This window comes from Bacillus sp. EU63 (assembly GCF_038592915.1).
GTDB classification, from domain to species: domain Bacteria; phylum Bacillota; class Bacilli; order Bacillales; family Bacillaceae; genus Bacillus; species Bacillus velezensis.
The window spans coordinates 2,808,545-3,731,290 of the sequence record NZ_CP151944.1; the positions used below are offsets into that span (position 1 = coordinate 2,808,545).

The window sequence follows — 922,746 nt, forward strand, 5'->3', positions numbered from 1 at the left end:
AAGCCGCCTTCACCGGGCTTTTCCCTCATCAAAACCGCATGCAGGCAGCCGTGAATCTTCTCGGAATATACCAAAGATCGGGACTGCAGACAGCCGTCAGAAAAACCGGTATGCTGCGCGTTTTGCCTGAACATCTGCGCACAATGGAACAAGTGCTCCCGCCCGCCCCGAAACGGAAAGACATGAAGGAAAGGCCGCGTTTTCTTCCTGCCGCGGGTCCCGTCCAAAAACGGGCCGCTTTTTTCTCGGGCTGCTTAATGGATACGATGTTTTTAGCAACAAATCATGCGACAACGGCGCTTTTACAGGCGGCCGGGTGTGAAATCGCGGTTCCGGACGGCCAGGCGTGCTGCGGCGCGCTTCACGGGCACAGCGGAGAAAAAGAGATGGGAAAAGAACTGGCCAAGCGGAATATCGCCGCTTTTGAGGCGCTTGACGCTGATTATATCATTACAAACGCCGGCGGATGCGGCGCCTTTCTTCAGGAATATCCTCATTTACTGAAAGATGAACCTGGATGGGCGGAACGTGCCGAACAATTTGTCCGGAAGCTCAAAGATTTTTCATCCGTACTGGTTGATCTGAAGTTCCATCAAAAAAACCTGCGGGCGCAGTCTCCTCATATCGTCACATATCAGGACTCCTGCCATCTCCGCAATGTGATGCATACGTCAGAGGAACCGCGAACGCTTTTGAAAAGCATTAAAGGGGCTGAGTACAGAGAAATGGAAAAGGCCGACAGCTGCTGCGGGTCGGCAGGAATTTATAATATAACAGAGTCAGAGATGTCTATGAAAATATTAGACAGCAAGATGAAAGCCGCCGGAAAAACGGAGGCGGCCGTCATCGTGACAGCCAATCCCGGATGCCTTCTGCAAATGCAGCTCGGCATTTTACGCGAAGGATTAACAGGCCGTGTCCGCGCGGTTCATTTGGCGGATTACCTTTTGGAAGCGGCGGATTTGTCATAAGATGAAAGCAGAGAGACCGATCGGCTCTCTGCTTTTTTTATGATGCTGCAATGTTCGGATCGGCCGCGGATTTATCCGGGTATTGAAGCTTCCAGTCTGGCACTCGGATCACGCCATACATTTGCCCATTTTTTCACAGCCGCAATGATAATCACAAGCCCGAGAATGAGCATGATAATGGATAAAACGCCATTCAGCACGTTGTATCCCGCCGCTTCGGGGTTCAAATACACATACCGCACCATCCAATAACCCGCATAGTTGACGGTCACGTACAAATAAGCGAGAGGAATCAGGCATGTCAGCATATAGCGCCGCTTATCCGCTATTTTTAATACGACGGTCGCACCGATAATTAAGCCGACAGACGCCATAAGCTGATTGGATACGCCGAACAGCGCCCAAATGGAGCTGATGTCGCCCGAATACAGAAGATAGCCCCACAGCAGGCAGGCGAGCGCGCTTGAGAAAATCGAGCCCGGCAGCCAGTCTGTTTTTTTCAGCGGCTTATAGACCTCCCCGAAAAACTCTTGAATCAAGTACCGGGCAACACGGGTTCCCGCATCAATCGCCGTTAAAATAAAAACCGCTTCAAACATAATGACGAATTGAAAAAAGTATGAAGCCAAATGACTGAAAAACGGAATCTCCGTAAAGATATACGTCATTCCGACGGCAAGCGTAACGGCTCCGCCCGTTCTTCCTTCCAGACTGAGCCCGATTTCTTTGCTCAATTCAGGCAGATGGACGACATTCATCCCGAGGGTGCGGAATATTTCAGGCGTGCTGTTAATGGCAAAATAGTCGGCGGGCTCAAGAGCGGCAGCTGCAATGAGCGCCATAATTCCGACGAGACATTCCACAAGCATCGCTCCGAAAGCAACCGGCTTTATATCACTCCATTTATCCAGCATTTTCGGCGTTGTGCCGGAACCGACAAATGCATGAAAGCCTGAAATGGCGCCGCAGGCAATCGTTATTGAAATAAACGGCCAGACAGGACCCGCGATCACCGGCCCTCCGCCGTGAATAAACTCCGTTACGGCCGGGAATTTAATGGCGGGATTGACGAAAAAGACGCCCGCGATCAAAGCGGCAAAAACCCCGATTTTCATAAAACTGCTTAAATAGTCACGCGGAGCCAGCAAAAGCCAAACCGGAAGCGCCGCGGCGAAAAACGCATAAACAGGAAGCGCCACTGCAAGCGTTTTCGCATCCAGTGTCAGCATGTCCCCGAGAGCCGTTGTCTGCAGCCGCGGCCCGATGACAACACCGGCCATTAACAATAGAAACCCGACAGTTGATGCGAGTTTGAGATTGCCCGTTTTTTTATAGTAGAGGCCGACCCCCATCGCGATCGGAATCGTAATCCCCACCGCAAACGTTCCCCACGGGTTTTTCTCAAGCGCGTGCAGCACAACCATGGACAGTCCCGCCATCGTGATCGTAATGATAAACAGCATCGAGAGACCCGTGCAAAAACCCGCCACCGGGCCGAGCTCTTCTTTGGCGACTTCAGAAAGCGTTTTCCCGTTTTTCCGCATTGATGCAAACAATACGACAATATCGTGCACGGCTCCTCCGATCACCGCCCCGATTAACAGCCATAAAAGCCCGGGCAGATAGCCGAACTGAGCTGCCAGAATCGGTCCGACAAGCGGGCCGGCAGCGGCGATTGCCGCGAAGTGGTGGCCGAATGACACCCACTTATTCGTCGGCACATAATCTTTCCCATCCTCAAGCACATGGGCCGGAGTCGGTGTCTGATCATTGATTTTTAATACTTTGACCATCATAAAGGTACCGTAAAGCCGATAGGCGATCGCCAAAATACATATAGACGCTATGACGATTGTAATCGCATTCATTTAATCCCAGCCCCTTTTCTCTTTTTCTAAATATTATCACAGTTATCAGATAACAGGAGATGATTTTTGCGTGAAAAAAAAGCCGGCAGCGCAGCCCGGCTTTTCGGAACATTATTTTCCTGATAAACGGATGACATTCCAGGACAGCGGAGTAAAATGAGCCGTTATCCCTTCAGCATTTGCCGAAGACGTTCCGTTGGAGTGCGGAATGACTTCTTTTCTGTTTTTTTGATTGGTCGCTTTCATATCCTGATGCTCCAGCACGATATGCTCAATGATGCGGTAATCTTCAAACCCCCTCAGCCTTATCTCCGTTTCCATCAGTTCCTTGCTTTTGTTGACGGCAAAAATGGTCAGTGCTTCATCCTCTTCATGGTAAACGGCCGCGGCATCAACATACGGCACATCCGTAAAATCCGCTGAGTCGTATTTCGGGGAGGTGATCAGCAGCTTCATTGAAGTCCCTCTCCCGTAGACAGAGGCGTGCATGTAAGGATAAAAGATCGGCTGTCTCCATGCTTCTCCGCCCTTTTCAGTCATGATAGGCGCAATTACGTTGACAAGCTGGGCGAGACAGGCGATCTTCAGTCTGTCCGCATGCTGCAGCATCGTAATCAGCAGTGAACCGATCAACAGCGCATCTTCAAAATTGTAGATGTCTTCGAGGATCGGCCGGGCCGTAATCCATGGCTCCACTTTTTTATCCGCTTCATTTGAGTGATACCACACATTCCATTCATCTAAAGAAAGGTGAATCGTTTTTTTGCTGCGTTTTTTCGCTTTCATATAATCACATACGGCTGTGACGGATTTAATAAAATGGTCTAAATCCATCGACTTCGCCAAATAGTTCTCAAGATCATTTTCATGGTTGCCGTAATACGTATGCAGTGAGATGTAATCCACATGCTCGTACGTATGCTCAAGCACCTCGGCCTCCCACTCGATGAAGGACGGCATGCCGCTGTTTGAGCTTCCGCAAGCCACCAATTCGATCGTCGGGTCCGTCCATTTCATCACCTTTGCCGTTTCAGCAGCGAGCCGTCCGTATTCATGCGCCGTTTTATGACCGATCTGCCAAGGGCCGTCCATCTCATTTCCTAAGCACCATGTTTTGATGCCGTAAGGTTTTTCATATCCGTGCGATTTTCGTAAGTCGCTCCAGTATGACCCTTCAGGATGGTTGCAGTATTCGACGAGGTTCCGGGCGGCATCGATCCCTCTCGTCCCGAGATTGACCGCCATATTCACTTCGGCGTTCACTTTTTTCGCCCACGTTAAAAATTCATTCGTCCCCACTTCGTTCGTTTCTGTCGTCTGCCATGCCAAATCAAGCCTCCGCGGGCGGTCCTTCACCGGTCCGACGCCGTCTTCCCAATTGTAGCCTGAGAGAAAATTCCCTCCCGGATAGCGGATGAACGGCACTTGCAATTCCTTGATTAACTCCTGCACGTCTGTTCTGAACCCGTCCTTGTCGGCTTTCGGGTGTCCGGGCTCATAAATGCCTTCATACACCGCCCGGCCCATATGTTCTATAAATGATCCGTACATCCGTTTGTCCACTTCACCGATGATATATTCTTTATCTGCTGTAATCCCCGCTTTTTTCATTATATTTCCTCCCTCTCTCTATCCCTTCACTCCGCCTACTGTGAGGCCGGAAATGAAGTATTTTTGGAAAAACAAGAATATGATGATCACCGGCAGTATCGCAAAAACGGACCCGGAAATCAGCATGTCATAGTTGTTGCCGTACGGACTCAGCAGCCCTGAAAGTCCGATTGGAAGCGTAAACATTTCTTTCGACCGAAGCACGATCAGCGGCCATAAAAAGTTATTCCAACTGTTTAAAGATTGAAGAATGATCATTGCCCCGAATGCCGGTTTCATGAGCGGCGCCATAATTCTGAAAAAAATGCCGAATTCGGTGCAGCCGTCCATTCTCGCTGAATCAAGCAGATCCTTCGGAAGTCCGAGCGCATATTGCCGGAAAAAGAACACGGCGACAGGCGACACAATAAACGGCAGAATCACCCCCGTATAAGAATCGATCAAATGAAGACCCACCGTCAATTTGAACAACGGAAGCATCATCACTTCAAGAGGCACCATCATAATGATCAGCACAAGAACGAAAATAATATTTCTGCCTTTAAATTCGTAGACACCGAGTCCGTAGCCGATCAAAGAGGAAAAAAACAGCGTGAGAACCGTGGTGAGAACGCCGAGCAGCAGGCTGTTAAAAAACCATTTGAAATAAATGCTCCCCCCGTTGAACAAATAGGTGTAGTTATCAAGGCTCATCACATCCGGATCAAGACGCAGATTCAGCCCGATGCGCATCAGCTCAGATGACGGCTTTAAAGAACCGAGCAATAGGCAGATCATCGGAAAGATATACAATAGGCTCAGCATGATAAAAAACAAGGTAAACGCGACTCTGTACACAGAAAACATGTAATTGTTACGCAACGCTTATCCCTCCCCTTTAAACGAACCGGACAGTTTCAGTGAAACAAGGCTGACTAGTAAGATGACAAGCAAAAGGACAATTCCGATTGCGGCCCCGTACCCCATTTCGTTGTATGCAAGCCCCTGCTGATATAAATAACCGACAAGTGTGAGGCCGATATTGCCCGGGGAATTATTCTGCCAAAGCACATAGCTTTCCTCAAACATTCTGAAACCGCCGATAATACTGATCGTTAACACATAAACGGACACCGGCTTTAAAAATGGAAGGGTAATATGCCGGAACTTTTTCCACGTACTCGCCCCGTCAATTTCAGCCGCTTCATACAATTCTTTCGGCACGTTTTGCAATCCGGCCAGAAAGTAAAGAATGTTAATGCCCATCCACCTCCATGACGCAAGCAGCACCATTAAAAACATGCCGGTACCTTTGTTGTTGAGCCAGTTTTGGGGTGATGCGCCAAGCTTCATCATCAGCTCGTTTGCAAGCGACGTATTCATTTCTCCGAACATCAGACGGAAAATAATCCCCGCTACGATCGTCGATGTTAGAGCCGGTACAAACAGAGCCGATTTAAATACATTTCTGAACCTGACGAGCTTCGAATTCAGAATCACCGCCAAAAGAAGCGGCACCGGAATCAGCACGATCAGCGTCCAGAAGGTATATTCCAATGTGTTAAACAGTGCGGTGTAAAAGGTTGGATTAAGAAGAGCGGTATAATTGGAAAACCCGACAAATGTAATTTCTCCCGGCAGTATCCGCTGAAAGCTCATGATAAACACGCTGATGATCGGATACAAAAAGAAAACGAGAAACGAAATGATAAATGGCGCCGTAAAAAGATAAGGCGCCGCTTTTTTTGAATACAGCACATTGCGCCGGCGCGGCTTCTTCCGGACTGCAGAAACGGTTTGCGCTGTCTCTGTCTTTACAGGTCTCATAAAAGCTCCCCCGCTTTCACTGTTAAATAGGACGGCTTCTCCTATTTCTCTAATTGCTCTGCCGCCTCGTCCAAGGCTTCCTTAGGTGTTTTTTCCTGCGTCTTCAGCGCATCGAACAGCACTTGTCTGACAACGAGATCAGCCGCTTTAGAGAAGTCTTCATGCAGATAAATCGGATTGATCTCATCTTTTATTTCAAGGAGCGAGGAAAAAATTGACGTACCGTTCCGGAAGAAATCCGTGTACTTGTTTTTCTCCTTCAATTCTTTTGAATCCCACACGTCCCAGCGGAGCGGGTCAAAGCCGAGCACCGTCCAAAGCTTTATATTCCCTTCCTTCGAACCTTTCGCAAAACCGAGAAATTCTTTCGCGAGCTTCAGATGTTCAGCCTGCTTCGGCACGACGGTGGCTGTTCCGCCTAAACCCGCTGATCTGTCACCGCCTTCTTTCCAGGCCGGCATAGGGTAAATCGCCATTTTTCCTTTTAAATCAGGCATATAATCGATAAACCGTCCCATGTACCAAATGGGCATCAGCACTGAGGCTGCCCCGCCCTGATTCATAAAACCGTAGTATTCTTCGCTGTGATGGCCGCCGCCGGGAGCCGGCAGAAGGGTTTTATCATTTACCATGTCCTTTACGTAATTCAGTGTGTCTGTATTCGTCTTGCTGTTCAGAATCAATTTTCCGTTTTTGCTGTAGTAGCCTGACCCTTGCTGCGAAATCATGGATAGGAATGTGGCGGAGTCGTTTGTTTCAACCGTTCCCATCGGTTTCCCAGATGCTTCACGCACTTTTTTCCCTGCCCGCCGATAATCTTCCCATGTCTTAATGGAGGCGGGATCAACGCCCGCTTTTTGCATAATATCCATGTTGTAAAACATGACGGTCGTCCCCACATGTGTATCAAGGCCGTACAATTTTCCGTTTTTGCTGTACAAGGCCAGACGCGCTTCCACAAACTTATCGCGGTCTTTTTCAATCAGCGGCGTCAGATCGGCAAGCGGGATATCCTTCCCCTTCAGAAAGTTCGAGAACCGGCTTAATTCCACGTCGGCTATATCGGGAAGCCCCTCACCCGCGATCAGCGAAACCGATAAATTATCATGCATTTGTCCATAAGGATAAACAACGGTATTCAGCTTGATTTTGCGTTCCGGAAATTTCTGATTCCATTCTTTGACCATTTCCTGATAAAACTGTTCGTGCAGACCGTTAAACGTCCAAAACGTCAGCTCCGTTTCTCCCGGCCGGCCGGCAGTCCGTTCTTGTGAACAGCCGGCGGTAAACAAGAAGAGCATCATCAGCACCAAACATACAGCGGTCGTTTTTTTCATGTCATTACCCCTTCCACTTTAGGCCGTGCGGCTATTGATGCAAATGAGCAAAGAGCGCTGCATTTTCATTTATGATGGTTAAACCGGTATAACGGTCTCTCAGTGTGTGCGCATGCTTAAGCGCATCGCTGACAAGGTCCTGTTTTACACCGATCTCATCGAAACAAGCGGGACCCCCCGCAGATGCGAGCCATCCGGCAATTGTTTTGCCGTCGGGAAGCCCTTCATATGCAGATTGAATCGCCTCGCGAAAGTGCGGCGGCAGTTCCGCAAGCTTTTCGTGACAAGCCAGTTCTTTGTAAATATCACTCAGCACCGCGCACGCACAGCCGACCTTCGCACCGTGGAGAATCGCAGGCTGTTTTGCCTTCAGCATTTCCATCTCAATCCAATGCGAGATGTGATGTTCTCCTCCTGAGGCGGGGCGGGAGTGGTCAAGCGCAAGCATGACAAGACCCGAAACGATCAGCGCTTCCATCAGTATCTGAATGCCGGCCTCCGTTCCCATGGCAATGTCAGCGCGGTGATCAATGCACTGCCAAAGCGCGTCTTTCACAAGCTTCGCCCCGGCTTCTGAGTACGGCTCACCCGCTAGCCTGCGGGAAATCTCCCAATCTGCCAGCGATGTTATTTTTCCGAGCATGTCTCCGAAGCCCGCGGCTGTCATTGAACGGGGCGCTTCTTTTAATACATTCGTATCCGCAAATAAGGCGATCGGCGCTTTCGTTTGAATCGTCGTTTTGATTCCGTTTAATATGAGCGGCGCTCCCGCCGATGTAAAACCGTCGACTGACGGAGCGGTGGGGAATGAGATAAACGGCAATCCGCGCTGGCAGGCGGCAAACCGTGTAATGTCGTGAATCGTTCCTGAACCGGCCGCAATGATGACATCCGTCTCTTCCGCGAGATTGATCAGCGTATAGACCAATGTCCTCTCATCAGCCGCGGCGGTCCCGGCTTCATGCTCCGGAATGATGACTTTTGACGCTTTGATCCCGCCTGCCCTCAATTCGTCCGCAAGCAGACGTCCCGCCGCCTCGTACGTGTTCCGGTCACAGACGATGACCGGATGATTCCAGCATTTTTTTTGCAGAAATGTGAGAAGCTCTTCTTTTGCATTCGACCCGATCACGATATCTTCTATTTGAATCGGTGAGCGGCTGGCCCCTTCCTTGTCAAACTCGGATTGAATGTCCTCAGGAGAACGTTTCATAAAAGGATTCCCTCCTTCGCTAATTCTGTCAGGTCTTTAATAGAATCAAGGACGATGTCAGGTTCATATAGACGGGGCTCCCCAAGTTTGGCCGCCCCCGTCAGAACCAATACGCTTTTCATTCCGTACAGCCTGCCCATTGCGATATCAGATTCGAGGCTGTCTCCGATAATGGCGCATTCCTCAGGGGGAAGTCCGAGCGCTTCACATGCCGCCTCAGCCATCAGCCAAGACGGTTTGCCGATGACAAGCTCCGTTTTTGCTCCGGCGGATGCTTCAATGGCCCCGATCATTCCCGCGACGTCCATGGCATGGCCGCCTTCATTCGGAAAGGAGCGGTCCCGGTTCGTGGCGATGATACGCGCGCCGGAGGAAGCCGCCTTAAAAGCGAGATTCAGATCCTCATAGGTGACGGTTTCATGCAGGGAGATGACAAGCCAGTCTGCCGCCTGCGGGTTTTGCGCCAAGGCGACACCCGCTAAAGCGAGTTCATCAGTCAGCCCTTTCTCTCCTAACACCCACACCTTTGACAAAGGATAATGCTTCTTTAAAAATGATGCCGTCACACTGGAGGACAGCACGATGCTCCGTTCATCCGTGCGGATACCGGCACCCAGCAGTTTCTTTCGGCACATTGCTCTTGATAGATTGCCGCGGTTGCTTAAAAAGACAACGGCTTTGCCCAGTGACTGAAGGGTATGAACGGCTTCTTTTGCGCCGTCAATCAGCTCCCGCCCCCTGAATACGGTTCCGTCTAAATCAATCAGAAACCCGGCTGCGTCAAGTTTGGCCATAATAAGCATTCGCCCCGTGTTTTCTGTAAAAATGCTTATCATGCAGCACTCTGTCGATCGGACTGAGCTGTTTGTTCAGCATAAGCGAATGGTAGGCCATTTCCGCTACCGTTTCGAGCACAACGGCGTTATGCAGGGCATTCAGCGCGTCCGTTCCCCAGCAGAACGGGCCGTGGCTGTGGACGAGGACACCCGGATTTTGTTCATACGGTTCGTTTTGAAAGGTTTCGGCTATGACTTTGCCTGTATGATATTCATAATCTTTCACAATTTCTTCTTCATACATTTCCCTCGTACAGGGTATAGCGCTTTCAAAGTAATCCGCGTGAGTCGTTCCGAGAGCGGGTATGTCTCTTCCGGACTGTGCCCAGCTCGTCGCCCAGCGGGAATGAGTATGAACGATTCCGCCGATAGCCGGAAACGCTTTATACAGATAAAGATGGGTCGGCGTGTCAGAAGACGGTTTCAGCGAGCCTTCGAGAATGTCTCCGTCCTCATTCAGGACGACCAGTTTGTCAGCGGTCAGCTCACTGTAATCGACACCGCTCGGTTTAATGACGATTCTCCCGCTCTCTCTGTCAATGCCGCTGACATTCCCCCATGTAAACGTGACAAGGTTATGTTCCTCAAGCTTCAGATTGGCGGCGAGCACTTCTTCTTTTAACGCTTCAAGCATGGCGGCTCCCTCCTTTTGCAAAATCACGGTTTTTAATGGCTTTCAGGCGTTTCATGACATTGTTTTCTTTGCCGAAGTAGTGTACGAGCTCTTTATATTCCGCATATAAATTGTCATAAATCTCAGCTCTTTCCGGGTTCGGGGCATAAAAGCCGTCTTTTAATTTCCCCATATGCGCGCATGCTTCAGCAATATTGGAGAATCCCCCGTTTTCCCGTCCCGCGGCGAGCGCTCCGAAAATCGCGGAGCCCAGTGCAGGCGCCTGCGGAGACCCGGATAATTTAATATCCATATTTGTGACGTCTGCATAAATCTGCATGACAAACGGATTTTTTTCGGCGATTCCTCCGGCTGCGTAAAGCTCTTCGACCGGAACGCCGTTTTCCCGGAACGTTTCGATAATCATCCTCGTTCCGAACGCCGTCGCTTCAATCAATGCCCTGTAGATTTCTTCCGGCTTCGTGTGCAGCGTCATACCGAGCATCATGCCCGTCAAATCGGCGTCCACCAAGGTTGACCGGTTTCCGTTCCACCAGTCAAGCGCGAGAAGGCCGCTTTCCCCTGGAACAAGTTCAGCTGCTTTTTTGCTGAGCAGCTCGTGAATGTCTATGTGTTTATCCTCAGCTTCCTTCTCATAGTCTCTCGGAACACACGTTTTGACGAACCATTCAAAGTGGTCGCCGACACAGGACTGCCCCGCTTCATATCCCGCATATCCGGGCAAGATGCCGTTATTGACGACCCCGCACATACCGGGGACGATATGTTCTTCCTCGCCGAGCAGCACATGGCAGGTAGACGTTCCCATGATCATCAGCATTTTCCCCGGCTCTGTAATACCGACCGCGGGCACTGACACGTGAGCGTCGACATTGGCGACGGCAACGGCCGTCCCCGGCAGAAGCCCGGTCAGCTCCGCCATTTTTTCGGTCAAACCTCCTGCTTTTTCCCCGACTGAATAAATGGTGCCGCCTAATTTATCCTTTGTAATCGTTTTCATTAACGGGTTGAGCTTTTCGAAAAAATGATCCGGCGGATACCCCGTCTCCTCATTCCAGATTGCTTTGTAGCCGGCCGTGCAGTTGCTTCGCTTCAATGAACCGCACAATTGATAGACGATCCAGTCTGCCGCTTCCACAATCCGATCTGCCGCCTCGTATATATGCGGCGCTTCTTCCGCGATTTGCATGATTTTCGGGATCATCCATTCAGAAGAAATTTTACCGCCGTATCTTTTAAGGAATGTTTCTTTTGTGTCTTCGGCAATCGTGTTCAAACGGTCTGCATGTTTTTGAGCCGCATGATGCTTCCACAGCTTCACATAACTGTGGGGCTCCCGTTCAAATTCCGGCAGCATACAAAGCGGCTGCCCCGCGCCGTCTATCGGCAAAATCGTGCAGGCGGTAAAATCAATTCCTATGCCGATCACGTCTTTTGGATCAGCGCCCGCCTGCTCAAGCAGGTTCGGAATCGCCGTTTCCAGAACTTCGATATAATCGGCAGGATGCTGAAGCGCCCAGTCCCGAGGGAGTTTTTCACCCGTCTTCGGCAGCGTGCGGTCGATGACGGCATGAGTGTATTCTTTTACCGCAGACGCGATTTCTTCGCCCGTGCGGACATTGACAAGCACCGCCCGGCCGGACAATGTGCCGAAATCAACACCAATCGTATACGCCATATCAATTCCCTCCCAGCCGGTATAATACGTCATTCCATTTCAGCTCTTTTTTCAGCTCATGTATTTCGGTATTGCGGGAAATAAAGATGCTTTCAATGCCTGCCATCTCAGCCCAGTCAAGCATCTGTTCAGCCGTAAGCCGGAAGGACATACAGGTATGGTGGGCGCCTCCCGCCAAAATCCATGCTTCCGCAGCTGTTTTCAGCGATGGCTCCGGCTTCCACAGCACCCGCGCCACAGGGAGATTCGGCATATCATGATCAATTTCCCTGCCTTCCGCTTCATTCAGAATGAGACGGAATCGCCCGCCGATATCAATGATGCTGGCGATGATGGCTGAACCGCCGATTCCGTTAAAGACCAACCGGGCCGGATCTTCCTTCCCTCCGATTGAGAGAGGATGGACTTCGATTTTCGGCTGATCAAGGGCGATCGTCGGACATACTTCAAGCATATGTGATCCGAGAATCATCGCACGCCCCGGTTCAAAATGGTACGTATAATCTTCCATGAAGGAGGTTTGTTCTCCGTCCGCCATTATTTTCATCATTCGCACAAGGGCAGCCGTTTTCCAATCGCCTTCGCCGGCAAATCCGTACCCTTTTTCCATGAGACGCTGAACGGCAAGACCCGGAAGCTGCTTCATTCCGTGCAAAACTTCAAAGGAGGTCGAAAACGCTGTATATCCGCCCCGTTCGAGAAAGGCCGTTAATCCGAGTTCAATTTTCGCCTGTTCTTTAATGGAAGAAACTTTTGCTTCATCCCGTTTTGTTTCGTCGCTGATGACATACAATTTGTCGTATTCCTCATAAAGCGCCTCAATTTCTGAGTCGGTGACGTTGTTCATCACCTCAGTAAGATCGCCGATTCCGTACCCGTCAACCTGCCAGCCGAATTGGATGTGGGCGCCGACTTTGTCTCCGTCAGTAACCGCCACATTCCGCATATTGTCGCCGAACCGGGCTACTTTAATATTCCTGCTTTCATTCCAAGCGGCAGCAGTGTTCATCCATTGCGAAATGTCATGTTTGACTTCCTCATCATTCCAATAGCCTGCGATGACTTTTCTCGTCTGCCCCATTCTTGACTGGATATATCCGTATTCCCGGTCTCCGTGAGCGGATTGGTTGCTGTTCATAAAGTCCATATCAATCGTTTCCCACGGGATGTCCCGATGATACTGGGTATGCAGATGAAGCATCGGCTTTTGAAAAGCGGAAAGACCTTCAATCCACATTTTCGCAGGGGAAAATGTATGCATCCACGTCACGACCCCGGCACAGTTTTCTTGATACTGCGCTTCCCGCAAAACCTCTCTGATCGTTTCAGATGACGTGACAACCGGTTTATGCCTGATCTTGTATCTTGATGACACCCCGCTGAGACCGTCACATATCCCCTTTGCGTGTTTATCGACAAGCTGCAGCGTTTCCTCTCCGTATAAGTGCTGGCTTCCCGTTACAAACCAAAATTCATATTCTTTGTTCTGAAGCACATTCATTTCCCCTTTCCATTAAAATAAAGCGCTTGCATTTTTAGAAATATACGTATGAATATAAACTATAAAACTTTTATCCTTCTATTTGTACGAACAATTTTATTATAGTTAAGGAGGAATCAAACTGTCAATCTTTTATTGCAAGTAAAAAAGCCGGACACACATGCCCGGCTGATCAATTAATAGGAAGGCCAGCCTGAACTCCAATCGATATCATTGATGAGCATCTTCGGAATTCCGCTGTTTTCGGCATCATACGCATGACGCACTAAAATATTTCCGTTCACAATGTCTTGACCGCCCGGACCTTTCCAGCGGTCATTGCCGGAGTCAAGAATCGTCCCTCCGCCTTCTGACATGCTTTTCCCGCTTTTATCGAGATATGGGCCGGTGATGCTTTTGGATCTTCCATAAGCAATTTTGTACGTACTATTCACGCCTGAACAGCATTTATCAAACGACACCATTAAGTAATAGTAGCCGTTCTGGTAGGTGATGGCCGGCGCTTCCAAAGCTCCGCCGTTATTCGGTCTGGCAGCGATGGAATAAAGTGATCCCGTCGGTTTCATTGTATTTTTATCAAGCTTTGTCAGCTTAATGCCGCTCCAAAAAGAACCGAAGGCAAGCCAAGGGTTTCCGTCTTTATCAATTGTCAGCTCCGGATCAATTGCATTGTAGTTATCGGCGCTTGTTGAACGGATGACGAGCCCTTCGTCCTTCCAGTTTCCCGAACTGAGGCTTGTAGATGATGCAAGACCGATCGCGGAGGTATTTTTGCCGAATGAAGAAACGGCATAATACAGCCAATACTTTCCGTTAAAATATTGAACATCGGGGGCCCATTGATTCAGCCCGTAATTCGGCACATAATTGCCCCACCATGACAGCGGGGAAGTAAAGATTGATTTCTGAACGGTCCATACGCCGCCGCTGCCCGCCTTTAAGACGCGAAGCCCCCTCTCCCCTTCCAAACCGGTTCCGAAAGCGTACCACGTGTTTCCTTCCTTCGCCATTGTCGGATCGTGAAGCAATTCATTTGATGCCCCCCAAAACGCGGCAGATGCCGGAGATGAAGACATCAGCAGCAGCCCGGCTGTAACGGCTGCGCACGAAAAGCGGATCATGCGTCTGAATCTGTTTTTCATTTGTAAACCCTCCCCTTTTTTAAAGCGCTTTCAAAAACATGTTGTCAGATTTTTCTATGTCTTCTCTTATTGTAGACGCAGGGCTCATATTTGTACAGACAAAAAAAAGAATCTGCTTAAAAAAGCAGATTCTTCCGTATCTTTATTGGTAAGTAATACGGTCAACTGTTTCCCGGTCTAATTTTTTAATCACTTCTGTGATCAATTTTACCGTATTCTCATAATCATCCCGATGCAAAATAGCGGCATGAGTGTGAATGTAGCGCGTCGCGATCGTAATGGACAGCGCCGGCACTCCGTTTGCGGTTAAATGAATGGAACCTGAATCCGTGCCCCCTCCGGCAATAGAATCGAATTGATACGGAATTCCCGCTTCTTCCGCCGTGTTCACGACAAGGTCGCGCAGCCCTTTGTGAGATACCATTGACGCGTCATACAGAATAATTTGCGGCCCTTCGCCGATTTTGCTTTGCGCCTCTTTTTCAGAAATTCCCGGTGTATCTCCGGCAATTCCGACATCCACACCGAACGCGATATCAGGCTGGATCGTATGTGCCGCTGTTTTCGCCCCGCGCAGCCCGACTTCTTCTTGAACCGTTCCGACCCCGTATACTTCATTGGGGTGATCACTGTTTTTCAGATTTTTTAATACATCGATGGCAATCGCACAGCCGATACGGTTGTCCCATGCTTTCGCCAATAAATGCTTTTCATTGTTCATCACTGTAAATTCAAAATACGGCACAATCTGGTCACCCGGAAGAACGCCCCATTCCATTGCTTCTTCACGGCTGGACGCCCCGATATCGATGAACATCTCTTTAATATCGGCGGCTTTTTTTCTGGCGTCAGGAGGCAGAATGTGAGGCGGTTTCGAACCGATGATCCCCGTGATGTCCCCTTTTTTTGTCACGACGGTGACGCGCTGGGCCAGCATGACCTGAGACCACCAGCCGCCGACGGTTTGAAAGCGGAGAAAGCCTTTATCAGTGATTTGCGTCACCATAAAACCGACTTCGTCTAAATGCCCTGAGATCATGATTTTCGGACCGTTTTCTTTGCCGGTTTTTTTGGCGATTAAGCTTCCCAGCCGGTCTGTTGTGACGTCATCGGCAAATAGTTCTATGTATGATTTCATCACTTGTCTTACTTCTCTCTCATTTCCCGGTATCCCTTTTGCATCCGTTAACGCTTTCAGCATGGTGAGCGTTTCATCTAATTTTGTCATCAATAAACCTCCTTTTTTTCACTACCCTTCTTATTATACAAAACCAATGCTGAAGCATACGATTAATTCGCCTGAAAAACGGGTAAATGTTTTTATCTATTTCTTTTAAAAAAATGAAACCTTTTGTTTTGTTTTTCGTATTACATCAGATCATGACAAAGGTGAGGAGGTGCCTTCACACATATGGCCATTACAGTATTGAGGATTGTCTTGCTTGCACTTCTTATTTATTTTATTTACATGTGCGTCAAATTTTACGCAAACCCGAAAAGAAGGCTCAGACTGGCACAATCAAAAGAGAATTTTTATTTTATTGACGAACAGAAAAACACGCGAAAAAATCTCCAGCTTACTTATAAAGGAGTGCTCTTTGAAGGAGAAAAGCATATCCCTTCCAAAGATCATCCGCTGTTTATTCATACGATATTTGTATGGACCGAAAATCCGGAAAAGCTTAACCGCTTTTCTGCAGGTGATTTTGAAGAAGTCGAAAAAAAGGTATTGGAGCGGTACCCGAATTGTAAGATTGATTGGGACCAGCCCATCAAAAAAGCGAAAAAAGCAGGCGAGCGATAAGCTCTCCTGCTTTTTATGTTTTATACATCAAATACATCAGCACAAGGGCGGCTTCAGTGAGAAAAAGCAGCGGCACCCCGTATAAAAAGGATTTGTGTTTCGTCTTATGCCTGAAGGTGCGCATGCCGATCCATACGCCGAGTGAGCCGAACATGGCGGCTGTGAGCCATATTCGTTTCTCTGATATTCTCCACCGGTGTGCCTTTGCTCTTCTTTTATCAGCGCCCATGATCCAAAAGCCGTATCCGTTTATCAATACGGCGTAAATGAAGAGAGCCATTGATTGTCACCCTTTACGTAAAAAAACCGCTCCCGGAAAGAGAGCGGCTTTTTCAACTTACTTGTCTAACTGAGCTTTAGCAGCATCAGCAAGCTGATTGAAAGCAGTAAGATCGTTTACAGCAAGATCAGCAAGCATTTTGCGGTTTACTTCGATGCCTGAAAGCTTAAGACCGTGCATTAAACGGCTGTAAGAAAGACCGTTCATACGTGCAGCAGCGTTGATACGAGTGATCCAGAGCTTACGGAAATCACGTTTTTTCTGACGGCGGTCACGGAATGCATAGTTTCCTGATTTCATGACCTGCTGGTTTGCTACTTTGTATAATCTATGTTTTGAACCGAAATAACCTTTTGCTAATTTAAGAACCTTTTTACGACGCTGACGCGACACAGTTCCGCCTTTTACTCTTGGCATTATATTTCCCTCCTAATTGTTCCTTGTCCGATTACTTGATGTTAGCAAGCTGTTGTTTGATGCGTTTGAAGTCTCCTGCGCTTACAATAGCACCCTTGCGAAGCTTACGCTTTTGCTTTTGGGATTTGTTGGCGAATAAGTGACTTGTATATGCATGAGAACGTTTTAACTTCCCAGAACCTGTCTTTTTAAAACGTTTAGCAGATCCGCGGTGAGTTTTCATTTTTGGCATGGGATTTCCTCCTTATTGCTTTTCGTTTTTCGGCGCGAGCATTAAGAACATGCTGCGGCCGTCCATTTTTGGTTTTGTTTCGACTGTCGCAACTTCCGCACATGCTTCAGAGAAACGGTCCAATACGCGCTGGCCGATTTCTTTATGAGTGATTGCGCGCCCTTTAAAGCGGATAGAAGCTTTCACTTTATCGCCTTTTTCAAGGAATTTAATCGCATTGCGCAATTTCGTGTTAAAGTCATGCTCATCGATCGTCGGACTTAATCTAACTTCTTTTAAGTTAATGATTTTTTGATTTTTGCGTGCTTCTTTGTCCTTTTTCTGCTGCTCGAATCTGAACTTACCGTAGTCCATGATGCGGCAGACAGGCGGTTTTGCATTTGCTGCAACTAACACAAGGTCAAGATTTGCGCGGCCGGCGATTTCAAGTGCTTCCTGACGGGACTTGATGCCGAGCTGATCGCCATTTTGTCCGATCAGACGAACTTCACGTGCACGGATACCCTCATTAACCAATTGATCTTTGCTAATAATGAGCCACCTCCATAGTTTCTTCGAATTGATTCACAACGCTTTTTGACTGCATTCTGCAGGCAAACAAAAAGTGCGGGCATGACAACACACCCACACTACGAACATCTGCATAAATAAAAATGTACGGTCAACCTGCCAACTACATGAATGTGTCAATCAGGTGAGAAGCGGGTGCCTCTGCTTGTGATTTATATTCAATTCAATAACTATTCTACACAATACCGGATCATTAGTCAAGAATGACTTCTCCGGATCAACTTTTTCATTTTAACACGATGCCGGGGCGAGCGCAAGGAAAAATGTGAAATTTCGTTCTTTGCCGCACGCGGATGCTGCCGGACAATAAAAAACCCGGGTCTATGACCCGGGTTTATCCTCCGATGAGCTGAACGAATACCGGAATGACCAGCACCGTCACCACTCCCACGACGACAACCGCGATACTTGCCATTGCCGCTTCTACTTCCCCCATCTCAATACCGACCGCAACACCGAGTGCGTGTCCTGATGTGCCGAGAGCCAGTCCTTTAGAGATTGGGTGCTTTACTTTAAACAGTTTTAAGAATAGAGCGCCCAGAGCATAGACGATAACGGCGTTGAAAATGACGGCGAAAGCGGTGATATCGGTGATGCCGCCGATTCCTTTTGACAGCGGAAGGGCAATTGCCGTTGTCGCCGCCTGCGGAAGCATGCTTTTCATAACGGCCGCGTCAAGATGAATGCCTTTTGCGATCAAATAGACAATCGTCACTGAGCAGATAGAGCCGACAATGATAGAAGACATGATCTGCCACCAGTATTTTTTCAGTTTGTCACGCTGTTTGTATAAAGGGATGGCAAAAGCGATCGTTGCGGGCTCCAGGAAGAATTTAATAATGTCTCCCCCGCTTTTATAATCTTCATATGAAAAACCGCCGAGCTTCAGAAAAAGGATTCCAAGCACCATTGCGACAAACAGCGGGGTGAAGAGGAAAAAGCCTCTCGTTTTTTTAAATAAATACGTGCCGATGCCAAAGGCCGCAAGTGAAACGACAATACCGAAATATGGACTCATCCGATTTCCCTCCTAATGCTGCACAAGTTCTTTTTCCTGATTGGAACGGCGCACCGTTTGTTTTTCAGGAGCAGTCTTCTGACGTTTTTGGCTGGCAGACAAGATCAGCTGAGAAAAAAGGCCCGTGGCCCCTAACAGAATGATGGTGGCGAGTAAGATGACGAGTGCGATCTGCACGCCGTACTGCTGCATGACGCCAAGTGAATTCATCACGGAGATGCCCGACGGGACAAATAAAAATCCGATCAGTGACGTTAATGATGTTCCCAGCGTTTCTACTTGTTCAAGCTTAATCACTTTCAGACATAAGAGGACAAATAATAACACCAAACCTACTACGGAAGCGGGTATAGGAATGGGGACAATCGCTGCAATCCCATTAGATATGAGCATAATTACGGCAAAAATAAATGCTTGTGTCAGAAATCCGTACACTTTTTTCGCACTCATTTTCTTCACCTCTTTCTCTTTGTTAGGTCCATTATAAAAGAGAAATCGCCTTTTAAAGCGCTTTCATAACAAACGGCTGAATATTCATTCTGAAATGCAAAAAACGGCTGCTGAAATGCAAAAGCCGCCTCATATAATATGAAGCAGCTTTTTTAAGTCCTTGGCGTATGTACGGCTGACGGGAATTTTAGAGCCGTCTTTTAAGATAAGATTGTACGTCGAATTAAACCACGGATGAATTTCAGTAATATGCTCCGTATTCACGATGAACGCGCGGTGCACTCTCAAGAAACCCGTATCAGGCAGTTTTTTCTCAATGACCGCCAAAGTTTCATGAACGGAATAAGAAGCGGCAAACGTTTTGACAGAAACGTGTCCGTCCTCCATGCCGGCGAAAATAATGTCCTTCGTATCTAAAATGACAATAGATTCACCGGCTGATACAGCCAGTTTATGCGCTCCGGCTGCGGACGGCTGCTCTGAGACGGCTCCTGCCCTGTCCTGCTTCACTCTTTTAAACTTTCTGATCGTCTGGCGCACTCTTTCTTCATCAAAAGGCTTCGTTAAATAATCGAGCGCGTCGACTTCAAAGGCTTTTAAAGCAAATTGGTCATACGCCGTTGCAAAAACGACGGCCGGCGGATTTTTCATGTTTTTCAGCCGTTTGGCAATGTCAAATCCGTTTTCTCCTGACAAATCAACGTCCAAAAACAGCAGATCCGGTTTTTGATCCATCATACTGTCAAAAGCGGATTCAATATTTTCTGCTTCGTTTATGTCACTTACTTCATTCGTCCGTTTCAGCAAATAAGCTAATTCATCTCTTGCCAGCATTTCATCATCAACGATTAACACCTTCAGCATGTTCTTCTCCTTTAGTCATCAGTTTCAAAGGCAGCTCAAATGATACGTCCGTACCTTTGCCGGCCTCACTTTCCAATCGCAGGGCTGCTTTGGGGCCGAACAGCCCGATCAGCCGCTGATTTAAATTGTAAAGCGCGGTTCCCGTCCCTTCTTTAGACGGGAGCGGACGGTTTCCGAGCACGGACAGCAATTCCGGATCAATTCCCCGCCCGTTATCTCCAACCCGCATTAAAACCGATTGACCGGCGGATACCACGCTGACATTGACGGCACAGCTGTCCTGCTTTCTTGAAAATGCATGGCGGAGCGCATTTTCGACGAGGATCTGCAGCACAAAAGGAGGAATTTCGATGTCCTCCAAACCGCGTTCGATCTCAAGGCTGATTTTATATTTCCCGGGAAAACGGGCCTGCTCCAATGATAAATATGCCTGCAGATGGTTCAGTTCTTTAGAAAGCGGGATGAGCAGCTGCCTTGCCCCCTGCAGATTGGAACGGAAATAGACGCTGAGCTGCAGCAGAAGCTTTCGGGTTTTTTCCACATCCGTACGGCAAAGAGCAGAAATCGTATTGATCGCATTAAACAGAAAATGCGGATTGACCTGTGCTTGAAGCGCCTTTATTTCTGCGTCTTTCAGCAATTTGCTCTGCAGTTCCGCCTCGCCGAGTTCAAGCTGGGTGGAAAACAGCATGGCGAGTCCTTCTGCAAGCTCTTCTTCAACCCGGCTTAAACCTGACGGGCTTTTAAAGTACATTTTCAGCGTCCCGATCGTTTTGCCGTTTGACGTCAGCGGCAATACGATCGCCGCATGCAGCGGACAGGGATCGTGCGTGCATTCAATTTCTGCCTTTGATGTCGCTTTCATAATATGACCCGTTTTAATGACGCGTTTTGACAATCCGGTGATCAGGCTTTCAGACGGAATATGATGGTCGGCACCCGCGCCGACGTGCGCCAAAATCTTTTCGTTATCCGTAAGCGATACCGCGTCCGTTCCCGTTTGCCTGTGGATGATGGCGGCGACGCTTTTGCATGAGCTTTCATTCAGCCCCTGGCGGAAAAACGGAAGCGTCTGATCGGCAATCATCAGCACCCTGTGGGTTTCAAGGGCTCTCGCCCGTTCTTCCTTCCGGATAATCGACTGAATGATCGAAAGAAAAATAAAAGTCCCTGACCCGTTTACCAATATCATCGGGATGCCGATGATGCTCACAAGCGTCCAAGCATCAGAAAACGGCTTGGCCATCAAGAGGATGAGCAGCATTTGCAGCGATTCCATTCCGAGTCCGACAAGCGCGGCCACCCGCGGTGTCGGCATCGCATAGCGTTTTCTGAAATACCGTCCGATCCAGCCGGACAAAATGCCCGCTAAAACGGATGAGACGGCACAGCTGACTGCGGTCGCGCCGCCGAGTGATAAACGATGGAGGCCGGCCAGTATGCCGACGCCGATTCCCACATACGGGCCGCCTAAGAGTCCGCCGATTTCAACGCCCATAATTCTTGTATTGGCAATTGAACCTGACGGATTAATTTGAAACACCCAGTCATTATTCATGATTGTATTCCGCTGAATTTCTATTCCCGTATAGTTGCTGATGATACTGAACAGCGAGAAAATTGAAATCAGCACCGCTTTGCCTTTATAGCTCTCAGGCTGCTGGAGCGCCTGTCTGAACAATCTGGTATGAGCCAGAACAAATCCCAATATGACGATAATTCCGACTCTTTCCAGCATCATGATGATCAAATGCAGCATACTTTTCACCTGTTCTTTCAAATTTTATTTTATCACGTTTTAGAGCCTGAGACAGAATCTGACACAAACCTGCCTGTTTTTTTCAAATCATCTGAAAACAAATCTTTCACAGTCTATATATCTATTGTAGAATAAACGGGAGCCTTGCGGCAGAGAGTTTCAGAATATAACAAAGAGGAGAAGATCATGAAAGCCGTATTTTTTGATTTGGACGATACACTGTTATGGGATGAAAAAAGCGTCAGAACAACATTCAGGGAAACATGTTTACAAGCGGAAAAAAAATATGGCCTTGACCCGCATACATTTGAAGAGGCGGTTCGGAAAGCGGCACGGGAATTGTATATGTCATACGAAACCTATCCTTATACGGTCATGATCGGCATTAATCCGTTTGAAGGATTGTGGGCGAATTTTTCCGAGCCGGTCAGCGAAGGGTTTAAAAAGCTGAATCGGATTGCGCCGGAATACAGACGAAACGCCTGGACGAACGGCTTAAAAAGCGTCGGTATAGACGATGCGGCTTACGGCGAATATTTGGCGGAGTTTTTCGCGGCGGAACGCAGACAGCGTCCGTACGTGTATGATGAAACGTTTGCAGTGCTTGATAAGCTGAAAGGTGTTTATGAATTGCTTCTGCTGACAAACGGCGACCCCAGCCTGCAGAAAGAAAAACTCGCCGGCGTTCCTGAGCTCGCGCCTTATTTTAATGAAATCGTCATCTCAGGCGCTTTCGGAAAAGGGAAACCCGACGCCTCCATATTCGAACATTGCCTCGGCCTCCTGAACCTGAAAAAAGAAGACGCCATTATGGTCGGAGATAACCTCAATACTGATATATTGGGAGCGAAACGGGCAGGCATTACGACAGTCTGGGTAAACCGGACGCAAAAGAAAAATGATACGGACATTGCCCCTGATTACGTGATCAGCGATCTTCACGAGCTGTTTGCGATTATAGAGAAACAAAAAGAAAGATAATGTTATACGCAAAAAAACCCCATTCTGAATGAACGGGGTTTTTTGTATTTCCGGTTATTTTTTCGCTTCGGCTACAGCCTTTTTCACAAAATCGTCCAATGAGACGGTTTCTGATTTCTGCTCACCGTATTTCCGGACGTTTACCGCGCCGTTTTCCGCTTCTTGGTCACCGACCACAAGCATGTACGGGATTTTTTGCATTTGCGCTTCACGGATTTTATAGCCGATTTTTTCGTCCCGGCTGTCAAGCTCGACACGCAGGCCTTCACGCTGCAGGCGCTCCTGCACTTTTTTCGCATAGTCAAGATGCACGGACGGTGATACAGGAATGACTTGGAATTGCACCGGCGCAAGCCATGTCGGAAGGGCGCCTTTGTGCTCTTCGATTAAGAAAGCAACGAAACGCTCCATCGTTGACACGACGCCGCGGTGAATAACGACAGGGCGGTGCTGTTTGCCGTCTTCTCCGACGTAAGTGAGATCAAAGCGTTCCGGAAGAAGGAAGTCAAGCTGTACAGTTGACAATGTCTCTTCTTTGCCGATCGCCGTTTTCACCTGCACGTCAAGCTTAGGGCCGTAAAACGCCGCTTCGCCTTCCGCTTCATAATAGTCGTGCCCCATCTCATCCATTGCCGCCTTCAGCATGGACTGCGCTTTGTTCCACATCTCATCATCATCAAAATATTTTTCCGTATCTTCAGGATCACGGTAAGACAGGCGGAATGTGTAATCACTCAGTCCGAAGTCTTCGTATACGTCTTGAATCAAACGGACCGTGCGGATGAATTCTTCTTTAATCTGATCAGGGCGGACGAAAATGTGCGCGTCATTTAACGTCATGCCGCGTACGCGCTGAAGACCTGAAAGCGCCCCGGACATTTCGTATCGGTGCATCGTTCCCAGCTCTGCAATCCGGATCGGAAGCTCGCGGTAGCTGTGAATGTCCTGTTTATAAATCATCATATGGTGAGGACAGTTCATCGGACGGAGCACGAGTGTTTCATTGTCCATTTCCATCGGCGGGAACATTGTATCCTGATAATGATCCCAGTGGCCTGATGTTTCATACAGGTCTTTGCTTCCGAGAACAGGCGTATAGACGTGCTCATAACCGAGGCTCAGCTCTTTATCCACAATGTAGCGCTCGATCACGCGGCGGATGGTTGCGCCTTTCGGCAGCCAGAGCGGCAAGCCTTGTCCGACTTTTTGAGAGTTGGCGAACAATTTTAATTCTTTGCCCAGTTTTCGGTGGTCGCGCTCTTTCGCTTCTTCAAGCATCCGCAAATGCTCTTTCAGGTCATCCTTTTTAAAGAAGGCCGTGCCGTAAATGCGCTGAAGCATTTGGTTTTTGCTGTCGCCGCGCCAGTATGCGCCCGCAAGGCTCAGCAGCTTAAATTCTTTAATTTTGCCTGTAGACGGCACGTGCACGCCGCGGCACAGGTCAAAAAATTCGCCCTGCTCATAAATGGAGACCGTTTCGTCTTCCGGTATGGCATCCAGCAGTTCAAGCTTCAGATTATCGCCGATTTCCGCAAACATGGCTTTTGCTTCATCACGGCTCACTTCTTTTCGGATAATCGGCAGATTTTCACCGACGATGCGTTTCATTTCTTTTTCAATCTTCGGAAGGTCATCCGGCGTCAGCGCCTGCTCCATTTCAACGTCATAATAGAACCCGTTTTCAATGACGGGGCCGACACCGAATTTCACATCTTTATAAATGCGTTTAATCGCCTGGGCCAATAAATGCGCCGTGCTGTGCCGCATGATGTTCAAGCCTTCTTCTGTGCCTTCTGTAATGATTTCTACGGCACCATCCTCTTGAATCGGCGTTCTTAAATCAATTTCCTGTCCGTTCAGTTTTCCGGCTAAAGACTTTTTCTTTAATCCCGGACTGATGGATGCCGCGATATCTTCTGTTGTTGTTCCTTTCGGAAATTCCTTTACCGCTCCGTCCGGAAATGTGATGTTGATCATATCTGACATCTTCGTCACTCCTTTTTTTATGCAAATCAAAAACCCCGCCCCCTATGAAAGGGACGAGGTTAAATAAACGGAATCGTGGTTCCACCCTTTTTTCCGCACGGCCGATTGTTTCGGCACCTGCAGCTCTAAACTCTGTAACGGGAGTTCCCGTCAGCTATTACTGGCGCTTCTTCCGGCGTTCACAGCTGAAGTTCAAAGGCGGTAAAGACAATGATCCATAGCTGGAAAGCTTTCAGCCTGGGCTCTCCTCTCTTATAAAGCCGGTATCAATGCTTCATGTCCTTATCAATACGTGTAGCAATCATTAATCTTTTATGTATTATAAAATGTCTGCGAGAAAAATGCAACTCGGTTTTCCGTCTGATTTCGCACAGACAGCCCTGCCGCTTACACAAGGCCGTCCGTGCGGCTATCCTTCCGTCTTCTCGGCTGCAAACGCGCCCAGCGGAAAAAGGCGCACCCTCTCCTGAAACACGTTTTGAATCGTTCTGGACATCATATGCTCCGGTTTGTCCGTATACAGTTCTACCATCTCAGGCGCAATGGAGATCAGCGGCGCAAGGAGATGGGAATCTATATACATCGGGTGCTCCCGCACAAACCGTCTGTCTATGTATTTTTTCTGTTCCCGTTCTGACAAATAGCGCAGCTCCCACAGCGTAAAAGCCCGGTCATGTACGATGCGGACTTTCTTCATCCGCGGCGGATTGGATGTCACATAATCTCTCAGAGATTGGATAAAGTTTTGATATTCCTGTTCCATCCGATATTCATCTATCGCAGCCTCCGCGTATTCTCTGAGCCGCTCATAATACCTGCCGAGCCGGAACGTCTGAAACGAACGCACGGAAAAAACACCCGCATCAAGTGAAATCGTCCGGAGCGCATCTGAAATAAACTGTGTGCGCGGCTCTTTCTTCGGCTCGAACGGATGATCCTCAAGCTCTCCTTCCATAATGCTGTGTGCAAGCTGAAGGATTTGCTGCTGTTCATCCTGATCGGTGAAGCAGTATGCGTCCTCAATAAGCGAAAGCATATGCTCGTCTTCTTTGCATTCCAAAAAAAACCTGACAAGTATCGGCTCAATAAAGCGCTGAACGCAAAAAGCCGTTTCAGACCTTGCGATTCCGACTTTTTTTATGCCTTCACGGACAATAAAATGTCTCCGGTCGTCCGATTGCTGAATGAGATGTAAAAAAGCGGCGGTATCGTGGTCATCTTCAAAGATCACTTCAAGCATATTTGTCCCCCCTTACGGCATCTGTTACAAGTATATGGGGGATGTTTTTAAAATAGACGTAAAGGTTAGCTTTCACCGCCGAACAAATGGCGCACCTTCTTTTTAAATATAACGGGAAGCGATAAAAATACGATGTAAAGACAGATCACGCCGAGTACGGTCAGCACATTGCCGGACATAAAGCTCGCGCCGAGCACATTCAGGACGATCGTCCCCGGAATAATGCCCGCTGCGGTCGCCAAAAAATACGTCATCGGCCTGACTTTCGATAGGCCCGCGGCATAGCTGATCACATCAAAGTTAACAGGCAGAATGCGCAGGATAAAAATATAAAAGAAGCCATTGGTTTTCATCTGCTTTTGAATGGCTTCCATTTTTCCATGACGGCTTTTCTCATTAAAGGCAAACAGCCCCGCCGCAAAAAAAGACGCGGCGGCAGCGCCCATTGAGCCCGCCAGCGTATACACGGTGCCGAAAAACGGGCCGAACGCCAATCCTCCGGCGACGGAAACGATTGATACGGGAAACAGCACAAAAGGCCTGACAATGGAAATTCCGATAAACACAAGCGGCGCAAAAACACCGAACGATAACACCCACAGCCGGATCTCCTTAGGCGACAGATTCAGATATTTGCGGTTTGCCCACAGCAAAAGGCCCGCTCCCGCCGCAGCCGCAGCCCAAGTGACAGCCTTCTTATTCCTCATTCCCTCAAATCCTTCCCATTGGACGCCGGCATCATGAACGGCGGCGGTTTTCCCCGTCAAGACGGACGGGCGAAGCCAAATATAAAATCCGCTCCATCAGTCTTGCCGCTTTTACTTCTTCCTTTTCTCCCCGCTGTGAATACGTAAAATGATGCTTCAGCTCGTCTGGTGAAAAATTAGACGAGAAGAAAGTGGGAAGCTGCTGGCTCATTCTGTGCTGAAGCACGGTGCCGATGACCTCATCCCTGACCCAGCTTGTCATTGACTCCGCCCCGATGTCATCAAGCATCAGTACGGGCGTCGTTTTCACCATATTCAGTTTCGCCTCCAACGACTGATCCTGGAGCGAGTTTTTCAGCTCTCTGACAAATTCGGGAACATATACGATCATTGATGAATACTCTTTTTCCGCCAGCTCGTTGGCAATGGCGGCTAAAATAAATGTCTTTCCGATTCCGAATTTTCCGTACAGATACAGCCCTTTGCCTTTTCCCGTTTCATTATAGCTCTTCAGAAAATCCGTCACATGCTGGAAGATGCCGACTCTGCTCGGATCGGTAATGTCGATCTGCTGAAACGTCGCGCCGAGAAGATCCTGCTGGATATACATGCTCTTCATCAGGGACTTTTGTCTTTTCTGGCGGTCGAGCTTTCTCTTTTCCGGACATTCGTAATATTCAATATCAATGGAACGCCCGTTGATCACAAGCTTCGGATGATAGCCTTCAAGCAGGCTGTTCGTCCGGCTGTCTTTCGAGCAGAAGGCGCACTGTTTGCTTTGCTGAACGAATTCGTACAGTTTATTTAACCCTCTGTCAATCATGCTTTGATTGATTACATCTTTCTGTTCCTTCAAAAAAGCCTGGACGTCTTCGTCGGCCATGACTTGCTGCTGCATTCGTTCCAGGCGTTTTTGAAAGTCAGGTCTTTTCGTCACGCCTTCTAAGGATCGGCTGATCGGTTCCATTCAATATCACCCCGCTTCTCTGTCTCAATAGGCAGAGTATTTTTTCAGTTTTTTCATTTCTTCCATCATTTTTTTCTTCTGTTCTTCAAGATCCTGCGCGGAAAGAGCCGGCTGTTCTTGTTTCTTCCCGGTTTCTTCTTCTTTCATCCAATCAGGACGCTTTTCTTCCCGGACGGTTTTTTTGCCGCGCGCCGCGCCGTTTGTTTTGCCGTCCGCCCAATCAAGATATTGCCTGTGCTCTTCTATTGCGATCTTCATTGCTTCCCGTACCGTTTTGACTTTCTTTCTGGCCCAGTGGGCGGCGATTTTTTGGATATAGTTTTTGGACAGCTTCATATCCGTTTTCAGCATGACATAATAAATCAGCACATTGGTGACGCCGGGCTCAAGCTTTTGTTCGAACATAATATCAGCGATAATCTGCAAGTCGGCTTTTGACGGCTCGGTTCCGTCCGCAATGTCCTGAAGAAGCTTTCTCGGTGATATGGTCTCAAGCTGTGCGATGAGTTCGCCGTTCAATGAATCGTCCTTTTCCGTCCGGTTTTCTCTCAAGGTGACAGGCTGTGTTTTATCAATCAGTTCCGGAAGCTTCCCGCTTCTTTCAATTTGATACCAGTCGCTGGCCGCTTTCCTCAGCGCTTCGGCCGTTATCGTATCCTGTTCATTAATTGCGGTCATGACGACGTGCTGCATGGAGATAGGATCTATTCCGTATAAATATGAAAGCTTTTTAATGCTCTCCCGCACGTCCTGCGTGATTGATTTGCGCGGTATCATCGTTTCTGACAGTCCCGCCATGAAAAGCTCAAAATCAAACACTTCCTCCGTCACCGTATAGGAAGGCGCTTGTCCGACAGACGCCGTCTCATAGTCCTCGGGTAGCTTCATCGCCTCTTCCATATCAGGCGTCATTTTCCATTCACTCGGCTGAAAAGAGGCAAAAGCGTGATTAAAAGGACGGGTAATTTCCCTTGCGTCCGCGCCGACGGAAGGATGCGTGTAAAATTGTCTCAGCTGCTGGTATTTCGTTTTACCGACTCTGTTATAAAGAAAGACATTCAGCATGCCGTCTTCAAAAAAATCATTCGGTCTGAGCGGGGGCAGCAGCTCATAAATAAACATCCGCTCTTTTTGCTCGGACTCCCGGATATACACTTTCAGCAGCCCGATTCCTTCAAGCTTTCCCTGTTCATGATGAATCTTTTTTAAATTTGACTGCATCATGCCCATCAGCTGCCTGTGCGTGGATTCCGCTCCCCACAAGCGGTTCTGCTCAAGCTCTCCCCATAAGGTCATATAAAGGGAGAATGCAAAAGAACCGATCAGCGGCTGGTACAGATGTGTCAAAACCTGTCTGTCGACATCCTGAAGAAGCGAACGGCTTTTGACCGTATAAGGATCTACAGGCAATACGTCATTCCAATAGTCAGCCATGATTCTCAAACCTTCCGATATGTTTCTACTCTCATTTTACACCGTTTCTGCGATCTATCAAATGCCAATTTTGCTCATGAGAAAAGAGCCAGACACAATCTCTTAGCTCTCTCAGCGTTCTTTCTTTATTAAATCTTTCAATTCATCGATAAACACGTTTATATCCTTAAACTGCCGGTAGACGGAGGCAAAGCGGACATAAGACACCTCATCGATTTTCGCCAGACGGTCCATTACCATTTCTCCGACAAGTTCGCTTTTGACTTCAGATACACCTTGGTTTCTCAGCTCTTTTTCAATGTCAAAGCACATGTCTTCCAATGTTTTTAAAGGAACGGGCCTTTTTTCACAAGCTTTAATTAACCCGCGCAGCATTTTTTCACGGCTGAATTCTTCCCGGACGCCTTCTTTTTTCACGACGATCAGAGGCATCTCTTCAAACTTCTCAAATGTAGTGAAGCGGTAATGGCAGGCTTCGCATTCCCGCCTTCTGCGGATTGATTTCCCTTCGTCCGCAGGCCGTGAATCAAGTACGCGGGAACCGTTATGCTGGCATGAAGGACATTTCAAATTGGATCAGCTCCCATCTGTTTCGTTGCTGTAATGCGGTTCGCAAGCTTCCGGTAAATGCCCGCCAACGTTTCTAGGATGAGCCTATTTGTTGGGAGAGCCGATAGACCGGCCTTATCTTTTCTATTTTACAAAAAAAATGCTTAAAGAAAAAGCAATGCTGTTTTTTTACATTAGAAAAGGAGCATCAGCTTCAAAGCGCGTAATGGCTTTTTCAGCTTAGCTCCCTTGTGTTTGCGTTTTGAAAATTACAGTACTTTCGCTTGTGCCTGTTTAATCTGTACAGGCCCCATTCCTCTCGGTATTTCAATGTTTTCTCTTGTATCTGCATGTAATGCGTCCGCAATGTAATCCGCAGCCACATTAGGATCCAGGTCTCCACAAGTATAAACATCAATGCTTGCATATCCGTGTTCAGGAAAACTGTGAATCGTTAAATGTGACTCAGAGATAATAACGACTCCGCTTACGCCTTGCGGTGCAAATTTGTGAAATGCGACCTCGCGCACCTCAGCTCCTGATTTCAAAGCAGCATTTACAAACGTTTTTTCAATAAAATCCATGTCATTGAGCTTATCAAAATCGCATCCCCACAGCTCGGAGATGACGTGACGCCCCATTGTTTCCATAATCATGGACCCCCCTTAACAAGAATTAAAAAAGTGAATTTCCGAGAACTGACCCGGCCATTTACCACGGGGGAAAGTTAGTCCGGAGAGGTCCTAACCCTTTAAGTAATTCCGAAGCAGTCACGAGCAAGAAGTTCACGAAAGATAGTATACTGTGTTTAAGTTTATTTTGCAAGGTGTGTTTTTTGCGAATATGCCGTTAAGGGTTTTTTTCTAACAAATGTCCATGATCTTTAGTCTACACAGCTGACGGGTGTTTCATTCGCGCGGCGACGTGACGGATAAGATCAACGACACGGCAGGAATATCCCCATTCATTGTCATACCAGGCGAGCACCTTTACTTTTCGGTCTTCCATCACCATCGTTGTCAGTCCGTCGATGATCGCAGAGTGTGAATTCGTATTATAATCCGAAGAAACGAGCGGCTCATCCGAATAATCAAGAATTCCGTACATCGACGTTTTTGCGGCTCCTTGGAAAGCGGCGTTCACTTGCTCGGCCGACACATCTGTTTTCAGATCGCAGACAAGGTCCACTAATGACACATTCGGAACGGGAACACGCAAAGCGAGACCGTGAAGTTTTCCTTTCAAATGAGGCAGCACGAGCGACAGCGCTTTGGCGGCGCCTGTAGAAGTCGGAATGATGGACTCTCCGCACGCTCTAGCCCTCCGCAGATCTTTATGCGGATTGTCGATATTTTTTTGATCATTCGTGTAAGCGTGAACAGTCGTCATCAGGCCGCTTTCAATCCCGAATTCCTGATCAAGCACTTTGACGACCGGCGCAAGGCAGTTTGTCGTGCAGGATGCATTTGAAATAATGACATGTTCATCGGGGTTGAACTGCTCTTCATTTACTCCCATGACAATGGTAACGTCTTCATTTTTGCCCGGAGCCGTTAAAATGACTTTTTTCGCCCCTGCTTCAATATGGCTCATCGCTTTTTCTTTTGAATTAAATTTCCCCGTTGCTTCTACGACGATGTCTATTCCGCATTCTTTCCACGGAAGCTCTCTCGGGTCCCGGCGATTGAACAGCATAATATGTTTTCCGTTGACGATCAGGCTGTCGTCGGCAGTCTCAACTTCTTGATCGTATTTGCCGTGAATTGTGTCATACTTTATCAAATGAGCAAGCGTTTCCGGGGGATAGCTTGCATTAATGGCTGTTATTTGAATTTGATCATCTTCCATTGCTTTTCTGAACACCATTCTTCCGATTCTTCCAAACCCGTTGATTGCTACTTTTACCTTCATGCTCAGGTCACCCCTTTTTAATATGCCACTCTAATTTACCTTTATTTATATATAGTATAACACATTAAAAGAAATCCGCCAGTACAACTTGATAAAAATCCACCCTTATACCGATCAATATGTTGTTCAATCGGTTTTTTTGCATATAAAATGATCTTTCTTCCATAAAAAAAGCAGGATCAGCGTCTCAGGCTGCCTGCTTTTTTCTTATATTTGTCCCGGTTCTTTAAATTTGTCATTTAAAATGCTGTCCTCTAAAACGGAAGACACCTCGCCGTACCGTTTAGCAATATGCATCGCGCCCCAGTCACACAGCGCATTTAAAATTCTTTCCAGACTGTGCCCGTATTCACTCAGCTCGTATTCCACTTTCGGCGGCACCTGATTGTACACGATCCGGTTGATGACGCCGTCAGCTTCCAGCTCCCGCAATTGCTGTGTCAGCATCTTCTGGGTGATGTCCGGCATAAGCCGCTTCAATTCGCTTGTCCGTTTTTTCCCGCGCATGAGGTGGCAGAGGATCACACACTTCCATTTTCCGCCGATCACTTCAAGCGCCGCCTCTACGGATATATTGTATTTTTTCTTCAGCAACGGTAATTCCTCCTCATCTATAGGAACTAAAAAGTGCCTATGGCACTTAAAAGTACGTTCTTTTCAATGACACTTCTATCAATCATAATGACATTTGCCGGCTGAAAAGGAATGTACTCTTATACTTATATCGTTTACCCGGCATCATTTCAACCATACATTATCGTTCAAGGAGGAAAATAGATGTCTTCACATCGCCAAAGCTATTTACCAGCGCTGCTGGCATTAGCCGTCAGCGCTTTTGCGATCGGCACAACCGAATTTATCAGCGTCGGGCTGCTGCCGCTTATATCTCAAGATCTGCATATACCTGTCACAACGGCGGGACTTACCGTTTCCATGTATGCTCTGGGCGTGACATTCGGCGCGCCGGTTTTAACGTCTCTCACATCCGGCATGTCGCGGAAAACGCTGCTGCTCTGGGTGATGTTAATTTTCATCGCCGGAAATACACTCGCAGCGAGCGCTTCCTCAATCGGCGTCTTACTGGCGGCACGGGTCATTTCGGCGTTTTCCCACGGCATTTTCATGTCAATCGGAGCAACAATCGCCGCCAATATCGTGCCGGAGCATAAAAGAGCAAGCGCGATTTCCATCATGTTCACGGGGCTGACGGTGGCTACGGTGACCGGTGTTCCGTTCGGCACCTATCTCGGCCAGCAATTCGGATGGAGAATCGCATTTGCCGTCATTGTGGCGGTAGGAATCATTGCATTCCTCACAAACGCGCTTCTCGTTCCGTCACATTTGCGCAAAGGGACGAAAACCGCATTTTCCGAGCAGGTCAAACTCGTCACAAACTGCCGGTTATTGCTTTTATTTATTATTACCGCGTTAGGCTACGGCGGAACGTTTGTCGTGTTTACGTATTTATCTCCGCTTCTTCAGGAGGTAACCGGTTTTCAGAAAGAAACTGTCGCGGCCATCCTGCTCATTTACGGAATTGCGATTGCCATCGGAAACATGATTGGCGGCCGTTTATCAAACCGGAATCCGCTGAAAGCCTTGTTTTATATGTTCATTGTCCAGGCTGCTGTGCTGTTTGTTCTGACTTTTACCGCGCCATTTAAAACAGCCGGGCTGATCACCATTATTTTCATGGGGCTGTTGGCGTTTATGAATGTGCCGGGGCTTCAGGTATATGTCGTGATGCTGAGTGAACGTTTTGCGCCGAGCGCCGTTGATACAGCATCAGCCTTAAATATCGCGGCATTTAATGCCGGAATCGCGATCGGCTCGTTTGCCGGCGGAATCATTACAGACTCAATCGGAATCATTCATACCGCTTGGATCGGGGCGCTGATGGTGCTCAGCGCGGTCGTATTAACCGGATGGAGCAGGAAGCTTGAAAAGCGGGATCGCACTGCCCTTGAAAGGAGGTGAGTTTTTCTTCAGCGCATTTTGATTGTTTCAACAGACAACTAATAGGAGGAATATATACATGACAACACATTTACAAGCAAAAGCAACATTGCATAACGGAGTAGAGATGCCTTGGTTCGGCATCGGAGTTTTCAAAGTAAAGGAAGGCGCGGAACTCGTCAACGCGGTGAAAACGGCATTGGTGCACGGCTATCGCAGCGTCGATACCGCCGCGATTTACGGAAATGAAGAAGGTGTCGGCGAAGGCATCCGCCAAGGGCTGCAAGAAGCGGGATTAAAACGTGAAGACATTTTTGTCACGTCAAAAGTATGGAATGCCGATTTAGGATATGAAGAAACGTTAAAAGCGTTTGACACAAGCTTAGAAAAACTCGGTTTAGATTATTTGGATTTATATTTGATCCATTGGCCTGTCGAAGGAAAGTACATCGATGCGTGGCGGGCGCTCGAAACCCTCTACCGGGATGGACGCATTAAGGCGATCGGGGTCAGCAATTTCCAAATTCACCATCTGAAACATCTCATGAAAGAAACGGAAACCAAGCCGATGATCAACCAGGTGGAGTACCATCCGCGTCTGACACAGAAAGAACTGCTTGCTTTCTGCACTGAACAAGGCATTCAGCTTGAAGCGTGGTCGCCATTGATGCAAGGGCAGCTGCTTGATCACCCCGTCTTACAAGAGATCGCTGAGGAGTACGGCAAATCAGCCGCTCAAGTGATTTTGCGCTGGGATTTGCAAAACGGTGTTATCACCATTCCGAAATCAACTAAAAAACACCGTATTGAAGAAAATGCAAATGTCTTTGAATTCGAACTGTCAGCTGACGATATGAAGCGGATTGATGATCTGAACGAAAATCTCCGTGTCGGTCCTGACCCTGACAATTTTGATTTTTAACCAGAAAAACACCGTTCGGCTTTCCGAACGGTGTTTGTTTATGCCCAGCCGCTCAATACTTCCTCAAGCTGGTGCTTTGTATGTTCAAGACTGCCGCTGTTATCAATGACGGCGTCAGCTTTTTTTGTTTTGTCCGCTAAAGGCATTTGCGACGTTATCCGGCTCATCGCTTCTTCTTCTGTAAGGGAATTCCGCTCCATCAGCCGTTTGAGCTGAATGTCTGCCGGTACGGTGACGACGAGCACCTTGCCGACAAGATAATCAAGCCCGCTTTCATACAAAAGCGGTATATCCAAAACGACGAACTGCTCTTTTCGCGCAACGGCTTCATCCCGCTGTTTCAGCATTTCCGCACGCACCGCCGGATGAACGATCTGATTCAGCTTCAGACGCTTCTGTTCGTCAGTAAAAACGATAGAACCGAGTTTTTTTCTGTCAATATCGCCATTTTCCAGCAGGATGTCTTTTCCGAATGCCTCCACAATTTGTCCGTAAGCCGGCATTCCTTTTTCCACCGCCTGTTTTGCGATGACATCCGCATCAATGACTGTTATTTTTTTGTCGATCAGCATACGCGCTACCGTGCTTTTGCCGCTTGCGATGCCTCCCGTTAAACCGATGACCAAGCTCAAAAAGCCCACTCCTTCTTACATTTTCCAAATCCCGATGATAATCAGCAGGACTCCCGGCAAAAATGTCATTTTATCTATCCAATTCCATCTTGAGAGCAAATGCCCCGCGTTTATGCCGAGTGAAACAAACAGCGAGCTCATCAGCCCGACAGTCACGCTCATCATAACCGGAGAAAAGCCGAGAATGGCCGCTCCCAGCCCGGCGCCAAACGCGTCAATGGATAAGGCGATACCGAGCAGAAGCGCCTCGACTCCGTTAATGGTTCCGGATTGATCAATATCGGCGCTGGTCGGTTTTTTCAAAATGTGAATCACGATGCCGAGCGATTTCACTTCAAGATTAAGTAGCGTTTTTTCATGCAATAAGTAATCCGGCTCTTTAGCCGGTTTAAAAAATTGCCAGATGACCCATGCCCCGATTCCGATTAAGATCAGCCCGCCCAGTTTTTCCGTGACGGATACGGGAAAAATCTTTGTCAGAAAATGGCCGATCAGCATGGATATAAACATCACAGAGGCTGAACAGCAAGCGATCACGGCAATCGCTTTGAACGGGATTTTCATTTTTCTCAAACCATACGTAAACCCGACTGAAAAACTGTCCAAGCTGACAGCAAAAGCCAAAAGCAGCAAAGAAACAATCTCCATATCCGTTTCTCCCTTTCTCTTGATCGGCAATTGTGACATATGCCTATTGGGTGAATCACAATATATATATGGAGAAAGGTCATCAACTGTGTTAGAAAAAATTCATTCTGCTGCCGCCTGCTTGAACAGCTTCAGTTTATGATTTTTTTTGGCAGCGGGCGCAAAAATGCGTCCCTCTTCCGCCGACCACGATTTTAGAAATCATCGTGCCGCACGACTTGCACGGCTCATCCTTTTTGCCGTATACGTAATGTTTGAGCTGAAACATTCCGATTTCCCCTTGAGAATTGATATAAGACCGGACGGTGCTCCCGCCCGCGTCAATCGCTTCCTGAAGGGTGTCTTTAATTTCTGTATGAAGCGTTTTTATCTGCCCGTCTGACAGACTGTTCGCTTTTGTCTCAGGATGAATCCGCGCCCGGAATAAAGCTTCATCGACATAAATATTGCCGAGGCCGACGACCGCTTTTTGGTCGAGCAGGGCAGTTTTCACCGCGCGGTTCGTTTTTGCAAGCCGCTCTTTTAAATAAGCAGCGGTAAATGCTTCATCATCGGGTTCGGGCCCGAGCTGTGAAAGCGGTAATGCATTTTGTTCCTCTCCCGGCGCAAACAAATGCATCGTGCCGAATTTCCGGACATCCCGGTAGCGGAGCTGTGTTCCGTCCGTCATGTGAAACACGACGTGCACATGTTTATCGTCAGGCTCATCGGCCTGATGAAGACCGTATTTCCCCTCCATCCGCAGGTGGGACACCATGACATAATGATCCAGATGGAAAAGCAAAAACTTTCCCCTTCTTCCGATGGATCGGATCGTTTCTCCTGCAATCTGCCGCGCGAATTCCTCCGGCTCGGCGGGTTTTTTGATGATATTCGGCCATCTGATATCCGCCGATTCAATCGTTTTCCCCTTCACAAGACCGGTCAGAGTGCGCCGGACCGTTTCAACTTCTGGTAATTCCGGCACAATCATCACTTCCTTTTTCTCTGTTTATTTTGCATCGTACCAAGACGGCCCTGAAGCATAATCAGCCTTCAGCGGCACGTCTAATGCCAAAGCATGCTCCATCACTTCAGGAACCAGCTTCTCTAATATTTCAATTTCTTCCTTAGGCGCTTCAAAAATCAATTCATCGTGCACCTGAAGCAGCAATCGCGCCTTCAGGTTTTTTTCTTTCAGCTCAGCTGCCATGTCAATCATGGCTTTTTTAATAATATCGGCGGCGCTTCCCTGAATCGGCGTATTCATGGCCGTCCGTTCCGCAAAGCTCCGCAGGTTGAAGTTGCGGCTGGTCAGCTCAGGAATATAGCGGCGGCGCTGCATAAGTGTCGTGACATATCCTTTTTGCTTCGCTTCCTGCACCGATTCTTCCATATACGCCTTGACGCCCGGGAAGCTCTCCAAATAGCGGTCAATAAAAGCGCCAGCTTCTTTCCGGGTGATGCCGAGGTTTTGCGACAGCCCGTAATCACTGATGCCGTAAACAATGCCGAAATTGACGGCCTTTGCCTGGCGGCGCATCGCTTGTGTCACTTCATCTTCACTGACATGAAACACGTCCATGGCGGTTTTTGTGTGAATGTCCATGTCATTCGTAAACGCTTCGATCAGATTTTCATCTTTTGAAATATGCGCAAGCACCCTTAATTCAATTTGTGAATAATCGGCGGCGAAAATAAGCCAGTCCGGTTCGGACGGTACGAAAGCCTGACGGATTTTCCGCCCTTCCTCCAGCCGGATCGGAATATTTTGCAGGTTCGGATCCGTTGAGCTGAGGCGTCCGGTTTGAGTCAATGCCTGATTGAACCGTGTATGCACTTTATGAGAATCCTTGCGCGTGACTTTCAGCAGCCCTTCTATATAAGTCGATTGAAGCTTGCCGATTTGTCTGTATTGCAGAATGTAAGCGACGATATCATGTTTGTCTGCGAGCTTTTCCAGGACATCGGCTGAAGTGGAATAGCCTGTTTTTGTTTTCTTTACTGGCGGCAGGCCGAGCTTTTCAAACAGAATGACGCCGAGCTGTTTTGGTGAATTGATGTTAAACGGCTCACCGGCGATGTCATGGATTTTTTCTTCATATTCCTTCAGCTTCGCCTTAAGCTCTTCGCCCATTCGCTTCAGTCTTTCAACATCCACTTTGACGCCCATTGATTCCATTTCTCCGAGAATAAGCGCAAGCGGGAGTTCGAGATCTTCATATAATTCAAGCTGATTATTTTCTTCCAGCGCGTGCAGCAGTTTGTCACGGAGGCTGTTAACGGCAGACGCTTTCCGCGCGAGATGATCGGCAAGCTCTTTTTCAGCCGGAACGGCGCGCTTTGCGCCTTTTCCGTATACCGCTTCATCTTTTGAAACGATATTCAGCCCGTATTCTTTTGCTACGCTCGCGACATCGTCGTACGAGTTGCCCGGGTTTATAATGTAGGCAGCAAGAAGCGCGTCAAATTCCGTTCCCTTCAGCTCAATTCCCTGCCAGCGCAAAGCGACGACGGAACGTTTGCTGTCGAACACCCACTTTTTCATCGATTCATCTTCAGCCCAAGATTTAAACGCTTCAGACCGAACGGCGATTTCTTTCGGAATATAATAAAGACCTGTTTCATTCACGATGGAAAAGCCGAGGATCGGTTCTTCGTGATAGTTATCACCGATTTGTTCGACCACCAAAGCAGACGGCGAAACGAGCATATCTTCGGTGATTTCTTCTGCCGTTTCAACATTGATGTCTTCAAAATTTTCTTCCGCCGTTTCGCCGCTTTCTTCACCAAGCCGCTCAAGAAGCGTATTAAAACCGAGGTCTTTAAAAATGGCAACAACTTGTTCACGGTCAAACCCTTGGTAATCTAAATCTTCGGGCTTGACTTCAATCGGCGCATTTGTCATAATCGTCGCCAGCTCTTTGCTCATCAGGGCTTGTTCCTTGTATTCTTCAAGCTTTTCTTTTAATTTTTTTCCGCTGACTTCATCAATGGAATCAAGCAGTTTCTCAACCGAATGGAACTGCTTTAAAAGCTTAATCGCGGTTTTTTCTCCGACGCCGGGGACGCCCGGTATATTATCGGATGAATCCCCCATTAATCCCTTCATATCAATGATTTGCAAAGGGGTCAGACCGTACTTTTCCTGCACGTGCTCCGGCGTGTAATCTTCCACGTCGGTAATGCCTTTTCTCGTAATGGCAACGGTCGTTTTCCCGGTTGCAAGCTGGGTTAAGTCCTTGTCCCCCGAAACTACCTTTACTTCGAAGCCTTCTTTTTCAGCAGATACGGCAAGGGTGCCGATAATATCGTCCGCTTCATATTCAGGAAGCTCGTAGCGGCTGATTTTGTAGGCATCAAGGAGCTCACGGATGAACGGCATCTGTTCTGAAAGCTCCGGCGGCGTTTTTTGTCTTCCGCCTTTATATTCTTTAAACGTGCTGTGGCGGAAAGTGGTTTTTCCCGCATCAAAAGCCACCAGCATGTGGGTCGGCTTTTCATCTTCCAGCATCTTCATTAAAATCATCGCAAACCCGTATACGGCATTTGTATGGATGCCTTTTTCATTGCTTAAAAGCGGCAATGCAAAAAACGCCCGGTATGCCAGACTGTTTCCGTCGACAAGCACTAATTTTTTTCGTTCCGTCATTCAATATCCTCCTAAGAGCAAAAGCTCGTCATTCCTCTATTTTTAAATCTCACAGCTTCTCTTATTTTAACAAAGTTCAATTTGAAAGGAAAATGAGCGAACCCCGTGAAAACGCAAAAAAGGACGGGAACAAGAAAACACGTTCCCGCCGTCAAAATTGGCTCCTTGGATGAAGGGGTTCTGTTATATCCTAACAAGATAGGTTTAACAGGCCATGAAGAAATTGTTAATCCTTTGTAAAGCTGATCACGCTTCCGGCTGCCGCTTCAGCGTCACGGTAAATACAGTCCCCTGTCCCGGCTCGCTTGTGACCTCGATTTTACCTTCATGGGCTTCTATTAAGTGCTTTACGATGGCGAGGCCGAGCCCGGTTCCTCCCGAGTTGCGGCTCCTGTCTTTATCCACGCGGTAGAATCTCTCAAATATCCGCGGGATCTCTTCCTTCTGAATGCCGATCCCCGTATCGGACACTTTGATATCGACAACGGTTTCTTTCACATGTACCGAAATCCCCACCGTCCCTTTTTCAGGCGTGTAGGTCAGGGCATTGTTCGCCAGATTCAAAAATACCTGCTTCAGCCTGTGCGCATCACCCGTCACAAAAATCGGCTCTTCCGGGAGATCGAGCTGAAAGCTGATGCCTTTTTCCGCAGCCTTATGCCGCAAAAGCGCCTCAATTTCATGCAGAATTTTTGCGGCGTCAAAGGACTCTACACGCATCGTAAAGTTTTGCTGCTCCATCTTGGATAAATCCAATAAATCCTGCACGAGAGATTGGAGCCGCTCACTTTCTTTCAGAATGATAGACAGAAAGTCTGAAAGCGCCTTTTCGTCTTTCATCGCTCCGTCTAACAGTGTTTCCGTAAAGCCTTTAATGGAGGTGATCGGTGTTTTCAGTTCATGGGAGACATTGGCGACGAAGTCCTTTCTCATCTGCTCCAATTTTTTAATTTCCGTCATATCGTGAAAGACGAGGACGATGCCCTTCCATTCATCGTCAGGGCCCATGATCGGAACGCCGTCAACTTCAAAGTAGCGCCGCTCAATATTGATGGGAAGTCTGAGCAGCTGGCATTTTTTCGTCTCGGTCATAAAAATGTCTTCGACAAGCCGAATGATCTCCTCATGTTCAAACGCATCATGGTAAAGACGCCGAAGCAGACGTTCAGGCTTTGTATGAAACTGCTTCGTGTATGATCGGTTCACGAGATTGATAAAACCTCTCCCGTCTATTAAAATCAAACCGGATCCGATATTTTCAATGACGGTTAACAGACGATCGCGCTGCATATCCTGCGTTCTCGTCATTTCCATTAAATCGACCGCCAGGCTGTTCATCGCACGCCCGAGACGGTCCGACCGCCTTGCGTAACCGCTGTAGGAGCGGGCGTCATAATTCCCTTTGGACAGCTCCGTCGCCACCTTTGTCGCGGCGTCGATGGATTTTTTGTAACGGGACGTCATGTTTGTATAAAAGAAAACGATAATGATAAAAGCGGTACAAAGACTTGCTGCCAGCATGCCCCACATTTCTCCGGCAACGCTTGAACCGCCGTTGATCTCAGAGGAAACGAGTACATACCCCGCAATTTTCCCGGCGTCATTTTTTACGGCAGTGCCGCGGATGACTTTGCTTTTCGACTGTACGGCTTCCTCACTTTTATTGTGAGAAATGAACTCCTTTACGGCTGAATCATCAGCATGACTGCCGGAATGATATACGGCGTCACCCTTCTCGTTGAGCACGGCGACGTTTATACCGAGGGTGCGGCCGGCATCACGGATTACCGTTTCATTGCTTTTATTGCCAATTCGGCCGGTGTCAAGAAGGCCCGCTATGTATACCGATTCCTTTTTCAGCTGATCCGCCGTTCTTTCTTCAGCGGATGAAGAAATAAGCTGCTGTAAAAAAAGGCCGAGAACACTGAAAACCAATATGATACATACAACGAGTAAAGCGAACAGACGCACACGGACTTTATTCATTCATTTTTGGCTCCTCCAGTTTATACCCCAAACCTCTGATTGTTTTAATATAGATGGGTTTTTTGGTATTTGATTCGATTTTGTCGCGCAGATGGCTGATATGAACGTCAACAATCCGGGTATCCCCGGCAAAATCATAGTTCCAGACCGCGCTCAGCAGAAGATCTCTCGTCAGCACTCTTCCCTTATGTTTTCCCAAATACAGAAGCAGTTCAAATTCTTTAGGCGTCAGTTCCAGCTGTTCTGACTTAAAGTACGCTTCGTAATGCTCCGGAAGAATTTTCAGCTCGCCGATGAGGATCTGCCCGTCCTTTTCCTCTTCTCTGCCTTGTGACAGCGAAGAAATGTCAGCCCTTCTTAAAATGGCTTTCACCCGCGCAGTGACTTCCCGCGGACTGAACGGCTTTGTCATGTAATCATCCGCTCCGAGCTCCAGTCCCAGCACTTTATCAAACTCCTCATCTTTTGCTGTCAGCATCAAGATCGGAACCATCATTTTCTGCTGTCTGAGCTGTTTACAGACGTCGATTCCGTCCACTTTCGGCAGCATGACATCCAGTACGATTAAATCCGGATTTTCATTCTCTGCCTGCTCCAGAGCCTCTTCGCCGTCTGATGCGGTGATGACATCATAGCCGGACCGTTCCAGATTATACTGTAAAAGAGTAACGATAGATTGTTCATCATCTACAACTAAAATTTTTTTGTTCATGCTGCGCCCTCCGCTGTCTATTTTCCCCGACATCCAATTTTCTCTATTTTATGTGCTGCATATCACTTTATGATTTCATTTTATCCAATACTGCCCGTTCAGACAATTCGCCTTTTTGATCATTTTCAGAGAAAGGATCGCTCAGGGAAAAAGAAAACGCTTTCATTAATTGTAAAAAGAGGAAGGCTTCTGATTCGGAAGCCTTCCCTTTTTTCTTATGACAATACTTTCATCACGTTTTTGACAGATTCAACTGATTTACTCAGCTGCGCTTTTTCATAGTCTGTCAGTTCAAGCTCGATGATTTGCTCTAGGCCGTTTCCTCCGATAATCGTCGGTACGCCTAAGTAAATGCCTTCATGACCGTATTCGCCTTCTAAGTAAGCGATAGTCGGAAGCACGCGGCGCTGATCTTTCAAAATAGCTTCTACCATTTCAGTCAGTGATGCAGCAGGCGCGTAGTAGGCGCTTCCGTTGCCGAGAAGGTTGACGATTTCCCCGCCGCCTTTTCTTGTGCGTTCTACAATCGCATCAAGACGGTCTTTCGGGATAAGCGTTTCAAGCGGAATGCCGCCCGCATAGGAATAACGGACGAGAGGAACCATGTCGTCACCGTGTCCGCCAAGAACAAAACCGGTCACATCTTTTACAGACAGGTTTAATTCTTCAGCGACGAATGTTCTGAATCGCGCAGTGTCAAGCACTCCGGATTGTCCGATGACGCGTTCTTTCGGGAAGCCTGATTCTTTGTACACCGCATATGTCATCGCATCAACAGGGTTTGTCAATACAACGATAATGCAGTCAGGAGAATATTTCACTATCTCACGTGTGACGCTTCTCATGATTTTTTCGTTTGTAGATACGAGATCATCACGGCTCATGCCTGGTTTTCTCGCAATTCCGGCTGTGATGACGACGATATCAGAACCGGCTGTGTCCTCGTAGTTGGACGTGCCTGTGATTTTCGCGTCAAATCCTTGAACCGGACTTGCTTCGAGCATGTCTAGCGCTTTTCCTTTTGTCGGGTTTTCTAATTGCGGAATATCAACGAGCACAACGTCTGCAAGCTCTTTTTGAGCTGTAAGAAAGGCTGTTGTCGCTCCCGTAAATCCTGCTCCGATAACAGAAACTTTACTGCGTGTTTTTCCCATGATTCTCTTCTCCTTTTTTGGCTTCATTAGAAGTCTGCTTTAGGTTCAGTCCATGTTTTTGATTAGCTCTTCACCAAACTCTGAACATTTCACTTCAGTTGCACCGTCCATTAATCTAGCAAAATCGTACGTTACTACTTTTGAAGCAATCGTTTTTTCCATAGATTTAATGATCAAGTCAGCAGCTTCATTCCAGTTCAGGTGTTCAAGAAGAAGCACTCCTGAAAGAATGACGGATGACGGGTTGACTTTGTCAAGACCGGCATATTTAGGAGCCGTTCCGTGAGTCGCTTCGAAAATCGCATGCCCTGTTTCATAGTTGATGTTCGCTCCCGGCGCGATTCCGATTCCGCCTACCTGAGCGGCAAGCGCATCAGAGATATAGTCTCCGTTTAAGTTCATTGTCGCCACGACGTCGAATTCGCTCGGACGGGTTAAGATCTGCTGAAGGAAAATATCAGCGATGCTGTCTTTGACGATGATTTTCCCTGCCGCTTCCGCGTCGCTCTGCGCTTTATCAGCCGCTTCTTTTCCGTCTTTTTCGACAATGCGGTCATATTCAGCCCAAGTGAATACTTTATCTCCGTATTCTCTTTCGGCAAGCTCGTAGCCCCAGTTTTTAAATGCCCCTTCAGTGAACTTCATGATGTTTCCTTTGTGAACAAGCGTGACAGACTTACGGCCGTTTTCGATCGCATACTCAATGGCAGCTCTGACTAAGCGGCTTGTGCCTTCTTCAGAAACAGGTTTGATGCCGATTCCTGACGTTTCAGGGAAACGGATTTTGTTAACACCCATTTCATTTTGCAGGAAGCTGATCAGCTTTTCAACCTCTTCAGAACCTTTCGCATACTCAATTCCGGCGTAAATATCTTCCGTATTCTCGCGGAAAATGACCATATCCGTATCTTCAGGTCGTTTGACCGGAGAAGGCACTCCCGTGAAATATCTGACAGGACGCAGGCATGTAAACAAATCAAGCTCCTGTCTCAGCGCCACGTTCAGAGAACGGATACCGCCGCCGACCGGTGTCGTCAGAGGACCTTTGATGGCGATGAAGTACTCTCTGATGTCTTCCAGCGTTTTGGCAGGAAGCCACTCACCTGTTTTATTATAAGCCTTTTCACCGGCATAAACTTCTTTCCACGTGATTTTTTTCTCGCCTTTATATGCTTTTTCAACAGCGGCTTCCAATACTTTAGAAGCGGCGTTCCAAATATCAGGGCCTGTGCCGTCGCCTTCAATAAACGGGATAATCGGATTATTTGGTACGTTTAATACTCCATTAGAGACTGTAATTTTTTCACCTTGTGACACAATATTACCTCCCAGTATGTAATTCATATTTAGAAAACATTTTATTTTTCTTGTATAGAAAATAAAATGACTTTTCTCAAGATTCTATCAAAATTGTAAACCAATCCGGGCTTGATTAACAAGAGGCTAACGACATGAAAATCACCAGCCTCCCGTTTGATCAGGCTCTTTCATCAATCGGAACAAAAGTCTGCTTATCCGGACCCGTGTAATCAGCGCGCGGGCGGATGAGGCGGTTGTTATCGTACTGTTCAAGAATATGGGCGATCCATCCTGACATTCTGCTGACCGCAAAGATCGGCGTGAACAGATCGTGATCAATGCCGAGACTGTGGTATACAGATGCGGAATAGAAATCAACGTTAGGCGGGAGTTTTTTCTCCGACGTTACGATTTCTTCGACACGGATTGACATCTCGTACCATTTGCTTTCACCCGTCAGATTCGTCAGGCGTTTGCTCATTTCTTTTAAGTGTTTGGCGCGCGGGTCTCCATGCTTATACACACGGTGTCCGAACCCCATTACTTTTTCCTTTTTCTCCATTTTGCTGCGGATATAAGGCTCGGCGTTTTCCACTTCGCCGATTTCTGTCAGCATTTTCATGACGGCTTCATTGGCTCCGCCGTGAAGCGGTCCTTTTAAAGCGCCGATGGCGGCAGTGATGCCTGAGTAAATATCAGATAAGGTGGCGACACATACTCTCGCCGTAAATGTTGATGCATTCAGCTCGTGATCCGCATGAAGAATGAGCGCTTTGTTAAACGCTTCCACTTCGATCGGAGAAGGCTCTTCACCGTTTAAGGTGTAAAGGAAGTTCTCCGCGATTCCATACTCTTCCTTCGGTTCAACAGGATCAAGTCCTTTGCGGATTCTTGAGAAAGCGGCGACAATGCCCGGCACTTTCGCCTGCAGACGGATGGCTTTTCTGTAGTTCGCTTCCGGATTCATGACATCGGCTTCACTGTCAGTCAGACCGAGTAATGAAATCGCCGTCCGGAGCGCAGCCATTGGATGTACGTTATTGAGGGGATAGGATTTGAAGTGCTCAATGATTTCTTGTGGAACGGCAGCTTCTTTCGCAAGCTGTTTTTTCAGTTCAGCAAGTTCCGTTTTATTCGGCAGGCGCAGATGCCACAGCAAATAAATGATTTCTTCAAAACTTGCATTCTCTGTCAAGTCGTCAATATCGTACCCTACATATGTAAGGGTATCGTCGATAATAGAGCTTACAGATGATGTTGTTGCTACAACCCCTTCAAGACCGCGTGTTGCTGTCATATTCAACCTCTCCTTTTCAATCAAAATTCCCCTTTAAAGAGTATATAAAACATACGGCTTACTTAAAATGAGTCATGCAAACAATCCCTTTCCCCTTTAAGAAAATGCTTACATTTCAATGGTTGCGATTACATAACCAGTACGCTTATAGAGGAACATAACAAATTCTTATAAGCTTATTTAAGTTTAAGCCTATTCTTATTATAAACAATAATCTGATTAATTTGTAGACTTTTAACTAAAAATGTTTTAAAAGCCTTATATATCAAGGCTTTTCGTTGATAAATTTAATCGTTTGCTTTCAGGCGCTTTGTAAAACCATGTATTCTCATGTTTTCATTTGGGGGAGTTTTGGAGGAGACTTTAAAAGGACAGGCGCGACAACTTCACCGCAAGTTTAACCCCCTTCTTTACCGGAGAAGGGGGTTAATTTGTTTACTCGACTGAATCAATGTTCGGATCAGCTTCAGAAATCCATGTCTTGGTTTTAGTTGGCTCAAATTTTCTTATATATATCTTTGTTGTTACTTCGTATTTCGCTTTTGTGTATATAACGATCCTTTTGTATTTTTATGCGGACTTCAAACGAATATCACCCTTGTAACATAACCTGTTACCATGCTTGTAATGCAGCAGCCGCAGCCCCGCCTAAAAAGAGAAAAATCGAAAATGCATGACAAAAAAAGATGCAGCCCTAAAAAGGCCACATCTTTTAAATCATGTTTGCAGTCGCGCAGCTAGTTGTATTACCTCATTATCAGTTTTGGCTGCATTATGATGAAGATGAGTCGTGTTTCCTACAAAAGCAATTACACCGAACGTAATAGCGAAAGCAGAGACAGAGAAACAAATTGCTTTTTTAATATTCATACAAACAATCCCCCCGCTGTATTTGAAGTTGAGACTCCACCATCTTATCATAAAAAATTGTAGCCATTTCAAAGTCCTTCATTCCTTTGAAAAAGTTTGCTGTTAAAAGTGTCAACTCTTCGACATACGAATACATATGAATATTTTCAAGCTTACTTAAAATTTCTACAAGGCTGTCTTTGTTAATCGGTTCAGCAAATAAAACATATAAAAACTCTGTTAATAAGCAAAACAAATTGTCGTCATATTTTACTGCTGTTTTTAAACCTTCTTTTAAAGCTTGGCCTGCCGCGGCTGTTTTCTTTTGCTTAAATAATACTATGGAAAGTGAATAATATGAATGGGGCAGAGTTCTCAATTTCATTTCTTCACCAATCACAATTGCTTGTCTCAAATACGCTTCGGCCTTTTCTTCTTGTCCCATGTAGTGATAACTTTCACCCAAATTATAAAGAGCAGAGGAAATCAACCTTTTATGACCAAATTCTTGCGAAAGCTTCAAGGCTTCCTCAAGATGCTGTAATCCTTTTTCGTAATGTTTAAAATCAAGATAATTACCCACAATTACAAATAAACTTTGAATTTTTCGGACGGTATAAAGCGGGTTTCGATCATAAATTTCTAACGCTTTTAGAATATGATGCATGGATACGTGCGTTTGTTTCATATTATAATAAGCCTCTGCCAACTTAAAATGAAACTCAGCTTGTTCTATTTCATCAGAGACATGATGAATTTCCATCTCTGCTTTACGATAAAAATTAATTGCTTCTACATACTGCTTCTGATCAAATTCGTACATTCCGCGAAAAAAATGTGAGTAATATTTTAAGAGGCCGGTAAGTGTTTTTTGTGGTTTCTCAATCTTCTCAAGTAGTTCTGTGGTGGTTGGCCTATCAGTCCTATACTTTATTTCTGGGTTTAAATAATCTAGCATAAGTTGATGACGAAAAGTCATGAGAGAGTAATAAATAAGTAAATATTCGTCTTCTTCCATTTCTTTTATTTCGTGTTCCACTTCGGCTTTTAAAATTTCCGCGTCTGGCACACTAAATTGACGAATCATCTTGTACCACTCGTTAATTTTAACGCCTACATGTGAAGACGGTAATACCTGGTCCATGCATTCATTCCCCTCCTCCTCTTTTGATTTATTTTCCACTAATTTCTTATTTTCTGTAAACGAAAAAATACCGCAATTTTCCTAATTAACCGAAAATAACAAAAAATGATAGCGATTTTGGAAATAGAACATCCATGATAATAAAGCACTTGTATACACCCCTTGCGGGTGCTGAACTTACGATTTTCGTCAATTGTATTTATGCTATAAAGAGAAACTAGAAGTCTATTTTTTGCCTTAAAAAGGAGTACAGAAATTATCTTCTGTACTCCTTTAAAATCTAAATAAGAAATCAATCTTGAGATAAATAAATCCAATTTATATCGTCAAATTCTTTGATAACATAATCTGATCCTATACTACGTAAAATTCTATTAAAGAAAATGATGTCATCTTCATCATCGTAATTATATAAATCCTTTTGAACATATTCTTTAATAATAAAATTCGTTAAATTTGTATGATTAACAAATTCAGAAAAGTAAGATCTTATAAAAATTGAATTATCTTCATTTAATTTTTCATCATTAACAATTGAAATCTTAAAAACATTTAAAATCGCATTAATATCTTCTTCGTCCATATAACATAATGGTTCTAATTTTTTGTCTTCTTCTGTAAATGGCTTTCGAGTATCTTCAATTATTACGTAAGATAAAATGTTACCATCTTTCAGCACACGAAAAACTTCTAAATCACGTAATTTTAAAGCTCTATTAAGTGATAGCATTCTTTCCCCCTAATCAAATATTAAAACCCAAATACTAACCTTAGATTCTTTAGTAATCTACCTCCTGTTACACCTATTTAAAGCTGCTATTGTTATCACATATGCAGGGTTCAATAATATATCAATCCAACTATATTTAGAAATTTTTTTCGTTCTTTATCTAATTTTCCCTATTTCTTTAACGCTGATTTTCATCTTTGTCTTTGGCCCATGAATGCCGCCAGCAGTCACGCCGTACATGGACTGGAATCGTTTGACTGCATTTGCTGATTTCGGTCCGTAAATATCTTCATCAAGCCGTTCACAATTGAAACTGACTCATTTACTGATGTAAGTGAATTTAAATAAATTGCAGAAAAACCCTCCTCATCTCGAGAAGGGCTCTGACTTATACTTCTTTTTCTCTAAATCAGTCCGAAGAAACTAACTGATGCCGCTCAACTTTTCAATCGAAGGGCTTCATCGGGTTCTCCGACTATTTGCCCCTATGCTTTTCTTTTGCTTTTTGTTTTCTGATTAAATATTTTTGTTCCTTTATTTTTTCTCTTTGTTTTCTATTCAGTTGTTTTTTCTTTTCTTTTCTTGCTTCAAGCTCCTGTTTTATCGCTTTTTGTGCCTTAGTTGATATCCCGATATTTTTCATCTCTTTAGAAGCTTGTCGTTGCAATCTTTTTGGGTTTAATTTCTTAGATTTTGCTTTAACACAAACCCCTTCTTGTTCAGTGTGGGAGAGAGTCGGTAAAAGTTGATTATTAACAAAATGCATTATTTCTGAATCCTTTGGCTCTTGTCCAAACAAATGACGAATTGCTCTTAATTTCCCATCATTCACAACTTCAATGACTCCTACCCAAAACTGACCATCGTAGTAAACCGTTAATTTCATAACGATTCCCTCCTCCTAAATTTACTGAAGAATGATGGACATCCCGAGGAGGGGAAGGTTACTGACATTTTAAATCATGCATCCGGACTACCAACCGAATTGTGTTTTTTCATTCTCATTATAAATTTAACAAACTTTCAAATTGAAGGAAAGGGTCTCCGCTTATTTTGAACAACACTTCAAGCTTTGCTTTGGTATCAGCGCATAAATTCCATCAGCTTTTAATCCATTCATCAATTGGAATTACTGCAATCGCTGTTTTCGCTCCATGTGCGCCGTCAATCCCGAAGTTCTTTGTTACATGGTAAGCCACTCCATTCATCGGAATAATGCAAATGGCATTTGTCTGAACTACAAAATAAGGTGCAAACTCTAATTTTCTCCACAAAAAAAAGCAGCTTTACGCCGCTTTTTTACTTTACGAAGTGAATATTTTAACGATTTGCATGGCCAAGTAGGCGATTCCGGCGCCGATTAACGGGCCGACGGCGACGCCTCCGAAAAGCGCGACGGCAAGTATCGTGCCGATGACCAGCGCCGTTGTAATATGAGGGTCGTTTTCCAATAAGGTGAGACCGTTTTTGGCGATTAAGGCAACCGCGATCCCGGCACCGAGAGCGATCCACGCATAATATGATTTCATCGCTTCTGCGAGCTGTTTAAAACCGATATCACCTGTGGCAATCGGCACTAAAACGGCGATTGTAATGACGGTGACCCCCCAGTTGATGCCTTTTGACTGAATAACCGGAAATAGTTTCTGATCAAGACCGACAGCTTTTATCACAATGAGAAAGCCGACGGCAAAAAGCAATGACTGATTTTTGGCTACCAATGCGATGGCCAGCAATAATAGTAAAAATAAATTCGCCTGTGTAAACATCCTGAAAGCACCTTCTTTCATCATATCTGTATTCATATCCTTTTTTTTGACGAATAAACTAATGTAATAGGACGTGCCGACCGAGAGGAGGATCGATGTGAATCCGCACTATGCAACTGTTTTTTTCCGCGCGCTGTTTGTACTCGCTGCGGCCGGCGGCGCTTTAGCGGCCGGTTACGCCTCATTTCCGTTAACTTATCCGTTTCTGATCGCCCTTATTCTGTCATCAGCGATCATTCCCGTAGTTGACTGGCTGGACAAACTGACGGGGATGCCCCGGTCAGTCAATACAGTCATTGTCCTGGTCTTCTTTTTGCTTATTCTTCTTGGCGCGGCGACATTTCTCGTTGCGGAAATCATTTCGGGAACCGCCTATCTGGCCAAAACGCTCCCTCCCCATATCAGCGCCTTTATGACGTATTGCGAAGAGCTGTTCACTTCCCGCATTCAGCCATTGTACCACGAGCTGACCGTCCTATTTAACGGACTGGAAACCAATCAGCAGGCATCCATCGTGACGCATATTCAGACCCTCGGTGATACAGCCGCTAAAAATGCGGGGCTGATGCTTTCACATCTTTTGGAGCTGGTGCCGAAATGGATTGCCTTCCTTCCCAATACAGCTGCCGTCTTCATTTTCGCAATGCTGGCGACTTTTTTTATGACAAAGGACTGGCATAAGCTGAAGGCGCTGCTTTATTCCATTTTTCCGGAACGGGTTTCGGCAAACGCCAAGGCCGTATCGGGAGAGCTGAAAAAAGCGATGGCAGGTTTCATTAAGGCGCAGGCCGTGCTCATCCTTTTCACGATGATCATTGTCTTTATCGGACTTTTTCTTTTAGGGATTGAGCATGCGGCAACCATCGCCTTTTTTATCGGCCTGGTTGACCTGCTCCCGTATCTCGGCGCCGGGTCGGTCTTTGTTCCCTGGATTATGTATTTGGCCATTGCCGGTCAGCTTCCCCAAGCGATTGGTCTCGGTGTTTTATATATTGTGGTTCTCATTCAGCGCCAGCTGACGGAGCCGAAAATTTTAAGCAAGTCAATCGGACTTGATCCGCTTGCGACCTTAATCGCCCTGTTTGCCGGCTTTAAATTGTTCGGAATTTTAGGACTGGCTGCCGGGCCCGCGCTGCTCGTTTTCATTCAGGCCTTTATCACAACTGGCGCTCTAAAAGAAATATGGGCCTATATTACTGTTCAATCCAAATAAAAACAGCAGCCCTGTAAGAAGGCTGCCGTTTTTTATTTGATAATGATCTGCTTGTTTTTTGACATCCCTCTCAGCCATTTGAACAAAAACGGCTTCATGCGGTTCCGAGTGAACGGAATCAGAAGACAGGCCCCTGCAATATCGGACAGAAAACCCGGAAGCATCAAAAGCAGGCCTCCGAAAAAGACGCATATTCCGTCAAGAAGCGCTTCCCCCGGCATTTTGCCGTGCTGCAGGTCGCGCATCACCCGATGATACACATCGGTTCCCTGTCTTTTTGCCACCAAAGCGCCTAACACGCCTGTCAAAATGATGAGAAGGAAGGTCGGAAAAATACCGAGCCATTTTCCCGCCAGCAGAAACAAACCGATTTCAATTGCCGGACATACGATAAACAGTAAGAATAACACTCTCATTTTTCTGCCCTCCCGCCCTTCTAAAAGCGCGTCACCGCCCGCATGGGAATAGGAAAATCAACCTAAAGACAAAAGAGAAGGGAGAACCCCCCTCTCTTTTTTAAAGCTGTTTAAAGAACGCTTGCGCGGCCTTCATACACAGCGCCGCGGGCAGCGTCAACTGTGATAACCTGTCCTTCTGTTAAAACTGAAGTTGCGTTCTCAAGGCCGACAATAACCGGAATGCCCAAGCTTAAACCGACAACGGCTGCATGGCTTGTCAGACCGCCTTCTTCAGTGATGAGCGCTGATGCTTTTTCAAGTGAAGCGATCATGTCGCGGTCAGTGCTTGAAGCAACCAATACTGCGCCGTCTGTCATTTTTTGTTCAGCTTCTTTCGCATTTTTTGCAACAACGACCGGACCGAATGCAGATTTGCGTCCGATGCCTTGTCCTTTCGCGATAATGCTGCCGACAGTGTGGACTTTCATCAGATTCGTCGTGCCTGATTCACCGACAGAACCTGCTGTAATGACAATCAGATCACCGCGTTTCACGATGCCGCTGTCAAGTGATTTTTGAACCGCGTCTTCAAGCATTTCATCGGTTGAATTCGCGTTTTGGCCGCTTGACGGGAATACACCGAATACAAGGCCGAGTTTGCGTGATACAGACTCATTAACCGTAACGGCTACAATCGGAGCCTGCGGACGGTATTTCGCGATCATACGCGCCGTATGGCCGCTTTCTGTAGGCGTAACGATAGCTGCCGCGCTCAGATTGATCGCCGTGTGCGCAACTGATTGGCCGATCGCATCGGTAATCGTCATGCCGACCTGATCTCTGCGTTTAGACAGAATTTCTTTGTAGTTCAGAGATTCTTCCGTGCGTGTGGCGATGTTAAACATTGTTTGAACCGCCTCAACAGGATATTGTCCCGCAGCCGTCTCACCGGAAAGCATGATAGCGTCTGTGCCGTCGAAAATGGCGTTGGCAACGTCACTTGCTTCAGCGCGTGTCGGACGAGGGTTGCGCTGCATGCTGTCAAGCATTTGTGTCGCAGTAATAACCGGTTTGCCGAACGCGTTGCATTTTTTGATCATTTCTTTTTGCACGAGCGGCACTTCTTCAGCCGGAATCTCTACGCCGAGGTCTCCGCGCGCTACCATTAGGCCGTCAGATACTTCCAGGATCGCATCCAGGTTGTCCACGCCTTCCTGGTTCTCGATCTTAGGAATGATTTGAATGTCAGACGCGTTATGCTCTTCAAGCAGTTCGCGGATTTCCAGGACATCCGTAGAACGGCGTACAAATGACGCAGCGATGAAATCAACGCCTTGCTCGATACCGAATATGATGTCTTTGGCGTCTTTTTCAGTAATTCCGGGAAGGTTGACGCTGACGCCGGGAACGTTTACGCCTTTTTTATTTTTCAGCGTGCCGCTGTTTAAGATTTTTGTTTTGATTTCGTGTTTTTCCGGATTTGATTCCAGCACTTCCAATCCGATTAAACCGTCATCCAACAGGATGATAGACCCTGCTGACACGTCGTCTGCCAGGCCTTCATAAGAAACTGAGAATTTTTCAAGCGTTCCCAGCACCTGTTTCGTAGAAACGATAATTTCATTTCCCGCCTGAAGCTCAAGCGCGCCGTTTTCCATATCGTGCGTGCGGATTTCCGGACCTTTCGTATCGAGGAGAATCCCCACGTTTTTGCCGAGCTTTTTGCTTGCTTCTCTGATGTTTTTGATTCTTGCGCCGTGCTCTTCGAAATCACCGTGTGAAAAATTCAGACGAGCAACGTTCATACCCGCTTCCATCAATTTTGTCAGCATTTCTACACTTTCACTGGCCGGACCGATTGTACAAACGATTTTTGTTTTTTTCAACTCGTTCACTTCCTTCTGAAATCTTCAGCTTCTTCCGCCTTAAATAGACAGTTCTTTTGAAAGCTGATACATGTTTGGTTCAACAGTATGTTTTGATTCTAAAATTTCTATAATATCATGGTCTACAAGCTTGTTGTTTTGTATACCTACGCAGCGTCCGCCTTTTCCTTTAAGCAGAAGCTCAACCGCGTAAGCGCCGAGGCGGCTTGCAAGAACCCGGTCAGAAGCGCTTGGAGATCCGCCGCGCTGGATGTGCCCTAAAACGGATACCCGTGTTTCAAGGTTCGTTTCTTCTTCGATGCGTTTTCCGAATTCAACCCCGCTGCCTACCCCTTCTGCAACGATGATGATACTGTGTTTTTTGCCGCGGTCGTGCCCTCTCTTCAAACGGCCGATAATTTCCTGCATATCGTAGTCCGCTTCAGGAATTAAAATTGATTCCGCTCCGCCTGCAAGACCTGCCCATAAAGCAATGTCGCCCGCATGGCGCCCCATCACTTCAATAACGTATGTACGCTCATGAGACGTAGCGGTGTCACGGATTTTATCAATCGCATCAATTACGGTGTTTAACGCCGTATCAAATCCGATCGTAAAATCAGTTCCCGGGATGTCATTATCTATCGTACCCGGTACACCTACACACGGAAACCCGTGTTCCGTTAATTTTTTCGCACCCATGTATGAACCGTCTCCGCCGATGACGACAAGACCTTCAATGCCGAGTTTCTTTAAATTTTCGATTCCTTTTTCACGGCCTTCAACTGTTTTGAATTCAGGACATCTGGCCGTGTACAGCTTTGTTCCGCCGCGGTGGATGATGTCACCGACCGAACCCAGCTCCAGTTTCTCTATTTTTCCGCTGATTAATCCTGAATAACCGTTATAAATTCCGTACACTTCGACGTCGTGGTAGATAGCTTTCCGCACAACCGCGCGCACCGCAGCGTTCATACCCGGGGAATCCCCGCCGCTCGTTAAAACTCCTATACGCTTCATTTCCTATTCACCTCAGCAACATATATATGTTAAACATATCATGATCATTGCCCTAAAACAATGAAAAGGGACGCCTGAGCTCCCATGAAACCTTACCTATTATACAATTAAATAAATTGTTTTTAAATAAAATTTAAGGAATATCACAAAAATCACAAAAAATAAACGTGAGCCATAGGCTTCACGTCTATTCAGTTTACCCCGATATATTGATCTTCAACCGAAACTTTCCCGATTGCTTTATATTTTTCATAGCGCTGTGAGATCAATTCTTCGGCGTTCATTTGAAGAAGAGATTTTAACGTTTCTTTAAGAATACCGTCAATGTAGCCCGCCTGCTGCTTGATATCATGGTGAGCTCCGCCCTTCACTTCTTTAATCATATCATCAATAATTCCTAATTCTAATAAATCGGGCGCAGTAATCTTCATGGTTTCGGCCGCTTTTTTCGCAAGGCTGGAGTCTTTCCACAAAATGGACGCGGCTCCTTCAGGAGAAATAACGGAATACGTCGAGTTCTCAAGCATCAGCATGCGGTTGCCCACACCTAACGCAAGCGCGCCTCCGCTGCCGCCTTCCCCGATGACGATACAAACGACAGGCACTGTCAGGCCGGCCATCTCGAACAGGTTCTTGGCGATGGCTTCACTTTGTCCCCGTTCCTCCGCCGCTTTACCCGGGTACGCTCCCTTCGTGTCGATGAAGCAGATAATCGGGCGGTTGAACTTATCCGCCTGCTTCATGAGACGAAGCGCTTTGCGGTAGCCCTCAGGGTGAGGCATTCCGAAATTGCGGACGAGGTTTTCTTTCGTGTCTTTTCCGCGCTGATGACCGATGACGGTGACCGGCATGCCGTGATATTTGGCGACTCCGCCGACAATCGCAGCATCGTCTCCGTATGTTCTGTCTCCGTGGCACTCAAAAAAGTCGGTAAACAGGTATTGAATGTAATCAAGCGTCGTCGGCCGGTCGGGAAGGCGTGCGATCTGCACTCTGTCCCACGGCTTCAGGTTTTTATAAATCTCATCCTGGAGCTTGCTTAGCCGGTCTTCAAGCCTTGCGATTTCAGCGCTTAAATCCATCTCCGAATCCTGGGTGAATTTTTTCAGTTCGGCGATTTTCGTCTGCAGTTCAATCACTGGTTTTTCAAATTCTAATCTTGCAGCCACTCATGCTCACCTCCTGTTTGGTGCATGTCCAGCAGAAATGCGAGTTTGTCTTTCATGTCGTTTCGGTGAATCACCGCATCAAGCTGGCCGTGCTTTAATAAAAATTCCGCCGTCTGGAAATCTTCCGGCAGTTTTTCCCCGATCGTCTGTTCAATAATACGTCTTCCGGCAAATCCGATCAAGGCGCCCGGTTCAGCGAAATTATAATCACCGAGAGACGCGAAACTGGCTGATACACCGCCTGTCGTCGGATGGGTCATGACAGAAATAATCAGTCCCTGCTCCTCACTGAACAGTTTTAATGCAGAGCTTGTCTTGGCCATTTGCATAAGGCTTAAGACCCCCTCCTGCATACGTGCGCCGCCGGAAGCGGTAAAGATGATAAACGGGACTTTTTCCTCTTTTGCTTTTTCAATTGCAAGCGTGATTTTTTCGCCGACAACCGAACCCATGCTGCCCATTCGGAATGTTGAATCCATGATCGCGATCACGGCCGGGAATCCGCTGATGGTTCCTTTTCCGGTAACCACCGCTTCATTCAGCGATGTTTTCTCACGGTCTTTTTCGATTTTTTCTAAGTATCCCGGGAAACCGAGCGGGTTTTCAGATATCATTCCCTGGTTGAATTCTTCGAATGAATCTTCATCCAGGAGGCTTTCAATGCGCTGCTTTGCATTCATCGGGAAATGGTGCCCGCAGTTCATGCAGACGCGCAGGTTTTTATCTAACTCTTTTGTGAGCATGATTTTTTTACATTTGGGGCACTTTGTCATAATGCCTTCCGGAACATCATGTTTTGCCTGCTCAGACGGCACGGAAGCATATTTTTTCTTTTTTGTGAATATATCCTTTAACAAATGATTACCTCCCTTTTGTGAAGGGTTCTCTTCACTGCATGTCTTCCGATTAGATAGACTTAATAATAACTTTACCGAAACTATTGTACTTTTTTTGTCAAACGGTGTCATCCTCCATTCGACATTTTTTGCTGCAAAACAGACGGAAACGGACGGATTTCATACCGTGAAAAGCGTTGTTCAGCCTTATCTGTCAGCGTTTTCAAAAGAAATAAGGATTCTGCTGAAATTTTTTTAAGACCTGCCCTTAAAAAAATGCCGGCAGTCCGTATATTGAACAGCAGCGCGTTGTTTTTTTCCAACGCGCTGCCATTTCATTTTTGTGTTATTATTCGCCGATGACTGTGAGCTGTCTTGTTTTTTCAGCCACTTCCTCAGGATCGACCGTAATTCTGGCGACGCCCGTTTCCATCGCTGCTTTCGCAACAGCTTTCGCAACGGCAGGAGCCACACGTTTGTCAAATGGAGCCGGGATGACATAATCAGCGCTTAATTCTTCCTCTGAAACGAGGGAAGCAATCGCTTCAACCGCAGCAATTTTCATTTCTTCGTTGATGTGAGTCGCGCGAACGTCAAGCGCCCCGCGGAAAATTCCAGGGAATGCCAGAACGTTGTTGACCTGGTTCGGGAAATCAGAACGGCCTGTTCCGATTACGCTTGCGCCGGCTGCGCGCGCGTCTTCAGGCATGATTTCCGGATTCGGGTTGGCCATTGCGAAGATAATCGGATCTTTCGCCATGCTTTCCACCATTTCTTTCGTCAGCGCGCCTTCGACTGATACGCCGATAAAGACGTCTGCATCTTTAATGACATCCTGCAGCGAACCGTCGTTGCGGTCTTGGTTTGTAAACTTCGCCACTTCGTTTTTCACTGCGTTCATGCCGGCCGGACGCCCTTCGTAAATCGCCCCTTTAGAGTCGCACATTACGATGTCGCGTACGCCGAAATGGTAAAGAAGCTTGATGATCGCGATGCCTGCGGCTCCCGCTCCGTTTGCCACAACTTTAATGGATGACATGGATTTTCCTGATAATTTCAGCGCGTTTACAAGTCCGGCAACGGTTACGATGGCAGTGCCGTGCTGATCATCGTGGAAAACCGGAATGTTTGTTTCTTTTTTCAGGCGCTCTTCGATAATGAAGCAGTTCGGCGCCGCAATATCTTCAAGGTTGACACCGCCGAATGTCGGTGCAAGCAGCTTCACAGTGTCAATGATTTTGTCCACATCGTTTGTGTCAAGCGCGATCGGGAATGCATCCACGCCCGCGAAACTTTTGAACAGCACCGCTTTCCCTTCCATGACCGGAAGAGAAGCTTCAGGCCCGATATTACCGAGACCGAGAACGGCTGATCCGTCTGTTACGACTGCTACCATGTTCCCCTTCATTGTATAATCATATACTTTATTTTTATCGTCATAAATCTCTTTACAAGGCTCAGCTACTCCGGGAGAGTAGGCAAGGCTTAAGTCGTCCGCGTTTCTGACTTCTACCTTTGCTTTTGATTCCAGCTTTCCTTGATTTACTTTGTGTAAATGTAACGCTTCTTCTCTTAATGACATTCTAAACACTCCTTTTAAGTACTTTGTTACATATTCTGCCGCATAGACTGGTACAATCGCTGGAGGTGAAAAATTTCAGAATCTTTAAATAAGATAGCACAATTGTTTCAATTGTATAACAAAACGATTATTGTTACCACTATTTTAACACAACGTTTTCGCGGCCCAGCAGCTCTTTTAAACGGTATAACGCCTGATGGTCCGCCTGAATATGAAAAGTATCCGGCAGCCTGATCGTCTGCTTGTCTTTTTCATAATAAAGATAAACGCCGGTTTCCCCTTTATGCTCCAGTAAAATACGCTTCATCTTTTCCAAAAACTCCTGATTGTGCCGGCTGCCTTCGATTTTGATGTAAACAGACGGCGCTCTGTCTGCCTCCGTCTGCTCAAGAAGAGAGGCGGATGACATGATGAATTGTGTCTTCTCCTGACGCTCTTCCATTTTCCCGGCGGCGAATAAAAGCGCGCCTTCTTCTAACAGCGGAGACAGCCTTCTATATTGGTCAGGAAACACGACGGCTTCCATTTCTCCCGTTTCATCGCTTAATGTGAGAAACGCCATATGCTGACCTGTCTTTGTCCGAATCGTTTTGATGCCCGCGAGCAAAGCGCCGATTGACAGCTGCCCCTTCGGCATCTGCCGCGCTGCTGTGATCGCTTGGGCCCCCCGTTTTTTCAGGAGATCCCTGAAAGCAGACAAAGGATGGCTTGAGAAATAAACACCGAGAGCTTCTTTTTCGAACCGAAGCTTGTCCACGAGCGGAAATTCCTCAGCCTCTACATATTTTGGCTTAATGGAGAACGATTCTTCCAAAAACAATCCCATTTGGTCATCACCTGCACGAAAAAGTTCAGCGTGCTCTAAAGCCACATCAACGGAGGCCAGCAAGGCTGCGCGATTTTGATTGAATTCGTCCATGGCGCCAGAAAATATAAGGGCTTCGATGGTTTTCCGATTCACGCTTTTTGCAGGTACGCGAAAGCAGAAATCGAAAAGATCCTCGAACGGTTTATGTGTTCTTGCTTTATAAATATCTTTCACTGCCGAGACGCCTACGTTTTTAACGGCCCGCAAACTGTATCTGACGGCTCCGTTTTCCGGCGCAAACGGAAAACCGCTTTTGTTTATTGACGGCGGAAGGACTTGAATCCCGCTCCCCTTCGCTTCATGCAGATATTGCGATATTTTGTCCTCATTGCCGATGACGCTCGTCAACAGCCCGCACATAAAATATAGCGGATAATGCGCCTTTAAATAGGCGAGCTGATAGCCGATCATGCTGTATGCGACAGCATGGCTTCTGTTGAATCCGTAGTTAGCGAATTTTACAATCAGATCGTAGACCTCGTTTGCAGTGACTACAGAATACTCCTTTTTTAAGCACCCTTCAACAAAATGGCTTCGCTCTCTGTCCAGAATGTCCTTTTGCTTTTTGCTGACAGCCCGTCTGAGCAGATCCGCTTCACCTAATGAAAATCCTGCCATGCGCGAGGCGATCATCATTATCTGTTCTTGATAGACGATGACGCCGTAAGTGTCACTGAGAATATTTCTTACGTCCTCGTGCGGCACTTCCACACGCGCCCGTCCGTGCTTCCGATCGATAAATAACGGAATATTTTCCATCGGTCCCGGCCTGTAAAGCGCGTTAACCGCGACAATGTCTTCCAGTCTTGACGGCTTCAGGCGCTTCAGCACGTTTCTCATTCCTGATGATTCCAGCTGGAAAATACCCGTCGTATCACCGTTTGACAATAGCGAGAACGTTTTTTCATCCTGATAAGAAATCTCGGAAAAATCAATTTTCGTATTCGTCTCTTTTTCAATCATCGTTTTAATGGATTCAATAAGCGTCAGGTTGCGCAAACCTAAAAAGTCCATTTTCAAAAGACCGAGATCCTCCAGGTGATCCATCGCATACTGCGTTAAATACACGCCGTCATGCCCTTCTTGAAGAGGGACAACTTCCGAAAGCGGCTCTTTACTGAGAACGACCCCGGCCGCGTGTGTTGACGTGTGCCGCGGAAGACCTTCGATTTTCCTTGCGATCTGAAACACTTTATGAAGAACGGCGGATTCGGACAGCCGCCTGTTCAGCTGAGCGGACAGCCGCCTCGCCTCCTCAAGCGTCATTCCCGGTTTCGACGGGATCAGGCGGGCAAGCTGGTCGGCTTCTTTCGGGCTGATTCCGAACACTCTCCCGGTATCCCTTAACGCCGCCTTTGCGGCCAATGTCCCGAAGGTGATAATCTGGGCGACGTGCATGGCCCCGTACTTATTTTGCACATACTGAATGACCTCATCCCTTCTCGTATCAGGGAAATCGATATCAATATCCGGCATGCTGATCCGCTCGGGATTAAGAAATCTCTCAAACAGCAGAGAATGTTTAAGCGGATCCACGTCGGTAATGAAAAGCGAGTAAGCGACAAGCGAGCCTGCCGCGGACCCCCTTCCCGGGCCTGTCACAATGCCCTTTTCATGCGCGTACTTCATAAAGTCCCATACGATGAGAAAATAATCACTGAATTTCATGCGCCTGATGACGTCCAGCTCATATTCAAGCCGGCGGACAGCCCGCTCATCAGGAGTGCTGAAACGGAGACGCAGCCCCTCATGACAGATCTCCGCCAAATAGTCATCGGCTGATTTGCCGTCCGGCGCCGGAAAAGACGGAAGCTGTGTCTGTCCGAGGCTTACATCGACCCGGCATTGCCGGGCGATACGGGCGGCTGCTTCAATCGCTTCCGGATGCCGCGTGTAAAGCTCTGCCATTTCTTCAGGCGTCCTCAAGTATAAGTCCGGCAGATTCCCGCTCTGATCCTCCCATTTCTCTCCGGCTTTAATAGCGCACAGACAGCGGTACGCATCTTGATCTTCTTTCTTGATATAACGGACATCCCCCGCAGCGCAGACAGCGATTTCCGTTTCGGCTGACAGGCGGAGAATCTCTTCTGATAACGTCTCATGTCCTTTAAACGGCTGGTACCCTAAATAAAAACGGCCGTCTCCGAACAGCTCCCGGAATCCTTCGGCAGCCCGGACCGCTTCTTCAAACTTCCCGGCTTGAAGCAGGCTTTCAATGTACCCGTTTTCACCGGGCGTAATGGCGATCAGCCCCTCATGATAGCTCTTCATCCATTTTCGCTTCATGCCGCCCTTTGCCATGGATTGCAGCGCACTTGAGATTTTCACCAGGTTCTGATATCCGGTGTTTGTCTCCGCTAAAAGAATGAGCGGGTGTGCTTCAAGCTCCGTATCGTCCGTGTATATAGAAGCCGTCAGACCGATAATCGGCTTAATTCCGTTTGATTTGCATGCTTTATAAAACTCAATGGCGCCGTACATCACATTTTCGTCCGTCAGCGCCAATGATGAATATCCGAGTTCCTTCGCTTGTGCAACAAGCTCTTTTACAGAAGCGGCGCTGTTTAACAGGCTGTAGCCGCTATGTACTTGCAGGTGAACAAAAGACAATGCCGCCACTCCTTTCCCATACGTTCATTTTGCCTTTCTACATTATAAGACGGGTTTTCTTAAGAAACAAATGTTCTTTTTTGACTCATCATCATACTTGTCCGTTCCGCTCAATATGATAGAAAAGTGAGGTGGTGTATATATGGATCAGGAAGCCGGATTTATGGCGAATTTCATCAGCAGTTATTTTATCGCCCTCGGTGTGTTGCTCGGCGGCGCGCTGATCGGCGGCCTCGGAGCTTATTTATCAGGCGAGCCTCCGCTGACGGCGATCACAAAATTGGCGAACAGGCTGAAGATCTGGGCGCTTGTCGCGGCCATCGGGGGAACATTTGACGCGGTATACAGTTTCGAGCGGGGGCTGTTTGAAGGCAACACGCGCGACATCTTCAAACAGCTTCTTTTAATTATTTCAGCAATGGGCGGCGCGCAGACCGGCTGGCTGATTATTTCATGGCTGACCCAGGAGAATATGTCATCATGAGAATTCCCGAGTATTATAAAAAACCGGGATGGCAGCGTTTTTTTGCGGGAATGATGTGCGGAGCCATCGTCAGCTGGCTGTTCTTTCTGTTTACATACGGAACGTTTCAGGAAGAACAGGTGACGTTAATTGAAAAGCAGCGGGAGCACGCGCGGGATTTAAAAAACCAAATCTCCATCTATCAGAAAGATCTTCATAAATTAAATGAGGATAATAAGCAAAGACTTCTCATCCAAAGTGTTGATGTGAAGCTGATTAATTGGGAAAAATACAGAATCGCCCAGCCTGACAAGATGAAATTTGAGGAACAGGTGAAAGATAATATTTCTGAAGTCATCACAAAGGATATTGAAAGCGTGTATAAAACAAAGGAGCTTTTAAAACGGACGATCGAAAACAAAATATACACCATAAATGAGAAGGAATTTAAAGCTGAAGTAAAGGAACTGACGATTTATACGAGATTGTCTGTCGAAATTCATATTTCTTTTGCGACGTAATTATGTCATTTTTAAAAATTTTCCATAGATCTGTCGCTTTTTTCTCCGCTTTTTTATAAACTGTAGATGAGACATTTTCAACGATTCTGAAGGGAGGAAGGGAAAATGGAGGTTTTTAGTGAGCGCCGCTTGGCAAAAGATCATGCAGCCCGAATCAGACAAGGCTATTCCGCATATGCAGAAACAGACACACTCGCTTCCCTCATAAAAAAAGAACTCCAAATCTGTAATCTCCGCGTCTACGAAGACCTGACTGAATTCGGCTGCTGGTTCATCCCCGTGACAGATGAACACTAAGAAAGAGGGTCTCCCCTCTACTTGTGTTCGTTACATACCTCTTCCAGATCAGCAAGAATCTGATCGGTTTCATCCCAGCTGAAGATGGATGCGCCCGCCGCAAGCGGATGTCCGCCGCCATTGTATTTCCGGGCAATTCCGTTGATGACCGGACCTTTTGAACGGAACCGGACTCTGATTTGATCGTCTTCTTCTACGAAAAACACCCAAGCGCGGATACCCGAAATATTTCCGAGTGTTCCGACAAGCTGCGACGCTTCAGAAGCGGTGGTTCCATATGTCTCCAAAATGTCTTTTTTAATGAAAACGGAAGCGACGCCGTTTTCAGACAGTGACACATTTTGATAAATAAAGCCGTTAAGCTTCACCACATTTAATTTTGTTTCATACAATTGATTGAACAGCTCTGACGATGAAAATGGGAACTCAATGAGCTCTCCCGCGTATTTTAATGTCTTTTTTGTGGTGTTCGGGAATAAGAAGCGCCCCGTATCACCGACGATACCAGCGTAGATCAGCTCAGCTGCTTTCGTATTCAGTTTCCAGCCGTGCTGCTTTCCTTCCAGGTACAGCTCATAGATCATTTCGCTTACGGAGCTTGCATTCGTATCGACCCATAACAGATCGCCATACGGATCTTCATTTGGATGGTGGTCTATTTTCATGAGCTTTGCGCCGGAATGGTAGCGCTGATCGTCGACCCTGCCTTGGTTTGCGGTGTCGCACACGATGACAAGAGCATCTTTATAGGTTTCGTCATCCACCTCATCGAGGGAATATAAAAAAGACAAGGACGGTTCAGGCTGTCCGACGGCAAAAATATTTTTTTCGGGATACGTTTCCCGCAGGATTTCCGTAAGGCCGCACTGTGAACCGTAGGCGTCCGGGTCAGGCCTCACATGTCTATGTAAGATAATGGTGTCATATAATGATATGGTTCTGATCAGTTCGGATTTCATCGTTTTCTCCTTTTCGTTTTTATTCATTTAATCATACTCTTTATCCATGGAAAAGGAAAATCTTTCAGCAACGGTATAAACGGTTTTGCAAACTCATATAATGGAGGATTTCATTTATGCTGGTTTTTGTTTTTCTCATCGGGCTTTCTGCCTGCTTTTACGTGTATTACAAAGTAAAAGGAATCCAGACGAAACGGGCGCTGGAGAAGGAATGTTTTTCGGCTAAATCAAGTATGGCATTAGGCGCGCTGGTGCTTTTGTACGGAGTAAACCAAATGATTCTGTTCCACTCCGTTCTGACCCTGGTCATCGGCGGCGTCTTCATTTTAATCGGAGCAGGCAGCGCATGGGCCGGGTATAAAGCCTATAAGCATTATGAGCCCATCCATGCAAAGGAAGCGGAGAGGGACCACGCATAATGAATGCCAAGGGACCCGGGTGCGTCCCTTAACTTCTCTCCATCAGCTGCACCATGAGCATCGCTTTTGAAACGATGCCGCTTTGGCTTGACACTTCCACTTCCATTTTCCCGAATTTCCGGCCCGCCTCTAAAATGCGCGGTTTCACTTCAATGACCGACTCCATCTGTACGGGCTTCAGGAAGAAAATCGTAATGCTTTCAATGACCAGCTCGCCGCGTTTGCGGGAGCGTAAAAATCGGCTGGCGGCCTGGGTTAAAATCGTGGTAAACACCCCGTAAGAAATCGTGCCGAGCTGATTGGTCATTTGCGGCGTGACTTCATATTGATAAACGGCCGGCGTTTTGTCATCTTCCTCTTCTTTAAATCCTCTTGAAACAATATCATCCAGCTTTTCACCGACCTGAGGCTGCTTTTGAACCATTTGAAGCGCTTTTAAGACATCCTGGCGGCTGATCATTCCGATCAGTTTGTGATGCCCGTCTGTCACCGGAAGCACTTCAATTCCTTCCCAAACCATCATTTGAGCCGCTGAGGCGACAGATGTTTTCCCGATCACCGTGACAGGGTTTTTAGTCATTACTTTTTCAATCGGAACTGACCGGTCATGCCCCGCGATATCTTTCGATGTGAGGATTCCGTGGATTTTCATCTGCTGATCGATAACCGGGAAGCGGCCGTGTCCGGTTTCATAGTTCTTTTCGTACCATTTCTCCAGCTTATCCTTAGGGGACAGCGTCACTGTCCGATCTGCGGGCGTCAAAATGTCTTCCACGAGCACAATCTCTTTTTTTATGAGCTGATCATAGATCGCCCGGTTGATCATCGCGGCTACCGTAAAGGTATCGTAGCTCGTAGAGAGAATCGGAAGCTCAAGCATATCGGCCAGCTCGATAATGCTGTCGTCGGTATTAAACCCTCCCGTTACCAAAACAGCTGCGCCCGCCTCAAGCGCCTGGCGGTGGGCGTTGATTCGGTTCCCGACGATTAACAGGTTCCCCGCCGCCGTATAACGCATCATCGCGTCAAGCTCCATCGCGCCGATCACAAACTTATTCAACGTTTTATGCAGACCGGCTTTTCCGCCGAGCACCTGGCCGTCTATCACATTGACGACCTCGGCGTATGTCAGCTTTTCAATATTTTCTTTTTTCTTCTGTTCAATCCGGATGGTCCCCACACGTTCAATAGTGGAAACGAATCCTTTGTTTTCGGCTTCCTTAATGGCTCTGTAAGCCGTTCCTTCACTGACTTTCATTTCTTTCGCAATTCTTCTGACCGAAATTTTTTCACCGACAGGAAGCGAATCTATGTATGATAGGATTTGTTCATGCTTTGTTGCCAAGCGTTTCACCTCTAAGGACAGTCTTCTGCTTTTATTATAAGGGTACGGGGGATTCATTCGCAATGAGACGCCCGAAAAAAGGCGGCATCACAAAAAGACCTTCTGAATGCTTGATTCAGAAGGTCTTTGACACATATGTCAGGCAAGCTCAATGGTCTCGCCGGCCGCCATGACTTTGCCGACGCCTCCGGGCAGACTTTCGGCGAAAGCGTCAGGGTCCTGTTCAATGACAGGAAATGTATTGTAATGAACGGGAACGACCTGTTTCGCTCTCAGCCACTCAGCCGCGAGTTTCGCGTCTTCAGGGCCCATGGTGAAGTTATCACCGATCGGCAGAAACGCCAGGTCAATGTGATTCAGTTCCCCGATCAGTTTCATATCTGAGAACAGCGCCGTGTCTCCGGCGTGGAAAATCGTTTTGCCGTCAATCGTCAATAAAATCCCGGCCGGCATCCCCGTGTACGTAATGGTTTTGTTTTCTTCATCAGTGACCGCCGATCCGTGGAATGCCTGTGTCAGTTTCACTTTGCCGAAATCAAATTGGCGCGCCCCGCCGATATGCATCGGGTGGACCTTTAAACCTTTAAAGCCGAGATAAACGGCAAGCTCGTTCGGCGCAATGACGAGCGCATCGTTTTGTTTAGCGATCTGCTCTGTATCTCCGACATGGTCATTGTGTCCGTGAGTAAGCAGGATGACATCCGCTTTCACTTCTTCCGGTTTCAAATTTGTCAGACTGTTTCCGGTCAGAAACGGATCAAAAATAATGTTATGGGTTTTCGTTTCCACTTGAATGACAGAATGTCCGTGATAAGTCACTTTCATCGTTTTCACCTCATAAAAAATTAATATTTATCAAGTTCCCTTTTTGACAAACGAAAAAACTTACAGGGATTGATGCCTGTTAATCACATTCAGCCCGCCTGTTGCTTCAATGACCGTTCCGGTTACAAGATCGGAATCTTCCTCACATAAAAAGGCGATGATTCTCGCAATATCCTCTCCGGTTCCGGACCTGCCGATCGGCGTCTTTTCTTTGCCGATTTTCCGTCTTGCTTCCTCTATAGACGCTTCTTTCATATCTCCTACAATATCACCCGGGCAGACCATATTGGCCGTAATGCCTGATTCGGCTTCTTCAATCGCAATGGTTTTCGTTAACGAAGCCAATCCGACTTTAGCCGCTCCGAAAGCGGAACGGTGAAGCCAGCCGGGGGCATGGTCCGCTCCTTGAAAACCGTATGTAATAATCCGGCCGAACCGCTGCTGTCTCATGACCGGGATAACCGCTTTAAACAGATGGAAAACGGCGCTTAAATTCCCTTCAAGCATGCCATACCATTCGTCATCGGAGTAATCGGCTAGCTTTTTGCGCTCAAATATGTACGGCCCGGCATTGTTAATCAGTATGTCAATCCTTCCAAACCGCTGAAGGGCTGCATCGGCGATCCGAATGAGATCTTCTTTCCGGGTTACATCGCCCTTAACGAATTGCAATCTGTCATGGCACCCGGGATAATCCGCCTTCAGACAGGCGACCGCTTCTTCGTCTTGTCTGTAATTCACTGTGACAGAAAAGCCTTTTTCCAGAAGCATTTCAGTCACTTTTCGGCCCAATCCCTTTGTACCGGCAGTGATTAGAGCATGTCGCACATTGAATACCCTCCCCAGGCAACGTTGCCGCTTCAATAAAATCAAGACGTTTCTCCCTCTACTTTACTATAAACAAACGGCAATATCACTTTTTTGCACTTCGTCCGCACGAAAAAAAAGCCGTCTTTACAGACAGCTTAATTTTCTGAAGGAGCAGAGGCTTCCTCCATGCCGACATAACCGCTTTCGTATGCCTCTGAGATGAGCATGGCCGTTTCTTCACTTTCTTTTTCATCATAGATGTAACGGTCTTGTTCTTTGCGCATTCCTTCTACCTCCCATCTTTATAGATGTAGGGTGTCTGATATGACGGGAAAATATGAAGGAAATTTCAGCAAATTAAATGCCGGCGCAGGCTTTTGCTTTTACGAGCGCTTGTTCTACCTGCTGAAAACCCGTTCCGCCGGCGCTCATTCTTTTTTCAACCGCATGATGCGGATCGAGCACGGTATAGATATCTTCTTCAAAGAGACTGCTGGCTTGAAGGAATTCTTCAAATGCCATATCACTTAAATAGATTCCTTTTTCAATGCAGCTGTACACAAGCTTGCCGACCACTTCATGCGCTTCTCTGAACGGCATGCCTTTTTTAGCTAAATAATCGGCAAGTTCCGTCGCGTTTGAAAAATCTTGTTTTGTCGCTTGTTTCATGATGTCTTTGTTTACTTTCATCGTTTCAATCATGCCTGTGAAAATCTGAAGGCTTCCTTCAACGGTTTTCACCGTGTCAAACATGCCTTCTTTATCTTCCTGCAGGTCTTTGTTGTAAGCGAGCGGGAGCCCTTTCATAATCGTGAAAAGCCCCATCATATCACCGTATACACGTCCGGTTTTACCGCGGATCAGCTCCGCCATGTCGGGGTTTTTCTTCTGCGGCATCATGCTGCTTCCCGTCGCATACGTATCATCCAGTTCAATGAATCTGAATTCCTGCGAGCACCATAGAATGATTTCTTCTGATAAACGCGAAAGGTGCATCATCAGCATGCTGCTGCCGCTTAAAAACTCGAGAATAAAATCTCTGTCACTGACTCCGTCAAGACTGTTCTCATAAATGGAGTCAAAACCGAGCAGCTCCGCCGAATAGTTACGGTCTATCGGAAACGTGGTTCCGGCAAGCGCCCCGCATCCGAGCGGCGATATGTTAATCCGCTTCATAGCATCGCGAAAACGCTCTTTATCCCGTTCAAGCATCCAAAAATAAGCAAGCAGATGGTGGGCGAAAGAAATCGGCTGAGCCCGCTGTAAATGGGTGTACCCCGGCAGAATGGTCTCGACATTGGCCTCCGCTTTTTCGATCAGCGCTTTTTGGAACTGTTCAATCAGCACGATGATATGCGAGACATGATCTTTCAAATACAAATGCATGTCGGTCGCCACCTGGTCATTCCGGCTTCTGCCGGTATGCAGCTTGCCGCCTAGCGGTCCGATTTCTTCGATCAGCATTTTTTCAATATTCAAATGGATATCTTCATAATCAACAGAGAATTCAAGCGTCCCTTCCTCTGCTTTTTGCAGGAGGGTCTGCAGCCCCTGTCGGATGGCGCCTTCTTCTTCTTCCGTCAGAATGCCGCATTTTTTCAGCATTGCCGCATGAGCGAGAGACCCTGTAATATCCTCTTTGACTAAGTTTTGGTCGAATGTGATGGATGCGCCGAACTCATCGACCCACTTTTCCGGTGTTTTTTGAAAACGGCCTCCCCAAAGCTTCTTCATGCTTTAATCTGCTCCTTCTTTTTCACAATGCTGTTTACTTTTGTCGGCAGCCCCCAAAGCTCAATGAAACCGATTGCCGCGTGATGGTCAAAAGCATCGTCTTTTGTATATGTCGCAAGTTTTTCATCGTAGAGTGAATATTCCGACTTACGTCCTTCTACAATGGCATGGCCTTTAAACAGCTTGACGCGCACGACGCCGGTGACGTGTTTTTGAGTTTCTTTCAAGAATGCAAGCAGCGCGTCTTTTAACGGCGAGAACCATAAACCGTTATAGATGATTTCAGACAGTTTTTGTTCAATTGCCGGTTTGAAATGGGCCACTTCTTTCACTAAAGTCAGATCCTCAAGCTCTTTGTGAGCCGTAATCAAAGTCATCGCGCCCGGGCACTCATAAACTTCACGGGACTTAATGCCGACCAGGCGGTTTTCCACATGGTCAATCCGGCCGATGCCGTGTTTTCCGGCAGTCTCGTTCAGCTTGAGAATTAAATCAGCGAGCGGGTAGGTTACGCCGTCGATTGAAACCGGAACACCGGCTTCAAATGCGATTTCGATGATTTCCGGAACGTCCGGCGTGTTTTCAAGAGATGCTGTCAGGTCATATGCCCCTTCAGGCGGCGCCGCCCACGGGTCTTCTAATATACCGCATTCATTGGCGCGTCCCCATAGGTTCTGATCGATGGAATAAGGGCTGTCAAGATTGATCGGAATCGGAATGCCCCGGCTTGCGGCATATTCAATTTCTTCTTCACGCGACCATTGCCACTCACGGACCGGAGCAATGACCTCCAGATCAGGATTTAATGATTTAATGGATACTTCGAAACGAACCTGATCGTTGCCTTTTCCCGTGCAGCCGTGCGCTACGGCCACCGCGTTTTCCTTTTCCGCGACTTCAACGAGTTTTTTCGCGATTAACGGACGGGATAATGCAGATACGAGCGGATACTTGCCTTCATACATTGTATGGGCCTGCATAGAAATAAGCGCGTACTCCCTGGCGAATTCTTCTTTCGCATCAATCACATAGGAATTTACGGCGCCTACTTCCAGCGCTTTTTGCTGGACGAATGCCAAATCCTTTCCTTCCCCTACGTCTAAGCAGCAGGCAACAACATCGTATCCCTGTTCTTGCAGCCATTTTATCGCTACAGAAGTATCAAGACCTCCTGAGTATGCCAATACAACCTTTTTTTGTTCTGCCATGTTAAAAGCTCCCTTTGTATAAAAATTAGTTTTGATTAATAAAAATGCATTTTGTATGTATACACTGTAACAAGTAAATTCTGTTTTTTCAAGCCTTTTATAAAAAAAACCCCACCCAATTTTTTGAGCGGAGCAGAGCCTTTTTATACATTTATAAATCTTTTCGGATTTCCCGGAGCACATGGGGCAGTTCAGGAATAATCAGTTTACTCATCGCAAGCTTTACGGCGCCTGAGGAGCCGGGCGTGCAGAAGACTGCGGTATTTTGGATCACACCCGCTGCCGCTCTGGACAAAATGGCGGCGGAACCGATGTCCTCGGTATAGCTCAGCATGCGGAACAGCTCGCCGAATCCCGGGAGTTCTTTTGAAAACAGCGGCGTGACCGCTTCAATTGTGACATCCCTTTCGGCAATGCCCGTCCCTCCGTTTAACAGCACCGCATCTGTATATTCATCCATACAGCCGGATAAAACGGCTTTCTGCAATTCATCTTTTTCATCTTTAACAATGTCATAAGCGACCGTTTCAAATCCCGCTTCCCTGAGGAAGTCCATCATGACGCGCCCGCTTTTGTCGGTTTCTTTCGTTCTCGTGTCGCTGACTGTAATCACCTTGCAGCGCACCGCTGACGGGGCTTCTTGTTTATGTTCATGCACACTCATTGCTTCACCTCATCGTTTATGTAATAAACATATCGTAACGTTTGATTCTGGGGCATTCAATAAAAAAGCACACCCTAAAGGATGTGCTTTTTTCGATCATTACTGTGCAAGGCGGACAACGTCGCGTGCGATCATGACCTCTTCGTCAGTCGGAATGATCATGACTTTGACAGGAGAGTGAGGGTAGCTGATAAACGCTTCCTCGCCGCGCACGTTGTTCAGCGCAGGATCCCAATATACACCCATGAATTCTAAGCCGCGAAGCACGCGTTCTCTGACTTCAACGCTGTTTTCACCGATACCCGCAGTGAAAATAATCGCGTCAACGCCGCTCATTCTCGCAGCATAAGAACCGATGTATTTATGGATTCTGCTCGCGAACACTTCAAGAGCCGTTTCCGCTCTTTCGTTTCCTTCTTTTGAAGCTTCCACGATATCGCGGAGGTCGCTGGAGAAACCGGATACGCCAAGCAGTCCGCTCTTTTTATTTAACGTATTTAATACTTCATCTGCCGTCTGATCCGTTTTTTCCATAATGTACGGAATCAATGCAGGGTCGATGTTTCCTGAACGTGTTCCCATCGCGACACCCGCAAGCGGTGTGAAGCCCATTGACGTATCAATGGATTTTCCGCCTTCTACGGCCGCGATACTTGCGCCGTTACCGAGGTGGCAGGAAATCAGACGCAAATCTTCAAGCGGGCGGCCGAGAAGCTCAGCTGCGCGCTGTGTCACGTATTTATGAGAAGTGCCGTGGAAACCGTATTTGCGGATGCCGTATTTCTCGTAGTATTCGTACGGTAGGCTGTACAGGTAAGATTGTTCAGGCATCGTTTGGTGGAACGCCGTATCAAACACTGCAACCGCAGGCACATTCGGAAGCACTTCTTTAAAGGCTTTAATGCCGACGATGTTAGCCGGGTTGTGAAGCGGCGCAAGTTCTGAAATCTCTTCAATCTCACGGATTGTTTCATCCGTAAGCAAAACAGAATCGCTGAATTTTTCTCCGCCGTGAACCACACGGTGTCCGATTCCGTCAATTTCATTTAAATCCTTTATAATACCGAATTCAGTCAGCTTGTGAAGCAGCATCTTCACCGCAACCGCATGATCCGGAATATCTGTCACTTCTGTATTTTTTTCGCCGTTAACAGAGATTGTGAAAACGCTGTCGGCGATACCGATCCGTTCTACTAAACCTTTTGTTAGCACCTTTTCTGAAGGCATTTCGAATAACTGAAATTTTAAAGATGAGCTTCCTGCGTTAATTGCAATAATTTTAGACATAAATGACGCTCCTATCAAAATTCTTCTTCGTTTGTTCGTTCTTTTTTCCCAGACCATAATTGCAGTCCAAAAAATATCTGACTTTTCCATTTAAACATTGTCAACTCAGCATTTCAAGTCAACATCCACATTGGTACCGCTTACAATACGAAGTCGATATTTTCTGATAAATTTTATTTGTGACAAATGGACGGCACCGCCTTACGGAATGTTATTTTCTTTCCTTAATTTGTGTTATCGTCCTGATTTCCATTCATTTTAAAAAGCAAAAGCAGCGCGGGATTTTGCATCTCGCACTGCTTTTTCGCCATTATTTTTCTTTTTGAATCCATTGATCCAATTTTGCCATCATCTCCCGCATCGCCTGCTGGTTCGCAAAGGAAGGAAGATTCGCCAAAAGCGCTTGTTTCGGCGGCTTTGCGTCTTCGCCTTTTTTCTGCAAGATTAAAATGCTCTTTGCCTGCGCTTCGTCTTTAAACATAGTAGCCGGCAGCTGAAGAAGGGCGTTGATATACACTTTTTCCGCAAAAAACCGCTTCAGTTTATCGCTTTGCGCGCTGTCAAACAGATGGTTTGGAATCATAAAAAATAAGTATCCGCCCGGTTTTGTATGTTTGACGCTCTGCTCAATAAATAAGTGGTGGGCAAATGAGTGGCCTTCATCCGCTTTCAGCTCAAACGCTTCAGCGCCTTCGTCATTCGGATAGTAGCCGACCGGCAAATCGCAGATGACCGCATCGGCCGGTTCGATAAATAACGGCTGAAGACTGTCCTGGCAGAACAGCTCCATTTCTTTTTCCTGCAGATTCGCCTGCGCATATGCGATCTTCAGAAGGACATCGTCGATTTCAATGCCGAAACTTTTTCCCGCTTTGTCAGAAAGCTGGTTTGCCGCGGTCAGCAGAAGATTTCCGGTGCCGCAGGCGGGGTCCAGCAATGTCAGGCCTTTTCGGCCGCCCGTAAATTTATTCACGAGGTAACTGATGAAAAGGCCGATCGTATCAGGCGTCATCTGTCTGTTCGGATGGGACTTATCTTTGAGCCCTTTTAAAATGGCGAGCTGGAACGCCTTGCGGATCCATTCATGCTCCCATTTTCGGAAGTCTGCTTTCGCGAGCAGGCTGTTAAGCTCGCCGGTTTGCTTTTCCTGAAGCGGAAGCTGGTCGGCCTTTTCAAGAAAATACATCTCTCCCGCTTCCGCAAGCCCCTCAATATAAGAAATCTGAAGGCCTTCTGCTATCACTTGGGCGGCTTCATCTAAAAGTTCATAAATCTGACCGACATGGTCGTGTTGCATGCTGTTTCCTCCTTGCCATGAAAAGAGCTCCGCGGCAGCACCCGGAGCTCTTTTTCTCTCTTTACTTAATTAACGCTTTTGCAGCTTCGATAGGCTTTTCATAATTCGGGTGGTTTGTCGCTTCGCTTACGTATTCCGCGTAAACGACTTTTCCGTCCTGATCAAGGACGAATACGGAACGCGCCAAAAGACGAAGTTCTTTGATATAAACACCGAATGCTTCACCAAATGACATCTCTTTATGATCCGATAATGTTTCAACTTTATCAATTCCGTTCGCTCCGCACCAGCGCGCTTGTGCAAACGGAAGGTCGGCGCTGATTGTATAAACGTTCACATCACCGAGTTTTGCGGCTTCTTCGTTGAAGCGGCGTGTCTGCGCGTCACATACGCCTGTGTCGATGGAAGGAATAACGGATATGATCGTTACTTTCCCTTTCATATCTGCTAATGTCTTCTCTTCTAATCCGTTTGTCAAAACCGTGAAGTCAGGAGCTTGGTCACCCGGTTTCACTTCTTGTCCGATCAGCGTCACGGCTCCGCCTTTAAATGTAATTTCAGCCATTCTGATTCCTCCCTTTATCTATGTATAGCTCTATCATAGTCGAGTTTTATGCAAACTGCAAAGGTTATGCCGCATCGTAAAAAAAGCTAACTGCGGGCGGCAGTTAACTTTTCTGTTATAAATCAATATCCGTTCTTTTTTGGTTCCGGCCTTTTTCATTCTTTTTAAACATATGCTGGATGCGTTCAATCGTTTGAGGCGCGGAGTCTAACAGTTTATCAATCAGATGGGTGTTTTCGTCCAAATGAAGCATACGCACGCCGTTTGTCCCGACAATCAGAAACGCAATCGGCGTAATGGATACTCCGCCGCCGCTTCCGCCGCCGAACGGGAGCTTCTGCTCTTTTCTTTCATCATCATCGGTTCTTTTTTCAGCCGGCTTTCCTCCAAACTCGCTTCCGCCCGCCGCAAATCCGAAGCCGACCTTTGAAACCGTTAAGATTACGCTGCCGTCAGGCGTTTCAACAGGATCGCCGATGATTGTATTCACGTCAATCATTTCTTTTAAATTTTCCATAGCGGTTTTCATTAAACCTTGAATGGGATGGTCTGCCATATGCGCTCCTCCTTAAACTGATGAATCATTCTTTGAAGCAACCGGAACCGGCTGTTTCTTTCGTATGATAGAAAGTCCGTTCCGCCCGTATTTGAGCAATTTGAAAGCTGCACCTATAAGATGTCCAAAACGAAAAAAGAATATACACTGCAAATGCGTCTTGGATGCAGGCACTTGAAAAGACGGAATGACTTCGCACACCGGTTTATGTATGAAACGCAGATGATCATACAGCATCGCCGTAAGGCCTCCCTTTACGGCCCACAATCCGCCGGCGGCGATTCCCGTAACGGCGGCGTCCTTTATTCCGATAACCGTCACCCATTCGAACTTCGTAACACGGACTCCCGCAAGAAATGAGGCGCCGATTTGGCGCATCTGAAAGACTTGGTGCAGAATCATTTCTATTCTGTGAATGCTCTGTTTGACATCTTCATATGTGATTTTTTTCTTCTCTTTTTTCTGACCTTTCATTTCTGATTTCGTGTCCTGTTTGACATCAATTGACGCGTCTTCGCTGTTTACTTTAATGACGGGCAGCGTTTTTTTAAAACGGACCAGCCCGTATAAGGCCGAGAGTTTAAACGTCAGTTTGTCGTTATCTTTATCGTGAAGATATTCGAAAGTCAGGTGGATTTTCATCCTCATGAGCAGCCAGAACAAAATGAGAATGAGAATAACAGCTGCTGCGGCATATCCCATAAGCTTCACTTCCTTAGCAGCATTATCGCCAAAACAAAAAAAAATAAACCCGGACGTTTATTCCGGGTTTACTGCTTTTATTTGCGGTACAGCGCTTCGTGAATCACCGTTGTGTCGGCGATCAGATCATGAATGCCCTGCTTTTTGGGCGTAAACGCAATGACGATATAGAGAATCCAGATTTTATCGATATAACGCCCCACCGCTTCTCTGAAAATGACGGTGCTCCAAGTCAGCGGCTTTCCGGGCGTCAAAGAAGTGACCTTTAACCCGAAGACCATCTTGCCGAGTGTCTGATGAAACCATTTCGTCATGAACACAAAATAGGCGAGGTAGACGATCAGGGTTGTGACGGAATAAGCTGAGATTGTAAACATTCCGCTTGTTGCCGGGAGCTTCATCAGCGTGAAAATCGGTGAAACGATGAGATGGTTTAGCCCCCAGACCACCAGCCAATCAAGAAGAAACGCCCAAAACCTGATCCAAAAGCCCGCATATGCCTGCTCGGGCGCCCTCTGTTGTTCAGCTTCCTCTTCTTTGCCGTGAAAGCCTTCGTAAGTCGCGTCCATTCTTTCTTCCCCCCTACTTTGCATAGAGATACATCATCCGCGGCGAACCGGATTGCGAAATGAGTTCTTTCATATTCAGAAAATCAATTTCGCTTTTAAACATTTTCGCTGCGCTCATGGAAAAGAGCGAGCCTAATCCGAATCCTTCCTCGTATGTGATGACTGAAGCGTTTTTCATATTTTTATGGTCCTTTTTCATCGCGCTGATCGTATCATCGTAAAAACCGAGCTCATCAACGAGGCCGATTTTTTTCGCTTGTCTGCCGTCGTAAACACGGCCGTCGGCAATTTTTTTCACATCCGCTTTTGACATGTGCCGGCCTTTTGAAATGACATTGACAAATCCTTCATAAGAATCGTTGACCATTGTCTGCATGATCTTTCTTTCTTCCTTCGTCATGTCGCGGGTCGGGGACATGATGTCTTTATGCGCGCCGCTTTTAATGGTTTCAAACTTGATGCCGAGTTCATCGGCGAGCTTGGAATAATTGACGCTTTCCATAATGACGCCCAGTGAACCCGTGAGCGTTTCCGGTGAAGCATAGATTTTATCGGCAGCCGTTGAAATATAGTAGCCTCCCGATGCCGCCATGGAGCCCATGGATACATAAATCGGTTTCTTCGTTTCTTTCTTTAGTTCTTCCAGTTTTTTATGTATTTCCGCGCTTTCGTACACGCCTCCGCCAGGGGAATTGATTTTCAGCACAATTCCTTTGACGCTTTTGTCTTCTTTCGCACGCTCAACCTGTTTTAAAAATGATCTGTGATCATACCCGCCTGAGCTGAGCAGGCCAGCGGACCCGCCGTTATCCTCAATCGTGCCGTCCACTTCAAGCACGGCGATTTTACTGCCGGGGCTGCCCTTATCCAGCGTCACTTCCTCTGTGTCATCTGTCAGTGATGCAAAGTCAGACCCTGTATCTCCGATATTCTTCAGCACCCCGACGGTCACACTTGCAATGACTGATACGCCGAAAATGCCGAGCGCGATGACGAGCGCAATCCATCTTTTTGCATTCATTTGTTCTCCTCCTTTTCTGTCAATATTCGTACGTTCCCCCGTAAAAAAAGATTCATTTTTTTCATGAAGCGCTTTCCCTTACCGGATAAACAGGAAACATGTTACACTATTGCCACAGGTATTTTAACACAATACCTGCTGGGAGAAAAACGTAAATATGACAGCAAAGGGGAATGGGGATATGACCGATCTTCGCCGCAATGTTTATTTTTTTCACAAACAAAACAACGAAACAAAAGAACAAGTCAGCTCTTTGAAGCAGCTTGCTGAATCGCACGGTTTTACAGTTGCGGCTCAACCGGAGGATGCCGGAATTATTGCCAGCATCGGCAGCGACGGCTCATTTCTGCAAGCCGTCAGAAAAACCGGATTCCGTGATGACTGTCTGTATGTCGGCATCGCTAAAAAAGGGAAAGCCCATTTGTACTGTGATTTTCACAGCGATGAGCCTGAAAAATGGCGGCCAGCATGACCGCGGAACAGCTTGAGGTCAGAAAATACCCGCTCATTCACGTAACGGTGGACGGCAGCAATCATTTTCACTGTTTAAACGAGGTTTCCATCCGTTCAAGCATTATTAAAACGTTTGTGATGGATGTGTTAATTGATGATCTTCATTTTGAGACGTTCAGAGGAGACGGGATGATCATTTCCACCCCGACGGGCAGCACCGCCTACAATAAATCTGTTTCAGGCGCCGTTGTTGATCCTTTGATTTCCTGCATGCAGGTATCCGAACTGGCGTCGTTGAACAACAACACATACCGTACACTCGGATCTCCGTTTATTTTAAGCTCAGACCGGAAGCTGACACTGCAGGTGGTGCAAGACGGCAATGAGCATCCGATTATCGGGCTTGATAATGAAGCGCTCAGCACGCGGAATGTCAAAAAGGTTGAGATTAGACTATCCGATAAAAAAATCAAAACGGTGAAACTGAAAGACAACTCTTTCTGGGAAAAAGTAAAACGATCATTTTTATCATAAAAAAAGAGGACGGGCATCAGCGCCTGTCCTCTTTTTCATATACGATACGGCCGCCGACGACGGTTTTGACCGCTTCCAATTCATGAAGCTTTTTCGGGTCCGTCATGAACGGATCACCGCTGAGTACGGTAAAGTCGGCATCATAGCCGGGGGCGATCCGTCCGCGGCTATGTTCTTTATGGATGATGGCCGCGCTTCCCTCCGTGTAAAGCTGAATGGCTTCGTACACGGTCAGGCACTCTTTTTCATAATAGGCCGGACCTTCCGGGTGCTGCTTGCTTGTACGGAGCACAGCCGATTGAATGCCCAGAAGCGGATCGGCCGGCTCAATCGGGGCATCTGAACCTCCGGCGCACAGCAGCCCTTTTGACAGCAGTGTTTTCCAGGCGAAAGCCGTTTTCATCCGCTCTTCTCCGAGCCGGTCAATCACCCACGGAAAATCACTGGCCACAAAATGCGGCTGAAGATCAAGTCCGATCGGCAGCCGGGCGGCTCTTTCAATCAATCCGTCATCTAATACTTGCGCATGAATGAGCCTGTCTAGCTGTCCGGGCTTTGCCGGGTATCTTTCGATAACATCCAGCACCTTTTCAAATGCAAGGTCGCCAATCGCGTGCACGGCAATCTCCATCCCTTTCTCTCTCGCTTTATAAACAAGAGCGGCAAGGGTTTCGTCATCATGCACCTGAACGCCGGAGACTGACGGATCATCGTGATAAGGCTTTTTCAATAGAGCGGTTCTGCCGCCGAGCGCGCCGTCAGCAAAAATTTTCATCGCTCCGTATTCCAGATAAGGTCCGATCGATTTATCCAGAGCGCTCCAGCTGTCGACGGCTTCGTGATGTACGAGCAGATGGGCGCGAAAAGGATAAAGGCCGCTGCCGGTTAACGACTCGTACGCGGCAACGGGAATGGACGCGTCTCCGTAGTATGCCAGATCTTCTGAATGCCCGCCGGTCAGGCCTTTTGACCAGCAGTCCGTAATCGCCGTTTGAAGCGCGCGTTTGACATAGTGAAGTGAGACGGGCGGCAGGGCCTGTGTCACAAGCTCTTGGGCTTTATCCAGCAGGAGGCCTGTCGGACCGGTTCCGTCCCGGACGATAATCCCGCCGTATGGATCAGGTGTTTCGTTTGTAATTCCCGCCGCGCGCAATGCGGCCGAATTAACCGCCGCGGCGTGCCGGCATACCCGCTTCAGCAGGACGGGGCGGTCGGGAAAGAGCAGGTCAAGGTCATGCTTCGTGACGTAAACCGGCCGTTCAAACAGATTTTCATCCCAGCCTTCGCCGATCAGCCATTCGCCATCTTCCAATTCACGCTCTGCTTCTTTTGCAGCCCGCAGTATCGCTTCTTTTGACGTCAGCTGCGACAAATCGAGGCGAAGCTGTTTTTCCCCGTGCCCGATTAAATGCATATGACTGTCCGTAAACCCCGGGAACATGACAGCTCCATGTAAATCGATTTCCTCCGTATCAGGCGAACCGTATGTTCCTTGGAGTTCCCGGAAGCTGCCCGTCTGCCTGACGACGCCTTCTTCGGTATAAACGGCTTCAGTGACATGATTCTTGTCCAGCATTGTATAGATGGTGCCGCCGTGCCAAATCGCTTTCATCCCCGCTCACCCTTTATCCTGTATTATGCTTTTTTATCAGCCTTCAGCCGTTCTTCACGCTGTCTCAGCTCCACACGTCTGATTTTTGCGGACGCCGTTTTCGGCAGGCTTTCGACAAATTCAATTTCTCTCGGATATTTATAAGGCGCCGTAATCGTTTTTACGTGGTTTTGCAGTTCTTTGACAAGTTCGTCACTGCGCTTTTCATCGTCTTGTAAAACGACATAAGCTTTTACGATTGAACCTCTGATTTCATCCGGGCTCGCCACGACGGCACATTCTTTCACTTCCGGATGCTTCACGAGCGCGTCCTCTACTTCAAAAGGCCCGATTGTATATCCGGAGCTGACAATGATGTCATCATTGCGGCTCTCAAACCAAAAGTAGCCGTCCTCGTCTTTTTTCGCGCGGTCTCCTGTAAGAAAGTAATCTCCGCGAATCTGCTTTTTCGTTCTTTCGGGATCTTTATAATATTCCTTGAATAAGGCCGGTGTGCTCAAATGCACGGCGATATCGCCCGTTTCGCCCGTTTCGCATATTTCGCCTTTATCGTTTATAATCTCCACTTGATTTCCAGGGGTCGGTTTGCCCATGCTTCCCGGCTTAATATCCATATCCTTCAGGACGCCGACTAACAGGGTGCTCTCCGTTTGGCCGTATCCGTCTCTCACTTTAATGCCGAAATGCTTCCGGAATACGTCAATGACTTCCCGGTTTAATGGCTCACCAGCAGAAACTGCGCTGTGAAGGGCAGAAAGATCATATTTGTCCAACTCCTCCACTTTTGCCATCAGGCGGTATTCCGTCGGGGTACAGCAGAAGACATTTACTTGATGGCGCTCCAGCAGCTCTAAATACGTCTTGGCGTTGAATCTGCCGTGATAAATGACTCCTGTCGCGCCGCTTCCCAGAATTGCGAGCAGCGGGCTCCACACCCATTTCTGCCAGCCGGGCGCCGCGGTGGCCCACACTGTATCGTCTTCAGAAATATCCAGCCATGCACCGGCTGATGTTTTTAAATGGGCAAAGGCCCAGCCGTGTGTATGTACAACGCCTTTAGGCTGGCCGGTCGTGCCTGAAGTATAGGACAAAAACGCCATGTCCTCTCTTGTTGTATCAGCTGTTTGAAAACTGTTTCCGTCCGCTTCAATCGTTAAGAGGTTTTTCCAGCCGGCATCATTTTCACCGATTGACAATGTCACCAGCTGCTCGGTATTCACCTCGTCAAACGCGTTTATAAATGAAGGAAAAACGATAGCGCCTTTCACTTCGGCGTGTTTGATCCGGTATTCAAGGTCTTTGGCGCGCAGCATTTCCGAGCAAGGAATGACGACCATCCCCGCTTTTAAGATCGCTAAATAAACGGCATACGCTTCAAGCACTCTCGGAACCATGACAATCAGCTTATCGCCTTTTTCAAATCCGAGACCTTTCAGGCGGGCTCCGATTTTATTCGTTTCTTCCATCAATTTTTCATACGTCCAGACTTTCTTGCCGCCTGTTTGATCTTCCCAAATAAGCGCGTTCTTCTCTTTGGAACGGCTGAACTTTTCGATTTCATTTACAAGGTTATAGTTCTTTGGGGCGATTAAATCTTCTCGTTTTAACACGAACAACTCCTCACTTTCTTTCCCCATTATACATAAACATAGGCCATTACAATAAAAATATGCATAAATTGCTTCCCGCCTTCTATCTATACTCATGAAAAAAGAGCGGGGAATTCCCCGCTCTCTTAGCCATTATGTGAAGTTGTGATTAAAACTGCTGCTGGCTGCTTCCGCCCATGCTTTGCTGAGCAAAAGAGACAAGACGTTTTGTGATTTCTCCACCGACAGAACCGTTGGCGCGAGAAGTTGTTTCCGGTCCAAGGTTTACACCGAATTCAGAAGCGATTTCATACTTCATTTGGTCGATAGCTTGAGCAGCGCCTGGCACTAAAAGCTGGTTGCTGTTTCCGCTGTTTGATTGTTGTGACATGTGTATCACCTCCTTGTGAGTATAGAATGTGATAAAACACATGTCTTCATTCAAAAAAACTTTGGTAATTGTATACAGTTTTAAAACAGGCCGGCAAACTTATCGTGAGCTTCCTGCTCTGAGTAAACAGTGATGGTTTCGATGCCCGCAGCGGCCTCTGCAATCAGCGGTTCAAAATCAACGAAGCTTTCGAAGTGCTCGATTTTTTCTTTTTTCGGGCGTGTTTTCGGACTTGGCGGCGTAAAGATGGTGCAGCAGTCCTCAAACGGCTGAATGCTTGTTTCATACGTGCCGATTTCTTTTGATTTCTCGATGATTTCTGTTTTGTCCATTCCGATTAAAGGGCGCAAAACCGGCGTTGCCGTCACGGCATTGATCGCATACATGCTTTCAAGCGTCTGGCTCGCTACCTGCCCGAGGCTTTCTCCCGTAATGATCGCGAGCGCTTTCCGTTCTTCTCTGATTCTGTCCGCGATTTGCAGCATAAGACGCCGCGTCGCCGTCATCGTATAGTTCTCCGGGATTTGTTTTTGGATGAGTTCCTGCGTCTTTGTAAACGGCACGATATGAAGCGTCATACTGCCGCCGAACTTCGCGAGGCATCCCGCGAGATCCATGACTTTCTGCTTTGCCCGTTCACTCGTATACGGCGGACTGAAGAAATGTATGGCTTCAACTGATAATCCCCGTTTCATCGCGTAAAAACCGGCGACCGGACTGTCAAAACCGCCGGAAAGCATCAGCATCGCTTTACCCGCGGAACCGACAGGAAGGCCTCCGGCGCCTTTTTCGTTACGAATGGTCAGGAATGTCGCCTCCTCCCTGATTTCAATCCGAAGCGGAATATCGGGATGTTTCACATCGACGGTTAATCCATCCGTGTTTTTCAAAATATGCCCGCCGATTTCAGCGTTCATCGCATTCGTATCTAATTCAAATTGTTTGTAAGCCCGTTTCGTCTCGACCTTAAACGTATTCCCCGGTTTATATTCGCCTTCTATCGCGGCTAAAGCCGTTTTTTTAATGTCTTCCAGCTTGCTTTCGCATTTAATTGCGAGACTAAAACTTTGAATGCCGAATATATTCTTTAATAAGGAACAAATTTCCTCCGGGTTTTCTCCATTAAGTGTAATTGACATCCGGTCCCGGTTTGAAAAGTATTTTACTTTTTTATAATCCTTTAATACCAGGCGGATATTCTGTTTTAATCTTTCAATAAAACTGCGTCTGTTTTTCCCTTTTGTGGATATTTCACCAAAACGGATTAAAATATGATCGTAATTCATATGCTACCTCATCATTTTTTTTAGTTTTTGAACAGCCGGCACCAGCGCGGCCATAAACGGCTCCGTGATGTCAGCCGTATGGCTGAAGTTCAGGCTGACTCTTATGCTGCTTGATGCAATCTGTTCGCCTTTATTCATTTGCAGAAGAACACGGCTCGGTTTGTGCTCTCTTGCCGAACATGCCGCGGTTGTGGAGACATATATTCCTTTTTCCTCAAGCATATGCAGCAGCACTTCCGCCTTCACGCCCGGAACGGAAAAATTAATGATATGCGGCGCGCTGTTTTCAGCGGGGGTGTTGATGACGACCCCGTCCGTCCCGCTCAGCCTTTCCATGAGCGCATTCTTGGCAGCCTCCACGGAAGAAAGCCGCTCGTTCATGTCACGCGCGGAAAGATTGATCGCTTTCGCAAGGGAAACGGCGCCTGCCGTGTGTTCCGTTCCGGCACGGACGCCTTTTTGCTGCGAGCCTCCCGTTATAAGCGGAATGAGCCGCGTTCCTTTTTTGACGATAAGCGCTCCGGTCCCTTTTAGGCCGTGAAACTTATGCCCTGAAACGGTGCAAAGGTCAATGCCCGCTTCTTCTATAGACAGAGGAACTTTATGAATGCCCTGCACATGATCAACATGAAACAGAATATTCCGGTGCTGCTTCAAAAACCCGCCGATTTCCTTTACGGGCTGAATGGAGCCGACTTCGTTATTGACATGCATGACGCTGACGATTATCGTATCCGGCCTGATAGCCGATTTGACGTCTTTCAAAGAAACGAAGCCGTTTTGATCGGCCGGAAGATATGTGACTTCAAAGCCGAACAGCTCTGTCAGCTGATCAAGCGTCTCCGTCACAGAAGGATGCTCAATCGCCGAAGCAATGATATGTCTTCCTTTACTCATGTTTGCCCAGGCTGCTCCCTTTAACGCAGCGTTATTCGCTTCAGTCGCGCCTGATGTAAATACAATATCATAATTTTTTAAACGCAAGGTTTTTTTTATTTGCTGAGCGGCCGCTTCAAGGAGCTGTTCCGTCTCAGTTCCTAACTGGTGCAGAGACGAAGGATTGCCGAAATACCGGCTGCTCGTCTGTTTGTACACATCTAATACCTCTTCATACGGCTCGGTCGTTGAGCTGTTGTCTAAATATATCATTTTTTTTACTCCTTTAATGAAAACGGTACATCGTATGATATTTATGCTACCATAACAAAAGTAAATATAAATTCGCAATAAATCGAGTATTGACTTCTCTGTACATTGCCATATAATAAGTAATGTTCGTTTTGTTATATTATCTGACAATTAATTGACAGAATATTTCAACATAGTATTTAGGAGGATTTTTATGAAACACTCACTACCTGTCAAAGATACCGTTATTATCGGTTTCATGCTTTTCGCACTTTTTTTCGGGGCAGGAAATATGATATATCCGCCGGAGCTCGGGCAAGCGGCGGGGCATAATGTCTGGAAAGCGATGGGCGGTTTCTTACTGACCGGCGTAGGTCTGCCGCTTTTGGGTATTATCGCCATCGCATTAACGGGCAAAGACGCGAAAGGGCTTGCCGATAAAGCTCATCCGGTATTCGGGACTATTTTCACCGTTGTTCTTTATTTATCAATCGGGCCGCTTTTCGCGATTCCGAGAACCGGAACCGTTTCATATGAAATCGGTGCAGTTCCGTTTTTAAGCGGCATTCCGGAAAGATTATCTTTATTTGTTTTCACGTTGATCTTTTTTTCTATTACGTATTATTTAGCTCTTAATCCTTCCAAAATCGTTGACAGAGTCGGAAAGATTTTGACTCCTATTAAATTCGGTATTATTTTAATCATCGTCGTAAAAGCCATTGTCACTCCGATGGGCGGGCTGGGCGCCGTACATCAGGCATATTCCGGAACGCCGGTGTTCAAAGGATTTTTGGAAGGCTATAAAACAATGGACGCGCTCGCCTCAATCGTCTTCGGCGTCGTTGTCGTCAACGCTGTTAAAAGCAGGGGCGTCACCCAGCGTAAAGCGCTCGCCGCCGCTTGTATTAAAGCGGGTCTGATTGCAGCGGCAGGTTTGACATTCATTTATTTATCTTTGGCCTATTTGGGAGCGACAAGCACGGACGCTGTGGGGCCGATCGGCGAAGGCGCAAAGATTTTATCAGCTTCATCAGATTACCTGTTCGGTTCACTGGGAAACATCGTTCTCGGCTCTGCCATCACCGTTGCGTGTTTAACGACAAGCATCGGGCTTGTCACATCTTGCGGCGAATATTTTTCAAAATTGATTCCCGCTTTATCATACAAAATGGTGGTTACGATTGTCACGCTGTTCAGTCTGGCGATTTCAAATTTCGGACTTGCTGAGATTATTGCATTTTCAGTTCCTATTTTATCAGCCATTTACCCGCTGGCGATTGTCATTATCGTCCTTTCCTTTATTGATAAAATCTTTAAGGAAAGACGGGAAGTCTATATCGCCTGCCTGATCGGAACGGGGCTGTTCAGTATCCTGGACGGCTTGAAGGCAGCCGGCATTCCGCTCGGATCATTAGATTCATTCTTAAACGCAAATCTTCCGCTTTACAGCATGGGAATCGGCTGGGTGCTTCCGGGCATTGCCGGAGCGATCATCGGCTGCATCATCACGTTTTTTACCAGCCCGCCCATCGAATTAAATAAAGCAAAATCGTAACATTCAGCGCTTGCGGCTTGACGTATATCAGCCGCAGGCGCTTTTTATATTCCGTGAGAAACTAAAAAACTGCACCTCTGATTTCCATCAGGGTGCAGTTTTTGCTTGTGCGTCTATGAAGCAGACTGATCAGCTTTAATTTTTTTCACGGCGCCGGGAGCTGCTTTTTCAACAGCATCTGCCGCCATCTCATAAGCTTCATTATAGCTGAAAGCGTAAAACAGCCGTTCCGCTTCTTTCAGCTGTTCGGATAAAATATGATTCTGGCTTCGGAAGCGGTTGCCGTACTGGATGATCCGCTCAATCAGCTTCACCTGAATCACAAGATCTTCCGCCTCTTCGCTGACTTCCTCAACGACCTTTTCGGCTTCGGTCAGATGTTTGGCGGCTTCCTCCATGTTCAGCGGCAGCTCTTCCAATTGGCTGACGGTTTCTTCTATATGATGATTTGCCGCCTCGAGCTTGTCCTTGACTTGTTCAGGAATTCCCGGCACGTTGCTTTTTTGCAGCATTCGGGCCGTGTCAGAAATGGTTTTCCGAAGATGCATCAGCGTTTCCCGCGCCTGCAGTTCTTCTTTTCTGAGCGCCTGCAGATTTTCACGGTATTCGGCATGTTCTTTCTGAGCCTCTTCCATCTGCTTTTCAATGGCCTCGACTTCTTCAATCAATAGAGAGTAAGCGACATGCTCACCGTCAAGCTTTTCTCTCGCCTGCTCAAGGAGCCGGCCGATCGTTTCCAGTTGTTTTTCGAAGGCATGCTGTCTGCCGATTTCACCCGCCGTCAGCTGATAGCTTTCCTTGACGAGCTCCGTTTCGGTTTTTGTGCGGTCTTTTTCTTCCTCAAGCTTCTCATACGCGATGATCAGCTCAGGCATTTTGCTTAATACGGACTGTCCGGCTTCCACTTCGCCTTCCAGCTGTTCATACATCGATTGAATGGTTTCATCAATCAGCTGAAGAATGGCGGACGCTTCGTCGACATCCAATTCTTCTAAAAGCGCGTTTTCGGCCCGTTTCAATTGATTTGTGAGTGTATCCAGCTCTTTTTCGATTTGAATATGCTCCAGTTTGTAGCCTTTTTCCGTCATTTCCCGGTAGCCGTCTTTCAGCTTGGCAATTTGGTTCGGCACGGTCTGTTTACAGTCCGCAAGCAGTTTCGGAACGTCATCTATGTATGTCTGAAGCTGATCCAGTCTGCGGTCCTGTTCAAGCAGCACTTTTCTCGCTTTGATGTAATTGCCGCTTTCCGTCTCTTCTTCGAACTCTTTTATGCCGCTCCAGATTTCGTCGAGATCCGTCTCCAGGCTGTTATAAAGCTCTCCGTAGAGATGGCTGTACGCCAGAAGGTTTTTCCGCGCTTTTGAATACCGCTCACGCACCTGTTCAATCTCTCCGCGGCTTTTTTCCTCGCTCGTCACAAGGTCGCTGATCTCACGCAGTATGCCTTCTATATTTGATTCGGCTGCAGTGAGGAGGTCGTCGATGTGGACAAGCACCTGATTCGCTTTTTTAAAGCGGTATTTGTCGGCGTTCTCTTCGGCATCATAAAGGAGCTCTTCTACTTTCGGCAGATGGGCTGTGACAATTTCATCCCACTCCTCGCGCCATCTTTCAAAGAACTCTTCCGTCTCTCCGGTCATTTTCAGATGTTTGATCTTGGACATTTCTTCCACTATCGAACGGTTTAAAATTTCAATCTTCCATGACTCCAGCCGGTCAATTTCCGTATAAATTTTTTTCCTGAAAAAGTAGCCCGCCGCAAAGAGCGCGAGCAGTATAACCAATAATCCGATGACTAACTCCATAATGAGCCCCCTTGTTGTTCTCTTAATCTGTCAGGGTGTTTTATGTATTCAGAAAGATTTCAATATATGTATTGAGAAAATCTGTCGTTTTCATTGTTATTATGATACCATGTAACCAACATTTTTTGACCAGAAATCAAAAACTTTTTGCATAATTTCGGCAGGATTCTGCAATTTTTTAATGGAGTGACACAAATGGAAAAACGAGACGCTCATATCCACACGCCTTTTTGCCCTCACGGCTCGAAGGATGCGCTGAAACAATATGTCGAAAAGGCCCTGGAAAGAGGCTTTGACTCGATCACATTTACAGAGCACGCCCCCCTTCCTCCGTCATTTCAAGATCCCGTACCGTTTCAGGACAGCGCGATGGATCTCAGACAGATGGAGGTTTATTTGGAGCGGCTGTCACAGCTGAAAAAGGAATACGATGGACAAATCAGCATTCTGACCGGGCTAGAAACCGATTTTATCACAGGGTATGAAGAGGAAACCGCGGCGTTTCTGAACACGTACGGCCCCTCACTGGATGACGGCATTTTATCCGTTCATTTTTTGAAGACCGGCCCGTCTTATATATGCCTCGATTTTGACGAGCACGCCTTTCAGCAGCTTGCCGACCGCTTCGGAAGCGTTGAAGCCGTATATGAACAATACTATGAAACTGTGTATTCTTCCATTGTAACACCGCTCGGCCCCTTTAAGCCAAAACGGGTCGGCCATATCACGCTCGTCAAAAAATTCGCGCGCCTTTTCCCTTACAGCATGTCACCTCAAATAAGAGAGCTTGCGGCCCGCTGTCTTGACGCCGTGAAAGAACACGGAATGGAGCTGGATGTGAATACATCCGGGCTCAGAAAGAAGTTTGCCGGGGAAGTATACATGGAGGATTGGATGGCTGAGACGGCGAAGCAAAAAAAAATCCCGCTCATATTCGGGTCGGACGCCCATCAAGCGGAAGATGTCGGCAGTTCCTATGAAACGTACAAAAGCATCATTACTTCATAAGCGCCGCATCAGGCCGTCGGAACACGCTTTCGATCCAGATCTTCACCTCTTCAAAATACCTTTTATAAAAGTACGGTTCATGAGGCTGCATATAGAGCACCTCGGTAATGTATTGAGGCTGAAGATACGGCATCATCAAGAGGGATTTCAATTGCAGAATAAAATGCGGCACGGGCAGCGTCAGCCGTCTGTGGCGTGACTGCCCTTCTTCAATCACCAGCTGGAAAATATATTTTTCTTTCATTAAGTAAGTAGACATAATTTCCCTGATAAGCACGGAATCAATCGTTACTTCCCGATATACAAACCGCGTTAATTGACGGTTATCGTGCTGATAGGATAAAATATCGAAAATCACCCGCAGGATGCGTTCCTGCGCGTCTTCACCGTTCATACTGACGGCGGCTTTTTCCAGCGCTTCAGTATAGCCTTCGTAAAACTCGGAAACTAAATGTTCCATTAATCCGCCTTTCCCTTTAAAATAGTAGGAGATGTGCGCAACATTTACATCAGCTGACTTTGCGATTTCACGGACGGACGTGCCGGAATAACCTTTTTGGTTAAACAGCTGGACAGCGGCGTTAATAATTTTGTCTTTGGTGCTTACTTTCATACGGCTCACCCCTTTATGTGTAACAATTCAAGCAGAAAGGCGCCGTTCCTGTAAGAACTTCTCGACAAATGCCGGCAGAACGGCCGGAACTTTGTTTGATATTATAGAAAAAGTGAGGGTTTTCCATGTTTCATGTCGAAAAACAATCCGGAGATAAAGAAAAAAGTTATCAGCTTCTGCTTAAACAGCTCGAAGCCATGACAGAAGATGAAACGGATGCGATCGCAAATTACGCGAATGCGTCAGCGCTTTTATACCATTCATTACATGAAGTCAACTGGGCGGGGTTTTACTTCGCTAAAGAGGGCGAGCTCGTGCTCGGACCGTTTCAAGGACTTCCTGCCTGTGTGCGCATTCCGTTCGGCAGAGGCGTATGCGGCACTGCCTACTCTAATGGCGACGTGCAGCGGATTGCCGATGTGAATGCGTTCCCGGGACACATCGCCTGTGACGCGGCTTCCCAGTCAGAAATCGTTCTCCCGATCCGCGTAAACGGTGAAGTGATCGGTGTGCTGGACATTGACAGCCCCGTGAAAAACCGTTTTGATGAAACGGACGAAACCTATTTAGCAAAGTTCGTTGAAACGCTTGAAAAACGATTAGGATAAAAAAAGGAGCCCGGCCGGCAGGCCGGCTCCTTTTTTATGTCGTCGTGCTGTTTTGATGGATGATCAGCCGGTTTTTGCCGTTCCGTTTGGCGATATAAAGCGCCTCATCCGCTTGCTGAACGAGCAATTTCAACGGCATCGGGCCGGACTTTGACCAGCAGGAAACGCCGCAGGAAATCGTCACGCGCGGCTCGGTGTTTTCCCGGATGGCGCGAACCAGCCTTTTAGCGATGCGTTCTCCGGATGACACGTTGATATTCGGCAGATAGACAGCCAGCTCCTCGCCCCCCCACCTTGCAGCGACATCATGCTCACGAATATGGTTCTTCATAACGGAGGCCACCTGAATCAGAATCGAATCTCCCGTTTGATGACCGTATGTATCATTAATATTTTTGAAATTATCGATATCAACGAGGATGAATACACCCCGTTTATGAATTTTCATGCTGTATTGAATTTTCTCATCCAAATAGGTTCTTGAATACAGCTCCGTCAGCTGGTCTGTCTGAACAAGATGCTCAAGCCTGTCGCGCAGCATGGAGTTCGTGACCGCCAATGTCGCATGGTGAATGAGCGCTTGAAAAAGCTTATACATTTCAAACGTAAAAGCATACAAATCCTTTTTCAATAAAATCGCGAACCCGAAGACGGTGTCATTTTCGATCATCGGCACCGCCATCAGCGAGCCGTAGCCGTTTTCGCCGAATACAGTCTTTCCGCTGCCGATAAACACGCCCTTTTCTCCCTCGAACAGCTTTTCTTTCACAATGCTGATATAAGGGTTCGCACGTTCTGTCTTAAAAAAAGCGGTATGTCCCGGAAGCAGATTTTGCGTCTCAAAATGATCAATATGAAAAAAAGCCACTTCTTCCGCATGAAACGATTGGGTCATAATGGCGGCGAGTTCCCGCATCGTGTCAGTGAGTCTGAGGCGCTGATTCAGCTGGCGCGATGTTTCATTAATGAGCTCCAGATTCGCAATGCTTTTTTTCGATTGCTCATAGAGCTGCGCATTTTCAAATGCTTTTCCCGCCGCGCCCGCAAGCAGCAGCATTTCACTGAGAGTACTGCACGAAAGAACGGCATCCTGCAGCCCCTCCGTCTTCAGAACCCCGTAAGTCCCCTGCTGGCCTTTGATCGGCAGGTAAGCAGATGACCTGCCTTTTCTGAGCAGTCTCCCCGATAAATAAACCTTCAGGGCAGACGGGTCGGCATCTTTTCCGTCCATATGTAATTCTTTTGCGGGAAGCTGTCTGTCCGTATCCTGATCCTGCGTGATAAACAGTGAAAAGCGGAAAGACCGGAAAGCCGTACTCAAACTTGCCTGCAGTTTTTCCAAAACCTCATTTTGATCCAAAAGCGAATGGAACATTTCTGTCATTCTGTGAATTTTCCGCTGATGCTTCGTTTTGTCAAACAGCCCGCTTTGTCTCACAGATTGATTGATAAACTGAGTAACGATCTCAGGCAATGATTCCGGGATCGGCAGCCCGCCTTCCGAGCGCAGATAAAAGGATCTGCCGGACGTCTGATTCCTGATCATAAAACGGCCGTCGCTCTCTTTCAGCGGAGCATAATGCGGTTCATCTTCTGTTTTTATGGTGAAACGTGTTGATTCTGCCGGTGAAAGGGTCAATGAAAGAGATGTAAAGCAGGATTCTAGAGCTGAGGCCAGCCATAACAGCGAGTCGGATAATGAGACGGATTCAGATTTCGTTAAGAAAAAAGAAAGCATTTTCTGATGAAAGGCCGTCACTTCATCAATTGTTTGTTTTTTCATTTTTATCACCTAAACATGTACTACTCATTTTTGTACATTATATCATAAACCGGCACTCTTCATGGAGAAATGGTTGACGGCGGCGGAGAAAAATCATATAATGTTCTTTGTGTGAAATATTGCAGCCTTTTTGTTCAGCTTCTGTGTTTGCATTTTGTTCCTTAGCTGTAAGGTGTATCGTGTAACTCTCTGCTGCTGGAGCGAGGATACATGAAAACAAAATGTGCACGGTCGGATCGAACAGACGGTTTTTATTTTCCACAAAATAAAACCAAAGGAGGAGTCACATTATGGCTCGCTATACAGGTCCATCTTGGAAACTGTCTCGCCGTTTAGGAATCTCTCTTAGCGGTACAGGTAAAGAATTAGAAAAACGCCCTTACGCACCAGGTCCCCACGGTCCGGGACAGCGTAAAAAACTATCAGAATACGGTTTGCAATTGCAAGAAAAGCAAAAACTTCGTCACATGTACGGTGTAAACGAACGTCAATTCCGCACATTGTTTGACAAAGCTGCAAAAATGACTGGTAAACACGGCGAAAACTTCATGATTCTTTTAGATGCACGTCTTGATAACGTTGTGTACAAGCTCGGTCTTGCACGCACTCGCCGTCAAGCACGCCAATTAGTTAACCACGGTCACATCCTTGTTGACGGAAGCCGCGTTGACATTCCGTCTTACCAAGTAAAACCTGGTCAAACAATCGGTGTTCGCGAAAAATCAAGAAACCTTTCTATCATCAAAGAATCTGTAGAAGTAAACAACTTCGTTCCTGAGTACCTTACTTTCGACGCTGAAAAGCTTGAAGGTACATTCACTCGTCTTCCAGAGCGCTCTGAGCTTGCTCCGGAAATTAACGAAGCGCTTATCGTTGAGTTCTACTCCCGTTAAGTAAAACGCTCTTTAAAGAGCATTGGATTAAACCCCGGACATGTTGTAATGACAATGTTTCCGGGGTTTTTCTTTTGGGCTGTCAGAATAATGGGCAGATGCTCCCTCTCTTTATTAAAAAAGCCCCTGTCCGGGGCTTTTTTTATGTGCCTACTGGCTTTTCAGCTACATGTACATTAGAAAAATCCCAATTTGACAAGCAGAAGCGATTTTTTACATAATGAATCATCATACCTTACAAAAAGGAGAGACGGAATGAACAGCATCCCCTCTATCGTCAGCAAGCACAAAGCCTATTTTGCGGCGGGGCATACGAGACAGCTAGAATCGAGACTGAACATGCTGCAAAAGCTGAAACAAGCCATCAAAACACAAGAAGCCGATATAACAGCCGCTCTCTATCAGGATCTCCACAAATCCGAACAGGAGTCGTACACAACAGAAATCGGAATTGTACTGGAGGAAATCAGTTTTGTGATGAAGCGGCTGGGAAAATGGATCAAACCGAAACGAGTCAAAACGCCTCTGACTCACCTAGGCTCGAAAAGCATCATTATCCCTGAGCCATATGGAACCGTTTTGGTGATTGCGCCTTGGAATTATCCCTTGCAGCTGGCGCTTTCACCCTTGATTGGAGCCATTGCGGCCGGAAACACAGTCGTTCTTAAACCGTCAGAATACACGCCGGCGGTTTCCGCTGTTCTTTCCAAACTCATCAGCAGCGTTTTTCCGAGTGACTATGTCGCTATGGCGGAGGGCGGACCCGACGTCAGCACTGTGTTATTACAGCAGCCCTTTGACTATATTTTCTTCACTGGAAGCGTTGCCGTGGGAAAAATCGTCATGGAGGCCGCCGCCAAACAATTAATTCCCGTTACCTTGGAGCTCGGCGGCAAAAGTCCCTGCATTGTCCATAAGGATGCTGATATACAGCTTGCCGCCAAACGTCTCGTCTTCGGGAAATTTACAAATGCAGGGCAAACCTGCATCGCACCGGATTATTTATTTGTCCACCAAGATATCAAAACGAAGCTCACAGAAGAAATGAAGCGTGCGATCAGCGAATTTTACGGCCCTCAGCCTGAACAAAATCCGCAGTACGGCAAAATCGTCAGTGAACGCCACTATCAGCGGCTGCTCAGCTTTCTGAATGATGGCGTCCCGCTTACAGGCGGACAATTTAATCCTGATCACCACAAAATAGCGCCGACCATTCTAGATCAAGTGAAGGATGACTCTCCAGTGATGCAGGAGGAGATTTTCGGGCCAATTCTTCCGCTCTTTACATACGGCGATATCGATGAAGTCATCGAGAAAGTCCAATCACGCCCAAAGCCGCTCGCCCTGTATCTCTTCACCACAAACAAAGAAACTGAGCGCGCTGTTTTAGAGAACCTGTCGTTTGGCGGCGGCTGTGTCAATGATACGTTAATGCATGTTGCGACACCGTATTTGCCATTCGGCGGCGTCGGGGAAAGCGGCATCGGCAGCTATCACGGATTTGACAGCTTTAACACGTTTACGCACAAAAAAAGCGTCGTCAAACAAACGAACCGCTTCGACTTCGCTTTCCGTTATCCTTCTTCCAAAAACGGGCTGCGAATGATTCGGAAAATACTTAAATAAAAAAGCGCAGAGTATCTGCGCTTTTTATAAATCCTCTATACACCAATTAATCGGTTCGTCTCTTAAATTAAACCTATTTTTAAAAGTTCAAATCGAAGTCTAATAGTAAAAATGAACCAACCCAACTGTAGGAAAGGTTAATCCTCATCACCCTGGTGAGTCCTATAATAATTCTCAGCAGTGTAGATATTCCATTCCCAAAAACTTGATCCCTGAGATAAAATATACCTATCTAAAAATATCTCAAAATTAAGTTGCATTGGTTCATACTCGACAAATCCGTGGAACCATAAATAGTTTGGATCTGTGGATATTTTGGTTTTGTCAATTAACAAATAACATCCGTCTAACAGATGTGCGACGGGAATAAACTGAGGCTTTAAAAAACCATTTTGCATATACTTTTCAATCTCTTCTAAATTAAGAATATGCAACCCCCCACCTACATTCTCACCGTAAATCAACAAATCAAATATTCTGGCTCCGTTATGCAATTTTAAAAAGGTTTTATAATCTTCAGGAAGTGAGACTTTTATTTTCTTCTCAAAACTCTCAATCTCCAGATCTGTTGCACCTTTAGAAAAAGTACATTCTGTTTCTAAAAGAGTTCCTTCATTCCCTAAAATTTTTAAGCGGCCTTTTTCATCAATTAATTCTTTTAGACCTTGGAGCGTTTTTTCAACAAAAACTGCCATTGAGCCACCTCTTACTTATTAATATTTATCCCTCCAAGGATTTAATAGATTTTGGTGCATATCACGAGGGAGAGGATACAAATTATTAAAGTTATTTTTTCCCCCATACTTTAGCGGAAGCACATGGTGAATATCGAATGAACTCCAATTCCACTTCGGATCACCGTATGTGTCGATGTACTTCTTTATATAGTTACCTCGATCCGTTCTGCTATCCCATTTAGCTCTTTTATCGACAGGTACAGCCGGGAAATTTGCTTTAGCCGGTAAGGGCATTGTTTTTTTGCTGTGAGTATTTATTATCTCTGGATACAGCATTGCTATTTTATTCGCAAGAGCAGGAGCCAATGTTCCAGTTGAAGTATCAGGAAGTGAACCTTTCCAGCCGGCTATCGAAGTATGTTGGGACATAAAAAACTTTGTCTTTTTAGGATAATACGACTTTGAATATGATTTACCTGCTTTAATATCCTTCCCTAAAAATTCTCTATTATGGAGAAAAACCCTTCCATATTTTCCGCTATAAGTGTTACTTTCATATAATCGTTTTTTCCTTCTCCCCACCGCTTCTTTCCGGGTTCCTCCTGTTGTGGCACTTTAAACAGATCGTTTTATGATTATCAAGATCAAATGCCCCGCTTGGATCATCTCTTAATGTGATGAGATTGTGGACCGTATTTGTCTCCTATTAATCCACGACGACGTCACTCACAACACAAATAGCCGTCCCTAATTAGAACGGCTTTTTTTACCCGCTTCCAGCGTGCTGTATTATAGATTTTGTCTAACTCATCACGTTGCCTTGCCATGCTTATTCCTTTTCTGATTTACCTGAACAGACTACACACGATAAACAGAAGAACGTGAGCGAAATAAACCATGACGTCTCAAATGGGTGCGCATAAATTGTTTCCATGCTCTATCTCCTTTACTCAACATAATAAAAGCTTCTGTGGATAGCGGTTTGGGTGTTGGCATCCTTTCAGCCGCACACCTTAGATTCTTTCCTAATTCCTCAAAGGCTTAATTAATTGTTTTCATGTAATCCCTCCAATCATATTCTTTCTAAACTGCCCCCCGTCCTCAGACTGTTAACCGCCATTCGTATTTCCGAGATTTATTGGAAGCAGTTTGCAGAGAATATAAAAAAGCAGGCTTAAACACCTGCTTTCCCAGTTAGCTATTAGGCAAGTCGATTTTTGTTGGGCTACTTGTCCAAGGTTTACCCATCGGCTTTTTATGTGCTTTATCTTCAAAAAATTGAGTTGTAGTATATTGATACCATGAGTTAGTCATTGCACCTTTTTCATACAAATCATATTTGTAATAAGCATCAGGGATTCGTTCTTTGGTCCAGTAAGCAAACAAGACACCTGCAGCCTTAGCACCCCATCCAAGCCCAGGAATTGTTCCAAATAAAGATCCCACTAAGGTGACTGCATTTTTAGACTCTTTTGTATGACCAGACACCGTTCCAACATACTTATATCCTGCCTTTGGTTTCGCGGCCATTGTTGTGAATGTATCTGTCGCTGATGAATTTTGAGTGCCATTTGCTATCTCTGCTTTCTTTTCATCAAAATCATAGTTCAAACCTTTTTGTACTTCACCGTCCACTTTAACAGTATGATCTTTTGCATTAAGCACAGCTTTGTGTTTCTCACCTTGTTTAGCGTATTGAATCTCCACTAGTTTGCCGTCATCCTTAATTACTTCACTTGTGATTTTAAAATCCTTATTTAACTGTTCATAGGAAGGTGCTTGAATGCTTTCAGCAAACGCAGAACTTGTTGGTAAAACTGTACCTGAAGCGATTGACGCAGCCAAAACCCCGGCCAAAAATTTTTTCCTTTTCACTTACTAATCCCCCTTAACGCACCCTAAGAATCAGCCCGACTGACTAACTGTTTGACTTTATACGCGATAACAGCAAGATAAATTACGATAATACAAATCAACGCACCTGTTCCAAAATTAGTTTGCGAAAATAAGTAAACACTTACCCCACCGAAAATAATGTACATAATAATGTCAAAGATAATTTTCTTATTAGTCATTTTGATTTCTCCAATCTGCATAATTCCGGGTGCTTGTTTTTAAGTACACCCACATTTTATAAAATATGAAATATTTTTTCTACTTGCAACTTTCTAACAATTTGTTTTTTTCTTGTACTAGCTGTAAAGATAATGATTTATTAAAAACATGTTAACACATTATTAGAGGCGGAAAAATGGTAGAGCATAATAAATGATTCTTATTAACTACATGGAAACAAAATCAGTAAATATCAACGACTGATTTACCGGAAGCAGTTTACAGAGAATATAAAAAAGCACCATCCCGTAGAATGATGCCAACTGTCCAATGCCTATCCTTTAGATTCTTCTTTAGATTCTTCTTTAGATTCTTTTTTAGATTCTTTTTTAAACTCTTCCATTACTTCGTCTAATAACAACTTAAAACCCCGCTGCTGTTCATAATATCTCTTACTTTTAGTTGTGAGCCACCCCCACGTCCCAAACATTATAAGAGTCATAATAATACTAAAATAAAATATTGGCGAAACTAGTTGCATTCCAATTTCAATAATAGTATTAAGGATGTCTCCAGGATTTATCTTATTTTCTTTATCCTTTTGTAACATAGTGTTGGAAAAACTATTAGTAGTATTGAAATAGAAAGTGAACATAACAACAAAGACACTAAGCACTGCGGCAAGAGCTGATGTAAGTAATGTAAAAGGAATAGTTGTAAGAGAGCTTAGATCATTTGAAACATTGAGATTCGAATCTAATCTATTAACCATCAGTTTCAATTGCTCTTCACTGTGATCTCTTTTTAATGCTTCTTTAACAACTTGCTGAATGGTCAGATTTTCTTTATAGGGTTTCCCGTATCTTTTTTCTAGGTATTTCGATATTTCTTTCGCTTCCATCAACGAATGGTTTTGCATATTATCACCTCAATCCCTTTTATCGGCAAAAGAGCATGACAATGAAACCATTTACGAAATTTGTCGAACGAAAGTTCTTTTCATAAATTAGTCTCAAGTAAGACAAAAATGCTTTTTTTATAAAATAAGTATCGACACGTATAAATAATATGTCTCTTAATATATATGAAGGGAGGGAAACATGAAGTCTTCAAGAGATATCATAAAGATACTTACAAAAGATGGGTGGTATTTAAAGCGGGTTGTTGGTAGTCATCACCACTTTAACATCCAACCAAACCGGGCACGGTAACAGTCCCACATCCAAAAAAGACTTCAAACCCAGCACACTAAATTCTATACTTAAACAACCCCCTTGTAAGGAGGTTTTATATATATGGCAAAGTATTTATTTCCGGCGATTTTTGATGCAGGAGAAAACGGAAGCGACGGCTACACAATTACCTTTCCCGATTTACCCGGCTGCATTTCAGAAGGCGAGAACGTGGATGATGCTATGATCATGGCAAAAGATGCGCTCGAAGGCTTTCTATATGGCATGGAAGAAGACGGCGAAGACATCCCTTCCCCCTCCGCTCCAAAATATATCAAAGTGCCGGCAACCGGTTTTGTTGTTATGGTAAGCGCCTGGACAGATATTGTCCGTGATGAAATGGAAAACAAAGCGGTGAAAAAGACACTTACTGTACCTAAATGGCTGGCGGAAGCAGCAGAAAAAGAAGGTGTAAACTTTTCGCAGCTTCTTCAATTTGCATTACGTGAGCGGCTTGGCATTAATAAAAGATCATCATAAAAAAGACAGCCTGTTAAGCTAAACAAAAAGGCTGTCATTTGCTCTATTTTTCATTTTTAAGAGGGATCGTTCAATATTCTTTTGGACGGTTCCTTTTTTTATATTGAGTAAAGCAGCTATTTCTTCATAAACATATTTTGCACAGCGTGCATGATAAAAATATCTTTCTCGGGGTCTGTCAGTACAGATAAAGATCGCTATTCTTTCCCTGTTCCAATCGCTTGCCTCTCCATCAGGGTCCTGAACGATTGCATATTCTTCCGGCAGCGCATCAATTAAACGCGGATCAGAAAGGATCGTCCTTTTATACGCATCCCTGCGATCAGCACCACGGCGGGCGCCGGGTTGTCTTCCGTTCTGCAGCCATTCGATTGTATTCAATGTCGCTTATCATGCCGCCAATAATCTTTTTATCGCTGTTTTGTTCAGCGGTTAAGAGACTGTCAGCAACCTCCGATAACTGCCGGTACATCTTTCAATGCGCTTTTATATTCAATGATTAAATCTTACATATGTTTCCTCCTGTTTAATTCCCCTTAAATAAGCCGCTTCCGGAAAACAAAAAAACGGACACCAATCAGAGCACAGTAATTCTGTACAATGATCAGTGTCCGCAGGCTTTCCGTCTTGGACTTGTATCCAATTAAACAATTCTCCTTCGTCCCATTTAACGCGGGTGATCTTGCCATGATTTGTAATTATCTTTGTTTCCCTGTATGTGGGGAGCGGAGCCATCCTTGCAGCTCCATTGGATAGAATAACCGCAAAGTAACCGTACTGTGTCGTGTCTATGACAAGTTTATCTCTTTATATGATCTAAACTGATTAATCTCATACTGTTTCCTCCTTTAAATCCGTTGTTCGTATACCAACAAATAAGCGTTCATCCCGTCTTTAAATTTCTCTTGTAAATAAAAATTCAGCACCTCTTCCGAATCCTGCAGCCGCACCGTTTTTTTTCTCGCACACCAAAAATTCGATCAGCAGGATAAGTGAGTAATAATTGTTTCGGAGCGCTGCTTCATACCAATCTCTAATCGTCAAAACGCCGCTCCAAGTTGACAAAAAGCCCGTACTCTTTGATGAACACGAGTGAAACAGTTCCGACCGGGCCGTTTCGCTGCTTGCCTATTTGATCTCAATAAATTTTTGCTCTCACTTTCCTTGTCGTAATAATCATCCCGATAAAGAACCCCAATGACATCCGCGTCCTGTTCAATGTGTCCCGATTCTCTTATGTCTGACATCATCGGTCGTTTATCCTGCCGCTGTTCAACGCCCCGTGAGAAAGCTGACTGAGAGCAATCACGCTAATATCCAACTCTCGGCTCATGTGTTTTTAACATGCGGCGGCACTTAATTCAATCGTTCCTTGCAAGAGAATAAAAAAGCACCCAATCCGGGTGCTTCATACATTAAAATCATCGTCCTTCCTTCTTCCATCACACCATACTCAGCTGGGGTTCGAATAATTCATAGTGAATGGATTCCGGCGGTGTATTGAATTCAGAAATCAGCTTTTTCATTTCTTTAATGAACGACGGTGATCCGCACAGGTAAAAATCAGCATCTTTATCTGTCATCACTTCTTCTAACAGCTTTTTGTCAATCCGGCCTTCCCGAAAACGAATGTTTTCTGAACGGTCTTGTTCGGACGGCTCGCTGTAAATAAAGACGGTGTCAACGGATGATTGTTCCGCGGCTTCTTCAGCTTCATGCCGCAGCGCATGATACTCTCCGCTCCTTGCCGCATGGATAAAGAGAACGTTTCGCTGCGGCTGGGTTTTGGCAACCGTCTTTAACATGCTGATCATCGGGGTAATTCCGACACCGGCACTGATGAGAACCAGATTCTTTTTGGAATCAGGGTCTAATACGAAATCCCCGGCCGGAGCGCTGATCTCAATTGAATCCTTTTCGTGTAATTGGTCATGCAGATATGAAGAAACAATTCCGTCTTTTTTCACGGAAATCCGGTAATAATCCTTACCGGATACATCCGACAAACTGTACTGGCGGATATGCGTATAACCCGTGTCCGGAATGTATACTTTTACACTGATATACTGTCCCGCTTTGAATTCGGGGAGAACTTGTCCGTCTTCCGGTTTTAAATAAAACGACGTTATCTCTTTGCTTTCTTTTACCTTTTTATCAATTGTAAACGCCTTATATTCTTTCCAGCCGCCTTTTTGCGTTTCCGCTTGTTCATACATGTCCTTCTCAATTCCGATAAAAGCGTCTGCAATGACGCCGTATGCTTTTTCCCATGCCTGAATGACCTCAGGAGCAGCCCCGTCTTTTAGCACATCCTTTATCGCGATTAACAAGTACTTTCCAACGATTGGATAATGCTCGGGCTTAACACCGATACTCCGGTGCTTATGGCTGATTTGTTTGACGACGGGGACTATGTTTTCCAGCCGGTCAATATTGGCTGCGGCCGCAATCACAGCATTCGACAAGGCCGTACGCTGTGTTTTTTTCTTTTGATTCGTCTGATTAAAGATATTCAGCAGCTCAGGGTGATGCTGAAAAAGCAGGTCATAAAATCGGCCTGTGATTTCTTCACCATGCTCTTCTAAGACCGGCACTGTGCTTTTAATGATTTCAATCGTTTTTTCATCGAGCATTCTGAAATCCCCCTAAAGATGTACGCATCTCGATTGACCTGAGAAAAGAATCGTTTTTGAATTCTTTTTTATAGATTTCCCCGTTCAAAAAGGGTTAGCCATTCCAATTTGAGACGGCTTCAGGAAAAACCAGAAAAACGAAATTGCAGCTGAAAAATTGTGGACTTGCCACGGTGTACTTGTCCGATGCAAAATCCTCCTTTTCAGCATTTAATAAAGTACGGGAGGTGAGATGAATGGGTAAAAAATCGAAAGTGTATTACTGTGACCCTAAGTATATTGTGACTGACAAGTATACTGACAAAGAAGTGGTTTACGTCCATCCCATCAAACACATTAACAGAGAACATATCCGTTATGTTCCCCGCCACGTTTATAAGGAAGAAACAATTCACGAAGTCATTGATCCGGGCGATCCGGGGAAATGCGGGTGTAAAAAGGATAAAAAAAGACGCAAAAAGTAATTGATTCGATTTCTTGCCTTATCTCAAGTTAAACACGTAAGTTTCAGCAGACCTCCGTACCTTTTGGCTCCTCTTTTTCAGAGGGGTCTTTTTTTCATGCCGTATCTTCAAGCAAATACGTTGTGAGGCGGCAATCCGCCTGATATTCTTGTCATATACAAATTCACAGGAGGCATGATGTATGAGCAAAAAAATCGCAGTTCTGATGACAGATCAATTTGAGGATATTGAATATACAAGCCCGGCGGAAGCATTTAAAGAAGCGGGCCACAGTGTGGTGACAATAGATTTAGAAGCAGGGAAAGAAGTGACGGGCAAGCACGGTGAGAAAGTAAAGATTGATCAAGCGATCTCAGACGCAGACGCCAAGGAATTCGATGCGTTATTGATTCCCGGAGGCTTTTCACCGGATCTTCTGCGCGGAGATGACCGCCCGGGTGAATTCACTAAAGCATTCGTGGAAGATCAGAAACCTGTTTTCGCAATCTGCCACGGCCCGCAGCTGCTGATTGATACCGACCTTCTTAAAGGAAAAGATATCACGGGATTCCGCAGCATCCGCAAAGACTTAATCAATGCCGGCGCACATTATAAAGATGAAGAAGTCGTCGTGAGCCATAACATCGTAACGAGCAGAACACCTGACGATTTGGAAGCCTTTAATCGTGAATCATTGAACCTGCTGAAATAAGAGAAAAAAGCACAGACCCGTTCAGTCTGTGCTTTTTTTATGGATTGATAAAGAAACACCAATAGTTAGACCTATTCTCTTCCCCATCCATAATAAGTAAAATTAAGAGTGGGTTTTTCGACACTCGACAGGAGGTTCGCTATGTGGATGATCATCTTGCTGCTTATCATTTTAATCGGTTTTACCGGTAATATCATCTCGCTTTTGAGAGCGCAAAGACACGCATCTCAAAGAATAATTGAGCTTTTAGAAAAGCAAAGCCGAAAATAATCTGTTAGCGCTGTGTTACCCATAATAGTAATAATAATTCCGGCAGATTTCCTGAAATATGATTTGATGCCCTTTCTCGTTCGGATGAAGACCTTCTGACATGCACATGCTGCGGAAAGCGGGATTATACGGGTCGATGAGATCTGTATCAAACAGGTCGGCATACGGTACAGAGAGGAGTGTGCAGGCTTCTTTTTGGGCTTTCACATAGTCAGCCAGCTTCAGGCCCAGTTTATTTTTATCAGTATCACGGCGGACGATTTTTCCTTTTGATATTTTTGCTTGTCTCGTTGGGGTCACCACAATGATGCTCGCGCCTTTATTTCCGCCCCGCAGCTGCTGGATCACTTGGCAGAAGCCTCCGTAAAATGTGGTGATATCCTTTTCATCTGTGCCGATGGGAATGTGGTTGCACCAATCATCATCTGTTCCCTGGACAATGATGACATCATGTCCCTTTGTTTTAAGCGCCTGCTGATAAATGTTACCGCTTCCGTTGTTGCTCATGTTAACGCCGCTGACAGACAGATTGGTTATTTCAGCGTTTGTCCGGTCTTTCAGAATGTCACCAAAGCCGTATTCCGCACGCAGCCCCCGGGCGACGCTGTCACCTAAGATCGCGATTTTTGAAGCCTTCCGCAGCCTGCTTATGCTGATGAAGTCAACGCTGATATGCCCGCTGTCCGTGATATGCAAAAGCTTGCTGCTTATGTTTGGCAAAGAGACTGTCTTTCCTTCAGAGTTATAAAAATCCTCATTCAGCTTCATTCGGCGTCATCCCTTCCTTTTTATCCTCCGGCATCTTTTTTGACATAAAAAACGGACACGAACAAACAGCGCCATGTTGTCAGTTCAGTGTCCGCGGATGATGATACCGGATCTTTTATGCAGTTCTCTTGCCATTATAGCAGATCCCCGTTACTTGTAATAGAGTCTGCAGTCAGCATTTAAAACAGCGTTTGCGGGTGCGTTTTTGATGAGACCGTCTGCTGCGGGAACGGTGTGTCCGGCGATGCGTCCGTCTTCTGCTGCGGGAGCGGTGTGTCCGGTGATGCGTCCGTCTTCTGCTGCGGGAGCGGTGTGTCCGGTGATGCGTCCGTCTTCTGCTGCGGGAACGGTGTGTCCGGTGATGCGTCCGTCTTCTGCTGCGAGAACGGTGTGTCCGTTTTCTGCTGCGGGAACGGCGCGAACATTTTTTAGAAACCGGTTCTTGGTATAAATACTCCCCTAAACCTTCTCTTTCCGCAACGGCAACTCCATGTTCAATTTCTTTAACAGAAATAGCGTTCAATTCTGTTCACCTCCCTTTTTCTTTACAACATAACGTATGAAATGTATCCCTCACGTGTATAAGCTTCTCTCTCATATGAGCGAGAAATGGACATTTATACAACAAAAAGACCCGTGGGAACGGGCCTTTTGCAGGCATTTTGCTGAGAACAAACGCAAACATAAGATCGATTTATTTCTTCCTCTCGCTCTCCGGCTCGGGGTGAATCATTACCTGTGCTTGTTTGAATTCATCCGTAATATCTCTTTCAATGCGGTCACACAGGTCGTGCACGTCTTTAATCGTCACGTGAGAGGGTACGATCAGGTGAAAATCAATATACTCCTGCGGGCCGGAGCGTCTTGTACGAAAATCGTGAATTTCAATAAATTCCTGTTGAAATGTTTCAATAATCTTTAAAATTGTTTTTTCTTCCTCTTCCGACAAACGGGTATCAATCAGCGGCGGGAATGCTTCTTTCATTAACTTAAACGCTTCATATATGATATACATCGCCAGCACCATACCTATAATGGGATCAAGTATGTACCACTCCGTTATGGTAACGACCAAAAGGCTTGCCGCTACGCCTAATGATGTGTACACGTCAGTCAGTAAATGCAGGGCATTTGATTTCATTGCCACGGAATTAACCTTTTCGGCTTCTCTTTTTACGAACTTCGAAACGATCAAATTAATGAGAGCCCCCGCAAGCATCACAACAATGCCCAATACGGGCAGATGAACCGGCGCCGGGTTGACCAGTTTTTGAACGCATTCATATATCATCCAAATCCCTGCCGCAAAAATCAGAATCGTCTCGATGGTCCCCGACAGATTCTCGACTTTTCCATGACCGTACGGATGCCCTGTATCAGCCGGCTTTTTTGAAATCCTGACGGAGATAAAGGCGATGAAGGCGGCGATCAAATCTAAAAAAGAATGAATGGCTTCAGAAAGTATCGCGACAGATCCGGTTATTATCCCCACCACTATTTTGAGCATGACGACCAGGGAATTGCTTATAACCGATAAAAAAGCGATTTTAGAGGTGTTTTCCACCGTAATCCTCCTCTTTTTGACTTCTTGTATTTATCGTATCAAACGGCATTCGTGTGGGTCTACGGCAACGTTTTTCACAAAAGCCATACATGTAACTCATCATAAACTAAGTTGGAAAGCGACAAAACAGGCGAACCTTTCTTTCAGCACTCAAGTCCCATTGACAAGATATAACCGCTTACATTATAGTAGTTTCATGAATAACCACTACGGAGGATGTTTATGGACGATGTTCTGAAAGAATTACAGAAGTTTGGATTTTCTCAATATGAATGTAAAGCATATATCGGCTTGTTGAAACACTCGCCTGTTACCGGATATGAAATCAGCAAAAGGTCAGGCGTCCCCCGCTCAATGATCTATGAAGTATTGGGGAAATTAGTTGATAAAGGCGCTGTCCATATTGTGCCGTCTGATCCGGTTACATATGCCCCGCTGGCCGGAAAGGAATTAATCGACCGGCTCCGGCACGATTTCGAGAGCTCATTCGGCTACCTTGAGGAAAAGTTATTGGCACTGGAAAGCGAGCAGGAGATGAATGTCATCCGCCGCATCAGCACGAATGATCATGTCATCAATGAGATGAAGGATATGATTGAAAAAGCCGAGGAAGAGTTGTGGCTGTCTGTCTGGGAACAGCAGATTCCCTTTATTCAAGAAGCCGCTAACAAACGCGCCGCCGAACAGTTGCCCGTCTTTTCGATTGTATTCGGCCCTCCGGAAGTGAAGCTCGGAAATACGACAAATCATAATATGTCTCCTGAAGTAGCGGAGAAGCGGATGGGCGGAAGATTAACGATAGCTGCCCGCGATAATAAAGAAGTCTTAATCGCCAATTTTTCTCCGCAGACGAATGCCTGGGCCATTAAATCAGAAGATCCCGCTCTCGTTCTCGTGGCCATGGAATATATGAGGCACGATCTGATGTTCGCGGAGCTTGTGAAAGAAGTAGGGGCTGAAAAAGTTGAGGGCCTGATGAAACAAAACCATTCGTTATTTCATGTCGTCACCGGAAATCGGTTCATATAAATGTGAACCGTATTTTCTTTGATTTTTTCATTAGTCGTTATCATTATAATCTCTATGAAAGGAGTATAAAAAATGATTAACACAGAAGTGCAAAAAACCGCCGTTTCCCGGGAAATGAACGATACGTTTTTACAGGGGGTGCGGGATTGTGTGCCTACGCTGCTGGGCTATATGAGCATCGGTTTTGCTTTCGGCATCGTTGGCGTTGCCTCTCATCTAAGCATTCTTGAAATTTGTTTGTTATCTTTGTGTGTCTATGCCGGCGCCGCCCAATTTATTATTTGCTCGCTCCTTGTTTCCGGGAGTCCTATTTCCGCCATTATTTTAACGACGTTTATCGTCAATCTGCGGCACCTTCTGCTGAGCCTGACCATCGCGCCGTATTTCACGAAATACTCTTTGCTGAAAAATATCGGCTTCGGGGCTTTGCTTACTGACGAATCTTTCGGGGTAGCGGTGAACAAAGCGGCTCAGAACGGCAGGTTATACGATAAGTGGATGAACGGTCTCAATATAACCGCTTACGTGTGCTGGGTTATTTCCTGCGTGATGGGCGGGCTTCTCGGACAATGGATATCTGATCCTTACGCGCTCGGCCTGGACTTTGCTTTGCCCGCTATGTTTGCGGCGCTGCTTGTGCTGCAATTGCAGTCGTCCGCTTCGGAAAAGCTGAAGCACAGCCTCTCCTTAATTCTCTATATGATCATTTTTATGGTCTTGTTATCGTATTTCGTCCCGTCACACATCGCGGTTATCGCCTCAACCGTGATTGTGGCAACGATCGGGGTGGTGACGGACAAATGAGCATCAGCACACAAATGATCTGGATTATACTCGGCTGCATGATTGTTACACTTGTGCCGCGCATTGTTCCGTTTATATTTGTCCGGAACATTCAGATGCCTGAGTTGGCTTTAAAATGGCTCTCCTTTATTCCGCTTTGTATTTTGACGGCTCTGGTAACGGAAAGCATGATTGTGAAAACAAACAGCGCTTTGACCTTTGATTGGAAAGCAATGATCGTTCTCATCCCGACATTGCTTTGCGCGATGCGGACAAAAAGCTTATCCATCACGGTCATCACAGGAGTCGTGCTGATGGCCGCCGTCAGGCTGATATGGTGACAATCAAAAGCCTCCATTCCGCAGAATGGAGGCTTTCCCTTTATGATGTCGGATTTTCTTCTTCCGTCTCTGATTCCTCGGCTTTGGCTTCGGCGTTTATGCTTTGCTGCTGTTCCCAATGATCCCGCTGCAATCTTTCTTTTGCGATGGTAAACATGAAATTCACGGCGCAGCACCCCTTCCCTGTTTTGCTTATACTATGTACTGTACTCATTTCCCCGTGCAGTATTCACAAAACATAAAAAAGCAGCCTGCCGCATTGAGCGGCCGGACTGCTTTTTATTTTCAGTACGTGATCAGGAAGTATTTTTTCTTTCCGCGGCGCAGTACGGTAAATTGATCTTCAATGCGGTCTTCCGCAGTCAGAAGATGCCCGATGTCCGTCTGGCGCTCGCCGTTAATGTAAACAGCTCCGTTTTGAATGTCTTCGCGGGCCTGCCGTTTTGAAGGCGACAATTTAGATTCCACAAGCACGTCTACTAAAGACAGTTCTTCAGAGCGGTCTTTTTCAAACGAAGGTACATCTTTAAATCCTACCTTGACGTCTTGAGCGGAAAGCTCTTTAATATTGCCGCTGAATAGCGCCTGGGAGATATGAACGGCCTGCTCAAGCGCTTCGCGGCCGTGTACAAGAACAGTCACCTCTTCGGCGAGACGTTTCTGCGCTTCTCTTTTCTCAGGAGCCGTCTCCGTTTTTTCAGCATAAGCTTCAATTTCCTCTTTTGACAAGAAAGTAAAGTATTTTAAGTATTTGACGACGTCGCGGTCATCTGTATTGATCCAGAACTGGTAGAATTCGTACGGCGATGTTTTTTCTTTATCAAGCCAAATGGCGCCGCCTTCCGTTTTGCCGAATTTCGTGCCGTCAGCTTTTGTGACGAGCGGAATGGTAAGACCGAAAGCTTTCGCCCCTTCTTCTTCTGATTTTCTGATCAGTTCAAGACCGGCCGTGATGTTGCCCCACTGGTCACTGCCTCCGATTTGGAGTTTGCAGTTCTTTTCTCTATACAGATTCAGAAAATCGTAGGATTGCAGGATCATGTAGCTGAATTCTGTGTAAGAAATTCCGGTTTCAATTCTTGAGCTTACAGTATCTTTCGCAAGCATGTAGTTAATTCCGAAGTTCTTTCCGACGTCACGGAGAAATTCAATAATGCTCAGCTTTCCGATCCAATCAAAGTTGTTCGCTATGACAGCGGGGTTTTCTCCGGCCTCGAAATCTAAAAATCGGGAAAGCTGATTTTTAATTTTTTGCGACCATTCGACAACGATATCCTGAGTATTTAACGTACGCTCCGCTTTTTTGCCGCTCGGATCGCCGATCAGTCCCGTCGCGCCGCCTACAAGCGCAATCGGATGGTGGCCTGCAAGCTGGAAACGGCGCAGTGTCAATATCGGCAGAAGGTGTCCGATGTGCAGGCTGTCAGCCGTCGGGTCAAACCCTGAGTATAAACGGATTTTTTCTTCGTTCAGCTGTTTATTCAGTCCTTCTTCATCCGTCATTTGCTGGATTAAGCCGCGGAATGATAAATCCTCTAATAAGTTAGTCATTTTGTCTGCTCCTTTGTTTATGAAAATAAAAAACGCCCCTTCGTTTAAAACGAAGGGACGATATAATCGCGGTACCACCCTACTAATAAAAGCATAAAAAAACTTTTATCACTCTTTTTGATAACGGACCGTGTCCGTTCTTTCACTACTGAAAGCCTTGGAATGGCTTTGTTCGCAAAAGCGGTTCATGAGTGTATTCGGCATATCTTATGTGCTGATTTTCACCGGCCATCAGCTCTCTTGAACAATCAGATACCCTACTTGTCTCAATCAAAACCTTTTCGTATGAAGCTTACTCATTTTTAACATAAATAAGATACGATGTCAACGCCGTCTTTAATCTTCCATTGTGGACAGGTCGCCTGCCGGCAGGTTCAGCTCCCACGCCTTCAGCACACGTCTCATGATTTTTCCGCTCCGTGTTTTCGGAAGTTTATCTTTGAATTCAATTTCCCGCGGTGCGGCATGCGCGGCAAGCCCCTGTTTTACAAAGAGGCGAATGTCCTCCTTCAGCTGATCGGATGGCTCATGCCCTTCTCTGAGCGCGATAAACGCTTTAATAATTTCTCCCCGGACAGGGTCCGGCTTTCCGATGACGCCGGCTTCGGCAATCGCCGGATGTTCAACAAGTTTGCTTTCGACTTCAAACGGGCCGACGCGCTCGCCGGATGTCATGATGACATCATCGACTCTGCCTTGGAACCAGAAATAACCGTCTTCATCCATATAAGCAGAATCTCCGGAAACATACCAGCCGCCCGGCATGAAATAAGAATCATATTTCTCTTTGTTATTCCAAATGGAATCCATCATCGACGGCCAGCCCTTTTTAATGGCGAGATTTCCCATTCGGTACGGCGGAAGCTCATTTCCCTGATTGTCAACGATCGCCGCTTCCACTCCCGGAATCGGTTTCCCCATTGAACCCGGCTTGATCTCCATGCAAGGATAATTGCAGATGAGCTGTCCGCCCGTTTCTGTCATCCACCACGTGTCGTGGATGCGCTTGCCGAATACTTTATGTCCCCACTTGATGACCTCGGGGTTCAAAGGTTCTCCGACACTCAGGACGTGACGAAGTGAAGTAAGATCAAATTTGGATGCCATTTCATCTCCGGCGCCCATAAGCATTCTGAAAGCCGTCGGAGCGCTGTACCAGACGCTGACACCGAGCTTCTCAATCGTGCCGTACCAGTTTTCCGGACTGAACCTGCCGCCTACGATCACATTCGCCGCTCCGTTCAGCCACGGCGCAAATATCGCGTACACCGTCCCGGTCACCCAGCCCGGGTCCGCAGTGCACCAGTAAATATCGTCTTCTTTAAGATCAAGCACCCACTTGCCGGTCTGGTATTGCTGAATCATGGCTTCATGAACGTGGAGCACACCTTTGGGCGTTCCGGTAGATCCTGATGTGTAGTGAAGCAGGTAGCCGTCTCTTCTGTCCATCCATTCAATATCAAGTCTCGTGCTTTCTCCCTCAGCCGCTTTATCATAATGGATGATTTTATCTCCCGCTTCTTTGCTGCCGCCGACAATGAAAATATGCTCGAGGTCGGGCAGGCTGTCCGCCGGAATCCGTTCGGCCAGTTCAGGTGTCGTCACGACAACCTTTGCCTGGCTGTTCAAGAGGCGGTCTTTGACGGCGCCTTCCATAAACGCTTCAAATAAAGGGCCGGCGATCGCACCGATTTTAATTGCGCCGAGCATGATAAAGTAAAGCTCCGGCGAACGCGGCATGAAAATAAAAACGCGGTCCCCTTTTTCCACGTTTCCATACCGTCTCAGTACATTTCCCGCCCGGTTCGATTCCTCCATCATTTCTTTAAATGTGTATTTTTCATCCCGGTTTGCGTCCTTGTAATACAGCGCTACTTTGTTTTTTCGAAATGATTCGGCATGACGGTCAATTGCTTCATACGCCGCATTCAGCTTCCCCGTCTGATGCCAGGAAAACTCCGCTTCGACCTCTTTCCAATCGAAGCTGCGGTACGTTTCCTCATAATTTCGCAGATGATAATTCCCCTTTTCCGCCGGCAACGCTTTCAAATTCATGCAACATCCCCCTTTGCTTATCTATAGACTAATTATAGTAGATGTTCACAGTTTTCTCAATTTTTAAAATATAAATTACAACACTATTGAAAACGCTTTATATTTTGTTATGCTTAAGAGAGATGTGTTTTTATTAAGAACCGACAGGCGGTGAATCAGTGAAACATCATAAAACGTACCATTCTTCATCAATTCAGACAGCAGCCGGCCCTCTTTTAGTAGAAGGGCCCGTTCCTCCAAAGGACCTAGCACAGTATGAGTTTCATGAAGGCCTGACAGCCTTTCGCCTTCCTCATGAACAGCACAAAGCGTTAATCGAGATCGCCGGGCTTCCTGAAGGTCGGATCATTATCGCCAGGGACGGACAGACGATTATCGGCTATGTGACGTATTTATATCCTGATCCGCTTGAACGGTGGTCTGACGGAAATATGGAAGACCTCCTTGAACTCGGGGCGATCGAGGTCGCTCCCGGCTACAGGGGCTGTTCTGTCGGAAAAACGCTGCTGACAGTCAGCATGATGGATGAACAGATGGAACGGTACATCATCATGACGACGGAATATTACTGGCATTGGGATTTAAAAGGAATGAAAAAAGATGTGTGGGAATACAGAAAGATCATGGAAAAGATGATGAATGCCGGGGGTCTTGTCTGGTTTGCAACGGATGAACCGGAAATCAGCTCTCATCCGGCCAATTGTCTGATGGCCCGCATCGGCAGGCACGTCAGTCAGGAGTCAATTGAACAGTTCGACAGGCTTCGTTTTTATCAGCGATTTATGTATTGACTGACATACAAAGGGGATAAAAAGATGATTGCAGAACAAATCATGAAACGGGACGTCATCACCGTCTCAAAACACGACTCCATTGAAACAGCCGTCCGTAAAATGAAGGTATATCATATCCGCCATCTCCCTGTCATCGACGACGAGCTGCACGTCACCGGTATTGTCACAGACAGAGACATTAAACAGGCCGGCCCCGGCAGCTTCGAACAAAAGGAACGCGGCGCGTTTCTGACAAACAAAGTGGAGACCATTATGAAGCGGAATGTCATCTGCGCCCATCCGCTTGACTTTGTGGAAGAAATATCCGCTTCCTTTTATGAGCACGGCATCGGCTGTCTGCCGATTACGGTAAATCATAAGCTGACGGGCATTTTAACGAAAACCGACGTGCTCCGGACTTTCGTCAGCCTGACAGGCGCGGCCCAGCCGGGATCACAGGTGGAAATCCTGGTGACGGATATGACAAAAAGTCTTGCTGATCTCAGCTGCATGTGCCGTGATCTTCAGCTGCAAATCCTGAGTGTGCTCGTCTATCCCCATGATTCCGCCGGGTCGAACATTCTCGTCTTCCGGGTGAAGACGATGAATCCGCTCCCTTTTATCCGTGCCGTTCAAGAAGCCGGATACAATGTCTTATGGCCGAAACATTTGAGGGATCAGCCATGAGAGACAGCGTTTTTGTTTACTCGCCTTCTTATCAGACGTATCAATTTCATCAGGAACATCCGTTCAATCAGCGCCGCGTGCTTTTAACATACGATCTGCTTCAGGCGGCGGATGCGTTTGACGAAGGAGATATCGTCACACCGCGCACGGCCGCTAAAGAAGAGTTGGCTCTCGTTCATACGGAGGATTATATACAGGCGGTGGAACTAGCGGGTGCGGGCCGGCTCCCTGCCGCGGAAGGAGAAAGCTACGGTCTCGGAACGGAAGACACTCCCGTTTTTGCCGGCATGCATGATGCCGCGTCACTTCTGGTGGGCGGCACCTTAACGGCGGCTGATTATGTCATGACGGGACAAGCTAGGCACGCCTGCAATTTAGGAGGCGGCCTTCACCACGGCTTCCGCGGCAGGGCCTCAGGCTTTTGTATCTATAATGACAGCGCCGTGGCCATCCAATACATCCAGAAGAACTACGGGGCAAAAGTGCTATACATTGATACAGACGCTCATCACGGCGACGGCGTTCAATTTACGTTTTACGACAGGTCTGATGTCTGCACTGTTTCTTTTCACGAGACCGGGCGTTATTTATTTCCCGGGACGGGGCAGGTACTGGAAAAAGGAAGCGGACAAGGCTACGGCTATTCTTTTAACATTCCGCTGGACGCTTTCACAGAGGACGATTCCTTTCTGCACGCTTACAAAACGGCCGCCTCAGAAATCGCGGCTTTTTTTAAGCCGGATGTCATACTTACCCAAAACGGTGCGGACGCCCATTATTACGACCCATTGACACACCTGTCCAATACAATCTCCATTTATCAGGAGATCCCGCGGCTCGCTCATTCATTAGCCCATCAATATTGCAGCGGCAGATGGATCGCGGTCGGCGGCGGCGGATACGATATTTGGAGAGTCGTCCCGAGAGCATGGAGCCGCATTTGGCTTGAGATGAAAGGGATTGATCCCGGGGAGCGCATACCGCAGAAATGGATTGATAAATGGCAGAAGCACTCCCCCTGCACGTTGCCCGCTTTTTGGAGTGATCCTGAACAATTATATCCTCCGATTCCCCGCAAAGAAGAAATTTCAGAAAAAAATGCCCAAACCGTGGAAAAAGCACTTTTTGCCATCCGGTCTGAGCAGCGGTATAAAACAAAATAAAAACGACCTTATGAGGAGGTCGTTTTTTTGATCACAATTTCTACACGGCGGTTTTCTTTCATATGTCCGGGACTTTTGTTGTCCTTCACAGGTTTCGTATCCGCATACCCGGCAGAGATAAACCGTTTGGCGGAAAAGTCTTCATTCGCGGTAAAATACCGGATCACACTCGCCGCTCTTGCAGACGACAGCTCCCAGTTCGACGGAAATTGATAGGTGGAAATCCGGCGGCTGTCCGTATGGCCTTCTACCTGTATGTCATTCGGAATTGTTTTTAAAAGCACCGCGATCTGATGCAGAACCGGCTCGGCGTTTTTCAGCACATCCGCTTTTCCTGTCTGAAACAGAACGGCCTCCTGCAGCACCAGAACCACTCCGCGCTCATCGCGCTTCGCCGTCAATTTCGAACTCAAATGATGCGCTTTTATGTATGTCTTCACGTTTTGTAACAGCAAATCCTGTTCTTTATTTTCGTTTGCTTTGTCTGATGACGCCGGTTCACCCCCGCTGCCGTTTGTATGAATCGATGAAACGGCAGATTGAAATTTTTCCGCGTCTATTTGCGACATCGAAAAAAGCAATATAAAGAACACGAGAATGAGCGTGATCAAGTCAGCGAACGTCACCATCCATCTTGGTGAACCGCCGGAATGTTCCGGTTTGTTTCTTCTTTCAAAACGCTCTTTTCTAAGCTTCATGGACAGCGCCCTTTTTCTTGTTCGCAGGCTGTCCTTTACGCCAGTCTTCTCTTGAGCTGAAGACGACAAGCTGACTTTCGAGGTTGCGGGGATTTTTGCCCGATTGGATGCCGACAACCCCTTCGATCATGACCTGTTTGATGAAAATTTCACTTTCCGTTTTTTCTTCAAGCTTTGCCGCGATTGGGATAAATACCAAGTTGGCAAGCAGCGCTCCGTACAGCGTCGTCAATAGCGCAACGGCCATGTTCGGTCCGAGGGTATGCGGGTCATTTAAGTTTTTGAGCATGAGAACGAGCCCGACGAGCGTCCCGATCATTCCCCAGGCGGGTGCGAAATCACCGGCTTTTTCAAAAACGCGTCTTCCTTTTCTGTGTCTTTCTTCCATCGCGGCGATCTCAGAATCCATCACCAGCCGGATCGTTTCCTCGTCCCAGCCGTCAATCGCAAGCAAAAGCCCTTTTTTTAAAAACGGATCCTTGATCTCACGCGCCTGGTCATCCAGAGACAGAAGCCCCTGCCTGCGCGCCTGCTCCGAAAGGCTGACAAATACTCTGACAAGCTCTTTCACATTGTCATCCTGACGGGAGAATACCTGTTTCAGAACAGAAGGGGTTTTCTTTAAATCCCTCGGCGGAAAACTGATAAAGATCGCCGCAGCAAGGCCGCCTGTGACGATTAAAAAAGAAGTCAAATCTAAAAATGAACTGATTCCCGCCAGTCCCGTCCCTGACAGAATACCGATTGCGACAATAATACAGCCTAACATAAAGCCAACGGGCGTCAGATAATCAAAACGTTTCATATCTTCTCCTTACTCAAGTAAAAAAGCAAGATTCCACCCCTCAGAGTGAAGCTTGCTTTTCCGTTTTTTTATGACTTGGTTGATTGTCTTAATTCGATGCGGTGAGGCAATTCGACGATATGCTCTTCAACCGGCTCTTTGTTCATCAGTTTTGTCAAAAGTCTCATCGCCACGGCGCCGATATCGTACGTAGGCTGCACGACTGTTGAAAGCTGAGGGCGGACCATCAGGCTCAATCTCGTATTGTCAAAACCGATAATATCAAGATCATCAGGTATCGAAAGACCTTGATCTTGGGCCGCATGGATAATGCCGAGGGCCATTTCATCCGTCGCAGAAAGAATCGCCGTCGGTTTCCGGTCAAGGCCCATCAAGCTTTGAAGCGCCTCCATACCGGAATCATAGGTGTAATCGCCTTCCGCTACGAATTGCTCGTTAAACGGAATCGCCGCTTCTTCAAGCGCCCGTTTGTACCCTTGCAGTTTTTTCGAACGGTTGATCGGCTCTTGCATCGGTCCGGAGACGAATGCAATATCGCGATGCCCTTTATCAATAAAAAGCTTAACGGCATCATAAATCGCCTGTTCATAATCAATGGCGACAGAAGGCGTCTCGCCCTGTTCTTCCACTGATGCCGCCAAGACGATCGGCACAGGAGAGCGCTTAAATTCTTCGACATGCTCGTCCGTAATGTTGCCGCCCATAAATACGATACCGTCCACTTGTTTGCCAAGCATCGTATTTAACAGATGCAGTTCTTTCTCAAGATTTTGGTCCGAGTTGCTTAAAATAATATTATATTTGTACATCGTCGCGATATCTTCAATTCCACGCGCAAGTTCAGAGTAGAAAATGCTTGAGATATCAGGGATGATGACGCCGACCGTTGTCGTTTTTTTGCTTGCAAGCCCTCTTGCCACCGCGTTCGGGCGGTAGCCGAGCCGGTCAATGGCTTCCAATACTTTTTTTCTGGTCGTCGGTTTTACATTCGGGTTGCCGTTCACGACGCGGGAAACAGTCGCCATACTGACATTTGCTTCTCTGGCCACATCGTATATCGTAATGTTGCTCACTGAAACCACTCCTTTTACTGGATACACTTATCCTTATCTATAGCATAAACACTTTATGTAAAGAAATGTCGTACGATTTCGCATTCTGTCGTTTATGATTGTAAGCGTAAGTCAGTAGTGTACATTATTTTTCATTATTCATCAAATTTAAATATCTCTCATGAAATTATACACGTTTTTCCCAGTGATGAAAACGTTCACTTTCATTTTATAATTAAATAAAATGAAGATACGAAAAAAAGCCGCGCGAGGCGGCCTTTAAAGAGCGGAACATTGTATTATGCTTTTACTTTCAGCATCGGCTTTAATTCGTTCAGCCATTTCTCGAATTCAGGGATATCCATCTGCTGCGCAGAGTCTGACAGGGCAACGGAAGGATCAGGGTGAACTTCGGCCATCACGCCGTCAGCGCCGATCGCAAGCGCCGCTTTTGCTGTCGGAAGCAGGAGATCGCGGCGGCCTGTTGAGTGTGTGACGTCAACAAACACCGGCAAGTGAGTTTCCTGTTTCAAAATCGGCACGGCAGAAATGTCGAGCGTGTTTCTCGTTGCCGTTTCGTACGTTCTGATTCCGCGTTCACAAAGAATGATTTGGTCGTTTCCTTGTGACATGATGTATTCAGCTGCATTGATAAATTCTGAAATTGTTGCGGCAAGACCGCGTTTTAACAATACCGGCTTTTTAACGGAGCCGGCGGCTTTCAGCAATTCAAAGTTTTGCATGTTCCGCGCGCCGATCTGAATGACGTCAATGTAATCAATCGCTTGCTCAATGTGGGCGGGCGTTACGATTTCACTGATCACCGCGAGGTCATATTCATCAGCGACGCGTTTGAGAATTTGCAGGCCTTCTACACCGAGACCTTGGAAATCATACGGACTTGTGCGGGGTTTAAACGCGCCCCCGCGCAGGATTTTAATGCCTTGTTTTTTCGCTGCGGCCGCGACTTCGGCAACCTGCTCATAGCTTTCTACGGCACAAGGTCCGACGATGAATCTCTGATCGCCGTCACCGATTTTTTCGCCTTTAATGTCAACGATCGTATCTTCTGCTTTTTTCTTCCGGGAGACGAGCAACGCTTTGCTGTGATCCTCTTCTTGAAGTTCAAGTCCGGCTTTGAAAATTTCTTTGAAAATATGCTGGATCGTTGAGTTTTCAAATGGGCCGTCATTGCTTTCAATAATGCGGTTAAGCATTGTACGCTCTCTGACAGGGTCAAATCGGTTGACACCCTGTGCTTCCTTTGCTTTACCGATTTCTTTTACAACGGCTCCGCGTTCATTGATTAATTTAAGGATTTCTAAGTTTAGTGCGTCTGCCTGCTGTCTTAGGCTCTCTAATTCCTTGTTGCTCATCTTTTTCATCCCTTCTATGCTATGTTTTATTTTAATGGTTAACATGCATCTTACTACAGTTATGCGAAAATAGGAATATGAAATAATAAATTTTTTCACATTCGACTTTATCACCAAAACGCTTTTAAGCTTTTATGCGTTGAAGCAGTATATATTGATATCCTACATGATCCGGCTGAAATGATCAATAGTTTTTTTCAAAAAAAAAACCGCCGGTATCAACCGGCGGCCAGCAATTATGAAAGGTGCTGCTCTATTGCGTTTTTTGTGATTTGTGAATGAGACGCGTGCCATTTCACTTCGCCGTTTGTAATAACGAATACTTGCGGGCTTTCATGTTTCACGCCGTATGTCTCGGCGATATAGTTTGAAAGCGGCCGGCTGTCCTGCACATGCAGGTAATAAGAAGGTACTTCTGAATGCTCCGATGCAAAGGCGTCAAACTCCTGAAACGCGGCTTGGCTGATCGGGCAGGTTGTGCTGTGTTTCAAAAACACGAGCGTGTTTTCTTTCTCAGCGGCATTTTTGAACTCTTCTTCAGATGATATCAGCTGTTTTGTCATGTCGGTTATCTCTCCTTATTGAAGGTCAGCGATTTGCCTGACCGGCTTTTTCCCCGGCGTCTTCCGCTTCGGCCTTGATGCTTTGGGCCGTGTCCTGCATTTCGCTTCTCGTCTCTTCGGCTTTCTCGGTTAGTGTGCTCTTAGAACGGTCTTTTAAATCCTTCACTTTATTCATAATCTGGCCTGACTGATCAGCTACCAGCTGGGTGATATTAGATGTTTTGTCCTTGGCGATGCTGACATATTGAGAGCCTTTTTCTTTCGCATCGGCCGTCATTCTGTCCGTCTTATCCTTTAACGCAGAAGCCTGACTGCCGAGATCGTCGCGCAGCTCCTTACCTGATTTAGGCGCCAGAAACAACGCCGTTGTCGCGCCGATAATTCCCCCGATCAGCGTTCCGATTAAAAAATCCTTACTATTGATTCCATCTTTGCTCATTATGATTCCTCCTTAGTGGATTTTTCTTATGATTAAAGCGATGTTTTTTTCTTTTGCTTCCACTTGTCCCATATTTCCATAGCGGCCTGGCTCCAGGTGACAACCTGACTGATCTTATCCTGATTCTCTCTTACAGAGGCCGTAACGGAACCTGCTGCCTGCTTTATGGATGTATTAAACTGCTGGACGGAAGTTCCCACTTCCTGAACAGCATGGACAACCGTATTTAATTTCTCTGATTTTTCCTGAATGTCTTCCGCGAGACGGTTTGTCTTATGTAACAGCTCGGTTGTCTCTGCGGTAATGCCTTTCATCTGCCCTTCAAGGCCGTCTAAAGTCGAGGCTACGTTTGTTAAAGTCATCTGCACGGACTTTAATGTTTTGGACAGATAGATGACGAGGATGAGAAATGCAACGGCAATGAGTGCGACGCTTAAGTAAAGAATGATGATCATCTAATACCTCCTTATAATGCAGGATATAGTGGTATATACCTAATTCTCAAAATGATAAACATATATGAAAGGTCTGTATGTATACTATTTCTCCGTTTATCGGTAAATCCCTTTTGCAGCACGCGCAAAAAAGCAGTGAGAGCCCCACTGCTTTTTTGTTACGCTATGACGTTTTCATAGGCTCTCATATATTTTTGAATGTCTCCGGCGCCCATGAAGATCAGCACTGCGCCTTCATGCGCTTTTAACACGGATGTGTCATTTTCTTCAATGAGTTCTGCGTTATCGATTTTTTCCTGAAGATCCGTGATCGTGAGCTTGCCGACGTTCTCGCGGGCAGAGCCGAAAATGTCGCACAGATACACGCGGTCGGCCGCGCTTAAGCTTTCTGCGAATTCATCCAGGAATGATTGCGTCCGTGTAAACGTATGCGGCTGAAATACCGCGATGATTTCACGTTCGGGATATTTTTGGCGCGCCGCCTCAATCGTGACTTTGATTTCAGTCGGATGGTGGGCGTAGTCGTCGATCAGTACCTGGCTGCCGATCACTTTTTCATTGAATCTGCGTTTGACGCCGCCGAATGATTCAAGTCCGAGCTTAATCATGTTCACGTCTATCTCTTCATAGTGGCAGAGCGCAATGACCGCTAAGGAATTGAGGACATTGTGATGGCCGTATGCCGGGATGTAGAACGTATCGTAAAACGTATTGCGGACAAAGACGTCAAATGTCGTGCCTTCCGTATTTTTTACGATGTTTCTCGCTTGAAAATCGTTTTCTTCTCCCGTGCCGTAATACACGACAGGCACATTGGCGTGAATTTTCGGCAGGTACTCGTCATCACCGCAGGCAATGATGCCTTTGTTGACTTGAAGCGCCATGTTTTGGAAAGCATCAAACACATCGTCAATGTTGGCGAAATAATCAGGGTGGTCAAAATCAATATTCGTCATGATCGCATAATCAGGCTGATAGCTTAAGAAATGACGGCGGTACTCGCAGGCTTCAAATACAAAGTATTCGCTGCTTTCATTTCCTTTGCCCGTTCCGTCCCCGATAAGAAACGAAGTCGGCTTCGCTTGCTGCATCACGTGTGCTAAGAGGCCCGTTGTGGACGTCTTTCCGTGTGCGCCCGTTACCGCGACACTTGTATATTTTTTCATGTATTCAGCTAAAAATTTATGATATCTGATAACAGGAATCCCCTCAGCAAGCGCCTTTGCGATTTCCGGATGAGAATCAGGGAATGCGTTTCCGGCGATTACCGTTAAGCCGGGTTTGATGTTATCGGCGCTGAACGGATAGATCGGGATATTTCTTTTTTCAAGGGCAGCCTGAGTAAAAATCTGCTTCTCGATATCCGATCCCTGCACCTGATATCCTGTATCATGCAAGATTTGAGCAAGCGGGCTCATACCTGTCCCTTTTATTCCAACAAAATGATAAACAGTCATAATCGTACCTCCAACAAACGTCTATCTGTTCCCCAGTATATGACGCTCATTTCATTTTGCGACCGCCGCGGGCAAAAAGCCCAAACAGCGGCGCTTCCATTTATTTTTACGTTATCGTCAGTATCTGTAACTTTCTTTTTGATTAAACCTGCCGCATGATATTTCAGCGCGTGACAGTGATGCAGTTTGATGGTCCATCCACTATCATACCATGTTTGTGAGAAAAATGAACGATATTCTTATTCTTGAGAAATGTCAGCGGCCGTAATCAGCACTTCGCGGGGTTTGCTGCCCTTCGCTTCTGAGATCATGCCTTCAGCCTCCATCATGTCAATCAGCCTCGCGGCGCGATTATAGCCGATTCTGAACCTTCTTTGAAGGCTTGAGGTGCTGGCGCTGTTTTGTTCCACGACGAATTGACACGCCTCAGGAAACAGCTCGTCCTCTTCCTTGAGGGCGGTTCCCTGCCTGATCAGTTCTTCCTGTTCAAACAAATAAGAAGGCGGCAGCTGCTTTCTGACATGGGAGACGACGCGGTCAATCTCTCTGTCGGACACAAAGTTGCCCTGCAGGCGCACCGGTTTTCCGGTGCCGTTTTCCCAGTAGAGCATGTCGCCTTTTCCGAGAAGCTTTTCCGCTCCCGCCATGTCGATAATCGTTCTGGAATCTACCTGGCTTGAGACGGAGAATGCAATCCTCGTCGGTATGTTCGCTTTGATCATTCCGGTAATGACATCGACAGACGGACGCTGTGTCGCGACAAGCAGATGAATGCCGCAGGCTCTCGCTTTCTGCGCGATTCTGGCAATGCTTTCTTCCACATCGTTCGGCGCCACCATCATTAAATCAGCAAGCTCATCAATGACCACAACAAGGTAAGGGAGCTTTTCGCCTGTCTTATGATCGGCCGTTAATTCATTAAAGCGGCCGATATCTCTCACACCCGAATGGGCAAACAGTTCATACCGCCGTTCCATCTCTTCCACAACCCATTTTAACGCGGCGGTCGCGGCTTTGGCGTCCGTGATGACGGGGCTGACCAAATGCGGAATTTGGTTATAAGGCGCAAGCTCGACCATTTTCGGATCAATCAGAAGCATTTTGACATCACTCGGATCCGCCTTATAAAGCAGACTGACCAAAATGGTATTGATGCAGACGCTTTTTCCCGATCCTGTCGCACCCGCTATCAACCCGTGCGGCATCTTTTTCAAATCAATGACGACCGGGTTTCCGGAAATATCGACACCGAGCGCGGCTGTAAGCGGAGACGGATTCGTCCTGAAAGCGGCGCTTCTGATCATCTGCCTTAAATCGACGACTTTGCTTACGCGGTTCGGAACTTCAATGCCGATCGTGTTTTTACCGGGAATCGGCGCCTCAATCCGAATATCCTTGGCAGATAGGCTCAGTTTAATATCATCTGCTAAGTTTGTAATTTTGTTTACTTTCACTCCGGGCTCAGGATGCACTTCAAAACGTGTGACGGACGGGCCTTGTGTGACATGAACGACTTGGGCGCGCACATTAAAGTTTTTCAGCGTAACGTTTAAAAGCTCGCGCTGTTCTTCAATCCACGATTGGTCGTCATGTCTTTGCGCCGGCGGTACGTCCAGAAGCGACAGATTCGGAAAGACATAGCTCGCTCCGCCCTCTGGCGTCTTCGTCTGCTTGTGTTTATCGCTTTTAAGCATCATGACGTTAAACGGAACATTGCGCTCTTTCGGCAGCTCCGCTTTTCTCACAGTCTGAGGCTGTCCGTGATGCTCCGTTTTTTCCTCGGCGAGCCGGGATTGGGCATCAGCCGTCTCAATGCTTACAGGCTCAGGCGCGGGGTCTGAATGCCGGTCTGCTTCATTGTACTCAGGCTGAAAGTCTGCTTCCTGTTTCGCGTCGGTTTCAGCTGATTCGGGCTTGTCTTCAGACTGCGGCTGAACTTCCTCATCGTATCCGGGTTCTGTGTATGTATACACCGGTTCTTCTGCGGTTTCAAAAGGAGGTGCTTTTTCCGGCTCAGGCTCCTGATATTCCCCCTGCAGCGCCGCTTGTTCCTCTGTGTTTTCAGCCGTTCGGGATGCTTCATACTCAGGCTCTTTAATAGGCTGCGGTCGGGTTTGTTCATGCTCCTGTTCTTCTGTAAAGCCGGCAGACTCCGCGCTTTCGGTGTCCTCCAGCTCTTCAGCCTGCTGCGGTTCTGGTGCTGCAAACACTTGCTCTTTTGCATTCTCACCCTCGGTGTGAAGCTCCTCTTTTTTAGCAGCCTGGATTTCTTCCGTTTCTTGTTTCGCAAACGGTTCTGGCCGGTCATTCGTCTGTTTTGTTATGCCGGATGTTGTGAAGACGGGCTCTTTTTCCGTTTCCTGACCGGCTTTTGGCGAAACAAATTGCTCCTCTGACAGCAATGTTACGTTCTCTTCACGCCGCTTTTCGGAAATAGGCGCTTTTTTTATGCTGTGCTGAGATTGAAAGCCGTAAACCGGTGAAGGAATGGATGACGGTTTAAAGGGCTTTTTCACCGTATCAGGCTCTTTATGTGTATGCTGTTTCCGCTCGGTTTGCTCCTGCCCGGCGGCATAACCCCGGGACGGCTGGCGGCGTTCGTGCCTTTCCCGCTGTCTTTGGTTTTGCTCCGTTCGCTTATAGCCGTCCGGAACGACGGGGAAGCGGAAATTCCCTTTCGGATATTCGTAATATATTTTAGGATCTTCCATGCGCGTTAATTTGCCTTCTGGCTGATCCGGTATCTGCTGTTTCGGGATTTGGGCATGCGTGTTCGGTTCACGTTCATGCTCTTCTTCTTTTTCACCTAAAAATAAGTCAAAAAATTTATTCAGCCAACTCATGTTTAATCACTCTCTAACTCCCTTTTTAGTAGTCTGGGACGATATTTAGTATACCATTGCCGGGCGGCTCAGAAAAGATTAAGCTTCTAACTGAAGAAAGCCGTTAAGCAGGCCTGCTTAACGGCTTTCTCTCACATCATTCGATTCTGTGCGCTTATTTATGGGAGTTAGAATTGAAATGCTTCGCCGGCCTCGCGGCTGTCTTCAAGAACAAGAATCCCTTTTTCCGCCGGCGCATCCGGCAAAGCGAGTTCTTTCGCGGAGCAGATCATGCCGCTTGACGGAACGCCTCTTAATTCAGCGTCTTTAATCACAAGTCCGCTCGGCATTACCGCGCCGACTTTAGCGACGACGACTTTTTGCCCTTTGTCCACGTTCGGCGCGCCGCAAACGATTTGAAGGGTTTCCTCTCCCACATTCACTTGGCAGATATTCAGTTTATCCGCATTCGGATGTTTTTCTTTCGATTCAACGTGACCGACAACAAATTTCGGAGAAAGGTCAACCGTCAGCGTTTCTGAAACGCCGTTTCTGTTCAGTATTTCATTCACATCCTGAACGAATGTCTCAGACAAAGCGACGGGGCCGTTGTCCTCAATCTGTAAGTAAGAAGACACGTTAAAAATGTTAAAGCCCGTCGTTTCTTTTGTTTCTTTGTTAAAGATTCTGACGACATCGCCTTCTCTTTCATAGCCGATTTCTTCGCGTGCCGCATCTTTAAGAGAGATCAGAAGCGTATCTCCCACACCTTCTTTATTGTAAAAAGCGTTCATAAGAAAAATCCTTTCTAATCCTTTTTCGGCCGGCTTTTCGCCATGATAAACACAGGTTCCAGTCTGCCTTCATTATACAGAAATGAAAGGGCCGTAATCGGCACCGTGCCGCTTGCAAAGAAGCTCATGGACATTTGCCCTAAAATATCATAACCCGATTCATTTCGAATGTCAGCAAGTATTAATACATCCTGATGCGGAACGGAAATCGCTAATTCGCCTTCAGCGGCCTGCTTGTATTCATGAAGAATCGAATCATTGAGAATCCGGCTGGCGTCATAGCCGTCATTCGCCCTGAAAAAATAAAAATAATTGTCCGCAACCGTATCCTGTTTCACAACCGAAGGAAGAGAGCGGAGATTGAATGACGCCGTCTCCCTGATCCGTTCTTTTGTCCAGTTTTCTTTCTCGAGCATACGGCTGTCAATTAAGCGGTACGTCTTGCCGAGGTCAAGCGCGTAGTAGATTCTCGTTTCGGCCGTATGGTCATCATACACGAGCGGAATGCCGTCGCTCGTTTGATCGGGAAATGACGTGGAGCGGATGACCGGATAGATTCCGGCTTCCTTTCCGGACATCTCCTGTCCGCTGCCTTCCATCGCCTCCATCGCTTCTGACACATAGTAGACGATTTCGTCGATCGCTTCTTCTTTTTTCGTCTCCCATTTCGCAATGATCGGCGGGAGCTCCAATGTGATGCCTTTTTTGGTCGTTTGATCCTCAACACGGAGGGTGTCTTTTTCTCTATCAAAAAAGAAGGATCGGTTCTCGTGCTGCAGGCGCTGTTTTAATAAATCCGCCAGCTTCCTTGACGTCATTTTCAAAGCCCGTGGCCTCCTTTATGCTTTAGCAAGGGAATCGGTTAAAAATTGCTCAATTTCTTCTTTCGTTTTACGGTCTTTGCTGACGAAGCGGTTCACTTCTTTTCCTCCGTTAAACACAACAAAGCTCGGAATGCCGTAAATTTCCCATTCCGCGCATGTATCAATAAATTGATCGCGGTCTACGTAGTAATAAGTGAATTCAGGAAAGTCCGCTTCCAGCTCAGGAAGAAACGGCTCCACAAAGCGGCAGTCGGGGCACCAATCCGCTGAAAACATAAATACCGCCCAATCGTCTTGTACCGCTTTTTGCAATTCTTCCGTGCTTTCAATCTTTTTCATTGTCATTCCTCCATCTGGATTATGAGTTTTTTATATGCTGATGTTTGTCCAATTGGATCATACCAGACTGTTTACGGCAAGACCAACTATATGCAATATCATTATCATATTTCATTTGCATTATCAAGCAAGTTTCGTTTACCATTTTGCTTGTAGCCGTACGAAATTCTGAATATGTACATAAGGAGGGGCAAAAGGTGCAGTTTGTCGTGTATTTAGCCGGTAAAATCCACAGTGATTGGCGGGATGAAATCAAACAAAAAGCAAAAGCGCTGAACCTGCCGATTACGTTTGTCGGTCCGATGGAAAACCATGAACGCTCAGACAATATCGGAGAAGAGATTATGGGCGTGCAGCCCGATTCTGTTTTAAAAGACGCCAGAGCTTCTGATATCAACAATTTCCGTACAGAGGTGCTGATGGAAAAAGCCGATTTTGTGATCGCCCTGTTTGGCGAGAAATATAAACAGTGGAATACCGCGATGGATGCTTCTTATGCCGTCGCAAAAGGAAAGCCGCTCATTCTCATCCGCCCGAAAGAACTTCATCATCCGCTGAAAGAGCTTTCCGGAAAAGCGAATATCACGGTCGAAACCGTCAATCAAGCGATGAAAGCACTCTCTTATTTATTTGAAACAGAATAAGCAGGCCGCCTTTATGCGGTCCTGCTTACCTATTTACAATAGAATGGTATCAAATCTTACTATTCAGACTCTTTTCTCAAAACCCAAAAGAATTTGTCCGCAATCAATGATTCCCACACCCACTTCATTCATAAATGATTTTATTCAACCTCAAACTATTTTCTTTATATGTAAGGAAGGAGAGCGAAATCTGCGCAATAACGGATACATATGCTGCTCGTTGAAATTGATTAAAACCAAAAAGTGGGATACTGCCGATTATTTCGCAAGTTATTAATAATAACTGCTGCCGCAACAATAATTACAGATCCCACAAAAACCGGAAAAGCTAAATAGCTCCAAGCATACGCCCCTTGAATAACTACAATAGGGTCCGCTCCAGCAGGTGGATGAGTAGTCTTTGTAACCGCCATAAAAAATATAGCTAGCCCCACTCCTAAAGCCAATGTCCAGGGATGAGAACCAAGAAGATTATATATAACAAGTCCAGTCAATGTCGAGATGAAGTGTCCGCCAATAATATTTCTAGGTTGTGATAAAGGGGCATTCCACGCTCCGAAAGCCAGTACACAACTTGCCCCAAAAGGCGCCATCAGCCACAGAGATCCAGTTTTATAGGTTATCAATGACAAGATTAAAATTGTTATAAAACCACCTAATAAGCCTGTTGAAGCATCTTTAACATTTACTTTTAAAGGACTTTTTCCTCCTCCTTTCATTTTTTTGAAATAATATCCTTTTTTACTTTGTGGATTTTCTGCTGTTTGCTCAATCTTCAATATAACCCCTCCTTTTCACTAAGTTTAAATCAACTTAACTAACCTGTAAATAACATTTTTAGAGGTTATAATTTAAAGGTTACAATCCATCCCTCTTCATGGATCATTCTTCTCTTCAAAAGTGATCCTTTAAACGTTCATTTGGTTTTAGCTGCGAATGAGTTGTTTTATGAAATCATATTTTTGTTTTTCTTATGAATTGTTTTCAAAAAAGACAAACAGCCTTACTCAAAAAAATATGAGATAAGGCTGTTCATTAATTTTTATTTATATATGATGATTCGACATTAAAATAAAGTGCAAGATTTATTCCGACCACAATGTAATAGAGGAAATTCGTTTTATGTTTTCTTAAGGTGACGGGAAACCTTTTCTCTGTTGCCGCATATCTTCATTGAACACCATTTTCTTCTTCCGGTGTTATCAAGGAATAATAAGACACATTCTTCATTAGCACATCGCTTCATTAACTTGATCTTTTTTGTATATATAAGCGATAAACCTTCATAAGCGATGAGCGATATAATTGCATCATCAATTTTCCCAATCGGAATACGGGCAAGTTTAGCATCGAGAATCTTATATGAAAATGGAGCCGATTCAATCTTTTTTTCTAAAAAAGTGATAAAAGATTCTCCAGGTTCTTCACCATCTGCAATTTTCTCGAAATTTTCTCTTAGTATTGATCGAAACTTTAGTATTTTCTCAACCATCACAGCGGTCAATTCATCTTGTGCATTTTTTAAAGTTAATTGACTGAAAAAAGGGGTTCCTTTCCCCATTAACCTTAACCATTCCAAAAGATCCTCTTTTGACTTTATTAAATTATGACGTTTACCGTAACTCACCACCTCAGTATTAATCAGATCAAGAGGAAGATAGTTAGAGACAAGAGGAAATTTTATGTTTGTCTTTTTTGTCATAAACATACCTCCTTGCAGAACAAATAAAAATTGAAAATGTCACTCGACTTTGTGAAATCGCTACTCATCTCAATGCTTGAATTGGAACAATTTTGATAATAATATTGAGAAGCAATATGTGTTACCTGGCATCATGTAAAAACAGCAGTCAATAAGTATTCAAAAGGACTTATTGACTGCTTATTTTTTTACACATTTTCTCTAATCGTTTCGACCGTCTGTTTGTCACTCGCCATGACCAGCTTAATGAGCATTTCTTTCGCCGCGGCATAATCATCGACATGGATGATAGCGGCATTTGTATGAATGTATCTTGAACAAATGCCGATGACGGCAGACGGAACCCCGCTGTTTGAGATGTGGACCCGTCCGGCATCCGTTCCCCCGCCTGAAGCGAAATATTGATAAGGGATATTGTGCGTTTCCGCCATATCAAGGACGAACTCTCTCATCCCGCGGTGCATGACCGTCGTTCTGTCGAGAATGCGGAGCAGCACCCCCTCGCCGAGACGGCCGAACAGCTCCTTATCGCCGGTCATATCATTTGCCGGGCTGGCATCAAGCGCGAAGAAGAGATCAGGCTGAATCATATTGGCCGCTGTCTGCGCCCCTCTCAGGCCGACCTCCTCCTGAACGGTGGCCCCGGCGTACAGATTGTTCGGCAGGTCTTTTCCTTGCAGCTCTTTTAATAATTCAATGCTTAACCCGCAGCCGTAGCGATTATCCCACGCTTTGGACAATATTTTCTTCTCGTTGGCCATCGGGGTGAACGGGCAGACCGGCACGACCTGCTGTCCCGGTCTGATCCCCATTCTGACCGCGTCCTCTCTGTCATCGGCACCGATATCAATCATCATATTTTTGATCTCCATCGGCTTTACGCGCTGGGCATCTGTTAAAATGTGGGGCGGGATGCTTGAGATGACGCCGATAATCGGTCCGTTATCCGTCTGCACCTCGACGCGCTGGGCAAGCAGCACCTGACTCCACCAGCCGCCGAGCGTCTGAAATCTCAGCATGCCGTTATCCGTAATCTGCGTTACCATAAACCCGACTTCGTCCATATGGCCGGCTACCATAACGGTCGGCGCATCTTCAGCGCCGCGCCTTACTCCGAAAACACTTCCGAGTCTGTCCTGCACGATGTCATCCGCATATTTCGCAAGCTCCCGTTTCATAAAGGAGCGGACCTGATGTTCATTTCCCGGTGCGCCGGGAAGCTGCGTCAGCGTCCGGAAAAGCGTTTTCGTTTCCTCATTCATATTTTCCCCTCATTTCTATGTAATGCTTTTATTTTATTAGAAAAACAACCGTTTTCCAAGCGCTCAGATTGAATGGGCTGGAAAACCGCCGCTTTACTTAACACCGTCTGGCATCTTCTGTATAATAAAAACTACGACATAATTGGAGGTGCTTCATATTGAAATTACGTCATTTTCTCTTAGGTGCAGGAGTCGGATTATGCGCTGCCATCGCAGTGAAAAAGTATGCGATGAAACCTTATATCTCTTCAGAAAAAGCGCTCCGTATCGTGAAAGCGGCTTTTAAACAGCGCGGGCCGATAGACGGATCATGGATTTACACAGAGCCCGAGCCCTACCAGGTAAACGGAGAAACCATCCAGGTATACAAAACCGGCGTGACACGTTCGGCATTCGGCGAACTGGAGCAATATGAAGTTATGGTCAATGCAAAAACAGGCCAGATTGTCGATGTCATTGATTCTGTCGCCTCATAATTAGGACAAGCAAAAAATAAAGCCCAAAACCATCAGCGTTTTGGGCTTTATTCGGTTACATCGGCCGAATTCGTTTATATACGGGGTGCCACATCGCGTCCTGCACCGCTTGTATCAGATCCTCGGGTTCCGTTTCCGCTACACCGTCCTGAATGGCTGCTTTCGCTACGGCTACCGCCACGGTTGCCGATACCGTCCTGAGATCCTCCACTTTCGGAAGCATCGGTGCACCGGGCTTGCCGACGTCCACCATACCGGCGATGGCATTCGCGCAGGCAACGAACATATTGTCCGTAATGAGCCTTGCTTTCGTCACAATCGTTCCGAGCCCGAGTCCCGGGAATACGAGCGCGTTATTCGCCTGTCCGATATGGTAGGTAACGCCGTTATACGCAACAGGCGGGAATGGACTTCCCGTAGTGACAAGCGCGCGGCCTTCCGTCCATTTAATTAAATCTTCAGGTTTTGCTTCTGATAATGTCGTCGGGTTTGACATCGGCAAAATAGCGGGCCGTTTGACATGCGAGGCCATTTCTTTGACGATTTCTTCCGTAAATGCGCCTGATACGGTGGATGTGCCGATCAGAATCGTCGGCTTGGCCTGACGCACCGTCTCCGCCAGATCAATTGATCCGCCTTCACCGCTGCGGCCGTACTCTTTCACTTCATCAGCAGGGCGAGCGTACGGAACCTGAAAATCACGCAAGTCCTTCATATCATCCGTTAACAATCCGTTTCTGTCGATACACCAAAAATGGCTGTAGGATTCTTCTTCGCTTAATCCGTCATGCACCATGGCTTCGCGCAGCTGCTCAGCAATTCCGATACCGGCCGTTCCCGCGCCGAAGACGACGACTTTATGCTCTTTTAAAGGCACTTTTGACGCTTTCGCACACGCTAAAACAGCTGCAAGCGATACCGCGCCCGTTCCTTGAATGTCATCGTTAAACGTACAGACTTTATCTTTATACCGTTTTAATATGCCGCGGGCGTTAGCCGTACCGAAATCCTCCCAATGAAGCAGCGCATTCGGGAATGTTTCCCGGGCAAGCGAGACATACTCATCAATAAAGCGGTCATATTTCTCGCCGCGTACTCTTGAATGCTGGTTTCCGACGTAAAGCGGGTCATTTAAGAGGCTTTCCTGATTTGTCCCCGCGTCCAATACGACCGCAAGCACTCGTGACGGATCAATTCCGGCCGCCGCCGTATACACCGCGAGTTTTCCGACAGAAATGGCGATGCCGCCGACGCCCCAGTCACCGATTCCCAGAATGCCCTCCGCATCTGTGGCAACGATTAAGTCAATGTTTTCATTTTTTCCGAACTGCTGAAATGCGGCGCGCATTCCCTCAGGATCATCTATTGACAAATACAGACCGCGGGGTTTTCTGTACTCATGGCTGTAACGCTGGATCGCAGTGCCAACGGTCGGCGTATATACGATCGGCAGCATTTCGCCTAAATGATCATTTAACAGCCTGTAAAATAACGTTTCATTCCGGTCATGGAGAGCGGTCAAGTAGACATTTTTGCTCAGCTCATCAGGCTGCGAACTGAATTGTTCGTAGGCCCGCCTCGCCTGCTCTTCGATTGTCAATACTTTCGGCGGCAGAAATCCCTCGAGCCCGAGTTCCTTTCTTTCCTCCTGTGTAAAGGCCACCCCTTTATTTAAAAAAGGCGTAGAAAGCACTTCTAATCCGCGCAGAGTTGTTTTGATTTCTCCATCTTTCGTCACTTGAAATTGATTCACCTGTCTCTTCCTTTCAAAGCAATTTGTCTTAGGTTTGCTTTTATTCCCGAAATTCATACAGGCAAATCATCGATCCGCTTATTTTTTCTCCCGTTTGACAGATGCAGCCACTTCGCCGTCTTCTCCCCATTTTACCGCTCTGTAAATCGCGTCGTGATAGAAAATCAGCCAGGCGTCTTTTTCTGCCGCGAACGTCTGCCATTTCTGCTTTTGCGGAATGGAAGTCATCGGATAATCATCATAGGCCAGCACCCATAACGGATTTTTATGCGCGTTCGTCGGCATCAGGTCGGCAAAATGCACAGCCGTTTCCCCTCCGTCTTCTAAGACGATGACGCTGTGGCCGTCGCTGTGGCCGCCGGTGTGATGCATCGTAATGCCTTCTGTCAGCTGATACTCGTTCTCAAAGGTTTCGACCTGATCTTGTACCGCTTCCCAATTTTCTCTCCAATATGTATTTTTCGATCTGATATTAGGATTTCTCATTTCGCGCCACTCTGTCGCAGAAGTGATAATGCGGGCATTCGGGAAAACAGAGACAAGCTCCTCTCCGCTGTACTCCGTCAGGCCGCATGCATGGTCAAAATGAAGATGGGTCATCGCGGCAATATGAATGTCCTCACAGGAAAGCCCGAGTTCACGAAGAGATTGTTTCAGATTGGATTCCTGTGTTACCCCGTAATTCCTTTTTTGTTTATCAGAGAATTTCCCTCGGCCGATACCCGCGTCAACCAATATATTCAGGCCGTTTGTTCTGATCAGAATCGGGTCTGTTCTTAATTCAATCTGGTTTTTGTCATTTACGGGGTATTTTCTCGACCATAAAGGCTTCGGGACAACGCCGAACATCGCTCCGCCGTCCATATGCGTTACACCGCCGTCCAGCCATGTTAATGAAATACTCCCAATATTCAATGTCTCCATCTTGATCCCTCCTGATGTAATGGTAGCAAATGGCGGCATAAAAAAACAGACTCCCGCATCAGAGTCTGTCTTTTGTTCTCCATTCAACTTCGGCCCGGTAAATCGGCTGGCCGAGCGCGGAGAATTTTTCTTCGTATTCTGTCATAATATTGCCCTTCGGATCGCTGTTGTGCAGATCAAGACTGACTTCCGTCAGAAGCAGGCCGTATTCGGAAAAGCTTTTCAGAGAGTATTCGAATAAACCGCGGTTATCGGTTTTGAAATGAATCTCACCTGTTTCGCCCATCACTTCTTCGTATTTTTTCAAGAACGCTTTAAAGGTTAAACGGCGCTTTTCGTGACGGTTTTTCGGCCACGGGTCAGAAAAGTTTAAATATACGCGCTTGATTTCTCCCCGTTCAAATACGTCATTCAGTGTTTCCGCGTCTATATTTAACAAACGGACATTGTGAGCCCCGCTGTCCTTTACTTTTTGGACGGCAGTGACGATGACGCTTTTAAACAGCTCAATTCCGATATAGTTGATATCCGGATTCTGCTTGGCCATTCCAGAAATGAACTGCCCTTTTCCCGTACCGACTTCAATATGGATCGGGTTGTCATTGCCAAAGACCGTGTTCCACCGCCCTTTATACTGGGCCGGATCACTGATGGCGATGTCAGCGTTTTCTGCCAGAAAATCATTCGCCCAAGGTTTATGGCGCATTCTCATATGATTGACACCTCTATCTATAATTTCGAGTAACAACATACCATGAAACATAAAGAGCCGCAAGCGCCTTTTAAAGGCGCCGGCTGCATAAAAAAGAGGCTCCCCCGGTCCGGAACACTCATGTGATGCATAAAACCGCACCGCTTTGCACAATGTATGACACAGAAAGGATGTGTATATGAATCATGGGCTTAACAAGCGAACATCAGGTCCGGTTATTAAAGGACATACTGGCCGACCATCAATTGGATTGCTGCGGCACGGTTGCCGAGTATGAACAGCTGGAGCGCGTCATCAAATCACTGATGGCCAACACCGGGCTTGATTCAAATATAAAAAACGTGCTCGAGGATGTCTACCGCTACAGCCAGTCCGGCATCACGGCCGATTCCATCGACACGCATATTCAGGAGCACCAAAACCATTTGTCCCAATGGGTGGAGCAGATGGATTCGTACTCCTGACTACTTGACAATCCGCTTCATCAGGGCATGAAGCTCTTCCATGGCATCATGATACGCTTTGTCGTTTCCTTTTGATTTGTGCCAGGCGATGAAGGTGATGGTCTCCGATAACATGTACCACGCCATCCGCAGCCGAAGCCCTTCCGTGAGCTTCATGCCGTACATCCCAAGCCAGCTGTCCCACGCTGGCTCTTCGACGTAATGATACAATAAAGGGCCGAGATCCATGGCCGGATCGGCTATCATGGCGCCGTCCCAATCTATTAAATACAGCTGGTTGTCTTCAGACAGAAGCCAGTTATTATGATTCACATCACAATGGCAAACGACTTTTTCACCGAATTGCACCTGATCCACATGAGCTTCCAAATAAGCAAGGCCTTCCTGAATAAGCGGCGAAAATTGCCGCACGGCAAAGACGGCCTGCTTCAGCTGCGACAAAAGGGCGCCCGGATCAAGCGGTTCTTTTCCCAATCTTTTCAGCATGTCGAGCAAAGCTTTTGATGTGTGGATTTTGCGGAGCAGCTCAGCCACCGGGCGTCCGCTCATATCCTTTGCCTTCAGCTCCCTGCCCGCCATCCAATGCTGAGCCGTAATGACGTCCCCGTTTTCCATCCGTTTCGTCCAAACCAGCTTCGGAACAATGCCTTCGGCGGATAACACGGCTAAAAAGGGCGAGCTATTACGTTTTAAAAAAAGCTGTTGGCCGTTATGTTTCGCATAATATGCATCTCCTGTAGCTCCTCCGGCGGGGAAGATCTCCCAATCGCTACCTAGTAATTGTCCCAACCAGTTCATATCAATGTTCAACCCATCATTTCTTAAAATATTTTAGAATAGGCCTCCAGCCTTTCTCTATTGGCGGAGCGGCCTGTCATAAACAATTTCATGAGAATAAAAAAGACAGCTATTGAGAGTCTCATATGCTAATCAATAGCCGTCCTATAAATTTTAGCGCTACAGCACAAACTTCGTCAAGCAAAACTAGCAAGAACACCTGTGAATTCTGAAGATTTATGCCGCGAACCGCTCTTTGCCGTGAAACATGTGACGGGTTTCATTTGTTTATTATGTTTTTATTTTCAACGGCGTACCGCCCGGCATAAGCCGAAACGGCGTCGTTCCGATCAGCTCGCCGTCAGCGTGAAACGGAATTTTCCCATCTGTTTCAAAAACGAATTCCTTCCCCTTTATCATCGTCACTCCGTCCATTTTGATATGCCGGCCGAAGCTCATCGCCCATAAAAAACGATACAGCGAGAAAAAGGACAGGTTTTCTGCGATGACAATATCAAAATGGTTTTGACGGGGATTTGCTGAAGGCGCCGCTTTCATGCCGCCTCCGTAATAAGGGTGATTAGCCGCAATGACAAACCAGACATTGCGGAATTCACGCCTCTGGCCGTCTGCCGTGCAAACAAATCTGAACGGCTGAAACCCCGAGGCCGTATGTAAATGCGCGAGCGGGTAAATCACAAAACCGAGACGCAAAAACCGAAGAACGCGCGATAACGGAAAATTCGCGGCTGCCTTCAAAACTGAGGCATCGAAGCCGACAGACAGGTGGTTAATAAAATAAAGTGATTGCGCTTTGTCATGAAAAAAGTTGATGTTTCCCGCAAAAAATTTCCGTGTGAGCGGGCGGTGCAGACTTTTGATTTCTTGGAGAAGCGCCGACTTCTTAATACCGAGCCCTTTCGAAAAGTCATTGTACGAACCGGCAGGCACAAAGGTCAGCTCAATCTGATCCGTTCCTTTCAGTCCGTTAATGACTTCATGCATCGTCCCGTCACCGCCGATGACGAACAGCCGCTTAAGCTTATGATCCTGCATCATTGAAATCTGTCTCGCCAGCACCTCCGCATGTCCGGGATGCCCGGTCAAAAAAGAGCGGTGGCTGACCCCGCGCCTGGTCAGCTCTTTTTGAACTGATTTCCAGACACGCCGGCCCCGCCCGCCTCCTGAGACCGGATTAATAATAAAAAACCATTGACTCATCGTTTGTTTTCACCTGCTTCATAGATGAAGAGACAGCCGGCAAACGTCCGTTTTAATCAAGCCATTCCTGTCTCCGGCTTGAATCGCTCAAGCCGTAAGACAAAAGAGCCTTCGCCGCCTTCAGCTGGTGGTGCTTGATCGGCGCCGTATTTTTCTGCTGCTTTTCCAGCCACTCTGCGGCAGTCCGTTTATCAGCTATTTCCAGCCCGTACGGCGGCTCCGGGTAATCAATATAAGACGTTCTGCTGAGCAAAAGCTTCCGCACGGGAATGTCGGCCTGCTTTTCTTTTACGATTTGCGAAACGACCGAGCCTGTCCGGTGCAGGCTGAGAGACGGATTCAATACTTGGCGCGTGCTGCCGGAGCCCCTTTCTTCCCAAAAACGGTGTTTTGATCCGATATATACGCTGTCCTCTTCCGCTTCCATAAAAGCGGCGCAGAAAATCTCCAGCGGCGAGATAATGATGATGCTCAGTTCGACGGACGCCTGCTGAATTTGCAGAACCGGATGATACATCACAAAATAGGAATCGGGCAGCTTTTGAGCCAGCATTTTTAACATCCTGTCCCTTTTGACCGCCTGCGAAAGCTCAGACTTTTGAGAAAGCGTGGAGCTCGCCCATTTTAATTGAAAGTCATACAGCTGATCTTTGAAAAAAGGCGCGAGCTCAGATTTTTGAGACGGAAGATTCCCGAACAGCGCCTCTTCTCCCTCCGGCTCATCAAACCATTGGTGCCTCTTTTCATTTATATCGGCCGTATTTTCTTCTTTTCTCTTTTTTAAAGAAAATTTTTTCCTGGCCGGCGCTTGATCGGTTTCCCCGCCTGCAGCCGTTTCCGTTTCTTTTTCTTCCGTCATCCGGTCAAACGCTTCAAGAAGCGCCTCCCAGCGTTCTTTCTTCAGCCGGATAAACTGGTTCATATAATGATATGGATCAAGTTCATATCTGGATATGCAGTCGTGAATTTTGATGATCTGTGCCATGTGATTTCTCCACTCCGAATATTTGTTTATGTCAATTGAAACTGTGCGATTTCTTCGTATTTAGGCGACCGGTCAAGATGGGTCTGAAACAGGGAAAACCGGCTGACGGCACTTTGCACCCTGCCGCTTTCAAACGGCACATCGTCAGGAAACGGCCGGTCTCCCGCCCACTTCCGCGCCATCGTCATATGAGGGTGATACGGCCGTTTTTCCACTTGAAAACCGGCTTTCAAAACAGCCTGTTTTGTTTTTTCCCGCAAATCAAAGAGCAGTTCATTCCGTTCGGGCTCAAGGTGAAGCACTCTCGGCTGTCTGCGGTCGCCGAAAATATCCAGATGCTGAAACTGTACGGTGAACGGCTGCGCTGCCGACGCAGCATCTGCGAGCAGAGACGATAATTTCGCAAGCCGTTCTTCATCCGCGGCTCCGAGAAAAATGAGTGTAATATGATAGTCATGCGGGTGCACCCATTTTTTGAATGATAACGCCGGCTCCTTTTTGGCTGCTTCCCAAATCGGTTCAGCAATGTCAGCCGGAATCGGAATGCCGATAAAATAATGCGGCAATGAAGCTTTCATACGAGGATCTCCCCCTCTTTGGTTATGGTGTTATTATAAAACGGATAAGCGGAGAGGAGAACCCTGTCCGCTCATTATGATAGGATATTATGTACCGAACGTTTTATACAGAAAGGAATGAGCCGGCCTTGAAAATCGCAAACAGCACGGCGGAGCTGATCGGCGGCACACCGATCGTAAAGCTCAATCGCCTTCAGCCAGAACATGCAGCACAGGTCTATTTAAAATTAGAATCGTTTAACCCGAGCGGCAGTGTCAAAGACAGAGCGGCTTTCAATATGATCATTGAAGCGGAAAACAGCGGGCATTTAAAACCCGGCTCTGTCATCATCGAACCGACAAGCGGCAACACAGGCATCGGCCTGGCGATGAACGCGGCGGCGCGCGGCTACAAGGCAATCCTCGTCATGCCTGACACGATGACGAAAGAACGCATCAACCTCCTGAAAGCGTACGGCGCGGAGGTTGTGTTAACACCGGGGGCGGAAAGAATGCCCGGCAGCATCAAAAAAGCGAAAGAACTCGCCGAACAGATTCCGGGAAGTTTTATCCCGATGCAATTCGATAACGGCGCAAATCCAGATGCCCACCGAAAAACGACAGCCATTGAAATCTATCAGGCCGTTCAGCAGCTCAACAGACCGCTCGGTGCTTTTGTGGCAACGGCGGGAACGGGCGGAACCATTACCGGAACCGGAGAAACGCTGAAAGAGCTTTTCCCGGATATGATTGTTCATGTCGCCGAGCCTGCGGGATCTCCCGTCCTGTCTGGCGGAAAACCCGGCGCTCATAAGCTTGTCGGGACAAGCCCCGGATTTATTCCCGGCATATTGAATCAGGACGTTTACGATGAAATCATGAAAATATCTGATGAAGATGCGTATACGACAACACGGCGTCTGGCCCGGGAAGAAGGCATACTCGTCGGCCCGTCTTCAGGCGCCGCCTGCTTTGCCGCCATTGAAACCGCCAAACGCCTCCCTTCCGAACAGATCGTCATCTGTATGACGGCCGATACGGGAGAACGTTATTTATCAACGGATTTATGGTCATTTGAATGATAAAAAGGGATGCCGCATTCGGCGTCCCTTTTTATTATCACTTGGCAAGCTCATAAATGGCTTCGGCATATAAAGCCGTTGACCTGAGAAGGTCATCGATTTCAATGTACTCATCCTTTTGATGCGCGCTGTCAGGCCGGCCGGGGAACAGCGGCCCGAACGCGACGCCCGCCGAAAGGGATCTCGCATACGTTCCTCCGCCGATTGAAATCAGATCCGCTTTCTTTCCCGTCTGTCCTTCGTAAACCTTTTGAAGCGTCTTTACGAGCGGATGATCGGCAGAAACGTGGTGCGGTTTGCTGTCTTTAAATTCTTCAAGCCGGAATTCTTCAGCAGACGTAAAAGCATCACGGATGGCTTTGCTGTCTGAAGTGACGGGATAACGGATGTTGATGCCGAGTTCTCCTTCCTCACCCTTTCTGTATGTAAAGGTGCCGACATTCAATGTCAGCTCTCCGCTGATGTCATCCCTGCAATCAATTTTCAGCTTTTTGCCTCGTGTATCATTTGAAAAATAGTCACTGACGGTTTTGACAAAGCGCTTTCCGGCTCCATCCAGCTCTGTTCCGTTAAGGCATTCAGCAAGCTTTAAGCCGGCATTGACACCATTATCCGGTTCCATCGCGTGGCATGATTTTCCGTACACCCGAAGCGTCAGTTTTCCATTTTCCGAAACTGCTTCACCTTGTGTTTTTGACTGCTCAAGCCATTTGCTGAAATATGCGTGCACGGCATCAAGACCGTTCCCTTCAATAACCGCTTCAGCCGCATCCGGCACCATGTTCAAGCGCAGTCCTGAACGGAATGACAGAAGCACGTTTTTTGCGTCTTTGTCAGAAGCGCTTTTTGCAATGCGCAGTGACGCATCTATAATTCCTTTTTCCGCGTTAATGATCGGAAAATCTGCGTCAGGAGCAAAGCCGATGTCAGGCATTTTTTCGTGTTTGAAGTAGTGATCCACGCATCTCCAATCACTTTCTTCATCCGTTCCGATGATGATTCTCACGCGTTTGGATAAAGGAAGCTGCATGTCTTTGACGATTTTCAGCGCATAAAACGCCGCCATTGTCGGCCCTTTATCATCAATGGCGCCTCTGGCATATATCCGGCCGGCCCTGATATCGGCTGAAAACGGATCGCTCGTCCAGCCGTCTCCGGGCGGAACGACATCGACGTGGCACAAAACACCGACGATTTCGTCACCCGTTCCCCATTCAATATGGCCCGCATAGCCGTCAAGATTCTTTACGGTGAAGCCTTCTTTTTTACCGAATTCCAGCAGTGACGTCAGGCTGGCATTGACGCCTTCTCCAAACGGCCGGCCGGGACCGGCTGTTGATTCGTCCATTACGCTGTTGATCTGCAAAAACTTCTGCGTGTCACGGATCAGATCTTCTTTGTTTCTGATGACTTCAACTTCCCAGTTCATCACAAATCCCCTTTCTTGATAAAGACTTGCAAAATGTCGATAAAACGAATAATATAGATGATGTTTTGAAAAAATGTTCGTCATTGGAGGTACTTATGTTTCATCTCGACAAGCATCAAACGACAATAAAAAGAGAAATTACCGCGGGATTGACCACCTTTTTCACAATGGTGTATATCATTGTCGTCAATCCGGTGATCCTTTCCAATGCGGGAATTCCGTTTGACCAGGTGTTCACCGCGACGATTATCGCTTCCATTGTCGGAACTTTATGGATGGCTCTCGCTGCGAATTTTCCGATCGCCATTGCCCCCGGCATGGGCTTAAACGCGTATCTCGCCTTTCACGTTGTCGGCACAGGCAGCGGCATTACGTATCAGACGGCTTTCAGCGCCGTTTTTATCGCGGGAGTCATCTTTATTATTTTATCGTTAACGCCTTTAAGAAAACAACTTATAGAAGCGATTCCGGACAATTTAAAATACGGAATTACGACCGGCATCGGCTTATTTATCGCTTTTATCGGCTTACGCCAATCCGGAATCATCACGGCTGATAAATCTAATCTGGTCGCACTCGGCGATCTTCATTCGCCCGCCGTCATTTTAACGCTAATCGGACTTATCATCAGTATTGTACTGATGGTGCTGAATGTAAACGGGGCTCTGTTCATCGGAATGGCGCTGACCGCTATCATTGCCTTTTTGACCGGGCAGATCCATTTCGCGAAAGGATTCATGTCCTTCCCGCACCTGCCGGAGGGGCTTTTGATCACAAATCCGTTCGGTGCCCTCGGGGATGTCGTGCATCACGGTCTGTACGCCGTTGTGTTTTCTTTTCTTCTCGTTACGATTTTTGACACGACCGGCACCATGATCGGTGTCGCCGAACAAGCGGGATTGATCAAAAACAATCAGCTGCCGAATGCCAGAAGAGCGCTTTTGGCTGATTCGACCGCTACGACGGTGGGAAGCATCTTCGGCACCAGCCCGACGACCGCGTTCGTGGAATCTTCAGCAGGTGTGGCGGCCGGCGGAAGAACGGGGCTGACGGCGCTGACGATTGCCGTTATGTTTGCCGTTTCCATGTTTTTCAGCCCGCTTGTCAGCGTCTTATCGGAAGTGTCCGCGATTACGTCACCGGCTCTGATTATTGTCGGCAGCCTGATGATGGGTGCGGTATCGAATATCCGCTGGAATGAGCTTGATGAAGCGTTCCCGGCCTTTCTCGTCATTTTGGCGATGCCTTTAACGTCCAGTATTTCAACCGGAATCGCACTCGGCTTCATTTCATATCCGCTTGTTAAAGCAGCTAAGAAAAAATGGCGCGAAATCCATCCTCTAGTCATCATCTTCGCCGTGCTGTTTTTTATTCAGCTTTTTATTTTGAACGGACATTAAGAAAAATCCCTTTCCTTTTTCGGAAAGGGATTTTCACATATAAAGAACGGAAAGAATCGCGGCAATGAGACACCAGGCGGAACAGATGATTTGAATGACGGTTAATGCGCTGTTTCGCGCCCGGAAATAATCATCACTGTCTCTCTTGATACCGCTTAAAACCGGTTTATCCGTGATCCGGTCAAATAAAAGCGACGCGGCATAGCGGCTGACGATCGCAAATAAAATAAGGACTGCCGGCTTCACTAAGAGCGGAAGAACGAGAATAAGAGCCGTAAAAGCCGCGGTTAAAAGGTAAAGCTGCCGGAGATACCCGCCGTTTCGGATCAGCACTTTAAAGAACAATTCTTTCCACGCCGTATACGCCGACCGTTTTGTAAAGATGTGCTTTGAGCCGGGATATAAAAACGGCTTGCTCCGCCCTTTATTTTTACCATTCGGGAGCTGCACATCATGGCTGAGCATCAAAACAGAGGCCGCAAATGAAAGCTTCCGCCTGTTCTCCTCAAGCACTTCTTCCTCAAAGGCTGATAATGTCTCCGTCCCTTTCCAAATCAAAAAAGCGGAACAGATGAACAATATACATCCCGCCGGCCAAAGCCAATACCATTCGGCGGCATAGACGATCATAAAAAACGCACCCGCCATCAGAACCATCACTTTCAGCCAGCCCGCCGCCTGATTCCCGAATGTCCGCCTGCTGTTTTTCCTGTGCCGGTGCACCGCTAATATCGCGGTATGGAAGCCGAACAGACAGCAAAACATACCTGAATATGCCGGTAAGGTACAGTCACCGTACTGACGCCATAAGGGAAATAATAATACGGCAAGCGCACCCCATTTGATAAGGGAAAGGAACATCGAATACAAAAGCGCGTACCGTTTCAGCTTTTGCATCAGATGTTTTGCATGCACCAAAAACACGTGATCCGCTTCCAGCAAAAAGGTATGAATAAAACCCGTGCACAACAGCAGGGCACTGAATACATACAGCCAGCCCCATCCTAATACTCCTGCCGCTCCATTAAGAAGCCCCCTGCCGTTCAGCCATTCAGCATATTGATAAACGGCAAATGCGGCAGCGGGAAGAACGATATACAGCGCGACCGTCCAATCAATGACCGTCTGGAACACCTTCCATTGATACCGCCAATAATGAAACAGCCTTTGAAAAAACAAAGCCCGCCCGGTCATCGCTGACTGCTCCGAACCGCTGAATAAAAGCAATCCAGCAGTGAACGGCTTCCCGTTTTTTCCTGAAGCTCCTCTAACGTGCCTTGAAGAAGCAGAGCGCCCTGATCCAGCAAATAAAACCGGTCGCAGATTTTTTCCGCCGTATCCAGAACATGAGTGCACATTAAAATCCCCGCGCCCCTTTCTTTCTCAGCAATCAGCATGTCGGTAAACAGCTTCGTTGAGATCGGATCAAGTCCGATAAAAGGCTCATCAATGATGTAAATATCCGGCTTCGCCAAAAATGCCTGTATGAGCATCAATTTTTGCTGCATCCCTTTTGAAAAGCCGGAAGGCAAATCATGTTTTACAGACGTCAGCGAAAACTCTTCAAGCAGCCGCCCTGCCCGCTCACGGCATTCTTCCCCTTCTATACCCCGCAATGACCCGGTCAGCTCGAGGTGCTCCCAAAGCGTCAGTTCATCGTAAAAACTCGGACGCTCCGGTATGTAAGCATAAGATGAATCCTTCCACTCAATACCGCCTTCTATATCCCGGGACAGCCCGAGAACCGCCTTTATCACTGTACTTTTCCCCGCGCCGTTCGCTCCGATTAAACCGGCAATTTCACCAGCGTTGACTGTCAGAGATACATCAGAAATCACCTTCGGCCTGTCAGCATAACCGGCGCAGACAATGTTTGCATTCAATAATTCTCCCAAACTTCTCACTCCCCCGTTTTCATACGGACATGTATAAAAAAAGTTTCAGTTTCCATAATAATAAAAGCGGACCGGACATAGTAATGCACCAAGGCGGCACCCATTTGGAAAAAATTATCTGCGCTTATTCCTAGATTCATGTCGTCCATATCGTGTATAATGGAGGCAGTTAAAAGAGAAAAAACAGAATGTCATCCTTTGTTGCTTATTCGTACGAAGTTTTAGAGTCGAAAGTTGTGGTATATCAAGTCCATCCGATCTTATGATAGGGAGTGGTTTTTTGAAACCTTCAACAAATCGTATGCTGACTCGGATTAAATCAGTTTACATGTTCATCCAGGAAAAAGGCCTTGTGACAACACAGGAACTGGTTGATGAATTCGGCATTACACCTAGAACCATTCAGCGAGACTTAAATGTGTTAGCATACAATGATCTTGTTCATAGTCCTAGCCGAGGCAAGTGGGAGACAACACGAAAAAAAGTGAAAATTACATCTTAAGCGAACAATTACATAAGGCCCTTTTCGGCCTGACATGCTGCAAGGCAAAGCAGCGTCTTTGCCTTGTTTTTTGTTCCTCTATATAAAAAGCCCAAAACAAATCTGTTTTGGGCTTTTCTGATATCGATTACACTTCAGCGCCTCTCAGCGTTTCGAGCTCCTCTTCAGTCAGCTCGCGGAATTCTCCCGGTTTAAGATCCGGGTCAAGAGAAACAGCCCCCATCGAAAGCCGCTTCAAATAAGCCACTTCATTTCCGACAGCCTTTGCCATCAGCTTCACCTGATGATATTTGCCTTCTGTAATGGTCAAGTGAATCACCGTTTCATCCGGACTTTCTGTAATGATTTCAACGGCTGCCGGCTTCGTCTTATAGCCTCCTTCAATGACGACGCCTCTTTCCAGATGAACGATGTCTTCCGGTGACAGAGGTGAAGTTAACCGGACCTCATATGTTTTAGGCACATGCTTTTTCGGAGAAAGCAGGCGATGAGCGAGCTGCCCGTCATTGGTCAGAAGCAAAAAGCCTTCCGTATCCTTATCAAGACGTCCCGCCGGAAACGGTTCAAATCGCTGTTCTTCAGGCGTCAGCAGATCAACTACCGTTTGCTGGCGGCTGTCTTCGGTAGCGGACAGCACTCCTTGCGGCTTATTCATCATGACATAAATAAATTCACGATAATCTGCCGGCTCTCCGTATACCGTGATGTCCTGTTTTTCCGGATCGACATGGGTTTTCACATCTTTCGCCGGCTCTCCGTCAATCATGACAGCCCCTGCCTTGACGATTTTTTTCACATCTTTTCTTGAGCCGAATCCGCTGTTGGCAAGCAGCTTATCAAGTCTCATCCTGATCCTCTCCTTTAAAAAGAAAAGCCCGCGATAAGCGGACTATTCATTATTTCTCAATGGGCGGAATGCCTGCCTCTTCTCAAAACGCGGGGCAGACGGTTTCCAAACATTTTCTGTAAAAATCCGATTCGGTATGCGGCAAACATGTACACCGCACCGCCGACAGCGGCGCAGACAAAGACGACAATCGCCGCATGCACCTGGCCGCTTTGGTATGTTACAAAGAAGCTGAGCAGCCATTGAGTCATCTTGACCGCGACTCCCATCACGATGGACAGGACTGCGATTAAAATGACCCGTTTTATAAGTACCGTATACGAATAGCCCGCATGGCGCTTAATCATGACAAAACCGTACAGAAGAGAAGCGATATAACCGAGCGCCGTTGCCAAGATGGCCCCGTCTCCCTGAAACAGCTTGATCAGCGGCACGTTCAGCACCACTTTTATAATGACGCCGATGAAAAGGCTCACGACAGCAAATTTCTGTTTATTAATCCCTTGCAGGATCGCGGCGTTTACGGTAAACAGAGAAAACAGAATCGCGACAGGCGCGTACCAGAACAATATATCCTGTCCGATATCCGGGCGAAGACTTTCAGAGCCGTAGAAGAACGTATAGGCCGGCCCCGATAACACGGACATCCCGACAACGGCGGGAATAACCAAAAACAGAATGATTTGCATCGTCTGGTTAATCTGCTGGTTCAAAAGCTTATAATTCCTGCTCGTAAACGATTCAGTAATCGTCGGAATCAGCGTCAGACCGAAAGCGGTCGCCAGAGAAACCGGGATCATGACAAGCTTCGGCACATAAAGGGTGACAATCGCAAGCATGTCCTGGCTGATATCCTTATGGCCCGCCGCAATCATCGCTTTATTAAACGTATTCGTATCGATATATGAATACAAAGGAATCGCGAGTCCGACAAATACGTAAGGAGCGGCATAACTGAAAAGCTCAATGAACATTTTTTTATAACTTAAGTTCGCAGACGGGACGAGATTCGGCTTCATCGCCAGGAGATCGCCCTTCCGCTTATTCCAGTAAATATAAAGGACGACAAGCCCTCCGAATGATCCGATCAGCGCCGCGAAAGTCGCGTATCCGACTGCGATGACAAGGCCGCCGTTGATCACTCTTAAAATCAAATACGTTGCGCCCAATAAAAAGATGATCCGGGCAAGCTGCTCCACAACCTGTGAAACGGCTGTCGGCCCCATCATCTGGTGACCTTGGAAAAAACCGCGCACAAGACTCATAATCGGCACGACCAAAAGTGCCAGACTGACCATCCGGATGACATAAACGACGTGGTCAATCGTAAGTCCGTTGTTACTCGTGCCGCCGAGAGATGTTTCCGCAAAAAACGGCGCCGAAATATAAAGAATTGAAAAAGCGATCATCCCGGTTACGAGCATAACCGACATTCCCGCTCTCAGCATCCGCCTGCTCGTCTCATAGTCTCCTTTGGAGTTATATTTCGAGACAAATTTTGAAACCGCGGCGGGAAATCCCATCGTGGCAATGTTTAAAAACAGTGTATATTGATTATATCCGTATTGAAACAAAGCTCCGCCCGTCGCTCCGACCATCGCTCCGAACGGGATCAGATAAATCATCCCTAAAATCCGCGATATATAGGTGCCGAGCGTCAGCACGAACGTGCCCCTTAACAATTTGCTTGACATGTTTCCTCATCACCATTTTCTACGAAGATTCAACTTTTCTATTTTAACACAACTGGGCAATTAGACGGTAATAATTACAGCGGGAAACTTTTTGGGAAAACCCTTTAAAAAACAAAATACGTTTAAGGATTCCCTTTCTTTCGCTATAATAGCAGAAAGCGGACATTTCCGCCTATTATACGTGAAAAAGAAAGTTGTTGATGAAATATGAAACATTATGACGTGATTGTGATCGGCGGCGGTCCGTCCGGTTTAATGGCTGCGATTGCGGCAGGCGAAGAAGGGGCGGACGTATTATTAATCGATAAAGGAAACAAGCTGGGACGGAAGCTGGCGATTTCCGGCGGCGGGCGCTGCAACGTGACCAACCGCCTCCCCGTTGAAGAAATCATCAAACACATCCCCGGCAACGGCCGCTTTTTATACAGCGCGTTTTCCGAATTTAATAATGAAGATATCATCGCCTTTTTTGAAAAACTCGGCATTCAGCTGAAAGAAGAAGACCACGGGCGCATGTTCCCGGTGACGGACAAAGCGCAAAGCGTTGTCGATGCGCTTTTGAACCGATTAAAACAACTGAATGTCACCATCCGCACAAATGAAAAAATCAAAGAAGTGCGGTACGAGAACGGCAGGACAGCAGGCATTACGACAAACAATGACGAACACATTAACGCAGACGCCGTCATTATCGCGGTCGGCGGAAAATCAGTCCCGCATACCGGCAGCACCGGAGACGGCTATGCATGGGCGGAAGCGGCCGGTCATACCGTGACCGAACTCTTTCCGACGGAAGTGCCGGTTACGTCGTCAGAACCGTTTATTAAACAAAAAACACTTCAGGGGCTGTCTCTTAGAAACGCGGCCGTCAGCGTCCTGAATAAAAAAGGAAAACCAATCGTCACACACGTGATGGACATGCTGTTTACCCATTTCGGCTTGTCAGGCCCCGCCATTCTCCGCTGCAGCCAGTTTGTCGTCAAAGAACTGAAAAAGCAGCCAGAGGTCAAACTCCGCATCGATCTGTTTCCCGGCATCAACGAGGAAGAGTTATTTCAAAAGATGCACAAGGAACTGAAAGACGCACCGAAAAAAGCGCTCAAAAACGCGCTGAAGCCGTGGATGCAGGAACGGTACCTGCTTTTTCTTCTGGAACGGAACGGTCTTGATCCGCAGACAAGCTTTACGGAACTGCCGAAGGATCAATTCAGGGCTTTTGTCAAAGACTGCAAACAATTTACGGTTGCCGCTGACGGAACGCTTTCTTTGGACAAAGCGTTTGTCACAGGCGGAGGTGTTTCCGTAAAAGAGATTGAGCCGAAACAAATGGCGTCTAAAAAAATGGAAGGCTTATATTTTTGCGGAGAAATACTCGACATTCACGGCTATACCGGGGGCTACAATATCACTTCAGCCTTTGTCACGGGTCGTCTCGCCGGTTTGAATGCAGGACGTTTCTCACGCTCGCTCTAAATGGTTTAAAGCGCATTTACCTGAGCGTCCCCGTTGATAATTGACCAAAAACATGATAGAGTTTTCTGCGTTTTGTTTCACCTGATTGAGGGAATAGGAAGAAAGGAATGATCTGCAATCGTACGACCACACTAAAACAAAATGGCGTATTGAAAAAAATAGTCAGAGGGTGAGAACGTTTGAAGAAGAACATCTCCAGTGTTTTTTGGATTGTGATTGTCATCACAGCAGCTGCGGTTTTATGGGGGGCCATTTCTCCTGACAGCCTGCAGCAAGTCACTGATACGGCACAAAAATTTATTACGGATTCTTTCGGCTGGTATTATCTGCTGGTCGTTTCTATATTTGTCGGTTTCTGTCTCTTTCTCATTGTGAGTCCGATCGGCACAATAAAACTCGGCAAACCCGGGGAAAAACCGGAATTCGGCTTATTATCATGGTTTGCCATGCTTTTCAGCGCGGGCATGGGAATCGGTTTGGTATTTTACGGGGCTGCGGAACCGATCAGCCATTACGCCATCAGCTCTCCCTCAGGTGAAACAGAAACGCCCCAAGCATTTCGTGATGCGCTCCGGTACACATTTTTCCACTGGGGGCTGCACGCTTGGGCCATCTATGCGGTCGTCGCTTTATGTATCGCATATTTTCAATTCAGAAAAGACGCGCCCGGTTTGATCAGCAGCACACTGACACCGCTTTTGGGCGATAAAGTAAACGGGCCGATCGGCAAAGCAATTGACTGTATCGCGGTGTTTGCGACCGTTGTCGGTGTGGCGACAAGCTTAGGGCTCGGAGCGACTCAGATCAACGGCGGTCTGCATTATTTATTCGGCATTCCGAAAACATTTTCCATTCAGCTGATCCTGATCGCTGTCGTGACCGTGTTATTTTTGATTTCTGCGTGGAGCGGAATCGGCAAAGGGATTAAATACTTAAGCAATACCAACATGGCGCTCGCGGGTATTTTAATGATCTTTATGCTCATTGCAGGCCCGACGGTGCTGATTATGAACTCATTTACCGATTCTATCGGCCAATACATCCAAAATATCGTGCAGATGAGCTTTCGCTTGTCTCCGAATGATCCCCAAAAACGCGAATGGATTAACAGCTGGACCATTTTCTATTGGGCCTGGTGGATATCCTGGTCGCCGTTTGTCGGCATTTTTATCGCCCGTGTATCAAGGGGCCGGACGATCCGGGAATTTTTAATCGGGGTGTTGGTGACACCTTGTATATTGGCTTTCTTATGGTTTGCGATCTTCGGTGTATCCGCGATGGATCTTCAGCAGATAGGCGTATTCAATGTCGCGGGAATGTCAACGGATACGATGCTGTTCGGCGCACTCAGCCACTATCCGCTGACAATGGTGACATCCGTATTAACGCTTGTTCTGATCGCTGTATTCTTTATTACATCAGCGGATTCAGCGACATTTGTGCTTGGAATGCAAACGTCTTACGGCTCATTAGACCCGTCAAACCGGGTGAAAATCATCTGGGGCATCATCCAGTCCGCCGTGGCAGCGGTATTATTATATTCCGGCGGTCTGGCCGCACTGCAAAACACGGCCATTCTCGCCGCGGTTCCGTTTTCAGTCGTGATCCTTCTGATGATCGTGTCTCTGTACAAGTCATTAGCGAGCGAGAGAAAAGGAATCAAACAAGCGGAGAAATACCAAAAACCGAGAAGCCCCCGCGTCAAAAAAGCATAATGCACAAAGAAGCCCGGCATTTCGTCCGGGCTTTTTTATTTTCGGTATAAAATGAGAGCGGAAAAACAATAAAGCTGCTCACCTTCAGGATCACAGGCCGCCGCTACCGTATATTTAATATCAACGAGCTGTTCATCAGAAATCCCCTTTAAAAATGTATTGACTTCAGTCTGCAGATCCTTTTCATGCTCCTCATCAAAAACAGCTATCTTCAGCACATCACCCTCTCCTTTCTCTATCAATTTATTCCGGTTCAATTGAAATATGATAGAGAAAAACAGATTTTCTTTTTTACTGATTTTTACTAAAAGCAACCAAAAATAGTTGTTGAAAACGCTTACTAACGTATGATAATATCATTTTAACAATAACCAGGTCATTTCTATTTAGTAAATATTTAGTAAAAAGGAGATGCGAAATGGTCCGTCTCAAAGATATTGCCTTACAGGCATCTGTATCCAGCGCGACAGTATCGAGAATTTTGAATAAGGATGACTCTTTGGCCGTGACTGATGAAACAAGAGAAAAAGTTCTGAGGATCGCCGATGAGCTGGGCTATCAGCCGTCGGCAAAAAAACGGAAGAACCGCAGCCGCAGCGATTCAGCGCCCCTGATCGGCGTTGTCAGCTGTCTGTCACCGGAAGAAGAACGGCAGGATCCTTATTTTTCGGCGATCCGAAAAGGCATTGAGGAAGAATGCTTTCGGCAAAAAGTTTTTATCACATCTTCTATCCATCTCGGTTCTTTTCAAGAGCATATGTTTCACGAACTGGACGGCGTGATCGTCATCGGCAGCCTGCAAGACGAGGCGCTTACGAATATCAGCGCCGCTTTCAGGCACGCGGTATTTGTTAACGGCACCCCCGATCCCGCCCGCTACGATTCCGTCAGCGTGGATTTTTATGCCGCAGCGCAGAAGGCGATAGAACATCTTCTGTCGCTCGGTTATCAACGGCTCGGTTATATCGGCGGCCGGGAGCGGGAGCATACCGTCATAGACGGCGTAAACAGCAATAAAACGATTGAGGATAAGCGTCTGACCGCTTTCTTACAAATGGCCGGCGCCGAGCCGGAGCATGTACTGATCAGCGAATACAGCATGCACGAAGGGTTCCGGCTGATGAATGAAGCCATCAAAGGCGGAAGTCTCCCTGATGCCTTTTTTATCGCAAGTGATTCGATGGCTGTCGGCGCTTTAAAAGCCTTGCAGGAAGCCGGCCTTCAAGTCCCGCGCGATACGGCGGTTGTCAGCTTCAACGGAATTGATGAGGCAGAATACGCCAGCACGCCGTTATCAACGGTAAAAGTATACACGGAAGAGATGGGCCGGACGGGTGTCAAATTGCTTCTCGACCGTTTAAACGGCAGAACCGTCCCGCTGGCCGTGACGCTCCCCACTTCATTGATTGTCAGACAAAGCTGCGGCTCACAAGAAAGGAGGTGACGTGTCCCGCAGCGTTTATATCATATTTAAAGGAGGAAAAGATGAAACGCTTACTGGCTTTGTTTCTTTCTTTTACTTGCATGATCCTTCCCGGCTGCTCGGCAGAACAGAGCGGCGCCGGAGAAAAGCAGAAAACATTGACAGTCTATTCCACAATATCCTCAGACAGCGAACGCGCCGTATTCAGAAAGTTGGCTGATTCATTCCAAAAAGAACATCCGGACATTCAAGTAAACGTTCATTTCCCAGGCAATGACTACGAAAATATGATGAGGGTCAGAATGGCGGCCGGTGACATGCCCGATCTTTTCGACACACACGGCTGGGCCAAAATCCGCTACGGAGAATATACCGCTGACCTCAGCGGCATGTCTTGGACGAAGCGGCTCGATCCGAATTTAAACAGCATGCTCAAAGACGCCAAAGGCAGAATATACGCCTTCCCTCTGAATCAGGCAAAGGACGGACTGGCCTACAACCGCACGTTATTGGAAAAATACGAAATCAAACCGCCGGAAACAATGGATGATTTTATGAAGGCACTGAGACAGATTAAAGAAAAAAGCGGCGGAACAATCACCCCCTTTTGGTTTGCCGGCTATGAGAAAAGCTCATTTGCCCAATATTACGATCAATTCGCCGCACCGCTTCTCATCACAGATCCCGCACACCGTTACAAAAAACAGCTGTTAAACGGAACCTTCCGCTGGACACACTTCACCTATTTATCTGACAAACTGAAAGAGATGCAAAAGGAAAACCTGCTCAATATAGATGCCGTGACGGCAAAACGATCCCAGCTCATTGAACTGATGGCGCAAAACAAAATCGCCTTTACGCTGCAGGGCGGCACCCTCGGCCAAGACGTCGCTCAAATCAATCCGAAGGTAAAAGTCGGCATCATACCGACCCCGGCCGTCCACAAGGGAGACGCGCCGGTTTGGATCGGAGGCGAACGTTACACGCTGGCGGCATTCAAGGATTCCCCGCGGCTTGAAGAAGCGAAACAGTTTATCGCATTTATGGCCCGACCCGAGCATGCAAAATCAATTGCCGAAGCGACCTCGCTTCCGGCCGGATTAGTGAATGTACAAACGGACATTTTCTACGCAAATGACTATAAGCGCTATCAGCATATTAAGGTGCAGCCTTATTTTGACCGCCTTTATTTGCCGAACGGAATGTGGGATGTGATGGGAACAGCCGGGCAGGAGCTGATGGCCGATATCTTAACCCCCGCTGAAATTTCAGCGAAACTCGGCAGGGAATATAAGCGGCTCCGGCTTCAATCTGATTCACGGGGAGCTGAAAAAGAATGAGTGATCTTGCAAGAGAAACTCAAGGATTTCAATATCAAAAGCCGGTAAAACCCGCGTCACTGTGGTGGATGTACGTTCCCGCTCTTGCCACGGTTTTTATTTTCATGATTTTTCCGTTTGTCAAAGGCGCTTTTATCACATTTACAAACTGGAACGGCTTCTCACAGACGTATCAATGGGTGGGGGTCACTCAATATAAAAGGCTTTTTACAGATCCGGACACGTGGCTTGTTGTGAAAAACACTTTGCTTTACGGCATCGGAAGCACTTTTTTTCAGAATATGCTCGGACTTTTATATGCGCTGCTTTTGAATCAGAGCTTAAAAATGAAGGCGCTCACAAGAACGATCGTCTACCTGCCCGTCATTATCAGTCCGCTGATTATGGGATACATTTGGTATTTTATTTTCTCATATGACGGGGGTGCGCTGAATGATGTATTTGGCGCACTGGGAATCGGTCCTGTCAACGCCTTGGCAAGCCCTGCGGCAAACCCGTGGATTATCGTCATGATTAACACGTATCAATACGCAGGCATTGCGATGATTGTATATTTAGCGGGGCTGCAAAGCATTCCGAAAGATTATTACGAAGCCGCAAAAATGGATGGCGCTGGAGGTCTTCAGCCGTTTTTCACCATCACCCTGCCATTATTGATGCCGGCTGTCACCATCAACATGGTCATCAATATCATCGGCGGGCTGAAGCTGTTTGATGTTATTTTCGCGCTGACCGCAGGAGGGCCGGGCAATTCCTCTCAATCGATGTCGACGTTTATGTATGATTTATATTTTAAACGGCAGGATGCGGGATATGCCGCCGCCCAAGGAGTATTTATGTCCGTCATTATTCTTGTCATCAGCTTTTCGGCTCTCGTGTATTTCAAGCGAAAGGAGACGGAAATGTCATGAAAACAGCCCGAATGCGGATTTTTACGCTGTTGGCAGCCGTTATCTCGTGCGTTCATATTGTCCCCTTTTATATTTTGCTGACCACGTCATTAAAAGCAAAAGGTGACTACAGTTCAAAATGGTCGCTGCCATCCGCCTTTTCATTTCAGAATTTTCGTGAAGCATGGGAACGTGCCTCTCTCGGGCAATCCTTTCTGAACACGATCATCATTACAGCCGTTTCCGCCGCTTTGTTAATTTTCATGGGTTCGCTTGCCGCATACCCGCTCGCAAGAAGAAATACAAAGCTGAACAAAATCGTCTTCGGCCTTTTGATTTCTATCATGATCATCCCGCCTTTGACTTCCATGGTTCCTTTATACAAGATGGTCGCTGATGCGGGGCTGATCAATACGCATGCCGCAGCCATTCTCATTAATACGGCTGCATATATGCCGCTGACCGTTTTCTTATATTCAGGGTTTATCCGCTCTTCCATTCCGAAAGAGCTTGAGGAAGCCGCGAGGATGGACGGCGCGGGATTGATCAGGACTTTTTATACAATCGTGTTTCCTTTGTTGAAACCGATTACCGCAACGGTCTGCATTATTTCCTGCGTGTTTATCTGGAACGATTACCAATTTGCGATTTTCTTTTTACAAGATCAAAAGGTGCAGACATTGACCGTGGCCATGGCGGGATTTTTCGGCGAAAACGCGAACAATCTTCACTTAGTCGCCGCAGCCGCGATTATGGCGATGCTGCCGATGGTCGTATTGTTTTTGGCGCTTCAAAAATATTTTATCTCAGGGCTGTCCTCCGGGGCGGTCAAAGGCTGAGAAGAAAAGGGAGGAATTTCTGTTGAAGAAAATTACGTTTATCGGAGCGGGAAGCACGATTTTCGCAAAAAATGTACTGGGGGACTGCTTACTGACTGAAGCATTAAACGGGTTTGAATTCGCGCTTTATGATATTGACGCTGTACGGCTGAAAGAATCCCAGCTCATGCTGGAAAACATGAGAGACCGCTACAATACGAGTATATCCATCATCTCCTACGATGACCGAAAACAGGCGCTGAAACACGCCGGCTATGTGATAAACGCCATTCAGGTCGGAGGCTATAAACCCGCGACGGTTATTGACTTTGACATCCCGAAGCGGTACGGTCTCCGCCAGACGATTGCCGATACCGTCGGAATAGGCGGCATTTTCCGTTCCCTTCGCACCATCCCCGTTTTATTTGACATCGCAAAAGACATGGAAGAGGTCTGCCCGGATGCGTGGCTGTTAAACTATACAAATCCGATGGCCTCTCTGACCGGAGCGATGCTCAGACATACAAATGTCAAAACGGTCGGCCTGTGCCACAGCGTCCAGGTATGTACCAAAGATCTGTTTGACTCACTCGGCATGGATCACGAAGGTACGGAGGAACGCATTGCCGGCATCAACCATATGGCTTGGCTTTTGGAGATTAAAAAAGACGGAATTGATTTATATCCGGAAATTAAAAGACGGGCACGCGAAAAACAAAAGACGAAACATAAGGACATGGTGCGGTTTGAGCTGATGGATAAATTCGGCTGCTACGTAACGGAATCATCTGAGCATAATGCCGAATATCACCCGTATTTTATAAAAAGCCGGTATCCGGAGCTGATAGATGAACTCCAAATCCCGCTTGATGAATATCCGAGGAGATGCGCGGAACAAATCAACAATTGGGAAACGATGAGAGACGGCATCATCAACAACCAAAACCTGACGCATGAACGCTCAAAAGAATACGGTTCGAGAATTATTGAAGCGATGGAGACGGGCCGTCCGTTCACATTCGGCGGCAATGTGCTGAATACCGGGCTGATACCGAATCTGCCGGCGAAAGCGGTCGTTGAAGTGCCTTGCACAGCCGTCAAAAACCACATTATGCCGTCCTATTCGGGCGAACTTCCGGAGCAGCTCGCGGCGCTCAACAGAACAAACATTAACACACAGCTTTTAACCATCGAAGCGGCCGTTACTTTAAAAAAGGAAGCCGTATATCAGGCGGCCATGCTTGACCCGCATACGAGCGCCGAGCTTTCCATGAATGACATCATATCTTTGTGCGATGACTTATTCGAAGCGCACAAAGACCGGCTTCCGACTTATCACTGATCATTCGCGATCCGGCCCCGGAAAGGCTGGATCGCTTTATATGTTCAGCACCAGTTTGACCGTCTGTAAGGTGTGTCCCCTAAAGTCTTCTTCAAATTCACATACCCATTGAAACCCTTTCGCTTGATAAAAGGACAAGGCGATGCGGTTCTCTTTTTCTGCATGGACATAAAGCTTTTTTACCCCGCCGGACTGCCTGATGCATTCTTTAAGGAGTGCCGTTCCTATCCCGCTTCCCTGGCAATCCGGGTCAATATAGATGGCGGTCAGCTCCGCATTTCCGTCTTTTTGAACCGGAGTGACATTTGCAAAACCGAGCACTCGCCCCTCTTCTTCTGCCACAAAGAACAGAGAATGCAAGAGCCGGCGTTCCATCATCTCATCCTGATAGGCGGATTCGAGAAACTGATCTTGAATGTGTCTGGGAATAATCCCTTCATACGTATGATGCCAGCTTCGTTCTGCGACTTGCCGGACCTGTTTGATATCGTTTGATTTCATAGCGCGGATCATCGGTTTCACCTGATTCGCCTCCCGTTTTTTTATAAAAAAAGAAGAAAAAGACGCACGTCCCTTTTCTTCTTCCACTTCAAAGCGTTATTTCTTCGGCTTTGTTTCGCCTTCCCACTCCAGCATGCCGCCTTCAACATTAACCGTACGGAAGCCCTGCTCATGTAAATACATACAAACGTTCATGCTTCTTTTTCCGGAACGGCAGATAAATACATATTCCTTGTCCTTGTCTAACGCATCCATCTTCTCAGGGATGTCTCCCATGCGGATGTGAACGGCCTGCGGAATCATTCCTTCGGCAACTTCTTCGTCTTCTCTGACATCAATCAGATACAGCTCTTCTCCCGCTTTTAATTTTTCTTCCAGTGCGGCTGTGCTGATTTCATTTATTTTCAATGTGTGACACTCCCATTCATCTTTATGGTGTTAAGTATACCAAAGCCTGCGGTGCAATTTCTATGATAGAGGCCTGATAAAAAAGCCCCTCTCTGTAGGAGAGGGGCTTCGTCCGGTCAGTTTGCCACGATATTGACAAGCTTGCCCGGTACGGCAATGATTTTTCGGATCGTTTTTCCTTCAAGCTGCTCTTTTACTTTTTCGTCAGCTTGTGCGAGCTGTTCTAATGCTGCTTTATCAGCATCAGCCGGAACCATTAATTTCGCTTTTACTTTTCCGTTCAGCTGGACGACGATTTCCACTTCATCATCCACCAGTTTTGATTCGTCATAAGCAGGCCAAGCCTCGTATGCAATCGAACCTTCGTGGCCGAGTTTTTCCCACAGTTCTTCCGCCAAATGCGGCGCAATAGGAGAAAGCAGCTTCACAAAACCTTCGATATATTCTCTCGGCAGTTCATTCGCTTTGTAAGCTTCATTAATGAAGACCATCAGCTGAGAAATGCCCGTGTTAAAACGAAGGGCTTCGAAGTTTTCTGTCACTTTCATGACCGTTTCATGATAGACGCGCTCAAGAGTTTCGCCCGCGCCTTCTGTCACTTTGCCCGTCAGCTCGCCGTTTTCCTCGATAAACAAACGCCATACACGGTCAAGGAAGCGGCGAGCTCCGTCAAGACCTGATTCAGACCAGGCGATAGATGCATCAAGCGGCCCCATAAACATTTCGTACAGGCGGAGCGTATCTGCTCCGTGAGACGCCACAATTTCATCCGGATTGACGACGTTTCCGCGGGATTTACTCATTTTTTCATTGTTTTCCCCGAGAATCATTCCTTGGTTATACAGCTTTTGGAACGGTTCTTTCGTCGGCACGACACCGATATCGTAGAGGAATTTATGCCAGAAACGCGCGTACAGAAGGTGAAGCACGGCATGCTCCGCTCCTCCGATGTAAATATCAACGGGCAGCCATTTATCCAGTTTCTCAGGTGAAGCGAGCTGATCCGGATTTTTCGGGTCGATAAAGCGGAGGAAATACCAGCAGCTTCCCGCCCATTGCGGCATCGTGTTCGTTTCTCTTCTGCCTTTTTTGCCCGTTTCAGGATCAGTGACTTCCACCCACTCTTTAATGTTGGCAAGCGGTGATTCACCTGTTCCGCTCGGTTTGATCTCATCGGTTTTCGGCAGAATCAGCGGCAGCTCTTCCGCAGGAACGGCTGTTGACGTGCCGTCTTCCCAATGAATAACCGGAATCGGCTCGCCCCAATAGCGCTGGCGGCTGAACAGCCAATCACGCAGGCGGTATGTCACTTTTTTCTCACCGTTTTTCGTTTCTTCAAGCCAGGCGATCATTTTTTCAATCGCTTCCGCTTTATTCAGTCCGTTCAGAAAGCCGGAATTGACATGCTCTCCGTCTCCCGTGTACGCTTCTTCTTCCGTGTTTCCGCCTTTTACGACTTCTTTGACAGGCAGGCTGAACACTTTGGCGAATTCAAAATCACGTTCATCATGCGCCGGCACGGCCATTACAGCGCCCGTTCCGTAAGAGGCGAGGACATAATCCGCTATCCAGATCGGCAGCTTTTCTCCGTTTGCAGGGTTTACGGCATATGCGCCCGTGAAGACGCCTGTTTTTGTTTTCGCAAGATCCGTCCGTTCCAGGTCACTTTTCGCCTGTACTTCTTTAACATAAGCGTCTACCGCTTCTTTTTGTTCAGGCGTCGTGATGGCCTCCACAAGCTCATGCTCAGGAGCCAGTACGGCATAAGCCGCGCCGAACAGCGTGTCCGGTCTTGTCGTAAACACCGTAAACGTGTCATCAGTGCCGTCGATCGCGAAATGCACGTTTGCGCCTTCTGAGCGTCCGATCCAGTTGCGCTGCATGTCTTTAATGCTTTCCGGCCAGTCAAGGTCTTCTAAATCTTCAAGAAGCCTGTCCGCATAAGCGGTGATTTTCAGCATCCATTGTCTCATCGGGCGGCGTTCAACCGGATGGCCGCCCCGCTCGCTTTTGCCGTCAATGACTTCTTCGTTCGCAAGCACCGTTCCGAGCGCCGGGCACCAGTTGACCGGCACTTCGTCTACGTAAGCGAGCCCTTTTTCGTACAGCTTAGTGAAGATCCATTGCGTCCATTTGTAATAGTCCGGATCAGTCGTATTGATTTCACGATCCCAATCGTAAGAAAATCCGAGTGATTGAATCTGACGGCGGAAATTATCTATATTTTGTTTTGTGAACTCAGCCGGATCATTCCCCGTGTCAAGCGCGTATTGCTCGGCAGGAAGCCCGAACGCGTCCCATCCCATCGGATGAAGCACATTGTATCCTTGCATGCGTCTCATGCGCGAAAGGATATCGGTTGCCGTATAGCCTTCCGGATGTCCGACATGAAGGCCGGCTCCTGAAGGATACGGGAACATGTCAAGCGCGTAAAACTTCGGCTTGTCATTCTCTTCACTGACGGCGAACGTTTTATGATCCAACCAGTAATTCTGCCATTTCTTTTCTATTTTTTCGTGCTGAAAACTCAACGTAAAAACCTCCTTCTGATTGAATACGGCGTATGTAGTCCAAGTATTGACGGGATGAGGAAGATTATATTCAGATTATTCTAAAACTAAAAAAAACTCCCTCATCCCAAAAAGGGACGAGAGATTTTTGTTTCCCGCGGTACCACCCTCGTTAGCGCGCTTTTAAGCCGCACTCACTTGATACTTTTAACGCAGTTATGCGTCAGCGGTTTTGCCGCTGCAACTCTGAGGCGAGTTCGGAAACAGACTTGATTGACTTGCACCGGCCGTCAACTCTCTGATTGCAAAATCTGCTTCTTACTGCTCCTCTTCACTGTTCTTATCGCTACCGTAATCTTACCTGTATTTTATAGAATTCTGTTCATAAGTGCAAGCAGGTTTGTATACAATGGGAATGTACCCGGAACGGGTCGTGAGCGGGGATATTATTTTGATGGAGGATTTTTTTGCTGGTGTGGTTTTGCTTCGGCCGAATCACTGTTTTGTTCTCTGACAAAATCAAAGCTCCTGAGAACAGCTTCTCCGCCGTAGCCTGCGATTATGGATAAGATGACGAGTTGAATTCCTGAATCGGGGTCAGCGGATAAGACAAGTAAGATGGAAGCAGCCATTCCGATAAAACCATCTTCCAAAAAACCGAGATAGATAAACCGCTTTGTCATTCTGGGTTTCTCCAGCCTGCCTCTCTTTTTCACATGACCGAGAACCCCCATGATTCCTCCAATTACACAAGCAATTATTACCTGATGCAGCATCTTCATCACCTTCCTAAAGCCCTTATTTAGTAAAGCGACTTCAGGCCATCCAGCCCCCTTACGAATACGATGATTTTCGATATCTACATACCGGCGATTGAGCAGGAAAGTAAAAAGCTTGTTTCTTCCATTATATGTGAACACATGATCGGTAAGCTTGATGCATTAGATTCATTTTTCACCCAGTGACAATGACCTAGTCACTTACTTAGCGATGATGTGCCTTCCCCTTATATATTCAGTGTATATGAGGACAAGCCCGAATGACAAATTGCAAACTTCGGCTGCTTGAATCAGAACATATGTTATGCTACGGTTACTGTAGATTCATTTAAAAAGGGGAGAAACAATGGCTGAAAAAGCGCGCAGCTTTACGGCCAAAAGGGGGTTTTACATGGCTGACTCAAATGTATTCGGAAAACCGGAGCAGCTGGAGCTTATCAAAAAGGCGCTTGATCACGCACGTATCGGCGTGGTGATTACAGACCCCTCTCTTGAGGACAATCCCATCATATATACAAATCAGGGATTTATGGATATGACAGGCTACTCTTCCGAAGAGATATTAGGTAAGAACTGCAGATTTCTGCAAAGCAAAGAAACCGACCGTCAACAAGTCGCGAAAATAAGAAAGAGCTTAAACCAGAAAGAAAAGATCACGGTGCGGCTGAAAAATGTCAAAAAAGACGGCACCCCATTTTGGAATGAACTCAACATTGATCCTCTGTATGTTGAAGACAAGCTCTATTTTGTCGGTTTTCAAAAAGACATCACAGAGCAGAAAGAATACGAAAAGCTCCTTGAGGATTCCCTCGCAGAAATCACGACGCTGTCAACGCCGATTGTTCCGATCCGAAACGGCATCTCCGCTTTGCCGTTAGTGGGAAACTTAACAGAAGAACGATTTGATTCAATCGTGACAACTTTGACGGACATATTAACCGCATCTAAAGATGATTACTTAATTATAGACTTATCAGGTCTGGCCGAGGTAAACGAACAGACCGCAGACCGGATTTTCAAATTGCACCACCTGCTTAAATTAATCGGCACGGAATTGATTATCACCGGGCTCAAGCCTTCCCTCGCCATGAGAATGAATCAGCTTGATGCCAGCTTTTCTTCATTAAAGACATATTTAAACGTTAAGGACGCGGTCAACGTGCTTCCGGTCGTATAAACAAAAAAATCCCGCCGAAACAGCGGGATTTTTTATGTCGTCATCGCACTTGGACGTTTTGTTTACTAACGGTTTTCAGGCGTTTGTCGTACAGCACCGTCGCTGCGATGCTGACAACAAGAAGCACCATCAGGATCAACAGCAGCACGCTCATTCCGTACTGATCAACCAGCACGCCGCCAAGAAGCGGCCCGATCATTCTGCCGCCCGTCGCCGCACTGTTGACGAATCCTTGGTAAAACCCTTCTTTCCCCTTAGGCGCAAGCTGATTGGCAATGGTAGGCACGGCAGGCCAGACAAGCATTTCTCCGACGGTTAAAATCACCATTGCGGTGAGGTACATCGGAAATTGCTTGGCGCTGAGAAGCACGCCGAACGAGACGATAAAAATACAAAAGCCGATGACCATCTGCGTTTTTAACGCACCGGACCATTTTTTCAAAACAACTCCTATGAGAGGCTGTCCGGCGACAATTAATATTCCGTTTACGGTCCAGAGCACACTGTATAATGAAAGCGGCATACCGATGCTTTGAGTATGTGACGCAACGGTTGTGGACCACTGAGAATAGGCAATCCACCCGAGAACATACCCGCCGCTCAATATGAGAAGCGCCGTAAATTTCGTTCTGCTGCTGACAGGCTCGTAGTCCAGGACAGAAACCTGGCTCGCATTTCCGGTTTTGATATTTCGAAACCCGAAAAATACGATAAGGAAAAACAGCACATACAGCATAGCATTGGCTAAAAACACGTACGTAAACGAGTACGCCGCAACCATCCCGCCGAGTGCCGAGCCGACGGCGACACCTGCGTTCTGAGCTACATAAATCGCATTAAAAGCTCTCCGCCCGCCTTCTTTCCATACCGCTCCCGCCATGGCGTAACTGGCCGGAAACACGATACCGGAACCGAAGCCGACAATGATGAGCAGCCAAATATAAACGGGCCATTGGTGAAACAGAACGAGTCCGAGAAGACTTGCCAATGTGATCATAATGCCGAGCATAATGGATTTGAATCCGCCGATTTTATCAAACAAAAATCCGCCGCATAAATTCCCCGCCACACTGGCACCGGAATTCAGCATCAGAACAATCCCCGCAACAGTCAGCGATTTCCCTAAATGATTATGAATATAGATCGTATTCAGCGGCCACAAAAAAGATGCGCCCGTCACATTGATAAACATTCCGATGATTAATATCTTCAAAGCGCGCGGCATACCGATCCCCCTCTCTCTATAAAAAACCCCATGAAAAAACGGAAACCGCAAGCGCGGCTCCGTATCGAACACGTTATCATAGCACATTCATTCTATCGCCGCGGACGTCTTTTTTCAACATCAGAATCTGAAAAAAATAATGCCGGAATGTTGAAAAAATTACAAATGATTGGATTCACAAAAACAGGCCGGCCTTATGCTCTTTTCCTCAGCAGCCAAAACGGAATATACAGAATGAAAAAGCTCAATATCACCGCCGCTTCCATTGATAGAAGATACCACGGCCAAGGTCCGAAAACGTTCAGAAGCGAAGCGGTCTTCGGTTTTTTCATTAAATATAGGTAATTTGCATTCAGCACACGATCAATAAAAAAGACACACGCCCCGTACAGATTTACGATCAGCACCGATACCCACAGCCCGCGCGCCGACGGCCTGTACCTTTCTGAAGCAGCCATGAATAGACAGGTAAGAAAAACACAGCCGTGGGAGACGAAAAACACGATGTACCGAAAATGCGGGAAAGAATACGCCCCTAAATCAGGTGTTGCCATCGCCTGTACGGCGCTGCCCAAACCGGCAAAATAGAGGAAGGCGAACAGTTTTTCGCTTTTTGTCATGACCATCAGCATCGCCAAATAGACGGAAAGGTCGCTCAGCTGCAGCGGCAGAGCTGTTTTCAGCGACCATGCATGATGACAAAGCAGCCATATATGATAGCTGATCTGCGACACGGCAAGGAGAATGAATAGTACATAGCGGATCATGCGACTCTGGTTGAGCTTTTTCCGGAATACGATCACGCCCGCCCCCAGCAATCCGATGATCAACAGCGTGAAAATGTGTTCCTTGGAAAAAAGATGAAAGGCCCCTGTTTCAGATTTCAATTGAAAATACTTCTGCATAAGGCTCCCCCGCGCGAAAAAATGACGTATGTCTATTCTTTTAAAAATCGCTTTCTTCTATTCATACAAAAAAAGCCTCCGCTTATGCGGAGGCTCCTCAACTTGTTTTACAAGGCGGATTGAATGACCTTTTTATAATACAGCACCGACAGCATGCCGAAGATGGAGTACAGCAGCGTATACAGCGCCATGACGATGATCATCGGCGTCCACACTTCCGTTCCGAATAAAAACCATCCTGACTGAACGGCAAAATAGCTGTGGAACAGCCCGAGAACGAGCGGAATCCCGAAATGATACGCCTGCTTCCGGCGGATGCCTTTCAGCAGATCCCCCGTTGTGAAGCCGAGCTTCCGCAATATTGTGTAATCAGCCTTCTCATCCTCACACTCGCCCATTTGTTTAAAATAAAGGATACAGCCTGAGGTGATCAGAAAGGTTAATCCCAAAAAGCCGACAATAAACATGATCAGCCCCATATTTTTCTTTTGGGTGTCAGCCGTTTCAAATTGTGAAAGCGCGCCGTCAGAATAGTGCTGCGCCTGAAACAGACCATCAGCTTTTTGGATGTCCTCTTCACGTTTGAGTGTAATGCCGAAAAACCGATTTGATTTTCCCTGGATGGACGGGTCGATATCTTTCTCGATCCGATCAAATACCTGCTGCGTGACGATAACGGTCGGCAGCCCTCCGCTTGTAAATGTATATGACAGGAGGAAGTCGTTCTTCAAGCCCTTATACGCCAGCGGTATTTTATCCGTTTTGCCGTTTATATCAATGGAACCTGACGTTTTCAGGTCAAGAAATCTTTTCATCATATCATTATATCCGGTAAACACGGCTTCTCCGTCAGAAAGCTCCGTCCCTTCTGCGTCTTTCTCGCTTATAATCGGCAGCGCCAAGCTGGACGGGTCTTGTTGAAAGCTTTTCATATCGCCGTTTATGATGTTCTTCATATTGACACCGGCTTGAATGGTCTTGATTGTTTTCACTTTGTGTTCAATTCCGTTTTTCTTCAATAAAGCGGTAAATGAGTCAGTCTCCTTTTGGTTATCAAAGGCAAAGTCCGCGGCTGTATTTTGCTCAGCCGATTTTTCCGCGGAATAGTACGAGATATAGCTTAGAGACAGCAAACCGATTGCCAGCGCCGAAAGAGTCGTAATAATCGTCAGCAGGACGGCGTTTGACTTCATCCGGAACATGATGGATGACAAAGACAGCACTTCACTGACATTCAGATATCCGCCTTTTGATTTCCGGATGAGATTTGCCAGAAAGCTGACCGAACCTTTATAAAACAGATAGGTTCCGATAATGACCGAGCCGAGAATAAACACCATTGCCGAAAACAGTTCATTCATGCTCGTAAAACTGCCTCCGAATAAATCCGCGGACACGGCATAGCCGGCGATAACGGCCGCAATACCGACAACGCCGATCGCCATCTGCACCCAAGAGAGCCGCCTTATGCCGCTTTCTGACGATGACGCGGTTTTAAATAAAGACAAAATGCTTTGCCGTTTAATAAATAAGTAATTCATCATCATAATCAGCACGTAAATTGCCCCGAACACAATTAACGTCTGAACGAGCGCCTTGCTTGAAAAAAACAGTGAGACAGAGGCTTTCACACCGACTGTATGAAACAGCATCATCATACATAATTTCGAGAGAGAAAAGCCGGCAAAAATACCGATCCAAATCGATCCGAAATACAAAATGAAATTTTCTGTGCTGAGTATGCGGAAAATGTGCATTTTCGTCATGCCGATTAATCGGAATAAGCCGATTTCCCGGCCGCGCCGTTTAATAAAAATGGTGTTGGCGTATAAAAGAAATACGGACACGATCGCCACAAGCAGTACAGAGGCGGCCCGGATTGCCGCCGCTCCTTTTATGGAGCTTTTCATTTCATCAAGCGCCGGATCGTATTGCATCGTGACAAACGCGAAATAAAGGGCGGCGCTGAACACCAGCGCAAAAACGTAAAGGTAATAGTTTTTCATATTCTTTTTCAAGTTCTGGAAGATCAAATGATGAATACTCATGCCTGAACTCCGCCCAATACACTTTGCGTTTTCATAATATCCTGAAAAAAGTCCGGTCTGTCCTGGCCGCCTTTATTCAGCTGTGTATACACACGGCCGTCTTTAATGAAAACCACACGTCCGGAATAGCTGGCGGCAACCGGATCATGCGTCACCATCACAATGGTGGCGCGGCGTTTTTGATTCAGACGGCTGAGTTTATTCAGTAAATCCATGGCAGCCTTTGAATCGAGCGCTCCGGTCGGCTCATCAGCAAAAATAATGCCCGGCTCGTGAATAACAGCTCTTGCGGCAGACGTCCGCTGTTTTTGCCCGCCGGAAATTTCACTCGGATACTTAAGTCTCAAATCATAGATCCCAAGCTCCTCTGCCGTCTCGGCAAATCGCAGGTCTGCCTCTTTCTTAGACATTTTCGTAATGGATAACGGCAGGAGTATGTTTTCTTTCACGGTCAGCGTGTCCAATAAATTATAATCCTGAAAAATAAAGCCGAGATGCCGTTTTCTGAATTCGGCAAGCTGTTTTTCTTTCATGGATGTAATCTCCGTCTCATTCAGTTTAATGGTGCCCGCGCTCACTTTATCAATGGAGGAAAGCACATTCAAAAGGGTCGTTTTCCCTGATCCCGACGGGCCCATAATGCTGACGAATTCCCCTTTGTGAATCTGAAGATCAATTCCTTTCAGCACCTCTTGTTTATTCAGCTTGTTTCCGTAGCTTTTTTGTATATTGCCTGCTTCTAAAATCATCACGTTATGATTCTCCTTTTACATTGGTTATCTTTATTTTAAAAACAGAAACCGTTTTTTTCGTTTGATTAAGCGAACAAAAGAGAAAAGCATGTGACACTTTTGTCACACGCTGAACATGCTGACGGCATCGTTCTGTTTCGGAAACACCAAGGTAAAAACCGTGCCGCTTTCCGGCTCAGAGCGCACGCTGATCCGGATAAGAAGCGGAGCCGCGGCTTTTCGAGCCAAATACAGGCCCATCCCCGTTGACGCGTGATCACGCCTCATTCGCGTCGAGGTAAATCCCTTTTCAAAAATGCGCGGAAGATCTTTGGGCTCGATGCCGATGCCGCGGTCTTCGATATCCACATGCACCCGGCCGTTTTGTTCATAGCTTTTTACGGTAATGTCATCCGCCTCACTGTATTTGACGGCATTGCTTAACAGCTGCCTGATGATGAAGGAAAGCCATTTTCCGTCACTGTGAACGTCTGGTGAATCAAGCTGAATGTCAAACCCGATCCCTTTTTGTATACACCATGATTGCAGATTTTTAATTTCTTTGAAAACGAGCGGTCTGAGCTGAATGCGCTGGAATGATAAATCATTTTCAATAAAGGACAATCGTTTCTGATGAAGCTGCTGGTCCAGAAGATGGTGAATCCGCAGCCATTCATACAGCAAAGGGGCTTTCAGCTGCTGTTCATCAAGGCGCTCGATCATGAGATGCATCGCTGTCAGCGGTGTTTTGACCTCATGAATCCATGACATCAGATCGTCCTTTTCATGCTCTGACGCCGCCTGAAGATGAAGGGAGCTTTTTCTTAACTGCTCCGTCTGCCCTTCAATGCTTTCTTCAACGATAGACTCAAACGGACTGTCAGGCGCTTTAAGATAAGACATGTCTAAATTGGCGTCCCATTCTCTTAAGCTTTTATAATAGGCGGTCTCTTTACGATAGCGGAACAAGAGAAATACAAGAAACACAAGAAGCGACAGGTAAACGAAATACAGCACCGAAAAAAACGGAATAGACGGATCAATATATGCCGCAAAAAGGAGCACAGCCTGCTGAAAAAGAAACATCGCAATCCAGCTTTTTCTTTCGAGCAGAAATGACTTAATCATAAAGACCGTCTTCTTCCTTTGCGATGTATCCCTGCCCCACCTTGGTTTCAATCATTTTCCCGATGCCTAATTGATCGAGTTTTTTCCGCAGCCGGTTGACATTCACCGTCAGCGTATTATCACTGACGAAACGCTCATCATTCCATAGGCTTCTGATGAGTTCTTCCCGGCTGACGATTTTATTTTTCTGCTCAGCCAGCAGTTTTAAGATCAGCATTTCGTTTTTGGTCAGCTCGACCGAACCGTTTTTACGGCTGACCGTGTTGGTTTCTGTGTCAATGACCGCCCCGCACCATCTTTTCATCAGCGCCGGTTCTGTGCCGTATTGGTGCACACGGCGGAACACCGCCTGTATTTTCGCGATTAACACATCAAAGTGAAAAGGCTTCTGAATAAAATCATCTGCCCCGAGCTGCATCGACATGACCATATCCGCGGGATGATCGCGTGAGGACAAAAAGAGAATCGGCACGTTTGATTGGGAGCGTATCATTCTGCACCAATGAAAGCCGTCAAATTTCGGCAGCTGTACATCAATGATCACCAAATCAGGCTTAATTTCAGAAAACTCCCGGATAACCCGGCTGAAATCTTTTATTCCGTGCACCGCAAATGACCAGCCCGTTAATCTCTCTTTCATCTCGTGAAACAAAGTGTTATCATCTTCTATTAACAAAATGTGAAACATGGTATCCGCCCTTTTCTGATAGATAGAGGAAAAACCGGCTGATGTACAGCCGGCTTTTTTCCTTTACAGTTCTCTTCTTAATGCAGTCAGAACGTTGGTTTTTGTCGCTTTGCGGGCCGGATTCATACCGGAAATCACCGCGACCCCCGCACAAATGACAACTGCGATCACAACGAGGCTGAGCGGGATATAGGAGAAGGTATAATGAAGATCTTCAGCTCCGGTGTTTCCCCCTACCGCTTTCAAGATAACCGGCACAGCCAGATTGACGGCAAAACTCACTCCGTAAGAAATGATAATCCCGATGACAGAACCTAATATCCCGATATAGGCGCTTTCCATCAGGAACATTCTGCGGATGATGGACGGGCTTGCGCCGATCGCTTTCATAATCCCGATTTCCTGCGTTCGTTCCGTCACCGCCATCGTCATCGTATTGAAAATACCGATGGCAGAAATCACGACGGCGATAAAGCCGACAAAGATCAGGCCGATTTTAAAGACGAGGAAGAAGGTATTGACGCCCTTCAGCTCGGTTGTGACAGATCTGACATAAAAGCCGTCATCCGTGAGGTCATGGGTAAGCTGATCGACATGTTCGAATTTGTCCGCATACACATTGATGTTTTTTTCCACATTTCCATTCTTCAGATCCAAGAATGTTGAGAAGTCCTTCTTGAATTGATCACTCACAAAAATATTTGTATCCTCTATCCAATCTTGGGACGGTTTTTTTGTAATTCCGACTACTTTGAAGTCGTACGTTTTCGTTTTCTCAACGTCTCCGTCTTTGTTTGTTTTGGAGATGCTCAGCTGTATCGTTTTATTAAGCAGGTCTTTCGTATAGCCTTTTGGTTTTTTCACCTCCGACATGTCGCCTTGGTGATCCTTTAACTCTTTGTCGTAAGCGTCAGCCTCTTTTTTCGTCAATAAGTTCTTCGCAAAATCATAGCCGACCACGATTTCATTCTCTGTACGGGCGACCCTTCCCTGATCAAGCTCCATATTGGCTTTGACTTCATCGTTCATGTTTGTCAGCACAATGGCAGAATCTTCATTTGTTCGGTTTCCTAACGACGCTTTATTCGGTTCATACACTTGTGTTCTTTCAACGACAGACTTGACATTTTTATACTTTTCCAAGTCTGATTTCTTCACGGCTTTTCCGTTCTCTTGGCCGAGCACATTGATTTCCGTAACAATCTGCTGGCTCATCGTAATGTCTGTAATCGTTTTTTGGATGCCGAATCCGACGGACGCCAGCACGACCAAAAACGCGCACGCCATTGTCGTTGCCAGCACCGTCATGAAAACACGCAGCCGGTTTTTCTTCATATTTCTTCTGATAAAGTGAATCTGATCCTTAAATCTCAACAGTAACGCCCCCTTTTAATACACCGTCATGCAGCTGGAATTTTGAATGCGCGATTGAAGCGACTTCATCGTCATGCGTAATGATGACAAATGTAATCCCGCGCTCCCGGTTCAGCTGCTGAATTAACGCAAGCACCTCAAGCTCCGTTTCTGAATCGAGGCTTCCCGTCGGCTCATCAGCTAAAATAATCGACGGATTTAAAATCAGGGCTCTTGCGATACTGACACGCTGCTGCTGGCCGCCTGACAGCTCATTCGGATAATGATTCGCATGATTCTCAAGTCCGACCCGTTTCAGCATGTCCGCGACTTTTTGCTTGCGTTCAGACGGTTTGACGCCTTTTAAGGCAAGCGGCATTTCAACATTTTCATAGGTTGTCAGACTCGGAATGAGCTGAAAACTTTGAAAAATAAAACCGAAATGCCCGAGGCGGAACTGCGCCCACTCTTTTTCACTGAAGCCCGTCACATCAGTGCCATTAATGACGATACGACCCTTCGTCGGCGCTATGTATCCGGAAATTAAATTCAGAAGCGTTGATTTTCCGGAACCGCTCCGCCCGACGATACAGGCAATTTCCCCTTTTTCAACGGTCAAAGAGACATCCTTCAATACCGGAACCTCACTCTCTCTGCCTTTCCTGCCGATTTTAAATGAATGATCAATATGCTGTACTTCTATCACGTACACCACTCCCCCTTATATCTGTTTCGTTTTTTTATAGATGAAGTAATAACTGATGAAAAACCCGATAATCGCACCGAGAAGCATGCCGAATATGTAACCGGTATACGAACCGTTATAAGCATATCCGCATACCCCCGCACTTCCCAGCATACTGAGCACCATGACGAGCACTTGAATGGTGCGTTCAATGTATTTGCTTAGGATAAAATGTCCGCTTCGTTCACTCGGCATTTTCAGGAAATTCGCATAGCCGAATAGATAGAAACAAAATCCCATAATTGCGGAGATTAACAATGCGTGTTTCATGTAATACATCCATGAGGTATGGATGTAAGCGGCAGGCATGAAATAGATCAGAAATCCGCTCCAAGGGAAATCAATATCCGGCACAGCCTGCCTGCCAAAAAGGAACTCAGCGTTTAACAGGTAAATCGTCATAACCACGATCGGAAAGACGGAAACCGTGAACGCCGTGATCAGCTGCGCCGCTAAATTGCCCGTTATCGTGCCGGCAGCTGTCACTAATGCATAAATCATCAAGCTGATGACCAGCATCCCTGCGCTGAATGATTGAAAATGATGGACAGCATCAGGTTTAAGCGCTAGAAACAATATGTCAGATACTCCGTAAGAAACAAACTGCGAGCCGGCTAACACGGCTGCTCCCAAGAAAAACTTCGTATGAAATATCCGGCTTCTCGAATACGGAAGACTCAGTGTAAACATCCTTTCAGCCCGGCCTGCTCTTATCAGAAAAAGCCCTATCATAACCGGAGGAATGAAATGCAGCCCAATCAAATTTTGATTGCTGTAATCAATGCTGAACGTACAAACTGAACCTGAATATTGATGAAGTGTTTTTAAACAATCCTTATAGTGAAAATACTCATTTATAATTGCCAAAGGGCCTAAAATAGCTAAGAACCCCGCTGTAAGAAGCAGCAGCGTCTGCCGCTGCTTCCATTCTTTATAAAGCAAACCGCTAATCGGCACCTTGCCTTCCTCCAAACTGCTCATTTTCAAACAGATCTACATATGCTTTGACTGCCTGTAAACCGTAAAATAACTGATGAAAAACCCGATAATCGCGCCGAAGATAATGCCGGCTAAATAGCCGAACATCGTGTCTGTGACCCCATATCCGAAAACGCCGAAACCCATAACGGCAAAGGCAATCACCAATATCTGCACCGGCCGGTCCAATTTTCTCCAAAGAAAGAATCTGCCGTTCCGTTCATTCGGATGTTTCAGAAAGCTGACGTAACCGATCAGATAAAAGACAAGGCTCATCACAATCGGAATGATTAAAACCAAATCTCTTTCTCTGATCCAGTCGTTAAACACATATCCAATAGGGGTTACAAATATAAAAAGACGGGATTCGATATAACTGCTGATAAAAGAAAATTGATCTCCCACACTAAAATCGAAAACGACCTCCAAATTCGCGGCCGGCAGACCGATGAGTAAAAAGGGCAGAACTGTGACGGTAAACGCCGTTAACAGCTGGGCGAATATATGTCCCGTTATTGCTCCGGATGCCATTAACAAGGCGTAAGCCATAAAACTGATGACAATCATTCCGATTGAAAAATGATCAAAATCGTACGTATGGCTCGGTTTCAGCAAAGATATCAGCAATGACGCCGCTCCGTAGCCTATCGCCTGAGGAACAACAATGACTGCCCCGCCGAGCCAGAATTTAGTCTGAAAGATTTGGCCTCTGCTGTAAGGCATGCTTAACAAGGCGTCCATCGTTCCCTTTGTCCGTTCCAAGCCTAATAAGAAGACGGCAATGATGACACTCACAATCCAGCTGAAGGAAAGAAGCGATCCATTCGTATAACTCACGGTAAATTCACAATATTGCGGATCCAGATAATTCAAACGCCCTTGGTATGATAAATAGTAGTAATAAATCATAAAAGGGTTTGCCGCTATTAAGAAAATACCGCTCAACAAAAACAGCCACTGATTTTTCTTCCATTCTGTGTACAATAATCCCCGCGGTATCATTCCGGTTCTCCTCTCTTACACATGCTTTGCTTTTTTATAAATTACAAAATAACTGACTAAAAATCCGATCGCTCCCCCGACAATCATCCCGGCCACATATCCTGTCATTGACTGTCCCGTCGAGTACCCCGCGAGACCAAAACCGAGAACGCCGATCATGATCACCACAATCTGAATGGGTCGGTCAAGCTGTCTCCAGAGGAAAAAACGGCCGTTCCGTTCCGCCGGCTGTCTGACATAGCAAAAGTACCCAATGGCATAAAATACAATGCTCATCACTGCCGGGATGAGTAATATATACTTGCTGGCAGATACCCAATCCGTATCAACGTACGTAATCGGATTCAAATATTGAATAAAATGGTATGCTTTTATATAAGCATCTTCTGACGGCATCAGCTCATACATGCCGACCCCGAAAATGACTTCCGCATTTGACAGCGGCAACGTAATAATCAGGTAAGGCGCTATCGACACAGTAAACGCCGTTAACAGCTGGGCGAACGTATTGCCCGTTAAGCAGCCTGCGCTAGCGACCAATGCAAAAGCCAAAATACTCACAATGATCTCACCGACGCTGTAATGATGGAAGAAATATACGCGCTCAGGCTTTAACAGAAGAATGAGCAGCTCGGCCAACCCGTAGCCGATGACTTGGAATCCGGCAATGACCGCCGCTCCAAGCCAAAATTTGGTATGAAACATCTGAGCGCGGGAATAAGGCAGACTGAAAAGCGCATCAATCGTTCCTTTTGTACGCTCCAGTCCGAATAAGCAAACCGCCAAAATCACAGCGGGCGCCCAGTTAAAGTTCAGCATTCCGCTATCCAAAGAATTCACATAAAACTTACAATATGCTCCGTGGGTATCCAGACAGCCTTGGTAGACCAGATAGGTATTTAATACTTCAAACGGATTAACCGCCGCTAAAAAAATGCCGATCATTACGAGAACAGTTCGATTCTGCATCCATTCTCTGTACAGCAATCCCCTGTCTACCATCTCCGGTTCCCCCCAAACTTCGCGATGAAGACTTCTTCTAAATTCACAGGAAGTTCGTTCCATACTTTCGGCCGCAGCTCTTGCAGAAATTCCTTTTTCTTCTCATCGTTTTTCGGAATCAGCACTGTATAAAATACACCGGCATGGTCGAGAATCGGTATGTTTTGTTCTCTGATCATCAAGTTGACATCCTCTTCAAACGCCATTTGGATTTTCATGTATTCTTCCTTCATATCATCCAAATCCATCACATTCGTCAGCTGGTTTCCTTCCAAAAATCCGATCCGGTTGCACATTCGCTCAATATCTTCTAAACGATGTGAGGTAATCAGGATGCTCGTTTCCCGTTCAGCCACTTCGTCCACCATAAGCTGAAGCACGTCATGACGCGTTACGGCGTCAATGCCGTCCGTCGGTTCATCCAAAAGAATCAGTGCCGGCCGTGAAGCAAAGGCAAGAACGAGCGCGAGCTGTTTTTTCAGCCCTGTTGATAGTTCACGGTATTTCTTCGTTTCCGGAATATTGTACCTGTTCATCAGCTCATTGGCGTAAGTCACATCAAAATTCGGATAGATTCTGCTTACAATCGCAACAAGCTGTTTATATGTATATTTGTCATAAAAAGGATTTTCAACAGGCATATAAATGATATTCTGTTTGACTTTTGGGTGCCGCTTTATTTCCACCTGATTAAATAAAACCGTCCCTTGGTCCGGCAGGAGAATCTGCTGAATGAGCCGGAGCAGCGTTGTTTTCCCTGATCCGTTTCGCCCGAGCAGCCCGAAAATTTCCCCTTTTCCGATGGTGAGCGAAATATCCTTGAGCACTTCTTTACCGTCTATTGTTTTTGAGAGATTCCGCAATTCAATCATGATCCTTGCCTCCTTTCAGATCAGCGCTGATTTCCTTTATCCATTCCTGCAGCTTCTCCAGCTCAACTCCCGCGTAATGGGCATCGATGATGAGCTGTTTCAATTGCTCTTTTATCATCGTCATCTTCCCTTCAACCAATGTCGTTTTTGCATTCTCCGATATATACGTCCCTCTTCCCCTCAGCGTTTCAATGACACCATCGCGTTCGAGCTCCTTGTACGCTTTGCTGACTGTGTTCGGATTGGCGATAATGATCGTTGCCAATTCCCTGACAGAAGGAAGTTTATCCCCCGGCTTCATGATCCCTTTTAAACAAAGCTCTTTCAGTTGCTGTATGATCTGCTCATAAATCGGAGTTGAGCTTCTCGGATCGATTTGAATCATTTACTTCCCTTCTTTCTTTTACGAGCTGCTCTCTTTCTTTAAATGTTCTGCCATTGAAATCCGATGACGACAAGAACGGCAAACAGACTGCTGGCCAAAACCGAGGCGGCGATAATAAGAGGCACATCTTGTTTTACGGATCTTTTGTTTTTCATGAAAGTTCCCCTTCCCTATGCTTAACATTTATATGTCGATTTCATTTTTTGAGTGTTTTATGTGTATTACATCAATTAGTACACGTAATACAATAAACACACTCAGGCCTATTGTCAATTCTTTTTTAAAAGAAATACAAAAAAACCTGCCGGGATTCCGGCAGGTTTGCTGAACCATTTAAAACGGCGCGGTCAGTAATCAAAATTACGCTGCAAAATCATATTGTTTTGCAAGGTCTGCAGCTGCAATCTCATTCGATAAAGCTGCTCTCTTTGCTGATCATTCGCAGATAATGACAGCTTGTTTAATTCATTCACCGCGTTTTCAAGCATCATTTGCGCTTCACTGTACTCATTATCATTATAATGCTCTTGTTTTGAAGCGGTCATAAATTGCTCATTCGCAAATTCATACGCCTGTTCGCTTCTTTGGAGATGTTCATCTACTGATTGTCTTGTTGCCATTAAACAGTCCTCCTATTGATAATGTCATATCAATAGTATTTCTTATTCCAAATAAATTCTCACAAGAAATATCAGGTAATTCATTCACAAGACAGAGATGGCATAAAATACGATTAAATGTAAAACTTAATCAAGACAGAATGAAGTCTTTATAAAAAGCCTTCATTTTAGAACGCTAACTTAATTCTTCTTTTATTAAAAACATTATAATTTTTCCACATCACCCACAAGATCTTCGGTTCGCTTTAAATTGTTCACCATCAAATTATCTTTTTTGTGTAAAACACCCAGGATTCATCAGATTTTTTAGGTATCCAATTCATTAGACGATCGTTTTTATTAGCTTTAATTATCATCCCGAAACTAACACCAACTATAAAACTTACTCATCCCCATCTAAGACTGGAACAGCTTTAAATTTTTTCAACAAACCGTTCAAAAGTGAATCGAATTTTGAAGAATTAAGATAATAGTATGTTTTATTTTGATTTCTCGTACTCTCAACTAAACCTTGCAATGTCAAAATTCTCATATGGTGTGAAATCGTTGCGTTGGTTAAATTTAGCTGTTCAGCAATCTCATTAGCATACATTTTTTTATGACTAAGTAAGATTAATATCTTGAACTTACTTTTATCCGATAAAAGCTTCAAAAAATCAATGATATGATTAATCTCTGCTTTCTCTAATGTATTTTCAAAAATTTTATCAACTTTATAACCAAGTCCAACATAAATGTTATCTTCACTTTTCGTAATAGTTGCAGTGTAAGGTAAAAGTGTTGGATATATATTAATATAATTACAAGATAAGTATTCCTTACCTTTTAACGTACTGATTATCTTTTTTGGAAAATCTATATTTATGTTTTTTAATTGATTCATCCACTCTTCTCTGAATTTAATTAAATTATAAATCGCCTCGTTAAGATAACCATTCACCGACATTAATTTGCTGCAAAATTGATCTACATAAGTTTTAGGAGATTTCATTACCTTAAATATGATCCACTTGTATTCGGGCTTTATATTTAGATTATTAAGTAGCTCAAATAAACTTTCCCTATCATTTAAATACTGTTGGGTAGATGTTTCGGTTTTAAGATCTCCTTGTAAATAAATTAGAGACTCTAAAATATTTTTTCTTATCTCTTCTTCTGTAACTGCAGACAAATAATCAATAATTTCAAAAAAATCTTTCGTGTAAATTTGTGGTATTTTAAAAAATGTTGTGGCTAAACAAAAAATATTTGCATTCCTAACATCTTTGTAGTCGCAAAAGCTGCCAAAATAAAAATTTAAAAACTCACTATCTAACTCTTTTATTCTTTTAAGATCATCTAGTAATACAAAATATTCATTATCTAAATTCAAACCCAATTTGGTTGTATAATCTTTGAAGAATTCCTCGTGTTTTAAGAATAGAATAGAGGATATCTTGTCAAAGAATTCTGAAACACTGTCATTTATTATTAACCGCACTTTTTCACACCCCATAAAGTCTTTTTCCACAAAGGCAAACGTTGTACTATCTTCATGCCAGACATTTTACATTTTTAATAGTATCAATCAAAAGGAAACTTTCAAAGAATATTCATTTCTAATTAGCACTTACCTGACTGAGCATTATCATGAGCAGTCCTAGATTTATTAGACTTGCTTCACCTCATGCTAAGTATTCTCCTCATGTCATACTCTTCAGAAATCCTTAATCATCTCAGCTAGTTTACAGGTCCATTTAAGCTCTTATTGAGTTATTTCAAGTTACAAAATTGTTGAATTATAAAAATATGATTTCGAGATAAGTGGATGAAGAAACAATTTATGAATAATATTGACACCTCTTAAGATTGCATTTATCATGTTTTTAGATATATATCGAATTTTAATTTAGATTAATATCTGATGGAGGTGTAGTTTTGAATTTCAAAAAATTAATTATGTTATCTGCATTATTATTAGGTACATTCATTTCGGTAATGGACACCACTATAGTAAATATTGCCTTACCTAAGATGCTGGATTACTTTTCGAGCAACCTTTCTCAAGTAGCTTGGGTGGCTACAGGTTATACTTTAGCTTTTGCAGTTTTATTAGTAGGTGCATCAAAGCTGGCAGACCATTTTGGAAGAAAAAAAGCTTTTATGTTTGGATTAGCACTTTTTATTTTGACATCAGTTATTGCCTGTTTGAGCACTTCAATTGAAATGCTTATCACAATTAGAGTGATTCAGGGATTATCTGCTGCTTTCATTGTGCCAGTTACAATGCCTATTGCTTTGGCCATCGTTCCTCAAAATAAAAAAGGATTGATCATTGGAATCTGGGGGGCTTTCTCAGGATTAGCAGCTACTTTAGGACCTGTACTTGGAGGATTATTAACTGAAAATTTTAATTGGCAAGCTATCTTCTTCATAAATATTCCTTTAGGCCTGATTTCTCTTTTTTTAGCAGCATTTTTTATTACTGAGAGTTATGATGAAACAGTGAGTAAAAAAATTGATTACATGGGGATTCTTATTTTATCCGGAGCTCTCTTCTGTTTAACCTTTGGCTTTGCAAAAGTATCTGATTTAGGCTGGTCATCTCCATTAATTATCTCTCTTTTTGTAATCTCTGTATTATTATTCTGTTTGTTTTTCTTTATTGAATCTAAAATTAAAAACCCGATGATTCCCTTATCCATGCTGAAGATACGTACGTTTAGTTTCAGTTCTTTCACCCTCTTTATGCAGGGCCTTGGATTAACAAGCGGTACCCTTATTATTACTTTACTCCTCACGAATTTAATGGGAAAAACTGAATTAGAAGCGGGGTTAATTGTTTCTACATTAGCTCTATCATCTATGTTTACCTCTGTACTTTCTGGAAAGCTATCTGATAAACTCGGGGGCATTTGGCTTTCGGGTCTAGGTATGCTCGGTTTAACAATCACAACATATTTATACGGATACATACGATACGACAGTTCTGTAACAACGGTAATTATTCTGTTATGTTTGACCGGCTTAGCTTTAGGGCTTGTGATAGGACCGGCAATGAGTTCAGGGATACGGCTTATTCCTCCTGAGAAAGTAGGTATTGCCTCAGGTATTCTTAATATGATGCGGACAGTTGGACAAGCGCTAGGCATTGCCATACTTACATCTGTGCTTACAATGAATATAAATGATCACACAGCTTCTGCAAAAAAAGAAGCCATAACAATTGTGGAAAACAATCAGGTTTTTGATAAAAATGCAAAGAACGAGATAATAACTCACTTAAAGCATTCAGACAGTAAAGGTTTCGATCGAAGAAAAAGTATTGCTGAATTAAACAAAAAAGAGGAAGAAATTCTTTCTATAACCCCGGATCCATATAAAGAAAAGGTACAAAAAAGTTTCAATACTCAAAAGAAGGAAGTTATCGCTATCCAGAAAAAAATTTCAAATTTATATAATGAAAAAATAAGTGACAGTTTTAATAATACATTCAAAGTAGGCAGTGTAATTCTTATTTTAGGAATTATTTTTGCATTGTTCAGTGATATTTCTCCAAAACGTTTAAAACAACAACAGAAAAACCAGGTAGATATTACGTCTTGACCGTTCCATAATTGTTTCATTGTTCCGCTCCATCATTCATGCTACAATTTTAGGATGCATCTGATGTGAGGGAGGCTTTTTGAACATTGAACGAGAATAACCCTTTTCCTTATTCAAATACGGAAAAACGGTACCATACATTAAATTATCATCTGCGGGAGCATTTCGGGCATAAAGTGTTTAAAGTCGCGCTTGACGGCGGTTTTGACTGTCCGAATCGGGACGGCACGGTTGCACACGGAGGCTGCACATTCTGCAGCGCGGCGGGCTCCGGCGATTTTGCCGGCAATCGGGCCGATGACTTACTCACGCAATTTCACGATATTAAAAACCGCATGCACGAAAAGTGGAAAGACGGCAAATATATCGCATATTTCCAAGCGTTCACGAATACGCATGCCCCGGTAGAGGAGCTGCGTGAAAAATTCGAATCCGTCCTCAAGCTTGACGGCGTTGTCGGCATGTCGATCGCGACCCGTCCGGACTGCCTGCCGGACGATGTCGTGGAATATTTGGCCGAACTGAATGAGCGGACCTATTTATGGGTTGAACTCGGGTTGCAGACCGTACATGAGCGAACCGCCCTTCTGATCAACCGCGCCCATGATTTTGACTGCTATGTTGAGGGTGTCAATAAACTGAGAAAACACGGCATACGCGTTTGTTCCCATATCATTAACGGGCTTCCGCTTGAAAACAGGGACATGATGATGGAGACGGCCAAAGCCGTCGCTGATTTGGATGTGCAAGGCATTAAAATTCACCTGCTTCACTTATTAAAAGGCACACCGATGGTGAAGCAATATGAAAAAGGAAAGCTGGAGTTCCTTTCTCAAGAAGAATATGTAAGTCTTGTATGTGATCAGCTCGAAATCATTCCCCCGGAAATGATTGTTCACCGCATTACGGGAGACGGGCCGATCGAATTAATGGTCGGGCCGATGTGGAGCGTCAATAAGTGGGAAGTACTGGGCGCCATTCAAAAAGAGCTGGAAACACGGGGAAGCTATCAAGGAAAGCTCTTCAGAAAGACCGGGGAGGAGACCGCCCTATGACCTTGATGCACATCCTCCCTTTCAGTAAAGAATTGCTGAAGTCCGCCGCACAGGAAGGTGATATCACGGTTGACGCGACGATGGGCAACGGACATGATACATATTTTCTGGCCGGCCTTGTCGGTGAGACAGGACATGTCCATGCCTTTGATATTCAAGCGGACGCACTCGCTAAAACGAAGGAGCGGCTCGGTGCCGACTTCGGCCCGCGCGTCACGCTTCACCATAAAAGCCATGATCAAATAAAGGCATCGCTGCCTGAAGATGCGCACGGTCGTGTGGCTTGCGCCGTCTTTAATCTCGGCTATCTGCCAGGCGGCGATAAAAGCATTACGACAAACGGTCACTCAACCATTTCCGCGATCGAACAGCTCCTTGAACTGCTGAAGGAGAACGGGCTGATCGTTCTCGTTGTGTACCACGGGCATCCTGAAGGCAAGACGGAAAAAAGTGCATTACTGGAATACTGCAGCAATCTTGATCAGGAAAAAGCCCGCGTGCTGAGCTACGGCTTTCTCAACCAGCGGAACGACCCGCCGTTTATTATAGCGATTGAAAAGAAATCTGCCGGCAAATAAAGAATCGGCCTGTCATAAGCGGGCCGATTCTTTTTGTGTTTACTTTTCAAGAAAAATCAATTACTATGAAATAATGGAAAAAAGTTCATCTTTTAGTGTAACATCTGGGAGGAGCGGCAGTTTGAATATTCTTCGCATCATATTTTCAAGTGTTCCCTATGTGATGTTTGTCATCATTTTATCAAGACATTTAGGATTTGAGTTCGCGAAAACCTATTACTGGTGGTTTGCTGCATTTTTTGTCATCGGGCTGATCGGCAAATTCGCAATGCACCTTGCGGCAAAAAAGAAACCGTTAAAAAAAGAGACAGCGTAAAATGCGCATGTCTCTTTTTATTTACTGTTTTGCAGCACGCTGCGTGTATAAGCGGGATTGTTCGTAAAGACACCATCTGCTTTTTGTTTCAGCATAATAGGCGTCAGCGTATGCTCGTCTTCCTTATCAAAAAACACGTGCACTTTCATCTTATTGTGATGAATGCGCTTCACGACTGCTTCATTTGCCAATTTGGCGTTGAGCCCGACTGTATCAGCATACGTTCTGATTACTTGCAGCTGCTTATCATTTATCTCCTCAGCCTCGTTATCTTTTAATAATCGGACAAGAGGAACTTTTTTATTCATAGATCGAACTTTCTTTAAGCTCTTCCCGCTAAAAGACTCAATGACTGCTTTATGGCTGGAAATCAGCTTATGTTTTTGTAATATGTCAATCAGTTTCTTTTCCATCACCAGGCTGCCGTTGCTTTCTCTTGTCTCAATATAGTAATTGGCAGTTTGTCCGAATTTCTGTATGATTTCTTCTAATGTTAAAATCTTTTCTCCTTTTCCCGCATTCAGTTTCTTAATCTGAGCCAAAGACAGATCATCTGTCATCCCTTTACCATCTGTTGTCCGATCTACCGTTTTATCGTGAATTGCAATCAGACGGCCATCCTTCGTCTCCCGTAAGTCTATCTCAATATAATCTGCTTTGTCTTTAATCGCACGTGTATAAGACAAAGCTGTATGTTCCGGCTCAATCGCAGAAGAGCCCCTGTGCGCTATCAAGACAGGATGATAGCCGGCGGAAGCATGGATGACGGAGCAGCCTCCGGAAATGGAAAGTAATGCTATAGCCGCTAAATACTTTAATTTTTTCATAAAATTAAAGTATCATATTCTGCAGGCGCAAACAATGTTTCATTTCATACTTCACGTCATAAATAAAAAACTGCGCCGTCATGATGTACACGAGAGGCGCAGTTCACCCATTACGAACTTTTCGTCCAAGCCATCTTCTGAAATTTGCGGTAGGCTCTTCCGTTGATATAAAAGAAAAATGACGTTTTTCCGCTTGCCCTGATCAGCTTTCGCGCGAGGCGGCCCATTTCTTTTTGGCCGGCGACTTTGTCATCGGATAAATAGACACCGAGCAGCCCCCTGTTGATCAGCCGGTGAAAATTTTCATGCGGAATGCCTTGCAAATGTTCATCCGCTTTTTCAATAAAATGCTGCAGTCTCTGCATCATTTCTTCATGAGACTGATAATACGTACAGAAATTCAGATCGCCTTCAAGCAGATCCTCTTCCTGGTCAATTAAATAATCAAGCAGTATATGCAGCCCTTGTATGTACGGAAAATAACTGCTGCGGATTTTCTCAGCGGTATGTTCGTTAAAATCAGGCTGGAATGAGTAAGCAACGAGACAGAAAATGCCTAACGTCGATCCGGCGCAGGCCGAGAACTCAAACCACTCCATTTCCGGAAGCTGTGACCGGTACTGCTCAAACCAGGCTTTAAGCCTCGGAACGCGTTCATGCTCAACGACATGCTTATGAACCTGAAGATCGCAATAATAATCACACAGCTCAAGCAAATAAGGTTTAATGATACCGTAATGTTCTATTGACCCGAGCACCCGCTGGCATGTTCTGACCAGCTCATGAAGATAACCGCCGTCATCCCGCTCCTCTCTGTACTGATAGTACGGCCGCACCTCGGCACCGACCGTCAGCGCGTCACGCATGGAAAGATGAAGCATGCGGAAGTCCTCCGGATCAAGCGAGGTGCTGCGGTCGCACAGATTGTCCAGATAATCACTGATTGTCTGATACGCGATGATAAATTGCACGCATTTCTGTTTTTGTTCTCCCGAAAGCAAGGCTAAAATGCCGCCGCCTTCACAATGAAACGATTTATCGCGGATACTTGCGGCCGCCTGCTGCCGCAGTTCGGTATTTTTAATGGAATCTGATTTTTCCCGCCACATGTTCAATTCCTGATGAACGAGCGGGAAAATTTCCCGATACACTTTTGCCATAAGGTTAAAAGGATGTTCCGGTACTGTCAACATATGCACCCCCAGCGAATTCAAATATACTGATCTGTAAAGGCTTTTGCCGCCTTAAACACAGTTTCTCTTTCCGGTTCATTAAAAATTTCATGATAAAGCCCTTCCCATTCCCGATACGATTTATTATGGGAAGCCACACCGGAAAACCATTTGCGGACCTTCATTTTATCGACGATTTTGTCATCACCGCCCTGCATAAGCAAAAGCGGCACCTTTAAAAACGCATCAGTCGGCACCATAGCGGCATCAATGGTTTTTAAAAGCTCTCTGTACCATCTTACGGATACCTTCGTGACATATAAAGAATCGTTTTGATCCGCTTCAATCATATCCGCATTCCTCGTTGCCATATCAGGTGATAAGCCGGAATCCACTCTGAGGGACGGAGCGAGGACGTTCAGTCCTTTAGACGCAAAATCAAGGACTTTATTGACTTTTATTTGCAGACCCAGACAAGGTGATGATAAAATGAGTGCCGTAATGCGGGGATTTCTCTGCTGCTTAAACCATTCTATCGCAATCAGTCCGCCCATGCTGTGGCCCAAAAGGAAAACGGGCGCTTCAAGCGTTCTCGCTTTATCAATCCATATATCTACTTCATCAATGTATTCTTGGAAAGAGCGAATATGCCCTCTGGCGCGGGTCGACGTTCCCTGACCGGGCAAATCGCCCATCACCACGTTATATCCGGAAGATCTCCACATTTCAACGAGCCATTTATAACGCCCGTGGTATTCGCTCGCCCCGTGGATAATGACAATGGTACCGACGGGCCTGTCTGCTTTCCAAGTCCACATGCAGTTCACCTCTTACATAAATTTAGAGAAAGAAGGATGAGACATGATAATCTACCCTTATAAACAATTTACGCCTGACATACATCCTGAAGCGTTCATTGCGGATAACGCCGTCATTACGGGCGACGTCGTGATCGGAGAACAATCAAGCATCTGGTTCTCGGCCGTCATCCGGGGGGATGTTGCGCCGACAAGGATCGGAAAAAGAGTCAGCATACAGGACTTGAGCTGTCTGCATCAAAGTCCGAACCGCCCGCTTCTTATTGAAGATGACGTCACGATCGGCCATCAGGTTACACTGCACAGCGCAATCATCAAAAAGAATGCTTTAATCGGTATGGGCTCCGTCATTCTTGACGGGGCGGAAATCGGAGAAGGCGCGTTTATCGGCGCCGGAAGTCTCGTTCCTCCGGGCAAAACCATTCCTCCCGGCTGTCTTGCGTTCGGCCGGCCCGCAAAGGTTATCCGCCGGCTGACAGAAGAAGACATACAGGACATGGAAAGAATCAGAACGGAATATGTTGAAAAAGGCCGATATTATAAAACACTGCAAAAGAAATAAAAATAGATCAGCTTTGTTTTTACTACTGTACCATTTTTCAAAATATTATTTAAGTAAAAACCATTTGCATTCTCCCGATTGTCAGGAAACAGAAGCAAAATGTTCAGGAATTTGTTTTATTCTTCCCCCGCCGGCCCGATCCTATGAAAAAAAGAGCCCATGTCCCGGGCTCTTTTTTTACGCTTTTTCGGCGAATGTCTGTCCGTTTTCCAGACCTATGTCTTTTCTTTTATGGAAACCTTTCCCGTAATAGGCGGCTAATAATATGCCGAACCAGACAGGACCGATGATGACGGCCACCCTGGTCTCTGCATCAAAAGCCATCAGCACAACGACAAAAGCGAGAAATGCCAGCGAGATATATGAGGAAAAGGGGTATAAAGGCATTTTATATTTCAGTTTTTTCCGTTGTTCCGGCTGTAAGCTTTTACGGTATTTCATTTGGGAAAGCAAAATAATCGACCATGTCCAAATCGCCCCGAACGTCGCAATGCTCGTCACCCACGTAAACACTTTCGCCGGCACCACGTAGTTCAGCAAAACGCCGATGCACAACGCGCCCGCTGAAACCAATACCGCTTTTCCCGGCACACCGCCTTTTGTGACCGTACCGTATGCTTTAGGCGCTTCATTTTGCTCCGCCAGATTGAACAGCATGCGCCCCGTGCTGAAGATCCCGCTGTTGCAGGAAGAAAGAGCCGCCGTCAATACGACAAAATTAATGATTCCGGCTGCAGCGGGGATTCCGATTTTTTCAAATGTCAAAACAAACGGGCTTCCGCCTGAACCGATTTCCTGCCACGGATAAATTGACATAATGACAAACAAAGCTCCGACGTAAAAAATGAGAATGCGCCAAAAAACAGTATCTATGGCCCGCGCCAGTGATTTTTCCGGATTTTTGACCTCACCGGCTGTGACACCGATCAGCTCAATCCCGAGATAGGCAAACATGACCATTTGAAGCGACAGCAGCACCCCTTTAATCCCATTCGGGAAAAAGCCGCCGTGGCTCCATAAATTGCTGATTCCGAGCGCAACGCCTCCGTTTCCGAGACCGAATACGATCATCACCAGACCGATCGCGATCATTGACAGAATCGCCAAGACTTTAATGAGCGCAAACCAGAATTCAAGCTCACCGTACGCTTTAACCGCCAGAAAGTTGACAGCCGTCATAATGACGAGTGCACAAAGCGCCCAGATCCATGACGGCACGTCAGGGAACCAGTAGCCCATATAAATGCCGACCGCGGTGATTTCCGCCATGCAGGTAACAACCCATAAAAACCAATAATTCCAGCCTGTTAAAAACCCGGCAAGCGGACCGAGATAATCTCTGGCATACCGGCTGAATGAGCCGGCTACAGGCTTTTGAATCGCCATTTCCCCTAATGCCCGCATAATAAAAAACATAATCAGTCCGCTGCAGGCGTAAGCGGCTAAAATCCCCGGCCCGGCAAGCTTTATGGCAGAAGCCGACCCGAGAAACAGCCCGACTCCAATCGCGGCGCCCAACGACATAAGCGAGATATGCCGCTCTTCCAAGCCGCGGTGAAGCGTTTTTTCTTTGTTTTGCATAACTCTCCCTCCCCCTGATTTTGACAAAGAAACAACAAACCGAGACGAAATAGCCAGAAAACACTTTCCGGAATCTACCCGATTAGTCCTATTATAACATTTTTCTGAATATTGCGTAATACTTTGTCGAAAACAGAGCGGAATAGACGGTTTACAAAAAAACAATAGAAAAAAGGCTTTCGATAACATCGAAAGCCTTTTGGATTAAACGAAAATGACTTCTTTCGGCTGATGATTCAGCTCTTCCGGCACCAGTCTTTTTTCAACATTGATGCTGTGCCAGATCATGAAGATCAGCACGGTCCAGATTTTGCGGCTGTTGTCCGCTCTGTCGGCACAATGATCTTCTAGAAGCTGAAGGACATAATCCTTTTCAATATAAGCATCTGTTTCACTTTCACGAATGATGTTGCGAACCCATTCGTTCATTTCATTTTTCAGCCAGTGGCGGATCGGCACAGGGAAGCCGAGTTTTTTGCGGTTAAGCACATGATCAGGCACTACCCCTTCAGCAGCTTTGCGCAGAAGGTATTTCGTCGTGCCGTTTTTCGTTTTCAGTTCATCCGGAATTTTAGAAGCCACGTCAAACACGACTTTATCAAGGAACGGCACGCGCAGTTCCAATGAGTTGGCCATCGTCATTTTGTCAGCCTTTAACAGGATGTCGCCGCGCATCCACGTATGGATGTCAACATACTGCATTTTATTAATGTCGCTGTATGAACGGCTTTCCGTAAAGTACGGCTTCGTGACATCACGGTATGAAAGCTCTGGATTGTAATGTTTGAGCAGCTGTTTTTTCACGGGCTCTTCAAAAATCTTCGCATTACCGATATAACGCTCCTCAAGCGGTGTGCAGCCGCGGACTAAGAGGCTTTTCCCTCTCATTCCTTCAGGCATGACGGACGCCACATGAAGAAGCATTTTTTTCAGACCGGACGGAATGCGTTCAAACGGTTTAAGCGAAAGCGGTTCGCGGTAAATATTGTACCCGCCGAACAGCTCGTCCGCGCCTTCCCCGGATAACGCGACCGTTACATGTTTTTTCGCTTCTTTTGCGACAAAGTACAAAGGAATCGCCGCCGGATCTGCAAGCGGGTCATCAAAGTGCCAGACGATTTTCGGAAGCTCGTTCATATACTCCTCAGGAGAAATGACTTTGCTGATATTTTCAATCCCGAGCGCGGCAGCCGTTTCCTTCGCTACGTCAACCTCACTGAAGCCCTGCTGCTCAAAACCGACGGAAAATGTTTTAAGGCTCGGGTGAAATTCTTTCGCAACTGAGACGATAAAAGAAGAGTCGATACCGCCGGATAGAAACGAACCGACAGGAACGTCACTTCTCATGTGAACTTTGACAGAGTCAAAGATTGCGTCTCTGACTTCTTTCACCAATTTATCTTCATCAGACTGAACAGGCTTGAAGTTCGCTTTGAAATATGTTTTAAACGCGATGTCGCCTTCCGGGCGGATCGTAAACTGGCTGCCCGGCTCGACTTTTTTCACTTCAGCGTCAAGCGTGCTCGGTTCAGGAACGAATTGGAAAGACATATATTGCTGTAAAGAAGCTGTATCAAGATCAATGCCGTTTTGAGCGGCCATTAAACTTTTTCTTTCAGATGCAAAATATACTTTGTCCCCGATGGTTGTGTAATACAGCGGCTTAATGCCGAACGGGTCTCTCGCGCCGTACATAACGCGGTCAGCTTTGTTCCAGATTAAAAACGCAAACATTCCGCGAAGCTTTGAAGCGGCTTCTTCTTTATAATGACGGTATGTCGCAAGGAGCACTTCAGTATCGGAATCTGTATTGAAAGTGTAGCCTTTCGCTTCAAGCTCTTCTCTCAATTCAATGTAGTTATAGATTTCGCCGTTAAAAATGATCCAATATTTTTCGTCTTCATATGATAAAGGCTGTCCGCCGTTTTCTACGTCAATAATACTGAGCCGTCTGAAGCCGAATCCGACGTGCTCGTCATGATAATACCCATCGCTGTCAGGACCGCGGTGAACGATCATTTGGTTCATTTGTTTGATTAGCTCTTCTTGATCTGCGGTTTGAGTTAATGGATGCTTATTAAAAACACCGACAAATCCACACATAGTATAGCCTCCATAAGTGTAATTTTCTAATTGGACCCCCTTTTTATAGACGCTGTGTTACGCCATTGGTTTCACGCTATGTAAAAATAAGCATGGCAGCATCTACAAAAAGGGAAAGCCGCTTAAGTAAGCGGCTATAAAATTATTCTCCTAGTGCTTCTTTGCGAAGCGCATCCGCCTTGTCAGTACGCTCCCAAGGAAGATCCACATCATGACGTCCGAAGTGGCCGTAAGCAGCAGTCTGCTTATAGATCGGGCGGCGCAGATCAAGCATTTTAATAATGCCGGCAGGTCTCAGGTCGAAGTTATTCCGTACGACTTCGATCAGTTTTTCTTCAGAAGCTTTTCCTGTATCAAATGTATTGATGGAAATAGAAACAGGCTGTGCCACGCCGATTGCGTATGCAAGCTGCACTTCACAAGAATCAGCAAGGCCTGCTGCCACGATGTTTTTCGCTACGTATCTCGCAGCGTATGCCGCAGAACGGTCTACCTTCGTCGCATCCTTACCGGAGAATGCGCCGCCGCCGTGGCGTGCATATCCGCCGTATGTGTCAACGATGATTTTACGGCCGGTAAGACCCGAGTCACCTTGAGGTCCGCCGATTACGAAACGTCCCGTAGGGTTGATGAAGTATTTTGTTTCTTCATCGATCAGTTCCTCAGGCACGACAGGATTAATGACATGCTCTTTCAGATTGCGCTGAATCTGCTCAAGCGTAATTTCCGGGTGGTGCTGAGTTGAAATAACGATCGCGTCGATGCGGACCGGCTTGTTGTTTTCATCATATTCAACGGTAACTTGCGTTTTGCCGTCAGGGCGAAGATACGGAAGAATGTCTTCTTTGCGGACTTCGCTCAAACGGCGGGCTAATTTATGCGCCAAAGAGATCGGAAGCGGCATAAGCTCTTTCGTTTCGTTACACGCATAACCGAACATCAGGCCTTGGTCTCCCGCTCCGATTGCTTCGATTTCAGCATCGCTCATTGTGCCTTCACGCGCTTCAAGAGCCTGATCGACACCCATTGCGATATCCGCAGACTGTTCATCAATTGATGTTAAAACAGCGCAAGTCTCCGCATCAAATCCGTATTTGGCGCGTGTGTAGCCGATTTCTTTAATCGTTTCACGGACTGTTTTCGGAATGTCAACGTATGTTGATGTAGTAATCTCTCCGCTTACCAGCACAAGTCCTGTCGTTACAGATGTTTCGCAGGCCACGCGCGCGTTCGGGTCATTTTTTAAAATCTCATCTAAGATACTGTCAGAAATTTGGTCACAGATTTTGTCCGGATGACCCTCAGTAACAGATTCAGATGTAAATAGTCGACGGTTTTTACTCATTCACTTTTCCTCCTGAAAAAAGATCTTTTGCAAGACCTTCTCATATGATACGGAACTCGCTCCCTCTTAATACAATGTCATACTATATCAGAGAATGTTAATTGGCATATTTTATGAAATAAAAAAACCTTTTCCACTCGAGGAAAGGGTTTGGTCTGTGTGCCTTTCACTCTTATCGCTCAAGGAAAATATTAAACCTTGCATCAGGTTAGCACCTTGGTTTCCCACAGTGTTTTCACCTGCTTTTTTACAGAGAAACCGGTTGCTGGGCTTCATCGGGCCTGTCCCTCCGCCAGCTCGGGATAAGAGTATCCGCTCAATGAAATATCTTATCGTAAAAGGGCGGAAAGTGTCAATATGAATTAAAGCGATTACGCGCCTTTATTTCGGGAAGCAATGGAAAAACACAAACAAAAAACCGCAAATAGTATAGACTATTTTCAGATATATGTTATACTAATTCCACATTCAGCGAAATACAAATAAACCGGCAAAGGAAGGTTTTTATGAAATTAGTTGATTTAACCGCAGATCTTCAAGCATTACTTGCAAGTCCGAATGTGCATCATAATTTATCGGCTCCAAAACTTACCGAAAAAGTGATCAGCCGAAATGAAGGAACGCTGACATCAACGGGCGCTGTACGCGCCACCACCGGCGCTTATACAGGCAGGTCACCTAAAGATAAATTTATCGTCCGTGAACAAAGCACAGAAAATCAAATTGATTGGGGCGCGGTGAATCAGCCCATTTCTGAAGAGGCGTTTGAAAAGCTGTACGCCAAAGTCGTCAGCTACTTAAAACAGCGGGATGAACTGTTTGTTTTTGAAGGATTCGCAGGAGCGGATGAAAAATACAGACTCCCGATTACGGTCGTAAATGAATTTGCGTGGCACAATTTATTCGCACGCCAGCTGTTTATCAGACCGGAGACGGATGAAAGAGATCCGCAAGCGCAGCCTTTCACCATTCTCTCGGCTCCGCATTTTAAAGCAGATCCGGAGACGGACGGCACGCATTCGGAAACATTTATCATTGTCTCTTTCGAAAAGCGCGTCATTTTAATCGGCGGCACCGAATACGCCGGAGAAATGAAAAAATCAATATTCTCCATTATGAACTTCCTGCTTCCGCAGCAGGATATACTGCCGATGCACTGCTCAGCCAATGTCGGTGAAAAAGGCGATGTCGCCCTGTTTTTCGGTCTTTCCGGCACAGGGAAAACGACGCTTTCAGCCGATGCGGACCGCAAACTGATCGGCGATGACGAGCACGGCTGGTCAGATTCCGGCGTTTTCAACATTGAAGGCGGATGTTACGCTAAATGTATCAATCTGAGCGAGGAAAAAGAACCGCAGATTTTTCGTGCGATCCGCTTCGGGTCTGTTCTTGAGAATGTCGTGCTTGATGAAAAAACGGGTGAAGCGGATTACGATAATTCCTTCTACACGGAAAACACAAGAGCCGCATATCCGATTGAGATGATCGGCAATATCGTGCAGCCGAGCATTGCCGGCCATCCGCAGGCAATCGTCTTTTTAACGGCGGACGCATTCGGTGTGCTCCCTCCGATCAGCAAACTGACGAAGGAACAGGCGATGTATCACTTCTTAAGCGGGTACACCAGTAAACTCGCGGGAACCGAGCGCGGCGTGACATCTCCGCAAACGACTTTCTCGACGTGCTTCGGTTCACCGTTCCTTCCGCTTCCGGCGCATGTATATGCCGAAATGCTCGGGCATAAAATCGACGAACACGGCGTTCAAGTCTTCTTGGTCAACACAGGCTGGACCGGCGGAGGGTACGGAGTCGGAGAACGGATGAAACTTTCGTATACAAGAGCGATGGTCAAGGCCGCTATTGAAGGCAGACTGAACCAGACTGACATGACGGCAGACAGCATTTTCGGCCTGCGCAGTCCCGTTCATGTTCCGGGCGTTCCGGATGAAGTTCTTCAGCCTGAAAACACATGGAGCGATAAACAAGCATACAACGAAAAAGCGCTGTTTTTAGCCAATGAGTTTAAAGAAAACTTTAAAAAGTTTTCCCATGCAGACTCGATTGCCAAAGCCGGCGGACCTCTCGTGTAATCAAAAAAGCCAAGGGCGTTTATGCCCTCGGCTTTTGTTTTTTCAGTTTGTCGAATGAAGCGACGTGAGTCTGTATGTAATGCTTGTCCGGCCGTTCGCCCATTCGAGCTTTTGGACCTCGCCGGTGCCGGATTTCTCGCCGGTTTTCGTTTTGCGCACGTCCATCGGAATATCAAGAGGATAGACGCGATAGCCCTCTTTCTCCAATAAAAAGATATTTTCCTCTATCCGTTTTTCATTGCCTTTTGTCACAATCATGGTATTAAATTCAACAGGCATTCCCAAAATGAAAATCCCCTTTCATTCTCTTATTCTTTATTATCATATCATAAATCAGGCATCTTACCGTGTCTTCATCCATTCCGCCAGCCGCCGGACAATGCGTCTGTTTTCCTGCGGCGGAAAATAATGCGTAAAACCGCTGTAATACCAGGTTTCCACCGGTTTCCCCGCCTCTTTCAGCTTGTCCTCGATCATCCGGGCGTGTTCGATCGAAACATTCTTATCATTCTCTCCATGGATGAGAAGTACAGGGGCCTGAATGCGGTCTGCGTTTTCAAACGGCGAACGCCATCTGTATTCATCCGGCACCTTTTTCGGCGTGCCGCCGATCACCCGCTTCATCATCCGCCGCATATCCTTCCGCTCTTCATAAGTAAGCACCATATCGCTCACACCGCCCCATGATACGAGCGAAGCCGCTTGATGCCCCATTTCAATCGCGGTCAAAAGCCCCATGATTCCGCCCCGGGAAAAACCGAAAATATGCACCCGCCCTTCCCTGACGTTCGGATGCTCCCGAAGCAGGCGAAAAGCGGAAAACGCGTCCTCTCTGTCCTCTCCCGCAAAATCTTCATTTCCCTCGCCGCCCTGGTTGCCTCTGTAATAAGGCGCAAACACGACAAAGCCTTGGGAAGCGAATTGAACGATTCTTCCGGGGCGTACCATGCCGACATTTTTTATGCCGCCGCGCAAATATAAAAAACCGTCATATGTGCCCGGCGCCGCAGGCTCGGCAAGGAGCCCCTTTACCTTCAGCCCTTCTGACTCATAGCATACCTCAAAGAGGCGGACATGCGGACTCGGAGACGGGAACCTTTTCTTTTCTACCAGCAAAACAATGAGCCTCCTTATATCATCAGTTTTTTTATTCTTTCCCAACGTGAATATGGGCACTCACACATTTTTTATACCCATCATACGATATGTAAAGCAGAAAAGGTTATTTTAACGCTTAAAACAAGGAGGTTACACCGTGAACAAATGGCTCAAAACGGGCTGCGTTTTTGTCATATGCGCCTTTTTCCTGCTCATTCTTCCGGCCTGCAGACAGGAAGAAAGTCTGACGAAGGTAAAGGTGGCGGAAGTCACACACTCCATCTTCTATACGCCTCTGTATGTCGCTGAAGCAAAAGGTTTCTTTAAAAAAGAAGGGCTCCAAGTGTCACTTCAAACAACATGGGGCGGAGACAAAACGATGACATCGCTTTTGTCAAACGGGTCTGACATCGCGCTGGTCGGTTCTGAAACATCCATTTACGTGGAGGCGCAGGGAGCAAAAGATCCGGTCATCAACTTCGCGCAGCTGACACAGACGGACGGCACATTTCTCGTGTCACGGAAGGATGAGAAATCATTCAAATGGAGCGATTTAAAAGGAAAAACATTTCTCGGCCAGCGAAAAGGCGGCATGCCCCAAATGGCCGGTGAGTACGCCCTGAAAAAGAATCACATAGAACCGAAAAAAGACATTAACCTCGTTCAAAACATTGATTTCGCCAATATTTCCAACGCATTCGCATCCGGAACGGGTGATTATGTGCAGCTGTTTGAACCGACGGCATCCCAATTTGAAAAAGAAGGCATCGGCCATATCGTCGCATCCTTCGGAGAAGCTTCCGGCCAAGTGCCATACACAACCTTTATGGCAAAAGAAAGTTATTTGAAAAGCAATGAAAAGACGGCGGAAAAATTCACCCGCGCCATCTATCGCGCCCAGCAATGGGTGGAAAGCCATCCGGCCAAAGACATCGCAAAAACGATTCAGAAGGAATTTGCCGATACTGATCCGGCCATTATCGAAACATCAATAGAGCGCTATAAAAAACAAAAGTCATTCTCTGCAGACCCAGTTCTGCAAAAGGATGAATGGGAACAGCTTCAATCTATTATGGATGAAGCCGGAGAGCTCCCGAAACACATTCCGTACAGCAAACTCGTCAACACAAAAATCGCCAAAAAAGTCACCTCAGAACAATAGGAGGAACATGAATGTCTTTTTTACATGTGGATCATGTAACACATACTTATTTCTCGCTGAAAGAAAAGACAACCGCCGTGAAAGATATACATTTTCAGATTGAAAAAGGGGATTTCATCTCCTTTCTCGGGCCGAGCGGATGCGGAAAAACAACACTCCTGTCCATTCTGGCCGGCCTTATCACCCCTGCGCAAGGCCGGGTGCTGATTGAAGGAAGCGTGCCGAACCATAAAGAACACCAAATCGGTTATATGCTTCAACAGGATTATTTATTTCCTTGGAAATCAATTGAGGAAAACGTGCTGCTCGGTTTACACATTTCAAAAACATTAACAGAAGAAAAAAGAGCTGAAGTTCTCAGCCTTCTGCCTAAGCTCGGATTAATCGGCGTTGAAAAGAAATACCCGAAAGAGCTCTCAGGCGGGATGCGGCAGCGGGCGGCACTTGCCAGAACTCTTGCGCCGGACCCGGGCCTGCTGCTCCTTGATGAACCGTTTTCCGCGCTGGACTTTCAAACGAAGCTTTCTTTAGAAAACCTTGTCTTCAGAACATTAAAGGATTTTCAAAAAACCGCCGTGCTCGTCACCCACGATATCGGTGAAGCCATCGCCATGAGCGATACGATCTATTTATTTTCGAATCAGCCGGGCACCATCCACCAAATATTCACCGTGCCTAAGGAGCTCGCGGCTTTAGATCCGTTTGACGCGCGTCAGGATCCGGCCTTTCAGCCGCTGTTTCAAACCATATGGAAGGAGCTGAATTCCCTTGAAAAACAGCAGCGGCACGATTGAACAGCTTCATCAGCAGTTTAAGAAAAGACACCAAAAAGAAAAGTTCCGGATCCGTGCGTATCAGGCCGCCATTTTCATCGTATTTTTTGCCGGCTGGGAAATATCGAGCAGGGCGGGCTGGATCGATCCGTTAATCTTCAGCTCACCCTCCGCCGTTTGCAGGCTTTTAGTTGAAAAGATTGCGGACGGATCCCTTGCGGCGCACATCGGCGTTACCTTAGGCGAAACCGTTCTCGGCTTTTTGCTCGGCACGCTCCTCGGCACATGCCTCGCCGCTCTGTTATGGTGGTCAAACAGGCTCGCCCGGGTTTTAGACCCGTACCTCGTCATTTTAAACGCGATGCCGAAGGTCGCACTCGGACCGATTCTCATCGTGGCACTCGGACCGAATTTCACAAGCATTGTCGCCATGGGAGCAGTCATCAGTGTCATTATCACGACAATCGTCGTCTTTACGGCTTTTCAGGAAGTGGATGAAAACTATATTAAGGTGATGAAAACTTTCGGAGCGAAAAAAAGCATCATGTTTAAAGAAGTCATTCTGCCGGCGTGCGCCCCCGCGATTATTTCCGCGCTTAAAGTGAACGTCGGTTTATCCTGGGTCGGTGTCATCGTCGGCGAGTTTCTCGTTTCCGAAAAAGGTCTGGGCTACATGATCATTTACGGATTCCAGGTCTTCAATTTCACTCTTGTGTTCTTAAGCCTTCTGATCATCGCGATTTTTGCAACATTGATGTATCAGGGAGTCGAACTGTTAGAAAGAAAATGGACGAAAGGAAAAATATAAAAAAGACCCGTGCGTAAGCGCCGGGTCTTCGTTTTTATGATTGAAATACGCCGTCCTCTTTCAGCTTTTTCAGACTGATCGGAAGCACCGAATCTTTCATAATGAAACTGAATTTTTTATTTCGGGGGAGATTCTCCGGCAGTTCGCTGAACAGCACCGGCCCCTTTGTTTCAAAATAGTCAGCCTGTTTTTCAAGCTTTTCAATATCGGCAAAATAAATATTCTTCACGATTACCTTTTCCCTGCCGAGAACTTTATACTGTCCGACGTACTTCAGATGTCTTACCGCGGCACCGGTTTCTTCTTTCACCTCGCGCAGGGCCGCTTCCTCCGCACATTCCATCGGCTCCACTTTTCCGCCCGGAAATTCAAACCCCCGGTCTTCATGCTCGGTCAAAAGCCACTTATCTCCATATCGGCATATGACCCATACGTGCTTCGGGCTGTCTGAAAAAGGCTGGTGTTCAAAGGAGAGCTGAACAGTGTTCTGATAATAGTCTTTAAACTCGTACATGTTTATCCCTCTAATCCGTTCCTTCATATCTTCCATACATCATACCACAGTTGCGTTTGTTCGGAAGCCCTTTATCAAAAATTCAGAGGAAAACCATCATACCCGCTAGTATAGCCTCCTTTGAAGCAAATGTTACGGTTTGCGCTTGAATTTATTTTTCAGGGTATCCAATAGGTCGACGAGCACCTGCGGAACCGGTATGCCCAGCGAGCTTGCCGTAATCACGATCTGAACCGATTCGTATAAGATATAAAACATGATAGCCAAATTACGGATGGCGCCTTCGGTATGAAGCAGCTGGTCAAAAAAATGGCAAACTGAGACTAATGCCAGGGTCACGATTTTTTTGACCAGCCGCGCAAAAAGCTTTCTTGCGCTCAGCTGCTGCAAAAGAGATTCTTTTAAGCTTGTACTGATAAACTCAATCGCCATGACCGATAGCAAAATCAGAAACGAATACTGAAAACCTCCGAAGAAAAACCCCGCTGCCGACACGATCACTGCAAAAAACGAAAAGATGCCAAAGTCTTTGCCCACTTGATCCAACATCCTTTCACAGAAACGGCCTTACATTATTCTATGAAAAGTGAATGGAACGGACTGGATTTTTCAGAAAAATGGACAACACCTCTCTTCGGCAGCCAAATAAAAGACCGAGTGCTTTATAGCCCCGGTCTTCCCTTGTTGATTTATCCTAAATACGCTTTCAGCATCCAGTTATGTTTCTCGATATTCTGGTGAATGGCAAGCAGCATATCACCGGTCGTTTCGTCTCCTACCTCATCTGCGAGGTCCATGCCGCTTTTCAGCTCTTCCGCAATGACAGTGAAATCATCATAAATGTTCTGTACCATTTGTTCTGCGCTCTCATTGCCTTCCGCTTCTTTTACAGACGCTGTCTTCAATGATTCCGTCATTGTGCCGATCGGCTTGCCGTTTAATGCCAGCAGACGTTCTGCCAGATCATCAATATATGTAGCCGTTTCGTTATACAGCTCCTCGAACTTTTCATGCAATGTGAAAAAGTCCTTCCCTTTGACGTACCAATGATAGTTATGTAATTTCACATACATGACCGTCCAGTTTGCAACTTGCTTATTGACTGCATCCAATAGTTTTTCTGACATGCCTATCTTCCTCCTTTGGTTTACTATTGATATACCCTATATATCGTGTGTTAAAACATAAATTTTTAGCCCTTGATTTTACGGATGGAAAATATGTTATGATTTGTTAAAAAGGAGGGATTTCATGCTGCTTCTTCTGAGCTTCGGCTTTCTTATCGTGCTCGCCGTGCTGCTTTTATCCATCTGGTCGACTGTAAGAGCTTATAATGTAAAACATACGATTGACCCGCCGGAGGACGCATCAAAAGGCTTAACGGATAAAAAAGATCCTTAATGATGATGCGTCTGTTCCTCATGGCCGGAGGAATCATCGGCAGCTTCAGCATCCCCGACACGCACTTTTACAGTCGGCATATTATGCTGCTGTTTTGCCGTTACGTGGGATTGAACGGTATAGACACCCTCTTCATCAAATTCAGTCCGCAGGTGATACGCCCCTTTTTCCTCCTTGGCCTTGCTTGTTTTGCTGCTGCCTTTTTTTCCTTCTTTCCATACTTCAAACATGACTTCATCCGCATCCGTGACACGCTTGCCGCCGTAAAAAACCTCCGCCTTGTATTCCGCTTTTTCATGCGGTGCTGCCGTTTCCGGTCCTGTAAGCTTGACCTCAAGCGCTTTAGGCTCCTCATCCGCGGAGGTTTTGTCCGAATTGCCCCCGCAGGAAGATAATAAAAATACCATACCGCACATACCTGCCAATACAGCCCGTTTCATCCCATCACTCCTTTATGTTTGCTTCTATTTTAGCAAACGCTTACACACAAGGTGTGACATTTTTTAGAAATATGTAAAAAAGCCTTTTTGCATGTCAGCAAAAAGGCCTGTTTTTTATCCGAACACTTTCAGCAAATCTTCTTTATCCTGTGACAGCCAGAAACGCATCAGGCGTTTCGCGCCTTCTAAATCATGAAGTTTCGCCTGGCCGCACTGTTTTTCGTTGGCCGCCGGAATCTCCGTAATATCGATGGCTTCTTTCAGCGTAGCGTCAAGCAGGTCCACAATTTCTTCCGCTGTCGGCTCGCCGCTGACAACAAGATAATAGCCTGTCTGGCAGCCCATCGGTGAGATATCTATGATGTCGAAGTGATCGTATTTCTCAGAATGTGTGCGAATCGTAAACGCAAGCAAGTGCTCAAGCGTATGAATCGTATCCGGCTTCATCGCCTGTTTGTTCGGCTGGCAGAAGCGAATGTCAAACTTATTCACGACGCCGTCTGTTCCGACTTTATGCACTCCGCAATGTCTTACATACGGAGCCACAACCGCATTATGGTCAAGCTCAAAACTTTCTACTGAAGGCATAATGGCACTCCCTTTTTTTCAGAATATGCATCCATTATAACACAGTTTTCCGATAAGAATTGTGGCGGAAGCTTTTCAATCTGAAATTTTTTTTCTATACTAGCATCAGAAAGGTGGTTTTTTGATGAAAACCATAATGATTGCGTTCATCCGCGGATACCAGAAGTTCATCTCTCCGCTGACACCGCCGTCATGCCGCTTTTATCCGACGTGTTCACAGTACGGAATCGAAGCCGTCAAGACTCACGGCGCATTAAAAGGCGGATGGCTGACACTGAAGCGGATTTTAAAGTGCCACCCTTTTCATCCGGGCGGTGTTGATCCCGTACCGGACAAAAAACAAAAACATTAGTCCATATGCTGGTAGCCGTCGATCACCAGATCAAGTTTACCGGTTTCAGGATCAATCACCAGACCGTGCACCGGCACATTGTCAGGGAATAGCGGATGGTGTTTAATGACGTTTACGCTGTCTGTAACACTCGCTTCTACTGAATCAAAGCTTTTCAGCCATTGATCAAGATCAACTCCTGAGTGCTTCAGCATGTCAATCCGCTCTTTCGGAATACCGCGGTCGATAATTTTATCAAGCATATCCTCGCTGTTGATTTTGCTCATGCCGCAATCATGGTGGCCGATAACGCAGACTTCATCGGCGTTTAATTCGTATACGGCCACTAAAAGGCTGCGCATGATACTTCCGAACGGGTGGGCGACAAGCGCGCCGGCACTTTTAATAATTTTCACATCGCCGTTTCGCATGTTCATCGCATGCGGAAGCAATTCTACAAGACGCGTGTCCATACAAGACAAAATCGCCATCTTTTTATCCGGGAATTTAGATGTTTGGTATTTTTCATAATCTTTGTTTTTAGTGAACTGCTCATTAAATTGCATGATATCGTTTAGAAGACTCATCTTGGTGTTTCCTTTCTTCTTTTTTATTCACAATATAACATAAGACGGGTCAATTCGTCACTCCCCGCACGAGATGACAAAGTGCTCAATAAATAAGACAAACCCCATTGGGCTTGTCTTATTTCCCCATATTGTATTTTTTGTTGAACTGTTCGACTCTCCCGCCTTTTTCGTTGAATTTTTGGCGGCCTGTATAAAACGGATGCGTATCTGAGCTGACTTCTACTTTAATCAGCGGGTATGTTTTTCCGTCTTCCCACTCTGCCGTTTCCTCTGACGTTTTCGTAGAATGGCTTAAAAAGCGGTAGCCGCTGTTCACATCTTGAAAAATCACCTGATGGTTATCCGGATGAATATCTTTTTTCATGCTGATCTCCCTTTCTCAAATCGTAATGATTACGTTTTATTTTAAACCTTAAATAACCGCTTGTCAATCATATATGCCCTGATCCCTTGGTTTCTAAACCCTGCACATATATGGAATCAGAAGAATAATCTAATCGCTTCAGCAAATAATATAACCACATTACATAATACGGTAATTTAGAAAGGCGGTTTATGATCGTGGATGATTTAGTGTTAGCCAGAAGCCTGTTCGGGACAACCATGGGCTTTCATATTATTTTTGCGACGCTTGGTGTCGGCTTGCCTCTGATGATTTTAATGGCTGAATTGATTTATCAGAAAACAAAAGATCCGCATTATGCCATTATGGCGAAAAGGTGGACGAAGGCGCAGGCTGTTCTGCTCGGCGTGGCGATACCGACCGGAACGATCGCGGGTACACAGCTTGCCCTTTTGTGGCCCGGATTCATGGAAGTCATCGGCAGGGTGATGTCACTCCCGTTTCAGATTGAAATTTATGCTTTCTTTATCGAAGCGCTGTTTATGTCCATTTATGTCTACGCCGCTGACCGGCTGACTCCGGCGATGCGCATCATTGCCGTTATTTTCGTTTTGATCGGCGCCGCGGCATCCGCCGTCTTAATCACAAATGTTCACGCATTTGAAGGAACGCCGGCCGGCTTTAAAATTTTAAACGGCAAAATCACTGACGTCGAACCGTGGGCAGCGTTTTTTAATCCAAGCTTTTTCACCACCGCGGGCCATGTCGTACTGACGGCTTTCATGACCGGTGCATTTATCGTTGCGTCAGTTGCGGCTTATAAAATGCTGAGAACGAGAAAACAGGAGCAGGTATACCGCTTTCACCGAAAAGCGCTGCTGCTCGCCTTAACGATCGGCGGGATATTCTCCATTCTTGCCTCTTTAAACGGTCACGAGTCAGCCCAGCTTCTTTACGAATACCAGCCTGAGAAGCTTGCGGGCGCAGAAGGGCTGTTTGAAACTAGATCACACGCTCCGCTTGCGATCGGGGGTTTTACTGACGCAAAAGAAGAAAAAGTAAAATGGGCGATAGAAGTACCCTGGGCTTTAAGCTTTTTGGCTGCAAACAGCTTTGATACCGTCGTCAAAGGATTGAACGCGTTTCCGAAAGACGAGTGGCCGCCTTTATTCATCCATACACTTTTTAACGGAATGGTCGGCATCGGGATGCTGCTCATTTTGTACTCAATCGTCGGCATCGTCTGGAGAAAAATTTTAAAGAAAGACAGCTTTCCGACTTGGCTTTTGATTTTATTTTTAACCGCAGGACCGCTTAGTCTGATCGGAATTGAATTCGGGTGGATATTCGCTTGTACGGGGCGGCAGCCATGGGTGATTTACCATCTCTTGAAAACGTCTGATGTCGTCACGACAACCGGTTCAATCGGTTTGCTGTTCATCCTGTTTACGGTCGTTTACGCCATTTTGGCAGCCGCAGTCATTTATGTGCTGCTTTATTATTTCCGCAAACATCCTGTTGAAGAGGATGTAAAAGCGGCGGAATCCTAACAATAGAAAGGGCTGAATTGAAATGGACATTACCATGGATGCTCTCATTGCGATATCAATCGTATGGGGCTTCGTGTTTATCTACGCGGTCATGGCAACGATGGACTTCGGAGCAGGCTTTTGGTCGATGATTTATTTAAATAGAGAACAAACAAAGGCGACAAACATCGCCAACCGTTATTTGTCCCCGACATGGGAAGTGACCAACGTCTTTATCGTCGCGATCGTTGTCGCCCTATTCAGCTTCTTTCCAGGGGCAACCTTCGTGCTGGGAACCGTTTTATTGATCCCGGGGAGTATTATTTTGCTGCTTTTGGCCATCCGCAGCGGCTTTCTCGTCTTCTCCAATACTGCGAAGGAAAGAAAAATCATGAGATATATCTCCGGAATTTCGGGCTTCATTATTCCCGCTGTTCTGATTTTGGTCCTTCCGGTCACACACGGAGGATTTATTGAGAAGACGGGCGGCGTGTATCACCTGAATTTGGAAAATGTCTTTACAAGCCTTAATGCGTATGCGTTTATCGGCTTTGCCATTTTAAGCACTTTATTTTTATCCTCACTGCTTCTGGCCGATTTTTCAAATGTTGCGGAAGAGGAGCATGCGTACCGCATCTACAGACGGAGCTCTTTACTAACAGGGCCGCTGTCGCTTCTGTTTGCCTTCTTCATTATGCTGACATTACGCTCTGAAGCCGGCTGGCTGTATACGGGGATGATGAAAGACAAGACATGGCTCATTCTGTCTGTCATTACATTTATCATTGCCGGCGTGGCTCTGTTTTTGCCGAATAAGCGCTTCGGCCGCAACCTCGGCAAACCGAGAATCGCCATGATCGCCATTGCGCTTCAATACTTTCTGGCAAGCTATGCATACGGACGGGCGCATCTTCCTTATATGATTTATCCGGATATTACGGTCATGTCAGGATTTACGGAGCCGGCAACCTTCAGGGCGCTGTTTATGACGTATATCGTCGCTTTCATCATTTTGTTTCCCGGGTTTTATTTCTTCTGGAAGCTCTTTATGAAAGACAGACGTTATATCCGCCAGGAGGAATAACAGAAATCAGGGCGGCTCATACTAATGGCGTACCTTTTATCTTGGAGGGGAGCCAGCATGGACCAAAAAATTCTGTGTGAAGTCAATAACTGTTCATATTGGGGCAGAGGAAACAAATGCACGGCCGACGCTATTTATGTGGTCAGCCATACAGGCGAAACCGCTGAAAAAAGTGAAGAAACGGATTGCAAAACCTTTAAACCGCATGATTTATAAAAGAAAAGAGCTGTTTTATACAGCTCTTTTTAATTTCCGCGCCGCAAGCCTTTTTGAAATCAGCCCTTGAGCCGGAGAAAACAGAAAGGCCAGCAGAAAAAACACGCCGGTCATCGCAGCCATCGCACCTGAAATTGACACGTTGAGCCATGTGGCGGCGCCATATCCCAATACGGCTGACAGCCCGCCGATACCCGCACTGATGAAAAGCATGGAAGAAAGGCGGTTTGTCAGTAAATAGGCGGCTGCAGGCGGTACAATCAGCATCGCAACGACTAAAACCGCTCCCACTGAATCAAAAGAAGCAACCGTCGTAAGCGACAGCATACCCATCTGCACATAATGAATGACCAGGACAGGAATGCCGATGGCTATCGCCATTTCCGGGTCAAAGGCGGCGATTTTAAATTCTTTATAGCAGCAGACAATCAGCAGCACATTGATGATAAGCACAGATAAAATCATCCAAAACGCTTTAGGGCCGATATCAGCGCCGAACAGCTGAGCTGTATTCCACGGAACGAAAGCAATTTCTCCCATAAGCGAATGTTCTATATCAAGATGTACATGCTTGCCGTATACAGACAGCAGAATGACGCCGACCGCAAACAAGGACGTAAAAACGACACCGATAGCCGCGTCAGACTGCACGCCTTTACTGTGCAGAAACTGTACGAAAAAAGCCGTCAGCAGCCCGGATGCCGCAGCCCCGATAAACATCGGAATTCCGTTAAGGGCTCCCGTCACAAGGAAAGCGCCGACAATTCCGAGCAGCACCGTGTGGCTGATCGCGTCAGCAAGCATCGCCATGTTTCTCAGCACAAGAAAAGTGCCGATTAACGCGCAGCTCACGCCGACTAAGATTCCCGTTGCGATAATCCACGCTTCATAACTCATTGTAAGCGCCTCCTTTCTCCTTTTGAAGTGATTCATTCGGCATTCGCCCGTGCAATCGTAAAAGCTGCAAAAGCTTTTCTTTCAGTTCTTTCGGCAGAAGATCCGGATGAAATTCGTCCCTGGCGGCCGTTTCTATACCGGCCAGTTCCGTTTCATGCATGAGGTAAACTTCATACATGCGCTGTGATAAGACAATTTCGTATCCCTTCGTCAGCCCTGCCTCCGTCATCCGCCATTGTTCGGCTCCGCTGCGCTTGAGGTATCCCTTTTTCTCCAGTTTCCTGATAGGGCGCTCCCATTCTTTTTTCAACATCTGCCCGGTGACTGAGGTTTCATTCGTTTGTTCACTCATCTCGTAAATAGCTGAGAGCGTTTGTTCAAAAGCGGTCTTTTTTCTCAGCCGGAAAAGTTTAACCGTCTTTGACACCAGTCCGCGATCCGGAGCGAATAATAGAGAAAACAGAAAAACGGAAGACGCGCTTAAAATAATTAACGGCCCGGTCGCCATACCGTCCGTCGTCGTACTTAAAAGCGTTCCCGCCACACCGGATAACCCGCCGATTAATCCGGACAGCACGATCATGACCGTTAAACGCTCCGTCCAATACCTTGCGGCGATCGCCGGCGTAATAAGCATGGCCGCCATTAAGATGACACCGACCGTCTGCAGCCCGATCACAACCGCACAAACAATTAAAAAAACCAGCAGTCCGTTCAGAAACCTGACAGGCAGTCCCGCCCCTTTCGCAAATGCCATATCAAATGTGATCAATTTGAATTCCTTAAAAAAGACGGCGCACAATAAAAGCAGAACGGCAGAAATGACTCCGATGATGACAATGTCCTGTTTAACGAGTGACGCCGCCTGACCGAATAAAAAAGAATCAAGCCCGCTCTGGCTTCCGGAACCGAGTCTTTGAATATAGGTCAGAAGAATAATGCCGATCCCGAAAAACACGGACAATACGATGCCGATCGCAGAATCCTCCTTCGTTTTTGAATGCTCCGTGATGTTCTGGATGCACCAAGTTCCAGCAAGCCCCGCGGCAGCCGCTCCGATCAAGAAGAACAGCATCGTCTTTTCTCCGGCAATGAGAAACGCAAGACATACTCCGGGCAAAGCCGAATGAGCCATGGCGTCGCCGATCAGACTCTGCCTCCTGAGAAGCACAAAGCTTCCCAGCACGCCGCTTGCCATGCCGAGAAGCAAAGTTCCCGCCAACACCCATTGGGTATTCGGTTCCTGAAGCTGAAGCCATATATGATGCAGCGCCATCAGCCCGTTCCCCCTTCGGCCAGGAGGTGATCTTTCAAAAATGCAAGCCTTCCTCCGTACGTTTTTTGTAAATTTTCGATTGTAAACACGTGTTCAGTCGGTCCGAAAGCAATCTTTCTCATGTTCAGCAGCAGCATCCAATCGAAATACTCCTTTGCCGTCTGCAGGTCATGATGGACGACGAGCACGGTTTTTCCTTTTTGTTTTAATTCCGTCAACAGCGTGATAATCGCCCGCTCCGTAGCGGCGTCAACTCCCACAAACGGTTCATCCATAAAGTATATATCCGCATCCTGACATAAAGCCCGGGCCAGAAAAACCCGCTGCTGCTGGCCTCCTGAAAGCTGGCTGATCTGCCTTTTGGCATAATCAAGCATACCGACCTTATCCAAACAGGCTTCAGCAAAATCAATATCACGTTTTTTCGGACGCCTGCACCAGCCGATATGCCCATATCTTCCCATTAAAACGACATCCAGAGCGCTTGTCGGAAAATCCCAATCCACAGAACCGCGCTGCGGAACATAGCCGATCCTCTTCCGCTCCTTTTCTGATGATTTCCCATAAATAGAGACCGTTCCGGAGGCGCTTGGCGTTAATCCTAAAACAGCTTTTATCAACGTTGATTTTCCGGCTCCGTTCGGCCCGATAATCCCGATCAGTTTTCCTTCCGGCACCTGCATGGTGACGTTCTGCAGGACCGGTTTTTTGTGATAGGCTACCGTCACATTTTCAATGCTGACAGGATACACGTCATTCTCTCCCTTCCTGTTTATTTTAATGAGCTGACAATCGTATCTATGTTATGGACGAACATACCGGCGTACGTGCCCTCTTTTGTCCCCTTTTCGCCCATGGCATCTGAATACAGCCAGCCGCCGACCGAAACATCATGACCTTTTTCTTTGGCGCCCTCAACAACCGCGTTTATTGACTTTTTCGATACGCTGCTTTCCGTAAACACAGCTTTAATTTCCTTATCCGCAAGCAGACTGACAAGCTTTTGAACATCTTTCAGTCCGTAATCAGAGTCAGTGCTCAGCCCTTGAAGTCCTCTGACCTCAAATCCGTATTCCTTGCCAAAATACGCAAAGGCATCATGTGCTGTAACTAGTACACGGCTTTTTTCGGGAATTGTCCCGATCTTTTCTCTCGATTTTTTATCTAAATATTTCAAATTCTCTTTATACTCTTGGGCGTTTTTTGTAAAGTCGTCTGCATATTCCGGTTTTGCTTTTTTTAATTGCGCTTCGATTTCGTCAACGGCATACAGCCATAACGGAATGCTGAACCATACATGCGGATCATACATATTCTCACCCGCTGGAATCAATTTCTCCTTCGGTATTGATTCAGCCACTGCTGCGGACGGCTTTTGCCTGCTGATTTTCGTTAACATATGCTCCATTTTCCCCTCTAAGTGAAGTCCGCTGTATAAAACAACATCCGCCTCCGTTAATTTTTTCGTATCTCCTTGTGATGCTTTATAAAGATGCGGGTCGACTCCAGGCCCCATCAGTGACGTCACTTCAACATGGTCTCCGCCGATATGTTCAGCGGCGTCAGCCACCTGAGAAGTGGTAGCCGTAATCGTGAGCTTTCCTTTTTGTCCGCCTGAAGATTCAGAGCTGCATGAAGACAATGCAAAACAAACCATCAGCACAGACGCCATTACACTGCTTTTTTTCATATCCGTCCCCTTTCCTTTGTCCCGTTCTCTTTTAAATGTGATGTTGATGTCAGTCTTATGACAATTCTTTATATTTAAGAACAAATGATTGATACAGGACAAAAAGTTTCCTTTGTGCAAAAATATCGCACGCACTCACATTTGTCAAGTGTCCGCTCATTAAAAAAACCGGCTGATACAGCCGGTTCAAACGGGGGAAGGGGTGATGATGAACAGTTTCAATATAACAGCAGCTTACAGGCAGCTCAACACGCTGAAATGTCTTTTTATCAGTTGTTTGTCGTAAAAACGTCCATTTGGGTGACGTATTTTCTCATTATTTCCTGATTGACTTCGACACCCAGTCCGGGACCGTCCGGAACAGAGATGAATCCCTCTTCGATATGGATGTCGGGAGTGACAATATCCTCCTCCCAGTATCGGTCTGATGAGGAAATATCACCCGGTATCGTAAATTGCGGCAGCGAAGCAAGCGCGACTGTCTGCGCTCTCGAAATGCCGGTTTCAAACATTCCGCCGCACCAAACCGGCATGTGATGCTCTCTGCATAAGTCATGTATTTTTAAAGCCTCTGTCAGGCCTCCTACACGGGCCGGTTTTATGTTAATGATTTTACAGCTCCCAAGCTCAATCGCCCGCCTTGCGTCATCATATGAGCATATGCTTTCATCAAGGCATACCGCGGTTCTCAAGTGTTTCTGCAGGTGGCGGTGATCGACAATATCATCTGCCTGAAGCGGCTGTTCTATCATCATGAGCTGGAATTCATCCAACTCTTTCAGCCTGCTGATGTCTTTCAGTTCATATGCCGAGTTGGCATCCGCCATCAGCGGCACGTTCGGAAAACGGCTGCGGATGGCTCTGACCAGATCAACGTCATGGCCGGGCTGAATTTTTATTTTTATACGTTGATAACCTTCTTTTACGTATTGCTCAATTTCCCGAAGCATCTCATCAGCCGAAGCCAGACCCACCGCCACGCCGGCGGGCACTTTATCTCTTTTGCCCCCTAAGGCTTCTGCGAGTGATATCTCTTTTTTCTTGGCATATAGATCCCACACGGCTGATTCAAGCCCCGCTTTTGCCATGCGGTTTCCTTTGAAACGCGCGAGACTGTCAGGCACCTCTGACGGATGGAAAAACTCGCGGCCTACGACATTCGGGATGAAAAAATCTCTCAGCATATGCGCGCATGTCTGAATCGTTTCTTCTGTATACCACGGAGAAGAAAACGCCGATACCTCCCCCCAGCCGGTTCTCCCGGTTTCATCGATCGCTTCCACGATCAAAAATTTACGGTCCTGCAACGTTTCAATACTTGTTTTAAACGGTTTTTTCAGCCTCATACTTACATGATAAAGGGTGATTTTTTCAATCTTAATCATGACAATTCTCCTTTACGAAGCTCATTCAGCCGATGTCTCATCAGTTTATTGGACGCGTTCCGCGGGAGCTCGTCAACCTCGAAAAAAGCAGCCGGTATTTTATATTTTGCAAGCCGCTCACGGCAAAAGACGGTCAGCTCCTCAGAACTGACAGAAGAAGTCAGCACAAGAAAAGCATGCGGCACTTTCCCCCACTTCGGATCTTCGGCTCCCGAAACACCGGCCTCCGCTACAGCCGGATGGGCAAGCAGCGCCGCTTCCACTTCTGCCGGGTAGATATTTTCTCCGCCTGAAATAATGAGGTCCGACCGCCTGTCCAGCACGTATAAAAACCCTTCATCATCCAAATAGCCAAGATCGCCCGTTTTAAACCATCCATTATGAAAAGCGGCCTGGTTTGCGTCGTCACGATGGTAATACCCTTTCATTACATTCGGGCCTTTCACCGTAATTTCACCGTGTTCAAACGGCGCACAAGGGTTTCCGTCTTTTTCAATTCTAATTTCGCATGAAAACAGCGGTTTACCGGCCGAGCCGAGCTTGTCCATGCTGAATTCCGGAGAAAGCGTGACAATCTGCGAGCAGGTTTCAGTCAAGCCGTAAGATTGGAATACCGGAAATTGTTTCCTGCGGCATTCTTCAAGGAGCGGCAGCGGTGCCGGCCCCCCGCCAAGCAGAATGCAGCGCAGTGATTCAGGACATTGTTCAGTTTCCGCAAGCAGGCCCGAAAGCATGGTCTGCACCGCTGAAATGATCGTGACCTGATGGGAACTGATGCTGTCCAGCACATCAGTGACAGAAAATTTTTGATGAAGCACGACAGGCATGCCGTAAATGACCGACTTAAACAGCGCAGACAGACCGCTGATATGAAACAGCGGCAGCGCAATAAGCCAGCGGTCCCGCTCCGTGACCCCCAGATTCAGCGCAGACGATACAGCGCTGGAATAATGATTACCGAAAGTCTGCTGCACCCCCTTCGGCCTTCCCGTTGTTCCTGACGTATACATAAGAGTCGCCGTATCATCAAGCGTTACATAAGCTTCAGGTTCAATGTCACCCGCCTCTTCAGCCTGCAGCTCGTCCACATCTAAGGCGGCAACCGCAGATTCATATTCTTTGCGGCAAAAGCCGTCCTCCGTCAATAAAAGCTTTGCCTGTGAATCTTCGAGCTGAAACAACCGTTCCTGTTTTGAGAGTTTCGTATTCAACAGCACAGCTTCCGCCCCTAATAAGAAGCATGCATGAACGGCATAAACCATTTCCGGTCTGTTAGAAAGCAAAATCGCGGCCCGGTCTCCTTTTTTAAGCGAGCAGTATTTGGACAGCCGCGCGGCCATTTGTTTAGAAGCATGATATAATTCTCTGAATGTCATCTGTTTGTTTTCAAATATGAGAGCGATTCTCTCTGGTGTCAGCTGAGCCCTTTGAATGAGCCAATTCGGCTGTTCTGTCAGCATGTTATCATCTCCGAGGTAAAAGTACTTTTTTTGAAAAGAAAACAGCTTGGACCAGAGCGGCTCAAGCTGTTTCGTAGTTTCATCTGATCACGGAAAACGAGGGAATTGACCGAAATCGGGACTGCGTTTCTCTTTAAAGGAATCGCGGCCTTCTTTCGCTTCGTCAGTCGTGTAATAAAGAAGCGTTGCATCTCCTGCAAATTGCTGAATTCCGGCGAGGCCGTCTGTATCTGCGTTAAATGCCGCTTTAAGGAAACGAAGGGCTGTAGGGCTTTTCTCAAGCATTTCTTCACACCATTTAATTGTTTCCTCTTCAAGTTTCTCTAATGGAACAACCGTATTGACAAGCCCCATGTCGAGCGCTTCCTGCGCGTTGTATTGACGGCACAGGTACCAGATTTCACGGGCTTTCTTATGTCCGACGATACGCGCCAGGTAACCTGAGCCGTAACCGGCGTCAAAGCTTCCCACTTTCGGTCCGGTTTGGCCGAAAATCGCATTATCGGCCGCAATCGTTAAATCACAGACGATATGAAGCACATGGCCTCCGCCGATGGCATAGCCTGATACCATCGCTACGACCGGTTTAGGAATAACACGGATCAAACGCTGAAGATCAAGCACATTCAGACGCGGGATCTGATCGTCTCCGACATATCCGCCGTGACCGCGGACTTTTTGGTCTCCGCCTGAACAGAATGCTTTATCTCCCGCTCCCGCAAGAACGATGACACCAATATTGGAGTCATCACGCGCACAAGCAAACGCGTCAATCATTTCTGATACCGTCTTAGGAGTAAATGCGTTATGTACCTCCGGGCGGTTAATTGTTATTTTTGCAATACCGTTATACGTCTCGTACAGGATTTCATCGTACTGACGTTCACTTTTCCATTCTGCAGCCATTGATATGACCTCCTTCATTTTTGCCTGAGTCCGGCCGAAAAGCTATTTTCTTTATGCTTTACAAGCCGTATAAAAACTCACTTACTATCTTACCAAAAATTCGCGGCTGTTCCACATGTACCGTGTGCCCCGCCTGTTTAACAACCTCTATTTTACTTGATGGGAGCAGGTTATGCACCTTTTGATTAATAGCGCAAAACTTTTCATCCCATTCACCGCATATGAGCAGGACGGGCGCCTTGATGCGGTGTAATGCCTCCCACCAGGAAGGCTGTGAGCCCGTCCCCATTCCGAGCAGGCTTCCTGCAAGTCCGGACGGATTATTTTTCAGCCTGCCGGCACGGATGGACGCCTTTACGCTGTCCGGCAGAGAAAGCTGCGTGGCAAACAACGGAATGCCCTCCCAATAATCGACAAACGATGTTATACCTTCCCGCAATATAAAGTCAGCAAGCTTCCGGTCTGACTGAATCCGCTTTTTACGTTCCTGAAGCGTGCTGAGGCCCGGGGTTGTACTTTCCAAAACAAGCGCTGACACCCGATTCGGAAATGCCTGTGCAAAGGAATACGCAAGTCTTCCCCCCATAGAATAACCAATAAGTTTCACTTTGTGAAGTTTTAATTGATCAAAAACGGCAGCAAGGTCCGCAACCTGCCGGCTCGCACTGTACCTTGCCGCTTGCACAGGCGCGTCTGTCTCCCCGTGACCCAGGCAGTCAATCATCACCATTCGTTCGCCGGGAAACATGCCGCGTAAAAACATCCATGATTCTTTGCTGCCCGTAAATCCATGCAGACAAACAATAGCATCAGACGATTCGTGTCCGCTATCAGCAGCCCGATAGCATACGCCGTCGGCCGTTCTAACAGTTACAGTTTCCATTCTTTTTTCACTTCCCGCACTGCGGCCTGCAGCAGATCGCGATGGAATTGAACTCTTGATGTCCGATCTGTTTTCAGCTCGATTATATGAAGTCCGGGCTTGTCCGCCTGCGGCTGATACGCATCCTTAAATGCTTCCCATGTCTCAGGGCAAGTATACGTCCCGCCGTACAGTGCGGCGGCATGCCGGAAATCAAGACCCGTCGGCGTACCGAACAGTTCTTCAAAATGAGTCTTATCAGATGCCTGCGGCAAAAACGAGAAAATCCCGCCGCCATCATTGTTTATTAAAATAACCGTAAGCGGAATTCCAAGTTTTTTAGCCGCTAACAGCCCGTTTAAATCATGGTAAAACGATAAATCTCCAATTACAAGCGTGACAGGAGCTTTTGTACCCTCACACAGTCCCATAGCTGAGGAGACAACTCCGTCAATGCCGTTAGCGCCGCGGTTGGCATAAACACGGAAGGAACGATCTTGTTTTTCAAAGAACGTATCCACGTCGCGAATCGGCATGCTGTTGCCGACAAAAATCGAACTGCCTTCAGGGACAAGGTGCTGAAGCTGACGATATACATTTCCTTCAAATGATAAATCATCCATGTTCGCGGCCTGTAAATGACTCCGGAACCGGTCATTGACAAATTGCCATTTCTCAAGCCATCCGGACGGCCGTTTTCCGGTTTCAGCTGAACGGACCGCTTCCAAAAACACAGACGGATGGCAATGAATCATATGCGCGCCGGCCTGGGTGGGATCTCTCCATCCTCCGTCTTCATCGACGATAAACTGCTCAATGGCAGGATCATCTCTGAGCCATAAAAAGAGCGGTTTGGAAACCGGCATCGGACCGAAGCGGATCACAGCGTCAGGGCGCAGCACCTCTTTTATTTCTTCATCTTTTAAAAACGAGTCATAAGCATCAATAATCAGCGTCTTATCATGCTCCCCGTTTCGGAGGTTTGAAAGCGGATCAGCCAAAATCGGGAACTGAAGCATCTCGGCAAGCGCAATGATTTGCTGCTTTTCTGCTTCACCGTGAATTTCGCCGCAGACGATCATACCTCTTTCGGTCCCCGCGAGACGCTCTGTAATATGACAGAGAGAATCTTGATCAGCTGACTGAATCCCTGTTGTGACTGAGACGTGCCGCCCCTTTCTCATTCTTTCAAAAGGTCCGGCTGATAAATCCGGCATCAAAGGCTCTCTGAGCGGCACATTGATATGGACTGGCCCCATCGGACGCTTCCCGGCTTCACTTACGGCTCTGCCGGCCAATGTTCTGATATAGCTCAGCATTTGAGGATTTTCCTCAGGCAGAGCCGAGTCTGTGAAAAACTTAACAAAGTTACCGAACAGAAAATGCTGGTTAATCGCCTGAGGCGCCCCCACTTCCCTCAATTCATGAGGCCGGTCAGCAGTCAGGACAATAAGCGGCACTCTTGAATAATGAGCTTCAATCACGGCCGGATAGAAGTTAGCCGCTGCCGTTCCTGACGTACAAATCAGCATGACCGGACGCTGGCGGGCTTTTGCAAGACCGAGTGCGAAAAAACCTGCGGACCGTTCATCAATCTGTATATGGACTTGAATATCCGGGTGGGCCGCCGCCAAAACCGCCAAGGGAGTTGACCTCGATCCCGGGCAAACAACCGCGTCGGTGACACCCGATAGAGCGAATTCATCAATAAAGCTTCCGATATAATGTGTAATCGGGTTTGTCAAAGCCTTTCACCTCCTAAAGCAGAGATCATCGGCTTTAGTTTAATTTGTGTTTCTTCATATTCTGATTGCGGATCTGAATCTTCAACAATACCACAGCCTGCGAAAAGCCGCGCACTTTTGCCTTCAATCAGCCCTGATCGGATAGCCACGACAAATTCTCCGTTTTCCCTGCCGTCCATCCAGCCGATCGGAGCCGCGTACCATCCGCGTGTCATCGGTTCAATATCAGCGATAACTTCAACAGCTTTCTGCTGGGGAGCTCCGCCCAATGCCGGTGTGGGATGCAGCTTTTCAATTAAATCAAACAGCGAAGCGGACGTTTTAAGATAGCCTGTGATCGGCGTATATAGATGCTGAACACTTTTTGTTTTATATAATTGCGGACCTGCAGGCTTTTTCACATCGCTGCAGCTCGACAAGAAAGAATCGTGTATCATCTGAACCACAAAATCATGTTCCGCGAGATTTTTTTCGTCATGCAGCAATTCATTGCCGAGACGGTCATCTTCTTGTTGATTTTCTCCGCGCTTAATTGAACCTGCCAGACAGGTGGACATGACGTCTTTGCCGGATTTTTTGATCAGCCGTTCCGGTGAAGCGCCGACAAAGCATTTATCTCCCTGCTCAATCGCAAAAACATAGCTTGTCGTTTGGTCTTTCAAAAGCTTACGGACAACGCTCTCTGCCGGAATAGGCCCATCATATGACAAAACGACTTCCCTTGCCAGCACGACTTTATCATATTGATTTGCTTTCATATCATTTGTTGCTGTTTTAATGGCTTCAAGCCAGTTTTCCACATCAAGTTCTTCCGCTTTTGTTAAAACAGGATATTCTTCATACTCAATTGAAGAAACTGAAAAAGCTTCCGAATAAGATTTCAGACGTTTCAGCGTATCTTCTGCCTGATTACCGTCTGCTGCCCATTGATTGACGGTTAAATAATCACCATCTGCCGTCTTTGTCAGCATGAGTGAGGGGATAAAGAACAGCCCTTCTTCGAACCCGTTCCATTCGTCTCCTCTCTCTTCAGCGGGATTAAATGAAAAACCGCCGAATAAGACAGGGCCGACCGCGGTATGCGCCGCCTCTTCTTCTTCATGAATATGAAAAGCCATCTTTTTAAAGCGCTCCCATTGTTCAAAAACGTCGTGATAACGCTTTCCATTTTTTTCATTCGATTGGAACAGCGCTTCTGTGCCAAGACCGACTATTGTTAATTCACTACCGGGTTCTGACCAAAAAAATCGTTTGCCTTTATATTTTTTTGCTCCGTCTTTGAAAAATGATAGAGGGTCTAAAGACGCAATACGTCTTGAATAGCTCAATAAGACAGCATGGTTGACTTGTTTGGCTTTATGTAATGCATGATCTGCTTCCTCTCGGAACGTATGCTGCACCGTTGTCACCATGAGACATTCCTCCATAATCCGTTAAATGCTTTTAATACAATACACCTGTGATGACTTTGTGTCAAACACACAGATTTGAGCACGACAAAATGCCTGCATTTCTTATTATAAACCTTTTTGCGCAAATGAATAAAGAAACAAACTTGAATTTTCTTTCCCCACTCTCGGCAATCACTGTATCCTTTTACTTCCTCATGGGAAAATGACTATTTTTATCCACCATTTTTCTGTGCAAAAGCGTTCATACTAACAGTAAGCATCACATAGAAACGAGGGATTGATGTGCTTACAAACGAACAGATCACACACTTAAAAAAAGAATTGGAAGAAGCCAGACATGATATTTTGAGCCGCTTTAAAGAAAATGATCAATTTCAGTTAACTGATGAATTCCCGTATCAGTCATCCGGCGAATTGTCTTCCTATGACAATCATCCTGGCGATCAGGCGACCGAATTATACGAGCGGGAAAAAGACCTGGCTCTGCTCGACCATGAACGGGAGCACCTTCGCGACATTGATTACTCTCTGAAACAAATTGAAAACGGCACATACGGCACATGTGAAGTCAGCGGCAAGGACATTCCTTATGACAGACTTGAAGCTCTGCCGACGGCTACGACATTGGCGGAATATTCCTCGCAGGATGCCGTTTCCAAAGACAGGCCGATTGAAGAGGAAACACCGTTCGGACAGTTTGAATTTGATGATGATGAATCAATCCGGGCGGCTTACGATAGTGAAGATGCTTATCAGGATGTTGAGGAATACGGAAACTCAGAAACGCCTCAGGATTTAGAGGATCCTCCGCTCAGCTATGGGGATATGACAATGAACTCAGAAGAAAACATCGGCTATGCTGAGGATTATGAAAACTTTATCGCGACAGATATTACCGGAAAAAACATTTCCGTGTATCCAAGCAAAGCACACGAAAAATATGAACAGGAACTTGACGAAGAAAGAATTATGACGACATTCGGCGATCTTCATGCTGATTAAAACCCCGGCCTGCCGGGGTTTTTGAATACAAATAAATGGTTTGCTGCATTTTCACACTGAAAACTCATACACTTAATGGTGCATGAACCTTTTAAAAGGTTTAATCTTTCCAAAAAAGGGAACTAATGTATTGACATTGAATGGCGGAGGGAACAAATGAAAAAGAAGTATATCGGTGCGATTATTGTATTTATCATTACATATGTCTTGTTTTCTTTAGCGGGGGTTCTCTTTCCCATCGACCGGGAATGGTATGACGCGCTGCAAAAAACCGACTGGACGCCGAGCGGATCAGTGATCGGTATCATATGGGCGGTTTTGTTTGCGCTTATTTCGCTCTCAGCAGCCTTGATATACGCAAAGTTTTCATGTAAAGAATCCAAAGCTTTTTGGGTGATGCTTCTCATCAATTATATCGTGAATCAAGGATTCAGCTATTTTCAATTCACACAGAAAAGTTTGCTTGCTGCATCTATCGATTGCCTGCTTGTGGCGGTGACAACACTCATTCTGTTGCTCATTGCCGGTAAATACAGTAAAGCTTCAGCCTGGCTTCTGGTTCCTTATTTATTATGGAGCGCTTTTGCCACATACCTGTCTTTTACCATTTATGCTATGAACGCATAATAAAAAACCTTGCATAGTATGCAAGGTTTTTTTAATGACCCGTACGGGATTCGAACCCGTGTTACCGCCGTGAAAGGGCGGTGTCTTAACCGCTTGACCAACGGGCCTTATGGCGGAGAAGGAGGGATTTGAACCCTCGCGCCGCTTACACGACCTACACCCTTAGCAGGGGCGCCTCTTCAGCCACTTGAGTACTTCTCCGTATGGCTCCACAGGCAGGATTCGAACCTGCGACCGATCGGTTAACAGCCGATAGCTCTACCACTGAGCTACTGTGGAAAAATCATCATGGTGGGCCTGAGTGGGCTCGAACCACCGACCTCACGCTTATCAGGCGTGCGCTCTAACCAGCTGAGCTACAGGCCCATGACAATATAAAAATGGAGCGGGTGATGGGAATCGAACCCACGACATCAGCTTGGAAGGCTGAGGTTTTACCACTAAACTACACCCGCATGTTGTTTGGGGCGATTGATGGGAATCGAACCCACGAGTGCCAGAGCCACAATCTGGTGCGTTAACCACTTCGCCACAACCGCCAAAACAATATTAAATTAAATGGTGGCTCGGGACGGAATCGAACCGCCGACACACGGATTTTCAGTCCGTTGCTCTACCAACTGAGCTACCGAGCCTTTTTATAAATGGCGGTCCGGACGGGACTCGAACCCGCGACCTCCTGCGTGACAGGCAGGCATTCTAACCAACTGAACTACCGGACCATTTTTTGGTTGCGGGGGCAGGATTTGAACCTGCGACCTTCGGGTTATGAGCCCGACGAGCTACCGAACTGCTCCACCCCGCGATGATAATTAAATTAGATATGGCGGAGGAAGAGGGATTCGAACCCCCGCGGGCTTTGACACCCCTGTCGGTTTTCAAGACCGATCCCTTCAGCCAGACTTGGGTATTCCTCCGTATAAGTGGTGGACCTTGTAGGACTCGAACCTACGACCGGACGGTTATGAGCCGTCTGCTCTAACCAACTGAGCTAAAGGTCCAATGGTAGCGGCGGAGGGGATCGAACCCCCGACCTCACGGGTATGAACCGTACGCTCTAGCCAGCTGAGCTACACCGCCAAAAAACAATTAAAATCAAGTGGAGCCTAGCGGGATCGAACCGCTGACCTCCTGCGTGCAAAGCAGGCGCTCTCCCAGCTGAGCTAAGGCCCCAAAATGGTCGGGAAGACAGGATTCGAACCTGCGACCCCATGGTCCCAAACCATGTGCTCTACCAAGCTGAGCTACTTCCCGTTTTCAAAAGTATGTATGGCGCGCCCGAGAGGAGTCGAACCCCTAACCTTTTGATCCGTAGTCAAACGCTCTATCCAATTGAGCTACGGGCGCAACAATAAGTGCCGAGGGCCGGACTTGAACCGGCACGGTAGTCACCTACCGCAGGATTTTAAGTCCTGTGTGTCTGCCAATTCCACCACCCCGGCATGGATGGTATAGTATAGTTGGAGCGGAAGACGGGATTCGAACCCGCGACCCCCACCTTGGCAAGGTGATGTTCTACCACTGAACTACTTCCGCGTTTGGCAATGCGGATGAAGGGACTTGAACCCCCACGTCTGTAAAGACACTAGAGCCTGATTCTAGCGCGTCTGCCAATTCCGCCACATCCGCAAGAAAAACATGGTGAGCCATGAAGGACTCGAACCTTCGACCCTCTGATTAAAAGTCAGATGCTCTACCAACTGAGCTAATGGCTCTTATTACAAGAGACTCATATAGTATAACATATAAAGGTGGTGCCGGCAAGAGGACTTGAACCCCCAACCTACTGATTACAAGTCAGTTGCTCTACCAATTGAGCTACACCGGCTTAATACGCCAACTTATGTATGATAGGAATGGTGGAGGATGACGGGCTCGAACCGCCGACCCTCTGCTTGTAAGGCAGATGCTCTCCCAGCTGAGCTAATCCTCCATATATTACACTTACGTGTAATAGCTTGGCGGCGTCCTACTCTCACAGGGGGAAACCCCCGACTACCATCGGCGCTGAAGAGCTTAACTTCCGTGTTCGGCATGGGAACGGGTGTGACCTCTTCGCTATCGCCACCAAACCATTGAGAGTGTTCTCTCAAAACTAGATAACAGTAAGCATACATTCAAATTGGTTAAGTCCTCGATCGATTAGTATCTGTCAGCTCCATGTGTCGCCACACTTCCACCTCAGACCTATCAACCTGATCATCTTTCAGGGATCTTACTTCCTTGCGGAATGGGAAATCTCATCTTGAGGGGGGCTTCATGCTTAGATGCTTTCAGCACTTATCCCGTCCGCACATAGCTACCCAGCGATGCCCTTGGCAGAACAACTGGTACACCAGCGGTGCGTCCATCCCGGTCCTCTCGTACTAAGGACAGCTCCTCTCAAATTTCCTGCGCCCGCGACGGATAGGGACCGAACTGTCTCACGACGTTCTGAACCCAGCTCGCGTACCGCTTTAATGGGCGAACAGCCCAACCCTTGGGACCGACTACAGCCCCAGGATGCGATGAGCCGACATCGAGGTGCCAAACCTCCCCGTCGATGTGGACTCTTGGGGGAGATAAGCCTGTTATCCCCGGGGTAGCTTTTATCCGTTGAGCGATGGCCCTTCCATGCGGAACCACCGGATCACTAAGCCCGACTTTCGTCCCTGCTCGACTTGTAGGTCTCGCAGTCAAGCTCCCTTGTGCCTTTACACTCTGCGAATGATTTCCAACCATTCTGAGGGAACCTTTGGGCGCCTCCGTTACCTTTTAGGAGGCGACCGCCCCAGTCAAACTGCCCACCTGACACTGTCTCCCCGCCCGATAAGGGCGGCGGGTTAGAAGGTCAATACAGCCAGGGTAGTATCCCACCGATGCCTCCACCGAAGCTGGCGCTCCGGTTTCCAAGGCTCCTACCTATCCTGTACAAGCTGTACCAACATTCAATATCAGGCTGCAGTAAAGCTCCACGGGGTCTTTCCGTCCTGTCGCGGGTAACCTGCATCTTCACAGGTACTATAATTTCACCGAGTCTCTCGTTGAGACAGTGCCCAGATCGTTGCGCCTTTCGTGCGGGTCGGAACTTACCCGACAAGGAATTTCGCTACCTTAGGACCGTTATAGTTACGGCCGCCGTTTACTGGGGCTTCAATTCGCACCTTCGCTTACGCTAAGCGCTCCTCTTAACCTTCCAGCACCGGGCAGGCGTCAGCCCCTATACTTCGCCTTACGGCTTCGCAGAGACCTGTGTTTTTGCTAAACAGTCGCCTGGGCCTATTCACTGCGGCTCTCTCGGGCTTGCACCCTAACAGAGCACCCCTTCTCCCGAAGTTACGGGGTCATTTTGCCGAGTTCCTTAACGAGAGTTCTCTCGATCACCTTAGGATTCTCTCCTCGCCTACCTGTGTCGGTTTGCGGTACGGGCACCTCTCACCTCGCTAGAGGCTTTTCTTGGCAGTGTGGAATCAGGAACTTCGCTACTATAATTCGCTCGCCATCACAGCTCAGCCTTCACGGGAAACGGATTTGCCTATTTCCCAGCCTAACTGCTTGGACGCGGATATCCAATACCGCGCTTACCCTATCCTCCTGCGTCCCCCCATTGCTCAAATGGTGAGGAGGTGGTACAGGAATATCAACCTGTTATCCATCGCCTACGCCTTTCGGCCTCGGCTTAGGTCCCGACTAACCCTGAGCGGACGAGCCTTCCTCAGGAAACCTTAGGCATTCGGTGGAGGGGATTCTCACCCCTCTTTCGCTACTCATACCGGCATTCTCACTTCTAAGCGCTCCACAAGTCCTTCCGGTCTTGCTTCACAGCCCTTAGAACGCTCTCCTACCACTGTTCGAAGAACAGTCCGCAGCTTCGGTGATACGTTTAGCCCCGGTACATTTTCGGCGCAGAGTCACTCGACCAGTGAGCTATTACGCACTCTTTAAATGGTGGCTGCTTCTAAGCCAACATCCTGGTTGTCTAAGCAACTCCACATCCTTTTCCACTTAACGTATACTTTGGGACCTTAGCTGGCGGTCTGGGCTGTTTCCCTTTCGACTACGGATCTTATCACTCGCAGTCTGACTCCCAAGGATAAGTCATCGGCATTCGGAGTTTGACTGAATTCGGTAACCCGGTAGGGGCCCCTAGTCCAATCAGTGCTCTACCTCCGAGACTCTTACCTTGAGGCTAGCCCTAAAGCTATTTCGGAGAGAACCAGCTATCTCCAGGTTCGATTGGCATTTCACCCCTACCCACACCTCATCCCCGCACTTTTCAACGTGCGTGGGTTCGGGCCTCCATTCAGTGTTACCTGAACTTCACCCTGGACATGGGTAGATCACCTGGTTTCGGGTCTACGACCACGTACTCAATTCGCCCTATTCAGACTCGCTTTCGCTGCGGCTCCGCATCTTCTGCTTAACCTTGCACGGGATCGTAACTCGCCGGTTCATTCTACAAAAGGCACGCCATCACCCGTTAACGGGCTCTGACTACTTGTAGGCACACGGTTTCAGGATCTCTTTCACTCCCCTTCCGGGGTGCTTTTCACCTTTCCCTCACGGTACTGGTTCACTATCGGTCACTAGGGAGTATTTAGCCTTGGGAGATGGTCCTCCCGGATTCCGACGGAATTTCACGTGTTCCGCCGTACTCAGGATCCACTCAGGAGAGAACGAAGTTTTGACTACAGGGCTGTTACCTCCTATGGCGGGCCTTTCCAGACCTCTTCATCTACCTCGTTCCTTTGTAACTCCGTACAGAGTGTCCTACAACCCCAAGAGGCAAGCCTCTTGGTTTGGGCTGGTCCCGTTTCGCTCGCCGCTACTCAGGGAATCGCATTTGCTTTCTCTTCCTCCGGGTACTTAGATGTTTCAGTTCCCCGGGTCTGCCTTCTCATATCCTATGTATTCAGATATGGATACCACTCCATTACGAGTGGTGGGTTTCCCCATTCGGAAATCTCCGGATCAAAGCTTGCTTACAGCTCCCCGAAGCATATCGGTGTTCGTCCCGTCCTTCATCGGCTCCTAGTGCCAAGGCATCCACCGTGCGCCCTTTCTAACTTAACCGTTAAAAAGAATCACTACGTGATATCTTGCATTACTAATTGAATGTGAATTACTTCTGTTATCTAGTTTTCAAAGAACAACGCATAGGACATGCTAACACATGCGTTGCCACAGGAAGTGGCGCATTTAGCAGGTGTTCCTATGTTTTGAAGGAATGATCCTTCAAAACTAAACAAGACAGGGAACGTTCTGTTTATAAGACCCAAGGTCTTATATTCCGTTAAAATCCTTAGAAAGGAGGTGATCCAGCCGCACCTTCCGATACGGCTACCTTGTTACGACTTCACCCCAATCATCTGTCCCACCTTCGGCGGCTGGCTCCAAAAAGGTTACCTCACCGACTTCGGGTGTTACAAACTCTCGTGGTGTGACGGGCGGTGTGTACAAGGCCCGGGAACGTATTCACCGCGGCATGCTGATCCGCGATTACTAGCGATTCCAGCTTCACGCAGTCGAGTTGCAGACTGCGATCCGAACTGAGAACAGATTTGTGGGATTGGCTTAACCTCGCGGTTTCGCTGCCCTTTGTTCTGTCCATTGTAGCACGTGTGTAGCCCAGGTCATAAGGGGCATGATGATTTGACGTCATCCCCACCTTCCTCCGGTTTGTCACCGGCAGTCACCTTAGAGTGCCCAACTGAATGCTGGCAACTAAGATCAAGGGTTGCGCTCGTTGCGGGACTTAACCCAACATCTCACGACACGAGCTGACGACAACCATGCACCACCTGTCACTCTGCCCCCGAAGGGGACGTCCTATCTCTAGGATTGTCAGAGGATGTCAAGACCTGGTAAGGTTCTTCGCGTTGCTTCGAATTAAACCACATGCTCCACCGCTTGTGCGGGCCCCCGTCAATTCCTTTGAGTTTCAGTCTTGCGACCGTACTCCCCAGGCGGAGTGCTTAATGCGTTAGCTGCAGCACTAAGGGGCGGAAACCCCCTAACACTTAGCACTCATCGTTTACGGCGTGGACTACCAGGGTATCTAATCCTGTTCGCTCCCCACGCTTTCGCTCCTCAGCGTCAGTTACAGACCAGAGAGTCGCCTTCGCCACTGGTGTTCCTCCACATCTCTACGCATTTCACCGCTACACGTGGAATTCCACTCTCCTCTTCTGCACTCAAGTTCCCCAGTTTCCAATGACCCTCCCCGGTTGAGCCGGGGGCTTTCACATCAGACTTAAGAAACCGCCTGCGAGCCCTTTACGCCCAATAATTCCGGACAACGCTTGCCACCTACGTATTACCGCGGCTGCTGGCACGTAGTTAGCCGTGGCTTTCTGGTTAGGTACCGTCAAGGTGCCGCCCTATTTGAACGGCACTTGTTCTTCCCTAACAACAGAGCTTTACGATCCGAAAACCTTCATCACTCACGCGGCGTTGCTCCGTCAGACTTTCGTCCATTGCGGAAGATTCCCTACTGCTGCCTCCCGTAGGAGTCTGGGCCGTGTCTCAGTCCCAGTGTGGCCGATCACCCTCTCAGGTCGGCTACGCATCGTCGCCTTGGTGAGCCGTTACCTCACCAACTAGCTAATGCGCCGCGGGTCCATCTGTAAGTGGTAGCCGAAGCCACCTTTTATGTCTGAACCATGCGGTTCAAACAACCATCCGGTATTAGCCCCGGTTTCCCGGAGTTATCCCAGTCTTACAGGCAGGTTACCCACGTGTTACTCACCCGTCCGCCGCTAACATCAGGGAGCAAGCTCCCATCTGTCCGCTCGACTTGCATGTATTAGGCACGCCGCCAGCGTTCGTCCTGAGCCAGGATCAAACTCTCCGATAAAGTGTTTGACTGACTACGCACATCGCTGTGCGATTTATTTAAAACTTTGAATTAACAGGTACGTTTTATCTTGTTTAGTTTTCAAAGATCATTACCGCTTGTTGAAGCAGCTTTATTATCTTACCACTCAGCTCCTTTTATGTCAACAACTTTTTTTAAGTTGTTTCCGAAGCTTTTCGTTGTTGTCTGCTGTTCATCAGCGACGTTTAATAATATAACACCCTTTTGAAAATATGACAATAGTTTTTTTGAAAAAATCATTAATTATTTTCTTTCATACTTATTTCAGTTTCTCTTCTATAGAAAGATAAGCTGTCTTGTGGTTTGGCATATTTTCTTGTATAGTAAGATTGAACTAAATACTTGATGACCACAAGGGGAGCATTAAAGCTGAGAGTGAACGTTTTGTTCTGACCCTTTGAACCTGTTAGTTAACGCTGGCGTAGGGATGTGGCAAAGCCAAATGATTTGCAGTTTATGTAAGCAGCGCGCGGACCTTTTCCCACCCTTCCCCGCGCTGCTTTTTTGTTTATCCTTGATACGGTTGTCTGACCAGGGGGAAAACTATGAATCATTCAACACAGCTTGTGCGCTTAATTGAAATAGCGATTATGACCGGGGCGGCTGTCATTCTTGACATTGTCTCAGGTATGTTTCTCCGGATGCCCCAAGGCGGTTCGGTCTCTATTATGATGATTCCGATTTTTTTGATTTCATTCCGCTGGGGAGTGAAGGCCGGGCTTACGACAGGCTTTTTAACAGGGATTGTCCAGATCGCCATCGGCAATTTATTTTTGCAGCACCCGGTGCAGCTATTTCTTGATTACATCGCGGCATTTGCAGTCCTCGGTTTCAGCGGCTTGTTTGCTTCCGGTGTACGAGAATCGGCATTGAATAAAAAAAGAGGCGCTTTAACGATGTATGTTATAGGCGGTGTTTTCATCGGCAGTGTGCTGCGTTATGCGGCACATGTGGTCTCCGGAGCTGTCTTTTTCGGAAGCTATGCTCCGAAAGGCACGCCGGTATGGATTTATTCGTCCGTCTATAACGCGACTTATATGATTCCTTCTTTTATCCTTTCGGCCATTGTCCTTATCTTATTATTCATGACTGCGCCGCGGCTTCTTGAAGCTAAGCGGACGAACTGAAACAGCAGGCGGTTTACGCCTGCTGTTTTTTTATTCCGGGCTGTGCCGTTCGTTTGAATCACTCAGTTCTTTTGTAAGTTCATTTATACTTTGTTTTATGTTTCCTTTGCCTGAAAAATTCTCAATAAGCTCTTTTACATTGATTCCGGAAGATGCTTTTAAGCTTTCCTGAAGACCGGCCATTAAATTGGTTGCGTAGCCTGTGACTTTATTGGCCCCGCCGTTTTCACCGCTTCCTCCCGTATCAACGACGGTTATTTTATCAATGTTGGAAAGAGGCGCTGAGACTTGCTTCGCATATTCAGGCAGCATTTTCACAATCATATCAAGGATTGCAGCCTGCCCGTATTTTTCGAATGCTTCGGCGATTTTTTCTTTAGCTTCCGCTTCTGCGAGACCTTTCAGGCGGATGACTTCCGCTTCGGTTTCTCCTCTCGCCTTTTCAGCCTCCGCTTTAGCAAGACCGTCAATTCTCACGCGTTCCGCTTCCGCCTTGGCCATCGCTTCGATGCTGTACTGCTCGGCATCCGCTTCGGCGAGCTGCTTCGCTTTTGCGGCTTCGGCCGCTTGTTCCACCGAGTAACGGTCAGCATCGGCTTTTTTCTTCACTTCAGAGTCATATTGGCGCTCACGGCGCAGGATTTCTTTTTCTTCCAATTCAATCTGCTTTTGCCGCTCAATAATTTTAATTTGCATTTCCTGCTCTGTCACCTGCTGGCGGGCTTTTGCTGTTTCAAGATCATATGCCTGATCGGCATTGGCTTTTGCTGTATCCTGCTCTCTTCTGTATTCCGCCATTTTCAGCTGATTGATTTTTTCCGCTTCAGCTATTTCCGTCGCCCGCTCCAGCTCTGATTTTTTTGCGTCTTTATCAGCGGCCGCGCGTTTAATCCTCGTCTCTTTATCCGCTTCTGCCGTGGCAATGTCCGCATCCCGCTTGACTTGGGCGATTCTCGGCTTACCTAATGATTCAAGATAGCCGTTTTTATCGCGGACGTCTTTAATCGTAAAAGAAACGATCATCAGCCCCATTTTAGCAAGATCCTGAGACGCGACCCGCTGGACTTCCTGAGAAAACTTTTCCCTGTTTTTATAAATCTCTTCAACGGTCATGGAGCCGAGGATGGAGCGCAGATGGCCCTCCAGCACCTCCCGCGCCTCCTGCTCACGGTCTTCCTTAGATTTCCCCAAAAATTGTTCAGCTGCTGTTGCGATTTCACCGATGGAGCCTCCGATTTTAATAATGGCGGTTCCGTCGGCCATTACCGGCACGCCTTGTTCTGTATAGACTTCAGGTGTAGAGACATCAAGTTTGCTTGACAGTAAACTGAGAGGTTCTGCCTGCTGGAATACCGGGAGCACAAAAGTTCCCCCGCCCCGGACGATTTTCAGACGATTTCCGCCTTCATCAATGTGGACGTTCTTATTTCCCAAATAACTTCCGGTCACGATAAGGGCTTCGTCCGGCCCCGCCGTCCGGTACTTCGTAATAAATACAGCAATAAGTGCGATGAGTAAAAAGAATACGATTCCGATAACGATGATAATCGGCATAGTCATAACAGTTCCCCCTTAGATATCAGATTGGTTCATGCGGCGTCACAAAAAGCACTCCGTCTTTCACGTCAATCACTAATACGGCCGTTCCGTACTTGATCTGTTCTTGATCAAAGCTGACGGCTGATTTAGAAATGGCGCCCCCTATTCCCTCTATGATCACTTCTCCATAGCCGTCTTTCGGGACGGAAGTAATGACCCTGCCGACTCTGCCCTTTAAATCCGTCTCCCGATATGCGAGCGATTCTTCCGCTGATGAAAGCGGGACAAGGACGAAGAAGTGAAGCAGGCTGACCAAAAGAACCGAAAGAACAAATGAAAGCAACGCAATGACAGGACTTGATAGCGGAGCGGCGATTTCGCCGATATAACCTGAGGCTGAAAAGATTGTTAAAAAAGACAGAATCAATGCAGGGTTTAAAAATGAAACAGGAATGGCTTCCGAGAGGCCGTGAAACACATCTTGAAAAAACAGAATCAAAAGCGTGAGACTTCCCGAAATAATCAATGTGTAAAGATAGACCGTTTCAAGCGGCAGATGAAATATGTTCATCTTCTATCCTCCTTTCGGCCGAGGTGTCGGAGTGTTACTTTATATACGGATGTAAAGGTAAATGGTTTCAATTTTCTGATAAGGAAGGCTGATTACATGATTATCCAATCCGGATATGATATGTTTACTCTAAAGGAGGAGATAGGATGAGCATTTTTAATGAAGCCAGACAGCAGACCTGGGAAGAACTGAAAGGACTCTCTGATGAGGAATTCAACCGAAAGCCCGCGGCTGATGAGTGGAGCGTGCGGGAAGTCCTTGACCATTTAAAGAAAATTGACGAAACAGCGCAGACCCTTTTATCAAAGCAGGCAAAAGACGCACCGTTTAAAAAAATCGAAGAAAAACCGATGGAGTTTATAGAGGACAGAACAAATAAACGGCCGGCGCCGTCACACCTCGAACCTGAGCAAAACCGAATATCAGTCATTGAAGCAAAACAAGAATTAGATACGGCAAGACAGCAGCTGACCGCAGTTATTTCATCATTAAACGAGGAAGACTTAGAACGTGTGCTTCCCCATCCTGTTTTTCAAGAACTGACGATCCGCCAGTGGATTGATTTTATCGGCCATCATGAAAAGCGTCACATCAATCAAATAGAAGAAATCAAACAAAAAATCGAAAAGGTCTGAGTCAGACCTTTTCGATTTTTTTCTTGGCGCGTTTCGGTTCATAAGAATGGATGGTGACCGCATCGCCCGTGCATATATCACCCGGGCGTTCAACAATACAGACAATTCCTCTTCTGCCCATCGCGTGCCTCACAAACGCCGCGGCGAGTTTTGGCTGATCCGGATAAAAGGATTGAATGACTTCTCCCGGCTGAATGCACGGATCATTTTCTCCCTCGCACAACAGAGACGCACCGCTTGGAAATATTATTCTGCTTCCTTCTTTAAGCGGCGTCAGTGCAGAAAAACCGCTGATTGCGATGTTAGCGCCGAGCCATTCGGGAAAGATATGAGAAATCCCCATCTTCTCCGCAATGTCATCACATTCCTCCATGGACACGATTGAAATTTGTCTACGGTTAAAAATTTCTGTTCCTCTTTCATACATCGGCTCACGCGCGCCGGCCTTTTTTGTCAGTCCGAAATGCAGGTCACCGGGAAACCCGCCGTATTCCGCACGAAGCTTGTCCATCTTTTTGGTAACAAATTGTTCGGTATCCGCTATATATACGCCTTCCGTCTTTGCTGTTATGCGTTTCCACATCAGCCACCACCGCCTTTTTCTTGACATTATCCTTAAAAAACCCCGCTCTGTAAAGGAGCGGGGTTCATTTATTATACCGTTTTCGGCGTTAAGTCAAAGCAGCGTTTGTAAATCCAGTTGTATGCTTTCTCATTCAAATCTCTTGGATTTCCGAAAGTTTGCGGATCTTTCATGGCTTCTTTTGATAAACGTTCAATCATGTCCGGAGACACACCTTGTTCTTCTAAACTCGGCACCTCTAAATCTTTTACAAGATCATACATCCAGTTGACGGACGCTTTTGCCGCTTCATCGGTTGTCATGTTGCTTGTATCGATTCCGAATGCTTTGGCGATGCGGGCGAATTTTTCCGGATAGCCTTTCCAGTTGTATTCCATTACCGGCCCCATCATAGCTGCGACGCATTGTCCGTGAGCGACAGGGATGATGCCGCCGAGCGTCTGGCTCATCGCATGCGCCGCGCCTGCTGATTCACTGCCGTATGAAAGGCCGGCAAGCATCGCCGCCTGCGCCATGCCGTATCTTGCTTCCAAATCCTCCCCGTCCGCAAACGCGCGCTTAATATAATGCGCCGCATATTCAATGGCCATTAAAGCGACGGCATCAGTGATCGGCTGCGCGAATTTCATCGTATAGCACTCGATGGCGTGCGCAAGTGCGTCAATACCTGTCATGGCCGTCACATGCGGAGGCATGGACGTGTGCAGCTCAGGGTCAATGACCGTTAAATGCGCGGCGATAAGCGGTCCGCCCGTATTGAATTTAAATTCTCTTTCTTCATCTGTAATGACCGCCCATTGTGTAACCTCTGAACCTGTTCCCGCAGTCGTCGGGATCGTTGTCAGCGGAGGAATACGGTTTTCCAGCGGCTTTTTGCCTTCCGCGGCTTCATAATCAAGCACGCTTCCTTCGTGTGTCGCTTCTACCCCGATCGCTTTCGCTGTATCCATGGAGCTTCCGCCGCCGACAGCCACAAGGCCGTTGCAGTTTTCTTTTTTATACAGTTCTGATCCTTCGTTTACAAGACGTACAGGCGGGTTCGGCTCCACTTTGTTAAACAGGACGACTTCGATGCCCGCTTCCTGTAAAGATTCAATGACCGGGTTTGCCACTCCCGCGTTATAAATTCCCGGGTCTGTTACGAGCAGCGCTTTTGTGACGCCAAGCGCTCTGACTTCACTTCCCGCGTGCTGAATCGCGCCGATTCCGTGTTTAATGACTGTCGGGATTTCGAATGTATGGAATTTATGCATGCTTTCTACTTTCATATTTAATGTCATATTGTATCTCCTCCTCGTTATGCTTGAAACCAGTTCACAGCCGCAGGTTTCGTGTTGCGGTAAATATGTTTGATTTCCGTGTATTCTTCCAGACCGATTTTGCCGAGTTCGCGGCCGAAGCCCGATTGTTTGTACCCGCCCCATGGCGCTTGCGCGAAATACGGGTGGAAATCATTGATCCATACCGTTCCCATCCGCAGTTTGGCGGCTACGCGTTCGCATTTTTCAATATCCTTTGACCATACCGCTCCGGCCAGCCCGTAAATGGTATCGTTGGCAAGTCTGATCACTTCTTCTTCAGAAGAAAATGACTCAACTGTTAAAACGGGGCCGAAGATCTCCTCTTGGACTATCCGCATATCAGACTTGCAGTTTGAGAAAATAGTAGGTTCATAGAAGAAACCGTTTTGAAGGGCGGGATCATCAGGACGTTTGCCGCCTGTTTCCAGTTTTGCCCCTTCTTCGATGCCGATTTCTACGTATTTTTCGACTTTGGCCCGATGCTCGGCGGAAATCAGCGGACCGCTTTCCGTATCTTCATGAAAACCGTTTCCTAATTTGATGCGTTTCGTACGCTTGATCAGCTCGGCTAAAAATTCATCATGAATGGCTTCGTCCACCAAAAGACGTGACCCTGCCGAACAAACTTGGCCGGCATGGAAAAACACGGCGTTCAGCGCTTGATCTGCAGCTGTTTCGAGATCTGCATCTCGAAACACGATATTCGGATTTTTGCCGCCAAGCTCCAGGGCAATCTTTTTCACGTTGCCGCTTGCCGCCTGCATGATTTTTTTGCCTGTTTCAATTCCGCCCGTAAAAGAGACCAAATCGACGTCGAGGTTTCTCGCCAGCTCATCGCCGACAGAAGCGCCCGGCCCCAGCACGAGATTGGCGACCCCTTTCGGAATACCGGCTTCTTCTATTAATTGAAAGACTTTAATGGTTGTCAGCGGAGTAATCTCGCTCGGCTTTAAAACGATCGTGTTTCCGGCCGCAAGAGCGGGAGCGATTTTCCAGCTCGCCTGAAGGAGCGGATAGTTCCACGGCGTAATTTGTCCGCATACGCCAATGGGCTCTCTGACGATTTTACTTACGGAATCGGGAATCGGAGATGAAATGACCTCGCCTCCGTCTTTATCCGCCAAACCGGCATAATATTGAAATACATTTGCGATATCATCCATATCGGCTTTACTTTCTTCAATCGTTTTTCCTGTATCGAGCGATTCCAGCTCAGCTAATTCGTTCAGATCGCGTCTGATTAATTCCGCAATTTTCAGAACAAATTGGCCGCGCTCGAGCCCGGAAAGCACCGGCCACTCCCCTTCATCAAATGCTTTTCTGGCTGCGGCGATGGCTTTCACCGCATCGTTCCGGTCTCCTTCGCATACCGTTGCAATTTCTTCTTGATTAAATGGATTAATGATACGGCGGGTCTGTTTTTTTTCTGCACTGATCCATTCGCCGCCGATATAAAGCGTTTTGCTCATAAGAGTCCTCCTTACCGAAAAGTAAGTTTGTTAAATAAAAATTTAATGTTTTTAACAATATTAATTTAACACATGTTTTTTTGCCTGTCAAAACCCGATCAGTCCGTTTAGATTTTGACATTTTGTCATGATTCGTTAAGATTAAGAACATAAAGAAATGACTTAACAAATTTAAACTTCAAGAGGAAAAGAGGGACAATATGGATGAGAATCCAGAATTCGCAGCTATAGAACAAGCCAGGGATCTTGTCATTGATTCCATTGCAGAGACGATGGATCTTTACGGAATCACACGGAGTGTCGGGATTTTATACGGAACAATGTATATGAGGGATGAAATGACGCTTGACGAAATGCGTGAGGAACTGCAGATGAGCAAACCGAGTATGAGCACAGGCGTCAAAAAGCTGCAGGATTTAAATGTGGTCAAAAAAACCTTTCACCGCGGCACACGGAAGCATACGTTTGTAGCGGAAAAAGATTTCTTTACGTTTTTCACGAATTTCTTCCCGCCGAAATGGGATCGTGAAGTTCAGGTGAATTTGTCCGCCATCGTACAGGCCCAGGCGGATTTGCAGTCCGTTTTGCTGGCCGAGGAAGGCAACGCGGAATTACAGGAAGAAGCGCGGCAGTTATATGATCAGCTTGAAAGTTCGAAAGCTTATTATGATTGGCTGAAGCGGCTCGCCGACTCGGTTCAGAGCGGGGAGATTTTTAAATTTATTCCGATAGAAACGGACGAAAAAAACGCCTGAATCAAAATCAGGCGTTTTTTTGTCGTGATTTGATTATTTTTGAGAAAATATAGGAATATAACCCCATTTACTTCCATTAAAATTGATGGTAAATTTTTATAGGTATGGTCGTTCTTTTTTAAGAACAATCAGCAAATTTTTTTTAGGGGGATTTATGAAAATGAAACACAAGTTTTTCTCAACTGTCATGGCAAGTTTATTCGGCCTGGTTTTGCTTCTTTCTCTGCCGACAGCGTCATTCGCCGCTGAGTCAGGCTCAACCGTTCACGAGCCGGAAATGTCCACGAAAGCGACTGCTACCTTATTTGCAAAATATACAGGTGCCAGCCAGCAGGAATGGTCATTTTCTGATATCGAATTGACGTACCGTCCGAACACGATCCTGAGCTTAGGCGTTATGGAATTTACCCTTCCTAGCGGATTTGCGGCTACAACAAAAGATACAGTCAACGGACACGCTTTGCGTGAAAGACAAATTCTGAATAACGGCAAAACAGTCAGACTTCCGTTAAACATTGATTTGCTCGGCGCAGCGGAATTTAAGCTTTCTCTTAATAATAAAACATTGCCTGCTGCAGGTACATATAAGTTCCGTGCAGAAAATAAATCATTAAGCATCGGCTCTAAATTCTATGCTGAGGACACAATTGTTGTTCAAAAACGCAGCACACCGCCGACACAGCCTTGCGACTGCTAATAATTGCGAAAAAAGACCGGCACAAGCCCCTCGCTTGTCATCCGGTCTTTTTTTTGTGCTGTTTTCTTTCTTCCGGCCCTCGCATTGACAAACCCTTGAAACAGGAGTACATTCTTGTTTGTTGTATTTGGAGTGACGAAAACAGTTTCTTAAGGAGTTATGAGGATTGGGAAAAATCAAAAATAAACAATTTGCCGTCATCGGACTCGGCCGTTTCGGCGGAAGCATCTGTAAAGAGCTTTTTAAAATGGGGCATGAGGTGCTTGCGGTCGATATCAGCGAAGAGCGGGTCAACGCATACTCCTCTTATGCCACGCATGCTGTGCGGGCAAATTCAACGGAAGAAAGCGAGCTTCAGTCGCTCGGCATCAGAAATTTTGAATATGTCATCGTAGCAATCGGCGCCAACATTCAGGCAAGTACGCTGACGACGCTGTTATTGAAGGAGCTGAACATCCCTAATATTTGGGTGAAAGCGCAAAACTATTATCATCACAAAGTGCTTGAAAAGATCGGTGCTGATCGTATTATCCATCCCGAAAAGGATATGGGCGTGCGGATTGCGCAAAGCCTTTCGGATGAAAACGTCTTAAATTATATTGATTTGTCAGATGAATACAGCATCGTGGAGCTTTCAGCCACGAAAAAGCTGCATTTAAAATCCATTCTTGATCTCGGCGTCCGGGCCAGATTCGGCTGCACCATTCTTGCCGTGAAACATAACGGAGACATTCAGCTGTCCCCTTCTCCGGAGACTGTCATTCATGAATGTGACTGCCTTGTGCTGATGGGGCATAAACGTGATATTAAAAGGTTTGAAACTGAAGGGATGTAAAAAAAGCCGGCGGGCTGCCGGCTTTTTTTGATGCTTATGTTTCTTCACTTAACTGGACGGCGGTTTGGTCAACCCAGCCGATCAGCTCATCTTTCACTTGAATTTGGTACCAGACGGATTCTCCGTTTTGTTTTTCAGATACGACTTTAATATGCTGGCCGGTAAACTTTTGCGCCGATGCCAGTTTTATAGAATGCCGCTCTTTTGACGGCTTCGACCACACGTCTTCAATGGCGTGGTCTTTGATGGCGCCTTTCATATCAACTGCTTTAAGAGAGGCATTGATTTTGTCATATTCATTCAGGTTATAGGTTTCTATGACATCTTTAATTTTTTCAGCATAGCCGGGGTCTGTGGCGTAGCCGGATTTTTGAAGGGCAGCCGCCGCTGTTTTATAATTGTCCGCTTCAATGACGGGCTTGTACTTCTTTTTATTCCAAGACGTTCCGTTGACAAATAATTTTGCATGGTCATCCATTGATTCAAAAAACGTGCTGTATTTACGGAATTTTGCCCGAATCGTTTTTCGTTTTCCTTTTTCAAATTCATCCGTTTTCATCGTGACGTGTTTTCCTTTATAATCACCTTTTACACCGAACAGGTTGCGCGCTTTCCCCGCAAGCTCACTGTTCCCCCAGTCCGATTCGAGAATGGCCTGTGCGAGGGTGATGCTCGGAAGGACATGATATTTCTCATATAAAATTTGAGCATGCCCGGAAAGGCTGTCAATAAAGACCTGCTGCTCGTCCACCTCTTCAGGCGGTTTTTCTTCCGTCACTATGAATTTCGAAAACACCATTGATACCAGAAATAATCCGAATATAAGAGATACAGCAAAAAGGCACCCAAGCACCCTTTTGGTCTTTGCTTTCTTTTTCATATCAACCTTCCTTTAATTCCGGAATCACTAGATTTATAATTTTACTGGTCATTGATGAAAATTTCAATTAAATAGGGAAAAAGACGGAGAAAGAACACATTGTGCAAATAAAAAAGACTCCTCTTTGAGGAGTCTTTTTTGTTATGCCATGCTCAGCTGAGGGCCGAACAATTCATATTGAACGGAATCAGAGTCAAACCCGAGGGCAAGAACCATGTCTTTCATTTGTGTCATAAACTGCGCTGATCCGCACAAGTAAAATTCAGCATCTTGATTCAGATGAAGCTGCTCCAGGAAGGTTTGATCAATCCTGCCGCTGTAAAAAGGCTTGTCTCCTGAGCGGTCTTGTTCTGCCGGTTCACTGTATACATAAATGACGTTAATATTCGGATGATTCTCCGCAGCTTGTTCAGCCTCTTTGCGGAACGCGGCGTACTCTCCGTTTTTCGCGGCATGAATAAAAGTAACGGAACGCTCCGGCTGTTTTTCGGCGGCTGTTTTCAGCATGCTCATCATCGGCGTGATTCCGGAGCCGGCACTGATAAGAACAACCGGTTTTTCGGAAGAAGACAGCTTGAAATCCCCGGCGGGTGCGCTGACTTCAAGTTTATCTCCCTCTTGAACTTCATTGTGGAGATGAGAAGAAACCGCTCCGTCCTTTTTCACAGAAATCCGATATGCCCCTTTTTGAGAAGCATCAGACAGGCTGTACTGGCGAATGTGCGTATAAGGAGAATCCGCAATCCGCACTTTAATGCTGATATATTGTCCCGCTTCAAATCCAGGAAGCGAAGAGCCGTCACTCGGTTTGATATAAAATGATGTAATATCTTTGCTTTCTTTCGTTTTCTGTATAACCGTAAATTCTTTATACCCCTGCCATCCGGCTTCATTGTACATGTCTTTTTCAATGCCGATGAAAGCCTCCGCAATAACACCGTAAGCTTTTTCCCATGCCTGCATAATCTCAGGAGTTGCGGCATCCTGCAGCACATCCTTAATTGCCAGAAGCAGGTACTTTCCGACAATCGGATAATGTTCCGGTTTTACACCGATGCTTGTGTGTTTATGGCCGATCTGTCTGACCGCCGGAATGATTTGTTCTAATTGATCAATATTCGCCGCAGCCGCAATGACTGCATTTGCCAATGCTGCGCGCTGAGTCTGTTTCTTTTGGTTCGTTTGGTTAAACATATTTAACAGTTCGGGATGATCTTGAAACATCAGGTTATAAAAGCGTCCGGTGATGTTTTCTCCATGTGTTTTCAATACGGGTACTGTGCTTTTGATGATGTCTATTGTTCTCTCATCCAGCATGTTAATCCTCAACCCTTCTAAAGATGTATTTTCAATATATCTTTATAGTAAGAGATATTTCGAATAAAAGATATATTGAAAATGAATCTTTAAAAAAGTCGTCACAATATTGTGTTGGATTTGGAATTTATGGATTTCACCTCCTTTTTTTATCACCCGGTGAAACAGGGACACATATATTTGGGAATATACGTTTAAAGATGAAAGCGGGGGAGTGCATGGTTTCCGATATCGATTACACGTCTCCGAATACACAATTCACTTATGATGTGAATGAGAGCCGTTTTTTTACGAAAGATGCTCGGAACTTTATCAATGTATTGGGGATTAAACAGTTAAACACGCTTGAAAATATTTCATTATTAGATATCTTTCTGAGCAAAACAAATGTGATTGAACCGCATACCCATCAAAACGCCGCTGAATTGGTGTACTGTATTTCGGGTTCCGCGGTGGTGTCGATGCTGAATCCGTTCACTCAGAAAATACGGAATTATCCGATCTCTTCAGGACAAGTGGCGAATGTTCCGCAGGGGTGGTGGCATTATGAAGTCGCCACTTCAGACAAAACCCACCTTTTGGCCATATTTGACGCCCCTTCGCCTGAAGTGATATACGGCTCGGATATTCTCCGTCTGACGCCGCCTGAGATCATGGCGCATACGTACTGTCTGAATGAGCATGAGTGGGAAAAAGCCGTTTCACCGATCCGGCAATCAACTGTGATAGGTCCCGATAAATACTGCGGACAGACTGAAAACACGGGTATTCTTGATATGAATAAGCCTTATCAGCCAAATACGCATTATCCGAATGATCCGTATCGGCATTATGATACGCCGTTATATTGGGGATATTAAACGGAGAGCCGGAGCGGCATTCAGCTCGACAGAAAGAGCCCCTCATTGGAGAGGGGCTCTTGATCATTACGGTCCGGTTCCGCAGCTTACTTTGTACTCGCCTTCGGACGATTTTTTTGAATAACATACGTGCGGCGTCTGTCCGGTTTCATCTTTCCAATTGAACCAATTTACATAATAAAGGTTCCCGGCCTCTCCGCCGTCTTCTTCTTTTTGAAGAATCGCAAAGTAGCTTTGATACGGATATCCTTTTTTATAAATGTCATGCCTGATGGCTCCTTTTTCTGAAGCAGACGTGAAGATGACGGGAGAAAGAGCCGGAAGCGCTGTCAAAAAAAGCGCCAGTGCCGCTGACAGAGATAATATAAGATAGATTTTCTTTTTCATTTTCTCTCTTTCCTTTATTTTGAGTTATTTGAAATGAAGCAGAACACAGAGGCTGCCGCAGAAGATGAAAAAACAAAAAAACCCTTATTTATAGAATAAGGGTTTAAAGGTATGGAGCCAAGGGGGCTCGAACCCCTGACCTCTACGCTGCCAGTCTGGAGATGAGTTTCTGATACAAACAGACGTTTTATTTTGAAACCTTATTTTATAAGGTTTGCTGACCAGCCTTTCTGATAAAAAATCTTCTGTTTTGGCTAAAAATGAACAAGTTGGTCCCTAATTCGTCCCCATCTGTCCCCAAATAGGATTATAAATTAAAGTTAATTTTCCACTAGACCTGCCATCAAAACGCCCATCACAATCAATAATAATAGTAAAAGTAAACAAAGTGCTAGGATAACAAAAGAAATATACTTAGCAATTCCTTTAGGTGATTTGATTGCTAGAATACTCCCCACGACAATTCCTAGGATTCCAAGTGCCCAATGAATATGAGGCAGAAAGTACAATGTGAATAAAAGGATGATAAGCGACACTATTCCAAAATACTTTATCATTTCTCTCCTTTCTATTTTCCCTCCATTAAATTTGAAAATTGAGCTTATCAATTCTTATATATTTTTAAGATCTAAAAATATAGAGTGCCATATTTTTTTAATATTAGCATAGATTTATCGTTCGAGCTTTATGACGACGGATACATACGCGCGGTTATCTGCGCAGTTCATTACGGGACCACATACGGAAGGAAACTCGTGTCGAGAACTTAAAGGTGGATACATTATTGTATTTGATTCTCTTTTATCCGTTGAGACTTATGAAGTGGGAGATGATCAAATGACTGATTTTGAACGAAAAGTGTACCGGATTATCTTTAACATGATCCAATGATGAATTGAAGAGAAAAACCGGCAAGGATGAACGCGCTAACCGGGAAGCAGTGAAGAACCTCATGAAGCAGCGTATGCTGGAATGGGATAAGAATAAAAACAAGTGGATGTTTTGAAACAATATAATGAAGAAACTAAAAAAGCCTTTTCCGTAGAAAAGGCGTAAGTCGTTCAAGTTTGAAAACGATCTGAAGCTACTTTGATTGTATCTTGTGCTTGTTTTTCTACTGAGTTCATACCCAACCCACATACTAAAGTCAATGACAGACCCAGGACGATGAAGATGCTCTTTTTAAAATTCATACAGGCACTCTCCTTCTTAGGTTTGATTACGATCAGACGAAACTTGATATGATCCATCAAATGAAACAGCCGATGTTGCTAGACCGACCCCTGACATTAAAACGACAGCCGACACAATGATAAATACGCCTTTTCTAAAATTCATACAGGCATTCTCCCCTCTGAATTTGTTTTTGCGTTTGAATCATTTTTTGATGATAAAAATAAGATTTGTCATATTGCTTTGACTCTGCATAAACAGCAGCCGTATCAAGAGCAATATCTTCTACATACGAATAGTTTTTATTTTTCTCAAGGTAATCAATTGTTTTTTTGATTCCCATTTGGTCTATTGCATTAATATATAAAGCCTCCAAATATTTTTGCAGAGATTCAAACAGCTTATCTCCTTGAAATATCGCTGATGAAAGTCCCTTTTTGCTGATTTGAATCGCCTCGCTTGTTTTCCCTTGTTTAAATAGAAGCTTTGCGTATGTAAACAAGGAATGCGGAAGGTTACCCAATTTATACTTCTCAGATATCTCCGCTGCTTTTTTTAAGTAGATTTCAGCTTTATTGTATTCTTCTAAGTCTCCGTAATTCTTTCCTATGTTGTAATAAGCAGAACTGAGCAGCCTTTCATTATTGTTTACTTGTTTCGACAACTCTAAAGCTTTTTCTAAATGCGGCAAGCTTTTTTCATAACGTTTAAAGTCTACATAATTCCCTGATATGACAAATAGACATTGAATTTTCCGGACCTTATACAACTCATACTGATCGTAAATATCGAGCGCTTGCTTTACGTGATGCATGGAGACGTGGCTTTGTTTCATACCGTAATATGCTTCAGCCAGTTTAAAATGAAACTCCGCTCTCTCAATTTCATCATGCACATGAACGAGTTGTTTTTCAGCCTCTTTATAAAAGCCGATCGCCTTTACATACTGCTTTTGATCAAATTCATACATGCCGCGGAAAAATAAAGAATAATAGAACAGCAGGCCGGAAATTCCTTTATTTGATGCTTCAATTTTTTCCAGCAGCTCGTCAATTGTCGGTCTCACGCGGGTAGTCACCGGTTCTAAATAATCCAGCATAAGCTGATGGCGGAATTTCATGAGGGTGTAGTAAATCAGTAGATACTCGTCTTCTTCCATCTCATTTATTTCTTGTTCCACTTCCGCTTTCAAAATCTCCGCATCCGGAACACTGAACTGACGTATCATTTTGTACCATTCATTAATCTTAACGCCAACCTCCGATGATGGTAAAAGAGAACTCACAAGGCCACTCCTCCTTTTATATAATATTCTAACATTTCCATAATATGTTTAAACGAAAAAAAACCGCAATGCGGTTGTGCCCTCATTGTGTCAAAGGAATTAGGTAAGTGGAATCCACTTACCTAATTCCTTTCACTAGCCTATTCTTATTACTTGTCTAATAATAATCCATAACCAACAACATATTTTCCATCATCAGCCTTCCTAAATCTTAACTGAAATTTTCCATCAGCGTTCTTTACAGTGAATTTTTTTGTAACTTCCTTACTCCCTGAGATAGTTACGGTACTCTGTAAAACCCCTACTCCCAATGTATTAGCCCTATATAAATCAACGCTAAATTTGCCTCCCACTGTAGGATTTATCTTCAGAGTTCTCGAATGAGTTCCACGTGAAAAACTAATTAAATCTGAATTCAGTTTGTATTTAAAATCATAATGAAAAGTATAGGAACCTACAGCAAATGCCACAGTTGGCACTGTAAGAGCACCTAAAAGAACTAATGAATAAAAGGCTTTTTTGAGTTTCATTTACAAATCCCTCCACAAATTTAATAGTTTCAAATTTTCATTGCTCGGTTTGTCGATGCTTTTAATAATAATAATCAAGAATGGACTGATTAATCTAAAAAACAAATAACCCAATAATACGCCCACTGTATTAAGGATGATGTCATCAAAAACAAAGCTACGATAAGTAACCCCTAAAATAGTGGAAATACATAATTGAGTTAATTCAATCCCACCTGAAACTGCAAAACCTAAAGTTACTACGGATTTAGCTTTGTTAAAACGCCTCCAAAGAATTGGAGCATAGAATCCTAAGGGAAATAATAAAAGTATATTACCCCCAATTTGTTTAAGGAGGGCATTTACAAGATGATTCGGATTTGCCATAACAACCTTATAAATGTCTGAGAAAGGAATAAAGCTATTTTGTTGTGCAGTGTTTGACTCTATCATCATCTGAATGTAACGTTTGCTGATTGGAATAGGAAGTAAGGTTTCACTTATGACAAGGACACAATATATAAAAAAAGTAAGGTACACAATTTGTTGAACAACAGAGGTTTTTCGTTTTCTGTATCGTAGAAACATCACAACTGAATAAATAATCAACAAAGGTACCAATTGTGGCCAAGTAAATATCAATATATCCCCCAATGTATTTCACCTCCTTCTCACCTCTATATAGAAAGTTCCATACAAATAAGGAAATACCTTAAATCGAATACAAATTTTGTATAAATAAATAAAAAATTATGGGGATTTGTGGTTTGAAAAAATGAGGACATTTGATAATTGACTTTATGTCGAGAAGTCAAACAGGGCATTTTTTCATGTGCCCTGTTCTATTTAATTTTGTCGTGTAGAGTTGTTATGCTTTAGATCAAGGAATGTAACCGCTGAATTTCTGTCTTTTGATTGAGCACCCAGAAGGAAGGGATCTACTCTCAAAGTCAATGTATCGGTTCCAGAAATCTTACCTTTTTTACCCGGAAGTTTTGAATGAGGAATGATTATAAACTTAATTATATACCTGCCTTCTTTGTCTTCGGATAATTTAACGCCTCCTTTAGTGGTAACAGAGAGTGTCTCATCCTTATAGAATTTACGGATATTGTCTAATATATCTTTACAGAAAAGTTCTTGCATAAAAACATCAAATACATCCTGAGACACTTTTGAGTTCATTGTGTATTCTGGTTTAGCAGCAGCTACCGTAATAGAGCTTAACGAAAAACATAAAATCATCATCATGATTATTTTTTTCATAATATCATCTCCTTGTACCTTAACGTTTACATTTTTTTATTCCTTTATACAACTTAAGCATTGCAAACTATAAAGAGCCCTCTCCTCTAAAAAAGAGGGCTTTTTAATTAGTGAAGTAAAGACTCCAATTTCGCTTTCGTTTTCGTTCCGTAAATGCCGTCAGCAGGCAGGCCATACATGGACTTAAAAAACAAAAAACCCTTCTCGTCATAAGAAGGACTTTCATTCATCATACGGCCGATACTTTTATCGTTTAAATGCAAAATCCCCCCGCATTTGCGGAGGGACAAAAATTCTCATTAATTATCTTGCAGTAAAAATTCACAAACATTTGGCTTAATATGCTGTCTTTGAAGACTCATTAATAAATATTTGGTTTCAATTTCAGAAGAAAAGATTTTATCCTTATAACTCTCAAATTCTTTTCTTGTTGGTTTTTCGTTTTTAAAGACTTCTTCAACCGCAATGCCAAACGCATCAAACTTCTTACCCGCAGAGTTTTTTCTTAAATTGAGAGACTCTTTTTCGCCATTAAGACGATTAGAAAAGATGCTTAAAATCTCTACAGTTGCTTCGACTTGCTTCTCATTTAAGTTGTGATCTAAAGCAAACATAAAAAATGGATAATCATCACCATTTATAATTGTTTTTAATAAATAATTTTGGTACTTGAGAAGCTCTACTTCTTTTTCTAAACTCATGGAGTCACTCCTTTATCGTCATCCAATAACTTGCATAATCGCCCATGCAATAGTACGAGCAGCTGATTGCGGCAGCTCCAAATCAAAAATCATAAAATCAACCAACTTTTTCTCAATGTCACTGGAAACTTTGTCAAGGAAATCAGCCAGCTCTTTGGAATACTTTTTAACATAACTTGCATTTTTCTTGCTTAACAGACTTAGTAAATCCCCTGCAAAATCACCGCCGTATCTAAGAGCAAGAACAAGCGCATCTTTCTTCCATCCCTGTGCAGAAAATTCACCGCTTGTATTTCCAACTGATTTGCTTTTAGACTCAGCAATAGTCTGCAACTCAGTTTTTTGAACTTGGGCATACGTTAATAATTCATTACCTTTATTAGAACTTCTTTCTGCCGCAAAAGAGGTTAGTGGGGAAGCTGAAAGCATTATTGTAAAGGCTAAGCAACCAGCAAGAACTTTTTTCTTTAGCATCATTTTCTCCTATTAGTAGATGCATCTACAAGTGTTATTTGGCCCAAACAAATTATAACATTAAAATTTTACTTAAAATACATATTTTTCATAAGATACATTAAATAGTATTTTTGTCATTGTATTACCCGAGTAAAAATAAGTAAGTACTCTCTTTAATTTATGCGATTCATTACAATACTAATACAAAAACTGGTAGCATTTATTTTGAGTCCACAACGTTGGGTTTAGGTGAAAATAAGTGAATTATAAGAAAATCACTTCCCTTATTCGTTTGGAAATCAATTGTTTATCAAAAAGGTTCGCCCTATTAAACAAAGACAGAACTCTATTTTCACTTTAATAGTGCTTCCAGTTCAGCTTTTGTTTTAGGTCCATATACTCCGTCAGCAGTCAGGCCGTACATGGACTGGAACCGTTTTACCGCGTTTGCTGTTTTCGCGCCATATGCGCCATTAATCCCGAAATTCTTTGCGGTCTTATCGGGCTAATAATGAAGAGCCGCCAGCGCTGTCTGAATCTGTTTTACGGCCTTCCCCTCGGGTCAATGGGCTTGTGACTTTAAAAATACCCGCAGGCAGGCTGAATTTTGATTTTTGAGTAGTTTTAGGCTTTGAGGCTGTTGCCTTCTTTTTTCCGCCGCTTTTCAGCTCGTTATCTTACAAACGGTAGTTTGTGGCTTGGCGATACGACAACCAGAGCATCTGACACAGCAGAATTCACAATCAGAAAAATTCAAATAAGAGAAGGAGACGTCCGGAGAGAATTTGCTCTAAGCCCATATGATACTCAGCTGATTGATGGCTCTGTTACATCTTCCATAATTCAAGATGCAACCATAACAAGTGCGAAAGTAGCTGAAGTGGCAATCGGGACAGCGGCTATCAGGTCAACGCAACATAATCTCTAAATTCAACGAAAGATCGCTGATCCATCGCATTAAGAATCGCCCGCATTTCGTCAGGTGAAAGGATATTTATAGGGCTCTCCGGGTTCGTTATTAACGTAACCTCTTCGAATGGGTTATCGTCCGCATATGCCTCTTTAATCGCGAAACGAAAGAAAGTCCGTATGGTCTTAATATAGTCGTTAACTGACCGCGGGGATAACCCCTGCGTCTTATGCTCGTCCAATTTGAAATTATGCCCGTCGAACTTTATTTTATCGTTGATCAGCCACGATACGAACCCGCGCGCAAAGTCAACGTCAATATGACGTATGTCCGCAGACACTCCGATCTCTTCAGCATAATCCGACAAATACCGACAAGCACGCATGTACTTATCGATCGTTTCCTGAACGACATTCTCAGCGCGTTTGGCATCGCACAGTCTATCGAATATGTATTCGAGATCGTACGTACCTTTTCGCGTTGTCTTTACCGAGGCCCTTCCGGCCTTTACACGCTTACCTTTTCGATTTTCTGAATGCATAAAAAATCGCCTCCCATTTCGTATGGAAGACGATTGAAAAACGGTGCGCCACGCTGTCCGAATCGGAAGCGCTACGCTGTTTTAGTCACCGGGTAAGTCATCGTTTAGCCAACGTTGATATACCGCGGTTTCATTCGGGTATGGAGCCAAGGGGGCTCGAACCCCTGACCTCTACGCTGCCAGCGTAGCGCTCTCCCAGCTGAGCTATGGCCCCGTGCTGTAACGTCATGTTTTATTATAGACGAGTCTTCTTTGAATTTCAAGCAGAAAATTCAGTTTGCTCATATTTTCCTGAGACATTTTTCGAACATAAAAAGAAGACCCTCCGGGGGCCTCTTCGTTTATCGCACGAGCATGATTAAAATGATGCCGAGGATGACACGGTAAATGGCGAACGGGACAAGCTTAATCCGATTGATGAGCCGAAGAAAAAACTTGACGACTAAGAGGGCGACGACAAAGGCGCAGATAAAGCCGACAAGAAAAAACGGAATCATGTCATAAGAAAGACTGCTCCAGTATTTCACCAGCTTCAGAAGGCTTGCGCCCGCCATAATCGGAATAGCCATAATAAATGTGAAGTCTGCGGCTGCCCGGTGATTCAAGCCGACAATGACACCTCCGGCAATCGTTGAGCCTGAGCGGGAAAATCCGGGCCATAAGGCGAGACACTGGAATAATCCGACACAGAAAGCCTGTTTGTAGGTGATTCTGTCCACCGTATCGATCGTTTCTTTCCTTTTATTGATCCAGTCCGCTATAAGCATAAGCACGGCTCCGGCAATTAATCCGTAAGCGACCGTTCTGACAGAGAATAAATAGCGGTCAATGAAATCCTCAAATAAAAAGCCGAGCACCGCCGCCGGAACAAGACCGACGGCGATTTGCGCGATGGTCAGCCTGTATCCCTTCTGCTGATCGCGCGTGACGTTTTTTTTGAGGCCGAGTAAATGTAATATCCGATCCTTAAACACAATGGCCACCGCCAGAATCGAACCGAGCTGAATCACCACTTTGAAGGAATTGGCGGCTTCCGGATTCATCAGGCTTCCGGATTTCAGCCAGATGTCATCCGCTATGATCATATGTCCCGTGGAAGAAACCGGCGCGTACTCCGTCAGCCCTTCCACGATTCCCAAAACGGCTGCTGTGAACATCTCCCATAGTGTCATCCCATTCTTCCCTTCATTCATCATTTACAAAAGAGAAGCTCTCCTCTGAAGGAAAGCCTGTCTTATAATAAATATCATGTCCGTTCCGATTTTATGACTTCGATACAGCATCATTTTTTTCTTCTTCATATAAATGCGAACGCATTTTGAACCAATCAAACAGATGGGTCGTGACCACTTTGATGACCGCATACCCCGGGATGGCTAAAATAATGCCGACAACCCCGAACAGCTTTCCGGCGGTTAAAAGAACAAATATGATGGTAATCGGGTGAATGTGAAGATTTTTCCCCATGATCTGCGGCGAAATTAATTTTCCTTCCACGAGCTGGACAACGGTCCATACAATCGCAAGCTTCAGCAACATCAGAGGCGAAGTGACCAACGCGATAATAATCGCCGGCGTGATGGCAATGGTCGGCCCTAAATACGGAACAACGCTCGTACAAGCGGCAATGACCGCAAGCAGTGACGCATAATCAAGTCCGATAATCAGATAGCCGATAAATAATAAAAATCCGATGCAGAAGCTGACGATGACCTGTCCTCTGATATAGGAGCTTAATCTGTGGTTCATTTCACTAAGCATCGTATACGTTTGTTCTTTCAGACGGGTGGGCACAAACTTTAAGATATAGATTGGCAGTTTTTTGCCGTCTTTCAGCAAATAGAACAGAATAAACGGCACGGTCACAATTGAAATAATCACTTCCGTCAGCGCGCCGATAAAATTCCCGACTCCGGTAAATGTGCTGTTTGCAATTGTTGCAGCCTGCGCCGATACTTTATTAGCAAGATCGGAAATGTTGATATTCATCGTCTTTTGCGCCTGATTTACAAAATCGCTTCCGATCATGCTTTTCGTCTGATCTTCAACAATATCCACATATTTCGGCAGATTGTCGATCAGACTCATGATCTGTTCCTTTAAAAACGGAATAATCGAAACGATCGTAATCGAAATCAGCCCTATAATAATGAGGTAAAGGAGCAGGATGGAATAGACTCTTTTCACTCTTATTTTTTCCAATATATCTACGATCGGATTAAGCAGATAATAAACAATTCCTGTCAAAATGACGGGGAGCGCAATCGTTTTGAGCAGGACGATAATAGGTGTGAAAATAAATGATGTCTTCATAAAGACAAGGATATTGAGACCGATGAGCAGCAATACAAGCAAAAACAAGACAAATTTATTGTCTAAGAAAAACTGTTTAAATCTGCCGCCCCATGTTTGCAATGTTTCCACTATTGTTCCTCCATCATATGTATTTTACTTAAATTGTACACTATCGTTCCTGTAATGAAAAATAATAACCGGTCTCTATGGGAATTTTTCCTATCCCTTTAGCTGCCAGCCTTTTTCCCATTTATGTTTCTTAGAAAAAAAGCTATAATGTAAGCCAATACATAGAAGGAGCGATAGCAATGATTCGATTTGCAACAGTCGGAACGAATTGGATTACAGAACGATTTCTGGAGGCGGCTTCTGCTATTGATGATTTTCAATTAACGGCGGTTTATTCCAGAACTGAGGAACGTGCGGCGGAATTCGCCGGCAAACACGGCGCTGCTCATTATTTCACCAGCCTGAAAGAAATGGCGGAAAGCAAAGCCTATGACGCGGTGTATCTCGCCAGCCCGAATGCATTTCACAAAGAGCAGGCGGTCCTTTTTATGGAACACGGCAAGCACGTACTGTGCGAAAAACCGTTTGCGTCTAACGCAAGGGAAACGGATGAAATGATTCACGCAGCCAAAACGAACGGCGTTCTCTTGATGGAAGCCATGAAAACAACGTTCCTGCCGAACTTCAGCATGCTTCAAAACCACTTACATAAAATCGGACCCGTCAGGAGATTCACGGCAAGCTACTGCCAATATTCATCACGATATGATGCATATAAAAACGGTACGGTGCTAAACGCGTTTAAGCCTGAATTATCGAACGGTTCGTTAATGGACATCGGCGTGTACTGCATTTATCCGGCCGTCGTCCTGTTCGGCAAACCGAAAAACGTCATTGCGACCGGTCATAAACTAGCATCCGGCGTTGACGGCGAAGGCACGGTCATTCTGTCATACGACGGATTTGAAGCGGTGCTGATGCATTCGAAAATCTCAAATTCGTTTGCCCCGGCGGAAATTCAGGGTGAAGACGGCACGATCGTTCTGGACAGCATTCACGGACCGGAACGGGCGGAAATCCGCTATCGTGACGGCCGGACGGAAGACATTTCAGTCCCTGATCTGAAACCATCGATGTACTACGAAACGGCTGAATTCATCAATCTTCTTCGAAACGGACAGCGGGAGTCTTCCGAAAATACATTTGAACGTTCTTTCATTACGGCAAGCATTATGGAAGAAGCGAGAAAACAAATCGGAATTGTCTTTCCCGCCGATCAAAACTAAAAACATCCGCCCGGATTCGGGCGGATGTTTTTTATTTGGACGCTAACAGATCAGCAAACGCTTTTGCATACTGCGGAAGGTCGGGCGGGCGGCGGCTTGATACAATGTGGCCGTCAGTTACGACAGCTTCATCCAGCCACTGTGCCCCTGCATTTGTCATGTCGTCTTTGATGCCGGGCGTGCTCGTTACTTTTTTTCCTGCGAGAATTCCGGCAGATATGAGCACCCAGCCCGCATGGCAGATCTGGCCGATCGGCTTTTTCTGCTCGTTCATCGTACGGATGATCTCCAAAACTTCGGGATATCTTCGCAGTTTGTCAGGAGCCCAGCCGCCAGGCACGAGCACGGCATCATACTCCTGAATAATCAGGCTCTTAAAATCGTAATCCGCCGTCGCGGGCACGCCGTATTTTCCTTTGTATGGACGGCCCGCTTCTTCTCCTATTAAATGAACGATCGCGCCTTCCTCTCTCAGCCGGTAGACGGGATACCAAAGCTCTAGGTCTTCAAAATCGTCACTGACAAGCGCTATGACTTTTTTGCCTTCTAATCTCATCACTGCCACTCCCTTCTTTTATATTAGTGTATCGCTTTTTTCAGATGAGGAAAAGAAACAGCTCGCTACAGCTGTTCTTCGTCTTCAGACTGAATCGTAAATTTCCGTGTGACCTGTTGCAGTTCTTCAGCCATATGCGCAAGCGTTTCGGCGGATGAACTGATTTCTTCCATGGAGGCCAGCTGCTCTTCAGCTGAGGCGGCGATGTCTTGAATGCCGGCGGACCCTTCTTTGGCGACTGAGGTAATGTCCTCCACCGCGTTTGTCACATTTTGCGACCCGGCTGCAAGCTTCTCAAGCGTTCCGTTCCGTTCATATGCTGCAAGGCGCCTGAAATCTGAGTCGTCATTTCTGAGATTTTTTTGAAGCTTTCGGCCGTTTGATCCGTAATATCGAGGCCTTCCTTCACATCTTGATTCACCGCTTGGAATACGGAAAGCGATGTGGCGATTTCTTTGACGATTTCCTGAATCAGCGTTTCGATTTCCTTCGCGGAGCCGGCTGATTGTACGGCAAGCTTTCTCACTTCTTCCGCAACGACGGAGAAGCCCCGCCCGTATTCGCCGGCTCTGGCCGCTTCAATGGCAGCGTTTAAGGCAAGCAGATTTGTTTGATCGGCAATGCCGTTAATGACGTTGAGAATGCTCTTAATGTCGTGCGACTTCGTTTCCAGCCCTTTTACAACCGCTTCCGCCTGCTGTACGGAACGATCAATTGTTTTCATCTGGCCGACCGTTTTCGCCACTAATTCTTCTCCGCTCCCGGCCGTTTCAGAGGTTTGGATGGCGGATTCAGTGATTTCCGCCGATACATTCGCCGTCTCGGCAATGCCCGCATTCATTTGGGAAAGGTGATCAGCACTTTCTTCCAATTTCTCGCTTTGTGATTCGTTTCCGTTTGAGAATTGTTCAATCGCCAGTGTAATATGCTCTGTCGCCTTGCTTGTCTGTCCGGCGGATGCCGTCAGCTCTTCGGATGAAGAAGCGACATGTTCGACGGATGATTGGATGACGCCGATGACAGACCGGAGTGATGCTGACATCTCATTGAAGCTTTGGCTGAGCTGTCCGAATTCATTTTTCGACTTGATGTCAATGACTTCCGTTAAATCGCCGTCACTGATTTTAGCTGATGTCGAAACAAGTTTTTTGAGCGGTTTTGCAATCGAGCGAATGATAAAAAAGATTAAAACCCCGCCGACGATAAGAGAAACCGCCAGGATGATCAGCGCCATTTTCATGACAGGCGAGGCTGCGTCATGGATCTCACTGACAAAAAATGTACCGGCGATTTTCCAGCCCGTCAGTTTGTTTGTCGTGAAGGCCATTTTCTTCTGCTGTCCTTCAAACATGTATTCAAACGATCCGCTTGATTTGGAAAACACTTCTTTCGTCCACTCTCCGGAGCCTTCCGTTCCCGCTTTTATAGTCGGATGGGCGATGTATTTTTTATCTCCCGTTGTAATGAAGGCAAATCCTTTATGACCGATCTGGACGCGTTCGGAAGCGTTCAGCAGGTCGCCCAGATTAATATCAAGCGCCACAACGCCTGATCCGTCTTTTGTCTGCTGGGCAATCGTAACGACCGTCTGTCCGGTTGCAGCGTCTTTATAAGGCTCGGTAAACACCGGCTGTCCGCTTTTTTCAACCGCTTTTGTATACCACTCGCGCGTGAGCGGATTATAATCGGACGGCATATCAGCGGACGGATATTTCACGAACGCTTTGTCGCGAGACGCGGCGTAAATTGACGCGACATCGTCATTTACGGTGACATACTGCTTCATATTGTCGAGCAGTACCGATTTATTTTTTGTGTTCAGTTTTTCCTTAGTGATTGATTCGCTGTAGTAGTCAATCGCTTTGAGCTTGCCTTCGAGCATGTTTTCCAGCACGCTGTTCAGTTCGCTGACATTTCCCTGGGCGCTGTGGGTCAGTTCGCTTTCTAGTGAATTCCCCGCCGTTTGGTAGCTGAAGTAGGCGAGTATGCCGACCGGGAGCACCAATACGGCTAAAAATGCCGCGATCAGCGGCTTGCTGATGGATGGCTGTTTGATCCAATGTATCAGTTGTTTCATTTTTTCAGTCTCCTTCTTTGAAAAGCTAAATCTAATATCGTCAGATAGGACAAAAGATTTATTAAAAAAACTAAAAAAAACACCCAAACAGCACATTTGGGTGTTCTATGACCTATTAATCTATTTTAAATCGTTTCGTCATATCACGTAATTCTTCCGCCATTTGGGATAACGTTTCCGAAGACGAACTGATTTCTTCCATTGAAGCCAGCTGTTCTTCGGCGGAGGCCGCAATATCCTGAATGCTGGCGGAGCTTTCTTTTGCGATGGACGCGATTTGCTCAGAAGCTCCTGAAATCTGCTGAGATCCTGCTGTCAGCTGTTCTACCGTCGCATTCATATTTTGAATTTCTCCGGCGATCTGGTTCGTCATTTCAGAAATCCGTTTGAAGCTCGTTTCGGTCTGATTCGTAATATCCAGTCCGCTCTCCACCTCTTTGTTGACGGATTGGAACATGCCGAGAGATGTATTGATTTCGTTGACGATTTCTATAATTAAGCTTTCGATTTCTTTCGCTGAATCGGCAGACTGGACCGCAAGTTTTCTGACCTCTTCGGCGACGACTGAGAAGCCCCGGCCGTATTCACCCGCACGCGCGGCTTCAATTGCCGCGTTCAGCGCAAGAAGGTTTGTCTGATCAGCGATTCCGTTAATGACACGGAGAATGTTTGTAATGTCTTTTGATTTTGTTTCAAGTCCGCGCACCACTTGTTCAGCTTCTTTCACTGACCGGTCAATGACGTTCATTTGGCCGACCGTCTGGTGGACGAGCTTTCCGCCTGAATTGGCGACTTCCGCTGATGTGGCAGAGGATTCGGTAATGACGGCAGATGCTTTCGCCATATCTTCAAGCCCGCTGTTCATTTGGTAAATATGTTCCGCCGCGCTTTCAATATTTTCACTTTGGCTTTCATTTCCGTTAGAAAATTGTTCGATCGCCAATGTGATATGTTCGGTTGCCTTGCTTGTCTGCTCCGCTGAAGCCGTCAGCTCCTCTGAGGAAGATGCGACGTTATTCACGGAATCCTGGATGGCATGGATGAGAGACCTGAGCGAAGCGGCCATATTGTTAAAGCTTTTGCCAAGCTCGCCTAATTCATCTTTTGACTGGATCTCGATCGTTTCTGTTAAATCGCCTTCACTGATCTGTTTCGATGATGTCACAAGCTGCTTGAGCGGTTTTGTGATTGAACGGATAATCAGCACCATGACGATGGTTCCGATCACAATCGCTAATACGAGAACGAGCAGGGACAGATGAAGGATCGGCAGGGCCGCTTCATGAATTTCGTCCAGATACATCGTTCCGGTAATCTTCCAGCCTGTCAGCTTGTTCGTATCATAAACCATTTTCTTTTCCTGGCCGTCGTATTTGTATTGAAAATCACCTTTTTTGCTGGTGAACATCCGTTCGGCCCACTCCCCGTTTAATACTGTGCCTGATGTGCGGTTCGGGTGGGCGACCACTTTTTTGTCTTTCGTCAGGATAAAAGCGTAGCCGGATTTTCCGATGTTCACTTTCTTTGTCGTTTTCAGAAGCTCATCGATTTTCATATTGATGGCGACGACTCCTGAGCCGTCTTTCGTCTGCTGAACGACCGTCACGACCATCGTATTGGTGGAAGCCGTGCGGTAAGGATCTGTTACAACAACTTTCCCCTTATTTTCCACGGCCTTTTTATACCAGTCTCTTTCAATCGGATTATATCCTTTAGGCATCTGCAGATCCGGATACCGTGTGAAATGTCCTTCCGTGTCACTCGTAAAAATGGATTCCACGTCTTTATTGATCTTCATGTACTCTGTGAATTTATCGGTAATTTGCGATTGGTTTTTCGGCTTGTACCGATCCTTTGTGAGCCAATCGCTGAAATATGCCGTTCCGTCTTCCTTTTGGCTGATGCTTGTGTTGATCATATCGTTAATCTGCTGCACATTATCTAATGCGCTTCCCATCATCTGCCTGTCAAGCGTGCTTACCGCCGATTGATAGGCGATAAAAGCCAGCGTTGAAATAGGAAGAATGAGAATGGCCAAAAAAGAAATGAGCAGTTTTCTTGTAAGCGATCTCTGCTTGATGATTTGCACAATTTTTTTCATCTGCTATATCTCCTCTTGCGTGTTTACCCTTCATATCGGCAATTATGGGTAATTATACACATCCAAAAAGAAGAAATATAACGAAACATACTTTTTACCTATTGTTAATTAGCCTTTTAGACTCAATTAAGAGTTTATCTTAAAACGCTTTGTCAGTTCGCGTAATTCTTCCGCCATTTTTTCCAGCGTGACGGCGGAGGAACTGATTTCCTCCATGGACGCAAGCTGCTCTTCAGCTGAAGCCGCGATGTCCTGAATGCCGGCCGCGCTTTGTCTGGAGACGGCCGCGATATCCTCTGAAGCGTTTGATACTTCCTGAGATCCGGCAGAAAGCTGTTCCACGGTTGCATTCATATTTTGCAGTTCACCGGCAATCTGATTTGTTTTAACGGAAATGTCCCGGAAGCTTTTTTCCGTTTCGTCCGTTAACTGAAGTCCGCTTTTCACCTCGTGATTGACGGATTCCAGCATTCCGAGCGAAGTATGAATTTCTTTGACGATTTCATGAATTAAGGATTCGATTTCTTTCGCTGAATCGGCGGATTGGACGGCAAGCTTTCTCACTTCTTCGGCAACGACTGAAAAACCGCGTCCGTATTCTCCCGCTCTTGCCGCTTCAATGGCTGCATTTAAAGCAAGGAGATTCGTTTGATCGGCAATGCCGTTAATGACGCGCAAAATGCTGTTGATGTCCTGCGATTTGAGTTCAAGCCCTTGTACGACTTGCTCCGCTTTGCTTACGGATTGGTCAATGGCGCCCATCTGGCCGGCTGTTTTCTTGACAAGCCGCTCACCGGCGCCGGATATCTCCGCCGATTCAATTGAAGTTTCCGTCACCACGGCTGCCGCTTCCGCCAGATCGCTGAGCCCGTCTTTCATCTCATTCACTTGGGCGGTCGCTTTATCAATACTCTCACTTTGGTCTTCCGTTCCATTAGAAAACTGTTCAATCGCAAGGGTGATATGTTCCGTTGCTTTGCTCGTCTGCTCAGCCGAAGCCGTCAGCTCCTCTGAGGAAGAAGCGACATGTTCAACAGAGTCCTGAATTCCTTGAATAAGCGAACGGAGTGAATCTGTCATATGATTAAAACTTTTACCGAGCACGCCGAGCTCATCTTGAGAGCTGACATCAATGGTTTCCGTCAGATCTCCGCTGCTGATTTTTTCCGCTGAAGCTACGAGATGTTTTAACGGTTTGGTAATTGAGCGGATGACAAAATAAATGAAAATCATCCCTGCGGCAATGGCTATCGCCAATATGATAACGGCCAGAGTCAGAACCGGTCTTGCCGCATCTTTGATTTCATCCACGGACATGGTTCCGCTGATCTTCCAGCCCGTCGCTTCATTGGTCACGTACGCCATTTTTTTCGCTTTCCCATTCAGCGTATATTCATAGACGCCTTTTTGCCCGCTGTATAATGTATCAACCCATTTTCCCGATACCGCCGAGCCGGCTTTTTCATCACTGTAGGCAACGGCTTTTTTATTTTTGCTGAGGATAAAGGCGTATCCTTCTTTTCCGATGTTCACTTCTTTTGTCATCGTGATGAGATCGTCGATTTTTATATCAATGGCGACGACGCCTGATCCGTCTTGCGCCGCGCGGGCCATAGTGACGACCATCTTTTTGTTTGAGATGGACTCATAAGGGTCTGTGATGATGGTTTGGCCTTTATTCTCCATGGCTTCCTGATACCAGCTTCTTTCAAGCGGATTGAAATCGGCCGGCATATCGGCATGCGGATAACGGGTAAACGTTCCTTCCTTGCTGCTTGAAAATACGGCGGACGCTTTATCATTGCTTTCAATAAACTGCTTGAACCTTTCTTGCATTTCCGTTTGGTTTTTTTCTTTAAATTTAGCGCTTGTCGCCCATTCGCTGAAATATGCTGAGCTTTTTGTAAACATTCCGATCCGGTCATCAATCATATTGTTTAAGATTTGCACATTTCCTTCGGCGCTTTCCATCATTTGCTTTTCAACGGATGAAGCCGCCGAACGGTAGGCGCCGGCAGCCAATACTGCTACCGGAATGAGTAAGATCAGTAAAAATGAAATGATCAGTTTTTTGGCTATTGATTTTCTGGCGATTTTTTTGCTGTTTTTTTCAATTTTGTAAACCTCTTTCAATCATTTACTGTTTATATCGGCCGACTCCCTTTTTATTACATTGAAAATGAAGTCATAAATGAAAAATAGTTCTATGTACTCCCTTTGTATGCAAGACTTTTTATTTAATTATCCGGCTGTCACTATAAAAAAGGACGCCTTCCATCCGGAAAGCGTCCTTTTTTACTAGTTGATTTTAAATTGTTTCGTTAATTCCCGCAGTTCTTCGGCCATTTGCGCCAAAGTATCGGCTGATGTGCTGATTTCTTCCATTGATGCAAGCTGTTCTTCTGCGGATGCGGCAATATCCTGAATGCTTGCTGCGCTTTCCCTAGATACGTCCGCAATATCCGTCACCGCGGCTGAAACGTGCTGGGAGCTGTCTGACAGCTGTTCAACCGTACCGTTCATCGATTGAAGCTTCTCGGCGATATCGTTTGTCATGCCGAAGATATTCTGGAAGCTTTCTTTCGTGCGGTCCGTTACGGCAAGTCCTGATTGAACTTCTTCATTAACGGAGGTGAACATGTGAAGCGATGTATTAATCTCAGCCGTGATTTCCTGAATGAGTTTTTCAATCTCTTTGGCAGAACCGGCGGATTGGACGGCAAGCTTGCGCACTTCTTCGGCTACCACTGAGAAGCCCCGCCCGTATTCACCGGCTCTTGCCGCTTCAATGGCTGCATTTAACGCAAGCAGGTTTGTCTGATCGGCAATGCCGTTGATGACTCTTAAAATATGAGTGATGTCTTTTGATTTGGCCTCAAGGCCTTTTACAACCGCTTCCGCCTGCTGGACCGATTGATTGATGAGATTCATCTGCCCGACTGTTTGCTGCACATATTCTTCCCCGGTGCCGGCAGCTTCCTTCGATTGTTTAGATGCTTCCGTAATGGATGATGATGTGCGGGAAACGGCGGCGAGTCCGTCATTTATATGATTCAGCTTGGCTGAGCTTGAATCGACTTTTTCGCTTTGCTCTTCGTTTCCGTTTGAAAACTGCTCAATCGCCATTGTAATATGTTCCGTCGCTTTGCTTGTCTGCGAAGCTGAAGCGGTCAGCTCTTCCGATGACGCGGCCACGTTGTCGACAGAGTTTTGGATCGCGCTGATCAGTCCGCGCAGAGATTCTCCCATTTCATTAAAGCTCGCGCCGAGTTCGCCCAATTCATCTTTCGAGCGGATATCAATGGTTTCGGTCAAGTCTCCGCCGCTGATTTGTTTAGAAGAGCGGACAAGCCGTTTCAGCGGTGACGTAATGGATCTGACAATCAACAGAATTAAAATTCCCCCGATGATAATGGATGCTGCAAGGACGATCATTCCCATCGTCAGCACCGGTTGTGAGGCGTCTTTAATTTCGTTGAGCTCCATGCTCCCCTCTATTTTCCATCCGGTCAGTTTATTTGTCGTAAACGCCATTTTTTTATTTTGATCATCGAGCTTGTATGAAATAATGCCGCTGTCTTTGCTGTATACCTCATTCAGCCACGGGGTTGAAACTTTATCGCCCGGTTTGTGGTCTTTATGCGCGACATAGGTTTTATTTTTGGACGTGATAAACACGAAGCCTTTTTGCCCGATTTTGATTCCCTGCATCTGCTTCAGCAGCTGGTCAATCGTAATATCCATGGCCACTACGCCTGTTCCGTCCTGCATCTGCTTTGCCACGGTGACGACCATCCTGCCGTCGCTTGCCGCAGTGTAAGGGTCGGTGACAACGAGCGTGCCGCCGGCCTTCACAGCGTCTTTATACCAAGTGCGTGTTCTCGGATCGTAATCGGCCGGAGTATTCTCCTTCGGCGCCTGTGCGTAGCTGCCGTCTTCCGTTCCTCCGTAAATACGGGCTACGTCTTTATGAATAGACGTGTATTGCCCGAACTTTTCTTCAAGAGCAGACATGTTTTTCTTTGAGAAGGATGATCCTTTTAACGTTTCACTGAAAAATTCAATCGCCTTTGCTTTTGCGCCGATATCATTTGTAATCGTTGTGTTAAAAGATTCAATGTTATTTTTCGCGTTGCCTGAAATCTGATCATCCAGCGAATTGCTCGCCGTATGGTATGAACTGAATTCTAACACGAGAATCGGTATGATTAAAATCACGATAAATGAAATGATTAATTTACGTGAAATCGATGCCTTTGTGCACCAATTAATGAATTTTTTCATATTAAGCTGCTCCCTCAAGTGTGATACCTTATATATCGGCTCAGTCTTCACATTTTGTTAACATTTCCTCCTTTTTTATGACTTGATTTTCATTGCCCAAGCTTCCTGCATATCTTATAAAAAAAGAGAAGGGGGCGCGCAGATGATTATCATATCCGGCCAAGTGCTTCGGCCTCAGGACATCGCGAACTGGCAGACGGAAGAAAGCCTTGTTCCGTATATAAATGAACTGCTCAATTCTCCCGTACAATTCGATTACGGGTCGATTGCTGAACTGATGTTCGAGGTGCGGCTGCGCCGCCATATTGTGGAAGCCGCAAGAGAACTGCACGGATCAGGTGTGAAATTTGCAACTTTCGCCAAAACATACGGAAATACGGCTTATTGGAGAGTGACGCCGGAAGGAGCCTTGGAGCTGAAGTACAGAATCCCCGCTTCAAAAGCGATTCGGGACATTATTGAAAACGGGGCGTTTTACGCATTTGAATGCGCTACCGCCATTGTTGTGATTTATTATCTGGCCGTCTTAAAGACAATCGGTGAAGAACGGTTTAACCGGCGTTTCCGGGATATCACTTTGTATGACTGGCACTATGAGCATCTGCCGATCTACACGGAAACCGGCAGCCACTTTTTACGGGGAGATTGTTTATATTTTAAAAATCCTGATTTTAATCCTGCAAAGGCTCAGTGGCGGGGAGAGAATGTCATTGTGATGGGGAATGATCAATATTTCGCCCACGGTCTCGGGATTCTGACCGCTGAACAAATCATCCAGAGATTGAATTCTTTAAGAAAAAAAAATGCCGTGCAGCCGGCTTATCTGCTTAACCAGGCAACAAGGCTTGATGCACCCGCGCTTTACCAGATCATGCATTAAAACAATCCCATCGTCTGTCATTGTGACGATGGGATGCGGAATGCTTTTCTTTTCCGGTAAAAAGCCGTCGTGCCGAGCGCTTGGTTTGCAGCCCATTCAAACTTCTCTAAATCATGTCGGGTGACGGCTCTGTCCAGTCAGCTCCATTTAATGGCGCGGACAAAGTAATACCCTTTAATCGGCGCCATGGTGACTTTGGAATGCGGAAAATCTTCAAAGACAAACTCAATAGTCCCTCTTTTTTTGTAGGACATTTGAAGAATCTTCATCATCCATCACCTCACGATTTCTGAATTATGATTCGCACAATCTGTCCAAAACGGTTTTCACGTCTGTCGGCCCTTCAAGTTTCGCGGCGGACTGGCCGGCCCATAAAGACATATACTCCGCGTCTCCTGATTGAGCCGCGTGCCCGCGCATCGGCTTTGTCAGCGTATTATGCAGCGGATAAGGCAGCGTATTTCCCTCGTCAGCCTCATATGTTTTCATGAACTGATTCACGATTCCCCGCGCCTGTTTTCCCGAAAACAGGGTGGTCAGCCGCGTGTCGGCTCCTTTTGATTCGGCAATGGCTTTTTGATATGCCGGTGAGGCGCTGCTTTCTTCACAAAGGAGAAACGGTGTTCCTACTTGAACGCCGTCCGCACCCAAACATCGGGCCGCCTGCACGCCGCGGCGGTCAAAAATGCCGCCTGCCGCAATGACCGGGATATTCAGCGCGTCTTTAGTCTGCGGAATCAGTGCCATAAGACCGAGAGCCGGTTCTCCTTTAACCGGCAGAAACGACCCGCGATGTCCGCCGGCTTCTATTCCCTGAAGGATAACGGCGTCCATCCCCCGTTCTTCAAAGGCCTTCGCTTCCTCCGGCGTTGTCGCCGTGCCGAAAAGGAAACATCCGCTTTTCTTCAGCTTTTCCGCCGTTTCTTCCGGCGGCAGGCCGAAGGTGAATGAACACGCTTTGACTCCGTAACGGATCAGAAGCTCCGCTTTTTCCTCGAAATCATTCCATTCTTCTTTCAGATCAGAGAACGGCTTGGCGTCTTTTGCCCTCGGGATGCGGGCTTTCCATTTTTCAACCAGTTCCGCCTCAGGCATCTGCCTTTCTTCCGGGACGAAAAGATTTACTTGAAAGGAGCGGTCCGTCAGGTCTTTCATCTCGATAAGCTGTTTTTCAAGCGCTTGCGGGCTGACGTATCCTGAAGCGAGGCTTCCGAGCGCCCCTTCATTTGATACCGCCGAAGCCAGACGCGGCGTGACCAGCCCGCCGGCCATCGGCGCCTGAATGACGGGCTTTGTTAATGATAATGCACTCATCCACTCACTCATTTGTGTTTTCCTCCGTTTCAGCCTGTATTTTGATATAACAGGTTCTGTTTCGCGGACCGTCAAATTCGCAAAAATAAACGCCCTGCCATGTTCCGAGTATCAGGCGCCCGTCTTCTATGATGACATGCTGGGAGGCGCCGGTTGTACTCGCTTTCATATGTGCCGCCGTATTTCCCTCCATATGCCGGTCCAGTTCGTGTTCCCACGGATACATTTCATCAAACCTTCTGAGCATATCCCTCTTCACATCCGGATCGGCATTTTCATTTATGGTAATGCCGGCGGTTGTATGGGGACAGTATATGAGCGCCAAACCGTTTTTTACGCCTGTTTTGCGGAGAAACGCTACAGCTTCATGTGTGATGTCGATCATTTCATCCCGTCTGTTTGTTTGAATCTGCAATTTTTTCAGCATATGAATGCCTCCTTTCTTTTTCTCTTCCTTTCCCATATTCGTTTCTGTATTTGTCTTTTCCTGTCGGATCGCGATGATAAACGCAGATCACAAAAAACTTCAGCCTCGGGACTGAAGTTTTTCACCATATATATACGCGGGCCTCATAAGGCTTTAAAAGAAAGGACGTCACATGGCGGTGCGCTTCTGTTTCCGCGTTTGCAAGCACGAGAGAATCGGAGTCAAGCGGATAACCGGGATGCCTGTATAAAGCGGGGGTTCGGGACAGATTTGTGATGATCAGGGCGGTTTTTGTTCCGTTTTTTCTTAGATAGGCATAAATCTGCCGGTCATTCGGAAGCAGCAATTCATATGTGCCGCTGATCAATACACCGTGTTCTTTTCTGAGGGCGAGCAGCCGTTTGTAGAAATGGTATACGGATGTTTCATCCTGCATTTGTGATGCAGCATTCAGCCATGTGTGGTTCGGATTCACTCCGAGCCACGGAGAAGCATCAGAAAACCCGCCGTTCGCCTCACCGCTCCATTGCATCGGTGTCCGTGAATTATCCCGGCCCTTCTTCCAGATGATCTTCATCACTTTTTCATGCGGAACGCCGCGGGACGTCTCTTTTTCATACAGATATTTCATTGCGGCGTCATCATAATCTTCAATGGATGGAAACGAAACATTGGTCATTCCGAGCTCCTGCCCCTGGTAAATAAACGGCGTGCCTTTCATCAGCATATACATCGCGGCGAGTGCCTTGGCGCTTTCTGTCAAAAACCGTTCGTCACCCCATACCGAGACGGAACGGGGCTGATCGTGGTTCTCCATAAACAACGCGTTCCAACCCTTTCCTTCAAGACTGTTCTGCCAGCCGGACAAGACGCGCTTAAGCGCCGGAATGGAAATGCTTTGATCATCTTCCGTATCCCAGAGGCCGAGATGTTCAAATTGAAAAATCATTTGAAAGACGCCGTTTTCTTCACCGGCCCAATCAGCCGCCTCCCAAGCCGCCACTCCGTTCGCCTCGCCGACCGTCATGATCGGATAGCGCGAAAATGTTTCCCGTTTCAGCTCTTTCAAGAGATCCATTATGCCTTCCCCATTCATATGATACGGGAAAGACGGGACGTATGGGAGACCGTCCGGATTCGGCATGTCAGGGAGCCCTTCTTTTTTCTTAATGTGAGAAATGGCATCCACCCGGAAGCCGTCTATGCCTTTATCAAGCCACCAGCGGACCATCTCATAAACGGACTGCCTCATCGCTTCGTTTTCCCAATTTAAATCAGGCTGTTTTTTGTCAAACAGGTGCAGGTAATACTGGCCGGTCTCTTGATCATATTCCCACGCCGATCCGCCGAAAATGCTTTCCCAATTGTTCGGCTCTTTGCCGTTTTTTCCGTCTCTCCAGATGTACCAGTCCCGTTTTTCGGAATCTTTCGCTGAGCGTGATTCGATAAACCAAGGGTGCTCATCGCTTGTATGGTTGATGACGAGGTCTATAATCAGCTTCATGCCGAGTGCATGGACATCCGCAAGGAGCCGGTCAAAATCCTCCATCGTCCCGAATTCGCCGGCAATTTGTTTATAATTCCGAATATCGTAGCCGTTGTCCGCGCCCGGCGAGTCAAAAACGGGACAAAGCCAGATCACATCCGCCCCCAACTCTTTTATGTAATGAAGCTTTGCTCTGATGCCGTTAATGTCGCCGATTCCGTCCCCGTTCGAATCCATAAAACTTCGGAGATAAATTTGATAGACGGCCGCCGTTTTCCACCAATCCGTTTTCATACCGACACTCCTTTCTTTACATCATATGAAGGAGCGGGACGAAGAAGCATTTTTCCCATAAAAAAAAGCCTCATTGCAAAAGCAGGAGGCTCAGAAATCAGTTTTTTTAATTTCAACGAAGCGGATATGATGGTCTTCCGCTTCCAGCACCTTAAATTCACACCCTTCGGCATGAAACACATCACCATTTTTCAGCTCCATTTTTTGTGTTAAGAGCCAGCCGGCAATCGTGTCAATGTCTTCATTTTCGATGGCGATATCAAGAAGATCATTCACCTCTTCTATGAGCGCCTTGCCGTCCATCACATAGTGGTGTTCGCCTTTTTTGACGATGTGGGGCATTTCATCCTGGTCATATTCATCACGGATTTCCCCGACGATTTCCTCCAATATGTCTTCGACGGTCACAAGCCCCGCCGTGCCGCCGTATTCGTCAACGAGAATCGCCATATGAATCCGCTCCTTCTGCATACGGATCAAAAGCTCCTGAACGGGGATGCTTTCAATGACTCTGATGACCGGACGCATAATTTCTTTTAATTCAATGGAGCGGCCGAGAAAATACGCTTTAAATAAATCCTTATTGTTAATAATGCCGAGAATGTGATCTTTGTCTTCCTTAATAACCGGATATCGCGTATACCGTTCGTTGATGATCAAATGTATGGCTTCATCAACTGACTGTTCAAGCGAGATGGCGGCGATTTCGGTGCGCGGCACCATGATTTCTCTGGCGACCCGGTTATCGAATTCAAATATTTTATTGACGTAACGGAATTCGGATTGATTGATTTGACCTTTTTTATAGCTTTCGGACAAAATCAGCCGCAATTCCTCTTCACTGACCACGACCTCATGTTCTTTCACCGAATGAAAACCGAACAGCTTGACCAAAAATCCGGCTGAGCCGTTTAACAGCTTAATAAACGGATACATCACTTTATAAAACAGAATGAGCGGTTTCGCCGTCCACAGACTGACGGCTTCGGCTTTTTGAATGGATATCGTTTTCGGCGCAAGCTCTCCGATGACGACGTGCAGATACGTGACGGCGATAAACGCCGCAATAAACGTGACGACGTGCGTAATAGATGACGGCATTCCGATCAAGCTGAAAACAGGATGAAGAAGCCGCTGAATCGTCGGTTCACCGAGCCAGCCGAGTCCGAGCGCCGTAATCGTAATGCCGAGCTGGCACGCTGATAAATATTCATCGAGATTTGAAATCACCCTGTGCGCCGCGAGCGCCCGGCTGTCTCCGGTTTCAACCAGCTCCGCGATTTTTGAACCGCGGATTTTGACAATCGCAAATTCCGCAGCGACAAAGATGGCCGTTAATCCGATTAACAGCATAATGAGAATCAGTTTTAATATAAGCAAAAAAACCCCTACCGCAAACGGTAAGGGGCCACCTCCTTCGTGTTAATTCTCATCACGACCATTTAAGAAAATCATCACAAAACGAAGCAGCTCGAATAATGAAACGAGCGCCGCAGCCACATACGTCAGCGCGGCGGCGTTCAGCACTTTATTCACGCCGTGTTCTTCACTGTTGCGAATGAATCCTTCCGACACGATAATCCGCTTCGCCCTCGCGCTGGCATTAAACTCGACAGGCAGTGTGACAAGCTGGAAAAAAACAGCGGCCGAAAACAAAATAATGCCGAGTCCGATTAAGTTCAAGCTGCCCAGGAGCATCCCGCCCAAGAAAAGCAGAGGGGCAACCCCGGAGGCAAAATTGACGACCGGAAAAATTTTGTGCCTCAGCACAAGCGCGCCGTATGATTCCTGATGCTGCAAAGCATGTCCGACTTCATGGGAAGCGACGGAAATGGCGGAAATGGAGCGGCCGTAATATACCGGCTCAGATAAACGCACCACCCGCTCCGTCGGGTCGTAATGGTCTGTTAAAGTGCCTCTTACCGGTTCTACCGGCACATCATATAAACCGTTAATATCAAGAATCCGTCTTGCCGTTTCCGCCCCCGTCCGCTGACTGGAAGCTTCTACGTCTGAGTATTTCTGAAAATTGCTTTTCACTTTAAATTGTGCCCAAAACGACAATCCCAATGCAGCAATTGTTAAAAAGATAAACAGCATATTATCCTCTTCCTTTTTCTCTTATATCGTACGATCTGCTTATATATTATTTTAATGATTGTCCGCTTTCCTGTACAGAAATCCGCTTCTTTTTTCTGACAGGAATCAATCCTCCGAGCATGATGAGGATACACCCGGCCATTCCGATGTAAAACGGAAACGTGCCTGCGGTCTCTTTTGCAAAAACAAGCCATGAAAATCCGCCGGACATATGATTGTGTCCATTCAAATCAAAAATAAGCAATACGGCCGCCGAAGCGAGCAGCTGCGCTCCGGCCAGCGCCGCCAGCAGTTTTTGAATGACTGTCATTCGACTCACCCTTTTTCGGTCCGCTTTCTTTATCATATGAAAAAATAAGGGTGAATATGTTTTCGTCGATTTTTGAAAGACATCAAACGAACTGGGACATACTGTATAAAAAAAGATACAGGTGTGATCGACATGAAAGTGACAAATGGCGAGAAAGAACAGCTGAGCAATGCGATAGACAGAATGAACGAGGGGCTTGACGCCTTTATCCAGCTCTATAATGAATCGGAAAACGACGAGCCTCTCATTCAGTTTGAAGATGAGACGGCCGATTTAATCAGACATGCGCGTGACTCATACGGCCAGGAACAGCTGGATGAAAAACTAAACACCATTATTAAGCAGATTTTATCCATCTCTCTGTCGAAAGAAGAGCCGGACGAATGAAATCAAACCGTATTTTTATTTCCTGGCTGAGATGGCCGTTATATGTTCGGATCGGACTGATCATTATCGCCTTGATCTTATTGTTCGGCCAACTCATTTACATGCTTGAACCGAAGCAATTCACGTCTGTGTTTGAAGGGGTTTGGTGGGCGGTTATTACGGTGGCCACGGTCGGCTACGGCGATTACGTTCCCCAGACGCCGCTCGGGCAGATTGCCGGCATGGTGCTTGTATTAAGCGGAGCGAGTTTTGTGACCGCCTATTTCGCCACGCTTTCTTCAGCCGTATTCAGCAAACAGCACCGCTATGTCGAAGGGAAGGTCGCCTTTAAAGGCAAAGGGCACGTCATTCTTATCGGATGGAATGAGAAATCGCATATGCTGCTGAAAGAACTGCAGCACATCGCGCCGTCAAAAACTGTCGTCCTGATTGATGATTCATTAAGGGAAGGGCCGCTTATTGAAAACGTCCATTTCATCCGCGGACATGCCGCTGATGACAGTACGCTCAATAAGGCGAATGTTACGGAAGCCGATACCGTCATTCTGACAGCGGATCAGCAGAAAAATGAATCCGAAGCTGATATGCTGTCGGTATTAACGCTTCTCGCCATCAAAGGGCTGCATCCGTCCGTTTATTGTATCGTGGAAATTTTAACGGAACGGTATGTCAAAAACGCCGAGCGCGCAGGAGCTAATAAGATTCTGTGCACATCACGGCTGTCGAGCCGGGTGATGTTTGAGCATTACCGGGTCAAGCTGCAGCTTGCCAAACCGCAAACGCTGTCAGATCTGACGCTGGAGAAAAAGGTTCGCATCATTCCCGTTCCCGGGGAATTAAAGGGCTCATCCTATCATGACTGTGCGCTCTATTATCTCAAACGGAATACCACGATCATCGGCATACAAAAAGAAGAGGGGCCGATGCTGACCCCTCCCCTGTCATACAAGGTGCTCGATACTGATCTGTTTTTGGCTCTTTAATGCAGCAGGACGTCTTCCAGCTCTTTCACAAGCGAGATGCCGATATCTGTATATGAGCGGTCAATTGCCGCATCCCGCCGTTTCGGCTCGGAGAATTGGTTGAATAATGACTCAAAAACACCGCCGCCTGCGTGATCATCCGTTTCCTGCTGATAGACGTGCCTCAGCAAAAAGGGTGTGCCGATTGTAACGGCGGCCCCCCGTTCATCCAGGTGTCCCTTATTTGCTTCAACAGGGATGCGGAGAAATAAATAGCCGTCCTGATCGGAAATTTTGTAATCAAAGAACCCGCGGTCATACTCCCAGCCGCCTCCGATGGTATAACCGATCGGTTTCAGCACCTGTTCCAATTCGCGGAGTAAAAACGATTGCCCTTCAAGTGAAGATGGAATGCTGATCATGTGCATATGCTCCTTTTTGTCTTTAGCGTCCCCGCTCTGCGGCATCTTCATACGGCGCCCGGGAAGAATCGGGAGCGGCAGACAGACGCCGGAAAGAGATAACGGCGCATTCAATCAGAACATACGTCACAATTGCGGAGAGAACGGCTTCCGTTGAAATATAGAAAACGGCGGCATAGAGACAGCACTTCGTGATCAGCGACTGCATCCGGCCAATCTTCAGTTTCAGCCGGACCATGTCCGTAAACAAGCCGAGAGGGAAAGCGAAAAACAGGATGGTTTGTAAGAGGGATTCAGGAGACAGTTTTAGTGCCGAATAGACAATAACGGCGGAACAGACGGAAATGACGGCATGCTTACATAAGAGTCGTATCATTCATCAACACACCTTTCACGGTTTAAAAAAGGCTGACCCGTCATGCTGAGGGCCAGCCCTTCTTTTTATTTTTCAAGGCGTTTTTCAAGCTCTGCTTTTTTCTCTTCAAAGCCCGGTTTGCCGAGAAGCGCGAACATATTCACCTTATAGGCTTCAACACCCGGCTGATCAAACGGGTTGACTCCGAGCAGATAACCGCTCATCGCCACCGCTTTTTCAAAGAAATAGACGAGATATCCAAATGTATATGCATTAAGCTCCGGAATGTTGACAATTAAGTTCGGCACTTTTCCGTCTGTATGGGCAAGCATCGTGCCTTCGAACGCTTTTTTGTTGACGAAATCGACCGTTTTTCCGGCTAAGTAATTTAAGCCGTCGAGATCATTTTCCGCTTCTTCAATTGTCAGCTCATGCTTCGGTTTTTCAACGTTTAATACAGTTTCAAACAGATCGCGTCTGCCTTCCTGCACGTATTGACCGAGAGAGTGAAGGTCTGTTGAGAAGTTAGCGGAAGAAGGATAGATGCCTTTTTCATCTTTTCCTTCACTTTCGCCGAAGAGCTGCTTCCACCATTCCGCAAAGTATTGCAGCGCAGGCTCATAGTTGATAAGCATTTCAATGGTTCTTCCTTTATTATACAGAACGTTGCGGACGACGGCGTATTGGTAAGCCGCGTTCTCTTCTAATTCCGAGCTGGAAAAGTCTTTGCTTGCATCAAGAGCGCCTTTCATCATTTCATCGATATCAGCCCCGCTTACCGCAATCGGCAGAAGGCCTACCGCAGTCAGAACGGAGAAACGTCCGCCGACATCATCAGGAATAACGAATGATTCGAAGCCTTCTTCATTAGAAAGCGTTTTTAAAGCGCCGCGCTCTTTATCTGTCGTCGCGTAAATCCGCGCTTTCGCTTCTTCTTTTCCGTATTTTTCTTCAAGAAGTTTGCGGAAAATCCGGAAAGCGATTGCAGGTTCCGTCGTCGTGCCTGATTTAGAAATGACATTGATAGAGAAATCAGCGTCTTCTAAAAGATCCATAACATCTTTCATATAAGTTGAGCTGATATTGTTGCCGATAAAGATAACTTGAGGGTTTTTGCGCTTGTCTTTCGGCAGAACATTATAGAAAGAATGATTGAGCGCTTCAATCGCCGCGCGGGCGCCTAAGTATGAACCGCCGATACCCACGACGAGAAGCACGTCTGAATCTGATTTGATTTTTTCAGCGCTTTTTTTAATGCGCGCGAATTCTTCTTTATCGTAGTTTTCAGGGAGGTCCACCCATCCTAAAAAGTCGCTTCCGGCGCCTGTTTTTTCATGGATATTATGGTGTGCCGTTTTTACGAAATCACGTGCGTATGTAAGTTCATGTTCATTGAAAAAAGGTAACGCTCTTGAGTAATCAAAGCGTACATGCGTCATTTGCTTGTCCCTCCATCACGGTGAATTGTTTTCTCTTTCACTTTATATGAACTCACCCGCTAAATCAAGTCATGAAGAAGGCCGGATGAATACGGGATTTGCGCTAAAGATGCGTTCATTTTTTATACAATATCCCGGATTCGATATGGTTATATTTGTAATAATCGTGAGAGGGGTAACGAATCGAATGTTGATGATCCAGGAACGTATCACCTTTACTTTGGAGCAGGATGACATCCATCGCCAATCCCGATGGGCCGGTTCTTTTTATATAGTACTCCTCTTGAGAGGCTGCCGCGCAGTCATATTAAGGCATAAATGTCCATTTTTAAAAATAGTGTCTATATTTGGGGTATCGTGTTAAGATGAAAGTGATTTTAAACCGGGAGGTGATTTTATGACTAAAACCATTGGTCTTATTTGCGGAAGTTTACGAAAAAACTCGTATAATCGAGCAATTGCTCAATCATTGTTTGACTTCGATAATGCGGCTCAATTTCGTTGGGTTGAAATAGACAATCTTCCTTTTTTTAACGAAGATTTAGAAATTGCCGGAGCACCAGACTCCGTAACATCCTTTAGAGCTGATATACAAGACGTTGACGGCGTCATCATTGTAAGTCCAGAGTACAATTCCGGAATTCCGGGGGTATTAAAAAACGCATTGGACTGGGCATCGAGACCGCGGACCTCTTCTGTTTTAAACAGAAAACCGGTTGGCTTAATCGGCGCAACCCCCGGAGGGTTCGGTACTGCCTTTGGTCAAACGCAAATGAGAGAAGTACTCGAAGCTATGCAAGTCAATGTTTTGCCATTTCAAAAAATGCTGATTTCGCAAGTCCATGAGAAAATTGATTCCGCTCAAAACATACTTACGGATGAACAAACAAAACGTTATCTTCAACGCTATTTACAACAGTTCATCCATTGGATTGATCATGCTCCGGTTCCCGTTCCAGATTAATTGAAGGATCATCACCCTCACGAAAAGTCACCTCAGAAATAACTTTCTATCTATACAGCATATGAATAGATTTACCGTTTTCAATTCACAAACTTACTTGCCTTAATTCAAGGAGGATTATAAAATGTCTGATCTTTATTCCCGTCTTTCAAAAGATGATGCTGCCGTGCTTTTAGTTGACCATCAAACCGGCCTTATTTCCGGTCTCGTGCGTGACTATGGCGTTGATGAATTTAAGAACAATGTATTGGCTCTCGGTGATACGGCTAAATTCTTTGATTTACCGGTTATTTTAACAACCAGCTTTGAAAACGGACCCAACGGACCGCTCATGCAAGAACTCGTTGATCTCTTTCCTGATGCGCCAAAAATAGCCCGTCCCGGACAAATTAATGCATGGGACAATGAAGACTTTGTTAAAGCCATTGAAGCGACTGGCAAAAAACAGCTGATTATCGCGGGGGTGGTAACAGACGTCTGCGTTGCTTTTCCTGCGCTTTCTGCCATTAAAGCAGGCTACGAAGTGTTTGTTGTGACAGATGCTTCGGGGACGTTTAATAAGCAAGTAGCAGATGCATCACTAACCCGTATGGCTCATGGCGGCGCACAGCTGATGAACTGGTTCAGCGTAGCATGCGAGCTTCAGCGTGATTGGCGCAACGATGTTGAAGGTTTTGGCGCATTAATCTCCAGTCATCTTCCCGGTTATCAAAACTTAATGGGAAGCTATATGGGGGCTCAGCGGGACCTTAGTACACAAAATGCATAAAAGGAGCGCTGATTGAATCAGCGCCCCTTTTTTAAATTCGCGGCTCTTCATGATTTAGATTTTGTGTAAATAGATGATCGGCAATCGCAAAGTTAATTGATCCTTTTCTGCTAAATGTACAGAAACAGGGAGTCAAATCCGCAGCATGTGATTACATCTGCAACTTAAAAATCACTCCGGCCGGGAATGTATCTTACAGAGACGCCTTTAAGATGGCAAGTACGTCATCTTTGTTCAGTTTTTGGAAATTGCCGAATCCGCCGTATTCCATTTCTTTTGCGGCGATGTCTGCAATCAGCTCAAGCTTGTCTTCGCCGATGTCATAATCCGCAAGGCGGGACGGCGCGCCGAGGCTTGTCCAGAACGCAGATAATTTATCGATCCCTTCAAGCGCAATTTCTTTATCCGTTTTGCCTTCAGTATCAATGTCAAACATGTTGAGCATGAGGTTTTTAAAACGGTCTACATTTGTATCCAGCGTGTATCTCATCCAGTTCGGGAACAGAATCGCAAGTCCTCCCGCGTGAGGGATGTCATACACCGCTGATACGGCGTGCTCCATCGTATGGGAAGCCCAATCGCCGAAATAGCCCATTTGCAGCGTGCCGTTTAATGCGATCGTACCCGCGTATAAAATCGTTTCACGGTGCTTATAGTTCTCAAGGTCTTCCAAAAGTTTCGGCGCTGTTTCAATTACCGTCTGAAGGACCGCAAAACACATTCTGTCCTGAAGCGGCGTGTTTTCAACATTGTGGAAGTATTGTTCAAATACGTGGCTCATCATATCCACCATGCCGTATACGGTTTGGTTTTCCGGAACGCTGAAAGTATTCTCAGGATCTAAAATGGAGAAACGCGGATGAGTGACATTGCTGCCCCATACGAATTTTTCGTTTGTTTCCCAATTTGTGATAACGGAATCAGGGTTCATTTCAGAGCCTGTCGCCGCAAGCGTCAGCACCGTGCCGAACGGGAGTGCGTCCTACGCCGTTACTTTTTTGCTGTAAATGTCCCATGCGTCGCCGTCATATTTCGCACCGGCCGCAATCGCTTTTGTACAGTCGATGACACTTCCGCCGCCGACTGCGAGAAGGAAATCAATCTCATGCTGTCTGCACAGCTCAATTCCTTTATTTACCGTTTCCAGACGCGGGTTCGGTTCAACGCCCGCAAGCTCATGAACGGTTGCGCCTTCTTCTTTTAAGATGCCTGTTACTTGGTCATACAGGCCGTTTCGCTTAATGCTGCCGCCTCCGTAAACAAGCAGCACGTTTTTCCCGTATTGCTTCAGCTCTTTTTTCAATTGGTCGATTTGACCTTTTCCGAAAATCAGTTTCGTCGGATTGTAGTACGTAAAGTTCTCCATTTATCATGACCTCCAAAAAAATCGTAAGGGAATTACTATAACACAGAAAAAAAGGAGCTGCCAATCCGGCCGCCCCCTTTATGTTATTACAATGATGCTTTCAGTATCGCAAGCACGTCTTCTTTCTGCAGTGACTTGAACTGTCCGAATGCTCCGTTTGCCATCGCTTTATCTGCAATCGTATCCAGCTTCTCATCAGAAATATCATAATCAGCGAGTCTGTTCGGAGCGCCGAGGCTCGTCCAGAAATCAGACAGCTTGCTGATTCCTTCAAGTGCGATCTCTTCATCTGATTTGCCTGTCTCGTCAATATCGAAGACACGGACGGCAAGCTGTTTAAAGCGGACCGGATTTTCTTTGAGCACATGTCTCATCCAGTTCGGGAACAGAATCGCTAAACCTCCGGCGTGCGGTATATCGTAAACCGCTGATACCGCATGCTCGATGTTGTGTGTGGCCCAATCCCCTCTTGCGCCCATTGACAGCATTCCGTTTAATGCGATCGTGCCTGTATATAAAATCGTCTCACGAAGCTCGTAGTTCTCCAGATCATTGATCAGCTTCGGCGCTGTTTCAATCACCGTGCGCAGAAGCGATTCACACATCCGGTCCTGATACGGCGTGTTTGACGTGTGGTGGAAATATTGTTCAAACACATGGCTCATCATATCGACCATGCCGTAAATGGTGTGGTCTTTCGGAACGGTAAATGTGTTTACCGGATCGAGAATAGAGAATTTAGGGTAAACGAGAGGGCTCCCCCATCCGTATTTCTCTTGTGTCTCCCAGTTTGTGATGACTGATCCGGAGTTCATCTCTGAACCGGTTGCCGCAAGGGTCAGCACTGTTCCGAACGGCAGCGCTTCTTTCGGCTGGTGTTTTTTCGTGACGATATCCCACGCGTCGCCGTCATATTTAGCGCCCGCCGCGATGGCTTTCGTGCAGTCAATGACACTTCCGCCGCCGACGGCCAATAAGAAATCGATGCTGTTTTCTTTACAGAGCGCAACACCTTTGTTCACCGTTGAGACACGCGGATTCGGCTCTACGCCTGCCAATTCATGTACGGTAACTCCTGCTTTTTTCAGCAGTTCGGTTACTTGATCATAAAGACCGCTGCGCTTAATGCTGCCGCCCCCGTATACGAGCAGTACGTTCTTTCCGTACGGCTTGATTTCTTCAGGAAGTTTTTCGACCTCTCCCTTTCCGAAAATCAATTTGGTCGGATTCCAATATGTAAAGTTTTGCATGACATCTCCTCCTTTGGATTTATATTATGCAGAAAGATGACATTCAATGTAAAGCAATCCGCTTTTTTGACGGCACATCACACGGTTTACAGACAGCGGCTTCCCGGGAAAGGCACTTGTACAGCTTGAGACAGTGTGTGATTTACACGGCGGAGAATGTAGTATGCATAGATTCTTTGCTTTGTCACAATCTATAACTGTTTCACGAATTCATAGAGGAGGTTGTTTACATGAGTGTTATTCAGCGTATCTGTCTCGTATTAACGATTATCGGCGCTATTAACTGGGGACTGATCGGATTTTTCCAATTTGATTTAGTAGCAGCCATCTTCGGCGGCCAAGGATCAGCTCTGTCGCGGATTATTTACGGTCTTGTCGGCATCGCCGGTCTGATCAATCTCGGCCTGCTGTTTAAGCCGAACGAAGAAACATCCCGCGAGGAAGCGGCAAATCCGGAAGTCAGATAAACATAAAAAAAGCACCGAACATACATATCCGGTGCTTTTTTTGATGATTATTTTTTGATAAGGTCTTTGCGGTTGGACTGTTCAATCCACTCTTCAAGCTTATCTTTCAATGTGTTGAAACCTTGCGGAGCAGATGTTTCTTCAGAAGCTTGAGCCGCTTTCGGTTTTCTTGGTTTGCTTTCTTTTCTTTCAGGCGCCGCTTGAGTCGCACGGATAGAAAGGCTGATTTTGCCTTTTTCTTCGTCAACCGCAAGTACTTTTACTTGTACTTCGTCACCGATAGAAAGGTGTTCGTTAATGTCTTTTACGAAACCGTGAGTGACTTCAGAAATGTGAACAAGTCCTTGAGTTTCTTCATCTAATGCAACAAACGCACCATACGCTTGTAATCCTGTTACTTTACCAGTGTAAACACTGCCCACTTCAAATTTTGCTGCCATTCATAACAACTCCTAAGTTAAATTAAATACAGATTATACGCAATTTAAAATTATATCATACAAGTTTGTTTTTCGCAAAGAGAACTTTTTTACATGATCATGTTTAAGCACAGAAAAATGGGGGTATACTATGATTACGAAGGCTTTCTAGTATTCCCCCCTTTTATTTGGATGCGAACCGGGTTCGTATCTTTTTTTATGCCTTTTTTTCAACAAACCGTTTGATTCTGACGAGCGCTTCCTGAATCTGCTCAATGGATGTCGCATAGGAACATCTGATGTAGCCTTCGCCGCTCGGGCCGAACACATTCCCCGGAACGACGGCTACTTTTTCCTCAATGAGCAGCTGTTCCGCGAATTCTTCTGAACTCATGCCGGTCGACTGAATGGAAGGAAAGGCGTAAAATGCTCCGCCGGGGTGGTGGCAGCCGAGTCCGATTTCGTTCAATGTCTCCACAATCAGGTTTCGGCGTCTCCGATAGCTTTTCTTCATTCTTTCGACGTCTTCCTGGCCGTTTTTCAGCCCTTCAAGTGCCGCGTACTGAGCCATGGAAGGCGCGCACATCATCGCGTGCTGATGAATTTTGAGCATGGCATCCCTGATCACGGGAGGCGCCGCCGTAAATCCGAGTCTCCACCCCGTCATGGCAAATGCTTTGGAGAAGCCGGAAATAAGAACCGTGCGTTCCTTCATGCCGCGGATGGCCCCCATGCTCGTGAATGGCTCATCATACGTCAGCTCGGCATAAATTTCATCGGCAAGCACAATCAAGTCGTGTTTTTCAGCGAAAGCAGCGATGGATTCAAGCTCTTCTTTCGAATAGACAGAACCTGTCGGATTTGACGGCGAACATAGAAGCAGCGCTTTTGTTTTGTCCGTCAGGGCTGCTTCAAAATCGGCTGCTGATGCTTTGAAACCTTTTGCAGCGACAGTCTGAATCGGCACCGGCTTCGCCCCCGTCAGGGTCACGAGTGATTCATATGCGACAAAACACGGTTCGGGAATTAACATTTCCTCCCCGGGATTCATAATGGCGCGGACAGCGAGATCAAGCGCCTGGCTTGCCCCTACAGTAACGATCAGTTCACTGTCAGGCGAATAACTCAGGCCGAACCGCTGATCTAAGTAGCGGCTGATTTCTTCTCTCAGTTCATAAAGACCCGCATTTGCCGTATAAGCCGTATAACCCTGTTCTAAAGAAAGAATACTCGCTTCCCTCACGTTCCAGGCCGTCACAAAGTCAGGCTCTCCCACTCCCAGTGAAATGACGCCTTCCATCGTAGCGGCCAGATCAAAGAATTTGCGGATGCCTGACGGTTTAATCTGCTGCACGTAGTCAGATAAATAAGAAGTCTTCGATTCCATTTACGGAGACACCACGATTCTTTTGTCATCGTCTCCGCTTTCAAAGACTTTGCCGTCATGCTTATATTTTTTCAGGATAAAGTGCGTTGTCGTGGAAACGACAGACTCAAGGGTGGACAATTTTTCAGACACGAAGCTTGCCACGTCTGACATCGTGTTGCCGCGAATAACGACAGATAAGTCATACACCCCTGACATCAGGTACACTGATTCAACTTCCTGGAATCTGTATATCCGCTCAGCGACTTCATCAAAGCCGACATTTCGTTTCGGAGTGACTTTTACGTCAATCATCGCCGTAACGCCTTCCAAACCGTCGACTTTGCGCCAGTCGATCATCGCCGCATAATCAATGATGACTTTTTCCTTTTCAAGCTTTTCAATGATGCTTTTGACTTCTTCAGCGGGAATGTTTGCCATTTTCGCAATCGTTTCCGCATCAACGCGGCTGTTTTCGTCTAAAATTTCTAATATTTCTGTTTCTTTTTCGGTCAGCTTCATACGTTTCACACCTTTGCATTATCAAAAATCTTCATGACATTATATCACGATTTTCGACAAATGCTAAGAAAAACCCGAAAGAAACCAGAGCTAAAATCTGACAATCAAATAAGCCTTTACATTACAACAAAGAAAGGATGGCGAAGGCTCTCATGGAAGCTGTTTCACCGATTAAACGGGCCGCGATAGACGGAGTTGAGCTATATTACGAGCATTATGAAAATCCCGGCAGACAGACACTCGTCTGCGTACACGGTTTTTTATCTTCGGCATTCAGCTTCAGAAAACTGATCCCGCTGCTCAGAAACCATTATGATATTATCGCCGTTGACCTGCCTCCTTTCGGGCAATCGGAAAAGTCACGGACATTCGTATATACTTACGCAAACCTCGCCAAGCTTCTGATCGGACTTCTGGAAAAGCTCGGTATCAGCCGGGCCGCACTCATCGGCCATTCAATGGGCGGCCAGATTTCCTTATCCGCGTCTCTTCTCAGACCCGAGCTTTTTTCTAAAATCGTCCTGCTGTGCAGCTCGGGGTATTTAAAGCGCTCGCACCCGTCGATTATATTCGGGACGCATCTCCCTTGTTTTGACCTGTATCTTAAGTATTGGCTTTCAAAAGACGGCGTGCTGAACAACCTGTTAAATGTCGTTCACGACCGGACGCTTATCGATCAGGAAATGATTGACGGTTACGAAAAACCATTTACAGACCGCCAGATTTTCAAAGCGATGACAAGGTTTATCAGACACAGGGAGGGCGATTTAGAGCCCGAGGATTTGAAGAAAGTGCAAAACCCCGCTCTTTTAATATGGGGAGAAGAAGACCGGGTCGTTCCGGTCTCAATCGGAAAACGGCTTCATGACGACCTGCCGGATTCCATTCTGTATTCACTCAAGGATACGGGGCACCTCGTACCCGAAGAGCGCCCGGAGTTTGTTTCGGAGCGGATTTTTGAATTTATTCAATAAAAAAACCGGCGGAACCGCCGGTTTTTATGGGGTGCAGGAGCTGCTTTCTTTTATGGACAGAAGCTGCTCGGCGGCCTTTTGGCAGCCTTCGATCGGAAGCTTTTGCTCAAATGAAGCTTCAAAGATATCCTGAATGGCTGCTGCCAGCTTGTCGGCACGGTCTTCACTGTAGACGGCCTGAACGATGTCGACGGCTTCTGTCTCATAAAAATCTTCTCCATATTTAAACGGGTCCCACTTGGCAATGATTTTCATCATTTCCATGACCGCTTGGCTTTCTTCCATTTTCATCACCGCTTATAATAAAGTTTGCAATTCTATTTTATCATAGATACGCTGTGCAAAATAATGATACTACAGGAGTGACATACATGAACTTTGATCTTCGAGAAAACCGTCTTGGCACACAATCGGTGAAATGGGACAAGGCGGAAGCGTTATTCGGCGTATCGGATGCGCTTCCGATGTGGGTTGCCGATATGGATTTCCGCGCTCCCGAAGCGGTCACTGACGCCTTAAAAGCCCGCCTTGACCACGGCATATTCGGTTATACGTCTCCTGACGAAAACACAAGAGAAGCTGTCGCTTCATGGCTCGAGACACGGCACGGCTACCGGCCCGATCCCGCAAGCATCACGTTCAGTCCCGGAGTTGTCACGGCAATCAGCATGGCAGTACAAGCCTTTACCGAACCGGGCGATCCGGTGTTGATTCAATCACCGGTGTATACGCCTTTTTATCAGATGATCAAGGAAAACAAACGGCAGGTTTTACATAACCCATTACGGGAAGAAAACGGCGTCTACTGCATGGATTTTGAGGATCTTGAGAAAAAGCTGAACGATTCTGAGGTCAAGCTGATGATTCTTTGTAATCCCCACAATCCGTCCGGCAGAGCGTGGAGCCGGGATGAGCTTATGAAGCTCGGATCGCTGTGCGCCGCTCATAACGTCACCGTCGTTTCTGACGAGATACATTCCGACTTGATGCTGTACGGAAAGCCGCATACGCCTTTTGCTTCTCTGTCTGAGGAGTTTGCGCGGATTTCCGTTACTTGTGTCGCGCCGAGCAAGACGTTTAATATTGCCGGCATTCAGGCATCCGCCATTATCATTCCCGACCGTTATAAGCGGGCGAAATTCTCCGCCGCATTGCATCAGAACGGGATTTCCAGCCTCAACACATTTGCGGTTGCAGCAATCGAAGCGGCTTATACAAAGGGAGGCCCTTGGCTTGACGCGCTGATTCCTTACATTGAAGGGAATATGAAATTGGCTGAGGACTTTTTAAGAAAAGAATTGCCGAAAGTCCGTATGATGAAGCCCGACGCTTCCTATTTGATCTGGATGGATTTCAGCGAGTACGGATTTTCGGATGCCGAGCTCAAAGAAAGAATGCTCAAAAAAGGGAAAATCATATTAGAGCCGGGAACAAAATACGGACCGGGCGGCGAAGGATTTATGAGACTTAATGTCGGCTGTTCAGCCGCCGCCGTAAAAGAAGGGCTTGAGAGAATGAAAGCAGCGCTCGCTTAGCAGCGGAAAGAACGCCTTTATCAGATGAGATAAGGGCGTTCGCTTTAGAGAAATATATACTTTTTTTTCCGGTAAAGATGTTATAATAGATTCATATTTACATAGGAAAGGATTTCGCATAAATGGAGATTGTAAAGGATTACCTGCTTCACTTCTCTTTTATTTTATTCCCTATTTTTCTTTATCAAGTCTTCTGGCTCAGCAAGCCCGATTTGCTTGTGCCGAGAGCGAACCGCCTGCTGGTCGCCGTATTTGCAGCGTCATCTTCCTTATTATGTACGGCTTTTCCCATCCAGGAGCTTCATTCCGTCCGTTACGGTTTGCAGCTGATTCCCATTATCGTCTGCCTGCTTTATTCCGGTACCGGTGCAGGACTTGCCGCAGGGGCGGCATCCGTTTTTTTTCAGCTCATATGGTTTGAACCTTCCGCTCTTTTTTTCTTATCCTTAATTCCTTTTTTAATCATCATCCCTATCCAGCTCCAAACGAAATGGCCTTTTTTTTCAAAGCGGAAGAAACTGCTTTTCGCTCTTCTCATCGGCTGCACTGAAACCGCCTTATTAACCGCATCTGTCTTCATCTATTCCGCGACCAATATTTTCAATTTTCAAAATCTACCTTCCGTTTATTATGAGGCGGCAGTATCTGTTTTTTTTCAAGTCAGCGCCCTTTTGCTGTGCATTTATTTGATTGAGATCATTGATGAGAATGCGTCCATGCGGGCAAGGCTGATTCACTCAGAAAAAATGGCCGTCGTCAGCGAGCTTGCGGCAAGCGTCGCCCATGAAGTCCGCAATCCGCTTACGGTCGTCAGAGGTTTTGTGCAGCTGCTGTTCAGCGGCGAGCAGCTTCAGGACAAATCCCACTCCGGATATCAGAAACTTGTGCTGTCCGAACTCGACCGGGCTCAGACGATCATTACGAATTATCTCGATATGGCGAAGCAGGATGACTATGAAAAAGAAAAGTTTGATATTTCTCTGCTCGTAAAGGAAACAGGTTCCTTAATGGAGTCTTATGCCCATTTTAAATCGGTGACCGTTACGGTTCGAAGCGAGCCTGATTTATATGTGTTCGGCGATGTAAAAAAACTGAAACAGGCCTTCATTAATCTGATTAAAAACAGTATTGAAGCCGTGCCCTCTGAAAACGGCCGAATCGAGGTCTCCGTCCAAAAACAGGAAGAGATGATTCTCATTCAGATTACGGATAACGGAATCGGCATGTCCGATGAAGAACTGCAGAAACTCGGCAAGCCGTATTATACGCTGAAAACGAACGGCACCGGGCTCGGGCTTACCGTGACATTCTCGATTATTCAGCATCATGAAGGCTCCGTCTGTTTCACCAGCGGCGAGCACTCGGGCACAACGGCCTCAGTCAGGCTTCCGGCAGCTGTTCACTAGCCAACCGCGTTGATCTTTTATAGAATAACTAGAGAGAGGTGAACGCTATGAATACGTTTGAAATCGGCACAATCGTAAAAGGGTTTTATAAAACAGGAGCATACATAGGGGAAGTGACAGACGTCAGGCCCAATCACTATTTAGTGAAAATCAAAGCCGTTCTGACGCATCCCGCTCAAGGAGATCTTCATCATCCGAAGCAGGCGGATGTTCCGTTTTTTCATGAAAGAAGAGCGCTTGCATTCGGGGAACAGACAAACATACCGCATCAGATGGTCAAACCGTTTGATGGCGAGGTGCCTGATTATACGGCTTCCTTACAAGCGGCGTCTGCCCGGCTGAAAGATCAGCTTACAGCGGACGGCTCAGAATGGGCGGAACGTTCGCTCGCCAACTTGGCCGCGTTAGAGCGTGACTATTTTAAAAGAACTTGACCCAGTCGGCATGATTGGGTTTTTTTATGTGGCCCGGCGAAACAGTTCAGTCAGATCGACGCGATCACCGATCGTCGGAGGTTTCGGTTTTTCAAGATATTGTTTATCCCGCTCGACAAGCTTGAATAATTTGTATGTCGTCCGCGCATCATCCAGCGCTTTATGATGCGTGCCCGTCCCTTTATCGCCATACTCTTCTGCCGCTTTCCAAAGGCCGGTCAATGTTCTGTCGCCGAAGAAGTTTTTGTATTCAAGGGACAGATCCCGAAGTTCTCCTTTGAACGGAAAAGGGATGTGGTTAAACATGCAATTTTGCTTTAACACTTTCATATCCATATTGCCCCAGGTGACGATCGTGCAGTTTTTATCAGGATCAAGCTCATTTAATTTGCGGATGAATTCATTAAACGTGATTCCGCCGTCCACGTCTTTTTGGGTGATGTTCAGAAAGGTTTTGCATCGTTTCGTCAGCTTCGGAAATTTTTTCGGTTTGATATAACTCGAAAACGTTTCAGTCACTTCATCATTCACCGTCTTGACAATCCCCGCTTCAATAATCTCGGGAAAGAAATTTTGCGGGCTGTATTTTCCGTCAGGCATCGTAAATTCAAAATCAATAATGAGCAGACTGCGCTGATCCACTTTTTTACACCTGCCTTTCCTCCGATCAAAAATGATATTTTATGATAGTATATCAGTTTCCCCTCTGAAACTTTCTTCATTTTCTAAAAATAATGAATTTTCCTATATCCGCATCGAAAATACAAATACCGGATTCATTCCTATATACTAATGATTAGATACACGAAAAGTAAAGAAGGTGATGTTATTTCTGTCCGTAAGAAGAACTTCGTCGTCATTTGGATTACAAATTTCTTTATTTCCGCCAGCATGACCATGATTGTTCCGTTTCTTTCGTTATATATCGAAACGATCAGCCCCCATTCGGGCGGGTATGTGCAGAGATGGAGCGGGTATGTGTTCGGCGTCACGTTTTTAATGGCATTTGTGATTTCCCCGTTTTGGGGAAGATTCGGCGATAAGCGCGGCTACAAAAAAATTCTCTTGATTACAGGAACCGGCATTGCCATCAGCATTTTATTGATGGGGTTTGTGACATCCGTTTATCAGCTGTTTGTCCTGCGGCTGCTTATGGGTCTAGTAACAGGCTTTGTTCCGACATCGCTTGCCATGATTTCGGCGCAGACGCCGAAAGAGACTGCCGGGAAGACGCTCGGCACGCTGCAGATGGGTCAGGTGTCAGGCACTTTATTCGGACCGATGCTGGGCGGGCTGCTCGCTGACAGCTTCGGGTTTACGTACACATTTTTTATTACGTCTTTTGTCATTTTCGCATCTGTGCTTCTCGTTTTATTTCAGGTGAATGAGCAGCCGCTCGGCGAGAAACAAAACAAGCGGAAAACCTACTCCAGAAAACAGGTGCTCTCTTATATTTTTCACCAGCCCGCGCTTTGGGCGATGATGGTGCTTACTATGATCGTGCAGACCGGCAATTTCAGCATCCAGCCGCTGCTCGCTTTATATGTCAATGAGCTGCACGGACCTGTTAATTTAGCTTTTTTCTCCGGAATGGCGTTTTCAGCGACCGGACTCGGAAGCTTATTGCTTGCCCGGAAATGGGGGGACTTCGGCGACCGCTTCGGCCACAGCCGGATCTTAATCGTGCTTTTGATTGCCTCAGCGGTGTTTTTCATTCCGCAGGCGCTCGCCTCCTCCCTCTCCATTCTGTTAGTCTTCAGATTTCTGTTCGGCATGGTCATGGGCGGCACGCTCCCCTGCATTACGGCCGCGATCCGCGTCAGGGCGCCGGGCAGCATCCAGGGAGAGGTGCTCGGCTATAACGTCAGCTTTCGTTTTCTCGGAAATGTGCTCGGCCCTCTGCTCGGAGGTGCGGTCTCGAGCGGTTTTTCCATTTCGGCTGCTTTCTACGTCACCGCCTTTCTCTTTTTAATAGGCGCGGGGCTTTTATGGATGGCGGGACATTTGCAAAAGGATACAGCGTCAAATGCGGGCTGACCGGCAGCGATCACGATTTCTTCTAAATTTAACCTTCTCGTATTCTTAAAAGAATGATACGATATGGCTAGAAATCAGGAGAAAAGAGAGTGACCATGGTACGTAAAATAATCGGATGGATTTTGCTGCTCGGCATTATCCCGTTGTGTGCATTTACAGTTATTGCTTCCGGCAAAGAGGTAAAACAAATCAAGCCTTTTGATCAGGTGCTCGATAAACATATTGATTTAAAAGCGATCAACCTGGTTCAAAACAGTTACATGTATGACAGGGACGGAAGCCTTGTTTCTGAGATTGTCAGCGATCATGAGAACCGCGTGATCGTGCCCTTTAATAAAATACCGAATGAGGTAAAACAGCTGTTTTTAACCTCTGAAGACCGCCATTTTTATGAGCATAAAGGGTTTGACTTTATGGGGATGGTCAGGGCGGCCGCCTCCAATTTCAAAGATCATAAAATTGACCAGGGCGCCAGCACCATCACCCAGCAGCTGGCAAGGAATGTGTATTTAAGCCATGAACGCACCTTCAGCCGAAAACTGACGGAGCTGGCCTATTCCTATCAGCTTGAGAAAAAATACAGCAAAGATGAGATTTTAGAAGGCTACTTAAATACGATTTATTTTAATAACGGTGTATACGGTGTCGGTTCGGCGGCACAATTTTATTTCAGCAAGCCGCTGAAATCTCTCACTTTGGGAGAGATGGCCTTTATCTGCGCCATCCCTAATAACCCTACATTATATGATCCTCTCAAGCATTTTGATTATACGAAAAAACGACAAGTCAGATTGCTTAACGGATTGAAAAAAGCAGGCGTTATATCCGGGAAACAGCTGAAAAAAGCCGAAAAGGAAAAGATCAAGCTTGATATAAACGAAAAAACAAATAAATATCCTGACTATGTTTCCTATGTAAATGATGAATTCACACAGCTTGTTTCATCATCCGAAGGCTATGACAAACGTCTTGAAAAAGCTTCCGGAAAGGCGAAACAAAAAATACAGAGTGAGCTTTCCGACAGAGTCAGCACATTGTTAAAAGACGGCGTGAAGATTTATACGGCGCTGAATCCGTATATGCAAAACCAGGTCGTCGCCCAAGTGAATCAAAATCTGCCGTATGCAGGCGTTCAGGGCGGAGCGGCCGTGATTAATCATCAGACACATCAGATTATCGCGCTTTCAGGCGGGAAAGATTATCATAAATATGATTTCAACCGCGCCTATCAAGCATACAGACAGCCCGGTTCATCCATTAAGCCGCTGCTTGATTACGGACCTTACATTGAAAAGACCGGCGCAACGCCACACAGCAAGATTGACGCAAGCAAATTCTGCAGTGCGGATTACTGCCCGCAGAACTATAATAACCGCACGTACGGCACGGTCACGCTGGAAACGGCGTTTAAATACTCGTACAACACACCGGCCATCAGAATCATGGACCGCGTCGGCGTCAATAAGGCGTTCAGCTACCTTGAACCGTTTCATTTCGCGAAGCTGGTCAGCGCGGATTACCGTCTGCCTGCGGCGCTTGGCGGTTTTACAAACGGCATGACGCCGCTTGAAATGACCAATGCGTACACCACGTTCGGCAACAACGGCGTTTATACGCCGAGTCACGCGATTACAAAAGTGACTGATTTAAAAGGAAAAACGATATTAAAATGGAAAGATGAGCCGACGCAGGTATTCAGCGTGCGGACCAACATGCAGATCAAAGAAATGATGAAAGCCGTCGTCAAAAGCGGTACAGGAAAGAAAGCGAACTTTAAAGCTCCGTACGTCGGCGGAAAATCAGGAACGTCAAATGACTATCACGATATGTGGTTTGTCGGTCTGACGGACGCTTATACGATGGGGGTATGGGTCGGCAAGGATACACCGTCAAGCGTCGAATATCTTCATGACGCAAGCCCTCAGCTTTCGATCTGGAAAAACACGCTGCAGGCAGCTTACTAAAGATAACGGAGGGGATCCGCTTTGAAACCAGCTCAGCTTCCGGACCGCGTGCTTTTGTTTGACGGCGTCTGCAACTTATGCAGCGGCGCCGTTCAATTCATCATTAAACGCGATCCGGCCGGCAAAATCTCATTTGCATCATTGCAATCAGATACCGCCCGGGAGCTTTTGGCATCAGAAGGACTTCCGACAGAACAATTTGACAGCATGATTTTCATCGAAAACGGGCGGATATACAAAAAATCCGCAGCCGTGTTAAAGGTTTCGCGTCATCTCCGCGGAGCCTGGCGGCTGTCAGCGGTTTTTTTCGCAGTGCCCCGCCCCCTCAGGGACAGAGCCTATTCTTTCATCGCCCGGCGCCGTTACAAATGGTTCGGAAAAAGGGAAGCATGCATGCTCCCCTCCCCTGAGATCAAAAACAGATTTCTGTCTTAACAAAAATGGCTAGCTTACACAGGTAAGCTAGCCATTATGCTATTATAAAGCTTGATAAAGATGTACAAAATACCGATAACAAAAGTAAACCAAAACAGAATCTCAAGCAATATAAAACCGATCAGCGAAACGATCGAGAGTGTCGAATAGATTCTGTACACCATGAAAATCAAATAAACGAGCGTAACAACGGCAAATAACGCCGCAATCCAAAAACCATTCTGCACGAGCGCAAAGGAAAGAATTCCTCCGCCTACATAAATTAAAGAGCCTAATCTGATTTTTTTCAGATTGTCCCCTTCAGGGTCATTTGTGAAAAACAAAAGAGACAGCTCTGTCACTGTGTTTGCAATCAGCTTCAAAGCCGAAAAAAGCATAAAATACACAAGGGCGAACGCTGCAAAAAGCGCCAGTCTGATCCCTTTCTCAGAGAAATAATCCAGCATCCCCTGATACATGCCGAGCGTCTGAAGTATCTTCATGACATAAAGCGAGGTAGAAATGGATAATGACGAACTAAAAAGCAGAATCGCAACGAGCGGAAAATAACCCGTCCAATAAGTATTTTTCATATAAAAAGTCCCTTTCTGTAATCTACCTCACTTATTATGGAGGACTTAAAACACATTGACAAGATAAAAAATTCCATTTTTCCTCACTTTTACGAAATAAGGGCCTGATCTTCACAAACAGGCTTTTTCGGAGTAAAGTAGAACGCGGGAATGATAAACGTAAGGAAGGCTGTTATGAAAAAAACATTAAAATTGCAAACCCGATTAACGATATTCGTCTGTATTGTCGTTCTTACCGCACTTTGTATCACCTTTTTCACGATCAGCGTCCAGACCGCGGACCGCGTGAAAGAAGAAGAACGGACAACCGCGCTGCGCACCGCAAAGCTGGTCGCGGAAACACCGAGTGTCGCGCAGGCATTGCAAACAAGAAAAGGGCTGAAAGAGCTCCGGAATTATACACTGGATGTCCAGCATACGACAGGAACCGAATTTGTCGTGGTGATGAATATGAACAGCATCCGCCTCACCCACCCCGACGCAAATAAAATCGGGAAGAAATTCACCGGCGGAGACGAACAGCCGGCAATGCACGGCCATATCAAAACGAGCACATCAGCGGGAACTCTCGGAAAATCCATGAGAGCCTTCGTACCGATCTATGGAAAAGATAAAAAACAAGTGGGCGTCGTTTCGGTCGGAATTTCGCTTAACAAAATACAGGATGTCGTCAGCCACAGTTTGAGACCGCTTTATTTCATCATCTGCGTAAGTATTTTTGTCGGCGTCATCGGAGCCGTGATTGTCGCCCGCACCGTCAAAAACATTATGTACGGTCTTGAGCCTTATGAAATCGCCACCCTCCTGGAAGAGCGGAGCGCCATGCTCGAATCAACGAAGGAAGGCATCCTGGCGGTTGACGCGCGGGGAAAAATTAAGCTTGCCAATGCGGAAGCGAAACGGCTTTTTATTAAAATGGGTATTCCGACTAATCCGGTCGATCAAGATGTGAACGATATTCTCCCGAAAAGCCGGCTGAAACAGGTGATTGAAACGAAAAAACCGCTTCAGGACAGGGATATCCGCATTAACGGACTTGAGCTGGTCTTTAATGAAGTTCCGATTCATCTGAAAGGACAAACCGTGGGAGCGATCGCCACGTTCAGGGACAAAACGGAGGTCAAACATTTAGCAGAACAGCTGTCCGGTGTTAAAATGTATGCAAACGCATTGAGAGCCCAGTCTCATGAATTCATGAATAAGCTTCATGTCATTTTAGGGCTTGTCCAGTTAAAAGAATACGATGATCTCGGCACTTACATTAAAGACATTGCCATTCAGCAGAAGACGGAAACAAGCGAGATTATAAGTGATGTCAAAAGTCCGGTTCTCGCAGGGTTTCTTCTGGGAAAACAAAGCTACATACGCGAGCAGGGCGCTGATCTGGACATTCAGCTCGGCAGCCTGATTCCGAATGCGGCGGATCCGGCCGTCATCCATGAGCTCATTACGATTATCGGAAACCTGTTAAACAACGCGCTCGACGCAGTGGCGCAGATGCCGAAAAAAAACATTACGTGCTCGATGCGGTTTCAGGATCGCCAGCTTGACATAGAGATTACGGATACGGGAGCCGGAATGTCTGCGGCAGACCAAGCCCGTATTTTTGAACAAGGTTATTCCACGAAAGGGACAAACCGGGGGTTCGGCCTCTATTTCACCCAGCAGGCAACAGAAAATTTAAAAGGCCATATGATTGTGACAAGTGAAAAGAATGAAGGAACGACTTTCAGTCTTCGCATTCCGTATGAACCGAAGGAGGAAAATGATGATTAATGTACTCATAGTTGAAGACGACCCCATGGTGGGTGAATTAAATAAGCGCTACCTCAGCCAGATTGAAGGATTCCAGCTGAAAGGGATCGCATCATCCTTTCAAAGCGCGCTGCACGTGCTGAGCGAGCATCATATCGATCTCATCCTTCTTGACATTTACATGCCGGGAAAAAACGGGCTTGAGCTTTTAACGGAAATCCGCAAGCAGAATGAATCGGTTGATGTCATCGTCATTTCGGCCGCAAGCGAGCTGGACGTCATTAAAAAAACGCTTCGGTACGGCGCCGTCGATTATTTAATCAAACCATTTGAATTTGACCGCTTTCAAACCGCTCTTTCCGACTACAAACGCAAGCAGAAAGTTTATCAATCACACAGAAGCATGACACAGAAAGAATTGGATGCCGAGCTTTTTCAAAAGAAAGAAGCGGCGGAAAAGGTTCACCTTCCGAAGGGATTGACAAAGAGCACGCTTAAACTCATCTGGGCGAGCATTGAGTCTTTCGGCGACGGCTCTTTTACCACGGAAGATCTCGCCAAGCATACTGAAATCTCGCAAGTCTCCATCCGGAAATACCTTAAATTTCTGGAAGACATACAAGTGCTGAATGTAGAGATGGCGTACGGCACGATCGGCAGACCCGTCTTTCAATATCATATCAACACCGGCAATGTCAGCAGCATCAAACAATATTTATAATGTCAAAAAGCGCCGTTCCGCTGTGAACGGTGCTTTTTTACTGTCATATCCCGTGACAAAAGGCTTGAGATTCCTTTTTGATATGCTATATAAGGATAATGACCCGGCTGATCCTCCTCTGTTTTATCCAGATGAGGAAGCTGATTCATAAAATTGATATTTTTTAAAAAATAAGCAAATTTCTATTTATTTATGACGGGTAAAATGATAAATTATGATTGGTTAGCAGATCTTTTCAGATAAGTCATAAGTCCCGAACCCGGAAGAGACAGCCGGTCAAGGCGGGAAAAAGAGAGACGTCTCATCATTATTATCAGAAAGTTTTTTCGATTCTGCATCCGGTACGGGGACTCAAGTCTGAATTGAACGGCACAGCCATATTTTACAGGGGGGTTATATCTTTGAAAAAACGCAAAATCGGAATGGCGATGGCGCTCATCGCGGCGGCCGGAACCATATTAAGCGCATGCGGTTCAAGTGACAAAGCAAACGGCTCCGGCAGCAAAAACTTTACCGTCGGCATGGTAACGGATATCGGCGGTGTCGATGACAAATCATTTAACCAGTCCGCCTGGGAAGGTATTCAGGCATTCGGAAAAGACAACGGGCTTACAAAAGGCAAAAGCGGTTTTGACTATCTTCAATCAAAATCAGATGCGGATTATACAACGAACTTAAATAAATTAGCGCGGGAACACTTTGACCTGATTTACGGCGTCGGGTATCTGATGCAGGATTCCATCAGCGAAATCGCCGATCAGCGCAAAGACACAAATTTTGCGATCATTGACGCCGTTGTCAAAAAAGACAACGTGGCGAGCCTTACATTTAAAGAGCAGGAAGGTTCATTCCTCGTGGGAGCGGCCGCTGCGCTATCGAGCAAAACGGGAAAAGTCGGATTCGTGGGCGGAATGGAGTCTGAATTGATCAAAAAATTCGAAATCGGCTTCCGCGCGGGTGTACAAGCCGCAAATCCGAAAGCGACCGTCGAAGTGAAATATGCGGGTGGATTTGACAAAGCCGATGTCGGTAAGGCGACGGCTGAAAGCATGTACAAATCAGGCGTTGACGTCATTTATCACGCGGCCGGCGCAACGGGAACGGGCGTCTTCACAGAAGCGAAAAATCTGAAAAAAGAAGATCCGAAGCGGAACGTATGGGTTATCGGTGTTGATAAAGACCAGTACGCGGAAGGTCAAGTCAAAGGCACAAAAGACAATGTCACTCTCACATCAATGGTCAAAAAAGTGGATACAGCCGTAGAGGACTTAACGAAAAAAGCGAGTGACGGGAAATTCCCGGGCGGCAAAACATTAACATACGGTTTGGCGCAAGATGCAGTCGGCATCTCGGATCACAAGGAGAACCTTTCTGACGATGTCATCAAAGCAACAGACGATTGGAAGAAGAAAATCGCGGACGGGCTCGAGATCCCTTCAACTGAAAAAGAATTGAAATCCTTCAAGGCTGAGTAAGAACCAGGGGATAAGGAGACTTCCATGCTTATCCCCTCTCTTTTATGAAAAGAGCGGTGAAGGAAAAGCTGCATCTCTTGCAGCTTTTCTTTTGCCAAGCTCTTTCTCATCAAAGTATCTCTGAAAAGGAGCGTCAAATCGGTGGATTATATCATTGAAATGTTTAATATACGCAAGGAGTTTCCCGGAATCGTCGCCAATGATGACGTCACGCTTCAAGTGAAAAAAGGCGAAATACACGCCCTTCTCGGTGAAAACGGCGCCGGAAAATCGACACTCATGAACGTTTTATTCGGCCTGTATCAGCCGGAAAAAGGCGAGATCCGGGTGCGGGGCGAACGCGTTCACATCAACAGCCCGAACAAAGCCAACGATCTTGGCATCGGGATGGTGCACCAGCATTTTATGCTTGTGGATACCTTTACCGTCTCAGAAAATATCATTCTCGGAAAAGAGCCGAAAACTTTCGGCCGGATTGACAGACAGCGCGCCGCCCGGGACGTGCGCGATATTTCCGACCGTTACGGCCTGCACATTGATCCTGAAGCCAAAGTTGCCGATATTTCCGTCGGTATGCAGCAGCGGGCGGAAATATTAAAGACCCTCTACCGGGGGGCCGACATTCTCATTTTTGACGAGCCGACCGCGGTGCTGACTCCGCACGAAATTCAAGAACTGATTCAGATTATGAAAAATCTTGTCAATGAAGGAAAATCAATTATCCTCATCACCCACAAATTAAAAGAGATTATGGAAGTCTGCGATCGTGTCACCATCATCCGGAAAGGAAAAGGCATTACAACACTCGATGTCGCACATACGGATCAAGATGAACTGGCAAGCCTGATGGTCGGACGCGAAGTGTCATTCAAGACGGATAAACAAGCGGCCGATCCGAAACAAGAAGTGCTTTCACTTTCTGATGTAACGGTTAAAGACGCGCGCGGCGTTGAGGCGGTCAAGCAGCTCTCCCTCTCAGTCAGATCCGGTGAAATCGTCGGCATTGCGGGCGTTGACGGAAACGGCCAGTCTGAATTAATTGAAGCCATTACAGGTCTCAGAAAAACAAATGCCGGCACGATCACGTTAAACGGCAAACAGCTGCAAAACATGCCGCCCAGGAAAGTCACTGAAGCCGGAATCGGGCATATACCGCAGGACAGGCATAAACACGGGCTCGTCCTTGATTTTCCGATCGGAGAAAATATCGTGCTGCAAAGTTATTACCAAAAGCCCTACTCTTCTTTCGGCATATTAAATAAACACACGATTTATGACAAAGCGCGAAGCCTGATTGAAGAATACGATGTCAGAACACCGGATGAATATACGCCTGCGCGCGCTCTCTCCGGGGGGAATCAGCAAAAGGCCATTATCGGCCGGGAAGTGGACAGAAATCCGGATCTTTTAATTGCGGCCCAGCCGACGCGGGGACTCGATGTCGGCGCGATTGAATTCGTCCATAAAAAGCTCATTGAGCAGCGTGATGCCGGTAAAGCGGTGCTTCTGTTATCTTTTGAACTTGATGAAATAATGAATCTCAGCGATCGCATCGCCGTCATCTTTGAAGGCAGCATCATCGCAAACGTCAATCCGCTTGAAACAAACGAGCAGGAGCTCGGACTTTTAATGGCGGGAAGTAAGCAAATGGAGGCGGGGAAAACACATGATTAATCGACTTTCTCATCTGGCTGTGCCGCTGATTGCGATCATCCTTGGGTTAGCTGCGGGTGCGGTCATCATGCTCGCCAGCGGCTACAATGTCGTAAGCGGGTATTCGGCTCTTTGGAGCGGCATTTTCGGTGAAGTGTATTACATCGGGGAATCGATCCGGCAGATTACGCCATATATTTTGTCCGGATTGGCCGTGGCATTCGCATTTCGGACCGGCCTGTTTAATATCGGGGTTGAAGGACAGCTCCTTGTCGGCTGGACCGCCGCGGTGTGGGTCGGCGCTTCCTTTGACGCCCCCGCTTACATCCACCTTCCGCTTTCGTTATTGGCGGCTGCGGCTGCAGGCGGCATTTGGGGCCTGATTCCCGGATTTTTAAAAGCCCGTTTTTTTGTCCACGAAGTGATTGTCACGATCATGATGAATTATATCGCTCTTCATTTAACCAATTATCTCATTTCCGATGTCATGACGGACCACCGGGACAAAACAGACAAAATTCATGAAAGCGCGTCGCTCCGCTCGCCGTTTTTAGAGCAGCTGACAGATTACTCCCGCCTTCACTGGGGCATTCTGATCGCTTTGTTTGCGGCAGTTCTCATGTGGTTTATCATTCATAAAACAAAAAGCGGATTTGAATTCCGGGCTGTCGGCTTTAACCAGCACGCCGCACAATACGCCGGAATGAGCGTCAGAAAAAATATGATGTACGCCATGATGATTTCCGGCGCCTTCGCAGGGCTTGCCGGCGCGATGGAAGGACTCGGAACCTTTCAATACGCGGCGGTTAAGGGCGCCTTTACCGGCGTCGGCTTCGACGGCATTGCGGTTGCGCTTCTCGGCGGCAGCACGGCAATCGGCGTTGTTCTGGCGGCATGTCTTCTCGGCGGCCTTAAAGTCGGGGCATTAAATATGCCGATTGAATCCGGGGTGCCTTCTGAAGTCGTTGACATCGTCATCGCCATTATTATTTTGTTTGTGGCATCAAGCTACGCCATCCGTCTCATCCTTGATAAATTGAAGAAAAAGGGGGCGAAGTAAGTGGACTTCCTGCAGATTTTATCCATTATTGTCCCGGCAACACTCGTATATGCGGCTCCGCTTATTTTAACCGCTCTCGGCGGCGTGTTTTCTGAAAGATCGGGAGTTGTCAACATCGGTCTTGAAGGACTGATGATTATCGGCGCCTTTACAAGCGTCATGTTCAACTTATTTTTCGGACGCGAGCTTGGCGCCGCCGCTCCGTGGCTCGCCTTGGCTGCGGCTATGATTGCCGGCGGACTGTTCTCACTGATCCACGCGGCTGCCGCGGTTTCTTTCCGCGCCGATCAGACGGTAACCGGTGTGGCGATCAATATGCTCGCGTTAGGAGCGACACTGTTTATCGTCAAGCTGATTTACGGAAAGGCGCAGACTGATAAAATCCCGGAGCCCTTTTACAAAACGAACATTCCCGGGTTAAGCGATATTCCGGTTTTAGGAAAGATTTTCTTTTCCGACGTATATTATACGTCGATTTTAGCCATCGTACTGGCCTTTGTTTCCTGGTTTATTTTATTCAAAACGCCGTTCGGCCTCCGCATCCGTTCTGTCGGGGAACATCCGATGGCGGCCGATACGATGGGAATCAACGTGTTCGGCATGCGCTATATCGGCGTTATGATCAGCGGGCTGTTCGGCGGGCTCGGCGGCGGTGTATATGCTTCCACGATCGCGCTTGATTTCACGCACTCCACCATTTCCGGGCAAGGCTTTATCGCTCTTGCCGCGCTGGTTTTCGGCAAATGGCATCCGATCGGCGCGCTCGGGGCGGCGCTGTTCTTCGGATTTGCGCAGAGTTTGAGCATTATCGGCTCGCTTTTGCCCCTGTTCAAAGACATTCCGAATGTATACATGCTGATGGCTCCTTACATTCTGACCATTCTCGCGCTTGCCGGCTTCATCGGCCGCGCGGACGCGCCTAAAGCCAACGGCATCCCTTACATTAAAGGAAAACGCTGATTGCCACACAAAAAGAGTTCCGCACCCTGGTGCCGGAACTCTTTTTATCTATATACGATTCTGATATACTCACGCGGCTGAAACGGCGTTTGCATTGATTCAGCCGCACTCAGCTTGTCTTCTGCGTATTCCGCACCGAGAAAAAAACGCTCCCAATTATCCGCCTCCGTCTGCTGCCTCCCTTTGCAGAAATCGTCCGCTATGAATGTTCCTGCAATAATAGAACAAAATATCCCAATACAGGCCGCCGCCTTTCTCTTCATAATGACCAGCTCCTTTTTTAAAAGCTTGATCTGAAAGATAAATGTATATACAAAGATCAGGATATTTGATAAATTTATTTTGGGTTCAAAAGACCACAAAAACACAGAAAGGAATACATTATGCCATAGCAGGGTAAAAAAAAGTGCGATATAATTTGTACTGGGTCCTATGACCGTGAATTGATTGATTCACTCTTACATAAAGCAGTTGCTTGATGAAAAACAAGCAAAGGAGGTCTTCTGTTGCAGCTGTTACATTTCGCGATTTTGGCGCCTTTTTTATTTGCATTTATCGTTCCCTTTCTTTATAAACGGGTAAAACAAGTCCATACAGGCTGGTTTGTGCTGATAGTGCCCGTTGTGCTGTTTGTTTACTTTATCAGCAAACTCCCTGTCACAATGGCTGGGGAAACCGTCCGGTATGCGGCCGAATGGATTCCGTCCCTCGGTATTAACTATACCGTTTATATTGACGGACTCGGGCTGTTATTCGCTTTATTGATTACGGGCATCGGCTCTTTGGTGACGCTTTACAGTATTTTTTACTTATCGAAGGACAAAGAAAAGCTCGGCCCCTTTTATGTGTACCTGCTGATGTTTATGGGCGCGATGCTCGGCGTTGTGCTCGTCGATAACGTCATCGTGCTTTATATGTTCTGGGAGCTGACAAGCCTGTCATCCTTCTTATTAATCGGGTATTGGCATAAGCGGAAGAAATCACGCTACGGGGCGGAAAAGTCACTGCTGATTACCGTCGGCGGCGGACTGTGCATGCTTGGCGGCTTTATCCTGCTGTATCTGATGACGGATTCTTTCAGTATCAGGGAAATGGTCAACCAGGTGCATATTATCGCAGGCCATCCGTTCTTTATTCCGGCGATGGTTCTCCTGTTATTGGGGGCCTTTACGAAATCAGCGCAGTTTCCGTTTTATATCTGGCTGCCTGATGCCATGGAGGCGCCGACTCCTGTCAGCGCCTATCTGCACTCGGCTACAATGGTGAAAGCGGGCATTTATGTGATTGCCAGATTCAGTCCGGTTTTTGCATTTTCACCCGTCTGGTTTTGGACGGTTGCCTCAGTCGGTCTGATCACGATGGTATGGGCTTCCTTCAATGCGATTAAACAAACCGATTTAAAAGCGATTCTGGCATTTTCCACAGTCAGTCAGCTCGGTATGATTGTATCGATGCTCGGCGCAGGAGCCGCCGCGCTTCATTACCAGCATTCAGAGTATTTTACGGCGGCTGTCACCGCGGCTGTGTTTCACTTAATTAACCATGCTACTTTTAAAGGAAGTTTATTTATGGCGGTCGGCATTATCGACCATGAAACGGGAACACGGGACATCCGCAGGCTCGGCGGCCTGATGGCGCTTATGCCGGTAACGTTCACCGTTTCACTGATCGGAACGTTTTCCATGGCGGGCCTCCCTCCGTTTAACGGCTTTTTAAGTAAAGAAATGTTCTTTACAAGTATGCTGCGGATTGCTCATGCAGATATTTTCAGCCTGGATACGTGGGGCGTGCTGTTCCCCGTTCTCGCATGGATCGGGAGCGTCTTCACTTTCATCTACAGCATGAAGCTGTTTTTCAGAACGTTCAGCGGCGCGCGCAAACCTGATCAGCTTGAAAAGACGCCGCATGAAGCACCGCTCGGCATGCTGATTTCGCCGGTCATTCTTGCCGCTTGCGCCGTCAGTCTGTTTTTTGCACCGAACGTTTTGTCTTACAGCCTGATTGAACCGGCGATGAACTCCATTTATCCGGCTCTGTTAACCGGCGGAGATACATTCCATGTCCATATTTCCCAGTGGCACGGGGTGACGGCTGAGGTAATGATGACCATCGGCATCATCATTGTCGGCACGATCGGTTACGTAACGCTGTCTAAATGGGAGCGTTTGTACGGTCTGTTTCCGAAAAAACTGACGCTGAACAAGCTTTACGATGCGGTGACGGGCAGTATGGAAAAAAGATCTTACCAGCTGACGTCATCGTATATGACCGGATTTTTGCGGGATTATCTGCTGTATATTTTTGCGGCGTTTATCATTCTCATCGGAGCGGCGTTCGTCATGAAAGGCGGCTTTTCCATGACAACGAAAGGCATGGCTGAAATCGGCCTGTATGAAATCGTGCTGTCCCTCGTTATGGTGAGCGCAACGATTGCGACTGTGTTCGCCAAATCGCGGCTGACGGCCATTATCTCACTCGGTGTTGTCGGGTACACACTCGCGCTGTTTTTCGTGATTTTCAGAGCGCCCGATCTGGCGCTCACGCAGCTCGTCATTGAGACGATATCCGTCGCCTTGTTTCTTCTTTGTTTTTACCATCTGCCGAAAATGCGGCGGAAAAAGAAGACAAGAACATTCCGGATGACGAATTTTATCATTTCTCTCGGTGTCGGCGTCATCGTGACAATGCTCGGAATCGCGTCTTCCAGCGAAAAAACAAAAGACAGCATCTCCTCCTTTTTCACCGCTTACAGCCATAAGCTCGGGGGAGGAAACAATATCGTCAACGTCATCCTCGTTGATTTCAGGGGATTTGATACGATGTTTGAAATCACGGTGCTGTCGATTGCCGCACTCGGGATTTACGGCATGATCAGAACGAAAGTAAAAGAGGAGGGAGAAGAGCGTTGAGACAGCAAAAAACAAACGACATCATCCTTCAGACGGCAACGAAGCTTGTATCTTTTATCATTCTGCTTTTCTCTTTCTATTTATTTTTATCGGGGCATAACGCTCCCGGCGGAGGATTTGTCGGCGGACTGATTACGTCTTCGGCCATCGTGCTGTTGCTTTTGGCCTTTGATTTAAAAACCGTCAAATCGATTTTGCCCGTCAATTTTATTTATGTGGCGGGCGCGGGTCTGCTTATCGCGATTGCAACGGGTGCAGGTTCGTTCTTATTCGGAGCACCCTTTCTCACCCATACATTCGGCCATTTTCATCTCCCGGTGCTTGGGAATACGGAGCTTGCGACGGCCACTTTGTTTGATTTAGGTGTGTATCTCGTTGTTGTCGGCGTGACGATGACCATTATTCAAACGATTGGAGAGGAAGAATAGTGGAAATCTTAATGTCTGTCATTGCCGGTATTTTGTTTATGGCGGCAACCTACCTGCTGCTTTCTAAAAGTCTGCTGCGCGTGATTATCGGCACCGCGCTTTTAAGCCACGGCGTCCATTTGCTGCTCCTGACCATGGGCGGACTGAAAAAAGGCGCTCCTCCCATACTGGGCGGAAAAAGCACGTCGTTTGTCGATCCGCTGCCGCAGGCACTCATACTGACGGCGATCGTTATTTCGTTCGGCGTCACGTCCTTCCTGCTTGTGATGGCGTTCCGCGCCTATCAGGAACTGAAAACGGACGATATGGATCGAATGAGGGGAAATGATCAACATGAATAACTTTGTGATATTGCCTATTCTGGTGCCGCTGCTTGCCGCAGTGCTGCTGATTTTTATGAACAGGCGCGTGATGCTGATGCGGATATTCAGCACTGCCGCTTCCTGTGTCTCCATCGTCATCAGCGCCGCTCTCGTTCAGACGGTTTTCACACACGGGATTCAGACGCTGACACTCGGCGGATGGAAAGCGCCGTACGGCATTGTGCTTGCCGCGGATCAGCTCGCCGCACTGCTTGTTTTGACAACCGCCATAATCGGGCTGCTCGTCACCCTGTACTCCTTCCGCTCCATCGGAGAAAAAAGGGAGCGCGCTTTCTATTATTCAGGGGTGCAGTTTCTTCTGGCCGGCGTAAGCGGAGCGTTTTTGACGGGTGACCTGTTCAACATGTATGTCTTTTTTGAGCTTCTGCTTATCGCGTCCTACATGCTGATCGTGCTTGGCGGAACGAAAATTCAATTAAGAGAATCGTTGAAGTATATCGTGTTTAACATTGTGTCATCCGCGTTTTTTGTCATCGGCGTCGGTTACTTATACGCGGTGACGGGCACGCTGAATATGGCTGATCTAAGCGTAAAAATAAGCGAATCGGGCCAGACCGGGCTGATCACCGTCATCGGCGTCCTTCTTCTCGTCGTTTTCGGTTTAAAGGGCGGAATATTCCCGCTGTATTTTTGGATGCCGGGCTCTTATTACGCCCCGCCGGCTGCAATTTCGGCTTTATTCGGGTCTCTTTTGACGAAAGTCGGCCTGTATGCCATTTTAAGAGTATTCACCCTGATCTTTATTCACGATACGGTCTTTACCCACCAATTGATGATGTGGCTTGCGATGCTGACGGTGCTATTCGGCGTAATCGGATCTATCGCCTTTTCGGATGTCATGAAAATCGTCATCTACAATATTATTACAGCCGTCGGCGTGATTTTGTTCGGCATTGCCATGAACACGCCTGCCTCCATTCAAGGAGCGGTTTATTACTTGATTCACGATATGCTGATTAAAGGAGCGCTGTTTATGCTCGCCGGCACGCTTATCGCATTGACAGGCACTGCCAGCCTGCATAAAATGGGCGGACTGATCACCCGTTATCCCGTTTTAGGATGGATGTTCTTTATTTCAGCCATATCTTTGGCCGGCATCCCGCCGTTCAGCGGATTTGTGGGCAAGCTGAAGATCGCGGAAGGCGGGTTCGATAAGGGGGAAACATTGTTTTCCGTATTGATTCTCTTATCAAGCCTGCTTGTGCTCTATTCCGTGCTGAAGGTTTTTACGACGGCTTTTTGGGGGGAAGAAAAAGAAATCCCCGGCGCAGGCGGACGGTCCGCAAAAGGACTTCTTTATCCGGCAGCCGCTTTTCTCCTTTTGTCGCTTCTGTTCGGGCTCGGAACCGAATGGGTTTCACCGTATGTTAATCAGACGGCTGAGAATCTGCTGAATCCGGAAAAATACATTGAAGCTGTTTTGAAGGAGTAGATGGCATGGCTTTTCAACTATTATTAAATGTTCTTCTCGCTGTTTGCTGGATGTTTCTCACAAACAGCCTCAGCGCGGCGGGTTTTTTGACCGGATTTATCGCGGGCTTGGCGGCGCTGTTTTTTTTCCGGCGCTTCTTCTCGCGGCCGTTTTACATTTGGAAAATATGGTCGGTCATCAAACTGATGCTGATCTTTATAAAAGAATTATATTTGGCCAATGTCAGCGTGCTGAAAACCGTTATATCGCCGAAACTGAACATCCGCCCGGGCATTTTCGCGTTTAAGACGGAATTGACGGAGGATTGGGAGATCACGCTGCTCTCGCTGTTAATCACTTTAACACCGGGTACGCTCGTGATGGATATCTCCGATGACCGGTCGATTCTCTATATACACGCCATGGACATTGAAGATGCGGAGAAAGCGATCCATGACATCCGCGTCTCTTTTGAGAAAGCCATTCAGGAGGTGAGCCGCTGATGTTTACGTTTATTCTGCAATTATCACTCGGCATTATGGCGGTCTCGACTCTTCTGTACGTCATTCGCGTCATAAAAGGTCCTACGGTTCCGGACCGGGTCGTCGCGCTTGATGGAATCGGCATTAATCTGATTGCCATGACCGCGCTTGTATCCATTCTCTTAAACACATCGGCCTTTTTGGACATCATTCTGCTGCTCGGCATTTTATCGTTTATCGGCACGATTGCCTTTGCTAAGTTTTTGGAGAAAGGAGAGATTATCGAAAATGATCGAAATCGTTAAATGGGCCGTCGCCGTTTGTATTCTGATGGGGGCGCTGATCTGCCTGGTCGCGTCTTTCGGCACACTCAGGCTTCCTGATGTGTATACGCGCGCCCACGCCTCTTCAAAAGGCTCGACACTCGGCGTTAATTTGGTATTGCTCGGGGTGTTAGGCTACTTGTGGATGCTGACCGGAGAAATTTCTGTAAAAATACTGCTCGGCATCATTTTTATCCTGCTGACGGCGCCGGTCGGAGCGCACCTCATATGCAGGGCCGCGTACAATTCGGGAGCGGCGCTTGATAAAAGAAGCGTTCAGGATGATTACAAAGGGATCAGAAACTTTGTGATCAAACGAAAAGAAGATTCATATTTGTAAAAACAAACAGCCGGACGATTCAGGGTTCCGGCTGTTTGTTTATTTTGTTATAACAGCCAGCGTGCAGCGGGAAACACAGATCAGCCTTTCCCGTCCATCGAAAATGTTAATCTCGTACACAATGGTTGCCCTGCCTGTGTGAACGGGTTTCGCAATCGCTGTGACCGTCCCGCCCTCTTTCACGGATTTTAAATGATTGGCATTAATCTCAAGCCCGACACACGCCTGTTTCGACCTGTCGATAAAATGCTGGGCCCCGACACTTGCAACAGTCTCCGCCAGCGCTGCTGACGCGCCACCATGCAGATATCCGAAAGGCTGCACCGTCCTCTTATCCACCGGCATCACCGCTACGCATCTCTCCGGCGTGTTTTCAGTGATTTCAATACCGAGTGCGCCGAGCAATGTATTGTTCAGATTCATAGGTCATTCTCCCTTCAAGATTTATAGTACGTTATCTGACTTGGCGATCAGCACCGCTTCAGTGCGGGAGCCGACATTCAGCTTATTAAAAATGGATGTCAGGCTGTATTCAATCGACCGCTTGCTTAAGTGAAGCGCATCTGCGATTTCCTGATTGGTCAAACCTTTTTCGACCTCTTGGAGAATATGGCGCTCTCTCTGTGTTAACCGATCCTGCTCACTTTGAGGGGAAGAAGACGTTTTTGTTTTTTGCTGGGTCATCAGCTGTTTGAAATAGGAGAAATCAACTAAAATCTGTCCGTTGAGCACGTGATATATGTATTGCATGATTTTCTCTTTAGATTCGGTTTTACTGATGGCGCCATGCAGGCCCGCGCGGATGGATTCTTCAAAATAATCTTCAACCTCATAGCCTGTGTAGACAATGATTTTACAGAGAGGATTCTCTTTTAAGATTTTCTTGGAAAGCTCTATGCCGCTGATGTCATCACCCAGATTTAAATCCATTAATATGAGATCGTAAGCTGAAAAATCATGCCGGAGAACGAATTGTTCACTGGCATCAGGACTGAGGCAATCGACAGAAAGATTCGTGTCCGTTTCCAGAATCGTCTTGGTGCCCTCCATGACAGCCGGATGATCATCAATCACTAGTATCTTTTTCATGGTTTCCTCCCTTTTACTCACTCATTTCCATTTTATTAAAAAGACTTGGCTTCTGCCAAGTCGATTTGGTGATAAATTGGTTACAATTCCATTTCAATATCCGCTTTAAAACCGTTTCCTTCACTTGTGTCGATTTTCATCCGTCCGTCAAGCGCCCGGACACGCTCCTTAATACCCGAAAGACCCATGCTCATCGACTGCCCGCCGCCTTCTTCCTGATTGCATCCGACACCGTCGTCTTCATAATGCAGAATCACTTTATTTTGAATGCTGATCAGCATAATCAGCACCTCATTCGCCTGTGAATGCTTCATGGCGTTCGAAAGAAATTCCTGAATGATGCGGTACAAATTCAGCTGCGTATCCAAATCCAGCGCCGCCGTAAACCGGCCCGTATTCAGACGGATATGAAACGGCGCACGCTCCTGCTGCTGCGCGGCAAGCTTGGATACCGCCTTGACCAGACCCAAATCATACAGCAGCTGAGGACGAAGCTCATGGCACGTCTCCCGGGTCATCAAAATGACATCCGACATCTGCTCATTCATCTGATGAAGCTTGTCCTGCACCTCTATGTGGCAGGGCTCCTCTTTCTTAAAATCGGCCAGAAACAGTTCACACTGGCGCTTCAAAGAAATCAAGTCCTGCAGCACTGAATCATGCAGATCACGGGCCAAATCCGAACGCTGCTTTTCCTCGATCGTAAACATCAGCTTTTTGAGCCAGACCGGGTTTGAGCCTTGTTGTTTCAGGTCTTGTAAATGGTTCATGAGTTCTTCGATCTGCAATATGTTTTCCATCGAAACACTTGTATAAAAAGACAATGTCTTTAACCAAGATATCTCATCTCTTGTCAGTCTCGGAGTATTAATGCTCGACAAACAAAGCAGAACGTATGAGTTTGCCCCTCTTTCTCCAATCTTCATCAGAAAACCTTGATTTACTTCAAAAATCTTGCCAATCTCTGATGTGACTTTAACAAATTCTTTTTTATACGGCAGCCAGTTCGGTTCACTGTTCTGTTTATCAAAATACAGAATGTCTCCGTCAGAATTGATTTCAAATATATAAGCTTTACTAACAGGCAAGACGTCCAAAATAGTCTTTTTCAAATTCATAAACACTTGATTTAAAGCTGATACGCTTTTAAGAAGCTGTGTATATTTATAAATGCTGTCTTGATAATTATATTTTTCTGAAAAACGTTTCAGGCGAAATTTGTAGTCTAATAACTCCTTAATATAAAATACCGCTAAAAAAATCAAAAATACATATACAGTGATTTGAATAATGTTAAAGTTATTCCCCTTGCTGTCGAATAATATATTCAGCCATACAACTCCAATAGTCGGAATAATGGAAAGGAAACCATAGTACCTGATTCTGCCCAACAAGAAGTCTATATCGTAGATTTTATTGACCACGAATTGATAGACTAAAGCTAATGGAATAATTATTAAAAATGGTGCCGTAACTATAGCAGAATAAATATACTGTCCGAACAACACCTCAGGTATAATATAAAATACTGTAAACGGAAAAAAGGCTATGGTATTAGATATAAGTAACACTTTCAGCAAATAAAAGTGATCCTTTTTTCGGTAGACTAGTCCATAAAAAATAATGGATGTATAGACGACCATCATTTCCAAAAAAAATGTTACTAAATTAATATTCGTAACAAGTTGGAAGGCAAAATGCTTCTGGAATATCTCGATTATTATATTAATAACCGGCAATATATAGAGAGTAGACACAACATAACCAGCTGAAAATTTCAATTTTAATTCTTTAAAGTATTGATACAAAAAGTGAAAGTATAATACAGGTACGTTCAAAAATGTAAAAAGGTTAATATATCTGTTTATTTCATATCCTCTAGTTACTCCACCTGCGCTTAAATATGCAATGGATGTACACAATAAAAAAATAATCAAAATATAGGCTGAATAAGTATCTTTTACTCTGTTAACTTTATAAATATAAAAAATGCATAACATGCTTAAAGCAAATAATATGCATGGGATAATATAGATAAAAAAACTATAAGAGCTATTTAAGGAAATAAACTCAGTATTATGTAAGTCTATTTTACTATTACCCCTTATTATTTTCATATGTTCAGCTTTCGCTAGATATTGACCTCTTATATTCTCTTCTGTCGGTGTTTTTCCGCTTATTTCAATTATCCTGTCTCCCTCTTTTAAGCCCATATATTTACCATACGTAGACTTGGAGAGTTTTACAACCTGCAATTCATGGTTATTGTTTTCAACCACATAGGTTCCTACCAAAACTCCGTTTTGAGTAAAATATATAATATGAACGACGTAAAAGAGACTGACGAATAACAATACAATCGAAAAATTTCTAATGAATTTTTTCAATAGATCTCACTCTCTCAATCATTGTTCCCAAAAAATCCCCCTGCATTTTTTTGATTGACTAAAGTCTCTTTCAAAAATCTCAACAATGGCAGGTAACAGTTTATCCGGAACTCCTATTAAACTAGCTTCCCCACACGCTAACTTTGTAAGTACAAGTGGATTTTCCATAAGATAATGTACGATATCTTGCTTCACTGTAATTTCCTCCATTAAAGTTCTAACATTATATTTAAATCTTTTATACTTGTCGTAATTTCTTCCTCGTACATTTTAATTAACATTGAAACATACTGGCTAACTCCTGCATCAAATAGCAGGTCTTCAAGGCTTTTTTTATTATCAATGAGGAATGAATGGTAACTTGCTTCTGCATTCATTAAATCCAAGATTTTTTCTGAAGCAGCATTAAATCTTCGCTTTAGATACAACAGAATTAATGTTTTTCTTCCCTTTCTGATATCACTACGATTTTTATTAAAAAGACCATAATAATCATTTTCAATCTGTTTAACAATTCCAATTTTATAGGAATAATTCTCAATTTCTTCGTTAAACTCCCCATTTGCAAGCATTGTTCCTAATACAGCTGACATTGCAGTAAGCGAGCCTGATTTTTGTTTAATCATTTGAAGACATTCGTCTTCAGTTTCGGGGAAATTTTCGAGATCATTATGCTGACCTTGCATTGCATTTAAAGCATATTTCATAGCGAGCCGGGGAAAATCGGAGTTCGTTTTAAGCTCACAAATAACTTGAAGACTTATTGAATAAAGAGAAGTGGCTGCATTTAAAGAGATAGATTGATCTATCTTCATCCATTCCTTATCCAAGTTATCTTCATCCTCTATATCGTCAAAAATATCAAAAGCTAAAATTAACAATTCAATTCCTGAAGCTAATAACGTAATATCCGAATAATGCTCACCATCGAAAGCCACATAATGCTTAAATGCAAGAACACCAAAAGCAAAATGATTTTTTTCATTTATAAAAGTCTGAAGGGTGTCTTTTAAATGTGGATTATTTATTTTCTCCTCCACAATTTCCTTCATCTTCTCTTTAATCGTTTCGGCATCTAAACACATTTGCTCAATAATTGTCTTCACCCTCCCATTCTATTTTACTAAATGCAGGTGATGAAAGACAGCAGGTTTTTCGTTTTTTAACAATCGTATAATACTTTATCCACGAAATGGATAAAAAATGCACAAAAAAAAGACTTGTTTCCAAGTCTTTTTAAGAAATTTTCATTGCATATGAGAATTTATCGAGCTGATCAATGCTTTTGTTAATGTTTCGTAATGAGTCGGTTGTTTCTCTGATATCATTTTCAAGTCGGAATAATAATTGCTTTACTTCTTCTAATTTGTTTTCCACCGTTTCCACACTCCTTTTTTGAAAGATCAATGAATTGTGTATGGTGAACGAGTCCTAGGTATTTGATCTGTTACTAATAGTGTAAACGTTTTTGCGGGATTTTTCACCGAAAAGTATGTGTAAAAGTATCTGCGTGACACCGCAAACCGAGGTAATCCCATAGTCCCGAACGGAGCATTTAGCGAACAGGACTATATAACTACCAGAAAGGCAGACGTTTAGGATGAAGCAGACCAATCTGGCGGTTCTGCTGTTTTTTTAACGGTTTTCCGACAAACCGGAAAGGACTATAGTCCCTGCCGTCGCAATTTCAAAACAGAATGGGCGAACAACGTCGCATAACCACCGACAAACACCGAAAAGACCGCAACCCCCGCATTGTGGTCTTTTTGCATGTCATAACTCGTTATCACGCCGCCTATACTCATGAATAACGAATGTTTTCTCAGGAAGGAGGCCGCCGTATGCATTATGTGTATCCATGCTTCCCTGTTTTCGCCGCGCCATACCGGAATCCTGCGCCCAGTCCCCCGGTTCACGCAGATATTTTGACAGCGTCCGCAAAAGAAGCTGCGGGCATGCTGGAGGATGCGCGCCTGCTCCTTGCGCGTCTGTCGGCGTCAAAAGAGCTTGCGCGCCGCATTCTCACCGCAGCGCAATCATCTGACACCGCAGCGGTCAAGCGGCTCATTAAGCAGACCGGCATCAAAAATGATTTTGACGTGACGTATAATCCCGACGGCATCCGTGTCAGTCTGATCAGAGAGCAAAGCCGGTTTATCATCGCCCTCAGGTGGTCGGCTTAAAGCGGCTCAATCCACGATCAGCTGCCGGCACCATTCGATCGCCTGTAAGTAACATTCATACGCTTCTTCTTTGTTCAGTTCTTTTCCCCACTCGTCACAGTCCCAGTTGTTGCATTCAATGGCTTTGACGAGCGCGAGCATCTTATAATAATCGTTTTCATAACCGAGCAGCGCCTGTCCGACTTCATCGATTAAAGGCAGTTCTTTGATGATATCCTCCAGCTCCCTGTGGAGAAGCGTATCGATGAGCGAAAACATGCCGATCAGCATGTAAGAAGAGGGCTGGGGCCTTCCGGTTCTTTTCGCCAGCAGTTCGCACAGTTTGGCCCTGATTAAGGAAATCTTAATGATTTCTTTTTGGCTTGAGTGGCTTTTCGCCGTTAAATCTCTGAATGAAAGAATGTAAATCAAGCGCTTAATCTCATTCAGCCCGAGCATCATGATGGCCTGCTGGATGCTGTCTATCTTTTTTTTCAGCCTTGTTTGCGATCCGTTTAAAAAACGCAGAATCTGATACGATAAGCTGACGTCCCGCTCTATGTATTCCGTCACGCGCTTTATATTGGGCTGGTCATTGTTTAATTCGCTTAAAAGCTGGTAGTAAGAATGAAAATGAAACGTCAGATCATTTCCGCTGATGACACGCGGTTCACTGAAAAAATATCCTTGAAACAGGTGAAAGCCGTCTATGGCCGCCTGTTTATAATCTTTTCTCGTCTCCACTTTCTCCGCTAAATAAATCAGACTTTTACAGCTGTACGTCTGAATGATTTTTTTGCGCTCCAGACGCGAGGATTGCAAAAAGTCGATTTTTAAAATATCAATATATTTCATCAGCTGTTCCACTAACTCTTCATTTTCCGGATTGATGGCGTAAAAATCATCAAGTGCTAATGTATATCCTAATTTCTTCAGCTGTCTGCATCTTGAGATGAGTGCCGGAGTGATCGGTATGTCCTCAAGAATTTCGATAATAAGCTGGTCAGGATCAAAGGAGGTAGGGAGATCTGAAAACATCAGGCTTTCTGTAAAATTCACAAAGCAGCGTTTCCCCTCAGTCAGCTTTTCGATTCCGATGTTGATAAAGCTGTTAATAATGAGATCCGTCGTAGCTTTATCTCCGTCAGCGGCCGAATAACGGTTCTCTTCGCTCTCCCGGTAAAGAAGTTCATAAGCAACAACCTGTTCGTTTCTGTTGAAGATAGGCTGTCTCGCAACAAACACCTTCATTCATTTACCCCCTTAGATACGGCCTTCGAACATAAGTATATCAAATAATTTGACGAAATTTGTCTAAATGTGAAAAATATTATCACAACAAAAAGGCCTTTCCAGAGAAAGGAAAGGCCGCTTTGTCTTCTATTCAAGTTCCCGTTTCAGCTCGCTTTTGATTTCATGAATCCGCTGCATCTTGTTGCTCCAGCAGTCTTCGCTTAAATCGACCGGATATTCTTCCGGCTTGCTGATCCGTTTGTATTCCTCCCACAGAAGTTTGAGGTTATCCTGCACGTATTGCTGGATGTCGGTAATTTCGGGATTATCATAGCATAAAACGCCGTTTTCAAAGATCGGCTCATGCAAGTCTTTCGCATAGAAATCAGTGACGAATTTGCTGACGAACGTGTGGACGGGATGGAACATTTTTAAGCGTTTCTGATCATTTACCCGCTCGTCATAAAGCGCGATATAATCACCTTCCGAGTGGTGATTCAGCTTGTTGATAATCCGGTATACTCTCTTTCTTCCCGGCGTTGTCACTTTTTCAGGGTTTGACGAAATTTTAATGGTGTCAGTCAGCTTGCCGTCCTCTTCAATGGCGACAAGCTTGTAAACCGCGCCGAGGGCCGGCTGATCGTATGCGGTAATCAGCTTCGTGCCGATGCCCCACGTATCGATTTTCGCTCCTTGGGATTTCAGATTTAATATCGTGTGCTCGTCAAGATCGCTTGAAGCAATGACCTTTGCGTCTGTGAAACCCGCTTCATCAAGCATTTCACGCGCTTTTTTTGACAGGTACGCCAAGTCCCCGCTGTCCAAGCGGATGCCGATGAAGTTGATCCGGTCGCCGAATTCCTTTGCGACTTTAATCGCATTCGGCATGCCCGAACGGATCGTATCGTACGTATCTACGAGAAATACGCAGTCTTTGTGGGTCTCCGCATATTTCTTAAATGCCGTATATTCATCGCGGTACGCTTGTACGAGCGCATGAGCGTGCGTGCCGGATACCGGTATATTAAAACGCTTTCCGGCTCTTACATTACTCGTTGCGCTGAAGCCGCCGATCAGAGCCGCTCTCGCTCCCCACATAGCCGCATCCATTTCATGGGCGCGCCGCGTTCCGAATTCGAGGGCGTCTTCGTCACCGACAACGCCTTTAATGCGGGCCGCTTTCGTGGCGATTAATGTTTGGTAATTCACAATGTTAAGCAGAGCCGTCTCAATCAGCTGGGCTTCGATCAGGGGCGCTTCGACCCGCATAATCGGTTCGTTGTTAAAAACGAGCTCGCCTTCTTTCATGCTGTAAAGAGATCCGGTAAAAGAAAGATCCCGTAAATAATCAATGAAATCATCAGCATAGTGCAATTCCGTTTTTAAATAATTCAGATCGCTGTCGGTAAATTTGAAGTTCTCCAAGTATTCGATTGCTTTTTCTAAGCCCGCAAATACCGCATAGCCGTTTTCAAAGGGAAGCTTTCTGAAAAAAAGCTCAAAAATCGCTTTTTTCTCATGAATGCCGTCTCTCCAGTACGTTTCGGCCATATTAATTTGATAAAGATCTGTATGTAAAGACAAACTGTCGTCTTTAAAACCATGCTCCACCAAAATTATTTTCCCCTTCCTTACTCTGCCACTTGCGCTCCGATGCTGTTCTTAAAATGGGACAGGGCCCATTCATGCCCTTCCGGATTAAAGCTGGCCACAGCGTTTTGATGAATGACGATCTGAAAGCCCTTGTTGTAGGCGTCAACCGCCGTGTGAAGAACGCAGATGTCCGTGCACAGGCCCGCAAGATGCAGCTCAGTGATCTGCCATTCCCGCAGTTTCAGCTCTAAATCCGTTCCCGCAAAAGCAGAATATCTCGTTTTTTCCATATAATTTACGTTTTTTGCGTGTTTATGTTTCTCATAAAGAGGCGATAGCCTTCCGTACAGCTCTTTGCCCTCCGTGCCGTTGATATTATGCGGAGGAAACAGGCGTGTCTCGGGATGAAAGTCATCGTCTGCATCATGCGAATCTACCGCAAAGACAACGTAATCACCGTTTTCTATAAATGCTTGCGTCAAACTGACAATCGTATCTTCAATCTGTCTCGCGGGTTCTCCGCAGGTTAATGCCCCGTTCTCTGCTGCAAAATCATTCGTATAATCAATGCATATAAATGCTTTTTTCATAGCCGGCCTCCCCGCCATTCATATGAAAACCATTATATCCTATCTCCACTTGTAAGTGAATTGGCATTGTAAAATGACAAACGGTGTTTTGCCCTTTTAAGATTTCAGGAGTGAGCGCTGAAAAATGTCATCCTGTACGTAAATGCCGTCAAGGTTCACGGCATAATCGGCGGCAAAAACCAGGCCGAGCGGCGTTTCGAATTGAAGGTCCGATATGACGGAGCTTCGGACACCGGCAAGTGCGGCAAGCTTCATATATGGTGAATAAGCATGATACGGGAGCCTTCCGTTTATATAGAGCACCGCGTCTTTTCGGCTTTTCAGCGCCTGTTTCACTTCTTCATAAGGCTGCTTTTGCAGCACCTGCCCCTTCGTCAGGGCAATGATGACTCTTTCACGCAGCGAGCCTAAAAATAAATGGCGTTCATCCGGTTTCGTCTGCAGAGGGCCGTACATCCCCTGCTGTAAATAAAGGTCAACCGTTTTGTCGCTCATCGGCCTGTCCCTCCTCAGCTTGTTTTACAATTATCTCCCCGGACGGGACGCGGTAAACCGCTTCGTTACATTTCAGCCACCCAATGGGAGATCTTGCCGGCGAGCTCTCCGGCGGGCTCTTCTTCAATCAGCTTGCTGAATGATTGTAAAAGCCGCTGCGCCAGCGCCTTTTTCTCTTCCTCATAGGAAATGATCGTGCTCCACTCAAGTTCCGGAACGGCTACAAGGGTATGCTGTTCTTTTTTATTTTCATGCAGATATACATCACCGATCATTCCGGACTGCACGGTAATATTCGCTTTTCTGATTTTCATAAAACATTCCCCTTTTATAAAGACTGATTCTATTATACTACAAAAAAGCGACAGCCTCCTAAAAGGAGGCTGTCACGCGTTAAACCAATCAGGTTCGTCAAACACATCGATGTCTTCAAAGCGCGTTTTGCTGAATTTATTAGTAATTTTGACAAAATCTCCGGAATGAAACGCCCCTGCCCCCGCGCCTGAGTGGTCAACGGCTTTGGGAGAAATGGCAAACACGTCACCGAAGCTCGCCGCAGCGTCTCCGGCTAAACTCATAATATAAATCGGTCCCACAATTGCAGGCATACCCACACCTCCGCTTTTCTTTACAGCATTTTATGCGCTGCACCGGGAGTTGTGCCCGTTTTTATTTCGGCTTGCGGCTGTCTTCGAGCTTTGACCGCTGACGAAGTTTGATAAGCCGGACGATATTTAAGACGAAAGCTTTTAAAACCGCGTAAACCGGCACGGCCAGAATCATTGCGAGAATGCCGCCGAAACTGCCCGCTCCGATAAGCAGAAGAATAATGGTGAGCGGGTGGGTATTCAGCCGTTTCCCAATCACAAGCGGAGAAAGCAGGTTCCCGTCAAGCTGCTGGACGACAACGACAACAATAACGGCAAAGAGCGCCTTAGCCGGCGAATCCATAAACGCGATAATCACCGCGGGCGCCGCCCCGAGAAACGGCCCCAGGTACGGAATGATATTGGTGACGGCGATCACCATCCCGAGAATTAACGCATACTGCAGGCCGATGATCCAATATCCGATAAAGCATGCCGTTCCGACAAAGAGACAAATCAGCAGCTGGCCTTGGAAATAGGCGGCCAATGTGACATATAAGTCGTTAAATATTTTCCTGCCTTCCGCCCGGTAGGAAGAAGGCAGGATTTTGACCGCCAAGAGCGGAAACCGCCGGCCGTCCTTCAGCATATAAAACAAAATGAACGGAACGGTGATCACGACAAGCGTGATATTCGTAACGACGCCGAACACAGCCGACAGGCTTGCCGTAATATTTTGCGGAAGGCTTTGTAAAAACCCCGTCAGAGACTGCTGGATTTTTTCTATCGACACATAATCCTGCGTCATCATCCACGTAAACCATTTGGAATGGGATAATTGCGCCGTCAAGACTTGAATCTGATGAATGTAATCAGGGAAATTGTTAATCAGCCCCGTGACCTGAGAAGCCACAATCGGCCCGATGGCGGTGAACATAAAGGCAATCAGGCCTATGAAAACGAGATAAATGAGCAGGATTGCCAATGTCCGGGGGATTTTTTTCTCAAGCAGGCGCACGATCGGATTAAAAATGAAAAACAAAATGCCCGAGATCAAAATCGGAAAAAACAGAGTGGTGATAAAACCGAAAAACGGCTGAAAAATAAACGAGACTTTCGTTGATACGTAAATAATGAGCAAAACGAGCAAAATTTGCAGCGTCCAAAAATGGACCTTTGATTTCAACAAGCGATTTCCTCCTATTGTCGTGTGAACTTGTACTGTGATTGTACCAAAAAAAGCCGCCGTGCATCTATGTATCTCAAAAAAGAAGACGCACCGGGGTTCTATAGTGCCGCCTCCGGTTTGCGCCTTTTCGGGCTGTTACACGCGTTCGGTATAATCAGGCATGACGGAAACCACATGGCGGTTTCTGATATAAAATACACGGTCATGCGTCTCTTCAATGGCGATGTGATCCGGAGTGGCATCAATCAGCCGTCCTCTGACAATGCGTCTGACGGTTTGAATGATAAACCTTGAGCCGATAAGCTTATGGATGGTCTGATAAACGTAAGGATCCACTAACGAGACGATTTGCGGGCTTCCTTGATGGGCCATTTTCGCTGATCCCCTTTACTATGTTTTCCTTCAGCATATGCAGCGGACAAAGGCTTTGACACAGTACGTCTATCGGAGCGGAAAAGGTGTTAGTGAGCATGCGGAGTTATGTAAGCGGAAAAGGCCGCATGAGTGGCCTAGACTGAGCTTCTTATGGGATATTGGGCTCGGTCAATTAACTGATCAAGCTTTTGGATTTGTTTGAGCGCGGCCGTGTGATCCATTTGGCGGTAATGGTGATGTCCGCCGGGTTCTTCATCGAGTTCATCCGCTTGTTTCACGATTTGCTGGAGCGTATTCTTGTCCAGTTCGCCTTCAGGCAGATAGGAATCGGTGTGAAGCAGAATCGCCAGCGCAATGTCCTTCGCCGCTTTCGGTTCTTCACCGAGCCGGATGAGCAGCTTATGCGCCCGTTCCGCGCCTTTAATGGCATGGATATCGTTTCTTCTGTACTTTTCATAATCCCATTTGCCGTCTGTGTACCATTCATAATGGCCGACGTCATGCAGTAACGCCGCTTTCGCCGCCAGATCCGGGCTGACACCTGCTTTTACGGCAAGACGGTATGCATGAAACGCGCAGGCGATCGCATGGGCGACACCGGAACGCTGTAAATACTTTTGTGCGATTGGATGGGTGAAGACATCCATTAATGTTACATTTCTCATGGAAACCCCTCCTTCATATATTTTTAGAATCCTAACATAAATCGAGAAGAAACTCAATTCATCTGATACATTTCTTATACCCCTTATATGTTGTTTCATTCATCATATGCCGCCGAAGCCCGAAGTGATTGTACAAACAAAAAAGAGCAGCGTGAAAGCTGCTCTACAAAAATTCTTTGATATCGTATATCCGTCCGTTTTCCGGCTCGCCCGCGATCAGTGAGTGAATGACGCCGGCGATGTATTCAGGACTTCTGAGGTTTTTCGTTTCTTTCAGATTGCGGAACCGTTCGATGTCATGGAAATCTTCTTTTGACGAAGAACGGATGACAGCCTGCATGTCTGTATCCATCACTCCCGGCGAGAATGAGATCATGCGGACCGGCAGCTCTTCATCTTCCTGTTCAAACCCGAATGTTCTCGTAAACATATCAAGCCCCGCTTTTGAGCTGCAATACGCGCTCCAGCCTTTATAAGGATTTTTTGCCGCGCCCGATGTGATGTTGACAATTGTTTTGCTGCCGCTGAACGCTTCGAAACGCTTTGTGAACATTTGGCTGAGCAAAACGGGCGCCGTCAGATTAAGGGTGTAATGGCGGTTTAATTCTTCGGCGGAAGCCTCTTTCGCCCGCTTGATCGGTTCCACCATTCCGGCATTGTTGATCAGTGTGACGGCGGAGTACCCCTTCTCCTCTGCTTGATCAAGAATCGCCTTCATCTGCCGCCCGGTATCTGCGAGATCGGTTAGATCAACACTGTATTCTGTCAGCCCCTCGCGCTTTTCCCCGCTTATCGTTCTTGAAAGCGCGGCGACTTCGGCTCCTTCTTGAAGCGCCTGTTCCGTAAGCGCCCGGCCCAAGCCTTTTGACGCGCCTGTTATAAGAAAAAACTGCATGAAACTCCTCCTTTTTTTCTTATTTTACGGGCTGTCTTCCCGCAAACACAAGCGATCCGTTTACCGCCTTGCCTTTTCCTGCGCCGTGAATTTCGGGATCAGATAGATCATCGCCGCAATCCCGAGGAGGATCAAGACGGCATAAATAACAGGAAGCAGATAAGAAGTCTTTTTCTCTTCCGTTTCCATATCTGCCGAGGTATGCCGCACCGCCGGCTCGGCAAATGTGATACCCAGTTGTTTCGATTGCGCTTTGATCGTATTCGGCTCCGTGTCTGACGATGTAAACAGATTTGATATCAGTTTGTCATCCGGGTTTTCGGACGGCTGATCAAACTTGATATCCTTCTGTTCTTTCGGAAGCGCCGTTTTTTCCTCGGAGTAGGCATCGTCGTGCAGGTAATCCGTACGAATTTCAATGTCTTTCTTTTCATATTCATTCGGCTTGACATCAGTATTTTCCTCATTCGCGGCTGCGGCTTGGGGAAGGAAAAGGAAAAAGGAGAGAGCAAACAGCAGCAACCCTTTTTCCATGAACATGTTACGCCTCATAAGACTGATCACTTTCCTCCGTTTTTTCCGCAAACAGCCGAATGACGAGCGGAAGCGCCGCCGCAATCAGCGTAATGATCGCAAGAACCGTTACCCCCAACGCAAACAGATGGCCCGTTCCGTATTGGATATCGATATAGACTTTCGAAACCGGACTGTCAAAGGTGAAGTTCGGCATAATCAGGTCGATCAACGGCGCCACATAAAAGAGAATGAGCGCGGATGATGCGATCCATCCGGTAATTGAGCCGAAGACAAAGGCTGCCCGGATAAAAGCTGAACTCGCCGCAAGCAGGAGAATCGTAAAGACTGACCATTTAATCGTCTGATCATCCGGAAGCGAATAGATATTCAGACCGAACAGACTGATCATCAATCCGACCATAATGTTTAAAATCCCAAAGAGCGCGCCTTTGACAAGAAGCGGCGCCTGCTGATAATACGAGCTGAAATAGCCGATCAGAAGACTGCTGATCAGGACGATCACCAAAATGACGACCGGCGGAACATTCTGAACCCGGTCTTCCGGCACCTCTCCGCTGATTTTAAGCGGATTGGCGAGATAATCGTAAACATAGCCGTTTTCCTGTCCGTCAACGAGCGCGTTCCCTAAAATGCCGTACACGTCATTTCTGATCAATTTCGTGGAATCGACGTTTTTGCCCCAGTTGCTGTTCAGGGTGTCCGCTTTTTGCTGGACGTCATTTACGCTTTGCTGCATATTGTCGGTATAGCTGATGATGCCGGACTGGCGTTCTGACAGATGGCCCATCGTGTCAGACATTTGCAGGACTTCGCGGCCGACGGTATCCTGAGCGCCGAGCGCCATCGTTCCGGTTAATCCGTCTCCGCTGAACGCGGCCGCTTCCTGCACAGCACCTTCAGCCAGCTGATCGGATGCTTTCGCCGCGCTGTCTGAAATGCTGGCAAGCTCATTGAGCACTCCCGCTTGTTCATCTCTGATATACGAGCTGTAGTTATCCGAGAATTCGGTCATGCCTTTAATAAAATTGCTGATGTCTTCATCTGTCTGCATTTTATTGTTTTTCAGATTTTCCCAGCTTGCCGTTTCTTCCGGTTTGATGGCGAGAACGGTTTGGACTTCGCCTTGCTGGGCTTTCAGCACCCGGTTTTTCACATCAGGCAGCGAGCCCGCGTCAAGAGAGTGATAGAGTGTCGCCTCATACAGGGATAAATCATTATAGTAACTCATTAAATCGGATATCTTTTTTGTATTAATGTCAGCGGCAAATATCTGTTCAAGAGCAGATTTGCGGCCGCTATCCAATGACGGGTAGTTCAGAATGTTCTGTTCTGTTCTTACAATCATTCTGTAAACGGCATTGAAGTCTTGTTTTCTCGTTTCTTCTGATTCTTCCAGCTTTTTCTTTAATTTTTCTGCGCGTTTTTTGACGTCATCAATCTGGTCTTTAAGGCCTTGGATTTCTTCATCAAGAGCATCGAGACGTTTTTTCAGTTCTTCATTATGAGTCTGCTGTTTCTCTTCCAGCTCTTTTTCAATTTGCTGAATGCGTTCTGCGGCTTGGTTCAGCCTTTCTTTCGCCTCAGATATGTCCGTGCCGCCGTCCCCTTCAGAATCGTTTGGATCGTCCGCCGGCTCATCAGCAGGCGGAGTGACGTTTTCAGCGGCTGTCGCGGTCTGGACGGTTTTTGGCTCCTGATCGCCTGTGTTATCGGAAGCAGGCTGCTCTTCTTTTGTGCCGTCTTCCGTTTTTCCGTCTTCTCCGGGATTCGTTCCGTTATTCGGATCGGTATCGCCGGAGTTTTCACCGTCATCGCCTTGGCCCGGTTTTTCCGGTTCCGGTTTTTCTTTTTCCGGTTCTTTTAATCCGTCAGAAATGTGATTGATTTCAGCAGAGATGCGTTTTAATTCTTCACGCTGATCGTCAAGGTCAATTTTCAGATCGCCGGGTTTTTCTTCTTCCGGTTTTTCTTCTTCATTCGGGTCATCCGAGCCGTCATCCCCCGGGTCCTTTTCCGGAACGGTTAATGCCGGCCGATCCCTTTTCATAAGGGTTTGAATGCTGTTCAATGTTTCAAATCTTGCTTGCGCTTTATATTGAGTCAAATAATTGTTCAGTAAATTGGATTGAATATCTGCCATCCCGTGTTCCTGCTCAGGAATCTGCGCTTCTCTCACCTGTTGGGCGGCCAAAAGAGACGATCCCGTCTGGTCAAGCTGTGTCTGCGCCCGATTTATGCCTGAAGACAGCCCGCTCATCATCGTGCTGAACTGGTTGGCGGCCTGCTGTGCTTTAATGGCGTTCAATCCGGTTGTGATTTGCTTTTGATTTTGTTCCTGCGCGGCCATCAGCAGTTTTTTCTGATTTTCTTGATATTGTTTGTAGCGCTCGACCGTGTCGGCAAAGTCTTTGAGCGTGGTTTTGGCTTCATCTGCCGAGGTCAGTTTTTCTTTTACCGCGCCCTGCGCTTCATTCATTGATTTTTTCAGTTCGTCAATCAGGTCTTTTTGCCGCTTGATTTCACCTGCCAAGTCATTGGAGCTCGGCTTGTAAAAGTTGTACATGACGTTTTGAAACTCTGATTCTTTATTGACGATTTTGTCAAAATCGCCTCGGACATTGTTCACTTTTTGTGAGACGAAATTCCAATATAATGTTGACATTTTTTTATTCATTGATTTTTGGGCGTCTTCAAGCTCACGCTGCACCTTTTCTTTGTTGACGGCGTTCAGGTTGCTTTGAATATTGAATGTCAGCGTGGCTTTTTGCGGACGCTCCTTGTCATAGCTTAAGATGTCTTTTGAAAAATCGGATGGAATGTAAACGACGGCGTCATACTTCTTAGCCGCCAGACCGTTTTCTGCCGCGCTCCTGTTGACAACCGTCCATGAATAATCCGGACGGCCGCCGAGAGCGGCCGCTACTTCTTTGCCGAAATGGACGGATTCCTCTTCCTCATTTTCATCTGTTTGTAAGCCCATATCTTCATTCACGACTGCGATTTGGCGGGTGGCGTTGATTTTTTGTTTTCCCGGGTCATCGCCGATAAACCGGAAAAACAGCACCGGCAGCAGCAGAATGATGACGACCGCGGCTATTAATTTGATCAGGCTTTTTCGTTGTTCGGTCATCTGACGGCCTCCCTTTCCGCTGAACATAAAGGTATTTGGATTTTTTGCTCCTTCCCGTTTTCAACCAAATAGCCGAAGCCCGGCTGAATGTCCGGTTCCTGCCTTTGGTAAGGCAGCGGAATGACATTTTGTTCGGATTTTTTCACAAGCAGCATCGCGTGGCGGATCTGTTTCATTTCCGTCGTTAAGGAATCATAGCCTTTTGAGAATTCGCTGTGATTGCCCGCCGGGATAAAACTGAAGCCCACATGCGCGTAAGATTTCATAAACATCGCCAGCTTGTCCTGTATGGCGGTGTCGATCGTCTGCTGGAATCTTGTAATGCCGTCGGCCATTAACACGACCGGAGAGAAACTGAGTTTGTGCACAACGCCATTTTTGATGGCCTGCGTATACTGAGCTTCGCGCTCCGTGAAAATGGCTTCTGCCGTTTCGATCCACTGCCGGACGTCTTCTTTTGTGTCCAGATAGCTGACCTTTGTTTCCTGCGCATACTGCGACAGTCCGCGGTCAATCGAGTCAAACAGCCCGACCCGTTCCGCACCTTCACGCAGCAGGTGATTCAGCATCACTTTCAGGATATTTGTTTTTCCACGCTGTGTCTGGCCCAAAATAAGACAATGTTTATTTTTACCCAGATCAAAGTACACAGGGCTGACCTTTTCCTCATGAAGCCCGACAGGAATGCGGAACGGTTCTTGTTCCGGGCCGAGACGGAGTGAAAATTCGCCGGCCGTCAGCATATCCGGAAGCATCGGAATCGGGTCTGGACCGGCTGTTCCGGCGTGGCGCTCAGCTAAAGCTTTGACATCAGCTTTCAGCGCCTGGAACATCTCGAGGTCATTTTCCGCTTCAGCCGGAAGAAACATTTGCGCGAAATACAGTTCTTCTTTTTGGATCATGACGCGGCCCGGGATCGGTTCGAGACTGAACGGCGGACGCCCGTAAATGGAGTATCCTTCTGACTGATCCATTAAATAATGGACGACTTTCGTTTTTATGTTGTTTAACAGCGACTGGCGGACGGCGTTTACCCTCGTTGCGGTCAGCAGGAAGTAAATGCCTAAGCTTTGCCCGTCGCGTGAAATCTGGATAAATTCCGTTTCTAATTCATGCATTTCATCTTTGACGATGTCGAAATTGTCAATTGTGATAAATATCAACGGCAGCTCTTCTTCACTGAGCGAATTGTACATTTTGATATGGCTGACTTCTTTTTCCCTGAACAGCCGTTTCCGCCGCTCGATTTCTTCCTTGATGCGGATCATGAATTTTTCGATCTTTCTCATTTGATCCATTAAGAAATAGTCTGCGGTGTGCGGAAGCTTTGCCAATGGCAGAAGCGTGCCGTTTCCGAAGTCAAAGATGTACATATGAAGCTCTTCCGGCGTGTATCCTTCCGCGAAGTTCATCAGGAAGGTGATGGCAGCCACTGACTTGCCGTAGCCGGATGAGCCGAAAATGCCGATGTTGCCGTCATCCATCATCGTGTAAGCGAGAGGCGCCTGTCTTTGCTGATCAGGCTCATCAACGCAGGCGATGAAGAACCGGTCTTTTTCCTGCGCGGGGTAAAGCGTGCGCGGGATACGTTCGGCAAGCGGCGGAAGCCACGGGCTCGGCAGCTTTTCAATGCCCATTTCATTTTGAATCCGCTCGATTTCTTCGACTACGGCTTCTATTTCTGCCGGGGCGTCTTTTTTCGCCGCATCATCCGCATCCACCTCAGACAGCGGAATTAAGCCGGTATCGGTAACGATGGCAATGTCATCCTCGGTGCCGTATACATCTTCCATGTAAGGGGCGCCGCTCCAGGCAGACTGGAACTGCTCATACACTTCGTTATTTCCGACTTGCAAGTAGCCGCGTCCGGTGACCGTAATATTCGCCGCATCACTGTTTTTCAGGATTTCTTTACTGTCACTTGCATCCTGCACTTTCAGCGCGACCTTAAAGCGTGAGTTGCTCCATATTTGGTCGTCAATGATGCCGCCCGGCTTTTGCGTGGCGAGAATTAAATGCACACCAAGGCTCCGTCCGATGCGGGCCGCGCTGACAAGCTCCCTGATAAAGTCAGGCTCTTCGCTTTTCAGCTCGGCAAATTCATCTGAAATCAAAAACAGGTGCGGCATCGGAATATCCGTTTCTCCCTGTTTATACAGCTTTGTATAATCATTGATGTGATTGACGCGATATTGATCAAACAGCCGCTGCCGTTTTTTCAGCTCGCTCTTAATGGATGCAAGCGCCCTGATACTGAAGTTTCTGCTTCCTTCAATATTCGTGATCGTCCCGAGAAGGTGCGGCATTTTGCGGAACGGCTGCGCCATTCCTCCGCCCTTATAGTCAATCAGCAAAAACGCCGCTTCATGCGGGTGAAAGTGAACGGCCAATGACAGGATATACGTTTGCAGAAATTCACTTTTCCCGGAGCCGGTCGTTCCCGCCAGCAATCCGTGCGGCCCGTGCGCTTTTTCATGCAGGTTTAAATAAACGATGTCGTCTTTTCCTTTATAGCCGATCGGAACAGCCAGCGATTTTGCAGACTCACTTGTCTCCCACTTCTGCCTGATGCCGATTTCTTTTACTTCCTTCGCATGAAACAGCTCGAGAAATGAGACCGTTTCAGGAATGGAATTCGTCATTCCGACCTGATGGTGCAATGTCCGAAGCGTCCGGGAAAACCGCTCGTTGTTTGTCCGTTCATGCCTGTCCAGCTTAAACGGGATCTGCACCGCTTTTTTCTGCTGAATGAGAATGTCTCCCTCATCTTCATTAATGTAGCGGACGAGGGTGTGAATGTTTTCTGCCAGGCTTTCCTTTGTTTCCGCGGCGATGATGGCCGAGATGCCGAGATGCTCATGCCGGCCTTCGATGTATTCTAAAATGACGTGCTCTGCGATCAGCTGCTGATTTGTGATGACAAAGACAAAATGCGGCTGAAAGATCTTTTTTTCTTTATCCTCTTCCAAATCCCGCTCCCGCAGCAGCTCGTAAATGGACGATAACAATTGATCACGGGTCTGTTCATTGTAAATAAATCCTTTCGCATACATATGAGGCAGCTGAAATTGCGGCAGCCACTTCATCCATTCCCATTCCTTATATTCGTCCTCATGAAAGATAAAGACAAATCGCAGGTCATGGTAGCTGTTGAAGAACGCGAGCTGGCCGATCAGCTGGTGAATTTCATTTTTGACGATCTGAGGTTTCCCGACAAGCCCCATCGGCCCTTCTTGTAAATCAACGGTCACGGGCGCATGGCGGATATCTTTATACACACGCTGCATGTGCTGCGACTGCTCCATCAAGTCATCCACATCACGGTTCGCCAAGTCTCCGCCGCTCATTGAAATCTCGTAGCTTGACGGGACCGTGCCCGTTCCGAGCCGAAGCATCAGAAAATCCCTGCTTTCCAGCGATTTCTCCCAAATGCGGCCGCTGATTTCAGAAGTTAAATATTTCATTTTTTCAAACGGGGGAAAATGATGCGTCAGCACGTGCAGCTGTTTTTCCGACAGCGTCTGAAGCTCTTTCCGTTTGCTTTCTAAATACTGCTTGTACACACGCTCCCGTTTTTCCTCCCGTTTTTTCCGCTGGTTTTTTTCACGGAAATACTGCACGGTGGACGTAATGAGAGTCATCATAAACATCGCCAAAGAGACAAGGATGAATATGCCCCTCGGCTGTATAATGGCGACAACCCCCATTACAATCAGCATGACCACAGGAGGCAGAATGACGAGCCACAGCCCCCGGTTATTCTGTTCGCTTTCCTGCGAGGGAAAGCTGAATGAAACGCGGTCTTCGGGAAGATCGTAGACCATGCGCGGCGTTCTACGATATTGCGGGTATTTCTTTTTCATTTCGGTGCTTGGTTTTACCGTTTTGGTTAAACCGGCTTGAAGCTTTTCGTGATGAATGATTTCTAAAAGGTCGTCCTCCGTCAGCCTCACACGCAGAAAATTCCACAGCAGCTCATCTCCCGTCCGGAGCCTTTCGGGAGCTTCTGCAAGCTTTCCGTTCACATAAACTTCCTGGCCATCAGGAACGACAGACCAGCATCCTCCCGACTTTCGCAGATAAAAAGCCCCTGTTTGAGCGGAGGACGGCTCTTTGTATATATCCGCTTCCTCTGTTTCTGATGAGAAAACGATCTCATCCTTCCCGCCGATAAAATACACGGAGGATTCTTCCTGGTCAGGGGTGAGCAGAAGCCGCATCGTCTCTTCTTCAATCCGGCAGGGCATTTCATTTCCTATTGTCAATTCGCCGGCACAGTTATTTCCCAGGAAAACATCATAACGATCTGTTTCTTTCCGATAAAGGGTTGCGGCGTTTTGCCGTAACGGAAGTGTGCCGACCGTGATTGTATCTTTCATATCCGGACCGATCGTAATCGGCTGAGAGGGCGGGAGTTCAGACAGCTGAACCTTTTGTACGTGCTCTCGGTAAAAGACCCATAACAGACTCATATGGCGAACCTCCTGACAGCCTGATCGTTACATGCGGCCATTTGATGTGTGCTGTTATTTTTTTTCATCTTTTTTCTCATCTTTCTTGTCGTTCTCTTTGTTATCTTTCGCTTTGTCTTGTTTGCTTTCATCCTGTCCGGCGGAAGCTTCGGCGGTGTCACTGTTTTCCTCCGCTTCTTTATGCTGTTCCTCCGCCTCTTTTTTCGCCTTCGCAAGCTCGCTTTCCACGGCGTCCAGTTCTTTCTGCTTTTCGTCGTCTTTCATACTGTCATCCGCTAATAATTGCTGTTTATATTTTGTAAGTCCGAGCCAGATGTACGGGTTGTACTCAAGATTGCGGCCGATTTTGATGGCTTCTTCATTTTCCCCTCTGCCGATATCAATCCAATAAAGGAAGTGCTTCGGGTCTGATTGCAGCGTGACCAGATTCCCGATGTATTTCCGCTGTTCTTCCCTCAGATTTTCAACTGCCACATAAGAGGAAGCAAGCTCGTACTGCACAGATTCCGGGAGGCTTTCCGCATCGTATTTAGCGAGTGTGTCAATGACTTTGCTGTACTGCTGATTTAAAAAATAGCGGTTGCTTTCCGTAATTGCCTCTTGCTTCGGCTGGACGAAAAACAGAACGTATAAGGAGTAAAGAAGTGCCGGCACAAGGAGGACGGCAAGCGCCAGACCGGCGTATCTTTGGATTTTCCATTTCTTTTTCGGCAGTTTTATGTATGTCTTGTCCCTTTCTTCGAGGGAATCAATTGCGGTTTGAATGGCTTCTTCCAGTTCTTCAATCGTCTCCGCCTCTAACACGCTCTTCACCTCAGGAGAGAAATGAAGCGTCTCCTTGTACTTCAAATATTCATCGAAGGTGTACGCCCCGTCAGCTGCAAGCGCCGCACAGGCTTTGAGCTCTTTTAACACCCTCTCTCTATCTTCCTCATAAGGCGGAAGGCTCTCCTTTACGCCGTAATGAAGAAAGTAAGGCGTCAGCGCTTTATCAAACACGATATTTTCAGGGGCGGCAATCAGATTGAGACGTTTCAGCTTATGCTGTTTCACGGCTTGGACGAGACGGTAGGCAAATTGCCACCTGCTTTTTTTATCTTTTCCTTTTATATAGCGGAAAGCCTGATAAGAAGAAGGAGGTTTGATTGTGATGGTTACTTCGTCTTCTGAAACTGAGACCTCTTTTTGAAAAAAAGGATCAGCATCTTTAATCACATTCGCTTCCAGCCCGTCAAGAAGCTTGATTTTTTCCCGCTGGAAGGTGAACGTGAAGCCTGATTCGGTTTCTTCCCGGACGGCGTCTAATTCTGTTTCTAAATAAGATCTGTTATGACCTGTCATTCCACCATGTCCTTTCATAAAATTTCAAGGCGGTCTCCGTTCGTAATGCCGCAGTCAGATAGCTTTTGTTCTCCGGAAAAAACCGTTTCTTTATTGACCACTCTGATCCAATAGCCTTCACGCGGCGGAACGGATACATGCTGAGCCTGCCGGGCAATATCAATGACTTTTTTCACAGAATGGTAATCTGACAATCTGAGATCGAAGACGCTGCCGTTATAATGTGTTAAATCTATTGTAATATCGATATACATATTCATATCACCCTTACATAGAAAGAGCGCCGTCTTCTTGATTGAATCAGGCGCTCCGTTTCTTCATTCATCTTATTATCCGCGAATTTGGTTAGCGATATCTTGGTCGGTAGACTCAAGCGTATTTGCCGTTTGATCGAGCTGATGATTCACATCTTGAAGCAATTCAGACATTTTAATAAATGAAGGTTTCAGCTGCTCATATTGATCCGCAAATGCTTCACTTGAAGCACCTTCCCACATGCCTTTCAAATCAGAAATCATGCGGTTCAGGCGGTCAACCTGATTCATGACTTCCTGACTTTCAACGCCATATTGCTTAGCCATCGCTCTTAGCTCTTCGGGTGTGACACGAATTAATCCAGACATATTCCTTATACCCTCCTGTGTCATCAGCCTAAATATGGGCTAATTCACTTATTTTTTGAACGTCATTATTATAAAAACAACCAATCGGCACAGTCAAACAAATCTGTTTTAATTTTACAAAATGAGTCTTATGATATATTGGATTTTTCGGCATATTTACACATTTTGTAAATATAGTAGTATGATTTTCTTATTATTTTCGTTTTCGTCGAATGATCTCATTGTCCTAGTCCATTTCCCTGCAAAGATGCCTTTCAGTCTGAAAAGCAAGATGGTAAGATCAAGATATGAAGCTATGAAAAAGTAGGGATACAGATGACCAATCCAAAGGATCCATTTAAGTACAGTTTCGACAGGCTTGAAGATGTTGCCGACCATATCAGTGAAGTTCTTCAATGCCCCATTACAATAGAAGACGTTAATCATAAACTGCTTGCATACAGCACGCACAGCGATTGTACAGATCCGGCCCGGACGTCGACGATTATCGGGCGGAGGGTGCCGGAAAAAGTCATCAACAAACTGTGGAAAGACGGTACCATTCCGGCCCTTTTAAAAACGGACCAGCCGATCAAAGTGAAAGAAATTGACGAGGTGGGCCTGAGCAACCGCGTGGCGATTTCCATCTGGAAAAACAGTCAGGTTCTCGGATTTATTTGGGCGCTTGAGATCAAAAAAAAGCTCAATGACGAGGATCTGAAGACACTTCAGCTGGCAGCCAAAGCGGTGCGGAACAAACTTTTGCACCTGCAGATCCGCAAAACGAAAATCGAAGAGCGGGGCCAGGAGTTTTTTTGGAAAATGCTGACCGGCCATATTTATCAGGAAGCCGAAATGGCCGAAGGGTTTCATAAGCTCGGGATGGCGCTGCCGTCCGTGTTCAGCGTCATGATCATCCGTTTACATGATGAGCTGACTGAAAAGACGGAACAGCAGCTGCAATATTTGCAGGAAACGACACAGCAGATTCATGTCATGCTGGCGACTGTTGATTCAAATGAATTAATCTTATTAGCCGCGCCGAAAACCGATCAGCCTTTTAAAGATTTAAAGCACTTCGCCCTTCATATTCAAAAACAGCTGAAGGAACGATATAAAATTGAGGATGCGTCGATTGCGGTCGGCGGTATTTACGAATCGATTTCTTATGTTTACCGCTCCTATCAGGAAGCGCTTTCCGTATTAAAAGCGAAAGAGCGGTTTGTGAGAGAAACCAAACACCTTTTCAGCTTTTCGGAACTCGGCATTTATCAGTACCTGGATGTGTTGGATGAAAAACGCAAGCACAGCGGCTATATGAACTATTCCCTCTCAAAGCTTGAGCAGTATGACAGGGAGCACCAAGCCGATATGGTAAAAACGCTCGAACATTTTATTGATGCCGACAGCAACGTCAACACCGCCGCTAAAGCGCTTAACATCCATGTCAATACATTGAATTACAGGCTGAAAAGAATCAGCCAGATCGCAGAAATCGACTTAAAAAATGTGAATGAAAAGTTTACGATTTACCTTGATATCAAACTTCGCAGCATGGGTTCGTGAAATTTCACAAATCCGTGTTTTTTTATTTTCTGTTTCAAACAAAGAATTTTCGCAAAAATCGCGCTACACTTGAAGCATCACACAAACATTGGGGGAAACAGACATGATTATCGGGGTTCCAAAGGAAATCAAAAACAATGAAAATCGAGTGGCATTAACACCTGGAGGCGTTTCACAGCTTATCGGAAACGGCCATCGGGTTCTTGTGGAATCCGGAGCGGGACTCGGAAGCGGCTTTACAAATGAAGATTATGTATCAGCAGGGGCGGAAATTCTGGAGGACAGAAAGCAAGTATGGGATGCGGAAATGGTCATGAAGGTAAAAGAACCGCTGGCTGAAGAGTATGCGTATTTCCGTCAAGGTCTGGTCTTATTCACTTACCTTCATTTAGCTGCAGAGCCGGAATTAGCTAAAGCGCTTACAGAAAAAGGCGTGACAGCTATCGCGTACGAAACGGTAACGGACGGACGTTCCCTTCCGCTGCTTACGCCGATGTCCGAAGTGGCCGGCAGAATGGCCGCGCAAATCGGGGCTCAGTTTCTTGAAAAACCAAAGGGCGGAAAAGGAATTTTATTAGCCGGCGTACCGGGTGTATCCCGCGGAAAAGTCACGATCATCGGAGGGGGCGGCGTCGGAACAAATGCCGCGAAAATGGCTGTCGGACTCGGTGCCGATGTGACAATGATCGATTTGAACGCAGACCGCCTGCGTCAGCTTGATGATATTTTCGGGCATCAGATTAAAACATTGATGTCAAACCCTGTAAATATTGCAGATTCCGTCGCGGAAGCGGATCTTCTGATCTGCGCCGTGCTCATCCCGGGAGCCAAAGCGCCGACTCTCGTTACGGAAGAAATGGTTAAACAAATGAAACCGGGTTCCGTCATTGTTGATGTTGCCATCGATCAGGGCGGCATTGTGGAAACCGTTGATCATATTACAACCCACGATAATCCGACTTACGAAAAACACGGCGTCGTTCACTACGCTGTCGCCAATATGCCGGGCGCCGTACCGCGTACGTCTACGCTCGCATTAACGAATGTAACCGTTCCTTACACGCTTCAAATCGCCAATAAAGGCGCGGCACAAGCCATTGCAGACAGCCCTGCGCTTAAAGCGGGCTTAAATACGGCTAACGGACATGTCACGTATGAAGCCGTAGCCAAAGACTTAGGCTATGACTACGTGCCTGCTGAAAAAGCAATGCAAGGTTCGGCTGCAAAAGCTTAATAGATATGAAGAGGACAGCCTGATCAGCAGGCTGTCCTTTTTTCTTTCTCATAAAAGGAAAAACGGCCCCCTGTCTCGAATATCAATTCATATCCCGGAAGAAAAAGGAGGATTCATATGGCTGTTCAGCACTATGGTGTATTAAAAGGCACTGTGTCAGATATGAAAAGGGAAACAGATGATGATTCTCCGCATTTTCAAGTCGAGGTGCTAGGCGAGCCTGATACGCGCTATCGCTGTGCGATCAATGTCATGTCAAGTTCAAAAGAATCAGAGGTTCTGTATGCGGCACGCGATCATTTTGACGCAAGCGCGATCACCCTGCTGCCCAACATTCCGTATGGATATACCCCAATTGATGAAACCAGCCGTGAGCTGGCGCTGGATTATGTCCGCGGCGGATTGTTTGATCCCCGGAACATGGTGCCCCTCCCGCATGAAGTCACCGGTCCGGATAATGACTTAAATGACTTTATTGAGACGTACATGCAAAAAGCCAAATCAGAAAAAGCCACCGTCTATATTTACGGCTCTAAATTCGGGCCGGAGCCGGGCGCTGATAAGATTTTCGGGTTCAAGCCGACAAACGGCATGCATAATATTCATATGAATCAGGGAAACCCAATTGATACACGCTGGAAGAAGGATAACGGAACGTGGCACGACGGCGGTATTTTAATCCAGTTTGCAGACCAGTGGGCCGCGGTCTTTTTGGCTTTTCTGTCTCAGTCATGGTGCACGAATGAAGAAGGCCACCCTTATACATTTTGTGATCATACACAGCTTAACGGCTGATGTCCGCATAAAAAGCCTGCCGAAATAACGGCAGGCTTTTCTTATTACATTTTAGCGGCTTCGGCCTGTTTCAGGCTTTCCGGCCTCATATCACGCCAGTTTGTTTCAATATATTCGAGACAAACGGGGCGGTTTTCATTCGTCAGGCGGGTTTCCCAGCCGTCCGGCACATCCAGATAGGCCGGCCACAGTGAGTACTGGCCTTCAGCATTGACGAGCACATGGTATGAGCCGTCTTCCCGTTCAAATGGATTTGTCATATCATCTCTTTCCTTTCTTTACCGGACTGTACGCCGTCCGTTTAATTTCTCTGCCAGAATCGCGCCGATGTCGGCAAGCGAGCCCGGCTGGCACATATCTTTATGGCGGCAGTCTAAGTCATACCGCTCGATTTTCCCTGTAATATACGGTTTCCAAGTATCCGGCTCAATCGGGTCAAACCACTCCGGAATAATCGTGGATCTGAAGAACAGCACATTTCCGTGGAACGGCTTCGGCTTGTATGTTCCTAACAGCCCGACAGAATTAACGTACGTGTCTTTCAGATTCATCATCACTGACTCGTCCAGACTGGCTAATGCGCTTCCCTCACGGCGGAGAATGGTCAGCGCGGTGTCAAAATCAAGCGGCTGATCCCCGAGGCTGTCCGGGTCGTACCCTCCCAGGGCAAGCAGCGCAATGACGGCTTCCTCGTCATCAGGCGCATTTTTTATCGGCAGAAAATGATTCGGATACGCGTCAAGCATCACCAAAAGCGAAACCTCTTCGCCCCGGCTCTGTAATTGTGTCGCCATGGCCTGAATGACATTCCCTCCGAGAGACCAGCCGAGCAGACGGTACGGCCCTTTCGGCTGCACGGTGCGGATTTTTTCAATATAATCCGCCGCCATGTCATCTAAGCTTTGCGGAAGCGGTTCTTTTTTTCCGATGCCTCTCGCCTGTAAGCCGTATATCGGATAATCAGCCTCTAAAGAAGACATCAGCCCGGCATAACACCAGCTGAGACCGCCGGCCGGATGGACACAGAACAACGGTGTTTCTTCTCCTGCCGTTCTGAGCGGAAGAAGAACATCAAGCGCGCTTGTGCCCGTTCCTGACTCAAGTCTTTCAGCAAGGCTTGCCACCGTAGGAGCTTCAAATAATGTTCCGATACTGAGCTCGGCTCCCATCGCTTCCCGAATACGGCTCATTAAATGAACCGCAAGCAAAGAATGGCCGCCTAAATCAAAAAATCTGTCATCAATACCGACACGCGGCAGATGAAGCACCTCTGCGAACAGCTCACACAGCATTTCTTCCTGCGGCGTTCTCGGTCCCCGGCCGGTGACCTCCGTTTGGAAGTCAGGCGCAGGGAGCGCTTTTCGGTCAAGCTTTCCATTCGGTGTCAGCGGCAGTTCATTCATTTGGACAAAAGCTGACGGAATCATGTAATCCGGCAGGCTTTCTTCGGCAAACCGGCGCATGTCCCCAGTGTCCAAGGTGCTGCCGGCAGATCGGACAAGGTAGGCGGCCAGCCGTTTATCTCCCGGCCGGTCTTCACGGACGACTGCGGCGGCATCCTCGACATCCGGATGTTTGACGAGAACCGCTTCGATTTCTCCCAATTCAATCCGGAAGCCGCGGATTTTAATCTGATGGTCCGCCCTGCCCATATAATCAAGAGAACCGTCCGTCCGCAGACGGGCTAAATCCCCCGTCCGGTACATTCTCGTTCCCGGCGGGCCGTACGGATCAGCCACAAAGCGTTCGGCGGTCAGACTTTGCCGCCCTAAGTAGCCTCGCGCCACGCCCCCTCCGGCAACATACATTTCACCCGTTATGCCCGGAGGCACGGGCTCCAGCCGGCCATCAAGCACATATACGTTCAGATCAGGAATGCCGCAGCCGATGAGGCTGTTTGCTCTCAGTTCGGCAATGTTTTTGTCTAATTCAAGGTAACTGACGTGCACCGTCGTTTCCGTAATGCCGTACATATTCACGAGCACCGGCTGATTGTCCGCGTGGCGGCTGTACCAATCCTCAAGCCGGCTCAGCTCAAGCGCCTCGCCGCCGAAGATGATATATCTGAGTGCGAGCTGACGCCCCAGCTCTTTGTGTTCTTTTTCCGCATGCATCAGCTGGTAAAACGCTGATGGCGTTTGGTTAAGTACGGTCACTCGCTCTTTCACGAGGAGATGTAGAAACGCTTCCGGCGATCTGCTGATGTCATGCGGCACGACGACGAGACGTCCGCCGTGAAGCAGCGGCCCCCATATTTCCCAGACAGAGAAATCGAAAGCGTAGGAGTGAAACATCGTCCACACATCATCAGAATGAAAGTGATACCAATGCCGCGTCGACTCAAACAGCCGGATAACATTGCTGTGCGGAATGATGACACCTTTCGGCACACCGGTTGATCCCGACGTGTAAATGACATAGGCCGGGTGAAGCGGTGACAGCGGACGAATCCGGTCGGCATTCTCAGGGTTCGTGACGGCATATTGCCGAAGTGTTTCCTTATTCTGCGGATCATCCAGGATGAAGGCCGGCATGCCGTTTTCGCCAGAGAGCTTACTTGCGCCTTCACGATTGGTGAGCATAAATACAGGCTTGGCATCATGTAACATAAAAGCGATGCGGTCCGCGGGATAATCAGGATCAAGCGGCAAATACGCTGCCCCCGTCTTCAGGACGGCTAACAGCCCGACAATCATATCTAAAGAACGCGGCAGCGCCAGTGCGACAAACTGCTCCGGGCCGACGCCGCGGGCAATCATCATGTGGGCGAGCTGATTGGCTCTTTCATTCAGCTCTTGATAAGTGAGCCCGCTCTCTTCAAATACTGCCGCCGTTTCATCCGATTTTGCGGCGGCCTGTATTTCAAACAGTTCAGGCAGTGTCTGCCGAGGCTGAATATGCTGTTTTGCCTGTTTAACCGGCAAAAGCTTCCGGCGCTCTTCATCAGAAAGAATGGTTAAGCTTCCGATCGGTTTATCCGGATGTGATGCGGCATCTTCGAGCAAAAGAAGCAGGCGTCCGGAAAGTGCTTCAGCCGTTTCTTTTCTGAATAAGTCCGTACTGAACTCCAGCAGGCCATCAATACCGGCAGGCGTGCCGTCGTCATGGCGCTGTTCAGCCAATTCCAGCGTCAAATCAAATTTGGACGATCCGACACTGCTGATTTGCAGGCTTGTTTCCATATCAGGAAGACTGAGTATAGGGTCAGGCGTATTTTGGAAGGCGAGCATCACTTGGAACAGCGGATGTCTTGACCGGGAGCGAACCGGATTCAATTCTTCCACGAGACGTTCAAACGGCACGTCCTGATGTTCATATGCTGCGAGATTCATTTCCCTGACCCTTTCAAGAAGCTCACAAAAGCTCGGATCGCCAGAGGTATCGGTTCTCAGTACAAGTGTATTAATGAACATACCCACAAGGTCTCCTAATGCGTCATCACTGCGGCCGGCTATCGGACTGCCGATCGGAATATCGGTTCCCGCCCCGAGCCGGGTCAGCAGTGCGGAAAGCCCTGATTGAAGCACCATAAACAGGCTTACGCGCTGATTTCTGGCAAGTGAGAGAAGACGGGCATGAAGCTCTTGGCCGATGTTGACCGGAATGACGCCGCCCCTGTAGCTTGATTCAGCGGGATGCGGAAAATCAGACGGCAGCTCCAGCTGATCCGGTACATTTTCAAGCGTTTTCTTCCAGAAATCCAGCTGGCGCGCAATTAAGCTCTCAGAATCAGACGCGCTGCCTAAAAGCTGCTGCTGCCAAAGCGCATAATCCGCATATTGAACCGCCAGCGGCGCCCATTCTGCTTTTTCACCTGTTTGCCGGGCGATATAGGCTATGGATAAGTCACGCATGAGCGGATTCAAGGACCAGCCGTCGCCTGCGATGTGATGCAGGAGAACCATCAGCGTATATTCGCCGTCACCAAGATCAAACAGCTCAGCCCGGACGGCCGGCTCTTTAGCGAGATCAAACCGATATCTTGCCGCAGCGGCAAGCATGTCTTGGAGCTCGTTTTTGTCCGCACGTGTCACGGTAAACACAGGGCGGGCTTCTTCAGCAGATAAAATGAGCTGATGAGATGATCCCTTATTTTCCGGAAAAACGGTGCGCAGGCTTTCATGACGGCTGACAACATCGTAAAAGGCGTGTTTCAGCGCTGATTGGTCAAGCTTGCCTGACATGCGGACAATCACCGGAATGTTGTAAGTCGGGCTCGGCCCTTCAAGACAGTAGAGAAACCAAAGACGCAGCTGCGCAAATGACAGCGGGATGTGCTCCGGCCGGTCAAACGGCTTGAGCTTAGGGCGCGCACTCTTTGCGGTGTCAAGCTGTGCGGCGAGCCCGGCAACGGTCGGCGTATCAAACAGACGGCCGATGCCAAGCTCTGCGCCCATCGTCTCCCGGACCCGGCTCATCAGGCGTCCGGCTAAGAGCGAATGTCCGCCCAATTCAAAGAACCCGTCATCAATTCCGACCCGCGCGAGACCGAGAACTTCGGCAAACAGATCGCATAATATTTCTTCCTGCGGCGTCCGCGGCCCTCTGTCAGACAGGACAGCGGAAAAATCAGGTGCAGGCAGAGCGCTGCGATCGAGCTTCTTATTCGGCGTCAGCGGCAATTCTTTCAGCTGTACAAACGCGCCCGGCACCATATAATCCGGCAGGCTTTCGCCTATATATTCACGAAGTCCACCGATATCAAGGGGCTGATCCGCGACAGCATAAGCCGCCAGCCGCTTATCTCCCGGCTGGTCTTCACGGACAATGACGGCGGCCTGCGAAATACCCGGATATTTCGACAGCACTGACTCAATTTCTCCTAATTCTATCCGGAACCCGCGGATTTTAATTTGGTGATCGGCTCTGCTGATATAATCAAGCGAGCCGTCCTCACGCCAGCGCACGAGATCTCCCGTCCGGTACATCCTCGCGCCCTCGGGGCCGTACGGATCGGCAATGAATCTTTCAGCTGTTAAATCAGGACGGTTATAATAACCTCTGGCAAGCCCCTCGCCCGCGATATAAAGCTCGCCCGCGATTCCCGGCGGGACGGGCTGCAATGCGGCGTCCAGCACATATACCCGCGTGTTCCAAATCGGCGTTCCGATCGGAGGCGCCCCCGTATGGTCTTTTGCAAGCGGCTGTGCGGCCGACCAGATTGTTGTTTCAGTCGGCCCGTACAGATTCGTCACCGTACAGCCTGATTCAAGCAAAGCATGCATAAGCGCGTTCGGAAGCGCCTCACCTCCGACAAGCACCCGCAGCGCCCGGAGAGAATCCGGTTCATTGGTGACTAATGAATGCCACAATGTCGGCGTTGCCTGCATGATTGAAATACCGTATGAGTGAATCATGTGCGCAAGCGCCCGCGGTTCCTGAATCGTCTCTTTACGTGCGATGACGCACCCCGCCCCGCTGATGAGCGGAAGGAAGAGCTCAAGTCCGGAAATATCAAACGCCGCAGTCGTAACGGCAAGCAGGCGGTCTTGTTCGCCGAGCGGGAACATTTCCCGCATGGATAAGAGGAAATTGCTTACGCTTTTTAATGTGACGACTACGCCTTTCGGTTTGCCCGTTGAGCCCGATGTATAAATGATATAAGCGGGGTGCAAAGGCGAACATTCCGCCTGAGCGGGACAGTCAGCATTTTGAGCGGCAACGGTTTTTACCGTATCCGGGTCATCGAGAATGATCCTTTTTGCATCACTGTCTTCCGGCATGCGGCCGGATAATTCCATCGTTGTAATCAGGCATGCAGGCTGTGCATCTTTGAGCATGTATGCGATCCGCTCAGAAGGAAAATCAGGATCAAGCGGCAGGTATGCGGCTCCCGTTTTCAAAACGGCCAGCATACTCACGGCCAACTCCTGTGACCGCGGAAGCTGCAAAGCGGCAAATTGTTCCGGTCCGAGCCCCTTTTCCTTTAGCATGCCGGCAAGCTGGTTCGCGCGCTTGTTCAATTCGGCATAGCTGAGCTCTTCGTTTTCGGTGATGATTGCCGGCCGGTCCGGTGTTTTTACGGCCTGTTCGTAAAACAGCTCCGGCAGACTTTTCTGCTTCTCGGCCTTGCGCGTGTCATTCCAGCTTTCCAGTACGCGGAGACGTTCACTTTCAAGCAGAAGGTTGAGTGTGCCGATTTTTTGTGTCTGGTCTTTCACAGCGGATTCCAACAGAAGCAGGAATCGTTTTTGATGGTTTTCAATATCTTCGGCGCTGTACACTTCCGGATTCGCATCAAAGTCCACACGCATTCCGCTTCCGTCCGCTCTGTCGTAAACGTTAATTGACAAATCATCAACGGGCCCGGCTGATAAATTATGAACGGTGCCCGGCGCTCCGGCGAAATCAAGCGCGTAATCAAACGGCATCACATTGACTTGCGGGCCGAACAGCCTGCGATTTTCTCCGAGCAATTTAAGGTCGCGGCGCATATCTTCATGGCGGTATTTCTGATGGCGCCGAATGTTTCGGATTTCTTTTGCCACTTGGCTGACGGCCTCATGAAAATTCATATCCGGGCGAAGAGAAAGCCGTAAAGGCAGAAGATTCATGACCATACTCGGAATATTCAGTGAAATCGAGCCGATCCGCCCCATCATCGGTAAGCCGATCACGATATCCCCTGCGTTTGTCATCCGATGGACATATACCGCCGCTGCGGCCGTGACGGCTTCATGCCAGTTCGGAATCGCTTTTACATGCTGTAAAGCCGTTTCAGAAAGATAAGCCGTGCTTCTCCGAAAACGTGTTGACGTTCTCGGCGCTCTTTCCGCCAAACTGACGACATCAGGTTCATCCGCAAATTTCTCCATCCAAAATTCCCGATCTTTCAGGAATTGATCAGACGCGCGGTACTCTTGATCTTCTTTTACCAGCTCCTCCAAAGAACCGAAGGAGCGCCCATTATCCGGACGTCCCTCCCGTATTGCGGTGTACACTTGCGCCGTACGCCGTGCCAGCAGTGAAAAACCGTAGCCGTCTATCGCAATGTGGTGAATGCGCTGATACCAGAAAAAGCGTTCCGGTCCCGCCTGAAATAAAATGTCGCGGAACAAAGGCCCGGCCGCCATATCGACGGGCTCAGCCAAATCTGTCTGCATGAGTCTGAGTGCGGCCTGCTTCGGATCAGCTTCTGAACTCACATCTATGACATCGATCGCAGCCTCAAATGGAGGATTGATGATCTGCTTCGGCCCGTCTGCTCCCTCTTCGAAGCGGGCGTGTAATGACGCGGCTTCCGTCAGCACGCGTTCGAGAGCGGTTTTAAATATGTTCACATCGATCGCGCCGTTTATCTCAACGTACTCGCCTGTATTGTAAATCGGATTATCAGGATCAAGCTGCTGCGCAAACCAGATACCGGCCTGTGCGCCTGTCAGAGGCAGCTGTTGTGTATCATGCATTCTATTCTCTCCCTTTATAAATAATCTGCGTTCGGCAAGACTTTTTGAGATCGGGAAGAAAGAAGTCTCCACCACTCTTCCAGCGTCGGGTTCTCCGCCAGTTCCACAAACGTCACTTCAGCTCCGTCACGGCGCCATTGTTCGACAAGGCTCATGATTCTGACGGAGTCAAGACCTCTGTCCAGCAGGTCTTCATGATCCGGAATATCAGACGGTGATTCTTGAAGAATCGCCGCAATTTGTTCCCGCACCCGGTCTTTTGTCAATACGGCGGAAGTCTTCTCTGCTCCTTCAGAAACCGGCGCGCCGCCCAGCAGCTCCAGTACTTCGTTTGTCAAAGCCGTGTAAGCGCAGCGCTGAGACGCATATTCGATGGCCATCTTATGTTTTTCTGAAGAAAAATCAGCAACGGCGTCTCCGATAAAGAAGCTTTGGATATCATCCATAAATGCTTCACAGGCTGTGACGAGACAGCCGATGTGTGCATAAATTCCCGTAATCATGAGCTGGTCTCTGCCGCTTTCACGCATGATGTCAAGGAGATTCGTCCGTTTAAACGCGCTGTATCTCCACTTTGTGAGGACAATGTCCTGATCATCCGGGGCAAGCTCCGGAATGACCTTTTCTTCATAAGGCCCGCTTTTTAGCCCCGGCCCCCAAAAATCCGTCAGCAGCGCGCGGTCCGCCGGGTCTTGGCTGCCCGGCTGCGCGGTATACACCACCGGAATGCCGAGTGCTTTGCATTGCTCTTTTATTTTTTTGATATTCTGAGCCGCCTCCGTGATCGGAGCCTCACCTTTCGCAAAAGCATCGACGAAATAATTCTGCATGTCATGGATCAGAAGCACCGCGCGTTTCGGATTCAGCGTCCACGATACTTTATTTTCAGGCATATCTGACGCTGTCGGCAGCGCATATGCGGGAATAGACGGTATAGCCAATGTAAACACTTCCTTTTTTTAAGATTGTTTGATTTCAGCCGGCTTTACTTTTTGGGCGATCGTTTCGCGAAGATCCTTTTTACTGACCTTGCCGACGCCGGTTTTCGGGAAAGAAGCGATAAATTCAATCCGGTCGGGGATTTTATATGCCGCCAATCCGCGCTCACGTAAAAATGCTTTCAGCTCTCCCGGTTTCGGCGCTTCTCCTTTCGGGATGACGAACACACAGGATCTCTCCCCGAGAAAATCATCCGGCATTGAAACCATGGCCGCATCATGAACGGCAGGATGCGCAAGAAGGTGATTTTCCACCTCCTCAGCGGCTATTTTTTCACCGCCCCGATTGATTTGATCTTTCGCACGTCCTTCGACGATGATATAGCCGTCCGCCGTCAGTTTGACGATATCGCCGGTCTGATAAAATCCATCGGCTGTGAATGATCTTTCATTATGTTCAGGCGCTTTATAATATCCGCGAATCGTGTAAGGGCCGCGTGTAAACAAATGTCCCGCTTCACCGGGGGCGACATCCCGCCCGTCATCGTCTAAAACCCTGACCTCATCAAAAGGTGACATCGGTCTGCCTTGCGTATTGACAATGATCTCTTCAGGATCATCCAGTCTCGTATAATTCACCAATCCTTCCGCCATTCCGAAAACCTGCTGAAGGGTGCATCCGAAAGCGCTCTTCACGCGGCGGGCCGCCTCAGCGCTGAATTTGGCGCCTCCCACCTGCAGCACTTGAAGGCTTGATAAATCATCACTTCGCGAACCGGATGCGTCCATCCACACCATCGCAAGCGGCGGGACGAGCGCTGTAATTGTGACACGTTCTTTTTCAATTAACGGGAAGCAGTCATCCGGACTCGGCGTCGGTGACAGAACAACCCGGCCCCCGGCATATAAAGTTCCCAGCACACCTGGCGAGCTGAGCGGATAATTATGCGCTGTCGGCAGAGCGGCCAAATAAACGCTGTGATGATCCAAGCCGCATATTTCCGCGCTGATGCGCAAACTGTATATGTAATCGTCGTGTGTTCGCGGAATCAGCTTGGACAGCCCCGTACTGCCTCCTGAAAGCTGTAAAAAGGCGACTTCCGCCGGGCTTATATCTTCCAGCTGAACCGGCTCTCTATGCAGGCTGCTCAGTTCTTGAAACTCTTCAGCTTCGCCGGCCACAATGACATGCGCCAAATCCGGAAGTTTGTCTTTCACCTGTCTGGCCAGCGCTCTGTAATCAAAACCTGAATGCATATCAGGAATGATGTATGCTTTCGCCTCTGCAAACTCGCAGAAATACGTAATCTCACTGCTTCTATGGGAAGGCAGTGCGAAAACGGGCAGTGCTCCGAGCCGGAACAGCGCGAAAATCACTTCAAAAAACTCAGCGATATTCGGCAGCTGAACGACAACGCGGTCTTCCTTTTGAATTCCGAGCTTATGCAGTCCCGCCGCTAAACGATCGGCCCTTTCATCTAATTCTTTGTAGCTCCAATGTACATCTTTACACGTCACGGCAGTTTGATTTCCGTATAAAGCCGCGCACTCTTTCAGCATTCCTCCGAACGTCTCACCCTTCCAGCAGCCGTCTTTTCGGTATTTGTCAGCCCATTCTTCCGGCCATGGCGTAAATCCAGTCAGCACGATCCGTTCCCTCCTTTTTTACAACTCATCTTGGTAAAGCCCCATCGCCCGGAGCATGGTGCGGAATTTCGCCGATGTTTCGTCCAGTTCATCCTGCGGCTTTGATCCGGCGACAATCCCGGCACCCGCAAAGAGCCGAAGAGACCTTGTTTCCGCTTCGGCGCAGCGGAGTGCGATAATCCATTCTCCGTCACCTTCAGCATCACACCAGCCCGCCATTCCCGTGTAGAAATTGCGGTCAAACGGCTCAATATCCTGAATCGCTTCTCTCGCCGCATCCGTCGGCGTTCCGCATACCGCGGGTGTCGGATGCAGGGCGATGGCCAGCTCAAGTGATGTCGTTGACGGATCACGCAGCTCTCCCTTTACCTCGGTGGACAGGTGCCACATCGCCTCAGTTTTAATGAGTGACGGTTTTTCCGGCACATCAAGCACACGGCAGAACGGTTTTAGGGCGGCGGCCACGGCGGCCACGACTACGGCATGTTCATGCAGATCTTTTGCTGATTGCAGCAGTTCTTCCGCTCTTCTCTGATCCTCGGCGGGATCTGTGCTGCGAGGTCTGGAACCTGCCAGCGGATTGGACAGAATTGATGTTCCGTTTTTGGACAGCAGCAGTTCAGGACTTGCGCCGAAAAGCGTTTTTCTTGTTTCTGACGTTCCCGTCACATCCGCAGCGAATGTATAGCCGCGCGGGTTGTGCTGCGCCAAATGCTTGACGGCCTGAGGAATGTCGATATCCTTTTCAGCGGTCAGATGAAGCGTCCTTGACAGCACGATTTTGCTGAGCGGACCGTCCGTAATGTTGAATACGCCTTGTTCCACACCGCTCATAAAGCCCTCAGGCTCCGGAACGGGACAGATGTCATATGTATTGGATTGCGGCTTTTCTGCGGAAGATACCGCAAACGAAAGCGGGCCTGCCGTATGGACATTCTTCGGTACAAAAAGCCGGGAAGCTTTTCTGCTGTCAAAAGGAATGGCGCCGGCCGCAATCGGATGTTTGATGCCGGCTTGCTTTGCCTCAAGAAGCGTCTGTCTCACGCGTTCAGGCAGTGAATCCAGCTGATTTTCCGCGTCTGTATCAGGCACTTCCGCAAACATTCCTTCCGCAAGCATCGTACTTTTCGGGGAAGCTAAAAAGAACGCCCCGGGCTTGTAAGCGTCCAGCACCTCTTTTGCTGACACTTCCGCCAATAAATGTTGATTTGTCATGTTTGTCCCTCCTTCTCGTTAAATCAAACGCCTAAAGTAGCGCCGCCATCAACGCATAAATCATGCATCGTAATATGGTTTGCCTGTTCAGAAGCCAGAAACAAAACGGCATTTGCAATATCAGAAGGCTTCGCCAGCTTTTGAAGCGGAATTCCCGTTTTATATGTATCAAGCGAACCTCTGATGACGTCCCGGGCTCCGTTCTCGTCCTGCCACAGCGCCCGCTGCATGTCGGTTTCCGTTGAACCCGGAGATACGATGTTGCAGCGGATATGATGGGCCGCAAGCTCCAGTCCGAGGCATTTCGTAAACATGACGGCAGCCGCTTTTGACGCCGCATAAGCCGCCATGGAAGCACGCGGAACGCCGGCTGCATTCGAACCGACCGTAACGATGGCGCCTTTTTGACGCTCAATCATGTACCGGCTTACAGCCCGCGATACATGAAAAACGCCGGTCGTATTAACAGAAAATGTTTGATCCCAATCTTCATCACTGAGGGATTGCACCGGACCCGGCCGCAGCACGCCCGCAACGTTCGCCAATATTTCAATAGGCCCCATGTCGCGTTCAACGGCGGCGATGATATCATTGACAGCCGCACTGTCAGATACATCTGCGGCAAACCCCTGCGCCTGCACTTCTTTTTTCCGAAGTCTGTCAGTAAGCCCGAGAAGCAGGTCTTCATTTGTATCTATAGCTGCCACATTTACGCCTTGTTCAGCAAGGGCAAGCGCTGTTGCTTCTCCGATGCCTTGAGCGGCGCCGGTGACAACGGCCGTTTTCCCTTTCATTCCCAATGCGTCCATATTATCATTCCCTTTCTATATTGATAATGATTATCATTATCAATTATGATTCAAGACAATCATATCCAAATCAAAACACGCAGTCAATTAGAAAATTAGAATCAGCTGCATTTAGTTCGAAGGGCCTGTTTTTTCTCATGCGGGAGAATACGGGGTATGCGGCCCTCCCGGATTCAGGCAGAAACGCAGGGCTCTGCTGATTAAAACGGGCAGGACAGAAATATGGCCTTCTCCTTCAAACTCGCTGTATTCAGCACGGACTCCTTCATCTTCAAACCCGGATAATAAAGAGTACAGCGCCTCTGCGTGCTGCGGGATTCTGCTTTTATGTGTTTTTTCAATTTCTCCCGCAGCCAGCAATACGCTGACTTGAAGATTTTCCGCAGAGAGCCGGTCTGACAAACGTTCCGCTTTTTCCTGAATAAAACGCTTGTTCCAGTGAATTGACGGACTCCCGGCAACATAGGTCTGAAACATGTCCGGCCTCGTCAAAAGCACTTGCAGCACAAAAAGACCGCCCAGCGAATGGCCGAAAATCGTCTGCCTGCCTCTGTCGATCGGATAATCCCGCTCCATCGCGGGCTTTACTTCATCTTCTATAAAACTCAGAAACGCTTCCGCCCCTCCCTGTTCGGGCCATGCCGCGCCGCGCGGATGCACCGGCAGTTCTGATTCAGAAAGCGGCATCGTAAAATCACTGTGACGTTCGGCGGAAAACGGCTGATCTGTCGGGTAGCCGATTCCGACAATCACCGCCGGAACAACGCCTGTTTTTTCAGGCCGTCGGCTTTGCACCCGCAAAGCTTCGGCCATTGTGCCGAATACGGAATTCGCATCGAGCAGGTATATGACGGGGAAGCCGGATGCAGGCGGTTCTTCCTGAGGAAAAGAGACAAAGATACGATACGTACGGCCTCCTTTTGAGCGCATTCCTCTTACTTCTGTGCCCGGAACCGCGTATCGGCCGGCCGGCGCGAAACCCCGCTTTATTTGTTTTCCGTCCATTATGTGTTCATCCCCTTTGCGGCAATTGCTTTATTTATGCTTATTGATAATGATTTTCAATATCAAAAGACACCTCAAATAATAGGTTTTTTGCCAAACAAAGTCAATGGATTTTTGATATAAAAAAAGCACCTTATTTCAATAAGGTACCTAAGAACTATATAGTGATAGGAGGCTTAATCCCATGTAAAGCGCTCATTCTTCCATGGATCTCCCCTCATATGGTAGCCGTTTTTCTCCCAAAAGCCGGGGTGGTTTTCCTTTGTAAACTGAATGCCGCGCAGCCATTTTGCGCTTTTCCAAAAATAAAGATGGGGGAAAACGCCTCTTAGCGGATAGCCGTGCTCTGGCGTTAACGGCTCGCCGTTATGCGCATATGCCAGCAGGGATGTTTCCCGCGTAAAATCAGAAAGCGGCAGGTTGGCCGTCCAGCCCTCTTCAGCGTGCAGAATGACGAATCCCGCTTCTTTGTGCACGCCCGCTTTCTCAGCGATGTCTTTGGCGCGTATTCCCTGCCAGATATTATCAAGACGGGACCAGCCCGTGACGCAATGAATATCATTTTTCACTTCGGCTTCAGGAAAGGCTTTGATATCTTCAAAGCTTAACAGCATAGGACGGTCAACAAGCCCGTACACTTGCAGATTCCATTTTGACATATCTTCATAATAAGGAACATTTCCGGCGTGAAGCACGGGAAACTTCGTTGTGACATTTTGGTTTGGCGGAATCCGTTCCGACTGTTTTGTTTGTTTCGTTTTCCCGAAAAACATATGGCTCCCTCCATTTAGTAAACCTGCATTAAATCTTTGTTGACAATCAATCACCCTTCGATTACGCTAATCTGGTACAAGTGTAAGGGGGAAAAACAAATGAAACAACGCAACCTTCGCGCGGGCGATATGGCGCTTACCGGCATGTTTGCCGCACTGATGGCCGTCGGCGCCAACATTACATCAATGGCTCCTTTTTTGCAAGTTGCGGGAATTCCGTTATCGCTGCAGCCTTTTTTTTGTCTGTTAGCCGCGATGCTTCTCGGCGCCAGACGGGCAGCCATTGCAATGACGGTATACGCATTGGCCGGACTCGCGGGGGCGCCTGTTTTCGCCCAATTCTCAGCAGGCTTTGCGCCGTTTATCGGAAAGAGCGGCGGATTTATTCTCGCTTACATTCCGGCGGCATTTGCAGCCGGATGGCTGCTGGAAAAAACAAAAAAACCCGGCCGCCTGCATTATGCATGGGCCTCTTTGATCGGTACCGCCGTCATTTATATCATTGGCACGACCTATACGTATATTGCGCTAAAATTATGGCTTCATGCTCCGATCAGCTACGGAATGGCCTGGTTTTACATGATATGGTTTTTCATAAAAGATATCGTTTTAGCACTGTTATTGGCATCAATCGCGCCTGCCGTTTACAGGTCTATTCATAAAGCGACGGGGTTCAACAGAAATCCGGCGTAAGATGTCTCAGCATACAAAAAGGCTCCCCTTACCGGGAGCCTTTTTTTACAGAACAAGCGCGGCAATCCAGCCGAATATCACAAGCGGAATGTTATAGAAAATAAATGTCGGTACGCACGTATCCCATATGTGGTGGTGCTGTCCGTCGGCGCTGAGGCCTGACGTCGGCCCGAGCGTACTGTCACTTGCAGGAGAACCCGCATCACCGACCGCGGCGGCCGCTCCGATTACGGCGATCGTCGCCATCGGGCTGAATCCGAGCTGAGCGCACAGCGGGACAAATATGGTCGTAATGACGGGTACGGTTGCAAATGATGATCCGATTCCCATCGTGATTAATAAACCGACCACCAGCATCAGGAGCGCGCCTAATGATTGACTGTGACCGATAAAGCCTGTTGATGCTTTGACCAAGGAAGCCACATCGCCCGTTTTGTTCAATACATTTGAAAAACCGGCCGCAACAAGCATGACAAACCCGATAAAAGCCATCAGAATCATGCCGTCCGTGATCAGCTTATCCGCTTCATTGCGCTTCATGACTCCGCTGATAAACAGCGTAAACAAACCGGCAAGCGCGCCCATGATCATACCTTCCACTCCGAGCACTTGTGACAGATAGAGCTGAACGGCAAGCGACACGGCAATGGAGATCAGGGCGATGGCAATGCTTTTTTTCGTATAAGGAGAAGACGACAGTCCGGCAATCTCCTTCGTCTCATATTTCTTCGGTTTCCGGAAGACGATGACGGATAAAATTAATCCGACTACCATCCCGGCCGTCGGGATGATTAAAGCATACGGAATATCACTGAGCGGGACCTTTAAACCGGCTGACGCCATATTATCTCTCAGCATCCCTTGGAAAATCTGTCCGAATCCGACAGGCAGAACGATATACGGCGCAGTCAGTCCGAATGTCATCACACACGCGATCAGTCTGCGGTCTATTTCAAGTTCGTTAAATATTTTTAAAAGCGGCGGAATCAATACAGGAATAAACGCAATGTGAACGGGCACCACGTTTTGCGAGAAACAGGATATGATTAAAATAATCAGTACGATTAACACTTTTGACAGTGCTTTTTTCCGCGAATCTTCCTTTTTTCCGATTAGTTTGACAGACGCTTCCACCATTGCATCGGGAAGCCCCGTCTTTGTCAGTGCCGCGGCAAATGCTCCGAGCAGCGCGTAGCTGACCGCGACGGTGGCATTTCCGCCGAGACCGTCCGTAAAAGCCTTCACCGTCTCTCCGAGGCCTAAGCCGCCGGTCAGCCCGCCGGCAAGCGCGCCGATCATTAAAGCTATAATAATATTGACACGCAGCAGGCTTAAGACGAGCATAAGCAATACTGCGACAACAACAGCATTCATTGATGAGTCCCTCCAAAAATCCTTTAGTTTGCTAATGTAGTAGATAATTAAAGTTAACATACATTCTGCGCTTTAGTCAACTAAAGATTTTGGAAATCAAAAAACCCGCTGCATCAAGGCAGCGGGATGCTGTTATCTTTCGGGCGTAAACCGCTCAGTCAAAACAGCCAACGTCCTTGCCATGACGCCTGTTGCGCCGGCAGGGCCGAAGCATGTCGCTTTATTCGCCGTCGCGGTTCCCGCAATATCGAGATGAACCCACGGCGTGTTTTCCGCGAATTCACCAAGGAATGCCCCCGCCATAATCGCGTGGCCTTCTCTTCCCGGAGAATTGTTCAAATCAGCCATCTGACTGTTTCTCACCCGTTTTTTATCCTTTTCTGTAATCGGAAGCTGCCAGATCGGCTCGCCGGATTCTTTCGCCGATTCCGCCACTTGTTCATAAAACGCGGCGTGATTGGTCATGGCGCCCGTCATTTCGTTCCCTAAGGCGACAATGACACCGCCCGTTAACGTTGCGACGTCTACAAGGACAGAGGCTCCGTGCTGCTTGGCGTATGTGATGCCGTCAGCAAGCACGAGACGCCCTTCCGCATCGGTGTTCAGGATCTCAATGGTTTTTCCGCTGAGCGAGACGATGACGTCATCAGGCTTCATAGCATCGGACGAAATCATGTTGTCCGTAGACGGTATGACGGCGAGCACGTTTTGTTCAGGCCGGAGTTCGCCGATAATTTCCATTGCGCCCAATACCGAGGCGGCCCCTCCCATATCGCTTTTCATGCCGACGATGCCGGTTTTCGGCTTTATTGAATATCCGCCCGTATCAAAGGTAATTCCTTTACCGACCAGGCCGATGACGTCTTCCCACTGATCTTTGCCCTGATACTTCAGAACGATCATTTTCGGCGGTTCGGATGAGCCTTTGTTAACGGCAAGCAGCCCGCCCATGCCGAGCTCTTCCATTTCATCTTTTTCTAAAATTTCACACTCGAAATCGTATTTTGCCGCAAGCTCAGCGGCATATGACGCCAAATCAGTGGCCGTCAGCATATTACCCGGCATATTCACAAGCGTGCGGGCTGAATTCGTCCCTTGGCCGTATGCCGCGCCGACGTTCAGGCCGGCCTGCACTTCCCTCAGGTCTTCTTCGGTCACGGCGCAGACTGATTTCAGTTCCTGATCCGGCTCATTCGATTTATGTTTATAATCCTGCACTTCGTAAACCGCAAGCAGACAGCTTTCTGAAAGCGCATGAGCGGCATCGGCGGCAGGCACTTCCCCGGAGACGAATGTATCGAGCAACACGGATACTTCCTGTTTTTTATCTTGATGAATCTGCTGAAATACTCGTGCAAAGCATTCTTTCGTATCTTCAAACGAATAATCCGCTTCTCTTCCCAGGCCGATAAAATAAATACGTTTCATACCGGTCGCAGCCGGAGGGTATACTTTTGATACACGATTGCGTTTGGCGGACACATCACCATCCTTTAACAGCTGGGTCAGATGACCGTCCAATTTATCATCCAATTCCTTCGTAAATCCGTTCAGCGTGCTTTTTTGAAAAAGACCGATGACCAGTGTTTCGGGATGCCGCAGTTGATCAGATGCATAAAACATGAGTAAACACTCCTTATGTGGGTATTTGTTATGTAAAGTGGTATAATGAAAAAACATTTTTCATTGATTTTATTTTACCAAACTAAGGGCGTTTTCTGCAGTTTTTCGATACGATCGGAATCAGCAGATACAGAAAGGATGTCGCATATGGATGTACTTATGAATTTTCCTTTACTGGCGAGTTTTGCCGCCATTATTTTTGCCCAAGTTGTAAAAGTGCCTATTCAATTTATCGTATCCAAAAAACTTGACTGGTCTCTTGTGACGAGCACCGGCGGCATGCCGAGCTCCCATTCCGCCGCCGTCACCGCGCTGTCAACCGGAATCGCTTTGGAACAGGGACTGGACTCGCCCCTGTTTGCAGTCGCCGCGATTTTCGCCGTCATTACGATGTTCGACGCTACAGGTGTCAGGCGGCATGCGGGTGAACAGGCGACGGTCATTAATAAACTGGTCATCGACTTTAATCGGTTTGTCAGCGAAGCGAAGGACTTTCAGAAAGCGGAAGAGAAGGAAAAACTGAAGAAACTGAAAGAACTGCTCGGCCATCAGCCGATTGAAGTATTCTTCGGCGGCGTCACCGGTATTGTGCTGACATTGATTTTAGATTATTTCTTTATGTAAAAAACGCTTCAGCGGACGCTGAAGCGTTTTTATTCTTTTACCGTTTTGTATTGATTTCTGAACACTTGCAGCGACTTGGTTTCGTTCAGCTTTACAAGTTCGTCCTCGGTCACTGTGCCGTTCCCTTTTTTAATCATGTAGACCTCAAGTGTTTTTTTGCCCCAATTGTTATAGACGTCCTTGACGGTGTCAAAGTAGAGGTCAAGGCGGCTGCCTTTAATTTTTGAGCCGGTATCGGCGACAACCCCGTAACCGTAATTCGGTATAAACAGAATCGTCCCGATCGGGAAAACAGACGGATCGGCCGCAACAGTTGAATATAAATCTCGTTTGACCTTCACGCCTGAATATGTAATTCCGTACTGCGGATGCCCGGGAGATTTTCCGGTAGATTCCGCTCCGGCGGTATAACCGGTGGCCGTCACCTTTTGTGACGGATAGCGTTCCCAGTCAAAAGCTTCTTCCAGCGGCTTTACCCTGCCTGATGCCTTCTTTTCCGGCTGATTCTGTAAGGATTGAAACGGAGTGCCGATGTTTTTCAAAACGGCGCCGCGATGTTCCGTCATCCAATTTGTCAGATCCTTTGCTTCAACACCGGTTATGGAAAAGTATGTCGCATGGCATGCGCCCAAAAAGAGCACGATCATGAATACACGTCTGATTATCGTCAATCTGAAATCACTCTCCTCCGAGTCATTGTTCCCAACTCGGTGAGGTGCTATACAAAAAGCGCCGCGACACAAAAAAAGCTTTCTTGAATAAGAAAGCGGCTTAAAACATTTGATATCCTCTTTTTCTGAGCGCCTTTATGGAAATGCCTGACATGATGGCTCCCGCCAGTCCGCCCGCCAAAATCACGACATCCGCAACCGCTAATGACATGATGCGCTGAAACAGGCTTTGAAAGGATTCCCCCGGCGCCTGCACGTAACTGATCATCTTTTTATTGCTGATAATGAAAAGGCATACAATCGGATAGACAACAGCCATAATCCACGACATTCTAAGCAGCATGTTCAACAGAAAGCCTATGCCGAAAAACAGTACAAAAAATAGTACGATTGAGATCAGGACAACCGGCAAACTAATCACAAACATCCACCCCCTACAGCACTTTCAGTGTACCTCGGGGGCGGTAAAAAAGTCAACGTCTGGAAAAATCAGCGTCTCTCTTTGCCGCTTCCCTGGCAGGAGGGACATGTTTCGGAGCCGCCAAGAAGCAATTGAAAATACCCTTTACCTGAGCAGAACGGACACGCCGCCGTGCTTTTTGCTGTCGTTTTCATGCGGACCACCCTTTTTCTTAATTTTCTGATAATATATCATATTTACTTGTCAAGCAACAAGTCAGAATATGTAACATAACAACTCATGTAAGCGGAAACATTCTTTTTTTTCTTTTACATGCTTTTTATAGCGCTCTTTTTTAAAAGAAGAGAAAACCCGCGGCTGCGGGTTTTCAGAAGAATTTAAACTTCCCTTTTTTCAGCGTCAGGCCCAGCCCGCCGATCATAAAGAGCGAGCGGTTATCAATGACCTTTTTCATAAAGGACGCCGGCGTGCCTTTAAGCTTCCTGCCGTATACGACTCCGACAGCGTTATGCTCACCGAGGGAGGCGACCGTTCCTTTAATGTCAGGCTTGAACTCTTCAAGCTGGCCTCCTTTTATCAAACCGCCCAGATTTTTGGCGACCGTTTCTCCTTGCTGCATCGCGATCTGAGCAGTCGGCGGGTACGGCCGTTCCGTCTCTTCATTGATAAAGAGCGAGCTGTCGCCGAGAATAAAAACGTCATCATGTCCCGGCGCCCGAAGATCAGGGTTGACCTTGACACGGCCGCGCATATTTTCAAAACCCGCTTCCTCCACGATCGGATGTCCGCGCACACCCGCGGCCCAGACAACGGTCTGCGATTTGATTTCTTCCGGCTCTTCATCTTTCTTGCCGACTGTGACACCGTCTGCGCGGCATTCTTGAACCGCGGTGCCGATTTTAAATTCAACGCCTTTGCTCTCAAGGTATTGAACGGCGTAATCGACAAGCTCCGGATCAAATCCCGGCAAAACCGTCGGGGCGGCCTCGACACAGACGATCCGGACGAGACTTTCATCTATATCATAATATCTGCATAACTCCGGCTTGCGGTTCGCAAGTTCACCGAGAAATTCAATTCCCGTAAAGCCCGCTCCGCCGACAACGATGGTTAAGCGGTCAGGGCGTTTTTCAGCCTCCGTATTGTATGTCGCAAATTGGAGCTCAATATGGTCTTTCAGCTGGCGCGACGTATTAATATTCGCGATCGGAAAAGCGAATTCTTTTAAGCCTTTAATCCCGAATGTTTCAGGGACGGCGCCAAGCCCGATGACAAGATAATCATAAGGGATGTCCCCTTGTGAAAGCGTCACCTTTTTATTTTGCACATCTATCGCTTTTACGGTATCCTGCACAAATTTGACCCGTGATTCATTGATTACATCTTTTATTTGATATCTGCAGCGGTCATGATGCAGCGTTCCTGCGCTCGCTTCATGCATCCATGTCGTTTCATAATGATAATTGTGTTTATTGACCAAAGTAATGTCAGCGTCATTTGCCCCGATATGCTTCGGAAGCCTTGTTACTGTCATTAATCCACCATAACCTGCACCTAAAACCACGATTTTGGGTTTATTCAATGCCATCACATCCACCTTCTTTTTTTTGCTGTTAGACGCATAATCAAATCAACATTTGTATTAGCTTCAGCTTATTGGCGGGATTTTATGAAATGAAATATAAAATTTTTTAGAAAACCGCACATGTCTGCATATCACCATACTATCCGGAAGAATCAGAAAACATTCAGGAAAAAACAGATTGGAATTTGTCCCCATCTTAGCGGCGGCCGCAATTTTTTTCAAGAATGAAGCGGCCGGGCGGTTTTCGGCACTCGTCATCCTTTTAAATTGTATGTTATAATTAATAACAATTTTCAATTAGGAGGCAATTTGGTATGCAAGAGGATTCAAAGGTTTATGATATTACGGTCATCGGCGGCGGCCCGGTCGGCCTGTTTACCGCTTTTTACGGGGGAATGAGACAGGCGAGCGTCAAAATCATCGAGAGCCTGCCTCAGCTTGGCGGCCAGCTCAGCGCGCTGTACCCTGAAAAATATATTTATGATGTAGCCGGATTCCCGAAAATCCGCGCCCAAGAACTTGTGAACAACTTAAAAGAGCAAATGGCAAAGTTCGATCAGACTATCTGCTTAGAGCAGGCCGTTGAATCTGTTGAAAAACAGGCGGACGGTGTGTTTAAGCTTGTCACGAATTCAGAAACGCATTATTCAAAAACGGTTATTATTACAGCGGGAAACGGCGCATTTAAGCCGAGAAAGCTTGAGCTGGAATCAGCGGAACAATATGAGGGCAAAAACCTGCACTACTTCATTGACGACCTCAATCAATTCGCAGGCAGACGCGTTGCCGTTCTGGGCGGCGGCGATTCCGCGGTGGACTGGGCGCTCATGCTTGAGCCGATCGCGAAAGAAGTCAGCATCATCCACCGCCGTGATAAATTCCGCGCGCATGAGCACAGTGTCGAAAACCTGCATAATTCTAAAGTCAACGTGCTGACACCGTTTGTTCCCGCTGAACTTGTCGGTGAAGACCGGATCGAACAGCTCGTTCTCGAAGAAGTGAAAGGCGACCGTAAAGAAATCATTGAAATTGATGACTTGATCGTAAACTACGGCTTTGTTTCTTCTCTCGGCCCGATTAAAAACTGGGGCCTTGAAATCGAGAAAAATTCCATCGTCGTCAAAAGCACAATGGAAACGAATATCGAAGGCTTCTTTGCCGCCGGAGATATCTGCACATATGAAGGCAAGGTCAAGCTGATCGCCAGCGGTTTCGGCGAAGCTCCGACAGCCGTGAACAACGCGAAGGCTTACATGGACCCGAAAGCGCGCGTCCAGCCTCTGCATTCTACAAGCATGTTTGAAAAATAATAAAAAAGAGTCTGTGTCATACCGGCACAGACTCTTTTTTATTTAAACATCCAAATATAATTCATGACGGTTCCGACAACAAGCGCAATGACAAGCGCCGACACGACCCAAATCGTGCCTAAAATAATCCGGTCCTGAATTTTCTGGGCTTTCGGGCTGTGCCCGGGCTGTTTTTGTTCCACACCGGCCCCTCCCTTCTTCTGCAAATCTATCTATCGTAACAAATGTCTTACAACACCCAATACTACTATGATAACCAAACTGCAAATGGATGACAAGCTGACCGCATATGAGGCGGCATGAAATCATTTGACATTCCTGACAAAACAAAGTACATTATAAAAAGACGAACATTTTAATTTTATTTAATTCTATCATTCGCTTTTAGGGGTGTTATATATGGAAAATGTATTTGATTATGAAGATATTCAGCTGATTCCTGCAAAATGCATTGTTGAAAGCCGATCTGAATGTGATACATCAGTTACGTTGGGCGGACACACGTTTAAACTTCCGGTCGTACCGGCCAACATGCAGACGATTATAGATGAAAACATCGCGGCCTGGCTCGCGGAAAACGGGTATTTTTATATCATGCACCGCTTCGAGCCGGAAAAACGCCTGGCTTTTGTCCGGGATATGAAAGCGCGCGGACTGATTTCTTCCATCAGTGTCGGCGTGAAGGAAAATGATTATGAATTCATCCGGGAGCTGAAAGCACAGGAGCTGGTGCCGGATTATATTACCATTGATATCGCGCACGGCCATTCCAATGCCGTGATCAGCATGATTCAATTTATTAAAGAACATGTCCCGGAAAGCTTTGTCATCGCAGGGAATGTCGGGACGCCTGAAGCTGTAAGGGAGCTGGAACGCGCGGGCGCTGACGCGACAAAAGTGGGAATCGGCCCCGGGAAAGTCTGCATCACCAAAATTAAAACCGGCTTCGGAACCGGCGGGTGGCAATTAGCCGCGCTTCGCTGGTGCGCAAAAGCGGCGAGCAAACCGATCATTGCTGACGGCGGCATCCGCACGCACGGCGATATCGCGAAATCCATCCGATTCGGCGCATCCATGGTCATGATCGGATCATTATTCGCCGGCCACGAAGAATCACCGGGACAAACGATCGAAATCGATGGAAAGCTGTACAAAGAATATTTCGGCTCCGCTTCCGAATTTCAAAAAGGCGAAAAGAAAAACGTCGAAGGCAAAAAAATGCATGTCGAACATAAAGGGTCTTTACAGGACACGCTGATTGAAATGGAGCAGGATCTGCAATCTTCCATCTCTTACGCCGGCGGCAATACACTCGAAGCCATCCGCAATGTCGACTACGTGATCGTAAAAAACTCTATTTTCAACGGCGACAGATTTTAACACGCAGCAGAGCCGCTCGAAGATAAAAAAAAATGACATTCAATATGAATGTCATTTTTTTATTAAATACCGAAATAAAGAGCCGCACTGGCTAATAGATTAATCACAAAAATAAACAAAAAGATGTAACGAATGAATTTATTTTGCACCGGAGCAAATATAAAGAGATATAGTCCTGCCACCCCAAAAGTAAGAACAGGAAACAGCCACTCAAAGGATAAAGAAATGATATAACCGATAATCATAACAATCGGCACACCGATTAATGATAATTTACTTCTCATATGATTTCTGCCCCTTTTACTTAAAAATTGGTGTGATGTAAGCTTCAATAATGGCAGCGGCGATCAGCAGACAAATAATAAGCAGCACCAATATTCCAATATGCCTGAACATTGAAGCGATTATCTTTTTTTCCTTAGAAAAACTCAGCCTGATGACCAATTCAACGCCCTTAAAACCAATGGCGCCACTTAATAATAACGCAGGAACTTCAAATATACCATGAGGAATTAGCAGTAAAAAAATCTGATAAAAAGGAACCCCGCTATGTAGATTTTCTATAATAGAGCCGCTTAAAATAAACCCGTTGGTGAATAAATAAAAGATTGAGGTCAACCCAAAGGTAAAAAAACCCGCGGCTAAAAACAGACAAGCTATTGCATTATTTTTCAGCAGTTCAACCGCGCCTGACGAGCCGTTGTAAGACGCTGATGAAACAAAGTGATCGGAAAAAAACGCAGCGATCACACCCCCTGAAAAAAACAGCAATGACGCGGTTAACGGAATGGCGGACGTCCTGATTGCCGGCAACAGGCGGTTCATCATGTATAGATACTCTCAGCCAATTCTTCAATCTCTTCTAATGAATGCTCGGATGACTGATACTCCGCCGCAAAAACGCCTTCATGTATAATACCGATCGTATCGCACAGCGAATGCGCCAGCTCCAGCAGGTGAGTCGATAACAGGACCGTATTTCCCTGCTTGACGTACTCCTTTAATAACGTCCGTATCGTTTTACCGCTGATTAAATCAATGCCCGTCAGCGGCTCGTCAAGAATTAATATCTTTGGCTGATGAATGAGCGCGGCCGCAATTGATAATTTTTGTTTCATTCCGTGTGAATATGTTTTAATCAGCTGATTTCCGTCTTGAGCAAGCTTCAGCGTCTCTAACATATTCTTTATATAATCATTTGTCCGCTGAGACGGCACTTGAAACATCTCCGCTGTAAAACGCAAGTATTCGACTCCCGTTAAATAATCATATAAAAAAGCATGGTCGGGCACAAAACCGATATCAGCCGATAGTTGCCCCCCCTCTTCTGAATCCAGTTCCTTGCCGTCAATCATGACGCGGCCTGAAGTCGGTTTAAGCAGGCCCGAAATGATTTTCAAAGTCGTTGTTTTCCCGACTCCATTAGTCCCCAGCAAAGCATAGATTGAGCCTTTTTTCACCTCAAACGAAATATCTTTCAACACCTGTTTTTCACTATAGTTTTTTTGTATATTCACTAATTTAATCATTGTTCGCAAACCTTTCCGCCATATTGATTCTGCGAAGAAACAGAAACATGACTCCATAGTTTAATAGTGTGAACAGGACAAAAATACCTGATGCAGAATGAATAAGCATCGTTTCAAGTTCCGGCTTTTTATAGATAAAATACGATGTGATCGCAGCGATTTGAAGCGACACAATGAAAATGAAAGAACTGTATAAGTTGTTATACGTCTTTGCTTTCCCCGCTTCTCCAATTTCGTACAGATGCTCCCAGTTTTTCTTAGGATACAGGGCGGTGCTTGAAATCTGGACAAGACTGTATAAAAAACCCGAACATAAAAACACAATAAACAAGTAAATCGTCAGCGCCGCGGAAGACGGAAAAAACACCGTAATCAAAATGGTGATGATGAACGAATAGATAAGAGCGGCGAGATTATAAATACATACTTTCGGAAACACCAGCTGCCACGCATGTTTGATATTCCGGTGAAACAAATGCTGATTTTTTATTTCCCCGTCTACTGATAATACTGTTTTGAGCGCATCTCCGACGAGCTGATACGAAAAGTTCGCAATGATAACCGCCGCAGACACGATGGCGGCTGCCGAATACCCGATAAAGTGATGCGATAAAAGCGGAATACAAAAACCTAAAAACAGCATGAACAAATACAGCATACTGCCGAAATTCCTGATAAAAAACCCGTCAATTCTCGATAAGAACAGGAGGTCCTTTTGAAAAACGGCATGAAATATTTTGTTATTTCTATATAATTTCAGCTTTGGCGCAAAATCTGCGTTTGTCAAAAACATATAAGGAATAAGGTCCATTTTCTTCAGGGTGGCCGACCACAGTTTAAACATTCCCGCCGTTAAAAGGACGCCGGCCGCAAACACCGCAGCGAAAACGAGCACGGAATGTGAGCGGAATGCTAACCATACATACGGCGTATTCATGAGGATGTTCCGGAAAGCCGGTGACTCCGTAAAGCTTGAAATATCCTTTGCGGTATACTCCCCAAACACGAGAAGATAAACGGCATACCCGACTGCAAGCGGAACCAGCAGGCTGACGCTGAATAAAATGCCTTTCATGATTTTCAAGTAAAACAATTTGCTCCATATATTTGTAAGAAGATAAACAACATAAGAAAACAGCATAGATAAAAATAAATTGAGAAGAAAATAAACGAAGCCCAAGAAAAATACGATGATCGCCGCAGACCCGGTCATGCCTGCGCTCGATAAAAACAAAAAGACCGGAAAAACAAAAAGATACCATACGAAAATGGTTTTTTTGATCGCCTGGCCGGCAAAAACAGAAAACAGCTGTAAAAAACGAACCTTTTTTAATTGATGAATAACCTTGCGCGTATCCAGCAGAAAGGCATTGTGATGTTCTTTAAAGAAGCCGGCAGCCCAAAAAAGCTGCTCAAGTGAAACGGCGATTAAAACAAATTGCCCCCATGCGCTGAGGGGCAGCTGAATCAGTTTTGTCCCGAATACAACACCGCATCCCAGGAAAACGAGATATAAACATAACAGAGAAATAATAATGGCAGACAGCAGTTTGCTGTTGAGTTGAGGAATGCCCCAATCTTCCTTTCTTTTTCGAAACGATGACAGGGTATTATATTTGATAAGAGCCGCAATTTGTTTGACTATCATACTTTCAATCCTTACATATGTATTTGGGAGAGAGGCTCTTTTTGCAGCTTGTACAAAAAGAGCAATTATTTATTGATCGATTTTACCAAGCAGCTGCGTATTTTTTGCCGTATTTCTTAATCATTGTTTTTGCTGTTGCAACGATTGCATAAGAAATCGCGCCTGCGCCTGTAACGATACCGATAAGAGAAATGATAGAAGCAATTGTTGATGCCGCATCAATAATATCAATTGCTTTTTTAGCTGCTGCTGTAGAGATGCCGAGAGTAGAAGCTAATTCAGCATTGGCTGAGAATGCATGAGCCGCCGCCACGTTTAATTCAGTTCCCGTTAATAATAGTGCATAAACCAATGTTGCTGCAGCAAGAGCCGCGCCAAACAAAATGAAAGACTTTTTATTAGATTTTACTAAGTTCATCATAACATCTCCCTACTCTGTTTTTTTAATTTATAATAAAATTCAGCTTAATTGACTCTCTCCCGAGCTAAATTTTATCCGCCATAAAATAGTTTAAGAAAATAGTAAAGAGTTTTAGTAAAACAAAACATCCAGTCAAAATGATTCTCTTGCCTTTACTGAGATCGGTCAGTTTTCCTGCGGCAGCATAAAGAGCCGCGATTGATATGAGCAGAAATGGGTCCAGCAGCTGCAGACTCAAGCTGGTGCCGCCGGCAGAATATATAAGCGAGGAATCAGCCGTTAAGTAGTTAACAACTGAAAGAATCAACATTTTAAATGCCGAGATTAAAGAAGTCAGTGTATATAGAAGCAAATATATTTTTTTCGGTTTTTTTGTACCGAGAATAAAAGCGGCAACGAATAACAGAAATCCGCCTATCAGAATTTCCACAAAAGTTGTGAAGATCATAAACCCTTGCAGAAACATGACAATCGTACGAACACTTTTCTCCCCGATATCGTAGGTACTTTCTCCGACGGAAGAATAATACGACTGCAGAACTTTATCTGAAATACTGAATTGGAAGAGTAATGAACAGATCAAAATGATGAAAAAAGAACTTAAAAATATTTTTTTATTACTCAATTGACCTATCATATTATCATCCTTTTCTTACAAAATAAATTAACTATTCTATACTTTTACAATTTAGTTTAATCCTATCAAAAAATCAATATCCTTTCGAAAAATATGACTTTAGGACGTGTTGACAATGAGCACATCTTTCAGAGTTTTCAGTTCTATATACCCTTTATTTTTTTTTTTTGAATTTGCAAATAGTATGATTTAGACAATTGATTTGAAGTTTTAGAAAGAACCTGTCGAAAGAGACGAAGGATATAAAAAAGGAGGATATCGTCATGTATCCTCCGGATGTATGATCGCCAGCACCTGATGATCTTCCCATTTTCCATTTATTTTTACATTTTTTCTCGCAATGCCTTCTTTATGAAAGCCAGCTTTTTCGAGCACCCGGATTGACGCCTTATTGTGCGGCATGACTCCGGCTTCTATCCGATGCAGTTTCAGCTCATTGAATGCATAATCGACTGCCAGCTTAACAGCCTTCGTCGCATAGCCTTTCCCGTTATGTTTGCCATCTAAAAAATAACCGATAAAAGCGCTTTGGAGGGAACCCCGAACCACCTGAAAAAGGCTGATCGTGCCAATCAGGGTCTGATCTTGAAGAAAAATGCCGAAGCTGTATTCTGTGTCATTTTCCCCATTCTTCAGTGATTGTTCAATTCGTTTTTTCCGGCCTTCCAGCGTATAAAAATCCTCTTGTCTCGACATGGCAAACCGTTCAAAGAACATGCGGTTTTCCGTCTGCAAAACCAGTTCCTGCTCTGCATCATTCAGGCTGAGCGGCCTGATATCAACGCTGTTTCCTTCCTGCATATGCATCGCCGTCCTTTTGTTTTGATCAGAAACGTTTTTTAATTGCCTCTCACCCATGTGATACGGTACGCTTTATCGCATCAAGAAAATTCCAAGACTTTACAGGTCACCTTTCCTTTCGTGACCTATGTCTGATGTGAGTAACCGAAACGGAATCACAAGATTCTTTTGTTGACTTAAACCGTGCTTTAAGCCGTATCATCATATTGTGACGAGGAAAGAATAGTTTTGGCGGGTTTCCCGATGATCTAAAAATCAATTTTACAGAATCACTGCTGTCTTATTTCATGCCTATTGCGGGATGAATATATTGATTGGATCAAAGCTGAAATGTTGACAAAGAAATGTAAAAACAATCGGAAAAGAGGAGTTAATATGAAACTGACGGGAAATACAATACTGATTACAGGCGGAAATGCCGGAATAGGATTGGCTTTCGCAGAACGGTTTTTAAAAGCGGGAAATAAAGTCATTGTGACCGGACGGCGTGAGCACGCTCTTCAAAAAGCAAAGGAAACATTCCCGGATCTTATTACATATGTCAGTGATTTGAGCATTCCATCTGAACGTATATCACTGTTTGATTGGGTGAAAGAAAATTATCCGGAAGTGAATGTGTTAGTAAACAACGCGGGGATTCAACAACGTTTTCATGTGCTGAAAGCGGATGCGAAGGACAATTGGGACTATTTCAATAAAGAAATCACTACGAACATTGAAGCTCCCTTCCACCTGTCTATGCTGTTCGCTCCGTTTTTTGCCGAAAAAAAAGATGCGGCTGTCATTAACGTCTCTTCGGGATTGGCTTTTACACCGCTTGCTATTGCACCGATCTATTCAGCAACGAAAGCAGCGCTTCATTCATTTACAATGAGTCTGAGACATCAGCTTTCTGATTCATCTGTAGAAGTGATTGAAGTTGCGCCTCCGGCGGTGAATACAGATTTAGGCGGAGCAGGGCTGCATACTCAAGGAGAACCGCTGGATGAATTCGCTGATGGGATTTTTAAAGGACTGAAAGAGGGCAAACTAGAAATCGGATATGGTTCTTCAGCGGAACGGCTGCGCATGTCACGGGATAAAGCCGATGAACATACGGCAAATATGTACAATGCAATGAAACATACAATTGAATAACATCTTTAAAAAAGCAAAACCCGCTTCTGTTGAGCGGGTTTTATTTTTATTAAACAGATAAACGCCTTTCTTAACAATGGTGCAAGCGCCATCGAAAAGAAAGACGTCATATTTTTTCATCCTAAGAATGGCGGGTTGACCCTTAGCACTCTTCCGGCGTACCGGCGTTTTTGGCCGTGCGGAAAGAAGATCCGCAGCCGCAGGAAGCGATGGCATTCGGATTGTCAATGGTGAAACCGCCGCCCATCATGGACTGTTTGAAGTCAATGATCGTGCCGGTCATGATATCGAGGCTTTCGCTGTCGACCAAGACGGTGATTCCGTGCTGTTCAAACATGCTGTCTTTTTCGCCTTTTTCATGCTCAAATCCCATCCCGTAAGACAGGCCGCTGCAGCCGCCGCCTTTTACGCCCACACGAAGGAACGCGTTTTCTTCTTCATGCTCTTTCATCATATCTTTTATATGCAAAGCCGCTGCTTCAGTGATGGTTACTGGAACACTCATAGGTAGACCTCCTTTTTTAAAAACAATGCTGATATCTATTATAAACCTTGAGGAGAGTATTTCTCAAACGAGCTGTTTACAAATAAAAGACGCCGCTGCATACGGTTTCGGCGGGTCCCGTCATCAGCACGTGCCCGTTGTCCTGCCAATTAATCACAAGGTCGCCTCCCGCTAAATGAACGGTGATATCCCGGTTTCGTTCGGAAACACCGTTCAATACGGATGCGACAGCCGCCGCACAGGCGCCTGTTCCGCAAGCCTGCGTAATTCCGGAGCCGCGTTCCCATACGCGGAAATGAAGTTCATCGGCGCTGACGGTTTCCACAAATTCGACATTGACGCCTTCCGGAAATCTCGGGTCTTTTTCAATGACGGGGCCGAGCGTTGTAAGAGGCGCTTGATTGATATCCGCAACCGGAAAAACAATATGGGGGTTTCCCATTGATACGGCTGTTCCGGAAAGCTCCGTTTCTCCAAAAACAAAGGTTTCATCGATCGTCCGCTCATCTTCATTGCCGAGCATCGGCAGCTCTTTTTTGGCGAGGCGCGGTTCGCCCATATCGACGGCGACTTCACGCACAATCCCGTTGTCTTCCGTAATGTCTGCTTTCACAAGGCCTGAAAGCGTCTCAATGAAAAAGGACGTTTCTTCTGTCAGCTTATGTTCGTATGCGTACTTTGCCACACAGCGAAGGCCGTTGCCGCAATTTTTCCCTTCTGAGCCGTCATTATTAAAAATCCGCATTTTGACGGGCGCTTTTTTTGACGGACAGATGAGGATCATTCCGTCAGAGCCGATGCCCGTGTGAATGCTGGACACTTTAACGGCAATCTCAGCCAGCCGTTCTTCCGGCAGCTGTTCTTCAAATTGATTTACATATATATAACTGTTTCCAAGACCGTGCATCTTGGTAAAACGGAATGAATTCATATCGGCCTCCAACTTTTTTTCTTTTACTTAGTATAAAAGCTCTTCTGCTCGGACACAATACAAATATCCCCCGTTTTTCATACATAAAAGCTCCCTGCATATGCAGGGAGCTTTTATCGTTTACTAAATAAACATGCCGGCAATCGCCGCGCTGAGAAGGTTTGCGAGTGTTCCCGCAATAACCGCTCTTAATCCGAGGCGCGCAATGTCCGAACGGCGGCTTGGGGCCAATCCGCCCAGTGTGCCGAGCATAATCGCAATCGAAGAGAAATTGGCAAATCCGCACAGCGCAAAGCTGATAATCGTAGACGTTTTTTTAGAAAAGTCCGCAATATGCGGACCGAAGTTTGAATAAGCGACAAACTCATTCAGCACAAGTTTCTGTCCGATATAGCTTCCCGCTCCGAGCGCTTCATGCCAAGGAACGCCGATTACAAATGCGATCGGTGAAAACACGTAACCGAGAATGGATTCCAATGTAATATGTTTGAAACCGAACCAGCCGCCGATTCCGCCGAGAATTCCGTTCACTACGGCGATGAGCGCGACAAACGCAAGCAGCATGGCGCCGACATTTAGAGCAATCTGAAGGCCCGTGGACGCGCCTTTTGCCGCTGCATCAATCACATTAGCGGCGCCTTCGCCTTCTTCGTCCATATTAAAATCGCCTTTTATCGTCTGCGTTTTTTCCGTTTCAGGTATTAAAATTTTTCCGAACACGAGACCGGCGGGAGCCGCCATAAAGCTGGCCGCCAGCAAGTATTCAATCGGAATGCCTAACAGGGCGTAACCGAAAAGCGTCGAACCCGCTACAGCCGAAAGGCCGCTCGTCATAATCGTAAACAGCTCGGAACGGGTCAATCCCGCAATCAGCGGTTTAATGGCAAGCGGTGATTCAGACTGTCCGACAAAAATATTCGCAGCCGCCGCAAGCGATTCCGTTCTGCTTGTCCCAAGAAGTTTTGACAGTCCGCCTCCGATGACGCGAAAGATGAGCTGCATGATTTTCAAGTGATACAAAACGGCAATCAGCGCTGAGAAAAAGATAATGACCGGCAGAACGCTCAGCGCGAAAGCCGGGCTGCTGCCCACTTTTAACAGCGGGCCAAAAATAAAGCTGATGCCTTCGTTCGCATAATCAATGAGAAGCTGCACACGGCTTGAGAACCATAAAAATACGGCCCGGCCGGCGTCCCACTTTAATACGATGAATCCGAAGGCCATTTGTAAACATAAACCGACAATGACGGTTCGCAGGTTAATTTTGCTTTTCTTCTCTGATAACAAAAAAGCAATGGCTAATATAGCAACTGCCCCGAGCAGCCCCCAAACGATATTCAATGAATCCACCTCTAAAATTTTATTTAAAAAAAGTCTTTATTAAGATAACAATATTTATTTTTGCTGTCTACAAATTTTTTATTTTGCCAAAACCCGGGACGCAATAAAAAAGAGACCCCGTTCGGAGCCTCTGATTAAAACATCGGATTTTCTTCTATGAATGTATATATGTTGTCAACCAATTCAGCAGGCGTGCCCCCCGTGACCACTTCGCCGTTAACCAGGGCGAACAGGGACTCCATGCATTTTCCGCAGTAGCTTAAACAGCCGTACTCAAGCACGTCCAAGTTCGGATCCTTCTCTAAGATCTCAAGTGCTTCCTGGGAACCGCGCGCTAAATTGCTGACACAGAATTCAATCATCGGATTCATGCGGTTTCACCTCACATATGTACCTTATCCTAACGGAATTTCCTCTATTCGTCAAAGATCCAGTTTCACGCTCAATGTTATCGTAACATATTAATTCAGGTTAAAGGTTTTACTATTACGTGTTTTCTGGTCAATTTGTAGGTTATTTTAAAACTATTATTGTGGTTTTAGATCAAATTCGATATAATTCTAGATGTTATTTTACATAGTTCGTTATTTTGTAACAACATTGACTACCATATTTTTCGGGCAAAAGGGGAATCATTATGAAAAAATTGGTCTTGATCGGCGGGGGTTACGGAAACATGAGGGTGCTGCACCGCTTACTGCCGAACCAGCTTCCGTCAGATATATCCATCACGCTGATTGACAGAAACCCGTATCACTGCTTAAAAACAGAATATTATGCGCTCGCCGCCGGCACGATTTCTGATCATCATATCAGGGTGTCTTTTCCTGAGCATCCGAATCTGGATGTTCAATACGGTGAGGTGGCTTCCGTCGACACGAAAAACAAACAGGTTCTGTTTCATGACCGCGAACCGATTTCTTACGATGACGCGGTGATCGGACTGGGCTGCGAGGATAAGTATCATAACGTGCCCGGCGCGCCGGAACATACTTACAGCATTCAGACCATTGATCAGTCACGCGAAGCCTATCAAAAGCTGAACAACCTCGGCGCCAATGCATCTGTCGCTATCGTCGGAGCGGGATTAAGCGGCGTGGAGCTTGCCAGTGAATTAAGAGAGAGCCGTGACGATCTGAAGATTATGTTATTTGACCGGGGCGACCTGATTTTATCAAGCTTTCCGAAAAGACTCAGCAAGTACGTTCAGAAATGGTTTGAAGAACACGGCGTCACCATTATCAATAATGCGAATATTACAAAAGTGGAAGACGGCATCGTTTATAATCATGATGAAGGAATACCGGCCGATGCCATCGTGTGGACGGCGGGAATTCAGCCGAATAAAGCCGTCAGAGAACTGGACGCTGAAAAAGACCCGCAAGGCCGCATCGTTTTAACACCGCATCACAACCTTCCGGGCGATGAGCATGTTTACGTCGTCGGTGATTGCGCGAGCCTGCCGCATGCGCCGAGCGCCCAGCTGGCTGAAGCACAAGCGGAACAAATTGTGCAGATCCTCCTGAAACGCTGGAACAATGAAGAGCTGCCGGAAACAATGCCGCAATTTAAGCTGAAAGGCGTTCTCGGTTCACTCGGAAAAAAAGCGGGCTTCGGTCTTGTCAACGACCGTCCGCTCATTGGGCGTGTGCCCCGTTTATTAAAATCAGGCCTTTTATGGATGTACAAGCATCATAACGGCTGATAAGAAAAAAGCCGCTGATTGCGATCAGCGGCCATTTTTAAGAGCCCGCCACATAGCCGCGCTTTTCCATTTCTTCATATATATCTTTTAAATGCGGATTCCCTTCCCCCACAATGACATCCTCCACCAGCACGAGCGGATAGAAAAATTCATCGTTTCTGATGCGCTCCGCAAGCTCTTCTGTCTCCTTTTGCTGAGGCGGTGCGTCAATATCAATATACCGCATGTTAAAAGGCTGCTCCGGGTATTTCCGTTTCAGCGCCGCCTCCAGCCACTCAAACGTATCTTTGGCGCTCGGCATATTCACGCAGCTTGCGCAAAGCGTTTCAGCGCCGTAAACACTGAGCGTAACCGGCTTTGTCATGTATATCATCCCCTTTACACCAGTATACAAAGGACGGGACAGCTTTTGTATAAAAAACGGTTTTTATGTTCAAGTTTAAATATGCTATAATGGGGAAAGCAGCTTTGCAAACCAAACATTAGATTTTTACCGTTACTGTGAATATAATGGTTTTATGTATATGAAAGGAGCGAATCTCATGACTGAGGTTGAAATGAAAGAGCAAGTACAGGAAGTATTGGATAAATTACGTCCGTTTCTGCTTCGTGACGGCGGTGACTGTGAGCTTGTTGATGTAGACGAAGGCATTGTAAAGCTTCGCCTCCTTGGCGCATGCGGCAGCTGCCCAAGTTCAACGATTACGCTGAAAGCCGGAATCGAACGCGCCCTTCTTGAAGAAGTACCGGGTGTCGTTGAAGTAGAACAAGTATTTTAATCATAAAACCAGGCTGCATGACAGCCTGGTTTTTTATTTTTTACAAATAGTCATCAAACCATGAACAAATATAACGGATGCGTTTCATCCGCTGTTCCGGATGGCCGCTTCTCGACAGCTCATGCGTGGCTTTCGGAAATCGGATGAACGACGTCGTTTTGTTCAGTTTCTTCAACGCGGTAAAGAGCTGCTCGGCCTGCTCTATCGGACAGCGGTCATCTCGCTCACCGTGCAGAATCAAAAGCGGCGACGAAACGCGGGACGCATATTTTACAGGAGAACGATCCCAAAGCTTATCCGCTTCCTCAAACAAATCATGTCCGAGCTGCCAGTCGGTAAAAAAGAAACCGATATCGCTGACACCGTGGAAGCTGAACCAATTTGAAATGGAGCGCTGCGTGACGGCTGCTTTAAAACGGTCTGTCTGCCCGACAATCCAATTCGTCATAAACCCTCCGTAGCTTCCGCCCGTCACACCGAGACGGCCGCTGTCAATAAACGGATACGCCTGAACGGCTTCATCCACCGCCTGCATGACATCACGGTAATCTCCGCCTCCGTAATCACCCCTGACACGATTGACAAAATCCTGCCCGTAGCCGTGGCTTCCTCTCGGGTTGACATACACGACAGCATATCCTTGTGCGGCCAGCACTTGGAATTCGTGAAAATACGTATGGCCGTACATCATGTGAGGCCCGCCGTGTATGTATAGAATGAGCGGATAAGTTTGATCCTCTTCAAAAACGGCGGGCTTTAAAAACCAGCCGTTTACCGTCAGCCCGTCCTTTGTTTCATATTGCAGCTTTTCCGGCACGGATATGATGCGCTCCTCAATAAACCGATCATTGTTGAATGTCAATTGCTTCTCTTCCCCATCTTCGAGCGAAATGCTGTAAAGCTCGGAAGGCTGTGCGGGTTTGGCAATGACAGCGATACAGCTTTTCTGATCAGGATGAAAAGCAAAACCGTTCACATACTCTTCTTCTAATCGGATCGGATATACGAGGCCGTCAATCGAGATATAATAAATACCGGTGCTTCCCTGCTCGCTCCCGAGAACGTAAAATCCCTGCCCGTCGTTTGTCCATACCGGTCGGGGCGTCACTCCTCCTATGATTGAATCCGCAATCAGCGCATCGCTCAAATGAACATCCAGCATGTCGGTCAGGCAGGTGAGCCGCTCAGTTTTCACGTCGTACAGCCACGCTTTTTCTAAAGTCGCATTGCGAAATTCATTTTCATGGCCCAGCATCGCGATATAAGAACCGTCCGGTGAAAACACGCAGGAACCGAAAGAACCGCGGTGCGGCGTAATCTGCTTCAGGCTTCCATCCGCCAGATTCATCAGATAGACATCGCTCGGCTTTCCGGCGTCACCCGGCTCGCATAAATTGGCGGTAAACGCAAGCTGCCTGCCATCCGGTGAAAAGGCCGCGTCATAATGATCCGCTTCATGATCCGTCAGCTGCTGAATCTCCCCCGTTTCAAGATGAATCAGCACAAGCTGGGCCCAGCTTCCGTTCAGCAGGCCTTTCCCGTCACGTTTATATGTTAATGACTGAATGTCAACCGGCTCATACTCGTCATGCTTCTTTTTTTCTTTCTCATCGGCGCGCTCCGCTGATGTCAGACTGACGGACACAAGCACGGATCTGCCGTCGGGCGCCCATATCGGATCTGATACGCCCCAAGGAATATCGGCCGCCTGTTCCGCCTCTCCGCCGGCAGCGTCGATGATGTACAGCTGAGGGACGCCGTTCTCCCTGTCAGAAACAAAGGCGAGGCGCCGTCCGTCAGGCGACCACCGCGGACTTGTATTTCTATTGTCCCCGAAAGTCCACGGGTTTGAGATGCCTGATTCTGTGTCATATACCATAATGGCTGAGGAATAGGAATCACGCTTATGATTGACTGTTGTCCGGACGTAAGCGGCTCTTCTGCCGTCAGGGGCATATTGCGGGTCTGTCACGGATACGAGAGTCGCAATGTCCTCCTCGGTTATGAGTTTTTTCAAATCGTTTCTCCTCCTTTTCTTTTTTATTTCGCTTCCCTAAATAAAAATCCTTCTCCAGAAAAAGAAAGCGTCCTTCTCTGATGGGAAGAACGCTTTTTTATCATTATACACTTTTCACCTGCTCTAAAGGATTCCGTTCAATTACGCTTCCTTCTGACGGGACGGTAAGCGCCGCAATCTCACAGTGCGGGAAATGCTCAGAAAGCTGTTTTCTCAGCTCTTCTCCCTTTCCTTTTTCAATCAGAACAAGAATCGTCGGTCCCGCTCCGCTCAGCGCCGTTCCGTAAGCGCCTTTCATTTCGGCCGCATGTTCCACCTTTGAAAGCTCAGGAACAAGCATGGCGCGGTACGGCTGATGGAGCATGTCTTTTCTCATCATTTTCCCGGCGAGCGCCCAGTCATTTGACATGATCGCAGCAACGAGAAGGTTGCTGACGGCGCTTGCTTTAACGGCGTGCCGGTACGGCAGCTCTTTCGGGAGCACGTCTCTTGCGTCCCTGGTCAGAACTTCGTAAAACGGAATCACTGCCACAACGTCGATATCCGCTTCGGCAACACGCACGATATGTGTTTCATCTTCTTCGTGAAGGCCGATCACAAGCCCTCCTGCAAGGGAAGCAGCGGCATTATCAGGGTGTCCCTCTTCAAGACTGGCTAAGTGCAGCTTGTCGCTTTCCGACAGCTGCAGGCCGCATAACTCATCCGCAAGCTCAATGGCGGCGACGATAGCGGCCGCGCTGCTTCCGAGCCCCCGCGCAAGGGGGATGTCACTCCATACTTTGACATGGGCGGGCGGCAGCTCTTTCTGATAGCGGTCAGCCGTCCGTTTGGCGACTTGGTAGATGAGGTTGTCCGTTCCTTGAGGGATGCCCGCGACAGTTTCGGTTTCCGCCGAGAACTGCCATTCATCGTTTCGGAAAACCGAAAGCTTCAAATATCTGCTGAGCGCCATCCCGATGGAATCAAACCCAGGCCCTAAGTTGGCGGTGCTTCCCGGAACCGTAATGGAAAACAGCATCTCCGCCTCATTCATACACGCGCCGCTCCATTTAAGTATTCCAGAATACTGTCCTCATCTGTCGGCAGCGTGATCGGTTTTATGTCAGATACGTCCACAGCCGTGTTCGGATCTTTCAGGCCGTTTCCGGTCAAGACTGCGACAACCTTGCTGCCTTTTGGAATTTCACCGGATTTCACCTGTTTCAAAACGCCGGCGATGGATGCACAGGAGCCCGGTTCGGCAAACACGCCTTCTTCACGGGCAATCAGCTGATAAGCGTGAAGAATTTCTTCATCTGTGACTTCATCAATTTTTCCGGCTGATTCTTCCGCAGCGAGCACGGCTTTGTCCCAGCTGGCAGGGTTCCCGATCCGGATTGCCGTCGCAACGGTTTCGGGATTTTTAATGACTTCGCCGCGGACGATAGCCGCAGAACCTTCCGCCTCAAAACCGCGCATCTTCGGAAGTCCGGTGCCGTTTTTCTCATGATATTCTTTGAACCCTTTCCAGTAGGCCGTGATATTCCCGGCGTTTCCTACCGGGATCGCCAGAATGTCCGGCGCTCCGCCGAGCTGTTCACATACTTCAAAGGCCGCTGTTTTTTGCCCTTCAATCCGGTAAGGGTTTACTGAATTCACTAATGCAATCGGTGATTTTTCACAAATCGACCGGACGATGGCCAGCGCGTCGTCAAAGTTTCCGTCAATCGCGATGATTTCCGCACCGTACATGACGGCCTGCGCAAGCTTTCCGAAGGCGATTTTCCCGTCCGGGATGATGACGATGCATTTCATGCCGGCTCTCGCCGCGTATGCCGCAGCCGCCGCGGATGTGTTGCCTGTTGAGGCGCACATGATGGTATCATTGCCTTCTTCTTTCGCTTTGGCGACCGCCATGACCATGCCGCGGTCTTTAAAGGATCCCGTCGGATTAACGCCCTCTGTTTTTACATGCAGTTCAATTCCGAGCTTTTCGGAAAGCTTCGGGAGGTGAATCAGCGGCGTGTTGCCTTCATGCAATGTCAGGGCCGGCGTCCGATCCGTCACCGGCAGAAATTCTTTATATTGATGGATGAGTCCTTTCCACATTAGCTCCAACCGTTCCCTTCTACGCGATATGTGCTTTTTACTTCTTGTACGACTTCGAGGTCATTTAAGTTTTGCAGAATGTCACTGAAATCTTCTTCCGATGTATGATGCGTGACGATCACGATTTCCGCGAGATCGTCATGGCCTTTGATCGGCAGCTGCAGAATTTTTTCAAAGCTGACGCCGCGCTCTGAGAAGGCTGATGTGATTTTTGAAAAAGAGCCGACCTGGTCTTTGACATGAATTCTTAAAAACTGCTGGGCGTAGATATCAGACGGCTGCTTCAGATTTCTTTCAAACTGCGGGGCGACAAAGCTGTTTCCGTTTACGCCGAGACGCATGTTTTTCATGACCGCGACCAGATCGGAAACGACTGATGTCGCAGTCGGCATGCTTCCGGCTCCGGGGCCGTAAAACATCGTTTCGCCTACGGCTTCTCCGTACACGTAAACGGCATTGAACTCGTTATGCACCGCAGAGAGCGGATGATGATCCGGCAGCAGTGTCGGCTGAACGCTGACTTCGATTTTATTGTCATCACGCTGGGCGATGCCGATCAGCTTCATCGTATAGCCGAGCCGTTTGCTGAAGCTGATGTCTTCATCCGTGATCCGGGAAATTCCTTTTACTTTGACATCGTCCAGATCAACGTCCATAGAGAAGCCGAGACGGGCTAAAATCGCCATCTTGCGCGCGGCATCGAGCCCTTCTACATCGGCGGTCGGGTCCGCTTCCGCGAATCCGAGATCCTGCGCTTCTTTCAGCACTTCCTCATACGGGCTTTTTTCTTTAATCATTTTCGTTAAGATGAAGTTCGTCGTTCCGTTGACGATTCCCATCATTTTTGTGATCCGGTCAGAGGAAAGGCCTTCTTCGAGCGTGCGTAAAATCGGGATTCCGCCGGCGACACTCGCTTCATAATACAAGTCACAGCCATTTTCCTTTGCGGCGGCTAAAAGCTCTGAGCCATATACGGCGATCAGATCTTTATTTGCGGTCACAACATGTTTTTTCGCTTTCAAGGCATCAAGAAGATATTGCTTCGTCTGTTCGACACCGCCGATGACTTCAATAATCACGTCGACCTCAGGGTCATCGATTACATCATAGACTTCTGTCGTCAGCACTTCTTTCGGCAGGTCTGCGTCTCGTTTTTTATCAATATCTTTAACTAGCACTTTTTTGATCGTCACCGGACAGCCGACCTGGTGCATAAGCTTATCCTGATGATCTTGTATAATTTTGACGACACCGCTTCCCACGGTTCCCAGTCCTAACAGTCCAATACGAATCGCTTCCAAAGAGAAACTCCACCTTTCTTCCTTTTGTCCACTAGAAAAGGACAATTGTTAACCCTTCACAGACATTTAAGTTACAAATATTATATAAGCCCGCATTTGTTTTGACAAGCGGCTGAATATTGTTTCTGCGGCTATGAAAACGCTTAACACGCTGATATGACAAGATTCCCTATTTTCTAAATATTTTTACGTCATATTTTCTTACGAACTGATTCCTTTTCCGAGCCACGCCACAGGCGGGACAAAAACCTGCGCCGACCTGACATTCATCATGTCGTGACATGTCTGTAAAAACTGTTCATAGCGGGTGCAGTCGGCAAGAATGTAGTCAAGCTGCTCTTCGTAAAACTGTTTTTCAGAATCATGAGAAATGTAATAGCTCTCCACCGTCTCGAAGAAATGGAGCGGAAACAGCAGGCGGCTGTAAAACAGGCGCTTGGAAAAGGAGGATAACGGCGTAACTTGCTCATATTCCTGCAGAAACAAAAACCCATTTTTGAGCAGGTCGTCACGATGATACAAATATGTGCTGCGCATATATTCCGCAATATCACGGGCGGCATGGTCGAATACCCAATCGCCCGGAATGCGGATCAATGATTCCTCCGACCAGGTATCCCGTTCCATCCGCTGATGGCAGATTGTCCCCGAGTCCTCTGCGCCGGGATTGTCATCCAGCTCCGTATCCACTAAATATTGAATGGCGTTTTCCGCTAAGCCTGAATAATAAGGAAATGCTTCGATCATTTTCTTTTCGAACGGTTCAAGCGGAGACATATGAATTTTCTGCATCCAGAATGATTCCAGCTGATCCACCCGTTTTCCCCATAAGTCCTTCCATTGGCCGATCCTGCCCGCTTCTTTCACTTCGTACGGAAAACCCCGCCCTTTTCTGTGAAATTCGGCAAGCTCCCCTCCGACAGAAAACGACCGGTTTGAGACGGGAATCGGCGCTTTTAAGAGCGCATACGTTTTGCCTTCGTCCTCAAAGGTCAGTTCTCCTTCCTTCGTAAAGATAAACACTGAAACGTATGGGTCACTTTGTTCTTGTAAATACTGACTCATGTAGTAAAGCTCCGTCAGCTCTGATTGCGAAAATCCGGAGACGGGAATAATAAGAAAGAAGGAATTTGGCGTCTGGAAGCATTGGTATTTCTGATAAACGGAGAGCTGTCTGACGTGGATGCCGTATTTTTCTTTAATGATGCTTTTCATCATAATCACCTGCCTGAAAAATTAGAGCTATTCACATCGTAGTCATACGCCGGCGGAATTATGAATACATATTGTAATCCTTTGAATCAAGTGGAGAAACATCGTACACATCGGAAGGATGTTGTATAAACTAGTAAAAAAAGATTGGGTGAAGCAAATGTCAGAAAAGGAACAACTGAATCAGGTGGAAGCTGTCGCCAGGGCGCGTTTAAAAGAACGGGGGGTTGAGACGGACGATATTGCCGAGCTGGTGTATTTCCTTCAAAAAAAATATCATCCTGATTTGACGATGGAGGTATGCAGGCTCAATGTGGACCGTGTCATCGCAAAACGCGAGGTGCAAAACGCCATTTTAACGGGAATAGAATTAGATGTGCTCGCCGAACAAAAAAAGCTGTCTGAACCGCTTCAGACTATTCTGGCGATTGATGAAAGCCTGTATGGGGTTGACGAGGTGCTCGCCTTCTCTATCGTGAATATATACGGCTCAATCGGCTTTACGAATTACGGCTACATTGACAAAGAAAAACCCGGTATTCTCGGGCGGTTAAATGATAAATCTACGGGCGAATGCCATACGTTTCTTGATGATATCGTCGGCGCAATCGCAGCAGCGGCTTCAAGCCGGCTTGCTCACAGCGCCAGAAATACAGAATAAGGACGGCCGTCATGGCCGTCCCTTTTTTATAGATGTTCAATCCATTCGGTTAAAGAGTCAATCGCATATGTCGGCTTCTGGTCGTAATCTGCCATATGCTCACGCTTTGTCACTCCGGTATGAACCAGCAGCGTATCCATGCCCGCATTGATGCCGGCTATAATATCCGTGGCATAGTTATCGCCGACCATGAGTGTTTCGGAAATATCCGTTCCGAGCACACGCATCGCCTGTTCCATAATAATGGATTCAGGCTTGCCGATAAAGACAGGCTCAACGCCCGTTGACACCGTCAAAACGGATGTGAGCGAACCGTTCCCTGGTAAAAGCCCTCTTTCAGTCGGAATGGCGACGTCGCCGTTTGTTGAAATGAACCGGGCGCCGTTTCTGATCGCAAGGCATCCCGTTGCCAACTTTTCATATGTAATGCCGCGGTCGATTCCCACAACGACAAAGTCCGCGTTTTCTTCTCCGAAGCTCAGCCCGTTTTCTTCAATGGCCTGACGGATGCCTTCTTCGCCGATCACATACACCGACGCGTCTTTTTTCTGCTGGGCGATATGCTGCGCAGTCGCCATGCTCGTCGTGAAGACCTGCTCTTCAGATGCCGGAATGTCAAAGCTCATCAGCTTGTCCGCCACCTGCTTCGGCGTCCGGGAAGAATTGTTCGTCACGAATAAATACGGAATGCCGTGCGCTTTAAGCGTTCTCACGAATTCACACGCTTCTTCGATTTTTTCCGTCCCGTTGTACATTGTGCCGTCCAAATCTATCAAATACCCTTTATAATCCTTCATACTCAACACTCCTGTGGATTTTCTCACTCGTTGTTATTTAAATGCGGAAACAGGCCCTAATTCTGTTTCCAGGTAGGTTCTTACACGGGCCGGAAAGGCTTTCAACACATCTCTGTTTGACGTGATCAGCGTTAACAGCTCCTGATGGTCGGCGTGCTGATATTCCTGTACAAGCTGCTTTCTGGAAGAGATCAGTTGCTTCAGCTTATTTCCTTCATCCTCAGCTACCACCTTTTCATCCGTCAGAATATCCATGATGTCGTCATAACTCCCCGGATCGCGCATGATAAAGCCGTCAATCATATCATTTCCGACATCGAGAATGCATTCGATCATAAGATGGCTGATCCGCTCAAGCGCCCTTTTTTCGATTTCGCTCTGCCATGCAGGCGTGCTGTCAAACAGCGCCAGCTGGGTCTCAAAAAAACGGAGTGTTTGTTCGATATTATTTCTGTCAACAAAATACACGTGACAGCATCCCCTTCTGCATCAATTATTTTCTGATTCGTTTTAAAACAAAATACGCGCAGCCGAAATTGCAGTATTCGTAAATGTATTCGTCCAATGTGCTGATTTTCGTTTCAAAGGTTGCTTTTTGATTCTGGTCATCAAAGAAGCCTTTGAGCCGCAGCTGACTGTATCCCCAGTCTCCCACAATGTAATCATATTTATTTAATATGTCCGAATAGCGGGCTTTGAACGCTTCTTCATTAAAGCCGTTTTTAAAATCGTGTACGAGTTCAAACTCGGCATTTTGAATAAGAATCATGTCTTCACCTCTTTTATCACTCTTTACTATCATAATTCATTGACTTCTGTCCATCAATTGCAAAATGAGACGGTTCGGACGGACGGAGAATTTTTCCTCTTTATATCCAGTGTAGCGGTTCAGACGATCCTTATTCAAGAATGACTTTTTCCCTGCAAAAACGGCTCCATCACAAAAAACCCAAAACCTGCGGCGTTTTGGGTTTTTTCGGCTTATCTTATGCTTGGGCCTGGCGTTTTTTAGACGCTTCGTTCACTTGTTCATCCGCATGGTAGGAAGAACGGACAAGCGGGCCTGCTTCACAGTGGCTGAAGCCTTTTTGCATCGCGATTTCTTTCAGTTCGGCAAATTCGTCCGGATGATAATATTTTTGGACTTTTAAATGTTTTTTCGACGGCTGCAGGTATTGGCCGATCGCCATGATGTCGACATTGTTCGCAAGCAGGTCGTCCATCACTTCAATAATTTCTTCCTTCGTTTCGCCGAGACCGATCATAATGCTTGATTTCGTCGGGATGTCAGGCTGCATTTCTTTCGCACGGCGCAAGAATTCCAAAGAACGGTCATATGTTGCGCGGGCGCGGACTCTCGGTGTCAGGCGGCGCACGGTTTCAATGTTGTGGTTCAGAATATCAGGACGGGTATCCATTAATGTTTTCAGGTTGTCGTAATTTCCGCCCATATCGGATGGCAGCACTTCAATTGTCGTGAACGGGCTTTTTCTGCGGATCGCCCGGACCGTTTCCGCAAAGACGCCTGCTCCGCCGTCTTTCTGATCATCACGCGCCACGGCCGTGATGACGGCGTGTTTTAAGTTCATCAGCGCGACGGAATCAGCTACGCGTTCCGGTTCCTGCAGATCCAGCTCAGTCGGCAGACCCGTTTTGACAGCGCAGAAGCGGCATGCTCTCGTACAGACGGAACCGAGAATCATGAACGTCGCCGTACGTCTGACAGCCCAGCATTCATGGATGTTCGGGCATTTTGCTTCTTCACATACGGTATGCAGATTATTTTCACGCATTAATTTTTTCAGACCCGTATAGTTTTCATTCGTGTTCAGCTTTATTTTGAGCCATTCCGGCTTTCTCAGATGCTCGTCTTTCTTTGCCATTTCCCCATCATCTCCATTATCCCTTTATTCATGTTCGTGTGCGAAAAATTTCTATTTCACGATGGATATAAAACTTGCGGATTTCTATTCAATAGTCACTTTAACATAGGAAAAATTTCTCGACAAGGGAAGAGAATTACTTACATTTTCTCGGATTGTTGCCGCAAACTATTTGTATTAATCCTGAAAGGAGATCATGTTGTGAAAGTTCTGTTATCTGCTCTTCTCCTTTTATCATTTTTCTGTCCGGCTGCAAGCGGGAAAGAACAATCGGCTCCTGTTTACGGCGAACGGATGCAGTTGTACCGCAAAGCCGAAGCAGTCACGCAGATTCCTTGGTATGTACTTGCGGCGGTTGATCAATATGAAGAAAATGTCCGCTCGAACCGAAAGGATCTGCCGGAAAAAGCGGGAATCATCAGCATTTATATTCCGGATCATTTGTGGAGCGGGCCTGAAAATCCAAATCCTAAGGACGAGGCGCCCCTCAGCATTAAAGTATTTGACGGGATCGGCCTGGACGGCGACGGCGACGGAAAAGCCGAGGTAAGCAATGATGAGGATATCCTTTATACATTTGCTCAGTATTTAGCGGGATTCGGAACGGATCTTGACCATATCCGCATCGGCCTCTGGAATTATTACCGCCGCGATCAGACGGTCGGCATTATCACCGAATTCATGACACTGTTTAAAACGTTCGGCCGCCTTGATCTCGGAGAGCACGCTTTTCCGCTTCCCGTGAAGACGGATTACAGCTACCGCAGCACATGGGGCGCCGCACGGGGTTTCGGCGGGCGCCGGATTCACGAAGGAACGGATCTGTTCGCTTATTACGGGCTCCCCGTCAGATCGACCTGCTACGGTATTGTTGAAATGAAGGGCTGGAACCGTTTCGGCGGCTGGAGAATCGGCATCAGGGATATCAATAACACGTATCACTACTTCGCTCACCTGAACGGCTTTGCAAAAGGTGTGCATAAAGGCAAGATCGTCAAACCCGGAGAGGTGATCGGCTCTGTCGGCAGTTCCGGATACGGACCGCCGGGCACCGCGGGAAAATTTCCGCCGCATCTTCACTACGGGATGTATAAAGATAACGGCAGATCGGAATGGTCTTTTGACCCGTATCCTCATTTAAGGGCATGGGAACGAAAAGAAATCCGCAGGAAAAAGTAAACACACAGCCGCCAGGAAAGATTGCGGCTGTGTGTTTTTATTTATCTTTCTTCTGTTTTTCATTCGGCAGCTGGACGGAAGGCGTTACACCTGACCCGCCGCTTCCGTTATAAAACTGCGGCACCTCTCCTTGAATCGCTTTAATGGAGACCGGAATATTATTTGTCACGACTGATGTCTTACTGGCAAACGGAATAATGACCTTCACTTTTATTTCCACAAAGATGCTGATATCGATCAGGGCATTGTTAATGCCGTACGGCTTTATTTTTGTTTTCACATCAGTTAACGCATCGCCGATCAGGTTAAAACGCACGGGGATTTTCGGTCCGAGATTTCCGAGAATGCTGTTTCCCGTGACCTGCCCTAAAGGGATGTTAATCATAATTTCATCGGCCGTTTTCGCGTCTTTTTCCGTTTCATGCTGCTTATTGTTCGACTCCGCTTCCTTCAGATGAGCCTGAAGCTGCTTTGTCACTTTCGCCTTCATACTGTTGACCATTTGTGTATTAAAATCCATCGTTGTGACTTTTCCGTTTTCATCCGTTTTCATATCGACCATATCTTTCACATTGTCGCTGTGAGACATGTATTCTTCAATGGATTCCGTAATGACCTCTGTCGCCACCCGTTTGGTTTCCATTTCTCCGATGTTCATCAGCACCGGTTTGATTGAGGAGTTGATCATCCAAAGGCTGATGACCGTCGATATGATAAAAAAAGCAAACGACAGAAGAAGCACATATCGAAAAGGCAAAGGCCCTCTCTTGCGAAGAGCGCTCCGGTATCTAGGCAAGAAAAATCCCCCCTTACATATCACAATGTATGCTTGTAAGAGGGGACATAGTATTTTATTTTTACTCTTAAAAAGTCCCGCTTACCTTCATTCGGGTGAAATGGAACGGCGGGCAGCTATACGACATTACGGCTGCCGCGCGAGCTTCCAGGCGAGCAGATCCCTTAAAAACTCAGGCATAAAGTATTGTTTTTCTTTTGAATCGCGGATGTAAGGGAACAGCTTTCCGAGTGTAAACATATCGAGAACGGCAACCGAGTATATCCGCTCCGGATCAATCTCTTCTCCGTTCACTTTCACATTGAGGAGATGCGTCACACCGTCTTCAAGAATGCCGGCCTCTGCCTCCGCTCCGGCATATACCATCCTGCCCATCACTTCCCCGCGGAAGCCGAGGCCTTTTATCCGCAGCTGCTCCATTTGTTCCGAGGCGGCCTGGCTGATTGTTTCCTGGAGTTCCCTGCCTGAAAGACGAACGGCCACCGGATTGATCGGATGAGGGCAGATGCGGTGCAGGTCAAGCTTTGTGACAGGCCCCTTCTGTAAAGGCCCCAAAATGACGCCTGAATTCACCATGCTGACTTCACAGCCGCACCAGCTTTTCAGCGCTTCGGCTAATAGAAGCGGAAGCGGCGATTCCTCAAACCACTTCACGCCGGCTTCTTCATTCAGATTAGCGACTTGTTCGGAGAGCAGGATTTCCGCTTCCCGTTCTTTCTCTTTCAGAAAAGCCGCCGTATCTTCAGATTCCCCGTGCCAATCAGCCATTTTCTGTACAGATGCCTGTTTGCTGACAATGGTTCGTGATTCACTTTCTATCGTCAGCTCGACACAGCCGACATAGTTCCCGTATTTCTCCGCACATGCAAGCAATACGCCGTTTATGTCCTGTCCGTCCTCAAGAAGGTGGTGCGTATGTGATTCAAGAATGACATCGATGTCGGGAAATTTTTCCGCTGCGGCCCGGTCATCGACCAGGCCTAAATGAGAAAGCAGAATGATGATATCCGCTTTGCCCTTGATATCGTCAAGTGATTCTTGAATGCTTTTTTCCGCATCCGTCACCGTCCAGCCGAGTTTTTGATAGACGGGATAATACGGCACCGTGACGCCGAGTATGCCGGCGGTCATCCCGTTTTTCAGCGTTTTAATCACGTAGGGCTCGGCCCATTCCGGCCGCTGTCCGTCCGCGTCAAACAGGTTGGACACAATGACGGGAAACGCGGCATGGGTATATAAATCCGCCAGCTCATCGTGAGGCAGCGTAATTCCTTCATTATTCCCGACGGCAGCCGCATCGATCTCAAGCCGATTTAACAAGTCGACATTCGCTTTGCCGAAGGTCGCTTCCGTTATCATTTGGAATCGGTCCATATGATCGCCGATGTCGAATACGAGTGTTTCCTCCCCGTCTTTTTCATGCTCACTTCTCTTCTGCTCAATATAATGTACGATTTTCGGCCAATTTTCGAAATGGCTGTGCAAATCATTCGTATGATATAAACGGAGCTTCTCTAACATACCATCTCTCCTACCTTTTAGCTGAATATCCCTTGATAAATCAATTCACAGCCGATCAAAATCAAGACGACCCGCATGAAAAGCACGATCGTTTTCGTCTGCACCCGCTTATTGACCCACGCGCCCATTTTGCCGCCGAACCACGCGCCCGGAACGAGGCACAGCGCATACAGCCAATTGACATGGCCCTCTGCGATATGTGACACGGAACCCGTCACGGAGGATAAGAAAATAATGAGCATTGACGTCGCCACAGCCACTTTCGGCGGGAACAAAAATAACAGCATCATGGCCGGAACCATAAGAGAGCCGCCGCCAATGCCGAAAAGACCGCCCAATAAACCGACGAAAAAGGCAATCACGATACCGGTGAAAATACGGTACGAATATGTATAAAGCTCACCCGATTCATCCTCATATGTCCGGATCATGCCTTTATGCGCTTTATTGACCGGTTTTGCTTTCGCCTTCAGCATTAATGTAATGGAAATCAAAATCATAAAAAGTCCGAACCAGACGGAAAACGTATGCGCATTAAAAAGTTTAGACAAATACGCGCCGATGATGCTTCCCGGGCCGGAGCCGATAAAAAAGATCAGTCCGCTTTTGTAGTCAACGGTTTTATATTTCATATAGGCCAGAGTTGATGACAGGCCCGTAAAAATAATCACCAAAAGGGACGTGCCGATGGCAGTCTGCGGTGTTACGTCATGGAAAAACGGAGTCATCGTGCTTAAATAGAGCATTGCCGGCACGATGATAATTCCTCCCCCAAGCCCGATCAGGCTGCCGACCGTTCCCGCGATAAATCCTAATATGATCAATATAAGATAAGACATGTGTCTTGAAACCTCTTTTCTAGCTGAATAGGTCGAGCTGCTTCGGAGCAAGCCCGGTATATGAGATATCTAACATTTCAAGCATCTCAAGTCCGTTATCGGCGGCGTCTCCGCCTGAGTTATTGTTGAATAGCACATACAGATTGCGCGACTGCTTTTTCAGCTCCTGAAGATTGTTTTTCCAATCTTTGAGCTCCTGTTTGTTATAGCGGTATAAATATCTGACCTCACGCCAGTTTTGTCCGCCGTCTGGTTTGATCCAGCCCTGCTTGTTCCGCCCGTGAAAACGGACAAGCGTTTTTTCTTCATCCGTTGCTTTCAGGACGGTCGGAATGCTGCCCTCGCCGATTTGCGGCTCGTCACATATGCTGTGAATCCAGCCTTCCTCCTTCATAAAGGAAAGCGTCTGCTCGTAAAATGGCGGGGAAAACCAAGATCGGTTGCGGAATTCAAGCGCGCACGGAATATCGCCCATCTGCTGCCTGCACCATCTTAAATATGCGACGTTTTCTTTCTTGCAGTCAAACCACGGCGGGAATTGGAACAGCACCATGGCAAGCTTTCCATGCTCTATATACGGCGATAATGACAGCTTAAACGCCTCAAACATGTCTTCCTTCGATTCAAAGGGAATATCGCCGCGCTGATGGCCCGTCATTCCTTGATATGCCTTAATGACAAATTGAAAAGATTCCGGCGTCTCTTTGACCCATCTTTCGTTATTGCGGGCGGGCTGTATCGCGTAAAAGCTCGCGTCCAGCTCAACGATGGGAAAATGGGAGGAATACGCCTGCAGTTTTTGCGGGCCCGCTGTTTTAGGCGGATAGATGCTGTCATGATCCCCCCACCCCGTCAGTCCGATATAAATCACAATCCTTCACCTCTCACTCTAGTTTATCACAGGTGTTTTTCTCTTTCCGTTTCCATGTTTTTTCTGAATGCACTTTTCAGGAACCGGTATTGATGTTCATTGGTGTCCGAAAATGCCTCATCTCTGGAAGAAAGAATGTGCTGATAGACGATCGGCTCTGAAAATTGACCGCTCGTGAAATCATATATCTCCCCGTCTATTCGGTTATAAAAATGCCAGCTTGTGCCGGTTTTTGTTTTGAGAATGTCACCGCCGTAAACATCTTGGATGACTAAAGCCGTCACGCCGCACTGGCCTTTGGCCGGGCAATCTTCCGTCCATTTTGTACTAGTCTTGCGCGACCAGGATGCCGTTAATATGTTCAAGATTTGATCATACAATGTGTTTTACTCCTTTTTATAAAAAGATACCACGAGACCCGCTTTCCAAACGACAAAAAAAGCCGATTCTCATCAGAGAATCGGCTCTTTTATTTCAGAAGGCTTCAGGAATGTTCCGAAAGCCCCGCTCTGCTTACGGCCGCCATCCTGATACACACAGCGTCCCTTGCTGTAGGTCGCAGCAATTCGGTATGGAAAGGTGCGGCCTTCATACAGGCTTTGCTTATGTTTGGAAAACATCGTTTCTTTTGTGACGGTAAAAGGTTCCGGCCGGACGATGGCAAAATCAGCGTCAAATCCTTCTTCAAGCCGGCCTTTATTCGTTAACCCGAAGCGCTTGGCAGGTGCTTCGGCCGTCCATCGGGCCACATGTTCAAACGGAATCCCATGATCGATCGCTAATTGAATCATGCCGAGAAGCGTAAATTGGCCTCCGCTGATCCCGCCCCACGACAGAAACATATTATCCTCGCGTTTCAAAGACGGATGACAGGGAGAATGATCCGAAGACACCATATCAATCAGGCCCTCTGCCAAACCCCCGATCAATTCCTCTTTATCAGCCTCTGAGCGGAGCGGCGGAGCGCATTTGGCGGCCGCCCCTTTTTTGAGGAAGTCTTCAAAGCTGAATAATAAGTAGTGCGGACACGTTTCAACGGTGACATCCAATCCGTCTTTTTTCGCCTGCTGAATGGAGAGCACGGCCCGTTTCGTGCTGATATGTACAAAATGAAGCGCGCATCCCGTCGCTCTTGCATATTCAATCGCCCGCTGCACAGCCTCGCATTCGGCTTCTTCCGGACGGGAGGAAGCGTAAGCGCGGGCATCAATTTTCCCTTGGAGCGCGTACTCGGCTTCAAGGAATCGGGTGAGGGCGTCGCTTTCTGCGTGCAGGGCCAAAATCTTGCCGCACGCCGCGATTTCCTTCATTCCCTTTAAAAGAGTCCGTTCATCGGCTGATTGAAATTCATCCGTTCCCGATTTAGACAGAAACGCTTTAAACCCGATTGCCCCCGCTTCTGCCATCGGCCGGATATGTTCGGTATATCCGGGCATCAAACCGCCCCAAAGCGCAAAATCAACCGCTGACTTTCGTTCGGCGATTTCCGCCTTTGCCAGCAGGTTTTCAGCAGTTACCGTCGAAGGGATGCAGTTAAGCGGCATATCAAAATAAGACGTACAGCCGCCGGCAGCCAGCATGTTTGAGCCGGTTTCAATGCCTTCCCATTCTTCGCGGCCGGGTTCATTGAAATGCACGTGACAATCGACCGCTCCCGGAAACACATACATGCCGTCCGCCTGCACCACTTGTTCCGCGTTTTCGTCAATGCCGGGCCCGATCAAGGCAATTTTTCCGTCCTTGACGGCGATATCAGCCCGCTCTGTTCCGCCTTTTCGCACAGCTTTCGCACCCTTTACAATTACGTCATAGGCCATTTTATCTTCCTCCCTGTAAGGATGACGATTTTCTGTCAGTTTTTATCACAACATGCGTCTATGATTGCCAGTTTACTGCTACTATGATCGTAATACATCAGCAAAACCGCTATAATTTTTGATGATTTTTATTCATATTAACCAATGGTTGTCTTTAGAACCTGAAAGGAGATTGACTGATGAACATTTATGATGTGATGAAGATTCCCGCTTATGAGCGGGCGGCATTAATCGCAGGCAAGTCCGGCGGCTGGAGGGAGGTGCAGCACGTCAACATGATGGATGCGCCGGACATCGCTGATTTTTTACATAAAAACGAATTGCTCGTCACCACGGCTTACCACTTGAAGGACCGCCCGCAGCTGTTGAAAGATTTGATCCGCCTCATGGCAAAACGGGGCTGCGCGGGACTGGGGATCAAAACGAAACGTTATCTTAATGTCATTCCGAAAGATGTTGCGGAGCTTGCCGACCGGTATGAATTTCCGATTATTGAGCTGCCGGAAGACATCAGGCTGGGAGATATCGTCAACGCCACACTGAGCCATATTCTTGATATGCGTTCAAATGAGCTGCAGCAGGCCATTTACGCCCATAAAAAATTCACAAACCACATCATGAGCGGCAAGGGGATTCAATCCCTGCTTAAGAAGCTCTCAGACATTCTCCGGCTTCCCGTGCTGCTTTTGGATCAGCATACAAAACTCTTATCATCGTCCCACCCCATACCCATTGACACGTCTTTATTGAAAAACATCTGTTATTCCCTTTCCGGGCCTTATTTCACCTGCTTTTCCATGCTGTCCGACAGAAAGGCGTATTCTGTCCTGCCGATTCTGAATGTTGAAAAAAACTGCGGTTATCTGGTGATTCCGGAGCTGGTGCAGACCGCTGATAAAGGCATGATTTTGACAATTGAACAGGCGGCCAACGTCATTTCCTTTGAACTGCTGAAAGAAAATGCCATCAAACAATTCGGCAGACGGGCGCGCAATGAATTTTTCAGCAATTTCATCGACCGCTCGTTTACCGGCCATGAAGAAATCAAAAGCCGCGCCAAAGAATTCCGGCTCCGCTGGGATCAGCAATACATGTGCATTTGCGGAAAACTCGACCGAAATGAGAAAACGATCAGCTTTACCGAAAATCAGCTCGTTTCCGATCATGTATTTGATCTGCTTGAAGGGGAGCTGTCATCCTTTCCGTTTCCCCCTCATCTCTTTATTAAAGGAAATGTCGGTATTCTTTTAATTGAAGCGACAGACAGCTGGAATGAAATGCACGCGTCTGTCATCAGCTTTTTGGAGCAGTTTCAAAAGCAGGTCCGGACGCAGTTTAAACGGACTGTCTCCTTCGGCATCTCAAACATATGCCAAAAGCTGATCGACGTCCCTGACGCTTTTACCGAAGCTTCAGACGCCATTTCATCCGGGCATTTGTCCAGAAGCGCGGAGTTTATTCAAATCTATCATGCCAAAGACGTGCCGGAGCTGCTCCGCCTGCTTCCCGCGGAAGATGTGAAAAAGTTTTACGAAGCCACCCTCCAAAGCCTGGCCGACCGGCAAAAGGAGGACCAGAGCCTGCTTCATACGCTGTCTGTTTACCTGGAGACCCACTGCCAGATTTCAGAAACGGCTAAGCGCCTGTACGTCCATCGAAATACGGTGATCTATCGTTTAGAAAAATGCGAGGAACTGCTCGGCAAAAGCTTAAAAGATCCGGAAACGACGATGCGCCTGCGGCTCGCGCTGAGAATGCAGCGGCTGATCGGTTAAGAAATCGTTAGAGACAGGGATGCGGGTGTTCTCCCGCATCCTATTTAAGGGGGATTCATTCAGCTACATTCTCAAAATGCTGCCATCAAAATCTGCTTCCGTTGATATCGTCAGCCGTTAGTTATGATTTTCAGCAGACTCTAATCTAAACTAAAAAAGCCTTTCCCGAAGAAAAGGCGTAAGTCGTTCAAGTTTGAAGGCGATCTGAAGCAGTTTGAAAGGTATCATGTGTTTTTCCCACTGTGTTCACACCCAATCCGCATATCAAAGATAACGACAGACCCAAAATAATGAAGATGCTTTTTTTCATACAGGCACTCTCCTTCTTAGGTTTGATTACGATCAGACGAAACTTGATATGATCCATCAAATGAAACAGCCGATGTTGCTAGACCGACCCCTGACATTAAAACGACAGCCGACACAATGATAAATACGCCTTTTCTAAAATTCATACAGGCATTCTCCCCTCTGAATTTGTTTTTGCGTTTGAATCATTTTTTGATGATAAAAATAAGATTTGTCATATTGCTTTGACTCTGCATAAACAGCAGCCGTATCAAGAGCAATATCTTCTACATACGAATAGTTTTTATTTTTCTCAAGGTAATCAATTGTTTTTTTAATTCCCATTTGGTCTATTGCATTAATATATAAAGCCTCCAAATATTTTTGCAGAGATTCAAACAGCTTATCTCCTTGAAATATCGCTGATGAAAGTCCCTTTTTGCTGATTTGAATCGCCTCGCTTGTTTTCCCTTGTTTAAATAGAAGCTTTGCGTATGTAAACAAGGAATGCGGAAGGTTACCCAATTTATACTTCTCAGATATCTCCGCTGCTTTTTTTAAGTAGATTTCAGCTTTATTGTATTCTTCTAAGTCTCCGTAATTCTTTCCTATGTTGTAATAAGCAGAACTGAGCAGCCTTTCATTATTGTTTACTTGTTTCGACAACTCTAAAGCTTTTTCTAAATGCGGCAAGCTTTTTTCATAACGTTTAAAGTCTACATAGTTCCCTGATATGACAAATAGACATTGAATTTTCCGGACCTTATACAACTCATACTGATCGTAAATATCGAGCGCTTGCTTTACGTGATGCATGGAGATGTGGCTTTGTTTCATACCGTAATATGCTTCAGCCAGTTTAAAATGAAACTCCGCTCTCTCAATTTCATCATGCACATGAACGAGTTGTTTTTCAGCCTCTTTATAAAAGCCGATCGCCTTTACATACTGCTTTTGATCAAATTCATACATGCCGCGGAAAAATAAAGAATAATAGAACAGCAGGCCGGAAATTCCTTTATTTGATGCTTCGATTTTTTCCAGCAGCTCGGCAATTGTCGGTCTCACGCGGGTAGTCACCGGTTCTAAATAATCCAGCATAAGCTGATGGCGGAATTTCATGAGGGTGTAGTAAATCAGTAGATACTCGTCTTCTTCCATCTCATTTATTTCTTGTTCCACTTCCGCTTTCAAAATCTCCGCATCCGGAACACTGAACTGACGTATCATTTTGTACCATTCATTAATCTTAACGCCAACCTCCGATGATGGTAAAAGAGAACTCACAAGGCCACTCCTCCTTTTATATCATATTCTAACATTTCCAAAATTATGTATGTCCGCAATAAAACCGCAAAATTTCATTCGTCTTGATCATAAATCTTAGTTTGAGTTTTAAGTCTACAACAAAAAAAGCAGGCCTTATGCAGCCTGCTTTTTTTGAGAAATTTATCTAAGATGAACATAAATAATGTGAATAATAGAGACATCATCAACATGTCCAGTATAGTTGCATTAGAATTTTCTTTTACTAAGAAGAACCAGAGAAGCTGTAAAACGAAAGAAATCACAAAATACAATATGTACCTGATGCTATTCATGTCAATCCATCCCTTCAATGATCCTTATTGTCCTATACAGCGTACACTGAACTATGCTGGAACCTCCTGGTAATGATGAGTAAATATATGCAGAATGAACTGGAGCTGATCTAATCACCTAAACTTATTTTAAAATTTCAAAACGTGCAATTTCCCACTCTTTGTTTGCTTTTAGCGGGATTGTTTTTACCTTTTTGCCTGATTTCAAATCATAAGACGTGATGTCTCCAAGCTTGTTATCGCGCTGGATATCAAAGTTTTTGATTAAAACATACATCTCTCTATCAGTGAATTGAACATCATTCATTAATTTGTTATATCCCCCGCATAAAAATTGAAAGAGTTTTTCTTAACCATTTTTTTATCAAATATCTGCAGCTTCCCATCAAAAGAAACGGCTAAGACTTTATCTTTTACTATTTTCAATTTTGCAGGATGAAACCCTTTCTCCATCTCGACTTCTTTTTTTACCTTTAGCGTCTCTCTGTCTATTAATATGAGCTTAGAATTCTCTTTCTCATTCACGTTATCATTAACTGCCAGTACAAATGTATTTTCATCTAGAGCTTGGAACGCATCCTTTTCATCCATGAAGTATATCCCTTTATTCGGTATGGATGCCTTGTTCTCTTGCTTATTTGTCTCTGGGTTAATTGAAAGGATGGACATACTTTCTTCATCACTTGAAATGACATAAATTTTATTTTTAGCGACGATTGCTGATCCAAGTTCTCCGTCAAGCTTTATTTGTTTCTTGTTTTTTCGGCTGTTTTCCTTCCAATATACCAATTCACTTTCCAGCCCTTTGTCTGTATATCCAACGTTAATGTCATGGATGATATAACCGTCAGAACTATTTATAAAGAAAGCACCTTCATCTTCAGTTGTTTTTGACAAACTCTTTTCTTTTATTTTGTTTATTGTTCCGGTTTTATTGTCTATCATCAAGTGAGTATTGCTTCTATTTGACGATAAGAACGTATCGTTTTTGTTATGTGAAGACATCGTGAAATTTATACCATCTTTCAATTCCAAGCTATCCATTTTAGTACCATCTTCACTGTAAACCCCAATCTCACTTCCCCTATCTAAAGTGTTGGAAAAACCAACAATAAAACTCGCATTGTCAATATCCTTTAATACAGTCTTTTGATTGCTGCTTCTTTCCTCTTTTTCATTCCCAGTTGGGATGAGACCGCAAGAGGTTGTGACGATCAGTATGCAAATGAAAATAAACAGGGTTTTAAGTCTATTCATTTTTTTCCTCCCTATGAGATAGCAAAAAGCCTCCGGATACCCGGAGGCTTTTGATTCTTATCCTTGCTGCGTGAACGGCCGGGTCTGTGTCTTTTTGCCCCAGCCAAGCGCGGCCAGAAAACTGATGGCGAGAATGGCCGCTCCCAGCATATACGGAAATTCCATATTTACATCAAAGAGAAAACCGGCAGCAGACGGTCCGGCGATATTCGCTAAGCTGATGAATGAGGTATTCATCCCTCCGGCAAACCCCTGCTGGTCACCGGCAAGCTTCGACAGCATCGTATTAACCGCCGGCCGGAGCAGCGATGTCAGCGTCAGAAAAAAGATTGCCGCGGCAAAAACAGTCCAATATGAACCAGCAAACCGGCACCACACAAGTCCTGCAGCCGCCCCGATCAACGTCACGTTAATGACGCGTTTTTCCCCGAACCTGCGGACGAGATAACTGACGCCGACCGCCTGCACAAACACGCCGATGAGACCCGCAGCCGTAATAATAAAGGCAATATCAGACGCTTTAAATCCGTGTTTATGGTCAACGTAAAGGCCGAAAACCGATTCAAAGTTCATAATTCCGAAGTTCAGCACAAAAACCAGAATCAGCATAAACGCGAACGGCGATTTGAGCGCGCGTGACATTTGCTTAAACAGATGCTCACGTTTTTCCGTTTTAGCCCGGGCTTCCAGCTGCTTTTCACGCCCCAGCGTTTCGGGCAGAAAGAAAAATGAAAGCACCGTTGAAAAGCAGGCGAGACTTGCGGACACGATGAACGGCACAGACATGCCGTAATGAACCAAATAGCCTCCGACACCGGGCCCGATGACGACACCGAGCGTCATCGCCGCGCTGAACAGCCCCATTCCTTTCCCGCGTTCTTCTTCGGTCGTAATATCCGCTATGTAAGCGAACATTGACGGCATTAAAAACGCCGCGCCCATTCCGCCCAAAAGCCGGGATGCGAACAGTTGCCACAGGCTTCCGGCAAAAGCGAAGATCAATTGTGACACGGCAAAGGCGGCGATGCCGAAAATAATCAGTTTCCGCCGTCCGTATTTGTCGGTTATTTCCCCGGCAATAGGCGCAAATAAAAGCTGTGTAAGCCCCGCCGCCGCAACAAGCAGACCCATCGTGCTGCCCGTCGCTCCGAATTCGGTAATATAGGTGGGCATAATCGGAATAATCAATCCGATTCCAAGCATCGCAATAAACATATTCAGCATTAAAATTGACAATCGGCCTATGTACGCCATGATTTCTTACCTTCTCCCCAGACAAACAGATGATCATTCCATATTTGTCATTTTTTATACCATTCAGTATAACGGGCAAAAGGGAAAAAAGTCCAGATGATTTCAATCTCGTTTTCAAGTCTCATGACAGCACACCGGTTTCAGCCGGCAGATCATATATGTTAAGGGCCGCCTGCAGCGCTTCCCCGGCTTTAACGGCAACTCCGTGTCTGATCAGAACCGCTTCAAGTCCGGCCAGCACAAACAGCACATTTTCCTTTCTGCAGCTGTAGCCCATCGTTCCGATTCGCCAAATTTTCCCCTGCAGCGGACCGAATGAGCTGGCGATTTCAATTCCGAATTGAGACAAAAGCATACTTCTGATCGTTTCGCCGTCTGCTTCCGGCGGAATCTGCACACATGTGACGACAGGCAGCTTCGCCTCCGGATCGCCGAATAAATCAAGGCCCATCGCTGCAAGTCCCGCCGTAAGCGCTTTTTCGTGACGCCGATGTCTGCGGAACCGTTCTTCAAGTCCTTCTTCCAGGACAAGACGCACACCCTCCCGCAGCGCATAAAGCATTGCTGTCGCTTCTGTATGGTGATTCAGCCTTCTTTCACTCCAATAATCTTCGAGCTGGCTCAGATCAAAATAGTTGCTCGTAATCGGCCGATGACCGGACAGCATGTTACCGTCAGCCGCCGTCGCAATGCCCCGTTCTACCTTTTTACGCGCGGCAATGACAGCTGCCGTCCGGTCATTATAAGTAATCGGCGCCATTCCGGAAGGGACCGATAGGCATTTTTGCGTTCCCCCGATGACTGCGTCAATCTTCCATTCATCCGTTTTTACGGCGCAGCCTCCGATCGTGGCCACGGCATCCACGATAAAGAGTGCGTCTTGGGCGCGGCACGCTTCCCCGATTTCTTTCAGCGGGTGAATCCGCCCCGTTGATGTTTCTCCGTGCACCATAGCGACGATTTTCGGGGAAATCTTTTTCATCTCGCTGATAATCTCGTCAGGCCGGAAGACCGTTCCCCATTCACACTCGATCATATGAACGTCCGCTCCGTATCGCTCGGCGATTTCAGTCAGCAGGTATCCGAAGCGTCCGTATATCGGAACGAGCACGCTGTCGCCCGGTTCTATCACACTTGCGAGAACAGCCTCAATCCCCGCTCTTGATGTGCCGTCAATCGGATAGGCCCAGCGGTTTTCCGTTTGAAACAATTCACGGAGCATTTGCATCGTTTCGTTCATGATGCCGGTAAATGCCGGGTCAAACTGGCCGATGATCGGAGCGCCCATCGCCCTCAGCACTCTCGGTTCAGCTTCTGTCGGTCCCGGTGTCATAATGGTTCTTTGCGGAATGCACAATTCTTTTCTGGTCGGCACGCCGATTCCCCCTTTACGTTAATAGGCAAGTTTATGTAATACATTCGCCAGCGTAAGGACGCCGGTTTCAAGCTGATGTGCGGGTGTGAATTCAAGCGGCGAGTGGCTGATCCCGCCACGGCTCGGCACAAACAGCATGCAGGCCGGAAAGGTTCTGCCGAGCATCTGGGCGTCATGTCCCGCTCCGCTTACGATCTTCTCCGGGTCCGCCCCCTGCTCTATTGCAGCCTCTGCTGCGGTTCGTGTCAGGGTCTGATCCATTTGAACCGGCTCTATCCTCATATATTCATCAATAACAGGTCTGACTCCTTTGCTGCGGCTGATGTTTTCAACAATCGACACCAGTTTCTGATGGAAGGCTGCCAGCACGTCTTCCTGCCGGTGGCGAATATCAATTGAAAACTGGATACGGCCCGGAATGACATTCGCCATATTCGGCTCAACCGTCATTTTCCCGCACGTCAGGCGGAGCTCTTCCGGCTGTCTTTCCGCTGAAAGCATCAGTTCGTGGATGATGCTGCTTCCCGCCGCGAGCGGGTCTTTCCGCCATTTCATCGAAGTGGTGCCGGCATGGTTGCATTCACCGTCAAGCGTAACGGTATAGCGTCTCTGTCCGGCAATCCCGGTGACAATCCCGATATCCTTTCCTGATCGTTCAAGCGTTTGCCCCTGTTCAATATGAATTTCCAGAAAGGCTTTGATATCAGTGCGCAGCGGTGCTGGATAACGGCCTACACCGAAGCCGTACTGCCGCATGGCTTCTTTCAGAGAAATGCCGGACGCGTCTTTCGGCGTTTCCGCATCTGAAAGCGAGAAAGCACCGGTGATATTGCCTGAGCCCCAATAGGTGATGGGAAAACGGCTCCCTTCCTCTTCACAGAGCGACACAGCCTCCAGCGTTTTTTTCGGACGCCCGCACATCTCATGCAAATGCCGGATCGCCAGCACGCCCGCCAGCACGCCGAACGCACCGTCATATTTTCCGCCGTCAATAACGGTGTCAATATGCGACCCGGTCAGAATCACCTCATCAGGCGATTCTGTGCCGTTCAGCCGGCCGAATACGTTACCGACATCGTCAAATGCCGTTTCCAGCCCGAACGCCTCCATTTTCTTTTTGACGGCAAGCTGGGCGTCCATCCATTCTTTCGTATATAAAAGCCTCGTCACTCCGCCGGAAGCGGAAGCGCCGAATTGAGACAGCCATTGTATATCATCGGAAATCCCGATATTCGCCGCCGAAAGCTGCTGGTGTTCCATACACGCCCTCCTTTTTAAACTGCTGACAAGATGATCTTCATTATAGAAGGAGCGCATAACGAGTTCATTATCATATCTTCCAAAAAATCAATGATTTTCCGGATACTTTGGCCAATAAGCCGAAGGAACCATTTTTCAAAAAAGATAGAATATTAGATTTATTTTTTGGATAATAGAGGTAAAGGAGGGCAAGTCATGACAAAAAAACTTTGGTTTCTGCCGATTGTCTGCCTGTTTTTCATTTTTGGATGGGCCGCGCCGTCAGCCTCTGCGGGCGCGCCGGCTGACACGAATCTGTACAGCCGGATGGCGGTTTCAACTGCCGGCGGCACAACTCTTTTTCCGCAAACTGCCTCAGCTGTCATCACTCCGTCTGCGGATACGGACACATATTACAAAGAAGCTTCCGGAAAAAGCGGAACGGCCTTAAAGAGCGCCCTGCACCGCATCATCAGCGGACATACAAAGCTGTCTTACAGCCAAGTATGGAATGCATTGAAGGAAACTGACGAAGATCCGGCAAATCCGAACAATGTCATCTTGCTCTACACCCAGGAATCACGGGCCAAAAGTAAAAACGGCGGCAGCGTCGGGGACTGGAACCGTGAACACGTATGGGCAAAGTCACACGGAAACTTCGGAACAGCTGCCGGCCCCGGGACGGACATTCATCATCTGCGCCCTGCAGACGTCCAGGTGAACAGTGCCAGAGGAAACATGGATTTTGATAACGGCGGCTCAGAATATCCGAAAGCGCCGGGCAATTATTACGACGGTGATTCCTGGGAACCGCGCGATGAGGTCAAAGGAGATGTCGCCCGCATGCTGTTTTACATGGCGGTGCGTTATGAAGGAGACGACGGGTATCCCGACCTTGAGCTGAATGATAAAACCGGAAACGGCTCAGCTCCTTACATGGGAAAACTGTCCGTTTTGCTCAAATGGAATCAACAAGACCCCGTCGACAGTAAGGAAAAACGGCGGAACGAAATCATTTACGAAGACTATCAGCATAACCGCAATCCGTTTATCGACCATCCGGAATGGGCGGACGAAATCTGGTAATCGTATCATAAGAAGTGATAAGGGAGCCCCGATCATCAGGCTCCCTTTTTCAATATACGGCGTTTTCAGTGTCGGCATCAAAAAAGACGGCCCGGTTCATATTGACCGCAAGCAGAATGGCATCGCCGGGTTTCACCTGTGAAGCGCCGTCAAGACGGATCGTCATGCGGTTATTTCCGCTCACCGCATGAACGTACATCTCCGCGCCTAAGTTTTCACATACTTCCGCCACAGCGCGGCACACCGCTTCAGGCGGGTGCTCTGATTGTCCGGCAAGCGTCAAATGCTCCGGACGCAGCCCCGCAATCATCTCCTTACCGCTGTATCCTTTCTGCACAAGAACGGCCGCTTTTTCTTTCGGAATGGGCAGACGAACGGACGAACCGGCAAAATACCATTGCCCGTGACTTTCTTCAATGAGGCCTTTTATAAAATTCATACTCGGAGAACCGATAAAACCCGCCACAAACATATTCGCCGGATAATGATAAATCTCATGGGGGCTTGCGGCCTGCTGAATATCTCCTTCATTCATCACGACAATCCGGTCGCCCATTGTCATCGCTTCCGTCTGATCATGCGTCACATAAACGATGGTCGCTTTCAAACGCTGATGGAGCTTGCTGATTTCGGCGCGCATCGTCACTCGCAATTTCGCATCTAAGTTGGAAAGCGGCTCGTCCATCAGAAACACTTTCGGCTCCCGCACGATCGACCGGCCGAGCGCAACCCGCTGCCGCTGCCCGCCTGAAAGAGCCTTCGGTTTCCGCTTGAGCAGATGCCCGATTTCCAAAATATCAGCGGCCGTCCGGACTCGCTCTGCGATTTCTTTTTTCGGCAGCTTTCTGAGCTTCAAACCGAACGCCATATTGTCAAACACCGTCATGTGGGGATACAGCGCGTAATTCTGAAAAACCATCGCGATATCACGATCCTTCGGGGGCAGATCGTTTACCGCGTCTCCATCGATATAAAGCTTCCCCTCAGAAATGCTCTCCAGTCCGGCAATCATTCTGAGTGTCGTAGATTTGCCGCAGCCGGAGGGACCGACAAGCACCAAAAGCTCCTCATCTTTTACATCTAAGTGAAAATCCTTCACTGCCGCCGATTGGGCGCCGTATGTTTTTTTGATATGGTCAAATGTTAATGATGCCATTCGAAACCTCCTCCAATACTGGAAACCGCCACATCTTTCTGTTATGTTAAAAATGTTCGGGGTTTCTGACAGATTCATAAATGAAAAGCAAATTTGTATTATAACGTCATAATACATATAATAGTACTACTACTTGACAAAGGAGGTCCGTCCCATTGTTAAATAACGGGAGCTCGAAACCTTTATATATTCAGCTGAAACAAATTATCGCGGACGATATCAAGAAGGGCGTTTATTCGCCGTCCGTAAAACTGCCGACTGAAAATGAGCTGTGCGAAACGTACAACGTGAGCCGCATAACGGTCAGGAAGGCCATCCTTGATCTTGTGGAAGAAGGCTGGCTCGTCCGGCAGCAGGGAAAGGGAACGTTCGTTAAAAGCCCTAAACTGAAGCGGGAGCTCATCGCGGTCAACGGCTACTCTGAATTTATGGAATCAACGGGGAAAAAACCGAAACACCAGATCCTTTCTCATGAAATCATTGAAGCGCCTAAATCCATCGCCCAAAAACTTCGCGTCGCTTCCGAAAGTCCCGTTCTTGAATTAAAACGCATTTTATTTCACGACGACCAGCCGCTCTCATTCGAAATCGCCTACTATCCGCTCAGTTTATTTCCCGACATCGGCAAGCATATTAAAGGCGGCGTGTCGATGCATGACATTTTGAAACAGCACTATCAGGTGGTGCCCACCCATAATACGAAGCTGTTAAATGTCGTATACGCCAAGCAGGAAGAAAGCCGCTATCTGGCTTGTGATATCGGGGATGCGCTTTTTGAAATTGACAAAACCGCTTTTATGTCAAAAGACCAGCCGATATACAGCTCGCTGTTTTTAATGCATACCGACCGCGTCACGTTTACCATTAACAGTCCCTATGCGTAACAAGTATAAAAAACGAGACAATGCTTATCGTATTCTCGTTTTTTCACTGCTTTTCCCGCCGCCCGGCCTGTAGGGATGCCCGTAACCGAACGCTCCGAACCCTCCGCATGTTTTGGCAGCCGTCCCGGCGGCCGCAGTAAGCGCTCGCCGAATATCCTGATGCTCGAAGAAATCGGTAAGAAACCCGGCGATAAATGAATCACCCGCGCCCAATGTATCTATTATATCAGCTCTTACCACCGGCTGATGATAGACGCGTTCCCCATCCGATAACACCGCGCCATATTCCCCCCTTGTCAGACAGACGATTTTCGCTCCGAAACCGCGGGCTTTTTCGGCAAGCCGCACACATTCACTTTCACTCAAATCACTCCCGGAAAAAAACGCATACGTCACGTACGGACAGACCGCTTCTAAATAGGCTTCGTCACGTTTTACAGAGAAGTCAAAGGAAATCGGCACATGGCCGCTCAGCATCGGAAGGTCACGTTCTATCCTGCTGTATACGCTCGTATGCAGCAGATCATGTCCGGCGATAAATGAGATGTCATTATCCTGAAAAGCGAGCGTCAGACGCGATTGCACGCCGCCTTTTTTTGATCCGGCAAATATCCTGTCCCCTCTTTCATCAAGCGTGACGACCGCCATCCCGTTTTCTCCGTATGCCCGGCGGATCAGATCGGCATTCACCTTTTCCAGTTTCAGCACATTCAATACGTGATCCGCCGCTTCATCACTGCCGAGAATCCCGATATAAGAAGTTTCGTGGCCTAAGCGCCGGGCAAGCACGGCTACGTTTAACGCATTTCCGCCCGGGTAAAACGTCTCCTGATCCTGATAATAATCTACTACATTATCTCCGGCCGCTATCAGTTTCATCTTTTCATCCTCCTTATCCTTTCACGCTTCCCGCTGCAATGCCGCGGATAAAATATCTCTGCATCAATAAAAACAACGCGATGATCGGAGCAGCAGAAATCGTCAGCCCGGCCAGCAGCACGCCCCAATCCGTCTGCAGGGCATCTCTGAACTGCATCAGCCCGGCCGGAATCGTCCGTAAATTTTCATCATCGATAAAAATAATCGCAAACATAAACTCATTCCATGTATGGTAAGCCGTCAAAATGCCTGATGTCACAAGAATCGGCACGCTCATAGGTAAGAATATTCTGAAAAATATTCCGAAACTTGTACATCCATCCAGATAGGCAGCTTCCTCAAGCTCTTTGGAAATCGACAAAAAATAGGAACGGATCAGAATCACGGTAAACGGAATACGATAGGCGGCGTACGGAAGAATCAATGCCCAATACGTATTGTACAGTCCCAATGACTGGATAATGGAGTACAGCGGCACAAGACTGACCTGCGGCGTCAGCATCAAGCCGCCAAGACAAATGATCAGCACAAACCCTTTTCCTTTAAATTGAAAACGGGCCAGCCCGTATGCCGCCCAGGCGCTCACAAATACGGTGATGAGACAAGTCAGCACGGTCACAATGACGCTGTTCATAAAATAAGCGGAAATCCCTTGGTTCCATGCGGATACGAAGTTTTCGGGATGCCAGACAGAGGGCAGCGACCAGCTGTGCTCAAAAATCTCATCCGAGCTTTTAAAGGCGCTGACCGCCATCCATAACAGCGGATAAGCAACGGCAATGAGGTAGATAAAGAGAAACAGCCACACAGACGTTTCCCCGATATACCATTTTCTCGGTTTTCCGCCTGTTCTGACGGCCTGACGGGCATGACGCAAGTCCGTCTTTTCAGGAAGCATCGGCTACTCCTCCTTTCCGGTCTTAAAGAATTTCATCTGAATAAGCGACAGAGCAAGCGTCAGCAAAAGCACCACCGTCGCGATCGCAGAAGCGTAGCCCATCATATCTTTTGTAAAAGCGCTCTTATACAAAAATGTGCTCAGCACTTCTGAAGCATTGCCCGGCCCTCCGCCGGTCAGAATATACGGTTCATTAAATACGGTAAATGCGCCGGTCAGCGTCATCACCACGGCAACAAACGACATTTCTTTCGTCTGCGGCACCGTAATGTGAAAAAACTGCTGGATTTTTCCGGCTCCGTCCAGCTGCGCCGATTCATATAATTCAGCGGGAATGCTCTGAATCGAGACAATGTACAGCATGGCGATGTAACCGACAGACTGCCATTGAGACACAAAAATGACAGACAGCATAGCGGTGTTTTCATCGCCCAGCCACGCGCGGGTCAGTTCATCAAGTCCGACGGCTTCCAGCAGCTGATTCAAAAGCCCGATTTCCGGGTTATAAATAAAATCAAACAACAGCGCAATGACGGTCATGGAAATGACGACCGGAAGAAAAAAGACCGTGCGGAAAAACGGCGACCATTTTCTTACCAATCTGTCTTCCAGCACGGCCGCCAGAATTAAGCCGCCGCCAACCTGGCAAATCAGCGATATGACCGCATACAGCACATTGTTGCGGAGCGCTGTAAAAAACACGGGATCGTGAAACAGGTCAATATAATTTTTCAAACCGATAAACGTCTTTTCGGGTTGAAATGAGCTCCATTCAAACAGACTGAAAAACACATTCTCAATAATCGGAATGTAAACGAACAGCAGAAAAATCAGCGCGGGCGCGAGAAACAGATACGGAATGAAACGTTTTCGGCTGACCAAGGAAATCCTCATCTCCTTTCTCCAAAGAAATCTGTTCTATTCAGATGACGCTTTGACCTGACGCGCCGCTTTCTGCACGGAATTCATCACCTCGCGCGGTGTCATTGTGCCGCCGAGCATCTGCTGAACGCCTGCCGCATACACATCGGCGATTTCAACGTCAACATCCATATCAAACCACGGCACCATTGATTCGGCGCGGACGATATCCTGCACGGCTTCACGCTGGATCGGGGCGGAATTGTTTTCTGTCGCCGTTCCTTGAACCGCGCTGTATTTACCGACGTCTTTTATCAGCTTCTCTCCCATTTTTTTCGAGGTTAAAAACTGAAGAAATTCCATGGCTTCTTTCGGGTGCTTCGTTTTTGAGGAAATCATAAATCCTTCCGGAGATCCGGTCAGTGCACGGGGAGATCCCTTTTCGCCGCTGATTTTCGGGAAAGGAAACAAGCCCAGATTGACCGGTTCGACGAGCTTAATTTCTGCCGTTTCCGCATAAATCATCGCCGCTTTGCCGCTCGTAAACTGCTGGCGCACGTATTCGTGATCGACGGAGTTCACGTGCTTTGTAAAGTACGGCAGAAGTTCCTGAAGCTTTTCAAGCGCTTTGACATAGCCTTCGTCCGTAAACTCCCCGGTTTCCGGGCTGTAATCTTTCGCCCGCGTTTTTTCATCCACCATACGCTGGTTCAGCGTCCCGATATAATGAGAAATGGTCCAAGGCGCTTTTGTGCCGAAACTGATCGGAATATATCCGTTCTCTTTCAATTTCTCAGAGACTGTGATCAGTTCATCCCATGTCGCCGGGGGCTTCAAATGTAATGAATTAAAAATGTCCTTATTATAAAAGAATGATTTAGCGTCCATTTGCCACGGAACACCGTACTGTTTTCCGTCATGCGTAAAGGGTTTGATTTGTGACTGCACCAGCTGTGAGGACCAATCTTTATCCTGCTGATAGTAAGACGACAGATCGAGGGCTTTGTCTCCTTTGATGAATTTATAAGCAAACCGGTCGCTCCATGAAAAGAAAATATCAGGGGGGCTCGTTGTTCCGAGCATGACTTTCACCTTGTCTTTATAAGAATCGTTTAAGACCGCTTCCGTTTGGATATGAATATCCGGATGAGCGGCTTCAAATTCTTTGACCGCTTCTTCAAAATAGCTTTTTTCCGGCTCCTTCGGCCACCTGTGAAAAAACTTCAGAGTCACTTTTCCGTCAGAGGAACTGCTTTGGCTTGAACAGGCGGCGGCTGACAGACATACGGCTAACAGAACGAACAGGCAGATGAGCTTTTTCAGATGCTTTTCCTCCTTTGTCACCGGACTATAACGTTATATATCATTATAGTCCGGTGAAATATAATGCGCGTTCTTAATATTCGACTTTCCACATGTAACGCCGCTGGCTTAACGGATGGTTCCTTGCTTCCGCCAGCGCATCCGCATAGCTTCTGAGCACCCGGTTTAATACGAGAGGAGCCAGATAGCCTTTTACAGAATCGTCAATTCCGGAAAAATCATATGCTGCCGCATCAAGCACAGTCAGTTTTTTGCCGTATCTTTTTGAGAAGGAAAGCGCCCGCTCTTCAAGGGGTCTTGTTTCGTCTAAGCCGAGCAGGATAATAAATGGAACGGATTCATCAATGATTTCGAACGGTCCGTGAAAATATTCTCCGGCATGAATGGCGTGGGAATGAATCCATTGCATTTCCATGAGAATGCAGATGCTGTAGGAGTAAGCGACGCCGTAGTTCGCACCGCTTGCCATCGTGTAAATGATATCTTCTTTTTCGTGGGCTTTCGCGAATGCCTTTGCGTGATCCGCTTCTTGTTTAAGCGCTTTGTCATATACGGTCTGGAGCTTATTGAGTCCGTCGATCGCCTGTTCAAACGCGGGATGATTTTCCAGCACGTGTAAAGCGCCGAACACGATTTGATACAGAACCCCGTAATTCGTATTTATCGCCTGTGCGTTCTCACCCCAGTCATACACCGCGACATATTCGGCTTCTTTCGCTAACGGCGAATCAGGCTCAAAGGTCATCGCAATCGTAAGCGCGCCTTTTTTTCTGGCGAAACCGGCGGCTTTCACCGTTTCCGGCGTATTGCCTGACTGAGAACATAAAATCACGAGAGAGTTCTCTCCGAGCTGAACGGGATTGCGCTGAATAAATTCATTTGAACTGTAGAGATCAGAGCTGATGGCTTTCGCCTCTCTGTCAAACACGTACTTGCTCGGATACATAATGGCTGAAGAACCCCCGCAAGCGACGAAAAAGACGTGATCAATCGTTTTTCCTTTCAGATCATCCAAGAAAGCCTGAACCTTGTGATTCACTTGTGCGGCAGTTTGACTCAAATCCTTCACTCCTCAGTGTTTTATTATATAACGTTATATAACATTATATAACGTTATATTAATCGTAACAAAGGTGCGTTGTCAATCATATTTTCTGAAATTTCTAAAATATAAAATAAACCCGTCTTATTTCCCGCTCTCTCTTGACCTGACCCTTAGAGACACGTTTAGAATGAAAAACAGGGAGTGATTCAGAATGAATATAAAAGAAGCCGCCAGACAGACGGGTCTCACGAAAAAAGCCATCAAATATTATGAGCAGGAAGGTTTAATCACCGTCAGCAAAAACCCTGATAACGGATACCGTGAGTATTCCGATCAGAACGTGAATACGCTGAAAATGATTGCCGCCCTCCGAATGCTGGCACTGTCTGTAAGCGATATTAAAGCGTTCCTCTTAGAGGGCAGCAGTCTGCATGATATACTGCGCCGGCAGCATCAAAAGCTCAGCCGGCAGATTGAAGAGCTTGAGCAGGAACGGAAACTGACTGAAATGCTGATCAAGCGCGTAGAAGATGCGGAAAATGTCGATTCAATTCTGCATGATATCGGCGAGGTCAAAATAGATGAACCGAAGTATATGGGACTTCAGCTGAAAAAACTGTTCCCGGGGGATTTCGGAGAATTTATCGCCGCGCTGTTTGAACCGTTCCTCGACTTTTCTATTGATACAGATGAGAAAAAAATGATATGGGCGGAGCTTATTAAAGTATTGGATGATATGGAAGAAGTTCCGGCTGCACACCCGATGATGCAGCTGGTCGGCAAGGAGGATCCGGCTCAGCTCCAGCAGCACAAAGTCCAGCATGATCAATTTATCGAGCGGATTTTGGAGAGAGACCCCGCCACTTGGGACACTCATAAAAACATCATCATTCAGCTTGTGAAAAGAGTGCAGACAGATGAAGAATACAGGGAAAGCCTGATCAAGGTCGGAGAATCAGCTTCTGATCTGCCCGCGCTGAAGGAGGGATCGCCTTTCAGCAATCTTCTTCAAAAGCTCAGCCCAAAATATGACACGTACGTGCGACTTCAGCTTGAACTGAAAAAAGAAGCCGACGAGGAACTCGGCTTTGATTCAGAAGCATATTTAAAACAGATGCTTCAATCAAAAAAACGCTAAGGTTCGTTTCCTTAGCGTTTTCTTTCTTCAGCCTCAGTGCTGCGCGTTAATGCGGTCAACGACATTAGCGATGAGCTGCTCTTTTCCTAAGTCGGAATCTTCGTCAACGCTTGCTACTGTCAAAATGATGGCCGCTACCGCAAGAGCGATCGTCTCAATGGCGGCCGCCGCGTTTAAAAATACCCATACAGCCGTTGCGCATTGGCCGATGGCCGTTGATTTTCCTTTGTCCATGCTCTTTTTGTCAAACTCTTCTTTCAGCACTTTCGCCATAATCTGCGAACCTTGATCAATGACGCTGTTCACTTTCTCATAATCGCCGCTGTAGACCGCCGCTTTCAACTCTTTAAAATAATTCGGCGATGACTTTTTAATATCAGCGATCACCTGATCGGAAACTTGCTTCAATTCATCCTGATCAATCTTTTTGACAGCCTTGGTATCCCATACTTCAGGAAGGAGCTTTGCGACCTCACCTTGTCCGAAAAAGATGCCGGAAAAAATGTCTTCACCCGAATAAGAGACGGATGGCTCAGTTTTCGCCGCGGCATGCGGGCCGACTAATGCAACCATTAAAACAAACACCAGCATCATGGCAGCTGCGGACTTCTTGCTTTTAACCATATAATTTCCTCCTTTTCCTTTTATTGAAAAAATTGTATCTGATAAAAAGGGGATTGTAATGGTTCAAAGCTACTGTTTTCTCTGCCGGCACCAAAAACAGGACCAAAATACCAGCCACCGTAATGGAAAACGAGGTAAGCCCCAGCATAACGGCAAAGATTTCGTGCATAAAAATGGATATAAACAATATCAGACGCCAATATGTTTTCGGAGCGAACAAAGCGCAGAACATAATGGTTTGCACAATAAGCGTGCCCCAAGTCGGGATGATGACAAGCTTGGACTGCAGGATAAAGTCAAACAGACCGTGAAGCGCATCCGGCAGACCCAGCATCGGATCGTTCAAATAGTAATAAACGGCAGTTCCGTTCTGCCACTCTTCTTCCATCAGTTTGGCAATGACGGAGTTAAAATACAGCATTGCGACCTGTATTCTGATGATTGTCAGCGTCGCCCAGCACAAGGAGCGGTAATAAGGCTCAAGCGGCCTTTTCTCAAAAGACGCCTCGTACGGAGACCAGTGCCATTTCCGCGGATCGGTTAATGTCAGCGGGAGCAGCAGCAGTGTAAAAACGGCAGCCACCTGATCTCCTCCGTCAAGGGTAACGGCGGAGTTTTGGAAGCTGTACGAAATCCACCAGTGAAAAAAACCGGTGATTCGCGGCCGCCAGCCAATGACGACAAGGATTAACATACAGATACAAACGGCTTTGACGATCTCAATGTAACGGAAATCGGGAAACAGCAGAAACAGGCTGAACGTGTCGGAAAAACCGAGCATTTGATTTTGCGTTTTGAAGAAGACAGACGCCGGATTGAACAGCAATGTCAGCAGCGTGCCGAGCGCGATTAAGCTTCTGGCAAGCCCGTACACATTTGTCCAAGGCGGATTCTTCATCATCCATAAGGTGAGCTGCTTTTTTGCATCCTGAATCAATTGACATCCACTCCGATGTATTTTTTGATGGTTCTTTTCGTTTCGGTATGCTGGCTCCATGCCCACGGGGTAATGCGTTCATATGTAATGATCATTTTCCCTTTCAGCCTTGGGGAGGGGGACTCATTTTTCATTTTCAAAAATGTGGTATCCTTAAAGTCTTGGCCAGCCGCAAAGTCATTCCACTTCTCTTTGGAAGGCAGCTTTTCCAGCATAAGGCCGAGCTCTATCCCTTGCGTCCGCCCGTAGCGGTTTAAACCGATCACATTTTTCAGAGAATTATTCGGCCATCTGAGCTCCTCATCGGCATCAAGAAGATAGATGTTCAAGCTGTCTTCTCTCGGATCTTTACTGAAAAATCCCCAGCTTTGCGGATAAATCATGGAAACGGTTTTGGATTGATGCTTGGTTAATTGGATGGCGGAGCTTGGCAGTGCCGCGATGACGGTAAAAAACAAAACGATGATCCAGGCGGCCATGATAAAAAGAAAGAATGAAAACATGCTGGTTTGCTTCTTGTCAGTCAATTGAAACCCTCCTAGCGTATGGAAATTTCATTGACATGATTATACACCAATCAACAGGTAAAATATTGATAAATTAGATTTTTCGAACTAATATACTATTATATGTAAAAAGGAGTGTTCATATGTTTTTGATGAATGATAAAGTGCTGTGGGGAGCTGTGGTTCTCGCCTTTATTCTGTCGATTGTGTTTTATCCGTTTCTTCCTGCTGATATGGCCATTCACTATGACGTGTCAAACCGTCCGAATACATCAATCAATAAAACGGCCGGCGTCCTGATTTTTCCTGTGCTCATGATGATCTGCATGTTATTCAGAAAAAAGGCCGTCCAGCTATTCCTCGTCGTTTACTGTCTGCTGATCGTGCATATTGCCGTGATGTGGCTGGCACTGTAAACATAAAGAAAACCGGAGCCCTTAAGCTCCGGTTTTTCTTATTTATAAAATACTTTCTCAATGTTGTATTTCGACTGAAGGGTATTGATCGCGTACGTTTCGTAAATCTCCCTTTCCATCGGATCATTTACGACACATACTTCAATTTTATACACTTCGTCCCTGTGATGTTTAACAGGCGACACATTGTCTTCAAAATGCTTTTTGATTCTTTGTCTTAATTTACGGGCTTTCCCGACAAACAGCAGTTCATCATGAATGTTATAAAACATAAATATGCCGCCTTTGTCTCTCGGAATTTGGTGAAAATCAATGAAACCGTAAATCGCTTTAATCGCCGGTTCATTCTCCGACGGTGACTGCTGCCGTTCCGTAATGGTTACATCAGGAGCAGGAAGGTTTATTTTTATCAAATGGGTCACGTCCTCTTATTCATTAAAGCTCCATCCTATCATAAGAATGCGCCAAAAGCTATTTTTTATTCAAGCGCCCCGGCCGGATCATAAAGACTTAAATCAATTTCCGTCTGCTGACCGAGCGCGAGTTTCGCCAGTTCAGCGCCCAGATACGGCCCGCTCGTCAGTCCTGAGGCGCCCAGCCCGTTGGCAACGAGGAGCCCGCTGATATTCGGCACTTTGCCGATGACGGGAAGAAAACCGGGAGTAAACGGCCTGAAACCGACTCTTGTCTCTATTACAGTACTGTCTGAAAGGCCCGGCGCCACGGTTAATGCTTTGTCAAAAATCTCACGGAGGCCGCCGGCCGTCACCCGCAAATCCATGCCGGTATCGTTTTCATGAGTCGCGCCCGCTATGATTCTGCCGCTGTCAAAGGCGAGAATGTATTGATCGTTTGGGGGCATGACGACGGGCCAGCCGCCCGTATCCTCTCCCTGAAGCTCTAAATGAACGATCTGCGCCTTTTGGTATGATACTGAAAAACGGATGCCGAGCGGTTCAAGCAGCTCTCTCGCCCAAGCGCCGGCCGTTACGAGAACCTGGCCGGCAGTAAGCGTGCGTTCTGCGGTTTTCACACCGATGACGGCACCGTCCTCTGTCAATATTGACGCTTCTTCATTGTAAACAGCCGCTCCGTGCTTAACGGCCGCATTTAACAGCGCCTTACGAAGCGCCCTCCCGTTCACCCGGGCCGCGCCGCTGACATGAACTGCCCCGTATTCCTCCGACAGCGCGGGGAACAGCGCCTTCGTTTCTTCCGGAGTCAGTCTTGTAATGTCACCGATTTCAGGGGCATCCTCTCTTCTTTTATAAGCTCTTTCCTCCATTTGGCTGAGCTTTTTTTCATCCGTATGGAGGCTGACGGCTCCGACCTTTTGATAACCGGTTTCTGTTTCTCCGTCAGCTTCAAGCTGCTGTATCAATCGTTCATAATAACGGGCGCCGCCTTTTGCGATCGCATACCATGCCTGATTGCGCCGCTGCGACAGCCACGGGCAAACGATCCCCGCCGCGGCGTCAGTCGCCTGCCCCGGGTGTTTCCGGTCAATGACCGTTACATCCGCCCCGGCCTTTGCGAGATGATAAGCCGCGGACGCACCGAGAATGCCGGCCCCGATAATCATATAAGACTTCATGTGTAACACCTTTTCTATCTGTTTTGTCTTATTTATTTTAACAAATAGAGCGCCCGGTTCCTACCGGAGTCCTGACAGCAATGATGAGTTTCGAAAACGGAAACGTATAATAAAAGGAATACGTTCTTGTCTGAAAGCCGTTTTCCTCAAGAATCTCTCTGTATTGTGATGTATTTTTTATATCTGACACGGCCAATGTGCCGCCAGGCTTCAGCACCCTCACCATTTCTGCAATCGCCCGTTCCCTCTCTTTTCTGCCTGAAATGTTGTGTACGACAAAATGCGAAATGACAAGGTCAAACGTTTTATCAGGAAACGGCATGTCTTGCGCGAGTCCGTCATACAAATCAATTTCCGGCGCTCCTTCTGCCCATCTGTTCTTTTCGAATGCGTCTCTCCCGTTTCCGCCCAGATCCCAGCCTGACCATTTGTCAATCGCTGAGACGTCAGCGCCTTTTTGAGCCGCGGCGATGGCTAGCAGCCCCCGTCCCGTCCCAATATCAAGCACCTTCATGTCCGGCTTTAAACCGGAAAGCGCAAGAATGCGGTGGCGGTGTGAAAGTTTAATGGCCGTTGAATACAAGAGCATCCAAAGTCCGAGCACTAAAAACAAGGCGCCCGTCAGCCAGCCCCAGAAAAGAGGAATCATGCCGCATAACGTGCCTGCGGCATAAAGGATCGCAAGCAGGATAAACCCAAAAGCCCCATAAGGCGCATCAATTCCGTAACGTGTTGTCATACCGTCAAGTCCTTTCAATATTTATCCAACTATTATACCATAATATTCAAAAGCCGAAAGGAGATACGACCATATGAAACGCGGCATTACATTTAACATCCCAAATCAATTCGGACGGTTTGCGGCAGATATATTACAACCGTTCCCGATCTCTCCCTATACGTGGTTTATCGGTGATGGAGAGGCGTATATTGAGTTCAAAGAAGACACCGATACAGACCTGTTTCCGCAAAATCAGCGCATCATTCAGGGTCAAGAACTCCGTCAGCGTCTGGAAGGAAACCCTTATTATATGATTTTTGCTGAATTGAAAGCTTTCCCGGGCGGGATGGTAACGGAAATCAATACGTATGAGGAATATTTGGAGAGTTCCTGTGAGCTTGTGCTTCTCATTGCAGATTGCTCGTATGTAACGTTATATTACAAAGATCCGGTTATGCTCGAAGCCCTTTATCAGCAGGCTGTACAATGCGGGTTTCACCGCGTTGACTATGTTACAGATGAGAATGACGCAAGAACGGGATTGTCTGTCTGGTGAAGGTCGTTCTTTTTATGAAGCGCCGGATAGGGCTTAGGATTCAAAATATTGACAAATTCGTGTGTTTTCAACAAAAAAACAACCCCCTCATGTATACTGAGTGCGTAACTTACATATGAAAGGGGTATGGCAATGAAAATCAGCTTGAAGAAAAAAGCAGGTTTTTGGAAGAAGACGGCGGTTTCATCTCTTATTTTCACCATGTTTTTTACCCTGATGATGAGCGGTACGGTTTTTGCGGCCGGGCTGAATAAGGATCAGAAGCGCCGGGCGGAACAGCTGACCAGCATCTTTGAAAACGGAAAGACGGAAATCCAATACGGATATGTTGAAGCGTTGGATGACGGAAGAGGTTACACTTGCGGGCGGGCCGGCTTTACGACGGCTACCGGAGATGCGCTGGAAGTAGTTGAAGTATACACGAAAGCGGTGCCGAATAACAAATTGAAAAAGTATTTGCCTGAATTGCGGCGTCTTGCGAAGGACGAAAGCGATGACATCAGCAATCTGAAAGGATTCGCTTCTGCCTGGCGCTCACTTGGCAATGATAAAGCCTTCCGCGCTGCCCAAGATAAGGTAAATGACAGCTTGTATTATCAGCCGGCGATGAAACGTTCAGAAAATGCCGGACTGAAAACGGCCTTGGCAAAAGCAGTGATGTACGATACGGTGATTCAGCATGGCGACGGCGATGATCCGGACTCCTTTTATGCCCTGATTAAACGCACGAACAAAAAAATGGGCGGGTCACCGAAAGACGGAACTGATGAAAAGAAATGGCTCAATAAATTCTTGGATGTGCGCTATGACGATCTGATGAATCCGTCAGATGAGGACACTCAGGATGAATGGAGAGAATCGGTTGCCCGTGTCGACGTTTTCCGCGATATTGTCAAAGAGAAGAACTACAATTTAAACGGGCCGATTCATGTCCGGTCAAGCGAATACGGTAATTTCACTATTCAATAAACAAAAAAACCCCGCCAAATGGCGGGGTTTTACTATTAACCGATGGAACCTTCCATTTCGAATTTAATCAAACGGTTCATTTCAACTGCGTATTCCATCGGAAGTTCTTTTGTGAACGGCTCGATGAAGCCCATAACGATCATTTCTGTTGCTTCTTCTTCAGAAATACCGCGGCTCATCAAGTAGAAAAGCTGTTCTTCAGAAACTTTTGATACTTTCGCTTCGTGCTCCAATGAAATGTTGTCGTTCAGGATTTCATTGTAAGGGATTGTATCAGAAGTTGATTTGTTATCCATAATGAGCGTATCACACTCGATGTTTGAACGGGCGCCGTCCGCTTTTCGTCCGAAGTGGACGATACCGCGGTATGTTACTTTTCCGCCCTGTTTGGAAATCGATTTTGATACGATTGTGGATGACGTATTCGGTGCAAGGTGAATCATTTTCGCACCCGCGTCCTGATGCTGTCCTTTGCCCGCAAGAGCGATAGAAAGCGTCATGCCGCGCGCGCCTTCACCTTTCAGAATGACAGCCGGATATTTCATCGTCAATTTAGAACCGATGTTTCCGTCAACCCATTCCATCGTCGCGTTTTCTTCACAAACCGTACGTTTCGTTACTAGGTTGTAAACGTTGTTCGCCCAGTTTTGAATTGTTGTATAACGGCAGTAGCCGCCTTTTTTGACGATGATTTCAACAACCGCGCTGTGAAGCGAGTTTGTTGTGTACACAGGAGCCGTACAGCCCTCTACGTAATGAACGCTTGCTTCTTCGTCAACGATGATCAGCGTACGTTCGAACTGACCCATGTTTTCGGAGTTGATGCGGAAGTAAGCTTGAAGCGGTGTTTCAACCTTCACGCCTTTAGGCACGTAGATGAAAGATCCGCCGGACCAAACAGCTGAGTTCAGCGCCGCAAACTTGTTATCAGTCGGCGGGATAACTTTCGCCCAGTGCTCGCGGAAAATGTCTTCATTTTCTTTCAGCGCGCTGTCTGTGTCTTTGAAGACGATGCCTTGCTCTTCAAGATCTTCTTTCATATTGTGGTACACAACTTCGGATTCGTACTGTGCAGAAACACCGGCAAGGTATTTTTGCTCAGCTTCAGGAATGCCGAGTTTGTCGAATGTCTGTTTAATTTCCTCAGGCACTTCATCCCAAGAACGCTCTGAACGCTCAGACGGCTTTACGTAATACGTAATTTCGTCAAAGTTTAAAGAGTTTAAATCCCCGCCCCACTGCGGCATCGGCATGTTGTAGAAATGCTCAAGAGATTTCAGGCGGAAATCAAGCATCCATTGAGGCTCTTCTTTCATGCGTGAAATTTCTTCTACGATTTCTTTTGTCAATCCGCGCTCTGAACGGAAAATGGAAACGTCCTTATCGTGAAAACCGTACTTGTATTCACCAATTTCAGGCATTTTTTTAGCCATCCATTTTCACTCCAATCTTTTAATTGCCGCCTTTTTCGCCAGCGACTCCTTTTTCAAGTGCTTTCCATGAAAGGGTGGCACATTTAATCCGGGCCGGGAATTTCGAAACGCCTTGAAGGGCTTCAATATCCCCGAGATCTATTGAGTCGTCATACTCTTTCCCTTGCATCATGTCTGAGAAAATCTTAGACATGGAAAGGGCGGTATCAATATCTTTTCCTTTAATCGCCTGCGTCATCATGGAAGCTGAAGCCATGGAGATGGAGCAGCCTTCTCCTTCAAACTTCGCTTCCTGAACGGTATCGCCGTCAAGCTTCATTGTCAGTCTGATCCGGTCGCCGCAAGTCGGGTTGTTCATATCGACGACGATGCTGTCATCCAAAACCCCTTTGTTGCGCGGATTTTTGTAATGATCCATGATCACTTGTCTGTATAATGTATCTAAATTTGCATTAAAAGACATTTGTAAAGTACTCCTTTGTCTTTTGGAGGGCTTCCGCGAGCTTATCGATCTCTTCCTCTGTATTATACAGATAAAAACTCGCTCTCGCAGTAGCAGATACATCCAGCCATTTCATGAGCGGCTGGGCGCAATGATGGCCGGCTCTGACCGCAATGCCCTCAGCATCGAGGACAGTCGCGACATCATGAGGGTGAACCTCATCAAGATTAAATGTCACAAGTCCCGCCCGCTCTTTCGGACCGTATACCGTCACGCCGTCTAGCTGCTCGAAACGGTCAAGCGCATAGGCTGCAAGCTTATGCTCATGCCGGGAAATCTCGTCGAGTCCGATCTCTTCAAGAAAATCAATCGCGGCTCCCAATCCGATCGCGCCTGCAATGATCGGCGTGCCTGCTTCAAATTTCCACGGAAGCTCTTTCCAAGTTGATTCATAAAGCCCTACAAAGTCGATCATCTCGCCGCCAAATTCGGCCGGCTCCATATTCTCAAGCAGTTCTTTCTTGCCGTACAGCACGCCGATTCCCGTCGGGCCGCACATTTTATGGGAAGAAAGCGCGAAGAAGTCGCAATCCAAGTCCTGAACGTCGATTTTCATGTGCGGTGTGCTTTGCGCCCCGTCCACCACGATGACCGCGCCATTGTCATGAGCGATTTTGGCGATCTCTTTAATCGGGTTGATCGTGCCGAGCACGTTTGACACATGAGCGACTGCCACGATCTTCGTATGGCTTGTGACAGTCTGCCGGACGTCGTCCAACGAAAGCGTGCCGTCTTCCTGCATCGGGATATATTTTAAAGTCGCGCCGGTTGCTTTGACAGCCTGCTGCCATGGAATGATATTCGCATGATGCTCCATTTGGGTGATGACCACTTCATCACCGGGTTTTAAGCTGGCGCGGGCATAGCTCAGCGCCACCATATTCAGTGAAGTTGTCGTGCCTTTTGTGAAAATGACCTCAGCCATTGACTTCGCATTGATAAACTTACGGACTTTTTCACGCGCACCTTCATAGCCGTCTGTCGCTCTCGTGCCAAGAGTATGAACGCCTCTGTGGACATTGGAGTTGTATTTGTTGTAATACTGATCCACTGCTTCAATGACAGCACGCGGCTTCTGGGAAGTCGCCGCGCTGTCAAGGTACACGAGGTCATGTCCGTTCACTTGCTGATGAAGGATCGGGAACTGTTCACGAATATCGGTGATATTCATTATTTTACTTTCCTTTCGATGACGGAGACGAGCTGTTTCTTAACTCCTTCAATCGGAAGCTCTTTTACCACCGGAGCAAGGAATCCGTAAATGACTAAGCGTTCTGCTTCTTCTTTCGCAATTCCGCGGCTCATCAGGTAGTAAAGCTGAATAGGGTCCACACGGCCGACAGATGCCGCATGTCCTGCAGTTACATCGTCTTCATCAATTAAAAGAATCGGGTTTGCGTCGCCTCGCGCTTTTTCACTCAGCATCAGGACGCGGGATTCCTGTTCAGCGTTTGCTTTAGACGCGCCGTGCTCAATTTTGCCGATGCCGTTAAAGATGGAAGATGCGGCATCTTTCATGACTCCGTGCTTCAGGATATAGCCTTCGGAAGCCTTACCGAAGTGGATGATCTGCGTCGTAAAGTTTTCCGTCTGTTCTCCTCTTCCGACAACTACGGTTTTCGTATCGCCGTATGTGCCGTCTCCGTAGAGGTTTGTCGTGTTTTCAGAAATCGTGTCGCCATCGTTCATCAGACCGAGCGCCCACTCGATTTTGCTGTCGCGTCCGCGCGCAGCTCCGCGGCGGTTGACGTAAGTTGTGACGCCTGCTGACAAGTTGTCAACGGCACCGTACGTCACGCTGGCATTATCACCTGTGATCACTTCACTGATAATGTTGAATACAGCTTCTTTCGGATTCACCGTGCTGATATAGTTCTCAACGTAAGTGACGGAGCTGTGGTCTTCAGCGACGATCAGCACGTGGTTGAACAATGCCGTGTCATTGCTTTCATGAACGTAAACAGCCTGAACAGGCGTCTCCACCTGAACGTTTTTAGGAACATAAAGGAATGCCCCGCCGTTCATTAATGCCGCATGAAGCGCAGTCAGTTTATGCTCGTCGACCTTTACGCCGTCTTTCATGAAGTATTTCTCAACGAGGTCGCTGTGCTCACGGGCAGCCGTTAAGATGTCCGTGAAAATAACGCCTTTTTCTTTCAGCTCTTTAGAGAGAGACAGGAATGCTGGCGTTTGGTCACGCTGCACATATAACGTTTTGTCTTCATTTTCAATATCGATCAGCGCTTTTGCTTCATCAGCTAAATCTTCCAAAGAAGCAAGCGGCGCGTTTTCTACTGTATGCTTGTTGAACTTTGTAAAGTTCCAATTTGTGATTTTTGTTTTATCAGGCTTAGGCAGCGGCAGATCTTCAGCTTTTTCAAGAGCCTGTAAGCGCAGGTTTTTCAGCCAGGCAGGTTCTTGATGCTTTTCGGAAAAGCCTTTGACATATTCCTGATCTACGGATAGTTTCGTTTCCAATGTCATGTTAATCCCCCTAACGCTTACGCTTCTTGGCCTACAGTTTCGTCTTCAATGCCGAGTTCTTGTTTAATCCAGTCATAACCTTCCGCTTCAAGGCGCTGTGCTAGCTCCGCACCGCCTGATTTCACAACGCGTCCCTGCATCATAACGTGAACGACATCCGGCGTGATGTAGTTCAGAAGGCGCTGATAGTGAGTGATCATTAAGCAGCCGAAGTTTTCGCTGCGCATTTTGTTGATTCCTTTAGAAACGACTTTAAGCGCATCGATATCAAGACCTGAATCGATCTCGTCAAGAATGGCGATTTTCGGCTCGATCATCATAAGCTGAAGGATTTCGTTGCGTTTTTTCTCTCCGCCTGAGAAACCTTCGTTCAGGTAACGCTGCGCCATTTCAGGATCCATTTCAAGGAACTCCATGTTTTCGTCCATTTTGCGGATGAATTTCATAAGAGAAATTTCATCGCCTTCTTCGCGGCGGGCGTTAATCGCAGAGCGAAGGAAGTCGGCATTCGTCACACCGCTGATTTCACTTGGGTACTGCATCGCAAGGAAAAGACCCGCCTGAGCGCGCTCGTCCACTTCCATTTCCAGTACATCCTTGCCGTCAAGCGTGATGCTGCCTTTTGTAACTTCGTATTTCGGGTGTCCCATAATCGCTGCTGAGAGCGTGGATTTACCGGTACCGTTCGGCCCCATGACAGCGTGGAATTCGCCGCCTTTTATTTCAAGGTTTACACCTTTTAAGATCTCTTTTCCTTCGATTTCAACGTGAAGATCCTTGATCGTTAATGTTGAAGCAGCCATATCTATACCTCCAAAATATATAATCATTATTCTCAATTTATTCTCATTCTAATTTTATAACAAATGAAAAGTAAATACAACTTTTTATATTACCCGGAACATTCCTAAAGTTTATCAAAGATCAAGGCGTAATTAAAGCTGTTTGAAACAGAAAAAGGGCGGAAATCCACCCTTTTTTACTGACCGATTTTCTCATTAAGCTGCGCTGCGAGGAACTTGCTTTTTTGATATTCAAGCTCCCTCTGCCGTTCGACTTCCATCCTTTTTGAAAGACGCCGTCCGTATTCCTCGTAGCCGATGCCGTGTGACTTCTGCATCGCTTTTTCCATTTCAGGCGTATAGTCAAGGTCCAGTCTCTCGTGGCTGGTGCAGATAATGAATCAATCCCTTCATATATTTGTTTCTATTGTAACAATGATCCCCTGCTCCGGCCAAAGAGAGTGTGCCCCTGAATCCTTTCGAATGTGCCGAAAACCGGCGCTCGCTTTATCTGAAAAACGGTATTCACACGATTGCTCTTTCTAATGCGTCGTATGTCCGAATTCCTGAATGCACTGCTGCACGAGGGTCACTCCCTGACTGAGAGCCGCGCCGCCCCCGAATGCCGCCGCGACGCCGATGACCTCAAGGATGTTTTCTTCTGTCGCCCCTTGGTCAAGGCAGCCCTTCGTATGATAAATCATGCAAAATTCATCTTGAGCGCTGATGCTGATGCCCAGAGCGATTAATTGTTTCTCTTTTTCAGTTAATGAATCCGCTGAGAAACACTGTTCAGTAAATTCATTAAACTTCCGCCCCATCATCGGCATTTTTTTCTCGAATATGCCTAAACCTTCTTTATATTGTTTCAATGCGTCATGCACGCTTTTCCCGTTATCCTGGTATTGAGCCACTGCCATTTCCCTCCAATAAGTTAACCTTCCTTTTTATTATGGACAGTTCTCCGATTAATACCCGAAAAAAACCCCGGATGATTCATCCGGGGTTTTCGTTTTATTCAGATACGGGAAGCACGGCTCCGTCGTATTTTTTCTCAATAAAGTCTTTGATTTTCTTAGAGTGAAGCACTTCCATAAGCGCTTTGATTTTCTCTGATTTTTCGTCACCTTTGCGTACGGCGATGATGTTTGCGTACGGGTTGTTTTTCGTTGATTCCACTTCAATCGCATCTTTTAACGGATTCAGTTTGTTTTGAATCGCATAGTTGACGTTAATGAAGACTGCATCGCCTTCTTCTTCATTATATGCTTTCGCCGTTAATTCAGGGGCGATTTTTTTGAATGTCAGGTTTTTCGGATTTTTCGTAATGTTTTTCGTAGTGGCTTCAATCGTTTTTACCTTCGGATCAAGTGTGATCAGTCCGGCTTTTTCAAGCATCGCCAGCATACGGCCTTGTTCAGCGACATTGTTCGTCATGATGATGGTCGCGCCTTTAGGCAGGTCTTTCAGTGATTTGTATTTTTTCGTGTAAATTCCGAATGGCTCAAGGTGAACGGCTCCGGCATTCATGAGTTTGTAATCTTTATTTTCTTTCATTTCCTGTTCAAGGTAAGGAACGTGCTGGAAGAAGTTCGCATCCACTTCATTATCAGCTAACGCTTTGTTGTACATTTTGTAATCGTTCAGCACTTTTACTTTTAATGTGTAGCCTTTTTCCTTCAAGAGCGGTTCCGCTTCTTTTAAGATTTCAGCATGCGGTGTTTTTGTCGCGGCGACGACGATTTCCTTTTTATTCGAGCCGTTTGATCCGCAGGCGGCCAAAACTCCCGCGAACACAAGCAGCAGCGCACTTAATACAATCTTTTTCAATGTAAATCCTCCCTTATCTTTTGTCTATTATATTTGTAATTACATCACCGATAATCTGAATGATAAAGACGATGATGAGTATAAATACTGTCGCTACAAACGTTACATCCGTATTATTGGACTGGTAGCCTTCTACATATGCAAGGTTTCCGAGTCCGCCTGAACCGATGGCGCCGGCAATGGCGGTAGATCCGATCAGGGCGATGGCCGTAACGGTGATGCCTGAAATTAACGCAGGCATTGATTCAGGAATCAGCACTTTGAAGATAATCGTCGATGTCTTTGCTCCCATTGATCTGGCAGCTTCGATGACTCCTTTATCGACTTCCCGCAGCGCAATTTCCGCAAGACGGGCGTAAAACGGCGCGGAGCCGATAATCAGCGCCGGCAATGCGGCGTTCGGTCCTAAAATCGATCCGACCAAAATCTTAGTAAAACCGAGAAGCAGAATAATTAAAATAAGAAACGGAATAGACCTGAAAATATTAACGACCGCCGCAATCACGGTGTTAATGAGTTTATTTTCCCATAAACTTCCCTTGCCCGTTAAAAAGAGCAGAAGACCGAGAATCGCTCCGATGATAAATGAAAAAACTAATGCGATGACCGTCATATAAAGGGTCTCGTATGTGGCCGTCCACAGCTCGGTTATATCAACGTTCGGGAACCATTTTTCAAACATTTGTGATCACCTCTGCTTCTACCTGTTTGTCTTTGATGAACCGGATCACGTTTTCTACTTCTTTTTCCTGACCGTCAATATGAATGAATAAAGAACCGTAGGCTCCGTCCTTCGTCTGTGAAATTTTCCCCTGCAGAATATTGACGTCCACATCAAAGTTTCGGATCATTTCCGTAATGAGGGGCTGCTCGGCGGCCTGCCCGACAAATGAAAGCTGAATCGTTTTTCCTGTCGCTGTTTCCTGCAGAAAATGCTGGATGGTTTCTTTCGTCTCCTCCGGTTCTGTCACCTGCTGAACGAAACGCTTAGTCATCGGTTCGCGCGGGTTTCTGAAAACTTGGAGTACTTCGCCTTCTTCAACGACTTTCCCGTTTTCCATGACGGCGACTCTGTTGCAGATTTTTCGGATGACGTGCATTTCATGGGTAATGAGCACGATCGTCAGACCGAGTCTGTCATTTATATCGGATAAAAGATCCAAAATTGAATCGGTCGTCTGCGGATCGAGCGCTGATGTCGCTTCATCGCACAGAAGGACTTTCGGATTATTGGCGAGCGCCCGGGCGATGCCGACACGCTGCTTTTGACCGCCGCTCAGCTGCGACGGATAAGATTTTTCTTTCCCCTCTAATCCGACCAGTTTAATCAATTCATCGGCGCGGCGGACCCGTTCGCTTTTTTTCACGCCGGCGATTTCCAGCGGAAACATAATGTTCTCCCGGACGGTGCGCGACCACAGAAGGTTAAAATGCTGGAAGATCATGCTGATTTCCTGGCGCGCTTTTCTCAGCCCGCGGCTGCTTACTTTATTTAATTCCGTCCCCGCGACTTCCACGGTTCCCGACGTCGGCTTTTCAAGGCCGTTCAGGAGACGGATTAAGGAACTTTTACCAGCTCCGCTATATCCTATAATTCCAAATATTTCGCCCTTTTTGATATCAAGAGTGACATCTTGGACAGCATTGACATCCCCATGCTTCGCTTTGTAAATTTTTGAAACATTTTGAAGATGGATCAAAGCAATCACCCGCCTTACACTATTCTAAGAAATCTTCCGGGTTTCTCCGCAAAAGAAAAGCCTTTCTGCAAAAATGAGCAGAAAGGCTTATTGAAAAAGGCCTTTCTCTCATCTTTCAAAGCAGACCGCTTCGAGTGAATTGGCACCATTTCAACATTGTTGATGGTTGCCGGGCTTCATAGGGCACTTCCCTCCACCTCTCTTGATAAGAGAAAACATATCGTATTTTCGTCCGGAAATTCTTACTGTAGAATAGCACGGCGAATGATAAAAAGTCAATAAAATAAATATTGGAAGCTATTGTCACATAGTAGATTGGCAGTTTAAGGCCGTTTACTGATCGCCTGAAAAAATCCATTTGTCAGCCAGAGGATGGCCTCCAGCTTCAGCAGAGCTCTGAATGATCCTTTCACTTTGAGTTTTCCGCTTTGGATAAGCTTTTGCAAAGAGACATCACCATGCAGGAGATGGATGATTTCCGTCTGGTTTCCGTAGAAGGTCAAATTAGATTTTTCCTTTGAAACCGACGTTTTTCTCATTTCTCCCTGTCCGTTAATTGAGACCGTTAAGGCTTCTGTTTCTCCTTGGAATGTAATCAGCAGCGTTGAGGCGTTTAATAGCGGTTTCAAAAACAGATGCTGTCCGTCATTCTCTGAAACTTCTATTTTCTCCACTCGTATAACCTCCCGTTTTAATGGCCATACATACACTTTCTCTTTTTAACGGACAGAACCCTTTATAAACCGCACGACATTTTCCTGTAAATATTGTCACATCGGGAACGTTTGCGATGTTTTTTGTTTAATCAGCTCATATAAATAGGAAACGGAGCGGAAGGCGTATCCTTTCTCAACAAGCTCTCCGCCTTTAAACAGCAAAAAGCACGGAACGCTTTCAATCTGATAGGCTTTGGCGAATGCGGGGGAATAATTCACGTTGTTTTTATAGAAGGCGGCGCCGGGCAGCATTTCTTCGACGACAGTAAGCATTTTGGACGCCAGCTGGCATGTGCCGCAAAACGGGGTGTACAAATACAGGAGATAAACGTCATCCTGAATCGATTCGAGTTCATTTTCTTGGAGTTCTTTCATGATTACCACCTCAGGTCGTTCTTTTTCAAAAATACAGTGTCAGCATCAAAGCCGGCTCTGATCAGCACAGATGCGAGATGATGGCCCGGGCACGACTCGACTTGCCTGTATGTTCTGTCTATATAAATATGGCGCGCTTCGGGAAGCTCCCGTTTCAGCTGTTTTCTTAGTTTATCTCCCGAGTCATCTGCGTCCGTTAAAATATAGACGTCTCTGTCAAACAGGCGGTCCGCCAAATCTTCCAGTTCGGTTTGGCCGATCGTCCCGTTTGTACAGACGATTTCCGCGGGTTCGATGAGCACTTCCCTGACTTTGATTTTATCAGATTTTCCTTCTACGATAATGACCTTTTCATCTCCGTTGTACATAAGCGCGTCACCTGCCGATTGTTTTAGCGTCAGATTGAAAAAGAAGGCAGTGAAATTCACCGCCAACTGTTAACACCAGCCATTCTCATAATCGCAATCGACATATTTCGGATCGCTGCCGTTTATGACATCGGCTGTTTTATAAAATTTTTGATTTTCAAATGAAAAGCCCTGTTTGAGCTCGTACTGGTCCATGCCTGTCATCTCGCCGATGGCTTCATTTTCATGAAACAAGGAAAACCGGCCGTTTTGAAAGCGGCCCGTGACGTTCTCCGTCACATCGACCTTTTGTTTATCAAAAGCCATTTTAGACACCTCCCGTTACAGATAGAGTGTCCAAATGGCCCCTTTGCTATCCGATCAGTCTTCCTGTGTCATTTCGTCATATTGCTCGGAAGTCATGAGGTTTTCGATTTCTTCAGCATCAGCCGGTTCCACGACGATCATCCACGCTTTTTCATACGGAGACTCGTTTACGAATTCAGGACTGTCATCAAGGTCTTCGTTCACTTCCGTCACCGTTCCGTTAATCGGTGCGTACAGTTCGGATACGGTTTTGACGGATTCCACGCTGCCGAATGGCTCGTCCGCTTTAATTTCGGCGCCGACTTCCGGAAGCTCGACAAATACGATGTCGCCAAGTTCGGCTTGCGCGAAATGTGTAATCCCGATGCGGGCTTTTCCGTCCTCAACTTTGACCCATTCGTGCTCTTTGGAATAACGCATATCTTTCGGTGTGCTCATCTAAATCCCTCCATTTTTTTCTTATAATAAGAAGATACCATAATTCTTTGAACCTGGCATTACATCCAATATTTTTCGAATTGGTCTTCTTTAAAGCCGACAGTGACTTTTTCGCCGTCTGTCGTAATCGGGCGTTTCAGGAGCATACCGTCTGATGCCAGGAGTTCAAGCTGTTCATCCTCTGACATGTGGTACAGTTTTTCCTTTAAGTTCAGCTCGCGGTATTTCATTCCGCTCGTGTTGAAAAACTTTTTGAGCTCAAGACCGCTCTTTTCATAGAGGTCTTTAATTTCTTCTTTCGACGGAGTTTCCTCCGCGATATGTATTTCGTTTATTTCCTTACCGCGGTCTTCCAGCCATTTTTTCGCATTACGGCACGTTCCGCATTTAGGGTACCAGTAAAAATTTAACGACATCTTCTTCACCCCTTGTAAATGATCGTCGTTATTTTAACACAATCACTTGTAAAAACCTATAACGTTGCTTCATGAAAAAGCGCCCCTGATGAAGGAGCGCTTTCAGCATGTGATCAGACCGTATATTTTTCTTCACGGAAGACGGCGGCTGCCGCTTCACGTTTTTTCTGAATGAGGTTTTTCGGCGTCAGGCGCGTCAGTTTGCGCAGCACGGAAAGCATCATGCGGAGGGAATCTCCTTCCTCCATGGCGATCAGTGATTCTTTGGCGTGCGCTTCAATGTTCTGAAGGGCTTCCTGGGCAAAGATTTCCGTATATAACAGCTTCTGCGCGGCTTTTTCGGCACCGTCCGCCGCAATTGCTTTTTCCGTTCTGAGGACGGCAGATTCCAAAGCGTATAGCGCGCTGACAATATCCGCAATGTTCACCATGATTTCCTGCTCGCCTTCGATCTCTTTGCCGTATTTCTGCGCCGCGAGACCCGCTGTCAAGAGGGCGATCTTTTTCGCCTGTCTGACAATGTATTTTTCCTGTTCAAGAGGTTCTGAGCCCGGCTCTTCAGGCATCAGCATCATGAGTTCTTCTTGGAGCGCTTTTGCTTTTTCAAAGAGCGGCAGCTGACCTTTTACGGCTTTTTTCAGGAACGTGCTCGTTACGATCAGGCGGTTGATTTCATTTGTGCCTTCAAAAATTCTGTTGATTCTTGAGTCGCGATAGGCGCGCTCCACTTCATATTCCTGCATAAATCCGTAACCGCCGTGAATTTGAACGCCTTCATCGGCAATGTAATCAAGCGTTTCAGAACCGCACATTTTGTTGAGCGAGCATTCAATCGCGTACTCGGCGATTGACTTCGCGACTTCGCGTCCGTCTTTTTGCTCCTCTTCCGTCAGTCTGCTCATATTATCTTCGAATAAGCCCACTGTTCTGTATACAGAGCTCTCCATGGCGTAAAGCCGAGCTGACATCGTCGCAAGCTTTTCCTGAGTGAGCGTGAAGCTTGAGATCGGCGTTTTAAATTGCCGGCGCTGGTTTGCATAAGCGGCAGACAGCTCAATCACCCGTTTTGAAGCGCCGATTGTGCCGACGGCAAGCTTGTAACGCCCGATATTCAGGATATTAAAAGCGATGACATGGCCTTTTCCGATTTCGCCGAGAAGGTTTTCTTTCGGGACTTCCGCCTGATCTAAAATCAGCGTTCTTGTCGATGAACCCTTAATCCCCATTTTTTTCTCTTCCGGTCCCGTTGACACGCCCGGATAGTTCTTTTCTACGATAAATGCGGAAAACTTATCTCCGTCCACTTTAGCGTAGACGACAAAGACATCTGCAAAGGCGGAGTTTGTAATCCATTGCTTTTCTCCGTTAAGAATATAGTGTGTGCCCGCTTCATTCAAAACAGCCGTGGTTTTCGCGCCGAGGGCATCTGAACCTGAACCGGGCTCAGTTAAGGCGTATGCCGCGATTCTTTGCCCTGAAGCCAAGTCCGGCAAATAGGTTTTTTTCTGTTCTTCCGTTCCGAAGAACACGATCGGCAATGAGCCGATCCCGACGTGAGCGCCGTAAGACAGCGAAAAGCTGCCGGCACGTGAAAACTTTTCCGTAATGAAGGCTGAACTGATTTTATCCAATCCGATGCCGCCGTACTCTTCAGGCACGTCTGCTCCGAGGAGGCCGAGATCTCCGGCTTTTCTCAGCAGTCTGACCGAATGCTCGAACTGATGGTTTTCAATTTCATCGATATAAGGAAGCACATCGTTTACGACATAGTCTTCTGTCGTTTTGCCGATCATTTTATGTTCGTCTGTAAAGTCCTCCGGAGTGAATATTTGATCATATCCCGTCTCTTCAATCAGAAAGCTGCCGCCTTTTTTGACGTTGACCGTTTCCTGTTTCATGTTCATTTCCCCCTTTTTTTAAATGAGTTCAAATACGCCGGCAGCGCCCATGCCGCCTCCGATGCACATCGTCACAACGCCGAATTGCTCGTTTCTCCGTTTCATTTCATGTATAAGTGACAGGGTCAGCTTCGTCCCCGTGCATCCGAGCGGATGTCCGAGCGCGATGGCGCCTCCGTTTACGTTCACCTTTTCTTCATCTATCCCGAGCGATCTGATGACTTGAATGGCCTGTGAAGCAAAGGCCTCATTCAATTCAAAAAGCCCGATATCCTGTAATTCGAGTCCGGCAAGCTTGAGCGCCCGCGGAATGGCTTCAATCGGACCGATTCCCATTACCTCAGGGGGAACGCCGCCTACGGCAAAGGAACGGAATTTGACTAGCGGCGCCAATCCGAGCGACGATGCTTTTTCGCGATCCATCAACATGACAGCCGCCGCGCCGTCACTTGTTTGTGAAGAGTTCCCGGCCGTCACGGTTCCCGTTTTAGAAAAAGCCGGGCGGAGCTTCGCCAAGACGTCAGCCGATGTGCCGGGGCGCACGCCTTCATCCTGAGAAAACGTAAATTGTTTTTTCCGCGGCTTATGGTCATCCCCGACTTCTGTCAGCGATACTTCAACCGGCACGATTTCGTCATTGAATTTCCCTTCCTTAAGGGCTTTTGCGGCATTCTGATGGCTGCGGACTGCAAATGCATCCTGGTCTTCTCTGGATACGCCGTACGTTTCGGCGACCTGCTCCGCCGTATGCCCCATGCTCATGTAATACTCAGGCGCATGCTCCGCCAAAGCGATATTCGGCCGTGTCACATGCCCCATCATCGGAACTTGCGACATGGATTCCGCACCGCCCGCAATGACGGTGTCACCCGCGCCGATCATGATTTTTTCCGCACCGTAAGCGATGGATTGGAGCCCGGAAGAGCAGTAGCGGTTCACCGTAATGGCCGGCACCGTATGAGGAAGCCCCGCCAGCGCACCGATATTCCGCGCCATATTTAATCCTTGTTCGGCTTCAGGTGTTGCACATCCGATAATTAAGTCATCGATATTTCCTTCATAGCCGCCTGCCCGTTTCAGCGTTTCTTTTACACAAAGCGCGCCTAAATCATCAGGACGAACGGCTGCAAGCGATCCTTTTTTCGCTTTACCGACCGGGGTTCTCGCACCGGCCACAATGACTGCTTCTCTCATAAACACCCTCCTAGTTCCGTAAAGGTTTGCCTTTGACAAGCATATGCTGCATTCTCGCTTGAGATTTCGCCTCGCCAGCGAGGCTTAAAAAGGCTTCTCTTTCAATCTCGAGTAAATATTCTTCTGAAACCTCCGTGCCGAACGGGACTCTTCCGCCGGCAATAACATGGGCCAGCTTCTTCGCAATCTTCATATCGTGATCGGATAAATAACCCGACCGTCTCATTTGGTCTGCTCCGAGCAGTAATGCCGCACAGCCGGTTTCTCCGGTGACTTTCACTTTTTTGCGGGCAGGCGGGCGGTATCCGCTGTCATATAAGGAAGCAGCCAGCTGTTTCGCATCGTGCAGCAGGTGATCCTGATTCATGCTGACACGGTCTGCCGCGGACAAAATTTGCATATCACGGGCTTCGTGTGCCGAACCGGACACTTTGGCAAGCGCGATTGTTTCGAAGGTTTTAATGGCCGCGTCCATCAGTTCACTTCCGCCGTTCAAATAATTCATGTACAGCTCTTTTTTTCCTCCGCCGCCCGGAATAAGGCCGACGCCGGTTTCAACAAGACCCATATACGATTCGCTCGCCGCCTGAACGCGTGCCGCCGGGAGGCAGACTTCCGTTCCGCCGCCGAGTGTCATCCCGAATGGCGCCGCGACAACGGGTTTAGCGCTGTATTTGATGTTCAGCATCGTCTGCTGAAAACGGCGGATGACAAAATCGACTTCCATGAAGTTATCATCCTGAGCTTCCATCAAAATCATCGCAAGGTTTGCCCCCGCGCAGAAATGTCTGCCTTGGTTTCCGATGACAAGTCCTTTATAATTCCGCTCGGTTTCCTCAAGCGCATTGTCAATCATCTGAATAATGTCTAAGCCGATCGCGTTGCTTTTCGTATGAAATTCCAGCAGCGCGACATCATCGCCGAGATCAATCAGACTTGCTCCGCTGTTTTTAGTGATAACGCCTTTTGTTTCTTTTAACGTTTGCAGGCTGATCCGTTTCGGATTTTCTTTCACAGCCCTGTATTGGCCGTCTGAATAGTAAAATGGTGTTCCGTTTTCCTTCATATAAAATGTTTCATGGCCCTGATCAAGCATTTCTTTCACCCAGCCGGGGAGTGCTGCACCTTCTTCTTCGAGCCGCTCCGCTGATTTTCTGACGCCGATGGCATCCCACATCTCAAACGGGCCGAGCTCCCATCCGAAGCCCCATTTCATGGCGTCGTCAATCGCTTTGATATCATCAGCGATCTCACCTAAAAGCCGGGCTGAGTATAAGAGTGTTTGCGATGTAATATTCCAAAGCAGGCGTCCGGCGCGGTCATCAGAGTATATAAGCGCTTTCATTTTGCCTTTGGCACCCTTTGCCTGTTTGGCGGCTTCTAACGCGGGCGTCTTCATTTTCGAGCGCTCACCGTATGTCATGGTCAGCGGATCAAGTTCATATATTGTTTTACCTTCTTTTTTGTAAAAACCTTGGCCTGATTTGCTGCCCAGCCAATTGTTTTTCAGCATGTCATTCATAAATTCAGGAAGCTTAAACATGTCTTTTTCAGCGCCGTCGGCTTTATCATACACATTTTTTGCCACATGAGCGAAAGTATCTAGCCCCACAACGTCAAGGGTTCTGAAGGTCGCGCTTTTCGGTCTGCCGATCAAAGGCCCGGTCACCGTGTCCACCTCGCCGATGCGGCAGCCGGAAGAAAGCATTTCTCTTACCGTGACCAGGAGGCCGTACGTACCGATGCGGTTGGCGATAAAGTTAGGCGTGTCTTTTGCGATGACGACACCTTTCCCAAGCGTGTTTTCTGCAAATGAAGTCATAAACTCCAGAACGTCAGGATCTGTTTCCTGAATCGGAATGATTTCCAAAAGCTTTAAGTAGCGGGCCGGATTAAAGAAATGGGTTCCTAAGAAATGAGCTTTAAAATCGGCAGATCGGCCTTCCGCCATTTTTGTGACGGAGATACCGGACGTATTGCTCGACACGATGCTTCCCTGTTTCCGGTATTCATCAACGAGTGAGAAAATCTGTTTTTTCACGTCAAGATTTTCGACGACGACTTCAATAATCCAATCAGCATCCTTCAATTGAGCTGCGTCATCTTCCAAATTCCCCGCCGTTATATAGTCGAGATTGGCAGCCGAAGTCAGCGGCGCCGGTTTTTGCTTCAGCAGCTTTTGCATGGCCGATCGGCTCAGTCTGCTGCGGACCTCCGGGCTTTCTAATGTCAGCCCTTTTTTCATCTCATCCTTTGTCAGCTCGTTTGGCACAATATCAAGCAGCAGGACGGGAATTCCGATGTTAGCCAAGTGCGCGGCAATTCCGGACCCCATGACGCCTGATCCGAGAACGGCTGCTTTCTTTATAAACTTGTGCATGAGTCATCCCCCTTGAACTTTGAATGAATAGTCATTCATTTTTTCGGCAAAAAAAATGAAACCCTTTTCTTCTTTCATCTTAAAAGATTTTCAGGATGACTTCAATAGCAAATATGGAATTTTTTTAAATTTTTCGGCTTCCGCATGTTCCATGGCGCGGGCGGGAAACTTAAACCCGGAGGTGAAGGGAATGGTGCGAGGGAGAAAAGATCCGTCTTCTGCCGCAGTGAGCGCGGCCAGCATGAAAGGAAATGCGGGACCGAAGCAAAAATACGGCGGCGGCAAACGGACGAGCCAAAATCAGCAATATAAAAAAGACAACATGGAATAACATACTGCGGCTGCTTTTTGGAGCAGCCGTTATTTTTTAAAGATCCCTTTCAGCACAAACGCCGCATTTGCCGGGCGCTCGGCAATTCTTCTCATCAAGTACCCGTACCAATCGGTGCCGTACGGGACATACACCCTCATCCTGTATCCTTCTTCGGCAAGCTCCTTCTGGCGCTCCGTTCTGATGCCGTACAGCATTTGGAATTCAAACTGCTCCCGTGGAATTTGATGCTCGCTGATGAGTGTTTTCGTATAAGAAATGATGTCATCATCATGTGTTGCCACCGCCGTTTCATGGCCGCTCAAAAGCTGCAGCTTAATCAGCTGCTGAAAATGAAGGTCGGTTGCTTTTTTATCAGGGAATGCAACGGCCGCCGATTCTTTATAAGCGCCTTTTACAAGCCTGAGCCGCGGCTTGTATGGCATCAGACCGCTGATGTCTTCAGCTGCGCGGTACAAATAAGCCTGAATGACGGTGCCGAGCATCGGAAAATCCGGCTTGCACCGCTTATACAGCTCGAGTGTACGGCCGCATCTTGAATAGTCCTCCATATCAATCGTTACAGGCACGCAGCGTTCTTTTGCCTCCGTCAATATGTCTCTGACATGCTGTTCCGCGAGTTTCTCGGAAATATCCAGACCGATGGATGTTAATTTCAGAGACAGCTCACAATCCAGTTGATTCTCGGCAATGGCCCTGATTGCTTTTTTACATTCTTCCGCCGTCCTTTTCGCATCCTTCTCTGAACCCGCATATTCACCTAGATAATCAATCGAAGCCGACAGCCCTTTTTGGTTCAGCCGCTTTACCGTTTTCACAGCTTCCGTGAGTGTTTCCCCTGCAACGAACCTTCCCGCACCGAAGCGGATTCCGTAAGCCTGGGCGAATTTTGTAAGCATTTTATTTTTCGACAAAAATAAACATATGCTCCGCAGCAAGGATGAACTCCCTCCTTTTTCTTTTATTCGTGTATGAAATCCCGATCGCAGAGAAAGCTAAAAAGAACAGAATTGAAGGAGGCGTTTATATGAACAACCAAGAGCAGCACGGAAACTTGCCGCCTGCCGTCATCTCAACGAAAGACCATTTGTATCTTGAGGACATGCTGAACTGGAATCTGCTTGCCATGAAAAAAGCGCATTTTATGGCGGAACACTGCCAGAATCAGACGTTAAAACAAGAGCTTGATCAGATCGGCCGGATGCATGAGAAGCATTATCAGCACATATTAGGCCGCTTGAACCCCGATCAAGGCGGACAGACAACAACAGGCTACATGCAATAGGAGGACAATACATGGAACAGCAAAATCAAAAAATCACGAATCCGCAAACGCCCGTGCCCAATACGGCGCAAATGAATGACAGAGACTTGGTCAATGAGCTGCTGACGACGGAAAAATACATCACGGCTTCATATTGCACAGCCCTGCACGAGTTCAGCCACGAGTCTCTTTATCAAGATATTCAGGCGATTTTCGATGAGTCACAAAAAGCGCAAAGAAGATTATACGATGTGATGTTTCAAAATGGCTGGTATTCCATTGAAGCAGCCGATACCCAAAAGCTTCAGCAATCGTATGAGAAGTTCCGGCAGACCATTCAGCAGCAGTCTCCCTATCAGCAGTAAAACGAAGAAGGATTTGATGTTTTCGACAAGCATCAATCCTTTTTTTATTTTTGCACAAAAAGATTGACTTATCATTAATCCTTATTTATATTTAACTAATGTTAATTATTTTCTCAAGGAACAAGATGAGGAGGAGTTATGAAAAACGCGGATCAATATGTGTCTGACATCCAGAAATCTCTTCAGACGCTGCTGCAAAACATACAGCCTGAAATGGTGGAAAGCATGGCAAAACACGAGGTGACGCCTGCCCAATTATTTGTTTTAGCCAGCCTGAAAAAACACGGGAGCTGCAAAGTTTCCGAAATTGCGGAACGCATGGAAGTAAAACCGAGCGCAGTGACGCTGATGGCCGACCGCCTCGAGCAAAAAGGACTTATCGTCCGCAAACATAACCAGCAGGACAGACGCGTCATCGACATCAGCCTCACCAAAAAAGGCGAAACAAAATTCGAAGATGTTGTGGAAGGACGGAAAGCGATACTGGCGCGAAACCTGTCCGTTCTGACTGACGATGAACTGATTCAGTCCGTGAACATCATCCGCAAAGTAGCGGAAGCCGCCGAGAAATACGCGGCTGATCAAAAAGAAAACGAATAGAATAGAGGAGCTGCCGAAACATGAGCATTGAAAAGAAAGATCCAAAACGCACATTATTGATAACCGGCTTAATCATCGCCATGTTTTTCTCAGCCCTTGACGGCACCATCGTAGGAACGGCGATTCCTAAAATCGTGGGTGACCTCGGGGGATTAAGCATGATGACGTGGCTGACCACGGCATATCTTTTAACTTCGACGACGATCGTTCCGATTGCGGGGAAACTTGCAGATTTATTGGGACGCCGCGTCGTCTATGTGTCAGGTTTATTGATTTTTATGGGAGCTTCCGCACTGTGCGGAATGGCCAGCAACATGACGGAACTGATTATTTTCCGCGGACTTCAGGGAATCGGCGGCGGTGTCATGATGCCGATGGCTATGATCGTCATCGGGGATTTGTTCACAGGAAAACAGCGTGCCAAGTTCCAAGGGCTTTTCGGGGCGATTTACGGGCTTGCTTCCGTGATCGGCCCGCAAATCGGGGGCTGGATTGTTGACTCATTAAATTGGAAATGGGTTTTCTATATCAACCTGCCTGTCGGAATTTTAGCCGTGATCTTTATCGCAAGAGGACTTCAAGGCAGAAAACAGACTGGGCCGATTAACTTTGACATCGCCGGCATTTTCACAATGATCGTCGGAATCGTCAGCCTCCTCCTCGCGCTCAGCTTCGGAGGAAAGGATTACGCATGGGGCTCTTGGCAGATTCTCGGTCTCTTTGCGCTTGCGCTTGCCGGGATTGTCGGATTCATTTTCGCTGAAATCAAAGCAAAGGAGCCGATTCTGCCGATGTACCTGTTTAAAAACAGAACGTTTACCGTACTGAATCTGATCGGCTTTTTCATGAGTATCGGCATGTTCGGCGCCGTTACGTTCGTTCCTTTCTTTATGCAGGGAATTATCGGAGTCAGCGCCACCGCGTCCGGAACGATTATGACGCCGATGATGGTATCTATGATTATCACAAGTATTATCGGAGGCCAGCTGGTTTATAAGATCGGTATTAAACCGCAAATCATGATCGGCATGCTGATCATGGCCGTCGGCTTCTTCTTATTAACGACATTGCAGCTGGATACAAGCAAGCTCGCGGCGACGTGCTATATGGCCGTGATCGGTCTGGGAATGGGGCTCGTCATGCCGCTTCTCACACTCGCTCTGCAAGAAACGTTTTCAAAAGAAGAGCTGGGTGTTGTGACCTCTTCAAGCCAATTTTTCCGGATGATCGGGGGAACGTTCGGCATTACGGTGCTCGGCGCTGTCATGAATGCCAGATCAGGAAGCCTTTTAACCGACAGACTGGTGCCTTACTTAGACTCACTGCCGAAACAGGCAAGTGCCTTTGCCGCCCAGTTTAAAGGTATGATTGACAAGAATCCTGAAGGGCTGCTTCAATCCCTGTTCAGCCAGGAATCGATTAAGCAGATTCCGGCCGCATTTTCTTCCCATATCGTGCCGGTTTTGAAAACGTCACTGATGGATTCGCTTCACAGCGTGTTTTTCACAGGCCTGGCCTTTATCGCTGCCGGATTGATCCTCACGCTGTTTGTTAAATCAATTAAACTGACAAACAAAAAGACAGGCAAACAAGAAGAAAAGGCGAAAGCCGTTTAACAAAGAAAAATCCCGCGGATGCGGGACTGCCCCCCGTTTTTGAGACAGGGGTCAAAACACCTTTTAAACAGCCAATTGCCGATAGTTTATCGGTGATTGGTTGTTTAGTTTGGTTTGAATACGAATATTGTTATAATAATGAATGTATTCTATGACAGTGCGTTCTACGATGGCAGTCGTAGTTCGATCAATGCTGTTAAGATAGAACGTTTCAGACTTTAGCGAGGAATGAAACGATTCGATGGAGGCATTATCAGCGGGCGTCCCTTTGCGGGACATGCTCATGGTAATGCCTTTTGTTTTAACAGCTTTTTGATACTCGTAAGATGTATACACAGAACCTTGGTCACTATGTAACACGCAGTTCTCAGGCAGCATTGGTAGCTGATCAAGTGTGTCTAAGACAAAGGCTGTGTCCTGCTTATCCCCAATAGTAAAAGCAATCACTTCTCCATTGTATAAATCTAATATACTGGAAAGGTACAATTGTTTCTGTCCATAAGGCAAATATGTGATGTCCGTTACTAGTTTTTCAAGAGGACGATCAGACTGAAAGTTCCGATCCAATATATTATCGACCACGGCATATGGCTGCCCATCCTTCTTGCGCTTTTTCACCTTAACCCGACACTGCCATTGATTTTTCTGCATAATACGTTGAACCGTTTTATGGTTAATACACATTCTCTTTTTTAGTATGGCTGTGATTTTTCGATATCCATATCGATACTTGTGCTCTCGGCACAACGTGCCGATTTGTTTTTCCAAATGGCGCTTGGGATGATCCTTCATCAGATTCTTCTTCCAACGATAATAAGACGCTCGAGAGATACCTAAATGAATACAGATATCCTGTACGGTCATTGTGCTGTGCAATATTTCTACAAGTTCGACTGACGTTTCGCTATCAACTTCCTTTCCAATTCGTTGTACTTTTTTAAAACTTCATTCTGTTGTCTCAGGTAACGAATCTCTGCCTGCAGTTTCTCTAAATCGGAAGAATACTCCGGACCTTTTCCGTAAGTGTATTGCTTTCCAACAGGCTGTTCGAATCGATGTGTATCACCAGCCTTATACCATCTAACCCATGTCTGAACCTGTGTCTTATTCTTAATATTCAACTCCTGCAGGATCTCTTTCATAGGTACGCCTGCCAATCTCATTTCTACAGCCTTCTGTTTCACTTCAACCGGATAACTCACTCTTGTCCCCATAGAAAAAACACCTCCAAGTCTAATTTCGGCTAACAATCATCCGTATTCAAACTTGAAGGTGTTTTTATTTGTCTCATCTTATGGGGTCAGTCCCATGCCGCGGGATTTTTTTATATCATCTGGGAATGGCCAGTCTTCCGCCTCATTGGAATTGGGGGAAAAATTCAAAAAAATAATGATGAAACCCTTTAATAAACCTTAAACATTTCATAGTTATCTTTATAGTACGACATAATAAAGTCACGAAAATTTCTTACCGAAGAAGATAACAGCTTATGTCTTAACCAAGATAAGCCGACTGGATATGAAGCAGAGTGATCAGTCACTTTTATAAAATTCAGCCCCAATGTTCTGCAAACTGAAATAGGAAGCAACGCCACACCTTGATCCAGCTTTATAATCTCGACCAGTAAAGGAAAGGGTGTCATTCAATGAAAATTGATGTGAAAGATATAGCAAAAAATTTAAATACGCCACTAACGGCTCCTGCTTATCCTATCCCAACCTATAAATTTGTTAACCGGGAATATCTTAATATTATTTACCGAACGGATGAAAAAGCTTTACGTGCGGCAGTGCCGGAACCTCTTGAAATTACTGAACCTTTAGTGAAATTCGAAGTGATGTGGATGCCCGATGTTTCCGGACTTGGTGCCTATACAGAGGCGGGACAAGTCATCCCTGTCAGCTTTAATGGTGAAGAAGGGGATTATGTACATTCTATGTATGTAGACAATTTCCCGGCTATTGCAAGCGGACGGGAACTTACTGCATATCCAAAGAAATTGGGTGCCCCTAAGCTGTATATAGACTCTGATACTCTTGTTGGCACATTAGATTATGGCAGTCTTCGTGTGGCAGCTGCGACTATGGGATATAAACATTTCGAAATGGACAAGGAAAAAGCGAAAAGGGAAATTTGCCGACCTAATTTTATGGTGAAGATTGCTACTGATTACAATGGTGATTTAAGGGTTTGTGATTTGGTGCGAACGCAAATAACGAATATAGAAGTTAAAGGTGCCTGGACTGGACCGGCGCGGCTTCAATTATTTGAACATGCTCTGGCACCGCTTGCAGATTTGCCTGTATTAGAAGTCGTTTCAGCATCTCATATCCTTACAGATTTAACCTTAAATGCAGCACAGCCGGTTTATAACTACTTAGAGGAAAAATAAGGAGACGTTTACAATGAGAATTGCAGTTTTAGGAGCAGGTTCTTTAGGAACCATTGTTGGAGCATATCTGTCTGCTGGCGGAATGGATGTCGAATTGATTGATTCGTACAAAGAACATGTAGATACTCTAAATCAAATAGGTGCTAAAGTAGTTGGTACAACGGAATTTCAAGCAAAGGTGAAAGCCATCACCCCTGAAAACAAGTCAGGCAAGTATGATTTCATATTACTTCTGACGAAACAATTATATAATGACTCCATTCTTAAAGAGTTGCTGCCTTTTTTAAAGGATGACAGTGTAGTATGTTCCTTGCAAAACGGTATACCTGAACAGAAAGTTGCTTCGATCGTTGGTGATGAACGTGTTATTGCAGGTTCTGTTGAATTTGGTGCTACGTTTATTGAGCCGGGCGTATCCAGACTTACAACTGAGTATACTCAATTTAAAGAGTACGCTTTTCAAATTGGAGAATTACATGGTGAAACAACAGAAAGAATTCAGCGTATTAAATCGGTTTTAGACCTTATCGGCGGAACACATATTTCCGATAATTTAGTTGGAACGAAGTGGTCAAAATTACTTATCAATAATGCATTCAGTGGTTTATCGGCAGCATTAAACGGAGAATACGGAGACATTCTTGACCATGAAATCGGCATTGTTAGTGCAGTCCATATCGCAGATGAGACGATTAAGGTTGGACACGCCAATGGTGTCAAATTTGCGAAAATGGGCGGCCTTGATTTAGAATCTTTGGAATTAAGAAGTGAAAATGATATTCCTGAACGTATCCAAACATTTAGGTCAGCCATGGAACCATCTAGGCTGCTAAGAGCAAGTATGCTCCAGGATCTTGAGAAAAAACGCAAAACTGAAATTGATTATATTAATGGAGTTATTCCCAAAATGGCAGAAGGTACTGGCATTTCAACACCTTTTCATGATTTGGTTGTAGCACAAGTCAAATGTGCCGAGGAATCTCAAACAGTGCCCAATTTTGATACAAATATAAAAGCATTTGAAGAGTTATTACGTATCGGAAAGGAAATGTGATATATAGGAAAGAGAGAAAGGGATTGCTGCGGCGGTCCTTTTTTCTTGGTTCAGCAAGCGGAAGAAATATACGTTAACAAACGGGTGTATTAGTTACATTAATGGTCTTCGCTATGAATTGAACGGCGCCTTTATTGATTCCTTTTCAGCAAAAAAAGCTTCCGGCACTTCTCTTTGATGCCGAAAGCTTTTTTATTGTTTTTTTCTGTGTGCTTCATTGAGCTGTTTAATATGCTGTATCGCAGCTTTGATGCCCTCTTTGGCGTCCGGGTAGGATTGATTCCAATGTTTGACGAGCGGAGGCATGCTTTTTGCGATGTGTGTATACAAAATCCACTGCCTGACTTCTTCCTTTACATCCGGGTTTGTTTCGCCAAGCAATAGTTCCGTGTATTTTTCAAGCAGGCCGTCCAGCTGCTGCTGCAGTTTCTCTTCCATACCGTTCCCTTCCCTTTTTCATGATTATGACAATCGGGCGGTGAGGGCCGCTTCCTGCACGATACATCTGCCGCGTCCGTGCGGAATGCAAAGCGGCGTGCCGAACAGCGGATCTTGCGTTACCTGGCAGTTCATCGCAAAGACCTGCTGTACAAGCTCGCAAGTGATGACTTCTTCGGGACGGCCCTCTGCGTAAATCTGTTTATCCTTAATGGCGACCAGATAATGGGCATAACGGCATGCCAGATTGAGGTCGTGCAGCACCATGACGATTGTGCGTTTTTCTTTTTCATTTAATTCAAACAGCAAATCAAGAATTTCAATTTGATGCGTCATGTCGAGATAGGTTGTCGGCTCGTCAAGCAGAATGATATCCGTATCCTGAGCGAGTGTCATCGCAATCCATGCGCGCTGGCGCTGTCCGCCTGACAAGGAATCTACCGGACGGTCGGCCATTTCCTCAAGCTTCGTCGCTTTAAGCGCTTTTGCCACTGCGTCTTCGTCCTCTTTGGACCATTGCTTCAGCCAGCTTTGATAAGGGTATCTTCCCTGCTTCACAAGCTGATGCACCGTCAGGCCTTCGGGAGCTGACGGACTCTGCGGCAATATAGCGAGCTCTCTTGCCACTTCCTTCGTCGGAAGCTTAGCGATGGCTTTTCCTTCTAAAAGCACAGAACCGCCCCTCGGTTTCATCAGCCGGGCCAATGAACGTAAAAGCGTCGATTTTCCGCAGCCGTTGCTTCCGATCAATACAGTGATTTCGCCTTTTGGAATCGCGACATCCAATTCGTCAATGATAACAGTTTCTCCGTATCCTAAGCTCAGCGTCTCTGTAGAAATTGCACTCATACCGCTAACCGCTCCTTTTTTGAGTTTCCCAACACTATGTATATAAACAAATTGCCTAGACATTCAACGTGAGATCATGATTATATTGTAACAGAAATTAATGACTCTGAATATCATTATCAATTAGTTTTGGGCAAAAAAGCAGCGGACGGCGGTTATTTTTTTATTTCCGTCATTTCTCCGTCATTCTTTTTCAGTTTCAAATAAAAATGGTCATAGCAGCTGTCTAAATTAAAAGCCGAGAGCACCTGCCGGACGACCTCGCTTTCCTGCATCCGGCTGTTTACGGCAAGTTCTCCGAGGATCATCTTCATTTCATCAAGCGCTTCCTCGCCCTCTCTGTGAACCCCTGAGAGCTTGTCCCGGATGTCCGCCTTTTCATGACCGCTTTTTCTTTCATACAAACCTTCATAGCGGTTATGCTCTCCGGCTCCGTAACTGACGCGAAGGGAAAAGCTGCTGTAAGGAACCGGCTTCGCGGATGACACGGGTGTGCTGTCTTGTTCCGCTTCCCGTTTTTCTTCATTCAATCGGCAGCCGGCAATCAGCATCAGCGTAAGACATAAAACGCCCGCCGTCCTGAACCATTTCATGCGATTCACTCCCATTCCATTCCGATCGTTTTTAGGTATTTCCAAGGGAGGCGGCTGTCATTCATTAAACAAAAAAGAACCGGAGCGGTAACACTCCGGCCGGTTCATCTCCAGATTATCATTCAGTCAGCTCTAAAAATTCCTGCACATCCTGTACGGCAAGGCGGACCGCGTCTTCCCAAAACGACCGTTCCGTCAGATCCGCTCCAAGGTGCTTCATCGCCAAATCCTCAACAGTCATCGAAGCCGTGTCACACAAAAGCGCGATATATTTTTCTTCAAAATCCGCTTTTTCCCGAAGAGCTCTTGCATATATTCCAAGCGAAAATAAGTAACCGAACGTATACGGAAAGTTGTAAAACGGCACTCCCGTAATATGAAAATGCAGTTTTGACGCCCAGAAATGAGGGTGGTATTCCCCTAATGAATCGCAAAACGCTTCTTTCTGCGCCGCTTCCATCAGTTCATTCAGTTTCTCAGCCGGAACGACGCCCTGCTTGCGCTCTTCATAAAAACGCGTTTCAAATAAAAATCTCGCATGAATATTCATAAACATGGCTACGCTTCTTTGAATTTTATCCTCAAGCAAGAACAGCTTTTCATCCTTTGTCTCCGCTTGTTTCAAAGCGGCGTCGGCGACGATCATTTCCGCAAAGGTCGAGGCTGTTTCAGCGACATTCATAGCGTAGGCTCTGTTCAGCTGCCGCACTTGAAGCATGGCCTCCTGATGGAACGCGTGACCGAGCTCATGCGCCAGCGTCGATACATTCGAAGCGCTTCCGGAAAACGTCATAAAAATCCGGGATTCCCCGCTGTCGGGAAAGCTGGTGCAGAAACCGCCGACCCGTTTGCCGCTGCGGTCTTCCGCTTCTATCCACCGATCGCGGAACGCTTTTTCCGTAAACGCGGACAGCTTTTTGCCAAACGTCGAAAATTGGCTGACGATCAGATTGGCCGCTTCATCAAATGTGTATTCTTTCGGAGCCTCGCCGATCGGCGCGTCCACATCATACCAGTTCAGCCGCTCAAGCCCTAAAAGAGATGCCTTTCGATTCAGGTATTCGGCAAAAGGCTTTTTATGATCGGTAATGACCTGCCACATGACATCCAGCGTTTCTTTTTTCATCCGGTTGATCGCAAGCGGCTCTTCCAAAGCGCTTTTCCAGCCCCGCGCTTTATAGATTTCCGTGCGGAAGCCGGCCAGATGGTTCAGCGTGCTGCCGAAAAGCTCCTCTTCTCCTTTCCAAGCTTCATTAAGCTCTTTAAACACTTGGCGTCTGATGCGGCGGTCCGGGTGCGCCATCATATTTTCCGCTTGGCCGACCGACAGCTCTTTATCCTCAAACGGAATCTTCATTCTGCCGACAGCCGCATTATACAGGTCGCCCCATGCGTGATAGCCGTCAACGGCCAGGCCTTCAATCAGCCTTTCTTCTAAAGCGCTGAGCTTCTCTTTGACACGGTCTCTTCTCTCATTTAAAACATATGTGAGATCCTGAAGTTCCGGTTTTTGCAGCAGCTCCTCCCAGACCCGCTCGTCAATCCGGGCAAGTGTATCGTCAAGGGTGACCAGAGCGGATTTAAAATCACTGCTCAGCTGATTAATCCGCGCCCTCCATTCATTCGCTTTCTGATCATGAGTGTTCTGAGCCTGAAGACAGCCGACGAACGCTCCTGCCTGCCTGATCATGATCGCTGACCGTTCAAACCTATCAATCAGATTGATCAGCTCCCGGCTTTCATCCGCATGCGCCGGAACTGTAAACGCTTCAACCGCATGTTGAAAAGCACTTAGATGCTTTTTGAGCTCTTGTATGTATTGCTGAAACTCTTCCGACCGGCTCCCGCCCTCAAAAATGGAGTTTAAATCCCATGTTTCCTTCAATCCCTTTAATGCCATCTTTTCTTTACCCCTTTCTATCCGAAGCTGACTCCATTATAAAACAATTCTGACATATTTCCGAACGATTTCTCCTTCTTTCCGCGAGATGTTATACACTATGAGATAAGAACAAACGGGGAGGATTATAAGATGAACAGAAAAATTGCCATTGTAACCGGCGCGACGAGCGGATTCGGGCTGCTGACAGCGCTGAAGCTCGCCCGGTCCTATCACGTCATCGCAACAGCCAGACAGCCGGAGAAAGCTGAAATACTGAAAGAGGCCGCCGCTCAAGCGGGTGCATCCGAACATGTTACGGTCGTCTCTTTAGATGTGACAAATGAGCAGTCGGTGTCTGACTTCGGGAACACCATCAGCGGTTTCGGACCGATTGACCTGCTCGTCAATAACGCCGGCTCTGCGTACGGGGGGTTTATTGACGATGTGCTGATGGAACATTACAGACAGCAGTATGAAACGAATGTATTCGGTCTGATTCACGTCACAAAAACCGTGCTGCCTTATATGCGAAAACATGGCGGGGCGAAAATCTTCAATATCAGCAGTATCAGCGGACTGACCGGTTTCCCGGCTCTATCTCCGTACGTCTCTTCCAAATTCGCGGTTGAAGGATTTACAGAGTGTCTGCGCCTCGAACTGCTGCCTTTAGGAATTGATGCCGCTTTAATAGAACCGGGCTCCTATAAAACGTCTATTTGGGAGACGTCTCTCTCCAATCATCTTACGGCACCCGCCAAAGATTCGCCCTATTACCGCTATTATCAGCAAATCGAAGCTTACTTCAAAGCCAACGCATCCAAAAGCGGCGATCCTGATGACGTAGCGGAGCTGATTTATCAATTGGCACAAAGGAAACGGCTGAAGAAACTGCGGTATCCGATCGGCAGGGGCGTTAAGCTGGCATTGGCTTTCCGCTCACTCTTCTCGTGGTCCGCCTGGGAATCTGTTGTGAAGAAAAAGCTGTTCACTTAAACCTAAATTATAATTATTATAATTTAGTATTGATTTTTATTTGATATGTAGTATAATTAAATTAACAGATCACAGGGAGGACGATGAATATGAATACACAAAACGCGAAAAAAACTGAAACTCTTGTTGAGAAATCAATGAACACACAATTATCAAACTGGTTTATCCTTTACTCTAAACTGCACCGCTTCCATTGGTATGTAAAAGGCCCTCATTTCTTTACGCTTCATGAAAAATTTGAAGAACTGTATAACGAAGCGGCGGAAACGGCGGATGCCATCGCAGAGCGTCTTCTGGCCATCGGCGGACAGCCTGCGGCGACTTTACACACTTACCTTGAACAAGCTTCCATTACGGATGAAGGCCAGGAAAAAACGGCTTCTGAAATGGTGGAATCACTGGTTCAAGACTATAAACAAATCAGCCGCGAATCAAAATTTGTCATCGGCATCGCCGAGGAACAAAATGACCCGTCAACTGCCGACCTGTTTGTCGGATTAGTTGAAGAAGCGGACAAGCACGTGTGGATGCTGTCAGCCTACTTGGGAGAATAACGAAAAAAGCTGAACCTCAGTTGCAGGTTCAGCTTTTTTATGCGTTCAGCTTGCGCTTTCGGTTTGTTTTGTTAATGTGACGTTCAGCGTCTTTTTGCTTCCGCTTCTGAGCACTTGAACAGTCGTTTTATCGCCGATTTTCAGCTGGTTATATAAGATCTGTCTGATATCGGCGCTGCTGCCGACATCTTTGCCGTTCAATTGTACAATGACGTCATTTGATTTGATGCCCGCTTTCGCAGCCGGCGAGCCGGATTGCACTTCTTTTACGTAAACACCCTTAGACAGCTGGTCGCCGAACAGTCCGAGCGTGTTTTCCTGATAAGTTTCCGGCACTTGCGCCATGTCAATCATCTGCACACCTAAAAATGGGCGCTCGACTTTTCCTTTTGCAAGCAGCTGGTCGACTATCGGTTCTACATCATTGCTCGGAATGGCAAAGCCGAGTGACTCCACGCCGTTTTCACTGACTTTCATGCTGTTGATCCCGATAACTTGGCCGCTTGAGTTGATTAACGGGCCGCCGCTGTTTCCGGGGTTAATCGCCGCATCCGTCTGAATCACGTTCATTTCCACTGTGCCTTGGGATGTATCGGCGTCTACCGTTCTGTTCAGCCCGCTGATGACACCTTGTGTGACGGTGCCGGAAAACTGCTGGCCGAGCGGGTTGCCGATGGCAATCACTTTATCGGCAATGCGGAGCTTGGAGGAATCCCCGAAGCTGGCCGCTTTTTTGACATTGGACGAGCTGATTTCCAATACAGCCAAGTCACTGATGGCATCCTTTCCGACAAGCTTTGCCGTTTCGGTTTTCCCATTGTAAAGAGTGACCGACAGTTTGTTCGCACCTTCTACGACATGATTGTTTGTAATGATGTACGCTTTTTCGCCGTCTTTTTTGAAGATGACGCCTGACCCCGTGCCGCTTTCCGTTTCAGAGCTTGAACCGCCGTCAAGTCCGAACTGGCTGCTTTGCGAAGCTTGGTAGTTGGACACTCCGACAATCGCAGGCTCCAAATCTTCTACCATATCCGCTACGCTTGAGGTATTTTTCAAAGGCGTTGACGTAAAATTCGAAGACTGAACTTGTTTCGTATCAGAAACGGCTTCTGTCTTATGCTGCTCACTCGGCAGGTTTGGCACAATGCCAAGCACGAGGCCGCCGCCGATAATGCCGCCTAAAATCGGGCTCAGCCAAGCGGCTCTCCGTTTTTTTTCTTTTTTCACGGCAGCCGTTTTTTCAAATTCCGTACCGGCCGCCGTCTCGTTTTCCGCTTCTTTCGAGACGGGCCCTTCGAGCAGCTCGGGCTCCTGATGGCTGATCTGCTGCTGTTCATTTCTGTTTTGTTCCGTATGTGAAAGATCTGACTGATCGCGGCTTCTGCCGTCATCTCGATGATCATTCATATTCACGCACACTCCTTCAGCATGTTTTCATTCTATCGATTACATATTCATCGCATGTACAAGTTCTATTGTCCCAATAATAAGGAGAAAAGCAAAGCTCCAAAACAAAATGTGTTTGAACATGTTATCTTCCCCGCTTTTTTTCTTCCTTTCTTCCCTTATACACATCATAAACAAACATTGTGGGATAAAAATGAAAAGAATATGTGAAATTATGAAAATGCGGCTTGAGTGTGTTAAAACTAGTATAATGACGTTGAAAGGATGTGAAATGCCTTGTCATACACCATTTATCTAGTTGAAGATGAGGATAACCTGAATGAACTGCTCACAAAATATTTAGAGAATGAAGGCTGGAACATTACATCTTTCACAAAAGGCGAAGATGCCAGAAAGCAGATGCAGCCGTCTCCCCACTTGTGGATTCTTGACATCATGCTTCCGGATACGGACGGCTATACATTGATAAAAGAAATAAAAGAAAAAGATCCCGATGTGCCGGTTATTTTCATTTCCGCGCGGGATGCGGATATTGACAGAGTCCTCGGATTGGAGCTCGGAAGCAATGATTATATCGCCAAGCCCTTTTTGCCGAGAGAACTTATTATACGGGTCCAGAAGCTGCTGGAGCTCGTGTATAAAGAACAGCCCGCCGCAAAGAAAACCGGCATCACCGTTTCTTCCTACAATGTGATCGAAGATGCCCGAGAGGTTTATGATGAAACCGGCAGCCTGGTCAATTTGACGTCTAAGGAATTTGATCTGCTGCTTTTATTTCTTCACCATAAAGGACACCCCTTTTCCAGGGAAGATATTCTGCTGAAAATATGGGGCCATGATTATTTCGGCACTGACCGGGTGGTCGATGATCTTGTGCGGAGGCTGCGGAAAAAAATGCCGGAGTTAAAGGTTGAGACCATTTACGGATTCGGCTACAGGATGATGACGTCATGAAAAATAAGCCGCTTGCTTTTCAAATATGGGTGGTCATCTCAGGCATCCTCTTAGCCATTTCGATTCTGCTGCTCGTGTTGTTCTCAAATACGCTGCGTAATTTTTTCACGGATGAAACGTATACGACCATTGAAAATGAACAGCATGTACTGACGGAGTACCGGCTGCCCGGATCGATCGAGCGGGGATATTACAGCGAGGATGCGACCGCTCCGACGACTTTCCGATCCGTTCAGCACGTTCTTCTGCCGGAACGGGAGGAATCGGCCAGTGACAAAGACTTGAACTACTTTTCTTCTTCCTTTATCCATAAAGTGTACAAGCTCGCGGGCCGCCAGCACAGCGTCACGAAACGATACAGCGCGGACATCAGCGGTGAAAAAGTATTTTTCGTCATTAAAAAAGGCCTCACCATTAACGGCCAGGATGCGATGATGCTGTCTTACGCCCTTGATTCCTATCGTGATGATCTGGCATTCACCCTGTTCAAGCAGCTGCTCTTTATCATTGCCGGCGTGATTTTGTTAAGCTGGATTCCGGCGATTTGGCTTGCCAAATATCTCTCGCGCCCGCTCGTTTCCTTAGAGAAGCATGTCAAACGGATTTCAAAACAGGATTGGGATGATCCGGTCATCGTCGACAGGAAAGACGAAATCGGAAAATTAGGCCATACCATTGAAGACATGCGGAGCAAGCTGGTGCAAAAGGATGAAACGGAAAGAACACTCCTGCAAAATATCTCTCATGATTTAAAAACGCCTGTTATGGTGATAAGGGGCTATAATCAATCAATAAAGGACGGGATTTTTCCTAAGGGGGATCTGGAAACCACAATTGATGTCATTGAAGGCGAAGCAGAAAAACTTGAGAAGAAAATTAAGGATTTATTATATTTAACGAAGCTTGATTATTTAATGAAGCAGCGGGTGCACCATGAGACATTTGACATTGTGAAGGTCACGGAAGAAGTCATTGAACGGCTCAAATGGGCCCGGAAGGAATTATCGTGGACCGTTGAAACAGAAGATGCATTAATGATGCCCGGTGATCCGGAACAATGGAGCAAACTTCTTGAAAACATTCTCGAAAATCAAATCCGCTATGCAGAAACGGCGATTCACATTCGGATCAGCCAAAATCAGCAGCAGATTGTCATGACGGTTAAAAATGACGGGCCTCCGATTGAGGATGAGATGCTATCCAGCTTGTACGAGCCTTTTAATAAAGGGAAGAAAGGCGAGTTCGGCATAGGACTCAGCATCGTAAAACGGATTTTAACCCTGCATAAAGCATCAATTTCAATTGAAAATGGCCAATCGGGTGTAATCTACCGAATTATCGTACCAAAGTAGACTGTAGTGTTTCATTGCAGTCTTTTTTTATGTGAAGGAGTAGCCGTTAAAATCTCTGTAGTTTGTTTTCAGCGGTTTTTGGCATTGATGAACCCATTTCTTTTCACAAATTGTCTTTTTCGGATATTTCACCTTTTCGACTTTAATTCCTCTGTTTCGCAAGCGGCTGATCATTTCATCTAATTCTTTCATTTTCAGATTCACCCTTTCGCCAGAACTTTGACCATTCGGTCAGCTCACTTTATAATATAAATAAAACAAAACAAAAAAACAAGTTACAATCAGGTTAAATTTACGGAATATCAATATGACCATATAGTCATACATAAGAAGCACAAGCCAGCCTCCTGGCTCCGAAAGGGTGGAACCATTGAAGGAAAAAGAAAAGCTGATCATTGAAGCAGCAATTAAACTGTTTGCCCGAAAAGGGTACAAATCTACATCGGTTCAGGAAATCGCCGATGAATGCAAAATCTCAAAAGGCGCTTTTTATCTATACTTTCCTTCCAAAGAAGCACTGCTTCTATCCATGCTGAATTACTACTATGATAAAACGTTTACCCGAATCACGACGATCCAAACGGAGGGTGACAGTCCGAGAGCCGCTTATCAAAAACAGCTTGCGGTGTTTTACGAATCGATTCTCGCCCATCAGGATTTTATTACCATGCAGATGAAAGACGGTTCACTTCCTTATACCGAAGAAGCGGCGCAGTGCGGAAAGAGAATCCGCCGGTCGATCCTGCAGTTTCATATCGACAGTCTTCTTGCTATTTACGGAGAAAAAGCTGAACCATACACAGCCGAGCTTTGTTTTTTAATAGAAGGAATCAGTCAGATGTATCTTGAATATCTCATTCTGACCGGCCGGTCCGTACAGCCTTCGCTTTTGGCAAATACCGTGATTCACAGAATTGATGACATCGTAAACGGAATGGCGGACAGACATGATGAAGCGTTTATTTCTCTTGATGAGGCAAGCTCACTGTTTGGGCCCCTTCATAACGGGCAGCCCGATCCTTTAAGCCAATCGATCTTGCAGACCCTCCGCACGCGTATCGGCACGATGGACAAGGCGCAAGCATCTGAATTCACCGAGAGCTTGGATATTCTGGAAGCGGAAATGAAGAAAAAGTCGCCGAAACCGGCAATCATCAAAGGAATGATTTTGAATTTGAAGGAATCCGACCTGCTGGCTGAAGATGCAGAACAGCTCAGATTTTTACTGAAACAGCAGTTTATTTAGAAGAACGGCCGCAATGACTGCAGCCGTTCTTTCTTTTTATGCTTTCGGGTGCACCATATCTTCCGGACGCACCATTTCATTAAATTGTTCTTCTGTCAGAAGGTTCAGCTGTAATGCCGCTTCTTTCAGCGTCAGGCCTTCTTTGTGGGCAAGCTTGGCGATTTTCGCGGCGTTTTCATAACCGATGTGCGGGTTAAGCGCCGTAACAAGCATTAATGAGTTAGAGAGATTTTCCTGAATCGTCTCTTGGTTCGGCTCAATACCGACAGCGCATTTGTCATGGAAGGAATTCATTCCGTCACTGAGCAGCTGCACGGTCTGCAGGAAGTTATAAATAATAACCGGTTTGAAGACATTCAGCTCGAAGTTTCCTTGGCTGGCCGCAAATCCGATTGTCGCGTCATTTCCCATCACTTGCGCGGCGATCATTGTCAGCGCCTCACTTTGCGTCGGGTTGACTTTGCCCGGCATGATAGAGCTTCCCGGCTCATTTTCAGGAATGACGATTTCGCCGATTCCGCAGCGCGGGCCGCTGGCCAGCCATCTGACATCGTTGGCAATCTTCATCAAGTCGGCAGCCAATGCTTTTAACGCGCCGTGAACGTGAGTGATTTCATCATGGCTTGTCAGCGCATGGAATTTGTTAGGCGAACTCTTGAATGTCTGCCCCGTTACTTTTGTGATTTCTTCCGCGACGAATTCACCGAACTGCGGATGGGCGTTGATTCCCGTGCCGACTGCCGTGCCTCCGATGGCAAGCGCGCGGATTTTTTCCGTTGACTCAAGAATCATTTCTTTCGAACGGTCAAGCATGTATACCCAGCCGCTGATTTCCTGTCCGAGCGTCAGCGGAGTGGCGTCCTGCAAATGCGTGCGTCCGATTTTCACAATATCCTGATAAGCTTTCGCTTTTTCATCAAGCGTCGCGCGCAGCTGATCAAGCGCCGGAACGAGCTGCTCATATACGGCAAGAACCGCCGCAACGTGCATCGCCGTCGGGAATGTATCGTTTGAGCTTTGGCTGCGGTTAACGTCATCATTCGGATGAATCTTCAGCTCGGAATTTTTTTCTTTCAATAAAGCAGTCGCGCGGTTGGCCACCACTTCATTCATGTTCATGTTGCTTTGCGTGCCGCTTCCCGTCTGCCAGACAACGAGCGGAAAATTATCGTCGTATTTGCCGTTTAAAACATCGTCACATACAGCGGCAATCGCCTGTGCTTTTTCAGACTCTAAGTTGCCGAGGCGTTCGTTGGCGATCGCTGTGCTTCTTTTCAATATTGCAAACGCCTTCACAACACGCTGAGGCATTTTTTCTGAACCGATTTTGAAGTTCTCTTTGCTGCGCTGTGTCTGAGCGCCCCAAAATTTATCTGCCGGAACTTTAACTTCTCCCATGGTGTCTTTTTCAATTCTGTAGTCCATTTATGTATCCCTCCATAACAGTTGCTTCACCCTGAGTATTATTCGCCAGTAACAGATGAAACCCTTTTTATTTTTCGGCCTTGGCCGTTTTTAATTTCAGCTCAAGATAGACGCGCGAATCCTTTGAGTATTTATACTTCGGATTTGTTTTACGGTATTCTTTCGACGTGTAAGCCACTTCGTAATGCGCTTCAAATGATTTGATGAGCTGTTCAATTTCTTCGGCATTTCCTGCCAGTCTGACTTGTGCCACATCTCTCCTCCGCTTTCATAAAAAAACTTGTACCATTAAATACTTTATCATAGTATATCATTTTTTTAACAGGAAAAGATAACCTCAATTAAGGATTGGAAGGCGGGTGACTGTCGATGGCGCAATCGGAATTCAAGGAATACATACACGTTAATCTGGCACTGGTGCTTCCCCACGTAGAGCAGAATGATGACCTGGTTCAAAATAAAAAGATGCTTCCGAACGGGCTTGTTTTTTATTATATGTATCTGAGTGAAATGAACGACGAAGACAAAATAAAAGAGGCGATGGAAACGCTGCTTCGGGAGGAAGACACTCTGACGCTGGATACGGTGACGAAACGTCTTGATAAGATCGACGCCCGCCCCGTCTTTACGTCGAAGGAAGCAGTCATCTCCATTCTGCGTGGAAAATGCGCCGTGTTTATTAACGGACTTGACAGCGTTTACATTTTGTCCACGGGAAAAAGAGAAAAAAGAAGCGTGAATGAACCCACATCCGAAAAGGTCGTAAGAGGTCCGAAAATCGCCTTCATAGAAGATTCTGATACAAACGTCGCCATGATCAGGCAGCGCACGAACCATCCGAAGCTGAAAACGAAAAAGGTTCCGATCGGAGAAAATAAGTTAAAATACGCCACGGTCATGTACATAGATGATAAGGCGGACCCGTCTGTCGTCAGCGATGTTGTAAAGCGCCTCAGCGAAGTGAAGATGGACGACATCCAGGATTCCGGAACGCTTGAGGAGCTTATTGAGGATAATAAGTATTCGCCCTTTCCGCAAATACAAAATACGGAACGGCCTGATAAAGTCTCTTCCGCCTTGTTCAACGGCCGCGTCGCCATCCTTGTCGACAATTCGTCGTTTGCGCTGGTGGTCCCGGCTTCTTTAGGAATTTTAATGCAGTCTCCCGATGATTATTATGAACGGTGGATTTCCGCCTCGCTCATCCGGGTGCTGCGGTTTACGTCTATTTTTATTACGCTGTTTTTTTCGTCCATTTATATCGCCCTCGTTTCGTTTCACCAAGGGCTGCTGCCGACGTCGCTTGCAGTCACCATCGCGGCGAACAGAGAAAACGTTCCCTTCCCGCCTATTATTGAAGCGATGGTGATGGAAATTACGATCGAGCTGCTGAGGGAAGCGGGCTTGAGGCTTCCCAGCCCGCTCGGCCAGACGATCGGATTGGTGGGCGGAGTCGTCATCGGCCAGGCGGCCGTTGAAGCGAATATTGTCAGCTCCATCATGGTCATCGTGGTCAGCATTGTCGCGCTCGCTTCATTTACGGTGCCGCAGTACGGGATGGGTCTGTCGTTCCGTGTGCTCCGTTTTATTTCGATGTTTACCGCGGCAGCTTTCGGGCTGTACGGCATGATTTTATTTATGCTGGCGATCTACACTCATTTATCGAGACAGCGAAGCTTCGGTTCTCCGTATTTCTCGCCGAATGGATTTTTCAGCTTAAAAAACGCAAACGACTCTATTCTCCGTCTCCCTATTAAAAATCAACCAAAAGAGGCGAAAAACATAAATGAGCCAGAAAACAACTCACAATAAGCTTACAAGCTATCAAGGGACAGCATTGATTGCAAACACGATGCTCGGCGCGGGGCTTCTCACCATGCCGCGGGCGCTGTCATCCAGGGCAAATTCGCCGGACGGCTGGATCGCGTTATGTCTGGAAGGCGTCATCTTTATCTTTTTGATTTATCTCAATACGCTCATTATGAAAAAGCATCAGTACGGATCATTATTTGATTATATGAATGAAGGACTCGGCAAATGGGCGGGAAATATCGTCAATCTGATGATCTGTCTCTATTTTATAGGAGTCGCCAGCTTCGAAGCCCGGGCGATGGCGGAAATGGTCAAGTTCTTTTTATTGGAAAGAACGCCCGTGCCGGTCACGCTGTTTATCTTTATTGCCTGTTCCGTTTATTTAATTATCGGCGGCATGAGCGATATCGGCAGGCTCTTTCCTTTCTATTTAACGATTACGATTATTATTTTGCTGGTGGTGTTTTCTTTCAGCTTTAAAATATTTGATATCGACAACCTGCGGCCGGTGCTCGGACAGGGGTTTTCTCCCGTTATGGCCTCCTTGACCGTCGTTTCTGTTTCCTTTTTGGGGATTGAGATTATGCTGTTTCTCCCCGAGTACCTCAAAAATAAAAAGCACACGTTCAGCATGTCGGCCATGGGCTTTGGCATCCCGATTATTTTATACATTATTACCTACGTGCTCGTCGTCGGCGCCTTAACCACCCAGGATGTCAAAACAATGATCTGGCCTACGATCGCGCTCTTTCAATCATTTGAAATCAAAGGGCTTTTTATTGAAAGGTTCGAGTCCTTTTTGCTTGTTGTCTGGATTATCCAATTTTTCGCCACCTATGTATCATACGGATATTTCGCGACATCAGGCCTTCATAAAATTTTCGGGCTGAAGCAGAAAAAGGGCGTCATCTTCGTCGGGATTGCGACATTCTTGGGGTCATTGATGCCAAAGGATGCGAACAAGCTGATGCTGTTCAGTGATATTCTCGGCTATATCTTCTTGGTTTTCTTTTTGCTGCCTTTACTGATATTTGCAGTCGTCGCTGTGAAAAGGAAGGTGAAAAAAGCGCAATGAAGAAATACATCGTAATCATATTTTGCACATTGCTTTTGGCCGGGTGCTGGGACAGCCGCAATTTAGAAGACTTGAGCCTCGTTATCGGGGTCGGGCTCGATAAACCCGAGGAAGAAAATGTAGAAGTGACACAGCAGATTCTGATCCCGCAAAAAGCAAGTTCCCAGCAGTCGTCGTCAGGCGATACGACAAAAGTAACGTCCACTCCCGGGGAAACCGTCCATCAAGCATTAAGAACGGCATCGTTAAAAAATCACCCCGCATTCTCCCAGCACTTGCGTATCATGCTGTTTTCCGAAGCGCTGTTAAAGGATAACATTCCGCTTGACGCATTGATGAACCAATTTATCAGGGACAACGGTACGAGAAGAAGCTGCAATGTGATGACGGTGCCGGATAAAACGAAAGATATTTTCAAAATCAGTGACCAGGGAGAACCTGCGTCAAATACGATCTATGACTTAACGGAGAATAATTCGGTCACCATCCGGATGATGGAGCCCGTGACATTGGGGGAAATATCCGAGAAAATCGCCAAAGGCGAGACCTTTGCCCTTCCTCAAGTGCGCCAAGTGGGCAGCAGACTGGAAATCTGGGGCGCTACTATTATTAAAAATAATTTCTGGTATGCGAATTTAACGCCTTTACAAGTCCAGAATATGAACCTGTTCACAGGCACGGTAAAGGGGGGCGTCACGTTTGCAAAGCATGACAATCATTATTTATCCTTCGAAGTATTTTCCAGCAAATATAATGTGAAAACACAATATAAACACGGAAAATTCAAGTTTATCGTCACCCGGTTTGTTGAAGGCCGTCTGTCTGAGGATTGGAATCCGAAAGAAGATTCCTTCAAGGAGTCCTATATAAATGAAATCAAAAACGCGGTAAAACGCAGCATTCATTCAGATGTCATGGCATTCATTGATTACATGCAGCATGAGTTGAAAGTGGATATTACCGGGTTAGGCGATCAAGTCCGGATTCATTATCCCGATAAATGGAAAAAGATATCCTCGGACTGGGACCATCACTTCAGTGAATCGGATATTGAATACAAAGTCAAAGTCGCCATCAGGGATTTCGGAACAAAGGGAATGTCCCAATGACCCTGTCTTCGGGAGAGTGTGCTGGCGCCGCTCTCCTTTTCTTATGTCACGAGATGATTGCGGTGGGCATATACGGCTGCCTGCGTGCGGTCACTGACATCAAGCTTTGACAATATATTCGTAACGTGGGTTTTTACCGTTTTAATCGTAATGAACAGCTCTTCACCAATCTCTTTATTCGTCTTGCCTTCCGCGACGAGACAGAGGATTTCCAGTTCTCTTTTTGTCAGCGTTTCATGCGGAAGCTGATTCTCTGAATGGCGCAGCCTTGACAGCACTTTTCCCGCCACCTTCGATTCAAGCTTCGGTTCGCCCTTGGCAGCCGCTCTGATGGCTTCGGCTATTTCTGCCGCCTTGGACGTTTTCAGCAAATAGCTGAGCGCTCCCGCTTCGATCACCGGATACACTTTGTCGTCATCAATAAAGCTCGTCAGCACGATGATTTTCGGGTCATTGAGTTTCGCGCAGATCTGTTTTGTCGCTTCGATGCCGTCCATGCCGTCCATGACAAGGTCCATTAAAATCACATCCGGCAAAAGCTCTGCGGCCAGATCGACGCCCTGCTGCCCGTCTGATGCTTCACCGGCGACTTCAATGTCCGGCTGTGCTTCTAAAAATGCGGCCAGACCCATCCTGACCATCTCATGATCATCAATCAGTAACACTCGAATCACTGTCGTTCTCTCCTTTTGTTTTCTGATAAATCGGGACTTTCACGTCGATCTGCGTGCCTTTTCCCTTTACGGAGATAATTTCCGCTATGCCGCCGATTTCACTCGCTCTTTCCTTGATGGAATGCAGGCCGTATGAGGATGCTTTCACTTGATCCATCGTAAAACCCGCCCCGTTATCAATGACTTTAAGCTGCAGCTTTTGATGTTTCGCGCCGAGTCTGACGGTGACCTTGGTCGCCTTTGAATGTCTGAAAACGTTGGAAAGCGCCTCCTGCACGATGCGGAACAGATGGTCTTCAACGCCTTTTGACACACCCGTATCGCTGATGTCCCACTCAATATCCAGTGGCTGCTTCGCTTTGAACTCTTTTAACAGCTCAATCAGCCCTTCTTTTAAGCCTTTTCCTTCTAAAGTGACGGGCCGCAGATGCAATAGCAGCGCTCTCATCTCGTTTTGCGCTTCCCCCGCCATATGTTCAACCATGCGAATCCGTTTGACGATTTTGTCATCCGCATCTTTCACCTGCTCTAAGACGGCGGATGTCATCATAGAAATGGCAAAGAGCTGCTGGCTGACGGCATCGTGCAGATCGCGCGCCAGCCGCTGGCGTTCTTCAGTGATGACCGATTTTTTCATTTGATCCTGCCATTCCGCCCGCTCGTTGGAGAGCTTTTGCAGCGATGTGACTTGGAGCTCGACCCGCTTGGCCATTTCGTTGAGCTGATCTGCCGCCAGACCGATTTCATCATCGCCGAGCGGCGGCACCCGATAAGCAAAATTGCCGTTTTCAAATTTCAAAACCGCTTCAATCAGTGTATCCATTCTTGTTTTCAGGCGGCCTCCGTATACATAACCGGAAATCAATCCGGCCGAAAGAGACGCCAGAAGCAGGATGACCACAAACGGAATACCGAACCAGCCGGAAGAAAACAGCAGCATCGGGTCAAGCCCGTAATACAGCAGCATCAGCGTAATAAACACCGCGCAAAGGAGCAGACTGAGCCCCGCGGTCATCCGCATGGCGCGCCACTGAATATTGGCGAGTAATTTTTTCCTCATAAATACTTCACATCCACATCGCCGATGAATAACGAAATTGAAATTTTAATCCGCCGCGGCGAGTCGCCGTACTCAGACGATACTTTATAAAGATTCGGGCTCATGCCGCTTTTCTTAGAGCCGAGCAGGTTCATATCGCCGATAAAAGCCGATGAACTGACGGACACTTCGATATCCGGCGGGACGTACACATCGACATTGCCGATGACACCGCTGATGGTCATCGTGCTTTCTCCTTCGGGAATCATCGCTTTTGACAAATCAATTTTCACATCGCCGATGAATCCGGAAACATTTAAATCATTCAGCTCAAACGGGTCCTTCATCATCCGCAGCTCGCCGATAAAAAAGCTGCGGAGGTCCGGCTGTCTGCTTTCCGTCTGGGCGGAAGGCTTTGGCTGCTCTTCTTTTTCAAGATTGATTTTCTTCTCTTTATGTTCATACACGCGCTTTCCTTTCAGGAGCCTGTAGCCCGCGTATATGAGAAAGGCGGCGAAGGCATAGCCGAACAGGTTAAAGGTGGCGCTGAACAGGTTTCTCAAAAATAAAAAAGCGGCGAAGATATACAGGACGGAGCCGAGCCAGCCGCGGGAATATTTATTAAAAATATAGCCTGTGATCAGAAAAAAGAGCGGCCAAAACAAGAAGTCGCCGATGCCGATAATACGCAAAAACATGCTGACGCCTAATAAGGCGATGATAAGTCCGAGAATCTGTTTTTTTGCCATCAGCTGCTTGCCCCTCCTTTCCTTGACTATTGCAGTGCAATATTGCCGCTCGTCACTTTTATATCAATCGGCCTGGCGCCGCTGCCCTTCATACCGGTGAATGCCCCGCCGTCCTTACTCGTTTTCTCAAAGGAATAAGACGGCTGAATCCTTCCGCTTGCCGTCTCGGCGTTCACCGTAAAACTTCCGTCTTTCGGCATGCTGATCGCTGCGCTGCCGCTCGCAAGCCTGACGGATACGGGAGCATCCGCCGTCTCAAGCGAGGCGTCGACACTGCCGGAAGCGACCCGCACGTCAAGGGCCCCCGCCACATGTTGAAGCCCGACATGTCCCGAGGATAAGCGGACATCCCCCGTTTTTGCCGCAAGGCCTGCTGCTGTGAGATTGCCCGACAGCCCCTTCGCTTCAAACACATCCGTCTTCACGTGCTTCAGCGACATATTCCCGCTTACAGAACGGACGCCGAGGTGCGCAAGAGACAGCCCCTTGTTTCCGTCAATGGCAATGCTGCCGTTTGATGTATGGACGGTGATGTCCCGATGATAATCATACGGAATGCGGACAATCAGCAGAGGGCGCTGAAAGAGATTCAGAAATTGGAACCCTTTCTCCTTCGCTTTAAGATTGAGGGTCTTTCCCCTGTTTTGGACAAACATTTTCCCCGCCGGTCCCGTCATGTTTGCCGCGATATCATTCCGCGCTTCCGCGATGATTTTCACATCCGTCTGTTCCGATGAAACCGACAGGCTGTTGACGGCACGCGGCGGTATGCTTGCCGATTCCGCTTCTGTTTCGTACAGCGGAAAAAAACGCCCGGCAAACACTTCTTTCACCAAAAACAGACAGCAGATCAGAACGGACGCCGCCATCAGTCCTTTGGCAATCTTACGCTTCATTACGTTCCATCCTTTTTCATTCATTTTATTATAAAGGAAAAGCCGGAGAATTGATACGTGCGTATAGGGAAGAGGCGTAAACGCGCCGATCTTCCCTTGTGCACATTATTCATGAGCCGCTTTTTGACGCTCTGTTTTTTCCAGAGAAAGCGAGCGCATTTTTTCAATCTCAGCTTCCACCTCATCTGAATATTGGGAGCGGCTGTATTCTGTGTTCGCCTCAGCTGAAGTGCCGTATTTGACGCGGACTTCCATTTCTTCAATGCGGCTTTCCATTCGAAGGAACTCTCTGTAGGCGCTTTCGCTGTCAATTTTGTCGAAAGAAGCGTTCATATGTTCCTTCGCATTTGCCGCGTTCGCGCGGGCGATGAGCGCCTGTTTTTTATCCTTTACGTCGCGGAGGCGCGTTTCTAAAGTTTCCAGCTGCTCTTTCAGCTCTGCCAGCTGTGTTTTCGCCTGCTCATACGCTTTTTCATGTTCGGCCGCTTTTCCCTCAAGGTATTTCATTTCAGTCAGCGCCTTTTTCGCTAGCTCCTCTTCCCCGGCGTCAAAAGCAAGCTGAGCCTGGTTTTTCCGTTTTGCCGCCGTTTCGGAGGCGTCTTCCTGTTTTTTCTTAAACTGATGAACGATCGTGTGCTGTTTGACAATCGTTTGTTTCGCCTTGGCGATGTCACTTTCCATATCACGCACATATTGATTCAGCATGACTTTCGGATTTTCTAATTTATCAAGCCCTTCGTTAACAGATGCGACGAACATATTTCTTATTCTTTTTAAGACCATTTTGTCTTCCTCCTTATTTTTTCTTCAGAAATTCTTCCCATTCAGAGTCAAATCCGGATTGATAGCCCGGTGATGCCGCTTCCGGTTCATACTGGCGGGAAGCGGTGTCTGAGCCGCCCTGCTTCATCATCTTCCACCCGAAATACACCATGGCGCCGGCCAGTCCGATCGCAACGATAAATGGAAGAGAACCGACGAGAATCATAGCTCCGATGACGCCCGCGATGATACCCGATACCGCCCGGCCTTTTGAAAAACGTTTGATTCCCCAGTAAAGCATCAGCCCTCCGATCGCCAGCGGGATGATAAATGCGAAATGGCCTCCTCCGAAAAAGACAGAAAGTCCGAACACAATCAGCAGAAAGCCGCCTGCCGTTTTACCATTTATATTCATGCAGATCCTCCTTTCGTTTTCCTTGTCTTTACTATAAACAAATCCCGCGGCCGGCAAAACGAGTCAGAGATTGATTTTCATATCAGACCGGGGTCGTATAAGCCCCCGGACCTTCGCATAAAAAAACGCCGCTGCACCGGACGGCGCAGGGCGTTTTACGAAAAATCTATATTCTGATGCTCGCTTCTTTTTCCCTGATGAGATCTGAGCGTTCGGCTTTGGCCAGCTTCGTAAAGAACAATATTCCGAGACCGGACAGGACTTCAACGAGACCGCCGGCGGCAATGACTTTTCCGGGACCGAAGGCGTTAGCCGCATATCCGCAAAGAACCGCGCCGAGCGGAATGGATATGTTTGAAATCATATGGATGACAGCATAGACTTGCGGCTGGTCATCGTGGTCCACAGACGTCTGAATAATCGTATATTCCGGCACATTAATCGCGCTGACGGCAGATCCGAACGCAAACGCGGCGAGGAAGACGAGCGGCAGAAAAGTGTTGAGGCCGGTAATGAAAAATGCCGCTCCTTCTATGATTCCCGCTGACACAAACAGGAGACCGTATTTGTTCACCTTCACCTTAGCCAAAATAAAACCCATTAAAAAGGCTCCGCCCGTTCCTGTCGCTTTCAAAAGCGAGTAGATGATCGGCGGCATGTTTAAATCTTCGGCGACATAAACGGCAGAGAGCGCCTCCCACGGAGCGGCCGCAAAATTCATGAAGATACAATAGATGGCGAGCGGGTATAAAATCTGGTGTTTCCTGACCAGAACGAAACCCCGTTTGAGCCTTCCGAAATACGTCCCGCGCTGTCTGACGGCGACGGTATCCTGTTTGGCATGCCGGACTTGGTATGACATAAAGAGTACGAGAAAACCTGATAGAAGATAGAATATAAGAGCGATAAACAAAGAATAAGCGGGACTGATAAATGTTAAGAACACCCCGCTCAGCGTAATGGCGGCAAGCCTGACGATCTGGCCTGATGACTGGATGACCGCATTCGCTTTCTGCAGGCTGTTTTCTCTGACAATATTGGGGATTAATGAGATAGATGCAGGATTATAAGCGGCTCCCGTGGCTGAATGCACAATCATGAGAAGCATGACAAACCATAAAGGAGAAAAACCGTTAAAATAACAGATCGGAATAATCAGCACGACCGCCGCGCGCGTGAGGTCGGAGAAATACATCCAGAATTTCAGCGTATGCTGCTTCATAAAAGGCCCGGTAATCGGCGCCAGCATCGCCTCCGGAAGGAACGTGACCGCAATGAGCAGGGACGTGCCGATCGCGCCTTCCCCGTCAAAAATCAAAAACCATAGAATGGAATTAAAGGCAAAACCGTCGCCTGACAATTTAACCAGCCTTGAGATAAACAGAAGGGTGAAATTTTTATTCCAGATGCTCTCGCTCTTATTATATGTATCCATCTATCAAATCCCCCATTATTTTACAATGTTTCTTATAATATCTCATTTTTTAATTTTTCAGTCAATAATTCATAAGATACATTTTCCTCCTGTCAATAAAGGTTCAATTGATGGATATCTCTATAAAAAAACAGCCGGCTTGCTGCTGCCGGCTGAACAAAACATTATTCATCATCACGGAATACCGCGGCGCTTCTTTCATACTCTATATCCTGAACGCCCTGTCTTGCGTTAATCGCTCTTGCCGCCGCGAAAAAATAATCAGACAGGCGGTTCAAGTAACGCATCACCGTATCGTTTATCTCTTCTGTTTTGCCCAGTTTCACGACGAGACGCTCAGCCCGTCTCGTGACGGTCCGCGCGATGTGAAGCTGAGCAGCCGCCTTATGCCCGCCCGGAAGAATAAATTTCTCAAGCGGGGGCGCTTCAGCCGTGTAACGGTCTATGCAGTCTTCCAATGCGGAAATAGATGTCTCTCTTAATGTATAGCTTCTATGTTCAGAAACCGTCGCCAAGTCGCCGCCGCAGTCAAACAGCTCATGCTGAATGTTTCGGAGTTCGGCTTTCACATCACCGCAATTCTCACAATCATCAAGCTCCGCAAGCGCAAGCCCGATAAAGCTGTTCAGCTCATCAATCGTCCCGTAGCTTTCAACCCGCAGATTGTCTTTATCCGTTCTGCCGCCGATCAGGCTTGTCTGTCCTTTATCGCCGGTTTTTGTATACAGCTTCATCGTTGTATTCCTCCTTCTTCCGCCGCTTTTACACATGCCGCGGCTCCTCTTCTGACGGCTCTTTCCGCTTGAGGGACGTCCATCGCCTCTCCTGTCTGCAAGGCACAAATGACAATGTCGCCTTTTGCCTGTCTGCCGGAAAGAGCCTGCATTCTCGCTTCTGCCGCTGCCGTTAACAGCCGTACAAATCCCTGTTCCGATAAACGTCCGCTGATCAGCACCCAAACGGTATGCTGCGCAGTCACGGCAATTGTGACCGAATCAAACGTACGGCAGATCAAACCAGCGGCCGCTGAGCCGGAAAGCCGGCGGCTCCACGAAAATCCCGGGCCGTCAGATGCGGTTGTCAACATTCTGAACGGCCGTTCTGTATGAAGCGTTACGGTATTTCCGCTTTTGTTTATCAAAGAGGCGAACGGAACGTTGACAGGCTCTCCTTCCTTCCACGCTTCCGGCATGAAAGCGATCAGCGGTTTCGGCGACGATTGCTGGGCAACAGCGCTGACAGTGATACCGTAAATGTCTTCAATCGTCTCTTTTTTCAAAGCCTGATCCGGCGTCTGCTTCGGAAAAGCGCGTCCGTCTTTCATCATCAGGAGCTGATCACAATATTGGCCTGCGGCGTTTAGGTCGTGAAAAATACTGATGACCGTCAGGCCTCTTTCTCTCGTCAGCCGCTTCACCGTATCAAGCAGGTCTTTCTGATATTTGAGATCAAGAAAGGTCGTCGGCTCATCCAGACACAGTACCTCCGGCTGCTGAGCCAGCGCCTGCGCCAGATAGACGCGCTGCCGCTCCCCGCCGCTCAGATTGCGGACGGATTGCTGCGCATATCGGTCGATGCCCGTCATTTCCATCGCTTCCCGGACAATGTCTTCATCATGTTGATCCATCTGTCTGAAGAGTCCTTTTTGATACGGGTATCTGCCGAAGGACACTGTTTCCTTAACGGTAAATGTAAAAGCTTGCTCCGTATGCTGCGGCAAAACGGCCATGATTTTCGCAAGCTCCCGCGGCTTGTATCCGCCGACGGGCCTGCCTGCTACGAGCGCCTCGCCTTTTGACGGAGAGAGCATTCCCGTCAGCAATTTCATCAGCGTTGTTTTTCCCGAGCCGTTCGGACCGAGTATGCCGACAAATTCACCTTTTCCGGCGGTAAAACTGACATCTTCTACAATCATCCGGCCTCCGTACCCGCCGGACAGGCTGCTCACTCTGATCATAAGCGGTTCCCTCCATGATGCTGGCGAAGCAGAATCAAGGCAAAAACAGGCGCTCCCGCCAAGGCCGTCATAATGCCGATCGGCAATTCGACAGGTTCAATGACGGTGCGGGAAAACAAATCCGCCAAAATGAGAAACCCGGCGCCCGTCAATGCTGACAGCGGCAGTAAATGGCGATGATCCGTCCCCCACAAAAGCCGTGTCACGTGGGGAATGACAAGGCCGACAAACCCGATCGTCCCCGAGACGGCAACCGCGCCTCCCGTCAGCAGAGATCCGGCGGCGATCATCAGCAGTTTTCTTTTTCCTGTACTGACGCCTAACAGCCTTGCCTTTTCTTCTCCATAAGTCATAATGTTTAATTCTCTGCCATTGATAAGCAGAAGCGCCGTCCCGGCCAGAAAAAAAGGCAGAAACAGCGCGACATAGCCCCAGCCCCTCATTGACACGCTTCCCAACAGCCAGCGGACAATCGGGAGCAGATCATTTCCCGTTAAAGCAATCACAAGCGAAATGAGAGCCCCGAGAAAAGAATTCATGATAATGCCTGTCAAAATGAGCGTCGAAACCGACATCGACGCATGAACGAGGCGGCTGAAAAACAGAACCGCCGCCATAACCGCAATGGCAGCGGCGATGCTGACAACCGGAAGTGTGAACCGGCCGATGACGGGAATCTGAATGCCGAAAAACAAGGTGATAACAGCTCCCGCCGAGGCTCCCGAAGATACCCCGAGTGTATAAGGATCGGCGAGCGGATTTTTCAGAAGTCCCTGAAACGCCGCCCCCGCAATGGATAACGCGGCTCCGACAAGAGCGGCCAGAACGACTCTCGGCAGGCGGATATTGATCATAATATTTACATTCATGGGATCGACAGAGGATGTCCGGCCGATCCCGATCCAAAAAACGTCGGATAAAGGAATATGCAGACTGCCGATTGAAATGCCGAGTGCCGTACAAACGGCTAAAAACAGCAGGCTGACCGTGTAGGCCAGCGGGCGGTTACTTTTTAAACGTTTCAGGATAAACGCTTTCTGCAAGCTTCTCGACCCCTTTGACAAGGCGCGGGCCTGAGCGTGTGACAAGGTCAGGATCAACAGAATAGACATTGTGGTGTTTGACCGCATTGACGGCACCCCAGCCGGCGCGTTTTTCCACTTCAGCGGCCTTTACGCCGTCTGTCGTAATGATGACGTCCGGATTCATTTTGACAATCGCTTCATCCGTCAGCTGCACCCAGCCGGTCTGGCTGCCGGCGGCGTTTTTCGCATGTATATCTTCAAGCATTTCGTTCATAAACGTGCCTTTCCCCGTCGTGTAACCGTCAGGAGACACTTCGACGAATACTTTCTTTTCGTCTTTTTCAGAAATGGCCGCCGCTTTCTTTTCTATGCCGGAAAGATCGGATTTCATCGATTGGATCAGCTGATCCGCCTGCTTTTCTTTGCCGGCCGCTTTTCCGATCATGCTGATTGATTTGTACACATCTTGGAACGATTGCGCATCATTGACCGTTAAGACGGTGATGCCCGCATCTTTCAGCTGCTTCATCGCATCGGCGGAAGCGGACATAGAGGACGCGTGGGCAAGCACGAGATCCGGCTTCAGCGCGATGACTTTTTCAGCGTTCACATTCATATCTCCGACTTTCGGTTTTTTTACGGCTTCTTTCGGATATGTATCATTTGTCGTGACGCCTGCGACCTTATCTCCCAGTCCGAGCGCGTATGTAATTTCCGTATTACTCGGCATGAGGGAAACGATTTTTTCCGGTGCCTGCTTTATGGTTACTTTTTCGTTCGCGGCATCCTTAATGGTTACCGGGAATGCTTCGGTTGAGACGGCTTTTTGTTTGGCCGCGCTTCCTTCTCCCTGTGCGCCGGAACAGCCGGCGATCACAAAGGCGGTGACCAAGAGCGCCGCCCAGACGGCAGTGATCTTCTTCATTCTTTTAACTCCCCCTGATTATGGTAAACGATTGTCTCTTTGACATTCGTATCCTTTTTTCGCAGTAATTATACTATAAGTCTTTAAGGCTTGTATATCCGCCCTTTTTGCATGAAAGCAAATTGTTCGTACACACTAAAATTCATCATGTATACTGTTACACAATGGTGTAAAAAGGAGGATTATCATGGAATTACAGCTTGAACGAAAGCTCGTGTTGATTACAGGATCAACTTCAGGGATCGGAAAAGCCGCGGCAAAAAGCTTTTTAGCCGAAGGCGCCGAGGTGATTGTAAACGGAAGAAAAAAAGAAACTGTGGAACGGACGGTTGAGGAGCTTTCCGCTTACGGAACGGTTCACGGCATCGCTGCGGATTTATCGCGTCAGGATGAGGCGGATGACTTGATCAAGCGCGCCGGCGGAATCGGGGAAGTCGATGTTCTCGTCAATAATCTCGGTTTTTTTGAAGTAAAGGACTTCGCTGAGGTGTCTGATGATGAATGGACTCGGTATTTTGAAGTGAATGTTATGAGCGCCGTGCGCCTGTGCCGGCGTTTTCTGCCGCAAATGCTTGAAAGAAACAGCGGACGGATTTTGAACATCTCCAGTGAAGCCGGTGTCAAACCGCTTGCGCAAATGATTCCGTATTCAATGACGAAAACGGCGTTAATCAGCTTGTCCCGGGGAATGGCTGAAATGACGAAAGGCACAAATGTCACGGTCAACTCCGTGCTGCCGGGACCGACATGGACCGAAGGCGTCGCTTCTTACATGGAAGGAGCCGCAAAGGCTGCCGGAGAAGACACGGACAGCTTCGTCCGGGATTATTTTAAAGTGAATGAACCGACATCATTGATTCAGCGCTATGCAACCCCGGAAGAAGTCGCCAATACGATTGTATTTCTCGCTTCATCAGCGGCTTCTGCCATTAACGGCACCGCACAGCGGGTTGAAGGCGGCATCATCCGCTCCATTTAACACAAAAAAGCCCGGCACAATGGGAACTTCCCCATATGCCAGGGCTTTTTTTACATCATGCCTGCAAACGGAACCGGCTCCCAGCCGCCCGTCTCAAGCTCTGCTGAAAACAGGCCGCCCGCATGCGGCTGCTCAAGTCTTTCGGCTTCCGTCAATTTTTCCGTCGCGGTCGTAATGTATAACGTGTTCAAGTCTCTGCCTCCGAACGCGCAGCAGGTGACGTATTTCGCCGGAACTTCGATAGATGCAATTTCCTTATGCAAAAACGGGTCAATCCGGACGGCACGGCCGCCTCCGAACAGAGCCACCCACAGCATTCCGTCACGGTCAATGGTCATTCCGTCGGGAGATCCTTGCGACTCCGGAAAGCGGTAGACCGTTTTCGGATCTGATACGGCTCCGGTTTCAGGATCATATGAATAACAGACGATTTCCTGCGTCGGAGTATCGATATAGTACATCAGGTTTCGGTCCCGATCCCAATCCAAACCGTTCGAGGTGGAGACCTGGTCTTTTATTTTGGCAAGGCTGCCGTCCGTATTCAGACGGTACAGCGAAGCCTCCTCTTCTTTGCCTTCCATGCTCGTCGTTCCCGCCCATAATCTGCCGGACGGGTCGCATTTTGCGTCATTGAAACGGATATCTTCCCGCATGTCTCTCGGCTGCTTCATCTTCGTCAATGTATCTTCCCGAAGATTGTACAGGTAAAAACCGTCTTTCATCGTCATCACCAGCTCTTCCTTTGAATACAAGGCCAGAGCCGTGACAAATGATTTGAATTTAACGGAACGGTTGATTCCGTCAGCCGGAGTGAAGATATGGAGCTGGCTGCCCAGTATATCCACCCAGTACAGGCATTGCTTGTCCTTGTCCCATAAAGGGCCTTCTCCGATTACCGCTCTCGTATCTGCTCGTAATGCTGCTTCCATGTGTGAACACCTCTTTTGCTTGTCAGTCTTCTATTGTTATTCCCGACAAAGCGGCGTCCAAACTCAATCTTTTTTAAAAAGAATCGTAATCACCGTTCCGGCGCTGATTCTGCTGTTGACATGGATGGTTCCGTTATGAAGATGAACCAGCTCCTTGGCAATGGCGAGCCCGAGTCCCGTTCCTTCTGACGGGCCTTTCGTATTCGTTCCCCGGTAATAACGGTTAAACAGCTGGTGAATCGTTTCGTCGTCCATTCCTCTTCCGTTATCTTTCACCTTCAGGATGAGCTGTTCGGCTGATTCCTCAAGCACGACCCGAATGGCGGTCCCTTTCTTATTATGCTTAACCGCGTTTGCCAGCAGATTCTCCAGAATACGGCGGAACCACGCTTCATCAATGGCGAAAAGAATGTCTTCCTTTTTGGTTTCAAAGGCGATGTCATAGCCTTCCGAGAACGTGTTTTTCGTGAAATCGTTCGTGACGTTTCTGATAAACGGCACGACGTTGATCAGCCGCCGTTCGATCGGGAGGGCCGCGTTTTTGAGGCGGTATGTTAAGTTTAAGTCCTCAATCAGCTTGGACATATATTCTGATTTTTCCCGGACGATCTGCCCCATTTCTTTGACTTCTTCCGGGGTCCAGTCGTATTGCTTCGATTCAAGCATCATGCTGTAGCCGTAAATCGTGCTCAGCGGGGTTTTTAAGTCATGGCTCAGCCCGGCGATCCATTCTTCCCTTGTCGCCTGGATTTTTTCTCTGTTTTTCTTATCCCGCTTCAGCGTGTCGGTCAGCTGATCCATCGATTCGAAAATCTCGGCGAAAAAGCGGAACGGCTGCTTTGTTTTGCCTTTTTTGTTTTTGCTGACCGGCTGTCCTTTGCGGTTCTTCGGCTCTTCAAGCCGGCCCTTTGATAAATTGACGAGCCATTTGATGGTATGAAACAGCGGCCAGCCGAAACGGAAAGAGTACCAGATGGTCAGGATGCAGATCATAAATACCAGGATTCCGATCAAGAGGAAGAGGGTTTTCATCACATTTCTCAAAAATGATTTGTTAAACTCGTGATCGGGGATGTACACGGGGTTCGGCACCGACGCGACCATCCATTTCGTTTTATCGAGTCTTTTAAAAGAAATTTCCCGTTTGTAATTCCACGGCTTGGAACTGTATTTCAGCAATTCAAGCTCATTGACGGTGTTCCGTTCTTTTTTCGTGCTGTTGATATCCCCGAGCAGTCTGCCGCTGTCTTCGAGAAGGTAGACCGCCCCTTTTTCCCGTTTAATATAATCAATCGTGCTTTTTTTATATTGAGAAAGGGAAGCGAGGGATGGCTCCTGTGATTCGATGTAAGTGAGAAGCTGCTCACTGGCGGATTTCCAGCCGAACAGAATCAAATAGGTCTCATCATTTATCGTGACCGTCCAGTAATTCAGCTTGTAGTTGTCAAAATTCCGGTACTGATAAATGGATAAGAGGTCTTTTCTGCTGTAATGGCTCGGGACGTCTTTCGGCACTCTGTACGCATAGTCCGTTTTTTCATTGTCATTAATGATCTGCAGCCAGCCCTTCTGCTTTCTGACCGACATCTTTAAAAACTCATCGACATCCCATGTGCCGTCTTCATTTTTATCAAGCCATGCTTCAAACGAGTCCGCCGTCGCTTTGGTCAGTCCCGCATTGGCTTCCGCTTCGCTGAAACGCCAATCCAAATAGAAGAAAGAAGCGACGGCCAAAACGGACATCAGCAGGATGACAAGCAGCAGCTGTCCGAAAAAGTGGAGCAGAAATTTTCCGCGCATTCTCATGAGCGGGTTCCTTTTTCTCCTTGATCGGGAATAAACCGATAACCGAGGCCGCGCACCGTTACAATATAGGACGGATTGCTGGGGTCTTTTTCAATCTTTTCTCTGAGCTTGCGGATATGCACCATGACGGTGTTGTTGTCGCCGTAAGACGGATATCCCCATACTTTTTCATAGATCTGATCTTTTGAGAGCACCACATCAGGGTGTTCACAGAAATATTGAAGCAGCTGCAGAAGCTGTGCGGAGCAGCTGACGGGCTCGCCCCCGACGATCAGCTCGGCGTTTTGCGGTGAATAGGAAAAATGGCTGTATGAATACGTCTTTACCGCCGTTTTCTCTTCGCGCTTATAGGTTCTCTTTAACGTCGCCCTGATCCGCGCCGCCAATTCGAGCGGATTAAACGGCTTTGTTATATAATCGTCAGCTCCCAATGCAAATCCTGACAGCTTATCCGCATCAGAAGAACGGGCAGTCAGAAAAAAGATCGGAGCGTCGGTATAGTTCCGGATTTCGGTGCATGCTTCAAAACCGGACATGCCTTCCATCATCACATCCAGCACGAGCAGATCCGCGGTTTCATGTTTAACAAACTCGATCGCTTCCTCAGCGCTTCCGGCTGTCTTAATGTTGTGATAGCCTTCTTTGACGAGAACGCGTTTGACCATATCAACGATCGCCTTCTCATCGTCTACAATTAAAATTGACGCATTTTCCACTTGGACGTTCCTTTCTCTTTGTTTTTTTCATCATATCATTATATGGATAAGATTTGGTACTTTTTTAGTGCGGAGGTCTTGCGGGGAAACAGAAAAGAAAAACGAGACCGGACATCTCTTCTCGTTTTTCTCACGTTGTCAGAGCGGAATATCCATCATTCCGCCGCTTTTGTCAGGAGCTTTCATTTATAAGATGAAGAATAAATTCCCAAAAACCCGGCACGTCCTGGCATAACAGCATGTCCGCTTTTTCAACTATTTTAATCTTCAATTCTTGTTCAAGATCTTCTCTTTCCTGGTATGATGTATTGCTCAGTTTTTTTTTATCATTGGCGAAAAACGCGAAATCAAAAGTTCCATTTCGTCGGTATCTGTGTTCTCTTTGCTGAAGTCAAATGGCCCGTTCACTGCTTATTTTCCCCCTTTTTTTGCTTGTCCAGATGCTTTCTGAGATTATCGAGCCCTTTTTTATGAATATTAGAAATGTTCTGCCGTGATTCACCCAGCGACTCGGCAATCTCCTTCATCGTCGCTCCGTGAAGATAAATATTCGTCAGCACGCTTTTTTGCTTATCGGTTAACGTCTGAAGCGCTTCGTATAAATCACGGTTTTGGACATGCTGGCTCAAATCCCCCTGCTTCCGCAGAAACTCTTCATACGCGTCTTTTCCCATTTCATAGGGAAGCGCTTCACCTCCCTCCGGCTGATCCACCGTCAGCGGATAGCGCTTCTGATTTTTACGGATGCGCTTGTCAAAATCGATTGAGAAAATCCGGATCATAGAGTTCATATATTTGATGATCCGGATTTCCTTATAAAACTGTTTAAAATGGTCGTCCAATGATTTTGCATCCTTCTCGTCTGAATGTTCCAGCACATTTTTAAATTTCTCGTAATGCTTTGGGTCACTTAAAAAATGTTTAACGATCGGATGTTTCATAATTTCCTTGCATTTTGACCGTAAAAGAACTTGATAGTCCATAAAACCGCCCCCTATTTAAATTAAATGAAAGAAAGCAAAAAAAAGTAAACTACTCCTTTCCGACTAAGATTCCGCATTCCTTATGTCCCGGATTTGCCGGAACAAAAAAAGACCCTCAACCGGGATATCAGGTTTACAGGAGCCGCTCTTTCTTTCACTTATATACATGACTGCAGGTCAAGTCAGGAGGTGGCTGGTGATGGATCAGGTTTTTATAGAAGAAGCGGTCAGACAGATCGGCAATCTCGGCTTTCCGGCTCTGATTGCCATGTATCTTCTCACACGGTTTGAGAAGAAGTTTGACGCCCTGATCGAACTGATGACGGAACTGAAAGAGCAGAAAATGAAAAATTAATTTTCACACGAAGTTGACTTTTCATCGGAACGCATCACTTAACAAAGCAGAAGGGAAAACGAAAGGCCTTTCACATTCTCTTTCTGAAAAAACAAAGCTTGAGAGGAGACGATTTACATGTCAAAAGAAAACAACTGCAATATCCCGCAGCCGATCAGAGGAGACAAAGGGGCGACCGTCACGATTCCGCGCAATCTTGAAAGAGACCGCCAAAATCCGGATATGCTGACGCCGCCGGAAACGGATCACGGCACAGTGGATAATATGAAATTCTCTTTCTCAGATGTGCATAACCGGCTGGAAAAGGGCGGGTACGCGCGTGAGGTGACCGTTCGCGAGCTGCCGATTTCTGAAAATCTGGCATCTGTCAACATGCGTTTAAAACCGGGCGCCATCCGTGAGCTGCACTGGCATAAAGAAGCGGAATGGGCATATATGCTGACGGGCAAAGCGCGGGTCACGATCGTTGATGAACAGGGACGCAGTTTTATCGATGACGTGAAGGAAGGAGATCTGTGGTACTTCCCGTCAGGCCTGCCGCACTCCATTCAGGCGCTGAAAGAAGGCTGTGAATTCCTCTTGGTTTTTGATGACGGTTCCTTCTCAGAAAACAGCACATTCCAAGTGACTGACTGGCTTGCCCACACGCCGCTTGATGTCATCGCCAATAACTTCGGGGTTTCAGAAAAAGACCTCGCCGGCCTGCCCGGGAAAGAAAAATATATCTTTGAAGAGCCGGTTCCCGGGAAGCTGAAAGATGACATTGTGGAAGGCCCGAACGGCGAAGTGCCTTACCCGTTCACTTACCGCCTGCTGGATGAAGGCCCGACTGCTGAGACGGATGGCGGCAAAGTATATATCGCGGATTCCACAAACTTCAAAGTGTCCAAAACGATCGCTTCAGCGCTTGTCGTGGTCGAACCGGGCGCAATGAGAGAGCTGCACTGGCATCCGAACACGCATGAATGGCAGTATTATATTTCCGGTAAAGGGCGGATGACGGTTTTTGCATCGGACGGCCATGCAAGAACATTTAACTATCAGGCCGGGGATGTCGGTTACGTTCCGTTCGCAATGGGCCACTATGTGGAGAATTTGGGGGATGAGCCGCTCGTCTTCCTGGAAATCTTCAAGGATGACCACTATGCCGATGTGTCCCTGAACCAATGGCTTGCCATGCTTCCTGAGAAATTCGTCCAGCAGCATCTGGATCTGGGCAAAGACTTTACGGATATTCTTTCGAAAGAGAAACACCCTGTCGTCAAAAAGAAATGCTGAAGATACACACCCGACTTGCAGAGTTCCGTCTCTGCAAGTCTCCTCTGTGTGAAAAGGAGCTGAACAGATGATCAATCAAAACGGGACGAAAATGTTTTTTCTTCAGGTGCTCCGGTATGCCCTGGCAGCCGCTGCTGTATTATTCGGGTATTTCATCGTGATGATGGCCGTATTTTCATTAGCCGGGACGAGCTACGGATCGATGGCGTACGTTCTGCTTTTTTCCGTGCTTTTTATTCTTCTCGGTTTATGTTTTGAACCGCTTGAGCGGCTGATGATACATAGCTTTACCTTTTTTGGGACGGGCAGGCTGCCTTTTCTCCTTTTAGCCGGCACCGTTCAGCTGCTGTTCCTCTGGATGACCGCGTATACGACGGATAAACTGATTGAAAAGATTTGGCTGTCAACGACGGAGGAGCTGATTGTGGCGGGGGTTTTTTTCGTTTTGGATAAATGCGTCTCCGGACAAAAGCAGCCCCGGGCGCACTAAAAAACGCAGGCCGGAATGGCTCTGCGTTTTTTTTTCATCTTACCGTTGCGTTTTCATGCCGGATTAAATCGTAGGTTAAGCAGACCGGTTTGTTCGTGCGCGGATCTTTTACAATCTGTGCGTCAATTTGAAACACGTCTTCCAATATGCCGGGAGTCATGACTTCCTCCGCCGTTCCTTCCTTGATGACGCGCCCTTTTTTCAGGGCGATCATGTAATGGGAAAAACGGGCGGCATGGTTCAGATCGTGAATGACCATTAAAATGGTGCGGCCCTGCTCCTTGTTTAATTTGTCCAGCAGCTGCAAAATTTCAAGCTGATGGGCGAGATCTAAATAAGTGGTCGGTTCATCAAGAAGCAGCAGCTCCGTTTCTTGAGCGAGCGCCATGGCGATCCACACACGCTGCCGCTGCCCCCCGGAAAGCGCTTCGATCGGCCGGTCATAAAATTCGGCCATCCCCGTCTCTTCAAGCGCCCATTTGATCATGTCACGGTCTTTATCACTCAAGCGGCCCATTCCGGACTGATGCGGAAACCTGCCGTAAGAAACAAGTTCGTACACCGTCAGCCCGCTCGGCGCTTCAGGCGTCTGCGGAAGAATTGCCATTTCCTTGGCGATGTCCTTCGTGGATTTTTGCATGATCGCCTGTCCGTTTAAATAGACGGCGCCGGATTTCGGTTTCATGATTCTTGACATCGTTTTGAGAACCGTCGATTTTCCGCAGCCGTTCGGACCGATCAGCGTTGTAATTTTTCCTTTCGGGATGGCGATATCCAATTCTTTCGCTATCAAACGGTCGCCATAACCGACAGTAAGCTGTTCCGCCGATAATGAGTTCATCGCGGCAGTCTCCTTCCTCTATTTCGTTTTCATCAGCAAATATACAAAATACGGCGCTCCGAGCACGGAAATCACCAGGCCGACGGGAACTTCGGACGGTGCAAGCACATTTCTCGCCAGCGTATCGGCAAGCAGAAATAAAAATGCTCCGATCAAAGCTGAAACCGGGATAAGCGTCTGGTGGCGCGGCCCGGTAAGCCTTCTGGCCAAATGCGGCGCAATGAGTCCGAGAAAAGCGATTCCGCCGGCTGCCGCAACACATGACGCGGTCAGGGCAACGGCGGACATCAGCAGAACGCGCCGCTCCTTTTCAACCCTGGTGCCAAGCCCCGCCGCCAGCTGATCACCGAGCTGGAGCACATTTAAATACCTGGCTTTATAGAGGCTGAACGGTAAAAGGACCAGCAGCCACGGCAAAATGGACAGCACCATTTTCCAATTGGCGTTCCAAATCGAACCGGAAATCCATACAAGCGCCTGCATGAAATCCCGCGGGTCCATTTTCAGCTGAAAAATCAAGAGAAGCGCATTAAACCCCGCATTGACGCCGATCCCGACCAAAACGAGCCGGACAGGTGAAACGCCTTTTTTCCAAGCCAGAACATAGATGAGCAGCGCAGCCAGAAAAGCCCCCGCCAAAGCGCTCACCGGAAGCAGCCATGTACCGGCCATGCTTAAATCAACAACTGATCCTTGGAAAAAGAAGATAAACAGAACGACCGCCAAAGACGCTCCGGCGTTAATACCGAGAATGCCCGGCTCCGCCAAGTCATTTTGAGACACGCTTTGAAAAATCGCGCCTGAAACCGCGATTCCGGCGCCGACCAGCAATGACAGCACCATGCGCGGCAGTCTGAATTCAAATAAAACGAGCTGATCCCGGGCATCCCCCTGTCCGAAAAAGACATGCAGCGTATCAAGAGGCGCAATCCGGATCACCCCCATGTTTAAGCTGATAAAAAAGACGATGCATATGAGCAAAAACGTAACGGCCATGACCGCCAGCGGTTTTTTCGATTTTACATTCATTACAGCCCTCTCCTTTCCCTGCGCGCCAAATAAAAGAAAAAGGGAACGCCGATAAGGGCGGTTAAAGCGCCGACCGGTGTTTCAAACGGCGCATTGACGAGTCTTGCGGCAATATCACTGAAGACTAACAGAACGGCGCCGAATACCGCCGAACAGGGAATGATCCACCTGTAATCTACCCCGACTAAAAATCGGGTGATATGCGGAATTACCAAGCCGATAAAAGAAATGGCTCCGGCGACTGAGACTGAAGCCCCCGTCAAGAGGACAACGACAAACATTCCGATTACTTTCACAAGCGATGTGTACTGCCCGAGCCCTTTGGCCAGTTCCTCACCCAAGCTCAGCACCGTCACTGAGCGCGCAATCAGAAATGCCAGCAAAAGTCCGATAACCCCGACCGCCAAAAGCAGCTGCACGCCTTCCCATTTGACGGAAGCGACTCCTCCGGCATACCAGAACTTCACATCCTGGGCGACATCAAAACGGATCGCAATCGCGCTTGAAAGCCCCGTTAAGAAATAGCCGACTGCCGTACCGGCCAGCGCGAGCTTCACCGGTGTCAGACCGCCTTTTGAAAACAGGCCGATGCCAAACACAATAAGCGCTCCGATTCCCGCTCCCGCAAAGGACCACAAAACAAGTCCCGCCGCAGACAGCCCCGGAAAAAAAGCAAATGCCAATGCGATCGCAAATCCTGACCCCGACGTCACGCCCATAATGGAAGGCTCAGCAAGCGGGTTCCGCGTCAGCCCCTGCATAATCGCCCCGGACACAGCTAAAAAAGCCCCGACGAGCGCGGCGGCGGCAGTTCTCGGCAGCCTCAGATCGCGTATGATTTGATGAGATGTATTTTGCGGCTGAAAGTGAAAGAGAGCATCCCACACCGTCCGCAGATGAATATCGGCAGCTCCGATGGAAACAGACAGAGCCGCGCCGATCAATAAAACCGCAATACCGGCACACAGCAGCACAGCAGCCCGGAATGAACGCGCCGTCCACTGGATTTCACCCCCTGATGCCCCTTGAGCCGTCATTGTCTGTTTCTTTTTCAATAGACCCAACACTCGTTCTTCCTTTCTCAAAACAAGAATGGTAATGATAATGATTATCAATGACTTGTTTCAGTATAGCACTTTTATCTTCTCTTTTAATAGACCTAATTTCATATAAAAAAAGAAAGTTTTTCTTTAAAAAGAGCGTGCTTCTCTATGAAAGCAGTGATATAATCACACTGATAATGATTCTCTTTATCACTAATTTTTATGAAAGAAGGAATGTCAGATGTTCCATACATACAAGAAAATCGGCGCAGCGCTGATTGCCGTGCTGCTCATCGCCGCTTTGGCCGCATGCGGCAATTCTTCAGACACGAAAGGTTCTTCTGAAAAAGAAGAAACCATCACGTATAAAGCCGAAAACGGCAATATTAAAATTCCGAAGCACCCGAAACGGGTCGTCGTCATGGCTGACGGCTACTACGGCGACTTTAAACAGCTCGGCATCAATGTTGTCGGCGCGCCGCAAAACGTATTTAAAAACCCTTATTACAAAGGGAAAACAAAAGGTGTGACAAACATCGGCGACGGCACGTCCGTTGAAAAAATCATTGACTTAAAGCCGGATTTAATCGTTGTCTGGACGACACAAGGCGCCGATATCGAAAAACTGGAAAAAATCGCGCCGACAATCGCCATTAAATATGACAAGCTCAGCAACATTGATCAATTCAAAGAGTTTGCGAAAATGACAGGCACTGAAGATAAAGCAGACAAATGGCTGACTGAATGGGATAAGAAAACCGCTGCCGCTAAAACAAAGGTTCAAAAAGCGGTCGGCTCAAAAACCATCTCCATCATGCAGACAAACGGAAAAGACATCTATGTATTCGGTAAAGACTTCGGCCGCGGCGGAAGCATCATTTATGACAAACTCGGGCTGAAGGCCACAAAACTGACGCAGGAAAAAGCCATTAATCAAGGGCCGGGCTACGCCAGCATTTCACTCGAGAAACTGCCTGACTTCGCGGGAGACTACATCTTTATGGGGCCATGGCAGGCCGGCGGTGACGACAAAGGCGTGCTTGACAGCTCAATCTGGAAGAACCTCGATGCCGTCAAACAAAACCATGTCTACCGCATTGATCCGATCGGCTTCTATTTCTCAGACCCGATCTCACTTGAAGGCCAGCTCGACTACATCACAAAAAGCTTAACGAAGTAACCCCGAAGCCGCTGTCACAGCGGCTTTTTATTACGCTTAAAACTTGACAAAAAAATTCATTTATGCTATAATTTACATTTTTGTATTAACATGTATAATAAGATTCTCCCGGCCGGAGATTGATGTAAATAACGGAGGATCTTTATATGAAAGAAAACAAGGCGAGTATGACTTCCCTGCTGTCCGCTTTCGGAAGGGCGTACCACAGTAAATACGACACCCCGGTGATATTTGATGATTTTTTGGCACAAGATCTGATTTCTGATAAAGAGCATTCGGACATCCGCGATCATCTGATTCAAGGTATATCATTTTTCAGCAAAGACATGGCCCAGAGGCTTCAAGGCCAACCGGATGACATCTTAAAATGGGTGACTCAAGTCCAGCTGTCTCCTACACCGTTAGCCCGTGCCGCATATTGTGAAGAAGTGCTTTTCAATGAAGTGAAGCTCGGGGCCAAACAGTATGTCATCCTTGGCGCGGGGCTGGATACTTTTTGTTTCAGGCATCCTGAGGTGACAAACGCCTTAGACACATTTGAAATCGATCATCCCGCTTCACAGGAAGACAAAATAAACAGATTGAAACATCTGAACCTCGGCATTTCCCATCATCTTCATTTTGTACCGATGGACTTCGCCGCTTCGCTTTCTTTCAGCCGTCTGTATCAGGAAGGTTTTTCACGCCAAAAAACCTTTTTCAGCCTGCTCGGTGTGTCATACTATCTTACGAAAAAGCATCTCGCCCGCCTGCTCACACAATTATTTGCCGAAGTCCCGCCGGGAAGCTCTATCGTGTTTGATTATGCAGATGAGTCGCTCTTTGAAGAAAGAGGACTGTCAAACAGAGTGGAAAACATGGTGAAAATGGCTGCAGCAAGCGGAGAACCGATGTTATCGTGTTTCAGTTATAAAGAAATCGAAAAAATATTAGAATCATCAGGTCTGCTTATTTTTGAACATGTATCTCCGGCGGACGTCAATGACCGTTTTTTCAGCGGACGCACTGACCATTTAACCGCATTCGAGACCATTCATTATATACACGCCGTCAAAAAGTAACCCGCTGCCGCAAATAAAAAAGACATCTCACAGACGTGAGATGTCTTTTTGTCATACCGATTGTCTGTTGTTTGCAAATTTCTTTGAGACGAAAGGATATAACAGCAAACCGACGAAGAACAGCCCGATACCGAGAATAAAGGTCGTTAAATCGGCCGTTCCGGTAATAATGACGTAAAAAGAATAAATGCAGGCAAGGATGGCGATGATACCGTCTCTTACTCTTGAGCCCTTTATCTCGTCATACGTTTCACCCGTAAAAATGAGCTTCAGGCTGTAAAACGCTGACACGAGATACGGAATCAGATAAGCAAGCGTCGCCGCCGTTGTTAAAAACGTAAACGCGTCACTGATCGTCCGGGAAATAACCGAAAAGATAAAGATCTGTGACATCACGTTCGTTACGATTAACGACACAACCGGGCTTCCCTGTTTATTCGTTTTTGCAAAAGCAGCGGGAAAGTCTCCTGATTTCGCCGCTTGATACGGAACTTCAGAACCGAGAAGAATCCAGCCGAGCATCGTTCCGAACAGACACAAAATCGCCAGAATCGCCATAATGACGCTTCCCGCGCTGCCGACGATCGCGTACAATACGTCAACAAACGGTTTTTCCGAGCCGACAAGCTTACCATGCGGAAGCACGCCCATCGTAATCAATGTCACGATGATATAGATGCCAAGCGCGATCAATAATCCGGTAATGGTGGCGCGTTTCACGTCGCGCTGCGAACGGGCGCGCCCGGATAAAATGACTGCCGATTCAATTCCGACGAACGCCCATAATGTTGAAATCGCCGCATTGTGGATCTGTCCGCCGATTCCCTCAACCGTGTGAGGACCTGTTTGAACAGGAAAATAAAAATGATCGAAAAACGACGTTTGAAATACAAACAAACCTGCAATGATAAAGAAGATAAATCCTAATACTTTTGAAAACGTCGTGACGAAATTTAATTTACTCGCACCGTTAATGCTGGTGACGAGGATCGTGTGAGTGCCCCATAATAAAACCGTACATACGGCAAACGTCAGCAGCTGGCCGAGCGTAACCGCCTGACCGCCGATCGAAAACATTTCACGCTTATCCGTTAAAATCGGGAAAAATGATGTTAAATATCCGGCAAGGCTCGTGATGATCGCCACGTTGCTGATCCAGCTCGCCACCCAGTAGCCCCACACCATCGTGAAGCCCGCTGCATTCCCTTTTTTCCGATCGCTGAACAGCGCACGCGCATAGCTTTGCGGCCCCGCCGTCAGCTCAGGCTTGCGGATGGATAAGTGGCCGAAGACCAGCGCGATCATTAACACACCGGCTCCCGTTAAAAGCCATGCCGATGTGGCGCCGAACGGGCTCGCGATTTTTGCGAGCGTACTCGGAAGCGAAAAGATGCCCGAGCCTACCATATTTCCTACGACAAACGCCGTTAATAACCAAAAACCCCATTTTTTCGTCTGTTCCATTCCTGTACCTCCTGGTTGTTCATTCGTACGGACCAGACCCCGAGACCATATTTACACGCAAAAAAAAGCCTGAACAAAAGTCCATGCTTAAAGAAACACACACACCCTTGATCTCCGGATAGCCCTCCGCGAAAAAGCACGCGGCAGTCCTGCACTTATTCAGATACAGTCCCAGCATAAAGAAGGATCGGCTTTCTTTACACTTCGGCGCTGATGCCTTTAACACATGTTTTGCGGCCCCTTATCAGCCTGGCATGTGCGACTCATCATCAAGCGCAACCTCTACCTCACCGAGAAAGAGTGAGGATTTTTATCATTCAATTCTACTCAGAGGTTATCAGAGATAAAAAGATCTGTCAAAGGGAAATATTAGACGGAAAACGGATAGAGCGTTCGCCCTACCCGTCTTATATGGTCAGCGGTTGTTTTTTTTCTTTTGAACAGCTTCTTGAAGCGGATCGTCTTTCAGAGCTGCACTGGCGTCGTCAAGCGCGCCTTGAATGACGTTTTTGTTTTTATCGCTGTTTTTTCCTTTTTCTTTGTTAAAGAAAGCCATCTGTATCACCTCTTTATCAAATATAGGTACACCTATAATGTGTCTTTTTCCGCGGCAGAATATGCGGAATCCGCGTCTCCTTCCTTTTGGCGGAACAGGTAAAGTTTGTTGATCAAACATGCATTCTCTTGATATATTTGTAATTCAGGGGATTTTGGCAAAAATAAAAAGGAGAAGCGAAAAATGACAGGAAAAACACACATCATGGGAGGCATCGCTTCTTGTTCCGCAATTGCGTATTATTACGGGTATGATCCGGTCCTTATGACCTCAGCGGGTGCCCTCGGGGCGCTGATTCCCGACATATGCCATACGAAAAGTAAAATCGGCAGGACGCTGCCCGTTCTGTCCAAAATCGTAAGCACGGTGTTCGGCCACAGAACGTTTACACACAGCCTGCTGTTTATGCTTATTATGTTTTTCATTACGGCAACCTATATTCCGAATCCGAGCATTTCCGCCGGACTGATGATCGGAATGGCGAGCCACCTTGTACTTGACGCATGGACCGTCAACGGCATTAAACTGCTGTTTCCGTCCGCCATCCGCTTCCGTCTTCCCCTTTATATGAGAACGGGGAGCTTTTCGGAGCAGCTTGTGCTGGCCGGCTTAACGATTGTATCCTGCTATTATTTATACGAACTGGTTCACGGCCGCATCTCTTAAACAAAAAGCGTCTTTTCGCTTTTAGGGTGAGGAGTCATACATATGAAGAAAACCTTTTTCAGCAATCATCGGTTTTTATGCCTGTCCATCCTGTTCATGTGGATGAAAACCTATGCCGTGTATAAGCTCGGTTTCGGTCTGCAGAACAATTCGGTTCTTGAGGAATGTCTGCTTCTCATTAATCCGCTGAGCTTCATTGTGCCGCTGTTCGGCATCGCCCTCTTGCTGACGGAAAAAAAACAGCGGATCTTTCTGCTTTCGGCAAATGTGATGCTGACGGGAATTTTAATCGCGAATACGGTGTTTTACGGGTTTTATATTGATTTTATCACCATACCGGTTTTGTTTCAGGCAAGCAATATGGGTGATATGGGGAGCAGCGTCCAAGAGCTGTTTCACCCGCTTTATATCGCTTTATTTTTGGATATTGCGGTTTTGTTTTATCTTGGTAAAAGGCATAAAGCCGATCAAGGAAAAGCGGGCGCCCGTACCGTTAAAGCGTATGCGTGGGCATCAGCCGGCCTCATGCTGTGCAACCTTGCGCTGTCTGAGGCCGAGCAGCCGAAGCTGTTCAAGCACCCTTTTGATCGTGAAGCGCTCGTAAAAGGAATCGGCCTGTTCCACTTTCATTTGTATGACACCATTTCGCAGACGCTGAATGCAGGGGCTAAAGCGTTTGCCGATGAAGACAGCCTTGCGGCGGTCGCGAATTACACTCAAGCCGGCTACAGCAGGCCGTCCGATTCAAAATTCGGGCTTGCAAAGGGGCGCAATGTGATTTTTGTTACGCTCGAATCAACACAGCGTTTTGTAATGGATGAGCGGGTCAACGGATGGGAGATTACCCCGTTTTTAAACAAACTGCGAAAAAAAAGTTATGACTTCACTCATTTTTATCAGCAGACTGAACAGGGAAAAACCTCAGATTCAGAATTCATTACTGCGAATTCGCTGTATCCGTCTTCAAGCGGCGCCGTTTTTTTTACAAAAAGCGGCCACCGGTTCAATACGATGTACCATATGTTAAAAGATCATCAATACTATTCAGCCGTTCTGCATGCCAATCATAAAGCCTTTTGGAACCGGGATGAGATGTACGGGGCATTCGGAATCGACCGTTTTTTCGACGCGGATGAATTTAAGGTGACACAGGAAAATTCAACAGGCTGGGGCCTGAAGGATAAGGAGTTTCTCGAACAGTCAGCGGAAAAATTAAAGAAGCTTCCGCAGCCGTTTTACGCGAGCCTGCTGACTTTGACCAACCATTTTCCTTTTGAAATTGATCAACAGGATCAGCTCATTGAGGAACCGGACACAAGCAGCGAGTTATTAAACCGCTATGTGACGACGGTCCGCTATGAAGATGAGGCCCTGAAACACTTTTTCAAGAAGCTGAAAAAAGAAGGGCTGTATGACAACGCGATGATCGTCCTGATGGGAGATCATTACGGTATATCCGAAGCCCATAATCAAGGACTTGCCGAATTCTTAGGGAAAGAGGAAATCACTCCGTTTGATACGGTTCAGCTTCAACGCGTGCCGTTTATCATTCATATTCCCGGGGTGACCGACCGTGCGCCGGAAACGATTGCTTCGGCCGCGGGACAGGTTGATGTAAGGCCGACGCTGCTTCACCTGCTCGGCATTGAAACGAAAGGCAGCATTCAGTTCGGCAATGATCTGTTTTCCGGAGAGCGGACACCGTTTGCGGTGCTGAGAAACGGCAGCTTTATCACGGACGATCATATTTATACGAAAAATACGTGTTACAGCCGTAAAACGGGTGAACCGCTTTCTGACATGAGCGCGTGCAGTGATGAGAAAGAAAAAGCGGAACAAGAGCTGATGCTTTCCGATAAAATATTAAACGGCGACCTGCTGCGGTTTTATAAGCAATAAAAAAATCCCTCCGTTATATGGAGGGATTTTTCATGTTTCATATATGAGCCGTCCGGTCATTTTCGTATCATATCCGGATAATTGAGAAAGCTGAGACTTGAATTCCTCAGAATTGAGGATGTCCTGCACGCTTTGAACAAGCTCCCGGTTTTGTTTTAAGACGACCACATCGTACTGTTCACTGATCACCGGGATAAAGTCCGTGCCTGCCATATGCGCCGCATGCTGCGACCCGACTCCGATATCCGCCTTTCCGCTTGATACTTGTGAAGCCGCTGACAGATGATCCGTGACAATGTCATGGTAGCCGGCGACATCAGACGGCGTAATACCGAAAGATCTGAGCTGTTCATCCAGCAGCACCCTCGCGCCTGATCCTTTTTCGCGATTGACGATACGGACATCCTTTCGGCTCAAGTCCTGAAAGCCCTGAATGTTCAGCGGATTGCCCTTTTTCACATATAATCCGGCCTGCCGCAGCACGACATGAAAAAGCGCAAACGGCTCCCCTGAAAGAATGCGCTTCACGTACGGGATGTTATACTGCCCCGTCTCCCCATCGTATAAATGCAGACTGACGATGTTACAAGCCCCGCGGTACATCTCGATCAGGCTGTTCAAACTGCCGCTGTACTTGCGGAGCGGGGCCGCCTGTATTGTTTGTTCCAGCTGTTTGCTGAGGAGGTCCATCGACACATCCTGCCCGCTGATGATAACGGACTGCCTTTTTTCCGGCTCCCGCCCGCGGGACGGGTCAGCAGCTTCTGATACGGATGGCTTTTTTGACATTCTCATGTTTGTTTTATATTGTTTTAAGTCCTCTTCATCGACCCTCATCTGTCTTCCGACCCTGTACGCCGGAATGAGTCCTTTTTTTATCAAATCATATACTGTCAGTTTTGAGACCTTCAAAAGGCCCGCAACTTCTTCTATTGTATAGGAAGTGGCTTCTGTCATATTATCACGCTCCATTTTTATTATAACTGTTCAGATATTGAAAAAAAACCGCACCATTACGTACAATTGCGTTATAATTAGTTTGATCTAATGATATCTAGCTATAAGGGGTGCACAATGTTGAAAAAGAAAGCGACACTACTCACAACTGCGGCTATGGCCGTTTTCCTCGCAACTGCGGGCTGCTCATCCGGACAATCGTCCAAAGGCGGACAAAACGAAAAAGTCACGCTGACCGTTTCTGCGGCAGCCAGCGCTCAGGATGCACTTGAAGAAATCCAGACCAACTACGAAAAATCACATTCAAACGTAACCATTCAAGACAACTTCGGATCATCAGGCACATTGCAGAAACAAATTTCACAAGGCGCGGGAGCTGATTTATTCTTCTCGGCAGCCGAAGATAAATTCGAAAAGCTCGTTCATGACGGAGATATCGATAAAAAGGACAGCACGGATCTTTTGAAAAATGATCTCGTCATGATCGTGCCTGAGAAAAACAGCGCACACCTTACCCATCTGAATGACCTGAAAAAAGACAGCGCGGAAAAAATCGCGCTCGGCACGCCTGAATCCGTTCCGGCCGGACAATACGCCAAACAGTCATTGACGGCATTATCCCTGTGGGGCAAGGTAAAAGATAAAGCCGTCTATGCAAAAGACGTTCGCCAGGTGCTTTCTTATGTTGAAACCGGAAATGTCGATGCCGGGCTTGTCTATAAAACAGACGCGCTGATTTCGAAAAAGGTGAAAATCACCGATGAAGCGCCGGCGAAAACGCACGATCCGATCGTTTATCCGCTCGGCATCGTCAAGGATACAAAGCACCGTAAAGAAGCAGAAGCGTTTTATCAGTATCTGCAGTCTGATGAAGCGATGAAAGTGTTTAAGAAATATGGATTTACTGCCAAGTAACATTACGGCTTCGGAATTTTTCACTCCCGTCGTACTGTCGTTTGAGGTGGCTTTGGCATCGGGCCTCGCCGTCATCATTCTCGGGACGCTTGCCGGCGCCTGGATGGCGAAAGCGCGATTTCCCGGAAAAACGGCTGTGGAGACCCTGTTTATGCTCCCGCTCGTTCTTCCTCCTACCGTTGTAGGCTTCATTCTCATTATCATTTTCGGGAAACACAGCTTTATCGGCCGGGCGATTGAGCGGATTTTTCACCAGCCCGTCATTTTCACGTGGTCGGCCGCGGTGATCGCTTCGGCCATTGTCGCCTTCCCGCTTATGTATCAGTCCGCTAAAACCGGCTTCGCCGCGGTTGATGCTGACATCGAGGGAGCGGCGAAAGTAGACGGAGCCGGCAGGTGGCAGGTGTTCACCCGTATTTCCGTCCCGCTTGCCTTTCCCTCCCTCTTGACCGGAAGCATTCTCAGTATTGCAAGGGCGCTAGGTGAATTCGGGGCGACTTTAATGTTTGCGGGAAATATTCCCGGTGTCACCCAAACGCTGCCGACGGCGATTTACGTCGCGATGGACTCCGGCAATGAAACACTCGCCTGGGTGTGGGTGATCTGTATTGTGATCATTTCTTTTCTGATGCTGTTTTTCATCCAATTGAAAAAGCCCGCTTGACCGATCTGCCTTCCGCGCACCTTTCGCCGGGAGGCTTTTTGATTTAAAATCGGATGGTATATAATGAAACAAAAACACACAAAGGGTGCGGCTATGAAAATTAATGTCATTATCGCGGATGATAATTCTTTCATCAGAGAAGGAATGAAAATCATTTTGCATACATATGAGGAATTTACTGTATCGGCAACGTTGGAAAACGGACTCGAGGCGGCAGAGTATTGTAAACACAACCCCGTCGATATCGCCTTGCTGGACGTCCGCATGCCGGTGATGAACGGCGTCGAAGCCGCAAAACGGATCGCTGAGGAAACGGATACGAAGCCGATGATCCTGACGACATTTGACGACGATGAGTATATTTTAGAAGCGATTAAAAACGGCGCGAAAGGATATTTATTAAAAAACACCGAACCGGAACGGATCCGCGATGCGATCAAAAGCGTTTTCAACGGGCACAGCATTCTTCAGGACACCGTGCTGGACAAAATAAAAGACAGTCTTTTCCGGCCGGCGGAAGCCGCCCATCAGATTGATGAAAGCCAGTTTACTGAAAGAGAGCTCAGCATCATGTCGCTTATTGCGAAAGGACTGTCGAACAGGGAAATTTCAAAACAGCTTTTCATTTCTGAAGGGACGACGGCCAATTATATTTCATCTATTTTAGGGAAAACGGGGCTTGAGCACAGAACGCAGATCGCCATTTTTTATATCACCGGGAAGGTGGATAACGGGCGTTGAACGGTATGGATTTTTGGATGCTGATGAGCAGACTGATCGCTATTTTTTATACGGCTTTTTTGTTCGTATCGGCTGACCGCCCTTACACGCCGTACGCCGTCTTGTTTCTGCTGCTTTATCTGTCTTTGGGCATTGCGGTCTGCATGATCAGGCCGCCCGTTTGGAGGCGCGGGATCACCCTCATGGCGCTGGCATTGACCGCTTGGCTTTCCGCCTTAGGCCATCCGGCGTTTCTGTTTCTTTTGCCGCCCGCCATTTTTGCGGTTCTTGCCGAATATCCGGTTCACCGCTATGTGTTCTGCCTGCTCGTGTTTTTGCCGTTTTTATTTATTCCGTACGGCGACCTTCCGACTTATATCGTCATGACCTTGTTCTGTCTGGCGATATTCGTTTTGGCCGCCCGGTCCGGCAATCGGCTGAAGAAATATGAAGAACAGTCGGACATCATGCGCTCAAGCATTGAAAAACTGACGAAACAGCTGCACAGCAGCACGGAATATATCAAACAATCGGAGTACACCGGCAAACTCGAGGAAAGAAACAGATTATCCCAAGCCATCCATGATAAAATCGGCCATTCCATGACCGGCGCGCTCATTCAGATGGAAGCGGCGAAGCGGATGCTCGGCTCCCATCCGGACAAAGCGGCTGAACTGCTCCAAAACGCCATTACCATTTCCAAAGAGGGCATAGAGGATATCCGCATAACGCTGAAAAATATGAAACCGCCCGCTGAACAAATGGGCATTCACAGATTAAGAACGTTTATTGATGAATTTTCGGCCAAAAACGGGATGCCGGTTCCGTTTACGCATCAAGGCGATTTGGACAGGCTGACGCAAATGCATTGGAGAGTCATTCAGGAAAACGTAACCGAAGCCTTGACCAATGCAATGAAATACGCCGATGCCACGCAGATTTTCATTGATATCCATGTTCTGAACAAAGCCGTGAAAGCGGAAGTGAAAGATAACGGAAACGGTGCCGTCCGCTTTAAAAAAGGCCTCGGCATGCTCGGTATGGAAGAACGGGCGGCCGTCTTGCACGGAACCGTTATTTTTGACGGCACGGCCGGTTTTTCCGTCACGACATTGCTTCCGGTTGAATAAGTGAATATTTTCATGTGAAAAATATGAAGATTCTCACGTCAAAGGAATGAACAGCTGCACTAACGGCCGTTCATTCTTTTTTTTATAATAAGAGCATCACAAGACATAGAGGTGGAAACATGAACATTTTGGAGCTCAAACAGCTGAGTAAGAAATTCGGTGATTATGCCGCCGTTGACCAGATGTCGCTTGCCGTAAAAGAAGGTGAGATTTTCGGGTTTCTCGGCGCAAACGGAGCCGGAAAAAGCACGACGATCAATATGATCTCAGGTCTTTTAAAACCTTCAGGCGGAGACATTCTGTTTCTCGGAAAAGATATTTTCAAATATAGCAAAGCAACGAAAATGAATATCGGCATCGTCCCTCAGGACCTCGCGATTTACGAAGAATTAAACGCCTATGAAAATGTGAAGTTCTTCGCAGGGCTGTACGGCCTGAGAGGGGCGGCTCTGAGAGAACGGGTCGAGGAAGCCCTGACATTCGTGGGCTTGAGCGATAAACACAAATATTTGCCGAAGCATTTTTCCGGCGGAATGAAGCGCAGGCTCAATATCGCCTGCGCCCTTGCCCACCGGCCGAAACTGATCATCATGGATGAACCGACGGTCGGCATTGACCCGCAATCAAGAAATTATATTCTGCAATCAGTGAAAAAGCTGAATGAAATGGGCTGCACGATCATCTACACGAGCCACTACATGGAGGAAGTGGAAGAAATATGCACGCGCATCGCCATCATCGACCACGGAAAAGTCATCGCAGAAGGCACAATAGAACAGCTGACCTCCATCATTACCGACACGAAGGACGTCGTGATTGAGCTGTCATCCGGAAACGGCATCAGCCTCGGCGATATTCAGGAGCTGCCCGGCGTCAGAGCCGCCGCACTGGAAGAAAACAGCGTGAAAATCAGCTCTGACACAGGGGTCAACAATTTAAACCGCCTGATCCGGTACTTCATGGACAAAGGCATTGAAATCCGCTCCTTGCAGGAACAGGCCCCTGACTTAGAAACGGTATTTCTCACGCTGACAGGCAGAAGCCTGCGCGACTGACCCCATTGAAAGGAGGATTGCAAATGAATATTCTGCACATCGCCGTGAAAGAAATCAAAATCAGTTTCCGCGACAGACGGACTTTTATTTTCATGCTTGCTTTTCCGATCGTCTTCATGCTGATTTTTACCGCGGCATTATCAAACGCCTTTGATTCAGAGGTGACGGTCGGAAACATCAAGGTCGTATATACGGACCAGTCAAACGGCCCTCTTTCTCATTATTTTACTGAGTTTATGAAAGCCGCCAAAAAAGAGCATGTCTATTTTCAAAAAGCGGACACGGAGGCAAAAGGCAAAAACGAGGTTCGAGAAAATCAGGCGGATGCTTTCGTCACTGTAAAAAACACCGGTTTTCAAGTCTATACAAATGACCGGAGCGGCATCAACGGCACGATCGTCCAAGGCATGCTGACCGCTTTTACCAATCAATACAAAGCAGGCGCCGCCGCTTACAAGGCGCATAAGACGCCTTCCGCCGGACAAATCAAAAGCGATTATATGAAGCAGACGTCTTTACACAAAGCGAAAGAACCGAAAGCGAAAGATTTTTACGCGATATCCATGACGACGATGATCGGGCTGTACGCCTCGATTTTTGCAAGCACCTTATTCCGCGGGGAAAGAATACGGCACACCGCGGATCGCCTGATCGCCGCTCCGCTCCGGAAAAGCGATATCTTTCTCGGAAAGATGCTCGGCATTTTGGCTGTGAATGTTCTGACGATTCTTGCCGTTGTCGCCTTCAGCAAATTTATCTTAAAAGCGAATTGGGGCAGCCACCTGGGACTTGTGCTTCTGATTCTCGTTTCTGAAATTCTTTTGGCCGTCAGCTTCGGGCTCAGCCTGAGCTATTTGACCAGAAAACCCGAAAGCGCCAGATTAATCACCGTCATCATCGTTCAGGTGATGTCCATTATCGGCGGCGCCTATTACAAATATGAAGGCGGAGGAATTTCCGTCCTGTCGCCCTTATCATGGATCAATAAGGCGATTAACAACATCATTTACGCAAGTGATGTATCAGCGGCATGGCCTGCACTCGGTTTAAATACAGCATTGGCGGCACTCTTTTTGCTGATCGCCGCATTTACGTTTCAAAGACGGGAGGGATTGTAATATGAAAAACTTCTGGTGGCTGTTTGCACACACTCTCAAAGGGATTACAAAAAGCAAAAAACAGCTTATTCTTTATATCGGGGCTCCGCTGATCGGCGTCTTCCTCTCCTTCATGACCAATGCCAACGGCGGAGCCGAAACGCTCAATATCGGCATTCTCAATCAGGACGGCGGAGAAGTGGCACAGGATACGGTCACGTTTTTAAAAGGACTGGATCATGTGAAGATTTCGGAGGAAACGGCTGCGTCCGCCACATCCAAGATCGCTTCAGGAAAAATGGAGGCGCTCATTACGTTTGAAAAAGGCTTCTCCCAAAGCGTAAAAGACGGGAAACCGGCTCACATCGGCATGACCTCGCTGAAAGGCGCCCAGGTCACCGGATATGTCAGCTCTTATTTGTACAATTATATGAACAGCGCCGCCTCAATCGGCAAATCTTCCGGCGGAGACGCAAAGGCCTTTCAGGCGATGTACGCCGCTTTCAAGCATTCTCCGATTCAAACGGAGTCCGCTGTTTTACAAGATACATCGAATCATAAAGAAATGACCTACTCAGTCATCGGGTATCTCATTATCATTATGCTCTATTCCGCCGGCAACCTGACGGAACTGATGATTAAAGAGCGGGAAAACAGGACGTACTACAGGCTTCTGTCAACGCCGATCACATCAAAGCAGTATGTACTGGCAAACGCGGCGGTGAATATCATTATCATGGCCGTCCAAATTCTATTCGCCGTTCTCTTTATGGGCGCCGCTTTTCATATTCATCCGTCATTCCCGCTGTGGCAGCTGTTCGTCCTGATGATGCTGTTTGCATTAAGCGCGATCGGGATCGCCTTTATTGCCGTCGGTTTTTCCAACAGCAGCGCTTCAACATCGGCGCTTTTGAATTTGATCGTCGTGCCGACATGCTTGCTCGCCGGCTGCTTCTTTCCGAGCAATATTATGCCGAAAACGGTGCAGACAATCGCCGAATTTCTGCCTCAGCGCTGGGTGCTCGATACGGTCGATCAATTGCAGCACGGCCGCACGCTCCAAAGCCTGATGCTGAACATCATCATTTTGGGAGCCTTCGCCGCCGCCCTGTTATTAATAGCCGCATACAGGTTCAGCGTAAAACGTCAGACACAGACATTTATGTAAAGAAAAACAGCCCCGTAAAGGGCTGTTTTTTCTTAGAACAGAAGCTCGTCCGGATTCGGGCCGACACGCTCGTCTTTGTTCAATGCGCTGATCTTTTCCATTTCTTCCTGTGACAGTTCGAAATCAAAAATATCGGCATTTTCTATGATGCGGTGCTCTTTAATGGATTTCGGAATGGTAACGACTTCGTTCTGAAGATCCCAGCGCAAAATCACTTGAGCAACCGATTTGTTATGTTTTTCCGCAATTTGTGACAGCACTTCGTTATCGAGGAGCTGTCCCTGCATCAATGGAGACCAAGCTTCCACTTGAATGCCCTGCGCTTTGCAGAAATCTCTCACTTCTTTTTGAGTCAGGCGCGGGTGGAATTCAATCTGGTTGACCATCGGCTTGATTTCAGCATCTTTCAGCAGCTCTTCTAAATGATGCACTTGGAAGTTGCTGACGCCGATGGCGCGGATTTTGCCGTCTTTGTACAGCTTTTCAAGAGCGCGCCATGTGTCTTTATATTTATCCTTGCCCGGCCAGTGAATCAGGTAAAGGTCGAGGTAATCGAGGCCGAGGCGCTCAAGGCTTTTCTCAAACGCGTCAAGTGTCGTTTCGTATCCTTGATCTTCATTCCACACTTTTGACGTGATGAACAGCTCTTCTCTGGCAACGCCCGCAGCTCTGATGCCTTCGCCGACACCCTCTTCATTTTTATAAATAGCCGCCGTATCAATGCTGCGGTAGCCGTTTCTGATTGCCGCTTCGACGGAGTCCGCCGCTACGCTTCCGTTTTCCACCTTGAAGACGCCAAGGCCGAACCACGGCATTTCAACGCCATTATGAAGCTTTACAGTATCTTTTAAGCTTTTTGCCACGTTGAACCATCCTTTCTAGTCATTATGTAAACGGTTATTATTATCTCACATTTCCGCCGTAAGAAACCAATTATACGCTCATCGTTATCACAAAAACCATCTTTAGTGCCCAAGCACCACTGACGTTATTATTTTCCTATTTTTCAAAAATTCCGGTTAACCGGGTAACTGTCCGGGTAAATCGCTACTGTAGCCACCACACAATTGAAGGAGGAAATCATATGAAACGTATGCGTATCCCGATGACCGTTGCCCTTGGCGCCGCTTTGTCTCTGACTCCTCTGTCCTTTGTATCCGCTAAAGAAACCCCGGTCCCTCAAAACATGGCGCAGCAATCATCAGATGTCTCAGCAAAAGATGTCGGATTAAACATTGACGTTGACCTGCTCGGCATCGGCAATTCGATTGCTGACGCGATTAAGTCGGCGCAAAACCGTGACGGCTTCGTCAAAAACTTAATGGAATCTTCATTCTACGCTTCCGGACAAAAATATAATGTCATGGTGTTTAATTTAAGCCAGGAATATGAAGATCATTTTAACGGCGTTCAGTTTTACGGTTCCGCCGTTTATGACGGCATCACGTACGGCATTTGGGTGTTTGAAGACGGAAGCTTCACCAACAAAGGAGATGGCGGCTGGATCAACTGGGCCTTCAGAGGCTGGTTTGACCGCGACGGCGATCACGTCGAATTCCATCGTCCGTAATCTAAAAAAGTCCGGCGAACAGATGCCGGACTTTTTTTATTCATCTCCGTCAAGCATGGCCGCTTCCACATCATTGATGTATTGGCGAAGCTCATGCGACATGTCGCGGGAAATTTCCCGCTCTTCGAATAATGTTTGGATTTCGTTGCGGATGGCCTGAACGGCCCGCAGTTTGATTTCAAGTTTTTGATTTTCAAAACGGCGGCTCGGACTCTGTTCGTGATACGAGTGCCCCAGCCTGAAAATCAAGTGATTGTAAAAGGAAATGACGGCAAGCGTCACATCTTTATTTTCTTCAGTCATGTGTTTTTTCAGGCTTTCAATGGCCGCTTTTGCCGTTTTAACCCTCGTGGTGCGGATGAGGCCTTCTTCATTTAAAATCGACATTTCCGGCTTTTTTTGTTCACCGAAAAAGATCCAGTACATCAGGCGTTTCAGCTTTTTCTTAGATAAGCCGACTTTAAACGGATTCGTATACAGCACTTCCAGTTCATCAAACCGTTCCTGAAGGCTGTCAGCCGTTTCTTCCGGTATGTCGCCCCGCTCAATCAGCCGCAGCAATTCTTCCTGTTCAGCCTGTATCCCTTGGGCGCGGACTTTCCGCTCATCTTTTTTCGTGCGGTTTTTGACTGTGAACTGCTGAAACCTGAGATTTTTCATTTTCTCATTGTATTCGGCAATGACCGCAAAAGAAGCCGTTTTGTTTGTCTCATTCATATTTTCTTTAATGGCGGTTAAGGCAGCTTTTATCAGCTTCCGTCTCGCTGTCAGCAATTTGACTTTCTTCTCTTTCACATTGTCTTCCGGCTTATCTGTCAAAATCGGCAGTACGATTGTCGCCAGCACCAATGTGCACATAATAACGCCCGCGGCTAAAAAGAGAATCAAATTCCGTTCAGGAAACGGCGAGCCGTCAGAGAGCACGTACGGAATGGAAAAGGAACCCGCAAGCGTAACCGCTCCCCTGACGCCTGAAACCGAAATCAGCAGGGTCGAGCGCAGGCCGGGTTTATAAATGCTCTGATCCTTGTTAAAAAACCACTTGCCGTTCCAAAAAAACAGCACCCACAAAAACCTGAGAATCATTAACGTCAGCGTAATGACGATAATGTACCCGATGACCATCATATTGTTAAACGCGGTATCATTAAAGATGACAGAAACCACATCCGGTATTTGCGCACCTAAAATAACGAAAACAAGACCGTTCAGAATGAACAAAATAATATTCCACGTACTTGAAGAGACGATTTGCAGTTTGACCATCGTTGATTCAAGACGGTCCTGCTCCACCGCATGCGTGATGCCGCCGGCCACAACCGCTAAAATGCCGGAAACGCCGATTTCTTCAGCCGCGAGATAGATGACGAACGGCGTCAGAATTTGAATCAGCATATGCATCGTGACATCCTGCATGCCGAGGCGGCGCAAAAACAGCCGGAAACGGATAATCAAAAAAGAAATGACGACACCGCTGAGTAAACCTCCGGCTGAAATCAGAACGAAACTGAAGGCGGCCTGCGCCAGCGAAAATGCGCCCGTCACGGCTGCCGCAATCGCAAATTTAAAAGCGACCAGGCCGGATGCGTCATTCATCAGTCCTTCTCCTTCAAGGAGACGCAGAATGCCTTTTGGCATCTTCACTCGCCCTGACAGCGCGCTGACCGCGACAACGTCAGTCGGTGAGAGTATCGCCGCCAGCCCGAACGCGGCAGCCAGCGGGATGCTCGGAATCATCCAATGAATCGTGTAACCGCCGACAATCACCGTGGCAAACACAAGCCCGAGCGCAAGCAGCAAAATCGGCGCTCTTAAATTCCAAAGTTCCGCACGCGGCGTCCGTTTTCCATCGTTAAAAAGCAGCGGAGCGATAAACAAAACAAAAAACAATTCGGTATTCAGTTCAAAATGAAGCCCCTGCGGAAATGACGCCGCAATGATACCGAGCGCCACCTGAATCAGAGGCACCGGGATAAAGGGGACAAACCGATTTACGATATTTGAGATCGCGATGATGGTTAAAAGTACGAGTACGACTAAAAATATGTCCAAAGCATGACCTCCTTCATCTGCTGCATCATATCATTATTGCCTGTTCTCTGCCTTTGCCAAAGGCCGGAGCCGATGATCGGGCAGATTCAATATATTTTCCGCACGCAACCATTCTTCTTTTATTTTACCCGTTTTTATTTAAAATTTCTCATAACGTGCTCACGGCGAACTTTTTTTGCCTTCAGCTACATTTTTTCCGGAAAAAGAAAAAGCCTGTTTTCTCTGAAAACAGGCTTTTTCGCAAGCTGCGTCATCTGTTTCATGACGCGGTGCAGCGTTTATGCTGCTTAGTAAAGGATAGAGAACGCACCGTCAGTGTGTCTCTATCCTTAGCTCATCTTATTCGTGAAAATTCGTGCCGTCTGTCGTCGCTTTAATGATGCCCGCGCGGATGACGAAATCGCCGAAGTGTTCGCCTTCCTCACGCTCTTTCGCGTAGCGCGGGAGAATGGTGCGAAGCTCACTCAGAATTTCCTCTTCACCGATATTTTCCCGGTACATTTTGCTCAAACGGCTGCCGTCAAACGCCGCTCCTAAATACATATTATATTTTCCGGGCGCCTTTCCGATAAATCCGATTTCGCCGAGCGCATGGCGGGCGCAGCCATTCGGGCACCCGGTCATACGGATGGTGATTTCTTCATCCCGCAGCCCGTTTTCGTCAACAATGTCTTCAATCTTATCAATCAATTTCGGCAGATACCGCTCGGCTTCGGCCATGGCGAGCCCGCATGTCGGAAGCGCGACGCAAGCCATTGAACTGCGGCGGAGGGCGGAATGCTGCCGGCCGTCTGTCAGACCGTATTGTTCGATTAATGCGCTGATTTGTTTCTTTTTCTGGCTCGAGACATTGCCGATAATCAGGTTTTGATTAGAAGTGAGACGGAAATCTCCCGTATGGACTTTGGCGATTTCACGCAATCCCGTCATCAGCTTGTAATTCTCATAGTCCGTGACGCGGCCGCCTTCGATAAACATTGTAAAGTGCCATTTCCCTTTTACACCCTTCACCCATCCGTAACGGTCGCCGTTATGGTCAAAATGATAAGGTTTCGCTTCATCCAGCTGCCAGCCGAGGCGGTTTTCCAGCTCGGCTTTTACGTTTTCCAGCCCGAGACGGTCAACGGTGTACTTGAATCTGGCATTCTTTCTGACGGAACGGTTTCCGTAATCGCGCTGAATCGTAATGGTTTTTTCCGCTACATCATACAGCTGCTCCGGTTTGCAGAAGCCGATGACTTTTGAAAGCTGCGGATAAGTGGCCGTATCGCCGTGCGTCATTCCCATACCGCCGCCGATTGCCACGTTGAATCCGATAAGACGGCCTTCCTCCACGATGGCAATGAAGCCGAGATCTTGAGAAAAGACATCGATATCATTGGACGGAGGCACGGCGATTCCGATTTTGAATTTCCGCGGCAGGTACAGCGGCCCGTACATCGGTTCCGTTTCCGTGTCAGGAGTGCCCGCCACACGTTCCTCATCAAGCCAGATTTCATGATAGGCTCTCGTGCGCGGAAGAAGGTCATCGCTCAATTTCTTCGACCATTCGTATACTTCCGCATGAATTTCAGACTGGTGCGGATTTGAAGCGCACATGACGTTTCGGTTGACATCTCCGCAGGCCGCAATGGTATCAAGCAGCGCCGCATTGATTTTCTGAATCGTTTTTTTCATGTTCCATTTTAAAATTCCGTGCATTTGGAACGTTTCACGCGTTGTCAGCTTCAATGTATTGTTTCCGTATTTTTGCGCCAGTTCATCCATGACAAGCCATTGTTCCGGAGTTGAAACGCCGCCTGGCATCCGAACGCGCAGCATGAACTGATAAGCCGGTTCAAGCTTTTGTTTTTGACGTTCATTACGGAGATCGCGGTCATCCTGCAAGTAGCTTCCGTGATGCTTCATCAGCCGGTTGTCTTCGTCCGGGATGCCGGCTGAAATCCGGTCGAGCATGACTTCTTTCAATGTGCCGCGCAAATAATCGCTTTTTTCTTTAATTTCCTCAACATCACTTGGAGGGCCTTCCGGCGCTTTTAAAATGTTGTTCACCATGCTGAATAAGCTCCTTTCAAACCAAAATCAATATACGTCACGCTGATAGCGTTTTTTCTGCTGCATGTCTGCCAGGAAGCTTTCCGCTTTTTCACGGCTCATGCCGCCTTCTTCCTGAATGATATCGAGAAGCGCCTGGTGCACGTCATGCGCCATATGCTGTTCATCACCGCAGATGTATACGGCGGCTCCCTGCTGCAGCCATTCATACAGCTCTTTGCTTTGTTCTTTCATGCGGTGCTGCACATATACCTTTTCCTCCGAATCCCGAGAAAAAGCGACGTCCATTTTTGTGAGAACACCGTTTTGCAGCCATTTTTGCCATTCCGTCTGGTACAGAAAATCAGTGACAAAGTGCTGATCCCCGAAAAACAGCCATGTTTTCCCCTCAGCTCCGGTTTCTTCACGCTCCTGCATAAAGGAACGGAACGGCGCGATGCCTGTCCCCGGCCCGACCATAATGACCAGTGTATCCGGATTTTCCGGCAGCTTGAAGTTTTGGTTGTGCTGAATGTAAATCGGAAGCGTATCTCCCGGCTGAAGTCTTTCCGCACACAGAATGCTGCAGACGCCTTTTCGTTCTCTGCCGTGCGCGTCATATCTGACCGCTCCGATTGTCAGATGCACCTCTTCCGGATTCGCTTCTAAACTGCTTGCGATCGAATAGAGCCGGGCCGGCATTTTACGCAGGATGGAAAGAAAGTCTTCCGCGGAAGCTTCCCACGGACCGAAATCCCGGACGAGATCAAGCAGATCACGGCCGTTGATGTATGCTTTCAACTGCTCTTCGTTTCCTTCGGCCAGAAGTTCACTCAGCTTTTGATCAGCCGTAAACTGTGCGGCCTTTTGCAGGAACGGTTTTGTTAAGACGGTTATTTCAAAATGAGAAGTAAGCGCATCTTTCAGCGGGAGGCGCTCTCCTTGTTTATTCACCGCCACTTCCTGTTTCGGGTCCCATTTCAGCTCATTGATCAGCTCATCCACGAGCGCCGGATCATTTTCCGGATAGATGCCGAGGCTGTCTCCGGGCTGATACGCGAGGCCCGATCCTTCAAGCGAAAGCTCGAGATGGCGTGTTTCTTTATTCGAACCGCGTCCGTTCAGATTGATGTTCTCAAGAACCTCCGCCCGAAACGGATTCGTTCTGGAATAAACGGATTCACCGAGAGCCGGCGTCTCGGCAGGCGCTTCGGCTGTTTGATTTCCCGCTCCTTCATTCAAACCGCCGATGACCGCGTCAAGCCATTCCGAAAACGGCTCATCATAATCAAGATCGCAATCAACCCGCGGCGCAAGCTGGGTGCCGCCGAGCTCTTGAAGACGCTCGTCAAACTCTTTCCCGGTCTGGCAGAAAAATTCATACGAGCTGTCCCCGAGCGCCAAAACGGAATAACGGAGCGCTTCAAGCTTCGGCGCGCGTCTGCCGTGAAGAAATTCATGAAAGGCCAGCGCGTTATCCGGCGGATCGCCTTCTCCGTGCGTGCTCACCACGATCAGTAAATTGTTTACTTTTTTCAGATTATTCGGCTTAAAATCGTTCATCGACGCGACGGTGACCTGGAATCCCCGTTCCTCAAGCGTCTTTACCGTCTGTTTCGCAAGACCTTCCGCATTTCCCGTTTGCGATCCGTATAATACGGTCACTTCTCTTGAGACTGCCGGGCTTTCTGCTGGAGCCGGGGCAGCGGGTGCGGCTGTTTCACCGGATTCGGACCGGGCCGCAGCCAAATAACCGCTCAGCCAGATTTTCTGTGATTCTGTCAAGGTCGGCAGAAGGCGGTTAAGGAGCTCTGCCTGCTCCTGATTAAACGGACTGTTCATGACCTGAAGTTGCAACGATATCCACCTCACAAGGAATTAAACGTAACGTACGTTATTTCTATAGGAATTGTCAAAATAATATTCTAATTGAAACTTTACCGAAAGTTTGTATGTAAGTAAAATATATAATCATGATGACAATGATTAAGATTACTAATGATAAAAAGCCCTTTGCACTTGGCAAAGGGCTTACACGAATAAGCCGGCGGGCACTTCTTTTATAAAAGGAGAGGGTTCTCCCGGAGACAATACGGTCAGATGATGCATCGCCCGCGTACAGGCCGTATATAACAACTTACGGTCATGTTCGCTTTTGTACTGGGCAGCAGAGGCGTCAGCGGCAATGACGGCGTCAAACTCAATGCCTTTTGCCAAATACACGGGAATGACGCATACCCCTTTTTGAAAAGGCTGGTTTTCTTTATTGATCAAGCGGACACCGCTCCCGTCGCTGACCGCCTGAAACACTTTTTTGGCTTCCGCGGCCGTTTTGCAGATGACGGCGACCGTCTCCCAGCCTTTTTGTCTGAGCTCCCGGATTGTATCCGCCAATTGTTCCCGCCGCGCATTTTCTGTATCCGTCCGCAAAACACGAGGTTTTTCCCCGTTCCGGTTAAAAGGCTCAATATCATCGCCGTCAGCCAGCAGCGCTTTCGTAAATTCAACAATCTGCCGCGTCGATCTGTAAGTCCGCTTCAGGCTGACATACTTTTCTGCACCATTGCGAAAGCAGCCGGCGAGGGAAGAAGGGCCCGTAATGGTGTGGGCATAAATCGACTGGCTGACATCACCGAGCACCGTCATCTTTGCCGCTGGGAAGATGCTTTGAATATACGTGAGCTGAAATGGGGAATAATCCTGCGCTTCATCAATGAAGACGTGCTTCATTTGTGTGTTTTTTCTTTTTCCTTCTAACAGATCCTGCAAATACAGATACGGAGCGGCATCTTCATACGGAAGTGACCGTTCTGCAAATGCGTTTCTGGTCAAAGCGCCGATGCTCTCCCAATGATCGGGCTTTTCATCAGCTCCCCAGTCTGAAAACAGCCGGAGATACATCCGTTTTATATCGAGAAAGCCGAGCCGTCTGACGGCCTGCTTAATCGGTTTAAAGGCTTTGCCGACAATAATGGCGCCAAGCAGCCGCTGTTCGCGCTGATGGTCGTCAAATACAGGTTCATCATCTGCCGCCTGCTTCTTGAGTGTTTGATAAACCTCAGCATAGTCTTCCTTATCAAGCAGCTCGCTCTCCTGCAAGACCCATTCCTTCTTACGCTCCTTTTTTTCGAGAGCGCTGATTTCCGCGAGAAGCCATTCCGCCGTCAGTTCAGCTCTGTTCGGAATCGGCAGCTGCTGATCAAGTGAATAAAAATAGTCTTCAATCCGCTCTTTTGAAATCAGGATGTCTCCCCGGAAGCTGATCTGTTTACACATCAGGCCCGAGCCGGAAAGCGAGCCGGCATAGCGGTCAATCATGGCCTGGAAAGCTGATGACGCTTTGTAAGCAATGGCTGCGAGCCTTACGGAAAGTGCGTCCTGGTTTTGTTCAGTCAGGCAATATTCAAGCTGCTCGTACGGGCTTTCACAATCAAACTTTCGTCCAAGCCGGCGGATGATATATTCTTGAAAGGTGGCCTGCTCCATATTCTCTTCTCCCAATTCCGGCAATACGGCGGACACATAACTGTTGAACAAAATGTTCGGGGAAAACAATACAATCTGACGGGCATCAAGCACCCCGCGCCCGCGGTACAGCAAGTAAGCGGCCCGCTGAAGCGCCGCGGATGTTTTCCCGCTTCCGGCGGCTCCCTGAACAATGAGATATTTGCTTTTTTCATCCCGGATGATTTCGTTCTGTTCTTTTTGGATGGTTGACACGATGTTTTTCATATGCTGTCCGGAATGGCCGCTCAGCACCTCTTGCAGCATTTCGTCACCAATCGTCATATCCGTGTTAAACATCGCTTTAAGCGTCCCGTTTTTAATGATAAACTGCCGCTTCAGTGTGATGTCTCCCTCTATCGTTTCTTCCGGAACTTCATAGCGGGCTTTTCCCGGGGAATATTGATAGTAAAGAGATGAGATGGGCGCGCGCCAATCGTAAATGAGAAATTGCTCGTTGTTTTCATCCATCAAAGAAGTCAGCCCGATATAAATCCGCTCGGAAGAGGACTCCCCTTTTTCCGTAAAATCGACACGGCCGAAGTAAGGAGAGGTTTTCAGCTTTTGGATTTTTTGAAGCTGCCGATATTGAAGCCGATGAGTCCGTTCACGTTCAGAAAGCATTTCCGCCTGCTGTTTAATGCTTGAAAATGTCTCAGCCGCTTCGTGGGCATCATCCATATTCACGGTGACATCATCCCAAAACGTTTTTCTCAAGCCCACAATATCCTGCTTCAATCCGCCCGATGAGGCTTCAAGATGAGTTTGTTTCTGTTCCAGTTCCTTCATGACAAAATTGATTCTTTCCTGCTCTTCTTTCCACTCTTTATCACGTTTTGCCATCAGCGGCACCTCCGACATCAAGCTGACAAATCCGGCTTTCATCATACAAACATATATGCAACATATTATTCAGCATTATGGTCAAATACCCTTTTTCTTATCATATCGGGCGTCTTTTTTTATCAGAAGCCGTTATGAAAAAAACCGATTTCGTTTGTGAAATCGGTTTTTTTACTGATCTATATGATAGGAACGATTCGGCAGGCGCCACCTGAACACATAACTGCAGATGCGGCATGCCACAAGCACAAGAAACAGCACATACAAACCGGCGGCATCCCCGGCCCAGCCGAGGCCCACGATTAACCCTCCGAGCGCGGCCCAGACCGCGTAAATTTCCGCTTTCAGCACAAGCGGCTTTCGTCCGGCAAGAAGATCCCGTATGATGCCGCCCCCGCTGCCGGTCAGGACCGCTGCCGCAATCACCGCACTGAGCGGATGGCCCATTTTCACGGCATATAAAGCGCCTTGGATGGCAAACGCCGAAAGCCCGATGGCATCGGATAGGTTGCCCCATTTACTCCAATGCCTTAACAGCAGCTTCGGAAACAAAAAGACAATCGTAACTGATGCGAGAGCGATTTGAAAAAACGCGCCTTGCTCCCACAAGGCGGAGACCGGAACACCGATCAGCAGATTTCGGATCGCTCCTCCGCCGAACGCCGTTACAATCCCCAAAATATACACGCCTAAAATATCATACTCCTCTTCCATCGCAACAATCGCTCCGCTGACCGCAAACGCAATGATGCCGATTACACTAAGCAGCTCCCAGGCCATTCCATATGCTCCTTTTTATTTGTTAAATTTTCTGACGACCATTAGATTTTATAATCGCTTTCTCTTAAAATCAACCTTATTTTTGAAAGATTCTGATTCCTAATCCGGGACAACCTCACCCGCAACGGCTGAGAGCGAGAGTATTTTCCTATTTTATACTTTAATGGAAGGTTTATTAGAAGTTTCATTGAATACTTTCTCTAACAAAAAGGGGGTTATGAGATGAAAATCAGTTCACTTGTTTTTCCTGTTTTATTGGCCGCCGGATTAATTCCCGGCCTGCCGTCAGCCGAAAGCCATACACATTCGCACACTCATGCGGAGCCGGCGAAAACGGTGTATACGGACCCGCTTCCGAAAGCCGATCATTTTAAAGACCTGAAGGGCCCGGTCCAAGTTGAACAGACGGTTGACACAAAAATTCTGGATGAAAACGGCAAGCAGGTCGGCACGAAACGATTTAATGCCAATGTCAGTCAGGATAAAGCCTCAACTAAAGCCGGTACGGGCAGCCAGAAGGTCAGAGTGCTGGCGGTGGCGGACGCTGAATACCGCGCCAAATACAGCGACTGGCAAACGCGAATCGTCCAGATCGTGGAGCAGGCGGATGTCGCTTTTAACCGTGATCACAACATTGATTTCGTCGTACAGGCCGTGCAGGCTTGGAATTCCTCCGGCTCAAACAGTTCTCAGATTTTATCGAATCTCCAAGGCAGCTTCAGAAATCAAAATTATCATTTTGTCGTCGGTTTTACCGCAAAATCAAGTTTTGACGCCGGCGGTATCGCGTATGTATATAACGGCAAACCGAGCGGCCCGGCTTTCAGCGTGAACCTTGATCAAGGAACGGCCAACACGGCGAAAGCGGCACAGCACGAGTTTTCCCATAACTTCGGACTTCAGCATGACGCCCAAGGCAGCGGCATCCGCTGCGTCATGAATTATGATTATGCCTATTCCGTGGATATTTGGGACAGCTCCCATAACAGACAGATTGCGACAAATAAAGCTTGGTACAAATAATAGAAAAAGAGCCGCTCCCATGGAGCAGGCTCTTTATTTTGCCGTGCGTTCCGTTTTGACAAAACACATGCAGATAATAATGAGAATAAATGCCGTCAATGCCAAGAAAGGAATGGTAATGAAACCGAACCAGTTAATATATTCAGATGAGCAAGGCACGCCGTAGACACACGGCTTGATGCCGCTGAAACCGGGCACCTTCTGCTCAAGGTAATGCATGGTCGATATAAATGCGCCGATGACGGCCATCGGCAGCACATATTTTTTCACGCGCGTGTCACCCTGGAAGGTGGCGATTCCTAAAATCAGGACAAGCGGGTACATGAGAATTCTTTGATACCAGCACAGCTCGCACGGTATGAATTTTCTGATCTCGCTGAAATAAAGGCTGACGAGCATGGCAGCAAGAGCTATCACCCAAGAAGCATATAAAAACACGAATCTATTTTTCATTTTTCAGCTCTTTCTTAATCGTTTTTGAAATCTCATCATATTTAGAGAAGTCATTAATCACCTTGTCATTTACATAAATCGTCGGTGTCGCCGTAATGTTTAATTTATCATTCAGGTCAGTGTCAGCTTTCAGCTCTTTTGCAAAGGTTTCTTTATCAAGGTTTTCCTTCAGCTTGTCAGGATCAACCTTTTTCGCGGTGCTTTTGACCGTTTTTTCAAGCAATGCAGGCGTGACCCATTCCTGTTCGCTTGACGGCTGCTGTTCAAACAGCTTTTCATGGAAAGCCCAGAATGATGCCGGGTCTTCTTTCCACACCTCTTCTGAAGCAAGAGCCGCCAGACGCGAGCCGCTTCCGTGGTACATGACGTTCACAAATGAAAATTTCACGTCGCCTTTATCGATAAAATCTTTTTTGATTTTCGGAAAGATATCGCTGTTAAATACTTTGCATGACGGACATTTGTAATCTCCGAATTCAACTACCGTAACAGGCGCGCTGTCTTTGCCGAGCACGGGCTGTCCTTTAATGGAAGGCTGTTCGGCGACTGTTTCGCCCGCTTTTTCCGTTTGGTTGTTAATAATTACGATGGCCGCAAATAAAACGACAACGATTAACGTCAGTATCACCGCAAATTTCGCAGACGATTGTTTCTTTTTCACTCAGACACCTCATTGTTTTTAAAATAAAAAAGAAGCGGATGCCGGATGGCCCGCTTCTCTATTTTACCAAGACAACCTTGTTTAAGAAAACCCTGAAAAACGAATTATCTTTGACAATTATTCCGCTTTCACTCTCATGACGCGCATCGCGTTGGCAACAGCGATCAGCGTGACGCCTACATCTGAAAAGACCGCTTCCCACATGGTGGCAAATCCGAATGCGCCAAGCAGGAGAAAAATGATTTTTACGCCTAAAGCAAATCCGATGTTCTGCCAGACGATCCGGCGTGTGCGGCGTGCAATCCGGATGGCTTCGGCTGCTTTTGACGGCTGGTCTGTCATCAGGACGACATCGGCCGCTTCGACGGCGGCATCAGAGCCGAGAGCCCCCATGGCAGCTCCGATGTCAGCTCTGGCAAGCACAGGCGTATCATTAATCCCGTCGCCGACAAACATCAGTTTTTCATTCGGTGCAAGCGCCGCTTCAAGTTCTTCGACGCGGTCTACCTTGTCACCCGGCAAAAGCTCTGTGTACACGTCATCAATACCGAGCTCTCGGCCGACAGCTTCTCCGGTCTGCTTTGAGTCACCCGTCAGCATCACTGTCCGCTTCACGCCGAGCGCTTTTAAATTGGCAATGGCCTGTTTGGCGTCCTCTTTGATTTCGTCGGCGATCACGATCGCCCCCGCATACCGCTGATCAACGGCGACATAGACGACGGTTCCGTTGTTTTCAGCTGTGCCGGAAGCGATTTGTTCTTTTGCCATCAGTTTTTGATTTCCGGCCAAAATCGTTGATCCGCCGGTTTTCACCCGAATGCCGTGTCCGGGTATTTCTTCATATTCTTCAATCTCGTCTGCCGCGAGCGGTTGATTGTAAGCTTCACGGATAGAAGAAGCAATCGGATGATTGGAATGGACTTCCGCAAGCGCGGCCGCTTGAAGCAGGCTGTCTTTCGTAAATCCCGCCGCCGGTTTGATATCAGTAACGGCGAAATTGCCTTTCGTTAAGGTTCCCGTTTTATCAAACACGGCGTATTCCACCTGATTGAGCGCTTCTAAATAGTTGCTGCCTTTCACGAGCACCCCTGCTTTAGACGCAGCCCCGATACCGCCGAAAAACCCGAGCGGAATGGAGACGACGAGTGCGCACGGACAAGAAATCACAAGGAAAATCAGCGCGCGGTACACCCAGTCGGATAGCGCCGCTGAAGGCACGAGAAGCGGCGGTAAAAAGGCGAGAAGCACCGCAACAATGACAACGGCCGGTGTATAATACTTGGCAAACTTCGTAATAAAGTTTTCCGTTTTCGCTTTACGTCCGGCCGCATTTTCGACCAGATCCAATATTTTTGACACGGCAGAGTCTTCATATCCTTTAGAGGTTTCAATATGAAGCACGCCGTTCTGATTCATAAATCCGGCCATCACATCTTGCCCCGGCTCCGCTTTTCTCGGCACGGATTCGCCCGTTAAAGCGGATGTATCAACCATCGAAGAACCGCTCAGCACCTTTCCGTCCAGCGGAATCCGTTCTCCGGGATTCACGACGATGACCTGTCCGACTTTGACGTCCTGCGGCGGAACGGCAGCCATGCCGTTTTCCGTTTTCACATTGGCGTACTCAGGACGGATGTCCAATAACGCGCTGATCGATTTTCTGGATCGGCTGACGGCCGCTCCCTGAAACAATTCACCGATTTGGTAGAACAGCATGACCGCGACGCCTTCCGGATACTGATGAATCACAAATGCGCCGATCGTGGCAAGCGCCATCAGAAAATGCTCATCAAATACCTGGCCGCGGACAATGTTTTTTCCCGCTCTGGCTACGATATCGCCGCCGATGATCAAATATGAAGCAAAAAAGAGCAGAAACTCAAGGACGGCGCCCGTGTGCGCGAAGTAAGCGATGACGGCCAAAACGGCTCCCGCTGCCAGCCTCACTAACATCAGGTGCAGCTTTTTGCGGTATTCATCCTCGCCGGGTTTATCTTCATGTTTCGCACGGACGGTCACATGAGGATCAATGGACTTTACTTTTTTCGCGACTTCGTCTTTCATCCATTGCTCGTTTTTGCCGCCGGCTGAGACCGTGATGGTGCTTGCCGCAAAATTGACAGCACAGCCGTCTATGCCGTCAATGGCTTTTACGCCGTTTTCTATTTTTTTTGCACAGTTGCTGCAATCAAGTCCGTCTAAAACAAATTCACCTTTGGCTGCTTTCATTTTCGACTCACCCTACTTTCCGTAATAGGATTCCCATAACATCAATACAGCTAAACGAATTTATATATATGAACATATACTCATATATGTGTTTTCTCTATTATATGCAGGCTTTGAATAAAGTGTCAATAAAAAAGACAAAACAGGCATCAGCCCATTTTGTCTTTTTTCACCTTCTGTAAACGCAAAGCATTAAGCACGACCGATACTGAGCTGAACGCCATGGCAGCGCCTGCCACCCACGGGGCCAGAAAGCCGGATGCCGCAATCGGAATGCCGATGCTGTTGTATCCCAATGCCCAGCCTAAATTCTGCTTGATGTTTCTCATGGTCAGCCTGCTCATGCCGATGGCGTCGGCAATGCCGTTCAGGTCACCGCGGATCAGCGTAATATCCGCCGCTTCCATTGCGATATCTGTGCCGGTGCCGATGGCCATTCCGATATCGGCCACAGCCAGCGCCGGAGCATCATTGATGCCGTCACCGACCATCGCCACGCGCCGGCCTTCTTTTTGCAGCCGGGAAATTTCCGCCGCCTTTTGTTCGGGAAGCACTTCGGCGATCACGCTGCCGATGCCCGCGGCTTTTGCAATGGCTTCTGCGGTCTTTTTGTTGTCACCGGTCATCATGATGACGTCAAGCCCCATATCATTCAGGCGTTTCACCGCGGCCGGAGATGTTTCTTTGATTGTATCGGCGACTGCGATAAGCCCCGCCGCTTTGCCGTCTGCCGCAATAAGCATCACCGTTTTTCCTTCCGCCTCCAAGCGGGCCATTTGCGGAAGCAGCGCCTCATGTTCAATGTGTTCTGATTCCATCAGCCGTCTTGATCCGGCTAGAATCGTTCTGCCGTCAGCCTCTGCATAGATTCCGGAACCGATCCGGGCTTGGAACCGGGTGATTTTCGGGATGGCAATCCCCCGTTTTTCGGCTCCTGACACGATGGCTTCTCCAAGCGGGTGCTCTGATCCCGTTTCGGCGGCCGCCGCCAGCCGCAGGAGTTCCTCTTCGTTCATTCCCGCTGCCGGCACGGCGTCTGTCAGAACCGGTCTGCCGTTTGTCACCGTTCCTGTTTTATCCAGTACGATTGTCGTCAGACGCTGTGTTTTTTCTAAATGCTCTCCGCCTTTAAAAAGAATGCCGAATTCAGCTGCGCGGCCCGAGCCCGCCATAATGCTCGTCGGTGTGGCGAGCCCAAGTGCGCACGGACAGGCAATGACAAGCACGGCGATGAATTTGCCGATCGCTTCAGAAAACTGTCCCGGCGCGGCCCATACATACCAAATGAGAAAAGTCAGCACGGCCAGCCCCAGCACAATCGGGACGAAAATGCCTGAAATGTGATCCGCGAGCCGCTGAATGGGGGCTTTTGATCCTTGGGCTTCTTCCACGATTTTAATAATGTGTGCAAGCGCGGTATCTTTCCCGACATTCACCGCTCTGATTTTGAGAAAGCCGTTTGCATTGATCGTCGCACCGGTGACACTGCTTTCGGGAGACTTATCGACAGGCATGCTCTCTCCCGTAATCATCGATTCATCAATTGCGGAATGGCCTTCAATCACTTCGCCATCGACAGGGACGCGTTCTCCCGGTTTCACGTATACGATGTCCCCCGTCCGGACCTCATCAATCGGAATCACCTGTACTTTGCCGTCCCGCTCAACCGCCGCCGTCTTCGCCTGAAGCTTCATTAACTTTTTAATCGCTTCTGATGAGCGGCCTTTCGCTTTCATCTCTAAAAGCTTTCCAAGCAAAATCAAAGTCAGCAAAATGGCGCTCGTTTCATAATAAAGCCCCTCAACATGTCCGTCTCGTCCGAGAGACGCAATCGTCATGTACAGGCTGTATGCGTAAGCGGCCGTCGTTCCGAGCGCAACGAGAACATCCATATTGGCGCTTTTGTTTCTCAGCGCCTTGTACGCCCCCATATAAAAAGGCCAACCGATGACGAGCTGCACCGGGGTGGCAAGCGCGAATTGCAGCCACGGATTCATCAGAATATCCGGCATCCAGATAAAAGAAGTAAAAGAAAAATGGCTGACCATCGACCATAGAAGCGGAAAGGAGAGAACGGCAGAAAATATCAGCCTGATCAGCTGTTTTCGCTGCTCTTTCTCCTTTTGGGATAATCCGCCGTCTCCATCAACCGCTTTCTTCTCGTCTAATCTGTAGCCGAGTTTTGCCACGGTCTCTTTCAGCTCTTTCGGTGTCACCTCTTTCGGATTGTATTCAACGGTGACTGTTTCCAGTGCGAAATTCACCGGTGCGCTGTCAACTCCCCCTATTTTGTTCAGGCGCTTTTCAATCCGGTTGGCGCAAGCGGCGCATGTCATGCCTTCAATCTGAAACTCGGCTTTTTCCGTCACGACGTGATAGCCGAGTTTTTCAATTTTTTCTTTTATGGCGCTTGCTTCGATTTTGTCAGGGTGATAGGAAATGTTTGAAGTCTCAAGCGCAAGATTGACGGAAGCGTCATTGACGCCGTCCATCCGTTTCAGCCCTTTTTCAATTCTTGAAGCGCAGGCGGCGCATGTCATGCCCCCCACTTGAATGGTCATTTCTTTCGGTTCACTCAATGTCCTCATCTCTCTTCATAAACCCCAGGGGGGTATAAATATGATAAAAGAAAACCGCGCCCGTTTCCGCAGCGCGATAAATCCTATACGACGTCATAACCTTGATCTTCAATCGCGTCTTTTATATCTAATACGGAGACTTTGTTCTCATCAAACGTCACATCCACCTGTCCGGCTTCCAATTTCACCTGAACCGCCGTCACTCCGTTCAGTTCTCCTACTCCGGTCTCTACTGCTTTGACGCAGTGCTGACAGGACATGCCTTCGACTTGCAGTGTTTTTTGTTCCATGATGATTCCCTCCACGTCTTGTTTTTTCTTCTTCATGTTACCATACCCCTGTAGGGTATTTCAAAACATTTTATTTTACGATTTTGCGATTTTTTTCACAACGTCAAGCAGCTCGGCAATCGCCTGCTCCCCGTTTCCGCTCTCAATGGCGCCGGCTACGCAGTGATGGGCGTGATCTTCCAGCAGATGAAACGCGACTTTCTGCATGGCTGCCTGTACGGCTGAGATCTGCACGAGAATATCCACGCAGTATCGTTCGTTCTCCACCATATTCTGAATGCCCCTGACCTGGCCTTCAATCCGTTTCAGCCGGTTCAGGATCTGGTCTTTTTCTTTGGCGCTTTTATGATTTAACGATTGATGCTCGGTATGTTTGTCCATTTTCCACCTCGGTTTTTTTCTTCGTTATCTTCATTATACAGACTTGAAAATCCGGTGTAAAAAATTTTCAACACACAAGTTTTACCAGTACACCCGCGGGGTATATATTGTTATCACATATCAAGAGGGGGAAATTCATTGAAAACGATACAGGTTGGCATATTGGGATATGGTTTGTCGGGTAAAGTCTTTCATGCGCCGCTTTTGGACGTCCTTGATGATTATCAGATCAAAAAAGTCATGACGTCCAGAACGGAGGAGGTCAAACGTGATCTGCCGGGGGCTGAAGCCGTGCGCGCGATTGAAGACATTACCGGTGATCCTGACATTGACCTCGTCATCGTCACGACACCGAGCGGAATGCATTATGAATCAGCGATGAAATGTCTACTGGCGGGAAAACACACCGTCGTGGAAAAACCGATGACGGCGACTTCAGCAGAAGCGGAGGAACTGAGAAGAACGGCTGAAGATAAAGGCGTCTTACTGAGCGTGTACCACAACCGGCGGTGGGACAATGACTTTTTAACGATACAAAAGCTGATTCGGGACGGGGCGCTTCAAGACATTCATACATATCAAGTCAGCTACGATCTATACAACCCGGTTGTACAGGAAAAATGGCGCGAAAAGAACGGACCCGCCACGGGAACGCTGTATGATCTCGGTTCACATATTATTGACCAGACACTTCTGCTTTTCGGAATGCCGGAATCCGTCACCGCACATGTGATGAAGCAGCGGGACAACAGCGAAACCGTTGATAATTTTCTGGCCGCGCTCCATTACGGCAAGCTTCAGGTCATCCTTCAATCCGGCTCCATGAATGCGGCAAGCGGCCCGCGCTATCAGATTCACGGACGGAATGCAAGCTTTATCAAATACGGAATGGATGGACAGGAAGATGCGCTTTCAGCGGGCAAAAAGCCGGTTGACGAGAGCTGGGGCGCCGATGATCCTGACAACTTCGGAGAGCTGACAACCGCAGCGGATGAAAAAAGGCATACAGAAACAATCCCCTCTGAGAACGGCTCTTACCTTACGTACTACAAACTGCTGGCGGACAGCATCTTAAACGGAAAACCGCTTCCCGTTACGGCAAAAGAAGGCATCGATGTCATCCGTGTCATTGAAGCGGCGATGAAAAGCAGCGAGCAAAAACGGACGATTGCCCTTTAATATAAAAAACCTCCCTGCCGACGGCGGGGAGGTTTTTTTTAAGATCAGAATGATTTTCCGGCTTCTTTCGCGCGGGCAATCGCATCTTCTTTAATTTGCTGTGCTTTATTCGGTTCAGCATTATGGCCTTCAACGATTAAACCGTCAAAAGAAGGAACGCCGAAGAAGTTCATCATGATGCCGATGTAACGGTGGCCCATTTCCATGTCAGCCGCCGGGCCTTCAGAGTAATAGCCTCCGCGCGCCTGAATGTGGAGCGCTTTTTTGTCAGTCAACAGACCGATCGGGCCTTGCTCTGTATATTTGAATGATTTTCCGGCTACAGCCACAGAATCAAGGTACGCTTTCATAACAGGCGGGAATGAGAAGTTCCAAAGCGGTGTGACGAATACGTATTTGTCAGCTGACGCGAATTGATCGCTCAGCTCGTTCAGACGGCCGACTTTCGCTTTTTCGTTTTCAGAAAGCTCTTCAAAACCTGTGCCGGATTGAAGTTTTCCCCAGCCGCTGAATACATCCGCGTCGATATGAGGAATGTTCTCTTTGTAAAGGTCGATATGTACAACCTCATCATTCGGGTTTGATTCTTTATAAGAATCGATAAACGCTTTTCCTGTCGCCATGCTGTAAGATGTCTTTTCATCATGAGGATGAGCAGTGATATAAAGTACTTTTGCCATTATAAACAGCCCTTTCGTTTTCAGATTACACACACATTTATTATGAAATATGAATGTTTTTTTATACTGATCAGTTCTGTAATAATTATAGTTACAAAAAAATCATTTAGCAACAATAATATCTCGAAATCAGTATATTTTTTTGAAAAGGCTGTAATGACGGGAATGGCAAGCAGCAGAAAAAGCAGAAACCTCAGTTTCTGCTCAAAATCGGATTGGGTCTGCAGGCCGGAATATCCAATCCGAGATTCCCCCGCAGTGTATCGGCCGGATAGCTTTTTCGGTACAGCCCCTTTTCCTGAAGGATCGGTATGACTTGATCCACAAAGGCTTCAAGCATGCCCGGAATGTCAGAATGAATAATAAATCCGTCCGCCGCTTCCCGCTGAAACCATGTTTCAATTAATGATGCCACACGTTCCGGTGTGCCGATAAAATGGGTTCGCGGAAACGCGGCTTCGCGCGCCACTTGACGCAGCGTAAGATTCCGGGCTTTCGCCTCTCTTTTGATACGGTCTGTCGTGCTTTGAAACGCGTTTTTCCCGACGTCGCCCAAATCAGGAAACGGCTCATCCAGCGGAAAACGGCTCAGATCATAATCGTCAAAGAATCTGGCCACATATTTAACAGCGTTCTCTATCGGAATCAGCTCGGCGAATTCTTGGTATTTCGCTTCCGCTTCTTCTTGTGAGCCGGCTATAATCGGACTGATTCCCGGAAAGATCCGCAGCTTGGAAGCGTCCCGGCCGTAATCCGCCGCCCGCTTCTTCACATCATCATAAAAAGCTTTCGTTTCCTCAAGTGAATTGGAGTGCGTAAAGACTGCATCTGCATTCCTCGCGGCAAACGACCGTCCGGTTTCTGAAGACCCCGCTTGGAAAACAACCGGCTCTCCCTGTTTGGACCGGCCGATATTCAGCGGGCCCTCCACTTGAAAATACTCGCCTTTATGATACAGGCGATGCAGTTTGTAAGGGTCAAAAAACTGCCCGGTTTCTTTGTTGCGGACGAAGGCATCTTCTTCCCAGGAATTCCACAGGCCGCGCACCACGTCCACATGTTCCTGGGCGATGGCATAGCGCCGGCTGTGGTCGGGAAGGCTTTCTTTGCTGTGATTGCGCGCGGCTCCCGCCTGCGGAGAGGTGACGAGATTCCAGCCCGCCCGGCCGCCGCTGATATGGTCAAGAGACATCAGCTGTCTTGCGATGGTGAACGGCTCAGTGAACGATGTGGAAAATGTGCCGATTAAACCAAGATGGGTTGTAGATGCGGTAAGCGCCGATAAAATAGTGATCGGCTCAAACCGATTTAAGAAGTGCGGGATGGACTTTTCAGAAATGAACAAGCCGTCCGCAATAAAAGCAAAGCTGAACAGCCCTCTTTCAGCAGTCTGCGCTTTTTGCCTGTAAAACGCCGCATTCGTGCTTGCTGTCGGATCGGCGTCGGGATGACGCCAGCCGTCCGTTGTGCCGCCGACACCGTGAATCATGGCTCCGAATTGAATAAGATCCGTCCGGTTCATTTTCTCTCCCCCTTTTTCCCCTCGTAATCGGCAAGCGCCCGTTCTACATGTTCAATGCCGACTTGAGTAACGGCCTGATACACACGACTGTCACCGCTGCCGATTTCAACGACGGGGACATGACGGATGCCGTACTTCGCCTGCAGCACGTCACGTAATTCATCCCGCTCTGTCACATCAATTGTTTCGTATGCAACGGCTTTTTCCCGCAAATATCCTTTCACTTCATCGCAATAGGAGCAGCCCTGTTTGCTCCAGACCACTACGTTTACTTCATGACTCATGTTCATCCCTCCTATAATTGTGGGGCCGGCTGCACCGCTTCGCTTAACAGCCGGTAAGACAATCGTTTTTCCTCAGCGTTTTTGATAGGCGACAAAATCACAAAATCAGTAATGCTGTATTGAACGGATAATCGTCGCAGCTCGGCGGCGGTCTCTTCTTTTGTCCCGGCAATCACACCCGTCTTTTGTGTAATCAGCTTATATGGCTGCGTGACTTGTTCAAGAAACGCTGCCGCTTGTTCCCGGGAACCGACATTCATCTTTTTGCCGTCTTCGAGAATGATTTTGACCGACTCACGCGATACCACGTGTTTTTCCGCTTCTGCTTTTGTATGCGCGGTAAATACCATCGGCGCAAGGTGAAATTCCGCCTTCGACCCTTTCGGCAGATGCTCGTCAAAGGCGTGGCGCGCTTTTTCTAACGCAGCCTCTTCACCGTTTATGAAATAGGCGAAAACGAAGGAAATGCCGAGTTTGGCCGCGGATATCGCGCTTTCCGTGCTGCCGCCGAGCAAAAAGATGTCAGGCGCATACTCAGTATGCGGCGCCGGCCGCAATGACGCGTAGCGGTGCGAGTCCGGAAAATCATTTCGGATGAAATGAGTCAGCTCCTCAAGCTTTTCTTCAAATAAACGGGCGGGCTGAATAAGCTCCCGCTGCAGCGCATCGGTTGACAGCTGAAATCCGCCGGGCGCTTTGCCGACACCGAGCGCCACACGGCCGGGAGCAAGGGCGGACAGAACCCGGAACTGCTCCGCCACTTTATAAGGACTGTAATGCTGCAGCATCACCCCGCCGGATGCGAGACGGATTTTTTTCGTGCTTGCGGCAAGATACCCCAGAACAATTTCCGGAGCTGATCCTGCTATCTCTTCATTGTTATGATGCTCCGCCGCCCAGAAACGGTCATATCCGTATTGTTCGGCCTCCTGAGCCAATTTCACCGTTTGCCGCAAGGCTTCTTCTGCGGTTTGGTTTTCCGCGGTGACACTTTGGTCTAAAATGCTTAAACGAATCATACGACAGGCTCCTTTATGCGCTCTTTTATGTCATAACCGTAATCAGGCAGCACGCGGCGGAGGAACTTCTTCGTTCTTTCTTTTTTCGTCTTGTAAAAGACTTCCTCAGGCGTTCCTTGTTCCACGATTGCTCCTTCATCCATAAACACAATTTGGTCGGACACTCTTCTGGCGAATTCCATTTCATGTGTGACAATGATCATGGTGGCGCCGGTCCGCACAATGTTAAGCATCACATCGAGCACCTCGCCGACAAGCTCCGGATCAAGGGCTGCGGTCGGTTCGTCAAACAGCATCACATCAGGATGAATGGCAAGCGCCCGGGCAATTCCGACCCGCTGCTTCTGTCCTCCCGATAGCTGATTCGGATAGGCGTGCAATTTATCCTGAAGCCCCACCTTGGCCAGTTCCCGCTCGGCAATGGCGTACGCATCTGTTTTTTTCATTTTCCTTGCGACCGTCAGGCCTTCCATGACATTTTGAATCGCCGTTTTATGCGAAAACAAATGATATTGCTGAAAAACCATCGCCGTCTGTTTCCTCAGTCTGAGAATGTCTTTTTTGGCAGGCTTTTTGCAGTTAATGACTTCACCGTGCAGCGAAATGGCGCCCTCATCCGGCCGCTCAAGTAAATTAAGGCAGCGCAGAAAAGTGGTTTTCCCGGAACCGCTCGGGCCGATGATGGTCACGACTTCTCCTTTCCGGACACTTAAATTGATCCCCTTTAGCACGTGATGACTGCCAAAATGTTTCTGAATGTTTCGGATTTCGATCATAATGCGCCTCCTTGATATCTGGCCGCTCTTTTTTCCGCCAGACTGTTTACAGCTTCGAGAATCAGCGTTAATCCCCAATAAATCACGGCCGCCCCGATAAATGCTTCCAGAAACGCATAGTTATCGGATGCCGCAATCGTCGCCGTTCCTGTAATTTCAGGCACTGCAACAATTGCCGCGATGGAAGTGGTATGCAAAAAGCCGATGCCTATATTGGTGAAGTTCGGCAGCGATATCACGAACGCCTGCGGCAGAACCACGCGCCGAATCATCTGTCCCCGCGTCAGGCCGATTGAATATGCCGCCTCCGCCTGCCCTGTATCGACGGCCATGATCCCGGATCGGAGAATTTCCGTCATATAAGCGCCTGCCGTTAATGACAGTGCCATGATGACAAACACGGCGACCGGAATCTGATTGGCCGACCAGCCGAGATGAAACGCGCGGCTGAATTGATCGGCAATCAGCGGAACCCCTAAATAAATCAGCATAATATGGAGAATCGCCGGGGTGCTGCGGAAAAAAGACACGTAAAACGATGAGCAGGCCAGCAGCCATTTGATGCGGAATATACGCACCGTGATATTGCCGAGAGCTATGAAAAATCCGGCAATAATCGGAATGACCGTCATCGCCAATGTAAGCGGAACGGTTTTCATCATTTGTTTTATCGCAGTGCCGATAAACGGAATGTCCAGCTCCACTGTTCTCCCTCCTTTTCAGCCGTGCGCGCTCATGTCAAAAACCGTCACAAGGCGCGTCTCATCTTTCTTGATTCGTTTTTCGGCCCATCTGAAGACACGTTCAAATAAAAGGGCGGCCGCATAATACAGAACAGAAAGCGAGATATACACTTCTAAAGAATGATTGCTCGATGTAATCAAGGTCTGTCCTCTGCCCGACATATCCATCACCCCGATCGAAAAAGCGAGTGATGTATCTTTTAAGAAACCGATCACCATATTTCCGATGTTGGGAAAGGCCTGCACAAGCGCCTGCGGCAGAATGATGCGCCGGAATGTCTGCCCCCCGTTCAGCCCGATGCTGAACGCCGCCTCCGCCTGCCCGCGGTCGACGCTGTTCACACCTCCCCTGATGATTTCCGCCGCTCTTGCCGCGCTGCTCAGCGCATACGTGGCGATGGCCGCATACAAAGGGTCCATTTTGGAGGTATCAATCCCGGCGAGCGCCGTGAGCGCCGGAATGCCGTAAAATACAATGAACAGCTGCACCATGATAGGCGTTCCTCTGAAAAAAGAGATATACAGCTTCGCAAACTGATTCAAGACGGGAATGCGATAGATGCGGGGCAGCGCCAAAAGCAGCCCCAATAGAAAGCCGAACAGCAAAGACACCGCCAATATATACAGCGTGACGGGCAAATACCCGAGCAATGTCGGCACAAAGGACGCGATCATACTGATATCAAACGCTTTTTCCATTGCCGATCCCTCTCTTTTTCACTTAATATTGCTCCTTTGAATAATCCGCGCCGAGCCACTTTTCACTCAGCTTTTTAAGCGTGCCGTCATCAATGATTTCCTGCAGGGCTTTATCAATGTCATCGCTCAGCGTTTGTTCATTTTTGTTAAACATAAAGAACACTTTGGCATTTGACAGCACCCCGCCGACTGTTTTTTCTTTGATCGCGCTCGTTTTGTTTTGGAAATCGACGGCAAACGGCGTTGAAATCGTCGCATCGGCGCGGCCGGATTTCAGCTGATTGGCCGCATCGTTGGAGCCTTGGCCGGCATAAGCGATTTCAAACGGACTGCCGTGTTCTTCATTCCATTTCTTCAGCACAAGCGCGCCGTTTGACGTCGGACTCGTAATGACCCGCTTCCCTTTCAAGTCATCAATGCCGTGAATGTTCCCGTTTTCTTGAAGCACCGTGATTTTCAGCGGGAAGTTGTTATACGCGACTTGATTGAACAGAAATTTTTTCTCCCGTTCGGCGCTTTTCTCCATTTGATGGGCTACGATATCGACTTTATGCTGGCCGAGGCTGACAAGCAGGTTGGAGAAATCCATCGTTTTAAAAGTGAAACGATAGTCCGGCAGGCGCCTGTCAAGCTCTTTCACCAGCTCAACGTCGTAGCCCGTCAATTTGCCCTTATCATCAATAAAGCAAATATTCGGAAATTGAGTTCCCGTGCCGACCGTGATGTTGTTCACGTTTTTCTGATTGCCTGATGCCGCCTCCCCGCCCGCGCCGCAGGCTGATAACGCCGCCGTTGCGGCAATTGTTAATGACATGACCGCCAATCTTATTTTCATGTGATCGCCCCGTTTTCTGCTTCAATTATTTCGTGAAACTTGATTTTGAATAATCCGCGCCGAGCCATTTTTCACTCAGCCTTTTCAATGTGCCGTCCTTCTCAAGCTTTTGAATCGCCCGATCCGTATCGTCCGCCAGGGTTTGGCTGTTTTTATTGAACATAAAATACACCTCGGTATCCAGCAGCACATCACCGACCGTTTTTTGTTTGAACGCGTGCGTCTTATTTTGAAAATCGACGGCAAACGGCGTGGATACGGTGGCGTCAGCGCGTCCCGTCTCAATTTGGTTTGCTGTATCATTGCTGCCCTGCCCGGCGTATTTCAAATGTATCGGGCTGCCGTGGGTTTTGTTGTATGCCGTCATATAGTCCGCCGCGTTTGACGTCGCGCCGACGATGACGGTTTTCCCTTTTAAATCCCGGAGCGTGTGTATCGCGTCATTATCCGCCTTCACCGTGATGTACATCGGCGAGTAGTTATACGGGATCTTGTGATACAAAAAGCGTTTCTCCCGTTCCTTATTTTTCGCCATATTGTGCGCGATCACGTCAATTTTCCGGTTTCCGAGACTTGTGAGCAGATTCGAAAAATCCATCGTCTTAAAGACAAATTTGTATTGCGGCAGCTGTTTATCAATGGCTTTCATCACTTCAATGTCATAGCCGGTCAGCTCGCCTTTTTCATCCATAAAAGCAATGTTCGGAAAATCAGTTCCCGTGCCGACAATGACGGTCTGCGCGCCGCTCCCCGCTTTTGTGCTTTCTCCTTGCCCGCACCCGGCCAGCACGCCGAGCAGCAGAAGCAGACAGCCGGCTCTGATCCGTTTTTTTATCATTGCGCCCAGCTCGGTGTGCCTAACAGCGACGCGTCAAACCGCTCCGGTATGAGCACCTTTCTCATCATGACTCCGATGTCTCCGTCTTTCTCCTGCTCAAAATACACTTCATACCCCCTCCGTCTGTACATATCTACAAGCCAGGGATGCTTGCGCGCCGAAGTGCCGAGCGTGATGGCCGGGGCCTTCAGCGTATCCCGCAGCACGTGTTCCTCTACATAAGTCAAAAGTTTGCTGCCGATGCCCTGCCCCTTCAGCTCAGGAAGCGTCGCAAACCACCAGACAAACGGATATTTTGACGGAGGCGTGTCACTCTCCCACGGAAAACGGATCGTAATTGTTGAAAGAAGCCGTCCGTCCCGTTCGAGCACGACGGCTGAATGATTTTCAATATTTTCTGTTACCATATCGATGTCGGCCCGCGCCGACGGCCAGTCAATCTCCAAATTGCGGATCGGCTGAAACGCGCTGTACAGCAGCTCTAAAAACTCCGGCGCATCCTTTTTCTCAGCCAATCGAAATATGTCTTCACTCATTCCGGTCACTCTCCCCGCAAAAATATATAATTCCAATTTGTTTACTAAGCTTTGATTGTTTATACTATAAAACAAACTGATTTATTTGACTAATCAAAAAAAGTAAAGGAAAGGTTCAAGAAAATTAATGAACAGCCGGGAGGGGATTTCGTTGGAATTACGCACCATTAAAACGTTTCATACCATCGTACAGTCAGGCAGCTTTTATAAGGCCGCCGAAATTCTGAACTACTCACAGCCGACGATTTCAATGCGGATTAAACAGCTGGAACAGGATGTAGGCGCGCAGCTGTTTGAACGGGGAAAGAAGCTGAAACTGACAAGGGCGGGGCGGCTGTTTCATGAGCGGGCCGGGCAGCTTCTCGCGCAATACGAGGTGCTTGACCATACTTTGGCCGACATCAGACAGGGCCAGGCCGGCCTTATTCAGATCGGCATATCCGAACCGACGGCAAGCCTGATCTTCCCTGCCGTACTGCGGGGTTTCTTACATGATTATCCTGACATGTCGGTCAATGTCAGCGTGGATGATGCCAATACATGCAGCCGCAAACTGCTGGAGGGCGCCATTGATTTTGCCGTATGCGGCGAGCCGGAGCTGATTCTGGAAAATTATTTCGATCCGTTTTTCCATGACTCGCTCAATGTCATCGTGTCAGACAGACATCCCCTTGCCGACAAAGCAAGCGTCAATCTCGAGGATTTAGAAAATGAATGCCTGATTTTCACGCCCGCCAATTGCCCGATCCGGATTCAAATTGAACAGCACCTGCAGCGTGCCATCGGGAGCCGCTATCGAAAAATGGAGCTGACCAGCAGCATGGCTCATCAATACTATGTCAGGGAAAATATCGGCGTCTCAATCTTTACGGCGACGGCGCACTCAGAACCGATCGAGGGCACGAAGGTCATTCCGATCAATAACTTAACAATTTCACCGCCGGTCGGGCTGTTGACAAACCAAAAAGAAGAGCATTTTGACTGCGCCACAAAAGATTTAATCAGCAGGATCATCGGCCGGTTTCAGCGTGATCCGCATTAAAAAAACCCCCGCTTTACGGGGGTTTTTTTACGTTCATCTTATATAATGCTCCGCACCAAGCCGCCGTCGATCCGCAATGCAGATCCGTTAATGGCAGACGACAGCGGGCTGCTTAAAAAGGCGACAAAGTGGGCGATTTCTTCCGGACGGATCAATCGCTGAATGATCGACGTCGGACGATTTTCCTTCATAAATCGTCTCTCCGCTTCAGCCACTGTCAGGTTTTCACCGGGATAAAGCGACTCAAGCATTGTTTCGACGCCCTCTGTTTTCGTGGAGCCGGGCATGACCGTATTCACCGTCACATTCGTCCCTTCCGTGAGCTCGGCCAGACTGCGTGACAGCGACAGCTGCGTCGTTTTCGTAGCGCTGTAATGGGCCATTTCCTGAGAAGGCATGACGGCCGCTTCACTCGCGATAAAAATCACCCGCCCTTCCTTCCGTTCAATCATCCGCTTTGCATACCGGCGTGTCAGCCTCACGCCGCTCATGATATTCACCTCGAAAAACCGGAGCCACTCTTCGTCAGGAATATCAAAGTATTCCGCAGGTTCAAAGATTCCTAAATTGTTGACGAGAATATCCACATCCGGATACTGCTGAAAAATCGCGCCGCACCCTTCCGCCGTGCCTAAATCAAATGCGGCCGGATAGAGACGGGCATCCGGCGTCTGTTTCTCTAGTTCCCGGATCGTTTCGTTCACCTTTTCTTCACGGCGGCCGTTAATGATCACGGCCGCACCTTCTGCAATCAGCGAAGCCGCAATCGCCTTCCCGATGCCTGACGTAGATCCCGTCACAAGCGCCGTCTTCCCTTTCAACTGCAAATCCATCATCCATTCCTCCCTATCGCAAGTCTCTTCTTATATATGGACAGAAATCGAAAGCCTGAAACCTTCCGTCCCTATTATCGGATAGAAAAATGGATGAGGGGAAGTACGCACTTTTTAGTGCCTGTCCGTTGTCCCGGCTGACGGCTGATCGATTTGAATGAAAAATTCACCATCTAATTCTGCCTGAGCCTTTTTTAATATCCTTAATACATCATCAGCATCCGAACCCAATGCCTTTTGACTGGCCTCAAAATTCTTCCACACCAATGTCAGCGGATATTCTATCCAGCCTGTCAGACAATCCCATAAGGCATTCAGATTTTCACCATAAAAGTCCGGGAAATCTAATTGATCTTTTAAGATTCGGTGTAAAGCTTCTGTGCTTGTAACATCTTTTCCGTCTATGATGACTTTTAACATCAATAACACCTTCCACTATTTTATTTTATGAAATGTTTTATAATGGTCTGTTGTTTTATAGATTAACCCATCATTAGAATAAAGAAGTCCGTCCCTATTATCGGATAGAAAAATAGATGAGAGGAAGTACGCACTTTTTAGTGCCTGTCCGTTGTCCCGGCTGACGGCTGATCGATTTGAATGAAAAATTCACCATCTAATTCTGCCTGAGCCTTTTTTAATATCCTTAATACATCATCAGCATCCGAACCCAATGCCTTTTGACTGGCCTCAAAATTCTTCCACACCAAAGTCAGCGGATATTCTATCCAGCCTGTCAGACAATCCCATAAGGCATTCAGATTTTCACCATAAAAGTCCGGGAAATCTAATTGATCTTTTAAGATTCGGTGTAAAGCTTCTGTGCTTGTAACATCTTTTCCGTCTATGATGACGATTTCCATTCACTTTCACTCCTTGATTTCGGCATGAAAAAACCGCAGTGCGTCATGTGACGGCACTGCGGTTCCTCTGTTATGTATGGAGACGGTGGGAGTCGAACCCACGTCCAGAAACATCGATTACTTAAGCGTCTACGAGCGTAGCCTGCATATTTCGTGTTTCACTCGTCTTCGTGCCTGCGGGCGGGCCTTCCGAGAGCTAGTCTGTCAGTCTCTTCTTACGTTCTCAGACGGGAACGCAAGCGTAGCCTACTTGGATGTGCTCTTCACGGACACATAGGCAATGTCAGGAAGAGCTCGCTGCGTTTATTAGGCAGCTAGTGCTAAGTTTTGGTTAAAACTTTTAGTTTTGCCAGTTATATTTAGGTGCGTGTTAACGAGATCGCCTCTCGGCTCGCAGCTCAAGCTCGATCCATCCCTGTCGAATCCGTAACGTCCCCTTGTTAAGGGTATACGGGAGATCTATCAAGCTCTTGCTCAACTGGCTGTACTGTTATTATACCATGATCACAGGCAAATTCAATTGGGAATATCTTCAATAAACAGCCTGTGAATCTGATGTGTGAACAGTATAGCATACGGCAGTTATCACATCAAGGCTCATGCATCAGAAGCCTTTTTGTCTGTCTCTGAACGCTCTTTCGATTTCTCTTTTGGCGTCTTTTCGTTTTAAATCTTCGCGTTTATCGTATGTTTTCTTCCCTTTTCCGAGGCCGATTAACACTTTGGCGAAGCCGTTTTTCAAATACAGCTTCAGCGGCACGAGGGAATAGCCTTTCTCTTTCGTCAGGCCGATCAGCTTATTGATTTCTTTCCGGTGCATCAAAAGCTTTCTCGTCCGGAGCGGGTCGTGGTTATAGCGGTTTCCCTGCTCGTACGGGCTGATGTGCATGTTGTGGAGGAACACTTCGCCGCGCTCGATTTTCGCAAAGGAATCCTTCATGTTTACGCGGCCGGCGCGGATGGACTTAATCTCCGTTCCCTGCAGCACGATGCCTGTTTCATAGGTTTCTTCTATAAAGTAATCATGGTTTGCTTTTTTGTTTTGCGATAATACTTTGCCTGATCCTTTTGGCATGCCTTATCCTCCTCTCTCCGCAAAAACCGTTCATGTGTGCGATACGCTTTATTTTAGCAAATGGAGCGTTCCGCGACAATGAAAATGCGGCTTGCGAAAGAAAGCAAACAGAGCATTTTGCCCCATTTGCTTTTCGCATTTACTTCTTCTTTTTGCGTTTTTGTTTCGGCGCGTTTTGGAAACCGCGTTTTTTCTTTTTCTTCTTCGGTTTTGTAAACCATTCCCCTTTTTCCTCCGATTTCGGCGGTGAAGCCGGGGTATTGCTGTTTAACACGCGTTTCCGCGCCGGTCTGCCGCGTTTTCTGCGGTCGCTTGTCGTTTCTCTCGGACGGCGGGTGCCTTTCATGCCGACAATTTCAAAGTCGATGTTTCTCTCATCTTTATTGACGTCGACGACTTTGACCGTGATTTCGTCTCCGATGCGGTAAACGTTGCCCGTGCGTTCACCGATCATGGCGAAATGCTGCTCGTCAAAACGGTAATAATCATCCGTCATAAAGCTGACGTGCACAAGACCTTCAATCGTATTCGGCAGCTCGACAAACATTCCGAAATTCGTGACGGAACTGATCATGCCGTCAAATTCCTCGCCGATTTTATCAAGCATATATTCCGCTTTTTTCAGATCGTCCGTTTCCCGCTCGGCGTCAACGGCGCGACGTTCCATCGTTGACGTATGATCAGCGATTTCCGGAAGGCGTTCGGCCCACTTTTCTTGAGTCGCTTCGTCCGATTGTCCGTTGATCAAATACGTTCTGATCAGCCTGTGAACGATTAAGTCAGGATAACGGCGGATCGGCGATGTGAAGTGTGTATAAAACTCAGTCGCCAGCCCGAAATGGCCCAGGCTTTGCGGGTCGTATTTCGCCTGCTTCATGGAACGGAGCATGACGGTTGAAATCACCGTTTCTTCCGGACGGTCCCGTACTTCGTCAAGAATGCTTTGCAGCGCGCGGGGGTGAATGTCTCCGGCTTTTCCTTTGACGATATAACCGAATGTCGTCACGAACTCCAGGAACTTTTGCAGTTTTTCGGCGTTCGGCTCTTCGTGAATCCGGTAAATAAACGGCACGTTCATCCAATGGAAGTGCTCGGCCACCGTTTCGTTTGCGACAAGCATGAATTCTTCAATCAGCTTTTCCGCTACTGAGCGCTCTCTGATGACGACGTCTTTTACGGCGCCTTCCTCATCGACGAGCACCTTCGCCTCTTTGAAATCAAAATCCACGGCGCCGCGGTCCATCCGTTTCGCCCGGAGAATTTCCGCCAGACGTTCCATGTCTTTAAACATCGGGACGAGCGGCTCATATCTTTCTTTCAGCTCGGCGTCGTCTTCTGTGAGAATCCGGTTGACATCTGAATAGGTCATTCTTTCCGTCGTTTTAATGACGCTTTGGAAGATCTCGTGCTCTGTTACCTGCCCCTGCTGGTTGATTGTCATTTCGCAGGAAAGCGTCAGCCGGTCGACCTTCGGATTTAAAGAACAGATTCCGTTAGACAGTCTGTGAGGAATCATCGGAATGACCCGGTCAACCAAGTATACGCTTGTCCCTCTTTCCAGCGCTTCTTTATCAATCGGGGAATTCTCCGTGACGTAATGGCTGACGTCGGCAATATGGACGCCGAGCTTGTAGCTGCCGTTATCAAGCTTTGTCACGGTGACGGCGTCATCCAGATCCTTCGCATCCGCGCCGTCAATGGTGACAATGACCTGATCGCGGAGATCACGGCGGTTTTTGATGTCTTTTTCATCGATGGTATCCGGCGTGCTTGTTGCCTGCTCCATCGCTTCAGCCGGAAAGTCCCCCGGCAGGCCGTGCTTATGGATAATTGATAAAATATCGATGCCCGGATCATTTTTATGGCCGAGTATTTCAACGATTTCTCCTTCGGCGTTCATTCTGCCTTCAGGATAGCTTGTCAGTTTGACGACGACTTTATGGCCTTCCGCAGCGCCATTATTGGCATGTTTCGGAATAAAAATATCACTCGTGATTTTCTTATCATCCGGGATGACAAAGCCGAAGCTTTTCGTTTCTGTGTATGTGCCCACGACGCGGTCGATGCTTCTTTCCAGGATGCGGATGACCGTGCCTTCCTGTCTCGATCCGCTTGACTGGGAATTGAGCCGCACCATGACGATATCGCCGTTCATGGCCGTATTCAGCTCGTTCGGCGGAATAAACACGTCGCTTAAAGAGGTATCCTCCGGCAGCAGAAACGCGAAGCCCTTCGCATGCGCGGAAATTTTTCCTTTTACTAAATTCATTTTTTCCGGAAGCCCGTAGCGGTTGCTTCTGGTGCGGACGATCTGTCCCGTCTCCTCGAGCGCCACCAGCGCTTTTACCAGCTCTTTAAATTCATCGGCTTCCTTGATGTTCAGCATCTCCTCGAGTTCCTGAACGGTAAGGGGCTTGTACGCCTCTTCCTTCATAAACGCGAGAAGACGGTCCATAAACGCTTCTTTTTCCATTATTCGACCTCCTGTTTGTTACCAATCGAGTTTCTCTAAAAATTCGTACACATCCTGATGAACGAGGTCCCGTTCTTTATCGAGCGTAATGACATGGCCTGATTCTTCATACCATTTCAGCTGTTTGTCGTCCGTTTCCACCTCGTTGTAAATGATGTTCGCACTTTCTGTATTGATCATATGGTCATGCCGTGCCTGAACCACAAATGTCGGGGAATAGATCATGTCGACGTTTTTGCGCACATCGGCAATCAGCTCTTGAAGCGATTTGAGCGTATTCATCGGTGTTTTTTCAAACTCCTTCATTTCCTTTTCAATCTGCTCCGGCTGTTTTCCTTCGAATTTTTTATAATTGCGCGCGTAGGAAAGAACTCCTTCGTACATAACCTCTTCACTTTTAATGTGCATCGGCGCACACATAGGAACAATTCCCTTTATGGGTACAGTGTAACCCAATTTCAATGAAAAAACCCCGCCCAGCGACAGTCCGCAGGCCGCAATGTTTTCATAGCCTTCAGACCGTAAATATTCATAACCGTCCATGACGTCTTTCCACCAATCTTCAGGCCCCGTATGTACCAGCTCTTCCGGCGGAACGCCGTGCCCTTTATATTGAGGCGCGTGACAAGTGTAGCCGCGCTCATTCAAGTAGCGGCCGAGCATTCTGACGTCTGCCGTATTTCCCGTAAATCCGTGCAGCAGAAGCACCGCTTTGTCTCCGCCTTTAAATGTAAATGGTTTTGGTGTCACAATTTTCATGCTCATAACCCCTTTTTTGCACATTCAATTTAGTTTTCCACAGTTTTGCGAGAAACAAACGCCGTCTCTCAACAAGAAAAAGGCCTGATATTAAATCAGACCTTATACAAACATTGCCTTATACGATATACGCCAGCGAAATCGTCAACACGAAAAACAAGACTGCCAGCACAACGGTTGTGCGGTGAAGAATCAGATCAAGGCCCCTTGCTTTCTGTTTTCCGAAAAGCTGCTCCGCCCCGCCTGAAATTGCACCCGATAAACCGGCGCTTTTGCTGGTTTGAAGCAATACGACAATAATAAGTGCAATACTGACGATAACCAATAAGGTAATCAATAATGTGTGCATTCCATACACCTCCAGACTGACTGGCCTACATTGCTTCTATTTTACATGAAAAGCAAAGGCATGTCACGCCGTATCGGTATACATCATGTCAGAAAAACGGAAATGCGTTTGAATCTTCCATCATCATTGACTTTTGTCAACAAAGTCGTAGTAAAAAAGATCTTCAAATTTCATGTCAAAGTAATAGAGCATTTTTCCGATGACCAGCTGTCCCGGCCTCCGCTCTCCATTCAGTACACGGCTCAGTGTGGCGGGAGATATTCCGATCTCCAGGGCGAGCTGGTTTAACGAGTAGTCATTATTGACCATATACTGCAGCACATAATCTCTTCTGATCTGTATCTTTTCGACCACTTTCTTCACCTTCCGTTCTGTCAAATACTTTCTTTCTTATACATAAGATACGGCTTTTGTTAACTTTTGTCAATACTTTTCCAGCCTGGCTATTCCCTTTAGTCAATAAACATACTAGAATATAAATAGACCGCGGGAGGGGGAGAGACTGTGGAAAGCTTCGGGAAACAATTGCGGACATTGCGGGAAAAAAGGCATCTGACAGTGAACCAGCTGGCAACGTATTCAGGCGTCAGCGCCGCGGGAATCTCGCGGATTGAAAACGGCAAACGCGGGGTGCCGAAACCTGCAACCATTAAAAAGCTCGCAGATGCGTTAAAAATCCCGTATGAGGAACTGATGCAGACGGCGGGATACATAGAGACCGTCCAGGAAACGAGAGCCCCGTACGACACGGGCTGCACCTTGCTGGAAAAAGCCGAAACGTATGAGCTGCATGATTTATCCCTTTTGGAGCGGGAGAACTGGCGGCACCTGTCGAAAGAAGACTTGGTTCTGCTTGATAAATACTTTGCGTTCTTATCGGCGGAAGCCAAAAAAAGAACAAATGAAGACTCATGACTTTGCACATGTGAGGCGATCTTATTGAACACATTCGGAAAGCAATTAAGAGAGCTGCGCCGCGCCCGGAAGCTTACCGTCAATCAGCTTGCCGTCTATTCCGGCGTCAGCTCGGCGACCATTTCCAGAATTGAAAACGGGCACCGCGGCATTCCTAAACCCGCGACCATCAGAAAATTGGCGGACACATTAAAAATTCCGTACGAGGAGTTAATGGCGCGGGCCGGACACATCAAGGCATTTCAGGAGGAAATCCGTGAAACCTCCGAAAGCTATCAATCCATCTGCGCCATCTATCAGACCGCCGTTGACAGAGGCGCGGAGCATCTGCCGCTGTTTGACAGCAAAAAGTGGCAGCACTTCACAAAAGAAGATATTGAAAGCGTCAGCAAGTACTTTGATTTTATTGCGGCTGAAGCGAAAAAGCGCTCCCCGGATTCCTCATCCTCTTTTTGATTCCCTCCCAACTTAACGAGCGCCAGACATACGTTCCCTCCGATTTTGCGGTATAATAGCAGAAGACGAGGTGAAAAAGCATGAACCAATCAGAAATGTGCCCCAGATTCGAAAAAGCGGTCGACATCCTAAGTAAACGCTGGGTGGCTCTAATCGTCTTTCAGTTATTGAACGGACAGCAGCGATTTAGCGAAATTGAAGCGGCGCTTCCGAATTTAAGCGGAAGAGTCTTGTCAGAACGTCTGAAAGAACTTGAAACAGAAGGTGTCATCAAACGGGATGTTATCCCCGAAACGCCTGTCCGCATTGAGTATTCTTTAACGGAAAAAGGCTGCGCATTAGCCCCTATTTTAGAGGAAATTTCCAAGTGGTCTTCACAATGGATTGATCCTTCCTGATAAACTCTTTTCCGCATAAGCGGCTGATCTCTCAAACGGGCAGCCGTTTTTATTTTTGCCTTTCTCAAAGAAACATGGAAACAGAAAAACAAGCCCTCATACGTGCAGGGCTTGTTTTTGTCTGACGCCTTCCAGCGGAATTCGAATCTCCGCCCGGGCTCCTCCAGACTCCTGATTTTCAAGTATTAATTCGCCGTGGTGAAGATGTACGACATGATGGGCGAATGTAAGCCCCATGCCGTGATGTCCCGCCGAATGTCTGCTTTTATCCTCCGTGTAAAAAAGCTGTGTCGCTCTTTTCAGCGCTTCCGGCGAGAACCCGCTTCCGCTGTCGGATACGGCAAGATGGAGGGCGGAATCGGTGCACAGGACGTCCACACGGATTTCCCCTCCTTCCGGCGTATAGTCGACGGCATTTGCCGCGATATTCATGACCGCCCTGTGGAGCAGCTCATGATCGATCGGCGCTTCTATTCGGTCAATTCCCCGTTCGCTGAGGACGAGATCAATCTGCTTCGGCCCCGCAAGCGCCGCCGCGTCACGATATATGTTTTGAATCCACTCTTTGAGGTCAGTATATTCCACATGAACGGCAACTGCCTCCTCCGCTTTGGAAAGCTGGATCAGCTGTCCGACATAATGCTCGATTTTGTTTCCGGCATCCAGAATATACTGCGCATATTCCGCCTGCTCCTCATCAGGCTCTGTTAACTGAAGCAGCTCGGCATTTCCTTTAATGATCGTTGCCGGAATTTTAATATCATGCGCAAGCGCGCCGATCTGTTCTTTCTTTATCCGCTCCGCCTCCCACTGCGCCGCCAGAGATGCTTGAAGCGCGTCTTTCATTTTCAGCAGAGAGTCAATGACATCGTCAAATTCTTTTATACGCGACCTTTTTGGATTGATATTTAAATTCTGTTTTTGAATGCTTGCCGTAATGGAGCTGAGTGTGCTGAAATGCCGTCTCAGCTGATTGGCGAAACGCGTCGTCACGATAAAAACGGTCAAAAGAAGCAAAGTGATCAGAATCGTAAGACCCGTCCATTCATAATTCGGCAGATAGCGCCTTAACAGCGGCGACTGAAATTCCGACCTGAGTGAATATTGGAGAACGCCGTATTCATCTTTCCGATTTATCACCATGAATCCTTTTTGAGCATAATTAAAATACGGCTGATGCTGAATCTTTTTTCTGGCGTTGGCCGCGTCTTTTTCCGTCATCGTTCCTTTCGTCATCCGCTTTGTTTTTTTATCAAAAACGGCGTATGTCATACCATCGGGGATCATGTCTTCTGTTATCTTTTCCGCCGATTTCAGGCGGGGCTTGATCTGTTCCGCCTCATGCTCGCTGTAATTTGCGGGCAGGATCGCTCCGGCATTCATGGCAATGGCATTTAAGGCGACACATAATGCCGCCACCCCCATCGTGCTCAGACACAGTGTGATCGTAAATTTGACAAGCTCTTTGCGGATGCTGGATTTTCCTTTTGCTATTCCCATTTGTATCCGACACCCCACACCGTTTTGATCGGATCAGCCCCGTGTTCTTTACATTTTTTACGGATGGTTCTGATAAACTCCGTAATGGTTGAATAGAGCGCATCGCCGTCCAAGCCGTACACTTCCTCGTAAATCTGCTCCCGTGAGAATGTTCTGTTTTTATGCTGTGCCAGAAATTCAACGATTTTATATTCGTTTTTCGTAAGAGGCAGTTTCCGGTCATCCATCCACACTTCTTTATTGTCAAAATCAAACATGAAGCCTGATATCAGCCGTTTCGTCTGATGCTTTTCCCGCCGTTCCCTTCTGACATGCGCGTTTACCCTTGCCATCAATTCCTGTACGCCGAACGGCTTTGTGATGTAATCATCAGCGCCTGTCATGAGGCCTTTCACAATGGATTCTTCGTCAGACTTTGCCGTTAAAAACAGGATCGGGCTGTCCACCAGCGGCCGAATCCGCCGGCAGAGTTCAATCCCGTCCGTTCCGGGCATCATGACATCGAGAAGAATCAAATCATAGCCTTGAAAAAAATCCAATGACTGATCCTCCGCTTTTTCCAGAATCGTTACTGTATGCTGATCACGCTGTAAAATGTTTCTGATCAGAACGAGAATATCTTTTTCATCATCAATTGCTAAAATGTTTGCCACCGGCCGAATCGCTCCTTGCCTTTATTCATATGAACGCCGCCCTTCCCATCTTCTGCACCAATAGAGGCCGGCCAGACACAATATCACTATAGAAAAATATAACATTATTTCTCCGAATCTCATATCGTATCTTACATAAGGGAGGAACTCTTTTTTGACTTTGTCAAAATGCAGCAGTCCTGCAAGGCCTGAAAGCCGCACGCTCCATGCCCACGGGAAAAAACGCCAGATGATATCGCCAAGTCCCGTATTCATGAGCGCCGCCATTAATAATCCCGCACCCCCTAAAAGCCCGGACGGTCCCATGCCGTACTTTACGCCGACAAAAAAAGACATCATATAAAGCGGAATACTGCCGGCAATCAGCCACGCCCCTCCTTTTAAAAACGTAAGATAGGGGAGATCATTGATGTGAAGAACAAATTTCATCCCCGCCAAATAAAGACAGATGGCGAGACCTGCCGATAACACATTCAATAGGAGCAGCAAAAGCAGCTTGCCCGCAAAACTGACGATTTTCGAATACGGCACCGCCAGCATCATCTGAAAATGGCCCGCCTGTTCCTCAACCGAGGCAGACATCCCGCAGACAATACTGATGATTAAAGGGTATAAAACAGCAATCGCGCTGAAAAACACACTGTACAGCATATAAGGCTCCTGAACCCTTCCATACATATACAACAGGAAAAATCCCGCGCATAAAACCGGCGCCGCAGCATGCATCCATATGAGCGGCGTGCGCTTCATTTTTAATACATCGGCCCACATATATCGTAAAAGCACGGTCATGACCGGTTTCCCCCTTTTGCAAAAGACACTGCGGAAATCAAACTTATTGCGATAAAAGAAAGGATAGAAAGAATAATAGCCGGAAAGATCACGTTTCCGTTTAATAAGCCGCTGTCTGCGGGAAGCGGAATTCCGTTCGGATGGATCCCGAGAATCGGTGACATCACCCGGACTGACCAGCTCCATGGGCTCAGCCACCACAATGAACCGGACGCCGGCACAATACCCAAAACAAAAGCGGCGATCATATTCACGAGAATGACTGCCGTAAATCCGAACTGTCTGGCAATCCATAAGCAGAACGGAATTTCCCAAAGCGTCGTCAGCCATAAAAGGGAGCCTGCTTCAACGCCTTTCAGCTGCAGCGCAGCAATTCCCGGAAATACAAGGCCAAGTAAAAACATGATGATGAAAAAAACGATTTGCGACAGGAGTGAATACAGCGCGATCAAGCTTATTTTTGAGAGCCATATGCTTTTTAAATCTGCCGGCAATGAGTACACCGCGCGGTCATTCGCAGATTTTTTCTCTTTTTTAACAGATAAACCGCACATTAGAGAAATCATGAGCGGCATGAAAATAACCGCCCACCAATTGAACGTGCCCGTCATAAAATAAGCCGTATTCAGCAGAAAAGAAAAAGCCGTGTTCAGAAGCGGAATCAGAATGATGAGCTTTCTGATAAATGTTCTTTTAGATGTAAGATGTTCCGCCTGCATGTACTGAATCATTTTCCTGTCCCCGCTTTCTCCCGTGTTGATTTGACTACCTCCAGAAACAACCGCTCCAGATCATCTTCCCGGCTGATTTCTCCCTGATATCCTAAAACGCCGTCACTGATGATCCCGATATGGTCTGCGATCTGCTCGACTTCTGATAACAGATGGCTTGATAAAATAACCGTCATGCCCTGTCCGGGGAGGGAGCGGATAAATTCCCGCAAATCCTGAATTCCCATCGGGTCCAATCCGTTTGTCGGCTCATCAAGAATTAAGAGCGACGGACGGCTTAATAATGCTAACGCAATGCCGAGACGCTGTTTCATTCCCATGGAAAATTGTCCGGCGCGCTTTTTTCCGGTTCCCGTTAATCCCGTGATTTCCAGCACTTCCGCAATTCTTGAATCAGGCAGTCCGAGCATCACGCAGCGGACTTTCAGATTTTCAGCGGCTGTCAGGTTGCTGTAAAGCGGCGGCGCTTCAATCAGGGAACCGATGCTTTTCAAGTCTTCGCGCTTCCATGTATGTCCGTCGAACAGAACCTCGCCGGATGTTTGCTGCAGCATGCCGGTCAATATTTTAAGTGTTGTTGATTTTCCCGCGCCGTTCGGACCGAGCAGGCCGTATATACTGTTGCGCTTTACTGATAGAGACACATCAGCCACTGCCTGTTGTCTGCCGAATGATTTTTGCAGCTGTCTCGTTTCTATGATGTTGCTCATTTGATTTACCCCTTTGCTTTGTTATTTGATAAGTAAGACTTTACAGCGCAGTTATCAAAATTTAATCAAGAAATCAAAAAAAGCATCCTTCCCGCGGAAGAATGCTTTTTTTCATGAGGCTGAGCGTACGATCAGCTTTCTTTTTTGTTTTTTCACCGGGCTGAGGGCTCGTTCCAGCCACGCCATCAGCAGGTCTGCGGCCACCGCCATCAGCGCGGTCGGGATGGCGCCCGCCAGAATAATGGCGGTTCCGTTTGTCGCGTTCGACCCTCTGACGATCATATCGCCGAGGCCGCCCGCCCCGACGAAGGTGCCGATCGCCGTGATGCCGATAGCAATGACGAGCGCCGTTCGGAGACCCGCCATAATGACGGAAAGCGCAAGCGGCAGCTCCACCATACGAAGGATTTGGTATTTCGTCATGCCCATCGCTTTTCCCGACTCGAGATAAGCGTGCTCGATATTGATAATGCCCGTGTGCGTATTTCTGAGAATCGGCAGCAGGGAATACAAAAACAAAGCCGTGATGACCGTATTGGCGCCGAGTCCCATGACAAGCATCAGGACGGCGAGCATCGCCAGCGCCGGAACGGTTTGAATCACATTCGCCACAGCAAACACCCAGCCGGAGAGACGCCCGTGCCTGGCTGTCACAATTCCGGCCGGAATGGCGAAAACGGCGGCGAAAACGACGCCGTACGCCGACATGAGAAAGTGCCGCCAGCACTCATACAGAACATAGCTGCCGTTTTGAGCGTAATACGTAAACAGCTCCTTCATCGTGTCCATCCGCACATCTCCTTTCCGTTATTCAAAGTAATGATGTTTTTCTAAATATTCCTTAGCTACGACGGACGGCTCTTTTAATCGGCCGTCAACTTCGTAATTCATTTTCTGCATCATCTTTGTATCAATCGCGCCGATCATTTTATTGATCACGCCCTCCAGTTCGGGATGCTCTTTTAATACTTGATCCGGAACGACGGGTGAACAGTCATACGGAGGAAAGAACCGCTTATCATCCATCAGCGTTTTCAGTCCGTAAGCGATGATTCTTCCGTCGGTGGAATAAGCGAGCGCGATATCCATCTTTCTGCTTTTCAGCGCGTCGTAAACGAGGCCGATCTGCATCGGATACGTGCCTTCAAATGACATTCCGTATGTTTTCATAAAATCCTGATATCCGTTGCCTCTCAGCTTCATCCAGTAGTTATCTACGCCGAATTTCAGATGAGACGCTTCTTTTTTGACATCGGATACCGATTCTAAATGGTACTTGCGGGCAAGCTGTCCGGAAACGGTAAAGACGTATGTATTATCAAAGCCGTAAGAATCAAACCATTTCATGTCATATCTGTTTTGAAATTCACGCTGAACTAGCCGCAGCGCTTTGTCCGGGTCTTTTTCCGGCTCCATGCGAAGCGTCCCGGTCAGCGCGTCACCTGTATAGCGCGTAGCGGCGATATCAATATCACCGTTGATCAAGGATTGCTGCTGTACGGCGTTGGAACCGAGATTTTTAATAACGGATGTTTTCAACCCGCTGTGATGTTCGATCATCTGTCCGAGCATGCTCGCGATGATTTCTGATTCGGTCATGCTTTGCGCGCCGATTTTAATGGTATCCTCCGATGCGGCGCTCAACCCCGGGAGCGAGCATCCGCCAAGGAGCAGCATACCGATACAGGCGATTGCGAGCAGCCGTTTTTTGCATCTATTCCCCATGAGAGACCTCCTCCTTATGAAGCATCCTTTATGCTCTTCAGCCCGTCAGGCGTGACTTTCCGTTCTGTCATCCCCAGCATGTAATCGACGGCTGCCGCCAGCACTGTGACCGGAACGGCGCCTGCGATAATATACTCCGGCTGATAAAGGTTCAAGCCGATAAAAATGTAATCTCCCAGCCCGCCTCCGCCGATAAAGGAGGCGAGTGTCGCCCAGCCGATTAAATAAATCGAAGACGTCCTGATGCCCGCCATGATGACCGGAGCGGCAAGCGGGAGCTCTACAAGCCTGATCTGCTCCCATGCCGTCATGCCGATTCCTTTTCCCGATTCCAGAAGATGCCGATTGACGCCGAGAATCCCCGTATACGTGTTTCTGAGAATCGGCAGCATGGAATAGAAAAACAGCGCCGCAACGGCCGGGACCTTTCCTACGCCTAAAAGCGGAATAAAAAACGCAAGAATGGCAAGGCTCGGCAAGGTTTGAATGATGTTGACGATGCCGATGACGGCGCCGGCTCCTCTTTTCATCCTCGTCAGCAGGACGCCGAGCGGAACGGCGGCGAGAATGCCCGCCATGACGGCGATTAATGAGATGTACAGATGCTCCCATGTTTTATAAAGCATCTCTCCTCCATTTGCCTGTAAAAATTGCACGGTCTGATTCATATCAATTGAAGCCTCCTCATGACATCACCGCGAGCTGATTCTCTTCTCCCCAGATGGAGTCATAGACGATGTCAACGAGGCTTGCCCTTGTCACGATTCCCGTTAATCTGCCGTCCTCATCAAGGACCGGCACAAATTTCATGCCTCTTTTTAAAATTTTATGGACGGCGTCGCGGAGCAGAGTGCCGCTTCTGACCGTGTACAGATCCCGTTCAAGCACTTCCGCGACGGTTACCGCTTGTCTTCGTTTGCGGTCAATCATCTCCACATCGACATAACCTTGGAGAACGTTCTTTTCATCAATGACGAGCAGCGAATCCACCCGCTCGGCACGCATCAGCTGAATGGCGGCTGACAGTGTTTTCTCAGGTGTTACCGTCACGGGATCGGGATTCATGATCTGCTCCACCCGTTCAATATCAGGGCTGGATGATTGGATCAGCCGTTCCTTGCCGATAAACTCCTCAACAAATTCATTCGCCGGAAATCTGAGAATCTCATCAGGCGTTCCGGCCTGGACGATTTCTCCCGCTTTCAGAATGACGATTCTGTCCGCAAGCTTGATGGCTTCGTCCATATCATGGGTAACAAATACGATGGTTTTATGTAAGGTTTTTTGCAGTTTTTTAAATTCTTCCTGAAGGGAATCTCTCGTAATCGGGTCAAGCGCCCCGAACGGTTCATCCATTAAGATGAGCGGCGGCTCTGCGGCAAGTGCCCGTAATACACCTATTCGCTGCTGCTGTCCTCCGCTCAGTTCATGAGGGTAACGGTCTAAATATTCAGGCCCCATATCAACGAGCTTTAAAAGCTCCCGCGCCCGTTCCTTCCGTTTTTCGGCAGGATGCTTTAAAAGCTTCGGAACGAGCGTAATGTTCTGCTGAATGGTCATATGCGGAAACAGCCCGATCTGCTGGATGACATAGCCGATGCTTCTTCTGAGTTCCACCGGGTCTTGTTCCATAATGTTTCGGCCTTCTATCAGGATTCTGCCTTCTGTCGGTTCAATTAAGCGGTTGATCATTTTCATCGTCGTCGTTTTACCGCAGCCGCTCGGTCCGATAAAACAAATAAATTCGCCTTTGGCGATATTCAGGTTGATGCTGTTGACGGCTTTTTTCCCGCCTTTATACATTTTCGAGACATTTTCTAATGTCAGCAAACACTCACACCTCCATGATTAAGTTTATTCAATTCGTTAAATTCAAATTTAACTTTTCAGACAATTGAACGTTTCCCATTATAAATTAAACTTTGTAAATTAAAAAGTTTACAATTTGTCCATATTATATATAAAGGTTGTGTAAGCACTGATTTACCCGTATTGACCGGCAAAGTTCTTCTTATTGCTCCGAATTACTGCCAAATTCTCTCGGAAGAGCATTTCCGCCGGTTTAAAAATGTGGTATATTGACATCGGAATTGCTGACTGAAAGGATTGAAACTGTTGGAGAAAGATCCGTTACACGTAATCGAACAAGCTGAAGATCATTTGATAGAACGAATCGCTGAAAATATGCATACATTCGGAATGCCGGCGACGGTGGGGCGCATTTTAGGCATTATTTATATGAACCGCAAGCCGATGACCTTAACTGAATTATCAGAAGCGACCGGCATGAGCAAAACGAGAATGAGCCAGGCGGTCCGTGAAATGCTTGACGTCAATCTGGCGGAAAAAGTGTTTGAAAAAGGCGTCCGCAAAGATTTATACGACGTCGAGCAGGATTATTACCAAACCTTTATTACGCTGTTTACGGCCACATGGAGCAAGGTCGTCAGCAAAAATAAAATGATGCATAAAAAGCTGAACCGCGAACTGACAGCCGTCCTTGAAAACGGCGTGCCGGAAGAAGCTGAGGAAAAAATCAACGAACTGCTGAAAGAATTAAAGGATTGGCTTGATTACTACAACTGGATCAGCCGTCTGATCGAGTTTTTTGAAAGCGAAGAAATATTCAAGCATGTTCCGAAGCCATAAGAAAAAAACGCCCTGACCCGCAAGGCGTTTTTTTTTCATGCCGCATTCGGCGCTTTGGTTCGTTTTTTCTTTCTCACCGGACTCAGCGCCCGCTCCAGCCATGCCATCACAAGATCTGCGATAACGGCCATCAGCGCTGTCGGAATGGCGCCGGCCAAAATAATCGCGGTTCCGTTCGTGGCGTTTGAGCCCCTGACAATGATGTCACCGAGTCCGCCCGCGCCGACAAACGTTCCGATTGCCGTAATGCCGATCGCGATGACAAGGGCCGTCCGCAGCCCCGCCATGATGACGGAAAGCGCAAGCGGCAGCTCCACCATGCGGAGCACCTGAAATTTGGTCATGCCCATCGCTTTTCCCGATTCAAGATAAGCATGTTCAATGCTGGCGATTCCGGTGTACGTATTCCGGATGATCGGAAGAAGCGAATATAAAAACAGCGACAAAATCACCGTATTGGCGCCGAGCCCCATGACGAGCATCAGCACCGCAAGCATCGCAAGCGCCGGCACGGTCTGAATCACGTTTGTCACCGCGAATATCCAGCCGCTTAATGTTCTGTATCTGGCAATGAAGATGCCGAGCGGAATCCCAACGATCGCCGCAAATAAAACGCCGTATACCGACATGAGAAAATGGCGGTAAAACTCCTGAAGCACATAGACGCCGTTTTGAGAATAATAAGTGCCGAGCTGCTGCAGCACTTCCATTTGCCCCACCTCATTTCTTATTCAAAATAATGATGTTTCTCCAGAAATTCTTTAGCGACGACGGACGGTTCTTTCAGCTTGCCGTCCACCTCGTAATTCAATTCCTGCATCGTTTCCGTATCGATTTTGCCGATCAGTTTATTCACAATGCCCTTCAGTTCAGGATGCTGCTTCAGCACGCTGTCGGGAATGACCGGCGAACAGTCATACGGCGGGAAAAACTGCTTGTCGTCTTTTAAAATTTTCAGATCGTACGCTTTAATCCGTCCGTCCGTTGAATAAGCGAGGACGGCGTCCATTTTCCCGTTTTTCACGGCATCGTATACAAGTCCGATCTGCATCGGATAGGTTGTGCCGAATTCAAAGCCGTACGTGTCGGTAAAGCCTTTATAGCCGTCACCTTTTCTTTTCAGCCACGCATTGTCTACACCGAGCTTAAATTGATCGGCATGCTTCTTAATGTCGGACACTTTGTCTAAATGGTCTTTTTCCGCAAGCTCTTTCGTGACGGTAAAAGCGTATGTGTTCTCAAATCCGTAAGAATCAAACCATTTGTAATGGAAGCGTTTCTCAAATTCCTTCTGGACGATGGCTAATGCTTTTTTCGGGTCTTTTTCCGCTTCCATGCCGAGGGTGCTCGTTAAATCCGTTCCCGAGTAGCGCGTCGCGGCGATATCGATTTCACCGCCGAGCATCGCCTGCTGCTGGACATAGTTCGATCCGAGGTTTTTAATTAATGCCGTATTCAAGTCTGTATTGTGTTCAATCATCTGTGCGATCATATTGGCGATAATTTCTGATTCCGTCATGCTTTGCGCCCCGATTTTGATCGTATCATCGGAAGCCCCGCTCAGGCCGGGAAGGGAACAGCCGCCCAGAAGCAGAGCAGCCGACAGCGCCAGTGCGCACATCCATCTCTTTTGGTTTCTTTTCAAAACAGCCAACTCCTTATGATACTTCCTTCAGTCCTTTCAGCCCTTTCGGCGTCACCTTCCGTTCCGTCGCCGCCAGCAGATAATCAATGATAATGGCTAAAATAGTGACGGGCACGGCGCCGCCGATAATATATTCAGGCTGATAGAGATTCAGGCCGATAAAAATATAGTCTCCGAGCCCGCCGCCCCCGATAAAGGAAGCAAGCGTCGCCCAGCCGATCAGATAAATGGTGGATGTGCGGATGCCCGCCATGATCACCGGAACCGCAAGCGGCAGTTCCACAAGCCTGATCTGCTCCCAGACCGTCATCCCGATGCCTTTTCCCGATTCCAGCAGATTTTTATTTACGCCTTGAATGCCGGTATACGTGTTCCGGAGAATCGGCAGCACCGAATAGAAAAACAGCGCGACGATCGCGGGCACCTTTCCCACGCCTAACAGCGGGATAAAAAACGCCAGTATCGCGAGACTCGGCAAGGTCTGCACAATGTTGACGGCACCGATGACGGCGCCTGCGCCCTTTTTCATTCTCGTCAGCGCCACTCCGAGCGGAACGGCGACGACAATGCCTAATATGACGGCGATGATCGAAATGTATAAATGCTCCCACGTTTTATATAACAGTTCTCCGCCGTTCGTCTGCAAAAACTTGATCATTTCATTCATTGTAAGCGTTCCTCCCCTTGTCAGCCTGTCACCAGCTGGTCTTCCTCGCCCCAGATTGAATCGTAAACGATGTCGACAAGGCTCGCTCTCGTGACAATTCCGACTAAATGCCTTTGTTCATCAACGACGGGTACATATTTCATTCCGCGCTTTAAAATTTTGCGTACGGTATCACGCAGCAGTGTCCCCTGCTCGACCGTATACAGATCAGAGCGGAGCACGTCGCCGACGAGGCTCGCTTTTTTCCGGTTCTGATCAATGATTTCGACATCCACATATCCTTGCAGCACATTCAGGTCATCAACGACAAGCAGGGAATCGACACGGTGTTCCCGCATCACCTGTATCGCCTGCGAAAGCGTTTTGTCCGCCGTAACAGTGACAGGCTTTTTGTTCATCATCTGCTCGACGCGTTCAATATCCGGTCTTGATTGCAATAACCGTTCTTTGCCGATAAATTCTTCGACAAACTCATTAGCCGGATTCCGGAGAATGTCATCAGGAGTGCCGGCCTGAACGATCTCTCCCGCTTTTAAAATGACGATCCGGTCAGCCAGCTTAATGGCTTCATCCATATCGTGTGTTACAAACACAATCGTTTTATTCAATGTTCTTTGCAGTTTTTTGAATTCTTCTTGAAGGGAATCCCGCGTAATCGGATCAAGCGCTCCGAACGGTTCATCCATAAGAATAAGAGGCGGTTCCGCTGCAAGGGCGCGCAGCACGCCGATTCTCTGCTGCTGTCCGCCGCTCAGCTCGTGAGGATAGCGGTCTAAATATTCCGGGCCCATATCGACGAGCTTCAAAAGCTCCCGTGCCCGTTCCTTCCGCTTTTGTTCCGGCCATTTCAGCAGTTTCGGCACGAGGGAAATGTTCTGCTGAATGGTCATATGAGGGAAAAGTCCGATCTGCTGAATGACGTAGCCGATTTTCCGTCTCAGCTCCACCGGGTCCTGCTCCATAATGTTTTCGCCATCGATAAAAATCTTACCGGATGACGGCTCAATCAGTCTGTTAATCATTTTCATCGTCGTCGTTTTTCCGCAGCCGCTCGGCCCGATAAAACAAATAAACTCGCCTTTTTCGATATTTAAATCAATGCTGTTGACAGCTTTTTTTCCGCCTTTATAGACTTTCGATACATTTTCTAATCTCAGCAATCCGTGCACCTCCGAAGGGTTCCGTTATTTTTCTGAAAAGTATAATCTTTATTATAAGATGAAATTTGTAAAATAAAAAGTTTACAATGTGTTGAAATTATATACAATATACGTATTTTTTCATGTTATCCCGCTGACAATGCGGATGTTCTTACAATCGCTCCCGATAGCTCGCATATCCTGCCGCATCATCTTTTTCATCAACTGTAAAAAATATGATATATTGTCAGCATGAAAAGCCAGTGAAGGGATGATCAGCCGTGGAAAAAAACGCTCTTGATATCATCGGGCATGCTGAAGAGCATCTCATTGAGAGAATCGCCGAGAATATGCATACATTCGGAATGCCGGCCACACTTGGACGTGTGCTCGGTATTATTTATATGAACCGCAAGCCGATGACGTTAAATGAGCTGTCAGAGGCGACCGGGATGAGCAAAACGAGGATGAGCCAGGTGGTCCGCGAAATGACCGATGCCAATCTGGCTGAAAAAGTGTTTGAAAAAGGCGTTCGGAAAGACCTTTACGACGTCGAGCGTGATTATTACCAGACGTTTATCTCCCTGTTTACGGCAAATTGGACAAAGGCGGTCAGCAAAAACAAAATGCTCTATAAAAAGCTGAACCGCGAGCTGACTGAGCTTCTGGAATCGGAAAATCTCAGTCCCGATATTGAAGAAAAAGCCCGCCAGCTTTTGGATGAACTGACGGATTGGCTCCATTATTATGACTGGCTGAGCCGTTTGATAGAATTTTTTGAGAGTGAAGAAGTGTTTCAGCATGTGCCGAAAATAGAAAAAAGCAGCACCCGAAGATAACCGGGCGCTGCTTTTTTAAGTCAGGAAACCAATATCGGGAACATGCCTTTCAGACCGGCGCCGATCATGCCGATCGCCACCACCGCCAAAATCAGCCCCATCAGTCGGGTAATGACGTTCATTTCGGTTTTCCCGAGCTTATTGCTGATGAAAGATGAATAGTGAAAGAAGATAAACGTCATCGCGATGACGGCCGCAATGCCGATAAGCACGCTGATGTAATGGATGATGCCGCCATGGCCGGCCGATAGACTCATCACCGTCGCGATCGTACCGGGACCGGCGATAATCGGAATCGACAAAGGCGTCACGGATATATCGGCTTTCTCCTTGCTCTCCCCTTTCTCTTCATGATGGAGAGACTGTACATGAGATTTCTTCGCGTTCAGAAGATTATAAGCGATGCCGAAAATAAAAATGCCGCCCGCGATACGTAAGGCATGAATGTTAATGTCAAACAGTTTAAAGATCAGATGGCCGAAGATTAAAAAAGCCGCCAAGATGATAAACGACAGCACGGAAGCCTTGCGCGCAATCGCTGTCCGTTCTTTCTCCGAGTACCCTTCCGTCAGTGAAAGAAAAATCGGCACGTTTCCGATGGGATTGGAGACTGCAAACAGTGAAATGAAGACATGAATGATGAATGAAAACATGCGTACCTCCTTATGGCTTGCCGTTATTGAGTTATGTTTTGTTCTCCGCTGTTTCTTATGCATGGTTTTTACCCCGGGGTCTGCTTTTTATAACCTCAGCCGGACGGTCCGGAAACAGAAAAAAACCGTCCTTGTAGGGACTGCCCCCCGTTTTTGAGACAGGGGTCAAAACACCTTTTAAACAGCCAATTGCCGATAGTTTATCGGTGATTGGTTGTTTAGTTTGGTTTGAATACGAATATTGTTATAATAATGAATGTATTCTATGACAGTGCGTTCTACGATGGCAGTCGTAGTTCGATCAATGCTGTTAAGATAGAACGTTTCAGACTTTAGCGAGGAATGAAACGATTCGATGGAGGCATTATCAGCGGGCGTCCCTTTGCGGGACATGCTCATGGTAATGCCTTTTGTTTTAACAGCTTTTTGATACTCGTAAGATGTATACACAGAACCTTGGTCACTATGTAACACGCAGTTCTCAGGCAGCATTGGTAGCTGATCAAGTGTGTCTAAGACAAAGGCTGTGTCCTGCTTATCCCCAATAGTAAAAGCAATCACTTCTCCATTGTATAAATCTAATATACTGGAAAGGTACAATTGTTTCTGTCCATAAGGCAAATATGTGATGTCCGTTACTAGTTTTTCAAGAGGACGATCAGACTGAAAGTTCCGATCCAATATATTATCGACCACGGCATATGGCTGCCCATCCTTCTTGCGCTTTTTCACCTTAACCCGACACTGCCATTGATTTTTCTGCATAATACGTTGAACCGTTTTATGGTTAATACACATTCTCTTTTTTAGTATGGCTGTGATTTTTCGATATCCATATCGATACTTGTGCTCTCGGCACAACGTGCCGATTTGTTTTTCCAAATGGCGCTTGGGATGATCCTTCATCAGATTCTTCTTCCAACGATAATAAGACGCTCGAGAGATACCTAAATGAATACAGATATCCTGTACGGTCATTGTGCTGTGCAATATTTCTACAAGTTCGACTGACGTTTCGCTATCAACTTCCTTTCCAATTCGTTGTACTTTTTTAAAACTTCATTCTGTTGTCTCAGGTAACGAATCTCTGCCTGCAGTTTCTCTAAATCGGAAGAATACTCCGGACCTTTTCCGTAAGTGTATTGCTTTCCAACAGGCTGTTCGAATCGATGTGTATCACCAGCCTTATACCATCTAACCCATGTCTGAACCTGTGTCTTATTCTTAATATTCAACTCCTGCAGGATCTCTTTCATAGGTACGCCTGCCAATCTCATTTCTACAGCCTTCTGTTTCACTTCAACCGGATAACTCACTCTTGTCCCCATAGAAAAAACACCTCCAAGTCTAATTTCGGCTAACAATCATCCGTATTCAAACTTGAAGGTGTTTTTATTTGTCTCATCTTATGGGGTCAGTCCCTGTAAGGACGGTTTTTTTTGTTTGCTATCTCCATAAGCCTTTTCCGAATTTCAACAGCCGATAAAGCATTTTCAATTTTTTTAGCATGCGTTAATTTCCTTTTTCACTCTGAATCAATGCGCCGAGAGACATGATATCTATCAGCTCCATTAAAATTCTACCATAATGGGTACGTTTTCTCTATTATCAATTCATAGAGAAAGTGATTTGTATATCTTTAGAAAACTCCGTTACATCCGCCCTATTTTCTTTTATAATGTAAATATTGAACAAAATCCCTATATTACTTGTAAAAGGAGTTTTAGAATGTATTGTTCTCAATGCGGCCATCATACTGATGGCGGAAAGTTTTGTGAAAAGTGCGGGGCGCCCCAGCCCGGGCAGGGAGGCGCAGGCCAAACGCAAGGCCAGGCCGCTCAGGCCGGCGCCGCGGCTAAGCAGGCTTCAAAGCAATTTGCCTTATTCGTGCTTGATGTGTTAAAGAGACCGTACCAAACATGTAAAACGACAGGCGGCGAACAGCTTGTCAGCAGCATCATCAACATGGTGCTTTTCTGCCTGGTGACGCCGATTATGTTTTATATTCTCCTATCAGACGGCTTTCGTGACGTCAGTTTTACCGCGGTTGTGATCAAACCGGCGCTTACCTTTGCATTATGCGTTTTCTGCCTGTATCTCTTGATTTTTATCGCTTTGAAGGCCGGCGGCGCGCAGGTGTCATTTAAAGATTCGCTGTCCAGATTCGGGGCCTTTTTGATTCCGTTTACAGCTATTTTGCTTCTTGCCCTCATTTTTATGCTGCTTCATACAACCGTTTGCTTCACCATTCTGGCTGTCGGTCTTTTAGGAGCGGCGTTTGCCGTGCCTCCGCTCATGCTGGCGAGCTATCAGCATCAGCTCACTACTAAGGCGGATATCATTTATTCTGTTATCGTCATCTATTTGATCATTTGCGTAACGTTTCAATTCACGATCAAGCATTATATAAAAGAACTCATGAATTATTTCTTCTTTTAAAAACGGAAACCCCCGCCGCCTGATTGGCGCGGGGGTTTTTTTTATTGAATGGATGTTAAATAAATTCTTCCGTCTTTAACAACGCCGCCATACGTCCAATTGTATGTTCTGAGCTTCGGACTGCCGCCGGCTTTCGTAATATAAAACTCCTCGTACGTGTGAATCGTCAAATGGGAGCCTTTCTGTGAAAAGCTTTTGACATTCACTTCATTAAATACTTCGGTCGTCCCCTCGCTGTGCAGTTTTTTGACCAGTTTCTGCTGATCAGCATACAAAGGGCTCCCCTCTTCTAAATTGCCCGCCATGATGGCAAAATTGTTAAGGCTGACGGCGCTTGATTGATTTGTCAGGTAATCAGTCATAAACGATGTGACTTGCTCGTTTGTCACGCTGGCTGAAGCTGTGTTTCCTTTGGATGATGCCCATGCGGATGTATAGGTTTTCGGCTGGTCATTTTTTATTTTTTTTACATTTGTCCCGGAAGAATCTGAGGCAGGGTCAGCTTTTTCGAAAACCCATTTTTTATGTTTTGTATCATATGAGAGTACATAATGAAAGCTCGGCTCAGCCTCTTCCATATCAGGCTTCGTATTCCCGTCGAAATAAGCAGACTCATGAAGCTCTTTACCCGTAACAGTTACTTGCCAGCGGCCGTTCTCTTGAGAAATCGCAAATGAATCCAGATCAAAGCTTGTCTCTTTATACTGATCCTTCAAAAAGGTGCCGGAACTCTTCATGCCGGATACCACTTCTTTCGTCTGCTCTTTCCAGGCGGAACCAGCCTCGGTCATCTGATCGGTATTTCCGTCTGCCATCGCTTTTGTATACTGCTTCGTTGTTTTGACAATCGTGTCCATGATTGTTTGTTGTGTATCTTGATCCGGGATAAGCGTTAAGTCCACATCAGTACTGTTGATCGGAACATCGGCAGTTTTCATTTTCCCCCAAGGAAAATCAGCCTCCACGGCGGCTGTCATGGAACCGTCAGTTAAGAGCGGACCGTATGTAACGGATGTAAACGGATCTTTATGGACGGACTTGCCGTTTATCAGCAGATCGCCTTTCGCGCTTTTGAAGCTGTCTGCCGGAGTGAATGTCACATCCTCGGCGTCTAACGGCAGGTCAAACTCAACATTCCGGCTGCCGGCCGCCTCTGCCTCTTGCTTTTTGACAACGTCAACCGTCTCATTTTTAAGCTTGGCTTCCGCCGTGTAGACACCGGGTGCATACGGGCCGAAGATTTGGGTTTCATCGGCTTTTTTGACCGTACCTGTTTTCTCGCTGTTGATATAAAGATCGGCGCCTTTATAATTGCTTGTGACGCGGAAATAAACCGGATCGACTTTCAGTTCGTAATGGTCAAACAAAAGAAGGGTTTTTCCCTCTTTTTTGACGTATACCGCATCTTTTTCTGATGAATTGCCGCGAAGCGATGCCAGCAGTTCATCGTGTTTCTTTGCGTATGCAAGGAGCGGTTTGACATTGGTCTCATTCAGCTTCAGTTTTTTGTCTGAAGGAGTGAGCAGGGCTGCGAGCTTTTTCGTGTCCCCGTCATGAACCGCCTGTTCGAATTGATCTGTGAGCCTTTTTTCAGATGTCAGCCAGGCTCCGGTTTTATATGCGGCAATCAATAAGATCAGCGCTGCGGCAATGCCTCCCCATAGGAAGAGCGTTTTTTTAGGGATCGGCTTTCTCGGCTGTGATGCGGATTCAGCCGCCTGCCGCTCCAGCCGGCTTCCTTTCCCGATCGGTTTTCCGCATTCTTTACAGAAATGCGCCTCTTCGTTGTTCTGCTGGCCGCAATACTTACAAAAAGACATGACTTTCCTCCTATTCAATCTGCAAAACTTGTATAACTTTTCCTATGTTTCATATTTTATAATAAAGTAGAATGATTTTGGAGTTATTTTGAAAAATAGCTGTCGATCATAATGGAGGAGGAGAAACGGACATGCAAAAACTGAGTATCCGAAAAGCCGCGGAGCCGGATGAAGCGCTGTATGAACTATTGCTGCTGGCCGATCCGTCGAAAGAGATTGTCGATGATTATCTTGTAAGAGGAGAATGCTATACGGCTTGGACGTCAGACGAGCTTGCAGGGGTCTTCGTCCTTTTGAAAACAAGACCAAAAACAGTAGAAATCGTCAATATTGCGGTGAAAGAATCAATGCAGAACAATGGCATCGGCAGAAAGCTCATAGAAGAGGCCGTGAATAAGGCAAAACAAATGGGAGCGGCGACTATTGAAATTGGAACGGGCAACTCCAGTATAGGCCAGCTTGCCCTTTACCAAAAATGCGGCTTCAGACTTCAAGCCATCGACCATGATTTTTTCATCAGGCATTATGAAGAGGAGATTTTCGAAAACGGGATACAGTGCCGGGATATGGTAAGGCTTTATGCAGATATATAAAAAAACCTCCCCATGGGGAGGTTTTTTCGATTACTTATTCAAGTTATAGAAAGAGTTGATACCGTGGTATTGAGCAGTTTCAGCCAACTGATCTTCGATGCGAAGAAGCTGGTTGTATTTCGCAACACGGTCCGTACGGGACGGAGCACCTGTTTTGATTTGTCCTGCATTAGTTGCCACAGCGATGTCAGCGATTGTGCTGTCTTCAGTTTCACCTGAACGGTGAGAGATAACGGCAGTGTAGCCCGCGCGTTTCGCCATTTCGATCGCATCGAATGTTTCAGTCAATGTACCGATTTGGTTTACTTTGATCAGGATAGAGTTGCCTACGCCGTTTTTGATACCTTCAGCAAGCTTTTTCGTGTTTGTAACGAAAAGGTCGTCACCGACAAGCTGAACTTTTTTGCCAAGACGCTCTGTAAGAAGTTTGTGGCCTTCCCAGTCGTTCTCGTCAAGTCCGTCTTCGATAGAGATGATTGGGTATTTAGAAACCATTTCTTCGTACCAGTCAACCATTTCAGCAGATGTTTTCACAACGCCTTCGCCAGACAGATGGTATTTGCCGTCTTCTTTGTTGTAGAACTCAGAAGATGCAGCATCCATAGCAAGTTTCACTTCTTCGCCAGGTTTGAAGCCGGCTTTTTCGATTGCTTCAACGATTGTTTGAAGCGCTTCTTCATTAGAACCAAGGTTCGGAGCGAATCCGCCTTCGTCACCTACAGCTGTGTTCATTCCTTTAGCAGAAAGAACGGATTTCAGGCTGTGGAAGATTTGAGCGCCCATGCGAAGCGCTTCACGGAAGTTAGGCGCGCCTACAGGCATAATCATGAATTCTTGAATGTCTACATTGTTGTCAGCATGCTCTCCGCCGTTTACGATGTTCATCATCGGTACAGGAAGCGTTTTTGAGTTGAATCCTCCAAGGTATTGGTAAAGAGGAATCTGTAAGAAATCAGCAGCTGCGCGCGCACAAGCCATAGATACGCCAAGGATTGCGTTCGCACCGAGTTTGCCTTTGTTTTCAGTTCCGTCAAGCTCGATTAAAAGCTGATCGATTGCGTTTTGTTCAGTTACGTCAAAGCCGAGAAGCTCTGGAGAAATGATTTCGTTTACGTTGTTAACAGCAGTTAACACGCCTTTTCCAAGGTAACGGTCTTTGTCGCCGTCACGAAGCTCAACCGCTTCGTATTCACCTGTAGAAGCTCCGCTTGGCACTAATGCGCGGCCGAAAGCTCCTGTTTCTGTATATACTTCAACTTCAACTGTTGGGTTGCCGCGGGAGTCGAGGACTTCGCGTGCATAAACATCAACAATGTATGGCATGAGTTTGTCTCTCCTTTTGATTTACGCTTATTTTTGAATTAAAGATGTTCCTGTCATTTCTTTCGGTTTTTCAACACCGAGAAGGTCTAATAACGTTGGTGCGAGGTCGCCTAGGATTCCGCCTTCGCGCAGCGTCACGCCTTCTTTCGTCACAATGACAGGGACTGGGTTTGTCGTATGGGCAGTGTGCGGTTCGCCTGTTTCTGTAATCAGAATGTCCGCATTACCGTGATCAGCGGTAATGATGGCATGTCCGCCTTTAGCGATGATGGCGTCAACCACTTCGCCTAAGCATTCGTCCACTGCTTCAATTGCTTTAATCGTCGGTTCGACCATTCCGGAGTGGCCGACCATGTCAGGGTTTGCAAAGTTCAGGATGATCGCGTCGTGCTTGTCAGCCGCGATTTCTTTTACAAGAGCATCCTTCACTTCATACGCGCTCATTTCAGGCTTCAGGTCATATGTCGCGACCTTCGGCGAGTTAATGAGGATGCGCTCTTCGCCCGGGAATTCTTCTTCGCGGCCGCCGCTCATAAAGAACGTAACGTGCGGATACTTTTCAGTTTCTGCAATGCGAAGCTGTTTTAACCCGTGCTGTGCTAATACTTCACCCACCGTATTGTCAAGGTTTACCGGTTTAAAAGCCACATATCCGTCAACAGATTCACTGAAGTGAGTCAGGCAGACGAAATACAGGTTTTTCGGATGATTTTCACCGCGGTCGAAATCGCGGAAATCTTTGTTGGTAAACGTGTTTGAAATCTGGATAGCGCGGTCCGGTCTGAAATTATAGAAAATCACAGAATCGCCGTCATGAATTTTCGCAACGGGTTCACCGTTTTCTTTTGTGATGACGGACGGAATGACGAATTCATCATGAATGCCGTTCGCATAAGAATCATCGACTACATCCATCGCGCTGCGGTAAGACGGGCCTTCGCCGTAAGCCATTGCGCGGTACGCTTTTTCCACACGGTCCCAGCGTTTGTCGCGGTCCATGGAGTAGTAGCGTCCGGAAATGCTGGCGATTTCGCCGACACCGATTTCTTCGATCTGCTCATTCAGCTGCTGAATGTAAGTTTTCGCTGTTTGCGGACCTACATCGCGGCCGTCGAGGAAACCGTGAATATACACCTTCGTCAGTCCTTCACTTTTCGCAAGCTTCAGCAGCGCGAATAAATGATTGATATGACTGTGTACGCCTCCGTCAGAAAGAAGGCCGAACAGGTGCAGCGCTTTGTCGTTGTCTTTCGCGTTTTTGATGGCGTCAAGGAACGTTTGATTGCGTTCGAATTCGCCTTCGCGGATGGCAACGTTCACGCGTGTTAAGCTTTGGTACACAATACGTCCTGCGCCGATATTCAAATGACCGACTTCAGAGTTCCCCATCTGTCCTTCAGGCAGTCCGACTGCTTCGCCTGATGCCGTCAGCGTCTGATGAGGGTATTGGTTCCAATAACGGTCGAAATTCGGTTTTTTCGCTTGTGCGACTGCGTTTCCGACTGTTTCATTGCGTAATCCGAACCCATCAAGAATGATGAGTGCAGCTGGTTTTTTACTCATATTGACCTTCCTCCAATAATTGAACGAATGACTGCGGTTCAAGGCTTGCGCCGCCGACCAAAGCACCGTCAATATCGGACTCTGCCATATATTCTTTAATATTTGCAGGTTTTACGCTGCCGCCGTATTGAATGCGGAGCTTGTCAGCAGTTTCCTGGCTGAAGCTTTCAGCAACGACTTTACGGATATGCGCGCAGACGTCGTTAGCATCTTTCGCTGTAGAAGATTTGCCTGTTCCGATTGCCCAGATTGGCTCATACGCAATAACGGAAGCGGCAACTTGCTCTTCAGAAAGACCCGCAAGACCTTTTTTCACTTGATCGGCAACAAGATCATTTGTTTTTCCGGCTTCGCGCTCTTCAAGCGTTTCACCTACGCAAATGATCGGCACAATGCCGTGTTTGAAAGCGGCATGCGCTTTTTTGTTAACTGTTTCATCAGTTTCAGCGAACATTTCACGGCGCTCAGAGTGGCCGATGACGCAGTAATCCACGCCAAGGTCTTTCAGAGCGACCGGGCTGATTTCACCTGTGAACGCACCGTTTTCTTCAAAATGCATGTTTTGGGCGCCGACTTTCAGGTCAGTTCCTTTAACAGCAGAAGTCAGCTTTTCTAAGAAAAGAGCTGGTGCGCAAACAACGGCTTCCGCTTTGTCTGCTGCTGGAATGGAAGATTTCACTTCTTCAACGAAGCTGACAGCTTCGCCGAGTGTTTTGTTCATTTTCCAGTTACCGGCTATAATTGGTTTTCTCATCTGTTCCACTTCCTTATAGCAGTTTTTATTTATCGTTCAGCGCAGCTACACCCGGAAGCTCTTTGCCTTCCATGAATTCAAGGGATGCGCCGCCGCCTGTTGAGATATGGCTCATTTTGTCAGCAAGGCCGAATTTTTCAACGGCTGCCGCAGAGTCTCCTCCGCCGATGACAGAGTATGTATCGTTTGCCTCTGCCAATGCTTCAGCCACTGCTTTTGTGCCTTGAGCGAACAAGTCGATTTCGAATACGCCCATCGGTCCGTTCCATACGACAAGTTTGCTGTTTTTGATAACTTCAGCATACGTTTCGCGGGTTTTCGTTCCGATGTCGATCGCTTCTAAATCACTTGGAATCTCAGAGATCGGCACGATTTGAACGTTTGCATCGTTAGAGAAATCATCAGCAACGAGCACGTCTTCCGGCATATAGAATGTAACGCCTTTTTCTTTCGCGCGGTCCATGAATGATTTTGCAAGTTCGATTTTATCTTCTTCAAGCAAAGATTTACCGACTTCATAGCCAAGCGCTTTTACGAATGTGTAAGCAAGACCTCCGCCGATGATCAGGTTGTCCACTTTATCAAGCAGACTTTCGATTACGCCGATTTTGTCTTTTACTTTCGCGCCGCCGATGATTGCCGTAAACGGGCGCTCAGGATTTGTCACGGCTTTGCCGAGAACGTCAAGCTCTTTTTCCATCAGGAATCCTGCAACCGCCGGCAGATGCTCGGCAATTCCGGCTGTAGATGCGTGAGCACGGTGGGCAGCACCGAATGCGTCATTGACATATACATCCGCAAGCTCAGCAAATGCTTTAGCAAGCTCAGGATCGTTTTTCTCTTCACCAGGGTAGAAACGTACGTTTTCCAATACAAGAACGTCTCCGTCCTTCATATCAGAAATTTGTGCTTTTACAGCATCGCCGTAAGCTTCATCCGCTTTTTTCACTTCTTTGCCGAGCAGTTCGCCTAAGCGTGCAGCGACAGGAGTTAAACGAAGCTCCTCAACCGTTTCGCCTTTCGGGCGGCCTAAGTGGCTCGCAAGAAGGACTTTCGCGCCTTGGTCTGCAAGGTGTTTGATTGTTGGAAGCGCAGCTCGGATACGAGTATCGTCTGTTACTTCCCCGTCTTTCATTGGAACGTTAAAGTCAACGCGGCAGAATACGACTTTGCCTTTTACGTCGATGTCTTTTACTGTTTTTTTATTCATGCCTTAGGAGATCCTCCTTCAAAATGGTTTGCATAGCACGAAAAACGTGAAACGTGAAACCGCCTCATGATGCTTCCGCCGCGGGGCAGATTGCAGCTTCCGGGCACGGGGCAGATCGTCTTCTGAGCCAGGGCAGGCGGCTCAGAAAACGAAAGTGCCGCGGAAACTTCAAAACGCGGACGTTCTGCAGCAATCCGGCGCTTTCTGAAAGCCGGTTCTCATGGAAAAAGGGAAAGGGAGTCCGTCCCCTTCCCTTGTCCGCTTTCATTATAGCGTTTCTGTCCGAAAGAACCAAGTCCGGCCCTTTCCGGGAGCTATGAATTAAAGACCTTGTTTTGCGATGTAAGCTGCAAGGTCAACAACGCGGTTAGAGTAGCCGCTTTCGTTATCGTACCAAGAGATTACTTTTACCATGCTGCCTTCCATAACCATTGTAGAAAGAGCATCGATTGTAGAAGAGTTAGCATTGCCGTTGTAATCTCCGGATACTAATGGCTCTTCGCTGTAGCCGAGAATTCCTTTAAGATCGCCTTCAGCCGCTTCTTTAAGAGCTGCGTTTACGTCTTCAGCCGTTACGTCTTTGTTAAGTTCAGCAACTAGGTCAACAAGAGAAACGTTTGGAGTCGGCACACGCATAGCTCCGCCGTTCAGTTTGCCTTTCAGTTCAGGAAGAACAAGGGAAACTGCTTTAGCAGCACCAGTTGATGTAGGAATGATGTTTTCAGCTGCTGCACGCGCACGACGGTAGTCTTTGTGCGGAAGATCAAGAATTTGCTGATCGTTTGTGTAAGAGTGAACAGTTGTCATCATACCGCGTTTGATGCCGAATTTGTCGTTAAGTACTTTTGCAAACGGCGCAAGGCAGTTTGTTGTGCAAGATGCGTTAGAGATAACATGGTGGTTAGCCGCATCGTATTTGTCTTCGTTAACACCCATAACGATTGTGATATCTTCTTCGTTAGCAGGTGCAGAGATGATAACTTTTTTCGCGCCTGCTTCTAAGTGTTTCGCAGCGTCTGCGCGTTTTGTGAAGAAACCAGTAGATTCAACTACGATTTCAACGCCTTGTTTGCCCCAGCTGAGTTTCGCAGGATCGCGCTCAGCAGAAACTTCGATTGTTTTGCCGTTAACAACAAGGTTGCTGCCGTCAACTTTAACTTCTGCATCTAATTTTCCGTGTACGGAATCATATTGTAAAAGATGAGCAAGCATGTTAGCGTCTGTTAAATCGTTAACCGCTACTACCTCAACTTCAGGATTGTTTAATGCTGCGCGGAATACGTTACGTCCAATACGACCAAAACCGTTAATACCGACTTTTACTGCCATGATTATTTCCTCCTTTAAATAAGTGAGAGATATTTATATTGAGGGACTGTTATCCCTTAATAACTTCTTTGCGGCTCCTTCGTCCGTGACGAGAACCGTGTTTCGCTGCTTTTTAAAATAAGCTTCGATTGCTTCTGCTTTTGATGATCCGCCCGCTACCGCGATAATGTCGGGAATGGCATCGAGGTCATCAAGCTGCATTCCGACTGAATGCACCTTGTGAACGACTTCTCCGTCCGCATTAAAGTAGTAGCCGAATGCCTCTGTCACCGCATGATTGTCATCTATTTTCTTCAAATCTTCCAAAGGCGTGTTTCTTCGCTCCGCCATTGTTCTAGCTTCGCCGATTCCGTGAACGAGCATACTCGCTGATTTAATCGTGTGAAGCACCTCTTTTACGGAAGGCTCTTCAATAATAGATGAGTAGGCGCCTTGTGACAGCTGCCCGGGAACGAACAAAAGCCGGTAAGTGCCTGAAGCCTTTTCCGCCATATGCGCGCATATGGTGTTCGCCTGGTTTTTCACATCTTCGCCTAAACCGCCTCTTGCGGGCACAAACAGGAGTTCGCGGTTTTTTGAATCCGGCGTCATCATATCGGCGACGGCTTCAATTGTCGTACCGCCGGTTACAGCGACGATATTTTTGCCTGAAAATCTCTTTTTCATACATGCAACGGCCGCTCTCCCTAATTCTTTTTTGACCCAAGGAGATTGGTCGCTGTCTCCGGAAACGATAATGGCGTCTTTCAGATTAAGCCGCTCTTTTAATGTCTTTTCCAGAAGCGTCAATCCTAAAACATCCTTCATCGTATCTTCCAGAATCGAAAGCAGTGAATAGCCCTCTTCCGTCATTGTCATGCCGTTTGTTTTAATATCGATGAGATTCTGTTCTTTCAAAAACTGAACCTCGCTTCTGAGAACGCGCTCGGTCAATCCGAGACTGGCTGCAAGACTTCTGCGGCCGATCGGTTCGGTAAGCCTGATATACTGCAAGATTTCAAATCTTTTCTGCATCACAAGCAAAAGATCAGGCAATAATTTTTTTTGAGCTTGTATTAACTGGTTCATGACTCAAACGTTCCTTCCTATTCATACTGGACAGAAAATGTCCCGCTATGACAAAAAACGTCCCATCATAGCCAAAAAAAATTATGTCTGCTTTCTTTAATTATTTTAACAGGATGACATTGTTAATTCAACTGTTAAAGGTCAATTCGTCGACATTCTTCGCAGGATTTCCCAGTATCTCCTTGATACAGTCATTATATACAGAAACGGAATGAAGGTGACAGACAAAAGCCCGCCGGAGCGGACTTTTGTCGTAAAACGCTTTCATTTTATCCAAAGTTTTTCTATTTCTTCTAATGATTTATTTTTCGTCTCAGGGCAGATCGTCACGACAAACAAGAAACAGAGAATATTAATGACGGCGAATATCCAGAAGGTGTACGCGAGCCCTAACCCGCTGATCATCATCGGCACGAACTGGCCGATCGCCCAGTTGGCCCCCCATAAGAATATCGTCGCAATACCGGCGGCGCGTGCGCGGAGGTGGTTCGGAAAGATTTCCGAAATCATGATCCACGTAATCGGCCCGACTGATACGCAGAAAGCGGCGACGAATCCCAATATAATGACGACTAAAGCCGGACCGCTCGCCAGCTTAAAATAAAAGGATGCCCCGATTAAGATCATGAACAGCGCCATAAAGGCAGATCCGACCCCCATCAGCTTTTTCCGGCCCACCTTATCGACTAAAAGAACCGCGATAATGGTGAAAATCACTTCAACGACACCGACGATGCATGTCGTGATAAACCCCGCATTCTGTCCGAAGCCCATCATTTTGAAAATTTCCGGCCCGTAATACGTAATTGCGTTCATGCCGATGACCTGATTGAATAAAGCCAGCAGAATCCCGATCACAAGCGCTTTTCTCAGCCCCGGTTTAAACAGCTGAGACAATGACCCCATTTTTTCTAATTGTAAAGACGTTTCGATTTGTTTGATTTCTTCTTTCGCGGTTTGCTCGCCGTTAATGCGCGTCAGCACGGCGAGGGCTTCATTCCGGCGCCCCGCTTTCGCAAGCCAGCGCGGGCTTTCAGGCACGATAAGCAGCACGATAAAAAAGATGACGGACGGAATCATGCCGTAAGCGAGCATCCACCGCCAGCCGGTGTGCACCCCCCATTCATATGAGCCGGACTGCTGAACGGCGAGGTTAATAAAATAAGTGCCGGAAATCCCTAATATCGTAAACAGCTGATACAGTGAAGACAGACTGCCGCGTATTGCCGGCGGAGCGGCTTCGGTAATATACGTGACAGAAAGCGAGGAGCCCATGCCGATTCCCAGACCGCCGATGACTCTGGCGATCACTAAGGAAGACACACTTTGAGAAAGCGCAGAGACAACCGCTGACACCGCAAACAACAGCGCCGCTGCCATCAAAATCTTTCTCCGTCCGAAACGGTCGCTCAAAAATCCGGAAATCCCGACGCCGAAAACACCGCCGATCATTATGCTTGAAATCACGAGCCCTTCCATAAAAGGACTTAAGCGGTACAAATCTTTCAGGAAACCGATGGCGCCGGAAATCACCGCCGTGTCATAACCGTACAAAAGCCCTCCCAGTCCGGCCGCGCATGAGATGAGAATGACAAACCACTTGGAATGCTGCCGAGTGACAGGTACATTTGAGCCAATTGGTGCCGGGTGATTCTTCATGAATTTTACCCTCCCGCGAATAATAGAATAAAAACGCTTACAAATCTGAGTGCGGCGCTTGATGTTGCTTTGTTTTCTTCAGAATCGCCACATTTGTACGTACTTATAAAGAATTTTATCTAAAAATAAGGAAAATTAGTACGTACAAATAAAGAATAAGCAGTTTTTCATAATCTGTCAATTATTTTTACAGCTTGATGAAAGGGCTTACTATGTTATACTGGAATTTGTCCGTATACATTTTGGAGGAATTGATATGCTACCGAAATATGCTCAAGTAAAAGAAGAAATTTGTTCATGGCTGAATCAAGGAAAAATACAGCCGGACGAAAAGCTGCCTACGGAAAATGAGCTGATGCAGCAGTTCGGCGTCAGCCGCCATACCATCAGAAAGGCGATCGGAGATTTGGTCTCGCAGGGGCTGCTGTACAGCGTTCAGGGCGGAGGCACCTTTGTCGCTTCACGCACGGCGAAATCAGCCATGCATTCAAACAAAACGATCGGCGTCATTACAACGTACATATCAGACTATATTTTTCCGAGCATCATCAGGGGAATCGAATCGTATTTAAGCGAACAGGGCTATTCCATGCTGCTGACGAGCACCAACAACAATACAGAAAGTGAACGGCGCGGCCTTGAAAACCTGCTGTCCAAAAATATAGACGGGCTGATTGTCGAGCCTACAAAAAGCGCGCTGCAGACGCCCAACATCGGCTACTATCTCAATCTGGAGAAAAACGGCATTCCGTTTGCCATGATTAACGCCTCTTATGCGGAGCTGGCCGCACCAAGCTTTTCCGTCAATGATGTCAAAGGCGGCATGATGGCTTGCGAATACGTCATGTCCCTCGGCCACACGCACATTATGGGAATCTTTAAAGCGGATGACACGCAGGGCGTCAAACGGATGAACGGCTATCTTCAGGCGCATCGGGAGCGCGGGATTTTTCCGTCTCCGGACATGATCGTGACTTACACGACTGAGGAAAAAGAAACCGTGCTTCTCCAAAAAATTAAGCATACCCTTGAGCAAAACAGCGGGTCACATCCGACGGCCATTCTTTGCTACAATGACGAAATTGCGCTGAAGACGATTAATCTTCTCAGAGAATTCGGGTTAAAGGTGCCTGATGACGTGTCGGTCATGGGCTATGACGATTCACATTTCGCCCAGATTTCCGAGGTGAAGCTCACCTCTGTCAAGCATCCGAAATCCATTATGGGGAAAGCGGCGGCAAAATACGTCATCGACTGCTTAGAACATAAAAAACCGAAGAAGGATGACGTCGTGTATGAACCGGAACTCGTCATCCGGAATTCAGTCAAGCGGATCGGCGAATGAAAAAGGGCAGATACAACAGTATCTGCCCTTCAGTCATTAAATTGAAAACTAAGCTGAAAATCATGAGGCGGAAGAACATCATCTATATTTTCTTTATTAAAATGCTTTAAAATATAATAAAATGACGAATCTGAAATATATAGTCTTTTATCATAGTATGTAAAAACCTTTGGAAAGATATCCTTTTTGGATTGCAATTCATCGAAGTGATTAAGTACAGAGGTCAGCGCACCATGATTTATTGACTTTTTCTCATGGATTCGGTGAATATTCTCATACAAGTACTGGAAAGAAAAACCTCTCCTCGCTATATCTGGATCAGATGTTAACACAATTTTCATTATATAATAGTATAACTTCAGCTTCGCTTTTCTTTCTCCATCTGCAATGTCTTGAATATTTCTCAGATATTCCTCACTTACTCTTTTATAATACAAAGCATTACATTCCTTAGCTAATTCAAGACTGTCAAGAACAATGTAATTCCGACTTCTCTTTCTTATCCCACTTTCACGACAATAGTCAAAAAGAAGTTGTTGATATACAGCAACTATTTGGCTAGATGCCTCTATAAAATAATTTGTTACATTTTCACTAATGTCTATGTTCAGCTCTTTACAGCCTCTACTCTTTATATTCATTAAATCTGTAGTAGACCATTTAGTAGCATCAATATAATCAATTCTTTGAGATAATTCTCCATTGAATTTTTCAAAATAGCCATTTATAATTTTCGTCCCGATTATAATGAACCTTAAGCCGCTTTGATAAAACATTTTCAGGTCAAAAGCCAACAGATATTGATCGACTAAATTTAAATAATGAAAGTCATCCAGTACGATAAACTGAATACCTTTTTCCTTCAGTGATTCAGCCACTCTGACACTTACGGTCTTGGGAAGATCCATTTTCCCTGATTCACTTAATAACTCTTTTTCAGATGAATCTCCGGTCACTTTCGCTTTTAAAAATTGAAATAGATTTGCCTCTACTTGACTATCAATTTTTGAGCACTTTTCAATACTTTTGGAGAAGTTATCAGATATCTCCACACCAGATTTGTATAAAATTTGTGTGTAAATATCAGCTAAATCAACTCCCTTCGTACAGTCTATCACTATAGTGTTTTCAGCTTTGGTTACATATTTTTTCTTAATAATGTTTTTCCGACTTTTGTTTCACCATATATTACGATGTGATGATCCGTAAGTTCAATTTTATCTTGGTAATCCTCATCAATTTGTTGTCTATCAACATAACTTTTTAAAACAATCCGCGAAATACCAAAAACATCTTTCAAAGAAACATCCAAGTTTTTATTCCCCCCTTCTATTTCAAGAAAATTTTTCTAATAAATAATATCACAATAATATGAAATTTCATATTATTATACGAAAACAGGCAGCACATATATATATAGTGTGCTGCCCGTTTTTCATCTTTTTAATTCGGCGATGATTTCAAATGATCTCATTCTGTCGGCATGCTCAAAGCTTTCTGAATTCACCATGATTTCATCCGCCTGTGTTGTCCGGATGAAGCTTTCCAGCTTCTCCTTCACACGCTCCGGTCCGCCGACGATCGTTGAACTGAGCTGTTCATTGACCATCGCTTTTTCATACGGCGACCAGATTTGATCCATGTCTTCAACAGGAGGCTTCAGCTGGTTCGGCGTGCCGCGGACGAGGTCTAAAAATCTTTGATAATGCGATGTTGCCAGATGCTCCGCCTTTTCATCCGTATCGGCGGCAATGACGGTGACGCCGACCATCGCGTACGGTTTATCCAGTACATCTGACGGACGGAAGGAGCTGCGGTACAGCTCAAGGGCGGGCACGGTGTTTTTCGGTGAAAAGTGAGCCGCAAAGGCGAACGGAAGCCCGAGCTCTCCCGCAAGACGCGCGCTGAAGCCGCTTGAGCCCAGAAGCCAGATCGGCACGTCCAGCCCTTCGCCCGGAATGGCGCGGACTAGATTGCGCACATTGCCTGACGGTTTGAAGTAATTTCTCAATTCTTCAAGCTGCTCCGGGAAATCCTCCCCGCTGTTTATGTTTCTTCTTAAGGCCCTCGCCGTTAATTGGTCGGTACCCGGCGCACGCCCGAGTCCGAGGTCAATCCGCCCTGGATATAACGTTTCAAGGGTTCCGAATTGCTCCGCGATTATAAGTGACGAATGATTCGGCAGCATAATACCCCCAGAACCGACGCGGATTTTTTTCGTGCCGCCGGCGATGTGGCCGATCAGCACCGCCGTTGCCGAGCTGGCGACACCTTCTATATTATGATGCTCCGCCAGCCAATAGCGGTTATAGCCCCACTCCTCGGCGCGGCGCGCTAAATCCATGCTGTTGCGGAACGATTCAGCAACCGTTCCCCCCTGTACGACCGGCGATAAATTCAATACGGAAAACGCAGTATCTTTCAATGTATGTTCAGCCATCGTTTTCTCCTTTATGGTTTAGTGTAAGCAGATCTTAAACAAGGTCTCTACCACACACCTTACCACAGCTTTTCCCGTGAGTTAAACAATTTGATTCGATGATCTTCGAACAATCAGTCAGCGGTCGTCACTAGTGAACTCTGTATGAATGAATCTATTACATTCAGATATGAAGAACTTTTCATCCTATAAAAGTGAAAATCTCTCGTTGAAAAAACATATCCAATAATGTTAAGATATGTATGATATTGAATAGGAAGGAAGTCATAGTCTATATGCGTAAAAAAATCTTAATGGCACTCACCACAGCTTTACTGGCAGCAATCTTCTTTACCGGAAACACCGATAAGGCATATGCCGCAGACTTTTATTCCGGCACTCAGCAGCATTTAAATGTAAGCGGATTTACCGATGCCTCCTACTACACGAAAAAAGCGAAAAGTGTCGATTTTACTCTCAGTACAGCGTATCCGTCAGATCGAACTTTTAAAGGAAACCTATACTTACAGCGAAAGTCAGGAAAGAAATGGACGACTTGCAAAAAAACAACCTTTTCTTTCTCAGTAAGGGTGACTAAGTCATTCTCTTTAAAAGGATGCAAGACAGGTTATTATCGTGTCAAAGCTACGTTCAGCGGTTCAAAACTTGTCAATACGACAAACTCTTTTAAAATTAACCGATAAGATTCAGGACCCTAAGATTTTTAGGGTCTTTTTATTCATTCTTTGTGAGCTCCTGCGCGATTTGAATAAAAAGTTTTGCAGCTAATGAAGCCTCTTTTACAGAAGGAACGGCAAGCAGAACATCACGGTACACCGCCTGATTGAGTTCCCTTGTCACGACATTTTCCGGCAGCGATATTCCGGACATAGACATTTGTGATAATATCGCAATTCCCAGCCCCTCTTTGATCATGCTGATGGACGTATTGACGTTGTAAACAGTGAATGCGGCAGTCAGCACAGACCCTGCCTCCTTAAACATATCAATAAACGGTGATTCGTATCCTCCGTCACAGATGATCATCGGCTGGCGGTCAAGATCTTTCAGAGTGATAGACTCACAGCTGCAAAGCGGATGATCATTTCTAAGCACGACGGCCATTTTATCTTTTTTCAGCGGCAGATATTCCATGTCTTCCGTAGGAAAAAGAGTGATACCCACATCTATTACCCGGGAGCGGAGCCATTCCTTTACTTCGTTAACCGTTCCTTCATGAAGCACCAGTTCAAGCTTCGGATACCGTTTTTTAAACACGCTGATCAGCTTTGGAATGAAATAAGCGGAAGCGGCCGGAAATGTGCCGATGTGTATCGTTCCCTGTTCAAGCCCTCTTTCCGCGGCCGCCAGCTGCTCGGCTTTTTCTATGCCTTTGAGCACCTCTCTGATATGGACGAGAATTTTTCCGCCCGTGTCCGTGAGCCTTACGCCGTTGCGGCGCTCGCGGATGATCAGCTTGATGCCGAGCTCTGACTCAAGCGCAGAGATGGCATGGCTGACGGCGGGCTGCGTCATATTCAGCGCCTGCCCCGCTTTTGTAAAGCTTCCCGTTTCAGCGATTTGAACAAAAACCCGCAGTTGTGTAATCGTCATAACGTTTTACTTATGCTCCTTATAAAAAAGATTCATTTTATTTATCTTACTGATTACCGTATCATATGATGGAATTGTTCTACAAGGAGTGAACGACGTGAAACAGCTTTCGAAAATACAGACGGCTCTTATGCTGGCGTTTCTAGTCACGGTATGGGGAATTAACTGGCCGCTGACAAAGGCCGCGCTTGCCTATTCGCCGCCTCTTCTGTTTGCCGGAATCCGCACGCTGATCGGCGGACTTCTATTATTAATGGTGGCGCTGCCCCGTTTTAAAAAGCTGCGTTTTAAAGAAACGTGGCCGATCTATCTTATTTCTGCCATTTTAAATATTACTTTATTTTACGGCCTGCAAACGGTCGGCTTGAATTACCTGCCTGCCGGCCTATTTTCAGCCATCGTGTTTTTCCAGCCGGTGTTAATGGGCGTTTTTTCTTGGCTGTGGCTCGGGGAATCGATGTATCCTTTAAAAATAGCCGGTCTTATTCTGGGCTTTGCCGGTGTCGCCGTCATCAGCGCAGCCGGTTTCGGAGGCCATATTTCCATCGCCGGCATTCTTTTGGCCCTAGGCTCCGCGGTCAGCTGGGCGCTCGGCACGGTATATGTGAAAAGAACGGGCGGACGCGCGGATTCTATCTGGATGGTCGCTCTTCAGCTTCTGATCGGCGGCGTGCTGCTTGTCAGCTCCGGCCATTTTTCAGAAAGCTTTTCAGCCATTCAATGGAAAGCTCCGTTCATTCTCAGCCTTCTGTTCATTTCAGTTTTTGTTATCGCGCTCGGCTGGCTCGCCTTTTTTACGCTTGTCGGTTCAGGGGAAGCAAGCAAGGTTGCCTCTTACACCTTCCTGATCCCGCTCATATCCATTGTCGTCAGCTCGATATTCCTGCATGAGCCGCTGACCGTCAGCCTTTTAGCCGGACTGCTTCTGATCGTCACAAGCATTTGTTTAGTGAATATAACACCGAAGAAACTGAAAACACCTGCTCTGGCCGCAGAAAAAAAGGCCGTTCATTAAAAAAACTCTTGCCGCGGGGCAAGAGTTTTTTTATTTATTGACGTCTCCCTTTCACAAGATACGCAGCCGTAATGAGGAGATAGATGGCCGCAGTGATGCATGTGATGACGATGGATGTCGTCGCAATTACGCCGATCAGGATGGCCAAAAGCGCAAGCACCGAGAACCATGTCGTGTACGGGAACCATTTGACGTAATAAGCCGGCTGTTCTGTTGAATGTTTTCTTGATTTCAAATGGGCGAATCCGATAATCAGCCAGATGAACAGCACGGTATAGCCGAGTGAACCCATCAAATAATTAAACGTCTGGCTTCCTGCGAATAAAGAAATCAGGACGCCTACATATAAAAATGACGTACAAGTCAGAATCGCATAGACGGGAACCTTTTTCTTCGATAGTTTTGAAAAAACTTTCGGCACCCGGCCGTCAGAAGCCTGCGTAAACAAGACGCGGGATGATCCGTACAGTCCCGAATTCATAGACGAGATAATCGCAAGAAGAATGACGGCATTCATAATATGGTCGGCACCCGGAATTCCGATCATCTTAAATACTATGACAAACGGGCTTTCGGGAACGCTGTTGACTTGATTCCAAGGAATCAGGCTGACGATGATGAAAAACGGCAGCAAGTAAAAAGCGACAATCCGCGTTAACGTGCTTCGGACAGCTTTCGGGATCACCTTTTCGGGATTTTTTGTCTCCGCCAGCGTGACGCCGATGATTTCCGTTCCGCCGTATGAGTAGATCACGACGAGCATCGCCGTAATGACGCCCCCCGCTCCATGCGGGAAAAATCCTCCGTGATCCGTTAAATGAGACAGCCCCGGCGCCGTGTGATTGCCGAATGAGAAAAATAAAAGCAGAATCCCGCATAAAATAAAGATGACAATCACTGTAATTTTAATAAGCGCGAGCCAGTACTCCGTCTCGGCAAACAGTTTCACAGAAAGCATGTTTACGACCGTCACCACGATGGAAATGATCAGAGCCAGTATCCATATCGGACATTCCGGCAGCCAATATTGAATGAAAATGGCGGCTACGACCGCCTCCGCGGCAATATTGAGCACCCACATTTTCCAATAGATCCAGTCTAAAAAGTATGCAGCGTACGATCCGAGCGACTGCTGAACCAAATCACGGAACGTCCTTGCATGTTTGTTTCTGACTGCCATTTCGGCCAGCCCTTGCATAATAAATAGCAGAATGATTCCGCCGAGGAGGTAGGCCAGCAGCACGGACGGCCCCGCCTCATCAATCGCCGTGCTGCTGCCTTTAAAGAGCCCGGCCCCGATCGCGCCTCCAAGCGCCATCATCATAATGTGTCTGGACGACATCGTCCGTTTTAACGTTTGCTTGTCCTTTTCCATCTATCACACGCCCTCTCGCAAAAAGTGTTCATCACATAAAAAAGCACGCCGCCTCTTTAGGAAAAGAGACGGCGTGCCTTAGGCAGCCGCGGTACCACTCTTGTTGATCCCGAAATATCCGGAATCCAGCTTAAAAACCTTTTAACGAAGGTCAGCCGTTAGGACATAGGGAATATTCCGACAATTCCGTTCCGCCCTGCCACTTCCGGGCGAGTTCAAAGAACAATCAGTCCGCGTTGCACCAACCCGCGGCTCTCTTTTTCTGACTGGATTCTTTTACTGCTCCCGTTCACAGTGTTTTATGTTAAATGAATCTCTTGAGTTTTTATTTTCTGAATATAGTATCATAATATACAGTCTTCTATTTTCAAAGTCAATACTAATTTTTGCCGCTGGTTTTCTTATCACCTATATAAGACATTTTGACTGAACATGTTTATCTTCATATGAGGATTGAGACGGCTCCTAATATGGCGTAATCGGCATATATGGACTGAGCGGCAAAAAGTTGGCAGAAATATGAAAGGTTACTCTTATTCCGGTACCTCAGCTTAGTAACTGTACACATTTCTTTCTAATAGTTCAACTCCAATGACCCCACAAGGTTCTATACCCGGAAGTCATATTCCATTTATTAAAGCTATTGACATGAAACCAATTCCACAAATTAAACTCGTGGAGAACACTAGTTGGCGTAACACGAAACAGTATAGATGCATTAGTGGCGTTACAGCTAGTGTTTTTGAGTTTTTAAAAGAAATTTACAGGATATAAATGACAATAACGAGAAAATCAGGTGTAGAAAGTTGAATAAAACATCTACCTTTTTACAAAAATGATAATAAAAGGTTGATATGGTACGGGTTTCATACTTTAAGATGATGATGTGTCTTCACTGAATACTAAATAAACATTTCCAGGAGGCGTTTCCTATGCAGTCCAGCACATCATTTAACAGCCCGGCTTACCTTGAAACAAACGGAGTAATGAAAATCGCTGATATAACCTATAGTAATAATGAATGGCTGAACTTTGACATTGGAGGAGAAGGGATTTTTAAGAAATCAGGTTCTTATTTAGTTCCATCTCTTCCAGTAGAATTTCATTGTCATGGAATCGGTGACTATGATTTTAGCAATTTAGACCAATTAGATATTGAAAAGATCAATACATTAGCTGAAATAGAAGGGATTTTCTGTGTACCCTCTATCTTTCTTCCTCATAATCAATTAGATCAATTTGCAGCCTTTATGAAAGAGTTCCATACACAAAAGAGAAAGGGACGTTACCGTAATATTTTAGGTATTTCACTAGAAGGACCATTATTGGCCAGTTTTGCAGGCACACCGGAAAAAGGGAATTGGGCACCCTTAAAAGAAGAATGGGAAAAGATCGCTTCATGTGGAGAATATGGTCTTATTTATACTGTACTGTCTCCAGATGCTATGACTGAAAACTCCTATCTAAAGAAATATATCACCGAAAAACATCCAAGTTTAGAATGGATTGTAGATACACTTGTGGAGGCTGGAGTAAAACCGGCGCTGGGTCACTTCCAAAAAGCATACCCGGAGGAAACCTCTGAACTTATAATGAAAGTTATAGATACAGCGCAAAAACGCAGCAATTACACTGGATCAGATGCCGTTTTAACAGATCATTTGTTTAATGATATGCCAAACAATTTTAAACACACCTGGAGAACACCCCAAGAAAGAGTACATAGATTAGAGGGGTTAAAAGATGCTCGGCTAGATAAATGGAACATAGATAATATCAACACACTTGTCGGAGAAGTTCCCGGTACTTTGATGAGAGCCGCGAAAGAAGGTTTATTAACCATTTGTATGAATTTTGATAGTGAACATGTAGACTTAGAAGTTGCACGGCGGGTTGTAGAACTTGTTGGCTCTGAGGGTATTATAGCAATGACAGATCGCATTGACACAGATTCCATGTGCGGCCAATCACTGGAGAAAATTGAAGGGAATAATCTGTGGTATCAAGGAAAAGGGTATGTAGCGGCAGGCTCTTACACAATTGATCGGCTTATGCATAATATTCGTGCTATAGGTTTTAATGAGAAAGTTGTATGGAATATGACATCATTTGTGCCATTAAAAGCTTGTCATTTCCTAAATGAACTTGAAAACCTATCCATGAAGCCCTTCAGTTTTATAGATGAAACGAAAAAAAGAGCTCATTTCAAAGCGCCTGCCCCAGAGCTGATTCTGCGCTAAGCAAAAAAGACCACCATAAAGTGGTCTTTTTAAGTTGACTTTCTTTTAATAAGTTTTAGTTCCAACTTATTTATATTGGGGACATCTTTGTTATTCATTAAGTTATATAATAAATTTGCTGCTGTTTGTCCCAACTCTTTAATAGGTTGATGTATCGTTGAAAGTTCTATTACCTTAGATATCGGCTGATTATCAAATCCTATAACCGCCAGTTCTTCAGGTATTCGTATTCCCTGTCTTTTTGCTTCATAAATGATCCCCGCCGCAACGTAATCACTTCCTACAACCATTGCCGCAGGACGAGGTGACTTATTTAGTAATAATTTTGCTATTTCTATACCATTCTCAATAGTGTACTGTTCCTCAAAGTACCAATTATCACACCATTTCAATCCGTATTCATTTTGAAAGTGAAAAAATGATTTTTTTCTGCTTATGCCAACACCGCTCTTAGGATTTCCTATACACAGACCAATGGATTGATGTCCTTGATTTCGCAGATGATCAATTGCCATTTTGATTCCTGACTCATGATTAATAAATATATGTGCAACCTGTTTGCTTGCAGAAGCTTCACAGGAAACAATATTACCATACCCAGATATCTCGTCGAGTACGTGATGGGGGCTTACACAGGATCCCAAAATAAGACCGTCAATAAGTTTGTATTTCAATCTGTTAAAAAACTCCATTTCTTGTTCAGGATCGTTATTTGATTGGTGCACAAGTAAACTGTAATTATGTTTATTACACTCTTCGCCTATTCCGGCAATCAGTTTACTGAAAAACGGATGGTTGATTTTGGGAACAATGACTCCGAAAACATTTGTCTTCCCCCTGGATAAGTTAATCGCGTTGAAATTCGGTACATAATTTAATTCCTTCATAGCTTTTAACACAGCGTCCCGCTTCTCAGGTTTTACATAAGGATGATTATTGAGAACTCTAGAAACTGTTGTCCGAGAAACGTTCGCTTTCTTTGCTATCTCTGTAATGTTTGTCATTACTGCTACTCCTTTTTAGACAGCGTTATCAGCATTTCACACTGAACAACACAAGGGGAAAAAAGCATTTAATTCATTGTTTTATCATGGCCTGCATGAATATATGCGCCTTCCTGTCCCACACTATAGATAGAACGGGGCTTCCCCATCTTGTGTAATAGTTTGTCAAATAAACCTACTAATATCCCCAGACACAGCAGCACAATGATGGTTCCTATCCCAATCGGCCCCTGAAGAATGATTGCAAGCACAAAAGCTAAAGCTTCCCCTATCGTCTTTGTAATATGAATACCCCAACCTGTACGTTCAGTAATAGCCAGCATTAATTCATCATTCGGTATCGAAGGAAAAGATGCTCTTAAATAAATAGCGATTCCCATAGCCAATATACACAACCCTATCAAAAATAAACTCCATTGAAGAATTACAGCATCTGTTTTTAAGAACGAAAGAACCTTTAAGTTTAAAAGGTCAACAAAACTTCCAATAATAACAATCGGAATAAAACCGGCTAAATTAGGAAACCGCATTTTTATGAGGCTGTTTATAAAGATAAGAATTCCTCCGACGATGAAAACCCATGACCCGATTGTAAGGCCAATGAGTTCTGATAAAGCCACGTTCAGAGCATCCCAGGGGGCAATCCCGGTATTAGATTTAATCATACATACAACCCCTACGGATAAAATAAACAATCCGACAATATAGATTAAACATCTTTTCACAAAATGGATCATGGCTGTATACTCCGCGGTTTAGGGTCTTCTTCTTTCGTCAGAATGTAGTGATCAAAAGCATAAGATACACCACACTCATCATTCGATAACGTTTTAAAAGCAGCCAATTGAATAAGCTTCTTATCTGCATTTCCCATGGCTATCCCTATTCCTGCTGCACGAAACATAGGCAGATCATTTAGATTATCACCTATTGCGATTGCATTCCGCGCATCCGTTCCATAATGTTCACAAAGTTTATTTAATGACGCTCCTTTATCTACTCCTGAACTTGTGATTTCAAGATTGAATGCTCCTGAACTCGTTACGGCACACTCCTTCAGTTGTCCAAAATATTCTTTTGCTTTTTTTAATTTTCTTTGGTTTGGCGAAACGATCATACATTTTATGACATACCGATAATCGATAGGGTCAATTGTACCCGGTATTTCCTCTAACCCGTATTGATGTATCTGAGCTTTAATAGAATTCCAAAATACTTCTTGATTAAAATGAGGTTCTTCCATTACTGTATTGTAAAGTTCTTTTTCAAGCTGCTGAATTCCTTGATTTGATACGACAATTTTGTCAGATAAGTAAAGCTGATAATAGATTTCTTCTTTATTTAACCATGTGATGATAGGTTGGATTACATCTGAATCCATAAAATGTTCGAATATGACCTGATTTCCCACATCAATTTGAGCGCCGTTTGAAGCAATGATCGGAAAATCCAAATCATATTTATTGATGATATGTTTTGCATCAAATAAAGCTCTCCCTGTAGCGATTGTTACAAGATGACCTTGTTTTTGTCCGAGCTTTAAAGCTCTTACATCTTGTTCTTGGATAATTAAGTTCTCTGATAACAGCGTGCCATCTAAGTCAATTGCAATTACTTTCATGTGAATTTCCTCCTCAGAGTTTAAAAATCATTGAAAGTATAATGTATGGTACGCGTTTCAGAGCAATTAGATTATTATATTAATTTGAAGTTTTTCTGAGAAGCTGATCAGCCTGTGCTTCTCAAGTGTTCTCCTGCTTAATAATCCTTCTCTTTTGATCAATCCAGTTAATAAAGAACTGACTGCTAATGGCGGAACACTAATTTGAAGAAATTCATCTGGAACTTCAAGCGCCGGCGACTTGGGCACCGGCACTTTTCAAAGAACGATCACTTTTTGTAAAAATCGGATGTCTGAAATGTCATTGAGGCGGTTTCCCCGATATACTTTTCTCTTTTCTTTCATTTGCGGTAAAGAAAGCAAAACCTGATTCCCTTATGACAGAACTTGCTTTATCATAAAAGTATGCGTTTACATTCGAGTAGGGAGGTTATAGCATGACCCCTGTGAATTCAAGCAGCATCGGGAAGATTCAGGCGGCCAGCAAAGGTTTGTCGCCAAAATTGAGAGCGATTGCAGACCATATCGTGAAGGAACCGAAAGACGTGGTTCACCTTTCCATCATTCAGCTGGCGGAAAAAACGAAAAGCTCTGAAGCGACGATTTTCAGGCTGTGCAAACGGCTCGGTTTTTCCGGCTATCAGGATTTAAAAATCGCGCTTGCTCAGGAGATCGTTCAGGAGCCGGTGCAGCACATTCATGAAGAAATGAGCCCCGACGACGATATCGAAGTCATCATCCAGAAAGTTTTCCGCACAAACATTTCCGGTCTGACCGATACCTTTCATTTATTAGATCCGGCCGACGTTGAAAAAGCGGTAGAAATGATCCACCGCGCAGACAGAATCGAATTTTACGGAAACGGCGGTTCCGGGCTGATCGCCACTGACGCGTATCATAAATTTATGCGTACGGGTATAAATTGCATCGCGCACACAGATTCTCACTTTCAGGCGATGTCAGCGGGTCTTCTCGGTCCCGAAAGCGCAGTCATCGGCATTTCTCATTCGGGAAGCAATAAGGACGTGCTTGACGCGGTGAAAATGGCCAAATCGCTCGGCGCTGGCACGATCGGCATTACAAGCTACCAAAAGTCGCCGCTCACCCAGATTTCCGACGTGGTGCTGTATACGTCAACAAGGGAGACGGCTTTCAGAACGGAAGCAATGTCCGCAAGGCTTGCCCAGCTGTCGGTCATTGATACACTGTATTTCGCCACGGCCCGGCTGCGGCAGGAGAAAACGCTCGCCAACTTGCAGCAAATCAGAAAAATGATCGCGCACAAACGTTTGTAATCGCTTTCTGAATATTTATTTTTCAAAAGAGAGAATGCCGATACAGCGGGAATTGAGGCAATTTTATGAAAAAAATTTTCTTCTTCATCGTTGATTTATAAAAAAATTATTCCTATAATTGACTTTGTAAGGGCATACATTATCAATCTATCTTATTATTCAATCAGATTAGGCGGGATATATTATGAAGGAAACCCAAGCTGTTATCGGTCTGGATATCGGCACAACCAGTACGAAAGCCGTTCTGTTCGGACCAAGAGGCAAAGTGTTAGCCAAGCATTCGGTTCACTATGATTTAATACAGCCAAAGCCGGCATGGGCCGAGCAGGATCCTGAGCACATTTTGGAAGCGGTTATCGGAAGCATCAGGGGAGCCGTCACAAAGGCCGGACTGAGTCCTGACAATCTGCTTGCAATCGGCATCAGCACCGCCATGCACTCATTGATAGCTGTCGATCAAAACGGCGGCCTGCTGACCAAAAGCATCATTTGGGCGGACAACCGCAGCGCCGAGCAATCAAAACGGATTTTAAAAGAGATGAACGGTTTTGATATTTATAAAAGAACGGGTACGCCGATTCACCCGATGTCTCCGCTTTCCAAAATTGTCTGGATGAAAGAACAGGACAAGGAGACATTCGCGAAAACCGCCAAATTCATCAGTATGAAAGAATATATTCTGCACGAGTTTTTCGGAACTTATGTCGTCGATTATTCGATCGCTTCGGCAACGGGGCTGTTCCGTTTAGATACGCTTTCCTGGGATGAAGAAGCGCTCCGGATTGCCGGAATCCGGGAAGATCAGCTGTCGGACATCGTGCCGACCACTCATCAGCTGCGCGGCCTTGCGCCGGAAATCGCTGCACGGATGGGCATTCATGCGGATACACCGTTTATTATCGGCGCAAATGACGGCGTGCTCGCCAACCTTGGAGTCGGCGCGATCGGCAAAGGCGAAGTGGCCGTTACGATCGGAACAAGCGGAGCCGTGCGTTCGGTGACGGATGCGCCGATTACGGATGAAAAAGCGCGGACATTCTGTTACGCGCTGACTGACAAGCATTGGGTCATCGGAGGCCCGACGAATAACGGAGGCATTATGCTGCGCTGGCTTCGAGACGAATTCGCTTCTCCGGAAGTCGAAACGGCGAAGCGGCTCGGCATTGATCCGTACGATTTAATGATTGATATCGCTGATAAAGTGCCCGCAGGCTCTGAGGGATTGCTGTTTCTGCCGTTTTTATCAGGGGAGCGCGCGCCGTTTTGGAATCCGAATGCCCGCGGAACGTTTTTCGGCATCAGCCTCCGCCATAAACGGGAGCATTTTATCAGAGCGGTGCTGGAAGGCGTCATCATGAGCGTCTTTTCAATCGGTGTCGCACTGAGAGATTTGGCGGGCCCCGCAAAAGACGTGCGGGCTTCAGGAGGATTTGCGAGATCGCCGCTTTGGAGGCAGATTTTGTCCGATACGATGGGACGGGAAGTCCTCGTTCCGGAAAGTTACGAAGCCTCGGCGCTCGGAGCGGCCGTTCTCGCTTTGCACAGCCTTGGCGAAATGGAACGGATCGAGGATGTTCAGGACTGGATCAGAATTTCTCACCGTCATGAACCGAACGTCAAAAACAGCGAAACATATATTGAGCTGTTTTACTTATACGAGCGGCTGTATGACAAGCTCAAAGATGAATTTGACGTCATCAGTGAATTTCAGCTCAAACAAAGCCGTTAATTCTTCTTTGAAAGGGTGAAAAGGTCATGTTACTGTTTATTGTCATTGCCGCTATTATCGTTTTACTCTTATTGATTACGGTCGCTAAATTAAATCCGTTTATCAGTCTTTTGATTACATCCATCCTTGTCGGTTTCGCAACGGGCATGAATCTGCCGGACATTATCGCTTCGATGAAAACCGGGCTCGGCAATACGCTGTCGCTGCTTGCGATCGTGCTGGCCCTCGGTACGATGCTCGGAAAAATGATGGCTGAATCAGGCGGTGCGGAGCGTATCGCCCACACCCTGATCGGCCGCTTCGGCAAAAAGAAAGTGCATTGGGCGATGATGGCCGTCGCTTTTATCGTCGGCATCCCGGTCTTTTTCCAGGTCGGCTTCGTCCTGCTCGTGCCGCTTTTGTTTACGATTGCGATTGAAACCGGCGTTTCATTAGTGACGATCGGGATTCCGCTCCTTGCGGGACTTTCCGTCGTGCACGGATTGGTTCCGCCCCACCCGGCGGCGATGGCGGCTGTCGGCATTTATCACGCCAATGTCGGAAAAACGATTTTGTTTTCTTTAATCGTCGGCATTCCGACTGCCATCATCGCGGGGCCGCTTTACGGAAAATGGATTGGTAAGCGCATTCATAAACCCGTTCCCGAACTGTTGAAAAAACAATTTATTGAACGGAATGAAAAACGCAAGCTTCCGGGATTCGCAAATACATTGTTTACGATATTGGTACCGGTGATCCTGATGCTTATGGCAACGCTTGCCGAAATTGCGCTTCCGGAAAAAAGCGCGCTCTATGAAACTTTTAAATTTATCGGCGACCCTGTCACGGCGCTTTTGATCGCCACGGTGTACTCCTTTTTCAGCCTTGGTTTTTATCAGGGCTTTGACAGAGAAAGCATTTTAAAATTCAGCAATGACTGTCTCGGACCGATCGCTTCCATTCTGCTTGTGATCGGAGCCGGCGGCGCTTTTAACAACGTCCTGATTGATTCAGGCGTCGGCACGTATATTGCTGACATTGCGAAGCATTCAAGCTTCTCTCCCGTTCTTTTAAGCTGGACGATCGCAGCGGTCATCCGTGTCGCCACAGGTTCAGCGACTGTCGCCATGATGACGGCGGCCGGCATTGTTGCACCGATTGCATCTGTCATGCCGGGCGTCAGCAGTGAGCTTCTCGTTTTGGCAACGGGAGCGGGCTCTTTGATTCTGTCACATGTCAATGACTCCGGTTTCTGGCTCATTAAAGAGTATTTCGGAATGACAGTAAAAGAAACATTCCTGACATGGACGGCGATGGAAACGATTATTTCTGTCAGTGCGATCTGTTTTATCATGATCATTAACGCGTTTATATAAAAACAAACCCCGGCCGCAAACCGGGGTTTGTTTTTTTATCGGTCATTCACAAGGATATAAGCGGCTTTAACGGGTCCGTGGACGCCGACAACCAAATCCATTTCGATATCGGCCGAGTTGCTCGGTCCGGTAATATAGTTGATGCAGGAAGGAACGGTGACGCCGTCTCTGATCTGCTGTTTCAGTATATCGCTGGCCTGTGTCATTCTCGGCACAATAGAAGATTTCGGGATGATTGCGATATAGGTGGTCGGAAGCAGGCTGACGGAACGGCCGGCATGCTCTGACGCATACAAAACGACGGTGGCTGATTCCGCAAGCGTAATCTCGCTGAATGTGATGCCCACATTCGCTTGTTCCGCTTTTTCAATATTTTTCGCTCCTTGTTCCGCGTCCCATTCCCAAACGGAAATCCCTTCGTCCGGCCACTCTTCTGTCATAAGGGTCTGCAAGCCGTACATTTCAAACCGGCTGTCCTTCGGAATGATGACAGGCCCTCCTTCAAAGCGGTTCACCTGCGCGCGCAAAGCGTCGTAAAGCCCGGCTGCATCCGTTTCGATCAGTTCGGTATGAATGTTGACGCAGTGGTCTTTCAGCATCGTGACAAGATCGTCTTCCGTACAGTCCGCATGCGTTTGATATTGAGGCTGATACTTCCATTCAGGCAGGGACACGCCTGATTTCCTGCGCTCTCTGCCCAGACTTCCGGCGATCCGGTTTAGAAAGGATTCCTGATGTGTAACCGTCCCTTTCATCATCATTCTTCCCCCTTTTGTTTTTCCCGGTCTTTAAACCAATCTCTGAATCTCGATTTATGCGGCGCAGGGAAGTCCCGTATTGCCGTCCATTCTTTTAACGGCCCCGGCCCTTTTGATATTTTGTCATCTTCCGTAAACGGCGTCATGGCGGCAGGCGCCCATTTCGATCCCATTTTATAAAGGGACGGGGATGACGAGCCGAGCCCGAAGGCTTTCATCGCCAGTTTTTCGCTGATCGGCGCTTTGCCCTCTTTTTCCACAATGTTCTGCCGATGCTTGAGCAGCAGCTCGTGCAGCGGAATTTTAACCGGACACGCTTCCGTACAGGCCGCGCATAAGGAAGATGCGTACGGGAGCTCCTTGTATTCGTCATATCCGCCGAGAAGAGGCGATAAGACGGCGCCGATCGGACCCGAATAGATGGACCCGTACGAGTGTCCGCCGACATGCCGGTACACGGGACAGACGTTGATGCAGGCGGCGCAGCGGATACATTGCAGCACCGATTGGAATTCCGTGCCGAGTATGCGGGAACGCCCGTTATCCACAACCACGAGGTGGAATTCCTCAGGCCCGTCAGCTTCTCCTTGCTGCCGGGGGCCCGTCAGCGCCGTAATGTAACTTGTAAGCCGCTGGCCGACCGCGCTTCTCGTCAGCATGCTGACAAGCACTTCAAACTCAGAAAATGAAGGAACGATCCGCTCCATTCCCATCACGGTGATCTGCGTCTTCGGCAGCGCGGACACAAGGCGGCCGTTTCCTTCGTTTGTCACGAGACTGACCGATCCGGTATCCGCGATTGCAAAGTTGCAGCCCGTGATGCCGACATCCGCTTCGAGAAATTTTTTCCGGAGGACGCTGCGCGCGTGCATGACGAGCTCTTCCGGTTTTTCCGTCTGTTTGTATTCGAGTCTCTCTTTAAACACGTCACGGATCTGCTCTTTGTTTTTGTGAAGAGCGGGAGCAACGATATGTGACGGCGGATCGTGATCGTCAATCTGGAGAATGTATTCGCCGAGATCCGTTTCTGTGACTTCACAGCCCTCTTCCTCAAGCACTTCGTTCATATTGATTTCTTCTGTCACCATGGATTTGGATTTTACGATTTTTTTGGCGTTTTTCTGACGGATGACATCGCGGATATAGGAGGACGCTTCTTCCGCCGTTTCGGCGAAAAAGACATGCCCGCCTCTGTTGGCGACGTTTTCGGCGAGCTGTTCCAAATAGAAATCAAGATTGTCCAGCACATGCTGTCTGATTTCTTCCGCATGGGAACGCCAATCCTCCCAGTTTCCCAATTCCTCGGCCGCCTGAAGCCTTCTTGTCCTGAGCCGTTCCTGCGCTCCGGAGACGGCTCCTCTCATAAACTCATTATCTATTCCTTCTGATACCCGCTCTTTAAAAGCGGCGGTACCGATTTTCATCGCCATGATTTTACCCCCTTGTTGTTTCTCGTCTTATCTGCTGTTCAGCACTTCTGCGATGTGCATGACTCTGACGTTTTTATCCTTACGGTCAAGACGCCCGCCGATATTCATCAGACATCCGCAATCCGCCCCGATCAGCACCTCGGCCTCCGTGTCTTCCACGCAGGCGACCTTCTCATCCACCATTTGTTCAGAGATTTGCGCCATTTTCACAGAAAATGTTCCTCCGAATCCGCAGCATTGGTGCTTTCCGGGAAGCGCGGTCAGCTCGAGCCCTTTGACATGGCGCAAAAGCTTCATCGGCTCCTCCGACACGCCGAGCAGCCTCGTCATGTGGCATGATGTATGGACTGTCGCTTTTTTATGCAGCACCGCCCCGACATCCTCCACCCCGAGAACGTTGACGATAAAATCCGTTAACTCATATGTTTTGTCCGCAAGCTGCTGCGCTTTTGCGGCCCACTTCGGATCGTCCTGAAACAGATGCGGATATTCACGGAACATCGTCGTACAGGAACCTGACGGGCTGACGACGTACTCCGCTTCTTCAAACGCGGCAATCATCCGCTTCATCGCTTTTTTCGCATCCGTCACATACCCGCTGTTGTATGCGGGCTGCCCGCAGCAAATCTGCCCCTCGGGAAAATCCACCTCGCACCCGAGCCGTTCCAGCACCTCAACCGTCGCCTTTCCGACATTGGTCTGAAACATATCCACAAGGCACGTGACAAATAATGAGACTTTCATGATGAACCCCTCTTTCATCCTCAGTATGTGATCCGGTCATCTGATGACCTGTTTTTGGAAAGCTCTATGAATATCCTACACTATTCTGAATATGGATTGGAAGGTTTTTCTGAAAAATCCTTTCGCCCGATGCGCTGAAGGGTGCAAAAAAAGAGAAGCCTGAAAGCTTCCCATGCTGCTCTACATCCCGTTTTTCAGCAGGCGTCCCAGTTTTTGCACACCCTCTTTTATCGCGGCTTTACCGGCAAAACTGAACGACAGGCGGAGATATTCGGCACCGTCTTCCTGATGCGGAAAAAAATATTTTCCGGGTACATAGGAAACGCCGTGAGACAGAGCCCGCGCCAGCATTGCGGACGTATCAGCCCCCGGCGCTTTCACCCATACAAAGTAACCGCCTTCAGGCACGTGCCAGGATGCGGATTCCGGAAGATATCGCGCTGATGCGGCGAGCAAAACATCACGTTTGCTTTGATATGCTTCCCGCAAGGCGGCGAGCCGTTCTTCAATATTCGTTTGTTCCAGATAGACGGCGGTCACCGCTTGGGAAAACGGGTGGCCTAAGTCTTTTTTTAACCATGACAATGCCGTGATGAATGCGGCGTCCCCTGCAATCCAGCCGATCCTCATACCCGGGGCGATGACTTTTGATAATGAACCGGCATACAGCACCCGGCCGTTTTGATCCATGGCTTTCAAGGGCGGCGGAATATCGGTGAATCCGAGCTCGCCGTATGCATCATCCTCCAAGATGAGAAAATCATACGTTTCGGCAAGCTGAAGCAGGCGGGTTCTCCGCTTCGCTGACATTACGGTTCCCGCAGGATTCTGAAAAGCGGGTATCGTGTAGAGAAGACGGGGAATCAGAAGCCCTTTTCGTTTTCTTTCCTCAAGCATGAAGGCTAATGTTTCTATTTGCAGGCCCTCTTGATCTGTCGGAATGCTCATGATATGCGGTGTATAATTTTTAAAAATCTCGAGCGCTTCCATATAGACCGGAGCTTCAACGGCAGCGGCGGTTTGTTCATCGAGGAAAACCCGCGCAGCCAGATCTATCGCCTGACAGGCGCCTGATGTCACGATCAGCTCATCGTCCCGGCAGTGAATGCCGCGGATGGCTAACCGTTCTTGAATCTGCTTTTTTAAAACGGCCGTCCTCGGGCTTCCCATATAATGCAGCGGCAGATCGCGCTCCTCATCCAGAAGGCGGGAGGCGGCTTCTTTCAGCTCCTTATCAGGAACGAGTGCGGGATCGGGATAGCCGGAGTGCAGAGGGATGCACGCTTTCGGAACTGCCGGCATCCATTCCCCGGGAGGATCGTTTGTCAGAGCTTTCTTTACATGGTCAGAAAAAAAAGATTCGGCCTGCATGTGATGCTATCCCCTTTCACAAGTCAGCTTCTATACATTTTCTTCAAAATAAGCCCCCAGCACTTCTTCCACATTCGTCAGGTGCGCCGTCATCGCGGCTTCCGCTTCATCCGCGTCTCCAGCGGCGACGGCGCTGTAAATGCGTTCATGCTCTTCATACAATCGCTGCACGCTCGTTCGTTTAGAAAACAGCCAAATTTTTCTCGTTTCTCTCATTGTTTCCAAAAGGAGCGCGGAGACATGATTCATGAGATGCTTAAGCAGCCCGTTTTGTGATGCTTCCGCCAGCGCCATGTGAAAGGAGAAATCTGCTTTTTCGCCCAATTCTTCATCTCCGTCGATGTCTTTCATCTCCAAGAGAGCTTGGCGGATTTTTTGCAAATCGTCTTCGGTGCGTTTTTCAGCGGCCATGGCGGCGACGCCGAGTTCAAGCAGCTTTCTGACTTCGAGCAGCTGTTTGACGTCCTCTTTTTTCATCAAGAGGGCGGAAGAAAGCGGCTGGGAAACATGAGACGGCTCAAATTCTCTTATGTATGTGCCTTCTCCCTGCTTCATGTCGACGAGCCCCATCGCTTTCAAAGCCGACAGCGCTTCTCTGACCGCCGAGCGGCTGACCTGAAAACTCTCAGAAAGCGCCTGAACGGAATCAAGCTTTTCACCCGGCTTAAGCTCGCCCGCTTTTATCTTCTCCAGCAATGCGTCAGCGACTTCTTCGTAGATTTTTTTCGTTTTAATTTGTTTATATTTCAACGCGATCACCCCGTCACTTGTGAATCTTGATGTTTATCGTCTATTATACTTCTTTTTTCGCACCGCCGACAGGTTCAGACAATTTGTTCAAGAAAAGTATTGTACTTTCAAAACTTTCAAAATATAATGCTAATTAACCCGGTCATCAGATGACCTTATCATAAAAAGTAATCGTTTACATGACATAAGGAGGGGTTTTTTAGGGATGCAATGGACACAGGGGTACGCTCCTTTAGGGGGAAATTTGCTTTTATCGGCAGCTTGCGCGCTCGTGCCGATTATCTTCTTTTTTTGGGCGCTTGCGGTGAAACGGATGAAGGGGTACATCGCGGGGCTTTTCACGTTAGCCGTTTCACTTTTAATCGCTGTATTTGTTTACGGCATGCCGGCGGAAAAAGCGGTGATGTCCGCTTCTCAGGGAGCGGTGTACGGGCTGCTTCCGATCGGCTGGATTATCGTCACATCGGTCTTTCTGTATAAAATCACCGTGAAAACGGGACAGTTCGAGATTATCCGGAGTTCGGTGCTCTCAATTACAGATGACCGGCGTTTGCAGGCGCTGCTCATCGCCTTTTCATTCGGGGCGTTTTTAGAAGGCGCCGCCGGTTTCGGCGCTCCCGTCGCGATCTCGGCCGCTTTGCTCGTCGGACTTGGTTTTCAGCCGCTGTATGCGGCGGGAATTTGCCTGATTGCCAATACGGCCCCCGTTGCCTTCGGTGCGATCGGCATTCCGATTACCGCCGTCGAAGGTCCGACCGGGATACCGGCAATGGAAATTTCCCAAATGGTCGGCCGGCAGCTTCCGTTTTTATCCGTCTTTATTCCGCTTTACTTAATCATTTTAATGAGCGGGTTTAAAAAGGCTTTTGAGATATGGCCGGCCATTCTTGTTTCCGGCGTCTCCTTTGCGGCCGTGCAGTACGCAAGCTCGAATTTTTTAGGGCCTGAGCTTCCGGATGTGCTGTCGGCGCTTGTTTCCATGGCCGCGCTCGCTCTGTTTTTGAAATTTTGGAAACCGAAAACGGCCTTTCGTTTCGCCGCAGAACGGGAATCAGCAGCGGCCGCTGACCGGGCGCCGATCAAGTACGGGGGCGCCGCGGTGTTTAAAGCGTGGTCTCCTTTCCTTCTTCTGACGGCCATGATATCCGTTTGGGGGATTCCCGGCGTGAAGGCTGCCTTAACCGGTCATTATGAAGGAACGTCAATTTGGCTTTCCTGGCTGAATGCAGCCGGGCGCGCATTGACCTTCACGCCTCCCGTCCCATTTGTAAATCAGCAGATTCTTCAGGCGGACGGCACGCCGATTGAAGCCGTGTACAAGCTTGAGCTTTTCGGTTCAGCGGGGACGGCGATTCTGATTGCCGCCGTCATCTCCAAGTTCGCCCTCGGCATGTCGTGGAAGACGTGGGGCGAAGCGTTTATTGAAACGGTGAAAGAGTTAACGCTTCCGGTTGTGACCATTGTTTCTGTTGTCGGCTTTGCTTATGTGACGAATGCTTCCGGCATGAGCACGACACTCGGTCTTGCGCTTGCCATGACGAGCGCGATGTTTACCTTTTTTTCGCCGGTGCTCGGCTGGCTCGGCGTATTTATTACCGGCTCTGATACATCGGCCAACCTATTGTTCGGCGGATTGCAAAAGGTAACGGCGCTCTCTGTTGGGATGGACCCGGTTCTCTCCGTCGCCGCCAATTCATCGGGCGGTGTCACCGGAAAAATGATTTCTCCGCAATCCATTGCGGTTGCCTGTGCCGCTGTCGGTCTGGCGGGCAAGGAAGCCGATCTTTTCCGCTTTACGATTAAGCACAGTCTGTTTTTGCTTCTGCTCGTCTGTCTCATTACATTTTTACAGCATCATCTGTTTTCATGGATGATCCCGTAACACGGAGAACCTCCCCGGGGTTTGGCTCGGGGAGGTTTCAGCTGTACCGTTTTCTCGCCGATGACGGCGGAATATTTAATTGGTCACGGTATTTGGCGACGGTGCGCCTTGAGATTCGGATGTCATATTGTTCATGCAGCAGATCGGCAAGCTTTTGGTCTGAAAAAGGTTTCTTTTTATCTTCTTTATGGACCAATTCCTCCAGATGCGCTTTTACGGCATAATTGGAGGCGCCGCCGTCCCCCGATGATTCAGCTTTCGCCGAGAAAAATGTTTTCATTTCATACAGTCCGTACGGCGTCTGAACGTACTTCCCTTTGATGGCCCGGCTGATCGTTGATTCGTGGAGCTCCAGCGTTTCCGCCACCTCTCTTAAGGTCAGCGGCTGCATTCCGCTTTTTCCTGTGAGAAAAAAGGATTCCTGCCGTTCAGTCAGGACGCCGATAATTCTCGTGATCGTTTGTTTTCTTTGCGACAAAGCCCGGTTCAGCCAGCGCCATTCCTGATATTTTGCCGACAGATAATTTTTCGTGTCACGGCACCCGGCAGCTGACAAGAGCGGCTGATAATGGGTATGAAGCTGGATGTCAGGAAACGAACGGCTGTTGAGCCGCGCTTGAATGATGCCGTTTTTCACTGTGATGAAAATATCCGGTTCCACGTAAAAACCCGGCTCCTCATGCGCATAACGGAGCCCCGGCCTCGGATCAAGGGCGCTGATCATGTCAGCGATGTCCTGAATGTCTTTAAGCGGAATGCCCGTTTTTGTTGTAAGCGCTTTCCAGTTCTTTCTTGCAAATAGCTCAAAATAGGCTTCGGCAATCCATTCCGCCTGTTCGTTCCGCTCAGGAAGACGGCGAAGCTGAAGAAGGATGCATTCCTGCAAAGACCGGGCGCCGATTCCCGCGGGCTCAAGGGATTGAAGCTTTTTCAGAACCGCTTCCGTCTCCTCTTGTGAAGCGGATACATGGTCGGCGGCAGCTGGTATGTTCTCTTTTAAATATCCGTTTGAGTCCAATGAATGTATCAGATAATTGAAAATCTTTTTCTCATCATCGGACAGCTTCATGTCTAAGGCTTGCTGTTTGAGCGAATCCTGCAGCGTTTTGCGGGTATGTCTGATCTGCTGGCTTCCGTCCCGTTCTTTCATCCTGTTTTTATTTGTTTTATGGTAAGATAGTGGCGGCGTGTCTGTTTCCTTTCGTTCAATCAGAGGGTTTTCCAGTGAGAGCTCATCAATATATCCGGCCAGTTCCGCGGAATTGTATCCGAGTAATGTGATAGCCTGTTTAAGCTCTTGCGTTAATTGAGGCTTTAACATTTGTGTTTGCTGAAGTTTGATATCCATCATGCTCACTCCCCTTTTTTCATTGTACATGATTGGTTTCATACCGTATATACTTATTAAAAGGAGTTGCTTTATAGATGTCAGAACTTTTTTCTGTTCCTTATTTTATTGAAAACTTTACACAGCACATTGAAATGAATCCGAATGAAGACCGAATTCATGCGATGAACAGCTATTACCGCTCCGTCGTCTCAACCCTTGTTCAGGATCAGCTGACGAAAAACTCGGTTGTGCTCAAAAGAATTCAGCATTTGGATGAGGCGTACAACAAAGTAAAACGCGGAGAAACAAAATAAAACGCGGAGAAACAAAATAAACCTTCCGCTCATTCAAAGCGGAAGGTTTTCCTTCGTGCCGGCGATTTCCCCGATCAGACGGACGTCCGGCGCTTCGTGCATCCAGGTGTAATAATAGTTGGCGTTTTTCCCGTATGAATTATCAATGACGGTATTCGGTTTCCCGAGAAGCGAGGACAGGATGTGGCCGTGAAGCCTTGACGTTTCCACCGATTCGTACCTGCTGAAAAACAGAACCGCTTTTTTCGTCAAGAAATCGGAATAGCGTTTCCAAAACCGCGCAATCGGCAGCGGGTTTCCCGCTTTTTTATTCAAAACATTCAGTGTTTGGAAAAAAGCGATTCCCCTGCGGTCGCTTGCTGACAGCACATCCTGCCAGTCGCAGCTTTTAACGGAAGGATTGTTTTGCAGCTTCGGATTGATTTCCCCATCCGTGCGGATAAAATGAAGCCTGCCGCGTGACGGAGCCGCTGACGCCGCGATCGGATACAGCTGATGGGCCATATCAGGCATAAGCCCGATATGATTCGCCGAAAAAAAGCGTTTCGCGGTCTCGTATGACACATGATCCCTCGTAAACAGGTGGAGATCCTTGTGCCCCGCAAAAAGCGCCGATGTCTTCCCAAGCCGTGTCTCATCCTGATAATAGATGGATTGCGGCAGGATGACGATCCTGTTTTCCGGGAAGGATTTGACGATTTTTTCCCTGAACGTCTGATAGTACTGATAGAGATCCCCGAAATTTCCGCCACCCTGACAGACGATGATCGTCTTTTTGTCCGCCCGGCGCCCGAATGGAAAATTGTCGGGATTCCAGCGCTGTTTCACGCAGATGCCGTGTGCTTTAAAAAACGCCTCCGTCCCTTTCATTATCAATAAATCCCCTACATTTCCGTAGAGGGGATAGTCGGCATATATGATGTCAGATTGCGGCGGTATAACGCTGAGCAGACCCGTCAGCGTCTCTTTTAATCGGCTCATAACATGGCGGCTGTCCATGTTTTCTCCCCTTTCGTTTCAAACAGTTGCGCAAGTGCGTCAATGACACGCTGCTGCTCCTCAGAAGACAGGTCAGACCCGGACGGCAGACAGATGCCCCGGCTGAAAAGGTTCTCAGAGACACGCTCATGTTCGCTGTGAGGATAAAAGACGGAAGATGAGAAAAGCGGCTGCGTATGCAGCGGTTTCCACAGCGGCCGGGCCTCAATATTCTGTTCCGCAAGACAGGCGACGGCTTCTTCCGGCGTCACGCCGTTATCAAGCGTCAGAGCCGTCAGCCAGCGGTTTGAAACCGTTCCTTCAAGCTCCGGCATCATGCGGATGCCCGGATACGTTTCCAGCGCTTCTCGATACCTGTGAAAGATTTCTCTCCTCGCCCGGACGCGATCTTCAAGCACTTCCAGCTGCGATATCCCCACGCCCGCGAGAATGTTGCTGAGCCTGTAGTTATACCCGAGCTCGCTGTGCTGGTAATGAACGGCGGCATCTCTCGCCTGTGACGCAAGAAACCTCGCTTTTTCAATCGCGGCTTCATCGTCAGATACGAGCATGCCGCCTCCCGATGTTGTAATGATTTTGTTGCCGTTAAAGGAATAAATGCCGAAACGGCCGAACGTGCCGCTCTGCCTGCCTTTATATGTTGATCCTAAGGACTCGGCAGCGTCTTCAATCAGACAGACGCCGTATGCGTCACAAAGGCTCATTAATTCATCCATTTTCGCGCTTTGGCCGTAAAGATTGACGGCGATCACCGCTTTCGGGAGTCTGCCGCGCCGTTTTGCATCCCGCAGCGCCCGCTCAAGCGCATCAGGCGACATATTCCACGTCTCCCATTCCGAATCAATAAAAACGGGCTCAGCCTGCTCATACACAATCGGATTCGCCGTGGCGACAAACGTAAAGGAAGGACAAAATACAGCGTCTCCTTTTTTCACACCCGCAAGCCGCAGGGCAAGATGGATGGCGGCCGTTCCCGAGCTTACGGCAGCCGCGCTTTTCACTCCCGCATATTCCGCGAGCCGCGCTTCAAACGAATTGACGAGAGGACCGAGCGGGGCAATCCAATTGGATCGGAAGGCTTCTGCGATGTATTCCTGTTCTTTTCCGCTCATATGAGGCGGAGACAAATAAATCCGTTTGTTTGTTTGCATGAAATCATCCTTTTTCATTATGGATAGGGGAGATGACGCGGGCCGGAACGCCGACCGCCGTCACATGGCCGGGAAGCCGGCTGATGACCGCAGCCCCCGCGCCGATAACGGACCAAGGGCCGATGTCAATCTGCGGTATGACGGACGCGCCGATTCCGATGTGCGTTCCTTCCCCGACTTTCACTCCGCCGGCAAGCGCCGCGCGCGGTGAAAGATGGACGTAATCTCCGATTGCATTGTCATGATCGGCAACCGCGCCCGTATTGATGATGCAATGGGCGCCGATGTCAGCGCCCGCCTGAATGACGGCGCCCGCCATCACAACCGTTCCGTGTCCGACGGAAGCCGTTTCACTGACGATCGCCCCGGGGTGAATGAGTGCGGCATAATCGTCATCTTCAAGCCCAAGCGTTTCAGCGAACTGCTTTCTGACGCCGTTGCGGCCGATGCATATCGTGAATACGGCCTCGGGGACGAGTTTCCGAAGCATGGGCACGTCTTTCGTCCGGCCCGTATATAAACCGTTCCGAACGGCAAAACCGCTGAATCCGTCATCCAATATGCCCGCAAGCTCCATATCGGAACGGGCCTGTACGATTTCCTTCACGACTTTTCCGTGTCCGCCGTTTCCGATCAGCACGACCTTTTTCACGATGACATATCTCCGCTGCCTGTGAAGCGCTTTGCCGTCACATGGCCGGCTTGATGTATGCCTTCTGACACGAGAACTTTTTTCACTGTTAAAAGCAGAATCTTTAAGTCGAGAAGAAATGTGCGGTTGTCGACGTACCACACGTCGAGCTTGAATTTTTCCTCCCATGAAATCGCGTTTCTCCCGTTAATCTGCGCCCAGCCCGTAATCCCCGGCTTCACCTCGTGGCGCCGCGCCTGCTCCGCCGTGTAAAGCGGCAGATAATCCATCAGCAGAGGGCGGGGGCCGACCAGACTGATATCTCCTTTGAGCACATTAAAAAGCTGGGGAAGCTCATCGATGCTCAGTTTTCTGATCAGCCTTCCCGTTTTGGTCAGGCGCAGATGATCCGGAAGCAGCACACCGTTTTCATCACGCGCATCCGTCATCGTCCTGAGTTTATACAACGTAAACGGACGCCCGTTATGCCCCGGTCTCGTCTGTTTGAACAATACCGGAGACCCGATGGCGCATCTGACGGCGGCCATGGCGAAGAGAAGGATGACGCTCGCGCCGCACAATAACAACACCGCGGCCGCTATATCAAATACACGTTTCGCCTTCAAATCTGAACAGCTCCTTTCACTTTTCGGCATTTCTGTAAAGCAAGCCGCCTTTCTTCTTTCGTACAAATGAAGAAAAAAGCGAATGCGGCATAGCTCATGCATACGGCAAGCCCCGTAGCGATCAGGCCGGCCCAGCTGTCAAGCGGTGAAAACAGCCGGATACCCCGGCAGACAGCCCAGGCAAATACGGCCGCCGCCAACGGGCCGAACATTCCTTTGTAAAACGCGGTTTTCTGAAAACCGGTAATATGCGAAACATACAGCGGCGTGAAGACGGCATTTTTCAAAATGAGCGAGACTGCACCGGCGATGGTGATGCCGTACAGCCCGAGATGAGCCGGTCCGCTGAGAACCACGGCCAATATGACATTCAGTCCGCCTAAACATAAAGTAACGACGGCGGGCGTTTTTTGTTTATTAAAAGCCGTCCATACGTAAAAAAGCGGCATGACAGAGAGACTGACCGCCAAATACGCGGCGTGAATGTATAAAAGCGGCGCCGTCTGCACAAACGACGGGCCCAGCCAAATCGCCAGAAACGGTTCGGCGAGCCCTCCTAATAATGCGGCGGGAAGCGCGAGGAGAAGCCCGTTCAGCCGCACGGCCTTATTGGCGTAAGACAGGAGACCTTCCATATCGCCTTTTGAATAGTAGGAAGTCAAAACCGGCGCAAACAGTGAAGCAAGCGTCCCGGCAAGACTTCTGAGCAGGAGCGGGAATTGAATAATCGCCGCATAGACACCCGCTTCAGACGGCCCCAGCACGAGGTTGGCCGTCATGAGGTCAATCTGCAGAAACAGCAGCACGCCGATCTGGTTGACAGAACTCCAGGCACCGGCCGAAAACAGCACTTTGCTCGTCTGTAATGACAAGGTTTTACGGCTGAAAGAAAACCACGGAATCAATTTCTTAAAAAAGAAAAAAGTCAGCACGGCCGCACAGACGGCTCCCGCTAATGCCGAAAGCTGGATCTGCCAGATTTTCGGCGGCAGGCACGTAAACAGAGCGAGCACACACAGCACCCTGACCAGCATTTGCACGGCCTGAATGGAGCTTGTGATATAAAGCTTGTTGGCGAAAAACGGCCCCGTCGCGAACCCCGCCATAAAAAACGTCAGCATAAACAGCACGCTGCCGATCACGATAGAGAGCCTCACATCCGTTAAGAGCCCGGCCGGTACATTCATAATCTTGTCAATAAAAAAAGCCGTCCCGGCGAGCGGCACAGCGAGCAATAGAGATATCACGACAGACGCGGCTAAATAATTGCTTACATACGCATTGGCCTCGTCCTTGTTCCCCCTGTGGGCGGCGACGGAGAAAAACCTCACAACGACAGAGCTCAGCGCAACGGTAATTATAGAGAAATAGTTAATGATATTCTGTGTCAGATGGACAAACCCAAAAGCCTCCACACCTAATGTTTTCACAATAAAGGGCGTCATCCACACTGATAAAAACACCGATAGTAAAAACGCCGTCACATTGGCGCCGAAATTAATGGCAAATTTCATGCTCCTTCCGCACTGCCTTTCTCTTTCGATTTCCGTTCGAAAAACGCATGCAGAAGAAGAGGAAGGCGCATTTTGCACAGGCCGAGCACCACGCGCTCCCCCGCCAGCAGCTGTTTATGCCGGCACGGCGTCCTGCGCACCGCCGTTTTTACCATGTCATACGTTAAGATTCTGCCGATATGCGCCGTAATCTGGTGTGACGGCTGCGGGGCGGCGCATGCGTTGGCGATCAGCATCGGAATCTGATGCTTGCACAAATACGTATCAATATCGCTCCGGCAGGCGTCCGTCAGCCCGTTTTCCTCATAAAAAGCCATTTTCGCTTTATATTGCTTTTGCAGTTCTTGATCTAAGTGGGGCTTAAACGGTGTTTCTGTAAGACTTTGCGGATTTTCCCGGTAGATATACAGCCCTTCGTCTATCACTTTGACACGCGCGGCTTGGCGGAACGCTGCCAAGTTAAACGGAGAGTCCTCGGCAAACCGGATATCTTCATGGAACAACAGCCCTTGCAATGCTTCTCGCCGGTATATATAGCGCCACACATACCAAATAAACCGATGTTCGTGCGCGCGGGTCAGCAATGCAGTCATTTCATCCGCTGTGAAGACGCGGCCCGGCGGAAGGGACGGCGGCATATATGTTCTTTTCTTAGACGGCGTTTCTTTATAATAGCCGCATCCGGCGATATCCAGCCGGTTCTTCTCCGCTTCTTCATAAAGCCGCTCGAACATCGTTTCCGTCACATAGTCATCGCCGTCCGCAAAACCGATATAACGGCCGCGGGCGGCTTTTATTCCGGCATTGCGGGCCGAGCTGAGGCCGCCGTTTTCTTTATGAATCACCCGGATTCTCGCATCTTCTGCGGCGAATTGTTCAGCAATCCGCCCTGACTGATCCGGTGAACCGTCATTGACGAAAATGATTTCGATGTCTCTCAGCGTCTGTTTTGTTAAAGAAACCGCGCATTCTTTCATAAAAGGCTCTGTCTTATACATCGGCACGATCACGCTCACAAGCGGCGCGGTCATTGGGCATCACCGCTGATTTTCGAGCGCAGCCCGGCAAAATAAACACTGCGCAAAGAACCGCCTTCCTCATGCTTGCCGCTGAGCAGCCGGTTTACGGCGGCCGTTACAGCTTCAGGGTCTGGACGTTCAAGCAATGTCATGTTCGGTATGTTTTTCAGCCATTGATAGCCTTCCATCACCTTATGATCAAACGAACGAATGACGACACAAGGCGTTTTCGTCAGCGCACAAAAAATCATCCCGTGAAGCCTGTCAGTGACGACGGCTTCCGCGCCTTTCAGCGTATTCCAAAGCGCCTCCAGCTCCTTTTCACGCGTATGGCGGCTGACCCTCCGGCCGACCGTCGTCGTAAAGGAATACAGCTCTCCGTACTCTTTTGCCAAAGCTTCTTTTACCATCGTTCTGTCCTCTGCCGTCAGCGCACTCTCCTTATCCTCCCGTAAACAGAGGTAGATCCCTTCCCGCGGGATGCGCCGCTCGCTTTTATCCAAATATAAGACCATGTCAGGCTGTTTGAGCACTTTTTTTCCGGGAAAATGACGCTTCATCCATTGATACGTCGTCTCATCTCTCGCCATTAACAAAAGGTCGGGATGCGCATTGTACACTTTTCGGGCGCGCTTCAATTCCTTCCGTCCCTTTTTTGATTCAGAAAAGTGAGCCGTCGCCGGAAGCTGAACGATCCGATATTGCCGGAATGTTTTTATGATAAAGCGGCGCGTCCATTCCTCATACCGGTACAAATCCCCCATGTTCCCGCCGCCGATGATGAATACCATATCATCGGGGTGGCGCTTTTTGATCAGCGCTTTTGCGGATCTGTATATATCCTTCATATCCACCTCGACAATGTCAAAATCGGGATACTCCCGTTCAAGAAACGTTTTGCTTGCGTAGGCGATGGCGTGATCGCCGAGATTATCGTGGGACGGGAGCAGCGTCAGAATGATCTTTTTTCTTGCCGCTGTAAGCCCCGCCCCATCCGCTGCCGTTCCGAAATGAAATTGGGACGGGTATTTGACCTTAAGCAACAGCCATTCCGCGAGATTGATTTTTAAAGATTGTATCGACATGTCTTCACCCTCTGATTTTCATTTTGTACTCAATTGCCCGCTGATACGCGGCTGATGCCAGCGACACGAACGGAATCAGCTTCAGCTTCGCCAAAAGCAGAAGGCATGAGCGTTTGGCGTCAAACGGCGCCGTTCCGGTTTTGGAAAGGCTCAGGCGAAACACGGGATCAGCGCATATCCGGCTGATATTCTTCCACTTCTCAGAAAACCGGCCGCCGTTATTCCGCTTCCATTCATTCAGCAGGCAGACTGTTCCGTGCTGAACGATGAAAAAATCCAGCTCCTGCCGGTATTCCTGTAAGCAGCCGTTTTCACGCAAAAAAGCCTCGTTCAGCCGATAGAGAACGAGACCTGAGTCAAACAGCTTTTTCTGATAGCTTTGCACAATGGAAGTCAAGTGAATCCGATAATGATAGAGCGGCTGATCCACGTACGAGACCGCACCTGCGAAAACATGCGCCCGGAGGCTGAAGTACTGATCCTCCACGTGCTCCAGCTCATCACGAAGCGGAAAGCGCAGCTGATGATGCTCGATTATGGTTCTTTTGTACAGCTTGTTCCATGAAAAACCGCTGACTCTTCCTTCAAATAAATCTTTCAGGTACCGTTGTTTCGGGCGGCCCGCGTACGCTGAAGCGATCGTTGAAACGGCGGTTTTCCCCGTATCCGCGAATTCGGCCGCATATTCGCAAATCACGAGATCCGCCTGATCAGCCTTCGCTTTTTCATACATGCTGAGGCAATAATCAGGTTCAACCCAGTCGTCCGCATCAATAAAAGCGATAAATTCGCCGCGCGCCGCCTCGATTCCCCTGTTGCGGACCGCGCCGAGCCCCCGGTTTTGCTGATGAATGACCCTGATTCTCTCATCCCGCTTCTGATAGGTTTCAAGAATCGCCGGGCTTTGATCCGTTGACCCGTCATTAACGGCCACGATTTCGATATTGGCGAGCGACTGATTGAGCAATGAATCTAAGCATCTTTCTAAATAAGTTTCCGTATTATACACAGCAATTAATAAACTGACCGCGGGTGTTTCCATATAAACCTCCAGTGTCCATTACCGGGAAAAAATCGTTCTGTACGGAAGCACAGACGAATCGACCGGCATAAGCAAGTAACTGTAAAGAAAATAACAGACAATAATGGCGATATAAATCAGCGCATTTGATTTTTCATCAAAAATCCTCACAAAATAAGGGATCAGGATCATTTGGTACAGGCCGAAATATATATTAAACCGGGCAAAAATAACATCCTTTGTCGCCAAAAGACCGAAGAGCAGGCCGAGCAGACAGAAATTCACGATGACATCAATGTCAGGCCAGAGCTTCCGCAGCCGCTCCCGATAGCAGAAAGCCAAAAACAGCGGCAGAAGCAGCACCGCGATTTTTACGACGTTCATCCCGTTCGTATTGGTCATCAGCCATTTCTCATAATGGCCGTACGAGCTGTTTTCCAGCACGACGACAAACAGCGAAATGAACTTCTGATACAGAAACGTCATAAGAAGAAACAATGCCGACAGTCCGAAAATCGCGGGCGACCAGGCTCTTTTTCTGACGAGAAAATAAACCGGAATCATAATCAGCGCTGAGGAATGAAAAAGCGAACACAGCAGCACGATTGACATATAACGCTTCCAGCTTCCGCTGATCACGTAGCGGACGGCCCAAAACAAAACGGCCGCCACCATATACTGCCTGATCCCGTTAAAGGAAGCATAATAGTGATACGTGCCCAAAAACAAAAACACACTCAGCTCAAACGGACGGCCGAACTCAACGAGCCCCTTTAAAATAAAGCTGCACGTCACGACCGCCACGGTGAAATACATGATTTGCGGATCTTTCGTGATAAAATTCATGAGCCAGATGAGAGCCGTAAACCCCGGATCAACGGCTGCTTTTTTCGCTCCGAACCCGAAGATCTCCCAAATGCTGCCGTAATTTCCCGCCAGCTTGTACATCAGCGCGTACGTCTGAAAATCCGTCCCGACTCTGTAGCGCAAACCGGAGACCAATACGAGCGATAGCAGCGGAACGATCATGACGAGCTGATTCGGCCGGTATCCGGTCGAAAGCGATTGATCACGCCCGCCGCACATTTTCGCGAACCATGACCAAATATACACAATTCCCATATTGACTACGTATACAATCATTCGTTACTGTTCCTTTTTCCAATTCATATTGTAAAGCTTCATAACAGCCCCCGCATTTTCTCCCGCGTCATATCCCTGCCGTCTGAGGGTTTCTTTAATGCGCGCCCCGTCAGGCTTTGCCGCCTCTGCTGCCCGTAAAACCGCGGATGCCCATTGTCGGGGCGGTTCTTTAAGGCTGAGCCTTTTGACCAGCCCGAGCCCGGCATCGGCTTCTTCCGTTATGCCGTCTGATATCACGCACGGCACCCCGGAGGCCTGCGCTTCAACGAGCGTGACAGGCAGCCCTTCATAAAGAGACGGCATGACAAATACATCCAGCGTTTTCAGCAGGGCATGAACGCGGTCTTCTATGCCGATAAAACGCACATCATCATCAAGCCCCAGCTTCGCCGCCAGATTTTCCATGTCGGTGCGAAGCGGACCGTCTCCGGCGAGAATCAGCTGTAAACCGATGCCCCGCTCTTTCATATCAGCGGCCAGCCGGAGCAGAAATTCGTGGTTTTTTTCTTCTGTAAAGCGGCCGATATGGCCGATCACCAAACGGCCGTCTGCAATGCCCCGCTTCCTTTTTTCAGCTTCTGTATCCGCGCACCCGCCGGCAAATAGGTCGAGATCAATGCCATTCGGCAAAAGATGCACGTCTTTTTCTTTCCCGAATAAGAAACGGCCCGCCTCTTTTCCGCAGGCGCACAGTGCCGTGGCGTTTGCCGTGATCAGCCGTCTGAAAACAAACAGCTGTATCCCGGCAAGCCGCGACGCCCGCCCCCGCCACGACGTACTGTGCGAATGGCAGATCCGCACCGGGACGCCGGCTAAACGAGCGGCAAGCGCGATAAATCCCGACTGAAAATCGGTATGGGCGTGCACGGCGGCAAACGGGCCTTTTTCCTGAATCACCCGCTTGACCTGTTTTACAAATGTAATCGGGTTTGTGCTGCCGATGCTCGGCACATAAAAAAGCCGTCCGCCGAGAGCGAGAATTTCCTCATCATAAGCGCACGGATCGTTCCTATGGGTTAAAAAATCAAACTGCACCTTCGTTCTGTCCATCTTCCGGTATAAATTCATCATCATCGTTTCTGCGCCGCCCCTGTTCATCCCGCTGAAGATGTGCAGCACCCGCATCGGTTTATCAGTCATGTTCGGCAAGCCCTTCTTTTTGGCGGATGTCCCTGTTTTTATGATAACGGTTCATGACCGCGGGCGGCGTAATGGCGCGGATGAGCGGTTTTGCGATATACGCGTAATGGGAAATCGGCAGCTTCAGCCGTCTGCATGCCTGAAAAACGAGCACCGCATTATCAATGGAATACGTAAACGATCTCCTTTTAAACGCATCACTGTCCTCTCTGACTTTATACAGCGTTTCCTGAAGGTTGTACCCTCGGAAACCCGCTTCAAAAAAGCGCAGCCACAAATCGATATCCTCCATCCGCCGCGTCCGCCTGACTGACCGGTAGCCTCCAAGCGCTTTGTACGCTTCAGCCCGCATCATAATAGTGCCGTGGCAGAACGGTGTGCCTTTCGCCATAATTCCCGGTTTCGGCACGGGCGGCAAAAGCCGGGCGCCCCTGACGCCGAATTCGTCAAATACGAGCATCCCCGTGCCTACGACTTGATAGTGGGCGTGCTTGTTTAAGAAAGCGGCCTGTTTTTCCAGTCTCCTCGGGTTGGAGATGTCATCACCGTCCTGCCTGGCGATATAATCCCCCGTTGCGTATGTCAGACAGCGGTTCAGCGAAGCGGCAAGCCGTTGATTCGTCTTATTTTGAATCAGCGTGATCCGGTCGCTGTAATGATCCGCGTAACGGCGCGCAATCTGATACGTTCCGTCAGTTGACGCGTCATCACACATAATCAGTTCCCAATTCTTATACGATTGGCTCAGGATGGATTCAATACTCTCCGCTAAAGTCTCTTCGCAATTATAAATTCCCATGATGACGGAAATTTTCGGTTGTGCTCCTGCATTCATACGCTTTTCTCCTTTTTATCCATATAACCGGCGTAAATGTGCGCCATTTCCTTTACCGTACGTGTTTCTGAAAAACATTCCGCCGTCCTGCGCCCTTCTTGTCCCATTGCTTTTCGCAGACCCGGGGACCGGTACAGCTTTTCAATCCGATCGGCAAATGCCGCGCTGTCCCCCGCCGGCACGAGAAAACCGTTCACGCCGTCTTCGATGATCTCACGGTGCCCCCTGTTGTCCGCGGCAACGGCGGGCTTTTCGGCAGCCATCCCCTCAAGCAGATTCATGCCGAGCCCTTCGCGGATGCTTGAGGCGACAGACAGATCGGCAAGCTGAATCAGCTCATGAATGTCACGGCAAAAACCGTAAAACCGCACGATGTCGGATACCCCGAGTGATTCAGCCTTTTTTCTGTACGGTTCTTCCATCGCGCCTTCTCCGGCAAATACGAGTTTCAGCTCCGGAATGCGGTTCTTCAGCAATGCCGCAGCCTCAATGAGAAGTCCCTGGTTTTTATTGCCGTTTAATTCAGCGGGGTATATGAGGATAAATTCCCCGGCGCCGAAGCCGTGTTTTTCTCTCAGACGTTCACTCTCTGCCCGGCTCACAGGGCGAAACCTGTCTGTATTCACGCCGATGCCGTGTATTTTCTTCGCGCCGCAAGCTGTTTTTTTCATTTGCTTGGCCCGTTCGTAATCCTCTTCATTAATCGTAATCAAACAATCCGTGTAAGAAGAGAGAAATTTTTCGATCGGATAATAAAGAAGCCAGTTTTTCAGGGGCGCTCCGTCGCAGAAGTGAAAGCCGTGCGCGGTGTACAGCACCTTTGTCCCTTTTTGGCGCGCTTGTCTCGCCGCAAGGCGTGCAAGCACGCCGCCGACCGGCGTATGACAGTGAATCATGTCGTAGCCGTTGTCCTGAATGAGCCGTTTCAGCCGCCTGTAAACAGAAAGATTTTCGGGATGAAACGGCGAGCGCCGGATCGGAATGGAAAACTTTTCATCAACGAACGGAAGATTCATATTGCCGCCTGCCGCGACGTGCACCTCCCACCCCATATCCTGAAACCATTGAAAATACGGAAGATGAAAGGCTTTAAAATGATAATCGACAGTGGCGCAGAATAATACTTTTTTCGTCATCTTTCTGTCCTCCCATCACACACCTGCGGCCGCTTCTTCATGTACTGATTCGATCGCCTCAAACAGCCGTTTTCTCAGCTCATCTTCAGGCAGACGACTGAATTCCTCCATAAAACGGATGAGCACGGCCCAATCCCCGTCGATCGCTTTCCCGATATGGATTTTCGGAAAAATCTGTTCCGTATGTACTTCATTATGATTCAGCAGTTCTTCATACATCTTTTCTCCCGGGCGGATACCGGAGAATTCAATGGGAATCTGTTCTGTCGTATAGCCTGATAAATGAATCAGGTTTTTTGCCAAGTCGACGATTTTGACGGGTTCTCCCATATCCAGAACGAAAATCTGCCGCCCCTTTGCAAGCGCCCCCGCCTGAATGACGAGTCTTGACGCTTCGGGGATCGTCATAAAATATCTTGTCATCGCCGGATGCGTGACGGTGACGGGTCCGCCTTTTTCAATCTGCTTTTTGAAAATCGGAATGACGCTGCCGCGGCTTCCGAGCACATTTCCGAAACGGACGGCGGCGAATTTGGTGCGGCTGATCTTTCCGAGGTTCATGATGACCATTTCCGCAAACCGTTTCGTCGCGCCCATGACATTGGCCGGATTGACCGCTTTGTCAGAAGAAATCAGCACGAATGTTTCCGTTCCGCACATGTCGGCGGCTTCGGCGACATTTTTCGTGCCGATGATGTTGTTTTTAACGGCTTCTTCCGGATTATGTTCCATTAACGGCACATGTTTATGGGCAGCCGCATGATAGACGACGTGCGGCTCGTATTTTTTCATCAAAGTAAAGATTTTATCTCTGTCCTGAATATCGGCGATCTCCGCGTGAAAGAGCACCTCTTTGCCGAAGCGTGCGGACAGCTCGGTATGTACGGAATGAATGCTGTTCTCCCCGTGGCCGAGAAGGACGATTTCCCGCGGAAGAAACGCGCTGATCTGGCGGCAGATCTCAGAACCGATTGAGCCGCCGGCGCCCGTGACCAGAATCGTTTTTCCCTTGATGCTGTCAGAAATTTTGCTCGTATCAAGGGTGACCGGCTTTCTGCCGAGCAGATCTTCGGCTTTTACATCCCTGATGTGTCCGGCAGCCTGCGTTCCGAGCAGGATCTCATCAAATTGCGGCATGATTTTAATATGGGCGCCCGTCTGCACACATTCTTTGTATAACGTCTGAAGCTCATGGGTGCAAAGAGACGGAATGGCGATGATAATATGGTGAATTCTCAGCCTCTGCACCGCCGGCATAATGCTTTCTTTTCCGCCGATGACGGGCAGGCCCATGATTTCGAGCTTATGCTTCGTCTGATCATCATCAATAAAAGCCACAGGCATGATTCCGAGATCGTTTTTCTGGGTAAGCTGACGGACGAGCAGCGTCCCTCCCGAACCTGCGCCGATGATCAGCGCCCGGGAAGAGTCATTTTGCTTCCTGCCGATCGTTTCTTTCAGCACCCGTGAAATCATCCGGCTTCCTCCGATGAACAATAGCTGAACCATCCAGCTGACGGCCAACAGCCGGAACAAAATCGTGTGGAACACCCCGTATTGGACGGCGGCTGTTACGGCTGCTGACAGCGTGATCCCCTTCATCAAGGCAAGCAGCTCGCCTATTCCCGTGTACGTCCATACCTGCTTATACTGGTGAAACATAAAAGCGCATACATGATGGCTGATCAGCATGCTCACGGCAGTCAGCAGCAACGCTCCGGAGTCATAAAAGTGATAAGAATCCTCAAAAAATTGATATCCTATAACAACGGAAAGTAAAACGAGATACGTATCCAATGCAAAAATCATTGAAAGTCTTCTCCGGTAAGTCAATCTTTCCCCTCCTCATTTATCGGTTTAGCTGATACGGTTTTCGTAAAAACAGACATAACAGCTAAGCCGATAACAATGCATCATCTTAAGATAAATTGGGCATTTAACCCGTCCTCACACCCCGCCACCGACGACCAGCATCTAAGGCGGCGAAAAACGCCGCCCACAGCAGAGCCGAGTGCCTCCGTTGATAAAGGTAAGGAGACATCACCTGCACCGCTCAATACGAGTAGTGCTCCGTTTTTTTGATTTTCTTTTTATTCAGCAGCGCCCCCAAAAGCTTTGCCTTTGACTGCTGGAGCGCGTCTCTCGCCTTTTGGACGGTATCCATTTTCGTTTTTCCGCTCAAGACGACGAGAACGCTTCCATCTGTCTGGTTCGCTAAAATCTGTCCGTCCGCCACCGCCAAAAGCGGAGGTGAATCGAAAATAACCAGACTGTACCGGCTGTACATCTCCTGAATCAGCTCTCCCATCGCCTTTGAAGATAAAAGCTCAGCCGGATTCGGCGGCGTCGGCCCGCTCGTTAAGACGTAAAGGTTATCAATCAGCGTTTTTTGCACCGTTTCGCCGAGGGAAGCGTTTCCGACTAACACATTCGTAAGGCCTTGTACATTTTCAAGCTGATAGGTCTCGTGTATCGTCGGTTTTCGTAAATCCGCATCGACGAGCAGCACCTTTTTTTCCTGCTGCGCAAATACCGCGGCAAGGTTGGCGGCGCTGAATGACTTTCCTTCTCCCGGAACGGAGGAAGTGACGAGAATAGAGCGCAAATGGGTCTGAACAGAGGAGAACTCAATATTTGTCCGAATGGTGCGGTATTGTTCAGCCACCAATGATTTGTGATGTAAAACGGATATTTGAGCCAGTCCCCTTCTTGATTTCTTTTTTCTGAATCCCAAACGCCTCACTCCCCGAAATGTTTTTCATCAGACCGTGTCTGCTGATTTTTGATGTCATACACAACCCCTAAAACAGGCAAGTCTGTTTTTTCGCTGAGCTGCCGCTCGCTTTTAACGGTTTCATCAAGAAAGTGGAGAAAAAACGCAAGCGTCACACCCGCCATGAGAGCCGCACCGAACGCCATCATGATATTCCTGATGCGCGAAGGCTTGACCATCGGGCTTTCCGATGCTTTTGCCTCGGACAAAACAATGACGCCTTTTATATTCATCCTGTCACGGACTTCTTTTTTAAATGTCTTCATCAGCGTGTTCGCTATAGCGGCGGCCTGTTTCGGGTTCTCGTCCTGCACCGCTACGGTAATGATCTCTGAATCGGTTTCGCTGCTTGTCGTGATCTTTGCTTTTAAAGCGGATGCCGTCTCAGAAAGATGCAGCTTCTGTTTCACTTTCTCAAGCACAACCGGGCTTTTCATTATCGTTTGAAACGTATTGTTGTAATGAAGATTCAGCTGAACGTCGCTGAGATTCGAATTTTTTTCACCGCTTGTTTCATGAATGAGCACTTGGGTCGATGCCTGATAAACGGGCGAAACCACCCGGAATTGGATGTATCCCGTCACCAGCGTTACAACTGCTGTCATGATAAAAATCAGTAAAAGTCTGTGTTTAATAATGTCAAATAATTCTTTAAAACTCATATTCTCATTCATGTAATTACAGCCTCATCCTTATTGCATCAGGCTTAAACGCCCCCTTCTGTTAATGATTGGATTATAAAAGAAAAGGTCGAAATTTGAAAATTTCAAATTAAGCCATTTGGTTCTTTTTAGAGAACATTATCATGATTTTCCTCTTATTTACTGCACTTACCTTATAATTTTAAATTTTATAAAGAACGAAAAATTTCTTATAATGAACAAAAAATGCCAGTATACAGGGGAGAATTCAGCACAATGATTGGAAGAATAATTCGTTTATACCGCAGAAGAAAAGGCTACTCTATTAATCAGCTAGCAGTTGAAGCAGGTGTCTCTAAATCTTATTTAAGCAAAATAGAACGGGGGGTTCACTCAAATCCGTCCATCCAATTTCTGAAAAAAGTATCCGCCACCCTGCAGGTCGATCTGACGGAGCTTTTTGATGCCGAAACGATGCTGCATCAGATGGGAGACACGGAAGATGAGTGGCGCATCCACCTTGTGCAGGCCGTGCAGTCGGGCATGCCGAAAGAAGAACTGTTCACCTTTACGAACAAACTGACTGAAAAACGCCCGGAGCCCGCACCCTACCGTAACAGAAAACTGACTGAATCCAACATTGAAGAATGGAAAGCGCTGATGCAGGAAGCAAAAGAACTCGGCTTGTCCGTTCAGGAAGTCAGATCATTTTTAGAACGGAAGCGTTACTGATGATATGCTGATGAAAGGGCTTTTATTCGCTTCATGCCTTCATCTCTGTTTATAATGAAAAGAAAAAAGGGGATGAAATCATGACAAAACTTACCGTTCAAACCCGCTGCGGCGCACTGAAAGGAACTGCCGGCCGCGGCGTCCGCACATGGAAGGGCATACCGTACGCGAAGCCGCCCGTCGGAGAGCTGAGATTTAAAGCGCCGGAGCCGCCCGCACTTTGGGACGGCGTAAAACATGCCGATTCGTTCGGACCGGTTTGTCCGCAGCCGGATGATATGCTGTCCATATCGTTTTCCGGGGATATACCGCCTCAATCTGAAGATTGCCTTTACCTCAACGTTTTCGCCCCCGATTCAGAGGGCGAAAAAAAGCCTGTCATGGTATGGATACACGGCGGGGCATTTTATTTAGGTGCCGGAAGCGAACCGCTTTACGACGGATCTGCCCTTGCCGCTGAGGGAGATGTCATTGTCGTGACACTCAATTACAGGCTCGGACCGTTCGGCTTTTTACATTTGTCTTCTATTCATGACGCGTATTCCGCCAATATCGGGCTGCTCGATCAGATCGCCGCGCTGCGCTGGGTGAGGGACAATATCTCCGAATTTGGAGGAGACCCGGATAACGTCACGATATTTGGTGAATCGGCAGGCGGCATGAGCATCGCCTCCCTTATGGCAATGCCTGACGCAAAAGGCCTGTTTCATAAAGCCATTTTAGAAAGCGGCGCCTCTCATACGATCCCGGCGGACATGGCAAAAGACATCGCGGCGGCTTTTATTCATGAAGCCGGCACTGATCAATTGCAGGAGCTTTCCGTTAATGACCTGCTTAAGACTGCGGATAAAGTGCGGCGCTCACTAGATCAAAACATTTTCCAGCTTTTGTTTCAGCCCGCCATCGATCCGGCCACATTGCCTGCGGAACCTGTGAAAGCCATAGCAGACGGGGCCGCAGAAGGCATACCTATGATTATCGGAACCAATCGTGATGAAGCATATTTGTTTTTCACCCCTGATACAGATATTCATTCCGAGAAAAAGCAGCAAGATTATTTGCATTATCACCTCGGAGAAAACTGCACCGAGCAAGCGGCAGATTTATATCCGCATTCATTAAAGGGACAAATCGATATGATGACGGATCTGATTTTCTGGCGGCCGGCTGTCGCTTTCGCACAAGGACAGTCCCAGCATGCACCGGTCTGGATGTACCGCTTTGATTGGCATGGCGAAACACCGCCGTTTCATAAAGCCGTTCACGCTCTGGAATTGCCGTTTGTGTTCGGAAACTTTGATTCTTTGAGAAAGGCGCTGCAAGAACCGCTCGGTGATGACGCAGAACAGCTTTCCAAACAAATCCAATCCGCATGGCTCGCTTTTGCAAAAACCGGAAACCCGAACACCTCTCACTTCAATTGGCCTGAATATGATACCGATTCACGCGAAACTTTGCTTTTCAACACGGATACCGCTGTCGAAAGTGATCCCGATTCAGCAAAACGCCGCATCCTGTTTCAAGCATAAAAAACGCCAAGGGAGCCGGCTCCCTTGGCGTTTCGTTTTCATCTTACTTCAGACATCGCAGAAAATCCATTTCCGCATTACCCTGATATGTTATATTCTAACCCAATACGTTAACCAAACATTCATAAAGGAGTTTTTATATGGAGAAATCAAGTATTATCGGCACAGCTGCCGTTATAATCGGGGCGCTTATGACCTTAGTTTCATTAATATTCCTGCGCGACACTGATTTCTATGCCGTGAGGTGGATAGGGGTTGTTATCATGGTTGCAGGGTTTTCATGCGGGCCGGCCCACACCATTTCAAAACATAAAAACAAACATGAAAAAGAAACCCGGTAACCTTTACTGGGTTTCTTTCATACACTTCATTTCATCTCACTTCATAATGCAACTCCGCAAATTGCTTATAGCGCCTGACATCAGTCAGCTTCAGCCCTGTCTCCCGGTCTCCGGGTTTGAACAAAGAAATTCCGCGGCCGAGCAGAACGGGGGCGATCTGAATGATAAACTCATCGACAAGTTTTTCCTCCAAAACCGGGTGCAGCAGATCACTCCCGCCGACAATCCAAATCCGCTTGCCTTCTTGGCGTTTCAATGCTTTTATAAAATCGGCAGGCTCTTCATGAATAAACCGCACATGTTCAGTGCACCCGGTCAATGTCCGCGAAAACACATAGCATTCTTTACCTTTGTACGGAAATTCCTCAGGCAATAAAACCAATATTTCTTCGTATGTTTTTCTGCCCATGATGATCGTATCGACAGATTCATAGAAAGCTTCATAATCGGTGCCGTCTTCACCTTCAGTTCCGATTAACCAATCTAAAGAGTGATTTTCCCGCGCAAGATAGCCATCTGCGCTGACAGCTCCGTAAAAAACGAGCTTTCTTTGACCGCTCATAAAAATCCCTCCCCCTTTTTTATTATACCTTGAACATGCGGATGAAATGAAAAATGATAGAACCGGATAAAAACCCCTGCTACCGGGTTTTCGTTTCTTCCTGCTTTGGAGATGCTGTTAATATGCCGTCTATCCATCTTCCGGTAATCGGCATAAAGAAATGAAGGATGATCCCGCCTAAACAAACGGTTAATAACGTTCCGATGCCTACCGGACCTTTTAGCATCACGGCCAGTATGAAAAATATGAAGTAAATGACCGTTCTTGAAAAAAAGATGCTTCTCCCGGTTAAATCGCGGACAATTAGCGTTAACCGATCAACCGGGATCGGGGCGAAATTTGTGTGCAGATAGGTTGCGGTTCCTATCCCTATCACAACTAAACCGATTGCAAAACAGCCCGCTTTTCCGTACCATAGTTCAGGCGTTATGACTCGATGCAGAAAAAAAAGCCACATATCAATCCCGATTCCCGTTATAAACGCCGTAATCATCCCTGAAAATTCCGGCCTTTGCCTTTTTAACATTGAATTACAGCAAATTAACAGGAAAGCGATGATGATTTCCCAGCTTCCCACGGTAAGCCCTGCATGGACGGACAATCCCACAATAAGCGCATCAAAAGGCGACGTTCCAAGATCTGATTGAATCGTGACAGAAATACCAAAGGTCAAGATCATGATTCCTAAAACATAAAAAACATATTTCACTTTATCGTCCTCATTTTCTTATTTTATGTTGCAAATACAACAAAATTACGGTATGTTTACTATACGGTATTTTCATTGCAAATACAACAAAAAATCAGCTGATATGATAAATGAAGAAAGGAGCTGTATGACCATGAGTATTCAATTAAAAAAGTGCAGCCTTAACGATATTACAGAGCTCCGGGAGATAAGCATTGAAACATTCAATGCTACATTTAAGGATCAAAATTCACCTGAAAATATGAAAGCTTATTTGGAAAATGCATTCCGCTCTGAACAGCTGAAAAAGGAATTATCCAATCTGTCTTCTCAATTCTATTTTGTTTATTATCATGATGACCTTGCGGGGTATATAAAAGTCAACATGAACGAAGCACAGTCAGAAAAAATGGGGGAAGATTCTCTTGAGATTGAGAGAATTTATATAAGAAAAAGCCATCAGAAACACGGGCTTGGCAAATATCTGCTGAATGAAGCTGTGAAAATCGCAACAGCACACAACAAAAAGAACATCTGGCTGGGCGTATGGGAAAAAAACGAAAATGCAATCGCCTTTTATCAAAAAATGGGGTTTGTCCAAACCGGAGAACACTCTTTTTATATGGGGGATGATAAACAAGTCGACTTTATCATGACCAAAACCCTGTCGTAAAAGGATACAAAAAACCCGGCCAAGCTGCCGGGTTTTTCTCTTATTTTAATTTTCCCGCACGGATATCATCGGTCATTCCTTCGTACGGCGCTTCTGAAATCAATGTTTCGTTATTGATTCCCGCATTGTTGAGATACGTAATGTCCGCAAACTCGGGAACGACATATTTCGGGTACGTTTCATATTTCTCACGTGACTCTTTCATCACGTCAATGTAATCATTTTGGTAGCACACCGTGATTTCCGGATGCTCATGCACCCATTTCGGGAAGAAAATAATTCCGTGCATCCGTTTTTCATTCGGCATAAAGTTTAAGGAAACGTCTGTGCCTGTCGGTTCAGTCCATGACACTTTGTATACGCCTTCTGTCAGCTTGACGATATTCACTTCCTGATCGCGCACCCAGCGGCCGCCTACCATTCCGCTATGAATCCGATAGTCGATCGTATGATCATTTTTAATATAGATTTCATACTCCCAGCCGTTTTCATACGTGTAAATCATATGGCTTCCGATAAAGTTTTCCATGTTGACTCACTCTCCATATTATTATTGAACTTCATAAATATCTAACCGAATGTCATCCGGCAATCTGACCGCAGCCCCGATAAACAGCCGGTCCTGCAGAAACTGATATGCCTCACTGCTTGTTTCAAACACAGGTACAGTGCGGAAATACACGTGCTCGGGATCAATGATGCGGTTCACTGACTCATAAATGACTTTTTTAAAGAAGGTTCATTCAAGGACGTATCACCTCCCGAGACATTATGTTTATTTAAACATGTAACTATTTACACGTTTAATTGTAACGCTGTTAAAATGGACTGTCAAATGATGAGCTGTTTCTGATTATGTTTTCCAATGTTCAATGAAAAAAGACAAGGGCGGCACATGCCGAACCCTTGTCTTTTTCGTTTAGTGTATGCTCATACCAGACGAGCGTCTTTATTAATAATCGCAATCTTTATCTCTGCATTCTTTCTTTATTACAGCGTCTATTGAGTGCCCCATGATCTTGTCATTTGCCTTATCGTAAATACCATCGAATTTATTCGATGTATCACCGTTGTAATAGCCAAATACCTCTATCCCGCCCATTGGATCTATTTCGTATTTATCTTTAAATGTAACGTTATGTATGCCTTCATAATTCGCTTTGATAAATTTCTCCATTCGTTCTTGAGCAATCTTTATCTCTTCAGCCTGAACATTTTTATCATTCATACTCTTCATTATAAAGCCTCCGGCTGCTATAAAAATAACTATGAAGATAATAATGTATTTTTTCACAGAATCATCCCTCCCATGAGTTATGATGAAGCTCGCGGACTGGAAAAAATGGTCGGTGACATCCGGTGCATTTAGGCGTCTTAAGATTTTTCTTCAGTGTCCACAGAGGATCATATAAGCGGCATTCCAGAGTACTTCTTTATTCCAGCGTCTTTTTTAGTATTCACATTCTTTTTCCTGACACTCAGGTTTCTCTTCCGCATCGACTGACGAAACTCCTATTTCATCATTCGTTTTGTCATAAAGCCCGAAAAATTCTTTTTCCTTATTACCATTCAAGTACCCCTTCACGGAAATACCACCCATAGGATTTATTTTATAATCGTTAATGTATGTAATTTGCTTTATATTTTTGTAATTAGCTTTTATATAGCTTTTCATTTTATTTTTCGCTTGGATAAAAAGTTCTTGTTCTGCTTCTTTTTTATCATGTTGGTACTTCATGTAAATACCTCCTAATGCTATAATTATTACAGAGATTAGGATAATTATGTATTTCTTCATAAACTCATCCTTTCTTAGATTAATCTTACATCAACTCCGGGGTGTTGTACATGTCTAAAAACATCAATGTAACAAATATCAGTGACCGAGAATACTTTTATTTAAGCCAAGTATCTTATGATTATGAAACTCTTAAGAATCACTTAGAAACACAAAAGCCATTAAAATTTAAATCTTCCACCAGATGGTACGTCGATCAAATAAAATCGGACAACGATACCGGACTTGACGCGGTTGTTCTGTCACAAGCTGAAAAGAACAACGGTAACTGGACAAAATCAAAAAACCCCGAAAACGTGGTCGTCGCTTTTGCGGGAACCGATATCGGAAAAGACCCGATTAATGACGGCGTAAAAGCGGACGGCGGCAATATTGTTTTCGGAAATGATCCGAAAACAGAAGTACATTATATTGTAAAAAAAGACGCAAAGGATACCTCGAAAACACTTGGAACCTATCACGGAACGCCCTCTCAAGACGCCATGCTCACAACCGGAAAGTATAAGCTGATAACGAAAACTTCGCAAATCGATCAAGCCGATCAGCTGGTACGCAGCGTAAAGAAAAAGTATGCCGGAACGTCAACGATTATTTCAACAACCGGCCATTCACTTGGCGGCGCTGAGGCCGAATACAGCGCGGTGAATAATAATGTGTATGCCGTCGCGTTTAACAGTCCTTCCGTCGTGAAACTGCACGATGAGGAAACACAGAAAGAGATCAACAGCGGCATTTACGATCCTTACATCCGGTCAATTATCAATCCGGACGACATGGTCGGGGCGGGTTATTGGAACGAATATGACCGCCACAACGGGACAACGATTTACACGAAAAACCCCTCTCTCTCACAGTTCAGCCGAAAGCAGCGGCTTGATGGGAAATTGAGCGAGCAGATCGGAAAAAATCTCGCTTATTTCTTCACTACCGTCATTCTGAGAAATCCGGATACACACGGCTTAAACGAAGCAAATTTCGTGTTCGACAGAAACGGAACTATCGCAAATCCGAACGGAGATGAATTAGTCTTTGACAAAAACCTCGGCGCTCTTCTGCCGGCCGGTGCGATCGGAAGCGGCGACGCGATAAAAGTAACGCCGACAAACGCAAAGAAGCTGGCTGAAAAGGTGCAGGCTATGACTGAGGATTTGCGGACGATGAAAAAAGAAGCGCAAAACGCCTATCAAGAACACGATGAAAAAATTGCCGAGCTGAAAACGGAATTTTACGGCCAAGTCGGACACGGCTTGTATGATCAGCTTCAAGCACAGGACGTGACCAATACCATTGAAGATATTGCGCTATCTTACGATAAAGGCCCGATTTTTTATGACACTCAGGCTGAGCAGGCGTTTATTGATTCTTTGCAGGCGGCGATCATAGACCTTGAAGAGATCGGCGGATTCTTACATAAAATAGCAGACGAATTTCAGGAAAAAGACCAGATGCTCGCAAACTGGTTAAGATGATAGAGGTGTATACATAATGCCGACATTAGACGAACTTTTAGAACACAAGGACGATCCAATGAAGAAAATGCTGCAGCGGCAGATGCTGAAAACAGGGATGACGCAGGCAGCGGGGACAAAACTGGAAACAGTGCGCCGAACGCTGAAACCGACATTCGAAATGGATACGTTGAAAGATGAATTATATGAAGTGTATTCAGCACTATTGAACAGCTTTGAAGGTAAGGCGCAAAAAGCTCTCGCGCAGCGGATCAGTGAAAGTGCGCGGCTGATTGCCGGCACCGAACATAACAGAGACACATTCGTTAACAGTTTCAAAACAAGATAAAATAAAAAAACCCCGCAGATTTAACATCTGCGAGGTTTTTCCTATCGTCTTAACTGAGACGCGCTCGGAGGGATTCGAACCCCCGACAGACGTGGTACCGGAAACCACCGCTCTATCCAACTGAGCTACGAGCGCACGTTTTTTCAATCAGATACCTTTATATTATAATAAAGATACGCGCAGAAAGCAACTCTTTTTTGATAATGCACAACAGGATTATGCAGCGTCCTCATGCAGCATAATCCTGCATCGTATAACGGCATTGATTTTCACAAAAAAACCATTTCAGGCGGACTGCCCCCGGATCGGTACATTTCCAGCCACTTCAGAAAAAGCACATTTCAGCTTTTTTTCCAAATGTCCTTTAACGTCCAATAGGTGAATTCCTCAACCTTTACGGCGCCTTTCTCCGAAAACAGCTCAATCCCCAATCTGCCTTCATTCGGATAGATACGGCTTGTCATCGTTGTTTCTCCATGATTGGCGAATACTTCAATCGAGGATCTGTCAATAAAGATACGCAGCGCCAGCTTGCCGTTTGTATCCGTCTGCACCCTTCTCACACCGTCTTTCGCTTTCCCCATCTTGGTGCAATCAAGTGTCAGCTTTTTATCCGTCAGATTGTATGTCAGCACAAGTTCTTCTTCGTCAAGGCCGCGAATCTTAAAGCCTGCCGCTTCGGCATCGGAATCGTTTACATCAAACACGGCTCGGGCTTCAAGCAGGTCTTCGGATGTCTTTGCCAAGTAACTCCCTGAAAGCGATCGTCCGGCACATTCCCGGTATTCCATTTTCCGCAGCTGCTTGGTTTCTTCCACGGGATTCATCAAAAGTTTATGATCATCACGCAAAGTCAGTTCTCGCGGCAAAGTCAGTGCACCGCACCATCCGTCCGCTTTTGTCGGCATCTCAGATTCCCACATATCCATCCACCCGATAGCAATTCTGCGTCCTTTATCATCTAATAATGTTTGCACGGCGTAAAAGTCATGGCCGTGATCCAGTTCTTTAAAAGCGCCGTGTGTAAATTTGTTTGTTTCATCATGATAGTCACCGATTAAATAACCGGTTTGATGTAAATTTTGATAGGAATCACCGTCCGCCTCGATCCCCTGGGGCGAAATCAGCAGGACATGTTTGCCGCCTAATTCAAAGAAATCAGGACATTCCCACATATAGCCGAGATTACCGTCACTTTGGGCGAGAACCCCCGCGTATTCCCAATCACGCAAATCAGGTGAACGGTATAAAACGACCCGTCCGACGTTTTCTTTTGAGGAGTTGCCGATGACCATATACCAAACATCGCGATGCTTCCATACTTTCGGATCGCGGAAATGACGGGCGCTGTCTTCCGGCGGTTCCGCAATAACAGGGTTTTCCTGAAGCTTTTCAAACACGGTTCCATCTTGGCTGACAGCGATATTTTGAGTTTGATAGAATAGGTCTTTCTCTTGATCAATTATATTATGTCCTGTATAGATGAGGGCCAATCTTCCATGATCATCGACCGCGCTTCCCGAAAAACAGCCGCTTTGGTCGAATTCATCCCCCGGAGCTAAGGCAACCGGCAGGTGCTCCCAATGAATGAGATCTTTACTTTTTACATGTCCCCAATGCATCGGCCCCCAATGCTCATCATACGGATGATGCTGAAAAAAGACGTGGTATTCTCCTTTAAACTGAATAAGCCCGTTCGGATCATTGATCCAATTCGCCCGGGGCATAATATGGTACCCCAATCGATATCTTTGTTTCACTTTACCTTCGGCTTCCTTCAAAGCTTCTTCCGCCTGCTGAATTCTATCCATTTGTAACATCCTCTCTATCCGATTTTTTGCAGACGCTGGACACGCCTGCTGTTTTGTTTCGGGCCCAATAAAGTAAATATGGAAATGACGGTAAAACCGAAGACGACGATTCCCATGATGAGATAGGTTTGACGGAACCCCGCACTGTCATATAATCCTCCCGCAAGCGGCGACAGAATCGACGCGCCTGCCTGAGATGCGAATTGAAAACCGACGAGATAAAGGACGGACGACAGACGCGTATCAAAATTGGCAGCCAAATATTTAAAAACGGCGATCAGCATAATCGGCAATTCCAGTGCGTGGATGAGTTTCATTGATGAAATGCCTACAGGTTCAACTGCAATTCCGGACCCGACGATGCGGAAAGCCATTAAAAACCCCGCTAAAATCAAACTGTTTTTCGCCCCGAACTTATTGACGATAAAAGGCGCAAGAAACATCATACCGGCCTCTAAAAAAACTTGGAATGAATTAAGATAGCCGAATACTTGGTTACCCGTCGACACCGAAGGAAACAAAGACGCATAGTAGATCGGGAACTGCTGATCATATACGCCGTAAATGCAAGTCACCCCGATAATGTACATCATAAAAAACCAGAAATCTCTTAGTAAAAAGAGCCGCCCCACATCTTTTAACCGGACCGAATCCGCTCTGTTTTTCTCATGATCGGTCATTTCTATTTTTACAGACATGATGATGGCCGTTAATATGACGGCTGAAACAGACGCGATCCAGAAGTTGATATTGGGATCGATATTGAAAAGCTGACCTGCAAAAAATGCAGCCGCCGCCCAGCCCAGCGAGCCCCACATTCTTGATTTTCCATACTCGAAATCATACTTACGGCTGACCTTTTCAATGTACGTTTCAATCGCGCCTATCCCCGCCAAAAAAGCGGCTCCCAAATATAAGCCTCCGACAACGGCGCCAAGAAAGACGTTGTATTGTAAAAGCGGCCCATAGACGAAGATATAAAACGGACCCGTGAATATGAGAAGACAGCTGATCATAAACAATATCTTTTTCTTCAGCCCCAATTTGTCAGAGATAAAACCGTAAAGAGGCTGCATGCACAGGGCAAATACGGCGTTTACAGAAAAGATAATGCCTGTCGCTGATCCGTTTAAATTGATTTCCTGCCCTAACCAAATCGCAAATAAAGAATAGCTGGAAGACCAAGTAAAAAAGAAAAAGAAGAAATAAGCACTCAGTTTCCAATACAGACTTTTTGAGCTTTTCATTTGCACCGCTCCTTTAATAGGGCCTTTTAATAGCCGTTTTAGAGCCGCATACTTTCTTCATATTCATCACATACATGCGAGCTCATAGTAAGCGCTTACTTTCCATCACTGTTTGATTCTTTCACTTTAATGCCGCCAGCCATCTCTCCATACCCGTCACTTCCCTTCACTCCATAAATAAAGCGCTTTCAAAAAGAATTGTATGTCAACCGGTTCCATATGTCAATCGGTTGACATAAAATTTTCTGATTATTTCAATCAAACCAAACACGCCCTCTTTATATGAAAACAGAAACATGGAATGTCCTTGCACATGTCAGCCTGATTCTCTAAAATAAGTGCGTGACGGAAATTGTAAGCCATTTCAGTAAGCAGGAGGGCACGGGAATGAAGCCTAACATTCATGATGTTGCGAAAATAGCGGGAGTTTCATCCACAACCGTTTCGCGGGTATTAAATAACCGCGGCTATATCAGCGAAAAAACAAAAGAAAAAGTGTACAAGGCGATGGAAGAAATCAATTACTTTCCAAACGATCTGGCCCGCTCTTTATTCCGAAAACGAACCAATTTAATAGGACTTATCATCCCAAACTCCAGCAATCCGTTTTTCGGCGAACTCGCCTTTCATATTGAAAGCATTTGTACGTCCATGGGCTACAAACTGCTGCTTTGCAACAGTTTACATCGAAAGGATAAGGAAGAAAAATATTTGGAGATGCTGATAAGAAACCAAGTGGACGGCGTGATCGCCGTGACTTACAACCGGGGAATTCTCAATGATCACAAGCAGAATCTGCCGATTGTCGCCATTGATCATTACTTATCGGACACGATTCCCGTCGTCGGCTCAGACAACTATGACGGCGGAAAAAAGGCGGCAGAACTGCTGATTGAAAAAGGGTGCCGGCACATCGTCCATATCAACGGCCCGATTGAACTCGAAACACCGGCAAACCTCAGAAGAAAAGCATACGAAGACGTCATGCATGAACACGGACGGAAGCCTATTACATATGAAGTACCCTTTTATCAGCATTACCATGACATTATTTCAACATTATTCGATGAACAGCCTGACACCGACGGAATTTTTGCCAGCGATGATATCATGGCGGCTGCCGTGATGACCGAGGCCAAAAAACGGGGAATAGACATCCCGAATCAATTAAAAGTGATCGGTTATGACGGCACTGAAACCGTTCAATCGGTTCTGCCGGACTTGGCAACCATCCAGCAGCCGATTGAATTGATTTCCAAAACAGCCATCGAGATTTTAGCAAAAGAAATTGAAGGCGAATTTGATGATTTGCCGCTGGAAACGTATTTGCCGGTACGGCTTTTGGAAGGGCGGACGACGTAGTCAGACCCTTCAGTACGTAGCGACGCGATTGCGGTCTATTTTGAGCGTTCCGGCCATATCATTTTCTCAAGCGCCGGTGCTGATCATCCTCATTTCCACTTTGCTGTTTGAACTTTTTGTTTTATGGGAAAAATGGTGTTAGAAGAAAAGGTTGGCATTTTGGTCAGCGTTTTGTTTGACCTTTATTGACCAAAAATGTATCATGTAAATACATACTTACCTAAAAGGTGAAGGAGGAGCATTATGAATTTAATACCTACAGTCATTGAACAAACGAACCGCGGAGAAAGAGCTTATGACATTTACTCCCGTCTTTTGAAGGACCGTATTATCATGCTTGGATCTGCGATTGATGACAACGTTGCGAACTCCATCGTGTCACAGCTTTTATTCCTTGAAGCGGAAGACCCTGAAAAAGATATTTCCATTTACATTAACAGCCCTGGCGGATCAATCACTGCCGGTATGGCAATCTATGATACAATGCAGTTCATTAAACCGAAAGTATCCACGATCTGCATCGGTATGGCCGCTTCTATGGGAGCATTTTTACTTGCAGCCGGAGAAAAAGGCAAACGTTACGCGCTTCCTAACAGTGAAGTTATGATTCACCAGCCGCTTGGCGGAGCGCAAGGACAGGCGACAGAAATTGAAATCGCGGCAAAACGCATTCTCTTGCTTCGCGACAAATTAAACAAAGTGCTTGCTGAACGTACCGGCCAGCCGCTTGAAGTCATTGAGCGCGATACAGACCGCGACAACTTCAAATCAGCTGATGAAGCCTTAGAATACGGCTTAATCGATAAAGTGCTGACACGCAATACAGAAGACCAGAAGTAATGCCTCAGAAACCTGCAAGAGATGATGTCTCTTGCAGGTTTTTTTATGCTTTATTCCCATTCAAAAAAGTAATGAATGCTTTGACGACAGATAATTCTAACGCTGAAGAATCATACATGAGCCAAGTATCGCGTATCACAGGCTCGTTATTTTTATAGGATAGCGCCAATGTGTATAATTCATCAGAAGGCTGAAGACAGATTTCCGGCACAACAGAATAACCGAGGCCGTTTTTCACCATCTCTTTACAGGTTTCCTGCCTGTCTACCTCCATTGCAATGAAAGGCGGTTCAGTAAATTGGTTATTCCACCATTTTTGAATCAAACTTTTCAAAGAAGCATCAGTTTGATAATAAATCATCGGCAATTTTGGAAGGTCCTCACTGTTGATTTCAGTTTTTGAAATAAGGTACAGTCTCTCTTCATTTAACAGTTGTTTTTCCCCTTGCCAATCATAATTTCCCCTCATAATCCCAAGGTGTACTCCCGAATGATGAAGCAGATCCATCACTTTTGCACTCCATCCCGTATTGACGTGGAATTGAACAGACGGATACTGATCAGAAAACCGTTTTAGAATCGCCGGGAGCTTATACTGAGCAAAATTGCTTGAGACTCCTAATCTGAGAACCCCGCTGACTTCATGGCTCATATTGAGCATATCATCCTTCACTCTTCTGAACTCCTTCAGCATCTCTTTCGAATAATCAACCAGATGTTCACCTTCTGAAGTGAACTCCATCCCTTTTTTTCTTTTATAAAAAAGGCGCACTCCGAATTGTGCTTCCAGGTTTTTGAGCCGATAACTTAACGCCGGCTGTGTCATATATAACCGCTCCGCCGCCTTCGTCATATTTTTTTCCTCGAATAATGTAATGAGTACAGCCCAATCCTTTTCATCCATATAAAATCCCCCAAAATATTTTTCTGCTATAAAATTTTCTCCTGTTATAAAAGTTTTTTATTCAACTTTATAAAAATTATATGTTTTACTTATAATCCTTATTTATCATACGATATCTTCCAAAGGGACCGGTACCTTTTTATCCACACAAAATGATGTAAGGATGAGACAGCATGGAAAAAGTTCCTGTAACCGTTATGAGAGGCGGCACCAGCAAAGGCGTTTTTATTCATCAAAAAGACATGCCAGACGATACAAACCTATGGAGCGATTTTCTTTTAGACATTATGGGGAGCCCTGACGAGAGACAAATTGACGGTCTCGGCGGCGGCCATTCTCTCACAAGCAAGGCAGCCATTATTAAGAAATCCGCCAGAAAGGATGCTGATGTTGAGTATACGTTTGCTCAGGTCAGTTTGACTGACAATTTTACCGACTTCAAAGGCAATTGCGGAAATATCTCTTCTGCGGTAGGCCCTTATGCTATTGAGAAAGGGCTCGTTCAAGCTGAAGAGCCTGTTACAAAAGTCAGAATTTTAAATACAAACACTCAAAAAGTGATCGTAGCAGAAGTCGAAGTCAGAAATGGAACATTTCATTACCAGGGGGACTGCTCTATTCCGGGGGTTCCAGGTACAGCTTCTCCTATTTATCTTTCATTTCACCAGGCTGAAGGAGCGGTGACCGGTAAGCTGTTTCCCACCGGTCAGCCTATTGATGTTCTCGATACACCGTATGGAAATATCTCGGTATCGATTATTGATTACGCCAATCCGCTTGTCTTTGTAAAAGCAGAGGACACGGGGCTTACCGGCATAGAACTTCCGGACGAATACACCCCGGATATATTGGAAAAGCTCGAAATAATCCGATCAATTGCAGCCGAGAAATGCAGATTCGCTCCGAGACATGAGGCTGCTGCAAAATCACCGGCCGTACCAAAACTGACATTAATCTCATCTCCAGCGGATTATATCGATACAAAAGGGATAAAGAGACACGCAGAAGAGATGGATCTTGTCATTCGTATGATGTCCATGCAAAAACCGCATCAAGCTTTAGCCATTACAGGGGCGGTATGTACGACTGCCGGCATGCTATTGCAAGATACAATATTATCTGAATTTTCATTCTCCGGCAGAACGATTCGATTGGGGCATCCAAGCGGTATTTTAAAAACCGAGGCAGATGTTGATCCGGATGGAACAACGATTAAAGTAGTACGCACAGCAAGAAAAATCTCTGAAGGCTATGTGTTTACTAAACAAAGTTACAACATGAATACGCTGAATCACATTGGTTAATACCGTCTTCAGACAAGTCAAAGATAAACGGAGGAATACGAGATGATCAATGTAAATGCGTCTAATCGATTAAACAGACTGCCTTTTTCAAGGACCCATCAAGCAGTGCTCGTTATCCTTTCATTCGCTTACTTTTTTGATTTTATCGATTTAAATACGTTTTCATATGCGGCGCCTTCACTTTTAAAGGAATGGAACATATCCACTCATACCATCGCTTTTATTACGTCTGTCTCCTATTTCGGGATGTTTATCGGCGCCTCTGCCGGAGGATGGTTTTCAGACCGTTTCGGAAGGAAAAAAGGTTTAATATTGGTTGTCACCTTTTTCTCTTCCTTCTCCCTCCTCTCTTCTCTGGCTTGGAACCCAGAAATACTCGGTGTTTTTAGATTTCTTACGAGTTTAGGTATCGGCGCCACAACGATTGTGGCAAGTACGTATATCAGCGAATTTTTCCCATCCGCAACTAAGGGAAAATACCAGGCAATCTGTATTACAATCGGCATATGCGGAATTCCTGCGGCCGGCTGGGTGGCTAAATTGGTCGTGCCGTCCGCCTCTTACGGCTGGCGGTTTATCTTTCTATTCGGCGCGGTCGGTATTTTTTTTCCGCTGATCGCCAGAAAACTGGAAGAATCACCGAAATGGCTGGACACGAAAGGAAAAAGCGAACAAGCACACCGCATTCTGCTTGAACTGGAGGCAAAAGCAGAAAAAGAAAAGGGTGAACTGCCTGAACCAGCTCCGGCTCTGCAAAGCAGACAAACCGCTGTAAAATCCGTTCCATATCGGACGCTGTTTCAAAAGCCTTTGGCAGGAAGAACTTTTGTTTTAATGACAATGTGGGCAGCTTCCACGATTGCCATTCAAGGCTTTGGCACGTGGGTTCCCACCCTTCTGGTGAAAGAAGGCGTATCAATGGATGAGTCTATCGTATACGTCACTCTGGGAACGATCGGTGCCCCGCTGGGCGCTCTCATTGCGTCGCAAATCTCTGACCGTGTGGATCGAAAGTGGGCCATTTCTGTTTTATCGTTAATTATTATGGCGCTTGGATTCTTTTACGGCATCAATCCTTTGCCGATGGTCATTATCGTATGCGGATTTCTCATGCATATGTTTGAGCGTACTTTCAGTTCGATCGCATATGCTTATACGCCGGAATTATATCCGGTTGAAGCCAGGGCATCTGGAAATGGCCTCACTTACGGCGTAGGACGCCTTGCAAATGTAGCCGGTCCCTTTGTCGTCAGTTTCCTGTATTCAGGCTACGGATTTTTAAGTGTTTTCTTGTTCTTTACAGGCTGCTGGTTTCTTTGTGCACTGACAGTCGGTATATTTGGAATCGGTTCAAAAAAACAAAAGATGCAGCAGGATGATTTCATATCGGAAGAAACATTCGTACAACAAAAGTTGTAAACGCATACAGTCTGCAAACCGCAAAACATCCATCTCCTCTGAGGAAATGGATGTTCTTCTTTCACCCCCAACAGCATTCTCATTCGCATCTTATTCTCAGCCATATCTCTTATTACGAAGAAAGGCGTGGTACGCACGAGAAAGAGAAAAGAACTTTCCGTCAGAATAAATTAGATGCAGCCGCCGAAACATATTTCCGACCGCCATCTTACAATTCCTGCCATTTCTTATCTAAAATCGGGTATGTATACCGATTCATCTGCTCAATCAGCTCATCCGGCCGGGAGGAACTGTGTATCAGCTTTAAATGAGACTCATTCGAAAATCCTTCCTGGATGCTGTACTTGACCATCTTCATCATCGGCTCAAAATACCCGTTCACATTGTACAGTCCGATCGGTTTTTGATGAATGCCGATTTGCGCCCAGCACAGCACTTCAAATAACTCTTCATATGTTCCGAAACCGCCGGGCATGGCAATGTACCCGTCGGCAAGTTCACTCATTTTCGCTTTCCGCTCATGCATGCCGCTGACTTCAATCAGCTCCGTCAGATTCTGATGAACAATCTCTCCGCTGAAAAGCCCGCTCGGCATGACGCCGACAGCTTTTCCGCCGCCTGCCATTAACGCATCAGCAACGGTTCCCATCAGACCGACCCGTGAACCGCCGTAAACAAGGCCGATTCCCTGCTCCGCCATATATTCACCCAGTTCGGCCGCTTTGCGTTTGTACTCTTCATTTACCCCCGGGTTTGACCCCGCAAATACACAAATGGTTTTCATTTTTTCATCTCCGCATCTATATATGTACATCAATAAATCAAAATACACTATATATTGTCCCATCTCTATATGATAATATCAATAAGAATCATACAGGACATAAGGAGTGTTTCACATGCAGATGGCTGAAGCAGAACAATGGACGAAAGATTTTTACGAAAAACGAGGATGGACGGCGTACGGGCCATTTATCAGAATCGGCTTTTTAATGGAAGAGGCGGGTGAGCTCGCCCGGGCGGTAAGAGCATATGAAATCGGCAGAGACCGGCCGGATGAAAAGGACGCAACCCAGGCTGAACGCAGACAGGAGCTGATTGAAGAAATGGGTGACGTCCTCGGAAATCTGGCCATCCTTGCCGATAAGTACGGAATCACGTTAGAAGATGCGATGAAAGCCCATCAGGAAAAACTGATCAAGCGCTTTGAAACCGAATAAAAACACGGCCTGTCCGCTTTTTCATGGACAGGCCGTATCTGAATTTATCCCGTTATCTCGTCCTGATGCTCAAAGAAATGCTGTTTCCCGATTTTATGAAACAGCCCCGTCTTCCGGATCAGCTCTCTCGGCTGTGATTGCAATCCGACGATCATCAATCTCCCGTTATGCCGTTTGATCCGGTTCATCACATTCCCCAGCACCGCTTCTGCGGAGGTATCCATGTAATGCACATTATTCATCAGCAGAATAAGCGTCTTCGGCTTTTCCTGAAGCCTCTCCAGCAGCGATGATTCCAGTGAATCAATTGAACCGAAAAACAGCGGCCCTTCAATGGAATATGTGCTGACGGATGAATCATTTTTAACCGATTTGACAGCGGCATGCGGTGTTTTAATGCTTGTTGATTCGCTCATCTTTCTGATAAAGAAAACAAAAGCGAGCACGAGACCGGCAGAAACGCCGATGATTAAATCAAACAGAACCGTCAGCAAAAAGGTTGCCGCCAGTACGAATGAATCAGTGTTTTTCAGCCGCATCATATTGGCGACTTCCCTCCGCTCACTCATGTTCCAAGCCACAACCATCAATACCGGCGCCATGCTTGCCAGCGGTACGTGAACGGCAAGCGGGGCGAAGACGAGCAGGACGAGGAGGACGGTGACTCCGTGGACAACACCGGAAATCGGAGAAACTGCGCCGTTTTTAATATTTGTTGCGGTCCGCGCAATCGCTCCCGTTGCCGGTATGCCGCCGAAAAGCGGCGCTGCCATATTGGCGATGCCCTGCCCGACAAGCTCCCTATTGCTGTCATGCCGTGATCCTTTCATATTGTCCGCGACCATCGCCGATAATATGGATTCAAGTCCGCCGAGAAGCGCAATGATCAGAGCCGACGGAAACATCATCACCATGTTATCAATTGAGAAATCCGGAAGCTGGAAAGCCGGAAGCTGCCGCGGAATTTCCCCGTAAGCAGAACCGATTGTCGCCATTTTGTCAGGAAAAAACACGACCGCCGCGGCTGTAGAGACAAGCAGGGCCACAAGCGCGCCGGGAATCTTCGGCATCAGCCTGGCTGATAACAGCAAAATGGCCAAAGCAATTCCCGCGATGAGGATACTGTACAAATTAAAGGTTCCGATCTTCTTGCCTATTTCCGCAATGTTGAGGATAAAGCTTTCATGCTTTTGGATATCGCGCAGACCGAGAAAATGGGCAATCTGCTCCGAGAAAATCAGCACTGCGATCCCGGCCGTAAATCCGACGATCACCGGCTTCGGCACGAATTTCATAATCTTTCCGAGCTTAAATACGCCAAACAGGACGAGCATGACGCCTGCCATAAAACCGGCTACAAGTAAATTCTCAAAACCATACTGCATCACAATGGCAAATAAAATGGGAACAAACGCCCCCGTAGGCCCGCCGATCTGATATTTAGAGCCGCCCAACAGCGAAATCAGAATTCCGGCCACAATAACGGTGTAAAGCCCGTATTCCGGACCGACCCCCGAGGCGATAGCAAAGGCCATTCCCAGTGGAATCGCTACAATTCCGACCACAATTCCCGCGATTAGGTCTTTCTGAAATTTCTGCAAATTGTATCCCTGATATCTGCCGGTAAATTGCATCGTCAGCTGCATCCTCCTTTGACTGTTTCATAACCGTCAACGACTACATCCAGCGTCCCCGTCCCCGGATCGATCACCAGCCCGTGCACCGGCACCTCTTCAGGCAAGAGCGGATGATGCCTGACCATATTCACGCTGTGGGCCACGCTTTCTTCGACGCTGTGAAAACCGGTCAGCCATGTTTCCAAATCGACTCCCGCATGCTGCAGAAGGCTGAGACATTTGTCCTCCACGCCGCGCTCTTTCGCTTTATTTAATATGGAAGCCGCATTTAATCCCGACATTCCGCACTCGCGGTGACCTATGATGCAGACTTCCTCTGCCTGCAGTTCATAAACGGCAACCAAAATGCTCCGCATGACACTTCCAAATGGGTGAGAAACAATGGCTCCCGCGTTTTTTATGATTTTGGCATCGCCGTTTCTGAGTCCCATCGCCTGCGGCAGAAGCTCCGTCAGCCTTGTATCCATACAGGATACGATGACAAGCTTTTTTTTCGGGAATTTTGTCGTTTGGTAAGGTTCATATTTCCTTTCTTGGACAAACTGCTGGTTGTGCTCCAAAATGCTTGATAAAGAAACCATTTTTCTATTCATCTCCCATCCGATTGTATTGCAAGCCTTCTTACCCAGCTTACAGTAAGGAATTATAGCACAGAAAAAGGCCTCAAAAGCGCTTTCAACAAAAGACACGATAATTTGACTGTAAATTCAGATTATGTTCATTTATATCTTTCAAAAATAATAAAATTTATCTTTACACCAACCTATAAAGCTTTTGAAAACAGCGGTTCCGCTCATTTTGCCTTCAGAAATATAGGCGGATTCTGTTATTGTTTGGAGAAATCAAGCATGTACATTTCTTTTTCATTCATTTTAAGTTCAAAAGAACCAGAAATTTATCGTAATGCGTTTGAATATTTCTCACGTTACCGCTTCTCTTATATAATAAAATAGAGAAGAAAGACAAAGGAGGAGAAGCCCGTTGAAACCCTATGTATTCATCGCGAAACCGATACCGCCGGAAGTCGAACAAATGATAGGCGAGCATTGCCGCTATGACATCTGGAAAGAAGATACCATTCCAAAAGAGGAACTGTACGAAAAAATGAAAGATGCTGAAGGGCTGCTGACATCCGGAACGGCGATTGACAGTGATTTACTGGATCACGCGCCGAAGCTGAAGGTCGTCAGCAATAATTCTGTCGGCTATGATAATTTTAATATTGAAGAAATGAAAAGACGCGGGGTTGTCGGCACGCATACACCGTACACGTTAGATGACACTGTCGCTGATCTGGCTTTTTCATTAATTCTGTCTTCCGCCAGACGGGTTGCCGAATTGGATCGATTCGTCCGCGCCGGCAAATGGGGAACCGTTGAGGAAGAATCTCTTTTCGGTATGGATGTCCACCATCAGACATTAGGAATTATCGGCATGGGCAGAATCGGTGAACAAGCTGCCAAACGGGCAAAATTCGGCTTCGATATGGACGTGCTGTATTATAACCGCAGCAGAAAACCGGACGCTGAGAAGGAACTCGGGGTTACATATGCCGACTTAGATACACTGCTGAAAACATCAGACTTTGTGCTGTTAATTACGCCGCTTACTGACGAAACGTATCATATGATGGGAGAGCGGGAATTTAAATTGATGAAAGATACGGCATGTTTCGTCAATATTTCCCGGGGAAAGACGGTTGATGAGAAAGCGCTCATCCGCGCATTGCAGGAGGGCTGGATAAAAGGCGCCGGTTTAGATGTGTTTGAAAAAGAGCCGATCGCCGAAGACAATCCGCTCCTGCAGCTGGAAAACGTCACATTGCTTCCGCATATCGGGTCAGCAACGGCAAAAATCCGCTTGAATATGTTCAAGCAAGCCGCACAAAACATGATTGACGCCGTATACGGAAAAACGCCGAAAAACCTCACGAAGGAATTTCAATGAGATGAAAAATCCCGGCCGTTTCAGCCGGGGTTTATTTTTTTGCTAGATCAAAAGTACTATTTTTAAATTCTTTCTATTCCTTTCTCTCGATGCTGATACAATGAAAAGGAATCAGCTTCACATGATAAAAATGGGAGGTATTGCTTTGAAAAAACGATTATCGTGGATTTCCGTTTGTTTGCTGGTGCTGTTCTCCGCGGCGGGGATGCTGTTTTCCACGGCTGCCAAGACGGATACATCTTCTCACAAGGCGCACACTGAAGCACAGGTTATCAACACGTTTGACGGGGTTGCGGATTATCTTCAGACCTATCATAAGCTTCCTGATAATTACATTACAAAGTCAGAAGCACAGGCCCTCGGCTGGGTGGCATCAAAGGGGAATCTGGCGGACGTCGCCCCGGGGAAAAGCATCGGCGGGGACATCTTCTCAAACAGGGAAGGCAAACTCCCTGCCAAAAGCGGACGGACGTGGCGTGAAGCGGATATTAACTATACATCAGGCTTCAGAAATTCAGACCGGATTCTTTACTCAAGCGACTGGCTGATTTATAAGACGACAGATCATTATAAAACCTTTACAAAAATGAGATAAACACATACAAAAAACGGCTTCCCTGCGGAGGCCGTTTTTTTTGCAGAGAACCTGCGAGCTTCATATAAAATGAGCAGTAAATTTTTCTTCAAACTCTGACCGGTCTATTCTGCTGTTTTCCGCCGTGCCATCGTGTTTTTTTATTGTTATATTGCGTTCAGACAGAACCATGTGCCCTTCCGGTGTCCGCTTTGAAGCAAGCAGGCGTTTGTTGAAAGGAGAGCGTTCATGTTCAAAGATTGTTTGTTTCATAGACTTGAGGTCCTTTTCATCGATTTCTTCAAGCGAAAATGCGTAACCTGTCTGCCAGCCGTCCCCTTTGTTCATTTCAAGCACGTATGCCCCGAATTCCGTCTCTTCTATCCTCACGCGGAACGCTCCGGCCGCTGATACCGTCTCGTCTCCCGACATCGGCACAGGCTGCATGGCGAGATTGAGGCCGAAGCCTGCATCAGCGATGTACTCATTCCCTCCGGCGGAAAGAAGTACGGCCGCATGTGTGCCGGGCAGCGCCCAGCCGTTTTTCCAGACCGTTCCGCGGATCAATTTGACATCCAATCCGGCATCTTTCAGGATGAAATAAAGCAGTCCGTTCAAGTCATAGCAAAGGCCGCCATGAGGTTCCTTCACCATGTGCCGCCACAGTCCTTCTTTCGTGACGTCATATTCTTTTTTGGACAAAACCGCGCGATTTTCAAACGGAAACCGATACGCGAGCGCCTTTAAAAACTCCGGCAGGTTGCTGAAATCGAGGGAATCCTTTTCCCAGCCTATCGTTTGATAACAATCTTTCAGAAACTCATTCATCGTTCCGTCCCCCTTACAAAGTGTTTACACTTCTTCCTGCACATAAGCGGACAACTTTTCCAGCGCTTCCTTTTCATCGTCGCCTTCAGCGATCAGAGTGACTTCCGTCCCCGTACTGACCGCCAGACTCATTAATCCCATAATGCTTTTGGCATTCACTTTCTTGCCGTTTTTCTCAAGAAACACATCTGATGCAAAACGATTTGCCTCCTGTACAAACAATGCAGCGGGGCGCGCCTGCAATCCCGTCTTTAAACGCACTTCCACTTTCCCCTGAACCATAAGATCTCCCCTTTTCTGTACGGTTATTTCAAAGTGATGCTTTGTCCTGTACGCAGCTGTTCTGCGATTTCATCGAGCTTTCTCAGCCTGTGATTGATGCCGGATTTGCTGATTTTCCCGCTTGCAACCATTTCCCCCAGTTCTTTCAGCGTGACCTCCTGATAATCAATCCGCAGCTGCGCAATTTCGCGAAGCTTTTCCGGCAGCGCTTCAAGACCGATCCGTTCATCAATGTATTTAATATTTTCCACCTGTCTGAGAGAAGCCCCGATGGTTTTGTTTAAGTTTGCTGTTTCACAATTGACGAGGCGGTTCACTGAGTTTCTCATATCTCTGACAATCCGCACATCTTCAAAGCGCAGCAGTGAATTGTGAGCGCCGATGACATTCAGAAATTCAGTGATTTTTTCCGCCTCTTTTAAATACGTAATATAGCCTTTTTTCCGTTCAAGCGTTTTGCTGTTCAGATGAAATTCATTCAGCAGCGCGCATAATGAATCGTTATGTTCCTTATAAAGCGAGAAGATTTCCAAGTGGTACGACGAGGTTTCGGGATTATTCACAGATCCCCCCGCCAAAAACGCCCCTCTCATATAAGAACGTTTGCAGCACCGTTTCGCCACCAGTTCCTCAGAAATATTCCGTTCAAATATAAAGTTCTCCCCGAGGATTTTCAATTCCTCTAAAATCAGCTTTGCATTTTCAGAAAAGCGCACAATATAAACATTGTTTTTTTTCAGCCGCATTTTTTTTCTGACTAACAGTTCGACCGATACATCATATTGTTTCTTCAGCAATGTATAAATGCGGCGGGCAATCGCCGCATTTTCGGTTTGAACGTCAAGCACGAGATGGCGGTTTGAAAATGACAGGGAACCGTTCATCCGAATCAGCGCGGACAGCTCCGCCTTGGCGCAGCAGTCCTTCACTTCCAGATTCGTCAGTTCTTTTTTTGTTTCCGATGCAAATGACATATTAGCCACCTCATTTCAAAAGGCCTCTAGTCCCTTAATAAATCGACAAGAAGAGAAGCCACTTTATGTGTATCGTGACGGATTACGCCATTTTTATACGTGATAATCTGATCCCTGATGACCTCAAGCCCCATGGATTTCAGCTTTTCAACATTGAAGTCGACGGGCCGGGCCAGCTCTTTCGCATATTTGCTTTTGATTTCGTCAGGGATCTCCTCATTGTTGATTAAGATCGTGTCGATAAACGGCTGCTCCATATGATCGTTCAGCGCCTTGACATGGTCGGCCGCGCTGTATTGCAGCGTCTCGCCGGGCTGTGTCATGACGTTGCATATATATACTTTTTTGGCCGCGGCCTTGACGACTTCTTCTCCGATTTTCGGCACGAGCAGATTCGGAAGAATGCTTGTGTACAGGCTTCCCGGACCGATAATGATTAAATCGGCCTGACGGATGACGTCAATCGTTTCCGGGAGCGGATCAATTTTTTCAGGCGTAAGAAACACCCGTTTAATCCGCTGGCCGTAAGAAGGGATTGTCGATTCTCCGGAGACGACCTGCCCGTCCTCCATTTCAGCGTGAAGAACGACACTGGTGTTGGCAGCCGGCAGCACTCTGCCGCGGACATTCAGCACCTTGCTCATTTCGGTGACAGCGTGAAAGAAATCACCGGTTATATTTGTCATCGCTGCCAAAATCAAATTGCCGAGCGAATGTCCGGTTAAGTCGCTTCCTTTGTTGAAACGGTGCTGAAACAGATTTTCAACGAGCGGCTCAACATCTGACAAAGCGGCCAGTACGTTACGAATGTCACCCGGCGGCGGAATTTGAAGTTCATCCCGCAGACGGCCTGAACTTCCGCCGTCATCAGCAACTGTCACAATCGCCGTAATATCAACGGGCTTATGCTTTAACCCCCGAAGCAGCACGGACAGACCCGTTCCGCCGCCGAAGATTGCGATTTTCGGCTTCTTATTCATTTCCGGCTTCTCTTTTCAATGTCCCGGTGAGTGACATGAGTATAGAAATCTTTTTTAAAATAGTCAGCCAAATACTCAGCGAGCGTGACGGAGCGGTGCTGGCCGCCCGTACAGCCGATCGCGATGACAAGCTGGCTTTTACCTTCCCGCTTATAAGACGGAAGCATAAAGCCGAGCAGATCAACAAGCTTTTCAATAAACTTTTGTGTTTCGTTCCACTTCATCACATAGGACGACACTTCCTCATCTTTCCCCGTAAGCGGCCTCATGCTTTCAATGTAGAACGGATTCGGCAGAAACCTTACATCAAACACGAGGTCGGCATCTATCGGAAGCCCGTATTTGAACCCGAATGACATTACGTTCACTGTAAATGTTTCACCTTGATTCGTGGCGAAATGCGCCACGATTTTTTCACGCAGATCACGCGGTTTCATATCCGATGTGTCATAGATCAGCTGAGAGCGCCCTTTCAATTCTTCAAGCAGCTGGCGTTCCAGCGCGATTCCTTCAAGAGGAAGCCCGGTAGCGGCCAGCGGGTGAGAACGCCTCGTTTCTTTGTATCTCGTCACAAGAATGGAATCCTTAGCGTCTAAAAAGAGAATGCGCGGTGTAATCCACGGATTTTCCGCCATTTCATCCAGCGCCTCAATCAGCCTGTCAAAAAATTCGCGTCCCCGCAGATCCATGACAAGCGCGACCTTGCTCATTTTTGAACTTGATTCTTTCATCAGCTCCAAAAATTTCGGCAGCAAGGAAGGCGGCAGATTGTCGACGCAAAAATAGCCGAGATCCTCAAAGCTTTGAATGGCGACGGTTTTCCCCGCTCCAGACATTCCCGTAATGATGACGAGCTGAATATCATGGTTTTCATTCATACTCATCTTTCTCCCCCCTGCGGTCTTTCTTTTATTTGATAAGCTGCGGATCTAAACGATAACTGAGCAGCTCGAAGTCCGGCGTATACGTAAAGGTGCCGTGCAAAAGCCCTTGGCCTTTGATCATAAAATCAAGGATATGCCCGTCTCCGGGGGCCATCGGAAGGCTGTGGATATCTTTTACGTCATGCCACTTCAGAACGCCTTCCTCTGATTCAGCGACATTCCGCCCCGTGTAGGAATCGGCGACGAAAGTAAACATCATCCACTCTGACACGATTTGTTCCTGTTCCTTAATAATAAAGGTAAACACGCCTTTTAACTGCGGATTTAGTATATAAATGCCCGTCTCTTCTCTGTACTCTCTGATGACGGAATCTCTGACGGATTCGCCGCTTTCCATCTTCCCGCCGGGCGCGACCCACCAGCCCCGTCTCGGCTTTTGGAGAAGGAGAACCTGATCATCTGTCTGCAGCACACAATTTGTCACTCTTTGCACAAGTACGTCACCTAACCTTCTCAACAAATCATCGTCTCTTCATTATACCGTTTCGGCATGTCTCTCACAATGCAGAGACACCGACATCCTTTTCTTTTATTTGACAGAAAACAGAAAATCGCAAAAAAAGGGCACGGATACTGGAATCCGTGCCAAAGTGTATTCATTAAAAAGGGGGTCAATTACTACATTCATCTTAAAACATCAGTATTTCACCCGTGTTACAGCGTAATTAAAACACAGTAACGATTCAAAAACTGAACATTACAGTGATTATTTAACGGTTTTGAGCGTTTCCTCAAGCTCTTCCACATAATGCTGAACGCTTTGAGCCGCAATACTTCCGTCGCCTGTCGCCGTTACGATCTGGCGGAGCGTTTTTTCACGGATGTCTCCCGCGGCGAAAATGCCCGGAACTTTTGTCTCCATTTGAGCATTTGTTTCAATGTAGCCTTCTTCATTTGTGATGCCCAAGTTTTCGAACGGTTTAGAAAGCGGAAGCATACCGATATAAATAAAGACGCCGTCAGCTTTGAATTCTTCTTCTTCTCCCGTCACGGTATCCACAAGAGTAAGTCTGCCGACTTTTCCGTTTTCCTCATGGATTTCTTTTACGGTTTTGTTCCATTTGAAGTCAATTTTCTCATTGTCAAAAGCACGCGCCTGAAGAATGCTTTGCGCCCGCAATTTGTCACGTCTGTGAACGATGGTGACTTTTGAAGCGAAGCGTGTCAGATAGACGCCTTCTTCAACGGCGGAGTCTCCGCCGCCGACAACGACAAGCTCTTTATTCTTAAAGAACGCGCCGTCACAAACCGCGCAGTACGATACGCCGCGGCCGCCCAGTTCTTTTTCGCCGGGAACGCCGATCTTTTTGTATTCCGCTCCGGCAGAAATGACGATGGCGCGCGCTTTATATTCTTTTGAACCGGCTTTGACCGTTTTATATTCTTTGCCGTCAACGATTTCTTTAATATCGCCGTACGCATATTCCGCACCGAATTTTTGCGCATGTTCAAACATTTTATTAGAAAGTTCAGGGCCGAGAATGCTTTCAAAACCCGGATAGTTTTCAACATCCTCCGTGTTGGCCATCTGGCCGCCCGGAATTCCTCTTTCGATCATTAATGTGGATAAGTTCGCTCGTGATGTGTAAACAGCAGCGGTCATCCCCGCCGGACCCGCGCCGATAATGATCACATCATAAATTTTTTCTTCTGACACCATGATTCACTCCTTTTCGAAATGGGGCGCACCCTATATGACTAAGAATCCCCATCAATCGTATTCCTTACCCATATCCTATTAAATCTGAGGGCAATTCGCTATTTTTTTGCTCATTTTTCTGAGAAACCGTGATTAGGGAGCTCCTGAGCGGGTATACAAATAAAGAAAGAGCCTTCCGGGATAGAAGGCCCTTGTCTTATTCATTATTGCACGACACGTCTTACATTACCGTTGAAATATTTTTTCCAATAAGGGTTGCTCATAGAATCAATGGATACACCGTGTGATGTATTATCGTTCAGGAACGTTCCGTTGCCTAAGTAGATGCCGACATGGCCGTTTGTTTTATACGTGTTGAAGAAAACTAAGTCTCCGCGTTTCATGTCAGACGCACTGACAGCTTTTCCTCTGTTAATTAGCGTATCTGTGCTTGTTCCGCTGACAGGTCCGAGGTTAACGCCTGCGTTAGCATAAGCCCAACGTACGAATGAAGAGCAGTCAAAAATACGGTTGTTAATATCGGATTGAGTGCGTCCGCCGCCGAATTTGTACGGAGATTGACCCACTAGGCTTGATCCTACGCTGATCGCGCCTTCAATACCGCCTGAATTTGAAATAACAGATCCGCCGTCAGAATCATCTGAACCGCCGCTGTTATGAGATGATCCGCCTGAAGTGCTCTTCGGTTTGCTTGAGCTGTCAGATGAATCAGATGATGTTGAAACAGCCGCTTTTTTCACAGTTTTAACCGCCGGTGCCGGCTGGCTGTCATCTTTTTGGTTTTGGTCTTCAGAAGCTTTTTGCGCTTCTTCCTGTTTTTTGATCAGGGCAGCCGCTGCAGCCTGCTCAGCTTTAATGCGCTTCTGTTCTTTTTCAGTGTCAGCTTTTTGGTTTGCAAGCTGTGACGCTTCTTTTTTCAGATCAGAGATAGCGGAAGCCGCTTTTTTCTGACCGTTTTTCGCTTCGTCGAAAAGCTTGTCTTTCTGATCAAGCTGTTTGTTCAGGTCTTTTTGCATAGACTCGAGTTTCGCAAGATCATCTTGAACTTTTTTCAGCTTCACGTTAAGTTCAGCCTCTGCGTCTTCGAGTTTCGCTTTATCCTTCTCCTGCTGTTTTACTAACTCTTTGTCTGCATCCACAATAGTGGAAACCGCAGTTGCACGTGTAATCAAATTACCAAAACTGGTTGCCCCTAAAAGGACATCTACGTAGCCCTGAGATCCACCGCTTTGTTGCAAAGCACGCACACGTTTTTTTAATATTTTATCACGTTTTTTAATCTTTTCTTCTGTCTCTTTAATCTCTTTTTTCAGTTTTTTGATTTCTTCTTTTGTTTTATCGTTTTCTTCTTTTTTATCTTCAATCTTGTTGCTTGTATCAAGTGCCTTATCGTTAATGTCTTGTAGTTCTTTTTCAATCTTTGATTGATTTTCCTGAAGCTTATTTAATTCTTTTTCCTTCGCTTCAATGTTGGAAGCAACCTCAGATTGCTTGCTTTCAATTTTTTGTTTTTTTTCGTTTAATGTTTCCGCCGATGCAGTTTTACTTGTAAATGGGATCAAAAAACTGCTTGTCCCGATGACGGAAGCCAAACCAAGTGTTAATAAACTCTTTCTCAATTTTATATCCTCCCTTTTACTATTAACCTGTTCTCATTTGGAATCGTATTTTAAACTCAAGTTTCGGTTCCTCATACTCTACGAGGAATGGGTTGTTTATGGTTAATTATTCTGTGCATCTCTTAATCTGGTTGTATAGCGTTTATTTCACATCATATGTAAAAAACTCTAATTCCTTATGTACGAGAACCATTATACCATCAAGTTTCGACAATTTAGCGATAAATTTTATTACATTTATGTTTCAATTAGATGTCACACCATGTTTTGTTTGTTATTTTTTTAAAAAAGATAATTACCTTTAGAAAACTCTGAAAATTTCCATACAAAAAAGCTTATCGTATAACCGACAAGCTTTTTAAAAGTTTTTTATTTTTTATTTAATATCTCCATGACTAGACATGCCCTTACTATAAACTAATTTAGGGTTATATTCTGAGGGCCAAAATATTTTTAGTAGAAAACTGTATGGAACTATGTACTCTTTTCTAGGTTTGTCATAGACGTAGAATACTCCACTACCTATTGAATAGGCCTGATACACAATTTTGGAGCAGTAAGTATTTTGTGTATCATATAAGTCTTTTGTAATTTTATATTTTGCATTTCTAGGGTACATTCTTGCCCAATATCCTGCTAGTTCAGCTTTATTCTTATTATTTATTCTCACTACTTTAGTAGGTTTATTTTTTCGACTAAACCATTTATCAAGATTTTTAATCGTTGGATTCTTTCCATATCCAGCTATTTCCATATATTGATTACTAGACGTTACAATCCCTGTATGCCCAACAAAACCATTTGCAAATGCATCACTTGTAACTAGGACATCCCCTATTTGAGCGTTTTTACCATTCGGATATTTGAATTGTTTAGCAGATACCGAAGGAGTGTTTAAAGTTACCAGACTCAGTAAGAACACAAAAAACAAGCCTATAATTAATACTTTTTTCTTCAAAATGAAATCCTCTCCTTTTTTTCTAATTCGTGTATTATTATACCATAATTTTCAGAATGGAAAATTGAAGGAATATTAATTTAAGAAGAATTTAAGAATTATAACAAGCATAAAATCTGGTACAAGATACCAGATTTTATTACAAAGAATTATTTTCAATTCTCAATCTAGGATATCAGTTAGTTTACTGATGTAGTTACTCAATGTAGATCTTGAGATTTTAAATGCTGCTGAAACATCTTTTTTTGATAAATTTACACCATGGGCTTCTTTCCAAATGTAACAGATAGCCGCTGCCCAGCCTCTCTCATTCTTCAACGAAGCGGCTGCACGGATTTGCTGTATAACATAAAACACCCAGCAGCTCATGACTTCTGTTTTCATCTCTTCTTTTTCAGCTTGCTCCAATAACTTAACGGTTTGATAGGCAAAAAGTGCATCTCTGGTTACGTCAGCAGCCGCGGAATCCCCGTGCAAAAGAAGCTTCACAAAATGATTTTCGAAAGGAGCGGTAATTCTCTTCGAGCGTATCACCGCTTCAAGATGCTCCGTTTCTCCCTTTGTGCTGCTGATATAATAGGCTGCGAGACGCTGTTCCACAGACGAGGGAAGTGCTTCCCTCCGCTCAATCCAGGGGGCCGGGCGGTCTTCTCCGGGGTATTGCGACTCGACTTTTCTCCAGACCGTCTCGGCAAATTCAGTATGCCCCATAAAATAAGCGGAGCATGAGAGCCAGTAAAAGAATGTGTCGTCACCTTCAAAGCCGGTTTTATATAATAATTTGAGCCATTTATATCCGATTTCATAGCGGCCGATAAGCGCCAAAGTGGCACCTAGTTTATAGCGCTGTTCCAATAGCATCGGATAGACATTAGAAAGCTGATCGCTCAATTCCGTCACTTTTTCATCTTCTCTTTCATAATAGTAGAAAACGAGAAGGTTGCATAAGGCGTGAAGATTTCCTTCATTATGACTGAGAACTTGATAAGCGGTTTGCTTCGCTTTTACGATGTTGCCCGAATAGAAATAGGCAAGTGCCAGATTATTGTATGCTGACCAAAGCTCCGGATAATCGGCCGTAATCTCTTCAAGCATGACAACCGCTTCATGAAGCTGGCCGCTCTCAAGAAGCGTTTTTGCCCGGTCCTGCCTGATCAGCAGCTCATCCTGGTCATAGAGCGATTCGTCTTCACCCGCTTCGCCGAAATCCAAAAGCTCCATCAGATTTTCAATCTCTTCGCTGAATTCCCCGTCCGGATCGGCATCTGAATAAGCCGCCGCTTCTTTGTATGCTTCCTGAAAGAGTCCCAAATGCGCGAAATTATTCGCTTTAAAGTAATGACACTCGGGCATTTCTTCTTTCAGGTTCACCAAAATAAAGTCGAACAGCTCATTTGACTGCTGGTAGTGGCCCATTTCAGAATAAATGACGGCCAGCCGGGACAGCATTTCGGAATCATTCGGCTCGAGGTGGACGGCCCGCTGAATCAGTTTGCTGGCCCGTTTTAAATTCCGCTCTTTATATGCTTTTAAGCCTTTATGAAAAAAATATTGTCCATCCTGAAGCAGCTGGACAATTTGCGCGTGCTTTTTCTGTTCAGAAGTGTGTTTTCCCACAAATATCCTCCGTTTTATACGTATTACCGTCAGTAGTATACCATAAAACGGTTTCGCCTCAATAGTTCAAAAGACAGGATCGGCTTCGTTTTTTACTGGCTGGTTCGACCAGATTTTAGCTGTTTTTTTTCACGAGGATCGGCTGGAAGAATGACGCGGAAAAGGGTTCCTTCGCCGCGCTTGCTCTCAACCTCTATCGAACCGCCGTGCAGCTCTGCGATTTTTTGGGCGATGGACAGACCGAGCCCGCTTCCCCCTGCGTTTCTCGCCTTGTCCGCTTTATAAAACCGTTCAAATACACGCTCCGCCTGTTCAGGCTCCATTCCGATTCCGTCGTCGGCGATTTCGACAGCCGCCGCTCCCGGCAGATCTGCAATTTTAACGGAAATGCGGCCGCCTTCACCGGTAAATTTTACGGCATTGTGAATCAGATTCATCCATACTTGGCTGAGCAGCGCTTCATCTCCGTACACATACGACTCCTGTAAATCAATGAGAAATTCAATCTGTTTGGCGGACCATTCAGGCTCACAGGTCAATATGGTGCGCCGCAGCTGTTTGTCAATGCGGAACGGTTTTTTTTGTATCGGTTCGGTTTGGCGTTCAAGCGCAGTGAGCTTCAGCAGATTTTCACTGATTTTTGATAATCGTTCTGTTTCTGTTTCGATGATGTGTAAGTAGCGCCCCCGCTCCTCATATGATAAATCCGTTTTTTTCAGAAGATGCGCGTAGCCCTTTAATGAAGTGAGCGGGGTTTGGATTTCATGGGAAACGTTCGAAATAAATTCTTGTTTCAGTTTTTCCATTTCACTCAGTTCCGCGGCGAGTGTCGACAGTTCATCAGCCAATTTCGTCACGGGGTGGTTCCGCTCAATCTTCTCCATTTTCCGGGAAGCGGCCGCTGTGAAGTTGCCGCTCGACATTTGCTTGATCGTGGCGGTCAGCGAATCCCAGGTCGCATGATGTCTTTCACGTGCTGACTTTGAAAAAATAAACATCGTTACAAACAGCAGGCCGAAAACAAGCCAAAGCGTCACAATCTGCTCGGCGTACGGCACAAGCAAAATCGGCCATATGAGACCGAATCCCTGAACGATCAGGTGAGCCGCCAGCCATAAGATTGCGGTGACGGTGAGAAGGATGATGATTTTTCCAGCCGTTCTGAAGATCCGTTTCATCCTGTCACCACAAACCGATACCCGAGCCCCCGCACCGTATGGATGGCAAACGGATAGTCCTTTTCCGGAAACCGTTCCCTCAGCCTTTTAACATGCACATCAACCGTCCGCTCGTCACCTTCATAATCAAAGCCCCAAATATCTTCTATTAATTGTTCTCTTGAAAACGTCTTATTCGGATAACCGGCGAGCTTAAATAAAAGCTCAAATTCACGCCGGGGCAGTGTCAATCCCGCTCCGCCGCCGCGCGTTACGGTGCGGGATTGCTTATCTAATGTGACCGTTCCGATGGTCAGCAGTTTTTCAGCGGTGATCCGGTACCGTTTCAGCAATGCTTTGACCCTTGCTTCCAGCTCAAGCGGCTCAAACGGTTTGACGAGATAATCATCCGCTCCGGAAGTAAAACCTTGCACTTTGTCCAGCGTTTCGCCTTTTGCCGTCAGCATCAAAATCGGAATGTCCGTAAAGCTGCGGACGGCTTCACTGACTTCAAACCCGTCCATTTTCGGCATCATCACATCCAGTATGATGAGATCTATAGGTGCTGATTCGATCAGCCGCACCGCCGCTTCCCCGTCTTCCGCTTCTGCGACGTCAAAACCGCTCTGCTCCATCATAAGGCGGACAAGCTCACGGATATGGCGGTCGTCATCCGCAACCAATATGACAGCCATGAAAATCCCTCCTTCTGCTTTTTTCTTTTCATGAATCGACATGATGTCTATAAACCGAATTTTTTCATTGTCTCCTGTACCGGCATACACGCTTATGGCTTGGCTCTTCATCGTTACCGACCGTACACCCGTATGAACAGGACTCCGGCTGCAAAATAAAAAGCAGCTTTTTCAGCTGCTTTTTATTCATAAAGTCTTGCTTTACACAGCTTTGTTTTCTAAGTCGGCATTCAGCTTCAGCTGCTGTTCCGCAAAATCGCGGTACAGCGAATGGGATGCCATTAATTCATGGTGTGTGCCCCGTCCTGTGATTTCACCCTGTTCGACAAAGAGAAGCTGATCTGCATCCACAACCGTGGATAAACGGTGGGCGATCACAATCGTGGTGCGTCCTTCCATTAAGACTTCCAGCGCCTGCTGCACCCATTTTTCAGATTGGCTGTCCAGACTTGATGTCGCTTCATCAAGCATCAGAATGCTCGGGTTGCGAAGGAGCGCTCTGGCAATGGCGATGCGCTGGCGCTGTCCGCCTGACAGCATAATTCCCCGCTCACCGACCTCGGTTTCAAATTTCTTCGGTAAGTCTTCAATAAATTGCAGGGCGTAGGCCATGTCAGCCGCTTGCCTCAGTTCCTCATCAGTCACCTCGCGTTTTAATCCGTAGCAGATATTGTCGCGGATGGTGCCTGACATTAACGGGCTTTCTTGCGACACGTAGCCGATATGCTCCCGCCATGACTCAAGGGAATACGTATCAATCGGTTCATTTCCGAGCAGGATGCTGCCCGCAGTCGGATTGTAGAATCGTTCAAGCAGCTTAAATAACGTTGTTTTTCCGCCGCCGCTCGGTCCGACGATCGCGGTGACTTTGCCGGCCTCAATCGTAGCCGTAATGTCTTTTAAGATGGTTTGATCTGTTTTGTAACCGAATGAGACTTGTTCAAGCTTAATCGGCTGATCCGCGTTTTCAATGGCTTTTCCGGTTTGGATATCTTCTTCTTTTTCTGCAAGAATATGAATCATCCGTTCCGTTGCGCCGACGGATTTTTGAAGCTGTGTGAAAAACGAAGTGATCTGGCCCATCGGCATAATGATCTGAAACAAATACAGGATAAAGGCAACGAGTGCGCCGGCTGTCAATTCACCGGATGACACCTGCATCCCGCCGTACCCGATGACAGCGACCAGCGCCGCCATTAATACAAGTGTAATAAGCGGGCCTACGAGCGACTGCACCTTCGCTTCACGCAGCCCGAGTTTAAAGAGCGCCATGATGCCTGCTTTTCCGCGTCCGTATTCCGCTTCTTCAGCGTTTGACGCTTTTACAAGCCTGATTTCCGGGAGGATGTGGTTTAATAATCCGGTGAATCTCGCCGTTTCATCCTGTGTTTCCCGAGAAATTTTAAACATTTTCCGGCCGATCGGCACTAAAATCACCGCAGCCAGCGGCACGACGATCAGCACGAGCAATGTGAGCTTCCAGTTCATGAAAAATAAGATCGTCAGTGACCCGATAACGGAAATGATTCCGGTAATAAATCCGCTGATATTGTTTGTGATCAGCTCTTTTACCACCATTGTGTCATTGGTGACACGGCTGATCGTTTCTCCTGTGGCGTTTTTGTCAAAATAAGAGACGGGCAGTTTAATTAATTTCTGCCACAACAAATCACGCAGTCCCGAGATGATTTTCTGGCCGCTGTAGTTCAGGGCGTAGGTGGCGTAGGCGCTTAATGCGGCCTGTACGATAAACACGGCTGCGATGATTCCGATTTGCACGCCTGACAGCGACGACATGGAAAAGCCGTCAACGAGCTGCTTTGTCAACAGCGGAATCAGCAGGCTGACGAGCGTTGTCACAATACTGAGAGACAGCGCGAAGGCCAGCATACCGTATGATGGTTTTGTTTTTTTGACTAATGAAAAGAATGAGCTGAATTTCCCTTTAGGTTTTGGTTGTTTATTCGGCATATGTTTTCCTCCTATATCACTGTTTATACTATAACGGATGTGCATGAACGGAATATGAACAAAACGTACATTTTTGACAAAAACCAAAATAAACTCTATTAGTCAATATTATCAAATTCATCTGCCTCCGGTTGCGGAAATAAGGAATATTTAATTGAATGTTTAAGTTTGACAGATTAAAAACCTCACGGATCTCTCCGTGAGGTTTGTTTTACTCAGATGCTGAATGGCGTTTCGCAAGGACGTCAAGCACGTCGTCCAAAGGAAGCGACTGCTCACGCAGAAGAACGAGCAAATGATACAGCAAATCCGCCGCTTCCCATTTTAATTCTTCATGGTCGCGGTTTTTCGCGGCGATAATAACCTCTGCGGCTTCTTCGCCGACTTTTTTGAGGATTTTATCGACGCCTTCCCGAAACAGATACGTTGTGTAGGCTCCGTCAGGCATCTCCGCCTGCCGTTTGGCGATTACGCTTTCCAGTTCGTTTAAGATGCCGAAACGGTCCTGCGCGTCCGCTTTTTCCGGAGAAAAGCAGCTGTAACTTCCCTTATGGCATGCGGGTCCTGAGGGCTCCGCAAGCACGATGAGGGCATCTTGATCGCAGTCATAACGGATGGCTTTCACCTTTTGGGTATTCCCCGACGTCGCTCCTTTATGCCACAGCTCCTGCCGTGAACGGCTGTAAAACCAGGTTTCTTTCGTTTCTATCGTTTTTTCATAGGATTCACGATTCATATAAGCCAGTGTCAGCACTTCTTTGCTTGCCGCATCCTGTACGATGGCGGGAATCAGTCCGGCCTCGTCAAACCGCAGTTCATCTGCCCGTTTCATCTCACATTCACCCCGTGTTTCTTCATATAATCTTTCACTTCTTTTATAGATGTCTCTTTGTAATGGAAAATGGAAGCTGCAAGCGCGGCGTCCGCTTCACCGATCGTGAAGGCTTCAAGCATATGGCGCGCGCTGCCGGCTCCCCCTGACGCAATGACGGGCACCGGGACGGCACGTGTGACAAGCTGTGTGAGCGTATGATTAAAGCCTGTTTTCTCTCCGTCAGCATCCATGCTTGTCAGCAGGATTTCGCCCGCTCCCCGGCTGACGGCTTCTTTTGCCCAGGCCGTGACTTCCCAGTCGGTTTTCTGTCTTCCGCCGTGTGTGTACACTTTATAGCAATCCGAATCTTCGTCATACTTTGCGTCAATCGCCGCGACGATGCATTGCGAGCCGAAAAAATCCGCTCCTTCCGTAATCAGCTCGGGGCGGAGGACGGCCGCTGTATTAACGGATACCTTGTCAGCGCCGGCGCGAAGCATTCGTTTCATATCGCTTAATTGATTAATTCCGCCGCCGACTGTAAACGGAATCGCCAGTTTTGCCGCAACCTGTTCTACAACGTCTGTCATCGTCTTGCGGCCTTCGTGAGAGGCGGAAATGTCGAGAAAAACAAGTTCGTCAGCGCCCTCCCTGTCGTAAGCTTCGGCCAGCTCGACAGGATCGCCCGCATCTTTCAGCCCGAGAAATTGTATGCCTTTGACGACGCGTCCTTCTTTCACATCGAGACACGGAATGATTCGTTTCGTGATCATGCGTCCTTCACCCCGCTGAGCGCTTCAGCCAATGTAAATTGTTTTGTATACAGCGCTTTTCCGATAATCGCTCCCGATACGCCCGCGTCTTTGAAGCGGGCCAGTGCTTTGAGATCGGCGACTGAGCTGACTCCGCCTGAAGCGATGACGGTTTTTCCCGTTGCTTTTGCGAGCTGAACGGTGCTTTCGATGTTCGGTCCTGACAGCATGCCGTCAGTTGCAATATCCGTGAAAATGAAGGTTTCCGCTCCTTCGGCCGCCAATTCACGGCCCAGATCGGCCGCTCTTACCGAGGATGTTTCCAGCCAGCCTTCCGTCGAGACATATCCGTTCCTTGCATCAAGGCCGATCGCGATTTTGCCGCCGTATTGTTTCAGCATGCTCTTCACAAATGCCGGATCGGATACGGCCGAGCTGCCGAGAATGACGCGATCAACGCCTTGTGATAAATAACCGTACACATCCGCTTCAGAACGGATCCCGCCGCCGATCTCGACTTTGATATCAAGCTGCCGCGCAATGTCAAGAACATGCCTGTCGTTTACTTTCCTGCCTGCTTTCGCGCCGTCAAGATCCACGAGATGAATCCATTCGGCACCTTCTTGTGCAAATTGCGCCGCCATGTCTAAAGGAGAGTCACCGTATATCGTTTCCTTGCCGTAATCACCTTGGATGAGGCGGACGCATTTGCCGTTTCTCATATCAATTGCCGGATATAATGTAAAAGCGTTCATTTCTTCACCTTCTGTTCCGCTGCCATTTTTGTAAATTGCGTTAAGATCGCCATTCCGGCCGTACCGCTTTTTTCCGGGTGAAACTGGGCACCGAAGACATTGCGTTTCCCGACGATGGCCGGAACACGAACGCCGTACTCAGCGCTTGCCAGAAGATCGCCGTCTTCCATCCCGTCTATATAATAGGAATGGACAAAGTAAACGAAGCCTTCTTCCGCTTCCGAAAGCAAAGGAGACGTTTGGTGAAACGTCAGCCGGTTCCAGCCCATATGCGGCACCTTCAGCTTTTTTCCTTCGGCATCTCTGTCTTTGAGTCTCACAGCTTTTCCGGCTAATAAACCAAGTCCTTTTGCAGAGCCGTTTTCGGTGCTTTCTTCGAAAATGAGCTGCATGCCGAGGCAGATGCCGAGGAGCAGCTTCCCCTCGTCAACCATACGGTGTATGAATTGATCAAGCTTCGTGCTGCGTAAATTGTCCATGGCGTCACTGAATGATCCGACACCGGGAAGAATAAAAGCATCCGCTTTTTCAAGCTCTTCCGGCCGGTCTGATACGACATACGGGACGCCGACGCGTTCCAGCGCCTTCGACACGCTGAATAAATTGCCCATACCGTAATCAATTACACCGATCATTTACAGCATTCCTTTCGTAGACGGCACACCCTTGACGCGCGGATCAATGGATGACGCTTCATCAAGCGCTCTGCCAAGCGCCTTAAACACGGCTTCTATCATATGATGGGTATTCGTGCCGTAATGAACGATGACGTGCAGATTCATTCTCGCTTCCAGCGCCAGTTTCCATAGGAATTCATGTACCAGCTCGGTATCAAACGTTCCGACTTTCGCTTGCGGAAATGCAGCGCGCATCTCAAGGTGCGGCCGGTTGCTCAGGTCTACGGCAACTTGGGCGAGCGCTTCGTCCATCGGTACAAGCGCTGATCCGTACCGTTTGATCCCTTTTTTATCACCGAGCGCCTCCAAAAAAGCCTGCCCTAAACAGATGCCGATATCTTCAGTCGTATGGTGATCATCTATCTCCGTATCGCCTTTTGCGTCAACAGTTAAATCGAATTGCCCGTGCTTTGTGAACAAATCAAGCATATGAGTCATAAACGGCACATCCGTGCTGATATCGGCTTTTCCTTCTCCGTCTATTTCGAAAGCCAGCTTAATATCGGTCTCATTTGTTGTTCTGGCGCGTTCCGCTTTTCTCATCGGTCATTCCTCCGTTTCTCGCTTCAATCGATCTTGCGTGCGCTTCAAGCCCTTCCAGTCTCGCGAAGGCGGAAATGCTGTCTGCGTGCGTTTCAAATGCCTTCCGGCTGTAAGAGATGATGCTCGATTTCTTTTGAAAATCTGTTACATTCAACGGGCTTGAAAACCGCGCCGTTCCGTTTGTCGGCAAAACGTGATTCGGTCCGGCAAAATAATCGCCGACCGGTTCAGCGCTGTATCGTCCTAAGAAAATCGCTCCCGCGTGTCTGATGCTTCCAAGCAAAGCCTCCGGCGAATGCGTCATGATTTCTAAATGCTCGGGCGCCAGCGCATTCACCGTGTCCACTGCATCTTCCATCGATTCCGTAATATAAATGCGGCCGTGATCCTTGATCGACGCTTCGGCGATTTCTTTACGCGGCAGGGTCTGAAGCTGTTTATTCACCTCATCTGATACGGCTTCGGCAAGCTTTCGTGAATCGGTGACAAGCACGCTTGAGCTGAGCGTATCGTGTTCGGCCTGTGAAAGCAGGTCAGCGGCGACTTCTTTGGGCACCGCCGTATCGTCTGCCAGAACCACGATTTCACTGGGCCCGGCAATCATGTCAATATCCACAACGCCGAAGACTTCGCGCTTCGCGAGCGCTACAAATATATTGCCGGGGCCCGTGATTTTATCAACAGGCTGTATCGTTTCGGTTCCGTAAGCGAGCGCGGCAATTGCCTGAGCGCCTCCCGCTTTGTAAATTTCCTTTATGCCGAGCTCAGACGCCGCCGCCAGAACGCCCGGCGAAAGGCGGCCGTCTTTTCCCGGAGGACTGACGAGAACGATCCGTTCCACTCCCGCAGCGAGAGCGGGGATGACATTCATTAAAACGGAAGACGGATAAGCGGCCGTCCCGCCCGGCACGTATACGCCCGCGGAATCGAGCGCCGTTATTTTCTGCCCGAGCATCGTGCCGTCATTGCGATGGTAAAACCAAGAAGATTGCAGCTGGCGTTCGTGATATTCTTTAATATTGGCAATCGCCTGTCTGATCACTTCCAGCAGCTGATCATCAAGCAGACGGTATGCCTCGGTGACTTCCTCTGCGCTCACGGCCATTTGATTCAGGCTGATGCCGTCAAATGTTTTTGTATAGGCCAAAACGGCTTTGTCACCGTTTTGTCTGACGTCTTCAATAATCCCCCTGACGGTTTTCCGCTGCTCTTCGGTTCCGCTGTCGATGGAACGCTTCAGTGAGAACCGCTCGCTTCTTTTTACTGCGGTTATTTTCATTGTGCCGTTTCTCCTTCCACAACCCTGGCCAGCCTGGCCGCCATTTCGTCGATTACATCATCCTTCATGCGGTAGCTGACCGGATTGACGATAAAACGCGATGTGATGTCACAAATATGTTCTGATTCAACGAGACCGTTTTCCTTTAATGTCCGCCCGGTTGATACGATATCGACGATTCTGTCAGCAAGGCCGATTAAAGGCGCCAATTCAATCGAACCGTTCAGCTTAATGATTTCCACCTGCTCGCCCTGCTCTCTGAAATAACTTGACGCAACATTCGGATATTTCGTCGCAATCCTCGGGGCGACCCCGTTCCAATCCACTCCGGGAAGTCCCGCAACGGCGAGATGGCATTTGCTGATTTTCAGATCGAGCACCTCATACACGTCACGCTCTTCCTCAAGCATGACATCCTTTCCGGCAATACCGGCATCAGCGACGCCATGCTCGACATAGGTCGTCACATCCATCGGCTTTGCCAGAATAAAGCGGAGATTTTCTTCAGGAACGTCAATGATCAGCTTTCTCGATTCTTCAAACTCCTCGGGCAGCCTGTATCCGGCCTGCCGCAGCAACCCGGCCGCTTCTTCGAATATCCGTCCTTTTGGCATTGCCATTGTGAGTACCTTACCCATTCCGCTCTTCCTTTCTGGCACCGATAAAGTATGTGACGTTTGCGAATGATTTTGTCATATGATCGATATTTTCAATGCCCGCCAGATCCTGCAGGACGACTTTTCTGCCTCTCGCCCTTTCTTCCTCCGCGAATAAAATGGCCTGCGCCCGCTGCTCCTTGCTGAAAATCACGGCGTCCGCTTCACTTGTTTCTTCCTGGATGCCGAGCGCTTCAATCAGCCTGTCGATACGGAGCCCGAAACCCGTGGCGGGAGCGGGACTGCCGAAATGGCCGAGAAGATTGTTATAGCGTCCGCCGCTTCCGATGACGAAACCGACATTTGCCGCGTACACTTCGAATAAAATTCCCGTGTAATAACTCATATGGCTGACCATATTCAGATCAAGGCGAATATGCTCGGCACACCCGTAATCCTCAAGAACGTCCCACAGGTCTTCCAGCTCCTGAATCAAGCTTTGTCCGGAGATGCCGATGATCTCCTCCGCCTTGGCGCAGATCTCTTTCCCGCCTCGCAATTCCAGAAGTGCGAGCAGCCGGCTTTTGTCTATTGAAGAAAGCGGAAGCGATTTGACATGTTCCCTGTATCCCACGTAATTCTTTTCAAAGAGAAAGCGCCGCAGAACATCCGCCCGCTCGGCATTGCCCAGAACCTCGACAAACAGCTCATCAGCGAGTCCGGCATGGCCGATCGCGATTTTAAACCGGTGCAATCCCGCGTTTTTCAAAGCGCCTGCCGCCAGCGCAATCACCTCGGCGTCCGCGCTTGTTGATCCGTCGCCGATCAGCTCCGCGCCGACCTGTTCGAATTCGGCCGGACGTCCGCCTTCCCGCTCCTGAGCGCGATAGACGCTTGCCGCGTACCCCGCTCTGAGCGGATGATTGTGTTTGTGCAGCTGAGACGCCGCCACCCTGGCAATCGGCCCGGTCATGTCAGGCCGAAGCACAAGCGTTTTTCCGTCCTGATCGAGAAGCTTAAACAGCTGCTGTTCTTCAATAGCTGACTGGACGCCTACTGTTTCATAAAATTCAAGGGTCGGCGTCTCCATAAACTGATAACCCCATTTATCAATTAAATCCGTCAGTGTGGAACGGACTTTTTTCTTGGCTTCGTATAAACCGGGCAGCGTATCTCTCATGCCATGCGGTTTCTCAAACATAAACATTTGCCTTTTACACCTCCGCTTTATCTGAAGGAAAATTCGGAATCCTTTAGTTCGCTAATATGATAATATGTTAGCAGATAAAAGAATGAATTGCAACGCTCAATGTCCGCCTATTCTTTTCCATAAACATGGCTAAAGAATGAACAAACCTGTAAACATACCGGAACGATCGAATCATATTGAGCAGAAGTGCTATAATACATAGAATAGCTTCATCAGAAACAAGGGAGAGTAATAATGAAGACGCTTGGAACATTATGTGTGCTGATTCTGACAGCCATCCTTGTCTATCTCGGGTATAACATCTATACAAACGATATTCATTTGAATTTTTTTAATCAGCAGTCCGACGAGCCTGATGAGAAAACACCGTTAAAAGGGAGCGCGTCACCGCTGAATGTCGTTCTGTACAGACAGATGGATTCTCCCAGACTGTACAATGGCTGTGAGGTGACGAGCCTTGCCATGATTTTGAACAATGCCGGATATCATGTGTCAAAAAATACATTGGCGGATAAAATCAATAAAGTTCCGCTCACATACAGCAGCGGGCTGAAGGGAGATCCGAATGAAGGATTTGCCGGAGATATGGAAAACGGCCCGGGTTTAGGCGTTTATCATGAGCCGATTGATAAACTTGCCAAAGAGTATGCGGGAAACAAAGTATACGACCTGACGGGAAAAGACATTTCTTCAGTGTACCGCCAGCTTGAAAAAGGGCGGCCGGTCTGGGTGATTACCACCACATCCTTTAAGCCGGTTGATCATATGCAGACTTGGAATACGCCGAACGGAAAGATCGACATTACGTTCAGCATGCATAGCGTAGCCGTCACCGGTTATGATCACGATTATGTATACGTTAATGATCCTTACGGCTATAAAAACAGAAAAACAGACCGGTCTGACTTTGAAAAAGCCTGGAAGCAGATGGGCAGCCAGGCCATTGTGATCAAGTCATAAAAAAACCCCGCTGACGTTAATCAGCGGGGTTTTCCATTCGTTTTTTCATTTCTTCGTCCGTATAGATCACCTGCATCGGATTTCCTCCGACAAACGCCCCGGCCGGGACATCTTTGTGCACCAGGGTGCCGGCTGATACAACGGCTCCGCTCCCGATGGTGACGCCGGGCAGAATGGTTGTGTTTGCACCGATCATCACCTTGTCACCGATTGTGACAAAACCGGTCCGGTACTCATGTATTAAGTATTCATGAGCCAAAATCGTCGTATTGTAGCCGATGATGCTGTTTTTTCCGACAGTGATTTTTTCGGGAAACATGATATCCGGCATCACCATCAGCGCGAATGACGTCTGTTTTCCGACATTCATTTTCAAAAAGGTTCGGTACAGCCAGTTTTTCACGCTTAAAAACGGCGTATACCTTGCGATCTGAATGATGATGAAATTTTTCATCACCTTCAGAAAGGGAACCGTCTGATAAACATGCCACAATGAATTTGCACCTGCAACCGGATGGCGGTCTGTTTTTCTCACGGATTACTTCACTCCGGTGATGTGCAATAAATCACTCATTTTCTCGAGCATATAATCGGGTTCATAGGCGGAAAGCGCCTGTGCGCCTTTAATCGTCCACGCGACGCCGGCTGTTTTCGTGCCGGCGTTTTTTCCCGCCATGACATCGTGATAATTGTCACCGACCATTAGGGCTTCCGACGGATCGCACCCCAGCCGGCTGAGAGCAAGCCGCACAGGCTCGGGGTCAGGCTTCGGATGCTTAACATCATCAAGCGTGACGACAGTATCGAAAAACGCCCCGATGCCTGTCAGCTTCAATCCCATATTCACTGTATCCCTCAGCTTTGTGGTGACAATCCCGAGCTGATAGCCCGCTTTTTTCAATTCATCAAGCGTTTCATAAACCGTTTCGTACTCCGTGACGAGCTCATCGTGCTTTTCATGGTTGAATGCTCTGTACATGCTGATCATCTCATCGCACTTTTCGGCATTAATGCCTGAAAACGTTTCATACAGAGGCGGGCCGATAAACGGAAGCACATCTTCCCTTTTGAACTGCCCCGGGCAATAATGATCAAGCGTATGAAGGTAAGAAGCGATAATCAGTTCATTCGTGTCAATCAGCGTGCCGTCGAGATCGAATAAAATGGCGGTTACACGTTTATCAGTCATCTTATGTCCTTTCCGATTTCAGGCGTCAGTCCGTGTCGGCATACCGCTTATCGGCATACCCCTTCATGCGTCTGAAAATCATTAAAATAATCGCAAGTACAATCAGCACAATGGAAATGACCTGCGCGATCCGAAGCTGGCTCGTAAGCATCAGGCTGTCCGTCCGCATTCCCTCAATAAAGTATCTGCCGATCGAATACCAGATCACATACGTCAAAAACAGATCGCCCCTGCGCAGGTTCACGCGGCGGAGCAGAAGCAGAATCACGACGCCCGCAAAACTCCACAGCGATTCATACAAAAACGTCGGGTGGTAATATTGTCCGTCTATGTACATCTGATTAATGATGAAATCCGGAAGATGCAGACTTTCCAAAAATGACCGGCTGACCGCTTCACCGTGAGCCTCCTGGTTGATAAAGTTCCCCCAGCGCCCGATGGCCTGGCCGAGCAGAATACTCGGCGCGGCAATATCCGCCAGCTTCCAGAATGAGATGCCTCTTACTTTTGAAAAGACAATTCCCGTTGCGATCGCGCCGATTAATCCGCCGTGAATCGCAATGCCGCCTTTCCAAGTTTTAATGATTACCCCGGGGTGTTCCGAGTAATAGCTCCACTCGAAAAGCACATAATATGCCCTTGCGCAAATGATTGCGATCGGGATGGCGAAAAGAACAAGATCAATAAAAATGTCCTTATTCAGCCCCCGCTTTTCACTCTCCCTCATGGCCATCCAAAGCCCTAATAACGCGCCCGCGCCGATAATGATTCCGTACCAGTGCACGGATAAAGGCCCGAGCTGAAAGGCAATCGGATTGATTGGTGTTCCTGCTTCATTCATATCATTGCCAACTCCTATTCGTCTTGTTCGCCGTCCTCAATGACATCCGCCAGCTTATTCGTGAATTGCTCGGCAGCATTCAAGCCCATCCGCTTCAATCTGAAGTTCATCGCCGCAACTTCGATAATAACGGCGAGATTCCGCCCCGGGCGAACGGGAATGGTCAGTTTTGTAATTTCCGTATCAATGATTTTCATTTTTTCTTCTTCAAGTCCGAGACGGTCGTATTGTTTCCCTTGCTCCCAAAGCTCAAGGTCCATGACGATTGTAATTCTTTTATTGCTTCTGACGGCGCCCGCTCCGAACAGCGTCATGACATTTATAATGCCGAGCCCCCTGATTTCGAGCAGATGCTCAATCAGATCAGGCGCGTTCCCGACTAGGGTATCCTGATCCTCCTGCCGGATTTCAACGCAGTCATCCGCGACAAGACGATGGCCTCGTTTGACAAGCTCCAGCGCCGTTTCACTTTTACCGACTCCGCTTTTTCCCGTAATGAGCACGCCGACGCCGTATATATCCACAAGCACGCCGTGAATGGCCGTTGTCGGCGCGAGACGGCTCTCAAGAAAATTCGTCAGCCTGCTTGACAGCCTGGTTGTTTTCAGAGGGGATCTGAGCACAGGCACACCGTTTTGCTCGGAAGCTTCTACAAGCTCCGGCGGGATCGGCATATCTCTGGAAAGTATGATAGCCGGCGTCACATCGGTGCACAGCGATTTCATCCGCTGTTTCTTATCTTCCTCGGGAAGCTGATCAAAAAATGACAGCTCCGTTTTTCCTAAAAGCTGCACCCGTTCTCTCGGGTAATATGTAAAATAACCGGCGATTTCAATACCGGGCCGTGATAAATCACTCATCGTAATCGGGCGGTTAATCCCTTCTTCTCCGCTGATCAATTCTAAATGGAACTGCTCCATTACGTCTTTGGTCCGAACCTTTGCCAAGATATGTTCCTCCTGTTCTGGGATGTTCCGAGCTTTGAACAGTTATATTTTATCACTTTACCGTCTGAACCAAAACAGATTTATACAATTCCGGCATAACTGGTCTAGATAACTAGTCTGAAAAAGAGTAAAATAAAACTAACAACTAACCAGAAAGGCGTGTTTTAAAGTGGCTGAAAGCTTGTTAATCAGCGGTGCGGACATCGTAACAGAAGAAGAAATCATCCGAAACGGATTTCTCGGTATAAAGAACGGCATCATTTCTTACGCGGGGAAAACAAGACCGCAAGAAACGTATGAGAAGGAATGGAAGGCGCCCGAGGGTTCGTATGCACTTCCCGGAATGATTGATATCCATATTCACGGCGGATACGGCGCGGATACGATGGATGCTGATGTTGCAGCTCTTGATACAATGTCCGCCCGGCTGCCCGAAGAAGGAACAACCTCTTTTCTAGCGACAACGATCACACAGCAGCACGAAAACATTGAAAAAGCGCTCGTCAACGCCAAAAAATGGGCGTCTTCCTCACCGCAGGCCCAAAAAGGCGCTGAGTTGATCGGCATTCATTTAGAAGGACCGTTTGTCTCTCCGAAAAAGGCGGGAGCACAGCCGAAACAATGGATTACTCCTGCTGATGCCGGACTCTTTCAGAAATGGGAGCGGCTCTCGGGAGGGCTGATCAAAATCGTGACGCTTGCGCCGGAAGAAGATCCTGATTTCAGCCTGATCCGTTATTTAAAAAACCAAAACATCATCCCGTCAATGGGACACACAGACGCGGGAGCCGAGCTTTTACAAAAAGCGGCGGATGCCGGGGCGGTGCATATGACGCACCTCTTCAACGCCATGAGCTCCTTTCATCACCGTGAGCCGGGGGGCATCGGTACGGCTCTCGCCTGCGGCCGCATCACGGCGGAGCTGATCACCGACGGCATTCATTCCCATCCTCTGGCCGTTAAGCTTGCCTATTTGGCGAAAGGAAGCCAAAATCTGATCATGATTACAGACTCCATGCGGGCAAAAGGGCTTAAGGACGGAGAATACGAGTTCGGCGGACAAAAAGTCACCGTTCGCGGGGACACGGCGCTTCTCTCTGACGGGACGCTGGCCGGTTCCATTTTAAAAATGAATGAAGGCGCAGCGCTCATACGCAGGTTTACAAACTGCTCATGGCCGGATATAGCAAATATGACATCGGCAAATGCGGCCCGCCGCCTCGGCATATTCGACCGTAAAGGAAGCATCGCCGAAGGAAAAGACGCCGACGTTGTTCTGACGGACGGACAGTGCGGCGTGCTGGCCACGATTTGCCGCGGAAACACCGCATATATCTCAAGGGAGGCTGATTGGACATGAACGTTATCACATGCAGACATTATGAAGAATTAAGTGAAAAAGCCGCATCGATTATCGCTGAAACAGTGAAACAAAAGCCGGATGCCGTTCTCGGCCTTGCGACGGGGGGCACTCCTGAAGGCGTATACAAAGAACTTGTGCGGATGCACCGCTCAGAGGGCTTGTCATTCCGAAATGTCACGACGATCAACCTTGACGAATACGCCGGGCTTTCTCCCGAGGACAAAAACAGCTATCATTATTATATGAATACACATTTTTTTGCACATATCGACAGCCGAAAGGACCGCCACTTTCTCCCTGACGGACGGGCAGACGATCTTGATGCCGAATGCGGACGCTATGACCGATTGATTCAAACACTCGGCGGAGCGGATATACAGCTTTTAGGCATCGGACACAACGGCCATATCGGCTTTAATGAACCCGGGACGCCATTTGAATCCCGAACCCATGTTGTTGAGCTGAATGAAGAGACAAGACAGGCGAATGCGCGGTACTTTCCGTCAATTGATCAAGTCCCTGTAAAAGCCCTGACAATGGGGATCGGGACGATTTTGTCCGGCAAACGGATTTTGATCATGGCATCCGGAAAAAGCAAGGCCCAAGCGGTGAAGCAGCTTCTGGACGGGCGCATCAGCGAAGCATTCCCCGCCTCCGCCCTGCACGCGCATCCGGATGTGACGGTCTTGATTGATGAACAGGCTGCGGGCGGCGATTGAAAGGATTTGACCTATGCAGATTGATAAACAATCTCCGATTCCGATTTACTTTCAGATTATGGAACAATTAAAAACACAAATCAAAAACGGCGAGCTGAAAGCGGATGCGCTGCTTCCGTCGGAGCGGGAATACGCCGAACAATTCGGCATCAGCCGAATGACGGTGCGCCAGGCGCTTTCCAATCTGGTGAATGAAGGATTTTTATACAGGCAGAAAGGCCGGGGAACGTTCGTCAGCAAACTGAAGATGGAACAGCCGCTTCAAGGGCTGACAAGCTTTACGGAAGATATGAGAAGCCGGGGCATGAAGCCGGGGAGCAGACTTGCCGAATACCAGCTGATTCAGGCGACGGAAGAATTATCTTCTATCCTGGGATGCGGCTATCCGGCAACGCTTCATAAAATCATCCGCGTCCGGCTGGCAAATGATATCCCGATGGCGATTGAGGCATCGTACATCCCGTTTGACAAGGCGGGAAAATTGGATACCTCCCATTTTCAATCATCCATGTATGAGCATATTGAAGCGTACAATCAGATGCCGATCTCACGGGCAAAACAAGAGCTTGAACCGGGAGCCGCTTCCGAGGAAGAAGCTGAGCTGCTCGGCATCCAGCCCGGCGCGCCCGTCCTCTATATCAAGCGGACCACTTATCTGCAGGACGGCACTGCCTTTGAGCACGTCAAATCCGCCTACAGAGGCGACCGCTACACATTCGTGCATTATATGGACAGGGTGAAATGAAACATCTCCAACCGTTACGGGTTGGAGATGTTTTTTTGATCTGCCATTTTCAAATCAAGCCGGTGAATGTTCTCTATGACTCTGTCAAAACGAAGAGGCTGGGGTTCCGGTATCTATTTTTATAAAGAAAAGAGTAATAAAATGCTATCCTCTGTTTTGGACAATATACGGAACCTGCTTTGAAATCAGCAGCAGCGGTTCTTTGTTTTTATGAGCCAATGAAAACATGATTGCGCCTTCAATCATCGAGTTGATTGTCATCCCAAGCTTCTCCGCTTCCTCTTGTTCAAACCCATGCTCAAGAAATTTTGCCGCAAACACATCCGTCCACTTCTTGAACACCTCAACACATGTGCATCTTAACGTTTCATTGATCAGAGCGGTCTCACCCGCCAGCAATCCAACCGGCACGCCCTCAATATTCTGCGGATCATTAAACTGTTCAGCCGTTACATGAATAAAGTGCTGAATCGCTTCTACAGGGTCCGCGGATTGAGACATACTATTCTGTATCTGCTTTTCAACGCATCTTCCCGTATATTTGATCGCCGCAATGGCGAGTTCTTCTTTTCCGTTTGGAAAGTGATGATACACTGACCCTCTGGGTGCTCCGCTCTCTTTTATAATTTGATTCAAACCAGTCGCATGGTATCCCTGAATCTGAAAAAGATATGCAGAGGTTTGAATAATTCTTTCTTTTGTCCCGGTTTTACTGTTCATTATGTTTCCTCCTGCATATTACGAAAACCAATCGATTTTAGTATAGAAAAGGGACATAAAAAAGTCAAAAGCACTTATTACAGCAGGGCGCCGCCATTTACGTACAGAAAAAATCCTGCTGACCGTCAGATTTTCTTCTGAGTGATCAGCAGGCTGTATTTTTTTCGTTATGGGTTTGAGGCATGCCTGAAATCAAACTGATCCGGAGCCGGGCGATACGGCGTATTTCCCGTTTTGAACATCCACAGCGGTGATATTGTTTTGCCGTTGTACGGGTCCTTAACGACGGTGTACCAGTAATAAACGGAATCAGGCTGCAGGCCGTCCCAGATCCAATTTGCGGTTTTTCCGCTTTTTACGTGTTTTTTATGACCGAGCAGTTCGTTCGTATAGACGTTGCATTCAAAATAATCGGTCGCAACCCTTTTCCTCTTCGGCTGTAAATCCATTTCTGCTGAGAATTCGTCTTTATCAGCGAACAGATCGGTGTCATAGTAATTGATGTCATCCGTGTACGGCGAGTAGGAGAACATGTGAACCTGATTGGCGGCCTGATCGAATTGCATCATGCGCATAAAGCCCTGTCCCCCTTCCGGACCGTCCTGGTAGTCGGTCAGAATTTGGTGGACGAGGCGGTCCGGTTTTCCGTCCCCGTCATCGTCAAGCGCATCGGTTTTTTTCATGGCGTTATGGTAATGGCCGCTTAATACCATCGCCACATTGCGATTCGGCTTAACGACTTTTCGATAGATCGTTTCCCCGATCGGACTTCGATTTCCGCTCACAAGCAAGTACTCATGAAAGCATAAGATGGCGGTTCGGTCCGGATACCTCTTTAGCACTTGATTGATCCAGTCAATCTCTTGTTCCCCAATGCCCCAGCCCATATAAATCATAATAAAATCGTTCCCGCTTGCCGACAGCAGGTCATAATGCCCGCGGTTATTTTTGTATGATCCGCCGTAATGCATGTTCTGTTCAAACCGTCGGCTCCCGAAGAAATCCCCGAAGGTTCGGTATGTGCCGTCTTTATGGCCGACGTCGTGATTGCCTGCAAGCACTCCGTACGGAATCCCCGCCTTGTCAAGCGTCCGCATGGAGTGATCGGCGTTTTTCCACTGTTTCATCACCATTGAATCATCGACGATATCACCGGTATGAAAGACATATTTAATATTGTGCTTTTCCTTATTTTCTTTGATCCACTCCGTCATTTTGTCAAAAATGTGCGGGTGCCCTTGTGCGTAATACTGTGTATCCGACATCCAGACAAACGTGTAATTGCCTTTCGCCGGTATTTGATCCTGCACGATGACATTCATTTTTGAGTTCTTCACCACATCCGCTGCGGAAACGGCGGCTTTTAATGTAAACGGCTTTTTATCTTTGGCAAGGACGCTGTCCGCCTCCTGCCAGCGGCTTGTCCGGTAATTCCAAATATACATAGTTACCTTTCGGCCGGGCAGAGAGCTTCCTTTCCAGACCGCCTCGGCCAGATCCGTTTCGTCGATAGACGGGTCAACGGAGACTTCGAATCGGTGATAAGGAAAACGCTCCATACTTTCCGTCGAAACGGTTTTTCCGTCATTTGCCGAGATGCGGTTCATTTCAGGCAGGGTAAACGGCATTTCATTTTCTTTTATGCCCCTCGGCGGTTCCGTTAATGAGGCGTGTTTATACACTTTCACGCTGCCCGGATTCCGCGCGGTATAACGGAAGCCCCGGTAAAATGATACATTCATGTCATCCTTCGTCGGGTCTTTTACCCGGACGGACAGCTTTGCTTTGTGGGCGCCGATTTTTTGATCGGCAAGCTCCGGCTGGTTCGGCTCCTCCCGTTTGATATGGAAGGTGCGGACGGAGGTTGTTTCATTTCCGGCAAGGTCTGCCGCAATGATAGTAAGGGTATGCTTTCCGGGCTTAAGATCGGCTGATGACGTGTGATGCGGGAGCGTAATGCTTTCTCCGTCCAAAAACGCTTTGACCTCTTCCACTTTGCTCCATTTATCACGGATGTCCGCTTTCAGCTCAAAGTTACCTTTCAGTGTCGCGCCTTCTTTGATTCCCGGAACAATCTTCGGCCCCGTATTGTCCACCAGCACAGACTGACTGAGCTGCTCTTCACCGTCGCTCACAAAAATGTGGTGATGCCCTTCAGAAAGCTTCACCGTATTCCATGGCAGAAGCCGCGACGTAAACAAATGATCCGGCAGGCTGAATGAGAAGGTCATGCGCTGATTCGCCCGCTTGCCGTCACCGATAAACAGCTGCTCAGCCGGATCCCGCTCCCCGTTTTTGATCACCGTTCCGTCTGAAAGCACCAGGCGGGCATTTTTCACGATAAAATCATCCCGATTCTCCCCTGTGTCATACGGAGAAACCTTGGAGCCCGAACGGATGGAGACTTTCTGTGTTTTGCCCCCTTTTTGCAGCAGACGTTCCGGCAGCAGCACCGAGTACGTTCTGTAGCGGTGTGCCGGATCGTCAAAAATGTGCAGCACCTCGTTTTCCATCATGACGGTGTTTTGGAAATAAAGATTCGTTTTCCGGGCATCGAAAGCGAAGTAAACTTCTTTTTCCAGCGCAGGCCGGGTCTCCTGCAGCTTGCCGTCAATCCACAGCTTGATCTTATCAGCGCTGACGTCGGATGTCGCTTTGAGGAGATAGGTGCCGGATATCGTATCTTCGGGTTCAATGTTCATCCTGAGTCCGTGTGATTTGCTCGTCTGTTTAATGTCAATCATCTTGACGGGCGTTTTTGCTTCATTTTCTCCGTCACCGGCTGCGATGTAATACTCAAGCTGATCCTGGCCGAGCAGTTCCGGGGAATAAAGAATGTGACGATATAACCTGTCGTTGCGGTCTTTTTCAGCCAGAATTCGTTTAAATGGTTTTTTCTCATTGGTTCTGTAATAAAACGCGGCTGTTTTGACAAGGTTTTTGTCCCGTATGTCAGCCTTTAATTCGATGCTTTCAGCGGGCCGGACCGGCTTTCTGTCTGTAAGGTCTTCAATGACCGGTTTTTCCTTGTCCGGTTTGATCACCCTTTTCTGCTGCGGAATCTGCGCCTGAAAAACGAATCCCGGTGACGGCTTATGTTCGCTCGTGGAAATCTTCAGCAATTCTCCCGTTCCGTTCAGCGGATATTTATAAAGCAAAGAAGTCAGCCGGCGGAACGCGTGTTTTCGATAGTGCGCTGAGGCGATGGTTTTTCCGGTATTTGCCGACAGCACCACCGTCCTCGGCCGGTCGTTGGACATTCCGTCCGTCCCCTCGATGACGGCGAGATGTTTTCCCTCCTTCAGCTGTGTTCCGTAGTAGCGGTTGAAATCATCTATCGTCAGTTCTGATGCGGCGCGTCTCAGCCAAAACACATAAGCGCCGCCTGACGGAATGACCGTATCTTCTTTCGGCCTCCATATCATATCTGACTCCGGCCCTTCCTTCGGATAGCGGTAGCGGATGTGATAATCCTTAAAATGGATGGGTCTGTCCGTCGTGTTATACACCTCGATAAATTCATAGGCATCAGCGCCGTCTTCATTTTTCGTATCAACCGCAAGCTCCGTAATCATCAGCTCGGGAATATGATTCAAATCGGCTTGATAGCCGTCCAGCTTCAGCCGCTTTTTCTCCGATTCCGCCCGCTGTCTGCCGTTGGTGAAAACGAGGTAATATTCCAATTCTCCATTCCAGATATCCCGTTTTGAAACCTGGGCCGTAAACAGCCGGATTGCGCCTGGCGCGGGCTCCATCGGCACCATTTTAAACCCCAGCTCATTGCTTTGTTTATAAAAAAGAAACGCCGAAAATGCTTGATAGTCGGCATTATTTACATGAGCCTGTATGAACAGGTTTCTTTTCATTTCCGCCTTTACTTCTATTTGGGGAGGATTCTCCAGAAGCGGTATGTAATGAGGCGGCTGTCCGAATTCCTGCTGATTCACGGGGATTGCCGGTTCTTTGCGCGCCGCATCCGCAGAAGGACTTACACAAAGCAAACAAATCAGAAAAAAGAGCGTCATCACAAGTTTCATCTCATTACCTCCCTATGCATTATGTTGCGTCAGGAGGCCGCCGCTTATGTAAACCGCACATAAAAAAGCTGCCCTCTCGGGACAGCTCGTTTTTTACCCTTTTCTAAGCGGCTCCAATATGCCTTTTTGAATCAGCAAGTGGAAAACGGACAGCACGACGGATGCCCAAATGGCGGTGCCGAACCCGTCAATCTGAAAGCTGTCTCCCATCAAGGCTGCGGTCATCATTAACGTAATGGCGTTGATGACAAACAGAAAGAGGCCGAGGGTCACAACCGTGACGGGCAATGTCAATATGACGATGATCGGTTTGATCAGCACATTTAACACAGAAAGAATCACACTGGCGATGACAGCCGCTCCGATACTGCTGATATGGACGGAATCAAAATATCCCGCGATAACGATTAATAATAACGCATTTACTAAAATGCTGACTGCCCATTTGATCATTTATTTCAAATCTCCTTCTAAAGGTACAACAAAACACCAGATAATATATACAATCGGCACGATTCCCGGCATGACAAGCGCTAATACAACGGTGATAATGCGCAAAAGCGACGCATCCATATTGATGTACTCCGCCAAACCGCCGACGACGCCGGCAATTTTACGATTTTTTTCTGAACGGTAAAGTCTTTTCATCCAATCACCTCTGAGTATGCTTGAGCTTAATGGCTCCTGTTAACGATTCTGAGAAAATCGAGAGATGCTGATCATGGCCTTGATTTGATGCCAGCATCAGTTCTTTTTGAATGGTATCATTCTTTTCCTTTAAAATCTCCGCATCAATCAGCTCATGGCTGAGAGAGCCGAGATTGCTTTTCAGCTCCGCTTTCACCGCCGCGTCATCAGGCAGGGCGATTTCCACGTTTCCGGTAGTCGTTTTCGTGTAGATGGAGCGGCAATGCGGCGCAGTCACGGTAAGCATGATATTGCCGTTAAAACTTTGGACGTCAATGGATTCACTCGATCCGCGCAAATCAATCAAGCCGTTGATCGTTTCCGCTTCAATCGTGCCGCATTGGTGTCCGGCCAGCTTGATTTGTCCGTTAGCCGTTTCCGCCGACGCTTTCTCAGCCGTCAAATGAGAGAATGACAGAACGCCGTTTGTCGTTTTCGCTGAGAATTCTTTTACATGTAAATGTTCCCCTCTGATCGGTCCGTTAAACAGCTTCACTCTTATCTTATCGTACTCTTTCTGAGGAACATAAAGCGTCACATTGGTTTTCATCGTTTTCTTTTCTGTGCGGACAAAAAACTTATTGCCCTTCACTTCACACTCAATGTGCTGAAGAAATGCGGTGCGCGCCGCCTCCTGACTGTCCGCCCGGTACACTTTCGCCTGGCACTCCGCTCTGATATCTTCATCCGCCCACGGCACGATATTGACGCTGCCGTTTGCGATCTGCATATCAATGGCCGAGAATTCACTGTCTTTAAATTGAAAAATATGCTGCACTTCGTGTGCGTGGCCGAAATTCAGATCAAGATCCGCTTCCTTCACTTTTTTGACGGCAGAATCAATCCAGTCGAACAGCTTCGCCCCGAGCGACGGCTTTTGGCTTCCTTTTGCCCCGCTTTCGAAATCTTCCGCAGGTTCCTGGACCTCCGCAGATAATGCGGTGATCTGCTCTTCTTTTTCTTTATATTCATGATCCAGTTTTTCAATGAGCGTCAGTGCTTCCTGCGCCGTCAGCATGCCGTCTTCCACAAGCTTTAAAATCCGTTCTTTCTCCTGTTTCATACAAAACTCCTCCCCCGACTTTTCTTACACCTGGCGTAACACCTTAATTCCCTGCACGATATTCCAAATGACCATTCCGATGAGGATCAGAAAATAAACAGCTGCTCCTGTTATCATAACAAAAACGGGCACCATACTCTCCCCTTGAGCCGTAATCAATCCGCCGCCAACACCCGCGGTCACAATCAGCAATCCCGCAAACGGAATGATATGGGAAATCAGAGCGCGCATGGCATGCCGCTCGTCTCTTTTTCATCGACGACAAAGTAAGCCACAATCGGAAGAATGAGCGGCGCGAGAAACACGCTGAAATAACAGATTGATGCGATAATCGCTTGATTTCGGTTCAATAAAAACACTCCCTGTGCCGTAATGTAAAAACCCTTCCTTATACATACGTATGACGAATGGGCGGGTTTCATTTTCATGCTAAGGACATGCTTCGTTATACGTAATTTTTGATTTCAGAGATTTCACTATAGAATCTTTTCCCCGAACCGATTACAATATGTAACAAAGCCTGACCGTATGCAAGGAGGACATACAAATGGAGAAAGATCCCGAAAACGCCCAAGTAACGGAAGAGAGTCTTCGAAATTTAATTCGCGAACAGAAAAGAATGAACAGCGAAATGCTGGCTGAATTGGAACAGATCAAAGCAGCCCCTCTTCCCATTTCCCATGATATCCAATATATAAAAGTGCTGCTGGACAGCAGCAGCACCCATATTCTGCAGGACTTAATGCATTTAAGCAGACAGCTTCCCCAACAGAAAAAAAGCCTGTAACAACAACAGCCCAAAACCGATGAGTTTTGGGCTGTTTTTATTGATCTATTACGTGGCTGCCGTTTCTTTTTCGGCCAGCAATGTTTTCATCCGTTTTCTATCACGTTCCATTACCGGTTTCAGATAGCGGCCTGTATATGATTCTTTCACTTCGACAACTTCTTCAGGCGTCCCGGAGGCTACAATCGTGCCGCCGCCCGCTCCGCCTTCAGGTCCCAGATCGACGATGTAGTCCGCCGTTTTAATGATATCGAGATTATGTTCAATGACCAAAACGGTATCTCCGTTATCGACGAGTCTTTGAAGCACAACTAAAAGCCTTGCGATATCATCAACGTGGAGGCCTGTCGTCGGTTCGTCCAGAATATACAGCGTCCGGCCGGTGGAACGCTTATGCAGCTCGGAAGCGAGCTTGACGCGCTGCGCTTCTCCCCCTGACAGCGTCGTCGCCGGCTGGCCGAGCGTCACATACCCGAGTCCGACATCAGCAAGCGTTTGAAGCTTGCGTTTGATTTTCGGGATATTTTCAAAGAAAGACAGAGCATCTTCCACCGTCATATCCAGAACGTCGGAAATGCTTTTTCCTTTGTATGTGACCTCCAGCGTCTCCCGGTTGTAACGTTTGCCGTGGCATACTTCACACGGAACGTACACGTCAGGAAGGAAGTGCATCTCAATTTTGATGATGCCGTCGCCGCGGCAGGCCTCACAGCGCCCGCCTTTTACATTAAAACTGAACCGGCCTTTTTTATAGCCGCGCACCTTTGCTTCATTTGTCTGCGCGAATACATCGCGGATATCATCAAACACACCCGTGTAAGTTGCCGGATTTGATCTCGGTGTCCGGCCGATCGGCGCCTGGTCGATGTCGATCACCTTATCAAGATGGTCAAGGCCTTTGATTTCTTTATGGCTTCCCGGTTTCGCTTTGGCTTTATGAAGCTTTTGCGCAAGCGCCTTATGCAGAATTTCATTCACAAGCGTGCTTTTTCCGGAACCGGACACACCTGTCACCGCCGTAAAAGTGCCGAGCGGGAATTTGGCGTTCGCTTTTTTCAGGTTGTTTTCTGAAGCGCCTTTGATTTCAATGTACCGGCCATCAGGCTTTCTTCTCTCCGGAGGCATCGGGATGAATTGAGCCCCTGACAAATAACGTCCGGTCAGAGAATCCGCATCATTCATCACTTCTTCAGGCGTCCCCGCCGATATGACGCGGCCGCCGTGAATGCCGGCGCCCGGACCGATATCTATCAAATAATCGGCAGCCATCATCGTATCTTCATCATGCTCCACGACAATCAGTGTGTTGCCGAGATCCCTCATGTTTTTCAGCGCGCTGATCAGACGGTCATTGTCACGCTGGTGAAGGCCGATGGACGGCTCATCAAGAATGTACAGGACGCCTGACAAACGGGAGCCGATCTGCGTCGCAAGCCTGATACGCTGGGCTTCTCCGCCTGACAGCGTTCCCGCCGCCCTGCTCAGCGTCAGGTAATCAAGACCGACTTTATCTAAAAAGCTGAGCCGCTCCACAATCTCTCTTAAGATTAAATCGGCAATCTGCATATCTTTCTCAGACAGCGTCAGGTTTTTGAAAAATTCCAGCGCATCGCCGACGGAAAGCTCGGTAATGGTCCCGATATGGCGCCCGTTGACCAAAACGGCAAGCGCTTCTTTCTTCAGCCGGTAGCCTTTGCACGTCGGGCACGGCTTCTGTGACATGTACTGCTCCATCTGTTCACGGATATAATCGGAGCTTGTCTCTTTATACCGTCTCTCAATATTGCGCAACACACCTTCAAATTCAATTTCATTTTCGCGCACTTGTCCGAAATCATTCTCGTATTTAAAGTAGATCCGTTCATTGCCGCTGCCGTACAGCACTTTATCAAGCTGATGCTTCGGCAGGTCTTTGACCGGAGTCTCCATATCAATGCCGTAATGGCGGCAGACCGCCTGAAGAAGCTGCGGATAATATTGTGAACTGATCGGCGTCCACGGCGCGATGGCGTGTTCCTTTAACGACAGTTCAGGATTGGGAATGACGAGCTCAGGGTCCACTTCCAGCTTCAAGCCGAGACCGTCGCAAGTCGGGCAGGCGCCGAACGGGCTGTTAAACGAAAACAGCCGGGGTTCAAGCTCCCCGATAGAAAAACCGCACAGCGGACAGGCATGATGCTCGCTGAACATCAGCTCCTCCTGACCGATGATATCTATCATGACACGGCCTTCCCCTAAGCGGAGCGCGGTTTCCAGTGAGTCGGAAAGCCGGGCGGCAACCCCTTCCTTGACGACAATCCGGTCAATGACTACTTCAATGGAATGCTTTTTGTTTTTTTCAAGTTCAATATCGTCGGAAAGCTCGGCCATTTCTCCGTCAATCCGCACCCTTACGTAACCTTGCTTTCTGATTTGGTCAAGCACTTTGACATGGGCGCCTTTTCTGCCTGAGATGATCGGCGCAAGCACTTGAAGCTTCGTCCGCTCCGGATATTCAAGAATCCGGTCAACCATCTGTTCAATCGTTTGCGACGTAATTTCAATGCCGTGCTCCGGGCAGTGCGGCTTCCCGACTCTCGCGTACAGCAGCCGGAGATAATCATAAATCTCCGTTACCGTTCCGACGGTTGACCGCGGATTGCGGCTTGTTGTTTTCTGGTCAATGCTGATCGCCGGAGAAAGCCCTTCGATCGCATCAACGTCCGGCTTATCCATCTGCCCTAAAAATTGGCGCGCATAGGCAGAAAGCGATTCAACATACCGCCTCTGTCCTTCCGCGTAAATGGTGTCAAAGGCAAGGGATGATTTTCCCGATCCGGACAGCCCCGTCACGACGACGAGCTGATCCCGCGGAATCGTTACATCAATGTTTTTTAAATTGTGCGCCCTTGCGCCTTTCACCTCGATCCGGTCAATTGCCATGTGTTCATCATCCTTCCGCTTTAAGCTCTAACAGTAAATCACGAAGCTCTGCCGCCCGCTCGAAATCAAGCGCTCTGGCCGCTTCTTTCATTTCGTGCTCCATTTGCTCAACGACTTTCTGGCGTTCTTTCTTCGTCATCTTCGCCAGTTTAGGCGCGGCTTTTGTTTTATATTCTTCTTTATCCTCAGCGGCCTGCGTCGCGCGGATCACATCGCGGATTTCCTTATTGATCGTTTGCGGCGTAATGCCGTGAATTTCGTTAAAGCGCTCCTGCTGTTCCCGGCGGCGCTTCGTTTCATTAATCGCGATTTCCATCGAATTCGTGATTTTATCGGCATACATGATGACGCGGCCTTCCGCGTTTCGTGCCGCCCGTCCGATCGTCTGAATCAGCGAACGCTCAGAACGGAGAAAGCCTTCTTTATCCGCATCGAGAATGGCGACAAGTGACACTTCCGGAATATCAAGCCCTTCCCTCAGCAGGTTGATGCCGATTAACACATCATGTTTTCCGAGGCGGAGGTCACGGATGATTTCAATCCGTTCAAGCGTCTTAATCTCGGAATGCAGATAATTGACCTTGATGCCGATTTCCTTGAGATAATCGGTCAGATCCTCTGACATTTTTTTCGTTAAAGTCGTCACGAGAACGCGTTCATTCCGTTCAATCCTCGCCTGTATCTCGCCGATCAGATCATCAATCTGTCCTTCGATCGGCCGGACGTCAATGAGAGGATCGAGGAGTCCCGTCGGTCTGATGATCTGCTCGATCATTTCCGGCGTATGCTCAATTTCATACGGTCCCGGAGTCGCCGACACGTACACGATATTGTGCATATGTTTCTCAAATTCCTCGAATCGGAGCGGACGGTTGTCAAGCGCTGACGGCAGGCGGAACCCGTGATCGACAAGCACCTGTTTTCTCGCCTGGTCACCGTTGAACATGCCGCGCACCTGCGGAATCGTCACATGTGATTCATCAACGACAATCATAAAATCATCCGGAAAATAATCAAGCAGCGTATACGGCGTAGAGCCCGGCGGTCGGAGCGTCAAATGTCTTGAATAGTTCTCGATCCCTGAGCAAAAACCCATTTCCCGCATCATTTCAAGATCATATCTCGTCCGCTGCTCAAGCCGCTGCGCTTCAAGGAGCTTGCCGTTTTCGTGCATCACTTTCAAGCGCTCCTCAAGCTCCTGTTCAATATTCAGAATCGCTTTTTCCATCTTTTCCGCCCGGGTGACGAAGTGGGAAGCCGGGAAAATCGCGACATGGTCACGGTCGCCGAGAATTTCTCCGGTCAAAGCGTCGACCTCTCTGATCCGCTCAATTTCATCTCCGAAAAATTCCACTCTGATACAATGTTCGTCACGGGAAGCCGGGAAGATTTCCACAACGTCTCCGCGCACGCGGAACGTCCCGCGCTGAAAGTCGATATCATTGCGGGCATACTGGATATCCACAAGCTTTCTCAGCAGCTCGTTCCGCTCAATCTCCATTTCCGGTCTGAGCGACACAACCATTTCCCGGTATTCTTCAGGCGAACCGAGACCGTATATGCATGACACACTCGCGATAATAATGACATCTCTCCGTTCAAACAGAGAGGATGTCGCGGAGTGTCTCAGTTTATCAATTTCATCATTAATGCTTGCGTCTTTCTCTATAAAAGTATCCGTTTGAGGCACGTACGCCTCCGGCTGATAGTAATCGTAATAGCTGACAAAATATTCGACAGCGTTGTTCGGGAAAAACTCCTTAAACTCGCTGTACAGCTGTCCGGCAAGGGTTTTGTTATGGGCAATGACCAGTGTCGGTTTATTCACTTCTTTAATCAGATTGGACACGGTAAAGGTTTTGCCCGTCCCTGTCGCACCCAGGAGAGTCTGGTGTTTTCTGCCTTCCTGTATGCCTTTGACAAGCTTCTCAATCGCTTGCGGCTGATCTCCCTGGGGCTGATATTTCGAGACTAACTCAAAACGATCTTTCACAAAAAAGCCTCCGTTTCTTTACGAAATCTTCCTATTGATATAGTAACACAATGACGGGCAAAATCACTAAAAATACGAACTAAAGTTCGATGGTTTGTTTTTACCAAGTCAATTTTTGTATAAAAAACCTGCTTTTATGGCGTAAAAGCAGGCATTCTATTTCATATTCACCATGTCAGGCATTGTCTTTCTTTTTGTCTGCTTCTTTTTTGGCCATGTACAGCCCTCCGGCCACCAGCGATACGACATCCAATCCAACGATAAAATACGTTTCGGTGTAACCCTTTAAATAGGATGCGAAAAGCAGTGCGGCTGTGAGAGCGATCGCCACATAGTGGTTAAACGTGACGCGCGTAAAAAGGACGACCAGCATAAAAGGGAAACATAATGCAAAAACGGCTTTTGTAATCACAAAAACCCTCCTCGGGAATTCTTCATCTCATCTGATTATAGTAAAAAATGAAGAATCGGACAATCATTCCCCTGCTATCACAATACCCTTTTTCAGCAGTCTTCAATCATCTGTCAAAAAAATTGTGAATATAAATCCATTGAACCATTAACCAGATGAATCGAATTACCTTTCTTCAGCCGAAAGGATGAGAAGGTTTAGGTCTTTGTATCTTTGACAGTTTCTTCCTCCCTCTTTACAATGTAATGATAGTGTTTACTATCATTTTCTTGGATGAGGAAAAAAAGGGGGTCATACCGCATGTATTCAGTGCGATTTCAAAAAGCGGAAGAATCGAGCCGCTCTGCAGGAGCAAAAGGAATGAACCTGATTAAACTGACGAAAAACGGGCTGCCCGTTCCCGGCGGTTTCATCATTCAGACGAATGCCCTGACACGTTTTATGGAAGACAACGGGCTTCAAGCAGATCAGGAACAGATGGAGCGCGCCATTATGAACGGCACGTTTTCAAAAGAGCTTCGGGAGGAACTGACCGCTTCGTTTTATGAATTGAGAGAAACATACGCCTCTGTCGCCGTACGTTCCTCCTCCGCGTCTGAAGATCTTGAAGGCGCTTCTTTCGCTGGCCAGTACGAAACCTATTTAAATATCAAAACAGAAGAAGAGTTTCTCGGAAAAGTGAAAGAATGCTGGGCTTCCTTCTTCTCGGCGCGGGTCAGCGGTTATAAAGAGAAAATGAACAATGACACCGCAGAACCGTTAATGGGTGTTGTCGTGCAAGGTCTCATCAATTCCGAGGTTTCAGGAGTCATTTTCAGCCGCAACCCCGTCACACATGATGACGGAGAGCTGATGATCAGCGCGAGCTACGGTCTCGGAGAAGCAATCGTCTCCGGAAGCGTGACGCCCGACACATTTATCGTCAATAAAGACACATTTCAGATTGAAAAAGAAATCGGCTTAAAAGAAATGTATATCGTTTCTAAAGACGAAGGCGTGACGGAAAAAGAGACGACCGCTGACATGAGAAACCGCTTCTGCCTTGATGACGAGAGCATCAAAGAGCTTGCCATGCTGACGATAAAGACGGAAGAACTGTACGGTTATCCCGTGGATCTCGAATTCGGATTTGCCGAAAATAAGCTGTATCTGCTTCAGGCCAGGCCGATTACAACGATCGTGCAGGATCAGAAGGCGGCAGACGAAGAACGGGAATTTATCATGACGCCCCGGGATCAGAAAGATTTTTGGCTCAATATGGAGGCCAATATTGAAGGCCCCGTCAGCCCGTTATTCGCCTCACTCATTGTGCCGGCTTTGGAATACGGCCTCAAAGAGAGCACAAAGGCATTCCCAGTAATGGGCATCGAAATCGAGCGTGTCAAACTTCATCAGGGCCGTGTTTTTTCCAGACAGCATAAGACGGACGACAAGCTGCCCGCAGAACAATTAGAAGCGCTTTTCCCCGTCTTGGCTGACCGCATGTACGATATTATTCAGGAAACCTTTCTGCCTTTTTATCAAAAGCTGGACGAACTGGCGCATACAGACCATACGCCGGAGACTGCCCTTGATGCGTTCCGAAACCTGCAAGACTTCTATTTAAAAGGATACGCAGAACATTTCAATATTGTCTTTCCGCAGGTTGCGTTAAACATGATACTGGAATCCATGTACGGACAGGTTGAGAAAGAAAACACCTCCCTTCTGTACGAAATGCTGGCTGGCGTCATGAATAAGTCATTGGAGACCGACAGACAGCTCTGGCTGCTTTCCGGACAAGTAAAAGACAGCCCTGAGCTGCGGCGCGTCTTTACGGTTTCTCATGCCGATGAGCTGCATCAGACGCTTCTGCAATCAAATGAGGGAAAACGCTTTCTCGAACAAGTCGGTCAATTTTTACAGGAATACGGCTGGAGATCCGTGAAAAGTCATGATCTCATTGAAGAAACTTGGGCGGAAAACCCTTATTTCGCTTTGGCCAACATTCAGAACTATGTCCGGAACGGATACGATTTTGACAGTGAGTTTCATAAAACGATAGAAAAACGAAAACAGCTCTACGCCGACTTTATGGATAGAATTGAAGATGACGGCTTCCGGGAGACGTTTGACCGCTATTATCAGTGGACATTGTCTTCATCCGTCATCAAAGATGATCACCATTTTTATATTGATGCGATGCTGGACGCCAAAGCGCGCCTTTGCCTTCTGAAAATCGGCGAGCTGCTTCAAAAACAAGGCGTAATCGATGATCGGGAGGATATGTGGTACTTATACAGCGATGAAGTCGAGAAAGCGCTGGTGTCGCCGGTTCCGATGCAGGAAAAAGCCGCTGAACGAAAACAGCTCTTCCAGCAATATCAATTGCTTGAAGCCCCCGCTTATCTCGGGACTCCGACTTCGGAACAGCTGAAAACGGCTGAACAGATTACCGGCTCCATCACAGAAGATGAAAAAAACACTGAACATCAAATTTACGGACTTGCGGCGTCAAGCGGAATCGCAAGCGGCCCGGTGAAAGTCATTCGTGACGCAAGTGAATTTTCCCGTTTTTCAACAGGAGACGTGCTTGTCTGCAAAATGACGACACCGCTGTGGACCAGTCTGTTCCAGGATGCAAAGGCCGTCATTACGGACACGGGCGGCATCCTGTCACATGCGGCGATCATCGCGAGAGAATACGGGCTCCCGGCCGTTCTCGGCACACGTGCCGCGACTGACAGGCTCAACGACGGAGATATCGTCACGGTGGACGGGACAAACGGCAAGATTACGATTGTCAAACGCGCTTCATGCTAGGTTTCCCTCTTTATTGACGGGCAGGGCGGGTGTATACTTGTCCTGCCAGTATTTACGCGAGGTGAAACATGTTGAGAACGACGAACAAGAGAATTATTGACGCCGCGATGAATCTGATCATCCAAAAAGGATACCGCGCAGCGACAACAAAAGAAATCGCAGAAAAAGCAAAAGTAAGCGAAGCAACGATTTTCCGTAATTTTAAAAACAAACAAGGATTAATGAAAGCCATGATTGAACAGCAGACGCCGGCTCCGGAAAGCATGATCACCAAGGCGGAAGGCGATCTGTATGAGGATCTTCTTCATTTCGCCGCGACCCTTCTGCAACAATTGGAACAAAAAAAAGAAGTGTTCCGCATCTGCCTGCGCGAACCGGAACTATTCGAAGACGTCCTGCAGGATATTGTCGTATATCCGCAATCCGTGAAAAAGCATTTAATCGTTTACTTTAAGGAGCTGACAAAGAAAAATATGATAAGCCCCGGCAGCGAAGAAGCTAATGCAGACGTCTTTATGACGATGATTTTCGGTTATTTTATACACCGGCTGCAGCTGGGGAAAAGAGTCATTACTCTCTCTGAGGAAACGATGCTGAAACACAGCACTGAGATTTTCATGAAAGGCATTACCGGCCGGTCACTTTCCGGCTCCAAGGAGGATGAAGGATGGGTTCAAAGAAAGAATGGGCGCTGATCGTTTCGCTTTTGCTGGGAGCCATACTCGTTCCCATCAATTCTACGATGATCGCAGTCGCCCTTTCGTCCATTTCCCGCTCATTCAGCGAATCAATTGCCAGCATCACATGGGTAGTGACCGTGTATTTAATCGTAATGGCCGTGACACAGCCCATTGCCGGCAAACTCGGTGATATGTACGGAAACAAAAAAATGTATTTATGGGGCGTCGGCCTTTTTCTCATCGCATCATTGGGGTGCGCCCTCTCGCCAAGTCTTTTCTTATTGATTTTCTTCCGGGCGCTTCAGGCTGCCGGCGGCGCTTTGCTTACGCCAAACAGCATCGCCATCATCCGCCATGTCGTGTCTGAAAAACGGCTTCCGAAAGTATTCGGCTTTTTCGGCCTCGGTGCCGGTCTGGGCGCGGCTCTCGGTCCGTTTATCGGCTCTCTTTTAATTGAGAGCTTCAGCTGGCATTCGATCTTTTGGGTCAACATTCCGTTTCTTGCGATCGCACTCGTGACGGCATTAGTGATGTTTCCTAAATATAAAGAAGAAACGTCTGACGCTCCGCTTGATATCATCGGGTCCGTTTTGCTTGCCGGAAGCATTGTATCTATTATTCTTCTGACGAAAAATGAAAGCTCTTTGGGCTATTGGGTGTACGCGCTGCTCATTCTCATATTTGTTCCGCTATTTTTCAGGCGGGAGCTGCGCACGAAACATCCGATTATTGATTTTGACCTGTTTAAAAACACGACCTTTACGAGCGCCAATCTGTCGGTCCTGTTAAGCAATTTAATGATGTACGCCGTGTTATTGATTATGCCGCTCTTTATGACCGGCCACTTCAGCATGAATACGTCGCACAGCGGCATGGCGCTGTCAGTCTTTTCTGTTTTCATGTCCGCCAGCAACTGGGGCGGAGCTCAGCTGCATCAGAAATGGGGCGCGCGAAGAATGATTTTTCTGTCCTTCGGGCTGATGGCCGTAGCCAATCTCTTATTTCTGCTTTTGGTTTATTCCCATTCCGTTCCGTTTCTTATGGCATCGCTTATTGTAGGAGGCATCGCGTCAGGTGCGGGGCTGACGAGCATGCAGGTATCTTCTCTTGCGACGGTAGAACCGGGCATGTCCGGCATCGCATCCGGGATTTTTTCCACCTTCCGTTATTTCGGAAGCATTATTTCTTCAGCACTGATCGGTTTAATCTCCGGATTTCACATTCTGTTTATGATATTGATCGGCGTATCTGTGATCGGCTTGTTCGTATCACTTGGTATCAAGTCCAGGGAAACCGTTCAGACGAAAAAAAGCCATTCGGCATAACGAAAAAGGTTCCGTAAGCATCTGCTTTCCGGAACCTTTTCTAGTTTTAGAATCTTTTTATTTACAAGAGAAAAGGGGAATGTAAATGGCTGAGAGTTCCGATCAAGTTCGGCGCTGACATCGTAATCCGGCCGTGAAAAAAGCCCGGCCGCCGTCTTTTATTTTATTTATTTCACTCACTCCTATGTTCAACTTGAGCCCACTATCATTACTATATAAACCTATAAGTATTCAAGATACATTTAATTGTACTTCTCTATCTCTCGCTGCTCTGCAAGCAACAAATTCACCATATCACTATAGCTATTCATACCGTCTGTCTGATTATTTGCCTTCAGATATACATCATTTACATTTCTTGAAATACTTGAAATAACACCCTCATACTTATCCCGGTACTGCTCATTTTGTTCTATATCATGCTGCACCGCCTTGGACAGACTGGACATTATATCAGACGCCTGATCTGGATCCACTTTCTTTAGCTCAGATATAGAATAATCAAATGCCAGAAATAAACCACTGTAAAGTATCATTGGATCATCCTGCTGCTTACATGCCAGATATGCTATAAAATTTGCCTCATCCTCATGCATGAAACCACTCTGATGTGCCAATTCATGTGCCATAGTAGCAGGCACCAAGAAAACGGGCACATTAACATTGATATTGGATTCATAAGTAAAAGGGACAAAGATACCATTTATCCCTGCATGCGACATTAGCTTTGACATCACAACTGGTTTTGGTGTTGAGTATAAAGAATGCTCCAAAATAGGATATTCCTTTGATAACATTTGCATCGAGAACACTGCGTGTTGTGCATAATAATCAAAAACCTCCGGTACTTGAGCCAAAAGATCAGTGTCCGCTAACTTTTCCCTTGCCAATCCCATTTCAACGGCAAGCGACTTACTCAATTTGACCAGTTCCTCCTTGCTGTAGTTCTCTTCTTTATATTCGGTATAAGACAAAAAAGAATATCTGTAATAGTTTATTCCACCCAAAATAGTATAACAAAAATATATCACGCTACAGATCGTAACGATTCCTAGAGCACCACGATAAACTACCATCCTACGTACACCTTTACTCGTGATAACCTTGCGCACATAATAAACGATATAAAATAGAAAAAGTAACACAACCAACACGACGAGCCATTCACTAACAGAAAACTTGACCCAAGAAGGTACAAATCCTACTATTTTTGACAATAACGGATATACAGACCTACTGTATTTTTCCGCCCAATCCTGATGGTTCTGCGCGTATATTGTCAGTATGTAAGCTATAACTCCAAGTGAAATCAACGGTAATCTCTTAAGTAAAAGCTTTTTTATAATGTACTCCCCCTATCCAACATAACGATTATAATCAGTTATTCTTAATATATATCCTGCTAAAGATTCATCTTCTAAAGGTTTTGGAGTTAGCAATAACCTTTCCAATAAGCCATACCTCTCCTTCATTTATTTTTTTATTATTTCAAAATAAAACAGCTAAGAAAATATAATTTTCTTAGCTGTTTTACTTTCTAGCTGATTTTGAAATCTAGTTTAGGAGTTCTTGAAACTATTCCGAATAATTATGAAAAATCACATTATAATGCTGTCATTTCTTCGTGCTCGTGTTCATCCTGCACGAATAAAATACCTAATTCATGATGTTCGCCTTCATAGGACGCGCGCTGATCAAACCGGATCTCACCGTTCAGGCCGATGATCTCCAATTTTACAAATGCGCGGTTTTTTTGAAGTGCTTCATAAAAATCCGATACATGCTTCACGGGGATGCCGTTTACCTTCGTAATAATCTCACCGATCTTCAGCTCAAGATCGTCCGCGGGTGTGTTCGGAATGATGCCGAGCACCATTAAGCCCTGATCCCGCTTAGAGAAATAAAACGGAGCCGCGTTATCGTTCAGCCGCTGTCTCAATGATAAAAACAGGCGTCCGAGCACCGCAATACAAGCGGCAGCTCCGGCAAGCGGAGTCCACCAAAGGGCCGCTGCCCCGAATACGGCCACGATAATCCCGAGAATCATGACACGTTTCGCCGTTATCCTTATGCTGACTTCCGGAAGTGACCCCTGCACACGCTGTCCGAAGCCGGCGATATAAGGAATCCAGATCAAATGGAAAGAGCCGCCCGGCACGGTAAAGACAGGCCACCAGGAAAGGTGTGACTCAAGCCCGCTGCCCGGCACCAATAAGAAAAGCGGAAACAGCCATGCGCGATTCGCCAATTGTCGGCCGATGGGCAGGCCTCTGCTGCTGACGACAAGCGCCGGAGATGTTTTCAGATGCGCTGAACGGCAGGCAGCCGCTCCCTCCGTGATAATCAAAAGGCCCATAAACACGGCCGCCGATGCCCAATTCACGCCGAATGCCTGCGGAAACCGATCCGCAAACGGCACTGTGTCGGTATACTGAAGGATAAACGCAATGAACATGCCGGCGCTGACAATATAAGCTGATGACAGCCAATTCATACGGAACGTCAGCGAAGCCAAAGCCGTCACAGCCGCGATTATGCCGAGAAGACCGAATGGAATCGAAATTCCCAGTCCAAAAAATAATATGGAGAGAAGAATACCCGGTATAAGTCCTTTTATGTATGTAAAGATAAGCTCGTCATACATATCCGCGATTTTTGTATGAAACGTATGGCGTTCACGTTTGATCCGCAAATATCCGCATGCGAGACTTATGATGATAAAAAACCAGAACATCGGGTGTAAAAAAAACAGACCGATACTTTTCAGAAGTTCAATTCCCCATTGAACAGACACTGCTTTCACCGCCTCAAGCCAAACATTTTAATTCTATTCTACCAAATAATCATTGGCTTGAATATCTCAAACGTCTATCTCTCTTCCGTCATCCACAGCGTTACATTTGAGAGAGAAAAATCTTTCAGATAGTGGTCAACCTCCACCTCGATCACGCCGCTGATCAGAAGCATGGACCGCTTAATATCCGTCAGATTGATTCCTAAACGTTTATGGTTTTTCATTAAGTAAGTGAAATAATGCTTCGCACACTCTTCATTGATTTCGTGAACGCATTCAACATTTGTGTAATTGACCAGGTATCTGCTGAACAGCATAAGAAGACTTAGTGCTTTTGTTGATGAAAATGTGACGTCTTTTGTTCTGTCTTTTAGTTGTTCCACTAATTCATAATATTTTTTTTCACGCACAATACTTGCCCTCTTCAATTGTGAACCCCCATTTTTTTATCCAGATAAGCACGGGTGATTACAGCTGCCGTGCTGAAGCGCCGCAAACACTTCTGCTTTCGATACTGAAATGCAGCTGCCAAACTAAAACTGTTCTCTATTAGAACCTTCTTTTATTGTAAGAACTAAAACTGACTGAGGCAACTTTCAAAAGTTTCATTTTGAATACATATTAACTCGGCATAAAGTCTCTCTTCTCTATAAATATCGGGTAATGTTTGTCCTTTATAAATGTTTAAATGTGAAAATTTTTTTAATATCTTGTCAAAACCGTCATAATTATATGTCTTTTGGTTCATTTTTTACGAATGACAAAAGAAATAGGAGACGCAAAAAACGCCTCCTTTTCATTTATTTTACAAATAATGATTTTAACGCCATTTGCAGCTGTAAATCATTTTTTTCGTCAGATTTCTGTTCATTCATCAGCTGATTCATTTTTTCCGCTGTCTTTTTATCAATGACCGCTGTTTTATCAAGCTTGTACCGGTCTTGAAACGCCAGAACGGCTTTTTTCATTGTTTTGCTGAAATAGCCGTCTGCTCTGCCCGGGTCGAAGCCTAGGCCTTTCAGCAGGATTTGGGCGTGCTTGACATCCGCGCTGTTCATATCAGGCTGAAGCGGCTGTTTCAGCTGAAGCGGCCCCGCCGCAAAATAATCCGGCTGGCTCACGGCGATTGTCGGAGCAATGCCTTTTTTGTGAATCCAATTGCCTTTCGGTGTCAGCCATTTGTAAAGCGTCAATTTAATGTTGCTCCCGTCTCCCATAGGCACGGCCTGCTGAACCGTTCCTTTACCGAAAGAAGTGTCACCGACAACGTCATAATGTCCCGCTTCTTTTAACGCACCCGCAAGAATTTCTGAAGCGGAGGCGCTTCCTTTATCCGTAATGACATTGACGGGATACGGCTTCTTATGTTTTAAGGTTGAGAAATATTGTTTTTTATCGCCGTTACGCTCCGCAATTTGGATATACGGCATGTCTTTTGTGATGAAATGCTTTAAAATTTGTTCGACGCTTTGAAGGTAGCCGCCGGGATTCCCTCTTACATCAAGGACGAGACCGTCAATCCCTTGTTTTTCAAGCTTTTTCAGCGCCGCGGCGAAGTCCTGGGCGGTATGCTCGGAAAATGTCGATATTCCGATGTAGCCGACATGATGGCCGCCTGATTCTTTGCGGGAAGCAAATACGGTTTCAAGCGGAATTTCCGCTCTTTTAATCCGGAATGACAGCTGTTTATCAGTACCCGGACGCTGTATTTTAATAGAAACCTTCGATCCTTTTTTTCCTCTGATTTTCAGCACGGCTTCGTTTAAACCTTTCCCGTTCATTGACTCGCCGTTTATGCTGATGATTTCATCATTCGGCTTGAGGCCCGCTTTTTCCGCCGGAGATTGCTTAAACGGTGATACGATAATGATTTTATTGTCTTTCATACCGACTTCAGCGCCGATCCCTTCGAAAGAAGAATCAAGAGAATCGGAAAACTGCTTGGCGGTCTGCTTGTCCATATAAACGGAATAAGGGTCGTTTAATGTAGACAGCATCCCCTGAATCGCTCCTTCAAGAAGCTTTTCGTTATCTACATTTTCCACGTATTCGTTCGAGATCAGCTCATATGCTTTTTCGATTTTTTCCATTGCCCGGCTTCTTTCTGCGTCTGATGAATTCGGCTGTGCCGCCCCGGCAATATGGGCTCCGCCGCACATGATGCTGACGGCCGCTATCACTGCGATCATTTTCTGCTTCATCGTTTACCTCCTCTTAGTCCTTTTACGAAAACCTGGAGATAGTATGTGTAAATTGCAAAGAATTCATGTAACGGCAACAAAAAAATGAAAACGCGAGATTGTTTCATATATATGGGTAACGTATAATATTTTGTATGCAATTCATTAAATATACAGGAGAATGCGAAATGAAAATAAAATTATCGATTTTATCCGCGGCGGTTCTGGCCGCAGGCATTACCGCCTTTGTCTGGCCAAAAACAGAGGCCAATGAAAAAATGCAGACGGACGCCCTGTATGTTTCTCCGGCAGGCAGCGACCAAAATGAAGGAACGAAAGAAAAGCCGTTCCGCACATTAAAACATGCGGCTGAAAAGGCAGAGGCCGGGACAACCGTATTGATTCGGGAAGGGACGTACGATGAAACGTTTGAAGTAAAGCACAGCGGCACGGCCGAAAAGCCGATTACATTTCGGAACTATCAGAATGAGCATGTCTCAATCAGCGGCAAATCTGCGCCAAAAAGCGATTCTGAAACTCCGTTAATTCAAATCCGCAATAAAGAGTACATTACCATTCACGGCGTTACGCTTGAGAATCTCTCCGTATCATCAGAAGATGCAACGGCCATGGGAATCTTCGTCACCGGATCAAGCAGTCATATCAACATTGACGGCAACCATATCCGAAACATTAAAACCACGGCTGATGAGGGAAATGCACACGGCATCGCATTTTACGGCACAGGCGCCATGAAGGATGTCAGCATCACAAATAATACGGTTGAAAAACTGACGCTCGGCGCAAGCGAAGCGGTCGTGCTGAACGGGAATGTTGACGGATTTAAGATTGTCGGCAATACCATCCGGGACAATAACAATATCGGGATTGACGTGATCGGATACGAAGGAACGTCCAAGCAAAACGACTATGCGCGAAACGGCGTCATTGAAAACAATACGGTGAGCCATAACTCTTCTTACGGAAATCCCGCTTACGGAGATGAATATTCAGCGGGCGGTATTTACGTTGACGGCGCAGAACATGTGGACATTAAGAATAACACCGTTTACAACAATGACCTCGGCATTGAAGCCACTTCCGAACATAAAGGGAAATACGCGCGAGATATCCGGATTACGGATAACAAGGTGTACGGCAATGCTTACACCGGTATTTCAATCGGAGGCTATGACACGAAACGCGGCGGCACCATCAATTCGGTGATCGCTCATAACATTATGTATCGAAATGACACGAAGGACCTTGACGGCGGCCAGCTGCTGCTGCAGTACGGCACAAAAGGGAACACGATCGAAAAAAACATCATGACGGCAAGCGGTTCACGGATTTTTATCGCAAATGATTATACGAAAAACGAAGGCAATACCGTTAATCATAACGTCTATCACAAAGAAGCGGGAAAAGGCGGCATTTGGAATTGGAAGAACAGAGAATATGATTCATTCACAGCGTACCAAAAAGGAACGGCAAACGATTCGGATTCCATTTATGCGGACCCGATGTACCGTGACGAATCGTCTTATGACTTTACATTAAAGCCCGGATCACCGGCCCTGCCCGTCATTCAGTAACGAAACCATTTAAAAAAGCCAGTCTATATCAGACTGGCTTTTGTATTTATACACGAAGGAATTTCCGGATGGAAGTCAGACTTCCCCATACTCCGATAACCGCGCCGATCAGAATGAGCACAAGTGATACTTGGAACACAAACGGGCTGTACGGCAGAAGTGAAACAAATGAGCCCTGAACTTTCGGGGCCACCCAAGCGACCATCGACTGGTACGTACTCAGCACGAGAGCGATCGGTATGATAGAACCGAATACCCCCAGCAGCAGCCCTTCCAGGAAGAACGGCCAGCGGATAAACCAGTTTGTCGCGCCGACAAGCTTCATGATTTCAATCTCTTTTCTTCTGGCGAAAATCGTGATTTTAATCGTATTTGAAATTAAGAACATCGCCGTGAACAGAAGGCCGATGATTAACGCAATCCCGATGTTGCGTGACACCCCGACGATCTTAAACAGACGGCTGACTTCTTCTTTCCCGTATGTCACTTTATACACATGATCAAGCTTCTCAATTTTTTTCGCGACTTTCGGCGTATCATGCGGATCTGTCGTTTTGACGATAAACGCGTTGTTCAGCGGGTTTTCCTGATCTTGCATTTTCATGGCCTTTCCGCTGTCGCCGAAGCTTTTGACCAATTGATCAAGCTCTTTATCTTTAGATGAAAACTCTACGCTTTGAATTCCCGAGATGTCTTTAATCTCATTCTGCAGCGTATCCTGCGTTTTCTTATTGGACGTCAGATCGATTAATACTTTAATTTCCACTTCTTTTTCAGCATTTTTAGCCATGTTGTTTAAATTCAGCATAATGACTAAAAACACGCCGACCAAAATCAATGTAACGGTAACGGCACTGATGGATGCAAATGTCATCCATGTGTTTCTTCCGAGAGATTTAAAACTCTCACGCAAATGGCGCCCGAGAATTTTAATCATAAGAACCATACTCCCCTCTTGACTCATCACGCACAATAATTCCGTCTTCGATCGCGATGACCCGTTTCTTCATGGTGTTTACTATTTCTTTATTGTGTGTCGCCATCACGACGGTCGTTCCGCGGTTATTAATCTCTTCCAGTGTCTTCATCACTTCCCATGATGTTACCGGATCAAGGTTGCCCGTCGGTTCGTCAGCTATCACGACGTCAGGATTGTTGACGATGGATCTTGCGATGGAAACACGCTGCTGTTCTCCTCCGGAAAGCTGGTCGGGAAACTGCCGTGCTTTATGCTTCAGCTGCACAAGATCGAGCACTTCGAGCACGCGTTTTTTAATGACTGACTGCTGCTCTCCGATAACCTCAAGCGCAAACGCTACGTTTTCAAATACCGTCAATTTCGGAAGGAGTTTGAAATCCTGGAAAACAACACCTATTTTACGCCGCACGAAAGGAATCTCTTTTTCTTTCACAGCCGCGAGATCTTTATGGTTAATCAATATTTGCCCTTTTGTCGGTTTTTCTTCTCTGTAAATCATTTTAATAAAAGTAGATTTACCGGCTCCGCTCGATCCTACGACATATACAAATTCTCCGGGATGAATCATGACTGACAGCCCGTTAATCGCTTTTACACCGTTCGGATAGGATTTATATACTTCTTTCATCTCTATCATGAAATCACCTAATCTTTTATTTATGTCTTGCAGCCATAGAGTTCGCAAACATATAGCGGTTTATGGCCGATTCGTCAGGAAACAGATGAAAAATCTGAAAGTTCCTTTTCCTCAGTACACTTCATTATACGTCAAATTTAGACATATTACTATTACAGTTTCTTTTCATTCCCAGACCGAGAAAAAACCTTGCCCCTATAACAGGCAAGGTTTTTCTGTTATTTTTTCTGTGACAGCCATTTTGCGATCTTCGCGGCTTCCTCATCATTTACAAGATGGCTCGGCATATTGCCGCGTCCGTTTTTAATGATGCTTTCAATTTTAGCTTCATCATACTTCCCGCCGACTTCCTGTAAATTCGGACCTCCGCCGCCTTCTAAGTCTTTACCGTGACAGCCGATACAACTTTGCTGATAAAGCTCTTCGCCCGCTGACGCAGATGCTTTTGATCCGCCTGAGCTGTCAGAGCTTTCTTTTTTCGATTCATTGGATCCGCCACATGCCGCCAGCAGGACGGACATGGTCAGAACCAGCGCCAGCAGCGCCCATTTTGATTTCATATGTAAGATGCACCCCTTCGCTATTATAACCCCGTTTACGCGCGTTTGAAACCCTCGCCGAGCACCTCGCTTGCGTCTGCGACAATAACAAAGGCTGACTCATCAATTTGTTTGACGATTTGTTTCAGTTTTGTGAATTCGGTCTGGCCGACGACACACATTAAGATCGGCCGGTCATGTTCCGTATACCCGCCGACTGCGGAAATCTTCGTCACACCCCTGTCGATTTCTTTAAACACAGCCGATCTGACGGCTTCTTCATGCTGCGTAATGATTAAAGCCATTTTGGAACGGTTGAACCCGACCTGCACGACATCAATCGTTTTGCTTGAAATAAATACCCCGAGCATCGCATACAGTCCCTGCTCCACTCCGAAAACGAGCATCGCGCTCAGCACAATTAATCCGTCCATGATGGCAAGGCACGTTCCCAGCGAAAGCCCCGTGTATTTGTGAATGATCTGCGCCGCCAGAGCCGTTCCCCCTGTTGAGCCTTTGCCGAGATACACGATGCCGATTCCCGTTCCGATCCCGACGCCTCCGAAAATCGCCGCCAGCAGTTCATGGGTCGTCGCGGCAGGCAGATCTCTTGTTAAAAAGACGGCGAGCGGCAGAACGATGGAACCGACCAGTGTCTTCATTCCGAACTTCCCGCCGAGAATGATCACTCCGGCGATAAACAAAGGGATGTTAATAATCCACTGCACGTAAGCCGGTTCAAAACCAAACGTTTCTAAAATGGTGCTGATCCCGCTTACTCCCCCCGCTGCTATACGGTTCGGCAGCAAAAATACGTTAAACACGATCCCCGTAATCGCCGCGCCGATCATGATGTATATATAATCTTTGATCAGACGGAGCGGCTTATTGTGATTCACATCCATGCAAAATCCTCCGTTCTCCGATTTTCTCTCGATAGCATTTTAAGTCTTCCCGGCTTAGAAGTAAATAACAGCCAAATACCGTATTAATTTGCTAAAGCGCTGTTGTGAAAAATGGAAAAGAGAACGGATAAAAAAACACACCTTGCCACAGGCAGGTGTGTTCCCGGATTACGACAGTTTAGAACGTAAATAGGCGTCAATGAAGATATCGATATCTCCGTCCATAACCGCCTGCACGTTCCCCATTTCCGTATTGGTGCGGTGATCTTTCACCATGGAGTACGGATGGAAGACGTACGAGCGGATTTGGCTGCCCCAGCCGATTTCTTTCTGTTCGCCGCGGATTTCGTCAAGCTCCGCCTGCTGTTCTTCAATTCTGCGCTGATACAGCTTCGCTTTGAGCATTTTCATCGCCCGGTCGCGGTTTTTGATTTGTGAACGTTCCGTCTGGCACGTGACGACTACATTTGTCGGGAGGTGGGTGATCCGAACGGCTGAATCAGTCGTATTGACGTGCTGTCCGCCGGCACCGCTCGCCCGGTACGTATCAACTTTAATATCTTCGGTACGAATATCAATGTCGATTTCTTCATTGAATTCAGGCATGACTTCACAAGACACGAATGACGTGTGACGGCGGCCTGATGAATCAAATGGAGAAATCCGCACGAGGCGGTGTACGCCTTTTTCCGCTTTTAAATAGCCGTATGCATTGTGGCCTTTAATAAGCAGTGTGACTGACTTAATTCCTGCTTCATCTCCCGGGAGATAATCAAGCGTTTCAACTTTGAAACCGCGTCTTTCCGCCCAGCGGGTATACATTCTGAGCAGCATGGAACCCCAGTCCTGGGATTCCGTACCGCCGGCCCCCGGATGAAGTTCTAAAATCGCGTTATTTTTGTCATATGGTTCACTGAGCAGCAGCTGAAGCTCAAATTCATTCAATTCCTTCGTTAATGACTTCAGCTCTTTTTCAAGCTCTTGCTGAAGGTCCTGGTCAGGTTCTTCTTTTAAAAGATCATGTGTCATTTGCAGCTCTTCGTGAGACTCGCTCAGCTGATGATAGGAGTTCACGTATTCTTTCAGACCGTTCGCTTCATTGATGACGGTTTGGGCCTTCTGCTGGTCATTCCAGAATTCCGGTTCCGCCATCTTTTCATCTAATTCTGCAATGCGGGCTTCCTTTGATTCGAGGTCAAAGAGACCCCCTGAAGTCCGCTAAACGAGAAGCCATATTTTCGAGCTCTGCCCTGATTTCTGATAATTCCATTCCATTCACCTCATTAAAAGATCCGGGGCGCCATAAGACGCAGACCCGGTCATGTTCGATGCATACAGTCGTGACTATTCTGTCCGGCCGCAGCAATTTTTATATTTTTTTCCGCTTCCGCAATGGCAAGGCGCGTTGCGTCCGATATCTACGACTTTGCGCACCGGCGCTTTTTTCGCTTGTTTGGCCTCATCGCCGTCCTGCGGCTGGTGAGCCGTCGTTTGGCCCTGAACAACTTCTTCGCGTTCCAGATTGCTTTCAATCTCGGCCTTCATGACGAATTTCGCAACCTCGTCCTCAATGGACTCAATCATGTGCTCAAACATAGCGAAACCTTCCATTTGGTATTCACGCAGCGGATTTGTCTGCGCATAGGCGCGAAGGTGAATCCCTTGACGCAGCTGATCCATCGCATCAATATGATCCATCCATTTTGAATCGACGGCACGCAATACGATGACTTTTTCGAATTCACGCATCTGCTCTGTGCCGAAATTCTCTTCTTTTTCATTATATTTTGTCATGATGCGATCCATGATCATCTCGTGCATTTCATCCGGTTCTTTTCCGAAGATATCGCTCTTTTCAAGCGCGCCTTCATCAAGATACGTTGTATTCACAAGCTCCACGAGGCCGTCAAGATTCCATTCTTCCGGAAGCTCCTCTTTCGGCGTATAAGCGGCAATTGCACGCTCCAGTGAAGACTTGATCATGCCTTCCACAATGTCACGCAGGTTTTCAGAGTCAATGACTTCAAAACGCTGCTTGTAAATGACTTCGCGCTGCTGACGGAGCACGTCGTCATATTGAAGAAGCTGTTTACGTGAATCGAAGTTGTTTCCTTCGACACGTTTTTGAGACGATTCCACGGCGCGTGACACCATTTTGCTCTGAATCGGCGTGGAGTCATCCATACCGAACCGGTCAAGCATCGCCATCGTCCGTTCAGCTCCGAAACGGCGCATCAATTCATCTTCCATTGAAAGATAAAATTGTGTGATACCCGGGTCTCCCTGACGCCCTGAACGTCCGCGGAGCTGGTTGTCAATCCGGCGGGATTCGTGGCGTTCCGTACCGACGACTGCAAGGCCGCCAAGCTCTTTTACGCCTTCACCGAGTTTAATGTCGGTTCCGCGTCCCGCCATGTTGGTCGCAATTGTGACAGCGCCTTTTTGTCCCGCTTCTTCAATGATCTGAGCTTCACGCTCATGGTTTTTCGCGTTCAGCACCTGATGCGGAATTCCTTTATTCTTCAGAAGTTTAGAAATCAATTCAGATGTTTCAACGGCAACCGTACCGACAAGAACGGGCTGTCCGGTCATGTAGCGCTGGGCGACATCCTCCGCCACCGCCTTGAATTTCCCTTCCATTGAGCGGTAGATCAAGTCCGGACGGTCGTCACGGATGACCGGCTGGTTGGTCGGAATGGACACAACCTGCATGTTATAAATATTGCGGAATTCTTCCTCTTCCGTTTTTGCGGTACCGGTCATGCCGGCAAGCTTTTCATACATACGGAAATAGTTTTGGAACGTAATCGTCGCCAGAGTCATGCTTTCATTTTGAATCTCCAGGCCTTCTTTCGCTTCAATCGCCTGGTGAAGGCCTTCGCTGTAGCGGCGTCCTTTCATCAGACGGCCGGTGAAGGAATCGACGATGACGACCTGGCCGTCCTCAACAACATAATCCACGTCTTTCTGCATCGCCGCATGGGCTTTTAAAGCCTGGTTGATATGGTGGTTCAACGCCACGTTTTTGACATCAAACAGGTTGTCGATGCCGAACGTTTTTTCAGCCTTCGTCATTCCTTCTTCCGTCAGCTGAACGCCCTTCGTTTTGACGTCATACGTATAATCCTGATCTTGCTTGAGTGTGCGGACAAACGCATTTGCCTGCACGTACAGTTTTGTGGACTTCTGAGCTTGTCCGGAAATAATCAATGGCGTTCTCGCTTCATCGACTAAAATGGAATCGACTTCATCAATAACAGCAAAATGAAGCGGGCGCTGCACCATTTGTTCTTTATAAAGCACCATGTTGTCACGCAAATAATCAAAGCCGAGTTCATTATTCGTTGAATATGTGATATCGGCCGCGTAAGCTTCGCGTTTTTCGTCTTTTGACAACGAATTCAGATTCAGGCCGACTGTAAGCCCGAGAAACTCGAAAATTTCTCCCATTTGCTGGGCATCACGGCTTGCCAGATATTCGTTGACCGTTACGATGTGAACGCCTTTTCCCGTCAACGCGTTTAAATATACCGGAAGGGTGGACGTCAGCGTTTTCCCTTCCCCTGTTTTCATTTCTGCGATATTCCCCTCATGAAGGGCAAGGCCCCCCATCAGCTGCACTTTAAACGGGAACATGCCGGTTACGCGGCGTGAAGCTTCACGAACGACGGCAAACGCTTCGACAAGAAGGTCATCCGTCGTTTCTCCTTTTTCAAGCCGCTCTTTAAATTCTGCCGTTTTTTGTTTAAGCGCATCGTCAGAGAGATTTTCATAATCTCCTTTTACAGCATCAATGTCATTCGCTATTTTTTCGTATTTGTTCAGCGCACGTTTGGTCGGATCAAACATTTTATTTAAAATCCCAAGCATCTATAACGCTCCTCTATGTTCACATGCAGATTTTGCATGGAATAAATGATAATTTTCTGTCCATGTATACCTCTCATTATCATAACATACCTTTTGCTATTTCCAAAGAATTTGCAGATAAAGATAGAGAAAAACCTTCCGCGCGTTCACGGAAGGCTGGGTGGGTTTATTCAGTCGGTTCAATTAATCCGTATTTGCCGTCATTTCTGCGGTAAACGACATTTGTGAGATTCGTCTCCGCGTTGGTGAATACGAAGAAATTATGTCCGAGCATATTCATTTGGAGAATCGCTTCTTCATTATCCATCGGTTTTAAATTAAAACGCTTTTGACGGACAATTTCCGGGCTGTCATCTTCAATTTCGTCCTGAACCGCTACGCCCGTATCAGCAGCGCTGCCGTTCTCGAAATAATGTTTCGGAAGACCCTGCTCGCGGAATTTTCGGTTGACTTTTGTTTTGTGCTTTCGGATTTGACGTTCCAGCTTGTTTGTTGCGAGATCAATTGCATTGTACATATCCTCGTTATGCACTTCGGAACGAAGCGCCAGATCAGTCATCGGAATGGTGACTTCAACTTTGGATTCCTTATCATTATAGAATTTCAAGTTGACGTTCACATCGGCATTGACGCTCTGCTCGAAATATCGTTCCAGCTTGCCGATTTTTCTCTCCACATGATCCTTTAACGCAGGTGTAACCTCAATGTTTTCTCCTCTGATATTGTAGTTCATCAAAGAACGCCTCCCTTTATCTAAGGATATGTAACTATTTCTCTTTTACCCCTTCTGATCCCTTCTGAAACGTTAAAATAATGTGTAAATTCGGTGAACGATGACGAATGGTGTCGGTTTTATCCCGCAGCTTCCGGCAGGATTATAAGTATATGCAGAAGACGCAGGCAAAAGACCTGCCGCTTGCAGCAGGTCTAGTGAAGAACATACGGTTTGATGCAGTCGTGCGTCTGCTCCATCCATAGCTTATAATGCGGCAGAAAGATGGTTTTTAAAAACTCCTGAAAAGGGGCGGACGGGAAATCATAATCATTTAACATGCTGAAATCCTGAAAGATCTCGTCAAATGAGCGGATCGCCGTCTCCACGCATCGGCACTCAATGATAGACAGCAGAAGCGCATGAGAGGAATCGAGATGAAAAAAAGCCTGAATCAAATCGTTGTAAATCCGCTCGCCCTCCGTCTTAAAAAAATCATCCTGCGTGTCCAACAGGTAGCAAAGCCCCTCATCAATCGTAAAAAGAAGCTGGTAATAGGCTGACACCAAATGGTAATCGTTCAAACTTCTCAAAACACTCACCTATTTGCGTTTGTCGTAATAACGGCCGTCACTTGTCGTTTGATGATACGGATTGAAATACGTATTATGGTAGATTCGTTTTTTCTTAAGCGTTTTTATTTCATTTCGGATACCATCCTGAATCCGTTTCACTTCGCCGGTAATCAGGCGGTCCATCGCGGCCACCTGCTGAAGCAGCGTTTTTTCTTCTTCGGAAAAAGGCGGCTTTATGCCCGCAAGCATCTCCTCCCTTTTCTCCGTAAATGCCGTAACGCTGCTGATAAGACTGTCGCTTTCCGGGGCGTCCTTCAGCGCGGCGTACATGTTCTTCGTTTCGTTATACAAAGCAAAGACATTGCTGTTCATCAGGCAAGGCCGCCCGCGCCATGGCTGTTTTTCCGTTCACTCTGCATGGCCTGCTTCCACGTGTCGCGAAATTCAGTAACGAGCTTTTCCGCTTCATCTAAAAACTCTCCGTTATTCTGCACGTTCGCGTCGATCAGCCGGCGGCGGATGTAATCATAAATGGATGACATCTGCTCGGAAATCTCAATCTCCCGGTTTAACGTGATGCTGAGCTCTTGAATGATGTTTTGCGCCTTTACGATATTTTCATTTTTGGCTTCAAGGTTGTTTTGCTTCATCGCCTGCCTTGCCAGCTTAATGAATCGCAGGCAGCCGTTATAAAGCATAAGGGTCAGCTCTTCCGGAGCGGCTGTAAAGACGGATGTCTGCTGATAAGCAGCAAAAGGATTATTTATTGCCATTTTTATAAAACCTCCAAGGTTATGATGTTGAAGATCCTAACATTGACGTGAGATATGAAGATTGGCTGTTCAATTTCTCCAATGCCGTATCCAGTGCGCTGAACTTTTTATAATATCTCGTTTCGATATCATCCAGCTTCGTTTTCATATTGGAAATATTTGTTTCTATTTCATTCAGGCTTTTTCCGATGGCAAAGCTGGTTGATACCGAGCTTTCCGTACCCGCCTGTTTTGAAATTTGAGTCTGCATTTTGTTTAATGTGTCTTTTAATCTCCGGGCAATCCCCTGTTCCTCCGGGTTTTTGGTTTTCGCTGTATCAGGGCTGTCTGCATTAAACAGTTTAGCCACGAGAGCAGGATTCTCGGTAATTTTCTGTTTCAGTTTCGCTTCGTCTTTAATGACAAGCTTTCCTTGATCCGTATAACTATCAGACGTCTCAATTCCGAAATCTGCAAGCTGATATTTTTTCCCGTCAATCGTAACCGTTGAGTACAGATCAAGCCGCATCTCCGCCAAACCGTTCTGCAGCGTGCTGTCGCTCCGTAATAAACCGCTTTTGGCCTTTGCTTCCCACTGCTCAATCTGCTTATCGGTCATCGCTTCTCTTTGTTCATCGGTTAGCGGCTTATAATCACGGTATTTTGATTCCGACGCCTTCTCGTTTACACTTTTAATTAACGTATTGTATTTATCAACGAAATCTTTAATGTTGTCAAAAATGCCGTCCGTATCAGTCGTGCTGTTAATCGTAACCGTTTTATTGCTGTCCGTCACGCTGTTCAGCGTGTATTTGATGCCGTTGATCGTAAAGTTATTGGACGTTTTGGTCATTTCAAGCCCGTTGAACGTAAACTTCGCGTTTTTCCCTTCGGCATTGGCCGTCAGTTCATTTGTTGCATCATCAACGGCAAAACCGAGCTGATCTTTCAGAAAGCTTTTGGTTGCGTCATCACCTGCGGCAAGGGTAAATCCTTCCCCCGTTTTATTGGAAGTGAACGCAATCGTATCCACATAATCCGTGCCGTTGGAAATTTTCTCTTTTAAAGCCGTCACTCCGAGACCCGAGCTGTTCAGTTTGGAAATGACATCGTCAATCGTATCGGTTGCGGCGATCGTGACGTTTACCTCAGTCGGCTTCGTTTCACCCGGATTTGTGACATTGAATTTCAATGTTTGGCCCTGACCCGAAGTGAAATTGATGGCCCCCGATGATTTATAAGTCGTCGGCGTAGCCAGCTGCTGTACAGACATGCTCGTTGAAATATTCTGTTCAGCACTGACGGCCGTCGCGCTGACACTGGAATCCGAACTTGTTACTGTTTTTTTATTCCAGTTTGTAGACATCAGCATATTATTAAATGTAGTAGAATACATGTCGGCAATCTGGGTATTCATTTCCCGATAAGCATCGCGCTTCCATTCAAGCGTCTGCTTTTGCTGGTTTAATTTATTAAGCGGCTGCTTTTCGGCATCCATCATTTTTTTCACCAGAGAATCTACATCAAGACCGGAATTAAGGCCTGTGATTCTTGTGACCATATGTACCCTCTCCTTTTCGGCGTTTAGTCGTAGACGGCTCTATGACAACAGTGAGTTTCCGACTGTTTATCATATCACAGCTCCATAAATGTATGATCTTATTCTTATATCGGTCAGATTATAAGGTTTTCAATAATTTAACTGCAAATTATAACGTTTCATTTTGTCAATAGGGTTCTTTGGCTTGCTGAAGGGGGAGATAGCTGAAGAAATAAAAAAAAGACCCTGGAGAACCAGGATCTTTCCGTCATTAACCTTTCAGCAATTGAAGAACTTGCTGAGGCTGTTGGTTAGCTTGCGCAAGCATAGCTTGAGAAGCCTGAGTAAGGATGTTGTTTTTCGTGTACTCCATCATCTCAGAAGCCATGTCTACGTCACGGATACGTGATTCAGCAGAAGTCAGGTTCTCAGAAGAAGTACCAAGGTTGTTGATTGTGTGCTCTAAACGGTTTTGAACCGCACCAAGTTTAGCGCGCTCGCTAGATACTGTGTCGATAGCTGTTTTGATTGTTGTAAGAGCTGAAGACGCAGCTTTAGCTGAAGAAGAGATGTCGATACCTTTAGATAACTTTTCGCCTTCTTCTAGTTTTTCACTTCCTACTAGAGCACCTTTATCATCATAATAACCAGCTTCTTTTGTAACTTTACCGTCTGTTACTTCTTCATCTGCCCAAGTAGCAGTGCTATTTCCATCACCTGATTTAAGTGTTCCATCAGCTTGAGCTGTATAAGTCGTACCAACATTCAGGCTTTCAGAGTCCATTTTATTGATAGACAAAGTCATGGTTTGACCTTCGTTAGCTCCGATTTGGAACGTAAGATCTTTTGCAGTTCCGTCAAGAAGTTTCTTCGTGTTGAACTCAGTGTCAGTAGAGATTCTTGTTACTTCAGATGATAATTGATCCATCTCTTTTTGAAGCTCAGAACGGTCAGAATCTGTGTTTGTATCGTTTGCCGCTTGTGTAGCAAGCTCGCTCATACGCTGAAGAATGCTGTGAGTTTCGTTCAATGCACCCTCAGATGTTTGGATAAGAGAGATTCCGTCTTGAGCGTTTTTAGAAGCCATGTCTAAACCGCGGATTTGAGAACGCATTTTTTCAGAGATCGCAAGACCCGCAGCGTCATCACCAGCGCGGTTGATGCGAAGACCTGAAGATAATTTTTCCATGTTTTTTGCAGCAGAGTTTGAACCTGCATTCAGCTGACGGCTAGTGTTAAGAGCCGCGATATTGTGGTTGATTCTCATTTTGTATTTCCTCCCTGAATTGTTTTTCGCACGTCCTTGTGCATTTGCGCAGCGTCATTCTGAAGAAAATTTTTCCTCTCATTGGCTACACTATATATATCGGATGGCCGCTTCTATTGTTTATATTGAAAATAAAAAAATCCTCACTTTTTTTGTGAGGATAGGTTAAGTAATAAATCAGTATTAAAAGATACGGCTCTGTTGTTCTCTTCCAGGATCGACAAGTAGATTTCTTTCCGATGAATATCTACGTGCTGAGGCGCTTCAATTCCCAGCTTCACTTGCTCTCCTTCGATTGCGATCACCTTTATTTCAATATCCGGCCCGATCTGAATGGACTCATTCACTTTTCTTGAGAGAACTAGCATGATCCTCCTCCTATCAGATGTTTTGTTTCATAGGAAGCATCATGTAAAATGATTTGTTTCGCCTTCATTTCCTTTTTATTGACGATAATCGGCGCTTTTAAATTGGCGGTCGTGTTTTCAAAAGGCTCTTCCAGCGTTAAAATCGCCATCACTTCGACGTCCTCTATATCTTCAATATGCAAAAGCTCAAGCGTCGCATGGTCAATGTCAAATTCGTACCCTTTAAAGAAAATAAACGGACTGGCGACAATAAAGGCGATATGCTCCTGTTTCACAGACTGCAGCGCCAAAAACGGTGAATCTTCCGACAAAGGAAGAACAACAAATTGAGTCTCGTCATTAAATCCCGGCAGGCCGTTTTCAAATGAGATAATCTGCCCTTCGTCTATTCTGATTTCTCCGTGATATTTTGTTTTAATTATCATGCTTCACAATCCTTTACCACTTTCATCTTTTATTCTGCGTTGCCATCGTCAACCGAAATCGTCACCTTAGGGTCTTGCATCATATCAATCTGAACTTTCCCCGGCGTATAATTCCATACAGGTTTATTGACGGCTGCTTCAATTGAAGGTTTGCGGGCTTCAATATCAATCGTAAGCTTTGAAGGAATGCAGTCAATGTCGACGAGAAACTGCGCAGGCAGAAAGTCGCTGAATTCGCCGAATGGATCGGGCGGACTGACATCTGCTGCCTGCCGGGCCATCACATTGCCCGTTTTCTTTTCGATAGCCGCCATTTCCTTCCCTTCCCTGACTGTTTTGGCAATAAACTCGCTGCAGGCTTCCGCACCTTTTTGAGCGGCTTCAGCGTTCAGCTTTTCAAATGATTTGAGATTCAAGTTCTCCCACGCCCTCGTCTGGTCAATCGTCAGTTTGGCCGGCGTGCTTTCAATGTTCAGCTCTGCCGGCGGCTGCTCGATTTCCAAGTCAGCGGGCGGCTGTTCCATCTCGATTTCTTCCTTTTGAAAGGTTATACCGATTTTAGCAGGCACACTGTCAATAATCAATCTCGGTATCTGCACAGAGATCCCCCCTGTTTATAGTATTTTAGTAAAAAAAGCGATCTCCCTGGTGTGAGTCGCTTTTTTATATATTGAAGACGGTCAGTTATATTATTTCAGAAAGTCAATCAGTGACGGCTGGATGATATTCGCATTCACTGACAGCGCTGCTCTATGAACCGTCTGTTGAGATAAATAATCAACAATTACATCTTCCATTTCTACATCTTCATTATCGGACAATACTTTTTCAGCGGTTGCCGCTTGTGATTCCAATCTTGTCTGAATGAGTTCCAATCGGTTTGTGCGTGCGCCGATATTGGATTTTTCAGCATTCATTTTATCAGTAAAACCGTCAATATCTGACAGAATTTGATCTGAATCTGCTTCGGACAGCGTGCCTTTGCTTAAAGAAGCTTCTAAGGAGTTGAGAAATTCAAATACATTATCTCCATTTTGTGCGACGCCTCCGAAAGCTGAGTTTGGATCAGAATTCACTTTAAGCACTGCTCCGTTTGAGATGTTGATGTTAACATCCGAAGCACCGGTATAATTCTCATAGTTGTACGTATATGTGCCGTCGGCATTTTCAGTGATCGGCGGGACGTCAGAATTTGTTCCGTTAAACAGATAACGTCCGTTTACCTGAGTATTCGCGACAGAAACGAGCTGCTTTTTCAGCTGGCCGATTTCTGTACCGATTGCTTTCAATTCTGTTTCACCGTTCGAATCACTTTTCGCCTGAACCATCAAGTCCCGGATTTTCCCCATAATATCCGTTTCCGAGTTTACGCTTGATTCCGAGTTTTCCAGCCATGTAAAGCCTTGCGAAACATTCCGCTGATACTGGTTTACCTGCGCAAGCTGAGTACGGTACTGCATTCCCTTCATTGCAACGACCGGATCATCAGAAGCTTTCGTGATTTTTTTCCCCGTAGATACTTGCTGCTGAAGCCGATCGAGCTTGTCATAACTTGAGCCGATAAATCGAAGAGAATTTTTTGCGATCATCCCTTGAGTTACTCTCATTTACTTATCTCCTATCTTCCTCCGGTGCCCATACCGTTAATAATTTTATCGAATATTTCATCCTGCATCGTTATGATCCGCGCAGCCGCATTATAAGCGTGCTGAAACTGAATCATATTTGTCATTTCTTCATCTAAAGAAACTGCACTGACTGATTGTCTCCGTTCATCGGCTGAAAGGGTGTTGCTTTCAGAGTTGTTCATAAGATTGGCCGCTTTTTGTGAATTAACGCCCAGCTTTCCGATAAGGGATTCATAAAAGTCATTAATTGTAGTGGTTTCACCGTTAATAGTCAGCTTGCTGTTCTGTACGGCTGCAAGATTTGTCGCGTTTGTGCCGTCACTTTTTTCTCCGTTTAACGACGCTGCGATATTATCAGTAGACGCAAGAATTTTGTCACTGACTTTTATTTTCGCTGCCGCACCTTTTGCCGGCACCGCTTCATCACCGCTGAAATCAAAAAATGCTGCACCCTGTTCGCCTGTATAGGTCTTCCCTTTTTCATGAACTGCATTAAACGCGTCAGCAAAGGATAGCGCCATATTGTCAAGAGCCGTCAGCATTTCAGGATAAAGACCTTTTTCTTCTCCATTTGACATATAGCCGTATGATTCAATAAGACCTAAAAGTGAGCCTTTACCGGTAAATGCATCCGCGTTGACCGTACTGCTGCCGACTGACACACTCGACACGAGGCCGCTGTCCTTGTCGTAGTTGATTTTCATTTCTGAAACTGTTTTTGTGTTACCGTCGAGCAGCGTACCGAGAGAATTGTTGTTCCCGTTCAGCAATTCGACGTTAACCGTGCCCTCAGCAGTCGCCAAGGCATGTCCGCCCGACTTATTATATGAAACTTTTATATTTGCCATAGAAGATAATTGATCAATTAATCTGTCTCTTTGGTCATACAAATCATTAGGGAGCATACCGCTCGGCTCAACTGCCGCTATTTGATTGTTAAGGTCATTCAGCTGATTGAGAATGGAATTGACCTGATCCGCTGTGTTATCCAGGTTCTTTTTAATATCACCCTGAATGTTAGTCAAAGAGGTAGATATATAGTTAAAACTTTCGGCAAGAGATTTCCCCTGCTCCTGCAAAACTGAGCGCGCTCCCGTATTTTCCGGATTCGTCGCCAGATCCTGAAGGGCATTCCAAAACGAACTGAGCGATCCGTTTAATCCGTTATCGTCAAGCTCTTTCATGACGCCTTCCATTTGCGACAATGAATTGGAACGGGCTGTATAGTACCCTAATTTTGTATTTTCAGTTCTGTACTGATAGTCTAAAAAACTGTCTCTGACGCGCTCAACTGAACCGGCTTTTACTCCTGTTCCGATTTGGCCGGCCGTCAGATCACTATTTTTTGATACTGCGGGATAAGGGCTCGTCGATTGTAATGTGACGCGCTGCCTCGTATATCCTTCTGTATTTGCATTTGCAACGTTATTTGAAACTGTGCTTAATGCAGTCTGCTGCGCACTCAATGCACGCCTTGCTGTTTCGAGCCCCATAAAAGTCGATGGCATTGAAAATCCTCCGTTCTAAGCTTTTGAATCGAATAATGTCAAACGGCTGACAGGCTTGCGCGCCGCTTGCGGCTCTTTATAATTCATATTCTCTTTTTCACCCGGCATGATCATATCGAATGCCCCGGAGATAAATTGTAAAGCCTGAATCGTGAGCTGTTTGTTCATCTCATTCACTTCTTTCAGACGGTCAAGAAGCGCAGACAAAGAGTGAAATAACCCTTCAAGCTCCTGTTTTTCACTGCCTGAAGTTCTGGAGATGCATGCAGCAATTGTATTGTCCTCACCGCGGCTGAGAAACTGAGAAGTTAACCTGATTCGTTCTTCCTCAGTCTGCCCGATTGCCTGAATATACTTTTGCTCTTTGGTCAATATGTTGGAGAGCTCTTTTGTTTTACCTGCTTTCAGCGCTTCCGTTTTCTCCTCAGACAGCGTGAGCAGATGTTCATGCAGTGCGCAAAGTCGCTTCAGTTGATCAATAATTGGCTTTGCTGACATTGGCTTTCTCCTTTTTATTGCTTTTTATAGAAATTCACTATATTTTCAGCGATGCTGTTTGAATCTATTTTATATGTTCCGCTCTCTATATCCGCTTTAAGCTGAGCGATTTTTTCCTGACGTGTTTTAGTGACCGCATCTGACGCATTTTGAAGCTCTTTTGCATGAGAAGAAATTTCCACTTTGTCCTTCGGCTTTGCAGCCTCTTTTTGTACGGCTTGCTTTTCGTAATTTTTTTGGTATGGATTAACGGATTGTGTTCCGTACTGATTGATTTTCATAGGATTCCTCTCGCTTTCTGTTCGCAGTCTAATTCTTTTATCGACTGCGTTATCAGTTAGTTTAGGGAATCAGGTGTTTTTGGTATTATAGGCATAGTATGTGTCTTTTGTACTGTTTTTTTCATCGAATTCAGCGGCTGTTTTTTGGTTCATATGGTCTAATTGCGACTCAATATCTGTCTGACAGGACTTGCAAAATTTCCCCGTCCTGATCGGATTTCCGCACCTTTCGCAAGGATACGCCAAATTTGGAAGCTGGCTGATCTGAATCCTTTTTTGTTTGATAAACTTGAGGATCAGCTCTTCATCCACACCTGTTTCCTCAGTGATCTGCTGCATCGTCGACTGTCTGTTGATCTGCTTTCTCAAAAATTTATAGACGGTTTCAAATGCTTTTTCTTCTTCTTTAATACATGCCTGGCACACGGTCTGCAGGTTCGTTTTAAAAAATAAAGCATTGCATTTTGGACAATTCGCCAATTCACCCATCGTATTAACTCCTATTCCTTCTTTAATCTGCCTTATATTTCTATCAATTATATCGGCAGAAAAAAAGAATGATTTAGCTCCTGATTAAAGTAAAAGAGGAGACCGATGACGCTTTACCCGCTGTCAGCAGGACTTCGGCGGCTTGATGCAGTGTGGCGCCCGTCGTATAAATATCGTCTATTAAGATGACGTTCATACCTTCGGCCGAGTTTTCGGCTGCTGAAAACTTTTTTTCTGCGGACAGCCTTTCTGTTTTGCTCTTTTTGGATTGTTTTTCATTGTTCAGTCGGATGAGGGGGAAAATGACGGGCATTCCGAGCAGAGAGGCCAGCAGCTCGGATTGATTGAATCCGCGTTCCGCCAGCCGTTCGCCGCTCAGCGGAATAGGGATGAGAGTATGTGTATTTGATGGATATGCCGCTTTAAAGCCGGCAGCAAAGTCACGTTCAAATGCTTGAATGATTTTCGCATCGCCCCTGAATTTAAACCGGGCCAATGAGTCCTTCATCGCATCATTATACAAATATACCGAACGGTTTTGCCGCAGCAAAAAGCGCTTTTCCGTTTTTGATTCCCGGGCCGCACAATCAGCGCATTTTTCATTTGACTCCCGAGGCCTCCCGCATATACTGCATACGGGGCCTTCAATTTTTTCGAATCGGCTGCTGCATATGGTGCATACCTCTTGCTCGGGCGCCAGAGAAAACAAAGATCTCCAAGTCAATGAACTTGAAATTGGTGAGTCACACAATAAACAATTCAGAGATATTACGCTCCTTCCCGAGTTTCACAGAACTCGCTTGGATTAACCGAAACAATCGCCGCTGATTCAGCCAGAATGACAAGCAGCGCTGTATTTTTCTGTTTATCAACTATCTCTGCTTTTGCATAAGCAACTTTCTTTTTATCTGTAACATATGCCGGCTCAGCCCGGTTTAATGAAAGTGCTAGTACATCATTTTTGCATACCCGGCATGTGCATTTCATATGAAGCTGAGGCATATGGCGGTCGAGAAGTTCCTTTAATATGATTTCTTTAGAATTGACAAGCATGCTGACAGCTCCTCATAGGAAAGTATGAGTATACTGTATCACGTTTTCTGAAATTAACTAGTCCAACAATTTACTTTTTTGTGCCAATTTGTTCATATGTTCTATATGTTTTTTTGCTTTTTTCATTCCGTTTGTCATTCCGAAATGAAACATGACGACATCACCGCTGAAATGTTTATAATGCCTTCCCGTTCTGCCCGCGATCTGTACGAGCGCGCTCTCAGTAAAGATAGGTGCTTCTGCGCCGAGGACACATGTCTGAACTTTGGGTACGGTAACTCCTCTTTCTAAAATCGTAGTCGTTACCAGCAGGTCAAGCAGGCCGTCTCTGAACCGTTTCACTTTATCCTTTCTGAATGTGTCTTCCGCATGTACGCCTTCTGCCCGTATGTTTAATTTCTGAAAATAATCCGTTGTCTTTTTCAATACGTGTACAGACGGAACGAATAAGAAAACCGGCAGCTGTGATTGAAGTTTTTGGCGGACCCAATCCGTTACAGAGCGCGGCAGTTTTCCTTTCTGAAGCTTCTTCTTCCAATTGCCGCACCACAAAAAACGCGGCTCCGGGAGGGGTTTCCGATGATATCTGGCCGGTATGCGGACGCTTTTCAGCAAACCGGCTTCAGCCTTCTTTTTTAATGTGTCTGAAGGAGTTGCCGTTACATAAACAAGGGCGCTGTTTTTCTTCCTCGCTTTATCAACAGCGAATCTTAATGTCTCATCGGCTGAAAAAGGAAACGCATCTACTTCATCTATTATCATGACATCAAAAATGTCTCGGTAGCGCATCAGCTGGTGAGCGGTTGAAATCATCAGCGGAGTCAGGCGGCCTTTGTCTTCGCTGCCGCCGTACAAAGCAGAGACTTCGACTTTCTCAAATGCTTTTTTCAGTCTCGGCAGCAGTTCAAGTACGACATCTGTACGCGGAGTCGCGACACAGACGCGCAAACCGTGATTCAGCGCAAACTCGATACCCGGAAACAGCATCTCTGTTTTCCCCGATCCGCAAACCGCCCATACTAACAGCTCTTGTCTCTCTTTTATCGCATCTGTAAGCGCGGCGGCCGCCCGCTTCTGTCCGTCTGTCAGTGTTCCTTCCCAAGAAAGCTTTACAGGCTCCCAGCTGTTTTCAGGGATTTGATTCCAAGAATATAATGATGTCAGTTCATCAGCCCTTCCCATCATGACACAGGCACGGCAATAGGTAATCTGCCTTTTGGCAGAGGGCGCCCAAAATGCCGCAAAGCTGGCTTGATCAGACTGACCGCATCGTTGGCAGACGTAACGGTTTTTCCGACGGATGATTGACGGCTCGGCCGTTATATATTCTTTTTCTGTAAAACGCTTGATACGCTGGTCTGAGAACGGTATCTCAGATCTCAATAAATGCCGGCCGTAAAAGAAATCCCGCACCTCTGAAAATTCTGAAGCACCCTCGGACATCTCCCTGCCTCCTTTCTGCTCAAAGTATGCCTGCCGGGAATTTTTTTGTCGAATCACGAAAACTTAATAATAAAAAAATCTCCGCCCTTGAAAACGGAGATTTTCACTTAGTTTTTAAAGCACCAGCCGATTCCGATGGCGCCTTCGCCCAAATGGGTTCCGATCACGGCACCGAAATAGCTGTTATAGAATTCGACATGAGGATATTTACCGCTTAACTCCTGTATAATATCCGCCGCTTCTTCTTCCCTGTTTGCATGGATGACAGCTGCCCGCATCGGGATTCCTTTACTTGCATCCTCCCCAAACAGCTCAAAAATTCTCGAAATCGCTTTTTTGCGTGTCCGAATCTTCTCAAAAGGAACAATTACCTTATTGTCAAAATGAAGAATAGGCTTTACCTTTAACAGACCGCCGATAAAAGCCTGAGCACTGCTTAGACGCCCGCCCCGCTGGAGGTGTGATAAATCGTCCACCATAAAATACGCACGGACTGTTTTTTTCATATCATCCAGCTCTTTTATAATCTCTTCCGGTGAGTCAACACCGTCTTTAATGAGCTGTGCTGCCTTTAATGCATAAAAACCTTGTGCCAAACAGCTGATCTCTGAATCAAAGGGATAAACTTTAATATGATCAACCATAGTGTTTGCCGAGGCGGCGCTGTTATATGTTCCGCTGATTCCGCTGGACAAATGTATGCTTATGACTGCGTCATATGTTTTGCCCAGTTCTTCGTACAATGCGATTAATTCACCGAAAGAAGGCTGAGACGTAGTCGGCAGCTCATCATGATTTTTTACTTCTTTATAAAAACTTCTCCAGTCGAGTTCTGTTTCTTCGCGGAATGTTTTTTCACCGAAAACCACTTGGAGAGGGATCATATGAATATGATGTTCTTCTCTCATCTCTTTCGGAATATATGCTGTACTGTCTGTTACAACTGCAATCTTCATCACTTTACCTGCCTTATTAAGTACTTAATAAGTATTTTAATAGATATGCAGCTGTAAAAAAAGACTTGCCATAACAGGCAAGTCTTCTCACACATGACTAACGCATCTCTACCCAGCCGTTTTTAATGGCCACGACAACGGCTTGTGTCCGGTCATTAACGTTCATTTTCTGCAAAATATTACTCACGTGGTTTTTCACTGTTTTCTCACTGATAAACAATGATTCACCGATTCCGCGGTTGCTTTTTCCGTCTGCAAGCATTTGCAGCACTTCACATTCCCGTCTCGTTAATATATGTAATGGTCTCCGGATTTCCGGGTAAACCTCATGCTGAGGATGAGCAGAAACTCCGCTTGTCGCAAGACGGCGGAATTCGTTGACAAGATTGTGGGTTACTTTCGGGTGAAGGTAAGAACCGCCCTCGGCTACCACTTTCACTGCTTCGATTAAAGTATCTGCGTCCATCTCTTTCAGGAGATAGCCTCTTGCACCTGTTTTTAAAGCATGAGTCACATAGTTTTCATCATCATGGATGGAGAGGATAATCACCTTAGATTCAGGGTACAGCTCAACAAGCTGTTTAGTAGCCTCTACTCCATTTACATTCGGCATATTGATGTCCATTATGACAACATCGGGATGGTAATGCTCGACGATTCGAGCCGCCTCATCTCCATCGTCACCTTCTGCTACCACTTCAAAGGTAGGTTCAAAATCCAATATTCTTTTTACACCCTCACGGAATAGTTGATGGTCGTCGATAATAACAATATTTACTTTAGTCACACGCTACGCCTCCTTATCCTATTGTTCTATATACGCCGCTGTTCGGTCAATATGTCTTTTGGCTCTATTTAACAAATTATAGGCCGAGAGATAACGGAACCTTAATCATGATAAATGTCCCAAGACCTATTTTAGAGTCTATCGTTATCGTTCCTTCAAGCAGATCTACTCTTTCTTTCATTCCCAGCAAGCCGAATGACTTGTTTTTCTTTTGTTTAGCATCCTTAATATCAAAGCCTTTTCCGTTGTCCTTAATGATGAGAACGACAAAATCAGCGGTTACTTCCACTTTTACTGTAATTTCCTCTGATTCTGAATGCTTGAGTGCATTTGTGACGGCTTCCTGAGCGAGACGGAAAAGCGCCACTTCAAATTGCGGGGCAAGCCTTTGGTTCTCCGTGTCTCCGATACACTGAAAATGTATTTTCACCTTTCCGTTGTATTCTTCAGTTGTATAAAGATATTTTCTCAGTGTCGGAATCAGCCCGAGATCGTCCAATGCCATCGGTCTTAAATCATATATAATCCTTCTGACTTCGTAAAGGGCATTCCGCACATTCTGCCGCAGATTTCTGATTTCCTGAAATCCGTCCTCCGTGCCGCGGTCGCGGAAGATCCGTTCAATTAATTCTGATCTCATCATGACATTTGCCAGCATTTGCGCGGGACCGTCATGAATTTCTCTGGAAACTCTTTTTCTTTCTTCCTCTTGGGCTTCAATGATTCTTAAACCGAAATCTTGTTTAGCCTGCGCATCGGCAAGAAGAAGCCCTACTTGGCGAAGGTCTTGATTCAGGTAATTCAGAACGACGGTTATTTGGCTGACCAATGATTCTGACCGTTCAATGATTTCCTGAAGCCCTAAAAGCCGGCGTTCTAAATCATCTCTTCGCTCCCGCAGCTGCTTTTCACGCTGTTGGATCATCGTCAGTTCCACTTGAAGTTTGTGCGCCTTTTCATAGGCGTTGCGAATTTCTTCTTCGCTGAACTTATGGAAATTTCTGCTTACTTCAGACAAGCGGTTTCGTGCGTGCCGCGTATGAACTTCAAGTTTGTCGCCCAGCTCAATGACTTCGTAGACCTGCTGTTTGATCTGTTTGAGTTCTTCAACCAGCTGCTCATATTGCTGGCGCGACTGCTCTCCGATTTGAAAAACCTCGTCCTTGCTCCCGTCCACGGTTTTCAGCATTTTCATAAGTATAGAATCCAAAACTTTGGAGTCCATCTTCGATTTATTCATCTGTCTCCCTCCGTAACGGTGTTGTTATGTATTTTTATTATAAATGTAATTGAACTGCAATTTATGTCGAATTATAATGAAAGAATGCGTATATTCTAGAAAAAAACATTTTTATATAGTATCTTACTCTTTCATGATACCAAAATATGCGCAAAAATTCTAAAGTCTGTTCGAATTTGTAGAAACAAGTCTTTTAATGCTTGTCAGGAGGGTCCAGCAATCATGCTGCACAGCTATTTAACAGTTAAAGAAACGGGTGAACATGAGATTGTGATTGAAAAATCGCGTTTTATCTGTCACCTGAGCCGTGCTGCTTCTGAAGAGGAAGCGCAGGAATTTATACAAAAGATAAAAAAACAGCACTGGAATGCGACTCATAACTGCTCAGCTTATCTGATCGGCGAAACCGACCATATACAAAAGGCGAATGATGACGGAGAACCAAGCGGCACAGCCGGCGTCCCCATGCTGGAAGTGCTGAAAAAACGCGGTCTGAAAGATACCTGCGCGGTGGTTACCCGGTATTTCGGCGGAATAAAGCTCGGTGCAGGCGGATTGATTCGTGCATATGGGAAGTCAGTGTCTGAAGGCTTAAATCATATAGGAGTTACGGAGCGGAAGCTGATGCGGATTATGCATACATCAGCGGATTATACGTGGCTCGGCAAGATAGAGAACGAACTGAGAGAATCAGTTTTTTTACTGAAAGATATCCATTATACGGATCATGTCGAATTTGAAACGTACGTTGAAGAAAAAGACAAAGACGAGTTTATAAAATGGATGACAGAGCTGACGAACGGCAAGAGTAAGAATACAGAGGGAGAACTGACGTATTTAGAAACAGACGTCAGCCCTAAAGGAGACTAATGTAATGGCTGAACGTGTAAGAGTGCGTGTTCGAAAGAAAAAGAAAAGCAAACGAAAGATCATATTCAAACGGATTTTGCTGCTGCTTACCCTCGTTTTGTTAGTCGCTGCCGGGTTTGGCGGATACAAAGTATACAAAACGATCAATGCGGCAGATAATGCATATGATGCCCTTTCCCGCGGAGACAAATCAAAACTTCGGGATAAAGTCATCAATATGAAGAAAAAACCGTTCTCCATTTTGTTTATGGGGATCGAAAATTATGCCACAAGCGGAAAAGGCGGACGATCAGATTCTCTTATTGTCGTTACCCTTGATCCGAGAAATAAAACAATGAAAATGCTGAGTATTCCGCGTGATACGCGGGTGACGCTTGCCGGCGACACAACCGGTAAAAAATCAAAAATCAATGCGGCTTTTGCTAAGGGCGGAGCGGATGAAACCGTCTCAACCGTCGAAGACTTATTAGGCATACCGATTGATAAGTATGTCACTGTCGACTTCAATGGCTTTAAGGATGTTATTGATGAAGTAGGCGGGGTCGATGTAAAAGTGCCGTTTGACTTCGACGAGATGAGTGACGTCAGTAAAAAGAAACGGATCTATTTCAAGAAAGGAAACATGCATTTGAACGGTGAGCAGGCTTTGGCTTATGCGCGGATGAGAAAACAGGATAAGCGCGGAGACTTCGGCCGGAATGACCGCCAAAAGCAAATCCTAAATGCACTGATCGACCAAATGTCCAGAGCTGGAAATATTGCTAAAATCGATAAAATCGCTGAAACAGCGAGCAACAACGTCCAAACGAATATCCGAATCACTGAAGGACTCGCTCTTCAGCAGATTTACAGCGGCTTTACCAGCAAGAAGATTGATACACTGACCATAACAGGATCAGATTTATATTTAGGCGGAACTGCAACTACGCGCGGAACATATTATTTCCAGCCTGATCCGACCAATCTCGAAAAAGTACGGCAGGAATTGCAGAAACATCTGGATTACCCATCCGGAAGCAGCACGGGAACGGACAGTACGCCTGATTCGACTTCCGACAGCACGGGAACAGACGGCACAACCGATTCAACTTCCGGCGGCACAGGAACAGGCGGCACAACCGACTCAACCAACGGTACTGCTGGTGCAAATGGTACGGACAGCACACAGTCCGGCGGCACAACAGGCTATTAAGAGTAAACCCGATCCTTTGAGCAGGATCGGGTTTTTTTATATAATAAGAGAATAGCAGAATCCACAAAAAAAGCAGACCATTCGCATGATCTGCTCTTTTTAATTTTTCTTTACCAATCTTTTGTAAAACTTGGTAAATGGTTTAAATTGTTCATTTACTAACCCTGTGACCTCTGCTATGATTTGCATAAATACAATCAATACAAAAATAATAAACAGCGAAAGCCAAATGGTCGCGCTTTTCAGCAGGATGGCACTGACGCTGAAAATAAAGCCGATTAAATAAATGATAATGACAGCCGTGCGGTGTGACAGCCCGAAGGCCATCAGCCGGTGGTGTATATGTGACTTATCAGGCGCTGAGATCGGCTGTTTGTTTAAAATCCGCCTGATGACGGCGAATGTCGTATCAAAAATCGGCACGCCCAAAATGATGATCGGAATAATGATACTGAATAAAGTAACACTTTTATAAAGACCTAATAATGAGAGTACTGAGATGACGTATCCGAGAAAGAGCGATCCGGTATCTCCCATAAATATCTTTGCCGGGTGAAAATTATAAAATAAAAATCCGAGTGTGCTTCCTATCACGACAAGTGAAAGTGACAGAATAAGGATTTTCCCTCCGGACAACGCCATAACGGCGATAGTGGAGAGTCCGATGACCGACAGGCCGGCAGCGAGTCCGTCCAAACCGTCAATCAGGTTCATCGCGTTCGTAATACCGACGATCCATAACACAGTCAGCGGGTAAGCGACCCATCCCAATTCTAAACGTTCCGTTAAAAACGGTACGGAGAAAAAGTCCATTTTCAGTCCCGTGCTCACAATCATAATGGCCACGGCCAGCTGGACGAAAAACTTTACCTTTGCGCTTAATTGGTATTTATCATCAAGGATTCCTAAAATAACAATAATAAACGCACCCACCGTGATGGCGGTCATTTTCGTTTCATTATATATGCCGGCCGCGAGCACACCCGCCGCTACGCCGATAAAGATGGCCAAGCCGCCCATACGGGGCATTATTTTATCATGTACTTTTCGGTTGCTGGGCTGGTCAACTGCACCTATTTTGATCGCAATTTTTTTTACGATAGGAGTTAGGATTAAAACCGTTAGCAGAGAGACAAAAAACGCAACAACTATGCGAAACATGCGTTCGTCAAGCATAAAGAAGTCTCCTTTGGAATTATATGAAGTCTTTTCTGATATTGAACCGTTCCTTCCATTATAATTCTTACTAGTTATTATAACAAGCATCATCAAAAAGAAACACGCAAATCAAAAATGCGCTTTCCCTTTTAATGGGATTGCGCATTTTTCAATATACCCGTGCATTCGAGCATTCGGCCGAATAAAACATTCCAATCCCGTTTCCGGGCCAATTCACGGCGCAAAGCCTCATATGATCCGCTGCGGTCCGCTGCCAGAAGCGCGTCGCAGGCCGCAATGAAATCTGCGGGGTCACTGCCTTCAACGTATTCATAGACGAAAGGCCTTTTGATTTTTGACGTAGAAGAAAGGTTGCAGCCGACAACCGGTTTCCCGGCGGCTAAAAATTCAAAAAGCTTAAGCGGAAATACCGCGTCATTATAAGGTGAATTTTTATACGGCATGATGCCGATGTCGACAAGCTGCATATAGGACGGCACTTCATTCGGCGCGGCAGGTCCCGTCCAGATGACATTCGGACGGTCCAAAAGCGACTCGAAATCCGGATCGTCCTGAGCCGTGTTCGGGCCTACCAATAAAATCGTCCAATCAGGCCTCACATCTGCCGTTTCCGCCATAAGCGCAAAATCGAGCTTCGGTTTGATTCCGCCGATAAAACCGAGAACCGTTCCGTTCCGTCCCCGTAAAATGTCTTCATCCGGCTGTTTATTTTCCCGTGAAAACAGGTCATATTCCACTCCGTTTTCAATGGTGAACACTTTCTGGTGCGGATTCTCCAGCTTTTTTCCGACCTCTTGGTGCAGACAGTCAGATGTACACGTAATGGAATCGGCACGCTGTATGATTCTCATTTCCGCTTGTTTAATGATGTTTCTTCTAACATTTGACAGAACTCCGGACCGGCCGCTGATCGGAGCGGCCCACAGATCACTGCAATCGTAAATCACTTCATCCCAAGGAAACAGATCTGCCAGCAGCGGAAAACCGGGGAAGGTGTACCATAAGCAGCAGCGGGCCCCTTCTCCTTCTTCCTTCAGCATGTTCAACAATGGTGAAAGCTTATGCCTGTAGCACATGTCTGTATACCTGCCGAAGCGGAAAGCTTTTTTCTGCATGAGATCCTTTACAGTGAACTGCCGGATTCCCTCGGCGATCCCGGCCATCTGACCATCATTGGCTCGCGGAGACGGGCATACCCAAATGACGCTTTTCGTTTCTTTTTGCCGGGCGAGAAATTCAGCCAGCCGGTGCCGTCTGTATCTCAGCCGGTCATGCCCCCATTCCGCCGCTCCGACGATTACGTGAATAATCGGTTCCACCTTCATCACCCAGCTCCTCTGACGCCTACAGTCTTTTCAAGACCGCGTTTTTCGCATATTGCATAAAACACCACGAAGCCTTGATAAAATGCAGGCGCTCAATTTCTCTATAAACAAACCACGTTTTTTTTGCGGCTTTCCACTTGTTGCTTGAAATCGAATTCTGCACAAGCCTGTATTCTGAAAGGCACTCATTCAGGCCGTAAGCCGTAAATCCCCTTTTCAGCAAGGAAAGCCATGTCGCTAAATCCTGCCGCGTTCTGATATCAGGCATTTGAATCTGCCCTGTCTGCTCTCTGTCAATCATGACCGTTAAACAGCCGATAATCGTGTTTTTTAAAGCTTCATCATATGACAGGCTTTCAGGGGCTTGAATCGTTTTGTCCGTCGGCGTTCCGTCCTGCTCCATGACGCTGTAGCCCGTAAATGAAAAAGCGCAGGACCGCTCTGCCATAAACGCAAGCTGTTTTTGAAGCTTTTCCTTTTTCCATCTGTCATCGCTGTCCAGAAATGCGACATAACGGCCCTTGGCATGTTTAAGGGCTGTATTTCTGGCAGCCGCGGCTCCCCCGTTTTTCTCTAAATAAACGACGCGGATCCGCTCATCCTTTTGTTCATATTGCCGTAAAATATCTCTCGTTCCGTCCGTTGAACAATCATCCGCGATAATCATTTCCCAATGCGGGTGGCTTTGATGTAAAACAGACTGAATCGTGTCTTCGATATATTCACTTGCGTTATAAGACGGTGTAATGACAGATACGAAAGGTTTCCAGTTTGTCATGGTCACATCTCCATCGCAGATTTTTACAAGGACTCTCTAAAAAACTCAGGAATGACAATGAACATAAATGCAACTGCAATGCCGATTAAAACGCCCAGAACCGCTTTCTTTTTCGGCGGCATGCCTTGTCCCGCCGTTTCATTCATCGGCTCTGAATTGATGACGCCGGCCGCTTTCAGGTTCAGCTGCGTATTTTTCAATTCGTATAAAAATCGTTCCTTATCCACTTTGGCGTCCGCGCTGACGGTTTCTCCTTCAAGCGCAGCAATACTCTGCCGCACTACTTTTGCCCGTTTTTCAAACAGGTCCTGGTCATTCTTCAGAAAAGTTTTTATGACGGCTTGAAACACCGATTCGGTCTCCTGTTTGTTTTGGCCGCTGTAGCTGACCGTGATCAATGAATCTGATTGTGTTTCGACAGTCAGTTTACTTTTCACGGCCGCTCTTTCTTCGTCTGTTTTATCAGGCAAAGCCTGCTTTAAAAAGGCATCGCTCGTCAAAAGGAGCGGGATTTCTTTTGTATTGTTATAAAGCGGATGATCATAATTTCCCGCGGCGATCGCGGCTTCTGATGTAAAACTGCTGTTTCCGCTGATTTTTGACGGCAATACATATCCCGCCGCCCCTAACACAACGGGCAGCGCAATGATCCAAATGATATTCTTTTTGATACGCCGGGTTATTCTTGTCAACATATCCTTCATCTCGCATCTCCCTGTTTTTCATAGTACGCCGTGACGGCAGGCTCCTTTTGTAAACGCCTCAATATATTGACCGCCGCGATCACGAGCGAGAGAAATACCCAGTGGAAAAATAAATTTGATACGGAGCTTGGGCTGATGCTGCTTACCAAAAAACCGGCCATCGCCGTGATAAGTCCTTCTGTGACCAGTCTTGACTGATTTTCCGATTTTCTTTCATGACATTTATAAAGTGTCCAAAAAAGGAACAAATAGACTGTCAGGTAACCGAGCATCGTAAGCACGCCGAAGTTCGCCATAATCTCGACGAGCCAGTTGTGCACCTCAACTACGCCGCCCGTATCATAAACGGGCTCCGCTTTTAAATAGTAAGAGACGTTTCCGGCACCCACTCCGAACCCCCAGGAATCAATCACATAGTGAAAGGCGTTCTTTAAAAGATTCGCCCTCGCGAGGTTGGAAGGAAGCGGTTGCTGTCCCGGCATCGCCTGCGGAGCTGAAAACAGATTCAAGACGGCATTGGTGATACGGCCCGCAAATAAAACCGCAAACAGCGCCGCACCCGCTCCCGCAGCGTACAGCGCGAGTTTTTTCAACAGGGAAGGCAGCAGGATGAAGACGTATACAGCCGCCCCCGCGCATATGCCCAGCAGACTCGCGCGCGAACCGGTCAAAATGATTAAATACAAAGCGCAGATCGCAAAGAGCAGGCTGACGGCCTTCACATAGCCGTTTTTCATATTTTTCACCGCCGCCGCATACAGAAAGAAACTGATGCACAAAAACGTCGCGAAATCATTTTGATTAAAGAAAACGGACGTCGGATAATGCTGTTTGTACTGCGGGCCGTTATAAAGCGTGGAGCTCGGCAGATGGTGGTGTGTAAAATGGTTGTAAAAGCCGATCGCCATCACAAAAATGGTCATCACAAGCCATATGCCGTAAAAAACCATCAGCTGATCAAAGCGCTGAATGAACATGACAATAAGATAAATCAGAAACATGCCCATTCCCATTAAAGCTAAATATTTAATCCCGTACGTCACGGATTTTGCCCACAATAACGATAGGAGACCGTATGTAAACCATAAGGCGAAAAACATCAGAATCCCTTTTACATTCACCCGATTCCATCTGTCAATATGATAACGGTTTGTCAGGATGCCGGCGATGTGAAGGGCGCCCGCTCCGATTAATAACAGCCGGTATATAAATAAGCTGAAAAATCCGAGATGGACCGCAAAGAAGGCCTGGTTTAAAAATGTACACGCGATCAGTATATAAATGAGCCCCATAAACATCTGACCGTTTGTTGTAAAGGCGGATAGCAAAGCAAGTCCGGCAATACCGATCATGGCGGCAAGCAGCAGCACGGTGATTTTTCCGAAGCCGGCTTCCGCCCTGACCGCCTCCAGCATGATAAATCCTCCTGTAATGAAAGCGGCAAGCAGCACAAGAACATGTGCCGCTGAACGTTTGATACTCACATGGCAAACCCCTTTCCAAAACCGGCAGCCGAGCCGGGCTGCCGAGAGCCTGAAGACAAATCTTTTTCTATCTTGCCAGTTCTTTTATTTGCCGATCGGCATGAACCGCCGGACGTCCGACGGAATGATAAGTGAATCCTGAAACCCTCATATACTCCAACGGAAACATATTTCTGCCGTCAATGATGACCGGCTGTTTGAGCAGCTGCTTCACTCTCTGAAGATCCATCTCCTTGACTTCCGGCCAATCTGTTGTAATCAGGCATGCGTCCGCGTTTTTGATGGCACTGTACAGCTCTGTGTGATATTCAATGCCGCCGTCTCCTAATATCGCTGACGCTTCGGGAATCGCGATCGGATCATACGCTTTCACGTGAGCGCCCTGCTCTTTAAGACTTGTGATGATATCAAGAGCCGGGGCGGAGCGGACGTCATTTGTGTGCGGTTTAAAGGCCAGCCCCAGTACGGCCACGGTTTTCCCTTTTAAGGGACCGATGGCGCGGTTCAATTTTTCCGTAATACGGACCCGCTGCTTCTGATTGGTTTCAATGACGGCTTCCATCATTTGAAACGGATAGCCGGCGGCGTTTGCGATATGCAATAAAGCCGTTGTATCCTTCGGAAAGCAGGATCCGCCGAATCCGATGCCCGCCTGCAGAAATTTATTCCCGATCCGGCTGTCAAGACCGACGCCTTCTGACACGTGGGAAATGTCCGCCCCGACACGTTCGCAAATATTGGCGATATCATTAATAAAAGATATTTTGGCGGCTAAAAAAGCATTTGCGGCATACTTAATCATTTCCGCGCTTTCAAGATTGGTCTTTACGATCTTCGTACGGAACGGCTTATGAAGCTCTTCAATGACCGAAGCGGCATGTTCGCTTGTGGCGCCGATAACCGCCCGCTCCATCTGCATCGTATCCCGCACCGCCGAACCTTCGCGGAGGAATTCAGGATTTGACGCGACATCAAACGGATATTTTCCCTTTGACGCTTCGCTGACGATTTGGTAAACGAGCTTTCCCGTCCCGACCGGAACAGTGCTTTTGGTGACAATGATTTTGTATCCGTTCAGCTGTTCTCCGATTGTTTGCGCCGCTGCCTTAATGTAGGTCAGATCGGCTTCACCCGTCTTTGACATCGGCGTACCGACGGCGATATAGATGATATCAGCGGCTTTCACAGCCGGCTCAATATCGGCCGTAAAGGATAACCGCCCGGCACTGACATTTTTTTCGGCTAATTCCTCAAGCCCCGGTTCATATATCGGGATGACTCCGTTTTGCAAGCTTCTGATTTTCGCTTCATTGATGTCACAGCAAGTCACATGATGGCCGATTTCCGCAAAACAAGTTCCAGATACAAGACCTACATACCCTGTTCCTAATACAGCGATTTTTTTCACAGCTTCATCCCTCTTTCGAAAGGTTCTCCTCTTGCCCGGCCCGGTTCATTACGGATCGGTATTTCTCTTTCAGCGCTTCCGCGTTTTGGCTTGCGTCAAAATACGTGCGGACGGTTTGATAAAGTTCCTCGGCTGTTTGCGGCGTCCAAGCCTCTCCTCCGTCATATCGCAGAATCGATTCTGCCAGCGTCTCAGGTGAACCCGGCTTGATCAGCAACCCCCGGTGTTTCCCGAATAAAGAAGCCAATCCTCCGACATCGGTGCAGATTACCGGCACCTTCAGAGCGAGCGCCTCAATGACCACAGTCGGCATGCCTTCGCTGTAGGACGGCAGCGCCATTACATCCGAGGCCAGCAGATAGTCCTGTACCTTGTCGTTCGGCACTTGCCCCGTGACGATATGAGCGGCTTCCCGCAATGAAGATGCGGCGGGACCGTCACCGACAAAGACAGCTTCATAATTTTCATCCAATGACTGAACGGCTTTTGATAAGTCGAAAACACCTTTCTCTTTGACAAGCCTGCCGATGAACACGATCAGTTTTTTATCCGGAGGAAGGCCGAGCCGTTTTCTGACGGCTTCTTTCGTCTCGTTCCTTTCTCGGAAGGCGTCAAGCGTGATGCCGATCGGAAGCACGCTGCACTCCGCTTCGATGAGCTTTTTCATTTGTTCCCGCAGACTGCCGCTCACAGCGTAAATATCGGCTGCTTCCCGCACCGCAAATGTAAATGCGCGATGAGCGCTTTTGCTGTAATGCGGATAGACATTGACATCACTGCCATGCAAGGTCAGCACATACGGAATGCCTAAAGCCTTTGACACAATGGCGGCCGCTCCGCCTGACGGCATGGCGAAATGCGCGTGAATCAGATCGGGCTTCAGGCCATGATTTCTAATCGCGGAAAGAACCGATGACGCCATTCTTTTATGCGGCTGCGCCCATTTCAGCTGCCCGGGAACCGCCTGATAAAAAGGCCGGTGGACGGACACGCCTTTCCGCCATTCATGTGCCGGCCTGATATCCTTTTTCCGATATGTCTTTTTCAGCACCCGGAATGGCGCGGCAAGTTTCGGCCGCGGACAAATGACGGTCATCTCCGCGCCAAGCTTTCTCAGTTCTTGGGCCTGCGTCTCATGAAAAACCCCTTCTCCCGGCTTCTCACTGCTCGGATATACACTTGTCATCCACAATACCTTCATAGCAAACGTCCTTTTCTTAATTTACTTTTCATATGCGGATAAGCTTTTCCTAACAGGAATAAATAACACAACGCGCCGCAGACTACGGAGATTGCCAGACGCAGCTTGACATCAAGGCTGATCCGCTCCGTGCCGAAGCTGGCTGTAAAGGCGATGACACCCATTGCCGCCGTAAGGAGAAACGGTTTGGCCACGGCTTTGAAGTAAGCCGACAGACGCAGCTTAATGACATATGCCAACAGCCAGCGCCCGATCAGGAAATTCAGGATGCTGATGAAAGCGTACGTCCAGGCTACCGTCAAGAGATTTCCGGACAGCACGGCGGCGTACAAAGATGCACCATACAGCAGCATCACCCCGGCGTCCCAATAAAACGCCAGATCGGCCCGCCCTTTTGCGAGCAGCACAGATCCGTTCGGATTCATCAGGACCCTTAAAATCCCGACGATGGCGAGAACGTTTAAAACCGGGACAGCCGCCAGCCATTTTTCTCCGAATACCGAAGCCACGAATGCATCCGACACTGAAACCAAACCGAGCAAAAGCGGAAAGGATATCAGCGCCAGTATTTTGGTCATATTAAGAAATCCTTCTCTGATAACGCTGTTTTCATGCTTGTTTTTCGCAAAGACGGGAAACGCGACTCTCGTAATGATCGGATTAATTTTTAATACCGGAAGCGTGACAATCTGGTAGGCCAGATTGTAAATGCCGAGCGCCTCGGCGCCGATAAAACTGCCGATCAGAATCATATCAATATTCGCTCCGAGCCGGTTCACAAGCCGGGAAGACAGCTGAAAGGCCCCGAAAGAAAAGAAGCCTTTCATTCCTTTCAGATCAAAAACCAACGCCGGTCTCCATGTTTTTCTGCAGGACATCCAGTACAGAATGCCTTTTGACGATTGCAGCAGCACCTGAGAAATCACATAGGCGAGAATCGGGTCCGTATAAAAAACCGCGGCCGCCAAATACACGAAGGACAGCACATTTGAAAAGATTTCAATCTTGCTTAACGTGTTAAATGCCAGCGCTTTTTGCAGCATATACTGGTATTGCTGACCGATCGGCGCGATTAAAAACATGACGGCCAGCACGCGGATTAAATAGACAAGCTCCTCCCGCCGATAAAAATCGGCGATGAGCGGACTGCTGAAAAACAGCAGCGCAAACAGCGCAAGCCCCGTTATGATATTCAGCCAGTACAAGGCAGACATCTGTTTATCAGTCACATGATCTTTTTGAATGAGCGCGGCGCCAAAACCCATATCAAGCGCAATTTGGGCAAACACCACTACCGTTGTGATCATGCCGACAAGACCGAATTCAGCCAGTGACATGACCCGCCCGAGCAGGGCGAATTGGATGATTTGAATGACCGTAATACACGCTGTCGAAATACTTGTCCATTTGGCGCCGCTCAAGATTTGATTTGTAATACTAGGCATCGTTTTCCCTACTTTTTTGTCTGCTGACCAGAATTTTTATCGCGCCCCGTCACCGGTCCAGATCACTTTGCACGTTTTGAGCATAATCTTCAGTTCCAATGAAAAGGTCAGGTTGCGGATATAGTATAAGTCAAACATCAGTTTTTCCCTCGGTGTCATGTCATATCCCCCGTTGACCTGCGCCCACCCGCTTAATCCCGGCTTAACGGCCAGCCGCTCCGTAAACCCCGGAATCTCAGCCTGAAACTGTTCCGTAAACACGGGACGCTCGGGACGCGGGCCGATCAGGCTCATTTCTCCCCGAAGCACATTTACCAGCTGAGGCAGCTCATCAATACGGGTCCTTCTGATAAAAGCGCCGACCTTTGTCACGCGGGGATCCTTTTTCAGCGCCCAGACCGCCCCCGATTTTTCAGCATCTATTTTCATAGAGCGGAGCTTATACAAATAAAACGGCTTCCCGTCTTTGCCTACCCGCTCCTGCTTATAAAAAGCCGGGCCGGGGGACTCCAGACGAATCAGTATGGAGAACAGGCCCACCACCGGGAGCGCCGCCAAAAGCCCCGCAAGCGCAAACACAATGTCCATGAATCGCTTAAAAGCCAAATAACGGGCCGTTCTTTCCGTAACGGCAGCGGAAGTCCCCTGCCGCACTGCATAGTTATTATTTACATTCATGCTTTTCTCTGCTCCCACTGACACACACCTCACGATTTGTTGGGATGTTTGATGACCTATGCCGTGAGTTTAGCAGATGGATGTTAATTGGAAGTAAAGGAAGCGTTAATGTTTATTAGAATGTTTTGATTATTGTTTTTTTATTGTAAATCTATTCATATCCATAAACGGCCGCTACTATAATTGAAAAGGATCATTATGAGCGGAAAACAACGAAAAAGCCTGCCGATCAATTTTGACCAGCAGGCTCGTACACAAATATATAAAAGTTTTACTTATAATAAGACACGATTCCATCATTGATGGCTGCAGCTGCCTTTTCCTTATAGGATGCTTGCTTTAATTTACTTGCATCAGACGGATTCGTAATAAAAGCCGTCTCTACTAATACACTAGGCATTTTGGAATACTTAATGACATAGAATGGCGCTGTTTTAACCGCTCTGTCTCTTGTTTTTAATGCATTAACAACCTTAGGCTGAATTTGTCCTGCCAGGCGTTTGCTTGCAGCGGCTTGATATGTCTCATCATAGTAGGTCTCAGTTCCGTTTGCAGAAGTTGCATCATTTGCATTGCCGTGAACGCTGATGAATAAATCCGCTCCTGCGGTTGCACCTTTATTTACCCTTTCCTGCAAGGAATAAAATGTATCATTAGACCTCGTCATGACCGGCAGAGCACCTGAAGCATTTAATTTTGTATTCAGCCTTTTAGCGATATCAAGATTGACGTCTTTTTCTAAAATGCCGTTACCTATAGAACCGGAATCTTTCCCTCCATGACCCGGATCAATTAAAATTGTTTTTCCCGCTGCCGGATTTTTCAGCTGGTTTGCAACATTTGAGCTGACAGCCGGGGTATTCCCAATAATGGTAAAGCTGCTTAATTTTTTTCTCCCGATAAAGACTCTTGTTTCTTTTGAAAGATTGCTGCCGTTTGTCAGAATGATAGATTGTTTTTTCTTTGCAGCAAGAGCAGCACCCGCTATGGAGTCTGCATACCCGAAACCATTGCTGACGAATACATTGCCTGTCGGAAGATTTAATTGCTGAACTAGATTGGCCGCAAGTTCGTATCGATTGCTTCCGCTGATTCTTTTTGGAGAAGGGAGTTTCTTAAAGACAGAGGCATTTATGCTCCCGGTTCCCCCTGCTACAATAGAGCTTTTGATCCCCTTGCTTTTTATAGCTCCTGCTGTGGCACTGTTGATAGCTGTTTTATTCGTAAACAAAATTGGATATCCGTTCTTTGCGGCATATGGAATTGCAGCTATTGCGTCAGCATATAAAAATCCGTTTGCAATAACGGCTTTTGAGGCGGCAGGCATTTCCTTTGCTACTTTAGCTGCCGTATCATATCGGTTGCTTCCTGAAATTCTCTTAACACTGATGCCGAGCGCTTTGATTTGATTTGCTGTATTTGCTGACACAGCAGGCGTTCCGCCGACGATAATGACCGTTTTTGTTTTTAATTCTTTCAGACGGGTTTTCGTCTCTGATGACAAATTATCTTTGTTTGTGTAAAGCAGCGGCGCATTTTTCTGATATGCCATCGGGGCAGCGGATATAGCATCTGCATACGAACCTCCGCCGACGACAACAGCTGTACTCGCTGTTGAATACACCTGCTTGGAAAGCGCAGCAGCCGTACCGTACCTGTTGCTTCCCCCTACTCTTTTAACCGCGTTGTCAGCTAAGGCTGACGGGATAAATAAGATGAGTCCCAGCATAGAAATGATCAGGACTTTAAGATAAGAACGCAATTGCCTTCCTCCTGCTCTTGTTTATTTAATAGTCAGTCAATGTAGTGCCCGGATAATAAAATTTTAAAATTGAACTATATGAATCTCCTGAATCCGCTCTTGCCTTAGCGCCGTATTGGCTCATGCCGATGCCGTGTCCATATCCCTTTCCGCTGATTGTAAAAGCAGAACTGTTTTGACTGACGGTCACATAAGTGCTTTTAAACACGGAGGCTCCGATCATCGTTCTCAATTCAGTCACCGGCACAGTCATTGCAGATGTTTTATTTGCCTCGTAATTTCCATTGTTTTGTTTGACAGCGTAATTCACTTTCAAAGTTGCTGTTTTAGCCCGCTGTCCTTTAGTTGTTCCGCTGAATGTAAGATCTTCTATTTTTAAAATTTTAATGGCGGAAGCGCCTGTTTCCTTATTTTTCAGAATCCAATTTTTAATACCGCTCAGTTGAGCTGCATTTGTCTCATTCTTTGAAGCAAACCAAGAGGCCGGCTTATTTACATCAATTGAATCCGGATTGATTTGCTGCTTAGAAAGCGTCAGACTCCAGGCAGTTTGAGGATCTTTTGTGTCTTTTTTCGCAGTTAAATAAGGAACGCTTGAACCCCATACTTCGTCGCTTGATTCTGTATAACCGCCATTACTCGATGAATAAGCCGCCGTAATTAAATTCCCTTTGTAAGTCAGCACCTTATTTTTTGTCTGCTGCACCGCTTTCGTTGTATTGGCATTCCAGCTGTACCCGCCATATACTTGAAAAGCAGTAGTATCAGCAACAGTGCTCCCGGTCTTCGTAATTGAGTATGTTCTTGCCGCAACCGTTTGCGCCTTCAGCGCTTCAAGAGACCAGCTTGCAGGCATTTCATTCGGTACGACACCTTTTAAATAATCTTCAAAAGGAATGTTTTCATTTACAGGTCTGATATATTTGCCTGACTCTATTGAAAAATTAACCGTCCCCAAGTATTCTTTTCCATTCAAACTGATCCGGTTGGATTCATTGTACGTTTCCGGTTTTATTCTCAATGAATTCCCATATGTTTTAATATGATTAAGATTTAACTTTCCATTATTGATTTGTAAGTTGTATGTGCTTCCGCCGGCTAAGTAAAAATGGTTTGAAAGCTCATTTTCAACCCCGGCGGAAATGGAGCTTGTACTTCCGATAAAGTCGTATGCATACGACGCCTTCTCTTTTGTCACTGATTTAGCTGCTGAAGGAACATCATCTTGTTTGATATATAATATTTGGCTGTTTTTTTTGGCGGCTAAAGAAGCGCCAACCAGGACATCAGCATATTTCGTTCCATTAGTCATGACGGCTTTATCAGCCTTCAACTTTAGCTGATTAATGATATTAGCAGTCAATTCATACCGTGTTGATCCGGGTATTCGCTGCACAGTTGAAGTTTTTTTAATTTGATTTTCTACAGCATCACTCACGCTGAACGAACTCCCGATAATTAAGACTTGCTTCGGAAGATCATAATCCGGCAATTTATCCTTTTCAGTCAGTAGAATGGGATAGCCGTTTGCAGCGGCATACGGAGCAATGGCTAAAGCGTCTTGAAAAACATTACCTGTTACAACAATTGCTTTATCGTAATTTCCCATTTGTTTTGCAATGTTTTCTGACAGAACATAACGGTTTTTCCCGCTGATTCTTTTCACAGCTCCATAAGACTTAAGCTTATTTTCAACGTCCTTTGAAATACTTTTAGCCCCGCCGATGACCAGAATATTATCGGGATTGAACTTAGCAATCTGTTTTTCTGTTGTTTTTGTCAAAGTGTCCGGCTGTGTAAATAACACCGGCGCATCCAATTTTTTTGCCAGAGGAATTACTGGTAATGCATCGATAAAAACATCACGATTGACGAGAATAACGGTTTTAGGATTCGTCCATTGGGAGTCAGATGCAAGAGCCGCCGTCTCATATCGGGATGCCCCCGAAAAGCGGTTGGTTACAGACACATGATCACCGGTAACCTGATAAAAACCGGTTGGAGATAAAGAAATGCTTGATTGATTTCCTATGTAATTTGTCAGCTTAACAGATATATTTGAATCTGCCGCAAAGGAAACCGCCGGTATAAGCAATATAACAACAGCTAGAGTCAGTCCTATTAAATGTTTGCAAGTTTTCAAGATTACAGCGTCCCCCTGTTCATTAATTTGCCGGTTCGATATCCTTCAGCATAAGCTGTCCCTTGCTATTTTTTTGATATTTTACTGTCACTTTGTCGCCATTATCCAAATTCTTAACATCGTCGGCTGATTCTTCAGTGATATCAAAACTTACCGGTTCATGATCCACAGTGACTTCTATTGTATGAGTATCCGCCAGTCCTACATAAGTGCCCTCTTTCGTGACCAGCTTTTCACCCGCATCCTCGCCCTGAGATTTTTCATTGTTAACTCCGCACCCGGCGAGAAGCAGTATAAAGAACAAACATCCAAAAATTTTTTTCATTTTTTTCACCTCATTATGGATTATCGACAATATATTATCTATTTTAAAGAAAAATTAAGAAACATTGAAACTTTTTTCGATAACATTCGACTATATTAGGATTTATTGTATTCTATTAGAAAAAAGTGCATTTTCTAGGAGTTCGATTTCCAATTAAAACAGATGAGGTGTATTGAGATGAGAAGTAAACGAAGAAAAAAGAAAAAGACTTTGTTACTGGTCTTCCTGACAATCATCGGCATTTTTATTTTAGTTTCCGGCGGCTTTACATACTACCTATGGCATAAAGCGGCATCAACCGTCGCAAGCATTCACGAAGACATTAACAAATCGAATAAACGCAGCACTGAGGTGAAAATAAATAAACACGAACCGTTCTCTGTCTTGATCATGGGAGTGGACGAACGTAAAAATGATAAAGGAAGGGCCGACTCGCTCATTTACCTTACTGTCAATCCAAAGACAAAAACAACGGAAATGGTCAGTATTCCGCGTGACACTTATACAAAAATTATCGGCAAAGGCACGATGGATAAAATCAATCATTCATATGCATTTGGCGGTACGCAAATGGCAGTAGATACTGTGGAGAATTTCTTGAACCTTCCTGTAGATTATTTCATTAAAGTAAATATGGAAAGCTTTAAAGATGTCGTTGACACTTTAGGAGGCATCACTGTCAACAGTACATTCGCTTTCAACTATGACGGTTATTCCTTCAGCAAAGGCAATATTTCATTAAACGGTGATGAAGCCCTCGCTTACTCACGAATGAGAAAAGAAGATCCTAAAGGGGATTTCGGGCGCCAAGACAGACAGCGGCAGATTATAGAGGGTATTATCAATAAAGGGGCAAGTATCTCTTCTGTCACGAAATTCGGAGATATGTTTAAAGTAGTAGAGAACAATGTAAAAACGAATTTAACCTTTGATGATATGTGGGATATTCAATCCGGCTATAAAGATGCCCGCAAGAAAGTGATTCAGCATGAGCTGAAGGGTGACGGCACTAAAATCAACGGAATTTACTATTATAAAGCAGATGAAAACGGTCTTGCTTCCATTACTAAAGAATTGAGAAGCAGCCTCAACCTTTAAACTAATGCAGAAAAAGCAGCTTCGCATACATTATGCGGAGCTGCTTTTTTGTTACACCTCGAAAGAATCAGGACGCTCTGAACGCAGTCCGAATTGATAGAGCAGCCCCTCAGCAATCCTTCTTGACGCCATGCCATCTCCATAGGGATTAGATGCCCGCGACATTTTTTCATATTCCTGCTTGTCTGTCAGCAGCTGTTTTGCCATCTGATAAATCGTTTCTTCATCAGTACCGGCTAATTTCAGAGTGCCCGCCTCCACTCCTTCGGGCCGTTCAGTCGTATCGCGCAATACGAGAACCGGCTTTCCTAAGGAAGGAGCTTCCTCCTGAACGCCTCCTGAATCAGTTAAAATAAAATACGACCTTGACGCAAAATTGTGGAAATCAATCACTTCAAGAGGTTCAATTAAATGGACGCGCTCCGAATCACCAAAGTGCTTATCAGCAGCTTCACGTACAGCGGGATTCAGGTGTACAGGATAAACGACTTGCACATCGCTGAATTCATCTGCGATCCGGCGGATGGCTTTAAACATATGTTCCATCGGCTGACCTAAATTTTCCCGGCGATGCGCCGTCAGTAAAATCATTCTGTCATTGCCGATTTTTTCAATAATGTTATGGGAGTATTCAGAGTGAACCGTTGTATGCAAAGCATCAATCGCTGTATTTCCGGTAACAAAAATGGAGCTTTCTTTTTTATTCTCATTCAACAAATTTTGCTTCGCTTGCTGAGTCGGAGCAAAGTGGATATCAGCAAGCGAGCCGGTCATTTGGCGATTCAATTCTTCCGGAAAAGGTGAATATTTGTTGCCCGTGCGCAATCCGGCCTCCACATGTCCGACTGCAATCTGGTGATAGAAAGCTGCAAGGCTTCCGGCAAAGGTTGTTGTCGTGTCACCATGAACAAGAACAATATCAGGTTTGATTTCCTTAAACAGGCCGTCCAGTTTTACCAGGGCGTTTGAAGTAATTTCAGCCAGCGTCTGCCGTTCTTTCATAATATTCAAATCAAAGTCAGGCTTAATTTGAAATGCGTGAAGAACTTGATCCAGCATTTGTCTATGCTGGGCAGTCACAGTGACATATGATTCTATTTCAGGGCGTTTTTTTAATTCGAGCACAAGGGGCGCCATTTTTATCGCTTCAGGCCTTGTACCGAATACCGTCATGACTTTAAGTTTTTTCATATCTCTTTCTCCTGTATCAAGTTTGTGATCATTTTTCATTATCAACCCATTTTACACGATATGATCCGCCGGTTAAATATCTTGTATTATTTTTCCCATAAATGAAAAAGGATATATCATTAAGGCTTTACGGATAAAACTTGTTTAATAATGGTTTATCTTATATCATTAAAAGTGTTAAAAATGAAATATCGGGTATACAGAAAATATCAGCAAGCCTGAGTCTGTATAGATATCTTAACTTATATTTAAGTGACGCTAAGGAAGGTGCTTTAAAGTGAAAAAAGTACGCAAAGCCATAATTCCCGCTGCAGGTTTAGGGACACGCTTTCTGCCGGCAACAAAAGCCATGCCGAAAGAGATGCTTCCGATTGTAGACAAACCAACGATTCAATACATAATTGAAGAAGCGGTTGAAGCGGGTATTGAAGACATTATTATTGTTACGGGAAAAAGCAAGAGAGCCATTGAAGACCATTTTGATTACTCACCAGAGCTGGAAAGAAACCTAGAAGAAAAAGGGAAAGTCGAACTCTTAGAAAAAGTCCGAAAAGCCTCTAATCTTGCTGACATTCATTATATCCGGCAAAAGGAGCCAAAAGGTCTTGGACATGCCGTTTGGTGCGCACGTAATTTTATCGGTGACGAGCCATTCGCCGTCCTTCTCGGAGATGATATCGTTCAAGCTGAAAAACCAGGGCTTCGCCAGCTGATGGATGAATATGAAAAAACACTTTCTTCTATTATAGGGGTTCAGCAAGTGCCTGAAGAAGAAACCCATCGTTACGGAATTATTGATCCGCTGACAAGTGAAGGCCGCAGATATCAGGTGAAGAACTTTGTTGAGAAGCCGGCTCAAGGGACTGCTCCGTCCAATCTGGCAATACTGGGACGTTATGTCTTCACTCCTGAAATCTTCATGTACCTTGAAGAACAGCAAATTGGTGCCGGAGGAGAAATTCAGCTTACAGACGCTATTCAAAAGCTGAATGAAATCCAGCGGGTTTTTGCTTACGATTTTGAGGGCAAAAGGTATGATGTTGGTGAAAAACTGGGTTTTATTACCACTACATTAGAATTTGCGATGCAGGATCGTGAACTGCGTGATCACCTTATCCCTTTCATGGAAGACCTGTTAAGAAAAGATGAATTATAAGAAAAAAAGCTGTTGGATTTATTCCAACAGCTTTTTATTTTATAATGCAGGTTAAAGTTTGATTATCGTTATTGATAATAAAAGCGTATTTATCATTTGCCGCAATAAATTGCCGATCACTGCTGCCCTTTATAACATCTTTATTATTCAGGGATAGATCTGCCGGAGTAATAGCTGATATTCCTCTGAAAACAAGCTGCTCGGCCTTGCCATTATTCACTACATAACTGACCTCGCCATTTTTAAGATATAGCATCTCCCGGCCGTTCACCACTTCTTTCTGCAGCTCTTTCATTTCTTGCTGAATATCATTAACGCGCTCACCGAGATGTGACACAAGTTGATCAGTATCACCCTGCTTTACATACGGAGAAAAAGCGGATGCTTTCACATTTGAACTTTTTTCGTTATAGACCGCTGCGTTTTCCGGGATATAGTACGTTTTATTGTTGACCTCGATCTTTGCTGATTGCCTGTCTTCAGATACCACTTTCACCTGAGCACCGAACGGAATAAGGAAGTCCGCCTTTTTTTTCAGCTCTGTATCTTTATAGGCCTGCGTCTGGTCTTTTAATACGAAACCTTTTTTGTTCACCAATATCTGGTCTTTCCCCTTGTTAACATCATCTTGATATCCGATCTTACCGAAGGAAGCGATAGTACGAAGCGGGGCGCTGAAAAACATGGTTCCTGCCATAAACACAAGCAGTATTGATAAAATAGCAATTTGAATAGCATTGACTGCTGATCCGGATTTACTATTTTTCTTTTGTTCCTTCACAATTGCCTGCTGCTCAGGCGATTCTTTTTTACGTTCAGCAACCTGATCTTTCTTATATTTCTCTTTGTCTTTTTTGGAGAGTTTATTAAACCAATCGATAAATGCTTTGTACTCTTTGACGACGGTTTCAGTGTCGTCGAACATTCTTAATTCACCATAGTGCATCCAAGCCACACGGTCACACATTTTTTCAATCTGACCAATGGAATGACTCACAAAGAAAATGGTTTTTCCTTGTTCTTTAAATTCCTGGATCCGGTCAACACACTTCTGATAAAATGTCTGGTCTCCTACGGAGAGGGCTTCATCAATGATTAAAATATCCGGATCTATATGCACGGAAATAGCAAAACCAAGGCGGGACTTCATACCGCTTGAATAGTTTTTCACCGGCTGATTAATAAAATCACCGATCTCAGCAAACTCAACTATGCTTTCATACATCTCATCGATTTCTTTATTTGTCAGCCCCATCATTAAACATTTAAGTCTTATGTTATCCCGGCCCGTCAAAGCATTATTTAAACCGGCTGCAATCGCAATCAGCGACGGCTGGCCGTTCATTTCAATTTCACCGCTTGTCGGCGGTATCACTTTTGCAAGCAGATTGGACATCGTCGATTTACCCGATCCGTTAATTCCCACAAAGCCGATTGTCTCCCCTTCATATACATCAAAGGAGACATTTCGCACAGCGAAAAAACCGTTATCTTTAGCAGGGAAAAACAAACCTTTTATTTTATCCGACTGTTTTTCATAAAGATGATACTGCTTTGAAACATTTCGAAACGAAACCTTTAGTTTCATCGTACAATCTCCTTACGTATTAAAGAAAGTCAATAAACTTATCTCTGAATTTCATGTGTAAAACAGAACCGACTGTTAACAAAAATAAGGTGAACAGCCAGAAATACAGTGTATATTTCACATCTTGAAAGAACCACTGACCATCTAATAAGCTGTTCCTGAAACCGTCAATTATATAAAAAAGCGGATTCAGCTTCAAGACAGGAACCAATTCCGGGTGAGCTGCCCCCAGCTTTGAGTTAATATCCCAAAAAACCGGCAGGAGGAAAAACAAAAGTCTTGTCACTGCCTGCAGAAGAAACTGATAGTCTCGGATCAGCACGCTGATTGTCGAATTAAACAAGCTGAACGAAAATAAGAAAGCCATCAGACAAACAAAATAATAAATATATTGAAGCCAATGAAGGCTCGGATAGATTCCGCTGGCGAGCAATGCAATGATATAGATCACCATCATAATTGCATAACTGAACAAATTAGAAGCGATGGCGACAGACGGCAAAGAACTGATTGGAAAATTCATTTTAGCCACCATTTTAATTCTTTTAAATACACTATTTGATCCGTCTAATATTGTCGGACTTATAAAAAACCACGGTATCAGACCTGCAAGCATCCACAAAATAAAAGGCACTTCTCCGGCACCTGTAGCCATCGGCCCCCCTTTTCTGATCCCCAATCCAAAAACAAACCAATAAGCAAGCATTTGAATAAGAGGATTTAAAAACTGCCATAAAACGCCTAAATAATTCATTTGATATTTAGACTTTGTTTCGTAGGCTGCTAAACGCATGATTAAAGGAAATGATGTTACTTGCTCTTTTAGTATTTTCACTACAGCATTCATTTTAATCTTCCTTAGGTTGATTTGATTTTATAAAGCATCGCTGATAATTGTACCAGAAATCAAATTTTTTTTCACTTTCAAGCCGCATGCAAATGCTGCTAAAAGGTTTGTAAAGCATAATAGAAAAACCCCTTGATACAAAGGGGTTTTTCTATTATTCAGATTCAAACACAATTTTCACGACTTTCTCAGAAGAATGTCCTGACTCAAGATAACAGAATTTGTCATAAAAAGGTTTGAATGAAACCGGGTGCTGATAATCCGGTGATGAAATATGTTTGATTGCCTCGATCGTTTCCTCTGTCGTTTTCACTAACGGACCAGGAGCATCTTTCTCAAAATCGAAATAAAACCCTCTGAGTTTATCCCGGTATGTTTCAATATCGGGAACAAAAAACAGCATCGGGCGTTTCAGATTTGCAAAATCGAAAAATACAGAAGAGTAATCGGTAATTAACAGATCTGAAATCATATACAATTCCCGAATATCTTCGTGTGCAGAAAAGTCGTAAGCAAACCCTTCAAACGGACCGAGGTCAAAATTTTCGGCCACAAGATAATGCATTCTCAGAATAACGAGATATTCATCTCCGAGCTCTTCCCTTAATTTATGCAGGTCTAAATCAAGGTCAAATTTATAACGGCCTTTAGCATAAAACTGGTCATCTCTCCATGTCGGCGCATAAAGAATGATTTTCTTATCCTCAGGCAGGTTTAACCTTCTTTTTATCGCTGTGATTGTCTCATTATTATTATCATTATGAAGAAAATCATTTCTCGGATAACCTGATTCAATCATAGTTTTATCGAATTGGAAGGCGCGCGCAAATATCTCAGACGAGTAGGCATTAGGAGAAATTAAATAATCCCAATTGGATGCCTCTTTAATAAAATTCTTTTTATATTTTTTCGTATTAGTACCCGGCATATGAACTTCTTCCATATCCATTGCAAGTCTTTTTAAAGGCGTGCCGTGCCATGTTTGAAGATAGGTTGTATGTTCCGGCTTTGGAATCCATAAAGGCAGACGGCTGTTGACGACCCAATATTCTGCCCGCGCCATAGCAAACAGCCACTTGATAGAAAGCCTGTTAATGTATTGAATGCCCTTCTCTTTAAAAGGCGCTGCATACTGTTTATTTACGCTCCAATACATTTTATATTCAGGATGATTGATTTGCATGTATTCATAAATGGCTCTCGGATTACAGCTGTATTGTTTGCCGTTAAAGCTTTCAAAAATAATGGTCTTGCTTTTAACAGGCATTTTGCTCGCCATTCTGAAAACAACTTTATAACCTTTCGTAATAAGGGAATTTCTGCGTTTTTTCAGTTTTTTCATTTTGGAAATGAAACGTTTTTTCTTCCCTTTTATGAAGTATCTCATCCTTGTTTTCAGGCTGTAGTCGTTCACACGGATACAGACAGTCTGCTTTTTCTTCTTTTTATATACCTCATACCTGACCGGTCCGCTGTCTTTATTCACAACGCTTATGAGGCCTTTCAGTTTATTTTTTCTGTCTCCGAGCACAAGCGGAGTGCTGCTGAGAACAATAGGTTCAGCTTCGTCGTTTTCACAATGAAACTCCATAAACATACGGTAGACAAATCGTTTTTCCAGAGAATAAGGAATATCTTTTAATGGAATTTTTATTTGGAAATCAAAAATTTCAGGGGTGAATGCATCTTCCCGAAGCTGTTCAATATTCTCCGTTTTTTTCGTCATTTTAATAGGGAAATGTTTCTCTACGGGATCTTCTCCCCCTTTTTTAATGACAAATTGCAGGTTTTTAACTGAAAGCTGATTCTCCGAACTTAGATATCCTGCATACCCTGAAATCATAATCTCTTCTGCCTTCAGCTGAATCTCATCAAACTTCACAATTTTCGCTTCTCTTTTTACCTTTAAAGAGAAATTGCCCTTATCGGTTGTATAAGGTAAAATTAACAGCTCAGTCGTATGATCAAGGTGGTAGGCACGCTCAATCGCTTCAGCTTCCACGGTTAAACGCACCTGCTTCGGCTGTTCTTCTTCCGCTGCCGGTTCCCCCAGTACCACATAAAAATCATAAGTCTGTCCCATTTCTAAAGGTTCAGGAAACGAGTGAATATTAATTGATGCACTATATTGAGCCGGGCTCTCTTTCTCTAAAATAACAACATCCTCGGCTCCGGAACGCCGTTCTTTTAATTTTAAATAACATTTCACTTCCTCAGCTAACGGTTCTTCGCTTTCAAGTGAAATAGAGAGTGCCAGGTCTCCCACATTATTTTTTAAGCTTTTCAAAATACATTTGCTCACGGTATTTTCATCCATACTTATTTTCTGCTCCTCTGAATTAAAGCTCTTCACTTAACCGATTTCACTTAATCGATGTGATCCTTTTTGTTTAATTTAATAGAGAAATTCCCTTTCACAGTCGTATAAGGTTCGAAAGTATATCCGTTATTCATAAACCGATCTTTTTCGCCGAAATTGACTTCACGGCTGGATACCCTTCTTAGAATACGGATATGGTTAGCTGTTATATATTGAATGTAAAAGTCAAGAACCGAAGTATGATTTGCGTCAATTTTTTCTTTTTGGATGTCCTTTTCAAAATCTATATAAAATGGCTGAGCCGGTTGATCAGCGGATACGGATATGATTTCAGATTTGTTTTTCCGATCAATCCCAACCATTCGGACTTTTTCAAATGCATCATTCTGGTCAGACACTGAAACGCTGATCGCTAATCCGTTGGCATTTTTTTCAAAAGATGTGATCGGGTGTTCTTTAGAACCGACTTTTTCAGCAAGCCGTTCCTTTTCTTTTCTCACTTCAACCATTTTGAAAAGAGCATATGACCAATTTTTAATATAGTTTGGTTTAGAGTATTTCTCCGCCATTTTAAAGGCTAGACGTGAAAATTGTTTGTGAGTGCTGTCATCTCTCATTAAAGAGATAATGGCCTCAGCCAGCTTTTCTATATTATATTGTTCAATTACATAGCCGTTTACTCCATCTTCTACCAAGCTTCTGGCACCGTAATCGTAATCGTAAGTTACGACCGGGCATCCATTGCTCAATGCTTCCATATTGGACAGACCGAAGCCTTCAAAGTGAGAAGTTGAAATTGTCAGCCACGCTTTTTGAAACTCGTAATCAGGGTTGTTCGTGTAGCCTTTCAGCAATACATTATTCTTGAGGTTTTGAGCTTTTATTTCCTTTTTGATTTTCTCTGTTTCTCCTCCAGAACCGAATATTTCCAGTTTCGCATCCGGGATTTCATTTACAACAAGTTTGAACGCTTTAACGGCATGCGTCAGGTTTTTCATTGGTACAATCCGAGAGATAATAACCGCTTTATTTCGTTCGCTCGGAACTTTCAAAACCTCTTCATCGAGCGGTTTATTAATCGTATGCGGTGTAAAAAAGAATGTCTCTTTTTCCCCTGAAATCAAACTGAAATCTGCAATCTGCTCCTCAGTGATAAAAAATACGGCATCAAGGTTATTTATTTGGCCGAAAAGTTCTTTATAGCGTCCTTTGATCTGGAACTTATTATCACCATAATGTTTATTGTGAATAATCGCAGCATAATAAGATGACGGCGCTTTTTTTACTCTGAAGACATGTTTATCCTGTAGTCTGCTGTCGACCAGAAATAGTTTAGGCCGATCGTTTTCTTTTTGGAGAATATCAATCCAATGCCTGCGCAACTCAAATTCATCTTTAAATGTTAAAGGGTCTTCTTCTGAGTACCAAGTAAAATGTGTGAATTTGACTGCTTCATTTTGGTCATCCCACATGAAGTGCTTTTCCAGATAAACGACATTTTCGCTGTTGATAAACTCCTGAAGGAAGATTTGATTCGTCTTTGTATCAAAATGAGAGACAATGACGGGTTTTCCTTCTTTATTGTATTCTTCCCTTTTGATTACTTGTTTTTCATCATTCAGGTAATCTACGTAACGCACGTCATCACTGCCTGAATAATAGGAAAGATTATAATCGTTTGATGATTTTCCGAACATTTTTGAGATAGTTTTGCTTACTTTCCCCTTGCTGACATGTTTTTTTATTTGATTCAGCTCAATTTTCTCCGAATAAATCCGCTTGCCTTTTGTTCTTTTACTTAAAAAGTCATCATACATGTTGATAACTTGTGTATATTGAGGGTCGGTTTTCTTTCTTTCAAAGAGTTCGTTTTTTTTTCTCCGAAATTCCAAATCAAATTTAAAAGTAAGAAAGGCGGTATTCTTTTGACTCTCTTCTCCGAATAGTTTAGAACGCAATAATAGTGATTTGGTCAGACCTCCGTAATCATCCGGGAGGCCTCCTGAGATAAAATAATACATCATATCGGGAAGCTCATTATTATCGTTAATAGGCTGATTGGACAAATTTTTTCTCCCTTTCACCATATGGAATTTAGTAAAACACTGCAAAATAATACTATTCCCTCAGATTATTATAACAAACCTATTTAAGCATCAAAAAGTACTCCTTATCAGCAAATAAGAAGTACTTTGAACAGTTCATGCATTCAATAATTCCGTATTACACCCCGGCAATTTCTTTTTTAATCTGTGTGGTGGAAATGCCCTCGGTTCTAGGGAGGTAGATGACTTCGCATTGATCTTTAAGGAAATCGAATTTGCCTTCCCAATCGTCTCCCATTACGAACACGTCGATGTTGTGATCCGCTACGTCACGTACTTTTTGATCCCAGCTGTTTTCCGGAATGACTTCGTCGACATAACGGATCGTTTCCAGAATCAGCTTTCTGTGTTCATAGCTGTGGTAGGCCTTTTTTTGTTTTTGCAGGTTGAACTCGTCTGTTGAAATGGCAACAACAAGGTAATCTCCAAGCTGCTTTGCGCGCTCAAGCAGTTTAATATGACCCCAATGCAGTAAATCAAACGTTCCGTAAGTAATGACCTTCTTCATGAAACAAAAGCTCCTTTCTATCATCATACGTATAACAAGCAACTGCTCTGAAATGCTGCGCAGCTGTATCCTTAATCACTAAAGTGCCAATTTCGTACTCATGGAACCTCATTATATCACATAGCCCTGAAAAGGTTAAGCCAATGTAAAACGAAGTTAAATTCCACTTATTAACAAATGTTATTACAATAGGAGTTTAGCAGGGTTTTTGCGCGTATGATTAAAGAAATTGTTATCTTATTTATATTTTTGTAAAACTATTGTTAAGTTTATCTGAAGGTATTATGTTAAAATAAAGCTTAGCCTAAGTCACGAAAAAGTGAAAGAAAATCCCGTACAAAAAGGAGGACGGCAGATGCAGACTGAAATGGTGCACAACCTTTCTTATGTTAATGGAAATTTACAGGAGTTTATTTCATATTTAGACACTTATTATATCGCACAGAAGCAAGGAGCCGTCATTGCGACGGTCAATCCTGAGATCGGATACGCTGCGGCGAAAGACAAAGGTTATCATCAAGTCATTTCTTCCGCGGATTTCGTCCTGCCGGATGGTATCGGCGTCGTGTTAATGTCACGTTTGATGCAGCACCCGCTGAAATCAAGAATTGCGGGATTCGATGTGTTTCTTGCGCTGCTCGGCCTCGCAAACCGGCAGTCTAAAAAAATATTTTTATACGGAGCTAAACAAGACGTGCTTGACGCCGTTTTGAACCGGATCAGCAAAGAGTATCCGAATATTGAGGTTGTCGGAGCCAGCAACGGTTATGAAGCGGATAAACGCTTCGTCGCCAAACAGATTTCCCGGGCGAAACCCGATCTCGTATTTGTCGCCTTAGGATATCCCCATCAGGAACAATTTATTTATGAATACAAACATCTTTTCCCTCAGGCTGTATCGATCGGTTTGGGCGGAAGCTTTGATGTGTTCAGCGGAACGGTGAAACGCGCCCCTGAATGGATGATCAAAACGAATCTGGAATGGCTGTACAGACTGGTGACGAATCCGTGGAGATGGAAAAGGATGCTGAACATTCCGAAGTATGCTTTTACCGTTTTGAGAAATAATAAATCAAATAAAAGCCTGTATTCCAAGCAGGCAGAAGATCAAACGAAACAGCTTTAAACAAATAAAACAGCAAAAGAGATTGGTAATCTATGAACTTGCGATCTTTATTCGCCGCTTTTTATTCTATATATCTGTCTGTTCTCGGCGTTTTGTTCAAGCCTGTAAAGCCCAAGAACCATCTGACCCTGCTGGTATCTTTTGAAGAGAATGCGCAGGCTCTCATCCGTTCTTACAAAGCGCACGCTGAATCGCTTTCTTATGAAATGACGGTTTTGTATACGAGACACGCCGTCAGTCTGAAAAAAGAGCTGGAAGGTGTCGGCTCTTTTTATCTGAACGAAAAACATCCGCTGCATCTTTTGAAGGCTGTTTTGATCCTTTTTAAAAGCAAAGTGGTGATAACGGATAACTATTTCCTCATGACAAGCGCCTTAAACCGCCGGCCGCAAACGACATGCATTCAGGTGTGGCATGCGAACGGCTCTTTGAAAAAGTTCGGCCTTGAGGATGTGACGAATCAAAACCGCCCGGCATCAGACATCAGCCGTTTTAAAAAGGTGTACCGCTCGTTTGACTTTGTTACCGTCGGTTCAGACGCGATGGCTGACGTTTTTAAAAAGTCGTTCGGCATACGGGACGGCCAGCTGTTAAAAACGGGTGTCCCCCTGACTGACGTCTATTATGAAGAACACAAGCCCGAACTGAAGCACAAATGGCCGAAAAAAATCATCCTGTACGCACCGACATTCAGGGATTATGATATGCAATCCTTTCGGCTGCCATTCACCGAAGAACAGCTCACAAACGCGTTAAACGGAGAGTATATGCTGCTTGTAAAGCTTCATCCTGCCGTTTTGCATCAGATTTCGGCTTCGTTTGAAAGCGAACTGATCAAGAACGTGTCTGACATGCGTCTTCATGATCTCTTGAAAGCGGCTGATATTTTAATTACGGATTACTCTTCCGTGCCTTTTGAATTCGCGCTCTTAAATAAACCGATTTTCTTTTTCACGTATGATCTGGAGGAATATGATCAAAAACGCGGTTTAATCGACAATTATACGTCCGTCATTCCCGGAAAGGCTTGTCATGACAGCGAAGCCCTTCTGGAGGAAATGACGAAAAAGCCATTTCGTGCAGAAGAAATGAAGCGGTTCTCGGACAAATGGAATATGTATTCAGATGGGAATTCGAGCAGCAAACTGCTCCAATTTGCAGAAGAACAAATAACATACAAAAACACCTGTTCACACAATTGAACAGGTGTTTTATATATTTATATTGCTCCATAGTGTTTAAAAATAATCGTACAAACAAAAAGACATCTGTCCAATTCAATACTGAAAAAAGCTCGGAAGTATGACTCCGAGCTTTTTAACACGTTTATTTATAGACAGGAATATCATAGTAAAGCTGATAGTTATCTAACAGGCTATAGAGACTGTACATTCTGTTTACCTGCTTATACGCCCAACCAATATCAGATGCATATTGGTGGCTTACAGAAGGCTCCCATCTCATTTTATACAAGGTATCTTGGTTGTATACGGCATTGTGTATATAACTCTGTCCGATAAATTTGGCCCCTCCAGTAATCGCTGCTTCAGGACTGAACCATCCTTGGTTATATGCATATTGGGCACCCTTGTTCACAGCGTCTCCGTCATATGCACCTATGCCATACATGTTATATACCTTTCTCCCATTATAGGTCACACCGTTTGCCAGCTCTGAGGTACCGTTTCCGGTCTCTAATAAAGCGTGAGAAATCAGGTAGAGCTCATTAATACTGTTAGATTCAGCTGCCTTAATAAAAGCTTCACCTTTTCCTTCAAGAATTCCTTTCCCTTTTAAAATCTTCGTATTGACTTCTGATGCTGTCAGTCCTGCATATTTCGATAACTTCAAAAACTGAAAATAACTTTTATCTGACACAGAAAAGTTTGCGGGGTTTACATAGTAGGAAACTTCTTCCTCGCTTGCTTTCCGCCAACCCATTTTAATTTTTGCCCAGTTATTCTCTACACTAATGATATTAACCTTATAACCTTTTGTCACTGTTCCTATAATATTATTGCTCTTTACCTCTGGAGTAGACCTGACATTAAGAAAATCTGCGGTTACGGTAGAATTTGCACTATTAATATAAGATAGAGATACGTAGGCACTTGAATCCGTCTGCGGGTTCGCTTTTAACTGCTTCGCGACCATTTCACTCATCGTAATATTATAATTTGTTTCCATTATTTGAGGACCGCTTTTCACCTCAACACTTGAAACTGCCCACCCATAAAGCTGCTTCACTTTGCTTGCAGCCTTATCAGCATTGCTTTTTCCTGTAAATTGTTCAGTAATCACTATACTGTATATTGGATTGTTTTTAGTAGTGTAGCTTGCTGATAAGTTCTTTGCCTTAAAGAAACTCAGTCCTTTGTTTAAAGCCGACGATGTGCTGATTTGATCTGTAACTAATTTATATTGCGTGTATGTGCTTTTGCCATTTTGTTTGGCATTGCCTTTCGCATTATTTGTTTTAAAAAAAGTTAACACACGATCTATATCTTTTTGATTTAATAAGTCACTAACAGTGACTTGATATTGCGTATAAGCGGATTTACCGGTTTTTTCACTTACTGCCGTTAATTTTTTTGTCTTGAAGAAAGATTTGACTTGATTAATCTTAGCTGTGTCCAGCAAGGCTTCTGTCTTAATTTTATAAGTTATTCCTTTTGGTTGTTTTATAGATTTGGCAGTTGCATTAATACCGATTTTCTTTAAAGAGTTTAAACCTTTTGTTACTTTTGTTTTGTCAGCAGTCTGTTGTGATAACAGTTGATATTGATTAGCAGCTGTTTTTCCTGAATTTGATTTTGATGATTTTAATTTTTTTCTGCTAAGAAAATTTACTGCTTTATCCGCCTGTGCGTTTGTTACAGCATTTGTTATCACTTGATAAGTTGTTTGGGTTGAAGTTTTCTTTACAGCTGTATAAGTCATATGCCATCTTTTCTTCTTAAAAAAAGCTTGAAGACTTTTTAGTTTTTCCGGGCTGACATCCTTCATTTTCACAACATAATTACTTGTAGCACCAACTTTTTGGTAGGACCCTTTAACTCCTGTGTTATTTATTATTTGGCTGATCGAATTTTTAACCATGCTCAGCCCGTTAAAATAACCCGTTTCTATATTATACGATGTGATAGTTTTTTTATTATTGATGGTTTTGTAACTGCTTTTGACGCCTGTGCTTTGTTCAAGCTGTTTGATAAGACTTTTCGCCTCATCTGCTTTATTGATCAAAGAATTCGTTGTAACAATGTAGTAAGACTGGCCTTTATCAGTCATGTTTAACGTGGCATTCAGCCCAGAATCTTTTTGAAAACTGCTTTTCACTTGGGATGCTGTTTTCTCTCCTTGAATTTTTCCGGATTGAATTTGAATGATCTCCGGTTCCTGTTCAAGTTTTTGATAATTAGCATTGACTCCAGTCTGCTTCTTTAACTCTTGAATAGCAGACTTTGCACCGGCCTCACTTGTCAGCTCAGATGTAACAATGCTTATATAAGGCTGCTTCACACCATTCGGTTTAACAGTACCGGTTAATCCTGTTTCCTTTTTCATTTTATCAAGCAAGTTATTAGCCTGCTGTTCACCTGAAATAGTTCCGGAAACTGCAGTATAATAGGGCTGCTTACTGCCCGTCGGACTTGATGTTCCTTTAATGCCTGTCTGCTTCGTAAAATCGCTTAGTACGCTTTTAGCATTCGTTTCGCTTGTCAGACCTGAAGCAGATATTTGATAGTTCTTAGACGTTCCGCTCTTTTGATAGTCTGCTTTCCATCCGGTATCTTTTTTCAATTTTGTAACTGCCTGAGAAGCCTCACTTTCAGAAGCAAACTTTTGTGTTGTTTCTAACTGATAAATGGAATTGTCAATATAAGCTGCCTTTACTGAGTCTGTTATCGTGAAAAATTCAAGAGTAACCACTGACAATAACATTGCGGCAGCCAAACTTTTTTTCATTACTTCTCCTCCTTCTCTATATTTATCTATCACACTATTATTTTTATCGGAAAGTGCTTTAATTTTTAAAGTGAAATATATATATAAAAAAACTTAATCCCAGAGCTGGGATTAAGTTTGGTTTTATATATGAGAAACGATGATCGTGCAATCTCCGTTTATCGTAAAGTCAGGCATCTGATCCGGCAGTATGAAATGCGCGCCTTTTTCAAGCTTGGCGGACTTGCCTTCACAGATGATGGAGCCGCTTCCTTCTGTGACGCTGCACAGCATAAACGGAGCGTCCTGGGTCATTTCCGCCGTCCCGCTGATATCCCATTTGTATACAGAAAAATATTCTCCCTGTACAAAGGTTTTGATGGTGACGCCTTTTCTCGTTTCAGTAGATTCATCTAAAAATCCGTCCACATGAGGAACGGTGGCTGCGTTGACGGCATCGCGGATATGCAGCTCACGTGCCTGGCCGTTTTGATCTGTACGCCCGTAATCATATATCCGGTAGGCGGCCTCTGAATTCTGCTGTGTTTCAAGCACGAGCGCCCCCGCGCAAATGGCATGGATGGTTCCGCTCGGCACATAATAAAAATCGCCGGGTTTGATTTTCACACGGCGCAGCAAGCCTTCCCAGTCACCGCTGTTAATCATGGTGACAAGTTCCGCTTTCGAACGGGCCGTGTGACCGTATATGATTTCCGCATTTTCTTTACAGTCGATAATGTACCAGCACTCAGACTTTCCCATTTCACCCTGTCCATGCTCCTCGGCGTCATAATCGTCAGGATGGACTTTAACAGACTGATGATGTTTGACGTCCAGTATTTTCGTCAGCAGCGGAAACCGGTCCCCTTCCGTTCCGCCGAATAATTCTCTATACTGATCCCACAGTTCCATCAAGGTTTTCCCTTGATACGGACCGCTTTTGACCGTGCTCATTCCGTGCGGATGGGCTGATATCGCCCAGCATTCGCCGGTTGTTTCTGAAGGTATGTCATATCCGAATCGTTCGCGTAATAACGTGCCGCCCCATAATTTTTCTTTACATACAGGCTGTAAAAAAATCGGCTCTTGCGTCATGTTCGTTCCCCTCCCCTTAAAAAGCGGCTCATATCCCATTCCCCCTGTGTCTTTTTTAAAACACGGAGGGAGCCGCGGTTAAAAACAATATGTATAAAATGGCTGACCTGCTCATTATACCATTCGGATGGGGCGGAATGCTCAGTCATTTCCTATTCCAGAATAAAATGCCTTGTTTGTCGCAAATTAAAATAACTGATGGAAAGGGGGGAACATTATGACGATACATGCGGAGCTCGGCAAAAACCTTGAAGCGCTGAAAAAACGGTTCGGCCAAAGCGATGACATGATGTTTTATTCATTTACGTACGGAAACGGCAAATGTGACGCCTGTCTTATATATATAGACGGACTGACCGACAATCAATTGCTTGCGGAATATATTATTTCGCCCGTGCAGGAGGCCGCCCGGCATCAAGAGGAACCGGCTGAAACAACGCCGTCATCCATCTCTTTCGGCTATCGTCACACCCGGCTTTCTTCACTTAAGGACGCGGAGGCAGACATTTTCTCCGGCAAATCGGTTTTGCTGGCGGAGGGATGGGAGGAAGCTCTTTCGTTTGAGACGGAAACATTTAAAATGCGTGATATTGAAGAACCGTCTTCAGAAGTGCTTGAACGGGGGCCGAGGATAGGTTTTGTCGAAAAGCTTCGGACGAACACGGCGCTTTTGCGCGAGCAGTCCGGTGATCCCAACCTCCAGATCAAAGAGATCACACTCGGCGAACGGACAAAAAAGCGGATCGCCGTTGCCTACATTCGGGATATTGCCCCTGATGATGTTGTAAAAGAAGTGATGAAAAGACTGGATTCGATCACCATTGATGACATTCCGGAATCAGGAGCAATCGAACAGCTTATTGAAGATAACACGTATTCCATTTTCCCGACCGTCTTGACGACCGAACGGCCAGACCGGGTTATGGGCGCTCTTTTGGAAGGAAGGGTTTCCATTATTGTAGACGGAACGCCTTTTACCCTTTTGGTGCCGGCTACCATTGATGAATTTATCCACTCACCTGACGATTATAATCAGCGGTGGGTTCCGGTTACCTTTCTCAGGCTGCTTCGGTATACATGCATTTTAATCACGATTTATTTACCCGGCCTTTACATATCGCTCGTTACGTTTCACACGGGGCTTTTGCCGACGAGAATGGCGGTTACGATTGCCGGGAGCAGATTGAATGTCCCGTTCCCTCCTTTTGTTGAAGCGTTCATCATGATTTTTACGATTGAGATGATCAGAGAAGCCGGACTCAGGCTGCCGAAGCCGATCGGACAGACGATCGGCCTGATCGGGGGCGTGGTGATCGGGCAGGCCGCTGTTCAGGCGAATATTGTCAGCGCGATGATGGTCATTGTCGTATCCGTTACGGCATTGGCTTCTTTTACGGCGCCCTCCTATGCGTTCAATTTTCCGCTGAGGCTCATCCGTATTTTTTCGATGATTTTGTCGGCGATATTAGGTTTATACGGACTGATCATGTGCTATCTGCTTGTCGTCGGCCATCTGATGCGTCTGAAAAGCTTCGGTCAGGACTATCTTATTCCGATCATGGCGCAGCCTGGCCAAGACTTAAAAGATACGATCGTCAGACTGCCGACGCCTCTTTTGAAAAAACGGCCGACTAGAAAAGAGACGAAAGATAAAATCAAGCAAAGGTGATCCCCATGAAAAAACCGGAAGACAAGCTGTCGTTTATGCAGACACTTCTCATGGTAAGCGGAACAATGATCGGAGCGGGCGTGTTAACACTGCCGCGCTCCGCCGCAACAGCGGACAGTCCGAGCGGATGGATCATTATTCTTGTGCAGGGTGTCGTGTTTATCGGCATCGTCCTGCTCTTTATGCCGTTTTTGCAGAAAAACAGCGGGGAAACCATATATGAGCTGAATCAAAGCATCATGGGACGCGCCATCGGTTCTCTTCTGAATTTATTCATCAGCTGTTATTTTGTCGTCACCGTCTGTTTTCAGGCCCGTTTTCTCGGTGAAGTCATCAATTACTTTTTACTGAAAAATACGCCGATGGGTGTCGTCATATTCATCTTTCTGGCGGTCGGCATCTACCATGTGACCGGCGGGGTCTATCCCATTTCAAAGCTTTATGCCTATCTGTTCCCGGTTACGATCGTCATTCTGATTATGCTGCTTATATTCAGCCTGAGACTGTTTAAGCTGGATTTCGTCCGCCCGGTCATGGAAGGAGGCTACAAAAGCTTTTTTGAGATGTTTCCGCGGACCCTTTTGTATTTTTCAGGGCTTGAGGTGATTCTGTATCTGGTGCCGTTTATGAAAAATCCGAAGCAGGCGAAAAAGGCTGCTGTCTTCGGCATCGCCAGCGCAGGCTTATTTTACAGCGTTACGCTGCTTGTCGTCATCGGCTGTATGTCGGTCGCTGAAGCCAAAACGGTGACGTATCCGACCATTTCCCTGATTCACGCCTTAGAAATCCGGGGTATTTTCATTGAGCGGTTTGATATCTTTCTTTTAATCACGTGGACATGCCAGCAGTTTACCTGTATGCTCGGCTCTTTTAAAGGGGCGCATATCGGATTAAACACCATTTTCAGACTGAAAAATAAAAACAATGCCTGGCTGATGGGGAGCTTATTGGCAGTGACATTCGGCCTTTCGATGTACCCCGATGATATCAACAGCGTGTTTGCATTCGCGAATATTCTCGGGTATACGTTTTTTGCCGTCATTATGATTCCTTTTCTCATCTGGTTTGTCAGCTGGATGAAAAAAATAGCCGGGAGGAAACAGACGTCATGACACTTTTCATCAAATGGGCGGCGGCGCTTTTCATACTGATGACGCTTTCAGGGTGCTGGGACGCGAAGGAAGTCGAAAAGCTGTCTTTCGCCCGGGGACTGGCGATAGACGAGACGAGTGACCGCCGATATAAATTAACCTATCAAAACCTGCTGCCCCAAAGTGAAAACAGCCAGGCTTCCGGCCGGCCCGTGTTTGTCAATGTGACGACGCGGGGGGATACCATTCTTGAAGCCGTCAGTGAAGTCGCTTTAAAAGATCCGCCCGTTTACAGCGATCACTTAAAAGTGCTGATATTCAGCGACAAATTGCTGGCCGACCAAAATATACTGCAGATGATGAATCATTTTATCTGCGATGATGAATTAAGGAGGAGCAGCTATCTCTTCGCGGTAAGAGGAAAAGCGTCCGATATTCTGACGGAGCCGACGCCGAATCAGCAGCAGCCCATGCCCGCGGAAAAGCTGATCGACCTTACGAACAACGGAAACTACAACGGGAAGATTTTACAACCGCTCCGAATCGGGAGAGCTTCAATTTACTGCCATAATAAACGCAGTTTTCTCATTCAGGCCGTCAGCAGCAATCAAAAAGGAAAAACGGTGTATGACGGAGCGGCCATTATCAAAAACGCAAAACAAAACAGATTGGCGGGCTTTCTGTCACCATACGAAATACAGAGCCTGAATTGGCTCATGGGGACGATACGGGGCGGCGTGCTGCCCGCTTTGGATAAAGGGGGGCACCCGATTACTTTCGAGATCAAAAAATCAACATCCGCCATCACTCCCAGGCTGAAAAACGGGAAGCTGTCATTTCATGTAGCGGTAAAAACAAAAGGACTTTTGTCAGAGGATCAATATGCCGGAGAAGATTCATTCGATCAGCACTATTTAAACGGGCTGGAAAAGATTTTCGAAAAAAAACTGAAAAGCGATGTGAAAGAAGTCATCGATAAGCTGCAGAATCAATATGAAACGGACCCTGTCTTCTTTTCTGACAGAGTCCGCATTCAATATCCCGACTATTGGAAGAAAGTGAAGCATCATTGGGATGAGACCTTCTCCGAAGCGGCTTTTGACTATGATGTTTCCATTCAGATTACCAACTTCGGAACGATGGGACGGTAGCCTTCAGCCTGTTTTTTCGACACGGAGGAGAATTTGATAAATCCGGCTTTGTTCGGGCAGCTGTGTCACCGGAAATTGCATCGATTGCGCCATTCGTGTGATTTCCTGTAAAAACAGCTGCACCCGCTCATCCACGTGAACATACGTATAGGACTGCTTTTTCACAGCAAATGTCTCTTCCGGAAAGAGTGTGCGCACCGTCTGCGGCGTAAAAAACCGCAAGTGGGTGCGGTCGAGAATGCCGGCGTCTCTGTATGTCCAGTCACCGAGCAGAAGCGGGAACAGCGCTTCGGCGTGGGAAATATTCGGAATGCTGCAAACGATTGATCCGGCAGGCGACAAATAGGATGAGTACGTTTCAATGACGCGCCACGGGTCTTTTAAGTGCTCAAGGATGTCGGCGAAAATGATGCAATCAAAAAAGCCTTCCGGATAAGGGAGCTTCACTTCTTCGACATCTTCCTGCAGCACCGCTTCATAGTGTCCTTTTGCCGCTTGCGCCGCCAGCGGGTGCAGTTCTATTCCGTACAGTTCGCAAGGCTGTCTGTTTTGAAGTTCCAGCCCCGTAGCCCCCGCGCCGCAGCCGACATCAAGTATCCGTTTCGCCTCCCGGGGCACGAGCTCCGCAATTTCCGGTCTCGGATGAGTAAAGTACGTAAAATCAGTGCCCCATTTTTCCGTAAAACGCTGGCGGTTCTCCGAATATAACTGATTGATATTGATATCCTGATTAGCCGTAAACGTCGCGTGCCCGTGGTGATGCACAAAGGCATCGAGGGCGATGTGCAGGCTGTAGCCTTTTTGCAGGGCTCGCAGACATAGGTCATCATCTTCAAAAGAACCGTATCCGAATTGCTCATCGAACGGGCCGATGTCTTCAATGACGCTTCTTTTCACCAGAAGACAGAAGCCGACAAGGCGCAGCACCCGCTTTGTATGATGCTTTTCCCGTGCGCAATACGCCTCCGCGAATGATTCCAGCTCATCAAGCGATTGATATGCGTCATGGATCATTTGCGCGCCGCTGACATAGTTGCTGACGGGCCCGACCATACCGGCTTTTTCAGAATGATACAGCACCCTCAGCATGGAGGTGAGCCAATTTTTCGTGACCATCGTATCGTTGTTCAGAAACAGCAGATTTTCTCCCCCTGCCGCTTCGATACCCTGGTTGCACCCCTTGGCGAACCCGAGGTTTTTTTCATTTAGGATGACTTTGACGTCAGGCAGATTTGATATGTATTCTCTCGTTCCGTCTGAGGAACCGTTGTCAACTATAATCAGTTCAATCTTATCTTTGTCGGTGTATCGTTCAATGCTGGCCAGACATTTTTTCGTCAGCTCAAGTTCATTATATGTAAGGATAATAATACTCGTTTTCACCGGCATCCCCGCCTTTATCGTGACTTTATACAACGTATGACATATCCCCGTCATTTATGTGACCGGGCGCCCGCTCGGCATCCGTTTTGAGGGGCCGGTGAATAACCGCCCCCCTAAAACTGAATATTACGGATGAACTGTCCGCCGATTTGATTCTGATCCCGAGCCTCCGTTACGGCTTTTCAGATCCTGCTCAATTTCTTCAAGGCTTTTCCCCTTCGTCTCGGTCACTTTAAACCGGACGAACAGGAATGCCAGTATCCCGATCGCGGCATAAATGAGAAATAAATAGCTGATGCCGACTGCTTCCATTAACATCGGATAGATTAATGAGACAATCAATGTTCCGGCATGCAGCATCAAAGTGGAGACACCCGTCCCGATACCCCGGACATGCAGCGGGAATAATTCAGGAAGCATGACCCATACGGCAGGCCCCCAGCTGACCGCAAACACAATGATAAACAGGCCTAAACAAATCACCGTTGTCCATGATGCGGCTGCTGAATGTTCAAAGAAGAGATTGACCGCGGCCAATACGAGCAGGCTGATGACCATGCCCGCATTTCCGGCCAGCAGCAGCGGCTTCCGGCCGATCTTATCAATGACTTTAATAGCCGCAAGCGTCATGATGACATTGACGGCGCCGATTCCGACCGTTCCCAATATAGACGCGGAATTGCCGAACCCGACACTGGTAAATGTTTTCGGGGCGTAATAAATAATTGTATTTGTCCCGATGAATTGCTGCAAAAAGGCAAGTCCGAGGCCGGCAATCAGCGCGGGTCTCACCCACGGCTCAAACAATTCTTTCAAGCCGCCTTCGTTTTCCTTTTCCGCTTCTTTCATCTGATCAATCTCATCATCAATATTCTTCGTTCCCCGCAATGATGAAAGGATTTCTCTTGCTTTCTCTTCTTTGCCGATCGTAAACAGCCAGCGCGGGCTTTCCGGCATAAATAAGATTCCGATCAGCAGAATGACTGACGGCACAACCGCAAGTCCAAGCATCCAGCGCCAAGCGCCTGCATCGGCAAATATATAGTTCACGATATAAGAAACGAGGATTCCGACCGTAATCATCAGCTGATTCAGCGAAGAAAGCGCCCCCCGTTTATGCTTCGGAGCCAGCTCCGATAAATAGAGCGGAACGATCGTTGTAGATGTTCCGACAGCCAGTCCGAGAATGATCCGGAAAAGAACCATCACCTCTGTATTCGGGGCAAAAGCGACTCCTAAACCGCCTATACAAAACAGCAGCGCCGCTCCCATGATGGCCTTCCGCCTGCCGAACCGGTCGGTCAGTTTGCCGGCGAATCCCGATCCGAGAATCGCCCCCGCCAATAACGAACTGACGACGAGGCCTTCTGTAAAGGCGTTCAGTCCCAGTTCTTTTTTCATAAATAAAATAGCTCCGGAAATGACTCCGGTATCATATCCGTATAACGCGCCGCCGAGTGCGCCGAAAAAATAGAGCCATTTATTCGAGTGTATGCTTTTCATGTTATTTAGACTCCCTTCATCCAACGCTGTATCCGCGCGGAATTGTTCTACTGCTTCTTTTGCCTGTTTCCGTCCGTTTCAAACCTTCCGCACCGTTAATATCCATTATTTTACTAATTATTTTTTACAAAGCGACGAAACATTTCCCGCTTCCTGCCGTCCAATATAATGTGAACCTGATGCAAAAATAACAGTAGATGTTGTCGAAATAGAGAGAAAGATTTGGAATTTTCTCATTTACAGAGTTGCTCCAAGTCAACAATTATGGTACGCTTCACAAAGAATAGAAACGAGAGGTAATGATATGGAAGAACGATCTCAACGCAGAAAAAAGAAAAGACGCCTCAGAAAATGGGTGAAATTTGTACTGGTATTCGCCGCTTTCTTATTGGTGATCGCCGGTTCCGTCGGCACCTACGCATTTGTGAAATTGAATAATGCGACCAAAGAAGCGCACGTCAGCCTTGACCGCGGCGACCAGTCCGTAAAACGGATCAAAGAATTTGACCCGAAGAAGGATTCTTTCACCGTATTGCTTTTAGGAATAGACGCCCGTGACAGTAAGGGTGAATCAGTAGATGACGCAAGAAGTGACGCCAACGTGCTCGTCACCTTCAACCGGAAAAAGAAAACAGCGACGATGCTCAGCATTCCGCGGGATTCCTATGTCAACATCCCGGGACACGGCTATGACAAATTCGCGCACGCACATGCTTACGGCGGTTATAATTTAACTTATAAAACAGTAGAAAACATGCTTGATATTCCGGTAGATTATGTGGTTGAGAGCAACTTCGACGCGTTCCGCGATGTCGTCAATGAGTTGAACGGCGTTACGGTAAATGTGAAAAGCCAGAAAATTGCCGATCGTATTAAAGTCGATACAAAAGGAAAAGTCGTGCTGAAGCCGGGCGTCCAGACGCTTGACGGTGAGCAGGCACTGGCTTATGTAAGAACACGCAAAGCGGACACCGATCTGATGCGCGGACAAAGACAGATGGAAGTGCTGAGCGCCATTATTAAAAAATCTAAATCGTTAAGCTCGATCCCATCTTATGACGATATCGTCGACAGCTTAGGGAAAAACTTAAAAATGAACTTATCTCTTAATGACGCCATCGGTCTGTTCCCGTTTATCACATCGCTGAAATCGGTGGATTCTTTGCAGCTGACAGGTTCAGACAGTTATATTTACACTCCTCAGTACGGCAAAAATATTTATTACTTCAAGCTGAATGAGGAAAACCTTCAAGAAGTGAAAACGAAATTAAAAAATGATTTAAACGCGTAAGATGTCACGGCGGGGTTAGCAAATCCCGCCGTTTTTCTGTTGAAAAAAAGGACATGAAGGTATAGCCTTTTAACTGACGGCTTTCTGCTGATTTCGCACAAAGCTGAACATACTACATGAAGCAGCTTTATTTTTAAGGAGGGCATCCATACATATGAAATTGATAGCCATTGACTTAGACGGCACATTACTGAACTCGGACAGTGTGATTTCTCCGGAAAACAGAGCGGCTTTACAAAGAGCGGATGAAGCGGGCATTCTCGTGGCCATCTGCACGGGCAGAGCCACATTTGATGTAAAAGCGCTCTTAAAGGATTTGGATATTCCGATCATTGCGGCAAACGGCGGGACAGTCCATGACAAAGGATACCGCCTCGTCAGCCGGCTCTTAATGGATCAGCAGGCCGGGAAGGATATCGCCGCTTATTTAACGGACAACGACATTTACTTTGAGGTCTATACAGATGATCATCTGCTGTCCCCGTTTGACGGCGAGTCCAAACTGCAGGCAGAACTGGACATTCTGAAAAGCGCCAATCCCAAGGAAGATATTCGGACATTATGGGAGGGCGCAAAGACGCAGTTCAAACAATTCGGCATTAAACCCGTGCAGGATATACAGGCGATTTTTAACGGAGACGAACATGTTTACAAGCTTCTTTGTTTCTCTTTTGATATGGAAAAACTGAGAAACGCCAAAGAAGAAATTACACATCATCCGAAATTATCCCAGACATCTTCCGGGAAACACATTATCGAAATCCTCCCTGCCGGTTCCGGAAAGGGACGTGCTCTGACGGAGCTTGCCTCACTGTACGGAATTGAAAAACAGGATATTTACGCCATCGGCGACAGCCCGAATGATTTCTCCATGTTTGAAGCGGCGGGAAACCGCATCGCCATGGGCAATGCGATTGATGAACTGAAGGAAAAAAGCACGTTTATTACAAAAAGCAACGATGAAAACGGCGTCGCATATTTCATCAACCGGCTTCTCGACAACGAGCAATAAAAGGCAAAAGCCAGGTCTTTCACGGCCTGGCTTTTCACGTTTCTCAAAAAAGGAATTCCCAAAAATGAAAATAAATTGTAAGATAAAGAAAAAAGGAGTTTCATGATGTCGAATGCAATCGCTATTATAGGATGTTTAGCTTTTCTCTGCGCAGTCGGATACGGAATATTCCACCTCATATGCAAAGCGGCAAAAAAAGAAAAACATTTTTCAAAAAAGCTGTTTTGGCCCCTTCTCATCGGCGGATTTATCCTGCTTCTGACCGGCGCCTCCCTCGCAGAGCCGGACGCCTCGGCCGTGAAGGCAGAGGAGAAATACAGCACCCTTGATACCGCTTATCAAAAATTGACGAAGGAACACCAGGCGCTTGAGAAAAAATATGAAAACATCAGTGCCGCGGCCGAAAAGGAGAAATCCGAAGCCGAAGCCGGCAATGAAGAAAAACTCAGCAAACTCAGCCAAGAGATAAGCGAGCTGAAAAAAACAAACAAATCACTCAAACAAGACAATGAGAAATTAAAAAATTCACAAAAGAAGCTCGAAAAGACCGCTGAAACGCTTCAGTCAGAAAATAAATCTTTAAAGCGGCAGAAAGCAGAAACAAAAACATCCGAAAACGCGGAAACGGCGCAAAACAACGCCCCTTCCTCCGGCGGACATGCCGAGACGAAAGCAGCCGGCACCTCACAGGGATGCGACATTAAAGGCAGCCGGAACGGCATTTATCACACGCCGGGAAGTACATACTACGACCGGACGACAGATCCCGCGGAAATGTTCTGTTCCGTAGAGGATGCGGTAGCGGCCGGATACAGAGCGCCGAAACGGTAAAAGAAAAAGACGTCAGAGACACTCTCTGACGTCTTTTTTTACGGGAGCCGGATGCTGCCCGCATATTTGTCCTTCCAATAAGCGCTTGTGTTCATATTTGTTATGGTAACGCCTGCGGACACGGTGACATGAATCACTTGTCCGTTCCCGATATAAATGGCCGGATTCAGGCTTTCCGCTTTAAAGAAGACCAGATCGCCGGGCTTCAGATCTTGTTTATCGACCGGAACGCCCGCCTGCATCTGCTTGTCCGCATAACGCGGCAGGCTGATTCCTTTCACTTTTTGATAGATGTATTGAACAAATCCCGCCGTATCAAAGCCGGTTTCCGGTGAAACGCCGCCTTTCAGATAAGAAATTCCGATATGATCGGCCGCTGTGGACACAACGGGATTTTCTTTAGAAATGGCTAAATTGCTGAATCGGCGCACCCCCGTAAAATGTTTTTTCCAATAATCTTCCGACAAGTAAGAAATGGTGACTTTTGCGGAGCGGCTTGCTTGGATGAACCTTCCCTCTCCCGCATAAATGCCCGCATGGGAAATTCCTTTTTTATACGTGTCGCTGAAATAAATCACGTCCCCGGGCTTTATGCCGCTCAGTTTGATTTTCTCACCGACCAGCCACTGCTGTTCCGCAGATCTCGGCAGGTAAATGTGAAGCTTGTTTTCAAAAACATATTGAACCAGCCCCGAACAGTCGAATCCCTCCTCGGGCGTGCTTCCGCCGAATACATACGGAATGTCGAGGTAAAGGGCTGCCTCCTGAACGATCGGATCATCAGCCAGTTCCGGATCTTTTGTAATCCGCTTTGCGCCAAGATATAAATTCATCCAATAACTGCTTTTTTGAAAGCGTGTGACGGTTACGCCTTCAGACGGAGAACTGTGTATCATCTCTCCGTTTCCGATATAAAGACCGTCATGGACGGGCGCGTTTTGTGTTGAATCCGACTTTTTGAAAAACACAAGATCTCCCGGTAAAAGGTCATTTTCTTTGACGGCGGTTCCAATCTTCCATTGATCACTGACCGTTCTCGGCAGATGGATGTTCTGCCTGCTGAAAAGATAATGGATCAATCCGGACGGATCAAAACCGTCCTCAGGCTCTTCGCCTCCGTAAACATATTTATTTCCGACAAGTTTTTGCGCGTCTGAAACGATCAGGACAGAAACTTGAGAATCCGCTTCAGCAATTTCCGTTCTCGTTACTGCGGGTGCCACAAGACAAATCATAAGGCCGGCAAGGATGTACTTCCTCCAGCTTGTGAGCATGTTTTCTATTCACTCTCCTTATTTTTGGTAGTTTTTACATCGGTAACTTTTAACAAATGTTTAGGAGAGTACACAAAAAAAGAATGCCCGATATGGGCATTCTTTACTGGATTCGGAACAAACAATATGCCGGCAAGCGGAATCATGCGCTTATTTTGCGCCCGCTGTGTCCTCTTGCTGAATTTTTTGCATTTCCGTGTCAATTTTTTGTTTTTCCTGATCTGTGAGCTGATCATTGTATTTAAACGCTGACATAAACATAAAGACCATAATGATCGCGGCAAACGGCCATCCCGCTTTAATGATTTTCATTTGTTTTTCACTCCGCTTTCTTTTTTAAGATATCGCTGTGATCCACATCAAACGTTAATTTTCCATCCTTGACGCTCCAATCGAAATTCGATTCTTTCGTCAGTTCACGTACGATCGTTTTATGATTGATGCTGCCTTTTTTAACCGGTGCAGGCGTTGCTTCATGAATATTCATCGGCGTGACTTCAAAGCGTCCCGTGCCGTTTTTCTGCAGATGATATTGAACAAGCGCCGTGTCTCTCGTTCTTGTCCACCCCTGGTCGAATACGAAGTTGCCCAGGCTGTAGAAAATAACGGTGCCGTGGTACATTTCGATCGGTTCCAGCACGTGCGGATGGTGTCCGACGATAATATCCGCTCCGGCATCTGACATTGCTCTTGCCAATTGGCGCTGTCTGTCATTCGGATCATTATCGTATTCCTGTCCCCAGTGTGTTTGAACAATGACAAGATCGGCTTTCTTTTTGGCTTTAGAAATCATCGGAATAAACAGCTCTGGATCGGCCGGAAGCACACCCGGCGCATTTCGTTTAGCTGCAAATCCTTTTCCGGAAACATCAGTGAAACCCAGTGTTGCGATTTTGATTCCGTTTACATCTTGATACGAAATGTTCTGCTCGGCTTCCTTCAGCGTGAGGCCCGCGCCGACAAGTTCAAGATTTTGCTTTGAAAACTCTTCAACCGTATCCCGCATTCCTTGAGGGCCGTAATCCATCGCATGGTTGTTGGCTGCCGTAAGAACGGTGAAATTCATGTCCTTCAATACTTTTACGGCATCTTTGTTTGACTGAAGGTGGATATTTTTTTCTGCTTCTTTGTAGTTCTTTTTATATGTAACCGGGTTTTCAAAGTTCCCCGACACATAGTCGGATGCTTCGAAGAATGGCTTTGCGTAACGGAAGACACTCTCCGTGCCTTTATGCTTTGTCACTTTCTCGACATTCCGGCCCATCATAATATCTCCGACGAATGAGGCTGATACAAGGTCATCTGCATTCCTTTTCACACTCGGCGTTTCCGCCTTCCCTGTCAGGATGCAGACGAACATCAGGCAAAAGACGATCGGCAGCGCGATAAAAACGTGAAGATTGGTCTTCTTTTTCTGCTGTTTGGTCAGCTTCAGCAGTTTTTCTTGAAAGCTTAATTGTTTTTTCATCGTTTGACACACCTTACATTAGATTAAGTAGTAAGCAAACATAATGGCAAAAGTTGCGCCGCTTAAGAACAGCGTGCTGGCAAATGTAATCGTTAATCCCTGTTTCTGAATGGTATTGGCGATCAGACCCGGTACGATGATACCGATTCCGCGGAATTCTGATATCTCAAACGGTACGATCGGGTAAAGGAAATCAAGGGCGATTTTTAAGCAGATTCCCGTTATCAGCATAGCTGCGAACTTTCTGCGTCCGTACAAAATCATAAATCTGGATAAACCGTATTTGACGATCACGTATGTAAGAAGACTCACTAACAATACGAGTAAAATAAAGACCGGCTGGTTAAAAACGAGCCCTAAATAACCCGGCACGACTAAACCGGCAGGTACGATACCTGTTTTTTCCGCGAAAATTAAACTGATTAACACGCCTAAAATAAGTGAGATGTATAAATCTGATCCGAACATTTATCCTTTTCCTCCTAGCTAACGAGCTGTTTCACCTTATACTCTTGAATTTTTTCAATTAATGGTTCCGCTGAACCGTGGATATTGCCGACGCCATATATGACACGGTTTTGCATTCTTGTTTTCAGCACGTCCATGATTTCGTCTGTTGATTTATATTCCAGATCGTGCAATGTATCGGCAGGAATCTTGCCTTCTTCATAAGCTCTGACGATCGGTTCTGTCGTCTCGCCGATGAGTATGAGTTCCTTCGTTTTAATGTACGGAAGCACGTCGTTTGCGAACTGAATCGTTCTGTCCACACGGTCGGCGCGGCAGTTCATGATGACGATCGGTTCATCTGTCGGGTAGCCGATTTCCTTTACACGTTTCCATATATTCAAAGTAGAAGATGCATCATTTGCGGCAAAGCCGTTTACGAAATGACCGGGCTCCTTCGTGCTGAGCAGCGGCAGGATTCTCATGGCGCCAGGATCAGGCGGCGCATTCAGCATTCCTTTAAACGCCGTTTCTTCATCTATCCCAAGAGCCTGGGCAACGCCGAGCGCAAGGGAAGCGTTATCAGGAAAGACCATATATTCAAATTTTCGAAGGTATTCATCTGTAATTTTAGAGTTATCCGCAATAATGACCTCGGTATTCCGCTCTGCGGCTTTTTCTTTAAAGAAGTCTGTGTATTCACTGTCTGTAATGACAAGGTGACCGTTATACGGTATCGTCGCGGTAAAAGCTTCAGCGATTTCATCAAGCGTCGGCCCCATGACGTCCATATGGTCTTCAAGCACATTCACGATGACGCCGATGTTGGCTTGAAGGAGTTCTTCCTGAAAGATAATCTGATAATCCGGGTTTACCGCCATACATTCACTGACAATGGCATTGGCGCCCCGTTCTACGGTTTCCTTCATTACTTCTTTTTGCTCGCCGATATTCGGGCCCTGCGGTTTCCGTTTGATCGGTTTCTCCTCAGGTGTATCCCAATAGATCATCCTTGCATCTGTTCCCGTCGTTTTTCCGACTGTTTTGTAGCCCGCCTCCATCAGTATTCCGGTCGTCAGCCTTGTTACGGTTGACTTTCCGCGGATACCATTAATATTGACGCGTACTGGCAGAGCATCGATATTCTTCTGATGCCGCCTTTTTTCAATGATTCCGATGATTAGTACGGCAGCACAGGCTATAATGAGTAACCACATTGATTTTTGACATCTCCTTCTGTATTGATAAATTCATTCATCAGTATATAGCTTCACTATGAATTCTCAATCGGCATTATGTAACATAATCTTCCCGCTTTCACTGAGCCAAACTTCTCTATTAGTGACGCTATTCTTCCTATTATTGAATTGCTTTTTTTGGGAATAGGCAGGACTTCAACCTTACTTCAATTTTTCAAAAGAAAAATGAATGCGTTTACATTTCCGCACAAAAATTCATTTGGACCAATGGAACTATTCGCGTTCCGGAAGAAAAAGATGTAATGATAATCCATCTTTTCCAGCCCGTTTGTATCAGCGTTTTTCGCACTGCGCATACGTTTCGGGACTCTCTGTCCGCTGTGTGCAGACTGCCTGTTTTGTTAAGGATAAGGTCTTAAAGTCATTTATTTCTCCCCCGTATCCTGCTTTCAGTCCCATTCCAAAATAACTAGCGGAATGACTGGTACATGACAGAAAAAGACGGGTCCGGAGTGTTTACAAGAAATACACATTTTATATGCGGAAAGCCTTTCTCCTTTTAAACCATTTACAGGACGTTTATCACTCTTTTGAAATAATTTTAATAAATCTTTATATTCGTTCAAGAAATATTCATCCATAATTGTGAAGTTCTTGGTAAAACCATCGAGGAACTCCTCTATTTTATAAAATGCATAAAAAAGGAATACCCGCTGAAAACTACAGATAACCAGGAAAGGAGGCGGTCTGATGTCTGCGGATAAACAAAACAAACGGATTCCCGGCGATTTTGAATCGGCTGTACGGGAAATGCAGGAGCTGATGTGTGTTTGCGGTGATTTTAAAATACGAAGGATCAAACTGCAGGACCGTCATACCGCTTTCTTTTATATTGAACAAATGATAGAAGAACAGAAGCTGAATGAGTTTCTGTTAAGCGACACCCTGCAGAACGGCCCGCTTGAGGAAACGATGAATGCCGTCAGCAGTGCGGAAACGGATGAAATCAGAAAACTCATTGACGGGATTTTGGCCGGACAGGTTGTTTTTCTCAGCGATGCATCGATGAAAGCGAAGCTGTTTTCCGTCGGGCAGAATCCGCTGCGTTCCATTATGGAACCCGAATCTGAAAGTATCGTCCGCGGCGCCCATGACGGGTTTGTGGAAAGTTTGGAAACGAACATTCATCAGCTGCGGTTTCACATACAGGACCGCCATCTCTCCGTTCATTATATGGATATCGGGGAAAGAGCCAAATCAAAGGTTGCGGTTATCTTTGTTGAGAATATCGCCAATCCGGAGATTGTGGAGGAAGTGAAGCGGCGCCTGTCATACCTGCGTATAGACAGCGTGCTTGCGCCCGGGATTATCGAGGAATCAATAGAAGATAATTCGTTTTCCATTTTTCCGCAGATCATTCATACGGAACGGCCGGATAAAGCAAAAGCATGCGTGATGGAAGGCTGTGTGCTGATCATGATGGATGGGAGCCCGTCGGCTTTGATTGCGCCGATCACATTCTTTTCTTTTTTTCAATCGCCGGATGACTACAGCACGAGATGGATTTCCGCCAGTTTTTTAAGAGTGCTGAGATTTTTCGCCTTTATGATCGCGATTACGCTGCCCGCTTTTTATATCGCGCTGATTGCGTTTCATTTTGAAGTCATTCCCAACGATCTGATTATCACCATGAAAAATTCGATTGTTGATATTCCCTTCCCTCCGCTGATAGAAGCCATGATTATGGAGATTACGATTGAACTGATCCGCGAAGCCGGTATCAGGCTGCCGAAACCGATCAGTCAGACGATCGGCATTGTCGGCGGTCTCGTGATCGGTGACGCAGTCGTTCAGGCGGGACTCATTTCTAATATGATGATTATCGTCGTAGCCGTTACGGCCGTTTCTTCTTTTGTGCTTCCTTCATATGAAATGAGCACCTCCATCCGAACGCTCAGATTTCCGCTTATGTTTCTGGCATCCTCGTTCGGTTTTATCGGCATCGCACTCGGCTTCGGGCTTATTCTGATGAACCTGTGCAAGCTTGAATCACTCGGCGTTCCTTATTTATCATCGCTGACGCCGTTTCATTTCAGTGACTTGAAGGATGCATTTATCCGGCTGCCGGCTTGGTTTATTAAAAGAAGGCCTTTTTATTTGAGACCGCAAGACTCAAAGCAGATGAAACATGTTCGGGGGTGGAGAAAAGATGAAGCCTAAAAAAATAAGCCCGCTTCAAGGCGTGTTTTTCATTAATCAGACGCAGATCAGCATCGGCATTTTGGCGCTGCCCCATTTACTGATGATGAAATCGGGAAGCAGCGGATGGATTTCCATTCTGCTTACCGGATTGCTCGTCCAGCTTACATTCAGCCTGTATATGATATTATTTCACCGGTTTCCGAAGCTGAACCTGTACGAAATGCTGGAGGAGGTGTTCGGAACACTTGCCGGCAAAGGGGTGCAGGTGCTGTATATTTTATATTTCGCGTTTCTCTGCACGCTCATTCTTTCTGTATTTACACGGATATTGGATATCTGGGTGCTCCCTCAGACTCCAAATTGGGTGATCAGCTTAATGCTGATCCTCGGTTCTGTCTATATCGCCCAGGCTCCGCTGAATGCGATCGCCAGGTTCAGCTTTATTTTAACGCCGTTTTTGCTGCTGATCTCTCTGCCGATTTTATACACGCTGGGAAAAGCCGATATCACATACATTATGCCGATTTTTCACGGAACCGCAAAAGACATGCTTACCGGAGTGCAGCAAACACTTGTCAGCATTACCGGCTTTCAGGCGGCGCTCGTGATCGGGCCCCTAATCAACTGCACCGTCAGCCAGCGCTACAAAATACTGACGATTTCAAACATCTTGATTATCCTTTATTACCTGTATATCACCCTTACTTGCTTTGTCACAATCAGCCCCGAAGAAATAAAAATGATCCCGGAGCCTGTGCTGTACCTGTTAAAAACCGTTTCATTCAGAATTATCGAACGGACGGATCTGCTCTTTTTGACGTTTTGGTTCGTGACCGTCTTTTCAACGCTGGCCAACGTGTTTTACTTGGCAAGCACCGGCATCGCCAAGCTGTTCAATCAAAAAGACCACAGCCGGTTTGTTTATCCGCTGGCCCTGCTCGTCTTCCTTCTGTCTATTTGGGCCACAAGCACGGATAAAACGATACAGCAGCTGGATCAGTTTTTCCGCATTTCCGATATTGTGTTTGTGTATTTGTTTCCGTTGTTTATGGTATTGATTGTCCTTGTACGCAAAAAGGGTGTCCGCCATGCGCATTAAAAAAGCGGTTCTTATCAGTCTCATGTGCGCAAGCCTGACACTTGCGGGCTGCTGGGATCAAAATTTGCTGAAAGATATTTCTCTCGTGCTGACCGCAAGCCTTGATGTTGATCAGGACGGTAAAAATAAAATCGGCATCACCTATCGGAAGGTTCAGTCCTCCCAGGCGGAACAGGAAACGGGCGGCTCATTCATTACGACGGTGCTCAGCGCTTCCGGGCACACCATCCGTGAAGCGCGGTTTCAATTGGATAAGCTTGTCGATCAGCGCATTGACACGTCCAAGCAAAGAGTCTTATTAATCGGTGAGAAAATGGCGGAAAAACCGCTTTTTCCTTATCTCGATGTCTTCTACAGAGATCCGAAAAGCCCGCTTCTCGCTCATCCGGCGGTTGTAAAAGACGGCGAGGCGATTGAAGTGCTGAAGCTGATCGTCCGGCAGAAATTGATCGTCAGCAAGTATTTAACGAATTTATTAACAAGCGCTAATGCGGAATCAAATATCAGCATGGAGAATTTGCAATCCATCCGTTCAAGCATGCTGACGGCTGATAAGGATTTCGCCCTTCCTTATTTATCGATTAACGGACAGACGATAAAGGTAGAGGGTTCTGCCCTGTTCAGCGGCCAGCGGAAAGTGACTGAGGTGCTCGGTCAGGATTCGACCCTCCTGACCCTTTTAAGCGGGCAATTTAATAAATCGGCTAATATTAATCTGAAGCTGTGGGACAAATACAAAATGGATATTGAAAATTATCTTTCTCTCGGCATCACGGATGCCACGCGAAAGATTGTATTTATAGATACAGATCCGCAGCATATAAAAGTGAAAATCCGTTTAAAACTGAATGCACGCGTCTTGGAATATCCAAAGGACAAGCTGAATTCTTATACGGCAATCGACCAAATAAACAAACAAGCCTCAGCAAATTTGAACAGCCAGGCCAGATCGGTGATCAGCCATATTCAGGAGCACAACTCGGATATCCTCGGCATCGGCCGGAACTATCAAACCCATTATTATGAGCGGGGCAAGCGGCTCAATTGGCGTGGGGTCTATCCTTCCATCGAGATAATCCCTGATATCAAAGTGGATATCTCACAAATCGGCATCGTGAACTAAAAGAGACCCCGGTCTCTTTTTTTGTTGCCAACCGAAATGATTCGTGTTACTCTTTTTATGTAAACGGTTACATGAATGAAGGAGGAGTGTTTGTTGGCAACGATTAAAGATGTCGCAGGCGCTGCCGGCGTCTCAGTTGCCACGGTTTCGCGTGTCCTCAATGACAACGGCTACGTGCATGAAGATACACGAACGAAGGTCATGCTTGCCATGGAGAAGCTGAATTATTATCCGAATGAAGTTGCCCGCTCTCTTTATAAAAGAGAATCCAGACTGGTCGGGCTTTTGCTTCCGGATATTACGAATCCCTTTTTCCCTCAGCTTGCCCGCGGGGCTGAAGACGAGTTGCAGCGGGAAGGATACCGGCTGATCATCGGCAACAGCGATGAAGAATTGGAAAAAGAACTCGACTACCTGCAAACATTTAAACAAAATCAAGTTGCAGGTATTTTGGCGGCCACCCATTACCCCGATCTTCCCGAATACAGCGGCAGCCTTTACCCGGTCGTATTTCTGGACCGGACAAAAGAAGGCGCCCCATCCGTATTCAGTGACGGACGGGCAGGCGGAAAACGGGCGGCTGAGGAAATGCTTCGCGGCAAAAGCACAAGCATCACGCTTGTCAAAGGCCCAGCCCACCTTCCGACCGCTCAGGAACGTTTTAACGGCGCACTTGATGTGCTGCAAAAAGCGGGCGCGCAGTTCAATGTCATCTCCGCCGCTTCATTTTCCATCAAGGATGCCGCCATTTTAGCAGAAGAATTGTTTGCAGCATACCCTGAAACCGACGGAGTCATTGCCAGCAACGACATTGCGGCGGCTGCCGTCCTCCATGAGGCGCTGCGGCTCGGCAAAAAAGTTCCGGAGGAGATTCAGATCATCGGATACGACGATATTCCGCAGAGCAGGCTTTTGTTTCCGCCTCTTTCAACCATCCGCCAGCCTTCATATGAGATGGGAAAACAAGCGGCAAACCTGCTGCTGCAATTGATAAAGAAAGAGCCGCCGAAAGAGACTGCCATTCAAATGCCCGTGACTTACATAAGAAGACAAACGACGAGAAAGGATGATCACCATGAGTGAAATTTGTGTTATCGGAAGCTGTTCTATGGATCTGGTCGTCACATCCGATCGGCGCCCGAAAGCCGGAGAAACCGTACTGGGCACAGACTTTCAAACCGTGCCCGGGGGAAAAGGCGCAAATCAGGCCGTAGCCGCTTCCCGCCTGGGCGCAAACGTATATATGGTAGGAAAAGCAGGCAATGACAGCTACGGAAAAGCGATTATTGAAAACCTGAAGGCAAACGGTGTCAATACAGACTATATGGAAACGGTTACACATAAAAAAAGCGGAACGGCTCATATTGTGCTCGCGGAAGGAGACAACAGCATCGTCGTCGTAAAAGGCGCAAACGATGACATCTCCCCCGATTATGCCAAAAGTGCGCTGGCAAAACTTCCCGGCATTGATATCGTGCTGATCCAGCAGGAGATTCCTGAAGAAACCGTTGAAGAAGTATGCAGCTACTGCCGCGCGCAGCAAATTCCGGTTATCCTGAATCCCGCGCCGGCCCGGCCGCTGAAACAATCGACGATTGAGGATGCCGCATATCTTACGCCGAACGAACATGAAGCATCCATTTTATTTCCTGACCGGACGAAAGAAGAAGCGCTTGCCGGCTATCCCGGCAAGCTGTTCATTACCGAAGGAAAACAAGGCGTACGCTACTCAGACGGCACCAAGGAACGGCTTGTTCCCGCCTTCCCTGCAGAAGCGGTCGACACGACGGGAGCCGGCGATACCTTTAATGCGGCACTTGCCGTCGCACTCGCGGAAGGACGGGACATCGAGCAAGCGCTCCTGTTTGCCAACCGCGCCGCCTCCCTGTCCGTGCAGCACTTCGGCGCCCAAGGCGGGATGCCGGCCAGAAAAGAAGTTGAGGAGCTGCTGTCATGAAAAAACACGGAATGTTAAACAGCCACATTGCCAAAGTATTAGCCGATCTCGGGCATACAGACCTCATCGCGATCGCCGATGCGGGTCTCCCCGTCCCTGACGGCGTCCCTAAAATTGATTTGTCCTTAACGGCGGGCGTTCCCGCCTTTCGGGACGTGACCAGCCTGGTAGCCGGGGAGATGGCAGTCGAAAAGGTGATAGCCGCTTCCGAGATCAAAGACGCAAATCCCGAGAATGCAAGTTTCATAGAAAGCCATTTCTCAGCGCAGACGATCGAGTACATGTCCCACGAGGAATTCAAACGGCTCACACAGAAAGCAAAAGCCGTCATCCGAACGGGTGAAATGACACCATACGCCAACTGCATCCTGCAGGCGGGTGTGATTTTCTAGAAAGAAGGGATCCAGCATGCACATCGGCATGACAGACATTCATAAAGCATTCGGCAAAAACCAAGTGCTCTCGGGCGTCTCATTTGAGCTTCTGCCGGGAGAAATCCACGCTTTAATGGGAGAAAACGGAGCGGGCAAATCGACGTTAATGAATCTGCTCACCGGGCTCCACCGGCTCGACAAGGGAAACATTGCGATAAACGGAACAAATATGAGCTTCTCCAATCCAAAGGAAGCCGAAAAGCACGGAATCGCCTTTATCCATCAGGAACTGAATATATGGCCGGACATGACGGTGCTTGAAAACCTTTTTATCGGCAAAGAGCTGACGACGGCGTTCGGCGTTTTGGAAACGAAGAAAATGAAAGCGCTAGCAAAATCACAGCTTGAAAAACTGGGAGTCTCTCTTCCTCTCGACCGGGAAGCCGGACAATGTTCCGTCGGCCAGCAGCAGATGATTGAGATTGCCAAAGCGCTGATGACAAACGCCGAAGTCATTATTATGGACGAACCGACCGCGGCGCTGACCGAACGGGAAATCAGCAAACTGTTTGACGTAATGACGGCGTTAAAGCGGGACGGCGTATCCATTGTCTATATTTCGCACCGAATGGAAGAGATATTTTCGATTTGCGACCGGATCACCATTATGCGGGACGGCCTCACTGTCGATACGGCGCATATTAAAGACACTAATTTTGATGAAGTGGTCAAAAAAATGGTCGGGCGGGAGCTGACCGATCGGTATCCGACTCGCACGCCGTCACTCGGCGATAAGGTGCTCGAAGTGAAAAACGCCTCAAAAAAAGGAAGCTTTTCACAGATCAGTTTCCATGTGAGCGCCGGAGAAATCCTCGGCGTTTCCGGCTTAATGGGTGCCGGACGGACAGAAATCATGAGAGCGCTGTTCGGAATTGACAGGCTCGATTCCGGAGAGATCTGGATTTCCGGCCGAAAAACCGGCATTCGGGGTCCGTACGATGCCATCCGCAAGGGCCTCGGCCTGATTACGGAGAACCGCAAAGATGAAGGGCTGCTGCTGGATACGTCCATTCGTGAAAATATTTCATTGCCGAACCTGACCAGCTTCTCTCCGAAAGGCATCATTGACCGAAAACGCGAGGCGGAGTTCGTTGAGCTGCTCATCAAGCGTCTGACCATTAAGACCGCATCTCCGGAAACCGCCGCCCGGCATTTATCAGGAGGAAATCAGCAAAAAGTCGTCATCGCCAAATGGATCGGAATCGGCCCGAAAGTTCTCATCCTTGATGAACCGACAAGAGGCGTCGACGTAGGCGCGAAAAGGGAAATCTATTCATTAATGAATGAACTGACCGATCGCGGAGTCGCCATCATCATGGTGTCTTCCGAGCTGCCGGAAATTCTCGGCATGAGTGACAGAATCATCGTCGTCCACGAAGGGCGCATCAGCGGAGAAATCAATGCGGCCGGCGCAACACAAGAACACATCATGACACTTGCCACGGGAGGGCAGCAGAATGAAAACTGAACCAATGACATCAACTGAACAAAAGCGATTTTCCATTCATACCTTCACGCAAAAACTCGGTCCGTTTCTCGGCTTACTGATTCTTGTGCTGATCGTTTCCGTTTTAAACCCGAGTTTTCTTGAACCCCTCAATATTCTCAACCTTCTTCGGCAGGTTGCGATTAACGCTCTGATTGCATTCGGAATGACGTTTGTCATTTTAACGGGAGGCATTGATCTCTCTGTCGGAGCCATCCTCGCCTTATCGAGCGCATTGGTCGCGGGTATGATGGTCTCAGGCATCGATCCGATCTTAGCCGTCATCATCGGCTGCGTGATCGGCGCCGTACTCGGCATGATAAACGGATTATTAATCACAAAAGGAAAAATGGCGCCGTTCATCGCCACTTTGGCGACAATGACCGTCTTTCGCGGACTGACCCTCGTCTATACGGACGGAAATCCGATTACGGGGCTCGGTTCAAATTACGCATTTCAATTATTCGGGCGCGGTTATTTTCTCGGCATTCCCGTACCTGCCATTACGATGCTGATTGCATTTGCGGCCCTGTGGGTTCTTCTGCACAAAACACCGTTCGGCCGCCGGACATACGCCATCGGCGGCAATGAGAAAGCGGCGCTGATATCGGGAATCAAAGTGCCCCGCATCAAGATCATGATCTATTCTCTGACAGGTTTATTATCGGCGCTGGCAGGAGCGATTCTGACATCACGCTTAAATTCCGCACAGCCGACGGCCGGGGAATCATACGAGCTGGACGCCATCGCAGCGGTCGTTCTCGGCGGAACGAGCCTGTCCGGCGGTCGAGGGCGCATCATCGGTACGCTGATCGGGGTTTTGATTATCGGAACGCTGAACAACGGCTTGAACCTTCTCGGCGTATCATCTTTTTATCAGCTCGTCGTCAAAGGAATCGTCATTTTAATCGCGGTGCTGCTGGACCGCAAAAAATCGGCATAGTAGGAGGACCATTATGAAGAAAGCCATCATCACGATCGCGGCATTATCACTGTTTTTGCTGTCCGCCTGTTCACTTGAACCGCCTCAATGGGCAAAACCGTCAAACACAAAACATAAAAAAGAATTCACTATCGGGCTCTCCGTCTCTACATTGAACAATCCGTTCTTCGTTTCATTAAAAGAAGGCGTTGTAAAGGAAGCCAAAAAACGGGGGATGAAGGTCATTATTGTCGATGCCCAAAATGATTCATCTAAACAGTCAAATGACGTAGAAGATTTGATCCAGCAGGGAGTCGATGCGCTGCTGGTCAATCCGACCGATTCATCAGCGATTTCAACAGCCGTCGAATCGGCAAATTCCCTCGGCATTCCCGTCATTGCGCTTGATCGTTCAGCCGAACACGGCAAAGTCGAAACGCTTGTCGCCTCTGACAATGTCAAAGGAGGAGAAATGGCGGCTGACTACCTCGCCGATCAGCTCGGAAAAGGCGCCAAAGTGGCTGAACTGCAAGGGGTGCCGGGCGCATCCGCGACACGGGAACGCGGAACGGGCTTTCATCATATTGCCGACAAAAAGCTGGATGTCGTAACAAAGCAAGCGGCGGATTTTGACCGTACAAAAGGATTGACCGTTATGGAAAACCTTCTACAGGGACATCCGGATATCAAAGCCGTGTTCGCCCATAATGATGAAATGGCACTCGGCGCGCTCGAAGCGATTAACAGCTCGGGCAAACACATTTTGGTCGTCGGTTTCGACGGAAATAAAGATGCGATTTCTTCCATTAAAAACGGGAAGCTGACAGCCACGGTCGCCCAGCAGCCGGAGCTGATCGGAAAACTGGCGGCCGAAGCGGCGGAGCAGGTGCTCAAAGGAGAAAAAGTCAAAAAAACCATTTCCGCTCCATTGAAACTTCAAACGCAAAAATAACCGGCCGATGTTTAGACTTCCGGTAAAACGTGAAAGGATGAAGTAAAAGGAGAGATACAGATGAAGAAAACAGCCAAAGCGGCATCCATTCTGACCCTTGCAGCGGGAATATCAGCGGCTTCAGCTGCCGGAATAACGCCTCTTCCCGAGACACACGCGCAAGAAGCAGTCAAAATTGACGATCTGTACAGCTACCCGCTTGACTCTTATCTCGTTTCCGCGGAAGCATTGAACGTGAGAACAAAAGCATCAGCAGCCAGTCCGAGAGCTGATACCCTTCATTTAGGCGACAGCTTAAAGATCGTTTCATTCCAGAACGCTGACTGGGCAAAAGTACATTATAAAAACGGAAAAACAGGATTTGTATCTACTCATTATATTGTTAAAGAAGCAACAACCGTAAAAACGACGGCAAAAACAAAAGTATATACAGACAAACAAGCGGTCAAAGCTTCCCTTGCCAAAAACACGAGCGTTTCTTTCCTCGGATGGAAAAAGACAGCCGGCGGCGGCATTGATTTCGGCTGGGCGCTTGTCGATTACGGGGGCGCAACGGGATATATCAGCACAAAAGATCTGCAAAAACTGACATAATATCAAAACGGATTTCGCAAATTCAGCGCGAAATCCGTTTTTTCTTTCTTGAGCAGTCAGAAACGTCTAAGGTTCGAAATATTTCTCAGGAAATATTGTCGGATGAAGATGAATGCATACGACTCTAAAATGGCTTCTTTATGTAATCCGCCAGGCGTTTGGCATTATCACGGATAGCCGCAGCATCGGCGGTGCTTACCCCGTACATCGCGAAAGCCGGCAAATAGGTCATACCCGTAAAATTAGCCATTGCCTGAAACGGCCTTAAGAGCTCGCTCAGTGAAAAATGGTTAGACCCGCCTGCCTGATATGCATCCTCTCCGGCACCTACGGAAACAGCCAGCAGCAATTCTTTGCCGTGCAGCGCCTTTCCTTTGGAACCGTAAGCCCAGCCATACGCCAGCACATGATCCATCCATGTTTTTAAAAGCGGAGGCGCACTGTACCAGTACAGCGGGAATTGAAATACGATCCGGTCATACTGTTCACACAGCTGCCGTTCCTTTTCCCCATCTATTTTCCCGTCCGGATATTCTTTATAAAGCTCACGGACCGTGATGTCATCATGATTTTTTAATTCTTCTGCCCACGCCTTATTGACCGCTGAGTTGTCCATGTCAGGATGAACCGCTAATACCAATACTTTCACAGCTACCACACCTTTCCCTTTTGACTGTATTTTACCTAATCTTTGCCGGTTCAGCCAAATAAAAAGAAAGCCCCCGAGAAAAATGAGGCTTTCTTTTTTATTTTATTCCGGGCTTCCTTCGGTTGTTTCGATATCCTTCGCAAAATTCGGATTATCTAAATTTGCGTTGAAAAAGTCCGCCGTATTCGGAAGCTTGAGGTTCATATTCATTTTTTGAGAAATGGTCACTTTACAATCTTTAATGACATAGTCAAACACGTGTCCCCCGGAATTGCGTCCTTCATCAATGAAGTGCAGGTGATATCCGGAAACAGCGATGCCGTTTGCGTAACCCGGCGTCCAGAAGCCGGCGATTGTACCCTGAATGTCGTCAAAGTTGAACACAGGCTGTGTTTTCACCGCTTCGATCATCGGAACGTACGGTTTCTCCTGGCGTTCTACCGTTCTTGTCTGCACCTTTTTAAATACGCCGTCTAAACGGATCGCATAAAATAAGTTTTTACTAGGCAGAAGGCTGGCGATTTCCTGCTCGAATTCTTCACGGGTCATTTCGCCGTCGATCGTATGCGTCATGTCCGGCGTGAAAAATGTGAATGAGCAGAATGGTGACAGGTCTCCGCCTTTAACAGGCGTAGCCGTTCCGTCGCCGCGCAGACGGTAAAATTCGCCGTCAAATCCGATTAATTCGCCGTCCAGTTTGTTGAACGTGCCGATTCCGAAATCACCGAACTTCGGAATGTCAGCCATATCAAAATCTCCGTCATATACTCCGTCCAGCAGAGATGTCATGGTGGATACTTGATAGATCTGATCCTCAGGTGAGCCTTTTTCTCCGCGGCTCATCATATGGATGTCGCTTGCGTTTTTCATATTCCCTTCACTCCTTTTAAATTGGGCTGTTTTAGAAAACAGGTCATGGTGCGCAGAGTGCTAGAGAGCTTTTGCTTTCATTTTTTCTTTGAATTGCTTCGGAAGCATGTCGCTTGATAAATGGACATTGTCACTGTAATCGACAGGAATGTCAATGATGACAGGGCCTTCTGTGTTCAAGCCTTTTTGCAGCACGTCTGCCAGCTGTTCCGGTGACTCAACGCGCAAGCCGGTGGCGCCGAAGCTTTCTGCATATTTTACGATGTCAATGTTTCCGAAATCTACGCATGATGTACGGTTATATTTTTTCATCTGCTGGAATGCGACCATATCATATGTGCTGTCATTCCATACAAGGTGAACGATCGGCGCTTTTAAGCGGACTGCCGTTTCCAATTCCATTGCAGAGAACAGGAATCCTCCGTCTCCTGAAACGGATACGACTTTTTCACCCGGATTCACCAATGTGGCGGCAATCGCCCAAGGAAGCGCTACGCCCAATGTCTGCATGCCGTTGCTGATCAACAGTTTCAGCGGCTCATAAGCGCGGAAGTAGCGGGACATCCAGATCGCGTGAGAACCGATATCGCAAGTGACGGTTACGTCGTCATCAATTGCATTGCGCAGTTCTTGGACGATTTGCAGAGGATGCACTCTGTCGGATTTATGGTCGCTTGGCGCCTTCTCGCTGTCTGAGAGCATCTGTTTTAATTCGCTCAGCACTTCTTTTTCACGGCTGCCCATATCAAATGTCACAGCGTCGTGTTCAATTTGTTTAACCGTAGCGGGGATATCGCCTAATAATTCTAATTCCGGCTGATAGGCATGATCGATATCGGCCTGAATTTCGTCAAGATGGATAATAGCACGGTCACCGTTTACGTTCCAGAACTTCGGATCGTATTCAATCGGATCATAACCGATCGTTAATACGACATCCGCCTGTTCAAGCAGAAGATCGCCCGGCTGGTTGCGGAACAGTCCGATCCGGCCGAAATATTGGTCTTCCAGCTCTCTGGACAATGTGCCGGCCCCTTGGTACGTTTCTACGAAAGGCAGTTTTGTTTTGGCAAGCAGTTTGCGGATTTGTTTTACCGCTTCCGGTCTTCCGCCTTTCATGCCGACTAACAGAACGGGAAGTTTCGCCGTCTGGATTTTCGCGATAGCCGCGCTGACCGCTTCTTCCGGTGCAGGGCCTTGTTTCGGCGCCGGCACGCTGCGTACGTTTTTCACATTTGTGATTTCATTCACAACATCCTGCGGAAAGCTCACAAAAGCCGCGCCTGCCTGACCTGCTGACGCTGCCCTGAAGGCGTTTGTTACCGCTTCTGGTATATTCCCTGTTTCCTGTACTTCTACACTGTATTTTGTAATCGGCTGAAATAGCGCCGCATTGTCCAATGATTGGTGTGTCCGTTTTAACCGGTCTGCGCGAATTACGTTACCCGCCAGCGCCACTACCGGATCACCTTCTGTATTAGCCGTTAACAAGCCGGTCGCCAAGTTGGATGCCCCCGGGCCTGAAGTAACGAGACAAACGCCTGGTTTTCCAGTCAGTCTTCCGACAGCCGCAGCCATAAATGCAGCGTTCTGTTCGTGACGGCATAAAACCAGTTCAGGTCCTTTATCTTTTAACGCATCAAATACTGCATCAATTTTTGCACCCGGAATGCCAAAAACATGTGTGACACCTTGCTCCACTAAGCAATCAACAACAAGCTCCGCCCCCCGATTTTTTTCAGAGGTTTTTAGTTCATTTGTTGCTTTTGCCAACACCCTCACTCCTTATTATGCATATTAAATATAAAATTTTAAGTAATTTGTGATATTATTCACTATACACTCTTTGGAAATTGACCTCCAATATCAATTCGCCGTATGATTAATATGTTTCACGAATAATTAACAAAGAGAAAGGAATGGATAAGGATGGAGCTTCGCCATCTTCAATACTTTATTGCCGTTGCCGAAGAACTTCATTTCGGCAAAGCTGCGCTTCGGTTAAATATGACACAGCCGCCTCTCAGCCAGCAGATCAAACAGCTTGAGAAGGAAGTCGGCGTGACCTTATTAAAGCGCACGAAACGGGTTGTAGAGCTTTCAGCTGCCGGAGAAAGTTTTTTAAAACACAGCAGAAACGCGATCGAAGAAATAGACAAAGCGATTGAAATGGCGCAGAGAACGGCGCGGGGAGAGCTCGGCCGCCTTGTCGTCGGTTTTGTCGGCTCGGCCACATATGAATTTCTGCCGCCGATCATTCGGGAATTCCGCGAAAAATTCCCCTCCGTCAAGCTTGATCTGCGTGAAATTTCTTCTTTCAGACAGCAGGAAGAACTTCTGAAGGGGAACATTGATATCGGCATCCTTCATCCGCCTTTACAGCATTCCGCGTTACATATGGAAAAGGTGCAGAGCAGTCCGTGCATTCTGGCTTTGCCGAAGCAGCACCCGCTTACCGCTAAACAGACAATCGACATTCAGGATTTAAAAAATGAACCGATTATCACACTGTCGAAAGAAACATGGCCGACTTTATACCTAGAGTTTGTAAACTACTGCGAGCAGGCGGGCTTCAAACCGAAAATCGTTCAGGAAGCGACGGAGTATCAAATGGTGATCGGATTGGTTAGTGCCGGTATCGGCGTAACCTTCGTGCCTTCTTCTGCTAAAAAGCTGTTTAATCTCGAAGTCGCCTACCGCGGCATTAATCAGGTGCAGCTCACTGCCGAATGGGTCATTGCCTACCGCAAGGATAATCAAAACCCGATTCTGAAACATTTTCTGGATATTATGAATAAACGTCAGGCTTTATTGCAGGCGGATAAGGAAAATGCATAAAAAAGAGGGCCGCCGAAAGCAGCCTCTTTTTTTTGTGCTTTTATGGAATTTTACTAAATTGGTAGAAACGCTCAGTACACCTTACGACCTGTACCCGTATACATACAGTACAACTGATCAGGAGGGATAAAAATAACGGGGCGGCAATGACCCATCTAAAAGGAGGCAGAACACATTACACATATTACCGTCATTTTGACCCTGATTTCTTTCTTTGTGACCATTATTTTTATATTTTGGAGACCCGGGGGATTAAATGAAGCCGTTCCGGCGTCGCTGGGCGCCATTCTCGTTTTGTTATGCGGAACCGTTTCCTTTCATGATTTGGGGGATATAGGGTCAAAAGTCACCGGAGCATCAATCACCATTATCTCCACAATGATTATGGCGATCGCGCTGGAAAGCTTCGGTTTTTTTAACTGGGCGGCGGCCAAACTGCTTCACCGCGCCAAGGGATCGGGCATCCGGCTTTTTTGGCTGACCAACCTGCTCTGTTTTTCAATGACGCTCTTTCTGAATAATGACGGCAGCGTCTTAATCACCACTCCTATTTTACTATTGGTCTTACAATATCTCGGACTTAAAAGACATCAGAAAACACCGTATTTAATAAGCGGCGTATTAATTGCGACGGCGGCAAGCACCCCGATCGGCGTCAGTAATATCGTCAATTTAATTTCTCTCAAAATGATAGGCATGGACCTTTATTTGTACACCAATATGATGTTTATCCCCGGCACGCTGGGACTGGTGTTTATGGCATTGCTGCTGTTTGCCGTTTTTTACCGCCGTTTGCCGAAACAGCTCCCCGATATTCCGGTTCATTTTGATTCGCTGGAACACAAACGATATCACCCGCTTCAGCCTCCGCCAGACCCGATCCAAAACAGCCGTACGAACATCATGTTTTGTGTTTTGGCATTTGTATTGTTCGTCCGGATCAGTCTGTTTGCAGCTTCTTACAACGGCATATCCGTTTCGCTCGTGGCTGTCATCAGTTCAGTCATCCTGCTTGGCTGGAGATGGTTTTATTTAAAAATCGGATCGGCAGACTTATTAAGGAAAGCGCCTTGGCATATCTTTATTTTTGCCTTCACGATGTACATTATCATCTACGGACTGCATAATATCGGACTGACGGCGCTGCTTGTTCAGTCTATTGAACCTTATGTCTCACAAAGCATTGCCCACGCTGCATCTATTATGGGCATTGCTACATCCGTCCTCTCTAATTTGTTCAATAACCATCCCGCCTTAATGATCAGCACTTTGACATTAACTGAAATGTCCATCGACCCATTAACCGTAAAAATCATTTATCTGGCTAATATTATCGGCAGTGATATCGGATCATTGCTTCTGCCGATCGGGACATTAGCCACGCTGATCTGGATGCATATCATCAGACAGCACGGCGAAAAAGTTTCTTGGTCAGAATATATCAAAACGACCATTATCGTTGTCCCTCTCACCGTCGTGTTTACCATTACCGTTTTATATGTTTGGATCAGTTGGATTTACCTTTAGCTCCCATAAAAAAACTGCCTGCTGTATAAGAGAGGCAGTTTTATCATTTATGGCAGGTGCATGGTCTTTAAATGATTCAATTTCCAAAAAACAGTATCGCCGTCTGCATTGGTCAATTCAAGAATATTATCTGAGACATCCTGCAACAGCCCCACTTTATTCGGTATATCTCCTAAATCCAGAATAATCAGCTTCCCGATATATCTTTTTAATTGCTCCTCAAAATTCCGGACAAGGGGCACATTAGCGGGAACAACCGGCAGCTCTGAACTGTTTAATGTATACGGCGTCTGCTCATCGGAATAGGGTGTCAGCCATTTCAAATGATGCATCGAGATGAAAAGAGTCTTATAAACCGGAGAGAAGAAAACAAAATAATCATTTAAAACACTTGTCACATACCCATGAATGGAACGGTCTCCCGTAACAAATATTTCTGTAAATCTGCCTTTTATATGCTGGAGGGTATTCCGGTAAGAAAATGAATGTTCCTGTTTTTCGGGATGCGGACTTTTTTTTCTTGCGTACGGTTCTTTATTCTCTTCGTCCGGGAGCGTCAATGTCATCCGCTGAAGATGCAGCAGCGGAATATAAAGAAACGTCCGGCCGTCATGAATCACAATGATATCCTGACCGATATCCAAAAGAGTTCCTGAAAATGTCGTATTCCCCGATATCTCAATATCGACTTGTTTATCCAGAAATCTGCTTAATCCAGCCATTTCATTCCCCCCTCTCCCGCGTTTACGGACAATCTTTCCAATCATTTACGGCCGCGTTTCCACCGATAATCTATTGTCCTTAATACAGTGGCGTAGCTATAAGAGACCTCTTTCTCCCGTTTTGAGGATCGAACGGATCTTGATGATCTTTTCGACTTTTTAGAGGAAGTACGCTTCTCTTCGCGTGATTCTTCTTCATGCGGCTTTTCTTCTTCGGCGCTCTCTTTCTCACCTTTATTCTCGTCGTCTTTATTCTCCTCTTTTTTAGCTGCGCCTTTTGCCCCTTCACTGATGCTCTTGATATGAAAAGGATAGATCCGCAGCACTTCTTTATCTTTCACAAGAGTGTAGTGGCCGTCGGAATTATCCACAAGTATACCTTCAACGGCTTCAGGACCTCCGCGGTTGATGGATACCCATTTGTGGATCAGGCGTTTAAATATGCCGTGAAAATCATCAGCCATTTCAAATTCCGGGCGCTCCTCCTCTTGGCCGTCCTCTTCTTGTTCCGCGCTGATGCTTTTGACATGGTCGGCGTTAAAATATACAATTCCGTCATCTTCCGTTTCCAGCACGAGAAAATCATCCCCTGTTTCGTGAAGCTTTCCTCTTTTCGATTCCGGACCTCCCTGATTCAATTGCACCGTGCGATTGGTCATCCGGCTGATCAGGTCTTGAAAATCATCAGCTTTTTCACATTCTGCCGCTTCGGCCGGCGATACGGTTTCACTCGTATTTTCCGTCACACTTTTCACGTGTTTCCATTGATAATAAACGATTTTATTATCAACCTGAAGAGCGATATAATCCGATTGAATGTCTGCTAATCCCTGTCTTGGACTCCGGGCCTCCCCGGTAGACAGTAATCACTTTTCCTTCCATCGCATGCAAAAAGTTGTCATCAGACCGATGCCGCTTCGTATTGCGTTTCATCTATTGTCCTCCTAGTCATTTTTCTCATAATGTAAAAAGCATAATGCATATATACGTATCACGATTATTTTCGGGAACTGATTCACCAGCCTATTTGTAAAAAATCTTTCTTCATTTCCAAATCAGATATTCCACCGCTCTAACTCACTGCTGATGAAGGCGGACCGCTCCTTAATGTATTCGCAAATCACATCAGGCTCCCGGTCAAAGCAATCAATCTCCTCTTTCTTATAAGGATCCTTTGCGACATGCGGCCTGATCTGCTCATACAGTGACATGACCTTCGGCTTCATATGTTCAATGGTAAACCGGGTCTGAAGCGTTTCTTCCAAAAGCTGTTTGTACGCTTTGCGGAAATACGGTTCATCCAGAAGCCTTGCAGTCAAGGTATTAAACCCTTGTATTCTGACATAATCGGCGTCCATCCGATCACCGTGAATGTCTCTTCCCCACGTCGCATCGTAATCCCACGGAATGACTTCAAAAAGTCCCGTTTCATGATTCCGGTACAAAGCGTAATTATGAACAAACCCATCGTAGTTTGAGGTAAACACGATGCCCGCAAGCCACCGCAAATACTTATCGGCGTCCAAGTGTTTGACGATCTCCCCCTTGAACTCTGACTTCGGCACGGTATTAATTTTATAGATCATGTCCTGCAAGTATAAATCGTCTTCTTTCGTTCCCGTTTTCTTTTCATAACCAAGTTCGAGCGATGTTTTCGTATCCCGCTCCAGATCACTGACAAGGGAGAAATTGGCGTCGTCATCAACCGCGTAAAAAACAGCCCCGTCCGCCAAATTCCGTTTCGCCAGAAAATATTCATCCACTGACTCCAGCTCAAGATACACCCCCTCATGTCTGCCATTGATTTGCAAGGTTACGAAATTCGCCTTTGGTGACAGCGTCCCAAGCTCCGCGAAGAAATCGAGAGACAGCTTATTCCGCATCATCGACGGATCTTTGTATTCAGCGTTTAAATGTATCTCTTTCGCCCTGCGAAATGTTTTCGGCGAATAAAAAGCGATGTGATACGATTTTTTCTTAAAATCTCTTATATGAGAGCCGCGGTACGCCAGATCAATGTCAAGCCGTTTTTGATTCACTCTCAGCACCGCGGGCACCGGATCATCATCCCAAATGTCTTTTTTCAGCTCCATTAAGTCTTTCGGGTGAATAAACAGCTGGTATAGAGGCAATGTTGATTGGTCTTTCATCAGTAAACCTCCCTGTATTAATTTAGGCTGTGCTTTTTATATAAAACTCAGCGAATCACACATACACTTTTTTCATTCATGCGTACTATGTGGTAGTAAGGATCGCATCCTTAAAACATATATCATGAGGAGGTTTCAAAATGGGCCACTATTCCCATTCTGATATCGAAGAAGCAGTAAAGTCCGCAAGCACCGAGGGATTGGAAGATTATTTGTACCAAGAACCAAAAAGCAGTAAGAAGAGAAAATCTCGCAAGCATAAAAAATCCCGTTCTCACAAAAAATCTCGCAGCCATAAAAAATCGTGCCGCTCTCACAAAAAATCTCGCAGCCATAAAAAATCGTGCCGCTCTCACAAAAAATCTCGCAGCCATAAAAAATCCCGTTCTCACAAAAAATCTCGCAGCCATAAAAAATCCCGTTCTCACAAAAAATCCCGCAGCCGTAAAAAATCATGCCGGTCTCACAAAAAATCTCGCAGCCATAAAAAATCCCGCTCTCACAAAAAATCTCGCAGCCGTAAAAAATCATGCCGGTCTCACAAAAAATCTCGCAGCCACAAGAAATCATGCCGCCGCAAGAAAAAACGCACGCAGAAAAAACCTTATCGTCCTCAGAAAAAAGACCCTTGCAAAAAAGACGATTACTGCAGCAAAACAGAGTACTGGAAAGACGGGAACATCTGGGTTGTAAAGAAAAACTACAAGTAACACCATTCGTAAATAGGCTGCCGGCTAAACGGAAGCCTTTTTCCTCAATCAGATATATGCCACGTGATAAGATATGCAGCCGGTTTTCTTTTGTTGTGTTTCCGAATTTTCTTTCTGTATAATCAGGTCATACGATAAAGAAAGGCGGCCGAAATCATGCATATCTTACGAGCAGACGAACTGAACGCAAAAGACACTTACAAATTGCTTTCGGGCACAGTCGTTCCCCGGCCGATCGCATTTGTCACTACGCGGTCATCCATCAACGGCGCCGTAAACGCGGCGCCCTTCAGTTTCTATAACGTTGTCTCCGCAGAACCGCCGCTTCTGGCCATCTCAGTCAGCCGCGCGGACGGTCGGCAGAAAGACACCGCGAGAAACGCAATCGCTCATCGGGAATTCGTGGTGCACGTCAGTGATGAGTCCATTATTGAAGACATTAACAAAACGGCGGCAAGGCTTGATCCTGATGTCAGCGAACTTGGCATGACAGACCTTTCTGTGACAGACAGCGCTTGCATCAGCGTTCCCGGTATAAAAGAAGCAAAAGTGAGGTTTGAATGTATACTCGAACGCCATCTTCCGTTCCAAAATGACAGCGGAGAAACGACGACAGACCTCATCATCGGCAGAGTCGTTTGTTTTCATTTGAATGACCAAGTATATGACGCCGATAAAGGCTACATACGGACAGATGAGCTGAAGCCTGCGGCAAGGCTCGCGGGGAATGAATACGCCAGACTCGGGAAGACATATACGCTTGTCCGCCCGACCTGAAGCAGGAACCATTATAATAGAAGAAACTAGTCAAAAAGACCCCTTTCGAAAGGGGTCTTTTTGAGTCTTTTACCATTTAACTCAGCCTAATGTCTTGTAGAATGCCGAAACTTACAAGGTCCTCACCCGTATGAAACGAGCGGCACATTTTTAGGAGGCAGACGATGGATTTCACTCAGTTACTGATTTTTTCAGCCGTATTTATTTTGCTCAGCCTTATGTTTCAAGTATTTGCCGTCAAAGTTCTCAATTTGCCAAAGCCTGTTAAAAAGCAGAAGCCGATAAACGGCACACATCGATTAATCGAAATCACACTGCTTATTACGGGCATCGCAGCGGTGAATTTTTTCAATGAAATGTACGTATTTGCGGGAGTTGTTTTCATGCTATTTTGCTGCAGCGGCTTAATGGAATGGCGGTACCGGCGGGAGGAAAAGCAATATGTGTACGATTCGTTTTACGCAGGTCTTTCTGCCGCGCTTGGCGTGCTTATTTTTTTCATCAGTTAGCGCAGCTCTATACTCCTGCGGCCGCTCCGTCGCCGCGCGGGTCGGCCCCGCCTTGGAGAAAGCCTTCTTCATCAATGACGATCGCTGCCGCATGGCCCATAAGCCCGTCAAAATCACCAACGGTCTCGACGCGGTGGCCGCTCTGCCTTAGGGCTTCTCTCGTTTCAGGGCTGATTCTGCTTTCAACCCTCAGCCCTTCATACTCCTCTCCCCATGTCCGTCCCCAGACCCAGCGCGGCTCATTGATCGCCTGCTGGGGGTCCATTTTGTAATCAATGATGCGCGTAATCATCGCTGTCTGAGTTTGCGGCTGGCCTTCTCCTCCCTGGGTTCCGTACAGGATGTGCGGCCTTCCTTCTTTACAGGCCATCGCCGGCATGAGGGTGTGGAACGTCCGCTTGCCGGGTTCAAGTGTATTGATATGGGATTCGTCCAGCGAAAAAAATGACCCGCGGTTTTGCAGCAGAATGCCCGTCTCCCCCGCTGTAACGGCAGATCCGAACTCAAAATAGAGGCTCTGAATAAAGGAAACGGCATTTCCTTCCGCATCGGCGACGGCGGCATAAGCAGTGTCGCTTCCGACCGGCCGGCTTACCGCCGGCGCAGCCACGTTACCGATTTCTTCCGCAAGCTGCTTTGCATACCGTTTATCAAGCAGCCGATCCAGCGGAATATGAGAAAATGCCGGATCAGTCAGCACTTTATTCCGGTGCTGAAAACTCTTCTTCAGCGCCTCGATCAGCAGATGATAATAGTCAAAGGAACCGTGTTCGATCTGAGAAAAATCATAGTTTTCCAATATATTGAGCGTCATTAAGCCTGTAAAGCCCTGTGAATTCGGCGGAGCCTGATAGATTTTGCACCCGCGGTAATCGGAGGATACCGGGTTCGTCCACTCGCCGCGGTGGGCTTTAAAGTCATCAAGTGTCAGACGGCCGCCGTTGTTTTGCAGAAAGGATGTGATGCGTTGAGCGAGGTCTCCTTCATAAAAAGCGCTTCTGCCTTTCTCGGCAAGCTGCTCCAAGCTGGCCGCCAGATCCTTCTGGACAAACCGTTCACCGGGCATGGGCGCTTTTTTGTTTCTCGTAAAAATGGCCGAGGTGTAAGGCATCGAGGCTAAAAGATCGAGATTGCGTTCTGTGTGGGCGCACTGGTCGGCGGACACCGGAAATCCGTTTGCCGCATAATCAAGAGCTGGCTTCAGCACCTCAGCGAGCGAAAGACGCCCGTATGCCGAAAGCACGGCATCCCAGCTGTCCGCCATTCCCGGAACGGTAATGGCGCTTTCTGTCCCGCGCAGAGGGATCGCTTCTCTGCCCCGATACAAGTCTCTCGTCACATGCTTCCCTGAACGGCCGCTCCCGTTATAAGCTTTGATTCGTCCCGTTTCTTTATGGTAAGTGAGCCAAAATGAATCCCCGCCAAGACCCGTCATATGCGGATACACAACTGCCAGACAGGCGCTGACCGCCACTGCCGCGTCAAACGCGTTTCCGCCCTTTTCCAGAATGCCGGCCCCCGCCTGAGAAGCGAGATAATGCGGACTGACGACCATTTGTTTCGTTCCGATGGTTGAAGTATTCATGGCAAGCCCCTTTACAAATTTTCTCAAGTATAAAAAGCGGCTTCGCGGCCATCCACATTCCTGAAAGAAAATCTCACACACTATTTACTTTTCGATAAGAAATAATTCTAAGTTATTACGCATCGAAAACAATAAAAAAATTCTTCCTTCATAACGTAATGTTTCATGATACAATAATGTCTACCAAATGAAGGAAGGTGAAGCGGGTTGGAACATGAATACAGCATTCCGAATCTTGTCCTTGATGAAACGGATAAACAGATTCTTTCGATTTTGCACGAGGAAGGGAGGATTTCCTATACAGACGTAGGAAAGCGGGTTAACCTGTCGCGAGTGGCGGTTCAGCACCGCATTCAGCATTTACTGGATGCCGGTGTGATTGAAAAATTCACCGCTGTCATCAACCCGGCGAAAATCGGCCGTCATGTGTCCGTGTTTTTTAATGTGGAGGTGGAGCCGCAGTATTTGGAGGAAACCGCATTAAAGCTTGAAAAGGAGCCGGCCGTGACAAGCCTTTATCACATGACCGGACCGAGCAAGCTGCATATGCACGGCATTTTCGCAAATGATCAGGAAATGGAAGAGTTTTTGACAAAACGGCTCTATACGCAAAAAGGCGTCGTCAGCGTCGACTGCCAAATGCTGATTAAACGGTATAAAAGCAGAACGGGCATGAAGCTGTAAGGAGGACATAGCCATGAAACATCCCTATTGGGACATTACGGCGGCGATGGTCCGAACGGGCATTCTCGGATTCGGGGGCGGACCGTCGGTGATCCCGCTCATCCGCCATGAAGCCGTCAATAAATACAAATGGATAGATGATGATGAATTCGGAGAAATATTAGCGATTGCTAATGCGCTTCCCGGACCGATTGCCACAAAAATGGCTGCGTATCTGGGCTTTAAGCTGAAAGGCACATTAGGCGCAATCGCGGCAACCCTCGCCCACATTCTGCCTACATGTCTCGCTATGGCGGGCTTGTTTGCCGCTGTCAATGTCTTAAGCCACTCAGCGGTTGTTGCCGGCATGATTGGCGCCGTCACGCCGGTGATCGCCGTCATGCTCGGCATCATGGCGTACGAGTTTGGCCAAAAAGCGCTTAAAGGATTCGGCTGGGTCACGGGCATCCTGTTTTTTATCATCGCTTTTATCGGCCTGCAAACGCTGCAGATCAACCCCGGCTTTGTCATTATCATTTTCTTGGCGTACGGCGCGTTTCATTTTAAATTAAAGGACAAAATCACAAATAAACGTTCAAAAGATAAAGGAATGTCGGCCTCATGATCATGATTTATATATTTATGGCGTTTTTTGTCGCAAACGTACTCGGATATGGAGGCGGACCGGCGTCGATCCCGCTGATGTTTGAAGAAGTCGTCAACAGATACAGCTGGCTCTCAAACGATCAATTCTCAAATATGCTCGCACTTGCGAACGCATTGCCGGGCCCGATCGCAACCAAAATCGCGGCGTATGTCGGCTACAGCGCAGGCGGGTGGCCCGGGTTCCTGATTGCGCTGATCGCCACTGTCGTACCGTCGGCGCTCGCATTGATCGTCCTCTTGCGCATCATTCAGCGCTTCCGCCAATCCCCTGTCATCAAAGGTATGACGCTGTCCGTCCAGCCTGTCATCGCCGTCATGATGCTTATTCTTACCTGGCAAATCGGCGCAGACGGCATCAAAGCGATCGGCTGGGTTCAAGCGATAGTGATTGCGGGGATTTCCCTTCTTGCCTTGACAAAATTCAAGATGCATCCGGCCTTCCTGATTGTCGCGGCGTTTTTGTATGGAGGGCTTGTGATTCCTCATTTATAAAGAAAAGCACCTGGACAGGTGCTTTTTTATTTTGGCCCAGAAATACCATTTGATATGACAACTGTTTCTTCGCCTGCATCACTCTTGATGATTTGCTTGACTTGCAGCGTTGCGCCTGCCATTCTCACAAATTGCTGAACCTGAGGCGAATTGGTTTCAGCCTGTATCCAAACAGAAGTCGGCGCTTTCCAAGCTAAAAAGAGTGCGAGAATCAACATACCAGAGATAACCAGCAGCAGCTTCATATCGCATCACTTCTTTTCAATAAGCTGCTCGCCGCGCTCAGCGCCTGATGATCATGAAGAATATCACCGGGACGATTGCCTTCTCCCAGCACATAGCCTTTAAAGGACATCCCCATAAAATGAAAAATATGTTCAAATTGCTGAATCAGCGGCAGCCCTTTTAGTTTAGGATTGTCTCCTCCCACTGCTGTTACATATGCCTGCTTCGCTGACATTTGCTGTTTAAAATCAGGAAATCTCGGATCTCTCAGCGTCTGTGACCAGCGATCAATAAACAGCTTTAATGTCCCTGACATGCCAAACCAATAAATTGGGGTGGCGAATACAAGAATATCGCACGGCAATATCCGCTCAATGATAGAATCGCAGTCATCTTGAACAGGACGAAAGCCGCCTTGAGCGTGACGCAGATCTTCAATTGGCTGGAGCCGATATTTCCGCAAATGAATGTGCTCCGCATCGAATCCTTGAACAGCCTTCTCCGCAAGAATATCCGTATTTCCGCCAGACCTCGTTCCGCCATGAATAACCGCAATTTTCATGATGCATCTGCTCCTTTGTTTACGAATGATTTTCTTCATCATATAATGGATTCATCAATCAATACAGATGATTATTTCGATTATTCCAATCGGTAAAACCGATTTAGAAAGGGCGAGAACATATGGAATTGAAGCAGCTGATCACCTTTATTACCGCAGCAGAACATGTAAACTTCACCCTAACCGCCAAGATGCTTAACTATGCACAATCAAGCGTTACCTCTCAGATCAAATCACTTGAAGAAGAAATCGGGACTCCTTTATTTGAACGGCTCGGCAAGCGGCTCATCCTGACAGAAGCCGGCAAAACATTCAAATCCTATGCGGAGAAGATCATTGCGTTAACAGAAGAAGCAAAAATGGCCGCAAATCAAGCAAGAGAAACAACCGGAACGTTGAAAATCGGCGCGACGGAAAGCCAGTGCACATACCGCCTTCCGCCTATCATAAAAGAATTCAAACAGGCTTTTCCTCAAGTAAAGCTCATATTCAAACCGTATATTTCCAACGAACAAGCGAAAGAACAGCTCTTGCAGGGCCAGCTTGATATCACTTTCATTTTGGATGTGAACCGAACGGAAGACGCACTGCACGTTGAATCTCTGATTCAGGATGAAATCAAAATGGTAGCCGCCAATGACCATCCTTTTCCAGCAGATTCACCAGCAACATTGAAAGACCTTCAAAACGAAACCCTTCTGCTGACAGAGGACGGCTGTTCATACCGCACGCTCTTTGAGAACACTTTACATGACGCCGGAGTCTACCCTAACAAATTAGAATTCGTCAGCATAGAAGCCATCAAACAATGCGTGATGGCCGGACTTGGAATTGGACTATTGCCTGAAATGACAGTAAAAGACGATATTGCCGAAGGACGGATGAAAGAACTCAGCTGGCAGAATGAATGCCCTGTTTTTACTCAATTAGCATGGCATAAGGACAAGTGGATGTCTGCGCCATTAAAGGCTTTTATCGATTTGACGCGAAAAACATTCAAATAAAAACCTATCTGCAAGGACGACAAAGTTTTTAATAAAGCAGACACCAGGCATACAAAAAAACACTTGGTGGCTTAGAGCCCCAAGTGTTACACGTGATTTTTCCGATAAAACGTTCGCAAAACATGCGTTTCAAGGTCAGCCAGACGGACAGGGATCGGCAGCCTGCTTTCTTGATTGATCAAGCTCATCGTGATCTGATAGCTGCTTTCTAAATCAATGTCATGTCCGCAAGACAAAAAGATAGGCTTCACGTCCCGCCGCGTTCGCAGCGCCCGTCCATATACCTCGCCGTCAATGATAATATCGGTGTATGCGCCGACTTCATTTTCAGGCGTCACGAAATCGCAGCCTTTGATTTTGAGATAGGTTTTCGCAATCCCTATCGTCGGCTTACCCAGAAAAAAAGCCGCATGGGTGGCAACGCCCATATGATTGTAATGCAGATACCCGTTGCCATCAAACAAAAACACATCCGGCTCCGCCTCCAGCTTTTCTGCCGCTTCAATGATCAGCGGCAGCTCGCGAAACGCAAGAAAACCGGAAACATACGGCACGCTGATTTTCCCCACGCTGTGCACTTTTTCAATCACTTCTTTTGTATCAGCGTCAATCACGATGATACTGCATACGCCGTACGGTTCCCCGTCCTGCTCCCAATAAGCGAGGTCGACGCCTGCGCAGGTGTTGACGGAGTCTGGATGGATGACGGGGGATAGGTTGATTTTATGTATTAGGGATTGTTGTGTTCGAACAAAATCCGATTCATCTTTTAGATCAAAATCGTGAATTTGATGTATTTTCATTTCACTTGTTTTCCTCGTTTTCATTTCTAAAATCGTCTTTTCAATTCAAGTTCTTCATTTCGATATACAACGCAATAAAACTTCCATAAGGATAATCTCCATCCCAGCCCCATGGAAAATTGCCCGCTTTATAAATTTTGAAAAGTTTTTCAAAAAAATTGTCTGTTTTCCCGTTTACTGCTCTATTTATTGCACAATTATTTAGATCTGCTACGATCTCTTCAAGAAAAGTATTAAATTCAGTCGTAGCACTTCTGACATTTTCCGAAAAAATTTTCAGAAGCATGTCTAGGTTTTGTGGTTTTTGATCATCGTTTAGTTCATAAAATTTTCCCCATACCTCACTCATCTCGTTTTCTTTTATATCTTTCCACGCATATTCATCTTCACCAATTACATCTTCGTAAACATAGTACTTAGCTTTTTCTTCATCATTAATAATTTTAGTAAAATAAGAGATTTCATGTGATGCAACTGCTTTAAAGGTTTTGGAAAAATCAATAACTTCTTTTACCTGATTATGATAATGTCCGTATTTCATTACTTTATACACCTTTCCTAAGTACAACCGTAGGGTTACCAACTCTCCGGTAACCGGAACGCAGCCTAAAGCCAAATAAATTATTCGGAATTCACAAAACAGAAAACAACAATTCACCTATGAAAAAACCTTGAAAGGCTTCAGCAGCCATCAAGTTTAATTAATTCTTCTAGCCATTCCCTCTTATAAGTCTAATCCTCAATTAAATCAAGATAATATTTATCATTTTTCATAAGCTCTATTAAAAACTCTTCTAGTGAATCTGCAATTTTTATATCATCGTAATATATTGAATTGTTTTGTTCATTGCCTAATGCAATTAACAATAAAGCACTTTCATTTGCTTCAAAAAAAATCAATTTATCTTCTTCAAGTTCCTCATAAACTTCTATATCTGGATAAAACTCAAAGTCATTAACTTTTAATCTTGCATCTCTAATTGAAGCAGGTCCAAGAATGCGATTAATATTATATTCTGATTTTTTCAGAAAGCCGTAACCAACCTCTAGAAGAAACTGTCTCAAATCATAAGGTAACCTTAAACCTAACTTATTTTCTACTTCTAAGATTTCATTCTCACTTACTTGATAAAATGTATTTTCTTTGTAAGTTTTAATAAAATCATATTTCACAATTATTTACCTCCTTTGAGTGGAGAGTTTTTCTCCTGTGACGGGTTCATAGCCCAACAGACATTTAAGTCATCTTAAACAGAAAATAACAATTCATTTGTAAAAAACCTTGAAAGGCTTCACTAGCCAATCAAGGTCAATTAATTCTTCTAACTATCCCATTTTTAAGTCTAATCCTCAATTAAATCAATATAATATTCATTATCATTGAGGAACTTTTTAAAAAAATCCTCTAAAGATTCAGCTATTTGAGTGTCAAAATAAAATATTGGATTATTTGCCAATCGTAAATCTATAGAAATATAAACACCCTCGTTTACTTCAAAAAAAATAAGTTTATTTTCATCATCATAAAGTTCATCTAAATCTGGGTCAGACTCAAAAATTCCTTCTCTTAGTCTAATGTCGGCTACTGCCCCTGGCCCCAATATCCTATTAATTGCATTATCACTTTCACCTTTAATAAAACCATAACCGACTTCTAAATATAATTGTTTTAAATCATTTGGAATATCTACGTTCATTCTTTGTTCAGCTTTTAATATATCCTCTTCAGGTACCTTATATGTTTTATTTTCTAAATGATTTATAAATTCAAATTCAGCCATGAACTATTTTTACCTCCTTGGAAATAGTTTTCCTGATGGTGCTCCCTTTCCATGTATACCCGCTTGGTGTTCATCCGGATATTTTGCCGGATGAATATTCCACCATTCGTGAGGGCCACCAAAGTTGTTCTCTATGATATGATGGGCATCGTACGGTTGACCAATACTTCGGGCAACTTCTCCATGCTTATCAAAAACCTCTTCTGTATATCTAGGCCACTTTTGATTGGTTTTTTCTTCCCATTCTGCAATCAATCTATCTTTCAAACTTGATGTGAATTTGCTCCTATGCTTAGCTGTTTCTTTTGGTGTTAATTTCTCATAGTTATTATTTCTTAAAGCTTCTTTTATATGGTCGATCTGCTCTTTACAAACCTTTCGTCCAGTTTTGGCTTCTATATCTCTGAGATATGCTTTCGCTAAGTCTTTATTTAGTTCACCAGTAGCTTTAGTGCCTTCACTATGAACGTCTGTTTTTTGCCTCTCAACTTTCAGCACCTTAGGCTCTTCTACATGATCTGCTTTCGGTTTTTTCGCAAATTTTCCATCGCTTGTGCGAAACACTTTCGACGAGGCATCATAGAATACCTTCCCTGTTTGTGTAATATAGTGAATATGGTCTTTAGCAACTTGTTTTAGGTAATTAACTGGATACTGTGCGACTTTCTTGACAGCTTCTTTATTAATCAAACTCTCAGTATAGTGGCTGCTTTTAGCATATGCGTATGCTGGCTGATTTCGGAATGTTCCCATCAGCTGTTTCGCAAAAAGTACGGTTTCACCAGCTGATTCTATCACCGATAAAGATCGTTTTTTAACTGATTGATAGGTTTGATGAGCTACTTTTTTCACATGGGTCGGATTCACGACATGTCGTATATCTGATAGTTTCACTTTAACTGTCGAACCTTTATCCACATTTCGATACATTGATACACTATGATCAACCGATTTGGCCAGACTGCCCGCTCCAACCAAACTCAGCGCAGCTTCCAGTGCCCCTTGCTTCCGCTTCTCCTCAGACACTTTGTTTCCGAACATATCACGGCCTGTGACGGCTTCTGTGAATCCGTTTGAGGCGACGAGGCCGTATGCGCCCATTTCTGTCATTTTGAGAATGTCTAAGGATTTTCCGGTTTTATAGGCATCTAAAGCATGTTCTGCGGCAATGACGGTTTTTCCGGTTTTGTAAATGGCTTTTCCGCCTTTGAAAGCGCGGCCCGCCCAGCCGACGACCGGTATGAATCCGGCGGCGGCCATCGCTCCTGCTGTGACGCGTTCTGCGGTGGAGAGTTTTTCTCCGGTCACCGGATCAACGCCTTCGGCTGCTCTTTTATAATCATAATAGCCGGTGACTTCGCCGGTAAAGTTGCAGATGCCGTCCCATGTTTTTTCGTACCATGGTTTATTGGCTTCTTCTTCAGCCTTTTCCTGAAGCCGTCTTGCTTCGGCCTGCTGGGCTTTTGCGTCAATATAGTCCGTGCCCTGTTTTTCTGTCGCCATGACGCTTTTGTAGATTTCATTGCTGTGGAAGGCTTTTTTGTCATAGTACATAGGGGAGGCGCTTTTCCCGTTGCTGGTGGCCTGCATGAGAACGGAATATTTGCTGAGCACTGCGTTGTCCAGAGATTCTAAGTTTTGATATTCAGCGGTCAGGGATTCATCAAGCGTATCGACTGCCGTGATCGTGTCACGTCTGGTTTTCTGGGCATCACCCATTTTATCTGCGTAATCATCCAGCGTATATGTATCGAGATGAATAATATCGCTGATGCCAGACAAAATCGAATCGATTTCTGCTTTATGAGCGGAGACAATCTCTGAAGCTTTCAAATCCGCGTTGGGCAGCTCATGCTCCAAAAATGAAGTCTCCACATATGTATCGCTGAGTTCTTGATCTTTAATGTCACCTGAAATGCCATTTAAAAACGCAATTTGAGCAGAGACAAGCGTCAGCCAGCTGTCGGCGATTTCCGCTTGTCCCTGAAAAAAATCTTTTATATTGTCTGCGCCTTTCCCTTTCAAAGCATCACCCAGATCGGCCACGCCTTGAAAGGCTTGTTTGAGCGCACGCAGCTGTTCTTCAAGGGCTTCGTATTGTTTCCTTCTCTTATCTGCTTCGTCCGTTAACGATTGTGATTCAAACACTTTGCTCATCGGCAAGTCCTTTCTTTCGTTATTTTACGGCGATCGCCTCGTCCTGTTCTTTCAAAGAATCTACGTTGTCTTTAACGTCCGCGATATTCTTATGAACGGCCTGCTTGTATTCGCTGATCATTGATACAAGCTTTGCCTCGCGGGATTGGTACTTGGAGGTATAGTCGAGCTTGTTTTTTCCGTTTGAACCGGCGTTCCCGATCGAAACGGCCTCCAAAGCGCTGCTGACGGATTCAAGCTGCTTCATGACGGCTCCGTATTTGAGTTTTATTTCTGCCATTAAAACCAACTCCAGCTTCTTTTGATTGATTGTATTTTTTCTCCGACCGTGTCAAGGGCTTCTTCTCCCAGCGTCAGCAGGTGCTCTGCCTCTCTCGCGATGCTTCTGGCGGCAAGGAGCCCTCCTTTTTCAATTTCAAGCTGTGTCATCTTTAAGCCGATTCGGTAAATATAACCGTCGTATTTGTCTGTAACGATTCTGTATGCTTCTGTATGGGCCTGATCGCGCCGGTCATCAAATTCTTCAGCAAAAGTGCCGGTCCAATGATGGTCCAGGTGCGGCCTGAGGATGTCTCTGATTTCAGATACGCCCTCTTCCTGCAGAGATTCTATCTCTCTTTTCGCTTCTTTTAATTTATCAATTTGGTGTTCAACCTCGCCCAGTTTATGGCTGATCGTGCTGTTAATATGGCTTAATGTGCTTGAATGGCTCATCTGTTTTCACCTCGTCTTACGCAAAAAGTCGTACAAAAAGCACAGACTTTTCCATACTATATTTCCATATATTATATTTTAAAATAGACAGAAAGCAGCTTAAATAGGTTAAATGACTTATTTTCAGCAGCCGAGATGCTCATCATTAACGCCAAAAGACTCACATAAACGGCATATCCATTCATTGATCTCCTCTATGTATCCATGATAAATTCCCTAAAAAAAGGAGACAGTGATGAACCGTCTCCTTTGCCTTGTATCATGATCATCATACTGTCGTTAACTGCAGTCCCAGTTGTACAAAACGTTTGAGAAATCTTTTTTCTTCAAATCTTCCGGTCTGATAAAGAAATTTGCGATTCCCACATCTCCCCACATCGAATCAATGTCATCATCTGAATCAATTTGCAAAAGCAGAATCGTATGGTTTTGATGGGAGTAAGACCGCGGATCTTCCTGGGTAAAGGACGCATAGCCGCCGATTTTATGGCCGAATGCGTTCGCCGTATATTCGTCATACACCTCATCGTCAAACTGCTCGAAATAGTCAAAGGCATCCATCCCGGCATACCGCCCGAATTGAAAATCAGACGGGAGCACCCATTCAGCAGACAGCTCAGGGGTGATCAGCGCTTCGGATTGAATCGGAAAATCGTACTCCTCTTCAACCTGAACGAAAGAAAAATCATCCATGAGCTCCGCTTCTTCTGCTGTCACATGTTCAAAATATTTGACGCAGAAACCCGTTTGCGCGCACCCGTCGTCAAAATTCAAACCGTATACGTCATCACTGACCGATATGTAAAACTGAAGAATGCCGGTGTCCGGAAAATCAGGAAGTCCGGGCATATCCGCAAAATTGATTTGAGCGAGAAGCTTCATCGGCCTGCCGCTTTCATCTTCAGGATATGGTTCATGTTTCGGAAAATAGGGGTCTCCGGCCATTTTACTGTCATACCGACCCGTTTCAGCTTTTTTGACGTGCAGTTTGATAAAGGGCCGTGCTGACGTTTCCAGCAGACCGCGGGATGATTCCATTTGCTTCGGCAATTTCCATGTGTTTTCCACGATTAATGTCCCCTTCGTCTCTAATGATTGTATGATAAAAGGCCGGCGCGGACCGCCGGCCTTTTAAGTGACAGAATCAGTCTGAGGCACGACGGCTCTTCTTCCGATTGAGATATATTCCACGCCCGCCTGTTCCGCTTCCTCAAGCGAGTGGCAGTTTCTCCCGTCGAAAATAACCGGGGTTTCCATCAGCTCTTTGTACGCTTCAAGCGGGAAGTGTTTAATTTGTTCCCAATCTGTCAGAATCAGGACGGCATCCGCTCCCCTGACGGCTTCTTCTATGGACTCCCGATAGGAAACCGCAGCCGGAAGCAGCTCGGAGGCCCGAAATGAAGCGATCGGATCGTACGCTGTCATCCGGGCGTCAAGAGCCGCCAGACGATCCGCAATGACAATGGACGGGGCATCCCGCATATCATCTGTATTCGGCTTAAAAGACAGTCCTAATAACGCGATGGTTTTCCCCGTCACACCGCCCAGCCTGTTCAGCACTTTATCAACCAGCATGGACTGCTGGTTATTGTTGACTTTAATGACGGACTTCAGCAATTCAAAATCATGCTCCACATGTCCCGCGATCTGCACGAGGGCGTTTGTATCCTTCGGAAAACAGGAACCGCCGTAACCGATGCCGGCTCTTAAGAATTGATTGCCGATCCGTTTATCCAATCCCATTCCGTGTGCGACTGATTCCACATCCGCACCGACTTTTTCACATATATGAGAAATTTCATTAATAAAACTGATTTTTGCCGCTAAAAATGCGTTTGACGCATATTTGATCATCTCAGCGCTTCTGATGTCCGTATGATATACCGGAATCGCAAGCGGCGCGAAAACCCGGTCAAGCGTTTCCCGCGTCTGCCGGTCTTCAGCCCCGATCACGATGCGGTCTCCGTGAAAGGTATCGTGAATCGCCGAACCTTCACGGAGAAATTCCGGATTCGAAGCGATTGAAATGTTCACGTCCGCTCTCAGCCGTGAATGAATAACTTCGCTGATTCTGTCATTCGTTCCCACGGGAACCGTGCTTTTTGTCACGACGATCGCATCTTTAGAAATATGTTCGGCAATCCGTTCGGCGACATTTTCAATATAAGTAAGGTTTGCGTGCCCGTCTTCTTTTTGCGGCGTTCCGACCGCTATAAAAATAACGTCCGCTTCCGCAAGCCCTTTTTCGTAGCTCGTTTCAAATGCCAGCCGATGCCGGCCGATATTTCGTTTCATCATATCTTCAAGGCCCGGTTCAAAGATAGGGGACAATCCCTTTCTCATCTGCTCAACCTTACGTTCGTCAATATCTATGCATGTTACGTCATGGCCGATTTCTGAAAGAGACACTCCTGTCACAAGACCGACGTAGCCTGTTCCGATCACTGTTATTTTCATCGTGTTCCCCCAACCGTTTAGAAATTGCTGCTGGGCAGCTTACCGTTATTATCATATGATCCCGGCGCCGGCGGAATGCCGGAAGCCTGAGGCCATGATAGGAAAAAACGGCGCCGGCCGCTGATAATAGCATAAGCATAAACGAATCATCTTGCAAAACAGCCGCTTACGCTTCATTTAAACGGGATGGAGACGACGATTAAAAAAGACCCCAGCGCTTACGGCGGGCCACAGGCAGCGGAGGTTCCTTATAAATGGCTTTGTTTTCAGCGAGAAGCGCCGCATTTTCCGCGAGCATGTAAATCAGCTCCGCCCCTGCTTCTTTTTTCAGAACGCCGAGCGCCTCCTGATAATAAAAATTCCTCGGTCCGAGATTATGGGCGTCAGATGCGAGAAAGTGGATCAAATTCGCTTCCATCAGCTGCAGCGAAAAGGATTTCGCTTTCCGCCCGAATGCTCCGGCAATGCAGCCGGCCGTCACTTGGGCGGCCGCCCCTTTCTTCACAAGACTGTAAAGGACGGAAGGGTTTTCGCGAATTTCCCTGTTCCGCTCCGGATGGGCGATGACGGGGACATATCCGTTCAGCTGCAGTTCATAAAACAGCCTTTCAGCGTAGGCCGGGACATGATCCGCCGGAAATTCCGCCAGCACATACTTTGTATTATGGAGCGGGACAAGCGAGCCGCTTTGAAGACCTGCCAGCAGATCTCCGTCTATTCTGATTTCCTGGCCGGGCAGGACAGTCAGCGGAATGCCTTCCTTATTCAAACGTTTGTTTAACAGGCTGACCGCTTCGTTGACCGTATGCCGATCCGTGTCATAGCGGTATTTCACATGATGCGGCGTCGCGATGATCGTATCAATCCCCTGTCTGACCGCTTCTCTCGCCATCTTCAGGCTTTCTGTATCATCCGCCGCGCCGTCGTCTATGGAAGGAAGGATGTGACAATGGATATCTATCATATTTCAATCCCTCCTTAAAAAGAATGGACCGCGCCCATTGTGACATTATTGTCCGTAATAGGCGTAGTCCGAATGTTTCGTTTGTTTCTTCCCGTTCATAACGGCCCCAAGGAGCTTGCACGGGCAGTAATCGAGCGCTTCTTTCGCCTTGGCTGCTTTTTCCTTGTCCGTTTTCCCGCTTGAGATCACCATAATGGCCCCGTCAGTGTAGCTGCCTAATATTTTCGTATCGGCTACGGCCAAAACGGGAGGCGTGTCCAAAATCACCTTATCATAAACTGCGGCTGCTTCTGATAGAAGATCTTTCATGGCGCCCGTCGATAAAAGCTCCGCCGGATTGGGCGGGATCGGCCCGCTCGTTAAAATATCCAGGTTTGCTTCATCAGCCGGCAGGACGGCTTTCTGAAACGGCATCTGTTTTAACAGCAGTGACGTTAATCCGGTTCCGTTGTCCAATTTGAAGGTGAAATGAACCGTCGGTTTGCGCAGATCCGCATCAATTAAAAGCACTTTTTTCCCCTGCTGTGCAAATACGACGGCAAGGTTGGCCGCGGTTGTCGATTTTCCTTCTTCCGGACCGGCGGATGTGATCAAAAGGGACTTCACCTCCGTATCAACGGAAGAAAATTCAATGTTTGTGCGGATCGTGCGATATTGTTCTGAGTTGATGGATTTCGGCTCAGACATCGCAATCACGCTTCGTTTTCCGGGTTTGTCTTTTTTACGCGTCAACATGTCCGCCTCCCGCTTGTTTGGTTTCCGCCATCCTCACATTTTTGGCAACGCTGTCTTTTGTACTGATTGAAGTAACCGTTCCCAGGATCGGGATGCCGAGCAGCGCTTCCAGCTGTTCTTCCGATTTGATCGTATTATCCAGATGTTCCAGCAAAAAGGCGAGACCGATTCCGCCCAAAAGTCCGGCGGCAAACGCAATCGCGATGTTCAGCTTACGGTTAGGCTCTGCCGGTGACTGGCTGTCCGACGCTTCGGCCTTTGAAAGGATGCTGACATTATCAACGTTCATGATGGCGGTGATCTTGTCCTGAAAAACGGATGCAACCGCATTTGCCATAACGGCCGCCCGCTTAGCATCCGTATCCCGAACGGCAATCGTCACGACTTGTGAATCCTGCTCGCTGGATACCGTGATTTTCGATTCCAGCTCTTTCGAAGTCATGGACAGATGCAGCTGTTTAATCACTTCGTCGAGGATGACCGGGCTTTTGATGATGACATTATACGTGTTGATTAATTGGAGGTTGGTTTGAACGTCATTGAATTGGACTTCTTTTTGATTGTTTTTGGATTGGCTGACCAAAATTTGAGTTGAGTTTTCATAGACCGGCGTAAGAGCGAAGAAACTGATGAGTCCGCCTGCGGCAGATGCCGCCGCGGTAATAATAAGTATAAACAGCAGACGCTTTCTCAGTATTGCGAATATTTCCTTTATGCTTGTAGATTCTCCCATATAACCTCCATATCACTTTCCGCGTATTCCCATTCCCTCCAATGATCTTTTCCAATTACGATTATACAGCTTTAAACTGTCATTTCTAACCTTTTCAAATGACAAAATTCGACAAAAATAGACAATCACTTCAATCTGTTTTATTTTTGTAAGCGCTTTAAATACTGGTGTTACAGGAAGATTAAAAAATCCCGCGGCCAAGAGCCTGCGGGATTTTATGTTGCATATCCATTTTTAATATAAGAAATCAAATTCTCAAGCATTTCTTTTGTGGTCATCTCAGAGGACTGCTCACCAATGTCGTGCGCATGCATTAAAATCTTCAGAAACTCCTCTTGATCTAACTTCGTTTTCTTCATCATTCGTTTCCTTTCGGCTTCCATTAAATTGAAAACAAGATTATTATATGCTGTCGGGTGCTGTTTTGCAATCTCTAATACATCATTCGACACATTCGGGTTTTTATGTCCTTTTTTAGGAAAAACTTTTTCCGGGCCATGTGTTGCGATATAATAGAGGAATTGGAATCTTTTTATTTTGTGACTCGTTAGGAGCGATAATCATGCTTCAGGATATGATTGCTAAAGAAGATGTGCTCGCAGCGGCTGAACAGCTTAAAGAACTTCTTCCTTACAATGAAGACAATGTTCAGCTGATGAAGAAAGCACTCATTTTATATCGGCAGGATTCCGTCTATCGTATACAGGTTCAAACCCCGACAGAGATTTCCGCATATGTGCAGGATGTTGTGCCTGTAAGGGTCACGCTGAACTTATTTTTCATGGTGAAAAGCGGCTGCGCATGCCCGTCTGAGGCGATCTGCCGCCACGTACTGGCCGTTTTTCTTTACGTATATGCCCAATTCGAGCGGGTCGGTACCTTTACCGAACATTGGCTGGAAAGAGAAAAGCTTGAGGAAAGCAGGGAGCTTGTCCGCCGGCAGTTTCAGGAAAAAGTGCTGCCGAATGAAGAGTCGCTGTCAAGCTGGCTCGCTTTTTTTGATTCGGAATTCTCGCTGTGGGAGGCGCGGACGCCGGCCGGAAGCCAGACGATGCAGGGCCTTTATTACGGCTATCTGTCAGCGCTCAAAAAACACGCCCCGAAAAAACCCGAGCTTAAAAGCTTATATCAGATTCATTCGGCGCTTGCCGTCTGGCTTCACATGTTCACTTTGATTGAGTCAGGCAGATTGGATGCCGAAAAAGATTATTACAGCATCAATCCATACGTGGAACAGCTGATGGATACGATTTATTCCTCCATTGACAGACTGAAAACGTACGCCTTGTCTTTTTCACTCGATCCTTTTTTAGACCGGACGCCCCCGGTGCTGCGCAGACTGCTTGTGAAAGAAGAGCTTTTTCAATACGAACGCCTCCGGGTATTCGGTGAAATGTGGAGCGCCCTTTTGAACCGGCCGAAATGGGTCGCGCGCGAACAGGAGATTCTCGCACAGGAAAGCGGGCGCCGTTTTTCACCGGAAGTGCGGTTCGGACGGCTTCATCTGGCCTTTTTGCAAAAAGATGATGAAGCGGTCTTCCAAGATATGTCCCGCTTCCCTCCTGAAGCGCTGCCGTATACCTTTCAATGGCTCGGTGAACTCACCGCGAAAAAAGACTGGAAACGGCTGAAAGCATGGTATGGCCGGATCGAACCGCTTGCCGTCAACTATACGAAGCTTGATAAGCCGTTTAAAGAAATGCGCGACATCATCGGAGAGCTGTTTGCGCTATTGGCGGATTATGCGCGGCACTCACGGGATGATCAGCTGTTTGAACGGTTTGCTTCCGGCTGCCTTCCCTATACCTTTACCGAATACAGCCAGTACCTGTACGAAAAACGGCGGTACGCGGAGTGGGTGGAGATTCACAGCCTCGTCGGTTTTTCCGTCTGGGAAATCGAAAAGGACATCCTGAAGGAAATTGCCGCCAGTGATCCGGAAGCGCTCATCCCCTCCTATCACCGGGCGGCGGCCTTTTTTATCGATCAAAAAAACCGCAGCGCCTATAAAGAGGCTGCGCGCCATCTGAAAAAACTGCGGACGCTTTATAAAAAGGCAAAAAAACAGCAGGTATGGGAACGGTATATCAGCCGGCTGAGCGCAAGTTACAAGAGGCTGCGCGCCCTTCAAGAAGAATTGCAGAAAGGAAAGTTGATTGATGGCGAGTCTTAAGGAAATTTTCATTCATGTAGAACAAATGGAAGATTGGACATTTACGCTGTCAAGCCATGATGAGAAGGAGCAGCCGCTTACTCTCAGTCAGATGAAGACTCATTTGTTCCAATGGCATGAGTCCACCTTTTACGGAACGTTTCTTGAAGACGTCAGCTTCATAGGCACTCCGGCCGTTCTGCTCAGCCCGTGGATGACCGTCGAGCTGCTCGGAAAAAACTCGTTCAATTCATTCAGCACCGTGCAGCTGACAAAGGAAACGGAACCATTAATCGAAGCGGCTTCGACGATATACGAATTTATTGCCGACGGCGATTTTCTTCCGGACTATGAGGCTTGGCAAAATGGCGTCCTGCGCTTCAAAGACCGTGAGCTTTTGCTGGAAGGCTTTACGGCAGACTGGTTCTCAGCCGCGGTCCAGGACTACATTCAGTACAATGATGACCTGCTGGAAAAATGGCGGCGGATCGAAACCCGCTCGCCGGCCGTTCATACGTTTAAAGGCTCCTTTTTGGATGAAGATGATTTTCTCGAGGGAATCGGCTGGCATGACGATCTGACGCCGTTTACCGTCGGGCTCCGATTAAACGAGCCTGATTTCGACGGTGACGACTGGAAAATCGAAATGTTTTTACGTGAGAAAAAAACCGGCTCCATCACCTTTTTTGACGGACTGAAGGGACTGAAAAAAGCGTGGCAGGCATACAGCGGAAAAATCGCGCGCGAACAGGACCGCTTCCGCAGAACGGTTCCCTGGCTTTCGTTTGATTCAGGAACGACGCTGATATCTGAAGAAGAGGCTTGGATCTTCTTATCGGAAGCGAGTGAGACGCTTGTCGATATGGGTGTGGAGATTCTTCTCCCATCATGGTGGCAGATTGTCCGGGACAGCAATATGATGCTCAAGGCGAAAGTGTCATCCTCCCCGCGGGGCGAGTCCTTCGTCGGCATGAACGCTCTGCTTGATTTCAACTGGAGATTTGCCACTAACGGAATTGAGCTGACAGAGGATGAATTCAATGAGCTTGTCGCAAACAACAGACGACTCGTCAACATCCGCGGCCAATGGGTGAAAATTGATCCGCAATTTATTAAACAGATGAAAAAACTGATGGAAAAAGCGGAATCTGAGGGCCTCCACATGTCCGACGTGCTGGCGCGCGAACTGATGGATCACGGGGAAAACGGAGCCGAGGACACGGACATCATTGACTCATCGGCATTTGCCGGGATCAAGATCGAATTATCAAAGCATCTCAGAAGCCTGATCCGCAAACTGACGGAAGCCCGGGATCTGCCGGAACATGAAGTCAGCGCCGCGTTTCAGGGCCAGCTCCGCCCTTATCAGATGTACGGCATGAACTGGCTTCTGTTTTTACGGGAAAACGGCTTCGGCGCCTGTCTCGCAGATGACATGGGACTTGGAAAGACGATTCAGATGATCGCTTATTTTCTCCATGTGAAGGAAAGCGGCCGGCAAAAAGCGCCTGCCTTAATCATTGCGCCGACATCGGTGCTCGGCAACTGGCAGCGTGAGCTCCAGACCTTCTCGCCGCAGCTGAAGGCCGTGCTTCATTACGGCCCCCGCAGGCCGAAGGGGGAAGCATTTGTCCCGGCCTATCAGGACGCGGACGTCGTTCTTACTTCTTACGGCCTGTCGCACGCCGATCAGGAAGAGCTTTCTTCCGTGACATGGAGCACCATCTGCCTTGATGAAGCGCAAAATATTAAAAACGCGCATACGAAGCAGTCCCGCGCGATCAGAAAGCTGAAAGGCGTCCATCATATCGCGCTGAGCGGAACACCGATGGAAAACCGCCTGACAGAGCTTTGGTCGATCTTTGATTTTATGAACAAAGGCTATCTCGGCAGTCTGACCGGCTTTCATAAACGCTATGTGCTGCCGATTGAGAAAGACCGTGACGAAAAAAGAATCAACCAGCTTCAGCAGTTAATCCGGCCGTTTTTACTGCGCCGGACAAAACGGGATGAAGAAGTGGCGCTTAATCTTCCTGACAAGCTGGAACAAAAAGAGTTTATCCCGCTCTCAGCCGAACAGGCATCCCTTTATGAACAGCTTGTCAAAGATACATTTGAACATATGGCTTCTCTGACCGGGATGCAGCGGAAAGCGCTGATTCTGAGCATGCTCGGCCGCTTGAAACAAATATGCGACCATCCTGCGCTCTATTTGAAGGAAGAACAGACAGAGCTGTTAAACGGGAGATCCGTCAAACTGGAAAAGCTGCTTGATTTAATGGCGGCGATCCGCGGACAAGGGGAAAGCTGCCTCATTTTCACCCAATACATTCAGATGGGCAACATGATGAAGCGCCTCCTGGAAAAAGCATTCGGAGAACCGGTTCAGTTTTTAAACGGAAGCCTGTCCAAGCAGGAACGCGATTCTCTCGTCGAACGGTTCCAGAAGAAAGAATACCCGACGCTGATTTTGTCACTGAAAGCGGGCGGAACCGGCCTGAATCTGACGGCTGCCAATCATGTCATTCACTATGACAGGTGGTGGAATCCGGCGGTGGAAAACCAGGCGACCGACCGCGCCTACCGAATCGGCCAGGAACGGTTCGTCCACGTTCACAAACTCATTACGACGGGAACGATTGAAGAAAAAATTGATGCCATGCTCGAAACGAAACAAACGCTGAACGATCAGATTATCCAAAGTGAAAATTGGATTACCGAGCTGTCATCCGATGAGCTTGAAGAATTATTCACCCTCAGCGCATCGGCGCAATCACATTAAACGCAAAAAGACCGGCTCTCTCGGGAAGAGCCGGTCTTTTATGTCGTCCTTACTGTTACGCCGCATTTGCCATGAATGCGTCACGCCAGTCATGAACAGTATCGCCATACCTTTCACAGTAAATTCCTGATCATATACGCAACGCCGTTTTGATCATTTGTCAATGTAACGGCATCAGCGATCTCTTTAATATCTTCTCTCGCATTCCCCATCGCTATGCCTTTTCCGGCCGCCTGAAGCATTGAATAGTCATTTAAGCTGTCACCGACCGCGGCGGTTTCAGCCATCGGAATGCCGAGCTTTTGCGCCAGCCGTTTGAGCGCCTGCCCTTTAGAGGCGTTTCGAGACGCCAGTTCGAAGTTGTGATCGGCAGAGCTGACAAGGGTGAGATCTTTCTGACCGCTGAATCGGTCCCAGCCCGCTTTCAGCTTCCGCTCATCAAACGAAAATCCGAGAATATTATAAAAATCCAGATGCTCTTCTTTCTCAAAGAGCTCACGGTATGAATGAATGTAAGCAAAGCCGGACTGGCTGTATTGCACTGAAGCCGCCTGTTCCAAAACAGAAAGATCGGTTTCCGGATTGGCGCTTTTCACCCGGTCCATTTCGATATCGAGCAGCTGCCTGCCGGTTTCAGGCGTATAGATGGCTTTGTTTGTAAACACCTCATAATAATATTGATTCTCTTCAAGCCATGACAAAATGCCGCGGGCTCTTGATTCTTCAATCGCTTCACAATGGTACAGGCTGCCGTCAGGAGCATGAATGGCGGCTCCGTTTGCGCTGATAATCCATGTTTTTATGCCGAGCGGTTCGAATATGGAGTGCACATCAAAATGCGCGCGTCCAGTGGAAACCACGATTTCAATTCCCGCTTGCCGGGCTTCCCTTAAAGCCCGCTTGTTTTCATCGCTTACTTGATGACTGCTGTTCAGCAGTGTGCCGTCCAGATCTATGGCAATCAGTTTCACATGTCCTCATCCTCTTCTTCAGATTCAGTTACAAGCAATTCTACGCCGTGCCGGTCGAGCAGATCGCAAAAATCCTGATCAGGCAGCCGATCGGTAATCAGCAGGTCAACCTCGTGCAGGTCTGCATACTGATAAAAACTCGTACGGCCAAGCTTGGAGTGATCACTCAGCGCAATCACCTGTTCAGCCTGTCGGATCATTTTACGCTTTACCATGCCGTCTTCTTCATGCGGAATCGTCAGGCCGTTTTCCGAGATGCCGACAACGCCGATCAGCACCTTATCAGCGTGATAATCCCCCAGTTTTTCTACAACGGAAGCCCCGTATAAAAACCGGTGTTCCTTCTGGAGCTTTCCGCCGAGCAGGTGAATATCAATTCCCTCTTTTGCGGAAAGGATATCGGCCTGATTGATCGAATTTGTAATAACAGTGCAGCCGGTGACATTTAAATGCTCCGCGCAGGCCTGCACGGTTGTCGAGGTGTCCAGGATGATCCGGTCCCCTTTATGGATCAGGGATGCGGCCAGCTTGCCGATTTTGTTTTTCTCTTCAGAAACGGTTTTCAGCCGGCCCGAATAGCCTGGAACTTCCTGATTCACTGACGGCAGAATCGCGCCGCCCCGTGTTCTGATAATGGCCCCTCGCTCTTTCAGCTTTACAAGGTCCCTTCTTGCGGTATCTCTTGAAATATGAAGCAGCGAACATATCTGTTCTGCGGTGATCCGCCGGTGCTGTTTCAAATATTCCATTATCGCAATCAGTCTTTCTTCTTGATACACGTCCTCATTCCCTTTTTTCGTCACTTATCTGTAAGTAATTATAAGTTTTTATCCCAATATATTCAATGTTTTTAAGTATTTATAAGCAAAATCACTTCTTTTTAACCATTTTTCAGCTTCCGCACAAAAAAACCAGTCTTTCGACTGGCGAGTGGGAAGGAGGTATTGCGGGGCCCGCTGAAAGGCGGGAAATCGAGGAAAAAAGCATGCTATTCAGCCAGCGGCTCTTTCCGTTTCTGATCCATAAACCGAACGGTATCAGCCATGACCTCGGTCACATAAACTTTTACGCCGTCTGTCTTTTCATAGCTTCTCGTCTGGATTCTGCCGCTTACACCGACCATTGACCCTTTTTGGCAGTACAATGCCGTGTTTTCAGCGTTTTTTCTCCAGATGGTGCAGTTGACGAAGTCGGTTCCGGTTTCACCCGACGCGCTTTTAAAATTGCGGTTTACCGCCAACGTAATATGCGCGACGGGAATGCCCGCTGATGTAAAACGGAGCTCCGGATCTTTCGTCAGCCGGCCGACAAGCATAACGTGGTTAAACAAGCCGTATCCTCCTCTCTTTTTCGAGGCTGGCTTCATTGTAGTACAAGGGCTCGTGAAAGCAAAAAGCGGAAAAAGCCGTTATCCGTTTAGGCTGCTCTTATGTTTTCGTTTTTCTTTCTGATAAAAAAAACTTTTGTTTTTGACCGCTTATGTAATATGTATTTTTGAGCAGCCGCGAGAAAAGTTTCGTTTTGAGCCAGTCTTTCTCAAACATGCGGACAAACTTTCCGCCGTCCCATGCGAACCAGTAAAAACTCAGCTTTTTATCAGTCAGTGAAAGCTGAATTTTATACTGTTCCATGCGGTCTTTTGTTTCATATAAAAAGACGACATTTCCCCTTCTGTTAAGATGCACCTCACAATCTTCCTTTTTGCATACCAAGTAGGAATGATCGTCTTTTCGCCTTGAACCGTCTTCTATATAGATTTCCTTCAGGCGCAATTGATTCATAAGCATCTCTCCATGACCATATTCTTTTACATTATAATGAAAAAATAGAAATGATTAAATGTTGACCGCCTACAAAAATGATGAAGCATGCCTTACAGCATTTTCCCGGGAAAAATGATATGTGTTATAATAAATGAACGAAAAACATGGACAACAGGGGTGAAAATAAGAGATGAAAACCTTTAAACTGGTTGATCTGAATGTGGAACGTTTAGATAAAGACGATCAGCCGATTGAGCAGTTTCCCCTTTTAGACGGATTGATTATTAACAAAGAGGACGGAGAAAATCACTGGTTAATTGAAGCACTGGTCCCGGCCGAACACTTTTCTTTTTTTGACATGCTGATGAAAAGCCAGAAAGAAGCGAAGGTGTTTGTAACGATTACGAAAAAAAGCAACCGTCCCGCCCAGCTGACGGGAAGCATCAAAAATATCGTCGAGCTGGAAAGAAGTATACAAGTTTTAATTTACGGTCAAATGGTGTCAAGAAACCACCCCGGATCAGAAAGCATTCTGGAGTCGCTCGTGAAAGAAGGCTACTCGGGCAGCCGGCTGATTGAAGCGTTTAAACAAAAATTATAATCATGAAAAAGGCCGGACGTTAATCATCCAGCCTTTTTTTGTGCCTTAGTCATTGTGAGGAGCCCGCTGTTTCAGCAGATCTCTGATTTCAGTCAGCAGTTCTGTCTGCTGATCTGTTTCCTCGGCTTCTTCAGCCTCTTCTTCTGCTTCTTTTTTACGTCTCAGCTTGCCTATTGTGCGGATCACGATAAAAATAGAAAATGAAATAATGAAGAAGTTCACAATCGTTTGAATGAAGCTTCCGTACTTGATATGAGCCTCGCCGAATGTCACGGCCAGCCCTGAAAAGTCAAGACCGCCAAGAAGCAGGCCGACAAGCGGCATGATGATGTCTTCAACGAGCGACGTCACGATTTTGCCGAAAGCGCCGCCGATGACGACACCGATTGCCAGATCCATGATATTGCCCCGCATCGCAAAGCTTTTAAATTCTGACCACATTAGATTCACCCCTTTCTATACAAAATGGGCTTTTTTATAAGCCCATTTGTTTGTTTTTATTCTCCGAGCGCAAAAGTTAATTCAGCTTCACACACGAGCTCGCCGTCAACTTTGGCAACGCCTTTGCCGCGTCCGATCGTACCGCGCGCGCGGGTAATATCAACCTCAAGCTCCAGCTTGTCACCCGGTTTTACCTGCTTTTTGAAACGGCAGTTATCAATCCCCGCAAAAAACGCGAGTCTGCCCCGGTTTTCTTCTTTAATCAGCATCGCAACCGCTCCGACCTGCGCCAAAGCCTCTACGATTAATACGCCCGGCATAACAGGGTATTCAGGAAAATGGCCGTTGAAAAAATCTTCATTCGCCGTCACATTTTTATATCCCGCCGCCCGTTTTCCTTCTTCGACTTCCGTAATTCTGTCTACCAGAAGAAACGGATAGCGATGGGGAATAATTTCTTTAATTTGCTGAGTATCAAGCATTCTCTTGACATCTCCTTCATCGACAATAGTATGTATAGAAGGTATATGTGGCAACCAATCTGTACATTTGGAAGTATATTATGAATCAATTTCTTTTTCAACCGCGCTGTAAACTGTAACCAGCTGGCAATGAGCCTCGTCCATTAATGTGTTATGATAAATAAAGATTTTTACCCTATGCAAAGAGGTTGGAAGATGATTGCTAAGTTTACTGAAAAACGTACGCGGGTGATGCTGAATGAGTGGTATGACGCCATGGGAAAACGCCAATTCGATCTAGCCCGTTCCCTTCACGAACAAATCAATCAGCATCTCCCCAAATTACAAAAGAATGCAAAGCTCAAACTCAGATATCAGCTGTTTTTCGCACGGTTTCAGCTGCTGTTTGAGAAAAAAGACGGTCTGAATAAACTGTTCTGCGAGCTGAAGCGGCGCAAAGATGAGATGGATCATGAATTAACTTATTATTTCTATTTTTTCAAAGGGTTATTCCATATGGTGAATGGCGCTCCGAACCGTGCTGTCTGCCGCTTTAAAGAAGCTGAACAGTACCTGCCGGCCATACAGGACCGTTTCGAAGCCGCTGAATTTTATTATAAAACAGCGGGTGCATATTACATGATGAAGTCGCCTGCGCTCTCCATTCAATATGTCAATAAAGCGCTGGAAATCTATCAAGATGAAGCCGGCTACATCAAAAAAACGCTCAGCTGCCGGCTGCTTCTCGCCGTGAATTATATAGACGAGGCACGCTATGAAGACGCGGAACAGCTCTTTAATGAATCCATAAAGATAACGGACCGGATCAATGACAATAACCTGCTGTGCCACGCCTATTATAATTTTGGTTTTTTAAAGACCGCCCAGAAAAAAGATAAAGAGGCCCTCCCTTTTTACAAAAAGGTATTGGGCAATCAGCGTTTCGAGAAAGAGTCTCCCGTTTCCTACCTTCATTGTGTATACGAAGCGGTCAGAGCACTTTTTAAAACCGGTTCTGCCGCCGAAGGACAAACCGTGCTGCAGAAAGGTTTATACATATCTGAAAAAGTGCAGAACAAGATTATGAAATTGAAGCTGACCGCGCTCAACATACTGTACACCGCTCAGGAGGACCCGTACGACCGATTGCAGAAGCTTGTGCTGGAGCTGCAGAAAATTGAAGCGTGGGTGGATTTGGAAGTGCTGCTTCAGGATATTACTGATTACTACAAAAAAAAGGGCGATTTTGAGAAAGCCGCATTTTTTATCATGCGCGGCTGATCAAAACGCCCCTTCTTTTATCTGACTGAGTTGATTAAGCCCAGCATTTGGTCTCCCAATGTAATCGTGCGGCTGTTCAGCTGATAGGAACGCTGAGACACGATTAAGTCGGTCATTTCTTTTGACATATCGACATTTGAACTTTCAAGCGCGCCCTGCTCCATGCCGATTGCCTGCCGGTTTGCGCCGGTAAGCTCTTCAATCGCTGAAGCCCCCGCGCCGTTTACGGAAAACAGATTATCCCCTTCCGCATGAAGCGCCTGAGGATTATTGACATTGACGATGCCGAGATTAAACGTCTGCGAACGGGTTCCCGCCTGGTCTGAAGCAGTCAGCGTTCCGGTTTTGCTGATTTTCAGCTGAGTCAGCGAACTGTCAATTTGTATGGGCTGACCGTTCTCATCGAGAATGGGATTGCCTCCCGCTGTCATCAGCTGAAGCAGCCGGTCATTTCCGCCTGCCGGCTTGAGGGAAAGTGAGCCGTCCCTTGTATACACCCGCCGTCCGTCCGCTTCTGCCTGAAGATATTGATAAGGTGATGTGAACGCGATATCAAGGTCACGGTCGGTTTTTTTGATGCTTCCCTGCCCTGAGTCCAGCTGCGGAGTCATGACCGTTCCGGCGCCGAGACGCAGGCCGGGCGGCGTTTTCCGCATGTCCGGCGAATTTTCCTTTTTGTCATCTATATGGTCATACTGCTGTCTGATCAGCTCGGAAAAGCGGGAGTCCCTCGCTTTATAGCCTGTCGTATCACTGTTTGAAAGGTTGCTGCTGACTGTATCCATCTGCTGCTGAAGCTGATTTAAGGCTGTTGAAGCTGTCAGCATTGATCTGAGCATCATAATTGAACGTCCCCCATTTTGTTACACTTTGCCGATTTCATTTGCGGCTTTATCCATGCTTTTATCGTAAGCCTGAATGACTTTCTGATTGGCTTCAAATGATCTGTATGCTTCCGTCATTTCTGTATACGTGCTCGTCACGTCCACGTTCGAAAGCTCCGAGACGCCTTGCTTTAATGAATACGAGACTTGGGGATTCGCCGCCGCGCTCGGCAGTTCAGAGCCGTCGGCCGTGCTGTATAGGTCATTGCCGTCCCGTTTCAGATTGCGCACGTCTTCTTCCATTCTGATATCAATCTGCCCCGCCGGCCGGCCGTTTGTCGTGACCGTTCCGTTTTCTGATACGGTGAATTTTTCATTGTCGACTGTAATCGGCTGTCCGTTTGTTGATAACACAAGGTTTCCGTTTATCGTAAGCTGATTGTTTTCATTTAATGAGAAAGTGCTGCTTTTTGAATAGCGGACGCCTCCCGCGGTCTGCACGGGATAAAACAGCTCGGCGTTTTCATTCGTTTCGGCATTCTTGGGAACCTGATTCTCCATCAGCGCGATATCCGTCGGCTGATCGGTCGTTTTCAGGCTTCCCTGCGTAAACAACGGTTTCAGCTCCTGCATGTATACGCCTGTGTTGACGGAGCCGATTTTCGTTTTTTTATCGCCTTCTATTCGGCTCAGAAGCATCTCGGGAAAGGCGCGGATTGAACCTTGATCCTCTTTGTACCCTGATGTATTCGCGTTTGCGATGTTATTTGACAGCATTTCCGTTCTTCTCTGCTGTGTAATCATTGCGGACGTTGCGGTATATAATCCTTTTAACAAGTCTTCCACCTCTGAAATAGCATTATTTCCAGTTGCCTCACCGGAACATTTGTTCTATAATGAAAATCAGCATTTTTTCTTATTATCGGATTTACATTCCCGTTCGTGAAGGGTTTGACAGAAAAAAACCCCATTCTTTTTCAGAATGAGGTTTTATCATCAGCTCAGTTTGCGTTTTGGAAGCTTGTCCATGTTATCCAGCATGACGCCGGTTCCGACCGCAACACAATCCATCGGGTTCTCAGCGACAAGAACAGGCACCCTCAGCTCTTCGGCAAGAAGCTGGTCAAGCCCGTTTAACAGCGCTCCCCCGCCGGTAATGATAACGCCGCGGTCGATGATGTCAGCGGACAATTCAGGCGGTGTTCTTTCAAGAACCTGCTTGGCGGCCTGCACAATGACGGCAACTGATTCACGAAGGGCTTCTTCTACTTCTTTGCTGTTTACTGTAATCGTTCTCGGCAGACCGGAAACCATGTCACGGCCGCGGATGGTGATTTCTTCATGACGTGCGTCTGGGAAAACCGTTGCGACCTTCACCTTAATATCTTCAGCGGTACGTTCACCGATCAGCAGCTTATACTCGCGTTTGATATAATTTAAGATTTCCATGTCAAACTTGTCCCCAGCCATCTTAATAGAAGAGGAGGTGACAATATCGCCCATAGAAATAACTGCGATATCTGTCGTACCGCCTCCGATGTCAACAACCATGTTACCGCTCGGCTGGAAGATTTCCATACCCGCGCCGATAGCGGCAACTTTCGGTTCTTCTTCAAGGTACACATGCTTTCCGCCGCTTTTTTCAGCTGCTTCTTTAATCGCTTTTTGCTCAACGGATGTAATATTCGTCGGGCAGCAGATCAGCATGCGCGGTTTTGAGAAAAGTCCTTTTACATTCAGCTTATTAATGAAATGTTTCAGCATGGCTTCTGTTACTTCGAAGTCTGCGATTACGCCGTCTTTCAGCGGACGGATCGCAACAATATTCCCAGGTGTACGTCCAACCATTCGTCTGGCTTCTTCACCGACAGCCAGCACTTTGCCGCTGTTTTTATCAAGTGCCACAACGGAAGGCTCATTCAGAACAATTCCTTTTCCTTTTACATGGATCAGTACATTTGCAGTACCGAGGTCAATTCCAATATCCCTTGCAAACATCTATTTATATCCTCCTTGATATCTGTTTCACAGTAAAATATCCACATTGTGCCCTAATTATATATATTATCATAATTTATCAAAAAAAAGCTGCTGAACGATATAAGTTCTTGACAAAATTTTGCGGATATTCGCGAAACCCCCGGGAGGAGAAAAAAGGGCCCGGCAGACGTCAGGCGCTACGGCTGCTGAACGGGCTCCCCTTCAAGAATTTCATCCTTCTTGTACTTTAATTTCGTCGCCTCTCCCCCTCTTAAATGTCTGATGGATTTATGATAATCGAGTATTTCTTTTACTTCATTCGCCAAGTCAGGATTAATTTCAGGCAGGCGCTCCGTCAGATCTTTGTGTACGGTACTTTTGGAAACACCAAACTCTTTCGCAATGACACGAACGGTTTTTTTCGTCTCCACGATATACTTACCAATCTTGATTGTTCGCTCTTTGATGTAATCGTGCACACCACTCGACCTCCCCAGTTGGATGTGAGAAGTGTGAAATGAGATCCGTATTCTGTAACAGATTCACTGATGATGCAGCTTCTTCGTTGTCCGATTATATAAGAAGGTTTTAGAAATATGCCCACGATCCCTCACCTCAAACACTCTCTTTGATAGGTTTGTAACAGTGTATTAGCAATGAATTGGGAATATGCTAAAAACTCAATAAGGACAAGGGGCGGGTCATAATTTTCTGCTTTTTGAACGGGGGGTTTACATCCGCGCGATCCTGCTGTAGAATGAAACAGCACAATTAGTTACTTAGGTAAGTTTTTTGAAAAGGAGAACGGAAATGATCCACGTCAACAGACGCCTCATTCATCAAATCAATCAATGCGCCCGCCTGATTACGAAGAAAGCCAATGAACGGCTGGAACCATTCGGCCTGTACTCCTCTCAATGGTCAATCCTATATTGCTTAAAAACGATCGGGCCGATGACCCAAAAAGAAATCTGGTCCTATCTGAACGTAGAGGCGCCGACCGTTACCAGAACGATCAAACGCCTTGAAGAAAACGGCTGGATTCAGCGGGAACAGGGAGAAGACAAGCGGGAAAAGCTCGTCGTCCTAACGAAGGAAGCTGAATTGAAATACGACAGCATCAATCAAGAGATGCTGAAGTTCGAGGAAGACATGCTTGCGGATTTCCAAGATGGAGATAAGGAAGCTTTTTCTGAGTTTCTGAATGTGTTTTTAACGAAATAATAAAGAAAGGGAAGTGCTGTACTTTTGAGTAAATCTGACTCGATCTGGACCAAAGATTTTATTATGGTCGTACTCGTGAATTTATTTGTCTTTGTGTTCTTTTATACATTTTTGGCCGTGCTGCCTATCTATATGATTCAGGAGCTTGGCGGCAGTGAATCGCAAGGAGGGCTTTTGATCAGCCTGTTCCTGTTATCTGCTATTATCACCCGTCCTTTTTCAGGGGCGATTATTGAACGGTTCGGCAAGAAAAGAATGACGATTGTATCTCTGGCGCTGTTCGCCCTGTCTTCTTATCTGTATTTGCCGATACACAATTTCTATCTGCTGCTCGGACTGCGTTTTTTCCAAGGCATCTGGTTCAGCATTTTAACGACGGTCACGGGCGCAATTGCCGCTGACCTTATTCCCGCCAAGCGGCGCGGCGAGGGGCTCGGTTACTTTGCGATGTCTATGAACCTTGCCATGGCGATCGGTCCGTTTCTCGGACTGAGCCTTGTGAAAATCATATCGTTCCCGGTTTTCTTTACGCTTTTTGCTGTATTTGTTTCTTTAGGCTTGCTGATTGCTTTTATGATTCGTGTGCCGGATCAAAACAACAGCGGAACGACTGTCTTCCGTTTTTCTTTCTCCGACATGTTTGAAAAAGGCGCGCTTAAAATCGCGATTGTCGGGTTGTCCATTTCTTTCTGTTATTCAAGTGTGACTTCATATTTATCCGTGTATGCAAAGACGATCCACCTGTTGGATGTCAGCGGCTATTTCTTCGTCTGTTTCGCCGTGACGATGATGGCCGCCCGTCCTTTCACAGGAAAGTTGTTTGACAGAGTGGGGCCGGGAATCGTCATCTATCCGTCGATTATCGTGTTCTCCGCGGGGCTTTGCATGCTGGCGATGACAAACAGCGCCTTCATGCTTCTCTTGTCCGGTGCCGTAATCGGTCTCGGATACGGCTCTATCGTACCGTGTATGCAGACGCTGGCGATTCAGAATTCGCCCGGACACCGTTCAGGCTTTGCGACGGCGACCTTCTTCACTTTCTTTGACAGCGGGATTGCCGGCGGGTCATATGTATTCGGCCTCTTCGTCGCTTCGGCCGGATTCCATTCGATTTATCTGGCAGCGGGGCTGTTCGTCCTGATTGCTTTGCTCCTGTATGGCTGGAGCCAGAAAAAAAGAACGCCGCTTGAAGCGGACGGAAACGTTTCAATCGCAGACTGATATGACAAAAAGCCGGGGGCAGCCCCCGGCTTTTTTTATTCGGCCGCTCTTTCCCGCACGATTCGTCCCGCCGCTTTTACATAAGGAGGATGAATATACATAAGCGCCGTATAACCGAGACATGACAAAATGACACCCGCAAACCAGGAGATATCATAGATGCCGGCGAACGCCGGGACGTACATCCCGATTAAAGAAATAAACGCGCCGAGAAAAGTCGCGGCAAAGGCCCGGTAATTATAGCCTTTGTAATAAGTGTATTGTCCGGTTTCCGAATAAAGGTCTTCAACTGAGAGCTGCCTTTTTCTGATGATAAAATAATCAGCCATCATCACCCCGGCCACCGGTCCGAGCATCCCGCCGATGAGTCCGAGAAACGCATAAACATTCGTGGCGCTCTCCATCAGCTTCCACGGTATTGTGAACAGAGCCAAAACGGCGGTCAAATACCCTCCCCTCCTGAATGTAATATACTTCGGCAGGACATTCGCCAAGTCATAGGCCGGTGACACGATGTTTGCCGCCACGTTAACCGAGACGGCGGCGATGCAAAGTGTGATGACCGAAAGAGCGATAACAAAAGGATTATCAAACCGGGCCAAAATCTCCACCACATCCCAAATCGGTTCTCCGAATGCTACCTGTGATCCGGATGTCACCGTGATGCTCGCAAACGCGAACAGCGCAAACGTTCCCGGCAGGCCGTAAAACTGGCCGCGAATCTGTTCTTTTTGCGACGCGGCGAACCGGGTGAAGTCAGGAATATTCAAAATCAATGTCGCCCATATCCCGATAATGCCCGTCACTCCGGCGGCAAACGGCCAAAACGTTTCAGAAAATGTATGGAACTTTCCCGGCTGTGAGTAAATCGGACCGAGCCCGCCGGCAATATCTATCGCCCACCAGACCATGCCGCCGAAGACGAGATAAACAAGCGGGCCCGCCCACACTTCAAATTTTTTGATTGATTCCATGCCGTGCCGCAGCACAAGCAGATGAATGCCCCAAAAGAAAATGAACGACAGAAAGCCCGGCAGATGAAGCCCGAATATATTCCAATCTCCGCCGAGACTCCCCCAGCCAGGCCATATGTTCAAAAGCAGAATGTGTAAAGCCGTACTCCCGGCAAATGTTTGAATTCCGAGCCACATGATGGCTGTAAACGCCCTGAGAAGCGCCGGAATGTTAGCGCCGTATATTCCGTAAGAAGCCCTGATAATGACCGGAAAAGGCAGGCCGTATTTCGTTCCGGCATGGCCGTTCAAGGCCAAAGCGGCGAACAAAATCAGTGACGCCGTCACGATAATGGCGAGCACCTGCCACGGAGAAAGGCCGATCGCAATGAGCCCGCCCACAGTCGCGTAGGTCGGGATATTATGAATACACCCCATCCAGATGGATGCAAAATTCACTGCTTTCCATGTCCGTTCGCCGTCTTCTAAAGGCAGTAAATCTTTGTTGCTTAGCCGATCACTCGTTGTTTTTGTCATTTTCTCCCTCCCGCATGTACGTTTTCCTTACATCACATGTGAAAAAATATAACTGGAAATTCCGTAAATAACATTGGTCGCTGTCGACAATAATCGTTTTGATTTTTGAGCACATTACACAAAAAAAGAGACGGGGAGAGCCCGTCTCTTTTTGTTGCGCCTGCCTGTTAAGAGGCTTTTTTGAGGAGAACCGAAAACCGGAATGCCATCAAAAGGCTTACGGCGCCGACAACGATAAGAATCGTGCCGAGCATATGAAAATGGCCGGCGGTAATTTCTTTTCCGAAAAGAATGCCCAAAATGACAGAAGACAAAATCGAACCGAGATACCGGCAGGTCTGAAACAGGCCGGACGTTGTTCCGACCATGTCGGCGGGGCTCGTTTTCAGCATGGCCGCCTGAAACGTGACATTTCCGAAGCCGTAGCCGACACCCAGCACGGACAGGATCAGCCCTTTTCCTATCATAGGCGCCTGAAGAAAGAAAAACGTTAACAGCACCGCCCCGATCGCGGTCAGGCAGGTTCCGGCAACAATCGGCTGAAGAAGCCCTTTCTTATCTATCCATTTTCCGGTCAGAGGCGACACCAGAATACTCATGCCCGACATAAACAGCATAATCAATCCGCTTGTCTGAACGGACAAATGCATTTCATCCTGAAAATAGCTCGGAAGCCCGAAAAAGATGCAGTAAAAGAATATATTCAGCAAAATAAATTGAATATACACCGACGATAGTTTCCGATGCGTTTTAAACAGCCTGACATCAATAAACGGCTTCTCTGTTTTCAGCTCGCGCCAGATAAACAGCCCGACAAACAAAAGCCCGAATACACCTTCTGTATAATGAGGCTTCGTACTGAAGGACAATAAAAACGACAGGAGAAGGATAATCGCCCCGGCAAACAGGAGTATCCCGATCGTATCAAGCTGGCGGAGCACGCCTTTCAAGCGGCCGATCTCGCGTTTTTCATCTTTCGGAAACATATACATTCCGAGAAAAAAGCTGAGAATGATAAACGGCAGATTGACGAAAAAGATCGCCGGCCACCCTCCCCAAACGATCAGAAAACCGCCGAGAGTCGGACCGAGCGCCGTCATGGCAGATGCAAAGATTGACAGGACGGCCAGCGCCGAAGCCTGCTTCTCCCGTATATTTGAACGGATCAATCCGACGCCGGACGGATATATCGCACTGCTACCGATCGATTGAAAAAGCCGCATGATCAGCAAAGTCATGAAAGTCGGCGCAAACGGCGCGCCGACCGCCGAGACGGCAACAAGCAGAAGCCCGATCAAAAACAGCTTCTTCCTGCCGAGCATATCACCGAGCTTCCCGGTAACAGGCTGCGCCACCGCACTGGCAAGATAAAAGGACGATATCAGCCAGGACACCGTTGTAAACGACAGGTGAAATTCATGCTGAATACTGTGAAGCGCAAGAGAAATCATCGACGAGTTCAATGGGTTCAGCATCGTCCCCGAAGCCACGGCCGTCAAGAACAGGACGCGGCTTTTTTTGGAGATTGTCATTTTGTCTGTGCGATAAATTCTTCCGTCGTCCGGCTTCTGCCGATTTTCGGGAAGATAAACTTGAGTGTCGCTTCATGCTGTTCATCACTGAATGTCGCCATCGCGTCAGTTACGAAAACTTGCTGATATCCGAGCTGAAAAGCTTCCCGCGCCGTGCTTTCCACACCGATGTTTGTCGCAATCCCGCATAACACAATCGTGTCGATTCCCCGTCTTCTGAGCTGAAGGTCCAGGTCCGTGCCGAAAAACGCGCCCCACTGCCGTTTTGTTACCTTATAATCGTTTTCTTTCACTCCGATTTCAGGCACAAATTCAGCCCAATCCGCCGGCGGAGCCGAATGGCCCGCCGCCTCTTCATCCGTCAGCGGCTTCAGCGCATCCGCTCCGTCATGAAAATCCACGTTCACAAAGCTGATAAATCCGCCTTTTTCCCGGAACACATCAATTAATTTTTTCGCGTTCGGCACAACGGTACCGCTTTTATCCATCGGCACAATACCTTTTTGTAAATCAATAATGACCAAAGCCGTTTTTTCAAATTGCAGATTCAATGATGTTGTCATAATGATTCCTCCTGATGCAGTTAGTGTTTCTCACCCCGTTTATTTTACTCTTTCCCGGACAGGATTTCTTCCGCCATGCTCCGGCGCTCTTTTTATGGATATAAAGTCGCATGACACCCCTTTGAAAAAGCGACATTATGAACGCAAAAAACCATGTTAGATAACCTTACACGAAAATGTTTTATCGTTCTTTTTTCTCTATAATAATGAATTAATCACGATTACATTTTGAATGAGACGGAGGAATACAACATGCAGATGGGCGATACAGTATTTATGTTCTTTTGCGCTTTACTCGTGTGGCTGATGACCCCCGGGCTGGCTTTGTTTTACGGCGGAATGGTAAAAAGCAAAAACGTGCTCAGCACGGCGATGCACAGTTTTTCTTCCCTCGCCATCGTATCCGTCGTTTGGGTTTTGTACGGATATTCACTTGCTTTTGCCCCCGGGAATACATGGCTTGGCGGGATTGAATGGGCCGGGCTGAAGGGGGTCGGCTTTGAACCCGGAAGTTACAGTGATACGATCCCGCATTCATTATTCATGATGTTCCAAATGACGTTTGCCGTACTGACGACGGCCATTATTTCCGGAGCATTTGCTGAACGCATGAGATTCAGTGCTTTTCTTGTATTTTCCTTTTTGTGGGCTTCCCTCGTATATACGCCCGTTGCGCATTGGGTATGGGGCGGCGGCTGGATCGGCCAAATGGGCGCTCTTGACTTCGCAGGCGGAAACGTCGTCCACATTTCTTCCGGGGTCGCCGGGCTCGTGCTGGCGATTGTGCTCGGGAAACGCAAGGACGGCACGGCGGCTTCGCCTCACAACTTAATTTACACGTTCTTGGGCGGGGCGCTCATTTGGTTCGGATGGTTCGGCTTCAATGTCGGCAGCGCCCTCACGCTTGACAGTATCGCGATGTTTGCCTTCATTAACACAAACACCGCGGCTGCGGCCGGAATTATCGGCTGGATTTTAATCGAATGGATGCTGAACAAAAAACCGACCATGCTGGGCGCTGTATCAGGCGCTATTGCCGGGCTTGTCGCCATTACGCCGGCTGCCGGGTTCGTTACGCCGTTCTCTTCCATCGTAATCGGCTTCATCGGCGGGCTTGTCTGCTTCTGGGGCGTTTATTGGCTCAAAAAGACTTTCGGTTATGATGATGCGCTTGACGCTTTCGGCCTGCATGGAATCGGGGGGACATGGGGCGGCATCGCGACCGGTTTATTCGCCACCACTTCCGTCAATGACGGCGGGGCAAACGGGCTGTTTTACGGCGATCCGGGACTGCTCTGGAAGCAGATTGCGGCCATTGCGGCGACCTATGTATTTGTATTTATTGTCACTTTCGTTATCATTAAAATTGTAGGTCTGTTCATTCCCCTGCGCGCCAGTGAAGAAGAAGAGTCACTCGGGCTTGATTTAACGATGCACGGGGAAAAAGCATATCAGGACTTATAAAGTGAGGAGTGGCTTAGATGAGCGGTCAAATGTTCAAGGTAGAAATCGTTACGCGTCCGGCTAAGTTTGAAACATTAAAACAGGAACTCGGTAAAATCGGAGTCACATCGCTGACCTTCTCCAACGTACACGGCTGCGGCCTTCAAAAAGCCCACACCGAACTATACCGCGGAGTCAAAATTGAAAGCAATGTATATGAACGGCTGAAAGTGGAAATCGTTGTCAGCAAGGTCCCCGTTGATCAAGTGGTGGAAACGGCGAAAAAAGTGCTGAAAACGGGAGAGCCCGGAGACGGAAAAATATTCGTCTATGAAATCGGAAACACGATTAATATCCGCACCGGAGAAGAAGGACCAGAAGCTTTATAAACAGACAGAACGCCCGGAGACAGCATATCCCGGGCGTTTTTTTTTTCGGACTCCATTAAAAAGAAGAAACCTTTTTTTCATGCGGGACAGGCCGCTTATGCCGTACGGGTTGTTTTTTCGCATATGTACTGATATTGACCAGTATGCCGCACAAAAACAGCGTCATAATCAATGAAGAACCGCCGTAGCTGATAAACGGAAGCGGCACACCGGTAACCGGGAGGAGTCCACTCATCGCTCCCAAATTCAATACAACCTGAAACATTAATTGAAACGTAATTCCGATGGCAAGAAGCTTCCCGAACGGGTCATCAGCCCGCACGGCCGTTTTTACGCCGAGAAGCATTAACGCAAAATATAATCCCAAAACGATCAGAACACCGAATATCCCCAGCTCTTCGCTGATCACGGCCATAATGAAATCAGTATGCGCCTCAGGCAGATAGTTCATTTTTTCAACACTGTTTCCAAGCCCTCTTCCGAAAAACCCGCCTCCGGAAATAGCAAAATAGGATTGAATCAGCTGATAGCCGTCCCCGTTCGTGTCACCAAACGGATTGGTAAAGGAAACGAGGCGCTTCACACGATAGGAAGCGGAAAATGCGAGATAAACAACCCCGGACACCGCCGTCGCGCCGAGCACGAACAGATGGCGCTTTTTCAAGCCGGCACATAATAAAATCGACCCGCACGCCGCCAGGATTAAGGAAGCCGTCCCTAAATCAGGCTCCGCCAATGTCAGCAGAAAAGCGGTCCCCAAAATCACTAAAGGCGGCAGAACCCCTTTCACAAATTGATGAATGTACGGCTGCTTTTTCGTATAAATCGAAGCGAAATACAAAATCATCGCGATCTTCGCCAATTCAGACGGCTGTACGACAACCGGGCCCGCTCCCAGCCACCTGCGGGAAAAATTCCGCTCCAGCCCGATTCCCGGTATCAATACGAGCAGCAGCAATACCAGCGAACCGACCACAAACAGCGGTACAAGCCGCGCATACCGCTTATACGGCAGACAGGCGGCAAATAGAAATAAGCATAATCCGATCAGTAAAGAGGTACTTTGTTTATGGAAGAAATAGGATGGATCTCCGTACCGCTGAGACCCCATCACATCACTGGCGCTGTACACCATTAACAAGCCGAATCCGCAAAGCAGCATAATGACAAACACAAGCGGCAGATCGGCATTTTTCAAACGTTTCAGCAACGGACAAAACTCCTTCGGCTATTCTTTTCCCGCATACTTGACGCACAGTAATACAGTCACGTTTCATTCTGTTTACTTTTTTATGATTATTTTTAATACCAATTGTGTCTCATAGAAAAAAGCATTACACTGTTCATATAAAATAAAGATAAAAGGTGATATTTGTGAATTACGAACTGTTTAAAGCGATCAATGGTTTGTCGCACCATAGCGCCATTCTCGACTCTATCATGGTATTTATAACGGAATACGCCATTTACGCCTACGCCCTTTTCCTGCTTGCCATGTGGCTGTTCGGAAGCACAAAAGGCAGACAAAACGCCCTGTACGCGGGCTTCACGGGTGTTGCGGCGCTTATCGTCAACTACCTCATCACGAAGATCTATATCGAGCCGCGCCCCTTTGTCGAGCATACGGTTCATACACTGATCCCTCATGCCGCGGATGCTTCATTTCCGAGTGACCATACGACAGGCGCTTTGGCGATTTCAATTGCGATTCTGTTCCGCAACAAAAAACTCGGCTGGCCGCTTGTGATTTTCGGCCTTTTGACCGGCTTCTCAAGAATTTGGGTCGGCCACCACTATCCGATCGATGTGCTCGGAAGCATTATCGTTTCCCTCATTGTCGGATTCCTGCTGTTCAGATTTTCAAATGTGCTTCGTCCGATTGTCGATCTGATCGTGCGAATCTATGAAAGTATCGTTCATAAAAACAAATCGACAAACCATAATATATAAAAAAAGCCGGCGTCTGTCACAGACTGCCGGTTTTTGTATGTTTGGCTGTATGCTTTTTCCTTTGTAAAGCACAGAATGCGGCAATGCCGAGACTGTCAATCAGCACATCGCGGAGGCATCCGTTTCTGCCGAAAAAGAGCTGGACGATTTCTGTCAGGAAAGCGGCGGCCAATGCATACAGCACCGCCCTCTTCATGCGCCTGCTCTCTCTGAAAAACAAATAGGCGAGCACAAAAAATGAAAACGCGTGCCCGAGCTTTTGAATCGCCGCTTCCGGTATTGCGAGCTCCGCCATATCGAACACAAAGAAACCGGACACATCCGGATGGGGCGTGAAACGGAAGGACACCGTCTGCGACACAACCATATCGTGAAAGCTTTCAGTCAAAGCAGAAACGAAAACAAAGACGAGCCACCCGGCCGCCAGACATTTATTCATTCAGCATCTCCTTCGTTTTCTACTAGTATAAAGGCACATGCGGCAATATGAAAAGCGCCTATCAGAGCTGATAGACGCTTTGGGATCAAGATTACTTGCCCGAATCTTTCATTGAGCCGTCATCTTTACCATCTGTCTTGTCTTTTGTGCCGTCTTCTTTGTCACCTGGTTTTTCTTCGGTTTCTTTTTTAGGCGTCACATCTTTTTTCTCGGAAGACTGCTGAATTGACCCTTCCGTTTCTTCTGTTACAGCGTTTTTCTCTTCAGCCGCCGCTTTTTCAATTGATGTTACCGGCTTGTCCATAAAATTGAGCGGGTTCATCGCTACGCCGTCCTTGCGGATTTCAAAGTGCACGTGATTTCCGCTTTCTTCACTGTAAAGATTTTTTCCGGATTTACCGATGACCTGGTTCTGCTTTACTTTGTCGCCCTGGTCCACGCTGACTTCAGATAAAGACTGATAGACAGTAGACAGGCCGTCTGAGTGTTCAATTTCAACCACATACCCCAGTACAGGGTCTTTAGCAGCTTTAACAACCGTACCGCTCAGAGAAGCAGAAACATCAAATGATTTTCCGTCTTTCTCAGCTAAGTCAATTCCTTTACTGAGGCTGTACGTGTTATTATAGTTAACAAGTGCTGCTTCTTTCTCTTTTTTTGCGGCATCAGATTCGTAAAACTTTTTCACAACAGAAACATTTTCAGAATGAGCAGCCGGCATTGCGACGTTTTCCATTGACTTGCCTACTTCGACGGCATCGTCTTTGCCGCTGTCATACGCGGAGTTTCCGCCGTTGTTCGTCAGATTGTCCTTCACATCATTCGAAACGGATTGATACCAAAGGACAGCTGTTAAAATGACGGCCGCACTGACTAAGTAGATTGCAGGGAATATCCAGCGTTTGCGAAAAAACCGCTGAAGTTTTTTGACTTGAGAAGTTTTCTTTTCTTCCTCTCTCATTTGTTCATCACCTCAGCAACATTCTGAACACTTTTCTGAAAATATATACACATCCATAAAAAACTTTTTTGGAAATAGTATGTGCAGATTGCACTTATTTATGTAATGAAATGTGAAGGGAGATCCCGGAATATGAATTTGACCCTGCGCAAAGCCGTATTGGAGGATTTAGATGCGGTGGTGGCCATTTACAACTCGACGATTGCCTCACGAATGGTAACGGCTGATACGGAAGAAGTAACGCCCGCAGACCGGATGGATTGGTTTCTGCGGCACACGGACCGGCGCCCGCTGATGGTCGCGGAAGATGAAACCGGCAAAGTGGCGGCCTGGATCAGCTTTGAAACGTTTTACGGCCGTCCGGCCTATGACAAAACGGCGGAGATCAGCATCTATCTGCATCAGGATTGCCGCGGCAAAGGAGCAGGAAGCTTTCTGCTGAAAGAAGCCCTGGCACTCGCTCCGGCAATCGGCATCCGCAGCCTGATGGCTTTTATCTTCGGACATAATGTGCCGAGCATTAAGCTGTTTGAAAAATTCGGTTTTACCGAATGGGGCGTATTCCCGGGTATCGCCGAAATGGACGGAAAACGATATGACTTGAACATTTTAGGGAGAGAACTGTCATGATCACCATCGATAAAGACAAAGACGAAAACCAGCCGCTCAATAAAAAAGCCCGTTCCCTTGCCGACATCGCCAAATGGGGAAAGATCACCGCCGTGTTTCTGATCATCACGGGCTCTCTTTCCGCTCTGTCAGCCATTGTGACGCTGCTCGGAGCCATTCCAGGTGTTCTGCTCATCATTTCCGGCGTCATGCTGATGCGCTCGGCAAAAGCGGCTGCCGCCCTTCAGGAAGGACTAGAAGAAAACGCGGAAGAAAATATGCTTGCACATTACGCGTCATTTATCAAAATGCAGTTTTTTTACGCGGCATCCAGTGTGGTACTGGGCATTCTCGCTTTTATTTTAGTCGTCATCTTCGCTGTCATCGGAATTATGGCTTATTACAGCACTGATACGTATGACACGCCTGATTCATATTACTATGAGAACGACCCTGTGTTTGAATGACAAAAAGAGCTGATCGCGCGTCAGCTCTTTTTTAATAAAGCATTTCTTTTTTCCGGTCTTCTTCCGTTAAAAATTCAATAAAGCTCTTCATCGCAGACGGCTCCTCGGCAATCAGCCGGGTATAGGCGCTTTTCCGTTCCTCAGACAGAATATCGCTTTTTCTGATCCTGTTCAGCATATAAAGGCGGATCGTTTTTTGCACCTGTTTCCGCTGATAGCCGGCTTCCTTAAAAAACGCAAGACCCAGAGCCGCAAGGAGGGCAAAAATGCCGGCCGATACGAGAGCTCCTCTCCCGGAAGGGGCCTGAATTAAAAGCGATGCCAGATGAAACAGACTAAAAGCGGCGAGCGGGAAAGCAAGAAAACGGTAAATGATGCTTTTTTTCATCAGCGGCGCGATGGCGATTTGTATTTTCTGAATTTCTTTTTTTATGAATCCCGGCAATTGTTCCGCATGCTCCAGCTTCATGCCCTCTCCCCTTTGCTGTCATTTTTGTCTTCTTTTTCATATATGCATATTTTACCGCACCCGGAACTTTCTTTGAAAGAAAACTGCATTCATCTTTGATTCCGGCTCTTTATTCTTTCAAAATGTCAATGTTATAATTTGAAATGGGAATCAGATTGCTGCACTTGTCGGAATACTAATGGGCACAGTCTTGATAAATATGATATAGCGGGGTTGCAAAGTGAGCATTTCATTTATTTTATTCGGATTTTTTTTCGTTTTAAATATACTTTTGGCCGTCATCATGATTTTCAAAGAAAGACGCGATGCCAGCGCTTCATGGGCTTGGCTCTTGGTTCTTTTTTTTATTCCCATTTTAGGGTTTATTTTATACCTGTTATTCGGCCATAACCTGAGACGCAAGCATCTGTTTCAATGGGAAGACCGTAAAAAAATCGGGATAGAAAAGCTGCTGAAGTCTCAGCTGAAAGACCTGAAGTCGAGGCAATTCCAATTTAACAACAGGGCGACTGTGGATAATAAAGACCTCATCTATATGCTTGTCATGAACAACCACGCAGTCTTTACAGAGGATAATTCGGTGGAGATTTTAACGGACGGGCGCGATAAGTTCAAACGCTTAATGAAGGACATTTCCAACGCAAAAGATCACATTCACCTTCAATACTATATTTATAAAGGTGATGAACTGGGAAAAAAATTGCGCAATGCCTTAGTGAAAAAAGCACGGGAAGGCGTAAAGGTCAGAGTGTTATATGATGAACTCGGTTCAAGATCACTCAGAAAAAAATTCTTCAAACCGCTGCGGGACGCCGGCGGCCATGTGGAAGTCTTTTTTCCTTCCAGGCTTCGTCCGATTAATTTGCGGCTCAATTATCGGAATCACCGCAAGCTCGTCATCATTGACGGCGAAACCGGCTATGTCGGCGGCTTTAACGTCGGAGATGAATATCTCGGGCTGAATCCTAAATTCGGCTACTGGCGCGATACGCACCTCAGACTTCAAGGCACGGCGGTACACGCCATTCAGACACGGTTTATTCTCGATTGGAACCAAGCTTCCCATCACCATACGCTCACTTACGTTCCGAATCATTTTCCGGAATGCGAGCCGAAGGGCAATGTCGGGATGCAGATTGTCACGAGCGGACCGGATTCAGAATGGGAACAAATTAAAAACGGCTATATCAAGATGATCTCAACGGCCAAACGGTCGATCCTGATTCAGACGCCTTACTTTATTCCTGACTCAAGTCTTTTGGATGCCCTCAGGATCGCCTGTCTGTCAGGCATTGACGTCAAAATCATGATTCCGAACAAGCCGGATCACGCTTTCGTTTACTGGGCGACTTTATCTTACATCGGCGATCTTTTGAAAGCCGGAGCCTCAGTCTACATTTACGATAACGGCTTTATTCATGCAAAAACAATTGTCGTCGATGATGAGACGGCTTCAGTCGGTACGGCGAATATCGACGTCAGAAGCTTCAGACTTAATTTTGAAGTCAACGCCTTTATTTATGACGTCACCATCGCGAAAAAACTCATTTCCTCATTTAAAGAAGATCTGCTCGTCTCCAGAAAATATACGTATGAAGAATATCAGGAGCGTTCGCTGCGGATCCGCATTAAAGAATCGATTTCAAGACTTCTGTCGCCGATTTTGTAATTCCCGGGGTGTTTCTCGGGAATTTTCTGATATAAAAACGGACACGGCTTGAAAAAACACATTTTATATTCAAAAGAATGACCGAATAGTGTATAAATGAAAAGTGAGTATTTTTTTGTAAAGGAGTGCCATAGTTTGAAACCTGAATCAGTGAATCGTTCGCTTATTTCTATTTCGAAATGGGGAAAAGCGACAGGTATTTTGTTTATTATTATAGGCGCGTTTGCGGCGCTTTCAGGCGCGTTTTTCTTTTTAATCGGAGCCATTCCCGGCGTTTTGCAGATCATTGCCGGCATTTTTCTGATGCGCTCGGCAAATGAAGCGGGACAGATGGCGGCGCAGTTCAATGAACTGACAGAGGAACATATGCTGGAGAATTATGCAAAGTTCGTGAAAATGCAGGGGATCTATCTGATCGTGACGGTCGGCTTGTCCGTTCTCGGTATCGTTCTTTTCGTTATCCTCATGACGCTCGGCATCGTGGACGACGCGTTTAATAATATTGATGCCAATACATATTAAAAAGGAAAATCCCGGCGCATCCGCCCGGGATTTTTTCTTATTCCGCTTCTTCGACAACGGTAAAGTTTTTCTGCTTTGGATTTGCCAATACGGCGAACAGCATTGACGCTGTATGCTCCAGCGCGCTTTCCGTTCGGGTCATGGACTCCGTGCTCTCAAGGTCTTGTAAATTCTCGCCTGCTGAAGCGCTGTATGCAGATATTCTTTCGGCAAAAAAGTTTTTTCAAATAAAACTTTTCCTCAGAGTTTCAACTGAAATCACTCAGTTCTGCGAAATAAGGCTATGGCGGTACAAGACCACTCATCATACAGTTTTTTGGGTCTTTGTAATTAAATAACAATTGTTCTTAATATTCACTCATGTATTCATGCTATTATATTGAAAGGAACGATCAAAAGCGTTGGCGTTTGTTAAATATTTACGAGTGCTGCCTCATGTCAAAGTCAGAAAAAATAGTATAGGAGGTAACATATGTTTAAGTTTAAAAAGAAATTCTTAGTGGGATTAACGGCAGCTTTCATGAGTATCAGCATGTTTTCGGCAACCGCCTCTGCAGCTGGCACAGATTACTGGCAAAATTGGACTGACGGGGGCGGAACAGTAAACGCAGTCAATGGCTCTGGCGGGAATTACAGTGTTAATTGGTCTAATACCGGGAATTTCGTTGTTGGTAAAGGCTGGACTACAGGCTCGCCATTTAGAACAATAAACTATAATGCCGGTGTTTGGGCGCCGAATGGCAATGGATATTTGACTTTATATGGCTGGACGAGAGCACCTCTCATCGAATATTATGTGGTGGATTCATGGGGTACTTACAGACCTACCGGAACGTATAAAGGTACTGTAAAGAGTGATGGAGGTACATATGACATATATACAACGACACGTTATAATGCACCTTCCATTGATGGCGATAACACTACTTTTACGCAGTACTGGAGTGTCCGCCAGTCGAAGAGACCGACAGGAAGCAACGCTGCAATCACTTTCAGCAATCATGTTAACGCATGGAAGAGCCATGGAATGAATCTGGGCAGTAATTGGGCTTATCAAGTCTTAGCGACAGAAGGATATAAAAGCAGCGGAAGTTCTAATGTAACAGTGTGGTAACAGCTCATCTTTAATTAGGGGCAGCTAACGGGCTGCTGATCGTTCCTCGAGAAATTTTAAATGATTATTAAGAGGCGAACGGTTTTAGCATTGCTGGAGGCAGGATATCATTTTTTGTTTAACTTGCTCACAGCTGACACCTTCACATAAGCCTTAAGCAAAATAAAAATATCCCGGTAACCGCCTCCTTTAGTTTCGGAGGATTTTTTCATTAAACAGATCGCAATCCCGCATCCAGGCTTGTCTGAATATGGAGCCAATACCGTGATTTCCTCATTACCTCTTGTAAACATTTTTGTTACACCTATAGCGGCATGAACCCATCTCTTTTTAACAAAAGAGATGATTCATTACATCATAAAGGGACTTGCTCGCAAGTTCATTCTCCATTGCCCGCTGTACGCTTCCGAACGTCTCATCGAGCGCGCGCTGAATATTTTTGCCGACCGGACAGTCGGGGTTCGGATTGTCGTGAACCGCAAAAAGCTCTTCCTTATTCTGCACCGCCCTGTAAACCTCTAAGAGGGTGATCTCCGACGGATCTTTTTTCAGGCTGGCTCCCGGAACACCCGCCCGGGATGTCAGAATACCCGCTTTTTTCAGCTGGCTGATCGTTCTCCGCACTACGACGGGATTGGTGTTTACGCTGCCCGCAATCATGTCCGATGACGCCCGTTCATCCGTTGAGATCAGCGATAAAATGTGAATGGCCACAGCAAGACGGCTGTTAATCATGTTTTTCACCACCGTTGTAACCACAATGGTTACATTTCATTTGTTTGTCAACTACTAATATACACTAAAACGGGCGGCAGGATGAAATCAAGTTGGCAATAGAGGGTAAACAGGCCGGCGGGAAACCGGCCGGAGAGGGATTAAAATAAGAAATAACGCTGTCCTAGCGGAACATAACTGACGGGCTGGCATGCCAGCTCTTCTCCGTCGGCGAACACCTGATAGGTTTTCGGATCGACATGTATATTCGGCATCGCGTCATTCAGCTTCATGTCGAGCTTACTCAGCTTACGGATATTCCGTACGGGAGAAATCATTTTTTCAAGGCCGAGCTTTTCCGGCACACCGTTTGCGATACCGGCCTGGGACATAAATGTAATAGAGGTATTTCGGTTTGCTTTACCGTAGGATGCGTACATCTGCCGCATAAACACGGGCTCAGGCGTCGGAATGGAAGCATTCGGATCTCCCATCTGGGCGCGGGCGATCATGCCGCCTTTGAGCACAAGTTCAGGTTTGACGCCGAAGAAAACCGGGTCCCATAGTACGAGGTCGGCGAGCTTCCCTTTTTCAACGGAACCGACTTCATGGCTCAGGCCGTGAGTGACGGCCGGGTTGATCGTGTATTTGGCGATATAGCGTTTGGCGCGCACATTGTCATTGCCGTTTTCTCCTGATAGAGCGCCGCGCTGCTTTTTCATTTTATCGGCAACCTGCCATGTCCGGATAATCACTTCTCCCACCCTGCCCATCGCCTGCGAGTCAGATGACGTCATGCTGATCGCGCCGATATCGTGCAGAATATCCTCCGCCGCAATGGTGGCCGCTCTGATGCGTGAATGACTGAACGCCACGTCTTCAGGCACTTTTGAATCTAAATGATGGCAGACCATCATCATATCAAGATGCTCGTCCATTGTGTTGACGGTATACGGAATCGTCGGCGTCGTAGAGGACGGCAGGATATTGGCGTAAGATGCGAGTTTCATAATATCCGGTGCGTGGCCTCCGCCGGCTCCCTCTATGTGATATGTATGGATAACCCGGTCGCCGATCGCATCAAGCGTATTTTCTAAAAAGCCCGCTTCATTTATCGTGTCTGTATGGATCGCCACCTGAATGTCCGCCTCATCCGCTGCTTCCATGCAAGCTTTAATGGCGCTTGGCGTTGATCCCCAATCTTCATGCAGCTTCAGGCCGATCGCGCCTGCTTCCACCTGCTCGATCAGCGGCGCTTTATCGGATGCATTCCCTTTTCCTAAGAAACCGACGTTGATCGGAAACTCCTCGGCCGCTTCCAGCATTCTCGACATGTACCATGCACCGGATGTACAAGTCGTCGCTTTACTTCCCGTCGCAGGACCCGTTCCGCCGCCGAGAAGCGTGGTCACGCCTGAAGAAAGCGCGACTTCCATCTGCTGCGGGCAGATAAAGTGGATATGCGTATCCACCCCGCCGGCCGTTACGATTTTCCCTTCGCCGGAAATGACTTCTGTTCCGGCACCGATAATCATGTACGGGTCCACCCCATCCATGATATCAGGATTGCCGCTTTTTCCGACGCCGACAATCCGGCCGTCCTTCACCCCGATATCCGCCTTGACGATTCCGGTATAATCCAGGATAACGGCGTTTGTAATGACCAGATCAAGCGCTCCGTCTTTCCCGGTGATACGCCCGTTCTGCCCCATGCCGTCCCGGATTGTTTTCCCTCCGCCGAAAATCATTTCTTCACCGTAATTCGTGAAATCTTTTTCGACTTCAATCCATAAATCCGTATCTCCGAGTCTGACTTTGTCTCCCGTTGTCGGTCCGAACAGTTCTGCGTATTGCTCACGTGACATTTTCATCGGATCGCCTCCTCCATCCATCCGGCTTTTTTAAGATTTGACAGAGTCTTCTCTTTTCCCCGCTCATCCATATACGTATCGGCCATGCCGTTCAGACCTCTGACCGTTTTTCGCCCTCCGATTTCCACGAGCGTGACGGTTTTCTCTTCTCCCGGTTCAAAACGGACAGATGTGCCTGACGGGATATCAAGGCGCATGCCGATTGCTTTGTCCCGATTGAAGGAAAGGGCGCCGTTGGCTTCGGCAAAATGAAAATGCGATCCTATCTGCACTGACCGTGTTCCGTTATTGGTGACTGACACCTCCAGCGTCTTCCGGCCTTCATTAATGGTGATGGTCCCCTTTGCGACTTGAATCGCTCCCGGCTTCATGACTTCACCTCCGCTTTGATCGGCTGATGAACGGTGACAAGCTTAACCCCGTCCGGGAACGTCGCTTCCACCTGAATGCTGTCCAGCATTTCCGGAACGCCTTCCATAACGTCTTTTTCCGTCAATACATTGCGGCCGGATTCCATCAACTCAGCAACGCTTTTTCCGTCTCTCGCGCCTTCCATCAGATAACAGGTCAAATATGCGGCGGCTTCGGGATAATTCAGCAGAACGCCGCGCGCCTTCCGCTGCTTAGCGAGCTCTCCCGCCGTAAAAATAAGCAATTTTTCTTGTTCAACCGGTGTCAGTTTCATCTGTATTCCCCCTTAGTGATAGTCAAACACAATCCGCATGGTCATACCGAAACGATGCAGGCGGCCGTCACCCCCTTCACCTCATGAAATGTTAAGTGATAAAAGTTATTCGACGGTGAACGGCCCGATTCCTTTTGCAGAAATTACCGATTTCTGATTTTTTTCTTCAACAAACGTTTAATTAAATGTGAAGAAAGGTTACATTCTATGTGAATATTATAAAGAAATTACCGGTGAATTTATAGAATATTTAAAAATTTAGTGAATATTAACCAAATGAACTGGAATTTTTGTCATTTCTCATAACAAAAAGCCCAAAATATTTTGGGCTTTTGCTGTGTTTCACGATCAAATTAATCATCACTGAGTTTATCTTTCGTTTTGCCGACACCCTTTTGCAGGCTGCCTTTCGCTTTGTCTTTTTTACCTTCCGCTTTTAAGTCGGACTTGTCTGCCATGTCGCCTGCTTTGTCCTTTGCTTCCCCTTTCATTTTGTTCATGCCGCCTTTTACTTTGTCTTTTAAACCGTTATCTTCACTCATGATCTCTTCAGCTCCTTTTTTGTTCTGTGTACTTGTTTTCTTCCCTTTCAGCCTGAACGCAAACATGTAAACTCTCAATTATTGATTTCACAGCGTTCCCCGTAGCGGAGCACTTTGTAAACAGCCAATCCGTCTGACAGCTTATTATCCCCGTATTGCACCGGCAGAAGGGCAAAGAAAACATAATAAGTTGAAAAATAGACAAATTGGTAAAAAAATAAGTTTGGCTCAAGGACATCTTTTATGATCAGCAGATTTATTAAAAAGATAGAAGCGAGATTAAACAGACAGCCTCCGGAATAGACGAGCGCGCTCGTCAGGCGGTTATCTATCCGCAATTCGCCGAACTTGCAGAAAGAATCTATGAAGTAGATACGCCGAACCTGAATCGGCCCTACTTTTAAAAGACGTTTCCCCATTCCGATATCCAATGATGCCTTGCCCCCGAACAGCATGGCCATAAAGCTGTGTCCCGACACATGGATGACAGACACCATCGGCAGAATGATGAGAAATGATACGAAAAACTTTATCATATCATTGAATCCGAACAACAAATCCCTCCTTCCCATCATACTTTTTTCTCTCTTTTGCGATTTTTCCGTTTTTTTCTATGGTCAAACGTTATGATGTGCATAAAAAAATAACCATCTGCTGATCAGATGGTTAAGAAAATTATATATCGTATAAACACTGTTCTTTTTGAATGTTTTCTCTCATGCGAATCGCTTTTTCATAAAAATACGCCGCTTCTTTATATTGCCCATGTCCGCTTGTGTAAATGGCGGCCTCCAAGGCGAAATCTTCAATATACACATACAGCGATTTTTCATTCATATAGTCAAACACTTCATGGATTAAATCCATATTGAGTGACTCCAAATAAAGCGCTTGTAAAAACTTATACTTCTCTAAACTGAATCGGTCGCCGCGTTCTTTCGCGATCATGACCCCTCTTTCATAATAGGTAAGGGCCGCTTGGTCATCATGCAGCCTGAAAAGGGTGTGCGTTAAGCTGAACAGCGCCTTCGGAAGCTGTTCAAGCTGATGCTCTTCAAAAACGGGAACCGCTTTTCTAAAGTACCGGGCCGCTTCATCCAGATCCCGCTTTTCAGAATAACAATTCCCCAGATTGTAAAGCGAAGACCCGATCAGGCGGGGCTGTCCTTCAAGCAAAGAAAGGCGGAGGGCTTCGTCTAAATGCTCAAGCGCTTTGTCGTAGTTTTTGCAGTCGATGTAGTTTCCTGAGATGACGAAATGGCATTGAATTCTCCGCACTCTGTAAAAATCGTGTTTCATATACGTATCCAGCGCCTGAATCCCGTGATTCATGGAAAAATGAGTCTGCTTCATGACGTAAAACACTTCAGACATCTTGAAATGGAATTCCGCCCTCTCTATATCATCCTCGACAAATGAAAGGAGTTTTTCCGCTTTCCGGTAAAAAGAAATAGCCGCAACATAGTTATTGTGATCGAATTCATACATTCCTCTGAACAAATGGAAATAATACTCAGACAGTCCCGATATGCTGTCCGTGCTTTCGATCGTCTTTTGCAGCTCGCTGTACTGAATCTGTGATTGTTCGGTGCATTCCGGCTTGACGTAATCAAGCATAATATGATGGCGGTAGCTGATCAGCTGATAATATAACAGCAGCAGCTGGTCTTCCTCCATACGTTGTATATCCTCATCAATTTCCTCTTTCAGCTTTATGGCATCAGCCGCTTGAAACGCTAAAATGTGCTTGTACCATTTGTTGATCTTGACTCCAACTTGAGATGACGGAATCTCGTATGCGGTCATGCCCCTTTCACAACCTTTTCTAATTTCTATTGGTTATATTTTAACATATTGTATGGCTTTGGAATTGCATAACTTGATTGTCCTGCATCAAAATTCCTATCATATATTTCGGCTGTCACCGGTATTTTTTGAACAGACCGCTCTCATAATGTGAATAAAAAAGCCTGCCCTTGTCCGGGCAAGCTTTTCTTCATCCGCCTATATAAGACATTTCCACTTTCTTTTTCCCATCCGTTTTAGAAAGCGCGCGGTCAATTGAATACTGATCCGTGCGATTTCTCCAGACAGAAGCGATGGATTCCGTCAATTCATCATCGGTCAGACCGCCGCGCACGAGTTTCCGAACATCATAGCCGCTTGACGCAAACAGGCACGTAAACAGCTCGCCTCTCGCCGACAGGCGTGCTCTGTTGCAGGAGGCGCAGAACGCATCCGAGACGGAGGAAATCACGCCGATTTCGCCGGAACCGTCAAGATAGCGGAACCTGGAAGCGACCTCCCCTTTATAATTCGCTTCTATCGGCTCCGTCGGCATGTGCTGGTTGACCAGATCAATAATTTCGGCCTTCGTGATCACGTCTTTTTTATTCCATTGATTCGTATTGCCTACATCCATAAATTCAATAAACCGGAGAATATGACCCTTTTCTTTAAAATAGCGGGCCATCGGCAGGATATCTTTTTCATTGACGCCCTTTTGAACAACCATATTGATTTTCACACCGAGTCCGGCCGCTTTTGCCGCCTCAATGCCCTCAAGCACCTTGTTCACCGAAACCCCGCGGCCGTTAATGGCCTTAAACCGCTCATCCTCTAAAGAATCGAGGCTGACTGTCACGCGATGCAGCCCCGCCTGCTTCAGTTTTTCCGCATACACGGGAAGCAGAGAGCCGTTTGTCGTCATCGCGATATCTTTAAGTCCGGGGATGCGCGCAAGTTTTTTGATCAATTCAGGCATATCTTTTCTCATGAGCGGCTCTCCGCCCGTCAGCCTGATTTTTTCAACGCCGAAGCGGCCGACAAACAGCTTCGCAAGCCGCTCAAGCTCCTCGAAGGAGAGCAATTCCGTCTTTTGTAAAAATGGATAATCCGGTCCGAATAATTCGGCTGGCATACAGTACGTGCATCTGAAGTTGCAGCGGTCGGTTACAGAGATACGAAGATCCCTGAGCGGCCTTTCCCTTTTGTCTGTCACCCGGCGCGTTTCTGTATTCATAAGCCCAAGACCCCTTTCTATTGTTCAACCCGTTCAGGATGTGTGTATACGTTAAATGATCCGTTTCTGACAAAACCTATCGCGGTTATGTTCAGCTCTTCCGCCATTTGCAGCGCGAGCTCCGTCGGGGCCGATTTTGAAATGACAATCGACACGCCGATTTTTGCGGCTTTTAATAAAACCTCTGAGGAAATCCGGCCGCTGAAGACGATCAGCTTGTCACGGACCGGCATTCCGTTTTTCAAACAGCAGCCGTACAGCTTATCCAGCGCGTTGTGGCGCCCGATGTCCGTCCTCATGAAGAGCAGCTTTTCCGTATCGCACAGCGCCGCATTATGGACGCCGCCCGTTTCCCGGAAGGTGCCGCTCCCGCTTTGCATCTCCTTCATCAGGCGAAGGCACGTCTCAGGAGTTATGGTGATACGGCTGACGGCGGTTTTAGCCGTTTTCACATCCTGCTGAAAGTAAAAATGGCGGCCTTTCCCGCAGCATGAACCGATGACCCTCTTCGTATAGTCTTTTTGCTCAAGCACTCCGGGATTCGTCAGTTCAACATATGCAAACCCGAGACTTTCATCTATAGTAAAGCTTTTGATTTCTTTTTCAAAACGAATGACGCCTTCTGATGCGAGAAATCCGATGACGAGTTCCTCTAAATGGTCAGGCGTGCAGACGAGCGTAACAAATTCCTGCCCGTTCACCATGACGGTCAGCGGATACTCTGAAACCATCCGATCTGCCGTCTTTGTTAATACCCCTTTTTCATAGCGGTATATGTCTCTTACCGCTGTTGTTTTTTCATCCACTGTTTTCCCCTCCGCAGTATCCTTCTCTTTTATTCTTCCACAATCCCTGTATTTTGTCGAATTTGCGGTTTAAAAAAAGAGCCCTCTTAGGACTCTATGTTTCATTGCGATGATGTCTGCTCAGAATGGTGAATAAAATAACTGCGGCGATAATGGCCAATATACTGACGAATATGAAGGCGGCAAGCTTCAGAAAAATTCCCATCAGAACAAAAACGACTGCCGCCAGCACTAATATAATGCCTGCTCCTTTTAACAACAGCGTTCATCTCCTTTTATCCGTATCATTCCCGCGGTTTTTGTTTTCTAAACAAAAAAGACGCCGCGCGGGCGTCCTTTTTTAACCTATTCTTTTGCTAAATCCTTTGCAGCGTCTTCCCAAGCCTGTTTGAACTCGTCCGCGCTGTCAGCTGAGACATATGTGCCGCCTCCCGCTTCCGCCGCTTTTTCAAGGCTTTCGCTTCCTTTCATGCCGAAGTTGAAGCCGATGATATTGACGACCGTGTTGACATTCGCTTTACGGAGCTTTTGAATTTCGGCCTGAGGATTCCCGCCGCATGTTTCTTCACCGTCTGTGATCAGATATACGACGTTTTTCCCCGCGGCGCCGGCCCGCTCAAATTCTTCACGCGTATCAGAAAGCGCTTTCGCAATCGGTGTCCAGCCGGTCGGTTTAATCTTGCTGAGTGATTGCTCAAATGGAGTCACGGCGTACGGCTGAAGGCCGTATAACGTTTCTGTCGCATTACATGATACGGCTTTGCCTGAGTTTTTATTATTGCCCTTATGCCCGAATACCCGAAGCATCAGATTCGTGTCTTCAGGAAGAACTTCCGCAAAAGAAGTGACAGACTCTTTCGCAACATCTATTTTACGCTCTCCCCCTGTTTTTTGTATCATGCTTCCGCTTGCGTCAAACAGCACGGCAACGTTTGTTTCTTCGTGCTTTTTCTCAGCTGCAAAAACAGGTGATCCGAGTGAAAGCGTCAAAAGTCCGACAATCCCCGCAGTGAACATTTTTTTCATTTCCTTCATTCCTCTCCGTTTGTTTTTGGCCGATGGGCCCCCGGCTCTTCTCTATGCTAGATGACGAGTATGCAAAAAGATATAGGGCGGGATTCCTTTTGTATAAGCGGCTGTACGCCGTTAAAAATGAACAGAATTATGCGCATCATCCTAAAAAGATTGCATAAATGATGACAGATTTAATGCCTTTTTCGCCCTTTTTGTAATATAAGTCCGGAATCTGATTCTTTTTACAGTTTTCTCTTCATCTTTTCTTGAAATTTTTGTTAAATAAAAATAAAAAAAAGGGCCGATAAACGGCACCTTTTCTTATTCCGCTAATGAACTCGCTGCCATTGTAAAGATGCGGTTCATATCCTTTTGGCTGTGAGCTTCGTAATATTTTCCTCCGCCCGCTTTGGCAATCTCGTGAAGCTGGCCGTTGAAGCCTTCCTTAAAGTCAAAGCCGATCACGTTGACTTTAATATGCTGTTTGCGAAGTTCTTTCGCTGTCTTAACAGGATCTCCTCCGCATGTCTCCTCGCCGTCCGTCAACAGGAAAACGGATTTACTGCCAAGTTTGTGCAAACCGGTAAAGGAAGCCTTCGCATCCTCTAATGCTTTTGCAATCGGTGTCCAGCCCGTAGGCCCGATTCCGTTAAGAGAGTTAAGGAAGCTCTGTCTGTCAAACCTTTGGAATCCGTACACACCGCGAATGGATTCACAAGATTGAACCTTTCCGGAGTTTTTATTATTGCCTTCCGAACCGAAAACCGTCATTCTGACCTGTGATTTAGATTTAATTTGATCCGCAAAACGGACAATTTCTTCTTTTGCCATGTTGTATTTAGAAACACCGTCAATCCGTTTTGCCATACTGCCGCTCGCATCAAGTAAAATGGCGGTATTGTTTTTAAATGAAAGAGTCTTCTCGTTTGCATTCTCGGCAGCAAAAGCAGGAGATGCAGCAGTCAGCATCAATCCGAGCATGAGTATGAGTGAAAATGTTTTTTTCATTGCTTTTTCCCCTTTTCAATAGATTTACGTTCAACGCCGAACAATATTTATCGTAAATGAGATGAAAAGGGAAATAAATAGGACGGCGTTCCTCATTATTTTTGCGTATATTCACATAGAAGCGGCATTTTTATCAGTGATTTACACCCGGCGCTCAGCCTTCAATCGGCATTTGTCAGCCTTTAGGCTTTCGTTATATGAGTCTGTTGGTTGCTTTACCGTTTATGGAATAGTTTTCAAAAAAAACAGACGCTCATGAAAGCGTCTATTTTTTCGCCATATATTTGTTTAAAAATGAATCTGCTTCGGAAATGTCCACTCCCTGATAATAATGCTTGACGATGTCCGCCACGGATTTCCCCTGCTGCGCCATGTAATTGGCCCCGTACTGGCTCATGCCGACGCCGTGGCCGAATCCTTTTGTCGTAATGGTGATGCTGCCGCCGTTTCGTTTCCATTCAAAGTCGGCAGAACGGAGTCCGAGTTTTTCCCGGATGTCTCTTCCCTTCAGCTTTTTGCCGTTTATGACGGCCGTCGCCACTTGATGGCCCGGCGTTCTGGCTGTAATCTGTCCCACCGTGTTTTGTCCCGAGAGCTGTACGCCGAGCTTTTGCTGAAACTCCGGCACACTGAAGGTCTGGGTGGCGAGATATTTCGGCGATTGTTTATCCCACGGACTTTTCACGCTCTTTAAATAAGGAATGGCGCTTGTCCAATAGGCTTCCGCATTTTCCGTATACCCGTTGCTCGTAGAGAAGAAAGATGCCTCAATCGGCTTGTTGTCGTACGTTAAAATCTTTCCTTGCGTGCCGGCGACCGCGTTTGTGATTTTCTTGAGGTTGTGTGCGTACTTAGAACCCCATTCTTTTTTCAGCTGGCTTTTGCTTTGATAGACTTGGAACATTTGCGTATCATCCACCAGTGATCCTTTCGGCGCCTGAACGGCTGAGTCAGCGACCATCAGTCTGACGATGAATGTCCGGGCGGCGAGCGCCTGGGCTTTTAAGGCCTCCGGTTTAAAGTTTGCGGGCATTTCGGAAGCCACGACACCGACCACGTACTCTTCAAGCGGAATGTTTTCTACAGAATGATTGGATGTCCGATAAACCGGAATGGATACAGGTGATTCTTTCAATGTTTCTGCTCCTTTTGTTTCTCGTGTGGTGTGTGCTGTTTTGTGTCCGGGCTCTCTGTTTACGGCTGCGCCTTTTTCTGCCTGAAACGGAAGGACGAGAATGGTGGGGACTAGAAGAATAAGTATACACAGCCCGGATAGTAGAAATACAATCGGTTTCATATATCAGCTGCCTCCTGCTTGGGATTCGACTCTACTTCATCTTATGGGCAGGGACAAGCTAATATGACTTCCTTTTGGACAGAATCTTTATTCCATTTTTCACGCGAAAAACGTATTCTTTTTTGGAAATCAGAGCATAATAATGATGATAAACCATAAAAAAACAGTATGCCAGATTGACATACTGTTTTTACAGCCATTATGCGTTTAGGTCAGTTACGACTTCTTTGCTTTCTTGTTCAGCGGCCGTTTCATCAACGACACGCTCGATGTCAGCGCCGAGAGCCGCAAGTTTTTGATGGAAATTCACATAACCGCGATCCAAGTGCTTCAGTTCCGTGACCCGTGTATGACCTTCAGCCACTAATCCCGCAAGAATCAGCGCCGCGCCCGCACGCAGGTCCGTAGCGGCAACTTCTGCGCCTTGCAGCTGTACAGGACCGTTAATGATCACAGAACGTCCTTCAATTTTAATGTCGCCATTCATCCGGCGGAATTCTTCAGCATGCATAAAACGGTTTTCAAACACAGTTTCAGTAATCATGCTTGTTCCGCTCGCACGGAGAAGCAGCGCCAACATTTGCGACTGCATATCAGTCGGGAATCCTGGGTGAGGCATCGTTTTAATGTCGATCGGCTTCAGCTGGGCAGGACCGATGACACGAAGGCCTTCTCCTTCATCCGTAATTTTGACTCCCATTTCTTCCATCTTCGCAATTAAAGACGTAAGATGCTCAGGAACCGCACCTTTGACTAATACATTTCCTTCCGTGATAGCCGCAGCCACCATGAAAGTACCCGCTTCAATACGGTCAGGAATGATGTTGTGTCTTACGCCGTGAAGCTTCTCGACACCTTCAATTTTAATGGTGCCTGTGCCGGCTCCGCGGATTTTTCCGCCCATCGCATTGATATAGTTCGCTAAGTCAACGATTTCAGGCTCTTTTGCCACGTTTTCAAGCGTTGTTGTTCCTTCAGCTAAAGCAGCTGCCATAATCAAGTTTTCTGTCGCACCCACACTTGGGAAATCTAAATAGATTTTTGCGCCCTGCAGACGGCCTTCCACTTCTGCTTCAATAAAGCCGTTGCCTACTTTGATTTTTGCACCCATTGCTTCAAAGCCTTTTAAATGCTGATCAATCGGTCTTGAGCCGATTGCGCAGCCGCCCGGAAGCGCTACTCTTGAATGACCCGTACGGGCTAACAGAGGGCCCATAACAAGCACTGACGCGCGCATTTTACGCACATATTCAAAAGGTGCTTCTGTTTCTAAAGCGTAAGAAGCGTTTACGGTAACTTCATTATTCTCAAAATGCACATCTGCTCCTAAATGACGCAACACTTCGTTGATTGTATATACATCGGAGAGCGTAGGTACATCACATATTACGCTTTTTTCTTCACTTGCTAATAAAGATGCAGCGATAACTGGTAAAACGGCATTTTTTGCTCCTTCAACTTTCACTGTGCCGTTTAACTTCTGACCGCCGCGGACGATGATTTTTTCCAAGGTATTCCCCTCCGCGTCCCTATATTCTCTATATTAATATTCAGTCGTCACGATTGGTGTGCCAACCGTAACGGTATGTTTTTCGCCCATTCCCGCACTTCTAAGCGCAACTTGCACATTCATCTTATGTTTCGATGTCATGATGTAATCTGTCCACTTATATGTAAATGCAGAAACAGAAACGAAATGAGGCTCAACTACATGTTCAACTGGACTTGCTTCAAATTCTTTCATGAGCTGTTCTGCTTTTTTTTGCAAAACAATACTCATATTATCATTTAAATGACCCTTTAGACAAGTAAAAATAAATACTTTATTTTGAAATATGTCATGTGCCTGCCGTTCAAACTGTTCATATGTATCATTCCAGTTTTCCGGTTGCTCCGGGCTCATTTGCTCATATAATAAATACGAAGTTGGGTTCTGGTTTTTGAGGGTAGTGACGAGCTGCAGTTTAAAAGTTGTGTGATTTTTTTTGTCAGAATACGTGCCGACGGCCTTTACGATTTTATCTTCCCGCGCGGTTTTCCAGTGATATTGCGGATACTGCGTCTTCAGTTCTTTTACCTTGTCATCAAATTCACTCAGTGACAGGTTCAGATTTTCTTTCGCATGAAGCGTCCATTCATCTACAGTGACCTGCTGCCGCTCCATTCCTTCGGCAATCTGGGCAAGCGGAGACAGCTCACTTGCATGAATGGAATGAAATACCGCTATTAAGGCGCTTAAAAAAACAAAAAATAAGATGATGCGGCCTGCTCTTTTTTTCTTCATATCGATCTCTCCCCCTTACTCCCATTTTTGCCGGAGCCGGGGAAAGCAATACATGGAAAACTTCGTCAAAACTCGCCAAGCGGGTGAAGAAAAATTGGTTTCTCACCCAGCGATTCCCTTCATTTTAACAAACGAAACATCTTAAAATAAGTATGGAAGCTGTTTCGAATAGGTAAGATAATCTAAAAAGAAGTCAGCGACTGCCGTACCGATCGCAATGGTAAGAAGAATGATCAGCAGCCTCGCCTGCACTATTTTTCCTTTTCGGATCAGCGGATCAAAGTTGACGGCCTGAAGCGCCCACCATGTCACCGCAATGCATACCAGGTGAACCAGGATGCTGATTGCGGCCTGCTGCCCCAATACATTCACAAATCCCATCTCCTTTCATTTTTTCCGCCCCTCATATCCTCTCTTATTATATAAGAAGAAGAGAGAAAGATGATCATTTTTACATCAGAATTTTTATCCAAAATTAGGGGCAATCCCCGCTTAAATGTCCGTTCTCCGGCATGATATACTTTTTTGGAAAGGAGATGGGAATATGAATCATTCCTTTTTTCATCCGGAAAAGCAGTATGGAGAAACTCTTCCCGTATTTGACCACGAGTGGGAAGCGATAGCATTCTACTATGATTATAGACAGTCTCAAACAGAGGAACTGAAAGAATTATGTCAGTTTTTCAATATTTCTCTTGATTATTCACGCGGCAGCCTGCTGGAAGTGGAAGCTCTTTACTTCCGCAGCATAAAAGAGCTGCTTTTGGCGGATTGGAACCTGCCGATTGACGAATTTGAGAAAATGCTCAGCGTGTATGTCATCGATTGCGCCATCAGACACCATGACGATGCCGAATGGGTCGTCAAACCTTATCCGTATACGGACGGCGCTTATACGACGGGTGTGCGGAGAGGAAACAAAACGTGGCACACCGACAACTGCTGCGAACATTTATATCTGCAAAAAGAAGAGGATCATCCGCTTATCGGCGTCTATGAATCTCTTATGCGTTAATATAGAAAAAGAATCCTTCTCAGACAGCCGAGAAGGATTCTTTTTTAGTTTCCTGCAACATCCAATCTGTTTACAGCCCGCTGTAACGCAAGCTCAGCCCGACGAATGTCAGTATCATCTGATCGTTTGTTCAAACGGTCTTCCGCCCGCTTTTTCGCAGCAAGGGCGCGCTCTTTATCAATGCTTTCCGCTGTTTCAGCGGCTTGTGCAAGGATAGTGACCTGATCAGGACGGACTTCTAAAAATCCGCCGCTGACAGCCGCCAATTCGGTCTGCCCGTCTTTTTTAAGGCGGACAGCGCCGATTTTAAGCGGAGCCACGGTCGGAATATGGCCAGGCAAGATACCGAGATCACCGCTCTCGGCTCTTACACTTACCATTTCAATATCAGCATCATATACTGGGCCGTCGGGAGTAACGATATTGACTTTAACGGTCTTCATGCTTTTACCCTCCTAGGACCAGATTAAACTTCTACACCCATCTCTTTCGCATTCTCAATGACTTCTTCAATGCGTCCCACAAGACGGAATGCATCTTCCGGAAGATGGTCATATTTACCGGAAAGGATTTCTTTAAAGCCTCGTACCGTTTCTTTAACAGGCACGTAAGAACCCTTTTGTCCCGTAAACTGCTCAGCTACGTGGAAGTTTTGAGAAAGGAAGAACTGGATACGGCGGGCGCGGTGAACGACAAGCTTGTCTTCTTCACCTAATTCGTCCATACCGAGAATCGCGATAATATCCTGAAGTTCTTTGTAACGCTGAAGCGTTGACTGGACTTCACGCGCCACCGCATAATGCTCTTCTCCGACAATTTCCGGAGCAAGCGCGCGGGAAGTGGAAGCCAGCGGATCAACCGCAGGGTAGATACCCATTTCAGTTAATTTACGCTCAAGGTTAGTCGTTGCATCCAAGTGAGCGAACGTTGTCGCCGGAGCCGGGTCAGTGTAGTCATCGGCAGGCACGTAGATCGCCTGGATAGATGTAACTGAACCAACGTTTGTAGACGTAATACGCTCTTGAAGCTGACCCATTTCTGTCGCAAGCGTCGGCTGATAACCAACCGCAGAAGGCATACGGCCGAGAAGCGCGGAAACCTCTGAACCCGCTTGTGTGAAACGGAAAATGTTATCGATAAAGAACAGTACGTCCTGTCCTTGTTTATCACGGAAATGCTCAGCCATTGTAAGACCCGTCAGTGCTACACGCATACGTGCGCCCGGCGGCTCGTTCATTTGTCCGAAGACCATGGCTGTTTTCTTGATAACGCCTGAATCGCTCATTTCGTAGAAAAGGTCGTTCCCTTCACGAGTACGCTCTCCTACACCGGCGAATACGGAAATACCGCCGTGCTCTTGCGCGATGTTGTTGATTAATTCCTGGATTAATACGGTTTTACCTACGCCGGCGCCGCCGAACAATCCGATTTTACCGCCCTTGATGTAAGGAGCGAGCAGGTCAACAACCTTAATTCCCGTTTCAAGAATTTCAACCTCAGTTGAAAGCTCATCGAATGAAGGAGCTGATCTGTGGATCGGGTCCTTTTGAGCATCCGCAGGCAGCGGTTCATTTAAATCAATTTTATCTCCCAGTACGTTAAATACGCGTCCGAGAGTCACATCACCGACAGGAACAGAAATCGGCGCACCTGTATCAACAGCTTCCATTCCGCGCTGAATTCCGTCCGTAGATGCCATGGCAATTGTACGGACTGTATCGTCACCTAAATGAAGAGCAACCTCTAGCGTTAGGTCGATGCCTACTTCATTTTCGCCTGTAGCTGGCTGTGAAACTTTAATCGCATTATAAATCGCAGGCAAGTGGCCGTCCTCGAAACGTACGTCGACAACCGGTCCAAGCACCTGACTTACGCGTCCTTTCTTCATCGCTATCCCTCCTGACAAAATCTTTCTATTCTAAAGCGGCTGCACCGCCGACAATTTCGGTAATTTCTTGTGTAATCGCTGCTTGACGCGCGCGGTTATATGAAAGCGAAAGTGAATCAATGAGTTCTTTCGCATTATCCGTCGCATTTTTCATTGCTGTCATTCTCGCAGCGTGTTCACTTGCTTTACTGTCAAGAAGCGCGCCGTAAATTAAGCTTTCCGCATATTGAGGAAGCAGCACTTCGAGCACCTCTTCTTCATCCGGTTCGAACTCGTAAGAAGCCGTGCGCTTCCCGCCGCTCGTTCCGAAATCCGTTAAAGGCAGCACTTTTTTCTCCGTCACTTCCTGTGAAATCGCACTGACGAAATGGTTATACACCAAATGCAGTTCATCAAAAGCGCCGTCGATAAACATTTGAACCGTCTGACGGGTCAAATCTTTAATCTGAGCAAAAGTGACCTCGTCGCCAAGCCCCACTAACTCAGACAAAATCGGCATTTCTCGTTTTTTGAAGAAATCGCGGCCGACTCTGCCGATTGCAATCACCGTGTATTCATCTTTAGACTGATGGCGTTCTTGAATGGTGCGGTAAGCGTTTCGCAAAACCGAACTGTTAAACGCACCCGCAAGCCCGCGGTCAGACGTAATGACGAGATACGCCGTCTTTTTCACTTCTCTTGAGACAAGCATCGGGTGTTTCGCGTTTTTCGCGCCTTTTCCGACGTTAAACACAACCTCCTGGATCTTATCCATATACGGAGCAAATGACTTCGCGTTGGTTTCCGCACGGTTCAGCTTCGCAGCGGATACCATCTGCATGGCTTTTGTAATCTGGCTTGTTTTTTTCGTTGACGTGATCCTTGACTTAATATCGCGTAATGAGGCCAAAGATTTCACCACCTTTATTCTTCATTTGCGTAAAAAGAGAGAAAAAGAGAACCTTTTTCTCTCATCTTCTAAGGGTTAGTTGCTTGGTGCAAATGTGCGTTTGAAGCCTTCGATTGCAGCTTTGAAGTCTTCATCAGCAGGAAGGTTTCCTGTTTTCGCAATGCCGTCAAGCAGATCTTTATGGTTTTGATCAAGGTACATGTAGTACTCTTCTTCAAAACGTCTGATATCCGCAACCGGAATATCATCAAGATATCCTTTTGTCAGCGCATAAAGAATGGCTACCTGTTTTTCAACCGGAAGCGGTTTATTCAAGTCTTGCTTCAGCACTTCAACTGTACGCGCACCGCGGTTCAGTTTCGCCTGAGTCGCCTGGTCAAGATCAGATCCGAATTGGGCGAACGCTTCAAGTTCACGGTATGAAGCCAGGTCAAGACGCAATGTTCCCGCTACCTTTTTCATCGCTTTGATTTGGGCTGATCCGCCGACACGGGATACGGATAATCCGGCATTGATCGCAGGACGCACGCCTGAGAAGAATAGGTCGGATTGAAGGAAAATCTGTCCGTCAGTAATGGAAATGACGTTTGTCGGGATATAAGCGGAGATATCTCCTGCTTGTGTTTCGACGAACGGCAGCGCCGTAATTGATCCTGCGCCTTTTGCGTCACTCAGTTTGGCTGCGCGCTCAAGCAGACGGGAGTGAAGATAGAATACATCCCCAGGGAATGCTTCACGGCCCGGCGGACGGCGAAGAAGCAATGACAGCTCACGGTAAGCGGCCGCTTGTTTAGATAAATCATCATATACGACGAGAACGTGCTTGCCGTTGTACATGAATTCTTCACCCATTGTCACCCCTGCATACGGTGCAAGGTACAGAAGCGGAGCCGGCTGTGAAGCGGACGCTGTCACGACAATCGTGTAATCAAGCGCGCCATGCTTACGAAGTGTTTCCACTACGCCGCGCACTGTAGATTCTTTTTGGCCGATCGCTACGTACACACAGATCATGTCTTGATCTTTTTGGTTTAAGATTGTATCAATCGCAACAGATGTTTTACCTGTCTGACGGTCCCCGATAATCAGCTCACGCTGTCCGCGGCCGATCGGAATTAACGCGTCGATCGCTTTGATACCCGTTTGCAGCGGCTCATGTACTGATTTACGGTCCATTACGCCTGGAGCCGGGCTTTCGATCGGACGTGTTTTGCTTGTCAGAATCGGACCCAGTCCGTCTACCGGCTGTCCGAGCGGGTTGACGATACGTCCGATTAATTCTTCACCTACAGGAACTTCCATGATACGGCCTGTTCTTTTGACCTCATCACCTTCACGGATATCTCTGTAAGGTCCTAAGATAACGATACCTACGTTGGATTCTTCAAGGTTTTGAGCCATACCCAAAACGCCGTTTGAAAACTCAACAAGTTCACCGGCCATACAATTGTCAAGGCCGTGCACACGCGCAATACCGTCTCCGACTTGGATGACTGTACCTACGTCATGAACTTCAATTTCAGATTGGTAATTTTGAATTTGCTGCTTTATCAGCGTGCTAATCTCTTCAGCTTTGATGCTCACTTAGGTTTCACCCCTTCTATCGATTTCCTCCGGCAAGTTGACGTTCCATGCGCTCAAGCTTTCCGCTCACGCTTCCGTCATAAATCCGGTTTCCAATGCGGACTTTAATGCCGCCTATTAAATCCGTCTGCACTTCATTTCTGATTCTGAGCGAAGCGATTCCGGCTTTTTTTGCAAACACTTGAGACAATGATAACATTTCCGCTTCTGACAGCGGTTTTACTGAATAAACAACCGCGTCCTCTGTCTGACGGGCCTGATTGGCAAGTTTGATAAACTCGTCTGTGAGATCAGGCACAATCGAAGACCGGCGGCGGTCAATCAGAAGAAAAATCGTATGCAGCACAGACTCAGACAGTGCGCCGAACGATTGCTGAATCAGCTCTTTTTTCTTAGCGGCCGATACCTTCGGATGGCTTAACACTTCCTGTAATCCGGCTTCGTTCCGGAACACTTCTTTTAGTACGGTAAGCTCTTCTTCGATTTCATTGATTTGAGAAGTCTCAACGGCAATGTCGAAAAGCGCTGACGCGTATCGTTTAGAGACAGCAGATCCACTCATCGGCTTTCTCCTACCTCTTTAAGATAGTCCTGAATCAGTTGTTCCTGGGCTTGTTCATCAAGCTCTTTTTCAATCACTTTCGATGCGATTAAGACAGAAAGTGATGCGACTTGCTCGCGAAGTGCGGAAACCGCTTGTTCTTTTTCTTTGACAATTTCGGTTCTCGCCGCTTCTTTCAATCTTTCAGACTCGGCGCGTGCAGCCTGGATAATGTCTTCCTTCTGCTTTTCACCCAGTTTTTTCGCATTTTCAATGAGTGATTGTGATTCCTGTTTCGCTTCTTTTAAAAGAACGCGCTGCTCTTCAATCAGCTTCTGCGCTTCTTTATTTCTTTCTTCAGCGGACGTAATTTCGCCGGCGATATGATCTTCACGCTGTTTCATTATATTTAATAGCGGTCCAAGAGCGAATTTCTTGAGAAGCGCTAATAAAACTAACATAGCTAACAATTGGAATAGGATATCTCCGCCGTTAAACGACAGTCCTAATTCAAGAGGTAATTGAGACATCTACTACGGCAACTCCCTTCTGCAGGTTTTCTCTGCTGATAAAAAGCCGTTTCGGGACGGCCTGCTTATCAGACATAAAGCAATGGCGAAGGTTCTCTTAGAGTGATCTTCGCCATTTTTAGTTCATATAAGGCTTTTTTGCTTAGCCAAAGAACGCTAAGAACGCGATAACGACAGCGATAATCGGAAGGGCCTCAACCAATGCGATACCCATGAACATAAGAGTTCTAAGTTCTTTTCCTGCTTCCGGCTGACGGGCGATTCCCTCTACCGTACGTGAAACGATCAGACCGTTACCAATACCTGCACCAAGTGCGCCTAAACCGATTGCAATTGCAGCTGCTATTAAATTCATGAAAAAGTTCCTCCTTTAAAATGTTATCCGAATGGATATATGATTTTAATGATCATGACTGATTTTGTGTGACATGTACACCATCGTCAGCATCGTAAAGATAAATGCCTGGATGGTCCCGATGAACAAGCTGAACGCCTGCCATGCAAGCATCGGAAGAATGGCTCCGACTGTGCCGACCAAACCGAGAAAGAAGCTGTTTGAGTAGAAATTCGTCGCCAGATTCGCAAGCAGGCCAAGAAGAATTTCCCCGGCGAAAATGTTACCGTAAAGACGAAGTCCGAGTGTCAGCGTATTCGCAAACTCCTCAATAATCTTCATCGGGAACATAAGCGGAACCGGTCTGAGGTAATCCTTAGAGTATTCCTTCAAACCTTTCATCTTCACGCCGTAATAGTGCGTTAACGACACAACCATAACGGCTAGAGTCAGAGTAATAGCCGGATCGGCCGTCGGTGATTTCCACCAAAGCTCGTGTCCGACCGTTACAGAAAACGGCAGCCCCAGCATATTTGATACAAATATGTACATCAGCAAGGTTACACCAAGCGCCAAGAAGTTAGCCCCTGTTTTTAAATCCATTGTACTGCCTATAATATTGCGGACAAAATCAACAATCCATTCCATGAAGTTCTGGGCTTTTCCCGGACGGATAGACAGCGTTCTCGTAGTGAGAATCGCAATCAGCAGCACAATCACACTTGCCACAGTAATCATCAGAATGTTTGTCAGATTAAAAGTAAGACCAAACAAATCAATAGTTCTGTAATCGTGATTCAATGGGTTTTCACCTCTCTTCCATTGATGAACGTTTGAGCTGAATAATGGAATCTATCATAATGACGGGATAAATTGTCATTAATCCAATAATCACACTTGCCACACTGACTTTATCGGGATATTTAAAGGCGACAGCCATCGCAAGTATCGCATTGCACCAACGCGCTGCGCTCCCGAGTGATCGTATGGACTTTCCTTTCGCCACGGCCTTGTCAAAAGCATTCATTCTTCTGGTCAAGAGCCACAAATTAAACAAACTGAAAACAGTTCCCAAAAAGAGGCCTAAAAAAACAGTTTTATACGCCGTAAGACCATATCCCAGCAAATAGATTGCTAAGATTACAAATACATATCTCCGTTGTCTGCTGAATGTAAGATTGGGATCGTCCATCAACTATCTGTCTCCTGATGAAAATGTAATATAATTCCTGGATACGGCAAAACATGCGGTTAACCCTTGCAGAAGGCCTTTTTTGTCCGCAAAACGGCCTGTTCGAAAAAACCACTCATCCTCCTGATGCCACGGGATGCTGTTTCATTCGCTTAGATAAATCCTCATATAACGGGTTTTTTGGAGGATTTAAAATGAGGATGGATACTAGAAATGAAAGGAATGAAAACCTTCTCATAATACCCTCGTTTAGCATACAATAGCCCCTAACATGTGTCAATCTGTTTAAAGTTAAAAAACTTTTTATACCGGAAGCATACACAGAATGTTCACAAATTCACCTATAAATGTATGAACTCTGCCCATTCAGCAAATATCTGGATAAAAAAAGAAAACCCCTGAATGAGGTTTTCCGATTTATTTGGTTCCGTACAGTCTGTCACCCGCGTCCCCGAGGCCCGGAACGATATAGCCTTTTTCATTCAGTTTTTCATCAAGGGCGGCGATATAAATATCAACGTCAGAATGATGTTTCATAAGCTCTTCCACGCCTTCCGGAGCCGCTACAAGACACATAAAACGAATGTTTCTCGCGCCGCGCTTTTTCAGGCTGTTTATCGCTTCCACCGCAGAGCCTCCCGTAGCAAGCATCGGATCCACGACAATAAATTCGCGTTCTTCTACATCAGAAGGAAGCTTGACATAGTATTCCACCGGTTTTAAGGTTTCCGGATCACGGTATAATCCGACATGTCCCACTTTAGCGGCCGGGATTAATTTCAGCATGCCGTCAACCATTCCGAGACCCGCTCTCAGGATCGGCACGATACCGAGTTTCTTCCCTGAAATCACTTTGGATGTCGCTGTTTGAACAGGTGTTTTCACTTCCACTTCTTTAAGAGGAAGATCACGTGTAATTTCAAACGCCATCAGTGATGCGACTTCGTCCACCAGGTCTCTGAAATCCTTTGTGCCTGTATTTTCATTCCGAATATATGTCAGCTTATGCTGGATTAAAGGATGATCAAATACGTAAACCTTTCCCATACTGTGTTCAGCTCCTTTTTTGTTGTCCGAGTGACTTTTTCACACTTCTATTGATTCTACAGAAAAAGACAAACAGTTTCAAGAAAATCATAAAAAAACCCGCCGGATTAAGGTTCCGGCGGGTTTCTTCCTTATTAATAGTCCAGTTCTTTATATAAAGGAAACTTTTCAGTCAAGGCAGATACGCGCTGTCTCGCTTCTTCAAGTTTTGCTTCGTCTTCATGATTTTTCAGCGCGAGGCCGATGATGGCGCCGACTTCTTCAAGCGCGTCACCGTCAAAGCCGCGGCTTGTCACAGCTGCCGTACCGAGACGGATTCCGCTTGTGACGAACGGTTTTTCCGGATCGTAAGGGATCGCGTTTTTATTAGATGTAATGCCGATTTCATCAAGAACGTGTTCAGCGACTTTTCCGGTCAGACCGAGAGAACGGAGGTCGACAAGCACAAGGTGGTTATCCGTTCCGCCTGATACGAGCTGAATGCCCTCTTTGTTCAGAGACTCAGCCAGGCGCTTCGCGTTCGAGATGACGTTTTGCGCATATGTTTTGAACTCATCTTCAAGCACTTCTCCGAAAGAAACGGCTTTGGCCGCGATGACATGCATAAGCGGTCCGCCTTGGATTCCCGGGAAAATGGATTTATCAATCTTTTTGCCGAACTCTTCACGGCAAAGGATCATTCCTCCGCGGGGTCCGCGAAGTGTTTTGTGAGTCGTTGTCGTTACAAAGTCAGCGTAAGGAACCGGATTCGGATGAAGACCGGCTGCGACAAGACCCGCGATATGCGCCATGTCGACCATGAAGTAAGCGCCGACTTCATCAGCGATTTCACGGAATTTTTTAAAGTCGATCGTGCGGGGGTACGCGCTCGCTCCGGCAACGATGAGTTTCGGCTTATGCGCCAGCGCTTTTTCACGCACATCTTCATAATCTATATATTGCGTGTCTTTATCGACACCGTATTCTACAAAGTTGTATTGAACGCCGCTGAAATTAACCGGGCTTCCGTGTGTTAAGTGGCCGCCGTGGGAGAGGTTCATCCCGAGCACCGTGTCGCCGTGCTCTAAAATCGTGAAGTAAACAGCCATGTTCGCTTGAGCGCCTGAGTGCGGCTGAACGTTTACATGCTCAGCTCCGAAAATCTCTTTCGCGCGGTCGCGGGCGATGTCCTCAACGACATCAACATGCTCACAGCCGCCGTAGTAGCGTTTGCCGGGGTAGCCTTCAGCATATTTGTTTGTTAAAACAGAGCCTTGCGCTTCCATTACCGCTTCCGTCACGAAGTTTTCAGAAGCAATTAATTCGATCTTAGTCTGTTGACGCTTACGCTCATCTTTGATGGCGTTAAACACTTGTTTGTCTTGTACAGGTAAATGTTTCATCAGCGAGATCCTCTCCTATCCGTTTCCTGTTCTTTATTTTTACCACCCTTATTGTACATGGTTTTTCAGGTGAATGTAACAGCTTATTTAAAAAAATCACAAAATTTAATTAGAAAACACGAACATTATACAGGAAAAGTATTTTCATCATTCGCATTCATAAACGGCGCGAATTCCGCCTATCAGCTTCGGCCTTGTCCGGGCCATCGTCACATGTGCTTCTCCAAGCTCACGGCTTGATATCCGGACAGGGACGGCAACGGGTTTCAGATGCATGCCGATGAACGTATCACCGATGTCAATCCCGGCGTCAGCCTGAATCGATTCAGCGAGCACGGGAGAACGCATCTGCCGGTATGCATAAGAGGCCATCGCTCCGCCCGCTTTCGGGACGGGGACGGCTGAAACAATGGGGAGCCTGAACCGCTCGGCCGTTTCCGCTTCAATGACAAGCGCCCTGTTTAAATGCTCGCAGCATTGAAAAGCAAGATGCACACCCGTTTTTTCCTTAAACCGGTTAAGTCCGCCGTATATCAATTCAGCCCAATCCCCGCTTCCGGCGGTGCCGATCCGGCTTCCGGCGGCTTCACTTGTACTGCACCCGATCACCAGCAGACTGCCGTCCGTCAGTCCTGCCTGCTCTTGAAACTCAGTCAGCATGTCCGTCCATTTTTGCTTCATCTCTTCCATTGTCCAGCACCTCTTACAGATTTTTTTCTTCGTAATCTGCGATTTTGCCGATCCGCCGTTCGTGGCGGCCGCCCGTAAATTCAGTCGTCAGCCAGACTTTTGCGATTTCGCGCGCCAGCCCCGGGCCGATGACGCGTTCGCCCATCGCAAGAACATTCGTGTCATTGTGTTCACGCGTCGCTTTTGCGCTGAAGGTGTCATGGGCAAGCGCACAGCGTATGCCCTTTACCTTATTTGCGGAGATGCTCATGCCGATGCCTGTGCCGCAAATTAAAATTCCCCTGTCAGCTTCGCCGTTCACCACTTTTTCCGCTACCGGAAAAGCGTAGTCTGAATAATCGACAGAGCCGGCGCCGCATTCACAGCCCATATCAATGTATTCAATCTGCAATTCATCCAAAAGACTTTTTATTTCTTCGCGGATATGGACGCCGCCGTGATCTGACGCAATAGCTACTTTCATTCATTTACCTCCTAGGTGTGGCTGGGCGAAGACAGCCCAGTGTGCTTGTCCTTTTTATTACGAAATCCGTTGATTTCATTCTACTCTTTCACATTCGTTTTGCAAATGACCTGTTTGCAGATTTTCTGACAGATTACTTGCTTTTTCTGTCAAGCAATTGATCAGCCAAAAGGGTCAGCAGCTCCTCCAGTTCGTCCCGCGTCTGTTTATAAACATCAAGCGGACCGCCGAACGGGTCAGAGATATCGCCGTTTTCCCCCGTTACGTATTCTTTAATGGTAAAGACTTTGCCCTGACTGTTTTGATATCGGCCTTCAATCAGCTGTTTGTGCTGTTCAGTCATCGCCAGCACCAGATCAGCCGTCTCGATATGTTCTTCCGATAGGGGAGATGAACTGTGATTGAGAGCGATCCGTTTTTCAAACAGCGCTTCTACGGCATGGGCCGACGCTTTTCCGTGCGGAGACGCGAATACGCCGGCCGAGCTTACGCTGACATCCAGCCCTTTCGTTTCTGCAATGGATTTAAAAAGAGCCTCAGCCATAGGACTGCGGCACGTATTGCCTGTACATACAAAGATTATTTTCATGTCCGTCACCTCTTACTGCCTATTATAAATGAAGAAAAAAGAAACGGCATCTTCGTTTCTTTTTTTACGTATCTTATATCGGTAAAAGCAGTTTCAGCCCGAATCCGATCAAAATGGCTCCGCCAAGCGCTTCGCTGTAGGAGCCGAGCCACGACTGCACCTTTCTTCCAGCCAAAAGGCCCGCCCATGTTAAAACGGTGCTGAAGACACCGAACAGCGTAACGGCCAGAAACGGATTGGAGCCGTTCATCCCGAGACTGAGCCCGACAGAAAAGCTGTCCAGACTGACGCCGACCGCAAACAGCAACAGTCCCGAGCCTGCCGGAGATATGAGCGGCCCGTCTGATTGTTTAAACGCGGCAATGATCATCTGCACCCCTAAAATGAAGAGAAGAGATCCGCCGATGTAAACGGCGAGCATCCCCAGAAAACCGGACAGCAGATGCCCGGCCGCCATTCCCGTAAGCGGCATCATGACATGAAACAGCCCGATGACAACCCCTATATGAAAAATCTGTTTTTTCTTCAGCTGAATCATTCCCATCCCGAGCCCGACGGAAAAGGCATCCGTCCCCAAAGCAAATGCCATGATGCTTAAGGAGACAAGTTCCCCGATGAATAGATTCGACATGAAATAAAAACCCCCTTGGACGTGCCCGCTTGTTTAGCTTATGCATGTCCGATAAGGGGTAGAACAAGTTAATGGATAACGGTGCCGCCTGCGGCTTTCATCAGCCTGTTCATAATGGCGAGCCCCACTCCGGTATCCGGAAAGGACTCAGAAATAATCATGTCCACTTCCGCTTCATCAAAGCTGCGGAGCGCATCGTATAAGGCGGACGCCACTGTTTCAAGGTCGGCGCGTCTGCCGCAGACCTTGATATAATCAGCCTGGTAACTATCGGCGTTCTCTTCTGTTGTCAGAATGCCGATTCGTTTCCCCCGGCTTTTATATGTGTCTGCCAGTTCTTGAATTCTCCGGGCGCCGCCGTCGGCAATAGCCATCGGCGCAGAAGGCGCGTAATGTGTATATTTCATACCCGGAGAAATAGGAACCTCATCTTCTTCGGTCAGCCCTTTATCCACAAGAACCGGACCGGCGGCGGATTCAATCTGCTCTTTTGTCACGCCGCCCGGACGAAGCAGCACGGGCTGTTTCCCCGTACAGGACAGAACGGTTGATTCCACTCCGATTCCCGTCGCGCCGCCGTCCACAATACCGGCAATGCGGCCGTTTAAATCATGAGCTACATGCTCGGCCTTCGTCGGGCTCGGTTTTCCTGATAAATTGGCGCTCGGCGCTGCGATCGGCAGTCCGGCCGAGCTGATGAGGGCTAATGCTGCCGGATGATCAGGCATTCTGACAGCTACCGTCTCAAGTCCCGCGGTGACACGGGGTGACAGCACACCGGGCTTACACGGCAAGACAAGGGTCAGCGCCCCCGGCCAGAATAGCTCCATAAGCTTTTTCGCCGTCTCAGGAATATGGCTGATAAAACGATCAAGCTGGCTGATGTGGGATATATGCACAATCAGCGGATTATCGCTCGGCCTTCCTTTCGCCTCATATATTTTCGTTACGGCTTCCGTATTTTCAGCGTTAGCGCCCAGTCCGTAAACGGTTTCTGTCGGAAAAGCCACAACCTCATTCTGCCGGAGCAATTCCGCGGCTTGTGTAATCTGGGGATCGGTTGTGGATAATTCTGCGGAACAATCCACAAACCATCTTCTTGTTTTCATGTATAACCAAACTCCTTATTTTAAAGCGGTAAAACTTTATTTTCTCTCGTGTATTCCTTTTGAAAGTATAAAAGATGTCCTTTAATAAAACAAGTGTTATCCACAAACTGTGGACAACACTTTTTAATAAGTGGATAACCTTGTGTATAAGTTAGATCAGGCAGAGGTTTTCACCATTAAAAACGAACCTTCTGTGCATAACGAATTGCGGAAATGTTCGGACGTATACAGTTCATCAGGCGCATTGGCGCACGCTTCAAATCCCATCACATTCAGAAACTCAGCGGATGAGGGCTGATTGGCGACTAAGTAGACATCTTGAATCTCATGTTTTTTGCACAGCACATCCATACTTTGAAACAGTGTAACGATATGGCTTTGATTCAGCCTGTCCGACATGACGAGTGAACGGAGAAGCCCTTTTCCGCCGCTGAATTTTTCGATCCCGAGACAGGCGGCAATCTTTTTTTCACTGTCTTCCAGCACGATAAAACGGCTGATCTGCTGATCGATTTCCGCATGTGCCGTATCAGCCTTTTTCAAAAAGGCCTCCAGCGCCTCCGTATCTTGATCTCTTGCCACTCTCAGCTGATAAAACATATATTTCCCTCCGTTTCGATCAACTCTTTCTTCCAATCTATGAATCGAATCCGGATTTATGCCTTTTGCTTCAGGAAAATAGATCTGAAATCCAATCGACGAGGAAAAACTTCACTTCCGTATCATCGTCATCTTTCTTTTCTTTCTTCGCTTTATCAGCCTTTGCTTTTACGTCATCCAGCACTTTTTTAGTCTGTTTCTGCGTTTCTTCCTGCTTCTGTCCGCCGTCTTCCTGATCTTTCACCGCTTCGCCGTTTGAGAAATCAAGGAAGCACAGCGGCGGAAACAAGACGCACCACCAGTTGGCGCCCTCGCCATTGCCGAGTGTAATTAAAATCGCTTCATATTTTCCGGCCGGATAGACCATATTGCCGTACAGCTTTGTCGGAAACGAGATTTTATTGAATTGAACTGAAACGGATTGATGCGCACCCTTTTCTTTCATCGTTTGTTTGGCGATTTCTTTAATTTCAGGAAGCTTCGAACGAATGAGCCGCCGCGCTTCTTCAATGGAAGTGATATCTTTCACCCAGTCCGTGATTTGCTTGTTTACAGCATCTCTGATCTGGCGCTTGAGCTTTTGATCCTCATCGTTATCACTGTTGGCCAAAATCCTGAGCCGGATCGCTTCATCCGGTATGACGACGGGCTCATCGGCTGATGCCCGCGCTGTTTCTTCTTTTGTCAAACCCGCAAGCGCTCCTGATAATAAAAGAAAAATATATATGCAGATCATCATCGTCTGTTTCATCGGTCCCCACCGTTCCTCTCCGTGCTTTTTTTATCTAGTCCCATTATGGACATGACGGAAAAGGTTTAAACCGGCGGGAAGAAAAAAATCTAGCAAGCTGATAATCTGCATTGACAGATTCAAAATATGGTACGATATTATTTTGATAGGAGGTTTTCAGATGAAATATAATTACACCGTGCTGCTGTCGGCGGCATGTATGTCTGTCATTTATTCTATTTTGTATGTTCATCAATTCATTATCGCGGCTTTCATTTCGATGGCGTTTTATTTTTTGTTTCCTTATTTGATTTTTGCGCTGCCGCTTCAATACTTTCTGAATAAAAAGCCGAAGAGATTTCATCCGCTGTATTTTCTTTATTATTTAGGGGTGTCATTCATTGCAAACGGGATCATCTTCGGTCTTTTGCAGCCGTCAGGCCAATCTCTGTTTTCTAATTCAGCCTTTTATATCTTTGCGGTTTTAACAGCCGTCGTCTATTGGGTATGGGATTCCGTATTGCTGCAAAGACAAAATCCGGCTACAGAAGCGTAATCAGCAGACAGCCGGCTGAAGGGAGAGCGGCGCAAAAGAAAACGGCGGCCATCTTTAAACGGGCGTGCCGTCCTTCTTCTGTTTCAGAATGATAATTGGCCCGCTGCTCCGCTCCGCTTACGGCCAACCCGGAAACGATGATCGCTGTGACGATAAGAACAGCCGTAACGGCGCCGAAAATGATGCCAAAGCCAAACGGCAGAACAAACCCCGCCGCATAAGCTGCGGCGGCGAGTATACATCCGAAGGCGAACGCTTTTTTCAAGGCGGATGCCCCTTTCATTTTCTTTCCATTGTAACAAAAGCCCGCCGTGTGCGTCACCGGCGGGCTTTTTTCATGATGTGATGACCGCGGATACGGTTCTGTCTTTTCCGTTGATGTCCTGTACGACTTCCACTTCCGCATTCGGAAAGGAATGACGGAACAGGTCTTTCACGGCTTTTCCCTGATTATATCCGATTTCAAAGACGACAAGCGCTTTATCTTTCATGACAAGAGGCAGCTCCTCCATAAACCGCTTGTAGAATTTCAAACCGTCACCGCCGTCCGTAAGAGCATGAAGCGGCTCATGGAAACGGACGATATCCGACAAATCCGCCATTTCTTCTTCAGAAATATACGGCGGATTGGAAACAATAATATCCGCTTTTTTTCCTGATGAAATAAAAGGAGTTAACAGATCTCCCTGCAAAAAGCACACGTCCGCTCCGAGGTTTTGCGCATTTCTTTCCGCCACCTGCAGCGCTTCTTTTGAAATATCCGAAGCCGATACTGAAAAATGTCCGCATTCAAGCGCAAGCGTCACCGCAATGGCTCCGCTCCCCGTACCGATATCAATGACGTTCAGGCGTTCTGCCTCGGAAAATGCCCGCTTCTGTCTGTCCAGCAAATGAAAGACGACTTCTTCCGTCTCCGGACGCGGAATGAGAACATCGTCATTCACAAAAAATTCCCTGCCGTAAAACTGTTCTTTCCCGATAATATATTGAATCGGAATACCTTCTTTATGCATCTCCACGTGCCGTCTGAATCGATAAAGCTCGTCCTCGCCGACGGGCTCCTGCAGACTTGCGAGAAGTTTGCTCCGATCCATTCCGGTATCATTTAACAGCAGCAGCTCGGCCGCGTTTTTTTCTCTTCCCGCTTCGGTTAAATAAGAAGAAGCCCAGCTTAGGGCTTCAAAAACGGTCTTCATCTTAATTTTCCGCCTGCTGGAGCTTGCTTGACTGGTCTTCTACGATTAACGCTTCAACCACTTCATCAAGCTTGCCTTCCAGGATTTGATCCAGCTTTTGAATCGTCAGGCCGATGCGGTGATCCGTCACACGGTTTTGCGGGAAATTGTATGTGCGGATACGCTCGGAACGGTCGCCTGAACCGACGGCTGATTTGCGGGTCTGATCATATTCAGCCTGAGCTTCCTGCTGGAATTTGTCATAGATTCTGGCGCGGAGCACCTTCATCGCTTTTTCTTTGTTTTTAATCTGAGATTTTTCATCCTGACAGGATACGACGACACCGGTCGGTAAATGCGTCAGGCGTACGGCCGACATCGTCGTGTTTACGCTTTGTCCGCCCGGTCCGCTTGATGCAAATGTATCGACGCGGATGTCTTTTTCGTGGATGTCCACTTCTACTTCTTCCGCTTCAGGAAGACACGCCACCGTCGCCGTGGATGTATGAATACGGCCGCCTGATTCCGTTTCCGGAACACGCTGTACGCGGTGCGCGCCATTTTCATACTTCAGCTTGGAGTATGCGCCTTTTCCCGTAATCATAAAGATGATTTCTTTGTAACCGCCCGTTCCGGTCACGTTTGCTTCCATGACTTCAGTCTTCCAGCCTTGGATTTCGGCATAACGGGAGTACATTCTGTAGAGATTTCCCGCAAACAGCGCGGCTTCTTCTCCTCCCGCTGCTCCGCGGATCTCCATGATTACGTTTTTGTCATCGTTCGGGTCTTTCGGGATGAGGAGCACTTTCAAACGCTCTGATAAGGTTTCCGTCTCTCCCTGCAGTTCGGAGATTTCTTCCTTCACCATTTCTCTCATATCGGCATCAAGCTTTTCCTCAAGCATCGCTTTCGCATCGGCAAGCTGTTCTGATGCGTCTCTGTATTGTCTATAGACTTCAACGGTTTCTTGTATATCAGATTGCTCTTTCGAATATTCTCTAAGCTTTTTCGGATCGTTGACCACTTCCGGATCACTTAAAAGCTCATTTAATTTTTCGTATCGTTGTTCAATTGACTGTAAACGGTCTAACACGGTCTTCACCTCTGTTTTCCTGTGCGTAACATTCTCATTATAGTATAGGGCTTATCGCCAGTCAAAAGCAATTCGCCTCTGTTATACTGAAGCAAAAAAGGAGGGGCGGATATGCTGAAATCCATCCACCATATAGCAATCATATGCTCTGATTATGAAAAGTCGAAAGCTTTTTACACCGAGATTCTCGGTTTCGGCATTATAAAAGAAACATACCGAAAGGATCGCGGATCTTATAAACTTGATCTGGCGCTGGACGGCGCGTACGCGATTGAATTGTTTTCCTTTCCCGATCCGCCCGAACGGCCGACCAGACCGGAAGCCGCGGGTCTCCGGCATCTCGCCTTCACCGTAAACGATCTTGAAGCAGCCGTCAGGGAGTTAAAGGAAAAGGGCGTCGGCACAGAACCGATCAGAACCGATCCGCTGACGGGGAAACGGTTTACCTTTTTCTTCGATCCCGACAAGCTTCCGCTTGAATTGTATGAAGCGTAACGTTTTTTGAAGAAATGCCGCTTTCTTTGGCGAATTCCTTCTTGTTTTGTCTAACGTGAAGGGAACGCCGCCTCATGGTCGAATACCTAGCAAAAAGGAGGTATGTGATCATGAATACAAACATGGCCGCGAAAGAGCTCGGTGTCTCCGCAAAAACGGTGCAAAGGTGGGTCAAGCAGCTGAATCTTCCGGCTGAACGGAATGAGCTCGGACATTATTCCTTTACACCTGAGGATCTTGATGTGCTGAAATCGGTCAAACGGCAAATTTCTGAAGGCACTGCCCTTCTGGACGTTCAAGTGCCCCGGCAGCCGAAAAAACGGACGGGCTTCATTTTGCAGCGTCCGAAAATCACTGGCGGCGCTGAACAAAGGTTGGCAGAGCTGGAGCGCAAACTGGATGTTCTCACGAAAGAGAAACAGGACGGGAACCATCTGCTTTCAAGAATAGAAGAGCTGGAACGCCAGCTGAAACAAAAAGCGGATGAAGGGGTCTCATATCAGCTTCTTCAGCACAGGCGGGAAATCGACGACCTCAATGCCGAATTGCAGACATTGGCCTCCCGCATCCAGGAACTTGCCCAGACAGCTCCCCTCTCAGAAACAGCCGCTTCTTCAGAACATAAGAAATCCAGAAAAAAAACCAGATTTTCACCTTTTAAATTTCAATTCTAATCAAAAAAGCTCCCTGAAACAGGGAGCTTTTTATTATGCGGTCAGCGCAATGATGATCGGCAGTGAGATCAAAGATAAAATCGCACTGATTACGAACGCAGACGCAGTTTCTTCCTCTTGTTTTTCGAAACGTGTGGCAATCATCGCCGCTACCGCAGATCCAGGGAATGCAACAAGCAATACCGCTTTTGTGATCTGGTCAGCCGGAAGTCCGACTGCAAGAGCGATCAGGTACATCAGTGCAGGCTGAACGGCAACTTTTAACAAAGCGATACCGAAAGCCGGCAGACTGAGCTTAATGTTGCGGATACCGACAGTTACACCGACGGCGAAGAGCGCAACACCTGATGTTGTGCTGCCGAGCTGTTCAAGCATTTTGTCGCCCAGCTCAGGAAGACTTACACCGAAAAGCACAAGAATGATACTGATAAGCGGTGCAGCCGCAAGCGGTTCGGAAAGACCGTGAAGAATAGACTTACCAGTCATTTTCCAGAAGTTCTCGTTTTCGCTGTCTTGTTTCTTAGATGACTCTCCGACAGTAGCGATAATGATCGCAAGCGGGTCAAGGATGGCGTTAACCACGATACCCGTAACGGCGATAGGAATCGCTACTTCGTTTGCTCCGAATAAGCTTCCGAGTACCGGAATACCCATAAATGCAAATGTCGGCTGTGCAGAGTTTAAAGAAAATACAGATGAATTCGTTAAATCATACTTGAAGATAAATTTGCAAACCAACAGAATGACGATAAAGAATCCGACAATCCCAATGATCAAAGCGATCATCAAAGGAACCTGTGATAAAAACGCACTTCTTGAAGTGGTTAAAATACTTGCGATAAAATGCGCCGGAAGCGCGTACTTCGTAACTAAGGTGCTTACCCCTTTTGCTGACTTCGCGTCATAACTTCCGAAGCGACCTGCGAACCATCCCAGCACGATCACGAAAAAGATCGGCGCCAGGAGGATTAAAATATCTAAGAAGCTCAAAATATTCTCCTCCAAATCCTTAATGTCCGTATACTTTAGCCTTTACATAAAAGCTTTCCCTCGGACTGTAAAATTAATCGTAAAAATTATTTAGCGATAACTTGTTTATATTGCGGTTTCCACATTGCATCAAGAACGGCATGTTCTACATTCTCAGGAATGCGGTTTGCCACGCCTTCTTTAATGGCAGTTTCCGCTACGGCGATCGCAACTTTAATTGAAACTTCTTGTAAGTCGCTCATGCTCGGCAGAAGGCCTGCACCCGGTGTTTCAAAATCAACGCTTTCTGCGATTGCGTCAGCAGTTGCCGCAAACATTGCAGGAGTAATCACTTTCGCTTCTACAACGATTGAACCGAGACCAAGTCCAGGGAACGCGAATGCGTTGTTAGATTGTCCGATTTCATGAGAAACGCCATTGTACTCTACATTGTCAAACGGGCTTCCTGTCGCCACAAGCACTTTGCCGTCAGTCCATTTGAATAGATCGCTAGGAACGGCTTCAGCAAGCGGTGTCGGGTTAGACATCGGCATGATGACCGGACGCTCAACGTGTTTTGCCATTTCTTTGACGATTTCTTCACTGAACGCGCCGCTTTGGCCTGATGTACCGATTAAGATTGTCGGTTTCGCTTGACGGATCACTTCAATGAAAGGAATTTGTCCGTTTTCATCGCGTTTCCAATCTTTAATTTCTTCAGCTGTGCGCAGGTACGGCTCTTGGAAATCAAGAATGTTTTCCATACCTTCAATTAACAAGCCTCTGTAGTCCATTGTGTAGAACGCTTTGTTGGCTTCTTCTTCAGAAAGACCGGCAAGCACCATAGTGTCGCGGATTTGGTCAGCGATTCCGATTCCGGCAGATCCCGCACCGAAGACAACCACACGCTGGTCTTTAATAGACGCGCCTGTTTTCTTCATAGCCGCAAGCACACCTGCAAGCGTAATCGCGCCTGTTCCTTGAATGTCGTCGTTGAATGTAAGAATTTCATGGTTGTATTTCTTCATGATATTGCGCGCGTTTTTGTTTCCAAGGTCTTCCCAGTGAAGAAGAGCTTTAGGGAAATATTTAAGCGCAGCTTTTACATAAGCGTCAATGAAAGCTTCATAACGTTCGCCTTGGATACGTTCATGGCGGTTACCGATGTATAAAGGATCGTTCAGAAGTTTTTCATTGTTCGTACCGACGTCAAGAACGACAGGAATAACACGGCTTGGGTCAATACCGGCAGCCGCTGTGTATACGGCTAATTTACCGATGGCGATGTTGATACCGCCTACACCCCAGTCACCGATTCCGAGGATGCTTTCTGAGTCTGTCGCAACGATCAAATCAATATCTCCGGCAGTGGCATGAAGGTTTTCAAATGCCTCTTCAATTCCTTCTACATTGTCGATAGAAAGGTAAATCCCTTGAGGTCTTCTGTACTCATGGCTGTATTCTTGAATCGCTTCACCGACAGTCGGTGTGTAAACAACCGGCAGCATTTCACGAAGATGGTTTTGAAGCAATTTAAAGAAAAGAACTTCGTTACGGTTTTGCAAATCATTCAAATACACGTTTTGGCGAAGGCGGTCCGGCTGAGCTTGAAACTGCTCGTATGCGCGTTTTGCCTGCTCATCAAGAGACAGAATGGTCGGAGGAAGCAGCCCGTCTAATCCAAGGCTTTTTCTTTCTTCTGCTGAAAACGCAACACCTTTATTTAAAGTAGGGATAGATAGAACTTCTTTTCCTCTTAAAGTAGTTTCTAAGTTGCCTTCCTTCGTTACTTTAATATTATTCAAGAAAATCTCCTTCTTTCTTCAAATAGTTAACAAAGTTAAGTAATTACCCATTTTGGCTAGTGTGATCGCGATCTGCTATATCTTTTTTTGACAATTATTCGAACAATGTCTCATAACTATTTACATTACTTAGTCATTTTATGCCTGTAAAAATGAAAATTCAAGAGATGAAAATTACTTAATTTTTTCATACTCTTTTTTAAGTTAATTAACTACAATTTTTGAAAAACCGTCAAAAAAACACCGGATTTTTTACCGATGTTTTCATGAAAAGGGTTATTTATCAGTCTGTTTTTTCGGCACTTCGTGGTGATGTCTGCATCTCGCTTCGTATGACTCCGACGCGCCGACTAAAATGACCGGATCATCATAGGAAGCGGGCTTCCCGTCAATCAAACGCTGCGTACGGCTTGCCGGCGACCCGCAAACGGAGCAGACCGCCTGCAGCTTCGTCACTGATTCGGCAACCGCCATCAGATTCGGCACCACACCGAACGGCTCTCCCCGGAAATCCATATCAAGTCCGGCCGCGATGACACGATAGCCTTTATCCGCAAGCAAGGATAAATCGCCGATGATTGATTCGCCGAAAAACTGCACTTCATCTACCGCGATGACGTCCGTGCTTTCACTGATATGATCCCATATTTCAGCCGAAGACGAGATGACGTGGCTTGTCATGGATGTGCCGTTGTGAGAAACGACGGCCTCCTCACTGTAGCGATTATCAATGGCAGGTTTGAACACCTTGACCTCCTGCTTCGCATATGTCGCTCTTTTCACTCTGCGGATCAGCTCTTCTGATTTCCCAGAGAACATGCTGCCGCATATCAGCTCAAGCCATCCGCTTTGCTTCATTATGTACATAGGCTATCCGCTCCCCTTTTTTTCCTGTTTATGGACATAAAAAACAGGCAAGAAGCAATTCTTGCCTGCCTGTAAAATCTATTATTACTTAAGACCGTATTTTTTGTTAAAGCGATCAACACGACCATCAGCAGAAGCGAATTTTTGACGTCCAGTGTAGAATGGGTGGCATTCAGAGCAAATCTCAACGCGTACCTCTTCTTTTACTGAGCCTGTTTCAAATTCATTTCCGCAAGCGCATTTAACTGTTGCTTTTTTGAAATTAGGATGAATTCCTGCTTTCATTGTATCCATCTCCTTCCGCCCTGAATCCCGTGTGGAAACAGAGTTATTATTCCGGAGCGAATCCGGAACGCATATGAGAGAATTATATCAGTCATTTACTGCATTTGCAAATACATTTTTTATCAGCGGCGGGCTGATGATGAAAGGTTTGCCTGCTTCCATTCTTGGTTGATCAGATCGAAGAATTCCTGATTCGTTTTTGTTTTTTTCATTTTTCTCATAAACTTCTCTGCGAAGTCCGGAGAATCAGACATCGATTTGCGGATCGCCCATAGACGGTCAAGATGCTCTTTCGGCACGAGCAGCTCTTCCTTCCGCGTGCCGGAGCGGCGGATATCGATCGCCGGGAAAATCCGTCTTTCCGCAAGAGAACGGTCAAGGTGAAGCTCCATGTTGCCCGTTCCTTTAAACTCTTCGTAGATGACGTCATCCATCCGGGAGCCCGTGTCAACGAGCGCCGTCGCCAAAATGGTCAGGCTGCCGCCCTCTTCAATGTTTCTCGCGGCACCGAAAAAGCGCTTCGGACGATGGAACGCAGCCGGGTCAATCCCGCCGGAAAGCGTACGTCCGCTTGGCGGGATAACGAGGTTGTAGGCCCGTGCCAGGCGGGTAATGCTGTCCATCAGAATGATAACGTCTTTTTTGTGTTCAACGAGACGCATCGCCCGTTCAAGCACAAGCTCCGCTACCTTAATGTGATTTTCCGGCACTTCATCGAACGTCGAGCTGACGACATCGCCCGCTACGGAACGTTCAATATCCGTTACTTCTTCCGGTCTTTCATCAATTAAGAGAACGATCAATTCAGCGTCAGGCTGATTTGTCGTAATGCTGTTAGCGATTTCTTTTAACAGCATGGTTTTACCGGCTTTCGGCGGCGCCACGATCAGACCGCGCTGGCCGAAACCGACGGGAGCCATCATATCGAGAATTCTTGTTGAGAGATAATTCGGTTTCGTCTCAAGCACCATTTGGCGGTCCGGATAAAGCGGAGTCAGCGCGGGAAAATGAACGCGCTCTTTCGCAGATTCCGGATCGTCTCCATTTACCGCTTCAACGTGCAAAAGTCCGTAATAGCGTTCGTTTTCTTTCGGCGGACGCACCTTGCCGGATACTTTGTCACCGTTTCTTAAATCAAAGCGGCGGATCTGGGAAGCAGAAATATAGATGTCTTCTGAGCTTGGCGAGTAATTAATCGGTCTGAGGAAGCCGAATCCTTCCGATTGGATGATTTCGAGCACGCCTTCCATAAACAGAAGATCCTCCTGCTCGGCGTTGGCTTTCAGGATGGCAAAGATTAATTCTTTTTTAGTCAGTTTGCTGTAGTAGGAGATTTTATAATGTCTGGCCAGTTCATATAGTTCTTTTAATTTCATATTTTCCAAAGAGGAAATAGATACGTCTTTCATAAAAACACCACGCTTTTCATAGTCAATGTATTGCTGTTTTCATTCAAATCGGCTGCTTCGCATGATTCCGCCAAAGCACATTCTTTTATAAAACGTTCAGGAACTTCTATCGGTAACACTTCCACCCATGATCGGCGCTTTTTTAAAAAAGGAATGTCTTAATGAGTTTTGAAGGAAGCGAGGACAAAAACTTGAGAAGATCAATATTTATATCGTCTGTATGCGGTAGAATTTGAAAATTTCCCAGTACTCAAAAGAAGGAATGACACAGAAAAATCGCAGCACTCTTTATTTTTACCTCATTTCAAAAAATTATTCAACTTAAATAATGCTTTGACATATAAATGATAGGGTTGACTCTTTTTTGCAAAAGAAAAGCGGGACTTTCCGTCCCGCTTTTCTCTATTTATGGCCGGATCACAAGATTTGGTTTTTTCTTCAGGCTGTGTCTTCCGTCAACGAATCGGACCGTTCCTGATTTCGCCCGGATGACCAGGCTTTCAGTCGTGCCGACGGAGCCTTTGAACTGAACGCCTTTCAGCAGCTCTCCGTCCGTGACGCCCGTTGCGGCAAAAATGGCGTCATCCCCTCTCACAAGGTCCTCCATCCGGAGAACTTTGGATACATCAAGGCCCATTCTCTCACAGCGCGCCTGCTCTTCCGCACTTTGCGGCAGAAGCCTGCCGATGATTTCGCCGCCTAGCGCTTTTAACGCAACGGCAGACAGTACGCCTTCAGGAGCCCCGCCTGAACCGAAAAGAATATCTACTCCCGTATGGTCAAAGGCCGTATTGATGGCGCCCGCGACATCACCGTCGTTGATCAGTTTGATTCTGGCGCCCGCCTCACGCAATTCAGAGATGATTTTTTCATGTCTGTCACGATTTAAAATGGTTGCCACGACATCTTCAATGTCTTTGTTTTTCGCTTTCGCAACGGCTTTTAAGTTATCAATGACAGGCGCTTCGATATCGATGCAGCCTACCGCTTCGGGACCGACCGCGATTTTTTCCATATACATATCCGGGGCGTTCAGCAGTGTTCCATGGTCGGCGACCGCGATCACCGTCAGAGCATTCCAGCCGCCGCTCGCTACGATGTTTGTGCCTTCAAGAGGATCGACGGCGACATCGACGCGCGGGCCGTATCCGTTTCCGAGCTTTTCGCCGATGTAAAGCATCGGCGCTTCATCCATCTCGCCTTCCCCGATCACGACCGTGCCTTTCATCGGCACCGTGTCAAACACGTCACGCATTGCGCTTGTCGCCGCATCATCAGCTTCATCTTTTTTCCCGCGGCCCATCCATCTGGCAGATGCTAAAGCCGCCGCTTCAGTGACTCGAACCAATTCCATCGATAAGCTTCTTTCCATTTCAACACGATCTCCTCTCAAAAGTCCGCATTTCTATGAATTTTGGAGCTGTTCTATCTCTTCGTCCGTCAGCCTTTGCCGCCAGATTGTGGCGCCCAGACCTTCGAGTTTTTTCTCAAGATTGCTGTAGCCGCGGTCTAAATGCTCGAGACCGGTAATTTCGGTTACGCCGTCAGCCATGAGCCCGGCGACGACCAGACAAGCGCCTGCACGCAGATCGCTCGCCTTTACTTTTGCGCCCTGAAGTTCGGCCGGACCGGTGATAATGGCCGACCTGCCTTCCACTTTCATGTTGGCCCCCATCCGTCTCAGCTCATCTATATGTTTAAATCGGGCCGAGTAGATGGTGTCGGTTACGACGCTCGTGCCGCTGGCTCTCGTCAACAGAGATGTCATCGGCTGCTGAAGATCAGTCGGAAATCCCGGGTAAACAAGCGTTTTTACGTCGACCGGTTTTATCTGCTTCTGCCCGCCGAGCATAAGAAGCTGATCGTCACTCGTCTCAATGCGAAAACCCATTTCCCTGAGCTTCGCCGTTAAAGACTCCAGGTGAGTCGGTATGACATTATCAATAATGACTTCTTTCCCCATCGCGGCGCCGGCGATCATAAAGGTGCCCGCCTCAATTCTGTCCGGAATGATCGTATGCCTGCATCCGTGCAGCTCTTTTACGCCGTCGATTCTGATTACATTGGTTCCCGCGCCTTTGATCTTTGCGCCCATGCTGGTGAGCAATGTGGCAACATCAATAATCTCAGGTTCCTTGGCGGCGTTTTCTATCACGGTTTTACCTTCAGCCAGTACAGCGGCAAGCATGATATTGATCGTCGCTCCGACGCTGACGACATCTAAATAAATCCGTGCGCCTCTCAGCCTTTCGGCGCGCAGATAAATCGCGCCTTGTTCATTGGTGACTTCCGCCCCAAGCGCTTCAAACCCTTTGATGTGCTGGTCAATCGGCCGCGGCCCGAGATGGCATCCGCCCGGCAGTCCGATGACCGCCTGTTTGAAGCGGCCCAGCATCGCGCCCATTAAGTAATAGGAAGCGCGGAGTTTTTTCACTTTGCCGTTGGGAAGCGGCATGCTGATCATCGGGGAAGGGTCGACGACCATTTCTCCTTTTTCAAAATGGACGTTTCCGCCGATTTCTTTCAGCAGGTCACGCAGCGTTTCAATATCTGAGATCTCCGGAAGCCCTTCGATCGTTACTTCGGAATTTGCCAGAATGGTTGCGGGTATCAATGCGACGGCGCTGTTTTTCGCGCCGCTGATATGTACGGTTCCGTTTAACGGATCGCCGCCGGCAATATTCAACTTTTCCATGATAGTCTCCTTCCATAAGAAGATAGCTGCGGAGCGTAAATAAAATGGCATTTTATTCTGTCTCTGCAAATAAAGCTCTTGTCCAAAATGTAGCCAATTCGAAGAGAAAGAATACAAGGACATTATAAAATAACAGGAAGAAAATAGCGAAGCTTTGCGGGGCATTTTTAACACAGGATGCACAGAGGCCCGCCGGGTTCACATTCCGGGGAAACACACTCTTCACTTTGATACTGAAGGCCCGCTGCCAAACAGGAAAACATAAGGGTGCGGCAAACGGATGCAACCGGTTTGCCGCCCTTTTCACCCTTATTTATTCCAGTCTGCCAAGAATTGCTCGATGCCTTTATCCGTTAACGGATGTTTCGCCAGCTGGTGAATGACTTTCAGCGGCATCGTACCGATATGCGCACCGCGTAAAGCGGCTTCAGTCACGTGCTGCGCATGACGGATGGAAGCTGCGATGATTTGTGTATCAATGTCATGAATGTCAAAAATCTGTCTTATTTCTGAAATCAGTTCAAGACCGTTATGGCCGATATCATCCAGACGGCCTAAGAACGGAGATACATAAGTCGCTCCGGCTCTTGCCGCCAAAAGCGCCTGGTTGGCGCTGAAGATGAGCGTTACGTTTGTTTTAATGTTCAGATCGCTCAGCGCTTTTACGGCTTTTAACCCTTCAGACGTCATCGGGATTTTCACCGTGATATTCGGTGCGATTTTCGCAAGTTCTTTACCTTCTTCAATCATTTCTTCAGCATTCAGGGAAATGACTTCCGCGCTTACTGATCCGCTCACGACTTCCGTAATCTCACGAAGTCTGTCATGGAAAGACACGTCAGCTTCTTTCGCCACTAAACTAGGGTTTGTCGTAACTCCGGCAAGAACGCCAAGTTCATAAGCTTCTTTAATCTCGTCAATGTTTGCTGTATCAATGAAAAATAACATAAGGAAAGCCTCCCCAGTAATAAATTTTCAGAACTGTAAAACATGATTGCGCTTTCTAAAGGTAAGACATAAAACCGCCTGTCAATGCTGTCAGGCGGTTTATGGATGTTACATTGAATTAAGCTTGGTTTGAAGAACCGAACTCACGCATTTTGCCGATAACCGTTTCTTTGATTGCTTCACGAGCAGGTCCAAGATATTTACGAGGATCGTATTCGTTCGGCTTAGCTGCCAATGTTTCGCGGACAGCTTTTGCAGAAGAAATTTGGTTTTCAGTGTTTACGTTGATTTTAGCCGTACCAAGTGAGATTGATTTTTTAATGTCGGCAGTCGGAATTCCTGTACCTCCGTGAAGTACTAACGGAAGGCCGGTTGATTTTCCGATATCTTCCATTTCTTTGAAACCGAGGTTCGGTTCGCCTTTGTAAGGACCGTGAACAGAACCCAGTGCAGGTGCAAGGCAGTCGATGCCAGTGCGCTCTACAAGTTCTTGACACTCTTTAGGGTCAGCATAGATTACGCCTTCAGCGATCACGTCATCTTCCTGTCCGCCTACAGTTCCAAGCTCAGCTTCAACTGAAACGCCGTGGAAATGAGCAAGCTCAACCACTTTAGCTGTAGTTGCTACGTTTTCCTCAAACGGATGGTGAGATGCGTCGATCATTACAGAAGTGAAACCTGCATGAATCGCTTTCGCACAAGATTCAAAGCTTGAACCGTGGTCTAAGTGAATCGCGACAGGAACTGTCACTTTGTATTCTTCCATAAGAGCTTTAACCATGGCAACCACTGTTTTGAAGCCGCCCATGTAGCGTCCCGCGCCTTCTGAAACACCAAGAATAACCGGGGATTTTTCCTCTTCTGCTGCTTGTAAAATAGCTTGAGTGAACTCAAGGTTATTTAAGTTAAATTGTCCAACAGCATATCCTTTTTCTTTAGCTGTATTCAACATTTCCGTCATTGAAACTAAAGGCATGTCGAAAGTCCTCCTTATGTAGCCTGATTTGCTTCTTCTCGAAAAAAGCTTTCCACCTATAGCATGACCATAAAAACCTGTCATATGTAAAACAACAGATCGCTTTTTCTCCATCTCTAGGATACCAACTTTTCGACAAATCGGCAACACAATGACATAATTGTTTCTAATTTTATTAATTCGATTTTAGAGGTAAATATTTTTTCACCGCGTCTCTGATCTCATCAATGTCAAAAGGTTTCGCAAAATGGGTCAGCGCTCCGAGCTCTTTTGATTCCTTAATCATATCGAGTTCTCCGTAAGCGGTCATGATAATGACGCGGATGGATTCGTCGATCATCTTCATGCGCTTGAGAATTTCGATACCGTCCATGCCGGGGATTTTCATATCTAAAAGCACGAGATCGGGCCGTTCTTTCGTTACAATGTCCAGCGCCTGTATGCCGTTGGCGGCCTGAAACGTCTGGTACCCTTCTTTATGAAACACTTCATTGAGCAATATGCGTATACCGTATTGGTCATCTACGATTAAAATCTTTTCATTCATCATTTTACACCCCAATATTATCATTTTCGTCAAAAGGAAGCAGTTGTTTATGTATTCTGTTTGATTTTCACATTTCCTTTAATTATAATAGTCTACTTTCCGACATTTTCTGAGCATTTTCTCTTTTGTTGTATACTGTTCTTGTATGTGTAAAGGAGGTTTCACTCATGTTAAAGATATTTACGACACAGCTTGCAGGCATTTTTTCCCGCATTCAGGATAAGGAATCCGAAGCAATAGAAGACGGCGCGCGCCTGCTGGCGCAGGCAGCCGTCAGCGGTCATACCATTTATTTATACGGCGCAAATGAGATGCAGGGCATTTTGTGCGAGGCGGAACTCGGCTCAGAACCGATGCCTTCCGTCAAAGCGTTTCCGGATACAGCTGATTCGATTACAGAAAGCGACAGGGTGCTGATGTTTTGTTCAGGTCCGGGCACGGCTGAAGAACAGGCGCTGGCTCAAAAGCTTTATGAAAAAGGGATCGGCCTCGTTGGCGTATCTCCTGTCATCAAAGATCAAACCGGGATTGAGGAATTTTGTGATGTTCATATTGACAGCAAATTAAAAATGCCGCTTCTGCCCGATGAAGACGGGACAAGATACGGCTTTCCTTCATTAATGACAGGCCTGTATGTCTATCACGCGCTATCCTTTACGTTAAAGGAAATGATGCAGGAATATGCCTGATGCAGAAAAAAGACTTGCCGCTTTTAAAGGAGGCAAGTCTTTTTTTATTACTTCTGTTCTGCAGCTTGTACGGAAGCGCCGATAAAGTCTTTGAATAAAGGCTGAGGTCTTGTCGGTCTTGATTTGAACTCAGGGTGGAACTGGCAAGCGACATACCAAGGATGGTCTTTCAGCTCGATGATTTCCACAAGACGGCCGTCAGGGCTTGTGCCTGAGAACACAAAACCGTTCTCTTCCATTTGCTGTCTGTATTCGTTGTTGAATTCATAACGGTGGCGGTGGCGTTCGTATACCACTTCATCCGCATACGCTTCGAAGGCTTTCGTGTCTTCCTGAAGCTTACAAGGGTACAGTCCGAGACGAAGCGTTCCTCCAAGATCCTCGACATCTTTTTGTTCTGGCAGAAGGTCGATGATCGGATAAGGAGTGGACGGATCGATCTCCGCAGAGTGAGCCCCTTCCAGACCTAATACGTTTCGCGCATATTCAATGGATGCAATCTGCATACCGAGGCAGATGCCGAAGAACGGAATTTTATTCTCACGCGCATACTTGGCGGCGATGATTTTCCCTTCTACGCCGCGGTCTCCGAAACCGCCGGGCACGATGATTCCGTCTGTGCCGCCAGTCAGCTCTTGAATATTGCTTTCTGTCACTTGTTCGGCGTTAATCCATTTGATCTTCACATCAGCGTCAAACGCATAGCCGGCGTGGCGCAGTGATTCAACGACTGAAATGTAAGCGTCCTGAAGCTCGACGTATTTACCGACGAGGCTGATTGTAATGGTTTTAGACAAGTTTTTCACTTTCGTGACAAGGTCTTTCCATTCCGTCATATCCGGGTCTTTGCATTCTAATTTCATATGATCGCAGACAAGCTTATCGAGTCCCTGCTCCTGAAGGTTAAGCGGGATGGAGTAAAGGTTGTCCGCATCTTCGCACTCGATGACCGCTTTCGTGTCAATATCGCAGAAGAGCGCGATTTTATCTTTCATATCTTGAGAAATTGGCATTTCCGTGCGCACGACGATGATATTAGGCTGAATACCGAGGCTTCTCAGCTCTTTTACGCTGTGCTGCGTCGGTTTTGTTTTCAGCTCGCCCGCCGCTTTGATGTACGGAACAAGCGTACAGTGAATGTACATCACGTTTTCATGGCCGATGTCGCTTTTCATTTGACGGATGGCTTCAAGGAACGGAAGGGATTCGATGTCTCCCACTGTTCCGCCGATCTCAGTAATGACTACATCTGCGTTTGTTTCTTTGCCTGCACGGTACACACGGTCTTTCAGTTCATTTGTGATGTGCGGAATGACCTGAACCGTTCCGCCGAGGTAGTCCCCGCGGCGCTCTTTTTTCAATACGGCAGAATAGATTTTACCGGTCGTCACGTTGCTGAATCTGTTCAGATTAATGTCAATGAACCGCTCATAATGCCCTAAGTCAAGGTCAGTCTCAGCGCCGTCATCGGTAACGAATACCTCACCGTGCTGGTACGGGCTCATCGTTCCCGGGTCAACGTTGATATAAGGGTCAAATTTTTGGATGGTGACGCTCATGCCTCTGTTTTTCAAAAGGCGGCCGAGTGATGCTGCCACAATTCCTTTTCCGAGTGATGATACAACTCCCCCGGTTACAAAAATATATTTCGTCATTTCGTTTGCTCCTCTCTTCGGTCTGCGCTACATTCCTTAAAATGTGCCGTTTTATAGAAAATCATTTCACTAAAAACAAATGATGTGTAAAAGAATTTGGGAGATGAAAATAAGAAAGCTCCCTTTCAATTTCTTGAAAGGGAGCGTAGCACTCTTATGAATTCTCTTCTTTTTGAAGAGCCCAAAATACATACTACATAGTTCGACAATGAAAGTCAAGATCGTTTTGCTGATATAAAATCAGTCTTTGCGATCCTCTTCCTCATCATCATAATCTTCCTCATCTTCTTCAATCATCTCGTCTTCGATCTCAAGCTCGTCGTCATCTTCTTCATCGACATCTTCGTCGTCAAAGCTGTCTGCGTCAAGGTCAATATCTTCTTCCATTTCATCGAGATCGATGTCATCTTCATCAACTTCCTCGAATTCATCAAGGTCGAGATCTTCCTCAACGACTTTTTTCGCTTTTTTCTTTTTCGCTTTTACAGTCGGCTGTGTTTCTTCGTCCAGCTGATCGTACGGATACCAGCTGCGAAGCCCCCACGTCTGGTCTGACAGAGCAATAAAGCGGCCGTCAATGTTCAGGTCTGTATAAAATTGGGCGATACGGTCGCCCAGTTCCTCTTTCGTAACACCGAGCAAGGAGATCATTTCATTCAGCAGCTCCTGGAACGGAACCGGTTTTTTATGTTCTGAGAAAATTTCGTGAGCGATTTCAACTAAAGCCATCTGCTTCAGCTGTTCCTGAGAATATTGTTTGATACTCAAGGTCGGACACTCCCTTTCTATTACTTATATGTATCTGTTTCTATCCTATAATAAGAACGAATTTGTATTGTTTTGTTCATAAACCATACCTCTCATTATAAACAAATTAAAACAGAATATGCTACCCTTAACAGCGTAATTTAAGAAATTTTAGAGCCGTCCCTTCATAAATCGGCTGATGTGCGAAAACAAAGCCGCCGGCATATGCGCCGGCGGCCCGCTTCTTTCTATAAAGACTCTTGTTTTTCGGCGCCGAATACAGACATGGCGAGCAATTCACTGACATCATAAGTGCCGATCGCGTCTTCGGCTTCTTTCGCTTTCGTACCGTCACCGAGCATGGTCAGACAGTAAGGACATCCGGAGCTGATGACCGTCGGACTGACAGAAAGCGCCTGCTCAGTCCGGGCCGTGTTGATTCTCGCTCCCGTTTCTTCTTCCATCCACATGAGCCCTCCCCCGGCGCCGCAGCACATCCCGTTTTCGCGGCTGCGCTCCATTTCCTTCAATTGAACGCCCGGAATGGCTTTTAAGATCGCTCTCGGCGGCTCATACACTTCATTGTATCTTCCTAAGTAGCACGAGTCATGGAAGGTAATCGTTTCATTCACCGGGTGAAGCGGTTTTAGTTTCCCCTGTGACACAAGCTCGGCTAATAATTCAGTATGATGATAGACTTCGGCCCGGAATCCGAAATCAGGATATTCATTTTTGAACATATTATAGGCGTGCGGATCAATCGTGACGATTTTTTTGATTCCGTGTTTTTCAAATTCGCCGATGTTGTGTTCCGCCAGCTCTTGGAACAGAAACTCGTTGCCCAAACGGCGCGGCGTATCGCCTGAGTTTTTTTCCTTATTGCCGAGAATCGCAAAGGATACGCCCGCTTCATTAAGCAGCTTTGCAAATGAGACGGCAATCTTTTGGCTCCTGTTGTCGTAGGAACCCATTGAGCCGACCCAAAACAAATAGTCGAACTCTTTGTCTTGTTTTTTCATTTCTTTCACTGTCGGAATCTCTGTATCGGCCTGCTCCCGCCAGTTCTCCCGCTCTTTCCGGTTTAAGCCCCACGGGTTTCCCTGTCTTTCAATGCTTGTCATGGCCCGCTGCGCGTCGCTGTCCATCTTCCCTTCCGTAAGCACAAGATAGCGGCGCAGATCGATAATTTTATCAACGTGTTCATTCATGACCGGACATTGATCTTCACAGTTGCGGCAAGTGGTGCACGCCCAAATCTCCTCTTCCGTGATGACCTCGCCGATTAAGCTCGGGTTGTAATCAATGGCTGCGGCCGCTTCACGCGATCCTCCCCCTGAGGAAGCCGCGGCGAGCTGATTCGCCTTCGTGTGCTGAAAAACGGGCGCGGGCACCCACGGAGATTTTGACGTCACGGCAGCGCCTTTTTCCGTCAAATGGTCTCTGAGCTTTAAAATGAGGTCCATCGGCGAGAGCATCTTGCCCGTACCGGAGGCCGGACACATATTTGTACAGCGGCCGCATTCGACGCAGGCGTAAAGGTCGACAAGCTGAGAGCGGCGGAAGTCTTCAATCTTTCCGACGCCGTAGCTTTCTTTCGTCTCATCGGTAAAATCGATTTTTTCCAGCTTACCTTTTGAATCCAGCCTGCTGAGGAACACATTCGCCGGACCCGCAATTAAGTGCGCATGCTTTGATTGCGGCACGTACACTAAAAAGCTGAGCAAAAACAACAGATGAAGCCACCATGAAACATAAAACACGGCGGCGGCCGCCGGCGCTGAAAGACCGCCGAGCACAAACGCAATGGAGGAAGCGATCGGTTCCGTCCAAGACAGAGAATGATCGTGCCATAAAAGGTTCATGGCGTTCCCGAGAAGCACCGTCACCATCAGTCCGCCGATAAACAGCAGGACAAGCCCCGCTTTAAACCCGCGTTTCAGTCTGACGAGTTTTTCAATGTAGCGCCGGTAAAACGCCCAGACTACGGCGATTAAAATCAGAAACGTGACGATTTCCTGAAAAAAAGTAAACGCCGGATAAAGCGGACCGAGCGGCAGATGACGGTCAGGTAGCAACCCTTTCAGAATAAAATCAATTGCGCCGAACTGAACGAGTATAAAACCGTAAAAAAACAGAACGTGGATGATTCCGCTCTTTTTATCTTTCAGCAATTTTTTCTGTCCGAACACATTCACCCATATCTTCTGAAGACGTTCTTTCAGGCGTTTATCAAATTCTTCCCTTTGGCCGAGCTTAATATAAGCGATCCTCGTTCTGATCAGGTAAACGAATAAATAAACGGCGTAAGCGGTTACAGCTGAAAACAGCAGCGCGTTTACCATGAGAAATGCGTTCATCTTGTCTCCCCCTTTGTTCTGATACCCCTCTTCATTGTCATATCTTTACTTTATCATAAATAATGAATGAGTGTTCAGTCAATAATTAAATTCACATTCTCAGGGCACACTACGGATACTTCGGAAAGGAGCGTCGGTATGAAGGTCATTTTTGTGTTGCTTGTCATTTTTATCATATTGATCGCACTTATGCTGTTTGATATGCTGCTTGGCCGGGCGGCGTACAAAAAACAGGCGTATGAGCCCGTTTTTGACCCGAAAAAGAGTAATATCACACTCATTCACTGCGGAAGCGAGCTTGTGCAGCAGATGACGGCTGATATCCGCCAAGCCGTCTCTTCTATTCATATGATGTTTTTTATTATGAAGAACGACCAAGTCAGCCATGAGATGTTTGATTTATTGAAAGAAAAGGCCCGGGCCGGCGTCTCCGTATATCTGCTGCTCGATTGGGCAGGCAGCCGCCAAGTGAAAAAGCCTTCCATTCAAACGATGAAAAAAGCCGGCGTTCACGTTCATTTTCTAAATAAACCGGCATTTCCGTTTCTATTTTTCAGGCTGCAAAAACGGAATCACCGGAAAGTGACCGTCATTGACGGCAAAATCGGCTATGTCGGCGGTTTTAATATCGCTGAAGAGTACCTCGGCAAAAAAGCGAAGTTCGGAAACTGGGAGGATTATCACCTGCGGATGACCGGCGAAGGCACGGCGGATCTTCAGACTCTTTTTGTAAGCGATCTGAAACGAAACACCGGAAAAACACCCGGATCACCCGGGGTTTATCCGGCATTATCCGAAGGGAATATCTCACATAGGACATATGCATCTGACGGTTTTTCGCTTGAATCGCATTATGAAAACTGCATCCGTAAGGCGGAGAAAAAAATCATTATCGGCACGCCTTATTATGTACCGAGCAAAAAGCTTCAGGAAGCGCTTATTTCAGCCTGCCGAAAAGGCGTCAAAGTCATCTTGATCGTTCCGATGAAATCAGATCACCCGCTCGTTCGGGAAACAGCTTTAGCCTATTATCCCGAGCTTCTGAAGGCCGGCTGCCTCATCTATCGGTATTATCAAGGCTTTTATCATGTTAAAGCCTTCATTATAGATGACCGCATCAGCATTATCGGCACGCCGAATTTTGATAAACGGAGCCTGTTCTGGAATGAAGAGGTGAATGTCATCATTCATGATGAAGCCTTTACAAAGGAAGTGCTTTCAACCATAAAGCAGGACATCGAAAAATCCGAGCTTCTCACATTAGAAAAAGTGAAACAGCGCTCCGTCAGACAGCTTCCTGCAGAATGGCTGGGAAAGGCCATATCTTACTTTTTATAAAGGAGAAACCATATGCTGTTCAGATTCGGATTCGTCGCAAACGCCATGTGCCTTTGGGACGCGTCCCCCGCCAAAACCTTAACATATGCGCGCTATACCAAGCTTTCCCGCAGTGAGCGGAAAGACGCCCTGCTTTCTGTGACGAAAGCAAATCTTACCAATACGCTGCGCACCCTCCACTATGTGGTCGGCCACGGCATCCCTTTATACAGGTTCTCAAGCTCGATTGTGCCGCTCGCCACGCACCCGGATGTACTGTGGGATTTTGTCACGCCGTTTCGCCAGGAGTTTCGTGAGATCGGCGGGCTGGTCAGAAAATATGACCTCAGAACGAGCTTTCATCCGAACCAATTCACGCTTTTTACAAGCCCGAAACGGGAGATTACCGCAAATGCGGTCAAGGATATGGCCTATCATTATGACATGCTGGACGCAATGGGCATCGCGGACCGTTCCGTCATCAACATCCATGTCGGAGGCGCTTACGGTGACAAACAAAGCGCGCTTGGCCGTTTCCGCGTGAATCTGAAAGAACTTCCCGATGTCATCAAACAGCGGATGACTTTAGAAAACGATGATAAAACATATACGTCCGAGGAAACACTCAGTGTATGTGAGCAAGAAGGCATTCCGTTTGTGTTTGATTATCACCATTTTTACGCCAATCCGGCCGATGACGCTGATTTAGATGACATTCTTCCGCGGATGATCAAAACATGGCAGCGGATCGGCTTAAAGCCGAAGGTCCATCTCTCCTCGCCAAAATCAGAATCAGCCGTACGCAGTCATGCGGACTATGTGGATGCTAATTTTATTCTGCCGGTGCTGGAGCGGTTCAGACAATGGGATGCGGACATCGATTTTATGATTGAGGCGAAAGAGAAAGACCGGGCGCTGCTCCGGCTCGTCGAAGAATTAAGCGCCATCCGCGGAGTTAAACGCCTGGCGGGCGGAGTGCTGAGGTGGAAGGCATAACCAGGTTTATCACCCGTTCATATGGGGAATTTCCGAAATAACAGACCATCAGACGGAGGAGAAAATACATGAAAAACATTACATCTTTGAAAATAGCCGCTAAGAAGTTCACTTTAAGAAACATGCTTCAGCTTTATCAGCTTTGCCACACGGGAGGCCACGAGCTGTATATCTACTCTAAAAAAACAATGTGCAAAATCAAAGATATCATTGAGCTGGAAACGTTCAGAATGGCTCATAAAGAACAAGAATATTTAATTGTAGTGGAAGGAAAGAAAGCGGTGCAGCTTGTTGACCGTTTCAAACATATCATCGAACCTGCGCAAAAAGAAGCCCATTAAATACGGACTACATAAAAAAGGATAGACAGGAGGCTGCCCGGCCCCCGCTCGTCTATCCTTTTTCCATTATTCATGTATCAGCTCGCCGAATTGGGCCTGATGGAGTCTCTGGTACATGCCGCCGGATGCCAGCAGTTCCTTATGATGACCTTGTTCAGCGATGCCTTCTTTCGTGACGACGACGATCCTGTCCGCATCCTTAATCGTAGCCAGCCGATGGGCGATCACAAGCGTTGTGCGTCCTTCAGACAGCTCTTGCAGCGATTTTTGAATGGCGGCTTCCGTTTCTGTATCGAGGGCTGATGTAGCCTCGTCTAAAATTAAGATCGACGGGTTTTTCAAAAACATTCTGGCGATGGAAAGCCGTTGCTTCTGCCCGCCTGACAGCTTCACGCCGCGCTCGCCGATCACCGTGTTTAAACCGTCGGGATACCCGTTTACCAAATCCTCTAAATGTGCCTGGCGGACGGCCTGCCGGATTTCTTCCTCAGACGCATCGAGCCGCCCGTAAGCAATGTTTTCCCGCAATGTGCCGGAAAACAGAAAGACATCCTGCTGGACGACGCCGATTTGTCCGCGCAGAGATGACAGCGTCATGTCCTTAATATCGATTCCGTCGATGGAAATCACGCCTTCAGACGGCTCATAAAAGCGCGGCAGCAGACTTGTCAGCGTTGATTTTCCCGCTCCCGAAGGCCCGACGAATGCGACTGTCTCCCCGGCATGAATGGACAAATTGATTCCCGACAGAACCGGACTGTTTTCTTCGTAACCGAATGACACACCATCATAACGGATATTCCCTTTTAAACCGGACACATGTCTCGCGTTCGGGGCGTCCTTGATATCAGGCTCCGTTTCCATTATTTCTATAAAGCTTTTAAAACCGGCTATGCCTCTCGGATACAGCTCAATAATCGCGTTGATTTTATCAATCGGACGGAACAGAACGTTCGTCAGCAGCACAAAAGCGACGAATTCTCCGTAAGATAACGATCCGCGGATCACGAACCATGTCCCGCACAACAGGACGAACAGCGTGACGAATCTTGTCAGCATGTAACTGATCGAGCCGTTTTTCGCCATGATTTTATATGACGTCAGCTTTGTTTTGCGGAAACGCTGATTGTTCACGTCAAACCGCTGCGTTTCAAACGCTTCATTGCTGAAAGCCTGAACAAGACGAATGCCGCCGATATTGTTTTCGACCCTCGCGCTGAAGTCTCCGACGTCTTTGTTCAGTTTTGTAAACGCAGAGGTCATTTTTTTATTAAAATACAAAGCAAGCCAAATGACGACCGGCATAATAATAAAGGTCAACAGCGCGAGCTGCCAGTTAATGAACAGCATCACACCGAACGCGCCCAAAATCGTCATGACCGCGATAAACAGGTCTTCAGGCCCGTGGTGGGCGGTTTCTCCGATATACATCAAATCATTGGTGAGCTTGGACATTAAACTGCCCGTTTTGTTGTTATCGTAAAATTTGAACGAAAGCTTTTGCAGATGGTCAAAAAGCTTTTTCCGCATATCGGTTTCAATGTTAATGCCGAGCATATGGCCCCAATACGTCACAACATACTGAAGCGCCGAGCTGAGGGCGTAGACTCCGAATAAAGCAGCGGAAGTCAAAATAATCAGACGCCAATCCCGCCCCGGGAGCAATGTATCGATAAAGTAATTAACAATCAGAGGAAAACTCAGCTCCATCAATCCGCCGGCGATGGCAGAAAAGAAGTCGAGAAAAAACAGCTTTTTGTACGGTTTATAATAAGAAAAAAATTGTCGCAGCACGATTCCGTCCTCCTTGTGCCTCGTTCCTAATGATAATATTTCTCAATTATACTATACACAAGGAGTTTTAAAAGCGTTTTTTATAAAACGCCGGAAAATAACCGCGCGAAGGATTCCTTCGTTCTTTCCCATAATGTGCGCTTATAGAAACGGACGGGGCTGATTTTCTCAGACTCTCTCATATCCTCCAGATAATGCGCTTCAAGATCTTTGATCGCCTTTTGATCTGTAAAAAAGACATTAACCTCAAAGTTCAGCTGAAAGCTTCTCATGTCCATGTTCGCCGTCCCGACAGAGGCGAGGTTTCCGTCAGTGATGAGCACCTTTTGATGCATAAAGCCTTTTTGATAGGAATAGACTTCGATTCCTTCGCGAAGAAGCTCGGGGAAATACGATCTCGTCGCGTACTGGGTTAAAAATCCGTCATTGGTTTCCGGCACCATGACTCGCACCCGGACGCCTCTGGCAGCAGCCTCCTTTAGCGCTGTGCGGATCGGCTCATTCGGCACGAAATAAGGCGTCGCGATCCATACAGATGATTCGGCCGCCGCTATCATGGCATAATACAGATCGCTCATCCGTTCCTTCATATCGGGGCCCGTCGGAACGACTTGATAGACGCCGCCGCTTTCTGCAGGGACCGGGCAGCTGTATGCTTTCTGATCAATCAGCACCTCATCCGAAACGTATTCCCAATCAAGCATAAAAATGCTGTGGAGCGTCTGAACGATTTCTCCTTCGACTTTCATATGGGTGTCCCGCCAAAAACCGACACTTTGGTCTTTGCCGATATACTCCTTGCCGACATTCAGCCCGCCGACAAAACCGGTTTTCCCGTCAACGATGACGATCTTGCGGTGATTTCTGAAATTGAATTTTTGGTTGAAAAAACCGTATTTCAGCGGCAGAAACGGGACGATGTTCACGCCCGCGCGTTTCAGTTTTTTAATGTCTTTTCCGGCCAGCTTCAGGCTGCCGGCCGCGTCGAACAAAAACCGCACTTCCACGCCTTGACGCGCTTTTTCCATCATAATGTCCATCATCTTGTGCCCGAGCATGTCTGATTTGAACATGTAATACTCAATATGTATAAATGACGCGGCCTCCCGGAGCGCCTCAAACAGCTCCGGAAATGTTTCATCCCCGTTTTTAAGCACCTTCAGCCTGCTTTTTGTATTGATATTCATATGGGACGCCTTGATTGAATATTGAAAGAAACGCTTCTGATTTCCTTTCAGCCCGGACAGATCGGGAGTCTGTTCCATATCAAATATCGTTCTCAGCTTTTCCCGGTTGTATGTCCGTTTCGACCTGAACAGCTTGCCTTTTTCATAAAGCTGGCCGGAAAAAAGGTAAAATAAGTACCCGGCGATCGGAAAAAACACAAGAATATGAATCCATAACAGCGTGTGCTGCGAGGTGCGGTTTTCAAGAATTAACGAATAGATGCTGAACAAAATAATGCTTGCATAGCAAAGCACCCCTCCGTAAAACTCAAGCCTGGAAACCGGAAAAAACCATATGACATATGCTCCGATAAGCATCATATATAAAAAGCAAAATTCCAGTCTCCTTTTCAGCATCCCGACTCTCTCCCATCTGATCCGATATCTCTGTATACCCTCTGTTTTCCGGCCTGTAAACATATGAAAAAGCCTCTCCGCATGAGCGGAAAGGCTTATGATGAAGCTTCCTGTGATTGGCCGGGTGTGATGTTCTGAAGCAATGCCGGATTGAGCGAGCAGCTGCCTTTGATTTTATTTTTGAAGATGCCGATGATCAGACCGGTGACCGCTATCGACACTAAGGAGAAGAGCCCTTTCAGCAACCCGACGGAAAAAATGCCGGCCAGCACGACGCCAAAATCGAAGAGGAAATTAACGGCACCCGGATTCCATCCGCAGCGCTTTTGCAGAAATAAAGCGAGGATATTGGCGCCGCCGAGCGATGCCTGATGATAAAACATGAGCGACAAGCCCAACCCGATCAGCGCCCCTCCGCAAATCGCCCCGGCAAGCGGTGAAACAGAGACCGGCGGCAGCCAGTGATCCGTGCCGGTAAACAGAGTCAGTACTGTGACTGCAAAAACGGTGGATAGAGTGAATTTGATTCCCATTCTGATGAGAGAAAATATATAAAACGGGATATTAATCAGAAAGAAGATAATCGCAAACGAGGAATGAAACAAGTATGACAGGCTTAGTGACAGTCCCGCTGTTCCGCCGGTTAATACATGAGAATGTCTGAGTGTCAGGACGCCGGCGCTTGTCATCAGACAGGCGGCTAAAATGAGGAAAATCCGCTTCATTCTTCACTCTCCTTTTGTTGAGGTTATTTCCAAATAAAACATAACAGGAATCCCCGCCGCCCAGCCATTACCTTGGCAGAAAATATCTTATGTTTTTATTTTCTCACCATAAAAAATCCCCCTCTTGCAGGGGGATTTTTACGTGCGTTTCCGATAGACAACATAGCTGCGGGTCAAATACTTGAGGGGCAGGCTGAACACGTGAACCAATCTTGTAAACGGCCAGAGGATAAAAAAGACGTATCCTATGATGATATGAAACTTAAACCATAGCGGGACACTTTCCATCAAAGAAGCGTCAGGCCGGAACAAAACAATTTCCCTGAACCACGGCCCGACTGTTGCCCTGTAATCAAATCCTTTCGAGTCAATGTTGAGAAACGTGGCCGCAACGCCCGACAGCATCATGAACAGCAGCAGAATAAGCGTCAGGATATCCGATGGCGAGCTGGTTTTGCGGATTCTTTTGTCAAACAGCCTTCTGTACGTCAGGATGACAAGTCCGGCACATGCAGCAATCCCCGCCGGCAGGCCTGCGCCGATCGCCATTTTGTGATACATATGCTCGGAAATGCCAAGGGAAGCATACACGCCTTCCGGGATCAAAATTCCCATGACATGTCCGCCGACAACGCATAGCAGTCCCCAATGAAAAAGTGTGCTGCCAGCGGCGAGTTTTTTCTTTTCTAACAGCTCGCTTGATTTCGCCGTCCAGCCGAATTGGTCATGCTGATAGCGGTAAATATGCCCGCCGATAAAGATCGTCAATACAATGTACGGCATAATCCCCCACAGGATCTGCCCGCTCATGCCTGAACAGCCCCTTCTTCAATGCTTTCACGTACACCGATGTTTTCCAGCGCGGCCTGCAGCACGTGCAGCAGCTCAGCATAGATGCTGTCATTTTTTTCGAGGCGGGAAGCCAGCTCCCTCACATTGGACAGGTATTTCTCAAACACGCTTCTCACCGCTTCAATCTCCGCAACTGCGGCGAATTCCAGCATCAGCGGCAGGTAATCAGGCAGTTCTTTCTCTGTCGGCAGGAAACCGGATTGCTGGTAGGTGTTTTTTAAATGCAGCAATTCGATGCCGCGTTCCCTTTGTTCGCCTGAGTTAAAGTAGGTGACGTACATATTCGTTTTTTTTCCGAAATCGAACGTATACACATAGTGTTCAATCAGCGCTTCTCGAGAAAACCTGGCTGCCGCCTCGAAAAATTGCAGCAGTTTCTCACGGATTTGCTGATTGGTGATGTCATGGATAAGAGCCTTCCAATCGGGAAGCCCGGCTCTCCACTCTTCATCCGGATAAGACAGGAGACAGGAAAGAGCGGAGAATGTGATTTGCCGGTCTGTGGTGTTCATGTTATTACACCTCATTTATCAAAAGTTAGAAACAAGAGCCGGGGCCGCCTGAAAATGACAAGCCGCAGCTTCCTTGTTCAGCGTATAAATCAGACACTTCTTCTCGATGGCTGCTCGGGATCACAAAGCGGTCATCATATTTGGCGATCGCAAGCAGCCGATACATGTCTTCAATTTGCTGTTCTGTTAAACCGACACCGGAGATCAGTGCCGCGTCGATGGATTTATTCGTCTGAACCGCCCTCATATACTGGCGCATGACAGACATTTTCTTTAACGTTGACCGAATATGATCCGTATCACCGGCCGTTAATAGCTGGGCCAAATAGTCAATCGGAATTCTCATTTGGTCGATAGCCGGAAAAATAGCTTCCGCCGTTTGCCGGCTGCCTTTTCCTTCAAAGAGATTCATAATCGGGCTGAGCGGCGGAATGTACCAAACCATCGGCAGCGTACGGTACTCAGGGTGAAGCGGAAGCGCAATCTTCCAATCGATGATCATTTTATAGATCGGCGATTGCTGCGCGGCCTCTATCCATTCAGCCGGGATGCCTTGTTCTTTTGCCAGTTTGGCAATCTCAGGATCATTCGGATCAAGAAAAACGTCCAGTTGAGAATGGTAGAGATCCTTTTCATTTTCAACGGAGGCCGCTTCCTCCACTTTGTCCGCGTCGTACAGCATGACGCCGAGATAGCGGATTCTGCCCACACACGTTTCGGAGCAGATGGTCGGCATCCCCGCCTCCAAGCGCGGAAAGCAGAGTGTGCATTTTTCCGCTTTGTTCGTCTGCCAGTTAAAATAGACTTTTTTATAAGGACAGGATGAGACGCAATATCTCCATGAACGGCACGCGTTTTGATCAACGAGTACGATGCCGTCTTCCTCACGTTTGTACATGGCGCCGGACGGGCAGGATGACACGCATGCCGGATTGATGCAGTGCTCACAAATACGGGGCAGATACATCATAAAGACCTCATCGAATTCTGTTTTGATCGATTCCTCCATTTTTTGAACGTTTGGATCTTCAAGCCCTGTAATATGGCCGCCCGCGAGATCATCCTCCCAGTTCGGGCCCCATTCGATATTCATGAAATCCCCCGTTAAGGACGATTTCGGGCGCGCCACCGGCTGGTGTTTTTTCTGCGGGCTGTTTGTTAATGTTTCATAATCATAGTTCCAAGGTTCATAGTAGTCATCAATCGTCGGCTGGTTCGGGTTATAGAAAAGGCCTGCAAGCCGATTCGTTTTCGGGCCTGATTTCAGTTCAAGCTTTCCTTTTTTTAACGTCCAGCCGCCTTTATATTTGTCCTGGTCCTCCCATTGCTTCGGGTAGCCGATGCCAGGCTTTGTTTCTACATTATTGAAGTACATATATTCCGCACCGGAACGGTTTGTCCACGTGTTTTTGCAGGTGACGCTGCACGTGTGGCAGCCGATGCATTTATCCAAGTTCATGACCATCCCGATTTGCGCTTTAATCTTCAAGCCAATCGACCTCCTTCAGCTTGCGGATGACGACATTAAGATCGCGCTGATTCCCCGTCGGACCGTAATAGTTAAAGCCGTAACTGAGCTGTGCATAGCCCCCGATCATCTGGGTCGGCTTGACGTGAATCCTTGTCGGGCTGTTATGGGTGCCTCCGCGGTTATTCGTCAGTTTTGTGCCGGGCACATTGATGTGGCGGTCCTGGGCATGGTGCATAAACGCCATTCCTTTAGGAATCCGGTGAGACAAAACCGCTCTCGCGACGACAACGCCGTTTCGGTTGAAGCATTCAATCCAATCGTTGTCTTTGATATCCGTGTCCTCTGCGTCATCTTTATTCATCCACACGGTCGGCCCGCCGCGGAACAGCGTCAGCATCGGCAGAGAATCAAAATACATGCTGTGGACGGACCATTTATTATGCGGCGTCAAATAATTAAGAACGATCTCTTTGCCCTCTTGATCAGGCCGCTTGCTTAGGAACGGACGGTGCTGGAGGATCGGTTTAAATGTCGCCATCGTTTCACCGAATTCCATCATCAGTTCATGATCGACATAATAGGATTGTCTGCCTGTCAGCGTCCGCCACGGAATTAATTTTTCCACATTCGTCGTAAACGGCGAGTACCTGCGCCCTCCTTTTTCTGAACCGGTAAAGGCCGGAGAGGTGATGACCGTTTTCGGCTGGGCTGTAATTTGCTCGAACGTAAAGCATTCTTCCTCGCGCTCTTCCGCCAGGTCTTTCAGCTCCAGATTGGTAATGTTTTCAAGTGATTCCCATGCTTTCACGGCGACTTTTCCATTTGAGGTGGACGACAGGGTTAAAATCGCTTCCGCCGCCTGCTTCGCTTCACTTATATTCGGGCATCCTTTGGCAACGCTGTTTGAATCGGTTTCTCCCAGTCTCTGTTTGAGTGATTCATATTCATCCGCAATCGACCAGCTCATCCCTTTTGTTCCGCTCGGTTTTAAAGCCGTATTAGGGCCAAGCGCGGTCATTTTATGAAAAATGTGTTTGTAATCCCGTTCAACGACATGGATGTTCGGCATCGTTTTTCCCGGAATGGCTTCACATTCGCCCTTGCTCCAGTCATTGATTTTGCCGAACGGCTGGGCCAATTCCTGCATCGTGTCGTGGAGGAGCGGCGTGGCGACTACCTCTTTCACCGGCTCCATATCGACTTCTTCCGCCAGATCGGAAACGGCTTTTGACAGCGCCTTAAAAATATCCCAGTCTGACTTCGATTCCCACGGCGCCGAGATGGCCGGAGCAAATGGATGAATAAACGGATGCATATCCGTGCTGCTGAGATCGTGTTTTTCATACCATGTCGCCGCCGGCAGCACGATATCGGAATACAGCGCCGTACCCGCCATTCGAAAATCAAGATTGATTAACAAGTCGAGCTTGCCTTCCGGCGCCTGCTCCCGCCATTTGATTTCTTCAGGGCGGATGCTGTCGCTGTCGTCATTCATCAGACCGTTCGTCGTCCCCAGCAGATGCTTGAGAAAATATTCATGCCCTTTCCCTGAGCTTGAGATCAGATTTGCCCGCCATACGAAGAGATTCCTTGGGAAATTCACTTCATTGTCAGGGTCTTCAATCGCGAATTTCAGTTTTTTTTCTTGAAGCCGTGAGGCCACGTACGCACCTACGTCTTCAGGTGTCGCCGCCCCCGCTTTCTCAGCTTCTTTGTACAGATCAATGCCGTTTTGATTGAATGTCGGGTAAGACGGAAGCCACCCTAATCGCGCCGCCAGCACATTGTAATCGGCGTGATGCTTGTAGCGGGATGACGCGGCGATCGGTGAAGCCAAGTCACTGATCGGCTGGTCTTCATAACGCCACTGGTCTGTCGCAAAGTAAAAAAATGAGGTGCCGTTTTGCAGCTTAGGCACGCCTTCCCAGTCCTTTGCGGTTGCAATCGTCTGCCACCCTTCAGCCGGACGGAGTTTTTCCTGCCCACGTAATGGGCCCAGCCTCCGCCGTTTACGCCTTGGGCGCCTACGAGTAAAACAAGATTTAACACCGCACGGTAAATCGTGTCGGAGTTGAACCAGTGGTTAATGCCCGCCCCTACGATAATCATGGATCTGCCGTCTGTATCGATCGCATTTTGGGCAAACTCCCTGGCAATCTGTATAACGGCTTCTCTTTTAATTCCCGTAATCTTTTCCTGCCAGGCAGGTGTGAACGGACGGGGATCATCATAGGATGCGGCTGATTGTCCGCCGATGCCCCGGTTCACGCCGTAGTTGGCCAATATCAAGTCAAACACGGTCGTGACGTACGTCTCTTCACCGTTCAGGTCCAGTTTTTTAATAGGAAGATCCCGCTCAAGCACTTTGTTTCCGTCATCTGAAAAATACGGAATGCGCACTGAGCCGATTTCGTCCTCTATTCCGAGCACGGAGAGACGGGGCTCAATCTGTTCCCCGGTGTCTTCGTCGATCATGTGCAGATTCCATTTCTGCTGCCCGTCCCAGCGGGAGCCCATTGTGCCTTGCGGTATGGCAAACGCACCTGTCTGTTCATTCCAGACCGCCGGCTTCCACTGATCATTTTTTGTCTGCCGCCCGATGTCTTTTGCATGCAGAAACCGTCCCGCTGTATACACGCCGTTCTCTTTTGACAGAGTGACGAAGAATGGAAAATCGGTGTATTGCTTCGCGTACTCAATAAAACGTTCAGTTTCTTGGTTCACGTAAAATTCCTGCAAAATGACGTGACCCATCGCCATCGCAAGCGCCCCGTCAGTCCCCTGGCGGATACTCAGCCAGTCATCTGCGAACTTTGAGGATTCCGCAAAATCGGGACTGATCGAAATGACTTTAGCGCCTTTATAGCGGGCTTCCGCCAGAAAGTGCGCATCAGGCGTTCTCGTTAACGGAACGTTGGAGCCCCATGTGATGATATAGCCTGAATTGTACCAATCACTGCTCTCCGGAACGTCCGTCTGGTCGCCCCAAATTTGCGGGGACGCCGGCGGAAGATCCGCATACCAGTCATAAAAACTGAGCATTGGGCCGCCGATTAAAGACATGAATCGCGAACCTGATGCATGGCTGATCATGGACATGGCGGGAATCGGAGAAAAACCGACATTCCGGTCAGGCCCGTATTTCATCACTGTATACAGCAGAGAGGCTGAAATCAGCTTCAGCACTTCCGGCCATTCCGCGCGGACAAAGCCGCCTTTCCCTCTTGCCTGTTTATAAGACTTCGCTTTTTCAGGGTTTTCAACGATCGCTTTCCAGGCATCCAGCGGATTTTGATGCGCCTGCAACGCTTCCCGCCACAAATTGATCAGCACACCTCGCACATATGGATATTTCACACGGAGCGGGCTGTAGATGTACCATGAAAAACTGGCCCCCCGCGGACAGCCTCTCGGTTCGAAATCAGGCATATCCGGGCCTGTTGATGGATAATTCAAGTTTTGTCCTTCCCACGTGACAATTCCGTTTTTCACATAAATATTCCAGCTGCAAGAACCCGTGCAGTTGACGCCGTGGGTGGAGCGAACGACTTTGTCGTACTGCCATCTGTTTCTGTATACATTCTCCCAATCACGATCTTCGCTTGTCGTTTGGCTATGATGATTTGAATGATGTTCGATAGGAGAAAAATAGTTTAATCTCCTGAGCAACGGACTCATTTTCTTTTTCTTCATGATCGTTCACTCCTTCCGAGTCAGGTGATGCTATGTACACTATAAACAGAGACGGCGCATCACCTTGTGAACTATGTCACACACTCTGCTTTTTTCACAAAACGTTCACACAGAGCAGCAGGAAGGATTTTCAAACGATATAGGGACGCCCGCGTCATCAAAAAAACCGGTTCTGTTTAAGAACCGGGTTCGGCGTTTTCATCCCGTGATGTATGCAGATACCGCAAAAACAACTGATAGGAACAGAAGACATTTTGCTGAAGCATCGCCAAAAAGTTCATTTGCAGCCGCGGATGGTAAGACATCATTTGCTTAAATACGGAATATGGAATATGGAGTACCAGAATATCCGGTGAGGCATTGACTGAGATAAAAGGCGATAAAGAGAGCCCGCCTTTTTCATCAATCGGAAACACATCGCCTTTTTCCCACAGCGCAACGGTTTGTGACCCTTCAGGGAGCCTGCTGTCCGTAAAACGGATATTGCCTTTTAATACAATATAAACGGATTGTGAGTGGAGAAAGGATGGAGATTGGTCAGATGAGCCGCAGATAAACGTCCCGTTTTTCAGCAAGGTTTCGACAATGGACAGAGGCACTTCATTAAACATAGGAAGTTGTTTCAGAAATAATAAATAGTCACACTGATTCATAGGAAAGCCTCCTGTGCTATTGATAGCTTTAGTGTAGCCCGATTGAGCCCGCGCGGCAGTGATGTATTTCACAGCTTGTATGATAAAGGTCACTTATCAGGAGAGTGTTTGCACTTATAATGAAATAAAAAGGAGGGTTTCGATGAAAGCGATGATTCCGAAGCAGCACGGCGCATGGGCGATGCTGCTGATTCCATTTTTACTCGGCATGGTCAAGGGAGGCCCGGTTTTCTGGCATATTCCGCTCTTTCTGGGCTGGCTGTTCCTTTACTTGACGGTTTATCCCGTTTCGCTCGCTTTGAAAAAGAAACAGCTTCAGCCCTATCAAAAGTGGATATGGTATTACGGTTTTCCGGCCTGCTGCTTTTTGATCATTTCTGTCTTTCATAAGCCGCAGCTCGTCTGGATCGGCGTTTTTTTATTGCCGCTGTTTCTCATACATACGCATTATGCCCGCCGAAAAAACGAACGGGCGCTTACGAATGATATTGCGGGTGTTCTGTTCTTTTGTTCGGGCGGGCTTGCGAGCTGCTGGCTGGGAACGGGAATCCTTGACGGCTGGGCTTGGTTTCTATTCTTGCAATCCGCTTTATTTTTTGTCGGGAGTTCTTTTTATGTGAAATCGGTCATAAGGGAGAGAAAAAACAGAAGGTTTGCTTACTGGTCGTGGGGATATCACCTCTTGCTCCCCTTTTTATCGGCCCTTCTCGGGGCAGGCTGGGCGTTTCTCGCTTTTATCCCAAGCAGTCTGCGGGCCTGGTTTTTTCATGGAAGAGACTGGCCGGTGAAAACGATCGGCATTCTGGAAATCGTAAATGCCGGCTTCTTTTTCGCCGTCATGTGTATATGTATCACAAGCTGAAAAACAAGGACATCGGCTGCCCTTGTTTTTTCAGTCAATATTGCAGATCTCAAGCGGACAATTTTCACACTCGATCTCACATCGTAAATAGTCCCGTTTGTGCAAAATAATTTTTCCGGTTTCGTCTATCGAAATAACCCCTTGTTTGCGGAGGTCTCCCAGCATGCGGTTGACGCTCTCCCTTGCCGCCGCGCAAAACTTAGCCAAATCCTGATTTGTCAGCACAATGTTAATCAGAATCCCGTCGCTTCGTTCCACCCCGTAGCTGTTTGATAAGCGGATAAGGGTGGAATAGAGCGCCCCCTTTTTGCCGTGAAGAAGCAGATCCCTGATCTTAGACTGGATTTTTCGCAGATGGGTGCTCATCCATTTCATAAATTCAAACGTTAAAACACCGTTTTGGATCAATTCCTTTTCCAGCTTGTTTTTATTAATGACGAGCACCTCCCCGTCCTCTAACACTTTCGCACTGAGCATATATCTCGGCTCATCTGTGAATAGCGTCAATTCCCCGACAATATCGTGTTTCTGGCAGATTCTAAGCGTCAGGTCTTTTCCATCAGATGTCAGCTTGCCGATTTCAATGAGTCCTGATTGAATCAGATAAAGCTCTTCTGCATCCATTCCTTCTCGAAACAAATACGTGTGTTTTTTCATTTTCCTTTTCGTACTGATCGATTCCAGCAATTCATGCAGTTCGCGGGAAAGAAGTTCTTTATCAGATTTTCGGACAGAGAGAATATTCATGAGCTCACCTCGAAGAAAGTCACGTTGCGTATGTATATTGTAACGTGACTTGATTTGCACTCACCCAGAAAAAATTAACAATCTTGTGAATGGATCATTATGAATCAAGGCTATGACTGTTTCTCTCCGTATGTGTTTTCATTCTTTCCTGCCAATACATCCAGATCACAAGGACAAAGCTGGCTAACGCAACCTCTGAAAGCGCCATAAACCCGATCGCGTATTGGCCTGTCGCCTGAAATACACTTGCCAGAATCAGCGGAGGGAAAAAACCGCCCAGTCCGCCCATGGCAGACACAATACCGTTGGCAATCCCCGCTTGCTTCGAAAAATAGAAAGGCACCAGTTTAAATACCGTCCCGTTTCCAATCCCTGAGCAGACTGCCACCGTCAGCGATCCGAACGCATAAAGGCCGATCGCCGGGGAGAATGACAGCATGACGCCTGACAGCGTAAGCCCTGCGAAAACAAACATCAGAATGCGGAGCGGGCTCAGTTTATCTGCCAGAAACCCTCCCACAGGCCTGAGCAGCGTAGAGACCGCTATAAAGCCGGCCGTCCGCAGACCGGCGTCCGCAGGGCTCAGCCCAAAATGCTCAACCAAAAAATTCGGAAGATAGATGGTAAAGGCGACAAAGGAGCCGAACGTAATAAAATAAAACAGGCTCAACATCCACAGCACATGATTTCGGTAAACGGCTTTCATTTGTGTCTTTATGGAAACTTTGACTTTCTTCTCATGCCGGTCGCCGAACAAAACGTGCAGTAATGCGAAAACAGCCAGCAAAACAAGATACATCTGCACGGTTGCATTCCATCCCGCGGCTTGAGCGATAACTGGCGCGGCAAAGGTAGTAACGGCGGTCCCGATGTTTCCGGCACCGTAAATCCCATTGACGACACCGTGCTTTTCTTTCGGATAATATTTCGGGAGGGACGTCACTCCGATGGAGAATACCGCTCCCCCGATCCCTAAGAAAAAGCCGCCCGCAATTAAATCAAATAAAGAATCCGCGATACTGATCCAAAATACGGGAAACAAAAGCAGGATGAAGCTGATCATAAACATCAGCCGCGCGCCATACCTGTTCGTTAAATATCCTAAAGGAATACGGAGAAGCGATCCGAGAATAACGGGAATCGCCGTCACCAATGAAATCTCGCCTTTGCTTAAATGAATATCTGATGTCATTTGAGAAATGAGCGATGAAATCAGCACCCACACCATAAACCCTGCCACTAAGCTTAATGACTGCAACGATAATTGAATATGTTGACGATTGATCATTCGGCTTGCCCCTTTCACTGATTCAATATCAGTCTTATCATACAAAAACTCAGTGTGCGGGATTGTGAATTACATCACACGCTTTATATGCAAAAAAAAGAACAAAGCCCGAAGACTTTGTCCTTTGATCATCATTACATTTTTTCCGGAGCGGATACGCCGATCAGCTGAAGCGCATTGTTCAGCGTAATTTGCGTCGCCTTCATTAAAGCGAGACGCGCGCGGCTCTTCTCTTTATTTTCCGGATCGATGACTTTCTCTGCATTGTAGAAGCTGTGCAGAGCGGAAGCCAGATCATAAATATAGTTTGTGACACGGTGAGGAATGCGTTTTTCCGCCGCTTCTGCCACTGCCTCAGGGAAGCCGCCGATTGTTTTCAGCAGGTCATATTCTTTTTCTGATTGAATATGGCCGAAATCAAGATCTGCCGCCGGTTTAAGTCCCTGCTCCTCCCCTTGGCGAAGCATGCTGCAAATACGTGCATGTGCGTATTGCGCATAATACACAGGGTTTTCGTTAGATGTGGATACGGCAAGATCCAAGTCAAAATCCATGTGCGTATCAGCACTGCGCATCGCGAAGAAATAACGCACGGCATCCAAGCCGACTTCTTCAATCAAGTCGCGCATCGTTACGGCTTTCCCCGTACGTTTGCTCATCTTCATTTTTTCGCCGTTTTTGTATAAATGAACGAGCTGAATGATCTCAACTTCCAATGTGCCTTTCTTGTAACCGAGCGCTTCAATTGCCGCTTTCATACGCGGAATATACCCGTGGTGATCCGCGCCCCATACATTGATGAGCTTGTCGAATCCGCGGTCAAGTTTGTCTTTATGGTATGCGATATCCGGCAGCAAATAAGTGTATGAACCGTCTTTTTTGATCAGCACACGGTCTTTATCGTCGCCGAACGTTGTGGAACGGAACCATGTCGCGCCGTCCTCTTCGTATACATGGCCCTTTTCGCGAAGCGCCTCGAGCGCCTGATCAATTTTTCCGTTTTCGTACAGTGACGTTTCAGAATACCATACGTCAAACGGCACGCGGAAATTTTCCAGGTCGGAGTGAAGTTTATCAAGCTCGTACTTTAAGCCGTATTCACGGAAAAACGCCTGACGTTCGCTCTCCTCTTCATGTACGAAACGATCGCCGAAATCTTCGGCAAGCTTTTTCCCGATGGCGATAATATCCTCGCCGCGGTAACCGTCTTCCGGCATCGGTTTCTCGAGGCCGAGCGCTTCAAAATAACGGACTTCAACGGAAAGCGCCAGGTTGTTAATCTGGTTGCCCGCATCATTAATATAGTATTCACGGCTCACATCATAGCCCGCTTTAGAAAGCACGCTGCACAGCGCGTCACCTACCGCCGCGCCGCGCGCATGGCCTAAGTGAAGATCTCCCGTCGGGTTGGCCGATACGAATTCGACCTGAATCTTTTCGCCTTGTCCGATGTTTGTCTCTCCGTAATGTTCACCCGCTTCAAGCACGGACGGAATCAGTTTTGTTAAGTAGCTGTTGTTCATGTAAAAGTTGATAAAGCCGGGCCCCGCAATATCCATCTTTTCAATGGAAGCTTTGCCTTTATCAAATGACGCCACGAGCTCCTCAGCGATTTGGCGCGGCGCTTTTTTTGCGATTCTCGCCAGCTGCATCGCCATGTTTGTGGAATAATCACCGTGTGTTTTGTCTTTCGGCGTTTCTAACAGTACGCTTGGAATCTGGCTTTCGTCCGCCAGGCCCGCTTTCAGAACGGCCGCTTTGATCTCTTCCTTCAGCACGTCCTTCATTTGTTCCGCAATATTCATGCCTTTGTTTCCTCCTTATATTGGATCGTCATGTTATGTACATGTTCTTGGTTTTCGCCTACAGTCATGTTATATGTCATTTTGACGGAGCCTTCCGAACCGCCGACATCAGCTTGTATGTTTTTTGTTTCCGTACGGAGCTCCATTTGTCCGAACGGCAGTTTATATTGAGTGAGTGTCGATGCCCCCGGAATGAACCGCTGTTTCATTTGGATGGCGCCCGATCTCATCACGAGAATCTCTTTTTCTGTAATCTTGACGACCGTTTTAATCTTGCCCAAATCATGCTCTTCGTGATAGGAAAGATACGTTTTGCCGTTTCTCACGTAATAGAATCCACTCGATGTAAATTCAACCGACTCTTCTTCTGAGCCGTTGTGTATGAATGATTGCACATGAATGGCTACTGGTGTCTCCTGTCTCATGCTGACACTTCCTTTTCATCATCCCGCTTAACCTGAATAGTATAAGTTTTCAAGGGAAAAAGTTCAACCGCTTCCTCCTATCTTACCATCTTTGCTGATTGGTTTTGAAGATAAACATGATTTTTAAGGAAAATGAAAAAACCGGAAATCCCGGGCTGCGGGAAAAATGCGGTTCCTTCGGCGGACGGCTTTGTCAAAGGGGAAAAGTTTGCGGTATTTTTGCGCTATCCTTCCGAATGAAAATGATAAAATATGTCATATACATAACGTGGAAGGGAGGGATTCGGAATAGTGGCGAGTGTTTTATCGTCTTCAGCGGTTGGAGAAAAAATCAACGAATGGTATATGTACATTCGAAGGTTCAGCATCCCGGACGCCGAGTACTTGCGGAGAGAAATCAAAGAAGAACTTGCAGGCCTGGAAGATGATCAGGATCTTCATCTATACTATTCTCTCATGGAATTCCGCCACAATCTGATGCTCGAATACCTCGAACCGCTGGAATCGCAGCGGATAGAAGAACAGCCGAGACTATCGGATCTGCTCGCGGATATTGATAAAAAGCAGGCCCGGCTGACCGGACGGCTTGATTATTATTTTAATTTTTTCCGGGGGATGTATGAGCTGGAATGCCGTGAATATCTTTCAGCGATTCAGTTTTTTAAGAAAGCTGAAAGCAAACTGACGTACGTTAAAGATCATATAGAAAAAGCTGAATTTTACTTTAAAATGTCAGAAGTCTATTATTATATGAAACAAACTTATGTATCGATGGATTATGCGCGGCAGGCTTATTTAATTTATAAAGATGAAAAAAAATACAATATTAGATTAACCCAGTGCCATTCTTTATTTGGGGCTAATTATCTTGATGTAAAGCAATACGATCACGCGATTTCCCACTTTCAAAAGGCATATACGATGGCTGAATTGGAGCAGCAGCCGCAATTAATGGGGAGAACACTTTTTAACATCGCTTTATGCCATAATAATCAAAACAATAAAGTCGAGGCTATTCCCCATTTAAAAGAAGCCATAGCTGTTTTTGAAAAAGCTCAAATGAGCCATTCACTTCCGCAGCCCTACTTCTTACTTACACAGATTTATTTTAAGTTAGAAAATATAGATAATGCGTACGATTATCATAAAAAAGGTATCTCAATATGTAAGGAAATAGATGATATAATTTACGAGGAAAAATTTAAATTTTTGGAATATTTATATATGCCGGATCCAAGAGATACATTAATAAACGATTGTCTGCATTTTCTTGAAAGTAAACTGATGTATGCTGATATTGAGGAATTAGCCCTTGATGTAGCTAAATATTATTACACAAAAGAAGAATATAAAAAAGCTTCTGTCTACTTTTTAAAAGTTGAAGAAGCCAGACAGCAGATCGAAGGAGGAGTGAATTTATATGAAATTGAAGTATAAATTACTTATAGTCTGTTTTGCTGTGAGTACGATATTAGTATCAGCAGGGATAATGAATAGCTTAACTCCTCATTATTATGTTTCTGAACGCGCCATGATTTGAATTTATTATGAAAGATTTCATTTTAGGTTTGCGGGGACAATCCCCTCGAGTGTTTTAATATCTATTACAAAAAACCCGGAACAAAGGCTGCTTCTGCCCTGTTATTCCGGGTTTTCTTCTTTCTATTTCACAAACCCAAGCAGCATTTCACGGATCATCTTGCTTGCCGTGTTTGCGGTTTGTTCTGAGTGGTCATAGACCGGCGCGACTTCTACGAGGTCAGCGCCTTTTACGTTGACTTCTGAGCGCGCGATTTCATGGATGGACGCGAGTAATTCTTTAGACGTGATGCCTCCTGCGTCAACCGTGCCCGTTCCCGGCGCATGAGCGGGATCAAGAACGTCGATATCGATGGTGACATAAACAGGGCGTCCCGCAAGCTGCGGCAGCACTTTTTTCAGCGGCTCAAGCACTTCAAACTTAGAAATGTGCATGCCGTTTTCTTTCGCCCATTCAAATTCTTCCTTCATTCCGGAACGGATGCCGAATGAAAATACGTTTTGCGGTCCGATGAGCTCGGCCGCTTTGCGGATCGGAGTAGAGTGGGAAAGCGGTTCACCTTCATAATCCGTGCGCAGGTCGGTGTGCGCGTCAAAATGAATGATGGCAAGGTCCGGAAACTTCTTATACATGGCTTTTATGACAGGCCATGATACAAGGTGCTCCCCTCCCATGCCGAGCGGGAACTTTCCTTTTTCTAAAATGCTGTCCACGTATTCTTCAATCATATCAAGGCTTCTTTGCGGATTGCCGAACGGAAGCGGAATGTCGCCGGCGTCAAAGAAATTCAAATCAGCCAAGTCACGGTCGAGATACGGGCTGTATTCTTCAAGACCGATAGACACCTCGCGGATTCTCCCTGGGCCGAAACGCGAACCCGGACGGTAGCTGACCGTCCAATCCATCGGCATGCCGTAAAGGATGGCGTCCGCCTCTTTCCAGTCGGGGCGGCTTGCGATAAATACTTTTCCTGAATATGCTTCATCAAACCTCATGATAAAACCCTCGCTTTCCTGTAAAAAAGCGCAAGATTCGCTCCTGCGCCGTACGTTTTTATTTGATTAAGTCGCTCACAAATTTCGGAAGAACAAATGCCGCTTTGTGAAGCTCTTTCGTGTAATATTTCGTGTCGATGTCAAAGAAACGGCTGTCCTCCACTTCAAGCGGATCGTACTTTTTAGAACCGATCGTAAATGTCCACAAGCCGCTCGGGTACGTCGGGATATTAGCCGTATACAGGCGGGTGATCGGGAAGATTTCTTTCACGTCACGCTGTACGTTTGTAATCAGTTCCGGTGTAAACCACGGGTTGTCCGTCTGCGCGACGAAGATGCCGTCTTCTTTTAACGCCTTGGAAATTCCGGCATAGAAGCCTTTTGAGAACAGATTGACGGCCGGTCCGACCGGTTCTGTTGAATCAACCATGATGACGTCATACTCATTCTCTGATTTCGCAATGTGCATGAAACCGTCATCGACTCTCACGTCGACGCGCGGATCATCAAGCTTGCCCGCAATGGACGGAAGGAATTTTTTAGAGTATTCAATAACCTTGCCGTCAATGTCGACAAGCGTCGCTTTTTTTACGCTTGGGTGCTTCAGAATCTCTCTGATGACACCGCCGTCTCCGCCGCCGACAACGAGGACGTTTTCCGGATTCGGGTGCGTAAATAACGGGACGTGCGCAACCATTTCATGATAGACGAATTCGTCTTTTTCAGAAGTCATGACCATTCCGTCTAAGAACAGCATGTTGCCGAATTCTTCTGTCTCCACCATTTCCAGATGCTGAAATTCCGTCTGTTCCGTATGTAATGTTTGTTTCACCTTTAATGTAATGCCGAAATTCTTCGTCTGCTTCTCCGTATACCAAAGCTCGCTCAATTGTCATCTCCCTTTCAAGGCTTATTTCATTTATTGTAAGCGTCTGTATCGCTTTTATTCCGGTTAAAATCTCATTTTCACCTAAGGAAAAAGTATAGAGGATGGAGGGGAAAAAGTAAAGAAGTGTCCGGTTTGATATGTTTAAAAAACCCCCTTTTTTCACATAATAATAGAATCATGAAAAAGGGGGTTCCCAAAAGTGGATAAAGTATCTGGAAAACAGCTCAGAATCACGCTCAAAATCATCCGCGCCTGCATCTTTCTGACACTGATCGGCGGAATGCTGGCCGGCGTCTGCTTCACATCCGTTCTTCTTGCAGCGAAATGGCAGGGCGCCCCCTCCGTCCGGGTTCCTCAGTCTACGATTCTTTATGCAAATGACGGCTCAAAGCTAGGTGAGACCGATTTCGGGGAAAAGCGCTACTGGGTCCGGTTAAAAGATATCAATCCGACAGCAGTGCAGGCCGCGATTGCGGTGGAGGATCAAAACTTTTACAATCACCACGGTTTTGATTACCGGCGGATGGCCGCCGCCGCGCTGGCTGACATAAAGGCAATGGCCAAGGTTCAGGGCGCCAGCACCATCACCCAGCAATACGCGAGAAATCTCTACCTTGAGCATGATAAAACATGGAAACGAAAATGGAACGAAGCATTTTACACGATCCGCCTTGAACAGAACTATTCTAAAAACGAGATTTTAGAAGGTTATGTAAATACGATATATTACGGCCACGGCGCATACGGAATTGAAGCCGCCTCCCGCCTGTATTTCGGCAAACACGCCAAAGATCTGAACGATGCGGAAGCCGTGCTTTTGGCGGGCATACCGAAAGGCCCGTCCGGCTATTCGCCATATGTCAGCGAAAAGAAGGCCAAACAGCGCCAGGAAACCATTCTCCGTCTGATGGCCGGACAAAAAATGATCTCAAAAGAAAAGGCGGAAAGGCTTAAGAAAACGCCGCTTGCCTATCAGCCGCTGAAAAACAGAACCGCAGCGAAAACGGCGCCTTATTTTTACGACGATGCGATGAAAGAACTCGAGAAAAAGCTCGGCATGACGCGTGAACAGCTCGCAACGAGCGGGTTGCGTGTTTATACAACGCTTGATAAGCGCATGCAGCGGATCGCGGAAAACACTGTGGCACATACGATCCGTACCGGCTCTGACATTCAGGTCGGCTTTTCCGCGATTGATCCGGCAACAGGGCGCGTGCTTGCGCTTCTCGGCGGACGTGACTACGAAAAAAGCCCGTTTGACCGGGCGACACAGGCGAAACGGCAGCCGGCTTCCACGATCAAGCCGCTTTTGTACTACAAAGCGATTCAAAGCGGCTTTACACCGGTCACGCTGATGAAAAGCGAAGCCACTGAGTTCCAGATTGACGAAAACGGAGATACCTATTCTCCAAGCAATTACAACGGCTACTACGCCAATAAACCGATTACGCTGCTTCAGGCGCTTGCGTTATCAGACAACATCTATGCCGTGAAGACCCATCTCTTTCTCGGCATGAATAAGCTCGTGTCGGCGGCAAAGGAATTCGGCATCAGCGAACATTTAAAGCCCCTTCCGTCTCTGGCACTCGGAACTGAACCCGTGCGCCCGATTGAGATGGTTAATGCCTATGCGATGCTCGCAAACGGGGGAAAACAAATCTCCCCTTCCTTTATCACAAAAGTGACGGATACCGCCGGCAACGTCTTGTATGAACAGCCGCGCGGACATCAGCAGACGCTTGATAAAAAAGCCGCTTTTGTGACGGCGAGCATGATGACGGGCATGTTTGATCAGGATTTAAACGGCTATACTTCCGTCACGGGACGCACCATTTCTGACCGGCTGACCCGAACCTATGGCGGTAAATCAGGCACGACCAGCGCAGACAGCTGGATGATCGGCTTTAATCCCGCTCTTGCCGCCGGTGTGTGGACAGGCTATGACAAAAGCAGCACGATTGATTCAGTAGAAGAAAAAAGCTATGCGAAGACGATTTGGGCGGACTTTATGGAGAAGGCGCTCGAAGGAGAACCGGAAATAGCGCTTAAACCGCCGAAGGGCGTCACGGGCGTCTATATCGATCCCGCTTCCGGCTACACTTCCGGACCCGGATGCGCCGCAAAGCATTATACGTATTTCATCGCAGGCACAGAGCCCGCGGATGTGTGCTACGGACCGGAACCGTCTAAAAAAGAAAAGGAACACGTCCCCGCCCGTAAAGAAGCTCCCCGCAAAAAGTGGTGGGATAAGTGGCTCGGCAAAAAAGACTGAGCCCGGTGCATTGCGCGCCGGGCTTTACTCCGCGTCTTCCTCAAGCACCCATGGGAGCAAGAGTGAAAAGTCGAGATGGATAATAGGGTCAGGAAAACCCTTCGGTATAAAAAATGTTGTACTCGCCAATGAAAACGAAAAGCGGATATCTCCCGCCCTCTCGATATGAAACTTTGGCCAGCCTTCCCTAAGCCTGCCGACAATCGGATAGCTGCCCGCATAATGATGCAGGCCGTTTTCCTTTCCATGCTCCCCCAAATCGTGACAGACAGCCGGACGAATCCCAAACTGCCTAAACAATCTTGTTTTCTCGGCGGGAAGGAGATTCACCGCCTCGGAAAAGTTCCGGCAGCTCCCGCAATCGCAGGGATCAGCCCATGATTTTTCATATTGTTTTCTCGTTTCCGCCGTATCTGCTTCAATGACCCAAGGCCCGATGTCAAAGACGGTGAACATGATGAAACCTCCGCGTAAACATGAAAAACCCCGAGTCTTGGTTCGGCTCGGGACTTTCCATGTCCTGATTCTGTATCAACAGTTTACTCAGTACAATTGCGAAATAGTGCAAATATTTATAAAGTTCACAAAAAGTTCACAAATTATTTTTCGCCCGGAAGCAGACCCGTTTTCAATTCATCGGATGAACGTTCCCAGAGCCCTTGGTCATGCTTCTGCAGAAATTCAGCAAGCACCTGCTTTGAGCTGGCGTCCATTTTGTCCACGATAATGCGGCGCTTCATTGATTTATCCATTAAATTCACATGCTCCGGCAATGACTTATAGCCTCTGCGGATACTTCTGTCCACGGTCATTTCACAAGCCGTCACACCCGCGTAATAAGGGCCTTCTTCTTTTCTGTCGATGGTGACCCACACGAGCCAGTACGGTTTTCCGTTCGGCACTTCATCTTTGTTCGGCAGGAATTTGATGCCTTTTTCAACGACACTGCGGGCATGCATTGCGCCGATGTCAACGAAAGCTTCCTTCTCTTCCACATCGACAAATACCGGAGAAATATTGTCAAGGCTCAGCGACCCGGCGCCGAAACCGCCATGTCCGTCGGTCGGATCACTTTTAATAATATTAAATCCGATTGTTTTCTTCTTTTTTTCTTCCATGAAAATACCCTCCTACAAAAGCGGTTGAAATATAATGGCAAATACCTTAAGAATCCAGTCTCTCCCCTCGCTTAACAGCGGCCACACGACATAGGAGCCGACCGGTGTTACAAACAGCACGAGAAACACGATAATCCCGTAGCTCTCAAACTGAGTCATTTTGGCGCGCACCCGCGGCGGCACGAGATCCTCAATAATCCGGTAGCCGTCAAGCGGAGGAAGCGGCAGCAGGTTGAATAAACACAGCGCGAGATTCAGCTGAATCCAAATAGAGAAAAAGCGGTCAAGCCCCATGCTGAATGCAGAAAGCAGCTCCATTCCGTAAGCATGCATCAACACTAGCAAAAAGAAACCGATAAAGGCAAGAAGCAGGTTGCTTACAGGCCCGGCGACGGAAACCAGCACTCCCGCCAGCCGCGGTCTTTTAAAGGCGCGGCGGTTCACCGGCACCGGACGGGCCCAGCCGAAACCCGCGACCAAAATTAGAATCGTTCCGAAAACATCAAGATGTTTAATCGGATTGAGCGTTAATCTGCCCTGTCTCGCCGCGGTATCGTCTCCGAACCGATACGCGACATACGCGTGCGCCAGTTCATGCATCGTAAATGCCACGATCAGCGTAATCACGACATAGGGCATAAGCTCCAGCGGATAATATAAAAATCTGTCCAAATGTAAAAATCCCCTTTTTTAAAAAATGCAAGATTGTCCTTCATTCAGTATACTATAAGTGACCTCTCTTCCAAAGAGAGGAAACGATAAAGGAGGATCAGCACCATGCCGCTCGTAACCGTTAAAATGCTTGAAGGCCGCACAGATGAACAAAAACGGAATCTGGTTGAAAAAGTGACAGAAGCCGTAAAAGAAACGACAGGCGCAGCCGAAGAAAAGATCATTGTCATGATTGAAGAAATGAGAAAGGATCATTACGCCGTCGCCGGCAAACGGATCAGCGATACGGAGTAATCCTTGATAACTGCCGGCGCTGCTATGTCAGGCCGGCTTATTTCATTACTTTTTCAACGAGGCTGAAAAAGGTGTTCTTTTCTTCCTCTGTCAATGCTTCGAACAGCTCGTCAATGAGCATCTGCCGGTTTTCAATCATTTGCATGGCCGCCATTTTTCCCGATTCGGAAAGCGTCATCCATACCGTGCGCCGGTCTTCGTTATTTCTCGACCTTTCCACGAAACCTTCTTTTTCTAAATGATTCAGAGCGGTTGTCGTGGCTGAAGGCGATAATGTGACTTCCTGCAATATATCTTTAATCGTGCACGTGCCGTGCCGGTAAATAATCCTGAGAATAAATCCTCTGATATTGTTTATACTCTTCGGAATTGTCGCCTCATCAAGCTTTTTCGTGCTCTTTAAATATTTCGTGAGCGCGTAATCCAGTACATTTGCTTGCAAGTTATCGTGCTCCATGCAGAAACTCCCCATTTCAAGATGCATCCATCATCATTTGATTGTTTTTTATTACATTTTACTGATACCTCGCGGGGAAAGTCAAAATTTCGGCCGGAAAGCCCGCAACTTTTATCCTGCCCTATACAGACTATTATCTCCTACTTTTTCACCCATCCCTTTTATGCAATGCTGGTTTTATAGACATGATTCAGGTAAAATCATTAAGGGTGACTGCGTTTGACAGAAAGGATAATCTGATCGGATGCGGCAGACAATATGACTGGAAAAGAAACGGAACAGACGGGGAAACAGAACACAGGATTGTCGATTACACAGAATGTGACACGGGTAAAAGCCAAAGAGTCCCTCTTGGCTTTTGCTTTTGGATGGAGGGATGCGTGTTGCGGAATATCCTACAAAAAAAAGACATCACCCAGCTGCTTGAACAAAGCAGAAACAGGCAGACTGCCAAAACGATGGGTGGATTTGATTTAACATTACTGGGCATCGGCGCCGTCATCGGGACGGGCGTCATGGTTCTTACAGGCATTACGGCCGCGAAAAACGCCGGACCTTCCGTAATCTTTTCTTTTATCATTGCAGCCGTTGTCTGCAGCCTTGCAGCATTATGTTACGCCGAAATCGCTTCTGTTCTCCCGGTTTACGGAAGCGCCTATATTTACTCTTATACCACCATGGGAGAAATTGTCGGCCATTTAATGGGCTGGACGCTCTTATCCGTTTATATGGTGACGGCGTCGGCGGTGGCAAGCGGCTGGTCAAGTTATTTTAATAATCTGTTAGCCGAAATCGGCATGCCTTTGCCGGACAGTCTGCTGCACGTGCCGAGCCAGGGGGGCATCGTCAACCTTCCTGCCATCATCATTACTCTATTAATTGCCGTCGTTCTGTCACGCGGCTCCAAGGAGAGCAAAACCTTTAATAATGTAATGGTTCTCGTAAAAATCGGAATTGTTTTGCTGTTTATCATCACAGGAAGCTTTTTTGTAAAGCCGGGCAATTGGCATCCTTTTATGCCTTTTGGAATCAAAGGCGTCATTACAGGGGCTTCTGCCGTCTTTTTTGCGTTTCTCGGGTTTGACGCGATTTCCGCTTCGGCTGAAGAAGTCAAAAAACCGCAGCGCAACCTGCCGATCGGTATTATCGGTTCACTGGTGATCTGTACATTGGTGTACGTCATCGTCTGTCTCGTCATGACGGGTATGGTTCCGTATTCACAGCTTAATGTGCCGGAAGCCATGTCTTATGTGCTGCAGACTGTCGGACAAAACGCGGTGGCGGGCGTTATCGCTGCCGGTGCGGTGATCGGACTGATGGCCGTCGTTCTCGCCCATACATATGCGGCGACCCGTATATCTTTTGCGATGGCAAGAGACGGAATGCTGCCGAAAGTCTTTACCATTGTCGGAAAGAAATCGGGAGCGCCGATCTTTAATACATGGCTGATCGGACTGATCAGCGCCTGCATCGCGGGTTTTGTTGATCTGAAAGAGCTGTCGGATCTCTCAAACATCGGCGCGCTATTGACATTTGCCATGGTCAGTCTGTCCGTGCTGATTCTGCGCCGCACCCATAAGGATCTGCCGCGGGGATTTAAAGTGCCTTTTGTACCAGTACTGCCGATTTTGGCCATTATCTGCTGTTTGTTTTTAATGGTCAATCTGCCGCTGAAAACGTGGCTTTATTTTGCCGTCTGGCTGATCATCGGCGTCATCGTTTACTTTTTATATTCGTACAAGCACAGCAAATTGAGACAATAAACAAAACCAGGCCCGCTTTATCGCGGCCTGGTTTTTTCATCAAAAAAGACGAAAGCCATCGCCTTTAACAAATATGTTTCAGCTCTTCTATGTAGTGAAGCGCCTCATCATATTCTTCATCTGTATATTTCTGTTTGCTTTTTATCGTAAACACTTTCTCTTTCTTTTCCTCAGCTTCAAGGCCGTCAAAATACAAAATCGTAGACACCAGCTCCAGAAACCGGGATGAGCGGCTGTTGACGCTGTCGATGTACTTCTTCATATCCGGCATCGTAAGCTCCGCATGATGTAAAAACTCGGCTCCCGTCTCCGTCAGCGAGTACCGGTATTGAAAGTAGCCGCCCTTTTTTTCCTTCACCTCATCCAGAAACCCAAGATTGCACAGCTCTTCAATTCGAAGCGTCAGTTCTTCGGAATACGGGCCGTAAAAATGAAAATCATATTTTTCGTAGAAAGGATACTGCATTTTCTTCGCGATATAAATGATTTTCTGCAGCTTTTTCCGCCCGATGATTTCTCCAGAATCCGAGAACACCTTCATCAGTTTTGCATGTTCTTTCAACAAATTCCCGACATCTCCTTTTCCTTCTTTACCAAAATCCTTCTATGTCAGTCCCAGCAGCTGCCGGATTTTTAATTTTGCTTCAGGGTTTTCTGAATCGTCACAAATGAGGTCCATCGGATAGTAGAGCTTATGGTCCGTCCGGCGTTTGCCCGAAATGGATTCGACAATGGCGGACTGCCTGGACAGCTCTTTGATCTGGCCGTTCTGCGTTAACAGGTGAATCGGCAGACGCTCCTCCTCTTCACCCGGCCGGTAAAAATCATACGGCAGATCCGATGAAGAATCGACCACTAAATAATAATTGGGATCAATTCCCGCCTCTTTAAACAGAGCGGTCAGTTCAAAATAAGCCGACATTTCCTCATTGGGGTTAAATTCGGCATATTGAAACAGCTGGCGGTTAATGAAGCGGCGGCACAAGTCGGACAGAATCGGGTCCTCTTCTTCCTCCCAAGCCTGGAAATAATATAAAATGATGGCTTCATCAAGCTTCAGATAATCCGCAAGCGTCAGCTTCCCTTCAAAAATGGAATAAAAATGAACGGGAGCATGCGTGAATATATACCCTTCTTCATGGAGCTGCTTCGCACGGTGGAGAATTTTCGTCAAAATGACTTCAGCGCTTCTCGTCACTGGATGAAAATACACCTGCCAGTACATTTGATAGCGGCTCATAATATAGTCTTCGACGGCGTGCATGCCGCTTTGCTTAATGACGATCTGGTCCTCTCGCGGACGCATCACCCTTAAAATCCGTTCCATATCAAAATGTCCGTAGCTGACGCCCGTATAGTATGCGTCCCGCTGAAGGTAATCCATCCTGTCGGCGTCAATCTGGCTCGAAATCAGGCTGACCACCTGCTTGTTTTTGTATGTTTTGGCAATGACTTCAGCAACATCCTGCGGAAATCCCGGTCCCGCCTTTCTGAGAACCTGATTCACCTCGGTGTCGCCGAGAATGATTTCCCTCGTATAGTCTTCATGATCCAGATGAAAAACCTTTTCAAAGGAATGCGAAAACGGCCCATGTCCCAAATCGTGCAAAAGCGCGGCGCTGAGACAGAGTTCGCGTTCATTGTCATCCCATTCAGGACGCCCTTTAAAAACATCATCAACCATTCGTCTGACAATCTCATAGACGCCGAGAGAATGGTTAAAACGGCTGTGTTCCGCGCCGTGAAACGTCAAATACGTCGTACCGAGCTGTTTGATCCGGCGCAGCCGCTGAAATTCACGGGTGCCGATCAAATCCCAGATCAGCTTGTCCCGCACATGAACATAGCGGTGAACGGGATCTTTAAACACTTTTTCTTCTGATAATTTTCCGTTTGGATACGCCATCGTCATTCCCTCTTTTTTTTAGCCGTGATTCTATTATATCGGCTCTGTAATTTGAAAGCATCCTTGAATTTGTCCGGCGTTTTGTTCCAGTTTTCCGTCATTGATTTTTTGAAGCAAAAAAGCCTGACCCATCGGGCGAGGCTGTCGTAAAATACACATTTACTTTTTGATCTTCTTTTTCACTTTCTCAATCAGCTCGTCCTCAGTCGGCGCCGACAGCGGGCGGTTGTTTACGAAAGCAAACGATTTTTTGCGTCCGGGCCCGCAATATGACTGACATCCGACCTCCACTTTTGCATCCGGGTCAGCTTCTTTCAAACGCGGCAGCAAAGTCTTAATATTGGTGGCCTGGCAATCATCACACACTCGGAATTCATTAGCCATGATGTACGCTTCCCTTCATTCAATGTTCCTCTATGTTAAATCTTAATTTTAAAAACGAAAAAAATCACATCACATCTCATTGTACAAGGATTCATCTTATCCTGCAAGGCTCTGCGTATCTCTCATTCTTTCAGCCAATTTGTATAAATATTTTCCAATCTGGACATTCTAATACCATCAAAGATATTGGGGGTTGAGAACATTGACAAAACAAAGACAGGACGCCTGGTCGGAGGAAAATGACCTGCTGCTTGCGGAAACCGTGCTCCGTCACGTTCGGGAAGGAAGCACGCAGCTGAATGCCTTTGAAGAGGTAGGCGATAAATTAAACAGAACGTCGGCAGCGTGCGGATTCAGGTGGAATGCTGTCGTCCGCCATCAATATGAAAAAGCGCTTCAGCTTGCCAAAAAACAGCGGAAACAGCGGATGCGCGCGCTCGGAAACGGCCAGCCGGCCAAGAAGAAACTATTATACCAGCCGCCTGCACCGGATGCGGACATCATGCAGGAAACCGCAGCCGAAGAGACGGTTCAAACGGAAGCGCCAAAAGAAGATCGGCAAGCCGTCATGTCCGGCGAACATATGCCTTATGTCGATGAAAGCTTCAAGGAAGAGTTAGCTAGTTTATCACATTTGCTGGCGCCTCAGCAGCCGAGCCAAAAGGCGGAGCTCACAATGGCAGACGTCATTCAATTTCTGCAGAGCTATGAAGGCAGCGGAAAGCAAACTTCCGCCCTGCAAATGGAAAATGACCGTTTAAAACGGGAAAACCAAGAACTTCAGTCTAAAACCGAGCAGCTGGAAGCGGCCGTCGAAAAGCTTGAAAAAGATCAAAAAACCATTCAGGAAGACTACGAAACCTTGGTGAAAATTATGAACAGAGCCAGAAAACTAGTTTTATTTGAAGACGACGAGCATGCCTCTCCGTCCTTTAAAATGGACCGGAACGGCAATTTAGAAAAAATGGCCGAATAACGGAAAAACCCCTTTCCTTGTCATGGAAAAAGGGGTTTTTGCCATTTGTCAATGACGCGCATCCTGATCTATATTAATGTAAACATTGTTCAGGAGGCCTTCTTCCCGCAAGGGCTGCGCATCTCGGTCCCCGCCCGCACATAAGCATAAAGATTCAATTCCTCATCCCAAATGGTTCTTGGGAATTATTGATCGATTAGCTACTGTGCAATACACTGTATAGAGAATACAATTATTAGATATGATGGGAATGATAGTAAATGAGTAGCCAATTACGAAAAGGAGCGTTGGAACTTTGTGTGTTGTCCCTGCTTCTTTATGAAGATTTATATGGTTATGAATTAATCAAGATCATAAGTGAAACGTTCCCTGTATCGGAGGGCACCATCTACCCCATATTACGAAGACTCACAAAAAATAACTGCCTAAAAACGTATACAGCAGCTTCCGATCAAGGCCCATCACGCAAATATTACAAAGTAACAGAAGAAGGCGCCTTTTATCATCAAACATTAAAATCGGAATGGCTTGACCTGTCCGAAAAAGTGAACAGCATCATTAAGGAGGGAAAATGAATGTGTAAAGACCAATATTTAAAACATCTCCGGCGGGAAATAAAAGATCTGCCGGAACTTGAGCAAAAAGAGATACTCGCCGATATCGGCGAAATATTCCAAATGGGCGGCGCTGAAGGAAAAAGCGATGAACAAATCGCCGGCAATTTAGGAAACCCCAAAACACTTGCGCGCGCCTTAAAAGCGGATATTTTCATCAATGATGCCGAGGAGCAGAAAACATGGCGCTCCTTTTTCAAAGCATTCGGCCTGATGCTGGGTATGGGCATGTTCAACTTCATGTTTATGCTGACACCGTTTCTTTTTGCCTCTGTTGCGGTGTTAAGTTTGATGGCGATCGGCCTGATGCTGATGACCGGATCATTCTTTCTCCTTGTAAAAGTGCCGATTGTAACAGCCATTTTTAACGGATGTATGGTTCTTGGAGCGGGTATGGCGGTGTTTATGGCCGGATTTGATCTTTCGAAACTGATATTCCGCATCTTTTTGCGCTATTTCAAATGGAATGTCAGCGTTGTAAGGAGGGAAACCATTGAATCGAAAAATGTGGTATAGCATTGCTCTCATTTTAATCGTTGCCGGCCTGATCGGAAGCATGTTCTTCGGTTTTGACGGCTTTTACCCTAAATCATAAGGAAGGTGTGCAAATATCATGACTGAACCAGCCCTGATATTAAAAGATGTCTCTAAAACAATCAATCATACCCCTATTGTACAGTCAATTTCTTTCGATGTAAGAAAAGGCGAGATATTCGGCCTTTTAGGGCCGAACGGCTCAGGAAAAACCACTATTTTCAGAATGATCGTACAGCTTATTAAAAAAACAGAAGGAGCCATTTCATTCAGAGGCAGACCGGACAGCGACTTTGAATATTTTATGAGACATATCGGGGTTATCATTGAAGGCCCGGATATGTATCCGAATATGACCGCTTTGCAAAACCTGAAATATTTCACCAGACTGCGGAGCACCTCGCTGAAAACGGATGACCTTATGAATACCCTTGCAAAAGTCGGACTAGATCAGGCTGCCCGCAAAAAAGTGAAACATTTCTCATTAGGCATGAAACAGCGCTTGGGGCTCGCTTATTCTCTTCTTCACAATCCCGGGTTATTAATTCTGGATGAACCGATGAACGGCCTCGATCCTAAAGGTATGAAAGAATTGCGCACCATTCTTTCTGATTTAGCGAAGCAAGGGGTTTCTATTTTATTATCAAGCCATTTATTGTCGGAAATGGAAGAGATTTGCGATAGGGTTGCCTACATTAAAAAGGGACGGATTTTAGGAATTGAAGACATGAAGAACAGACATAATCTTGGTCAGAAAAAGCTGTTTACCGTCACGGTCGATCATCCGGCAAGGGCGAAAGAAATATTAGAGCGGGAAGGTATTCTTCAAGTACAGCAAAAAGACAGCCGCGTCATTGAATTGGAAGCGGAAGAAGATACCATCCCGTATGTCATTAAATCTTTGGCAGAGAAAGAGATTCTGATTTCCCGCGTTTCTGCAAGAACTTTGTCATTGGAAGAGAAATACATGATGATTACAGATCAGGAGGACGCGGTATGAGCATATTTCATCTGGCGCAGAACGAATTCATAAAAATAACCCGAAAAAAAGGCACACTTTTATCTCTTTTCTTCCTGTTTCTCATCGTTTTGCTGGCCGGCCTTATTATGAATCATGAGTTAGATGCTTCCTCGGATAACAATTGGAAAGAACGGCTTCTCGCCGAAAAAAAGCAGGAAGAAATTGATAAACCGGCTGAAACGACAGGCGTTTATTATTCTGCTGATGTTAAGAATAAAGACTATTATTTGGAGCATAACATCAACCCTTATGAATGGAACGGCTGGAGGTTTTTCGGCACGGTTACTTCAAACGGGCTTGAGATTTTCGTAAGCTTAACCGCGATTTTAACCGTCAGCGGGGTTGTTTCTAAAGAGTTTGCCCTTGGGACGATTAAGTTTATCGCTACAAGCCCGAACCGAAGATGGCGGATTTTAACATCGAAATTTCTGGCCTCCCTTCTGTTTACCGGTATGATTTACTTATTTTACTGTGTGAGCTGTTTGCTGATCGGCGGCGTGTTATTCGGTTTTTCCAATGCTTCATATCCGCTCGTCTATACTCATTTAAATGACAGTCTGTATACCATCAGTTCAATCAAAGCATCCGGAATCATTCTGCTTTTGCGTTTCATATCAATTATAAGCATTGTCACCATTGCGTTCACTTTGTCAGTATTGTGCAAAAGCCAGGCGCTCTCCCTCTGCTTATCGATTTTACTGCTGTTTGCCGGCAGTATATTGGGCGGAACTGATTTGCTTGCCCAATTTACGTGGTATAAATTTACGCTCTTTCCGCATTTAAACCTCGTTGCTTATGTAAATAAAAGCGCGGGTGATGCGATTTCAACGTTAAACATCCCCTATTCCGTGACGGTTATAGCGATCTACTTTCTTATTTGTTTATTGATTTCTTTTTCCGTCTTTCAAAAGAGAGACATTACAGCATAGACAGAGAGGCGGCGGCATAATGAGCGGACGGCAGGAAATACTGCCGGTCCAGCAATTTGCCGCTGACCGCCCCTTGGTCCATCGCTAATGGATTCAAATAACCGAAGCTCCCGCTGCTTCGCTGCTGAAAGCGTAGAAATTCCCGCCCTTCCCGTATAAAAAGCGCCTCATCGAATTGGAGAAATTTCATAATGGCTGTGTATTTTGCAACGGCGTCAATGTGATACTTTCTGCACTCGGCTAACATTAAACCTGAAAAAGCAAAGTCTGATGTTTTGTACCATTCCGTGAGAAAAGGCTGCAATTCTTTCATTTGCAAATAAGTGACGGCATAAAGGGCATCCGCCTGTTCTTCCTGGATGCCGCCCGGTGCCATGAGCAAATCGGCCTCACGTTTCATTACGGTTTCTAAGAACACGATCAGTTCTTCCGGAGTCACCGCTCCAAAATAAGCTGCTAACACCATGAGGATCATAGAGGAAGGCTCTGATTTCAGTTCCTCTTGTAAACCGCGGACCATTTGTTCAAGTCCGTTATGAAAAAAGATGCTTTTTGCGGCATCCATCCTGCGGTATATATGATACGCATACGCGAACAGGACCGGATGGCATTCGTGCGTTTTTTCTCCAAAATAACGGTCTAAGAATAGAATGACTTCTTCTGTATCCTTTCTTTTTTCAAAGTGATGACATGCCGCTAAACCGCAAAACAGGTGCATGAGATCATCTGCTTCCATTTCTTCCGGCTGCAGCTGAATGTTCTTCCAAAAACCCAGCAGCCATTCTTCTGTTTTTTTTATATTAAAATGTTCCTTGACTATCCGCATGTTCCACACTCCAGATTCAGAATCTCAATCGCCGGCAGAAGAGCCGGAGCACAATGAATGGATGGATTCTCGTTATTTATATGATGAAGAGCCGCTTGACAGCCATAAAAAAATGGATCGATACACGATTGGATAAATAACATATTGCACAGCTGTTTCATTTTTCGGCTGCCGAGACAAAACACAAGCCATTTTTGAATGGACGCCTTCAAGCCGGGATGAAGCAGATGCTCTCCCTCATTCAAATGAAGAAGACAGTACTCGACAAACTCCAGCTCGTTTTCAGCTGTTCTTTTCCATGCGTCATGGAGCAAAGGCTGAAACATCGAATTCTTGTAAAAGCGCACTTTTTCATGGTCAGTTGACATTCCCAGCTCGCTCAGCAAACCAGCGAATTCGGCGTATTTAAAATAAGGCCATTCTTTTTTTATAAGATAGCCGTTTTGCAATCCGTGACGTATGACCTGATCATCCGAATCCATTCCCTGCTTCTTTTTATAAGCTTTTGCCGTTAAATAGATATGAATCAACTCATTGACAATGGCCGTGTTACAGTGAAACAGATCTTCCCAGCATGACTTATCAACGAAAGCGGAGGCAATCCTTTCAGTATGTTCTTTTACAGCGGAAGAATGGCTCGTCTTCCTGTAGTATTTGCAGAAGCCGGCAAACAGCTGAATGCTCTTTTGATCCGGAAGCGATTGTTCAGCAAAAGATAATAAAAATTGATCCGCCTCTTCAGCTAATCTGTTCAAGCTAATCGTTCCTTTCTGCTCTAAGACAGGCATGCGCGGCACCCGCGGCGACAAGTGTTGTATGATAGCAATGTTTGAATATATCTTCTCTTCGCTGTTCACCTTTCAAACCGGGTTTATGTTGATAGGTGATGCTCGGGATATTCCCCTCTTTCATTCGGCCCTGATAGATTTTATTCCAGGCTGCTTCATAGAGCGGTTTATGGTTGTCCTTATCCATGTCGATATGTAAAAAAGAGCTGCACATCAATAATTCACTAGTAATATCTAAATTCTCAAGACAGATATAGATCCCGAGAAATTTCAGGACCTTTTCTTTTAAGGACGGCAGATGATACTCTTTATCCGTAAGCGAAGAACATCCCATGTCTGTTATATAAAAAATCGTATGAGTGATGCTGTACGCATCATGATCCGTCATATATGTATTTGGGATATCCTGACCAGCTGCTGTGTAGTGATATAAGTCAGAAAAATCCGTTATTTCCGAGGTTACGCCTGCTCTTTGCAGACTGTACTTCAGATCCATTTTCCGAAAGGGAATTTTAGCAAGGCTGCAATCAAAACGCGCTGCCGTGAATTTTTCCAGCTCCCATATCACCGAAGCCCGTGACGGATGATCAGTCAAGGTAAGAAATTCACCCGCAATAGCCAATCCGGCGAGACCGTCCGGATCAAAATGAATAAATTCTTCAAGCTGATCATTACGGAGCCTTTCTGTAATAAACTCCGTTAAAACAGCAACTTCCTTATCATCTGCCTGATTTCTGATCAGGTAATTGGTAAGAAAAATGAGTTCTATAAATGTTTTAAGGCGCCACCTGAAATCATTCGCTACTTTATGATTCATATCAAAGTAATGGATATTTTCAACAATCCATGACAGTGCTCCCCGCTTAATTTCTCTTATATACTCTTGTGTCATACTCTCACCGCCTCGTCTCAGATGTGTAGGCTCCAAACAGTGATTATCCTACTTTTGAGCGGCTAAATCAGAGAAATTCAAATTCGGGTTTTGATTGTCTTCTTGGCTCGGCACTACAAGCACCCAGCCGCTCCAAGCGAAAGAATTGCCTGATTGTTCCGCATCTCCGGCTAACAAATGCGTCGGGATCGTGATTCTTTTTTCTTCTTTTATTTTTTTAAAGTTCATATCTCCATCTCCTTCAGTTTATAGAATTATTTGGAACCTACATAAATATATTAATCAAATAAGGTATATAATGTAAACTAGTTTTCATACAACACTTCTTTTTTCACTATAACTAAATAGTATATAATTACCAAAAACAAAAAAGCCCGGACTTAGTCCAAGCTTTCCTGCGTGCCGAACACCTTCTCATTCCGTTCCAGCATTCGGGTCAGATTTTTTTCAAATACCATTTCCTCTTCCGGCGATAATCCGGCTGCATACAGGCGTCCGCTGAGTTCCTTCAGTTCAGTCAAAAGCATCAGCATTAAGTCTTGCACGGTAATGTCCGTTAGCAGCAATTCGCTTAATGAAGCCATCGTTTCGGGCCGGATATCGGGATATACGCCTTTTGTATCGTTGCTTTTGTCTTTTAAAGCGGCTTGATAGAAACGTCTGATCAGATCGGCGCGTTCGCTTCCGCTTTTATCGGCGCAGAGATAAATCTGAACCGCGGTTCCGCCCCGCAGGCGCCTTTGTGAGATTCCCGCGAATTTTCGGCCGCCGATGCTGAGATCGTAGCTGCCCGGACAGTACGATCCTTTAATTTCATATGCTTCAATTTCAGCATTGTGCGGACGCAGCATCCGCCGCACCAGCTCTGTCATCGCCTCGTAGCCTCTGTCGATGTCGATGCCTTTTTTCTCATCTTCAAAAATAAGCGAGATATTCAATACGCCTTCGTCCAGTACGACGGCGAGGCCTCCGGAATTGCGGACAATGACACTGTAGCCTTCGTCCTCCAGCAATTTCACGCCGTCCTCTAAAAACGGCAGACGCGTGTCCTGAATGCCGAGCACGATCGTCCGGTGGTGCACCCAGGAGCGTGCCGTCGCAGGCGATTCCCCTTTGCCTACGGAGGCGCACAGCGTATCATCCATTGCGAATGACTGCTTCGCATCAAAATAAGGGCCGAGGCTGGATTGGTCAATGATTCTCCAGCTCGGCTGCATCAGTAAATCAATCGGTTGCTTTCCCATCTATATTAAATCCCTTTCGTCATAGGCTTTCCATGCATTTATTATATCACTCCGCTTGAGATGATTGAAATTGGCTTTTCAAAAGTGCGATGAAGATTTCTTTGTTTTTTGTGTTCTCCATAATGGAAGATTGGATGATAGACAGCTTCCGTTTTAAGGAGAATCCTTTTATCTCAAGCACGGAAATGCTGCCGTGAAGCAGATCCTTTTGCAGCACGCTTTTTGACAGAACGGAAAGACCCATTCCGCTGATCACGGCTTCTTTGACGCCCTGGTTGCTGCTGATCGTCATCATGGATTTCGGCCGCAGTCCGTTTGATTGAAGGACGTGGTCTAAATATTCCCTCGTTCCCGAACCCTTCTCCCTCGTCACCCACGCTTGATTTTGCAATTCGGCAGCCGGGATGTTTTTTCTGCCGGCGAGCGGGTGTCCGTTCGGTGCGGCAATACACAATTCATCCTCCATAAACGGCTGAATGTCGAGCTCGTTTTTCCCCGTATGCCCTTCAATTAATCCGATATCGGCTTGAAGCATCCGAACCGCTTCGCTGACCTCCTCCGTGTTTCCGATCATGACGTCCAGGTTCAGCTCGGGATACTCGTTATGAAGCTTTGCGAGAAGCGGCGGCAGAATATATTCGCCGATGGTAAAGCTCGCGGCGATTTTGAGCTTCCCTTTGACATAATGATGATGGGCGTAAATTTCGGTTTTCGCCTGTTCGTACAAAAAGACCATCTGCTTGGCGCGCTGATAGAGGATGTCCCCCGTCGGCGTAGTCGTAAAGTGCTTCGGAGAGCGGTTCAGCAAGGCGGTTTGAAATTCTTTCTCCAGGTTTTTAATGTGAAGGCTGACGCTTGGCTGAGAAATCATCAGCTTCTGCGCCGCCTTTGTAAAGTTTTTTTCTTCCACGACGGCAATGAATGTTTTCAGTTCCCCATAATACAAAAAGCATCGCCCCTAATCATTATTTTTCCTAATCGTTTAGATCATATAAATATATTTTACTAATGATTAAGACCGCAGTAAAGTGGAGTTATCAAGATAATGGGAAGTGACTGAGATGAAGATGGTAAAAGGTGTTTCAGTTACCGCAGGAATTGCGTTTGCGGCTTTCTATGTCAGCCGCCTGCCGTTTTTGCATATGTTCGGAATGCTTGTCCTTGCAATGCTGATCGGCATGCTCTGGCGCGCCGTATTCGGACAGCGGGAGGCATTAGAGCCGGGGATCGCGTTCTCAAGCAAATACTTGCTGAAAGCAGGCATCATCCTGCTTGGCATGAGACTGAATCTGGCGGATATCTATCATGCGGGCTGGCACGTATTTGCAATTGCCGTCTGCTGTATGATGTTTGCGGGTGCCGTTGTATACGGACTGTCCCGGCTGTTCCGTATAGATCAGACACTCAGCACGCTGACAGCCTGCGGCACAGCGATCTGCGGGGCGGCTGCCATTGCCGCGATCGCGCCGCAGATCAGATCAAATGAAAATGCAGCCGCCATCAGCGCGGCCGCCGTTTCGTTATTAGGAACCGTTTTTACTGTTGTATATTCTCTTGCTTATCATGGATTGGGCTTCTCTCCTGCGGCTTACGGAGCCTTTTGCGGGGCAACGCTTCACGAAGTGGCGCATGCGGCGGCTGCCGGCAGCGCCGGAGGAAAAGCAGCCGTCGAGATGGCGGTGATCGTCAAACTGACCCGGGTCGCGCTGCTCGTCCCGGCCGCATTCATGCTCGGAATGCGGGCGCGCCGCAGCGGAAAGTCAAAGACGGCTTCTGCCGCTTCGCTCCCCATCCCTTGGTTTATCTTCGGATTTCTCGGAATGAGCGCCATCCATACATCAGGCGTTATTTCAGCTTCGTTTTCCGCATTTCTTGTTCAAGTGTCTTATGTTTTAATCGGCATGGCGATGGCGGGTCTCGGTTTGAAAGTCCATATATCGGCGTTTCGTCATAGCGGCTGGCGGGCACTCGCAGCAGGCTTGATCGGTTCTCTCTCTTTGTCCCTGTTCGGCTGGGCCGCAGTGACGTTCTTTCTATAAAAAAAGCCGGTCCTCGTAAAGGCCGGCTTTTGCGGATTACAGCGCTTGAGCAGCCGTAATTAACGCAAGATTGTAGACGTCTTCCGCATTACATCCTCTGGAAAGATCGTTTACAGGCATATTCAATCCTTGCAGAATCGGTCCGACCGCTTCAAAGCCGCCTAAGCGCTGAGCGATTTTGTAGCCGATGTTTCCTGCTTCAAGGCTTGGGAATACAAATACATTCGCGTCTCCTTTAATGTCGGAGTCCGGCGCTTTTTTCTCCGCGACAGACGGCACAAATGCAGCGTCGAATTGGAATTCGCCGTCAAGCGTAAGCTCAGGCGCTTTTTCCTTCGCAATTTTCACGGCTTCAGCCACTTTGTCCGTCTCGTCTGATTTCGCCGATCCTTTTGTAGAGAAACTGAGCATGGCAACGCGCGGGTCAATGTCAAACATTTGAGCCGTATTGGCGCTTTCAATGGCGATTTCGGCAAGATCCTGGCTGTCAGGAGCAATGTTGATCGCGCAATCAGCGAACACATACTGCTCGTCACCGCGGGCCATGATGAAGACGCCTGATGTTTTTTTCACGCCTTCTTTTGTTTTAATGATTTGCAGTGCAGGGCGCACCGTATCGGCTGTAGAATGTGCAGCTCCGCTGACAAGTCCGTCTGCGAGACCTTTGTACACAAGCATCGTGCCGAAATAGTTTTCGTCCAGCAAAGCTTTGCGGGCCTGTTCTTCCGTCGCTTTGCCTTTGCGGCGTTCTACGAAAGCCTGAACGAGTTCTTCCATGCCTTCATATGTATGCGGGTCAAAAATGTCCACGCCGTCAAGCGTAAGATTTAATTCTTTCGCTTTTGCTTGAATGTCTTCTTTATTGCCGACCACGATCGGCTTTAATACCTTGTTGCCCGCCAAGTTGTTGACCGCAACCAGGATACGTTCGTCCAACCCTTCAGGAAATACGATTTTCACATCTTTTCCTGCGACTTTTTCTTGTACTTTTGTAAATAAATCTGCCACGATATTCCCTCCTCTATGTTGACAAAAAACGCTTACTTTTACAGCATACTCTTCTTCCAGCTAAATTCAAATAACCAACTTCTATTATAGCGCTTTCAAAAAGAAATCTTATTTTTCTAACTAATTTAATTGACGGTTTGTTTCACGGCTTAGTTTCTGACACAAGGCTTCGGATTATTCAAGGTTTCTCCACAGCCGAAACGGTTAAACTGTGATATAGTGAAGGCATCAATGTAATGAAAAGATATAGGAGTGAAGATACATGAGTGAGCAGCAAAAAACGAACGAAGCCGCCCAAACGCTTGACGGCTGGTACGCGCTTCACGATTTCCGCACAATGGACTGGACGTCATGGAAGATGTTATCCAGCGATGAGCGCCTGTCGATTATTCACGAATTTACGGGACTGCTTGAAAAATGGGGTGTCGCCGAAAAAGAAGGAAAAGGCTCGCAAACGATCTACAGCATCGTCGGACAGAAAGCTGATTTCATGCTGATGATTCTTCGCCCGACAATGGAAGAGCTGAACGAAATCGAGCTTGAATTTAACAAATCAAAGCTTGCTGAATTTACAATCCCGGCTTATTCTTACGTGTCCGTGGTTGAGCTGAGCAACTACCTCGCAAGTGGAGAAGGCGATCCGTATGAAAATCCGCATGTCCGCGCCCGCCTGTATCCTGAGCTGCCCGAAGCGAAATACGTCTGCTTCTATCCGATGGATAAAAGAAGAAGCGGCAATGACAACTGGTACATGCTTTCTATGGATGAACGCAGAAACCTGATGAGAAGCCACGGCTTGATCGGACGGAGCTATGCCGGCAAAGTCAAACAGATTATCACGGGATCTGTCGGTTTTGACGATTACGAATGGGGCGTCACGCTCTTCAGCGATGATGTGCTTCAGTTCAAAAAGCTTGTTTATGAAATGCGCTTTGATGAAGTCAGCGCGCGCTACGGCGAATTCGGTTCATTTTTTGTCGGAAACCGCTTGTCTCTCGACACGCTTCCGAAGTTTTTGCACGTGTAACACCCACCCGCCTGTCCGGCGGGTTTTTTCTTTGTCAGAATTTAAATAAAATTTGCTATTTTTATCATTTTTTTTTACGATGTAAAGGAGATTCCATTTTGGTAAAGGGGTGCAGACAGTTGTCAAAACGAACCGCATTTATTATGGGAGCCAGTCAGGGGATCGGCAAAGCGATCGCTCTGAAACTGGCGGACAATGGCTTTCATACCGTCATTAATTCACGAGTTCCCGAAAATATCGAATCGGTAAAAGAAGAGATCCTCGCCAAACATCCGGATGCGGGCGTCACCGTTCTGGCCGGCGATATGTCGGACCAGAAGGCGAGAGCCGGCATTTTTGAAGAGATCAGATCACAATGCGGACGGCTTGATGTATTGATCAACAACATTCCGGGCGGCTCGCCGGATACCTTTGAAAACTGCGATATAGAGGATATGACAAATACCTTTACGAATAAAACGATCGCCTATATCGACTCTATGAAAACGGCCGCAGCAATCATGAAACAGCACGAATTCGGCAGAATCATTAATATCGTCGGAAACCTATGGAAAGAACCCGGCGCCAATATGTTTACCAACAGCATGATGAACGCCGCTTTAATTAATGCCAGCAAAAACATCGCCATTCAGCTTGCGCCTTTTCACATTACTGTCAACTGTCTGAATCCCGGGTTTATCGCCACAGACCGTTATCACCAATTCGTGAAGAATGTCATGAAGCAAAACGGCATTTCTAAAGCGGAAGCGGAAGAACGGATTGCCTCAGGCGTCCCGATGAAGCGTGTCGGAACTGCGGAAGAAACCGCGGCGCTGGCTGCCTTTCTTGCCTCTGAAGAAGCCTCCTATATTACCGGACAGCAAGTATCAGCCGACGGCGGCAGCATGAAAAGCATATAATAAAAACATCCCGCTCTCAGCGGGATGTTTCTTGTAATGAAGGAAAGGACAAACCGAGCTTTTGAATCCGCAGCACGAATTCCCTCAAATCGCCCTTCTTGGCCACCATTGATATTCTGACATAACGCTTTCCGCCGCTGCCGAAAATCTCGCCGGGCGTCACGACAACATGGGCATGCTCCAGCAGATAGTCCGAAAACTGGTGTGATGACTCGAATTCATTCGGAATTTCAGCCCAAACATAAAAAGTCCCTTTCGGTTTTTCAATGCTCCAGCCTAATTCCTTTTCACATAACGCCGTGAAAAAATCAATCCGTTCTTTATATGTGCGCTTCAGACGCTCCGTATGCTCAGGATTTCCTGACAGCGCCGCCGCTGCCGCCTGCTGAAGGCCGCCGAACATGCCGACGAAGACGTGATCCTGAAACTCATTGACCGCCTGAATAATTTTCTCATTCCCCACGGCAAATGCCATTCTCCAGCCTGCCATATTGAAGGTTTTCGAAAATGAATATAGCTCCGCGCCGACCGTTTTCGCTTCCTTCGCCTGAAGAAAGCTGGCCGGGTTCTGATCAAATTCGAACGCGCCGTATGCAAAATCGTGAATAAGATGGATGTCATGTTTTTTTGCAAACGCAGCCGCTTTTTCATAAAACGCCTGATCCGCAGTCGCGCCCGTCGGGTTATTCGGGTAATTCAAAAACATCAGCTTGGCTTTTTTCAGGACGGCGGGATCAATCTCCTCAAAATCCGGCAGATAGCCGTTTTCCGGATGAAGCGGCATCTCATGCAGCTCCGCTCTGGCCATTGTGATTCCCGATAAATACTCAGGGTAGCCGGGGTTCGGGACTAAGGCGATATCGCCGGGGTTCAGCAGGCATTGCGTCAAAACGTACAAACCAGCTTTCCCTCCGCCGAACAGCGCGACTTCTGTCTCCGGATTGACCGATACCCCGTACTCTCTCTCATAAAATTCCGCGATGGCTTCTTTCAGAAACGGATAGCCTCTGAACGGGCCGTATCCGTGATACGAAGGATTCAGCGCAGCCTCCCGCAATGTTTCAACGATATGCGGCGGAGTGGGGAGATCGGGATTCCCCTGCCCGAGATTAATGATCTGGGCTCCCGTTTTCTCCATCTCTTTTACCTTTTGAAAAACGAGCGAAAATTCCTGTTTCGGAAGTGTCTTGATGACGTCGGACGGTATGATTTCCATCTGAAAGGCTCCTTATAAATGAATTTGCTCTGATTCGTTATTCCGTTCTGAAAAGGATTTATTGACCAGTTTTGTATGCAGAAACAGCCCGCTGACCAAAAGGACGATAAACGCCATGATGACTGCCGCGTCTACAATGTTGATCAGCATGGAACCGACGGCGATGCACAATCCGATGGACGCCTCCGCCACCGAAAAGATCCGGCCCTGAATCTGGTTCGCCGCGTTCTCCTGAACTTTGACCTTTGCCAGCACTTCACCGTATTCCATTGCGATAAAGAAAAGAATGGCGGCAATGACTGACACGGCGAAAATCGGGGTAAACAAAAACAGCGCAAGCGAGACGATCGATAACACTGTAAAATACATCAGCCCTTTATTGTTGTTAAAGCCCCATTTGCTGACAAGAGCGGCGCCGATAAAGCCGCCGAAGCCGATACAGAACGTCAGGATGAAATTGCCGATTTCCCCGTCGCCTAAAAAGCGGCTGACAATCGGGAAATAGCTGTAGACGACACCCCACAAAAGCGCCATCGTAATCATCGTGAACATGGCGTTTAACACAAAAGCATTTGTTTTGATTTCCTTCAGGCCTTCTTTAAACGACTGAAAAGCTTCTCTCACGTTTTCTGACTGAATCGGCACGTATTGAAGCTTAATGCGGCTGATGAAAAACGCGGAGACAAGATAGGTCACCCCGTTAAAGGCGACGGCAAGCTCCACAGAACCGCCTAACAGAAAAAGTCCGCCGGCTGCAGCGCCGACAATAATCGAAATCGTCGTGGCTTTTGCAAACAAAGTGTTGATATTTTTAATATCCGCTTCTAAAGACGACATGACCGCGAGACGTGCCGGGTTAAAGAACACGCCGCTTCCGTAAGAAATAAACAGCAGCGCCAGAAAAAGCAGCGGATATTCGCCTTTCGGGAGAAATGTCAGCCCCAAAAAGATGACGCCTCTGATCACATCCGTCCACAGCATGATTTTCACCCTGTCGAGCCGGTCCACGAGCACGCCTAAAAACGGCTGAAACACCATCGGAATACTGCGGACCGCGATGACGCCGGACGTCACCCAGTAGTCGTGATAGTATGTAGACAAAATGAGCAGGGCCGGGAGAACGCAATAGTCTCCCATAAACGAAAGCGCCTGCCCGAAAAGCAAATACTTAGAGTTCGGTTTCAGCTGTTTCATACCGGTAACGCATACTTTGCAGTCAGCTTCGCCTGCTGCTGAATTTGTTTGATTGATTCGGCCACGTCACCCGAATTGCTTCCTTTCAGCTCGAACGCCGCAATGCTGTTGAACGCTTCGAACAGCCGCAGATCCACGGACGTACCCGCCTCGGCCGCCGAGAAAGAAACGATTTCGGTGTCTCCCTTTAAGACGCCGTCGGGAATGTCAATGCTTTCAATGACGAAATCGACAGCCGTCTCAGGCAGCTGGCCGTTCTCTTTGAAATGCTGAGGATACAAATGGCAGTCGGCGACATAGCATGGCTCCTGCTCCAATAATCCTTTCGGCAGATCGGCTTCTTTTCCGAAACAGAGAACATCCAATAACAGCTGCGCCATATCGACGCCGAAGACCTTTTTAATATTCGGAATCATGTTCCAGCCCGCAAATCGTGCCGCTGATTCAATCAGTCCGGCTTCCCGGTTTTTCATTAATTTTATTTCTGTATGTGTTGCGCAGTTTTCGAGGCCTAGTCCTTCATTCGCCTTTTTGGCTGCTTCGACGATTTTCCGCTTCGCGTCATCATCCAGGATGGACGGCGTAATATGCGATGTCTCCGTGAATCCGATTTGCGGTGTTTTATCATGAATCGCGACAGGGAAGTATTCCCCGTCGGCCATGATGCCTTCTATGCTGATATAGTCGGAATAACCGCTTGTTTCGTACCAGTCGTCATACTCGCCCTGCAAAAATTCTTCCGCGATAAACGGCGCTTCAAACGTGACCGCTTTCGGTACGTTGATCGACTTCAGGTATTCATTGACTCTGTTAAATTCGGCTTCTGCCGTTTCCCTCTCTTTGATAAGCGTCACGCCGATGGAGCTCGCCAGATATGTAGGCTTCAGAATGAGCGGCGTTCCGATTTCCTGAAGCGCGGCGCGGAAATCTTCCAGCGTCGTCACCCGTTTGTTTTTGATGGACTTGACGCCGGCCCGGTTGAAGGCGGCTCTCATTTTGTTTTTATCTCTGGCATTTTCAGCGGCCTGTACGCCCGCTCCCCGCAGACCGAGACGTTCACACGCTTTTGCCATCGGAGCGATAAACAGTTCATTGTTGGTCGTAATGGCGTCAACCGCGAACATGTCAGCCACCTTGACGATTTCTTCGACGACTTCTTCCTCAGGTTTGTCATGATCTTCATGAGCCCAGTAAATCGAATCGGGATGCTCAAAATCAGCCAGACTCTTAAAATAGTCTTTATCTTTAATGACCGCAATCGAGTATTTTTCAATTAATGCCGCATGAGAGGCTGTAATTGCAAAAGGCCTTGGAATAAAGCTGACGAGGTTGTATTTTTCGGCTGCGCTTTTGTAAAACATATGCGGCGGGCATCCCCCAAGGTCAGCGATAACCAATACTGTTTTTCTCTCCATATGTAAACACTCCTTCTCTATTGTGCGGTGTATCCACCGTCTGCGGTGATCGCGCTTCCGGTCATATAGCTTGATAAATCCGAAGCGAGAAACAGCATGACGTTCGCTATTTCTTCAGGCTTGCCGAGTCTCAGCAGCGGATTGACTTTCGCTTTTTCTTTTTTGATTTCTTCAAGCGTGCCTTCGTTGTTTTCAAGGAACGACTTTTCATTCAAAGGTGTGTCAATGATTCCCGGGCACACGCAATTGACGCGGATGTTGTGTTTGGCGTAATCGACGGCCATCGAACGCGTCAGCTGCAATACGCCGCCTTTAGAAGCGTTATATGCGGGAATGTCGGGCCATGCGACGACTCCTCCGACGGAGCACGTGTTAATGATATTGCCCTTGCCGCTTTTGAGCATATACTTGAGCGCGTGCTTGCTCATAAGAAACATGCCCGTCAGATTGACGTTGAGCACTTTGTCCCAATCGCTCAGCTCCATCTCATGAATCGGGGCGACAATTTCGATGCCGGCGTTATTGATTAACACATCCAATCCGCCGAACTTATCAACCGCTGACCGGATGGCGTTTTGACATGCCGGTTCATCTGTAATATCCGTCTGCACAAAATGCAGCCTGTCATTGTTTTCTTTCCGGATCATCGCTTCTCCCTGCGCCTCATCAATATCCGCGACGACCACATTTGCCTCTTGATTCAGAAACGCCTGAACCGCGGCATAACCGATGCCTGATGCGCCCCCTGTGATGAGGACGGTTTTATCCGTCAGGTTCATGACTCTTTCGCCTCTAATTTTTTCGCTTTTGCTCTGTTATAGCGCGGAGGGAAAAAGATATTGACTGATTTTGAATCTTTTTCAAATCTGTTGATGGCGCCGTGATCTTCTCTCGGATCGCAGAAATAAGCTGTACCGAATGTCATATCCACTTTGCAGCCTTCAATGGTCATATCATAGCCGCCGCCGATGCAGATGCCGATCTGTTCATTGCGGTGTTTATGGAACGGCATTTCTCCTCCGTTGCCCGGAATGTTGGCAAGCATGATTTCCACCCAGTCTTCCACGAAGAACGTGACTTCCATCCCAGGCAATAAGTCTCTTGTTTTAAAAATATTCAAAAAATAATCCTCAGGGCTTGTATAGGTTTCACCGGCTTTCAGGCGTTTAATATCAATGGCGATCACTTCTTGATCCGTCTCGTTTCTTGCGCCGTGAGGCACGTTAGGAGGCGCGATATAGGCTGATTCCAGCGCTGTCATCTTTCTTGTGACATCTCCGACAGTCATGAACAGCTCGCCGGAAACGACAAGGCCGATTTGGACTTCCTTATGCTGATGCGGTTCCACGTTTGTATGCGGCGGAACGTAAGAAAGCAGAACTTCCGTATCGCCTCTGACGGACGAATATTGTCTTACTCCGTTATCCCATTCTATTAATTTAGGCGTCGGGAAATAAAGTTCCTGCAAATCTTGTTCAGTTTTCATCATGAATCTCTCCTTTTCCGAATAATGACCAGCTCATGGGAATGCTTTTAAATGTTTTGACAAAGTGAAGGCCGTACTTTTGTCTGGCCAGCTCATTTGTCAGCGCGATGTCGGACAAACCGTCCTTCACTCTTTTCGCGGCTGCGCTCGTTGAGTTCACCAGATCAAACGTGACATCTTTACGGGTAAAATACTTAATCAAATTGATAGGAGACGGGTGGGATACGATGACAGCCTTATCAAGCATGTCATCCGTATATTCAAAACCGGGCCGGACAGCCAGGCCGTACATCGGGGTGTCGCACCTGAAAATTTGCAGAAGCTGCAGATCCGGTCTCATGTAGAAGTGCTTAATGCCGTCATACGCGTGAGGCACAATTGTGTATTCCAGCGGACTTTGAAGCGTTTTTTCAATGCACGATTCAAATGTATCATGCAGTGATAATTTGCTGTTCACCCCTTGGAGAAGGGTGAAATTGGTGATGAAGTTTTTTGCTGCGTACTCACTGCTTGTCCCTTCAGGACCGAGCGTGTTGATCGTAATCAGTTTAGATATTGAATAAGCCTTGCTTTTTGTTTGAATGCTATTATCCAATATAATCATGAGCACCAACCAATCTGTTAAATTTTAAGTAAATATTATCCATAGACGTTCAAGCTGTCAATATTATTTGAAAATATTGATAATTATTCCTATATATTAAAAAACACCTTAAGATATAAGGTGTTAAAAATTAACATTTACAAAATTATAGAAACTTTATTTTACCGATACAATGATTGGTCGGCCTGATGCTCATATTTCCCATACCTTCTGTATGCGAAAACGCTGAGGATAAAGCCGATGAGGGTGACGGCCGCACAGATAAATCCGACAGCTGCATATCCGTATCCGCCATAGACCGGACCCATGACAGCAGAACCCAAGGTGACGGCCAAATTGGACGCCAGGCTGTAAAATGCCATGATTTTGCCCCGGCGGCTCTGTGAGCAATCACTTAAAATGGTGCTGAGCAAGGTCACCGTCAGGCTTTGCATCAATCCCCAGACGAATAACCCGATGACCAAAAACGGCATTGATGACGGCGCATAGGCGAGACAGGAAAGCCATATGCTGATCACGGCCAATGCCGCGATCAAAGAGCGCATTTTCCCCGCCTTATCTGCGATTTTTCCGGTGAACACGCTCATGGAAAAACCGATTCCGTACACCATGATCAGCAGCCCTGAAGCTGTATTTCCCCCCGGGAGCATGCGGTGAAGATAGGTGCCGAGAAAGGAATACATGCCGTAAAAACCGATCATGTTGCAAAAAGTGATCGTGAGGTATACAGGGACACGGGGCACCTTCAGCGCATCCCGGAAAGTGCCTGCCTGTCGTCCGTTTTCCTCTTCTGTTTTATCCCCATCCGCCGTACTGCGGCGCGCCTCAATGAAAATGAGCGAAGCAACGAGGACAGACATCAGGGCGAAAATCCAAAACGTCCACCGCCAATTCAAAACGCCGCCGATAAAAGAGCCGATCGGAACGCCGAAAATCAAAGCGAGCGACCAGCTTGACACGATCAGACCCATCACCTTGCCGCGGTACGCATAAGGCACACGGTCGCCGACCACCGCATAAGCTGTCGGCACAAACGCACCCGCCGCAAGCCCGGAAAGCGCCCTGCCCAGAAAGAAGAAAAAGAGATTGTGCGCCAGCGCGCAGATCACCGTGCCGGCCGTAAATATAAGCAGCCCCGCCAGCAGGCTGAGTTCCCGGGAATATTTATCTCCCAGCGGAACGAGAAGCGGAGCGCCGATAAAAATCATCACTCCGTAAATACTGATGGAAAGCGCCAGCACACTGACATCCGAGCTGAAAGCCCGCGCTAAATCCGGAAGCAGCGGAGAAATCACCAGCTCTTCAGAACCCGCGGCAAATACGCCTAATGTCAAAGCAAGCGCGAGACAGATCGGAAATCGGCGTTTCGTTTCGATGTGATCGGTTTGTTTGCTGTTCATGCTCTGTGAACACCTCTTCCGTAAAACTTTTCTACCTTTTGTTGTTTTATAGTTTAGCATCCTTATGTTTCATTTTACATTTCACATGAAAACCAATTCTGATTTTTTATTTACATTCAGATTTTAAATAAAATATTTAGTTTATATTCAACAAATAATATAAAATACGCCGTCCGGTTATGCTATAGTGATAGAATCATTTGTTAAGGTGGGGGTCATGGAATGAATAACGCTGATTCAAAGGCCGCCCGCGCAGGCCTCGGCATGGTACTGATTCTCGGGACGCTCGCTTCATTCGGGCCGCTTTCGCTCGATATGTATCTGCCCGCTTTGCCTGAGGTGGCGGCCGATCTTCACACGACAGCGTCACTTGCGCAGCTGAGCCTGACGTTTTGTCTTTTGGGGCTGGCGGTCGGGCAGATCGTTGTCGGGCCGCTCAGTGATATGATCGGGCGCCGGAAGCCGCTGATTCTGTCATTGCTGCTTTATACGCTGTCTTCTTTATTATGCGCCTTCAGCCCTTCTGTTTCGTTTTTAATTGTCATGAGGTTTATTCAAGGATTCACCGGGGCGGCCGGAATCGTCATCGCACGGGCTTCCGCACGCGATATGTATTCCGGAAAAGAATTGACAGCTTTTTTCTCATTACTGATGCTCGTCAATGGGGCGGCGCCGATTTTAGCGCCGATTACAGGGGGATTTATCCTTCAGTTCGCCGGCTGGAAAATCGTATTTATCGTGCTGGCGGTGATCGGCTGTATCATTTCTGCCGCCGTGCTTACGGCGTTGCCTGAATCACTCCCGCCGGAAAAGCGGACAAGCGGCGGACTCCGGGAGACGCTGATGACGTTTCGCGGCCTGCTTGGCGACCGGATGTTTATGGGATTTGCGCTCAGCCAGGCATTTGTGATGATCGGCATGTTCGCATACATTGCCGGGTCGCCGTTTGTACTGCAAAACATCTACGGCGTATCAGCGCAAATGTTCAGCCTGCTGTTCGCCGTAAACGGTGCGGGAATCATATGCGCCACCCAAATCACCGGACGGATGGCTAAAACACATGATGAACGGAAGCTGTTTGTCTCCGGGCTGTTGATCGCCGTCATCGGAAGCATCGCTTTGCTTTTATCACTTGCGTTTGGTTTAGGCCTGACGGCGGTCTGCATTTCTTTATTCATCATTGTTTCTTCTGTCGGGATCGTCACGACGACGGGGTTTTCTCTGGCTATGCAGAAACAGGAGAAAGGCGCGGGAAGCGCTGCGGCTCTTCTCGGACTCCTGCCCTTTATCGGGGGTGCGGCTGCCGCTCCCCTTGTCGGTATTGCCGGAGAAGAAAATGCCTGGCCGATGGCTGTCAGCATTTTCGGTTTTGAGTTCTGTGCCGTTCTATCCTATGTGCTGTCGGCCAAACGGAAAACAAAGTAAAGCCCGCCGCTTTAAGCGAAGGGCTTTTTTTCTTATCCGGCAGCGCCTTTTTCCGAAGAAGCCGGCTCACGCTTCAGGCGTTTTTTGATACCGAAGTGATAATACGCGTAACAGATGATCATCAGCGGGACGCCGCAGTACAGACCGATACGCTGGTCGGGAATAAAGATGAGACTGATTAAGATAAGACCGTAAACCGAAAATCCGAGAATCGGCACGATCGGATAAAGAGGCGTTTTAAATGCCAGGTCTTTCAGATTTCCTCCTTCAGCGAGAAAGCGTCTCCGGAAAACGAATTGAGAAGCGCAGATTGACATCCACGCGACGACGGTAATCATACCGGAGATGGAAATGAGCCACACATACACCGTTACAGCCGCGAATACACTTGTCAGCAGGGATAAACCGGAGATAGCGATGGTGATGGAAAGAGCTTTCAGAGGCACGCCTTTTTTCGTCAGTTTCGTTAAGGAAGCGGGGCCCATCTTAGTTTTTGACAGGGACCACATCATTCTGGACGAAGCGTACAGCCCGGAATTCGCCACCGACAGCATGGCGGTCAGAATGACAAAGTTCATGATATCAGCCGCATAGGGAACGCCGATTTTATCCAGCACAGCCACAAACGGACTTTCGATGACGCCTGCCGTTTGGTACGGCAAAATGGACACGAGAACAAACATCGCCAGCACGAAGAAAAACAGCGTCCGCCATATGACGTTTCGGATGGAGCGGGGAAGCGTCTTTTCCGGATTTTCGCTTTCTCCCGAGGCGATTCCGACCAGCTCGGTGCCCTGGAATGAAAAATTCACCATGACAAGGGTAAACAGCACGGCTTGGGCGCCGTTCGGGAAAAGCCCTTTGTCCGTCGTAAAGTTTGACAGATACGGAGCCGTCTGCCCGCCGTTAAAACCGACAAAGCCGAATACCGCAGCGCAGCCGAGAATAATAAACAATACAATGGCCATGACCTTAATGCTGGAAAACCAAAATTCCATTTCCGCAAAACTCCGCGCAGACAGGGCGTTAATGGAAAAAATGACGACGCCGAATACAAGGCACCACACCCAAATCGGAACGGCCGGAAACCACCGCTGCATTAAAATCCCCGCCGACGTCAGTTCAAGCCCCACTGTATTGGCCCAGCTGAATGCGTACATCCATCCGATCGTAAAACCCGTCGACGGCCCGAGAAACTTTGCGGCATACGCCTGAAATGATCCTGCGACCGGCATGGCGACCGCGAGCTCCCCCAAACAAAGCATCACCAGATACATTAAAAATCCGCCGATCACATAAGCCAATATCGCGCCGATCGGCCCCGCTTCACTGATCGTAAAACCGGAGCCCAGAAAAAGCCCCGTCCCGATCACGCCGCCGAGGGCGATCATAAACAAATGCCGGCCCTTCATCGTGCGCTGCAATTCAGTTTGATTGGTATCTCCCTGCATATACATCCCCCTTATTCCGTTATGTCAGCCATTTGTGCGTATGTCTAATCGGTAGCTGTGCAAAAGGTGCATTGTCGTCTGCTGAATGAGCTCCGGCAGCACATGGAATGTGTACGGCTTGTACACGCGTTCCGTCCATTTATGGCCGTCCTTTCCGTATACCCCTATATTGACCGACGGAATATTCAATTCCCTGATTTCTTTAAAAGGAATCGTCCCGATGACATCCCAGCCCGGAAAATTATCGGTAAAGGCGGAGACCTCCTCGTCTGTTTCATGCAGCGATAAAAAGCTTCCGTCCGCTAAATATGGGAAAAACTTTTTAAAGACGAATGTTTCTCCGGTTGATGCAGCTGTTTTATCGACGGCTTCTTGAATGACATGCTGCAAAAGCCGGTCCCGTGTGCTTTCTTCCTTCAGATAATTGTGCGGAAGGTAAGGCGGCGCATAGAAAATAATGACCTTGGCTCCCTGCTCAGGATCGAGTTTTTGCAGTTCCTCGACGGCTTTAAAGCATCTCATCCGCAGTTCAAGATGTTCATATGTTTTAAATGCCTGCTCGATACACTGCGCCGGGTCTATCCCGCGGCTTCTCAGCCTTTTCAGATAATCTTCCAGACTGTACACTTGAACGTTCCATGACATCTCTTTTTTCGGCAGGCTCGTTCTCTCACAGTATTCGTCGTAATAATCAGATAATTTTCGTTCTGTCTCTTTGCAGGCTTCGTCAGCCACCGCAGTCAGCTGATCCATGACTTCTTTGGCGGTTTTCTCGTAAATAAAATAATTAAAATAGACATAGCTGCTGACGGCGGTCTGCACGTTATACGCTTCCTTGTTGTCACGCAGGTAGAGGCAGGTCGGCGGAAGCACAAGCTCCCCTTCAATGTTTTCCGCCATATGAATATTGTTGTGAATTCTTCTGGTGATTTCTGACGCGATCAAATTCGGATCGATGCCGGACAGCGTATCTCCGACATGCACCTCCCGCCCGTAAATCGCAAAGCAAGGCAAAAGCTTCCCTGCCGCGCCCGTGTAGATGTACCTTGTCGTGTCACCCTCATACAGCGGCGTGATGAAGTCGTTATTAATCGCTGCTAAATAACGAAGCTGCTTTTCTTGTTTCAGCCGTTTTAATTCAGAAATGCTGGTTAAAATGCCGGAATGCTGGCTTTCTTCATCCGGGTTTGCCATGAACAGAATATGGCCCGGCAGCTGATCGCGCCGTTCAGAAAAGTGAAGCAGATTGGCGAGATGAACGGCAATACCGCTCTGCATATCAACCGAACCCCTTCCGAACATCCACTCGCCTGAGCGGGCGTCCCGCTGCACATCACGATCAAATTCATAGTTTGAGAAATACTCCGCGAGACGGTCGGAATCAAAAGCGATATCTTTTAAAGGGCCGAAATCCTCGATGCCGACCGTATCAAGATGAGCGTGATAAATGACCGTATTCAGGCTGTCGCCGTTTCCCTCAATAAATGCGAAAATATTTTTGCGGCCGTAAGGGTCCTCAGGAATCGCCTGCTCCCACACATGTGACGGGTTCTCCTGAAAGTAGGGAAAGCTCTTGATCATATCTTTGATATAGTCGGCTTTTTTTCCTTCTCCCAATGTGCCGTTGATGCTGTTTAACGCTACCAGTGATTTTGTAATGGCTTCTATTTTCTCCTCCGGAAGCATTTTGCTGAGCTGCTGATACATGTTCCATCCTCCTTACCCTAATATAGAGAAAATAGCGCGACTCTCTTTTTCATCGCGCTATTTCCGAAAGATTAATAGGCTTCAGACGTTGTTTTTGCCTGCATATGAAGAATCAGATAGTCAGGTCCTCCGGCTTTTGAATCGGTTCCTGACATATTGAAGCCGCCGAACGGCTGGTATCCGACAATCGCTCCCGTACATCCGCGGTTGAAGTATAGATTCCCGACGTGAAAATCTTCGCGGGCGCGTTCAATGTGCGCGCGGGTTTTCGATAACAGAGCGCCCGTCAGTCCGTAATCGGTATTATTGGCAATCTCAAGCATATGGTCGAAATCACGGGCTTTTGAGATCGCGACGACCGGCCCGAAAATTTCCTCCTGCATCAGGCGGGCGTTTTCATCAACATCCGCAAAAATGGTCGGCTGAATAAAGTATCCTTTTGAATCATCACCTTCGCCTCCCGTCAGGAGTTTTCCTTCTGTTTTGCCGATTTCGATATACCTCATGACTTTATTATAAGATGCTTCGTGGATGACTGGCCCCATGTATGTATCAAAATCTTCCGGACTTCCGACGGTGAGTGATTTTGTTAAAGCGACGGCTTTTTCAACAACTTCATCATAGACGTCCTGATGAATGACCGCACGGGAACCGGCTGAACATTTTTGGCCTGAGAATCCGAAGGCGGAATACACGATTGAGGAAGCGGCAAGATCAAGATCAGCATCTCTGTCTACAAGCACCGTATCTTTCCCTCCCATTTCGGCAATGACCCGTTTCAGCCACTTTTGGCCCGGCTGTACTTTTGCGGCGCGTTCATAGATGCGGCATCCGACCGCGCGGGAGCCTGTAAACGACACAAATCTCGTCTTTGGATGCTCAACCAGATAGTCGCCGATTTCTCCTCCGTCGCCCGGTATGAATTGGAGCACGCCGTCCGGCAGGCCCGCTTCTTTCATCACTTCAACAAATTTCGCCGCCACGACAGGCGCCGCATCCGCCGGTTTCAGCAGTATCGTGTTGCCTGTTACGATGGCTGCCGCCGCCGTTCCCGCCATGATCGCAAGCGGGAAGTTGAATGGAGAAATGACGATTCCCACCCCAAGCGGCTCATAGTGATACTGATTATATTCTCCGTCACGGCTCTTTACAGGGGAACCGTCTTTCAGTTTCAGCATCTGACGGGCGTAATACTCTAAAAAGTCGATCGCTTCCGCCGTATCAGCATCCGCTTCCTTCCACGGTTTTCCGGCTTCTTTCACTAGATACGCGGAGAATTCGTGCTTTCTTCTGCGGATGATCGCCGCCGCTTTAAACAGCACATTCGCGCGGTGTTCCGGCCGTACTTTTTTCCATGTTTGAAATGCCTGCAGCGCAGCCAGCATGGCCTTTTCCGCAAGTTCTTTTCCGGCTGCCGATACAGAACCGATCACTTCTTTTTTATCTGCCGGATTGACGGAAATGATCTTTTTATCCGTTTCAATCGCTTCACCGTTGATGATAAGCGGATAATGCTTGCCGAGCTGTGAATTCACATAAGCCAGCGCTTCCTGAAACGATTGTTTATTTGTCTCTTCCTGAAAATTTGTAAATGGTTCGTGTGCGTATGAAACTGTCATTAGAATTCCTCCCCGTATTTTGTAATGTGTGCTCACGCTTTATGAAGATGCAAGAAGCATACCAGCATAGCAATTTGTGATAAAAATAAGAAAATCTTTGCCGAAAGCGGACGAAGCTTGTCCGAATCTGTCAGCTGCAATCTGAAAACGCAAAGAAATTTTGCGATCTGCTATATAACTGACGCAAAATCTCTTTGCGGGTAACACTTATACCCAGCCGCGGAACCGGGCCGCTTCAGCCGACTTTCTGATGCCCGTCATATAGGCGGCCAAACGCATATCGACTTTGTGGGTATGCGCTGTCTGATAAATGGATTCAAACGAATTCACCATGACGCTGCGCAGTTTTCCGGCGACTTCCTCCTCAGACCAGTAAAAGCCTTGATTATTTTGCACCCATTCAAAATAAGACACCGTCACGCCGCCGGCGCTTGCCAAAATATCCGGCACGAGAAGCACGCCTCTTTCATTCAGGATTTTCGTGGCGTCTATCGTTGTCGGCCCGTTCGCCGCCTCCACAATGATTGAGGCTTTAATGTGATGGGCGTTTTCAGCCGTAATCTGATTGGAGATTGCGGCAGGCACGAGAATATCACAGTCCTTTTCCAGCAGCTCCCTGTTCGTTATGACATCCGAGAAGAGATTCGTCACCGTGCCGAAGCTGTCCCGCTTATCCAGCAGGTAATCAATGTCAAGGCCGTCAGGGTCATACAAAGCGCCGTGGGCGTCTGAGATGCCGATCACCTTGGCGCCGGCGTCATGCATAAATTTAGCGAGAAAGCTCCCCGCATTTCCGAACCCCTGAATGATGATCCGCGCATTTTCCAATGGAATCCCTTTTTTCTTAACGGCTTCCTCAATACAAATCGTGACGCCTTGCGCGGTCGCCGTCTCCCGCCCCTGTGAACCGCCGAGAACGATCGGTTTGCCCGTAATGAATCCCGGTGAATCAAATTCTCTCAGGCGGCTGTATTCGTCCATCATCCATGCCATAATCTGCGAGTTGGTATATACGTCGGGAGCCGGAATATCCTTTGTCGGACCGACGATCTGGCTGATCGCGCGCACATATCCGCGGCTCAGCCGTTCCAGCTCTCCGAATGACATCGTCCGCGGATCACAGATGATGCCGCCTTTTCCGCCCCCGTAAGGAAGATTTGTGATGCCGCATTTTAAAGTCATCCAGACCGAAAGCGCCTTAACCTCTTCTTCACTGACTTCCGGATGAAACCGCACGCCTCCTTTTGTCGGGCCGACTGCGTCATTATGCTGTGAGCGGTAGCCCGTGAAAACCTGTACTGAGCCATTGTCCATTTTGACGGGAATGCGTACGGTCAAAAGCCGCATCGGCTCTTTCATCAGTTCATACATATTGTCAGGATAGCCCAGTTTGCGCAGGGCCTCTTTTATGATCGATTGTGTTGACAAGAACAAATTAAGAACTTCTTTTTCTTCATCTTTCTGATTGCTTTTAGAAAGCGGGTTGGCTGACATGTTTTATCACCTCATCGTATTTTACGTGTAAGCTTCAATTACCGGCAGAACAAAATGTAAGCGCTTTTACACCAAAACCCATCAATCCCTTTCACATTGTCGTTACACCCCTTTTTATATGCAAGATTCATGCCAGGATTTTGCGCATAAAAAAAGAGGCTGTTGTCAGCCTCTCAGATTAAAGAGAAAGGGGATTTGAAGACGTATACAGAAGAAACCTTACTGCATTTATTAAAATTTAATACGTCTTAAACGTACAGAAAACGTTGTTTCTTTGAAGGGGACACTATTTAGAGATATACTTCCTTCCATTTGCTCTACTAATCTCTTAGTAATCGTCAGCCCCAATCCGCTTCCCTGATAATTGGTATTTCTCGAGTCCTCCAATGTGTACATTCGTTCAAAGACACGGTCTTTATGCATTTCATTTATTCCTTTTCCTTTATCTGATATTTCTACAAAAACATCATTATCAGTTATTCTGATCTTTAAACCCACCATCTTACCATCGGAACCATATTGAATTGCATTCGTAATTAAATTATTCAGAACCCTCTCAATTGCATCTTCATCTCCGCTAACAAAGACAGAATCATCGGGTATATCAATCACTACTTCAAATTCTTTGCTGATTAAAATTTCGTAGTAATCCAAAATTATTTTTCGGATGACTTCACATATGTCAATTCGTGAAGAATTTAATTTTTTATCTCCTGACTCTAATTTTACAAGTTCAAAAAAACGGTTTATTAACGCTAATACCTCGACCGTTTTTAAATTAACTGTTTTTAGTAAACTCATAACCTTTTCCGAAGTCAGACTTTTATCGTTATTTATCATTTCAATATAACCTAGTATAACTGTTAAAGGCGTCTTTAAATCGTGTGAAATATTTGATAACATTTTTCGCATGGACAGTTCAATACTATTGCAGTTCCCTTTGATCTTTTGATTATGGTCTAAAAGACGGTTTATTTGAATTAACAAGGATTTTATATATTTATCTTCCGTGTTAAGCAATAATCTTTCGCCTGTCTCTTCATTAACAACTTTTCGAAGTTTATTTCTTATATATTTAATCTCAGTCCTTAGATTTAATCGGCTTCGGAAAAGAAATATATTTACTGCTGCAGAGCATATGAATAAAATAACCAACATATAAAACAATTTAAAAATCTCCCAACTTATAACCGATTCCCCACAAAGTTTTTATGTACATTGGATGAGATGGATCGTCCTCAATTTTCTCTCTGAGCCGTCTAATATGAACATTAATTACATTCTCATCTCCATGATACTCATCTTCCCATACGGATTTATAAAGTTGAGACTTAGTATATACTTGTGAAGGATTAGAAATAAAGAGTTTTAAAATATTAAATTCTTTTGCCGTGAGATTAATCTTTTCATTGAATTTTTTAACAGAAAAGCCATGCAGGTCAACACTTAAATCACCTATTTTAATGATTTTTTCTTCCTTTGAAGACAGGGAGCTCTTATAGTGTCTTTCTCTTCTAATGGTTGCTTTAATTCTGGCTATTACCTCCAGCATAGAAAAAGGTTTAGAAATATAATCATCAGCCCCGAGGCCGAGACCAAGTGCCTTATCTACATCTTCATCTTTTGCAGACATGATAAGAACGGGAACCATACTTTTGGAACGAATCATTCTTAAACATTCCATCCCATCTATCTTCGGAAGCATTAAATCCAACAATATAACCTCAAACTTTTGGGTGTTCAATATGTCTAAAGCTTCTTCACCATCAAAAGCTGCTGTTACTTCAAACCCTTCTTTCGTTAAGCTTTCGCTTACCATATCGCTTATGAATTGGTCGTCTTCTACAATTAATATTTTGTAACCCAAGCTTTCCGCTCCTTAAATATAAAACTGATATTCTTAATTCACTGTTTATTTCAATCATTATACAGATAATTAATCTCATTATAATTATTTTTTATACAAAAGGAGATAAATATTCCAAAACATTTTAAATACAAACAAATAAGACAACCATTCTTCAATAGCGGGAATTGTTGTCTTGTGTTTTTCTCTTTTTATCTCACCTTTATCGAACCATCTTCACTAGATAGACTTACTTTATTACTTCCCGCGCCAATTTCACCTTTTTTCAGTTTTACGCCATCATGGCTCTTATTAAGCCCATCTAGATCAAACGTTACATCAGAATTACTCTGAGCAAAAACAGCAAGTGAAGTTGGCGCTTTTTTATAAGATACACCTATATCTCCTGATTTCGTATTTACTGATAAAGATTTTCCTTCTGTTATGTCCTTGATTGAAACCGCTCCATCTTTAGAAGTAACCTTTACATTGGAACTATGTATTTCCTTCATCTCGTTATCGCCGCTTGCAGATGTTATATTTAATTTCTCAAAAGAACTATTTTCAACGCTTAACGCCCCATCCTTGGATGAAAACTTTCCAGTATGAGCCGAAACATTATTGATTTTTTCATCACCGGAATGATTATCAACGACAATATGTTCAGCTGAAATTTCACTTAATTGTATATTCCCATCTTTATTGGTTATTTCAATATTGTTCATACCTGAATTGGGAACATTAATATAGATTGTGCCGCCCTGCTTCCCAAAAGTAAATCCATCCAAAAAGCCGCCATTCTTTTGTTCTTTTTGACTAACGACCAAATCTCTCCCATTTTCTTGAAATGTAACTGGAGCCTTATCTTTCTGTTTCCCCTCAGCAGATATTGTTGCCTTATTTAAATTACTCTTTTTAAACTTCACATCCCATGAGTCAGTATATACTTTTAAAGTATCAATTTTTTCAACATTGTAGGACACGTTCTTTTTAAAGTTTTTAGTATCTGTCTTATAAAGGCTTAAAACAATTCCGCCGATTACGATTAACACTGCACATGATGCTATAATCTTCTTCATTGTATAATTTCTCCTTTTATCTACAATAAATCTTTCTGATCCACCTTACGGTAAGAAAGATAACCCACTAAAAAACCAAATAAACAAAGTATAATTGGAATGATAATAAATTGACTTAAACTGACTGTTTCTCCTCCGTCGGAAACTGTTGCATTGATAAAGACCCCGATTATGACAGCCCAAGTGATTGTAGCAGAAGTTGATTTTTTTCTCATGCCGAAAAATAAAGGAATCAGACTCACTCCTCCCATCATAAAAGCGGTGAGAAGAGTCGATGGCATAGCGGAAATAACTTCACTCATTTCAACAGGCTTCTCGAATAAATATAAGTGCGGACTCACGAAGAGAATTAACAAGTTAATAACAAACGTAGCAATAACAATACTTATAAAGCAGAATAGGAAGACAATAGATAGTTTAGCTTGCATTAATTTTTTTCTTTGTAAAGGATAAGTAAACAGCAATTGTATTGTTTTATTTTTATATTCATCAATAACTAAACGGGATAAAATCACAGCAGAAAAACAAATAAACACAATTCTGATTAAAATATTAGTTAGAGATATAAAATCTGCATAATCACGAAACATAAGTTCATTTTCATTTTTAGATTCCCATCCCATAAGAGCCACTAAGGCAAAGATGATGAATATCCAAAGTGCCACCCATTTAAAATACTGTGATAAGTGATGTTTTTTGTACTCTAATTTCATAAGTTTTAACATGCTAATAGCCTCCAGCAGAAGAATTTAAGACAATGCACATAGGTGCATAACACAGACGGGCAATCTATCTAGTGTGTATTCCCTCCCCATTCATAGAATTTAAGAAGTATTCTTCTAAAGAACTGTGTTTTTTATTTATACTTTCTATACCAATGTCATTCAGAATAAGTGCTTTAGAGATTTCTTGTTGTGTAACTGCTGTTTCATAGATACGAATTAATTGCTGGTCAATCATTTTAAAATTTCTTATCCCCAGATTTTGCTCTAAAATATATAACGCTTTTTTTATATTTTGGACTTTTACCTCCACATACTCTGTTTGTTTTCCGTTTATACTCTTCATAGAAACTTCTTTTATTAACTTGCCATTCTGTATGATACCAACAGTATCTGACATTTGTTCCATTTCGGCTAAAATGTGACTGGAGACTAATAATGTAATTCCATATTCTCTGCAAAGTAACTTAAAGAGATCCCTCAACTCTTTTATACCTATTGGATCCAGCCCGTTAATCGGCTCGTCTAAAATGAGAAGTTCTGGTCTTGTAGAAATAGCTCTAGCTATTCCTAACCTTTGTTTCATTCCTAAAGAAAACTCTTTCACTTTTTTATTATCAATATTATGTAACTTTACAAGCTCGATAGCGTGGTCAATGGACTTTTTATCGTAATAGCCCATATATTCACAATGGAAATCTAAATTTTCTTTAGCAGTGAGGTTGTCATAGAAAATGGGATATTCAATAATGGTGCCCATTCGTTTTAAAACTTCAAATGACGTATCTGTTAATTTCTCACCGAAAATTTCTATTTCCCCACTTGTTGGCTTGATTAAATTGGTAATCATTTTCATAATGGTTGTTTTACCTGCACCATTGGGACCCAAGAATCCATAAATCTCCCCTTTTTTCACGTGCATATTAACCCCGGAAACAACTTCTTTTCCTTTAAATGTTTTTGTAAGCTGACTCGTTTTTAAGATGTATGTCATTCGCTTTCCCCTTTCCATATATACTCCTACTATATAAAGGAAAGTTCTCTTTTCCCTTAAGCAAATATTACTTTTTTCTTAAGATTTTTCTAATTAAATCCTAATCCTATCCCCATTCTATAAATCATTTATTGTTTTTTAGGATGTATGTTCTTCATAGGAGAAGAACATAAGAATCTCTTAATTTTTGGTTCCATTAAGGATTAACCGACATCTTCCAAGACATTTTTGATGAAATTGTCCTTCAGGCCAGCAATCATGATAGTCGACGGTCGTATCTTATTCACTAGCTCCATTCACAGCAAATGCTAACATCAGCACAAAAAAACGAAGACATCCGCTGTCTTCGTCTTGTGCGCTACCGGTGAGCCGTCTGCCAGTCAAATCCGATGGTGTCATCATTCCACGGGATTCTTTTTTCGTCAGGCTGATCCGGATTGTAGGACATTGTCGTGAAATAAATAATAGTCAGCGGGGTTTCGCCCAGCACTCTGTACCCGTGTGCGACGCCTTTGGGAATGAGAAGGAGCATCGGATTGTCTTCTCCCATGTAGTAGACATCCGTTTCTCCCTTGGTTGCCGACTCTTCGCGAAGGTCATGGAGCACGACCTGGGCGTGACCCGTCGGGAAAAACCACAGGTCATCCTGTTTCTCATGATAGTGAAATGCTTTAATGACGCCGGGATAGCTTTTGGACCAGGAAGCCTGCCCGAAACGCTCTAAGAGATGTTCATCGTCACGGACGAGTTCTGAGAAAAAACCCCGGTCATCGCTGTGTTTGATCAGCTTTTTGATTTTTACGCCTTCGATCACTTGCACTGTCCCTCCCCTTGTAAATAATCCTGCAGCGCTTCCCGCCAATGCCTCATGCCGAGCCCCTGCCGTTCAATCGACTCAAGACTCAACACCGAATAAGCGGGGCGCGGCGTCTCATTTCCGTATTCCTCCGTCGTGACGGGCAGCACGGCGGCGGTTCTGCCGCTTTCTTCAAAAATAGCCTTGGCAAATTCATACCAGCTGCACACTCCGCTGTTTGCGGCGTGGTATAAGCCCGGCGGCCTGTCAAACAGACCGACCACCGTTTCGGCTAAATCCTTTGTGTACGTCGGCGCCCCGATTTGATCGTTAACGACACGCACCTGATCATGTGTATCCGCAAGTTTCAGCATCGTATTGACAAAGTTGTGCCCGCCGCTGCCGTACACCCACGATGTTCTGATAATGGTGTGGTTTTTTCCAGTCAACCGGATCAGTTCTTCGCCGAGTTTTTTGCTTTTTCCGTAAATCGTGCCCGGATCTGCGGGATCATCGGTCTCGTATGGCCGTGTTCCTTTGCCGCTGAAGACGTAATCGGTGCTGATGTGAATGAATTTCGCGCCGGTGTTTTCAGCCTCAAGCGCGGCATAATAAGCGCCGATTCCGTTTATTAAATACGCTTTGTCGAGCTCCGTTTCACATTTGTCAACGGAGGTGTATGCCGCCGTATTGACGACGATATCCGGCTTGTAATGGCTGAACGAGTGCCGCACCGAACGCTGGTCGGATATGTTCATCATCGCTTTTGTCAAGGCGATCACTTCATACCCTTCCCGCTTCAGCTGGCGGCATAACTCCCGCCCCAGCTGGCCGGCCGCTCCGGTTACTAATACCTTCGTCAATCGGATCCCCTTCTTTCCGATTAGTCTTGGCTGTCTGTATACCAGCGAATGGTTCTTCTCATTCCTTCTTCAAATGTGACGTCCTGCCGCCATCCCAGCTCATTTTTCAGCTTTGAAGCATTGATGGCGTAACGGCGGTCATGCCCTTTTCTGTCTTCGACATGAGCAAACCGTTCCTCGACACCGAGCTCCTTCATGATAAATGACGCAAGCTCTTTATTCGTCCGTTCATTTCCGCCGCCGATATTGTAAATGTCACCGAGTGTTCCTTTTTCCAGCACAAGCTTAATGGCGCGGCAATGATCTTCGGCAAACAGCCAGTCTCTGATCTGCATCCCGTCACCGTACAGCGGAACCGGCGTGCCGTTTACGGCATGCCTGATAATGGTCGGAATCATTTTTTCGTGATGCTGGTACGGCCCGTAATTGTTGCTGCATCTTGTAATGATGGCTGGAAGCTTATGAGTTTTCACATAAGACATGACGAGCAGGTCTGAGCTTGCCTTGCTGGCGGAATACGGATTGTTCGGAGAAAGCGGCGTCGTCTCTGTAAAAGCGGGATCATCCGGCGCCAAATCTCCGTACACCTCATCTGTGGAAATGTGAATCAGCCTGCCGGCTTTTCCCTGTAACACTGCGTCGGCCAGTCGGTATGTGCCCATCACATTTGTTGTGATGAACGGCTCTGCCTGATTTATGCTTCTGTCCACATGGGATTCAGCCGCAAAATGAATGACAGCGTCATACATTTGGGAAAAGACTTTGTCAATGTCCTCTTTTTTAGAAATGTCACCTTTGATAAAACGGAAACGGCCGTTCTTTTTTAAAGCTTCTATTTCAAGCGGCCTGCTTGCATACGTGAGATTATCCAGGACGGTAATCTGCGCGTCCGTTTCTTTCAGCATCATCTTTGTGAAGGTAAGGCCGATAAATCCGGCGCCCCCTGTAATTAAATATGATTTTGTCATGATTAATGCTCCTGTTCTTTCTGTAATGCCTGATGCGCCAGGCTTCCGGCGAGGTAGAGCGATTCATGCGTGCCCGCATCCACCCACCAGCCCGTTAACACATCATACGTCAGCTCACTGTGTTCAATGTATAAATTATTGACATCCGTAATTTCCAGTTCGCCGCGTTTTGAAGGGGAAATTTGTTCAATATAAGAAAACACTTCTGCGTCGTACATGTAGATCCCTGTGACGCATAGTCTGGTCGGCGGCTGCTCCGGCTTCTCAATGATCGACTTGATCCGTTTGTTTTCCTCATCAATCTCGGCGATGCCGAAGCGCTCCGGATCGTCCACTTCTTTCAGCAGCACTTTCGCTCCTTTTCCCTGCTTTGCGAAACGCTCCGTATAAGGTTTTAAAGAATCTTCAAAAATATTATCTCCCAAAAGCAGGACAAACGGGTCGCGCCCGGTAAACCGCTTTGCGTATGATAAACCGTCGGAAATGCCGGATGCGGCTGGCTGAACCTGATATGTGATTGAGACGCCGAGTTCTTCTCCGGTTTCGAGAAGTTTATGAAATTGCGGAATATATTCTTTTTGCGTAATCAGCAAGATATCCGTAATCCCCGCTTCTTCCAGCTTCATGATCGACCAGTAAATCATCGGATATGGACCGACAGGGAGTAAATGCTTATTGACCGCTTTTGTCAGCGGCATAAGGCGTGAGCCGGTGCCTCCGGCTAAGATAACACCTTTCACATGAACACTTCCTTACGTGTGGTTTTATCACAAATCATAAAGAATCGCCGCCGCCCGTTTGATGCCCCTGCCGTCAACCAGCGGCTTTCCGTTTTGATGAAGTCCGGACCGCATCGGATAATCAGCGGCCATGTCAGACATATGCCGTGCGAGAACGTCCGCTGATATGCATTCACCAAGGCCGAGATGAACGGCGGCCCCCCGTGCGGCGAATTTTTCCGCCGTCTCAGTTTGATGCTCCACTTGAGAAAGAACGATGCAGGGCACACCCGTACAAATGGTCTCATATAAAGTGATCCCGCCGGACACGACGGCCATATCAGCCCTCGAAAGAAGCGCGGCCATGTCATTTGTCTGCCTTACCATCTCGGCATAAGGCATTTGTGTAAGATGCGCGCGCACGTCATCAGCATGAGGCGCGGCGCCGCCCATGACGATGATCACTCGTTTTCGCTGAATATCGGGGATGCGGCGGCATGCTTCCATCACTTTAAAGACAAGCTTCTTCGGGTCGCTTCCTCCTAATGAAACCAATATGGTCCGGCATTCTTTTCTCAGCTGATAGAGCTGCTTTGCTTTTTCAAAACCCGGATGAAGAATGATATATTCCGGGCCTTCATATACAACGGCGCCGCCCATTTGAACCGTCCGGCTTTTCAGCCCTCCGTAAATGCCGTTTATAACGGCATCGCATAAATGAATGACATGTTCCCGTTTTTCTTCAAATAAAACGATACGTGCCGATGAATGCTTTTTGATTTCCTCTAACCAGTCACACGGCATATCGAGCAGATCGAAAATGAGAAGGTCAGGAGCCTGCCTGTTTATTTCCCGGACAATAAATTCCTTCTGTCCCTTGACAGGCTTGATGATCACTTCCCATTGATCAGATGACAGATAAGAAAAAGCCTCTTTATTTGTGTAGAACGTTATTGAGCAATTGTTCTTAATGGCACCGGCAAGCAGCTTCATCCGGACCGCGTGCCCCATGCCGATGTCACGGCCCCCGTCCGCGAAAATCAAAACCCGCATGCTAATCAGCCTCTTTTTGCCGGATCATTTGATTAATAGCCCTGAGCTCCGGATCACGATTCAGCAGATGGATCAATTCTTTTGCCGAAATATCAGGACGCGAGCCCGCTTTTACGTACAGCTCGCGGGCCAGCCTGTAGTCCTCTTCTGTATCGACGGTCAGCCGCAAGTGAGGAGCCCGGAGTTCCTGCGGGGGCTCAGGAAAGAGAAGCCGGTACTTCTCAGGAGATTCTCTTATTAAAAGCGTGACATGCTCCTGATATTTGTCCGCCAGTGTTTTGTCCGCATTGATCCCCGTTAAAAGACGCGCGTTAACCGCCTCGCCGCCGATGCCAAGCGGTGTACCGCAGATATACGTGTAGTCTGCGTGCTGATTTAAATGCGATTGAATCAGAAAATCAAGCAGCGAAGGGTCGACAAACGGGTTATCCCCCGTCAGTCTGACTGCGATGTCCGGTTTTACTCGTTCGATGACTTGTGCAAACCGGTCAAGCACGCGCTGCTCGCTGCCGCGGTGCACACGGTAGTTCTTGCTGATGCAGTGCGCAGACAGAATGTCGTCGGTCTTGCTGTCAGACGAGGCGACGATCAGATTATCCCGCGATTGATCATAATACGCGCTTTGCCGAACCCTTTTGACAATGATATCGAGGATCGTATACCCGCCGATCGGTTTCAGCACTTTGCCGGGAAGACGCCCGCTTCCCATCCGCGCCTGAATGATAAACAAAATGTCAGTCATCATATGGGCTGCCTTTCGTCAAAAGGTCATCCCAAGTGATGCCCGTGTCGGCGGGGATATCCCTGACCGCACGCGCCCCGTCAGTTAAAAGCTCAAAATATCTCGGGTGAAGCCCCTGCGGTTTTTGGCCGGGACGAAGGACGGCAAGGTTTTCCGCCGTAAAATATTCGCCTTTTTGAATCGGCGCTGTTGAAAAAATGCCTCTGTAAGCGAACCTTCTGATATCCCCTTCAATCGGTGTCGTCGTTTTATGAGAACTTCCCGACAGCACTTCCGGCACCGGAGCGTGATGCCCCTGCCGCAGCTCCGCTTCAACTGAGCGGATCGCCGCAACCATTTCTTTTAATTCATCCGGATTGAGAGCGAAGGAGTGATCAGCACCGGGCAGGTTTTTATCGATCGTAAAATGCTTTTCAATCAGTTTCGCTCCGAGCCTGACAGCCGCGCACGGCACATCATACGGATGGGCGCTGTGATCGGAGAAACCGATCACTGCATCCGGGAATGCGGCGGCAAGCATGGGAATGACGCTCAGATTGCTGTATTCAGGCGGCGCGGGATATTTCGCCACACAATGCATGATCGCAATTTCTGTGTTCCCCTCGCCGGTAATGGTTTGATAAGCCTCCTGAATATCTGAAATATCAGCGCCCGCGGTGGAAAAAATAATCGGGGTCTTCAGCCCCGCGACATATTTCAATAACGGCAGATGATTCAGCTCGTAGGAGGCGATTTTAAAGGCTGAAGGGGAAGTCGCATACAGTAAGTCGGCAGAGCCTTCGTCACATACCGTACTTAAAAACAGCACGCCTTTTTTCTTACAATATTCAAGCAGCGGTTCGATCCACTCGGCGGGCATTTCCATGGATTGCACCAAAGAAAAAATAGAGACGTTTTTTCCCGCAGCGGTTTTGTACAAGCCCGGGTCTTTCTGATACATTTTGTCAGCCTGAAACATTTGAAACTTGACCGCGTCCGCGCCGGCCTCACTGGCCGCATCTATCAATTCAAACGCCTGGCTCAGTTTTCCGTCATGATTAATTCCGGCTTCGGCGATGATGAATACGGGCGAACCTTCGCCGATTGACTTCGTTCCGATTTTGCATGATGCCATCAGTCCGCCTCCTTCCCGGGCCACACATGATAGTAGTAATAGGACGCATCCGCTTTAAATCCCATTCTTTCATACAGGCGGATGGCTCTTACATTGTGGAGCTGCGTTCCCGCTGATACAGTCTTATGCTGAAAGCGCAATGATTGTTCAATCACGTGCGCCGCTAAATGGAATCCCGCTCCTTTTCCTTCAAAGCCCGGCTTTACCGCCATCAGATCAAGGACGAATTCATCGCCTTTAGACAGCCCCTGAACAAAGCCCACGGTCTCTCCCTTATATGTGGCAGCGAATTGTAATGAAGCTCTGCCTTCCGCGTTATTCCGCGCCCACTCTTCAAACAGGCGGTTCGCACTTTCATAGCTGAGGCGGGGATCTTGGTAATACCTGCTTTTTGTAAAGGCGTCGCGGGCCAGCCGGCTGATCGCTTCCGTGTCGCCGGGTCCGGCTTCTGTAATCTCAAATGGCGGCGTGCTGTTATATACACGCACCGGGCTGACGAGCTTGAGCAGACTCCCTACAAAATAAGCGTTCGGAAGCTGCTGAACGACCTGCATCGCCCCGATATCTTCAGCCGGTATTTTAATAAATATAAAATCAGTGCCTGCCGCCCGCCTTGCCGCGTAAAATTCCTGAAACAGCCTTTTGAGCTGTCCGGTGCTGTTTGCGGCTGCAAGCTTCACATTGATGATATTTTTTCGGAACAATTGACTTTCCCACGAAGAGTTTTCATATAAAATCACGCCTTGAAGGCTGTTTTCTTCCAATAAACAGAGCGACGATTCATAGGCTTCCGGCTGGATGCCCTTCTGATGCAGGAAGGCATGAATCATGTCCTGAGCAAGATTTTCCCTCAGTCTGTACACCTAATCAGCCCCTTTGACGATATCCGTAACGGCTGCAATGACGTATTCAACGTCGTCATCTGTCATTGACGGATAAAGAGGGAGTGACACGGTGCGGTGATAATACGCTGCCGCGGCCGGAAAGTCAGTTTCCTTATATCCGTACGTTTTTTGATAATACGGATGGAACGGAACCGGAATAAAATGAACACTTGTGCCGATATGATATTGGTCTTTTAAAGCGGAAATCAGATCGTTCCGGCTGACCCCGGCCTCCTGCTCCTCTATTTGAAGAACATACAGATGCCATGCATGCCGTCCGTCATCACTGACATGCGGGATGGTCAGCCCTTTCATGTGTCTGAAGGCGTCCTGGTAGCGGCTCGCAATGTCGGCTCTTCTTTGCTGCATGCTGTCAATCCGTTTCAGCTGATGAAGCCCAAGCGCTGCCTGAAGATCAAACATATTCATTTTATAGCCGGGCGTTTCGACCTCGTAGTACCAGCTTCCGTTTGAAGAATAGCGGTTCCACGCGCCTTTGCTCATGCCGTGAAGGCTGAGCACCCTGATCTGATCGGCAAGCCCGTCATCGTCCGTCGTCAGCATGCCGCCTTCACCGGTTGCCAGGTTTTTTGTCGCGTAGAAGCTGAATGCCGTCGCATCACCGATTGATCCGATCATTTTCTGTTTATAAGTGGTATACACGGCATGTGCGGCATCCTCTAAGACAAATAACTGATGCTTTTCGGCAATGGCCAGAATCTCATCCATATCACACGACTGGCCGGCGAAATGAACGGGTACAATCGCCTTTGTCCGCGGGGTGACGGCCGCCTCAATTTTTTTAGGGTCCGCATTCAGCGTAAGCGGATCGATGTCAACAAACACCGGAACGGCGCCTGTGTGCACGATTGTATTGGCTGTAGAACTGAACGTCACGGCAGACGTGATGACCTCGTCGCCGGGACCGATCCCTTTCGCTTTCAGGGCCAAAAACAAAGCGGCGGTACATGAGTTCAGCGCGATCGCGTGCTTTGCCCCCGTCCATGCGGCAAAGGCTTTTTCAAACGCCTCTACTTTCGGTCCCTTTGAAAGCCAGCCCGATTCAAGCGTATCAATAACCTCCTGAATTTCGTCCTTCCCGATCATGGGCAATGAATAAGGAAGAAAAGCTGATCTTTTTTGCACCATTTTCTTTGCGCTCCTATCTTTTTTATGAAGGGTCAACCCGTCTGAAGCTGACTCCGGTTTTTTCCTGAAGCACTTGGCATAAAGCGGCAAGCGAATCCTGAACCGGGTAGTTCGCGGCGACAAAAGCACGGCGCGCCTGTTCCGCTTTTTGATATTCCGCGGGGCTTTCGCATATCCGGATTAATTCCTGAGCAAGTGCCTGCGGGTCCTCAAAAACAAATTCTCCAAGTGAATGATAATAAGGGTATCGGCGGGTTCCCGCTGATTTTCCGATCAGCACGGGCTTTTGAAACAGCATCGCTTCAAGACCGACCGTTGATGTCTGTGTCACCGCAGCGTCAACATACGGGAGAATGTCATACAGCTCCATCTCTTTTTTGATGATTTTGCCTGCTTTATATTTCCGCAGCACCTGATTGTAAGCATCCAGCTTGTTTTTGTCGATTTCCCACGGATGCGGTTTAATAATGAGCTGCATGTTCTTTTGACCGGCAAGCTCTTCAAGCACTCCCGTATAAAATTCATCAGAAAACGGCTGCGTGGCGATCAGCACCGTCCGCTGTGACGGGAGAAAAGAAAGTTTGCGGTAAAACGTATCCTGATCTATCGGTTCTCTTGAGAAAATCTCGTCGAAACGGGGATGCCCCGTGATGATGATTTGTTCATCCCTGCAGCCTTTTGCTTTATACCACTCCGCTTCATAAGCCCCGAATACAGCCTGATAGTCCGTAAATACGGGCAGAAACGCTTCATCTCCCATGAGCGCTCCGTGCTGGAGACAGATGCTGACGGCGTTTTTTTTCGCTGACATCAGCGCCAGCACACGGCTGTAAATATCCTCTGTCGTGCCGACTACAACGGCGGAAATCTTCTCGGCCGTAAACAAAATATCAACGGCATCAACCGCTTCAATAAATAATGGAATGTCTTTATACAAACGTTCCTGAAATTCTCTGTTTCCGAAAGCGGGATGGCTGTGAAGCTCTTTCAAAATGGAATGGGCTTTTTCAATATAAGGGACGGGGTTCCCTTTTTGCCCCATTCCCGTCAGCTCCAATTTGCAGATAACGGGCAGCCCGTAATGGTCAGGCAGACTCCATCTAGCCAGTACCGCTGTTTTTGCCGGATCAAACTGCCGGTAATTTCCCTCGGTGAACCGAAGATGATCGAAATGCAGAATGACTTTTCCGTTTACCGGTTTCTCATCTGTTTTCTTAATGTTTTGCCTTTTTTGATCATAATATGGCTGTATACCGGCTTCAGGAATATGCTGATCAGCCGGACCGAAAAGCTCTGGGTTCTGCTCCATGCTCTCCCGAAGCGCCGGACTGATATATTGATAAAAATTACTGATCAATGCGAGCGGGATGTCTTTGTAGCGAAGTGACTGAAAAAGGTCAATATACTGCCGGTACAGCACCCAATAGTTCGCTAAGTATGCCGACAAGCCCTCACCCCTTTCCAAGCTTTTTTAATGATTCCCTCAGCTCCCGGCACGTGGTCTGCTGCGGAAGACTGTTCACAAACTCGTTTTTCTCCGCCGCGAAAAGCTGATAATGGATGGATTGATCGGTAATATAATTGATATCAAGCTCCTCAGAAATCGGGTAAAACGGATAAAAATGATTCACTCTCCAGAAGAAACGGGCGTCACCGATCCGGTAAAACGCGGGGCTTTCATCCCAATAGGAACCGAATGCCGATTTGACCTGTTCCAGCACGGAAAACCGGTGCATGACCGAACAATGGTCAATGGCGCACGGCGCGTTCCACACGATCCGTTCGGCGGGCCTGGCCGTCTCCTTCACCGTCTCTTTCCGCTGATTCAGATGATAGGTTTTGGAACTTGAATACACGACGGCTTTTTCCGGGTCTTCATCAAGCTCTTTCACCATTTTCTCAAGCCGTTCCGGCACATACGTGTTGTCGTCGGTCGCATACGTCACGTACTCGCCCTCCGCCATTTCTATTGCCTGATTAATCAAGGCGGCGTAGCGTGTTTTTTCCGTTCTTTCTTTGACGCCCGATACATCGCTTTGATAAAACCGGACGCGGTCATCCGTGAGAAAAGGACGTATTTTCACCAATGTCGCTTCATTTGAGTTGTCATCCATAATGAACAGCTCAAAGTCCGTAAACGTCTGAGACAGAATACTTTTAATAGAGCGGGCCACATAGTCACTTTTGTTATAGCTCGTCATGATCACTGACACTTTAGGCAACTCGTCACCCCCTTTTCGCACCTGAAACTACCGCTATCATATGTTCCTTATGCGGAAGATGCGATAGGAATACAGACTATTATGTGAAAAGTCAGCATTGCGCGCACAAAAAAAACCGGCTCTGATGTCCGGACTCATTGGAGCGTATTTTCTTTTTTCGCATAAATATTTCTGCGGGCTCATATGGTGGAATAGATAAAAACAGCAGCTTCTCTGTCGGCTGTCTGATACTTGTCAGGAGGTTTCAGCATGAAGAGGTTTTCATCAAAGGAGGAACAATATGAAACCGAAAAAGAATCAATATCAGCAAATGCAAGGGATGGGGATGGGAATGGATATGCAAGGATACCAGCCGCAGCTCGGGCCTAATCCTTATCCGCAGCCTCAGGGCGGCCAAGGATCGCAAATGATGCCGATGCAGCAGCAAATGACAATGCCGATGCAGCAAGGCGGCGGCAGCTTTCAGATTCCGTCAGGTCCATCATCGTCACAAAACGTTCCCGGCATGCTGCCGATTGAAGAGTCATACATTGAAAATATTCTGCGGTTGAACCGGGGCAAAACGGCGACGATTTATATGACATTTGAAAACAGCAAAGAATGGAATTCAAAGATTTTCCGCGGTGTGATTCAGGCGGCGGGACGTGACCATATCATCATCAGCGATCCGAAAACGGGCACCCGCTATCTGCTTCTGACCATTTACCTTGATTACATCACGTTTGATGAGGAAATCGCTTATACTTATCCGTACTCCATGTCTTCTTATTCTCCGAGATAAATCAAAAAGCCAATCGCTCACTTGACAGAGGATTGGCTTTTTTTCTTTATAAATATTTGACGGCCGCGACGATAATCATAATCCAAGAGATGATAAACGCCACGCCGCCGAGCGGTGTAATCGCGCCGAGAATAGAAATCTGCGTCACGCTCAATACGTACAGGCTTCCTGAAAACAGAACGATGCCCGCAAACATCAGCCAGCCCGCAACAGAAACACTGCCTGCGCCAGAGAGCTTTTCGGCCAAAAACGCGACAGCCAGAAGACCGAGCGCGTGATACATATGATATTGCACGCCTGTGTGCCACACCTGCAAATATTTATCGGGGATTTTCCCTTCAAGCCCATGCGCGCCGAAAGCGCCCAGCGCCACGGCCAATAAAGCGTTAATCGCACCAAGAATAATAAACACTTTCATCTATTTTTCTCCCGCCTTTTCGTTAAAGTTTCCAATTCAATCATAACCCAACATCGGCAAAATTCAACGTCCGTCATCCGATGACACGAGATTGTCGGATTTTTTCTTTTTGATAAGCTGGATTCGGTCAATCGCTATCGCCAGCAGCGTCCCGAGCACAAGGCCGTTGCTTAAGAGCGAAATCAGGATCGGGTGCATCCCTGATAACGCGCTCTCCGGCACAAACATTACGCCGACCCCCGTCAGGAGCGCCAGACCGATAATGGAGCGGATTCGTTTTTGCTCCGCTTTCTCATAAGAGTCAAACTCCGTAAAGGCAAGACCCGCCATCGTGGAGAAAACGACGAAGTTTACCGCAAAGCCGACCGGTGAGGGCAGACTCGCAAACGCATTCATAAATAGCGGGATCATACTGATGATCATGACAAATACACTTCCCAAAAGAAACGGCTTTTTCGAAGGAAGCTTCGTCGTCTCAATAAAACCGGCCGCCCCTGAAATCGGTACAGGCGCAATGCCCCCTGACAGCCCGCTCAAAAGGTGGCTGATCGAAGCCGCAAACCCAGCCGGACGCTCACGCCGCTTCCCAACGGTGCCGCCGAATTTTTTCACCGCCGCTTCTACAACCCGGATGCTCGCGAGCATGTTGACAATCAAAAGCACGGTAATGAAGAGTGACGTAATGATCAGGCCGCTGTCAAACACGGGTTTTCCAAACGGAAAAAGAGCCGGCAGCTGAATTAGGCGGTCCGGTATTTGAATCGGTTTGGCTGCGCCGAAGACGGCGAATAAGATCCATCCGCCGGCAAGCGAAAGGAGAATCGCATACTGTCTTAAGAACGTAACATTCGATCGGGACATGATGAACATCGCCGCCGTCACAACCATGGCGAGCCCGAATACAAGGCCGTCGACGCTGTTTTTTAAATAGCCGATGCCCAAAAGGCCTTTCACAATCGGCTGACTCAGCTGCATGACCAACAGCAGCAGATACACACCGGTCACAACCGGCGTAAACAGCACGGCCAGCCGTTCAATCACTTTAAAAAGGCTGAACAAAAAGAAAAAGACAGCGCTTAATAACAGCGCCCCCTGCAGCGCCCGCAGCGTCTCGCCGAATGTCGCGAACACCGTGCCCGTCAGTCCGCCGTAAATCGTGTATACGCCCCACCATAAGCCTGCCGGGCTTTCATTAATCGGCAGACGATGTCCCTGGAGACATTGGATGACCGCGGCGACGCCAAGCACAAAAAATGTGCTCTGAATCAATGCGGCAGAATCGGCATGGTTCAAGTGAAATGATTGTGCGATGGCGACAGGAACTACAATCGCAGCCGCAATCATAAATGCCGTCCATTGCAAACCCCCGAGTATCAGTTTCAAGTCAATCAACCTCTCCTGTTAAAAATCGAAAATGGAATCCCCGTTTCCGTCTTCCTCACGTTCGTCTTTCGCTTTTTTCTGATATTGGTTCAGCCCGGCGCTGCCCATCATTTTTTCAAGCAGCAGCGGGTCTGTCGAAGGAGACGCTGAAGGTTTCGGCGCCGCTTTCGGAATCGGATTCTGCACAGGAGCCGGATCGGTGTGCGTCTGAGTGCCGAGCACGACATCACACAGAGAGCGGATGGCGGCCGCGTGCATTTTGACCTCCTCGGTGCGGGCCGCTGTTTTCGCCTGCCTCAGTTCTTCTTCCATCTTCTGAATCAGAGCAGAGATATGTATGTTCATGAGTAAATCCTCCAGCAGTAATTTGTCTTCTTCCTGCATTTTATCAAATTTCTGAGTGAATCGCAGAATTGAGTTTGTTATTTTTTCTGGCGGCATACCGCCCGGAACGCCAAAAAAGACGCTTCCGCCGGGCGGAAGCGCCTCAAAAAAAACGTTTATTGCGGCAGGTCGGGGATGCACCAATCGATCGGCTGCTCCCCCATTTTTTCAAGGGCGGCGTTTGTACGGGAAAACGGTCTGCTCCCGAAAAAACCGTTCCTTGCCGAAAACGGGCTCGGATGAGTCGATTCAATAATAATGTGTTTCGATGTGTCAATGCGCTCTTTTTTCATCTGCGCGTGACGCCCCCACAGGATAAAGACAATCGGTTTCTCTCTTTCATTCACCACATCAATGATGCGGTCAGTGAGCCGCTCCCATCCCTTGCCTTTGTGGGAATTGGCCTGACCGCGGCGAACCGTAAGCACTGTGTTTAACAAAAGCACTCCCTGCTTCGCCCAGCTGACGAGTGATCCGTGGTTCGGTACGGAGCAGCCGATATCGTCCTGAAGCTCTATGAAAATATTTTTCAAAGACGGCGGCTGTCTGACCCCGGGCTGAACGGAAAAACTAAGCCCGTGCGCCTGTCCTGGCCCGTGATAAGGGTCCTGTCCGAGAATGACCGCTTTTACATCCTCATAGGGCGTATAATGCAAGGCGTTAAAAATATCATGGCTGTCAGGATAAATCGTTTGGCTGCTGTATTCTTGTTTCAGCATTTCTCTCAGCTCTTGATAATACGGTTTGTCAAATTCATCTTTCAGCTGATTCCACCAGCTGTCCTTTAAAAGCTGTTTCAAACTGTCCGTCCCCCCTTATGAACTGTGCAGTCTTGAATGGACGGGCTTTCCGTCCCACACAATGTCAGTCGGCGCCTCCCGCCTCTTCATGTCCGGCTCTTCAAGAAGAACCGCGAAGTTTTTCGTCGGGAGCTCCCCAAGCCCGTGCTTTTCGCTTAACCGGTCTAAGTACCGCTTCCGTTTGCCGCCGAGATCCGCGGACTGATTGCCGCCTCCCTCAAAAAACGCATATATGACGCTCGCGCAAGGAACACGCTTCACACGGTGCTGTTTCGCGGCGCGCAAATAAAAGTCCCAGTCCCAATAATTATGGACATCCGGATCAAAATACCCTAACGTGTCATGCAGAGAACGCCTGTACATGCTGCCTGACGGAACGTACGTGGAAAAAACCCGCATATCCGCATAATCCGCCGTATAAGCGAACGGCTTTCGTGACACCGGGTATCTCGTGCCGCCCCGTTCTTCAAATGACACAATTTCCGCGTCAGAATGGACAAAATCCGCATCAGCAAGTGCAGCCGCTATTCTTTCCAAATGGCCCGGCGTAATGAAATCATCATCATCGCACAGCATGATACAATCACCCGACGCTTTTTTCACACCTGCGTTCCGCGCTTCCACATGTCCGGCATTCTGTTCTAAATCAATAATCTGAATCGGCAGATCGCTGTACAGCTGCTTCGCTTGTTCGACCGATTCCCCGGCATCATTTACGATGATGACTTCATAAGGCTTTATGGTCTGCATGGAAATCGACTCCAGCAGCTCACACAAAGCCGGAATCCGGTTATACGTGACTATGACAATTGATATATTCATGACCCGCTCCTTCTGCTTTTTTCTCATGTTCTATTAAAACATAAAGCGGCGGAGAGATCAGGGGGGATTTTTGATTTCGGCCCATTCAGAAACAAATCCAGGTCATGCCCGCCAGCAAAACGAGAATGATCAGAAGGTCTCCCCAAACAGTGCATACCGCCTTGGCATTAAGTCTGCCCGCCTCCATGGCGTTCCAAAGTTTTGATTGATAAACAGGCACCAACACCATCGCATAGCATGTGCACAAGCAGACAAAAGCCGGCGGGACAAGCGCACATCCATCCTCATGCCAATCATGAATCAGTTCCGGTATACTCACCCCGCTGTCAATGTACAAGTATAATATACCCGCCAGCGGAATGAGCGAACTGATCTGCAGCTCGAAAAGTTTCACCTTCCACTCACGCGCAAACGAAACGGCCCAAATCCATCCCAGCGCATAAAACAATAGAAGAAGCAAAATACTGAAAACAACAAAAATAGCGTCTTGCATCCCATTCAGAACCATAATAAAAAGACTCACAACGGGCAATGCAAGAACCAAGCCGCAGACGGTAAATACGGTAACGGTTATTTGGGCGCACGCGCCGTACATCCACGAACCTAATCTCATTTTAACACCCCTATATAGATTCCCTATGTATATAGTGAAAAAGATCAGGCAAGTCTCTGCCTGCCTGCGTAAAAACCTATTTTGCCGCAAAACGGAAAACATACCGTCACAACGGCGCATACTGCCGCAAAACTCGGTGTGACCGCCGAAGGAAACAGCCCAGCCGGAACCAGATTGAACAAAAAGACAAACATAAAACATAGATTCGGCACCATTGAAGCCCATACCGTCCGCTCAGCAAGCTTTTTGCCGCCAGCCCCGAACTCCTTGCCAGCTTGATAGCCGATTTGGAACCAATACAGCACATAACCGATCATAATCAGCCATACTGACACGGAAATTCCTTTCCACAGCGCGTCAACAGCGGGATGAATCCTCCACGCGTGCATCACCGTAATCATCGCCCCCATCACAAAAAGACCGCAGTTGCAGAACAGATAAAAGAACATAAAAGTCCGCGCGGGCACCGCCGAAGCTTTTTGAAAAGCAGAGATAATCTCAGACGGAGTCCCCACTTCCCGCAGAATAAGCGCCATCGCTTCGCTTTCGGTTTTGCCTTTTTCCAGATGATCACATATGGCATGATGAATATGGCTTTCGATTTCTTTTAATAATTCACGGCTTCCGGCCTTGCCTTCCAGCCCTTTTCTGATTTCCTGCACATAAAGGTCTTTATCCATTCTGCCCGCCCCGCTTCAGCATCCGGTCCATCAGAGCAGAGAACAGATTCCATTCCTTCGTCCGTTCGGCTAGAATGTTTTTTCCTTCATCGGTGATCCGGTAATATTTTCGGTCCGGCCCTTTGGTCTGCTTTTCCCAGTAAGAAGAAATATAGCTTTGGCGTTCAAGCTTATGAAGCGATGGGTACAGCGTGCCTTCCTTCATTTGCAGTTCATTCCCGCTTCTTTTCTCCATTTCTTTCACTAGTTCATACCCGTACATGGGCCGTTCATTCAGCAGCGTCAGCACCAGAATGACCGTGCTTCCCTTTACAAGCTCCCTGTTGAGCATTTATTTTCTCACCCTTACCTAGTAATCTTATGTAGATATTGTACGCACATCCCCCGCGGCTGTCAAATCATTCCTCCAAGCCTTCCGTATTGTGATCGGGAGAAAATCTAACTATAATGAGATATAAAACACTGATGGAGGCCATTGATATGTCAATGCACAAAGCACTTACTATTGCCGGTTCTGATTCCAGCGGCGGCGCGGGAATTCAGGCCGATTTAAAAACATTTCAAGAAAAAAACGTATACGGAATGACGGCTTTGACCGTGATCGTAGCGATGGACCCGGAGAACAGCTGGGATCATCAAGTATTTCCGATCGATGCTGATACGATTCGCGCACAGCTGGCGACGATTGTTGACGGAATCGGCGTAGACGCCATGAAAACGGGAATGCTCCCTACCGTGGAGATCATAGAGCTTGCGGCGAAAACGATTAAAGAAAAACAGCTGAAGAATGTCGTTATCGATCCTGTCATGGTCTGCAAAGGAGCGAACGAAGTGCTGTATCCGGAGCATGCCGAAGCGCTTCGCACCCAATTGGCGCCTCTGGCAACCGTCATCACGCCCAACCTGTTTGAAGCAAGCCAGCTGAGCGGTATGGATGAATTAAAAACGGTGGAAGACATGAAAGAAGCGGCCAAGAAAATTCACGAACTCGGCGCGAAATATGTATTGATTACAGGCGGAGGCAAATTGAAACATGAAAAAGCGATCGACGTGCTGTATGACGGAGAAACCGCGGAAGTATTAGAAAGCGAAATGATTGATACACCTTACACGCACGGAGCCGGATGCACATTCTCCGCCGCCGTGACGGCAGAACTGGCCAAAGGCGCTGAAGTGAAGGAAGCCATCTATGCGGCGAAAGAATTTATCACCGCGGCAATCAAAGAATCCTTCCCGCTGAACCAATACATCGGACCGACTAAACATTCGGCGATGCGTCTTAGCGGAAAATAAAATAAATATCCCCCTCATGATCGAGGGGGATTATTTCATTTTTTTCGCGGATGACCGTAAAAACATCTCAATCGATTGCACAAACAGCGCATATTCCTTCATCTGTTCATATGTATGCATCAGCCGATCACTCCATTCATTGTGCGGCTCAGCCCTCTTGAGCATGCGATTCAGCTGAAGCAATACTTCTTTATATTCTTCCCGCTTATCTTCCACTTGCTCTGCGGCTTTGACAAGTAAACATTTCGGCGTCATCTTCTGATTTTTCAAAACTGAGAAAACAACTCCTTTTATTCCTGGAATCATAGTCTTTCGTTTGAAGAATAGCACAGATGGCATAGGTTTCACATAAGAAAAAAGAACGATTTTCTACAAAAGTGTCCAAATTGAGCCATTTATTTCCGTTTTTCCTACCGAAGTGACGGTTACGTCATCATTTCCCGGGAAAGGAAAATATCTGGCGCTGAATACCTCTTCTCCATCATTCAAAAACAATTCGATGGAGGATGCATCCAGAAAGAGCTGCACGGAATGCACCTCGCTGACGGCGCAGCTTCTCGTTTCTTTTTCTTCTCCGCTGAAATCGGTGCGCTCCAGCACAGCCAGCCCCTCTTCCTGATGAAATATAAACCGGGCCGCGCCCCGAATTGAGATTTCAAAACCGGATTCGCAAGTGATGTCCTCCAGCAGCACTTCAGCCCGGGACGCATCTTTCACCGGAAGGCTTACAGACGAGCAATTCAATTGAAGACGGCGCTTTTGTTCATCCGTGCGGCGCGATTTCAATTCCGGGAGCGGGCGCTGTATGATTCTGCCGTTGGACAGTGACAGCTGTCTCGGCATCGTTAAGCAGTGAATCCAGTGATACGCATGTGTCGGATGTTTGTCCTCCTGCTGATCCGGAACGCCCATCCACGCGAACAGAATTCTCCGTCCCTTATCATCTTCCAGCGTCTGCGCCGCGTAAAAATCAAATCCTCTGTCAAGCTCTGTAAATTCACCGTGCTTAAATTCTGGCGGCTCTGTATGCAGCCTGCCGAGGAAATAGCCCGCCTGGTGGCTGTTATGATATTTTATCCCGTCGGCTTCAAGCCCCTGCGGACATACGAGCAGCACGTCGGTTCCGTCAAGGGAAAACAGGTCGGGACATTCCCACATATAGCCGAATGACCCGAGACCGCCGGAGTCCGCCCCCGCAATCGCACCGAGAAACGTCCAATCCGTCAAGTTCTCTGATGTGAACAATACAGCGCTTCCGGTGAGCTTTTCTGTCTGCGCGCCGAGCACCATGTAATACGCTCCGTCTTTCTTCCAAACCTTCGGATCACGGAAATGAGCGGTATAGCCTTCCGGGAGACGCGCGACGACTCCTTTTTTTTCAAATACGATCCCGTCTTCGGATACGGCGAGGCATTGATACGTTTCCCGATTGCCTTCTCCGTCACGGACATTGCCTGTGTACATCAGGCAGAGCCGCCCGTCTTTTTCGATGGCGCTTCCGGAATAACAGCCGTTTTTGTCATACCATTCACCCGGCGCAAGCGCGATTTCTTCTTCTTTCCAATTAACGAAATCCTTCGTCGTCACATGCGCCCAAAATTTCGCGCCGTGCCCCGTATGAAATGGCTGCCATTGAAAAAACAAGTGATATACGCCGTTCCATTGGATCACGCCGTTCGGATCATTTAAAAGCCCGACCGGCGGCATAATATGATAGTTCTGGCGGTATGGATCTGACGCGGCTGTTTCTTGCCGCTTCTTTTTCGCTTCCTCAGCCTGCAGGCGCAGCTCTTGATCCGGTGTCCTCATTTGACGGCCTCCTTTTCTTTAGCTCCCATAATGTAAGCGGCAATAAACGCCGAGACAGAGGCGATGCCCATTCCGATCAGATAGTTTATTAGATTTCCTAAACCGAGCGGAGCCGTGATGGCAATCATCGGAATTCCGGTCAGACCGTAGGCATTGGCGGCGACACCGGTCACCACGACATAGGCTCCTCCCAGCGCTCCGCCGATCATTCCCGCGATAAACGGCTTGCGGTATCTTAGGTTCACACCGAAAATGACTGGTTCGGTTACGCCGAGAAAAGCGGAAAAGGCGGCAGGCAAAGCGATTTCTTTCATTTTCGCTTTTTTCGTCAGGAAAAATACAGCCAGTCCCGCCGCGCCCTGAGCGACATTCGCCATCGACCAGATAGGAAGGATATAGTTTCTGCCCAAATCAGCGATGAGGCCGGCCTCAATCGCATGAAAGCTGTGATGCACACCGGTAAGCACAATAAGCGGATAAAGACCTCCGAAAAGCAGTCCGGCAACAATGCCCGCATGATCATACACATACGTCAGCGAGACGGTAATGCCTGATCCGATCGCCCTGCCAAGCGGACCGATTGCGATAAAGGTGATAAATCCCGTGACAATCACCGTGACAAACGGCGTGACCAATAAATCGAATGCGTGAGGCACAATTTTTCTCGTGCCCTTTTCCACTTTGCTCATAATGTAAACGGCTAACAGTACGGGGATGACCGTCCCTTGGTAGCCGAGCAGCGCAATGTCGAAGCCGAAGAGCTGCATAAAATCAGGCGGTACATCCGCAAGCCCCCACGGATTCAAAAGCGCCGGATGGATCATAATTCCCCCGAGCACGGCACCGAGAAAGGCATTACCGCCAAATTCTTTCGCCGCGCTGAACCCGATGAATACGGGCAGAAAGATAAACGCCGCGCTTGAAAACATGTCTAGAAGCTTAAACAGCGATGATTGTTCAGACACCCAGTGAAAAGCCTTCATCATGCCGAGCAGCCCCATTAAAAGTCCGCTTGCCACGATAGCCGGAATGATGGGAACGAATATGTTAGACAGTGTTTTCGCAAATCTTGCGGCCGGATTCAGCTTTTTTTTCGCTGCGTCCTGATGTGTCTCACGATCCTCCCGCTCCAAATCGGCTTCTTTTGAAAAAGCGTCATACACTTTATTCACGAGGCCGGTGCCGAATATAATCTGATATTGCCCCGAGCTGCTGAAAGCCCCTTTTACTCCTTCTGTCTCTTCAATGCCGGCCTGGCTGATCTTCTGTTCATCTTGAATGACGAGCCTGAGCCGTGTGGCGCAATGTGTCGCGCTGATGATATTTGATTTCCCTCCGATGTGTTTGATAAGCTGTTTTGCCGTTTCTTGATAATTCATTATGTATCCCCCTTTCTAAAATCAAAAAAGACCTAAAATTCGCCAACGAAAAAGGTCAGCATGATCCCTTTTTCATGTACGCAAATTTTAGGTCTTGCCTGCATTACCAGTCACAATCCCGCCGGATTCAGTTTTTTTAATGCGCTTTCATTCTATTCCATGATAGCGCTTTCGTCAATATGTTTTCAAAAAAAAAGTCTGTTTCTCGAAACAGACGCGTTATTCCGGGTTTTTTTGCAGACGCTGGACATGCAGCGTGATATAGCCGGCCTCGGATTCCGGCAGTTCCAAATCATATTCAGTTTTTAAAAACGCCGCCAGTTCAAGCGCACACCGATAAGCAAACGGATACTTTTTTTGGATGAAATAAAGCATCTCCTCGTCCATGGAATGGAGTGCTTCATTTGAATCCAACCGGCTGACCGCATACCGCAAGTGCGTGACGAGGCGCTGATAGGAAATACTGTCTTCATCCACCTTCTGTTCGAAAAAGGATTCGATCTTTTCGATCATTTCTTTGATCATGGTTGTATGCTTCATCGCCGAATACATGCTTTTGGCATCCGCCTTGGCAGTGTGGATATGAAGCGCGATATACCCCGCCTCATCATCAGGCAATGATATACCGAGGGTTTGTTTCACGTGCTCAACCGCCCAGCGGCCGATCTCATATTCTTTTTTATAAAGCGCCTTAATTTCATGAAGCAATCGGTTATGCACCTGAAGGCCGTTTTGAATCCTTTCGATCGCAAAGGATAAATGGTCCGCCAGCGCAATGTGGATGTGATCGTTCAAAGGTGCCGCAAGCTCTCCCTCCGCATGGCTGATGATATCTTCAGCCGCCTCTATATGCTCTTCGGGAAGCGTTTCTAACACTTGTTTGAACTTTTCATTTTCGTCGTGCACGACAAATATTTTTTCAATTTTATGCTTTTGAATCACATCATTTTTTCTCTTTTGAAAAGCGATTCCGGGACCCATTACGATCTTTTCCCGTCCGTCTTCTTTTATTAACGCCGCATTGTTGTTTAATACTTTGTCTATTCTCAAGAGGTTCGCTCCCGTTCATATGTTTAGTGGGATTGTACCCTCTTTTTCATATGATGTAAAGGTGCCGGACCCGCGCGCTCCCGTTTCGGCAATTCTTTGCGGACAGGCATCCATCGGTTTTTATCCAGCCTGCCGCGGGCCGATTTCGTTTCATCGGTCAAATCCGCCGATCGGACACGGCTCACAAACGAAAAAGCCCCAGCCGTCCGCTTCGCTTTCTTATGACAAGCCGCTTGGTTTCCGTACACGGCGGCTAATGGATATCTTCCGTTACCCGGCGCCATCCAATTCATCAGAAAGACCATCCACACCCGTAAAGATACTAGCAAACGTTTCATTGCAAATCATCCCTCCGCTTCTTTTTGACAGACAGCTTGTTCGCAGGCCTGTTTTTCTCTCCGCTTTAACGGAAAAGGCGGCCGATCCTTCTCCGCTAAAAACTAGCGGGTCTAGCAACCCTATGACTCTATGATAGACGCGGCCGGGCGAATTGTTTGTCACAATATGAGTGAAAAAACAAACTAGTTTTCAGAAGTTTTGTTGAAAGCTGATGGAAATGACCTGAAAAATGGAAAAGCCGATAAAAAAAGTTATACACACCTTATCCCTTGGTTAAGCACAGCTTAAACACAGTGTATATCCACATATCCACAAACTCGATCTATATTTTGTATAGGAACATTCGTTCCCAACAATATATATACACAAATTTATTCAGTTATACACAGGATTCTGTGTATAACTCCCTCCTTATTCACAGACCAATTTCCATAAATGAGTCATATGTCACAAGGATTATTTTGAATTTTCAAGAAATATATACTAGATTTCTAATTTAGATAAAGAAAAAGGGGGAAACACGATTGAAAAAAGGAATCATCCGTTATCTGCTTCCGGCTTTTGTCTTATCCTTTACCTTATCCACAAGTTCACAGGCTGCGCCGGCTTCAAAACCGCAAACTCCTGATCTTGAGAAGGCTGAGGTGTTCGGTGACATTGATATGACCACCGGCAAACAAACGACAGTCATCGTGGAGCTGAAGGAAAAGTCACTGGCGGAAGCAAAGGAACTCGGCAAAGCACAGACAAAAAGCAAGCTGAAAAGCGAACGCTCAAAAGTGAAAAAGAAAGCGCTCAAAACCATTAAACACGGAAAAATCAACAGGGAATATGAGCAAGTGTTTTCCGGCTTCTCCATGAAACTCCCGGCAAATGAAATCCCCAAACTGCTGAGTGATCAGGATGTCAAAGCGGTTTATCCGAATGTCACCTATCATACCGATCAGCTCAAAGATAAAGACATCACCC

The 922,746-nt window shown here is 46.8% G+C and carries 920 protein-coding genes, 23 tRNA genes, 3 rRNA genes, 1 other RNA gene, 16 pseudogenes, 4 riboswitches and 4 other annotated features (2 of these 971 only partly in view); of the genes and pseudogenes, 253 read left to right on the top strand and 710 right to left on the bottom strand.

Going from position 1 to position 922,746, the window contains the following annotated elements:
• Positions 1 to 971, top strand: partial view of a (Fe-S)-binding protein gene (locus tag NYE38_RS13930; RefSeq protein WP_017418317.1) — the 3' portion only. It extends 358 nt beyond the left edge of the window; only the last 971 of its 1,329 coding nucleotides appear in the window; its start codon lies beyond the left edge, outside the window; it ends in the stop codon at positions 969 to 971.
• A 71-nt stretch (positions 972 to 1,042) separates the two neighbouring features.
• On the opposite strand, the gene cstA is transcribed toward NYE38_RS13930, so the two are convergent.
• The 12 genes from cstA to NYE38_RS13990 all read right to left on the bottom strand — a co-directional run bounded on the left by cstA (position 1,043) and on the right by NYE38_RS13990 (position 15,825).
• Positions 1,043 to 2,839: a carbon starvation protein CstA gene (gene cstA / locus NYE38_RS13935; RefSeq protein ID WP_012118141.1), complete on the bottom strand. Its 1,797-nt coding sequence runs from the start codon at positions 2,837 to 2,839 to the stop codon at positions 1,043 to 1,045.
• Between the two features lie 111 nt (positions 2,840 to 2,950).
• Positions 2,951 to 4,450, bottom strand: coding sequence for an alpha-N-arabinofuranosidase (locus tag NYE38_RS13940; protein ID WP_017418319.1), 1,500 nt, complete (start codon positions 4,448 to 4,450; stop codon positions 2,951 to 2,953).
• Positions 4,451 to 4,468: 18 nt separating this feature from the next.
• Positions 4,469 to 5,296: a carbohydrate ABC transporter permease gene (locus NYE38_RS13945; protein WP_007612991.1), complete on the bottom strand. Its 828-nt coding sequence runs from the start codon at positions 5,294 to 5,296 to the stop codon at positions 4,469 to 4,471.
• An 18-nt stretch (positions 5,297 to 5,314) separates the two neighbouring features.
• Positions 5,315 to 6,256: a sugar ABC transporter permease gene (locus NYE38_RS13950; RefSeq protein ID WP_007408105.1), complete on the bottom strand. Its 942-nt coding sequence runs from the start codon at positions 6,254 to 6,256 to the stop codon at positions 5,315 to 5,317.
• Between the two features lie 41 nt (positions 6,257 to 6,297).
• Positions 6,298 to 7,593: an ABC transporter substrate-binding protein gene (locus tag NYE38_RS13955; protein WP_017418320.1), complete on the bottom strand. Its 1,296-nt coding sequence runs from the start codon at positions 7,591 to 7,593 to the stop codon at positions 6,298 to 6,300.
• Positions 7,594 to 7,624: 31 nt separating this feature from the next.
• Complete coding sequence (locus NYE38_RS13960; RefSeq protein WP_017418321.1) at positions 7,625 to 8,806, bottom strand: sn-glycerol-1-phosphate dehydrogenase; 1,182 nt, start codon at positions 8,804 to 8,806, stop codon at positions 7,625 to 7,627.
• Positions 8,803 to 9,600 (bottom strand): HAD-IIA family hydrolase, encoded by a 798-nt coding sequence (locus NYE38_RS13965; protein WP_014418597.1) that lies wholly within the window; start codon positions 9,598 to 9,600, stop codon positions 8,803 to 8,805. The genes NYE38_RS13960 and NYE38_RS13965 overlap by 4 nt, the downstream gene beginning before the upstream one ends.
• Entirely contained in the window at positions 9,587 to 10,276 is a 690-nt protein-coding gene (araD, locus tag NYE38_RS13970) for an L-ribulose-5-phosphate 4-epimerase (protein ID WP_003152509.1), read from the bottom strand. The genes NYE38_RS13965 and araD overlap by 14 nt, the downstream gene beginning before the upstream one ends.
• A complete protein-coding gene (gene araB / locus NYE38_RS13975; RefSeq protein WP_014418598.1) occupies positions 10,269 to 11,954 on the bottom strand; it encodes a ribulokinase in 1,686 nt (561 codons plus the stop codon). The genes araD and araB overlap by 8 nt, the downstream gene beginning before the upstream one ends.
• Position 11,955: 1 nt before the next feature.
• A complete protein-coding gene (gene araA, locus NYE38_RS13980) occupies positions 11,956 to 13,449 on the bottom strand; it encodes an L-arabinose isomerase (RefSeq protein WP_017418324.1) in 1,494 nt (497 codons plus the stop codon).
• A 182-nt stretch (positions 13,450 to 13,631) separates the two neighbouring features.
• Complete coding sequence (locus NYE38_RS13985) at positions 13,632 to 14,597, bottom strand: glycoside hydrolase family 43 protein (RefSeq protein WP_012118149.1); 966 nt, start codon at positions 14,595 to 14,597, stop codon at positions 13,632 to 13,634.
• 142 nt (positions 14,598 to 14,739) lie between these two features.
• Entirely contained in the window at positions 14,740 to 15,825 is a 1,086-nt protein-coding gene (locus NYE38_RS13990) for a M42 family metallopeptidase (RefSeq protein WP_063636773.1), read from the bottom strand.
• Between the two features lie 183 nt (positions 15,826 to 16,008).
• Here NYE38_RS13990 and NYE38_RS13995 point away from each other — a divergent pair, with 183 nt between their 5' ends.
• On the top strand, positions 16,009 to 16,401 hold the full coding sequence (locus tag NYE38_RS13995; RefSeq protein WP_003152498.1) for a hypothetical protein: 393 nt from the start codon (positions 16,009 to 16,011) through the stop codon (positions 16,399 to 16,401).
• 13 nt (positions 16,402 to 16,414) lie between these two features.
• Here the strand turns inward: NYE38_RS13995 and NYE38_RS14000 are convergent, their stop codons facing one another.
• From NYE38_RS14000 to NYE38_RS14035, 8 genes are all read right to left on the bottom strand, one after another.
• Complete coding sequence (locus NYE38_RS14000; RefSeq protein WP_007613018.1) at positions 16,415 to 16,681, bottom strand: DUF1294 domain-containing protein; 267 nt, start codon at positions 16,679 to 16,681, stop codon at positions 16,415 to 16,417.
• 57 nt (positions 16,682 to 16,738) lie between these two features.
• Entirely contained in the window at positions 16,739 to 17,098 is a 360-nt protein-coding gene (gene rplT, locus NYE38_RS14005; RefSeq protein WP_007613019.1) for a 50S ribosomal protein L20, read from the bottom strand.
• Positions 17,099 to 17,129: 31 nt separating this feature from the next.
• Positions 17,130 to 17,330, bottom strand: coding sequence for a 50S ribosomal protein L35 (rpmI, locus tag NYE38_RS14010; protein WP_003152493.1), 201 nt, complete (start codon positions 17,328 to 17,330; stop codon positions 17,130 to 17,132).
• A gap of 12 nt (positions 17,331 to 17,342) precedes the next feature.
• Positions 17,343 to 17,864, bottom strand: a complete 522-nt coding sequence (infC, locus tag NYE38_RS14015; protein ID WP_071543361.1) for a translation initiation factor IF-3 — start codon at positions 17,862 to 17,864, stop codon at positions 17,343 to 17,345.
• Positions 17,865 to 17,922: 58 nt separating this feature from the next.
• Positions 17,923 to 18,053, bottom strand: a sequence feature (ribosomal protein L20 leader region).
• A 181-nt stretch (positions 18,054 to 18,234) separates the two neighbouring features.
• Positions 18,235 to 18,918, bottom strand: coding sequence for an antiholin-like protein LrgB (gene lrgB / locus NYE38_RS14020; RefSeq protein ID WP_007408093.1), 684 nt, complete (start codon positions 18,916 to 18,918; stop codon positions 18,235 to 18,237).
• Positions 18,919 to 18,930: 12 nt separating this feature from the next.
• A complete protein-coding gene (gene lrgA, locus NYE38_RS14025) occupies positions 18,931 to 19,368 on the bottom strand; it encodes an antiholin-like murein hydrolase modulator LrgA (RefSeq protein WP_017418327.1) in 438 nt (145 codons plus the stop codon).
• Between the two features lie 129 nt (positions 19,369 to 19,497).
• Positions 19,498 to 20,232: a LytTR family transcriptional regulator DNA-binding domain-containing protein gene (locus NYE38_RS14030; RefSeq protein ID WP_014418602.1), complete on the bottom strand. Its 735-nt coding sequence runs from the start codon at positions 20,230 to 20,232 to the stop codon at positions 19,498 to 19,500.
• Entirely contained in the window at positions 20,210 to 21,991 is a 1,782-nt protein-coding gene (locus NYE38_RS14035; protein WP_017418328.1) for a sensor histidine kinase, read from the bottom strand. The genes NYE38_RS14030 and NYE38_RS14035 overlap by 23 nt, the downstream gene beginning before the upstream one ends.
• Positions 21,992 to 22,177: 186 nt before the next feature.
• Here NYE38_RS14035 and NYE38_RS14040 point away from each other — a divergent pair, with 186 nt between their 5' ends.
• On the top strand, positions 22,178 to 22,972 hold the full coding sequence (locus NYE38_RS14040) for an HAD family hydrolase (protein ID WP_017418329.1): 795 nt from the start codon (positions 22,178 to 22,180) through the stop codon (positions 22,970 to 22,972).
• A 54-nt stretch (positions 22,973 to 23,026) separates the two neighbouring features.
• On the opposite strand, the gene thrS is transcribed toward NYE38_RS14040, so the two are convergent.
• The 9 genes from thrS to NYE38_RS14085 form a co-directional block, all read right to left on the bottom strand.
• Positions 23,027 to 24,958, bottom strand: a complete 1,932-nt coding sequence (thrS, locus tag NYE38_RS14045; protein ID WP_025649713.1) for a threonine--tRNA ligase — start codon at positions 24,956 to 24,958, stop codon at positions 23,027 to 23,029.
• A 409-nt stretch (positions 24,959 to 25,367) separates the two neighbouring features.
• Positions 25,368 to 26,198, bottom strand: a complete 831-nt coding sequence (ytxC, locus tag NYE38_RS14050; protein WP_017418333.1) for a putative sporulation protein YtxC — start codon at positions 26,196 to 26,198, stop codon at positions 25,368 to 25,370.
• 65 nt (positions 26,199 to 26,263) lie between these two features.
• Positions 26,264 to 26,905, bottom strand: coding sequence for a TVP38/TMEM64 family protein (locus NYE38_RS14055; RefSeq protein ID WP_007408086.1), 642 nt, complete (start codon positions 26,903 to 26,905; stop codon positions 26,264 to 26,266).
• Positions 26,906 to 26,936: 31 nt separating this feature from the next.
• Entirely contained in the window at positions 26,937 to 27,872 is a 936-nt protein-coding gene (gene dnaI, locus NYE38_RS14060; protein WP_012118157.1) for a primosomal protein DnaI, read from the bottom strand.
• 24 nt (positions 27,873 to 27,896) lie between these two features.
• On the bottom strand, positions 27,897 to 29,306 hold the full coding sequence (locus NYE38_RS14065) for a replication initiation and membrane attachment family protein (RefSeq protein WP_017418335.1): 1,410 nt from the start codon (positions 29,304 to 29,306) through the stop codon (positions 27,897 to 27,899).
• 111 nt (positions 29,307 to 29,417) lie between these two features.
• The gene (nrdR, locus tag NYE38_RS14070) at positions 29,418 to 29,876 is read right to left on the bottom strand and encodes a transcriptional regulator NrdR (RefSeq protein WP_003152473.1); all 459 of its coding nucleotides are present in this window, start codon (positions 29,874 to 29,876) and stop codon (positions 29,418 to 29,420) included.
• 248 nt (positions 29,877 to 30,124) lie between these two features.
• Positions 30,125 to 30,505, bottom strand: a complete 381-nt coding sequence (speD, locus tag NYE38_RS14075; RefSeq protein ID WP_003152471.1) for an adenosylmethionine decarboxylase — start codon at positions 30,503 to 30,505, stop codon at positions 30,125 to 30,127.
• Positions 30,506 to 30,743: 238 nt separating this feature from the next.
• On the bottom strand, positions 30,744 to 31,766 hold the full coding sequence (locus tag NYE38_RS14080; RefSeq protein WP_017418337.1) for a glyceraldehyde-3-phosphate dehydrogenase: 1,023 nt from the start codon (positions 31,764 to 31,766) through the stop codon (positions 30,744 to 30,746).
• A gap of 207 nt (positions 31,767 to 31,973) precedes the next feature.
• Complete coding sequence (locus NYE38_RS14085) at positions 31,974 to 32,360, bottom strand: winged helix-turn-helix transcriptional regulator (protein WP_003152469.1); 387 nt, start codon at positions 32,358 to 32,360, stop codon at positions 31,974 to 31,976.
• A 183-nt stretch (positions 32,361 to 32,543) separates the two neighbouring features.
• Between NYE38_RS14085 and NYE38_RS14090 the strand changes: the two genes are divergently transcribed.
• Positions 32,544 to 33,743: an MFS transporter gene (locus NYE38_RS14090; protein WP_071181922.1), complete on the top strand. Its 1,200-nt coding sequence runs from the start codon at positions 32,544 to 32,546 to the stop codon at positions 33,741 to 33,743.
• Between the two features lie 58 nt (positions 33,744 to 33,801).
• Entirely contained in the window at positions 33,802 to 34,644 is an 843-nt protein-coding gene (locus NYE38_RS14095; RefSeq protein WP_025649716.1) for an aldo/keto reductase, read from the top strand.
• Positions 34,645 to 34,682: 38 nt separating this feature from the next.
• On the opposite strand, the gene coaE is transcribed toward NYE38_RS14095, so the two are convergent.
• The 15 genes and pseudogenes from coaE to NYE38_RS14170 all read right to left on the bottom strand — a co-directional run bounded on the left by coaE (position 34,683) and on the right by NYE38_RS14170 (position 50,495).
• Complete coding sequence (gene coaE, locus NYE38_RS14100; protein ID WP_017418339.1) at positions 34,683 to 35,276, bottom strand: dephospho-CoA kinase; 594 nt, start codon at positions 35,274 to 35,276, stop codon at positions 34,683 to 34,685.
• Positions 35,277 to 35,291: 15 nt separating this feature from the next.
• Entirely contained in the window at positions 35,292 to 35,924 is a 633-nt protein-coding gene (gene ytaF / locus NYE38_RS14105; protein ID WP_003152461.1) for a sporulation membrane protein YtaF, read from the bottom strand.
• 136 nt (positions 35,925 to 36,060) lie between these two features.
• Entirely contained in the window at positions 36,061 to 36,891 is an 831-nt protein-coding gene (mutM, locus tag NYE38_RS14110) for a DNA-formamidopyrimidine glycosylase (protein WP_021494431.1), read from the bottom strand.
• Between the two features lie 24 nt (positions 36,892 to 36,915).
• Complete coding sequence (gene polA / locus NYE38_RS14115) at positions 36,916 to 39,555, bottom strand: DNA polymerase I (protein ID WP_106067933.1); 2,640 nt, start codon at positions 39,553 to 39,555, stop codon at positions 36,916 to 36,918.
• Positions 39,556 to 39,801: 246 nt separating this feature from the next.
• On the bottom strand, positions 39,802 to 41,541 hold the full coding sequence (locus NYE38_RS14120) for an ATP-binding protein (protein ID WP_014418614.1): 1,740 nt from the start codon (positions 41,539 to 41,541) through the stop codon (positions 39,802 to 39,804).
• The gene (locus NYE38_RS14125) at positions 41,534 to 42,253 is read right to left on the bottom strand and encodes a response regulator transcription factor (RefSeq protein ID WP_014418615.1); all 720 of its coding nucleotides are present in this window, start codon (positions 42,251 to 42,253) and stop codon (positions 41,534 to 41,536) included. The genes NYE38_RS14120 and NYE38_RS14125 overlap by 8 nt, the downstream gene beginning before the upstream one ends.
• Before the next feature lie 215 nt (positions 42,254 to 42,468).
• Positions 42,469 to 43,407 (bottom strand): malate dehydrogenase, encoded by a 939-nt coding sequence (gene mdh / locus NYE38_RS14130; protein WP_003152455.1) that lies wholly within the window; start codon positions 43,405 to 43,407, stop codon positions 42,469 to 42,471.
• A 45-nt stretch (positions 43,408 to 43,452) separates the two neighbouring features.
• Positions 43,453 to 44,724 (bottom strand): NADP-dependent isocitrate dehydrogenase, encoded by a 1,272-nt coding sequence (gene icd, locus NYE38_RS14135; protein WP_014418616.1) that lies wholly within the window; start codon positions 44,722 to 44,724, stop codon positions 43,453 to 43,455.
• Positions 44,725 to 44,884: 160 nt separating this feature from the next.
• Positions 44,885 to 46,003, bottom strand: coding sequence for a citrate synthase (gene citZ, locus NYE38_RS14140; protein WP_003152453.1), 1,119 nt, complete (start codon positions 46,001 to 46,003; stop codon positions 44,885 to 44,887).
• 717 nt (positions 46,004 to 46,720) lie between these two features.
• Complete coding sequence (locus NYE38_RS14145; protein ID WP_017418344.1) at positions 46,721 to 46,873, bottom strand: hypothetical protein; 153 nt, start codon at positions 46,871 to 46,873, stop codon at positions 46,721 to 46,723.
• Positions 46,863 to 47,996 (bottom strand): Rap family tetratricopeptide repeat protein, encoded by a 1,134-nt coding sequence (locus tag NYE38_RS14150; protein ID WP_014418617.1) that lies wholly within the window; start codon positions 47,994 to 47,996, stop codon positions 46,863 to 46,865. The genes NYE38_RS14145 and NYE38_RS14150 overlap by 11 nt, the downstream gene beginning before the upstream one ends.
• Positions 47,997 to 48,288: 292 nt before the next feature.
• Positions 48,289 to 48,726, bottom strand: coding sequence for a hypothetical protein (locus tag NYE38_RS14155; RefSeq protein ID WP_014418618.1), 438 nt, complete (start codon positions 48,724 to 48,726; stop codon positions 48,289 to 48,291).
• 156 nt (positions 48,727 to 48,882) lie between these two features.
• Positions 48,883 to 49,011, bottom strand: a pseudogene (locus NYE38_RS14160) (peptidoglycan-binding domain-containing protein); the annotation flags it as partial.
• A 190-nt stretch (positions 49,012 to 49,201) separates the two neighbouring features.
• Positions 49,202 to 49,612 (bottom strand): YjdF family protein, encoded by a 411-nt coding sequence (locus NYE38_RS14165; protein ID WP_017418345.1) that lies wholly within the window; start codon positions 49,610 to 49,612, stop codon positions 49,202 to 49,204.
• Positions 49,613 to 50,030: 418 nt separating this feature from the next.
• Positions 50,031 to 50,495: a DUF441 domain-containing protein gene (locus NYE38_RS14170; RefSeq protein ID WP_025649717.1), complete on the bottom strand. Its 465-nt coding sequence runs from the start codon at positions 50,493 to 50,495 to the stop codon at positions 50,031 to 50,033.
• Between the two features lie 97 nt (positions 50,496 to 50,592).
• Between NYE38_RS14170 and ytvI the strand changes: the two genes are divergently transcribed.
• Complete coding sequence (ytvI, locus tag NYE38_RS14175) at positions 50,593 to 51,708, top strand: sporulation integral membrane protein YtvI (protein ID WP_017418347.1); 1,116 nt, start codon at positions 50,593 to 50,595, stop codon at positions 51,706 to 51,708.
• 32 nt (positions 51,709 to 51,740) lie between these two features.
• Here the strand turns inward: ytvI and NYE38_RS14180 are convergent, their stop codons facing one another.
• The 7 genes from NYE38_RS14180 to dnaE form a co-directional block, all read right to left on the bottom strand.
• Entirely contained in the window at positions 51,741 to 52,124 is a 384-nt protein-coding gene (locus NYE38_RS14180; protein WP_017418348.1) for an FxsA family protein, read from the bottom strand.
• A gap of 110 nt (positions 52,125 to 52,234) precedes the next feature.
• Complete coding sequence (gene pyk / locus NYE38_RS14185; RefSeq protein WP_340802189.1) at positions 52,235 to 53,992, bottom strand: pyruvate kinase; 1,758 nt, start codon at positions 53,990 to 53,992, stop codon at positions 52,235 to 52,237.
• A gap of 39 nt (positions 53,993 to 54,031) precedes the next feature.
• Entirely contained in the window at positions 54,032 to 54,991 is a 960-nt protein-coding gene (gene pfkA, locus NYE38_RS14190; RefSeq protein ID WP_007408068.1) for a 6-phosphofructokinase, read from the bottom strand.
• 191 nt (positions 54,992 to 55,182) lie between these two features.
• Complete coding sequence (gene accA / locus NYE38_RS14195) at positions 55,183 to 56,160, bottom strand: acetyl-CoA carboxylase carboxyl transferase subunit alpha (protein WP_014418621.1); 978 nt, start codon at positions 56,158 to 56,160, stop codon at positions 55,183 to 55,185.
• Positions 56,145 to 57,017 carry an acetyl-CoA carboxylase, carboxyltransferase subunit beta gene (gene accD / locus NYE38_RS14200; RefSeq protein ID WP_071181928.1) on the bottom strand — a complete coding sequence of 291 codons (873 nt, stop codon included), beginning with the start codon at positions 57,015 to 57,017 and terminating at the stop codon, positions 56,145 to 56,147. The genes accA and accD overlap by 16 nt, the downstream gene beginning before the upstream one ends.
• Before the next feature lie 328 nt (positions 57,018 to 57,345).
• Entirely contained in the window at positions 57,346 to 58,578 is a 1,233-nt protein-coding gene (locus NYE38_RS14205; RefSeq protein ID WP_007613079.1) for a malic enzyme-like NAD(P)-binding protein, read from the bottom strand.
• 139 nt (positions 58,579 to 58,717) lie between these two features.
• On the bottom strand, positions 58,718 to 62,056 hold the full coding sequence (gene dnaE / locus NYE38_RS14210; protein WP_071181929.1) for a DNA polymerase III subunit alpha: 3,339 nt from the start codon (positions 62,054 to 62,056) through the stop codon (positions 58,718 to 58,720).
• Between the two features lie 142 nt (positions 62,057 to 62,198).
• Here dnaE and NYE38_RS14215 point away from each other — a divergent pair, with 142 nt between their 5' ends.
• The 3 genes from NYE38_RS14215 (at position 62,199) to NYE38_RS14225 (ending at position 63,337) form a co-directional block, all read left to right on the top strand.
• On the top strand, positions 62,199 to 62,540 hold the full coding sequence (locus tag NYE38_RS14215) for a YtrH family sporulation protein (protein ID WP_003152438.1): 342 nt from the start codon (positions 62,199 to 62,201) through the stop codon (positions 62,538 to 62,540).
• Positions 62,537 to 63,040, top strand: a complete 504-nt coding sequence (gene ytrI, locus NYE38_RS14220) for a sporulation membrane protein YtrI (RefSeq protein WP_071391505.1) — start codon at positions 62,537 to 62,539, stop codon at positions 63,038 to 63,040. The genes NYE38_RS14215 and ytrI overlap by 4 nt, the downstream gene beginning before the upstream one ends.
• Positions 63,041 to 63,145: 105 nt before the next feature.
• On the top strand, positions 63,146 to 63,337 hold the full coding sequence (locus NYE38_RS14225; RefSeq protein WP_003152436.1) for a hypothetical protein: 192 nt from the start codon (positions 63,146 to 63,148) through the stop codon (positions 63,335 to 63,337).
• Positions 63,338 to 63,354: 17 nt separating this feature from the next.
• Here the strand turns inward: NYE38_RS14225 and NYE38_RS14230 are convergent, their stop codons facing one another.
• Positions 63,355 to 64,296, bottom strand: a complete 942-nt coding sequence (locus NYE38_RS14230) for a bifunctional oligoribonuclease/PAP phosphatase NrnA (protein WP_003152435.1) — start codon at positions 64,294 to 64,296, stop codon at positions 63,355 to 63,357.
• Between the two features lie 116 nt (positions 64,297 to 64,412).
• On the opposite strand from NYE38_RS14230, the gene NYE38_RS14235 reads away from it, so the two are divergent.
• Positions 64,413 to 64,715, top strand: a complete 303-nt coding sequence (locus NYE38_RS14235; protein WP_003152434.1) for a YtpI family protein — start codon at positions 64,413 to 64,415, stop codon at positions 64,713 to 64,715.
• Between the two features lie 28 nt (positions 64,716 to 64,743).
• On the opposite strand, the gene NYE38_RS14240 is transcribed toward NYE38_RS14235, so the two are convergent.
• The 14 genes from NYE38_RS14240 to sppA all read right to left on the bottom strand — a co-directional run bounded on the left by NYE38_RS14240 (position 64,744) and on the right by sppA (position 77,298).
• On the bottom strand, positions 64,744 to 66,060 hold the full coding sequence (locus tag NYE38_RS14240; protein ID WP_007408058.1) for a CBS domain-containing protein: 1,317 nt from the start codon (positions 66,058 to 66,060) through the stop codon (positions 64,744 to 64,746).
• Positions 66,061 to 66,198: 138 nt separating this feature from the next.
• A complete protein-coding gene (locus tag NYE38_RS14245) occupies positions 66,199 to 66,885 on the bottom strand; it encodes a metal-dependent hydrolase (RefSeq protein WP_007613083.1) in 687 nt (228 codons plus the stop codon).
• A 60-nt stretch (positions 66,886 to 66,945) separates the two neighbouring features.
• Positions 66,946 to 67,713, bottom strand: a complete 768-nt coding sequence (locus tag NYE38_RS14250) for an SDR family oxidoreductase (protein ID WP_071181930.1) — start codon at positions 67,711 to 67,713, stop codon at positions 66,946 to 66,948.
• Positions 67,714 to 67,850: 137 nt separating this feature from the next.
• The gene (locus tag NYE38_RS14255) at positions 67,851 to 67,979 is read right to left on the bottom strand and encodes a hypothetical protein (RefSeq protein ID WP_257986823.1); all 129 of its coding nucleotides are present in this window, start codon (positions 67,977 to 67,979) and stop codon (positions 67,851 to 67,853) included.
• 73 nt (positions 67,980 to 68,052) lie between these two features.
• Positions 68,053 to 69,429: an argininosuccinate lyase gene (gene argH / locus NYE38_RS14260; RefSeq protein WP_003152429.1), complete on the bottom strand. Its 1,377-nt coding sequence runs from the start codon at positions 69,427 to 69,429 to the stop codon at positions 68,053 to 68,055.
• On the bottom strand, positions 69,426 to 70,637 hold the full coding sequence (locus NYE38_RS14265; protein ID WP_237587114.1) for an argininosuccinate synthase: 1,212 nt from the start codon (positions 70,635 to 70,637) through the stop codon (positions 69,426 to 69,428). Before NYE38_RS14265 ends, argH begins: the two co-directional genes overlap by 4 nt.
• Before the next feature lie 151 nt (positions 70,638 to 70,788).
• Entirely contained in the window at positions 70,789 to 71,301 is a 513-nt protein-coding gene (locus NYE38_RS14270) for a molybdenum cofactor biosynthesis protein B (protein ID WP_007408054.1), read from the bottom strand.
• A 99-nt stretch (positions 71,302 to 71,400) separates the two neighbouring features.
• Positions 71,401 to 72,588, bottom strand: a complete 1,188-nt coding sequence (locus NYE38_RS14275; protein WP_007408053.1) for an acetate kinase — start codon at positions 72,586 to 72,588, stop codon at positions 71,401 to 71,403.
• Positions 72,589 to 72,898: 310 nt separating this feature from the next.
• Entirely contained in the window at positions 72,899 to 73,885 is a 987-nt protein-coding gene (locus NYE38_RS14280; protein ID WP_025649720.1) for a class I SAM-dependent methyltransferase, read from the bottom strand.
• A gap of 61 nt (positions 73,886 to 73,946) precedes the next feature.
• Entirely contained in the window at positions 73,947 to 74,450 is a 504-nt protein-coding gene (gene tpx / locus NYE38_RS14285; RefSeq protein ID WP_007408050.1) for a thiol peroxidase, read from the bottom strand.
• A 115-nt stretch (positions 74,451 to 74,565) separates the two neighbouring features.
• Positions 74,566 to 75,006, bottom strand: coding sequence for a GerW family sporulation protein (ytfJ, locus tag NYE38_RS14290; RefSeq protein ID WP_003152423.1), 441 nt, complete (start codon positions 75,004 to 75,006; stop codon positions 74,566 to 74,568).
• 12 nt (positions 75,007 to 75,018) lie between these two features.
• Positions 75,019 to 75,708, bottom strand: a complete 690-nt coding sequence (locus tag NYE38_RS14295) for a DUF2953 domain-containing protein (RefSeq protein ID WP_025649721.1) — start codon at positions 75,706 to 75,708, stop codon at positions 75,019 to 75,021.
• A gap of 77 nt (positions 75,709 to 75,785) precedes the next feature.
• Entirely contained in the window at positions 75,786 to 76,277 is a 492-nt protein-coding gene (locus NYE38_RS14300; RefSeq protein ID WP_007408048.1) for an RDD family protein, read from the bottom strand.
• Positions 76,278 to 76,290: 13 nt separating this feature from the next.
• Entirely contained in the window at positions 76,291 to 77,298 is a 1,008-nt protein-coding gene (sppA, locus tag NYE38_RS14305; RefSeq protein WP_003152419.1) for a signal peptide peptidase SppA, read from the bottom strand.
• A 181-nt stretch (positions 77,299 to 77,479) separates the two neighbouring features.
• Here sppA and NYE38_RS14310 point away from each other — a divergent pair.
• Positions 77,480 to 78,285: pseudogene (locus NYE38_RS14310) on the top strand (NAD kinase).
• 16 nt (positions 78,286 to 78,301) lie between these two features.
• Here the strand turns inward: NYE38_RS14310 and NYE38_RS14315 are convergent.
• From NYE38_RS14315 to NYE38_RS14335, 5 genes are all read right to left on the bottom strand, one after another.
• Entirely contained in the window at positions 78,302 to 79,897 is a 1,596-nt protein-coding gene (locus tag NYE38_RS14315; RefSeq protein ID WP_017418363.1) for an amidohydrolase, read from the bottom strand.
• Between the two features lie 23 nt (positions 79,898 to 79,920).
• Positions 79,921 to 81,507, bottom strand: coding sequence for an acyl--CoA ligase (locus tag NYE38_RS14320; RefSeq protein WP_017418364.1), 1,587 nt, complete (start codon positions 81,505 to 81,507; stop codon positions 79,921 to 79,923).
• Between the two features lie 148 nt (positions 81,508 to 81,655).
• Positions 81,656 to 81,877 carry an alpha/beta-type small acid-soluble spore protein gene (locus tag NYE38_RS14325; protein WP_007408043.1) on the bottom strand — a complete coding sequence of 74 codons (222 nt, stop codon included), beginning with the start codon at positions 81,875 to 81,877 and terminating at the stop codon, positions 81,656 to 81,658.
• Between the two features lie 80 nt (positions 81,878 to 81,957).
• Complete coding sequence (thiI, locus tag NYE38_RS14330) at positions 81,958 to 83,163, bottom strand: tRNA uracil 4-sulfurtransferase ThiI (RefSeq protein ID WP_025649723.1); 1,206 nt, start codon at positions 83,161 to 83,163, stop codon at positions 81,958 to 81,960.
• A gap of 3 nt (positions 83,164 to 83,166) precedes the next feature.
• A complete protein-coding gene (locus NYE38_RS14335; protein ID WP_022552830.1) occupies positions 83,167 to 84,312 on the bottom strand; it encodes a cysteine desulfurase family protein in 1,146 nt (381 codons plus the stop codon).
• Positions 84,313 to 84,505: 193 nt separating this feature from the next.
• Between NYE38_RS14335 and brnQ the strand changes: the two genes are divergently transcribed.
• Positions 84,506 to 85,846 (top strand): branched-chain amino acid transport system II carrier protein, encoded by a 1,341-nt coding sequence (gene brnQ, locus NYE38_RS14340; protein WP_007613107.1) that lies wholly within the window; start codon positions 84,506 to 84,508, stop codon positions 85,844 to 85,846.
• Between the two features lie 113 nt (positions 85,847 to 85,959).
• Here brnQ and ezrA read toward each other — a convergent pair whose 3' ends face one another.
• Positions 85,960 to 87,651: a septation ring formation regulator EzrA gene (gene ezrA, locus NYE38_RS14345; RefSeq protein WP_017418366.1), complete on the bottom strand. Its 1,692-nt coding sequence runs from the start codon at positions 87,649 to 87,651 to the stop codon at positions 85,960 to 85,962.
• Between the two features lie 195 nt (positions 87,652 to 87,846).
• On the opposite strand from ezrA, the gene hisJ reads away from it, so the two are divergent.
• Complete coding sequence (gene hisJ / locus NYE38_RS14350; protein ID WP_014418635.1) at positions 87,847 to 88,659, top strand: histidinol-phosphatase HisJ; 813 nt, start codon at positions 87,847 to 87,849, stop codon at positions 88,657 to 88,659.
• Here the strand turns inward: hisJ and refZ are convergent.
• Positions 88,649 to 89,272 carry a forespore capture DNA-binding protein RefZ gene (gene refZ / locus NYE38_RS14355; RefSeq protein ID WP_007408038.1) on the bottom strand — a complete coding sequence of 208 codons (624 nt, stop codon included), beginning with the start codon at positions 89,270 to 89,272 and terminating at the stop codon, positions 88,649 to 88,651. The two genes, hisJ and refZ, sit on opposite strands and share 11 nt — an antisense overlap.
• 125 nt (positions 89,273 to 89,397) lie before the next feature.
• Between refZ and NYE38_RS14360 the strand changes: the two genes are divergently transcribed.
• Positions 89,398 to 89,880 (top strand): GAF domain-containing protein, encoded by a 483-nt coding sequence (locus tag NYE38_RS14360; protein ID WP_007408037.1) that lies wholly within the window; start codon positions 89,398 to 89,400, stop codon positions 89,878 to 89,880.
• Positions 89,881 to 89,914: 34 nt separating this feature from the next.
• On the opposite strand, the gene NYE38_RS14365 is transcribed toward NYE38_RS14360, so the two are convergent.
• Positions 89,915 to 91,663 carry a sensor domain-containing diguanylate cyclase gene (locus NYE38_RS14365; protein ID WP_104842749.1) on the bottom strand — a complete coding sequence of 583 codons (1,749 nt, stop codon included), beginning with the start codon at positions 91,661 to 91,663 and terminating at the stop codon, positions 89,915 to 89,917.
• 290 nt (positions 91,664 to 91,953) lie between these two features.
• On the opposite strand from NYE38_RS14365, the gene rpsD reads away from it, so the two are divergent.
• On the top strand, positions 91,954 to 92,556 hold the full coding sequence (gene rpsD / locus NYE38_RS14370; protein ID WP_003152406.1) for a 30S ribosomal protein S4: 603 nt from the start codon (positions 91,954 to 91,956) through the stop codon (positions 92,554 to 92,556).
• Positions 92,557 to 92,811: 255 nt separating this feature from the next.
• Positions 92,812 to 94,182, top strand: coding sequence for an aldehyde dehydrogenase (locus tag NYE38_RS14375; RefSeq protein WP_174747015.1), 1,371 nt, complete (start codon positions 92,812 to 92,814; stop codon positions 94,180 to 94,182).
• Positions 94,183 to 94,319: 137 nt separating this feature from the next.
• Here NYE38_RS14375 and NYE38_RS14380 read toward each other — a convergent pair whose 3' ends face one another.
• From NYE38_RS14380 to NYE38_RS14400, 5 genes are all read right to left on the bottom strand, one after another.
• On the bottom strand, positions 94,320 to 94,877 hold the full coding sequence (locus NYE38_RS14380) for an SMI1/KNR4 family protein (RefSeq protein WP_014418638.1): 558 nt from the start codon (positions 94,875 to 94,877) through the stop codon (positions 94,320 to 94,322).
• A gap of 18 nt (positions 94,878 to 94,895) precedes the next feature.
• The gene (locus tag NYE38_RS14385) at positions 94,896 to 95,441 is read right to left on the bottom strand and encodes an HNH endonuclease signature motif containing protein (protein ID WP_014721671.1); all 546 of its coding nucleotides are present in this window, start codon (positions 95,439 to 95,441) and stop codon (positions 94,896 to 94,898) included.
• Between the two features lie 612 nt (positions 95,442 to 96,053).
• Positions 96,054 to 96,734, bottom strand: coding sequence for a hypothetical protein (locus NYE38_RS14390; RefSeq protein ID WP_014418639.1), 681 nt, complete (start codon positions 96,732 to 96,734; stop codon positions 96,054 to 96,056).
• 23 nt (positions 96,735 to 96,757) lie between these two features.
• Entirely contained in the window at positions 96,758 to 96,934 is a 177-nt protein-coding gene (locus NYE38_RS14395) for a hypothetical protein (RefSeq protein ID WP_017418372.1), read from the bottom strand.
• Between the two features lie 314 nt (positions 96,935 to 97,248).
• Positions 97,249 to 97,833: a hypothetical protein gene (locus NYE38_RS14400; protein ID WP_014418640.1), complete on the bottom strand. Its 585-nt coding sequence runs from the start codon at positions 97,831 to 97,833 to the stop codon at positions 97,249 to 97,251.
• 181 nt (positions 97,834 to 98,014) lie between these two features.
• On the opposite strand from NYE38_RS14400, the pseudogene NYE38_RS14405 reads away from it, so the two are divergent.
• Both NYE38_RS14405 and NYE38_RS14410 read left to right on the top strand, forming a co-directional pair.
• A pseudogene (locus NYE38_RS14405) lies at positions 98,015 to 98,195 on the top strand (type II toxin-antitoxin system HicA family toxin); the annotation flags it as partial.
• A 14-nt stretch (positions 98,196 to 98,209) separates the two neighbouring features.
• Positions 98,210 to 98,626: a type II toxin-antitoxin system HicB family antitoxin gene (locus NYE38_RS14410; RefSeq protein ID WP_014418641.1), complete on the top strand. Its 417-nt coding sequence runs from the start codon at positions 98,210 to 98,212 to the stop codon at positions 98,624 to 98,626.
• An 18-nt stretch (positions 98,627 to 98,644) separates the two neighbouring features.
• Here NYE38_RS14410 and NYE38_RS14415 read toward each other — a convergent pair whose 3' ends face one another.
• The 5 genes and pseudogenes from NYE38_RS14415 to hmpA (NYE38_RS14435) form a co-directional block, all read right to left on the bottom strand.
• Positions 98,645 to 99,007: a positive control sigma factor gene (locus tag NYE38_RS14415; RefSeq protein WP_014418642.1), complete on the bottom strand. Its 363-nt coding sequence runs from the start codon at positions 99,005 to 99,007 to the stop codon at positions 98,645 to 98,647.
• Between the two features lie 261 nt (positions 99,008 to 99,268).
• Positions 99,269 to 99,461 (bottom strand): annotated as a pseudogene (locus NYE38_RS14420) (XtrA/YqaO family protein); the annotation flags it as partial.
• Between the two features lie 59 nt (positions 99,462 to 99,520).
• On the bottom strand, positions 99,521 to 99,691 hold the full coding sequence (locus tag NYE38_RS14425) for a hypothetical protein (protein ID WP_014418644.1): 171 nt from the start codon (positions 99,689 to 99,691) through the stop codon (positions 99,521 to 99,523).
• Positions 99,660 to 99,965: pseudogene (locus NYE38_RS14430) on the bottom strand (DnaB-like helicase C-terminal domain-containing protein); the annotation flags it as partial. The pseudogene NYE38_RS14430 and the gene NYE38_RS14425, both read right to left, overlap by 32 nt.
• 103 nt (positions 99,966 to 100,068) lie before the next feature.
• On the bottom strand, positions 100,069 to 101,259 hold the full coding sequence (gene hmpA / locus NYE38_RS14435; RefSeq protein WP_017418375.1) for an NO-inducible flavohemoprotein: 1,191 nt from the start codon (positions 101,257 to 101,259) through the stop codon (positions 100,069 to 100,071).
• A 236-nt stretch (positions 101,260 to 101,495) separates the two neighbouring features.
• Here hmpA (NYE38_RS14435) and NYE38_RS14440 point away from each other — a divergent pair, with 236 nt between their 5' ends.
• The 3 genes from NYE38_RS14440 (at position 101,496) to NYE38_RS14450 (ending at position 102,684) form a co-directional block, all read left to right on the top strand.
• Positions 101,496 to 101,723 (top strand): hypothetical protein, encoded by a 228-nt coding sequence (locus NYE38_RS14440; RefSeq protein ID WP_017418376.1) that lies wholly within the window; start codon positions 101,496 to 101,498, stop codon positions 101,721 to 101,723.
• Between the two features lie 181 nt (positions 101,724 to 101,904).
• Positions 101,905 to 102,414, top strand: a complete 510-nt coding sequence (locus NYE38_RS14445) for a type 1 glutamine amidotransferase domain-containing protein (protein ID WP_017418377.1) — start codon at positions 101,905 to 101,907, stop codon at positions 102,412 to 102,414.
• A gap of 141 nt (positions 102,415 to 102,555) precedes the next feature.
• Positions 102,556 to 102,684, top strand: a complete 129-nt coding sequence (locus NYE38_RS14450; protein ID WP_014721673.1) for a hypothetical protein — start codon at positions 102,556 to 102,558, stop codon at positions 102,682 to 102,684.
• 15 nt (positions 102,685 to 102,699) lie between these two features.
• Here NYE38_RS14450 and NYE38_RS14455 read toward each other — a convergent pair whose 3' ends face one another.
• From NYE38_RS14455 to NYE38_RS14465, 3 genes are all read right to left on the bottom strand, one after another.
• Positions 102,700 to 103,452, bottom strand: a complete 753-nt coding sequence (locus NYE38_RS14455; protein WP_025649729.1) for an SGNH/GDSL hydrolase family protein — start codon at positions 103,450 to 103,452, stop codon at positions 102,700 to 102,702.
• A 179-nt stretch (positions 103,453 to 103,631) separates the two neighbouring features.
• Positions 103,632 to 103,877, bottom strand: a complete 246-nt coding sequence (locus tag NYE38_RS14460) for a hypothetical protein (RefSeq protein WP_237587108.1) — start codon at positions 103,875 to 103,877, stop codon at positions 103,632 to 103,634.
• A gap of 269 nt (positions 103,878 to 104,146) precedes the next feature.
• Positions 104,147 to 105,016 carry a cation diffusion facilitator family transporter gene (locus NYE38_RS14465; protein WP_017418380.1) on the bottom strand — a complete coding sequence of 290 codons (870 nt, stop codon included), beginning with the start codon at positions 105,014 to 105,016 and terminating at the stop codon, positions 104,147 to 104,149.
• A 222-nt stretch (positions 105,017 to 105,238) separates the two neighbouring features.
• Here NYE38_RS14465 and NYE38_RS14470 point away from each other — a divergent pair, with 222 nt between their 5' ends.
• The 3 genes from NYE38_RS14470 (at position 105,239) to NYE38_RS14480 (ending at position 107,169) form a co-directional block, all read left to right on the top strand.
• Entirely contained in the window at positions 105,239 to 106,045 is an 807-nt protein-coding gene (locus NYE38_RS14470; RefSeq protein WP_025285117.1) for a helix-turn-helix domain-containing protein, read from the top strand.
• A 72-nt stretch (positions 106,046 to 106,117) separates the two neighbouring features.
• Positions 106,118 to 106,849, top strand: a complete 732-nt coding sequence (locus NYE38_RS14475; protein WP_021494461.1) for an AzlC family ABC transporter permease — start codon at positions 106,118 to 106,120, stop codon at positions 106,847 to 106,849.
• Complete coding sequence (locus NYE38_RS14480; protein WP_007408767.1) at positions 106,846 to 107,169, top strand: AzlD domain-containing protein; 324 nt, start codon at positions 106,846 to 106,848, stop codon at positions 107,167 to 107,169. The genes NYE38_RS14475 and NYE38_RS14480 overlap by 4 nt, the downstream gene beginning before the upstream one ends.
• A gap of 40 nt (positions 107,170 to 107,209) precedes the next feature.
• Here the strand turns inward: NYE38_RS14480 and NYE38_RS14485 are convergent, their stop codons facing one another.
• The 3 genes from NYE38_RS14485 to acsA all read right to left on the bottom strand — a co-directional run bounded on the left by NYE38_RS14485 (position 107,210) and on the right by acsA (position 110,775).
• The gene (locus NYE38_RS14485) at positions 107,210 to 107,335 is read right to left on the bottom strand and encodes a hypothetical protein (protein WP_007408768.1); all 126 of its coding nucleotides are present in this window, start codon (positions 107,333 to 107,335) and stop codon (positions 107,210 to 107,212) included.
• A gap of 119 nt (positions 107,336 to 107,454) precedes the next feature.
• The gene (gene tyrS, locus NYE38_RS14490) at positions 107,455 to 108,720 is read right to left on the bottom strand and encodes a tyrosine--tRNA ligase (RefSeq protein WP_007613147.1); all 1,266 of its coding nucleotides are present in this window, start codon (positions 108,718 to 108,720) and stop codon (positions 107,455 to 107,457) included.
• A 50-nt stretch (positions 108,721 to 108,770) separates the two neighbouring features.
• Positions 108,771 to 109,003 (bottom strand) — a binding site (T-box leader).
• 53 nt (positions 109,004 to 109,056) lie between these two features.
• Positions 109,057 to 110,775: an acetate--CoA ligase gene (acsA, locus tag NYE38_RS14495; RefSeq protein ID WP_017418382.1), complete on the bottom strand. Its 1,719-nt coding sequence runs from the start codon at positions 110,773 to 110,775 to the stop codon at positions 109,057 to 109,059.
• 158 nt (positions 110,776 to 110,933) lie between these two features.
• Between acsA and NYE38_RS14500 the strand changes: the two genes are divergently transcribed.
• The 3 genes from NYE38_RS14500 to NYE38_RS14510 are packed head-to-tail and all read left to right on the top strand — an operon-like array spanning position 110,934 to position 113,398.
• Positions 110,934 to 111,566: a GNAT family N-acetyltransferase gene (locus NYE38_RS14500; RefSeq protein ID WP_003152390.1), complete on the top strand. Its 633-nt coding sequence runs from the start codon at positions 110,934 to 110,936 to the stop codon at positions 111,564 to 111,566.
• A gap of 24 nt (positions 111,567 to 111,590) precedes the next feature.
• Entirely contained in the window at positions 111,591 to 112,235 is a 645-nt protein-coding gene (locus NYE38_RS14505; RefSeq protein WP_025649732.1) for an acetoin utilization AcuB family protein, read from the top strand.
• Positions 112,232 to 113,398 (top strand): acetoin utilization protein AcuC, encoded by a 1,167-nt coding sequence (locus NYE38_RS14510; protein WP_014418653.1) that lies wholly within the window; start codon positions 112,232 to 112,234, stop codon positions 113,396 to 113,398. Before NYE38_RS14505 ends, NYE38_RS14510 begins: the two co-directional genes overlap by 4 nt.
• Positions 113,399 to 113,406: 8 nt before the next feature.
• On the opposite strand, the gene motS is transcribed toward NYE38_RS14510, so the two are convergent.
• The 12 genes from motS to NYE38_RS14570 all read right to left on the bottom strand — a co-directional run bounded on the left by motS (position 113,407) and on the right by NYE38_RS14570 (position 125,022).
• Complete coding sequence (gene motS, locus NYE38_RS14515) at positions 113,407 to 114,096, bottom strand: flagellar motor protein MotS (protein ID WP_003152387.1); 690 nt, start codon at positions 114,094 to 114,096, stop codon at positions 113,407 to 113,409.
• Complete coding sequence (gene motP, locus NYE38_RS14520; protein WP_007408775.1) at positions 114,086 to 114,901, bottom strand: flagellar motor protein MotP; 816 nt, start codon at positions 114,899 to 114,901, stop codon at positions 114,086 to 114,088. Before motP ends, motS begins: the two co-directional genes overlap by 11 nt.
• Before the next feature lie 68 nt (positions 114,902 to 114,969).
• Positions 114,970 to 115,974 (bottom strand): catabolite control protein A, encoded by a 1,005-nt coding sequence (ccpA, locus tag NYE38_RS14525; RefSeq protein ID WP_003152385.1) that lies wholly within the window; start codon positions 115,972 to 115,974, stop codon positions 114,970 to 114,972.
• 278 nt (positions 115,975 to 116,252) lie between these two features.
• Positions 116,253 to 117,329 (bottom strand): bifunctional 3-deoxy-7-phosphoheptulonate synthase/chorismate mutase, encoded by a 1,077-nt coding sequence (locus NYE38_RS14530; protein ID WP_003152383.1) that lies wholly within the window; start codon positions 117,327 to 117,329, stop codon positions 116,253 to 116,255.
• 236 nt (positions 117,330 to 117,565) lie between these two features.
• A complete protein-coding gene (gene ytxJ, locus NYE38_RS14535) occupies positions 117,566 to 117,892 on the bottom strand; it encodes a bacillithiol system redox-active protein YtxJ (protein WP_017418385.1) in 327 nt (108 codons plus the stop codon).
• Between the two features lie 25 nt (positions 117,893 to 117,917).
• Positions 117,918 to 118,331: a YtxH domain-containing protein gene (locus tag NYE38_RS14540; RefSeq protein ID WP_003152380.1), complete on the bottom strand. Its 414-nt coding sequence runs from the start codon at positions 118,329 to 118,331 to the stop codon at positions 117,918 to 117,920.
• Between the two features lie 32 nt (positions 118,332 to 118,363).
• The gene (locus tag NYE38_RS14545) at positions 118,364 to 118,786 is read right to left on the bottom strand and encodes a DUF948 domain-containing protein (protein ID WP_007408777.1); all 423 of its coding nucleotides are present in this window, start codon (positions 118,784 to 118,786) and stop codon (positions 118,364 to 118,366) included.
• Positions 118,787 to 118,944: 158 nt separating this feature from the next.
• On the bottom strand, positions 118,945 to 120,243 hold the full coding sequence (gene murC, locus NYE38_RS14550; protein WP_017418386.1) for a UDP-N-acetylmuramate--L-alanine ligase: 1,299 nt from the start codon (positions 120,241 to 120,243) through the stop codon (positions 118,945 to 118,947).
• A gap of 239 nt (positions 120,244 to 120,482) precedes the next feature.
• Positions 120,483 to 123,086, bottom strand: a complete 2,604-nt coding sequence (locus NYE38_RS14555) for a DNA translocase FtsK (protein ID WP_237587104.1) — start codon at positions 123,084 to 123,086, stop codon at positions 120,483 to 120,485.
• 167 nt (positions 123,087 to 123,253) lie between these two features.
• Positions 123,254 to 123,859, bottom strand: coding sequence for a YtpR family tRNA-binding protein (gene ytpR, locus NYE38_RS14560; RefSeq protein WP_003152375.1), 606 nt, complete (start codon positions 123,857 to 123,859; stop codon positions 123,254 to 123,256).
• A gap of 14 nt (positions 123,860 to 123,873) precedes the next feature.
• Positions 123,874 to 124,683, bottom strand: coding sequence for a DUF1444 domain-containing protein (locus NYE38_RS14565; RefSeq protein WP_012118213.1), 810 nt, complete (start codon positions 124,681 to 124,683; stop codon positions 123,874 to 123,876).
• 15 nt (positions 124,684 to 124,698) lie between these two features.
• A complete protein-coding gene (locus tag NYE38_RS14570; RefSeq protein WP_003152373.1) occupies positions 124,699 to 125,022 on the bottom strand; it encodes a thioredoxin family protein in 324 nt (107 codons plus the stop codon).
• A 197-nt stretch (positions 125,023 to 125,219) separates the two neighbouring features.
• Here NYE38_RS14570 and NYE38_RS14575 point away from each other — a divergent pair, with 197 nt between their 5' ends.
• Complete coding sequence (locus NYE38_RS14575) at positions 125,220 to 125,666, top strand: YtoQ family protein (protein WP_017418388.1); 447 nt, start codon at positions 125,220 to 125,222, stop codon at positions 125,664 to 125,666.
• Between the two features lie 230 nt (positions 125,667 to 125,896).
• On the opposite strand, the gene NYE38_RS14580 is transcribed toward NYE38_RS14575, so the two are convergent.
• The 3 genes from NYE38_RS14580 to NYE38_RS14590 form a co-directional block, all read right to left on the bottom strand.
• Positions 125,897 to 126,385, bottom strand: coding sequence for an HPP family protein (locus tag NYE38_RS14580; protein ID WP_026092269.1), 489 nt, complete (start codon positions 126,383 to 126,385; stop codon positions 125,897 to 125,899).
• Between the two features lie 401 nt (positions 126,386 to 126,786).
• The gene (locus NYE38_RS14585) at positions 126,787 to 127,368 is read right to left on the bottom strand and encodes a CGNR zinc finger domain-containing protein (RefSeq protein WP_017418389.1); all 582 of its coding nucleotides are present in this window, start codon (positions 127,366 to 127,368) and stop codon (positions 126,787 to 126,789) included.
• Between the two features lie 188 nt (positions 127,369 to 127,556).
• Positions 127,557 to 128,630, bottom strand: coding sequence for a M42 family metallopeptidase (locus tag NYE38_RS14590; RefSeq protein ID WP_017418390.1), 1,074 nt, complete (start codon positions 128,628 to 128,630; stop codon positions 127,557 to 127,559).
• Positions 128,631 to 128,788: 158 nt separating this feature from the next.
• Between NYE38_RS14590 and NYE38_RS14595 the strand changes: the two genes are divergently transcribed.
• The gene (locus NYE38_RS14595) at positions 128,789 to 129,106 is read left to right on the top strand and encodes a PepSY domain-containing protein (RefSeq protein ID WP_003152366.1); all 318 of its coding nucleotides are present in this window, start codon (positions 128,789 to 128,791) and stop codon (positions 129,104 to 129,106) included.
• Between the two features lie 55 nt (positions 129,107 to 129,161).
• On the opposite strand, the gene NYE38_RS14600 is transcribed toward NYE38_RS14595, so the two are convergent.
• The 3 genes from NYE38_RS14600 to trmB form a co-directional block, all read right to left on the bottom strand.
• Positions 129,162 to 130,859, bottom strand: a complete 1,698-nt coding sequence (locus NYE38_RS14600; protein WP_007408782.1) for an NAD-dependent malic enzyme — start codon at positions 130,857 to 130,859, stop codon at positions 129,162 to 129,164.
• Positions 130,860 to 130,937: 78 nt separating this feature from the next.
• Positions 130,938 to 131,783, bottom strand: coding sequence for an MBL fold metallo-hydrolase (locus NYE38_RS14605; protein WP_017418391.1), 846 nt, complete (start codon positions 131,781 to 131,783; stop codon positions 130,938 to 130,940).
• A gap of 58 nt (positions 131,784 to 131,841) precedes the next feature.
• Positions 131,842 to 132,495 carry a tRNA (guanosine(46)-N7)-methyltransferase TrmB gene (gene trmB / locus NYE38_RS14610; RefSeq protein WP_017418392.1) on the bottom strand — a complete coding sequence of 218 codons (654 nt, stop codon included), beginning with the start codon at positions 132,493 to 132,495 and terminating at the stop codon, positions 131,842 to 131,844.
• A 185-nt stretch (positions 132,496 to 132,680) separates the two neighbouring features.
• Here trmB and NYE38_RS14615 point away from each other — a divergent pair, with 185 nt between their 5' ends.
• Positions 132,681 to 132,959 (top strand): YtzH-like family protein, encoded by a 279-nt coding sequence (locus NYE38_RS14615; RefSeq protein ID WP_003152357.1) that lies wholly within the window; start codon positions 132,681 to 132,683, stop codon positions 132,957 to 132,959.
• Here the strand turns inward: NYE38_RS14615 and NYE38_RS14620 are convergent, their stop codons facing one another.
• The 4 genes from NYE38_RS14620 to thpR form a co-directional block, all read right to left on the bottom strand.
• Positions 132,960 to 133,757 (bottom strand): phosphotransferase family protein, encoded by a 798-nt coding sequence (locus tag NYE38_RS14620; RefSeq protein ID WP_003152355.1) that lies wholly within the window; start codon positions 133,755 to 133,757, stop codon positions 132,960 to 132,962. It lies immediately after the preceding gene.
• Positions 133,758 to 134,027: 270 nt separating this feature from the next.
• The gene (locus NYE38_RS14625; RefSeq protein ID WP_007408786.1) at positions 134,028 to 134,957 is read right to left on the bottom strand and encodes a YegS/Rv2252/BmrU family lipid kinase; all 930 of its coding nucleotides are present in this window, start codon (positions 134,955 to 134,957) and stop codon (positions 134,028 to 134,030) included.
• 52 nt (positions 134,958 to 135,009) lie between these two features.
• A complete protein-coding gene (locus NYE38_RS14630; protein ID WP_063636794.1) occupies positions 135,010 to 135,942 on the bottom strand; it encodes a hypothetical protein in 933 nt (310 codons plus the stop codon).
• 26 nt (positions 135,943 to 135,968) lie between these two features.
• The gene (gene thpR / locus NYE38_RS14635; RefSeq protein ID WP_012118221.1) at positions 135,969 to 136,520 is read right to left on the bottom strand and encodes an RNA 2',3'-cyclic phosphodiesterase; all 552 of its coding nucleotides are present in this window, start codon (positions 136,518 to 136,520) and stop codon (positions 135,969 to 135,971) included.
• Positions 136,521 to 136,609: 89 nt separating this feature from the next.
• Between thpR and cysK the strand changes: the two genes are divergently transcribed.
• Complete coding sequence (gene cysK / locus NYE38_RS14640; RefSeq protein ID WP_017418395.1) at positions 136,610 to 137,581, top strand: cysteine synthase A; 972 nt, start codon at positions 136,610 to 136,612, stop codon at positions 137,579 to 137,581.
• A 37-nt stretch (positions 137,582 to 137,618) separates the two neighbouring features.
• Here the strand turns inward: cysK and pepV are convergent, their stop codons facing one another.
• Complete coding sequence (gene pepV, locus NYE38_RS14645; RefSeq protein WP_017418396.1) at positions 137,619 to 139,010, bottom strand: dipeptidase PepV; 1,392 nt, start codon at positions 139,008 to 139,010, stop codon at positions 137,619 to 137,621.
• A 95-nt stretch (positions 139,011 to 139,105) separates the two neighbouring features.
• On the opposite strand from pepV, the gene NYE38_RS14650 reads away from it, so the two are divergent.
• Positions 139,106 to 140,410 (top strand): NCS2 family permease, encoded by a 1,305-nt coding sequence (locus NYE38_RS14650; protein ID WP_014418668.1) that lies wholly within the window; start codon positions 139,106 to 139,108, stop codon positions 140,408 to 140,410.
• Positions 140,411 to 140,443: 33 nt separating this feature from the next.
• Here NYE38_RS14650 and NYE38_RS14655 read toward each other — a convergent pair whose 3' ends face one another.
• Both NYE38_RS14655 and NYE38_RS14660 read right to left on the bottom strand, forming a co-directional pair.
• Positions 140,444 to 141,604 (bottom strand): ABC transporter permease, encoded by a 1,161-nt coding sequence (locus tag NYE38_RS14655; protein ID WP_025649739.1) that lies wholly within the window; start codon positions 141,602 to 141,604, stop codon positions 140,444 to 140,446.
• Positions 141,601 to 142,305, bottom strand: a complete 705-nt coding sequence (locus NYE38_RS14660) for an ABC transporter ATP-binding protein (RefSeq protein ID WP_017418398.1) — start codon at positions 142,303 to 142,305, stop codon at positions 141,601 to 141,603. Before NYE38_RS14660 ends, NYE38_RS14655 begins: the two co-directional genes overlap by 4 nt.
• 280 nt (positions 142,306 to 142,585) lie before the next feature.
• On the opposite strand from NYE38_RS14660, the gene NYE38_RS14665 reads away from it, so the two are divergent.
• Positions 142,586 to 142,807, top strand: a complete 222-nt coding sequence (locus tag NYE38_RS14665) for a DeoR family transcriptional regulator (RefSeq protein WP_003152337.1) — start codon at positions 142,586 to 142,588, stop codon at positions 142,805 to 142,807.
• 127 nt (positions 142,808 to 142,934) lie between these two features.
• On the opposite strand, the gene NYE38_RS14670 is transcribed toward NYE38_RS14665, so the two are convergent.
• Positions 142,935 to 143,654 (bottom strand): pseudouridine synthase, encoded by a 720-nt coding sequence (locus NYE38_RS14670; RefSeq protein ID WP_007408795.1) that lies wholly within the window; start codon positions 143,652 to 143,654, stop codon positions 142,935 to 142,937.
• A 56-nt stretch (positions 143,655 to 143,710) separates the two neighbouring features.
• Complete coding sequence (locus NYE38_RS14675) at positions 143,711 to 145,348, bottom strand: polysaccharide biosynthesis protein (RefSeq protein ID WP_326116820.1); 1,638 nt, start codon at positions 145,346 to 145,348, stop codon at positions 143,711 to 143,713.
• 207 nt (positions 145,349 to 145,555) lie between these two features.
• Here NYE38_RS14675 and NYE38_RS14680 point away from each other — a divergent pair, with 207 nt between their 5' ends.
• Positions 145,556 to 146,821, top strand: a complete 1,266-nt coding sequence (locus NYE38_RS14680; RefSeq protein WP_007408798.1) for an NAD(P)/FAD-dependent oxidoreductase — start codon at positions 145,556 to 145,558, stop codon at positions 146,819 to 146,821.
• 179 nt (positions 146,822 to 147,000) lie between these two features.
• A complete protein-coding gene (locus NYE38_RS14685; protein WP_017418399.1) occupies positions 147,001 to 148,536 on the top strand; it encodes a BCCT family transporter in 1,536 nt (511 codons plus the stop codon).
• Positions 148,537 to 148,571: 35 nt separating this feature from the next.
• Here the strand turns inward: NYE38_RS14685 and NYE38_RS14690 are convergent, their stop codons facing one another.
• Positions 148,572 to 148,754, bottom strand: a complete 183-nt coding sequence (locus tag NYE38_RS14690; protein WP_003152309.1) for a sporulation protein Cse60 — start codon at positions 148,752 to 148,754, stop codon at positions 148,572 to 148,574.
• Positions 148,755 to 148,954: 200 nt separating this feature from the next.
• Here NYE38_RS14690 and NYE38_RS14695 point away from each other — a divergent pair, with 200 nt between their 5' ends.
• Genes NYE38_RS14695 through melA form a run of 5 tightly spaced genes read left to right on the top strand, consistent with a single transcriptional unit; the run spans position 148,955 to position 154,349 of the window.
• Entirely contained in the window at positions 148,955 to 149,980 is a 1,026-nt protein-coding gene (locus tag NYE38_RS14695; RefSeq protein WP_129093761.1) for a LacI family DNA-binding transcriptional regulator, read from the top strand.
• Positions 149,981 to 150,021: 41 nt separating this feature from the next.
• Positions 150,022 to 151,299, top strand: coding sequence for an ABC transporter substrate-binding protein (locus NYE38_RS14700; RefSeq protein ID WP_025649744.1), 1,278 nt, complete (start codon positions 150,022 to 150,024; stop codon positions 151,297 to 151,299).
• A complete protein-coding gene (locus tag NYE38_RS14705) occupies positions 151,296 to 152,210 on the top strand; it encodes a sugar ABC transporter permease (RefSeq protein WP_017418402.1) in 915 nt (304 codons plus the stop codon). Before NYE38_RS14700 ends, NYE38_RS14705 begins: the two co-directional genes overlap by 4 nt.
• The gene (locus NYE38_RS14710) at positions 152,207 to 153,028 is read left to right on the top strand and encodes a carbohydrate ABC transporter permease (RefSeq protein ID WP_007408803.1); all 822 of its coding nucleotides are present in this window, start codon (positions 152,207 to 152,209) and stop codon (positions 153,026 to 153,028) included. The genes NYE38_RS14705 and NYE38_RS14710 overlap by 4 nt, the downstream gene beginning before the upstream one ends.
• A gap of 22 nt (positions 153,029 to 153,050) precedes the next feature.
• The gene (melA, locus tag NYE38_RS14715) at positions 153,051 to 154,349 is read left to right on the top strand and encodes an alpha-galactosidase MelA (protein WP_017418403.1); all 1,299 of its coding nucleotides are present in this window, start codon (positions 153,051 to 153,053) and stop codon (positions 154,347 to 154,349) included.
• Between the two features lie 36 nt (positions 154,350 to 154,385).
• On the opposite strand, the gene NYE38_RS14720 is transcribed toward melA, so the two are convergent.
• The 4 genes from NYE38_RS14720 to NYE38_RS14735 form a co-directional block, all read right to left on the bottom strand.
• Entirely contained in the window at positions 154,386 to 154,862 is a 477-nt protein-coding gene (locus NYE38_RS14720; protein WP_217365606.1) for a GNAT family N-acetyltransferase, read from the bottom strand.
• An 84-nt stretch (positions 154,863 to 154,946) separates the two neighbouring features.
• Positions 154,947 to 155,258 carry a rhodanese-like domain-containing protein gene (locus NYE38_RS14725; RefSeq protein WP_007613212.1) on the bottom strand — a complete coding sequence of 104 codons (312 nt, stop codon included), beginning with the start codon at positions 155,256 to 155,258 and terminating at the stop codon, positions 154,947 to 154,949.
• A gap of 116 nt (positions 155,259 to 155,374) precedes the next feature.
• The gene (gene leuS / locus NYE38_RS14730; protein WP_015240416.1) at positions 155,375 to 157,789 is read right to left on the bottom strand and encodes a leucine--tRNA ligase; all 2,415 of its coding nucleotides are present in this window, start codon (positions 157,787 to 157,789) and stop codon (positions 155,375 to 155,377) included.
• A gap of 109 nt (positions 157,790 to 157,898) precedes the next feature.
• Positions 157,899 to 158,112 (bottom strand) — a binding site (T-box leader).
• A 102-nt stretch (positions 158,113 to 158,214) separates the two neighbouring features.
• Positions 158,215 to 158,550: a DUF4257 domain-containing protein gene (locus NYE38_RS14735; RefSeq protein WP_015418038.1), complete on the bottom strand. Its 336-nt coding sequence runs from the start codon at positions 158,548 to 158,550 to the stop codon at positions 158,215 to 158,217.
• A gap of 388 nt (positions 158,551 to 158,938) precedes the next feature.
• On the opposite strand from NYE38_RS14735, the gene NYE38_RS14740 reads away from it, so the two are divergent.
• A complete protein-coding gene (locus tag NYE38_RS14740) occupies positions 158,939 to 159,724 on the top strand; it encodes a PAS domain-containing protein (protein WP_340803134.1) in 786 nt (261 codons plus the stop codon).
• Between the two features lie 40 nt (positions 159,725 to 159,764).
• On the opposite strand, the gene NYE38_RS14745 is transcribed toward NYE38_RS14740, so the two are convergent.
• From NYE38_RS14745 to NYE38_RS14820, 16 genes are all read right to left on the bottom strand, one after another.
• On the bottom strand, positions 159,765 to 160,949 hold the full coding sequence (locus NYE38_RS14745) for an MFS transporter (RefSeq protein ID WP_017418406.1): 1,185 nt from the start codon (positions 160,947 to 160,949) through the stop codon (positions 159,765 to 159,767).
• Positions 160,950 to 161,143: 194 nt separating this feature from the next.
• On the bottom strand, positions 161,144 to 161,854 hold the full coding sequence (locus tag NYE38_RS14750) for a TIGR02206 family membrane protein (protein WP_071181941.1): 711 nt from the start codon (positions 161,852 to 161,854) through the stop codon (positions 161,144 to 161,146).
• Between the two features lie 107 nt (positions 161,855 to 161,961).
• Positions 161,962 to 163,902: an ABC transporter permease gene (locus NYE38_RS14755; protein ID WP_340802137.1), complete on the bottom strand. Its 1,941-nt coding sequence runs from the start codon at positions 163,900 to 163,902 to the stop codon at positions 161,962 to 161,964.
• Positions 163,899 to 164,654: an ABC transporter ATP-binding protein gene (locus NYE38_RS14760; RefSeq protein WP_285002147.1), complete on the bottom strand. Its 756-nt coding sequence runs from the start codon at positions 164,652 to 164,654 to the stop codon at positions 163,899 to 163,901. The genes NYE38_RS14755 and NYE38_RS14760 overlap by 4 nt, the downstream gene beginning before the upstream one ends.
• A gap of 102 nt (positions 164,655 to 164,756) precedes the next feature.
• A complete protein-coding gene (locus tag NYE38_RS14765) occupies positions 164,757 to 165,761 on the bottom strand; it encodes a sensor histidine kinase (protein ID WP_017418409.1) in 1,005 nt (334 codons plus the stop codon).
• Positions 165,754 to 166,449 carry a response regulator transcription factor gene (locus tag NYE38_RS14770; protein WP_014418686.1) on the bottom strand — a complete coding sequence of 232 codons (696 nt, stop codon included), beginning with the start codon at positions 166,447 to 166,449 and terminating at the stop codon, positions 165,754 to 165,756. Before NYE38_RS14770 ends, NYE38_RS14765 begins: the two co-directional genes overlap by 8 nt.
• 63 nt (positions 166,450 to 166,512) lie before the next feature.
• The gene (locus NYE38_RS14775; protein WP_021494489.1) at positions 166,513 to 167,823 is read right to left on the bottom strand and encodes an FtsX-like permease family protein; all 1,311 of its coding nucleotides are present in this window, start codon (positions 167,821 to 167,823) and stop codon (positions 166,513 to 166,515) included.
• The gene (locus tag NYE38_RS14780; protein WP_007408816.1) at positions 167,813 to 168,508 is read right to left on the bottom strand and encodes an ABC transporter ATP-binding protein; all 696 of its coding nucleotides are present in this window, start codon (positions 168,506 to 168,508) and stop codon (positions 167,813 to 167,815) included. Before NYE38_RS14780 ends, NYE38_RS14775 begins: the two co-directional genes overlap by 11 nt.
• 15 nt (positions 168,509 to 168,523) lie before the next feature.
• Positions 168,524 to 169,504 (bottom strand): hypothetical protein, encoded by a 981-nt coding sequence (locus tag NYE38_RS14785; protein WP_017418411.1) that lies wholly within the window; start codon positions 169,502 to 169,504, stop codon positions 168,524 to 168,526.
• A gap of 36 nt (positions 169,505 to 169,540) precedes the next feature.
• Positions 169,541 to 170,527, bottom strand: coding sequence for an ABC transporter permease (locus tag NYE38_RS14790; RefSeq protein ID WP_340802130.1), 987 nt, complete (start codon positions 170,525 to 170,527; stop codon positions 169,541 to 169,543).
• A 15-nt stretch (positions 170,528 to 170,542) separates the two neighbouring features.
• Positions 170,543 to 171,529, bottom strand: coding sequence for an ABC transporter permease subunit (locus tag NYE38_RS14795; protein ID WP_017418413.1), 987 nt, complete (start codon positions 171,527 to 171,529; stop codon positions 170,543 to 170,545).
• The gene (locus NYE38_RS14800) at positions 171,523 to 172,401 is read right to left on the bottom strand and encodes an ABC transporter ATP-binding protein (protein WP_017418414.1); all 879 of its coding nucleotides are present in this window, start codon (positions 172,399 to 172,401) and stop codon (positions 171,523 to 171,525) included. The genes NYE38_RS14795 and NYE38_RS14800 overlap by 7 nt, the downstream gene beginning before the upstream one ends.
• Positions 172,394 to 172,786 (bottom strand): GntR family transcriptional regulator YtrA, encoded by a 393-nt coding sequence (gene ytrA / locus NYE38_RS14805; RefSeq protein ID WP_014418691.1) that lies wholly within the window; start codon positions 172,784 to 172,786, stop codon positions 172,394 to 172,396. Before ytrA ends, NYE38_RS14800 begins: the two co-directional genes overlap by 8 nt.
• A 38-nt stretch (positions 172,787 to 172,824) precedes the next feature.
• Positions 172,825 to 172,941 (bottom strand): hypothetical protein, encoded by a 117-nt coding sequence (locus tag NYE38_RS14810; RefSeq protein WP_014721696.1) that lies wholly within the window; start codon positions 172,939 to 172,941, stop codon positions 172,825 to 172,827.
• A gap of 192 nt (positions 172,942 to 173,133) precedes the next feature.
• The gene (locus NYE38_RS14815) at positions 173,134 to 173,406 is read right to left on the bottom strand and encodes a YtzC family protein (RefSeq protein ID WP_003152272.1); all 273 of its coding nucleotides are present in this window, start codon (positions 173,404 to 173,406) and stop codon (positions 173,134 to 173,136) included.
• Positions 173,407 to 173,788: 382 nt separating this feature from the next.
• On the bottom strand, positions 173,789 to 174,901 hold the full coding sequence (locus NYE38_RS14820) for a metalloregulator ArsR/SmtB family transcription factor (protein WP_237587088.1): 1,113 nt from the start codon (positions 174,899 to 174,901) through the stop codon (positions 173,789 to 173,791).
• Between the two features lie 422 nt (positions 174,902 to 175,323).
• Between NYE38_RS14820 and NYE38_RS14825 the strand changes: the two genes are divergently transcribed.
• The 4 genes from NYE38_RS14825 (at position 175,324) to NYE38_RS14840 (ending at position 178,940) form a co-directional block, all read left to right on the top strand.
• Positions 175,324 to 176,991 (top strand): DHA2 family efflux MFS transporter permease subunit, encoded by a 1,668-nt coding sequence (locus NYE38_RS14825; protein WP_340802126.1) that lies wholly within the window; start codon positions 175,324 to 175,326, stop codon positions 176,989 to 176,991.
• Positions 176,992 to 177,077: 86 nt separating this feature from the next.
• Positions 177,078 to 178,046, top strand: coding sequence for a TIGR01212 family radical SAM protein (locus NYE38_RS14830; RefSeq protein WP_003152268.1), 969 nt, complete (start codon positions 177,078 to 177,080; stop codon positions 178,044 to 178,046).
• Positions 178,043 to 178,624: a class I SAM-dependent methyltransferase gene (locus tag NYE38_RS14835; protein ID WP_007613246.1), complete on the top strand. Its 582-nt coding sequence runs from the start codon at positions 178,043 to 178,045 to the stop codon at positions 178,622 to 178,624. The genes NYE38_RS14830 and NYE38_RS14835 overlap by 4 nt, the downstream gene beginning before the upstream one ends.
• A gap of 121 nt (positions 178,625 to 178,745) precedes the next feature.
• Positions 178,746 to 178,940 carry a hypothetical protein gene (locus NYE38_RS14840; protein ID WP_003152265.1) on the top strand — a complete coding sequence of 65 codons (195 nt, stop codon included), beginning with the start codon at positions 178,746 to 178,748 and terminating at the stop codon, positions 178,938 to 178,940.
• Between the two features lie 17 nt (positions 178,941 to 178,957).
• Here NYE38_RS14840 and NYE38_RS14845 read toward each other — a convergent pair whose 3' ends face one another.
• From NYE38_RS14845 to NYE38_RS14855, 3 genes are all read right to left on the bottom strand, one after another.
• Entirely contained in the window at positions 178,958 to 179,767 is an 810-nt protein-coding gene (locus NYE38_RS14845; protein WP_237587122.1) for a glycerophosphodiester phosphodiesterase family protein, read from the bottom strand.
• Between the two features lie 110 nt (positions 179,768 to 179,877).
• Positions 179,878 to 180,957 (bottom strand): tetraprenyl-beta-curcumene synthase family protein, encoded by a 1,080-nt coding sequence (locus tag NYE38_RS14850; RefSeq protein ID WP_003152263.1) that lies wholly within the window; start codon positions 180,955 to 180,957, stop codon positions 179,878 to 179,880.
• 20 nt (positions 180,958 to 180,977) lie between these two features.
• The gene (locus tag NYE38_RS14855; RefSeq protein ID WP_003152261.1) at positions 180,978 to 181,757 is read right to left on the bottom strand and encodes an alpha/beta hydrolase; all 780 of its coding nucleotides are present in this window, start codon (positions 181,755 to 181,757) and stop codon (positions 180,978 to 180,980) included.
• A gap of 46 nt (positions 181,758 to 181,803) precedes the next feature.
• On the opposite strand from NYE38_RS14855, the gene NYE38_RS14860 reads away from it, so the two are divergent.
• Entirely contained in the window at positions 181,804 to 182,319 is a 516-nt protein-coding gene (locus tag NYE38_RS14860; protein WP_026092272.1) for a gamma carbonic anhydrase family protein, read from the top strand.
• A 177-nt stretch (positions 182,320 to 182,496) separates the two neighbouring features.
• On the opposite strand, the gene alaP is transcribed toward NYE38_RS14860, so the two are convergent.
• The 3 genes from alaP to metK all read right to left on the bottom strand — a co-directional run bounded on the left by alaP (position 182,497) and on the right by metK (position 187,348).
• On the bottom strand, positions 182,497 to 183,900 hold the full coding sequence (gene alaP, locus NYE38_RS14865; RefSeq protein ID WP_017418420.1) for an alanine permease AlaP: 1,404 nt from the start codon (positions 183,898 to 183,900) through the stop codon (positions 182,497 to 182,499).
• A 204-nt stretch (positions 183,901 to 184,104) separates the two neighbouring features.
• Positions 184,105 to 186,003 (bottom strand): asparagine synthase (glutamine-hydrolyzing), encoded by a 1,899-nt coding sequence (gene asnB / locus NYE38_RS14870; protein ID WP_003152255.1) that lies wholly within the window; start codon positions 186,001 to 186,003, stop codon positions 184,105 to 184,107.
• A gap of 142 nt (positions 186,004 to 186,145) precedes the next feature.
• Positions 186,146 to 187,348 carry a methionine adenosyltransferase gene (metK, locus tag NYE38_RS14875; RefSeq protein WP_257989012.1) on the bottom strand — a complete coding sequence of 401 codons (1,203 nt, stop codon included), beginning with the start codon at positions 187,346 to 187,348 and terminating at the stop codon, positions 186,146 to 186,148.
• Positions 187,349 to 187,517: 169 nt separating this feature from the next.
• Positions 187,518 to 187,657, bottom strand: a riboswitch (SAM riboswitch).
• 197 nt (positions 187,658 to 187,854) lie between these two features.
• Between metK and pckA the strand changes: the two genes are divergently transcribed.
• Positions 187,855 to 189,438 carry a phosphoenolpyruvate carboxykinase (ATP) gene (gene pckA, locus NYE38_RS14880; protein WP_007613256.1) on the top strand — a complete coding sequence of 528 codons (1,584 nt, stop codon included), beginning with the start codon at positions 187,855 to 187,857 and terminating at the stop codon, positions 189,436 to 189,438.
• A 42-nt stretch (positions 189,439 to 189,480) separates the two neighbouring features.
• Here the strand turns inward: pckA and NYE38_RS14885 are convergent, their stop codons facing one another.
• Both NYE38_RS14885 and NYE38_RS14890 read right to left on the bottom strand, forming a co-directional pair.
• A complete protein-coding gene (locus tag NYE38_RS14885) occupies positions 189,481 to 189,723 on the bottom strand; it encodes a DUF2584 domain-containing protein (protein ID WP_003152249.1) in 243 nt (80 codons plus the stop codon).
• Between the two features lie 57 nt (positions 189,724 to 189,780).
• A complete protein-coding gene (locus NYE38_RS14890; RefSeq protein WP_025649755.1) occupies positions 189,781 to 190,554 on the bottom strand; it encodes a prolyl oligopeptidase family serine peptidase in 774 nt (257 codons plus the stop codon).
• Between the two features lie 139 nt (positions 190,555 to 190,693).
• Between NYE38_RS14890 and NYE38_RS14895 the strand changes: the two genes are divergently transcribed.
• From NYE38_RS14895 to NYE38_RS14905, 3 genes are read left to right on the top strand one after another with little or no spacing between them, the layout of a single operon-like run.
• Complete coding sequence (locus NYE38_RS14895) at positions 190,694 to 191,698, top strand: ABC transporter substrate-binding protein (RefSeq protein WP_025649756.1); 1,005 nt, start codon at positions 190,694 to 190,696, stop codon at positions 191,696 to 191,698.
• Positions 191,699 to 191,709: 11 nt separating this feature from the next.
• Complete coding sequence (locus NYE38_RS14900) at positions 191,710 to 192,492, top strand: ABC transporter ATP-binding protein (protein WP_003152246.1); 783 nt, start codon at positions 191,710 to 191,712, stop codon at positions 192,490 to 192,492.
• Complete coding sequence (locus tag NYE38_RS14905; RefSeq protein WP_022553652.1) at positions 192,467 to 193,279, top strand: ABC transporter permease; 813 nt, start codon at positions 192,467 to 192,469, stop codon at positions 193,277 to 193,279. Before NYE38_RS14900 ends, NYE38_RS14905 begins: the two co-directional genes overlap by 26 nt.
• Positions 193,280 to 193,313: 34 nt before the next feature.
• Here NYE38_RS14905 and ytkD read toward each other — a convergent pair whose 3' ends face one another.
• The 3 genes from ytkD to NYE38_RS14920 all read right to left on the bottom strand — a co-directional run bounded on the left by ytkD (position 193,314) and on the right by NYE38_RS14920 (position 194,920).
• On the bottom strand, positions 193,314 to 193,793 hold the full coding sequence (gene ytkD, locus NYE38_RS14910; RefSeq protein WP_003152244.1) for an RNA deprotection pyrophosphohydrolase: 480 nt from the start codon (positions 193,791 to 193,793) through the stop codon (positions 193,314 to 193,316).
• Positions 193,794 to 193,925: 132 nt separating this feature from the next.
• Positions 193,926 to 194,330 carry a holin family protein gene (locus tag NYE38_RS14915; RefSeq protein ID WP_007408834.1) on the bottom strand — a complete coding sequence of 135 codons (405 nt, stop codon included), beginning with the start codon at positions 194,328 to 194,330 and terminating at the stop codon, positions 193,926 to 193,928.
• A gap of 152 nt (positions 194,331 to 194,482) precedes the next feature.
• The gene (locus NYE38_RS14920) at positions 194,483 to 194,920 is read right to left on the bottom strand and encodes a Dps family protein (RefSeq protein WP_007408835.1); all 438 of its coding nucleotides are present in this window, start codon (positions 194,918 to 194,920) and stop codon (positions 194,483 to 194,485) included.
• A 124-nt stretch (positions 194,921 to 195,044) separates the two neighbouring features.
• Here NYE38_RS14920 and ytzI point away from each other — a divergent pair, with 124 nt between their 5' ends.
• Positions 195,045 to 195,194, top strand: coding sequence for a YtzI protein (ytzI, locus tag NYE38_RS14925; protein ID WP_014418700.1), 150 nt, complete (start codon positions 195,045 to 195,047; stop codon positions 195,192 to 195,194).
• Here the strand turns inward: ytzI and NYE38_RS14930 are convergent.
• Positions 195,191 to 195,634: a FixH family protein gene (locus NYE38_RS14930; RefSeq protein ID WP_014418701.1), complete on the bottom strand. Its 444-nt coding sequence runs from the start codon at positions 195,632 to 195,634 to the stop codon at positions 195,191 to 195,193. The genes ytzI and NYE38_RS14930 overlap by 4 nt on opposite strands.
• A 114-nt stretch (positions 195,635 to 195,748) precedes the next feature.
• The gene (locus NYE38_RS14935; RefSeq protein WP_003152237.1) at positions 195,749 to 196,222 is read right to left on the bottom strand and encodes an S-ribosylhomocysteine lyase; all 474 of its coding nucleotides are present in this window, start codon (positions 196,220 to 196,222) and stop codon (positions 195,749 to 195,751) included.
• Positions 196,223 to 196,346: 124 nt separating this feature from the next.
• Between NYE38_RS14935 and yidD the strand changes: the two genes are divergently transcribed.
• The gene (gene yidD / locus NYE38_RS14940) at positions 196,347 to 196,574 is read left to right on the top strand and encodes a membrane protein insertion efficiency factor YidD (protein ID WP_007408838.1); all 228 of its coding nucleotides are present in this window, start codon (positions 196,347 to 196,349) and stop codon (positions 196,572 to 196,574) included.
• Here yidD and NYE38_RS14945 read toward each other — a convergent pair.
• Together NYE38_RS14945 and NYE38_RS14950 are read right to left on the bottom strand one after the other, a co-directional pair.
• Positions 196,571 to 197,140 carry a carbonic anhydrase gene (locus tag NYE38_RS14945; protein WP_003152233.1) on the bottom strand — a complete coding sequence of 190 codons (570 nt, stop codon included), beginning with the start codon at positions 197,138 to 197,140 and terminating at the stop codon, positions 196,571 to 196,573. The two genes, yidD and NYE38_RS14945, sit on opposite strands and share 4 nt — an antisense overlap.
• A 118-nt stretch (positions 197,141 to 197,258) precedes the next feature.
• On the bottom strand, positions 197,259 to 197,507 hold the full coding sequence (locus tag NYE38_RS14950; RefSeq protein WP_003152229.1) for a type B 50S ribosomal protein L31: 249 nt from the start codon (positions 197,505 to 197,507) through the stop codon (positions 197,259 to 197,261).
• A 197-nt stretch (positions 197,508 to 197,704) separates the two neighbouring features.
• Between NYE38_RS14950 and NYE38_RS14955 the strand changes: the two genes are divergently transcribed.
• The 3 genes from NYE38_RS14955 to NYE38_RS14965 are packed head-to-tail and all read left to right on the top strand — an operon-like array spanning position 197,705 to position 200,315.
• Positions 197,705 to 199,036, top strand: a complete 1,332-nt coding sequence (locus tag NYE38_RS14955; RefSeq protein WP_025649757.1) for a cytochrome ubiquinol oxidase subunit I — start codon at positions 197,705 to 197,707, stop codon at positions 199,034 to 199,036.
• A 22-nt stretch (positions 199,037 to 199,058) separates the two neighbouring features.
• Positions 199,059 to 200,099 carry a cytochrome d ubiquinol oxidase subunit II gene (locus NYE38_RS14960; protein WP_021494497.1) on the top strand — a complete coding sequence of 347 codons (1,041 nt, stop codon included), beginning with the start codon at positions 199,059 to 199,061 and terminating at the stop codon, positions 200,097 to 200,099.
• A 57-nt stretch (positions 200,100 to 200,156) separates the two neighbouring features.
• A complete protein-coding gene (locus tag NYE38_RS14965) occupies positions 200,157 to 200,315 on the top strand; it encodes a DUF1540 domain-containing protein (protein WP_007408842.1) in 159 nt (52 codons plus the stop codon).
• 15 nt (positions 200,316 to 200,330) lie between these two features.
• Here the strand turns inward: NYE38_RS14965 and NYE38_RS14970 are convergent, their stop codons facing one another.
• The 10 genes from NYE38_RS14970 to NYE38_RS15015 all read right to left on the bottom strand — a co-directional run bounded on the left by NYE38_RS14970 (position 200,331) and on the right by NYE38_RS15015 (position 211,948).
• A complete protein-coding gene (locus NYE38_RS14970) occupies positions 200,331 to 201,212 on the bottom strand; it encodes a metal ABC transporter permease (RefSeq protein ID WP_061862507.1) in 882 nt (293 codons plus the stop codon).
• On the bottom strand, positions 201,202 to 202,488 hold the full coding sequence (locus NYE38_RS14975) for a metal ABC transporter permease (protein WP_063636804.1): 1,287 nt from the start codon (positions 202,486 to 202,488) through the stop codon (positions 201,202 to 201,204). The genes NYE38_RS14970 and NYE38_RS14975 overlap by 11 nt, the downstream gene beginning before the upstream one ends.
• A complete protein-coding gene (locus NYE38_RS14980) occupies positions 202,488 to 203,240 on the bottom strand; it encodes a metal ABC transporter ATP-binding protein (protein ID WP_014418707.1) in 753 nt (250 codons plus the stop codon). Before NYE38_RS14980 ends, NYE38_RS14975 begins: the two co-directional genes overlap by 1 nt.
• A gap of 20 nt (positions 203,241 to 203,260) precedes the next feature.
• Positions 203,261 to 204,178: a zinc ABC transporter substrate-binding protein gene (locus NYE38_RS14985; protein WP_017418426.1), complete on the bottom strand. Its 918-nt coding sequence runs from the start codon at positions 204,176 to 204,178 to the stop codon at positions 203,261 to 203,263.
• 269 nt (positions 204,179 to 204,447) lie between these two features.
• On the bottom strand, positions 204,448 to 205,563 hold the full coding sequence (gene menC, locus NYE38_RS14990; protein ID WP_014418709.1) for an o-succinylbenzoate synthase: 1,116 nt from the start codon (positions 205,561 to 205,563) through the stop codon (positions 204,448 to 204,450).
• Positions 205,560 to 207,023 carry an o-succinylbenzoate--CoA ligase gene (locus NYE38_RS14995; RefSeq protein ID WP_017418427.1) on the bottom strand — a complete coding sequence of 488 codons (1,464 nt, stop codon included), beginning with the start codon at positions 207,021 to 207,023 and terminating at the stop codon, positions 205,560 to 205,562. The genes menC and NYE38_RS14995 overlap by 4 nt, the downstream gene beginning before the upstream one ends.
• 87 nt (positions 207,024 to 207,110) lie before the next feature.
• Positions 207,111 to 207,929 (bottom strand): 1,4-dihydroxy-2-naphthoyl-CoA synthase, encoded by an 819-nt coding sequence (gene menB, locus NYE38_RS15000; RefSeq protein ID WP_003152221.1) that lies wholly within the window; start codon positions 207,927 to 207,929, stop codon positions 207,111 to 207,113.
• A 58-nt stretch (positions 207,930 to 207,987) separates the two neighbouring features.
• Positions 207,988 to 208,812, bottom strand: coding sequence for a 2-succinyl-6-hydroxy-2,4-cyclohexadiene-1-carboxylate synthase (gene menH, locus NYE38_RS15005; protein ID WP_017418428.1), 825 nt, complete (start codon positions 208,810 to 208,812; stop codon positions 207,988 to 207,990).
• Positions 208,800 to 210,536, bottom strand: coding sequence for a 2-succinyl-5-enolpyruvyl-6-hydroxy-3-cyclohexene-1-carboxylic-acid synthase (gene menD / locus NYE38_RS15010; protein ID WP_017418429.1), 1,737 nt, complete (start codon positions 210,534 to 210,536; stop codon positions 208,800 to 208,802). The genes menH and menD overlap by 13 nt, the downstream gene beginning before the upstream one ends.
• The gene (locus tag NYE38_RS15015; protein ID WP_017418430.1) at positions 210,533 to 211,948 is read right to left on the bottom strand and encodes an isochorismate synthase MenF; all 1,416 of its coding nucleotides are present in this window, start codon (positions 211,946 to 211,948) and stop codon (positions 210,533 to 210,535) included. The genes menD and NYE38_RS15015 overlap by 4 nt, the downstream gene beginning before the upstream one ends.
• Before the next feature lie 282 nt (positions 211,949 to 212,230).
• Between NYE38_RS15015 and NYE38_RS15020 the strand changes: the two genes are divergently transcribed.
• Both NYE38_RS15020 and NYE38_RS15025 read left to right on the top strand, forming a co-directional pair.
• The gene (locus NYE38_RS15020) at positions 212,231 to 212,950 is read left to right on the top strand and encodes a TraR/DksA C4-type zinc finger protein (protein WP_017418431.1); all 720 of its coding nucleotides are present in this window, start codon (positions 212,231 to 212,233) and stop codon (positions 212,948 to 212,950) included.
• A gap of 156 nt (positions 212,951 to 213,106) precedes the next feature.
• Complete coding sequence (locus tag NYE38_RS15025; RefSeq protein ID WP_014418714.1) at positions 213,107 to 213,577, top strand: tryptophan-rich sensory protein; 471 nt, start codon at positions 213,107 to 213,109, stop codon at positions 213,575 to 213,577.
• Between the two features lie 35 nt (positions 213,578 to 213,612).
• Here NYE38_RS15025 and NYE38_RS15030 read toward each other — a convergent pair.
• The 24 genes from NYE38_RS15030 to NYE38_RS15145 form a co-directional block, all read right to left on the bottom strand.
• Positions 213,613 to 213,684: transfer RNA gene (locus tag NYE38_RS15030), tRNA-Glu, on the bottom strand.
• 3 nt (positions 213,685 to 213,687) lie between these two features.
• Positions 213,688 to 213,778: transfer RNA gene (locus NYE38_RS15035), tRNA-Ser, on the bottom strand.
• Positions 213,779 to 213,781: 3 nt separating this feature from the next.
• Positions 213,782 to 213,856: transfer RNA gene (locus NYE38_RS15040), tRNA-Asn, on the bottom strand.
• A gap of 10 nt (positions 213,857 to 213,866) precedes the next feature.
• Positions 213,867 to 213,943 (bottom strand) — tRNA-Ile (locus NYE38_RS15045).
• A gap of 15 nt (positions 213,944 to 213,958) precedes the next feature.
• Positions 213,959 to 214,032 (bottom strand) — tRNA-Gly (locus tag NYE38_RS15050).
• A gap of 8 nt (positions 214,033 to 214,040) precedes the next feature.
• Positions 214,041 to 214,116 (bottom strand) — tRNA-His (locus NYE38_RS15055).
• Between the two features lie 20 nt (positions 214,117 to 214,136).
• A tRNA-Phe gene (locus NYE38_RS15060) sits at positions 214,137 to 214,212 on the bottom strand.
• A 10-nt stretch (positions 214,213 to 214,222) separates the two neighbouring features.
• Positions 214,223 to 214,299: transfer RNA gene (locus NYE38_RS15065), tRNA-Asp, on the bottom strand.
• Between the two features lie 6 nt (positions 214,300 to 214,305).
• Positions 214,306 to 214,382: transfer RNA gene (locus tag NYE38_RS15070), tRNA-Met, on the bottom strand.
• A gap of 19 nt (positions 214,383 to 214,401) precedes the next feature.
• A tRNA-Ser gene (locus NYE38_RS15075) sits at positions 214,402 to 214,494 on the bottom strand.
• A gap of 7 nt (positions 214,495 to 214,501) precedes the next feature.
• Positions 214,502 to 214,578: transfer RNA gene (locus NYE38_RS15080), tRNA-Ile, on the bottom strand.
• A 2-nt stretch (positions 214,579 to 214,580) separates the two neighbouring features.
• Positions 214,581 to 214,657 (bottom strand) — tRNA-Met (locus tag NYE38_RS15085).
• A 20-nt stretch (positions 214,658 to 214,677) separates the two neighbouring features.
• Positions 214,678 to 214,750: transfer RNA gene (locus NYE38_RS15090), tRNA-Ala, on the bottom strand.
• Between the two features lie 4 nt (positions 214,751 to 214,754).
• Positions 214,755 to 214,831: transfer RNA gene (locus NYE38_RS15095), tRNA-Pro, on the bottom strand.
• A 16-nt stretch (positions 214,832 to 214,847) separates the two neighbouring features.
• Positions 214,848 to 214,924, bottom strand: a tRNA-Arg gene (locus NYE38_RS15100).
• Positions 214,925 to 214,933: 9 nt separating this feature from the next.
• Positions 214,934 to 215,019: transfer RNA gene (locus NYE38_RS15105), tRNA-Leu, on the bottom strand.
• A gap of 19 nt (positions 215,020 to 215,038) precedes the next feature.
• Positions 215,039 to 215,113 (bottom strand) — tRNA-Gly (locus tag NYE38_RS15110).
• A gap of 9 nt (positions 215,114 to 215,122) precedes the next feature.
• Positions 215,123 to 215,206 (bottom strand) — tRNA-Leu (locus tag NYE38_RS15115).
• A 10-nt stretch (positions 215,207 to 215,216) separates the two neighbouring features.
• Positions 215,217 to 215,292: transfer RNA gene (locus NYE38_RS15120), tRNA-Lys, on the bottom strand.
• Between the two features lie 37 nt (positions 215,293 to 215,329).
• Positions 215,330 to 215,405 (bottom strand) — tRNA-Thr (locus NYE38_RS15125).
• Positions 215,406 to 215,434: 29 nt separating this feature from the next.
• A tRNA-Val gene (locus NYE38_RS15130) sits at positions 215,435 to 215,510 on the bottom strand.
• A 23-nt stretch (positions 215,511 to 215,533) separates the two neighbouring features.
• Positions 215,534 to 215,649, bottom strand: a 5S ribosomal RNA gene (gene rrf, locus NYE38_RS15135).
• A 50-nt stretch (positions 215,650 to 215,699) separates the two neighbouring features.
• Positions 215,700 to 218,629: ribosomal RNA gene (locus NYE38_RS15140) — 23S ribosomal RNA — on the bottom strand.
• A 233-nt stretch (positions 218,630 to 218,862) separates the two neighbouring features.
• Positions 218,863 to 220,412, bottom strand: a 16S ribosomal RNA gene (locus NYE38_RS15145).
• Together the 16S, 23S and 5S rRNA genes with 21 tRNA genes alongside form the textbook arrangement of a ribosomal RNA operon.
• A gap of 365 nt (positions 220,413 to 220,777) precedes the next feature.
• Positions 220,778 to 220,878, top strand: a riboswitch (TPP riboswitch).
• Positions 220,879 to 220,978: 100 nt separating this feature from the next.
• On the opposite strand from NYE38_RS15145, the gene thiT reads away from it, so the two are divergent.
• Entirely contained in the window at positions 220,979 to 221,560 is a 582-nt protein-coding gene (gene thiT / locus NYE38_RS15150) for an energy-coupled thiamine transporter ThiT (RefSeq protein ID WP_007410163.1), read from the top strand.
• Positions 221,561 to 221,590: 30 nt separating this feature from the next.
• On the opposite strand, the gene NYE38_RS15155 is transcribed toward thiT, so the two are convergent.
• Complete coding sequence (locus NYE38_RS15155) at positions 221,591 to 223,120, bottom strand: flotillin family protein (RefSeq protein ID WP_014418715.1); 1,530 nt, start codon at positions 223,118 to 223,120, stop codon at positions 221,591 to 221,593.
• Between the two features lie 19 nt (positions 223,121 to 223,139).
• Positions 223,140 to 223,670 (bottom strand): NfeD family protein, encoded by a 531-nt coding sequence (locus NYE38_RS15160; protein WP_017419514.1) that lies wholly within the window; start codon positions 223,668 to 223,670, stop codon positions 223,140 to 223,142.
• A 146-nt stretch (positions 223,671 to 223,816) separates the two neighbouring features.
• Between NYE38_RS15160 and NYE38_RS15165 the strand changes: the two genes are divergently transcribed.
• A complete protein-coding gene (locus NYE38_RS15165) occupies positions 223,817 to 224,305 on the top strand; it encodes a DinB family protein (protein ID WP_017419515.1) in 489 nt (162 codons plus the stop codon).
• A 1-nt stretch (position 224,306) separates the two neighbouring features.
• On the opposite strand, the gene NYE38_RS15170 is transcribed toward NYE38_RS15165, so the two are convergent.
• From NYE38_RS15170 to betB, 3 genes are all read right to left on the bottom strand, one after another.
• Positions 224,307 to 224,888, bottom strand: coding sequence for an MOSC domain-containing protein (locus NYE38_RS15170; RefSeq protein WP_017419516.1), 582 nt, complete (start codon positions 224,886 to 224,888; stop codon positions 224,307 to 224,309).
• Between the two features lie 71 nt (positions 224,889 to 224,959).
• The gene (gene gbsB, locus NYE38_RS15175; protein ID WP_014418719.1) at positions 224,960 to 226,168 is read right to left on the bottom strand and encodes a choline dehydrogenase; all 1,209 of its coding nucleotides are present in this window, start codon (positions 226,166 to 226,168) and stop codon (positions 224,960 to 224,962) included.
• A gap of 17 nt (positions 226,169 to 226,185) precedes the next feature.
• Positions 226,186 to 227,658, bottom strand: a complete 1,473-nt coding sequence (betB, locus tag NYE38_RS15180) for a betaine-aldehyde dehydrogenase (RefSeq protein ID WP_017419517.1) — start codon at positions 227,656 to 227,658, stop codon at positions 226,186 to 226,188.
• 200 nt (positions 227,659 to 227,858) lie between these two features.
• Here betB and NYE38_RS15185 point away from each other — a divergent pair, with 200 nt between their 5' ends.
• The 3 genes from NYE38_RS15185 (at position 227,859) to NYE38_RS15195 (ending at position 229,945) form a co-directional block, all read left to right on the top strand.
• The gene (locus NYE38_RS15185) at positions 227,859 to 228,413 is read left to right on the top strand and encodes a GbsR/MarR family transcriptional regulator (RefSeq protein ID WP_014418721.1); all 555 of its coding nucleotides are present in this window, start codon (positions 227,859 to 227,861) and stop codon (positions 228,411 to 228,413) included.
• 160 nt (positions 228,414 to 228,573) lie between these two features.
• Positions 228,574 to 229,110, top strand: coding sequence for a biofilm surface layer hydrophobin BslA (gene bslA, locus NYE38_RS15190; protein ID WP_025650408.1), 537 nt, complete (start codon positions 228,574 to 228,576; stop codon positions 229,108 to 229,110).
• A gap of 166 nt (positions 229,111 to 229,276) precedes the next feature.
• Entirely contained in the window at positions 229,277 to 229,945 is a 669-nt protein-coding gene (locus tag NYE38_RS15195) for a TrkA family potassium uptake protein (protein WP_014418723.1), read from the top strand.
• A 34-nt stretch (positions 229,946 to 229,979) separates the two neighbouring features.
• On the opposite strand, the gene NYE38_RS15200 is transcribed toward NYE38_RS15195, so the two are convergent.
• Positions 229,980 to 230,825 carry a glucosaminidase domain-containing protein gene (locus NYE38_RS15200; protein ID WP_014418724.1) on the bottom strand — a complete coding sequence of 282 codons (846 nt, stop codon included), beginning with the start codon at positions 230,823 to 230,825 and terminating at the stop codon, positions 229,980 to 229,982.
• Between the two features lie 141 nt (positions 230,826 to 230,966).
• Complete coding sequence (gene hmpA, locus NYE38_RS15205; RefSeq protein WP_025650409.1) at positions 230,967 to 232,142, bottom strand: NO-inducible flavohemoprotein; 1,176 nt, start codon at positions 232,140 to 232,142, stop codon at positions 230,967 to 230,969.
• A gap of 218 nt (positions 232,143 to 232,360) precedes the next feature.
• On the opposite strand from hmpA (NYE38_RS15205), the gene NYE38_RS15210 reads away from it, so the two are divergent.
• A complete protein-coding gene (locus NYE38_RS15210; protein ID WP_025650410.1) occupies positions 232,361 to 233,002 on the top strand; it encodes a cupin domain-containing protein in 642 nt (213 codons plus the stop codon).
• Between the two features lie 66 nt (positions 233,003 to 233,068).
• Here NYE38_RS15210 and NYE38_RS15215 read toward each other — a convergent pair whose 3' ends face one another.
• The 12 genes and pseudogenes from NYE38_RS15215 to NYE38_RS15270 all read right to left on the bottom strand — a co-directional run bounded on the left by NYE38_RS15215 (position 233,069) and on the right by NYE38_RS15270 (position 242,654).
• Positions 233,069 to 233,389: a hypothetical protein gene (locus NYE38_RS15215; RefSeq protein WP_014418727.1), complete on the bottom strand. Its 321-nt coding sequence runs from the start codon at positions 233,387 to 233,389 to the stop codon at positions 233,069 to 233,071.
• Between the two features lie 1,327 nt (positions 233,390 to 234,716).
• The gene (locus tag NYE38_RS15220; RefSeq protein ID WP_063637108.1) at positions 234,717 to 235,847 is read right to left on the bottom strand and encodes a tetratricopeptide repeat protein; all 1,131 of its coding nucleotides are present in this window, start codon (positions 235,845 to 235,847) and stop codon (positions 234,717 to 234,719) included.
• Positions 235,848 to 235,996: 149 nt separating this feature from the next.
• Complete coding sequence (locus NYE38_RS15225; RefSeq protein ID WP_017419390.1) at positions 235,997 to 236,377, bottom strand: hypothetical protein; 381 nt, start codon at positions 236,375 to 236,377, stop codon at positions 235,997 to 235,999.
• Positions 236,378 to 237,010: a VanZ family protein gene (locus NYE38_RS15230; RefSeq protein WP_017419391.1), complete on the bottom strand. Its 633-nt coding sequence runs from the start codon at positions 237,008 to 237,010 to the stop codon at positions 236,378 to 236,380.
• A 192-nt stretch (positions 237,011 to 237,202) separates the two neighbouring features.
• A complete protein-coding gene (locus NYE38_RS15235; RefSeq protein WP_017419392.1) occupies positions 237,203 to 237,622 on the bottom strand; it encodes a hypothetical protein in 420 nt (139 codons plus the stop codon).
• Positions 237,623 to 237,921: 299 nt separating this feature from the next.
• Positions 237,922 to 238,323, bottom strand: a complete 402-nt coding sequence (locus NYE38_RS15240) for a DUF1878 family protein (protein WP_017419394.1) — start codon at positions 238,321 to 238,323, stop codon at positions 237,922 to 237,924.
• Positions 238,324 to 238,341: 18 nt separating this feature from the next.
• Positions 238,342 to 238,800 (bottom strand): hypothetical protein, encoded by a 459-nt coding sequence (locus tag NYE38_RS15245; protein ID WP_224443207.1) that lies wholly within the window; start codon positions 238,798 to 238,800, stop codon positions 238,342 to 238,344.
• 331 nt (positions 238,801 to 239,131) lie between these two features.
• Positions 239,132 to 239,450 (bottom strand): annotated as a pseudogene (locus NYE38_RS15250) (peptidoglycan-binding domain-containing protein); the annotation flags it as partial.
• A gap of 231 nt (positions 239,451 to 239,681) precedes the next feature.
• A complete protein-coding gene (locus NYE38_RS15255; protein WP_017419396.1) occupies positions 239,682 to 240,230 on the bottom strand; it encodes a phage integrase SAM-like domain-containing protein in 549 nt (182 codons plus the stop codon).
• Between the two features lie 141 nt (positions 240,231 to 240,371).
• Positions 240,372 to 240,444 (bottom strand) — tRNA-Ala (locus NYE38_RS15260).
• A 127-nt stretch (positions 240,445 to 240,571) separates the two neighbouring features.
• Positions 240,572 to 241,402: an undecaprenyl-diphosphate phosphatase gene (locus NYE38_RS15265; RefSeq protein ID WP_007613337.1), complete on the bottom strand. Its 831-nt coding sequence runs from the start codon at positions 241,400 to 241,402 to the stop codon at positions 240,572 to 240,574.
• A gap of 91 nt (positions 241,403 to 241,493) precedes the next feature.
• Positions 241,494 to 242,654: an AI-2E family transporter gene (locus NYE38_RS15270; protein ID WP_014418728.1), complete on the bottom strand. Its 1,161-nt coding sequence runs from the start codon at positions 242,652 to 242,654 to the stop codon at positions 241,494 to 241,496.
• A 179-nt stretch (positions 242,655 to 242,833) separates the two neighbouring features.
• On the opposite strand from NYE38_RS15270, the gene NYE38_RS15275 reads away from it, so the two are divergent.
• Complete coding sequence (locus tag NYE38_RS15275) at positions 242,834 to 243,820, top strand: Gfo/Idh/MocA family oxidoreductase (RefSeq protein ID WP_015240454.1); 987 nt, start codon at positions 242,834 to 242,836, stop codon at positions 243,818 to 243,820.
• A 31-nt stretch (positions 243,821 to 243,851) separates the two neighbouring features.
• Here the strand turns inward: NYE38_RS15275 and NYE38_RS15280 are convergent, their stop codons facing one another.
• From NYE38_RS15280 to NYE38_RS15300, 5 genes and pseudogenes are all read right to left on the bottom strand, one after another.
• Entirely contained in the window at positions 243,852 to 244,376 is a 525-nt protein-coding gene (locus tag NYE38_RS15280; RefSeq protein ID WP_025650346.1) for a type 1 glutamine amidotransferase domain-containing protein, read from the bottom strand.
• A gap of 65 nt (positions 244,377 to 244,441) precedes the next feature.
• A pseudogene (locus NYE38_RS15285) lies at positions 244,442 to 246,453 on the bottom strand (methyl-accepting chemotaxis protein).
• Between the two features lie 115 nt (positions 246,454 to 246,568).
• Positions 246,569 to 248,554, bottom strand: coding sequence for a methyl-accepting chemotaxis protein (locus NYE38_RS15290; RefSeq protein WP_285001844.1), 1,986 nt, complete (start codon positions 248,552 to 248,554; stop codon positions 246,569 to 246,571).
• Positions 248,555 to 248,680: 126 nt separating this feature from the next.
• Positions 248,681 to 250,669, bottom strand: coding sequence for a methyl-accepting chemotaxis protein (locus NYE38_RS15295; protein WP_285001847.1), 1,989 nt, complete (start codon positions 250,667 to 250,669; stop codon positions 248,681 to 248,683).
• Between the two features lie 183 nt (positions 250,670 to 250,852).
• Positions 250,853 to 252,838, bottom strand: a complete 1,986-nt coding sequence (locus NYE38_RS15300; RefSeq protein WP_022553693.1) for a methyl-accepting chemotaxis protein — start codon at positions 252,836 to 252,838, stop codon at positions 250,853 to 250,855.
• Between the two features lie 142 nt (positions 252,839 to 252,980).
• Between NYE38_RS15300 and NYE38_RS15305 the strand changes: the two genes are divergently transcribed.
• The gene (locus NYE38_RS15305) at positions 252,981 to 253,718 is read left to right on the top strand and encodes a protein-glutamine gamma-glutamyltransferase (RefSeq protein ID WP_007408635.1); all 738 of its coding nucleotides are present in this window, start codon (positions 252,981 to 252,983) and stop codon (positions 253,716 to 253,718) included.
• A 17-nt stretch (positions 253,719 to 253,735) separates the two neighbouring features.
• Here the strand turns inward: NYE38_RS15305 and NYE38_RS15310 are convergent.
• The 7 genes and pseudogenes from NYE38_RS15310 to NYE38_RS15340 form a co-directional block, all read right to left on the bottom strand.
• Positions 253,736 to 253,987: pseudogene (locus NYE38_RS15310) on the bottom strand (hypothetical protein).
• Positions 253,988 to 254,012: 25 nt separating this feature from the next.
• Entirely contained in the window at positions 254,013 to 255,044 is a 1,032-nt protein-coding gene (locus NYE38_RS15315; protein WP_159354524.1) for a nitronate monooxygenase, read from the bottom strand.
• On the bottom strand, positions 255,037 to 255,459 hold the full coding sequence (locus tag NYE38_RS15320; RefSeq protein WP_014418738.1) for a secondary thiamine-phosphate synthase enzyme YjbQ: 423 nt from the start codon (positions 255,457 to 255,459) through the stop codon (positions 255,037 to 255,039). The genes NYE38_RS15315 and NYE38_RS15320 overlap by 8 nt, the downstream gene beginning before the upstream one ends.
• A gap of 121 nt (positions 255,460 to 255,580) precedes the next feature.
• Positions 255,581 to 257,239: an alpha-glucosidase gene (locus NYE38_RS15325; protein WP_224988888.1), complete on the bottom strand. Its 1,659-nt coding sequence runs from the start codon at positions 257,237 to 257,239 to the stop codon at positions 255,581 to 255,583.
• A gap of 90 nt (positions 257,240 to 257,329) precedes the next feature.
• A complete protein-coding gene (locus NYE38_RS15330) occupies positions 257,330 to 258,619 on the bottom strand; it encodes a hemolysin family protein (RefSeq protein ID WP_007408640.1) in 1,290 nt (429 codons plus the stop codon).
• A 42-nt stretch (positions 258,620 to 258,661) separates the two neighbouring features.
• Positions 258,662 to 259,339 (bottom strand): zinc metallopeptidase, encoded by a 678-nt coding sequence (locus NYE38_RS15335; protein ID WP_003152125.1) that lies wholly within the window; start codon positions 259,337 to 259,339, stop codon positions 258,662 to 258,664.
• 46 nt (positions 259,340 to 259,385) lie between these two features.
• Positions 259,386 to 259,649, bottom strand: a complete 264-nt coding sequence (locus tag NYE38_RS15340; RefSeq protein WP_014418740.1) for a hypothetical protein — start codon at positions 259,647 to 259,649, stop codon at positions 259,386 to 259,388.
• Between the two features lie 132 nt (positions 259,650 to 259,781).
• On the opposite strand from NYE38_RS15340, the gene NYE38_RS15345 reads away from it, so the two are divergent.
• Positions 259,782 to 260,036 (top strand): protein mistic, encoded by a 255-nt coding sequence (locus tag NYE38_RS15345; protein WP_003152123.1) that lies wholly within the window; start codon positions 259,782 to 259,784, stop codon positions 260,034 to 260,036.
• Positions 260,033 to 261,019, top strand: coding sequence for a potassium channel family protein (locus NYE38_RS15350; RefSeq protein WP_014418741.1), 987 nt, complete (start codon positions 260,033 to 260,035; stop codon positions 261,017 to 261,019). The genes NYE38_RS15345 and NYE38_RS15350 overlap by 4 nt, the downstream gene beginning before the upstream one ends.
• Here NYE38_RS15350 and NYE38_RS15355 read toward each other — a convergent pair.
• From NYE38_RS15355 to NYE38_RS15365, 3 genes are all read right to left on the bottom strand, one after another.
• Complete coding sequence (locus NYE38_RS15355) at positions 261,016 to 261,420, bottom strand: YugN-like family protein (protein ID WP_015418088.1); 405 nt, start codon at positions 261,418 to 261,420, stop codon at positions 261,016 to 261,018. The two genes, NYE38_RS15350 and NYE38_RS15355, sit on opposite strands and share 4 nt — an antisense overlap.
• 22 nt (positions 261,421 to 261,442) lie before the next feature.
• A complete protein-coding gene (locus NYE38_RS15360) occupies positions 261,443 to 261,796 on the bottom strand; it encodes a hypothetical protein (protein ID WP_025650352.1) in 354 nt (117 codons plus the stop codon).
• Between the two features lie 65 nt (positions 261,797 to 261,861).
• Positions 261,862 to 263,214: a glucose-6-phosphate isomerase gene (locus tag NYE38_RS15365; RefSeq protein ID WP_007408647.1), complete on the bottom strand. Its 1,353-nt coding sequence runs from the start codon at positions 263,212 to 263,214 to the stop codon at positions 261,862 to 261,864.
• A 397-nt stretch (positions 263,215 to 263,611) separates the two neighbouring features.
• Here NYE38_RS15365 and NYE38_RS15370 point away from each other — a divergent pair, with 397 nt between their 5' ends.
• Complete coding sequence (locus NYE38_RS15370; RefSeq protein WP_017419407.1) at positions 263,612 to 264,178, top strand: NADPH-dependent FMN reductase; 567 nt, start codon at positions 263,612 to 263,614, stop codon at positions 264,176 to 264,178.
• 124 nt (positions 264,179 to 264,302) lie between these two features.
• Positions 264,303 to 264,947: an isochorismate family cysteine hydrolase YcaC gene (gene ycaC / locus NYE38_RS15375; protein WP_014418745.1), complete on the top strand. Its 645-nt coding sequence runs from the start codon at positions 264,303 to 264,305 to the stop codon at positions 264,945 to 264,947.
• Positions 264,948 to 265,140: 193 nt separating this feature from the next.
• Here the strand turns inward: ycaC and NYE38_RS15380 are convergent.
• A pseudogene (locus tag NYE38_RS15380) lies at positions 265,141 to 266,313 on the bottom strand (iron-containing alcohol dehydrogenase).
• Between the two features lie 86 nt (positions 266,314 to 266,399).
• Positions 266,400 to 267,563: an iron-containing alcohol dehydrogenase gene (locus NYE38_RS15385; protein ID WP_017419408.1), complete on the bottom strand. Its 1,164-nt coding sequence runs from the start codon at positions 267,561 to 267,563 to the stop codon at positions 266,400 to 266,402.
• Between the two features lie 230 nt (positions 267,564 to 267,793).
• On the opposite strand from NYE38_RS15385, the gene NYE38_RS15390 reads away from it, so the two are divergent.
• On the top strand, positions 267,794 to 268,030 hold the full coding sequence (locus NYE38_RS15390; RefSeq protein WP_003152104.1) for a DUF378 domain-containing protein: 237 nt from the start codon (positions 267,794 to 267,796) through the stop codon (positions 268,028 to 268,030).
• A 47-nt stretch (positions 268,031 to 268,077) separates the two neighbouring features.
• Here the strand turns inward: NYE38_RS15390 and yugI are convergent, their stop codons facing one another.
• The 3 genes from yugI to NYE38_RS15405 all read right to left on the bottom strand — a co-directional run bounded on the left by yugI (position 268,078) and on the right by NYE38_RS15405 (position 270,337).
• A complete protein-coding gene (gene yugI, locus NYE38_RS15395; RefSeq protein ID WP_007408653.1) occupies positions 268,078 to 268,470 on the bottom strand; it encodes a S1 domain-containing post-transcriptional regulator GSP13 in 393 nt (130 codons plus the stop codon).
• A gap of 196 nt (positions 268,471 to 268,666) precedes the next feature.
• Positions 268,667 to 269,836, bottom strand: a complete 1,170-nt coding sequence (locus tag NYE38_RS15400) for an aminotransferase (protein ID WP_017419409.1) — start codon at positions 269,834 to 269,836, stop codon at positions 268,667 to 268,669.
• Positions 269,837 to 270,337, bottom strand: coding sequence for an Lrp/AsnC family transcriptional regulator (locus tag NYE38_RS15405; RefSeq protein ID WP_003152098.1), 501 nt, complete (start codon positions 270,335 to 270,337; stop codon positions 269,837 to 269,839). It abuts the gene before it with no gap.
• 152 nt (positions 270,338 to 270,489) lie between these two features.
• On the opposite strand from NYE38_RS15405, the gene NYE38_RS15410 reads away from it, so the two are divergent.
• Positions 270,490 to 271,311, top strand: a complete 822-nt coding sequence (locus tag NYE38_RS15410; RefSeq protein WP_021495356.1) for an alpha/beta hydrolase — start codon at positions 270,490 to 270,492, stop codon at positions 271,309 to 271,311.
• A 24-nt stretch (positions 271,312 to 271,335) separates the two neighbouring features.
• On the opposite strand, the gene NYE38_RS15415 is transcribed toward NYE38_RS15410, so the two are convergent.
• Entirely contained in the window at positions 271,336 to 271,596 is a 261-nt protein-coding gene (locus tag NYE38_RS15415; protein WP_014418748.1) for a DUF1871 family protein, read from the bottom strand.
• An 86-nt stretch (positions 271,597 to 271,682) separates the two neighbouring features.
• Between NYE38_RS15415 and NYE38_RS15420 the strand changes: the two genes are divergently transcribed.
• The 3 genes from NYE38_RS15420 (at position 271,683) to NYE38_RS15430 (ending at position 274,686) form a co-directional block, all read left to right on the top strand.
• On the top strand, positions 271,683 to 272,846 hold the full coding sequence (locus NYE38_RS15420) for a MalY/PatB family protein (protein ID WP_257989029.1): 1,164 nt from the start codon (positions 271,683 to 271,685) through the stop codon (positions 272,844 to 272,846).
• A gap of 122 nt (positions 272,847 to 272,968) precedes the next feature.
• On the top strand, positions 272,969 to 274,252 hold the full coding sequence (locus NYE38_RS15425) for a HAMP domain-containing sensor histidine kinase (protein ID WP_022553702.1): 1,284 nt from the start codon (positions 272,969 to 272,971) through the stop codon (positions 274,250 to 274,252).
• A gap of 47 nt (positions 274,253 to 274,299) precedes the next feature.
• Complete coding sequence (locus tag NYE38_RS15430; RefSeq protein ID WP_021495358.1) at positions 274,300 to 274,686, top strand: kinase-associated lipoprotein B; 387 nt, start codon at positions 274,300 to 274,302, stop codon at positions 274,684 to 274,686.
• A 24-nt stretch (positions 274,687 to 274,710) separates the two neighbouring features.
• Here the strand turns inward: NYE38_RS15430 and kapD are convergent, their stop codons facing one another.
• Complete coding sequence (kapD, locus tag NYE38_RS15435) at positions 274,711 to 275,328, bottom strand: 3'-5' exonuclease KapD (protein WP_003152084.1); 618 nt, start codon at positions 275,326 to 275,328, stop codon at positions 274,711 to 274,713.
• A gap of 150 nt (positions 275,329 to 275,478) precedes the next feature.
• Between kapD and NYE38_RS15440 the strand changes: the two genes are divergently transcribed.
• The 3 genes from NYE38_RS15440 (at position 275,479) to NYE38_RS15450 (ending at position 279,122) form a co-directional block, all read left to right on the top strand.
• Positions 275,479 to 276,723, top strand: a complete 1,245-nt coding sequence (locus NYE38_RS15440; protein ID WP_014418752.1) for a multidrug efflux MFS transporter — start codon at positions 275,479 to 275,481, stop codon at positions 276,721 to 276,723.
• Positions 276,724 to 276,812: 89 nt separating this feature from the next.
• Positions 276,813 to 278,687 carry a transglycosylase domain-containing protein gene (locus NYE38_RS15445; protein ID WP_012118304.1) on the top strand — a complete coding sequence of 625 codons (1,875 nt, stop codon included), beginning with the start codon at positions 276,813 to 276,815 and terminating at the stop codon, positions 278,685 to 278,687.
• Positions 278,688 to 278,708: 21 nt separating this feature from the next.
• Complete coding sequence (locus tag NYE38_RS15450) at positions 278,709 to 279,122, top strand: thiol-disulfide oxidoreductase DCC family protein (RefSeq protein ID WP_014305710.1); 414 nt, start codon at positions 278,709 to 278,711, stop codon at positions 279,120 to 279,122.
• A 14-nt stretch (positions 279,123 to 279,136) separates the two neighbouring features.
• Here the strand turns inward: NYE38_RS15450 and NYE38_RS15455 are convergent, their stop codons facing one another.
• Positions 279,137 to 279,694 (bottom strand): YufK family protein, encoded by a 558-nt coding sequence (locus NYE38_RS15455; protein ID WP_007408662.1) that lies wholly within the window; start codon positions 279,692 to 279,694, stop codon positions 279,137 to 279,139.
• A 174-nt stretch (positions 279,695 to 279,868) separates the two neighbouring features.
• On the opposite strand from NYE38_RS15455, the gene malK reads away from it, so the two are divergent.
• From malK to nupQ, 6 genes are all read left to right on the top strand, one after another.
• Positions 279,869 to 281,470, top strand: coding sequence for a malate sensor histidine kinase MalK (gene malK / locus NYE38_RS15460; protein WP_017419412.1), 1,602 nt, complete (start codon positions 279,869 to 279,871; stop codon positions 281,468 to 281,470).
• Positions 281,463 to 282,170, top strand: coding sequence for a response regulator (locus NYE38_RS15465; RefSeq protein ID WP_017419413.1), 708 nt, complete (start codon positions 281,463 to 281,465; stop codon positions 282,168 to 282,170). The genes malK and NYE38_RS15465 overlap by 8 nt, the downstream gene beginning before the upstream one ends.
• A gap of 401 nt (positions 282,171 to 282,571) precedes the next feature.
• Complete coding sequence (locus NYE38_RS15470; protein WP_007408665.1) at positions 282,572 to 283,645, top strand: BMP family protein; 1,074 nt, start codon at positions 282,572 to 282,574, stop codon at positions 283,643 to 283,645.
• Between the two features lie 141 nt (positions 283,646 to 283,786).
• Positions 283,787 to 285,319, top strand: a complete 1,533-nt coding sequence (locus NYE38_RS15475; RefSeq protein ID WP_063637044.1) for an ABC transporter ATP-binding protein — start codon at positions 283,787 to 283,789, stop codon at positions 285,317 to 285,319.
• Positions 285,312 to 286,358 (top strand): ABC transporter permease, encoded by a 1,047-nt coding sequence (locus NYE38_RS15480; RefSeq protein ID WP_012118308.1) that lies wholly within the window; start codon positions 285,312 to 285,314, stop codon positions 286,356 to 286,358. The genes NYE38_RS15475 and NYE38_RS15480 overlap by 8 nt, the downstream gene beginning before the upstream one ends.
• On the top strand, positions 286,359 to 287,318 hold the full coding sequence (gene nupQ / locus NYE38_RS15485) for a guanosine ABC transporter permease NupQ (RefSeq protein WP_003152071.1): 960 nt from the start codon (positions 286,359 to 286,361) through the stop codon (positions 287,316 to 287,318).
• Positions 287,319 to 287,362: 44 nt separating this feature from the next.
• On the opposite strand, the gene NYE38_RS15490 is transcribed toward nupQ, so the two are convergent.
• Complete coding sequence (locus NYE38_RS15490; RefSeq protein WP_014721737.1) at positions 287,363 to 287,581, bottom strand: hypothetical protein; 219 nt, start codon at positions 287,579 to 287,581, stop codon at positions 287,363 to 287,365.
• Between the two features lie 243 nt (positions 287,582 to 287,824).
• Between NYE38_RS15490 and NYE38_RS15495 the strand changes: the two genes are divergently transcribed.
• The 7 genes from NYE38_RS15495 to mnhG are packed head-to-tail and all read left to right on the top strand — an operon-like array spanning position 287,825 to position 293,594.
• Positions 287,825 to 290,227 (top strand): Na+/H+ antiporter subunit A, encoded by a 2,403-nt coding sequence (locus tag NYE38_RS15495; RefSeq protein WP_017419417.1) that lies wholly within the window; start codon positions 287,825 to 287,827, stop codon positions 290,225 to 290,227.
• Complete coding sequence (locus NYE38_RS15500) at positions 290,224 to 290,655, top strand: Na(+)/H(+) antiporter subunit B (RefSeq protein WP_007613424.1); 432 nt, start codon at positions 290,224 to 290,226, stop codon at positions 290,653 to 290,655. The genes NYE38_RS15495 and NYE38_RS15500 overlap by 4 nt, the downstream gene beginning before the upstream one ends.
• Complete coding sequence (locus NYE38_RS15505) at positions 290,655 to 290,996, top strand: Na(+)/H(+) antiporter subunit C (RefSeq protein WP_003152063.1); 342 nt, start codon at positions 290,655 to 290,657, stop codon at positions 290,994 to 290,996. The genes NYE38_RS15500 and NYE38_RS15505 overlap by 1 nt, the downstream gene beginning before the upstream one ends.
• Positions 290,989 to 292,470, top strand: coding sequence for a Na+/H+ antiporter subunit D (locus NYE38_RS15510; protein ID WP_017419418.1), 1,482 nt, complete (start codon positions 290,989 to 290,991; stop codon positions 292,468 to 292,470). The genes NYE38_RS15505 and NYE38_RS15510 overlap by 8 nt, the downstream gene beginning before the upstream one ends.
• Before the next feature lie 5 nt (positions 292,471 to 292,475).
• Positions 292,476 to 292,952 carry a Na+/H+ antiporter subunit E gene (locus NYE38_RS15515; protein ID WP_017419419.1) on the top strand — a complete coding sequence of 159 codons (477 nt, stop codon included), beginning with the start codon at positions 292,476 to 292,478 and terminating at the stop codon, positions 292,950 to 292,952.
• Positions 292,952 to 293,236 (top strand): Na(+)/H(+) antiporter subunit F1, encoded by a 285-nt coding sequence (locus NYE38_RS15520; protein WP_017419420.1) that lies wholly within the window; start codon positions 292,952 to 292,954, stop codon positions 293,234 to 293,236. Before NYE38_RS15515 ends, NYE38_RS15520 begins: the two co-directional genes overlap by 1 nt.
• Entirely contained in the window at positions 293,220 to 293,594 is a 375-nt protein-coding gene (gene mnhG, locus NYE38_RS15525; protein WP_017419421.1) for a monovalent cation/H(+) antiporter subunit G, read from the top strand. The genes NYE38_RS15520 and mnhG overlap by 17 nt, the downstream gene beginning before the upstream one ends.
• Before the next feature lie 39 nt (positions 293,595 to 293,633).
• Here the strand turns inward: mnhG and NYE38_RS15530 are convergent, their stop codons facing one another.
• The 6 genes from NYE38_RS15530 to degQ form a co-directional block, all read right to left on the bottom strand.
• Positions 293,634 to 294,017: a hotdog fold thioesterase gene (locus NYE38_RS15530; protein WP_017419422.1), complete on the bottom strand. Its 384-nt coding sequence runs from the start codon at positions 294,015 to 294,017 to the stop codon at positions 293,634 to 293,636.
• A gap of 21 nt (positions 294,018 to 294,038) precedes the next feature.
• Entirely contained in the window at positions 294,039 to 294,683 is a 645-nt protein-coding gene (locus NYE38_RS15535) for a response regulator transcription factor (RefSeq protein ID WP_014418762.1), read from the bottom strand.
• Positions 294,684 to 294,763: 80 nt separating this feature from the next.
• Positions 294,764 to 297,070, bottom strand: a complete 2,307-nt coding sequence (locus tag NYE38_RS15540; protein WP_017419423.1) for a sensor histidine kinase — start codon at positions 297,068 to 297,070, stop codon at positions 294,764 to 294,766.
• An 18-nt stretch (positions 297,071 to 297,088) separates the two neighbouring features.
• Positions 297,089 to 297,265: a competence pheromone ComX gene (comX, locus tag NYE38_RS15545; RefSeq protein ID WP_017419424.1), complete on the bottom strand. Its 177-nt coding sequence runs from the start codon at positions 297,263 to 297,265 to the stop codon at positions 297,089 to 297,091.
• Positions 297,266 to 297,279: 14 nt separating this feature from the next.
• On the bottom strand, positions 297,280 to 298,176 hold the full coding sequence (locus NYE38_RS15550) for a polyprenyl synthetase family protein (protein ID WP_017419425.1): 897 nt from the start codon (positions 298,174 to 298,176) through the stop codon (positions 297,280 to 297,282).
• 130 nt (positions 298,177 to 298,306) lie between these two features.
• Entirely contained in the window at positions 298,307 to 298,447 is a 141-nt protein-coding gene (degQ, locus tag NYE38_RS15555) for a degradation enzyme regulation protein DegQ (protein WP_003152043.1), read from the bottom strand.
• A gap of 464 nt (positions 298,448 to 298,911) precedes the next feature.
• On the opposite strand from degQ, the gene NYE38_RS15560 reads away from it, so the two are divergent.
• Positions 298,912 to 299,253, top strand: coding sequence for a hypothetical protein (locus tag NYE38_RS15560; RefSeq protein WP_014418765.1), 342 nt, complete (start codon positions 298,912 to 298,914; stop codon positions 299,251 to 299,253).
• A gap of 6 nt (positions 299,254 to 299,259) precedes the next feature.
• On the opposite strand, the gene NYE38_RS15565 is transcribed toward NYE38_RS15560, so the two are convergent.
• The 16 genes from NYE38_RS15565 to NYE38_RS15640 form a co-directional block, all read right to left on the bottom strand.
• A complete protein-coding gene (locus tag NYE38_RS15565) occupies positions 299,260 to 300,483 on the bottom strand; it encodes an EAL and HDOD domain-containing protein (RefSeq protein ID WP_014418766.1) in 1,224 nt (407 codons plus the stop codon).
• 129 nt (positions 300,484 to 300,612) lie between these two features.
• Positions 300,613 to 302,079, bottom strand: coding sequence for a nicotinate phosphoribosyltransferase (locus tag NYE38_RS15570; RefSeq protein ID WP_014418767.1), 1,467 nt, complete (start codon positions 302,077 to 302,079; stop codon positions 300,613 to 300,615).
• Positions 302,080 to 302,096: 17 nt separating this feature from the next.
• A complete protein-coding gene (locus NYE38_RS15575) occupies positions 302,097 to 302,648 on the bottom strand; it encodes an isochorismatase family cysteine hydrolase (protein WP_017419426.1) in 552 nt (183 codons plus the stop codon).
• A 96-nt stretch (positions 302,649 to 302,744) separates the two neighbouring features.
• Complete coding sequence (locus tag NYE38_RS15580) at positions 302,745 to 303,143, bottom strand: DUF1694 domain-containing protein (RefSeq protein WP_003152031.1); 399 nt, start codon at positions 303,141 to 303,143, stop codon at positions 302,745 to 302,747.
• Between the two features lie 65 nt (positions 303,144 to 303,208).
• Entirely contained in the window at positions 303,209 to 303,457 is a 249-nt protein-coding gene (locus tag NYE38_RS15585) for a YueH family protein (protein WP_003152028.1), read from the bottom strand.
• A gap of 72 nt (positions 303,458 to 303,529) precedes the next feature.
• A complete protein-coding gene (locus NYE38_RS15590) occupies positions 303,530 to 303,751 on the bottom strand; it encodes a spore germination protein (RefSeq protein ID WP_003152026.1) in 222 nt (73 codons plus the stop codon).
• A 61-nt stretch (positions 303,752 to 303,812) separates the two neighbouring features.
• Entirely contained in the window at positions 303,813 to 304,919 is a 1,107-nt protein-coding gene (locus NYE38_RS15595; RefSeq protein ID WP_014418769.1) for an AI-2E family transporter, read from the bottom strand.
• Between the two features lie 135 nt (positions 304,920 to 305,054).
• Positions 305,055 to 305,291 carry a DUF2642 domain-containing protein gene (locus NYE38_RS15600; RefSeq protein ID WP_003152023.1) on the bottom strand — a complete coding sequence of 79 codons (237 nt, stop codon included), beginning with the start codon at positions 305,289 to 305,291 and terminating at the stop codon, positions 305,055 to 305,057.
• A 137-nt stretch (positions 305,292 to 305,428) separates the two neighbouring features.
• On the bottom strand, positions 305,429 to 305,959 hold the full coding sequence (locus NYE38_RS15605; RefSeq protein WP_003152022.1) for an HD domain-containing protein: 531 nt from the start codon (positions 305,957 to 305,959) through the stop codon (positions 305,429 to 305,431).
• 163 nt (positions 305,960 to 306,122) lie between these two features.
• Positions 306,123 to 306,854: a (S)-benzoin forming benzil reductase gene (locus NYE38_RS15610; protein ID WP_007408685.1), complete on the bottom strand. Its 732-nt coding sequence runs from the start codon at positions 306,852 to 306,854 to the stop codon at positions 306,123 to 306,125.
• A 60-nt stretch (positions 306,855 to 306,914) separates the two neighbouring features.
• Positions 306,915 to 307,388, bottom strand: a complete 474-nt coding sequence (gene essA, locus NYE38_RS15615; RefSeq protein ID WP_026092321.1) for a type VII secretion protein EssA — start codon at positions 307,386 to 307,388, stop codon at positions 306,915 to 306,917.
• Positions 307,389 to 307,395: 7 nt separating this feature from the next.
• Positions 307,396 to 310,521, bottom strand: a complete 3,126-nt coding sequence (esaA, locus tag NYE38_RS15620; protein WP_017419428.1) for a type VII secretion protein EsaA — start codon at positions 310,519 to 310,521, stop codon at positions 307,396 to 307,398.
• Positions 310,518 to 314,993 (bottom strand): type VII secretion protein EssC, encoded by a 4,476-nt coding sequence (essC, locus tag NYE38_RS15625; RefSeq protein WP_025650214.1) that lies wholly within the window; start codon positions 314,991 to 314,993, stop codon positions 310,518 to 310,520. The genes esaA and essC overlap by 4 nt, the downstream gene beginning before the upstream one ends.
• A 54-nt stretch (positions 314,994 to 315,047) precedes the next feature.
• Positions 315,048 to 316,334 (bottom strand): type VII secretion protein EssB, encoded by a 1,287-nt coding sequence (gene essB / locus NYE38_RS15630; protein WP_025650213.1) that lies wholly within the window; start codon positions 316,332 to 316,334, stop codon positions 315,048 to 315,050.
• Between the two features lie 14 nt (positions 316,335 to 316,348).
• Entirely contained in the window at positions 316,349 to 316,588 is a 240-nt protein-coding gene (locus tag NYE38_RS15635) for an EsaB/YukD family protein (RefSeq protein ID WP_003152015.1), read from the bottom strand.
• 75 nt (positions 316,589 to 316,663) lie between these two features.
• Positions 316,664 to 316,957 carry a WXG100 family type VII secretion target gene (locus NYE38_RS15640; protein WP_003152013.1) on the bottom strand — a complete coding sequence of 98 codons (294 nt, stop codon included), beginning with the start codon at positions 316,955 to 316,957 and terminating at the stop codon, positions 316,664 to 316,666.
• Positions 316,958 to 317,272: 315 nt separating this feature from the next.
• Here NYE38_RS15640 and NYE38_RS15645 point away from each other — a divergent pair, with 315 nt between their 5' ends.
• From NYE38_RS15645 to NYE38_RS15655, 3 genes are all read left to right on the top strand, one after another.
• A complete protein-coding gene (locus tag NYE38_RS15645; protein ID WP_014418775.1) occupies positions 317,273 to 318,502 on the top strand; it encodes a PucR family transcriptional regulator in 1,230 nt (409 codons plus the stop codon).
• Positions 318,503 to 318,605: 103 nt separating this feature from the next.
• Positions 318,606 to 319,736: an alanine dehydrogenase gene (gene ald, locus NYE38_RS15650; RefSeq protein WP_289414450.1), complete on the top strand. Its 1,131-nt coding sequence runs from the start codon at positions 318,606 to 318,608 to the stop codon at positions 319,734 to 319,736.
• A gap of 117 nt (positions 319,737 to 319,853) precedes the next feature.
• A complete protein-coding gene (locus NYE38_RS15655; protein ID WP_007613467.1) occupies positions 319,854 to 320,531 on the top strand; it encodes a YukJ family protein in 678 nt (225 codons plus the stop codon).
• Between the two features lie 44 nt (positions 320,532 to 320,575).
• On the opposite strand, the gene NYE38_RS15660 is transcribed toward NYE38_RS15655, so the two are convergent.
• The 8 genes from NYE38_RS15660 to NYE38_RS15695 form a co-directional block, all read right to left on the bottom strand.
• Positions 320,576 to 320,791, bottom strand: coding sequence for an MbtH family NRPS accessory protein (locus NYE38_RS15660; protein ID WP_017419431.1), 216 nt, complete (start codon positions 320,789 to 320,791; stop codon positions 320,576 to 320,578).
• A gap of 18 nt (positions 320,792 to 320,809) precedes the next feature.
• Positions 320,810 to 327,937: an amino acid adenylation domain-containing protein gene (locus NYE38_RS15665; RefSeq protein ID WP_340802078.1), complete on the bottom strand. Its 7,128-nt coding sequence runs from the start codon at positions 327,935 to 327,937 to the stop codon at positions 320,810 to 320,812.
• 14 nt (positions 327,938 to 327,951) lie between these two features.
• Positions 327,952 to 328,878 carry an isochorismatase gene (locus NYE38_RS15670; protein WP_017419433.1) on the bottom strand — a complete coding sequence of 309 codons (927 nt, stop codon included), beginning with the start codon at positions 328,876 to 328,878 and terminating at the stop codon, positions 327,952 to 327,954.
• A gap of 18 nt (positions 328,879 to 328,896) precedes the next feature.
• Positions 328,897 to 330,522 (bottom strand): (2,3-dihydroxybenzoyl)adenylate synthase, encoded by a 1,626-nt coding sequence (locus NYE38_RS15675; protein ID WP_017419434.1) that lies wholly within the window; start codon positions 330,520 to 330,522, stop codon positions 328,897 to 328,899.
• An 18-nt stretch (positions 330,523 to 330,540) separates the two neighbouring features.
• The gene (gene dhbC, locus NYE38_RS15680; protein WP_021495377.1) at positions 330,541 to 331,737 is read right to left on the bottom strand and encodes an isochorismate synthase DhbC; all 1,197 of its coding nucleotides are present in this window, start codon (positions 331,735 to 331,737) and stop codon (positions 330,541 to 330,543) included.
• Positions 331,738 to 331,760: 23 nt separating this feature from the next.
• On the bottom strand, positions 331,761 to 332,546 hold the full coding sequence (locus NYE38_RS15685; RefSeq protein WP_025650209.1) for a 2,3-dihydro-2,3-dihydroxybenzoate dehydrogenase: 786 nt from the start codon (positions 332,544 to 332,546) through the stop codon (positions 331,761 to 331,763).
• A 135-nt stretch (positions 332,547 to 332,681) separates the two neighbouring features.
• On the bottom strand, positions 332,682 to 333,551 hold the full coding sequence (locus NYE38_RS15690; protein ID WP_022553720.1) for an alpha/beta hydrolase: 870 nt from the start codon (positions 333,549 to 333,551) through the stop codon (positions 332,682 to 332,684).
• Positions 333,552 to 333,727: 176 nt separating this feature from the next.
• Positions 333,728 to 334,324: a sulfite oxidase-like oxidoreductase gene (locus tag NYE38_RS15695; RefSeq protein ID WP_012118333.1), complete on the bottom strand. Its 597-nt coding sequence runs from the start codon at positions 334,322 to 334,324 to the stop codon at positions 333,728 to 333,730.
• Between the two features lie 99 nt (positions 334,325 to 334,423).
• On the opposite strand from NYE38_RS15695, the gene NYE38_RS15700 reads away from it, so the two are divergent.
• Positions 334,424 to 335,017 carry a biotin transporter BioY gene (locus NYE38_RS15700; protein WP_202331807.1) on the top strand — a complete coding sequence of 198 codons (594 nt, stop codon included), beginning with the start codon at positions 334,424 to 334,426 and terminating at the stop codon, positions 335,015 to 335,017.
• A 45-nt stretch (positions 335,018 to 335,062) separates the two neighbouring features.
• Here the strand turns inward: NYE38_RS15700 and NYE38_RS15705 are convergent, their stop codons facing one another.
• Both NYE38_RS15705 and NYE38_RS15710 read right to left on the bottom strand, forming a co-directional pair.
• Positions 335,063 to 336,391, bottom strand: coding sequence for a Na+/H+ antiporter NhaC family protein (locus NYE38_RS15705; RefSeq protein WP_025650207.1), 1,329 nt, complete (start codon positions 336,389 to 336,391; stop codon positions 335,063 to 335,065).
• Positions 336,392 to 336,523: 132 nt separating this feature from the next.
• Positions 336,524 to 338,014: a leucyl aminopeptidase gene (locus tag NYE38_RS15710; RefSeq protein WP_003151992.1), complete on the bottom strand. Its 1,491-nt coding sequence runs from the start codon at positions 338,012 to 338,014 to the stop codon at positions 336,524 to 336,526.
• A 147-nt stretch (positions 338,015 to 338,161) separates the two neighbouring features.
• Here NYE38_RS15710 and NYE38_RS15715 point away from each other — a divergent pair, with 147 nt between their 5' ends.
• On the top strand, positions 338,162 to 338,638 hold the full coding sequence (locus NYE38_RS15715; RefSeq protein WP_289394871.1) for a divergent PAP2 family protein: 477 nt from the start codon (positions 338,162 to 338,164) through the stop codon (positions 338,636 to 338,638).
• Positions 338,639 to 338,667: 29 nt separating this feature from the next.
• Here the strand turns inward: NYE38_RS15715 and NYE38_RS15720 are convergent, their stop codons facing one another.
• From NYE38_RS15720 to NYE38_RS15735, 4 genes are all read right to left on the bottom strand, one after another.
• Positions 338,668 to 339,309: a 3D domain-containing protein gene (locus tag NYE38_RS15720; RefSeq protein ID WP_017419440.1), complete on the bottom strand. Its 642-nt coding sequence runs from the start codon at positions 339,307 to 339,309 to the stop codon at positions 338,668 to 338,670.
• Between the two features lie 100 nt (positions 339,310 to 339,409).
• On the bottom strand, positions 339,410 to 339,730 hold the full coding sequence (locus tag NYE38_RS15725) for a YuiB family protein (RefSeq protein ID WP_025650206.1): 321 nt from the start codon (positions 339,728 to 339,730) through the stop codon (positions 339,410 to 339,412).
• 68 nt (positions 339,731 to 339,798) lie between these two features.
• Entirely contained in the window at positions 339,799 to 339,924 is a 126-nt protein-coding gene (locus NYE38_RS15730; protein ID WP_007408708.1) for a YuiA family protein, read from the bottom strand.
• A 173-nt stretch (positions 339,925 to 340,097) separates the two neighbouring features.
• Complete coding sequence (locus NYE38_RS15735; RefSeq protein WP_012118337.1) at positions 340,098 to 341,318, bottom strand: NAD(P)/FAD-dependent oxidoreductase; 1,221 nt, start codon at positions 341,316 to 341,318, stop codon at positions 340,098 to 340,100.
• 311 nt (positions 341,319 to 341,629) lie between these two features.
• Between NYE38_RS15735 and yumC the strand changes: the two genes are divergently transcribed.
• A complete protein-coding gene (yumC, locus tag NYE38_RS15740; RefSeq protein ID WP_007613496.1) occupies positions 341,630 to 342,625 on the top strand; it encodes a ferredoxin--NADP reductase 2 in 996 nt (331 codons plus the stop codon).
• 38 nt (positions 342,626 to 342,663) lie between these two features.
• On the opposite strand, the gene NYE38_RS15745 is transcribed toward yumC, so the two are convergent.
• Entirely contained in the window at positions 342,664 to 342,807 is a 144-nt protein-coding gene (locus tag NYE38_RS15745; RefSeq protein WP_003151982.1) for a hypothetical protein, read from the bottom strand.
• Positions 342,808 to 343,024: 217 nt separating this feature from the next.
• Between NYE38_RS15745 and guaC the strand changes: the two genes are divergently transcribed.
• Positions 343,025 to 344,005, top strand: coding sequence for a GMP reductase (gene guaC, locus NYE38_RS15750; RefSeq protein WP_017419444.1), 981 nt, complete (start codon positions 343,025 to 343,027; stop codon positions 344,003 to 344,005).
• Between the two features lie 62 nt (positions 344,006 to 344,067).
• Here the strand turns inward: guaC and NYE38_RS15755 are convergent, their stop codons facing one another.
• The 7 genes from NYE38_RS15755 to NYE38_RS15785 form a co-directional block, all read right to left on the bottom strand.
• Positions 344,068 to 344,289 carry a DUF5970 family protein gene (locus tag NYE38_RS15755; protein ID WP_003151978.1) on the bottom strand — a complete coding sequence of 74 codons (222 nt, stop codon included), beginning with the start codon at positions 344,287 to 344,289 and terminating at the stop codon, positions 344,068 to 344,070.
• A 16-nt stretch (positions 344,290 to 344,305) separates the two neighbouring features.
• Complete coding sequence (locus NYE38_RS15760) at positions 344,306 to 344,833, bottom strand: stage II sporulation protein M (RefSeq protein ID WP_017419445.1); 528 nt, start codon at positions 344,831 to 344,833, stop codon at positions 344,306 to 344,308.
• On the bottom strand, positions 344,830 to 345,534 hold the full coding sequence (locus NYE38_RS15765) for an ABC transporter ATP-binding protein (RefSeq protein ID WP_017419446.1): 705 nt from the start codon (positions 345,532 to 345,534) through the stop codon (positions 344,830 to 344,832). The genes NYE38_RS15760 and NYE38_RS15765 overlap by 4 nt, the downstream gene beginning before the upstream one ends.
• Positions 345,527 to 347,182, bottom strand: coding sequence for a hypothetical protein (locus NYE38_RS15770; protein WP_340802062.1), 1,656 nt, complete (start codon positions 347,180 to 347,182; stop codon positions 345,527 to 345,529). Before NYE38_RS15770 ends, NYE38_RS15765 begins: the two co-directional genes overlap by 8 nt.
• An 82-nt stretch (positions 347,183 to 347,264) precedes the next feature.
• Positions 347,265 to 347,600 (bottom strand): uberolysin/carnocyclin family circular bacteriocin, encoded by a 336-nt coding sequence (locus tag NYE38_RS15775; protein WP_003151973.1) that lies wholly within the window; start codon positions 347,598 to 347,600, stop codon positions 347,265 to 347,267.
• 67 nt (positions 347,601 to 347,667) lie between these two features.
• Complete coding sequence (locus NYE38_RS15780; protein WP_007613520.1) at positions 347,668 to 348,240, bottom strand: hypothetical protein; 573 nt, start codon at positions 348,238 to 348,240, stop codon at positions 347,668 to 347,670.
• Between the two features lie 261 nt (positions 348,241 to 348,501).
• Complete coding sequence (locus NYE38_RS15785) at positions 348,502 to 349,041, bottom strand: GNAT family protein (protein ID WP_025650202.1); 540 nt, start codon at positions 349,039 to 349,041, stop codon at positions 348,502 to 348,504.
• 375 nt (positions 349,042 to 349,416) lie between these two features.
• On the opposite strand from NYE38_RS15785, the gene NYE38_RS15790 reads away from it, so the two are divergent.
• Entirely contained in the window at positions 349,417 to 350,178 is a 762-nt protein-coding gene (locus NYE38_RS15790) for an SDR family NAD(P)-dependent oxidoreductase (protein WP_017419451.1), read from the top strand.
• Between the two features lie 142 nt (positions 350,179 to 350,320).
• On the opposite strand, the gene NYE38_RS15795 is transcribed toward NYE38_RS15790, so the two are convergent.
• The 4 genes from NYE38_RS15795 to NYE38_RS15810 form a co-directional block, all read right to left on the bottom strand.
• Positions 350,321 to 350,683, bottom strand: a complete 363-nt coding sequence (locus NYE38_RS15795) for an iron-sulfur cluster assembly accessory protein (RefSeq protein ID WP_003151967.1) — start codon at positions 350,681 to 350,683, stop codon at positions 350,321 to 350,323.
• Between the two features lie 76 nt (positions 350,684 to 350,759).
• Entirely contained in the window at positions 350,760 to 351,614 is an 855-nt protein-coding gene (dapF, locus tag NYE38_RS15800) for a diaminopimelate epimerase (protein ID WP_017419452.1), read from the bottom strand.
• A 123-nt stretch (positions 351,615 to 351,737) separates the two neighbouring features.
• Positions 351,738 to 352,955, bottom strand: coding sequence for a NupC/NupG family nucleoside CNT transporter (locus NYE38_RS15805; protein ID WP_012118346.1), 1,218 nt, complete (start codon positions 352,953 to 352,955; stop codon positions 351,738 to 351,740).
• 134 nt (positions 352,956 to 353,089) lie between these two features.
• A complete protein-coding gene (locus tag NYE38_RS15810) occupies positions 353,090 to 353,326 on the bottom strand; it encodes a YuzB family protein (RefSeq protein ID WP_007408721.1) in 237 nt (78 codons plus the stop codon).
• A 266-nt stretch (positions 353,327 to 353,592) separates the two neighbouring features.
• Between NYE38_RS15810 and NYE38_RS15815 the strand changes: the two genes are divergently transcribed.
• Positions 353,593 to 354,660, top strand: coding sequence for an NAD(P)/FAD-dependent oxidoreductase (locus tag NYE38_RS15815; protein ID WP_007613539.1), 1,068 nt, complete (start codon positions 353,593 to 353,595; stop codon positions 354,658 to 354,660).
• 37 nt (positions 354,661 to 354,697) lie between these two features.
• On the opposite strand, the gene NYE38_RS15820 is transcribed toward NYE38_RS15815, so the two are convergent.
• Entirely contained in the window at positions 354,698 to 355,024 is a 327-nt protein-coding gene (locus NYE38_RS15820; RefSeq protein ID WP_017419453.1) for a YuzD family protein, read from the bottom strand.
• 79 nt (positions 355,025 to 355,103) lie between these two features.
• Between NYE38_RS15820 and NYE38_RS15825 the strand changes: the two genes are divergently transcribed.
• A complete protein-coding gene (locus NYE38_RS15825; RefSeq protein WP_169510385.1) occupies positions 355,104 to 355,439 on the top strand; it encodes a NifU family protein in 336 nt (111 codons plus the stop codon).
• A gap of 40 nt (positions 355,440 to 355,479) precedes the next feature.
• Here the strand turns inward: NYE38_RS15825 and NYE38_RS15830 are convergent, their stop codons facing one another.
• From NYE38_RS15830 to yutH, 5 genes are all read right to left on the bottom strand, one after another.
• Entirely contained in the window at positions 355,480 to 357,456 is a 1,977-nt protein-coding gene (locus NYE38_RS15830; protein ID WP_025650197.1) for a S9 family peptidase, read from the bottom strand.
• A gap of 103 nt (positions 357,457 to 357,559) precedes the next feature.
• The gene (gene thrB, locus NYE38_RS15835; protein ID WP_017419454.1) at positions 357,560 to 358,489 is read right to left on the bottom strand and encodes a homoserine kinase; all 930 of its coding nucleotides are present in this window, start codon (positions 358,487 to 358,489) and stop codon (positions 357,560 to 357,562) included.
• A complete protein-coding gene (gene thrC, locus NYE38_RS15840) occupies positions 358,486 to 359,544 on the bottom strand; it encodes a threonine synthase (protein WP_014721762.1) in 1,059 nt (352 codons plus the stop codon). The genes thrB and thrC overlap by 4 nt, the downstream gene beginning before the upstream one ends.
• Positions 359,544 to 360,845, bottom strand: coding sequence for a homoserine dehydrogenase (locus NYE38_RS15845; protein ID WP_007613551.1), 1,302 nt, complete (start codon positions 360,843 to 360,845; stop codon positions 359,544 to 359,546). Before NYE38_RS15845 ends, thrC begins: the two co-directional genes overlap by 1 nt.
• 201 nt (positions 360,846 to 361,046) lie before the next feature.
• Positions 361,047 to 362,063, bottom strand: coding sequence for a spore coat putative kinase YutH (gene yutH / locus NYE38_RS15850; protein ID WP_087634931.1), 1,017 nt, complete (start codon positions 362,061 to 362,063; stop codon positions 361,047 to 361,049).
• Positions 362,064 to 362,217: 154 nt separating this feature from the next.
• On the opposite strand from yutH, the gene NYE38_RS15855 reads away from it, so the two are divergent.
• Positions 362,218 to 362,718 carry a phosphatidylglycerophosphatase A gene (locus tag NYE38_RS15855; RefSeq protein ID WP_003151934.1) on the top strand — a complete coding sequence of 167 codons (501 nt, stop codon included), beginning with the start codon at positions 362,218 to 362,220 and terminating at the stop codon, positions 362,716 to 362,718.
• Between the two features lie 26 nt (positions 362,719 to 362,744).
• On the opposite strand, the gene NYE38_RS15860 is transcribed toward NYE38_RS15855, so the two are convergent.
• The 4 genes from NYE38_RS15860 to lipA all read right to left on the bottom strand — a co-directional run bounded on the left by NYE38_RS15860 (position 362,745) and on the right by lipA (position 365,398).
• Complete coding sequence (locus tag NYE38_RS15860) at positions 362,745 to 363,515, bottom strand: TIGR01457 family HAD-type hydrolase (RefSeq protein WP_017419456.1); 771 nt, start codon at positions 363,513 to 363,515, stop codon at positions 362,745 to 362,747.
• A gap of 33 nt (positions 363,516 to 363,548) precedes the next feature.
• A complete protein-coding gene (locus NYE38_RS15865) occupies positions 363,549 to 363,983 on the bottom strand; it encodes a DUF86 domain-containing protein (protein WP_017419457.1) in 435 nt (144 codons plus the stop codon).
• A 25-nt stretch (positions 363,984 to 364,008) separates the two neighbouring features.
• Complete coding sequence (locus tag NYE38_RS15870) at positions 364,009 to 364,284, bottom strand: YutD family protein (protein ID WP_003151928.1); 276 nt, start codon at positions 364,282 to 364,284, stop codon at positions 364,009 to 364,011.
• A gap of 217 nt (positions 364,285 to 364,501) precedes the next feature.
• Positions 364,502 to 365,398: a lipoyl synthase gene (gene lipA / locus NYE38_RS15875; protein WP_003151923.1), complete on the bottom strand. Its 897-nt coding sequence runs from the start codon at positions 365,396 to 365,398 to the stop codon at positions 364,502 to 364,504.
• Positions 365,399 to 365,599: 201 nt separating this feature from the next.
• Here lipA and lytH point away from each other — a divergent pair, with 201 nt between their 5' ends.
• Positions 365,600 to 366,577: an L-Ala--D-Glu endopeptidase gene (gene lytH, locus NYE38_RS15880; protein ID WP_339075818.1), complete on the top strand. Its 978-nt coding sequence runs from the start codon at positions 365,600 to 365,602 to the stop codon at positions 366,575 to 366,577.
• Between the two features lie 37 nt (positions 366,578 to 366,614).
• On the opposite strand, the gene yunB is transcribed toward lytH, so the two are convergent.
• From yunB to NYE38_RS15910, 6 genes are all read right to left on the bottom strand, one after another.
• Entirely contained in the window at positions 366,615 to 367,373 is a 759-nt protein-coding gene (gene yunB, locus NYE38_RS15885) for a sporulation protein YunB (RefSeq protein ID WP_017419459.1), read from the bottom strand.
• 126 nt (positions 367,374 to 367,499) lie between these two features.
• Positions 367,500 to 368,894, bottom strand: a complete 1,395-nt coding sequence (locus NYE38_RS15890) for a bifunctional UDP-sugar hydrolase/5'-nucleotidase (protein WP_017419460.1) — start codon at positions 368,892 to 368,894, stop codon at positions 367,500 to 367,502.
• 17 nt (positions 368,895 to 368,911) lie between these two features.
• Positions 368,912 to 369,733: a sulfite exporter TauE/SafE family protein gene (locus NYE38_RS15895; protein ID WP_007613562.1), complete on the bottom strand. Its 822-nt coding sequence runs from the start codon at positions 369,731 to 369,733 to the stop codon at positions 368,912 to 368,914.
• 19 nt (positions 369,734 to 369,752) lie between these two features.
• The gene (locus NYE38_RS15900) at positions 369,753 to 370,604 is read right to left on the bottom strand and encodes a DUF72 domain-containing protein (protein ID WP_071181958.1); all 852 of its coding nucleotides are present in this window, start codon (positions 370,602 to 370,604) and stop codon (positions 369,753 to 369,755) included.
• Between the two features lie 26 nt (positions 370,605 to 370,630).
• Positions 370,631 to 370,984, bottom strand: coding sequence for a hypothetical protein (locus NYE38_RS15905; RefSeq protein WP_007408736.1), 354 nt, complete (start codon positions 370,982 to 370,984; stop codon positions 370,631 to 370,633).
• 72 nt (positions 370,985 to 371,056) lie between these two features.
• Positions 371,057 to 372,421: an allantoinase gene (locus NYE38_RS15910; protein WP_285001831.1), complete on the bottom strand. Its 1,365-nt coding sequence runs from the start codon at positions 372,419 to 372,421 to the stop codon at positions 371,057 to 371,059.
• 179 nt (positions 372,422 to 372,600) lie between these two features.
• Between NYE38_RS15910 and NYE38_RS15915 the strand changes: the two genes are divergently transcribed.
• The gene (locus NYE38_RS15915) at positions 372,601 to 374,196 is read left to right on the top strand and encodes a PucR family transcriptional regulator (RefSeq protein WP_252052759.1); all 1,596 of its coding nucleotides are present in this window, start codon (positions 372,601 to 372,603) and stop codon (positions 374,194 to 374,196) included.
• A gap of 444 nt (positions 374,197 to 374,640) precedes the next feature.
• Here NYE38_RS15915 and NYE38_RS15920 read toward each other — a convergent pair whose 3' ends face one another.
• From NYE38_RS15920 to allC, 6 genes are all read right to left on the bottom strand, one after another.
• Positions 374,641 to 375,771, bottom strand: a complete 1,131-nt coding sequence (locus NYE38_RS15920; RefSeq protein WP_289394866.1) for a Rap family tetratricopeptide repeat protein — start codon at positions 375,769 to 375,771, stop codon at positions 374,641 to 374,643.
• A gap of 438 nt (positions 375,772 to 376,209) precedes the next feature.
• Positions 376,210 to 376,392: a hypothetical protein gene (locus NYE38_RS15925; RefSeq protein WP_223255047.1), complete on the bottom strand. Its 183-nt coding sequence runs from the start codon at positions 376,390 to 376,392 to the stop codon at positions 376,210 to 376,212.
• Positions 376,392 to 377,342 carry a hypothetical protein gene (locus NYE38_RS15930; RefSeq protein WP_223255046.1) on the bottom strand — a complete coding sequence of 317 codons (951 nt, stop codon included), beginning with the start codon at positions 377,340 to 377,342 and terminating at the stop codon, positions 376,392 to 376,394. Before NYE38_RS15930 ends, NYE38_RS15925 begins: the two co-directional genes overlap by 1 nt.
• 57 nt (positions 377,343 to 377,399) lie before the next feature.
• A complete protein-coding gene (locus tag NYE38_RS15935; protein WP_017418981.1) occupies positions 377,400 to 378,596 on the bottom strand; it encodes a tetracycline resistance MFS efflux pump in 1,197 nt (398 codons plus the stop codon).
• Positions 378,597 to 378,717: 121 nt separating this feature from the next.
• A complete protein-coding gene (locus NYE38_RS15940; protein ID WP_017418980.1) occupies positions 378,718 to 379,971 on the bottom strand; it encodes an alanine--glyoxylate aminotransferase family protein in 1,254 nt (417 codons plus the stop codon).
• Positions 379,972 to 379,989: 18 nt separating this feature from the next.
• Positions 379,990 to 381,231: an allantoate deiminase gene (allC, locus tag NYE38_RS15945; protein WP_340802046.1), complete on the bottom strand. Its 1,242-nt coding sequence runs from the start codon at positions 381,229 to 381,231 to the stop codon at positions 379,990 to 379,992.
• 195 nt (positions 381,232 to 381,426) lie between these two features.
• Between allC and NYE38_RS15950 the strand changes: the two genes are divergently transcribed.
• Entirely contained in the window at positions 381,427 to 382,296 is an 870-nt protein-coding gene (locus NYE38_RS15950) for an endonuclease (protein WP_007410107.1), read from the top strand.
• 49 nt (positions 382,297 to 382,345) lie between these two features.
• Here the strand turns inward: NYE38_RS15950 and ugpC are convergent, their stop codons facing one another.
• Entirely contained in the window at positions 382,346 to 383,452 is a 1,107-nt protein-coding gene (ugpC, locus tag NYE38_RS15955) for a sn-glycerol-3-phosphate ABC transporter ATP-binding protein UgpC (protein ID WP_025650317.1), read from the bottom strand.
• 155 nt (positions 383,453 to 383,607) lie between these two features.
• On the opposite strand from ugpC, the gene NYE38_RS15960 reads away from it, so the two are divergent.
• Positions 383,608 to 384,336: a GntR family transcriptional regulator gene (locus NYE38_RS15960; RefSeq protein ID WP_340802043.1), complete on the top strand. Its 729-nt coding sequence runs from the start codon at positions 383,608 to 383,610 to the stop codon at positions 384,334 to 384,336.
• Positions 384,337 to 384,360: 24 nt separating this feature from the next.
• Here the strand turns inward: NYE38_RS15960 and NYE38_RS15965 are convergent, their stop codons facing one another.
• The 5 genes from NYE38_RS15965 to NYE38_RS15985 all read right to left on the bottom strand — a co-directional run bounded on the left by NYE38_RS15965 (position 384,361) and on the right by NYE38_RS15985 (position 389,357).
• Positions 384,361 to 385,215, bottom strand: a complete 855-nt coding sequence (locus tag NYE38_RS15965) for a PfkB family carbohydrate kinase (RefSeq protein ID WP_340802041.1) — start codon at positions 385,213 to 385,215, stop codon at positions 384,361 to 384,363.
• Between the two features lie 13 nt (positions 385,216 to 385,228).
• Positions 385,229 to 386,113 (bottom strand): carbohydrate ABC transporter permease, encoded by an 885-nt coding sequence (locus NYE38_RS15970; RefSeq protein WP_103526639.1) that lies wholly within the window; start codon positions 386,111 to 386,113, stop codon positions 385,229 to 385,231.
• A 3-nt stretch (positions 386,114 to 386,116) separates the two neighbouring features.
• Positions 386,117 to 386,995, bottom strand: coding sequence for a sugar ABC transporter permease (locus NYE38_RS15975; protein WP_023357120.1), 879 nt, complete (start codon positions 386,993 to 386,995; stop codon positions 386,117 to 386,119).
• Positions 386,996 to 387,031: 36 nt separating this feature from the next.
• Positions 387,032 to 388,297 (bottom strand): extracellular solute-binding protein, encoded by a 1,266-nt coding sequence (locus NYE38_RS15980; protein ID WP_043020776.1) that lies wholly within the window; start codon positions 388,295 to 388,297, stop codon positions 387,032 to 387,034.
• A gap of 73 nt (positions 388,298 to 388,370) precedes the next feature.
• A complete protein-coding gene (locus tag NYE38_RS15985; protein WP_025285227.1) occupies positions 388,371 to 389,357 on the bottom strand; it encodes an SIS domain-containing protein in 987 nt (328 codons plus the stop codon).
• 196 nt (positions 389,358 to 389,553) lie between these two features.
• On the opposite strand from NYE38_RS15985, the gene NYE38_RS15990 reads away from it, so the two are divergent.
• Positions 389,554 to 390,480 (top strand): MerR family transcriptional regulator, encoded by a 927-nt coding sequence (locus tag NYE38_RS15990; protein WP_327975648.1) that lies wholly within the window; start codon positions 389,554 to 389,556, stop codon positions 390,478 to 390,480.
• A 33-nt stretch (positions 390,481 to 390,513) separates the two neighbouring features.
• On the opposite strand, the gene NYE38_RS15995 is transcribed toward NYE38_RS15990, so the two are convergent.
• Genes NYE38_RS15995 through NYE38_RS16005 form a run of 3 tightly spaced genes read right to left on the bottom strand, consistent with a single transcriptional unit; the run spans position 390,514 to position 392,568 of the window.
• The gene (locus NYE38_RS15995) at positions 390,514 to 391,104 is read right to left on the bottom strand and encodes a sporulation delaying protein family toxin (RefSeq protein WP_025285229.1); all 591 of its coding nucleotides are present in this window, start codon (positions 391,102 to 391,104) and stop codon (positions 390,514 to 390,516) included.
• Positions 391,097 to 392,041, bottom strand: coding sequence for a sporulation-delaying protein SdpB family protein (locus tag NYE38_RS16000; protein WP_022553740.1), 945 nt, complete (start codon positions 392,039 to 392,041; stop codon positions 391,097 to 391,099). The genes NYE38_RS15995 and NYE38_RS16000 overlap by 8 nt, the downstream gene beginning before the upstream one ends.
• Positions 392,038 to 392,568 (bottom strand): SdpA family antimicrobial peptide system protein, encoded by a 531-nt coding sequence (locus NYE38_RS16005; RefSeq protein WP_137987873.1) that lies wholly within the window; start codon positions 392,566 to 392,568, stop codon positions 392,038 to 392,040. The genes NYE38_RS16000 and NYE38_RS16005 overlap by 4 nt, the downstream gene beginning before the upstream one ends.
• A 122-nt stretch (positions 392,569 to 392,690) precedes the next feature.
• Here NYE38_RS16005 and NYE38_RS16010 point away from each other — a divergent pair, with 122 nt between their 5' ends.
• Positions 392,691 to 392,963 carry a DUF1648 domain-containing protein gene (locus tag NYE38_RS16010; protein WP_014418818.1) on the top strand — a complete coding sequence of 91 codons (273 nt, stop codon included), beginning with the start codon at positions 392,691 to 392,693 and terminating at the stop codon, positions 392,961 to 392,963.
• A 38-nt stretch (positions 392,964 to 393,001) separates the two neighbouring features.
• Here NYE38_RS16010 and NYE38_RS16015 read toward each other — a convergent pair whose 3' ends face one another.
• From NYE38_RS16015 to NYE38_RS16025, 3 genes are all read right to left on the bottom strand, one after another.
• Positions 393,002 to 393,376: a nucleotide excision repair endonuclease gene (locus NYE38_RS16015; protein ID WP_007410094.1), complete on the bottom strand. Its 375-nt coding sequence runs from the start codon at positions 393,374 to 393,376 to the stop codon at positions 393,002 to 393,004.
• Between the two features lie 65 nt (positions 393,377 to 393,441).
• Positions 393,442 to 394,557, bottom strand: coding sequence for an FAD-binding oxidoreductase (locus NYE38_RS16020; RefSeq protein ID WP_285001823.1), 1,116 nt, complete (start codon positions 394,555 to 394,557; stop codon positions 393,442 to 393,444).
• A 37-nt stretch (positions 394,558 to 394,594) separates the two neighbouring features.
• Positions 394,595 to 395,296, bottom strand: coding sequence for a class I SAM-dependent methyltransferase (locus tag NYE38_RS16025; protein ID WP_017418967.1), 702 nt, complete (start codon positions 395,294 to 395,296; stop codon positions 394,595 to 394,597).
• Positions 395,297 to 395,369: 73 nt separating this feature from the next.
• Between NYE38_RS16025 and NYE38_RS16030 the strand changes: the two genes are divergently transcribed.
• Positions 395,370 to 395,834, top strand: coding sequence for a DUF2691 family protein (locus NYE38_RS16030; RefSeq protein ID WP_017418966.1), 465 nt, complete (start codon positions 395,370 to 395,372; stop codon positions 395,832 to 395,834).
• A 132-nt stretch (positions 395,835 to 395,966) separates the two neighbouring features.
• Positions 395,967 to 396,803: a chitosanase gene (gene csn / locus NYE38_RS16035; RefSeq protein WP_003151879.1), complete on the top strand. Its 837-nt coding sequence runs from the start codon at positions 395,967 to 395,969 to the stop codon at positions 396,801 to 396,803.
• Positions 396,804 to 396,838: 35 nt separating this feature from the next.
• On the opposite strand, the gene sufB is transcribed toward csn, so the two are convergent.
• The 19 genes from sufB to NYE38_RS16130 form a co-directional block, all read right to left on the bottom strand.
• Positions 396,839 to 398,236 carry a Fe-S cluster assembly protein SufB gene (gene sufB / locus NYE38_RS16040; RefSeq protein WP_007410090.1) on the bottom strand — a complete coding sequence of 466 codons (1,398 nt, stop codon included), beginning with the start codon at positions 398,234 to 398,236 and terminating at the stop codon, positions 396,839 to 396,841.
• 19 nt (positions 398,237 to 398,255) lie between these two features.
• On the bottom strand, positions 398,256 to 398,699 hold the full coding sequence (gene sufU, locus NYE38_RS16045; RefSeq protein WP_003151877.1) for a Fe-S cluster assembly sulfur transfer protein SufU: 444 nt from the start codon (positions 398,697 to 398,699) through the stop codon (positions 398,256 to 398,258).
• Positions 398,689 to 399,909, bottom strand: a complete 1,221-nt coding sequence (sufS, locus tag NYE38_RS16050; RefSeq protein ID WP_014418823.1) for a cysteine desulfurase SufS — start codon at positions 399,907 to 399,909, stop codon at positions 398,689 to 398,691. The genes sufU and sufS overlap by 11 nt, the downstream gene beginning before the upstream one ends.
• Positions 399,909 to 401,222, bottom strand: coding sequence for a Fe-S cluster assembly protein SufD (sufD, locus tag NYE38_RS16055; protein WP_017418965.1), 1,314 nt, complete (start codon positions 401,220 to 401,222; stop codon positions 399,909 to 399,911). Before sufD ends, sufS begins: the two co-directional genes overlap by 1 nt.
• Positions 401,223 to 401,239: 17 nt before the next feature.
• Entirely contained in the window at positions 401,240 to 402,025 is a 786-nt protein-coding gene (sufC, locus tag NYE38_RS16060; protein ID WP_003151872.1) for a Fe-S cluster assembly ATPase SufC, read from the bottom strand.
• A gap of 176 nt (positions 402,026 to 402,201) precedes the next feature.
• On the bottom strand, positions 402,202 to 402,354 hold the full coding sequence (locus tag NYE38_RS16065; protein WP_003151857.1) for a hypothetical protein: 153 nt from the start codon (positions 402,352 to 402,354) through the stop codon (positions 402,202 to 402,204).
• Between the two features lie 192 nt (positions 402,355 to 402,546).
• Positions 402,547 to 402,924 (bottom strand): carboxymuconolactone decarboxylase family protein, encoded by a 378-nt coding sequence (locus NYE38_RS16070; protein ID WP_032864325.1) that lies wholly within the window; start codon positions 402,922 to 402,924, stop codon positions 402,547 to 402,549.
• A 94-nt stretch (positions 402,925 to 403,018) separates the two neighbouring features.
• Positions 403,019 to 403,834: a methionine ABC transporter substrate-binding lipoprotein MetQ gene (metQ, locus tag NYE38_RS16075; RefSeq protein WP_017418963.1), complete on the bottom strand. Its 816-nt coding sequence runs from the start codon at positions 403,832 to 403,834 to the stop codon at positions 403,019 to 403,021.
• A 13-nt stretch (positions 403,835 to 403,847) separates the two neighbouring features.
• Complete coding sequence (locus NYE38_RS16080) at positions 403,848 to 404,516, bottom strand: methionine ABC transporter permease (RefSeq protein WP_014418826.1); 669 nt, start codon at positions 404,514 to 404,516, stop codon at positions 403,848 to 403,850.
• The gene (gene metN / locus NYE38_RS16085; RefSeq protein WP_003151850.1) at positions 404,509 to 405,534 is read right to left on the bottom strand and encodes a methionine ABC transporter ATP-binding protein MetN; all 1,026 of its coding nucleotides are present in this window, start codon (positions 405,532 to 405,534) and stop codon (positions 404,509 to 404,511) included. Before metN ends, NYE38_RS16080 begins: the two co-directional genes overlap by 8 nt.
• A 105-nt stretch (positions 405,535 to 405,639) precedes the next feature.
• Positions 405,640 to 405,746: riboswitch (SAM riboswitch) on the bottom strand.
• 111 nt (positions 405,747 to 405,857) lie between these two features.
• Positions 405,858 to 406,208, bottom strand: a complete 351-nt coding sequence (locus NYE38_RS16090; protein WP_007410085.1) for an SCP2 sterol-binding domain-containing protein — start codon at positions 406,206 to 406,208, stop codon at positions 405,858 to 405,860.
• A gap of 96 nt (positions 406,209 to 406,304) precedes the next feature.
• Positions 406,305 to 406,625: a thioredoxin family protein gene (locus tag NYE38_RS16095; RefSeq protein ID WP_003151847.1), complete on the bottom strand. Its 321-nt coding sequence runs from the start codon at positions 406,623 to 406,625 to the stop codon at positions 406,305 to 406,307.
• 2 nt (positions 406,626 to 406,627) lie between these two features.
• Positions 406,628 to 406,993: a toprim domain-containing protein gene (locus tag NYE38_RS16100; RefSeq protein ID WP_017418962.1), complete on the bottom strand. Its 366-nt coding sequence runs from the start codon at positions 406,991 to 406,993 to the stop codon at positions 406,628 to 406,630.
• Positions 406,994 to 407,062: 69 nt separating this feature from the next.
• The gene (locus NYE38_RS16105) at positions 407,063 to 407,299 is read right to left on the bottom strand and encodes a YusG family protein (RefSeq protein ID WP_003151845.1); all 237 of its coding nucleotides are present in this window, start codon (positions 407,297 to 407,299) and stop codon (positions 407,063 to 407,065) included.
• Positions 407,300 to 407,353: 54 nt separating this feature from the next.
• Positions 407,354 to 407,737 carry a glycine cleavage system protein GcvH gene (gene gcvH, locus NYE38_RS16110; protein ID WP_003151844.1) on the bottom strand — a complete coding sequence of 128 codons (384 nt, stop codon included), beginning with the start codon at positions 407,735 to 407,737 and terminating at the stop codon, positions 407,354 to 407,356.
• 59 nt (positions 407,738 to 407,796) lie between these two features.
• Entirely contained in the window at positions 407,797 to 408,153 is a 357-nt protein-coding gene (locus tag NYE38_RS16115) for an arsenate reductase family protein (RefSeq protein ID WP_003151843.1), read from the bottom strand.
• A 113-nt stretch (positions 408,154 to 408,266) separates the two neighbouring features.
• Positions 408,267 to 410,051: an acyl-CoA dehydrogenase family protein gene (locus NYE38_RS16120; RefSeq protein ID WP_014305769.1), complete on the bottom strand. Its 1,785-nt coding sequence runs from the start codon at positions 410,049 to 410,051 to the stop codon at positions 408,267 to 408,269.
• Between the two features lie 18 nt (positions 410,052 to 410,069).
• Positions 410,070 to 411,245 (bottom strand): acetyl-CoA C-acetyltransferase, encoded by a 1,176-nt coding sequence (locus tag NYE38_RS16125; RefSeq protein ID WP_003151841.1) that lies wholly within the window; start codon positions 411,243 to 411,245, stop codon positions 410,070 to 410,072.
• Between the two features lie 10 nt (positions 411,246 to 411,255).
• The gene (locus tag NYE38_RS16130) at positions 411,256 to 413,625 is read right to left on the bottom strand and encodes a 3-hydroxyacyl-CoA dehydrogenase NAD-binding domain-containing protein (RefSeq protein ID WP_340802025.1); all 2,370 of its coding nucleotides are present in this window, start codon (positions 413,623 to 413,625) and stop codon (positions 411,256 to 411,258) included.
• Between the two features lie 190 nt (positions 413,626 to 413,815).
• Between NYE38_RS16130 and NYE38_RS16135 the strand changes: the two genes are divergently transcribed.
• Complete coding sequence (locus tag NYE38_RS16135) at positions 413,816 to 413,956, top strand: YuzL family protein (RefSeq protein WP_003151836.1); 141 nt, start codon at positions 413,816 to 413,818, stop codon at positions 413,954 to 413,956.
• Positions 413,957 to 413,985: 29 nt separating this feature from the next.
• Here NYE38_RS16135 and NYE38_RS16140 read toward each other — a convergent pair whose 3' ends face one another.
• Positions 413,986 to 414,894, bottom strand: coding sequence for a proline dehydrogenase family protein (locus tag NYE38_RS16140; RefSeq protein WP_017418958.1), 909 nt, complete (start codon positions 414,892 to 414,894; stop codon positions 413,986 to 413,988).
• An 89-nt stretch (positions 414,895 to 414,983) separates the two neighbouring features.
• Here NYE38_RS16140 and NYE38_RS16145 point away from each other — a divergent pair, with 89 nt between their 5' ends.
• The 4 genes from NYE38_RS16145 (at position 414,984) to NYE38_RS16160 (ending at position 417,801) form a co-directional block, all read left to right on the top strand.
• On the top strand, positions 414,984 to 415,241 hold the full coding sequence (locus NYE38_RS16145) for a hypothetical protein (RefSeq protein ID WP_003151832.1): 258 nt from the start codon (positions 414,984 to 414,986) through the stop codon (positions 415,239 to 415,241).
• Positions 415,242 to 415,252: 11 nt separating this feature from the next.
• A complete protein-coding gene (locus NYE38_RS16150; RefSeq protein ID WP_017418957.1) occupies positions 415,253 to 415,585 on the top strand; it encodes a spore coat protein in 333 nt (110 codons plus the stop codon).
• Between the two features lie 138 nt (positions 415,586 to 415,723).
• Positions 415,724 to 416,185 carry a MarR family transcriptional regulator gene (locus NYE38_RS16155; RefSeq protein ID WP_003151828.1) on the top strand — a complete coding sequence of 154 codons (462 nt, stop codon included), beginning with the start codon at positions 415,724 to 415,726 and terminating at the stop codon, positions 416,183 to 416,185.
• A 20-nt stretch (positions 416,186 to 416,205) separates the two neighbouring features.
• Positions 416,206 to 417,801, top strand: coding sequence for an MDR family MFS transporter (locus NYE38_RS16160; protein WP_007410079.1), 1,596 nt, complete (start codon positions 416,206 to 416,208; stop codon positions 417,799 to 417,801).
• Between the two features lie 63 nt (positions 417,802 to 417,864).
• Here NYE38_RS16160 and NYE38_RS16165 read toward each other — a convergent pair.
• Positions 417,865 to 419,015 (bottom strand): IS3 family transposase gene (locus tag NYE38_RS16165; protein ID WP_094246999.1). Its coding sequence is split into 2 segments (ribosomal slippage): positions 417,865 to 418,742 and positions 418,742 to 419,015, totalling 1,152 coding nucleotides; the frame shifts between segments, so codons are not numbered across the junction.
• 188 nt (positions 419,016 to 419,203) lie between these two features.
• A pseudogene (locus tag NYE38_RS16170) lies at positions 419,204 to 419,422 on the bottom strand (LysR family transcriptional regulator); the annotation flags it as partial.
• A gap of 24 nt (positions 419,423 to 419,446) precedes the next feature.
• Between NYE38_RS16170 and NYE38_RS16175 the strand changes: the two are divergent.
• Positions 419,447 to 420,193 (top strand): acetoacetate decarboxylase, encoded by a 747-nt coding sequence (locus tag NYE38_RS16175; RefSeq protein ID WP_340802021.1) that lies wholly within the window; start codon positions 419,447 to 419,449, stop codon positions 420,191 to 420,193.
• 13 nt (positions 420,194 to 420,206) lie between these two features.
• Positions 420,207 to 421,247: a 2-dehydropantoate 2-reductase gene (locus NYE38_RS16180; protein ID WP_259424524.1), complete on the top strand. Its 1,041-nt coding sequence runs from the start codon at positions 420,207 to 420,209 to the stop codon at positions 421,245 to 421,247.
• Between the two features lie 192 nt (positions 421,248 to 421,439).
• Here NYE38_RS16180 and NYE38_RS16185 read toward each other — a convergent pair.
• The 4 genes and pseudogenes from NYE38_RS16185 to NYE38_RS16200 all read right to left on the bottom strand — a co-directional run bounded on the left by NYE38_RS16185 (position 421,440) and on the right by NYE38_RS16200 (position 425,027).
• A pseudogene (locus NYE38_RS16185) lies at positions 421,440 to 421,707 on the bottom strand (YusU family protein).
• A gap of 2 nt (positions 421,708 to 421,709) precedes the next feature.
• Positions 421,710 to 422,534, bottom strand: a complete 825-nt coding sequence (locus tag NYE38_RS16190) for an ABC transporter ATP-binding protein (protein ID WP_012118397.1) — start codon at positions 422,532 to 422,534, stop codon at positions 421,710 to 421,712.
• A gap of 155 nt (positions 422,535 to 422,689) precedes the next feature.
• Positions 422,690 to 423,127 carry a YusW family protein gene (locus NYE38_RS16195; RefSeq protein ID WP_340802016.1) on the bottom strand — a complete coding sequence of 146 codons (438 nt, stop codon included), beginning with the start codon at positions 423,125 to 423,127 and terminating at the stop codon, positions 422,690 to 422,692.
• 118 nt (positions 423,128 to 423,245) lie between these two features.
• Positions 423,246 to 425,027 carry a M3 family oligoendopeptidase gene (locus NYE38_RS16200; RefSeq protein WP_340802014.1) on the bottom strand — a complete coding sequence of 594 codons (1,782 nt, stop codon included), beginning with the start codon at positions 425,025 to 425,027 and terminating at the stop codon, positions 423,246 to 423,248.
• A 132-nt stretch (positions 425,028 to 425,159) separates the two neighbouring features.
• Between NYE38_RS16200 and NYE38_RS16205 the strand changes: the two genes are divergently transcribed.
• Positions 425,160 to 426,002 (top strand): oxidoreductase, encoded by an 843-nt coding sequence (locus tag NYE38_RS16205; protein ID WP_029973594.1) that lies wholly within the window; start codon positions 425,160 to 425,162, stop codon positions 426,000 to 426,002.
• An 89-nt stretch (positions 426,003 to 426,091) separates the two neighbouring features.
• Positions 426,092 to 426,556, top strand: a complete 465-nt coding sequence (locus tag NYE38_RS16210; protein ID WP_007410071.1) for a Dps family protein — start codon at positions 426,092 to 426,094, stop codon at positions 426,554 to 426,556.
• A 45-nt stretch (positions 426,557 to 426,601) separates the two neighbouring features.
• Here NYE38_RS16210 and NYE38_RS16215 read toward each other — a convergent pair whose 3' ends face one another.
• Positions 426,602 to 427,963 carry a S1C family serine protease gene (locus tag NYE38_RS16215; RefSeq protein ID WP_060561933.1) on the bottom strand — a complete coding sequence of 454 codons (1,362 nt, stop codon included), beginning with the start codon at positions 427,961 to 427,963 and terminating at the stop codon, positions 426,602 to 426,604.
• 276 nt (positions 427,964 to 428,239) lie between these two features.
• Here NYE38_RS16215 and NYE38_RS16220 point away from each other — a divergent pair, with 276 nt between their 5' ends.
• Together NYE38_RS16220 and NYE38_RS16225 are read left to right on the top strand one after the other, a co-directional pair.
• Positions 428,240 to 428,917, top strand: a complete 678-nt coding sequence (locus tag NYE38_RS16220) for a response regulator transcription factor (RefSeq protein WP_003151813.1) — start codon at positions 428,240 to 428,242, stop codon at positions 428,915 to 428,917.
• Positions 428,914 to 430,269 carry a HAMP domain-containing sensor histidine kinase gene (locus NYE38_RS16225; RefSeq protein ID WP_340802011.1) on the top strand — a complete coding sequence of 452 codons (1,356 nt, stop codon included), beginning with the start codon at positions 428,914 to 428,916 and terminating at the stop codon, positions 430,267 to 430,269. Before NYE38_RS16220 ends, NYE38_RS16225 begins: the two co-directional genes overlap by 4 nt.
• A gap of 27 nt (positions 430,270 to 430,296) precedes the next feature.
• Here the strand turns inward: NYE38_RS16225 and spxO are convergent, their stop codons facing one another.
• Positions 430,297 to 430,461 carry an anti-adapter protein SpxO gene (gene spxO, locus NYE38_RS16230; RefSeq protein ID WP_007410067.1) on the bottom strand — a complete coding sequence of 55 codons (165 nt, stop codon included), beginning with the start codon at positions 430,459 to 430,461 and terminating at the stop codon, positions 430,297 to 430,299.
• Positions 430,462 to 430,639: 178 nt separating this feature from the next.
• On the opposite strand from spxO, the gene NYE38_RS16235 reads away from it, so the two are divergent.
• The gene (locus NYE38_RS16235; protein WP_014305782.1) at positions 430,640 to 431,515 is read left to right on the top strand and encodes a TetR/AcrR family transcriptional regulator; all 876 of its coding nucleotides are present in this window, start codon (positions 430,640 to 430,642) and stop codon (positions 431,513 to 431,515) included.
• 36 nt (positions 431,516 to 431,551) lie between these two features.
• Here NYE38_RS16235 and fumC read toward each other — a convergent pair whose 3' ends face one another.
• On the bottom strand, positions 431,552 to 432,940 hold the full coding sequence (gene fumC, locus NYE38_RS16240) for a class II fumarate hydratase (RefSeq protein ID WP_007410064.1): 1,389 nt from the start codon (positions 432,938 to 432,940) through the stop codon (positions 431,552 to 431,554).
• Positions 432,941 to 433,007: 67 nt separating this feature from the next.
• Positions 433,008 to 433,193, bottom strand: a complete 186-nt coding sequence (locus NYE38_RS16245; RefSeq protein ID WP_003151806.1) for a YvzF family protein — start codon at positions 433,191 to 433,193, stop codon at positions 433,008 to 433,010.
• Between the two features lie 116 nt (positions 433,194 to 433,309).
• Here NYE38_RS16245 and NYE38_RS16250 point away from each other — a divergent pair, with 116 nt between their 5' ends.
• The 3 genes from NYE38_RS16250 to NYE38_RS16260 are packed head-to-tail and all read left to right on the top strand — an operon-like array spanning position 433,310 to position 436,936.
• Complete coding sequence (locus NYE38_RS16250) at positions 433,310 to 434,752, top strand: spore germination protein (RefSeq protein WP_340802008.1); 1,443 nt, start codon at positions 433,310 to 433,312, stop codon at positions 434,750 to 434,752.
• Complete coding sequence (locus NYE38_RS16255) at positions 434,727 to 435,827, top strand: spore germination protein (RefSeq protein ID WP_025649264.1); 1,101 nt, start codon at positions 434,727 to 434,729, stop codon at positions 435,825 to 435,827. The genes NYE38_RS16250 and NYE38_RS16255 overlap by 26 nt, the downstream gene beginning before the upstream one ends.
• Positions 435,824 to 436,936 carry a Ger(x)C family spore germination protein gene (locus NYE38_RS16260; protein ID WP_071181983.1) on the top strand — a complete coding sequence of 371 codons (1,113 nt, stop codon included), beginning with the start codon at positions 435,824 to 435,826 and terminating at the stop codon, positions 436,934 to 436,936. The genes NYE38_RS16255 and NYE38_RS16260 overlap by 4 nt, the downstream gene beginning before the upstream one ends.
• Positions 436,937 to 436,977: 41 nt before the next feature.
• Here NYE38_RS16260 and NYE38_RS16265 read toward each other — a convergent pair whose 3' ends face one another.
• The 11 genes from NYE38_RS16265 to NYE38_RS16315 form a co-directional block, all read right to left on the bottom strand.
• Positions 436,978 to 437,610 (bottom strand): response regulator transcription factor, encoded by a 633-nt coding sequence (locus tag NYE38_RS16265; RefSeq protein WP_017418943.1) that lies wholly within the window; start codon positions 437,608 to 437,610, stop codon positions 436,978 to 436,980.
• Entirely contained in the window at positions 437,588 to 438,670 is a 1,083-nt protein-coding gene (gene liaS / locus NYE38_RS16270) for a two-component system sensor histidine kinase LiaS (RefSeq protein WP_003151796.1), read from the bottom strand. Before liaS ends, NYE38_RS16265 begins: the two co-directional genes overlap by 23 nt.
• Complete coding sequence (gene liaF / locus NYE38_RS16275; RefSeq protein ID WP_003151794.1) at positions 438,667 to 439,398, bottom strand: cell wall-active antibiotics response protein LiaF; 732 nt, start codon at positions 439,396 to 439,398, stop codon at positions 438,667 to 438,669. Before liaF ends, liaS begins: the two co-directional genes overlap by 4 nt.
• A 26-nt stretch (positions 439,399 to 439,424) precedes the next feature.
• Positions 439,425 to 440,294 (bottom strand): DUF4097 domain-containing protein, encoded by an 870-nt coding sequence (locus tag NYE38_RS16280; RefSeq protein ID WP_110085272.1) that lies wholly within the window; start codon positions 440,292 to 440,294, stop codon positions 439,425 to 439,427.
• Positions 440,295 to 440,399: 105 nt separating this feature from the next.
• Positions 440,400 to 441,077 carry a PspA/IM30 family protein gene (locus NYE38_RS16285; protein ID WP_007410057.1) on the bottom strand — a complete coding sequence of 226 codons (678 nt, stop codon included), beginning with the start codon at positions 441,075 to 441,077 and terminating at the stop codon, positions 440,400 to 440,402.
• A 13-nt stretch (positions 441,078 to 441,090) separates the two neighbouring features.
• Positions 441,091 to 441,471: a protein liaI gene (locus tag NYE38_RS16290; RefSeq protein ID WP_007410056.1), complete on the bottom strand. Its 381-nt coding sequence runs from the start codon at positions 441,469 to 441,471 to the stop codon at positions 441,091 to 441,093.
• Between the two features lie 166 nt (positions 441,472 to 441,637).
• Positions 441,638 to 442,906: an MFS transporter gene (locus NYE38_RS16295; protein ID WP_014418851.1), complete on the bottom strand. Its 1,269-nt coding sequence runs from the start codon at positions 442,904 to 442,906 to the stop codon at positions 441,638 to 441,640.
• 164 nt (positions 442,907 to 443,070) lie between these two features.
• The gene (locus NYE38_RS16300) at positions 443,071 to 443,640 is read right to left on the bottom strand and encodes a cob(I)yrinic acid a,c-diamide adenosyltransferase (protein WP_017418941.1); all 570 of its coding nucleotides are present in this window, start codon (positions 443,638 to 443,640) and stop codon (positions 443,071 to 443,073) included.
• Entirely contained in the window at positions 443,637 to 444,863 is a 1,227-nt protein-coding gene (locus NYE38_RS16305) for an ATP-binding cassette domain-containing protein (RefSeq protein WP_017418940.1), read from the bottom strand. Before NYE38_RS16305 ends, NYE38_RS16300 begins: the two co-directional genes overlap by 4 nt.
• Entirely contained in the window at positions 444,860 to 445,906 is a 1,047-nt protein-coding gene (locus tag NYE38_RS16310; RefSeq protein ID WP_017418939.1) for an iron ABC transporter permease, read from the bottom strand. Before NYE38_RS16310 ends, NYE38_RS16305 begins: the two co-directional genes overlap by 4 nt.
• Positions 445,869 to 446,813: an ABC transporter substrate-binding protein gene (locus NYE38_RS16315; RefSeq protein ID WP_017418938.1), complete on the bottom strand. Its 945-nt coding sequence runs from the start codon at positions 446,811 to 446,813 to the stop codon at positions 445,869 to 445,871. The genes NYE38_RS16310 and NYE38_RS16315 overlap by 38 nt, the downstream gene beginning before the upstream one ends.
• Positions 446,814 to 447,000: 187 nt before the next feature.
• Here NYE38_RS16315 and NYE38_RS16320 point away from each other — a divergent pair, with 187 nt between their 5' ends.
• Complete coding sequence (locus tag NYE38_RS16320; RefSeq protein ID WP_017418937.1) at positions 447,001 to 447,792, top strand: SDR family oxidoreductase; 792 nt, start codon at positions 447,001 to 447,003, stop codon at positions 447,790 to 447,792.
• A gap of 50 nt (positions 447,793 to 447,842) precedes the next feature.
• On the opposite strand, the gene NYE38_RS16325 is transcribed toward NYE38_RS16320, so the two are convergent.
• The 5 genes and pseudogenes from NYE38_RS16325 to NYE38_RS16345 form a co-directional block, all read right to left on the bottom strand.
• Positions 447,843 to 448,721, bottom strand: a complete 879-nt coding sequence (locus tag NYE38_RS16325) for an SMP-30/gluconolactonase/LRE family protein (RefSeq protein WP_063637066.1) — start codon at positions 448,719 to 448,721, stop codon at positions 447,843 to 447,845.
• Between the two features lie 63 nt (positions 448,722 to 448,784).
• On the bottom strand, positions 448,785 to 450,527 hold the full coding sequence (locus NYE38_RS16330; protein WP_012118418.1) for a HAMP domain-containing sensor histidine kinase: 1,743 nt from the start codon (positions 450,525 to 450,527) through the stop codon (positions 448,785 to 448,787).
• Positions 450,524 to 451,243, bottom strand: a complete 720-nt coding sequence (locus tag NYE38_RS16335) for a response regulator transcription factor (protein WP_003151779.1) — start codon at positions 451,241 to 451,243, stop codon at positions 450,524 to 450,526. Before NYE38_RS16335 ends, NYE38_RS16330 begins: the two co-directional genes overlap by 4 nt.
• 172 nt (positions 451,244 to 451,415) lie before the next feature.
• Positions 451,416 to 451,651, bottom strand: a pseudogene (gene rsoA, locus NYE38_RS16340) (sigma-O factor regulator RsoA).
• Positions 451,648 to 452,184 carry a sigma-70 family RNA polymerase sigma factor gene (locus tag NYE38_RS16345; RefSeq protein ID WP_088056565.1) on the bottom strand — a complete coding sequence of 179 codons (537 nt, stop codon included), beginning with the start codon at positions 452,182 to 452,184 and terminating at the stop codon, positions 451,648 to 451,650. Before NYE38_RS16345 ends, rsoA begins: the two are co-directional and overlap by 4 nt.
• A gap of 241 nt (positions 452,185 to 452,425) precedes the next feature.
• On the opposite strand from NYE38_RS16345, the gene NYE38_RS16350 reads away from it, so the two are divergent.
• The 3 genes from NYE38_RS16350 (at position 452,426) to NYE38_RS16360 (ending at position 454,349) form a co-directional block, all read left to right on the top strand.
• Complete coding sequence (locus NYE38_RS16350; RefSeq protein ID WP_003151774.1) at positions 452,426 to 452,581, top strand: YvrJ family protein; 156 nt, start codon at positions 452,426 to 452,428, stop codon at positions 452,579 to 452,581.
• A gap of 117 nt (positions 452,582 to 452,698) precedes the next feature.
• Entirely contained in the window at positions 452,699 to 453,859 is a 1,161-nt protein-coding gene (locus NYE38_RS16355) for an oxalate decarboxylase family bicupin (protein WP_007410043.1), read from the top strand.
• 67 nt (positions 453,860 to 453,926) lie between these two features.
• Entirely contained in the window at positions 453,927 to 454,349 is a 423-nt protein-coding gene (locus NYE38_RS16360) for a regulatory YrvL family protein (protein WP_003151772.1), read from the top strand.
• A gap of 34 nt (positions 454,350 to 454,383) precedes the next feature.
• Here NYE38_RS16360 and NYE38_RS16365 read toward each other — a convergent pair whose 3' ends face one another.
• Genes NYE38_RS16365 through NYE38_RS16375 form a run of 3 tightly spaced genes read right to left on the bottom strand, consistent with a single transcriptional unit; the run spans position 454,384 to position 457,256 of the window.
• A complete protein-coding gene (locus NYE38_RS16365) occupies positions 454,384 to 455,190 on the bottom strand; it encodes an ABC transporter ATP-binding protein (protein WP_003151771.1) in 807 nt (268 codons plus the stop codon).
• A gap of 18 nt (positions 455,191 to 455,208) precedes the next feature.
• Positions 455,209 to 456,219: an iron ABC transporter permease gene (locus NYE38_RS16370; RefSeq protein ID WP_071181989.1), complete on the bottom strand. Its 1,011-nt coding sequence runs from the start codon at positions 456,217 to 456,219 to the stop codon at positions 455,209 to 455,211.
• Positions 456,219 to 457,256: an iron ABC transporter permease gene (locus tag NYE38_RS16375; protein WP_186230140.1), complete on the bottom strand. Its 1,038-nt coding sequence runs from the start codon at positions 457,254 to 457,256 to the stop codon at positions 456,219 to 456,221. Before NYE38_RS16375 ends, NYE38_RS16370 begins: the two co-directional genes overlap by 1 nt.
• A 247-nt stretch (positions 457,257 to 457,503) precedes the next feature.
• Here NYE38_RS16375 and NYE38_RS16380 point away from each other — a divergent pair, with 247 nt between their 5' ends.
• Together NYE38_RS16380 and NYE38_RS16385 are read left to right on the top strand one after the other, a co-directional pair.
• On the top strand, positions 457,504 to 458,442 hold the full coding sequence (locus NYE38_RS16380) for an iron-hydroxamate ABC transporter substrate-binding protein (protein ID WP_014418864.1): 939 nt from the start codon (positions 457,504 to 457,506) through the stop codon (positions 458,440 to 458,442).
• A 146-nt stretch (positions 458,443 to 458,588) separates the two neighbouring features.
• Positions 458,589 to 459,503, top strand: coding sequence for a class I SAM-dependent methyltransferase (locus tag NYE38_RS16385; protein ID WP_017418933.1), 915 nt, complete (start codon positions 458,589 to 458,591; stop codon positions 459,501 to 459,503).
• A 51-nt stretch (positions 459,504 to 459,554) separates the two neighbouring features.
• On the opposite strand, the gene NYE38_RS16390 is transcribed toward NYE38_RS16385, so the two are convergent.
• Positions 459,555 to 460,967, bottom strand: a complete 1,413-nt coding sequence (locus tag NYE38_RS16390; RefSeq protein WP_003151762.1) for an amino acid permease — start codon at positions 460,965 to 460,967, stop codon at positions 459,555 to 459,557.
• Positions 460,968 to 461,078: 111 nt separating this feature from the next.
• Positions 461,079 to 461,260: riboswitch (Lysine riboswitch) on the bottom strand.
• 122 nt (positions 461,261 to 461,382) lie between these two features.
• Positions 461,383 to 461,523: a small acid-soluble spore protein SspJ gene (gene sspJ / locus NYE38_RS16395; protein WP_003151760.1), complete on the bottom strand. Its 141-nt coding sequence runs from the start codon at positions 461,521 to 461,523 to the stop codon at positions 461,383 to 461,385.
• 183 nt (positions 461,524 to 461,706) lie between these two features.
• On the opposite strand from sspJ, the gene NYE38_RS16400 reads away from it, so the two are divergent.
• Together NYE38_RS16400 and NYE38_RS16405 are read left to right on the top strand one after the other, a co-directional pair.
• Positions 461,707 to 462,189: a metal-dependent hydrolase gene (locus NYE38_RS16400; RefSeq protein WP_003151759.1), complete on the top strand. Its 483-nt coding sequence runs from the start codon at positions 461,707 to 461,709 to the stop codon at positions 462,187 to 462,189.
• A gap of 42 nt (positions 462,190 to 462,231) precedes the next feature.
• Complete coding sequence (locus NYE38_RS16405) at positions 462,232 to 464,088, top strand: LTA synthase family protein (protein ID WP_025649274.1); 1,857 nt, start codon at positions 462,232 to 462,234, stop codon at positions 464,086 to 464,088.
• A 30-nt stretch (positions 464,089 to 464,118) separates the two neighbouring features.
• Here the strand turns inward: NYE38_RS16405 and NYE38_RS16410 are convergent, their stop codons facing one another.
• Entirely contained in the window at positions 464,119 to 465,045 is a 927-nt protein-coding gene (locus tag NYE38_RS16410; RefSeq protein ID WP_017418932.1) for a substrate-binding domain-containing protein, read from the bottom strand.
• 117 nt (positions 465,046 to 465,162) lie between these two features.
• On the opposite strand from NYE38_RS16410, the gene modA reads away from it, so the two are divergent.
• The 7 genes from modA (at position 465,163) to NYE38_RS16445 (ending at position 471,794) form a co-directional block, all read left to right on the top strand.
• A complete protein-coding gene (gene modA, locus NYE38_RS16415) occupies positions 465,163 to 465,960 on the top strand; it encodes a molybdate ABC transporter substrate-binding protein (protein ID WP_110085271.1) in 798 nt (265 codons plus the stop codon).
• The gene (gene modB, locus NYE38_RS16420) at positions 465,941 to 466,624 is read left to right on the top strand and encodes a molybdate ABC transporter permease subunit (protein ID WP_017418930.1); all 684 of its coding nucleotides are present in this window, start codon (positions 465,941 to 465,943) and stop codon (positions 466,622 to 466,624) included. The genes modA and modB overlap by 20 nt, the downstream gene beginning before the upstream one ends.
• Positions 466,625 to 466,717: 93 nt before the next feature.
• Complete coding sequence (locus NYE38_RS16425) at positions 466,718 to 467,365, top strand: response regulator transcription factor (RefSeq protein WP_003151754.1); 648 nt, start codon at positions 466,718 to 466,720, stop codon at positions 467,363 to 467,365.
• 5 nt (positions 467,366 to 467,370) lie between these two features.
• On the top strand, positions 467,371 to 468,474 hold the full coding sequence (locus NYE38_RS16430; RefSeq protein ID WP_025649276.1) for a sensor histidine kinase: 1,104 nt from the start codon (positions 467,371 to 467,373) through the stop codon (positions 468,472 to 468,474).
• Positions 468,475 to 468,593: 119 nt separating this feature from the next.
• A complete protein-coding gene (locus tag NYE38_RS16435; protein WP_025649277.1) occupies positions 468,594 to 469,529 on the top strand; it encodes an ABC transporter ATP-binding protein in 936 nt (311 codons plus the stop codon).
• 23 nt (positions 469,530 to 469,552) lie between these two features.
• Complete coding sequence (locus NYE38_RS16440; RefSeq protein ID WP_025649278.1) at positions 469,553 to 470,647, top strand: ABC transporter permease; 1,095 nt, start codon at positions 469,553 to 469,555, stop codon at positions 470,645 to 470,647.
• Position 470,648: 1 nt separating this feature from the next.
• Positions 470,649 to 471,794, top strand: coding sequence for an ABC transporter permease (locus tag NYE38_RS16445; protein WP_025649279.1), 1,146 nt, complete (start codon positions 470,649 to 470,651; stop codon positions 471,792 to 471,794).
• Positions 471,795 to 471,826: 32 nt separating this feature from the next.
• Here the strand turns inward: NYE38_RS16445 and NYE38_RS16450 are convergent, their stop codons facing one another.
• Positions 471,827 to 472,657, bottom strand: coding sequence for an aldo/keto reductase (locus tag NYE38_RS16450; protein ID WP_007410023.1), 831 nt, complete (start codon positions 472,655 to 472,657; stop codon positions 471,827 to 471,829).
• A 221-nt stretch (positions 472,658 to 472,878) separates the two neighbouring features.
• Between NYE38_RS16450 and NYE38_RS16455 the strand changes: the two genes are divergently transcribed.
• Positions 472,879 to 473,364, top strand: a complete 486-nt coding sequence (locus NYE38_RS16455) for a hypothetical protein (RefSeq protein WP_025649280.1) — start codon at positions 472,879 to 472,881, stop codon at positions 473,362 to 473,364.
• 36 nt (positions 473,365 to 473,400) lie between these two features.
• Here NYE38_RS16455 and NYE38_RS16460 read toward each other — a convergent pair whose 3' ends face one another.
• The 5 genes from NYE38_RS16460 to NYE38_RS16480 all read right to left on the bottom strand — a co-directional run bounded on the left by NYE38_RS16460 (position 473,401) and on the right by NYE38_RS16480 (position 482,577).
• A complete protein-coding gene (locus NYE38_RS16460; RefSeq protein WP_063637071.1) occupies positions 473,401 to 475,416 on the bottom strand; it encodes a Na+/H+ antiporter in 2,016 nt (671 codons plus the stop codon).
• 339 nt (positions 475,417 to 475,755) lie between these two features.
• Positions 475,756 to 477,471 carry an assimilatory sulfite reductase (NADPH) hemoprotein subunit gene (cysI, locus tag NYE38_RS16465; protein ID WP_017418922.1) on the bottom strand — a complete coding sequence of 572 codons (1,716 nt, stop codon included), beginning with the start codon at positions 477,469 to 477,471 and terminating at the stop codon, positions 475,756 to 475,758.
• 27 nt (positions 477,472 to 477,498) lie between these two features.
• Positions 477,499 to 479,307: an assimilatory sulfite reductase (NADPH) flavoprotein subunit gene (locus tag NYE38_RS16470; RefSeq protein ID WP_326116887.1), complete on the bottom strand. Its 1,809-nt coding sequence runs from the start codon at positions 479,305 to 479,307 to the stop codon at positions 477,499 to 477,501.
• Positions 479,308 to 479,481: 174 nt separating this feature from the next.
• Complete coding sequence (gene helD, locus NYE38_RS16475; protein ID WP_025649284.1) at positions 479,482 to 481,797, bottom strand: RNA polymerase recycling motor HelD; 2,316 nt, start codon at positions 481,795 to 481,797, stop codon at positions 479,482 to 479,484.
• Positions 481,798 to 481,968: 171 nt separating this feature from the next.
• On the bottom strand, positions 481,969 to 482,577 hold the full coding sequence (locus NYE38_RS16480) for a trimeric intracellular cation channel family protein (protein ID WP_007410017.1): 609 nt from the start codon (positions 482,575 to 482,577) through the stop codon (positions 481,969 to 481,971).
• Between the two features lie 222 nt (positions 482,578 to 482,799).
• Between NYE38_RS16480 and NYE38_RS16485 the strand changes: the two genes are divergently transcribed.
• Complete coding sequence (locus tag NYE38_RS16485) at positions 482,800 to 483,600, top strand: zinc-dependent metalloprotease (protein WP_007613764.1); 801 nt, start codon at positions 482,800 to 482,802, stop codon at positions 483,598 to 483,600.
• A gap of 33 nt (positions 483,601 to 483,633) precedes the next feature.
• Here the strand turns inward: NYE38_RS16485 and NYE38_RS16490 are convergent, their stop codons facing one another.
• The 6 genes from NYE38_RS16490 to csoR all read right to left on the bottom strand — a co-directional run bounded on the left by NYE38_RS16490 (position 483,634) and on the right by csoR (position 490,193).
• Entirely contained in the window at positions 483,634 to 484,053 is a 420-nt protein-coding gene (locus tag NYE38_RS16490; protein ID WP_025649285.1) for a disulfide oxidoreductase, read from the bottom strand.
• Positions 484,043 to 484,714 (bottom strand): DsbA family protein, encoded by a 672-nt coding sequence (locus NYE38_RS16495; protein WP_012118444.1) that lies wholly within the window; start codon positions 484,712 to 484,714, stop codon positions 484,043 to 484,045. Before NYE38_RS16495 ends, NYE38_RS16490 begins: the two co-directional genes overlap by 11 nt.
• A gap of 117 nt (positions 484,715 to 484,831) precedes the next feature.
• A complete protein-coding gene (locus NYE38_RS16500) occupies positions 484,832 to 486,943 on the bottom strand; it encodes a heavy metal translocating P-type ATPase (protein ID WP_025649286.1) in 2,112 nt (703 codons plus the stop codon).
• 149 nt (positions 486,944 to 487,092) lie between these two features.
• Entirely contained in the window at positions 487,093 to 489,522 is a 2,430-nt protein-coding gene (locus NYE38_RS16505) for a heavy metal translocating P-type ATPase (protein ID WP_017418917.1), read from the bottom strand.
• Positions 489,523 to 489,605: 83 nt separating this feature from the next.
• A complete protein-coding gene (copZ, locus tag NYE38_RS16510) occupies positions 489,606 to 489,812 on the bottom strand; it encodes a copper chaperone CopZ (RefSeq protein ID WP_026092300.1) in 207 nt (68 codons plus the stop codon).
• 75 nt (positions 489,813 to 489,887) lie between these two features.
• Positions 489,888 to 490,193, bottom strand: a complete 306-nt coding sequence (gene csoR / locus NYE38_RS16515; protein ID WP_013353610.1) for a copper-sensing transcriptional repressor CsoR — start codon at positions 490,191 to 490,193, stop codon at positions 489,888 to 489,890.
• A gap of 138 nt (positions 490,194 to 490,331) precedes the next feature.
• Here csoR and NYE38_RS16520 point away from each other — a divergent pair, with 138 nt between their 5' ends.
• Entirely contained in the window at positions 490,332 to 491,372 is a 1,041-nt protein-coding gene (locus NYE38_RS16520; RefSeq protein WP_017418915.1) for an oxidoreductase, read from the top strand.
• Positions 491,373 to 491,416: 44 nt separating this feature from the next.
• Here NYE38_RS16520 and azoRB read toward each other — a convergent pair whose 3' ends face one another.
• The 10 genes from azoRB to NYE38_RS16570 form a co-directional block, all read right to left on the bottom strand.
• Entirely contained in the window at positions 491,417 to 492,052 is a 636-nt protein-coding gene (gene azoRB, locus NYE38_RS16525) for an FMN-dependent NADH-azoreductase AzoRB (protein ID WP_003151719.1), read from the bottom strand.
• 193 nt (positions 492,053 to 492,245) lie between these two features.
• Positions 492,246 to 493,574 (bottom strand): LLM class flavin-dependent oxidoreductase, encoded by a 1,329-nt coding sequence (locus tag NYE38_RS16530; protein ID WP_017418914.1) that lies wholly within the window; start codon positions 493,572 to 493,574, stop codon positions 492,246 to 492,248.
• The gene (locus NYE38_RS16535; protein WP_017418913.1) at positions 493,571 to 493,858 is read right to left on the bottom strand and encodes a glutaredoxin family protein; all 288 of its coding nucleotides are present in this window, start codon (positions 493,856 to 493,858) and stop codon (positions 493,571 to 493,573) included. Before NYE38_RS16535 ends, NYE38_RS16530 begins: the two co-directional genes overlap by 4 nt.
• Before the next feature lie 11 nt (positions 493,859 to 493,869).
• Complete coding sequence (locus NYE38_RS16540; RefSeq protein ID WP_017418912.1) at positions 493,870 to 494,877, bottom strand: LLM class flavin-dependent oxidoreductase; 1,008 nt, start codon at positions 494,875 to 494,877, stop codon at positions 493,870 to 493,872.
• Complete coding sequence (locus NYE38_RS16545; RefSeq protein WP_014418886.1) at positions 494,874 to 495,653, bottom strand: amino acid ABC transporter ATP-binding protein; 780 nt, start codon at positions 495,651 to 495,653, stop codon at positions 494,874 to 494,876. Before NYE38_RS16545 ends, NYE38_RS16540 begins: the two co-directional genes overlap by 4 nt.
• Complete coding sequence (locus tag NYE38_RS16550) at positions 495,650 to 496,357, bottom strand: amino acid ABC transporter permease (protein ID WP_017418911.1); 708 nt, start codon at positions 496,355 to 496,357, stop codon at positions 495,650 to 495,652. The genes NYE38_RS16545 and NYE38_RS16550 overlap by 4 nt, the downstream gene beginning before the upstream one ends.
• A 15-nt stretch (positions 496,358 to 496,372) precedes the next feature.
• The gene (locus NYE38_RS16555) at positions 496,373 to 497,095 is read right to left on the bottom strand and encodes an amino acid ABC transporter permease (RefSeq protein ID WP_017418910.1); all 723 of its coding nucleotides are present in this window, start codon (positions 497,093 to 497,095) and stop codon (positions 496,373 to 496,375) included.
• Between the two features lie 22 nt (positions 497,096 to 497,117).
• The gene (locus tag NYE38_RS16560) at positions 497,118 to 497,930 is read right to left on the bottom strand and encodes an amino acid ABC transporter substrate-binding protein (RefSeq protein WP_326116883.1); all 813 of its coding nucleotides are present in this window, start codon (positions 497,928 to 497,930) and stop codon (positions 497,118 to 497,120) included.
• 25 nt (positions 497,931 to 497,955) lie between these two features.
• A complete protein-coding gene (locus NYE38_RS16565) occupies positions 497,956 to 498,768 on the bottom strand; it encodes an amino acid ABC transporter substrate-binding protein (RefSeq protein WP_017418908.1) in 813 nt (270 codons plus the stop codon).
• Entirely contained in the window at positions 498,765 to 499,304 is a 540-nt protein-coding gene (locus tag NYE38_RS16570) for a GNAT family N-acetyltransferase (protein WP_003151702.1), read from the bottom strand. Before NYE38_RS16570 ends, NYE38_RS16565 begins: the two co-directional genes overlap by 4 nt.
• Before the next feature lie 151 nt (positions 499,305 to 499,455).
• On the opposite strand from NYE38_RS16570, the gene NYE38_RS16575 reads away from it, so the two are divergent.
• Entirely contained in the window at positions 499,456 to 500,346 is an 891-nt protein-coding gene (locus NYE38_RS16575) for a LysR family transcriptional regulator (RefSeq protein ID WP_017418907.1), read from the top strand.
• A gap of 38 nt (positions 500,347 to 500,384) precedes the next feature.
• Here the strand turns inward: NYE38_RS16575 and NYE38_RS16580 are convergent, their stop codons facing one another.
• The 9 genes from NYE38_RS16580 to NYE38_RS16620 form a co-directional block, all read right to left on the bottom strand.
• The gene (locus tag NYE38_RS16580) at positions 500,385 to 501,179 is read right to left on the bottom strand and encodes an SDR family oxidoreductase (RefSeq protein ID WP_003151697.1); all 795 of its coding nucleotides are present in this window, start codon (positions 501,177 to 501,179) and stop codon (positions 500,385 to 500,387) included.
• Between the two features lie 114 nt (positions 501,180 to 501,293).
• On the bottom strand, positions 501,294 to 501,599 hold the full coding sequence (locus NYE38_RS16585) for a barstar family protein (RefSeq protein ID WP_065180486.1): 306 nt from the start codon (positions 501,597 to 501,599) through the stop codon (positions 501,294 to 501,296).
• 137 nt (positions 501,600 to 501,736) lie between these two features.
• On the bottom strand, positions 501,737 to 502,042 hold the full coding sequence (locus NYE38_RS16590) for a barstar family protein (RefSeq protein WP_104842829.1): 306 nt from the start codon (positions 502,040 to 502,042) through the stop codon (positions 501,737 to 501,739).
• Positions 502,043 to 502,116: 74 nt separating this feature from the next.
• Positions 502,117 to 502,479, bottom strand: a transfer-messenger RNA (tmRNA) gene (ssrA, locus tag NYE38_RS16595).
• A gap of 167 nt (positions 502,480 to 502,646) precedes the next feature.
• Positions 502,647 to 503,117, bottom strand: a complete 471-nt coding sequence (gene smpB, locus NYE38_RS16600) for an SsrA-binding protein (protein ID WP_003151688.1) — start codon at positions 503,115 to 503,117, stop codon at positions 502,647 to 502,649.
• Positions 503,118 to 503,256: 139 nt separating this feature from the next.
• Positions 503,257 to 505,590, bottom strand: a complete 2,334-nt coding sequence (gene rnr, locus NYE38_RS16605; protein WP_326123350.1) for a ribonuclease R — start codon at positions 505,588 to 505,590, stop codon at positions 503,257 to 503,259.
• Between the two features lie 18 nt (positions 505,591 to 505,608).
• Positions 505,609 to 506,349 (bottom strand): carboxylesterase, encoded by a 741-nt coding sequence (locus NYE38_RS16610; protein WP_007409986.1) that lies wholly within the window; start codon positions 506,347 to 506,349, stop codon positions 505,609 to 505,611.
• A gap of 118 nt (positions 506,350 to 506,467) precedes the next feature.
• The gene (gene secG / locus NYE38_RS16615; protein WP_003151681.1) at positions 506,468 to 506,698 is read right to left on the bottom strand and encodes a preprotein translocase subunit SecG; all 231 of its coding nucleotides are present in this window, start codon (positions 506,696 to 506,698) and stop codon (positions 506,468 to 506,470) included.
• A 123-nt stretch (positions 506,699 to 506,821) separates the two neighbouring features.
• Positions 506,822 to 507,007 (bottom strand): helix-turn-helix transcriptional regulator, encoded by a 186-nt coding sequence (locus NYE38_RS16620; protein ID WP_087920807.1) that lies wholly within the window; start codon positions 507,005 to 507,007, stop codon positions 506,822 to 506,824.
• 195 nt (positions 507,008 to 507,202) lie between these two features.
• On the opposite strand from NYE38_RS16620, the gene NYE38_RS16625 reads away from it, so the two are divergent.
• The 3 genes from NYE38_RS16625 (at position 507,203) to NYE38_RS16635 (ending at position 508,467) form a co-directional block, all read left to right on the top strand.
• Positions 507,203 to 507,613, top strand: coding sequence for a helix-turn-helix transcriptional regulator (locus NYE38_RS16625; protein ID WP_003151677.1), 411 nt, complete (start codon positions 507,203 to 507,205; stop codon positions 507,611 to 507,613).
• 24 nt (positions 507,614 to 507,637) lie between these two features.
• Positions 507,638 to 508,069 carry a helix-turn-helix transcriptional regulator gene (locus NYE38_RS16630; RefSeq protein WP_003151674.1) on the top strand — a complete coding sequence of 144 codons (432 nt, stop codon included), beginning with the start codon at positions 507,638 to 507,640 and terminating at the stop codon, positions 508,067 to 508,069.
• Between the two features lie 80 nt (positions 508,070 to 508,149).
• Positions 508,150 to 508,467 (top strand): winged helix-turn-helix transcriptional regulator, encoded by a 318-nt coding sequence (locus tag NYE38_RS16635; protein ID WP_007613812.1) that lies wholly within the window; start codon positions 508,150 to 508,152, stop codon positions 508,465 to 508,467.
• 96 nt (positions 508,468 to 508,563) lie between these two features.
• Here NYE38_RS16635 and NYE38_RS16640 read toward each other — a convergent pair whose 3' ends face one another.
• The 9 genes from NYE38_RS16640 to NYE38_RS16680 form a co-directional block, all read right to left on the bottom strand.
• Entirely contained in the window at positions 508,564 to 509,967 is a 1,404-nt protein-coding gene (locus NYE38_RS16640; RefSeq protein WP_025649293.1) for a HAMP domain-containing sensor histidine kinase, read from the bottom strand.
• Entirely contained in the window at positions 509,958 to 510,620 is a 663-nt protein-coding gene (locus NYE38_RS16645; RefSeq protein ID WP_003151668.1) for a response regulator transcription factor, read from the bottom strand. The genes NYE38_RS16640 and NYE38_RS16645 overlap by 10 nt, the downstream gene beginning before the upstream one ends.
• Before the next feature lie 21 nt (positions 510,621 to 510,641).
• Positions 510,642 to 511,412 (bottom strand): lantibiotic immunity ABC transporter MutG family permease subunit, encoded by a 771-nt coding sequence (locus tag NYE38_RS16650; protein ID WP_017418903.1) that lies wholly within the window; start codon positions 511,410 to 511,412, stop codon positions 510,642 to 510,644.
• Positions 511,409 to 512,143: a lantibiotic immunity ABC transporter MutE/EpiE family permease subunit gene (locus NYE38_RS16655; RefSeq protein ID WP_017418902.1), complete on the bottom strand. Its 735-nt coding sequence runs from the start codon at positions 512,141 to 512,143 to the stop codon at positions 511,409 to 511,411. The genes NYE38_RS16650 and NYE38_RS16655 overlap by 4 nt, the downstream gene beginning before the upstream one ends.
• A complete protein-coding gene (locus NYE38_RS16660) occupies positions 512,140 to 512,853 on the bottom strand; it encodes a lantibiotic protection ABC transporter ATP-binding protein (protein WP_017418901.1) in 714 nt (237 codons plus the stop codon). Before NYE38_RS16660 ends, NYE38_RS16655 begins: the two co-directional genes overlap by 4 nt.
• A gap of 111 nt (positions 512,854 to 512,964) precedes the next feature.
• Positions 512,965 to 513,642, bottom strand: a complete 678-nt coding sequence (locus NYE38_RS16665) for an ABC transporter permease (protein ID WP_021494139.1) — start codon at positions 513,640 to 513,642, stop codon at positions 512,965 to 512,967.
• 18 nt (positions 513,643 to 513,660) lie between these two features.
• Entirely contained in the window at positions 513,661 to 514,530 is an 870-nt protein-coding gene (locus NYE38_RS16670) for an osmoprotectant ABC transporter substrate-binding protein (RefSeq protein WP_224446939.1), read from the bottom strand.
• Positions 514,531 to 514,592: 62 nt separating this feature from the next.
• Positions 514,593 to 515,246: an ABC transporter permease gene (locus NYE38_RS16675; protein WP_017418898.1), complete on the bottom strand. Its 654-nt coding sequence runs from the start codon at positions 515,244 to 515,246 to the stop codon at positions 514,593 to 514,595.
• A gap of 16 nt (positions 515,247 to 515,262) precedes the next feature.
• Positions 515,263 to 516,408, bottom strand: coding sequence for a betaine/proline/choline family ABC transporter ATP-binding protein (locus NYE38_RS16680; protein WP_095270638.1), 1,146 nt, complete (start codon positions 516,406 to 516,408; stop codon positions 515,263 to 515,265).
• Between the two features lie 285 nt (positions 516,409 to 516,693).
• On the opposite strand from NYE38_RS16680, the gene NYE38_RS16685 reads away from it, so the two are divergent.
• Positions 516,694 to 517,227 (top strand): GbsR/MarR family transcriptional regulator, encoded by a 534-nt coding sequence (locus NYE38_RS16685; RefSeq protein ID WP_003151660.1) that lies wholly within the window; start codon positions 516,694 to 516,696, stop codon positions 517,225 to 517,227.
• Between the two features lie 35 nt (positions 517,228 to 517,262).
• Here NYE38_RS16685 and opuCD read toward each other — a convergent pair whose 3' ends face one another.
• Genes opuCD through opuCA form a run of 4 tightly spaced genes read right to left on the bottom strand, consistent with a single transcriptional unit; the run spans position 517,263 to position 520,699 of the window.
• Entirely contained in the window at positions 517,263 to 517,937 is a 675-nt protein-coding gene (opuCD, locus tag NYE38_RS16690; protein ID WP_017418896.1) for a glycine betaine/carnitine/choline/choline sulfate ABC transporter permease OpuCD, read from the bottom strand.
• Positions 517,938 to 517,954: 17 nt separating this feature from the next.
• Complete coding sequence (gene opuCC / locus NYE38_RS16695; protein WP_088056564.1) at positions 517,955 to 518,848, bottom strand: osmoprotectant ABC transporter substrate-binding lipoprotein OpuCC; 894 nt, start codon at positions 518,846 to 518,848, stop codon at positions 517,955 to 517,957.
• Between the two features lie 37 nt (positions 518,849 to 518,885).
• Positions 518,886 to 519,539 (bottom strand): ABC transporter permease, encoded by a 654-nt coding sequence (locus NYE38_RS16700; protein WP_003151654.1) that lies wholly within the window; start codon positions 519,537 to 519,539, stop codon positions 518,886 to 518,888.
• A 20-nt stretch (positions 519,540 to 519,559) separates the two neighbouring features.
• Positions 519,560 to 520,699: an osmoprotectant ABC transporter ATP-binding protein OpuCA gene (opuCA, locus tag NYE38_RS16705; protein WP_003151651.1), complete on the bottom strand. Its 1,140-nt coding sequence runs from the start codon at positions 520,697 to 520,699 to the stop codon at positions 519,560 to 519,562.
• A gap of 260 nt (positions 520,700 to 520,959) precedes the next feature.
• On the opposite strand from opuCA, the gene NYE38_RS16710 reads away from it, so the two are divergent.
• On the top strand, positions 520,960 to 521,517 hold the full coding sequence (locus tag NYE38_RS16710) for a GbsR/MarR family transcriptional regulator (RefSeq protein WP_014418904.1): 558 nt from the start codon (positions 520,960 to 520,962) through the stop codon (positions 521,515 to 521,517).
• 20 nt (positions 521,518 to 521,537) lie between these two features.
• Here NYE38_RS16710 and NYE38_RS16715 read toward each other — a convergent pair whose 3' ends face one another.
• Positions 521,538 to 522,170, bottom strand: coding sequence for an NAAT family transporter (locus NYE38_RS16715; RefSeq protein WP_025649294.1), 633 nt, complete (start codon positions 522,168 to 522,170; stop codon positions 521,538 to 521,540).
• Between the two features lie 177 nt (positions 522,171 to 522,347).
• A protein-coding gene (locus tag NYE38_RS16720) for an IS3 family transposase (RefSeq protein ID WP_094246999.1) occupies positions 522,348 to 523,498 on the bottom strand; the annotation gives its coding sequence in 2 pieces (ribosomal slippage) (positions 522,348 to 523,225 and positions 523,225 to 523,498; 1,152 coding nt in all).
• A gap of 400 nt (positions 523,499 to 523,898) precedes the next feature.
• Between NYE38_RS16720 and NYE38_RS16725 the strand changes: the two genes are divergently transcribed.
• A complete protein-coding gene (locus tag NYE38_RS16725; RefSeq protein ID WP_014418906.1) occupies positions 523,899 to 524,609 on the top strand; it encodes a hypothetical protein in 711 nt (236 codons plus the stop codon).
• A gap of 41 nt (positions 524,610 to 524,650) precedes the next feature.
• Here NYE38_RS16725 and NYE38_RS16730 read toward each other — a convergent pair whose 3' ends face one another.
• Positions 524,651 to 526,429, bottom strand: coding sequence for a zinc ribbon domain-containing protein (locus NYE38_RS16730; protein WP_025649296.1), 1,779 nt, complete (start codon positions 526,427 to 526,429; stop codon positions 524,651 to 524,653).
• 131 nt (positions 526,430 to 526,560) lie between these two features.
• Between NYE38_RS16730 and NYE38_RS16735 the strand changes: the two genes are divergently transcribed.
• Positions 526,561 to 527,022: a GNAT family N-acetyltransferase gene (locus NYE38_RS16735; RefSeq protein WP_025649297.1), complete on the top strand. Its 462-nt coding sequence runs from the start codon at positions 526,561 to 526,563 to the stop codon at positions 527,020 to 527,022.
• Positions 527,023 to 527,052: 30 nt separating this feature from the next.
• Here the strand turns inward: NYE38_RS16735 and eno are convergent, their stop codons facing one another.
• The 7 genes from eno to NYE38_RS16770 form a co-directional block, all read right to left on the bottom strand.
• Positions 527,053 to 528,345 (bottom strand): phosphopyruvate hydratase, encoded by a 1,293-nt coding sequence (gene eno / locus NYE38_RS16740; RefSeq protein WP_007409956.1) that lies wholly within the window; start codon positions 528,343 to 528,345, stop codon positions 527,053 to 527,055.
• A gap of 27 nt (positions 528,346 to 528,372) precedes the next feature.
• Positions 528,373 to 529,908, bottom strand: a complete 1,536-nt coding sequence (gene gpmI / locus NYE38_RS16745) for a 2,3-bisphosphoglycerate-independent phosphoglycerate mutase (protein WP_003151620.1) — start codon at positions 529,906 to 529,908, stop codon at positions 528,373 to 528,375.
• On the bottom strand, positions 529,901 to 530,662 hold the full coding sequence (gene tpiA / locus NYE38_RS16750; RefSeq protein WP_003151618.1) for a triose-phosphate isomerase: 762 nt from the start codon (positions 530,660 to 530,662) through the stop codon (positions 529,901 to 529,903). Before tpiA ends, gpmI begins: the two co-directional genes overlap by 8 nt.
• A 25-nt stretch (positions 530,663 to 530,687) precedes the next feature.
• Complete coding sequence (locus NYE38_RS16755; RefSeq protein ID WP_025649298.1) at positions 530,688 to 531,872, bottom strand: phosphoglycerate kinase; 1,185 nt, start codon at positions 531,870 to 531,872, stop codon at positions 530,688 to 530,690.
• Positions 531,873 to 532,193: 321 nt separating this feature from the next.
• Positions 532,194 to 533,201 (bottom strand): type I glyceraldehyde-3-phosphate dehydrogenase, encoded by a 1,008-nt coding sequence (gene gap, locus NYE38_RS16760; protein WP_003151611.1) that lies wholly within the window; start codon positions 533,199 to 533,201, stop codon positions 532,194 to 532,196.
• A gap of 33 nt (positions 533,202 to 533,234) precedes the next feature.
• Positions 533,235 to 534,269 carry a gapA transcriptional regulator CggR gene (gene cggR / locus NYE38_RS16765; protein ID WP_003151607.1) on the bottom strand — a complete coding sequence of 345 codons (1,035 nt, stop codon included), beginning with the start codon at positions 534,267 to 534,269 and terminating at the stop codon, positions 533,235 to 533,237.
• Between the two features lie 264 nt (positions 534,270 to 534,533).
• Positions 534,534 to 535,928 (bottom strand): sugar porter family MFS transporter, encoded by a 1,395-nt coding sequence (locus NYE38_RS16770; protein WP_014418911.1) that lies wholly within the window; start codon positions 535,926 to 535,928, stop codon positions 534,534 to 534,536.
• 256 nt (positions 535,929 to 536,184) lie between these two features.
• On the opposite strand from NYE38_RS16770, the gene NYE38_RS16775 reads away from it, so the two are divergent.
• Positions 536,185 to 537,273, top strand: coding sequence for a GntR family transcriptional regulator (locus NYE38_RS16775; RefSeq protein WP_007409953.1), 1,089 nt, complete (start codon positions 536,185 to 536,187; stop codon positions 537,271 to 537,273).
• A 29-nt stretch (positions 537,274 to 537,302) separates the two neighbouring features.
• Here the strand turns inward: NYE38_RS16775 and NYE38_RS16780 are convergent, their stop codons facing one another.
• The 3 genes from NYE38_RS16780 to NYE38_RS16790 all read right to left on the bottom strand — a co-directional run bounded on the left by NYE38_RS16780 (position 537,303) and on the right by NYE38_RS16790 (position 539,713).
• The gene (locus NYE38_RS16780; RefSeq protein WP_340801957.1) at positions 537,303 to 538,391 is read right to left on the bottom strand and encodes an ATP-binding protein; all 1,089 of its coding nucleotides are present in this window, start codon (positions 538,389 to 538,391) and stop codon (positions 537,303 to 537,305) included.
• A gap of 20 nt (positions 538,392 to 538,411) precedes the next feature.
• Positions 538,412 to 538,585, bottom strand: a complete 174-nt coding sequence (locus NYE38_RS16785; RefSeq protein ID WP_340801955.1) for a hypothetical protein — start codon at positions 538,583 to 538,585, stop codon at positions 538,412 to 538,414.
• A 123-nt stretch (positions 538,586 to 538,708) separates the two neighbouring features.
• Entirely contained in the window at positions 538,709 to 539,713 is a 1,005-nt protein-coding gene (locus tag NYE38_RS16790; protein ID WP_021495222.1) for an LLM class flavin-dependent oxidoreductase, read from the bottom strand.
• A 275-nt stretch (positions 539,714 to 539,988) separates the two neighbouring features.
• On the opposite strand from NYE38_RS16790, the gene NYE38_RS16795 reads away from it, so the two are divergent.
• Complete coding sequence (locus NYE38_RS16795) at positions 539,989 to 540,396, top strand: hypothetical protein (RefSeq protein ID WP_003151600.1); 408 nt, start codon at positions 539,989 to 539,991, stop codon at positions 540,394 to 540,396.
• A 31-nt stretch (positions 540,397 to 540,427) separates the two neighbouring features.
• Here the strand turns inward: NYE38_RS16795 and NYE38_RS16800 are convergent, their stop codons facing one another.
• Complete coding sequence (locus tag NYE38_RS16800) at positions 540,428 to 541,306, bottom strand: LysR family transcriptional regulator (protein WP_003151597.1); 879 nt, start codon at positions 541,304 to 541,306, stop codon at positions 540,428 to 540,430.
• A 97-nt stretch (positions 541,307 to 541,403) separates the two neighbouring features.
• Here NYE38_RS16800 and NYE38_RS16805 point away from each other — a divergent pair, with 97 nt between their 5' ends.
• Positions 541,404 to 542,321, top strand: coding sequence for a DMT family transporter (locus NYE38_RS16805; RefSeq protein WP_022553811.1), 918 nt, complete (start codon positions 541,404 to 541,406; stop codon positions 542,319 to 542,321).
• 34 nt (positions 542,322 to 542,355) lie between these two features.
• Here the strand turns inward: NYE38_RS16805 and NYE38_RS16810 are convergent, their stop codons facing one another.
• Positions 542,356 to 543,696: an amino acid permease gene (locus NYE38_RS16810; protein WP_025649300.1), complete on the bottom strand. Its 1,341-nt coding sequence runs from the start codon at positions 543,694 to 543,696 to the stop codon at positions 542,356 to 542,358.
• Positions 543,697 to 543,757: 61 nt separating this feature from the next.
• Positions 543,758 to 543,998 (bottom strand) — a binding site (T-box leader).
• 630 nt (positions 543,999 to 544,628) lie between these two features.
• Between NYE38_RS16810 and NYE38_RS16815 the strand changes: the two genes are divergently transcribed.
• Entirely contained in the window at positions 544,629 to 545,936 is a 1,308-nt protein-coding gene (locus NYE38_RS16815; protein ID WP_017418886.1) for an N-acetylglucosamine-6-phosphate deacetylase, read from the top strand.
• 29 nt (positions 545,937 to 545,965) lie between these two features.
• On the opposite strand, the gene NYE38_RS16820 is transcribed toward NYE38_RS16815, so the two are convergent.
• The 3 genes from NYE38_RS16820 to NYE38_RS16830 all read right to left on the bottom strand — a co-directional run bounded on the left by NYE38_RS16820 (position 545,966) and on the right by NYE38_RS16830 (position 548,561).
• Positions 545,966 to 546,940, bottom strand: coding sequence for a LacI family DNA-binding transcriptional regulator (locus NYE38_RS16820; RefSeq protein WP_017418885.1), 975 nt, complete (start codon positions 546,938 to 546,940; stop codon positions 545,966 to 545,968).
• Between the two features lie 68 nt (positions 546,941 to 547,008).
• On the bottom strand, positions 547,009 to 547,677 hold the full coding sequence (locus tag NYE38_RS16825) for a DUF6198 family protein (RefSeq protein WP_017418884.1): 669 nt from the start codon (positions 547,675 to 547,677) through the stop codon (positions 547,009 to 547,011).
• On the bottom strand, positions 547,674 to 548,561 hold the full coding sequence (locus NYE38_RS16830) for a Cof-type HAD-IIB family hydrolase (protein WP_017418883.1): 888 nt from the start codon (positions 548,559 to 548,561) through the stop codon (positions 547,674 to 547,676). The genes NYE38_RS16825 and NYE38_RS16830 overlap by 4 nt, the downstream gene beginning before the upstream one ends.
• A 437-nt stretch (positions 548,562 to 548,998) precedes the next feature.
• Between NYE38_RS16830 and NYE38_RS16835 the strand changes: the two genes are divergently transcribed.
• The 3 genes from NYE38_RS16835 (at position 548,999) to NYE38_RS16845 (ending at position 552,940) form a co-directional block, all read left to right on the top strand.
• Positions 548,999 to 549,856, top strand: a complete 858-nt coding sequence (locus NYE38_RS16835) for a MurR/RpiR family transcriptional regulator (RefSeq protein ID WP_017418881.1) — start codon at positions 548,999 to 549,001, stop codon at positions 549,854 to 549,856.
• 184 nt (positions 549,857 to 550,040) lie between these two features.
• Positions 550,041 to 551,585 carry a gluconokinase gene (gene gntK, locus NYE38_RS16840; RefSeq protein WP_017418880.1) on the top strand — a complete coding sequence of 515 codons (1,545 nt, stop codon included), beginning with the start codon at positions 550,041 to 550,043 and terminating at the stop codon, positions 551,583 to 551,585.
• A 26-nt stretch (positions 551,586 to 551,611) separates the two neighbouring features.
• On the top strand, positions 551,612 to 552,940 hold the full coding sequence (locus NYE38_RS16845) for a GntP family permease (protein WP_014418918.1): 1,329 nt from the start codon (positions 551,612 to 551,614) through the stop codon (positions 552,938 to 552,940).
• A 35-nt stretch (positions 552,941 to 552,975) separates the two neighbouring features.
• On the opposite strand, the gene NYE38_RS16850 is transcribed toward NYE38_RS16845, so the two are convergent.
• The 5 genes from NYE38_RS16850 to NYE38_RS16870 all read right to left on the bottom strand — a co-directional run bounded on the left by NYE38_RS16850 (position 552,976) and on the right by NYE38_RS16870 (position 557,993).
• Positions 552,976 to 553,698, bottom strand: a complete 723-nt coding sequence (locus tag NYE38_RS16850; RefSeq protein WP_003151581.1) for a lactate utilization protein C — start codon at positions 553,696 to 553,698, stop codon at positions 552,976 to 552,978.
• Positions 553,698 to 555,128 (bottom strand): LutB/LldF family L-lactate oxidation iron-sulfur protein, encoded by a 1,431-nt coding sequence (locus tag NYE38_RS16855; RefSeq protein ID WP_007407375.1) that lies wholly within the window; start codon positions 555,126 to 555,128, stop codon positions 553,698 to 553,700. Before NYE38_RS16855 ends, NYE38_RS16850 begins: the two co-directional genes overlap by 1 nt.
• Before the next feature lie 27 nt (positions 555,129 to 555,155).
• Positions 555,156 to 555,872: a (Fe-S)-binding protein gene (locus tag NYE38_RS16860; RefSeq protein WP_007613889.1), complete on the bottom strand. Its 717-nt coding sequence runs from the start codon at positions 555,870 to 555,872 to the stop codon at positions 555,156 to 555,158.
• A 180-nt stretch (positions 555,873 to 556,052) separates the two neighbouring features.
• Positions 556,053 to 557,243, bottom strand: coding sequence for a PLP-dependent aminotransferase family protein (locus NYE38_RS16865; RefSeq protein WP_017418878.1), 1,191 nt, complete (start codon positions 557,241 to 557,243; stop codon positions 556,053 to 556,055).
• Positions 557,244 to 557,273: 30 nt separating this feature from the next.
• On the bottom strand, positions 557,274 to 557,993 hold the full coding sequence (locus NYE38_RS16870; RefSeq protein ID WP_017418877.1) for a FadR/GntR family transcriptional regulator: 720 nt from the start codon (positions 557,991 to 557,993) through the stop codon (positions 557,274 to 557,276).
• A gap of 205 nt (positions 557,994 to 558,198) precedes the next feature.
• Here NYE38_RS16870 and lutP point away from each other — a divergent pair, with 205 nt between their 5' ends.
• The gene (lutP, locus tag NYE38_RS16875; protein WP_017418876.1) at positions 558,199 to 559,875 is read left to right on the top strand and encodes an L-lactate permease LutP; all 1,677 of its coding nucleotides are present in this window, start codon (positions 558,199 to 558,201) and stop codon (positions 559,873 to 559,875) included.
• Between the two features lie 37 nt (positions 559,876 to 559,912).
• Here the strand turns inward: lutP and rpoN are convergent, their stop codons facing one another.
• Positions 559,913 to 561,223: an RNA polymerase factor sigma-54 gene (gene rpoN, locus NYE38_RS16880; RefSeq protein WP_025649304.1), complete on the bottom strand. Its 1,311-nt coding sequence runs from the start codon at positions 561,221 to 561,223 to the stop codon at positions 559,913 to 559,915.
• A 77-nt stretch (positions 561,224 to 561,300) separates the two neighbouring features.
• Here rpoN and yvfG point away from each other — a divergent pair, with 77 nt between their 5' ends.
• Entirely contained in the window at positions 561,301 to 561,519 is a 219-nt protein-coding gene (gene yvfG / locus NYE38_RS16885) for a protein YvfG (RefSeq protein ID WP_003151570.1), read from the top strand.
• A 33-nt stretch (positions 561,520 to 561,552) separates the two neighbouring features.
• On the opposite strand, the gene NYE38_RS16890 is transcribed toward yvfG, so the two are convergent.
• The 15 genes from NYE38_RS16890 to NYE38_RS16960 all read right to left on the bottom strand — a co-directional run bounded on the left by NYE38_RS16890 (position 561,553) and on the right by NYE38_RS16960 (position 577,266).
• On the bottom strand, positions 561,553 to 562,518 hold the full coding sequence (locus NYE38_RS16890) for a polysaccharide pyruvyl transferase family protein (RefSeq protein WP_017418874.1): 966 nt from the start codon (positions 562,516 to 562,518) through the stop codon (positions 561,553 to 561,555).
• The gene (locus tag NYE38_RS16895) at positions 562,497 to 563,669 is read right to left on the bottom strand and encodes an aminotransferase class I/II-fold pyridoxal phosphate-dependent enzyme (protein WP_017418873.1); all 1,173 of its coding nucleotides are present in this window, start codon (positions 563,667 to 563,669) and stop codon (positions 562,497 to 562,499) included. Before NYE38_RS16895 ends, NYE38_RS16890 begins: the two co-directional genes overlap by 22 nt.
• A gap of 4 nt (positions 563,670 to 563,673) precedes the next feature.
• Positions 563,674 to 564,321: an acetyltransferase gene (locus NYE38_RS16900; protein ID WP_017418872.1), complete on the bottom strand. Its 648-nt coding sequence runs from the start codon at positions 564,319 to 564,321 to the stop codon at positions 563,674 to 563,676.
• Positions 564,318 to 564,926 (bottom strand): sugar transferase, encoded by a 609-nt coding sequence (locus tag NYE38_RS16905; protein ID WP_007407383.1) that lies wholly within the window; start codon positions 564,924 to 564,926, stop codon positions 564,318 to 564,320. The genes NYE38_RS16900 and NYE38_RS16905 overlap by 4 nt, the downstream gene beginning before the upstream one ends.
• On the bottom strand, positions 564,923 to 566,440 hold the full coding sequence (locus NYE38_RS16910; RefSeq protein ID WP_017418871.1) for an MATE family efflux transporter: 1,518 nt from the start codon (positions 566,438 to 566,440) through the stop codon (positions 564,923 to 564,925). The genes NYE38_RS16905 and NYE38_RS16910 overlap by 4 nt, the downstream gene beginning before the upstream one ends.
• Entirely contained in the window at positions 566,437 to 567,471 is a 1,035-nt protein-coding gene (locus tag NYE38_RS16915; RefSeq protein WP_017418870.1) for a glycosyltransferase, read from the bottom strand. Before NYE38_RS16915 ends, NYE38_RS16910 begins: the two co-directional genes overlap by 4 nt.
• Complete coding sequence (locus NYE38_RS16920; RefSeq protein WP_017418869.1) at positions 567,468 to 568,544, bottom strand: polysaccharide pyruvyl transferase family protein; 1,077 nt, start codon at positions 568,542 to 568,544, stop codon at positions 567,468 to 567,470. The genes NYE38_RS16915 and NYE38_RS16920 overlap by 4 nt, the downstream gene beginning before the upstream one ends.
• Positions 568,545 to 568,548: 4 nt before the next feature.
• The gene (locus tag NYE38_RS16925; RefSeq protein WP_017418868.1) at positions 568,549 to 569,586 is read right to left on the bottom strand and encodes a glycosyltransferase family 2 protein; all 1,038 of its coding nucleotides are present in this window, start codon (positions 569,584 to 569,586) and stop codon (positions 568,549 to 568,551) included.
• 18 nt (positions 569,587 to 569,604) lie between these two features.
• Positions 569,605 to 570,708 carry an EpsG family protein gene (locus tag NYE38_RS16930; protein ID WP_007613926.1) on the bottom strand — a complete coding sequence of 368 codons (1,104 nt, stop codon included), beginning with the start codon at positions 570,706 to 570,708 and terminating at the stop codon, positions 569,605 to 569,607.
• A gap of 3 nt (positions 570,709 to 570,711) precedes the next feature.
• On the bottom strand, positions 570,712 to 571,848 hold the full coding sequence (locus tag NYE38_RS16935) for a glycosyltransferase family 1 protein (protein WP_340801945.1): 1,137 nt from the start codon (positions 571,846 to 571,848) through the stop codon (positions 570,712 to 570,714).
• Positions 571,841 to 572,683: a glycosyltransferase family 2 protein gene (locus NYE38_RS16940; protein ID WP_015387673.1), complete on the bottom strand. Its 843-nt coding sequence runs from the start codon at positions 572,681 to 572,683 to the stop codon at positions 571,841 to 571,843. Before NYE38_RS16940 ends, NYE38_RS16935 begins: the two co-directional genes overlap by 8 nt.
• Positions 572,680 to 573,819 (bottom strand): glycosyltransferase family 4 protein, encoded by a 1,140-nt coding sequence (locus tag NYE38_RS16945; RefSeq protein WP_014305877.1) that lies wholly within the window; start codon positions 573,817 to 573,819, stop codon positions 572,680 to 572,682. Before NYE38_RS16945 ends, NYE38_RS16940 begins: the two co-directional genes overlap by 4 nt.
• 15 nt (positions 573,820 to 573,834) lie before the next feature.
• The gene (locus NYE38_RS16950) at positions 573,835 to 575,652 is read right to left on the bottom strand and encodes a nucleoside-diphosphate sugar epimerase/dehydratase (RefSeq protein WP_195182923.1); all 1,818 of its coding nucleotides are present in this window, start codon (positions 575,650 to 575,652) and stop codon (positions 573,835 to 573,837) included.
• A gap of 220 nt (positions 575,653 to 575,872) precedes the next feature.
• Positions 575,873 to 576,553, bottom strand: coding sequence for a CpsD/CapB family tyrosine-protein kinase (locus NYE38_RS16955; RefSeq protein ID WP_007407393.1), 681 nt, complete (start codon positions 576,551 to 576,553; stop codon positions 575,873 to 575,875).
• A gap of 5 nt (positions 576,554 to 576,558) precedes the next feature.
• Complete coding sequence (locus tag NYE38_RS16960; RefSeq protein WP_017418864.1) at positions 576,559 to 577,266, bottom strand: Wzz/FepE/Etk N-terminal domain-containing protein; 708 nt, start codon at positions 577,264 to 577,266, stop codon at positions 576,559 to 576,561.
• A 243-nt stretch (positions 577,267 to 577,509) separates the two neighbouring features.
• On the opposite strand from NYE38_RS16960, the gene NYE38_RS16965 reads away from it, so the two are divergent.
• The 3 genes from NYE38_RS16965 to NYE38_RS16975 all read left to right on the top strand — a co-directional run bounded on the left by NYE38_RS16965 (position 577,510) and on the right by NYE38_RS16975 (position 579,835).
• Entirely contained in the window at positions 577,510 to 577,965 is a 456-nt protein-coding gene (locus tag NYE38_RS16965; protein ID WP_017418863.1) for a helix-turn-helix domain-containing protein, read from the top strand.
• 80 nt (positions 577,966 to 578,045) lie between these two features.
• Positions 578,046 to 579,494: a carboxylesterase/lipase family protein gene (locus NYE38_RS16970; RefSeq protein ID WP_340801936.1), complete on the top strand. Its 1,449-nt coding sequence runs from the start codon at positions 578,046 to 578,048 to the stop codon at positions 579,492 to 579,494.
• A gap of 140 nt (positions 579,495 to 579,634) precedes the next feature.
• A complete protein-coding gene (locus NYE38_RS16975; RefSeq protein ID WP_069007621.1) occupies positions 579,635 to 579,835 on the top strand; it encodes a hypothetical protein in 201 nt (66 codons plus the stop codon).
• Between the two features lie 31 nt (positions 579,836 to 579,866).
• On the opposite strand, the gene NYE38_RS16980 is transcribed toward NYE38_RS16975, so the two are convergent.
• Positions 579,867 to 580,397, bottom strand: coding sequence for a dihydrofolate reductase family protein (locus tag NYE38_RS16980; RefSeq protein ID WP_017418861.1), 531 nt, complete (start codon positions 580,395 to 580,397; stop codon positions 579,867 to 579,869).
• Between the two features lie 79 nt (positions 580,398 to 580,476).
• Positions 580,477 to 581,106 (bottom strand): YitT family protein, encoded by a 630-nt coding sequence (locus NYE38_RS16985; protein WP_014305880.1) that lies wholly within the window; start codon positions 581,104 to 581,106, stop codon positions 580,477 to 580,479.
• Positions 581,107 to 581,239: 133 nt separating this feature from the next.
• Here NYE38_RS16985 and NYE38_RS16990 point away from each other — a divergent pair, with 133 nt between their 5' ends.
• Positions 581,240 to 581,758, top strand: a complete 519-nt coding sequence (locus NYE38_RS16990; RefSeq protein ID WP_025649312.1) for a GNAT family N-acetyltransferase — start codon at positions 581,240 to 581,242, stop codon at positions 581,756 to 581,758.
• 40 nt (positions 581,759 to 581,798) lie between these two features.
• Here NYE38_RS16990 and NYE38_RS16995 read toward each other — a convergent pair whose 3' ends face one another.
• The 4 genes from NYE38_RS16995 to NYE38_RS17010 form a co-directional block, all read right to left on the bottom strand.
• Positions 581,799 to 582,287, bottom strand: a complete 489-nt coding sequence (locus NYE38_RS16995; protein ID WP_014305882.1) for a phenolic acid decarboxylase — start codon at positions 582,285 to 582,287, stop codon at positions 581,799 to 581,801.
• 21 nt (positions 582,288 to 582,308) lie between these two features.
• Entirely contained in the window at positions 582,309 to 582,467 is a 159-nt protein-coding gene (locus tag NYE38_RS17000; RefSeq protein WP_017418859.1) for a DUF3237 family protein, read from the bottom strand.
• A gap of 243 nt (positions 582,468 to 582,710) precedes the next feature.
• On the bottom strand, positions 582,711 to 582,995 hold the full coding sequence (locus NYE38_RS17005) for a DUF1433 domain-containing protein (protein ID WP_050556579.1): 285 nt from the start codon (positions 582,993 to 582,995) through the stop codon (positions 582,711 to 582,713).
• A gap of 213 nt (positions 582,996 to 583,208) precedes the next feature.
• Positions 583,209 to 583,496, bottom strand: coding sequence for a DUF1433 domain-containing protein (locus tag NYE38_RS17010; protein WP_017418857.1), 288 nt, complete (start codon positions 583,494 to 583,496; stop codon positions 583,209 to 583,211).
• A gap of 110 nt (positions 583,497 to 583,606) precedes the next feature.
• Between NYE38_RS17010 and NYE38_RS17015 the strand changes: the two genes are divergently transcribed.
• Positions 583,607 to 585,025, top strand: a complete 1,419-nt coding sequence (locus NYE38_RS17015) for a lipase (RefSeq protein ID WP_110085642.1) — start codon at positions 583,607 to 583,609, stop codon at positions 585,023 to 585,025.
• Positions 585,026 to 585,041: 16 nt separating this feature from the next.
• Complete coding sequence (locus NYE38_RS17020) at positions 585,042 to 585,353, top strand: hypothetical protein (RefSeq protein ID WP_007407407.1); 312 nt, start codon at positions 585,042 to 585,044, stop codon at positions 585,351 to 585,353.
• Positions 585,354 to 585,412: 59 nt separating this feature from the next.
• On the opposite strand, the gene NYE38_RS17025 is transcribed toward NYE38_RS17020, so the two are convergent.
• From NYE38_RS17025 to NYE38_RS17035, 3 genes are all read right to left on the bottom strand, one after another.
• Positions 585,413 to 585,488 (bottom strand) — tRNA-Arg (locus tag NYE38_RS17025).
• Positions 585,489 to 585,694: 206 nt separating this feature from the next.
• The gene (locus NYE38_RS17030) at positions 585,695 to 587,164 is read right to left on the bottom strand and encodes a glycoside hydrolase family 32 protein (protein WP_017418855.1); all 1,470 of its coding nucleotides are present in this window, start codon (positions 587,162 to 587,164) and stop codon (positions 585,695 to 585,697) included.
• Positions 587,165 to 587,178: 14 nt separating this feature from the next.
• Positions 587,179 to 588,411 (bottom strand): MFS transporter, encoded by a 1,233-nt coding sequence (locus tag NYE38_RS17035; RefSeq protein ID WP_017418854.1) that lies wholly within the window; start codon positions 588,409 to 588,411, stop codon positions 587,179 to 587,181.
• A 387-nt stretch (positions 588,412 to 588,798) separates the two neighbouring features.
• Here NYE38_RS17035 and NYE38_RS17040 point away from each other — a divergent pair, with 387 nt between their 5' ends.
• Positions 588,799 to 589,773, top strand: a complete 975-nt coding sequence (locus NYE38_RS17040) for a LacI family DNA-binding transcriptional regulator (RefSeq protein WP_015418285.1) — start codon at positions 588,799 to 588,801, stop codon at positions 589,771 to 589,773.
• Between the two features lie 243 nt (positions 589,774 to 590,016).
• The gene (gene clpP / locus NYE38_RS17045) at positions 590,017 to 590,613 is read left to right on the top strand and encodes an ATP-dependent Clp endopeptidase proteolytic subunit ClpP (RefSeq protein ID WP_003151513.1); all 597 of its coding nucleotides are present in this window, start codon (positions 590,017 to 590,019) and stop codon (positions 590,611 to 590,613) included.
• A 43-nt stretch (positions 590,614 to 590,656) separates the two neighbouring features.
• Here clpP and NYE38_RS17050 read toward each other — a convergent pair whose 3' ends face one another.
• Positions 590,657 to 591,517 (bottom strand): LysR family transcriptional regulator, encoded by an 861-nt coding sequence (locus tag NYE38_RS17050; protein WP_017418853.1) that lies wholly within the window; start codon positions 591,515 to 591,517, stop codon positions 590,657 to 590,659.
• Between the two features lie 173 nt (positions 591,518 to 591,690).
• On the opposite strand from NYE38_RS17050, the gene NYE38_RS17055 reads away from it, so the two are divergent.
• Positions 591,691 to 592,821, top strand: coding sequence for a PrpF domain-containing protein (locus NYE38_RS17055; protein ID WP_017418852.1), 1,131 nt, complete (start codon positions 591,691 to 591,693; stop codon positions 592,819 to 592,821).
• Between the two features lie 42 nt (positions 592,822 to 592,863).
• Positions 592,864 to 594,240 carry an MFS transporter gene (locus NYE38_RS17060; RefSeq protein ID WP_017418851.1) on the top strand — a complete coding sequence of 459 codons (1,377 nt, stop codon included), beginning with the start codon at positions 592,864 to 592,866 and terminating at the stop codon, positions 594,238 to 594,240.
• 208 nt (positions 594,241 to 594,448) lie between these two features.
• Here the strand turns inward: NYE38_RS17060 and NYE38_RS17065 are convergent, their stop codons facing one another.
• Complete coding sequence (locus tag NYE38_RS17065) at positions 594,449 to 595,024, bottom strand: TIGR00730 family Rossman fold protein (RefSeq protein ID WP_017418850.1); 576 nt, start codon at positions 595,022 to 595,024, stop codon at positions 594,449 to 594,451.
• A gap of 115 nt (positions 595,025 to 595,139) precedes the next feature.
• Here NYE38_RS17065 and NYE38_RS17070 point away from each other — a divergent pair, with 115 nt between their 5' ends.
• The gene (locus tag NYE38_RS17070) at positions 595,140 to 595,460 is read left to right on the top strand and encodes a MazG-like family protein (RefSeq protein ID WP_003151506.1); all 321 of its coding nucleotides are present in this window, start codon (positions 595,140 to 595,142) and stop codon (positions 595,458 to 595,460) included.
• Between the two features lie 44 nt (positions 595,461 to 595,504).
• Here the strand turns inward: NYE38_RS17070 and NYE38_RS17075 are convergent, their stop codons facing one another.
• Both NYE38_RS17075 and NYE38_RS17080 read right to left on the bottom strand, forming a co-directional pair.
• Complete coding sequence (locus NYE38_RS17075) at positions 595,505 to 597,094, bottom strand: SulP family inorganic anion transporter (protein WP_014305896.1); 1,590 nt, start codon at positions 597,092 to 597,094, stop codon at positions 595,505 to 595,507.
• 2 nt (positions 597,095 to 597,096) lie between these two features.
• A complete protein-coding gene (locus tag NYE38_RS17080) occupies positions 597,097 to 597,690 on the bottom strand; it encodes a carbonic anhydrase (protein ID WP_087920781.1) in 594 nt (197 codons plus the stop codon).
• A 388-nt stretch (positions 597,691 to 598,078) separates the two neighbouring features.
• Here NYE38_RS17080 and NYE38_RS17085 point away from each other — a divergent pair, with 388 nt between their 5' ends.
• Both NYE38_RS17085 and NYE38_RS17090 read left to right on the top strand, forming a co-directional pair.
• Positions 598,079 to 599,044 (top strand): D-glycerate dehydrogenase, encoded by a 966-nt coding sequence (locus tag NYE38_RS17085; protein ID WP_012118532.1) that lies wholly within the window; start codon positions 598,079 to 598,081, stop codon positions 599,042 to 599,044.
• Between the two features lie 205 nt (positions 599,045 to 599,249).
• Positions 599,250 to 599,639 carry a ribonuclease gene (locus tag NYE38_RS17090; RefSeq protein WP_223204413.1) on the top strand — a complete coding sequence of 130 codons (390 nt, stop codon included), beginning with the start codon at positions 599,250 to 599,252 and terminating at the stop codon, positions 599,637 to 599,639.
• Positions 599,640 to 599,699: 60 nt separating this feature from the next.
• On the opposite strand, the gene NYE38_RS17095 is transcribed toward NYE38_RS17090, so the two are convergent.
• The 21 genes from NYE38_RS17095 to NYE38_RS17195 all read right to left on the bottom strand — a co-directional run bounded on the left by NYE38_RS17095 (position 599,700) and on the right by NYE38_RS17195 (position 619,926).
• Positions 599,700 to 600,446 (bottom strand): arylamine N-acetyltransferase, encoded by a 747-nt coding sequence (locus tag NYE38_RS17095; protein WP_017418847.1) that lies wholly within the window; start codon positions 600,444 to 600,446, stop codon positions 599,700 to 599,702.
• Positions 600,447 to 600,470: 24 nt separating this feature from the next.
• Positions 600,471 to 600,728: an HPr family phosphocarrier protein gene (locus NYE38_RS17100; RefSeq protein WP_003151495.1), complete on the bottom strand. Its 258-nt coding sequence runs from the start codon at positions 600,726 to 600,728 to the stop codon at positions 600,471 to 600,473.
• Positions 600,729 to 600,751: 23 nt separating this feature from the next.
• A complete protein-coding gene (gene whiA, locus NYE38_RS17105) occupies positions 600,752 to 601,702 on the bottom strand; it encodes a DNA-binding protein WhiA (protein WP_017418846.1) in 951 nt (316 codons plus the stop codon).
• Between the two features lie 26 nt (positions 601,703 to 601,728).
• Entirely contained in the window at positions 601,729 to 602,682 is a 954-nt protein-coding gene (locus tag NYE38_RS17110) for a YvcK family protein (RefSeq protein WP_007407422.1), read from the bottom strand.
• Positions 602,679 to 603,566, bottom strand: a complete 888-nt coding sequence (gene rapZ, locus NYE38_RS17115; protein ID WP_012118535.1) for an RNase adapter RapZ — start codon at positions 603,564 to 603,566, stop codon at positions 602,679 to 602,681. The genes NYE38_RS17110 and rapZ overlap by 4 nt, the downstream gene beginning before the upstream one ends.
• A 25-nt stretch (positions 603,567 to 603,591) precedes the next feature.
• The gene (locus NYE38_RS17120; RefSeq protein WP_003151491.1) at positions 603,592 to 604,059 is read right to left on the bottom strand and encodes an 8-oxo-dGTP diphosphatase; all 468 of its coding nucleotides are present in this window, start codon (positions 604,057 to 604,059) and stop codon (positions 603,592 to 603,594) included.
• A gap of 273 nt (positions 604,060 to 604,332) precedes the next feature.
• Positions 604,333 to 605,283 carry a thioredoxin-disulfide reductase gene (trxB, locus tag NYE38_RS17125; protein WP_104843571.1) on the bottom strand — a complete coding sequence of 317 codons (951 nt, stop codon included), beginning with the start codon at positions 605,281 to 605,283 and terminating at the stop codon, positions 604,333 to 604,335.
• 206 nt (positions 605,284 to 605,489) lie between these two features.
• Positions 605,490 to 606,905, bottom strand: coding sequence for a C40 family peptidase (locus NYE38_RS17130; protein ID WP_252052787.1), 1,416 nt, complete (start codon positions 606,903 to 606,905; stop codon positions 605,490 to 605,492).
• A gap of 376 nt (positions 606,906 to 607,281) precedes the next feature.
• The gene (locus NYE38_RS17135) at positions 607,282 to 607,863 is read right to left on the bottom strand and encodes a hypothetical protein (RefSeq protein WP_052827893.1); all 582 of its coding nucleotides are present in this window, start codon (positions 607,861 to 607,863) and stop codon (positions 607,282 to 607,284) included.
• A 162-nt stretch (positions 607,864 to 608,025) separates the two neighbouring features.
• Positions 608,026 to 609,480 carry a tetratricopeptide repeat protein gene (locus tag NYE38_RS17140; protein WP_326116875.1) on the bottom strand — a complete coding sequence of 485 codons (1,455 nt, stop codon included), beginning with the start codon at positions 609,478 to 609,480 and terminating at the stop codon, positions 608,026 to 608,028.
• 92 nt (positions 609,481 to 609,572) lie between these two features.
• Positions 609,573 to 610,658, bottom strand: a complete 1,086-nt coding sequence (locus NYE38_RS17145; RefSeq protein ID WP_025649332.1) for a HAMP domain-containing sensor histidine kinase — start codon at positions 610,656 to 610,658, stop codon at positions 609,573 to 609,575.
• Complete coding sequence (locus tag NYE38_RS17150) at positions 610,655 to 611,332, bottom strand: response regulator transcription factor (RefSeq protein ID WP_101669806.1); 678 nt, start codon at positions 611,330 to 611,332, stop codon at positions 610,655 to 610,657. The genes NYE38_RS17145 and NYE38_RS17150 overlap by 4 nt, the downstream gene beginning before the upstream one ends.
• Positions 611,333 to 611,533: 201 nt before the next feature.
• Positions 611,534 to 613,303 carry an ABC transporter ATP-binding protein gene (locus NYE38_RS17155; protein WP_014418969.1) on the bottom strand — a complete coding sequence of 590 codons (1,770 nt, stop codon included), beginning with the start codon at positions 613,301 to 613,303 and terminating at the stop codon, positions 611,534 to 611,536.
• 211 nt (positions 613,304 to 613,514) lie between these two features.
• A complete protein-coding gene (gene hisIE / locus NYE38_RS17160; protein WP_017418841.1) occupies positions 613,515 to 614,135 on the bottom strand; it encodes a bifunctional phosphoribosyl-AMP cyclohydrolase/phosphoribosyl-ATP diphosphatase HisIE in 621 nt (206 codons plus the stop codon).
• Entirely contained in the window at positions 614,132 to 614,890 is a 759-nt protein-coding gene (gene hisF, locus NYE38_RS17165) for an imidazole glycerol phosphate synthase subunit HisF (RefSeq protein ID WP_014418971.1), read from the bottom strand. Before hisF ends, hisIE begins: the two co-directional genes overlap by 4 nt.
• Positions 614,887 to 615,624, bottom strand: a complete 738-nt coding sequence (gene hisA, locus NYE38_RS17170; protein WP_017418840.1) for a 1-(5-phosphoribosyl)-5-[(5-phosphoribosylamino)methylideneamino]imidazole-4-carboxamide isomerase — start codon at positions 615,622 to 615,624, stop codon at positions 614,887 to 614,889. The genes hisF and hisA overlap by 4 nt, the downstream gene beginning before the upstream one ends.
• Entirely contained in the window at positions 615,621 to 616,259 is a 639-nt protein-coding gene (hisH, locus tag NYE38_RS17175; RefSeq protein WP_017418839.1) for an imidazole glycerol phosphate synthase subunit HisH, read from the bottom strand. Before hisH ends, hisA begins: the two co-directional genes overlap by 4 nt.
• Complete coding sequence (gene hisB / locus NYE38_RS17180) at positions 616,260 to 616,844, bottom strand: imidazoleglycerol-phosphate dehydratase HisB (protein ID WP_014418974.1); 585 nt, start codon at positions 616,842 to 616,844, stop codon at positions 616,260 to 616,262.
• Complete coding sequence (hisD, locus tag NYE38_RS17185) at positions 616,810 to 618,123, bottom strand: histidinol dehydrogenase (RefSeq protein WP_017418838.1); 1,314 nt, start codon at positions 618,121 to 618,123, stop codon at positions 616,810 to 616,812. Before hisD ends, hisB begins: the two co-directional genes overlap by 35 nt.
• Entirely contained in the window at positions 618,120 to 618,761 is a 642-nt protein-coding gene (gene hisG, locus NYE38_RS17190) for an ATP phosphoribosyltransferase (protein ID WP_017418837.1), read from the bottom strand. The genes hisD and hisG overlap by 4 nt, the downstream gene beginning before the upstream one ends.
• Positions 618,754 to 619,926 carry an ATP phosphoribosyltransferase regulatory subunit gene (locus NYE38_RS17195; RefSeq protein ID WP_017418836.1) on the bottom strand — a complete coding sequence of 391 codons (1,173 nt, stop codon included), beginning with the start codon at positions 619,924 to 619,926 and terminating at the stop codon, positions 618,754 to 618,756. Before NYE38_RS17195 ends, hisG begins: the two co-directional genes overlap by 8 nt.
• Positions 619,927 to 620,163: 237 nt before the next feature.
• On the opposite strand from NYE38_RS17195, the gene NYE38_RS17200 reads away from it, so the two are divergent.
• Positions 620,164 to 620,889 carry a C39 family peptidase gene (locus tag NYE38_RS17200; protein WP_025649337.1) on the top strand — a complete coding sequence of 242 codons (726 nt, stop codon included), beginning with the start codon at positions 620,164 to 620,166 and terminating at the stop codon, positions 620,887 to 620,889.
• A gap of 16 nt (positions 620,890 to 620,905) precedes the next feature.
• Here the strand turns inward: NYE38_RS17200 and NYE38_RS17205 are convergent, their stop codons facing one another.
• The 4 genes from NYE38_RS17205 to hprK are packed head-to-tail and all read right to left on the bottom strand — an operon-like array spanning position 620,906 to position 623,866.
• Positions 620,906 to 621,424, bottom strand: coding sequence for an acyltransferase (locus NYE38_RS17205; protein WP_014418977.1), 519 nt, complete (start codon positions 621,422 to 621,424; stop codon positions 620,906 to 620,908).
• Positions 621,425 to 621,427: 3 nt separating this feature from the next.
• Positions 621,428 to 622,078 (bottom strand): pyrophosphatase PpaX, encoded by a 651-nt coding sequence (gene ppaX, locus NYE38_RS17210; protein ID WP_021495263.1) that lies wholly within the window; start codon positions 622,076 to 622,078, stop codon positions 621,428 to 621,430.
• 25 nt (positions 622,079 to 622,103) lie between these two features.
• Positions 622,104 to 622,919 (bottom strand): prolipoprotein diacylglyceryl transferase, encoded by an 816-nt coding sequence (lgt, locus tag NYE38_RS17215; protein WP_014418979.1) that lies wholly within the window; start codon positions 622,917 to 622,919, stop codon positions 622,104 to 622,106.
• 14 nt (positions 622,920 to 622,933) lie between these two features.
• Positions 622,934 to 623,866: an HPr(Ser) kinase/phosphatase gene (gene hprK, locus NYE38_RS17220; protein WP_003151456.1), complete on the bottom strand. Its 933-nt coding sequence runs from the start codon at positions 623,864 to 623,866 to the stop codon at positions 622,934 to 622,936.
• A 169-nt stretch (positions 623,867 to 624,035) separates the two neighbouring features.
• Here hprK and nagA point away from each other — a divergent pair, with 169 nt between their 5' ends.
• From nagA to NYE38_RS17235, 3 genes are read left to right on the top strand one after another with little or no spacing between them, the layout of a single operon-like run.
• Positions 624,036 to 625,226 (top strand): N-acetylglucosamine-6-phosphate deacetylase, encoded by a 1,191-nt coding sequence (gene nagA, locus NYE38_RS17225; RefSeq protein ID WP_025649338.1) that lies wholly within the window; start codon positions 624,036 to 624,038, stop codon positions 625,224 to 625,226.
• A complete protein-coding gene (gene nagB, locus NYE38_RS17230; RefSeq protein ID WP_017418833.1) occupies positions 625,223 to 625,948 on the top strand; it encodes a glucosamine-6-phosphate deaminase in 726 nt (241 codons plus the stop codon). Before nagA ends, nagB begins: the two co-directional genes overlap by 4 nt.
• Positions 625,949 to 625,961: 13 nt before the next feature.
• Positions 625,962 to 626,693, top strand: a complete 732-nt coding sequence (locus NYE38_RS17235) for a GntR family transcriptional regulator (RefSeq protein WP_071182011.1) — start codon at positions 625,962 to 625,964, stop codon at positions 626,691 to 626,693.
• Positions 626,694 to 626,837: 144 nt separating this feature from the next.
• Here the strand turns inward: NYE38_RS17235 and NYE38_RS17240 are convergent, their stop codons facing one another.
• From NYE38_RS17240 to NYE38_RS17265, 6 genes and pseudogenes are all read right to left on the bottom strand, one after another.
• A complete protein-coding gene (locus tag NYE38_RS17240) occupies positions 626,838 to 627,413 on the bottom strand; it encodes a TetR/AcrR family transcriptional regulator (RefSeq protein WP_014305913.1) in 576 nt (191 codons plus the stop codon).
• Between the two features lie 167 nt (positions 627,414 to 627,580).
• Positions 627,581 to 631,450, bottom strand: a complete 3,870-nt coding sequence (locus tag NYE38_RS17245) for a metallophosphoesterase (RefSeq protein ID WP_340801903.1) — start codon at positions 631,448 to 631,450, stop codon at positions 627,581 to 627,583.
• 93 nt (positions 631,451 to 631,543) lie between these two features.
• Positions 631,544 to 631,903, bottom strand: coding sequence for a phage holin family protein (locus NYE38_RS17250; RefSeq protein WP_014418984.1), 360 nt, complete (start codon positions 631,901 to 631,903; stop codon positions 631,544 to 631,546).
• The gene (locus NYE38_RS17255) at positions 631,904 to 632,098 is read right to left on the bottom strand and encodes a PspC domain-containing protein (protein WP_014418985.1); all 195 of its coding nucleotides are present in this window, start codon (positions 632,096 to 632,098) and stop codon (positions 631,904 to 631,906) included.
• Between the two features lie 4 nt (positions 632,099 to 632,102).
• Positions 632,103 to 633,200 carry a DUF4097 domain-containing protein gene (locus tag NYE38_RS17260; protein WP_104842857.1) on the bottom strand — a complete coding sequence of 366 codons (1,098 nt, stop codon included), beginning with the start codon at positions 633,198 to 633,200 and terminating at the stop codon, positions 632,103 to 632,105.
• Positions 633,201 to 633,224: 24 nt separating this feature from the next.
• Positions 633,225 to 633,550, bottom strand: a pseudogene (locus NYE38_RS17265) (hypothetical protein).
• 197 nt (positions 633,551 to 633,747) lie between these two features.
• Between NYE38_RS17265 and NYE38_RS17270 the strand changes: the two are divergent.
• Positions 633,748 to 633,987 carry a hypothetical protein gene (locus NYE38_RS17270; protein ID WP_003151443.1) on the top strand — a complete coding sequence of 80 codons (240 nt, stop codon included), beginning with the start codon at positions 633,748 to 633,750 and terminating at the stop codon, positions 633,985 to 633,987.
• 48 nt (positions 633,988 to 634,035) lie between these two features.
• Here the strand turns inward: NYE38_RS17270 and uvrA are convergent, their stop codons facing one another.
• From uvrA to NYE38_RS17285, 3 genes are all read right to left on the bottom strand, one after another.
• A complete protein-coding gene (gene uvrA / locus NYE38_RS17275; RefSeq protein WP_017418831.1) occupies positions 634,036 to 636,909 on the bottom strand; it encodes an excinuclease ABC subunit UvrA in 2,874 nt (957 codons plus the stop codon).
• 7 nt (positions 636,910 to 636,916) lie between these two features.
• The gene (uvrB, locus tag NYE38_RS17280) at positions 636,917 to 638,902 is read right to left on the bottom strand and encodes an excinuclease ABC subunit UvrB (protein ID WP_003151439.1); all 1,986 of its coding nucleotides are present in this window, start codon (positions 638,900 to 638,902) and stop codon (positions 636,917 to 636,919) included.
• Between the two features lie 175 nt (positions 638,903 to 639,077).
• Positions 639,078 to 639,314: a CsbA family protein gene (locus NYE38_RS17285; protein WP_003151438.1), complete on the bottom strand. Its 237-nt coding sequence runs from the start codon at positions 639,312 to 639,314 to the stop codon at positions 639,078 to 639,080.
• Between the two features lie 300 nt (positions 639,315 to 639,614).
• On the opposite strand from NYE38_RS17285, the gene NYE38_RS17290 reads away from it, so the two are divergent.
• The 3 genes from NYE38_RS17290 (at position 639,615) to NYE38_RS17300 (ending at position 644,121) form a co-directional block, all read left to right on the top strand.
• Positions 639,615 to 642,116 (top strand): PEP/pyruvate-binding domain-containing protein, encoded by a 2,502-nt coding sequence (locus NYE38_RS17290; protein WP_065180516.1) that lies wholly within the window; start codon positions 639,615 to 639,617, stop codon positions 642,114 to 642,116.
• Positions 642,117 to 642,187: 71 nt separating this feature from the next.
• A complete protein-coding gene (locus tag NYE38_RS17295) occupies positions 642,188 to 642,811 on the top strand; it encodes a TetR/AcrR family transcriptional regulator (protein WP_203229932.1) in 624 nt (207 codons plus the stop codon).
• On the top strand, positions 642,784 to 644,121 hold the full coding sequence (locus NYE38_RS17300; protein ID WP_014418990.1) for an MFS transporter: 1,338 nt from the start codon (positions 642,784 to 642,786) through the stop codon (positions 644,119 to 644,121). The genes NYE38_RS17295 and NYE38_RS17300 overlap by 28 nt, the downstream gene beginning before the upstream one ends.
• A gap of 242 nt (positions 644,122 to 644,363) precedes the next feature.
• On the opposite strand, the gene NYE38_RS17305 is transcribed toward NYE38_RS17300, so the two are convergent.
• From NYE38_RS17305 to NYE38_RS17320, 4 genes are all read right to left on the bottom strand, one after another.
• A complete protein-coding gene (locus tag NYE38_RS17305) occupies positions 644,364 to 645,434 on the bottom strand; it encodes a DUF3810 domain-containing protein (RefSeq protein WP_017418827.1) in 1,071 nt (356 codons plus the stop codon).
• Positions 645,435 to 645,724: 290 nt separating this feature from the next.
• Positions 645,725 to 646,915: a S1C family serine protease gene (locus NYE38_RS17310; protein ID WP_017418826.1), complete on the bottom strand. Its 1,191-nt coding sequence runs from the start codon at positions 646,913 to 646,915 to the stop codon at positions 645,725 to 645,727.
• 74 nt (positions 646,916 to 646,989) lie between these two features.
• Positions 646,990 to 647,343 (bottom strand): swarming motility protein SwrAA, encoded by a 354-nt coding sequence (gene swrA / locus NYE38_RS17315; protein WP_014305920.1) that lies wholly within the window; start codon positions 647,341 to 647,343, stop codon positions 646,990 to 646,992.
• A 372-nt stretch (positions 647,344 to 647,715) separates the two neighbouring features.
• Positions 647,716 to 649,116, bottom strand: a complete 1,401-nt coding sequence (locus NYE38_RS17320) for a S41 family peptidase (protein ID WP_025649347.1) — start codon at positions 649,114 to 649,116, stop codon at positions 647,716 to 647,718.
• A gap of 167 nt (positions 649,117 to 649,283) precedes the next feature.
• Between NYE38_RS17320 and NYE38_RS17325 the strand changes: the two genes are divergently transcribed.
• Positions 649,284 to 650,690, top strand: coding sequence for a right-handed parallel beta-helix repeat-containing protein (locus tag NYE38_RS17325; protein WP_276787086.1), 1,407 nt, complete (start codon positions 649,284 to 649,286; stop codon positions 650,688 to 650,690).
• A gap of 46 nt (positions 650,691 to 650,736) precedes the next feature.
• Here NYE38_RS17325 and ftsX read toward each other — a convergent pair whose 3' ends face one another.
• From ftsX to degS, 26 genes are all read right to left on the bottom strand, one after another.
• Positions 650,737 to 651,627: a permease-like cell division protein FtsX gene (ftsX, locus tag NYE38_RS17330; RefSeq protein WP_007407464.1), complete on the bottom strand. Its 891-nt coding sequence runs from the start codon at positions 651,625 to 651,627 to the stop codon at positions 650,737 to 650,739.
• Entirely contained in the window at positions 651,620 to 652,306 is a 687-nt protein-coding gene (ftsE, locus tag NYE38_RS17335) for a cell division ATP-binding protein FtsE (protein WP_017418824.1), read from the bottom strand. Before ftsE ends, ftsX begins: the two co-directional genes overlap by 8 nt.
• Before the next feature lie 218 nt (positions 652,307 to 652,524).
• On the bottom strand, positions 652,525 to 652,866 hold the full coding sequence (gene cccB, locus NYE38_RS17340) for a cytochrome c551 (RefSeq protein ID WP_003151417.1): 342 nt from the start codon (positions 652,864 to 652,866) through the stop codon (positions 652,525 to 652,527).
• Positions 652,867 to 652,901: 35 nt separating this feature from the next.
• Positions 652,902 to 653,750: a YitT family protein gene (locus NYE38_RS17345; protein ID WP_017418823.1), complete on the bottom strand. Its 849-nt coding sequence runs from the start codon at positions 653,748 to 653,750 to the stop codon at positions 652,902 to 652,904.
• 168 nt (positions 653,751 to 653,918) lie between these two features.
• Positions 653,919 to 655,020 (bottom strand): peptide chain release factor 2 gene (gene prfB, locus NYE38_RS17350; protein WP_096034905.1). Its coding sequence is split into 2 segments (ribosomal slippage): positions 653,919 to 654,947 and positions 654,949 to 655,020, totalling 1,101 coding nucleotides; the frame shifts between segments, so codons are not numbered across the junction.
• Between the two features lie 74 nt (positions 655,021 to 655,094).
• The gene (secA, locus tag NYE38_RS17355; RefSeq protein WP_269774223.1) at positions 655,095 to 657,620 is read right to left on the bottom strand and encodes a preprotein translocase subunit SecA; all 2,526 of its coding nucleotides are present in this window, start codon (positions 657,618 to 657,620) and stop codon (positions 655,095 to 655,097) included.
• A gap of 166 nt (positions 657,621 to 657,786) precedes the next feature.
• On the bottom strand, positions 657,787 to 658,353 hold the full coding sequence (gene raiA, locus NYE38_RS17360) for a ribosome-associated translation inhibitor RaiA (RefSeq protein ID WP_003151413.1): 567 nt from the start codon (positions 658,351 to 658,353) through the stop codon (positions 657,787 to 657,789).
• 194 nt (positions 658,354 to 658,547) lie between these two features.
• A complete protein-coding gene (locus NYE38_RS17365; protein ID WP_003151412.1) occupies positions 658,548 to 658,925 on the bottom strand; it encodes a hypothetical protein in 378 nt (125 codons plus the stop codon).
• Between the two features lie 9 nt (positions 658,926 to 658,934).
• Positions 658,935 to 659,279: a flagella biosynthesis regulatory protein FliT gene (gene fliT / locus NYE38_RS17370; protein ID WP_014419003.1), complete on the bottom strand. Its 345-nt coding sequence runs from the start codon at positions 659,277 to 659,279 to the stop codon at positions 658,935 to 658,937.
• Positions 659,279 to 659,680: a flagellar export chaperone FliS gene (fliS, locus tag NYE38_RS17375; protein ID WP_003151407.1), complete on the bottom strand. Its 402-nt coding sequence runs from the start codon at positions 659,678 to 659,680 to the stop codon at positions 659,279 to 659,281. Before fliS ends, fliT begins: the two co-directional genes overlap by 1 nt.
• 19 nt (positions 659,681 to 659,699) lie before the next feature.
• Positions 659,700 to 661,220, bottom strand: a complete 1,521-nt coding sequence (locus tag NYE38_RS17380) for a flagellar hook-associated protein 2 (protein WP_025649348.1) — start codon at positions 661,218 to 661,220, stop codon at positions 659,700 to 659,702.
• A gap of 250 nt (positions 661,221 to 661,470) precedes the next feature.
• A complete protein-coding gene (locus NYE38_RS17385) occupies positions 661,471 to 662,466 on the bottom strand; it encodes a flagellin (RefSeq protein WP_017418819.1) in 996 nt (331 codons plus the stop codon).
• Positions 662,467 to 662,609: 143 nt separating this feature from the next.
• On the bottom strand, positions 662,610 to 662,834 hold the full coding sequence (csrA, locus tag NYE38_RS17390; protein WP_003151402.1) for a carbon storage regulator CsrA: 225 nt from the start codon (positions 662,832 to 662,834) through the stop codon (positions 662,610 to 662,612).
• Positions 662,828 to 663,259, bottom strand: a complete 432-nt coding sequence (gene fliW / locus NYE38_RS17395) for a flagellar assembly protein FliW (RefSeq protein ID WP_007407475.1) — start codon at positions 663,257 to 663,259, stop codon at positions 662,828 to 662,830. Before fliW ends, csrA begins: the two co-directional genes overlap by 7 nt.
• 29 nt (positions 663,260 to 663,288) lie before the next feature.
• Positions 663,289 to 663,858: a DUF6470 family protein gene (locus NYE38_RS17400; RefSeq protein ID WP_017418818.1), complete on the bottom strand. Its 570-nt coding sequence runs from the start codon at positions 663,856 to 663,858 to the stop codon at positions 663,289 to 663,291.
• A gap of 90 nt (positions 663,859 to 663,948) precedes the next feature.
• Positions 663,949 to 664,866 carry a flagellar hook-associated protein FlgL gene (gene flgL, locus NYE38_RS17405; RefSeq protein WP_007407477.1) on the bottom strand — a complete coding sequence of 306 codons (918 nt, stop codon included), beginning with the start codon at positions 664,864 to 664,866 and terminating at the stop codon, positions 663,949 to 663,951.
• 11 nt (positions 664,867 to 664,877) lie between these two features.
• Positions 664,878 to 666,395: a flagellar hook-associated protein FlgK gene (flgK, locus tag NYE38_RS17410; RefSeq protein ID WP_014419008.1), complete on the bottom strand. Its 1,518-nt coding sequence runs from the start codon at positions 666,393 to 666,395 to the stop codon at positions 664,878 to 664,880.
• 15 nt (positions 666,396 to 666,410) lie between these two features.
• Positions 666,411 to 666,893 (bottom strand): flagellar protein FlgN, encoded by a 483-nt coding sequence (locus NYE38_RS17415; RefSeq protein WP_003151394.1) that lies wholly within the window; start codon positions 666,891 to 666,893, stop codon positions 666,411 to 666,413.
• A gap of 14 nt (positions 666,894 to 666,907) precedes the next feature.
• Entirely contained in the window at positions 666,908 to 667,174 is a 267-nt protein-coding gene (gene flgM, locus NYE38_RS17420; protein ID WP_003151393.1) for a flagellar biosynthesis anti-sigma factor FlgM, read from the bottom strand.
• A gap of 69 nt (positions 667,175 to 667,243) precedes the next feature.
• A complete protein-coding gene (locus NYE38_RS17425; protein WP_014419009.1) occupies positions 667,244 to 667,663 on the bottom strand; it encodes a TIGR03826 family flagellar region protein in 420 nt (139 codons plus the stop codon).
• A 73-nt stretch (positions 667,664 to 667,736) separates the two neighbouring features.
• Positions 667,737 to 668,426, bottom strand: coding sequence for a phosphoribosyltransferase family protein (locus tag NYE38_RS17430; protein ID WP_217425079.1), 690 nt, complete (start codon positions 668,424 to 668,426; stop codon positions 667,737 to 667,739).
• A 5-nt stretch (positions 668,427 to 668,431) separates the two neighbouring features.
• Positions 668,432 to 668,716: a competence protein ComFB gene (locus tag NYE38_RS17435; protein WP_017418816.1), complete on the bottom strand. Its 285-nt coding sequence runs from the start codon at positions 668,714 to 668,716 to the stop codon at positions 668,432 to 668,434.
• A 57-nt stretch (positions 668,717 to 668,773) separates the two neighbouring features.
• Positions 668,774 to 670,159, bottom strand: a complete 1,386-nt coding sequence (locus NYE38_RS17440) for a DEAD/DEAH box helicase (protein WP_017418815.1) — start codon at positions 670,157 to 670,159, stop codon at positions 668,774 to 668,776.
• Between the two features lie 107 nt (positions 670,160 to 670,266).
• Entirely contained in the window at positions 670,267 to 671,115 is an 849-nt protein-coding gene (locus tag NYE38_RS17445; RefSeq protein WP_237586810.1) for a DegV family protein, read from the bottom strand.
• A 97-nt stretch (positions 671,116 to 671,212) separates the two neighbouring features.
• Complete coding sequence (degU, locus tag NYE38_RS17450; RefSeq protein WP_003219701.1) at positions 671,213 to 671,902, bottom strand: two-component system response regulator DegU; 690 nt, start codon at positions 671,900 to 671,902, stop codon at positions 671,213 to 671,215.
• Positions 671,903 to 671,978: 76 nt separating this feature from the next.
• Positions 671,979 to 673,142 (bottom strand): two-component sensor histidine kinase DegS, encoded by a 1,164-nt coding sequence (gene degS, locus NYE38_RS17455; RefSeq protein ID WP_007407484.1) that lies wholly within the window; start codon positions 673,140 to 673,142, stop codon positions 671,979 to 671,981.
• A 222-nt stretch (positions 673,143 to 673,364) separates the two neighbouring features.
• On the opposite strand from degS, the gene NYE38_RS17460 reads away from it, so the two are divergent.
• Entirely contained in the window at positions 673,365 to 674,012 is a 648-nt protein-coding gene (locus tag NYE38_RS17460) for a YigZ family protein (RefSeq protein WP_340801881.1), read from the top strand.
• Positions 674,013 to 674,016: 4 nt separating this feature from the next.
• Positions 674,017 to 675,204 carry an LCP family protein gene (locus NYE38_RS17465; protein ID WP_339078402.1) on the top strand — a complete coding sequence of 396 codons (1,188 nt, stop codon included), beginning with the start codon at positions 674,017 to 674,019 and terminating at the stop codon, positions 675,202 to 675,204.
• Between the two features lie 99 nt (positions 675,205 to 675,303).
• On the opposite strand, the gene NYE38_RS17470 is transcribed toward NYE38_RS17465, so the two are convergent.
• The 12 genes from NYE38_RS17470 to NYE38_RS17525 all read right to left on the bottom strand — a co-directional run bounded on the left by NYE38_RS17470 (position 675,304) and on the right by NYE38_RS17525 (position 689,636).
• A complete protein-coding gene (locus NYE38_RS17470) occupies positions 675,304 to 676,380 on the bottom strand; it encodes an MraY family glycosyltransferase (protein WP_003151382.1) in 1,077 nt (358 codons plus the stop codon).
• A 131-nt stretch (positions 676,381 to 676,511) separates the two neighbouring features.
• The gene (locus NYE38_RS17475) at positions 676,512 to 677,708 is read right to left on the bottom strand and encodes a glycosyltransferase (protein ID WP_071182023.1); all 1,197 of its coding nucleotides are present in this window, start codon (positions 677,706 to 677,708) and stop codon (positions 676,512 to 676,514) included.
• Positions 677,709 to 677,727: 19 nt separating this feature from the next.
• Positions 677,728 to 678,486 (bottom strand): glycosyltransferase family 2 protein, encoded by a 759-nt coding sequence (locus NYE38_RS17480; protein WP_012118576.1) that lies wholly within the window; start codon positions 678,484 to 678,486, stop codon positions 677,728 to 677,730.
• 23 nt (positions 678,487 to 678,509) lie between these two features.
• Positions 678,510 to 679,190, bottom strand: a complete 681-nt coding sequence (locus tag NYE38_RS17485) for a Teichuronic acid biosynthesis protein tuaF (protein WP_017418812.1) — start codon at positions 679,188 to 679,190, stop codon at positions 678,510 to 678,512.
• Positions 679,187 to 680,674 (bottom strand): O-antigen ligase family protein, encoded by a 1,488-nt coding sequence (locus tag NYE38_RS17490; RefSeq protein WP_017418811.1) that lies wholly within the window; start codon positions 680,672 to 680,674, stop codon positions 679,187 to 679,189. The genes NYE38_RS17485 and NYE38_RS17490 overlap by 4 nt, the downstream gene beginning before the upstream one ends.
• 67 nt (positions 680,675 to 680,741) lie before the next feature.
• Positions 680,742 to 682,082, bottom strand: a complete 1,341-nt coding sequence (locus NYE38_RS17495; protein ID WP_017418810.1) for a UDP-glucose/GDP-mannose dehydrogenase family protein — start codon at positions 682,080 to 682,082, stop codon at positions 680,742 to 680,744.
• 4 nt (positions 682,083 to 682,086) lie between these two features.
• Positions 682,087 to 683,283 carry a glycosyltransferase family 4 protein gene (locus tag NYE38_RS17500; RefSeq protein WP_340801874.1) on the bottom strand — a complete coding sequence of 399 codons (1,197 nt, stop codon included), beginning with the start codon at positions 683,281 to 683,283 and terminating at the stop codon, positions 682,087 to 682,089.
• On the bottom strand, positions 683,280 to 684,728 hold the full coding sequence (locus tag NYE38_RS17505) for an MOP flippase family protein (RefSeq protein ID WP_017418808.1): 1,449 nt from the start codon (positions 684,726 to 684,728) through the stop codon (positions 683,280 to 683,282). Before NYE38_RS17505 ends, NYE38_RS17500 begins: the two co-directional genes overlap by 4 nt.
• A gap of 36 nt (positions 684,729 to 684,764) precedes the next feature.
• Positions 684,765 to 685,424, bottom strand: coding sequence for an exopolysaccharide biosynthesis polyprenyl glycosylphosphotransferase (locus tag NYE38_RS17510; protein ID WP_017418807.1), 660 nt, complete (start codon positions 685,422 to 685,424; stop codon positions 684,765 to 684,767).
• 253 nt (positions 685,425 to 685,677) lie between these two features.
• Positions 685,678 to 687,168 carry an N-acetylmuramoyl-L-alanine amidase gene (locus NYE38_RS17515; RefSeq protein WP_021494104.1) on the bottom strand — a complete coding sequence of 497 codons (1,491 nt, stop codon included), beginning with the start codon at positions 687,166 to 687,168 and terminating at the stop codon, positions 685,678 to 685,680.
• Positions 687,169 to 687,193: 25 nt separating this feature from the next.
• Entirely contained in the window at positions 687,194 to 689,311 is a 2,118-nt protein-coding gene (locus tag NYE38_RS17520) for a SpoIID/LytB domain-containing protein (protein ID WP_021494105.1), read from the bottom strand.
• Between the two features lie 22 nt (positions 689,312 to 689,333).
• Positions 689,334 to 689,636 carry a membrane protein gene (locus NYE38_RS17525; RefSeq protein WP_017418804.1) on the bottom strand — a complete coding sequence of 101 codons (303 nt, stop codon included), beginning with the start codon at positions 689,634 to 689,636 and terminating at the stop codon, positions 689,334 to 689,336.
• Between the two features lie 177 nt (positions 689,637 to 689,813).
• On the opposite strand from NYE38_RS17525, the gene NYE38_RS17530 reads away from it, so the two are divergent.
• Complete coding sequence (locus tag NYE38_RS17530) at positions 689,814 to 690,734, top strand: LytR family transcriptional regulator (RefSeq protein ID WP_104842874.1); 921 nt, start codon at positions 689,814 to 689,816, stop codon at positions 690,732 to 690,734.
• 51 nt (positions 690,735 to 690,785) lie between these two features.
• Here the strand turns inward: NYE38_RS17530 and wecB are convergent, their stop codons facing one another.
• Complete coding sequence (gene wecB, locus NYE38_RS17535; protein ID WP_063636501.1) at positions 690,786 to 691,925, bottom strand: UDP-N-acetylglucosamine 2-epimerase (non-hydrolyzing); 1,140 nt, start codon at positions 691,923 to 691,925, stop codon at positions 690,786 to 690,788.
• 277 nt (positions 691,926 to 692,202) lie between these two features.
• Between wecB and galU the strand changes: the two genes are divergently transcribed.
• Positions 692,203 to 693,081, top strand: coding sequence for a UTP--glucose-1-phosphate uridylyltransferase GalU (gene galU / locus NYE38_RS17540; RefSeq protein WP_015240700.1), 879 nt, complete (start codon positions 692,203 to 692,205; stop codon positions 693,079 to 693,081).
• Between the two features lie 34 nt (positions 693,082 to 693,115).
• Here galU and tagH read toward each other — a convergent pair whose 3' ends face one another.
• From tagH to tagD, 5 genes are all read right to left on the bottom strand, one after another.
• A complete protein-coding gene (tagH, locus tag NYE38_RS17545) occupies positions 693,116 to 694,669 on the bottom strand; it encodes a teichoic acids export ABC transporter ATP-binding subunit TagH (protein ID WP_029972833.1) in 1,554 nt (517 codons plus the stop codon).
• 19 nt (positions 694,670 to 694,688) lie between these two features.
• Complete coding sequence (tagG, locus tag NYE38_RS17550) at positions 694,689 to 695,516, bottom strand: teichoic acids export ABC transporter permease subunit TagG (RefSeq protein WP_017418800.1); 828 nt, start codon at positions 695,514 to 695,516, stop codon at positions 694,689 to 694,691.
• A 154-nt stretch (positions 695,517 to 695,670) separates the two neighbouring features.
• On the bottom strand, positions 695,671 to 697,833 hold the full coding sequence (locus NYE38_RS17555; RefSeq protein WP_021494864.1) for a CDP-glycerol glycerophosphotransferase family protein: 2,163 nt from the start codon (positions 697,831 to 697,833) through the stop codon (positions 695,671 to 695,673).
• Between the two features lie 50 nt (positions 697,834 to 697,883).
• Entirely contained in the window at positions 697,884 to 699,902 is a 2,019-nt protein-coding gene (locus NYE38_RS17560) for an alpha-glucosyltransferase N-terminal domain-containing protein (RefSeq protein ID WP_159354660.1), read from the bottom strand.
• Positions 699,903 to 700,059: 157 nt separating this feature from the next.
• Complete coding sequence (tagD, locus tag NYE38_RS17565; RefSeq protein ID WP_003151361.1) at positions 700,060 to 700,449, bottom strand: glycerol-3-phosphate cytidylyltransferase; 390 nt, start codon at positions 700,447 to 700,449, stop codon at positions 700,060 to 700,062.
• Positions 700,450 to 700,804: 355 nt separating this feature from the next.
• On the opposite strand from tagD, the gene NYE38_RS17570 reads away from it, so the two are divergent.
• Together NYE38_RS17570 and NYE38_RS17575 are read left to right on the top strand one after the other, a co-directional pair.
• Positions 700,805 to 701,575: a WecB/TagA/CpsF family glycosyltransferase gene (locus NYE38_RS17570; protein WP_159354661.1), complete on the top strand. Its 771-nt coding sequence runs from the start codon at positions 700,805 to 700,807 to the stop codon at positions 701,573 to 701,575.
• 32 nt (positions 701,576 to 701,607) lie between these two features.
• On the top strand, positions 701,608 to 702,777 hold the full coding sequence (locus NYE38_RS17575) for a CDP-glycerol glycerophosphotransferase family protein (RefSeq protein WP_159354662.1): 1,170 nt from the start codon (positions 701,608 to 701,610) through the stop codon (positions 702,775 to 702,777).
• Positions 702,778 to 702,901: 124 nt separating this feature from the next.
• On the opposite strand, the gene NYE38_RS17580 is transcribed toward NYE38_RS17575, so the two are convergent.
• Positions 702,902 to 705,541: an N-acetylglucosaminidase gene (locus NYE38_RS17580; protein ID WP_340801866.1), complete on the bottom strand. Its 2,640-nt coding sequence runs from the start codon at positions 705,539 to 705,541 to the stop codon at positions 702,902 to 702,904.
• A gap of 123 nt (positions 705,542 to 705,664) precedes the next feature.
• Positions 705,665 to 706,615, bottom strand: coding sequence for a mannose-6-phosphate isomerase, class I (gene manA, locus NYE38_RS17585; protein WP_340801865.1), 951 nt, complete (start codon positions 706,613 to 706,615; stop codon positions 705,665 to 705,667).
• 217 nt (positions 706,616 to 706,832) lie between these two features.
• On the opposite strand from manA, the gene NYE38_RS17590 reads away from it, so the two are divergent.
• From NYE38_RS17590 to NYE38_RS17600, 3 genes are read left to right on the top strand one after another with little or no spacing between them, the layout of a single operon-like run.
• The gene (locus NYE38_RS17590; RefSeq protein ID WP_340801864.1) at positions 706,833 to 708,284 is read left to right on the top strand and encodes a spore germination protein; all 1,452 of its coding nucleotides are present in this window, start codon (positions 706,833 to 706,835) and stop codon (positions 708,282 to 708,284) included.
• Between the two features lie 5 nt (positions 708,285 to 708,289).
• A complete protein-coding gene (locus NYE38_RS17595) occupies positions 708,290 to 709,396 on the top strand; it encodes a GerAB/ArcD/ProY family transporter (RefSeq protein WP_014419033.1) in 1,107 nt (368 codons plus the stop codon).
• A complete protein-coding gene (locus NYE38_RS17600; protein ID WP_340801862.1) occupies positions 709,393 to 710,526 on the top strand; it encodes a Ger(x)C family spore germination protein in 1,134 nt (377 codons plus the stop codon). The genes NYE38_RS17595 and NYE38_RS17600 overlap by 4 nt, the downstream gene beginning before the upstream one ends.
• 3 nt (positions 710,527 to 710,529) lie before the next feature.
• Here NYE38_RS17600 and NYE38_RS17605 read toward each other — a convergent pair whose 3' ends face one another.
• Both NYE38_RS17605 and NYE38_RS17610 read right to left on the bottom strand, forming a co-directional pair.
• Entirely contained in the window at positions 710,530 to 711,942 is a 1,413-nt protein-coding gene (locus NYE38_RS17605) for a bifunctional glycosyltransferase family 2 protein/class I SAM-dependent methyltransferase (protein ID WP_022553879.1), read from the bottom strand.
• Between the two features lie 93 nt (positions 711,943 to 712,035).
• Positions 712,036 to 713,412 (bottom strand): sugar porter family MFS transporter, encoded by a 1,377-nt coding sequence (locus NYE38_RS17610; RefSeq protein ID WP_340801859.1) that lies wholly within the window; start codon positions 713,410 to 713,412, stop codon positions 712,036 to 712,038.
• A 304-nt stretch (positions 713,413 to 713,716) separates the two neighbouring features.
• Here NYE38_RS17610 and NYE38_RS17615 point away from each other — a divergent pair, with 304 nt between their 5' ends.
• The 3 genes from NYE38_RS17615 to NYE38_RS17625 all read left to right on the top strand — a co-directional run bounded on the left by NYE38_RS17615 (position 713,717) and on the right by NYE38_RS17625 (position 716,546).
• A complete protein-coding gene (locus NYE38_RS17615) occupies positions 713,717 to 714,703 on the top strand; it encodes an LCP family protein (protein WP_014419036.1) in 987 nt (328 codons plus the stop codon).
• Positions 714,704 to 714,857: 154 nt separating this feature from the next.
• Positions 714,858 to 715,715, top strand: coding sequence for a Cof-type HAD-IIB family hydrolase (locus tag NYE38_RS17620; RefSeq protein ID WP_174747352.1), 858 nt, complete (start codon positions 714,858 to 714,860; stop codon positions 715,713 to 715,715).
• A 105-nt stretch (positions 715,716 to 715,820) separates the two neighbouring features.
• Entirely contained in the window at positions 715,821 to 716,546 is a 726-nt protein-coding gene (locus tag NYE38_RS17625; RefSeq protein ID WP_021494855.1) for a membrane protein, read from the top strand.
• A gap of 38 nt (positions 716,547 to 716,584) precedes the next feature.
• Here the strand turns inward: NYE38_RS17625 and NYE38_RS17630 are convergent, their stop codons facing one another.
• The 5 genes from NYE38_RS17630 to pgsB all read right to left on the bottom strand — a co-directional run bounded on the left by NYE38_RS17630 (position 716,585) and on the right by pgsB (position 720,952).
• A complete protein-coding gene (locus NYE38_RS17630) occupies positions 716,585 to 717,820 on the bottom strand; it encodes a C40 family peptidase (protein ID WP_022553881.1) in 1,236 nt (411 codons plus the stop codon).
• Between the two features lie 150 nt (positions 717,821 to 717,970).
• Positions 717,971 to 718,132: a hypothetical protein gene (locus NYE38_RS17635; protein ID WP_003151344.1), complete on the bottom strand. Its 162-nt coding sequence runs from the start codon at positions 718,130 to 718,132 to the stop codon at positions 717,971 to 717,973.
• Between the two features lie 7 nt (positions 718,133 to 718,139).
• Entirely contained in the window at positions 718,140 to 719,288 is a 1,149-nt protein-coding gene (locus NYE38_RS17640; protein ID WP_007614174.1) for a CapA family protein, read from the bottom strand.
• A gap of 18 nt (positions 719,289 to 719,306) precedes the next feature.
• Positions 719,307 to 719,756 carry a poly-gamma-glutamate biosynthesis protein PgsC gene (gene pgsC, locus NYE38_RS17645; RefSeq protein WP_003151340.1) on the bottom strand — a complete coding sequence of 150 codons (450 nt, stop codon included), beginning with the start codon at positions 719,754 to 719,756 and terminating at the stop codon, positions 719,307 to 719,309.
• A 14-nt stretch (positions 719,757 to 719,770) separates the two neighbouring features.
• Positions 719,771 to 720,952: a poly-gamma-glutamate synthase PgsB gene (gene pgsB, locus NYE38_RS17650; protein WP_003151337.1), complete on the bottom strand. Its 1,182-nt coding sequence runs from the start codon at positions 720,950 to 720,952 to the stop codon at positions 719,771 to 719,773.
• 732 nt (positions 720,953 to 721,684) lie between these two features.
• On the opposite strand from pgsB, the gene NYE38_RS17655 reads away from it, so the two are divergent.
• From NYE38_RS17655 to NYE38_RS17700, 10 genes are all read left to right on the top strand, one after another.
• Positions 721,685 to 723,154 carry a spore germination protein gene (locus tag NYE38_RS17655; protein ID WP_172869592.1) on the top strand — a complete coding sequence of 490 codons (1,470 nt, stop codon included), beginning with the start codon at positions 721,685 to 721,687 and terminating at the stop codon, positions 723,152 to 723,154.
• Positions 723,144 to 724,235 (top strand): endospore germination permease, encoded by a 1,092-nt coding sequence (locus NYE38_RS17660; protein ID WP_172869590.1) that lies wholly within the window; start codon positions 723,144 to 723,146, stop codon positions 724,233 to 724,235. Before NYE38_RS17655 ends, NYE38_RS17660 begins: the two co-directional genes overlap by 11 nt.
• Positions 724,225 to 725,358 carry a Ger(x)C family spore germination protein gene (locus tag NYE38_RS17665; protein WP_159354670.1) on the top strand — a complete coding sequence of 378 codons (1,134 nt, stop codon included), beginning with the start codon at positions 724,225 to 724,227 and terminating at the stop codon, positions 725,356 to 725,358. The genes NYE38_RS17660 and NYE38_RS17665 overlap by 11 nt, the downstream gene beginning before the upstream one ends.
• A gap of 93 nt (positions 725,359 to 725,451) precedes the next feature.
• Entirely contained in the window at positions 725,452 to 726,441 is a 990-nt protein-coding gene (locus NYE38_RS17670; RefSeq protein WP_159354671.1) for a LacI family DNA-binding transcriptional regulator, read from the top strand.
• Positions 726,434 to 727,315 (top strand): ribokinase, encoded by an 882-nt coding sequence (gene rbsK / locus NYE38_RS17675; protein WP_129093790.1) that lies wholly within the window; start codon positions 726,434 to 726,436, stop codon positions 727,313 to 727,315. The genes NYE38_RS17670 and rbsK overlap by 8 nt, the downstream gene beginning before the upstream one ends.
• Positions 727,312 to 727,707 (top strand): D-ribose pyranase, encoded by a 396-nt coding sequence (gene rbsD / locus NYE38_RS17680; protein ID WP_007407521.1) that lies wholly within the window; start codon positions 727,312 to 727,314, stop codon positions 727,705 to 727,707. The genes rbsK and rbsD overlap by 4 nt, the downstream gene beginning before the upstream one ends.
• A 16-nt stretch (positions 727,708 to 727,723) precedes the next feature.
• Positions 727,724 to 729,217, top strand: a complete 1,494-nt coding sequence (locus tag NYE38_RS17685; protein ID WP_017418780.1) for a sugar ABC transporter ATP-binding protein — start codon at positions 727,724 to 727,726, stop codon at positions 729,215 to 729,217.
• A complete protein-coding gene (gene rbsC / locus NYE38_RS17690) occupies positions 729,207 to 730,178 on the top strand; it encodes a ribose ABC transporter permease RbsC (RefSeq protein WP_012118605.1) in 972 nt (323 codons plus the stop codon). The genes NYE38_RS17685 and rbsC overlap by 11 nt, the downstream gene beginning before the upstream one ends.
• A 13-nt stretch (positions 730,179 to 730,191) precedes the next feature.
• A complete protein-coding gene (gene rbsB, locus NYE38_RS17695; RefSeq protein ID WP_021494847.1) occupies positions 730,192 to 731,109 on the top strand; it encodes a ribose ABC transporter substrate-binding protein RbsB in 918 nt (305 codons plus the stop codon).
• A gap of 60 nt (positions 731,110 to 731,169) precedes the next feature.
• Entirely contained in the window at positions 731,170 to 731,703 is a 534-nt protein-coding gene (locus NYE38_RS17700) for an SH3 domain-containing protein (RefSeq protein ID WP_024085887.1), read from the top strand.
• Between the two features lie 124 nt (positions 731,704 to 731,827).
• On the opposite strand, the gene NYE38_RS17705 is transcribed toward NYE38_RS17700, so the two are convergent.
• From NYE38_RS17705 to alsS, 3 genes are all read right to left on the bottom strand, one after another.
• Positions 731,828 to 732,352, bottom strand: coding sequence for an NAD(P)H-dependent oxidoreductase (locus NYE38_RS17705; protein WP_129093791.1), 525 nt, complete (start codon positions 732,350 to 732,352; stop codon positions 731,828 to 731,830).
• Positions 732,353 to 732,454: 102 nt separating this feature from the next.
• Positions 732,455 to 733,222 carry an acetolactate decarboxylase gene (budA, locus tag NYE38_RS17710; RefSeq protein ID WP_003151318.1) on the bottom strand — a complete coding sequence of 256 codons (768 nt, stop codon included), beginning with the start codon at positions 733,220 to 733,222 and terminating at the stop codon, positions 732,455 to 732,457.
• A gap of 60 nt (positions 733,223 to 733,282) precedes the next feature.
• On the bottom strand, positions 733,283 to 734,995 hold the full coding sequence (gene alsS, locus NYE38_RS17715) for an acetolactate synthase AlsS (protein ID WP_003151317.1): 1,713 nt from the start codon (positions 734,993 to 734,995) through the stop codon (positions 733,283 to 733,285).
• A gap of 156 nt (positions 734,996 to 735,151) precedes the next feature.
• On the opposite strand from alsS, the gene alsR reads away from it, so the two are divergent.
• Positions 735,152 to 736,060, top strand: coding sequence for an acetoin biosynthesis transcriptional regulator AlsR (gene alsR, locus NYE38_RS17720; protein WP_007407528.1), 909 nt, complete (start codon positions 735,152 to 735,154; stop codon positions 736,058 to 736,060).
• Between the two features lie 195 nt (positions 736,061 to 736,255).
• A complete protein-coding gene (locus NYE38_RS17725) occupies positions 736,256 to 737,587 on the top strand; it encodes an arsenic transporter (protein WP_289394735.1) in 1,332 nt (443 codons plus the stop codon).
• A 47-nt stretch (positions 737,588 to 737,634) separates the two neighbouring features.
• Here NYE38_RS17725 and NYE38_RS17730 read toward each other — a convergent pair whose 3' ends face one another.
• The 3 genes and pseudogenes from NYE38_RS17730 to NYE38_RS17740 all read right to left on the bottom strand — a co-directional run bounded on the left by NYE38_RS17730 (position 737,635) and on the right by NYE38_RS17740 (position 740,459).
• Positions 737,635 to 738,309, bottom strand: coding sequence for a hypothetical protein (locus NYE38_RS17730; protein WP_007407530.1), 675 nt, complete (start codon positions 738,307 to 738,309; stop codon positions 737,635 to 737,637).
• A 41-nt stretch (positions 738,310 to 738,350) separates the two neighbouring features.
• A pseudogene (locus tag NYE38_RS17735) lies at positions 738,351 to 739,242 on the bottom strand (spore coat protein).
• Between the two features lie 122 nt (positions 739,243 to 739,364).
• Positions 739,365 to 740,459, bottom strand: a complete 1,095-nt coding sequence (locus tag NYE38_RS17740; protein WP_024085889.1) for a CotH kinase family protein — start codon at positions 740,457 to 740,459, stop codon at positions 739,365 to 739,367.
• 140 nt (positions 740,460 to 740,599) lie between these two features.
• On the opposite strand from NYE38_RS17740, the gene NYE38_RS17745 reads away from it, so the two are divergent.
• From NYE38_RS17745 to NYE38_RS17755, 3 genes are all read left to right on the top strand, one after another.
• Positions 740,600 to 741,169: a spore gernimation protein GerQ gene (locus NYE38_RS17745; RefSeq protein WP_110085247.1), complete on the top strand. Its 570-nt coding sequence runs from the start codon at positions 740,600 to 740,602 to the stop codon at positions 741,167 to 741,169.
• A 156-nt stretch (positions 741,170 to 741,325) separates the two neighbouring features.
• Positions 741,326 to 741,946: a flavin reductase family protein gene (locus tag NYE38_RS17750; RefSeq protein ID WP_014419051.1), complete on the top strand. Its 621-nt coding sequence runs from the start codon at positions 741,326 to 741,328 to the stop codon at positions 741,944 to 741,946.
• Positions 741,947 to 742,110: 164 nt separating this feature from the next.
• Complete coding sequence (locus NYE38_RS17755) at positions 742,111 to 742,455, top strand: DUF4181 domain-containing protein (RefSeq protein WP_025649359.1); 345 nt, start codon at positions 742,111 to 742,113, stop codon at positions 742,453 to 742,455.
• A gap of 7 nt (positions 742,456 to 742,462) precedes the next feature.
• Here NYE38_RS17755 and ggt read toward each other — a convergent pair whose 3' ends face one another.
• Positions 742,463 to 744,040, bottom strand: a complete 1,578-nt coding sequence (ggt, locus tag NYE38_RS17760) for a gamma-glutamyltransferase (protein ID WP_025649360.1) — start codon at positions 744,038 to 744,040, stop codon at positions 742,463 to 742,465.
• Between the two features lie 207 nt (positions 744,041 to 744,247).
• Here ggt and NYE38_RS17765 point away from each other — a divergent pair, with 207 nt between their 5' ends.
• From NYE38_RS17765 to chrA, 3 genes are read left to right on the top strand one after another with little or no spacing between them, the layout of a single operon-like run.
• Positions 744,248 to 744,724, top strand: a complete 477-nt coding sequence (locus tag NYE38_RS17765; protein WP_007407537.1) for an Lrp/AsnC family transcriptional regulator — start codon at positions 744,248 to 744,250, stop codon at positions 744,722 to 744,724.
• A 13-nt stretch (positions 744,725 to 744,737) separates the two neighbouring features.
• Positions 744,738 to 745,328, top strand: a complete 591-nt coding sequence (gene chrB / locus NYE38_RS17770) for a chromate efflux transporter subunit ChrB (protein WP_021494838.1) — start codon at positions 744,738 to 744,740, stop codon at positions 745,326 to 745,328.
• Entirely contained in the window at positions 745,325 to 745,861 is a 537-nt protein-coding gene (chrA, locus tag NYE38_RS17775) for a chromate resistance efflux protein ChrA (RefSeq protein ID WP_017418771.1), read from the top strand. Before chrB ends, chrA begins: the two co-directional genes overlap by 4 nt.
• A 26-nt stretch (positions 745,862 to 745,887) precedes the next feature.
• Here chrA and NYE38_RS17780 read toward each other — a convergent pair whose 3' ends face one another.
• Both NYE38_RS17780 and NYE38_RS17785 read right to left on the bottom strand, forming a co-directional pair.
• A complete protein-coding gene (locus NYE38_RS17780) occupies positions 745,888 to 746,106 on the bottom strand; it encodes a hypothetical protein (RefSeq protein WP_017418770.1) in 219 nt (72 codons plus the stop codon).
• Positions 746,103 to 746,648, bottom strand: coding sequence for a flavodoxin family protein (locus NYE38_RS17785; RefSeq protein WP_263612121.1), 546 nt, complete (start codon positions 746,646 to 746,648; stop codon positions 746,103 to 746,105). Before NYE38_RS17785 ends, NYE38_RS17780 begins: the two co-directional genes overlap by 4 nt.
• A 122-nt stretch (positions 746,649 to 746,770) precedes the next feature.
• Here NYE38_RS17785 and NYE38_RS17790 point away from each other — a divergent pair, with 122 nt between their 5' ends.
• The gene (locus NYE38_RS17790) at positions 746,771 to 747,652 is read left to right on the top strand and encodes a LysR family transcriptional regulator (RefSeq protein ID WP_123117480.1); all 882 of its coding nucleotides are present in this window, start codon (positions 746,771 to 746,773) and stop codon (positions 747,650 to 747,652) included.
• An 86-nt stretch (positions 747,653 to 747,738) separates the two neighbouring features.
• Here NYE38_RS17790 and NYE38_RS17795 read toward each other — a convergent pair whose 3' ends face one another.
• The 13 genes from NYE38_RS17795 to NYE38_RS17855 all read right to left on the bottom strand — a co-directional run bounded on the left by NYE38_RS17795 (position 747,739) and on the right by NYE38_RS17855 (position 758,355).
• Complete coding sequence (locus NYE38_RS17795; RefSeq protein ID WP_053285349.1) at positions 747,739 to 748,455, bottom strand: endonuclease V; 717 nt, start codon at positions 748,453 to 748,455, stop codon at positions 747,739 to 747,741.
• Positions 748,456 to 748,495: 40 nt separating this feature from the next.
• A complete protein-coding gene (locus NYE38_RS17800; protein WP_025649363.1) occupies positions 748,496 to 748,996 on the bottom strand; it encodes a hypothetical protein in 501 nt (166 codons plus the stop codon).
• A gap of 191 nt (positions 748,997 to 749,187) precedes the next feature.
• A complete protein-coding gene (locus tag NYE38_RS17805) occupies positions 749,188 to 749,628 on the bottom strand; it encodes an SMI1/KNR4 family protein (RefSeq protein WP_025649364.1) in 441 nt (146 codons plus the stop codon).
• A gap of 170 nt (positions 749,629 to 749,798) precedes the next feature.
• Positions 749,799 to 750,236 (bottom strand): SMI1/KNR4 family protein, encoded by a 438-nt coding sequence (locus tag NYE38_RS17810; RefSeq protein WP_025649365.1) that lies wholly within the window; start codon positions 750,234 to 750,236, stop codon positions 749,799 to 749,801.
• A 9-nt stretch (positions 750,237 to 750,245) separates the two neighbouring features.
• Complete coding sequence (locus tag NYE38_RS17815; RefSeq protein WP_025649366.1) at positions 750,246 to 752,393, bottom strand: T7SS effector LXG polymorphic toxin; 2,148 nt, start codon at positions 752,391 to 752,393, stop codon at positions 750,246 to 750,248.
• 19 nt (positions 752,394 to 752,412) lie between these two features.
• Positions 752,413 to 752,673: a YwqI/YxiC family protein gene (locus NYE38_RS17820; RefSeq protein ID WP_007614257.1), complete on the bottom strand. Its 261-nt coding sequence runs from the start codon at positions 752,671 to 752,673 to the stop codon at positions 752,413 to 752,415.
• Entirely contained in the window at positions 752,673 to 753,107 is a 435-nt protein-coding gene (locus NYE38_RS17825) for a DUF5082 family protein (protein ID WP_007407544.1), read from the bottom strand. Before NYE38_RS17825 ends, NYE38_RS17820 begins: the two co-directional genes overlap by 1 nt.
• A 279-nt stretch (positions 753,108 to 753,386) precedes the next feature.
• Positions 753,387 to 754,175 carry a YwqG family protein gene (locus NYE38_RS17830; protein WP_017418765.1) on the bottom strand — a complete coding sequence of 263 codons (789 nt, stop codon included), beginning with the start codon at positions 754,173 to 754,175 and terminating at the stop codon, positions 753,387 to 753,389.
• 63 nt (positions 754,176 to 754,238) lie between these two features.
• Positions 754,239 to 755,564, bottom strand: coding sequence for a UDP-glucose/GDP-mannose dehydrogenase family protein (locus NYE38_RS17835; protein ID WP_071182032.1), 1,326 nt, complete (start codon positions 755,562 to 755,564; stop codon positions 754,239 to 754,241).
• Positions 755,565 to 755,763: 199 nt separating this feature from the next.
• On the bottom strand, positions 755,764 to 756,528 hold the full coding sequence (locus NYE38_RS17840) for a CpsB/CapC family capsule biosynthesis tyrosine phosphatase (protein WP_025649368.1): 765 nt from the start codon (positions 756,526 to 756,528) through the stop codon (positions 755,764 to 755,766).
• Between the two features lie 45 nt (positions 756,529 to 756,573).
• Positions 756,574 to 757,263, bottom strand: coding sequence for a CpsD/CapB family tyrosine-protein kinase (locus tag NYE38_RS17845; protein ID WP_007614272.1), 690 nt, complete (start codon positions 757,261 to 757,263; stop codon positions 756,574 to 756,576).
• Complete coding sequence (locus tag NYE38_RS17850; protein WP_017418762.1) at positions 757,250 to 757,996, bottom strand: Wzz/FepE/Etk N-terminal domain-containing protein; 747 nt, start codon at positions 757,994 to 757,996, stop codon at positions 757,250 to 757,252. The genes NYE38_RS17845 and NYE38_RS17850 overlap by 14 nt, the downstream gene beginning before the upstream one ends.
• A 215-nt stretch (positions 757,997 to 758,211) precedes the next feature.
• Positions 758,212 to 758,355 (bottom strand): hypothetical protein, encoded by a 144-nt coding sequence (locus NYE38_RS17855; RefSeq protein WP_003151259.1) that lies wholly within the window; start codon positions 758,353 to 758,355, stop codon positions 758,212 to 758,214.
• A 203-nt stretch (positions 758,356 to 758,558) separates the two neighbouring features.
• On the opposite strand from NYE38_RS17855, the gene NYE38_RS17860 reads away from it, so the two are divergent.
• Together NYE38_RS17860 and NYE38_RS17865 are read left to right on the top strand one after the other, a co-directional pair.
• A complete protein-coding gene (locus tag NYE38_RS17860) occupies positions 758,559 to 760,169 on the top strand; it encodes an SWIM zinc finger family protein (RefSeq protein ID WP_015418391.1) in 1,611 nt (536 codons plus the stop codon).
• Positions 760,156 to 762,930, top strand: a complete 2,775-nt coding sequence (locus NYE38_RS17865) for a DEAD/DEAH box helicase (RefSeq protein ID WP_129093794.1) — start codon at positions 760,156 to 760,158, stop codon at positions 762,928 to 762,930. Before NYE38_RS17860 ends, NYE38_RS17865 begins: the two co-directional genes overlap by 14 nt.
• A gap of 113 nt (positions 762,931 to 763,043) precedes the next feature.
• Here NYE38_RS17865 and NYE38_RS17870 read toward each other — a convergent pair whose 3' ends face one another.
• From NYE38_RS17870 to NYE38_RS17885, 4 genes are all read right to left on the bottom strand, one after another.
• Positions 763,044 to 763,901, bottom strand: a complete 858-nt coding sequence (locus NYE38_RS17870) for a Cof-type HAD-IIB family hydrolase (RefSeq protein ID WP_025649370.1) — start codon at positions 763,899 to 763,901, stop codon at positions 763,044 to 763,046.
• Positions 763,898 to 764,680, bottom strand: a complete 783-nt coding sequence (locus NYE38_RS17875; protein WP_003151250.1) for a DeoR/GlpR family DNA-binding transcription regulator — start codon at positions 764,678 to 764,680, stop codon at positions 763,898 to 763,900. The genes NYE38_RS17870 and NYE38_RS17875 overlap by 4 nt, the downstream gene beginning before the upstream one ends.
• A 209-nt stretch (positions 764,681 to 764,889) precedes the next feature.
• Complete coding sequence (gene ssb, locus NYE38_RS17880) at positions 764,890 to 765,231, bottom strand: single-stranded DNA-binding protein (RefSeq protein WP_003151249.1); 342 nt, start codon at positions 765,229 to 765,231, stop codon at positions 764,890 to 764,892.
• A gap of 97 nt (positions 765,232 to 765,328) precedes the next feature.
• Positions 765,329 to 765,682, bottom strand: coding sequence for a hypothetical protein (locus NYE38_RS17885; RefSeq protein ID WP_003151247.1), 354 nt, complete (start codon positions 765,680 to 765,682; stop codon positions 765,329 to 765,331).
• 172 nt (positions 765,683 to 765,854) lie between these two features.
• Here NYE38_RS17885 and NYE38_RS17890 point away from each other — a divergent pair, with 172 nt between their 5' ends.
• Complete coding sequence (locus tag NYE38_RS17890; RefSeq protein WP_007407558.1) at positions 765,855 to 766,265, top strand: YwpF-like family protein; 411 nt, start codon at positions 765,855 to 765,857, stop codon at positions 766,263 to 766,265.
• A 45-nt stretch (positions 766,266 to 766,310) separates the two neighbouring features.
• On the opposite strand, the gene mscL is transcribed toward NYE38_RS17890, so the two are convergent.
• Together mscL and fabZ are read right to left on the bottom strand one after the other, a co-directional pair.
• Positions 766,311 to 766,706 (bottom strand): large conductance mechanosensitive channel protein MscL, encoded by a 396-nt coding sequence (gene mscL / locus NYE38_RS17895; protein ID WP_014419073.1) that lies wholly within the window; start codon positions 766,704 to 766,706, stop codon positions 766,311 to 766,313.
• Positions 766,707 to 766,762: 56 nt separating this feature from the next.
• Positions 766,763 to 767,188, bottom strand: a complete 426-nt coding sequence (fabZ, locus tag NYE38_RS17900) for a 3-hydroxyacyl-ACP dehydratase FabZ (RefSeq protein ID WP_003151242.1) — start codon at positions 767,186 to 767,188, stop codon at positions 766,763 to 766,765.
• Positions 767,189 to 767,383: 195 nt separating this feature from the next.
• On the opposite strand from fabZ, the gene NYE38_RS17905 reads away from it, so the two are divergent.
• Positions 767,384 to 768,448, top strand: coding sequence for a tetratricopeptide repeat protein (locus tag NYE38_RS17905; RefSeq protein ID WP_017418759.1), 1,065 nt, complete (start codon positions 767,384 to 767,386; stop codon positions 768,446 to 768,448).
• 17 nt (positions 768,449 to 768,465) lie between these two features.
• Here NYE38_RS17905 and NYE38_RS17910 read toward each other — a convergent pair whose 3' ends face one another.
• From NYE38_RS17910 to spoIIID, 4 genes are all read right to left on the bottom strand, one after another.
• On the bottom strand, positions 768,466 to 769,287 hold the full coding sequence (locus tag NYE38_RS17910) for a flagellar hook-basal body protein (protein ID WP_014419076.1): 822 nt from the start codon (positions 769,285 to 769,287) through the stop codon (positions 768,466 to 768,468).
• A 24-nt stretch (positions 769,288 to 769,311) separates the two neighbouring features.
• Positions 769,312 to 770,109: a flagellar hook-basal body protein gene (locus NYE38_RS17915; RefSeq protein WP_007614310.1), complete on the bottom strand. Its 798-nt coding sequence runs from the start codon at positions 770,107 to 770,109 to the stop codon at positions 769,312 to 769,314.
• Between the two features lie 159 nt (positions 770,110 to 770,268).
• Positions 770,269 to 771,270: a cell shape-determining protein Mbl gene (gene mbl / locus NYE38_RS17920; protein ID WP_003151237.1), complete on the bottom strand. Its 1,002-nt coding sequence runs from the start codon at positions 771,268 to 771,270 to the stop codon at positions 770,269 to 770,271.
• Between the two features lie 179 nt (positions 771,271 to 771,449).
• Positions 771,450 to 771,731, bottom strand: a complete 282-nt coding sequence (gene spoIIID / locus NYE38_RS17925; protein WP_003151236.1) for a sporulation transcriptional regulator SpoIIID — start codon at positions 771,729 to 771,731, stop codon at positions 771,450 to 771,452.
• A 331-nt stretch (positions 771,732 to 772,062) separates the two neighbouring features.
• On the opposite strand from spoIIID, the gene NYE38_RS17930 reads away from it, so the two are divergent.
• Both NYE38_RS17930 and NYE38_RS17935 read left to right on the top strand, forming a co-directional pair.
• A complete protein-coding gene (locus NYE38_RS17930) occupies positions 772,063 to 772,476 on the top strand; it encodes a MarR family transcriptional regulator (RefSeq protein ID WP_007407562.1) in 414 nt (137 codons plus the stop codon).
• Positions 772,477 to 772,500: 24 nt separating this feature from the next.
• Positions 772,501 to 773,697: an MFS transporter gene (locus tag NYE38_RS17935; RefSeq protein WP_014305989.1), complete on the top strand. Its 1,197-nt coding sequence runs from the start codon at positions 772,501 to 772,503 to the stop codon at positions 773,695 to 773,697.
• A 35-nt stretch (positions 773,698 to 773,732) separates the two neighbouring features.
• Here NYE38_RS17935 and NYE38_RS17940 read toward each other — a convergent pair whose 3' ends face one another.
• The 3 genes from NYE38_RS17940 to NYE38_RS17950 form a co-directional block, all read right to left on the bottom strand.
• Positions 773,733 to 775,187, bottom strand: coding sequence for an NCS1 family nucleobase:cation symporter-1 (locus NYE38_RS17940; protein ID WP_017418758.1), 1,455 nt, complete (start codon positions 775,185 to 775,187; stop codon positions 773,733 to 773,735).
• Positions 775,188 to 775,354: 167 nt separating this feature from the next.
• Positions 775,355 to 776,719, bottom strand: a complete 1,365-nt coding sequence (locus NYE38_RS17945) for an MFS transporter (RefSeq protein ID WP_017418757.1) — start codon at positions 776,717 to 776,719, stop codon at positions 775,355 to 775,357.
• Positions 776,716 to 777,282, bottom strand: a complete 567-nt coding sequence (locus NYE38_RS17950; RefSeq protein WP_017418756.1) for an isochorismatase family protein — start codon at positions 777,280 to 777,282, stop codon at positions 776,716 to 776,718. Before NYE38_RS17950 ends, NYE38_RS17945 begins: the two co-directional genes overlap by 4 nt.
• A 252-nt stretch (positions 777,283 to 777,534) precedes the next feature.
• Between NYE38_RS17950 and NYE38_RS17955 the strand changes: the two genes are divergently transcribed.
• Both NYE38_RS17955 and NYE38_RS17960 read left to right on the top strand, forming a co-directional pair.
• A complete protein-coding gene (locus NYE38_RS17955) occupies positions 777,535 to 778,746 on the top strand; it encodes an ammonium transporter (RefSeq protein ID WP_003151223.1) in 1,212 nt (403 codons plus the stop codon).
• A gap of 17 nt (positions 778,747 to 778,763) precedes the next feature.
• Positions 778,764 to 779,114, top strand: a complete 351-nt coding sequence (locus tag NYE38_RS17960; RefSeq protein WP_014419080.1) for a P-II family nitrogen regulator — start codon at positions 778,764 to 778,766, stop codon at positions 779,112 to 779,114.
• Positions 779,115 to 779,169: 55 nt separating this feature from the next.
• Here the strand turns inward: NYE38_RS17960 and ftsW are convergent, their stop codons facing one another.
• Entirely contained in the window at positions 779,170 to 780,324 is a 1,155-nt protein-coding gene (gene ftsW / locus NYE38_RS17965; protein ID WP_017418755.1) for a putative lipid II flippase FtsW, read from the bottom strand.
• Between the two features lie 164 nt (positions 780,325 to 780,488).
• Here ftsW and NYE38_RS17970 point away from each other — a divergent pair, with 164 nt between their 5' ends.
• Positions 780,489 to 781,064 carry an undecaprenyl-diphosphatase gene (locus tag NYE38_RS17970; RefSeq protein WP_017418754.1) on the top strand — a complete coding sequence of 192 codons (576 nt, stop codon included), beginning with the start codon at positions 780,489 to 780,491 and terminating at the stop codon, positions 781,062 to 781,064.
• 16 nt (positions 781,065 to 781,080) lie between these two features.
• Here NYE38_RS17970 and NYE38_RS17975 read toward each other — a convergent pair whose 3' ends face one another.
• Positions 781,081 to 781,503 carry a VanZ family protein gene (locus tag NYE38_RS17975; RefSeq protein WP_014419083.1) on the bottom strand — a complete coding sequence of 141 codons (423 nt, stop codon included), beginning with the start codon at positions 781,501 to 781,503 and terminating at the stop codon, positions 781,081 to 781,083.
• 91 nt (positions 781,504 to 781,594) lie between these two features.
• Positions 781,595 to 782,464 (bottom strand): M23 family metallopeptidase, encoded by an 870-nt coding sequence (locus tag NYE38_RS17980; RefSeq protein ID WP_017418752.1) that lies wholly within the window; start codon positions 782,462 to 782,464, stop codon positions 781,595 to 781,597.
• A 138-nt stretch (positions 782,465 to 782,602) separates the two neighbouring features.
• On the opposite strand from NYE38_RS17980, the gene NYE38_RS17985 reads away from it, so the two are divergent.
• Positions 782,603 to 783,094: a GNAT family N-acetyltransferase gene (locus NYE38_RS17985; protein WP_087920810.1), complete on the top strand. Its 492-nt coding sequence runs from the start codon at positions 782,603 to 782,605 to the stop codon at positions 783,092 to 783,094.
• Positions 783,091 to 783,540 carry a DUF5362 family protein gene (locus NYE38_RS17990; RefSeq protein ID WP_003151216.1) on the top strand — a complete coding sequence of 150 codons (450 nt, stop codon included), beginning with the start codon at positions 783,091 to 783,093 and terminating at the stop codon, positions 783,538 to 783,540. Before NYE38_RS17985 ends, NYE38_RS17990 begins: the two co-directional genes overlap by 4 nt.
• A 31-nt stretch (positions 783,541 to 783,571) precedes the next feature.
• Here the strand turns inward: NYE38_RS17990 and NYE38_RS17995 are convergent, their stop codons facing one another.
• Entirely contained in the window at positions 783,572 to 784,009 is a 438-nt protein-coding gene (locus NYE38_RS17995; protein WP_007614328.1) for a DUF5392 family protein, read from the bottom strand.
• A 220-nt stretch (positions 784,010 to 784,229) separates the two neighbouring features.
• Between NYE38_RS17995 and cls (NYE38_RS18000) the strand changes: the two genes are divergently transcribed.
• The 3 genes from cls (NYE38_RS18000) (at position 784,230) to xynA (ending at position 787,314) form a co-directional block, all read left to right on the top strand.
• Entirely contained in the window at positions 784,230 to 785,678 is a 1,449-nt protein-coding gene (cls, locus tag NYE38_RS18000; RefSeq protein WP_065180292.1) for a cardiolipin synthase, read from the top strand.
• Positions 785,679 to 785,813: 135 nt separating this feature from the next.
• On the top strand, positions 785,814 to 786,200 hold the full coding sequence (locus NYE38_RS18005) for a DUF5362 family protein (protein ID WP_063636512.1): 387 nt from the start codon (positions 785,814 to 785,816) through the stop codon (positions 786,198 to 786,200).
• A 472-nt stretch (positions 786,201 to 786,672) separates the two neighbouring features.
• Entirely contained in the window at positions 786,673 to 787,314 is a 642-nt protein-coding gene (gene xynA, locus NYE38_RS18010; protein WP_007407578.1) for an endo-1,4-beta-xylanase XynA, read from the top strand.
• Between the two features lie 107 nt (positions 787,315 to 787,421).
• On the opposite strand, the gene NYE38_RS18015 is transcribed toward xynA, so the two are convergent.
• From NYE38_RS18015 to NYE38_RS18095, 17 genes are all read right to left on the bottom strand, one after another.
• Positions 787,422 to 787,607 (bottom strand): hypothetical protein, encoded by a 186-nt coding sequence (locus NYE38_RS18015; protein ID WP_017418748.1) that lies wholly within the window; start codon positions 787,605 to 787,607, stop codon positions 787,422 to 787,424.
• Between the two features lie 37 nt (positions 787,608 to 787,644).
• Positions 787,645 to 788,049, bottom strand: a complete 405-nt coding sequence (locus NYE38_RS18020) for an Rrf2 family transcriptional regulator (protein ID WP_003151203.1) — start codon at positions 788,047 to 788,049, stop codon at positions 787,645 to 787,647.
• A gap of 140 nt (positions 788,050 to 788,189) precedes the next feature.
• A complete protein-coding gene (ureC, locus tag NYE38_RS18025) occupies positions 788,190 to 789,899 on the bottom strand; it encodes an urease subunit alpha (RefSeq protein ID WP_017418747.1) in 1,710 nt (569 codons plus the stop codon).
• On the bottom strand, positions 789,896 to 790,270 hold the full coding sequence (gene ureB / locus NYE38_RS18030) for an urease subunit beta (protein ID WP_017418746.1): 375 nt from the start codon (positions 790,268 to 790,270) through the stop codon (positions 789,896 to 789,898). The genes ureC and ureB overlap by 4 nt, the downstream gene beginning before the upstream one ends.
• Positions 790,267 to 790,584, bottom strand: a complete 318-nt coding sequence (ureA, locus tag NYE38_RS18035) for an urease subunit gamma (RefSeq protein WP_007407581.1) — start codon at positions 790,582 to 790,584, stop codon at positions 790,267 to 790,269. The genes ureB and ureA overlap by 4 nt, the downstream gene beginning before the upstream one ends.
• A gap of 353 nt (positions 790,585 to 790,937) precedes the next feature.
• Positions 790,938 to 791,126 carry a CsbD family protein gene (locus tag NYE38_RS18040; RefSeq protein ID WP_026092293.1) on the bottom strand — a complete coding sequence of 63 codons (189 nt, stop codon included), beginning with the start codon at positions 791,124 to 791,126 and terminating at the stop codon, positions 790,938 to 790,940.
• Between the two features lie 74 nt (positions 791,127 to 791,200).
• A complete protein-coding gene (locus NYE38_RS18045; protein WP_007407583.1) occupies positions 791,201 to 791,680 on the bottom strand; it encodes a hypothetical protein in 480 nt (159 codons plus the stop codon).
• Between the two features lie 121 nt (positions 791,681 to 791,801).
• The gene (locus tag NYE38_RS18050) at positions 791,802 to 792,932 is read right to left on the bottom strand and encodes a tetratricopeptide repeat protein (protein WP_017418744.1); all 1,131 of its coding nucleotides are present in this window, start codon (positions 792,930 to 792,932) and stop codon (positions 791,802 to 791,804) included.
• A gap of 190 nt (positions 792,933 to 793,122) precedes the next feature.
• Positions 793,123 to 794,148, bottom strand: coding sequence for a GTP 3',8-cyclase MoaA (gene moaA / locus NYE38_RS18055; protein WP_017418743.1), 1,026 nt, complete (start codon positions 794,146 to 794,148; stop codon positions 793,123 to 793,125).
• Between the two features lie 17 nt (positions 794,149 to 794,165).
• A complete protein-coding gene (gene fdhD, locus NYE38_RS18060; protein ID WP_017418742.1) occupies positions 794,166 to 794,954 on the bottom strand; it encodes a formate dehydrogenase accessory sulfurtransferase FdhD in 789 nt (262 codons plus the stop codon).
• Positions 794,955 to 795,048: 94 nt separating this feature from the next.
• Positions 795,049 to 795,213, bottom strand: coding sequence for a hypothetical protein (locus NYE38_RS18065; RefSeq protein ID WP_007407587.1), 165 nt, complete (start codon positions 795,211 to 795,213; stop codon positions 795,049 to 795,051).
• A gap of 86 nt (positions 795,214 to 795,299) precedes the next feature.
• Entirely contained in the window at positions 795,300 to 795,980 is a 681-nt protein-coding gene (locus NYE38_RS18070) for a VWA domain-containing protein (RefSeq protein ID WP_017418741.1), read from the bottom strand.
• A 309-nt stretch (positions 795,981 to 796,289) separates the two neighbouring features.
• Positions 796,290 to 796,976 (bottom strand): VWA domain-containing protein, encoded by a 687-nt coding sequence (locus tag NYE38_RS18075; protein ID WP_007407590.1) that lies wholly within the window; start codon positions 796,974 to 796,976, stop codon positions 796,290 to 796,292.
• 265 nt (positions 796,977 to 797,241) lie between these two features.
• Complete coding sequence (spoIID, locus tag NYE38_RS18080; protein WP_017418739.1) at positions 797,242 to 798,273, bottom strand: stage II sporulation protein D; 1,032 nt, start codon at positions 798,271 to 798,273, stop codon at positions 797,242 to 797,244.
• Positions 798,274 to 798,472: 199 nt separating this feature from the next.
• Entirely contained in the window at positions 798,473 to 799,783 is a 1,311-nt protein-coding gene (gene murA / locus NYE38_RS18085; RefSeq protein WP_017418738.1) for a UDP-N-acetylglucosamine 1-carboxyvinyltransferase, read from the bottom strand.
• 33 nt (positions 799,784 to 799,816) lie between these two features.
• Positions 799,817 to 800,557 carry a YwmB family TATA-box binding protein gene (locus NYE38_RS18090; RefSeq protein ID WP_061861620.1) on the bottom strand — a complete coding sequence of 247 codons (741 nt, stop codon included), beginning with the start codon at positions 800,555 to 800,557 and terminating at the stop codon, positions 799,817 to 799,819.
• A 141-nt stretch (positions 800,558 to 800,698) separates the two neighbouring features.
• On the bottom strand, positions 800,699 to 800,929 hold the full coding sequence (locus NYE38_RS18095; protein ID WP_007614366.1) for a DUF1146 family protein: 231 nt from the start codon (positions 800,927 to 800,929) through the stop codon (positions 800,699 to 800,701).
• 172 nt (positions 800,930 to 801,101) lie between these two features.
• Between NYE38_RS18095 and NYE38_RS18100 the strand changes: the two genes are divergently transcribed.
• Positions 801,102 to 801,572 (top strand): hypothetical protein, encoded by a 471-nt coding sequence (locus NYE38_RS18100; protein ID WP_014419098.1) that lies wholly within the window; start codon positions 801,102 to 801,104, stop codon positions 801,570 to 801,572.
• Positions 801,573 to 801,616: 44 nt separating this feature from the next.
• Here NYE38_RS18100 and NYE38_RS18105 read toward each other — a convergent pair whose 3' ends face one another.
• The 18 genes from NYE38_RS18105 to spoIIR form a co-directional block, all read right to left on the bottom strand.
• On the bottom strand, positions 801,617 to 802,015 hold the full coding sequence (locus NYE38_RS18105) for a F0F1 ATP synthase subunit epsilon (protein ID WP_003151176.1): 399 nt from the start codon (positions 802,013 to 802,015) through the stop codon (positions 801,617 to 801,619).
• A gap of 23 nt (positions 802,016 to 802,038) precedes the next feature.
• Positions 802,039 to 803,460, bottom strand: a complete 1,422-nt coding sequence (gene atpD, locus NYE38_RS18110) for a F0F1 ATP synthase subunit beta (RefSeq protein ID WP_003151173.1) — start codon at positions 803,458 to 803,460, stop codon at positions 802,039 to 802,041.
• Between the two features lie 25 nt (positions 803,461 to 803,485).
• Positions 803,486 to 804,349, bottom strand: coding sequence for an ATP synthase F1 subunit gamma (gene atpG / locus NYE38_RS18115; RefSeq protein ID WP_003151172.1), 864 nt, complete (start codon positions 804,347 to 804,349; stop codon positions 803,486 to 803,488).
• Positions 804,350 to 804,424: 75 nt separating this feature from the next.
• Positions 804,425 to 805,933, bottom strand: a complete 1,509-nt coding sequence (atpA, locus tag NYE38_RS18120; RefSeq protein ID WP_017418736.1) for a F0F1 ATP synthase subunit alpha — start codon at positions 805,931 to 805,933, stop codon at positions 804,425 to 804,427.
• Positions 805,934 to 805,949: 16 nt separating this feature from the next.
• Positions 805,950 to 806,495: a F0F1 ATP synthase subunit delta gene (locus NYE38_RS18125; RefSeq protein ID WP_003151169.1), complete on the bottom strand. Its 546-nt coding sequence runs from the start codon at positions 806,493 to 806,495 to the stop codon at positions 805,950 to 805,952.
• Entirely contained in the window at positions 806,492 to 807,004 is a 513-nt protein-coding gene (gene atpF / locus NYE38_RS18130) for a F0F1 ATP synthase subunit B (protein ID WP_003151168.1), read from the bottom strand. The genes NYE38_RS18125 and atpF overlap by 4 nt, the downstream gene beginning before the upstream one ends.
• A gap of 142 nt (positions 807,005 to 807,146) precedes the next feature.
• The gene (atpE, locus tag NYE38_RS18135) at positions 807,147 to 807,359 is read right to left on the bottom strand and encodes a F0F1 ATP synthase subunit C (protein WP_003151167.1); all 213 of its coding nucleotides are present in this window, start codon (positions 807,357 to 807,359) and stop codon (positions 807,147 to 807,149) included.
• 45 nt (positions 807,360 to 807,404) lie between these two features.
• On the bottom strand, positions 807,405 to 808,139 hold the full coding sequence (gene atpB, locus NYE38_RS18140) for a F0F1 ATP synthase subunit A (protein ID WP_014419099.1): 735 nt from the start codon (positions 808,137 to 808,139) through the stop codon (positions 807,405 to 807,407).
• A 7-nt stretch (positions 808,140 to 808,146) separates the two neighbouring features.
• Positions 808,147 to 808,530 carry an ATP synthase subunit I gene (gene atpI, locus NYE38_RS18145; protein WP_003151155.1) on the bottom strand — a complete coding sequence of 128 codons (384 nt, stop codon included), beginning with the start codon at positions 808,528 to 808,530 and terminating at the stop codon, positions 808,147 to 808,149.
• Between the two features lie 417 nt (positions 808,531 to 808,947).
• The gene (upp, locus tag NYE38_RS18150; RefSeq protein ID WP_014419100.1) at positions 808,948 to 809,577 is read right to left on the bottom strand and encodes a uracil phosphoribosyltransferase; all 630 of its coding nucleotides are present in this window, start codon (positions 809,575 to 809,577) and stop codon (positions 808,948 to 808,950) included.
• Between the two features lie 134 nt (positions 809,578 to 809,711).
• Complete coding sequence (glyA, locus tag NYE38_RS18155; protein WP_014419101.1) at positions 809,712 to 810,959, bottom strand: serine hydroxymethyltransferase; 1,248 nt, start codon at positions 810,957 to 810,959, stop codon at positions 809,712 to 809,714.
• Positions 810,960 to 811,106: 147 nt separating this feature from the next.
• Positions 811,107 to 811,649, bottom strand: a complete 543-nt coding sequence (locus NYE38_RS18160; protein ID WP_007407598.1) for a TIGR01440 family protein — start codon at positions 811,647 to 811,649, stop codon at positions 811,107 to 811,109.
• A gap of 13 nt (positions 811,650 to 811,662) precedes the next feature.
• On the bottom strand, positions 811,663 to 812,112 hold the full coding sequence (gene rpiB / locus NYE38_RS18165) for a ribose 5-phosphate isomerase B (RefSeq protein WP_003151149.1): 450 nt from the start codon (positions 812,110 to 812,112) through the stop codon (positions 811,663 to 811,665).
• Between the two features lie 133 nt (positions 812,113 to 812,245).
• Positions 812,246 to 812,701: a low molecular weight protein arginine phosphatase gene (locus NYE38_RS18170; protein WP_017418735.1), complete on the bottom strand. Its 456-nt coding sequence runs from the start codon at positions 812,699 to 812,701 to the stop codon at positions 812,246 to 812,248.
• A 73-nt stretch (positions 812,702 to 812,774) separates the two neighbouring features.
• The gene (locus tag NYE38_RS18175; RefSeq protein WP_017418734.1) at positions 812,775 to 813,332 is read right to left on the bottom strand and encodes a manganese efflux pump MntP family protein; all 558 of its coding nucleotides are present in this window, start codon (positions 813,330 to 813,332) and stop codon (positions 812,775 to 812,777) included.
• Positions 813,333 to 813,400: 68 nt separating this feature from the next.
• Entirely contained in the window at positions 813,401 to 814,441 is a 1,041-nt protein-coding gene (locus tag NYE38_RS18180) for an L-threonylcarbamoyladenylate synthase (RefSeq protein ID WP_017418733.1), read from the bottom strand.
• Positions 814,442 to 814,597: 156 nt separating this feature from the next.
• On the bottom strand, positions 814,598 to 815,041 hold the full coding sequence (locus tag NYE38_RS18185) for a hypothetical protein (RefSeq protein ID WP_014419105.1): 444 nt from the start codon (positions 815,039 to 815,041) through the stop codon (positions 814,598 to 814,600).
• 70 nt (positions 815,042 to 815,111) lie between these two features.
• Complete coding sequence (spoIIR, locus tag NYE38_RS18190) at positions 815,112 to 815,792, bottom strand: stage II sporulation protein R (RefSeq protein WP_014419106.1); 681 nt, start codon at positions 815,790 to 815,792, stop codon at positions 815,112 to 815,114.
• A 160-nt stretch (positions 815,793 to 815,952) separates the two neighbouring features.
• Between spoIIR and NYE38_RS18195 the strand changes: the two genes are divergently transcribed.
• A complete protein-coding gene (locus tag NYE38_RS18195) occupies positions 815,953 to 816,327 on the top strand; it encodes a UPF0715 family protein (RefSeq protein ID WP_003151143.1) in 375 nt (124 codons plus the stop codon).
• Here the strand turns inward: NYE38_RS18195 and NYE38_RS18200 are convergent.
• The 3 genes from NYE38_RS18200 to prfA form a co-directional block, all read right to left on the bottom strand.
• On the bottom strand, positions 816,314 to 816,592 hold the full coding sequence (locus NYE38_RS18200) for a DUF5316 family protein (RefSeq protein WP_025649375.1): 279 nt from the start codon (positions 816,590 to 816,592) through the stop codon (positions 816,314 to 816,316). The genes NYE38_RS18195 and NYE38_RS18200 overlap by 14 nt on opposite strands.
• Before the next feature lie 70 nt (positions 816,593 to 816,662).
• The gene (gene prmC, locus NYE38_RS18205) at positions 816,663 to 817,523 is read right to left on the bottom strand and encodes a peptide chain release factor N(5)-glutamine methyltransferase (RefSeq protein WP_015240760.1); all 861 of its coding nucleotides are present in this window, start codon (positions 817,521 to 817,523) and stop codon (positions 816,663 to 816,665) included.
• Position 817,524: 1 nt separating this feature from the next.
• On the bottom strand, positions 817,525 to 818,595 hold the full coding sequence (gene prfA, locus NYE38_RS18210; protein WP_003151139.1) for a peptide chain release factor 1: 1,071 nt from the start codon (positions 818,593 to 818,595) through the stop codon (positions 817,525 to 817,527).
• 111 nt (positions 818,596 to 818,706) lie between these two features.
• Between prfA and NYE38_RS18215 the strand changes: the two genes are divergently transcribed.
• Complete coding sequence (locus tag NYE38_RS18215) at positions 818,707 to 819,090, top strand: VOC family protein (RefSeq protein WP_007614387.1); 384 nt, start codon at positions 818,707 to 818,709, stop codon at positions 819,088 to 819,090.
• A 110-nt stretch (positions 819,091 to 819,200) separates the two neighbouring features.
• A complete protein-coding gene (gene racA, locus NYE38_RS18220) occupies positions 819,201 to 819,764 on the top strand; it encodes a chromosome-anchoring protein RacA (RefSeq protein WP_025649378.1) in 564 nt (187 codons plus the stop codon).
• A gap of 33 nt (positions 819,765 to 819,797) precedes the next feature.
• Here racA and NYE38_RS18225 read toward each other — a convergent pair whose 3' ends face one another.
• From NYE38_RS18225 to spo0F, 11 genes and pseudogenes are all read right to left on the bottom strand, one after another.
• Positions 819,798 to 820,754 (bottom strand): AEC family transporter, encoded by a 957-nt coding sequence (locus tag NYE38_RS18225; protein WP_065180298.1) that lies wholly within the window; start codon positions 820,752 to 820,754, stop codon positions 819,798 to 819,800.
• An 86-nt stretch (positions 820,755 to 820,840) separates the two neighbouring features.
• Positions 820,841 to 822,538, bottom strand: a complete 1,698-nt coding sequence (malS, locus tag NYE38_RS18230) for an oxaloacetate-decarboxylating malate dehydrogenase (protein WP_048367753.1) — start codon at positions 822,536 to 822,538, stop codon at positions 820,841 to 820,843.
• A 276-nt stretch (positions 822,539 to 822,814) separates the two neighbouring features.
• Positions 822,815 to 823,405, bottom strand: coding sequence for a thymidine kinase (locus NYE38_RS18235; RefSeq protein WP_014306007.1), 591 nt, complete (start codon positions 823,403 to 823,405; stop codon positions 822,815 to 822,817).
• Between the two features lie 84 nt (positions 823,406 to 823,489).
• A complete protein-coding gene (gene rpmE / locus NYE38_RS18240; protein ID WP_003151132.1) occupies positions 823,490 to 823,690 on the bottom strand; it encodes a 50S ribosomal protein L31 in 201 nt (66 codons plus the stop codon).
• Between the two features lie 122 nt (positions 823,691 to 823,812).
• Positions 823,813 to 825,099, bottom strand: coding sequence for a transcription termination factor Rho (gene rho, locus NYE38_RS18245; RefSeq protein WP_003151107.1), 1,287 nt, complete (start codon positions 825,097 to 825,099; stop codon positions 823,813 to 823,815).
• Between the two features lie 99 nt (positions 825,100 to 825,198).
• Positions 825,199 to 825,304, bottom strand: a pseudogene (locus tag NYE38_RS18250) (hypothetical protein); the annotation flags it as partial.
• Between the two features lie 201 nt (positions 825,305 to 825,505).
• On the bottom strand, positions 825,506 to 826,471 hold the full coding sequence (gene glpX / locus NYE38_RS18255; RefSeq protein WP_003151105.1) for a class II fructose-bisphosphatase: 966 nt from the start codon (positions 826,469 to 826,471) through the stop codon (positions 825,506 to 825,508).
• Positions 826,472 to 826,504: 33 nt separating this feature from the next.
• Positions 826,505 to 827,794, bottom strand: a complete 1,290-nt coding sequence (locus NYE38_RS18260) for a UDP-N-acetylglucosamine 1-carboxyvinyltransferase (RefSeq protein WP_017418728.1) — start codon at positions 827,792 to 827,794, stop codon at positions 826,505 to 826,507.
• Positions 827,795 to 828,103: 309 nt separating this feature from the next.
• The gene (gene fsa, locus NYE38_RS18265) at positions 828,104 to 828,742 is read right to left on the bottom strand and encodes a fructose-6-phosphate aldolase (RefSeq protein ID WP_007407613.1); all 639 of its coding nucleotides are present in this window, start codon (positions 828,740 to 828,742) and stop codon (positions 828,104 to 828,106) included.
• A gap of 118 nt (positions 828,743 to 828,860) precedes the next feature.
• Positions 828,861 to 829,718: a class II fructose-bisphosphate aldolase gene (locus NYE38_RS18270; protein WP_003151102.1), complete on the bottom strand. Its 858-nt coding sequence runs from the start codon at positions 829,716 to 829,718 to the stop codon at positions 828,861 to 828,863.
• A gap of 175 nt (positions 829,719 to 829,893) precedes the next feature.
• Positions 829,894 to 830,268 carry a sporulation initiation phosphotransferase Spo0F gene (gene spo0F / locus NYE38_RS18275; RefSeq protein ID WP_012118670.1) on the bottom strand — a complete coding sequence of 125 codons (375 nt, stop codon included), beginning with the start codon at positions 830,266 to 830,268 and terminating at the stop codon, positions 829,894 to 829,896.
• Between the two features lie 164 nt (positions 830,269 to 830,432).
• On the opposite strand from spo0F, the gene NYE38_RS18280 reads away from it, so the two are divergent.
• Complete coding sequence (locus tag NYE38_RS18280) at positions 830,433 to 830,954, top strand: DUF2529 domain-containing protein (protein ID WP_007407614.1); 522 nt, start codon at positions 830,433 to 830,435, stop codon at positions 830,952 to 830,954.
• A gap of 47 nt (positions 830,955 to 831,001) precedes the next feature.
• Here the strand turns inward: NYE38_RS18280 and pyrG are convergent, their stop codons facing one another.
• The 3 genes from pyrG to NYE38_RS18295 all read right to left on the bottom strand — a co-directional run bounded on the left by pyrG (position 831,002) and on the right by NYE38_RS18295 (position 835,713).
• Positions 831,002 to 832,609 (bottom strand): CTP synthase (glutamine hydrolyzing), encoded by a 1,608-nt coding sequence (pyrG, locus tag NYE38_RS18285; RefSeq protein ID WP_014419113.1) that lies wholly within the window; start codon positions 832,607 to 832,609, stop codon positions 831,002 to 831,004.
• 240 nt (positions 832,610 to 832,849) lie between these two features.
• The gene (gene rpoE, locus NYE38_RS18290) at positions 832,850 to 833,377 is read right to left on the bottom strand and encodes a DNA-directed RNA polymerase subunit delta (RefSeq protein WP_014419114.1); all 528 of its coding nucleotides are present in this window, start codon (positions 833,375 to 833,377) and stop codon (positions 832,850 to 832,852) included.
• Between the two features lie 227 nt (positions 833,378 to 833,604).
• Complete coding sequence (locus NYE38_RS18295; RefSeq protein ID WP_017418725.1) at positions 833,605 to 835,713, bottom strand: (Fe-S)-binding protein; 2,109 nt, start codon at positions 835,711 to 835,713, stop codon at positions 833,605 to 833,607.
• 138 nt (positions 835,714 to 835,851) lie between these two features.
• Here NYE38_RS18295 and cls (NYE38_RS18300) point away from each other — a divergent pair, with 138 nt between their 5' ends.
• The 3 genes from cls (NYE38_RS18300) to NYE38_RS18310 all read left to right on the top strand — a co-directional run bounded on the left by cls (NYE38_RS18300) (position 835,852) and on the right by NYE38_RS18310 (position 838,367).
• Positions 835,852 to 837,051 (top strand): cardiolipin synthase, encoded by a 1,200-nt coding sequence (gene cls, locus NYE38_RS18300; protein ID WP_065180300.1) that lies wholly within the window; start codon positions 835,852 to 835,854, stop codon positions 837,049 to 837,051.
• Positions 837,052 to 837,063: 12 nt separating this feature from the next.
• Complete coding sequence (gene uvsE / locus NYE38_RS18305; RefSeq protein WP_017418723.1) at positions 837,064 to 838,026, top strand: UV DNA damage repair endonuclease UvsE; 963 nt, start codon at positions 837,064 to 837,066, stop codon at positions 838,024 to 838,026.
• A 68-nt stretch (positions 838,027 to 838,094) separates the two neighbouring features.
• Entirely contained in the window at positions 838,095 to 838,367 is a 273-nt protein-coding gene (locus NYE38_RS18310) for a hypothetical protein (RefSeq protein ID WP_003151087.1), read from the top strand.
• A gap of 66 nt (positions 838,368 to 838,433) precedes the next feature.
• On the opposite strand, the gene NYE38_RS18315 is transcribed toward NYE38_RS18310, so the two are convergent.
• The 8 genes and pseudogenes from NYE38_RS18315 to NYE38_RS18350 all read right to left on the bottom strand — a co-directional run bounded on the left by NYE38_RS18315 (position 838,434) and on the right by NYE38_RS18350 (position 849,650).
• Positions 838,434 to 840,161, bottom strand: a complete 1,728-nt coding sequence (locus tag NYE38_RS18315) for an ABC transporter ATP-binding protein (protein WP_017418722.1) — start codon at positions 840,159 to 840,161, stop codon at positions 838,434 to 838,436.
• A gap of 80 nt (positions 840,162 to 840,241) precedes the next feature.
• Positions 840,242 to 841,744, bottom strand: coding sequence for a cardiolipin synthase (gene cls, locus NYE38_RS18320; protein WP_224443415.1), 1,503 nt, complete (start codon positions 841,742 to 841,744; stop codon positions 840,242 to 840,244).
• Positions 841,745 to 841,839: 95 nt separating this feature from the next.
• The gene (locus NYE38_RS18325) at positions 841,840 to 842,469 is read right to left on the bottom strand and encodes a YitT family protein (RefSeq protein WP_015240768.1); all 630 of its coding nucleotides are present in this window, start codon (positions 842,467 to 842,469) and stop codon (positions 841,840 to 841,842) included.
• 138 nt (positions 842,470 to 842,607) lie between these two features.
• Positions 842,608 to 843,279 (bottom strand): respiratory nitrate reductase subunit gamma, encoded by a 672-nt coding sequence (gene narI, locus NYE38_RS18330; RefSeq protein ID WP_104842908.1) that lies wholly within the window; start codon positions 843,277 to 843,279, stop codon positions 842,608 to 842,610.
• The gene (narJ, locus tag NYE38_RS18335) at positions 843,276 to 843,833 is read right to left on the bottom strand and encodes a nitrate reductase molybdenum cofactor assembly chaperone (RefSeq protein WP_237586834.1); all 558 of its coding nucleotides are present in this window, start codon (positions 843,831 to 843,833) and stop codon (positions 843,276 to 843,278) included. Before narJ ends, narI begins: the two co-directional genes overlap by 4 nt.
• 25 nt (positions 843,834 to 843,858) lie before the next feature.
• A complete protein-coding gene (narH, locus tag NYE38_RS18340; RefSeq protein ID WP_025649383.1) occupies positions 843,859 to 845,322 on the bottom strand; it encodes a nitrate reductase subunit beta in 1,464 nt (487 codons plus the stop codon).
• Positions 845,312 to 848,997: pseudogene (locus NYE38_RS18345) on the bottom strand (nitrate reductase subunit alpha). Before NYE38_RS18345 ends, narH begins: the two are co-directional and overlap by 11 nt.
• 176 nt (positions 848,998 to 849,173) lie before the next feature.
• The gene (locus tag NYE38_RS18350; protein ID WP_017418715.1) at positions 849,174 to 849,650 is read right to left on the bottom strand and encodes a Crp/Fnr family transcriptional regulator; all 477 of its coding nucleotides are present in this window, start codon (positions 849,648 to 849,650) and stop codon (positions 849,174 to 849,176) included.
• Between the two features lie 142 nt (positions 849,651 to 849,792).
• On the opposite strand from NYE38_RS18350, the gene NYE38_RS18355 reads away from it, so the two are divergent.
• On the top strand, positions 849,793 to 850,512 hold the full coding sequence (locus tag NYE38_RS18355) for a YwiC-like family protein (protein ID WP_017418714.1): 720 nt from the start codon (positions 849,793 to 849,795) through the stop codon (positions 850,510 to 850,512).
• Between the two features lie 30 nt (positions 850,513 to 850,542).
• Here NYE38_RS18355 and fnr read toward each other — a convergent pair whose 3' ends face one another.
• From fnr to NYE38_RS18375, 4 genes are all read right to left on the bottom strand, one after another.
• A complete protein-coding gene (fnr, locus tag NYE38_RS18360; RefSeq protein WP_326128228.1) occupies positions 850,543 to 851,259 on the bottom strand; it encodes a fumarate/nitrate reduction transcriptional regulator Fnr in 717 nt (238 codons plus the stop codon).
• Between the two features lie 97 nt (positions 851,260 to 851,356).
• Complete coding sequence (gene narK / locus NYE38_RS18365) at positions 851,357 to 852,547, bottom strand: nitrate transporter NarK (protein ID WP_017418712.1); 1,191 nt, start codon at positions 852,545 to 852,547, stop codon at positions 851,357 to 851,359.
• A 134-nt stretch (positions 852,548 to 852,681) separates the two neighbouring features.
• Entirely contained in the window at positions 852,682 to 854,352 is a 1,671-nt protein-coding gene (argS, locus tag NYE38_RS18370; protein ID WP_340801777.1) for an arginine--tRNA ligase, read from the bottom strand.
• The gene (locus tag NYE38_RS18375) at positions 854,349 to 854,777 is read right to left on the bottom strand and encodes a DUF1934 family protein (RefSeq protein WP_014419128.1); all 429 of its coding nucleotides are present in this window, start codon (positions 854,775 to 854,777) and stop codon (positions 854,349 to 854,351) included. The genes argS and NYE38_RS18375 overlap by 4 nt, the downstream gene beginning before the upstream one ends.
• A 291-nt stretch (positions 854,778 to 855,068) precedes the next feature.
• Here NYE38_RS18375 and NYE38_RS18380 point away from each other — a divergent pair, with 291 nt between their 5' ends.
• Positions 855,069 to 856,214, top strand: coding sequence for a Rap family tetratricopeptide repeat protein (locus NYE38_RS18380; protein WP_024085922.1), 1,146 nt, complete (start codon positions 855,069 to 855,071; stop codon positions 856,212 to 856,214).
• A complete protein-coding gene (locus NYE38_RS18385) occupies positions 856,198 to 856,317 on the top strand; it encodes a PhrC/PhrF family phosphatase-inhibitory pheromone (protein ID WP_017418707.1) in 120 nt (39 codons plus the stop codon). Before NYE38_RS18380 ends, NYE38_RS18385 begins: the two co-directional genes overlap by 17 nt.
• Before the next feature lie 122 nt (positions 856,318 to 856,439).
• Here the strand turns inward: NYE38_RS18385 and speB are convergent, their stop codons facing one another.
• On the bottom strand, positions 856,440 to 857,312 hold the full coding sequence (gene speB / locus NYE38_RS18390; protein WP_007614448.1) for an agmatinase: 873 nt from the start codon (positions 857,310 to 857,312) through the stop codon (positions 856,440 to 856,442).
• Between the two features lie 58 nt (positions 857,313 to 857,370).
• Positions 857,371 to 858,201 (bottom strand): spermidine synthase, encoded by an 831-nt coding sequence (speE, locus tag NYE38_RS18395; RefSeq protein WP_003151052.1) that lies wholly within the window; start codon positions 858,199 to 858,201, stop codon positions 857,371 to 857,373.
• Positions 858,202 to 858,400: 199 nt separating this feature from the next.
• On the opposite strand from speE, the gene NYE38_RS18400 reads away from it, so the two are divergent.
• Entirely contained in the window at positions 858,401 to 860,473 is a 2,073-nt protein-coding gene (locus tag NYE38_RS18400) for a transglycosylase domain-containing protein (protein WP_017418705.1), read from the top strand.
• Between the two features lie 24 nt (positions 860,474 to 860,497).
• Here the strand turns inward: NYE38_RS18400 and NYE38_RS18405 are convergent, their stop codons facing one another.
• The 3 genes from NYE38_RS18405 to NYE38_RS18415 form a co-directional block, all read right to left on the bottom strand.
• Positions 860,498 to 860,929 carry a hypothetical protein gene (locus NYE38_RS18405; RefSeq protein WP_017418704.1) on the bottom strand — a complete coding sequence of 144 codons (432 nt, stop codon included), beginning with the start codon at positions 860,927 to 860,929 and terminating at the stop codon, positions 860,498 to 860,500.
• 143 nt (positions 860,930 to 861,072) lie between these two features.
• Complete coding sequence (locus NYE38_RS18410; RefSeq protein ID WP_015387555.1) at positions 861,073 to 861,591, bottom strand: YwhD family protein; 519 nt, start codon at positions 861,589 to 861,591, stop codon at positions 861,073 to 861,075.
• Positions 861,592 to 861,603: 12 nt separating this feature from the next.
• Entirely contained in the window at positions 861,604 to 862,263 is a 660-nt protein-coding gene (locus NYE38_RS18415) for a site-2 protease family protein (protein ID WP_003151043.1), read from the bottom strand.
• Positions 862,264 to 862,368: 105 nt separating this feature from the next.
• On the opposite strand from NYE38_RS18415, the gene NYE38_RS18420 reads away from it, so the two are divergent.
• Positions 862,369 to 862,557: a 2-hydroxymuconate tautomerase gene (locus NYE38_RS18420; RefSeq protein WP_003151042.1), complete on the top strand. Its 189-nt coding sequence runs from the start codon at positions 862,369 to 862,371 to the stop codon at positions 862,555 to 862,557.
• A 37-nt stretch (positions 862,558 to 862,594) separates the two neighbouring features.
• Here the strand turns inward: NYE38_RS18420 and NYE38_RS18425 are convergent, their stop codons facing one another.
• Positions 862,595 to 863,014, bottom strand: a complete 420-nt coding sequence (locus tag NYE38_RS18425; protein WP_134986721.1) for a MarR family transcriptional regulator — start codon at positions 863,012 to 863,014, stop codon at positions 862,595 to 862,597.
• Positions 863,015 to 863,382: 368 nt separating this feature from the next.
• On the opposite strand from NYE38_RS18425, the gene NYE38_RS18430 reads away from it, so the two are divergent.
• The gene (locus tag NYE38_RS18430) at positions 863,383 to 864,777 is read left to right on the top strand and encodes an amino acid permease (protein ID WP_050496158.1); all 1,395 of its coding nucleotides are present in this window, start codon (positions 863,383 to 863,385) and stop codon (positions 864,775 to 864,777) included.
• Between the two features lie 64 nt (positions 864,778 to 864,841).
• Here NYE38_RS18430 and NYE38_RS18435 read toward each other — a convergent pair whose 3' ends face one another.
• From NYE38_RS18435 to NYE38_RS18445, 3 genes are all read right to left on the bottom strand, one after another.
• A complete protein-coding gene (locus NYE38_RS18435) occupies positions 864,842 to 865,342 on the bottom strand; it encodes a YwgA family protein (RefSeq protein WP_007407653.1) in 501 nt (166 codons plus the stop codon).
• A gap of 39 nt (positions 865,343 to 865,381) precedes the next feature.
• Positions 865,382 to 866,683: an HD domain-containing protein gene (locus tag NYE38_RS18440; protein ID WP_003151035.1), complete on the bottom strand. Its 1,302-nt coding sequence runs from the start codon at positions 866,681 to 866,683 to the stop codon at positions 865,382 to 865,384.
• A 159-nt stretch (positions 866,684 to 866,842) separates the two neighbouring features.
• Positions 866,843 to 867,067: a DUF1450 domain-containing protein gene (locus tag NYE38_RS18445; protein ID WP_003151034.1), complete on the bottom strand. Its 225-nt coding sequence runs from the start codon at positions 867,065 to 867,067 to the stop codon at positions 866,843 to 866,845.
• 202 nt (positions 867,068 to 867,269) lie between these two features.
• On the opposite strand from NYE38_RS18445, the gene NYE38_RS18450 reads away from it, so the two are divergent.
• The 5 genes from NYE38_RS18450 to NYE38_RS18470 all read left to right on the top strand — a co-directional run bounded on the left by NYE38_RS18450 (position 867,270) and on the right by NYE38_RS18470 (position 871,141).
• The gene (locus NYE38_RS18450) at positions 867,270 to 868,043 is read left to right on the top strand and encodes an RsfA family transcriptional regulator (protein ID WP_012118695.1); all 774 of its coding nucleotides are present in this window, start codon (positions 867,270 to 867,272) and stop codon (positions 868,041 to 868,043) included.
• 260 nt (positions 868,044 to 868,303) lie between these two features.
• Entirely contained in the window at positions 868,304 to 868,618 is a 315-nt protein-coding gene (locus tag NYE38_RS18455; protein ID WP_026092292.1) for a PadR family transcriptional regulator, read from the top strand.
• Entirely contained in the window at positions 868,619 to 869,173 is a 555-nt protein-coding gene (locus NYE38_RS18460) for a DUF1700 domain-containing protein (protein ID WP_017418702.1), read from the top strand. It abuts the gene before it with no gap.
• Positions 869,174 to 869,270: 97 nt separating this feature from the next.
• Positions 869,271 to 870,191, top strand: coding sequence for an ATP-binding cassette domain-containing protein (locus NYE38_RS18465; protein ID WP_017418700.1), 921 nt, complete (start codon positions 869,271 to 869,273; stop codon positions 870,189 to 870,191).
• Positions 870,188 to 871,141 carry an ABC transporter permease gene (locus NYE38_RS18470; protein ID WP_014419138.1) on the top strand — a complete coding sequence of 318 codons (954 nt, stop codon included), beginning with the start codon at positions 870,188 to 870,190 and terminating at the stop codon, positions 871,139 to 871,141. Before NYE38_RS18465 ends, NYE38_RS18470 begins: the two co-directional genes overlap by 4 nt.
• Here the strand turns inward: NYE38_RS18470 and NYE38_RS18475 are convergent.
• The 6 genes from NYE38_RS18475 to NYE38_RS18500 form a co-directional block, all read right to left on the bottom strand.
• The gene (locus NYE38_RS18475) at positions 871,131 to 871,967 is read right to left on the bottom strand and encodes a hypothetical protein (protein ID WP_017418699.1); all 837 of its coding nucleotides are present in this window, start codon (positions 871,965 to 871,967) and stop codon (positions 871,131 to 871,133) included. The two genes, NYE38_RS18470 and NYE38_RS18475, sit on opposite strands and share 11 nt — an antisense overlap.
• A complete protein-coding gene (locus tag NYE38_RS18480) occupies positions 871,958 to 872,755 on the bottom strand; it encodes a hypothetical protein (protein ID WP_025649391.1) in 798 nt (265 codons plus the stop codon). Before NYE38_RS18480 ends, NYE38_RS18475 begins: the two co-directional genes overlap by 10 nt.
• Positions 872,724 to 873,647 (bottom strand): hypothetical protein, encoded by a 924-nt coding sequence (locus NYE38_RS18485; protein ID WP_017418697.1) that lies wholly within the window; start codon positions 873,645 to 873,647, stop codon positions 872,724 to 872,726. Before NYE38_RS18485 ends, NYE38_RS18480 begins: the two co-directional genes overlap by 32 nt.
• Before the next feature lie 48 nt (positions 873,648 to 873,695).
• Entirely contained in the window at positions 873,696 to 873,875 is a 180-nt protein-coding gene (locus tag NYE38_RS18490) for a hypothetical protein (RefSeq protein ID WP_003151018.1), read from the bottom strand.
• A 152-nt stretch (positions 873,876 to 874,027) separates the two neighbouring features.
• A complete protein-coding gene (locus NYE38_RS18495; protein WP_025649392.1) occupies positions 874,028 to 874,891 on the bottom strand; it encodes a biotin/lipoate A/B protein ligase family protein in 864 nt (287 codons plus the stop codon).
• Between the two features lie 46 nt (positions 874,892 to 874,937).
• Positions 874,938 to 875,837 (bottom strand): LysR family transcriptional regulator, encoded by a 900-nt coding sequence (locus NYE38_RS18500; RefSeq protein WP_014419143.1) that lies wholly within the window; start codon positions 875,835 to 875,837, stop codon positions 874,938 to 874,940.
• 115 nt (positions 875,838 to 875,952) lie between these two features.
• On the opposite strand from NYE38_RS18500, the gene NYE38_RS18505 reads away from it, so the two are divergent.
• Positions 875,953 to 876,930: a putative sulfate exporter family transporter gene (locus NYE38_RS18505; RefSeq protein ID WP_017418695.1), complete on the top strand. Its 978-nt coding sequence runs from the start codon at positions 875,953 to 875,955 to the stop codon at positions 876,928 to 876,930.
• Between the two features lie 36 nt (positions 876,931 to 876,966).
• Here the strand turns inward: NYE38_RS18505 and pta are convergent, their stop codons facing one another.
• A complete protein-coding gene (pta, locus tag NYE38_RS18510; protein WP_003151012.1) occupies positions 876,967 to 877,938 on the bottom strand; it encodes a phosphate acetyltransferase in 972 nt (323 codons plus the stop codon).
• Between the two features lie 262 nt (positions 877,939 to 878,200).
• Here pta and hemQ point away from each other — a divergent pair, with 262 nt between their 5' ends.
• Positions 878,201 to 878,965 (top strand): hydrogen peroxide-dependent heme synthase, encoded by a 765-nt coding sequence (gene hemQ, locus NYE38_RS18515; protein ID WP_017418694.1) that lies wholly within the window; start codon positions 878,201 to 878,203, stop codon positions 878,963 to 878,965.
• A gap of 119 nt (positions 878,966 to 879,084) precedes the next feature.
• Positions 879,085 to 879,864, top strand: coding sequence for an SDR family oxidoreductase (locus NYE38_RS18520; protein WP_025649393.1), 780 nt, complete (start codon positions 879,085 to 879,087; stop codon positions 879,862 to 879,864).
• Between the two features lie 16 nt (positions 879,865 to 879,880).
• Here the strand turns inward: NYE38_RS18520 and NYE38_RS18525 are convergent, their stop codons facing one another.
• The 7 genes from NYE38_RS18525 to NYE38_RS18555 form a co-directional block, all read right to left on the bottom strand.
• Positions 879,881 to 881,080, bottom strand: coding sequence for a pyridoxal phosphate-dependent aminotransferase (locus NYE38_RS18525; RefSeq protein ID WP_071182049.1), 1,200 nt, complete (start codon positions 881,078 to 881,080; stop codon positions 879,881 to 879,883).
• Between the two features lie 12 nt (positions 881,081 to 881,092).
• Positions 881,093 to 882,274: an MFS transporter gene (locus NYE38_RS18530; protein ID WP_017418686.1), complete on the bottom strand. Its 1,182-nt coding sequence runs from the start codon at positions 882,272 to 882,274 to the stop codon at positions 881,093 to 881,095.
• The gene (locus NYE38_RS18535) at positions 882,271 to 883,689 is read right to left on the bottom strand and encodes an ATP-grasp domain-containing protein (protein ID WP_025649395.1); all 1,419 of its coding nucleotides are present in this window, start codon (positions 883,687 to 883,689) and stop codon (positions 882,271 to 882,273) included. The genes NYE38_RS18530 and NYE38_RS18535 overlap by 4 nt, the downstream gene beginning before the upstream one ends.
• 17 nt (positions 883,690 to 883,706) lie before the next feature.
• Positions 883,707 to 884,468: a dihydroanticapsin 7-dehydrogenase gene (gene bacC, locus NYE38_RS18540; RefSeq protein ID WP_003151003.1), complete on the bottom strand. Its 762-nt coding sequence runs from the start codon at positions 884,466 to 884,468 to the stop codon at positions 883,707 to 883,709.
• Positions 884,465 to 885,175, bottom strand: coding sequence for a cupin domain-containing protein (locus NYE38_RS18545; RefSeq protein WP_017418683.1), 711 nt, complete (start codon positions 885,173 to 885,175; stop codon positions 884,465 to 884,467). The genes bacC and NYE38_RS18545 overlap by 4 nt, the downstream gene beginning before the upstream one ends.
• Positions 885,165 to 885,779 carry a bacilysin biosynthesis protein BacA gene (locus NYE38_RS18550; protein WP_017418682.1) on the bottom strand — a complete coding sequence of 205 codons (615 nt, stop codon included), beginning with the start codon at positions 885,777 to 885,779 and terminating at the stop codon, positions 885,165 to 885,167. Before NYE38_RS18550 ends, NYE38_RS18545 begins: the two co-directional genes overlap by 11 nt.
• A gap of 161 nt (positions 885,780 to 885,940) precedes the next feature.
• Positions 885,941 to 887,179, bottom strand: coding sequence for an MFS transporter (locus tag NYE38_RS18555; protein ID WP_017418681.1), 1,239 nt, complete (start codon positions 887,177 to 887,179; stop codon positions 885,941 to 885,943).
• A gap of 222 nt (positions 887,180 to 887,401) precedes the next feature.
• Between NYE38_RS18555 and NYE38_RS18560 the strand changes: the two genes are divergently transcribed.
• The gene (locus tag NYE38_RS18560) at positions 887,402 to 888,604 is read left to right on the top strand and encodes a multidrug effflux MFS transporter (RefSeq protein WP_017418680.1); all 1,203 of its coding nucleotides are present in this window, start codon (positions 887,402 to 887,404) and stop codon (positions 888,602 to 888,604) included.
• 32 nt (positions 888,605 to 888,636) lie between these two features.
• Here the strand turns inward: NYE38_RS18560 and NYE38_RS18565 are convergent, their stop codons facing one another.
• From NYE38_RS18565 to NYE38_RS18660, 20 genes are all read right to left on the bottom strand, one after another.
• On the bottom strand, positions 888,637 to 890,055 hold the full coding sequence (locus tag NYE38_RS18565) for an amino acid permease (protein WP_017418679.1): 1,419 nt from the start codon (positions 890,053 to 890,055) through the stop codon (positions 888,637 to 888,639).
• 24 nt (positions 890,056 to 890,079) lie between these two features.
• Positions 890,080 to 891,762 (bottom strand): M20/M25/M40 family metallo-hydrolase, encoded by a 1,683-nt coding sequence (locus NYE38_RS18570; protein WP_014419154.1) that lies wholly within the window; start codon positions 891,760 to 891,762, stop codon positions 890,080 to 890,082.
• 71 nt (positions 891,763 to 891,833) lie between these two features.
• Positions 891,834 to 893,381: an L-glutamate gamma-semialdehyde dehydrogenase gene (pruA, locus tag NYE38_RS18575; protein ID WP_017418678.1), complete on the bottom strand. Its 1,548-nt coding sequence runs from the start codon at positions 893,379 to 893,381 to the stop codon at positions 891,834 to 891,836.
• 207 nt (positions 893,382 to 893,588) lie between these two features.
• The gene (locus NYE38_RS18580; protein WP_014419156.1) at positions 893,589 to 894,875 is read right to left on the bottom strand and encodes a Glu/Leu/Phe/Val dehydrogenase; all 1,287 of its coding nucleotides are present in this window, start codon (positions 894,873 to 894,875) and stop codon (positions 893,589 to 893,591) included.
• A 231-nt stretch (positions 894,876 to 895,106) separates the two neighbouring features.
• Positions 895,107 to 896,042, bottom strand: coding sequence for a sensor histidine kinase (locus NYE38_RS18585; RefSeq protein ID WP_017418677.1), 936 nt, complete (start codon positions 896,040 to 896,042; stop codon positions 895,107 to 895,109).
• 1 nt (position 896,043) lies between these two features.
• On the bottom strand, positions 896,044 to 896,742 hold the full coding sequence (locus NYE38_RS18590; RefSeq protein ID WP_014419158.1) for a response regulator transcription factor: 699 nt from the start codon (positions 896,740 to 896,742) through the stop codon (positions 896,044 to 896,046).
• A gap of 191 nt (positions 896,743 to 896,933) precedes the next feature.
• Positions 896,934 to 897,800, bottom strand: coding sequence for a DUF4097 family beta strand repeat-containing protein (locus NYE38_RS18595; RefSeq protein ID WP_017418676.1), 867 nt, complete (start codon positions 897,798 to 897,800; stop codon positions 896,934 to 896,936).
• Positions 897,801 to 897,820: 20 nt separating this feature from the next.
• The gene (locus NYE38_RS18600; RefSeq protein WP_017418675.1) at positions 897,821 to 898,525 is read right to left on the bottom strand and encodes an ABC transporter permease; all 705 of its coding nucleotides are present in this window, start codon (positions 898,523 to 898,525) and stop codon (positions 897,821 to 897,823) included.
• Positions 898,526 to 898,589: 64 nt separating this feature from the next.
• Entirely contained in the window at positions 898,590 to 899,516 is a 927-nt protein-coding gene (locus tag NYE38_RS18605; protein ID WP_025649399.1) for an ABC transporter ATP-binding protein, read from the bottom strand.
• A gap of 358 nt (positions 899,517 to 899,874) precedes the next feature.
• The gene (locus tag NYE38_RS18610) at positions 899,875 to 900,330 is read right to left on the bottom strand and encodes a dTDP-4-dehydrorhamnose 3,5-epimerase family protein (protein ID WP_003150986.1); all 456 of its coding nucleotides are present in this window, start codon (positions 900,328 to 900,330) and stop codon (positions 899,875 to 899,877) included.
• Positions 900,327 to 901,175 (bottom strand): dTDP-4-dehydrorhamnose reductase, encoded by an 849-nt coding sequence (gene rfbD, locus NYE38_RS18615; protein ID WP_025649400.1) that lies wholly within the window; start codon positions 901,173 to 901,175, stop codon positions 900,327 to 900,329. Before rfbD ends, NYE38_RS18610 begins: the two co-directional genes overlap by 4 nt.
• A gap of 20 nt (positions 901,176 to 901,195) precedes the next feature.
• On the bottom strand, positions 901,196 to 902,143 hold the full coding sequence (rfbB, locus tag NYE38_RS18620; RefSeq protein WP_025649401.1) for a dTDP-glucose 4,6-dehydratase: 948 nt from the start codon (positions 902,141 to 902,143) through the stop codon (positions 901,196 to 901,198).
• Between the two features lie 2 nt (positions 902,144 to 902,145).
• Positions 902,146 to 902,883: a sugar phosphate nucleotidyltransferase gene (locus tag NYE38_RS18625; protein ID WP_025649402.1), complete on the bottom strand. Its 738-nt coding sequence runs from the start codon at positions 902,881 to 902,883 to the stop codon at positions 902,146 to 902,148.
• A 27-nt stretch (positions 902,884 to 902,910) separates the two neighbouring features.
• Positions 902,911 to 903,915: a glycosyltransferase gene (locus tag NYE38_RS18630; protein WP_025649403.1), complete on the bottom strand. Its 1,005-nt coding sequence runs from the start codon at positions 903,913 to 903,915 to the stop codon at positions 902,911 to 902,913.
• Between the two features lies 1 nt (position 903,916).
• Positions 903,917 to 904,657 (bottom strand): spore coat protein, encoded by a 741-nt coding sequence (locus tag NYE38_RS18635; RefSeq protein ID WP_025649404.1) that lies wholly within the window; start codon positions 904,655 to 904,657, stop codon positions 903,917 to 903,919.
• Complete coding sequence (locus NYE38_RS18640; RefSeq protein WP_061861643.1) at positions 904,650 to 905,771, bottom strand: N-acetylneuraminate synthase family protein; 1,122 nt, start codon at positions 905,769 to 905,771, stop codon at positions 904,650 to 904,652. Before NYE38_RS18640 ends, NYE38_RS18635 begins: the two co-directional genes overlap by 8 nt.
• A complete protein-coding gene (locus NYE38_RS18645; protein ID WP_017418668.1) occupies positions 905,771 to 906,634 on the bottom strand; it encodes a GNAT family N-acetyltransferase in 864 nt (287 codons plus the stop codon). The genes NYE38_RS18640 and NYE38_RS18645 overlap by 1 nt, the downstream gene beginning before the upstream one ends.
• Positions 906,635 to 907,804: a DegT/DnrJ/EryC1/StrS family aminotransferase gene (locus NYE38_RS18650; protein WP_017418667.1), complete on the bottom strand. Its 1,170-nt coding sequence runs from the start codon at positions 907,802 to 907,804 to the stop codon at positions 906,635 to 906,637.
• A gap of 22 nt (positions 907,805 to 907,826) precedes the next feature.
• Entirely contained in the window at positions 907,827 to 909,251 is a 1,425-nt protein-coding gene (locus tag NYE38_RS18655; protein WP_025649405.1) for a CDP-glycerol glycerophosphotransferase family protein, read from the bottom strand.
• Between the two features lie 4 nt (positions 909,252 to 909,255).
• Positions 909,256 to 910,026 (bottom strand): glycosyltransferase family 2 protein, encoded by a 771-nt coding sequence (locus tag NYE38_RS18660; protein ID WP_017418665.1) that lies wholly within the window; start codon positions 910,024 to 910,026, stop codon positions 909,256 to 909,258.
• A gap of 280 nt (positions 910,027 to 910,306) precedes the next feature.
• Here NYE38_RS18660 and gerQ point away from each other — a divergent pair, with 280 nt between their 5' ends.
• Positions 910,307 to 910,807, top strand: coding sequence for a spore coat protein GerQ (gene gerQ, locus NYE38_RS18665; RefSeq protein ID WP_017418664.1), 501 nt, complete (start codon positions 910,307 to 910,309; stop codon positions 910,805 to 910,807).
• Positions 910,808 to 910,853: 46 nt separating this feature from the next.
• Here gerQ and NYE38_RS18670 read toward each other — a convergent pair whose 3' ends face one another.
• The 8 genes from NYE38_RS18670 to NYE38_RS18705 form a co-directional block, all read right to left on the bottom strand.
• On the bottom strand, positions 910,854 to 911,225 hold the full coding sequence (locus NYE38_RS18670) for a DUF423 domain-containing protein (protein WP_003150969.1): 372 nt from the start codon (positions 911,223 to 911,225) through the stop codon (positions 910,854 to 910,856).
• 63 nt (positions 911,226 to 911,288) lie between these two features.
• A complete protein-coding gene (locus tag NYE38_RS18675; protein WP_017418663.1) occupies positions 911,289 to 912,608 on the bottom strand; it encodes a purine/pyrimidine permease in 1,320 nt (439 codons plus the stop codon).
• Positions 912,609 to 912,626: 18 nt separating this feature from the next.
• A complete protein-coding gene (locus tag NYE38_RS18680) occupies positions 912,627 to 913,049 on the bottom strand; it encodes a YwdI family protein (protein ID WP_025649406.1) in 423 nt (140 codons plus the stop codon).
• A 59-nt stretch (positions 913,050 to 913,108) separates the two neighbouring features.
• Positions 913,109 to 913,792: a uracil-DNA glycosylase gene (locus NYE38_RS18685; RefSeq protein ID WP_012118732.1), complete on the bottom strand. Its 684-nt coding sequence runs from the start codon at positions 913,790 to 913,792 to the stop codon at positions 913,109 to 913,111.
• A 15-nt stretch (positions 913,793 to 913,807) separates the two neighbouring features.
• The gene (locus tag NYE38_RS18690) at positions 913,808 to 914,614 is read right to left on the bottom strand and encodes a glycosyltransferase family 2 protein (RefSeq protein ID WP_017418662.1); all 807 of its coding nucleotides are present in this window, start codon (positions 914,612 to 914,614) and stop codon (positions 913,808 to 913,810) included.
• Positions 914,615 to 914,699: 85 nt separating this feature from the next.
• Positions 914,700 to 915,227, bottom strand: coding sequence for a hypothetical protein (locus NYE38_RS18695; protein ID WP_017418661.1), 528 nt, complete (start codon positions 915,225 to 915,227; stop codon positions 914,700 to 914,702).
• 44 nt (positions 915,228 to 915,271) lie between these two features.
• Positions 915,272 to 915,907, bottom strand: coding sequence for a permease prefix domain 1-containing protein (locus NYE38_RS18700; RefSeq protein ID WP_017418660.1), 636 nt, complete (start codon positions 915,905 to 915,907; stop codon positions 915,272 to 915,274).
• Positions 915,900 to 916,238, bottom strand: coding sequence for a PadR family transcriptional regulator (locus NYE38_RS18705; protein WP_003150960.1), 339 nt, complete (start codon positions 916,236 to 916,238; stop codon positions 915,900 to 915,902). The genes NYE38_RS18700 and NYE38_RS18705 overlap by 8 nt, the downstream gene beginning before the upstream one ends.
• A gap of 149 nt (positions 916,239 to 916,387) precedes the next feature.
• Here NYE38_RS18705 and NYE38_RS18710 point away from each other — a divergent pair, with 149 nt between their 5' ends.
• Positions 916,388 to 917,200, top strand: a complete 813-nt coding sequence (locus tag NYE38_RS18710) for a bifunctional hydroxymethylpyrimidine kinase/phosphomethylpyrimidine kinase (protein WP_003150959.1) — start codon at positions 916,388 to 916,390, stop codon at positions 917,198 to 917,200.
• Positions 917,201 to 917,230: 30 nt separating this feature from the next.
• Here the strand turns inward: NYE38_RS18710 and NYE38_RS18715 are convergent, their stop codons facing one another.
• The 5 genes from NYE38_RS18715 to NYE38_RS18735 all read right to left on the bottom strand — a co-directional run bounded on the left by NYE38_RS18715 (position 917,231) and on the right by NYE38_RS18735 (position 921,776).
• Positions 917,231 to 917,506, bottom strand: coding sequence for a hypothetical protein (locus tag NYE38_RS18715; RefSeq protein ID WP_042635591.1), 276 nt, complete (start codon positions 917,504 to 917,506; stop codon positions 917,231 to 917,233).
• A gap of 63 nt (positions 917,507 to 917,569) precedes the next feature.
• On the bottom strand, positions 917,570 to 919,009 hold the full coding sequence (locus tag NYE38_RS18720) for a sucrose-6-phosphate hydrolase (protein WP_106067796.1): 1,440 nt from the start codon (positions 919,007 to 919,009) through the stop codon (positions 917,570 to 917,572).
• A complete protein-coding gene (locus NYE38_RS18725; protein WP_014419178.1) occupies positions 919,006 to 920,388 on the bottom strand; it encodes a sucrose-specific PTS transporter subunit IIBC in 1,383 nt (460 codons plus the stop codon). The genes NYE38_RS18720 and NYE38_RS18725 overlap by 4 nt, the downstream gene beginning before the upstream one ends.
• 219 nt (positions 920,389 to 920,607) lie before the next feature.
• Positions 920,608 to 921,438, bottom strand: a complete 831-nt coding sequence (locus tag NYE38_RS18730) for a transcription antiterminator (RefSeq protein ID WP_014419179.1) — start codon at positions 921,436 to 921,438, stop codon at positions 920,608 to 920,610.
• 23 nt (positions 921,439 to 921,461) lie between these two features.
• A complete protein-coding gene (locus NYE38_RS18735) occupies positions 921,462 to 921,776 on the bottom strand; it encodes a hypothetical protein (RefSeq protein WP_017418658.1) in 315 nt (104 codons plus the stop codon).
• A 525-nt stretch (positions 921,777 to 922,301) separates the two neighbouring features.
• Between NYE38_RS18735 and NYE38_RS18740 the strand changes: the two genes are divergently transcribed.
• A protein-coding gene (locus tag NYE38_RS18740; protein ID WP_025649409.1) for a S8 family serine peptidase crosses the window boundary here: on the top strand, positions 922,302 to 922,746 show its start. It continues 1,967 nt past the right edge of the window; 445 of the gene's 2,412 nt are visible here — the first part of the coding sequence; its start codon is at positions 922,302 to 922,304; the stop codon falls past the right edge of the window.

What these genes read in the sequence shown, in the direction of transcription:
- NYE38_RS14810 (WP_014721696.1), bottom strand. Translation starts at nt 172,941, where the DNA reads ATGAAAAACAAAAGATCCGTAAAACAAGATGTGCCTCTTATTATCGCC.
- NYE38_RS17260 (WP_104842857.1), bottom strand. Translation starts at nt 633,200, where the DNA reads ATGAAACAGGAGAAAGAACGGATTTTAAAGCTTGTGGAAGACGGCATG.
- sufU (WP_003151877.1), bottom strand. Translation starts at nt 398,699, where the DNA reads ATGTCTTTTAATGCAAATTTAGATACATTATACAGACAAGTGATCATG.
- betB (WP_017419517.1), bottom strand. Translation starts at nt 227,658, where the DNA reads ATGAGCAAAACGCTTTATATCGGCGGCGAATGGATCAGTGCAGAAAAA.
- NYE38_RS14440 (WP_017418376.1), top strand. Translation starts at nt 101,496, where the DNA reads ATGGGTAAAAAATCGAAAGTGTATTACTGTGACCCTAAGTATATTGTG.
- dhbC (WP_021495377.1), bottom strand. Translation starts at nt 331,737, where the DNA reads ATGACAAATCAACATTTATTGGCGGAAGTGTCAGCAAAAGAGGTGCTG.
- NYE38_RS14120 (WP_014418614.1), bottom strand. Translation starts at nt 41,541, where the DNA reads ATGAATAAAGTCCGTGTGCGTCTGTTCGCTTTACTCGTTGTATGTATC.
- NYE38_RS18180 (WP_017418733.1), bottom strand. Translation starts at nt 814,441, where the DNA reads ATGAAAACAAGAAGATGGTTTGTGGATTGTTCCGCAGAATTATCCACA.
- NYE38_RS14815 (WP_003152272.1), bottom strand. Translation starts at nt 173,406, where the DNA reads ATGGCAACAAGACAATCAGTAGATGAACATCTCCAAAGAAGCGAACAG.
- NYE38_RS16315 (WP_017418938.1), bottom strand. Translation starts at nt 446,813, where the DNA reads ATGAAGAAGATCACTGCCGTCTGGGCGGCGCTCTTGGTCACCGCCTTT.
- NYE38_RS18405 (WP_017418704.1), bottom strand. Translation starts at nt 860,929, where the DNA reads ATGTTCACCGTCTTTGACATCGGGCCTTGGGTCATTGAAGCAGATACG.
- NYE38_RS17080 (WP_087920781.1), bottom strand. Translation starts at nt 597,690, where the DNA reads ATGAATAGAAAAATGGTTTCTTTATCAAGCATTTTGGAGCACAACCAG.
- NYE38_RS14455 (WP_025649729.1), bottom strand. Translation starts at nt 103,452, where the DNA reads ATGAAGCTGAATGAGGATTTTTATAACTCTGAAGGAAAGACAGTCTCT.
- NYE38_RS18070 (WP_017418741.1), bottom strand. Translation starts at nt 795,980, where the DNA reads ATGAAAAAAATGTTCACTGCGGGGATTGTCGGACTTTTGACGCTTTCA.
- NYE38_RS14755 (WP_340802137.1), bottom strand. Translation starts at nt 163,902, where the DNA reads ATGAGTATTCATCATTTGATCTTCCAGAACTTGAAAAAGAATATGAAA.
- NYE38_RS18700 (WP_017418660.1), bottom strand. Translation starts at nt 915,907, where the DNA reads ATGGATAAAGACCTTTATGTGCAGGAAATCAGAAAAGGGCTGGAAGGC.
- NYE38_RS17580 (WP_340801866.1), bottom strand. Translation starts at nt 705,541, where the DNA reads ATGAAAAAAAGTTTGGCTGCCGCAATGTTATTGTCAGTGGTTACTCTT.
- NYE38_RS15930 (WP_223255046.1), bottom strand. Translation starts at nt 377,342, where the DNA reads ATGAATAGACTTAAAACCCTGTTTATTTTCATTTGCATACTGATCGTC.
- fumC (WP_007410064.1), bottom strand. Translation starts at nt 432,940, where the DNA reads ATGGACTACAGAATTGAAAAAGACACCATGGGAGAAGTTAAAGTTCCG.
- NYE38_RS16295 (WP_014418851.1), bottom strand. Translation starts at nt 442,906, where the DNA reads ATGGATACATATAATAAGAGCGAGAGCATCTGGAATAAAAATTTCACC.
- NYE38_RS15345 (WP_003152123.1), top strand. Translation starts at nt 259,782, where the DNA reads ATGAAAGTGACAAATGGCGAGAAAGAACAGCTGAGCAATGCGATAGAC.
- NYE38_RS16975 (WP_069007621.1), top strand. Translation starts at nt 579,635, where the DNA reads ATGGAGAAATCAAGTATTATCGGCACAGCTGCCGTTATAATCGGGGCG.
- NYE38_RS17060 (WP_017418851.1), top strand. Translation starts at nt 592,864, where the DNA reads ATGATCAATGTAAATGCGTCTAATCGATTAAACAGACTGCCTTTTTCA.
- NYE38_RS18160 (WP_007407598.1), bottom strand. Translation starts at nt 811,649, where the DNA reads ATGGAAGAGATGAAGCAAAAATGGACGGACATGCTGACTGAGTTTCAA.
- NYE38_RS17035 (WP_017418854.1), bottom strand. Translation starts at nt 588,411, where the DNA reads ATGAAAAGCTCAAAAAGTCTGTATTGGAAACTGAGTGCTTATTTCTTC.
- bslA (WP_025650408.1), top strand. Translation starts at nt 228,574, where the DNA reads ATGAAACACAAGTTTTTCTCAACTGTCATGGCAAGTTTATTCGGCCTG.
- NYE38_RS14795 (WP_017418413.1), bottom strand. Translation starts at nt 171,529, where the DNA reads ATGGTAGACAGGGGATTGCTGTACAGAGAATGGATGCAGAATCGAACT.
- NYE38_RS17835 (WP_071182032.1), bottom strand. Translation starts at nt 755,564, where the DNA reads ATGAAAATAACAGTGATCGGAACAGGCTACGTCGGTCTTGTGACAGGA.
- menB (WP_003152221.1), bottom strand. Translation starts at nt 207,929, where the DNA reads ATGGCTGCAGAATGGAAAAGTGAACGTCAGTACGATGAAATCCTGTAC.
- gntK (WP_017418880.1), top strand. Translation starts at nt 550,041, where the DNA reads ATGAAGGAAACCCAAGCTGTTATCGGTCTGGATATCGGCACAACCAGT.
- spoIIR (WP_014419106.1), bottom strand. Translation starts at nt 815,792, where the DNA reads ATGAAACAGACGATGATGATCTGCATATATATTTTTCTTTTATTATCA.
- polA (WP_106067933.1), bottom strand. Translation starts at nt 39,555, where the DNA reads ATGACGGAACGAAAAAAATTAGTGCTTGTCGACGGAAACAGTCTGGCA.
- NYE38_RS17630 (WP_022553881.1), bottom strand. Translation starts at nt 717,820, where the DNA reads ATGCTCACAAGCTGGAGGAAGTACATCCTTGCCGGCCTTATGATTTGT.
- copZ (WP_026092300.1), bottom strand. Translation starts at nt 489,812, where the DNA reads ATGGAACAAAAAACACTGCAAGTCGAAGGCATGTCCTGTCAGCACTGC.
- rfbB (WP_025649401.1), bottom strand. Translation starts at nt 902,143, where the DNA reads ATGACAAAATCATATTTAATTACAGGGGGCGCCGGATTTATCGGCCTT.
- NYE38_RS15200 (WP_014418724.1), bottom strand. Translation starts at nt 230,825, where the DNA reads ATGAAAAAGAAAGCAAAGACCAAAAGGGTGCTTGGGTGCCTTTTTGCT.
- NYE38_RS16555 (WP_017418910.1), bottom strand. Translation starts at nt 497,095, where the DNA reads ATGGAAAAAGCGTTTGATATCAGTATGATCGCGTCCTTTGTGCCGACA.
- NYE38_RS18485 (WP_017418697.1), bottom strand. Translation starts at nt 873,647, where the DNA reads ATGACACAAGAGTATATAAGAGAAATTAAGCGGGGAGCACTGTCATGG.
- NYE38_RS15890 (WP_017419460.1), bottom strand. Translation starts at nt 368,894, where the DNA reads ATGTTAGAGAAGCTCCGTTTATATCATACGAATGATTTGCACAGCCAT.
- metK (WP_257989012.1), bottom strand. Translation starts at nt 187,348, where the DNA reads ATGAGTAAAAACCGTCGACTATTTACATCTGAATCTGTTACTGAGGGT.
- NYE38_RS15155 (WP_014418715.1), bottom strand. Translation starts at nt 223,120, where the DNA reads ATGACTATGCCGATTATCATCGTTATCGGAATCGTATTCTTTTTACTC.
- essA (WP_026092321.1), bottom strand. Translation starts at nt 307,388, where the DNA reads ATGGAAAAAGGGTTGCTGCTGTTTGCTCTCTCCTTTTTCCTTTTCCTT.
- ugpC (WP_025650317.1), bottom strand. Translation starts at nt 383,452, where the DNA reads ATGGCATCATTAACATTTGACCATATCAAAAAAACATACGGCGCCCAA.
- NYE38_RS15405 (WP_003152098.1), bottom strand. Translation starts at nt 270,337, where the DNA reads ATGAAGCTGACCGAAAAAGAAACAGAAATATTAGAAATTTTAGACGAA.
- NYE38_RS16860 (WP_007613889.1), bottom strand. Translation starts at nt 555,872, where the DNA reads ATGAAAGTCTCATTATTTGTCACGTGCCTTGTGGATATGTTTCAGACC.
- NYE38_RS14065 (WP_017418335.1), bottom strand. Translation starts at nt 29,306, where the DNA reads ATGGCTGACTATTGGAATGACGTATTGCCTGTAGATCCTTATACGGTC.
- NYE38_RS18680 (WP_025649406.1), bottom strand. Translation starts at nt 913,049, where the DNA reads ATGCCGCCAGAAAAAATAACAAACTCAATTCTGCGATTCACTCAGAAA.
- tagD (WP_003151361.1), bottom strand. Translation starts at nt 700,449, where the DNA reads ATGAAGAAGGTCATTACTTACGGAACGTTTGATTTACTGCATTGGGGT.
- rnr (WP_326123350.1), bottom strand. Translation starts at nt 505,590, where the DNA reads ATGGAAAAAGAAGCGTTTATGGACCGTCTTCTCGCGTTTATGAAGGAA.
- NYE38_RS15365 (WP_007408647.1), bottom strand. Translation starts at nt 263,214, where the DNA reads ATGACGCATGTACGCTTTGATTACTCAAGAGCGTTACCTTTTTTCAAT.
- NYE38_RS18350 (WP_017418715.1), bottom strand. Translation starts at nt 849,650, where the DNA reads ATGAATCAGTGTGACTATTTATTATTTCTGAAACAACTTCCTATGTTT.
- NYE38_RS16640 (WP_025649293.1), bottom strand. Translation starts at nt 509,967, where the DNA reads ATGGGAATAGCAAAAGGAAAATCCAGCATCCGCAAAGAGCTTGTCAAA.
- NYE38_RS18470 (WP_014419138.1), top strand. Translation starts at nt 870,188, where the DNA reads ATGAGCATATTTCATCTGGCGCAGAACGAATTCATAAAAATAACCCGA.
- NYE38_RS15480 (WP_012118308.1), top strand. Translation starts at nt 285,312, where the DNA reads ATGATTAATCGACTTTCTCATCTGGCTGTGCCGCTGATTGCGATCATC.
- NYE38_RS15530 (WP_017419422.1), bottom strand. Translation starts at nt 294,017, where the DNA reads ATGAATCTGAACAATACATTGCTCGGCGCACTCGGTATTGAAATCACT.
- secA (WP_269774223.1), bottom strand. Translation starts at nt 657,620, where the DNA reads ATGCTTGGGATTTTAAATAAAATGTTTGATCCGACCAAACGTGCGCTG.
- NYE38_RS18555 (WP_017418681.1), bottom strand. Translation starts at nt 887,179, where the DNA reads ATGAACAGCAAACAAACCGATCACATCGAAACGAAACGCCGATTTCCG.
- NYE38_RS16120 (WP_014305769.1), bottom strand. Translation starts at nt 410,051, where the DNA reads ATGAAACAGGAAACGGTCAACGTCAAAAAAGGCGGCAGCTTTCTGATT.
- NYE38_RS14170 (WP_025649717.1), bottom strand. Translation starts at nt 50,495, where the DNA reads ATGTTTACACAGGCGAATTTATTTTTACTATTATTGCTGGCCATCGCA.
- NYE38_RS14620 (WP_003152355.1), bottom strand. Translation starts at nt 133,757, where the DNA reads ATGAACTGGTTGGGACAATTACTAGGTAGCGATTGGGAGATCTTCCCC.
- NYE38_RS14000 (WP_007613018.1), bottom strand. Translation starts at nt 16,681, where the DNA reads ATGGCTCTCTTCATTTACGCCGTATTGATAAACGGATACGGCTTTTGG.
- NYE38_RS17445 (WP_237586810.1), bottom strand. Translation starts at nt 671,115, where the DNA reads ATGAAGATTGCAGTTGTAACAGACAGTACAGCATATATTCCGAAAGAG.
- NYE38_RS15610 (WP_007408685.1), bottom strand. Translation starts at nt 306,854, where the DNA reads ATGCAGTTTTTTCTTATAACAGGCGCGTCAAAAGGCTTGGGCCGGGCG.
- NYE38_RS17635 (WP_003151344.1), bottom strand. Translation starts at nt 718,132, where the DNA reads ATGAAAATCATTAAAGCGGGATGGCCGTTTGCCGCGATCATTATGGTC.
- NYE38_RS16130 (WP_340802025.1), bottom strand. Translation starts at nt 413,625, where the DNA reads ATGCACAAGTTTATAAAGAAAGCAGCCGTTCTCGGATCAGGCGTCATG.
- narI (WP_104842908.1), bottom strand. Translation starts at nt 843,279, where the DNA reads ATGAGCGGGCAGATCCTGTGGGGGATTATGCCGTACATTGTATTGACG.
- NYE38_RS14205 (WP_007613079.1), bottom strand. Translation starts at nt 58,578, where the DNA reads ATGTCATTAAGAGAAGAAGCGTTACATTTACACAAAGTAAATCAAGGA.
- NYE38_RS15325 (WP_224988888.1), bottom strand. Translation starts at nt 257,239, where the DNA reads ATGAAAACGGATTGGTGGAAAACGGCGGCCGTCTATCAAATTTATCTC.
- ftsE (WP_017418824.1), bottom strand. Translation starts at nt 652,306, where the DNA reads ATGATAGAGATGAAAGAAGTATATAAATCCTATCCGAACGGTGTAAAA.
- NYE38_RS15390 (WP_003152104.1), top strand. Translation starts at nt 267,794, where the DNA reads ATGAGTGTTATTCAGCGTATCTGTCTCGTATTAACGATTATCGGCGCT.
- NYE38_RS18310 (WP_003151087.1), top strand. Translation starts at nt 838,095, where the DNA reads ATGAAAAACATTACATCTTTGAAAATAGCCGCTAAGAAGTTCACTTTA.
- NYE38_RS16260 (WP_071181983.1), top strand. Translation starts at nt 435,824, where the DNA reads ATGAAGAAATACATCGTAATCATATTTTGCACATTGCTTTTGGCCGGG.
- allC (WP_340802046.1), bottom strand. Translation starts at nt 381,231, where the DNA reads ATGGAACACCAGCAGCTTTCGGCGGCGAATATCGGGATTTCCGATGAT.
- NYE38_RS15515 (WP_017419419.1), top strand. Translation starts at nt 292,476, where the DNA reads ATGGCTTTTCAACTATTATTAAATGTTCTTCTCGCTGTTTGCTGGATG.
- NYE38_RS14700 (WP_025649744.1), top strand. Translation starts at nt 150,022, where the DNA reads ATGAAACGCTTACTGGCTTTGTTTCTTTCTTTTACTTGCATGATCCTT.
- NYE38_RS14095 (WP_025649716.1), top strand. Translation starts at nt 33,802, where the DNA reads ATGACAACACATTTACAAGCAAAAGCAACATTGCATAACGGAGTAGAG.
- NYE38_RS15510 (WP_017419418.1), top strand. Translation starts at nt 290,989, where the DNA reads ATGAATAACTTTGTGATATTGCCTATTCTGGTGCCGCTGCTTGCCGCA.
- NYE38_RS15565 (WP_014418766.1), bottom strand. Translation starts at nt 300,483, where the DNA reads ATGAAGGTGTTTGTTGCGAGACAGCCTATCTTCAACAGAAACGAACAG.
- NYE38_RS15430 (WP_021495358.1), top strand. Translation starts at nt 274,300, where the DNA reads ATGAATACGTTTGAAATCGGCACAATCGTAAAAGGGTTTTATAAAACA.
- pruA (WP_017418678.1), bottom strand. Translation starts at nt 893,381, where the DNA reads ATGACAGTTTCATACGCACACGAACCATTTACAAATTTTCAGGAAGAG.
- NYE38_RS14675 (WP_326116820.1), bottom strand. Translation starts at nt 145,348, where the DNA reads ATGTCAAGCAAATTGTTAAGGGGCACGTTCGTGCTGACGCTCGGCACC.
- whiA (WP_017418846.1), bottom strand. Translation starts at nt 601,702, where the DNA reads ATGTCATTTGCATCGGAAACAAAAAAAGAACTGACGAATCTGGAAGTG.
- NYE38_RS16435 (WP_025649277.1), top strand. Translation starts at nt 468,594, where the DNA reads ATGAACATTTTGGAGCTCAAACAGCTGAGTAAGAAATTCGGTGATTAT.
- wecB (WP_063636501.1), bottom strand. Translation starts at nt 691,925, where the DNA reads ATGAAAAAACTTAAAGTCATGACGGTATTCGGTACAAGGCCTGAAGCG.
- NYE38_RS16490 (WP_025649285.1), bottom strand. Translation starts at nt 484,053, where the DNA reads ATGAAAAATAGATTCGTGTTTTTATATGCTTCTTGGGTGATAGCTCTT.
- NYE38_RS13965 (WP_014418597.1), bottom strand. Translation starts at nt 9,600, where the DNA reads ATGGCCAAACTTGACGCAGCCGGGTTTCTGATTGATTTAGACGGAACC.
- NYE38_RS15860 (WP_017419456.1), bottom strand. Translation starts at nt 363,515, where the DNA reads ATGAAGGATTATAAAGGGTATTTGATAGATTTGGACGGCACAATGTAC.
- NYE38_RS14480 (WP_007408767.1), top strand. Translation starts at nt 106,846, where the DNA reads ATGAGCATCAGCACACAAATGATCTGGATTATACTCGGCTGCATGATT.
- NYE38_RS16815 (WP_017418886.1), top strand. Translation starts at nt 544,629, where the DNA reads ATGCAGTCCAGCACATCATTTAACAGCCCGGCTTACCTTGAAACAAAC.
- NYE38_RS17525 (WP_017418804.1), bottom strand. Translation starts at nt 689,636, where the DNA reads ATGAAAAAAATTTTTGGATGTTTGTTCTTTATACTGCTTCTCGCCGGG.
- NYE38_RS15925 (WP_223255047.1), bottom strand. Translation starts at nt 376,392, where the DNA reads ATGAATGATGTTCAATTCACTGATAGAGAGATGTATGTTTTAATCAAA.
- speD (WP_003152471.1), bottom strand. Translation starts at nt 30,505, where the DNA reads ATGGAAACAATGGGGCGTCACGTCATCTCCGAGCTGTGGGGATGCGAT.
- NYE38_RS16070 (WP_032864325.1), bottom strand. Translation starts at nt 402,924, where the DNA reads ATGGCAGTGGCTCAATACCAGGATAACGGGAAAAGCGTGCATGACGCA.
- NYE38_RS18420 (WP_003151042.1), top strand. Translation starts at nt 862,369, where the DNA reads ATGCCGCTCGTAACCGTTAAAATGCTTGAAGGCCGCACAGATGAACAA.
- NYE38_RS18325 (WP_015240768.1), bottom strand. Translation starts at nt 842,469, where the DNA reads ATGAAGCGGATTTTCCTCATTTTAGCCGCCTGTCTGATGACAAGCGCC.
- ggt (WP_025649360.1), bottom strand. Translation starts at nt 744,040, where the DNA reads ATGAATACTTCAACCATCGGAACGAAACAAATGGTCGTCAGTCCGCAT.
- NYE38_RS13950 (WP_007408105.1), bottom strand. Translation starts at nt 6,256, where the DNA reads ATGAGACCTGTAAAGACAGAGACAGCGCAAACCGTTTCTGCAGTCCGG.
- NYE38_RS18630 (WP_025649403.1), bottom strand. Translation starts at nt 903,915, where the DNA reads ATGCGGGTTTTGATTTTCGCGGACGGGGGCCGTGACATCGGCATGGGG.
- NYE38_RS17820 (WP_007614257.1), bottom strand. Translation starts at nt 752,673, where the DNA reads ATGGCAGAAATAAAACTCAAATACGGAGCCGTCATGAAGCAGCTTGAA.
- NYE38_RS17010 (WP_017418857.1), bottom strand. Translation starts at nt 583,496, where the DNA reads ATGAAGTACCAACATGATAAAAAAGAAGCAGAACAAGAACTTTTTATC.
- NYE38_RS17730 (WP_007407530.1), bottom strand. Translation starts at nt 738,309, where the DNA reads ATGGCTGGATTAAGCAGATTTCTGGATAAACAAGTCGATATTGAGATA.
- NYE38_RS17050 (WP_017418853.1), bottom strand. Translation starts at nt 591,517, where the DNA reads ATGGATGAAAAGGATTGGGCTGTACTCATTACATTATTCGAGGAAAAA.
- modA (WP_110085271.1), top strand. Translation starts at nt 465,163, where the DNA reads ATGTTGAAAAAGAAAGCGACACTACTCACAACTGCGGCTATGGCCGTT.
- NYE38_RS14030 (WP_014418602.1), bottom strand. Translation starts at nt 20,232, where the DNA reads ATGCTGAAGGTGTTAATCGTTGATGATGAAATGCTGGCAAGAGATGAA.
- NYE38_RS15240 (WP_017419394.1), bottom strand. Translation starts at nt 238,323, where the DNA reads ATGAGTTTAGAAAAAGAAGTAGAGCTTCTCAAGTACCAAAATTATTTA.
- NYE38_RS16820 (WP_017418885.1), bottom strand. Translation starts at nt 546,940, where the DNA reads ATGACAAACATTACAGAGATAGCAAAGAAAGCGAACGTTTCTCGGACA.
- NYE38_RS16960 (WP_017418864.1), bottom strand. Translation starts at nt 577,266, where the DNA reads ATGAATGAGAATATGAGTTTTAAAGAATTATTTGACATTATTAAACAC.
- NYE38_RS18215 (WP_007614387.1), top strand. Translation starts at nt 818,707, where the DNA reads ATGCTGAAATCCATCCACCATATAGCAATCATATGCTCTGATTATGAA.
- NYE38_RS18545 (WP_017418683.1), bottom strand. Translation starts at nt 885,175, where the DNA reads ATGAAAACTGAACAAGATTTGCAGGAACTTTATTTCCCGACGCCTAAA.
- NYE38_RS16735 (WP_025649297.1), top strand. Translation starts at nt 526,561, where the DNA reads ATGCAAAAACTGAGTATCCGAAAAGCCGCGGAGCCGGATGAAGCGCTG.
- sppA (WP_003152419.1), bottom strand. Translation starts at nt 77,298, where the DNA reads ATGAATGCAAAAAGATGGATTGCGCTCGTCATCGCGCTCGGCATTTTC.
- NYE38_RS18690 (WP_017418662.1), bottom strand. Translation starts at nt 914,614, where the DNA reads ATGAATATATCAATTGTCATAGTCACGTATAACCGGATTCCGGCTTTG.
- NYE38_RS16665 (WP_021494139.1), bottom strand. Translation starts at nt 513,642, where the DNA reads ATGGACACGATGAAGGAGCTGTTTACGTATTACGCTCAAAACGGCAGC.
- NYE38_RS17640 (WP_007614174.1), bottom strand. Translation starts at nt 719,288, where the DNA reads ATGAAAAAACAATTAAGCTTTCAAGAAAAACTGCTGAAGCTGACCAAA.
- NYE38_RS16455 (WP_025649280.1), top strand. Translation starts at nt 472,879, where the DNA reads ATGAAACGTATGCGTATCCCGATGACCGTTGCCCTTGGCGCCGCTTTG.
- NYE38_RS18715 (WP_042635591.1), bottom strand. Translation starts at nt 917,506, where the DNA reads ATGATTCCAGGAATAAAAGGAGTTGTTTTCTCAGTTTTGAAAAATCAG.
- NYE38_RS18270 (WP_003151102.1), bottom strand. Translation starts at nt 829,718, where the DNA reads ATGCCTTTAGTTTCAATGACGGAAATGTTGAATACAGCTAAAGAAAAA.
- NYE38_RS16865 (WP_017418878.1), bottom strand. Translation starts at nt 557,243, where the DNA reads ATGCAGGCCGAATCTTTTTTTTCTGACCATGTAAAGAAAGCTCTGACA.
- NYE38_RS14215 (WP_003152438.1), top strand. Translation starts at nt 62,199, where the DNA reads ATGGATCAGGAAGCCGGATTTATGGCGAATTTCATCAGCAGTTATTTT.
- raiA (WP_003151413.1), bottom strand. Translation starts at nt 658,353, where the DNA reads ATGAACTACAATATCAGAGGAGAAAACATTGAGGTTACACCTGCGTTA.
- liaS (WP_003151796.1), bottom strand. Translation starts at nt 438,670, where the DNA reads ATGAGGAAAAAATTACTCGCCAATATTCAGTGGCGCGCCATGCGGATG.
- NYE38_RS15950 (WP_007410107.1), top strand. Translation starts at nt 381,427, where the DNA reads ATGACAAAAAAACTTTGGTTTCTGCCGATTGTCTGCCTGTTTTTCATT.
- NYE38_RS17095 (WP_017418847.1), bottom strand. Translation starts at nt 600,446, where the DNA reads ATGAATGAGTTTCTGAAAGATTGTTATCAAACGATAGGCTGGGAAAAG.
- NYE38_RS18550 (WP_017418682.1), bottom strand. Translation starts at nt 885,779, where the DNA reads ATGATTATATTGGATAATAGCATTCAAACAAAAAGCAAGGCTTATTCA.
- ureA (WP_007407581.1), bottom strand. Translation starts at nt 790,584, where the DNA reads ATGAAACTGACACCGGTTGAACAAGAAAAATTGCTTATTTTTACGGCG.
- alaP (WP_017418420.1), bottom strand. Translation starts at nt 183,900, where the DNA reads ATGCAAAACAAAGAAAAAACGCTTCACCGCGGCTTGGAAGAGCGGCAT.
- NYE38_RS14995 (WP_017418427.1), bottom strand. Translation starts at nt 207,023, where the DNA reads ATGCTGACAGAACAGCCGAATTGGCTCATTCAAAGGGCTCAGCTGACA.
- NYE38_RS16500 (WP_025649286.1), bottom strand. Translation starts at nt 486,943, where the DNA reads ATGAAAGCAGCCAAAGGTGAATTTGTTTTAGACGGACTTGATTGCAGC.
- NYE38_RS18725 (WP_014419178.1), bottom strand. Translation starts at nt 920,388, where the DNA reads ATGAATTATCAAGAAACGGCAAAACAGCTTATCAAACACATCGGAGGG.
- araB (WP_014418598.1), bottom strand. Translation starts at nt 11,954, where the DNA reads ATGGCGTATACGATTGGTGTTGATTTCGGCACATTGTCCGGCCGGGCG.
- araD (WP_003152509.1), bottom strand. Translation starts at nt 10,276, where the DNA reads ATGCTTGAAGCGTTAAAAGAAGAAGTGCTCGCCGCCAATCTGAAGCTT.
- NYE38_RS16305 (WP_017418940.1), bottom strand. Translation starts at nt 444,863, where the DNA reads ATGATCAGAGTGAGCAGCCTGTCCGGCGGGTACGGAGGCCGGATGATT.
- dapF (WP_017419452.1), bottom strand. Translation starts at nt 351,614, where the DNA reads ATGAATTCATTCCGTTTTACCAAGATGCACGGTCTTGGAAACAGTTAT.
- NYE38_RS15265 (WP_007613337.1), bottom strand. Translation starts at nt 241,402, where the DNA reads ATGACACTATGGGAGATGTTCACAGCAGCCGTTTTGGGAATCGTGGAA.
- NYE38_RS17150 (WP_101669806.1), bottom strand. Translation starts at nt 611,332, where the DNA reads ATGGCTGTCATATTGGTTGCGGATGACGACCGCCATATCCGTGAGCTT.
- NYE38_RS16210 (WP_007410071.1), top strand. Translation starts at nt 426,092, where the DNA reads ATGAATACACAAAACGCGAAAAAAACTGAAACTCTTGTTGAGAAATCA.
- NYE38_RS15700 (WP_202331807.1), top strand. Translation starts at nt 334,424, where the DNA reads ATGAAACAACGCAACCTTCGCGCGGGCGATATGGCGCTTACCGGCATG.
- sufD (WP_017418965.1), bottom strand. Translation starts at nt 401,222, where the DNA reads ATGACATTGGAAACGAAACTATCCGTAGATCAGGAATATGTCAAAGGC.
- NYE38_RS18040 (WP_026092293.1), bottom strand. Translation starts at nt 791,126, where the DNA reads ATGAGTGAAGATAACGGTTTAAAAGACAAAGTAAAAGGCGGCATGAAC.
- NYE38_RS15995 (WP_025285229.1), bottom strand. Translation starts at nt 391,104, where the DNA reads ATGGTTAAAAGCAAGAAGTCCGCAGCTGCCATGATGCTGGTGTTTGTT.
- NYE38_RS17685 (WP_017418780.1), top strand. Translation starts at nt 727,724, where the DNA reads ATGCACATCGGCATGACAGACATTCATAAAGCATTCGGCAAAAACCAA.
- gcvH (WP_003151844.1), bottom strand. Translation starts at nt 407,737, where the DNA reads ATGAGCACACCGAAAGATATGCGTTATTCCAAAGAGCACGAATGGGTC.
- NYE38_RS16895 (WP_017418873.1), bottom strand. Translation starts at nt 563,669, where the DNA reads ATGCAAACAAACAAACGGATTTATTTGTCTCCGCCTCATATGAGCGGA.
- acsA (WP_017418382.1), bottom strand. Translation starts at nt 110,775, where the DNA reads ATGAATTTGAAAGCGTTGCCGGCGGAAAAGGGGAATTATCATCTGCGA.
- cysK (WP_017418395.1), top strand. Translation starts at nt 136,610, where the DNA reads ATGTACCGAACGTTTTATACAGAAAGGAATGAGCCGGCCTTGAAAATC.
- NYE38_RS16385 (WP_017418933.1), top strand. Translation starts at nt 458,589, where the DNA reads ATGAAAGAAAACAAGGCGAGTATGACTTCCCTGCTGTCCGCTTTCGGA.
- thrC (WP_014721762.1), bottom strand. Translation starts at nt 359,544, where the DNA reads ATGTGGAAAGGACTCATCCATCAATATAAAGAATTTCTGCCGGTGACG.
- hisB (WP_014418974.1), bottom strand. Translation starts at nt 616,844, where the DNA reads ATGAGAAAAGCGGAACGCGCCAGAACAACAAATGAGACCGATATTAAG.
- NYE38_RS17200 (WP_025649337.1), top strand. Translation starts at nt 620,164, where the DNA reads ATGAAGACGCTTGGAACATTATGTGTGCTGATTCTGACAGCCATCCTT.
- NYE38_RS13955 (WP_017418320.1), bottom strand. Translation starts at nt 7,593, where the DNA reads ATGAAAAAAACGACCGCTGTATGTTTGGTGCTGATGATGCTCTTCTTG.
- NYE38_RS14505 (WP_025649732.1), top strand. Translation starts at nt 111,591, where the DNA reads ATGATTGCAGAACAAATCATGAAACGGGACGTCATCACCGTCTCAAAA.
- NYE38_RS17475 (WP_071182023.1), bottom strand. Translation starts at nt 677,708, where the DNA reads ATGAAGGTGGAACCGATTATTCACGTAATCGTCGGAGCGGCGGAATGG.
- NYE38_RS17005 (WP_050556579.1), bottom strand. Translation starts at nt 582,995, where the DNA reads ATGAAGAGTATGAATGATAAAAATGTTCAGGCTGAAGAGATAAAGATT.
- NYE38_RS14650 (WP_014418668.1), top strand. Translation starts at nt 139,106, where the DNA reads ATGTTTCATCTCGACAAGCATCAAACGACAATAAAAAGAGAAATTACC.
- NYE38_RS14945 (WP_003152233.1), bottom strand. Translation starts at nt 197,140, where the DNA reads ATGAGTCTTCTAAACGATATCATGCAATTTAATGAGCAGTTCACTAAA.
- NYE38_RS14530 (WP_003152383.1), bottom strand. Translation starts at nt 117,329, where the DNA reads ATGAGCAACAAGGAATTAGAGAGCCTAAGACAGCAGGCAGACGCACTA.
- NYE38_RS16810 (WP_025649300.1), bottom strand. Translation starts at nt 543,696, where the DNA reads ATGGAAAAGGACAAGCAAACGTTAAAACGGACGATGTCGTCCAGACAC.
- NYE38_RS15895 (WP_007613562.1), bottom strand. Translation starts at nt 369,733, where the DNA reads ATGTCTTATCTTATATTGATCATATTAGGATTTATCGCGGGAACGGTC.
- NYE38_RS16770 (WP_014418911.1), bottom strand. Translation starts at nt 535,928, where the DNA reads ATGAAGAATCACCCGGCACCAATTGGCTCAAATGTACCTGTCACTCGG.
- NYE38_RS16160 (WP_007410079.1), top strand. Translation starts at nt 416,206, where the DNA reads ATGAGCATTGAAAAGAAAGATCCAAAACGCACATTATTGATAACCGGC.
- ycaC (WP_014418745.1), top strand. Translation starts at nt 264,303, where the DNA reads ATGTCTGATCTTTATTCCCGTCTTTCAAAAGATGATGCTGCCGTGCTT.
- NYE38_RS14800 (WP_017418414.1), bottom strand. Translation starts at nt 172,401, where the DNA reads ATGATTGAATTGCGGAATCTCTCAAAAACAATAGACGGTAAAGAAGTG.
- NYE38_RS17325 (WP_276787086.1), top strand. Translation starts at nt 649,284, where the DNA reads ATGAAAATAAAATTATCGATTTTATCCGCGGCGGTTCTGGCCGCAGGC.
- azoRB (WP_003151719.1), bottom strand. Translation starts at nt 492,052, where the DNA reads ATGGCAAAAGTACTTTATATCACTGCTCATCCTCATGATGAAAAGACA.
- NYE38_RS17620 (WP_174747352.1), top strand. Translation starts at nt 714,858, where the DNA reads ATGAAATTGATAGCCATTGACTTAGACGGCACATTACTGAACTCGGAC.
- NYE38_RS17435 (WP_017418816.1), bottom strand. Translation starts at nt 668,716, where the DNA reads ATGCTTGTCAATTCTAAAGAAATCATATTAAAGGAACTTCTCGACCGC.
- ytpR (WP_003152375.1), bottom strand. Translation starts at nt 123,859, where the DNA reads ATGAACGCTTTTTACAATAAAGAAGGTGTGGGAGATACGCTTCTGATC.
- NYE38_RS17570 (WP_159354661.1), top strand. Translation starts at nt 700,805, where the DNA reads ATGCAGACTGAAATGGTGCACAACCTTTCTTATGTTAATGGAAATTTA.
- NYE38_RS15685 (WP_025650209.1), bottom strand. Translation starts at nt 332,546, where the DNA reads ATGGACGCATTGGGAATGAAAGGGAAAACGGCCGTTGTCACCGGCGCC.
- NYE38_RS14090 (WP_071181922.1), top strand. Translation starts at nt 32,544, where the DNA reads ATGTCTTCACATCGCCAAAGCTATTTACCAGCGCTGCTGGCATTAGCC.
- NYE38_RS17345 (WP_017418823.1), bottom strand. Translation starts at nt 653,750, where the DNA reads ATGGATGTGAATCACAATAAGCCGCTCCGTCTGATCAAAGATTATATA.
- NYE38_RS17815 (WP_025649366.1), bottom strand. Translation starts at nt 752,393, where the DNA reads ATGAGCAAAGTGTTTGAATCACAATCGTTAACGGACGAAGCAGATAAG.
- NYE38_RS15915 (WP_252052759.1), top strand. Translation starts at nt 372,601, where the DNA reads ATGAACATTTATGATGTGATGAAGATTCCCGCTTATGAGCGGGCGGCA.
- NYE38_RS16565 (WP_017418908.1), bottom strand. Translation starts at nt 498,768, where the DNA reads ATGATAAAAAAACGGATCAGAGCCGGCTGTCTGCTTCTGCTGCTCGGC.
- hmpA (WP_017418375.1), bottom strand. Translation starts at nt 101,259, where the DNA reads ATGCTCGATGAAAAAACGATTGAAATCATTAAAAGCACAGTGCCGGTC.
- hmpA (WP_025650409.1), bottom strand. Translation starts at nt 232,142, where the DNA reads ATGCTGGATGAGAGAACAATAGACATCATCAAAAGCACAGTACCCGTA.
- csrA (WP_003151402.1), bottom strand. Translation starts at nt 662,834, where the DNA reads ATGCTAGTTCTCTCAAGAAAAGTGAATGAGTCCATTCAGATCGGGCCG.
- moaA (WP_017418743.1), bottom strand. Translation starts at nt 794,148, where the DNA reads ATGAATACAGAAACGCGCCGGGTGACAGACAAAAGGGAAAGGCCGCTC.
- NYE38_RS16585 (WP_065180486.1), bottom strand. Translation starts at nt 501,599, where the DNA reads ATGTTAAAAGTCATCATAGACGGAAAAGATGTTACAAGCACAGAAGCT.
- NYE38_RS16835 (WP_017418881.1), top strand. Translation starts at nt 548,999, where the DNA reads ATGACCCCTGTGAATTCAAGCAGCATCGGGAAGATTCAGGCGGCCAGC.
- NYE38_RS15210 (WP_025650410.1), top strand. Translation starts at nt 232,361, where the DNA reads ATGGTTTCCGATATCGATTACACGTCTCCGAATACACAATTCACTTAT.
- brnQ (WP_007613107.1), top strand. Translation starts at nt 84,506, where the DNA reads ATGAAACACTCACTACCTGTCAAAGATACCGTTATTATCGGTTTCATG.
- NYE38_RS16425 (WP_003151754.1), top strand. Translation starts at nt 466,718, where the DNA reads ATGAAAATTAATGTCATTATCGCGGATGATAATTCTTTCATCAGAGAA.
- NYE38_RS15420 (WP_257989029.1), top strand. Translation starts at nt 271,683, where the DNA reads ATGAACTTTGATCTTCGAGAAAACCGTCTTGGCACACAATCGGTGAAA.
- citZ (WP_003152453.1), bottom strand. Translation starts at nt 46,003, where the DNA reads ATGACAGCAACACGCGGTCTTGAAGGGGTTGTAGCAACAACATCATCT.
- NYE38_RS18695 (WP_017418661.1), bottom strand. Translation starts at nt 915,227, where the DNA reads ATGAGATTAGGTTCGTGGATGTACGGCGCGTGCGCCCAAATAACCGTT.
- NYE38_RS17945 (WP_017418757.1), bottom strand. Translation starts at nt 776,719, where the DNA reads ATGACAATCTCCAAAAAAAGCCGCGTCCTGTTCTTGACGGCCGTGGCT.
- NYE38_RS15360 (WP_025650352.1), bottom strand. Translation starts at nt 261,796, where the DNA reads ATGATACGACTCTTATGTAAGCATGCCGTCATTTCCGTCTGTTCCGCC.
- NYE38_RS18640 (WP_061861643.1), bottom strand. Translation starts at nt 905,771, where the DNA reads ATGGCATCATGCAAAATCGGAACGAAGTCAATCGGCGAAGGTTCGCCC.
- NYE38_RS17575 (WP_159354662.1), top strand. Translation starts at nt 701,608, where the DNA reads ATGAACTTGCGATCTTTATTCGCCGCTTTTTATTCTATATATCTGTCT.
- NYE38_RS17700 (WP_024085887.1), top strand. Translation starts at nt 731,170, where the DNA reads ATGAAGAAAACAGCCAAAGCGGCATCCATTCTGACCCTTGCAGCGGGA.
- NYE38_RS16730 (WP_025649296.1), bottom strand. Translation starts at nt 526,429, where the DNA reads ATGTCTTTTTGTAAGTATTGCGGCCAGCAGAACAACGAAGAGGCGCAT.
- NYE38_RS16485 (WP_007613764.1), top strand. Translation starts at nt 482,800, where the DNA reads ATGAAAATCAGTTCACTTGTTTTTCCTGTTTTATTGGCCGCCGGATTA.
- NYE38_RS14150 (WP_014418617.1), bottom strand. Translation starts at nt 47,996, where the DNA reads ATGGACCAGGTATTACCGTCTTCACATGTAGGCGTTAAAATTAACGAG.
- sufB (WP_007410090.1), bottom strand. Translation starts at nt 398,236, where the DNA reads ATGGCTAAAAAAATGCCTGAAATTGGTGAATACAAGTACGGTTTTCAC.
- NYE38_RS18460 (WP_017418702.1), top strand. Translation starts at nt 868,619, where the DNA reads ATGTGTAAAGACCAATATTTAAAACATCTCCGGCGGGAAATAAAAGAT.
- ytaF (WP_003152461.1), bottom strand. Translation starts at nt 35,924, where the DNA reads ATGGAGATTGTTTCTTTGCTGCTTTTGGCTTTTGCTGTCAGCTTGGAC.
- NYE38_RS14750 (WP_071181941.1), bottom strand. Translation starts at nt 161,854, where the DNA reads ATGCAGAAGTATTTTCAATTGAAATCTGAAACAGGGGCCTTTCATCTT.
- uvsE (WP_017418723.1), top strand. Translation starts at nt 837,064, where the DNA reads ATGCTGTTCAGATTCGGATTCGTCGCAAACGCCATGTGCCTTTGGGAC.
- NYE38_RS14625 (WP_007408786.1), bottom strand. Translation starts at nt 134,957, where the DNA reads ATGAGTCAATGGTTTTTTATTATTAATCCGGTCTCAGGAGGCGGGCGG.
- hisIE (WP_017418841.1), bottom strand. Translation starts at nt 614,135, where the DNA reads ATGAAACGGGCAGATGAACTGCGGTTTGACGAGGCCGGACTGATTCCC.
- NYE38_RS17290 (WP_065180516.1), top strand. Translation starts at nt 639,615, where the DNA reads ATGTATTCAGTGCGATTTCAAAAAGCGGAAGAATCGAGCCGCTCTGCA.
- mscL (WP_014419073.1), bottom strand. Translation starts at nt 766,706, where the DNA reads ATGTGGTCAGAATTTAAAAGCTTTGCGATGCGGGGCAATATCATGGAT.
- NYE38_RS16530 (WP_017418914.1), bottom strand. Translation starts at nt 493,574, where the DNA reads ATGAACCGGACGGATCTTATTCAATTCGGAGCCATGATTCACGGTGTC.
- NYE38_RS15785 (WP_025650202.1), bottom strand. Translation starts at nt 349,041, where the DNA reads ATGCAGGAAGGAAACAGCGTTGATATCAGGCCGCTCAGCCTGAATGAT.
- NYE38_RS14540 (WP_003152380.1), bottom strand. Translation starts at nt 118,331, where the DNA reads ATGAGCAAAGATGGAATCAATAGTAAGGATTTTTTAATCGGAACGCTG.
- NYE38_RS14545 (WP_007408777.1), bottom strand. Translation starts at nt 118,786, where the DNA reads ATGATCATCATTCTTTACTTAAGCGTCGCACTCATTGCCGTTGCATTT.
- NYE38_RS15735 (WP_012118337.1), bottom strand. Translation starts at nt 341,318, where the DNA reads ATGGCATTGAATAAACCCAAAATCGTGGTTTTAGGTGCAGGTTATGGT.
- NYE38_RS18720 (WP_106067796.1), bottom strand. Translation starts at nt 919,009, where the DNA reads ATGAGGACACCGGATCAAGAGCTGCGCCTGCAGGCTGAGGAAGCGAAA.
- clpP (WP_003151513.1), top strand. Translation starts at nt 590,017, where the DNA reads ATGAATTTAATACCTACAGTCATTGAACAAACGAACCGCGGAGAAAGA.
- NYE38_RS17740 (WP_024085889.1), bottom strand. Translation starts at nt 740,459, where the DNA reads ATGAAAGACCAATCAACATTGCCTCTATACCAGCTGTTTATTCACCCG.
- NYE38_RS15025 (WP_014418714.1), top strand. Translation starts at nt 213,107, where the DNA reads ATGAAAAAGAAGTATATCGGTGCGATTATTGTATTTATCATTACATAT.
- NYE38_RS17195 (WP_017418836.1), bottom strand. Translation starts at nt 619,926, where the DNA reads ATGTTTATGTTTGAGAAACCGCATGGCATGAGAGATACGCTGCCCGGT.
- NYE38_RS16930 (WP_007613926.1), bottom strand. Translation starts at nt 570,708, where the DNA reads ATGATTGTATACGTAGTCAATATGGGAATTGTGTATATTTGGTCATGG.
- NYE38_RS15280 (WP_025650346.1), bottom strand. Translation starts at nt 244,376, where the DNA reads ATGAGATTAGAAGGCAAAAAAGTCATAGCGCTTGTCAGTGACGATTTT.
- cls (WP_065180300.1), top strand. Translation starts at nt 835,852, where the DNA reads ATGAAGGTCATTTTTGTGTTGCTTGTCATTTTTATCATATTGATCGCA.
- secG (WP_003151681.1), bottom strand. Translation starts at nt 506,698, where the DNA reads ATGCACACATTATTGATTACCTTATTGGTTATCGTCAGTATTGCACTT.
- pgsB (WP_003151337.1), bottom strand. Translation starts at nt 720,952, where the DNA reads ATGTGGTTACTCATTATAGCCTGTGCTGCCGTACTAATCATCGGAATC.
- NYE38_RS14270 (WP_007408054.1), bottom strand. Translation starts at nt 71,301, where the DNA reads ATGAGTGTGCATGAACATAAACAAGAAGCCCCGTCAGCGGTGCGCTGC.
- NYE38_RS17480 (WP_012118576.1), bottom strand. Translation starts at nt 678,486, where the DNA reads ATGACAAACTGGAAACCTTTCGTATCTGTCATTACACCGTCTTATAAC.
- NYE38_RS14630 (WP_063636794.1), bottom strand. Translation starts at nt 135,942, where the DNA reads ATGGCACAGATCATCAAAATTCACGACTGCATATCCAGATATGAACTT.
- tyrS (WP_007613147.1), bottom strand. Translation starts at nt 108,720, where the DNA reads ATGACTAACTTATTAGAGGATTTATCATTCCGCGGCTTAATCCAGCAA.
- NYE38_RS15015 (WP_017418430.1), bottom strand. Translation starts at nt 211,948, where the DNA reads ATGGTGACAACGGTGCAGCATACGTTCCGAGAGGAAGCAGATCATGCA.
- NYE38_RS16965 (WP_017418863.1), top strand. Translation starts at nt 577,510, where the DNA reads ATGATTGGAAGAATAATTCGTTTATACCGCAGAAGAAAAGGCTACTCT.
- hisG (WP_017418837.1), bottom strand. Translation starts at nt 618,761, where the DNA reads ATGGGTAAGGTACTCACAATGGCAATGCCAAAAGGACGGATATTCGAA.
- eno (WP_007409956.1), bottom strand. Translation starts at nt 528,345, where the DNA reads ATGCCATACATTGTTGATGTTTATGCACGCGAAGTCCTCGACTCCCGC.
- chrA (WP_017418771.1), top strand. Translation starts at nt 745,325, where the DNA reads ATGATCATGATTTATATATTTATGGCGTTTTTTGTCGCAAACGTACTC.
- NYE38_RS14555 (WP_237587104.1), bottom strand. Translation starts at nt 123,086, where the DNA reads ATGAGTTGGCTGAATAAATTTTTTGACTTATTTTTAGGTGAAAAAGAA.
- NYE38_RS16430 (WP_025649276.1), top strand. Translation starts at nt 467,371, where the DNA reads ATGGATTTTTGGATGCTGATGAGCAGACTGATCGCTATTTTTTATACG.
- NYE38_RS17245 (WP_340801903.1), bottom strand. Translation starts at nt 631,450, where the DNA reads ATGAAACTTGTGATGACGCTCTTTTTTCTGATTTGTTTGCTTTGTGTA.
- NYE38_RS16105 (WP_003151845.1), bottom strand. Translation starts at nt 407,299, where the DNA reads ATGGCTTTTGATAAACAAAAGGTCGATGTGACGGAGAACGTCACGGGC.
- NYE38_RS17990 (WP_003151216.1), top strand. Translation starts at nt 783,091, where the DNA reads ATGATCACCATCGATAAAGACAAAGACGAAAACCAGCCGCTCAATAAA.
- NYE38_RS17065 (WP_017418850.1), bottom strand. Translation starts at nt 595,024, where the DNA reads ATGAAAACCATTTGTGTATTTGCGGGGTCAAACCCGGGGGTAAATGAA.
- NYE38_RS15320 (WP_014418738.1), bottom strand. Translation starts at nt 255,459, where the DNA reads ATGCTGAAAAAATTGCAGATTCAAACAAACAGACGGGATGAAATGATC.
- murC (WP_017418386.1), bottom strand. Translation starts at nt 120,243, where the DNA reads ATGACTGTTTATCATTTTGTTGGAATAAAAGGGACAGGTATGAGCCCG.
- NYE38_RS14855 (WP_003152261.1), bottom strand. Translation starts at nt 181,757, where the DNA reads ATGTGGACTTGGAAAGCAGACAGGCCCGTCGGTACCATTGTCATTATC.
- NYE38_RS16025 (WP_017418967.1), bottom strand. Translation starts at nt 395,296, where the DNA reads ATGACAACACGTTACGGAATTGATGCGCCTTATGGGGCTTTTGGGTTT.
- NYE38_RS18105 (WP_003151176.1), bottom strand. Translation starts at nt 802,015, where the DNA reads ATGAAGACCGTTAAAGTCAATATCGTTACTCCCGACGGCCCAGTATAT.
- nagB (WP_017418833.1), top strand. Translation starts at nt 625,223, where the DNA reads ATGAACGTTATCACATGCAGACATTATGAAGAATTAAGTGAAAAAGCC.
- rbsD (WP_007407521.1), top strand. Translation starts at nt 727,312, where the DNA reads ATGAAAAAACACGGAATGTTAAACAGCCACATTGCCAAAGTATTAGCC.
- rpsD (WP_003152406.1), top strand. Translation starts at nt 91,954, where the DNA reads ATGGCTCGCTATACAGGTCCATCTTGGAAACTGTCTCGCCGTTTAGGA.
- NYE38_RS15340 (WP_014418740.1), bottom strand. Translation starts at nt 259,649, where the DNA reads ATGACAGTCATTCAAAAACTGCTGGCGGCGCTGGCCGGAGCGCAGCTG.
- NYE38_RS14570 (WP_003152373.1), bottom strand. Translation starts at nt 125,022, where the DNA reads ATGAAAAAGATTGAAAGCACGGAAGAATTGCAAAAAGCGGTACAAGAC.
- NYE38_RS14845 (WP_237587122.1), bottom strand. Translation starts at nt 179,767, where the DNA reads ATGAAAAAATTAAAGTATTTAGCGGCTATAGCATTACTTTCCATTTCC.
- NYE38_RS14985 (WP_017418426.1), bottom strand. Translation starts at nt 204,178, where the DNA reads ATGAAAAAAAGCAGTGTAATGGCGTCTGTGCTGATGGTTTGTTTTGCA.
- malK (WP_017419412.1), top strand. Translation starts at nt 279,869, where the DNA reads ATGAAAAAAACATTAAAATTGCAAACCCGATTAACGATATTCGTCTGT.
- lutP (WP_017418876.1), top strand. Translation starts at nt 558,199, where the DNA reads ATGCAATGGACACAGGGGTACGCTCCTTTAGGGGGAAATTTGCTTTTA.
- NYE38_RS15870 (WP_003151928.1), bottom strand. Translation starts at nt 364,284, where the DNA reads ATGATTCTTATTCAAAATGCCGAGTTTGAACTCGTACACGATTTTAAA.
- NYE38_RS16280 (WP_110085272.1), bottom strand. Translation starts at nt 440,294, where the DNA reads ATGAAGCGTAAGATTGCCAAAGGACTGATGGCGGCGTCCGTTCTGATC.
- NYE38_RS17995 (WP_007614328.1), bottom strand. Translation starts at nt 784,009, where the DNA reads ATGAAGCTGGAGCATGCGGAACAATTGCCGGGATTCATAAAAAAAGAA.
- NYE38_RS16910 (WP_017418871.1), bottom strand. Translation starts at nt 566,440, where the DNA reads ATGAAATTTGCCATTAATTTCGGCGCCAATGTGACGGCGTTTTTACTA.
- NYE38_RS16115 (WP_003151843.1), bottom strand. Translation starts at nt 408,153, where the DNA reads ATGTCGTTAAATTTTTACTGGTACCCTAAATGCGGAACGTGCCGTAAT.
- NYE38_RS16940 (WP_015387673.1), bottom strand. Translation starts at nt 572,683, where the DNA reads ATGAATGCAGGAGCACAACCGAAAATTTCCGTCATCATGGGAATTTAT.
- NYE38_RS15400 (WP_017419409.1), bottom strand. Translation starts at nt 269,836, where the DNA reads ATGGAATCGAAGACTTCTTATTTATCTGACTACGTGCAGCAGATTAAA.
- NYE38_RS15590 (WP_003152026.1), bottom strand. Translation starts at nt 303,751, where the DNA reads ATGCCTGCAATTGTGGGACCGATTTATATTATGAGTTTAGCCGGAGAC.
- NYE38_RS15965 (WP_340802041.1), bottom strand. Translation starts at nt 385,215, where the DNA reads ATGAAACTGATAGCGGCCGGAGATAATGTAGTAGATTATTATCAGGAT.
- sufS (WP_014418823.1), bottom strand. Translation starts at nt 399,909, where the DNA reads ATGAATATCACCGATATTCGTGAACAGTTCCCGATCCTTCATCAGCAA.
- NYE38_RS17950 (WP_017418756.1), bottom strand. Translation starts at nt 777,282, where the DNA reads ATGACAACATCATTGAATCTGCAATTTGAAAAAACGGCTTTGGTCATT.
- NYE38_RS15585 (WP_003152028.1), bottom strand. Translation starts at nt 303,457, where the DNA reads ATGAAAATCAGAAAAGCGAATATTACCGTGCAGTCCGGAATGATCGGT.
- NYE38_RS18235 (WP_014306007.1), bottom strand. Translation starts at nt 823,405, where the DNA reads ATGTACATAATGAAGCAAAGCGGATGGCTTGAGCTGATATGCGGCAGC.
- racA (WP_025649378.1), top strand. Translation starts at nt 819,201, where the DNA reads ATGAATACAAACATGGCCGCGAAAGAGCTCGGTGTCTCCGCAAAAACG.
- mnhG (WP_017419421.1), top strand. Translation starts at nt 293,220, where the DNA reads ATGATCGAAATCGTTAAATGGGCCGTCGCCGTTTGTATTCTGATGGGG.
- NYE38_RS15520 (WP_017419420.1), top strand. Translation starts at nt 292,952, where the DNA reads ATGTTTACGTTTATTCTGCAATTATCACTCGGCATTATGGCGGTCTCG.
- NYE38_RS14590 (WP_017418390.1), bottom strand. Translation starts at nt 128,630, where the DNA reads ATGAATGAGGAAACGAAAACGCTTTTCCGGACGCTGACGCAGCTTCCC.
- ppaX (WP_021495263.1), bottom strand. Translation starts at nt 622,078, where the DNA reads ATGACTGATAAACGTGTAACCGCCATTTTATTCGATCTCGACGGCACG.
- NYE38_RS17465 (WP_339078402.1), top strand. Translation starts at nt 674,017, where the DNA reads ATGGCTGAACGTGTAAGAGTGCGTGTTCGAAAGAAAAAGAAAAGCAAA.
- NYE38_RS15315 (WP_159354524.1), bottom strand. Translation starts at nt 255,044, where the DNA reads ATGAGTGAGTGGATGAGTGCATTATCATTAACAAAGCCCGTCATTCAG.
- NYE38_RS17380 (WP_025649348.1), bottom strand. Translation starts at nt 661,220, where the DNA reads ATGGTCACAAGAATCACAGGCCTTAATTCCGGTCTTGATGTAGATTCT.
- helD (WP_025649284.1), bottom strand. Translation starts at nt 481,797, where the DNA reads ATGGCAAAACGTGATAAAGAGTGGAAAGAAGAGCAGGAAAGAATCAAT.
- NYE38_RS17825 (WP_007407544.1), bottom strand. Translation starts at nt 753,107, where the DNA reads ATGAGCCATTCAAGCACATTAAGCCATATTAACAGCACGATCAGCCAT.
- NYE38_RS18565 (WP_017418679.1), bottom strand. Translation starts at nt 890,055, where the DNA reads ATGCAGGGAGATACCAATCAAACTGAATTGCAGCGCACGATGAAGGGC.
- NYE38_RS17595 (WP_014419033.1), top strand. Translation starts at nt 708,290, where the DNA reads ATGAAAAAACCGGAAGACAAGCTGTCGTTTATGCAGACACTTCTCATG.
- NYE38_RS14245 (WP_007613083.1), bottom strand. Translation starts at nt 66,885, where the DNA reads ATGAAAGTGACTTATCACGGACATTCTGTCATTCAAGTGGAAACGAAA.
- pyrG (WP_014419113.1), bottom strand. Translation starts at nt 832,609, where the DNA reads ATGACGAAATATATTTTTGTAACCGGGGGAGTTGTATCATCACTCGGA.
- glyA (WP_014419101.1), bottom strand. Translation starts at nt 810,959, where the DNA reads ATGAAACATTTACCTGTACAAGACAAACAAGTGTTTAACGCCATCAAA.
- NYE38_RS15710 (WP_003151992.1), bottom strand. Translation starts at nt 338,014, where the DNA reads ATGTTTTATGCATCTGATCAACTGCGGCATCCCGAAACACTGGTCATC.
- NYE38_RS15705 (WP_025650207.1), bottom strand. Translation starts at nt 336,391, where the DNA reads ATGAATGCTGTTGTTGTCGCAGTATTGCTTATGCTCGTCTTAAGCCTG.
- NYE38_RS18495 (WP_025649392.1), bottom strand. Translation starts at nt 874,891, where the DNA reads ATGGGAAAGCAACCGATTGATTTACTGATGCAGCCGAGCTGGAGAATC.
- NYE38_RS17030 (WP_017418855.1), bottom strand. Translation starts at nt 587,164, where the DNA reads ATGGATAGAATTCAGCAGGCGGAAGAAGCTTTGAAGGAAGCCGAAGGT.
- NYE38_RS17100 (WP_003151495.1), bottom strand. Translation starts at nt 600,728, where the DNA reads ATGGTTCAGGGGAAAGTGGAAGTGCGTTTAAAGACGGGATTGCAGGCG.
- NYE38_RS17070 (WP_003151506.1), top strand. Translation starts at nt 595,140, where the DNA reads ATGCAGATGGCTGAAGCAGAACAATGGACGAAAGATTTTTACGAAAAA.
- flgK (WP_014419008.1), bottom strand. Translation starts at nt 666,395, where the DNA reads ATGCCATCGACTTTTATGGGGCTCGAAACAGCAAGGCGTGCATTGAGT.
- thrS (WP_025649713.1), bottom strand. Translation starts at nt 24,958, where the DNA reads ATGTCAGATATGATCAACATCACATTTCCGGACGGAGCGGTAAAGGAA.
- NYE38_RS15235 (WP_017419392.1), bottom strand. Translation starts at nt 237,622, where the DNA reads ATGAAAAAAATAATCATGATGATGATTTTATGTTTTTCGTTAAGCTCT.
- asnB (WP_003152255.1), bottom strand. Translation starts at nt 186,003, where the DNA reads ATGTGTGGATTTGTCGGTGTTTTTAATAAGCATCCATTAACTCAAACC.
- NYE38_RS16175 (WP_340802021.1), top strand. Translation starts at nt 419,447, where the DNA reads ATGAAAATTGATGTGAAAGATATAGCAAAAAATTTAAATACGCCACTA.
- NYE38_RS16370 (WP_071181989.1), bottom strand. Translation starts at nt 456,219, where the DNA reads ATGAATGTAAAATCGAAAAAACCGCTGGCGGTCATGGCCGTTACGTTT.
- NYE38_RS17940 (WP_017418758.1), bottom strand. Translation starts at nt 775,187, where the DNA reads ATGACAAAAACAACGAGTGATCGGCTAAGCAACAAAGATTTACTGCCT.
- NYE38_RS15910 (WP_285001831.1), bottom strand. Translation starts at nt 372,421, where the DNA reads ATGGCCTATGACGTAATTGTAAAGGGTGCGAAAGCTGTGCGAAAAGGC.
- NYE38_RS17750 (WP_014419051.1), top strand. Translation starts at nt 741,326, where the DNA reads ATGCATATCTTACGAGCAGACGAACTGAACGCAAAAGACACTTACAAA.
- NYE38_RS14710 (WP_007408803.1), top strand. Translation starts at nt 152,207, where the DNA reads ATGAAAACAGCCCGAATGCGGATTTTTACGCTGTTGGCAGCCGTTATC.
- degS (WP_007407484.1), bottom strand. Translation starts at nt 673,142, where the DNA reads ATGAATAAATCGAAGATGGACTCCAAAGTTTTGGATTCTATACTTATG.
- NYE38_RS14930 (WP_014418701.1), bottom strand. Translation starts at nt 195,634, where the DNA reads ATGAAACGGGCTGTATTGGCAGGTATGTGCGGTATGGTATTTTTATTA.
- NYE38_RS17440 (WP_017418815.1), bottom strand. Translation starts at nt 670,159, where the DNA reads ATGTCCGAGGGTGCTTCAGAATTTTCAGAGGTGCGGGATTTCTTTTAC.
- argS (WP_340801777.1), bottom strand. Translation starts at nt 854,352, where the DNA reads ATGAATATTGCGGAACAAATGAAGGACGTGCTGAAGGAAGAGATCAAA.
- fabZ (WP_003151242.1), bottom strand. Translation starts at nt 767,188, where the DNA reads ATGCTTGATACTCAGCAAATTAAAGAAATTATTCCCCATCGCTATCCG.
- mbl (WP_003151237.1), bottom strand. Translation starts at nt 771,270, where the DNA reads ATGTTTGCAAGGGATATTGGAATTGACCTCGGTACTGCAAATGTACTG.
- NYE38_RS18430 (WP_050496158.1), top strand. Translation starts at nt 863,383, where the DNA reads ATGGAGGGATGCGTGTTGCGGAATATCCTACAAAAAAAAGACATCACC.
- NYE38_RS16980 (WP_017418861.1), bottom strand. Translation starts at nt 580,397, where the DNA reads ATGAGCGGTCAAAGAAAGCTCGTTTTTTACGGAGCTGTCAGCGCAGAT.
- NYE38_RS15385 (WP_017419408.1), bottom strand. Translation starts at nt 267,563, where the DNA reads ATGCAAAACTTTACATATTGGAATCCGACCAAATTGATTTTCGGAAAG.
- liaF (WP_003151794.1), bottom strand. Translation starts at nt 439,398, where the DNA reads ATGGCAAAAAAACAGATTCTCGGACTTATCATCGCCTTATTAGGCGTC.
- NYE38_RS16935 (WP_340801945.1), bottom strand. Translation starts at nt 571,848, where the DNA reads ATGACTGATAAACCGATGCGGGTGCTGCACATCTTCAGCGGGATGAAC.
- NYE38_RS16845 (WP_014418918.1), top strand. Translation starts at nt 551,612, where the DNA reads ATGTTACTGTTTATTGTCATTGCCGCTATTATCGTTTTACTCTTATTG.
- NYE38_RS15795 (WP_003151967.1), bottom strand. Translation starts at nt 350,683, where the DNA reads ATGAGTGTTCCAGTAACCATCACTGAAGCAGCGGCTTTGCATATAAAA.
- argH (WP_003152429.1), bottom strand. Translation starts at nt 69,429, where the DNA reads ATGAAGAAGCTTTGGGGAGGCCGTTTTCAAAAAACACCGGAAAAGTGG.
- NYE38_RS15665 (WP_340802078.1), bottom strand. Translation starts at nt 327,937, where the DNA reads ATGCATGATACACAACAGCTGCCTCTGACAGGCGCACAGGCCGGTATC.
- NYE38_RS15225 (WP_017419390.1), bottom strand. Translation starts at nt 236,377, where the DNA reads ATGAAACTCAAAAAAGCCTTTTATTCATTAGTTCTTTTAGGTGCTCTT.
- NYE38_RS14255 (WP_257986823.1), bottom strand. Translation starts at nt 67,979, where the DNA reads ATGCGCAAAGAACAAGACCGTTACATCTATGATGAAAAAGAAAGTGAA.
- NYE38_RS14325 (WP_007408043.1), bottom strand. Translation starts at nt 81,877, where the DNA reads ATGTCACAACAATCAAACAGCGGAAACAGCAACCAGCTTTTAGTGCCA.
- cysI (WP_017418922.1), bottom strand. Translation starts at nt 477,471, where the DNA reads ATGGTGAACAACATTTTAAAAGCGCCGGAAGGCCCTCCAAGTGATGTT.
- NYE38_RS15170 (WP_017419516.1), bottom strand. Translation starts at nt 224,888, where the DNA reads ATGTGGAAACGCATAACAGCAAAGACGGAAGGCGTATATATAGCGGAT.
- NYE38_RS16360 (WP_003151772.1), top strand. Translation starts at nt 453,927, where the DNA reads ATGATCAATCAAAACGGGACGAAAATGTTTTTTCTTCAGGTGCTCCGG.
- NYE38_RS16830 (WP_017418883.1), bottom strand. Translation starts at nt 548,561, where the DNA reads ATGAAAGTAATTGCAATTGACTTAGATGGCACGCTGTTATCAGAGAAC.
- NYE38_RS14580 (WP_026092269.1), bottom strand. Translation starts at nt 126,385, where the DNA reads ATGAAAGGAGGAGGAAAAAGTCCTTTAAAAGTAAATGTTAAAGATGCT.
- tpx (WP_007408050.1), bottom strand. Translation starts at nt 74,450, where the DNA reads ATGGCTGAAATTACATTTAAAGGCGGAGCCGTGACGCTGATCGGACAA.
- NYE38_RS16320 (WP_017418937.1), top strand. Translation starts at nt 447,001, where the DNA reads ATGGAATTACAGCTTGAACGAAAGCTCGTGTTGATTACAGGATCAACT.
- NYE38_RS15275 (WP_015240454.1), top strand. Translation starts at nt 242,834, where the DNA reads ATGATTCGATTTGCAACAGTCGGAACGAATTGGATTACAGAACGATTT.
- ytrI (WP_071391505.1), top strand. Translation starts at nt 62,537, where the DNA reads ATGAGAATTCCCGAGTATTATAAAAAACCGGGATGGCAGCGTTTTTTT.
- NYE38_RS17385 (WP_017418819.1), bottom strand. Translation starts at nt 662,466, where the DNA reads ATGAGAATCAACCACAATATCGCGGCTCTTAACACTAGCCGTCAGCTG.
- NYE38_RS14960 (WP_021494497.1), top strand. Translation starts at nt 199,059, where the DNA reads ATGGACATTACCATGGATGCTCTCATTGCGATATCAATCGTATGGGGC.
- lgt (WP_014418979.1), bottom strand. Translation starts at nt 622,919, where the DNA reads ATGAATGAAGCAGGAACACCAATCAATCCGATTGCCTTTCAGCTCGGG.
- NYE38_RS18175 (WP_017418734.1), bottom strand. Translation starts at nt 813,332, where the DNA reads ATGTCGAATCTATTCATCGGGGAACTTGTCTCCTTAAGCATCATGGCA.
- NYE38_RS17850 (WP_017418762.1), bottom strand. Translation starts at nt 757,996, where the DNA reads ATGGGAGAATCTACAAGCATAAAGGAAATATTCGCAATACTGAGAAAG.
- NYE38_RS15535 (WP_014418762.1), bottom strand. Translation starts at nt 294,683, where the DNA reads ATGAAAAAGATACTAGTGATTGATGATCATCCGGCTGTCATGGAGGGC.
- rpmI (WP_003152493.1), bottom strand. Translation starts at nt 17,330, where the DNA reads ATGCCAAAAATGAAAACTCACCGCGGATCTGCTAAACGTTTTAAAAAG.
- NYE38_RS18635 (WP_025649404.1), bottom strand. Translation starts at nt 904,657, where the DNA reads ATGACTGACATTTTGTTTATCATTCAGGCGCGGATGGGAAGCGGGCGT.
- NYE38_RS15290 (WP_285001844.1), bottom strand. Translation starts at nt 248,554, where the DNA reads ATGAAAAAAATTGTGCAAATCATCAAGCAGAGATCGCTTACAAGAAAA.
- guaC (WP_017419444.1), top strand. Translation starts at nt 343,025, where the DNA reads ATGGAAAATGTATTTGATTATGAAGATATTCAGCTGATTCCTGCAAAA.
- NYE38_RS18605 (WP_025649399.1), bottom strand. Translation starts at nt 899,516, where the DNA reads ATGACATACATCTTAAAAACGAGTCAGCTTACAAAAACATTTAAAGGA.
- NYE38_RS18650 (WP_017418667.1), bottom strand. Translation starts at nt 907,804, where the DNA reads ATGGTGCAAAAAAGATCAGCTTTTCTTCCTTATTCATTGCCCATGATC.
- NYE38_RS16255 (WP_025649264.1), top strand. Translation starts at nt 434,727, where the DNA reads ATGAGCCAGAAAACAACTCACAATAAGCTTACAAGCTATCAAGGGACA.
- sspJ (WP_003151760.1), bottom strand. Translation starts at nt 461,523, where the DNA reads ATGGCTTTCTTTAACAAAGAAAAAGGAAAAAACAGCGATAAAAACAAA.
- NYE38_RS15335 (WP_003152125.1), bottom strand. Translation starts at nt 259,339, where the DNA reads ATGCTGTTTATCTTTTTAACAATTGCTGCATTGGGATTGTCGTTTTGG.
- uvrA (WP_017418831.1), bottom strand. Translation starts at nt 636,909, where the DNA reads ATGGCAATTGACCGGATCGAGGTGAAAGGCGCAAGGGCGCACAATTTA.
- upp (WP_014419100.1), bottom strand. Translation starts at nt 809,577, where the DNA reads ATGGGAAAGGTTTACGTATTTGATCATCCTTTAATCCAGCATAAGCTG.
- NYE38_RS14265 (WP_237587114.1), bottom strand. Translation starts at nt 70,637, where the DNA reads ATGGCAGAACAAAAAAAGGTTGTATTGGCATACTCAGGAGGTCTTGAT.
- NYE38_RS17530 (WP_104842874.1), top strand. Translation starts at nt 689,814, where the DNA reads ATGAGAAGTAAACGAAGAAAAAAGAAAAAGACTTTGTTACTGGTCTTC.
- NYE38_RS17845 (WP_007614272.1), bottom strand. Translation starts at nt 757,263, where the DNA reads ATGTTGACGCGTAAAAAAGACAAACCCGGAAAACGAAGCGTGATTGCG.
- NYE38_RS16610 (WP_007409986.1), bottom strand. Translation starts at nt 506,349, where the DNA reads ATGAAAATTGTGACACCAAAACCATTTACATTTAAAGGCGGAGACAAA.
- NYE38_RS17145 (WP_025649332.1), bottom strand. Translation starts at nt 610,658, where the DNA reads ATGAAACGGATCTTCAGAACGGCTGGAAAAATCATCATCCTTCTCACC.
- narK (WP_017418712.1), bottom strand. Translation starts at nt 852,547, where the DNA reads ATGATCAATCGTCAACATATTCAATTATCGTTGCAGTCATTAAGCTTA.
- NYE38_RS18410 (WP_015387555.1), bottom strand. Translation starts at nt 861,591, where the DNA reads ATGGAAGAAAAAAAGAAGAAAACAATCGGATTTAATATTATTAAAAGT.
- NYE38_RS17240 (WP_014305913.1), bottom strand. Translation starts at nt 627,413, where the DNA reads ATGAACAGTAAAACCGGGACAAAAGAAAGAATTATTCAAACCTCTGCA.
- NYE38_RS18015 (WP_017418748.1), bottom strand. Translation starts at nt 787,607, where the DNA reads ATGTTTACAAGAGGTAATGAGGAAATCACGGTATTGGCTCCATATTCA.
- NYE38_RS15410 (WP_021495356.1), top strand. Translation starts at nt 270,490, where the DNA reads ATGGAAGCTGTTTCACCGATTAAACGGGCCGCGATAGACGGAGTTGAG.
- opuCD (WP_017418896.1), bottom strand. Translation starts at nt 517,937, where the DNA reads ATGGAAGTGCTGCAGCAGCTCGGCACTTATTATTCTCAAAACGGCGTC.
- NYE38_RS17250 (WP_014418984.1), bottom strand. Translation starts at nt 631,903, where the DNA reads ATGATCAAATGGGCAGTCAGCATTTTAGTAAATGCGTTATTATTAATC.
- NYE38_RS15775 (WP_003151973.1), bottom strand. Translation starts at nt 347,600, where the DNA reads ATGAACTTAGTAAAATCTAATAAAAAGTCTTTCATTTTGTTTGGCGCG.
- NYE38_RS17555 (WP_021494864.1), bottom strand. Translation starts at nt 697,833, where the DNA reads ATGGATGAAAATACCGTGAGCAAATGTATTTTGAAAAGCTTAAAAAAT.
- NYE38_RS14745 (WP_017418406.1), bottom strand. Translation starts at nt 160,949, where the DNA reads ATGCCGCGCGCTTTGAAGATATTAATCATCGGAATGTTTATCAATGTG.
- NYE38_RS16775 (WP_007409953.1), top strand. Translation starts at nt 536,185, where the DNA reads ATGCTACCGAAATATGCTCAAGTAAAAGAAGAAATTTGTTCATGGCTG.
- yutH (WP_087634931.1), bottom strand. Translation starts at nt 362,063, where the DNA reads ATGATGAAAAGCATCATTAAAGAAAAATACGGCATCCACGTCAGACAG.
- NYE38_RS14965 (WP_007408842.1), top strand. Translation starts at nt 200,157, where the DNA reads ATGGACCAAAAAATTCTGTGTGAAGTCAATAACTGTTCATATTGGGGC.
- NYE38_RS15990 (WP_327975648.1), top strand. Translation starts at nt 389,554, where the DNA reads ATGAATATAAAAGAAGCCGCCAGACAGACGGGTCTCACGAAAAAAGCC.
- hisF (WP_014418971.1), bottom strand. Translation starts at nt 614,890, where the DNA reads ATGATCACGAAACGAATCATTCCGTGTCTCGATGTGAAAGAAGGACGC.
- NYE38_RS17155 (WP_014418969.1), bottom strand. Translation starts at nt 613,303, where the DNA reads ATGCCGAATAAACAACCAAAACCTAAAGGGAAATTCAGCTCATTCTTT.
- menC (WP_014418709.1), bottom strand. Translation starts at nt 205,563, where the DNA reads ATGATTAAGATTGAAAAAATCACCCTTTATCATGTAAGTATGAGGCTG.
- NYE38_RS16560 (WP_326116883.1), bottom strand. Translation starts at nt 497,930, where the DNA reads ATGAAAATAAGATTGGCGGTCATGTCATTAACAATTGCCGCAACGGCG.
- thrB (WP_017419454.1), bottom strand. Translation starts at nt 358,489, where the DNA reads ATGAATGAGGCGGAGATGCTGTTTTCCATTACGGTTCCGGGAAGCACC.
- NYE38_RS18475 (WP_017418699.1), bottom strand. Translation starts at nt 871,967, where the DNA reads ATGCGGATAGTCAAGGAACATTTTAATATAAAAAAAACAGAAGAATGG.
- NYE38_RS16990 (WP_025649312.1), top strand. Translation starts at nt 581,240, where the DNA reads ATGAGTATTCAATTAAAAAAGTGCAGCCTTAACGATATTACAGAGCTC.
- NYE38_RS15760 (WP_017419445.1), bottom strand. Translation starts at nt 344,833, where the DNA reads ATGATGAACCGCCTGTTGCCGGCAATCAGGACGTCCGCCATTCCGTTA.
- NYE38_RS18580 (WP_014419156.1), bottom strand. Translation starts at nt 894,875, where the DNA reads ATGTCAGCCAACCCGCTTTCTAAAAGCAATCAGAAAGATGAAGAAAAA.
- NYE38_RS17485 (WP_017418812.1), bottom strand. Translation starts at nt 679,190, where the DNA reads ATGAAGGATATGTTGACAAGAATAACCCGGCGTATCAAAAAGAATATC.
- pgsC (WP_003151340.1), bottom strand. Translation starts at nt 719,756, where the DNA reads ATGTTCGGATCAGATTTATACATCTCACTTATTTTAGGCGTGTTAATC.
- NYE38_RS18595 (WP_017418676.1), bottom strand. Translation starts at nt 897,800, where the DNA reads ATGAAGAAGATTATAGCATCATGTGCAGTGTTAATCGTAATCGGCGGA.
- NYE38_RS14375 (WP_174747015.1), top strand. Translation starts at nt 92,812, where the DNA reads ATGAACAGCATCCCCTCTATCGTCAGCAAGCACAAAGCCTATTTTGCG.
- NYE38_RS16700 (WP_003151654.1), bottom strand. Translation starts at nt 519,539, where the DNA reads ATGAATGAAATGATCAAGTTTTTGCAGACGAACGGCGGAGAACTGTTA.
- NYE38_RS17300 (WP_014418990.1), top strand. Translation starts at nt 642,784, where the DNA reads ATGGGTTCAAAGAAAGAATGGGCGCTGATCGTTTCGCTTTTGCTGGGA.
- NYE38_RS17905 (WP_017418759.1), top strand. Translation starts at nt 767,384, where the DNA reads ATGATTGCTAAGTTTACTGAAAAACGTACGCGGGTGATGCTGAATGAG.
- rho (WP_003151107.1), bottom strand. Translation starts at nt 825,099, where the DNA reads ATGAAAGACGTATCTATTTCCTCTTTGGAAAATATGAAATTAAAAGAA.
- NYE38_RS15415 (WP_014418748.1), bottom strand. Translation starts at nt 271,596, where the DNA reads ATGGAAGAAAGCCAAGCGGTCATGGAAATGATGAAAATCATTGCCAAG.
- NYE38_RS13990 (WP_063636773.1), bottom strand. Translation starts at nt 15,825, where the DNA reads ATGACAAAATTAGATGAAACGCTCACCATGCTGAAAGCGTTAACGGAT.
- NYE38_RS14975 (WP_063636804.1), bottom strand. Translation starts at nt 202,488, where the DNA reads ATGGCGCTGCATCATATATGGCTTCAGCTTCAGGAACCGAATACCCAA.
- NYE38_RS16540 (WP_017418912.1), bottom strand. Translation starts at nt 494,877, where the DNA reads ATGATTCGTTTAAGCATTTTAGACCAAAGTGTCACCGCGGAAAACCAA.
- NYE38_RS17800 (WP_025649363.1), bottom strand. Translation starts at nt 748,996, where the DNA reads ATGAAATACGGACATTATCATAATCAGGTAAAAGAAGTTATTGATTTT.
- NYE38_RS17980 (WP_017418752.1), bottom strand. Translation starts at nt 782,464, where the DNA reads ATGAGAGAGGAAGAAAAGAAAACTTCTCAAGTCAAAAAACTTCAGCGG.
- narJ (WP_237586834.1), bottom strand. Translation starts at nt 843,833, where the DNA reads ATGAACACCACAGACCGGCAAATCACATTCTCCGCTCTTTCCTGTCTC.
- NYE38_RS16825 (WP_017418884.1), bottom strand. Translation starts at nt 547,677, where the DNA reads ATGATCCATTTTGTGAAAAGATGTTTAATCTATATTGTCGGATTGTTT.
- ezrA (WP_017418366.1), bottom strand. Translation starts at nt 87,651, where the DNA reads ATGGAGTTAGTCATCGGATTATTGGTTATACTGCTCGCGCTCTTTGCG.
- NYE38_RS15780 (WP_007613520.1), bottom strand. Translation starts at nt 348,240, where the DNA reads ATGATAGGTCAATTGAGTAATAAAAAAATATTTTTAAGTTCTTTTTTC.
- fliT (WP_014419003.1), bottom strand. Translation starts at nt 659,279, where the DNA reads ATGAACAGCAATGTCTTTGCTTTGTATAACGAAACGAAGAACATGTAC.
- NYE38_RS15655 (WP_007613467.1), top strand. Translation starts at nt 319,854, where the DNA reads ATGGCTGTTCAGCACTATGGTGTATTAAAAGGCACTGTGTCAGATATG.
- cstA (WP_012118141.1), bottom strand. Translation starts at nt 2,839, where the DNA reads ATGAATGCGATTACAATCGTCATAGCGTCTATATGTATTTTGGCGATC.
- NYE38_RS16480 (WP_007410017.1), bottom strand. Translation starts at nt 482,577, where the DNA reads ATGGCCTGGGAGCTGCTTAGTGTAATCGGCATCATTGCGTTTGCGGTC.
- NYE38_RS15640 (WP_003152013.1), bottom strand. Translation starts at nt 316,957, where the DNA reads ATGTCTGGATTAATTCGTGTCACACCCGAAGAGCTAAGAGCGATGGCT.
- hisJ (WP_014418635.1), top strand. Translation starts at nt 87,847, where the DNA reads ATGGAAAAACGAGACGCTCATATCCACACGCCTTTTTGCCCTCACGGC.
- NYE38_RS16925 (WP_017418868.1), bottom strand. Translation starts at nt 569,586, where the DNA reads ATGGAAACACCCGCGGTCAGTTTATTAATTGCTGTGTATAATACGGAA.
- rpoN (WP_025649304.1), bottom strand. Translation starts at nt 561,223, where the DNA reads ATGGATATCAAACTTCAGCAAACACAAATGTTAAAGCCTCAATTAACG.
- NYE38_RS16850 (WP_003151581.1), bottom strand. Translation starts at nt 553,698, where the DNA reads ATGATGAAAGGGACGGTTACACATCAGGAATCCTTTCTAAACCGGATC.
- lrgA (WP_017418327.1), bottom strand. Translation starts at nt 19,368, where the DNA reads ATGAGTGCGAAAAAAGTGTACGGATTTCTGACACAAGCATTTATTTTT.
- cccB (WP_003151417.1), bottom strand. Translation starts at nt 652,866, where the DNA reads ATGAAATCAAAATGGGCGCTGCTGGCGCTGGTTCTGACCATGTCCGTC.
- NYE38_RS18735 (WP_017418658.1), bottom strand. Translation starts at nt 921,776, where the DNA reads ATGAAACGTTTGCTAGTATCTTTACGGGTGTGGATGGTCTTTCTGATG.
- gpmI (WP_003151620.1), bottom strand. Translation starts at nt 529,908, where the DNA reads ATGAGTAAAAAACCAGCTGCACTCATCATTCTTGATGGGTTCGGATTA.
- NYE38_RS16215 (WP_060561933.1), bottom strand. Translation starts at nt 427,963, where the DNA reads ATGAATGATCATCGAGATGACGGCAGAAGCCGCGATCAGTCAGATCTT.
- NYE38_RS17785 (WP_263612121.1), bottom strand. Translation starts at nt 746,648, where the DNA reads ATGAAAATTGCGGTTATTCATGGCGGAACGAGGTCTGGCGGAAATACG.
- NYE38_RS16030 (WP_017418966.1), top strand. Translation starts at nt 395,370, where the DNA reads ATGAAACGCGGCATTACATTTAACATCCCAAATCAATTCGGACGGTTT.
- NYE38_RS15490 (WP_014721737.1), bottom strand. Translation starts at nt 287,581, where the DNA reads ATGAAGAGAAAGGCGGCGGCCTGTATTGGGATATTTTGTTCTATTATT.
- NYE38_RS17840 (WP_025649368.1), bottom strand. Translation starts at nt 756,528, where the DNA reads ATGATAGATATCCATTGTCACATCCTTCCTTCCATAGACGACGGCGCG.
- NYE38_RS16655 (WP_017418902.1), bottom strand. Translation starts at nt 512,143, where the DNA reads ATGATTCAGTACATGCAGGCGGAACATCTTACATCTAAAAGAACATTT.
- NYE38_RS14680 (WP_007408798.1), top strand. Translation starts at nt 145,556, where the DNA reads ATGAAACATTATGACGTGATTGTGATCGGCGGCGGTCCGTCCGGTTTA.
- fliW (WP_007407475.1), bottom strand. Translation starts at nt 663,259, where the DNA reads ATGATAATTAAAACAAAATATCACGGAGAAATCAGAATAGACGAAGGG.
- thpR (WP_012118221.1), bottom strand. Translation starts at nt 136,520, where the DNA reads ATGAAAGCTTCATTGCCGCATTATTTTATCGGCATTCCGATTCCGGCT.
- NYE38_RS16290 (WP_007410056.1), bottom strand. Translation starts at nt 441,471, where the DNA reads ATGAATATAAATGGTAAAACGGCAGGCGGCTTTCTGCTGATTGTGTTC.
- NYE38_RS16400 (WP_003151759.1), top strand. Translation starts at nt 461,707, where the DNA reads ATGACAGGAAAAACACACATCATGGGAGGCATCGCTTCTTGTTCCGCA.
- esaA (WP_017419428.1), bottom strand. Translation starts at nt 310,521, where the DNA reads ATGACCGAACAACGAAAAAGCCTGATCAAATTAATAGCCGCGGTCGTC.
- NYE38_RS15690 (WP_022553720.1), bottom strand. Translation starts at nt 333,551, where the DNA reads ATGGACGGAAAACAAATAAAGCGGGGTTTCGCGCCGGCCGGCCGATAC.
- NYE38_RS16570 (WP_003151702.1), bottom strand. Translation starts at nt 499,304, where the DNA reads ATGAGTGAAGACATATTTCGATTGGCTGAGAAAAAGGATGCGCCGGAG.
- NYE38_RS13985 (WP_012118149.1), bottom strand. Translation starts at nt 14,597, where the DNA reads ATGAAAAACAGATTCAGACGCATGATCCGCTTTTCGTGCGCAGCCGTT.
- NYE38_RS14460 (WP_237587108.1), bottom strand. Translation starts at nt 103,877, where the DNA reads ATGTTCGCGCCGTTCCCGCAGCAGAAAACGGACACACCGTTCTCGCAG.
- csn (WP_003151879.1), top strand. Translation starts at nt 395,967, where the DNA reads ATGAAAATCAGCTTGAAGAAAAAAGCAGGTTTTTGGAAGAAGACGGCG.
- NYE38_RS18705 (WP_003150960.1), bottom strand. Translation starts at nt 916,238, where the DNA reads ATGCTCAACAGGGAGCTTGTAAAGGGAAGCACGGTCATTCTGGTGCTG.
- NYE38_RS16675 (WP_017418898.1), bottom strand. Translation starts at nt 515,246, where the DNA reads ATGAATCAGACCGTGCAATTTTTACAGGCAAATGGAGGAGAGATGCTT.
- ureC (WP_017418747.1), bottom strand. Translation starts at nt 789,899, where the DNA reads ATGAAAATGTCACGTGAGCAATACGCAGAACTGTTCGGACCGACAACG.
- NYE38_RS17810 (WP_025649365.1), bottom strand. Translation starts at nt 750,236, where the DNA reads ATGGCTGAATTTGAATTTATAAATCATTTAGAAAATAAAACATATAAG.
- hisA (WP_017418840.1), bottom strand. Translation starts at nt 615,624, where the DNA reads ATGAACGCTTTTACATTATATCCGGCAATTGATATGAGAAACGGCAAA.
- thiI (WP_025649723.1), bottom strand. Translation starts at nt 83,163, where the DNA reads ATGAATTACGATCATATTTTAATCCGTTTTGGTGAAATATCCACAAAA.
- NYE38_RS18280 (WP_007407614.1), top strand. Translation starts at nt 830,433, where the DNA reads ATGTTAAAGATATTTACGACACAGCTTGCAGGCATTTTTTCCCGCATT.
- NYE38_RS16100 (WP_017418962.1), bottom strand. Translation starts at nt 406,993, where the DNA reads ATGTACAACGGAGATGAAAAGGTCATTATCGTAGAAGGAAAATCTGAT.
- NYE38_RS16995 (WP_014305882.1), bottom strand. Translation starts at nt 582,287, where the DNA reads ATGGAAAACTTTATCGGAAGCCATATGATTTACACGTATGAAAACGGC.
- NYE38_RS14510 (WP_014418653.1), top strand. Translation starts at nt 112,232, where the DNA reads ATGAGAGACAGCGTTTTTGTTTACTCGCCTTCTTATCAGACGTATCAA.
- NYE38_RS16325 (WP_063637066.1), bottom strand. Translation starts at nt 448,721, where the DNA reads ATGGAAGCAGCATTACGAGCAGATACGAGAGCGGTAATCGGAGAAGGC.
- NYE38_RS16405 (WP_025649274.1), top strand. Translation starts at nt 462,232, where the DNA reads ATGAAGAAAACCTTTTTCAGCAATCATCGGTTTTTATGCCTGTCCATC.
- rapZ (WP_012118535.1), bottom strand. Translation starts at nt 603,566, where the DNA reads ATGAGTATGAATGAAAACCATGATATTCAGCTCGTCATCATTACGGGA.
- modB (WP_017418930.1), top strand. Translation starts at nt 465,941, where the DNA reads ATGGATTTACTGCCAAGTAACATTACGGCTTCGGAATTTTTCACTCCC.
- NYE38_RS15580 (WP_003152031.1), bottom strand. Translation starts at nt 303,143, where the DNA reads ATGAGCGACAAAACGGTTGACCTTTATTTACAGCAGGGGATGTACGGC.
- NYE38_RS16125 (WP_003151841.1), bottom strand. Translation starts at nt 411,245, where the DNA reads ATGAGAGAAGCAGTCATTGTGGCCGGTGCGAGAACCCCGGTCGGTAAA.
- NYE38_RS15575 (WP_017419426.1), bottom strand. Translation starts at nt 302,648, where the DNA reads ATGAAAAAAGCATTTATATGCATTGATTATACGAATGATTTTGCAGCA.
- NYE38_RS16205 (WP_029973594.1), top strand. Translation starts at nt 425,160, where the DNA reads ATGAACAGAAAAATTGCCATTGTAACCGGCGCGACGAGCGGATTCGGG.
- NYE38_RS17320 (WP_025649347.1), bottom strand. Translation starts at nt 649,116, where the DNA reads ATGAAGCAGAAAATGATCGCAGTGATAGCGGCCGTCAGCATCATGTGC.
- NYE38_RS17960 (WP_014419080.1), top strand. Translation starts at nt 778,764, where the DNA reads ATGAGCGGTCAAATGTTCAAGGTAGAAATCGTTACGCGTCCGGCTAAG.
- NYE38_RS16195 (WP_340802016.1), bottom strand. Translation starts at nt 423,127, where the DNA reads ATGAAATGGTTCAGGACGGCGGGCGTTTTATGTCTTACGCTGATGCTG.
- NYE38_RS17610 (WP_340801859.1), bottom strand. Translation starts at nt 713,412, where the DNA reads ATGAAAAGCATACACTCGAATAAATGGCTCTATTTTTTCGGCGCACTC.
- essB (WP_025650213.1), bottom strand. Translation starts at nt 316,334, where the DNA reads ATGACAGGTCATAACAGATCTTATTTAGAAACAGAATTAGACGCCGTC.
- ytrA (WP_014418691.1), bottom strand. Translation starts at nt 172,786, where the DNA reads ATGATTCAAATCGATCCGAGAAGCTCAACTCCGATTTATGAGCAGATC.
- NYE38_RS17415 (WP_003151394.1), bottom strand. Translation starts at nt 666,893, where the DNA reads ATGTCAGCAAAGCCAATTATTGATCAACTGAAGCGACTTTGCGCACTG.
- NYE38_RS14695 (WP_129093761.1), top strand. Translation starts at nt 148,955, where the DNA reads ATGGTCCGTCTCAAAGATATTGCCTTACAGGCATCTGTATCCAGCGCG.
- NYE38_RS15185 (WP_014418721.1), top strand. Translation starts at nt 227,859, where the DNA reads ATGGATGAGAATCCAGAATTCGCAGCTATAGAACAAGCCAGGGATCTT.
- NYE38_RS14705 (WP_017418402.1), top strand. Translation starts at nt 151,296, where the DNA reads ATGAGTGATCTTGCAAGAGAAACTCAAGGATTTCAATATCAAAAGCCG.
- NYE38_RS14770 (WP_014418686.1), bottom strand. Translation starts at nt 166,449, where the DNA reads ATGTTTCACATTTTGTTAATAGAAGATGATAACACTTTGTTTCACGAG.
- rbsC (WP_012118605.1), top strand. Translation starts at nt 729,207, where the DNA reads ATGAAAACTGAACCAATGACATCAACTGAACAAAAGCGATTTTCCATT.
- NYE38_RS15440 (WP_014418752.1), top strand. Translation starts at nt 275,479, where the DNA reads ATGATTAGATACACGAAAAGTAAAGAAGGTGATGTTATTTCTGTCCGT.
- NYE38_RS16080 (WP_014418826.1), bottom strand. Translation starts at nt 404,516, where the DNA reads ATGTTTGAAAAATGGTTCCCGAACGTTGATATAACCGAGCTGTGGACG.
- NYE38_RS18440 (WP_003151035.1), bottom strand. Translation starts at nt 866,683, where the DNA reads ATGGCGTATCCAAACGGAAAATTATCAGAAGAAAAAGTGTTTAAAGAT.
- NYE38_RS16795 (WP_003151600.1), top strand. Translation starts at nt 539,989, where the DNA reads ATGCGTAAAAAAATCTTAATGGCACTCACCACAGCTTTACTGGCAGCA.
- NYE38_RS16180 (WP_259424524.1), top strand. Translation starts at nt 420,207, where the DNA reads ATGAGAATTGCAGTTTTAGGAGCAGGTTCTTTAGGAACCATTGTTGGA.
- ureB (WP_017418746.1), bottom strand. Translation starts at nt 790,270, where the DNA reads ATGAAGCCGGGAGCGATTCAAGTCGCAAAGGGGACCATCACCATTAAT.
- atpE (WP_003151167.1), bottom strand. Translation starts at nt 807,359, where the DNA reads ATGAATTTAATAGCAGCTGCAATTGCAATCGGTTTAGGCGCACTTGGT.
- NYE38_RS17885 (WP_003151247.1), bottom strand. Translation starts at nt 765,682, where the DNA reads ATGAATCAATTGCGCCTGAAGGAAATCTATATAGAAGACGGTTCAAGG.
- speB (WP_007614448.1), bottom strand. Translation starts at nt 857,312, where the DNA reads ATGAGGTTTGATGAAGCATATTCAGGAAAAGTATTTATCGCAAGCCGC.
- flgM (WP_003151393.1), bottom strand. Translation starts at nt 667,174, where the DNA reads ATGAAAATCAATCAGTACGGAACACAATCCGTTAATCCATACCAAAAA.
- NYE38_RS15350 (WP_014418741.1), top strand. Translation starts at nt 260,033, where the DNA reads ATGAAATCAAACCGTATTTTTATTTCCTGGCTGAGATGGCCGTTATAT.
- NYE38_RS18600 (WP_017418675.1), bottom strand. Translation starts at nt 898,525, where the DNA reads ATGTTAAAACTTATGAAATTAGAGTACAAAAAACATCACTTATCACAG.
- spo0F (WP_012118670.1), bottom strand. Translation starts at nt 830,268, where the DNA reads ATGATGAATGAAAAGATTTTAATCGTAGATGACCAATACGGTATACGC.
- chrB (WP_021494838.1), top strand. Translation starts at nt 744,738, where the DNA reads ATGAAACATCCCTATTGGGACATTACGGCGGCGATGGTCCGAACGGGC.
- NYE38_RS16755 (WP_025649298.1), bottom strand. Translation starts at nt 531,872, where the DNA reads ATGAATAAAAAAACAGTAAAAGACATCGACGTAAAAGGCAAAGTCGTA.
- NYE38_RS15935 (WP_017418981.1), bottom strand. Translation starts at nt 378,596, where the DNA reads ATGGCGTACATAGGCCGATTGTCAATTTTAATGCTGAATATGTTTATT.
- rpmE (WP_003151132.1), bottom strand. Translation starts at nt 823,690, where the DNA reads ATGAAAGCAGGAATTCATCCTAATTTCAAAAAAGCAACAGTTAAATGC.
- NYE38_RS15730 (WP_007408708.1), bottom strand. Translation starts at nt 339,924, where the DNA reads ATGAAAACGACAGCAAAAAGCACGGCGGCGTGTCCGTTCTGCTCAGGT.
- NYE38_RS18505 (WP_017418695.1), top strand. Translation starts at nt 875,953, where the DNA reads ATGAAGATGGTAAAAGGTGTTTCAGTTACCGCAGGAATTGCGTTTGCG.
- NYE38_RS16095 (WP_003151847.1), bottom strand. Translation starts at nt 406,625, where the DNA reads ATGAAAGAACTCCAAGAAAATGAACTCGAATCGATTCAGGATGACGTT.
- mdh (WP_003152455.1), bottom strand. Translation starts at nt 43,407, where the DNA reads ATGGGAAAAACACGCAGTAAAGTTTCTGTTATCGGAGCAGGATTTACG.
- NYE38_RS16300 (WP_017418941.1), bottom strand. Translation starts at nt 443,640, where the DNA reads ATGAAGCTGTATACAAAAACCGGCGATAAAGGACAGACAAGCCTGATC.
- NYE38_RS16580 (WP_003151697.1), bottom strand. Translation starts at nt 501,179, where the DNA reads ATGGATTTGCAGTTGAAAGGGAAGACGGCGCTTGTGACGGGATCTACG.
- NYE38_RS14445 (WP_017418377.1), top strand. Translation starts at nt 101,905, where the DNA reads ATGAGCAAAAAAATCGCAGTTCTGATGACAGATCAATTTGAGGATATT.
- ytfJ (WP_003152423.1), bottom strand. Translation starts at nt 75,006, where the DNA reads ATGGCAGACCATCCCATTCAAGGTTTAATGAAAACCGCTATGGAAAAT.
- NYE38_RS16200 (WP_340802014.1), bottom strand. Translation starts at nt 425,027, where the DNA reads ATGGCATTAAAGGGATTGAAGGAAACATGGGATTTAAACTCCATTTTT.
- fsa (WP_007407613.1), bottom strand. Translation starts at nt 828,742, where the DNA reads ATGTTATTTTTCATTGATACAGCAAACATTGACGAGATTAAAGAAGCT.
- NYE38_RS18090 (WP_061861620.1), bottom strand. Translation starts at nt 800,557, where the DNA reads ATGAAGAAAAAAAGAGCAGGCCGCATCATCTTATTTTTTGTTTTTTTA.
- NYE38_RS15855 (WP_003151934.1), top strand. Translation starts at nt 362,218, where the DNA reads ATGTCAGAAAAGGAACAACTGAATCAGGTGGAAGCTGTCGCCAGGGCG.
- tagH (WP_029972833.1), bottom strand. Translation starts at nt 694,669, where the DNA reads ATGAAACTAAAGGTTTCGTTTCGAAATGTTTCAAAGCAGTATCATCTT.
- NYE38_RS17855 (WP_003151259.1), bottom strand. Translation starts at nt 758,355, where the DNA reads ATGAAGAAAACGAAGTTAGATCAAGAGGAGTTTCTGAAGATTTTAATG.
- menH (WP_017418428.1), bottom strand. Translation starts at nt 208,812, where the DNA reads ATGGAAACTGTAACTGTTAGAACGGCCGACGGCGTATGCTATCGGGCT.
- NYE38_RS14400 (WP_014418640.1), bottom strand. Translation starts at nt 97,833, where the DNA reads ATGCAAAACCATTCGTTGATGGAAGCGAAAGAAATATCGAAATACCTA.
- NYE38_RS17615 (WP_014419036.1), top strand. Translation starts at nt 713,717, where the DNA reads ATGGAAGAACGATCTCAACGCAGAAAAAAGAAAAGACGCCTCAGAAAA.
- NYE38_RS15660 (WP_017419431.1), bottom strand. Translation starts at nt 320,791, where the DNA reads ATGACAAATCCATTTGAACGGGAAGACGGCTCATACCATGTGCTCGTC.
- NYE38_RS14295 (WP_025649721.1), bottom strand. Translation starts at nt 75,708, where the DNA reads ATGGGATATGCCGCAGCAGCTGTTATTCTCATTCTCATTTTGTTCTGG.
- NYE38_RS16545 (WP_014418886.1), bottom strand. Translation starts at nt 495,653, where the DNA reads ATGATCGAAATCCGAAACATTCAGAAACATTTTGGCAGTCATCACGTG.
- fnr (WP_326128228.1), bottom strand. Translation starts at nt 851,259, where the DNA reads ATGAATATTCTCTCTGTCCGAAAATCTGATAAAGAACTTCTTTCCCGC.
- opuCC (WP_088056564.1), bottom strand. Translation starts at nt 518,848, where the DNA reads ATGTGCGCACTGGCGCTGTCGGCTGCTCTGCTTCTGGGCGGCTGTTCC.
- NYE38_RS17110 (WP_007407422.1), bottom strand. Translation starts at nt 602,682, where the DNA reads ATGAATAAGAAGCCGAAAATCGCAATCTTCGGCGGCGGAACGGGTCTG.
- motS (WP_003152387.1), bottom strand. Translation starts at nt 114,096, where the DNA reads ATGAAGCTTAGAAAAGAGCGTTTTGAAAGAAGAAACAAACCGGAACAT.
- NYE38_RS16345 (WP_088056565.1), bottom strand. Translation starts at nt 452,184, where the DNA reads ATGAAACATCCGATCGTTAAACATTTTTTAAGTGACCCAAAGCATTAC.
- NYE38_RS14765 (WP_017418409.1), bottom strand. Translation starts at nt 165,761, where the DNA reads ATGATTAAGTCATTTCTGCTCGAAAGAAAAAGCTGGATTGCGATGTTT.
- NYE38_RS17860 (WP_015418391.1), top strand. Translation starts at nt 758,559, where the DNA reads ATGCTTCAGGATATGATTGCTAAAGAAGATGTGCTCGCAGCGGCTGAA.
- NYE38_RS14605 (WP_017418391.1), bottom strand. Translation starts at nt 131,783, where the DNA reads ATGGAGACATTGAATATTGGGAGTATTTCATTAACATGGCTGGACGGC.
- bacC (WP_003151003.1), bottom strand. Translation starts at nt 884,468, where the DNA reads ATGAACCTGACGGATAAAACCGTCCTCATCACAGGGGGCGCATCAGGC.
- NYE38_RS14335 (WP_022552830.1), bottom strand. Translation starts at nt 84,312, where the DNA reads ATGATATATTTAGACAACAGCTCAACGACCGAGCCGTATGAAGAGGTA.
- spxO (WP_007410067.1), bottom strand. Translation starts at nt 430,461, where the DNA reads ATGAAAGAATTAGATGAAATGATCAGCCGCTTGCGAAACAGAGGAATT.
- budA (WP_003151318.1), bottom strand. Translation starts at nt 733,222, where the DNA reads ATGAAAAACGCAAGCGACATCCATATGATGAGCCGCGGAGAAAAAGGC.
- NYE38_RS15455 (WP_007408662.1), bottom strand. Translation starts at nt 279,694, where the DNA reads ATGAAAAATACTTATTGGACGGGTTATTTTCCGCTCGTTGCGATTCTG.
- NYE38_RS15425 (WP_022553702.1), top strand. Translation starts at nt 272,969, where the DNA reads ATGGAGATTGTAAAGGATTACCTGCTTCACTTCTCTTTTATTTTATTC.
- NYE38_RS14365 (WP_104842749.1), bottom strand. Translation starts at nt 91,663, where the DNA reads ATGAAAAAACAAACAATTGATGAAGTGACGGCCTTTCATCAGAAAATG.
- NYE38_RS18525 (WP_071182049.1), bottom strand. Translation starts at nt 881,080, where the DNA reads ATGGAAATCATACCGTCCGACGTCATCAAGACACTTCCGAAACAGGAA.
- NYE38_RS14935 (WP_003152237.1), bottom strand. Translation starts at nt 196,222, where the DNA reads ATGCCTTCAGTAGAAAGTTTTGAGCTTGACCATAATGCGGTTGTGGCT.
- NYE38_RS18195 (WP_003151143.1), top strand. Translation starts at nt 815,953, where the DNA reads ATGAAATATAATTACACCGTGCTGCTGTCGGCGGCATGTATGTCTGTC.
- NYE38_RS14950 (WP_003152229.1), bottom strand. Translation starts at nt 197,507, where the DNA reads ATGAAAAAAGATATTCATCCGGATAACCATCAGGTGATTTTTCAAGAT.
- NYE38_RS14470 (WP_025285117.1), top strand. Translation starts at nt 105,239, where the DNA reads ATGGACGATGTTCTGAAAGAATTACAGAAGTTTGGATTTTCTCAATAT.
- NYE38_RS14235 (WP_003152434.1), top strand. Translation starts at nt 64,413, where the DNA reads ATGCTGGTTTTTGTTTTTCTCATCGGGCTTTCTGCCTGCTTTTACGTG.
- NYE38_RS14040 (WP_017418329.1), top strand. Translation starts at nt 22,178, where the DNA reads ATGAAAGCCGTATTTTTTGATTTGGACGATACACTGTTATGGGATGAA.
- ald (WP_289414450.1), top strand. Translation starts at nt 318,606, where the DNA reads ATGATTATCGGGGTTCCAAAGGAAATCAAAAACAATGAAAATCGAGTG.
- NYE38_RS18670 (WP_003150969.1), bottom strand. Translation starts at nt 911,225, where the DNA reads ATGAAAGTGTTTATTATTCTTGGTGCGATTAACGCTTTATTGGCCGTG.
- NYE38_RS14615 (WP_003152357.1), top strand. Translation starts at nt 132,681, where the DNA reads ATGGGCTTAACAAGCGAACATCAGGTCCGGTTATTAAAGGACATACTG.
- NYE38_RS17040 (WP_015418285.1), top strand. Translation starts at nt 588,799, where the DNA reads ATGAAGCCTAACATTCATGATGTTGCGAAAATAGCGGGAGTTTCATCC.
- NYE38_RS14835 (WP_007613246.1), top strand. Translation starts at nt 178,043, where the DNA reads ATGACCTTGATGCACATCCTCCCTTTCAGTAAAGAATTGCTGAAGTCC.
- NYE38_RS14820 (WP_237587088.1), bottom strand. Translation starts at nt 174,901, where the DNA reads ATGGGGTGTGAAAAAGTGCGGTTAATAATAAATGACAGTGTTTCAGAA.
- trmB (WP_017418392.1), bottom strand. Translation starts at nt 132,495, where the DNA reads ATGAGAATGCGCCATAAACCTTGGGCGAATGATTTTCTGGCAGAAAAC.
- rplT (WP_007613019.1), bottom strand. Translation starts at nt 17,098, where the DNA reads ATGCCAAGAGTAAAAGGCGGAACTGTGTCGCGTCAGCGTCGTAAAAAG.
- NYE38_RS18385 (WP_017418707.1), top strand. Translation starts at nt 856,198, where the DNA reads ATGAAATTGAAGTATAAATTACTTATAGTCTGTTTTGCTGTGAGTACG.
- NYE38_RS15645 (WP_014418775.1), top strand. Translation starts at nt 317,273, where the DNA reads ATGACCAATCCAAAGGATCCATTTAAGTACAGTTTCGACAGGCTTGAA.
- rbsB (WP_021494847.1), top strand. Translation starts at nt 730,192, where the DNA reads ATGAAGAAAGCCATCATCACGATCGCGGCATTATCACTGTTTTTGCTG.
- ytkD (WP_003152244.1), bottom strand. Translation starts at nt 193,793, where the DNA reads ATGTACGAGTTTAAAGACTATTATCAGAACACTGTTCAGCTCTCCTTT.
- flgL (WP_007407477.1), bottom strand. Translation starts at nt 664,866, where the DNA reads ATGAGAGTAACTCAAGGGATGATCGCAAAAAATTCTCTTCGATTTATC.
- NYE38_RS14225 (WP_003152436.1), top strand. Translation starts at nt 63,146, where the DNA reads ATGGAGGTTTTTAGTGAGCGCCGCTTGGCAAAAGATCATGCAGCCCGA.
- NYE38_RS17780 (WP_017418770.1), bottom strand. Translation starts at nt 746,106, where the DNA reads ATGAAGCTGCTGCTGGTTATCTCTGGTATGTTGATTCTCGCACTCTTT.
- NYE38_RS15970 (WP_103526639.1), bottom strand. Translation starts at nt 386,113, where the DNA reads ATGCTTCCTGAAAAGACGGACTTGCGTCATGCCCGTCAGGCCGTCAGA.
- NYE38_RS13960 (WP_017418321.1), bottom strand. Translation starts at nt 8,806, where the DNA reads ATGAAACGTTCTCCTGAGGACATTCAATCCGAGTTTGACAAGGAAGGG.
- NYE38_RS17955 (WP_003151223.1), top strand. Translation starts at nt 777,535, where the DNA reads ATGCAGATGGGCGATACAGTATTTATGTTCTTTTGCGCTTTACTCGTG.
- NYE38_RS14300 (WP_007408048.1), bottom strand. Translation starts at nt 76,277, where the DNA reads ATGGACGCGACTTACGAAGGCTTTCACGGCAAAGAAGAGGAAGCTGAA.
- NYE38_RS14450 (WP_014721673.1), top strand. Translation starts at nt 102,556, where the DNA reads ATGTGGATGATCATCTTGCTGCTTATCATTTTAATCGGTTTTACCGGT.
- NYE38_RS17755 (WP_025649359.1), top strand. Translation starts at nt 742,111, where the DNA reads ATGGATTTCACTCAGTTACTGATTTTTTCAGCCGTATTTATTTTGCTC.
- NYE38_RS18490 (WP_003151018.1), bottom strand. Translation starts at nt 873,875, where the DNA reads ATGAACTTTAAAAAAATAAAAGAAGAAAAAAGAATCACGATCCCGACG.
- NYE38_RS15465 (WP_017419413.1), top strand. Translation starts at nt 281,463, where the DNA reads ATGATTAATGTACTCATAGTTGAAGACGACCCCATGGTGGGTGAATTA.
- NYE38_RS14315 (WP_017418363.1), bottom strand. Translation starts at nt 79,897, where the DNA reads ATGAAAGCGATTTGGCACGGCGGCACCATCTATACAATGCTGGACAAG.
- NYE38_RS14360 (WP_007408037.1), top strand. Translation starts at nt 89,398, where the DNA reads ATGTTTCATGTCGAAAAACAATCCGGAGATAAAGAAAAAAGTTATCAG.
- NYE38_RS16145 (WP_003151832.1), top strand. Translation starts at nt 414,984, where the DNA reads ATGAACAACCAAGAGCAGCACGGAAACTTGCCGCCTGCCGTCATCTCA.
- yumC (WP_007613496.1), top strand. Translation starts at nt 341,630, where the DNA reads ATGCAAGAGGATTCAAAGGTTTATGATATTACGGTCATCGGCGGCGGC.
- yugI (WP_007408653.1), bottom strand. Translation starts at nt 268,470, where the DNA reads ATGGCAGCAAAATTTGAAGTGGGCAGTGTTTACACTGGTAAAGTAACA.
- fliS (WP_003151407.1), bottom strand. Translation starts at nt 659,680, where the DNA reads ATGGCAATAAATAATCCTTTTGCTGCTTATCAGCAGACATCCGTCTTT.
- NYE38_RS15820 (WP_017419453.1), bottom strand. Translation starts at nt 355,024, where the DNA reads ATGACAAAGCCGGTTACGCTCAGTGTTTACGGCGCTGAAACGCTTTGC.
- NYE38_RS14410 (WP_014418641.1), top strand. Translation starts at nt 98,210, where the DNA reads ATGGCAAAGTATTTATTTCCGGCGATTTTTGATGCAGGAGAAAACGGA.
- NYE38_RS17590 (WP_340801864.1), top strand. Translation starts at nt 706,833, where the DNA reads ATGACGATACATGCGGAGCTCGGCAAAAACCTTGAAGCGCTGAAAAAA.
- NYE38_RS18465 (WP_017418700.1), top strand. Translation starts at nt 869,271, where the DNA reads ATGACTGAACCAGCCCTGATATTAAAAGATGTCTCTAAAACAATCAAT.
- NYE38_RS16375 (WP_186230140.1), bottom strand. Translation starts at nt 457,256, where the DNA reads ATGACGGCTCAAGGGGCATCAGGGGGTGAAATCCAGTGGACGGCGCGT.
- NYE38_RS16590 (WP_104842829.1), bottom strand. Translation starts at nt 502,042, where the DNA reads ATGGAAATCGTCATCATAGACGGAAAAGATGTTACAAGCACAGAAGCT.
- prmC (WP_015240760.1), bottom strand. Translation starts at nt 817,523, where the DNA reads ATGAAGACCGTTTTTGAAGCCCTAAGCTGGGCTTCTTCTTATTTAACC.
- NYE38_RS17600 (WP_340801862.1), top strand. Translation starts at nt 709,393, where the DNA reads ATGACACTTTTCATCAAATGGGCGGCGGCGCTTTTCATACTGATGACG.
- NYE38_RS17500 (WP_340801874.1), bottom strand. Translation starts at nt 683,283, where the DNA reads ATGAAGGTATTGTGGATGACAAGTGTATATCCGAGCAGTGAGAAGCCG.
- NYE38_RS17790 (WP_123117480.1), top strand. Translation starts at nt 746,771, where the DNA reads ATGGAATTGAAGCAGCTGATCACCTTTATTACCGCAGCAGAACATGTA.
- NYE38_RS17625 (WP_021494855.1), top strand. Translation starts at nt 715,821, where the DNA reads ATGTCGAATGCAATCGCTATTATAGGATGTTTAGCTTTTCTCTGCGCA.
- NYE38_RS15765 (WP_017419446.1), bottom strand. Translation starts at nt 345,534, where the DNA reads ATGATTAAATTAGTGAATATACAAAAAAACTATAGTGAAAAACAGGTG.
- NYE38_RS16945 (WP_014305877.1), bottom strand. Translation starts at nt 573,819, where the DNA reads ATGACGAAAAAAGTATTATTCTGCGCCACTGTCGATTATCATTTTAAA.
- NYE38_RS18560 (WP_017418680.1), top strand. Translation starts at nt 887,402, where the DNA reads ATGAATAACGCTGATTCAAAGGCCGCCCGCGCAGGCCTCGGCATGGTA.
- NYE38_RS18020 (WP_003151203.1), bottom strand. Translation starts at nt 788,049, where the DNA reads ATGATTAACAGCCGTCTTGCTGTGGCCATTCACATTTTATCGCTGATC.
- NYE38_RS14585 (WP_017418389.1), bottom strand. Translation starts at nt 127,368, where the DNA reads ATGACAAAAAAGACAAACATAAAATTTCCTCTTGTCTCTAACTATCTT.
- essC (WP_025650214.1), bottom strand. Translation starts at nt 314,993, where the DNA reads ATGAGTCTGTTATGGGTCTTTTACCGAGAGCACGTACAAAAGGTTCAG.
- NYE38_RS18375 (WP_014419128.1), bottom strand. Translation starts at nt 854,777, where the DNA reads ATGAGACAGGAGACACCAGTAGCCATTCATGTGCAATCATTCATACAC.
- NYE38_RS17235 (WP_071182011.1), top strand. Translation starts at nt 625,962, where the DNA reads ATGCAGATTGATAAACAATCTCCGATTCCGATTTACTTTCAGATTATG.
- NYE38_RS17015 (WP_110085642.1), top strand. Translation starts at nt 583,607, where the DNA reads ATGTCTAAAAACATCAATGTAACAAATATCAGTGACCGAGAATACTTT.
- NYE38_RS16190 (WP_012118397.1), bottom strand. Translation starts at nt 422,534, where the DNA reads ATGAGTGCAATTTCTACAGAGACGCTGAGCTTAGGATACGGAGAAACT.
- NYE38_RS17460 (WP_340801881.1), top strand. Translation starts at nt 673,365, where the DNA reads ATGCTGCACAGCTATTTAACAGTTAAAGAAACGGGTGAACATGAGATT.
- NYE38_RS17090 (WP_223204413.1), top strand. Translation starts at nt 599,250, where the DNA reads ATGCTGTTTTCCACGGCTGCCAAGACGGATACATCTTCTCACAAGGCG.
- NYE38_RS16350 (WP_003151774.1), top strand. Translation starts at nt 452,426, where the DNA reads ATGGATCAGGTTTTTATAGAAGAAGCGGTCAGACAGATCGGCAATCTC.
- NYE38_RS16535 (WP_017418913.1), bottom strand. Translation starts at nt 493,858, where the DNA reads ATGAGTCATGAAGTAAACGTAGTGGTCTGGAGCAAACAGGGCTGCTCC.
- NYE38_RS15755 (WP_003151978.1), bottom strand. Translation starts at nt 344,289, where the DNA reads ATGAGAAGTAAATTATCATTAATCGGTGTGCCGATTGTTATGATTATC.
- NYE38_RS16355 (WP_007410043.1), top strand. Translation starts at nt 452,699, where the DNA reads ATGTCAAAAGAAAACAACTGCAATATCCCGCAGCCGATCAGAGGAGAC.
- NYE38_RS17930 (WP_007407562.1), top strand. Translation starts at nt 772,063, where the DNA reads ATGATCCACGTCAACAGACGCCTCATTCATCAAATCAATCAATGCGCC.
- NYE38_RS16920 (WP_017418869.1), bottom strand. Translation starts at nt 568,544, where the DNA reads ATGTCGATACAATCTTTAAAAATCAATCTCGCGGAATGGCTGTTGCTT.
- NYE38_RS14900 (WP_003152246.1), top strand. Translation starts at nt 191,710, where the DNA reads ATGTCTTTTTTACATGTGGATCATGTAACACATACTTATTTCTCGCTG.
- NYE38_RS15300 (WP_022553693.1), bottom strand. Translation starts at nt 252,838, where the DNA reads ATGAAAAAATTCATTAATTGGTGCACAAAGGCATCGATTTCACGTAAA.
- ftsX (WP_007407464.1), bottom strand. Translation starts at nt 651,627, where the DNA reads ATGATTAAAATTCTCGGGCGCCATTTGCGTGAGAGTTTTAAATCTCTC.
- NYE38_RS17665 (WP_159354670.1), top strand. Translation starts at nt 724,225, where the DNA reads ATGCGCATTAAAAAAGCGGTTCTTATCAGTCTCATGTGCGCAAGCCTG.
- NYE38_RS18445 (WP_003151034.1), bottom strand. Translation starts at nt 867,067, where the DNA reads ATGGCTAATGAATTCCGAGTGTGTGATGATTGCCAGGCCACCAATATT.
- NYE38_RS16410 (WP_017418932.1), bottom strand. Translation starts at nt 465,045, where the DNA reads ATGACAGAAGCCACTTCCTATACAATAGAAGAAGTTGCGGGCCTTTTG.
- NYE38_RS16660 (WP_017418901.1), bottom strand. Translation starts at nt 512,853, where the DNA reads ATGAGCAACATCATAGAAACGAGACAGCTGCAAAAATCATTCGGCAGA.
- NYE38_RS14230 (WP_003152435.1), bottom strand. Translation starts at nt 64,296, where the DNA reads ATGAAATCCGAACTGATCAGAACCATATCATTATATGACACCATTATC.
- tagG (WP_017418800.1), bottom strand. Translation starts at nt 695,516, where the DNA reads ATGAATGCTGTAGTGAAAATACTAAAAGAGCAAGTAACATCATTTCCT.
- NYE38_RS15255 (WP_017419396.1), bottom strand. Translation starts at nt 240,230, where the DNA reads ATGCATTCAGAAAATCGAAAAGGTAAGCGTGTAAAGGCCGGAAGGGCC.
- hisH (WP_017418839.1), bottom strand. Translation starts at nt 616,259, where the DNA reads ATGATCGGTGTAATTGATTACGGTATGGGCAATTTATTCAGCGTGTCG.
- NYE38_RS14475 (WP_021494461.1), top strand. Translation starts at nt 106,118, where the DNA reads ATGATTAACACAGAAGTGCAAAAAACCGCCGTTTCCCGGGAAATGAAC.
- atpF (WP_003151168.1), bottom strand. Translation starts at nt 807,004, where the DNA reads ATGTCTCAATTACCTCTTGAATTAGGACTGTCGTTTAACGGCGGAGAT.
- NYE38_RS14035 (WP_017418328.1), bottom strand. Translation starts at nt 21,991, where the DNA reads ATGCTGCATTTGATCATCATGATGCTGGAAAGAGTCGGAATTATCGTC.
- NYE38_RS15165 (WP_017419515.1), top strand. Translation starts at nt 223,817, where the DNA reads ATGAGCATTTTTAATGAAGCCAGACAGCAGACCTGGGAAGAACTGAAA.
- smpB (WP_003151688.1), bottom strand. Translation starts at nt 503,117, where the DNA reads ATGCCAAAAGGATCAGGCAAAGTATTATCGCAAAACAAAAAAGCAAAC.
- NYE38_RS16890 (WP_017418874.1), bottom strand. Translation starts at nt 562,518, where the DNA reads ATGGACAGCCGCCATGTTATGAGCCGATTAAAAGAGACGCTGACGGGT.
- NYE38_RS16155 (WP_003151828.1), top strand. Translation starts at nt 415,724, where the DNA reads ATGAAAAACGCGGATCAATATGTGTCTGACATCCAGAAATCTCTTCAG.
- NYE38_RS16790 (WP_021495222.1), bottom strand. Translation starts at nt 539,713, where the DNA reads ATGGCTGAACATACATTGAAAGATACTGCGTTTTCCGTATTGAATTTA.
- NYE38_RS16150 (WP_017418957.1), top strand. Translation starts at nt 415,253, where the DNA reads ATGGAACAGCAAAATCAAAAAATCACGAATCCGCAAACGCCCGTGCCC.
- NYE38_RS15245 (WP_224443207.1), bottom strand. Translation starts at nt 238,800, where the DNA reads ATGATGCTAAAGAAAAAAGTTCTTGCTGGTTGCTTAGCCTTTACAATA.
- NYE38_RS16380 (WP_014418864.1), top strand. Translation starts at nt 457,504, where the DNA reads ATGTTCCATACATACAAGAAAATCGGCGCAGCGCTGATTGCCGTGCTG.
- ytzI (WP_014418700.1), top strand. Translation starts at nt 195,045, where the DNA reads ATGCTGCTTCTTCTGAGCTTCGGCTTTCTTATCGTGCTCGCCGTGCTG.
- NYE38_RS15770 (WP_340802062.1), bottom strand. Translation starts at nt 347,182, where the DNA reads ATGATAGTCAAACAAATTGCGGCTCTTATCAAATATAATACCCTGTCA.
- NYE38_RS13995 (WP_003152498.1), top strand. Translation starts at nt 16,009, where the DNA reads ATGGCCATTACAGTATTGAGGATTGTCTTGCTTGCACTTCTTATTTAT.
- tpiA (WP_003151618.1), bottom strand. Translation starts at nt 530,662, where the DNA reads ATGAGAAAACCAATTATAGCCGGTAACTGGAAAATGAACAAAACACTC.
- NYE38_RS14280 (WP_025649720.1), bottom strand. Translation starts at nt 73,885, where the DNA reads ATGCAACACGACCATGTCGGTCAGATTTATGAACTTTTAGATGAAGCC.
- NYE38_RS14790 (WP_340802130.1), bottom strand. Translation starts at nt 170,527, where the DNA reads ATGATACCGCGGGGATTATTGTACACAGAATGGAAGAAAAATCAGTGG.
- NYE38_RS16135 (WP_003151836.1), top strand. Translation starts at nt 413,816, where the DNA reads ATGGTGCGAGGGAGAAAAGATCCGTCTTCTGCCGCAGTGAGCGCGGCC.
- NYE38_RS18170 (WP_017418735.1), bottom strand. Translation starts at nt 812,701, where the DNA reads ATGAAAATAATCTTTGTATGTACAGGCAATACGTGCCGCAGTCCTATG.
- NYE38_RS18455 (WP_026092292.1), top strand. Translation starts at nt 868,304, where the DNA reads ATGAGTAGCCAATTACGAAAAGGAGCGTTGGAACTTTGTGTGTTGTCC.
- thiT (WP_007410163.1), top strand. Translation starts at nt 220,979, where the DNA reads ATGAATCATTCAACACAGCTTGTGCGCTTAATTGAAATAGCGATTATG.
- NYE38_RS17910 (WP_014419076.1), bottom strand. Translation starts at nt 769,287, where the DNA reads ATGCTCAGATCAATGCTGACAGCTTCAACAGCCTTAAATCAGCTTCAG.
- NYE38_RS15605 (WP_003152022.1), bottom strand. Translation starts at nt 305,959, where the DNA reads ATGAGAAATGTAACATTAATGGATGTCTTCACCCATCCAATCGCACAA.
- NYE38_RS14080 (WP_017418337.1), bottom strand. Translation starts at nt 31,766, where the DNA reads ATGAAGGTAAAAGTAGCAATCAACGGGTTTGGAAGAATCGGAAGAATG.
- NYE38_RS16855 (WP_007407375.1), bottom strand. Translation starts at nt 555,128, where the DNA reads ATGGCGATGAAAATCGGTACCGCCGCTTTTAAAGAGCGGGTATCAGAA.
- NYE38_RS18480 (WP_025649391.1), bottom strand. Translation starts at nt 872,755, where the DNA reads ATGCCTGTCTTAGAGCAGAAAGGAACGATTAGCTTGAACAGATTAGCT.
- sufC (WP_003151872.1), bottom strand. Translation starts at nt 402,025, where the DNA reads ATGGCTGCTTCAACATTAACGATCAAGGATCTTCACGTTGAAATCGAA.
- NYE38_RS18355 (WP_017418714.1), top strand. Translation starts at nt 849,793, where the DNA reads ATGAAAGCGATGATTCCGAAGCAGCACGGCGCATGGGCGATGCTGCTG.
- NYE38_RS16445 (WP_025649279.1), top strand. Translation starts at nt 470,649, where the DNA reads ATGAAAAACTTCTGGTGGCTGTTTGCACACACTCTCAAAGGGATTACA.
- NYE38_RS18530 (WP_017418686.1), bottom strand. Translation starts at nt 882,274, where the DNA reads ATGAAACAGCTGAAACCGAACTCTAAGTATTTGCTTTTCGGGCAGGCG.
- lipA (WP_003151923.1), bottom strand. Translation starts at nt 365,398, where the DNA reads ATGGCAAAGAAAGACGAGCATCTGAGAAAGCCGGAATGGCTCAAAATA.
- NYE38_RS15695 (WP_012118333.1), bottom strand. Translation starts at nt 334,324, where the DNA reads ATGTTTTTCGGGAAAACGAAACAAACAAAACAGTCGGAACGGATTCCG.
- manA (WP_340801865.1), bottom strand. Translation starts at nt 706,615, where the DNA reads ATGACGCAAGAGCCGATTTTTTTACAGCCTGTATGTAAAGAAAAATTA.
- NYE38_RS18125 (WP_003151169.1), bottom strand. Translation starts at nt 806,495, where the DNA reads ATGAGTGGATCTGCTGTCTCTAAACGATACGCGTCAGCGCTTTTCGAC.
- NYE38_RS14655 (WP_025649739.1), bottom strand. Translation starts at nt 141,604, where the DNA reads ATGACCGGGCGGGCTTTGTTTTTTCAAAGGCTGTTTCATTATTGGCGG.
- gbsB (WP_014418719.1), bottom strand. Translation starts at nt 226,168, where the DNA reads ATGACATTAAATATGAAAGTAGAAAGCATGCATAAATTCCATACATTC.
- ytxC (WP_017418333.1), bottom strand. Translation starts at nt 26,198, where the DNA reads ATGCTTGAAGTGATCTTTGAAGATGACCACGATACCGCCGCTTTTTTA.
- cggR (WP_003151607.1), bottom strand. Translation starts at nt 534,269, where the DNA reads ATGAACCAGTTAATACAAGCTCAAAAAAAATTATTGCCTGATCTTTTG.
- NYE38_RS16285 (WP_007410057.1), bottom strand. Translation starts at nt 441,077, where the DNA reads ATGGTCTTAAAAAGAATAAGAAATATGTTCGTCGCATCTGTTAACGAA.
- NYE38_RS17660 (WP_172869590.1), top strand. Translation starts at nt 723,144, where the DNA reads ATGAAGCCTAAAAAAATAAGCCCGCTTCAAGGCGTGTTTTTCATTAAT.
- pckA (WP_007613256.1), top strand. Translation starts at nt 187,855, where the DNA reads ATGAAATTAGTTGATTTAACCGCAGATCTTCAAGCATTACTTGCAAGT.
- NYE38_RS17055 (WP_017418852.1), top strand. Translation starts at nt 591,691, where the DNA reads ATGGAAAAAGTTCCTGTAACCGTTATGAGAGGCGGCACCAGCAAAGGC.
- NYE38_RS14165 (WP_017418345.1), bottom strand. Translation starts at nt 49,612, where the DNA reads ATGAAATTAACGGTTTACTACGATGGTCAGTTTTGGGTAGGAGTCATT.
- NYE38_RS17470 (WP_003151382.1), bottom strand. Translation starts at nt 676,380, where the DNA reads ATGCTTGACGAACGCATGTTTCGCATAGTTGTTGCGTTTTTTGTCTCT.
- NYE38_RS13940 (WP_017418319.1), bottom strand. Translation starts at nt 4,450, where the DNA reads ATGAAAAAAGCGGGGATTACAGCAGATAAAGAATATATCATCGGTGAA.
- NYE38_RS15815 (WP_007613539.1), top strand. Translation starts at nt 353,593, where the DNA reads ATGAAAAAATTGGTCTTGATCGGCGGGGGTTACGGAAACATGAGGGTG.
- rpiB (WP_003151149.1), bottom strand. Translation starts at nt 812,112, where the DNA reads ATGAAAGTAGCTATTGCGTCAGATCACGGCGGCGTCCATATCCGCGAA.
- NYE38_RS16225 (WP_340802011.1), top strand. Translation starts at nt 428,914, where the DNA reads ATGAAAAATAAGCCGCTTGCTTTTCAAATATGGGTGGTCATCTCAGGC.
- NYE38_RS18710 (WP_003150959.1), top strand. Translation starts at nt 916,388, where the DNA reads ATGTCAATGCACAAAGCACTTACTATTGCCGGTTCTGATTCCAGCGGC.
- NYE38_RS16065 (WP_003151857.1), bottom strand. Translation starts at nt 402,354, where the DNA reads ATGGAAAAAGCGATGCAGAAGTCACACGGCATCGGCTACGAGGAATAC.
- NYE38_RS16970 (WP_340801936.1), top strand. Translation starts at nt 578,046, where the DNA reads ATGACAAAACTTACCGTTCAAACCCGCTGCGGCGCACTGAAAGGAACT.
- NYE38_RS16330 (WP_012118418.1), bottom strand. Translation starts at nt 450,527, where the DNA reads ATGAGAATGCGCGGAAAATTTCTGCTCCACTTTTTCGGACAGCTGCTG.
- NYE38_RS18535 (WP_025649395.1), bottom strand. Translation starts at nt 883,689, where the DNA reads ATGGAGAGAAAAACAGTATTGGTTATCGCTGACCTTGGGGGATGCCCG.
- NYE38_RS14155 (WP_014418618.1), bottom strand. Translation starts at nt 48,726, where the DNA reads ATGCTATCACTTAATAGAGCTTTAAAATTACGTGATTTAGAAGTTTTT.
- NYE38_RS14180 (WP_017418348.1), bottom strand. Translation starts at nt 52,124, where the DNA reads ATGAGAGTGTTATTCTTACTGTTTATCGTATGTCCGGCAATTGAAATC.
- NYE38_RS17255 (WP_014418985.1), bottom strand. Translation starts at nt 632,098, where the DNA reads ATGAAAAGACTTTACCGTTCAGAAAAAAATCGTAAAATTGCCGGCGTC.
- NYE38_RS14055 (WP_007408086.1), bottom strand. Translation starts at nt 26,905, where the DNA reads ATGAGGAATAAGAAGGCTGTCACTTGGGCTGCGGCTGCGGCGGGAGCG.
- NYE38_RS17425 (WP_014419009.1), bottom strand. Translation starts at nt 667,663, where the DNA reads ATGGGTGAATTGGCGAATTGTCCAAAATGCAATGCTTTATTTTTTAAA.
- NYE38_RS16010 (WP_014418818.1), top strand. Translation starts at nt 392,691, where the DNA reads ATGTTTTTGATGAATGATAAAGTGCTGTGGGGAGCTGTGGTTCTCGCC.
- NYE38_RS14125 (WP_014418615.1), bottom strand. Translation starts at nt 42,253, where the DNA reads ATGAACAAAAAAATTTTAGTTGTAGATGATGAACAATCTATCGTTACT.
- NYE38_RS17890 (WP_007407558.1), top strand. Translation starts at nt 765,855, where the DNA reads ATGAAAACCTTTAAACTGGTTGATCTGAATGTGGAACGTTTAGATAAA.
- ytxJ (WP_017418385.1), bottom strand. Translation starts at nt 117,892, where the DNA reads ATGACAAAACAGCTGATATCATCTGAAGAAGAGTTCAAAAATGCCGCT.
- NYE38_RS16670 (WP_224446939.1), bottom strand. Translation starts at nt 514,530, where the DNA reads ATGCTGCTCCTTGGCGGATGCTCGCTCCCGGGGTTGAGCGCCGCATCG.
- NYE38_RS14720 (WP_217365606.1), bottom strand. Translation starts at nt 154,862, where the DNA reads ATGATCCGCGCTATGAAATCAAACGATATCAAACAGGTCCGGCAAGTC.
- NYE38_RS15810 (WP_007408721.1), bottom strand. Translation starts at nt 353,326, where the DNA reads ATGAATCCGATGATTGAATTCTGTGTCAGCAATTTAGCGCGCGGTTCC.
- NYE38_RS16250 (WP_340802008.1), top strand. Translation starts at nt 433,310, where the DNA reads ATGGCGCAATCGGAATTCAAGGAATACATACACGTTAATCTGGCACTG.
- hemQ (WP_017418694.1), top strand. Translation starts at nt 878,201, where the DNA reads ATGAGTGAGCAGCAAAAAACGAACGAAGCCGCCCAAACGCTTGACGGC.
- pepV (WP_017418396.1), bottom strand. Translation starts at nt 139,010, where the DNA reads ATGAACTGGGAAGTTGAAGTCATCAGAAACAAAGAAGATCTGATCCGT.
- lrgB (WP_007408093.1), bottom strand. Translation starts at nt 18,918, where the DNA reads ATGAGTCCATATTTCGGTATTGTCGTTTCACTTGCGGCCTTTGGCATC.
- NYE38_RS15370 (WP_017419407.1), top strand. Translation starts at nt 263,612, where the DNA reads ATGACTAAAACCATTGGTCTTATTTGCGGAAGTTTACGAAAAAACTCG.
- csoR (WP_013353610.1), bottom strand. Translation starts at nt 490,193, where the DNA reads ATGGACAAACATACCGAGCATCAATCGTTAAATCATAAAAGCGCCAAA.
- NYE38_RS16390 (WP_003151762.1), bottom strand. Translation starts at nt 460,967, where the DNA reads ATGGAACAGACGAAAAAATGGGGTTTTTGGTTATTAACGGCGTTTGTC.
- dnaI (WP_012118157.1), bottom strand. Translation starts at nt 27,872, where the DNA reads ATGGAACCGATCAGCCGATCCTTAGAAGGCGTGACGAAAAGACCTGAC.
- cls (WP_224443415.1), bottom strand. Translation starts at nt 841,744, where the DNA reads ATGCTGAAAAGGAGACTGGAATTTTGCTTTTTATATATGATGCTTATC.
- NYE38_RS16020 (WP_285001823.1), bottom strand. Translation starts at nt 394,557, where the DNA reads ATGAAGTCTTATATGATTATCGGGGCCGGCATTCTCGGTGCGTCCGCG.
- yidD (WP_007408838.1), top strand. Translation starts at nt 196,347, where the DNA reads ATGAAAACCATAATGATTGCGTTCATCCGCGGATACCAGAAGTTCATC.
- NYE38_RS16915 (WP_017418870.1), bottom strand. Translation starts at nt 567,471, where the DNA reads ATGACCGCGCCGCTTGTGAGCGTGATCGTGCCGATGTATAAGACAGAG.
- NYE38_RS14670 (WP_007408795.1), bottom strand. Translation starts at nt 143,654, where the DNA reads ATGAGACTTGATAAGCTGCTTGCCAACAGCGGATTCGGCTCAAGAAAA.
- refZ (WP_007408038.1), bottom strand. Translation starts at nt 89,272, where the DNA reads ATGAAAGTAAGCACCAAAGACAAAATTATTAACGCCGCTGTCCAGCTG.
- NYE38_RS18185 (WP_014419105.1), bottom strand. Translation starts at nt 815,041, where the DNA reads ATGTTTTATCAGCTGAGAGTGGCAAGAGATCAAGATACGGAGGCGCTG.
- NYE38_RS16365 (WP_003151771.1), bottom strand. Translation starts at nt 455,190, where the DNA reads ATGAACTCATTATCGGCGGAACAGCTTACTGTCGGTTATGGCGACCGT.
- NYE38_RS14920 (WP_007408835.1), bottom strand. Translation starts at nt 194,920, where the DNA reads ATGTCAGAAAAACTATTGGATGCAGTCAATAAGCAAGTTGCAAACTGG.
- NYE38_RS17865 (WP_129093794.1), top strand. Translation starts at nt 760,156, where the DNA reads ATGGCGAGTCTTAAGGAAATTTTCATTCATGTAGAACAAATGGAAGAT.
- NYE38_RS15160 (WP_017419514.1), bottom strand. Translation starts at nt 223,670, where the DNA reads ATGAACATATTTCATCTGCCGCTTGAAACGGTCTATCTTTACACATTG.
- NYE38_RS18570 (WP_014419154.1), bottom strand. Translation starts at nt 891,762, where the DNA reads ATGTATCAGCAGCTCAGCAAAATGCTTCCGGAGGAGAAAATAGAAGCC.
- spoIID (WP_017418739.1), bottom strand. Translation starts at nt 798,273, where the DNA reads ATGAAACCGATTGTATTTCTACTATCCGGGCTGTGTATACTTATTCTT.
- NYE38_RS17745 (WP_110085247.1), top strand. Translation starts at nt 740,600, where the DNA reads ATGGGCCACTATTCCCATTCTGATATCGAAGAAGCAGTAAAGTCCGCA.
- NYE38_RS16620 (WP_087920807.1), bottom strand. Translation starts at nt 507,007, where the DNA reads ATGGTCAATAATGACTACTCGTTAAACCAGCTCGCCCTGGAGATCGGA.
- NYE38_RS14380 (WP_014418638.1), bottom strand. Translation starts at nt 94,877, where the DNA reads ATGGCAGTTTTTGTTGAAAAAACGCTCCAAGGTCTAAAAGAATTAATT.
- NYE38_RS13945 (WP_007612991.1), bottom strand. Translation starts at nt 5,296, where the DNA reads ATGTTTTCTGTGTACAGAGTCGCGTTTACCTTGTTTTTTATCATGCTG.
- NYE38_RS17975 (WP_014419083.1), bottom strand. Translation starts at nt 781,503, where the DNA reads ATGAATAAATGTCTGGCGGCCGGGTGGCTCGTCTTTGTTTTCGTTTCT.
- motP (WP_007408775.1), bottom strand. Translation starts at nt 114,901, where the DNA reads ATGAAACGTTTTGATTATCTGACGCCCGTTGGCTTTATGTTAGGCTGT.
- NYE38_RS15560 (WP_014418765.1), top strand. Translation starts at nt 298,912, where the DNA reads ATGCATTATGTGTATCCATGCTTCCCTGTTTTCGCCGCGCCATACCGG.
- alsR (WP_007407528.1), top strand. Translation starts at nt 735,152, where the DNA reads ATGGAGCTTCGCCATCTTCAATACTTTATTGCCGTTGCCGAAGAACTT.
- NYE38_RS15355 (WP_015418088.1), bottom strand. Translation starts at nt 261,420, where the DNA reads ATGATCAGCATTCCATCTTCACTTGAAGGGCAATCGTTTTTACTCCGC.
- NYE38_RS17655 (WP_172869592.1), top strand. Translation starts at nt 721,685, where the DNA reads ATGTCTGCGGATAAACAAAACAAACGGATTCCCGGCGATTTTGAATCG.
- NYE38_RS18100 (WP_014419098.1), top strand. Translation starts at nt 801,102, where the DNA reads ATGAATCATTCCTTTTTTCATCCGGAAAAGCAGTATGGAGAAACTCTT.
- NYE38_RS14740 (WP_340803134.1), top strand. Translation starts at nt 158,939, where the DNA reads ATGGCTGACTCAAATGTATTCGGAAAACCGGAGCAGCTGGAGCTTATC.
- NYE38_RS15715 (WP_289394871.1), top strand. Translation starts at nt 338,162, where the DNA reads ATGGATGTACTTATGAATTTTCCTTTACTGGCGAGTTTTGCCGCCATT.
- NYE38_RS16715 (WP_025649294.1), bottom strand. Translation starts at nt 522,170, where the DNA reads ATGTTTTCATTCATCATTCATGTCTTCATTTCACTGTTTGCAGTCTCC.
- hisD (WP_017418838.1), bottom strand. Translation starts at nt 618,123, where the DNA reads ATGAAAATAACCGCAGTAAAAAGAAGCGAGCGGTTCTCACTGAAGCGT.
- NYE38_RS17270 (WP_003151443.1), top strand. Translation starts at nt 633,748, where the DNA reads ATGGAGAAAGATCCCGAAAACGCCCAAGTAACGGAAGAGAGTCTTCGA.
- yvfG (WP_003151570.1), top strand. Translation starts at nt 561,301, where the DNA reads ATGTCAGAACTTTTTTCTGTTCCTTATTTTATTGAAAACTTTACACAG.
- NYE38_RS14735 (WP_015418038.1), bottom strand. Translation starts at nt 158,550, where the DNA reads ATGAAGATGCTGCATCAGGTAATAATTGCTTGTGTAATTGGAGGAATC.
- NYE38_RS16650 (WP_017418903.1), bottom strand. Translation starts at nt 511,412, where the DNA reads ATGACCGTGCTTTTACGATATATGTGGGCCGATGTATTAAAAATGAAG.
- pfkA (WP_007408068.1), bottom strand. Translation starts at nt 54,991, where the DNA reads ATGAAGCGTATAGGAGTTTTAACGAGCGGCGGGGATTCCCCGGGTATG.
- atpI (WP_003151155.1), bottom strand. Translation starts at nt 808,530, where the DNA reads ATGGACGATCCCAATCTTACATTCAGCAGACAACGGAGATATGTATTT.
- NYE38_RS17020 (WP_007407407.1), top strand. Translation starts at nt 585,042, where the DNA reads ATGCCGACATTAGACGAACTTTTAGAACACAAGGACGATCCAATGAAG.
- NYE38_RS14145 (WP_017418344.1), bottom strand. Translation starts at nt 46,873, where the DNA reads ATGAATATTAAAAAAGCAATTTGTTTCTCTGTCTCTGCTTTCGCTATT.
- xynA (WP_007407578.1), top strand. Translation starts at nt 786,673, where the DNA reads ATGTTTAAGTTTAAAAAGAAATTCTTAGTGGGATTAACGGCAGCTTTC.
- NYE38_RS16635 (WP_007613812.1), top strand. Translation starts at nt 508,150, where the DNA reads ATGAACCAATCAGAAATGTGCCCCAGATTCGAAAAAGCGGTCGACATC.
- glpX (WP_003151105.1), bottom strand. Translation starts at nt 826,471, where the DNA reads ATGGAAAGAAGCTTATCGATGGAATTGGTTCGAGTCACTGAAGCGGCG.
- NYE38_RS18295 (WP_017418725.1), bottom strand. Translation starts at nt 835,713, where the DNA reads ATGAACGCATTTCTCATGGTAAACGCGCTGCTGTTTTCAGCTGTAACC.
- NYE38_RS17505 (WP_017418808.1), bottom strand. Translation starts at nt 684,728, where the DNA reads ATGCCTAGTATTACAAATCAAATCTTGAGCGGCGCCAAATGGACAAGT.
- gerQ (WP_017418664.1), top strand. Translation starts at nt 910,307, where the DNA reads ATGAAACCGAAAAAGAATCAATATCAGCAAATGCAAGGGATGGGGATG.
- NYE38_RS18075 (WP_007407590.1), bottom strand. Translation starts at nt 796,976, where the DNA reads ATGAAAAAAACATTTTCACTCATACTCATGCTCGGATTGATGCTGACT.
- NYE38_RS15790 (WP_017419451.1), top strand. Translation starts at nt 349,417, where the DNA reads ATGAAACTGACGGGAAATACAATACTGATTACAGGCGGAAATGCCGGA.
- NYE38_RS15635 (WP_003152015.1), bottom strand. Translation starts at nt 316,588, where the DNA reads ATGTATATCGATATTACAATAGATTTAACACATTATAACGGCAGCGTC.
- NYE38_RS14275 (WP_007408053.1), bottom strand. Translation starts at nt 72,588, where the DNA reads ATGTCTAAAATTATTGCAATTAACGCAGGAAGCTCATCTTTAAAATTT.
- gap (WP_003151611.1), bottom strand. Translation starts at nt 533,201, where the DNA reads ATGGCAGTAAAAGTCGGTATTAACGGTTTTGGTCGTATTGGACGTAAC.
- NYE38_RS17795 (WP_053285349.1), bottom strand. Translation starts at nt 748,455, where the DNA reads ATGAAAATACATCAAATTCACGATTTTGATCTAAAAGATGAATCGGAT.
- NYE38_RS18425 (WP_134986721.1), bottom strand. Translation starts at nt 863,014, where the DNA reads ATGGAGCACGATAACTTGCAAGCAAATGTACTGGATTACGCGCTCACG.
- NYE38_RS18260 (WP_017418728.1), bottom strand. Translation starts at nt 827,794, where the DNA reads ATGGAAAAGTTGAATATTGCCGGCGGCGATCCGTTAAACGGAACCGTA.
- NYE38_RS16800 (WP_003151597.1), bottom strand. Translation starts at nt 541,306, where the DNA reads ATGACGATTACACAACTGCGGGTTTTTGTTCAAATCGCTGAAACGGGA.
- NYE38_RS16725 (WP_014418906.1), top strand. Translation starts at nt 523,899, where the DNA reads ATGTATTGTTCTCAATGCGGCCATCATACTGATGGCGGAAAGTTTTGT.
- NYE38_RS17075 (WP_014305896.1), bottom strand. Translation starts at nt 597,094, where the DNA reads ATGCAATTTACCGGCAGATATCAGGGATACAATTTGCAGAAATTTCAG.
- NYE38_RS18050 (WP_017418744.1), bottom strand. Translation starts at nt 792,932, where the DNA reads ATGACCGCATACGAGATTCCGTCATCTCAAGTTGGAGTCAAGATCAAC.
- NYE38_RS16440 (WP_025649278.1), top strand. Translation starts at nt 469,553, where the DNA reads ATGAATATTCTGCACATCGCCGTGAAAGAAATCAAAATCAGTTTCCGC.
- NYE38_RS14970 (WP_061862507.1), bottom strand. Translation starts at nt 201,212, where the DNA reads ATGAGTTATGAAGCGTGGATTATCGCAACGGGAATCTTAGTCGGCGTG.
- rbsK (WP_129093790.1), top strand. Translation starts at nt 726,434, where the DNA reads ATGAGTGAAATTTGTGTTATCGGAAGCTGTTCTATGGATCTGGTCGTC.
- NYE38_RS14395 (WP_017418372.1), bottom strand. Translation starts at nt 96,934, where the DNA reads ATGACTAATAAGAAAATTATCTTTGACATTATTATGTACATTATTTTC.
- NYE38_RS15305 (WP_007408635.1), top strand. Translation starts at nt 252,981, where the DNA reads ATGATTATCATATCCGGCCAAGTGCTTCGGCCTCAGGACATCGCGAAC.
- atpD (WP_003151173.1), bottom strand. Translation starts at nt 803,460, where the DNA reads ATGAAGAAAGGACGCGTAAGTCAGGTGCTTGGACCGGTTGTCGACGTA.
- NYE38_RS15215 (WP_014418727.1), bottom strand. Translation starts at nt 233,389, where the DNA reads ATGAAAAAGAAAATCTATCTTATATTATCTCTGTCAGCGGCACTGGCG.
- NYE38_RS15600 (WP_003152023.1), bottom strand. Translation starts at nt 305,291, where the DNA reads ATGGCCCATCAAGGAAGCCCGCAAATCGTCTCGTTAGTGGATCCTTAC.